Genomic DNA, 922,746 nt, shown 5'->3' with positions numbered 1-922,746 from the left:
GCGAAGCCAGCAAAGAGGCCATGAAATCCGAGGCGCGGGCGCATCCGTTGGTGTCGGCGATTCTCGATGCTTTTCCGGACGCACAAATCGGCGACTTGAAAACACCGGAAGAGTTAACAGTTGAGATAACAACCGAGGCATTGGCCGAAGTTGAAGACGAATGGGATCCTTTCGAGGACGAGTAGGAGAATGAAATGCTGAAAGGTTTGGGCGGCCTTGCCGATATGGGCAAGATGATGAAAGCCGCACAGGAAATGCAGACGAAAATGACCGAACTGCAGGAAGAGCTGGACCGGATGACGGTTGTCGGCGAAAGCGGTGCGGGTTTGGTCAAAGCAACTTCGACGGCGAAGGGTGAGTTGACGGCGCTCAGTATTGATCCGTCGATCTTTAATCCCGACGAGCGTGAAGTGGTCGAGGCTCTGATCTTAGCAGCCATCAAGGACGCGCAGTCCAGAGCATCTGAAAAGCATCAGCAAGAAATGTCGAAGCTGACTGAGGGCATGGGCTTGCCGGCGGATATGAAGCTGCCGTTTTAAGATAATGGCTCAACAGAGCGCGTTAGAAAACCTGATCGAGATGATGGCAAAACTGCCGGGGCTTGGGCCCCGGTCAGCTCGGCGTGCTGTGCTGCACATGATCAAGAAGCGATCGTTGTTGTTGATTCCTTTAGCAGATGTCGTGCAGCAGGTCGCTGAGACCGCGCGAGAATGTCTGAACTGCGGCAACATTGGCACCACGGATCTTTGCGAGATTTGTGACAGCGAAAAGCGACGCAATGGTGAGTTGTGCGTGGTCGAAGATGTTGCCGACCTTTGGGCGATGGAGCGGGCCGCCGTGTTCAAAGGGCGCTATCATGTATTGGGTGGCACATTGTCAGCTTTGGATGCCATCGGTCCCGAAGAATTGCGCATACCAAAACTGGTGGACCGGATTCAGACCGAAGACATCAGCGAAGTTATTCTGGCGTTAAATGCCACTATCGATGGACTTACGACGGCGCATTATATCGCCGACCAGTTGGAGGGGCGGGTGCAGGTGACGTCGCTGGCACAGGGCGTTCCGATTGGTGGTGAGCTGGATTATCTGGACGATGGGACGATCACAGCAGCCCTAAAAGCGCGCAAGTCGCTTTAGATTTTGAGCCTGATCGACACCAGATCTCTTTCAAACACTGATGACACTTTAACGCGACGCACGGGTCCACCGACGTTAGTTTTGCGGGGTTTCCAGCGAATCACCTGCTTTTTAAGGGAAATGGGCTGTCTGTATCGTGTCGGTATTACGTCGGTATCACGTCGGTATCGATGAAAGCGAACGGTGGAATGTATTGGCTGTTAACAGAACGCGCGCTGACCATTGGACAAACAAAAACCCCGGCTGAAATAAGCCGGGGTTTAAGGGCAGCCGAGGGAACTTTTTAAGGTTGTTCGTCTTCGTCTCCGCCCTCGGGCAGATTGAAAAAGCTGTCAGCATCAGGCAGTTCATCTTCTTTGTCGTCGTCTTCATTGTCGCTGAGAGAGAAGGTTTCGAGGCCAGAGATTGCTGTTGGTATTCTTGGCTCTTCCGGCAACCCAAGCGATTGTTCAGTCGAGACCAATTTGCGGCGTTCGTCGTCGGACATGACGCCACCTTCTTTTGCTTTCTTTTCGTTCGCCTTTTGAACGGCGGCATCCAGTTCGGATTGCTTGGTCAGGCCAAGAGCAACCGGGTCAACTGGTTGAATATTCGAGATGTTCCAGTGCGTGCGTTCGCGCAGCGACAGGATGGTCGGCTTGGTGGTGCCAACCAGTTTCGAGATTTGGCCATCGGACAGTTCGGGGTGGAACTTGACCAGCCAAAGGATCGCTGCCGGACGGTCCTGGCGTTTGGACAGAGGCGTGTACCGCGGACCGCGACGCTTTTCTTCGCCTACGGCGGCCGCGTTGAATTTGAGTTTCAGCTTGTTCAGCGGGTCTTTTTCGGCGGCGTCGATATCTGCCTGAACCAGCTGGTTGTTCGCGATAGGATCGAACCCCTTCACGCCGGTGGCCACGTCGCCATCGGCGATGCCCTGAACCTCAAGCTCGTGCAGGCCGCAGAAATCGGCGATCTGTTTGAAGCTGATGGTTGTATTGTCCACCAGCCAGACGGCTGTGGCTTTGGCCATGATCGGTTTGTTCATTTGGCACACTCCTGACAAATCTTTCCCGCGCCGGGAAATCGCCCGGTCCGGCTGGACCACATCTTCGATTTCGGGGAAGTTGGCGGGGATATAGTCCCGTTTTGACCCGGAGGGAAGAGGAAATGCGTGTGTTCGTTATGTGGCTGGCTTTGACCGGGTTTGCCTGGGGAGATGGCGAGAAGGCGGGGGATTTCGATTACTATGTGCTGGCATTGAGTTGGTCGCCGACGTGGTGTGCGTTGGAAGGGGATCGGCGCGGGTCACCACAATGCGACGATGAAGCGGACTTTGGATGGGTTTTACACGGGCTTTGGCCGCAATATGAGGATGGTTGGCCAAGCTACTGTCACACGGGGCATCGAAACCCCTCGCGGTCAGAGACGGCCGCCATGGCGGATATCAAGGGATCGGGCGGATCGGCCTGGCATCAATGGAACAAACACGGGCGGTGTTCTGGGCTTTCGTCACGAGATTTCTATGCGCTGGCGCGGGAAGCCTATGGGCGTGTCATTCGCCCGGATGTGTTCCGTCGATTGGAACGCGAGATACGGTTGCCCGCGACGGTGATCGAAGAGGCATTCCTTGAGGACAATGAAGTGTTACGCGCGGATGGTCTGACGGTGACGTGTAAGGCCGGGCGAATTCAGGAGGCGCGGATTTGTCTGACGCGAGGGTTGGAGCCGCGGGCGTGTTCGGGATCTGTGGCGCGGGATTGCACGATGTCGGATGCATTGTTTTCGCCGGTTCGGTGAGGATTTAAATTGCGCTGCGCTGACGCGCATCGCGGTGGGCGAGGGGCGCTGCCCCTCACACTCCCCGGAGTATTTTTCTTTCGGCGATTGCAAGCAATCGCCTGTCGGCAGTGCATTGCAATGGCAATGCACGAGAGATCAGAAGAAGTTCTATTGGTTGCCGGGTGACTGGTCCCAGTGGCCGGGCGTGTCTTTCATTGACTGGGGGTTTGGTGCTTTCACGCCGGAAAGAATACTGGCCTGAAGCGCCATCAAGGGTTTTGTCAGGGGGTGTTCGCGCAATTGCGCCTTGGTCTTTTCGATTTGCATCACGTTGTCGATGCGTCGGTCGATAAAGGCCATGGTGTCGGCGGCATTTTCGCTGTCATCGCCGAGCCAGAACAGAACCGTGGCCGCCCAGACACCAGAAAGAGTTGCGCGTTTGGAGTACCAGTTTGCGTCAGTTGAAGTGTCGCCAAGCGCGGTCCAAATGTGATCGGCGGTTTCCCAGATGAGTTTTGCCCCGTCAGCCGTGTTGTGCGGCAGCGCAAAAAGGGCGGAGACGCGGCGGATAACCTCGCGGTCTGTCATACCTTCGACACGGAGTTTCAGAGCTGTGGCGACCTTGTCGCGGTAGCGCATGTCGGACAGATCGGTCGACTTGAAGGCGGTGACCATGGCTTGATCCCCTGCGCGGTGAAAGTCGATGGCGAGGTCGATGGCCCCACGGGGACAGGTGGCGCGGGCCTGTTCGATATCGATGCCGATGTCGTCAGCCGCGGCCACAAATGCGAGTTCTGACCAGCCGTCGAAGGCTACATGAGGCAGAATTGCGGTCAGCAGTTCTTGGCGGATATTTGGGTTTGTGTCGGGCATGGCACGCGCTCCTTTGAGCCTTTGGGGACAGTAGACAAGTCAATCTGCCCTTGCTATAGGCCCAATTCCTGCAAATTTTGCGCAACTCTATCTTAGAAAGGTGGTGACAACCACATGCAGGTCAGTGTTCGCGACAACAATGTCGATCAGGCGCTTCGTGCCCTGAAGAAAAAGCTGCAGCGTGAGGGCGTTTTCCGTGAAATGAAGCTTCGGCAACATTTCGAGAAACCGTCTGAAAAGCGTGCGCGCGAGAAGGCCGAGGCCATTCGCCGTGCTCGTAAGCTAGCTCGGAAGAAAGCACAGCGCGAAGGAATGATGTAAGTCATCCTTCACAAGACACTGGATGGCTTCGGTCATCGACGACGACCCCCGCGGCAAGCCTCGGGGGTTTGTTGTTTTTAAGGGCCGAGACTTAGTCGAGCACTTCGGCCCAGGCGGCTGCCAGACCCGGCAGGTAAGTTGTTTTCAAGTCGTTGCGCCGGGATGTTTTTCCCAGAGGGATGCGCAGCCCGACCCTAATGGTTGTTTCGGACCCAAGATCCTCGGTGTTTGCCTGAAAGTCGGTCATCTGGAACCCAACCTGACCAATCACTCTGTCCCCGAATGGATACTCGGCCGTTAGGTCAAACCGCTCGTATGAACCGGAATCGCCTTCATCTTCGAAAATGCCGGGCGAGCTGCCGCGTTCATATCCTGTTATCAGGTTAATCTGATTTCCAAGGTTGGCATTGACCCCGACGCGGAAAAATAGCCCGTCAAATGCGGTATCCGTGCCATCGCCAATCATCTTGGCCTGGCCGACTTGGCCAAAAATGGAACCAAAGCTTAAGTCTTGAGAGGCTTCGATGCCATAAAGATCGCCGTCCACATACCCATTAAAGGTCGCGGCATCGCTACCCTGAAAGCGAGTCTTTCCGTAAAAGCCGCCAAAGTATGCTGAGCCGAACTGCCGGCCGATGTGAAGACCATATGCTGTCGCGTTTTCAGGTGCGTAACTGTCAAAAGCATCGCCAGCAGGCAAGCTTCGCCCGATATGGTTCACATCAAGGGTTGCGCGCCAGTCTTCCAGACCAACTGTGACGAAGGCAGAACCACTGGGGCCATTTAAGGACAGGTTCTCGCCATCGTCAGAGTTGCCAGTGTCGGTTTGACTATAGCCCAATTCGACCCCGCCGGTAAATTCGAAAGCCTTAGCTACATTGGGAGTAATGCCAACGACTAGCACACAGGTCAAAGCCTGTAAGTTCATGTTCATATTATGTAATCCTTCCGCTCAAAGCGCCCCGTTTTTCGAGTGCGCCCCCAACTCACAGCGATAGGTCGGTCGTTGAAATCGGGATATAAACCTATGTTCGGTTTGAGCCGCAATTGGATAAACATTTGTTATAATTTGCGCCATTTCCGGGTCTCAGATTCAGGGGCTTTGAGGGTAATGATCTGCAGGAATGTTCCGGCTTAGAACTTTCGTTTAGTTGCCTTTGTCGCCGTGAACCCTCAATGGGTGTCAAACTTTCGAAAGAGAAGAGCCAAACCATGGTCAATCACTCCCGCCTTCGCATCGCATTTTTCACCGCAATTTTTTGTGCCTCGGTCATGTTCTTTGAGGACGTGGGTGAGGCGATTGGCATAAACTGGATTGAAGAGTGGGACGATTTACATGTCTGGGAGTTTCTTATTGTCGGTTGTCTTTTGATCACAATTGGCCTGATCGGAATTGAAGTCAGAAAACTCCAAATTCAGAATGCCACACTGGAAGGTCGGGCCATCAGGGCGTCGGGAGCTTTTCAGGACTTGTTGAACGGATACTTCAACGAATGGGATTTTTCACCAGCCGAACGGGATGTTGCACGTTTGATCCTGAAGGGGTGCTCAATCTCTGAGATTGCCGAGATCCGCGGAGCGCGCGAGGGCACAATCAAAGCGCAGACAAACTCAATCTACAAAAAGTCAGGCTATGCCAGCAAGACTCAGCTTTTGAGCGCGTTTATCGAGGATCTTACCAATGGCGGTTCCGTTGAGGCAGATAACGTGAAACAGCTTTGAGAACGGTTTTCTTCATGTGCGGAACCTTGTATCGCGTGGCTCAGGCAGCGATGGGAAATGGCGATGAAATCTCGTGTAACATGGACTGGTGACAAGGCGTTTTGGGGGCTGACAGAAGGTGGCCACAGTGTCGTTTTGGGAACCGCCACCGAGGATGCGCCCAAACCGGGACCAAGTGCGATGGAATTGGTGCTGATGGGTGCCGGCGGGTGTTCGGCCTATGATGTTGTTTCCATCCTTGAGAAGGGGCGGCAAGACATCGACGATGTGATCGTTGAGTTGGACGCCGACCGTGCGGGCGAGGTGCCCAAGGTCTTCACACGCATTCATATGCATTTCATCGTGAAGGGACGTGGATTGTCGGAAGCGCGCGTAGAGCGGGCCATTCAGTTATCCGTCGAGAAGTATTGTTCAGCGACGAAGATGCTGGAGATGACAGCCGAAGTAACGCACGATTTTGAGATCGTGGAGACGATATAGGTTTCCCCGCACTGACGTGCCGCGACCCGCTGGAGGGGCTCTGCCCCTCCAGACCACCCCGGAGTATTTTGCCAGAAAGAAAAGCCTAGACAGGAAGTGCGGTTGTTTGCCGAACGGTCCGCAGTGCAAAAGACGAGTGCATCTGCGCCACACCCGGCAATCGGGCAAGGTACCGGCGATGGATGCGCGCGAAGTCTTCGGTGTCTTCGGCCACGACTTTCAAAAGATAGTCGGCGGTCCCGGCCATCAGGTGACATTCAAGCACATCGGGGATGAGCTTGACCTGCTTTTCAAATGCGTCGAGCACTTCGTCGGCCTGGCCTGAGAGCGTGATTTCAACGAAGACGACCGTGGGGCGACCGAGTTTGCGCGGGTTTAACAGAGCAACGTAGTCGCGGATAATTCCGGAGTCTTCCAGCCGCTGCACCCGGCGGTGGCAAGCTGATGCCGAAAGATTGATGGCATCTGAGAGGTCCGCATTGGAAATACGACCCCGCTTTTGCAGAACATTCAGGATGCGGGCATCTGTCGCGTCGATATTGGTCATGGCACAAAAATCATTCGAAATTTCAGGGTTTGTTCGAATATTCTACCACTATTAGCGCCAACATCCAAAGAAATAAGCGCGCCATTGCGCCGAAGTTCTGGCCATATATGTCCATCAGTTAGGGGAGTTTGGGTCATGAAAATCGGGTGCCCTAAAGAGATCAAACCACAAGAATTCCGTGTCGGCATGACACCAGCAACCGCTGGCGAGGCTGTTCGGCACGGTCACGAAGTTTATGTCGAGACAGGAGGCGGCGTTGGCGCTGGCTTCCCGGACGAAGATTATCGCATTGTCGGTGCCAAGATCTTAGGAACTGCGGTAGAGATTTTTGAAACGGCAGACATGATCGTTAAAGTGAAAGAACCGCAGCCAGCGGAACGCAAAATGCTGCGCGATGGGCAGTTGCTGTTCACCTATCTGCACCTGGCACCAGACCCGGAACAGACCCATGATCTTTTGGCCAGCGGGGCGACCTGCATTGCCTATGAAACAGTAACCGATGACCGGGGCGGCCTGCCCTTGTTGGCACCAATGTCTGAGGTTGCCGGTCGTCTGGCCCCGCAGGTCGGCGCCTGGACCCTGCAAAAAGCCAACGGTGGTCGCGGGGTATTGATGGGTGGCGTGCCCGGCGTTGGCCCAGCAAATGTTGTGGTCATTGGCGGCGTCGTCGGCACCCATGCAGCCAAGATCGCTGCCGGCATGGGGGCGGATGTAACTGTTCTGGACCGGTCCCTGCCCCGCCTTCGCTATTTAGACGACGTCTTCAGCCGGGATTTTAAGAACAGATATGCCAGCGCTGCAGCCACGGCCGAACTGGTTGAAACCGCTGATATGGTAATAGGTGCCGTTTTGATCCCGGGGGCCGCTGCACCAAAACTGGTCACACGCGCGCAACTATCCTCCATGAAACCGGGGGCTGCGATTGTTGATGTGGCCATCGATCAGGGCGGCTGTTTCGAAACCTCGAAAGCAACCACACATCGCGACCCGATCTACGATGTTGATGGGATCATGCACTATTGCGTCGCCAATATGCCCGGCGCAGTTGCACGCACATCCACAATTGCGCTGACCAATGCAACGATGCCGTTCCTGTTGTCGCTTGCTGACAAGGGCTGGCAGCAAGCCTGTACAGATGATCCGCATTTGCTGGCCGGTTTGAATGTGCACGCGGGAAAACTGACTTACTTTGCAGTCGGCAAGGCACTGGGGATCGACGTGACTTCCCCACAGCTGGCCCTGAAGATGTAGGCATCTTCTTTCTGGCGAAAATACTCCCGGGGGAACGAGCAAAGCGAGGTGGGAGCAGCGCCCCCCTACCTCGACGACGTAGTCGGCGAAACGCCGTCAGGCCGCTTTCCACTTGATCGAACACCCCATCGACGCGATCTGCTCCTGTGGACCTTTCCCGGTCTCGGCAACCTCACGCATAGCTTCAAAAAGATCCCGTCTCAGATCGGCTGGCCCGGTTTGCGCGCGCGATGCATCAATTCGGCCACGATACTGTAACTGCAAGTCAGCATTCAGCCCGAAAAAATCCGGCGTGCAGGCAGCGTCATAATCCCGTGCAACGCTCTGGCTGGTGTCGTGAAGATAGGGAAATGGAAAACCGCGTTCACGCGCCATCACCTGCATGTTTTCAAAACTGTCAGCGGGATGGGTTGAAGCGTCATTGGAACATATTGCGGCAAAGCCAATACCGAGTGGCTGAAGATCCCGGGCATCACGGATAATCCGGTCCATCACCGCCAAAACATAAGGACAGTGGTTGCAAATAAAGGCAACAACGGCCCCATTGGGACCAGATACGTCCGCCAGGGAATACATCTGACCGTCCGTCGCTTTCAGACGAAAGTCCGGTGCTTGCCAGCCAAAATCACAAACCGGGGGTATCGCCGCCATGTTAATTCTCCGCATTAAGGTCACATAAGACTGACACCCAACCGGCCATAAGAAAAGGGCCCCGCAACGACGGAGCCCTCAACCAGAATATATAGGTCTTACTTCGCCTTCAGAGCATCGCGAATTTCTGTCAAAAGCTCTTCCTGTGTGGGCCCTTTTGGAGCCTCCGGCGCAGGTGCAGCTTCCTCTTCCTTCTCGGCCGCCTCTTTGATGCGGTTCACGCTGCGGACCAGCATGAATACGACCCAGGCGATAATCAGGAAGTTGATGATCGCCATGATGAAGTTACCGTATGCAAAGACAGCACCGTCTTCGCCTTCGCTGAGTTGAATGCCCAGTCCCGAGAAATCAATCCCCCCGGTAAACAGGCTGATAATCGGATTGATCAGGTCGCCCACCAGCGACTGAACGATTGCCGTAAAAGCTGCGCCGATGATGATACCAACGGCCATGTCCATGACATTGCCTTTGGCAATGAAATCTTTGAATTCCTGCATCATGGTTTCAGATATTCCCTTTGTTTCCCTTTACACAGGTCATCCCCTGCGTCCCGTGCATACCCACTAGCACAAAATCGCACAGATCTAAGGGTTCCGTGGAGTAAATTCCTACTTATGTGGGATAGCACGCACGAATTATTGGAGGAGCCGTCATGGACGCTCTAACCCCGCTCGCAGAATTCCCGATCACCTACCGTTGGCCCGCCACGCGACCGGACGCCATCCAGCTGTACTCATTTCCGACTCAGAACGGCGTCAAAGTGTCGATCGCACTTGAAGAATTGGGCCTGGATTACGAACCGCATCGCGTCACATTGGCTGAAGCCAATGTAAAAAGTGCCGAGTTCCGATCGCTGAACCCCAATGGCAAAATACCGGCCATTATTGATCGGAATGGGCCCGGAGGTGAAACGATTCAATTGTTCGAATCCGGCGCCATCCTGATCTATTTGGCTGATAAGACTGGCAAACTTCTGCCCAAGATCGGCAAAGATCGATATGAAGTCCTCAAATGACTGATGTTCCAGATGGGGGGCATTGGGCCGATGTTCGGACAGTTGGGATACTTCGCCAAGTTCGCGGGCGCAGAGATCGAAGATCCCCGCCCTCGGCAACGTTTCATTGACGAAGCCAAGCGTCTTCTTGGTGTCCTAGGAGAAGGCCTTGAGGGTAAGGAGTGGATCGCAGGCGACTTTTCCATCGCCGACATCGCGATTGCGCCCTGGCTTTGGGGGCTGGACCGCTACGGCGTTCAGGATCAGGTCGGCTGGGATGATTTCACCAACGTGAAAGCCTATCTGGCGCGTTTCCTTGAGCGTCCGGCAGTTCAGCGCGGCCTCAAAATACCATCGCGTGATCACTAATCAGGCAGTTTGCCGTTCAGAATATAGGTCAGAATTTCGACCACTTGCCGCGGTTCTTCTGCCACTGCCAGAGCCGCGGCATGCACCTCTTTTAAGGGGTGCTGATGCTCGGGCATGCTGAGGACAATCAGCGATTTACCAAGTGCTGCCGCCATGCCCGCGTCAAAAGCTGCGTTCCATTGTTTGTATTTCTCCCCGAAACGCACCACCACTATATCGGCGTTTTCGATCCCAAGACGAGTGCGGATAGCGTTGACCTTGGCCCCCTTGTGATCGTGCCAGAACTTTGAATCTTCTGCGCCGAGTATCGCAACTCCGCAGTCATCGGATGCATCGTGGTCAGTTACGGGTGAGGAAAAAGTCACATCCAGTCCTGCCGCGCCGCTCACAATCTGCTCACGCCAATCGGTGTGGATTTCGCCGGATAGATACACGTTCAAGGTCATAGGACAACGCCCCCCCATTCTTCTGTTCATAAATACTCAGAACCGCCTGGCCTGCACAGGCCAGGCCATTCGTGGTGTCGCACCGTAGGTGCGCCAATTAAACAGCAGTTAGCCGCGAAGGACACCACCAGTGGCTTTGGTGACTTTCTCAACAATCTTCGCGCCCACCGCTTCAATCTCTTCATCGGTAAGGGTTTTGGCCATGGGCTGCATCCGCACCGTGATCGCCAGAGATTTTTTACCCTCGCCCAGTGATCCGCCAATGAATTCGTCAAACACGCGCACCTCTTCGATCAACGCCTTGTCCGCCCCTGCTGCCGCATTCACCAGATTGACTGCCTCAACATCGGCATCAAGCACAAAGGCAAAGTCGCGTTCGACCGCTTGCAAACCGCTCATCCGCAACGCCCCGCGCGAGGCGGATTTGGCCTTTGGTTGTGGGATTGCCGACAGATGCAGGGCGAAGCCGACGGCCGGGCCTTTGACGTCCAGAGCGTTCAAAACGCGCGGGTGCAGTTCACCAAACGAGCCGAGGATGATCTTCGGACCTAGGGTGATCCGCGATGAACGGCCCGGATGCCACCAATCCTTCGCCGAGCGCGAGAATTGCGTTTTTGCGGGTGCGCCAAGGGCTGACAACACCGCTTCGGCGTCTGCGCGGACGTCATAGACATCAACGGCGCGGCGTGCGCCATGGGGATCTTTGGGGCCTGTAGCGCCGATGCGAATGCCGGTGACCAGCAGTTCCTGTTCGTCCGGCTCACCGCCGTGGAATACCGCACCGACTTCGAACAGTGCCAGATCACTGAAGCCGCGCGCCTGATTGCGCGATGCGGCCTGCAGGAGACCGGCCAGCATTGTTGGGCGCATGTGGGTCATCTCCGAACTGATCGGATTGGCGACGCGGGTAGTATCTGTGCCGCCGCCGAATAGCTTGGCCGAGGCTTCGTCAATGAAGCTGTAGGTCACGCATTCGTTGTAACCCAGCGCCGCGGTGGTGCGTCGCGCGATCTGTTCGCGCTTTTGCAGGGGCGTCAGGATCGGTTGGGGAACGCCGGGAAACATCCGGGGCATTGGCTTTGGTTCAAGGTTGGTCAACGAGGCGATGCGCGCGACTTCCTCGACCAAATCCGCCTCGCCCTTTACATCAGGACGCCAGCTTGGCGGGGTTGCCATGTCGCCGTCCAGTGTGAAGCCGAGGCGCTCCAAAGTCGCACGTTGGGTTTCGGCGGGGATGTCCATACCGACCAGCGACGAACAGCGCGCGGTGTCCAGTTTGTAGGCACGGGTCATGTCTGGCACGGCCCCGGCTGTGACGACGTCCGAGGCTTCGCCACCGCAGAGGTCCAACACCATTTGCGTCGCCAGCTCCAAACCCGGCAGAGTGAAATCAGGGTCAACGCCGCGTTCAAAACGATACTTTGCATCCGAATTGATTTTCAGCGCGCGAGCCGAGCGGGCGATTGTGATCGGCTCCCAATAGGCGCTTTCGAGGAACACGTTCACGGTGTCTTCGCTGACACCACTTTCCTCGCCGCCCATGATACCGGCAAGACTTTCCGGGGCGCGGTCATCCGAGATCAGCATCAGGCCGGGGAAGGCCGTATAGGTCTTTTCGTCCAGCGCCAGTAGTTCCTCGCCACCCTTGGCGCGATGCACCCGCAAATCGCCCTGCACCTTGTCGGCGTCAAAGACATGAAGGGGGCTATTGCGGTCGAAGGTCATGAAATTGGTGATGTCGACAAGGGCCGAGATGGGGCGCAGGCCAATGGCCTTCATGCGCTGTTGCAGCCATTCGGGGCTGGGGCCGTTCTTGACGCCACGGATGACGCGCCCGGTGAAATAGGGCGCGCCGTCCAGCGTGTCATCGTCGATGGTGACGTTGATCGAGCTGGGGAAGCTGCCTTTCACGGGGGTAACGGGGCGGTCGATTTTGGTGCCGAGTGCGCGCGCGGCCAGATCGCGCGCAATGCCTTCGACGCCCAGCGCATCCTGCCGGTTGGGCGTGATCGCAATCTCGATCATCGGATCGACTTTCGAGGGGTCATTGGCGGCCAGCCAGTCAGCGAAACTGTCGCCAACCTCGCCCGAGGGCAATTCGATGATGCCGTCGTGTTCGTCCGAAAGTTCCATCTCGCGTTCACTGGCCATCATGCCGTGGCTTTCAACGCCGCGGATTTTGCCGACCTGAATGGTGGTGTCGATGCCGGGGACATAGGTGCCGGGTTTGGCGATGACGACGGTGATGCCAGCGCGTGCATTTGGCGCGCCGCATATGATTTGCTTCACGCCCTCGTCGGTTTCCACCATGCAGACGCGCAGGCGATCAGCATCGGGGTGCTGTTCGGCGGTTTGGACCTTGCCGATGGTGAAATCGCGGAGTTTCTCGGCCGGATTGACGATCTCTTCAACCTCAAGGCCAAGGTCGGTCAGGGTCTCGGCGATGTCTTCGACCGAGGCGTCTGTTTCGAGGTGCTCACGGAGCCAGGAGAGGGTGAATTTCATTTTTTTGAACCTTCTTGCTCAGCTCGTTTGTTCAGCTCATCGATAACTCGGCGTTCCAGAGTTGCTGCTTCTGCAATGTCAAACATTTTAACAGGCATGGGCGCCTCATCGTCTTCCGTTGGGCGGACAATCATATTGTGAATCTCGCTAACGGCTAACTTCAAGTCCGACTGGATTTCCTTCCATCCATCCTTGAAGCTTGGGTAGTTCGCGACTCCAGACATCACGGTAATTGCACTGGCCCAGATTATCGTCAACTTTTGGGATCCGGACGAAATGGAAACTTCCCGTGGATATACGCCACGGTATTGGATTTGCGGGAACTGATTGCCGCCCGGCAACCCAGATGACAACGAGAACCACTTTTCAGTCTCTGTAGCCCGACGCTTATAAATAGGAGCAAGGTTCAAGAGCGCCTGGCTAAGCTTGCCAAGTTCATTTGCCTGCGTGCCATGCATCAACCCAACAAAAAAAGGCTGATCAGACAAACGAAAGCCGGATTGGGCTACATCGACAAGCAAAAAATTTGAACCGACCTCATTAGCGATAAGGCGGATTGCCATTACAGCCCCCCAAGCAATGCCGGTACCGTCAGCAAACCAAAGCCGCAGTGCCTGAGCCAGCGCAAATCCGAACTGTCGTTTTTTAGGTTCGCCGTCGCATCCAAGCCACCTATGCTCTCGTCGCGCATAACTACTCTCGCCCCGCCAAGTCTTCGACCACCTCAAAGTGCTCGAACACCAGCATCATTTCCGCGTCAAAGCCGCCGTTGCGCTCGAAATACGTTTTGTGGTCCTCCTGCCAGCCTTCGAGATCAACGTTTTCGCCCTCGGCCAGCGCCATCTCTTCGGTCACATCGCAGAACCGCACCTGATCAACTTGCACCGTGCGGATCACTACGGCGGGCGTGTCGTCCCAATTGGTGGCGATGTCGCAGCGGCCCACGACCGGCATCGAGGCCGGATCGTCGGTGAAATCAGTTAGCGCGCCGCAGGTGGCGCGTTTGTGGCCCGAGCGGACCAGAGCGATCAGGCGTTTGGACAGCTTGGCGTTGTCGCCAAATTTGAAGGTTCCGGCGCCGGGGTAAGTGTCTTGCAGATCTTCGAATTCGTCGTTCATCGCACCAAGCCGCCGTGGAGTGTTGGTTGGTCGAGCGCTGCAAAGCCGTAGTGTCTGAGCCAGCGCAGATCGCTGTCGAAGAAGGCGCGCAGGTCGGGGATGCCGTATTTCAACATTGCCATACGGTCGATGCCCATGCCGAAGGCAAAGCCTTGCCATTCCGCCGGGTCAACACCTGCTGCTGACAGAACGTTGGGGTGGACCATGCCGGAGCCCAGAACCTCGAGCCAGCCATCGCCTTCGCCGACTTTCACTGTGCCGCCTTCCCAGGAACACTGGATGTCGACCTCGGCAGAGGGCTCGGTGAACGGAAAGTGCGAGGCGCGGAAGCGGGTTTTGACGGAGGTGCCGAAGAAGGCCGAGAAGAATTCTTCCAGTACCCATTTGAGGTTGGCCATCGAGATATCCTTGTCGATGGCGAGGCCTTCGACCTGATGGAACATCGGGGTGTGGGTCTGGTCATAGTCGGCGCGGTAAACCCTACCCGGCGCGATGATGCGGATCGGAGCGCCGTTTTTCTGCATTGAGCGGATTTGCACGGGCGAGGTGTGGGGGCGCAGCACGTGGGGCGGGCGATCATCGCCGTCCTCGCGGTGCATATAGAACGTGTCCATCTCGCTGCGGGCGGGGTGGTAATCGGGGATGTTAAGGGCATCGAAGCTAAACCAATCGGTTTCCACCTGCGGTCCTTCGGCGACGGGAAAGCCCATGTCGGCGAGGATGGCTGTGACTTCTTCCGTGACCTGGCTGACGGGGTGGATGGTGCCCTTGTTGCTGGGGCGACCGGGCAGTGTAACGTCCAGCCATTCATCACGCAGACGGGCATCAAGGGCGGCATCGCCCAGCGCGGATTTCTTCGCTGAAAGGGCTGAATTGATCTCGTCCTTCAGGGCGTTCAGAGCCGGGCCAGCGACTTGGCGTTCCTCGGGCGTCATGCGTCCAAGTTCACGCATTTTCAGCGAGACCTCGCCCTTTTTGCCGACGGCGGCAATGCGCAGATCCTCAAGCGCGGATTCATCACCTGCATCCGCAATGGCATCGAGATATTTCTGCCGTAGATCGTCCATTTCCGCCCTCGTCATTAAGCCTGCTCGGGTTAGCCTTGGGGCCTTGGAAAAGCAAGGTCGTCCGGGTGACCCTAATTCAGCCGGTAGTATTCAAATTTGGGGCTGTCGCCGATCTTGCGATAGCGACTTGCAATAAGATTCTGCAAAGCCGGGAATTCGGCCAACGCCCCGCGGCTGTCGACCGCGCGACCGGTCACCCAGGGTGTCATGTCATTGTTCTGGACAACAACGACATCTGGCATATTCGCCAACAGCCGACCCAGTAAATCAGCGTCGTAGCGGCGATCATAGAAACTCACCAAAAATGGCCAGCTGTAGGGATAGCGGTGCAACGGCGTGCGGTTGGTCGTGAAATAGAGGCCCGTATCATAGCCCCAGACAAACAGCGTTTCGCTTGGCTGAAGCTCGTTTTGAAGAAACTCAGTTGCCGCCGCATTGGCCGCAGAGCTGAAGTCAGTCTCGACGTAAAAATCTGCTTCGGTCATCGGCGATTGACCGGTTAACAGCGACCTGGCAACATCAATTGGCTGTTTCAAGGGAGCGTTCGAAGCCAGTGCTACAATTCCGATCACCGCCACGATCTTTTGTGTGCGCGTGTCGGTCAAACGGTGCCTCACGAAAGCTGTGATCGTATCAAAGGCAGATGCCGAGCATGCTGCAAGAGCCACCAAGAATGGTAGGGCGTGATACGGAAATCCTTTGCCTTGAATCCAGAGTGAAACCCATCCTGCTATCAACCAGATAACAAGCAGACAGGCGGCCAGATCGCGGCCAGGAAAAAGCGCGCGGGAAATCGTGAGCGCCAATCCAATGAACATTGCCAATCCGAATAGCGGAGCCTTTAGCAAGACTGAAAGAAGCTCCATCTGTATGAATTGTGCGCTGACCCGAAAACCCGAGGCGTATGACAAAATAAACGTCTGGATTTCGACGTATGCATCAAAAGCGCCAAGCACAGCGAGCAACCCACCGGAAATCACCAATGTGCCAAGTCCGCCAGCAGCAAAGGATAGAAAATCAACCAATCTCAGTCGCAGATCACTTGCAAAGATTGGCACAAAAATCACCAATGCTATCGGGCCAATCGTGTACTTCAGGCTAAAAGCCAACGCCAAAATGACGCCCGAGAAGAAGACGTGCCGCGCCTTTTGGGATTGCCATCCCATGACGAGTAACAGCAAGGCCCAAATGATCAGCAGCCCCGCCCAACCATCCGTCTGGGCACGATGCCAAAACGAAGATGGATAGTAGATAGCGGCGAATGCCAGTGGCGCGAGTGTTGCGCCAACGATCGAATAACCAAGGCGCATCAGTAATGCACACATCGCTGCACCTGTTGCGGCGACAAAAACGAGATCAAACAGGCGTATCGATGCTTCGGAGTGTCCGAACAGGATCTGCGACAGCGCGTGAATGGCCGTCGTGATCGGAGGCTTAATGTTGTATATTTCCGCGTAAGTAGTCTGACCGTTCAGCAGGCCTGCCGCGATCGTTGCATGAATAGCCTGATCACGGCCAAAAGGCTCGAAGATGGTCCATGCGCCAAATGCAACAATCAAAAGGACGATAAGGCCATAGGCGGTCAATCGCTTGACCCGATCCGGCGTTGCAGAAAAAGTATCCGTGGCCATGACACGCTCTATAAGTGATCCGGATAAAGTTGCAATCCGGGCAATTCCTTTGGCGAGTGTTGTTGCCCATAGACAATAAGAGCAGCAAATACAGGGTTTGCAGAGTTCAATGACCAAAAAAACCGAGTTGCAACCTGCACCGGATCATCCGCCGACGGATCGCATTACAAGCGTCTCAATTGTGGTGCCCTTTCTGAACGAAGAAGACACCCTTGCTGCGCTTTATGAAGAACTTTCCGCAGTCGAAAGCGAGCTAGGCACGCCTTTTGAGATTATCTTCGTCGATGACGGAAGTACCGATAAAAGTCGATCAGTGGCACAAGACCTTGCGGCACGACACGATAATTTAAGATTGATCGGATTTCGTCGGAATTTTGGCAAGGCAGCGGCCCTGTCCTATGGGTTTCGGGTGGCTACAGGAGATGTGGTGGTAACCATGGATGCCGATCTGCAGGACGATCCCAAGGAAATACCGCGCTTTATCGAAGAGATACAATCCGGAGCTGACTTGGTCAGTGGCTGGAAACGTCGAAGACACGATCCCATCGACAAAACACTGCCATCACGCATCTTCAACGCCATGACTTCGCGCGCCTTCAACATCGAAATTCACGACATTAATTGCGGTTTCAAAGCCTATCGTCGCGAGGTTCTTTCCCACTTAAATCTATATGGCGAGTTGCATCGGTTTACCCCGGCATTGGCAAATGCAGGTGGTTTCTCTGTTCGCGAAATCGAAGTCGAACATCGCGCCCGCGAGCATGGCGTTTCGAAGTATGGCTGGTCGCGAATGGTGAAAGGCTTGCTGGACTTGCTGACGGTGATGCTAATTACGCGCTATGGTGCCAGGCCATTGCACTTTTTTGGCATGATCGGCCTGCCAATTCTGGGATTGGGTGGACTTTTCATCGGCTATCTCTCGGTTCTATGGCTGCTGGGAATGGGGCCGATTGGCACAAGGCCGCTTTTGCAGATCGGAATCCTGTTTGTCGTGACCGGAGTTCAATTGTTAGGCATCGGATTAATTGCAGAATTGGTGTTGGCATCGAAACTGAGAGAAGACGACAAATATGTTGCCCAACCGCTGGATGACAAATCGGAGCGTCCTGAATGATCGATCTGTTGGCAAAGCGCGCATACGTTGCGTGCATTAGGGTCGTTCGCACACTGCTGAAACCAACGGGATTACTGGACCGCCTTGAAAAAAGCGAAAACCGTCGCGCGCGATGGTTTCGTTCGCTGTTTGCCATTTATGACCTGGACGACATGGAACGTCTGGGCGTTCCATGGTGGACTTACGATGCAATCGACGCAGTTTCGAAGTTTCTTATCCAAAATCCCGGCGCGCGCGTTTTTGAATGGGGCAGCGGCGCAAGTACGCTTTGGCTGGCAAAGAGATCGGGAGAGGTCATTTCCGCCGAGTTTGATGCAAACTGGCATCAAAATTTGGCCGCCAAATTGCAGAATGCCGGTCACGTCACTGTCAAACTGACGCCAGCGCTGGAAACAGGAGAAATCGCATCACGCAAGCGTGGATTTGAAGGGCAGTATTTCGACGACTTTGTTCGCGCCATCCGGTCCGCTGAGGGCGAGTTCGATGTCATTGTCATTGATGGGCGCTCGCGCGAAGCGTGCCTGACCGAAGCGGTTGGCAGATTGAAGGCCGATGGCATAATTGTCTTCGATGACACTAAACGTCAGCGCTACAAGGATGCCATTTCGGACTGCGGTCTTCCGTTTAGACGGTTTGATGGATTGGCGGTAAGCCTGCCTATCTCAGATTCGACAACGTTAATTGCCAGATCAGAAGAGACGCTCAGCGCTTTTTGATCAATAAACCGACGTTGAACAGCATCAAGAGCATCGTCGCAAACATAACGATGACCACCGACAGCGATCCTGCGCGAAAACCTTCGACCGTCAAAAGCGCGCATGCCACCGCCCGTATCAGGAAAAATTTCATGGACACGACCGGCTCGCCAGCCCGCCGCGATTCCAGCGCTTGAAGCATCCAGGAACCAAGGAAAATTGCGCCCCCGATGAGGCCAAGAATTTCCTTCTCTAGATCCGCGAAAAGCGTCTCGATTGCCTGTTCCTTTGCTTTGCCGGGAATAATTGACGTGACACTAGCGCCGGTTCAAGTGAATTCCAAGTGCAGCTTAAGGACACGAAAAAGCCGCGAAACTCACTGAGCTCGCGGCTTTCGAATTCCAGATATATGGCGACAAATCAGGCCAGAGCGGCCTTCGCCTTTTCGACGATGGCACCGAACGCTTCTGGTTCGTGCACGGCGAGGTCAGCGAGGACCTTGCGGTCCACTTCAACACCTGCAAGCGACAGGCCATTGATGAAGCGCGAGTACGTCAGTGCCTCGTCGTGGCTGCGCACGGCTGCGTTGATCCGCTGGATCCACAAAGCGCGGAAATTGCGCTTGCGGTTCTTGCGGTCGCGCGTGGCGTATTGGTTGGCTTTATCGACCGCCTGCGTTGCAGTGCGGAAGTTGCTTTTGCGACGGCCATAATAACCTTTAGCGGCTTTAATGACCTTCTTGTGACGCGCGTGGGTAACTGTCCCACCCTTGGTTCTTGGCATTTTAAGGCTCCTTAACGGCTATATGGCATGTAAGATTTGACCAACTTCTGATCCGGCTCGCTGAGCACATTGGTGCCACGTGCGTTGCGCAGGAACTTGTTGGACCGCTTGATCATGCCGTGCCGTTTACCAGCCTGGCCACCAACGACCTTACCGGTCGCGGTCACTTTGAAGCGCTTTTTGGCGCTCGACTTTGTCTTCATCTTAGGCATTTCCATCTCCTTTAGTCGGACGGTTCACGGCCCACTCGGCATGCCACTTGGCCGGCGGACCCGTCGAAGTGCGCGAATTAACCGGGATCTGCCTGTGTGGCAAGGGAAAAGTGGCGATATTTATCCGGTGAAGATGCTGAGAAAGAGACTAGGAAATTCTTCCATCTTGTAACCACCGGGGCGAGAGCTGTTTGCCATCACAATCAGCACGCCTCCGACCATCAAGGCCAAAATCGCCGCTCGTGGCGACCTTCCACGCGAAAAAGCCCCTACTGCGGCAGGAAAAGCTGCCGCAAGAATCAAAATTCCAACGATCATAAAAGCGTCAGTATAGGCTGCCATTTGCCTTCCTTTCGCCCCCGCTGGGCGAATTTTACTCTGGATCGGCGGGCAAAATCAATCTTTCGTCGCAGGGAGCAACGCGCAAAATATTGGTTGTCCCAGATTGTCCGAAAGGTACGCCAGCAGTCACGACAATCTGGTCGGTTGGCTCGGCAAAACCATTGATCCGTGCAGCGCGGGCGGCGTTCACCACAGCCGACTTAAACCGATCAACCTCGTCAGTTTTGACGCAATGAAGTCCCCACGTCAGGGATAATCTGCGTGCGGTGCCCATCATCGACGTCAGCGCAATAATTGGCACACGGGGACGTTCACGCGCCACAAGCGAGGCCGTTTTGCCTGACTGCGAGAAGCAACAAATAACCTTAATATCAGCTGTTTCTGCAATTTCACGGGCAGCCGAGACAATTCCGTCTGCAACGGATTGTTTCATGCCACCGCGACTGGCTTCGATCACTTCACGATACGTTGGATCATCTTCAACCTCGCAAGCCACTGCATTCATCGTCTGCACGGCCTCGATGGGATAGTCACCCGCAGCACTTTCAGCCGACAACATTACCGCATCCGCGCCTTCATATATCGCCGCAGCGACGTCCGATACTTCGGCACGTGTTGGCATGGGGCTTTCAATCATCGATTCCAACATCTGGGTTGCGACAATCACGGGTTTGGCGGCCGAGCGGCACTTGCGCACAAGGCGTTTTTGAATGGGCGGAACGTTTTGGACCGGAAGCTCAACGCCAAGATCGCCCCTTGCCACCATGATGCCGTCCGAGACGGCCAGAATGTTCTCGAATTCCTTGACCGAAGCGGGCTTTTCGATCTTCGACAGAATTGCTGCGCGGCCCTGCGCCAATTCACGCGCTTCAGCAACGTCAGTTGGTCGCTGAACAAAAGACAGCGCCAGCCAATCAATGCCAAGGCGACACACAAACTCGAGATCCTTGCGGTCTTTTTCGCTGAGTGCGGCCACCGGCAATACAACATCCGGCACGTTCACGCCCTTGCGATTCGAGATTGTGCCGCCAACCACGACTTTGCAATTTGCGAAGTCTCCACCGCATTCTTCGACAATTAACTTGATTTTCCCATCGTTGACCAAAAGGTGCGCGCCGGGTTCAAGCGCATCAAAGATTTCTTTGTGCGGCAACTGAACGCGCGTTCCGTCTCCGTCGGCGGAATCGAGATCAAGTCTGAAAGCCTGACCTTCTTCCAATTCCTCTTCTTCGTTCGCTAAGACACCGACGCGCAATTTCGGTCCCTGCAAATCAGCAAGGATGCCAATCGGGCGGCCTGTCTCGCCTTCAATTTCACGAATGATGCGATGTCTTTCACCTATTTCAGCGTGCGTCCCGTGGCTCATATTCAGCCGGAAAACGTCGGCTCCGGCATCACTGAGCGCGCGGATGGTTTCATAGTCGCTGGAGGCTGGGCCAAGGGTGGCCACGATCTTTACATTGCGCTGGCGCCGCATGTGAGGGGTCCTTTTTGTCGATGTCAGCTTTTGTTGCGCCTCTATTGCCGCAAATGTTAGCGCGTGACAACTGGCGCTTTTGTAACGGTGTGGTTAGAGAAGCTTTATGCAGAATATTGCCCAAAATTTAGACTGGGACCCGGTAATGATACTTGGTGGAGACCGTGCATCACGGTTGTTGGTCATTTGCGACCATGCCACGAACCGGGTGCCCGATTGGGTAAATGGCGGCAGCTTGGGCATAAACAATGACGATATGGCGCGCCACATAGCGTATGATGTTGGGGCCTCGGGAGTTGCCATTCGGCTTGCTGAGCGTCTAGGCGCGCCGGTGGTTTTGTCGAATTTCTCGCGACTGGTCATCGACCCCAATAGGGGTGAGGATGATCCGACACTGGTCATGCAGCTTTATGACGGCACACTTATTCCTGCCAATCGGGGAATTACCGAAGACGGAATCAACGAGCGCCTTCAAAAATGCTACTGGCCTTATCACTCAGCTGTCGCCGAGATGGCTGGCCGTCAGGAAGACACAGTCATAATCTCGGTGCATTCATTCACGCCTCGGTTTCGCGGGCGTGCCTTGCGCCCTTGGCAAACGGGCTTGCTTTTCGCGGACGATGATCGCCTTTCGCGACCGCTGATCGAACTGTTGCGCCGTGAAGATCGAATGGTGGTTGGAGAAAACCAGCCTTATTCCGGTTTTTTGAGAGGCGACACAATTGATCGCCATGGTATTGCGCATGGGCGGCAGAATACCTTGATTGAGATCAGGAACGATTTGATCGCCGACGACATAGGGCAAACCAAATGGGCCGACAGGTATGCACAGCTTCTGCCCGAGGCCTTGTCAATGGCCGAAGCTACAGGAGTATAATATGGACCCGCAAACACAGCTTGAGCTTGAGGCTGCGGCGTATCGCAGGCTTCAGAAGCATCTGATGGAAGACCGTACCGATGTTCAGAACATCGACCTGATGAACTTGGCCGGCTTCTGCCGAAATTGTTTGGGCCGCTGGTATCAGGAAGCAGCAACCGAACGCGAAATCCCAATGACCAAAGAACAGGGACGCGAGGCATTTTATGGAATGCCTTACGCTGAATGGAAAGATAAGTACCAAACAGAGGCATCAGCGACGCAAAACACGGCGTTCGAAAAGGCCTTTGAAGAGAATGTAACGTCAAAACCCTAGGTCAACCTGGCGCGGCATTGAGGCCCCGGGTTCCCACGCCGTTTCAAAAACGATTTTGCTCATCGGTTTCGGGCGTCCGAAGTAGAAGCCCTGAAGCCGATCACAACCCAGTTTGTGCAAGAGGTCAGCCTGTCGCCGAGTTTCGACGCCTTCGGCAGTGACCGCGATGTCTAATGACCGTCCCAACGATACAATGGCCTGAACCATCCCGGCAGATCTTCGAGAAGCGGTAACTGAGGACACGAGTCGTCGGTCGATTTTCAATCGATGTGGTGCCACTTGCTCTAAGGCAATAATCGAAGCGTGACCGCTGCCGAAATCATCAACTTCAATCTGGACACCTGAATCACGCAGTGCATCTAGCTGCAAGCGCGCACTTTCGTCCGTGTCGTCCAGAAATATAGATTCCAACAGTTCGAACGACACCCCGCCACGATAAAGTTTCGCGCGTTCCGCCGCATTTATGAGATCGCGGGACATTAGACGTTTGTGACTGACATTAAAGGACAAAGCCGGTGCAAAATCATCGGCAAACCGCTCTATGCCTTCCTGCAAAGCCATATCAAAGATCATTTGGTCAATCTGATCTACAACGTTCAGGTCCTCGGCAATGGGCAGGAATTCGTCCGGCATAACGATGCCCCGGTCAGGGTGTTGCCAGCGCGCTAATGCCTCTAATCCGACAATAGACTTTGTGGCAGCATCGACCTGAACCTGGTAAAATGGCACAAATTCTCGGCATTCAAGTGCACGCAGAACTTCGTCCGACAATTGCTTGGTTCGGGCCATGGCATCGAAATCTGCCTGTTCGAACAAACAGACACATCCTCGACCAGTAGATTTGGCTTTGTATAGCGCAATATCCGAGTCCGTCAGCAGATCATCCTGCTCTGAGAATGTAGTAGCCGCGATACCTACGCTTGCGCCGATCCGTAGTTCTTTGCCGCCGTGGAGAATGGGCTTCGACAGAACTTCGACAATCCTGGTCCCCAGCCGGGTTGGAATATCTTCTTCGGTTTCGCAGTATCGCAGCACAACAAACTCGTCACCGCCAATTCTTGCCAGATCATCACTGTCCTGAATGACATCAGAAATTCGATCTGCGACAGTTTGTAAGACGCTGTCGCCAACAGCATGACCGCGCGTATCATTGATTTGCTTGAAGCGATCGAGATCGATGTGGAGCACCGCAATATGCCCGCCTTCGCGTGCGCGGCGTTGGATGTTTTTTTGCAGGGCCTCGGCAAGATGTCGACGGTTTTTCAGCCCGGTCAATTCATCATGCAGGGACTGAAACTGAGCCAACTCGTTAGCCTGTTCCAGTTGTTTGGCGTAGCTGTCGCGCTGTAGCTTCTCGTTTTCGAGATCCGTAATATTGACTGAAAGTACAAGCGTATCACCATTGGGTGGATGGTGGCTGATTACGCTGTGAACGGCGCCGTCAGAAAATCGCGTTGTGTGGCGAATGGGACCATTTCGAACATCTGCAATGGCAGTCGTCGCCCAATTTTCTTCGTTTCCAACTGCTTCAGCAAACTGGCCGGAATATGAGGCAAGCCTTAGTACATCTTCGACACGCGTGCCCGCAGGCAACGATACTTTTCTGCCTAGAATTCGAGGTGAGAAAGCCCTGTTACAGACCACCAAACGAAAATTGCTGTCCCAGATTGCCAGCGGATCCGGAACTGCGTTGATCGCAGCAATAAGGCGGGATTGAAGGTCTTTGTGTTCGCGAACAGCAGAGTCCCGTTCCGACAATGCCGCCTCGGCCGCCAGTTCCCTGCCTTTTAGAGCCGAGTGATCCCTGTATAACGCGACGTTGTACCGCCCACCCTCTACCGGCACGACGAAAATCATAACGCTTGTCCAAATCCGCTCGCCCGATTTGGTCCAGCAATACGTTTCGCCGGATGCAACGCGTTCACCTGCGTCGAATTTAGGCCGGACCTGGGCAACAAAATCTTGGCCATGTTCCGGATCATGAACCCATGAAACAGGCTGCCCAATAGCCTCTTCCGATGAGTAACCGAACATGTGCACGTAGCCGCCGTTCACCCACTGCAGATAAACGTCAGGCTCGCCTTCGGCCCGAAAACCGATAGCAATAGAGTCACCTGTCAGATGGGGAAACGAGGCGATAATGTCGTCAAGAGTCATCGAACGGCCGGATTGCAAACACGTGCAATTTTTACCGAGCCAGGTTTAGACCGACGTTAATTGCCGTCTGCCGAAAGGACTTAGTTGCCTAAAATTGCAGGTTTTAAGGCCTCAAATGGCGGTATTGCGGCTTTCATCCAAGTAAATCTCCCGCAGACGTGCAGCGACCGGACCGGGAGTGCCATCACCCAATGAAGCGCCGTCAATCTCGACGATGGGCATGACGAATGTCGACGCCGAAGTGATGAACGCTTCATCCGCGTTCTGCGCTTCTTCAATAGTAAACGCCCGCTCTTCCACCACCATCTGACTTTCGCGAGCAAAACGCAGAACTGCTGCGCGTGTAATTCCGTGCATGATATCGTTTGACAGATGACGAGTGATAATCTTTCCGTCTTTGACGATATAGGCGTTGTTTGACGTGCCTTCAGTTACTGCACCATCTTCGACCATCCACGCGTCGTCACATCCGGCGGCCTTGGCCATCATCTTGCCCATTGACGGGTAAAGAAGCTGGACAGTCTTGATGTCGCGGCGCGCCCAGCGCTGATCCTCAATAGAAATAACGCGAAGGCCCGTTTTGGCAGCAGGGCTTTCTGCGATGTTCTTGGACTGAGTGAACAACACAAGCGACGACGAGACTTCGGCCGGGTTAGGGAATGCAAAGTCTCGGTCGGCGGCTGCCCCTCGGGTGACCTGCATGTAGATCATGCCTTCGGTCAAATCGTTCCGTGCAATTAACTGGCGGTGGATCTCGAGAATTTCGTCTGTCGTTGCCGGCGCGGCCATGTCCAGTTCGTTCAGTGAACGTTCTAGTCGCTTTGCATGGCCGGCAAAGTCCAGAATCTTGCCTTCCAGAATCGTCGTAACTTCGTAAACGCCATCGGCAAACAGAAACCCACGGTCAAAGACCGACACTTTTGCTTGATCCTCTGGGACGTAATCTCCGTTGACGTAGACGATGCGGCTCATTTCATTATCCCCAAAGGTCGGATGTGGGCGGATGAATACCATCCGCGTCAAAATTCAGTGCGTGGTCGCGGTCTTCGGCCAGAAGAAGCGGGCCGTCAAGGTCAACTACGCCAGCGCCTTGCGCCACCAATGCCGCCGGGGCCATGGCAAGGGAAGTTCCGACCATACATCCCACCATAATACCAAAGCCATCCGTCAAAGCCGCCTCTTTCAGAAGAAGTGCTTCAGTCAAACCACCTGTTTTATCCAGTTTGATATTCACGAAATCATATTTGCCTTTGAGAGCGGACAGAGAATTGCGGTCGTGACAGCTCTCGTCGGCGCAAACTGGCAAGGGACGCTCAATTTCAGCAAGAAGATCATCGCTGTCAGCCGGCAAAGGTTGTTCAACCAACAGTACGCCAAGGCGGACAAGATGCGGGGCAAGATCGCTGTAGACTTCAGCAGTCCAGCCTTCGTTGGCATCCACTATCAGGTCGGTATTCGGCGCGCCTTCTCGGACAGCCTCTAGCCGTGCCATATCTCCTTCGCCGCCCAACTTGATCTTTAAAAGCGGACGATGTGCGTGTTTTTGGGCGGCCAACCGCATCTTTTCTGGCGTATCCAGCGACAAAGTATAGGCCGTGGTGACAGGACCAGGCTTGGGCAGACCGGCGAGTTGCCAGGCTGGCACGCCCGCGCGCTTGGCTTCCAGATCCCACAGAGCACAATCGACGGCATTGCGCGCGGCACCAGGGGCCATCGCGGCCTGCAATGACACGCGGTCAATATCGCCTGATAGTGCCCCAACAGCCGCAGCCACGCCATCCATGGTTTCACCGTAGCGCTTGTAAGGCACGCACTCGCCCCACCCTGTCAGATCGCCGTCTTCAACGGTGACGGTCAAGACGTCCGCGACATCACGCGACCCTCGCGAGATCGTAAATGTCTCGGCCAGCCGAAAGGCTTCTGGTTTTGCCGAAAAGCGCATCAGAGTGCCAATAGCGAGTCAACCAACCGGGAAGCGCCGTGCCGATAAGGGTCAACAGTCGGCAGACCCATGCGCATCTCAATGTCTGAGCACAACTGAGCGGCCTCATCATCGGAAAGAGCCTTGGTATTTACGGATATCCCGGCGATCGCGCATGCAGGGTTGGAAATACGGGCAAGTGGAAGCGCTGTGTCCCGCAATTTTTCCAGACTTGGCAGGTCGTAGTTCGGAAGGCCGCGCATATGCGTGCGGGTCGGTTCATGTGCCAGAATAAGCGCGTCAGGTTGGCCGCCATGAATAAGAGCCATCGTCACGCCGGAGTAGGAAACGTGATACAAGCTACCCTGCCCTTCGATGTGATCCCAGTGATCTGCATCATTGTCGGGCGTCAACCATTCTACAGCGCCGGCCATAAAGTCAGCCACAACAGCATCAAGCGGAACACCATTTCCGGTGATCAGAATGCCGGTTTGGCCCGTTGGGCGGAACGTGGATTTCAGCCCGCGTTTCTGCATTTCGGTATCCATTGCCAGGCCGGTGTACATTTTCCCAACCGAGCAATCAGTGCCCACAGCAAGGCAACGCTTTCCGGCCCGCTTGTCGCCATTGGCTATCGGGTAAGCGACGCTGGGAACACGGACATCGTGCAACGTACGACCGGCGCGTGCCGACGTGGCTTTGAGCAAACCTTCATCACGCAGAAGGTTGTGAAGGCCCGAGGCGATATCGTAACCAATCTCCATCGCTTCAGCGAGAACGGTCAGCCAGGCCTCGGAGATGACGCCGCCGCGGTTGGCAACGCCAACAACCAATGTGCGAGCGCCTTTGTCATAGGCCTCTTGCAGGGACATATCCTGCGCGCCAACATCAGCATTGCAGCCGTCCATTCTGTATTGTCCAACGACGTTTTCAGGGCGCCAATCCTGGATGCCTTGGGCAACCTTGGCAGCGAGTTGGTCTTTGGCGTCCCCGAGGAACAGCAAGTAAGGCGTGCGAATCATGGTTTCCCCCAAAATTTCGAGTCGCGCGATGTTGCGCGATACGTTGCTGTAGATCTTTGCTAAATCGCCGCTTGAGCAGCAAATTGTCGAATTTTCTTCGGTGACTTATACAAATCATCGAAGATTATCCTAGTCATCTCAAGCAAAGCGCATCTTTCTGCGTGTGCGAAATGGGCTTGAATGCTGCGGCGCAACATTTTAACAGAATGTGATCGCAAAACGAAAGAAAGTTACCCGATGAGTTTCAAGTTACAGCCTGCTGCCCCCGCGCGCCCCAACCGGTGCCAATTGTTTGGTCCGGGATCGCGTCCGGCGATTTTTGAGAAGATGGCGGCGAGTGATGCGGACATTATAAACCTTGATCTTGAAGATTCCGTTGCGCCTGCGGACAAGGACGAAGCGCGGGCCAATGTGATTGCGGCTACTCATGACGTTGACTGGGGCAACAAGTATCTGAGCGTGCGGATCAACGGGCTGGATACGCCCTATTGGTATCGCGATGTAGTAGACGTGGTCGAACAGGCAGGCGACGCGCTGAACCAGATCATGATCCCGAAAGTTGGATGTGCGGCGGACGTCTATGCAGTGGACGCCTTGGTGACAGCGATTGAGGCCACCAAAGGGCGCAAAAACCCGATCAGTCTTGAAGTGATCATCGAGACGGCGGCTGGCATTTCCCATGTCGAAGAGATTGCCGCCAGCTCGCCCCGATTGCAGGCGATGAGCCTTGGTGCTGCCGATTTCGCAGCCTCGATGGGTATGCAAACAACGGGTATCGGGGGGACGCAAGAGAATTACTACATGCACCGCGAAGGCCAAAAATATTGGTCAGACCCGTGGCATTGGGCCCAGGCTGCGATCGTGGCGGCGTGTCGGACCCATGGCGTTATGCCGGTGGACGGGCCCTTTGGAGATTTCAGCGACGACGACGGGTTTCGGGCCCAGGCACTGCGGTCAGCAACATTGGGGATGGTCGGCAAATGGGCGATCCATCCCAAGCAGGTTACCCTTGCCAACGAGGTGTTTACGCCGTCGGACGCGGCGGTGACCGAGGCACGGGAAATCCTTGCGGCGATGGAGGAAGCCCAGCGCACCGGTGCAGGGGCTGCGGTCTATAAGGGTCGGTTGGTGGACATTGCCAGCGTGCGGCAGGCCGAAGTAATTGTGCGTCAGTCCGAGATGATTGCGGGATAAAGCCCGAGCGGATTTTCGAGCGATTTTTGCACAATGATCGGTTTCGGTATCGCGTCGGTATTACGTCGGTGGACCCGAACGGGACGTTTTGACTTCGTTAATCTTTAGGTAACGCGGATTTCGACACGAAATCCGCGGAACGGGCTGACGCCCGTTGGCCTCCGGCGGGGATATTTTTGGGCCAGTAATACCCAGGGACTGCGCCAGAATTGTCTTTCCGGCTAGGAAACTCTAGCGTCGCCAAAATCGGAACACTTCATGACCCGCACCTCGCCCCACCTTCTGACGTTAATTTTGCTGACGGCGCTTTCGGTTGCGTCGCTCAACATGTTCTTGCCTTCGTTGGCAAACATCGCGGCCGATTTCGGTGTTGATTATGCGTTGGTAAGTTTTTCCGTCGCCGGGTTTCTTGGGGCAACAGCGTTGGTTCATCTGACAGCCGGACCGTTGGCCGACCGCTATGGACGGCGACCGGTCATTCTGGTTGCCATGACAGTTTTTGTTTTTGCCTCTGCCATCTGTTCGATTGCGGACAACATCTGGATTTTTCTGACCTTCCGAACCATCCAAAGCGCGGTGGCAGCAGGTGCAGCGCTGTCGCTGGCCATTGTGCGTGACACCACGTCAAAGGAGAAATCGGCGGGTCTGATCGGTTACATGAGTATGGTCATGGCTCTGGCCCCGATGTTGGGACCGGTATTAGGCGGCTTTCTGGACGCCGGATTTGGATGGCGATCCAATTTCTATCTCTATACCGGCTGTGGAGTTATGCTTCTGGCAATTTGCTGGTTCGATCTGGGAGAAACCCGCCCGAAGAACACTAAAGCCGCCCGTTCAGGCGCAGGCAATCTGTTGGTCCTGCTGAAAACATCCACGTTTCTGGCCTATGCGTTTTGCACCGCGTTTTCGACCGGAGCATTCTTTATCTTTCTGGCAGGTGCGCCCTTTGTTGCGGCTGAGACATTTGGGGTCGGCACGGCCAAACTGGGAATTTACATCGGAAGCATCACGGCCGGTTTTATGTTGGGCAGCTTTCTGGCCGGAAAGTTTGCTCCGCGATATCACCTGACAACCATGATGATTGCCGGACGTGTGGTGGCCTGTCTCGGTCTTGGTGTTGGATTAATCATCTTTCTTGCAGGTGTTCACTCGGCCTGGTTGTTTTTTGGCAGCACAATTTTTGTAGGTATCGGCAATGGGGTGACCATGCCTGGCAGCAATACCGGGGCAATCTCAGCGCGGGATGGTATGGCGGGCAGTGCCGCGGGGCTAAATGCCGCGCTGAATGTCGGCAGCGGAGCGGTTCTGACTTCGCTTACAGGGTTTGCATTGGGAATTGGAAATCCACCGGCGGTGTTGCTGATCTTGATGCTGGGGTCGAGTTTCGCCGGTTTACTGGCAGCGCTTTGGGCGCGGAGGCTGGATAGCGGTGAAAATGATGTCTTGCACGTTGGGTAGACTTTTGTAACTTAAGGGTTACCGTAACTTTTAAGTGACGCACAAAATGGCCCTGCCGAAGAAGACCAGCAATGCCGCGCTTGATGCGTTGGGAAATCCGCTTCGACGCGATATCGTGGCGCTTTTGGCCGACGGACCGAAAGCAGTGGGGGTGATTGCCAAGGCATTTCCAGTCAGCCGCCCGGCCATTTCCAAACATCTGCGCATTTTGCAGCAAGCTAGCATTATTTCGATGCAACCGGTTGGTAACCGGAACTATTATCAGTTGGAGCGAAACGGCTTTGACAGCGCGCAGGACTGGATGGGCCAGTTCTGGGGTGATGCATTGAATCGTTTCACCATGGTGGCTGAGAATACCTATCGCAGAGACGACGATGTCTGAGCCGTTTGTCATGGACGTGCAATTGCGGTGCCCGGTGGAACATGCTTTCGAGGCCTTCACCGGGATGATTGATCTGTGGTGGCCGAGGAGCCATCGAAAGTTTGCGGATTCTGTGCTGCGGTTGGAACCTAAGCTGGGCGGGCGTTTCTTAGAAGAGACCGCCAATGGCGAGAGCATGACCTTTGGCGAAGTTCTGCGGTGCGACCCCCCCAACGAGATTTGTCTGACCTGAAACCCCGGGCGGATCATTGGGCCGACCGAGGTGACGGTGACGTTTGAGGCTGAGGGCGCGCAAACGCGGGTGCGGGTGGTGCATGTCGAAGGGGATGCGGAATTGGGCGATCAGTGGGACAGCCGTGTCGCTTTGTTTTCTGGTGGCTGGAACGCGGCGTTACCGGCTTTGGCCGCCTTTGTTGAGGATGACTAGAGAGGACTTGGTATGGAACTGGATTTTGGCGGTCTGAACTGGCTGGCTGTATTGGTCTGCGTTGTGGTTGGGCAGATATTTCTGACGGTGTGGTTTGCGGTGATATTTGCCGACCCCTGGGCCAAGGCCTATGGCGCGGCGGACAAGACGCAGCATACGGCAGAGGTTCCAGCTTATACCTATGGGATCGGGCTTGGGTGCATGATCTTGTTGGTGGTCGGTCTGGCGCTGGTGCAGCGCGCGGTTGGTGTTGTTGGGGTTGGCGCGGGGCTTGGGTTTGGCGTTGTTGTCGCCGTTTGCTTTGCCGCTGCCACTGCCCTGCCAGGTTATGCATTTTTGAAACGTTATGAAGCCGCGAAACTGGCGATTGGCAGTCAGGTGGTGTTGATCGTGATCCTGTCGGTCATATTGGCGGTCTGGCAATAGGGTCTTCAGGTCACGGGACGGCGGTGGATCAAGCCCAGAAGCACACCGAACGCGGCAAACTGGATCAAGCTGGCGGTGCCTTCGACCAGCATCCATGCCGGGATTGAAGGCGCGATGTATTTCGACGGCTCAACGAGGACGATGTAGGCAGCAAGGAAGGCGCCGAACGCGGCGGCGGTTTTGAGGCCGTCGGCGATGGTGGCACCGGCCGGATAAAGGCGGTGCACTGCGAAGCTCATAATCAGGGCCTGCACCGCCATCGCGAGGAAGCCGAGCGGCAGGACCGGATCGGGGCGCATGAATGTGATGGCGGCGAAGTGGTCGACGTTGATCACGAAGTGTGAGGTGCCTTGCACGGCGAAAGACACCGCCACGAAGGCAAGGATTGTCAGGGCGTGGCGCATCACAGGTTACATGTTCTGGCCGCGTTTCCAGAGCGCTATGGGAGCGCCGCCGGGGTCGGTCAGAAAGGTGGCGGTTCCTGCGGGTCCATCGAGATTGGCCGCAACCACATTGGCCCCGAGCGCACTGACTTTGGCGACTTCAGCCTCCAGATCGTCAACCTCGATATAGGGCACCCAGCCGCTGATATCCTTCATGGCATCACAGGCGGCGGCGAAGGGCAGTTCGCCGTCGCCCGTCAGAAATGTCATGGGGCCGATATTGTTTTCGGACCAGCCGAAAGCCTTACCCAGGAACGAGGCGGTTTCATCGCGATTGCTACCGATGTTGTCGAACCAGACGAAGGGGGTGGGCATGGTGAACTCCATTTCACTTGTTTTTTGCAAGTAGATTTTTAGCAACCCAACTTGTAAATTGCAAGTGGAATGAAATCGCCTATGTTTCTCTCATGACAAAACCTGACAAAATCAGCTGGGGCGGATGCCCGGTGCGCTATGCGGCGGGCATCTTTGGCGACAAGTGGTGCTTTGTGCTGCTGCGCGATGTTCTGCTGCATGGAAAGCGGTATTACGGTGATTTTCTGGGGTCCGAAGAAGGGATCTCGACCAATATTCTGGCGGATCGTCTGGCGCGGCTGGAAGCGGACGGGATGCTGAGTCGTCATGTGGACCAGCAGAAGAAAAGCAAAATTGTTTATCTGCCGACGGCGAAGGCGCGGGCGTTGTTGCCTGCTTTTCTGGGCATGATGGTCTGGTCGACCGAGTATGACACCGAAACGGAAGCACCGGACACATTTGCCGCCGCTTATCGGGATGATCCGAAGGCGGCGGTGGCCTGGTATGAGACCGAGATTGATCGGGTGAACACAGCAATCGGGGCGGCCTGAGTGCGACCGCCCAGACCAGTTAGTTGATCCGATAGGATGCTTGTGGCGTGATGCGGTATACCTTGTCAGTCAAATCATGCTGTTTCATAAAGCGAGCAATCGAGCTGAAGGTCGCCGTGGCAACTGTGCTGCCGTGATCCGATGTCGTCAGCGCCTGCGAGGCGACCGGGGCAAAGGCGCGCTTTAACCCACCAAGACGGATCACCTGAGGATCGAAATGCGCGTTGATGTTGGCCTTGATCTGGGCGCGGTTGCTGGTGCCGTAGAGACTGGCCATCAACACATCCAGCGTATGCTCGGTGCAATTTTGGAACCGCATGTTATCGGGGTTGGCCAACACGGAATACTTGGCGTTATGCAGCGCTGAATACGTCGGGCTGGTAATAACGTTCAGAAGCTTCTGTTGCAGGCGCACGTCGGGGATGATGATGCCTGCATCAAGTTTCTGCGCACCTGCGAAGAAATCAGCGGGGGTGTCCTGTACCAGACGACTGCGGGTTTTATCGTCAGCCAGTTGATACAGGTTATAGATGTTATAACCGCGCCCTTTGGAACCATCCGCCAGGGTGATGTCGGAATAAACCCAGAACCCAAGGTGGGTATAGCGCACGCCCTGCGGCAGAGATTTAGGGTCGCGACCTGTTCGGGCAACGATGGCAACGTGCGCCCCGCGCGCGGCCAGGTCTTTTTGCACACGGTTTGAAAACTGGGCGACTAAATGTTGCGACAGGATTGGTTTGCCGGCCTCGCTGCTGCCAGCCGTCGCAACGGCTGGCATGAGAGCAACAAGGGCGGCGATGAAGAGAGCGGCGATGCGTTTCATGGGTTTGGTCCTTGTTCGATTACAGGTTTAGTCCAGCGTCGGCGCGCCATCGGCTGCAATACCAGTGACAATGACGCCGTTGTTGATCACCACGGGCGCAGGCACCGCGTTGGCCATATCGGATCCGAGATGCAGAGCGCCCTCGCCCACAACTTCCAATGCCGCACCGGTGACGGTGATTGCGGCCCCAACTGCGATGACCGGCACGGCGACTGCTGTTGAGACGCCGGATGCGACAGCCGATACGCCGTGGGCCGAGGCTGCGGCACTGTGGTCGCCTGCCGCGGCAGAGTGTTGACCGCTGGCACCAGCAAACGCGGGCGAAACGGCAAGGGCTGCAACGGCAGCGGCGGCAAAAGTTCGTTTCAACATTGGTCTTTCCTTCATTTTGTGAACAACGTTCATGACAATTAGGAAGGAGAGATCGATTCGTCAACACTTTTCATGAACATTGTTCAAATAAAGTGTTGGACGGATTTGGGAGATGCCGCAGGAACTGCAGAGAAACCCTTTGCCGTGCTGGCCCGGCTGCCTTAGCAGAGGCCTGTTATCACTTGCCAAGGAGTGGGATGGTGTTGCGTTGGGCGATATTGGGAACCGGGTTTATCTCGAACACTGTTGCGGAGGCGATTGCGCAAAGTGAGGGATCAGAGCTGGCTGCGGTCGCCGGGCGTTCGACAGCGCGCGCAGAGGCTTTCGCCGTGAACCACGGGATCGCGAAGGTTTTCGGTGATTATGATGCCGTTTTGGCAGACCCGAACATCGACGTGGTCTACATCGGATTGCCGAACCACGCGCATTTGCCAATGGTCGCTGCCGCCGCAAGCGCCGGGAAAGCGATCCTGTCCGAGAAGTCACTCACAGTCACTCATGGCGACGCCGTAGACCTAATCGACCGGGTTCGGTCGGCGGGCGTGTTTTTCGTCGAGGGCCTGATGTATCTCAGCCATCCGATTTACTCTGCTTTGGGCGAAGTTCTTGCCGATGGTCGTTTGGGCACAGTGCGGTCAGTCAACGGTATCTATGCCGCCGACATCAAAGACGTGGTAAACCCGGCGGGCGGCGGTACACTCTATAACCTTGGGTGCTATCCCGCTTCGCTTTTGCATTTCGTGATGCAATCGTCCTTCGGAGAGGATGCCTTTTCCGCCCGCAGGGTGACGGCGACGGGCAATCTGAATTCCGAACGCAACATCTGCGATACGGCGATTTCGGTCCGGTTCGAAAACGGCACCCTGGCAACGCTGCAATCAACCGACAGCTACGGCATGCACCACAGTTTCGAGATTGTCGGCGAATTGGGATCGCTGCGGTTTGCAACCAATCCCTGGCTGCCGGTTGGTGGCGAGAACGTTCTGGAAGTGCGCGAACACAAGAAACCGGTTGAGCGGGTTGTCGTATCTGATGGGTTGGATGCTTTTGCCCACCAGGTTCGGATGGTCGAGCGGTGCCTAGCAAGTGGCGAGTTGGAGGCTCCTCGTCCTTCGCCACGATGGAAAGACTCGCTTGAGATCATGGCGTTTCTGAACGAATGGGAGGCTGCCGCGCGCGGCTGACCTCTGACCTTTGGCCTTGACGGCCCTGCCCGCCTTGGTGGAACCTTGCCATTAGGTAAGGCCGGACCATTTGATCAGGCCAAGGGGGACTTTTCATGACCGATTTCCTGATGCTGGCGTTTGTTTTTCTGGTGGCTGGTGTCGCCTCGGTTCCGATAGCCTCGCGGTTGGGGTTGGGCTCGGTCCTGGGGTATCTGATTGCCGGGATCCTGATCAGCCCGATTTTGGCCTTGTTGAACGTCGATGTGATTTCGATCCAGCATTTTGCCGAGTTCGGTGTGGTCATGATGCTGTTTCTGGTCGGGCTTGAGCTGGAACCCAAGCACTTGTGGTCGATGCGGCGGCAAATCTTGGGCCTTGGCGGCGGGCAGGTTTTGATCACGACGGCGATCGTAATGCTGGCCGCCATGTTGTTTGGGCAGGTTTGGAGTATTGCGCTGGCCATCGGGTTGGTGTTGGCGCTGTCGTCGACGGCTATCGTGCTGCAAACGTTGAATGAAAAGGGGCTAATGAAGTCCGACGGGGGGCAGTCGAGCTTTTCGATCCTGCTGACCCAGGACATTGCCGTGATCCCCATTCTGGCGCTGGTGCCATTGCTGGCGATGCCGGGCCTGATGGATGGCGCCATGGCTGTAGACACCCATGGCGTTGCTGAAGTGCATGCAACTGAAACTGTTGCGGCGGATGGTCATGGCGACGCCGCCAATAGTGATGCCCACGGTGAGGATGATCATGGCGACGATAGCCATGGGTCGTCGATGAGTTTGGTGGACGGGTTGAACGGCTGGCAAACGGCGTTGGTGACGCTTGCCGCAATTGCCGCCGTGATCCTTGGCGGGAACTTCCTGACGACGCCTTTGTTCCGGTTCATCGCGGTGGCGCAGTTGCGCGAATTGTTTGTCGCGACCGCCCTGATGATGGTCGTCGGAATTGCACTATTGATGTCTTTGGTCGGGTTGTCCCCGGCTCTGGGAACATTCCTTGCGGGCGTGGTTCTGGCCAACAGCGACTACCGCCACGAGTTGGAATCCGACATTGATCCGTTCCGGGGGTTGCTGTTGGGGCTGTTTTTCATGACCGTCGGCGCGGGCATCAACTTTGGGCTGTTGTTCAGTTCGTTGGGTGCAACGCTTGGGCTAACGCTTGGATTGATATTGCTGAAGGGCACCGTGTTGTTCGTGCTGGGCACGATCTTCGCGTTGCGCGGCACGGACCGCTGGCTGATGACATTGGGACTGGCGCAGGCGGGTGAGTTTGGCTTTGTGCTGTTGTCGTTCACGGTGGCCAATTCGGTCATTCCAACCTCGGTTGCTGATCAGTTGCTGTTGGTCATCGCGCTTTCGATGCTTCTGACCCCGGCTTTGTTCATTCTTTACGACAAAGTGATCGCGCCAAAGTTTACCGGTCTGGATGAAGAGCGTGACGAGGACGAGATCGAAGAAGCGGGCGACATTATAATCGCAGGCTTTGGCAGGGTTGGCACGGTGATTGACCGTATGTTGGGGTCGGCTGGTTACAATACCACCGTGATCGACTTTAGCTCGGAACAAATCGACAATCTAAGAGTGTTCGGCGCACGGGCCTATTACGGCGATGCGACAAGGCCCGACCTGCTGAACGCCGCAGGAATTGCCAACGCGAAAATTCTTGTCGTTGCAATTGACGACGAAGAGAGGGCGACCGAGTTAACTCGCTATGCTGTGCAGACGTTCCCCGATCTGCACGTTATCGCGCGGGCGCGGAACCGGCACCATGTGTATCACCTGTGGGCGGTTGGATGCCGCGATATCATTCGCGAAACCTATGATAGTTCGATCCGCATGGGGCGTTCCGCATTTGAGGCGATGGGCGTGGACAAGGATAAGGCCGAGGCGATGGCCGATGCCTTTGACCGGATGGATCGCAAGTCGATGATCGAAGTTGCGGATGTCTATGATCTGGAAATCCCGCCGACCGAAAACGAAGCCTATATCGCCCGCGTTCAGGAAATTCGAGGTCCCTGGCAGGACCAGTTGGGCAAGGAGATGTCGGATATTCGATCCGGAAATATTGAGTCCGAGGATGAAGACGCGAAATGACCGGGATTGCGGTCTGCAAGTCGTGAAAGCAAGGATAGTGATTCAAATACCGGAAATCGCAGGAGACTGTCATGTTGCCTGATTTGGAGACGGCCCGTCGCATCGCGCAAGCGCATTGCGCCGCTTGGACAAGCCGCGAGCCGGACGCCGTTGCGAACCGGTACGCCGAGCAGACAACAATGGGCATGAATGGCAACGATCCGATGACCAGCAAGGCCGAGATTGCCGAAATGGCGGGCGCATTCATGGCAGATTTCCCAGACCTCACTCTATCGCTGGACAGCGTCTTAGTTGCCGGCCGTCACATGATCTATGCTTGGACTTTCGAAGGTCACCACAAAGAATCCTTCAATCCGGTTTGCTTTTCGGGTTGGGAAGAATGGGATCTGGATGACGATCTGAAAGTGACCAAATCGCTGGGCTGGTATGATGTGGCCGACTACGAACGCCAGGTGGCAGGCACATGAAGTCCCAAAACGCATGTTAAAGCCCGGCGCTGTGCCCAGCCTGAACCAAGCCAAATCGACATCGACCATCCGCCTTGCCAGTTTAGCAGTTGTCGCCGGTGGCGCATTGTGGGGTCTGTATTGGGTGCCAATTCGGATGTTCGAGGAACTGGGGCTGACGGGTGTTTGGCCGGGCTTGGTTATTTATGTCGCGGCCCTAGCAATTATCGCGCCATTCGCTTTTGCCGTTAAATTCCCGACAGTGTCCAAGTGGCAGTTCGCGTGGGTTGGTCTTTTGACAGGAGCAGCATTTACCTTTTATGGCACCGCGATCACTTTGACGGACGTTTTGCGGGCGTTGCTGCTATTTTATCTGACACCCGTATGGGGAACGGCAATCGGGGTGATGTTCCTTGGAGAACGCCTGACGCTTGCGCGCGTGCTTGCTATCTTGATGGCCTTTGGCGGATTGTTTGCGGTTGTCGGATGTGGCAGCCGGTCCGGTTTCAACCTTGGCGATGTTCTGGCCCTGGCGTCCGGGATTTTTTGGGCCATTGGATCGTATAAGATCTATAAGGTTGGCAATATTCCACCCATTCATCTGACCCTTGCCTTCCTTGTCGGAAGCATTGTTGTGACGTTTGTGTTGCTGCTTGTGGCGGGTGACACGCTTGGATCGCGTACCGAATTCCCTCCTATTCAGGACCTTTGGCTTTATGCAGTGCTCTCGGGGTTGTTTGCGGTTCCGATGATCCTGCTGACCATGTGGCCGGCGTCGATCTTAACACCCGGCCGCATGGGGATCTTGTTGATGAGTGAAGTTGTCGTCGGAATTGGATCCGTCGCGCTTTTGGCCGGTGAGCCGTTCGGTCCATTCGAAGCGTTGGGGGCCGCGTTGATTCTGGGGGCGTCTCTGACCGAAGTGATAGGGAACCGGTCTTAGGCCGCCAGCCCTTTCGAACCGATCTCAAGGAACTTTTTGCGGCGGTCGTTGCGCACCTCATCCCGCGACATACCTGTCAGGCCCTTGATCATGTCTTCGATGCAAAGCCCAACCGACGCGATGGTCGATGCGCTGTCGCGTTGCGCGCCGCCGACAGGTTCGGCGATGATGCGGTCGGTAACGCCCAGTTTGTGAAGGTCTTGTGCGGTCAGACGCAGGGCTTCGGCGGCTTCGCGCATTTTCTCGGCGTCTTTCCACAAGATCGAGGCGCAGCCTTCGGGTGAAATGACAGAGTAGACCGAGTGCTCCAGCATCGCGACACGGTTGGCGGTGGCAAAGGCAACGGCGCCGCCGGAGCCGCCTTCGCCGATGATGACAGAGACCATGGGAACCCCAAGGCTGAGGCATTTTTCGGTGCTGCGCGCGATGGCTTCGGATTGGCCGCGTTCTTCGGCCCCTTTGCCGGGGTATGCGCCCGGAGTATCGACGAGAGTCACTACGGGCACGTTGAAACGGTCGGCAAGATCCATCAGGCGGATAGCTTTGCGGTACCCTTCCGGTCTTGCCATGCCGAAATTGCGTTCGATCCGGGAATTGGTGTCATTGCCCTTTTCGTGGCCCATGACCATGACGGGCATGTCGTTCAGGCGTGCAAGGCCGCCCATCACCGCCTGATCGTCAGCAAAATTCCGATCACCGGCAAGGGGGGTATATTCGGTGAAAAGCGCGTCGATATAGTCTTTGCAATGGGGACGGTTCGGGTGACGGGCAACGAGGCATTTCCGCCATGGGCTGAGGTCTTTGTAGAGGTCTTTCAGAAGCTGCGCGGCCTTTTTATCCAGCGCTGCGGCTTCTTTTTCGACGTCCATTTCTTCGTTGGCGCGGGCCATGGCGCGCAGCTCTTCGGCTTTGCCTTCGATCTCGGCAAGGGGCTTTTCGAACTCGAGGTAGCTTTGCATGATCGTCCCTGCTTTGGGTGTTCGGATCTATATGACTGCGACCGACACATTCTGCAAGTTTCGTCGCGATGCGAAGCACCAGAGGCTAGAAAAATGGATCAGGGGACGGTTGCGCTGTAGAGATGTATGGTCGCAGGGATTTGGGCGGTGCCGTTTACTTCAGTCTTGCTGACGGCGGATTTGATTTCGCTGCGAATGGACTCGATCTGGGCGGCATCAGCATCAAACATGGAAATTATGCGCGCGGCGGGACCGACCCGGAGGGACAGGTTCGCTGCGCCTTCAGCGCCGCCATCGTGCTGAAGGGTTATTTCAGTGACTTCACAACGAGGCTCAATGAGACCGGCGGCGCGAAAGTGGTTGAGGGACCATTCAATATCGGAAAGACCCATGGGTCCTGGAGCGTGGGGCGACGTTTTGGGAGGCAACCCGAGATGATTGCTGGCGATACGGTTGGGCATATGCCACCAGAGATTGACGGCACTTGGGGCCCAGGCTGCGAAAACTATCCGCCCGCCGGGTTTCAGCGCACGGGCAATATTTGCAAATGCCGCTGTGGGGTTGGCGAAGAACATCACACCGAAGCGCGAGATTGCCGCATCAAACTCAGATTGTGGCCATTCTGCCGTCTCGGCATCGGCAAGGTGAGTCGTGATTTGCGGCAAAGACCCAGCGCGTTCGCTAGTCCGTCGCAGGAGAGGGGCGGAAATATCGGTGGCCAGCACCTGCCCGGAAGCGCCGACAGATTTCGCGGCCTCGAGGGACAAGGAGCCAGTGCCGCAACCGATATCCAGAATTCTTTCCCCCGGAGACAGGCATGCAGCGGCAAGAACGGCTTTGCTGGCGGCGGCAAGAAGGTGATCCTGCTCCTGTTCGTTGGTGATCCAGCTAAGCCCCGAACGGCCGTTCCAGAATTCTGCCTGATCGGTATTCGGAAAATCTGTCATACTGTCTTTCTAGAATGGGCTTTGTCATCATCTGGAATTGAACCAATCACGGCTTGGGCGGTCGCTTCAAGTCTATTTGATCTGGCGCAATGTTCCGTGGGTCAAGTTGCGATAGGGCCTGAACGCACCAGACACGTCGCGAGGTCAGAACATGCTCGATATCTCAACTGCCAAGATCGTCCGCGTAATTTTTCTTGCGCGGGAATATGGACCTGACGGTGCCCAGCTAAAGGACTACGTCAGCGGGCTGAACGATGATGAGAAAGTCAGCCTGGTGTCGTTGATGTGGGTTGGGCGCGAGACATATTTGCCAGCGGAACTTGCCGTTGCAAAGACCCATGCGCGCGTCGATGCGACTGCGCCGACTGAACAGTATCTTTCTGGTATTCCCGGCTTGCCGGAGTATCTGGAAGCAGGGATGGAGGCGCTTGGCATAGATGTATCCGAGGCCGAGGATCACATGTAGTCCTTGTCAGTCAGTGTAGTGTTCCGCCACGAATTCAGTGCGCGGCACGCCGGGCCAGTGGATAACGGCGTCTTTGAATGCCGGACGTTGGAAAGCGCGGTTGGTATAAGCAGCAACATTAGGGCGCGCCCGGTCGTTCAGGGGATGATCTCCGTTCCAGGCGAATGCCATTCCGATCCATTTCATTCGAAATAATGAGACGGCCCAGACGACATCGGCCATGGTGAAACTATCGCCACAGGTGAATGGGCGATCATCGTCGAGGCGAGTATCGAGAGCGGCGACAATGGCGAGCATTTCAGCGACGGCTGCCTCCATTTTTGCAGGCGTGGTCACGAAGTCCCGACCGGACAGCTCTTTGGCGATCTTGGCGTCGTAGGCCGCAACCAGTGTAGGATCATCGCTGGATGCATTCCGCGCCGTCTTGATCTTGGCGATCTTGCGGTCATGGACGCCAGGCATGTTCTTTTTAAGACGTTCCGGTCGGAAATCGTGCTGAGGATGGCCGCCATAAAGAATTGCGACATGGGGGGTGGCATCGACTGCTGCAATTTCTGTCAGGATATCGGCTGCCAAATCTCGTGGGATCAGGTGACCGCCAGTTACGGCGTCGATGTGACGACAAATGACTGCACTGTCTGCAACGACCTTCCCGGCGTGATGGTCGACCAGGGTTGGAACAACTGCCGGGTCAAACCCTTCGGTGGCAACACTGGAGCGGCCCGTATAGCCGGTGGCGAAACCCTGACCAGGACCAGCGAGCAGACGCAGGCGCACATAACCCGGATCGTAATTGCCCAGTAGCGGCATGTTGAGGTTGAGGTCATGTGCCAAATAGGTGGCTTCAGTTTCGGCCAAACAATAGCGCACCTTTTGCGAGCAGAGCGACAAGGCGAAATGGTAAATCTCGAAGCGGGGATCACCAGTGCCGACCTGACGGTTCTTGTCAGGGTCAGTCAGCGGTGCGTTTGCGGCAGCGACAAATGCGGGGAGATCGGTAGGCATTGGTGGCTCCTACAGGTCGCGTTCGGTGCCGGTATCGACAACCTGGGCAGCCTGAAAACTGGGACGCTGTTTCATGCGCGCGTAGTAGTCTTCAAGCGCAGTATCGGCCCACCAGCCCTGAAGTCCATGGATGGTGAAACGGGCAATGGCGGCGGTCGCAAAACAATCGGCAAGGGAATGGGTATCGCCGGCAAGATAAGGTTGATCGACAAGAGATGATGCCATGCGGTCTATAAGATCGCGAGTGGCGTCGAGGTGGGTTTGGACGCCTTCGGGATCGCGCAGCAGGTCCTGAAACCGCTTGTTGCCTTCGATGCGGGTGGCAAGTGTTTCGGCCGCATCAGGTCGTTTGGCTGCGAGTTCAGTCAGGAACGTGCCGCGGGCGACAATCTGCGGCGCGGTGCCATCCGCTTCCAGTCGCTTTCGGTACATCAACACGCCATAGTGCAGCGCCATGATGTCCTTCAGCCAGCTGGCCATGGTTGCATCCCCTGACAGATCGGGGCCGTCCATTTGCTGCAAACGGTGAACGATGCGGATTGTGTCAGTCACCACCTCGTTACCCATTTGCAGAGTCGGCACCACGGCCTTGGGGTTAAGGGCCATATACCAGGGTTCGAACTGTTCGTTCGTATCCATGATGTCGATTTGGCGGCGTGTGAAACTCAAGCCTTTTTCGCACAGCGCCAGCCGGGCCATCTGCGAACAGATCGAGCTTTTGTGGTCGTAGAGGGTGATATCGGTCATTTTGGCACGGTAGGCCGAATTGCAAACGCACGATACCGGCAAAGTCGCGCGGTGACGGTGTGTCAGCGCACAATGCTGCAACTGACATGACTTGTCAGTTGGGGTGCGTGACGTGGTAGGTGCAGCGCGTTAGGGTTGGTGCATGGCTGATCCGATTGACGACAAGACCCGCTGCTTTGGCTCCCACACCGAGCTTTATGCGCACTACCACGATACCGAGTGGGGGGTGCCCGTGCATGACGATCAGATGTTGTTCGAAATGCTGATACTAGAGGGCGCGCACGCGGGCTTGTCGTGGGAAACCATCCTGAAAAAGCGCGAGGGATATCGCGAGGTTTACCACGGTTTTGATATTGGCCGTGTTGCTTCGATGAACGACGATGAATTGGCCGAGGCACTGACCAACCCTGCTATTGTGCGACACCGCCAGAAAGTACCGGCAGCACGCAAGAACGCGCAGGTTTTCATGGCGATGCAGGAAGAGTTCGGGTCATTTTCAGACTGGCTGTGGGGGCATGTGGATGGCGAAACTCTGGTCGGAAACTGGCCCAGCGCTGCCGATATTCCTGCGTCTACGCCCTTGTCGGATGCTATTTCAAAAGACCTGAAAAAGCGCGGCATGTCATTTGTGGGAACGACCATTATTTATGCCTATTTGCAGGCGGTTGGTGTGGTGAACGACCATCATAAGGGGTGCTGGCGCTGGGGCGCTTGAGTTAGGGTGCAACACCGGCCCACCTAATAAAATATCCCATTTTGCCATTCGCATTTGTTCCGACTATTCATTGAGCAAAGGTGAGTACCCATGCCCAGTGACCAGAATTTGATTTTCGGCATTTTCGCAGTGTTGTTTGCGCTGCTTGTCTGGGGGCGCATTCGGTATGACCTTGTAGCGTTTGGCGCGCTGGTTCTCGCGGCAACCTTGGGGTTGGTGCCAAAAGACCGGGTATTCTCGGGGTTCGGACATTCGGCTGTTGCCATAATCGCGCTGGTCCTGATCGTATCGCGCGGGCTGGTCGGCTCGGGGGCAATCGAAAAGCTGGCATCACGATTATTGGACGCCGAGCGCCCGCTGCCACTGCACATTGCGGTGATGGCGGTTGTCGGAGCCGGGCTTTCGGCGGTGATTAACAACGTAGCCGCACTGGCCTTGTTGATGCCATTGGACGTTGAAACCGCGACAAAGGCCAAACGGGCGGTCAGCAAGACCCTGATGCCCTTGTCGTTTGCGATCATTCTGGGCGGCATGATCACCCTGATCGGCACGCCACCCAACATCGTCATCGCCGAGTATCGCCAGGACGTTCTGGGCACGCCCTTTGGCATGTTCGATTTCGCGCCTGTTGGTCTGGTCGTGGCCATTACCGGCATTGCCTTTGTATCGTTGATCGGATGGCGATTTCTGCCTGCACGGGAAGGCGCGCTGGAACAAGAAGGCGAGTTTGCTAAAGGCCGATATATTGCCGAATTAAGAGTGGGGGAGAAGGCCCTGGAAGAAGGCAAAACTGTTGCCAGCCTTTATCCCCTGGCCGATGAGCACGACGTCCACATCCTGGGCCTTGTGCGGCGCGGCAAGCGCCTTCCTGGTTTTGCAGCCCGGCAGGACATTCGGCCCAGCGATTTTGTGGTTGTCGAGGGCGAGCCTAAATCCATCGAGGCTTTTATGGGTCAGGGCGATCTGGAGTTTTCAGGTTCCGAGAAACATTCCGGTGGCGTGACATCCGGAGGTCTTACTCTGACAGAAGCGATCGTGCCCGAAGGCGCACGGATTGCCGGACGAACGTCGCGCGGCTTGCAGCTTTTGTACCGCCACTCGGTGACTTTGCTGGGCGTATCGCGGAACGGCAAAAGGTTCCGCGAGCGCGTACGCCTGCTGCCGATAAAACCCGGTGACGTGTTGCTGCTGTTGGGCTCGCCGGAACGGGTGACCGCTGCTGCGTCCTGGCTTGGCGTGCTGCCGCTAGACGGGCGGGAAACCCAGGTTGTGCAACGCTCCAAAGCAGGTCTGTCCATCGGCATGTTCCTGGCCGCGATTGTCGTCGCGGTCTTGGGGTGGGTGTCTTTGCCCGTAGCTTTGTCGGCAGCGGTGATCGGATTTGTCGGTGTCGGGTTGGTATCAGGACGAGAGGTTTACGAGTCTATCGAATGGAAAGTGATAGTTTTGCTGGCCAGCCTAATTCCCCTGGCCGAGGCGTTTGAGCAATCTGGCGGCGCCGAGTTGATCGCCGGTCAAATTCTGTCGGTCACAGATGGGATGCCGCCCTGGGTGTCCTTACTTTTGCTGATGATCGTGACCATGACGCTTTCGGATTTCCTGAATAACGTCGCCACCACATTGATCGCAGCCCCCATTGCCATTGGAATGGCCACCGCAACCGGCACCAACCCGGATGCGTGGTTGATGACCGTGGCAGTCGCGGCCTCTTGCGCATTTCTCACGCCCATTGGGCACAAGAACAACACGATCATTCTGGGCCCCGGCGGATACCGTTTCGGGGACTATTGGCGCATGGGCCTGCCGCTGGAGATTCTGGTGATCGCAGTTGCCGTCCCGACCATCCTAATTGTCTGGCCTCTTTGAGTTTTTTGTGTCAGCGTAAGCGAATGATGGCCCGGGCATTTTTCTGAGCCAATGAATATCCCGCCGGGAGGCGGACAATACTGAATGAACATTCAAGACTGGCTGACGCCGACCATAATATTCGGCGTTTTGTCAGGGGTCTTGAGCACCTACGCCTATATTCCCTATATCATCGACACCGTGGCCGGACGCACCCAGCCGCAACGCGCATCCTGGCTGATCTGGTCGGTGCTTGGCTCTGTGGCCTTTTTTTCGCAAGTGTATGAGGGCGCCACATCATCGCTTTGGTTTGCTGGCGTGCAGGTTGGCGGCACGATCATTGTTTTCTTTTTGTCCATTCGAAAAGGGTTGGGGGCGTATTTGAACCGCACGGACTACTTCGTTCTTGTCGCTGCTGCGATTGGATTGATCCTGTGGTATTTCACCGAAACCGCAGCCTATGCGTTGACCATCACGATCTCTGTCAGCCTCCTGGGCGGTGTGTTGACAGCCATCAAATCCTATGGCGATCCGGGAAGCGAAACTCTGGTGACCTGGGTGGTGTCTTTTGTCGCCGCGATCTGCGCAATGCTGGCTGTTGGAACCTTTGATCTGATCCTTCTGGCCTATCCCATGTATCTGTTCACACTCTACACGGTCTTCATCACCGCCATCCTGTTGGGGCGAGCCCGACAGCTCTCGAGCGCCTAGCGCAAACGCTTCAGAATTTCGAAACTCGCATAACCATCAGGCACCATCCCGACCGATGTCTGAAACCGACGGATTGCAGAGATGGTGTTGGGGCCAATGATCCCATCGACACCAGACGTCGTAAACCCGCGAGACGTCAAAAGCCGCTGCATTTCCTGCTTTTCCCGGAACGCCGGATTGCGATCATCGCGCGGCCAGCCCGACTTCAGTTTGGGGCCACCCACCAACCGGTCGCTCAGATGCCCGACCCCGATCACATAGGCATCGGCGGTATTATAGCGCTCGATTACGTGAAAATTGTCGAAGATCATAAAGGCCGCACCACGCGCGCCCGCCGGCAGCAGGATCGAGGCGCGGCCATGGTTGGCCACCTTGCCGCCCTTGACATCCCGCACGCCCAAACGCGCCCACTGTGCAGGTGATTTTTTGATCCTTACACCGGCTTGCGCATAGTCAAACCCCTTGGGTACAGTCACCTCAACACCCCAGGGCTGGTCCTTGGTCCATCCGTGCTGCTTCAGGTAATGTGCAGTCGACGCCAGAGCATCGCCGGGATCATCCGACCAGATGTCGCGCCGCCCGTCTCCGTCATGATCCTGGGCAAAGCTCTGATACGAGGTCGGAATGAACTGGGTATGCCCCATGGCGCCAGCCCAAGACCCTGTCATCTTACGCGGAGCCACATCGCCAGACTGCAAGATGCGCAGGGCCGCAATCAATTGACGTTCAAAGAACCGACCGCGACGGCCATCAAATGCCAGCGTCGCCAAGGCCTCGATCACATTTTCCTTGCCGCGAAACGTGCCATATGCACTTTCCAGCCCCCAGACGGCTGCAACAACTTCGGCTTCGACGCCATATTGCGCCTCAATAGCCTTCAATGTGCGGATATGTTTCGACATCGCACGCTTGCCGTTTCGAACCCGCGTCGACGACACAGCAGTATCAAGATAATCCCATATCTGCTTGGTGAATTCGGATTGATTTCGGTCTTTGCGAACGACATCCGCATTGTACCGAACGCCTTGGAATGCCTCAGTCAACACAGTCGCGCGTATACCCATACCGCGCGCGCGGCGTTGAAACTTTTCGACCCAACTTTGAAACGCCTGGTTTGAAACACTCGCCTCAACAACCACCATTGTGTCCCCTTGTTTCGGCATGCTCGGTGTCACACTTCCACCCACAATCGGTCCTGCATGGGCACCACCGACCAAAAAAGTCACAAACACTGCGGCCAATATTCCGCGCATGACACAATCCGAAATCTATTAAACTGCTCTGACGTCAGACTAGCCAATTCTCGTCACGCAAAAAAGACAGCACTTTCGGCAATCTGCCGCCGACGGCTGAAACCTGCCGCGTTTTAATTCTTTTTGGCGAAAATACTCCGGGGCCTGGGGCAGAGCCCCAGATCGGGCATGTCGTGCGAAACGAACGTTTCGCGCCGCTGGGTTAGAACCTGTCAAGAAGACGTTTCAGATAGTCCAGCTCTTCGGACGGGCGTTCCTGTTCGCCAGACCGCCGACGAATTTCATCCAGCAATTCGCGCGCCCGGCGATAAACATCGTCGCCCTGCAACAATTGCTCGTCTGTGCCGATACGGCCGTATTCGCCGGCCTCGCGACCCAAGGGATCGCGCCCGCCCAATGGGTCATTGCGACCAGCGGCCTGGCCCTGCTGACCGCCCTGTTGGTTTTGCTGTTGCTGCGCCATTTGTTCGGCCAGATCACGCATGCCGTCCCGCAGCGCCTCCATGGCCTTTGATTGACTGTCTAATGCGTCGGCGAAATTCTCGTCGCGCAAGGCATCTTCGGCATCTTCCATAGCTTCGCCAGCCCGACCCAGAGCATCGCGCGCGGCGTCCCCTTCGGCGGAACCTGCGCCGGGCAGACTACCACGCTGACGGTCCAATTCTTGACGCAGCGCTTGTTGACGATCCGCAAGCCCCTGTTGGTTGCCACCGCTGCCCTGGCCCTGACCTTGCTGGCCTTGCCCCTGACCGGGCTGTTGACCTTCGCCCTGCTGTTGTCCGGGCGTTTGCCCCTGCTGGCCTTGCTGACCGTTGGGATTGAACTGTTCCTGCAGATCACGGAAGGCCTCATCGGAAAGTCCCTGTTGCTGCCGCAATGTTTCGGCCAGCCCTTCCATCGCCTGTTCACCCTGACTTTGACCGTTCTGCTGGCCCTGGGTGATTTGCATGTTCTCCATCATCTGGCGCAATTGGTTCAGCAATTGCTCGGCCTCGGCCATGCGGCCTTGTTCCATCAGCTCTTGCAATCGATCCAGCATGTCCTGCAATTGGTCGCCGGTCATCTCTTGCATGTCGCCCTGATTTTCAGCCGTTTGCTGGTTCTCACCACTTTGCTGCTCGGCTAACTGGCGCATGTAATCCTGCATCGCCTCGCGCAACTCCTGCATTAGCTCGGCAATTTCGTCCTCGGTCGCACCGTTTTCAATTGCCTCGCTCAGCCGATCCTGAGCCCGCCGAAGCCGTTCCAGCGCGTCGCCCAAATCACCTTCTTCAATCTCCAGTGCAATGCTCCACAGCACGTCGGAAAATTCCTCGACCGCTGCATCATCCATGCGCCTAAGCGCCACGCGAGCTTCAAGACGTCGGACGAGGAAACGTAACTTCAGATAGACCGTTTCGGACCGGAAAATTCCATCAGGATTGAACGAGACCGCCCTGAGTATCTGGGATGTTCTCTTGGCATTGGCGCGATTCCACAAAAGATCACGCCGTTGCTCGATGATCGATTTGGCCAGCGGATCGAAGAACCGTCGCCCCGGCAGGGTCGCAAACTGCGGTGCCGACAACCCGATTTGCCCTGCTGCATCCTCTGCAGTCAGCGATGCCCGCACCGGCAGATTGGCCCAGGGGTGCTCACTGAAATCCTCGACAATTATTTCGCTGAAATTTGCGCGATCCCCAGAAATCGTCATCGGAATATCCAGAACCAGCGCCGGACGGTCTTCCGGTTCTGACAACAGTCCATAGGCGCGCACCACTTCAGGCAGATCTAGAGTGATCTCCATCTGCCCCGCGACAACGCCATAATCGTCGGATGCCGCAAAAGCTGCCTCCATTCGGCCAGCTTCGCCCTGTTCTATTGGGGCTTCGAATTCGATTGTCGGCGGCTGATCTTCTGTTGCTGAAATCGCCCAGGACTGACCGCCCGGACCGTCGACCGAAACCTCTCCGCTTTCGGCAACCTCGAATGTCTGAACGGTATCCGTCGCAGGTGGTATGTCCTCGGTGCGCCCCGAGACGGTTTCGTTCAGTGCAAGGGCGCCGACTGCGCCATAGAACCGAAGCGTGACCCTGCTGCCGACCGGAACCGCAAACGCTTCGCGGTCGATATCATTCAGGTAGAGGCTTGGTTGGCCGGTATAAAGCGGCGGCTCCACCCACCCTTCCCAGCTGGGCCCAGCCGCAAGCGAGGTGTTCCCCGGCGTCAATTCAGCAACTGTCGCAACCCGCAGGAATGAACCGAACAACAGTGCAACCGTAAACATCAAAAGCGCCGCATATCGCAGCGCATAGGGATCACGACTGGAAAGTTGCAGATCCGGTGACACTGCTTTGGCTGCCCCGGTCCGCGCCATCATTCGTTCCAGATGCGCGTTCCAGACCTGTTCAGACGCCGGATCACCGCTGCCGATGGCCTGAGTATCTGAAATAGCCGCAATCGGATTTCCCGGCAAAGTCGCGTCCAAACGCGCCAGGGCCTCTGTCCGCGACGGCCACGTAAGGCGTCGCACGCCAAAAGCAAACGCCGCCAATGCACCCAGAACCACCAGAACACCAATACCCCAGACCGCCTCAAGCGGCAGAGCTTCGTGCAATCCGAGCATCAAAAATGCCAGTGATGTCAGCAAGATAGCCCAAAGCGGCCAGAACGCGCGGACGAAACGCTCGGAGACCATACCGACAAATGTCCACCTCAGCGGCCAGGAAAGCCGCTTTGCTGCATTCTCAGGAAGATCGCGCGGATAAGTCATACGCAAACATATAGGGCCGAAGTCGGGTTAATCCGACCCCTCGAGCCATTCTGGAATGGTATCTCGATTTATGATGTCGTCAAAGGTGGGACGGGCCCGAATGACGGCGAATTGATGCCCATGCACAAGAACTTCGGGGATCAGGGGGCGGGTATTGTATTCTGATGCCATGACCGCGCCGTATGCCCCGGCCGAACGAAAGGCGACAAGATCGCCAGCATCAACCGGCGGCATGGGCCGGTTCTTGGTAAATATATCCCCGGATTCGCAAACCGGCCCAACGATATCATAGGGCCTTTGTTCGGCCCCCGGCGCAGGCTCGATAACTGGCAATATATCGTGATAGGCTGCATACATAGCCGGACGCACCAGATCATTCATCGCTGCATCCAGGATCAGAAATTCGCGCCCTTCGCCCGATTTGACGTAGATGACTTCGCTGACCATCAACCCGGCATTCCCGGCAATCAGGCGGCCCGGCTCAATTTCGATCTCGCAATCAAGGTGGCCAACAGTTTCACGGACCATCGCACCATACTCCATTGGCAATGGCGGAGCAGTATTTGATCGCTCATATGGGATGCCAAGGCCGCCCCCAAGGTCCAACCGACGTATATTGTGCCCATCCGAGCGCAAAACTTCGGTCAGTTCCGCAACCTTCTGATAGGCAAGGCGATATGGCTCCAGATCCGTCAACTGGCTACCGATATGCACGTCGATGCCGATAACCTCGAGACCAGGCAATTTGGCCGCGGCCGCATAAACTTCGCGTGCCCTTGCAATTGGTATGCCGAACTTGTTCTCGGACTTGCCGGTCGAAATCTTCTCGTGGGTTTTTGCATCCACATCGGGGTTCACACGCACGGTGATCGGCGCGACCACGCCAAGGCCTTCTGCCACATCCGACAGCGCCACCATTTCAGGCTCGCTTTCGACGTTGAACTGGCGGATGCCGCCTTCCAGAGCCAAACGCATTTCATCGCGTGTCTTGCCAACACCAGAGAATACGATCCTGTCGCCCGCAAACCCGGCCGCCTTTGCGCGCAGGTATTCCCCGCCGGAAACCACATCCACACCTGCCCCAAGCGAGGCCATCAAGCGTAACACCGCCTGATTTGAGTTGGCCTTCATCGCATAGCAAACCAAATGGTCCGTGCCGGCGAGAGCTTCGTCAAACAGCTTGTAATGCCGGGTCAGAGTTGCCGTCGAATACACATAAAACGGCGTTCCGACCGCTGCTGCGATATCGGCGATGGCAACGTCCTCGGCATATAGCGCGCCGTTCTGATAGATAAAGTGGTCCATGAAAATGCCTCATAGCAGACCGGCAATCCGGTGCAAGAACAGCGTGTTTTTGGCCTGCTCATAGCAATGGTTTGCAACAACGATCCAAAAGTGCCCGCGTGCGTCAGATTAACAGGCTTGCAGCACCCTCATGCTTCAGCAGGGCTACTTTGGTTTCAATACCGCCAGGCGCGGAAAACCCACCCAAATGACCAGTGCCAATCACACGGTGGCAGGGGATGATGATCGCAATTGGGTTGGCCCCACATGCCTGCCCTGCACCTTGGGCCGACAGGCCGGTTTCCTTGGCAATCTGGCCATAAGTCTTGGTTTCGCCAAAGGGGATGGCAATCAACGCGTCCAGGAACATGCGCTGCGAAGGGGAAACTTTCGGCGCTAGTGGCACGTCAAATTCAACCAGCGCGTGGTCAAAATAAGCCGCAAGTTGAAAATGTGCTTCCACCAGAAGCGGCGTTTCTTCATCCCCGTTCCGGCCCCATTCCAACGCAGTGATACCGCCATCTTCTTCGACGATTGTGATGGGCCCAAGAGGGCTGGGTTTGCTTAAAGAAGGCATAAACTAACCATGCGATGCACAGCCAAATCCGGCAACCCGGAACCTGCGCAACCGACGGAGTTACCGCTCCAAGCCAATTCCACTATCCCACGTCATTATTGGCCCGAAAGTATCCCGGGGGAGCGCGAAGCGCGTGGGGGCAGAGCCCCCGGATCGACCCGTCGTCAGACGGGGCGAAACTCAATGCAGAGCAGCATCACATCGCGCGCAGACACCTGCGTGTCCGTGCGTCCCAACATCCGGCAACAGCTTCCAGCACCGCTGACACTTCTCGCCATCTGCCATCTCGAAGACCACGCCCACACCATCAACCTCGGGCACACGAAACGCCTCGGCCGGTGCGGGATCGGAAGTGACCGAGATCGCGCTGGTGATGCAGATGTCTTCAAACGCCACTGTCTTCAACGCAGCCAGCACGCTTTCGTCCTCGACATACACCACCGGTGCCGCCTCCAACGATGCTCCGATGACCTTGTCGCGCCGTTGAACCTCCAGCGCCGCCGTCACAACCCGCCGCGCTTTGCGGATACCGGACCATTTGGCAGCCAATGGTTCGTCCAACCAATCGGCTGGCGTGTCTGCCATATCGATCAGGTGGACCGAGCTTTCGTCGCCCGGGAACCGTTCCAGCCAAACCTCTTCCATGGTGAAGACCAGAACTGGCGCCAACCAAGTGGTCAGCCGGTGGAACAGGATGTCCAGCACCGTGCGCGCTGCGTTCCGACGGTCTGACGGACCGTCGCAATAGAGAACATCCTTGCGGATATCGAAGTAGAACGCCGACAGATCCAGCGTGGCAAATTCGAAAATCGCCCGGAACACACCCTGGAAATCATAAGCCGCATAGCCAGTGCGCACCTTGTGATCCAGTTCCGCAAGACGATGCAGCACCCAGCGTTCCAGCTCCGGCATATCGGCGGGATCGACGCGCTCGGCCTCGGTGAACCCGTTCAGGCTGCCCAGCATGAACCGCATGGTGTTGCGAAGACGACGATAGCTGTCGGCGACGCCTTTCAGGATCTCAGGCCCGATCCGCTGGTCGGCGGTATAGTCGGTTTGCGACACCCAAAGCCGCAGGATATCGGCGCCATATTGCTTGACCACGGCATCGGGCACGATGGTGTTGCCAAGCGATTTGGACATCTTGATGCCCTTCTCATCCAGCGTGAACCCATGGGTCAGCACACCGCGATAGGGCGCACGCCCATTGGTGCCGCAGGATTGCAGCATCGACGAATGGAACCAGCCGCGATGCTGGTCGGTGCCTTCCAGATAAAGGTCAGCGATCCCGTCTTCGGACCCGTCTTCCCGGTCGCGCAAAACGAAAGCATGGGTCGAGCCGGAATCAAACCACACGTCCAGAATGTCGAACACCTGATCGTAATCGGCAGCGTTCACGTCATTGCCCAGGAACCGTTCTTTCGCGCCGGGTTTATACCAGGCGTCAGCCCCTTCGGCCTCGAAAGCCTCCAGAATGCGGGCATTCACCGTTTCATTCCGCAAAATGTAATCCGCGTCTGTCGGCAAAGCGCCCTTACGCACGAAACACGTCAGCGGCACACCCCAGGCGCGTTGACGCGACAGCACCCAGTCAGGGCGTGCCTCCATCATCGAATAAAGCCGGTTGCGCCCGGTCTTGGGCGTCCACTTCACATTGTCGATCTCGGTCATCGCGCGTTCGCGGATTGTCTTGCCGAAGGTGTCCTGCCCATCGCCCACAGGCCGATCAATGGCGGCAAACCATTGCGGCGTGTTGCGATAGATAACCGGCGCTTTCGAGCGCCATGAATGCGGATAGCTGTGCTTGATCTTGCCGCGCGCCAACAAGCCGCCAACCTCGACCAGCTTGTCGATGATCTTCTTGTTGGCATCGCCCTCGCCACCCTTGCGGGACAGGATATAGCTGCCCCCGAAGAACGGCAGGTCTTCGCGAAAGCCACCATCGTCATTCACGTTGTAGGTGATGACCTGTTCCAGCATGCCAAGATCGCGATAAAGCTCATACTCCTCCATCCCGTGGGACGGGGCGCAATGGACGAACCCGGTGCCTTCATCATCGGTGACGAAATCAGCGGCGCGGAAGTCTCGCACGTCGTCCCATTCGCCGTTCGAGCCTACGGCCCCGGCAAGCGGATGCAGCAGGCCGTATCCTGACAACTCGTCCGCCGAAACATCGCGTACCCGTGCATACATGCCGTCTTCCAGCCGCGCTCGTGTGAAAACATCGCCCGCCAGCTTTTCTGCCAGAATGAATTTGTCACCGACGGCGGCCCAGCTTTCTTCCGGCGTGCCAGTCACTTCATACAGCCCGTAGTCGATGTCGGCCCCGTAAACGACCGCTTTGTTCGACGGCATGGTCCAGGGGGTTGTCGTCCAGATGACAACATGGGCATCGTCAAGATCCCCGCCCCGGGCCTGACCCGGGGCCTCTTCACCACCCAAGGCCCCGGCTCCCTGGCCGGGGCGCGTCATGCGGAACTTCACCCAAACCGTGAAGCTTTCCTTGTCGTGATATTCGACCTCGGCTTCGGCCAGCGCGGTCTTTTCCATCGGCGACCACATCACGGGCTTCGACCCCTGATACAACGTCCCCGTCATCAGGAACTTCTGGAATTCTTCGGCAATCACCCGCTCGGCGTGGAAATTCATCGTCAGATACGGGTCATCCCAGTTGCCGGTGACGCCCAGACGCTTGAATTCCGACCGCTGAATGTCAATCCAGCCATCGGCGAAATTGCGGCATTCCTGACGGAACTCGACCACATCCACCGCATCCTTATCGCGGCCCTTCTTGCGGTATTGTTCCTCGATCTTCCATTCGATGGGCAGACCGTGACAATCCCAGCCGGGGATATAGCGCGCATCGTTACCCATCATCTGCTGGGATCGCACCACCATGTCCTTCAGGATCTTGTTCAGCGCGTGGCCAATGTGCAGATGCCCGTTGGCATAGGGCGGACCATCATGCAGCGTGAAAGGTGTGCGCCCCTCTTTCTCGCGCAGGCGGTCATAGATGCCGATCTTCTCCCAACGCTCCAGCCAGGCAGGTTCGCGGTTCGGCAACCCGGCCCGCATCGGGAAGTCGGTGACAGGCAGGTTCAGCGTTTCTTTATAGTCAGGCGTGTCGGAAGACATGTGTCATGTCCTTTAAAATTCGCAAAATGTCGGTTGGGGGCGGCGGAGAAACTCAACGCCTAAATCCCGGCTGCCCATCAGATCAGAGCGCCGGGCCACTAATTCGCATAATGATTGCTGGCCGTATCATCATGGCCCTGTGCTATAGTGCTGGCGTCCCAAGAGGTAAAGACAGGAACGCCCACGATGTATCCCGCCAAAGACGTGCTGACCAGGGAAGTAGAGTTTCGAAGCCTGCACCGCGACCCACATATTTCGCAAACCCAAAAGATCATCGACCACATCGACGTGCATTGTCGAACCTGGATCGAACGTTCACCCTTCATGGTGATGGCGACCTATGGAGCGGACGGCAAAGTCGATGTCTCGCCGCGCGGCGACCCGGCAGGGTTCGTCAAAGTGTTGGACCAGAACACGCTCGCCATCCCGGACAGGCCTGGGAACTATCGCTATGACAGCATGACCAACATTCTGGAGACTGGCGGGATAGGTTTGGTGTTCTTCGTGCCAAACCGAAATGAGGTTGTGCGCATCAATGGCACCGCGCGCATAGTACGCGATGAAGATATCCGCGCCGCTATGGCCATAAAGGACCGCGTGCCGCATCTGGCCATATTGGTCGACGTCGAAGAGGCCTTCTACCACTGCGGCAAAGCCATTATCCGCTCCGGCCTGTGGCACCCGGACAAGGCGCTTTCGGTCGATGGCATGGCAACATACGCCGAGGCTGTCACCGATCAGGCCCATCTGAGTGGCCCGTTGGGTGAGTTGGAAGCGCTTTTCAAGAATAACGAAGATAATCGCCTCTACGATCACTGAGCAATTGTGTCCGCATCCCTCCTTCTTCTGATCCAAAATACTCCGGGGTGAGGGCCAAAGGCCCGAGGGGCAGAGCCCTTTTCCCGCGCGAAACGCCATTTTCGCGCGCGGATCGACGCAAACGTCAGTTCGCGGCGAAACTACAACTCCGGGCGGCGTCAACGCGCCACATGGCATCCCGCGCTACCACATCCCTTAAATCGCCCATGACCAAGGCCCTGAATATCGCCATTATCGGCGCTGGTATCGGCGGGTTGACCGCTGGCGCACTTCTGGCCCGGTCCGGGCATCAGGTCACAGTTTTCGACCAGTTTGACGCCCCGCTACCAGTCGGTTCCGGGTTGGTAATCCAGCCGGTTGGACAGGCCGTTCTGGCCGAGATCGGTGCCCTCGTGCCTGCCCGACACCATGGACGCCCGATCTGGCGCATGGACGGGCGCGAGATCAACTCCGGGCGGCAAGTTCTGAAGGTCGACTATGGCGACCATGGTGGACCCAGATTCGGATTGGCTATCCAGCGCCCGGCGCTGTTCGACTGTCTGTATCAAGCGGCGATGGCGGCCGGAGTAACCGTGCAGACCTCGGCCCGGATTACCGGCGCCGGTTCTGGAATCCTCACTCTGGCCGACGCCACCCAAACGACCCGTTTCGATCTGGTCGTCGACTCCTCCGGGGCAAGCTCCACCCTTTCCGGCCTTAAATCTAAGCCCCTGCCCTTCGGCGCGCTCTGGGGCACCGTGCCGTGGCCCGAGGCGGGATTTGACGCCGGTGAGTTGCGCCAGCGGTATCGCCGTGCTGATCGGATGATCGGGATCATGCCCAGCGGCACCCGACCCGGAGATGCCACCGAAACCGCCACCATTTTCTGGTCGTTGCCACGGAACGGCCACGACGATTGGACTAGTTCCGGTCTGGCCGCCTGGCACGATGAAATAGCTGGGTTGTGGCCGGAAGCCCTCCCGGTGTTTCAACAGATAACCGACCCTGCCCAGATGACCTTCGCCCACTACAGCCACGGCACCTTGCGGCGGACCACCGGTGACAGGCTGGCCGTGATCGGCGACGCCGCCCATCGCGCTAGCCCCCAATTGGGGCAGGGCGCGAACATGGCGATGCTGGATGCCTTCGCACTGGGCGAGGCTCTGAAACGCGGTCCCGTTCCTGAAGCCCTGAACCACTTTGCCCGCGCCCGGCGCTGGCACGTGCGCATCTATCAGGCAATGAGTTATGCGTTCACCCCGCAATACCAGTCCCACAGCCGCGCCCTGCCGGTCTTGCGGGATCGGCTGTTGTTTCCGGTCTCGATGGTGCCGCCGATCCCCTCGGTTCTGACCCGTTTGGTCTCGGGCGATTTCGTGCCACCACTCGCCAGCCTGACACCGCCGGATTTCGGCGCCTAAAGCCGAATTCGGCTAAAATTTTTGATTATCAAGCAAAATTCACGCCCAATTCACCCCGATTTCGGGCGCGTTCACCATTGGCATAACGGCAAGGCGACACCTCACCAGTCACAAAGGGTCATCGAAAACACAACATCAAAGGATGACCAAAATGACTGTAATAGCCCAAACCCGCCCCGCCTTTCCCGGCTCAAACTTCCGCCCCATTGCCAAGCTGCGCGCCTGGAACAATGCTGTGAATGATTATCACCGCTTCAAACGTATCGACGATCATCTGTTGGCCGACATGGGCTTTACCGCCGCGCAGCAAGACCGATCTGCGATCCGCGATTTCTTCTTCGAGCCGCGCTAAGTGGCGGGCGGTAATAGGCGCGGCACCGCTACTCCCTCGGTGCTGCGTCCGTTCGTTCAAACAGGCCCGTCAATGCGCGCTGCACCAGCCGCGTAACCTTGGGCCTATCAGCCCGCCGGAACGGCAAAGGCCGACATACTTCCATCGCCGCAATCCCGACCCGGGCCGTCAATGCGCCATTGACCAGACCTTCCCCGAACCGCCGCGAGATCTTGCTGATCAGATGCCCGCCACCGATTGACCCCAACAGATCGTCCCCAACCGCCACCGCACCGGTCGCCACCAGATGCGCGATCACCGCACGCGTCAACCGCCAAGCGCCCAGCGCGCCGGAGCGTCCGCCATAAATCTCGGCAATGCGCCGGATCATCCGCACATTCGCCGTCAGTGCTGCTAAAACATCGGCAAACGCCAGCGGCACCAGAGCCGTAACCGTGGCCACCTGACGCGCCGCCGTTTCAACCTCGCGCCGCGCGCGGTCGTCCAACGGGGCCAGAAGTGCGGTTTCCGCCAGCCCGAGCTGCGCATCGGCGTCGAACACATCGCCCTGCCCATCGGCCAGCCGTGCCCGGCCCCAACGCATATCCTCGCGTCCAGCATAGATCGCGCTGAGGCGTCCGGTCAGCGCCTTGGCCCCCGCGAAATCACCAGCGGCAATCACCCGGTCCGCCTCTTCGTGGAAGCCCTCGATCTTGCGCAGCCGCGCCAATGCCGCCCATTCCCGGATCAGGATTGCCAGACAGACTGCCCCAAATAACCCCAACAGCCTAAGTGCGCCCCAGCCCAGCCACGAGTTCCGCGCGACCAGCGCCACCACCGCATCCCAGATCGCGATCGATCCAAAGAACAGCACCACCGCCACCAGCAACTGCCAGAACCACCGCACCAGCCGCGACGGTTTGCGCGCCGCAAAAGCTGCCATGGTTTGCATCGCCTGTCCCGTCGGCGCGCCTTCCGGTTCCGACACAGGGGGCGCATCGGCGGGACTTGGCCCGCTGTCATCCAGTTCGATCAGAACCGGTGCATCGCGCTCACTCATATCCGGTCTCCAATCAAAAACTCCGCCGCACGGTCCAGCCGGATATGGGGCGGTCCGTCGCCGGGGCGTATTTCCAATGGTTGGGGCGCGAAGGACATCACCTGATAGTCCATCTCTAGCCAATCCTCCGCCCCTTGCCGCGCTGACGTCAACAATCGCGCCGGGTCCTCGGGCAGGCGGCCGGGATAGAACGCCGCGCGCTTACCACTGTCCAACAATGTCCCGCGCACCACGTCCAGTTTGCGGCCATCGCGGTCGATCTGATCCTCGGTCGTGGTGCGCAAACTGGCCAGCGACAATGCTGCCGTCTCTGCCCCGGCAAAATCCGCCTTGCTACGTGCATCGGCCAACATCGCATCAGCGATGGCGGACAACTGCGGATGCTGGCTGTGGTGAAGATGATCGGCCTTGGTGGCGGCGAATAGGATTTTCTCCACCCGTTTGCCTAGGAATATCTGGCTGAGGAAGGCGTTCCGCCCGGGGCGAAACGCGCCCAGGATATCCGCCATTGCGCCGCGCAAATCCTCGACCGCTTTGGGGCCCGAATGGATCGCCCCCAGCACGTCCACCAACACAACTTGCCGGTCGATCCGCGCAAAATGTTCGCGAAAGAACGGCTTCACGACCTGGCGCTTATAGGCCTCAAACCGGCGCTGAAACTCGCGCCCCAATGACCCACGCGGAAAATCCCCGGCAGGCAATGGTGCAAAAGTTAAGACAGGCGAACCTTTCAGATCCCCTGGCAACAGAAACCGCCCCGGCGTGCAATCGGAATATCCCGCTTCGCGCGCCGCCGTCAGATAGCCGGTAAAGGCCTCGGCCAATGCGCCTGCGGCAGGTTCATCCAGTTTCGCACCGGTGTCCGCAGCAGCCAAGGCGGCGCGATAACCATCCGCCTCTCCGCGCGCTTCAATCCGAGCCAGTGTTTCGCGCGACCAGGTGGCGAAATCCTTGCCCAACAACCCCAGATCCAACAACCACTCGCCCGGATAATCAACGATATCCAGATGCATAGTGCGCGCGCTGCGCATGCCGCCCAGCAAGCCACCCGGTTGAACGCGAAATGACAGGCGCAATTCGCTGATGCCGGTGGTCCCGTCAGGCCAGAACGGCTTCGGGCCAGTCATCGCGGCCAGATGGCTTTCATACTCGAAACGCGGCACCGTGTCGTCAGGCTGTGGTTGCAACCACGCAGCCTCGATCCGACCCGCCGCCGTCAAACCCGGCATCCTGCCCCGATTGATCAGATTGGCCACAAGCGAGGTGATGAACACGGTCTTCCCGGCGCGCGACAACCCGGTGACGCCCAGACGGACCACGGGTTCAAAAAACGCCTCGCTAACCGTGTTCACGGTCGTCTCGACGCCTCGCGTCAAACCGTCTGCAATTTCACCGATGACCACTCGAAAACCCCTATCGTGTCGGATCAAGATAGGAACGCTGAACCAAACGCACCAGCCCTGGCTTTCTTTCTGGCAAAAATACTCAATCGCGCATCGGCGCAGCCGATGCGCGGATCGACTTGCCGAAGGCAAGGCGAAATAAGGGTATTTGCCCTTAACCCTCATATCGCGCTAAGGCCCCACCCATGCCACGTTATGCGTTCAAAATTGAATACGACGGCCGCCCCTTTGCGGGCTGGCAGCGACAGGCCGACCAGCCTTCGGTGCAGGAAGCCGTGGAAACGGCCCTGTCGAAACTGGAACCTGGCCTGCCATCCATCGCCGCTGCCGGGCGCACCGATGCAGGCGTTCATGCGCTTGGACAAGTCGCCCATGTCGAAACCCAACGCAGCTGGGACCCATTCCGTCTATCCGAGGCGCTGAACTTCCATCTGAAACCGCAACCTGTCGCCATTACCGCCTGCGCAGAGGTCAACGACGACTGGCATGCACGGTTTTCGGCAGTCGAGCGACGCTATCTTTATCGCATTGTGCAGCGCCGCGCGCCTCTGGTCCACGATGCGGGGCAGATCTGGCGCGTGCAACGTGCGTTGGATGTGGAAGCCATGCGCGCCGGTGCGGAACACCTGATCGGCCAGCACGATTTCACAACCTTCCGCTCGACCATGTGTCAGGCTAAAAGCCCGGTCAAAACCATGGATGAGATTACAATTGAAACCCGCCCCTACGCCGGTGGCGCCGAAATTCGATTTGCCATCCGCGCCCGCAGCTTCCTGCACAATCAGGTGCGATCCATCGTTGGAACACTGGAACGGGTCGGCACAGGCGCGTGGGAACCGGAACAGGTCAAAACCGCTCTCGAATCGCGAAATCGTGCCTCTTGCGGGCCAGTTGCTCCGCCAGATGGGCTCTATTTGACAGGGGTTTCGTACAATCCACCGGTTTTCTGAGTCATTTGCCACGAAATCGAAACAACGCGCCCAATTCCCGCCTAGGACAGCCGAAAGCGTACCCAAATCACCTTTGCCGCGACCTCAATTGGCCGCGAACATCAGGCTTATTGCATGTATCGACAGATTTGGAGACGAACAATGAGTGAGCTATTTACACTGTCATTCGATGCCCTAGCCATCAGTGCCCTGACCTGCATGGTCCTGCGCGAGGTCTTCATCGCGACGCTCCCAAATCGGATCGCAGGTCCGGGCGGCAATTTCATCGATACCGACCGCTACTAAATACGCCTGTCAGCGTGCCGGGACAGCAAAGGTCAGATTGGCCCAAAGGCTTTCCCACTGCGCGTTCTTTGATGCTGCCAACTCGGGCGATGGCTCTCGCAGAACCACCGAATCCAACTGGTATTTATTTCCCGGCTTCACCGGAATGGTGGCGCGACCCTGTTCATCGGCCTTCACGGTGAACACACTCACGCGACCAAAGACTGGTTCGTCGAAGACTTCCAACTGCGCGCCTGCGCGTGGATTTCCCTCATAGAAAACCTGAACGTCAATCCCGTCCGACATATCGTCGGTATAGGGATTTTCCAGTGCAACAATCTCGGTAAGAAGCCCGGTTTCCAGATCCGAACCGGCTCCATCACCTACGGCCACAAGAGACTTAGCATAGCGCGAATACACCTCTGTCACGTCTTTTTTCGGCAAGCCGCGGTCCGCGTGCGATTGCAAGGTCCAAGCAGCGTCTTTGTGAATGACAAATGACTCGAACTTCTCATACGAATCCCATGCCAAACGCAGATCCGTAGTCTCATGAACGAATACGACCAAACCCTCTCCGGGGGCATCCATGCGCACGGCTGGAAGATCACCCATGCGTCCCTCGACCGGGTGCGCTTGTCCTGCATAAACATAGTCAAATCGCCGGAAGTTTGGCGGCAAATAGGATTGCTTGCCGCCTTTAAAATCCTCGCCGACTTTTATATCGGCAACAATTTGAGCGCCCGGCTCGACAATATAATTCTCCGGATCAATCCAGAATTCATGGCCCTTGGCGACAGTTGCAATACATGCCAATGAAGCGGCAATAGAGAGGGTTCGAAACATGATGGGTATCCTGCAAGCGCGATTTTGGATGAGGGTGGCCTTCGCGACGCTGCTGTCAAGCCTGATGATGATCACGGTTCTGCGCGCGCACGAAGTTCAGCCGACAATCGCCGACATCTCAATCGGGGCCGAACAGGTCGAACTTTCCCTTGGCTGGGTTCTGGAAGCGCCAGTTGCGGGGCTGAACCTTGAAGGTATCGAAGATACCAATCTCACTGAAAATGCAGAAGAATATGATCGCCTGCGCGCTTTGGAGCCAGCCGACCTAGAAGCCGCGTTTCGCGCCACCTGGCCCGAGATTGCAAGCCAGCTCACGTTGGAAAGCGATGGCCGTCTACTGGAGCTAAGCATCGAAGAGGTAAACATTCCCGAAGTTGGGGATATCGAACTCGCGCGCCCCTCGCAGGTGGTGATCCGCGCTGACCTTCCACCTGGCGAGGCAGGCGTGATCATGTCATGGCCAGCTGCATTCGGTCCGATCGTCATCCGCCAGATTGGCGTCGAGAACGCCTATACCGCCTATCTGATCAACGGTGGCGAAAGTGATCTGATTGCGCGTGGTGGTGGCGACGCAGAAACGGCAGGCGAAGCCTTTGTCGATTATGTCGGCGTCGGTTTTGACCACATCATTCCGCTGGGTCTGGATCATATTCTGTTCGTGCTGGGGCTGTTCTTTCTGGCGCTGCGTATCGGCCCGCTTCTTTGGCAGATCACAGCGTTCACTCTGGCCCACACAGTCACACTGGCGCTGGGTGCCATGGGCATCATCCAGCTAACCGACGGCAATCTGGTGGTAATCGAATCCCTGATCGCCGCCTCGATAGTCTATGTCGGGATTGAGAACATCATTGCGCGCGGCCTGATGCCTTGGCGTCCGGTTGTGGTCTTTATGTTCGGGCTGTTGCACGGATTGGGCTTTGCCAGCGTCCTTAGTGATTTTGGTTTGGGCGCGTCCAATTTTGTGCCCAAGCTGATTGGGTTCAATGTCGGTGTGGAAATCGGCCAATTGGCGGTGATAGCAGCAGCGTTCGTGGCTTTCGGGCTCTTGTTCGGTAGTCAAAGCTGGTATCGCGCACGCATCGCCAATCCTGTCTCTGCGGGCATCGCCATTATTGCAGCTTTCTGGGTGCTAGAGCGCACTGGAACTATGGATGCCTCGGGCATCCTTTCGCCCTTCGCACTTTTGACCGAAGGGGGATTGCCAGCGGTCTGGACAGTGGTCGTGACCGCCGGGATTGCCGGTATTCTGACGATTGCGGTGCTGGCAGTGTCAGCCTTGGATAAACTGCGCGATACCATTGGCGGATTGTCGTCTTTTGCCTTGTTTATGGCTGTGGTCGGCACTTTCACATCGGGTGCCTTCGCAATGACGGCCATTTCGGTCGTCATCTGGATCCTGGTCATCCGCCTGCAAAGCCTGGGCGAAATGGAGGGCGATACGGCCTGATGCCTTCAACATCATACACCATGCCCGAACGTTCTGTTTCGGGTGTAGTGTGCCATAAAATGCACGCATTAACGCGGTAAATCGCCGTTAGACACCGCTGCTTGGGCCAATTTCTTTCATTTGCGCCCGAGATGGCTATGATAAGTTACTAACCCACCGCGAAGATTTTGCGCGGCACTTTGAGGGAATAATGGACAGAGATTCTGGGTCCAATGGGGGTCGCTCGGATCCGCCGAAACGTCGGCGGATGACGATGTATGACAAACTGGAAGACGCTCGCCGTCGTCGTCAGGAACTGATGGAAACGGAAGGGCGCGCTGCCTATCCGCCAATCCAGCCTGACATCCCTGAACCTACTCCGCAAACACCGCCAAGATCGCGCCCCAGACCCGCGCCCGAGCAAGACGACTCGATGCGTCCAATTTCCAAGCGACCGCCCGCACCGCCGCCGGTCGCTCCGGTTTCCCGACCCGAACGGCAAGTTTCACAGCGTCCGGTTTCTGAGCGCCCCGTATCCGAACGCTCTGTGACTGAGCGCCCTGTTTCGCAACGCCCAATTTCGGCACGCACACCGGATGCTTCGACGGTAAACGACCCACCGCGGCGACGCTCTAGCATGCGACCTGAGCGCGCTGAGGATCCTTTTATATCGCCCGAAGTCGCTGCCGCGTCTTTGACCCCAGCGTTAGACGAGCCTAAAGGCCGCGAAACGACCGCACCTTTGTTGCGACCAAGCGTTTCGCATTCCGAAATGGAATACAGCGACAAAGTGCCCCCTAGAAGCAGCCAGCCGGTACGAAAGCGGCGTCTTGGCTTTTTATGGTCTGGCGTGCTGGTCACCGGCCTGAGCATCGGTGCGCTATTTTTTCTTGACGAAGACACAGCACTGAATGTTCCGCTTTTCAACACCACCGACGAAGTTGTGGCAGAGGACGCCGCACCTGCTTCTGAAGCGCCTGTCCTGGGTGAAACACCTGTGGCTGTCGAAGAGCCTGTAATTGAAGTGCCGGTCGCCGAAGCAGCGCCGGTTGCAGATGAGACGCCGGTTGCTGAGGAAACGCCATTAGCGACCGAGACGCCAACGGAAGACAGCACTGCAGCCGAAGAACCCATCGTCGAAGCACCCGTGGTTGCAGAAACCCCTGTTCCCCTGCCCGACACGACAATTCAGGAACCAAGTGCCGCACCGGCCCCTGCGCCCGAAAACGCCGACGCCATCGCATCAGTATCGCCCGCCGCTAATGGTTTTGCGATACCGCGCGTGTTCCGCTTAAGGTTCAGTAGTCCCGAAATCGAGACACAGAATTTCGCAGCTTCCCGGCTAACCACGGTCACACGCCAAACAGCAATGACGCTGGCAACCGTCGTCGCAGTACCGGACGCGGTGTTACCCATTCAGGCGCAAGTGCCTGATTTCACAACACCAATCCAGATACCTGCCATCGTCCCGCCGGTGAGCCTGGCGACAGTGCCGCCGCAGCGGCCAGGAGCGCCAGCAGTCGAAGAACCCATCGAGGAAACGGCTGAGCCGGTCACTGACATTGCACCCTTAGACGTCACATCTGAACCCGTGGTGGCCGAAGTCGCACCCGAGCCCGTCGAAACACCGGCAACGCCGCAACCGCCAGCCGAAAGCACAACTGCCGAAGTCGCCCCACCAGAGCCTATCTCAGGCATCGATGTAACATTGCATGTTCCCAATCGTGTTAGCCGGCTGGACGCGAATGCCTTGATCGCACAGGCACGGGACGCGGGATTTGTTGTCGATCAAACCCGTCCCGCCGGATTCACAATTAGCCGAACTAACATTCGTTACTATCACGCTGCCAACGCCGAGAACGCTCAGGTACTTGCCGACGCCGTTGATGGCGAGCTGCGCAATTTCACCAGTTTCAGGCCCTCGCCTGCACTGGGAACGATTGAAATATGGATGGCCGGCAGCGCACCTTCACAACCTGCACCCGCGCCTCAGCCGGAAACACCAGCTTTGTCTGATGACGACCTGAACGCATTGCAGCTGGACATCGAACGCACATTGGAAACACTGAACGATAACTAAGCCATCTTAGGCGTTCAAACCCATTTCGCCATGGGTGGCAGGCTCATCAGCACCGCATTGGCGTCGTGTCCGGTTTCAAGGCCGAACTTAGTGCCCCGGTCATAGACCAGATTGTATTCGGCATAGAGCCCGCGATGCACCAGTTGCGCGTCCTTATCGGCCTCGGTCCAGGGCGTGTTACGGCGCTTTTCGGTCACCGGCAGGAAAGCCTTCAGAAACGCCCGGCCCACGTCTTGTGTGAACGCAAAATCGCGATCCCAGTCACCGGTGTTCAAATCATCGTAGAAGATGCCACCAACACCGCGCGCGCGATGCCGGTGCGGGACATAAAAATACTCGTCCGCCCATTTCTTGAACCGGGGATAGATATCTTCGCCATGCGGGTCGCAATGGTCTTTCTGAACCTGATGAAACGCTGCGGTGTCTTCGTCATATTCGATGCAGGGGTTCAGGTCTGAACCACCCCCGAACCACCAGGCATGGGGGGTCCAGAACATGCGGGTATTCATGTGCACCGCCGGCGCGTGGGGGTTCTGCATATGGGCGACAAGGCTGATGCCGCTGGCCCAAAAGCGCGGATCGTCGGCCATGCCGGGAATGCCTTTGCGCGCCGCCATCGCCGCTTGCGCCCGATCACCCAACTGCCCGTAAACAGTCGAGACGTTGACCCCGATCTTCTCGAACACGCGTCCGCCACGCATAACGCTCATCAGGCCGCCGCCTGCGTCTGAACCATCATCACTGGCGCGTTTGGTTTCGGACACCTCGAACCGCCCAGCGGGCTGATCGGCAAGGGGGCCGCCGGTCTGGCTGTCTTCCAGCGCTTCAAAAGCGGCAACAATCTCGTCGCGCAGACTTCGGAACCAGGCGCTGGCTTGGGTCTTTTGATGATCAAACTGTTCGGTCATAGCGGTGCTCTTTCACTGTTCGACCCCGCATAGACCCGGCAGCCTCTGCCAAGCTTTGAGGTAGATCAAGCATGTGCAGCGTTGGTGCGAGAATTCGGCCTGCGCGTCAATGCGCCGGGGCGTCTGCGGCATCAACTAGGGTGCGCCCGCCATCCACCGTCAGGATCTGCCCGGTCATAAAGCCCGACCCGTCCGAGGCCAGAAACTGAGCCACATCCGCCAATTCGGTTGGACTGGCGATACGAGCCAGAGGCGTAGAGTCGATGATTTCGTCCCGGAATTCTTCGTGTTCGTCCAAGGCCCCTTTTAGCGAAGCGCTCATGACAGACCCCAGCGCGATTGCGTTCACGCGGATGCGGTTCGGGGCCAGTGCGACGGCCATAGACCGGGTCATCTGATCCACCGCCGCCGAACTAACGGAATAGGCCAGAAGATCGGGCTGCGTGCGCCGCGCCGCAATTGACGACATATTTATGATCGACCCCGCGGGGCCGTCATTGCCATCCTTTTGCGCCTGTTTGATCATGCGTTTGGCAAAAACCTGGGTCAGCCGAAGCGACGTCATCAGGTTCTGGTTCAAAAGCTTGGTCACCAGATCATCATCAGCGGAAAGCGGGTCCGACGACAGCATCTGCCGTGATCCGTTGACAAGAATATCCACCCGGTCAAAACGGTCCAGCGTTGCCGACAACAGGTTTGTCACGTTCAGCTTTTCCCGCAGATCGCCCGCGAAGTATCCCAGCGTGCCTTCGTCATCATCATCGACGCTGCCGACCTCTTTGATCAGCTTGTCTTCATGCTTATCAGCAAACATGACATTCGCCCCACGGGCGTGGAAATGACGCGCAATCGCCAGCCCGACCCCGTTGGCGGCCCCTGTGACGACGGCAGTTTTGCCTGCGATTGAGAATGACATATGGGTCTATCCTTTGCGGCGGCGTTTTGGCGATGCGGCGTGGAAAAGTTTAAAAGACGGGGTTTGGCCCAGGGTTTGAACAGTCGAAAATGCGTCTTCTAGCGCTTGTTCGTAAGGCAAATGACGGTTTGCGACAAGCCAAAGCTGACCGCGCGGGGTCAGCATGGCGGCGGCACTGGCGATAAAGGCGCGACCCAAGGACGGATCGGCGCTGCGGCCCTGATGGAATGGCGGGTTGGTAACCACGTGGTCAGCCAGCGCTTCGGGCCGGAATTCGCGTGCGTCGGCCCAATGGAAGACCGCGCGTTCATCGGTGATGTTCAGACGAGCCATTTCCAGCGCAGCGTGATCAGACTCGACCAGATCAACACGTGCCACACCCTCACGTTTCAAGATGGCATCGCTGAGGAACCCCCAGCCCGCGCCCAGGTCAACGACGCGCCCCGGCAGCTTCCTTGGCAGCGTTTCGGCCAGAAGGGCCGATCCAGGATCGACACCATCGGCGGAGAACACGCCCGGCGCGGTTTTGAAGCCGCCGCCAATGCTGTTCTGCACGGTCGTGGCCCAATCCGAGAAATTCGCATCCGTGACGGCGAATATCTTTCCATGGGCCTTTGAGATGACTTCGCCCACCTGCCCGCGCTTCTTCGCCTCTTTAAGGATCGAATCGATGCCGTCGGTTTTCTGACCATCAATCACAATCGGCCCATCCGTCGCCGCGCGCACCGCCGCCAGCATCTGGCGGGCCTCGGACTTGGCGCGGGGCAGGCAGACGATGGCCGCGGCATAAGACGTCCCGATCTGGGTCGCGGTCTCAAACCCTTGCCGTTGAAACGCCGCGTGATGAGGGAAGTGCCGCTGAACGACCTGTATGCGATCCTTCGGCAGCATCGAAAGATCCATGGCACCATCCGGGCCGATCACCGCGATCACACCTTCCTCGGGCAGCGAAACAGCGTCCGTTTCCAGCGCGAGGGTCAATCTTTGGGACAGCATAGTCGAAACGGGCGCGCGCGCCCTATTCCTTTTCCATAGTGCATTGCAGCGGGTGTTGATGACGGCGTGCGAAGTCCATCACCTGCGCCACTTTGGTCTCGGCAATCTCGAACGAGAACACGCCAACAACCGCCAGCCCCTTCTTGTGCACCGTGATCATGATCTCGAACGACTGCGCATGGCTGAGGGCAAAGAACCGCTCCAGAACATGCACCACGAATTCCATCGGCGTATAGTCGTCATTCAGCAGCATCACCTTATACAGCGGCGGCTTTTGCGTCTTTGGCTTGGTCTCGGTCAGGACGCCAGTATCACCGTCGCCTGGCCTGTCGGTCTCGGCCATCATATGCAATGTGCTGAGGGTCACGGTTGTCCGTCTCTGGATGGTTGGCTAGATCGCACAATATATGCGTTTATGGGCGCATGAAAAGGGCGGATCGCCGCCGGAGTGAAGAACACCATGTTAACCACGCTTTGTTTCGATGCCGACGACACGCTTTGGCACAACGAACGTTTCTTTAAAATGACCGAAGCGCATTTTACCGAATTGTTGGCTGACTACGCGGAAAAGGACCATCTGGCAGAACGTTTGCTCGCGTTCGAGCGTGAGAACATCGGCCATTATGGCTTTGGCATCAAAGGCTTCATGCTGTCGATGATCGAAACCGCGCTGGATGTAACCGAAAATAAGGTGCCCGGCCATGTGGTGCGCGAGATCATCGCAACGGGTCAGGAAATGCTGGCCCACCCCATTGAATTGCTTCCGGGGGTCGAAGAAACCGTTGATGCGCTGGCCGGAAGATACCGGCTGTTGCTGATCACCAAGGGCGATTTGCTGGATCAGGAACGTAAAATTGCGCAGTCGGGACTGGGCGAACACTTTGACGGGGTCGAGATCGTGTCTGAAAAGACCGCGCCGGTCTATGCCGAGATTTTTACACGGCATAGACCCAACCAACGGCGGCATTGATGGCCGGTAACTCGCTGAAATCAGACGTAAATCCAGTTATCGAGGCTGGCGGATGGGGTATCTATGTGCCCCATGGAATGACCTGGGAGATCGAAGCGGCCGAAGCCCCGACCGGCCATGATCGCTTCCGCAAGATCGCGCGTTTCGACGAGTTGCCGCGAATAATCGCCGAGATCGAACACAGCATATAGTAGCCAGAAGCCTCAATGCCACACTATATAGCTTTTGCCTTAAAAAGACCTCGAATTGACCGAAAATTCATTGTTTTCCGATGAGTTAGGCCGTGCTAGGGTTTGCGAATTGATGACACCTGGCGGCAAAGATCAGGGTCTGAGGCAGAGTAAAGGGCAGTGTGGTGACGATCCGTCAGGTCGCGCGCAATTTCGTATCCGTTTTATTTTTCGTCGGCCTTTTGGCGTCGGGCAGCGTTGCTATGGCAGCCCCCTATGCCGCCATGGTCATTGACGCCCGGTCCGGCAAGGTTCTGCATTCGCGCAACGCAGATACCCGACTGCATCCGGCTTCGCTGACCAAGATGATGACGCTTTATGTGGTGTTTGACGCAATCGAAAAGGGCGAAATCAGTCTGGACACCAAAGTTCTGATATCCAAAAAAGCTGCATCCGAACCGCCATCGAAATTGGGTCTGCGGGCAGGGTCTAAAATCCAGCTGCGCTATCTTATCCGCGCGGCTGCCGTAAAATCCGCCAACGATGCCGCGACGGCATTGGGCGAAGCAATTTCCGGCAGCGAGGCGGCCTTTGCCCGCCGGATGAACCGCATGGCCAAAGCCCTGGGCATGTCGAACACCACGTTCAAGAACGCCCACGGGCTGACTGAGTCGGGCCATCTGTCCACGGCCCGCGACATGACGCGGCTTGGACGGCATCTGTTTTACGACCACCGCGACTACTACAACCTGTTTTCCCGCAAATCGACCAGCGCAGGCATCAAATCTGTGCGCAACACCAACCGTCGCTTGCTGAATGGCTATCGTGGCGCGGACGGGATCAAAACGGGTTACACCCGCGCGGCTGGCTATAACCTTGTGGCCTCCGCCGAACGTGGCAATGAACGGATCATCGCGACGGTATTTGGTGGCCGCTCGACCGCCTGGCGCAACGCCCGTGTGGCCGAATTGCTGGACATGGGATTTGATCGCGCGCCCAGCCGCGTTGCAGTCAGAAAGCCCAAGCGCCCGATCCTTCTGGCTGAAGGCGCCAGTGAGAATTCAACGGGCAAGGTCGTGCGCGCCTCTGGCCTGATTGCGAAAAGCCCACGCCCGCTGGAACGGCCATTGCCGGAACCTGACGCCGATGTTCTGATCGCCATGCAGGCAGGCATCAGCGATGTTCTCGCCGAAGTCGCCACACCGGACGCCGAAAAAACCGCTGAAGTAGTTGCTGAAGGCAGTTCTGCTGTCCCATCGCCTGTTCTGGCCGCCTCCCTCGCCGCCGCTTTGGTCAGCCCACCTCCGCGGCCTGTTGCCTTTGCCGAGCGCACCGCAGAATCCGAAGAAGTCACGCGGTCCGAACAAGTGGTTGTTACGCGCATGTCCACCTCGGGCGGACGTCACTGGGCCATAAACGTTGGCCGGTTTGCATCGCGTCACGAGGCCGAAAAGATGCTGTTGCAAACGGCATTGGTCGAGCTTGGCACTTTGGACACGGCGTTGCGCAAAGTTGTACACAGCTCGAAAGGCTATGAAGCGAATTTCGTCGGCCTGTCCGAAGAGAAAGCCGAACTGGCCTGCCGCCGTCTTCTGGCCCAGAATATGAACTGTCTGCCCGTTGGACCGGGCTAAAGCTTAGCCATCACCCCAACCAAGCTCCTCTTTTTCGCTGCGCCTCCGGCGCATCGACCCGCGCGTTGGCTTTCGCCAACGCGGTTAAGTATTTTTAGACAGAAGAAGGACGCAAGGTGGAGCTTAGGCGCGACCGGCCTCTGCGGACAGGGTCAACGGATCGACACCCAACGTCGCCAGTGCGGCGCTCCATTTTGACTCGTCATCCCCGTTGAAAACCAGCTCGGACGATGCATCACACGTCAGCCAGCCATTTTGCATGATCTCACCTTCGAGCTGGCCCGGCCCCCAACCGGAATAGCCAAGCGCCAGCAGAGCCGAGTTCGGCCCCTCGCCGCGCGCCAGTTCTTCAAGCACATCAATCGTCGTGGTCATGCCGAATGTATCATTCACTTCAAGCGTCGCATCGTTGGAATCGTAGTCCCCCGAATGCAGCACGAAACCACGCGCGTTCTCGACCGGGCCACCAAAATGCACGCGAATATCGCGTGATGACTTGTCCGAGTTCAACCCCAGCTGATCCAAAAGCGATGAAAACGTTAGTTCGGGCGTAGGCTTGTTGACGATCAGCCCCAGCGCCCCATCGTCGGAATGGGCGCACAGAAAGATGACACTGTGTTCAAAGCGAGGATCGCCCATGCCAGGCATGGCGATCAACAACTTGCCTTCAAGCGATGTCATATCGGCTGAACTCATGACTCATAGATGATCTATGCCACCCATTCCATCAAGGGCAGGTAAACCACAGTCACAAAGGATTACCGGAATGTGATTTCCAAACGACGCAGACGACGCTTAACTGAGGGCCATGTTGAAAGTTCGTAACCTTCTTGCCGTTTTGGCCTGCACCACTGCCACCGGAGCACTTGCACAAGGGCATCTGCCGGAAAACATCGCTGTGGCAGAAATCCTGCCGGGATGGCGCACTGCGGACGGATATCACCATGCAGCCCTTTCGATCACTCTGGCACCCGGGTGGAAGACTTATTGGCGTACTCCCGGCGCTGCTGGAATTCCGCCGGTGTTTGACTGGTCTGCCTCGCGCAACATTTCAAATGTCACTGTCGACTTCCCGGTTCCTGATGTCTTTGTTGACAATGGAATGCGCTCGATTGGCTATGAGAACCAGGTGGTTTTCCCGCTAACGCTGCATGTTCCCAAGAACGCTGAAACCGTTTCCCTTAAGGGCGAGGTGACGATCGGTGTTTGCGAGGATATCTGCATTCCCATGGATTTCAGGATTAATGCTGACCTAGGAAACAGCCACACAACGCCTACCCACACCATTACCGCTGCCCACGCGGACCGCCCACTGACCCCGCGCGAAGCCCGTGCCGGCAGGGTTGCCTGTGACATCGTACCAATCAGCGATGGGCTGCGCCTGACCGCGAAGGTCGAATTGCCAGCGCTGGGACGAATCGAAGCAGCAGTGATCGAATTGCCCGATCGCGAAATTTGGATATCCGAGGCGACGACCCGCCGCGAAGGCAACTATCTGGTTGCTGAGGCCGAGATAGTTCCGCCCGATGCCCGGCCTTTTGCACTTGCGCGACAGGACGTTCGACTGACCGTGTTCGGTGGTGGCCACGCGGTCGATTTGCAAGGCTGTCGCTAGGTTTGCAAGCGCCGGGCTATTCGCACCGCCGCGGCAATCCAGACCAGAAGTGTGATCGCGGCGACACCACCGACAAATAACCCAAACGCCATGGCCATCGAAGCACCAGAACCCAGGGCCACGGGCAACGCTCCGGTCATCATGACTGCACCCATCGTGACGGCGAACCAGCCCGCAGCGGCCAGACCGGCCACACCCAACGCGCCCTGAAGACCCGGTGCACGGCCCGCGAGACCCCGGCGTGCGGCGCGGATGTTGCGGCCCAGATCGTGGCCGATGGCCAGCAAGGCAGGGACCACCAGCAGAACCAGCACCAAACCGAAGCCCAACCCGTAAACCAGAGTGATCACCGTGGGTTTCAAAAACTGCGCCTGTTGCGAGCTTTCGTAAAGCAACGGTGTCAGCCCCAAGACCGTGGTCAATGTCGTCAGCATGACAGGGCGCAATCGGTCGCAAGCCCCGTCGATGATCGCTGGAATCAGCCCGCGATCCTCCGCGTATTCATCAACCGTTGTGACCAATACTATGGAATCGTTGATGATAATCCCGACCATTCCGATCAACCCAACAACCGAGAACATCGACAGCGGCACGTCCCAGAAGTTATGCCCCCAGATAGTTCCGACTAAACCGAATGGGATAATCGCCATCACGATCATCGGGCGCGACCAGCTTGAAAACACCCAGGACAGCGTGATGTAGATACCCGCCAGACACAGGATCAAACCGGTCAGGGCGTCGGACAGGAAGTTGCGTTCGTCTTCGGCCAATCCAGCCATGCGGGTCGAAATACCGAAGTCTTCCTGCAATTTCGGCAGGGTCAATTCGGCAATTTCTGTTGAAATTTCTTCGGCGCGCGCCGGATCATCTTCACTGAGATCTCCGGTGACCGAAACCACGCGCAAGCCGTTCTCGCGCCGCACGGTCGAGAAACCGGTGCGGCGCTCGACCGTCACGATATCTGCAAGCGGCACATAGACTCCTTCGCCAGGTGCGCCTGCGCCTGTCCGCATCAACATCCGGTCCAGGAAATCCGCCGTCAGTTCACCGGCTGGTAACTCAACGCGGATAGTGGCCGAGCGTGGTCCGTCAGGGAAACTTGCGGCCTCTAACCCGTTCAACCGGGCGCGCAACGTGCGCCCCAAATCATCAATGGTGATCCCCAAAGCCTGCCCCTGGGGGGTCAGTTCCAACACCAGTTCTTCTTTGTCATAAGCCAGATTGTCTTCCAGCGCCGACACCTCGCCGTAGCGCGACAATTGCGTTTTCAACGACTCTGCCGCCGCCTTCAGGGTGTCAGAACTGGAGCCCGAAAGTTCGATATCGATGGCATCGCCACCGGGGCCAGACCGCCAGCCGCGAAAGCTGATCGTTTCCAACATCGGGTGACGCGGCACGGCGTCCTGCAGATCGGCGACAAAGGCGAAGCTGGAATAGGGACGCAGATCGGCGTCGATCAATTCGATTGCAATCGAACCAAGCTGATAGCTTTCCTTGGTCTCTTGCCCCGCCAGACCCCGGCCCGAGGTGCCACCGATTTCCGCCAACGCATACAGGATCGGACTGCGGCCGTGTTCGGCCTCGTATTCGGCCCCCAGATCTTCAACCGTCTTTTGCAAAGTGCGCATGACTTCAACGGTGTCTTCACGGGTGGCGCCGGGCACCATGGCGAAGTTGCCGGTGACCGAACTGCGCTCGGGCGCGTTGAAGAACCGCCATTGCACATCGCCTTTGATGAACAGCGCGGCCTGGCTGGCAAGGATCAGCACCACCCCGGCAATCACCGGATAGCGCGCCCAGACCACTCCGGCCATCATCGGGCGGAACAACGTTTCACGCACCCTGCGGAACCCAATGTTCACCTTTCGCGAGGGCCAGTCATACCAGTGTTCCTTGGCGGTATGGGTCAGGGCGTGGCTCAAATGGTGCGGTAGAATCAAAAAGCATTCCACCAGCGAGGCAATCAGAACAACGATCACGGTAAACGGAATATCAGAGATCAAATCACCGAACCGGCCACCAACTGCAATCAGCCCGAAAAAAGCGATGATCGTGGTGATGGTGGCCGCAAAAACCGGCGTAAACATCCGGCGCGCGGCGTTTTCAGCCGCCGTCACCGGGTCTTCGCCCAGACGGCGCGCACGGAAATCGGCATGCTCACCCACCACAATCGCGTCGTCCACCACGATGCCCAACGTAATGATCAGCGCAAAAAGCGACACCATATTCAGCGTCAGCCCGGCCATATACATCATGGCAATCGCCGCCGTCATCGCCACGGGAATTCCGGCGGCAACCCAGAACGCCGTGCGGGCGTTCAGGAACAGAAACAACAGCGCGACCACCAAACCAAGGCCCAACAGGCCGTTATCCAACAGGATATTCAGACGCGCGGTGATAGACTCCGCCAAAGTGCGGATCAGGTTGATCTGCACACCTTCCGGCAGGGTCAGTTCCATTTCCTCGGCGACTTTTTCCACCTGCGCCTGCATACGGATTGCATCACCACGGGCTGATCGGTCGACTCGCACGGAAATCGCTGGATCCGGGCCGACGTAATAGGCCCGGTCGCGGTCAGCGCCCTCGACCCTGACGAGGGCCACGTCGCCCACCGTCAACTGAGTGCCGTCCTGGTTCGAACGCAAGATGATATCCGAAATCTGCCCGGCACTGCGCTTGGCAACACCGGTGCGCACCCGCGCTGAACCGCTGACATCGCCTGCCGGATCAGCCTCCGCCTCTTCGGCGATGGCGGCTGAAATCTCCTGCATCGAGATATCGTGCCGTATGAGGTCAAGCGAAGTGACTTCGACAATGGTTTCAGGCGCGGCCAGTCCACGGATCGTGGTGCGCGTCACGCCTTCGGCAAACAGGCGCGCCACAAATTCATCGGCGAAATTCGCCAGTTGATCGACGCCCACAGGGCCGGTGATCACCACGTCCGTGACACGGTCCGACCAGCGACTGCGCCGAATTTCCGGGTCTTCGGCATCTTCTGGCAGGTTTGTCACGCCTTCCAGCGCGGTTTCCACATCGTTCGCGGCCTGAGACATATCCCAATCCGGTTCGAACTCCAGCCAGATGGTCGCGCCGCCCTCGCGCGACCGCGACGAGCTTTCAATGACGCCATCGACGTCCTGCAACGCAGGTTCCAGCACCTGCACCACGGCCAGATCAACGTCTTCCGCCCCTGCCCCATCCCATGCGACTTGAATGGTGATGTCGTCGACCACGATGTCAGGGAAGAACTGCGCCCGCATCTTCGGGATCGCATAGAGTCCCGCCAGCAACAACAGAACCAGAAGCAGGTTCGCCACGGTTCTGTGCCGGGTAAAATAGGACAGGACGCCGCCAGCGGCTTTGGACAGATCGCGGGCCATAATCAGATTGCCCTAACGGGATCCGATGGGGGCGCTGCCCCCCGCGCTTTGCGCGTCCCCCGGAGTATTTTTGAACAGAAGAAGATCTTTTGAGGCTTGGAGAACATCACATTAGCCCCCCATCCGGCTTTCAATGCGTTCGACCACACGGGCAGGCACCATATCTTCAGCCAATTGCGCCAGAACGCGAGTTTTGACCTCGGCAGGCATAAAGGCATTACCCTCGACAAAGGCCACCAAACGCGCGCGGCGTTCGGGATCAAGCGCCAGCATTTCTGGCTCTTCCTGCGTCTCCTCGGCACCATCAGGGCGGATCGGACGAATGCGGATACCTGCGCCCAGAAGCGGGGTGCGTTCGGCCACAACCTCGCGACCCACCAGCCCACGCACCCGGACGATCACATCGTCACCCTCGCGGCGCAGCACCTGAATGTCTGCGGCTTCAAGCCGGTCCTCGTCGCCCAACGCCAGAACCGTGCCAGCCGCATCCACCGCCGAGGCGGGCAGACGCACGACGCGTTCCAACGGGGGCTCTTCAATTTTAACGGACACGAAATCACCGGGCCGGAACCCGGGCGCATCTTCGATCTGCGCAAACAACAGCCGTCCGGTCTGCCCTGCCCCCACCGCACCACTTTCGCGGCTGACAACGCCTTTGGCTTCCAAGTCTACGCCAAGAATATCAATCGAGGCGGTCACGTCCGCCCCGACCAACCGGCCATTTTCGCTGAGCAATCGCGTATACTGTGGCGTCGAGACCCGAAACGACACTTCCAGCGCGGTTGGGTCAATGAGTTCTGCAAGGCGTTCATTCGGCGACACCAACCCGCCAACCACGGCAGACACATCGCTAAGGACGCCTGCAAATTCGGCGTGCACTTCGGTCTCGGCCAGCGTGCGCTTGGCCTCTGCCAAGGCAATCCGGCGACGCTCCAGGGCCGTTTTGGTCTGATCAACCCGCGCCTCGCCATTCGCCTTGGCCTGCTTTTTGGCCAGAACCGCCTGATTGGCTGACGACAAGGCCAGTTCCGCTGTCTCAACAGCCGCCGCAGACCCGACACCGCGTTCCGCCAAATCCTGTTGCCGGGTCAAAGCGTTGGCACGAAGCCGCGCCTGATCTTCGGCTGCCAGTATATCTAATCTCGCAAGGTCCAAAGACCGCTCCGCCTCGCGCAAATCCGCCTCTGCCTCGGACAGATCAGCCTCTGCCGTCGCCAGCCCGCTTTCAGCGTCCGCCGGATCAATCCGCGCCAGCAATGCGCCAACCTCGACCGCGCCGCCCTCTTCGAAAGCCTTGCTCAGCCAGATAACCTCGCCACCCGACGCCGCGCGCAATTCCAGCGTGCGGCGTGACCGCACCTCGCCAAAGGTGGCCAACACCGGCCGGATCGTCTCGGGCGCCAGGGTCACCACATTGGCCGCAAAAATGCGCTCGCGCGCGGGCCTTTGCCCGGGCTCGTCCGCCCAGCGCGTCTGCAACGCGCCATAAACCGTGCTTCCCGCCCAGGCGAACAACCCGAAAGTCACCGCCATCAAGAAGACACCGATCAGAGATCGCCGAAGAAACCGCATAAAAATCCTAACCGCGTGATCTTAACCAACATGCTATTATGTAGGTCGTGCCGAAATATAGCAAAACCCTGACACTTATACGTTATACGCAGCTACTTCCGTCGCAGATGTTCATCCAGACGCGGTATTATCTCCACAAAGTTGCAGGGAAGGTGCCGATAATCCAATTGCGGCGCCAAAATCTCGTCCCAACCGTCTTTGCACGCTCCGGGAGACCCCGGCAAAGCGAACAGATACGTGCCATTCGCAACCCCACCACAAGCCCGGCTTTGTACCGCTGATGTGCCGATTTTCGCCATAGAAACATGGGTGAAAACAGTGCCAAACGCCTCGATTTCCTTTTCATAGACGTCGCGATGCGCCTCTACCGTGACATCCCGACCCGTCAGCCCCGTGCCACCGGTCGAGATGATCACATCAACCGTGTCATCGGCGCACCAGTCGCGCAATTGATTGGCAATTGCTGTGCGATCATCCCGCACTATGCCCCGTGCGGCCAGAATATGCCCCGCCGTTTTGACCCGCCCGGCAAGCGTATCGCCCGAGCGATCATCCGCCGTCGTCCGCGTGTCACTGACAGTCAGAACCGCGATTCTGACCGGCACAAATTCCTTGGTTTCGTCAATCCGATTCACGACCGCCCACCCGCAATGGCCATCCTTAGGGCCAGCGCGCCGAAGATCGTCGCCGAGATCCAACGCAACCCGCGTTCAACCGCCTTGTTCTTCGCCAGAACCCGGCCCAATCCACCAGCCGAAATGCCGACCCCCGATTTCACCAGAAACCCCAGCACCGCGATTGTGCCGCCATAGATCAGGAACTGCGCCAGGATCGGCTTCATCGGGTCCACGAATTGCGGAATGAACGCCAGGATGAAGAAGATGACCGACGGGTTCGACACGTTCACAATCACCCCATCGCGAAACGCATGAGACGTCCGCACGGGCCGCGCATTTTCGCCGGCCAAGGGCGTCGTCACCGTCTTATAGGCCAGATACAGCAGGTATCCGACGCCCACCCAACGCACCACGCCGAATATCCAGGGTGCTTTAGAAACCACCGCCTCCAACCCCAAACCGGCCAACGTCGCATTGATAAAGGCACCAGTCGCCACCCCAGCCGCTGCTGCTATCGCCGCCCAGGCCCCGCCGCGCAAACCTTGGGCCATGGCAAACATCATGTCCGGCCCCGGCGTCAGCACCAAAGCGAACACTGCTGGCAGAAACGCCAAATATAAAATCGGATCAACCATCAACCCCGCAACCTAGCCTGCAAATCTAACAAATCGGCCCAAGCCTCACGCTTGGCCATTGGATTGCGCAACAAATAGGCCGGGTGGAACATCGGCAAGACCGGTTTACCCATCGCCTCGGCCCAGTTCCCGCGCAGCCGGGTTATCCCCTGCCGCCCCAAAAGCGCGCGGCAGGCATGGTTGCCCATGGCAACGATCAGATCGGGATTCACCAATTCGATATGCCGCTTCAGAAACGGCAGCATCATCGCAATTTCACCCGGTTCGGGGTCGCGGTTCTGCGGCGGCCGCCAGGGCAATACATTGGTGATATACAGCGCACCCACAGCGTCCGCGGCCTCGCGCGACAATCCGATATGCGAAAACATCAGATCCAGCATCTGCCCGGCTCGCCCCACAAATGGCTTGCCCTGCAAATCCTCGTCACGCCCCGGTGCCTCGCCCACGATCATCACGCGCGCGCTGGCCTGCCCATCTGCAAACACCAACTGGCGCGCCCCGCGCCGTAGCTCGCAATGCTCAAAGGCCTCCATCGCCGCGCGCAAATCGTCCAAGGACCCAACTTTTGCCGCAGCCTCGGCTGCTGCCACCGGATCCACCGTAATCATCCCGACTGGCCCGGTAGCCGCTGGCTTCGCAACCTTCTTGGGAGCCTCCGCCACAGCATACCGATTCACCGGCCCCTCGCCGATGGCCTCGTCAGCGCCCATGGCCACCTGCCACTCCAGCGCTGCTTTCATCTCCCAGAATCCCATGTCCGCAAAGCTAGGCCCCTACCCAGCAAAGAACAATCCCGCCCTGCGTCTTCTTCTGATCTAAAATACTCTCGCCGAAGGCACCGCGATGCGCGGAACGCGCGGCGCAAACATCATGTCACGCCTCAGGCGTGTCCGCTAAATCACACCTTCCCCCCAAGACGATCCCGGCCTATACACCCGAAAATCGAAGGAGCTCGCCCATGCCGTTTCGCGCTCGCCACCTTCTGGGGATTGAACACCTCTCCCCCGATGACATTACCGCTATTCTCGATCTCGCCGATTCCTACGTCGATCTGAACCGCCAGGCGAACAAACACGATACCGCCCTGACCGGTCTCACCCAGATCAATATGTTCTTCGAAAACTCCACCCGTACCCAGGCCAGCTTTGAACTGGCAGGCAAACGTCTCGGTGCAGACGTGATGAACATGCACATGCAGGCGTCTTCGGTGAAAAAGGGCGAAACCCTGATCGACACCGCGATGACCCTGAACGCCATGCACCCCGACCTCCTCGTGGTGCGTCACCCACACTCAGGAGCGGTCAGCCTTCTGGCCGAAAAGGTGAACTGCGCGGTGCTGAACGCAGGCGATGGCCGCCACGAACACCCAACTCAGGCGCTTCTCGATGCCCTCACCATCCGCCGCGCCAAAGGTCGCCTCCACCGCCTGACCGTGGCCATCTGCGGTGACATCGCCCATTCCCGCGTTGCCCGTTCCAACATCTGGCTTCTGGGTAAAATGGAAAGCCGCATCCGCCTTGTCGGCCCACCAACCCTGATCCCCAGCGGCGCGTCCGAATGGGGCGTCGAAGTCTATGACGATATGGCCCAGGGCCTGAAAGACGCAGACGTCGTCATGATGCTGCGGCTACAAAAAGAACGCATGGATGGCGCGTTCATCCCTTCAGAACGCGAGTATTTCCACCGCTACGGGCTGGACGCCGCCAAACTCGAAGCCGCCAAGCCCGATGCCATCGTCATGCACCCCGGTCCGATGAACCGCGGCGTCGAAATCGACGGCACCATTGCCGACGACATCAACCGCTCAGTCATTCAGGAACAGGTTGAAATGGGCGTCGCCGTGCGCATGGCCGCAATGAAACTTTTGGCAAACAATCTGATCGCCCAGCGCCAGTCACCAGCCGGAGTCATGGCCTGATATGCCCGAGGCGGTTGAAATTCCTGCTGATGAATACGGGTTGGTGCGCCTGTTCTCGACCGAATTGGATCCGCCTGAAGCCGCCGCCATCACTGCGCACAACGTTCACCGCCTACTGGGCAAAGACCTTCAAATTGACCCTTCGAAAATTCAGGTTATCCCGTCAAAATCAATCGCCGATCTTGGCCTGACTGCCTTTCTGATCGACGCTTATGGAATCGCCGCGAAAGATCTTGCAGGCAAGTCTGCCGCCTTGGACGCTCTGACCGGGCTGATCATCCTGATCCCGACCTCGGCATTTAAGGGCCTCGAACAGACCCTCGAACCGAACCCCGCGCTGCGTTTCATTGGCGTATTCAAGGAAGAGGCCGCCAAGGCTCCGGCCCCCATACCGACTCCGAACACCGCCACAGACACGCCGCTACAAATGCCTGCACCTACGCCTCTGAACTCCCCTCGAACCCGATCCTGGATCGGTGCCTTCGGGGCCCTGATCGTCGCTGCGGGTATCATCCTGCTCATCGCCCTGTAAGAGACTTTGACATGACCGATATCGTCTTCCAGAACGCTCGCCTGATCGACCCTGAGAAGGGCACCGACACCATAGGGATACTCGCGGTTAAGGATGGCCAAATCGCCGAGGTTTCCGGAATGGACGGGGCCGAAATCATTGATTGCAAGGGGAAATGCCTGGCACCCGGCATTGTCGACATCGGCGTGAAAGTCAGCGAACTCGGCGAACGCCACAAGGAAAGTTTTCGCTCAGCTGGGCATGCGGCTGCGGCGGGCGGCGTCACCACCATGATCACGCGTCCCGACACTCTGCCCGCAATCGACACACCGGAAACGCTGGAGTTCGTGCGCCGTCGCGCCAACGAAGCCGCGCAAGTGCGCGTCCTGCCCATGGCCGCATTGACCCGTGGTCGCGAAGGGCGCGAAATGGCCGAGATCGGGTTTTTGATGGACGCCGGCGCGGTCGCCTTCACCGATTGTGATACAGTCGTCACCAACACCAAGGTGCTGTCGCGGTGTATGACCTACGCCGCCTCACTTGGCGCCCTGATCGTCGCCCATCCCCAGGAACCGCAGCTGTCCAAAGGTGCAGCCGCTACCAGTGGCAAGTTTGCCTCGCTGAAAGGCCTGCCATCTGCGTCACCTATGGCAGAGCGCATGGGTCTGGACCGTGACATCGCCGTCGCCGAGATGACCGGCGCACGCTACCACGCTGACCAGATTACGACGGCGCGCGCCCTGCGGCGGCTCGAACGCGCCAAGGATGCGGGCCTCGACATTACAGCGGGCGTCTCGATCCACCACCTGACACTGAACGAATTCGACATCGGCGACTACCGCACGTTTTTCAAAGTAAAACCGCCACTCAGGTCAGAAGACGACCGGATCGCAAGCGTCGAGGCCGTCGCCAGCGGTTTGATCGACGTGATCTCTTCGATGCACACACCGCAAGACGAAGAAAGCAAACGCCTGCCATTTGCTGAAGCAGCCTCTGGGGCGGTCGGACTTGAAACCTTGCTTCCTGCGTCGATGCGGCTGGTAAATGGCGGCAGCCTTGATTTACCCACGCTCTGGCGGGCGTTGTCTTTGACCCCTTCGAAGCGGCTGGGGCTGGAGACAGGGCGACTTTCGTCAGGCGCACCAGCAGACCTGGTGCTCTTTGACCCGGAAGCGCCCTTTGTCATGGATCGCTTCAAACTTCGTTCAAAATCCAAGAATACACCCTTCGACGAGGCGAAAATGGAAGGCCGTGTTATTGGCACCTGGGTCGGCGGCAATCAGGTTTTCGCCGCCTAATTGGAACCTCACAGAGGTTCCGCCCCGGATTTCGACACGAAATCCCCGTCCCCCGATCCGATGGCCGGAAACTCCGTTGAGTTTCCATTCTGATCTCCGCGTCGGAGATCACCCTTGCAGTTCCCGCATCAAAATCCGAAACTTTCCTAACAAATTACCGGAGCCGCCGCGTGCCACTGATTGAAACCAGCTTCAGCCTTTTGGCCCTGACCGCCGTTTTATCCTACATCCTCGGGTCGATACCGTTTGGCATCGTAATCACACGCCTGTTAGGGCTCGGCGATCTTCGCTCTATCGGGTCAGGGAATATCGGAACCACAAATGTCCTGCGCACAGGTTCCAAGCCCGCCGCGGCAGCAACCCTACTTCTGGACAGTGGAAAAGGCGCGATCGCGGTTTTGATCGCCCGCGCGACCCTGGCCGAGGACGCCGCGCAACTGGCCGCGCTCTCGGCGTTTCTGGGACACCTCTTCCCCATCTGGCTTGACTTCAAGGGCGGCAAAGGCATGGCCACTTTCCTTGGCACACTATTGGCATTGGCTTTCCCGGTGGGCGTCGGCGCATGTCTCACGTGGCTCGCGATCGCCGGGCTTATGCGAATTTCATCGCTTTCTGCCCTCGTTGCCGCACTGTCGACGCCAATCTGGGCTGTCCTCTTCGGCGCAACTTCTGCCCTTGCCGTCGTTCTGATCATGGTTGCCCTGATCTTCCAGCGCCACAAAGACAACATCCGCCGCCTGCTGAGCGGCACCGAACCTCGCATCGGGAACTCAAAACCTGCGCCCGAGGAAACCCTATGACCTTCACCGAAGCCGTCCGAGTCTGCTTTCAGAAATACCTCACCGTCGAAGGCCGCGCGCGACGCGCCGAATACTGGTGGTTTGTTCTCTTTGGCATGATCGCCAACTTTCTGGCCAGTCTTGTCGACTCGCTAGGCATGGGTCTTGGTTCCAATATCGGTATTGCAGGCGCGATCGTCAGCCTGGCCCTGCTCATCCCATCCATTACTGTCGGCGGACGTCGACTGCACGACCGCGACATGTCCGCATGGTGGATGTTGCTTATTCTGGTTCCGTTAATCGGGTTCATCGTCCTTCTGGTCCTCTTCGTCATGCGTGGCACCGATGGCCCCAACCGCTTTGGCCCCGATCCGCTAAATGGCGGCGGCGGGCACCGGGAGCCCGAGACTCCTGACCCCAAACTCTCCCAATCCTCCATCCCGAAAGTTGGCCGCGATTGAGCGCCGATCCCGCCTTCGTTACCGCCTTCGATGCCCTGCCAAATGGTGGCTACGGCGGCACCTACAACGGTAAACGCTATCGTGTGGTAAAGACCCAGATGTCGGGCGGACGCAGCCAAAAACTCGAAGCCGAAGAACTTGGCGGCAACGATTACATCAGCTTCAATCTATACCGTCTCGCCTCAGGGGCCGTGCTTTTGAAGCCCTGTGAAATGTCCTAAACGAAAGTCGTGTCATTCGTTATGGATGTGCAGATCGATTGATCGTCGCTCGCCGCGCTAATTAAAAGAAAATGTCCCAACTCGCAGACCAGAGCCACTATCAACTGCTGCATACGACCCACTGGTCAATGCGACGAGACGGGCACATCTTTCCTTGCCATTCAGCGCCTGGTTCCACTGCGAACAGATCCTGTCGCCATTCAACCACCACCGCCCATCGTCCGCGCCCAGTGCGGGGATGACCAGTCGTGCAGACCCATTTGCTCTGAATTCAACACTGCCCGTAAATCGAACCGTTTTGAAACTGGCCTTCTGCGGAACCGCGAATAGTTCCGCCAAGGCGCTCGCATCAACTGGCACGCCATCATCGTCGCAAGCTACTAGAACAATGGCTGACAAGATCGCTAGCAACAACTTCATACGACTATCTTGCCACGCCTTTCCTCGAATGCTCCACATATTCGACGCCACTACACCGCGTTGTGATGGGGTTTGATCATCAAGAATGGGTCTCCACGTCCAGCACCAACCATTCCCCATACGCCAAGATTGAACCATCTATCGGCGCCGAGATCATAGAGTTGAAAATGAACTGGCCACTTTCCTGGCACTCTAAACTTTGCCCCGTCGGAAGAAAGAAGGGTGGCAACTAAATTTAATTCTTCGCTGTGAACTTAGCCAGCCGTCATGTCGGCCAAAATCTGGTTCAGTGACACTCCGTTTCGCTCAATGCGGCTCTTGGCCAAACATTAACCCTGTCTTAACCTTCCTTACCGCACGCACCAAATCTTGGGTGCGAACGCGCAACATGCGCTAGGGGCACCGACGTGATACCGACGCGATACAGACAGGGCGGATTTGCGGGATCCCCAATGTTTTAAGGCGTTAACAATCAGACCACATTGACGCAACGCCCTACCACAGAACGTTGCCGCAACTTGTCGTTAAGATCGCAATATCAGTAGCTGTGGTCTTCGAATACCCGAGTCACATCGCCACCCCAGTCCCCGTTGAAATGCCGGATCAACTCGTCCGCTGGCACCTCGCCAGATTCCAGCGATTCCTGCAAAGCATTCAGGAAATGCGTCTCATCGGGCACCAATCCACCGACCCCAGGCATCGCCCGCGCCTTCAAGCCAGCCCCGGCAATCGACACAACTTCCCGCGCAAGATCGTGCATTTTCACGCCGCCGACCTCAGCCTGAAGTCCATGGACCGAAGCCTCAACCCGCCATGCATCCCGAGTCTCAACATCCCAGCCCTTGGCCACATCCCAGGCCGCATCCAGCGCGCTCTGATCATAGCAAAGCCCAACCCAGAACGCCGGCAAAGCACACAGTCGCCGCCACGGTCCACCATCAGCTCCGCGCATTTCAAGGAACTGTTTGATCCGCGCTTCCGGGAAGATCGTTGTCAAGTGATCGGCCCAGTCAGAAAGCGTTGGTTTTTCGCCTGGCAGTGCTGGCAACTCGCCCTTCAGAAAGTCGCGGAACGACATGCCCAACGCATCAAGGTAAACCCCGTCGCGGTAGACAAAATACATAGGCACATCAAGCGCATACTCGACCCAGGCTTCAAACCCCATGCCGTCTTCAAAGACAAACGGCAGCATGCCCGTGCGGTCCGCATCCAAATCGCGCCAGATACGGCTGCGCCAGCTTTTGTGGCCATTCAATTTGCCCTCGAAAAACGGCGAGTTCGCAAACAACGCCGTTGCCACAGGCTGCAATGCCAACGCGACACGCAGCTTTTGAACCATGTCGGCTTCCGACCCGAAATCCAGATTAACCTGAACCGTGCAGGTCCGGTACATCATCTGGGTGCCATGGGTGCCAACGCGCCCCATGTAATCCGTCATCAGCTTGTAACGCCCCTTAGGCATCACCGGCATTTCTTCGTGCGACCAATGCGGCGCAGCGCCAAGTCCGATAAAGCGCACACCAATCTCGCGCGCGACTGTGCGCACTTCTTCCAGATGGGTGTTCACTTCGTCACAAGTCTGGTGAATCGTTTCCAGCGGAGCGCCGCTCAGCTCCAACTGACCACCCGGTTCCAACGACACGTTGGCGCCGTTCTTCTCCAAACCGATGATGTTGCCGCCTTCCAAAACCGGCGCCCATCCGAACCGGTCCCGAAGACCTTCAAGCATGGCCTCGACCGACCGTTCGCCCCGGTAAGGCAATGGTTGCAAACTATCGCGACAATAGCCGAACTTCTCGTGCTCGGTGCCAATCCGCCAATCGTCCTTTGGCTTGCACCCCTCGGCCAAATATTCGGCCATCTGCTCGTAACGCTCAATCGGCCCGCCGCCGGACTGGGGAATAGACATGTAACAACGCCTCTTTGGCCAAAATCAGGTTTTGTCAGTTGCGCGATTTCGCGCCCAAGTCAACCAAGGTGACTGTGCGGTTTCTCCCAGATCACGGTGCTTTGTTGCATCGGGCGCTGCGCGGCGTCTGCAAGTTTGTTGGCCGAAATTCCGGGCAAGGCCGTAAACGCATCAAACAACGCCTCCACACCTTCCGCATCGCGCGGGATCAACAAGGCTTGCCGTGCGCGATCCACCAGCACCCAATCACCAGCGCGATTCACACTGATCGAGATGATCTCTTCCAGCGCCATAACCCCACCAGCCGAGGGTCCGAAATAGGTGATCTGACGCTCGTCCACCTCCACCACGCCGGCCCCACCGCCAGCCCCGCGAAACCGTCCGCGCTGCACGCCGGTCACCATCAAGGTTACGCCCACAGCCAGCATGGCCCCACCAATCAGGAACAAAGCGCCAAAGCTGGTCAATACCAACCAAAGGCCCAGAAACATCAGGCAAACCAGCGCCGTCCCCAGCCAAACCCTCATCACAAAACATCAACTGCCGCCCCTCAGGCCAGTCGCGCAGAACCGCCTCCAGCCGCTGCAACTCGGCCACCTCCGGCACAAACGTCCCACCACACTGCTCGGCCGCCTCAACCGCATGGGCTTGCAACCGGTCGCGTCGAATACGCTCGGAATTGGTGAACGCCGTCTGCACCGGCAATATACGCGCGGCCCCCATTTCGGTCGCCTTCTCCACAATGAAATCCGTGCGAGCCTTCTTAATAGGCGCAAACATCAGCCACAGATCCGGCGGGTTGGCTTGTGCCCCGGTCTGCTCGGCACAAACCAACACACCTTTGCGTTTTGCGGCCTCAACCACATCCCCGCGCCACTCGCCATCACGCCCGTTGAACAGCAACACAGCGTCGCCAACGCCCAATCGCATCACCCCGAAAAGGTAATGTGCCTGCTCCCGCGACAAGGGAACCGATTGCCCCGCCCCAAGCGGGTGATCTACACAGAGCCTGACTTTTGCGCCTTTCATGAAAGCGAACATATGACCGGCACGGACGGGACACCAGACACCAACGAAACCGGACAGGTCGCCGATGCCGTCAAAGGCAATTGGGTCGACCATTATGCACCGGCACCAACGCGCCCCTACCTGCGCCTTGCCCGCGCCGACCGACCCATTGGCACATGGCTGTTGCTGATCCCCTGTTTCTGGGCAATTGGACTTGCCTCACTGATGAAGGGCCAATTCACCACACAGCACCTTTGGATCGCCATCGGATGCTCTGTCGGGGCGTGGCTGATGCGCGGCGCCGGCTGCACATGGAACGACATCACCGACCGGGAATTCGACGATAAGGTCGAGCGTACTCGCTCGCGCCCCATCCCCTCCGGTCAGGTCACTGTGCGCGGCGCGGTGATTTGGATGGCCGCACAGGCTTTGCTGGCCCTCCTTATTTTGCTGACGTTTCATCCCCTGGCCGTCGCACTTGGCATCGGCTCGCTGGCGCTTATCGCCATCTACCCGTTCGCCAAACGCTTCACTTGGTGGCCGCAGGTCTTTCTTGGGCTGGCCTTCAACTGGGGCGCGCTTTTGGCCTTCGCGGCTGCCACTGGAACCGTTAATTGGGCCGCCGTCCTGATCTATATCGGCGGCATCTTCTGGACCTTGTTTTACGATACAATCTATGCGCACCAAGACACAGAAGACGACGCCCTTATCGGCGTAAAATCCACCGCACGGCTCTTTGGCGACAACACGGCAAAATGGCTGAAATGGTTCATGGTCGGTGCCGTCACATTCTTCGCCGCAGGCCTGATCCTTGCGCTAGGAACGACCGTGAATGTCCTGCAACTGGTCGTCGCCCTTGGCGGCATCTGGGCCTTCGGCTGGCATCTGGCCTGGCAATTACGCGAGCTCGACATCGACGACCCTGCAAAATGCCTGATGCTTTTCCGCTCAAACCGCAATGCAGGCCTGATCCCCGTGCTGTTTTTTGCCGTAGCCCACTTCCTTTGATTGCAGACAGCCATCCAGCCGACTAACAAGACGCCAATGACACGCAAGATGCCCCGCCTTCGCTATTTCCTGCCGCACACACTTGCTGTGCTGATCGCCGGTGCTGCTTGCTTTGGAGTGGCCGTCTGGACCAAATCGCGAATAGAAGACCGCTCTTTGACAGCTATTGGCCTTGCTCTTGGCCAGTCAGGACATGACTGGACCGACGTGGCCGCAGATGGCTTGTTGGTTACCCTATCGGGCGTCGCGCCAGACGAAGCAACGCGCTTTGCAGCATTGTCCATTGCTGGCACAATCGTCGACGCCAGCCGGGTGCTTGACCATATGGGCGTCGCAGCTTCTCTTGAAGTCGCCGCCCCGGATTTCTCGGTGGAAATTCTGAAGAACCAAGACGGGCTGTCTTTGATCGGGTTGATCCCAACCGAGTCCAACCCGGACACGGTAATCGAACGGGCACGCCAGACATCGGGGGCGGAAAAAGTTACCGACCTTCTGGAAGACGCTGAATTCGCGCCTCCGCCCGGGTGGGAGCAAGCCCTCACATACGGATTAGGTGCCTTGAAGATACTGCCGCGCTCCAAGGTTTCAGTTTCATCCGAAAAAGTCACCATCATTGCTGTCGCAGAAGATCCTGAAGACAAACGTCGGATCGAGCGCACATTGAAACGCGACGCGCCGTCTGGTTTGGAAATCGTTCTCAACATTTCAGCACCGCGCCCTGTGATCACGCCGTTCACGCTTCGGTTCTTCATTGCTGAAAATGAAGCCAGGTTCGATGCGTGCTCGGCAGACACCGAAACGACGGCTCGGGGCATCGCCGCCGCCGCGATGCGTGCTGGCGCATCCACTGACAGTAACTGCACTTTGGGTCTGGGCGCGCCGTCCTCAAGTTGGGGCGAGGCGGCCGTTGCAGGCATTGATGCGCTGTCCAGAATAGGTTTGGGAACTTTGACGATGTCGAACGCCGACATGACGCTTGTTGCTGCCGAAGGTACGGAACGGGAGGTTTTTGACCGTCACATTGGTGAGCTGGAAGGCGCACTGCCCGAAGTCTTTTCGCTGAACGCGGTTCTGTTGGAAAAGCCCGCCGAGGTCGCTAAGGACGACACCGTGCCCGATTTTCAGGCAACCAGATCCACCGAAGGCCAAGTCGAGATTCGCGGACGCCTTGGTGACGAGCTTACTCAGACCGCCGTCGAAAATTTCGCAGCCGCGCATTTTGGAGCCGCGAATATCGTACCGGCCACTCGCATAACCGGGGATCTTCCGGCTGGATGGGCAACCCGAGTGTTGAGCAGTCTCGAGGCCTTGGCGATCGTGAATGATGGCACTGCGTTAGTTACCCCTGACTTGATTGAAATAACCGGGGTTTCTGGTCGGTCAGAAGCACGCTCCGAAATTACCCGCATCCTATCGTCGAAACTGGAAGATGGTGCCGCATTTGAACTGGATGTCTCATATTCAGAAGCGCTCGACCCGCTTGCCGCCCTTCCCACGCCAGAGGAATGCGTCGAACAGATAAATTCGGCCGCGACCAGCCAGAAAATTACATTCGCGCCTTCTTCGACCGATATCGAAGATGCTGCCCTTGGCACCATCGATGCTATTTCTGAACTCCTACGCGATTGCCAAACTGTCAAAATCGAGATCAGCGGCCACACCGACAGTCAGGGTCGCGAGATCATGAACCAGCAACTTAGTCAGGCAAGGGCCGACGCGGTGCTGAATGCCATCATGGCGCGACGTGTTCTGACCTCGAACTTGACGGCCAAAGGCTACGGCGAAGCGGCACCGATTGCCGACAATGACACCGAAGAAGGCCGCGAAGCGAACCGGCGCATAGAGTTCCGCCTGGTATTGCCGGAAAATGAAGAACAGGCATCTAGTGCCGAAACCGAAGACGCCGCGGGCGAGGAGACAAGCCAGTGAATGGAACCGAATTCATACTTGCAACGGCAGCAATCCTGTTCGTAGCCTTCATGTCCGGCTGGTTCGCCCATTGGCTGATTTCGCGAATCACGCGGGTCACAAGATCAGACATGGATGATCTGGATTTGATGGCCCAGGAGTTACATCAGGCCGAAGATGCCCGCGACCAGGCGGTCACTTACATGCAACAGCGCGAAGCAGAGCTGTCCAACAAACTTAGCCAGACCGAAGCCGAGCTTGGTGCCGCAATGGATGGCCTGCGCGCTGCGCGCACCGAAACCGAAGACCTTCGCAGCCATATCGAACGGGCCAACCAAGCGGATTAGGTCGCAATCGCATTGCATTTTCTGGACTAAGATCGCCTCGGCGACTCTATGCGCGATTCCGTAGCAACACCGGATTTGGTCGGAAATGCGCTACATTAGTCCGTTCTTCCCTGTTCGTGACATCATGCCGCGCCCGGATCGGGCTGCTATGTCGTTCTGGACATACACCTCTATTTCATCTGGTCCTAAAACGTAGTCTAAGCTGCGCTTAAGGCTAAACCCGCGCATGGGGCCTCGCATCCACTGAAGATGCGAATTAGACTTCATGCAATGGAGAATATCTGAATTATGCGTCAGCCCGATCTCGACACCTCGCCCAAAGTCTCGGACGAAGTGCGCAAAACCACCTGCTATATGTGCGCCTGTCGCTGTGGCATCAACGTCCACATGAAAGATGGCAAGGTCGCCTATATCGAGGGCAACCGCGATCACCCGGTCAATAAAGGCGTCCTGTGCGCTAAAGGATCGTCGGGCATTATGCAGCATCTTTCACCTGCCCGCCTGCGCGCGCCGATGAAACGGGTTGGACCGCGCGGTTCAGGCGAGTTTGAAGAGATCACATGGGAAGAAGCACTGGAAACTGCGTCGGCTTGGCTTAAGGCAATCCGTGAAACCGATCAGTCCAAACTCGCATTTTTCACTGGCCGCGATCAGTCGCAGTCTTTCACCAGTTTCTGGGCGCAAAGTTTTGGCACTCCGAATTACGCTGCCCACGGTGGTTTCTGCTCGGTCAATATGGCTGCAGCTGGCATCTACACCATGGGCGGCGCGTTCTGGGAGTTTGGCCAACCCGATTGGGACCGCACCAAGCTGTTCATGATTTTTGGTGTTGCCGAGGATCATGACTCAAACCCGATCAAAATGGGCTTGGGCAAGCTAAAGGAACGCGGCGCCAAAGTGATCGGCGTCAACCCCATCCGGTCTGGGTATAACGCCATTGCCGACGAATGGGTGGGCATCACGCCCGGCACTGACGGGCTGTTTATTCTAAGCCTGGTTCACTGCCTGATGAAGGCTGGCAAGATCGATCTGGAGTATCTCGCGCGCTTCACCGATGCGCCATGCTTGGTCAACGAAGACCCTGCCAGCGATGAACATGGGCTGATCCTGACCGATGAAGCCGGGAAAAAGCTGGTTGTCGACCGCCGCACCGGCAAGCCCGAGGCCTATGACACGCCTGGCGTCCAGCCCGATCTTGCCGGTTCCTGGCGGCACGCCGGTTTCACGCACCGCCCTGTTCTGCATCACATGGCCGACGCCTATCTGAAAGACGAATATACTCCCGAGGCCGTAGCACCAAAAGTCGGCATCAGCGCTGAACGCATTCGCGCCATCGCGGCGGATCTGGCCCGCGTGGCGTTCGATGAAGCTATCGAGCTTGATCGCGAATGGACCGATTTCCGGGGTGACAAACACACAAAGATGATCGGTCGTCCGGTGGCCTTTCACGCCATGCGCGGCATCAGCGCCCATTCCAACGGGTTTCAGACATGCCGCGCGCTGCACCTGTTGCAGATCATCCTTGGTTCGGTTGAAGTTCCAGGCGGGTTCCGTTTCAAACCACCTTATCCCAAGGCCGCCACTGCCCACCCAAAACCACACGCGAAACCGCAGCCCGGACAACCGCTAGATGGCCCGCACCTGGGATTCATTCACGGCCCGGACGACTTGCTAATCAAAGATGACGATCCTCAGATCAACGACCCCAACACTCCCAGACGTATCGACAAAGCGTTTACCTGGGAAAACCCGATGAGCGCGCACGGGCTCATGCACATGGTGATTTCTAACGCCCACGCCGGTGATCCCTACAAGATCGACACGCTGATGATGTATATGGCCAACATGGCCTGGAACTCGTCGATGAACACCAGTGGTGTCATGGAGATGCTGACGGACACCGACGAGGACGGCGAATATGTCATCCCCCACATCATCTACTCCGATGCCTATTCATCCGAAATGGTGGCTTACGCCGACCTCATCCTGCCTGACACAACTTACCTAGAACGCCACGACTGTATCTCGCTTCTCGATCGTCCGATTTGCGAAGCCAGTGCCGCCGCCGACGCCATCCGCTGGCCTGTTGTTGAACCTGATCGCGATGTGCGCGGCTTCCAATCGGTACTGTGCGAACTTGGCGGGATGCTTGGCTTGCCGGGCTTCACCAACGATGACGGAAGCCAGAAATACGCCGACTATGCGGATTACATCCAGAACCATGAACGCAAGCCAGGTATCGGCCCACTTGCAGGCTGGCGCGGTGATGGCAGCGAAAGCGGCCGTGGCGCGCCAAATCCCGACCAGATCGAGAAATACAAAGAAAATGGCAGCTTCTGGGTCAGCCACATCCCGGAAGAGGCGGAATTCTACAAACCCTGGAACAAGGCTTATCAGGACTGGGCGGTAAAAACCGGCATCTTTGACGCGCCGTCACCGTATCTTTTCACACTCTGGTGCGAACCGCTTCGCCGTTTCCAACTGGCTGCCGAAGGCAAACACCGCCGTCAACCGCCGGAGCACCTGAAAGAACGGATAAAGGAAACTATGGATCCGCTTCCGATCTGGTATCCTCCGTTCTCCGAGGCAGACGACGAGTTTACAATCCACGCCCTGACGCAACGCCCGATGGCAATGTATCACTCCTGGGGGTCGCAAAACGCCTGGTTGCGCCAAATCCATGGCCGCAACCCACTCTATGTCCCTACGAAATTGTGGGAGGCGAACAGCTTCGAAGACGGCGATTGGGCCCGCGTCACCTCGCCTCACGGCGAAATCACTGTGCCGGTTGCCCACATGGCAGCGCTGAATGGCAACACAGTCTGGACCTGGAACGCCATCGGCAAACGCAAAGGCGCGTGGGCGTTGGAAACCGATGCGCCGGAAGCTACCAAAGGCTTCCTGTTGAACCACATCATCCACGAGTTGTTGCCACCCAAAGGCGATGGTCTCCGCTGGGCCAACTCAGACCCAATCACTGGCCAAGCCGCCTGGTTCGACCTGCGCGTCAAAATCGAAAAGGTCGCCGCCCCGGCAGAATCCCAACCGGAAATTCCTGCGCAGAAAAGCCCGGTTGGCAAAGCGCCCGGCAGCGTCAAACAGAAGGTGGGCTCATGACCACACTACCCACCCACACCGAGAAATCTCTCGGCCTCGTCATCGACCTCGACACCTGCGTCGGTTGCCACGCCTGTGTGACTGCCTGCAAAGGCTGGAATACCGAGAACTATGGCGCGCCGCTGGCCGACACCGACGCTTATGGCGCCGAACCGGTGGGCAGTTTCCTCAACCGCGTTCACAGCTTCGAAGTCCAACCCGATACCGGCGGCCCGACCCAGCTTTTCCACTTCCCCAAATCTTGCCTTCACTGCGCCGATGCCCCCTGCGTCACCGTGTGCCCAACCGGGGCCAGCTATAAACGCGTTGAAGATGGGATCGTTCTGGTCAACGAAAGCGATTGCATCGGCTGCGGCCTTTGCGCTTGGGCCTGCCCATACGGCGCGCGTGAAATGGACCCGTCCGAAAAGGTTATGAAGAAATGTACGCTTTGCGTGGATCGCATCTATAACGAGAACCTGCCCGAAGAAGATCGCCAACCGGCATGCGTGCGCACTTGCCCCTCTGGAGCGCGCCACTTCGGTGACCTGGCCGACCCCGAAAGCGATGTCTCGAAACTAGTTGCAGATCGTGGCGGCATGGAACTGATGCCCGAACAAGGCACTGCTCCGGTAAACCGCTATCTACCGCCTCGCCCCAAAGACGAGGCACCGGACTTCGACATCCTCGCCCCCTATTTGACACCGGTCGACGAAGAGCCTTCAGGCTTCCTCGGCTGGCTCGATAAGACATTAGAAAGGATCGGCTAATGCATCCGGCACCGTCGATCATCGCATTCACCACGCTATCGGGCCTTGGCTTCGGCCTTTTGGCCCTTCTCGGCCTCGGCTATCCCGGTGTCACCGGTTGGACCGCTTTCGTCTTCTTCGTTATCGCCTATCTTCTGGCGGCAGGCGGGTTGGTCGCATCGACACTGCATCTCGGTCACCCGGAACGCGCGTTGAAGGCATTTACCCAATGGCGATCAAGTTGGCTTTCCCGCGAAGGCTGGCTGGCGGTTGCCACATTGATTGTCATGGCGCCTTATGGCGCTGGACTTGTCTTCGCGGACACGCGCCTGGGCTTTCTCGGCATCATCGGCGCGCTTCTTGCCGTTGGGACGATATTCGCAACCTCGATGATTTACACCCAACTGCGCACGGTGCCGCGATGGAATCACTGGTCGCCACCGGCGCTATTTCTGGCCTATGGCATCACCGGCGGCACGCTTCTAGCGGGGCAAGTCTCGGTCGCGATATGGTTTTTACCGCTTCTGGGTATCCTTCAGGTCGCGGCTTGGTACGATCAGGATCGCACCGAAGCTGCCTCGGATTCGACGATGGAAACTGCCACTGGGCTTGGCACTATCGGCAAGGTCCGCGCCTTTGAAGCGCCACATACAGGTGGCAATTATCTGACCCACGAAATGGTCTTCCGTGTCGCCCGCAAACACGCGCAAACGCTTAAGATCATTTCCCTTTCGCTAGCGGTTGTCTTGCCCGTATTGATCCTACTTTTGCCGTTCAGCCATGCCTTTGCAGTGGCGGCCATCCTGTCGCATTTGGCAGGCGTGTTTGTGCAACGCTGGTTGTTCTTTGCCGAGGCAAAACACGTCGTCGGACTGTATTACGGGCGCTAACCGCATAACGGGTATTCGGGTGGGGTGACGTTCTGTCAGTTGCTATTTTTCTGCAACTGCATAATGTCCGCGCAAATTCCGTCGGGTCAATCACCCGCAATATGCCGTCGGGTCAAAGACCCACAAACCAACGTCGGGTAAACGACCCGCAACTGACACTGGACTTTCAGGGAGACCACCATGACCAACGTCGTCATCGCCAGCGCCGCACGGACCGCCGTCGGCAGCTTCAGCGGCAGCTTTGCCAACACACCCGCACACGATCTTGGTGCCTCTGTTCTTGAGGCGCTGGTTGAACGCGCAGGCGTCGACAAGGCTGACGTTTCCGAAACGATACTTGGTCAGGTTCTGACAGCAGCACAAGGCCAGAACCCGGCCCGTCAGGCACACATCAACGCTGGCTTGCCACAAGAAAGCGCCGCTTGGTCCATCAATCAGGTATGCGGTTCCGGCCTGCGCACCGTTGCATTGGGTGCCCAGCACATCATGCTGGGCGACGCCAACATCGTCGCTGCTGGTGGTCAGGAAAACATGTCGATGAGCCCCCATGCTCAGGCCATCCGCGCCGGTCAAAAGATGGGCGATCTGAAACTGATCGACACGATGATCAAAGACGGGCTTTGGGACACCTTCAACGGCTATCACATGGGTCAGACAGCCGAGAACGTCGCCGAGAAATGGCAGATCAGCCGCGAAACCCAGGACGAATTCGCACTGGCCAGCCAAAACAAAGCCGAAGCTGCGCAGAAGGCTGGCAAGTTCGATGACGAAGTCATCGACTTCACCATCAAGACCCGCAAGGGTGATATTCTGGTTAACAAAGATGAATACATCCGCCACGGCGCAACGATCGAAAACATGCAGAAACTGCGCCCGGCCTTTGCCAAAGACGGCTCGGTCACAGCAGCCAACGCATCCGGCATCAACGACGGCGCCGCTGGCGTCCTCTTGATGAGCGCTGATGAAGCTGAAAAGCGCGGCATCAACCCAATGGCCCGCATCGCATCCTATGCGACAGCCGGTCTGGACCCGTCGATCATGGGCGTGGGTCCGATTTACGCATCGCGCAAAGCACTGGACAAAGCAGGTTGGTCGGTCAGCGATCTGGATCTGGTTGAAGCCAACGAGGCTTTTGCCGCTCAGGCCTGCGCGGTTAACAAAGACATGGGCTGGGACCCGGAAATCGTGAACGTCAACGGCGGCGCTATCGCTATTGGCCACCCCATTGGTGCCTCAGGTGCCCGGGTCCTGAACACACTGCTGTTCGAAATGCAGCGCCGCGATGCCAAAAAAGGTCTGGCTACACTGTGTATCGGTGGCGGCATGGGCGTTGCCCTGTGCGTCGAGCGCCCCTGAAGGTTTTGCGTGGCCCCAATTCTTGGGACCACGCGGTAAACGGGGGGCGCTGCCCCCCTCTTGGCCGAGACGGCCAATTCACCCCCCGGAGTATTTCTGAGCAGAAAGAAGCCTCCGAGTTTCGAGATTTATGAAGGAGACGAAAATGGGACGTGTAGCACTGGTCACCGGCGGATCACGCGGGATTGGCGAAGCGATTTCGAAGAAACTGAAGGCCGAAGGTTATGAAGTCGCGGCGACTTACGCGGGCAATGACGAAAAGGCTGCCGCGTTTACAGCGGAAACCGGCATCAAGACCTACAAATGGAATGTGGCTGATTATGACGCCTCAGCCGCAGGAATTGCCCAGGTAGAGGCCGATCTTGGCCCGATCGATGTGATCGTTGCAAACGCCGGTATTACCCGTGACGCCCCTTTCCACCGTATGACACCTGAGCAGTGGAACGAGGTGATCGGCACGAACCTGACAGGCGTGTTCAACACTGTGCACCCTGCCTGGCCTGGAATGCGTGAGCGCAAATTTGGCCGCGTAATCGTGATCAGCTCGATCAATGGCCAGAAGGGCCAGTTCGCACAGGTAAACTATGCCGCGACGAAAGCTGGCGATTTGGGCATTGTGAAGTCACTTGCGCAAGAAGGTGCACGCGCCGGGATCACAGCCAACGCGATTTGCCCAGGCTACATTGCGACCGAGATGGTCATGGCTGTTCCCGAAAAGGTTCGCGAGTCGATCATCGGCCAAATTCCAGCCGGTCGTTTGGGTGAACCAGAAGAAATTGCGCGTTGCGTTGCATTCCTGGCATCGGACGACGCTGGATTTATCAATGGTTCGACAATTTCAGCGAACGGCGCTCAGTTCTTCGCTTAATTCAACTGAGGCGCAACAAGCTTCGAAAGTCCGCATCCCAACAGATGCGGGCTTTTTTTATTGCAAAGCCGTGAGGACAGTGCTGATAAGTTTGGGGGGCGGTTAGTGACTTAACCGCTCAATTTCCTCTTTAATCTTTAATTTTTGCTTTTTGAGCGCCGTAATCTGAAGATCATCAAAAGCCGGGCTGCGCTGTGCCTGTTCGACTTCCTGTGAGAGTGTGTCGTGTTTCTTACGGAGTTCCTGCAGGTGCGAACTCATGCTCATTGTCGTCCTCCTCTTTTGAATATTCCCCAAGTGCAGCACGAAATCTGATTCGAGTCACGCCTTGCGCTTGGAAAAACTGTGTTCGGCAACTAACGGCCTAATTCTTACTTAAGTGCTAAAATCGCGTCTGAAAGGCTTTCAGAGTCACGAAGCACCGATTTCGCAGCCGGTGAATAGCTGTCGCCGTCAGCAATATGCTTGGCACCATCATGCAAAACTAAGGGATATTGCAACCGAAACGCGCCCTTTGCACCTTTGCGAGCGGATAGAATAAAATGCTCGCTATCATGGTTTTTTCTTGCCACCAGAGGCTGAACCGACACATCTCCGACACGATCATCCAAAGTCGCCAGAACATCACTCAATCGCGATGTACGCTGGATTAATGTCAGCCTTCCCTTGGGCTTAAGTCGACGTACGGCCACATCGACCCAATCAGTCAATGGGGTTTCTTCACCCCGCCCCAGTTCGCGCCCGATCTCGGCTGACTCTGAACCTGTTCGACGATCAAAGTACGGAGGATTGGCAAAAACATGATCGTAAGAAACCGCCTTAATAGGCTCTGGCAGAGCCATCAAATTTGCCGTGACGATTTCTGCTTTTAGCCCGTTTGCTTCGCCATTCTCGCGCGCCAGATGAGCCAGTTCATGTTGGAATTCTACGCCCGTTGCGCTCAGGCCAGATACCCGTCGCATTAGGCAATACAGCGCAACCCCAACACCGCATCCTAACTCTAAGACACTTTCACCTGACTTTGCCGGTACCGCTGCGGCCAGAAACACCGGATCTGCCCCTGCACGATATCCTTTTATGGGCTGTCGGATCACCAGCCGCCCGTCTAAAAACTCGTCTTGAGTGGTATCCGTCATGACCCGAATGGGATGTCGTTGTCTTTCAGCACGTGGCTGGCGCGAAAATGATCTTTCTCGCGCACCATCAACCTTCGCGGCAACACACCAATTGATCCTTCGAGCACACTCATGTGGACGTCCATCTCGAAGAAGTCTATATCCTCGCCTTCAAGGAGAGCTTTCGCGAAAGCGATGAGTGTTGGATCATTGGTGCGCAAAAGCTCTTTCATGGGATGGACATAATGGCAGACGATTGGGTTTGTCGAGCAATCTAACGAGCGTGTGATGGGATTAGATACCCCGACTGCGGCCAAGCCGCATGAAAAGTTGGCGTCTTACCTTGCCGACGATCTTATGGCGGTCAATGCCCTGATCCGCCAGCGGATGGCGTCAGAGCATGCACCCCGCATTCCGGAAGTTACGGCGCACCTTGTTGAAGCAGGTGGAAAACGCCTGCGCCCAATGCTGACTTTGGCCGCGGCGCGGCTTTGCGGTTACGAAGGTGAACATCACCGCCGCTTGGCCGCGACGGTCGAATTTATACACACCGCAACGCTGTTGCATGACGATGTGGTCGATGAAAGCAATCAGCGTCGCGGGCGCCCCACGGCCAATTTGCTGTGGGACAATAAATCTTCGGTGTTGGTTGGTGATTACCTATTCGCACGTTCGTTTCAATTGATGGTCGAAACTGGCTCGCTTCGTGTATTGGATATCCTTGCGAACGCCTCTGCAACTATTGCAGAAGGCGAAGTGCTGCAACTGACAGCGGCGGCCAACCTGGCGACAACAGAAGACATCTACCTACAGGTCGTCCGCGGAAAGACAGCCGCACTGTTTGCGGCAGCTTGCGAAGTTGGCGGTGAAATCGCAGGCATCGAAAAGGACCAGCTTGAGGCACTCCAAACCTATGGCGACGCTCTCGGAATCGCGTTCCAAATTGCAGATGATTTGCTGGACTACGGCGGTGATTCAAATCTAACCGGTAAGAACATTGGTGACGACTTTCGCGAACGAAAACTTACACTGCCCGTCATAAAGGCGATAGCGCAGGCCGATGAAACGCAAACAGCGTTCTGGCAACGCACTATCGCAAAAGGCGATCAGCACGACGGCGACCTCGAAACCGCTCTGGAGTATATCGATCTTCACGGCACGATGGCTGCTACGGGCGATGAAGCGTTGCACTGGTCTCAGACTGCGAAGAATGCTCTAAATGTACTGCCCAAGCACCCCGTTAGGGAAATGCTCGCTGAACTCGCCGACTATGTCGTTGCACGATTGCACTGACAAATCCGGCATACCTTTTGGCAAAGATACTCTGGAGTCTGGGGCAAGGCCCCAGCGGATCGGCGCAGCGAAATTGCACCGATATCAAATGGCGACAGGTCGCGACATCTGAGACATATCTCCCAACTGACAGGCCTTAACCCACCAATTAGGATGCGCAGTCTTCGCAGCGGCTTCGACTTTCTTGGCGGCATTCAGGTCATCGAACAACGCAAAACAGCTCGCCCCGGATCCCGACATACGGGCCAGACGTGATCCCTCCAGAGATGACAGAAAGTTCAAGACTTCGGTTACAACTGGCGCGATGGTTGTCGCCGGAACCTCCAAATCATTGCGGCATCGCACCAACCAATCGATCAAGTCTCTGGTTGTCGCAAACGAGGGGATCGCTTCGCGCATAGGCGAAATACTTGATGTCATTAAAGCTCCGAACACTGCAGGGGTCGCGACCGGCACGCGCGGATTTACCAACAGTGCTGACAAAGGCGGCAGGTTAATTTCGGTCAAGATTTCACCGACACCTCGTGCGCGCATAGGGCGTGATAAATAGCACATCGGAACATCGACACCGATCGCCAGCATCTTGCTCTTTCCGGACAATGCGCGCTTTGCACCGCACAACTGCTCCATTCCTCGCCATGCCGCAGCAGCATCTGCAGATCCGCCGCCGATCCCCGATGCCGTAGGAAGGTTTTTTTCAAGAAGAATTTCTACCGGTTGACCCGCGCCCGCCAGTTCGGCGGCGCGCAACGCTAAATTGCTCGCGTCAGTCGGAACACCACTAGCCTCTGGCCCGCTGACCGTGAGTGACATGGTGTTTGACTTTCGGATTCTAAGACTGTCGCCAATGGGCGCAAAAACAACTAGCGAGTCCAACTCATGATAGCCGTCCGACCTTCGGCCTGTGACATGTAAGGTCAGATTGATCTTTGCCGGCGCAAAGACACTAACCGTCATTCGCCATTCTCAGAGGGGACTCACCCTCTTCTTCCAGAACCTGGTCCAGTCCCACGTCCAATTTGCGTCTGATCCGGTCAGGATCCGCGTCTCCATTGTCGTTGGCACCCCCAATGAACGACAGGGCGCGGTGCCACTGAAACTCGGCTTCGCGAAAGCGACCAACTGCCCAATAAACGTCACCAAGATGGTCATTGACCACCGGGTCAATCGCCATCAGTTCAACTGCACGCTCCATATGGCCCACAGCTTCATCATAACGCCCTAGCCGATAAAGACCCCAGCCAAGACTATCGATGATGTAACCTGACTCGGGTCGCAACGCGACGGCCCGCTCGATCATATCGAGCGCCTCATCCAAATTTAGCTGCATTTCAAGGAAGGAATAACCAAGATAATTCAAAACCTGCGGCTGTTCGGGACGCAGTTCGAGCGCTTTGCGGAAGTCGGTCTCTGCGTTTTCCCATTGGTCTGTTCGTTCGTGAACAATCCCTCTGGCAAAATACATGATCCAATGCTGCTCTTCCGGCGTCACAATCAACTCGATGGCCGCGTCATAGGCTCCAATTGCCTCTTCAAACCGATCCAGACCACGAAGCGTATCTCCGAGGTTCACGTGAACCAACGGTATGTCAGCATGGCTCTCTGCCAGCTGCCGCAGCACTTCCACGGCCTCGTCGTTACGATCGGCCTGACGCAATGCAGCCGCACGCCCTAGTTCTGCAGCATAGAACGCCGGGGCGTCCCGTGGAACGGTGTCATAGACCTGGGTTGCCAGTTCATATTGATCCAGAGATTCCAGAAGCTCCGCCGTCAAAAGCAAGGCGTCAACATGATCAGACCGAAGCGCCAGGGCCATCCGTCCATATAGCAGTGTGTATGCATCCTGAGCCTCGCCCCTAAGAGCGCCTGCAATTGAGTGATAGACTTCTGCGACCCCGTCTGTAGGAGAACGAACGGCATCAAATGTAAGCGTCTCACCCGACGCCAGTTGCTCTTGCAAAACCAGCATGGTTGGATCAGCCGCATTGCCCGCCACTACTCCGACAATTTCCAAAGCGTCTTCATTGCGCTCAAGCTGGCTTAGCACCTGCGAATAAGCGATTATGCCACGACGAGTCAGTCTCAGGTTCGGGCCGGAGTCGCCGGAAAAAATTTCCGCAGCGCCTTCGTAGTCACCCACCGACGCGAGGGCCAAAGCCTTGTGATAGAGTCCGAATGCCTGAACACCGTCACTTGTTGCCACAGCGTCAAAACTGGCAATCGCATCGCCGACACGACCGGCCCCCAGTTCTGACCATGCTCGAACCAACCCGTCAAAAAGCGGTCCGACGGAATTTCCGGCATTCAGGTAATCAAGCGCAGTCTCCCATTCGCCGCGCGCGGCCACATCCCCTAAAAGCACCAAATCGGCAAGTTGGCTACGAATATCCATCTCATCCAGGCGGCGCGCCATTGGGGCGGCTCTCTCAAGATCACCAAGCCCCAGATAGGCCGTCATTCCATTTTCAAGAATGACTGGGTTTGTAGAGTCGCCAAGCAGCGCCCGCGTGAACTGACGCGACGCTTCGGCATAGTCATTGTCAATAATCGCACTTCGAGCAGCCAAATAGGCACCTGCATTGCCGTCTGCTATTACCGGCCCGCCAGCCGCAATGGCACCTACGATCATGAAAACTTGGCGCAGACGCATGGATCGTCCTTTCAATCAGTTCGCAAAAAACCTACGTCGCCCGCACGGACCATGCAACGTGTCCTGCGACGATAGTGAGTATTCTGACGCGAGTGTGACCTGCCATTCTGGTCGGGATCAGCGGCAATTTGCCTACATATTTGGATAGTTAGGCCCGTCGCCGCCCTGCGGAGTCGTCCAGTTAATGTTCTGGCTTGGATCTTTGATGTCACAGGTTTTGCAGTGAACACAGTTCTGGAAGTTTATGACAAAGTTTTCGTCGACAACTTCATAAACACCTGCCGGGCAATAGCGTTGCGCCGGTTCTGCAAATTTCGGCATGTTGACAGACATTGGTACAGCAGCATCCAGCAGCTTCAGGTGCGCCGGCTGGCTTTCCTCGTGATTGGTCATCGAGAAACTAACGTTCGTAAGCCGGTCAAAGCTGAGTTTCCCGTCCGGTTTCGGATAGGAAATGGGCTCGAAATCGGCAGCTTGCCCGGTCGCCTCAGCATCGGATTTTCCGTGCCCGACGGTCCCCAACAGCGAAAACCCGAGAGTATTCGTCCACATGTCGAAACCACCAAGCGTGAGCGAAGCCAGAAGTCCGCGCTTGGACCAAAGTGGCTTCACGTTGCGAACTTTTTTCAGGTCCTTCCCGATCGGCCCTTCGCGCAGTTCAGCCGAATAGTCGGCAAGCGTATCGCCCGAGCGACCTTCCTGAATAGCGCTATAGGCGTGTTCGGCAGCGGCTTTGCCGGACAGCATGGCATTGTGATTACCCTTGATGCGCGGAACGTTGACCAGCCCAACTGAGCAACCCAACAGGGCGCCACCGGGGAAGGAGGCTTCTGGCATGGACTGATATCCACCTTCGGTGATTGCGCGCGCTCCGTAAGCGACCCGTTTGCCGCCCTCCAACAGCTTCGCGACCATTGGGTGATGCTTAAAGCGCTGGAACTCCATGTATGGGTACAGATGCGGGTTTTTGTAGTTCAGATGAACCACGAAACCCACGTAAACTTGGTTGTTGTCCAAGTGATAGATGAAAGAACCGCCCCCAGCGTTCGACCCCAAGGGCCAGCCCATTGTATGTGTTACGCTTCCCTCGCGGTGCTTCTCCGGATCAATCTCCCAGATTTCTTTCATACCCAAGCCATATTTCTGCGGCTCGGAATTGGCGTCCAGCGCGTATTTCGCGATCACTTGTTTTGAAAGCGATCCACGCACGCCTTCGCCCAGAAAAACGTATTTGCCGTGCAGTTCCATACCCGGCTCGTAAGCATCACTCGGGGTGCCGTCGGAGTTCAGACCAAACTCGCCAGCGACAACGCCTTTGACCTCGCCGTTGTCGCCAAAGATCAATTCGGAGCAGGCCATGCCAGGGAAAACTTCGACGCCCATTTCTTCGGCTTGCTCCGCCATCCAGCGGCATACATTGCCCATTGAAACGATGAAGTTGCCATGGTTGTTCATAAGCGGCGGCATCGGGAAGTTTGGAATGCGGATCTGCCCGGCTTCGCCAAGCATATAGAAATTGTCGTCCTTAACCGGCACATTCAGGGGTGCGCCTTTGGCCTTCCAGTCTGGGATCAAAGCATCCAGACCAACCGGGTCCAAAACCGCGCCGGAAAGAATATGGGCTCCTACCTCGGACCCCTTTTCAAGCACGACCACATCCAGGTCTGCGTCAAGCTGTTTCAGCCGAATAGCGGCCGACAGACCAGCAGGGCCAGCTCCGACAATAACAACGTCGTATTCCATGCTTTCGCGTTCGATCTCGGCCATATCAGATCCTTTGATGCCAACGTGCTTCGTTCAGACCGTTTATTCACCGAAGAGCCGCTGCGTCAATTGTCTCTGTTAGCCATCACCGTTAATTGGCAAGTGTTTTTTGAAATGATTTGATTTCAGATAATGGTTGGCACCCAGGATCACGAGAATTGAGAAGTATCCATCGACAGCATAATGGTATCCTGTCCAGATTGATGTGAAGAGAATGAGCGCAGTCAAAATCCAGAAAAACATTCCAAGCGTCAGCGATTTCTCTGAAAAATACAGCGCTGCAACTGCAGCCATCGCGACGTGAACGCTTGGAAACGCGGAAATGCCGGATCCAATAGATTGACGCTCTTCACTGTAGGACGTCCAAAGAAGTTCTTGCGCCCTGAATATCCAGCTTTCCTTTAGGCCGCTGGCATTCAAGGCAGCAATCAAATCTGCGAAGCCATCGCCCCCAAACACTCGATCATAGTAGATTGGACCCGCCGAGTAGCCGAATAGCGCAACAAAGTTTCCGAGAAAAATCCACGAGATCAAATAAAGGATGACAAATCGCCTAAAGCGTTCCGGCTTCTCGCCCAGCAAAACCATGATGACCGGCAGATAGAACGCCGTGATTGCCCACAGTTGTCCATAAGTGGCCTCGGCAAACTTAATGAAATCGTTAAAACCCAACCAATCTGTAATCCCATGAGCAAGATACCATGCGTCATTTCCGAAATGCAGCGCGCGATCCAGAGCGGCAAATTGTTCTTCCGCAAAAAAACGCTCTAATCCAATTGCGTCAACGATCAGAGGAAACGATGTCTTTATTCCAGAGAAGGCCGAAAGAAATAGAGCAGAGACTAGAACCACCAAAGACGCCACCAAAATACGTCTTAAAAAGGCGAAAATGTCTGAGCTAGACCAGTATGACCAAATCAAAATAATTATGACGGCGGCATGATCGTAGGGCATGGATCTGACGTTGGACATCATTTCCACAAAAAACTCAGCAGAACCGCCAAGCGGTTGCGACCAAAGCAATGCAGTCAAAAGCGTCGAAACCAAAAAATAGATTGCAGCCGAAAATGCAAAAAATCGCATGCGCAAACCTTACTAGTTGCATTTTCTTAGCGGAACTACAGTGAACCCGCCAACGACCAGCACTTGGACGCTACATTGCGCCATTTGGTGTAGCCAAGGCGCAACGACCAATTAACCGCCAAGAATTTCAATGATGAAATTGCTTCTTGTCAATTAACAAAGCACTTTGTCGAGCTCAGATATTGAGCGTTTCAACGCCACGTAAAGAAGTTAGTATTGACTCTGACGGTCAGCGTTGGATTTAACGTCCAAGTTCGCATTATCTTAGTTCGCTCCGCCAAAGGGCAATTCGATGGAAAAAATACCGCTTACGCGCGCGGGTCACACTGCGCTCAATGAAGAATTGAAGAAGCTCAAGTCTGAGGAACGACCGGCTGTGATCCGGGCGATTGCCGAGGCTCGCGAACATGGCGACTTAAGCGAAAACGCCGAATACCATGCCGCCCGCGAAAAACAGAGCTTCATAGAAGGGCGCGTGAAGGAGCTGGAAGGCATTCTTTCCCTTGCTGATGTTATCGACACATCAAAATTATCAGGTTCGATCAAGTTCGGTGCAGTGGTCACTTTGGTTGACGAAGATACCGACGAAGAAAAGACCTATAAGATTGTTGGCGAGCCCGAGGCGGACATCGAGGCGGCCAAGCTGAATATCAAGTCGCCCCTTGCGCGCGCCTTGATTGGCAAGGAAGAGGGCGACAGCGTCGAGGTGCGCACTCCTGGCGGCGAAAAAGCCTATGAAGTTCTAAAAATCGAATACTCCTAAATCGAAGGGACCGATCAGACCATGTCTGACGATCAGCAACCCAAGCCGCCTGTCGATCTGGGAATTTACTCGCGACAGGCTGCTGAAGTGGGCCTTGACCCGGCGGATCGGATTGCACTGATCGTCTCGGCGGTATGGGTTTTAATTTGCGTATTATTTCTGCTGGTTGTCGGCCTGGGAGATGCCAGCATATTGGGTCCGATGCGCTATCTGATCGTTGCTTTGACGGTTCTCGTGCCTGTAGCCTTGATCTGGATTGCAGCTTTGGCTGTCAAAAGTGCGCGCATCATTCGCGAGGAAAGTGAACGGTTGCAAATATCGATGGATGCTATGCGTCAGATATATGTGACCCAGGCACAGATGGCAGCAACCACGATGGGTCCAAACGTCGAGCGCAAAATCGATGAAATCGTAAAGGGGCAAAAACGCGCTGAAACCGCACTTGAGCATTTCGCCACATCGCGCACCACACCTGCGGCGCCATCCCCAGAGCGTCCGGTCGTTCCCGCTCCTCAGCCCGACCCACGGCGCAACTTGCCAGAAGAGCAGCCCGATCTGGCGCTTGGCACCACCGCCGAAGATTATGCCAATCCAGTCTCTACGGCGGATTTCATCACTGCGATGAATTTCCCGGAAACTGCTGATGACCGCGCGGGCTTTGATGCCTTGAGGCGAGCGCTGGCTGACCGGCGGGCATCACGTTTGATCCGCGCCAGCCAAGACATTCTGACTCTGCTCAGCCAGGATGGCATCTATATGGATGACCTGAACCCCGACCGTGCACGTCCCGAGTTCTGGCGCCGGTTTGCCTTGGGCGAGCGCGGCCGTACGGTCGCGACTCTTGGTGGCATTCGCGACAGGTCTTCGCTGGCTCTGACGGCGGCGCGTATGCGCCAGGACTCAATTTTTCGGGACGCGGCTCATCACTTCTTGCGCACATTTGATAAAACTCTGGCCAGCATTGCCGATGGCTTAAGTGATCAGGAAATTGCGGCCATCGCGGAAACCAGAACAGCGCGCGCATTCATGCTATTGGGGCGTGTTGCCGGGATTTTCGATTAAGAGCGGCCTAGAGAAATAGCGCGTCGATGTAATCATCGTCATCATGATCATCGTGAAGATGGCCATCGGCAGCCAGCCAGTCTTCCTCGTTCGCATAGAGCTCGTGCGCGTCAAATTCCACTATCGGCAGCAAGTCGGCCAAATCAACGGGATCTTCTGTGGCGTCGTCTTCTGGTGCGTCGCCGTCTTTTGTACTAGCGGCCAATGCAATGGCCGCACCGCCACCCATTCCGAAGACAGCGCCGATAATCAGTGCCAGCAACCCAATGATAGCGCCGACACCACCACCGCCGCCGCCGTCATCACCGGGAGCAGCAGGAGGCGGATCGGACGGAGCTGGATCATCGGCAGGGGGAGCCGCGGCTCCTCCGGATCCATACAGAAGTTGGACGCCGGAAATGTCCCCATCGCCCAGTGCATCAGTCGATACATAGGGGTTCATGATTTCGGACGTGTCATTGACATGCCCTAGACCCAGGATGTGGCCCACTTCGTGCAATGCGACTGCATAGAAGTCCAACCCACCGCCGCCGTATGGCGACCAGAAGACATCCGAATCCATTGTGATGTCCGCATCGAAAATGCGGTCAACTTCGGGATCAGGATAATAGCTGTAGCTGGCCAATCCGACCGTGCTGCCAGCCAGGTAACCCATCGAGACTTCGACGTTGGCAGACGCATCGGTTGTAAAAGTAAAGTCAATATCCGCGGCCTGTTCCCACCGGTCGAACGCAGCGGTCATCGCATCCTCAAAGTCATCGACCCCGTAAACCGATCCGTCAAAGCTCAGCCCCGACGAGAGATCCATGTTCCATGTGATCTCGCCGCTGGCTTCACCCAACGTGTTAGACCCCCACTTAAGGTCACCTGCGTTGTAACTCATATCCGCCTCAACGGTTTAGTGTCGCGTATTCTTCACGACTTTTAATCATCTCTAGGTCACAGAATGAGACTTAACAACGGCGGAAATGTGGCAGCGCAAACTGGCCGCAAGTAATTATTGGTCTTTCAACTGGCAACAATGGACCAAATTAAGGCGGAATTGTTACCAAATAAAAAAGGGCGCGCCCTCTGGCACGCCCCATCTAATCTTCCGATACTGACTTGTTGATCAAGCGTTACCGGTCGCCGAAGTAACGTCAACGCTGACGCCCGGACCCATAGTCGATGTCAGTGACACCTTCTTCATGTATGTGCCTTTTGCGCCCGCTGGCTTTGCCCTCGAGACGGCTTCGACAAACGCGCGAACGTTCTCGACAAGCTTCCCTTCATCAAACGACACCTTGCCAATACCGGCATGAATTACGCCCGCCTTTTCGGCCTTGAATGTCACCTGACCACCTTTGGCAGCCGCTACAGCCTCGGTCACGTCCATTGTAACCGTTCCGATTTTCGGGTTTGGCATAAGGTTACGTGGGCCAAGAACCTTACCCAGACGACCAACGATTGGCATCATGTCCGGGGTTGCAATGCAGCGGTCAAAGTCGATCTTGCCGCCCTGAACCGCTTCCATCAAGTCTTCTGCGCCAACGATGTCTGCGCCAGCCTTTTCAGCCTCTTCAGCTTTTGGTCCGCGTGCGAATACTGCCACACGAACCGTCTTGCCTGTGCCATTTGGCAATGTGACCGAGCCGCGAACCATCTGGTCAGCATGACGGGGGTCAACGCCCAAGTTCATTGCAATCTCGACTGACTCATCGAACTTGGTGTTTGAATTCGATTTGATCAGGCTCACCGCTTCTTCAACGGTAACGTCGCTCTTGCCGGCAAAGGCCTCACGTGCACTGCGCGTGCGTTTTCCTAGTTTTGCCATCGTCTTACCCTTTCACCTCGATACCCATCGACCGAGCCGAACCGAGAATGATTTGCATCGCGGCTTCTACGTCGTTGGCGTTGAGATCCTTCATTTTGGCTTCGGCAATCTCACGCAACTGCTTTGGCGTGACCGAACCAACGACTTCGCGCGAAGGGGTGTTGGCACCTGACTTCAGCTTGGCCGCTTTCTTCAGGAAATAGGACGCAGGTGGCGTCTTGATTTCCATCGAGAAGGACTTGTCCTGGTAATATGTGATGACCGTTGGGCAAGGCGCGCCCGGGTCCAGTTCTTGGGTCTTTGCGTTGAAAGACTTACAGAATTCCATGATATTGATGCCGCGCTGACCCAGCGCCGGTCCAACCGGCGGAGAAGGGTTTGCTTGTCCGGCAGGCACCTGAAGTTTCAGCTGCCCAACAACTTTCTTGGCCATTGGCCATCTCCTTTTAGCAACGTCCCCAAATCGCGTATCGGGAACTTATGTCGATGTGGTCCGGTCTGACGGTCGCGACCGCCTCGCCTCCCACATGGGAATCCCGTTTCAGGGACTGGCGGGGAATACAGCGGAGTTGTTTTGTTTGCAAGGGTCTTAAGTACGTTGGCGTTGTGCGAAGCCAACGTCAGCTTGGAGCCCATATGACCGGGCCGTGCTTGGCGATGCGGGCGGCTTGAAAGCGAGTACATTGCGTAGATAGCGGAAAACATGCTCAACTTGAAAAATCGATTAATAGGCAGTTGGGGCGCATTCACTAGAGCGCCCAAATTTCGAAAGAACATCGTATGAACTCAGTAAAAGTTCTATTTGCTACGACCCTAGGTACAGGCCACTTCAATCCACTAGTTCAATACGCAAAGGAAATGTCCCGTCGCGGCCATAATGTGGCGTTCGCGGCTAGGATCGAACTCGCTGATCGTATCTCAGCTTTGGGATTTAAGCACTTTGTCCTAGACCGGCCCGATCAGAAGGAGCTGGAAGCAATTTGGGCGCGAACTAAGGGTCTTTCTGAAGAAGAGACTATCAGAATTTACGTCAAAGAGACATTTGGCGGGGTGACCGCTCGTGCCGCATTGCCTTCGATGCGGGACGCGATTGCGGATTGGAGCCCTGACCTTGTCGTGCGGGAAACTGTGGAGTTTTCGAGTATCGTTGCGGCACAGGCGGCTGGCATACCTCATGCACGCGTTGAGGTTCATGCAGCGCAAGGCGAAGAGAAGTATAGTTATGCTGGTGTGGAAGCCCTTGATGCGCTTCGCGAAGGCCTTGGTTTAAGTGCTGATGGCGGCGATGCGTATCTAAGGGAACCGGCATTTTCCTCGTTTCCCGAGGCATTGGATGGAATGGTTGCTCGTCGTGGCGTGCCAACATTTAGGGTTGGCCCCTCTGATACCAGCAAACGCCATGAAGTATCGGACGCGAGTTGGACAAGAGATGACGGCAGGCCACTGGTCTATGTGACCTTTGGTACTGCAACTCAGAACTTTGATCATGCAAAATCAATCTATCGCGTCGCACTGGAAGCTGTTTCGGAACTGCCAATACGCGCGCTATTGACCACAGGTTCGGAGCTTTCTCCCGACGTCATCGGAGCAATTCCTGAAAACACGACCGTTCTGCCTTGGGTCGCACAGGTGGACGTATTTCCATTGGCCTCCGCCATGTTGCACCACGGGGGATCTGGTACTTTGCTTGGTGGCCTTGCGGCGGGGCTACCAATGGTAGTAGCGCCACTTTTCGCTGATCAGCCCATCAACGCCAAGCAGGTCGAAGAATCAGGCGCAGGTCTGGCGGTGCTCGATCCTTCGCCTGCCAAACTACGTTCGGCAATTGAACGCGTGCTCTCGCAAAAGAAATTCCAGAACGGCGCAAAAGGAATAGCGGCTGACATGGCAAAAATGCCCAAGATAAAGGTCGCCGTTGATAAACTACTAGAGCCGATAGTTGGATAGAATTGAGTAGCACAGCTCAAATTTTGAACAGTTCACGTGGGAGATTACAATGACCGTTTAGTCCGGCGATCCATCTGATTAATCCCAAAGCACCAATTCGGTGCCCGTTCACCTAGCTAGACGTCGCCTTAGCTCTGCTTCGCAACCTGAGTGAATTCCAGTTCAACTGGCGTTGCGCGGCCGAAGATAGACACGGTAACTTTCAGGCGCTGGTTCTCGTCATCAACCTCTTCAACCGTGCCGTCAAAATCTTCAAACGGACCGTCATTGACTTTGACCTTCTCGCCAACCTCGAAGCTAATCAGCAACTTCGGAGCACCTTCGCCCTCTTCAACACGGTTCAGGATCGCGTTCACTTCGGCATCGCGCATCGGCATCGGACGGCCCTGAGGCCCTAGGAAACCAGTGACGCGGTTGATCGAATTGATCAGGTGATATCCCTCGTCCGACATCTCCATCCGAACCAGAACATAACCGGGCATAAAGCGGCGTTCTGCGGTTACTTTCTTGCCGCGACGGATTTCGATGACTTCTTCAGTTGGAACCAGAACCTCTTCGATCTGATCTTCCAACCCGGCATCCGCCACGGAATGGCCGATTTGCTCGGCAATCTTCTTTTCGAAGTTCGAGAGCACGCTCACCGAATACCAACGCTTAGCCATCTGTTTTCCGTCCCTATTTCGCGCGATCCGAGTCGCTGGAATAAAAGCGGCGTGCAACTTGATTCGTTGCACGCCTTATGGGGCACGCAATACCGGCCCTTGCAACGGATTTCAAGGGGATCGCGGCGGCTCGTTATTGGGGATGTAGGATAGGGCCGGTTAGCTGACGAATGTCAGCAAGCCTTCCAGTCCCATGCGGATAATCCAGTCAACAAAGGAAAAGAATATCGCCGTGATGATCGACAGTGCGAACACCATCACAGATGTCAGCGCAACTTCGCGACGCGACGGCCAAACAACTTTGGCAACCTCGGAACGGGTCTGCTGAAGGAACTGAAGCGGGTTCGTGGCCATCTGGCGAAATCTCCTGCGGATCGATGGGCAGATACGCCTTTGTTGATTGGTTTTCAACCCTTCTCGGCAGAAGCGTTGAGAAGAAGGGGATATCTCGCGTTGATGTGACCCCGGGTCCAACGGTAGCATTAAATCACCGCGGACCTTCGCGCTCAAAGTGGCGGATGAAATGGTAAATAATTGGTAATCGCAACGAGCGCAGCGGCATGGCATGTGTACTTCCAGAGACGGCGTTAATTCGCAAGTTTCCTCAATTTTTCATGCAAACCAGTCTGTCTGTATCGCGTCGGTATCACGTCGGTGCCCCTAGCGCGTGTTGCGCGTTCGCACACAAGATAATGGGGAGCGTTAAACAGTATGAGTAAAACGTTAAGATGCCGAGCAGCGGCCGCAGGACGGACAAATCGCAAATACTGTGCTACGAAAATGCGCATGTCAGATAGGAGAAGACATGGGATGCTGCACCCCGGCCGAGCGGGCCGCCTCTGAGCGGTTCGGTGACGCCTATCATCGTTCGACATTGCCAGTAATGCTGAAAATCGAGCGCGAAGTTTTTGGTGGCGACTATGGCGGCAACAGTTGGACCACCAAGGAACAGGCCAATCTGATCGCAGAATTGATGCACCTTGGGCCGAATTCCAAATTTGCGGATCTTGGAGCGGGCAGCGGCTGGCCGGCCATTCACATTGCAAAAGCCACCGGCAGTCATGCGGCCCTGTTTGATTTACCCGATATCTCTGTCCGGATTGCACAAGAGCGTGCAATTACCGAGGGACTGTCCGACTGCGTAACGGCCCATGTGGCCGACGCCGCAGAATTGCCGGTTGATGATGGGACATATGACGCCATCAGTCACAGTGATCTTCTGTGTTGTCTTGTCCGCAAAGAAGACGTGTTGAAAGAGTGTCGCCGGGTCGTGCGCGGCGGTGGATGTATGGTGTTTACAGTTGTGTTGGTGCCCAAAGGGCTAAAACCGGCGGACCTCGACCGGGCGATAGCCAATGGTCCCGAGTTCGTCGATGCCCCCGCCGACTATCCGACTCTACTGGATCGGTCGGGATGGCGCATAGACCAGAAGATCGACCTCACAGCTGAATTTCTAAGCACCTGCACAAGACAGCTTCAGGCTGACCGCATGTATCGCGGCGAGTTGGTCGATGTTATGGGCGAAGAAGAAACGGACGCGCGGATCGAGAACTGGCGCTGCAAGGCTGAGGCTATTCGGGAAGGTTTGCTGACGCGCGAGTTGTTCTCCTGCCGCCCTTCAGATGTCTGAGCGCAAGACCGCTCTCACGGAATAACATTGACACTTGAAGAAAGGGCCTTGGCAGGGGCTGAGGGTCTCGAACCCACGACCTACGGTTTTGGAGACCGTCGCTCTACCAACTGAGCTAAACCCCTAAGGCCGATAGTCGAATTATGCGAGCATGAACCGACACGCAAGGAAAAACCTTGTCTTGCCGTCAATTAGACGCCTGGGTGGCCAACCAATGCAACTGCTGCTTAAGCGCTCCCGGAAAGCCCGCGAGGGTCGATATTCAGGTCGCGCAATACGAAAATTCCGCTGAGCACAAGAATTGATACTACCAAATTGGGCGATAGTCTGGCGCTCAGGTTGCGCGCAAACTTTTCGTCACGTGACAGCATCATTGCCGCTACCAAAAAAACATTGAGCAAGGCGATAGCCATGAAACGCGAAACGTCAAATGCGACCACCATCAGCGACAGGGGCGCGACGATCGCCCCCGTTGCAGCAATGCGATCCACCAGCGGCCGGTGCGACATAGCTGCGAGCATTGGCAAAAATGTCAACGCGATCATGACAAAACCTACGCCACCATAGGACGTGAGCCGGAAAATGTAGTCGTTGGTGGCCCATGCTTCAGCGTGCACACCCTGACCCGCGGGCAGGTCGACTAAAGGATCAAGAGTATCTGGGCGAAAATCAAATCCAAGGGCGCGGCTGTCAATATAGGCGTGAAGGGCAGCGGAACTTTCTAGCGGATACGTTCCGAATACGATCACAAGCGCAGCGATCACCGTGGCAAACACTGGCATTATCAAAGCCATCATCAGTCGGTTGACCATTGGCGCTTCGGGCCGACGCAACCACAGTTCCAACCCGATCAGTGGCGCAAAGTAAGGCAGCATATTTTCGTGAACAAGGACTCCGACTGCCACCATTACCAGCCGCAATACTATCCCAACTGTCGTTGACTGCATGGAAACTGCAATCAGTGTCAGAACCACCAGCAACTGATCGAGGTATCCGGTGTTACCAATGACCGTGGCGGTACCAATTGACGTTGCGAACAACAAAAGAAGGATGCCGCCGGGTTCAGCAACTTGAAACCGGTCGCGGAAATAGAAGAATGTCGCAAAAGCCACCGTCATGGACATCAACAGTGCAACAGAATGAACATCGGTCTGCGACATACCGACGGGATAGGCCCAACTTAGAATTTCGCCGAACAGACCACGCCGTTGAAAACCCATGTCATAGGTGAACAGAAACTGCGTTTCCGCCCACAGATATGGTGCGCGCATGCGGGACAGCGCGATCAAAAACAGCGCGAAGGCCGAAAACCACAACGAAAATCGCCAGGTCAACTTCATGGAGCCTACCTTACGTGTCGGCGGCCTGACCCTGATCAACCCGCCTAAGTCCCTTCAATTAAAAGACAAAGCGCCGGGAATGCAAAGCCAAGGGGACAGAATCCGCACCTACCGAGCGTTCTGTTGTAATTTTGGTGCGACGCAAATGATTGCTGCAAAAGAAAAAAGGGCCGCCCAATCAGGGCGGCCCTTTCGAATTCAATTGGCAGATTGTACCATTAGAATTGCAACAGTTTACTCGACGATTTTCGACACGACGCCGGCGCCGACGGTGCGGCCGCCTTCGCGGATCGCAAAGCGCAGGCCCTGTTCCATCGCAATCGGCGCGATCAGCTCAACGCCGAACGACACGTTGTCGCCGGGCATGACCATCTCGGTGCCAGCGGCCAGTTCAACTGTGCCGGTGACGTCCGTCGTGCGGAAGTAGAACTGCGGGCGATAGTTCGCGAAGAACGGCGTGTGGCGGCCACCTTCGTCCTTGGTCAGGATATAGGCCTCGGCCTCGAACTTGGTGTGCGGCTTGACCGAACCCGGCTTACACAGAACCTGACCGCGCTCAACGCCGTCACGATCAACACCACGCAAAAGTGCGCCGATGTTGTCGCCTGCTTCACCACGATCCAACAGCTTGCGGAACATTTCAACGCCTGTGCAGGTCGTCTTCTTGTTGTCGCGGATGCCGACGATTTCGATCTCGTCGCCCACGTTGATCACGCCACGCTCAACACGCCCCGTCGCAACCGTGCCGCGACCCGAGATCGAGAACACGTCCTCGACTGGCATCAGGAACGGCTGGTCAATCGCGCGCTCTGGGGTTGGGATCCATTCGTCAACAGCCGCCATCAGCGCCTTGATCGACTCTTCGCCGATCTCGGGCGAGTTGCCTTCCATTGCCGCCAGAGCCGAGCCCTTGATGATCGGAATATCGTCGCCAGGGTAATCGTAGCTGCTCAGCAGTTCACGGATTTCCATTTCGACCAGTTCCAGAAGCTCTTCGTCGTCAACCTGGTCAACCTTGTTCATGTAAACGACCATAGTCGGGATGCCGACCTGGCGACCCAAGAGGATGTGCTCGCGGGTCTGAGGCATCGGGCCGTCAGCTGCGTTCACAACCAGGATCGCGCCGTCCATCTGTGCGGCACCAGTGATCATGTTCTTCACATAGTCAGCGTGGCCAGGGCAGTCGACGTGCGCATAGTGGCGCGCTTCGGTTTCATATTCGACGTGCGCCGTCGAGATCGTGATCCCGCGCGCTTTTTCCTCAGGCGCGCCATCAATCTGGTCATACGCTTTGAAGTCGCCAAAATACTTCGTGATCGCCGCCGTCAGCGTCGTCTTGCCGTGGTCAACGTGACCAATCGTGCCAATGTTAACGTGCGGTTTATTACGTTCAAACTTTGCCTTTGCCATCGCCTTTAGCCTCTAGGTGGTGCATATCGCGCGCCACCTAGCCCTTCGGGGGCAGAAAATCAAGCGTCAGTTGACCGTTTCGGCAGGTCTGGCGCGACTGACATCCGGTGCCGGGGTTCGGATATCGAAAGGAACGCGGATTTGGTCGGCCCGGGGCTGAAACCAGTCCGGATTGTCCTGCAACCATTCTTCGATGGCGCGCGCTGCATTTGCTGACAGGTTCTCAAGCTGTTGTTCAGGTTCACGCACATTGCCGGACCCCAAAAATGGCACGGCATTCGCAAAACCCTCGCCAACCTGAATGCGCTTTGGTGAGGTGTTCAAAGGCTCACGTGTTCTGTTGTCGAAGATCGTGACATCCAGCAAAAGAACGGATTTTGGCGAATAGACAACTGGTATGCCCGGCTGCGCCAGAGTCACACCGCCCACGACAATACCCAGATGATAAAGACCGTTGCCGTCATACTTGCGCAAACGCTCGGCCACAGCATTTTGAACCGAAGCTTCCAGATCAGTTTCGCTCATCTCACGCGAAAACGGGCCTCGGACGACGTTGTCAGCAATCGCAATGTTATGTCCAAGTCGGAAATCACCCAGCGGCACCAGCGGCACTTCGGCTGCATCCTCGATGGCACAGCCGCCAAGGAACACCGCACAGAATGTGATCAGAATGGCCTGCTTCATTTTATTGGCTCCCACCGCCCTGCATTGAACTACCGCGCCACAGTCCGGCCCGCAAGTTAGCCACACATGTTTTGAATGGCTGTCCAACCTTCATCCGATAGGCTTGGCAAAGGGTCGTTTTCCAGTCGATCGCTGGCTGTACCCGAGTTCGCTATCCGATCCCCAAGCGCCGGGTGCGACGTGAAATGAGCCGCAATGCCTTCCGCCTCGCCGTATTCTTCCTGCATGCGCTGGAACAGCGTGCCCAACGCAGCCGGATCAATACCCGCCTTCAAAAGCAAATCGATACCATAGTTATCAGCAGCAGCCTCAGCTTCGCGGCTATAATCAGCCTGAATGAGTTGCTCGACCAAAAACAAAACAGCCGCGCCACCCGCGAAATCGCCAAATAGCAAGCCTAGAACTCCGAGCGAACCTGCCGAACGCAGGGCAATGCGCGTTGGGTCTCGGGCCGCGACATGGCCAATCTCATGCGCCAGAACCGCAGCAATTTCATCAGGCCCTTCTGCCATGTCCAGTATGCCGCGGAAGAAAACCACCTGCCCCCCCGGCAAAGCAAACGCATTGACCAGCGAATGATCCAGAACGGTGATCTGGATCGGGTACGGCAAATCCAGGCCATCGCCTTCTAATGTGGCCAGCATCGTCGCAATTGCCTGATCACCTTCTGGTGTGGAACAGACACTGACAAAACCAGTGAAATCATTGCTGAGCGCTGAACGGATTTGCTCAAGCGTAGCCTCCCCCAGCGCCTGTTCTCCCCGCGTTGGCAAAACTTTGGCGAGTTGATCAGCCATGACCGGAACTAGAAGAAAGACGATAGCAAAGACGGCGGCAACTGCGCCCGCAGCCCAAGCCATGACGCGACCCCGCCCTCTCGCTGGTGGCCGGACGGACAGCTTCGGAGCGCGTTGACGCAGAACGACGATGGATTCGGAATCCGTCAGAATAAGCCGGGTGAGTGCGCGATCCGTGGTGGTCAAGATCAAGCGGCTGGCATCAGCCTGATCCGGCACTTCGCGCAGGTCAGCGATTTTCCAATGCTCTGGGGGAGCGTCGACAGGGCGGATGGTTAATGCGCGCGTGCGATCATCAATTTCGAAGGCAACGCGCTGCGCCTTGGCACTGCGCCCGTCAAAGAAATCGGCAAAACCTTCTGGTTTTTCGGGCGTGGCTCCAACGTAAATCGGCGTGCTGATGACGCGATCACTGCTCATATGGCCGCCCCTAAATCTAACGCCTCGGCAAAGCCTTCGGCTTCGCGATGTTCGTCGCGCTCGCGCTGGCGGATATCGTGCAGGGACTCTGTGCCAATAAGTGTGAGAGTGTCCGCATAGTGCCGCCAAATCGGAAGAGTCACAAAAACATGACGCAGGCTGGCCCAGATGACAAAAACAATAAAATAGATCGCAAACCCGGCTATCTGTAGTGTCAGACCGGGATTGGCAAGATTTTCGACTGCTTCGAAGGAAAACCCTTCGCCAATACTGACCAACCACACGGCCAGGAAAACGACGGCCGCGATACCTGCCGCAATCGAGGTCAGAATCCACGTGACAGTGTAGCCGAAGATATAAATTCCAATCACTCTCGGCGCCCGGGCTTTTGAGAGAAAATGGATGTTTCCGGCTGATTTCGCATTTGTCAGCAAGCGAAAGCTGCGCACCGAGTACCAAGCCCAGGTCACAGCCAGCATAGGAACAGCCGCGATTAACGCAAAGGCGGCAATCTCGACATCATCTGACAGATAACTGTGAACCCCTGCGGCTACCGTCAGTGCGACGACCAGCCAGAACGGCAACATACCTTTGATCAGCATGGTGCTGTTGCCGCCCTGTTCTATCTGGCGATCGCCATACCACGTTCGGTCAATGCGAAACTTTTCCAGCCAGAACGTCATGCGCGGCCACAGCAGGCCCAGACTGAGGATAGTCAGAGACCAGTGAACCATAGCGCGCCAGGCATAGCCCCACGCGCCGGGATCGACCCCAAAGCGAATTCCGCGCCAGCGAGTGCGCGCCAGCACATATCGCCGCGCCCGGTAGCGTGCGTAAAACCAAAGCGGGATAACGCCAACAAAAGAGGCAATGTAAGCTGCCGTGTTACCGTCAAACAGCGAGAAACTGATGACCATCAGGATCAGGTTCACGATGCCGATGTAGAAGGCCAGGATGACCACGGCGATGAAGAACCCAAGCAGCTTTTCCAGAGGTTGGCCGACGTATTCCAGATGATGAGAGCCGATGCGGATTGACGACCAGTAATAGCGTCTGAGACGCGTTTTCATCCAAAAGCGATAGAATCCAACGGTAAGAACGGTAAGCAGACCCATAAAGAAAGCCATGCGAAACAACCGCCCGCGTTGTCCAATGAACCGAGTTGTCAGATCAGTGGCGGCCACGGCTCAGGTAAACCTGTTGTCCTGCGGAAACCCACGCGGTGCCATGCGCCCGGCCCCGGCGCGTGCGCCCTGCCATTCCGCCAGTTCGGTGACGTTTCGCGTGCGCCCCGCCGGATCAAGCCAACTGAGACCTTCGGCCATCGTGAAGGTGCGGGCATCAGACAGGCCGCCGTCTTTATACTTTTGCAGGCGCACACCCTTGCCGCGCGTCATCTCGGGCAGGTCGGCCACGGGGAACACCAGCATCTTCCGGTTTTCGCCAACGGCGGCGATATGATCGCCATCAACCGGTTTACAGACCAAAGCGCGCGTCTCGCCTTTGACGTTCAGCACCTGTTTGCCAGCGCGTGTCTGCGCCACAATCTCGTCCTCGGGCACCACAAAGCCATCGCCAGCGCTGGACGCCACCAACAATTTGCGGCCCGGCGCATGGATGAACAGCGACACGATTTCAACCTCGTTCGGCAGATCGACCATCAGGCGCACTGGTTCGCCCATGCCGCGCCCGCCAGGCAGGCTTGACGCCGAAAGCGTGTAAAACCGCCCGTTCGAGCCACAAATCAGCAGTCGGTCGGTGGTTTCCGCGTGGAAAACAAAGCGCGGACCGTCACCGTCCTTGAACTTTAGCTCGCGATCCAGCGCGATGTGGCCGGTCATGGCGCGAATCCAGCCCATCTGGCTGCACACAACCGTAATCGGCTCGCGGTCGATCATCGCTTCCAGCGGCACATCTTCGACCACACCAGCCTCGGCAAAGGTCGAACGGCGGGCACCGCCTTCGTAGTCCTTGCCGAATGCTTTCTTCACTTCTCGCAGTTGTTCGGCAATCTTCGCCCACTGCTGACCCTCGTCAGCCAACAGATCTTCCAGCGCCGCCCGCTCAATCAGCAATTCGTCGTATTCGCGGCGCAGTTCGATCTCTTCCAAACGGCGAAGGGCGCGCAGGCGCATATTCAGGATTGCTTCGACCTGAACCTCGCTCAATTCACCTTCACCCTCGGGCGGGCTAACGTAATCGGTCTCGTCCATCGCGCGCACGAAATCGCGGGACCAATCCTCGCGCATCAATGCCGCTTTGGGGTCGTCGTCATAGCGGATGATGTCGATCACGCGATCCAGGTTTAGGAACGCCGTGATAAAGCCTTCCAATACCTCAAGGCGGTGATCAATCTTGTCCAGCCGGTGTTGCGAGCGGCGCTGAAGCACGTCGCGGCGATGCTCCATAAAGGCGCGCAGCACTTCTTTCAGCGAGCAGACCTTGGGCGTCACGCCGTCGATCAGCACGTTCATGTTCAGGCTGAACCGAGTCTCAAGATCGCTGTTACGGAACAGCATGTTCATCAGGACATCGGCGTCGACGTTGCGCGAACGTGGTTCCAGCACGATGCGGATATCTTCGGCGCTTTCGTCGCGCACGTCGCCAAGGATCGGCACCTTTTTGGTCTGGATCACTTCGGCCAGCTTCTCGATCAGCCGGCTTTTCTGCACCTGATAGGGGATTTCGGTGACAACCACCTGCCATTGGCCGCGTCCAAGATCCTCGATCTCCCAGCGGGCACGAACCCGAAAACCACCACGGCCCGTGCGATAGGCCTCGGCAATCGAATCTTTCGGTTCAACAATGATGCCACCGGTCGGGAAATCCGGCCCCGGCACCATCTCGATCAGGGTATCGTCGCGCACCAATTCGCTGTTCTTCGCTTTGGCCAAATGCAGGCAGGCATCGCACAGCTCATTCAGGTTATGCGGCGGAATATTCATGGCCATACCAACGGCGATCCCGCTGGAACCATTGGCCAGCAAATTCGGGAAAGCGGCGGGCAGAACCACCGGTTCATCCAGCGTGCCGTCATAGTTCGGACGATAGTCGACCGCGTTCTCGGTCAGCCCTTCCATCAGCGCCTCGGCGGCGGCTGTCAGACGCGCCTCGGTATAACGTTCCGCGGCCGGATTATCACCGTCGATATTGCCGAAATTGCCCTGACCATCGACCAGCGGATAGCGAACATTAAAGTCCTGCGCCAAGCGCGCCATCGCATCGTAAATCGCCTGATTTCCGTGCGGGTGATAGTTGCCCATCACATCGCCCGAGATCTTAGCCGATTTTCTGAATCCACCGCTGGACGACAGCCTGAGTTCCCGCATTGCATAGAGAATCCTGCGGTGAACCGGCTTCAATCCGTCCCGCGCATCAGGCAAAGCACGGTGCATAATCGTCGACAACGCATAGGTCAGATACCGCTCGCCAATAGCGCGGCGCAGCGGTTCGGCGATATTTGCCGGGTCGATATTGGGGTCGTCGGTCGTATCTGACATAGATGATGTGTAACTGCGCGGATTGAGAGGGTAAAGCGCAGAACTGACGTGTTTCGCTGAGATTTCCCCGGGACTCTTGGTTGGAAAATCTGCTAGTAACAGAACCCACAAAGTTGCTTCACGCGCGCCGTTCCTGGGGGGAATTTGGCAATGTTCAAGTTGATCGCGGTCACACTGGCCGTCATTTACGCTGTTTTTATGGTTTTCGGCGACGGCCCCAAGGCCGAGCGTGTGACCCGCGATGCCCGCGAGCCTTTATTCAATTTCTCTTTGGCGTCGTTCACTACGCCCGAAGAACAAGTTGAAACTCAGACCCTTGCTCCTCTGCCCACGGTCAGCGAGTCCGACGCCGTTGCCGCCGCACTGGAGGCGGGGAAAACACTGCGCGCAACGCGCGACAATGGCGAAGTTTTGCAAAGCATCACAACCGCCGAAAAGGTTCAGCCGACGCAGCAGCAACCGTCAGATCTATGGTACGTGAGCGGAGCCAAGGTAAATCTTCGCTCGGGTCCTGGAACCGGCAATGCCGTTGTCGCGCAACTGACACAGGGTACCAAAGCCGAAGCGCTGACCGACACCGGATCGGACTGGATCGAGATCAGGACAACAGATGGAACTGCTGGTTGGATCTTCGGCAAGTTCCTGTCGGATCAGCCACCCGCCTAAGGCCTTTGCGGCGCGTTTTCCGGATAGGTCGGCCAATCTGCCGGGAAGCTCACCCAAGGATGTTTTTTGCTTGCCCAAACCGCGCGCGCTGGCTCTTGCACGATAGTATCCAATACCCCAACAGGAACGCCAATATGATCGGGCCGCATCTCGCCTGACCAGCAAAGAGTGGTGCCACAGGTAGGACAAATCTGATTTTGGATTTCCCGCCCCGATGCGGCGCGCCGAACCCAACTTTGACGCGCGCCGGTGATCGTCACCGCGTCCTTGCGAAAAAACGCACCGACCCCGAACGGCGAGCCGCTGCGCTTTTGGCAGGCCCGACAATTGCAGACGCTGACCATATCTGGATCCACATCCGCTTCTAAAACCAGTGAACCGCATTGACACGACGCCCGATGACTTGCCATCTCACACCTCCTTGAATTTCAGAGAAGCCTAGATGCCTACGCCGCAGAAATCCATTCTGATTACCGGATGCTCCTCTGGCATCGGACACGATGCCGCGAAAGAATTCGCGCGTCGCGGTTGGAAAGTCTTTGCCGGGTGCCGAAAGGCCGAAGATGCTGCAAAGATCGAAGGTGAAAATCTGATCGGTATCCATCTGGATTACGAAGACGAAACGACGATCATTTCGGCAGTCGAGCGTGTTCTGGCGGAAACCGGTGGGACATTGGATGCGCTTTTTAACAACGGCGCCTACGCCATCCCCGCCCCTGTCGAGGATATAAGCCGCGAAGCAATGACGGCGATATTCAACGCAAACTTTCTGGGCTGGCACGACCTGACCGCGCGGTTGATCCCGGCTATGCGCGCCCAAGGACACGGACGGATAGTCAATTGCTCATCCGTATTGGGCTTGGTGTCGACACCCTATCGCGGGGCATATGCCGCGACGAAATTCGCGGTAGAAGCTTGGTCGGACGCCCTTCGCATGGAAATGGCAGACCTGGGCATTCAAGTATCCCTGATCGAGCCCGGACCGATTGCCACCCAGTTTCGCCCAAATGCCATTCGCGCCTTCGAACGGTGGATTGACTGGGAAAACTCGCCAAGGGCGGATCAATACCGCAGTGATTTATTGAATCGGCTCTATAAGGGATCGAGCGGCAGTTCATTTCGAAAATCACCATCTGCTGTTACTGCTAAATTGATCCATGCCGTCGAAAGTAGGCGCCCCAAGGCGCGCTACTTTGTGACGGCACCCACTTACGCGGCAAATCTGTTGCGCCGTGCTTTACCGACTTCGCTATTGGACCGGATTCTGATACGGGGCTGACCTGAGACGCAAGGTCGCGGTCGAATTGGGCCGCACACGACCTAAGTTTCCGACAAACGTTACTGTGCGAGGAAGTATGCTGGAAGACCCGCTGTTTATTGTCGTCGCTATTGCAGTGCTAATCGTGCTGGGCATTTTGCTGACAGGGGTCGGCGGTTTTGCCAAAGGCGGCGACTTTAACAAGAAGCACGCCAACCGGATCATGCGCTATCGCATCTATGCGCAGTTCGTGGCGGTTGTTTTAATTATGATTTTCGTGCTGGTGCGCGGGTCGGGGGGATAAGCCTATGGTCGTATTGAATAAAATCTACACTAAGACCGGTGATGCAGGAGAAACTGCGCTGGGGAACGGGGATCGTGTAGCCAAACACTCGGCCCGGGTGAACGCCTATGGCACGGTCGACGAGTTGAGCGCAGTGGTTGGCATGGCCCGTCTGGTAGCGGACGACGAGACCGACAAACTTCTGTCCCTGATCCAGAATGACCTTTTCGATCTTGGCGCGGACCTTTGCCGCCCGGATATGGAGAAGGATGACGAGGCGGGATATCCCGTCTTGCGCATGGTGCCTGCCCAGACCGACAGACTGGAAGGTGAAATCGACGCTATGATTGACCGGCTGGAACCCCTGCGATCGTTCATATTACCTGCGGGATCGCCGTTGGCCACGCAAATGCACCTTTGCCGCACGGTTGCCCGCCGCGCCGAACGGCTGACGGTCGAACTGGCAACTCTGGAATCGGTCAACGAGGTGGCTATCAAATATCTGAATCGTTTGAGCGACTGGTTCTTTGTGGCCGCGCGCATCGCCAACGACGAAGGCCGCGCCGATGTGCTGTGGCAACCTGGCGCGAACCGGTGAACGAGTTCCGAGACGGAAATCAAACCGGAAACTGAAATCAGTTTCCGCTACGCCGCCGGCTCCCAAAGCTCGACCGGGTTACCTTCAGGATCGTGAACACGGGCGAAACGCCCTACTCCATCCATTTCAGACTCGTGTGAAACAGCTATCCCTGCCGCTCTGAGTTGCGCTGTCATCGCGTCCAGATCGGCGACGCGAAAGTTCAGCATAAACGCCTTGTCTGTAGCAAAGTAATCAGTGTCGTCCGAGAATGGCGCGAAAACAGTTACACCACCTTCGCCAATCCAGGGTGGCGTTTCCATATCCGTGGGCGCCGGGCTCACTCCCAAATGAGTGTCGTACCATGCGGCCAGTGCGGATGGATCACGCGCACGAAAAAACACTCCACCAACACCCAAAACCTTTTCCATGACCAATTTCTCCTGACTGAACTTTCCTATCCTAGCACGCAGATCGCAATAAGGGGCGCTGAGCGACCAAATCGCGGCAATTTTGCACTGTTTTCTGACTGTGACCTTAGATAAACCGGCCAAGAATCGGGGGATGGCCCCCAGATAGATGGAGTTTACGCAAATGAAGGTGTTGGTGCCCGTCAAACGCGTGATCGACTACAACGTGAAGGTTCGTGTTAAAGCGGACGGATCAGGTGTCGATCTTGCGAACGTGAAGATGTCAATGAACCCGTTCGACGAAATTGCCGTGGAAGAGGCGATCCGCCTGCGTGAAGCTGGCAAAGCCGACGAGGTCATTGCAGTTTCGATCGGTGTTAAGCAGTCTCAGGAGACCCTGCGCACGGCTTTGGCCATGGGGGCGGACCGCGCCATTCTGATCGTTGCCGCCGACGATGTGCACACTGACATCGAACCTTTGGCCGTGGCCAAACTGCTGAAAGCAGTTTGCGACGAAGAGCAGCCCGGCGTTGTTCTGTGCGGCAAACAAGCCATCGACAATGACATGAACGCCACCGGTCAGATGCTGGCCGCCCTTACCGGTTGGGCACAGGGCACTTTTGCTTCTGAAGTCGACATCGACGGCGATGCCGCGACGGTAACACGCGAAGTCGATGGCGGTCTTCAGACCATCAAGGTCAAGATGCCAGCGATCATCAGCGTTGACTTGCGCCTGAACGAACCGCGCTATGCCTCGCTGCCGAACATCATGAAGGCGAAGAAAAAACCTTTGGATGAAAAGACACCAGCAGACTACGGCGTCGATGTCACGCCACGGCTTCAAATCCTGTCCACGGGTGAACCCGAGGCACGTAAGGCCGGTGAAATTGTTGGTTCAGTTGACGAACTTGTAGCGAAACTCAAAGAAGCGGGGGCCGTATCATGAGCGTTCTTCTTCTTGGCGAAGTGAACAACGGCGAATTGTCGATGGACGCAACTGCCAAAACAGTAGCGGCCTGTGGCGCGCTGGGTGATGTAACCGTCTTGTGCGCAGGTGCTTCGGCCGCTGCTGCCGGTGACGCAGCCGCAACAATTCAGGGTGTGTCCAAAGTATTGGTCGCCGAAGATGACTCGTTGGGTCATCGCCTGGCAGAGCCCACGGCCGCCCTGATAGTATCGCTTGCTGGCGACTACAGCCACATCATCGCACCCGCGACCACAGACGCCAAAAACGTGTTGCCGCGAGTGGCAGCAATGCTGGATGTCATGGTGATTTCGGACGTATCTGGCGTTGTCGACGCCGACACTTTCGAGCGTCCAATCTATGCAGGCAACGCCATTCAAACGGTGAAATCTTCGGACGCCACCAAAGTCGTGTCTGTTCGCACGTCGACATTCGACGCAGCGGAAGAGGGCGGCAACGCGCCAGTTGAAACCATTGGTGCTGCTGAGAATCCTGGCCTGTCGGAATGGATCGAAGACAAAGTCGCCGCCAACGACCGCCCTGAATTGACTAGTGCCGGTGTGGTTGTATCCGGTGGTCGTGGCGTCGGATCGGAAGAAGACTTTGCCCTGATTGAAAAACTGGCTGACAAGTTCGGTGCCGCTGTTGGCGCATCGCGTGCTGCGGTCGATTCAGGCTATGCACCGAACGACTGGCAGGTCGGTCAGACCGGTAAGGTCGTGGCCCCTGACTTGTATGTTGCGGTGGGCATCTCGGGCGCGATTCAGCACCTTGCTGGGATGAAGGACTCGAAAGTCATCGTTGCTATCAACAAAGACGAAGAGGCTCCGATCTTCCAGGTTGCCGATTATGGTCTGGTCGCCGACCTCTTTACCGCGGTGCCCGAGTTGATCGAGAAACTCTAGGCGGCAGAGCATTTTTGCTATTTGGCGGCGCGTCGGCATCCCCGGCGCGCCGTTTTTTAAATGGATCGGCTATGACCGATTGCAGGGCTGCAGCCGTTTCGGCATGAAAAATCGGGCCAGGCATGGCGGCGGCTGCCTGTTCATCTGAAGGCCAGAAATGCATGCCATCCAACCCTTCGCTGCGCGCTGTATCACTGGCCACAACTTCGACAATACCGCCAATCATGGGCGACAGCGCCTCAAGCATATCACGATCAACGAACAGCGGATCAATCGCCTGTGCTGCAGTCGAAGCGTCTTCTGGTCGCCGTTCGGACATCCACAGAAGAACAGTTTCACCCCTGATTTCCCTTAGTATGAGGCGCATGCGATTGACCCAGGCCTTTTTCAGCTCGGCAACCAAATCGTCGAAGGCCGGCGAAGCATCTTTTTCCAATGTGCTGAGCAGATGGCCGGTAAAATGAAAATCCGTAAAATCCACGCTGGGAAATAAGTTCTGAAGCCTGTCGGCTGCACCGAGGAAGCGGTCGTTACGGCGGGGATGAACCGAGTAGAAACGGTTCGACATGTTCTGTGCGCCCAGAACCTGAATGACGGTCAAGCGCGCTTGGGATGCAATACCAAGAATTGCCGGATCGTCTGCAATAAGGGTCAAACCGGCGTGCATGACACCAAGATTCACAACCGGTTCCTTCAATGCATCAGAAAGCAGATTTGAATACGGAGAACCGACGAACTTCCCATAGGTTTCGCTGCCGCCAAGAACTGCCACGTAGGGCTCGTCCAATACCGATTTCGGCCCGCGAAACTGAATTCGGGACGGCGCATAGCGGCACGGATGGTAGTTCAGCGGCGGTGCTATGTCGTCCTTTTCAATCACCGTAACCCAGACCAGTCGAATTCACCCAAAGGCGACACTGAACGAACCGAGTTGATAATTGACTAAAAACAGCATTTTAGCCAAAAGCGCGACATCGATGTGCCTTGCGCCCCGTTGGTCCCTGGGCCTATTGTCTGGCCGAGCAAGGAGAGCATTGCATGGATATCAAATCGGTCGGCGTGATTGGCGCAGGGCAGATGGGCAACGGAATTGCCCATGTTTTTGCTTTGGCTGGGTATTCCGTGCTGATGACGGATGTCAGTCAGGATGCACTGGATAGTGCAATGGACCTGATCGGTGCCAACCTGGACCGGCAGGTTTCACGCGACAAAATCTCGCAAGCTGATCGCGACGCCACAGTCGCGCGTATCTCAATGACCATGAAGCTGAGCGACCTCGGCAAAACAGACCTTGTGATCGAAGCTGCGACAGAGCGCGAGTCAGTCAAGGCTGCAATTTTCGAAGATTTGGTGCCGCACCTGAAACCAAACACGATTTTGACATCAAATACTTCGTCGATCTCGATCACCCGTTTGGCAAGCCGAACCGACAGGCCCGAAAAGTTTATGGGATTCCATTTCATGAATCCGGTGCCTGTCATGCAGTTGGTCGAACTTATCCGAGGGATCGCCACCGATGAGGCGACCTACAAGGCTTGTGTCGGCGTAGTTGAGCAGCTTGGCAAGACCGCCGCCAGCGCCGAAGACTTTCCTGCATTCATCGTGAACCGCATCCTGATGCCAATGATCAACGAAGCGGTCTACACGCTCTACGAAGGCGTCGGCTCGGTACAAAGCATTGATTCTGCAATGAAGTTGGGAACAAACCATCCGATGGGGCCGTTAGAATTGGCCGATTTTATCGGACTGGACACCTGCCTGGCCATTATGAATGTCCTCCATGAAGGATTGGCGGATACGAAATATCGACCTTGCCCTCTTTTGACGAAGTATGTCGAAGCCGGTTGGCTTGGTCGCAAAACAGAACGCGGTTTTTACGACTATCGCGGTGAAACACCAGTTCCGACGCGCTGAAACATTTCCCAGAGAGTGACGCAGTTTTCTGAGACAGGGTCTTCGTCAAAAGTCTCTCTAAGACTTTTGGGCGCTACATATCCTCGCCAAAGCGGTCAGCGATCAGCGCCTCTATTGCATCCATCAGTTTCTCTGCCGCGGGGCCGCTGGTCTCGACATCTATCGAAGTGCCAATAGACGCGCCCAACATCAAAAGCCCCATTATGCTGTCAGCCATGACTGACAAACCGTCTTTGGAAACCTCGGCATCGGCGTCATATTCTTCGACCAGTTCAGACAGTTTGGCTGAGGCCCGTGCATGCAGGCCTTTCACGTTGGTGATCGTGAAACTACGCGACACTGTTGTCGACATGCCCATCCCTTCAGCCATCAAAGCTATCAATGTATTTTCTACCCGCAGCTAAGGCAGCGGAAACAGATTTCGACAGCGGCTGATGGCGGGTTTTTGCCAGCTTAATCAGCATTGGCAAATTCGCCCCATAGATGATCTTGCGATCCGACGGAATGCAGGCCCGAAGCGACAAGTTGGACGGCGAACCACCGAACATGTCAGTCACAACCACAACGCCAGCGCCGGTATCAACACCGTCTGCTGCCGCGCAAATTTCGGCCTGCTTCTGGTCACGGTCATCATCTGGCGCAATCGATACAGCACGCACGCCGGACTGTCGTCCGACGACATGCTCCATGGCCGCCTGATACTCCTGCGCCAAACCGCCATGCGCGACAATGACAATGCCGATCAACTACCGTGTCCTCGAAATTATGCGCCCGCGACTCACACCGCGCCGTTCCAGTTCCCTGTGCCGTATTGACACCTGCCAGCCCTTATCCGCAAGGGTCTTTGCCACGGTTTCAGCCATAGCAACTGAACGATGCTGACCACCCGTGCACCCAAAGGCCAGTGTCAGATAGGTCTTTCCTTCCTCTTTAAAAGCCGGAAGAAGAAGATCCGTCATATTCGTGACGCTGCGGAAGAACTCTGCATGCCGCTTATCGGCGGAAACATAGTCCTGCACGTCCGGATCGCGACCGTCCATATCGCGCAAAGAGGCTTCCCAATGCGGGTTCGCCAGGAATCGAACATCAAGAACAATATCGACTCCGCGGGGTAGACCACGTTTGTATGAAAAACTCTCGACAGAGATGACCAAAGGGTCTCCGCCGGGCATGCCAAACATGCGATCAATCTCGGCGCGAAGGTCATGAACAGTCAGCTCGGACGTATCGATCAAAAAGTCGGCGCGGGCGCGCACCGGCACCAAAAGTTCCATCTCGCGTTCGATGCCAACTCCAGGCGTTTCGGATGGTGCAAGAGGATGTCGTCGACGAGTTTCTGAATAGCGCCGCACCAGCACATCTGCGCGGCAATCCAGATACAGCACTTCAGCATCAACATCCGGATCACCGGATAGATCATCCAAAAGCGCCACCATGGCATCCGCTGAAAAATCGCGATTTCGCACATCGATTCCAAGCGCCAGCACTGGCGTGCGCGGTGGACCCGAAAGCAACCGCTCGACCAAAGACAACGGCAGATTGTCGATAACTTCAAACCCCAGGTCTTCAAGTGCATTCACCGCCGTTGAGCGACCTGCGCCAGACGGGCCGGTGACCAAAACCAGCTTCAATCTGCTGTTGTCATCGTCGATTGTGTGGCCGCCTGTCGTCATGGTTCCCTGCGTGCCCCTTTAAGGTAAACCATGATCATAGCGGCGAAAGCCGGGCTCTCAACCTTGCGCAAGCATGGAAAAGCCCGATTGCAGATCACGGTTTCGTGCCGGTCAGGCATCCGCGCATTTTCGGTGGTGTCGAGATCAACGACGTGGGTCAGCCGTGCGGGTGCCCAATTCGTCTGGAGCAGTCCAATACCGCGCGCCTCAATCAGACCCTGCAGGCGTTCGTGCGGGCGCATCCAAATCGCGCCCTCTGATCCTATTTGTATTTCGATCTGGTCATCGGCGACCAGAATTGCACCCAGCGACATTAACTCAACGGCGAGCGAGGATTTTCCAGAACCTGACTTTCCTTTGATCAGTAACCCGGCTGGACCTAGGGCCACCGCGCTTGCATGCAAGATTTGGGGACCGCTCATTTTGGTACCACTGTCGTCAGACAGGCAGGCCAACCACAAAGCGTGCGCCAAGTGGTTCGCTTGTCACATCGGCGTCAGTTGGGCGAATATTTTCGGCCCAGATCACGCCACCATGAGCTTCAACAATTTGTTTTGAAATCGATAGGCCCAGGCCCGAGTTGTCGCCAAAGTGGCTGACCGGGCGTTGGGTATAAAATCGGTTGAAAATCTTGGTCAGAGCCTGATCCGGTATACCTGGACCAGTGTCTTCGACGACGACAAGCACGCGGTTTTCGCGTTTTCGCACCCAGACCCGTATCGCATCGCCGTCTTCGCAAAAGGATATAGCATTGCCGATCAGATTAACGAAAACCTGAGCAAGACGAGACTCTAGACCGTCTATGACTATGGGTTCGCTGGGCACATCGGTGATAAACTCCACGCCCTTCTCTTTAGCGTCGTTGCCCAGAAAGTCGCTGATATTGCCGATCATTTTCAGGAGGTTGAACTGATCTTCCTCTTCCTTGACCAATTCGCTGTCCAACCGCGACGCGTTAGAGATGTCGCTGACCAAACGGTCCAGCCGCACGGCATCATGTTCGATAACATCCAAGAGTTTTTTCCGGTGATCCTCGCGTTTGGTCACTCTAAGCGATGTCACCGCCGAACCGAGCGAGGCCAGGGGATTCTTAATCTCGTGAGCAACATCAGCCGCGAATTGCTCGTTGGCATCGATACGATCATAGAGCGCCGCCACCATACCGCGGAGAGCGCCAGAAAGACGGCCAATTTCGTCCGGGCGCGCAGTCAGATCGGGTATGCGAACCCGGTTCGGGCTAACTCGGCGCGAATTCTTTTCGCGCCCAATCTCAGACGCCGCCGCAAGATCGGATAGCGGGTTCGCAATGGTCGAGGCCAACACAAGACTAAGCCCAATCGAAACCAGGATGGCGATGACAAACATTTGCAACACCTGCTCGCGCTCAGCGCGCACCAGGCTGTCAATTTCACCGGCCGCACTTGCAATGGCAACAGCGCCAACTGTTCGATCGCCCTGCTTGATCGGTGTCGCAACCGTAAAAATCGTGTTCCCGAAGTTATCGGTTGAAGATTGAACTTTGGTTCCACCGACCAGTGCCGAGGCTACCAAACCTGTCACCAATGTCTGATTGCCGGACTCCGTTGCCGGACCAGTATTATCTTTGCCAAATATGCCCGACAGACCATTCCAAACGGTATTCAGAAAATCAGTAATCACGGTCGATCGCCTGTCCGCGTCAAACTCACTGACCGGATTTGGTTGACGTGCCTGATTAACCGTCGTGGCAATCATTTGGCCGCCACTGTCAAAGACGAAAATCTCAGCCCCTGGGGGGATTGGCAATTTGGCCAAAGTCGCAGCAATACTTGCGCCCTCGTCTGCGGCCAGATCCACAGGTTCCGTTTCAGGTAGTTGTGACTCAAAGAACCCGGACAGTAATCCAGCTTCGACAACCAAGCTGCGTTCGCGTTGAAAAGACAGGCTGTCTCTGAACGGGTTAAGGAACAGGACCCCGGCGACCAACACGAGAATGGCCAGCAAATTGAACGTCACAATTTTTCGCGCCAGCGGCGACCGATTCATGGCGATGATGCCACGGCGGTCCCGCTTGGCCCGTGCTTCGCTTTCAGCTGCTGCGTCTTGGCCGATCCAATCTTCGCCAAGGACTACATCAGCGGTTTTGGCTGGTTTGCCTGCCACCCTGCTTGCCCCCGAAGACGTGAATTACTCTTCGTTGTACCTGTAACCGATGCCGTAAAGCGTTTCGATTGCACCGAATTCGTCGTCTACCATACGCATCTTCTTGCGCAGCCGCTTGATGTGGCTGTCGATGGTCCGGTCGTCAACGTAAACCTGATCGTCATAAGCAACGTCCATCAGCTGATCGCGGCTCTTCACAAAGCCCGGACGCTGCGCGAGAGCTTGCAAAAACAGAAACTCTGTCACGGTCAGCGACACATCGCGGTTTTTCCAGGTGACTGAATGACGAAGCGGATCCATTCGCAACTCGCCGCGCGTCATAACCTGTGCCTGATCAACTTCGGCGCCTTCGCCGTCGCTAGCAATCACTTCCTGCCGACGCAGGAGTGCGCGAATACGTTCGACCAGAAGACGCTGCGAGAACGGCTTCTTGACGTAGTCGTCAGCGCCCATTCTGAGACGGAGCACCTCGTCGATCTCGTCATCCTTAGAGGTCAGAAAGATAACAGGCATGGCCGATTTCTGGCGCACCCGCTGAAGCAGGTCCATGCCATCCATTCGCGGCATCTTGATATCAAAAACGGCCATATCCGGCAGTTTCTTATTGAATGCGTCAAGCGCGGCCTGTCCGTCGTTGTAGGTTTCAACCTCAAAACCCTCTGCCTCAAGGGTCATCGAAACCGACGTCAGAATATTCCGGTCGTCATCGACCAGCGCGATTCTGGACATATTTTTTCCTTCATACTGCTTCTGCGCCTTATAACTGGCACATTTTACGATGTCATTTTCTGGGCATAATCGTGTCTGCCTTGCGGTTATTCAACAATAATGTGCGAATCATGCCTATTCGACACGCTGGATAAACGCTGTTTTTCTTGAGATTCGGCTAATCGGCCACACCTATGGCGTGTTTTGACCCTGTTGGCGGCGCTAACCCCGGTTTTCCTCGGTTTTGGTTGCGCTAACCTTGGATCTGGTTGCGCTAACTGTGCGCATGCGTCCTGTTCTTCGGCAAAAATGGCTGCGTATAAGCGACTTAAGGACTTCCGAAACAAGGTTTCGGGCATGTGCCCCGGGGCCAATAACCTGAAACTTAAGGACAGCAGGACTATGACCATTGGCCGGGTAAACCCAAAACACACTCTTGACACACAAGGCATCACCGGACTTGGCCAAGTCTATTACAACTTGATTGAGCCTGATCTGATCCAACGCGCCCTGTGCCTCGACGAAGGCAAACTTGGCAAAGGCGGCACATTGCTGGTCAGCACCGGCAAGTTCACAGGCCGGTCACCCAACGATAAACACGTTGTTCGCACTCCTTCAGTTGAAGACACAATCTGGTGGGACAACAACCGCCCAATGTCGCCTGAAGGGTTTGACGCACTTTACGAAGATATGATCGCTCATATGAAGGGCCGCGACTATTACGTTCAGGACCTTTACGGCGGTGCTGACCCCGCGCATCGTTTGGATGTGCGCGTTGTAACCGAACTGGCGTGGCACTCGCTATTCATCCGTCACATGCTCCGCCGCCCGGATCGCGATGAACTCGACAGCTTTCTGCCAGAATTCACTGTCATCAATTCGCCTTCTTTCCGTGCGGACCCAAAGCGTCACAATTGCCGGTCTGAAACCGTTATTGCGATGAACTTTGACCGCAAGCTGATCCTGATCGGCGGCACCGAGTATGCGGGCGAGAACAAGAAGTCGGTCTTCACCCTCTTGAACTATCTCCTTCCTGAAAAGGGCATCATGCCGATGCACTGTTCGGCAAACCATGCTCCCGGCAACCGCGTCGACACGGCCGTCTTCTTCGGCCTTTCCGGCACCGGGAAAACCACACTTTCCGCGGACCCAGAGCGCGTGCTGATTGGCGACGATGAACACGGCTGGTCTGACAAGGGCACATTCAACTTCGAGGGCGGTTGCTACGCCAAAACTATCAACCTCAGCCGCGAAGCCGAGTCCGAAATCTACGACACTACGACTAAATTCGGTACCGTCATCGAGAACATGGTCTATGACGAGGAAACGCGCGAGCTTGATTTCACCGACGATAGCCTGACGCCCAACATGCGTTGCGCCTATCCATTGAACTACATCTCAAACGCCTCTGAAACTGCACTCGGCGGGCATCCAAAGAACATCATCATGCTGACGTGTGACGCTTTCGGTGTTCTGCCTCCGATTGCGCGGCTGACACCAGCTCAGGCGATGTATCACTTCTTGTCCGGCTTCACTTCGAAGGTGGCCGGGACAGAGCGCGGTGTGACCGAACCACAACCAACGTTCTCGACCTGTTTCGGCGCACCCTTCATGCCGCGCCGTCCCGAAGTCTACGGCCAACTTCTGCGTGACAGGATCGCCCGTCATGGTGCAACCTGCTGGCTGGTCAACACTGGCTGGACCGGTGGAGCTTATGGCACTGGTTCACGGATGCCGATCAAAGCAACCCGTGCCCTTCTGACTGCCGCTTTAGACGGATCGTTGGAGAAATCCGAGTATCGAAAAGACAAGAATTTCGGCTTTGATGTGCCGGTCCACGTGTTCGCCAGTGCAGTGCCGGATATCCTTCTGGATCCGCGCCGCACCTGGGACAACCCAGAGGCCTATGATCGCCAGGCTGCAAAACTAGTTGCAATGTTTTCGGAGAACTTCGCGCAATACGAAAGCTATATCGACGACGACGTCAGAGCGGCAGCGATCGGCTAAGATCAGTTAAGACCAGCCTTCCGTGCAAGGGGTGAAATAGCCACCCAAACGAGCCGGAGGCTGGTCACAATCCCTGGAAAGCTCTGTTTTCATTGCGTCAGGGTCACCTTCTGGCAGTGCGCCTGCTCCACATCCGGCCAGCACCAAAGTAAAAATTGCACAGCGCAAAAAATCTCTCCTACAATAAAATCTATTGTGCGTAACACACAGGAGTTAATCTCGGGTAGAGAGTTCTTTGGAAAGGGCGAACGAGCCTCGATCTAAGGGCAAACGGCTATTGAATCGCAAGGGCCACGGACCCGAAACTGTTTCAGGCATTGGACTCCAATGTCGCAATCTCAGCCCGCCCCGCTTCGGTCAGCTCAAACACACCCCGCTTAACACGCATGAACCAGCCATAATGATTTGTCGCCATCATACGTGTCGCTGTCGGCACATCCGCCCCTTTGGCGACGACCGTGCCCCTCGATGCCCCGTTCGTCGCCAGAAAACGCGCGCATTTCTGTGCATCCTGCCGATAGGCTGTGACCAAACCCACCCGCGTGGCACCCCCTATATTCGGATCGCCCACACGCCGCGCAAATTCGCGCAACAACAGCTCTTTACGCACTTTGTTTTCACGTGGGCGATAAGGAGCCGGATCGCAATGAACCTCCACCAACGCATCCTTTAAGCGAACGGTGATCAACCCAAGGCCCAAACGGCGGCAAAGCGATTTCATGTTCTTCAGCGCGGTCCAGGACGCACGTCCGGTCTTTCGGGGAACAGCCATGTAAACAACATCCGAAATCGCCTGTCGTGCAACAGCCTGATGTACCAAAGATAAAGAAAAACCTGTCTTCAGCTCAACGATTACTGGCGGATCGCCATCACGACAACCAACGACATCTGCGGCCCCTACCTCGGCCTTAACCTCATAGCCCTGCCCTTCAAGAAACGCCTTTATCGGCGCATAAAGCTCGGTTTCGCGCACTTGGCACTGCCTCATTACTGTTGGGGTCACCATGCAAAATCCCCCGCCCGGCATCAAGAACCAGGCGAGGGAATGGTTCAGCGCCCTCCGGTTCTACCCGGGAAGCGCGGCGGTTTCCCGCCCTGCTGTCCACCAAAACGTTCTTTTAAACCTGATGGCAACCGGCTTTGGTTAGGGCTGAACCCAGGCTTTTTTGACTGAACAGTTTTGGACAGATCTGTTCCGTGTCCGCGCGTGGCGGGTGACTTTGGTGTTTTGGGCATATTGCGCCCTTTCGTGAAAATGGATTTGGGGTCCGCTCAGATGAACGGCACGACACACCCCGAAAACGGGGTCAGCCTGTCTGGTCCATTGTCAGATCACTCCTGAAAAATGTGTTGGCGCCTCGACGCCAGGCATGTGCGCGGGGATTAAGCTTTGTTGTCCATTGGTCCTGCACTCCTTTTCAGATCGGCCCTGATTACTTCAGTTATGCGTGCGCGTCAAAGCTGCCGCGCAACCAGGGCGGGGTGACATCGCCGACTCCACTGATATAACGCCGCCAAATCCAACACCTTCACGGACATCGCACACATGACCATCAAAGTTTTTGGCCACAAATCCCCTGACACCGATTCCACAGGCTCGCCTATCATCTGGGCCTGGTATTTAAACGAATGCAGGGGTCAGCAGGCCGAAGCCCGTCTGTTGGGCGACCCCAATACCGAAGCCCTTTTTGTACTGCGGCGCTGGAACCTGGACCGCCCGGAGCTTTTGGAGGATGTGACAGCCGAGGACGAGGTAGTCATCGTTGACACCAACAACGTGGCCGAACTGCCGCCATCCATCAACGAGGCTAAAGTGATCGAAGTCATCGATCACCACATGCTGCAAGGTGGTCTGAAAACCAAAAGCGCTATCAATATCACAGTGCGACCGGTCGCATGCACCGCAACCATCTTGTACGACATGATGGGAACTGACGCCGAGAAGATGCCGGATCACATCAAAGGCGCGATGTTGTCTTGTATTCTGAGCGATACGCTCGAGTTCCGCTCTCCGACGACAACAGATGTCGATCGGGAACTGGCAGAAAAACTGGCGGCCGATCTGGGCATAAACATCCCGGATTACGCTTCCGAGATGTTCAGCGCGAAATCTGACGTGTCGTCTTATTCCAATTCTGAACTTCTGCGGATGGACAGCAAAGAATACGAAGTAGACGGAACAAAGTTTCGGGTCTCGGTCATGGAAACCACGTCACCAGCTACTGTTTTGGCTCGTAAAGACGGATTGGTTGAAGACATGGTCAGCGTCGCAGAAGACGACGGTGTGGATCAGGTCCTGTTTTTCCTGATCGACATCCTGAACGAAGACGCGGTTCTTTTTGTGGCCAACGATCTGGTCAAATCAGTCGCTGAGAAAAGCTTTGGCGTTTCCGTAAAAGGCGACACGGTTCGATTGCCCGGCGTGGTCAGCCGTAAAAAGCAAATCATCCCAGCGCTGAAGGTTTAAGACATTGGTTCAAATCGTAGACAGCCTTGCCGAGATTTCCGACCGTTATGATGCGGTGTTCTGCGATCTCTGGGGCTGTTTGCACAATGGCCTGAAGCCCTTTGACGAAGCTGTCGAAGCCTTGCGCACCTTTCGCGCCACCGGCGGCAAAGTTGTCCTTCTGACAAACGCTCCCCGGTCTCGACACGAGGTCGAGAAACAAATGGATGACCGTATCGGCGTGCCGCGCGATTGCTGGGACGTGATTGCTACCTCGGGCGACAGCGCCCGGTCCGCCATGTTCCAGGGCGCCATCGGCGACAAGGTCTGGTACATGGGCCCCGAACATGACCTGACCTTCTTCGAGCCGCTGCATCTGATCAATAATCCGGTTCAGATCACGCGCGTGCCGCTGGAAGACGCGACCGGCATCGCCTGCCTTGGCCCCTTTGATGCCATGGCGGACCCGGACGTGAACCGGCCTGAGTTCCTTTACGCCAAGCAAAAGGGCCTGAAACTGCTTTGTGCCAACCCCGATATCGTTGTGGATCGCGGTGAAACACGGGAATGGTGCGCCGGCGCGCTGGCCAATCTTTATACCGAGATGGGCGGCGAAAGCCTTTATTTCGGAAAGCCTCATCCTCCGGTCTACGATCTGGCGCGGCGCCGATTGGCCGCGCTCGGCGGTCTGGTGCCCGACAGCCGTATACTGGCCATCGGCGATGGCATTCTGACGGATATTCGGGGCGCTTTGGGCGAAGATATCGATAGCCTGTTCATCACTGGCGGGCTGGCGGCGGTCGAAACCAAGACCCAGCGCCAGCCGGATCAGGCCGCGCTGGATGCCTATGTCGAGGGACAGCAACTTACGCCAACCTATGCGGTCGGATATTTGAGGTAGTTTCCGTTTTTGGTTTCGCCCCGACTTCGTCGAGTCGATCCGCTGGGGCGCTGCCCCAGACCCCGGAGTATTTTTGATCAGAAGAATTGGGAATGCGGTCGGAACACACTTAAAACATTAGCCTCCAATATAAACTCGAGACTGACCAAGCGCGGACAGACTCGACAGTCCGCTCTTTCTTTCTGGTAGAAATACTCCGGGGGAGTGTGAGGGGGCAGCGCCCCCTCGCCCACCGCGGTGCATGAAGTGCAGCGCAAAAAAAGACCCCGCCGAAGCTGGCGAGGTCAAGTCGGTCAGTGCCGTGGGGCGGCCACAGGCACCGGCGGTATTCAAATTCTCATGTCACATTTCGGATCGGATCTGCTGGCGCAGCACATCAATCGAAACGTTCTTGCCCTCTTTGCGGAAGTGCCAATATGTCCAGCCATTACAGCTTGGCGCACCTTCCAAAGCTGCACCCACCTGATGGATCGACCCCTTGATATCATCTGCAATCAATGTCCCATCAGCCCGCACTTTCGCTGCCTGACCACGGGGCGATATCAGCACCTCACCCGGGCGTAGCATCCCACGTTCAACCAGTTGACCGAAAGGCACCCGCGGCTCGCTTCGTTTGGAAACCGAAACCTCCAGCGCAGCCTTGTCAAACTTTCGAACCTTGGAAATCCGCTTCGTCGCCACATCGCGATAGGCTTTTTCCCGTTCAATTCCAATGAATTCGCGCCCCAGCATCTTGGCCACAGCGCCGGTCGTCCCGGTCCCGAAGAACGGGTCCAACACCACGTCACCCGGATTGGTCGTGCCCAACAAAACCCGGTGCAACAGGCTTTCAGGTTTCTGCGTCGGATGCGCCTTATCGCCGTTTTCGTCCTTCAGACGCTCGTGCCCGGTGCAGATCGGCAGCACCCAATCGGACCGCATCTGCACCCCTTCATTCAACGCCTTCAGCGCCTCGTAGTTGAACGTGTATTTCGATCCTTCGTCCTTCGACGCCCAGATCAATGTCTCATGGGCATTCGTCAAACGCTTGCCCCGGAAATTCGGCATCGGGTTCGACTTGCGCCAAACCACATCATTCAGGATCCAGAACCCCTGGTTCTGCAACTCAGCGCCCATGCGGAACACGTTGTGATACGACCCGATCACCCAAATCGCACCGTTCGGCTTCAACAACCGCCGCGCAGCCGCCAGCCAATCGCGTGTAAACTTGTCATAAGCTCCAAAGGATCCAAACTGATCCCAAGCGTCATCAACCGCATCAACCTTGGAATTATCCGGGCGATGCAAATCCCCACGAAGTTGCAAATTGTAAGGAGGATCCGCAAAAATCAGATCGACCGAAGCCTCAGGAAGCGACCGCATAACCTCGATGCACTCGCCGTCCAGAATCGTATTCAATGGCAGCTTTTTAGCTGCTTTTTCCGTCTTCGTCGTCATCTCTGCCTCTGTCCCCAGACCTGTTCGCGGTCCACGTATTCGTTGGCCTAAAGATGAGTCAAAGGTGATTCGCCGTCAAATTCTTTTTTGAATCAAGTGCTTACGAATTTCTCTTGTCACAAGATATTGTGGACGGTCTTGAACGAACGTCTATGGTGTGGGGTCACCCCGAGATTTTGAAGCGCCTCGCGATGTGCTTTTGTCGGGTAACCGGCGTTTCGTTCCCACCCATACCCGGGGTGCTGTTGCGCCAAATCCACCATGATGCGATCGCGCACCACCTTGGCGACGATAGACGCCGCCGCGATCGAGACACTGCGACCGTCCCCTTTGATCAACGCGGTTGCCGGGCAAACCAGATCGCGCGGGATCATGTTGCCGTCGATCAGCGCATGATCCACCGGCACCCCCAAACCTTCCATCGCCCGACACATCGCCAGATGGGACGCGCGCAGGATGTTGATCTGATCAATCTCCTCAACGCTGGCATGGGCCACTGACACCAACGCGACCGCCTCAATCTCAATGGCCAGCCGGTTGCGGGCCTTGGCGCTCAGTTTTTTGGAATCGTTCAGCCCTTCCGGGATGTTGTTCGCATCCAGAATAACCGCCGCAGCCGTTACCGGGCCCGCCAGCGGACCGCGCCCCACCTCATCGACGCCTGCCACCCGCGCAAAACCTGAACGCACCGCCTCCAACTCAAATGAAAAATCCGGTCCCGCCATGAACCAACACAAACACCACTCGCGAGTGGTCCACAAGAAGAAGGGCTGCTCGGATCAAACCGAAACTAACCACTCGTTCCACGTGCGCGTCGCACTGTTTCTAGTTCGGCTTTCAAACGCTCTTCCTCCTCCAGAAGGAATTGCGGGTCATAGTCCGCGTCCAACCCAAGCTTAGGTTTCTGGTCTTCTGGTTTGCTCTGAAGCTTCTCAAATACTACTTTGATAAATCTGACATCGCTCGAAACTGTGACCGTCTCTTCCGTAAAATTGTGCACACCAACGGTGAGCTTCCCAACATAGGCCGGCGCGATAAGTGGTCCGTGCGAAACTATCAATCCTGAGGACAGTAGATCTATGGTCGGCCCAACACGTCCAACCATGTCTCGAGGCATTCGAAAGTGTTCAAGGGTGTGCACAAATTTCGTTAAGCCCGGTTTGATGGTCAGATGCGAACCAGGTTTCAGCATCTTTGGGCGGCTGTTCCTTGGAAGCCCGTCCCAGATCCCTCCGATTTGGGTATCATAAGCAGTTGCGCGCAGCCGCGCATTCTCAAACGGCGCCAGGATCAAAGTATCGTCTGTGTATTCTGCCTCCGGGCAGTCCGCCCACTTCTCAATTAGGACACGCAATTGATGATCAACGACTATCCCCGGCATGAGGTCGAATCCGGCATTTAAGCCAAGTGTGCGAAGGTAGTACTCTGCCGGCCTTTCGGGATGTTCTCTCTCGGAAGCTTTCAGCTCGGACCAAAAATCTTCGGGCGTCCCGAGCAATTTCGCAATTGCAGTGGATGTCTCATGATCCACAGTCTTCGTCCGACCTGTAATAAGGTGCGAAATTGCACCGTCCGTCTTCCGCAAAACGGTGGCAAGCTCTTGATTCTGGACACTGTTCTTGTCCATTACAGCTTTCAGCACAGTTCCGAAAACTTCCAACTCGGCCTCCCCTGTATGTGTGCACTAGCCCCTTATACAGCAAAATACTCCCAGCAATACAGTTAAGTAACGTATGTTACAATATTTCATTTATATTGCTATAAAATTGTATATATGTATACGTACGTGATTTCACAAGTACCACCAGGGGAGATCAATCAAATGGGCAAAGGGTCACAAAACGACAATCAAACGATCATCATCAACAATTACAATGCGCCAACCGAAAAGCCCGAGACCAAGGAACCAGAGATTGAAAACAAAGGACTGTTTTCACTGGCTCGCCAACGTCTTGTTCGCTGGCTCAACAAAGTTCTTTAATCTACGCTCCTCAAGAACTAGGGCGGCCCTCTGTCACCAGAAGACCGCCCCTTACTCGTACCCACCCACTCGTGAGATTAACCCATCCCACTCGTTACAACCTTGGGCCGGGAGGGATGAAGTCCCGGCCCACCGGCGCAGATGGAGATGTGCGGGATACCCGCGCCGGTATTCGATATGTCTTTAACGTGTCGCGACCTTCCATCCGTCGCGTCTCAGGCACCTTGCACCGAACACGGTGCGGAACCCGCGGTTTGTTCGCACAACAGTTTCGCAGGAAACCGGCAGTTTCGACGCGTGCCTGTAGTTGCGGTTCAGACACCGCGATCCATAGGCCAACCGATCCCGACGATCCGTCTCGACCACGCGAAGACACGCCTGCGGCAGCGCCTTCTTCTTATATCCGCGTTTGGCTTTCGGCCCTTTGCGCTGCTCATAGTCACGCACACGACCATCAATCACGCGCCGCCCGTCAAAGGTCTGCTCGATAGACCCAAGCCTGCCAGCGCGCGTCGTTGTCGACGCACGACCGCGATCATTTCGGTTATCAATCGCTTTGGCGATAATCCCTACTGCAACAATCCCGGCGATAGCCTTGGCAAGATCATTGCCATCTGCGCTTGCGGCGTTGGGCATAAAGCTTGCGCTGGCAAGCGCGATACTGGCGACGATGGCAGGAATACTGTTCATAACTGGCCCCATTGGGTTTGCTTCGAAAACACGCAGCAGTGCGATGGGGTCAAATTGGGGCGAACAGCAGAAGTCACGCAATATCGCCGCTTTGCTATGCCATAACAGCCGCCGAAATCCCCGTTGTTATTGATTTTCAATGCGGGAAACAGCAGGGTCGCCCCATGAAGTATCCCATGTTGATAAGCACGACCGCTTTGGTCACCGTCCTAGCCGCCCACGGCGCGTCAGCAGCCTGTTACGCCGATTACAAGGCCAAGCAGGAAAATCCGCTGCGCCTTCACTATGGCGTGGTGCAGGTTGACGCCAATCCCTGCCAGATGTCAGGTGCCGTCAGGAAATCTGTCGCCAACAGGGTCGCCGCAGGCGGCTGGAAAGTGCTACAGGTGCAATCAGTCTTTGATGAAAGCGGACTTGATGCCAAAAAGCGGGATGCAGGTGAGTATTTCCTCCGTTTCTGACGCGCGCGCTGCCGGTGCGCGGGTGGTTGCCCTTGGGATTGCCGCAGTCGTGGTTATCCTTGGCAGCGCGGCTGCCTTCTTGTTGTGGCGGCTACCGTCGGCGAATGCGTTCAACGAACGGGTCGAGCGTATCTTTATAGAGAACGCCGATCTGACTTCGGGCGCCGAGATTAAATTGCTAGAAATCCTGGCACAATCTGGCACCGCCTTTTCCGATGTCCTGACCAGCTATCGCTTCGTGATTTTCGTGCTGATGCTGTTTGCTACCGGTTTGTTAATCGCTTCGTTAGTCTTTGTGGTCACCATCATCGTGCTGAACCGCCGGATCGGTGCCATCGAACGTCAGGGCATTCAGGTGTCGTCCCTTGTCATTTCACGCGAAGAAAACGCGGTTCTGATGAACGACATGGAATTCAAACTAACCGGCGCGGCGATTGAGACGCTGGCGGTCTTGGCCGAAGCGCGTATGGACGGTGACGTCTTGTCTGGCGCGGAAATCGAGGCGATGATTTCCGGCAAACGCCCCGAAGACTGTGAAGAAGCTGCCGGGGCCACGCGGATAAAACGCCTGCGCGACGCGCTCGGGAACCAAATGGTTGCCGAATTGTTAATTAAGACCGTCGCGCGCCAAGGTTACGTTTTATCAATAGATCAGGACGCGATCAGCATGAACTGAGGGCCCTAGCCCGGCCCATGCCCCTCGCGATAGCGGATCTCGCGCTGCGGGAACGGTATCTCGACACCGGCATCCTTCAGCGCGTTCCAGATCAAAAACCGCACTTCAGAAGCATATTTGTTCTTCCCGTCGTCGATCCCTTCAACCCAAAACTCGACCCCGAAATCCACGCCGCTGTCGCCAAACCCCTTCAACTCGCAATCCGGCCCTTCAGGGTCGTCCAACACGCCGGGATGCGTCGCCACTGCATTACTAATCAGGTCCGGGATCATGTTGATGTCCGTGTCATACGACACCGAGAAATCCACCTCATACCGGTTCCCTGACCCTGCATCCGACCAGTTGGTGATCCGCGAGATGATGAAATCTTCGTTCGGAACCACAATCCACTTGCCGTCAAACGTCTCTAAAATCGTCGCCCGCGCGCCCAGTTTGATAATCGTCCCGGCCTCGCCACCGTCCAGCTCGACGTAGTCGCCAACGGTCGCCTGGCCCTCCAGCAACAGAATTATCCCCGAGATGAAGTTCGACGCGATCTTCTGCAAGCCAAAGCCAAGACCAACACCTATGGCGCCACCAATCAGCGCGAATGCCGAAAGGTCTAACCCCATCACGTTCAGCAATATAAGACCAACGGCGGCAAACACCGCCATCTCGAAGACCTTCGCAGCCAACTCCCGCGTCGGCACCCGGATGGTCTCTTGCGCGCGGATGTAGGTCGTACCGGTGTCCGCCGACCAGCGACCCAGCCAGAACAACACCGACCCTGCAATCAACGCCCGCACGATGGCCAGTAACGAGAAATCGATCCGTCCCATCGCGAACCGCGTTGCGTCCAGCGCTGCCACGATGGGTTCGAACAGGCCAACCACATGAAGCGCGGCGATTGGCATGGCGATGTATTTGCCCAGCGTCTTTAAGAAAGGATCTGTGGCGATGTCCTTCAAAATCTGGCGCACTGCCAGGAAGACAAACACTCGCTTGCCCAGTGCTATCACCGCACCCGAGCCAAACAGGGACCGCGTAATCTGCTCGCCCGCTGCCGTGAACGCATAGGCCAGAACCGGCAGCAGCAACGGCAGGAACATGACGGTAAACCGCATACCCTTGGCCAAGGTGCGCTGGGTCGCGTCGCTGGTTTGAAGCAAGCGCTCCAACCGTGGCCGCGCCCAGGCCGACACCACAACCGCCAACAAGTAAGCCGCAATCAAAAGCCCGAATTGGGCATAGGCCGCTGGAGACGTGATCCACTCCAAAAGGACGCCCGCCCCCTGCTCGTAATATCCTTCCAGCGTCTCAATCATGATCCAATACCCCTAAATCCAGCCGAGCTCATTGCGCCCATAAATGACGTGTTTGCCTGTTTTTTCCCATTATTTGTGCCAATCGGCCACCCTACATTTCAAGTGTCGGGTCGGCATCGATCATCCCCGTTGTCCCTGGACCCGGCCCCCTCGGTCGTAAGGCGCGTCCCTACGTCCGAGGTTGGGAATTCAGTGTGTGGGCGCGAGCTGTGTTTTACGAGTGGGGGAGGCACGGTTGAACGTGTCCAAGCCAGGTCAGCTACATGACCATTTAACCAAGGGGGGTCGGGCACGTTGCTCGGCCCCTCTTTCGTCAGCTTCCCGGACCAGACTCATTCTGCAAATGCAGCTTCATTTCAACCAAAACCCTTTGAAGCGAGTTGGTCTCGTCCAATAGGCGTTTCGCCTCATTCAACGAAATCACGCCGTCATCAATTGAATGATTGTATTCGGCCATCAATGTTGCAAAGCGTTGCGACAAGCGGATCACATCACTGTTCAACCCGCCATCGTTTGCGTCGTGGTCGTCACCATACTCCAGGCTCAGGTTCTGCAACTCGGCAAGCGCCTTGGTCACAAACGGCGCCGAGGCGACCTGCTCCAGCTCCAACACCACATTCACCGGCATGAACCGATCAAAGTTTTCGCTGGCCATCGACGCATAACGTCCCAACGTCGCTTTCGACTTTCCCGAAACCTCGCACGCCTTGGCGTAACCGATGTCTTTGATCAGGGCTTCGATATGGCGTTTCAGATAATCCCTCTGCGCGGCGCTTTCTTTGGCGTCCGTTGTCATCCAAGTTCCTTTTCGGCTTTCCCCGTTGCCGTGGCCCGACTTTAAGAGAAATATCGCGCGCTGCATACCTGCAAAGAACGATACGGTTTAGATCAGCGGCACCGCGCCAGTCAGGTTTTTGGACAGACTGCTTCGGCTTCAATTTCAACCCGATAACCGCCGATCAATCCCGCTACCACAACAAGTGTGTTTGCCGGTTTGATCCCGCCGAAAATCCGACCATGTGCCAGCGACACGGTCTCTACATCCGCCTCGTCAACAATGTAGATGCGCGTGCGCACGATGTCTTCGGCGCGTCCGCCCAGCGCGGCAAGAGCTGCCAATATCTTATCGATGACATATATCGTTTGCGCACCCGCATCATCTTTTGCCACGACCCTGTCGGAACCAGCCGTTGCGGTGGTGCCGGAAACCAATATGCGGTCGCCGACACGTTGAACGCGGGCATAACCGGCGATGTCTTCCCACTTCGACCCGCTCAAGACTTGTTGCCCGCCTTGCCGATGGGGCGTTTCGGTGGCGACATGCTGCAACGGCATCTCGTCCAAATGGTGACTAAGGTCCCCCGACGCAGTCAGAAACGGCGGCTTTCGGTATTCATCTCCACAGTCGCCCGGAACTTCGCGGCTGCCTGCAAATGCAGCCGTCAGCAGTGCCGTATCACCTTCGTCCAACTCGAACGAAAACAGGCGCAGGTTGTCATCGACGTGCGCCCGTTCACCCAACCGGGCGCCGATAATGACACCTGCGACTGCCGAATGCTCCAACACCCAGCGTGTTGCGACATTGGTGATCGAAACCCCGTGTTTCTGGGCCACGATATTCGCGGCGACCAAGATAGCCTGATAGGCATCCCACCCTCCGGCAACATCAATAAACCGTTTGTATTTGCTCTTTGACCAATCCGCGATCTCGTCCGGTTCCGCCTGCCCAAGCCAGCGATCCGAAAGAAACCCTCCGCAAATCGTCCCATAGGCCAGAAGCCGAACACCGGTTTCTGCACACAAGTCGGACAATACACCTGAAGCCCGGCGATCCATCAGCGAAAAAGAAACCTGATTGGTCAGAATTGGAACACCATCCGACAAGGCCACCCGAAGATGCGCTGCATCGAAATTCGTCACCCCAATCTCGCCAATCAGCCCTTCGTCGCGCAACCGCGACAACTCGTGCAGGGCATCCAGCCAAGCCGGATGCTGAAAGCTCCACCAGTGAAACTGCAACAAATCAACGCGCTCTACACCTAGCCGCGCCAGTCGATCCTGAACACCGGCCCGCACCACGTCAGCCGTCATTGGCCCCGGCGAAGGGCACCATTTGGTCAGCGCGGTCACACCCGAGCCAGCGTCGCCAGCCAATAAACGCCCCGTAATAATCTCGGCACTTCCATAGTGATCGGCCATGTCAAAGGTATCGAAACCGCGTTCAGCATAACCCGCCAGCCATCCAGCTCCGGTGTCTGGATCAATCACGTCACCATCTTTTTCAATGTCCGCAACTTGCCAAAGCCCAGTCAGCACGCGCGATATCTCAAGATCATTCGAAAGGCGCAGGCGCTCTGGGCGTGCAGATGACGACATGAATTTGGCCTTTCTTTCCCCCGCAATGCGCATATGACCTTGAGGGCCGCGCAACATGCTTTACCGTGTGCCAGATAAAACGAAGCACACAGCGGCGTCCAGCAGAAGGGGTGGAATGGAACCGGACCAGAACGATCAGGGTTTTTGGCTGTACGATCTAAAGGTCGAAACCGTTCTCGACGGTCGCACTCCTGTTTGTCGTCATATCGAAGGCGAAAGTTTTCTGGTGGAAGGCGAAACACTGGTCTTTGGGCCAGATACGCGCCTGTCCATGTATGCGCTTGCCGCGCTTTTACCTTTGCTGCCGGTGAAACAACGCATGACCGACCCGAACGACTGGATCAGCACCGATGCCGAAGTCGCCTGTGCGGATCCCCACTGCGGCGGCCGGTTTCGTATCTCACGGTTGGACAAACGCTGGTTCTCTCACGCTGAAACGACTGGCCTGCCAGATAACCGCGCCAAACCTTATTGGCAGACCGAACGCTCATGACAGTTGAAGCAGTCGAACTACGCCCGGGCTACGGGATATCACGCGTGATCAAAGGTGGCTGGCAACTGGCCGGTGACCACGGCCCTGTTGATCGCACGGACGCCATTCGCGACATGGAAGCCTTTCTGGACGCAGGCATAACGACCTTCGACTGCGCCGACATCTATACCGGCGTTGAAGAAATGATTGGCGAGTTTATCGCAGATGTGCGCCGCCGCCGTGGGGCCGATGTGGCCAGTCGCGCCCGCATTCATACCAAGCTGGTGCCAGATTTAGGGCTTCTGGAAAACATTCAGGTCAAAGACGTCGAAGCCATTGTCGACCGCTCGCTCAAACGGCTGCAGATCGATCAATTGCATGTGGTTCAGTTCTTCTGGTGGGACCTGTCGCTTGGCGACCCCCTGATCGGCATGGAAGCCCTGAAACAGTGCCAGGACAAAGGTAAGATCGCCCACCTTGGCGTCACCAACTGGGACGCCGCCGAAACGCAGCCATTTCTTGATGCCGGGTATGAATTGGTCTCGACCCAGGTCCAGTACTCCCTGCTTGACCGCAGAGCCGAAGCTGGCCTGACGTCATGGGCGGCCACAAACAATATTCAACTGCTGTGTTACGGCACACTCGCCGGTGGTTTTCTGACCGACCGCTGGCTGGATCAACCCGACCCGGGTTTCGCATTTGAAAACAGAAGTTTGGTCAAATACCGCCTGATCATCGATGAATTTGGACCCTGGGCCAAATTCCAGAACTTGCTGCGCACCCTGAAATCCATCGGCGACAAGCACGGCGTCTCGCTCTCCAGCGTCGCCACACGCTGGGTGCTCGATCGCCCGCAGGTCGCCGCCGCAATCGTCGGCGCCCGCTATGCCCGCCACCTACCAATGACTCTTGAGGCTTTTGCATTTCAGTTGGACGCTGAAGACCGTGGTGCAATTCAGGCGATATTAGACACCGCCCCCGGACCCAAAGGATCTGTCTTCGCGCTTGAACGTGATCGCAACGGTCGCCACGGCAAGATTATGAAATACAACCTCAACACTCGCCCCGATGACAAGGTTCTTGGCAGTGACTGAGGTTATTCTGTCCACCAAAGGGTTGTCGCGCAGCTTTGGCTCGGTGCGCGCCGTCGATGATGTTTCGCTTGATATTCGGCAAGGATCGATCACCGGGTTAATCGGCCCCAATGGCGCGGGCAAATCGACCTTATTCAACCTGCTAACCGGGGCATTGAACCCGGATCAAGGCCACGTTCATCTAATGGGCAATGATGTAACCAACATGCCGCCCGATCGCCTGTTTCAAAACGGGCTGGGACGTACTTTTCAGATCCCCCGACCCTTTGCCCGGATGAGCGTTTTAGAAAACGTCATGCTGGCCCCAACACAGCAAACAGGCGAGACCATCACCGGCCCGTTCCTGTTCCGCACCCGCATGCAGTCGCAAGAACGCCAAATCCGTGACAAGGCGCTTGAGGTCCTTGATTTCGTCACACTCGGTGACCTGGCCGATCACCCTGCCGGCCAGATATCCGGCGGGCAGATGAAACTCTTGGAATTGGCGCGTGTTCTGATGGGGGACCCAAACCTCATCCTTCTTGACGAACCCGCGGCCGGGGTTAACCCGGTTCTGACCCAGACACTGATCGGCAAGATAGAAGAGCTGAACAAGCGCGGAACAACATTCGTGATTATCGAGCACGATATGGATTTCGTCATGCGCCATTGTGATCCGGTCATCGCACTTGCCGAAGGTAAAGTCGTCTTTCAGGGTACCAGCGAAGAAGCAAAATCCAATCCAGTGCTGCTCGACGCTTATCTTGGGGCAATGGAAGATGGCTGATCTGATCCTCCAAGCGCAAGGCGTCACCGCCGGTTATGTGCCTGACTTGCCCATCCTGCGCTCAGTTTCGCTTGATGCGCGTGCCGGGCAGGTCACACTGATCATCGGCCCAAACGGCGCAGGCAAATCAACGCTGATCAAAGCAATCGCTGGGCTGATTCCGGTTAGCAGAGGCCAGATTTCGTTCGAAAACGCTGACATAACGCATATGCGCACTGACCAAATGGCAATCAAAGGCATCGCCTATGTTCCGCAAACTGACAACATATTTCGCAGCCTGACGATCCGCCAAAACCTCGATCTGGCACTTCGTCGAACAGGCGGAAATGCGTCAGCAACACTGGACCGCCTTTTCAACCAGTTCCCGGCGCTGGCAGACAAACATCGCGACAAAGCGGGCACGCTTTCCGGCGGGCAACGGCAATTTTTGGCAATTGCCATGGCCCTTGCTTCGGACCCTCGCCTTATCCTGATGGACGAACCGTCAGCCGGTCTAAGCCCCAAGGCCGCACAAGAGGTCTTGGAACACGCCCGCGCGCTGACTGAGAGGGGCGTCTCGATCCTTTTGGTAGAGCAGAATGTCAATCAGGCACTGCGGCTGGCTGACCACTGTTTCATTCTGGCCGAGGGACGAAATCAGGTCGACGGACGCGCCGAAGATCTATTGAACGACGACGTTGTCGGCGAGATTTATCTCGGCGGGCGCAGGATCGGGGCCGCATGATCCAGAACCTGATCGATGGGGTCCTGACCGGCTCGTATATCTCGCTGGGAGCAATCGGCCTGACACTGGTGATGCATATATTAAGGTTCGCCAACTTCTCGCACGCCGAACTTTTGTCACTTGGGGCCTATTTCGCCCTGGTTTGCGACGCGCTGGTATCTGCACTGGCACCGGCTTTGGCAATCAAACTTGCACCACTGTCCATGACATGGGCGTTGGCAGCAGCAATCGTCATTTCGATGGTGATCACGGGCCTATCCGCCTTGGTGATTGACCGATTAGTGTTCAAACGTGTGCGCGAAAAAGGGCAGGAACTATCTATGGTCTTCGCCAGCTTCGGCATGGCTTTGGTGATCCGAAACATCATTGGCCTAATCTTTGGACTTAGCCCGCAACTGTACTCTCGCGATATCGCTTTTGCCAAAGTTCTCAGCCTTGACCCCCTTATCCTGGTCAAGCCGGACCAGGTGTTCGTGCTGATCGCTGCACTGGCGATCATGCTGATCCTGCACCTTGTTCTTTCGCGCACAACCTTCGGATACTCTCTGCGCGCGGTGGCAGAAAATCCGTCATTGGCTCAAGTTAACGGCATCAATTTGGCGCGCACCATCATGGCCGTCTGGCTGATCGGCGGCGGACTTGCTGCCGTCGCTGGCGTCTTTTACGGCCTTAGCCACCAGTTAATTCCGGTTATGGGGCGCGATTTGGTCTTGCCGATATTCGCCGCCACCATCGTCGGAGGCATCGGTAGCGTCTATGGTGCCGTGCTAGGCGGGTTCATCGTCGGCGTCGCTGGCAACATGGCCCTTGTCATCCTGCCATCAGGATACACACCCTCTGTGCCATTCCTATTGATCCTGCTGGTGCTGATGATCCGACCCCACGGTCTGTTTGGCGAGGCGCGCGCATGATCGGTGTCATTTCCTACCTCGTCTTCTTCGCCACAACCGCCTCGATCCTGGCAATTGCGGTTTTGGGATTGAACCTGCAATGGGGCAATACGGGCTTGTTCAATGGCGGTGTCGTCGCCTTCTTTGGTGCGGGCGCCTACGGAACACTGATCCTTGGCGGAACCACACAAGACGGGCATCTCGGTGGTTTTGGCCTGTTTTACCCCCTCGCCCTCATAGGCGGCATGGCGGCAGCCGGTTTGATGGCCTGGATCGTCGGCCTGCTCACCTTACGCCTTCGGCACGACTATCTGGCAATTGCAACTTTCGGCGTGGCCGTTGCCTTTGAAAACCTGATGCGCAACGCCGAATGGCTGGCAGGCGGCGCAAAAGGCGTGCGCGGATTCGGGCGCCCGCTGCGCAGCGCCCTGGGCGACGGATTTCTTTATAACCTGATGTTCTTCGCAGTAGTGCTGATGCTGTTGATCGCCACCTACCTGTTCCTGCAACGCCTCGTCGCCTCGCCCTTTGGTCGCTTGCTGCGTGCCATCCGCGAAGACGAAGAAGCGGCCCAATCGCTCGGCAAAAGCCCTTCCAAAATCCGCCTTACAGCGTTCATAACCGGTTCCGTCATCCTCGGTTTGGCGGGCGGCCTTTATGGCACCTTCTATGCCTTCGTCAGTCCGCAGGATGTACTGCCAACCCTGACCTTCCAAATATGGGCAATGCTCATCGTTGGCGGCGCAGGTAACAATCGCGGCGCTATCTTCGGCGCCTTCCTGATCTGGGGTGCCTGGACAGCCTCGGGTTGGGCCTTGTCGCGATTTGCGCCCATCGAAGCGCAACTCTATACTGGCTCAGTTCAATTCGTACTGATTGGGTCGGTCATTGTCGGCATGCTTATGTGGCGCCCGCAGGGACTGCTGCCTGAGCGGCTGGTTGTATCACAAAGGGGAAAAACCCCATAAGACCAAATAGGGAGTGTAACATGTCATTTTTTAAATACCTCGGGGCCGTGTTTGGCCTCGTGCTGGGGCTATCAACGCTAAGTGGCGTCGCCTACGCACAAGACTGTACAACAAAGATCGGCGCTGTTCTGCCAACTTCCGTCGACTGGGGCCGCCCAATTGCCGAAACCGCTCAGTTCGCTGTTGATCAGGTCAATGCCGCTGGCGGTGTCGCCGGATGCCAGATCGAAATGGTTCTGCGCGACACGCAGGTTGACCCCAAAGTCGGCGTCGATGCCGCCAAAGCGCTGGTCGATCTTGAAGGCGTAAATGTCCTGCTTTGCGCTGTCTCTTCCGGCGTTTCCATGCCGATCCTGACGTCCGTCACCGTGCCGGGTGGCGTCATGCAGATGTCCTGCTGCTCATCCTCGACGGCTTTCACCAAATTGTCCGAAGACGGTAAAACCGGCGGCCTGTGGTTCCGCACCTTTGCCACAACTGGCGTTCAATCTGCTGTGGCCGCAAAAGTCGCTTCTGACAATGGCCATAAATCCGTCGCTGTTCTTTATAAGAACGACGATTGGGGCCAGGACATGGCGCGTCTGATCGCAGCTGACTTTGCTGCAGTTGGTGTTGATGTAACCGCTTCTGTCGCCGTCAACGACGGTCAGCCAAGCTATCGCGCCGAAGTAACTCAGGCTCTGGCCAGCAAGCCAGAAGCACTCTACCTCGCTCTGTACCCTGCCGAAGGCACCGCCGCAGTTCGTGAATGGATTTCGCTGGGTGGCACGCAGAACATGATCATGGCCAACTCGATGAAATCCGACGAATTCCGCGAGAACGTCGGCCTGCAATACCTCGGCAAGGCGCTTGGCACCGATACAGCGTCGCCTCGTTCCGCCAGCGCTGACGCTTTCCGCGCAGCCTATGTAGAGCGTTTTGAGTCCGAGCCGAATGGCCCAGGACTGGCCAATAGCTATGACGCTGCCATGATTGCGCTTCTGGCCATGGAAGCCGCCGGCCAAGGTGCCTCGGGCGAAGCGATCGCAGCTGCCGTTGCTAAAGTGACCGATCCAAACGGCACAGCTGTCACCGCCGACACCGCAGGCTTTGCAGCCGCGAAAGAGGTTCTCGCAGGCGGCGGGACTGTGATGTATCAGGGCGCAACCGGCAACGTTCAGTTCGACGAAAACGGCGACGTCTCGGCACCTGCCGTCGTCTGGTCGTTCAATGACAGCGGCACTCAAGAAGTCGAGTATATGTCCTTGACCGACGTAGATGCCTTCATCGCGTCGTTGAAGTAAGCCTTCGGTCTCATACACCGAAAATCTACGGCAAGCCGCCCCACCGGTGGCTTGCCGTTTTTCTTTCCGAGTCTTCGAATTCAGATGGGAATGGCGGCCCCGATAGGAGTCGAACCTATGACCTACCGCTTAGGAGGCGGTTGCTCTATCCTCTGAGCTACGGGGCCTGCGCGCGATGTTTGTGCAATTTCTGCGCTCTGTGCAAGGCACCAAAGTTATCTAACCGGTTGCACGACATGTGAATCCGCGCGACCATTGTCCAACTGCAATAGCACTCACTTCGAAAGTCCCACTTTTCACCATGACGGACAAAAAGATTATCCCGATGAACGACGACATCGACATGCCACCGCGCCGCCCCCTGACACTTCGTGATGTTTCCGAAGCATCGGGCGTGTCCGAAATGACTGTCAGTCGCGTGTTGAGAAACCGGGGCGATGTGTCAGATGCCACCCGCAAAAAGGTGCTGAAAGCTGCCAAGACCCTTGGCTACGTTCCCAACAAGATTGCTGGCGCACTGGCGTCCAGCCGCGTGAACCTGGTCGCCGTCATTATCCCGTCGCTGTCCAATATGGTCTTCCCAGAAGTCATGACCGGCATCAGCGAGGAATTAGATGGCACTCCGTTGCAACCTGTCGTTGGTGTCACGAATTACCTGCCCGAAAAAGAAGAAGAAGTTCTGTTTGAAATGCTGTCCTGGCGACCGTCCGGCGTAATAATCGCCGGGCTGGAACACTCGGACGCCTCCAATGCGATGCTTCGCAGCGCCGGAGTGCCCGTCGTCGAGATCATGGATGTTGATGGCGATCCTGTCGATGCCATGGTTGGTATCAGCCACCGCCGCGCAGGGCGCGAAATGGCCCGTGCCATCGTCAAATCGGGTTACGAAAACATTGGGTTTCTGGGCACCAAGATGGCGCTCGACCACCGCGCCCGCAAGCGTTTCGAGGGTTTCACCGAGGCTTTGGCCAAAGAAGGGCTCGAGGTCATGGATCAGGAATTCTATTCCGGTGGCTCCGCTCTTGCCAAAGGTCGCGAAATGACCGCTGCCATTCTGAAGCGCTCGCCTGACCTCGATTTCCTCTATTACTCAAACGACATGATCGGTGCGGGCGGTTTGCTGTATTGTCTGGAAAACGGCATCTCGGTGCCGGGCGACCTTGGCCTTGCAGGGTTTAACGGCGTCGATCTTTTGGATGGACTTCCAAAACAGCTTGCAACGATGGACGCAGGGCGGCTTGAAATTGGCCGCGAAGCCGCACGTATTGTCGCCGGGCGCAGCGATGGATCCATATCCGAGTCCGGCCAACGCGTTGAACTGTCATCAACACTTCAACCTGGCGAGACGTTGCGCCGCTGGAGTCGCTGACAGACGTTTCGGATTTTTGCTAATTTCAAAATGTCTTCTGCCAAGCGCGGTAAGACATTCTCAAGCCTTCCCACTCACAGTTGTGGAAATTGCGCCTGATCTCGGGGGTTGATCCGGCGCGGTGCGGTGCATCCGCACTTTTCTGGTGAGAGGCAAAATGACCATTCCATATCTAACCCGTCAACGACGGGTATTCCCCCGGTGCGGTGAGGTTGCCCGCACGTCGGCGTTCCGAACTGCCATGACAGGTCACACAGGGGCCACATTATGTGCCTGATCTGCGCTGAAATGCAGCCTTGGATCGATGTCTGCAATTACACCGGGGTTACGCCGGCTGACGAAACGACAACGACCGCAGAGAACAGCCTGCCTGTCTATACGATGGACGAAATCGCAACCCAGTTGACCAACACTTACTGGGGCGGCAACTCATATTCCTTCAACGTCGCTCCCGGCGGATCACTTACTGTCGATCTAACCGGCCTGACGACCGCCGGTCAGGATATGGCCCGCCAATCGCTCGAAGCCTGGAGCGTTGTAACCGGCATCAATTTCATCGAAACTCATGCCAGTCAGGGCACCGCAACCGGCACGGTGGTCGAGGGTCCAGACGCCGGTTCAGGCACGATCACCGCCTACTCCATGTCCGTTGGCGATGATTTCCAGGGTAGCCTGACCGGCACCGTTGATCGCGACTCTGTCGCCGTTACTCTCGCGGCAGGCGAACGTATCACGATCAGCATGTCCGGCGATACCAGCGGCGGCAATGCACTGGACGATCCCTACCTGCGGCTGCGTGACTCTTCGGGCAATTTGCTAATGGAAAGCGACGACCACATTGGATCAGACAGTTTCATCGCCTTTCAGGCTGAAACAGCCGGAACCTATTACATTCAGGCAGGGTCCTTTAACGACGCCAGCCTCGGCGACTATGCCATTGAGGTTCGCAGTGGAATTTCTTCGCCAGACATCGGGTTCGACGACAACAGCAGCAGGGCCTACGCACAATTCTGGACCTCGGGCAGCAACATCGTAAGCTCGCAGATCAATATCGAGGCCAACTGGGCCGGGGGTGCCAATCGCACTGACGGTTATTTCTACCAAACTTACCTGCACGAGATTGGCCACGCCCTCGGGCTGGGTCACGCCGGAAACTACAATGGGGCAGCCACGTATGGCACCGACAACGACTATCTAAACGACAGCTGGCAGGCCTCAGTCATGTCTTATTTCTATCAAACAGAAAATACCTATGTAGATGCCAGCTTCGCCTATGTGATTACGCCGCAAGTTGCTGATATCATTGCAATTCAAAACCTTTATGGTGCGCCAACAGCCAACACCGGCAACGACACCTATGGCAACAACGGCACCACCGGCACCTACCTCGACAGCGCCATGTCGCTGTCGAACGCGGTCTCCTTCACGGTCTTCGACTCCGGCGGCATCGACACTTTCGATTTCGCCGATTTCGGCTTCGATCAAAGAATGGACTTGCGGGAAGAGGCTTCATCGGACCTTGCCGGGCTGAGCGGTAACATCAGCATCGCCCGCGGCACGCTTATCGAATACGGTAAAACCGGCATTGGCGACGATCAGTTAATCGGCAACACCACAGACAATGGCCTCAACGCGGGTGCGGGCGATGATACCCTGTCAGGCGGCAACGGCCATGATGCCCTTGCCGGAGATGCCGGCGCCGACGACCTTGCTGGCGACAGCGGTCACGACTTACTCGAAGGCAGCACTGAAAATGATGTGTTGGATGGCGGCGGCGGAAACGACGCTCTTTTCGGCGATGACATCACCCTTTTAGAACTGTCGAACGCTTTTCCAACCTGGACCCCGCCCGCCGATGCGCAAGCCCTATTGGACGCTGGCGATCTGCTGGCTGTTTGGGACGATATTCTGCTGGATGTCTACTCAATTGCTTAGCGAACTGGATCTAAGCAAAGTAATTGTCTCCAAAGATTATATCGGCTCCACTGCCTCCGAATAGCAGGTCATTTCCTGGGTCACCTGTCAGCAGGTCATCTCCTGCGCCACCGAATACAGTGTCATTCTGACCCCCCGCTTCCACAAAATCATCTCCATCCCCACCAAATAGCAAATCCTCGTCGACATAACCGCGAATAGTGTCATTCCCCGCCGCGCCATCAATAGTGTCACGCCCGAGACCACCCTCAATTGAATCTGCCCCTGCACTACCAAACACTGGCCCAATCAGCGGCGCCACCATTGGCCGGTCTACATTCAGAATATCAGCAATGGTCAAGTCGAGCGCACTCAGCGGCGCGCTATTGGACGTCGTCAGATGAATTACTTCATCGCCATATGAAAGCTGCGCACCCGTCGCCGTCGCCGTCACGGTCAATTGCGAAACATCGGTCAACAAATCGAACGCTGACAGGTCCAACTTATCCGTGCCAAGCTCGAAATCCGCGACCCAATCTTCCACGCCATCTTGCGCAAACACGAACAGATCCGCCCCCGTGCCCCCTGTCAGATAGTCCGATCCTGCGCCATCCAGCACAATATCGTCCCCCGCCCCGGCGGTTATGACATCATCGAAGTCCGACCCAATCATTTGGTCAGACAAGGCAGACCCGCTTAGGCCGCCACCATCACCGATAATCACTGACCCAAGGTCGCTCAGATCATAAGACAAACGCGTCAACCCGGCCTCAAACTCGACACCGCCATAAAGATGCAACGCATTATCCGAAGCGAACATTTCGAGTGAAGACAAAGGCCAAAGCGTCGTCGTCACCTCATCTGCAATCGTCGAAAGATGCACCAACCGGCCACCGGGCAGCATCGTGAACAGCGACACACCCCCATCAGAACCGCCCGCCGCCACATAAACGAAATCGCCAACAATCAGCGTGTCCACAACCGCGATATCATCAAAGCGGGTGTCGGCATCGTCCAACACGTGATCGATGAGCCAAGGCTGCGCGTAGCTATTCACTCCCAGAACAGTTAGCGACGCCGATCCAGTCGACCCGATGACCAATAGTGTTTCACCAAACCTCTGGACGACCTCAACGCCGCTTGGCCCGGAAACCGGCAAGCCTTCTTCAGAGCCATAGTTGCCCCATGGATAAAATGAACCGTCGTTTTGCACCCAAAAGACACTCAACCCATTTTCAGTTGCCGAAGTCGTAACAACAAATTTTTGAGGGGTTGTCCAAGCATCATCATCAATAACAAAACTTGCGCTGGCACTGACGTCGCCAAGGTAAGCCCAGGTTTGATCCAGAAACGAACTTTGTAGGGTTAGTTGCGCCCCGCTGTCCAAATAAAGATCAACACCGCCGCCAACGCGGCCACTGAATAACGCCGAACTCCCCAGAAAACTCACCGCAACCGGCGCAATTAACTCGACCCCGCCCGCAAACAAGCTCTGCCCAACCAACCCACCGGTCGCATCCAGATCAACCATGCCGCCCGCGCTGGCCAGCATCCCCGCAAGCGTCAGCGAGAAACCATCCGCGTCCTCATAAATCCCAAGCTTCGGCGCGATCCCGACCGTGAAATACCCCGTCAACGCCAGCGTCCCAACAGGCGTCAGAGTGCCGTCTGCATTCACTGTTACTTCGGCCACCGCGTTGTCGCTGCGCCCCAGTGCATAAAGCACGGTGCGCCCACCGATCTCCAATACCGCAAGGTCCGAAATCCCTACGGAAAGGCCCAACTCCGACCCGCTTAAAACCTGATCGACAGCCAATTGCGGCACAAGTACCCCCAACAGCAACCGAGCCACCCCTTTGGCCCCGCATCTTTGTCGGCGATTCAGGTAAACATTTGATTGTCAGGAGATTATTTCGAACTTCGTCACATCAACCATACCCCGGTCGGTTATCTTCAACGCGGGAATGACTGGCAGCGCCAGAAAGGCCAGCTGCAAAAACGGCTCCTCCAAGGTCACGCCCAGTGACCGCGCCGCATCGCGCAGTTCAACCAGCCGGTCGCGCACAAATTCAAACGGCTCAAGGCTCATCAGCCCGGCCATCGGCAGCGCCAACTCGGCCAAAACCTCACCGTCGCACGTAACGACAAACCCACCTTCAATTTCTGACAATCGGTTCGCCGCCAACGCCATATCGTCATAGCTGACCCCGACACAGGCAATGTTGTGATGATCGTGACAAACAGTCGAGGCTATCGCCCCCGCCTTCATCCCGAACCCGCGCACAAATCCCGCTGCAATGTTTCCGTTCTTCCCATGCCGTTCCACAACCGCAATCCGCGCCAGATCCCGCGCCGAGTCGGGCCGTTTGTCGCCGTCCACAATCGCAATGTTCTCGTGCAGATGCTCGGTCAGGATCTTGCCTTCAATGATCCCGATCACGTCAGTATCTTCCCGGTTCCCGGTCGTGCGAAAATCGGCGGGACCGACCCGTGGCGCCTTGACCGAATTGCGTCCAACAATCGGCAGCTCCTCCCTACCCATGAAAGCAGCCTCATCCACCAATCGCCCAGCGCAAAACACCTTCGCTGCGTGACACCCCTCAAGACTATCCACAGCGACGATATCCGCCCGCATCCCCGGCGCGATTAGCCCCCGGTCCCTCAACCCAAACGCCTCCGCCGCCGAAAGGCTCGCCGCGCGATAGGCCGCCAACACCGGCGTTCCCAGCGCGATCAACGTGCGGACCATATAATCCAGATGCCCATGCTCGGCGATATCAAGCGGGTTCCGGTCATCGGTGCAAAGACACATATATGGCGACGTCCGCTCGCTCAGAAGCGGTTGTAAAGCGTGCAAATCCTTCGAAACCGACCCCTCGCGGATCAACACCCGCATCCCCTTCTGCAACTTCTCGCGCGCCTCTTCGGCCGTAGTCGCCTCATGCTCGGTCCGAATGCCGGCGGCGATATAGGCGTTCAGATCCTTGCCCGACAAAAGCGGACAGTGCCCGTCAATGTGCCCGCCCTCAAACAACGCAATCTTCGCCATCGCGTCCGGATCCCGATGCACGACACCCGGATAGTTCATGAACTCCGCCAATCCGATCCCGGAAGGATGCCCCATCAGCTCGGCGATATCAGCCGCTTCCAAAGCCGCCCCCGCCGTCTCCATATCAGTCGATGGCACGCACGATGACAATTGCACCCGGATATCCATCAACGTCCTCTCGGACGCCGCCTGAAAATACCGGATCCCCTCGGCACCAATCACATTCGCAATCTCATGCGGATCACAAATCGCCGTCGTCACCCCGCGCGGCGCAACACAGCGATCGAACTCAAACGGAGTTATCAACGAGCTTTCGATATGCAGATGCGTGTCAATGAACCCCGGCACCAAAGTCAGCCCGCTAACATCAACGACAGTCTCGCCTTCATACGCCTCAGCAATCCCGACAATCGTGTCGCCCACAATTGCCACGTCGCCTTCGATGAAATCGCCAGTGATCAGGTCAAACACCCGTCCGCCGCGCAGCACGACATCCGCAGGCACATCCCCGCGACCAGCAGCAATTCGGGTTTCAATCTCGGCCTGACTCATTGCGAAAACTCTCGGGGTAAATTCAATCCCCCGAACCAATCAGACTATGCGCGCCCTGACCAGCCCTTGGGTCAGGCAGGCACCATCGCCATCAGCTCTTTCCAGCGATGACAGGCAACCTCGTGCCCCGATCCATCGCCTTCCAACACCGGCTCGTCCTTCTTGCAGACATCAATGGCGTTCGGACAACGTGTATGGAATTTGCACCCCGACGGCTGGTTCGTGGGCGACGGTATCTCGCCCTCTAATTTCTGTGCCTTACCGCGATCATCCGGGTCCAGCGACGGGATCGCCGAGAAAAGCGCCTTGGTATAAGGATGCCGTGGCCCTTCGAACATTTTCCGCGTCGGGGCCGTTTCAACCAACCGTCCCAGATACATCACCGCCACGTGGTCACAGGTATGCGCCACCACTGACAGATCGTGGCTGATGAACATAAACGTCAGACCCATCTCGCGTTGAATCTCTTTCAGCAGATTTAGCACATCCGCCTGAATAGACACATCCAGCGCCGCAACACTCTCATCCGCCACAATGAACTTCGGCGCCGACACCAAGGCCCGCGCAATCGAAATCCGCTGACGCTGCCCACCAGAAAATGCATGGGGGAACCGGCGCAAATGCTCCAGGTTCAACCGACACTTGGCCGCAATCTCTCGCACCCTCTCATCAGTCTCTTCACGCGAAGATGTCAGCCCCATCACTTCCAACGGCTCAGCAATAATGTCCCGAACCGTCATCCGAGGGGACAGTGCCGCGTAAGGGTCCTGAAAAATCAACTGCGCCCGTTTGCGGTAGTCCTTCAGCTCGTCCTTATCGATGGTTTCAAGATCGTATTCGACTTCTTCATCCGAATAATGTGCAGACCCTGCCGTAATCGGCGCCGCCTTCAACAACGCACGCCCCAAAGTCGTCTTGCCCGACCCGCTTTCGCCAACCAGACCGAAGAACGATCCCTTCTCGATCTCGACCGAGACGTTATCGACCGCCTTCAACACCTGCTTGTTGAAAATCGAACCGCCGATCTGAAATCCAACAGACAGGCCCTTGGCTTTGATCAGAATATCACTCATTCCGCTGCCTCCGAATAGATGTGGCAGCCGACGTGGTGCGTATCACTCACCTTCACATCGCGCGGCAATTTCGACATGCACTGGTCGCCAACGACCTGACCGCACCGGGTGTTGAACACACATCCAGGTGGGCGCTCCAGTGGTGACGGAATATCCCCCGGCACCGGCGACAGGGGCGAATCCAGATCGTCCATCTTCGGCAAGGCGTTCAGCAGCCCTTGAGTATAGGGATGCTTCGGATTGCGGATCACTTCGCGCACCTCACCTTCCTCAATCATCCGGCCCAGATACATCACATTCACTTTGTCCGCTGTCTGGGCAACCACGCCCAGATCGTGGGTGATGAAAATGATGCCCATGTGAAATTCATCCACCAGGTCTTTCATTAGGTCGATCACCTGCGCCTGAATGGTCACATCCAGCGCGGTTGTCGGCTCATCCGCGATCAGCAACTTTGGTCGCGTCGACAGCGCCATAGCAATCATCGCCCGCTGGCGCATACCACCTGACAATTCAAACGCATACTGATTGAACCGGCTGGCCGCGTCCGAGATCCCGACCCTGTCCAGCATCTCAATCGATACTTCCTTACACTTCGCCTTGCTCATGTCCGAGTGCAGCAATAGCTGTTCGACCATTTGCTTGCCGATAGAAATCGCCGGGGCAAAACTCGCCATTGGCTCCTGGAAAATCATCGAAACTGCCCCACCGCGCACAACATTCAATTCGCGCGGCGTTTTCAGCGACAGCACATCAACTGGCCCGTCTTCCGTGTGCAGCGTGATCTTGGATTCAGGCGTATAAACCGCGTTGCGCGCATTCAAATGCATCAACGCCTTGGCGGTCACAGATTTCCCCGATCCGCTTTCGCCGACCAGCCCCATCACCTCGCCCTTGTCGATGGTAAAGCTAACATCATCGACCGCCGTGATCAGACCCTCGTCGGTCTTGAACTTCAGCGTCAGGTTTTCAACTTCGATTAACGCGCTCATTTCTTGGCATCCGAGTAAGGATCGGCGGCATCTCGTAGCCCGTCGCCCACAAAGACGAAGGCCATGACCAGCACGATGAAGAAGACAACCGGGATGAAATACCACTGATAGTTCAGCATCACATCTGCGCTTGTTGCCTTTTGCAGCATAACGCCCAGCGAACTAACCGGGTCTTTCAGACCCAGCCCGATGAACGACAAGGCCGTTTCGCTCAGAACCATATAGGGGAATGAAATCACCAGATCCACGATGATGTAAGACGTGAACGACGGCAGCAGATGCTTGCGAATAACGTGCGGCGACGAAGCCCCGCACAATTGCGCCGCCAGCACATATTCCTGATTTCGTTCGGTTAAAAGATGGGTTCGCACCCGCCGCGCCAATGTTGGCCAGCCGATAAACCCAAGGATGATTGATATGTAGAAGAACCGCGCTTCCGCCGATAATTCAGGCGGCATGAACGCCGCGACCGCCATAAACAGCGGGATCGCGGGCACCGTTCGGACCGCGTCGGTGATCATTTGTAAGACCCCGTCAATCCAGCCGCCGTAGTATCCCGACACCCCCCCGATAATCAGGGCCAGCACGAAGGCAATGAAAACGCCGATGGCCCCCACCTGAAGTGATGTCCAGATCGCATGAAGCGTCCTGCTGAAGATGTCTTGGCCGTCTTCATCCGTGCCAAACAGATGGATCTTCCCGCCCTCAACACCAAACAAATGACGGCTTCCGGGGATAAAACCAAACAGCTTGTAACTGTCGCCTTTCGGGAAAAGCTGAACGTAATGCCGCTCGTCCTCGTTCACTTTGGTCACCCAACGAAAGTTGGTCGCCATCGACCGTTCGCGCTCAACACCATGGATAAAGGGACGCGCCGAACACCCATTGGTGTCGCAGAACTGCGGGATTTGTGGCGCGCCGTTGGTATAGTCCTTATCGCGCCCTGCAATCGTCGGATCATAAGGCGACAGGAACGGCGCGAACAATCCGCTGACGACCAGAACCATCAGCACAACCGCTGCAATCATGGCGGCACGTTGCTTTTTGAACCGCGCCCATATCAGCTGAGTTTGCGACGCCGTAAAATAGGCCTCTTTTGCCTTTTGGTCGTCACCGACGGGGATATCTGTGGTTTCGCTAGTCATCGCCGTCACCTCAGAATGCTTTTGCGGACGCGCGGATCAAGAACCGCAAGCAATACGTCAGTTGCAAAGTTCAGCGACACAATCGACGCCGTTAATAGGAAGATGATCGCCCCCGCCAATTGCTGATCGTTTGACCGCGCAAGCGCTTCGATTAGCAACGCCCCCGCATCCGTCAGAACCAATATCAGCGCGACAATCGGCAACTCGTTAAAGATACGGTTCAAGTCGAACCCCAGCGAATTCACAATCGGGCCCAGCGCATGGCGCGCCGGATAGTTCCACAGCAATTTGCGCCCATGCACACCACGGGCAGACGCCGCCGTCACATACAACTTCCCGATCTCATCCGACATCAACGCCCGCACCGTCTGAAGCGCAAATGCCGTCGCCGACCAGCCCAGAATAAAGATCGGTAACCAGGCATGTTTCAACAAATCGACAAACTTCGCCCACGACCACGGCGCATCTCGGAATCCGTCCGAATACAGCCCGGTCAACGTATTCCCGAAGTAAACCGTCGCTATCAGCATGATCATCAGCGCCAGAAGGAAGTTTGGCATCGCCAGGCCCAAATAGCTGACGACCCGCAGCGAGTTGTTCAGGAAAGGGTTGTTCGAAGCAGCGGCGATGATGCCCACTGGAATGGCGATGGTATAGGCCAGCGTCAAAGCGGCCAGGCAAATGCCCAGGCTCAGCCAGAACTTGTCACCCAAAAGCTGGGCAATATCGACGCGCAAGATGCAACTATCGCCGAAATCTCCGCCAAAGGCGTTGACGATCCAACCGCCCCAGCGCTCCAGAAACGGCCGGTCCAGCCCCAACCGTATACGTTCGGCTTCAAGCTCGTTCGCAATCTGAATGCTGGACCCTTGAGTATTCTTAAATGCCAGATACCGCTCTGCGCAGTCCCCAGGCACTAATTCCATTAACGAGAACACAACCAACGACACGATCAACAGCGTGATCACCGCCATGACCGCGCGTGTCGCCACAAAGCGCGCGAAATTCAGCATGGTTTATCCCCGTCGTTCGGCCACTCTGCCCCGGATTATTCCGGATGTCCCTGACCGTTTTCCCTTCGTAGACCGCGGGCAGGTAAACCCGCCCGCGGCAATTTCATAAGACCAAACCGGGGCCTATTCGTCCAGATACCACTGCGTGGCGCGGTACGGATATGTCCGGTAGTACTCATAAGAATGCGTCTGGAACTCGGTGAAGTTCTTCAGCGCATTGTTCTGATAGATCGGCGCAGGTGCGTTGACCGTGCCGATGAACATCAGGTTCTCTGCCATCGTCTGCGCCATCCGGGCACCGGTTTCAGCAAACGCTGCCGAAGCCTGATCCGCCGACTGAAGCGTGTTGATGTCATCAATCAGACCCTTGGCCCATGCAGGTGGCTCAACACCAGCGCTTCCGCCGCTATCAACCCACTCGGCCCACAACATCGCATTCCGGTTGCCGAAATAGTTCTCATACGGCGGCACCCAAAGTTCGTTGTTGCCAAGGACGATGGCCAATGGCTGACCTTTACGCCACATCGACACATCCAACTGGTTCGAAGACTGCGCAGAACGATATTCGTCCGGCGTAACTTCTTTCACCACTGAAGCAACACCAACTTCTGACCAATACTGCGAAACAAGCTCAACAGTCTGACCCGCGATACCCTGGGTCGAGAAGTTCATGTTCAGGACCAGCTTTTCGCCGTTTGGCAGTTCACGTGCGCCGTCACCGTCGGTGTCAACCATGCCAACCGCATCCAACAGTGCATTCGCAGCCGCCGGATCATACTCGGTCTTATAGGTTTTCAACGACTGATCAGCGAACTCCGGCAAAGGCGAGAAACCAACATACTGTTGCGGTGTGCCCTGACCAAAGAAGCCGACTTCATTCAGCTCTTCACGGTTAATCGCAATCGACATCGCTTCACGGAAACGAATGTCGTTAAACACCGCGCGCTTTGCGTCATCTTCATGCGTTACGTTAAAGCCGAATGCGCCCATTGTAATCTCAGGACGCAGGCGGATTGTATAGTTGCCCTTCTCCTGATTTTCCAAAAGGATCGGTGCCGAAGCCAACTGAAGCGACTGAGATTTATAGTCGATCTCGTTGTTCACCAGCTTCAGAATACGGACTTCGTTGTCGTTGATGTAGACCTCGTCCTGGGTCGGGATATACGGCAACTGCTGACCCGTTGGATCCACTTGGTGGAAATATGGGTTGGCGACCAGATAGCGGCCTTCTGTCGTATCCGTCACATAGATGTGGCTTTCCAACGTTGGCGTGGTGCCTTTTGGCAGACCAGCAACCTTGTCTGGTGCCGACAGCATTGGCGAAGGCGTATCCGTCCAATCCGAGTTTCCAAAGTAGCTCTTGATGGCGTCATAGCCGTTTTCGTAACCAAGGCTCTGGGCATAGCTGTCAGCGTCACCAATGTTTCCGACATCGGCAGATCCAAACCCGTGATCGGCAGCGTTCGCAATCGATCGTCCGCTCCAAACTCTGCCTCTGAAATAAACCCGACACCTGCGCCCGAAGCCACAATCTCGCGCATCGCCTCGCGCCCCTCGACCTCAATCACCGGATCCAAATCCATCCCTTTCGAACTTGCAGCCTCCTCCAGCGCCCGCCGCGTCCGCGACCCCGCCTCACGCAAAACCAAAGGCCACTCGGCCAGCTCCTCGACTGACAAGGAATTCAGCGCCTTCGGCAAAAAACCCTTCGCCGCAATCGCGACAATCGGCGTGCTTCCCAAATCCACCGTGTCCAAATCCGGCGCAGACACCAGATTTGCCACCACCCCAACCTCAGCCTCATAATTCCGAACCCGCCGCAAGACGTCCTCGGTATTCCCCGTATGCACCGAAACAAACACCCGCGGATGCGCCTTGCGAAATCCGCTGACGAACCCCGTCACATGCAGCGCACTATCCGCGATGATCCGCAAATTCCCGGCAATCGCCGCCCGCGAGCGGTCCAACTGCTCACCAATCTGTTCTTCCATCTCGAAGAACTGCCGCGTCATCCGAAACAGGTCTTCGCCGGCTTCGGTCAACCGCACTTGCCGCGCATCGCGATGGAACAACAACACGTCATGCGCCTGCTCCAACTTACGCACCTGATCCGACAGCGATGGCTGCGATTGGTTCATGGCCTCAGCCGCACGGGAAAACCCGGCGTGCAAGGCCACATTGTGAAACGCCCGAAGCTGCGTATAGCGCATCCTAAACCTGCCATCTGAAAAACCTATACTTCGATACCAAACAGAGATTTTACATATGCGTCAACATTCTTCATCAGACAGATAAGCCAACCAAGGACCGCGAAATGACCAAGGCTGACTTCCCTGATCCAAAACTGGGCGAGCCCTATTTGCTGACGCCCGGCCCCCTAACCACGTCCTTTGAAGTGAAAGAGGCGATGCTCTGCGACTGGGGCAGTTGGGATGAAGATTTCCGCGCCATGACCCGCGATCTGCGTGCCCGTCTGCTTGGCATGATCGGCCCCGGTTCGGAAAACTACGATTGCGTGCCGATACAGGGATCAGGCAGCTACGCGGTCGAAGCGATGCTGGGCTCGTTCGTGCCCAAAGACGGCAAAGTTCTGGTCCTCGCCAACGGGGCCTACGGCCTGCGCGCCGCAAAAACGATGGAGTATCTGGGGCGCGACTTCCATTTGCTCGATAAAGGCGACTACATGCCGCCGCGCGGTGCCGAAGTTGCCGCGATCCTCGCCAATGATCCCGCCATCACCCATGTTCTGGCCATTCACTGCGAAACTTCCAGCGGCATCCTGAACCCGGTCGAGGAAATCGCCGCCGCCACCCGCGCCGCAGGTCGTAAACTTCTGATCGACTCGATGTCCGCCTTCGGCGCGCTGCCCCTGCACCCCGAAGAACTCGGCTGCGCCGCCTTCGTCTCATCCGCCAACAAATGTATCGAAGGCGTGCCCGGCTTCGGCTTCGTCATTGCTCGTAAGACCGAGATCACCGCCTCCAAAGGCAACTGCCACTCCTTGTCGCTGGACGTTCACGCCCAGTGGGACACAATGGAGAGAACCGGCCAATGGCGCTTCACACCGCCAACCCACGTGGTCGCCGCCTTCATGAAGGCACTGGATCTGCACGCCGAAGAAGGCGGTGTTCCTGCACGCCTTGCCCGATACACCTCGAACCGCGACATCGTCGTAAACGGCATGCGCGACATCGGCTTCGAAACGCTGCTCGATGATCGCTGGCTCTCGCCCATCATCGTCACCTTCTTCTGCCCGGACGATCCCAACTTTAGCTTCTCTGGGTTTTACGAGGCCATGAAATCGCGCGGCTTCATCATCTACCCCGGCAAGCTGACGGTCGTGGAAAGTTTTCGCATCGGCTGCATCGGCCGGATGGATGGCAACATTATGCACCGGGTTGTCGAAGCCGCCGGTGACGCCTTGAACGAATTGGGGGTCTCAAACGCTGGCCCACCACCCGCCGCACTAGAAGAACGCAAGAAACTCGCCGCGTAACCGACCGGAGGAAAGGGTTAGCCAAAGATTAATGATCCCTAAACCCACCGTTCGCACGCACCGACGTAATACCGACGTGATACCGACGTCGCAAAATCAGGGGAAATCCCATGCCGATCACCACCCCGGTCACCGCAAATGACCGCACATATCCAGCGCCAAAAACCTGCGCAATTGCCATCTGTCTGGATGGTTGCGAGCCCGAATATCTCGAAGTCGCAATCGCCGAAGGCTTGATGCCGACCCTTAAAAAGATGCGCAAAACCGGCACGGATCGGCTCGCCCATTCCGTCATCCCATCCTTCACAAACCCCAACAACATGTCCATCGCAACGGGCCGTCCACCGTCCGTACACGGCATCTGCGGCAACTTCTTGTTCGACCCGGATACCGGCGAAGAAGTCATGATGAACGACGTCCGCTTTCTGCGCGCTCCTACAGTGTTTTCAAAGTTTTACGAGGCAGGCGCACGGGTCGCGGTGGTCACCGCCAAAGACAAGTTGCGCGCCCTTTTGGGGGCAGGTCTCAGCTACGATGAAGACCGCGTCATATGCTTTTCATCCGAGAAATCCGATCAGGCAACAAAGGCCGACAACGGCATCGAAAACGCCAGCCAATGGCTGGGCCGCGAAGTGCCGGAAGTCTACTCCGCCGAACTGTCCGAGTTTGTCTTTGCCGCTGGCGTGAAGCTATTGCGCGAGTGGAGCCCAGACGTCATGTATCTGTCCACCACCGACTACGTTCAGCATAAATTCGCGCCAAACGAACAAGGCGCGAAAGATTTTTATGCCATGTTCGACAAATACTTAGCCGAACTCGACGCCCTAGGTGCCGCCATCGTCGTGACCGCAGATCACGGCATGAAACCCAAACATGACGCCAACGGCGACCCCGCCGTGATCTACGTGCAAGACGTGCTGGACGACTGGCTCGGCAAGGCCGCCGCCCGTGTCATCCTCCCGATCACTGACCCCTACGTGGTCCACCATGGAGCCCTCGGTTCCTTTGCCACGGCGTACCTTCCCGACAGCGCCAGTACCTCTGATATCATCGCCCGTCTCAGCGCCCTGCCAGAGATGCTGGAAGTCGTCGACAAGGCCGAAGCCGTCACCCGGTTCGAGCTTCCGCCAGACCGCATCGGCGACCTCGTTATGGTCTCGACCGAGAACATGACCATCGGCACCAGCGCCCACCGGCACGACCTTGCCGCGCTGAAAGAGCCTCTGCGCAGCCAAGGCGGTTTGACCGAACAGGAAGTCCCGTTCATTGTGAACCGCGTGATTGATCTGGGGAACGCCCCCGACCTTCGCAACTTCGATGCGTTCTTCTACGCAACAACCGCCGCCGCATTGGAAGAGGTGCCCGCATGAACAACCAGAACACAGATTTCCGTGCAGAAGGCATGCGCATTGGCGGCGAAGTTGTCTTCACCGACAAAGTGGTCGAAGTGAAATATCCCTACACCAACGAGGTCATCGGCACCGTTCCCGCCGGAACTGCCGAACACGCCGCCAAAGCCTTTGAAATTGCAGCGAATTACACACCGACCCTATCGCGGTATGAACGCAGCGAGATCCTGAACCGGACCTCGCAACTGATCGGCGAGAAACGCGAATTCCTTGCGAAATGGCTAACCCTAGAATTGGGCATCTGCCATCAGCATGCCATCTATGAGACCAAACGCGCGCAGGACGTGTACCAATTCGCCGCCGGTCAATCTATGATGGACGACGGCGAAATATTCTCGTGCGACCTGACCCACAACGGCAAAGATCGCAAGATCTTCACCAAGCGCGAACCGGTGCGCACGATCAGTGCGATCACGCCGTTCAACCATCCGCTGAACATGGTCAGCCACAAGATCGCACCGTCCATCGCCACCAACAATTGCATGGTCTGCAAACCAACCGAACTGACCCCGCTGACCGCAATTGCTCTGGCGGACATTCTCTACGAAGCTGGTCTTCCCTCGGAAATGTTTCAGATCGTCACCGGCATGCCAGCCGACATTGGCGACGAGATGGTCACCAATGAAAACATCGACATCATCACCTTCACGGGCGGCGTTCCCGTCGGCAAAATGATCGCCGACAAAGCTGGCTACAAACGCACGGCGCTTGAACTCGGCGGAAATGACCCTTTGATCATCCTGAATGACCTCAGCGATGAAGATCTTGAAAAGGCGGCGACAATCGCCGTCGCAGGAGCGACGGGGAACTCCGGCCAGCGCTGCACGGCGGTTAAACGTATCCTCGTGCAGGAAAGCGTTGCCGACAAATTTGTTCCCTTAGTTCTGGAGAAAGCCAAGAAAATCAAGTTTGGCGATCCGCAAGATCCCGAAACGGAACTTGGGTGCGTGATCCACGATGTCGCCGCGGAACTGTTCGAAAAGCGCGTATTCATGGCCGAGGAAGCGGGGGCGAAAATCCTCTACCACCCCGGCCGTCAGGGCGCATTGCTGCCCCCAATCGTAGTCGATCATGTGCCGCATGACAGCGAATTGGTAATGGAAGAAACCTTTGGCCCCATCGTTCCCATCGTCCGCGTGCCAGATGACGATACCGAAGTCATGCGCATTTCAAACTCAACCAACTTCGGCCTTTCATCGGGCGTGTGCACAAACGATCTGAACCGCGCGATTGCTTACATCAACGGGTTGGACGTTGGCACCTGCAACATCTGGGAACAGCCCGGCTACCGCATCGAGATGTCGCCATTCGGCGGGATCAAAGACAGTGGCAACGGTGTAAAGGAAGGCGTCATTGAGGCGATGAAATTCTTCACCAACGTCAAAACCTACTCACTGCCATGGCCTTGATGAGGTGAAAACACCGGTATTGATATGCAAATTGTTGGGTTCACGCTGGGATTATTCGGAGCGGTATTTCTGCTCCTCTTCGCAGTAAGCCTTGTTCGCTCTGGCGTTGAGCGCAACTTCGGTCGGTTGTTTGCCAGCACTCTGGGCAATCAACAGTCGGTTTTCGCGTCGGCACTCACCGGCACCGGATTAGCCATCGCGCTGCAAAGTGCCACTGCCGTCGCTTTGCTCGTCGGGGGATTTGCCGCTGCCGGACATCTATCGTTTCGTGCGGGCCTAACCGCCCTGCTGGGTGCTGATCTTGGATCTGCGATTGTTGTCCAAATACTCGCCCAAGACCTGCGGTTGCTTGAACCACTACTTTTGGTCATCGGCGGATGGCTTTATCTTAAAAGCTCGCAACCAAAAACCAAAGTCATAGGCCAAATTATTCTCGGGTTGGCTCTGATCCTGGTGTCTTTGCATCTTTTGCGCGAGGTCGTGGAGCCACTGCGCGAAAGCCCGATCCTTCCAGCCGCCGCAGCTTACATTGAAAGCGACGCACTTACGGGGTTTTTGATCGGTGCGGCGCTGGCATTTGTTCTTCACTCCAGTGTTGCCGCCATTCTCATGACTATCGCGCTCGTTGCCGCAGGGGGTCTTAGTTTTCAGGCTGGCCTTACCGTCATTCTTGGCGCCAATCTGGGTGGGGCTCTTATTGCGGTCTGGCTGTCGCGTGATCATTCGCCGATGGCCCGACGCATCCCTCTTGCAAATGCCCTGGCAAAAGGGGGCGCCGCATGTGTCATCCTACTGGTTATGGCAACTTTTAATTCCAGCGCCATGCAAGTGCTCGACAGTCCTGCCGGTTCGCTTCTTTTGCTCCATCTTTTGTTCAATGTGGCGGTGCTCGCGATATTTCTTCCCGTCGCCGGTGCACTTGAGCGACCCACGGCTTTGATCTTGCCGGTCAAGCCGTCGCCAGGTGACACGCTTTCCGAATTGATGGCTCAAGTCAGCTCCGTCGATCAACTTAACGGGAATGACAAGGCAAATGCCGCAGTCATAACCACAGCCGCTCAACAAGACATCTTAAAGATGCTGGAAGAAGTCGAACGCATGTATCGTCCAATTTTCGGGCTATTCGACACCTATTCCGACGACACGGCCAACACCATCCGTCAGCGGGATGAACAGGTTAATGCAATGTTCTCCGGCCTACGTCGCTATATCGCTGAACATGCCCGGGGTAATCTTCCCAAGGCAACGATCAAAGAGCTTAGGGCGCAGTTGGACTATGCCATTCGCATCGAAGCCGCCGGAGATCTGGTTGCAAAGCGGATGACCGCGATTGCAAACGAATTGAACGATACAGCTGCAGGGTTTTCGGATGCCGGGCGCGAAGAACTTCAAAGCCTCCACGGATTGGTCTTGGCTGGGTTCGGTCTTGCTCGACACGTCCTGCTTGCTGACGATCTTGAAGCGGCAAGGCGTCTTACCCTCGACAAAGCCAAAGTAAAACGCAAAGAGCGCTCCAGCCGCAAAGCCCACATGAAGCGCCTAGAGCGTTCCAACTCCGACAGCCTTGCCACCAGCGATATGCACCTTGAATTGCTGCGCGCTTTACGAGAGCTATTTGGGCACATCGCCGCCGTAGCGTATCCAATCCTTTACCGCGAAGGACAGGTCCTGGAGACACGGCTTATTTCAGAAGAACCGGAGCAAGACTAATGGCAATCCGTCACACTGAAGGTGAATCCAACACGTCTGATCGCCGGAAAAGCTGGTCTTCCGATGAAACGCACGAACCAACAAAAGACTTACTCAAACGAGACTCGGCGGCATTTCTGCACCAATCGCTTTCCTCTCCTTGCGTGTCGACCATCGCCAAGGCCGAAGGCATCTGGATAGAAGACACATCTGGACGGCGGTTCATGGATTTCCACGGAAATTCGGTTCACCATATCGGCTACGGTCACCCAAGATTGATCGCGGCGATAAAAGATCAGTTGGACTCCCTTCCATTTTCACCCCGCCGCTTTACCAACGATGTTGCTGTCGAATTAGCTGAACGCCTGGCCAATTTAGCTCCTGGTGAGCTAGGCAAAGTGCTGTTCACGACAGGTGGTTCCGACGCCAATGAAGTTGCCCTAAAAATTGCGCGTGCCGCGACCGGACGCTTCAAAACATTGAGCTTCTGGGACGCGTTCCACGGCGCGGGCTTTGGCGCAGCTTCCGTTGGTGGCGAAGCGACCTTCCGTAGTCATATTGCCGGGCCGCTCTTGCCCGGCACCGAACACGTCGCGCCTTTCAACTGCTACCACTGTGCATATGGTCATCCAGGACCAGAAAGCTGCATGTTGGCCTGCGCCAAAATGGTCGACTATGTCCTTGAACGCGAAGGTGATGTCGCCGCAGTCATCGCCGAACCGATGCGTGCTGTTCCTGTGGTGCCGCCTCCAGGTTACTGGAAGGCAGTAAGAGAGGCATGTAACAAGCACGGCTCGCTCTTGATCATGGACGAAATCCCCACAGGATTGGGCAAGACCGGTGAATTGTTCGCGTTCGAACATGACGAAATCGCCCCAGACATTGTGACCCTTGGAAAAGCACTAGGGGGAGGTATTCTTCCAATTGCCGCCGTGGTTGCCCGAAGTGATCTGGATGTCGCAGGTGATTTCGCGATCGGGCATTACACCCACGAAAAGAACCCGGTAACAGCTCGCGCCGCCCTCACAACGCTGGACATCATCGAAGATGAAAATCTGGTCGCGCGTGCCGCTGAAATAGGGAATGTCGCGCTTAATCGGCTGCATGATTCTCTGGGAAAACATGATGTTGTCGGAGATATCCGCGGGCGTGGCTGCATGTTCGGCATCGAAATCGTCTCTGACAAGCAACAACGAACACCGGATCCCGTGCGCGCCGAACGCATTTACTATGACTGCCTGGCAAACGGCCTGTCGTTTAAAATCAGCGCAGGGAATGTCCTTACGCTATCACCTCCTATGACCATCACCACAGACGAACTGAGCAGCGCGCTGAAGATTGTTGAAGATGCGATTAGTGCCTCCTGATCGCGCATTTTCAGCCAGCAGATCACATTGATTAAAGATCTCTGGCATCCAACCAGTAATGCGCTATGAAACTGGCATGATTTCAAGCGACGACAAAGACTTTCTGACGCAACTCTTCAACGCCGCCGTCGAGGCCGCTGACCCACGAAGTGCGATTGCGCGTGTATTGCCCGCAAAGCCCAAGGGACGCACCGTTGTCATCGGTGCTGGCAAAGGCTCTGCCCAAATGGCAGCCGCCTTCGAAGACCTATGGGATGGACCCCTCGAAGGTGTGGTTGTCACGCGCTACGGCTATGGTGCACCGACGCGCACCGTTAGCGTGATTGAAGCCTCGCACCCGGTCCCTGATGAAGCCGGAGAACAGGCGACCAAGGCTCTCCTCAAAGCCGTCGATGGCCTAACTGCAGACGATCTTGTAGTTGCCCTTATCTGCGGCGGTGGTTCCGCCCTGCTTCCAGCCCCGCCCGATGGCATGACATTGGAAGACGAAGCCGACCTCAACCGGGCTCTATTATCGTCAGGCGCCCCGATCTCAGCAATGAATGCCATTCGCAAACAGGTCAGCCAGATAAAAGGCGGACGCCTGGCCGCCGCGGCACATCCGGCCAAAGTTGTTAGCTTGGTAGTCTCCGATGTACCCGGCGATGACCCTGCACAAGTGGCCTCTGGCCCGACTGTTCCAGATCAGGTTACACGGCATGACGCACGCGCTTTGATTTCAGCACACGCAATCCAACTGCCACAAAAGATACAATCTCACCTGGACGGCGAGACAGGTCTGGCACCGGTCCCGGATGATCCCGTGTTTGCAGGCAATGAGGTCCACGTTATAGCCTCTGCTGCAATTTCGCTGGATGCCGCAGCGCAAACATCCGAGAAGCTCGGAATCCCGGCTGTTATCCTATCCGATTCCATCGAAGGCGAAGCGCGGGATGTCGGTCAGGTTCACGCCGCCATTGCCCGTGAAGTGCGCGCAAAGGACCGTCCCTTCACCACGCCGGTCGTCATTTTGTCCGGCGGCGAGACAACGGTGACCATCACCCAATCCGGCGGAAAGGGCGGGCGAAACACCGATTTTCTACTGTCTTTGGCCGGTGGCATCGAAGACCACACAATCACTGCACTGGCAGCCGACACTGACGGCATCGACGGTTCCGAGGACAATGCAGGGGCATTCGCTGATGGCACCACCTGGACCCGAATGCGGGCATCGGGTTTGGACCCGGCGAAGGTGTTGTCGATGCATGATGCCTAGACAGCTTTCGACGCAGTCGATGATATCTTTGCCCCCGGTCCGACTGGCACAAACGTCAACGACTTCCGCGCGATTCTCATCCGATAACCGCCAGTATTCGGCCCCGATCCCAAATTCAGATGATAGCAGCCAACCGCACTGCCTGATCTATCGCGCGGCGCGCGTCCAACTCAGAAGCAACGTCGGCACCACCGATCAATTGATGCCCTTCAAGCAAACATGGCACAATCTCGCGATTTGACTCCTGGCCAGCACATAAAACAACATTATCTACGACCAGAACACGCGGCTCGCCATTTACAGCAAGATGAAGTCCAGCATCATCTATCCGTGTATACTCGCAATTTCCGATCATCGCGACGCCCGCGCGTTTCAAAAGATCTCGGTGTATCCAACCAGTGGTTTTCCCTAAGCCAGCCCCCAGCTTCCCCGACTTTCGTTGCAATAGAAATACCTCGCGCAAGGGCGCCCTTTCGGTTCGCTCAACACCTGCAACACCGCCTCGGGCATTGGCGGCAAGATCAATTCCCCATTCCTGGGCAAACTCCTGCGGATCCTGGGGGCTCTCCTGCGCATCTCGTACAAGATACTCCGCAACGTCAAATCCAATCCCACCGGCACCGATGATGGCGACGCGATTACCTACCTTCGCTCTACCCGAGACCACATCATCATATCTCAGCACCTTGGCGTGTCCGATGCCGTCAATGTTAGGGACACGCGGACGAACTCCGGTTGCCACCACAACTTCGTCAAAGCCAGTCAACATGTTGCCAGTCGCGTATTCGTTCAAACGCAATTCGACACCTGTTCGCTTAATTTCATTGTCGAAATAACGAAGCGTTTCGTAAAACTCTTCTTTTCCAGGCACACAAACTGCCAGATTGAGCTGGCCGCCTATTCGGTCGCTTGCGTCAAAAAGTGTCACCCTGTGTCCCCGCACCGCAGCAGTTGTGGCAAATGCCAGACCGGCTGGACCAGCGCCAATAACCGCAATCGACTTGGGCCTATCAACTGGCGCAATCTCTATCTCGGTTTCATGCGCGGCCCGTGGGTTCACCAGACAAGTGGCCACCTGGCCCGAGAAAATCTGATCAAGACATGCCTGATTGCAGGCTATGCAGGTGTTTATCTGCTCTGGTTTGTCCTCCCCAGCTTTCCGCACAAAATCAGCATCCGCCAAAAAAGGCCGGGCCATTGAGACCAAATCTGCATAACCGTTGGCCAAGACTCCCTCGGCCACATCCGGCATGTTAATCCGGTTCGAAGTGATAACCGGAATGGTGACCGCGTTTCGAAACGCCGCCGTCACCGACGCAAACGCAGCGCGTGGCACCATCGCTGCAATGGTCGGAATGCGCGCTTCGTGCCAGCCAATCCCGGTGCTGATGATTGTGGCTCCGGCCTTTTCTATTGCCCGCCCCAGTTCAACAACTTCGTCCTTGGTTGAACCGCCCTCAACCAGATCGAGCATCGACAGTCGGAATATCAGAATAAACTTCTCGCCGACGACCTCGCGCAAACGTCGCACAATCTCGACTGGCAGGCGTATCCGGTGCTCAAAAGAACCGCCCCAACGATCGTTCCGGCTGTTGGTCTGCTCGGCAATGAATTGATTGATCAGATAGCCCTCAGAGCCCATGATCTCGACACCGTCATAGCCAGCATCTTTTGCCTTCCTCGCGCAATTCACAAAATCGGCAATCTGAACTTCAATTTCTGCACCACTTAATGCTTTGGGCACAAATCGGTTGATCGGCGCACGATGGGCAGATGGGCCCACAGCATCAGGGTTATAGGCATAGCGCCCGGCGTGCAGGATCTGCATACAGATCAATCCGCCTTCAGCATGTACTGCGTCGGTGATCTCACGATGATTTCGAGCGTCCTCAGCCGTCATCATCGTCGCGCCGCCTTGATAAACCGCGCCTTCTGGGTTCGGTCCAATTCCGCCAGTCACAATCAACGCCACACCGCCGCGCGCACGTTCGGCGTAAAACCTTGCCATCCGGCCAAATCCATCCGGGCGCTCTTCCAGCCCCAAGTGCATCGACCCCATGACAACACGGTTCTTTAGACACACATGTCCCAGGTCCAGCGGCTCAAACAGCCTCGGATACTGCGGAGATTTTCCGTCCTGCATGGACTGACCTTCAATCAAAGATTAAGCCGTCAGTCAGCCAATCAGGATTTCTAAAATTTCACCAGCCATAACGTTGCGTTTGCCTGCTCAGCTGTCATCGTTTTCCACGGGAGCAGGTTCGGGCGCCTCGCTTTCAGGGTCCGTCTCCGGATCTGCGCCTTGTGCCCAGCGATTAAGCCATGCCAGCCCGGCAAGAGACAGCCCCAACGCCAAAAGCGAGAAGACACGGGTCAAACTTCCCAATCCCGAGATGTCGATGAAGAAGACTTTGGCCACGGCCAGCCCGATAACAATCAGCCCCGCCCGTCTCATGCCTGCCGATTTTCGCGCCAGCGACTGGTAGAAAATCGCGGCTCCGACGATCAGCAATGCAACCGTATAGCTGTAAAGTTCGGACTGGGTGACGCCACTGCTCGCCATGCCCTCGGCACCCTGCCAGAAATGGCGGATGGCCAACGAAGCCCATATGGCCGCCAATCCAGCTGCCGCCCCGTATAGGACCCGGCGCAGCATTGGATGAAGATTTGGCATCTTAAACGCCACAACTCCAAACAGCAGCGCGGGCAACAGATAAGCAACCACCAATGTGTTAAACAGCGGAGGGCCTATAACTAGGTCCGACCTCTCAAAGAAGGGGTTTGCCCCAGTCAGAGATCCAACAAGTCCTGCAAGACTGATAATCCCAAAGACTGCGGCCAATCCAATCCTGACGTATCTAAGCCTGCCCCCCAACTGAAGCCGATACACCTGCGCCATGGCTGTGCAGAACCAGACCATCGCGTGCAGCGACAGCGCCCAATGACTGTCGCGATCCGCAAACCCGCCCGCCGTTGCAATTGCCCTATCAAGCAGCAGCGATGCCAACATGGCTCCCGTCGTCCAGGCTGCACTTTCAAGCATCACTTTTGGCAATTGGCGGTCACGTTCGGCGATCTGGTGCCGCGCCACAATCAACGCAATCAAAGTGCCACCATAGGCCAGCAATATCTCAAGAACCGGTGCCCTATCGGCCCACCCCAAACCGGGATCGGCCAACAAGCGATACCCCAACGTGACGACCCCAACCGCAATGTAATAGCTCATTACAGGCAGGTCGAACCGGCGATCCAGAACCGCCGCTGAAAGAACGGTCACGGCAAGCGCAACTGTCAACGCCGCCGAACTTAGAACAATCACGCAAAGGAACGCGACCGAGGCAATGGCCGACAAAACCGCAAAAGACATGCGCAACCGGTCTTCACCGTCAGCGCGCGCAAACCGCTCAGCCATGATAACCATTACGGCAGCAATCGCGCCCGCATGCAGAGCCCAGCGATAGTCACCGATCACACCTGCGGGCGTCCAGCTAATTTCCAGGACAATGGCCATCGCAGGTGCAAACAAAGCAGCACCAGCGGCCCAATGCGGCCTGGTGCTGCCCGCCTGATTGCTGCGCCACGCCGCCAAGACGGAAATGATCAACGCGATGCCAACAAGATAGGTCGCTTCCATTGGCATCGACGTTTCGGGGGGCCGCTCTGCGATGTAGGCTCGGAATGCGTCGTTAAATGTTGTGGCATGCATGTAGGTCGCCACCAAAAGACCACCGGCCGGCAGAATAGCGACGTCGTCCAGTGCCGGTGCATCCCAACACCACAGGATCATCAGAAGAACTAGCGCCGTTAGACAGCCAATCGCCAGCCAAAATTCCAGCGCACCCATCAAGGATATAGCAACGAGCGTTGCCGCACTGGCCGCCATCGTCGCGAATGCGACTCGCGTCGGATACTCTGGCCATGGCTTGTCAGATTTCCCACCCAACATTCCCAGGATCATTGTCCCGGAATGAGTCGGAGTTAACTTCATCAACGGTATCGCAATCGCCATGATCGCAACCAACGACACATAGACCGCCGCGGCGACCGCTACATCGTCATCAAAGCCCAACAGCGCCCAACCGGCCACAAATGCCAACGCCAAGGTAACCAGCGTGACCCAGGCCCATCGCCGAATGGCATCAATTGCCAGCCCAATGGCTGTAATCACGGTGAAATAGCCATAGAGCCATTGGCTGTCATCAGACGACCCACCAACAACAAACGGTGCCGCCATCGCTCCAATGACACCGACCGCTGCAAGAAGCGGTCCATTGAACCACCCTAAGACCACGGACCCCAGCGCCACCAAAATCAATCCGATCATCGCGGCTTCAGGGCCAATCAAGTCATACAGGACCCGGGCGGATAAGACGGCACCGAACAGAGTGACGACACCAGCGCCCGAGAAAGTGGCCGGCAAGTAAGCCGTTGCCTGATCCTCTCCATCCCCAAACCGGCGGCGTATGTATTCACCAGCGCCCACCAGCAGAACGCCCATGGCCAGAGCGGCTGCCACCCGTGCCGCAGGTGGCAGCAATCCCGCCTCGACGCTGTATTGAACCAAAAACACGCCTGCCAGTGCCAAAGACAGCGCCGAAACAGCGTAAAACCAATTCTCTCGCAGCCAGGCCGCCAGTTTTGCAAATTCATATTTCTTGAGAACTACAGCCTTTGGCGGCAACGAATCCTGAAAATCAGGTTGTACTGGTGGCACTTCGGTGTCCGAAGAATCCGCTGGGCCCGTTCCAGAACGGGCTGCCCAAGGCCCTGCCGCGCGGCTTGGTTCCGTCTTATCAGCCGATGTTTCGAATTCAGTTTGTTCTGAAGTCGGCTCCTGTTCGGGCGCAGTTTTTGGCTGAGCACCGGCAAGGATACCAGCCAACTCTTCCAAATCCGTGTTGAGCTGCCTGACAGTTCCCTTCAGACGAATATGCGAAACAAGCAGGTAAATAACCGTCAGCGGTATTGCGACAACTGCAGCTATTCCAATGGCAATAAATCCGTCCATGGGCCTGACCCTCCAGGTAATGGGTCTTTTGTAGAAAGCCCTGTTCCGCCTGAATACCCCAAGAGATCAGAGATTGGGGCCGCCGCGCAATTTCGCAACAACAGCTGTTTCATAATACTTAAATGGCGGAATCCCAGATTCGCGCATTTGCGTTTTAATGTTGAACAGGAAAGTTGCTCTCATTCAGATTGCTACTGAAAACCGGCACAATCGTTCCGGCAATGGCAGGATTGTTTGAAATGGCAGCAGAAAAAGCGAAATTCTCGTAAACAGCGCCCAATTCGCGCCCTAATTCCGCCATCGACTAGATGAAGACTAAGTATACCTGCTGCACCGGGACAATGACGCTAACAGACCGACCCGTCGCCAAGTTTGCGACACGAGCGACGGGAAAAAAAACACTACCTAAGGGGTGACGCCGCAGTAAAACGCGGCGTTACTTCGTTTTTGCTACATACTCAGCAAAGCCCACCAACACACGCACGGAAGCCTCACCCAAACTCTTACACACCTTTGTCACCAAACACACAAAACACGGTGACTTACAAAACTTTGATGGGGAGAAGCGGAGCGACACATGCTCAACACCAACTTTGCGCCGCTCCTAATTCCCTATCCGTTACTCTTAAAACTCGTTACTCACTCGACCCACACGGTCTCGATTACAAATCTAAATTAGCATAACTTATTATGCATTAGCAATACTTAGTTTTAACTTTCATTCACAAACTTTACACGATTTTCCGGCATTTGCGCTTCGATAACAGGTAATTGTAAGCTACTATGAATAAACGATAAATTTCTAATAATCGCCGCATCTCATTCAATCAGAGCTGCTTAGGTTCCAAATCGGAAACAGAGTTTTTAGCCTGGCGAAACCCAAAAAATCGATGAAAACCGGCTCATTATTGGTACTGCGCGTCACTTGGAATCGACCACAGTTCGACCCGGCTGGAGCGTTTCAGAACTAAAAAAACCCGCCACACTTGCGCGACGGGTTCCCAAAATAAGCAAGCCTAGCCAAATTATCAGCTCTTTATGCCATCCCAAAAAGTTTTTACCTTGCGAAAAAACCCCGAGCTTTCAGGGTTGTTCTCTTCGGAAAGCTCTTCAAACTCTGCCAGTAATTCTTTCTGGCGTGATGTCAGGTTTACGGGCGTTTCCACCGCAAGCTCGATAAACATCTCACCTGCTGGTCCACCACGCAGCGCTGGCATGCCTTTGCCGCGCAAGCGCATTTGTCGACCCGACTGGCTACCAGCAGGCACTTTCACGCGACTACGGCCCCCATCAATCGTCGGCACCTCTATGTCGCCGCCCATCGCTGCCTTGGCCATGGAAACTGGCACACGGCAATAAAGGTTTACGCCGTCGCGCTGGAACAATTGGTGGTCTGAAACTTCGATAAAGATATACAGGTCACCCGCCGGACCGCCCCGCAGGCCCGCTTCGCCTTCCCCGGCCAAACGGATACGGGTCCCGGTTTCGACGCCCGCCGGAATGTTCACGCTCAGCGAGCGGTCCTTCTCAACACGGCCCGCGCCGCCACAGGTTTTGCAGGGGTTCTGGATAATCTGACCCATACCGGAACAGGTTGGGCAGGTGCGTTCAACGGTGAAAAAGCCCTGCTGCGCGCGAACTTTGCCCATGCCAGAGCATGTGGGACAAGTTGCCGGTTCAGCGCCGCCTTCTGAGCCTGAACCATCACAGGTATCGCAGCCCACGGCGCTGGGCACCTGTATGGACTGCTGCATGCCGTTGAAGGCCTCTTCCAGCGAGATCTGGAGGTTATAACGCAGGTCCGAGCCGCGCACGGCGCGACGTCCGCCGCCACCGCGACGGCCACCCATCATATCGCCGAAGAGATCGTCGAAGACGTCCGAAAACGCGCTGGCAAAATCGCCGCTGCCACCGGCACCGGGGCGTCCTCCGCCCATACCGCCTTCGAAAGCTGCGTGACCAAAACGGTCGTAGGCCGCCTTTTTGTCGTTGTCTTTCAGAACCTCGTAAGCCTCGTTGGCCTCTTTGAACTGAGATTCGGCGTCTGGGTTGTCGGAATTCCGGTCAGGGTGAAGTTGCTTCGCCTTTTGGCGATAGGCCTTCTTGATCTCGTCAGCCGACGCGCCCTTCGAGACTTCCAGAACCTCGTAAAAATCGCGCTTTGCCATCAGATAACGTTCCCATCGAACGCGAGGACCGACCCAACGGGGTCAGGTCGGTCCCTTCGTCGCGTTACTTCTGCACCGATCAGGCGCGCTTGTCTTCGTCGAGGTCTTCGAAGTCGGCGTCGACAATGTCGTCATCCACACCGCGAGGCTCTTCTTCACCACCCGCTTCGCCAGCAGCAGCTTCCTGCTGGGTTTTGTAGATGGCTTCGCCCAGCTTCATCGCCGCTTCGGTCACGTTCTGGATGCCGCCGCGGATTTTGCCCGCGTCTTCGGTTTCCATCTGTTCCTTCAGGTTGGCGATTGCCAGTTCGATGGCTTCGATAGTGGTCGGGTCGACTTTGTCCGAATGCTCCTCCATCGACTTTTCGGTCGAATGGATCAGGCCTTCCGCGCCGTTCTTGGCTTCGACCAGGTCTTTCTTGGCCTTATCAGCTTCGGCGTTTTCTTCGGCGTCGCGCACCATCTGTTCGATGTCTTCGTCCGAAAGACCGCCCGAGGCCTGGATCGTGATGTTCTGTTCTTTGCCAGTGCCTTTATCTTTGGCGCTGACCGACACGATGCCGTTGGCATCAATGTCGAACGTCACTTCGATCTGTGGCAGGCCGCGCGGTGCTGGTGGGATATCTTCCAGATTGAACTGGCCCAGCATCTTGTTGTCGGTCGCCATTTCGCGCTCACCCTGGAATACCCGGATGGTCACAGCGTTCTGGTTGTCTTCCGCGGTTGAAAAGATCTGCGACTTCTTCGTCGGGATCGTCGTGTTGCGGTCGATCAGACGGGTGAAGACACCCCCCAGTGTTTCGATGCCCAGAGACAGCGGAGTGACGTCCAGCAGAACCACGTCTTTGACGTCGCCCTGAAGAACACCAGCCTGAATGGCGGCGCCCATTGCAACGACTTCGTCAGGGTTCACGCCCTTGTGCGGCTCTTTCCCGAAGAACTTGGTCACTTCTTCTGTCACGCGCGGCATACGGGTCATACCACCGACCAGAACAACCTCGTCGATGTCGCCAGTCGAAAGGCCCGCGTCTTTCAGGGCTGCCTGACATGGCTTGATTGACTTCTTGATCAGGTCACTGACAAGGCTTTCCAGCTTGGCACGGGTCAGTTTCATGACCATGTGCAGCGGCTGGCCATCCGTGCCCATCGAGATAAACGGCTGGTTGATCTCGGTCTGGGTCGAAGACGAAAGTTCGATCTTGGCTTTTTCGGCAGCTTCTTTCAGACGCTGTAGCGCCATCTTGTCTTTGGTCAGATCAGCGCCGTGTTCCTTTTTGAACTCGTCCGCCAGATAGTTGACGATGCGCATGTCAAAGTCTTCACCGCCAAGGAACGTATCGCCGTTGGTGGATTTCACTTCGAACAGACCGTCGTCAATCTCCAGAATGGTGATATCGAACGTGCCGCCACCAAGGTCATAGACCGCGATGGTTTTGGTTTCTTTCTTGTCCAGACCATAGGCCAGCGCGGCTGCTGTCGGCTCGTTGATGATCCGCAGCACTTCCATGCCAGCGATCTTGCCAGCGTCTTTGGTGGCCTGACGCTGGGCGTCGTTGAAATAGGCAGGGACGGTGATTACGGCCTGTGTGACGTCTTCGCCCAAATAGCTTTCAGCGGTCTCTTTCATCTTTTGCAAGATGAAGGCCGAGATTTGCGACGGTGAATACTTTTCATCACCGGCCTTAACCCAAGCGTCGCCGTTACCGCCATCCACGATGTCGAAAGGCACGATATGCTGGTCTTTGGTGACAGCGGCATCATCGGCGCGGCGGCCAATCAGACGCTTTACAGCAAAGACGGTGTTTTCGGGGTTGGTGACGGCCTGACGTTTGGCCGGTTGTCCGACAAGACGTTCAGTGTCGGTGAAGGCAACAATCGACGGAGTCGTGCGTGCGCCTTCGGCGTTTTCGATCACCCGGGGTTGCGATCCATCCATGATGGCAACGCAGCTGTTGGTTGTCCCAAGGTCGATACCAATGACTTTACCCATGCTCTAATCCTCTAGTTCGGCGATGTTAGGGACCGTGGCCCGTTTCGGCACCATATGGTCCCATCCCAAGGAAGTGACGCCCGGATGGGCGCTCACGGCTTCGTGGGGTATATAGGGAGGTGATCTTGGCGCTGCAAGCGTCTGAAACCGGTGTTTTGGCAGGAAATCCGAGGATATTTTCAATGTGTGATCTGTTTGACGGCGAAGTTGGAGCGCCGGTTGATCTGAATGGCGCACGAATCTATCCGGGATGGCTGTCGCAAACCGCGCAGCTCCAAATCTTGGCGGACCTGCGGGACATTGCGAAAGTTGCACCGTTCCGCCGTTATCAAACTCCCGGCGGGCGGCAAATGTCTGTGCAAATGACTTCTGCGGGCGGTGTTGGCTGGATGACCGACCAAAGCGGTTACCGTTACGCCGATCGCCACATGGACGGCGGCAGCTGGCCAGACATTCCCAACTCTATAATGGCGGTTTGGCAAGCAGTATCGGGCGTTCGACAACAGCCGGATTCTTGCCTTGTGAATTTCTACGGCGAGGGTGCCCGCATGGGCCTGCATCAGGACAAGGACGAGGCCGACTTGTCATGGCCAGTCGTCTCCATCTCACTCGGAGACGATGGCCTGTTCCGCGTCGGCGGCACAAAGCGTTCTGACAAAACATCGAGTCGCTGGCTGAAATCTGGTGATGTGGCGGTGCTTTCCGGAAACGCGCGTCTTGCCTACCACGGAATTGATCGCATCAAATTCGGCTCGTCCGACCTCCTGTCAGAAGGCGGCCGAATAAACCTCACTCTGAGAGTGGCGCAATAGAGCAGCAACCCGAATACAACTGCGCATCGAATGCATCTTCCACCAGCACATCTACCGAAAGTCCATAATCACGATCTGACATTCCGTCAGAGCAAGTCTGGTTGGAAACCACTAAAGTCAAACCATTCACAACACTACTGCCCGAAGCAATAAAGCGATCCCGCCGATTGCGAGACTCTATAAAATAGGCCTCATCAACTGCGATGTTCAAACCATCCTGATTTCGGAACCGCAGCAACTCCAAGCTGCGTTCGATAGACCAGAAAGGTTCGGTGCCAAAACACTGCGTTATCTTAGGAATCGAGCCGTACCACTGACCGGGCTGCGGAACTGCAAAGTTCAGCGATATCCAACCTGTGGCCTCACCAAAGTTCAGCAAACCCCAGTCCAGATCCTCACTGGGACGAACGATCTCAATGTCTTCCGCGTCGTACGGCAGCGTACCTATAATCTCATGCTCAGTTCCGGGGCCGCTTCGAACGTTTAAGGCGTCATCGGCGGCAACGCCAACAACATCATAAAGCGCAGGCCATCCGTCAGTCGTGGCTGCTGCTGGCAGAGCAGCAAAAACAAGAAATGCGACCGACAACCACCTTATCACCGTGCAGCATCCCAACTTAGTGAAACGTGCTTGGCTGTGTAAGAGATCCCGATGATTCCAATCACCGCCAGAACCAATGACACCCAAATTGGATACATTAGGGCCGATTTCATCGGATTGTAGTTCACAAAGATAAAACCGCGCCCTTGGTCAATAATATGAAAAAGCGGGTTCCAGTCGAACATCACCAGCATATGCGCCGGAAGGGTGTTAGCCAGAAACATTTTGCCCGAAGCGAACATATTCGCGCGGGTGTAAATCATCTTCAGAATACCGGTCAGCTGCGGAAACCACGGGCTCAACCCCAACAAAACCAATCCCACGCAACACCCCGACAACCAGGCCAGAATGAACATCGCGACTGCCCCAACAGGGTCGTGAAATTCCACAGGCTTCCAAACCAAATGATACACCAAGAGAATGGCAGCAACAGAGATCGTCTGATTATAGAGCGCCGACAAAGCCGCCGAGCATACGGCAATAGGCTGGTTCATTGTCAGGTGTTTTAACATCGAAGCCGTCGCCGACCCGGCGCCAGCAACCGCACCGACAGATTTGATGTGCGTTATGAAAACAAAAATACCCGACATGATATACAACAGAAAATCACCGCGAACCGCGCTGCCACGAAGGCCCAGCATGTCCATCAAGAAAAAGAATGCGCCAATCATCACGACCGTCTGGACAATGTTCAGAACAATCGCGAGCACGGCGTTCCGGTGCCCGGTGCTTACGCCCCGAACAGCATTATGAAACGTCAGATTGAAAAACGTGAACGCTCCGCTTGCCAGCGTCGAATTCTGCCCGGATTTCAGCATCCCGTTATCACCTGTATGCGCCGAAGCTTTTGCCTCTGGCCTTGTTTTGCCCCTACGAGACACTTTAAGCCTGATTATGGCGAAATAATAGCATGAAGGCCCGTAAGATGGCGGAAAACCTCCGATCAGATATGGTTGCAACATTTAGGCGACTCGCCATCGAGGCCGGTGCGGTTATCATGGCAGTCTACGAGCGTGACGATTTTAACGTGCGCGCCAAGTCTGATGACAGCCCCGTAACCGAAGCTGACGAAGCGGCGGATCGCCTGATCTCAGCGGGATTGCGTGCAGCATTCCCCGATGTGACTCTGATCACTGAAGAACAGGCCGCCACCCACGAACTCATCGCTCAAACCTTCCTGATCGTCGATCCACTGGACGGCACAAAAGAATTCATCAACCGGCGTGGCGATTTTACGGTCAATATCGCATTAGTCAAAGACGGCGTGCCTGTTCTGGGAGTGGTCTACGCTCCGGCTAAGGGACGCATGTTTTTCACCCAGGCCCAAGGCGGCGCCGTCGAAGAAACCGGCGCATTGTCCATTGACCAGATGGGCAAACTATCGCCAATTTCTGTCAGTACACCAGACAACCGGGCGCTCCGCATCGTCGCATCCAAGTCGCACCGCGACGCCGCCACTGATGAATATATCAACCGCTATGCTGTTTCAGACTCTGTAAGCGCCGGATCTTCCTTGAAATTTTGCCTCGTAGCCGCTGGGGAGGCAGATTTTTACCCACGCTTGGGTCCAACCATGGAATGGGACACGGCCGCTGGCGACGCTGTCCTACGTGGCGCCGGTGGTGAGGTGTTAGATCGCAGTACCGGCACCGCTTTAGCTTATGGTAAACCCGGTTTTCGAAATCCGCATTTTCTGGCCCGCGCGCCTGGCGTGCAATTGATGACAGACTAGGGTCCGGGTGTCGCAGCCAATCAACACACCCACCTTCAGTGTCGTCGTTGCAAGCCACGGACGACCCGCTTGGCTAAAGCGTTGTCTTACCGCCCTCTGGCAACTGGACTACCCAGCGTTCGAAATCGTCGTCGCGGCGGATCGAGCCGGACTAACCGCACTATCCGGTCACCCGGCCATGGCATGGGGTAAATCTGTGCAATGCGACAAGCCAAACATCTCGGAAACCCGCAATGCGGGCTTGGCGTTGGCTGCGGGCAAATTTGTGGCTTTTATCGATGATGACGCCGCCCCCGAGCCCAAATGGCTCCGACATCATGCTGATGCTCTTGCCGCCTCCGGGGCCGTCGCCTCTGTCGGGTATGTCCGCGGGCGAAACGGAATCAGCTTTCAAAGCCGTGCGGCTTCGATTGATGCAGAAGCAGAAACTCACACCGAACCCCATTTTGGTACCGCACCATTCGTTCCCAAACTACAACCCGGTCGCGCTGCTAAACTTGTCGGCACAAATGCCGTCATAAGCGCTGACATCCTTCGAAAACTAGGCGGGTTTGACCCTGTGTACCGCTATTTTATGGATGACACGGACCTGTCGCTGCGACTGGCAAAAGCCGGACACACAACCGTAATCGCCCCACTTGCCGAAGTGCATCACGCCTTCGCCGCCTCGAATTTACGCACCGCACAAAGACGGCCCCGCAGCCTGTTCGACGTTGGTCGCAGTACATCTATTTATCTGCGTAGGCACCTGTCTGGTGGCGCTGACGAAATTCGCGAACGGGTCGAAAAAAGAGAACTCCGACGGCTGCACGCACATATGGTGCGAGGCACTTGCTAACCTGGCGACGTTGCAAGGCTAATGGCAGATCTCGCCGCCGGGTGGGAAGATGGGAACTCAGCAACACTTCCGCCGCTACATGCAATTCAACCCAAGGGAATTCCGGCCTTTGACCCTTTGCCATCTGGTCTTTCCGGACACCAGGTTCTCAGCAGTCGCTTGCTGCGCCGCCGCTCAATGCTCGCCAAGGCCGAGATTCTCGCTAATGCTGGCAAGCGAGTCAGCTTTTTCAGCTTTTCCTTAACGCCAGTCCGGCATCATGTATCCTACAGTGACAAGGGTGTTTGGGTTCAAACCGGTGGCCAGTTTGGCCGAACAACGCGATCTGACAGCCATTTCAGGTGGTGCAGATTTGCCCGAAGACTGAAAGATGAGATTAGACGAGTTGCATTGCAAAGGGGTATCGACGAGACTTGACTACGCCCGGGAGTGGTGGGGCACACATACGTTGCCCGCGGTTAATGGTAACAAGGTCGCATGGAATCCCAGCGGCCATAAGGCCCGTGAGAGGTTGATGTGCGTGAATTGAAGAGACGAGTAACAAAAGCTGTATTCCCCGTTGCCGGACTGGGCACAAGATTCCTGCCGGCCACAAAGTCAGTACCAAAAGAAATCATGACGCTGGTGGATCGCCCTTTGATCCAATACGCGATCGACGAAGCCCGGGAAGCCGGCATTCGCGAGTTCATCTTTGTGACTTCGCGCGGGAAATCCGCGCTCGAAGACTACTTTGACCATGCGCCAGAGCTGGAATCTGCACTGCGCAAGTCAGATAAAACTGAACTTCTGAAAACACTGAAGTCGACCAATATGGATTCCGGTGCTATCGCCTATATTCGCCAGCACAAGCCGATGGGTCTTGGGCACGCGGTTTGGTGCGCTCGCAGGCTTATTGCAAATGAGCCCTTTGCCGTAATCCTACCCGATGATGTCATCGCGGCTGAAACGCCGTGCCTTAAGCAAATGGTCGAAGCCTATCAGGATACCGGTGGTTCGATGATTGCTGCAATGGACGTGCCGCGTGACCAGACGTCATCCTATGGCATCCTGGATGTCGGTGGCGAAACACAGAATTTGGCCCGTATCAAAGGCATGGTCGAAAAGCCCTCAGTCGAAACGGCACCCTCAAATCTGGCCGTCATCGGTCGCTACATCTTGACCCCTTCAGTGCTAAATACGTTGCACAAACAGAAATCGGGTGCCGGTGGCGAAGTGCAACTTACCGACGCCATCGCAGCCGAAATTTGTGATGATCGGCCAGTGCATGCGCTTCGATTCAAGGGCCAACGCTTCGATTGTGGATCAAAAGCAGGATTTCTTCAGGCAACTGTCAGTTTTGCTCTTGCGCGCGACGAATTACAGGACGAGTTTTCAGCTTACCTTCGCGACATAGCCCCGCTCATCCGCGCGGCCGAGTAGCGGTTAACGAAAACACGAAACTTACAGGCGTCTAAACGTGGTCACCCCTGTTCTTGATCTGAGCAGAAGCTTCTCCCGACTAGGTCGCGGCGCGCCAACAGGCATCGACCGCGTCGAGCGGGCGTATTTGGATGAGGTGATCCGCCGCAAGGGCTGGGCCATTATCCGGACGCCACGTGGCTTCTTGATGTTCGAACCTGACCGCATTGGGCGGCTAGCCGAATACCTCGACCGCACTGACCTCGACGGTGCCGATCAGGCGTCAACAATCCGTGCCATAGCCTCGTCGCGCGCGTCGTCACTGTCGATCAGAAAGATCATGTGGCAGATGCCCAACGGTCTTGGTTATCTCAATGTCGGCCACACCAACCTGAATCCGCAAACTATGCGGGCCATGATGGAGATGCCAGACAACCGCAAGATCGTCATGATCCATGACACTATCCCTCTTGATTTCCCTGAATATCAAACTGAAACTGCGCGCGCCAAATTCATCGAACGCCTGACAACCACCATCAATTTTGCCAACCACATCATCGTGCCGTCGGACGAAGTCGCCGAGAGCATCGAAAAGCGGATGGTTGGTACCGGCCATCGCGTGCCAATCATGGTTGCGCCGCTTGGCATCGAATCTGGCCCGCCCCCAATCGCCATTGAAAAATCACGCAAGCCTTACTTTGTGGTGCTGGGCACAATAGAACCCCGAAAAAACCACAAGCTATTGTTGGATATCTGGGATCGGATGCATCGCAAGATGGACGAAAGCCGGATACCGGAACTGCGGATCATCGGAGCGAGAGGCTGGAAGAATCAGGAAGTTTTCGACCTTCTGGATCACTCTCCCATGATGGGGCGAACCATTTTCGAACTTGGGCCATTGCCCGACAAGGAAATGAAAGCCCATTTGGCCGGGGCAACCGCGCTTTTGTTCCCATCCCAGGTCGAAGGGTTCGGCTTGCCACCGTTCGAGGCGGCAGCAATGGGCGTCCCAACCATCTCAGGTCCACTCAGATCAATCGAACTCTATCTTGGCGACATGCCCATTTACGCTAATACCGACGATATGTATCAATGGTTTCAGGCCATCAGAGAGTTGGCCAGCGAAGACCTTGCCACCCAGGCCAGTCGGCGCGCCGATTTGTTGGCGTATCGCCTTCCCGGTTGGGAAAAGCACTTTGATCGGGTCTTTGGAATAATCTGATCTGACGCGGCCCCGGACGCGCTTGATCGAACGTAGGCAGGGGCACGTGGGACTAGGGTCGGCAATCAGACTTCGGGCGGAACGGCGTCGGCTGCAACTTCGTGCCGTCCGCAAGCGACGCGAACTGACCTCCGTTGCCGACCGTACAAGGATCATAACTCCCGGTGGCATCCTGCTCTTTTCGACAGTCCGAAATGAGTATCTGCGACTTCCATATTTCCTGGACTACTACCGCAAGTTGGGCGTCAGTCACTTCCTGTTTGTTGATAACGGCTCCGACGACGGTACTGCCGAGTACTTGTCCGGAGAACCGGACGTCTCGCTTTGGCACACAGATGCCTACTACCGCAGCAGCCGGTTTGGCACCGATTGGATGAACTGGCTCAAATTCCGCTACGGCCACGGACATTGGACACTAACACTCGATCCCGACGAATTTCTGGTCTACCCCTTCAGCAACACCAGACCACTGCCCGCCCTTTGCCACTGGCTAGACCAAACGGGCATCCGCTCGTTTGCAACGCTTTTGCTGGACATGTATCCGCGCGGTCCCTTGGACGAACAATCCTATGAAGAAGGACAGGATCCATTCGAACTTACTCCATGGTTTGACGCCGGAAACTATGCCATGTCGCCCAATCCCAGATACGGCAATTTGTGGATCCAGGGCGGTCCACGTGCTCGCGTCTACTTCGAAGATGAACCTGAAAAAGCCCCATCGCTAAACAAAATCCCGCTGGTCAAATGGGATCGCAAATACGTTTTCGTCAGTTCCACCCATATGTTGCTGCCGCGCGGCCTAAATCAGGTTTATGACCGCGCTGGTGGTGAAAAGGCATCCGGGTGTCTCTTACATGCCAAATTCCTGGACAGCCTCGAAAACAAAGCCGCCGAAGAAATCGAACGCCGACAGCATTTTGCCAAAGGCCGCGAATACGACGTTTATCGCCAAAAGGACCTGGGCCAGAACGGACTCTGGTGCAACTGGTCCGAGCGTCTGACGGGTTGGCAGCAACTAGAAGACTTGGGCCTCATGTCCAAAGGAAATTGGGCATGAGCGTCGGATTTGCAATGCTCGCCCATGATGCGCTTGATCGCGCCGGACAGGTGGCTCGGTATTTGGCCGACCATGGATGTCCGGTGGTCATTCACGTCGACCAGCGCACCGAGGATTCAGCGTTTTATGATCTGGTCGAACAGGTCTCTGATCTTCGTGACATCCAGTTTGCACCGCGCATAAAATGTGATTGGGGCACCTGGTCGCTTGTCGAAGCCAGCCGATCTTCATCAGCGATGCTCTTGGACATCGCCCCCGACATCAACAATGTCTGTCTGATCTCCGGGGCCTGTCTGCCCATAAAACCCGTGGACGAGTTGAAGGCGTTCCTGAGCGATCACCCGGACACTGACTTCATTGAAAGTGTGACTGTCAGTGAGGTTCCTTGGATTAAGGACGGCCTTGGCGAAGAGCGGTTCACAATGACGTTTCCCTTTGCCTGGAAGCGTCAAAAGCGCCTTTTTGACGTTTGGGTCGACGTTCAAAGGCGTGTTAACCGCAAGCGGCGGGTGCCAAAAGCGATTACGCCGCACATGGGTTCGCAGTGGTGGTGCCTCACACGAACCACTTTGGTAAACGTGCTGTCTGATCCTGATCTCGGCCAGTTTGACCACTATTTCCGGGGCGTTTGGATCCCAGACGAAAGCTATTATTCAACACTGGTCCGTCGTCACTCCCGCCACATCGAAAGCCGGTCACTGACTTTGTCAAAGTTCGATTTCCAGGGAAAACCGCACCTGTTTTACGATGATCATCTGGACATGCTCCGCCAAAGTCCTGCTTTCTTCGCGCGAAAAGTCTGGCCCGGAGCGCGTAAACTCTACGGCGCTTTTCTTGGCCCACAGGGCCGCGCTCATGTTGCAAAACCTACCAAGCAAAATGACGTTGACCGGGTCTTTGCCGATGCCATCACCCGGCGAACACGCGGTCGCGCTGGCTTATTGATGTCTGGTCGCTTTCCCGCAGAAGGGTTTGAAAACGGACTTACTGCTGCTCCATACGCGGTTTTCCATGGGTTTGATGAGCTATTTCAGGATTTCCCGGCTTGGATTGAATCATCACTAGGCTCGCGGTCACACGGTCACCTTTTCGCGAAAGACAAGGTAGAGTTTGTTAATGACCAACCAGGCTACACCGGCTGTCTACCAACTTCGGCGGCACTGCGTGACTACAATCCCGAGGGATTTCTGACCAACCTCATCTGGAACACACGCGGCGAACATCAGGCGTTTCTATTTTCGCCGCGTGACCATCAGGGCATTGCACCATTCATTGCCCGCGACCCCAACGCAATGATCGCGGCCGTCAGTGGTAGTTGGGTTCTGCCGCTTTTGCGGTCCGGTTACCCGGTCAGCGAAATCCGCAAATCAGCCGCACGTCTGCAAAAGCGCGAAGCGCGCCACCTTGATCGCCTCCGCGAACGCCGCACTCGCGCCCGTGTTCGCATCTGGACGCTCGCCGAATTTATGGCAAAGCCAGCCGAACCGCTTCAAGTCATTCTCGACGACCTGTCCATTCCAGGCGCGTTGCACATGTCCCATCAACCGCAGTTGAAGCCCATGATCGGACTGGCGGCCTTCCTGCAGGAACTCCGCAATACCGGAATGAACCCCCACACGGCAGGCGCGTTTTCTGATGCGCCACCAACAGAAGACATTCCCTTGTCCCCTGAACACGAGCAATCTGGCGGCATAACCTGATATGGCCGCGCAAGAGTTCGACTATTTCGTCATTTTGGCCGGTATGCGCACCGGATCGAACCTACTAGAGGAACATCTTTCAGCCTTTCCTGGCATTGAAAGTCACGGAGAGCTTTTCAATCCGCATTTCTTCGGCAAACCCAACACCGAAAGCCAGTTTGGCCTTTCGATGGCCGCCCGCGAGGCTGACCCCGTCCGCGTCATTGGCGCCATGCGATCCACCAGTCAGCACTTTCCGGGTTTTCGTTTGTTTTATGACCACGACCCGCGCGCAATATCTTTCGTTCTCTCTGATCCCAAAGCCGCAAAGATAGTCCTCACAAGGCGTCCAATCGACAGTTACGTCTCGCTAAAGATCGCACGCAAGACCGATCAATGGTGGCTCAGCGACATGACATCAGCTCGCGCCGCAAAAGTGCCGTTCGTCGCCGAAGAGTATGTCGAGTTTCTTGATACGTTGTCTGAGTTTCAAAACCGCATCCGCCACAGCCTTCAGATCAGCGGCCAAACCGCCTTTCCCATAGACTACGAGGATCTGTCCGATCCCGACGTCATCACTGGTCTAGGGCGGTTTTTGGGAATCGATGCTAAGCCGGACATGACAAATGTCCGCGCCAAGGTGCAAAACCCTACAGCGCTCAGTGATCGTCTGTCCAACCCCACCACCGCGACTGATGTCCTTAGCCGCCTGAATGTGCCCGACATCGAACAAGTTCCAATGCATGAACCCGGCCGCGGACCCGGCATAAAATTCTTCCGCGCCTGCAAATCAGCGCCGCTTTTGTATATGCCCATTCGCGGTGCAGGATTTGATCCCATTCCAGATTGGCTGAAAGCCGTCGACCCTGACGGCGAGCTCGTTGGAGGAATGACCCAACGCGACCTGCGCCGCTGGAAGCGCCAACACCCAGGCCACCGGTCATTTTCGGTTATTCGCCACCCCATTCCGCGAGTCCACGACGCGTTCTGCCGCTTTATCCTGCCAGCCGATGAAGAAAATTATGCCGATGTCCGCGCCGCATTGATCCAGCATTACAACTTACCGCTGCCACCAATTTGGCCAGACGTCGCCTGGTCCCTGGATGATCATCGCAAAGCCTTCCTATCCTTCCTGAAGTTCCTCAAAGGCAACCTTGGTGGCCAAACCTCAATCCGCGTCGATAACACGTGGGCCACGCAAGATACGCTCCTGCGTGCAGTCGCTCAGTTTACTACGCCGGATACTGGCTTCGAAGTCATGTCGCCTTTCGCACTTTCAGAAGTATACACATCAGACATCGAAAAGGCGGCCGAAGCCGCCTATCGTCGAGACTATATGATGTTCGGGTTTTCGCCCTGGAATGACGGCGATCAAGCCGCCTGAAACTTCGGCGCTTCCGTCAACAACGTGTGCAAGGTGCCTGCATCCGCATTCGCGCGCAATTTGGCACACAAACCGGGGTCACGCATGGTCCGCGATACCAAAGCCAGCGCCTTCAAGTGCTCTACGCCCGCATCTTCAGGGGCCAGCAACCCGAAAACCAGATCAACCGGTTGACGATCAACCGCATCAAAGTCCAGCGGCTTCTCCAGACGCACGAACAAACCCATGACATGGTCGATACTGCTGAGCCTTGCGTGCGGCAGAGCAATTCCTTTGCCAACACCCGTCGGCCCCAGCGTCTCGCGCTCCATCAGGGCAACAGCAACATCCGATGCGTTCACACCGTGTACAAGGGCGGCAACATCGCCCAGCTCCTGAAACAACCTCTTCTTGCTGCCGGCAGCGCCGACGGCCTTAACTGCTTCAGGTCGCAAAATGGTATTCAGTTCCATCAGCTTCCAGTCCCGCCAGCGGGCAATGTTGGCCCCCGACGATTTAAATCAATTCGGGTCGATCCACCCGATGTTTCCGTCATCGCGGCGATAAACGATGTTTACGCCTGCGTCTTGTTTCTCGTTTCGAAAAACTAGGACCGGGGCACCCGCCAACTCCATTTGCATGACAGCTTCGCCAACAGATAACGAAGGTATCTTCGTCTCCATCTCAGCGACAATCATTGGCTGGAGAGTATCAGGTTCCGATTCTTCCGGTGTTTCCGATGCGGCGAGGATATACGAGGACGCATCAAGAAGTTCAACCGGAGACGTGCGATCTTTGTGATGGTCTTTCAGGCGACGCTTATATCGCCTAAGCTGTTTTTCCATCTTTTCTGTGCATCCATCAAAAGAGGCATATATTTCAGTGGCCTGAGCGTTCAGCCCCGTTGAAAGATGCACTGTGGCCTCACAGACATATTCATGCGCATTTCTTGAAAAGACCACGTTCGCATCTGTCGGACGTCCTGCGTATTTCCCCATCACATCCCCAAGATTGCTCTTTACATGGGTCTGTAACGCTTCGCCGATGTCGATCTGTTTGCCGGTGATCTGATAGCGTATATAGCTCTCCTTTGATAAAAAACGTGCCTGTGCCGCGCGTTATGCGGGATCGTTGGAAAAGGTAACGAAATACTGAATGCCGGTTGCCATCCGGTAAAACGGCGGCAAGTTCGGGCAATCGGGCGTGGACATTTGGTCCTTCATTACCCCCATTTGGCGACACTTTCATGGCGGCTGTCAATGAGTCGTTCGCACGAAGTCACATGATGCGAAAACTATCGCCGAGATAGACTCGTTTTACCTTCTCATCCGCCACAACCTCGTCGGCCGTGCCGCTCATCAGAACACCGCCGTCGTGCAGAATATAAGCGCGATCCACGATTTCCAGCGTTTCGCGCACGTTGTGATCGGTGATCAACACGCCAATTCCGCGATCTTTCAGGTCAGTGACCAGATCGCGAATATCGCCAACCGCAATCGGATCAACACCAGGAAAAGGTTCGTCCAACAGCAAATATTTTGGGTTGGCTGCCAGTGAACGCGCGATCTCGCAACGGCGACGTTCGCCACCAGAAAGGGCAACGGAAGGCGTCCGGCGCAAATGTGCAATCGAGAACTCGTTCAACAGCTCATCCAACCGCTCGCGCCGTTTTGTGCGATCTTTCTCGACGATCTCCAGAATCGCAAGAATGTTGTCCTCGACCGAAAGTCCCTGAAAAATAGACCGTTCCTGCGGCAAATAGCCGATGCCCAGTTTGGCGCGGCGGTACATCGGAAAGGTCGTCACATCTTGGCCGTCAATGCTGACTTCACCACCGTCGGGCATCACCAGCCCTGCAATCGAGTAAAAACAGGTGGTTTTGCCCGACCCGTTCGGCCCCAACAGCGCGACAACTTCGCCACGTTTCAGATCAAGGCTGACGTCGCGAATGACCGGGCGACGCCGGTATGACTTCCGCAAATTGCGGATTCTCAGACCCTGATTGCCTTCTGCGACTGTCAACTCCGGCGGCATCAGTTCGCTGTCCCGCCGATTACAGCGCGCACGCGCCCTTCCATGCGGCCACTTCCGGCTTGTAGGTCAACCACCAGCTTTTCCCCGGATATCGCCGTCTGGCCTTGGGTCAGCAATACGTTGCCGCTCAGAATGACAGTGCTGTCTTCAATTGAATAAACCGCCTGATGTGCTTCGGCGGCATCGGTCGCGGTTACAAAAGTCACTCCGCCACTAGCCGTCAAACTGGCGATGCCGTTAGCCGCGCCATCATCGCCCGTCGCGTATTCGACAGTTACTTTTCCTGCCGACATGCGGACCGTTCCCTGAACAACCAGAACATTGCCATCAAAAATTGCTTCTCCGGTCGCCTGATCCACACTCAAAGCATCCGCCGAAACCTCAACGGGCTGCGTACTGTCAAAGGCTGCCGACCCCAATGCAATCGAGGTGCCCTGACTCAATGCCGCAAAAGGCAGAAAGGTTAAAAAAAGCACAGAAACAAGCAGTCGACGAACAGGCACGTAAATAGGCTCCACTAGGGTTGCGGGTGGTATACCAGCCGCACACCCTCATTGAAAACAAGAAGATAACTGCCATCGGCAGGGCGTTGCTCAAGCGTCATTGCGCCCGCAACCAGATCACCGCCTGGGCCGGTCGCCGTGACCCTCGTATTAGCCGTTGCTTGCACATCGCCGAAACTGGTCACAAGGCGTTCAGTACGCACGAAATAGCCCAAACTGCTGGCAAGTTCCGCGCCACCTTCCAACGTGACAAGTTGTGCCTTGGGGTCAATCAAACCAACCGGACTGTCGATTGCGATGCTGGTGCCATTGGGCAGATTGATCAACGCAGCCAGTTCGGTGCCCCGAAATTGCGTAGTCCCGTTCTCTGTTACAGGTCGTATCGCAGCAGCACCCAAAGTAATCTCCGCCCCGTCTTCGGTCATGCCGCCAAAGGAAGGCGCAGTTATACCTTGGTCCCGCAAAATGGCTTCAACGTCGACTTCTGCAAATGGAATGGCCCTGTTCGGATCCAGCGACTCGGCCACCAAAAACAGCGTCGACAAAATCGCCAGCGCCGCCAAAGGCAGTAGGACCTTCATCCAGTAAACAAACCGGGAATATGCGTTTTCGACACTCGCCATAAGGGGCATATAAGCCCTTTTGTCTAATGCGCGAAGATGTCTATCTCGGGCCAACCGGCAAGATCCAGCCGGGCACGGGTTGGCAGAAACTCGAATGCCGCTTCCGCCAGGTCCATGCGACCTTCACGCTCCAAGCGCCGGTTCAGCTTGTCTCGCAACGCATGCAGATACAAAACATCTGATGCCGCATACGCCAATTGTGCGTCGGTAAGCGTTTCCGCTCCCCAGTCGCTCATCTGCTGCAATTTCGAGATATCGACCTTCAAAAGCTCGTCCAACAGGTTCTTCAATCCATGTCGGTCCGTATAGGTCCGCACCATTTTCGAAGCGATCTTAGTGCAGTAAACTGGCGCAGTCAGCGCGCCAAATGCGTGATACATGGCGGCAATATCAAAGCGGCCAAAGTGAAACAGCTTCAGAACCTTGGGATCGGTCAGCAGACGCTCCAAATTGGGCGCACTCGCCTGCCCCTTTTCGATCTGCACCAAGTGCGCGTTGCCGTCGCCCGAAGACAATTGCACCAGACACAAGCGGTCACGATGCGGGTTCAACCCCATCGTTTCGCAATCAATGGCAACCATATCGCCAAGGTCCAGATCGTCAGGTAGGTCACGTTGGTAAAGCGTATTCGTCATGTCTCAGTCCACATTCCGGGTCCGAAGGAAAAGATAAAGCGGCAGCCCGCAGCTGACGCCAATGCACCATGTCGCGGGAATTCCCCACAGCGCCGACCAGTTCTTGCGCACCAGCGTTTCGGCAATGACCCAAACCGTCAGCGCAATCGCGGCAATCGTCAGATCCCAGGTCAGGCCGGTGGTCGAAGCATTGACATACCAGGCATCAATCAGGCCACCCAAACCGGTGCCGGTTTCGCGCATATAGGCAATGAAATAATACATTGGATGGATCGCGCCCCAGATCGCCAGGCCCAGATATGCCATCCTAAGGGGCGACATCAGAACGATCCCTTAACGCCGATCTTCGCTTCGGCAGACACCTGAATCCCGCCCTCAACAGGCTCCGGCGGGCCATCGGCGCCGCAGGCGGCCACCGTGAGAATCAGCATCAGGGCGAAAAAGCGTGTCATCCGCTGACCGTAACCGTCGCATTGCCAACGTCGCCGGAAACCGACGGTGAAACGCTGACTCCGCTACCAGAGAAGGTCGCGCCAATACCTAACTGCGGGTTCTCACAGGCCGTCAGGGCCAGAATGGCCAAAATTGCCAGTTTCTTCATGCCAAGCGCTCCTTCCAGAGGGTGATCTGTGCCCGCACCTGATCCGGCGCGGTTCCGCCATAAGATGTGCGGCTTCTGACCGAGTTGTCTACGCCCAGCACATCATAAATCCCATCCGTGATGCTTTCATGCGCGGAATTCATCTGATTCAGGTTCAGATCCGGCAGGTCTTTGCCCTCGGCTTCTGCCAAAGCCACAAGGCTGCCGGTTACATGATGTGCTTCACGGAATGGCAATCCAGCCTCGCGGACTAACCAGTCTGCCAGATCAGTCGCGGTTGAAAATCCACTTGAAGCCGCAGCGCGCAGCGCCTCTGGGTTACCCGACATATCGCGCACCATGCCCTCCATGGCAGCCAGCGCTAGCATAAGATTATCAGCGGCATCAAAGACCTGTTCTTTGTCTTCTTGCATGTCCTTGGAATAAGTCAGCGGCAGACCTTTCATCACCGTGAACAGCCCAACCGTCGCCCCCAGAATCCGCCCGATCTTGGCGCGCACCAGTTCGGCGGCATCCGGGTTCTTCTTTTGCGGCATGATGGACGACCCGGTCGAGAACCGGTCCGACATGGCCACAAAGCGAAACTGCGCCGACGACCAGATCACCAGTTCTTCGGCGAAACGGCTTAAATGCATCGCGCAAATGGAGGACGCGGCCAGAAATTCCAGCGCGAAATCCCGGTCTGCCACCGCATCCAATGAATTTGCGGCAGGGCGATCAAACCGAAGCGCCTTAGCCGTCATCTCGCGGTCAATCGGGAACGACGTCCCCGCCAAAGCTGCAGTACCCAAAGGCGATTCGTTCATGCGCGCCCGCGCGTCAGAAAACCGGCCCAAATCCCGCCCCAGCATCTCGACATAGGCCATCATGTGATGACCCCATGTTACAGGTTGGGCGGTCTGCAAGTGGGTAAATCCAGGCATAACCCAATCGGCCCCGGCCTCGGCCTGCACCAAAAGTGCCTTCTGCAACGCAGCAATCCCCGTGACAGCAGCATCGCATTGGTCGCGCACCCACATGCGGAAATCCAACGCAACCTGGTCATTTCGGCTGCGCGCTGTGTGCAAACGCCCCGCAGGCTCGCCAATTAATTCGCGAAGACGCGCCTCGACGTTCATATGAATGTCTTCCAGCGCCGTGGAATACTGAAACGTTCCGCCTTCAATCTCTGACAAGACCGTGAGCAGACCTTCCCGGATCACCTCGGCATCGCTAGGTTCAATAATGCCTGTGGCAGCCAACATGGCGGCATGGGCGCGCGAGCCCTCGATGTCTTGTCGCGCAAGTCGCCGATCGAACCCGATCGAGGCATTAATCGCCTCCATGATCGCGTCTGGCCCGGCGGCAAAGCGGCCGCCCCACATCGAATTTGCGTTGTCGGTCATAGTATTCGTCCTTCGGAGGGACCCATGCGTTATCTTCTTGCCGTCCTCTACACGGCCCTCGCCCTTGGTGCAAACACCGCGCAGGCAGATATTGCCAAGGCGGAAAGCCTGCGGGAAGGTACGATGAAGAAACTGCGGTTTTCCGAGGCGCAGCCGGTGTCAGAGGTTGCCTTTACGGATCCTGCCGGGGCCGAAATGACCCTGGCCGATTTCAAAGGCAAATACGTGCTGGTGAACTTCTGGGCCACGTGGTGTGCGCCTTGCCGCAAAGAAATGCCGCAACTGGCCGAACTTCAGGATGAATTTGGCGGCGACGACTTCGAAGTTGTCACCATTGCCACAGGCCGGAATCCTGTGCCCGCGATTGACCGGTTCTTCGATGAAATCGGTGTGGAAAATCTACCCAAGTATCTGGACCCCAAATCAGCACTGGGCCGTGATTCCGGTGTCTTCGGCCTTCCGATCACGCTGATCCTGAACCCCGAAGGTCAGGAGATTGCCCGCATGCGCGGCGACGCCGAATGGAACAGCGACAGCGCCAAAGCCATTATCAAGGCCCTGATCGAAGACGAAAGCAGCTAACACCCGCGCGACAACTTACTCAGGCGCTTGCGGTGGCCCGCCGCGGTTGGGATGCGACATTGGCCAGATCGTGCTTCGAATCCAGACGCACAAAACTTCTGGCCAAACGACGCTTGCGCGCCCGTTCTTCAGCCAGGTCCATATCTATGATGTCGTGAAGCTTAAAGTCGGGACATGGCGACACATCTCCCAGCAAGCAACGCCCAACTTCGCGGCAATTCTTGAATGTACAATTCTTACTCATAACCAACTCTGGTATCTTTGTGGCAAAACACGCCGTAACCAGACTTTTCTACGGCACAAATGTGGCATCAGTATGGCCTTCGCCCCCTCCCATTATCGCCAATTCAGAAACAGCTCGCAGAAATGCACCTGATTACTCGCCTCCTGTGATCCAAAACAGCCACCCTCCACATCAAAAAATCAACCTTCTTTCTGGCAAAAATACTCCGGGGCGCTCGCTTCGCGAGCGGGGCAGAGCCCCCAAAGAAATGAAATGGCCGCGCCCGACAGGGCGTGGCCCCACCTCGGCGCCGGTAGGCGTCGAAACCTGCCTTGCCCAATTGGCCAACATCCGCTTTAACGTGAACGTTCTGACACTGATAGGACCCTTATGACCCTGTCTGACGGCCGCATCGTCGCGGTTCTTGGCCCCACCAACACCGGCAAAACCCATTACGCCATAGAGCGTATGCTGGCCCATCGCACCGGGATCATTGGGCTGCCCCTGCGTCTGTTGGCCCGCGAAGTCTATGACCGCATCGTCGCCATTCGCGGCCCATCCGTTGTTGCTCTCGTAACGGGCGAAGAGCGGATCGTGCCCGCACGCGCTCAATACTGGGTCTGTACCACCGAAGCTATGCCGGATGGCATGGGGGCCGATTTTGTCGCCATCGACGAAATCCAGCTTTGCGCTGACCCCGAACGCGGCCACGTCTTCACTGATCGCTTGCTGCATGCGCGCGGCCAACACGAAACGTTGTTCATGGGATCGGACACCATGCGGTCTGCCATTGCCGCGCAGGTTCCCAAAGCCCAGTTCCTCTACCGCGAGCGCTTTAGTGAGCTGACTTACACCGGGTCCCGCAAAATCAGCCGCATGCCCGCCCGCGCCGCAATTGTTGGGTTTTCTGTCGAAAACGTCTACGCCATCGCCGAACTCCTTCGCCGCCAAAAAGGCGGGGCAGCAGTGGTCATGGGCGCTCTCAGCCCCCGCACCCGCAATGCTCAGGTCGAGATGTATCAAAACGGCGATGTAGATTACCTGGTTGCCACCGATGCGATCGGCATGGGGCTAAACCTCGATATTGCCCATGTCGCCTTTTCCGGTCTCAGCAAATTCGACGGCCGCCGTATGCGCGCATTGCAACCCAACGAACTGGCACAGATCGCGGGCCGCGCAGGTCGCTATATGACCCCTGGAACATTCGGCGTTACCGGCGATGCCCCGCCTCTGCATGATCAAACGGTCGACGCCATCACCAGCCACAGCTTTACCCCCATCAAGAAACTGCAATGGCGCAACACCGTGCTGAGTTTCGGAACAATCGATGCCCTGATCGCGTCACTGGAAGAAACGACCTCCGACGAAAACCTGGTGCGCGCCCGCGAAGCCGACGACCTGATGGTTCTGAAATCCCTGGCTGAAACGGCCGAGGTTCGCGCCCGCGCAAGCGATGGCAATTCGGTCAAACTGTTGTGGGACGTCTGCCGCATTCCCGATTTTCGCGGCATCAGCCATCAGGAACATGCGCAACTTCTCGAACGTATCTTCGGCTTCCTGCACGAATATAGCCGGGTGCCGGACGACTGGCTGGCGCGCCAGATCAAGAGCATTGACCGAACTGATGGCGATATCGACGCATTGTCCAAAAGATTGGCATATATCCGCACATGGACCTATGTGGCGCAGCGAAACGGGTGGTGTATTGACGAAACGCATTGGCGGAACGCCACGCGCGCTGTAGAAGACCGCCTGTCAGATGCGCTGCACGCGGCGCTCACACAACGATTTGTCGACCGGCGGACGTCTGTTCTGCTTCGCCGGTTGAAGCAAAAGGAGGGCCTGGTGGCCAAAGTTAACGATAAAGGTGAAGTCACCGTCGAAGACCAATTCGTCGGACGGCTAGAGGGGTTCCGCTTCCACCAGGATGCATCCGCAACAGGCGACGAAGCCAAAACCATCCGCTCAGCTGCAATCCAGGCATTGCAGCCAGAATTCCACTTGCGCGCCGACCGGATCTATAACGCGCCGGACACCGAAATGGACTTTACCGATCAGGGTGGCCTGATGTGGGGCGAACACGCCGTCGGTAAACTGGTTGCCGGGGATGACCCCCTGAAGCCGCAGGTAACCGCTTTTGTTGACGATGAAGCCGGCACTGACGTTGCAGATAAGGTGAAACGTCGCCTTCAACACTATATCGACCGGCGCGTTTCCTCGCTTTTCGAGCCCCTGTTGAACATCCAGCGCGACGAGACCCTGACTGGCCTCGCCCGTGGCTTTGGCTATAGAATGATCGAAGCCCTGGGCGTGGTCGATCGACGCAAAGTCGCGGATGACGTCAAAGCGCTAGATCAGGAAACCCGTGGTGTTCTGCGTAAACATGGCGTACGCTTTGGCCAGTTCACTGTCTTCATGCCGCTTTTGCTGAAACCAGCCCCCACGCGCCTCAGATTGGTTCTTTGGGCTTTGACGAACCAGTTAGACGAATTCCCAGAAAGCCCCCCGCCTGGGTTGGTCACAATCCCAACAAACAAGGATGCCGCCGCCGACCATGCCTTGATGGCTGGCTACAAGGCTGCGGGTGATCGGGCGATTCGTATCGATATGCTGGAGCGCCTTGCCGATATGCTGCGAAAAGAGGACTCGCGCGGCGGTTTTGAAGGCAACGCCGACATGTTGTCGATCACCGGCATGACGCTCGAGCAATTCGCCAATCTGATGGAGGGTCTGGGCTACAGCGCACAGCGCGGCGAGCGCGAAAAAGCGCGACCTGAACCCGTCGTTGGGACTGCACCAGCGGATGATGCTGCACCTTCTGCGGAAGCAGCACCCGAAAATGCGGCCACCGAGGCAGAAGTTGCGACGCCATCGGAAATGGAACCATCTCAAGAATCGGCCAAATCAGAGGCAGCTGCAGACTCGCAGCCAGAACCCGCCGACGCCGCCCAGCAACCTGGATCTGAATCTGAACCCGAACCTGAAGTCTTCTACACCTTCACGTGGGGCGGCAACCGCACACGCCAGCAACAGCAACGTCAGGGCGGTCGCCCGCAAGGCAAAGCTGGCGGGAAACCAAAGGGCAAAGGCAAACCGCGCGGCAAAGGCGATCACGGCAACAAGCCTCGCAAATACGAGGCCCGCCCACCGCGCAAGGAAAAGGCGATAGATCCCGACAACCCATTCGCTCAGGCGCTGATGGGGCTGAAGGACAAAAACTCCTGACCGAAACCGCCGCGCAACGAATAGACAAATGGCTCTGGCACGCGCGGTTCTTTAAAACCCGCGGGCTGGCCACCAAGCTGGTGTCTGCAGGGCATCTGCGGATTGACGGGGATCGCGTTTCGAAACCCAGTTTCGGCCTTCGGGTTGGCGCGACGCTGACCTTTCCCCAGGCCCGGCGCATTCGCGTCGTGCGTGTCGAGCATCTATCAACCAGACGCGGCCCCGCCGCTGAGGCCAGAACACTTTACACCGATCTCACCCCGCCCGAGGACCCGGTTCTTAAGAACCCCCGTTACGAGGGAAAAGGACGCCCGTCCGGGAAAGATCGCCGCAATGCCCGCCTTTCCGGTCCGCCTACGCTTGAATGAGGCTCAACCCTGCGATACGCACACCGTCGCAAACATCACGAGCTCCGAATATGACTTATATCGTCAACGACAATTGTATCGCCTGCAAATACACCGACTGCGTCGAAGTCTGTCCGGTGGATTGCTTCTATGAAGGCGAGAACATGTTGGTCATTCATCCGGATGAATGCATCGATTGTGGCGTCTGCGAACCCGAGTGCCCGGTGGATGCCATCCGCCCGGATACCGAACCGGATATGGAAAAATGGGTCGAATTCAATCGCAAATATTCCGAGCTCTGGCCGGTGATCATCACCAAGAAAGACCCCTTGCCCGACGCCGACGAAATGGACGGCAAAGAAGGCAAGATGGACTTGTTCTCTGAAAATGCAGGCGAAGGCGGCTAAAACGATTCGGTTTCGAGCACCCGACAACAGCTCCGCACCCGCTCTTTTTGACCAATTCCGCTACGTTACATGGCATATTGACCATGTGTCTTGGAATACGGCCATTTTTTTGCTATATTTGTATGACATAAAGCGTGAACGAGCGGCAAATTAGCAGCCGCAATTCGTTGGCGTCAGCGACAGAGCAAATGGCGACGGGAGGATGTGTGTGTTCCCGCCGTGTTTCTGTCGTCTGTTGAAATGGGCTGAAAGGGAACAAGTCTATAATGAGCAAGCCAAAGAAAATGGAATTTCGTCCAAACGATTTTGTCGTTTACCCCGCGCATGGGGTTGGACAAATCGTGTCGATCGAAGAACAGGAAATCGCCGGGCTGACACTCGAGCTCTTCGTGATCTCTTTCGAGAAAGACAAGATGACGCTTCGGGTTCCAACCAACAAAGCCGCCGATGTGGGTATGCGGACACTCTCGTCGCCCGACGTTGTGTCCAAAGCCATGACCACACTGAAGGGCCGCGCCCGGGTGAAAAAAGCCATGTGGTCGCGCCGCGCACAGGAATACGAACAAAAGATCAATTCTGGTGATCTGATTGCCATCGCCGAAGTGGTGCGTGATTTGCACCGCGCCGACGATCAGCGCGAACAAAGCTACTCCGAGCGTCAGCTTTATGAAGCAGCCCTCGAACGCCTGACTCGCGAGATTGCAGTTGTCGCCGGCTCCGATGAGATCGCGGCACAAAAACAAATTGATGATGTGCTGGTGGCGCGCGCGGCAGCCTGATCAAACACCTAAAATCCAACAAAACGGCGGTGCAATAGCATCGCCGTTTTTATGTTCCGGGCCGATATCGCCCCTTCTTTCTGGTAAAAATACTCCGGGTGGGTCCGGGAGGGCAGCGCCCTCCCGGTTGATCGACGCCCAAAGGGCGGCGAAACTCTATTCTGCCGGAACCGCCACCTCATAACCCTCGACAGGCACATCCAGCTTGTTCAGCATCTCAATCGGACAAATTTGAAGGAACTTGCCCTTCTCATCGCTCCAATGCTGCAAGATGCGCGCCGCACGTTGGCTGCCGGTCTCTTCTAGGTGGCGTTCGATCAGCCCTTCCAGTTCGGTCATATAGTGCCCTTCGCTCAAGGGCACCACCATCAGCGTCTCCATGTTGATCAACTCGGAAACATCGCCATGGCGGTCATAGATGTAGGCCATGCCGCCGGTCATTCCGGCCCCGAAGTTCGGACCAATCCCACCAAGAATAACGGCAGTGCCGCCGGTCATGTATTCGCACCCGTTCGAACCACAGCCTTCAACCACAACTTTCGCGCCCGAGTTTCGAACCGCGAACCGTTCACCTGCACGGCCAGCAGCAAACAAATGCCCGTCTGTCGCGCCATAAAGCACTGTGTTGCCGATGATGACGTTCTGGCTGGCTTTCAGCGGCGACGCCATGGGCGGACGCACCACAACCGTGCCCCCGGACAAGCCCTTGGCCACATAGTCATTGGCGTCACCCGACACTTCCAAACGCAGCCCCGGTGCCGCAAAAGCCCCCAAAGATTGCCCGGCTGACCCCTGCAACTTCACGCTCAGGTGGTCCGGCTGCAGCGCATTCTTCATGCCAAACCGTTGCACGATGTGGCTGGATGTGCGGGTGCCGATGGTGCGGTGGGTGTTCCGCACAGCATAACTCAACTGCATCTTCTCGCCGTCGTTCAGGAACCGTGCTGCATCCCGGACAATCTCGGCGTCCAATGTATCAGGCACCACATTGCGGTCCTTGTCGCGGTTATAAACGATGCGATCAGCACCATCGACAGTGATCAACAACGGGTTCAGATCCAGATCATCCAGATGCGCCGAACCCCGGCTGACCTGGGTCAGCAAATCTGCGCGCCCAATGACGTCATCCAATGACTTCGCCCCGATCTCCGCCAGAATCCCACGCACTTCATGCGCATAGAAGGTGATCAGATTGACAACCTTATCGGCCGACCCCGTGAACTTGTCCCGCAGCGCCTCATCCTGGGTGCAGACACCAACCGGACAAGTGTTCGACTGGCACTGGCGCACCATGATGCAGCCCATGGCGATCAAAGCGGCGGTGCCGATACCGTATTCCTCGGCTCCCATCATAGCAGCCATGACAATGTCACGACCTGTGCGCAATCCACCATCAGTCCGCAGCGTGATCCGGTCCCGCAGGTTGTTCATCGCCAGAACCTGATGCGCTTCGGTCAGGCCCATTTCCCAAGGCAAACCCGCGTATTTTATCGAAGTCGCAGGCGACGCACCGGTCCCACCATTGTGTCCCGAGATCAGGATCACATCGGCCTTGGCCTTGGCCACACCAGCCGCAATCGTGCCAACACCCGAAGACGCAACCAGCTTCACTGTTACCTTAGCGCGCGGGTTGATCTGCTTTAGATCATAAATCAGCTGCGCCAAATCCTCGATCGAATAGATATCGTGGTGCGGCGGCGGTGAAATCAATGTCACGCCGGGCGTCGAATGGCGCAAGCGCGCAATCAACTCGGTCACTTTCATGCCGGGCAACTGGCCACCCTCGCCGGGCTTGGCACCTTGTGCGACCTTGATCTCCAGCTCTTCGCACTGGTTTAGATACTCCGCCGTTACGCCAAAGCGCCCCGAGGCCACCTGCTTGATCTTCGCGGACGGATTGTCGCCGTTCGGCTCCGGCACGAAATGCGCCGGATCCTCACCGCCTTCGCCACTGTCGGACTTCGCGCCAATCCGATTCATCGCCACATTCAGCGTCTTATGCGCCTCGGGCGACAAAGCCCCCAACGACATGCCCGGCGTCACAAACCGCTTCCTGATCGAAGTGATGCTTTCCACCTCTTCAATTGGAATGGGCGTGCCCATGGGTTTTATGTCCAAAAGGTCGCGCAAATGGATCGGTGGAGCCGACCGCATTTTGGCCGAATACTGCTGCCACATCGCATAAGATGCGCGCTGACACGCCGCCTGCAACAAGTGCATCGAGGTCGCTTCCCAGGCATGGGTCTCTCCCGATCGACGCGCTTTGTAGAACCCGCCAATCGGCAAAATGCTGTCGCCCTGGAAACCTTTGGCATGGGCTTCCTCGGCTTTCTTTTGCAAACCGCCGATGCCGATGCCGGAGATGCGGCTGTGCATGCCGGGGAAATACTCTGCTACAAGAGCCCGGCTCAAACCCACTGCCTCAAAATTCAATCCACCGCGATAGGACGAGATTACACTGATCCCCATCTTCGACATGATCTTCAGAAGACCCGCATCAATGGCCGCCCGATAGCGCGCGACCGCCTCGGTCAACGGCCCGTCAATCAAGCCGCGCTCAATTCGATCAGCGATGCTGTCCTCTGCCAGATAGGCGTTCACGGTCGTCGCTCCGCATCCGATAAGCACCGCAAAGTAATGCGGATCAATGCATTCAGCCGACCTGACATTCAGCGAACAGAAGGTCCGAAGCCCCTTGCGTGTCAGCCAGGAATGCGCGGCACTGGTCGCCAGGATGATCGGCATAGCAACTTTGTTTTCGCCGCCGTGCTGGTCAGTCAGAACCAAGTGTCCAGCGCCCGAGCGCACGGCGTCTTCCGCCTCGGCCCGAATACGATCCAACGCCACCTGCAAAGCACCCGAGCCACCATCTACCGGGAAAGTACAGTCAATCTCGGCCATGTCAGAATCAAACGCATCGCGCAGAACCTTGAATTGGCCGTTGCCAACAAACGGGCTGTCCAGCACCAGAATTTCAGTCTGGCTGCCGTCCTGATCCAACACGTTCTTCAGATTGCCAAACCTCGTCTTCAGGCTCATCACCCGATACTCGCGCAAGCTATCAATCGGCGGATTCGTAACCTGACTAAAGTTCTGGCGAAAAAAATGGCTAAGCGGGCGATAAGTTTTCGACAGAACCGCCGACGGCGTATCATCCCCCATCGAAGCAAGCGTTTCCTTGCCGTCCTCGGCCATCGGGGCCAGAATCTGCTCCAACTCCTCAATCGAGTATCCAGCAGCAATCTGCCGCCGCCGCAACTCACCACTCTCGAACAGAGGTGCTTCATTAGCAGCCGCCAGATCCGCATCCAGCTCTACGATCTTCCCAACCCAATCGCCAAACGGCAAACTTCCCGCCAGCACGTCCTTGATCTCGGTGTCGTGGAACAATTTACCCTCGACCATGTCGACCGCAATCATCTGACCCGGACCCAGCGCACCCTTTTCAACAACTGTCGCTTCGTCCGTCGGCACCATCCCGGTCTCGGATCCGGCGATCAACAGCCCATCCCCAGTCACCGTATACCGCATCGGGCGCAGGCCATTCCGATCCAGCCCAGCGCAAACCCAACGTCCATCCGTCATCGCCAGCGCCGCAGGCCCGTCCCAGGGTTCCATCACAGCGTTGCAGTACGAATACATGTCGCGCCAGGCTTCCGGCAGCTCCACCGCCTGCTTCGACCAGCTTTCCGGCACCAGCATCGTCTTGGCCATGGGCGCGTTCCGCCCAGCCCGCACCAGCACTTCAAACACCGAATCCAACGCGGCCGAGTCACTCGACCCTTGCGCAATGATCGGCTTGATGTCTTCCGCCATGTCGCCAAACGCACCCGACGCCATGCGGATTTCGTGGGACTTCATCCAATTGACGTTGCCCTTCAGCGTGTTGATCTCGCCGTTGTGCGCCAACATCCGAAACGGCTGCGCCAACCACCACTGCGGGAAGGTATTGGTCGAATACCGCTGGTGATAAATCGCAAACGCGCTTTCGAACCGCTCATCTTTCAGGTCTGGGTAAAATTCCGCCACCTGCTCAGCCAGCATCATACCCTTGTAGATGATCGACCGACACGACAGAGAACACAGATACAGTGACGGCACCTGAGCCGCCGCCGCTGCCTTCTCGATCCGACGCCGGATCACATACAACTCGCGCTCAAACGTCTCTTCGTCGACACCCTTGGAATTCGAGATCAGGATCTGCTCAATCTCGGGCCGCGTCGCATTGGCCTTTTCACCCAGAACATCCACATTCACCGGCACATGCCGCCAGCCGTAAATGTAATAGCCCATCCGCAGGATCTCGGTCTCGACAATGGTCCGACATGTCTCCTGAGCACCAAAATCCGTGCGCGGCAAGAATACCTGACCCACAGCCAGCATCTCGCCTTCACGCGGCTCATGCCCGGTGCGCTCGATCTGGTCGCCAAAAAAGTTGAACGGAATCTGAACGTGAATACCGGCGCCATCGCCGGTCTTGCCATCCGCATCGACAGCACCCCGGTGCCAAACCGCCTTCAGCGCATCAATCCCGTTCTCAACCACCTTCCGGCTGCGAGACCCGTCAATCGAAACCACCAGCCCAACGCCGCAAGACGCATGTTCGTCCGCGTCGCGATAAAGCGAGTTTTCAGCCATCCAAGCGCGGCGCGCTTCTTCGGCGGCTGCCCATTCTGCGTTGAATTTGGTCATTTGATAGTCTCCCGCAATTCGAGAATGTCCTGGTGTTCTTTGTTCGTCATGATGGGTTCGCCGGGTCTTGGGCAAACTCAGCCATCACCTCAGCCTCAGTGCTTTGCTTCGCCCCCGCAAAAGGCGACATCCAACCAACCCGGCAATCAACGAAAATCTCTGACGTCACGGCCAACCCCGACTGGTCATCCAAAGTCCCCGCCGCCACGTTCTGAGGCGCGCGCCCTTGCATCGCCCAATACAGCGTCGTGCCACAGGTGCTGCAAAATGCCCGCTCGCCCCATGCACTCGCGTGATACGTTCCAACGCGATCTTCGCCGGTCATCTCAATGTCAGACGCCCCCGCCGCAAAGTAGGGTCCGCCACCAGACCACCGTTGACACTGTCCACAATGGCAGGCGTTGATCTCGCCAGTCACGTCAGCGGTGAATTTAACTGCACCGCACAGGCACTGTCCTGAAACGCGATCCGCCATCAGCTTTCCTCTCCGCATCCAAACAGAGTGATGTTCTTCATGAACCCAAGGTCGCCCTCGCGCAGCATGCGGACCGGTTCGCCCGGCAACTCCATGGAAAATCCACCCGAGGTCATCACCCCGCCGCCATCAAACAGCGTGTTGGTCAATCGGTCGATGAACATGTCCCCGACTATTTCCATCGCAAGGCCGCCAACGCCCATCGTCAGATCGAATTCGACACGCTCTAGCGCAAAACCCGACACGTCGATCACTTCGCCAGTCCGGAACATCTGTCCTACAATGGTCGACTCTCGTGGCAATCCGATTTGGAAATCAACCAAAGCCGTCTGATCAAACGTGTCCTGACCCGTCTCCATCATCTCGCTGAAAGAAAACGGATTGGTATTCGCAACGATGCCATGGATCGTGCGTTCGCCCGTCGGCGACCACTCGGCAAGAAAATCAAAATCATCCGTTTCAAAATCGATGCCTACCAAAGCACCATCTTCGATATTCTCGAACCGATAAATCGTATCGCCTTGATACTGACACTGCAAAACATGGGTGGCCTGACACCCCTTCTGCTGTACCGTGTAAAGCGGCGAGCAATCCTCGCGTTGCACAAGTTGATCATCCTCGCTCGCAACCGCGGCGAAGGGGAAGCAAACCACCGAAAGCGCGAAGACCGCCTTTTTCATGTTCATCCCTTTTCAACCAACTAGGTCAGAACTGCTGCCCGACCTGCTTACCAAATTCCTAAACCACCGTTCGGCGGCACCGACGTAATACCGACGTGATACAGACAGGCTATTCGGCCGCCACTTGCGCCGCTTGACTGATGTAATCCAGGATCGCATCCGCCGCTTCGCGCCCGTCCCGAATGGCCCAAACCACCAGTGAAGCGCCCCGCACGATGTCACCTGCGGCGTAGACACCTGCAACGCTGGTTGCATGGGTCTGGTAGTCCGCTTTGACAGTTCCCCAGCGGGTCACATCCAGCCCCTCCACGCCCCATAACTTGGGCAGATCTTCCGGTTCAAATCCCAGGGCCTTGATCGCCAGATCGGCACCTTCAATGTAATCAGCGCCTTCAATAATCTCAGGCACTTGCCGACCGGTCGCATCGGGCGCCCCTAAACGCATCTTTTGCACCATAACGCCCTCGACCGCATCGCCAGTGAAACCCTTCGGCGCCGTCAACCAGACAAATTCCACACCTTCTTCTTCCGCATTGGACACTTCGCGCTGCGAACCCGGCATGTTGGCCCGGTCGCGACGATACAGACACTTTACGCTCTCAGCACCCTGACGAATGGCCGTGCGCACACAATCCATGGCTGTGTCACCGCCGCCAATAACCACCACCCGTTTGCCTTCAGCATTCAATTCGCCGTTGTCAAATTCGGGCACTGCATCCCCAAACGATTTGCGATTGGATGCCGTCAAATAGTCAATCGCCCTCACTACACCATCCGCGCCAACGCCCGGCGCCTCAAGGTCGCGCGACTTGTAAACCCCTGTCGCAATTAGGATTGCGTCATGTTTCTCTTGCAGCGCCTCAAAAGTGATATCGACGCCAATATCGCAATTCAGAACAAACTCGACGCCGCCTTGTTCAAGCTGTTCGTTGCGCCGCACAACGATCTCTTTTTCCAGCTTGAAACCTGGAATGCCGTACGTAAGCAGCCCGCCCGCACGGTCATAGCGATCGTAAACGGTAACCTGAACTCCGGCGCGTCGCAGCCTGTCTGCCGCCGCCAATCCACCTGGACCTGCGCCAATGATACCAACTGTTTCCGGTCTTTCAGTCTTTGGGCTGATCGGCTCGACCCAGCCCTTTTCCCAGGCGGTGTCAGTGATGTATTTTTCGACCGATCCAATGGTGACCGTTCCGTGGCCCGATTGCTCGATGACACAGTTTCCCTCGCAAAGCCGGTCTTGCGGGCAGATGCGGCCGCAAATCTCGGGGAAGGTGTTGGTCATTTGACTGACCTCATAAGCCTCGCGCAAACGGCCCTCGGCGGTCAGTTTCAGCCAGTCCGGGATATTGTTGTGAAGCGGGCAATGCGACTGGCAATAGGGAACACCGCACTGGCTGCAGCGCGAAGATTGCTCCTTCGCTTTTGCATCAGCGTACTCTGCGTATATTTCATTGAAATCTTCACGCCGTATTGTGGCGTCACGCTTCGAAGGCATGTCGCGTTCAACGGTCACAAATTTCAACATCGGGTTCTCAGCCATCGCCAACCTCTAAAGTCCAAGGACAGACCGCTCTATTAATCGCGTGTTAGGGAAATGAAAAGGCAGTAATGCTGACCTATATTTGGATAAAGTGGCCGTGGGCGGGGGAATTTGGTGCAATAAATGCATACTTTAAGGCCGATACGGACCTAAATGCAATCTTTCCCTCGAATCTCAATCATTTACAGTAGCGTCGAATCCCATGCTTCATTGGATGCCATGCCGCTCTTTCATCTTGTTCTGATTGCCATTTTGCAGGGAGTTACCGAGTTCCTTCCGGTCTCGTCATCAGGTCACCTGATCCTTCTGCCAAACCTGACCGGTCTGCCGGACCAAGGGCAAGTCATCGATGTTGCAGTTCATGTCGGCACATTGGGCGCCGTCATCCTTTACTTCCGCTCAGACGTCTGGCGCGCAACCAAAGGGCTGCCTGATGTTCTTCGCGGCCATTTCGACAACCCGGGCGCACGACTGGCGCTCTGCCTTATCGTTGCCACCATCCCGGTGGTTATCGCCGGCTTGATACTCAAACTGACCGGCCTGGATGACGCACTTCGTTCAATCGCTGTCGTCGGTTGGGCAACGCTGATTTTCGGGCTTGTCCTTTATTGGTCCGACCGAACCGGCAACCACATAAAGAAATTCGACGATTGGACCTTACGCGACGCCATCACCATGGGTCTTTGGCAGGCGGCTGCACTCATCCCTGGAACTTCCCGATCCGGCATCACCATCACCGCGGCACGGCAGCTTGGCTATGCCCGCGAAGACGCTGCCCGCCTCGCCATGCTGATGTCAATTCCAACCATACTGGCTTCTGGCGCGGTGCTCAGCACCGAGGTCGTTTTGACGATGGACACCAGCGCAATGCGCGACGCCGCAATAGCCGCCGCTTTCGCCTTCCTCGCCGCGCTCGGAGCGCTTGCCTTTATGATGCGGCTTTTGAAATCCGTCAGCTTTACGCCATACGTGATCTATCGTGTCTTGCTGGGATTGATAATCTTATGGGTGGCTTACGCTTAGCCCTTAAGATTACGTGCACTTTCTTTCAGCGCCGCATACTGACCCGACGGCCGGAATTGCCAGAGATACGATGGCAGCACAGCCTCCAGCGAAGTTGGCTTAACTCCCAGATCCGCCAACGTGCCAACGCCGTTGCCCACAAAGTTATCATGAGCAAGCTGCCTTACCTGATCAGTGGTCACAGGAGCTGGAACCAGCCCCAGTGAAATCGCTTTCACTGCGCCAAAAATCCGCCCCATCATCCGACCAATCCAAAACGGCAATCCAATGACAAGCCGCCGACGCCGCACCTCTTCCAAAGTCAAATGGATCAGGTCACGGAACGTACTGACTTCGGGGCCACCCAACTCGTAAACTCCACCGACCGAGCCATCGATGGCCGCCCGCTCGATGGCCGCCGCAACGTCATCCACATACACCGGTTGAAATTTTGTAGCGGCCCCAAACAATGGAATAATCGGCGACATGCGTGCCATTGCAGCAAACCGATTAAAGAAGTCATCTTCCGGACCGAATATGATCGACGGTCGAATGATTACCACCTCGGGAAATGCTTCCAGAACGGCGCTTTCACCAAGTCCCTTAGTGCTTGCATAGTCACTATCGCTATCAACATCCGCACCAATTGAAGAAACGTGAACCAGTCGAGAAACACCATGTTCAGCGGCGACCCGGGCCACTCGTCCGGCCCCCTCATTCTGCACGGCATCAAATCCATTCTTGCCGCTTTCCTCCAACACACCGACGCAGTTGATCACAACGTCTGCACCCGCAATCGCCTTCTCCACCGACGCGTCGTCACGGATATTGCAAAAGATCGGCTCAACCTGTCCCACGACTCCATAAGGCTTAACAAAGTGCGCCTCGTTTGGACGTCGAACAGCAACCCGAACACGCCAGCCCCGACGTGCCATCCGCTGAGCTACATAACGCCCCACAAATCCCGAACCGCCAAAGATTGTAACCAAACTAGACATGGGCAAAGCCTTCCCTGATGCGCCTTATGGTGTAACTCTCGAGCGCTGCGCGGACAAGGCGCAATTCTCATAGCGATTGCCCGTCGGCAGGTAAGAATGTGGCGCGAACTTCCAACGCTCAAAACACCCGTTCCGTTTGCGGGTCGCTAGACGCGTTAACTCTAGGTTTTGGTCTCTGTATAGGCGTAGAGGTTCCAGTCAGATTTCTACACCGAGACCTGAAACGGATCGGTCTTTTAAGAAGTACGCCATCTTCCTTTTTGTTGTTTTACCTAGTTCAGCGATGCCTGAACTGTTGCCTTGTCTTAGATAAACAGAAGTGCATCTGTTCCTGTTCTCTTGCCTCACTCCAAACCGAAATCCCACAAAATGTTCTGCGAGGCATCAATCAAATGAGGAGTAACACCCATCTTAGGTTTCTACGCTAGATCTGCCCCTATCTCGCGGTGGTTCTGGATCGAAAATCTAGGTGGGAGGCTTAGGAATCAAAATTCTTCCCATCCACCCCCTACAACAGCTTTGGCTTTAGTCGACTCTTCTGGCACTCCCTCAGAAGGCCTCTTCATCTCGACGACCTTTTGGCCATCCCAAGTCTTAAAGCGCCCCGTGGATTGTTTCAGGCTATCAGCTTCACCCGTCAACAGGTTGCTCGCCGCCGTCACTTCTTCGAAAGAAGCCGCTTGTTTCTGAGTGTTTTGGTCAATCTGACCAACCGACGTAGTTATCTCGCTGATCCCGCTCACCTGCTCCTTTATTGCTGCGGATATTTCATCGACACCAGAGGAAATCTTTATGACGCTTTCAGCGATTGTTTCCAGTGACGCGCGCGCGTTGGTGACCTTGGTCACGCCCTCTGCAACGGCCTCGTCACTTCGTGTAATGACATTGTCGATCTCCTTGGCCGCCTCTCCAGCCCTTTGCGCAAGTTGCCGCACTTCCGAAGCCACAACCGAAAATCCGCGTCCTGCGTCGCCGGCTCTTGCCGCTTCAACGCCGGCGTTCAAGGCCAGCAGATTGATCTGAAATGCGATCTCATTGATGACACCGACCACTCTGGCAATTTCTTTCGACGCTTCAGAAATGCGGTCCATGGATACTGCCGCGTCAGAAGCAACCTGTTCGCTTGACTGCGCAGTTTCGCGCGCGACTCGGGCATTTCCGCTTGCGTCTTCAACATTTCCGCTAACTTGTTTGATGCTTGCCGTAAGCTCTTCCAGCGCAGCTAATGTTTCCTCCAAAGCAGCTGCATTTTGTTCTGCTTGTCGTGACAGATGGGTCGCCGTATCACGCATTTCCGCCGAGGAGGTGGCCAGCGTGGCACCGCTTGTAGAGATATCGCCAATGAGGGTTTTGAGGGCCTCCATCATTTCGTTGACATTGCCCTGCAAACGCCCGAATGCGCCCCGGTAGGAACCATTCATTGGTTTGGTCAGATCTCCACCTGCAACGCGCTCCAGTGCCTCGCCAGTTTTCAGCAATCCATTGTCGACGACCCCCAACAGCCTGTTGATGTTCTCGGCAAGCTCGTTCAGCACCTTGTCCGCGAAATTCGCCTCGACGCGCGCTGAGAACTCGCCATCAATCGCGGCATCCACCACATTGCCAAATGAGTTGCCGAGGTGGCGCATCATTTCCTCGCGATCTGCTGCGGCAGCTTCTGCATCTGCTCTTACTTTTTCTTCCGCGAGTTTTACCTTTTCCTGTGCGTCACGTTCATTTTCGGCCGCCAATTCGATTTCGCGCTCGCTGGCGACTCTGCGCTCTTCGTTCAATACTTCAATCTTAATGGCATTCTGTTTGAATACTTCTGTCGCCCGCGCCATAGAGCCCAGTTCGTCGCCGCGATTTTGCCCCGAAACTTCGAGATTGTTTTCACCATCAGCAAGGCGTCGCATGATCCCCGTCAACGCTTGAATTGCGTTTCCTATACTCGAGCCCACAAGCCAGGCGAACGCCACTCCTACGATTAGAGCGGCAGACAATGTCACTGCTATCGTAGCTCTCGTCATGGCTCGCGTCTGGTCATTGTCAGCACGCCGCGACACCATCAGAGCTTCTTCTTCTGCCGAAAACTCTGCCATTAATTCGCGGAACCGGTCAAAATACTGCTTGCCGCGGGCCTCTCCAACCAAATCTGCCATGTCATCCATCGTTTCCGCATCGCCAATTTGACGACGTAGGTCAAGCATGGGCGAAACAGCACGCGCCAACCAATTATCTATCACCGCCTCCGCCTCCAAAAGCACGGCGACTTGCGCTGGGTTGTCGCTAACAGTTTGGCTCAATTCTGATATAAGTCGATGAAATACCACTTCTCCGGTCATGTACGGTTCAAGAAACACTTCGTCTCCGGCAACCAGAAAACCCCGCATACCAGTCTCCATATCGACTGCAGAAGCAAGAATATCCTTAGCCGTCGCAATGGCCCGGTTGGTATGATCCACCCAATTCAGAGCATCACGTATCTCAACGATACTGGCGTTGCCCTGCGCCAGTACAGTCTCGAATTCGGCTCTTCGAACCGCCAGTAACTTTTCTTCAGCTTCAATGAAGCTTGCAATCAGTCCACGGAATTCATCAAAGTAAACTTTACCTCTGGCCGCACGTACCCGGTCTGCCATGTCATTCATCGAAGCTGCATCACCGATGGCACAACGCAATTCGATCTGAGGTTCAGCAACTCTGGCCTGCCACGCGCGAAGGATCTCTTCCGCTTCTTTTAATCGCTCCACCTGGGGTGGGTTGTCGCTTACGGTATCGCGCATCCTCACCAACCCAGAAAACGCAGCTGTGCTGCCGCCGTTGTAGGGTTCAAGAAATTGGTCCTGCCCAGCTAAAAGGTACCCGCGCATTCCCGTTTCCATATCGACGGCAGATGCAACAATCTGGGCGGCTTCAGAAAGCACGTTTTGCGCGTGATCCACCCAACCTTGGGTTCTTTCCAGACGCGCCAAATTCACCAGCGCGGTTGCGCCAATTACGATTGTCAGCACGATCGGGACAGCAACGCTAAGCAACACTTTTGTCTTGGTGTTGATGTTAGCTAACGATACTCGTCGCGAATACTTTCCGGTATCAGCGTGGGATGTCATTGCAATTTTGGTTCCGTTTGAAAGCAGCGATCCCAACGCTAGCGATCACAAATTAATTTCGTCTGAATTCGGAACACATGCGGAAAACTGTAACTAGATAATGAGCTCAGTACAGCGTGCCACTTCAGACGTCTGGTAGCGCTTTGCCATCGCAACAGTGCGCATCAATTCCGGCGCAATCTTTTAAAGGGAACATGCGTGAATATCTGTTTGGTCTTTTTTGAAATAACGGCCTCTATTAACGTCGCTGCCATCGCTCAATGGACAAAGCCCTAAATAGCAATGCTATGAACGTGATGTTCGGTAATTTCCTTATCCAGATGAGCCGCAATAATGCGGGTAAGCGCGATCATATTTGTCCTCAATGAAAGGTTGGTACCATCAAAGTTCACCGCTTTTGGAAAACTTGATCGGAGTGCCTTCAGATGTGCGCTTAATTGATCGGTTCGGTCAGGGTGCTGCTGCAAGATCTTGGCAGTCTCGATACATCCGGCACACATGATGGAATCGATCAAATCTTTGATAAAAAGATCGTCACCATCCATGACATGGCCCTTTTGCGCTGCAAGGCCGGTTTCACGAACGCGGCTTCGGTATGTGGCGGTCGCTACCGAGTTCTGCAAATATCCCTGTTTAAACTTTGAAATTGCCGAAGCCCCAATGCCCAACAAGGTTTGGCAGGGATCGTCTGTATACCCCTGAAAGTTGCGGCGCATTTTTCCCTGCCTATTGGCGATGGCAAGGCTATCGTCTGCCAGCGCAAAGTGATCAATACCCAATGCCTTATAGCCGATAGCCAAAAGCCGTTGTTTGGCAATTTCAGAATTGACGAAGCGCCGCTCGGCACTTGGTAAGTCCTCACTTGGGATCATCACCTGTCTTTTAGAGAAATGCGGAACATGTGCGTAGCCATACAATGCTATTCGGTCCGGCCGCAAAGACACCACACGGTCAAGTGTATCTACCAGAGTTTCAACTTCCTGGTGCGGCAACCCATACAGTAGATCGACGTTCAAACTAGCGACGCCATTCGCCCGCAGCTTGTTGACCACATCGGAGGTATCCTCGAAGCTTTGGACTCGCCCAATGGCTTCCTGAACTCTTGGATTGAAGTCTTGAACACCAATACTAGCCCGCTTCATGCCCCATTGGGACAATACATCCAATACTTCCGGCGAAGCTTCAGTCGGGTCAATCTCGACGGAGAACTCAAACATCCCCGAAGGTGAGAACACTTCAAAGATGCTCCTGAGCATACGATCCATCATCGCGGCGCTCAGGAGCGTCGGTGTTCCGCCACCAAGATGCAAGCGGCTCATACGCAAGCCCGCTGGCACTTTAGATCCAACCGTTTCAACTTCTTTGATTAAGTCATCAACATAGCTTTCGACGGGTGAAAGCGTCTTGGTTCCCTGGGTTCGGCACGCGCAAAACCAACACAGTCGGCGGCAAAACGGAATGTGAACATAAATCGAAACCGGCTCATCAACAGGTAAACTTTTCAACCAATTCTGCTGGTTTTCCGCACCAACAGTGGAAAGGAAACGGTTTGCCGGGGGATAACTCGTGTAACGGGGGACTCGCGCGTCAAATAGTCCATAATCCCGTAGGATGTTTACATGTTCCATTCCGACTTGATACCAAAGGCAATCCTTTGACTATTTGATGCAGATCAACTTCGATGAGTTTTGTCTTTAACGAACGAGAAAAGTGCGGCTCATGCCCGATCCGGCATAGGGCCGTTTGCGCTCGTTGCGATGACGATGAACTGGCATTGCTAGAGGCAATGAAGTCCTACACGAGTTTCGAAGCTGGCCAGCCGATCTTGTGGCGCGGCGACGAGTTGAGTCACTTCTCGTCAATTGTGACTGGCATCGCATCCTTATCACGCACTCTGGAAGATGGTCGAAAACAGGTTGTTGGTCTTTTGCTTCCTTCTGACTTTATTGGGCGTCCGGGTCGCCGGGTCATCGATTTTGACGTAACCGCTGTAACAGAAGTGACTCTCTGTCGGTTCAAGCGCAAACCATTCGAGAATGTCGTGGATGAAATTCCACATATTTCTCAGCGGGTAATGGAAATGGCATTGGATGAACTTAATGCCGCGCGCGAGTGGATGGTTCTTCTCGGACGCAAGACTGCGCGAGAGAAAATAGCCACGTTTGTCGAGATGATTATTCGGCGCGACACCATCCCGCTACATCAGGTGAAACAGCACTCGTTGCCTCTCAGCCGAGAAGAGATCGCAAACTTTCTGGGGTTGACTTTGGAAACCGTAAGCCGCCAGTTTTCTTCCCTGAAGAAAGAAGGCGTAATCGAGTTTTCCGACCGCCGCAGCTTTAAGATTACTGATCTCGAAGCTCTGCACCAAGCGACAGGTGACGACGCCGATGGCGGTGTCCTTTTTTAGCTTTCACCTATTTGACCTAGATCAAAGAGTCTCGGTCCAGCCCTGACTATGAAGTCCCTGAGTTCGGGGGTCCCTTGATTTGATTCCTGATTGTCAGGAAACAATAAAAGGGCTGTCTTATGGCGAGCGTTTTCAAACTGGTCCTCCTGGGGCTTGTCGCATTGGTCGCGGCCTATGCGGCCGATCAGGGGAATGATCTGGCGTTTCGCATTCACGGCCTCATCGTTATGATCGTGGCGGCCGGCCTCTTCATCTGGGAACTTCGGCGGGTTGATGCATCCAGGCCCGTTCCAGCTATGCATGAGTATAAAGATGACGTTGTTCGTGCAGGTGTCTTAGCGACTGCCTTTTGGGGCATTGCCGGGCTCACCGTAGGAGTGATCATTGCGTTTCAGCTTGCCTTTCCAGCGCTGAACTTCGAGTGGGGTCAGCCGTTTACAAACTTCGGACGCCTACGCCCCTTGCACACTTCGGCGGTGATTTTCGCCTTTGGCGGCAATGCATTGATCGCTTCGTCAATATATATCGTCCAGCGCACCAGCCGCACACGTCTCTTTGGCGGAAATCTCGTGTGGTTTGTTTTTTGGGGCTACCAACTTTTCATCGTGCTTGCCGCGACGGGCTATCTGTTGGGTGCCACCCAATCGAAAGAATACGCCGAACCAGAATGGTATGTAGATCTGTGGTTAACGATAGTTTGGGTTTGCTATCTCATAGTCTTTCTCGGCACGATCATGCGCCGCCGCGAGCGGCACATCTACGTCGCCAACTGGTTCTTCCTGGCCTTCATTATCACTGTCGCCATGCTGCACGTGGTCAACAATCTGGCAGTTCCTGTCAGTATCTGGGGAAGCAAATCCGTCCAGTTGTTCGGTGGTGTACAGGACGCCATGACGCAATGGTGGTATGGCCACAATGCCGTCGGCTTCTTCCTGACTGCTGGTTTCTTGGGCATGATGTACTACTACGTGCCCAAGCAAGCGAACCGTCCGGTCTACAGCTACAAGCTGTCGATCGTTCACTTCTGGGCGTTGATCTTTCTGTATATCTGGGCAGGCCCACACCACCTGCACTACACCGCACTCCCTGACTGGGCATCTACTCTTGGTATGGTCTTCTCTGTTGTGCTCTGGATGCCCAGTTGGGCGGGCATGATGAATGGTCTCATGACGCTGAATGGCGCATGGGACAAAATTCGCACCGACCCCATCATTCGTTTTCTGGTGGCCAGCCTCGCCTTCTACGGTATGTCCACATTTGAAGGTCCAATGATGTCGATCCGCGCGGTCAACAGTCTAAGCCACTACACGGACTGGACTGTCGGCCACGTGCATTCAGGCGCACTTGGCTGGAACGGAATGATCATTTTCGCGATGGTCTATTTCTTGACGCCGCGCCTTTGGAATCGGGGATCGATGTACTCGACGGCGGCAATGAACTGGCACTTCTGGTTCGCGATGATTGGCATCGTCCTCTATGCGTCATCCATGTGGGTCAGCGGCATCATGGAAGGCCTGATGTGGCGCGAAGTTGATGACCAGGGCTTCCTCGTGAACAGCTTCGCAGACACCGTCAGCGCCAAATTCCCAATGTATGTCGTGCGCGGTCTGGGCGGGTTACTCTACCTCGCCGGTGCGATTGTCATGTGCTGGAACATGTGGCGCACGATTGCGGGTTATGTGCCGGTCAAACAGCCCGTTTCCCAAGTCACCGTCCCAGCCGAGTAAGGAATACACAGCATGGCACTGATTGATAAACATGCGATCCTCGAACGCAGTCCGACGCTTCTGCTGGCATTCTCGCTGTCGGTGGTGACAATTGGCGGGATAGTTGAAATCGCGCCCCTTTTCTGGCTGGAAAACACAATTGAAGAGGTGGATGGGATGCGTCCCTATTCTCCGCTCGAACTTGCGGGTCGCGACATCTACATTCGTGAAGGCTGTTACTCCTGCCACAGTCAAATGATCCGCCCCATGCGCGATGAAGTCGAGCGCTACGGTCATTATTCACTCGCAGCCGAGTCGATGTATGATCACCCGTTCCAATGGGGGTCAAAACGAACCGGGCCAGACCTGGCGCGCGTTGGCGGACGGTATTCGGATGAGTGGCACCTTGATCACTTGATTGATCCACAGTCGGTTGTACCGGAAAGCATCATGCCCGGTTACGGTTTTTTGATGGATGCCCGCCTTGATGGCGACGAAATTGGTGCCTTGATGCGAACCCATCGGATCGTTGGTGTTCCATACACTGACGAACAGATCGAGAATGCGCGCTCTGACTTCCGTGTCCAGGCTGACCCCAATGGCGATTGGGACGACATGCTTGAACGCTATCCAGGCGCTGCCATCGGGAACTTTGATGGCCAGAAAGAACTGACCGAAATGGATGCGCTAATTGGCTACATGCAAATGCTCGGAACGTTGGTCGACTTTTCCACTTTTGTTCCCGATGCAAGCCGCTAAGGAAAACCACAATGGAAACTTACTCCGTACTGCGCGAATTCGCCGATAGCTGGTTCTTGATCGGCATGTTTGCTTTTTTTGTCGGCACTTGGATTTTCGCGTTCTGGCCATCTCTTAAGTCCTCAAGGGACGATGCCGCATCCATCCCAATGCGCGATGAAATTGCACCTCGCGACAACGACTGCGCCGTAAGCGCCCAGGAAATTGACAATCTGAAAGGCGCAAAAAATGGGTGAGAAACGCATAGACGAACTGACCGGTCGATCCACAATGGGCCATGACTTCGACGGTATCGAGGAACTGAATACTCCGATGCCACGATGGTGGCTCTGGACATTCTATGCAACCATTATTTGGGGGGTTGGATATACGATCGCTTTTCCCGCATGGCCCATGATTTCCGGCGCAACTACAGGACTTCTGGGGTATTCAACCCGTGGCGAAGTTGTGGCTCAGATCGAGGCCCATGAAACTGCCAACGCAGAACTGGTCACAGAGTTGCTCGCGGTCGATCTGGCAAACTTTGATTCGCAATCGGACTTACATCGATATGCTGTTGCCCGTGGCAGTTCGGTATTCCGCGCCCAGTGCAGTCAATGTCATGGCTCCGGCGCCGCGGGCTTTATCAGCTACCCTAATTTGCTAGACAATGATTGGCTGTGGGGCGGCACTCTGGAAGAGATTGCCTTTACTGTGCGGCACGGCATCCGCAACGAGACCGATGGGGATGCCAGGTGGTCCGAGATGCCCGCATTTGGCGATGTCCTGACAGCGGAAGAGATCGGCGTCTTAGCGGAGTTCGTCCCAACGCTTTCTGATCCTGAAAATGGAAGTCAGGGGGCGGCACTCTACGCGGACAATTGCGCGTCCTGCCACGGCGACACAGGTCTTGGGGACCGCGAGTTAGGTGCGCCCAGCCTGACTGATGCAATTTGGCTTTTTGGCGGCGACCGCGAAAGTCTTGTTGAGACAATCACCAATTCTCGCTTTGGGGTTATGCCAGCATGGGGTCAACGACTTAGCGAAGAAGATGTGCGGGCTGTTTCCGCATATGTCCATGCTCTGGGAGGTGGCGAATAGTCCACCGCTGAAAGCACTTGATCTGTGTCAAGGACGGCTCTGCCGTCCTTCCCTATTTGTTTGCCAATTCCGCAGGAATAGCGAGTTAAATCAACGTGACCGAAAGCCTTTACGCCGCACGCGAACCCATATTCCCGAAACGCGTTTACGGGAAGTTCAGAAACCTGAAATGGGCGATCATGGCTGTGACCCTTGGGATCTATTACCTGACCCCTTGGATACGCTGGGACCGGGGGCCAAACCTGCCGGACCAAGCCGTGTTGGTCGATCTGGCCAACCGGCGTTTCTATTTCTTTTGGATCGAGATCTGGCCGCATGAGTTCTACTTCGTCGCGGGCATGTTGATCATGGCCGGACTCGGATTGTTCCTGTTCACGTCAGCACTGGGCCGAGTTTGGTGCGGCTATACCTGCCCTCAAACAGTCTGGACTGACCTCTTCATACTGGTCGAAAGATGGATCGAAGGAGATCGGAACGCACGGATCAGATTACATCGTGCAAATTGGTCTTTTCGCAAGGTCAGATTGCGGATTACCAAATGGATTGTTTGGGCACTTATTGGCCTCGCGACCGGTGGTGCCTGGGTGTTCTACTTTGCGGATGCCCCAACTTTAGCAATGCAGTTTTTCAGCCTTAACGCACCATCGGTGGCTTGGGCTACAGTCGCAATACTAACTGCGACCACGTTCATCTTTGGCGGATTCATGCGTGAGCAAGTGTGCATCTACATGTGCCCTTGGCCCCGCATACAGGGCGCTATGATGGACAACGACACGTTGACCGTCGGTTATCGTGATTGGCGCGGCGAACCCCGTGGCAAGAAGCGAGATTCCACCGCCGGAGATTGCATCGACTGCAACGCTTGTGTTGCGGTCTGCCCCAAGGGCATCGACATACGAGAAGGCCAGCAGATGGAGTGCATCACCTGCGCTCTCTGTATCGATGCCTGCGACGAAATCATGGAAAAAGTCGGTCGCGAGCGTGGATTGATTGACTATCTGGCACTGTCTGATGCGCCCAAAGAGCAAGCGGGCGAAAAACCTCGCCCTAACTGGCAACACGTTCTTCGGCCGCGCATCATTCTGTATACGGCAATCTGGTCAATCATAGGACTAGCAATGCTTTATGCATTGTTCATCCGGCCCGATATCGAAATGACTGTCGCGCCAGTACGAAACCCAACTTACGTCACAATGGCAGACGGTTCAGTTCGCAATACCTACGAACTGCGCTTACGCAACAAGCACGGTACTGCGCGTTTGTTTGGAGTTCACATCAGGACGCATGGTGCCTTGGTCTTAAACCTCGAAGGCCATGACATTAACGCGATTGAAGTGCCCGCAAATGAAACGCTCAGGCTTCGTGTTTATGTCACCGCACCAAGCGACAGCGAGGCGTCCCGTATCAACGAATCCGCTATTCGTCTTTGGGTGGACGACATCGTAAGCGGCGAACGTGCCTTCAAGAACACTGTCTTTAACGGAACAGGGGCTTCATCATGAAACCGATTACTGGCTGGCACATATTTGGATTGTTCGTCCTGGGCTTTGGCACAATCATTGCGGTGAACTTGACCCTCGCGTTTAATGCTGTGCGCACATTCCCAGGGCTAGAGGTCAAAAACTCATACGTTGCAAGCCAGTCGTTTGAGGCTGACCGCGCCGCCCAGAATGCATTGAACTGGACCGTATCCGCACACGTTTTTGACGGCGAGCTGGTGCTTTCGTTTGACCAAGATGGCATCAAAGTCGAACCAAGTATCGAAAACGCAATATTTGGCCGCGCAACATCTGTCATCCAAGACCAGTTGCCGGAATTTGCCTTTGATGGTCACGTTTTCAGCGCCCCGGTTAACGCAGGGGCCGGAAACTGGAACCTTCGTATCAGGGCGCGCGCGGCTGATGGAACGCTGTTTCAGCAGCGCATCATCGTCGAGGTATTGGGATGACGTCTGCCTGTCCTGCTTGCACAACAACACCAATGGCGCAGGAATTGGCGGCAGTCCCAGTCGACGTTCAGCTTTCAGTACCTGGCATCAAGTGCGGAGCTTGTATCGCTGCAATCGAAGACAGATTGACAAAAATGGCAGGCGTGCGCGACGCGCGAGTGAATTTGTCATTAAAGCGCATCAGTGTCGCGACTGAACTGCCGACAGACGCACTGACAAAGGCGTTGGCCGACATTGGCTATGACGCTCATCCACTAGACAGCGGCGCACTTGGAAATCAATCTGACACTGTCGGTCGTGACCTCCTCATGCGAATGGGCGTCTCTGGCTTCGCAATGATGAATGTCATGCTCTTGTCAGTCGCCGTATGGTCCGGAGCGACAGGGGCAACACGTGATCTATTTCACCTAGTATCGGCGATGATTGCGCTCCCGGCAGTTTTATACGCTGCGCAGCCATTCTTTCGGAATGCTCTGAACGCGCTCCGGCACGGGCGCTTAAATATGGACGTCCCAATTTCGCTCGCCATAGTTCTGGCAGGGGGAATGTCCCTTTACGAAGCGCTTCACGGCGGCGACCATGCGTATTTTGACGCAGCGCTTTCCCTCACCTTCTTTTTGCTGATCGGCCGGTATCTCGAGCACCACACCAAATCCGCAGCCCATTCCGCTGCCAAAGAACTGGCCGCACTAGAAGTCCATACAGCACGCCGAAAAACCAGTTCCGGCTACGAAAACATTCGAAGCGATCAGCTTAGTATTGGTGATGTCGTTGTCGTTCCAACCGGTGTGCGCGTACCAGCTGATGGCGCCTTGGCGGGCAACTTTGCAGTAACTGACAGGTCGTTCCTGACCGGCGAAAGCGATCCCGTTGACCATATTGCCGGGGCGTCACTGAATGCCGGTGAGATCAACCTGGGAGCTCCATTTGAAATACGGGTATCAGCCGTTGGTCAGAATACTCGATTGCACAAAATTGCGTCACTAGTTGAAACCGCCGAGAATGCTCGGAACAGCTACACAACGTTGGCCGACCGCGCCGCCCGGATTTACGCGCCAGCTGTGCATCTGCTGGCTGCGATGACGTTTCTGGGTTGGTGGGTGCTGACCGGCGACTTCCGACAGTCTCTCAATACCGCAATAGCGGTGTTAATCATTACATGCCCCTGCGCTTTGGGATTGGCGGTTCCTGCAGTCTCCACGGCCGCCATCAGCAAACTCTACCGCATGGGATTTCTGGTAAAATCCGGATCCGCACTTGAACGCCTGGCCGAGGCCACAACAATCGTTTTCGACAAAACCGGGATTCAATTTTGAACTCAATCAGCTCGATGCAAACGAACAGGCCATCGCCAAGGCATTGGCTCAAGCCTCGTCGCATCCAGTGTCCAGGGCCCTTGATTCATACCTTTCCAATATCATGCCGGTGACATTGGATCAGATTAGGGAGGTTCCGGGGCAAGGGATCACAGCAAAATACATGGGCAGCGACGTGGCCCTTGGAAGCGGACATTTGGTCGGTGAGCCATCGATCGGGTTTTTACTGAAGTCCGGATCACATGTTAAGGAACTCACATACTAGGAAGCATTGCTCCCCGGGTCTGAGAATTTGGTCCAGGACCTGGCGAATAAAAACCTAAGTACAGAATTGCTTTCCGGCGACCGTCGGAAAAAGACCAAATCTCTGGCTCTGAAACTGGGATTTGAAAATTGGATGAGCAGCGTCTCACCCGAAAGTAAACAACAGCGTATCGCCGAACTGAGCGACCAGAACCAAGCACCATGCATGGTAGGTGATGGATTGAATGACACAGCTGCCTTAGCTCGCGCTCATGCTTCGATTGCACCCGGAGCAGCACTTGATGCGGCCCGCAGCGCAGCGGATGTCATAATGATTGGTCGGTCACTGGCCTTGATCCCGGAGGTTTTCGAAATCGCCCGAAAAACTGTGAAGCTATCAAAACAGAATTTCAGAATAGCGATCGCTTATAATGCGGTGGCCATCCCAATTGCTGTCCTTGGATACGCTACACCATTGCTCGCGGCATTGGCCATGTCGACGTCATCCCTCACAGTGCTGGCAAACGCCATGCGCTTGAACCTTGGTGCGAAATGAATGTTCTGGTGTTCCTGATGCCGGTTTCCTTGGGACTAGGCCTGCTGGGCCTTTTGGCTTTCATATGGAGCCTCAAAACTAAGCAATATGAGGACCTCGCCGGAATTGCCGAGCGTATCCTAATGGATATGAAACCGTCCGTGCATTCAGGCAATTACACTTCTCAGAGTGACAAAAACCACAAGGTCTAAGGTTAAACCTGCTGTCTCAAAATCTTTCGATTTGGGGTGTGGTAACGGCCCGGCCAAGGTTTCGCTTCGGGCGAAGATGTCGGGCGGATTAATCCGCCCGACAGGTTAGCTTATTCCGCTGGCTCAGCGCCGGCCTCGCCAGAACCTGACCGCAAACCATCGCGATACATGGCCTTGCCCAATGCGACACACATCAGACCCATAACCATCGTGAACGGTAGCGCGCCGATGATCATCGCGTTGCGCAGCGCAACCATCGGGTCGGCTCCGCCAGATTTACCGGCAATGAGCAAAGTTCCGATAACAGCTGTCAGGATCAGGCCCCAAACGATCTTGTGCTTGTTGCCAACTTCCTGATCACCACCAGACATAATGGTATTCATAACCAGGATACCGGAGTCTGCAGATGTCACCAGGAATGTCATGATCAGAACAACTGACATGATGGTGATTGCCGACAACAGTCCGCCGGAAATCATCTCACCCAAAGTGACGAACAGTTTCGCCGTATTGGATGCACCGATGATGACACCATCAGCGCCGCCGGTCAGTTCCAGATCAATCGCTGTGCCGCCAAGAATGGTCATCCATGCAAAGCAAACCAGCGCAGGCGCAAAGACGCAGCCCAGGATGAACTCACGAACTGTCCGTCCGCGCGAAATGCGCGCAAGGAACAAACCAACGAATGGCGAGAACGCGATCCACCATGCCCAGTAGAAGGTTGTCCAACCAGCCTGCCATCCGAACTGACGCCCTTGCTCACCTGCTGCATAAGCAGCTTGCAACACTTCTTCGGACAAGTTGGCTGCTTCGCCTTCGAGCCCAGAACGGAACCCATCAAATGAGCCCCACGCGTTCGTGGCACCACCGCGGAGAGCATCCGCAAAGGGTGCCGCTTCGGCTGGAAGCGCAGCATTGAACTCGTCAGCAGAAAGTGGGCCGTATGCGCCAAAGCTCAACGAGATGAAGTTCAGAAGGTAGTCAACCAGAGCTGTTGCATATGTCGTCATTGCAAACAGGAAGGACCCGAAAACAACAAATGTGAACAGCAAGATCAGAGACAGAACTAGGTTCAAGTTGGACAGATACTTAACACCTCGACCAACACCCGAAACCGCTGAAATGATCGACAGACCCATGATCACCAGCAAACCAGCGACAAGGCCGACTGTGCCAGGTGCCGGGGCGTCGCCCGACATGTTCATCATCCATTCCATCCCGGTGATCGCATAAAGCCCGTCAATGAACTGCGAGACGCCAAAACCGATGGTTACCGACACACCTAGAATGGTGGCAACCACACCGAGGATGTCAACGACATGGCCTAAGAAGCCGTTCATCAGACGCCCAAAAAGTGGGGTCAACGCGGTCCGAATAGTCAGTGGCATGTCCCGCGTATATGCATAGTAAGCCAGCGAAAGTCCTGTAACCACATAGATCGACCATGCGTGGAAGCCGTAGTGCGCGAACGTGTAACGATACGCGGACTGCAGTGCTTCTTCTGAGTTTGGCACAACGTCTCCAGCTACGGTCACAGGGTTTGAACCCCAAAGACCAAGTGGTTCAGCGGTTGCGAAAACCATCAGCCCAACACCCAGACCCGCGCCAAACATCATGGAGAACCATGAGAAGTTTGAAAACTCTGTTCCCTCACCAGGACGTCCCATCACTTTCTTACCGGTCTGCGGAAGCAGCGCGATGACGATCAAGAAGAATGCAAATAGACCGACAATGATGATGTAAAAGCTATTGAAGCTTTCCAGAATTCGTCCATTCAGACTTCCCAGAACGCCATTGGCGTTTGCAGGAAAGACCAGTGCCCATAGCACCAATCCGACCATGATGGCCTTACTTATCAGCGCAATTTCAACGCTGTGTCCCTCGTAGAAACCTTGCTTAGATCTATTGATCTCCAGCTCGGTAAACGGCGGCTTTATAGACATGACTATCTCCCTTGTGTCGTGAAGCCAGAACGCGCTCCAAACTTCTCCGGTCCGGTTTGCACTCGTTCAATTCTGTTCATTTTGCGTCAGCAAACTTACTGACCTTCCCTTAAGTGCCTATGATAGCTCGAATTTTCTCCAATGTCGCGACGTTTACGCTGACGCCATTTCTTTTCGCATCCAAGCGTTTACTTCTACGCCCGTCACCCGGCAGATGCGCGCCCTCCTGCGAACTAATCGCCGTAATCAAATCTTTGATCCGAGCATTAAACGTGCCCGTGGCTGACACGCCAGCATCGAACGCGACAAATAATTGACCAGTTCGAGGCGGACCACCCACTTGTCCTGAGAAGGGCGAAGCATGGATCCCCAATTGGCCACCAGCCAAAGCAGCCGCCATAATCTCAACCAAAAGAGCTACACCAACACCTTTGTATCCGCCCGATGGTGCCATTGAGCCCTTCAGACCAACCTCGGGATCAGTTGTCGGGTTTCCGTCGGCATCCAGTGCCCACCCGACTGGAATCGGCTTCGCTTCCCGCGCATGCTTCATAACTTCACTTTTGGCGATCGTGCTTGCGCTTTGGTCGATATGAATCGCCGGCTCTCCGTCTTCGCCCGGCACTGCTATCGAGAATGGATTTGTGCCGACCACTGGCTTGAACCCACCTGATGGTGCGATCGAAGCCGGGGCGTTGGTGAAACCAATGCCCAAAAGTCCTGCACGGGCTAGTCGGCCGGTGTGATAACCCAAAACTCCGCAATTATAGCTGTTGTGAATCGCAAGCGCCGCAACACCTTGCTCTTTCGCAAGCGGGATAAGGCGCTCAAAACCGATATCAATCGCGGAATGTGCGAACCCTGTCGCCGCATCAACGCTCAACATCGAGGAGCGTGGTTGCGTCAAGACCGGCGACGCTTTGCCATCAACCTTTCCACACTGAACGTGGTCACAGTAGATCGGAATGTAAGCCAGTCCATGACTTGAAACTCCATCGGCCTCGGTAGCGGCTGTTGCCACCGCCAGTGGCCGAGCGTTCTCGCTCGTCGTACCTGCCGCGATCAAAGCAGAAAACGCGATATCTTCGATCTCGCGCAAATTCAAAACCTCAGTGTCCATCAATGAGTCCCCTTCAACCAACAATCGGCAGCTCGGCCCCCGCTCCCTTCATGCGACTCTCTTCTGTCGCGGGCGCATAGGTCCGTTGTGCAAATTTGTTTAAAGCGTCCCAGGCTGATGACTCCGGATTGCCCCTGCTGACGGCAGCATTGGGCGTCCCAAGCTCTCCTCCTAGTCTAATCACGACAATCTCAGTCGCAGAACCGGCATGACCGGAATAGCTCAGGTTGTTTCCGTCCAAAATGGCAACGCCACCAGGAAATTCGACAGTCACAACCCCTTGAAGCGCTCTGGCGCAAAGCGCCGCAAACGGAATAAGCAAGCTTGGCTCCAGAACCGGTCCCACATTGACCGCCTGAGCCCTCAACTTATTTGCATGATCGGACAGGACTGCACCGGCAATCAACGGACAAAGAACATCCCCTTTGGCACTCCATTGTTCACCCTGCACGTTCGGTGAAATATCCATGAAATCCGCTCCGTCGAACTGGGTCAGTGTCCGAGCCAGTGCCGCACATCCGTCCATGCCCTGGTTACATAGCCAGCGCACGGCAAATCCGGCTTCTTCGGCCAATCCCCAGGAATATCCAGCGCCCCTCGTCGCTTTCTTTGAAGTGGTTTGTATCTCATTCAAGGAATAGGTCACGACACCAACACCTCCGGGTAAACCCAAAGAACTGAGTTTTGCGATGAAAGGTCTTCGGGATAGGGCGCACCGGCATACATACAAATTCGGACCCACCGATCTGAACGTGGGTCAAAATGCGTTGCGCCAAAAAATGATAACTTTGCCCGCAACATATCAATCGGCATTACCGTCGCGCTGATAGTGTTATCTTGAATCTCACCATATGGCGCAAAACGGCTCATCTGAGCACGTCGCACCGAATGACGATGCTCGGGATGGCGCAGAAGGAACTCTGCTATCGGCGCATCCGGCTCCCAATCCACCAAGGCATCCAAAACAGATGTCGCATCGCGCGCAGGGGCAAGCGGTTGTTCATAATCTTCGATTGGCTCTTCAAACCGTTCGCCTAAGCGCGGCTCTAGTTTTTCTTCGGAGACATACCACGCTCGCTCGCAATTTTCAGGCGATGCCCAATCAATATCTTTCGCCCAACCAAAGGCTCGCAACAAATGCTCCTGCACTTGGGAAATCGTCATGGAACCGTCGATCCGAAAAGCATCTGCATTACTGTCCGACATACAATCAGACAGACCATCGACCAGATGTTCGTACGGCTCGAGCATCAACGATGCCAATAGCTCCTGACCCTCTTCGGACAAAGCTGTTTCAGCCCACTGGAACAAGCGGTTCCATGGACTATCCGACCGCAAATCTGCTTCGGAAAGGTGATCGATGAGCAAAGAGATATCCGCCCGCAAGGCCTCTAATTTTTTGACCTGCAAAGGGTGGACAGATGTCCAAAGATGCACTGACTTCGCGCTCCGACGAAGGATATCCAAAAACTCCGTGGCTTCTTCTTCCAACGCAGTCTCGACCGAGCGCACCCTCGCAATAGCTTCTTCCCGTGCAATGATCCAATTGTTGAATAAAACGGGATGGTTAACGATGAAAGGGGCCATCCCCAGGCCTGTCGAGTTTCCGATCCCTATCTGCCGCGCAATGACAGGATCCAGTTCCACCGCCATCTCTCCCCCGACGGCGCGCGCCATGTGCTGAACGAGGTCGCGCACAAACACTCGGATCAAATAAACCGACAGCATTTCAGCCTGAAACGGAGCCGAAAGCTCTGGACGGTCTGCAATCGTTTCGCGATCTGCCGCACCAAATTTTCCCGAACCATAAACGGCCGTAGTTCGCATCAGATATCCAACAGCTTCGATCTGATCTCGGTCGGGTTGTCGCCCACCAGCCAGTGCCTCGACTACATGGGCCCAAAGACGAACAGATCGATTGGCCCGCGACAATGACAATTCAGATGCCTGGATGCGCCCCGCTTCTTGCAGGGGAACGTTCTGTTTCAGCCGCTCGATATCTTCCGCACTGGGAACGCCATCATACAGAGTAAAAGTCGCATCCCAGGCTTCTGCAATCACACGATCCGATCTCTGATCGGCGGGCAAATCATGCGCAAATGCAACCAATGAATATGTGCGTTCGAGACCCTTAACCGAGTATATCGCGTGACCAACACCATTGGCATCAATGTCAAAAACCGGACGCGTAAAATCCCACTTCTCGCGCGCCATTCGTCTGGTCAGCACTCGCATAAAACTCAGCCGACACTGATGAAGCGATCCCAATCGCTTCAGGCGCATCACCACCTCCGGCGGCCGACGCTGGATATTGCCTGCCCCGGTCGTCACCCAGCCGGTCCAAAATTCTCGGCAAAAAAGCGATACCAATTGCCGCCCATGATGCCTTTGATCTCGTCGTCGCTCATCCCAACGTCACCGAGACCTGTTTCTATGTTTGCGAAATCCCGATTATCGCGGAACCAACTTGGCATAGGCGGGAATCCCGGCGCCGATGCCGAACCTTCCCCGTAGTCGATTTCCTTGGTCCAGCGACCCACCCGCATCCATTCAACAATACTGTCGGGTTGATCCTGACAAAGATCCGAACCAATCCCAAATTTATCAGTTCCAAATTGGTCAGCGGTGCGCGCGATCATCTCACAAAAAGACTGAAGCGTGCATCCTGATTTGCCCCTCAAATGATGCGGGTAAAGCGAAAACCCAAACATACCGCCGTTGTCTGTCACGGCGCGAATAACACCCTCCTTCTTGTTACGAAGTGCTGGCGACCAATCAAAAGGGTTCGCGTGAGTGATGGCGATTGGTCGTTCTGAAATTTCTGCGGCCTCAATCGTCGAACGGTCGGCCGAATGACTCATGTCCACAACAAGTCCAACGCGATTCATTTCGCGGATAACCTGACGCCCCATGCGGGTAACACCGCAATCTTCGGTCTCATAACACCCCGTCGCCAGAAGTGACTGGTTGTTATAGGTTAGCTGCATGAAACGCGCGCCCAGAGTGTGGACAATCTCGACCAGCCCAATGTCATCTTCAATTGGGCTTGGGTTCTGAAATCCAAAGAAGATTGCAGTACGCCCCGTTTCGCGGGCCAGATCAATGTCTTTGGCAGTGTGACCCTTCACGATCAGGTCGGAATGCTGCTCAAACCAACGGTTCCACTGCTCAAAGTTCAATACCGTTTCTCGAAACGTTTCGTGATAGGCAATCGTCACATGAACAGCGTCGACACCGCCTTCCCGCATTTGTCGGAAGATCTTTTCAGACCAATTCGCGTATTGAAGGCAGTCGATCCTCATCAGTCTGGCGTCCCGGCGCTGATGTAGGCTGTCTTGACCGTGGTATAGAACTCGGCTGCCGTCCGGCCTTGCTCGCGAGGTCCGTACGAGCTTTCGCCACGTCCGCCAAACGGCACATGATAGTCCGTGCCAGCTGTCGGCAGATTAACCGTAACAACTCCGGTTCGTGCGTTCCTGCGGAAATGCGTGGCGCGAGCCAAACTACGGGTCACAATGCCCGAAGTCAGACCAAACTTGGTATCATTTACCACGGCCAATGCTTCGTCATAACTCCCGACTCGGATGACTGAAGTCAGCGGCGCGAACATCTCTTCACGGTTGATGCGCATGTCGTTGGTGGTGTTTAGAAAAACACCTGGAGACATGTAGAAACCATCATGCGGACGCTCCAATTGTTCACCACCACAAACAAGATCGGCTCCCTCGGACTTCCCTACCCCGACATAGTCAAGGTTCTCCTGAAGTTGTCCTGCGCTGACCACAGGCCCAATCTGGGTTCCTTCTTCCAAGGCATGACCAACTTTCATCGCTTTTGCGCCTGCGACGAGCTTCTCGACAAAAGCGTCGTGAACGCCGTCTTGAACCACCAAGCGGGAAGAGGCGGTGCACTTCTGACCCGACCCTCCGAAAGCACCGCCCAGCGCAACGGTCACTGCCAAATCAAGATTGGCATCGTCCATTACCGCCAATGCGTTCTTGGAACCCATCTCAAGCTGCACTTTGGTAAAGTTTTGAACCGCCGCCTGCGCAATTCCACGACCCACAGGAACAGACCCGGTAAACGAAATCGCATCAACTTCAGTGCTTTCAACCAGCCTCTGACCAATGGCCCGACCGGAACCCATCACCAACGAGAACAACCCCTCGGGAATATCCTGACGGGCAATGATTTCGGCCAAAGCCACAGCCGATGCGGGCGTCACATTGGCGGGCTTCCATACAACTGCGTTGCCGTAACAAAGCGCAGGCGCAATTTTCCATGATGCCGTCGCAGTCGGGAAGTTCCATGGCGAGATGATTGCAACCACACCAACAGGCTCGCGGCGCACATCAATCTCAATCCCGTCGCGCACGCTATCTGCGTTTTCGCCAAGCTGGCGCAGACATTCGGCGGCGTAATATGTAAAGAACTGCCCAGCGCGATAGATCTCGCCCTTGCCCTCTGCCAAGGGCTTGCCTTCTTCGCGGCTCAGCAACGTCCCCAGCTCTTCTGAGCGCGCAATCAGTTCATTGCCAATCGCCATAAGAACAGCCTGACGCCGCTCCAGACCGTAACCCGCCCATTGACGCTGCGCCGAATGAGCACGCTCCAACGCGAAGTCTAGCTGGCTGCTGCTTGCTTGCGCAAAAACTCCAACAAGGTCGGTAAGATCAGACGGGTTCCTGTTCTCGACTTCACCCTCTCCCGAGACCCATTCACCAGCAATCAAGTTTAGCTTTACGTCGCCCACGCCAAGCGCTCCCCATTTCAAAATTACTCCAGCACAGTGGATCTTCATTGGGATATCAGTCAAACTCAAATTATTGAACTAAACTTAAGGATTTTTGAAGTTGGCTATCAAAATCGAGATGCTGCGCGCTTTCAATCACGTTGCACAAACCGGAAATCTTTCCGAAGCAGCCAACCGCCTGGGGCGAACGCAGTCCGCAATTTCAATGACACTCAAGCAGCTGGAAGATCACCTTGGCGAAAAGCTATTCGAAGGCGAACGCAAGAACAGGTTAACGCCACTAGGTGAACAGGTCTTCGCCCTGGCCCAACAAGAGTTGCAAAACTTCGATGCCACAGTCCGTCAGATCGAAACTTCTGCACGCTCGCCAAGTGGCCTGCTGCGCATAGCGTCCATTCCGTCGACCGCGGGTATCATGGTTCCAAAGGCGGTCGAACAACTGACGGACCGCCATGATGGACTAAAAATCGACATTCGCGATACAGACACGGATATGGTCATAGACTCCCTCGTTCGCGGTCAGGCTGATGTCGGCATCGCTTCAGGCCAGCCCAATCTAAACGGGGTCCACACCAAAGTTCTGTTTCAAGACCTTTTCGGCCTGACATGCGCCCCTGAACATCCTCTCGCGCAGCAAAAGACCATAATTGGACTTGCCGACGTCCTTGCCGCGAACTTCATGGGAAACAGCCTATGCAGACAAATCGAACACCCCGATGTTGCTCAGGCTCTAGCCAGCACAAGACTTCATGCCCACAACACCATCTCACTCATTGGCATGATCCAAACCGGCAAATGGGTAACTCTGCTACCCCAATCCGTTGTCCAAGACCTGCCAGGCAACCTTACATTCAGAGCAGTCGCCGACCTTCGCGAAAACAGAGTGGTTTCCGCCTTAGTATCCCAACGCTCAAGTCAAATTTCCTTCGCCAACGAATTTGTTGAAATACTAGAAAACCTGACAGCTCTCGAAACATAGATCCACCGCGCCAGTTCCTCCGGCAACGGGCAATCGAATCTATCAGCTGAATTAAACCCACCGCTTGGATGCAGGAATTCCATGCGCAAGGATTGTTCGAGACTTGGAATCAATGCGTCTCCAACATCCCATTGATGCAATCTCCGAAAATCGGCTCCGCGACCGCCCAAAAGAATTTTCTATTAACAGCATTAGGAATACTAATACGGCATCGAGAATATCCGATAATTTGTCTCACCGCTTCAATCTGAATGCAGAACATTCTCGATTATTCATTAGAAATGCTAATGCAACATCAAAACGCCCGACCAATGCTCTTGAGATTGTGTCATTAATGCGACCTATTCACGGCGAAATATTGGCCGTGGGGGCTCGACGATGTCTGCAATAGAATTGCGTCACAAATTTGCGCGCAACTTCGTAGGAATGGAGAAGCAGGGGCGACTTGCAGCCGTTGCTGTTGTCGCCAGTTTCATTCTGCAAATTTCTTTAGCGGTTCTGACCGGCCAGTATTTGATGGAAAATACCTCATCCGCAGTTGCCATCGCCGGTGTATTTCTCCTCATCATTTTCATCGGCACGCGCATGCGAGCGCTCAACAACATCATTCACGAATGCTCACACGCGACCTTCACCAAAAAGCGGTCGGACAATGTTCTAATCGGAAAGTTTTGCGCGTCACTGCTACTTAAATCCTTCGAGGATTTCCGGAAAGAGCATCTTTCTCACCATGCCCACCTTGGCGACTATGAACACGACCTCGACCTGAAGGGGCTTCAAGATCTGCGCCTGGAAGACCCTTTGACGCCGCGCGTCATATTCCGTCACATCTTCACACCATTGATGGGCAAGCACCTGCCCTATTATCTGGGCACCAATCTTTCTCTGCGCGACGGATTGCCGTTCCTGTTGTTCCGCGTTCTGCTCATTGTGGCATTCATTTGGTTCACCTTGCTGAACCCAATGGCAGGGCTGTTTTTAATTCTGGTTCCTTTCGCCTTTGTGTTTCCTGCAATCAACTATTGGGTCGATTGCATCGACCACGCTGGATTAACCCAGGCGACTGACGATCTGGACGCGTCGCGAAATGTTGCGGTTCCACCTCTGGTTCGTTGGTTGTTTTTTCCGCGCAACGACTGCTATCATCTGGTGCACCATCTGTTCCCGCAGATCCCTGCAACGCATTTGCCAAATTCCCACACAACGCTGACTGGCGAACACTGTTACGCAACGCGTACCAATGCAGCAATAGCACTACCCTCTGACAAAACGGTTTTGGAACAAGGCACGATCCCAGCCGAGTAGGTCCGCAAGGACTTCAAGTCATCCCAAAAGCAACTTCGCGGCGATCGCCCACATGATCAATGCTACCATTGTATCAAGAAAACGCCATGCGGTTCGGCTCTTGAAATACGGCGCTAACCTTTGGGCTCCGTAACCAAGGGAAAAGAAAAACGTAAAACTGGCAACAATTGCACCCAGTGCAAACGATAGACGCGAGTCATAGTGGGTCGAAACTGTCCCCATTAAAACTACAGTGTCCAGATAGACGTGCGGATTTAACCAAGTCAGCGCCAGGCAAGTCAAAATGGCGGAAGAGCGCGGCCCGGGGTCAATCTTGCCGATGTCCTCGTAGTTGTCCTTTGGCCGAAGGGCACGATAGGCGCTGATGCCGCCGTAGACCAAAAGGAACAACGCGCCCCCAAAGGTCAACAACGGTGTAACCCATGAAGCACTCTGGATGATCCAACCGAACCCACCAACACCAAACGAAATCAGCACCGCATCCGATATGGCACAGGTCAACACGACGGGCAGAACATGCGCCCGCATCATGCCTTGTCGAAGAACGAATACATTCTGCGCGCCGATAGCGATTATAAAGCTAAGTCCAAGCGCAAATCCTGATAGGGCATCCTGAAACATGCAGCTATCCCGCATACTCAAGTGGAACTAACGACCACACATGAAAACTGATCAACTGAATATGCACTTGCCCAACCTGCTAACTTAACCGAGCCAAATTCCCGACGAATTAGGACTTTCTTCTTAGTTGGAACGACTTAATTTGTAAGATTGCGACCCAAGTCAAGCTCAATCGCTCTCCGATCGGGGCAATGACCTGGCAACTGTGTCCGTCAATGCGCGAATTCTGACGAATTGCTCGCTGCCGGAAATACCGCCGTCTTGCCTCATCGGATTGTGCAGAATTCAAGCGATTTTCGCGATGAGAGACCTACCGGCGCATGATCATCTAAAAATTTGAACTTTCAGTTCCAAAGAGAACCAGCACCTATGAGAATGTCCAGATTCGCTTAATATATTGGCAGAACGGGCCGCGATCTACGAATTTTGGCAATCGCTCAAAAAGTCATGCATTCGTTTTTACGAGCAATAACACTCGAATGCCAGGAACGGTCGGTCGCCGGACTCTGGCACATTGTGGTGCCTGAATCTTCCGTCTTGTCGTCCGAATTCAGAACATTCTCCACTGTGCACGACCGAAATCCGTGTCGAATTTCTTCTTTCGAATAAATTTCCGGCTGGTTGTTTTCATGGCAACAGGCGTTCCCGCTCGCTGAACAGTTCTGGAAATCGCCCTACTTTGTCCGAAGAAATTTCGTGCGGGTATTAACCGCTTATTCACCAAGGCTGGTCCAGCTTTCCACCATGTCTGAACCAGGAGCCTTTCGTGAACCACCATTACCCCTATTCGAAGGGCAAGAATTGATCATGACCGGTGCGAAAGGCAATCAACCATCCTATATCAAGGATCATCGCAATCGGTTGCGTGCGCGGTTCGAAGTTGGCGGGTCAGCAGCAATGCCCGAATACGAACTGTTGGAACTGATCCTGTTCAGGTCGTTGCCGCGATGCGATGTCAAGCCAGTCGCACATCGTCTGTTGAAGACATTTGGCGACCTTAACAAAGTCCTTTCCGCTCCAATAATCCGTCTCCTCGAAGTGCGCGGCATCGGCAAAACTGCTACTCTGGATCTAAAGATTGTTGAAGCGGCGGCTCATCGCATGGCGCGTGCAAAAGTTATGAAGTCGCACGTCCTTTCGTCGTGGGATAGTCTCCTGGACTATTGCCGAACAACCATGGCGCATCTGGAGATCGAACAGTTTCGTGTCCTCTATCTTGATCGCAAAAATGTTCTGATAGCAGACGGAGCCCAAGCCAAGGGCACTATCGACCATGTTCCTGTCTACCCACGTGAGGTTGTAAAACGAGCACTGGAACTCAATGCATCCGCACTGATTTTGGTGCATAACCACCCTTCTGGTGATCCTTCTCCATCGCAGCCCGACATCGCCATGACGGAACAAATCAACCAGGCCGCAAGCGTTCTTTCAATCACGCTTCACGACCATCTTGTCATCGGAAAGTCGGATGAGTTTTCTTTTAGATCAGCCGGTTACCTATGATCTAGCGGGCGGCGAGTTCAAGGCCACTATACACCCTGTCCAACACAACAATTTCGCCCAAGGCGGTGCAATCCGGTGTGGTTATCACTATGTCGGCCGACGCCAAACCACCCAATGCGTCAGTTTGAATCGCTCTTGCGTTAGCGCGCCGCTCACAGGTTTCAGATGTCACCTCAATTTCAGCACTTAGCCGAACGAGACCAGAGGTAAACGCATCCTCGCGCGGAAACGTATATATCTCTGCCGAACCACCCCAACCATCGCCAAGCCGCACTAAGAATCCTCCACCTTGCCTTCCGCGCTCGGCCGAGCCTGGATTCAAGGCGTGAATATGACCCGCGTCACCGTAACCGGCAGCGCCTTCTAAGGTGTGCAGTCCAGCAATCTGTTCGCCATCCCACGCCAACGCGGCACGATAAATCCCTGACAGTTCCGGTACATCGACCGAAACGCTTCGTTCCGTCATGTCTGGCAAGGTCACCGAAATCGAGGCGGGGTCCGTCAATACAGGGAAGTCGATCGCAGACCTACCGGCATCGTCCAGGCGATGGTCCACCGATAAACCGGCGTGCTTGATAAGCAGGTTGGCACCCTGATGGCAGGGTGCCTCGATGACCAATTGAACCAGTCCCATAGACTTGGCTTCAGCGCGCACCACCGCCCTACACGGCGCGCCCTTCGGCACCAAAGACGCATCCTCTTGCGGAAAAACGATGACTGGTGCTTCGTCCGCCAAAGGTTCGCGATCATCCGGCATCGGCATTGGCATCGGAACCAATGTCGCAGCGGGAGGCACAGGAAATGATGGGACCTCACCGGCTCTTCGCACAGACGGTGCCGCTTCTGGTGTTCCGCCCACCACTGCGACATCTTCATCCAGAACCAGAACATTCTGCATGTAATGACCGCTGCCGAAGGCAACCAGCAGCGTGCCAATAATGATCGCTGCACGGCGCAAATTTAGCGACGCTAGGAACTTCATGCCTGCCTCCGTTTCAGATGTGCGGCCAAAGCCAAACACCGGACCGATCTTTTGATGCCGGTCAATCGTTTCAGAAATCTATTACCTCAGAATGCAAACGCGCGCGTCCTTCCGAACACGCGCGCGCAAATTTACAAGGCATTTGAGTCGATTACGTCACAGACGCTTAGATAGCCCCATGGCAGTGTTTGAACTTCTTCCCCGACCCGCAAGGACATGAATCGTTCCTTCCTGGGTTCCCCCAGGTCGTAGGATCATCGGCCACAAACCCAGCATCAACGGCGTCCTGCGTTGGCGCTGGCGGTTGACCGTCTGCCTCACCGCCTTCCCCAACCGGCGCAAGACCAACGGCCGCTCGTTGCTGATTTAACATCTGTTGCATCATCGCCTGCTGTTCTTCTTCGGTCATGGGGCGAATTTTCGACAGCTTCTCTGTCACTTCTCCGCGCAATCCATCCAACAGACCTTCAAACAACTGGAACGCCTCGGTTTTGTATTCGTTCAGCGGATCCCGCTGTGCATAACCGCGGAACCCAACGACCGAGCGCAAGTGCTCCAGCGTCAACAAATGCTCGCGCCATTTGGCGTCCATTGTCTGTAGCAGCAACTGCTTTTCAATGGACCGCATGTTCTCTTCGCCGAACTGTTCCGTCTTTCCGGCCATATAGGCATCTGAAGCCTCATACAGACGCTCAAGAATGGCTTCATCATCGACGCCTTCTTCTTCAGCCCATTCGACCACAGGCACCACGACGCCCAGGTTTTCCTCCAAGGCAGCCTTCAAACCTTCGGTATCCCACTGATCCGCGTAGGTTTTCGGAGGCATATGAGTATCAACCAGATCATCGATCACCTGATGGCGCATATCCTGCACAATCTCGACCAGATCATCGGCCTCCATCACCTCACGACGCTGACCAAAGATCACCTTCCGCTGATCGTTCATCACATCGTCGAACTTCAATAGCTGCTTACGAATGTCAAAGTTACGCCCTTCAACCTTGGCCTGCGCCCGCTCCAAAGACTTGTTTACCCAAGGGTGTTTGATCGCCTCGCCCTCGGCCATCCCAAGCGTGCTCAGCACCTTGTCCAATCGCTCAGAGCCAAAGATACGCATCAGATCGTCTTCCAGGCTAAGGAAAAACGATGACCGCCCTGGGTCGCCTTGCCGACCTGAACGACCGCGCAGCTGGTTGTCGATCCGGCGGCTTTCGTGCCGCTCAGTCGCCAGAACATAAAGCCCGCCAGCCGCCAATACCTTCTCTTTGGCATCTGCAACTTCGGCTTCAATCTTGGAACGCACCTCTTCCGGGTCAGCTTCGGGATCTTCCGCCAAAGCCTGCAACACGCGCATCTCGACGTTGCCGCCGAGCTGAATGTCGGTGCCGCGACCAGCCATGTTGGTCGCAATTGTTACGCCTCCGGGTTTACCAGCGTCGGCGACAATCTCAGCTTCCTGTTCGTGATGACGTGCATTCAGAACCTTGTGGGGAATGCCCTCTTTCGTCAGCAACTCGGCCAGAAACTCAGATCGCTCAATTGATGTTGTGCCCACCAAAACCGGCTGATCCTTGGCGTTGGCTTCTTTAATCGCCTCGACAACTCCGTCAAACTTTTCTTTCGCAGTGCGGAAAATCTGGTCGTCTTCGTCTTCACGGGCGACCCGCACATTTGTCGGAACCTCGACAACGCCCAGATTGTAAATCTCCATGAATTCGTCGGCCTCGGTAGACGCCGTTCCCGTCATACCTGCCAATTTATCATACAATCGGAAATAGTTCTGGAACGTCACACTTGCCAACGTCACATTCTCGGGCTGAATGTTCGCGCCTTCTTTCGCTTCTATTGCCTGATGCAAACCATCCGACAGACGTCGTCCGGCCATCATTCGACCTGTAAACTCATCGATTAGAACAACTTCACCGTCTCGAACGATATAGTCCTTGTCGCGCGCAAATAACTTATGCGCACGCAGACCCTGATTAACGTGGTGTACCAGAGTCGTTGATTCTGGATCATAAAGCGATTGTCCCTCGGGCAGCAGACCAGAACTGAGCAGCAGCTCTTCCAGAAACTCGTTGCCCTCGTCCGTATAAGTCACGTTTCGCGTTTTTTCATCCAACGTGAAATGCTCTTCCAGGACTTCTGGGATCAACTTGTCGATTGTGACGTAAAGTTCGGATCGGTCCTGAGCAGGACCCGAAATAATCAACGGAGTCCGCGCCTCGTCGATCAAAATCGAGTCAACTTCATCGACAATTGCAAAGTAATGGCCACGCTGACTCATATCCAACAGCGTCGATTTCATATTGTCGCGAAGATAGTCAAAACCCAGCTCATTGTTGGTGGCATAGGTGACGTCGGCAGCATAGGCTTCTTTCTTCTCGTCTTCAGGTTGCTGCGGATAGACCGCACCGGTTGTCATACCGAGTGCCGAGAATACTTTGCCCATCCATGACGCATCGCGCCGAACCAGATAGTCGTTCACCGTCACGATGTGAACGCCCTTGCCCGTCAGAGCGTTTAGGTAAGCCGGCAAAGTCGCAACGAGGGTCTTTCCCTCACCCGTCTTCATCTCGGCGATATTGCCCTGGTGCAGCATCATGCCGCCAATTAATTGAACATCAAACGCCCGCAGTCCCAAAGCACGCTTGGCAGCTTCTCGACAGTTCGCAAATGCCTCTGGCAAGATGTCGTCCAGCGACTCACCATCAGCCACGCGCTGTTTGAACTCTGCTGTCTTCTCGATCAAGCCGTCGTCCGACAACGCCGCAAAGTCCGCCTCCATCGCATTGATCCGGTCTACGACGGGCTGCCCCGACTTAATCCGACGGTCGTTAACGGTCCCGAAGACCTTCTTTGCAATCGTTCCAAAACCAAGCATCTGCACCTGCCTTCGTGCGTGTATGTGACGAGTTCGTGTGAGGAGTTACGCTTGCCCGTGCCTCTGGCCCGCCATAGAAGGGCAAAACGATAACCGCCTCACCCGCTGCAAGGCGATGTAAGGGCCCGTATTCACAGTGTCAACGTCGCCACACCTCGCGGCGCTCAGAGAGGATCAGATATGCTGATTAAACGCACAATTTACGCCGCGGCTGTTGCCTTTGTGGCGCTATCTGCACCCGCCAGCTCCGATAATCATGCCGATCCAAACATGGTAGTCGCCTCAGTAAACGGCACCGACATTACGTTGGCCCACATGATCGTGCTGAAACAGCGTCTCCCTGAACAGTATCAACAGCTGCCGCCGAACGTTTTGTTCGATGGCATCCTTGATCAACTGGTACAACAAACGCTCTTAGGACAGGATGGTGACGATTTGACCATCGGATCTCGCGCCACACTGGACAACGAAGAACGGTTGCTTCGCGCCTCTCAAGTCATGCAGGAACTTTCTGAGCAAGCCTCGACAGATGCAGCGCTTCAAGCAACGTATGACGCCAGCTACGGGGCCATTGAGCCAGAAACCGAATTCAATGCCAGCCACATTCTGGTCGACACCGAAGAAGAAGCAATTGCTCTGGTCGATCAGTTAAATGGCGGCGCGGACTTCGCCCTTTTGGCGCAGGAAAAATCCACCGGACCTTCCGGCCCCAACGGCGGACAATTGGGCTGGTTCGGGATCGGTGCCATGGTTCCTCCATTCGAGGCTGCCGTTATAGCTCTTGACCCGGGTAACATCTCTGCCCCCGTTCAAACGCAGTTCGGCTGGCATGTCGTCCGACTGAACGAAAAACGCCAGAAAGACGCCCCAACACTGGAGCAAGTCCGTGGTGAAATAGAACAGCAAGTACAACGCCAGGCCATCGAGGCCCGCGCTATGGAGCTGACCGAGACGGCAACAATCTCGCGTATGACCGTCGACCAGATCGATCCAGCGCTACTGGACGATATTTCCATCTTAGGAGAGTAAGCTATGGCCGGTGCAATGCCCGTATCGCCTCTGGCACCCAAAGGCGGGTTTCCGTCTCTTCCCGTTATTGACGGCGTTCGCTTTTCGACGGTCGAAGCGGGCATAAAATACGCCGGCCGTACCGATGTAATGTTGGCCGAACTGGCTGCCGGCACCACCATCGCGGGCACATTCACCAAGTCCAAAACGCGCGCTGCACCGGTTCTGGATTGTCAGGCCAAACTCGGCGGCCCCTCCGGCGGCCCCGCCGCCATCCTTGTGAACTCAGGCAACGCCAACGCCTTCACTGGCATAAAGGGCGTGCAGGCGGTCGAAGCGGTCACTGATGCCGTCGCCGCCACACTCAACATCCCGCAATCCCGCGTCTTCACATCCTCCACCGGTGTCATTGGCGAGGCATTGCCCCATGACCGGATCACTACAGTCGTAAATGGTCTGACCGACACGCTGTCCCCCGACGGCATCGCCGCGGCAGCCCAGGCCATCATGACCACCGACACCTTCCCGAAAGGCGCAGGTCGCACGGTGCAGATCGACGGCAAACCGGTGAAAATCGCAGGCATTGCAAAGGGTTCCGGGATGATCGCCCCCGATATGGCGACTATGCTTGTCTACATTTTCACCGACGCCGAAATCGGCTTCGACGCCCTGCAACAGCTTGTCGCAAATCAATGCGAAGACACGTTCAACTGTATAACGGTTGACAGCGATACCTCAACATCAGACACGCTCCTCGTTGCCGCCACAGGCACATCTGGCGTGGATGTCACCGATAGCGAAGGCTTCGCCGCCGCCCTGTTCGAAGTCATGGATGACCTCGCCAAACAAGTGGTCCGCGATGGCGAAGGGGCTTCAAAGTTCGTGACCATCTGCGTCACTGGCGCGGTCGACAAGGCCGATGCCAAACGCACCGCGCTATCCATCGCAAACTCACCCCTCGTCAAAACCGCCATTGCGGGCGAAGACCCCAATTGGGGCCGCATCGTTATGGCGATTGGCAAATCAGGCGCCGAAGCCGACCGCGACCGCCTTTGCATCCGCTTCGGCGATGTCGAAGTCGCCCAAAACGGCCAGGTCGCCCCGGACTATTCCGAAGCCGAAGCTGCCGAACACATGAAGGGCGATGAAATCGACATCTGCGTCGACATGGGTCTGGGCAATGGCACCGCCACCGTCTTCACCTGTGACCTGACGGCGCAATACATCAGCATCAACGCCGACTACCGCTCGTGAAAACGCTTCTGGTTTCGGCAGTTGCCCTGATTGACCCCGATAGTCGCGTCCTGATTGCTCAGCGCCCGGAAGGTAAATCCATGGCCGGGCTGTGGGAGTTTCCCGGCGGCAAAGTCGAACCTGGCGAAACCCCCGAGGTCGCCCTGATCCGCGAGTTGGAAGAAGAGTTGGGCATCAACACATGGGCCAGTTGCCTCGCCCCGCTGACTTTCGCCAGCCACACTTACGAAGACTTCCACCTTCTGATGCCTCTGTTCGCCTGCCGCAAATGGGAAGGCACGCCAACGTCCCGCGAAGGTCAGGCCCTTAAATGGGTTCGGGCGCAGGCATTGAAAGACTACCCAATGCCGCCCGCTGACATCCCTCTGATCCCGATCCTGCGCGACTGGCTGTAACCCGTTACGCCAACGGTGCCGTCGGTTCCTCGCGCAAGTGATCCCGTTTGATCCAGACCCGCGCACCTTCCGTGCCAACGGTCGCAACAGATCCGCCGCCTTTCGGCAACCGCAGCCAGCTTCCGACCCTGAAAGTCTCGCCCGCCTCGGCAAACCCGCCGTCGATCACCAGCAATTCCAAACCGCCAGACGCGTCCAAAGACACTTTGGCTCCCGCCGCCCAACGCTCCAGCACCACATCTTCGCGACCATCCGAAAACAGCGGCATCACAACGGCACCATCCCGATCAGGAACAAACCGCATCTTGCCTGTATCCACCCGCACATGGGTCCGGTCGTCCAAGTCCATCTGCCACAGCTTCACAAATATCGTGCAGCCCGGCTCGGATCCCGGCGTGTGAGACGATTCCGGTGGATTGCGGATATAGCTACCTGCCGGAAAATCTCCATGCTCGTCCTGAAACACACCCTCCAGCACCAGAAACTCCTCGCCACCGGTATGCACGTGGGGCGAAAATTTGCTGCCTGGCGCATAGCGCACAATCGTCGTCGCCCGCGCCACTTCATCACCGATCCTGTCCAGCATCCGCCGATCAACCCCAGCCATCGGAGAAGGCACCCAAGGAATGTCCGCGCTATGAACCGCCGCGCGCACCGAGAAGTCCGAATTCAGTCCCATAATCAATCTCGCTCTCTTAACCAGCAACCGAAGGCCGGGTCGCCACACGCGCACGCCATTCGATCAAGTTACCGCAGGTTTCCGGCACTGCAATCTCGGCGAAATCCGCAAAGGCCAACCCGGCAAATGCCGTGATGTCTGCCATACTGAAATCATCACCCGCCAAGTAAGGCTGATCCGCCAGAACCCCGTCAAGATACTGCATCCCCTTCAGCGCGTTTTGTTTCTGATGCTCGCCCCATTCGCCGCACTGATACCCTTCGATATCGGCCCCCAACCCCGGGGTCGCGTGATGAAAGTATGTCGCTACTGCATCCAATAGCCCGGCCTCCGCACGCCGTTGCATCATATGCACGACGGCCCGTTCCCTAGGAGTTTTGCCCGTCAGACTCGGCGCTCCATCCAGGTTATCCAGATACTCGGTTATAGCCGTGCATTCAGAAATGCACGTACCGTCATCCAACTCCAACATCGGCACAGCAGCCGACGGGTTCTTTGCTCGGAACGCTGCGCTTTGGTGCTCACCTTCAGGAACATTGACCGAGACAAACTCGACCTTCCCCATCAGGTTCTTTTCAGCCAAGGCGATTCTCACTCGTGCAGGATTGGGAAATCCCTCAAAATCATATACTTTCATCCGTTATCCTTACCTATCACTAGATAGGTAACTTATGATCTTGCCGCTTCCCCCCCGTCAAGCCTATCTAGTGATAGATAGTAAAATCGTGATTACCATGCCAGATACCCGAACTCAGATCCTGGACATCGCTGAACGCGCCATTCGTCAGCGCGGTTACCACGCGTTCAGTTTTCGTGACATTTCCGACGACCTGGGAATCAAGTCCGCAAGCATCCACTATCACTTCCGCCACAAACAGGACCTCGGTCATGCCGTGGTTGATCGATATGCAACTCGCATTGCCGAAAATCTCGGTCCCGCCGGTCAATTAGACTGGCCAGCCTCTTTGCAGGCGTTTTGCCAAGTATACCAAGACGCTCTCGAAACTTCCGGCGTACAATGCCTTTGCGGAATGCTCGCAGCCGAATCCACTGGCCTACCCGACAACGTTTCATCCCGTGTTGCTCAATTCTATGAAAACAATATCGAATGGCTGATGGCTGCAATGCCCGCGAGCATTCAAGACAAACGCGCCACAGCGCTCCGCATTCAGTCACAGCTTCAGGGCGCAATGACAGTATCAGTTAGCATGGGTGACCGAAGCATCCTTGACGGTATCTCCAAGCAGCTCATTTCATCTTTAGATTGAGGTGTGTTTGACGCACTCTCGCCTACCACGAACCTTTTTCTATGCAGCCCGCATACACTAGTGTATGGTTCACAAGCCGAATTACCGGGGGTCGGCGGGATGATACGAACGATACTTTTAAGCAGCCGAATTTCGGTTCAAGGTCATTTTGTTCAGTCATTGGCAGATGGACGCATCGCTGTGCGCGTTGGGTCTCGCCTGTTTTTTGGTTTTCCCGTCTGAGTCCCGGCTTTTGCAGCGCACTCACGGGAACTGCAAAAGACGAAACGCCGCCTCTTTTCGGAGGCGGCGTTTCTAATTCAACTTCATAATTGCGAACCCATCAGGTCAGGTTCCGCTCCACCTCTTCACGGGTGAAGATTTCGATCACGTCGTTCGGGCGAATGTCTTCATAGTTCTCAAACGCCATCCCGCATTCCTGACCCGACTGAACCTCAGGCACTTCATCCTTGAAGCGCTTCAGCGTTTTCAGCGTGCCTTCGTGAATCACCACGTCGTCGCGCAGCAGACGCACACCAGCCGACCGGCGTGCAACGCCCTCGGTGACAAGACAACCGGCAACCTTGCCGACGTTGGAAACCTTGAAGACCTCTTTGATCTGCGCATAACCGATAAATGTCTCGCGGACTTCAGCACTTAGCAGACCCGATGCCGCCGCTTTAACGTCATCCACAAGGTCATAAATCACACTGTAATAGCGGATTTCGATGCCCTTCTGGTTGGCGGTGTTGCGGGCCGAAGCATTGGCACGAACGTTGAAACCAAAAACCGGCGCGCCCGAAGCTTCGGCCAGGCCGATATCGCTTTCAGTAATCGCGCCCACGCCCGAGTGCAGAACCCGCACGCGCACTTCGTCGTTCCCGATCTTTGCCATCGCCTGGATAATAGCTTCGGCAGAGCCCTGCACGTCGGCCTTCACAAGAATCGGCAGCTCGGCGACGTTTTCGTCTTCCTTCGCCTTCGCCATCAACTGTTCCAGCGTCGTCGCCGCACCAGCAGCCGCGCGTTTTTCCTTGGCCACATCGGCGCGATAGCCAGCGATCTCGCGGGCCTGCGCTTCGGTGTCGACAACGTTCAGAACGTCACCAGCTTCCGGCGTGCCATTCAGGCCCAGAACTTCGACGGGAACAGACGGACCGGCTTCTTTCACCCGTTCGCCTTTGTCATTCTCCATCGCACGAACTTTACCAAACTGCTCGCCGACGACGAAGATATCGCCCTGACGAAGGGTGCCGTTCTCGACAAGAACTGTTGCGACAGGGCCGCGACCAACATCAAGCTGCGCTTCAATCACGGCGCCCGAGGCTGAGCGATCTGGGTTGGCCTTCAGTTCCAGAATTTCCGCCTGAAGCGAGATCGCTTCCAGCAACTCTTCCAGACCGGTGCCCTTGATCGCCGAAACTTCAACGTCCTGCACTTCGCCCGACATCTTCTCGACAACAACTTCGTGCTGCAAAAGATCGGTACGCACCTTGTCCGGGTTGGCATCTGGGCGGTCGATCTTGTTGATCGCAACGATCATCGGCACTTCCGCCGCTTTCGCGTGGTTAATGGCCTCAATCGTCTGCGGCATCACAGCGTCATCCGCCGCAACCACCAACACAACAATATCCGTAACCTGCGCACCACGGGCCCGCATCGACGTAAACGCCGCGTGGCCAGGTGTATCCAGGAACGTCAGCAATTTGCCGTCCTGATTAACCTGATACGCACCAATGTGCTGCGTAATCCCGCCTGCTTCGCCCGATACAACTTTCGCATTCCGGATCGCATCCAAAAGCGAAGTCTTACCGTGGTCAACGTGACCCATAACCGTAATCACCGGCGGACGACCCTGAAGATCACCTTCATCATCGACAACGGATTGAATTACATCTTCTACATCGGCGTCAGAAACACGCTGAACTGTGTGGCCAAACTCTTCGATGATCAATTCAGCCGTATCGGCGTCAATAGACTGGTTCTGCGTCGCCATAATCCCGCTGGTCATCAGCGATTTCACAACATCCGCAACCCGTTCCGACATCCGGTTGGCCAATTCACCAACAGTGATCGCCTCGGGCAGCTGAACCGTGCGCATAACCTTCTCGCGCTCGACGTTCGCACCCATGGCTTTCTGACGTGCGCGCTCTTGTTTGCGCTTCATCGCAGCCAAAGACTTCTGGCGACCACCGCCACCAGCCAATGCCTGGTTCAACGTCAGCTTGCCGGACCGGCGTGCATTGTCATCGCGGCTGGCCTTGCCACCCTTGCGGTTGTCGCGATCCCGGCGTGGCGGGCTTGATGGTTTTGGCGCACCACCGCGCGGCGCAGCCGGGGCCGCAGCGGGAGCCGCGGGCGCTGGTGCTTCTGCCATGGCTTTTGCCGCGGCAGCAGCTTTTTTCGCGCGCTCCTCTTCCTCGGCTTTCGCCTTGGCTTTTTCTTCGCGCTCGCGCTCTTCAGCCTCTTTGGCTTCCACCTCGGCCCGACGACGATCCCGCTCTTCAGAACGCGCCTTCTCGTCCGCCGCCCGCTGTTCGGCCTCTACGCTTTCGCGCGCCTTGGCAGCAGCCAAAGCCTTCATCCGACGCTCTAATTCCGCATCCGAAATACCAGCCGGACGATTCGTAGAATCGCTGGCCGGGCTTGCTGAACCCGCCTTGCCCGAAGGCTTCGGTGTCCCTGGCTTGGGCACCACAACGCGCTTGCGTTTTGTCTCGACCACGACACTCTTGGTCCGCCCATGGCTAAAGCTCTGCTTTACCTGACCGGGTCGGCTGCCGCGCAGCCCAAGTGTCTTTTTGCCGTCACTATCGCTCATATGGTCTTTTATACCTTTTCCGCAGCCTTTTCAGGCCCAACTTCACGAACGCCAGATAGCCGGATGGCGTCCTCTCTGATCCTCTCAGTGAGTCCGCCAAATCCGAGCGCCGCATGTATCACACGTTCGCGCCCAAAGGACAAACCCAATTCTGAGGCCGTTAAAACCTCGAAAAAACTGCCCCGTCCGCCCGGAGCATACAGCTTGGTTTTACCGCGCTCAGACCCGTCACTGGCCTGCAAAAGAATGCGCGCTTCGTCCTTACCAAGCCAGTCTTTAACCTTCTCAAACCCTGCGATCGCACGTCCCGCTTTTCGCGCAAGCGAGATGCCCTCGATCATCCGTTTCGCAAGCAAACCTTCGACATCAGCCACTAGCGTTTCAGACACCGAAACCTGTTGCTTGGCAGCGCGTGAAAACAGCTTCTTTTTGACCGCCGCTTCCAATGCAGACCGCTCGGCAGATACCCAAATTCCCCGCCCGGGAAGTTTGCCCATAATATCCGGCACAAGCATCCCGTCAGGCGACACCGCAAATCGGATCAGCCCACGCTTGGGCTGAAGCTCGCCGGTGGCGATGCAACGACGCTCTGGGTCGTCGCGAAATTTTTCCTTGCCACCGCGTGACAATTCAGCGCCTCCGAAGCCTGCGATCAGGCTTCGGCTTCCTCTTCAACGCTACCCTCTTCCGCTTCTTCGCCGTCCTCCTCGGACACAAGGTCCGCAGGGTCGACCCAGCCAAGCTGAATACGGGCTGTCATCACCAGATTTTGCGCTTCCTCAAGCGATACGTCAAATTTCTCTAGAATGCCGTCGTCTTTGTGACGCTCGCCATCAACCGTGGTCCAGCCACCGGCCAGCTCCCAGTCAGCGCAAGTAGCAAAGTCTTCCAGCGTTTTCACATCGTCTTCCGCCAGCGCTTCCACCATCTGGGGTGTCAGGCCTTCAAATACAATAAGACTGTCCTGCACACCCAACTCGCGGGCGTGGTCCAGCGCTTTTTTGTTTTGTTCTTCCAGATAGTCGCGGGCACGGGCCTGAAGCTCGCCAGCGGTGTCTCCGTCAACACCGTCAATAACCAGCAACTCTTCCGCTTCGACATAAGCCACTTCTTCCAGGTTCGTGAACCCTTCCGAAACCAGAAGTTGCGCAAAGAATTCGTCCAGATCCAGCGTGTCCATGAACAGCTTGGTGCGCAGCTCGAACTCTGCCTGACGACGTGCCGATTCTTCTTCCTCGGTCATGATGTCGATATCAAGGTTTGTTAGCTGCGATGCCAAACGCACGTTCTGACCCCGGCGACCAATTGCCAGCGACAATTGTTCTTCCGGCACAACCACTTCGATTTTTCCGGCGTCTTCGTCCAGAACAACCTTCGAAACCTCGGCAGGCTGCAATGCGTTCACCAGGAACGTCGGCGCGTCTTCATTCCAAGGAATAATGTCGATCTTCTCGCCCTGAAGCTCGTTCACAACTGCTTGAACCCGGCTACCGCGCATACCAACACAGGCACCGACCGGATCAATCGAGTTGTCATACGAAATCACCGCAATCTTTGCGCGCGATCCCGGGTCACGGGCAACTGCCTTGATGTCGATGATACCGTCGTAAATCTCGGGAACTTCCATCTTGAACAGTTCGGCCATGAATTCCGGCGCGGTCCGGCTCAGGAAAATCTGAGGCCCACGGGCTTCGCGGCGGACATCCTTGATGTAACAACGGATACGGTCGTTCGGACGATAGCTTTCGCGCCCGATCTTCTCGTTGCGACGCAGCACAGCTTCGCCACGGCCAATATCGACGATGACATTGCCATACTCTTCGCGCTTGACCTGACCGTTGATGATCGTGCCTGCGCGGTCTTTGAATTCCTCAAACTGACGATCCCGCTCCGCTTCGCGGACCTTCTGCAGAATCACCTGCTTGGCCGACTGCGCTGCAATCCGGCCCATCTCAACCGGCGGAACCTCTTCAACCAGCTTATCGCCGGGCTTCGGGTCATCCAGATATTGCTTGGCCTGCTCGGGCGTCATCTGCGCCTGATAGTTCTCAAGCTCTTCCTCCTCAGGATCAATCACCGTGCGAACCCGGGTAAACGTCGCCTTGCCGGTCTTGCGGTCAATCGACACGCGAATGTCCATTTCCGCGCCGTAGCGGCTCTTTGCAGCACGGGCCAGGCTTTCCTCCATCGCCTCGATCACAAGGACCGGGTCGATCATCTTCTCGCGCGCGACCGCCTCGGCCGTTTGCAGAAGTTCAAGCTGGTTTGCGGAAGTAATCGCCATATCTCAGGTCTCCTCGTCGCCATCTATGATGGTCTGTATTTCGTCGAATTGTTTTTCGTCCACGTCACCTGCGTCTTTGCGCGCACGCAACACATCGCGGATCAGTTCATCTGTCAGAACCAGCTTTGCATCGCTAAGCCAGTCAAATTGCAGGCCAATCGTCACCGGGGCACCGTTCTCCTCGATCTCGATCAGTACTTCATTGCCTTCGGTCCCTTGAATCTCGCCCTTGAACCGACGCCGCCCGTCGATCATCTCGGTCGTTTCCAGCTTGGTCTCATAACCACTCCAGATATCGAAGTCCTTCAACCGCGTCAGCGGCCGATCGATACCGGGGCTGGACACTTCCAAAGTATAGGCGTCTTCCAACGGGTCCTCGACATCCAGCGTCGCACTGACCGCCGTGGAAATCTCGGCGCAAGCGTCAACTTCAATCCCGCCCTCAGGCTTGTCGGCCATGATCTGCAGGGTCTTCGTCTCGCCACCCATCAATCGCACGCGCACCAACTCATACCCCATGTCCTCGATGACAGGGGTAATGATCTCGGCCATCCGCCGATCCATAGTGGTTTTTGCGATCAATTCAGACATGTTGCTCAGCTTGCCTTCAGGCACAAAAAAACGGGCGCGCGGCCCGTGAAACTTTCCGGTGGAGCCTTGGGGGTGGAAGCCAAAGCGCCGCTATTGAAAAGGCATATACGCCCGAGCGTCCGAGTCTGCAAGAGGCGTTTCGTTAACGCCGCTCTAACGGCCCGAAACCGCGCTTATTCGCGCCCGGTAAAGCGTCGTCGCTGAGCGTTTATCTTCGGCACCAGAAAATCCACAAACGCCCGAACCTGCGGTGAACTCAGCGCCTCGGGCGAGGTCAGCATCCAGCTTTCGGCATCGAGCTCCTCCATCGGCTCCAAACACCGCACCAACTCAGGCACCTGATCACCCACAAAACACGGCAGCAGCCCAACCCCCAAACCAGATCCAAGCACCGCCCGCATATTCGGCACTGTGTTCGACAGGCTGACAATCCGTTCCGGCTTCGCAACCCCCATGAACCACTGATACGCCGACCAATAGTTCGGCCCACCGGCATAGCCGACGTAATCATGCGCCGCGACCTCGTCCAATCTCTCCGGCATCCCGTGGGCTTCGGCGTAATCCCGGCTGCAATAAAGCGTCCAGTTGAACCCCGGCAATCGCTGGGCAATCAACCGCGGATCATCGGGGTGCGAACCATTGCGGATCGCAATATCTGCTTCGCCATGCACGATATCCAGCTTCTGATCAGCAACCACCTGTTCAATCCGAACATCCGGGAACAGCTTTCGGAACTCTGCCGCTATTGGAATGATCACCGCATTGCTGGTCTCTTCCGGCGCAGTCACCCTTACCACACCCGACATATTCCGCCGCAATCGCTCCGCCGCAAACAACAGATCATTGGCAGGCGCGGCCACACGCTTGGCCGCAGCCAGAATGATCTCACCGTGTTCCGTCAGCGTGTGCCCCCGGTTCTGTCGATCAAACAGTGACAGTCCCAGACTATGCTCCAACGCTTTGATCCGTCGGTTCACGGTGGTCTGATTTACGCCCAGCTCTTTCGCCGCACCCACTGCCGATCCGGCATTGGCGACAGATAGAAAGATCCGAATATCGCTCCATTCATACATTTGCCCACTTTGCATTTTTGCAAAGCGACTACGCAACCCTTAGGATGTCCCAAAGCGCAGAAACTTGCGACCAAGGGTTCACAGACTGAAACCCACACAAGCAAAAACGGATTAGAACCCAATGGCACATGTTATGATCACCCACAGCGTCGCAGACTTCGGAACCTGGCAGCAGGCATTCGTTGACGCCCTGCCAATGCGTCAGGAAGCGGGCGAAAAATCCGCCCAGATCTTCCGCGACGCAGGCGACCCCAACACAATCACCGGCCTGTTTGAATGGGACAGCGCCGACCGGGCGAAAGAATACGTAACCAGCGCCCGCCTGCGAACCGCCATGGAAGGTGCGGGCGTCACTAGCCAACCGCAGGTCACATTCCTCGACGGCGCATAATCGAACAAAGGTTGCGACCACCGAAGGTCGCAACCTTCCAACTTCGGACATTTGGGCGCATCATCCGCCTATGTCCCGCCGCCTTCTGAACGAACTCGCCCAACTCGCCCTCCGCCAAGGTGGCGACGTCGCTGAGTTTGCGCCGCTGCTAGGCGACCTCGATCAGAAACCGGCTCTGCCACAATCACTTCCCGTCTGCCGACTGATCCCCGAGGCTGCGCCACTTGCCAACGCAAGAACCGCTGCGACCACCAAGGCGCTGATTGACGCCGCGCCTGCGCTCAAATGGCAGCAAAGCTACACTGAAGTAGATGGCTTCTCGCAGCATTATCTCGACAACTACGGCTGGGTGAACATCGCCTCACGCGAAGGTCTGTTTGTCACCGACAGCATCCGCGTTTCCATCGGTTATTGGGGGGCTGGCCTGACCTATCCCAAACACACCCATGAACCCGAAGAGTTCTACCTCGTCCTCGCGGGACAAGCCGTATTCAATTCTGAAGGCGAAAAACTCAATCTCGCAGGCCCCGGTGACGTCATTCACCACCGCCCGAACCAGCCACATAGTATAGACATGACACCCGGCCCGTTACTGGCAGCGGCGTTCTGGCGCGGTGCGGGACTGCTGGATATCTCCAGCTTCCCCGGCACGAAAACCTAAGTCTCAGTTAATAAGCGGGCGGGCCTGCTTGAATGACAACAATTGGCGACCTTCTTCGTCCCAAAGGTGCAGCTTGGCACATTCCAGACTTTCACCAATTGTCATCCGGTTCGCATTTGCCAGATCGTCATGATCACGGATCACTTCGGTCAGACGGTAAAACGGAATGCGGCTATAAAGGTGATGCACATGGTGAATGCCGATATTGGCGCTGAACCACTGCAAAACCGGCGGCAGGATGTAGTGCGAACTGCCATGCAGGGCGGCGTCATGCACTTGCCAGTCGTCGTCCTGATCCCAATGAGTCTCTTCGAACTGGTGCTGCACATAAAACAGCCACATGCCCGCCGTCGCTGCCAACAACGTGGTCGGCACGAAGATCAAGAGCAAAGGTTCCCAGCCACCGAAATACCAGATAGTCGCAACCGCCGCGAACAAGGCCGCGTTCGTTCCCATCGCGCTGATCCAATAGCGGGATTGATCCCCTAATCCCAAAGGCAAACGCTGCTGAATGAAAAACAAATACCCCGGTGCCAGAACGAACAGCGTCACCGGATTGCGATAAACACGATACTGAAACCGCCGCCCCCGGGACAAAGCCTTATATTCAGCTACGGTCATCGTATGAATGTCGCCGATCCCGCGTCGGTCAAGATTGCCCGAACCGCTGTGATGGATCGAATGGGTGCGCCGCCAAACGTCGTATGGTGTCAAAGTCACAACACCCAAACACCGGCCAACCCAGTCATTTACCTTGCGGGTGCCAAAGAACGAGGCGTGACCGCAATCGTGCTGGATCGCAAAAAGTCGTAGCAGAAAGGCCGCGTTAAAAACTGCAAGCCCAAGCGTCAGCCAATAGCTGACCGACAAGGCAGCCCATGCCAGACCCCATATCAAAACGAACGGTATAACGGTAACAGCCAGTTCATAAATGCTGCGCCAATGATCCGACTCGCGATACCCCGCCAGCGTTACAACCCAATCGCGCGCTTCAGTAACGTGCCGCTCTTCCGGCGGAATACTTTGATAAACCGTCATTTGCCTGCTTATGCTCTGCCCAACTTCCCCGATAAGGCATCAGCCTCGCATAGCAAGCTAAAAACACCGTGAACGACAGATCTCGGGCCTCTGTTCCCCCCGATCCATAGGATTTGTCGAATTTGTCGCGGTTTAGGCTGTGTCTTCAACGCTTCTCGTCGCTATCCCTACCGCGCGCGGATCCCTGAAATGGCTGCCGCAGCATCCGGTCCAGCCACAGATCGCGCCGCGTGCGGAACCGCTCAAGTCCGATCACCATCCCCTCATGCCCGGCGTCTGGCTGGCCGCGATACGTTCCGAATATCCGATCCCACCACGGCACGTTGAAGCCAAAATTACTGTCCGTCTCGACGCGCACCACCGAATGATGCACCCGGTGCATGTCGGGCGTTACAATGACCAGCCGCAACCACGCATCGACCCGCGCAGGCAGCCGAACATTTGAATGGTTGAACATCGCACTGCCGTTCAGCACGACCTCAAAGATCAGCACCGCAATCGCAGGGGCGCCCAGTACCGCGATCGCCGCCAGTTTGATCACCATCGACAACAGAATTTCCAATGGATGAAATCGCAACCCTGTTGTCACATCAAACTCCAGATCCGCATGATGCATCCGGTGCAACCGCCACAACACTGGTACCGCGTGAAAGACCACGTGCTGCCAATAGATCACCAGATCCAGCACCAGCACCGCCACCAAAACCGCCAGCCACCCCGGCACCCTGACCCAGTTCAGAACGCCCCACCCGGCGTCTTCAACCATCAAAGCAAATCCAACCGCTGCCACCGGAAACACCAGCCGCACCAACAGCCCGTCCAGCGCCACCAGCGCCAGATTGTTCGACCACCGCAAAAGCCGCGGTATCTCGACCCGTCGCCGTGGCGCCGCCACTTCCCAAATCGCCATCACCGCCAGAATGCCAAGGAAAACTCCCAGCCTTAGCACCGGTTCATTGTCAATCAGGCTCTGCATTTCGAGGTTACTCAAAACCCTATGCCAAAAGCCTTGCGAACTGCAAAGTTTTACTCTCTGGTGCGCCTCGATTGCGAACAACCAGACGGACAGCACGCCCATGGAAAACTACGACCTGATCGTCATTGGCAGCGGCCCTGCTGGACGCCGCGCCGCCATTCAGGCCGCCAAATTCGGCGAAACGGTGCTGGTCATCGAAAAGGGCCGCCGCGTAGGCGGAGTCTCGGTCCACACCGGCACCATCCCATCCAAAACCTTACGCGAAACCGCGCTGAACCTATCCGGCTGGCGTGAACGTGGCTTCTACGGTCGATCTTACCGCGTCAAACAAGACCTCAGCGCCGATGACCTGCGTGCCCGCCTCGACATGACCCTCGGCCACGAGGTTGAAGTCCTCGAACACCAGTTCGCCCGAAATCAGGTCACGACTTTGCGGGGTGAGGCTAAATTCTCCGGCCCCAACCAGATCGAAGTCACCGGGGAAGAGGGCGAGATCTTCGCCTTCGAAGGCAAGCGCTTCCTTCTGGCGGTCGGCACGATCCCCTTCCGCCCCGACACCATCCCCTTCGATGGCGAGCGGGTCCTCGACAGCGACGAAATCCTTGAGCTCGAACGTCTGCCAAAAAGCCTCTGCGTCATTGGTGCGGGCGTCATCGGCATTGAATACGCCACGATCTTCAGCGCGCTTGATGTCCATGTAACCGTCGTCGAACCCCGCGATTCCATGCTCGATTTCATCGACAAAGAACTGATCAGCGATTTCACCCACCAACTGCGCGACCGCGGCATGGTCCTGAATTTTGGCCGCAAAGTCGACAAGGTCTCGATCCTGGACAAAGGCGGCTGTCAGGTCGACATGGAAGATGGTCGCAAAATCAGAACCGAGATTGTGCTATTTGCCGCCGGACGCATGGGCGCAACTGCCGCCCTAAATCTGGATGCCTGCGGATTGGAAGTTGACCACCGGGGCCGCCTTACCGTCGATCCAGACTCTTTCCAAACCAGTCAACCGCACATCTACGCCGCGGGCGACGTCATTGGCTTTCCCAGCCTCGCCTCAACATCCATGGAACAGGGCCGCATCGCCGTTTGCCACGCGCTGGGCCGCGAAGCGCACAAACCGCCGGAATTCTTCCCCTACGGTATCTATTCTGTCCCCGAAATGTCCACCGTCGGCATGACCGAAGAAGAGGTGCGCGAACGCGGCATTGGCTACGAATGTGGCATCGCCCGGTTCCGCGAAACCTCGCGCGGGCACATCATGGGCCTCAGTACCGGGATGCTAAAAATGATCTTCTCGCTGAAAACCCGCAAGCTTCTGGGTTGCCACATCGTTGGCGAAGGCGCGACCGAACTGATCCATATCGGCCAGGCCGTCCTGAACCTGCAAGGCACTCTGGACTACTTCGTCGAGAATACGTTCAACTATCCGACCTTGGCCGAGGCTTACAAAATTGCCGCGCTGGATGCCTGGAATCGTATGCCGAAAGACTAGCTATACCGCCGCCGCTCTGCTGACCAACCCGGCGCCCGCACCCGACGCGCGGGTCGCCAATTTTCACCGGCGGTTCGGCCGCAAGCCCCTGCAACATCCGCTCTTCGCAGAAAAATCAGTCCCACAGCGCCCATCATCGAAGCAAATATCCGGGTCATCTCGCCACCTTTGCGCAATTCCTTTGCGCCAACCCTGCTTGGCAGATGGGCCGCTGAGCCACCGACCTGATCCGCCAAATCCGTAAGTCACCCGTAAGTCCCTTGGCACCACCACACCTTCCGGCCATTCTGCTGACAACAACCCGTTCCGAAAATCCAAGGCTAGATGGTGCAACAAACCTCCCTCTTCGCACAAAAGCTTCGCGCTTGGCGCTCCGCCAACGGCACCCACGGACGCATGACTCAGGAAGAACTGGCCGAGAAACTGGGCGTCAGCCCAGATGCCATCGGCAAATACGAACGCTCGCTGTCGTTCATGCGCGGCGATATCGAACACCGCTTATCGGACCGTCTTGGCTGGACGAAGGCGCAGATCTTCGCCTGCCGCGAAGACTGGGCCGCCCGCGCCGATCACCCCGGCAAACCCGCCTATCGCATTCTTGACGACGCCCTTGTCAGCGTACACTTCAACGGCTCATGGCGCGAAGCCAGCCGCGCCTCGATCGAACTGGCTGAACAAACGATGGGCGCGCTGCCTGAAGACCTTGCCGCAAATCAAGACGTCTTCCAACCGATCTACGAAACCTACCGCGATCACTGGACAGCCGTAATGTCCGGCGGCGAAATGGTCGCGAAGTGGACAATGGTTTTTCTGCTCCCGGAAGACGAGGCTCTGTTCCGCACTGGCGATCTGGTCGAGTCGGAATTGTCGGTTGATCGTGTCCGCCAACCAATCCTGCCAGGCACCTACTACGGCTACAGCCCTGCCTTGATTGTCCGTCCGGGACACGAAAGTGCAGCCATGCTTCTTATCGCATCCTTCGTCCGGTTTCTTGAAAGCCTCGCGCGTCGGGATGTCATCCTGCACGGCATCGGCACAATCTCCTGCACCCCCGGCGGCGCGCAAATCTGCCGTGACCTTGGCATGACGCGCATCGGCGATCATGCACTTGGCCCAGACTTTGGCCTCTGGGATCTTCCGGGCCACGCGATAGCCAACTCTATCTTCGGACGGCGCAGCGCCCTGCTTCGACGAACATACAGTGCGGCATTTTCGATCTAGCCGATGCGCCATTAACTTGGTCTTAACGCTTTCCGAGCCCCTCACAACATCTGGTATACGGCCTTTCGTCGCATTCAAGGCGCACCGACGTGATACCGACGCAATACCGACGTGATACCGACAGGCAAAATCGCCCGGATCCCCTGTGTTTTAGGGTTTTCAGAGTTCACCCGTTGCCTGACCGTTTCCAACCACCGAACTTTGCTAAATCGTCAGCACGATCTTCCCGATATGCGCACCCTCTTCCATCCGCGCATGGGCCTTTGCAGCATCTTCCAGCGCGAAGGTGCTGTCCATCACCGGCGCGATCTGACCCGATGAAATCAAAGGCAAAACCTGTTCCTTCAACTCATCCGCAATCACCGCTTTGAACGCTTCAGAACGCGCCCTCAATGTCGATCCAGTGTGCGTTAACCGCTTGATCATCAACTTGCTGATATCCGCCTCAACCTTCGCGCCCTGCAAGAACGCAATCTGCACGATCCGCCCCTCAACCGCAGCCGCCTTATAGTTCCGGCTCACATATGGCCCGCCCACCATATCCAGCGTCACATCCACGCCCCGACCGCCCGTAACCTCTTTTACAACCTCAACAAAATCCGACTCGCGATAGTTAACCACCGTATCCGCCCCAAGCCGCATACAGGCCTCACATTTCGCCACAGACCCCGCCGTCGCAATCACCTTCGCCCCAAAAGCTTTCGCTAATTGGATGGCCGTCGTCCCAATCCCACTAGTCCCGCCATGCACCATAAACGTCTCGCCAGACTGCAATTTCGCCCGCTGAAAAACGTTGTGCCAAACCGTGAAAAACGTCTCAGGAAACGCCGCCGCAACCTCCGACGGCATCCCCTCCGGCACCTCGATCACGCTGCCAATCGGGGCCACCGCATATTCGGCATAGCCCCCGCCCGCAATCAACGCCATGACCTTCAAACCCAGTAAATCAAGGGCAACGCCATCGCCCAGCGCAACAATCTCACCCGCGACTTCCAGCCCAAGAATGTCAGTCACTCCCGGCGGCGGCGGATACACGCCCTTCCTCTGCAAACAGTCCGGCCGGTTCACCCCAGCAGCCACAACCCGGATCAATACCTCGCCTTCGCCCGGTCGCGGCACCTCGTGTTCGGCAACGGCCAAAACTTCAGGCCCACCGGGCACTTGCGCCGAAATGGCGCGCATTCGCTCAGGAGTTCCTTGTGACACCACCGCGTCCTCTTCTACCAATATGTCTCGAAACCCGAGCAGACTGAGGTCACAAGATTCCAGACAGAACAATGCGCCCAAACCGCACGTTCAGCAACGAGAGATGTCAAGTTTGGAAGAAAGCTAACTGCCAAATATATTAGGCTTTCAGAGTCAGCCGACGAAGTTCTGCGTCAGCCAGAACCGCCCGCAATATTGCGCCTTGGGATCGAATGCCACGGCGGAGGATGTCCGCGTAACGCGCGTATCAAGGATGTTTTTGCGGTGCCCGGGAGAGTTCATCCAAAGGTTCACAACATGCCGTGCAAGCGAGGCATAGGAATGCGCAGGCAAAGGTTGCCCCTTATGTGTTGTGAACTGGCAAGCGTTTGAGTTCACAATCTTAAACCTTTGATTATCAATCTGATAGCGGTGCACCATTCCGATGTTTTCAGATCCCATACGGAACTTGATGCCCGAACGTTTGACCCGCTGTTTCAACGTGGCGGCACCCGCAACCGTACTCCGGTGCGTCAATTGCTGGGTCTTCGCCATCCAAGTGCTGTGTCGTTTGGCTTCATACACTAATTCGTTTCCGGCACTTTTCAGGGCACCTAGCCCGGCGCGGCAGCGATGGAAATTAACCTCTGTCCGAATGGCCCTGTCCAGCATTCGCTGATCAATCGATTTCGCCGGAACAACAGTGTTCACGGCGTTGGCAGAAACGCTCCGAGAGCAGGCCGTGGCATCGCCGGTGGATGCTACAACCATCAATAGCCCGATTGCGGCAGCAGCAATCGCAGAATTCATACCCAGGTCCTTCATTTAGTCTCAAGGAACAAATGATCGAAGGATTGCGGCAGAACCGAGGCGCACTCCCGGCGCTCGTTTGAAGAATTCAAATTCGCTGAGAATCAAACCTCAACAGGTTGCGAATTTTGAGCGCGAGATCGCTAAATGTGCTTTGGATGCGCGGATCTCCGCCATCAGGTTGTTCGGCGAAGTCGATCCATTGTTCGGACCAGTTCTGCACTAATGCCGGGTTCAGAAAGTGCATGACCAGCTCTTGGCACGATTGTCAGTTTGGCGCCGGACCAAGCATTCGCTAAGCGATACGCGGCTGCTGGCGGACAAATCATATCATATCGCCCCTGAACAATAGTCCCCGGAACGTTGCTCAGGGCGTCCTCTTTGGATTCGATCCAGCCATCGCGTTCCAGAAAGCCACCATTTTTGAAATAGTGGTTCTCTAGCCGAGCAAAGGCCCGCGCATACTCTGCCGGACTTTCGCCGCCTAGCCCATCGTTGCTGATAGACGCAAGCGTGTTTTCCCAACTTGCGCAAGCACGCGCGAACCGAGTTTCGACCCTGTGATCCCCCGAAAACAGGCGTTTATTATAGGCCGCGATGAAATCACCATGCTCATTCTCGGGAACAAGCGAAGTAAACCGCGCCCAGACGTCCGGCCAAAAACTTCCGGCGCCCCCTCCGTAGAACCAATCTAACTCGGCCTTGGTCATTAAGAAAACACCCCGTAGGGCCAAGTGGGCAACTCTTCCAGGATGGCTGATTGCGTAAACCAAACCTAGAGTCGCCCCCCAACTACCGCCAAAAACTATCCAGCGATCAACACCCAGATCTTGCCGAATTTGCTCAATGTCCTCGACCAAGTGCCATGTAGTGTTCGCTTCAACGCTAGCGTGTGGGCGAGATCGCCCACAGCCGCGCTGGTCAAATAGTACGATCCGATAAAAGTTTGGGTCAAAATAACGTCGCATGGCAGGGCTACATCCGCCACCTGGCCCGCCGTGCAGAACAACCACCGGCATGCCATCCGGATTGCCGCACTGCTCAACATACAGCCGATGTCCGTCACTCACATCCATCATTCGCTGATCGAACGGGTCAATCGACGGATAGAGATACTGTGACGCAGTTTTTTTGTCGGCAGGACGGTCCATGTTTGATCTATATAGCGCGAATTCGTAACGATCTATGGCACGCTTCGCACATTGTCCGAAAGGCCCGCAAAATCATGGTTTCCGCCAGCACTATCGACCAAAGCGAAATCGACAAATTTCAAGCCATGGCTGCCGAATGGTGGGACCCGAACGGCAAGTTCAAGCCACTGCATATGTTAAATCCATGCCGGCTTGACTACATTACATCACAAGTCGCGGCCGAATTCTCGCGTGACCTAACTCAACCTCAGCCGTTCAAGGGATTGCGCATTCTCGATATCGGCTGTGGCGGTGGCTTATTATCCGAACCTATGGCGCGCCTTGGCGCCGATGTAGTTGGGGCCGATGCAGCCGAACGAAACATTCCAGTCGCCCAGGTCCACGCCAAAAACCAGGGACTGCAAATCGACTATCGCCACACCACCGCGGAAGCTTTGGTTGATCAAAATGAGCAGTTTGATGCAATCTTGAATATGGAAGTTGTCGAACATGTCGCTGATCCGCTTGCCTATCTGACTGCGTGTCACAACTTACTGAAGCCCGGCGGTTTGATGATCTGCTCCACAATCAATCGAAACCCCAAAAGTTTCGCCGCAGCTATTGTCGGTGCTGAAATGATCATGCGTTGGCTGCCGCGGGGCACTCACGAATGGTCCAAATTCATAACGCCCGACGAGCTTTTTGGTCTCTTGGAAAACGCAGGGTTCAATCCCGTCGACCGCAAGGGTTTCGTGTTCAACCCTCTAACTTGGGTATGGCGTCTAAGCGAAAAAGACTTAACCGTAAATTATACGACCACCTCTATTCGTCCGTCGTAGAGTCCTCTTCAAATCGCTGGCGAATATCACGCAGCAAAGGGAGAACGTTCCGCACATTCTCGGATCCGGCAGCATTAACTACACCGTCAAGAATTGGAGCTATTGCCGTCAACGCTTCATCACGAGCTCTTCGCCCATCTGCGCTTACAGCGACAAACTTTCTCCGAGCATCGTCCCAATCCGGTCGAATATGCACATAACCTGCCCACTCCAACCGGGAAATTGTATTAGTCATCGCCCCACGTGTGACATGAAACGCCCGCGCCAATTGGGCTGGGGTACGCTCTGTATTCGTGCGTGCGAGGTGATTCAAAACCGAAAAGTGACTAAGTTCCATACCTTTTGGCAAAGCCTTTGCTAGCCGAGCACGGGCCAATTGATCTGCCATGAACAATTCGCTGAACAGCGCAATTGCGAGAGGATCTCCGGTTTCTTTCGTGTCTGGCATTATAACGGTATGCAATCTCGATCATGTGTTAGCGACGATATCCGTCTGCGCGCATAATCGACTGCATTCAGGTCCAAATCAACCAAAGTCACTCCCGGAGCCTCTCCACCATCTGCCAAAACATGCCCCCAGGGGTCGACAACAAGCGAATGTCCATAAGTTCTGCGCCGTCGTCCCGTCATTGCAGAATGGGTGCCACATTGGGCCGGGGCCAATACAAAACAACCATTTTCAATTGCGCGTGCCCGCAGGAGTACTTCCCAATGCGCAGCCCCAGTTTCCGGCGTAAACGCCGACGGAACTGTAAGTATTTGCGCCCCTGCCTTGGCAACTTTGCGATAGAGATAAGGGAACCGGACATCGTAGCAAATTGTCATGCCCAGCGTTGCATCGTTCATCTGAACAACCGCGCATGAATTGCCAGGCTGATATCCGTCGCTTTCGCGATAGGTCTCGGTTTCGGAAATCTTAACATCGAACATATGGATTTTATCGTACCGCGCTGTAATTGCTCCATTTGGCGAAATCAAAAAAGATCGGTTCACAAACCGTGACTTGTTTTCTTGTTTTAGCGCCAACGATCCAATCAACACCCAGATGCCAAGACGCGTCGCCTCTTTGCGGAGCGCTGCCAAAGTCAAATCTTCGTCTTCCGTTTGCAGCATATCGTTCTGTCGCGATCGGCTTGCAGAGACGCAATTTGTTACTTCCGGGGTCAGAACCAGTTCTGCTCCGCCAGCAGCCGCTTGCTCGACGAATGACGTCGTCGCACCCAAATTATTCTTGGGGTCGTCGGACGCATTTAGTTGAACAAGCCCTACTCTCATCAATTAAGCAGCCAAAATCGGATCTAACTTTCCGGACCTTTCCAGAGAATACAGATGATTACAGTCACCAACATAATCGCCATCGACGAATATTTGCGGAACCGTGCGTCTACCGTTCGACCGCTGTACCATCTCATGGCGCTTAGAAGGGTCGCGCGCTACATCAATCTCGGCAAAAGATATTCCTTTGTCTTGAAGAAGCCTTTTGGCCGCATGGCAAAACCCACAAAGTGGTGTGGTGTAAATCTCAACATTTCTCATTGCAGGACTTCCTGAGTTAGATTGTCCATTACTTAGGTTGCTTTGGTCACACGCGCCAGAACCAGAACGGAAACTTGATCTGCACCCGCTGCATAACAGGCATTGGTAGCAGCCGACAAAGTAGCCCCCGATGTCATAACGTCATCCACCAAGCAGACTTTTTTTCCGCCCAAGCGGTCAAGACGCTTTGGGTTCGCCGTTATTGCATTGGCGATGTTTTGAAATCTTTCTTCTGGCCCTTTCCCATCTTGAACTGCGGTTATTCTGGTCCGGACCAGGGCATCGGGACAATGTGGCAGCGCCTCCAGCTTCGCCAGTGAACGGGTTACTTCGGTTGCTTGATTGAATCGCCTCTTCAAAAGACGTGACCAATGGGAGGGAACTGGAACTATTACCGGGCGTTCAGTAAGAAGATCTTTTCCCGCTCTCGCCATCCATCCTGCGATCGTCGGAACAAGGTCCAGCCGATCTCCATGCTTTAAAGCAAGAACAATCCGCCGTGCATTTCCGTCATAACGTGCCACCGCCCTACCCCGCCGCCAGGGAGGAGCCGTCTTAATACAGTCATCACAGTGATCCACGCCTCCATCGCCGACACCAACCAGAGGCGCGCCACACCGATCACACCCGTGACCTGTCAAAAAAGGTGTGTCCTTCCAACATCTGGCGCACAACGCCCCGCGACGCTCGACAAGATCTGTGCAAAGAATACACTGATCGGGATAGATCAATGTCAACGCACGTTGCATAAGCGACATCTTAACTAACCCTGTGTATCCATGCCTCTGACGCCAAAACTTACCGACCGAACCGCTCTTGCTTTGCATCGCCATCGCGCCTGGCACGCACCAGAGTTGTTTTTGTTCGAAGAAGCCGCAACTGATCTTAAGGAAAGGGTCAGCGAGGTTAAAAAAGTGTTTACTGCGCCCGCAATAGTTGGCGGGAACGCAACGCCCTTCATCATCCATTGGGCGAACGCGAAAATTGCATCAGATGATGATACGTTGGCACTCGAACCAGCAGCGCACGATCTAATCCTTCACACAATGTCACTTCATTGGGCCGATGATCCCATTGGCCAGATGGTTCAATCCCGTCTTGCTCTGAGGCCTGATGGCCTTTTCATAGCGGTGCAGTTCGGTGGTCAAACTCTACACGAACTAAGAACTTCACTTGCCGAGGCCGAAACCAAACTCACCGGCGGCCTATCTCCAAGAATACTGCCCATGGGTGACATGCGCGACCTTGGCGCATTACTTCAACGAGCTGGATTTGCCCTTCCTGTAGCAGATAACCGAACGTTGACTGTGCGCTACCAATCACTTTCCGATCTCTTTCGTGACATTCGCGGCATGGGTGAAACCAATGCGCTTGCCGCGAGACGCCGCGCGTTCTCTCCACGCAAGCTCTTTGCCCTAACCGAGCAAATCTATCGCGCCAACTTTGCCGATACCGAGGGCTATCTAACAGCCACATTCGAATTGGTTTACCTCACCGGCTGGTCCCCCGATTCTAGTCAGCAAAAGCCATTGCAACCCGGCACCGCATCAACACGCCTGGCAGACGCCCTGGGTGTCGACGAATCCCCGACCGGCGACATTGCGGACCCTAAACAGCGTTGACGTCGCCAACTTTCCGGTTATCTCCCATCAAACGCACATCTTTCAGGACGACCTATTGACCAACGCTCCACATATTCCGACGGATCACCCTGCTATCAAGCCCGAGAAAATCGGGGTGCTCCTTGCAAACCTGGGCACACCCGACGGCTACGATTATTGGTCTATGCGGCGTTATCTAAACGAGTTCTTGTCCGATCGCCGTGTCATCGACTACAACCCATGGCTCTGGCAACCGCTTCTTCAAGCCGTCATCCTGACAAAACGCCCTTTCACATCCGGGGCAGCTTATAAGTCAATCTGGAACGAAGATGCAGGCGAAAGCCCATTAATGACCATCACAAAGGCGCAGACCGCAGGTATTGCCGCAGCTATGAAAGATGGATTTGGTGATCAGGTGCTGGTGGATTTCTGCATGCGCTACGGCAACCCCTCAACGCCATCGCGGGTCAGAAGTATGATTGAACAAGGATGTCGCAAGATACTTTTTTTCCCTTTGTATCCACAATACGCGGGCGCCACGACCGCGACGGCGAATGACCAATTTTTCCGCTCACTCGAAAGCGAAAATTGGCAACCACCGGTGCGCACTGTTCCCGCCTATTTTGACCAACCATCCTACATTGAAGTCTTGGCGCAATCGGTTGAGCGCGCATACGCAGATCGCAATCGCAAACCAGACATTTTGGTGTGTTCTTACCACGGCGTACCACAACGTTACTTGTTGGAAGGTGACCCCTATCACTGCCAATGCCAAAAGACGACGCGCCTGTTGAAAGAGCGACTTGGGTGGGACGATTCGCAAATAGCTACAACATTCCAAAGCAAATTTGGCCCCGAGGAATGGCTGCAGCCCTACACCGTTGAGGAAGTTGCGCGATTGGCCAATTCCGGAAAGAAGAACATTGCGGTTATCGCGCCCGCTTTCTCGGCAGACTGCATCGAGACTCTTGAGGAGATTAACGAAGAAATTCGCGAGAGCTTTGAGCATGCAGGCGGTGACGTCTTCACTTACATTCCCTGCTTGAACGACGACGAAGCCCACATTGCGGCCCTATGCGAAGTCATCAGGGACAACCTTCAGGGTTGGATCACCTGATCCATCTTTCTGGTTAAAATATTCTTTCGGGATCCGGGGGATAAAATCCCCAGCGGATCACCCTACGACGAGACTAAATCAGCAACACCTGTGTGCCGACCTGAGCAAGATCGTAAAGCTCAGTAATATGCTCATTGTAGAGACCAATGCACCCATTGGAAGAACGCCGGCCGATCTTTCGTGTGTCGTGAGTTCCGTGAATTCGATAGTACTGCCAAGTCAGATGAAGTGCGCGAATTCCCAATGGATTATCCGGGCCAGGTGGCATGTAGTCAGGCCAGTCCGGATTCCGCTTCTTCATCGCCGGAGTTGGTCGCCAATCTGGCTCTGGATCTTTCAATACAACTTTAGTTCGGCCGCGCCTGGTCAAGTCTTCACTTAGTGGAACGCTGGTTGGGTACAACTTATAAACCGACCCTCCATCATTCCAAAAATGCAAAGCCCTTGATGGAAGGTCCACCAAGATCGCGCCATTCCGCAAGTTGTCAAAATATGGCTGCCAGTCCATGGCTCTAAAACTGGACGCATTTCTACGAACAGCCTGAGGCGCAACAGCCTCTCTGAATTCAACGGTGTCGCCGTTAGTTTGGGCAAGCGCAGGAGTTGCCAACGTCGCTGTACTAGCCGCCATAAATGCCCGCCGGCTGAAAAGTGGCTTGTGAACGCGTCCCATATTCTCGCTCCAGATTCATTTCTGCTCGGACGCTTTCTAAGCCTGTCGGTGCCAAGCATCAATTCACAGCGGCGTCAGTTGGCAACTTTATGACCACTTCGATTTGAACACTGAACCAGTTGGTTGTAATGCGGTGCAAACACTACCGAGGCTAAGTTAATATGATCCGACGCGCACTGGCTTTGATAACCCTTGTTTTATTGGCCGCATGCGCCACACCACCCCCTCCATTAGGGCCCGATGGGAAGCCTCTCCCGCAGGTGTATCGTATCCAGGAAGGCGACCAAAGCCGGATACAATTCCGCATGCTGGATGGCGTTAACGCCCTTCGAAGTGCGGCAGGTGTGCAACAGGTTGCGTTCTCAGCCGAGCTCAATGCGGCAGCGGCGACTCACTCGCAAGATATGTCATTCCAAAATCGGCCTTGGCACTTTGGTTCGGACGGCTCTAATCCAATTGGCCGTGCAGCAACTTCTGGATATGTGGGGCGTTTGCTGGGCGAAAACATCTCGGAAACCTACGAAACCGAATTGGAAACACTTGCTGCATGGATGGAGCAACCCGAAACTCGCGGAGTTCTTTTGGATCCACGGGCAGGCGAACTGGGGTTTGCCTGGTTTCAAGAACCAAGCGGCAAGATTTGGTGGACTTTGGTATTGGGCGAGAATCAACCACTTCTACTTGTGAATTGATATTTCTGTTCCAGTCTTAACCATTGCATAGATTTCGTCCATCTCATCGTTGGTGACTGCAATGCAGCCCCAAGTCCAATCCTTGCGTAGAGCAGTATAAAGATTGCCCCGACCGTGAATGAATATGTCGCCGCCGGGCTCTTTTCCTAGGCGCTGAGCCTCTGCAATATCATGAGGGCGGGGGTAATCGATCCCAAGTGATAGATGGAAACTACTTCGGGGGTTTCGACGATCAATCACATAGCGCCCCTCCGGAGTCTTGCCGTCTCCCGCCATTCTTTTGTCCCCAACTGGCGCAAATCCAAGATCGACATCATAGGACTTCAACGCACGATTTCCGTGCAAAAGATACATCCGGCGGTCGTTTTTAAAAACAACTACCCGTGTTACGTCAGGTCCCCGATATGTCGGCAGTCGCGAGCCGCATGCCGATAATAGCAGTGACGTGAGCCCAAACATGGCGTTTCGTCTAGTTGATTTCATTTTCTGCCCGGCCGGTTTCGTTTCTTTTTAAACCAGATAACCAACTAAACGTATCACGTTGTCGCGCGCTCAAAAGCGCCAACCAGCTCAACATGTGCTGACCATCGAAACTGGTCCACAATGTCGACCCAAATAAGCCTGTAGCCCGATTTGGTTAAAATTGCGGCATCTCGTGCGAATGTCACTGGATTGCAGGAAACTGCTGCAATTCTGCCGATTCCAGAATTTGCCAATTGTTCTGCCTGACTTTGTACGCCCGCTCTTGGCGGGTCAATAACAACACCCTCAAACCGTTGGAGTTCGTCCGGCGTCAAGGGTCGGCGAAACAGATCACGCTTTTCAGTCGTCACCAATTTTGTCCTTGTCGAGTGCCTCCAACCTGCATCCAAGGCGTGTAGTGAAGCCGCATCACTTTCTACCGCATGAACATCCATCATCTGCGCAAGCGAAAGCGCAAATGTTCCGCAACCAGCGAACAAATCTGCGACAGATTTTGTTGGGCCCAACGCTTCCTCGACAGAAGAAATCAACGCCGCCTCGCCCTCGCTTGTTGCCTGCAAAAATGCACCGGGTGGAATCGGTACTGGCGAGGTGCCGATTTTCAATATAGGTTCACAACTCTGGGCAACAATCTCGTTATCCCAAGTAATTCTGGCCAGTCCGTTCTGCTCAGCAATTGCCGCAAGCTGCTGGCGGAGATCCATATCCAAGGACCGTCCGGTATGAACCGACAGGTCGATCCCACTTTCTGTATCAGTTACAGCCAGACGCAGTTCGCTCTTGCGGGTTGCGCCTATCCGGGTGATGTCTTTTAGGACTGGAAGCGCTCCGACTAACGAAGACGTCAGTATTCGGCAATCAGGGATTTCATGGATTATATCGCTGGCCGTGGCGTGAAATCCGACAGTTGCACTCTTTTTTGTTCGCCGACCGGATAACACTGCCCGCCGCCGGGAAGACAATGGAGAAGTCGAAATCTTCCGGATTGTTGACCGTAGGCCGTGAGACGCCAAAGCACGTTCCACGATGTCCGCTTTCCAAATGGATACGAAATCGTCAGAAGCGTGTTGTACTGCGCATCCGCCGCAAACCTTATAGTGTCGGCAAAGCGCGGAAACTCTGTGGTGTGACGGTTGCAGAATTTTTGGAGCCGACATTCGGTCGCCATTGATTTCGCCGGTGACTTGTTCTCCAGGCAAAACTCGTGGCGCATAAATCGGACCCGGCGCGATTCCGTCTCCTAAATGCCCGAGTCGTTCAATCGTAACAGTCGCCATCTATTCAGCCGCTTCTTGTACACCTAGAAAACCGCCTGATTGGCGCAGCCAAAATCGGGCATATAGTCCATTTTTGGCCAATAGCGATTGGTGCGTGCCTTCTTCAACCAACTGGCCCTCGTCCAAAACGACGATTCTGTCCATCCGGGCAATCGTCGACAAACGGTGTGTAATAGCCAAAACCGTTTTTCCCTCCATAACCGTGTTAAGAGCCGCCTGTATTGACGCTTCTACTTCGCTGTCCAAGGCGCTTGTCGCTTCGTCCAGCACAAGGATCGGAGCGTCCTTAAGGATGGCTCGAGCCAGCGCAATTCGCTGTTTTTGACCTCCTGACAATTTAACGCCTCGTTCGCCCAAATGCGCATCATATCCCGACCGCCCGCGATGATCTTGAAGGCCAAGAATAAATTCGTGGGCCTCTGCACGCTTTGCCGCGCTGATGATCTCGGCATTCGACGCTTCAGGATTACCGTAAAGAATGTTGTCCCTTGCCGATCTATTGAACATGGCCGTTTCCTGAGTAACCATGCCAATCTTGCGGCGCAGGCTTTCCTGTGTGACCAGCCCAACGTCTTGGTCCGCCACCAGGACACGGCCCCTCTCGGCATCATAAAGACGCAGTAAAAGAGCAACCAAAGTAGACTTTCCAGCACCCGACGAACCGACAATGCCCAGCTTTTCGCCTGATTTTATGGTCAGATCTATGTTCGCAACTCCACCTGTTTTTCGACCATATGCAAAAGTCACGTTAGAAAATGTGATTGACGGTTCACCCACGACTAAGCCTTCGGCATTTTCGCGATCCACCAAAGTATGAGGCAGCGTTAGTGTTCGCATGCCATCTTCGACTTCGCCGAGATTTCCGTAGATCATCATCAAGACATGGCTCACCCAGCCCGTCATTTGCGAAATTCGAATAGAGATCGCTCCTGCAGCAACAATATCGCCAGGTGAAGCAGACCCAAGTGTCCAAAAATAAAGCGAACCACCGATTAGAATGACCGGAACTGAACCAGCAACGGCCATTAGGCAAAACCGAAAAGCTGCGGCAATATAGCCATAATCTAACGCTTTAGAACGAAAATCGCGAACGGCATCTATCGCAGCACCTTCTTCAAAGTCGGCATGAGCAAATAACTTTACGGTCTTAATATTGGTAATCGTATCCACGATTTGCCCGGTCACCATGGCCCGAGAATTGGCCCGTACCTTTGAACGTAGCCGAATACGGGGCATGAACCACCGTACCAGAGCAAAATAGCCGATCAACCAAATGAACAGCGCTGTAGCCATCCAACCATTGATTGCCGTCAGCATCAGCGCCGATCCGATCAACGATGCAAGTGCGAAAAACATCACATTTGTGACTTCACCTGCCACGTCCGCCAACGCACGTGCCGTTTGCATCTGCTTCTGGGCAATGCGGCCAGCAAAATCCTCGTCAAAAAAAGTCACAGATTGACCAAGAGTCCACCGATGCAAGCGGGTCAGAACGAGTGGATTGACGTTTGGCAGAACGATCACGGAATTCGCAAGCGATGACAGACCAAACAAAATTGGCCTCGCGATCACAAAGAAAGCCAGCACACTGAGAACCACGAGCCAGTTCTGCGAAAAGAACGTGTCTGGATTTGAAGCCAAGGCGGTATCAATCACCAGACCCAAGAGAAGAGCAGTCAAAACTTCCAATGTTCCCGCGGCAGCCGAAAGAAACCCGGCCAACCAAAGCATTGGAAAGGAACCCTTAAGCGCCCATCCAAAAAATGCCGCCAGAGTTTGAGGCGGCGGCCCATCCGCGGGGCGGAATGCGTCGATTAAATCACCCGCCCTCTTCACTCCGCAGCCTCGATATTTGTATCTATGAACCCACCGGACTGCCGGTTCCAAAATCGCGCATACAATCCGTTTTGCGACAAAAGAGTATCGTGCGAGCCTTGCTCGACAATCCGCCCTTCTTCCAAAACCAGAATTCGATCCATGCGAGCAATGGTGGAAAGGCGATGCGCAATCGCAATTACTGTTTTGCCTTCCATCATCGAATACAATGTTTCCTGAATGACCGCCTCGATTTCGCTGTCCAGGGCGCTGGTTGCTTCATCCAACATCAATATCGGCGCGTTCTTCAAGATCACTCTTGCAAGGGTAATTCTTTGACGCTGTCCGCCGGACAACTTTACTCCGCGCTCACCGACTTGTGCCTCGTAGCCGGTTCGTCCGTCAGCGTCTTTTAGTCCCTCGATAAACTCATGTGCTTCGGCTCGACTAGCGGCCTCGATTACGTCTTTTTTGCTCGCGTCAGGACGTCCATACAAGATATTGTCATAAACCGAACGGTGAAGGAGAGAAGAGTCTTGCTGGACCATACCAATTTGGGCTCTCAATGAATCCTGGGTAACACTCGCAATGTCTTGGCCATCTATTTTGATGGCTCCAGTTTCGGCATCATAGAACCGCAGCAGAAGTTTAACCATTGTCGACTTCCCGGCGCCTGAGCGTCCGATCAGGCCAACTTTTTCCCCAGGCTCAATTCTTAGGTTTATCGAATCCAAGCCACCAACGGAGCGTCCGTAGTGATGAGACAAATTTTCAAGTTCAATTGCCCCCTTGCTCAGACGCAATGGCATGGCGTCGCTGCGATCAACCAAAGTGATTGGTTGAGCAATTGTTTCCATACCCTCTGCCACAATGCCCAGGTTACGAAAAAACGAAGACAATGCCCACATTATCCATCCAGTCATTGCATTTAGCCTGAGCACCAAAGTGGACGCTACAGCAACAACCCCGACCGAAGCCGCCTCAGTCGACCAAAGCCATATCGCCCACCCAACAACCGCGACGATAAGGAACCCATTAATCAGCGTCAGGAAAACGTCCATTATAGTGTAGAGTCTCATTTCGTACTGGAACGTCTTACGAGAGTTTTCAATTGCCTCACGTGCGTATTCTCGTTCGCCATCCGTGTGCGCAAACATCTTGACCGAGTGAATATTCGTGTAGGAATCCACTACTCGCCCAGTCACAACGCTTCTGGCATCAGATGCAGCTTTGCTTGCTGGGCCTATCTTGCGAACAACCCAACGCACCAACAGAGCATACAAAATCAGCCATGCGGCAAGCGGAAGCATGAGGCGCGGATCAGCACCCGACAGCAGAATAAATGCACCACCAATGTAGGCCACCGAATAAGCCAAAGCGTCAAACACCTGAAACACTGCTTCACCAGCTGCCGGCGGTGTTTGCATGATGCGGTTCGCGATACGGCCTGCAAAATCGTTTTCAAACCACCCAATCGACTGACGAAGAACATGGTTGTGCGCGCGCCATCGTATCAGCGTTCCGAGATTGGGCATAATCGTGTTGTTCAGAAATCCAACGTCGATGACCTGTATCAACGGGCGCAAGATTAATAAAAAAAGACCGATCAGCAGCATCTCGGTCCCATAAGAATCCCAAAAACTAGAGACTTCGGTGCTTGCCAAAACATCCACCAACCGACCGAGATAGGAAATCAACCAAACCTCTACGACGGCAACGAACATCGTCAGAAAACCGGTAATCGCAAACACCCTGCGAAAGGGTAAGCAATATTCCCAGATGAAGGGCCACAATTTACTCGGCGGACAGTCAGACTGGGGGTAGTCGCAATATGGGTCGACGAGGTTTTCGAAAAAGCGAAACATTGAAAAGCTCCGAGAGGAAGTTAGTCGGCAAAATGAAGCGGGGCAGGAAAACCGGCACCCATACAGGATCGAACCGGTCAGGCGGTTGGAATACAGATCCTGTAAATCATATTGCTATCTCCTTTTTCGGTAGCACCCTGCCTAGCTGATCGGCAGTTCAATGTCATCCCTCTTTGCGAACGGTTTCCAGAAGTTCAGCACGCGACATGGAAAAGTCGCTGTCGATCCAAGTATTTTCAAGTCTTCTCAATTCAGCCCCAAGCTGGCGGCCTTTGAACTTTGGCATCAAATCGTTAGCCGTCACTGGAAAGTGATAGTTTGCGGCAAGACTGATCTCTTCTGAGCTGCAATCGGGGATTTCTTGTCCGGATATTGCGTGCTTCAAGAGCAAAACACTCCAAGCGTTTTTCGCTCCCATTCTCCAAGACAGTTCCATGGTAGACCAACCCTTGGACAAAGCGCTCAGAAGTTGACCACGTAATTTTGATTCCGACCGTGATAGCCGGAGGCTTTTTTCGACATCCGTTCCGCCCAATGCCGTCAGTCGACGAATATGGTCAGGGGCAATATTCTTAGTTGCTTCTAGGTGGACCAGTGGGGCAATCCACATTGCGTCAGCTCCGGGAAGAACCGAGTGTAGAACTCCTGTTGAGTTCATGGCCGCCAACGCCGGAGCAGGGTCTGCCGCCGATAGGAGTTTGCGAAATTCTCCGCCAATTCGCTCTGCCGACAGGCCCGCCATTCCAATTAAATTGGAAGAAATGGCCGAAAGCGCATCGCTATCAAATCCAAGTGCCGGGTCTCCATACTCAGCGAAAAACCGAAAGAAGCGAAGACTTCGCAAGTAATCTTCGCGAATCCGTTGGTTCGGATCTCCGATAAGCCGGATACGACGGCTTAGAAGGTCGTCTAATCCTTCTAGCGGGTCCAGAACATGACCTTCCGCATCCGCGTAAATTGCGTTCATTGTTAGGTCCCGGCGGCTGGCATCTTTCTCCAGTTGATCTGTGAATGCGACAGCCGCGTGGCGGCCATCAGTTTCGATGTCTTCTCTAAATGTCGTGATCTCATAAGGTGTGTCGTTATGAACAACGGTAACCGTTCCGTGTTCAATGCCTGTTGGCAAGGCTTTCATCCCTGCTGAATGGGCAAGTTCCAGAACGGTTTCAGGCCGAGCAGAAGTCGCTATGTCGATGTCCGTCGTAGTCAGACCTAGAATGGTATTCCGAACACAACCACCAACCACCAACCCCTGGTGCCCGGCTTTAGAAAGCATCCGCAAAACACTTTGTGTCGATTCGGATCTAAGCCAATCCGCTTCTATCTGCATGCTCATTCATCCGGTCAGCTAACGCGTGCAACATACGCGCAGTTGCGCCCCAGATGTAATAGGGACCCCACGGCACCGTAAAGTAATGCCTTTGCTCGCCACGCCATCTGCGTGATTGAATACTGTATGCTGTCAGATCGAGAACGTGCCGAAAAGGAACTTCGAAGACTTCAGCTACCTCGTCCAGCGCAGGTGTTGGTCTGAAGTCGTTCGAGACTATTGCGACCACTGGCGTTGCTAAGAACCCGGTTACTGTTTCATGCGGCGGCAAGCAGCCAACGATTTCAGCGGAATCAGTTGGCAGCGCGATTTCTTCATTCGCCTCTCTCAATGCAGCCATTATTGGACCATCGTCACGCTCGTCAACTTTACCACCAGGAAAAGCAATCTGTCCCGGATGGTGCCTCAGTGTAGGGGCCCTTTTTGTTAGCAATAGCCTCGCACCGGACGGTCGAACGACAATTGGTACTAGAACCCCTGCTGCTCGCAATTCTTGACCTGCAGGGATTTGCGCCGTCGGGTTTAGATCAAAATCCGAGGACCGGTCGCCAGGAGCTGCAAGGGCCTTTGCAATCGACTGCCTAATATCAAAATTCACGTTTAGCCTCGAACCCAAGTGTCTTTGGGTCGAATTCATAGTGGGTTCCGCAGAACTGACAATTGGCGGTAACGATTCCACCTTTTGTTGTCATGTGGTTGATGTCACTTGCCGAGTAGATTGAAAGAGATTTACGAACACGGTCTGATGAACATGTGCAACCGAATCTAATCGTTTGCGCATCAAAAACACGAGGTCCGTCTTCATGAAATAATCGAACCAACAGTTCCGTTGGCTGCACATTTGGCCCAATCAATTCGATGTCTTCGGCCGTCGACAAAAGCACATTCACATGCTGCCAATTTTCAGCTTCAACTCCGACCAGGATGTCGTCTGCTTCCAATAATCCACCCTCACCGGATCCTCCTTCGCCGACGGTTCCGGTTGCCTTCGGCATCTGTTGAATCATAACACCGCCTGCTCTCCAGTTCATGGTTCCGCCAGGCTCCTGGGATTGGCCAAAACTCAGAGCGAAGCGCGTTGGAAGTTGTTCGGATTGAGCAAAATATGATTCGGCGCAGGCTGCCAAAGATCCACCAACCAGCGGCGTAATTCCTTGATAGGGTGTCATTCCCTCACCCTGGTCGATCAAAATAGCAAAGTATCCACTACCCACTTGCGAAAATGGATCTGCTTCGGTGTTCAATCGGTCCGCATCAAAGCTCGCGTAGGCTCGAATCTTAGCAGGCTCACCATCCTTCGAAGGACCATAATAGTCGGTCGCAATCAGTCGAGCTGGTCCGTCACCACGTATTTGGAGTGATAACTTCCACCGTAATTTAATGGATTGGCCGATTAGTGCTGTCAATAAAGTCGCCTCAGCGACTAGTGCCTCGATAATCTTGGGATAAGCGTGCTGAGACAATGCCTGCTGCAGCAAGCCATCCAATCGGGCGACGCGACCACGCGTATTGGTCCTATCAAGCTGGAATGGAAGGACAGTATCGTCCCAAGTGATATTTAATCCAGAATTCATGGGGTTTCCTTGCCAAGCGGGGCCGTGCATACCGCGTCTATATAGGGGGCTCAAGGACAGGACCAAGGGATGATCCCAGTAATTGGTGAATCCATACGTCGCAATCAAAGTTACAGAAGGCGACCCGGCGTGTATGCTGTTTTGGTTCGCAATAACTCTGTGTTACTGACTCATCAGGAAGTTCCCCGGCCTGAGTTCCAACTGCCGGGTGGCGGCGTCGACCCCGGTGAGCATGTATTGCCAGCACTTCATCGCGAAGTCCTAGAAGAAACAGGATGGGTAATCGATCGCCCGCGACGTTTAGGAGTCTATCGACGCTTCACGTTCATGCCCGAATACAACATTTGGGCAGAAAAAATCTGTCAGATCTACATGGCCAGACCTACGTTGCAGCTTGGACCTCCAACAGAAGATGGTCATACAGCAGTTTGGACTGATTATGCTCAGGCATTGAAGCTACTGCAGAATGACGGCGATCGTCGGTTTTTGGCTGGCCACTGTCTTAAGTGTCCTTTCGCCTTTCAACTGTCCGTCGTCAGGGTTTTTGGAACCAAGGGCGGCCTAGACTAAGAGAGAGTTTGGCTGATCTGGTTGGTTTGATTATGCGGCGTGCAGGCGGTGATGCAAGCGCCGCGCTTCGAGCGTCTTTCGTTTGATCCTTTCCCGTTGTCTTAGAATGGCTTTGTCACGCCCGAAGTAGACGTCGGCGGGTGTGACGTTGTTCAGGCTCTCGTGGTAGCGCTTGTGATTGTAGTGATCGACGAAGGCTTCGATCTGGGTTTCGAGGTCTCCCGGAAGGAAGTAGTTCTCCAATAGGATGCGGTTCTTCAGGGTTTGATGCCACCTCTCGATCTTGCCCTGTGTCTGGGGATGATATGGTGCGCCCCGAGAATGCTTCATGCCTTTGTCCTGCAGCCATTCAGCCAGATCGCCAGAGACGTAACTGGACCCGTTGTCGCTGAGGAGGCGGGGTTTGTGGATGACGTGAACCTGATCGCACCCTGATGCTTGTAGCGCCAAATCCAGGGTGTCCGTCACGTCCTCTGCCCGCATGTTCGTGCAGAGTTTCCACGAGATGATGTAGCGGCTGTAGTCGTCCAGGATTGTGCTGAGATAGAACCAGCCCCAGCCAAGCACTTTGAGATAGGTGAAGTCGGTTTGCCAAAGCTGGTTGATCGCAGTGGTCTTGTCTTTGAACTCGTTTGCCGCCTTGAGCACGATAAAGGCCGGGCTGGTGATCAGATCGTGGGCCTTCAGGGCCCGATAGACTGAAGATTCCGAGACGAAGTAGCGCTCCCGATCCGTGAACGTCACTGCCAGTTCGCGCGGCGACAGCTCCGTCTCCTGCAGCGCCAGCTTGACGACCTTGCGCCGGACTTCGTCGGGGATGCGGTTCCAGACATGTCTGGGCTTAGGCGCTTGATCCACAAGGCCAGCGTCGCCGCGCTGCCGATACCGATCATACCAACGGTAAAATGTGGTGCGGGGGATGCCCAGCTTTGCCAATGTTCGACGAGCAGACAAATGCGACCCCTCAACAAGCCGGATGATCTCCAACTTCTCAGATGCAGCATACCTCATTCTTGGTCGCCCCCACCGCCGGTCATGCTTTTTTTGAGAAGACGCAGTTCCAGTGTTTGCTCGGCAACGACCTCCTTCAGGTCTCGGGCTTCGCGGCGCAGGTCCTTGACTTCGTCGGTCGTAGCCGCACGCGCCGTATCTCCAGCAAGCCGCCGTTTGCCAGCTTCCATGAAGTCCTTGGACCATTTGTAGTAGATACCTTGAGATATTCCCTCACGACGGCACAACTCAGCAATGCTGTCTTCGCCACGCAAGCCATCCAGCACGATCCGGATCTTCTCTTCTGACGAATACTGTTTGCGCGTCGCGCGCTTGATCTCTTTGACGATCTTCTCGCCGGGGCTCCTGCGAGTTCCAGTTGTCTGTCTCATGTCCCACTCCTCAGTGGTTACGATGAGCCAACAAAACTCTCTTATCAAATTAACCTAATTGGACCCATAGGCGCTGACTTCAGACAGACCCATAGGCGCTGACTTCAGACAACTGACACAATCAACTCAATCGAAGACGATTCCGAAGCCTGCGAAGGTTTAGAAGACTGTCCTGAAGGCGAAGAGCTAGCCGGATTGACAGAATAACCCGACCCCCAAGCGAGGGCTATATTAGGGGCGGCATCCTGCCGCCCCTTTCTTTATTCATGTGATCGCTTGTCCCTTTTTCAAAAACACCGTAAATGCCGCTGGTCTTTGAAAGCGTCCGAAAGGGATTTTCATGTCTGCGCCCAAAAAAGTTGTACTCGCCTACTCCGGCGGCCTAGATACTTCGATTATCCTGAAGTGGCTGCAGACTGAGTATGGATGTGAAGTCGTTACGTTCACTGCCGATCTCGGCCAGGGCGAAGAACTTGAACCGGCGCGCAAGAAAGCCGAGCTTTTGGGCGTCAGCGAAGTATATATAGAAGACCTGCGCGAAGAGTTTGTGAGAGACTTTGTATTTCCGATGTTTCGCGCAAATGCTCTTTATGAAGGTCTTTACCTTCTGGGCACCTCTATCGCTCGACCGCTGATTTCGAAAAGGCTGGTTGAAATTGCTGCTGAAACAGGTGCGGATGCGGTTTCGCATGGCGCAACCGGCAAAGGCAACGACCAAGTTCGGTTCGAATTGGCTGCATATGCTTTAAACCCGGATATTAAGGTTATTGCGCCGTGGAGGATATGGGGCTTAAGCAGCCGAACAAAGTTGCTCGAGTTCGCCGAGCAAAACCAGATCCCGATCGCAAAAGACAAACGCGGCGAAGCTCCATTCAGCGTCGACGCAAACCTTTTGCACACATCGTCCGAAGGCAAGGTTCTCGAGGATCCCGCCGATGAGGCACCTGACTATGTGTATCAGCGAACGGTTCACCCCGAGGACGCTCCGGACCTGCCTGAATTCGTGGAGATTGGTTTCGAACGTGGCGATGCCGTTTCCGTCGGCGGAGTCGAAATGTCTCCGGCAACAATATTGACCGAGCTGAATAAGCTTGGGGGTGCGCACGGGATAGGGCGGTTGGATCTTGTTGAGGGCAGATTCGTCGGCATGAAGTCCCGGGGAATTTATGAAACTCCCGGCGGAACTATTCTGCTTGAGGCGCATCGCGGCATCGAGCAGATTACTTTGGATCGTGGCCAGTCTCATCTGAAAGACGAGCTGATGCCAAAGTACGCGGAACTAATCTACAACGGATTTTGGTTCAGTCCGGAACGCGAAATGCTTCAGGCTCTGATCGACAAGAGCCAAGAACACGTTACGGGAACAGTCCGGCTAAAACTTTACAAAGGCTCAGTACGCACTGTGGGACGTTGGTCTGATCACTCGCTGTATTCCGAAGCTCACGTGACTTTCGAAGAGGATGCCGGCGCGTATGATCAGAAAGATGCCGCCGGGTTTATTCAGCTGAATGCACTTCGCTTAAAGCTATTGGCCGCAAGAGACAAACGCCTGAGAGGCTAACTTCAATTGATTTTGAGTTTTCGCTCATACATTGAGTGATACCACGGCATCGCCGCATCAGCGAGATTCTGGGAATCGTTGTCCAACTTCGGCATGGGTCCTTCTGGGCCTGCAAAACCGGCTGATTTATGCACGGCACCGTACCAATGCGGCGCCCAAGTTCCATCTGACGCATGACCACCACGTGGCCAAGCCAGCATTGCCTCGTCAAATCTAAGCCCCACTTCCTGACAAATCCGCATTAAAGCAAGGCCCGGATTGTCGCGAATGTCGGCGCTGTCGACAATCAAACCGCCAACCAAATCAAAGATGGCGGCTTGCTGCTTAAAGCCGATGTCGTCTAATGTCGGAAACCCTCGCTTTACAGAGTAACTCGCAATCACTCGAGCAGGATGCCGAATGAGATGAATATTGGTACAGCTCTTTGACCAATCCAATGGAAAGGTCTCAATCATATGGTGTGCCATATGTTTCATGTAAAAATTTGGTTTGTTTTCGGGAATTGGTCCGATGCACCTATGAGCTACAATTCGAGGATCGGACTCCTCATTTTCGACTATTTCGTCCTGGAGGGGGTGTGGATCATTTGTGTTTGCAAGGTAGGCCGCATAAAACGGTTCATCCCAGACAGCAAAATCCGGTCTTGACCCAAACGCATACATCATAGCCGTTGAGAGATTTCGCGGTCCAGACCACATCGCTATCCGCATAGCCAATTCTCCGCCTGTCCTGACGTCTGACAATGAACAGACTTGCACGATAGATATCAAGACAGGTTTCGATCTATTTCCTCTACCATTCGCAGCATTTACTCTCGTGCCACTCTGGTTGACCGCCCAGTATCAATGAAACAACTTTCACACACGCGCGACCTCACGCGCCGTTGAATTGATTGTAACGCATGTTCTGCCGCAGATTACGGGTACCCAACAAAGGATCGCGTTATGACACTGACACTTCAACAGGCCAAAGCGCCGTTACTCGCACTTCTGATTCTGATGGGAGTGGCGCTTCAGTGTGGGTCAGCGAACGCGATGGAAACCCGCAAGGCTTACTTTGCTGGTGGGTGTTTCTGGTGTGTAGAGTCGGACTTTGAAAGCGTGCGCGGTGTGAGCGAAGTAGTTTCCGGATACACTGGCGGCCACGTCGAGAATCCTGGGTACAAGCAGGTAACGCGCGGCGGTACAGGTCACTTTGAAGCGGTTGAAATCGACTACGACCCTGAAATCGTATCGTATGCCGCGCTTCTTAATGCCTTCTTTCGGTCCGTTGATCCAACCGATGCTGGTGGACAGTTTTGCGATAGAGGTGATAGCTACCGCACAGCAATTTTCGTTACCAACGATGAAGAGCGCGCAGCTGCAGAAGCGGCAAAAGCTAGCGCCCAGCGCACACTAGGCCGTAAAATCGTAACTCCAATTCTTGACGCAGGTGCGTTTTACATAGCTGAAGCCAGGCATCAGGATTACTACAAAGGCACCAAAATCGTCCTAACTCGACGCGGGCCAAAAACCCAGGAAAGTGCGTACAAGTTCTATCGCAAGGGGTGCGGCCGAGATGCCAGGGTTAAGGAGTTATGGGGCAAGAAGGCCATCTTCGCAGATCAGCACAGCTAAGCTGAAAACGCTTGAACTTCTGAGTAGGTGGGGATTGCGTCCGCAGTCCCCCTTTTTGTAACCTTCAGAGCTGCAGCACGCGTGGCAGTCTCAATAGCCTGTTGGGGTTTTTGGCCAGCAGCCACCGAAGCGGCAAGATAACCTGCAAATGTATCGCCAGCACCGGTTGTATCAACCGCCCGCACCTTTATGCCCGGTGAAACAATTTCTTGCCTATCCGTCGTCTTCAACCACCGTGCTCCTCTCTCGCCGTGAGTGACAACAATATTGTCAATGGGAAGATCCATCAGGCTGCTTCCCGTAGCATCTGACAGCTGCTGGCTCTCAATTTCATTCATAAGCAATGCGTCTAAATAGGGAATGACTTGCTCGACTGCCTTCGCATCAAATGGAGCTGCAGAATAAAACACGCGCATACCCTTCTCAGCCGCTATTCTCGCCGATTCGGTTTGAAGGTTAGTTTCGTTTTGCATCAACAGAATGTCACCCGCGCGCGCTGATGCAATCGCTGCTTCAAATTGTCCGGTATTTAAACCAATATTTGCGCCAGGATATATAACGATCGAATTTTCACCTGATTGGTCGACATTGATTATTGCATGACCAGTCGGCTCATCCACTACGCGTAAAAAAGTGGTGTCGACGCCAAAGGATTGGAGTCGCTCAATTATCCAGTCTGAAGATGCTCCAATGCATCCAATGTGATAAACTTGTGCGCCCGCCTTGCTGGCTGCAACAGACTGATTTGCTCCCTTGCCTCCCAAGCCCCTATCATGATCCAAAGCAGCAAGAGTTTCACCTGGCGCTGGTAGGTGAGGAACCCGATAAAACAGGTCAATATTGATTGATCCAAGACACCAAATTTTCGCCATTAACCAACCTTACATGCTGCCAGGACGGCCATGTTCAAGATGTCGTTGACGTTACTTACGGTGGGCAAAACTTGGATAGGCTTGTCAACACCGGCCAAGATCGGCCCAATGACGGTTGCGCCCGCCATCTCTTGCATAAGTTTAACCGAAATTGATGCAGAATGTCGGGCCGGAACGACAAGGATGTTCGCCGGACCAGTGAGCCTAGAGAATGGGTATGCCGTTTGAGCCGACTCGTTAAGAGCTACGTCGACCGTCATCTCCCCTTCATATTCGAAATCCACATTCATGCCGTCCAGCACTTTTGGTGCCATGTGCATTTTTTCTGCTCGCTCACTAACCGGATACCCAAAAGTCGAGAAGCTAACAAATGCAACCCTTGGTTCCAGCCCCAGCCCGCGCGCCACCTTGGCGCTTTGTACCGCAATATGAGCCAAATCATTGTCGTCTGGCCACTCATGAACCAGTGTATCAGCAATCAATACAATCCGACCTCTATGAAGAAGCGCTGTCACGCCGACGGCGCCATCCTCGGCTTTTGCATCGAATACATGGTTTATCAGATTTAGGACATGTGCAGACTTTCGCGTTGCACCGGTGACCAACGCATCGCCATGGTCGTGAGCCAGCATAAGCGCGGCAAAAACATGCCGGTCTCTCGCTGCCATCCTGTGAATATCCGAAGTGTCAAATCCTTGTCGTTGAAGACGATTATAAAGAAAGTCTTTATAGACGTTCAAATGCTGCGTATTGGCGGCGTTTACCACTTCAATTTCTTGAACAGCTTCAGGCATTCCCTCTGCAGTCAGCCGCTGCTTAACATCAGCTTCGCGGCCAATCACTATTGCCTTGCCGAATCCGTTCCGTTGATAGCTGACGGCCGCTCTCAATACCCTACTGTCGTCACCCTCTGCGAAGATCATTCTCGACTGAGCTGCCCGCGCACGGGCGTTTATGGAACGCAATATGGATGCCGTAGGATCCATTCTCGATTTCAGCTGAAGCTCGTACCCAACCATATCAATGATGGGTCGACGGGCTGCGCCGGTGTCCATTCCCGCACGAGCAACCGCAGGTGGTACGCGATGAATTAGGCGTGGGTCGAATGGCGTCGGGATTATATAATCACGTCCGAATGTTAGCTTTCGACCGTATGCCATCGCGACTTCATCGGGCACATCTTCACGAGCAAGAGCGGCCAACGCTTCAGCACAAGCAATTTTCATTTCATCGTTGATGGCGCGAGCGTGGATATCCAACGCTCCCCGGAACAGATACGGAAAACCTAGCACGTTATTGACCTGATTAGGATAATCTGACCGCCCTGTAGCAACGATCGCATCCTCTCTTACAGCCTGCGCATCTTCTGGAGTAATTTCCGGATCTGGGTTTGCCATGGCGAAAATTACTGGGTTTGGAGCCATGCTTTCGACCATTTCTTGGGTGACGGCACCCTTCGCGGAAACCCCCAGAAATACATCCGCGCCATTCATTGCATCGGCCAAAGTGCGAAGGTCAGTTTCCACCGCGTGGGCTGACTTCCACTGATTCATTCCATCCTTGCGACCCTGATAAATGACGCCTTTTGTATCACAAGCAATGCAATTCTCGTGCCTGGCACCCATTCGCTTCAACAGCTCCACACAGGCTATGCCCGCAGCGCCAGCTCCATTCAGCACAATTTTGACGTCTTCAATATTTTTGCCCGAAATGTGCAGCGCGTTGATAAGTCCAGCGGCGCAGATAACCGCTGTTCCATGCTGATCATCATGAAATACCGGGATGTCCATTTCTTCTTTGAGACGTTGCTCGATAATGAAGCACTCGGGCGCTTTGATATCCTCGAGGTTCACTCCACCAAATGTCGGGCCCATTAGACGAACGGCATTACACAATGCGTCCACATCTTCGGTATCCAATTCGATGTCGATTGAGTTAACATCGGCAAATCTTTTGAATAAAACAGATTTGCCTTCCATTACCGGCTTCGAGCCGAGCGCTCCCAGATTTCCTAGTCCCAGAACCGCGGTGCCATTGGATATTACCGCCACCAAGTTGCCCTTGTTGGTGTAGTCGTAGGCCGTTTCGGGCTGCGCAGCGATTTCTTCACATGGAACAGCAACTCCAGGTGAATAAGCCAGTGACAAGTCGCGCTGCGTGTTCATTGGCACTGTAGCTTGAATTTCAAATTTCCCGGGCGACGGGTGCATATGAAAGTTCAGCGCATCTTCGCGAGTGAATTTCGTGTTTGCCATGTTTGCCCTCTCTGTCGGCCCGACTTTAAGGCGTCGCGCAACGAGGGCAAGCGATCGATTTCTGCTTTTACCCAACTGGACAGGTGGTTAGTTTTGTATCAGCCGTTTCTGGGGGGTATTCTTATTGACCGTTGCTAGTGCCGCCGTCACTCCGATGATGGCCCAATATCTTGAGATCAAAGCCGAGCATCCGAATGCACTGCTGTTTTATCGGATGGGTGATTTTTATGAGTTGTTTTTTAACGACGCGGATCAAGCTGCCGCAGCGCTGGATATTGCGCTGACCAAGCGCGGCAAACACCTGGGAAAAGACATCGCGATGTGTGGCGTGCCGGTACACTCCGCCGAGGGCTATTTGCAGACTCTCATACGAAAGGGCTTTCGAGTTGCCGTCTGCGAACAACTCGAAGATCCAATTGAGGCCAAGAAACGCGGCTCAAAATCCGTTGTCAAAAGAGGCGTTGTTCGACTGATCACGCCTGGAACGCTAACCGAAGATGCTTTGCTTGAAGCGCGCCGACACAATTATTTGGCGGCAATTAGTGAAATTAGAGGTGAGGCCGCAATAGCGTGGGTCGACATTTCCACTGGCGAACTTCGAGTGTTGGCGATTCCGACAGAGCGTTTTTCTTTCGAGATGGCAAGATTGCGCCCAAGCGAAGTCCTCGTTGCTGAATCCCCATCTGACGTTATTGCTGAATTAGTGACTGAATCTGGCGCATCCCTGACACCTCTATCCAGTGCCAGTTTCGATAGTCAGGCAGCAACGAATAGACTGAAATCGCATTTCGGCGTTGATACAATGGACGGCTTTGGAGCGTTTTCTCGAGCAGAAATTTCGGCTCTGGGCGCCATCGTCGACTACCTTGATCTGACGCAAAGAGGCAAACTACCTTTGCTCAGAGCACCAATTCGAGAAGTGTGTGGCGCTTCTATGCAAATTGATGCCGCAACACGTCGAAACCTAGAATTGGTCCAGTCTCTGAGCGGCGGAAAGTCGGGAACCTTGCTTTCGGTCATCGACAAAACGGTTACTGCCGGAGGTGGGCGCCTTCTAGAACGCCGACTTTCTTCACCGTCAGGAGATCTCAATGTCATTGTGTCAACTCAAGACGCGGTGGAATATTTTGTAAATGAACCCGAACTTAATAAGCTTCTAAGGCACGCCCTAAAAAGAGTCCCAGATATGGATCGAGCATTGTCTCGGTTAGCATTAGATCGCGGAGGTCCGCGTGACTTGGCGGCCATCAGAAACACCTTGGCTCAAGCTGGCGAGATCTATCAACATATTTCAGATAAAATGCCTGATTTAGTCACCGAATTGAGCCGGAAGTTAGTAGGATTTTCTGACCTCATAGAACTACTTTCAGGTACGATGGTTGAAGAGCCGCCAATTCTTGTCCGAGACGGTGGCTTTGTCGCCGCAAACTATAGCGAGGAACTCGACGAAGCACGTAGGCTGCGCGATGAAGGTCGAGGGGTAATTGCTGGATACCAAGCGGATTATGCTAACTATACCGGAATTCCCACACTGAAGATTAAGCACAATAACGTCCTAGGATATTTTGTCGAAACGACCGCCACTCACGCCGATAGGATGCTGTCCGAACCGTTATCCGAGAAATTTATTCACCGCCAAACAATTGCAAACGCAGTAAGATTTACGACCGTTGAACTTTCTTCGATCGAAACTAAAATCCACAATGCACGTGCTAGGGCGCTTGAACTTGAGAAAGCGGCATTTGAGGATCTTCGGTCCGAAGTTCTCAAATGCTCGATGACGTTAGGAAGCGCCGCAAATGCACTTGCAGAGTTTGACGTGCTTCTAGGTCACGCTGCAAATGCGCGCTCGCACGGCTGGTGCCGTCCAATTGTCGATCAAAGCCGAGCATTTGATATCACGGCTGGTCGGCATCCTGTCGTTGAAAATTCTCTTCAGGAAAATGGACAACCGTTTATCGCCAATGATTGCGATCTCGGCGGCTCAGAAAACGGTTCAATCTGGTTGCTGACCGGCCCCAATATGGCAGGCAAGTCAACTTTCCTGCGCCAGAATGCCCTGATCGCAATATTGGCTCAGATGGGCGGCTTCGTGCCCGCACTAGCGGCTCATATTGGACTAGTTACTCATTTGTTTAGCCGCGTTGGTGCCTCAGACGATTTGGCGCGCGGCAGATCGACGTTTATGGTCGAAATGGTTGAAACAGCAACGATTTTGAACCAAGCCGACGATCGGTCGCTGGTCATCTTAGACGAAATTGGCCGTGGAACGGCCACCTATGACGGGCTTTCGATTGCTTGGGCCGCATTAGAGCATCTTCACGATGCAAACCAATGCCGCGCGCTTTTCGCAACCCACTACCACGAGATGACCCAACTGGATGGCCGCCTATCCGGGGTTCAAAATGCAACCGTCGCCGTCAAGGAGTGGGAGGGCGATGTTGTATTTTTGCACGAAGTTCGCAAGGGCGCCGCAGATCGAAGTTACGGCGTTCAGGTTGCAAAACTCGCTGGCTTACCGTTGGTTGTTATCGAGCGCGCAAAAGTCATCCTCGAAGCTCTTGAGAAGGGTGAACGCGAAGGAAGTACCCGTCAAAAGACCCTAATTGATGACTTGCCCTTGTTCGCCGCTATTCCAGTAACTCCGGCGATCCAATCAAAGTCATCAATAATTGAGGCCAAGTTGGCGGAGATCTATCCAGATAACCTGACTCCCCGACAAGCCTTGCAAATACTTTACGAGTTGAAAGAGAGCCTGAAGTCGCCCTAAATTACTTCGCTGTATTGGAGCTGACACCGACTTTTGCGGGACGCAACAATCTGTCGTGCAGCATGAAGCCGTCACCGCTAACCTGAATGATCTCGCCGGCCTTGGTTCCAGGAAGTGGCGCCTCGAACATGGCTTCGTGACTTTTCGGGTCAAACCGATCACCAATTTCTGGAGAAATGGGATATATCCCGTGTTTTTTGAATACGCTGAGAAGTTCGCGCATCGTAAGCTCCACGCCCTCAATAACAGCTGCGTTGGCTTTGCGGTTCTCTTGCGGAATGGCTTCAATAGCCCGTTTCATGTTGTCAAATACTGGCAACAGGTCGCGAGCAAGACGGGAACCACCATACTGCTCTGCCTCGCGGCGGTCACGCTCAGAACGTTTGCGTGAATTCTCCGCATCGGCAAGTGCCCGCATGAACTTATCTCTGAAGACGTCACGCTCTGCCTCAAGTTCAGCAAAGCGTTCATCATCATCCGGAACCTCCAACGCTTCCGGGCTACCGATATCTATCAGATCTTCATCCGCCATGGGTTTCTTTTCTTCTTGGTCGCTCATTATTACCCTCGATCAGAAATCAGCCGCCCAACCAGCTGTGCAGTATAGTCAACGATCGGCACAATTCGTCCGTAGTTCAGGCGTGTTGGCCCGATCACTCCGACAGCACCGATAATCTTTCGATCCGAGTTCATATAGGGAGATACGACCAAAGAGGAACCAGAAAGTGAAAAAAGCTTGTTCTCTGAGCCAATAAAAATGCGCACACCGTCGCCCTCTTCCGCAAGTTCGAGGAAATCCGCTATGTCTCGTTTGCGTTCAAGGTCATCGAACAGGCTTCTAATGAGCTCGAGCTCTTCTTTCTCCTCGTTTCCGTCAAGCAGATTTGCGCGACCACGGACAATTAGGCGCTCATATGAACCGCCCTCACTCTCCCAAAATGCTTCTCCGTTTTCGACTAGGTGTTGCGCCAATTTGTCCAGTTCTTGCCGGCGCACGGCAATTTCTTTCGAAATGACCTTTCCAAGCTCAGATAGAGTCTTGCCCTCAACTATTGAATTCAAAAAGTTCGTTGCTTCACGCATTGAGCTCGGAGTTTGACCAGCAGGTGGAGTAAATACACGGTTTTCAACATGTCCGTCCGCAAACACCAGGACGACCAGAGCCCTTTCGTGACCAAGACTCACAAACTCAATGTGCTTGATTGGTGCTTCATGTTTTGGCGACAATACAAGGCTTGCCCCTTGCGTGGCTCCTGAAAGTGCTGATCCTACACGGTCCAACAGGCTGCCAACATCTGAATCGCCCGCGTCAAGAGAGCCGTCGATGACCTCGCGGTCTGCGTCAGCCAGATCCCTTACTTCGAGCAGGCCGTCTACAAACATGCGCAAACCCTGTTGCGTCGGAATTCGCCCTGCCGAAATATGAGGAGAGTTTAGAAGACCCATATACTCGAGATCCTGCATTACATTCCGAACGGTGGCGGCGCTTACTTTTTCGGACATGTCGCGGGTTAGGGTTCTAGAGCCGATTGGCCCACCCGTTTGAAGATACCCCTCGACAACACGGCGAAAAACTTCGCGTGATCTATGGTTCATTTCCTCAAGAAGTTGTGCGGCGTCACTCATTAGCGTCTCGCTCAGCGTTGGCGGTTCAATAAAAAGCATCAATGCGCACACGTCAATCGGGGTTGATGGGTTTGTTCGCGGCGACTATCAACCGCGAACAAACCGAAAAGGAAAGTGTATGCGCCCCTCAGGACGTTCCAACAACGAGATGCGGCCAATTTCAATTGAAACGGATGTCACACGACATGCCGAGGGGTCCTGTATGATCCGGTGTGGCGACACTCATGTGCTGTGTACTGCCTCAATCGATGAACGCGTTCCGCCATGGATTAAGAACTCCGGACTTGGCTGGGTGACGGCGGAGTACGGCATGCTGCCGCGCGCCACACACACACGAAGCAATCGCGAAGCTAAACGCGGCCAATCTGGAAGAACACAAGAAATTCAAAGGCTTATTGGCCGATCGCTCCGAGCGTGCATTGATCGTCCAGCTTTGGGCGAGAGACAGATTTTGATTGATTGCGATGTCATTCAAGCCGACGGGGGTACGCGTTGCGCGTCGATTACTGGTGGTTGGGTTGCATTGCGGCTGGCTGTAAACAAACTCCTGAAGTCGGGCGCCATTTCAAGCGACCCCATAGTTGATCACGTGGCTGCTGTTTCTTGTGGGATATACGCTGGGCAGTCTGTTCTGGATCTTGACTATCCTGAAGACAGCGAAGCCGGTGTTGATGGCAATTTCGTACTGACGGGCTCTGGCCAATTGATTGAGGTTCAAATGTCAGCTGAGGGCTCAACGTTTTCACGCGATCAGATGTCTGAACTTCTAGACCTAGCGACATTTGGCTCAAAGGAATTGGCCTCAGCACAAACATCCGCAATTTCGTCATGAGGCGGTTCGTCGAGCCACAGATTGTTGTTGCTACCCACAATGAGGGAAAGCTCGCTGAGATTAGGGAGCTCCTCAGGGAAAATGCGATTGGTGTGGTCGGCGCTGCGGAGCTGGAGTTACCGGAACCGGATGAGACCGGGTCAACCTTCATTGAGAATGCCAGAATCAAGGCACACGCAGCTGCGTTAGCAACCGGACTGCCAGCACTTGCTGACGATTCCGGCATCGAGATTGATGCGCTTGCTGGTGCACCAGGGGTCTATACTGCCGATTGGGCCGAGACCCCGAATGGACGGGACTTCAAAATGGCGATGGCACGAACTCACCAAGAGCTGGAAGCAATTAGTGCTGCCAAGCCGCGAACAGCTCGTTTTTGCTGTACCTTTGTGTTGGCATGGCCGGATGGTCACGATGAAGTTTTTGAAGGAAATATGGAGGGGGCTGTGGTTTGGCCTATGCGGGGGGAGCAAGGTCACGGATACGACCCAATATTTCAACCTTCGGGCTACGACCTAACCTTTGGCGAAATGGATCGGGATACCAAGAACAACATTAGCCATCGGGCCGACGCGTACCGAAAGCTTAGGGTTGTGTTTGGTGATACCTGATCACAAGGGGTTTGGGCTGTATGTCCACTGGCCATTTTGTCAAGCGAAGTGTCCCTATTGTGACTTCAACAGTCACGTTACTTCCAAAGTTAACCACCTAAGATGGTCAAATGCTTTTGTTAGCGAAATTGAGCGGCTGGGGTCGGAGACGCAGGGACGCGTTTTAGACAGTATATTTTTTGGTGGCGGAACCCCCAGCTTGATGTCGCCCGAGACGGTGGATTCAATTCTTTCTGCTGCATTTGCGCAGTGGAATAAGTCAAACAGCATCGAGATCACACTAGAGGCGAACCCAACTTCCGTTGAAGTCGGCAAGTTTAGAGACTTTAAATCAGCCGGAATAAACCGGGTCTCGGTTGGATTGCAGGCACTTAACGACGGTGACTTGAGACTGTTGGGGCGGCTGCATTCGGCGGAGGAAGGTCGTCGAGCCTTTGACGTCGCTCAAAAAGTTTTCAGTAGAGCCTCTTTTGATCTGATTTATGCACGCCAAAATCAATCTGTTCCGACTTGGAAAGAGGAACTGGCGAAAGCAATTGCAATGGGTGCTTCGCACATGTCTCTTTATCAACTTACAATTGAAACTGGCACGATGTTTGGTGACCGCCACGCTCGCGGGCGCTTGCCAGGCATCCCAAACGATGACTTATCTGCCGCGATGTTTGATCTCACACAAGAGCTTACAACTGCGGCCGGTTTACCGCCCTATGAGATATCAAACCACGCGACTCCTGGTGAAGAATCCGTTCATAACCTAAATTATTGGCGCAGCGGTGATTGGGTTGGAGTCGGTCCTGGCGCTCATGGCCGACTTACTATTGCTGGCAGAAGAAACGCTACAAGTTGTCCAGACTCACCTACAAAATGGCTTACAAGCGTTGAGAAGGGTTCCGGTGAGCACTCACGAGAACTCTTAAGCAAAGTTGAAGAGCACACCGAAGGAGTCATGATGGGTCTTCGAAAGAGCGAAGGCATTTCTCTAGATCAAATTGGCACAGATTTGGAGAAAATCAGTTATATTAATGGATTAACAGATTATCCATTGTTGGAGATAGCGGAGGCCCGTATCCGTTTGACTCCAGCCGGCCGCCCACTACTCAATTCTGTGCTGCGTGAGCTATTAGCCTAGACCTTCCCAGCACCGGAAGTGACCGAGAGTCTTCTGCAAATTTCGTCTAATTCGTCCAAATTCTTATATTTGATGGACAGTGAGCCGCTTTCTGCGCCTACCTGGTGACTGATTGCTACTCTCATTCCCAGCGCTGCAGCCAAATCCGCCTCTATGGCTTTGGTGTCTGCATCCTTCGCCGGCGCCGTATTGGTATTTGTAGGCTTTGTTGTGTCGGCGTTTTTTACCAAGCTTTCTGTCTGCCGGACGGAAAGCCCTTTTTTAGTGACGATAAGCGCCAACCTCAAAGGGTCGCTCGCTGTAATAAGGGCTCTGGCGTGACCGGCTGCCAAGCGGCCGTCCTGCAACATTTCGAGCACTTGCTCAGGTAGCGTTAATAGCCGCATCAGATTTGCAATGTGACTACGGCTTTTGCCCATAGCTTCTGAGAGCTTCTCTTGAGTGTGCCCAAAGCGATCCATCAGCTGACGATAACCAGCGGCTTCCTCTACTGGATTCAGATCAGCGCGCTGTATATTCTCTATTATTGCGATTTCGAGCACTTCTATGTCGTCAAGCTCGCGAATGATGGCAGGCACTTTGTGTATCTGTGCTTGCTGCGCAGCGCGCCAGCGGCGCTCTCCGGCAACTATCTCAAATTTGCCGGTATTGTCGGGACCTTTCCGCAAGATGAGCGGCTGGATGATACCCTTTTCGCGAACGGATGCTGTCAGCTCCTTCAGCGCATTTTCTGCGAAAGCCCTACGAGGTTGGTTTGGGTTCGGCACAATCTGATCCAGAGGAACAAGTGTCTCAGCCTTGGGTCCTGATGGACTAGTTGAGCTAGGCTCATTGGCTGAGTTAACGTCAGCCATTAGCGCTGATAGCCCACGACCAAGCCCACGCCGTTCTGATTTTGCCTGTGCCATCGTTTTACCTTATAGTGTGGATTCGATGTAAGAGCCTACCACTTCTTGTGCCAAAGATCGATAGGCTTCGGCCCCTTTCGAGGTGGAATCATAGGCGATCACTGGCATGGAAAATGATGGCGCTTCGGATACTCTTACGTTGCGGGGAATCTTTGTTTTAAAAACAAGCTCTCCAAGCGCATCCCTTGCATCCGCCTCAACTTGCAAGCTGAGATTATTTCGCGAGTCAAACATTGTAAGCACGACACCTTCGACTCGCAGCCCCGGGTTCGCGCTTTGACGCACCTCACGAACAGACAGCATAAGCTGAGAAAGCCCCTCGAGAGCAAAAAATTCGCTTTGGAGTGGTATCAAGACGGAGTGTGCGGCAATCATTGCGTTGACGGTTAGCAAACTAAGGGACGGAGGACAGTCGATCAGGATATAGTCAAGCTGATATGCATCCATGCCGGGTTGGCGAAGAACGTCGTGAAGAACGAAGCTTCGTTTCTCCACTGCCATCATTTCAATATCCGCTGAGCTGAGATCAACAGTTGCCGGAGCAATCACCATACCTTCGATATCTGTTTTCTGGATAACATCTTCCAGCTCAGCTTCATCCAGAAGTAGATCATATGTGGTGAATTCTCTGGCACTTGTTTCAATTCCAAGACCTGTTGATGCGTTGCCCTGAGGATCCAAGTCAACTATCAGAACTCTCAGGCCTATCTCTGCCAGAGCAGCACCAAGATTTATCGTCGTGGTTGTTTTTCCCACTCCGCCCTTTTGGTTAGTAATCGCAATAATCTTTGGTCCGCTTGGGCGAGACGGGTCAGACAGCACTCAAATCTCCAATCTTCAGAATCGATGCGTTTGGCTCGGTCGAGCTGCTATATGAATGCTCGCTAAAAGACCACAACTTGCGAGCCTCGCTCAGCTCTGCTTCCGACTTTTCCCCTTTATGCAGCAGCGCAGCTCCACCAACAACTAGGTGTCGATGCGCATAGCCCAAAAGTAAAGGAAGCGGTGCCAAAGCGCGAGCGGATACTACTTGTGCGGATACAGGCGCAACTTCCTCAATGCGATCCGTAATCACCTCTACGGGAACACCCGCCTCTCTTGAGGCCGCTCTTAAAAATGCCGCCTTACGTTTGTCTGACTCGATTAGCGTGAATTGTGTTTCTGGCCGCATTTCGAACGATATGATCGCCACAACCAACCCAGGCAATCCACCTCCGCTTCCAAGATCGCACCACCTGCTCGCCTGCCGCGGCGCAAGCTCAAGCAGCTGTGCTGAATCTTGGATATGTCTGGTCCATACATTTTCCACAGAGCTTGAAGAAATGAGGTTTATTTTGGTCGTCCATTTCTTCAATAAAGAAACATAGCAATCCAGCCGCTCGAATGTTTCACGTGAAACATCTAAGTGGGAAAGGGCTGATTTCATCTCTGAAGTCATGCTCTTTGCCGCTGAAGTTGCCTCAGCCTGGCCAAAATCAGGGTAAGTGCTGCGGGCGTCATGCCTTCGATGCGACCAGCCTGGCCCAGCGTTTCCGGCCGAACGCGAATTAACTTTCCAGCGAGTTCGTTTGAGAGGCCGCTAAGTGCACGAAAATCGAAGTCATGCGGTATTCTTAACATTTCGTCCTTCTTCAGCGCTTTGACATCACGCTCCTGGCGCGAAACATAGCTTGCGTACAGAGCATCACACTTTAATTGTTTTTGAATTTCGGGCGAAACTTTGCCCAGTTCAGGTCGGAGCTTCGTAAGGTCATTATAATCCACTTCCGGGATGGCCAGCATTTCGCTGCCGTTGCGCCTTTTCCCCCCAGAAGCAAGCTTAATGCCGACTTCTATCGCCTCTGCCGGCGTGACCGAAATGCCGTTCAGGACGCTGCAGCCAGAGCTTATTGCCTCAATTTTCGCATCAAACCGTCTTTTTCTTGCTTTGCTTACACAGCCAGCAGCGATTCCTAGTGGTGTCAGCCGCTGATCTGCATTGTCTGCACGAAGCGAAAGACGAAACTCTGCCCGAGAAGTGAACATGCGGTAGGGCTCGCTTACGCCACGCGTGATCAAATCATCAATCATAACGCCAATGTAAGAGTTGTCTCGAGAGAAAGTAACCGGCGCCAACCCCAAAGCCTCGCTGGCCGCGTTTAGTCCAGCCACCAGGCCCTGGCCAGCAGCCTCTTCATAGCCGGTAGTTCCGTTAATCTGACCTGCAAAATACAGCCCCGGAACGTCCTTCAGCCGCAACGTGGAAGAAAGCGCCCTTGGATCCACATAATCGTACTCAATTGCATATCCCGGCTGAACAATCTTTGCCGACTCCAACCCCTTAATGGATTGCACATAGTCAAGCTGAATATCTTCAGGCAGCGATGTCGAAATACCATTTGGATAAATCAGATCTGTTTCCAGACTTTCGGGCTCCAGAAAAATCTGATGTGAGCTCTTCTCCGAAAAACGAACTACCTTGTCCTCAATCGACGGACAGTAGCGTGGGCCCACGCCGTCGATATGGCCGCCATACATGGCTGAACGGCTAAGGTTTTCTCGGATAATTTCATGCGTGGCTTCATTAGTGTGGGTGATGCCGCACGAGATTTGCCGTGCAGATACGCCCTCCGACATGAACGAAAATAGAGTTGGCTCGTCGTCTCCAGGCTGATGCTCCAAGGCCGCCCAGTTAATCGAACTTGACCTAAGCCGCGGCGGCGTTCCGGTTTTTAATCGTCCGAGCGGCAAACCAAACTCGTCAATGCGTTCAGCCAGCCTGACTGAAGGTGCATCGCCAATTCTACCGCCGGGTCGCGTCGTATTCCCTATGTGAATAACGCCGCGAAGGAACGTTCCCGTAGTCAAAATCGTTGCCGCAGCACTTATTTCCTTACCATCCGAAAGCACTACGCCAACGACTTTATTATTATTTAGGGCAAGGTCCACGACCTCACCTTCAATCACATCAATTAACCTATGAGACGCCAGTTCTTTTTGCATCTCGGCCCTGTAGATTACTCGATCAGCTTGAGCTCTGGGCCCTTGCACCGCAGGCCCCTTGCGTCGATTTAGTAAACGAAACTGGATGCCTGCACGGTCTGCAACTCTGGCCATCAATCCATCGAGCGCATCAATTTCGCGCACAAGATGGCCTTTCCCCAATCCGCCAATCGCTGGATTACAGGACATGACCCCGATGCCCGAGCAGGACAGAGTCACAAGGGCAACCCTTGCACCACGGCGTGCGGCTGCATGCGCCGCCTCTGCGCCAGCATGCCCTCCGCCAACTACCAAAACGTCGAATGCTTGATGTTTCACGTGAAACATCCCCTATTTGCCAATGCAGAACTTTGAGAAAATTTCATCCAACACATGTTCTACGTCTATTCTGCCAACAAGCGCATCCAATACATGAATGCCAATCCTAAGATCCTCGGCAACAACTTCTGCCATCTCCGGCGAAACTTCTAAACCAGTCTGAGCTGTTTCAATAGCCCCTATTGCCTGTTTAATAGCAAGGCGGTGTCTGTCATGAATTGCTACTCCCACACCCAGGGCTCGCTGGGATAAGGTTTGTTCGATCTTTTCCAGCAAATTGTCCAGACCAGCACCAGATATAGACGACACATCAGCATCATCTACTATATCCGCCTTCGAAACGATCTGAATATCATCCTTGGTCGGTTCGATAGCCGGCGTTTCATCTCGCGAACTTAATACAATTACGCGCAGGTCCGCTGAGCGCGCCCGCTTAACAGCAAGTTTAACTCCCATATTCTCAACAGCATCATCGGAATCTCTAATGCCTGCGGTATCCAAAAAGGTCACAGGAAGGCCCTTTAGGTCCATGTGGACTTCTATGACATCTCTCGTGGTGCCCGCCATTGATGAAGTAAGCGCCGCTTCCCTACCAGCTAGAGCATTCAGAAGCGTCGACTTTCCAACATTTGGCGAGCCAACTATTGCAACCTCAAATCCGTCTCGGATGCGTTCTGCCGCCGCAACGCCTGCCAGTTCTGCTTGAAGTTCATTCAGGACTCTTTTCAAAAGATCTTGAACCTCAGGCGTAACGTCGACCGGTACATCCTCGTCTGCAAAATCGATTGTGGCTTCTAGTAAGGCTGCTGATCTAATCAACAGCGAACGCCAGAGTTCGACTTTTTCTCCCAATGCCCCTGTGAAAACTTTCAGCGCCTGGCGGCGTTGCGCCTCCGTCTCAGCGTCTATTAAATCACCCAGGCCCTCTACTCGCGCTAGATCCAGCTTTTCGTTCTCTAGTGCTCGCCGAGTAAACTCGCCGGGCTCAGCCAACCTCAGTCCATCAATTGAAGCCAAAGCACCCAGAACGGCATTAACCGTAGCCACCGACCCGTGCAGGTGCAGCTCTACAACATCTTCCCCCGTGAAGCTGTTGGGAGCATCAAATCGCAACACAAGCGCCTGATCTAAAACCAGACCGCTGCTCTTCAATGTTCGTAGGCTTGCCCGGTTTCCACTGCTCGGAATGTTGCAAAGTTTGCCAACCGCGTGGAAGCTCCCCGGTCCCGAAACGCGAACTACGGCGACGCCCGATTTCCCGCGAGCGCTCGCTAAGGCAAATATCGTATCCATCTACATAACCGTCTGAAAGATAACAGTTAATTAGGTATTCATGGAGTCGAAGAAATCCGAATTCGTTTTGGTTTGTTTCAGCTTGGAAATCAAGAACTCAATGGCATCGGTTGTTCCCATAGGGTTGAGGATACGCCGCAATACAAACGTCTTAGCTAAGTCCCCCTTGTCAACGAGTAGATCTTCTTTCCGAGTTCCCGATTTCAGAATATCCATTGCGGGATAGACGCGTTTATCAGCGACTTTGCGATCTAGTACGATCTCGCTATTGCCCGTTCCCTTAAACTCTTCAAAAATGACTTCATCCATGCGGCTTCCTGTGTCAATCAATGCTGTTGCAATAATCGTAAGAGAGCCTCCTTCTTCGATGTTCCGCGCTGCACCAAAGAAGCGCTTCGGTCTTTGCAAAGCATTTGCGTCCACACCACCGGTCAATACCTTTCCAGAAGACGGAACTACGGTGTTAAACGCACGTCCAAGTCGCGTTATCGAATCCAACAGTATTACTACGTCTCGCTTATGCTCCACCAAACGTTTGGCTTTCTCGATTACCATGTCGGAAACCGCGACGTGACGCGTTGCTGGTTCATCGAACGTCGATGAAACAACTTCACCCTTCACAGAGCGCTGCATGTCTGTGACTTCCTCGGGCCGCTCGTCAATCAGTAGAACAATCAAATAACACTCCGGATGATTGGTCTCCACCGAGTGAGCGATATTTTGCAAAAGCACAGTCTTACCTGTTCGAGGGGGAGCAACAATGAGGCACCGCTGCCCCTTACCAACAGGAGCTACCAAATCAATTATCCGAGCTGACCTATCTTTGATCGTTGGATCCTCGATCTCCATATTCAGGCGTTCGTCCGGATAGAGCGGGGTCAAGTTATCAAAGCTGACTTTGTGGCGCGCCTTCTCTGGTTCCTCAAAATTAATCGATTCAACTTGCGTCATCGCAAAATAGCGCTCGTTGTCGTTTGGTTCCCGGATTACCCCTTCGATGGTGTCACCGGTTCGCAGAGAAAACTTCCTGATCATCTCAGGTGAGACATAGATATCATCGGGGCCGGGCAAGTAGTTCGCTTCTGGCGAACGAAGAAAACCAAACCCGTCTTGGAGCACTTCCAGAACCCCTTCACCACCAATGACCCAGTCTTCGTCTGCCCGTTCTTTAAGGATCGAGAACATCATCTCGCCCTTGCGCATCGTTGATGCGTTCTCAATTTCTAGATCCTCCGCCATAGCAAGCAGCTCTTTTGGAGATTTAGATTTCAGTTCCGACAGATTTAGGCGATCAGACATAAGTATCCTCTGACCACACATCTGATGGTCGAATTTGATGAGAAACGGAGCGCGCAATTTTGGCCAGAACGGCCAGCGCAAAGATTACTTAAGTGTGGCAGGCCTTACTGTCAACAACACTTAGAATGGTCGAACAAACACCAAAACAACGATTACCACCATCAGTGCCGTGGGAACTTCATTCATTAGTCGGTAATGACGTCCGGAGCGCACATTTGATCCATCCTCGAATTCACGAAGACGCAGACCGCACCAAAAATGAAACCACGTCATTCCCAAAACAGCCGCAGCTTTTAGCCAAGGCCAGACCATACTCCAGTCAACCACTCCTGGTGTTAAAGCAAGAACCAATCCAAATACCCAAGTCGAGATCATTGCTGGGGTCATAATCAAACGATAGAGCTTTCGCTCCATCGTTTGAAACACGCTATACATTTCGGCATTATCTGCGCCTCTTTCAGTATGGTAAACAAATAGCCTTGGAAGATAAAAAAGCCCAGCCATCCACGAGATTACAGAGATCACGTGTAATGCCTTCGCCCAAGGATAGAGTTCAAATACCATCTTAGCTAAACCAATCGATAAATTGTTTCGCCCTTCCTAAATTAAAATAGAAAAGAAAGAAAAGATGATGTTGATGTAAGGCTTCTGGATAAGTGGAATTACGTATTTATCCACAATGTTATCGAGTCAGGAAAATTTTATGAGGTGAACTGGATCATTCTAAAAGCGCGAAAAAACGATTTGAAAACAACGCCTTCAGGGAAGCTCTTGGGTGATCTCCAACGCAAAAAACAAGGAAACCAGCTAACTATAAAAATTATCAACATAGTCACGTTAAAACTTACCCACCGTGGATAAAGTTTGGAATACCACTACGAGATTGGTGCACTCCGACCCATTGCATACAACCAACAGGTTTCCTAAGAGACAGTTAACCGGTTGACCCTGCCGCCACACACAGAGTTACCCACATATGCCCGATCTCATATTAGCCTCTACATCGCCAGTCAGAGCGCAGCTGCTAAGGAATGCAGGCCTAAAGATTGAGACTGTCGCACCCCGCGTAGATGAGGAATCCATCAAACAATCGTTGCAAGGCGTAGATGCCAAGCCAAGAGATGTTGCAGACGCACTTGCACAGGAAAAAGCCCGCAAAGTAGCCGGAAAATGGGACAATGCTTTGGTGCTCGGTTGCGATCAGGTTTTGGAGGTATCCGGTCAAATGTTATCCAAACCGAGCGACGAAACCGAGGCAATATCTCATCTCACGAGAATGCGTGGAACCAGCCATACATTGTATTCGGCAGCTGTATTCTATGAAGGGCCAGCGCCTGTTTGGCGGCACGTCGGTAAGACCACACTTCATATGCGGGACCTGTCGGATGCCTATATAGAAGGCTATATTCGAAGAAACTGGGATAGTATTCGCTATTGTGGGGGCTGCTATAAAATCGAAGAAGAAGGCGCGCGCCTTTTCACCCGAATCGAGGGTGACTATTTCACAATACTTGGACTGCCGCTGCTTGAGGTATTGTCCTATCTGACATTGCGCGGCACGCTGCAGTCATGAGCGACACAAAAATCCCCATAGCCGGTGTGGTCGGATCCCCAGTCGCACATTCCAAATCACCCAGGCTCCACGGGTATTGGCTTAAAAAATACAATATACGCGGCCATTATATACCCATGGAGATTGCGCCTGAAAACTTGGAAAGCGCCATTCGGGAAATGCCCAATATGGGGTTCGTCGGGCTCAACGTAACGATTCCACACAAGGAACACGTTCTTTCAATAGCAGATCTTGTGACAGACCGTGCGGCCTTGATGGGTGCAGCGAACACGCTGATTTTTCGTCGTGACGGAAAGATTCATGCCGACAATACCGATGGATACGGTTTTGTGGAAAACCTTCGACAGGGCGCGCCAGGTTGGGATCCTCAGCAGGGTCCAGCGGCGGTCATCGGCGCTGGTGGGGCCGCCAGAGCTGTTCTGGCTTCGCTCATTGAAGTTGGTGTCCAGGAAATACGACTTTCGAATAGGACCAAAACTCGCGCCGAAGCGCTGCGCCAAGAGTTCGGAACTAAAGTCCAGGTCGTTGACTGGGTTCAGGCTGGAAACATGCTCGAGGGGGCCGCAACAATTGTGAACACTTCGTCATTAGGAATGGATGGCAAGCCGCCCATGCGAATTCCCTTGGACGGGATGACGGCCGAATCCATTGTTACAGATCTTGTGTACACCCCGTTAGAGACCGCTCTCCTTGCGCACGCAAAGTCAATTGGATGCCAGACGGTTGATGGCTTGGGTATGCTTCTTCATCAAGCGGCACCTGGTTTTGAACGATGGTTTGGTGTTCGTCCCGAGGTAGATGAAGATTTGCGTCAGGCAGTTCTGGCACCATGACCGTTGTCATCGGACTGACTGGTTCAATAGGTATGGGTAAGACCACTACTGCAAAAATGTTCAGTGATTTGGGAGTGCCGGTTTGGAGTGCGGATGAGTCAGTTCACAATCTTTATGCTAATGGCGGCCAGGCGGTTTCAGAGATTGAGAAACTTTACCCGGAAGCAGTTAAGAATGGGTCAGTCGACAGAACCGTTCTAAGCGCTTGGTTGGGCAAAGACCCAGACCGGTTTAAGCAGGTTGAAAGCGTTGTACATCCGCTAGTTGCGGAAGACCGAGCAAACTTCATTGGCAATGCGATCGGGCCTATAGTTGTTGTGGATATTCCCTTACTCTTCGAAGGGCAGCACGAAAACTCTGTTGACGTTACAGTTGTGGCGACCACTTCGATGGAGAACCAGATAGAACGAGTCTTACGCCGTCCTGGCATGACGGAAGCCAAACTTGAAATAATTCTAAGCAAACAGATGCTGGACTCTGAGAAGAGGCGGCGAGCAGACTATCTAGTCGACACATCTTCTCTTGAGGTGGCTAGAAGAGATGTCCAAACTATCTTGGAACATGTTGGGGCGAAGTTTGGTCATGCGTGAGATTGTACTTGATACAGAAACGACTGGGTTTGACCCTCAATCTGGGGACCGTATTGTCGAAATTGGCGCCATCGAATTGAGTGGGCATGTCGCGACGGGCCGAACCTACCACCAGTACATAAATCCAGAACGATCAATGCCACAAGGCGCATTTGAAGTTCATGGACTGGGCGACGACTTTCTTGCTGACAAGCCAGTATTTAAAGACATCGCAGCGGACTTTGTGAGCTTCATCGGCAGCGCAAAGCTGGTAATCCACAATGCTGCGTTTGATGTGAAGTTTCTAAATGCTGAACTCGGCTGGGTTGAGCTGCCAAAAATTGATTGGGAAAGAGCAATTGATGCGCTGGATATTGCAAGGAAGAAGTTTCCTGGATCACCGGCTTCTCTAGACGCACTTTGCCGACGTTTTGGAATCGACAACTCCGCAAGGACCCTACACGGGGCGTTGCTGGACAGCGAAATTCTTGCAGAGGTTTACCTAGAATTGATCGGGGGGCGCCAGCCCGATTTTGAGTTATCAGCGCCTGATGCAAAAGAGCGAACGGCGATTGCGACAGCAGGCAGCCGAGTTCAGCCAAGGCCAGGGCCCTTGAAGCCCCTTATCAACGAAAGCGAAAAAAAAGCCCACGACGCATTTGTTAGCGCCATGGGCCAAACATCCATCTGGTCACGCCTTAGCTGACAGTAGGAGTTCCTTCGTTCTGGGACGCTTGCGCTTGCTGTTGCATCAGGTTCTGGCGGTAAAGCGCAACAAAATCGATGTTGTCCAGATTCAAAGGTGGAAAACCACCATCACGGGTAACATCTCCGACTATGCGGCGGATGTACGGGAACGTCATCCGGGGGCATTCGATCAGCAAAAACGGGTGCATCTGATTTTCTGGAACGTTGTCGATCTGGAACAATCCTGAGTATTCCAGCTCAAGCAAAAACATCGTCGCGCCGTCCGATTTGTTTTTTGATGTAATATTAAACTTAGTCATGACCTCGAATTGGTTATCGCTTTTCTTCTTTGCGTCCAATGCGACCTGAACCTGAATATCAGGCTGAATTTCTCCCTCAATTGGTTTGCGGGTCATGATATTCTCAAACGAGAGATCGCGGATATACTGCCCAAGCACCTTCATCTGAGGCGGCGTAGGTTGCGAAGCAGCTCCGTTTTCGGTTTCAGCCATGTTTAGCTCCATAACGAAAATTCAAATCCGGCCCCGCATAACAGAGCCCTTGCCGGGCCTCAATGGCGCGTCCAACCCGACGGACCAGAGCTGTTTGGGGGGTCTAAATCTTCGTATTCAACATCTACAACTGTGGGATCGAACGATTCGTTTGATTGCGAACCAAATTCAACTGGTTGAACTTTGATTTTGCTCTTGACCGAGCGAAACAACCACGACCTCACAGCGGGCACCATGAGCGAAAAACCGATCGCATCTGTGAAGAATCCAGGCGTAAGCAGCAAAGCGCCTGAAAACAAAATCATTGCTCCGTGCGCCAGCGGCTCTGTTGGATCACTTAGTTCTTCGAAAGACGATCGCACCCTTCCCATTACGGCAAGGCCCTGACTGCGGACCAAAGCGGCACCAAGAACTGCGGTGATTATGACAATGGCCAATGTGGCCAATAACCCAATTGCGCCCCCGACTTGAATAAACAAAGCGATTTCAATCAACGGGACGATCAAAAATAAGAGAAACAGGCGCATTTGACCCCTTTCGTTGCGGGGCCACCGGTAGACTCGACCCCTTTGCCGTCCTACATATGTGCCCTGACGCACGAAAACCCAAGTATTCGAATTTAGAGAGAGACAATGAGCTCATCCTTGATCCAGCTATTGGTGCTTGCCGGCATCGCCATTTTCCTGATTCTTCGCCTGAGAAGCGTCCTTGGAACACGGGAAGGGTTTGAAAAGCCTCCTGTAACAGGCCCAGCGCCAAGCAATAGAAAAGATCGGCCCGAATTTGACGTCATTGAAGGCGGGCCGGATCGTGACATTATTGATCATGTAGAAGATGGGTCAGATAGTGCGAAGGCACTGACCGCAATGAAAATGGCAGAGTCCGGTTTTGGTGTCAGCGATTTCTTGGAGGGCGCCCGCGGTGCTTATGAGATGATCTTGATGGCGTTCGAGAGCGGCGATCTGTCAGATGTTCGCGGATTTTTGTCTGAAGAAGTGGCCGAGACTTTTCAATCGGTGATTGACCGACGAGAAGAAGAAGGCCTTACGATTGATGCGAGCTTTGTGGGGCTGCGCGAAATCAGCTTAAAGTCCGCAGAGTTTGATCGTTCCTCCGGCGTGGGTGAAATGACGATAAAGTTTGTTTGCGAGCTTACGAGTGTGGTTCGAAACGCAGATGGAGAGATCGTTGAAGGCAATCCAAGCGAAATTAAGCGCCAAAGGGATGTTTGGACATTTGCTCGCAAGATGGGCGCTGAAGATCCTAATTGGCACCTGGTCGCCACTGGGGAATGAGGCAGAGATTGGGTGCGGCAGTTTTGGCGACATTGATGTGCGCCAGCTCGGCAGCGGCTGAATCAAAAATACAGCAATGGTCAGATCTTGAGGGTTGGGCGGAGGATGATCATGCCGCTGCACGCTCTGTGCTTCTCAATACTTGCAACCAATTGAAAGGACCGGAGTGGTCAGCAGTATGTGTGCTAGCCAGGAAAGCAGACACCGCTCGAGACTACTTTGAGAGAAACTTCACCCCGGTAATGGTTTCCGACGGCGAGGGCGGACTCTTCACCGGATACTACGAACCTGAGTTAAGCGGGTCACTAACTAAGAACGATAAATTCAAGTATCCGATCCGACGGCGACCAAGCGAAGCCGAAGGTAACTCGCCATGGCTGTCACGAAAAGACATCGAGACTTCTAATGTATTGAACGGACGAGACCTGGAGATTGCCTGGCTATCCGATCCGGTGGACAAGTTCTTTTTGCAAGTACAGGGGTCGGGCCGCATTCGAATGGATGATGGAGAGAGTCTACGTGTCGGATACGGAGGCAAGAACGGACACCCTTACCGCTCCGTTGGTAAAGAGTTGGTGCGACAGGGAATTTTTGAATCCCATCAAGTTTCTGCAGGGACAATCCGCAAATGGGTAAAGCAACACCCATCAAAAGGAACAAAGTTGCTTTGGCATAATCCGTCTTATGTTTTTTTTCGGGAGGTGAAGAACCTTGCCGAGGACAAAGGGCCGATTGGGGCTATGAACAGGCCGGTAACAGCCGGTCGATCAATTGCGGTCGATCCAAAATTTGTTCCGCTGGGTGCGCCGGTTTGGATCGAAAAAAACGGCAAACTGCCGTTGCGTAGACTTATGGTCGCGCAGGACACCGGGTCAGCAATAAAGGGCGCTCAGAGAGGCGATATATTTTTTGGGTCAGGCAAAGAGGCGGGAAAGGTTGCGGGGCGCACGAAAGACAAAGGAAGAATGGTTGTTCTGCTTCCGACGGATGTAGCAAATACCCTTGTGAACGATTGACGGAACTATGAAACGTCGGCCACCACGCGGACTTAAACCCGAAGAACGGGAGTTGTGGCAACGGGTCGCCAAGACGGCGACACCCTTGAATCCCAAAAAGTCTTTAGACACGCCGGCTGATGAAGAGAAGAAACAAAAAGCTGTTCCGGATCACAAATTCCAAGTGCCCAGATTTGAGATTGGCTCGAATGCAGTAGCCTCAAAAGGAAGCGGGCACTACAGCGGCGCAATTCCAGCGACACAACAGACTAGTCCTATCAAGATGGACAAAAAAGCGTTTCTGAAGATGAAGCGAGGAAAGTCACAACCTGAAGCCAGGATAGACTTGCACGGAATGACCGTTGCCGATGCGCGACCGGCTCTGGCGAGCTTTATTTTCCGCTCTCACGGACAGGGAAAACGGTTGGTCCTCGTGATCACCGGTAAGGGGCGACAGGCACAGGATGAAGGACCAATTCCAGCTCGCATTGGCATTTTAAGACACCATGTCCCGCAGTGGCTAAGTGGGGGGGCGATGCAGTCTATCGTGCTTCAAGTGACCGAGGCACACCAACGGCACGGTGGTTCTGGCGCCTTCTACGTCTTTTTACGCCGAAGCTAGTTTCCGGGCAGCGCGGTGACTTGCCGCCCATACCAAGATGGCTGCAAGCGCAAAATATCCTGAAATCAAAGGCATTTGCGACGGAAATGAGTATCCGATGTCAATCAGGCCGCCCGTAATGCCTGGCCCAATCGCTGAACCAAAGACCATAATGCTGGCGCTGACGGCTTTGATTGAACCGATGTGTCGGGTGCCAAAGTACTCGGCCCAAAAGGCTGTAACCAGTGTTGACTGAAGTCCCACTCCGGAACCGAGAACGGTGAAAGCTATCGCGGCAGTGAACAATGACTGTGCCTGTGCGAGTAGCAAGAAGCCGAAGATCCAGGGGAACATATAGAAAACAATCAACTTTCCAGAGCCAAACCGGTCTATTAGTTGACCTGAAATCAGTGTGGATGTGACCGCAACGACCGTCAGAAGTGGGATTAGCGCAAGATAATCCAGCAATGGCCAGCCTTTGACTTCTGCGATGTGGACCTGTTGGAAAAACAAGGACGTACCCCAGGCAGGAGGCCCGAGTAGCATTGGTAAGAACATCCAAAATATTGGTGATTTGAGCACCTCGGCTCTGGTCCAGTGCCGCCCCATCATGCCAACAGACGAGGCGTCCTGATCCAGCGACTGGGGCGTTCGTTCGGACTCCAAGAGCTTTAAAATAAAAGGAAATGTCGCAAGAACTGTGAATGCGGAAAAGATCCAGATCGTTCGCCAATCAACAACGACGAAGAGCGCGGCGATGATGACGGGGAGCAGGGCCTGGCCAATCGCGAAACCCATAGCGGCGACCGAGAGAGCCAACCCTCTGCGGGCGACGAACCAGCGGGCCATAGAGACCGTGGCAAGTTGCGACATCATTCCCTGCCCTAGGAACCGCAAGAAAAAGATGATCACTGCAAGGCCAAATACCCATTGATTATAAGCCATTGCGACGCAGACCAGGGCGAGGCCGGGCATCACGAACTTGACCAAAGTGACCGCGCGATACTTGTCTGTGAGCGTCCCTGCCCAGAACATGATGATTGCGGAAGCCGTGGTCGCGACCGTGTAAAGCCCGCCCCATTGACCGTCCGTCAAATCGTAAGCACCCATGATCTGGGCGGCAAAAAGGGCAATGAAAAAGGTTTGTCCGTAGGCCGATGAAAACGTGAGCAAAACACCGGCGGAAAGGAAGCGCGCGTTTTGTTGGAGGAAGGATTTCAACGGCATGGCGTGTCTGTCTGCCTGTTTTGATGGAATGAAAAGCAAAAACTGCACAGAATAAATCCAGGCCTGCGGCATCCTATGCATTTCACCGAGTGAACAAGAGGTTAGCGAGCCGTTCGGACGCACCGACGTCGAGTTGGCAGGTTTCGCGCGAATCGCCATTAATCATTGGGGTTAATGATGCGAACGCAACGTCGGTATTTTGTCGGTATCGCGTCGGTGCGGATTTTGCCAAAAACTCTGGTTAACAGGGCGTGCGGTGATGCAGGGCTAAATTTCCAGAATGAGCGGGCAGTGATCTGAAACCTCGGGATCGCGGATGATCTCAAAGCTATTGACCGGCACGGCGTCGTTGACGAGCATGTAATCGGCAAAGCGTCCGGGCTTTTTATAAAGCGTTGTGCGGGTTCCGCCCGTATCCTGACACGTGACGAGGTCTTTCAAGCCAAACTTGGCGAGTGTTTCGAAGTGTCTGAAGTCAGCGCCTATGGGTCCAAATAGCGTTATTTGATAAGAGAGAGTTGTTGGCTCATCGTAACCACTGAGGAGTGGGACATGAGACAGACAACTGGAACTCGCAGGAGCCCCGGCGAGAAGATCGTCAAAGAGATCAAGCGCGCGACGCGCAAACAGTATTCGTCAGAAGAGAAGATCCGGATCGTGCTGGATGGCTTGCGTGGCGAAGACAGCATTGCTGAGTTGTGCCGTCGTGAGGGAATATCTCAAGGTATCTACTACAAATGGTCCAAGGACTTCATGGAAGCTGGCAAACGGCGGCTTGCTGGAGATACGGCGCGTGCGGCTACGACCGACGAAGTCAAGGACCTGCGCCGCGAAGCCCGAGACCTGAAGGAGGTCGTTGCCGAGCAAACACTGGAACTGCGTCTTCTCAAAAAAAGCATGACCGGCGGTGGGGGCGACCAAGAATGAGGTATGCTGCATCTGAGAAGTTGGAGATCATCCGGCTTGTTGAGGGGTCGCATTTGTCTGCTCGTCGAACATTGGCAAAGCTGGGCATCCCCCGCACCACATTTTACCGTTGGTATGATCGGTATCGGCAGCGCGGCGACGCTGGCCTTGTGGATCAAGCGCCTAAGCCCAGACATGTCTGGAACCGCATCCCCGACGAAGTCCGGCGCAAGGTCGTCAAGCTGGCGCTGCAGGAGACGGAGCTGTCGCCGCGCGAACTGGCAGTGACGTTCACGGATCGGGAGCGCTACTTCGTCTCGGAATCTTCAGTCTATCGGGCCCTGAAGGCCCACGATCTGATCACCAGCCCGGCCTTTATCGTGCTCAAGGCGGCAAACGAGTTCAAAGACAAGACCACTGCGATCAACCAGCTTTGGCAAACCGACTTCACCTATCTCAAAGTGCTTGGCTGGGGCTGGTTCTATCTCAGCACAATCCTGGACGACTACAGCCGCTACATCATCTCGTGGAAACTCTGCACGAACATGCGGGCAGAGGACGTGACGGACACCCTGGATTTGGCGCTACAAGCATCAGGGTGCGATCAGGTTCACGTCATCCACAAACCCCGCCTCCTCAGCGACAACGGGTCCAGTTACGTCTCTGGCGATCTGGCTGAATGGCTGCAGGACAAAGGCATGAAGCATTCTCGGGGCGCACCATATCATCCCCAGACACAGGGCAAGATCGAGAGGTGGCATCAAACCCTGAAGAACCGCATCCTATTGGAGAACTACTTCCTTCCGGGAGACCTCGAAACCCAGATCGAAGCCTTCGTCGATCACTACAATCACAAGCGCTACCACGAGAGCCTGAACAACGTCACACCCGCCGACGTCTACTTCGGGCGTGACAAAGCCATTCTAAGACAACGGGAAAGGATCAAACGAAAGACGCTCGAAGCGCGGCGCTTGCATCACAGACAGCGCGCCGCATAATAACATCAACCAGACGAGCCAAACTCTTTACTTGTTTAAGCAACTCTTGGTTCCCAAAACCCTGACGACGGACAGTCGGTTTCCGTCAGGATGCGCACAAAGTCTTCTTCGGTCAGGGCGCGCAAATTAACACGGATCGGCAAGCGGCCCTGAAGTTCGGGCAGCAGATCCGATGGTTTCGCGATGTGGAACGCGCCGGATGCAATGAACAGAATGTGGTCGGTTTTGATGGGGCCGTGTTTGGTGCTGACAGTGGTGCCTTCTATCAATGGCAAGAGGTCACGCTGGACGCCTTCGCGGGAGACATCCGCGCCACGGGCTTCGGAGCGTGCGGTGACTTTGTCGATCTCATCGAGAAAGACGATGCCGTTTTGTTCGACAGTTGTGAGGGCGGCCTTGGTGACGCTTTCATCATCCAAGAGCTTGTCAGCCTCTTCACCAATTAGAATCTCGTAGCTTTGCGAGACGGTCATGCGCTTTTTGACGGTGCGCCCGCCGAAGCCTTTGCCGAAGATTGAGCCGAGGTCGATGGGCATCCCACCGCCCTGCCCCGGCTGCATTCCAGGAATGTCCATGCCCTGGAACGGGTTGGATGTGTCCTGAAGTTCAAGCTCGATCATGGTGTCGTCAAGTTCGCCGCGTTTGAGCTTGTCGCGGAACATTTTGAGGGTTTGCTCGCGGGCGTTTTCGCCAGCGATGGCGGCGATAACGCGTTCTTCGGCGGCTTTGTGGGCGTTTGCCTTCACTTCGTCGCGCATGTTTTCGCGGGTCATGGTGATGGCAGCCTCGACGAGGTCACGGATGATCTGTTCGACATCGCGGCCGACATAGCCGACTTCGGTGAATTTGGTGGCCTCAACTTTGAGGAACGGGGCTTTGGTGAGTTTCGCCAGGCGACGGGAGATTTCGGTCTTGCCGACGCCGGTTGGGCCGATCATCAGAATGTTCTTGGGATAGACTTCGTCCCGGAGATCATCGCCAAGCTGCTTGCGGCGCCAGCGATTACGCAAGGCAACTGCGACGGCGCGTTTTGCGTCTTTTTGGCCGATGATGAAGCGGTCGAGTTCTGAGACAATCTCGCGAGGGGTGAGGTCGGTCATTTGGGCAGGCTTTCCACGGTGAGGTTGCCGTTGGTGTAAACGCAGATGTCAGAGGCGATTGCCATGGCGCTGCGGGCGATGGTTTCGGCGTTGTGGTCGGTGTCCATAAGGGCGCGACCGGCTGCCAGGGCGAAGTTGCCGCCGGAACCAATGGCAGTAACGTCATGTTCGGGCTCAAGCACGTCCCCTGCCCCGGTCACGACGTAAAGATCGGTGCCGTCGGTGACGATGAGCATGGCTTCGAGTTTCTGGAGGTATTTGTCGGTGCGCCAGTCTTTGGCAAGCTCGACACAGGCGCGTTGGAGTTGGCCGGGGGTAGCTTCGAGTTTGGCCTCTAGCCGCTCGAGAAGCGTGAAGGCGTCGGCGGTCGAGCCTGCGAAGCCCGCTATGATCTCGGTGCCGCCGGGTTTGAGGAGACGCACTTTGCGGGCGCTGCCTTTGATGACGGTTTGGCCAAGGCTGACCTGGCCGTCGCCTGCGATGACCACCTGCCCGCCTTTGCGGACGCCGATAATGGTGGTGCCGTGCCAGCCCGGGAATTGATCGTCGGCCATATCCGTCTCCTGTTTCGTATCGAATGGGTATATGCGGGCGCTGGCGCGGGACTGCAAGGTTTCGCCGCTGCGGCGACGACCCGCCGGGGGCGCTGCCCCCGGACCCCCGGGATATTTATGGGCCAATAATGTATGTCAGGGTCATGAAAAAGGCCGCCTGTAGGGGCGGCCTGCTTCGGATAGGCTTTAACTTGGATCAGATAGACTCGTCGATCCAACCCTTGAGCGCTGCTTTTGGAGCGGCGCCGGTTTTGTTTGAGACGATCTCGCCGTCTTTGAACAGGAACAGCGCTGGAATGCCGCGAACACCCATTTGAGCGGGTGAATTCGGGTTTTCGTCGACGTTTACCTTCACGATCTTGACCTGATCGCCGTATTCGGTCGAAAGCTCTTCCAGAGCCGGGCCGATCATTTTGCAGGGGCCGCACCATTCGGCCCAGAAATCTACGACCACCGGCACGTCCGACTGGCGGACTTCGGCGTCGAATGTGTCGTCGGTGACGGCTACGGTTGCCATTGAATTTCTCCTTGGGGAAGCGGACAGATGGGGAACCTATGAATGCGCGCGGGAAACGTCAAGATGTTGTGGCATCGGTTACGCGTGCCTCACGATGGCGTGTTCCAGGATCATCAGGCGCGGGGCAGATGTCCAAAGGATTTCCAGCGATATTTCACGATCAGGCCAAATGGCCTGGACAGCCTCCAGATAGGCGCCCATCTGGCGCAGAATACCCGCTGGGGTGTCTTCGGGTCGCTTGGGTAAAACGGCATTTGATTTGAAGTCGATGACGCGAATGCGGTCTGGCAAAACGATCAATCGGTCAATGGTTCCGACGAGCTGTTGTTTGGACGAAAGCGGCGCGGCAAGGCTGACTTCGGCCAGCGTGTGCGGCGAGAAGATGTCTGGCGCAAAGTCGATGGCGTTTGAGGCATCCCGCAGAAGGTCTTCGGTATCTTCTTGCATCAAAAGGCGCTGAGCGATCCTGGGCCAGTCATGCTGCGCGTAGTCCGGCAGGTGTTCGAGAAGCAAATGGATATCTGTGCCCCGCTTCATCGCAGCGTCTTGGCTGAGGCGGGTGTCTCCGGGGAGTGCCTTTGGGCCGCCCAAATCAGACGGGGATACAGACGTCATCCGGACTGGCGTCGGTGGAGCGCTTGCTGAGGGCTGAGCCATCGCGCGCGTATTATCAGTCTCTGTACCAGAGTTTTCAACCGCGACCGCACCTGCCCAACTGCCGTGCTGTAGTCGCAGAATTGTCTTTTCACCTTCGGTTACATCAACGCCGCCTGCTTGTCGGACTCCATGCTCAATTGCAGAGTGCCAGTTGTCATCAGACATGCTGTCTTGAGCAGCCCCGCCCACAATCAACCAGTGCTTTGCGCGCGTCATGGCAACGTAGAGCAGGCGTTGCCGCTCTTCCTCGCTGGCCGTCTGCAGCGTATTTTTGGCGTCTTGAATGGCTTCGGGTGCGTCTTTTGCTCCCAGATTCCAGAAGGGAAACCGAGCGTCGTCCATTATTACAGAATCGGTGATAGAGCTTTTGCGCCGTATAGTGTCTGGAAGAATAACGACTGACGACTCCAGCCCCTTTGCTCCGTGCACTGTCATGACGCGGATCAGCCCGCCGGAGGTGTCGGATTGTCGTTTAACTTCAATATCATTTGCGCCTGCACGAGCTAGAAATCCTGTCAGGGTCGGGACGTCGGTTTGCTCGTAGGCGAGGGCTTGATTGAGTACCTCGTTAATACCGTCTTCGGCCTCGGAACCCAGGCGTTTCATGAGCAACTTACGGCCGCTGTGACGGATCAGAATACGCTCCAAAAGCTCATATGGGCGCAGAAAATCAGAATGACGGCGCAGGTCATGGAGGACGTCGAGCGTTTGCAGGTGGTTTTCGCTATCTCGGAGCGAGGCCCAAAGAAAGCCACTTCGTTTATGAGCCAGTTGATAGAGATCGGCCTGGGACCAGCCGAACAGCGGCGAACGCAGGGTTGTGGCGAGGGCCAGATCATCTTCGGGGAGCGCCAGGAAAGAAAGAAGTGCGAGCAAATCACGCACTGCCAGTTCGGCATTCACTTTTAGACGGTCCGCACCGGCAATTGGCAGATTGCGGACCTTGCAGGCGCTGATCAGGTGATCGAAAAGAGGTCCGCGGCGCTGAACCAGGATTAGAATATCCCCGGCGGAAATCGGCTCGAAACTGCCATTTTTTCCCGGTTTAGTGCCACTTTGAAGTAATCCGACAATCTTATCAGCAATTTGGTTCGCCAATATCACAACTGGTGAGTTCGCTGCTTTGCGATCAATCGGGTCGTGCCATGCAGGCTCGTCTTCCATGACTGGCTTTGGAACCAAGGGCCAAACGTCTACGCGTCCGGGAAGGTCGGATACGAAGGCGCGATGTTCGATATGGTCGCCGAGGCCGTCGGACAGATTGCCGGTGAATGTGTGGTCCACGGCACTGAGTATGGCAGGGGATGAGCGGAAAGAATGCAACAGTTCATGTCGTTGCAGGCCGGGGCCATTTTCGAGGCGCGCGCTGAAATGATCCGCCATAGTGTCGAATCCACGGGCGTCAGCCCCCTGAAAGCTGTAAATCGACTGCTTCTTGTCACCAACGACAAAAAGAGAGCGATCGCGATCGGTGCGCGCACCCAACCCCGCGGTGATTTCGGTGGCGAGCGCGTCAATCACCTGCCACTGAGCAGGGCTGGTATCCTGGGCCTCGTCCACAAGGATGTGGTCAATTCCGCCATCAAGTCGGAAAAGAACCCAGGCCAGACTTTCATTTGTGAGCAGGGCGCGAGCTTTGTGAATGAGATCATCGAAGTCTAGCGCCCCGACGGCGTTCTTTTCGTCACGGTAGGCGGGCAAGAAGTCCGCGGCGAAAGCGTGCAAGGCCCAAGTCTGGTGAGCGGCATTGAGGGCGATACGAGCGGGGCGGGCTGCCTCGATCTGGTGCATGATATCGTGGAGTTGTGAGGTGTATGCCGCAAAAATCCCCTCGCGAAATCCCTTAGTCGGGGTTGTTGATGTCTTGGCAGCAAAGGGGGCTTTGGCGGTGCTGCCGAAGAGAAATATAGTCTCTAATAAGGGCAAAATTGCGAATGAGGGCGTATCTGGAAGGCCGGAAAGAGCGTTGCCGAGCTTATGATCTGTTGATTTGTCGGACCGGGATAGGATTGGCGGCAGGCCCATCAGAAAATCGAGGTCGGATTGCGTCAGCGCGTCATTGAGGACGTCTGTTTCGGTTGTGAACGGGTCCAACTCGAAGGCGGCGAAAACGTCTTCACGCCGCCGGTTGGCAAATTCATCCTCTTTGCCAGTGATCGTTGCCGCAAGCGTACTTAAGTCGTCTCCTGTGTATTGCCGCGCGATGTCAGCAAGAGCGGAATTTCCGTCTTCGGCCATTTGATCAAGAACGCGCGCTATGACGTCGGATTTACCGATGTCGTCCAGCTCGCGAAACTGCGGGGAAACGCCGGATTCGAGCGGAAATTGCCTTAATAGAGACGAACAGAAGCTGTGAATGGTTTGGATCTTCAAGCCGCCGGGGGCTTCAATTGCGCGCGCAAAAAGTGTGCGGGCACGAGCCAGATCCGGTGTTTCAACTTCGCCTAGCTCGCGCAGATTACGGGTAAGAGCCGCATCATCCAGCATCGACCATTCGCCGAGGCGTTGAAAAAGGCGATTCTGCATCTCACTGGCGGCGGCCTTGGTGTAGGTGAGACACAATATCCGCTGGGGGTTGGCACAGCGCAGCAGGAGACGGGCGACGCGGTCGGTTAGAACTCGGGTTTTGCCGGAACCGGCATTTGCAGAGAGCCAGGTGGAAGCAAGCGGGTTGGCGGCTGTTATCTGGGCCTGCGTGGCATCATTGGGCGCGGTCATGGCAGTGGCACCGTTTCTATTTCATCGGTGGCGGACCATTCGCCGAAGCGGGCGAGGTGGTCGAAGTCTCCGTCCCAGCGGAGCGATTCCATTGCGCGGCGAGAGACATACCCTTGACTGGACTGGTGGAAATGGGTGAGAAGTTGTGTGAGTTCGCGTTCGATTGTGGCCGGACGGAAATCGACAGGCGTTTTGTCGAGTTCGTGTTCGGTCAGCTCCAATGATAGATTTTTGCCGGCGCGATTTAGGGCGAGGTATTCGACGAGAGCAACGCCGACCGGGCCGAGTTTCTTAAAAGCTCCGTGTTCGGCCATTACGGCCTCGATAAGTAACTGGCGTTGATAGTAGCGGATTTGCTTTTTCGAGGGAGCCTGGCCCGACTTGTAATCGTAGATGATGACATCGCCGTCGGGGCGTTGATCAATGCGGTCAGCTTTGCCGCGAATTTCAAAGGGCGTGCCGGGCAGGGAGACAGCGCCCTTTTCTTCCAGCACCACGTTTTTGGCACCGGACTGGCGGGCGATTTCTTCTTCTGCGATGCGCGGGGCAATTGTGCTGAGATGAGCGAACCAGAGGGCGCGGATGGCGGGCCATGGGACTTTATCGGCGAGAACGTCTTGTGCGATTTCCATGAATTTCTCTTGAGCGCTGGCGGTGTCGGTGTGGGGGCCACAACGCACAAAGCACTCCATGACAGCATGAAAGGCGTCACCGCGCATTGCTGCACCTGGTTCGGGGCGGAGCGGGTTTAATGCGCTGAGCTTCAGAATGTAGCGGGCGTAAATCGCGTATGGGTCTCGGATGAGCTTTTCAATTTCGGTGACAGTGAAGGATTTCGGGCGCACTTCGGTTGGCGGCGCGGGTGCCTGGCGTGGTTCGGGTTCAGGTTCGCCGGTTGGGGCGTCAAGGGCGGCGGCAACATCAAGAAATGATTGGCCGCGGGCCTTCATTGCGAGAACTGCGTCGGGACCATTTTGATCAGGAAGGCCCCCCAACAAGTTTAGGAGTCGGTTTATCCATCGGGACGGCACTGTTTCAGCCTCGTCGTCGCGACGCGTGCGCGACAAGATCACAGATTTTGCGGCAACAGCCTGTTGGTAGTCGTGCGCCGAAAGGCCAATCTGCCGCTCGGGCGACAACAGCCCGGCATCACGCCGCATCTGACGACTGAGCCAGGGGTCCGGAGTTGCGCGAGAAGGCCAAGTGCCTTCGTTCAGACCCCCTAGAATGACCAGGTCGGCACCCTGTACGCGCGCCTCTAGTGTGCCCCAGATCATGACGTCGGGGCGCGTCTCATCTGTTTCGCGAGCATCTTCAGCCGCAAGTGATTTGTCTAACAATCGAAGGTAGTCCGTCGGAGGCATCGGAGCAGCAGCAATTGCATCGTCGTCCAGTCGATCACAAACTTCGCGAGTTTTGCGGCCTGCGTTCTGCTCCCAAAGTTGACCGGTGCCTTCGTCAGACTGGCCGCGCGCAATCATTTCGGCAATGGATATGAGTTTGGTGTGGCTAGCCCCCAGGGTAGGGACGGTCGATACTGCAAAATCGCCCAAAAGATCTCGCAACCAATTTGTCCAATCGGTTCGGCCTTCGTCATCGTCAACGAATTTCGTGAGCAAGGTTTCCGAGACTGCGACCGCCGATTTCCGACGCAAAAGCAGTTCGAGTTCGCGCGTGTTGCGAAGATGGGGGCCACGATCTTCTCCGCCCGTCTGGGTTAGAGGGTGTTTCAATATACCGATCACGTCTTCAGCGCGGGGATCGGTGCCCATAACACGCGCGATCTGCCGCAATAGGCGCCCGGGAGGTGTCAGCGACAAAGGGCGACCGGCGCTGTCATCAGGTGTGATATCCCAGCGCTGAAGCGCGGCGGTAACCCGTCGACCAAGTGTCCGATCTGACGTTATGAGCGCAGCCGTTTGGCCGGAATCAATAGCGTTGCGCAGCGCGACGGCAATGGCGAGCGCCTCGTCGCGAGATTGTGGAGCTTCGATGATCGACAGCCCCTCGGTCGCTGGCACCAAGTCGCCCAAGGCGGGACCTTCGGCGCGCCATTGGTCTGTTACTGGAGCTGGACGAAGAGATAGGGAAATCAAGCGATTACGTTGAGGGTCAGGTGTGATGGCTGGCCAGTCCTGAACGTCATCGGGTGTGATGTCTAACGCCCCGAGAAAAGCCGAAAAACGGAACTGCGGATGATCTTCGAGCGGTTGGGAATCGTCCGACCTGGAAAGTGTCTTCCATACATTGTGGGGCAGATCACGGTCAAAGCCGGGAAGAACCACAGCGCCTTGAGGCAGACGGGCGGCGGCCTTCATTAGTTCGAATGTTGTTCCGCGGGAGCCTGTTGAGCCGATAACAAGAACAGGTGTTTCCGGTGGTTGGCTTTGCCAACTGTCGATTAGAGCATTTGTAGCAGCGCGAAAGCGCGCTTCGGGATCCAAATTAGTGCCGTGCGTAGCATCCAGGTAATCGCGGACAATGCCAAGAAAGCTCTGCGCGCGGGCCCAGTGGCCAGATTGGTCAGTGACATCAAGGTTCAGGATATCATCTGGAGCGACCCCTTCGCTGTGCATTTCGTCAAGGAGTGCTGTGAGGCTGTCCGCAAGATCAAACAGGGCCGAGCGGGGAGCCGGGGCCACTTCGCCGTCCAAAAGCGGAGCGATAAGGCGTGCGAATTCGAGGCTGCGGGCAATTTTCTGTGCGGGTTGCGGCAAGTCGGCCCATGGCACCAGCTGCGGAGTGTCGGTGACGAGATGAATGCGCGGTAATAGGCGAGCAGGGCCTTGCGCAAAAAGGTCTGTCATGCGGCGGCGCATGCGTTCGGTGTTGACAAAAATACGGGTGCGAGCAAGCGTTTCGGGTGGTTGGTTAGCGTGGGCAGTCAGGATTCCGTCGACGACCGCGGCCGGGAAATCAGCGCCCGGTGGGACAGCAAAAACGCGGGGGTTGGGCGAAGGGTCAAACATGGGCGGCTCCCGTTAGGGCTTCGGCCATTGCGAGACCTTCGGGATTTCCAATATCGCACCACTCGCCGGGATAGACGGTGCCGTGAATGCCTGTGCTTTCCGCCAATAGATCCCAATAGGCGTTCAGCGAGAATTTGGATTGGCCGATTTCATGCAAACGATTGGTGCGGATGATCTGAGCGCCAGGGTAGATCATCGGGCCACCCCGTGTGAGCTTGCCGTCAGCGAGCGCAAAGTCGCCGGGACCCTCGCGGTTATGTGCTTTGGCTGGATCAATGAGCAATAACAGCGCCTGCATGTCGTCGCGCCATTCATTTTGAAGGTATTGGAGCGGGTTAGGCCCGATCCAAGCGTAATCAGGGTTTAGCGTCATTGTTGGCGAAGTGAGGTGATCGCGTGCTGCAAGAAGTCCGCCGCCGGTATCGAGGATATCGGGCGTTTCGTGGAATGTTCGGATGTTCTGGGCGGCGAGGTGCGGCGCGATTTTGTCATGCAAATAGTGGGTGTTCGCGACGATGGGCGTTGAGCTGACCTGTTGCCCGAAGGCGATTGCGTGGTCGATCAAAGGCTTACCGTTGAGCAGCAGCATAGGCTTGGGCGTGTCTTTGGTGAGGACTCCCATGCGCTTTCCGAATCCGGCTGCGAATATCATGAGGCTGATGGGTGCAGTCATGTTTGGAATTCCATCAGAAGGTCAGGGTTAGGGATGTTGTCAATCAGGTGCTGGCCCGATTGACCGAATGCTGGGTGCGCGGCGCAATCTTTGAGGTAGCCGAGGACGCGAGGGATGGCGCTAAGGTGGGCGGTCTTGCCGTCGCGCCGCGCGGCGCGGGCGAAGATACCGAGGATGCGCAGATTGCGCTGGGCACCGAGGATAGCCACGGCTTCTGCCAGTTTGGAGTGATTGTCGCCAGTCAACGCAGCGTAAGACTGGGTTAGCGTGTCTCGAACAGGCTTTGGAACATCGACGCGAGCGTCGGTCAGGAGAGACATCAGGTCGTAAGCCGGGTGCGTGAGTATTGCATCCTGAAAATCGAGTAGCCCCAGCTTTTTCGGGCCGGTCCGGTCGGGGAGCCAAATGATGTTGTCGGCATGGAAGTCGCGGAGTGAGACCGTTGGTGGGTTGGCTAGCAGGACAGTCAGCTTTGCACATAGGATATCGCGGAACGGCTGGAGTGATTGGGAGCCAACTTGCGGATACCAATCGTCGAAAAGCTTTGTGGCTTGGGTTAGATCTACGGCGTTGGGGCGAGGGAGATCTGGCGCAGGTTTGTTGCGAATTCTGAGAAGGGCTTGCAGGGCGATTTCGTAGTGGTCTTGCTGAAGATGCGGCGCGCTGCGCACGATGTCGGACAGTTTGTTGTCACCGAAATCTTCCAGCAACAGCAGGCCATTGGAAGCATCGTCGGCAATAATTTCGGGCGAAGACAGATGGGTTTCGGCAAGCCAGTGCGCCATTTTCAAAAAAGCCGGCGTCGATTGCTCTTTGTCCGGGGGCGCGTCCATCAGGATGGAAGAGTTTCCATTTTGCGATAGGCGGAAATACTGGCGGGAGGACAGATCACCAGCGACCGGTGCTTGTGCGGCATCAGACCAGCCAGCGTGGGCCAGAAATTGGGAAATGAGCGCAGTGCGGTCAGGCATTGACGCCCATCAATACATTCAGACGGGTATCGGACCATGTGGCGTGCAAAGATCTGCCCTGACCGTTCATTTGGAATTTGAGTTGCAGCGCATTCTTTGGCGTCAGTTCGCCCAAGCGATCGGGCCACTCGATCAGGGTGATCGCTGTATCGAGCGCGACATCCAGTCCGAGTTCGACCAATTCCTCTGTGCTATGAAGACGATACAGGTCGCTATGCCAAATCTCGGTCAGGCCGTCATTGTAGATTTGAACAAGGGTGTAGGTTGGGGATGGAACCTCTTCCCACAAACCGGCATCTTCAAGACGTTTTTGAATGAGCGCACGCGCAAAATGGGTTTTTCCGGTGCCGAGATTGCCGTCTAGCAGCACACAATCCCCGGCGCGAAGGAGCGGCGCGAGAAGACCCGCTGCTTGCGCAGTTTCATCCGGTGTTTTGAGACAAAGTTCGACGGAGCGTTCGCTGGACATGGGAGTAGTTTGGCTGTCCCAACGGCCCACTTCAAGCGGTGATTAGACGACTTCGAGAAAGGGTTCGTTAACACCTTGGGCGCGCCCGGAGGTGCGAAAGATCACTTGGGTGCCACCCCCGGTCATTGGAATAAACCGACAGGACAATCTTCGACCGTCCTGCATTGCTGTCACGGCAGTCCATTCCACCCTTTCAGATGTATCGGCGGCAAAGTCCCGAAAATCGCCCCAGATTGGCGTGGGAACCGAATTGACATGCCACACCCGGCTGGCGTCAATGAATGAGGTCTCGGCAATAGAACTGTCAGGATCGACGCGCCACAGCTGCCGGTAGGCACGATTTGTCAGAACACATGCACCTGTGCCGGAGAATAGGGCGGTTGCGTCATCCATGTTGTTTAAGAGCGTTTGACCAACCTCAAGCTCTCTCCGGAACTGACGCGTTAACGTCATCTCGGCACTGATATCCTCAAAAAGAAAAGCAATTGCTCCGTCGGGGTGTGGGCGTCCTGTGACTCGATAAGTAAGATTGCCAGGTAAAGACCACGTATCGCTGTAAGAGCCGTTTTCGGCAGCAGCTTCAAGATCGGCAATGGATTTGCGCCAGCTTCGATAATCTTTGGGTTCAGGCGCCATGTTGCGTTCACGAAGTTTATCCAACAACTCGGACAGCCCCGGCCGCGATGCAAGAAAGTCTACGGGAAGGCGCGTCAGTTCGGTCAGTGCGGGGTTAAACAGTGCCAGATTCCTCGATCTGTCGAATATCGCCAGTCCAATCGTCAGTTGAGAAAATGTTTTTGTCAGCGTCTGCATAAATTCGCGCAGTTGAGTTTCTGCATTGACTGTTGCGTCAGCGTCAAATGCCGTTACCAGCGTATCTTTTCCAATGGGAACGCTGTGGCATTCAAACCATCTTGCGCTTTCCTGATCTGGTGCGCCTAAAGCAATACGCCGGGGTGCGCCGCGTTCTGCTACCGGGAATAGGCGTGGCAGGGGCCATTCGAGAGCACGCTTCGCACCGTATATCTCGCGTACAGCTTCAACGTATGCCCGGTTAACCCAGATTGGTGTGCCATCAGCGGCTTGCCGCCAGACCAAATAGGGTGCGCTGTCTGTTGATTGACGCAGGGTTTCAAGCTCGGCTTCCTGGGCGGATAAGCGATGTATGTCCTCTGACGAGGGTGTTTCGACATCACGACTTGAGATTTTTAGCCGCAAAGTTCCCTGAGCGAATTCTGCAATTGCCTGTTTGGAGCCATCGCGTGAGACTGCAGTCTTGGTTGGAGTCGAACGACTCGCGGCGAGTAGGGTGTCCACCTGATCAAACTGAGCATGCAATGCCTGGCGAAGCGCGGACATTTCGAGGCTGTCCGTGCCGTGGACCTGTAGCAATCTCTGGCCGGAGAAGTTGGCGTCCAGAAGAGTATCGTCGCGGATCAGGAAGATAAGTGGATCGCCATAAAGTTCGGTGGACGGGGAGGCTTTTGGCCGAGCCCAAGGCAATTTTCGCAATGTTGCCAGAGCAAGATAAGAGGCGACAAAAGCGCTCAAGCCGAAGAGTGCGGCGTCGGCGAAATGGAATTGCAGCACGCGACTTTCCCCAAAAAGTTCGCTGCAACTTTCGTTTCATAGAGTTAATAGATGGTTAACTGCTGCTTAACAGGCGGCTTGGCACGCAAAGCTGGACCTGCCTAGCCGGAAAACGGAACGTTTTCTCCGAGCGCTTCCCTGTCTCCACCGGCAAGCGCACCGAGATCCGCGTTCTCCCATTTTGCTTCAACGAAAGCCCCTGATCGCTGGCCAACGTCCCCTGAGGAACCAAAGAATTCTCGGCCATTTGCAAAGCTCATCTCGGCTCCGGAGCGCTCCAGTAAGGTCTTCGCAATGAACAACCCTAGGCCCATACCTTCGTATCCGGGACGACGGCGCGGGGTGCCGGGACGACGGCTGCGCACAAATGGGTCGCCAATACGGCCCATGACCTGAGCGTTAAATCCTGGTCCGTCATCGACGATGCGTACCGATATGTGTGTCGCGTCCCAGGAAATATCCAACCAGACGTTTTCCCGCGCGAAGTCGACGGCGTTCTGAACCAGATTGCGGATGCCATGAATGACTTCGGGTCGCCGATCAATTGTTGGATGTCTGGGGTCCGCGCCTTCGGCCTCGCTAATATCGTAGTGAATTGTCTTCCCGCGGCTTTCATGTGGTTCGGCTGCTTCTCGTATGACTTCGCCGATTGGGGCGCGTCGGGTCAGAAGATCGTCCTTTCCAGCCTGACCCATGGATCGCAGAATGTCGCGACAACGGTCGGTTTGTTGTCGGATCAGCGTCGCGTCTTCCATTAGATTTGGGTGGTCGGCGAGTTCCTCGATCAGCTCGGCACTGGCCAGTTTTATGGTTGCCAAGGGGGTACCCAATTCATGAGCGGCGGCCGCGACGACGCCGCCAATATCGGTGAGTTTCTGTTCGCGGGACAGGGCCATTTGCGTTGCGGCCAGGGCATCAGACATGGCGTGAACCTCTGCCGTGACCCGGCTGGCATAGAGGCCGAGGAATATTACACCAATGACGATCGCCGTCCAGAAGCCGAGAACGAAGTCCGGCGGCATTTGCATAACAAAACCCTGACGAGTTTGGAGGGGGATGTGCCATATGGTTACCACGCTCACCATTGCGATGGTTGCCGCTCCAATGAACGCTGTTGATGCGGGTTTCAGTGCGGTTGCGGAGATTGTGACGGGTGCCAGGATCAGCAGAGCAAATGGATTATTGAGACCGCCGGTTAAAGACAGAAGAAAGGCTAGTTGCGCGATGTCAAATAGCAGCATCCAGGCCACTTCGGCCTCGGACAGCCGCTTGTTTTCTGGAAACACGAACATTGCGACGAGGTTGGCAATTATTGAAATGCCGATGGCTAGGAAACACAGGCCAAGATTCAAATCCAGGTCGAACATGCGCTGGGCAATGGTAATGGCGACAAGCTGGCCAAGGATGGCGAACCAACGCAGCACAATTAAGGTGCGCAACCGAACCCAATTGGAGCGGTTCTCGCGCGGGTCGAAACTGGCTTCGTCGATCATCACAACCTCGTGGGTGGGTCAAGCTGTCCTGTTGTAGCCGGGCTGTTCGTGCCGGATCAATGAACCAAATCCATGTTTGAGGATCCGAGTAATGATGAAGCTTTATGCATCAGTGGCAGCCGTTGCTCTGGCGACGATTGTCGGAGGGACAGCTGTTTGGACAATATTGCGCCCCGGGCATGATTGCCCTGGAGCTGCGGTTGCCGGGGGGAGCGCGGCGATTGGCGGGCCGTTTGAGTTGTTGAATGCTGATGCGGAGATCGTCACCGATGTCGATATCATTGACGGGCCGACGCTGATTTACTTTGGCTATACCTTTTGCCCGGATGTTTGCCCATTTGATGTGGCACGGAATGTCCTGGCTGTAGATATTCTGGCGGAACAGGGAATTGAAGTGACGCCGGTCTTTATTTCAGTTGACCCGGAGCGCGACACACCTGAAATCGTTGGAGAATATGCAAACGACATGCACCCAACAATGATTGGGCTGACGGGCACCCCAGACCAAGTGAAGGCCGCCAGCCTTGCCTATAAGACCTACTACGCAAAAGGCGAGGGCGAGGGGGATTTCTACCTGATGAACCACTCGACTTTCACCTATTTAATGTTCCCGGACAAAGGTCTGATGAGCTATTTCAACCGCGATGTGTCCCCGGAAGCTATGGCAGAGGAAACAGCCTGCCATATCGCGAATGTGTAGCCAGCATTTGACGATGCTGCACCAGCAAACTAGGGTCATTCGGACGAAATAGGGATGCGCGGATGTCTGAGAGACAAATGAAGGATATCGGGCCAGATAAGACACTATTGCTTGTGGACGACGATGAGCCGTTTCTGCGCCGGTTAGCGCGTGCCATGGAAAAACGCGGGTTCGAAGTAGAGACGGCGGATTCTGTTGCGGCGGGAACAGCAATTGCCACGGCCCGACCGCCGGCTTTCGCGGTTGTCGATTTACGACTTGAGGACGGCAACGGACTGGATGTGGTCGAGCGCATCCGCGAGCGGCGCGCTGACAGTAAAGTGGTTGTACTGACAGGATATGGCGCTATCGCGACGGCGGTTGCCGCCGTAAAAATCGGCGCAACGGATTACCTTTCAAAACCAGCTGACGCCAACGATGTGACGGCAGCTTTGCTTGCTTCAGATGACGAGATGCCTCCACCGCCGGAAAACCCCATGAGTGCAGATCGAGTGCGTTGGGAGCATATTCAGAGAGTATATGAGCTGTGCGACCGCAATGTTAGTGAGACTGCGCGACGGCTGAATATGCATCGACGCACGTTGCAAAGGATACTGGCGAAACGGTCGCCAAGGTAGGTTTTTATGGGGCTTTGCCCCATGCCCCAAAGTGTTTCCCGACAGAAGAAGTTGATTGTCTACCGAGGCTGTGGGGCGGTCTGGGTAAAGGATGAGCGGCTCGCGATCTCATCAACGGCGGCTTCCATGTTGGGGCGTCCTCGCCAATTTGGTCCGCCGCGCACATCCATCCAAAGAACAGTTGAAGAAAGGGCAATATTGGGTAACGTGATGCCTTGTCCCAATTCGCCTGATGGTATAAGACTTTCGAGCCAGTCCAATGTCTTTTGAAGGCGCTCAAGATGACGTTCGGCAGGGTCATATCCGATAGTATTCTCGCGCACTGGTCCGAGACCGGTCCAGTCCTGATATTTGGCGGCAACCAAAGCGTCGCAGGCCTGGAGAATGGTCATCAGTATCTGGCGCTGTGACTGTGGTGCGTAGGCATCGGTTGGTTTGCCAGCCATTTCCCAAAGATGTTCAAGAACAAGGAACGTCGGAAACACGGCAGTGCCATCCGGCATGATCAGGGCGGGAACCTGGCCAAGAGGGTTGGCGCGAAACAGGTCCGGCGTCGGTGGAAATTCCTGTTGGGTTGGAGTGACTGGCAGATTCCATTCCATGATCAGAATGCGCGCCATGCGCGCGAAGGGTGATCCGGGGAAAAAAGTGAGCTGTATATTGTCCATGTCAGACATCTTTCAACAGGCGTTTGTGCTGAGCAATGTAATCGTTACGCACGTCAACAGGGGGCCGAAGTCTTAGCTTTAGTCCCTGAATATGGGTTTCGTCATGGGTGCCGAAGAAGCGATTGGCTTCGGTAAGCGTGAACCCGGCCAATTGCACGGCTTCGAGCCACGCGGATATCTTGTCGGCTTTTTTGATCTGGCGTTTTACCTGGGCCGGGATCATTGCGGGAAGGCCAAAACGAATATGGACGGCTGCCGCAAGGCGATCATCCAATGCGCCGTAGCCAGGACCAACTGCGGCTTTGACCGGCGAGATCATATCTCCGATGACATATTCCGGCGCATCATGCAGCAAGGCGGCAAGGCGCCACTTTGCGGGCGCTTTGGGATTTATGCGCGCAAATATCTCTTCCACGAGCAGTGAGTGCTCGGCGACTGAATAGGGGAAATCACCCTTTGTCTGGCCGTTCCACCGCGCGACGAAGGCCAATCCATGGGCGATATCTTCGATCTCGATGTCCATAGGGGTTGGGTCGAGTAAATCGAGGCGGCGGCCGGAAAGCATACGTTGCCAGGCGCGGGGAGGGGGTTTTGAGCGTGACATATTGAGAACGCTTGTGATCTGAGTGGCTGGTCGGGGTCAAGGTAGTTGGGTTTAAAACCATGCCCATCGGCAATTTATTCAATAGTTACCGGGTCGGCATGAAAATACCCCAATATCGGCCTTCTTTCAGGCGTAATTGAAGAGAAGGATTGAGTCAGAAGCGTTCAACTTTGAGCTAAATCAGAGGCTTCTGGATACGATTTCGAAACAATACGATTGGCATAATAAGTAACGACAGACGGGAGGAATGACAGGCAAAGCGGTGCATGCACCGCAGAAAGGAGACTATGATGCGACGCATCTTACCAAGCCTGGTCCTTCTGATGGCGATTACGCCAACTGCAGTATCTGCTCAGAATAATTGCGCGGCGCGCGATAGCGTTGTTGAAAAGCTGAAAGGCGGCTACGGCGAAACGTTTGCTGGTGGCGGCTTGCAAAACTCAAACCGTGTTTTTGAAGTTTGGCACTCGACCGAAAAAGGCACCTGGACCATTCTAATGACGATGGCAAATGGTACAACGTGCATTATGGCGTCGGGCACCAATTGGCGGGATGGATTTCCCGCGATTAACCAACCAGCAGGTATAAAAAGCTAAGCGCGGTTGCCGGGTCGTGGACCCGGTGCTAAGTGACCCGCAAACCTATGTAGGAGCGGGTTAATGCCGAAGGATTATGTAGTAAAAGATATCTCGCTGGCTGCGTTTGGCCGTCGAGAGCTGGACATTGCCGAGACCGAGATGCCTGGTCTGATGGCACTGCGCGAAGAATTCGCAGACAAGAAGCCGCTGAAGGGCGCGCGAATTGCCGGTTCTTTGCACATGACAATCCAAACCGCTGTTTTGATTGAGACTCTGATTGAGTTGGGCGCTGAAGTGCGCTGGGCGTCGTGCAACATCTTTTCGACGCAGGATCACGCCGCGGCGGCTATTGCTGACGGTGGCACACCTGTCTTTGCGGTTAAGGGCCAATCGCTTGAAGAACACTGGGATTATCAGGATCGCATTTTCCTGTTCGACGATGGCGCGAATATGATTCTGGACGATGGCGGCGATGCCACGCTGTATATTCTATTGGGTGCACGCGTTGAGAGCGGCGAGACTGATCTGATCGAAGTGCCGCAATCGGAAGAAGAGGTTGCTGTTTTCAATCAGATCAAGAAGCGCATGGCGTCTGATCCCGGTTGGTTCACCAAGCAACGAGACTTGATCCAAGGTGTTTCCGAGGAAACAACCACCGGTGTGCACCGTCTTTATGAGCTGGTGAAAGAAGGTCGGCTGCCTTTCCCGGCGATCAATGTGAACGACAGCGTTACGAAGTCGAAATTCGACAACAAATACGGCTGTAAGGAATCGCTGGTGGACGGTATTCGCCGGGCCACGGATACGATGATGGCAGGCAAGGTTGCTGTCGTTTGCGGTTATGGCGATGTTGGCAAGGGATCGGCAGCTTCTCTGAGGGGCGCGGGCGCAAGGGTCAAAGTAACCGAAGTAGATCCAATTTGTGCGCTGCAGGCTGCCATGGACGGGTTTGAGGTGACCTTGTTGGAAGATGAGGTCGCGACGGCCGATATCTTTATCACAACGACGGGCAACAAGGACGTGATCCGCATCGAGCATATGCGCGAGATGAAGGATATGGCGATTGTTGGAAACATTGGTCACTTCGACAATGAAATTCAGATCGCAAACCTGAAGAACCACAAGTGGACGAATATCAAAGAGCAGGTGGATATGATCGAGATGCCGTCGGGCAATCGTATGATCCTTCTGTCCGAGGGGCGTTTGTTGAACCTGGGCAATGCCACCGGGCATCCTTCGTTTGTGATGTCGGCGTCATTTACCAATCAGGTTCTGGCTCAGATTGAGCTTTGGACTAAAGGCGATGAATACGAGAACAAGGTCTATATTCTGCCAAAGCATCTGGATGAGAAGGTAGCCAAACTGCATCTTGCTAAGGTTGGCGCGAAACTGACCGAACTAAAGCCGGAGCAGGCGGACTATATCGGCGTGAAGCCGGAAGGCCCGTTTAAGGCTGATCACTACCGCTATTGATCGCGGATGAGGATATTAGGCGGCGTCTGGATTGGGCGCCGCCTTTTTGCTGCTTAAAACAGCGTTAGAATGAGACTCATTATCCCACAGCCGAAAGTCGCGTAACCTCCGTCGATCAGGGTGAGATTGAGCGGACGCATCGTGTATGTGTTGTTGATCAGGATCCACGGCGAAATGAAGAAGGCCCCAACGCCCAAGCCCGACAACAATCCTTTGCCGACAGAGTCAATTCCGGCCATTCCGAACATATGCCGCATCATGCCGGCGACGACTAAAATCGCGACAAATGAAATGACGTAAGGTGTAGGCGTGCTGGAGTTTTTCGGATTGCCATCCTCACCAACGGGCACGCCAGATACAGCCATCCATTGCTTGGCAAGTTTCATGTACCATAGGCTGCCAAATGCCCATGCACCGATTGCAGCCGCGATGATGTTGATGAGTTCCATGAATTACGCCCCTCTTTGATTGATTTTCGAAACTATGGAATGACATAGATTGGCGAACCAAGTCCATTTAACTCGGTTTAGTCACTTAGATCGGCCATGTTGCAGACGATCTTCCATTCTTCCTGGCTGACGGGCTGAACGGAAAGGCGGGTATTGTTGACAAGCACCATCTGCGAAAGTCGTTCATCTGACTTGATGTCCTGAAGGGTGACGGCGGTTTCAACAGGCCGCACCGCTTTGATATCAACGCACTCCCAGCGTTCATCATCTGTGGTGCTGTCCGGATGGGACTCGGCAATGACTTCAACAATTCCGACGACTGCCTTTTCCTTCTGCGAATGGTAGAAAAAGCCGCGATCACCAATTTTCATATCGCGCATATGATTGCGTGCCTGGTAGTTGCGAACACCATCCCACTCTTCGCCAACCTCGCCCTTGGCAACCTGATCGTTCCAACCCCAGGTGGAAGGTTCGGATTTAAATAGCCAATAGCGCATGATCACTCCTTTCGAACTGGTCTGGACAAAAGATTGCCGACCGCAGTTGAAACGTCCAGAGTTCCTTGGGTAACGGCAGCAACGGCTTGAGTTAGCGGCATATCAAGACCCGACCTATCAGCATCCTGAGCGATGGCAGCAGCTGTTGCAATGCCTTCAATAGTAGATGCCGCTGGGGGTTCGGAACGTCCGAATTGCTGACCGGCGTTGAAATTTCGGGACTTTTCCGATGTGCATGTGAGAACCAGATCGCCAAGGCCCGAAAGCCCATGAAGCGTCTCTAACAAAGCCCCTTTTGATGCTGCATATCGTGACATCTCGGCAAATCCGCGTGCGATGACAGAGGCGCGGGCGCTGTCGCCGAAGCCAGCACCAATGGCCATGCCAGCGGCCAGTGCGATGACATTTTTGAGCGCTCCACCAAGTTCGGCGCCGATTGTATCAGTCGTTCGGTAGAGCCGAAGTCTGGGACGAGACAGAGCCTCTTGAATTGTTTCGGCCCTCGCATCTTCCTTTGCTGCAAGAACAAGGGCAGTGGGCAATCCCTTGGCGATATCGGCGGCAAAACTGGGTCCGGTGAGTAGTGCTGGCGACGCCGACGGAAGAACCGCGTGAATTGTCTCGACAGGGCCAAGCCCTGTGCGTCGGTCGATACCCTTGCAACAAGCGACGAGCGTTCGGTTTGCCAGGCCAGGCGAATTTGCCAAGAAACCGCTGAGCTGTTGGGTGGGCACGGCGAGAAGGCAGATATTTGCCTTCACATCGTCGATATTCGTTTGAATAGTCAATGAATCGGGCAAACTGTGCCCCGGCAAGCGTGGGCCCGATTTGCGGGACTTGGACATTTGACGGGCTACGTCGGCATCGCGGCACCAAAGCGATACCTGCGATCCATCCAAGGAAAGGGCGAGCGCAAGGGATGTGCCGAAAGCACCTGCACCCAGTACACCTATCTCAGTCATGCTTTGGCTCCTTTCTTGCCCGAGCCAATCAGGGCAGGGGGGCGGGGGTCAAGGGGCCAGCGTGGCCTTGCGATTAGCGGGGTCATCCCCGAATGGTCGATGTTGCGCAGTTCGATGCCCGCCCATGCGATCATCGCGGCATTGTCGGTGCAGAGCGACAAAGGCGGGGCGACGAAGGCAACGCCCAAATCGGCTGCTACAGTCTCTAATGCTTGGCGAATTAGGGTGTTTGCCGCGACCCCACCCGCAACCGCCAGAGCAGGGTTTTCCGGAGAAACGGATAGAAATTCGGTGATGGCACGGCGAGATTTTTCGACCAGAACGTCGCAGACGGCGGCTTGGAAACTTGCACATAGATCCGCGCGGTCCTGTTGGCGCAACCCCTGGTGTTGTTCGATCAGCTTGTCGCGTTCGCGCAGCACCGCAGTTTTCAAACCAGAGAAACTCATGTCGCAGCCCGGACGAGACAAAAGTGGCCGAGGGAGTGCGAAACGGGTGCCGTCGCCTTTTTCTGCTTCGGCCTGAACGGCAGGGCCACCTGGTTGCGATAGACCAAGGAGGCGCGCCACTTTGTCGAATGCCTCGCCCGGCGCATCATCAATTGTACTTCCAAGGCGTAGGAAGTTGTCAGGCCCGTGGACAATGACGAATTGGCAATGGCCGCCGGAAACAAGCAGCATAAGGTAAGGAAACGAAAGATCATCGGTGAGGCGCGGGGTGAGGGCGTGACCTGCCAGATGATTGACCCCGATCAGAGGTTTCCCAGCGCCTGCTGCCAATCCGCGTGCCGTCATGACACCTGATAAGACGCCGCCGATCAGACCAGGCCCTGCAGTGACCGATATGGCATCAATCTGGGTCAGGTCGACATTTGCCTGTTTTAGTGCCTGTTCCACCGCGACATCTAATTTTTCGGCATGGGCGCGGGCAGCAATTTCGGGGACGACGCCGCCAAAAGCTGCATGGAGTGTTGCTTGGTCGGTCACAACAGATGACAGTATTGCGCGGTCTGACCGGACAACTGCCGCAGCGGTGTCATCGCAGCTGGACTCGATACCAAGAACAATGTCGGTCATGGGTTACCTTGCGTCGTGGTCGTGAGGCAGGTAACACCGGGGCGGCCCTCAGACAAGCGATCACGTCGAGATGACAACTGGCACCGCCACACTGCTTTTGACGCGACCTTTGGCGCAATCCGAGGAGTTCCTGGCGTCCTGCGAAGGTGAACTGGGCGTTCGTGTTCCGGTCGTGATCTCGCCGATTCTTAGAATTTCTGACGTTGGTGAGATTCCGAATCTTGAAAGCTATCAAACGATAATTGTGACGTCCGGGAATGCTGTTGCGAGACTTGGCCGAGAGGGCATTTTGGCTGGTAGGAATGTTGCTTGCGTTGGCGAGAAGACGGCCCAGGCGGCACGGGATCATGGTGCAACAGCACGGGCGCTTGGAGCGGATGTAGAAGCGTTTATTGCCGCCTCGCAGAGCCTTGAAGGTCGTTGTCTGTATCTGCGCGGCCGGCATGTCAGCGTCGATCTGGTCGAACGTTTGGCTGAGATTGGCATCAACTGCGATGAGGTGGCGATATACGACCAGATAGCGCAGCCTATTTCAAAAGCGGCGAGTGTCATCTTATCCGGTGATGTACCGATTGTTGCGCCAATATTTTCGCGCAGATCAGCACAATTGTTAGCGGCGCATTGCCAGGATCGAAAAGGGCTAAGCGTTCTGGCCGTAAGCGATGCGGTGGCCAAAGAATGGACGGGTTCGGGACGAGTTATCGTCGCCGATGAGCCGACTTCCGAAGCAATGTGTGCTGCGACAATTGCATTGCTATAGATGGGTTGCCTTGTTGGGCTGCGTCGCGATGATTAAGCTCTGATATGAAGTAACGGCCCGTAATTCGGGCCATGCGGTAAAGAGGATATCTGGCTTTGGCTCGCACGAAGAATTCGTCTAAAGGCCCGAAAAAAAACGAAGAAACGCATGAAGAAATCGTTGATGGCGACGATAAGAACCAATCGACAAACGAAATACCTAGCGAATCGTCGGACATAGAAGACGCCGTCGTGGTGGTCGAAGAGGCGGAAGACGCTAGTAGCGACAAAAATGTGGAAAGCAGCGAGACAGTGGAACCGCAGCCAGAGAACGGGGCTGCGGAGACTGAAGCTGAAACGGCAAACTCTGAACACGAGGTGCCGGAAGCTCCAACCAGACCTGAAGCTATACCTGCAACTGAAGCCGTCGAAACTGCGGCGAACAGTGGATCTGGGCTTGGGGTCGTTGTTGGCGGTGTGGTTGCGGGCGCGTTGGGATTTTTAATCGGGGCGTTTGCATTGCCGGATCAAGAGATGGCATCTGACCCGGAAGTTGCCGCTAGGCTGTCTGCACAGTCGGACAGAATTGCCGCACTTGGCGCTCGCATTGATGCGTTGCCGGATGCACCGGACAATTCGGGCATCATCGGGGACATTGATGTCTTACGGGTCCAAGTGGCCGGTGTTTCGGATCGGTTGGAACAATTGACAAGCGCAACCGAGGCATTGTCGGCGGAAATTGAAGGAATTGAGTCGCGACCAGCAGTGTTGACGCCCGACGGCGAAGCCGCGTTGGCGCTGCAACTGCGGGATTTCCAGTCGGAATTGGACCGCGTTACCGAGTCCGCTCGTTCCGAGATTGAAGAGGCCAAAGAGCGCGCCAGCCAAATTGAAGCAGACGCGATCAAAGAAGCTGAGCTTTCCAGGCAAAGAGCTGCGATGGCACAGATCATGGCTGCATTGGAAAGCGGAGAGGCTTACAGCGGCGCATTGGTTGAGCTTGGCGATGTGCCAGGCGCGCTGTCGGCCTTTGCCGAAGACGGTGTGCCAACGATGGCCGACCTTCAGGACGCGTTTCCAGAGGGTGCCCGTGAAGTCTTGCGCAACACGCATAGTGTTCCAGATGAAGCCAGCGCGGCTGATCGGGTTACAGCGTTTTTGAAACGTCAAACCAATGCACGCTCGTTGTCACCACGTGATGGTGACGATCCGGACGCGGTTTTGTCTCGTGCAGAGGCCGCATTGAACGATGGTGATATTGCGACCGCAGTTGCTGAAGTTAGTGCACTTCCGGCTGAGGCTCGCGCCCCTATGGAGCTGTGGCTGGCCGATGCGGGTGATCGGTTGGCGGCGACTGACGCTGCCCGAATGCTGTCAGAAGCTTTACAGTAAGGATGATTGATTGATGCTTTGGTCTTTGTCGAGAATTATCCTTTTTGTAGCGCTTGTGGGCGCTGCAGCCTGGGGGGCTGGATATCTGTTGGAAGCCGAAGGCGGAGTGCGCATTTCGGTAGCAGACACTGAGTTTACTCTGGATGCTTTGGTGTCCGTTCTGGCGTTGATTGCGCTTTTGATTGGTCTGTGGATTGCCCTGAAGCTGACGGGGTTTGTGGTTGCTTTCCTTCGGTTCTTGAACGGCGATGAAACTGCGATCACTCGGTATTTTGCCCGAAACCGTGAACGTCGGGGGTATGACACCCTTGCCGAGGGGATGATGGCGTTGGCATCAGGCGATGGTCGCACAGCCTTAAATAAAGCCGAGAAGGCGGAAAGATTTCTTCAACGTCCTGATCTGACAACACTTTTGACGGCTCAGGCAGCTGAGATGTCGGGCGACCGAGCCCGCGCCGAAGTGGCGTATCGCCGTTTATTGAAGGACGACAGGACTCGGTTCGTCGGTGTTCGCGGAATAATGCTGCAAAAGCTCAATGAGGGCGACACGGATATGGCGTTGAAGTTGGCAGGCAAAGCCTTTGCGCTGAAGCCCCGCTCCGAAGAGACGCAAGATATCCTGTTGAAACTGCAGGCCGGTTCCGGCGACTGGACCGGCGCACGCAGCACACTGGGTGCCAAGCTGAAGTATAGTTCGCTACCGCGCGATGTTCACAAGCGACGCGATGCGGTTCTGGCTTTGGGCGAAGCGCGGGACATATTGGACGAAGATAAAACAATCGAGGCGCGAGAGGCGGCAATTACAGCCAATCGCCTTTCCCCAGACCTTATTCCGGCGGGCATCTTGGCGTCGGATGGATATGTCGAACAGGGCAAACCGAAATACGCGACCCGCGTCATCCGCAAAGCCTGGACGGCGTCACCGCACCCGAGTTTGGCAGCGGCGTTTGCGCGCATTCAACCGGACGAAACACCTGCCGAACGGATCAAGCGGTTTCGCGTTTTGACTGCGCAGCACAATGATCATGCGGAAATTAAGATGCTTGAGGCCGAATTGCAGATCGCAGCGGAAGATTTCCCGGCTGCGCGCAAAGCCATGGGGGACTTAGTGGAAACTGATCCGACTATGCGCTCGTTGACGATAATGGCTGCGATTGAGCGAGGGTCTGGTGCCGATGACGTGGTCGTCAAAGGTTGGTTGGCCCGTGCTTTGAATGCCCCGCGAGATCCTCAGTGGGTTTGCGAGAGCTGCGGAACCGTGCATGGCGAATGGCATCCGGTTTGTGGAAATTGTGATGCCTTTGATTCCCTTGACTGGACCCGACCCGCCGAGCAGGCGACATCGATGGTCACAGGGTCGGAGATGCTGCCGTTGATTGTGGGTCAGATAGAATCGCCGCAAGAGCTGGAGGAAACATCAGACGCACCCGCGGATGAAGAGAAAGTAAATAGTTCTGAGGGATCGGATGATCTGACCGCACCGGAACCGGATGATGGACCAGAGCAGGAAAAAATCGAAATCATCGTTGAAGCGAAAACGGCGAAATCTCAGCAGGAGCCGCCGGACTATTCGATTATCGACGCTGGTGTAACAGAAGGTGAAGCTGGGTCGGGCAGGTCGAATTAAGGCTTGAAACGAATGCCATTTGAGGCTGAGAGCATCACTTTCGCGGGCTTGCAGTAGAATTAAAAATGGCTAAACGGTCGCGGCTGTTCGGGCAGTTGCAAGCCGGTGGTTTGCGCTGACGACGGCAAGTCGAGGAAGTATGTTTGGGTCGTATTGCAGGCCAATTGCCGCTGTAGCTCAGATGGTAGAGCACGTCATTCGTAATGATGGGGTCGGAGGTTCGAGTCCTCTCAGCGGCACCAAAACAGACTCGTCGGTCTGTGACACCCCCTAACACTTTGAACGGTAACGCTATTTGCGCGGTTCTAGCCCCCTTAATTCGGTGGTATTGAAGACGGTCTGCAAAGGCCAGTTTGAGGACGGTGCGGCGGAGGGCAATGTGAGCTGTTTCCCAGAGTTTCCAAGGGCTTGCGAGAAATGTGAGGACAGGTTCTAGTTTTTCCTCATACGTTCCGCCTGTTTGGCCAGTTGTTCGGCAAAGATTGTCTGACTTCAGCGCTTATGGTCCAGTTTAGTGCTATTTGATAAGGGAGGGTTTGTTGCTCATCGTAACCACCAAGGAGTGGAGATGAGACAGACATCCGGACGAAAGAGCCACGGCGAGAAGATCGTTAAAGACATCCGCCGCGCTACCCGCAAGCAGTATTCTGCCGAAGAGAAGATCAGGATCGTGCTGGACGGCTTGAAGGGCGAGGATAGTATTGCCGAGCTGTGCCGTCGCGAAGGTATCGCCCAAAGCCTGTATTACAGTTGGTCCAAGGAGTTCCTTGAGGCTGGGAAGAAACGACTGGCCGGTGATACGGCCCGTGCCGCGTCGACGACTGAAGTGAAAGACCTGCGCCGTGAAGCCCGAGAGCTGAAGGAGGTCGTTGCCGAGCAAACCCTTGAACTACGCTTGCTCAAAAAAAGCATGCTCGGGGATGGGGGCGACTAAGAATGAGATATCCTGCATCTGAGAAGATCGAGATTATCCGGCTCGTTGAACGGTCGCACCTGCCGGCCAAACGGACGCTGGACAAGCTGGGCATCCCCAAGACCACGTTCTATCGCTGGTGCGACCGGTATGAGTCCGGTGGCCCCGAGGCATTGGAGGACCGCAGCCCCAAGCCGTCGCGAGTTTGGAACCGCATCCCCGACAAAGTGCGCCAGCGGATCGTCAATCTGGCGCTGAACGAGAGCGAACTATCGCCCCGCGAGTTGGCCGTAAGATTCACCGATGTGGAAAGGTATTTTGTGTCAGAGTCTTCGGTGTATCGCGTCCTCAAAGAACACGATCTGATCACCAGCCCCGCCTATGTCGTTCTGAAAGCAGCCGATGAGTTCAGGGACAAGACGACGGCGTCCAACCAGCTTTGGCAGACTGACTTCACCTATCTCAAGGTCATCGGTTGGGGCTGGTTCTACCTCAGCATGATCCTGGACGACTACAGCAGCTACATCATTGCCTGGAAGCTCTGCACGACGATGAAGACGACAGATGTAACCGACACGCTGGACCTGGCGCTCGAAGCCTCGGATTGCGATCAGGCTACAGTGCTACACAAGCCGCGGTTGCTCAGCGATAATGGCTCAAGTTACGTCTCTGGCGAGTTGGCCGGCAGGCTGGAAGATCGGCAAATGGATCACGTCCGAGGTGCGCCGTATCACCCGCAGACCCAGGGCAAGATAGAGCGTTGGCATCAGACCTTGAAGAACCGCATCTTGCTGGAAAACTATTACTTGCCAGGTGACCTCACGCAGCAGATCGACGCCTTCGTCGACCACTACAACCATCAGCGATATCACGAGAGCCTGCAGAACCTGACGCCCGCTGACGTCTACTTCGGACGCGGTCAAACCATTCTGAAACAACGACAAAGGACCAAACAGAAAACCATCGAAACACGCCGCTTGATTCACCGCAAAACGGCCGAATAATCAAACAATCTAGATGAGCCAGATACTCTCTCATTTCAGGCCGCTCTGAAGACCATTATCTCTGAAGACGGGCATACTAGGCTGCCAATGACCGCAATGTCGATCGATGTAGAAGCTCTGAACGAGGTTATAAAGCGCCGCGAAATATCATTTGTCTAGTCGACCAGACCCGCACTTTCCAGATATCCGACCATCCCTTCGATATTAAGCTCGCGCCAGGCATCGTATTGGCCCCAATCTGAATAGGCGTCCATTGTCACATCGGCTTTCAACTGCTCGATCGATTTGTCGTCTTTCAGGCCGGCCAGCACCGCAGCGCGCAGGCCGGTCATATATTATCCAAGCGCATCCTCAAGATCAGCCTTGGTGCCCACACTGCCATGCCCAGGCGCGAATATTTCGAAGTCGATCGTCAACGCCGTTTCAATTTGGGCAATCCAATCGTCAATATTTGCTCCCCCAAAATTTCGGAATGGAAGGCGTTTTGGCGCCGCTACATCAACGATGAAAGCCACATTCTCGGGGCGGACCACGGTTACAAGCATATGGTTGTCATGCCCACTGCCAAGATTTGTCATCTCGAAAGTCTTGCCGCCAATTTCCATGACATGGGTGTCACTCACGCGCATGTCGGGCACCACCCCGTCAATGGCGTCTGGAGCGTCTTCATGGGCAATCGTCACGGCGTCCGGGTGCGCGTTGCCGCCAGACGCGTGGTCGCCATGACTATGGGAATAGATCAAATGGGTCACTGGCATCTCTGCAACTTCAGAAAGATTGTCGTTCAACCAATTTCCTGCCTCCGAATTGATCGGATCGATGCGCACCGTGCCTTCGGCTGTCGAAACGATCAGTGACATGTGAAAATTGTTCTGGAACAAATACACATCGCCTGCCACGTGGTGGAACTTTCGGGTCGTGTCTTGCGCAAAAGCAGGCAAGGCAAGGGCTGCGCATAACGCCGCAATAGATATAGTCCGTAACATCTTCATCACTCCCTGCGTTGTTTTAAGTAGGGATAGCCTGAAGCAACAGCGGGTATAGGCACAAGAAGTTTGTCAGCACTTATTTGTGAGGACTTGCGGACAGTAGGCGCTGATGGCTACAGCATAAGCGCTTTGTTCACCTTGGCTGCTTTGCTCTGGTACTTAGTAACATCAACCCCACGCTCTGATAGTGCATCGGAAAGTTCAGTTTCGCTAAGCGCCTCGATTGCCTGTTTCGTCATCTTCATGAAATTGATCTTTCGTTTGTATGGCGGGTTTGTTTCACCGAAAAAGCTGCGGTTCTCAAACGTAAATTCGTCGGCGTATTTGCCCATGAAGTATGACAGAAACGTGTTGATACTTGCCCGAATGCGCGGGTCAGCCTCTGATAGGTGCGATGAGGTTTCCAGCGTCTCCAGCATCAGATTGGACCACAGTTCCGCTCCTTTTTCGTTCATCAGTTGCATCGCGTTGTGCGTGTGATGAATGTTCAGCCGGTATTCCGCGCCATGGTAGTAGGGTCCGCCGCCCATTACATCGATCCACATCGATGCTTGTGTGTTGATGTGATGATTGATGCCACCGACACGCTCGAAAACGGACTTGAACCAGTCATCTTGTGTAAAGACGCGCTGATAGAAGCTCTGGACGAGCGCCACGATAGAGCCCTGACCAAGCACAGAGTACAATTGCCAGAACTGGATCGGCTTTGACACTTCACTTGGTGCTGTCAGCGACAGTATTTCCGCCATGCGGTGAGCTTCAGCCGGCAATAAATCCTTGGCCACTGCAGATTGGATGTAATCCCGTTGGATCTTTTCGGTCATATACCCGGGTCGCGTCGGGAACTTGGGAAGGTCAGCGTGTGCCATGTTAATCTTTCGCGGGTTCTCTCACCCCTTGTGATGCAAGGTTTCGTTTCGCCGATGCGGCGCCTTCGATGCCGGACCGATGACGTATGAAAGGAGCCCGTGAGATTCAACCCATGCAACAATTGATGGGCCTAGGGCGAGAAAAGGCAATTCTTCTTAGAGGAGGATTCCAGAAAGATGCTCAGTGGAAGACGGTCGCGACGTTTCGCCGTAAAGCGATCGGCCCAAACCGGCCATTGAACAAAGATCATAACGGCGTGCTCCAGCATTCCGAAAGCCGACGTTCATTGATATTGCCGCATTTCGAGTGCTCAGAGGTCGGCTAAGCGGGACGGAGCCGCCTTTTGCTGCTGCGGTTTTCGCTGGTGCAGCATCCGTTCGCAGGTGCAGCAGCGATCTTTCGGCGGTGCAGCCGACTTCACCAAACCAGCCATTCAACTTGAGCATTGCACGGCAATTTCAAACTGATCTTTCGCTGCGCCTTGGTCGAACTCGTAGGTCGCTGGACAAAACCGACATTCCTTTTTCACTCTTCGCTGACGCAGCAAATAGTCGTCAACGCGGAACGCTTTTCGCTACGATGCCGTTTACTTTACGGAAGCAGCCATGCGATGTCGTTGCGAGGCGCAGAACTGAACTGCTATTTCGCCGCACGCTGCCGGAACCGCTGAAAAGCGGGGCTGTGCACGCCGGATAGCTCAACTATTTGTCGATAACCGGCAAGCGATAATAACGTTCACACCGAACTCGAAGTGAGCGTTCATAAATCAGTGCCTATGCCAAAGTGAGTAAACCTTCCTTGATCAGTTGAGCCGTTAAAGTCGACGCATTTTGAAAATGGTGTGCCTTCAAACCAACGGCCATCGCTCCTTCACAATTGCCCTTGTTGTCATCGACAAAGAGCGTCTCTGAAGCGGTAAGTTCGTTTCTCGAGATGCATAGCTCGAATATCTCTGGGCTTGGTTTGATCAGCCCTTCACGCGCTGACACCAGCACATCGGTCATTCGGTCAACTTGCGGAACTGTTGTTCTTGCAGCCTGAAAACTTTCTTCAGCAGCGTTTGTCAGGCCAAGAACGTTGACGCCGCTGTTGATGAGTTCGTTGACGAGGTTTGGCATACCTTCTACCGGGTCTCGGTGGGCATCCTGCAATTTCGCATAGTATGCATCAAATATGTCAGCGTCATTGGGGTGGTTGTCGGCGACCCACATGAAACCCTCGGCCCAGCTTCGGCCACGATCCTGCTCTGTGTTCCATGCAAAAAACTCAATCTCCTCGAATTTTGCTAACATATCTGACTTGCTTGGAAAAAAATCGGACAGAGCATTATATGGCTCCCAACGTACAAGGACATTTCCGAAATCAAAAATGACGTTCTTTAGCATACGGCAGTTCTTTCGGTGAGCGTAATGAACAGTAGAGGAAGTTACTCAACTGCCAGGAGAGCCTGAACAACGTCACACCCGCCGACGTCTACTTCGGGCGTGACAAAGCCATTCTAAGACAACGGGAAAGGATCAAACGAAAGACGCTCGAAGCGCGGCGCTTGCATCACAGACAGCGCGCCGCATAATAACATCAACCAGACGAGCCAAACTCTTTACTTGTTTAAGCAACTCTTGGTTCCCAAAACCCTGACGACGGACACTGCAGGCTCTCGTGATATCGCTGATGGTTGTAGTGGTCGACGAAGGCGTCGATCTGCTGCGTGAGGTCACCTGGCAAGTAATAGTTTTCCAGCAAGATGCGGTTCTTCAAGGTCTGATGCCAACGCTCTATCTTGCCCTGGGTCTGCGGGTGATACGGCGCACCTCGGACGTGATCCATTTGCCGATCTTCCAGCCTGCCGGCCAACTCGCCAGAGACGTAACTTGAGCCATTATCGCTGAGCAACCGCGGCTTGTGTAGCACTGTAGCCTGATCGCAATCCGAGGCTTCGAGCGCCAGGTCCAGCGTGTCGGTTACATCTGTCGTCTTCATCGTCGTGCAGAGCTTCCAGGCAATGATGTAGCTGCTGTAGTCGTCCAGGATCATGCTGAGGTAGAACCAGCCCCAACCGATGACCTTGAGATAGGTGAAGTCAGTCTGCCAAAGCTGGTTGGACGCCGTCGTCTTGTCCCTGAACTCATCGGCTGCTTTCAGAACGACATAGGCGGGGCTGGTGATCAGATCGTGTTCTTTGAGGACGCGATACACCGAAGACTCTGACACAAAATACCTTTCCACATCGGTGAATCTTACGGCCAACTCGCGGGGCGATAGTTCGCTCTCGTTCAGCGCCAGATTGACGATCCGCTGGCGCACTTTGTCGGGGATGCGGTTCCAAACTCGCGACGGCTTGGGGCTGCGGTCCTCCAATGCCTCGGGGCCACCGGACTCATACCGGTCGCACCAGCGATAGAACGTGGTCTTGGGGATGCCCAGCTTGTCCAGCGTCCGTTTGGCCGGCAGGTGCGACCGTTCAACGAGCCGGATAATCTCGATCTTCTCAGATGCAGGATATCTCATTCTTAGTCGCCCCCATCCCCGAGCATGCTTTTTTTGAGCAAGCGTAGTTCAAGGGTTTGCTCGGCAACGACCTCCTTCAGCTCTCGGGCTTCACGGCGCAGGTCTTTCACTTCAGTCGTCGACGCGGCACGGGCCGTATCACCGGCCAGTCGTTTCTTCCCAGCCTCAAGGAACTCCTTGGACCAACTGTAATACAGGCTTTGGGCGATACCTTCGCGACGGCACAGCTCGGCAATACTATCCTCGCCCTTCAAGCCGTCCAGCACGATCCTGATCTTCTCTTCGGCAGAATACTGCTTGCGGGTAGCGCGGCGGATGTCTTTAACGATCTTCTCGCCGTGGCTCTTTCGTCCGGATGTCTGTCTCATCTCCACTCCTTGGTGGTTACGATGAGCAACAAACCCTCCCTTATCAAATAGCACTAAACTGGACCATAAGCGCTGAAGTCAGACATGGGCTACCGCCCACCGGCCCCCGAATCCATCATCCCGATGGAACCAAGGCCGATCATGTACTAACATTCAAATTGAACCACTTAGGCGGGGCTGATCAGCACCAATTTCCAAAATCCGTGAAGAACTGCCATTGGTTTTGTCGGCAAGGACCCGAGCCAACGATCATTGCGGATCACTGAAATCCATCCACTTACCGGAACGGGGTTTTCGTGCCGTTTGCAGCATTTCGAAAACTAGATTGGCTGGTGTGGACGAAATCTAAACTGAGCTTTGCCGTCGCTAATTGATTCAATCTGCTAGCGATAGCAAGGCAGGCGCCTGATCTCCTTTGGAGTCCCTCGGACGCTAAAAAGGCTTGTCGCAAATCCTTTGTTTTCGGCCATGCCTAGCTGCCTTCTTTATTGCGTCTAAGACTTGGAGGTTTCTAAAACCCTCCTCGGCGGAAACTAAGGGCTGGACGTTGTTTTCTATGACATCGAGAAAGTGCAAGAATTGCTCTTTGACCGGATCTGCAGATTTGACTGACGGCTTTGTCACTTCGATTGGAGACCACCAACTTTGTTTTCCGGGATGCTGCCACAGGCTGAGGTCTGGGACAGAAAGTGACCCTTTGGTGCCTCCCAACATGTAACAAGACATTTCTGTTTTTGGATATGCTGGGTTTTCCCCCGCCGTAAGCTCCCAGCTCCAGGGAGCAACAACAGTGTCAGAGATTGAGACTGTTCCAAGGACACCTGTATCAAATTCCAATATCACCGCGCTGGTGTCTTCTACTTCGTATCCGCGTACAGAATGGCTTTCTGATGCTTGCACCGCCGTTATGTCGCCACAGAAGTGACGGAGCAGATCAATGTCGTGGATCAGGTTGATGAACGTTGGTCCTGCCCCAGCTTGCTTGCGCCACACGACGTTAAAATACTCATCGGGCTTCAACAGCCAAAACTGTGCGTTGACGGTTACCAAACGTCCTATGTTGCCGGACTCGATGGCAGTTTTGGCAGCCTTTACAAATGGACTGTGCCGCCTGTGGTGGCCGACCAGCACCGCCACATTGGATTCGCGTGACAGCTCCACAATCTTAAGAGCGGAATCCGAGCAATCAGCCAGTGGCTTTTCAATAAGTGTCGGGATACCCGCAGTAATAAAGGCAGCGCCATGCCTGTGATGTAATTGGTTCGGGGTGGCAATTATTGCGCCGTCGGGATGATTGAATTTCAGATAGTCGTCGACAGTTTTGAACCATTTAGTATCCGACTTAGAAGCAAGCTCTCTGGCTTCGACAGTCGGGTCGATGATCGCGTCCAGCACCGCGTTGGCCCTTACGATTTCGATGTGCTTCTGGCCAATGAGGCCGGCACCCACTACAGCAATTCGCTTCATTGGTGAGACATGTTCTCTTTCGATAGATGTCGGCGCAGCGCCGCGGTCCTGAATGGTGCGTTCATGGCGCCATATCCGGTATATCCTTGTCCACGCTCAACGATTTCCACAAAAAACCCGCTTGAATGGGGCTGGCTATAAAGTTGATAAAACCGGCGACCGTCTTCCTCGTCATAAAGGATGTTGAACTTTTCGATCCTGGAACGCTCGGCGGCGCTTAGACAAAAGCGGGCGGCAATATCGTCGTAATAATTCGGCGTCATGGGCAGGCTTTCAAAGCCAAACAAGGAAAGTTTTGATGCCGTTTCGAAAATGTCCGCAGTTTCAAAAGCAATGTGCTGAACCGCAGAACCGGATTTGTCCGCTATGAACTGCCCGGCCACGGTACGGTCTGTCTCGACTCCATTAAGCGTCACTCGCAGACCAGCACCAGCATCCGGCGACTCGATAACTTGGCTGCGAACAATTCCACCCGGATCGATCACGTCTACAACCTGTTTCTTCTGAAGATCGAACAAAGACGTATAAAACAGCGACCATGTCAGCATGTCTGAATAGTTCGTGCTTTGTGCGATATGGTCGATACGCGTCAGATTTACTCCAGTCGATTGATCCGTAGGCACACGCTTAAATTCAACATCCCAAACCCGCGACAGCCCGGATGGTTCGTCAACGAAATGCATGACATCGCCGCCAATAGCTTGGATGGCAGGCAGGTCCAATTCGTTCTCACCGGTGGATTGTGCAAAGGGTTCGACGCCCAATGCTTGCGCGCGCGTAATCGTTGCCGGTGCATCATCGACCCTCAGCCCAATATCGCAAACCGAAGTTCCGCGCGCTCTAAAGGATGTGCGCGCGAAACCGCGACGTTCGGTATTGAGAACGATCCTAATGTCGCCCTGACTCCACAAGGACACGGCTTTGTTGATGTGTTGGCCGGTTTGTTGAAATCCGAGCGTGGTCAAAAACGATCCTAAATGCCCAGCTTCTTCGATGCTGGTCGCGAATTCGACAAACTCCACACCATAGACCGCCGCGCGCTTGGGCATTGTCGGCACATTCAATGTGGGCGCAGGTTCACCCAGCACAACGTCGTTCATCAGCGCCATCAGCGAACGGTGACCGTCCTTTGCAATTGCTCGCGCATCGCCGCCCCGAAACTGATCGTTGAATATTTCCAGCGAGATCGGCCCGGAATAACCCGTTGCCACCACGGCTCGCATGAACGCCGCAATGTCCAAATCACCTTCACCGGGCATATTTCGAAGATGGCGCGACCAGTAAAGCAGATCCATTTCGATCAGCGGCGCATCGGCCAATTGAACGAAGAAAATCTTGTTACCCGGAATTGACCGGATGCTTTCTGGCGAAAGTTTGCGACCCAATGTGTGAAAGCTGTCGACGATAATGCCAATGTTGTCATGATCAGCCCTGCGCACAGCCTCCCAAGCGTCGCGGTGATCGTTAATATGGGTGCCCCAAGCCAATGCCTCATACCCAACACGAAGGTCGCGCCGTGCCGCGCGTTCCCCCAACTCGCACAAGTCCGCTGCGGTTCGATCGATGCCGCCCAAGGCTTTCGGATGCACGGTGGAACAAATCAACATCAGGTCGGTTCCAAGTTCCTCCATCACATCGAACTTGCGCTCGGCCCGATCAAAGGCGCGGCTACGATCCGGCTCAGGAAGGCACTCAAAGTCGCGAAACGGTTGAAATAACATGACTTCCAGGCCGTGATCTCGAACCATGTTCCCCACTTCACGCGGGGACTGGTCATAGGCGATGAAGTCCTGCTCAAAAATTTCGATGCCATCGAAATTAGCATCCGAAATTGCGCGGAGCTTCTCGGGAAAATCACCTGAGATGGACACAGTCGCAATCGAGGTCTTCATGGTGTGGTCCTCTTTTGGAGATGCATGGACAATATGAACGGAATGTTTCAACCGGAACTGGCGCAAGCCACTAAGCTCCGGAAACCTTCCGATCAATTAAAAGCTGAAAGCGTGTGTTCGAGGCCTCGTTCGATGTGCAACTGCAAAGTTTCGGTTACCCGATCAACATCTCGATTTAAGGCAGCCTGAAGCATGTCATTGTGTTCGTCGACTGCGTCCTGGCCCCGGTTTTGTAAGACCAGCATCTGGTATCGCAGGTATTTGTCATAAAGCACTGCGTGTAACGAAAGCAGGTTTTTTGACCCGCATGCCTCGATCAGAGCCAGATGGAATTCCCAATCATATCGCTTCCAGTCTTCCTTGCCGCTCGTGTCCCCGGCCAGCAGCTTTACTTCTTTCAGGTGCAATTTGTGGTGCGCCGCAACAAGATTGCCCTCCCAATCCGTATCGCCGTTCGCAACAGACAGCCGCAACGCATGGCATTCGAGAAGCACTCTCAGGCTGGCAATCTCGATCAGATCTTCGCGGGAAACGTCGGTGACGAAAAATCCGCGTTGATCCAGCGCAACGACGAATCCTTCGCTTGCCAACCGGTTCAACGTCTCGCGCAACGTCGACATGCTGGCCGAATAGCGCTCTCGCAGCCCTTCCAGCTTAAGTTTTTTGGAAGGTGCCAAATCCCCAAATATGATGTCACGCTTGATGCGTTGGTAAATTGAGGCGCCAACAGTATTAAGTGAACTTCCCATAGCGTAGTGCCAGAATCCTTCGACCAAATCATTCAATTCATGACAGAAGTGCAGTCAATGATTTGTTCTGTCATTATCCAAAATATCGGACATTTTAGATAATGTCTTGCAAAAATTTTTGAATTCGCACTTATTGGGATGATCGCGCTAAGATGTTCAAATCCATGGGAGGAAAAAATGATCACTAAATTTACTCGCCGCGTCGCTGTCACGTCGCTGGCCGCGCTTAGCCTTACGGCCGGACTCAGCGCTCCTGCATTTGCCGATGGCCATGCAGTCAAACTGCGCATGTCGACGCCAGCTTCGGCGACCGACCAGCGTTCTATCGCTCTGGAAGAAATTTTTGCACCTGCAGTCGCCGAATTCGCGACATACGAGCCGCATTATAACGGCTCGCTGATCGCACAGAACTCCGAGCTTGAAGCAATTGCTTCTGGCGATTTGGAAATGTCGATCACCTCCGCACAGGAACTGACTCAGTTTTTCCCAGAGTTCTCGATTTTCGCGACTGGCTATGTTCATCAGGACGCAGCCCACCAGGTTGCCGTCTTCAACGACGCATTGATGGATCCGTTTAAGCAGAAAGTTGAAGATGAACTCGGCGTCAAACTTCTGAGCGTCATGTATCTTGGCCAACGCCATGTGAACCTGCGCCAGTCTAAAGAAGAACTGACAGTGATGACGCCTGCCGATCTGGCCGGTGTGAACTTGCGGATGCCTGGCACTGATGCTTGGCAGTTCTTGGGCAAAGCCCTTGGCGCCAACCCAACCCCGATGGCATTCACGGAAGTCTATACAGCGCTTTCGACCGGTTCGGTCGACGGACAGGACAACCCACTGCCAACAGTCGTTGACGCCAAATTCTATGAAGTAACCAAGCAGATCATCCTGACGTCGCATCTGGTTGACCTCAACTATGTGGCCTTTTCGAAATCTGTTTGGGACGGTCTAACTGCCGAACAGCAAGCCACTGTCCAATCTGCGGCTAACGCTGCTTCTGAAAGTGGTCGCCAAATCCAGCTCCAGAAAGAAGCCGAACTAGGGGCATTCTTGACCGAGCAAGGTCTGGATATCTATGAACCCGACATGGCGGCTTTCCGCAGCCACGTTCAGTCGATGTATTTGAACACGGACGCGTCGGCTGATTGGCCAGAGGGCGTTCTGGACAAAATTAATAGCCTCGGCAACTGAACTGCACTTTACTCACGGATGATCTGATGAAATCGTTACGCGACTGGATCATCCGTGGAACAGAATTCGTGGCGGCCATGATGATGGCCGCCATGTTCGCCACTTTCATACTTCAGGTTACTGTTCGCTATACAGCGCGCGCCGAATGGATCGCAGAAGCGATCCCTTTCCTTGACCCAAACGGCTACGGCTGGACCTTGGAATTCTGCCTATTGATGTGGGTCTGGATCGTTTTCTGGGGAAATTCTTTCATCGTTCGCCAGCGCGATCATGTGATTTTTGATATCGTTTATACCGGCGTCAGCCCTCAGGTGCGAAAGTGGTTCGCAATCATTGCGGCAGTTGCCATCTGCGTCGGGCTATTATTGTCGGTTGGGCCAACTTGGGAAAAGTTTTACATCCTGCGTCTGAAAAAGACACCGACTTTATCGACTGTTTTCGGCGATTGGGTCCGGGTGCGTCACGTCTATTCAATCTACTTCGCATTCCTGATTATCGTAGCCCTGCGGTACGCTTGGCGAACGAGGGATATCATCCGAAACGGTGCCGAAGCCGAATTGAGCCAATTTGATGAGCTGATCAACACGTCTGGTGAGCAGGCCGAGGATATCAAGAAATGACCCTGGAATTCGGTCTTTGCCTTCTCACATTGTTTGTGATGGCTGGAATTGGCACGCCGATCGCCTATGCGATCCTGCTGGCCTCCTTCGTTTACCTTACAGTCAGCGGTGCCGGTGTCGGTATCGCCGGCAAAGTGTTGATGGATGGGCTTTACAATAGTTTCATCCTTCTTGCCGTGCCGTTGTTCATTGTCGCTGCAAACATCATGAACGCCGGAACCATTTCGGACCGGTTGCTGCGCTTTTGCATAGGCCTTGTCGGTCGCTTCAAAGGTGGAATGGGCCACGTCAATGTCGTTGCCTCGCTGATCTTTTCGGGCATGTCAGGCTCGGCCGTCGCTGATGCTGCGGGCATCGGCAAAATCATCATCGAGATGATGACAAAATCGGGCCACTACACTCGCGGATACGCCGCCGCCATCACTGCCGCATCGGCAACCATCGGCCCGATCATCCCGCCGTCGATACCCATGGTCCTCTACGCGCTGGTCTCAAACACTTCGATTGGATTTCTGTTTCTGGGCGGCATCGTGCCAGGGCTGTTCATGGGTTTCGTGCTGATGGCGATGAACTATTTCATATCGCACCGGCGCGGCTTCCTGACCGAAGATCCGGTGCCTTTACGCGAACTTCCCGCGCTTACGGTAAATGCCTTTCCTGCACTTCTGATGCCTGCGATTTTGCTCTACGGCATCTACGGTGGTGTCACAACGCCAACCGAGGCTGCCGCAGTTGCGGCGTTCTACGCACTTATCCTGGCGGCGGTGTTTTACCGCGCGCTCAGCATCGGCGCTTTCTATCGCATCCTTGTAGAAAGTGCCCGATCTTCGGCCGCAGTTGGCCTTGTTATTGGCGGCGCATTGATCCTGAACTTCGTCGTCGCTTCAGAGAATATACCCGGCATGCTGGCTAATGCCCTGGTCGGCATCGACGTCGAACCGATCGTGTTCCTGCTTGCTGTGAATATTCTGATACTGCTTCTCGGATGTGTGTTGGACGCCACCACGATCATCCTTGTGATCATTCCACTATTCCTGCCGTCGTGCCGCGAACTTGGAATTGACCTGGTGCATTTCGGCGTTGTGGCAGTTGTGAACTGCATGATCGGCCTTATCACGCCGCCCTACGGCATTTTGTTGTTCGTGATCAACGCTGTAACACGCATTCCGCTGGGTGAAATTATTCGCGAAGTCATCCCTTTCCTCGCGGTATTGATTGCTGCATTGCTGGTTCTGATCTTTGTGCCCGACCTCGTGCTTTGGCTGCCGCGCATGTTCGGCTATCTAGGCTGACCTGCCAATGGCAGAATTTCAGAAAAGGATGCTAGGCAACGGCCCTTTCGGGAAAGACCGCCTTGATCGCCGCCAGTTCGTCACCCTCTAAAACCTGCAATGGCGCACGAACATTTCTCCAACTTGCGTCTCCGGTCTTTGATAGCATCGCCTGCTTCAATGCCGGAATGACAGGAACTGAAACGATTAAATCCACTTCGGCCGACAGCGCATTATCCTCGACGTGCGTGCCGAACAATTTCTGCATGCGCCCCGGATACAGGTTCCCCATGCCGCATATGGACCCCGCACCACCCATTGCAGCAGCCCTGTGTAACAAACGTTCGTCCCCAACCAACACCGGTATCTCGCCGCATTCCAACAGCCTGCTTGTATTGTCCCACTGCCCAGCACTGTCCTTGATCGCCAAAATGCGGTCAGGAAATGACCTTTGCAGGCGCTTGACCAGATCGACGGAAATCGGAACATGCGTCACCTGCGGGATATGGTAGATGATAAATTTAGCTTGATGATGCGCTGCCGCGAACAACCGCTCGTGCCAATCAAAAAGCCCGTCATTTCCCAGATTTTTGAAGAAAAACGGCGGCATCAGCAGGAACTTGGTAATGCCAAAGTCAATGCCCTGTTGGACTTGCGCAACAACATCTCCGATGGCAGAGCCACACAAACCAAGGGTGATGGCCTGTTTCGACACACCGCCGACGGTCAAGGCAGAAATCGCTAATGAACGCTCTCCAAATGCAATGGACGCGCCTTCGCCCGTGGTCCCGAATAGCGCAACGCCGTCAGCACCATTTTTCAGCGTTGACTTTGCATGTTCAGAAAACAGCGGCAGGTTCAAACTGCCATCTGCGTGAAACGGCGTCAGTAATGCCGCTGAGATACCAAATTGTGCGATGTTCGTCTCCGTCCGCAGCCACCAGAAACCGCGCTACATTTGCGGTTCATATCAATGGTTGAGAGTTAACCATAGTCGAGACATGTTAGGAATAACATTGGTGCTTGGGTAAGCGCCGGAAAGGATACGACACTGTGCCAAGAATCATTTGCGCGGGCCTCATTGCAGCAGATTTGGTATACGATGTTGCGGCATATCCCGCAAAAGGCACGAAGACCCGGGCAAAGGCGTCCCAAATGATTTCGGGCGGTGGTGCCTTGAACGCAGCATCAGCAATCGCAAGCCTCGGCGGAGACGTAAGTATTGTCGGTACCATTGGCGATGATGAACTAGGGGCGTTCCTGCACAAACTCATGGTCGCTCGCCAGATTGATGACCAGTTTCTTTCCAAGGTTTCCGGCGCTTCAACGTCTCGGTCCGCTATTCTGATTACCCCTGATGGTGAAAGAACAATCATCAACCACCGGGATCCCATTTTGGCGCCAATGAAATTCACATTTCCAGACGGTTTTTTATTCGATGCTGCCCTTGTCGACACGCGGTGGCCCGAAGGGGCAGCCCAGATCGCAAATGCAGCCAGGCAAAAAGGCAAACCGGTTATCGTTGACGCCGAGGCGCCGGTCGCCAAGGCCGAAATTCTGCTCGAATGCGCCAGCCATGTCGTTTTCTCGGAGCAGGGTCTAAATGACTATTGCGGGGGAAGCGACACAGCGGCCCTGAAATTGGCCTTCAAGCGACTTGGAAATTGGTGCGCGGTCACCCGAGGAGCCAATTCCGTATTATGCTATGACGGGAATAGCTTAACTGAAATTCCGACCCTTCCGACCAAGGCAAAAAACACACTTGGGGCGGGTGATGTGTGGCACGGTGCCTTCACGTTGGCACTAGCAAACCAGCTTTCTGAACCCCAGGCAGTTCAATGGGCAAATGCCGCAGCGTCTTTGAAAGTGCGACGACCAATTCCCGATGAAACCCTCCCAACTGCCTCTGAAGTCGCGGTATTGTTAGACTCAGGATCAATTCAATCAACGGAATCTGTGTCGTGATGCGAATCTCCGAACACAAACTAACGTTCAACGGCGCACTCATACCGGATGAACACTTGGGCGAACTGCGAAACGCTGACCTGAACGGGGATCTTGCCGAAAGGGGCTATCTCTTGTTGCGTGGTCTGCATGATCCAGCAGAAGTCGACGCCGCACGTCGCGAGGTGCTTCAACGGCTGTCGGAAGTTGGCGAGGTCAAAGATCCCTTCGAAAAAGGATTGGCGTCCGGCACGTCCAAAAGACACCAAGTCTATCCGACGAACGAGGAACTAGGGTCGTTTTGGCGATCCGTCAGTGAAGGCAAAGCCGTGCGATCCGTCATAAACGGACCCCGCATCATCCAAGCCATGTCCCAGCTCTTTCAAGAACCGGCAAACCATTTTTCATTCGCTTGGCTGCGCGCCATGGCTGCCGGTCGCGCCAGCCCGCTGCATGTTGACCACCCCTACATGAACCGCGGCTCCAAGCGGCTGGTGACGTGCTGGACCCCGCTTTGCCCCATTAGCCTAAGCGACGGTTCTCTATATGTCCTGGAAGGCTCGCACGAATGGTCCGACATTCGCCAACAGTTCGAAGGCCACGACGTGGATCGCGATCCGTCGCGACCCGGACATATCCAAGAGAGCCCCATCAAGCTGGTCCAGCGCAAAGCCAGCAAGTTTCTGACCGCAGAGTTTGAAATGGGTGATTGTCTGGTCTTCGGAATGTTTACCGCCCATGGATCCTTCGACAACAATTCGAAAAATGGTTTGATCCGACTATCGTGCGACACGCGGTTTCAGCCATCGGCAGATCCAATGGATGAAAGATTTAGCGGACCCAATCCGCTCGCCCACAAAGGGCTGGGCTACGGTTGTCTTTCGGCATCGCGGCCATTGACCGAAACCAGCGTCTTGCGCTGAAGCATGAGCGAAACTGTCATGAAGGGAATTGTGCCCAGCCTGAACACGCCCTTCGATGCCGACAACGCTGTGGATCATGGCTCGCTGCGCAGGCTAGTTGATCACACCATCAACGCAGGCTGCGGCGGTATGTTGGGCCTCGCCGTCGCTGGCGAGTATCCGACGTTGTCGCACGATGAAAAGACCGCGATTATCGAGACGGTGGCCGAATCCAACGCCCAACGAATTCCGTTCATCGTCAGCGTCACGGCAGCAAATCTTGATGCAAGCATCGAACTGACGAAAATTGCCAGTTCTGTCGGCGCAGCAGGGATTTGTGTGCAAATGCCTGCCGATCATGACCGACAGAGAAATCTGGGCTTTCTTCAGGAACTAGAAAGCCACGCGCCTAATATTCTGATGGTTCAGGATCTCGATTGGTCAGGCGAGGGATTGCCTCTGGAAGAAATCCTTTATCTTTATGAAAACGTTCGAAATTTTTCCTGGCTGAAGATCGAAACTCAGCGAGCCGGACCAAAGTATTCAGCCGTCAAACAATCCACCAACGCGGCCTTGAACGTTTGCGGCGGTTGGGCTGTGTCGCAATTGATGGATGCGCTGGCACGCGATGTGGACGCGTTCATTCCTACAGGATTAGAGCGAGTCTATGTCGAAATTTACAACATGCATGAACGCGGGGATCATGCCTCGGCCCGTGCACTATTCGATCGCGTGCTACCAATCCTAAATTTCTCAAACCAACATATCGACACCAGCATCCAGTTCTTTAAGCAGCTTAGAAAAGCAGAAGGGATTTTCGACACGCCAAACTGTCGAACAGCAGGCGCCAAATTTGATGCGGTTCAAAAGATCGAAGCTGGTTTTGCCCTCAATTCCGCATTGGAGCTAATTCGTGCGCATCAACCTGGGGCTGCACATGCTTAAATTTTTGAAACCGTCTTGGCTGACGGGGTTTCTCAACGTCGCCCATGACTTGCTCCCAATCTGCGTCAACAACGTCGCCGACATACAGATCCCCCAAACTGTCAAATGCAATACTATGCGGTGACAGAAATTGCCCCGGGCCAAGGCCAGGCCCACGCCGCGCCCCAAGCCGCGATAACAAATTGCTCTGCTGATCAAATACGCTGACAAACGGTCCTAAGTTGGGGAAATTCTGATTCACCTCCAAATACGACGCCAACTCACCGACGACGCAATCAGGACAACTGCCGGGTGTGATCGCCAGGCCGCTGGGCCGGTGCATGTTGTTGATCTGGGCTTCAAAGTTCCCGTATTGATCAAAGACTTGCACCCGAGAGTTTTCTCGGTCCGCAACATAAATCCATCCATCCGGATCGCAACAGATGTTGTGAGGAAGATTGAACTCTCCCGGCCCGGTTCCACAGGTTCCCCAGCTTTTCAATAGCCTGCCATTGGGGTCAAATTTGTGGATGCACGCGTTTTGGTATCCGTCAGACACAAATATATCGCCCGATGGCGCAACAGCCGAATGCGTGCACTTACAAAAAGGCTTGCCGCTCATGGACCCGGACCCAATTCCAGCAGTCCCAATTTCCAAAAGCAGTGTCCCATCAAGGGTGAATTTCCGAACAGTATGATCGAAATTATCTGTCAGATAGATGAATTGGTCCGGCCCGATGGATGCTCCGTGCGGATTGGAAAAAACTCCATGTCCCCATGTCGACAACACGTCACCAGATTGGCTCAGAACCACGACAGGATCGCGCCCACGATTGAACAGATAAACCTGGTCCCTGGCGTCCACAGCAACGCCTGCAACATCGCCCAGTGCGACATCCGTCGGTAACTGCGCCCATTCCGGCATCGGGTCGTAAGTATAGTGGGCATTGCCCAATATTTCGGCCATTCAAACCTCTTGCTGCCCATTTGTCTGCATGCACTGTGGGTGCAAAGTTACTCCATTTTAACCCCTGAATAACCTTTCGTTACACATACCTGGCTCGCAGAAAGAGGCGGAACCCCTTGCCTATCACGCGGAACAGACTTATCGGCCCATTCCCAGGCAAAGCTGAGCGCGATTGCCCGCCAACTCAACGAGCGGCCCCGCAAGACCTTGCAATATCAAACACCGGCAGAGAAGTTCGCTGAGAGTGTTGCGGCGATCAGTTGAAACCGCCGCGTATTAGTGATTTCGCTTTGCGACTTCAGCGAAGGTCCACTTCCTGCCCATTCTGTGAGAAAACGACTTTTTTGCTAGCGCGGCAAGTGACGTCTGAATGGGTGCGCAAGCACATTTCTGATCAGACTTTGCGTGTTTGCTGCGGTGCATGAATAACCCTTACCAGTTTGCGGAAGTTCTGGGCGATGGCAGCAGGGGTATTTGCCGATTGCGCCAAAATTGCGACGTGGTCACAGTCTACCGCGACTAAGAATCTCGCCTGAGATTGACATTGGTCATCTCGACCTTCCGTCGGAACCTCATAGGATATAGTAGCGCCGTTATCCTTAGCGTTTGGTGGGCTAGGAAAAAGACATAGGTATTGTCTCACCGGACTGCGATGCTATGCGGCGAGATATCCTTACGATCGTCAATCTCGGATCACTGTGAATGCTATGTGAAAGCCAACCCAGGGCATATTGCGAGACTTGCGAGACACGAAACACCTAATCCAGTGAATTTATGATATTTCAGTGGTGAGCCGTGCAGGATTCGAACCTGCGACCCACTGATTAAAAGTCAGTTGCTCTACCAACTGAGCTAACGGCCCACTCGGGCGCCGGATGTAACGACCAGAGACAGATGCGTCAAGGGCAAAACCACAACGCAGAGGCGCATTTAAATTCAATTCGTTGAACGCCAACTTGACTCCTAAGGACCAGCCGGAAAGGCTGCGTCGGACCCTGAAATAAAAGGACTGTCATGATCCGTGTTCTTGCCGCCGCACTTGTTGCGCTTGGTCTTGCTGCATGCGGGGCGCAGGATAGTACATTGATGGTTAGCCCTGAAGCCGAGCATTTGGGCGGAAATCTGTATATCGAAACCTTTGAAGACGGCAGTCAAGCATTGATTCTTGATGGAATGATTACACCTGAGACAGCTTTTTGGTTTCGGCAGCTGACCAAAAACAGTGAGGTCGCAGGACTGCTCATTATGCAAAGCCCTGGTGGACTGCTCCTTGCCGGTCAAGATATCGGCGACTTAATCGATAAGAACGGAATCAACACACTAGTAGTTTCCTCATGCATTTCGGCTTGCGTTGATGTATTTATTGCTGGGAAAGAGCGAAGCATCACAGAAACTGGGTTTTTGGGACTACACGCCTCGTCAGAACCTGAAGTTGGCGAGGGGCTGACAGCACCATATTGGCGCGACCATGGCCTTGCGCACGTTCAAAAGGCTTTCAGTAAAGTCCCGTATGATGACATCTGGATCATGGACGCCGAACGCGCGGTCGAGCTTCGCCTAGCAACAGAGATCCTTCGTTAACACTTCGTTAAGTCTGCGCCCTTTCAAGGGCAATTATTCCACGCTATATGGCGCGACATGAGCCGTAACACATCAGATACCGGCCTGCCCTTCATGAAGATGCATGGGCTTGGCAACGACTTTGTCGTCATCGACGGCCGCGAAAGCGGTGTCTCGATTTCGGCTGCGCTGGCGCAGGCATTGGGTGACCGGCATCGTGGCGTTGGGTTTGATCAGCTTGCGCTGATTGAGAATGACGAAACGGCGGACGCGAAGCTGACGTTTTATAATGCCGATGGTTCGGAATCTGCTGCTTGCGGCAATGCCACGCGCTGTGTTGCTCACCACCTTATGTCCGGCAATGGTAAAGACCGGTTAATCTTGCGCACGGTGCGTGGTCTGCTGCCATGTGAAGACATGGGCGACGGGTTGACGCGGGTGAATATGGGCGTGCCGATGCTGGAATGGGATCAGGTGCCGCTGGCCCATGAAACCGACACATTGCATTTGCCGATTGATGGTGACCCGGTGGCGACGGGCATGGGTAACCCGCACTGCACGTTCTTTGTGGACGATGTCGAGGCCGTCGATCTGGCGGCGCGGGGCGCGGTTCTTGAGCATCACCCGCTTTATCCTGAGCGCACGAATGTGCAGTTCGCTAGCGTAATTGGCCGGGATCATCTGCGTATGCGGGTTTGGGAACGTGGCGTTGGCGTCACGCTTGCGTCCGGATCATCGTCTTGTGCCGTTGGAGTTTCGGCGGCGCGGCGCGGTCTTACCGGGCGCAAAGTGACGATTGACCTGGATGGCGGGCGTATCTGGATTGACTGGGCCGAAGATGGGGTCTGGATGACCGGGCCGACGGCCCATGTATTTGACGGCTATTTGACGCCTGAATTTCTGGACGCGTTTTAATGGACCGGAAAGTACCGCAGTTCACGACGCTTGGCTGTCGTTTGAATGCTTATGAATCCGAGGCCATGCGCGAAATGGCGGATGCCGCTGGACTGTCGGACGCGGTGATTGTGAATACTTGCGCGGTGACAGCCGAGGCGGTTCGGAAATCGCAGAAGGAAATCCGGCGGCTACGACGCGAGAACCCGACATCGCGGGTGATTGTCACCGGCTGCGCTGCACAGACGGAGCCGGAGCGTTTCGAAGCGATGCCTGAAGTTGATTTGATTCTTGGCAACACTGAAAAAATGACCCCGGCTACCTGGATCAAAGCCGCTGATTTCATTGGTGAAACCGAGCGGGTTCAGGTGGACGACATAATGTCTGTTACCGAAACCGCCGGGCATCTGATCGACGGATTTGGCCGCCATCGTGCTTATGTTCAGGTACAGAACGGCTGCGATCATCGCTGCACGTTTTGCATTATTCCTTATGGTCGCGGCAACTCGCGATCGGTGGCTGCCGGAGTTGTCGTCGATCAGATAAAGCGGTTGGTGGATCGCGGGTTTAATGAGGTGGTGCTGACCGGCGTTGATCTGACATCCTGGGGTGCGGATTTGCCGGGGGAGCCGAAACTGGGCGATCTGGTGCGGCGCATATTGAAATTGGTGCCCGATTTGCCGCGATTGCGGATTTCTTCCATTGATTCCATCGAGGTAGATGAAGCCTTAATGGAGGCGATTGCCACCGAAGCGCGTTTGATGCCGCATTTGCATCTGTCGTTGCAAGCGGGTGACGACATGATCCTGAAGCGCATGAAGCGGCGTCATCTGCGTGACGATGCGATCCGGTTCTGTGAAGACGCAAAGCGGCTTCGGCCCGAGATGACGTTTGGCGCTGATATCATTGCCGGGTTTCCGACCGAGACTGAGGTGATGTTCGCTAACTCGTTGAAATTAGTTGAAGAATGTTCGCTGACCTGGCTCCATGTTTTCCCTTATTCGCCGCGTCCTGGCACGCCCGCTGCGCGGATGCCGCAGGTGAATGGGAAGACGATCAAGGAGCGTGCGGCGCGGCTGCGAAGCGTCGGGGACGCGGCAGTTTCCGAGTACCTGGGTGGACTTGTTGGTTCTCAAGCTGTTGTTTTGGTTGAAGGTTCTCGGATGGGGCGTACCGAGAGCTTCGCCGAAGTTTTATTCGACTGTGACCAGCCTGAGGGGGCTTTGGTGACCGCCCGTTTGACGAATGTGGTGGGTCAGTCCTTGCAGGGTGTTGCGCTCTGATCTCGTAAAATTCGCGTCAAAACGCCTGTCTGTATCGTGTCGGTATTACGTCGGTATTGCGTCGGTGGACCCGAACGGTGGGTTCAGGGAGCATTAACTTCTTGATTACGCGCTTCCACATTTCATGACCAATTCGTTTGCCTCTGGCAAACGATCCGCCGGGGGGCTTGCCCCCCGGTCCCCCCAAAGTATTTAGAGACAGAAGAAGGTCATTGATTTGGGAGGACATTTGAGATGCAGCTTTTTCATAATTCAGCTTCACCATTTTGCCGGAAGGTCGATGTTGTGCTGCGCGAAACCGGTCAGCGAGATGATGTCGAGGATATCCATGCATCTGGTCAGGTGGCGGGATCGATGCCGACGAAGGCTAACCCCATTGGCAAGATCCCGACGTTGCTGCGCGACGATGGCCCTGCTCTTTATGACAGCCGGGTAATATGCCGGTTCCTGGATGATCGTTCCTAGGCGGGGCTTTATCCTGAAACCCGGCTTTGGGAAGTTTTGACGTTGGAGGCCACTGCGGATGGGATTCTGGAAGCGGCGCTGGCAATGGTCTATGAATATCGGCTTCGACCGGAGGGCATGCGGGTTGAGGCAATTGTCGAAAGTCAGTGGGAAAAGATAGTCCGGGCGGTGGACGCGCTGGAAGGGCGCTGGATCAGTCATCTGAACGGCCCACTGACCATGGGGCAGATCGCTGTTGCCTGTGCGCTGGGCTATCTGGATTTCCGTCTGGGCGACCGGGACTGGCGCGGCAATTGCCCCGAGTTGGCGGCCTGGTTTGCCGTCTTTGAGGACCGCCCGTCGATGCAGGCAACATTGCCGGCCGGCTAGTCGATGATTCTCTTGCCAGATCATGCGATTGTCGGCGCATAGGGCAAATTTCTGTAATTTCAGCCCACAAAGTCCGAGGTGCGCGGGATTGTCCGCTGGACGGTCCTGAAACAGACCGTTATCACCGCCTTTAACGAGCCGGAATCCCATCCGGCTCTGACGTGTTGGGCCAAGTGCCCCTAACTGAAATGGAGAAACTCGTGTCGCACGCAGATGATCACGAAGGCACCCGCCGGGATTTCCTCTATTATGCTACCGCCGGGGCCGGAACGGTTGCCGCTGGTGCCGCTGTCTGGCCGCTGGTTCATCAGATGAACCCTTCGGCGGATGTTCAGGCGCTGTCGTCCATCCGGGTTGATGTTGGCGGGGTCGCACCTGGCACGCAGCTGACGGTGAAATGGCTTGGTAAGCCGGTCTTTATTCGCCGCCGGACAGAAGATGAAATCAGCGCCGCGCGCGAAGTCGATCTGAGCACTTTGCCGGATAACGTCGCCCGTAACGACAACATCGACGAAAGTGCCGATGCTGCTGATGAAAACCGGTCGCTGGACGAAAGCGGAGAGTGGCTGGTTCAGATGGGAGTCTGCACCCACCTTGGCTGTGTGCCTTTGGGGGATGCTGGCGAGTTTGGCGGCTGGTTCTGCCCGTGCCACGGGTCGCACTACGACACGTCGGGGCGCATTCGCAAAGGCCCTGCGCCCGAGAACCTTCCGGTTCCGGCTGCAGTGTTCGCCGACGACACAACCATCGTGCTGGGATAAGGGAGAACAAGATGGCCGGAATTCCACACGACCACTATGAACCAAAGACCGGTGCCGAGAAGTGGCTGCACAGCCGCTTGCCTATCGTTGGTTTGCTTTATGATACACTGATGATCCCCACGCCCAAGAACCTGAACTGGATGTGGATCTGGGGCATCATCCTGACCTTCTGCCTTGTGTTGCAGATTGTGACCGGCATCGTGCTGGTGATGCACTATACACCACATGCTGACATGGCGTTTGCTTCGATTGAGCACATCATGCGCAACGTGAATGGCGGACATATGCTGCGGTATATTCACATGAATGGCGCGTCGCTGTTCTTTGTTGCAGTCTATGCCCACATCTTCCGTGGCCTTTACTATGGCTCTTACAAGTCACCGCGCGAGATCACATGGATTATCGGCGTGCTTATCTTTGTTGTGATGATGGCCACCGGCTTTATGGGCTATGTCCTGCCTTGGGGGCAGATGAGCTTCTGGGGCGCGACGGTTATCACCGGTCTTTTTGGTGCGATCCCATTCATTGGCGAGCCGATCCAAACCTGGCTTCTTGGCGGGCCAGCGGTGGACAACGCCACGCTGAACCGTTTCTTCAGCCTGCACTATCTGCTGCCCTTCCTGCTGGTCGGTCTTGTGGCGGTGCACATCTGGGCCTTCCACACAACGGGCAACAACAACCCGACAGGTGTTGAAGTTCGGCGTGGGTCGAAGGAAGAGGTCGAGAAGGACACTGTTCCGTTCTGGCCATATTACGTTATCAAGGATGTTTTCGCGCTGGTTGTGATCCTGGCAGTCTTCTTTGCCGTGGTTGGGTTTATGCCCAACTATCTGGGCCACCCCGATAACTATATCGAAGCGAACCCTCTGGTGACACCGGCGCACATCGTTCCGGAATGGTACTTCCTGCCGTTTTACGCTATCCTGCGCGCCTTCACCGGCGAAGTCTGGGTTGTGCAGATTGCGTCGTTCTTCACCGGCGGCATCATTGATGCGAAGTTCTTCGGTGTTCTGGCAATGTTTGGTGCGATTGCCATTATGGCACTGGTGCCATGGCTGGATACATCGGCTGTTCGCTCGGGTCGGTATCGCCCAATGTTCAAGTGGTGGTTCTGGATTTTGGTGTTCGACTTTTTCTTCCTGATGTGGCTGGGCGCCCAACCCGCAGAAGAACCCTATGCCAGTTTCGCGTTGATCGGGTCTGCTTATTGGTTCGGTTATTTCCTGGTTATCCTGCCTCTGTTGGGTGTGATCGAGAAACCGCTGCCGCAGCCTGAAACCATTGAAGCCGACTTCGAGGCCCATAAGGCGAAAGCCAATGGTGCATCGGGCGACGCTGACGCAACTCCGGCGGAGTGAAAGGAACAATGACAATGATCCGTAAGATCACACTTTCCGCTTTCGTCGCGCTGGGCCTTGTGGCCGGTGGTGTGGCACACGCTGCCGGAGCCGGTGGCCATGTTGAGGATGTTGATTTCTCGTTCGAGGGACCGTTTGGCACCTTTGACCAGATGCAGCTTCAGCGCGGGCTTCAGGTTTACACCGAAGTTTGTTCGGCCTGTCACGGGTTGCAGTATGTGCCGTTGCGCACGCTGGGTGATAAAGGTGGACCACATCTGCCGGTAGATCAGGTGCGGGCTTACTCCGAGTTCTGGGAGGTCTTTGATCCTGAGATTGACGATTTCCGCACGGCAAAGCCGACCGATCATTTTCCGGGTTCTTCACTGGACAATGCGCCGGACCTTAGCCTGATGGCCAAAGCGCGCGCGGGTTTCCATGGGCCTTATGGCCTGGGGATCAACCAGTTCTTCAAGGGCATGGGTGGACCGGAGTACATCGTTTCGCTGCTGACTCATTACACCGGCAAGGAAAAGACCGAAGCCGGTGCCACACTTTACGGAAACGAAACGTTCCCCGGTGGCTATATCTCTATGGGTCCGCCGTTGTTTGAAGATGGTGTGGAGTATGAAGACGGCACGCCAGCAACCATCGAGCAGCAAGCCGAGGATGTCGCTGCATTCCTGATGTGGACAGCGGAACCAAAGCAGAATGCTCGCAAGGAAGTCGGCTTTATTGCTGTATTGTTCCTGATTATTCTCAGCGTATTGCTGTATCTGACCAACAAGCGCATCTGGGCACCGATCAAGAAGGGCAAGGCGACGCCTGCTGAGTGATCGACCTCTTGAGAAGAAAAAGACGCGCTCAGAAATGGGCGCGTTTTTTTGTGCGTGAACGGAGACTGATATGCAGATTAGACCAGTTGGTCATGCCGATATCAAGGCGATCTACGAAATTTCACTGGCCACAGGCGATGCGGGCAAAGATGCCCGGTCTTTACACAATTTTCCGAACCTGATTGGCGAGATCTATTCGGCGCCCTATGCGATATTGGAACCTGAGCGCGCATTCGTGGTTGAAGATAAACTCGGCGTCGCAGGGTTTGTGCTGGGCACAGCTGATACCCGTGGGTTTGAGGCACAGCTGGATCGCGATTGGTGGCCTGCGGTTCGCCGAAGGTGCCCTGAGCCGGATGCCGGCGATTCCGCCCAGACCGAAGAAGATCGCCGACGCCTTGAGAAAATTCACGACTATCCGCCCATCCCGGAATGGGTGGTGACCGACTACCCGGCTCATATGCATATGAACCTTCTTACGCGAGCAAGGGGTCAGGGCGTGGGGCGTGCGCTGTTTCAGCGGTTTGTGTCCACGCTTACCTCAGAGGAAAGGCGCAAACTGCACATTCAGACCAACAAGCCAAATCTTGGTGGCATCGCGTTCTGGAAGGCGATGGGATTTCGGCCCTTGGATATGACAGACGGTGATCACGTCTGGATGGGCCTGGTCGAAACTTGAAGTCAACCGCCTGAGGTGGGGCGCGTTTTTTTATTACCAAAATGCGGGGTCTATAATTTGATCAAATTATTGCTTGCCCGGCCTAACTGCCCCGGATAATGTCCGGACGATCCAAATTCTTCGGTGTTTCATGCGTATCGGCATTCTGACATGTGGCCATTTCGTCAAAGCCGACGGGGTGCCACACCGCGACTATGACCAGCTTTACAGCGATATGCTGGCGGGCCACGGGCTGACGTTCGAAAACTGGGACGTGGTTGATATGGACTTCCCGGGTTCGATCCATGACGCCGAGGGCTGGCTTTTGTCGGGTAGCCGGCATGGTGCCTATGAAGAACTGCCGTTCATTCCCAAGTTGGAAGAATTCGTCCGCAGCGCCTATGCTGCCAAAGTTCCGATGGTTGGAGTCTGTTTTGGGCATCAGGTCATGGCTCAGGCATTGGGCGGAACTGTTGAAAAATTCAAAGGCGGTTGGTCGGCCGGTCTGGAAACTTATGACTTTGACGACGGCCCAATGCGCCTGAACGCTTGGCATCAAGATCAGGTCATAAAGGCGCCGCCCAAGGCGACGACCATTGCCAGCACCGATTTTTGTGAACACGCCGCTTTTGTTTACGAAGGCCCCGCCTTTTCCGTACAGCCCCATCCCGAGTTCGAAGATGGCGAGTTGGTGACGTTGTTGGATATCCGCGCGCCGGGGGTCGTGCCTGACCCGCTCATTGCCGATGCCAAGGGGCATATCGGACACGGCAATGACAACGCGGCGATGGCCAAACGCATCGCTGACTTTTTTAAAGAGGCCAAAGATGACGGACTGGCTAAAGAGCACACCTGAGGCGACACGGACCTATCTTGAAGGACACAGGCTGGACGAGGTCGAGTGTGTGATCCCTGATCTAAGCGGGATTGCACGGGGCAAAGCGATGCCCGCATCGAAGTTCGCGACGCAATCCGAGTTTTTCCTACCGAACTCGATCTTCTTTCAGACCATCACCGGTGGCTGGGGTGAAGCCGCGGGCGATGAAGGCTTTACCGAACCTGACATGACGCTGAAGCCGGATTACTCGGCCACACGCGCCGCGCCCTGGACCGCCGACTGGACCGTGCAGGTCATCCACGATGCGTTTACCCGCGAAGGTGATCCGGTGCCGTTCGCGCCGCGCAATGTCCTGCGCCGGGTGGTGGAGTTGTATAACGCCAAGGGTTGGACGCCGATCGTCGCGCCCGAGATGGAATTCTATCTGGTCGCGCCCAATATCAACCCTGCTGAATCAGTGAAAGCCATGGTTGGCCGGTCCGGGCGACCAGCGGCGGCGCGACAGGCCTATTCGATTTCTGCGGTGGACGAGTTTGGCCCTGTAATTGATGACATCTATGACTTTGCCGAGGCGCAGGGTTTCGAAATTGACGGGATCACGCAGGAAGGCGGGGCCGGACAGCTTGAGATTAACATGCGCCACGGTGATCCAATCAAGCTGGCGGACGAAGTCTTCTTCTTCAAGCGTCTGATCCGCGAGGCCGCATTGCGTCACGACTGCTTTGCAACCTTTATGGCCAAGCCAATTGAGGGTGAGCCGGGCTCGGCGATGCACATTCATCATTCGGTGATTGATACGGCGACAGGAAAAAATATCTTTTCTGCGGATGATGGCTCTGAGACGGCAGAGTTTGCGCATTTCATCGGTGGGATGCAGCGATACATTCCGGCTGCAACGCCAATGTTCGCACCTTACGTCAATTCCTATCGCCGGTACGTCAAAGACCACGCGGCCCCGATCAATCTGGAATGGGCGCGCGACAACCGCACAACGGCGATCCGGGTTCCGATTTCAGGACCGCAGGCGCGGCGGGTTGAGAACCGTTTGCCGGGGATGGATTGCAATCCCTATCTTGGCATCGCGGCGTCACTGGCCTGTGGCTATCTGGGCATGGTTGAAGGCATCGCGCCGAAAGATGAGTTTAAGGGCGATGCCTATGATGCAGACGAGGAAATTCCCCGCGATATCTATACCGCGTTGGACGGGTTCGCAGCGGCGACGTCGTTTCGACAGGCTTTGGGTGAAGAGTTCGCGACGGTCTATGAGATTGTGAAGCTGGCGGAATACGAAGAGTTTTTGCAAGTGATCAGCCCCTGGGAACGGGAACATCTGTTGTTGAATGTTTAGGGTTCGCCTTCTTTGAAGGCGACCCGCCGGGGCTTTGCCCCGGACCCCAGAGTGTTTTCAATCAGAAGAAGGACAAACGGCGTGAACCCCCTGTATCGAAATGACGCGCCCGGATCTTATCCCGACAGTTGGTATGCGGCCTCTGCGGAATTGGGGTCAGAGCGACCGGCATTGGACGGCGATATTCAGGTAGATGTGGCCGTTGTCGGGGCTAGGGTTTACCGGGCTTTCGACAGCTTTGCATGCGGCTGCCAAGGGGTTGAGCGTTGTGGTGGTTGAAGCCCATCGGGTTGGGTTTGGGGCCTCAGGGCGGAATGGCGGTCAGGTCGGGACCGGCTGGAATAAGGACCAGCAGTGGTTGGAGAAAAAGCTGGGGCGCGAGGATGCGCGCGCACTTTGGGACGTGACGGTTGAGGCCAAGGCGTTGACGCGAGCATTGGCGGCAGAACATGCGCCGGATGCGGTCTATCAGCCCGGGGTTTTGCAGGGCGAGTGGACGGATGCAGGGGCGGATGATGCGAGGGCTTATGGAGATTGGCTGCGCGAGGCTTATGGCTATGAGACCGAGTATCTGGATCGCGATGCGTTTTTGGCGGTGTGTCCGTCGGAAGTGTATCGCGGCGGGTTGTTGGACTGGGATGCAGGGCACATTCATCCGTTACGCTATGTTTTGGGCTTAGCGCGGGGAGCCGAAGCGGCAGGCGCGCGGATCTATGAGCGGACCGAGGCGTTGTCAGTGGATGAGGGTTTGGTACGCACCGGGAACGGCACGATCCGCGCGGGGCATGTGGTTTTGGCCGGGAACGGATATCTGCCGGGGATTGCACCGAAGGTGGCGGCGCGGGTGATGCCGATCAATTCGTTCATTGCCGCGACCGAACCGCTTGGCGATCTGGCCGATGCCGTTTTGCGCAAAGATATCGCGGTGGCGGATGACCGGTTTGTGGTGAATTACTTCAGGCTGAGCGAGGATAAGCGGCTGCTGTTTGGCGGGCGCGAAAGCTATTCGCTCGGCTTCCCGACCGATCCGCTGCCCGCGTTGCGCAAGCGCATGGAGCGGCTGTTTCCGGCTCTGAGCGGCGTAGGGATCGACTATCATTGGGGTGGCACTTTGGGGATCACCATGTCGCGCCTGCCAATGGTGCGCGCCATCGGGCCAAAGACAATTGCCGCCGGGGGATTCTCGGGTCATGGCGTGGCGATTACCGGCTTGGTGGGTAAGATCATTGCCGAGGCGATTGCCGGTCAGGCGGGGCAGTTAGAGTTGCTCTCAAAACTGCCGGTAGGGCCGTTTCCAGGTGGCAGGCACGCCCGGATGCCATTGTTAACGCTGGGGATGACGTGGTTTTCGCTGCGCGACCGGCTGGGGATTTAGGGTTTGAACAGGCGGTGGAAAAGCCACGCTGGCATGAAGCGGGTGGCGCGGAACAGCATTGCGAACAGGCGCGGATAGCTTTTGACGAAGGCGTCATCGTTCATGTGTTCGACGAATTCGCGGGCGGCGATTTCCGGCTCCATGATGAAGGGCATGTTGAAGTCGTTCTTCTCGGTCAGGCGGGTTTTGACGAAGCCGGGGTTGATCAATTGCACGTCGATGCCTGTGTCGCACAGATCTGCAAAAAGGCTTTCAGCCAGGGACATTATTCCGGCTTTTGACGCCCCGTAACCGATGGCTCCGGGAAGGCCGCGAAAACCGGAAAGCGAACCGGTTAGCACGATATGACCCGCATCGCGCGCGGTCATTTCCGGGACGACGTGACCCAATATGCGAGCGGCCCCGGTTAGGTTGATGTCCAGCATTTTGACCGCGCCGTCGGCGTTCCAGTCGCGTGCAGAGATGGGCCAATAGACACCGGCAAGGTAAACGATGCCGTCGATATGACCTGCCTGCGCGAAGGCGCGCGCTACGCTGTCATCGCTGGCAACGTCCATGGGCAAGACCTGCGATTTGCCCGGCAATTCCGCCGCCAGTTCCTGCAAGGCATCTTCGCTACGGGCGCTGAGGATCACTTCAGCGCCCATCTGGCTGATCTGCTGTGCGACCGCGCGTCCAAGTCCCGCTGATGCGCCGACAATCCAGTAGCGCTTGCCTTGCCAATCTCTCACGCGGCATCCCTTCGAATGGCTTCAGCCGGGTCCAAAGGGCGCATCGTAGCGACCAACTCGCCAACCTTGATGCCGAATTTGCGGAACTGGCTGCGGTTGATGATGGTGCCGTTTTCGACCAGATACATCCAGTCGACCACGTCCAACTGGTGGCTTCCGGCGCTTTCGGGAAGCTGAATGCGGTACTTCAGACAAACACCCGAACCAGCCTGCTGACCCGTCCCTGCGCCAACCAGATCAGCGGCATTTGCGATGATCTTACCATTCTCGTCCAGCGTCAGGTGCCATTCGCGGTTCTGGGTGGTGCCGCTGTCATAGCGGAAGCGCTCGGTCATGCGACCGGTATTACCCTCCCATTCGGCGTGGAACTCGGCCACGAAGCGAGACGAAACGCGCCCGGTTGGCCCGAAGATCACGCCTTCGCAGGCGATTGCGCCGTTCAGGTGCTGTTTGATGTCAAATGTCGGCTGATCGACGGTGTAGTCACCCGGCGTTTGTGCGCCGAAATCGAGTAGTCTGGCGCGGGCCGTGACGGCTGCGATCACAAGCGCGGCGCCTATCAGTAATCCAAGTATCAGTTCCATGGTTTCAAGCCTCTTGCAGGGCCGGTCTGGCCGTTGGGGTCTCCAACGGCGTCAGCGCCAAAAGTGTCAGGGCGACAAGCTTCAGGGCGCAGGGCAGAACGGCATACATCAATGTCAGTGTGGTGAGGGCGCTGATTGGCGCAGGGTTGGTGCCGGAAGGAAAACCGGCGACCTCGAGCACGGGCAGCAGGGTGATTGCTGCGAACGCGAGGGTGAATTTCGTAACGAAAGACCACAGGCCGAAACCTTCGGCGGCGGCGGGGGCGATTGTTGCCAATCGGCGGGCGAAAATGGCGGGCAACAAGGTCATATCCGCACCAAGGGCTGCACCGGAGGCGATGCAGATCACCGCGAAGGCCATTGCGTCGCCGGTGCCCAGAAAAGCCGCGCCGCCAAATGAAATTATGGCCAGCGCCATGCCCGCCATCAGCGCGGGCTTTGCCCCGATGATTGAGGCGATACGGCCCCAGATCGGGGCGGAGGCGGCTGCGGAAAGGAAGAACAACAGCAGAAGCGGACCTTCCCAACCGGGCGCGCCAAGGCGGCTTTCGACGAAGAAAAGGAACAGGGTCGAGGTGACTGCGACGGGTGTAGCGTTCAGCAACGCGATCAGCAGAAGGCGGCGTGCCAGCGGGTCGCGCAGGATGGGGGCGATGCTGGTTTCGCTAGTGGCAACGCCATCCTGCCATTCGGACCGCATAGCGATTAGAGCAAGGGCAACTGCGCCCGCGAACAACCCGGCAAACAGCGCGAAGGGGCTGTCCGAAGTGCTGAGCAGGAGGATCGGCAGAACCGCCGCAGCCGAGATGCCCAGAAGCGATCCTGTTTCGCGCCAGGTGGCAAGCCGAACGTGTCCGTCGGCACCCAGATCATCCGCCTTTTGCACACCCTGCGCATAGAATGTGATCGTCAAAAAGCTGAAGGCCGAGAACAACAGCGCTAGAGTAATCGCGAACCACAAAAGCGGCGGCACCGGTGGCGCAATGGCAAAAAGGCCAACCATGGCCAATGCCATTACGCCTCCCACCACCAATACCGCCGCACCCCTTACGGGTTCCAATTTGCGGGAAAGCCAGCCCAGAACGGGGTCTTGCACAACATCCAACAGGCGCAGACCAAACAGAACCGCGCCCAGCGCCGCAAGGCTAACGCCGTATTCGTCGACGAAGTACTTCGGCGCGTGGATATAGATCGGCAGGCCTGCGGCCGCCAAAACCGCTGCGAAGATCGCATAACTGGGAAGACCTTGCGGGCGGGCAGTCATCGCGACACCTCGCTGGTCGGGGCATCGGGGCGATTGCGGAATGTTGCGCCCTTCCACCAAAGTCTCAGCGCCTGCCAATGGATCAGCCCGAGCACCCGGCGCGAGCCCATGGGACGTCGGACCATCGCGCGCAGGATGGCGCGGTTGGTCAGGGGTTTGCGGGAACCGGTCAGGGTGGCCAGCAGTCCGGAATTACCGGTCTGATAGTCGATCCAAACGCCGATTTTGTCGGCGCGGATATCAAAGCGGAAGGTGTAGTCGCCTTCCACCGGTTGGAAGGGCGAGACGTGCATCATCTTACGCGCGCCCATGGTTTCTTCGCGGTTGATCGCGCGCCAGTCGTCGTGGTGGCACAGGTAGCAATGACGGTCGCCGTAGGTGTTGGTCACCTCGGGGATCACGCAGCGCAGATTGTCGGCGTCATCGTAGATCAGCCAGAAGCTGACCGGGTTGAAGACATGGCCAAGGACACGCGGTTGGGCCAGAATTTCGATGCGATGCGGCTCGAATGGCGCCTGATGTGCGGTCATAATTTCACGCACCCAGGCCGCACCCTTCCCTTTTTTCGGTGCACCGCCGTGATCGCTATCTTGCAGTGAAAACAACCCTGTGCGGTTGCGTGCGAACAGCGCAGGCAGCCGCAATTTCGCCTCGGCATCCATTACAACGTAGTCCACCGAATAGGTGAACGCGTTTTCCAGCGCACCCTTGCGACCGTGAAAGGTCAGCCCGTCGATATGATCGACCTGCGCCGTCATTCAGCCGCAATCGCCATTGCCATATTGGCTTCAGCCTCGATTGCGTGGACCACGTCCATCGCGCTGGAAAGTCCGTCTTCGTGAAAACCATTCTTCATCCAGGCACCACAGAACCATGTGCGGTTCTGACCATTGATCGCGCGGATGGTGTCCTGGGCGGCGAAAGCCTCCAGATCGTAAAGCGGGTGACTGAATTCAGCCTCGTCATAGATCAGATCTTCGCGGATCGGCGCATCGCGGTTCAGGGTCACGAACATCGGATTATCCTGCGGGATCGGTTGCAGTGAATTCATCCAATAGCTGAGGTCGATGGGCGCGTCGGGGGATTTGCCGGTGTCGACATAGCTCCACGATGACCACGCTTTGCGGTTCTTGGGCATAATACTTGTGTCGGCGTGAAGAACGGCGCGGTTCGGTTGATATTTCACTGACGACAGCGCGGTGCGTTCGACACCGGTTGGATCGCTGAGCATGGAAAGGGTCTGGTCGGAATGCGTGGCGAAGATTACCTCGTCAAAGAATTCCCATTCGCCGCCTTCGGTGCGCACCTCGGCTCCGAATTGTGTACGGCGCGAGTGGCGGCCCGTAGGCGGACATCAACGCCCCGACTTTCAAGCGCATTCTGAAGGCGCGATACATATTGGATAGAGCCGCCTTTCACAGTGTACCATTGATGTTTTTCCTCGTAGCCAAGCAGGTTGTGGTTCTTGAAGAACTTGATCAACGCGCGGGCTGGGAAGTCTAGAATATGCGCGGTCGGAGTCGACCAGATCGCGCCAGAAAACGGCGTCAGGTAATAGTCGCGAAACCATGCACCCAGACCCAAAACCGCGATCAGATCGCCGATAGTCATGCCCGGCGTCGCAACCTCGTCTGCCTTGGCGTTAAACCGCATGATGTCGCGGATCATGCGCAGATAGCGGGGATCAAAGGCGTTCTTACGCTGAGTGAAAATCGCATCCAGGCTGGCCAGCCCGTATTCCAGGGATCCGCCGCGCACAGAAACGCCGAAGCTCATATCGCTTTTGGCAATTGGCACGTCGAGCGCCTCAAACAGCGCAACCAAGTTCGGATAGTTCTGATGATTGAAGACGATGAACCCGGTGTCCACCGGTTGATCCCCGTGCTTTCCCGCCAGCACTGTGCGGGCATGGCCGCCAAGGCGATTTGCCGCCTCGAACAGCACCACGCGCGAGGTTTCTGCCAGGTGATATGCTGCGCCCATTCCGGATATGCCGCCACCAATTACTGCTATTCTTTTCGCGGCCGCACCACGGGATTCAAACGGCATTCTACTCTCCAGCCTTCAAGTCATTGTAATTCTTACGCGCGACCCCGCCGATCAGATTAGTATTGCAGACGATTATTTTGGCACCGGGCGTTAATTAATTTTGATCCAACTCCCGCGCCCCCGCCGTATCACTCACAAATGCCGAAAGATGCTGCGATCATAGATGTTGATGTGTTGGACGTTCCGCCGTCTTATGGAGGGGCGATTTATGACACGACGAAACGAGGGCAGCATCGCATGACCATCGCGGTCGAGGCGGAGAATGAAGACTGGGCGGCTCTTGTACGACGTATCCATCTGGATCAGGACAAGGCAGCCTTTGCGGCACTGTTTCGCCATTTCGTCCCACGGGTGAAGGCGTTTTTGATGAAATCCGGCGCTGGCGAGGCCATGGCCGACGAATGCACACAGGAGGTGTTGGCCACCCTTTGGCAGAAGGCTCATCTGTTTGATCCATCACGGGCAAGCGTGCCCACATGGGTCTATACGATTGCGCGCAACAAGAAGATTGATGCGTTGCGAAAACAGAGACGCCCGGAACCGGAAGACCTGCCATGGGGCCCCGAAAGCGAGCCAGATCAGGCTGACACCATAATTCTGCAACAGGAAACCGACAAACTTACCAAAGCCATCAAAGAATTGCCCGACAAACAGAGACTTTTGATCGAACGGGCCTATTTCGGTGACTTAAGCCACAGCGAGATCGCCGAAGAAACCGGCCTGCCGCTGGGGACGATAAAATCGAGGATTAGACTGGCGCTGGAAAGACTGCGCCACACAATGAAGTGAAATGACATGAGTGATATCAAGCATCATCTGAACGACGCCCTTTTGATGGGCTATGCATCCGGGAACCTGTCCGAAGCGTTCAACGTTGTTGTCGCGACGCATATCTCGCTGTGCGATGATTGCCGGGCGCGGTTGGAAAGTTTCGAGGCTGTTGGCGGGGCTTTGATCGACGAGATTGCCGACGAGATTGCGCTTGCGGATGCCGCGCTTGAGGCCACGTTTGCCCTGATTGATGGCACATCTCAGGAACCGATCCGCGTGCCATCGCCGACTGCGAACGCCGTTTTCCCGTCGCCGTTACAAGGCTATGTCGGCGGTGATCTGGACAATGTGAGCTGGCGGTCAATCGGCGGCGGTGTGAAGCAGGCGGTTTTGCCGACGTCCAAGGACGCATCGGTGCGGTTACTGTCGATCCCGGCAGGTGCGGCGATGCCCGATCATGGCCACGGCGGAACGGAGCTGACTTTGGTTTTGAAAGGCGCGTTCAAAGACGAAGACGATCGTTTCGGGCGCGGTGACATTGAGATTGCCGATGAAAGCGATGTTCACACGCCAATTGCGGAAGAGGGCGAGGATTGCATTTGCCTTGCCGCCACCGACGCACCGTTGCGGTTCCAGGGTTTGATCCCCCGGCTGGTGCAGCCATTCATCGGTATCTAAAGATCAGGCCGCGCCGGAAAAGCTGGCGCGGAGATGATCTACGGCGGCGGAAACCGCCGGATTGCCGTTTCGACCGTGCAACATGCCAAGTGAATACTTTGGAAGTGCCGGCAGCCCATATTTTGCCGGTGCTTCAATTATGTCGCCGCCAATAGACGACTTCGGCAGGGGTGCAATTGCCAAATCGGCCAATATCGCTGCACGCTGACCCGAAATATTTCCGCTTTGAAAGGCGATCCGCCAAGCGCGACCTTGGGCGTCCAAGCCGCCGATGCCTGCCTTTCGCCAAACGCAGCCTTCTTCCCATACACTTACGGGCAAAGGTGTTTGCTCGACGGCCAATCCACCTTTGCGAGCCGCCCAAACCAATGGCTCGCGATATAGTGTTTCCGCTTCTTCATCGCCTTCAAATCCCGCGTCGCAAGTGATGATTGTCAGGTCTAGTTCGCCCTGAAGATACTTGGCAACATTGCGATCCGACATGTCGACTGTAACGTTCACCGTGACGCCGGGATGCGAATCCGCAAATCTGCGCAACATGACCGGCAGGAACCGTTCGGCCAGATCATCGGGCGCACCCATCCGGACTACCCCTTGAACATCAGGTTGCACAAAACGCGCCACTGCATCGCGGTTCAGCGCCAGCATTCTGCGGGCATGTTCGAGCAGGAACGCGCCATCAGCCGTCAACCTTACTGAACGACTGTCACGGATGAAAACGGGTCGCTCCAGTATCTCTTCGATTTTCTTCACTTGCATCGAAATTGCGGATGGCGTCCGGAATACCACTGCGCCCGCCGCCGAGAAGCTACCGGTGTCGGCAATCGCCACGAGCGTTTTCAGCAAGTCCAGATCCAGCAGAGGGACTTGCTGACTTACAGGTGCATTCATCGATCTTGCTCCTATCAAAAAAAACTGTAAGATGGAACCAAATCTATTCGTTTGATTGATGCATGTCCAGTCTCCATATTCACCTCAAGGCCGTCGCGACGCCTTTGAACGCAAATGAAACTGGAGAAAAGACATGACTGATCAAAGCTATTTCGTCGCCCAGGCTCAAAGTACGGGCCACCCAATCGCCGACCTGTCCCGCCGCCTGACCGAACGTGTTCGCCAGCGCCGCCTGCGCCGTGGTCTAAAGAAAATCGCGGAACTGGACGCGCATATCCTGCACGATATCGGCGTGACACGGCAAGAAGCACAGCGCATCAGCGGCCTGCCATTGTCGGTGGACGCCAGCACAGAGCTCTACAACTCATCACTGCATGGCAGCCGCAACAATCGTGGCCAGTGACCCGAACTGACGACGTGCTAGACTACCCCGATGAACCAAAGACACCAAAATGACATCGTCGCGCGGTTGAGACCGGGCGACGAGATTTTTCGGGCAAAGCGATGAGGCAATTCGCCGAATTATGCTTTGAAATCGAGCAGGCAAAACAGCCCGCCAAGAAGATAGCGGCTTTGGCACAATATATGACCAACGCCCCCGACGCAGATCGACTTTGGGCTGTCGCGCTATATTCCGGGAACCGCCCAAAGCGCAGTGTGACATCTCTTCAGTTGCGCACATGGGCCGCCGAACATGCGGGCATTCCTGCCTGGCTATTTGACGAAAGCCATTCGATTGCTGGTGATCTGGCCGAGACATCAGCATTGATTTTACCCCAACCGGCCGAGCAGACCGATGGGACGTTGGCGGGTTGGATCGAGACCATTCGCGCTATGGGCGAAATGGACGAAGCATGCAAAAAGGGGTCGACCCTTAATGCCTGGGATCAGATGGACCGGCGCGCACGCTTCGTGTTCAACAAACTTATCACCGGCAGCTTTCGTTTGAGCGTTTCCCAGAAACTTTTGCCACAGGCACTTTCCAGTCTTACCGGCATGGATGCGGCCGTCTTGGCGCACCGATTGGCCGGCAAATGGACACCGGAAGATGCAACTTTTAGTTCGCTTTTCACTGCTGCCAATCCGGTTGCCGACTTTTCCAGGCCGGTTCCATTCGCTTTTATTGGGGACTTGGAATGTGGTCCAGAGGAACTCGGCGATCCCAGCGACTGGGTAGCAGAGCATCGATGGGATGGCGTACGTGCCCAGGCAATATTTCAAGATCGCGCGTTGATACTTTGGTCAGACTACGAAGAGATAATAACTGGCAGATTTCCAGAACTTGTCACGCTGCGCGATTGTGTTGCCCCGGGGACCGTGCTTGATGGCACGCTTCTGTGTTGGGCGGATGGCTCGCTACTGCCAAGGGCGATGTTGGATAAACGGATGGCAGCAAAGTCGGCCACCACCAAACTTCTTCATACGGCACCAACATTCTTTGAGGTTTTTGATGTGCTGAAGGCTGGCGGCGACGACTTGCAGTCGCATGTCTTGGAAAACCGTCGCGGTAAGTTGGAAGAGATCATGCAGAGCGTCCCGACGGTAGCACCGCTGCGCATCTCGCGCCGCCTGGATTTCGAGGATTGGCCTGGATTGGCGGTTCATCACGGCCATGCGCGCAATGTCGGGGCCGATGGTTTGACGCTGAAGCGGCGCGTTAGCCGCTACAAAGATGGAGGTTGGCTGCAATGGAAAGTCGCCCCTTTGCTAGTGGATGCTGTGTTGCTTTATGCGCAGTTTCGGAATGGTCGGAGCTCTGGCCGGGTTTTTGAATTTACTCTTGGCGTATGGGACGGTCCGGAATTGGTACCTGTTGCAAAGGTCGATTCTGGTCTGATGGTTGCAGAGATCGACAGGATCTCTGCCTGGGTTCGCGACAACACGCGGGAGCGGTTCGGGCCTGTGCATTCCGTCAATCCACACCAGGTATTCGAAGTGGCATTTGATTCGATCCAGGAAAACGGGCGGCGAAAATCAGGGATCGTCCTGAAGAACCCCCGCGCATTGCGATGGCAGCAAGATCAATCCGTCGAGCAATCAGGCACCCTGGCGGACCTGAAAGCCTTGATTACTGATTGAGCGCCGTCGAATTTCTTTACGTAAGAAATTCAGGGAAATTTTTTTGCAAAAAATTTCGTATTTGGGCTCTGCCCCCGCGCTTTACGCGCTCCCCCGAAGTATTTTCGGACAAAAGAAGTAATTCACCATCGGCGATCCACCTTGCACCGGGTAGGGGGGCCATCTTATGTCATGCACAGCAGCTCAAAGGACATTTTCATGCGCTTCGATCCGACCCCTACTTATGATGCCAATACCGCTGGTGCCAGCGATCTAGGAGATCTGCCCGAGTGGGACCTGAGTGACCTCTATACCAGCCCGGATGCGCCAGAACTGGCCCGCGATATGGCGTGGTTGGAAGAGGCCTGTGCCAAGTTTGCAGAGTCATATGAGGGCAAACTGGCTGGTCTGGATGCCGTTGGGATGCTGGAATGTGTGCTGTCCTACGAAAAGATTGATCTGATCGCCGGGCGCATCATGTCCTTTGTCGGGTTGCGCTATTACCAGAACACGACCGACGCCGAACGCGCCAAGGCGATGTCAGATGCACAGGATCGGGTCACGGTTTTCACTACCCCGCTGGTGTTCTTCTCGCTGGAAGTGAACCGTATCGAAGACGAAACTCTGGAGGGCTGGTTCGCGGCGAAAGCAGATTTAGCACGCTATAAACCGATCTTTGACCGCATGCGCTCGATGCGGCCCTACCAGCTGTCGGACGAATTGGAGAAATTCCTGCACGACCAGTCTACCGTCGGGGCCGCCGCCTGGAACCGGCTGTTCGATGAAACCATCGCCGGGCTGGAGTTCACCATTGGTGATGAGACCCGCGGTCTCGAAGCAACTTTGAACGACCTGACCGATCAGGACCGCGACACGCGAACTAGTTCGCGTTTTCAGCGACAACACCAAGATTTTCTCGCGCATCCATAACACCCTGGCCAAAGAGAAAGAGATCGAGGACCGCTGGCGTGGAATGCCGACGCCGCAGACGGGTCGTCATCTGTCGAACCATGTCGAACCCGAGGTGGTCGAGGCGCTGCGCAACGCGGTCGTTGCCGCCTATCCGAAGCTGTCACATCGTTATTACGAGCTGAAGCGCAAGTGGCTTGGGCTGGACCGGATGCAGGTCTGGGACCGGAATGCGCCGTTGCCGATGGAATCCGACCGACTTGTCGCTTGGGATGAAGCCAAAGAAACCGTCATGTCCGCATATGGTGCATTTGATCCCGAAATGGCCAAACTAGCCGAACCGTTCTTCACGGATGGATGGATCGACGCACCAGTTAAGCCCGGCAAAGCGCCCGGTGCCTTCGCTCACCCCACTGTCGCCGACGCGCACCCCTATGTAATGCTGAACTACCTCGGCAAACCCCGGGATGTCATGACATTGGCGCATGAGCTGGGACACGGCGTGCATCAGCGGCTTGCGGCGGGACAAGGCGAGCTATTGGCCTCGACTCCTCTGACATTGGCGGAAACAGCCTCGGTCTTTGGCGAGATGCTGACCTTCCGTCGCCTGCTGGAAAACGCCCCAAGCGCGGCTGAAAAGAAGGTGCTTTTGGCCGGTAAGGTCGAGGATATGATCAACACGGTTGTCCGGCAGATCGCGTTCTATGACTTCGAATGCAAACTGCACGATGCACGCCGCGAAGGGGAGCTTACGCCTGACGATATCGGTGCGCTGTGGATGTCGGTTCAAGGCGAAAGCCTGGGGCCCGCGTTTGATTTCGTCGAAGGCTATGACACCTTCTGGGCCTACATCCCGCATTTCGTGCATTCGCCGTTCTATGTCTATGCTTACGCCTTTGGCGACGGCTTGGTGAACGCGCTTTATGCGGTTTACGAAGAGGGCGACCCAAACTTCCAGACCAAGTATTTCGACATGCTGAATGCCGGTGGTTCAAAGCACCACAAAGAGTTGCTTGCGCCGTTCGGCCTGGACGCCTCGGATCCGGCCTTCTGGGACAAGGGTCTTTCCATGATTTCGGGCTTCATTGACGAGTTGGAGGCGATGGACGACGCTTGAGGTCATGAAGTACCACAAGCTCTATTCCGACGAGAACGGCGAGTCCCACTGGGCTGACGTGGAAGTCGTTCTTGAGGAGCGCGTCTTTGCCCCGCCCGCGCAGGGCATTTAAATTTCGGAGCCTGAAGCCGCCAGTCAGTTGGTTTTCCTGCGCCTTCGCGCGGGCTGGAACGAACCGATTCACCCGACGCCCGTGCGGCAAAAGCTGATCTGTATGGCAGGTGCTGCGCGAGTCACAGCCAGTGATGGCGGGGCGCGTGTCATCGCCAAAGGTGATGTCTGGCATATGGAAGATCGCACCGGCAAAGGTCATCATACCGAGGTCATCAGCGATGACGACTTCCACTGCGTGATTGTTCAACTGCCCTAGTATTGACCAGCCTTTTGGCGCTTTCGGGCGCGTGATTGACGAACCATCGTCAGACCGCCATGATCAAACCGCGCTAAACCGTTTCCTAGCAGCAAAGGAAACACCATGAAACTGATCACCGTCGAAGCCAAAGTCACCGAAGCCGATACCGCCGTATCTCTCTTCAACGTCCAGGCCGATTCCGTTCGCGCCATGGCTGGCTGTTCCACCTATCAAATCTATTGTGGATCTCAGGACGACAGCATCGCTATCGTTCAGCAATGGGAATCCCCCGAGGACTTCGAAGCCTACCGGACCAGCGATACATTCGCCGCACTTGGTCAGGGCCTGATGCCCCTTATGAATGGACCGCCCGTGACGACTGTGGCCGAGGTTGATAGCGTCTAAGGCATGACCGCCGAACCAGATGCCTATTGCTTCTTTCAGGACATCGCGCCGCGCCCACCATTGGATGCGGCGTTTGACCGTGACTATCTGCTCTACGCTGTCGCGGGAGCATTGCGGTTAGAGGTGGGCGACAAACGCTGGCTCTTGCCGCCATCCTTTGCCGCGTGGATTCCGGCCAAAACTGAATTCAAGGTCGAAATACAGCGACCAGTCACCAGTTGTTCGGTTCTGTCGCGGCCCGGGATTTGCTCGACTTTTCCAGACCAAACGACGGTCATACAAATGTCTCCGCTGACACGCGAAATGATCAGCCATTGCCGGGATTGGGGTAAGAATGCTGCACAGCCAGAGCGGGCGACGGCCTTCTTTCGCGCCCTTCTTGATACCTGTGCGGCACTTGCGGAATCGTCGGTTGACGTGACCCGGCCAACGGCGAGTGATCCCGCATTAATGCGGGCAGTAGAAGCCACTGAAGCCGCGTTGACTGGCGCTATCACTGCTCCCGAGATTGCCAAAGCCGCTGCTATGTCTGAACGCACAATGCAGCGCAGGTTTTCAGAAGAACTTGGCGCGACTTGGGCGCAAACCCTGACCCGGCTGAGGATGATCCGTGCCATTGAACTTTTGGGCATGCCCGACACGTCAATCATCCAAGTCGCCGGGGAGTGCGGCTATGCCTCGCTCAGCGCCTTCAATCGCGCTTTTCTGGCTTTCGCCGACATGACCCCGACAGAATTTCGCGCCCAGCTTTAGTCAGTGCGCCATATCAAGCAATGCCGCGACATGAACGTCCAATGCATCAATCACCCGATATCCGGGATCCCGCCCGTCAAACGCCAGCCCTAAATCAGTGCCCGCCAACAACACCGCATCCGCGCCTTGATCTTCCACCATCTGACGGCCCGCCTCGAAAAACATCCTGCGCGTCGCATCGCTGCAAATGCCGGTCGTAGCAACCTCAAGATAGGCCGCGCCCAGCGCGTCAAGATCTCCCGCCGGGACCAACGTCTCGGCGGCGGTGATCTGTCCAAACAGACGAGATCCCAACACAGCCGGACTGCCAAGAAGGCCGACAGCACTGATACCCTCGGTTGCACAATACTGGTCAATCGGGGCAACCGCGCTGGCCAGCGGTAAGGGCGAGATCGCTTCGGTCTCGGCAAAACAGAAATGCCCGGTCAGTGCCGTGATCGACGCCACGTCGCATCCTGCCCCCTGAAGTTGCCGCAAATGACCGGCAAAGATTTCGGCCTGCGCGTCTTTTGCTTCGGCTCCCGCGTTGGCGATCAAAACGCCGACATCTGCATGCACAATCGTCAGCTCCAACGGCACCCCGGCAGCTTTGAACTTGGCGACAAGCGCTGTGTAGTAGGCGACCGTCGCAGCAGGCCCGATCCCGCCAATTAATCCGATGTGCATTTTGCCGATCTCCGTTGTTGCACCGTGTTCTGGCCACTGGCCGAGGTCAACGACCCCGCATTGCAGCCCGCAAAACTACGAACGGCCAGCAGCCAAGATCAAGCCGCTTAACCATAAAAGAGGTTTTGCAGTCACAGCAGGGCGGCCATGCCCAGAATGCACGTGCATCCAGCGATTTATGTGGTAGGCGAGCGCTAACAAAAGACCAGCTCCAGGACAAATTGTGACTAGACTTAGAATGGCCGCCTTGGCCCGCCGCTCGATTTTTTCCGATTTGCCGGGCCGCTTTCGCAGAACCAACACCGCGCAAGTGCCAACCGAAATCCTTGCCGGACTCACCGTGGCACTGGCATTGGTGCCCGAAGCAGTGGCATTTGCCTTTGTCGCAGGCGTTCACCCGCTGGTCGGTCTTTATGCCGCTTTCATCGTTGGCCTGATCACTGCCGTTTTCGGTGGCCGCCCCGGCATGATCTCTGGTGCAACGGGCGCTTTGGCCGTCGTCATGGTGTCGCTGGTTGCTACGCATGGGGTCGAGTATCTCTTTGCGACAGTCGTTCTTATGGGACTGATCCAGATTGCTGCCGGCATCTTCCGCATGGGCAAGTTCATCCGTTTGGTTCCGCACCCGGTCATGCTCGGTTTTGTAAACGGCCTAGCAATAGTGATCTTTCTTGCCCAACTCAGCCAGTTTCAGGTTCCCGGCACCGCCGAGGCGTCCGGCCACGGCATAGCCCACGGTGAATGGATGACCGGCTGGCCCCTGTCCCTGATGCTGATCCTTGTAGTCGCGACCATGCTGATCATCTGGATCATGCCGCGCATCACCTCGACCATTCCCGCCCCTCTTGCCGGTATCGGAATTGTGGCGCTGGTGGTCATCGTCTTCGGCCTTGATGTGCCGCGCGTGGGTGATCTTGCCTCGATCGAAGGTGGGTTGCCGATGTTCCACATCCCCATGGTGCCGCTCAATTGGGAAACCTTCGAGATCATCCTGCCCTACGCCCTGATCCTGGCCGCCATTGGCCTGATCGAAAGTCTGCTGACCCTGAACCTTGTTGGTGACATCACCGGCGAACGCGGCGGCGCCAGTCAGGAATGTATCGCCCAGGGCGCTGCCAATACTGTCACCGGCTTTTTCGGCGGCATGGGCGGTTGCGCCATGATCGGCCAGTCGATGATCAACGTGAAATCCGGCGGTCGCACTCGGTTGTTAGGCATCTCAGCCGCGCTGTTCCTGCTGCTGTTTATCGTGGTCGCTGCGCCAATGATCGAACAGATCCCACTGGCCGCCTTGGTTGGCGTCATGTTCATGGTGGTGATCGGCACCTTTGCCTGGAACTCGTTCAAGATCATGCGCCGCGTGCCCTTCTCAGATGCCGCCGTCATCGTCTTGGTGACGGTTGTCACCGTGATGTATGATCTTGCCACAGCCGTTGTCGTCGGCGTCATCGTCTCGGCCCTGACTTACGCCTGGAACAACGCCACCCGTATCCACGCCAAACGCTATGACACGCCCGAGGGCGCGCGCGTTTACCAAGTGCAAGGCCCTCTGTTCTTCGGTTCGGTTGAAGGTTTCACCGAGCTGTTCGAGCCCAAATCCGATCCTACGCGCGTCATTGTCGATTTCGCGGACAGCCGGGTGGTTGACCAATCAGCGCTGACCGCAATCGAAGCCGTTGCTGCCAAATACAAATCCGCGGGCAAAGAGCTTCAACTGAGACACCTCAGTAAAGACTGTCACCAGCTCCTGTCGCGCGCAGGCCAGTTGATCGTCGAAAGCGATGATGACCCGGATTATCAAATTGCCACCGACTATTCAGTCAAGACAGGCATGTTGGCGGGCGGTCACTGACCGCCACACATTACCGCACATATTCCCTGCGAAAACCGCCAATTGTTATATTGTAACAGGCAGCACACCTTCCCGTGATGACTGAAACACTGACGGTTAGACAGGGCGCGCTGCCTGATGACATGCGCACCCTGCTTCGGGACTATCCGCGCGACGCTTGGCCGGATCACCCGAACTTCGCCGCCTCGATCCGCAATTGGATGGGGGCCCATGACATGTTCCGCCAACTTGCAGAATTGGTGCGCGCAGACACCGAGTTGTATCTGGACAAAACCCGTTCACCTGAAGAGTTTGCCGCCCGACTTTCGTATTTCGGCAACCTGATGGTGCGAAACCTGCACGGACATCACGGGTGGGAAGATCATTCTTTCTTCCCCGAATTGTCGGCCGCGGATCCGCGTTTTGACGACGGGTTAGAGACGTTGGAAAGCGACCATCTGGCGCTGGATGACGTGTTGGATCGCTTTACCCGGCGCGGTAACCGCGTGGTTAAACTGATCCATCTGGACGAAGCACAGGCCAAGGAAGAAGCCGGTGGGCTGCACGACACCGCGACCGAGATCGAAGGCTTTCTGGGCCGACATCTGGTTGATGAAGAAGACTTGGTCGTGCCGATCTTGCTGCATCATAAGATGCGCGGATAAAAAAGAACGCCGCCTTCCAGCAGATCCCAGAGGGCGGCGTCACAATTTCATTCATGTCGAAGCGTGACTATTTGGCTAGTTATTCATGCACTTCCGGAACGAAAGTCTGATCGCTCATCGGCGGGCGCACATAGCCCTTTTGGGGTGGGCGTTCGTCCAGAACCACCGGGTCGCGCGGAATTTCCTCGTATGGTATCTGAGACAGAAGATGGCTGATGCAATTCAGCCGCGCGTGTTTCTTCACGTCCGAATTCACCACAAACCAAGGCGCTTGTTTGATGTCGGTATGGCTGAACATATCGTCCTTGGCCCTGGAGTAATCCACCCAACGCTTGCGGCTTTCCAGATCCATCGGGCTTAGTTTCCACTGCTTCGTGGGGTCTGTGCGGCGTTTCTGGAACCGTCGTTCCTGTTCTTCGTCGCTGACCGAAAACCAGTATTTGATCACCTGAATGCCCGAGCGGACCAGCATCCGTTCAAACTCGGGGCAAGACCGCATGAATTCCTTGTATTCCTCTTTCGAGCAGAACCCCATCACGCGCTCGACACCGCCACGATTATACCACGAGCGGTCGAATATGATGATCTCGCCCGCAGCGGGCAGATGCGCGACATAGCGCTGGAAATACCATTGTGATTTTTCGCGCTCGGTTGGCGCGGGCAAGGCCACAACCTGACAAATCCGCGGGTTCATCGCCTCGGTAATGCGCTTAATCGTGCCGCCCTTCCCGGCGGCATCGCGGCCTTCGAAGATGATGGCGACGCGGTGCCCGGTATGTTTCACCCACTCTTGCAGCTTGATCAATTCGACCTGCAATCGGGCCAATTCCTTCTCGTAAACCGAGTTTGCAATCTTCTTCGCCATCACTTTCCCCTTCGCTAGTCGCGTTTCTTATGATCTCTCAGCATTCCCCCGATATCCGGGCGCTTCTATTCCGCAGCCGCCGCTTGGGCACAGAAACACGACGCTCCGACGGGGCGTTCGGCGCGGGCATTCGCAAGCTCAAGGCGTTGGGCAATCAATCGACCTTCTGCAGATTCAGCCGCGCCGTTCCAGACAATCAGCCAAGCCTCGCAATGACCACACATTATCTGGATGCACCTGCGCGCGCGGCAAGTCACCACCCAGACCCAGATCGGCGCGATAGGCCGCTTCGGCCTCGTCCACATGTCCCTGTTCCAAAAGCAAAGCGCCAAGAGCATGACGCACTGGCTGCATCCAGCCCCAGGGCTCGTCGTAAGGTAAAGCATCTTCGGTTGCGACGGCCCTGCGGAGAGCTTCGAACGCCACGTCATAATTGCCTTTGCGATACTCGATTTCTCCTAAAAGCATATCTTCGGCCACTTCAAGCGCCTGTTGGCACGTCACAGTATGCAACACCCGCGACTCAGGAACACTCGCCCGTGCGGCTCGGAATAATTCCTGTTGCGCCTCTGCCTCGACCACTTGTCCCAGCGCTGCGTAGGCCACGCCTTTTGCATAGTGCCGGGTCGCAGTCAGATTACAGAAGACGACCGGGTCATCTGGCATCGGCAGATTAATGATCTCTTTCCACTTCCCAAAGCGGATCAAGACGTGCTCGGGAACTGCGAAGTAGCTTTCAAAATAGTCCGCCATAGGCGGCGTCTCGACCCGCAACAGATCTTCTGGCGTGTTGTCGATAATGGCCTGTGCTGCGGCCATCGCCGACTCAAATTGCCCCAGAAACATTGCGCCATAAGCGGCGAAGTGATTGTTATGAATGCGATATCCGGTGTAGATATTGTAAACCCCGTGGCGCTCCAGAAACTTGGCGTCCACCTCGCAGGCTTTCAGGTTCCAATACATCGCATCGCGATACTGACCACACTGAATGTCGATGTGGGTTGGCATATGCACCAGATGCCCGGCATCCGGTACCAGGGTCCGCAAGGCGTCGCCTGCTTTTAATGCTGCTTCCGGTGTCGGCGACATCTCCATCAGATGAACATACATGTGAAGCAATCCCGGGTGATCCCAAATCCGGGCGTCGTTGTCCAATGCGTCCTCTATCACCGACTGCGCTTCGACCGTGCCAGCGCCCTCTGCAACTGTGCCCGTCGCCTGATCCCACATCTGCCAAGGCGTCAGGTTCATGATCGCCTCAACAAAAATGCACCGCAGATCCAGATCGTCGGGATAGGCAAGATGGGCCTCGCGCATGGCGTCGGTGAAATCTGCATTCCACCCTTCCATCACAGGCAGGTCCGTCGGCACGCGTTGTGGAAATCGCTTGGACAAAGCCTCTATCAGAAGCTTCTCGGCCTTTGTCCCATCCAAAGACTTGGCAACCTCTATCGCGTCAAAAGCCGCTGCCAGCGACTCGGTCTGCATCGCCTCGTCCTGAATTTCCCATGGCATGTTGTAGTTCGGCCCGTTCGCATAGGCGAACCCCCAATGCGCCATCGCACAATCGGGATCATATTTGATGGCTTTTTGAAAACACCGCGCCGCTTCTTCATGGGCATAGGCGAAGCACCAGATCAGCCCGCGATCGAACCACTTCTGCGCCTTCTTCGACCCTGTCGAAACCTTGCGCGAATAAACATCAACATCGAAATAAGCCATGACGTCCCCCAGTATTATCGGAGGAACCTAGCACAGCCTGGGCGCGTCAGCCTAGCCAGTGGATCAGACCAGTTCAACACCGGCATCGGCCATGCCTGCCTTGGCGACCCCAAGCGACCCGTCCAGATCAATCGCCCGGCACAGGCTTTCCACAACGCTGACTTTGAATCCCAGCTTCGCTGCATCCACCGCCGAAAAATTCACGCAGAAATCCGTGGCTAATCCGACCAATGTCACTGCCTCGACACCACGGGTGCGCAGATACCCCTCCAGGCCGGTGGGCGTCTCATGATCGTTCTCAAAAAAGGCAGAGTAGCTGTCGATCTCGCGCCGGAACCCTTTGCGAATGACCATATCCGCGCGGTTGGTATCAAGATCATTGTGAAATACTGCCCCGTCCGAACCGATCACACAGTGATCCGGCCACAAGACTTGCGGACCATAGGGCATGTCAGTCAGAGAGAAAGGCTCTAACCCGGCATGTTGTGATGCAAAGCTGGAATGATCGCCTGGATGCCAGTCCTGCGTAAAGACGCGCACTTGAAACTCGGATACCAGAGCATTGATGGGAGCGACGATCTCATCCCCCCCGGCCACGGCCAATGCACCACCGGGGCAAAAGTCGTTTTGAACGTCGATCACAAGAATGGCTTGGTTGGCGGGGCGCATGTCTTTTCTCCTGTTTCCCTGAATGGCTATTTTGCGAACAAGCCTGCGTCAACAGTCGGGCTTGAGGCTCTGCGTCATTTGCCCTAATCCCCTGCCCCATGTTCACCGTCGCCGCGCTTTATAAATTCACGCCCTTTGAGGATACCGAGGCCATTCAAGGCCCACTGGATGCTGTTTGCCGCGAAAACGGCGTCAAAGGCACGCTCCTTCTGGCGCCCGAAGGCATCAACGGCACCATCGCCGGACCTCGCGCCGGTATCGACGCCGCACTTACTCATATTCGGTCGCTACCGGGTTGCGCTGACATCTCATGGAAGCAAAGCACCGCAACCGAAATGCCGTTTGCCCGCATGAAAGTTCGCCTGAAGCGCGAGATTGTGACCATGGACCAACCCAACGTCGATCCGACGGCCTCGGTCGGCACCTACATCAAGCCCGACGATTGGAATGCCCTGATCAGCTCGGACGATGTCGCAGTCATCGACACCCGCAACGATTACGAGGTCGAGATCGGCACCTTCGAAGGCGCAGTAGACCCCAACACAAAGACCTTCGGCGAATTCCCCGACTGATGGGCCGAAAACAAAGACCAGTTTCGCGGCAAGCGCATTGCCATGTTCTGCACTGGCGGCATCCGCTGCGAAAAGGCCTCGAACTACCTATTGGGCCAAGGCGTCAATCAGGTGTTCCACCTGGAAGGCGGCATCCTGAAATACCTCGAAGACACGCCCGAAGACGACAGCCTGTGGAACGGCGAGTGCTTCGTCTTCGATCAACGCGTATCTGTTGGCCATGGCCTGAAAGAGGGCGACTACCAACTGTGCCACGCCTGCGGCCGCCCGCTAAGCGAAGAAGACCGCGCGTCAGAGCACTACGACCCCGGCGTCTCCTGCGCCCGCTGCATCAACGAATACACCGAGGCCGACCGCACCCGCTTCCGCGAACGTCAGAAACAAGTCCGCCTCGCCGAAGCACGCGGTAGGGTACACATCGGCACCGAATAGGCGTTAGCGGAAAGTCATCAGATAGACCCTTGTGACCACCAAAAACGCACTTGCCACTTTGCCAAACGTCAGTGTCGGGGCCGGAATTCCAAACAACCCGAAATAACCAAACACCCTCGCCGCCAAAACCTGCCCAGACACCAGCAGTACGAAGAATGCGCCAATTCCGATCTTCTGAAACTCCGCCGACCGGCTACATTTGCCGATCGCGATGATCACCGAAGATACCAGCGCCACCCCAAAGAACGGCACATTCGCCATCGGCCCCGACCCCAGAATTTTCGCGCCCATCAGCAGCGACAGAAACGCCAGATGAATTGCCGTGAAGCCCCTTCCCACCTGAATGCCGGCGAACTTATCAAACCTTGCAGAATTGGCGACCGCCCGGTTCTTCTTGCTTCTTCTGTCCAGAAACACTTCGACGCGCGACGGCGCGGCGAAACCTTAAAAGTCCAGGTTCTCGACGTTCAACGCATTCTGCTGAATGAACTCGCGGCGTGGCTCCACCACATCCCCCATCAGCTTGGTAAACAGATCGTCCGCTTCCGCCAGGTCTTCGACCCGCACTTGAAGGAACGTCCGTGCCTCGGGGTCCAGCGTGGTTTCCCACAGTTGATCCGGGTTCATCTCGCCCAGCCCCTTATAGCGCTGCAAACTCAAGCCCTTCTCGCCCTCGGTCAAAATCGTGTTCAACAGGTCCAGCGGCCCATGAATGGGCGTTTCGCGATCGCGCCGCACCAGTCGCGCCGAACCGGAATAAACCTCTTGCAACGTCTCGGTAAACGCTCCCAACCGGCGCGCCTCACCAGCGCGCAGGATAGGCCCATCCAAGGTCCGCACCTCTTCGACACCGCGCAAAATCCGCGCCAGACGGATGCCCTTGTCCTGGGTGATCCGGCCCTGCCAGCCCCGCTCATATTCTTCCGCAACCTGATCCAACCGCGATGCCACAGAATCCGCAACGCCTTGCAAATCCGCATCCACGCGCCCCGGCACAAAGGCCCCGGCAATCGCCGCCTGCTCCAAAATCCCGTGCGGGTAATGGGTCGGGAAGGCTTGCAAGACCCTGCGCACCTGCCGTGCCTCATCAACCACCCGCGCCAGATCCTGACCCGTGATCTCTTCGCCCGTGCTCAACCGCAACATCGCGCCGTCGACGCCCATCTGCACCAGATAATCTTCCAACGCAGGCTGGTCCTTCAGATAAACCTCGGACTTCCCGCGCGCGACCTTATACAGCGGCGGTTGCGCGATATAGAGATACCCACCTTCGATGATCTCGGGCATCTGCCTAAAGAAGAACGTCAACAACAGCGTGCGAATATGAGCACCATCCACGTCAGCATCGGTCATGATGACGATCTTGTGGTAGCGCAGTTTCGTAATATCGAATTCGTCGCGCCCGATGCCCGTGCCCAGCGCAGTGATCAACGTGCCGATCTCCTGACTGCCCAGCATCCGGTCAAATCGCGCCCGTTCCACGTTCAGGATTTTACCGCGCAAAGGCAAAACCGCCTGATTGGCCCGCGCACGCCCCTGCTTGGCCGACCCACCAGCCGAGTCACCCTCCACCAGGAACAACTCGCGGAACTCAGGACGTTTCTCCTGACAATCGGCCAGCTTGCCGGGCAGAGATGCCACATCCAAAGCCGACTTCTTGCGCGTCATCTCGCGGGCCTTGCGCGCCGCTTCGCGTGCCAGTGCGGCCTCGATTATCTTGCCAACAATCAACTTTGCCGGACCGGGATTTTCTCCAAACCACTCCGACAGTTTCTCGTTCATCATGCTTTCGACAGCCGGGCGCACCTCGGACGACACTAGCTTGTCTTTGGTCTGCGACGAGAACTTCGGATCCGGCACTTTCACCGACAACACACAGGTCAGACCCTCGCGTGCATCGTCGCCTGTGAAGTTGATCTTCTCTTTCTTGGCAATCCCCGAAGATGATGCATACAGATTGATCGACCGCGTCAACGCCCCCCGGAAACCCGCCAGATGGGTGCCGCCATCGCGCTGCGGAATGTTGTTGGTAAAGGGCAGAACCGTCTCGTGGTAACTGTCGTTCCACCACATCGCGACTTCGACCGTGATGCCGTCCTTCTCGCCCTCGATAAAGATCGGCTCTTCGATCATCGGCTGCTTGTTGCGGTCCAGATAGCGCACAAACTCCCGCACGCCGCCATCATAGAAAAACTCGGTCCGCAGATGTTCGGCAGGGCGCTCATCCGTCAGAATAATCCGCACGCCCGAATTCAGGAACGCCAACTCGCGCAGCCGGTTCTCCAGCGTTTTGAACACATACTCCAGGTTCGAAAACGTCTTGATCGAGGCCAGAAACCGCACCTCGGTTCCCTTACGCCCATCCGCGTCACCAACCACCGTCAGATGATCAACCGTATCGCCGCCTTCAAAGCGGGCCAGATGCTCTTTCCCATTCCGCCAAATCCGCAATTCCAGCCAATCCGACAGCGCATTCACCACCGAAACACCGACCCCGTGCAGACCACCCGAAACCTTATAGGAATTCTGGTCAAACTTCCCGCCCGCGTGCAGCTGGGTCATGATCACTTCGGCGGCTGAAACGCCTTCTTCCTCGTGCACGTCCACGGGAATTCCGCGCCCGTTGTCGCTGACAGAAACCGAGCTATCGGCGTGAATTGTGACCGTCACAGCGTCGGCGTGACCGGCCAAAGCCTCGTCAATGCCGTTGTCCACGACCTCATACACCATATGGTGCAGACCCGAGCCGTCATCCGTGTCCCCGATATACATTCCGGGACGTTTTCTGACAGCTTCTAAGCCTCTGAGAACTTTGATAGAATCGGCGCCATAGTCACCCTGCGCCTCAGTGGCCTCGGCCATACGGTATTTCCTTGTTGTTTAAGGGCATTTTATAGGGGTTTTGGGGGGGATTGTCACGCGAATGACACAAGATTTAGTGGTTTGGGGGCTGGTGGAGTTTCTAGGCATTTGCGCTAATCTCGAAGCACCCGCGCAGCATTCGGTCAGAAGGTCGAATTCGCAACAGTTGAGCATGCACTACGCTCCGACTCTGTGCCGTTTCCCCTCAAGCCGCTACGCATTTTGTCGCCACCATCCCGCCAACTTGCGGGCATACGATTGGTCTCTCTCTAGGATGGCTGAAGCAAAAAATGAGCCGCAGTTCAATTTCCGCTATGCGCAGTTAGCGATCTTTGTGAAGTTACGCGGACTGCACTAACCTGCCTTTCAATAGTTTATCGAATATTGCGCTGTGGCATCCCTGAAGCGGTTCACGGGACATCGCGCTGTGTCTTCATAAGTTGGAGATCCCGAACTTCAACATTCCAAAAGCAAGTGGCCTGAAAAACGTCGCTCAGCGAATTGCCGCACGCAACGTTACTCAGGTAGCAATCTCTCCGCTTTGACGCTTTGACAAGTCGTTGAACCCAATCTCGAGAACGAAATGCTGACAGCTGAAGTCATGACTCGTTTCCCGCTCGAGTCTTTCGTTTGGATCGTATGGCACCTTCGGATCAACTCGAAATGTAAGCTAAAGTCGCGCGTTCAGGTCATTTTCGCGCCCGTTGAAAAGATTTCCGATACAGCTAGATAGTATAAAACAAACAAGATAATGGCCATGACGGCAAAAAAGTACCAGTTTTACGCCTGTTCTGCTGTAGTTTGCCAAAATACAGATCGCTAACGTCAAACTGGAGAAGCAGCCGATGTGCTACTCAATCGAGCTGCGGGGAGCGGTTTGATAGAAAGGGGGAGAGAATGATGCAACCGGATCTAGAAGTTGTCCAAATAGGGCGCGGTGAGACATTTAGAGCTTATGAACACGGCTATCCGTTTTCAACGGTGCGCTGGCATTTTCACCCTGAATATGAGTTGCATCACGTCGTTGCGACGACGGGGCGTTACTTCGTTGGCGACTTTATCGGCACGTTTGAACCTGGAAATCTTGTGCTGACCGGCCCGAATTTGCCGCACAATTGGGTAAGTGATGTTGAGGCCGACGAAATAGTTCCGTTGCGCAATCGGGGAATACAATTCACGGATGAGGCCATCCGTGGCGCGATGGGCATCCTTCCCGAGCTTCAATGCCTTTCAGAAATGCTGGACAAAAGCCGCAGTGGCCTGTTGTTTTCGAATGCCACATCTGAAGTCGTAGCGCCCAATTTGGCCGAACTGATGCATGCGCGTGGTATCCGCCGGATCGAACTTTTCATTGGGATAGTTGGTGCCCTTAGTCAGGACAGCCAAACGCATCAACTGACCGGTGCCGAGTACCTGCCTGACCCTTCGGGCTACATGTCCACTGGGCTGAACAGGGCCCTAGCTTTCATTGACGCTAACCTGACTGAACCATTTAACGAAGGTGATCTGGCCGAGATCGCTGGCATAAGTCGATCAACTTTTTCACGCAGCTTCCGGAAGCACACAGGCATGTCCCTTGTGCGCTATGTAAATCGACTGCGCATCGGTCTGGCCTGTCAAATGCTCGTCTCTGATCATGGCGAGAAGATCACCAACATCTGCTTTGGATGTGGGTTTAACAACCTGTCGAACTTCAATCGTCAATTTGCAGCACAAAAAGGGATGTCACCTTCGCGATTCCGATCCCGAATGCTTGACCATGCGACCACGAACTTCGACCCAGATCGAGGTATCCAAGCGGCGTAAACGCCGCGCTAGGAAAGGGCAGTCCCGACAGGAACGTCCGCTACTACTGACAAAGAATGTATCTGCAACCTGCTGGGCTCTTCCAGCGGCGCGGTACCCTGCCGCCGGCTTACAGAACAAAGCCGGTCAACCAAGCGAGAAACCAACAGAGGAGACTCCAATGAAACTTAAGTTAACAACAGTTGCCGCGACGCTTACGGCGCTCTTTCTAAGCAGCACCGCAAGCTATGCTCAAACAACAGGAACCGTCGCGTTCTTGATGCCTGATCAAGGCTCAACCCGCTACGACGAGCATGATTGGCCCGGCTTCCAGGCGGAATTGAAAAAGATCTGCCCGGATTGCAAAGCCATTTATCAAAATGGCAATAACGACGTCGCGCTACAACAGCAGCAGTTCAACTCAGTGATTGCGCAAGGTGCAGCCGTTGTCGTGCTTGATCCTGTGGATTCGGGCGCAGCAGCTGCCATGGTCGAGTTGGGACAAGCACAAGGTATCAAAATTGTGGCCTATGACCGGCCAATCCCCGATCGCGCTCCAGACTTCTATGTCTCTTTTGACAATGAAGGGATTGGTTATGCCATCGCGCAAAGCCTCATTGAGCATCTGCGTATTACGGGTGTCTCACCCGAAGGTGTCGGCATTCTTCAAGTTAATGGATCTCCAACCGATGCAGCCGCTGGCTTGATCGCTGATGGCTCGCGCAGAGCGGTTGAAGAGTCTGAATATGAGCATCTTGCTGAGTTTGACACGCCGGGCTGGGCGCCGCCAAAAGCACAAGAATGGGTTGCGGGCCAGATTACGCGATTTGGAAACCAAATCGTTGGTGTGGTTGCGGCAAACGATGGCACCGGTGGCGGTTCAGTTGCGGCTTTGAAAGCGGCTGGCGTTGATCCAATCCCACCAGTCACTGGCAACGACGCCGAGATAGCTGCACTTCAGCTTATTATCGCCGGCGATCAATTCAATACGATCTCCAAACCTAGCGAAATTGTGGGCGCGGCTGCGGCCAATATCGCATTCACATTCTTGAACGGTGGCACTCCTGAAGCCACAACAACGCTTTACGATGCACCGTCGCAACTCTTCGTGCCGGCCGTCGTGACACGTGGCAACCTCAAGGAAATCGTGATCGACACAGGCATCGTGACTGCCGAGCAACTTTGTACCGATGATTTTGCAGCATATTGTGCTGAACTCGGCATCGAGTGATCGAGAACGCGGCGTCGGGCCTCCCTCCGAAGCCGCAATATAAGGGTGCTGGCGGGCGAGTGTGCCGCCAGCACCAAACCAAACTTGAGGGGACCACCGTATGACACAGACACAAACAACGCGGAAACACGGGGACTTACTCTTGAAAATGAGTGGAGTTTCCAAACAATTCGGCGCTGTCACAGCCTTGGGCGACATTGAGTTGGAAGTCCACGCTGGCGAAGTCGTCGCTCTGGTCGGAGACAATGGCGCGGGCAAGACGACACTAGTTAAAGTGCTTGCCGGGGTGCATCAACCGACGTCCGGCATGATCGAATATCTCGGTGAGGAAGTTACGATCGACAACCCCCGCAAAGCACTTGAAATGGGAATTGCGACTGTTTTTCAAGATCTTGCACTTTGTGAAAATCTGGATGTCGTTGCAAATCTGTTCCTTGGTCAAGAGATTTCACCATGGCGGCTGAACGAAGTAGAAATGGAAGTCCGCGCGTGGAAGTTGCTCCAAGAACTGGCGGCCCGTATCCCGTCGGTCCGCGAGCCCATCGCATCACTTTCCGGCGGGCAGCGTCAAACTGTTGCGATCGCGCGTTCGCTTGTCATGGAACCTGAAATAGTCATGCTCGATGAGCCGACGGCAGCTCTTGGTGTCGCCCAAACCGCGGAGGTTCTGAACCTCATTGAGCGGGTAAGCGGCCGAGGACACGGGGTGATCCTGATTTCCCATAACATGGAAGACGTACGCGCAGTCGCTGACCGAATTGTTGTGCTGCGTCTTGGCCGAAACAATGGCGTGTTTACGACCGAAAATTCGCATGAGGAACTTGTCGCTGCGATCACCGGCGCCTCTGACAACTCTGTTTCCCGGCGCGAGGCACGCAAACTCGAAACGACGACAGATTGAGCGAAGGACTGAAAATGACCGACGGCAACAATAGCCAACAACTTGATCGCGCAGATACGCGTGTACGTCACGACGAGGGAATTTCCGGCGCAATCCGAGAGTTTATAGACCGGACAAGGTCTGGGGATTTAGGGATGCTTCCAGTTCTTGCTGGCCTCGTTCTTATCTCGGTCGTTTTTACTTCGCTTAACCCGGTCTTTCTCGCGCCGAACAACCTCGCCAATCTTCTTTTCGATGCGTCCGCTGTCGGGTTCATCGCGCTTGGCATCATATTTGTGTTGCTGCTCGGAGAAATCGATCTCTCAGTTGGATCAATGAGTGGACTCGCTTCCGCGATGATCGGCGTACTTTGGGTGAAAACAGGTCTACCGCTTCCCCTGGCGATACTGGGGGCAATGGCCGCTGGCGCGTTCGTAGGCCTACTTTTCGGCCTTCTGCGCAATCGTTTTGAAATGCCAAGCTTCGTGGCAACCCTAGCCGGGCTCCTCACTCTATTGGGCTTGCAACTCTACATCCTCGGACCAACGGGTTCAATTAACCTGCCGTTCACATCTCCGCTCGTGCGGTTTGGTCAGCTTATGATCTTGCCTGCATGGCTGTCTTATACTCTGGCAATCCTGCCGGGACTCCTGCTCATCTATGGCGGAATTGTTGCTGCGAAACGCCGCAATGAAGCGAACCTTTCCTCCGCTAATCTAAGCGTCACTGTTTTTAAGGCTTTGATCATCACTGCCGTTTTGGTCTTTGCCGTTTACTACCTCGAAAAGGGCCGAGGCGTGCCGTGGATGTTTGCCATATTCACGCTCGTTGTTGTGTGTGCTGAGTACGCGCTGACACGCACAAAGTGGGGCCGCTCAATGTTCGCTATCGGTGGTAACGCTGAAGCGGCCAGACGATCCGGGATTAATGTGGATTCGATCCGAATGTCGGCCTTTGTGCTGTGTTCAACCTTTGCAGCGCTTGGTGGTGTTTTCTCGTCGGCGAGACTGGCCTCAGCAAGCATTCAGGCGGGGACCGGCGACGTCAATCTTAATGCAATCGCGGCAGCGGTCATTGGCGGCACCTCTCTCTTTGGAGGTCGTGGTTCAGCATGGTCGGCGCTTCTCGGTGTTCTGGTCATCATGGCCATCTCGAACGGTTTGACGCTTCTCAACCTGAGTTCCTCGCTTCGCTTCATGATTACCGGCGGTGTTCTTGCCTTTGCGGTCATTGTGGACTCAATCGCCCGACGCTCACGTGCCAGCCATGGCCGCGCGTAATACCAAAGGATGAGCACCATGACCCAACAGCTTTCTGGAAAAACTGCCGTGATTACAGGTGCCGCCTCTGGGATCGGATTGGAGTGCGCACGCACAATGATCGCGGCAGGTGCTGACGTGGTGCTGATCGACCGATCAGAAGAGGGGCTGGCACGTGTCTGTGCAGACCTAGGCGACAAAGCGCATCCTCTGGTTGTCGATCTTCTTGACGGCCCCGTGGTCACGGCAATGCTGCCCAAAATTCTTGACCTTGTCGGGGGGGTGGACATTTTTCATGCCAATGCAGGTGCGTACATCGGGGGTGCCGTTGCCGACGGAGATCCCGACGACTGGGACAAGGTGCTTAATCTAAACACCAATGCTGTGTTCCGATCTGTTCACGCGGTGTTGCCTTATATGATTGCCCAGAAACGCGGCGATATTATATTCACAAGCTCAGTTGCAGCCGTGACACCAGTTGTGTGGGAGCCAATCTACACTGCCTCGAAATATGCAGTGCAAGCGTTCTTGCACGCGACCAGACGCCAGTTGATCAAACACAATATTCGCATGGGGGCGGTCTTGCCCGGCCCGGTGATATCGCCGCTGCTTGATGACTGGCCGAAAGCGAAAATGGATGAAGCGCTGGCCGCAAAGGCGCTGATGGGGCCCAAAGAGGTCGCCGATGCAGTGATGTTTATGGTGACCCGCCCGCCAGGGGTTGTGGTGCGCGACCTGACGATCTTGCCGCATGGATGCGACATCTGAACCACCAGAAACCGTTCTACGCCAAAGAACACTTTAGGACAGAGTTGGAATATAAATGCCGAAAAACGAGAATTTACTGAACCGCTTCAAGCTTGATGGCAAAGTTGCTCTTATCACGGGTGGTACCCGCGGTATCGGCCTGGCCACTGCCAGAGCACTCGGAGACGCCGGGGCACGGCTTTTTATCTGCTCGCGCAACGACGGCGAAGAGGTAGAAAGGACGCTTAGCGCATTGGGATACGACGCCACATTTATTGCCGCTGACCTAACCGACCCTAGAGCACCGGGGGCAATCATTGCCGATGTCCTTGAAAAGTCGGGACGGCTAGACATTCTCATCAATAATGCCGGCGTCGCTATCCACGGTGATTCAGCAGAATTCTCGGACGAGGATTGGCAGCGTGTGATGTCGCTTAATGTTGATGCGGTCTTTCGTTGCTGTCGCGCAGCTATTCCAGCTATGCGGGCGCAGGGCGGCGGGGCAATTGTCAATGTCGGGTCCATGTCCGGCATCGCCTCGAACATCCCGCAAAACCAGGTCGCCTACAACAGCTCGAAGGCTGCTGTTCACATGATGACCAAGAGTCTCGCCAGCGAACTTGCCTTGGACAATATTCGCGTCAATGCCCTCGCACCCGGTTACATTCAGACTGACATGTCCCAAGGCGGCATCGACAACCCCGAGTGGTTCCCTATCTGGAGAGATATGACACCGATGCAGCGTGTCGGCCAACCAGAAGAGGTGGCGATGGCCGCGCTTTTCCTCGCCTCTTCTGCGTCAAGCTACATAACCGGCGACATTCTGGTGATCGACGGCGGATACACCACGCGATAACACCCCCAAGGGACGAATTTGAAAACCAATGACCAACACACAACGACTTGAGGGAAAGACCGCACTCATTGCCGGCTCGGCGCGCGGCATTGGCCGTGGCTTCGCTGAGCGCTTTGTTCGGGAGGGCGCCCGCGTCGCCATAACCGATATTGATCTTGATGCTGCACAGAAAACAGCGTCTAAAATCGGTGACGCAGCAATCGCGCTGCACATTGATGTGACCGATCAGAGTAGCATCGACACTTGCGTAGCCGGTGCTGTGGGCGCCTTTGGCGGTATCGACATTCTCATCAACAATGCAGCGCTTTTCGATGCGGCGCCAATCGCTGACATCACGCGCGTCAGTTTTGACCGGCTCTACGCTGTGAATGTTGCGGGTACGATGTTTACGATGCAGGCGGTCGCCCGCCACATGATTGCGCGCGGTAAAGGTGGGAAAATTATCAATATGGCTTCACAGGCCGGTCGGCGCGGCGAGTCACTTGTGGCGGTTTACTGCTCGACCAAAGCTGCCGTGATTTCACTGACCCAATCCGCAGGTCTGAACCTCATCGGGCATGGTATCAATGTGAACGCAATTGCCCCCGGCGTCGTTGACGGCGAACACTGGACGCATGTTGATGCAATGTTCGCCAAGTTGGAGAATAAGAAGCCTGGACAGAAGAAAGCTGAGGTCGCAGCAAGCGTGCCTTATGGCCGTTTCGCGACACCAGATGACCTGACCGGGATGGCCGTGTTCCTCGCTTCAGATGATGCCAATTACATCGTCTCGCAGTGCTACAACGTAGACGGTGGCCAATGGATGAGCTGACGGGCCCACGCGTGCGACGTGCATTTTCAAAGGGTGCCTGCCAGAGGCAAACCGCATGAAGAAAGTCGTGGTTATTGGCGAAGTTCTGGTTGAAATCATGGCCGACAGCATCGGTGATGGTTTTCTTGAAGCAATTGGGCTTACCGGCCCTTTCCCGTCCGGTGCACCCGCAATTTTCATCGATCAAGTCGCACGGCTCGGTCAGCCTTGCGCCATTGTCTCGGCAGTTGGAGATGATGACTTTGGAATAATCAATCTCAACCGGCTTTCTATGGATGGCGTGGACATATCGGGGGTCTTAATTGACCCGGATCGCCCCACAGGCAGCGCCTTTGTGCGGTATCATGCGGATGGGTCCCGCGATTTTGTTTACAACATAAAACACAGTGCTTGCGGGACGATCCCAAGAACGCCCGAAGTGGCACAAGTTCTCGATGCCGCAGATCACCTCCACGTCATGGGGTCTTCGCTATCCAGCCCCGAATTTGTGGCGCTGAACCTTGAGGCCGCCCGCAGAGTCAAAACCAGTGGCGGGACAATTTCCTTCGATCCAAACTTGAGAAAGGAAATTTTGAGCGCGCCCGGACTACGGGACGCCATGGCCGATGTCCTGTCCCTAACGGATGTGTTCCTTCCAAGCGGAGAAGAACTAACGCTCCTCACCGACGCGACCGATCCAGCGATTGCCGCGAAAGAGCTTCTGGCGCTTGGGATTGAATATGTTGTTCACAAAATGGGGTCGGGCGGCGTCCGCATTTACGACGCGAGCGGCGACCGTTTCGTCCCCGCTTACTCGGTGACTGAAATCGACCCAACCGGCGCAGGTGATTGTTTTGGCGGCGCGTTCATTGCGCTTTGGCTTCAAGGGTTGGACATCGACAAAGCCGTTTCCCTTGCCTCAGCCGCCGGTGCTTGTGCCGTTCAACATCGTGGTCCTATGGAAGGCGCGTCGAGCCTTGAGACGCTTGTTCGTTTCGTCAAAGAACACGAAGACCAACGAAACATCGCCGGGGGTTGAGCGCATGAATGTCCACGGGCTTATTGAACGCAATAAGAACGGAGAGAGTATCGGCTTGCCGAGTTTCTGCACCGCAAATCAGCACGTCTTGGAGGCGACGCTCGGTTTCGTGGCCGAAAATGACCTGCCCGTTCTGATTGAGGCCACCTGTAATCAAGTCAATCATAAAGGTGGATATACCGGCATGAAACCCGCCGACTTTGCGTCTTGGATCGCGCGGTTGGCAAGCCATGCTGGGGTCGAGACGGATCAATTGCTTTTGGGTGGCGATCACCTTGGCCCGAACCCCTGGCGTGATGAACCGGTCGCCGCTGCGATGCGCAAAGCCGAGACGTTGGTGCGCAGCTATGTCGAAGCGGGTTTTCAGAAGATACATCTAGACGCAAGTATGGCCTGCGGCGGCGAACCGCGCCCGAGCTTTTCGGACATCGCGGAAAGAGCTGCACGCCTGTGCAGAATTGCGGAAGACTATGCGCCAGATCCGTCAAAATTGATCTACGTTATCGGATCCGAAGTTCCCGTACCTGGGGGCGAGACCGACGATATGCAGGATCTCCAAATCACGACACCAGAACGGTTGGATGAAACCATCCAAACGCATGAATCCGCCTTCCGCAAAGAAGGCTTAGAAGGTGCGTGGGAGCGCGTCGTCTCAGTTGTGACGCAGCCCGGGGTAGATTTCAGCCACAGCTCTGTTCGTCAGTTCGATCCTGCCGCGGCAGTTGATCTTGTCGCAGCGATTAACCGGCACCCGCGTTTGACCTTCGAAGGTCATTCAACTGATTATCAGCCTACATCCAGCCTCGCCCAACTTGTCGAGCGTCACGTCTTCTTCCTCAAGGTCGGACCGGAACTGACTTTCCGGTTTCGCGAGGCGGTTTTTGCATTGGCTGCAATCGAAGATAGGGTTTGTCCAAAGACGGTATCTGGGATCATCGGCGTGCTCGACGAAGCAATGGACAATGCGCCCGCGCACTGGGACGGCTACTATGCTGGAACACCAACGGACATCGCGTTGCAACGCCATTTCAGCTTTAGTGATCGGATTCGTTATTTTTGGCAAGAAGCGCCCGTGCGCGACGCCGTTGACCTGCTTCTCAACAATCTCGTCGCAGCAGACGTCCCCAATGGGCTTGTAACGCAGGCCTTCGGCGGACTTGAATTTGACGAAACCTCCGGCGACATCCGCACGCTTCTGGACACTCATGTGTGCAAAGCGGTTTCAAGATACTACGCGGCATGTGGCTTTGGCTGCCCGCCATCGTCAGACCGAAAACCCACGCGATGAAATTATCCAACGCCACACTGCGCGACCTGCCTGATCCGATCCTATGCCCAAGCTATGACCGCTCGCCCTGATCAAAGTTGCGAAAGCCGCCAGCGACCAACCCTGCGCGTGGCTGGGACAACACAAATTATGCGGAAATCTAATCGATGAACCGCGTTTCGCTGATGCCTTTGAGGGCTGGTTGCAGATAATTTGGGCGGATGGTTTGAGCGCTTCTTTGAACAAGTATTTGTACGGTTATCACTGAAAAGGACGCGGCTATGAAAGCAATAATTTTTCCCGCTCGTGGTGAAGTCACCTGCGCAAGCCTTCCCGATCCCGTTGCGGGCAACGGCGAAGTGGTGATCGCAGTCAAGGCAAGCGGACTCTGCCACACAGATTTCGAAGTGCTGAAGGCCAATTACGGAACGTCAGCATTTCCTGTGGTTCCGGGTCACGAATACGCTGGTGTGGTGGCTGATGTCGGGCCCGGCGTCACAGGTCTTACCGTTGGGGACCGGGTCGTTGTTGACCCAAACCTCGAATGTGGAACGTGCCGCGCCTGCCTACGCGGCTGGGCCCATTTGTGCGACTCCCTCGGCGCGTATGGCGTAACCGAAAGCGGAGGCTTTGCCGAGTTCAGTCGGGTCAAAGCATCCGCGCTTCACCGGATCGGCGACATAGACTTCAGCATAGCCGCCTTGTGCGAACCGATGGGATGCGTCCTAAACGGGCTTGATGCCGTGCGTTCCTCAATAACGGACAATGCACTGATTTTCGGAGCCGGTCCGATGGGCTTACTGTTGGCCATGGCGTTGAGCGCCCACAATGTGCCTGACATTGTGTTCACCGATATTGATGATGCTCGACTGGAACTGGCGGCAAGTTTTGGTTTTGAAATCGTGGCTTCCGGATCCTCTGAATTGGCGGCCTTGCACTACGGGGTTGATCTGGTCGTGGATGCTACCGGCGTTCCTGCGGTCGCGGGCAATCTGGCAAACTACATGGCCAACGGCGCGAAAGGCCTGTTCTTCGGCGTCTGCCCATCTGACGCACGCATCGAAGTGTCCCCATTCGAGGTGTTCCGCCGTCAATTGACATTCGCCGGCTCTCATTCGTTGAACCACAACATCCCGCAAGCACTCGAAACGATCGCCGCTTTCGGTCCGGATATCAGCCGCGTCGTGTCGCATCGCATGCCTTTGGAAGGTGTCTCCAATATTCTGTTGTCCAGCCCGCCTAAAGGGAGCTTAAAAATACAGGCAACGATAAGCTGAGTGTGCGATTTATGCGATGGAGCCTTGGGACAGAACCAAGTGGTTAGAATTCATAGGAAGCAGCTCTTAAGTGCATGGCAACCGGCTCAAATGACAGCTTCTGATGTTGCAGTTGGCGCAGCTGCGCCCGTATTGAAGGTCCGGTTAGTATCCTTTGCTCTAAATGGGCATGTCCGCTTAGGACTGTTAACCGCCGTTGGGCCAGATATGACAAATGACAACTAAGTCCCGCATTGCGGTCCTTGAGCCAAACCGCAGCGAACGGCAGGAACGAGCCCGAAGTGACCTATGCTGCGTGATGAACCGATGGCGGCTTTGCGGACGAAGCTGCCGTTCGCGAAAGATTTCCAAGGTCCGGTTTAGTCGCGATTCCCGCCTTTGAGGTTATTTCCGAAATGTGTCAAGAATAGACATGCAGGGTGCACCAAACAGCCCGCCGAGGTCGATCGAAACGGAACCTTAAAACCTTATCGGGAGCGAGGCCCCCAGAATAACGTCGGGGCTGTCGTCGGTGATGCCGACCCCCGCAGAAAGGTTGAGGAAGATGTCCCGCGTCAGGACAAAGTCAGCGCCCAGTTCGAATAGCCCGAACGTGGTGGCCGTGCCGTCGATCTTGGAGCCGTTCAGTTCGATTTCATCCTCGAAGGCAAAGTCGAAACCCGCGCTCAGAGAGATGTCAGGCGTCACTGCCAGGTTTGCGCCGAAGCCGAACCCGATCACGCCGCTGCGATCCACATCGACACCGGAGATCGTTTCGCCGAGGAAATGGGTGTAGGAGACATCTCCGAAGAACGCGATCGGGTCGATCGTCTTGACCGCCGAGAGCCGCCCGGTGACCCGGTGAAAGCCGGACCCTAGTGGCACGTCATCCTCAGAGAAGTCCTCACCGGTCGGGGCGCCGTAGCGGATGCTGCCGACCAGCGACGGCCAGGTGCCGTCCTGCGGCCAGAAGGATTTCCAGGCCGTCACCGAGATGTCGCCGAGCCCGGTGTTGTCGCCGGTCCCGTCAATGTCGCGGTGGAGCAGGGGCACGCTGGCACCAAGCATCCACCCCCCGGGCAATCCAACCCGGGCATCAAGGCCAGCCGCATAGGTGTCGCGGGTCGAGCTCAGCGCATCACGGCCCGAATGGCTCCACGACAGGCTCGGCGTCACCTCGACCGTGTAAGGCGACAGAACGGCATTGCCACGCCGCACCAGGGCCCGCTCCAGCGCCCGGTCGCCCTCCGGGTCTTCGGCGCCGATCTCGGGCGCGGGCGCCTCGGCCCTTGGCGGCGGTGCGATCTCGCGGCCCACCAGTTCGGCCTCCAGCGTCTCGACGCGCTGTTTCAAGAGTTCATTGATCAGCTTCTGGGCCGCGAGTTGGGCCTTCAACTCCTCGACCGTCTGCGACGAGGCAGGCCAAGCGGGCAGCAACAGTAGCGCGAGTACGAACACATATCTCATTTCTTTCCCCTCAACATCACGAAGGCGATGCCTTCGATCCAGGCGTTTTCAAACCGCTCGCGGCTGAGATTGCGGTTGCCATAGGCCGGGTCGGCCACATGGACTTTCCCGTCGGGTGTCAGCCCCTTGTAGACCACGTAGTGGTTGTAGCCGTGGATCTGCACCGGCACGATTGGGGCATCCAGGTAGCGGATATCCTCGAAGCGCATCCCCTTGAAGCCAATGGCGCGGTAGCCGCGCTCTGCTGCGTAGCGCTTCATGTCGAGGAGCGAGAATCCGCCCCGGTGGCGCACCTTCAGGGGTTCGGTCTGACGCAACAGCCCGTTGACCACCTCACGCTCGGAAACCGGATCGTTGAAGGTATAGGTAAAGACGGTCGCCATGGCAGCGGCCCCGCAGCTCGTGTCCCACTTCTGGATGATGACGCCCGCCTCGCGGATTTCCTTCAGCGAGAGCGTGCCAGCGCTGACTTGAAGCGAGTGCAGGCCCGTTGCTGCCGCGAGGATAAGACCTGCTGATAGAACTTTCACCGAACGCAAATCAGGTCCCTAACCCTTTCGCCGCTGACTCTCAGTTCCACGTTGCAACGGCAAGCACCGGGGCAACGATAGGTCGGCATTGTGGTAATTCGGACTCTCACGAGGGCGCGTGCGGCCCGGCTTTATGAGCAGGACCGGAAGGAGCCGTCAGACCCCTCCCGGTTGGGTATGTATGTTCGGCGTTGGGTCGGATGGGTCAACGGCGTGGACGGTCATCCGACATTCTTCGCACGATGCTCGCCAACCCCCCGTAGTGGTTAGCCAGCCATGCCCAATTAAGATTGAGGGCACGGCAAGTATCAGCGAAAAACAAAAAACATCACTAGAATACCGCCGCGTTAATGATATGCGGGCAGGTCGACATAGTTGGGACATACGAAAAAATGAATGACTAATTGTCGACGGCGGTCGGGATTCCAATGTGAAACGGTGCAGGGGAACTTGCAGTCCCTTGGTTATAAAAATTCCCGATTTCGTTATCAGCTAAGCTCGACCAAGTGTCATGTATAACATCGGGGATATCTGACACGGTCGTCGACGGCACCCCGAGCGAGTCGCCGGCAACTACAAGATCCATCTCAGAATCCGAAAGAACGACCGGTCCGCCCAGTGTGGGCTGGGCTGCCTGTTCGCCGGCGAAACCAGAACCTGAACCGACGATCAAAGCCATGGCGGAGGCAGTTAAGAAAGTTGAGATACGCATTTTATTCTCCCAGAGATACAGCCTGCGAGCCGAGTCCAAAGCAAAGCACCGCAAGGCACCACAACACATTGCACACACTAAATCGTATGCACGACGAGTGAGGTGCCTGAGCAGTAAACGATAAAAAGCCAGTAAAATCAATCTGGTTGCAATCTTCTACTGATCAGTCAGTTCTCGGCGCCGACATGCCCAGGCCGCGAACGGGCACAACGCGACCAATTCTGTGATGCGCAATGGGTTGGTAGAGGTCATTCTGCACGTGCTTCGAATGGTGTTTTTCGGACGAGCCGTGAATAGGGCGTGTTTCTTAATTGGGTCACGAAAGCTGCCGTTCGAATGCAGCGCAGCATCGGTCGAAATGGGCTGATTTTGTTGAAAAACTCATGCTTGATCGTGGAATGAACTGCTGATTCAATTCATCGTACGGATAGGGAGGGTTTTGCGATGATGGGACCTAAGCAGGAAGCACAGGCGGCGTTGTTCTATGAGTTCTCGTTGGAGGATCATGTCCCTCAAGACCACCTTCTTCGGTTGATTGACCGGTTCGTTGACCTGAGCAGTATCCGGGCGCATCTGTCGGATTTCTATAGTCACACAGGCCGTCCATCCATTGATCCGGAACTGCTCATTCGGATGCTGTTGGTGGGGTATTGCTTTGGTATTCGGTCAGAACGCCGGCTCTGCGAAGAGGTTCATCTGAACCTCGCCTACCGCTGGTTTTGCCGGCTGAATTTGACCGACCAAGTTCCAGACCACTCGACCTTCTCGAAGAACCGCCATGGTCGGTTCCGTGAGAGCGATCTGCTGCGCCATGTGTTCGAGACCACGGTTGCACGCAGCATGGAAGAAGGACTGGTGGGCGGTCAGGGTTTTGCTGTTGATGCCAGTTTGATCAGTGCGGATGTTCAGAAGCAAAACTCCAGCAATCCCGAAGACTGGGCCGCCCGTGACATTGATCCCAATAACGCGCCGCGCGCAGTGCGCGAGTATCTCGACACCTTGGACGACGAGGCCTTTGGTGCAGCCTCCACGGTCAAGCCCAAGTTCATGGCCCATGCCGACCCCGCCAGCCAATGGACGGCTGCACGTAAAGGCCCGGCTTTCTTTGCGTATTCTACTAATTATCTGATCGATACCGATCACAGTATCATCATGGACGTAGATGCCAGTCGGTCCAACAAGACCGCTGAAATAAGTGCCATGCGCAAAATGCTCGATCGCACCGAAGAACGTTTTGGTGTGAAGTCCGATTGGATCGCTGCGGACACCGCATATGGATCAGAAGACAATCTTGTCTGGCTCGCATTGAAGCGCCAAATCCTTCCCTTCATTCCTGTCTTCGACAAAGGTGAGCGCACGGACGGAACGTTCTCACGATCCGACTTCACGTGGGACGATGAGAACGACCGCTATATCTGTCCGGGCGGCAAAGAGATGCGGCACACTTGGCGGACCTATTCTGACCCGGCTCGAAACGCGCCAAGCTGGAAAGCTCGCAAGTATCGAGCGCTGAAGTCCGATTGCACAGGATGCGAGCTGAAGGAAAAATGCTGCCCCAACGCCGAGGCCCGCGCCGTCCATCGCGAGAAATACGAAATCGTCCGGGACTTCGCCCGCCGATGCATGGCGTCAGAGTTCAATGTCACCGCACAGAAACGACGAAAGAAGGTCGAGATGCTCTTTGCACACCTCAAACGCATCCTTGGCCTCGGGCGGCTCCGATTACGTGGACCCTGCGGCGTCCAAGACGAGTTTACTCTCGCAGCAGCAGCCCAAAACCTCCGGAAACTAGCCAAACTCACGCCGATGGTGCCAGCCGCAGGATGACGCGGCGGTACCGCCTCAGACTGCCCAATAAAATATACGCCGTAACCATCCCCAAAGCACAAAACCAAACGACTTTTTCAACAAAATCGGCTCGAAGCGGTCATTCGCTGCATGAGCAAATCACCTCAGACCATTAGCAATATCGGTCATTCAACATAGGAGCCGCACTGAGCATGGGCGTAAGTGGCCGAATTCTGGAATGCAGAAACGTCGACTTCGAAAAATTCAAGTCCAACATCCATGCATCTACCGAGAGATAGTAGAAGTTCTGCATTGTGCATGTTTCAACCACAGCCAAAATTTGCGTTCCGCCCAATCACCGTCCCATCCATCCGCCATCGACCAGCATCACATGGCCGTGCATATAGCTGGCGGCGTCCGAGGCCAGAAAGACAACGGGTCCCTTGAAGTCATCGGGGCGTCCCCACCGTCCGGCGGGGATACGGTCCAGGATTGATTTTGAGCGTATAGGATCATTGCGCAGGGCTTCGGTATTGTCGGTATCGATGTAGCCGGGGGCAATGGCGTTCACGTTGACGCCCTGCCCCGCCCACTCGTTTGCGAACGCCATGGTCAATTGGCCAATCCCACCCTTAGAGGCGGCGTAGCCCGGCACAGTGATGCCGCCCTGGAACGTCAAAAGCGAGGCGGTGAAAATGATCTTGCCGGACCCACGCGCAACCATGGTTGCACCAATGTCGCGGGTCAGAATGAACTGGGCATTCAAGTTCACCTCGATCACTTCGTCCCACATTTCGTCGGGGTGTTCCGCTGCAGGTTTGCGCAATATGGTTCCTGCGTTGTTCACCAAGATGTCGATCTGGGGATGCGCGGTGCGCACTTTTGCCGAAAATTCTTTCAACGCTGCGCGATCCGAGAAATCGCAGGCATAGCCGGTGAATGCGCGCCCAAGCGCATTGACTGCCGCGCCTACCGCAGAACCCGAAGATTCCAAGGTTGCACTGACGCCGATAATGTCTGCACCGGCCTCGGCAAGCGCTTCTGCCATGCCCCGGCCGATGCCACGCTTGCAGCCAGTCACAAGAGCAGTTTTGCCGGTAAGATCGAATTTGTTCAGAACGCTCATTTACGCATCCTCCGCGATACGGATCATCGACTTCATGGCGTTCGGATTCTCGGTCAGAGACTTGAACGCGGCCTGAATGTCGGACAGGTTTTGAATGTCTGTAATGAAGGCGTCGCAATCGACCACGCCCTCTGCCAGAAGAGCCATGGCCCTGTCATAATCTTTGGGGCGATAGACCCGCGCGCCAATCAGGTCCAGCTCGCGCCAGAAGAACTGGAACATGTCGATGTTCGGCTTGTTGGCATGGATAGCGACCATGACAATTCTGCCGCGCGTGGCCGCAGCGGCTGTAATCAGATCAACACCGGGTTGCGACCCGGAAACCTCGAACACGACATCAGCACCCTTGCCATCCGTCGCGCTGTGAATGGTCGCCGCCACGTCGACCTCTTTGGGATTCAGCGTGGCGAACCCAAGTTTGGCCGCAAAGGCCAGCCGGTTTTCATTAATCTCGGCAATCGTGACGTTTGCACCGGCTTCGCGGGCAACCATGGCCACCAGCATGCCGATAGGACCGCCACCAATAACCAGCACATCTTCGCCCGGCTGCACTTGACCCCGGTCGACGTCATGCACGGCAACCGCCAGCGGCTCGATCAGGGCAGCGTGACTAAGATCCAGATCCTGAGGCAACAAATGGATCGTGTGCGCCGGAACGTTCCACTTCTGCTGAAAGGCGCCATCTGAATCGATGCCGATGAATTTCAGGGTATGACAGATATGCTCGTGTCCGGCGTTGCAGGCAGGGCAATCACCGCAGTGATCCAGCGGACGCACCACAATAGGCGCACCGATACTCAGACCATCAACGCCCTCGCCCACCGCCGCAATCGTACCAGACATTTCGTGTCCAATCGTCCGCTCGAACCCAACACGCGCGTCCATATGGCCCAGATAGATATGCAGGTCTGTTCCGCAAATACCGCAAAAGGCCACATCAATCTGAACCTCGCCCGGACCGGGCGGTGGGACATCCACCTGCTCAATCGAGAAAGTCTTGTCTCCGCGATAAAACGCTGCGGCAGTGCTCATAGCTTATCCTCAGTTCTTCAAAAGATTGACGGCGTCCAGTTTGGACCAGTCGAATTCGACCCCGATTCCCGGATCGGACGGAGCCTGTGCTAGGTGGTTGCGAACTACAAGTGGTCGCTTGGTGTAGGCGTCTATCGGGAAGGAGTGCACCTCGATCCAGCCAGCGTTTTTTTGTGCGGACACCAGCGAAACGTGCAGCTCTTGCATGCCGTGGCTACAGATCGGGATTCGGTGTTGCTCGGCGCGTTCGGCGACCTGCAGAAATCCGGTGATGCCGCCGCAGTTTGAAGCATCGGGTTGAATGAAGCTGAGGTTGGCGCGGTCGAAAGCATAGTCAAACTCGTGGATCGTATGGAGGTTTTCACCCATTGCCAGCGGCACGCCGGTTTCCCGCGTTATCCGAGCAAAACTGTCGTAATCGTCTGGAATGATTGGTTCTTCAAACCACAGAATGTCGTATTCCTGAAACGCGCGGGCGGCGGTGATGGCCTCTTCGACGCTCATCGAATAATTGGCGTCCACCATGAAGGCAATGTCGGGGCCGATCAGGTCACGCACGGCTTTCACCCGCTGGACATCATCGTCACGTCCGACCTTGATTTTCACGCCGTTAAAGCCGCGGTCCAGATAGCTTTGGACCGAGGCCAGAAGTTTAAGAAGCTCGAACCCAAGATCGATGCCGCCGCAATAGGCTTTGCAGGTATCCCCTGCCCCGCCCGCCATTTTCCAAAGTGGGCGACACTTGCGTTTACCGCGCAAATCCCAGAGCGCAATATCAACAGCCGAGATCGCAAAGGACGCGATACCACCACGCGCGACGTAATGAACATGCCACTGCATGGCGTCATAGAGCGTCTCGGGCGTGTTGCCCGGTTGCCCGATCAAAAAAGGCGTCAGGTCATGGTCGATCATGGCCTTGATCGCATGTCCGCCTTTGCCACCTGTGTAAGTATACCCGGTGCCTTCGGACCCATCGTCCAGACGCACAGTGGCAGTAACCAGCTCGAAAAAGTGGTGGTCGCCGTGTTTGGCATCCACCAGCACTTCGGCCAAAGGCACATGAAAGAGCCGGGTTTCAATCGCCGCGATGTTGCTCATGTCCGGGTTTCTTGCCCTGTGCGCGCCGACATGAAACGAGCCTGAAACAGGATCACAGCGAACAGGAACCCGCCGCGAATAACCATCTGCCAATAGGCGCTGAAACTGATGGTGCCCCGGCCATTTTCAAAGTTGAGGATGTTGAACACCAATCCCAAAAGAAGCGCGCCGGCGACGGTGGCCGTGACAGAGCCAAGTCCGCCGGTCAAAAGCGTGCCACCCACGACGACCGAGGCGATCGCCGAAAGCTCCCATCCGATCCCTTCCAATGGCTGGCCGGCGCCAAAACCTGACGCCAGGATCACGCCTGCCAATCCGGCACACCCACCTGACAGCATGTAGACAAAGGCCGTGGCGCGATTGACTTTGAGGCCCATCAGAACCGAGGCATCCGCGCCACCACCAATGGCTAGAACCGTGCGCCCCAGCGAGGTTTTCTCTAACGTCACCCACAAAGCGACGACGACAACGCCAACCACAACGATGGACCACGGCAGGATGTTCAGCGCTTTTTCCATGCCCATGCGGGTAAAGTTCGACCCCCAGTCAACCGAGATTGTCTGCGCACCCGAAATGACCAGAGCACCGCCCTTGGCGCCCAGCATGGTTGCAAGCGTCGCAATGAAGGGTGGGATGCGCATCAGGATGATGCAAAAGGCGTTGATCGCGCCGAACGCGACCCCGGCAAGCACGGCACCGGGCAGTGCAACTTCGATCCCGAAAGGCGACAGATAGGCCGCAACGACCGAGGTAAAGGCTGCAACCGAACCGACAGACAGATCGATGCCGCCGGTCATGATCACAAAGCACATGCCAACCGAGATGATGATGAACATCGAGTTATAATTCAGGAACGAAGTGATGTTGTAAGCGCCGCCAAAGTTTTCATAGCGCAGCACACCGAACAGGATCAGCACGGCCAGGACCACCCAGACCGCAACCGACTGTGGGTTGCGCGCCAGATATTTGCGCAGATCGAAAGCATCTGTGTCCAGCATCGCCTTATTCCTTCCGCGCCTGCTGCACATAAACGGCAGCAATGATGATGACTGCCTTGGCAATCAGCGCGACCTCGTCTTCGACGCCATTGGCAAGCAGCGTGTATTTCACAAGTTGAATGATGACCGCACCCAGGATGGCACCAAAGATTGGCGCGCGCCCGCCTTGTAGCAGTGCGCCCCCGACGACGGCTGCGGCGATGGCGTCCAGTTCCATCAGGTTCCCGTTGCGGGCGGTGTCCGAGGCCGAGTTGATCGCAACCACGATCAGCCCAGCAAGCCCCGACAGCACACCGCAGATCATATAGACGCCGATTTTCACGCGCTTGACCGGGCCACCCGACAATTCCGCCGCACGCTCGTTGCCGCCAATAGCCAGCACGTATCGCCCGAAAGTCGTCCGCGTCATGACCAGATAGAGAACACAGGCAATCGCCAGCGCCAGCCAACCCTGAAACGGCAACCCAAGAACTTTGCCGGTTCCCAGATAGCTGAAGGACGGGTTCGAAAACGTCTGCAGATTACCGTTGGTCAGCACCTGTGCGATGCCGCGCCCCGAGATGAACAGGATCAGGGTTGCGATAATCGGCTGCACCCTGAGGTTAGCCACCAGAATGCCGTTGAATACACCGCAGGCAATGGCGGCCAACAACGGCAACGCTATCGCCGCCGCAATGCCCAGCGCCGGATAGGCTTGCCCAAACTCCGACAGAAAGATCAGCGGCGCCAGCGCGCCCGCCAGCGCCATGATGGCCCCGACCGACAGATCAATCCCGCCGGTCGCGATGACCAGCGTCATGCCCATGGCCACAATCGCAATGGTCGCGACTTGGGATATGTTCACAAACAGGGTCTGCACCTGCAGGAAGTTCGGGGTGACTAGCACGTTGAACAACAGGATCACGGCCAGAGCGACCAGACCGCCGTTATCGCGCAAAAACGAGCGCCATTCGAATGACTTCGCGCTACTTGCTTGCAATTCTGCGTCTTGAGTGCTCATGCCGCTTGCCCTTCTGTATGCGCCAGGGCCCGCACCAAAGCATCTTCCGTGATGCCGGGATTGGTCAGTTCGGTCACAATGCGCCCCTCGTTCAAAACAATGATCCGGTCGGCGCCTTCGACGATCTCTTCAAATTCCGAGCTGATCAGAACAACGCCGACCCCTTGGGCGACCGAGTCACGAATGATCGCCTGAATTTCGCGTTTCGCGCCGACGTCCACGCCGCGGGTCGGCTCGTCCAGGATCAGCACGTCGGGTTCGATAGCCAGCCAGCGTGCCAGCAGCACCTTTTGTTGATTGCCGCCTGAAAGTTCGCGAATTGGCTGTTCCATATTGGCGGTCTTGATGCCCAGCGCCTTGATGTAGTGATCCACCAACTGGCGTTCCCGGACCCGGTCGATTTGGCCCTTGCGGGTGAGTTGCGGCAAAAGAGCAAGGGTCAGGTTCTCGCGCACCGACATATCCGGGATGATCCCTTCTGCCTTGCGATCTTCGGTCAGGTAGCCAAACCCGGCTGCGATAGCTGCCGCTGGCGTGTCGAGCCCAGCACCGTTGCCTTTGACCTTGATCTGTCCCTTGGTCAGGCGGTCGACCCCAAAAATGGCGTGCGCCGCTTCGGTTCGTCCAGCGCCAAGCAATCCGCCCAGCCCGATGATCTCTCCGCCGTGCAGAGTCATATCGAAATCGTTCAGCCGTGGCCCGGTAGAAATACCTTTGGCATCCAGCAGCACCTCACCCTTGTCAGTGCTGGGCGAGCCGCCACCAAATTCTGTCATACCGGCCTGCTCGATGTCGTCGGCATCTCGGCCCAGCATGGCGGCGATTAGGTCCAGCTTGGTGGTGCCTTCAATCGCGCGGCAATCCACGGTGCGCCCATCGCGCATGGTGGTCACCCGGTCGCAAATCTCGAACAGTTCATCCAGAAAATGCGACACATACAGGACCGAGACACCAGCCTTCCGCAGTTCTTTCACGACGCCAAACAACACCTCGACTTCCGAGGCATCCAGCGATGAAGTCGGCTCGTCCATAATCACCAACCGTGCGTCCAGGGATACGGCTCGGGCTATGGCCACAAGTTGCTGAATTGCGGTGGAATAACTGCTAAGCGGCGCCCGCACGTCAATGTCGATGCCAAAGCGGTGCAGAATTTCGCGGGTGCGTTTGTGCGCCTCTTTCCAGTCGATCAGGACGCCGAACCGCTTGGGCTCGTAGCCCATCATGACGTTTTCGGTAACCGAGCGCAGCGGCACCAGGTTAAGCTCTTGATTGATGGTTGCTATCCCCGCCTCTTGCGCTTCGCGTGGGCTGGAAATGGCGCTTTCGGCGCCGTTGAAGCGCACAATGCCACCATCGCGACGGTAGACCCCGGTAAGTATCTTGATCAGCGTAGATTTCCCGGCACCGTTCTGCCCGATAAGGGCGTGCACTTCGCCAGGTGCGATGTCCAGCGATGCTTCGGAAAGGGCGCTGACACCAGCGAACGCCTTTTCGATGCCGATCATGTTCAGAAGCACTGTCATAACTCTCCCGCTGGTCAACTGTCATAACGCCAAAGGAGGCGCGGTCAACGACCGCGCCTCCTTCAACAGGGAGACCTCAATAGGCTTCGTCGACGTGATTGGCCGCGTTATCCTGAGTGAAGATACGGTCTTTGACCTGCACCCAATGCTCGATCTCTTCGCCGTTTGCGTAACGGTTCATGACCTCGCAGGCCAGTGGGCCAAAGAACGGCGAGCTTTCTACCGTTACACCCATTTTGCCGTCGATGATGGCCTGAAGCGCGTCGCGCGTGCCGTCGATTGAGACAACCAGAACGTCTTCCCCCGGTTTGCGCCCCGCCAGTTCCAGCGCTTGAATTGCACCGATGGCCATCTCGTCGTTATGGGCATAGACCACGTTCACGTCAGGATGGGCCTGCAACAACGTTTCCATGACCTGACGGCCAAGATCGCGGGCAAAGTCGCCGGTCTGGGACGCGACGATTTCAAAGCGACCGTCTGCGGCAATAGCGTCGTCAAAACCTTTCTTTCGGTCATTAGCAGGGGACGAACCAGTAGTGCCCTCAAGCTGAACAATGATGCCCTTGTCGCCCGAGAAGTTTTCGATGGTCCACTCCGCAACGCGGCGTCCCTGGTCGATGAAGTCCGAGCCAAGGAAGGCAACGAAATCTTCGCCAGGCTTGGCGGCAGCCGGATCAACCGAACGGTCCACAAGGAATGTCGGAATGCCAGCAGCCTTGGCTTTTTTAACGGCTGGGATCAGTGGCTTTTCTTCGCGTGGCGGCAGGAACAAAACGTCGATGCCCTGGGCGATCATGCTGTCCACATCTGCAACCTGCTTGGCAGCCGATCCAGCAGCGTCGGTTGCAATCAAGTCCCAGTTGCACATTTCAGCGGTGTCGTGAAACGACTTGGTTTCAGCGATCCGCCAAGGGTTGTTCGATTCCATCTGCGAAAAGCCGACTTTATAGCGCTCTTTCTTTTCCAGCGGTGGCAGCGACTGGCCGATAGCCATCGAGCCGACGCCCATGCTCAGTGCCGTTGCGGCGAGTAATAGAGTTCTGCGGTTCATGTGTTTTCCTCCACGTTGGTGCGCTTAAATCTTCCGGCGCGCGATTTTTGGGGCTATCCCCAGTTCAAATAGGTCGTCTGTTTTTTCAAGTAGGCGTCAAAGCCATACTGTCCGTCTTCTCCACCCAGCCCGGAATGACCCCAGCCCGTATGAAATCCCTGAACGGCTTCGCCACTGCTTCGGTTGATGTAGATCTCGCCAAATTTCAGCACATAGGGCGTTTGCGCGATCTGACGGGCGTTTTGCGTGAACATGTATGCCGACAGGCCGAACGAAGTGTCGTTTGCCAGCGACACAGCCTCGTCAAAATCGCTGACACGTTTGGCTGCAATGACGGGCCCAAAAATTTCTTCCTGCAGAAGGGGTGATGCGTTGTCCGTTACTTCCAGAACCGTCGGTGCAACCCAGTGCCCTTTTGCATAAGGTCCGTCATTCAACGCCCCGCCTTTCAGCAGGATGTCGGCACCGGCAGCTTCACCACGGGCCACGATCTCTTCAATCTTGGAGACTTCGATGCCGCTGACCTTCGGGCCCAAATCGACATCGCCCACTGGATCGCCAATGGTAAGTGCGCGGCTTTTGGCGACGAACTTCTCAAGAAACTGATCAGCGATATTGGCGTGCAGATACATCCGTTCATTGCATGTGCAGACCTGCCCGCAGTTTGTGTATCGGGCCGTCATGGCAGCCGCGACGGCGGCATCGATGTCAGCATCTTCCATGACGATGAATGGGGCTTTGCCACCCAGTTCCAGCCGCACAATCTTCAATTCATCCGCCGCAGTTCGGCAAATGTCGCGCCCGGCGCGGGTGCTGCCAGTCATTGTGATCAGATCGGTGCCGGGATGTTCGACTAAACGTTGACCTACAACAGGCCCCCTGCCGGTGACGACGTTGAAAACACCTTTCGGAAAGCCAACTCGCTCGGCCAGTTCCGCGACTGCGAGGCCGGAAAACGGCGTTATTTCATGGCTGAGCAGGATGAAGGTATTCCCGGCGACTAAAGCTGGTCCAAGCTTTCGCGTCACCAAAGCCGACGGATAATTCCAGGCTGTCAGCCCAACAACGACACCAACCGGGTGTTTGCGAATCTGGATCTCCTCACGGGCGTTATCTGAGGCGATGATGTCGCCCTGAATGCGCCGTGCCTGTTCTGCAGCATAGCGCAGGAACGTGATGGCAGCGGCAATTTCGCCGCGCGCCTGGACGATCGGCTTGCCCTGCTCGGCAGTGACAAGCATTGCCAGCCGCTCGGCATCAGCCGTCATGGCATCGGCAAGCGCGGTGACAAAGGCTGCACGTTCAATTGCTGGCATCACTGCCCAAGCCGGAAATGCCGCCTGCGCAGCTGTGACGGCGGCATCCGCATCTGCGGGCGTGCCTTCAGGAATATGTCCGATGACAGCTTCGGATGCCGGGTTTTCAACCGCGATACGTGTGGACTCGTTATGCGAAGCCCAATCACCGGCGACATACATTCGACCATCTAACAGCGCGTTTTCAAATTGTTGGGCAACGAGCATTTCAGTCTTTCGTTCTTCAATGTGTGGCAGTGCCACGAGTCGTCCTATTGAATAGATAATGAATTAGTAATGTCAATTAGTAATATTAGTAATAAATAATTATTGCGAAATTCGGTGAACTCGTTTATCAAATCACACCGAACCAGGAGTTGGCATGAAAGACGACGCAATCAGCCCCAGCAAAAAGAAGAAGCCGAACATCGGTCGCCGCGTCACGATGCGCGATATCGCGCGCGTTGCAGGATGCTCACAACCAACGGTTTCTTTCGTATTGAACAAAAATGAAACCGCGAAGATTTCGGATCAAATGAAGCAAAAGGTTTTGGATGCAGCGCGCAAGCTTGGATACAAGACCCCCGCCCAACCATCCAATACCACCGACAAAAATCAAGGCTTCATCAATGGCCCCATTGCCTTTGTAATCGACACCATCGCCACCAGCCCGGAAGGTGTTCACGCCTATGAAGGTGTTTTGGAGGCGGTGAAGGCAACCGGCAATATTGTTCTGCTGGCTGAGACTCAGAACGACCCGGTGATCGAGCCGAAGACACTACAGTATTTCATCGATCAACAGGTGTCTGCAATTGTCTATGCCTGTGTTTTCACTCGGCAGATCACGCTTCCAGATATGCTGCAATATACTGATATTCCAGTGTTTCTTTTGAATTGCTACACCGAAGAGCCTTCGCACCCTGCTGTGATCCCGGCCGACATTTCCGGCGGCCATACAGCGACGAACGCCCTATTGGACGCAGGCCATACACGCATCGGTCTGATCACCGGCGAGTTGTTCATGGAGTGCGCCAGCGGTCGACATACCGGATACCGAAACGCGCTGGCGTCCGCTGATCTTCCTTTTGCCAAAGAGTTAGTCGTCGAGGGCAACTGGCTGCCAAGCTCTGGCTATGAAGGCACCAAAGAACTCATGTCTTTGGACAACCCACCCACCGCGATATTCTGCTCGAATGACCGGATGGCCGTGGGGTGCTACGAGGCCCTCAAGGAAATGGGCCTGTCCATCCCCGAAGACGTCTCGGTCATTGGATATGACGACGACGAAATCGCACGCCATTTGTCACCGCAACTGACTTCAATGAATTTGGCCGATCGCTCGATGGAGCGCTGGGTAATAGATCAGCTTTTTTACGGATCTGCTGGTAATAATCGCCATCCGCTGACCAAACTGGAATGCGAGTTGGTCGAACGTGATTCCGTTGCTGCGCCCAAAGGCGATATGCGGAACTCGAACAAATGAGCCAGGGATATGACTACGTTGTTGTCGGCGGTGGGTCGGCAGGTGCTGCGTGCGCTGCCGGATTGGTCAACGCCGGTGCGCGGGTTCTTCTGCTGGAAGCGGGTCATTCCCACCACCATCCTTTGCTTGATATGCCGCCGGGCATCTTCAAGATGATCAACGGCTCGAAATTCATGCGGTATCACAAGACCGAGCCCCAGGCACACCTTGACGGGCGAGCCCACGACATTCCACAGGGCAATGTTCTGGGTGGCGGGTCTTCGGTGAATGCGCAGGTATATATGCGGGGGCGACCCTCGGACTATGATGGCTGGAACAGTGAACTGCGCGGCTCCAACAACGGTGTTGGCTGGAGCTGGGAAGATGTCCTGCCCTATTTCCGCGGGATGGAAGGGAACAACCGTCTGGCCAATGATCTGCATGGCAATGAGGGCCCTGTTCTGGTCTCCGACCCAGGCCACGTCAACGAAATGTCGCGCTGGTTTGTTCAAGCCGTTCAACAGTTGGGGGAACCGTTCAATCCCGATTTCAACGGCCCCACCCAAAGAGGTGTGGGGTTTTATCAGTTCACAAACCGCAGTGGACGGCGCAGCTCATCAGCCTACGCATTTCTTGAACCACTGAAGAAAAATCCAAACCTGACCGTAAAACTTCATGCCGAAGTCGCACAGATCGTTGTTGAAAGTGGGCGTGCAACTGGAGTGACTTATCGCGACAAGACCGGAGAGCACAGTGTTCAAGTCGATGATGAAGTGATCGTCGCCGCCGGTGCATTGGTGTCCCCCAGACTGCTGATGCAATCCGGGATTGGTCCCGAGGACCATCTGACTGAACATGGAATCGAAACCAAACTCGCCCTTCCCGGTGTCGGACAGAACCTGATCGATCACCCCGAAGTTCCGGTGACAGCCTTTGCTAACGGTCCTTATGGTTATTTCAAACAAGGCGACGGCTGGCGCATGTTGCGCAACGGTATCCAGTTCAAGCTGTTTGGCAGCGGACCGGTCACGTCGGCCGGTGTCGAAGCCGGGGCATTTGTGAACCCCAGCGATCCTGAAGCCGATCCCACAATCCAGGCTTTTTGCGTGCCTATCGTCTATCTGGACCGCGACGCCCTGGAAGAAGTCGAAGACGACTATGGCCTGACGGTGACCACCGTGGTTGTGAAACCAAAGTCGCGCGGTGAAGTGCGGTTGAAGTCGGCTGATCCCTTTGCGATGCCAAGTGTCTCACCAAACCTTTTGAAGGAAGAAGACGACATGGCAGAGATGGTGCGCGGCCAGCGGTTTTTCCGCCGCGCATTTCAGACCAAGCCCCTTTCGGATCATATCCGCCAGATCGTGATCCCGGATCAGGATGACGATGATACCCTGCGCGCCCATTGCAAACGGTTTGTGAAAACTAACTATCACCCGGCAGGCACCTGCAAAATGGGTGCGGAAGGCGATCCATTGGCCGTGCTGGACACTAGACTGAAGGTGCGCGGCATCGAAAGTTTGAGAGTTTGCGATATGTCCGCCGTTCCCGACATCAACGCGGGAAATACCAATGCGCCTGCGATGATGCTGGGGGCACGGTGCGCCGATTTGATTGTTGATGACGCTTGATTGCTACGCAGACAAACACTCAGAAACCAGCGACATAACTGAGCCAACCTATTTATCGGAGGATGATCGCCACGGCATTCACTAGCATGCTCAGAATGGGAGCATAACTGATAGTTTGTTTGGACTGCGTCTGAGTTGTCCTATCAGATTGCGGCGAAAGTACAAATTCGGTCCGGGCCAAATCGAGGCCATCGAACGACTATTTCGGTGGCATGCGCTACATCATAACGAAAGCTACATCATGACGAAAAGAGTGCCGCAATTGCGAAAAATAGCTGCGTTGGCTAAGCCCGAAAATTCAATGACGGCAAAGTCCGCGTTGCAGACCTAGGACCTACCCCAATGCTGCAAGATGCATGAATGTCTGCTCTGGGGAAGCTGCGATGCGGCGACATCGTTCCTTGTGGATGGCAGCTTTGGGCCGTCTCCAACTTAAGCCTTCCAGGCCGAATTCACTATGCTGCATTTGCACCCACGTCGGCAGAGACTCCGGACAATGCAAATGCAGTTCACGCGGCACCCCCCTTTTCTGTGCCTACTGTTGAGAAACTGCCTCGCATTGCAGTGTCTGGCCCGGTCCTGGCCGCTACATGCGCGAGTTCCTCAATCGCTTGAACCGTGGCGCGAAAAACTCGACAAATTTTCGTACATTGGGGCGATGCGCCGCGTGCGGACTGATTGCCATCCAGCTTGGCATGTCGAGCACCTTGGGTGGAGGGAATGCCCGTACTACGCCGTCCATCGGGTCGCCGAATATTGACGGCAGCGGACCTATGCCCTGACCCATCTTGATTACCGTGAACAAGGTCTCAAGGTTTGTCACTTCTGTGACGATTTGCTCGTCCGCCACATGCTCGGATATCCAATCGACAATGCTTGGCGGAAAATCCTTGCCGACAATCCTGATGAATTTGTGATCGCCCAGATCGGCCTCGGACGCCGGAAGGCCGTTGATCGCTGCGTACTCGTGCGCCGCATAGAAGCCATTTTGAAGCGTTCCGGCGCGTCGGCAAATTGTATCGGGATCGTCGGGCATCCTTTCAAACGCAAAGACGACATCTGCCGTCCCGTCATATACCTCTTCCTTCTTGTTCGAGGCGCGAATGATAAATTTGGTGCCCGGGTATCTTGCGACAAACTCGCTCAGCATTTCCGAGACCTCGAGGTCGAAAATCGGGCTGGGACCGCCAATCGTGATATGGCCATTTTCCTCGGCCCGCAATTCATCAGCGATCCGAGAGAACTGCGCAATGCTTTGCCCAATCTCCAACGCGGCGTGCTGCAGTTTGCGCGCCTGAGGGGTCGGACGAGACCCCCGGGTATCTTTTTAAAACAACATGACACCGAGGGAGCGTTCGAGATCCCTTATGCGCCGCGCAACAGTTGCCTGCGAGATGTCCAACTCTTTTGCGGCAGCGAGGGTCGAACCCGTTCGCAGCACTGCAAGGAAGGCTGAAATCCCGGGCGAATGGTCATTTGAGTTAGTCATATCTGACTAACAGCACATCGGAACGGGTAATTCCAGTGACCCATCCCCGACCACTAAGGTTTTGTTGTGTCCAAAACAAACTGTCTAGGAGGGATCAAATTGGGACTTAAGAAAACGATGGCTGGAGCCTTGGTGCTGTCAGCGACCGCGATTTTGGCAACGGGAACCGCGGCAGTCGCCGATTCAAGCGATGACTTTGCATACATATTCGAAGCGACTTTGAATGAAGGCGTTACCGTTGCAGACATGACCGCCATCATTGAAGAAGGCGCGGCCGCGATCGCGGATTTTGACGGCACGCTCATCTGGGACATTGTGGTGATTGGCGATCAGGTCAGGGGCTATGAACTTTTCGAAAACGAGGCTGCTTTCTTTGGCCATGTTCAGGCTTTGGGAGACACCCTTCCCAAATTTTTGGGTGCATGGACCACCGACTCGATTATTGCGGTGACTCCAATGCCGCAAAGCATCGCCGAGGCCTTTGCCAGCTTTGGCGCCCCGGTCGTAACGGTCGATTCTGCCGTAAACAAATAATGGCGCGGTGATTGAACCAAAACTAGTCCGTCACCCCCCAAACCCAAGAAATGGAGTGAAAAATATGCATGCGATTTGCAATGTCTATACCGGCGAGGGCGCGGACGCTCTCTATGAACGGCTCTTTTCCGAGGCGGACAGAGTTCGCGAAATGCTTCAGGGCATCCCCGGCTTTGTCAGCTATACGATGGTCAAAACCGAAGGTGGCGGTTACTCACAAGTGGTTGTCGAGAGCCCGGAGGTTTTGGCGGATGTCGGCAGGGTTGCCGGTGGTCACATCAAGGCCATCGCAGCCGAGATCGGTGGGATCGAACCGCCGACAAGCCATGTCGGTCCTGTTGGCGTGCACATATAAGTGATCTGTCCGTCGTCAGGGTTTTGGGAACCAAGAGTTGCTTAAACAAGTAAAGAGTTTGGCTCGTCTGGTTGATGTTATTATGCGGCGCGCTGTCTGTGATGCAAGCGCCGCGCTTCGAGCGTCTTTCGTTTGATCCTTTCCCGTTGTCTTAGAATGGCTTTGTCACGCCCGAAGTAGACGTCGGCGGGTGTGACGTTGTTCAGGCTCTCGTGGTAGCGCTTGTGATTGTAGTGATCGACGAAGGCTTCGATCTGGGTTTCGAGGTCTCCCGGAAGGAAGTAGTTCTCCAATAGGATGCGGTTCTTCAGGGTTTGATGCCACCTCTCGATCTTGCCCTGTGTCTGGGGATGATATGGTGCGCCCCGAGAATGCTTCATGCCTTTGTCCTGCAGCCATTCAGCCAGATCGCCAGAGACGTAACTGGACCCGTTGTCGCTGAGGAGGCGGGGTTTGTGGATGACGTGAACCTGATCGCACCCTGATGCTTGTAGCGCCAAATCCAGGGTGTCCGTCACGTCCTCTGCCCGCATGTTCGTGCAGAGTTTCCACGAGATGATGTAGCGGCTGTAGTCGTCCAGGATTGTGCTGAGATAGAACCAGCCCCAGCCAAGCACTTTGAGATAGGTGAAGTCGGTTTGCCAAAGCTGGTTGATCGCAGTGGTCTTGTCTTTGAACTCGTTTGCCGCCTTGAGCACGATAAAGGCCGGGCTGGTGATCAGATCGTGGGCCTTCAGGGCCCGATAGACTGAAGATTCCGAGACGAAGTAGCGCTCCCGATCCGTGAACGTCACTGCCAGTTCGCGCGGCGACAGCTCCGTCTCCTGCAGCGCCAGCTTGACGACCTTGCGCCGGACTTCGTCGGGGATGCGGTTCCAGACATGTCTGGGCTTAGGCGCTTGATCCACAAGGCCAGCGTCGCCGCGCTGCCGATACCGATCATACCAACGGTAAAATGTGGTGCGGGGGATGCCCAGCTTTGCCAATGTTCGACGAGCAGACAAATGCGACCCCTCAACAAGCCGGATGATCTCCAACTTCTCAGATGCAGCATACCTCATTCTTGGTCGCCCCCACCGCCGGTCATGCTTTTTTTGAGAAGACGCAGTTCCAGTGTTTGCTCGGCAACGACCTCCTTCAGGTCTCGGGCTTCGCGGCGCAGGTCCTTGACTTCGTCGGTCGTAGCCGCACGCGCCGTATCTCCAGCAAGCCGCCGTTTGCCAGCTTCCATGAAGTCCTTGGACCATTTGTAGTAGATACCTTGAGATATTCCCTCACGACGGCACAACTCAGCAATGCTGTCTTCGCCACGCAAGCCATCCAGCACGATCCGGATCTTCTCTTCTGACGAATACTGTTTGCGCGTCGCGCGCTTGATCTCTTTGACGATCTTCTCGCCGGGGCTCCTGCGAGTTCCAGTTGTCTGTCTCATGTCCCACTCCTCAGTGGTTACGATGAGCCAACAACTCTCTCTTATCAAATTAACCTAATTGGACCCATAGGCGCTGACTTCAGACACTAGCATACGCATAAATCAGTAGTATGCTACGTAAATTTTTGTTTAGCGCTTTCCAATCCTGATAGCCATCGTTTTCACGATTGACGATCCAATGCCCCAAACCAACAAATCTGAGTGCCCTATTGTCGAGGCCGGCAAATTTTCCTTCGGAGAGCTGAATGAGTAGTTTTTCCGTCTCTACGGATTTTTAGATCGGCGGCATTTTCCTAAAAATATTATATATCAAATGCTTAAAGAGGGGGCAAAATATGATTCGACAAAATAGGACGTATACTCCATAGTTTACACACCGGGCGTCAAGAAAGCCGTCTCTTAAGCGGATCGCGCCCCCAGAAATTGGGAACTACAACTTGGGAGAAGATGATTATGAACGCATTCACTAAGCTTGTTGCGACAGCAGCCGTTGGGCTCGTTGCATCAACGTCCATGGCTGTTGCGCAAGATATGAAAATGCTCACGGCTTGGGGCGGCAATCATTCCGGCACAGCCAATATGGCCTATGGCTATATCGAACTTGTCAAAGAAATGAGCGGTGGGGAAATCGACATTTCGCCAAGCGGTCCAGAAGTCGTTCCAGCGGGCCAGCAACTACAACCACTAACGGCTGGTGTATTCGACATGATCTACACCCACGGCCTGTATCATACCGGCACCACTGGAATTGGTGCCGCTATCGATGCTGTAGATCCGGATATTGAAAAACGCCGCGCCACGGGCGTTTGGGACTGGATCGACAACCACTATCAGGAAACGCAAAACCTCAAAGTACTGTCGATCCCGACAGCAGCGACCGGATTTCGTTTCTTCTTGAAAGAGCCGATGGACCCCGGATCCAAACTGGACGGCATGAAAATTCGCGCTTTGCCTTCCTATAACCAGATCGTCGGCTCTCTTGGTGCAACTGCCGTCGTCATCCCATTCGGCGAGCTTTATGCCTCGGCTGAAAAAGGCGTTATTGACGGGTTGGTTTGGCCAAGCGTTGGGGCCGTCGGCTTCAAATTCCACGAAGTGACGCCCTATCTGGCAGAACCGGCATTTGGGTTGGTTTCCTACTTGATCTTGATGAACCTCGATAAATGGAACGCACTCGATGCGGCAACGCAGACAACGCTGCTGGAGGCTGGCCACAAACTTGAGCAAAATATGGTCGGGTTCTTCAATAACCTCTTGGAAGAAGAAAACGCCGCCATGGTTGCCGAAGGCGCAGAGATGACTAGCATTGGTTACTCGCTTGCCGAGGCAAATAAGTTGTTTGCCGACGAAGCCATGAATGTTGCGATTTCACAGTCCGGTGCCGCAGGAGAAGCCTTCCGCGACTTCGTTGCCTCGCAAGGCATGTAGTATTGTCGCCTCCCACCAGTAATGTGGTGGGGGGTGCACGTCCATAAACTCGTCCAGCCTGAAGTTCGCGAAAAATCGTCGGCCAGTTAAACATGGGAAAACGATATGCGTTTGCTTAAACTATTGGCGTCACTCCACGACAGATTGACCTTTGTTGCTTCGGTTCTGGCCTCGGTAGGATTGATGTCGATCGTTGCGTCTTATGTTTACGAAGTTGTCACGCGGTATTTTTTCAACGCACCAACAGCCTGGGCAAGTGACTATGTTGCCTATGCTTTGGCTGCGTCAATATTTTTGGCATTGCCACAAGTTACCAAAGATCGCGGGCACGTCGCAGTGACGATTTTGGTCGATTTACTACCCACCAGGGCCGCTCGAATGGTCCATACATTTGTAAATTTGGTCGGGTTTTCGTGCCTGTCGTTGGCGGCGTGGATCAGCTTTCAGGAAAACATGCGGCAATTCACGAAGGGGATCGAAACCCTTGCAATCGTTCCAATCCCACAATGGTGGGTTTCCAGCTTCATAACATTTGGACTGTTGCTTAGCGCGCTTCACATGTTGCGACATGCGCCTCCCTCCAAGTTTGTCGAGGCAAGTGGCGCACAAGGGAGTGTTGGCTGATGGAATGGTATGTCACACTTCTGGCCGGGCTGGCAATTCTATTCGCGTTATTTCTTTCGGGCGCACCGATATTCCTGGCGTTTCTGTTTGCCATCCTTACGGGGGTTTACGTCATCATCGGCCCGTTTGGATTTCCGATGTTCGCAAACAGCATTTTCGATACAGTTACGACCACCTCTTTGGCCTCAATTCCACTCTTTATCCTTATGGGCGAATTGTTGTTTCGATCCGGAACGATGGATGTCTTGTTCGACTCGATCGACAAGCTGGTCGGGCGGGTGCGTGGGCGCCAATACGTGCTTGTTGTGGCCCTGTCGGCTGTATTCGGAGCACTTTCAGGTGTCGCAATGGCCGTGGCAGCGATGCTGGGCCGAGCTATCATGCCGGGCATGATCAATCGTGGATACGATCGCGATATTGCTGCAGGGCTGATCATCAGCGAGGCCAGTCTTGCGCCCATCATTCCGCCAAGTTTGCTGGCAATCATCGTTGGATCGCTGGCCGATGTTTCAATCGCAAAACTTCTAATCGCGGGAATTTTGCCAGGTATCATGATGGCCGGTGTTTTCCTGGTGTACGTCTTTATTAGCATCGCGCTTGACCCCTCAAAAGCACCATCAAGCGTTGACGGCGAAAGAGACGACGTTACCGCCGGTGAAATGCTGTTCGCGCTCGTTCGAACACTTCCATTTGTTATCGTGATCTTCTCGGTCATGGGGTTCATTCTTCTCGGGATTGCAACACCGTCCGAGTCCGCAGCCACCGGAGTAATCGGTGCACTCTTAACAGCTGCCATCTACAGAAACTTAAGTTTCAAGATGATCTGGGAGTCCGTGATGGCTTCGATCACAGTCTCGGCGATGATCCTAGCGATCATGGCCATGTCCAAGATGTTCACACAGCTTTTAGCTTTCACCGGCGCAACCGGACAATTGGTAGAGCTTGTCGCGAACCTTGGATATGGACCTTTGGTCATGCTCATCATCATGCTCGCAGTACCCTTCCTGCTGTGCATGTTCATCGACACAATCGCGGTCATCCTGCTGACAATTCCCATATATCAACCCGTTGTCACAGCTCTTGAGTTTGATCCCGTCTGGTTCTGGCTATTGTTCCTGATCAACATCACGCTTGGCGCGATCACACCGCCATTCGGATATACTTTATTTGCTTTCAAAGCCGTTGTTCCGGATATGCCGATCAACGCCGTTTACAGGGCCATCTGGCCATTCGTGATCCTGTTTATCATCGGTATTGGCCTGATCATCGCCTTCCCACAGATCGCTACATGGTTGCCTGAGCTGATCGGCTAACAGTCCAAGTTCAAGATTGAGTGTTAATTGAAGGATGCCGACCGCCGGGATCGCGCTGCATCTCCATAAAGTGTCGTGCGCTGGCGTGGCGCACGTCTAATTCCTGCCAGGACACTCTCCATCCGTTCAGGCGTCATTTCCTGTCCATGCTCGGCGCCAGCAGCCCGGGTGATGCTTTCGTCCATCAGGGTGCCGCCAGCATCGTTTGCGCCGGCGTTTAAGCAAGCGGCCAAACCCTCCGGGCCAAGCTTCACCCACGATGCCTGAATATTCGTGATGTGAGGATGAAGCGTCAGGCGCGCAACCGAGTGCATTAACAAAGACTCTCGCCATGTCGGCCCCTTTCGGGCACCGCCCTTCAGGTAGATCGGCGATTCCATGTGCACAAACGGCAATGGAACCAGTTCGGTAAAACCGCCCGTCCGCATCTGTTGATCGCGCAGACGCAGCAGGTGCCGCGCCCAATGTATTGGTCGATCAATATGGCCGAACATGATGGTAGCAGTCGTTTTAAGTCCCAGTTCGTGTGCCGTGCCAACAACATCAAACCATTGATTCGTATTGATTTTATCGTGGCATAGAACTTGTCGAACTTCGTCGTCCAAAATTTCGGCCGCGGTCCCCGGAAGGCTGCCCAACCCTTCGTCTATGAGGCGTGCGATAAATTCGCGCAATGTCAGACCAAGTGTCGCTGCGCCTTGAAACACTTCAAGCGGCGAGAATGCGTGAACATGCATCCCAGGCAGTTCGGATTTGATTGCGCGAAGAATATCTAGATACGTCTGACCGGTATATTTAGGGTGAATGCCGCCTTGAAGGCAAACCTCGACCGCGCCGCGCTCCCAGGCATCGCGGGCGCGGGCAACGATTTCATCAATACCCAGATCATAGGGGCGGCCGCGTAAGTTTTCGCTCATCTTACCTTTCGAGAATGCGCAGAAACGGCACTTGAAATAGCAGATATTCGTATAGTTGATGTTCCGCGTAACAACATAACTCACAGTGTCGCCATTAACCCGGCGGCGCATTTCGTCCGCAGCTTGCTTTATGTCGGCCACTTCACCATCGCGCGCCGCAAAAAGACGGCAAACTTCAACTTCTGTGGTGATGTCCCCGCGATCAGCACGGGCCAAAATCCGTGACAACGATATATCGGGCAGCAAGGCCGGCGAACTTGGAAGGGTTGGTAATCTATTTTCCCCTTCACCCGGCGACCAGGGATCAGTCCGGGCCAGACCATCCGCGTCGATCAAATCCAGAACCGGCTTTCTAAGGTCTGTAGCCAGCCAAGTGTCCCTTTGATGGGCAAATTCGGGATAGACTCCCAGCCTTTCCACAAGGATTTTTCCACTCTCTGCAGTATCCGTTGCCAATTGATCAAGGTGCGGCCACGGGGCCTCCGGATTTACATGGTCCGGTGTGACAGGTGAAACGCCGCCCCAGTCGTTGATACCCGCGGCGATCAGCCCGGCCCCGCCGTTTGACAAGTTCGGTGGCGCCTGAATTGACATGCCCGGGCCGAAAATCAGCCGCGCAGCTGCAATCGTCCATTGGAGGTCCGCCAGATCTGGCTCGGGCGCGTTCGCCATCTTGGTCCCGGGTTTGGCTCGGAAATTCTGAATAATAATTTCCTGAATATGCCCAAAATCCAGATGAAGCTGGCGCAGCTTTATCAGGCTGTCGATCCTGTCCGCGCGTGTTTCGCCAATGCCAATAAGGATACCGCTGGTGAAAGGGATTTTGAGCTCGCCGGCAGCCCGGATTGTCGCAAGTCGGACATTTGGATCCTTGTCCGGCGACCCGAAATGGCACCCGCCTTTTTGCAACAATAGGGGCGACGTCGATTCAAACATAATGCCCATCGAGACTGACACTTCTCGAAGCGATGCCATTTCCTCTGTGGTCATAATGCCGGGGTTCAGGTGGGGCAGAAGGCCGGTTTCTTTAAGAACCAGCTCTGCCATCGCGCGCAAATATTCAAGGGTTGAAGCATACCCCATATCGATTAGCGCATCTCGCGCAGCCTGATAACGCAGCTCCGGTTTATCTCCGAGCGTGAATAACGCTTCTTTACATCCCGCCGCTTGCCCTGCTCGCGCAATCTCCAGAACCTGTTCGGCACTTAGATACGGCGCTTCTATGCGCTTTGGTGTTTTTGCGAATGTGCAGTAATGACAAACGTCACGGCATAACTCTGTAAGCGGGATGAAGACTTTGCGAGAATAGCTGACCAGACGCCCGTGCCCAAAGTCTCGGATCTTGGCGGCACGCAACATCAACTCGTCTTGGGGAACATTCAAAAGAGAAAAGGCGTCTGCCTCACTCATTGGCGTTCCGCTTGAAGTGTCTATCGTTGGCAATGTCATGCGACGCTCCTTGAAGTTGCGTTTTGCAGATCGAAACCGTCCAAAAGTCTTTGTGTGAAAGACATTGAATTCCTGCAGCTTCCCGCCTTTGCGAAGTCCAGAAAATCAGTCTCTTCGTCCATGTCGTCCGCAAGGCTGGACAACGGCAATGGGATTGCCCGGGCTTTTACTGATCCGGCGCCACGTAAGTGCTTTTTGAAACTGTTAGTTCCGAATGCCGGATTCATAAGGTCTGGCGAAGATAAATACAGGCCGTTTGTCCCGAATTGCTGCTTATCAGGAACAACTCGAACTTCCGGCCCAACCGCTGCGCTGGGCGATATCAGACTGTTTAGATCCTGCGTCGTTGCTCCGGGCAAATCAGCTGGCAAGATCACCACAGGCCCTTCGACATCAACTTTTCGCAGACCCAATCGGATTGCTCGGTTGTAACCGGTTGAATTTTCTTCATGAATGACGTTCGCACCGAACTTCTTACCAACATCAAAAACAGCGCGGTCAGTGCCAATCAACCAAATTCTGTCAAGCTCGCAAAATTTTAGCGCCACGAAAAGATCAGTGAGCATTGCCAATACCAGCTCTGATCGAGCCTCCGGGCGCAGAACATTTGAAAGTCGAGATTTAGCGGTCTTTAAAGACTTCACCGGGATCAGCACGTTTGTCATGCCGCCAGCCCACGCGCGAACGACAGCGTTTCTTCCGCCAAACCCGCTTTGCTTTCCACGTCTGTCATTAGGGTTTTCGCGATGCGGACAGTTATTCCCAAGTCTTCGATTTCGGTGGCCAAAGTTTCATCTGCTTCATCAATCAAAAGACCGTCGATCAGGCCTGAATAATGCCGTGCAATTCCCAGCACCGACACATCCTTGCCAAGTTCCATCATCATCTTCGCAGCCGGCCCCTTTATCGCCTGACCACCGATTATCGGAGATACCGCAACGATCGGGGCGCGCGCATTTTGCAATGCCTCTCTCAGGCCAGGTATCTGAAGGATTGGATCAACGCTGACGTAAGGGTTCGAGGGGGCGATAACGATTGCATCCAGTGGGTCCCTGGCAGTTGTCACCAAATCCGATTGTGGGCGCGCGGCTTGAATGTTTTCAAATTCAAACCCTGTGACGATTGGATTGCATTGCTCGCGTACGAAATAGTGCTGAAAATTTAATCGACCGTCCTGGGTGAGAACACTCGTTGAGACCGGCTGATCGCACATGGGAACAATGGTTGCCTGAATGCCCATCCGCCTGGCTAAGGTTGCGGTGACCTCGCCAAGTGTCTTGCCTTGGCGCAGTAGTTCAGTTCGCACCACATGGGTTGCAAGATCCCCGTCTCCCAGGTTGAACCAGTCAGGGCCTTCAAGCGATTTCAGGGCCGACATGAACGTCCAGGTTTCGTTTCGGCGTCCCCAGCCGCGCACTTGATCGGACAGTCCCGCAAGGGCGTACAGCACGCTGTCGATATCGGGGCAGATGCGTAATCCAAGGTGGTCAAAATCATCGGCCGTGTTGCAAACAACAAGTAGATTATTGCCCTCGACAACATGCGACATGCCAAGGACCAGTTTCGCGCCGCCAACGCCGCCCGACAGCATGATGACCTGTCCACTCATCTGAACATATCCTCGCTTGCATCGCGGATCAGATCCGAAGCCGGTCGATTGACGGCAGACTGGTGGTGTGAAAATTTCAGACCCCGAATGTGCACAACAGGTCGACGCTCTGCCGTTTGCCCCTGCAAAAGCGACGCCGCTGTCGCAATTTCGTCTGCAACTGCTTGCTGTGTAACCAAAAGTTCGCGACCGAAAATATCCACCTCGCCGCGCCGGTCCCACAAACTGGGAAGACCAGCAGCGCCAATAGCGACGCCGGTTGTGCCGATTCGCCATGGGCGGCCAAAGCTGTCAGAAACAACGACTGCCAAATCACACTCGAAATGCGCAACGAGCCGATCGCGAATTTTTGTAGCGCTTAGATCGGGATCAACCGGAAGCAAAAGAACGTTTTCTGCTCCTCCGGACGAGGCAACATTCGAAGCGTCAATGCCCGCATTCGCCATAATCCAACCCCGGCTGTGCTCGACAATCAGTACCCCGGTTTTCTTACGAATGACCGCGCGGCTTTCGGACAAAATAAGCTCAACGACGCGCGGGTCTTTCTGAATTTCTGCGCCCAGTTTTTGCGCTTCAACACCGGGCGAGACTGATCTTAGATCAACCGTGCGTCCTTCGGACTTGGAAACGATCTTTTGCGCGACAACTAAGATATCTCCCTTTTCTGGCCGCACTTGATTGTCTGCCAATCCGGTCGAAATCAATTTGGAAAGATCGTCGTCGGCTTCAACCAGCGGAAGGCCGTCAATTGGCGTGAGAATGATCTGATCCTGCACGCCCGGTCCCCAACTAGCCTGTTACGTCAGTTTGTGGTTCGCCAACGATCCTAATTCCGGCACCGTCGATTTTATAGGTTCCATTCATTAAAATCAGGATGGATGTCAGCGCTTCAGCAACAGCAGAATTATCTATACGGCCAGCGTGCCATGCCTTCATATTGGCATCTTCGGCAAGTTTGATGACAACTCCACGCGCCGCCTTGTCGTTCCCACACACTAGCACATCGCAGTCAATGGCGTGGCCCAGGTCGTTCAAATGCGCCGCCGCAACGTTCTGGAACGCTGAAACAACCCGAACTTCCTCCCCCAATGCATTTTGGACATTTTTTGCCACTGATCCGCCTTCAGGCAATTGAACAGTTCGAACTTTAGGCGGCACAAGCGGAACCGTAACATCAACAAAGATCTTGCCAGATAGATGCGGCCTGATGGTGTCCAACGTCGCAGCGTGGCTTGCATAAGGAACCGCCATAGCAACAAGTTCTGCTGCTTCCGCCGCAGCGGAATTCTCAAGACCTAGAATGACTTGGCCCGATTTGTCTGACAGCTCGGAAGCAACTTCCGCCGCACGGCTTGCATCGCGAGAGCCAATTGTCACGCTATGCCCAGCCCGCGCCCACCGCAGCGCCAATCCAGAACCCAAGGCGCCGGTGCCACCGATAATCGCGATGTTCATGGAAATTGAGTATTCGGTCATTTCAGCACCCTTCAGGTTCAAGTCTGAGATTTGTCCGGCCGGATGGCATAGCACGCGCGTCCAGTGGCAATTACTGCACCATTGTCGTCAACAATGCTGACATCAACGAAGCCTACGGTTCTTCCGGCCCGAAGGACTGTTGCGGTCGCATAGAGTTGTTCAGAAACCCCCAAACGCAAAAAGTCTGTACTAAAATTCAGCGTCAAAATCGGTCCACGTGCAACCAACAATAGCGCATAGACACCCGCAATATCGACCAGCGAGGCAATAATTCCACCGTGCCATTGGCCGGTACCTGGCTGCCTTTCAAATTCCGGGCGCATGGAAACCCGTAGCTTGATCATCATGGCATCGTTGTCGACTTCCAGAACCCTTGGGTCATACATCTGATGGAACTTTGACCGTGTGATCCGTTCCTGAATGTCTTCAATTGACAGATTGTTGTGTCTCACAGTCATCTCATGAAGCTTTCCGGTCTGTGTCTTTTATCAAGTTCCAAACCAAATCTTCCAGTTCTCCGCGCAGCACCTTGCCGATGGCGGACAGAGGAATTTTTTCAACTTTTGTCATGAATTCCGGCCATTTAGCGCGATCTAACCCGATGCTGCGGCAGTGTTCACGAATGTCTTCCAGTTCTACATCTCCAGCGCAAACAATTACGGCGGCAAGCCGCGAACCTAGGCGATCATCAGGATAACCCACTATCGCAACGTCTTCGACCTGAGAGTAGCTTAAGATTGTATTCTCAATTTCAAGCGGCGAGATATTTTCACCGCCGCGAAGGATGATATCCTGCGCCCGGCCCACCATCTTGATGTATCCGTCCTCGCGCTGTTCACAAGCATCCCCGGTCTGATACCAACCATCTTGGTGCAACCGCCCATTGGGGTCGCCTGACCAATATCCCTTCATCATTTGCTCGGGGCTATAAAGTTGCAGTTCTTCATCGACGACGCGTGTTTCGGTGCCGGGCAACGCAATCCCGTCAGTATCCAATCGCTTGTCCAAATCTGCGTCAAGCGGAACAGCCGTGACCGCACCGGCTTCCGACGTTCCGAAATAAGACCATACCTGACAATCCGGCAGGGCTTCTAAGCCACGGCGAACCAGTGTTCTTGGTACTGGCGCCCCAGCGGAAGGAAAGAACTTCAATGTCTTGACGCGGTCGTTGCCGTGCGCTTCGGCATAAGAAACCATGTCGACCAAAAAAGGTGTAGGAGCCACAGTAAATGTACATCCATATCTTTCGATCAGTTCGACAGCTGTTTTGATTTTCCACCTCGATACCAACACCATAGGAGAATCCAACAACAGCGAAAACCGAACTCCGAACAACAATGAAACCGCATGTCCCACTGGCGAAGAAACCAGTATGGGATCATCCTTGGTCAGGCCGAAATGCTGGGCAAATACCTCGGTCTGTCGTTGCCAGGTTGCGCCTGTATGCATTGCAGCCTTGGGTGTGCCGGTTGTCCCCGACGTGCAGGCGAGCCATGCCAGCGCGTCGCCGCGCGTTGGAATGGGCTCCGAGGGGCCAATGGGCGCAACCTCATTTTCAGAAAACCGCCTTTCACCAAGTCGATCAAAAAGGGGTTTGTCACCAACAAGGTGTTCAGTAATTACAACCACTTTCGCATCCAAAATGTCTGTAAGTTCCGTGATGGACGTGCCCGCCGACCAGGGAAGGTTGACCAGAACCGCGCCGCAAAGCCGAACAGCCAAATAGTCGACAACGAATTCAATAACATTCGGGCGCGCTACGATGATGCGGTCACCCTGCTCAACGCCACGTGCAATAAATTGGCCCGCGCGCATTCTGGCCTGCTGGATCAGTTCTTGAACGCTAAGCTCGCGGTCAATCTCGGCGACAGCAAGTTCCGACGGGTCACGGGCGTTTAGTCTTGCCCATTCCTCCGCCGCGAAGTCGCGTGTGTCTGAATCCCGCAGAAATCGCTCAGCCATCGCGATGACCCGGGATCTTCTTGATTTCTGTCACCAATGTCTGAACTTGTTCATCGCTCAACCCATCAAACCAGGTTTCGTCAATCTGGATACGATCGACTTTGCCGCCGTATCGCTTTGCCAACGCTGAAGGCAGGTCTGCGGGCGACGTAATAACCGCATATGCCTCAAGCATGTCGTCCGACACAAGCTCGCCCATCTCCTCCCATTTGTTTTCTCTGGTTAGCGCCGCGAAATCCTCTTGATCGACAGTCCAGCCATGCATGCTGAGCATCTCTTTGTATTCCGGTGTCGACGCGTAAAGGGCAACACGCTCTTTTAATCCTTTGGCGACCGTATCAAGTCCTTCGGTTGACGTTGCACACCCAATAAATCCGTAGCCGCCAAGGTCCAGATCTTTCATCGTGCGGCCGGAGCGCGCCAACCCAATTTCCAGATTTGGCAACATGACTTCCTCGTGCCATTTCCAGGTGATCGGGTCGCCGGGCAGATGGCCGTCTGCCACCTCGCCGCACAGGCGGCACATCAATTTGTTGATCGCTGCAAGATGTATTTCCGGCTTGCCCGTTTCCAGGGGACCGGGGTTGTAGTAGGGGATCATCAGATTGTGCTTGTAGTAAATCCCATCGTAGTCAAGTTTCGTGCCGTTCTGCCAGCAATCCCAAATTGCATTCAGGGCGTTTATGTAATCCTTCATGCGGCGGATCGGCGGCTGGAAGTCCATGCCTAAACGGCGTGTCAGATGCGCCTTGATTTGGCTGCCAATTCCAAGCTGAAACCGCCCGCCAGATAGCTCGTTCAAAGACCATGCATCATAAGCGGTCGCCATCGGGCTGCGTGGAAACGCAACGAAAACACCGGACATCATCTTAATATCTTTGGTCAACATCGCACCGGCAGCAGCAGAAAGCGTCGGCGGAACAGTCAACTCAAGTAAAGTTGTTCCATCATAGCCAAGCCGTTCTGCGCGCTCCATCGCTTTTGGGATCAAGGACAGCTTTTTGGGTCGCACCATTGAATAAACGCGCATGACTATTGACCTCCCGAGGCGGTTTCAGAGTAATTTTTGTTGATGAATTCATCGCTGTATTTCCGGCTACGCCCGTCTTCGGAAATTGCAGCAGCATTGCGATTTTTGGGCGATCCATAGCCGCCTGCACCAGGGGTTTCGATGGTCACTTTCGTGCCAAGGGCTACCTCCACCTCATTGGGCTTGTCGTCCAGACGTCGTTCGCCATTTTCGTCTTCCAAAAGGAACCTGCCCGATGCACCCGGTCGGCCACCGAATAATCCCCAGGGTTGGTATCGAAATCGCTCACCCGCGCCATTGAAAACGCATTCGTGGTCAACGGGCGTCAGAACCCGCCGCAGCCCCATGCCGCCGCGGAACTGCCCAGCTCCGCCCGAGTCCTCCACAAAGCCGTATTCTTCAACGCGCAGCGGATATTCCTGTTCGATGGATTCCACGGGCAAGTTCGAAGTGTTGGTAATCCCAACCTGAACTCCATCTTTGCCGTCCTTTGTCGCGCGTGCGCCCATACCGCCTCCAATGGTCTCGAAGTAAAGGTATGGTTTTGTGGTTCTAGGATCGACGCCGGAGAATACCGCCGTGGTGTTTGCACCATTTGCCGCCGCAATAACCTTGTCAGGAATTGCCTGAGACAACGCACCAAGAACAATATCGATAACTCGCTGACAGGCGTGGGCGCGTGCGGCCACCGGTGCCGGGAACACGCAATTCAGCAATGTGCCGGGTTCGCAGCTGATATCAACGGCATCCAGAACCCCCTGATTCGATGGCATGTCGCTGTCCAACGCGCCAATCAGAGCATAGTTCACGCTCGCCTGCACGGCATTTAGCGTTGTGTTGATGTTCCCCTTAACCTGCGGGCTGGTTCCCGCGAAATCCAGATGGATGCGGTTACCGTTGACGGTGAGCTTCAGGCATATTGGGATGTCGTAGGTATCGAGACCGTCAGAATCCATGTGGTCCTTGAATTCATAGACGCCATCTGGGATTTGCTTGATGGTGTCCTTCATCCGTTGATTGGTGCGCGAGATGATTTCGTCAAACGCCTTCAGAACGCTGGGCAAACCATGAGTTTGCACGACCTCTTTAAAGCGTCGCTCGCCCAATCGGCAGGACGCAATCTGCGCGTTGTGGTCACCCTGACGCTCCTCGGGCACGCGGACATTCAGCATTAAGATGTCCATAATGTCTTGCTGTAGAACGCCTCTTCGAAACAAGCGGACCACAGGAATGCGTAACCCTTCCTGATAGATCTCGGACATGCCGCCGGCCATCGAACCCGGCACCATGCCGCCAATATCCGCGTGGTGCGCGATATTGCAGACAAAGGCGACGATTTCGCCGTCGATGAAGATCGGCATTGCATAGTTGATGTCAGGAAGATGCGTCCCGCCTGCGGTGTGGGGATTGTTGGCGACAAAGATATCGCCTTCGTGAATATCGTCTCCAAACTTCTCCAGCACACATTTCATCAAACCGCCCATCGAAGCGATGTGAATGGGCAGCGTTAATTCCGCTTGCACGACCAGCCGACCTTGCCTGTCGACGATGGCAATCGAATGGTCTTTGCGTTCCTTGATATTGGTCGAATACGACGACCGCATCAGCGCGACAAAACACTCGTCAGCAATTGAACGCAGACCATTGGCGATAATCTCCAGCCGGATCGGATCCAGTGTTTCAGTTGACGGGGTCATGCAACAACTCCTGGATCAATGGTTATGATCAGATGCCCATCAGGCGTCATTTCCGCGACATCCCCCGGGTAAACCGGCGTCGTAGTGTCCATTTGTTCGACAATAGCCGGACCGCTGATGCGCTGCCCGGGTTTCATTTCTGCGCGGTTGAAAATCTGCGTTTCAATCGAGGCTTCTTCGTTAAAATATACTTTGCGTGCGGAGCGCACTTTTGGTTCTCCCGGGTCGCCGGCGACCGCCGGTTTGTCTTCGAACCGATGCAGCGTTGCGCTTGCGGAAAGCCGAACGTTCATGATTTCAATCGGATCGACCTCGCTAGCATAGCCGTATGCCTGTTCGTGGGCGTCGCAGAATGCCCGATTTATTACTGCAGCGTCCGGCACATCACATTTTGTCAGACTGGCGCCAGCGGCGATTGGAACAGAAAGTTCAAAGTTCTGTCCGACGTAGCGTGCATCTATGACAAGCTGAACTGCGCGCCCATCGCTTGGCGCACTTTCGCTTTCAAACCATTCCAGTGCCCGCGTATTCAGAACTTCGACCACGTTGGCTAATGCCGTTATTCCGTCAGAATCAATTGCAATGCGGTGGCTCGTGACAAAATCTTCTTTCAGATCAGACACTAACAAGCCCTGTGCGCAAACGATGCCCGGCGCAGCAGGCACAATCATTTCCTTCATACCAAGGCTTACCGCAACGTCGCGCGCGTGAAGCGGTCCGGCACCACCGAACGGCATCAGAACAAAATCGCGCGGATCATGACCGCGTTCAACCGATATTGTACGGATTGTGCGGACCATATTGGCAACCACAATTCCTAGAACGCCTTGCGCGGTCTTTTCGACGGTGAACCCAAGTTTGTCGGCAATTGGCTGATAAACCTGCCGCGACAGTTCCGGGTCAAGGCCCATGTCGCCGTCCAGCAATCCACGCGACGACAAGCGACCTAACAATAGATTAGCATCTGTCGTTGTCGGCTCATCGCCGCCATTGCCATAACAAGCCGGTCCGGGATACGCGCCAGCACTTTTTGGCCCTGCCTTCAGCAATCCATCGCGATCAAACCACGCAACCGAACCGCCGCCAGCACCAACGGTCTCGACGTCAACGCACGGCATGCGAATTGGAAACCCGGCCACATCCCGGTCAAAGGCCAGATCGACCTTATAGTCGCGGATCAGGGCGACGTCTGCACTGGTGCCGCCCATGTCGAGCGTAATGATGTTGCTGCGCGCAGTTTGACGCGCGGCATGGGCTGCGCCGACTGCACCGGCGGCCGGACCCGACAATGCTGTTCGAACGGGAAATTCTCGTGACCTGCGCACCGACATGAGGCCACCGCTGGATTGGTTGATCCCAAGGCTAGCGCTTTTGGCGCGGTCTGCAATCCCGTCTTCCAGAGTTTCAAGATACTTCCACATGACTGGCTGCAGATATGCGTTCAGAACGGTCGTGGATAGGCGCTCGTATTCGCGAAATTCCGGCTGCACTTCGGACGATATCGAAACCGCAACCTCTGGCGCGCGTCTGCGAAGCGCATCGGCAAATGCCTGTTCGTGCGTGTCATTGCGGAATGAAAAAATGAAACCAATTGCGCAAGCACCGGCGGATGCGTCGACAACTTCGTCAATTGCCTTTTCCATATCTTCGGCAGTAGGAGCGCGAACGACCTCACCCTGTGCGCCAATCCGTTCGTTCAACTCGATGCGATACTCTCGATCGACAAGAGGGGCCGGATGATCGGCCTGAAGATCATACATGTGTGGGCGCGTTTGCCGCCCGATCTCCAACAAGTCACGAAAGCCTTTTGTTGTTACCAAGGCAACCCGGCTTCCAGTTCGCTGGATTAGGGCATTTGTTCCGACGGTGGTTCCATGCGACAGCCTCTGGATTTGATCCATAGGGATACTGAACTTGGAACACATGGCATCCAGGCCGTTTAAGATGGCGTCCGCAGGGTTCGAGGGCGTCGAAGACGTTTTGTAGACGTGGAACAATCCTTCATCGTCGTTTGTGGCAAAGAAGTCGGTAAAGGTTCCGCCGACATCCACACCAATTGTCCAACTCATCTTCTTCTCCCTGACAAAACTCCACAACAACATCTCACCATGGAATATTTAGGTAGCATACTCCCTATTTTGAGAGAGTCAAAGGAATAGACTCAAAAACAGGAGTTTGCTGAACCTTAGACTCGACAGATTTTGGAGAATTCGCGCGTCATCTGTTCTAGCGAATTAGAATATACTCTGCTAACGGTGCCGTGAAACTTTACCAAGCCTCTTAGCCAACGAGCTCATGCCAGATTCTGACCAAGATTTTGAAGACCTTACAGATCGTCCGGGTCACTTGATCCGCCGGCTGCACCAAATTCACGTTGCAATGTTCCTTGAAGAATGTGCCGCTTTTAACCTGACGCCAGTTCAGTTTGGGGTTCTGACTGTATTGTACGATGGCAAGGCTCGGGATCAGGTGACAATCGCTACGATGATCGGTGTTGACAGAAACACTGCTGCAGATGTTATCCGACGATTGGACAGACGTGACCTATTGGAGCGTCCCGGTGATCCGGCGGACCGACGCACTAAACTCGCCAAAATCACGGCAAGTGGAAAAGAGCTCGTCGATAGCGTCAAACCGGGCATGATGCGCGCCCAAACACGTTTGGTCAGCCCGCTATCGGATGCTGAATACCAGCAGTTCATGCAATTGACGCTGAAGCTACTGGAAGCGAACGACCACAGCAGCCGCGCACCTTGGAAGCCATTTCAAGACAAAGTTGGCAATTCCGACGAGTTAAGGAAAATCAGCTGAACATTCAGCCGCGCAGGCCACTAACAGTTTTCGATTGCAATGGCGACGCCCTGACCAACGCCTACGCACATGGCGGCCAGCGCCCGCTTTGTGCCTGAAAGGCGAAGCTCCAACGCCGCCGTTCCTGTAATCCGCGCGCCGGACATTCCCAACGGATGCCCAAGTGCAATGGCACCTCCATTTGGGTTAACGCGCGCATCGTCGTCGGCAATGCCAAGTTCGCGCAGCGTCGCAATCCCTTGACTTGCAAATGCTTCGTTCAGCTCAAAGACGTCAAAGTCACGTTGATTCAGATTAAGCCGCGCCAATAGTTTCTTGGTGGCTGAGGCGGGGCCAATGCCCATCACCCGCGGTTCAACGCCGGACATCGCGCCACCGAGCACCTTTGCAATAGGTGTCAGCCCGTGCGCTTTGGCTGCAGAATGGGACGCAAGTATCATTGCCGCCGCACCATCATTCACGCCCGAAGAATTTCCTGCCGTGATAGTCCCATTCGTCCCGGTAATGGCTTTCAGACCTGCCAGCGTTTCCATCGTTGTCGTTGGGCGCGGATGCTCGTCCGCATCGACGATCAAACTTTCAGTTTTTACGCTGATCGGCACAGGAGTAATCTCACGCTTCAGGCGCCCACGACCAAATGCAGCCGCAGCCCTTTCCTGTGATCGAAGTGCGAAGGCGTCCTGCTTCTGACGGCTGATCCCAAAGTCTTGGGCCACGTTTTCTGCCGTCTCGGGCATCGCGTCGACACCATATCGCGCCGCCATCAGAGGATTGACAAACCGCCAGCCAATGGTCGTGTCGTGGACGGTAATGTCGCGACTAAATGCTCGTACGGCCTTTGGCATCACGAACGGCGCGCGCGACATGCTTTCTACCCCACCAGCGATGACAAGGTTACTTTCGCCGGATTTGATCGCGCGGGCAGCGGTGATTACTGCATCCATTCCTGATCCGCACAGCCGGTTTATAGTCGTACCCGGCACCTCGATCGGAAAGCCAGCCAAAAGTAATGACATGCGCGCGACGTTGCGGTTGTCTTCTCCGGCCTGATTGGCACAGCCGAAGATCACATCGTCTAAGGCTTCAAGATCCAACCCGGAATTACGCTCTGCCAGCGCCTTCAATGGTATTGCCCCAAGATCATCGGCACGTACCGAAGATAAAGAGCCGCCAAATCGGCCAATTGGCGTGCGGATGAAATCGCAAATATAGACCTCGGTCATTGGTCCAACTCGGGCGGTGAAAGCTCTCTGACGTCGGCGTCAATATGCAGTGTCGCGCCCGTCATCGCTTGAAGTTCTTCAACCAAAAGACCACACAACTTCTCTCGAAGCCAGAACCGTCCGTCCTGAATATCGACAACGGCCAGCGACGTATAAACGCGGGTAATGCATCCAACACCGGTCAGCGGAAATGTGCATTCATCCACCAGCTTTGGTCGGCCGTCTTTGGTCACATGGTCAGTAATCACCGCCACTTGTTTTGCTCCGTGCACAAGGTCCATCGCGCCACCTACAGCCGGGACGCCTTTACGGCCCACGCGCCAGTTTGCAAGATCCCCGTTCCGCGAAACCTGGTAAGCACCCAACACGGCCAAATCGAGGTGTCCGCCGCGCACCATCGAAAAACTGTCGGCTTGATGAAAGACCGACGCCCCCACATTTAATGTGATCGCTTTCTTGCCAGCATTGATCAGGTCCCAGTCTTCTTCACCGCTGGCGGGCGCTTCGCCAAAACCCAACACGCCATTTTCGGTGTGATAGGTCACCTGTCGCCCCGCAGGCTGGAATTTGGCAATCAACTCGGGAAACCCAATGCCAAGATTGACATAGGCACCGTCGTGAATATCTTGCGCGGCACGCCATGCGATCTGCGCGTTAGTCAGTTTCGCCCAGGTCATGAGTAAACATTCCCGGCGCGGATCAGCACCTCTTCCTGCTGTGAGGTGGGTACGGAAACGATCGCGTTCACAAAAATTCCGGGCGTCACAATAGTTTCCGGGCAAATCTCGCCAGGATCGACAACGCGCCGGACTTGAGCCACCGTATTGGCCGCGGCCATGCACATAAGCGGATTGAAATTCCGACCCGCCAATCGATAGGTCAGATTGCCGTGCGTATCGCCCAACTCTGCCTTAACAAATGCAACATCAGCGCTAAGCCAGCGCTCCATTACATAGGCTCTTCCGTCAAACTCCTGAACTTGCTTGCCCGCCGCAAGCTCGGTTCCATAGCTAGTGGGGGTAAAAAATGCCGGGATACCTGCGCCTGCCGCGCGGATGCGCTCGGCAAGTGTTCCTTGCGGCACCAGTTCCAACTCTATGTCACCAGCCATATATTTGTCTTGGAATGCGCGCGGATCATAGGACCTCGGAAACGAGCAGATCATTTTCTTAACCATACCCGCATCGATCATTGCCGCGATGCCGACGCGCCCGTTTCCGGCATTGTTGTTGATCACTGTCAGATTGCCGGGAGAGCCGGTGGCACGAAACCGGTCGATCAGTGCGTGAATTAACTCGATAGGCGCACCCGATCCACCGAATCCGCCAATCATCAAAACCGCACCATCACTTACACAAGATACAGCGTCGCCAAGTGTATCTATCGTCTTGTCCATTGATTTTTTGGCCATTCGATCCAGCTATCGTGCATCACAACATCGGTTTGATTTTACGAAACCCGTCCAGCGCAGTTTGCGCTAGGTGGTCAATCTCGGCAGACGTCATCGGCGTCGAAAGTAAGCCCGAACAAGTCTCAACCATTATCAAGCCATGATCGAAAAAATGGTCCAGAAGCACCGAAAGGCATTTCTGCTGCGCGGGATGTACAAAGGCGTTTCGGTAAGTCGTTGGCGGCGTTACGCAAAGGTGAATGCGGAACATCGAGCCCCGCCCCGTAACGCAACAAGGAACATCCGCCACTTTGATCGCTTCGCCGATGGACGATCGGGCATAGTCTGCCAAAGCATTCAATCGCAGAACGGCGTCCTCATCGAACATCGACATTGCAATGGACCCAGCCGTCAACGTGACAGGGTTTGCGCTGAATGTTCCATAGTGCGGAAACTTAGCGGGACCGTTCAGCGGGTTCATTACCTCCAGCACGTCAGAACGCCCTGCAATCGCTCCAACCGGAAACCCACCACCGATCATCTTGCCAAGTGCTGTCAGGTCAGGCTGAACAGAGTAGAGCTGCTGTGCGCCTGAAAATTCAGTACGAAATGTTATGACTTCATCAAAAATCAACAGCGCGTCGTTCTCTGTCGACCACTTGCGCAAGGCTTCAACAAAGTCATCTGAAGCCGGGATCACACCAATTCTGTGGGGCAGCAAGTCCAGAAGTACGCCTGCGATGCTGTCTTTGTTGGCATCCAAAATCGCAATGGCGCGCTCGGCATCGTTGAATGGTATTACCACGACGTCATCCAATGCAGACTGCGGCGTGCCAAAGGCGACAGGCACGCTGTTGGGCGCATCAAAGGCCCCCCAATTCGACGGATTGGCCGTTTGGCTGACCTCGGCGTAGTCATAAAGCCCATGATACGAGCCTTCGACTTTTGCGATTTTCGCGCGGCCCGTAAAGGAACGAGCGGCTTTGAGACAGCTCATCACAGCCTCGGTTCCCGAGTTCACAAAACGGATTTTCTCGAAGCTAGGACAACGCGCTACAAGTTGTTCAGCATAGTCAACTTCAATCTCCGTCCCGACCGAAAACGCCGAACCTTTTTCCAAATGCGGTTTGACGCCTTCGACAATCGCCGGATGGGCGTGCCCGTGAATAAGGGATGCGACATTGTTGGCAAAATCTATGCGCCGCACCCCTTCGATATCCGTAACAAAGCAACCTTGGCCCTTCTCAGCATAGACCGGATGCGGCTTTCGCAAGATCGTATTGCGGCTGCAACCACCGGGCATCACCTTTTTAGCGCGCTCAAAAAGCCTGGCGCTCTTGTTGGTTCTGGCCGCGTCAAGCATTGGCCGGTACCTTGACCAAATGTTCAATTTTGCCCACAACTCCGTCCCACTTCGCGGCCTCTGGAAGCGGTTCCTTTTGCTCAGTGATTTGTGGCCAGATCGATGCCAGTTCTTCGTTCAGTTCAAGGAAGTGGCGCTTGTCTTCCGGCAAGTTATCTTCGTTGAAAATTGCCCCTGCCGGACAGGCGTCTACGCACGCGTCGCAGTCGATACATTCATCCGGGTGGATTACAAGATAGTTCGGTCCCTCATAGAAACAATCGACGGGGCATTCGGCAACGCAATCAGTGTATTTACACTGAATACAATTGTCCGTGACAACATAAGTCATGGCTCTGATCCTTGAGAGAACTGGCTTAAATTGAGCATCACATCCACGCGCTGACTATTCTGCCGCGATGGCTGACAACGTCGGAATGTCGTAGATCTTATAAAGTTCCGCTTCGTCCATAATCACACGATCATCGTAGCCGCTGAACCAGATGGCTTCCGGGTTCCGCCCAACAATTGTGACCTTGCAACGATCCGGTGCGTCTGCCGCCGACCGTAGCAGTTTGAAAATGACAACACCGTTTTCGCCGCCTTTTACGCCTGGGAAGGGCGTGTTGGTGACGGCGGCAACTTCCGTTTTGCCTTTATAGTGGGTGATCGACAGGCGTGCGTGCGCCTCGACGCCTGACAGACCTTTCTGAGACTCGTTCAAGATTTCCCACGCACGCTCAATTGGAACGTTGAACGCCTTGTGACCAACGATATCACGACCACAAAAGAAATAGTGATTTCCAACACCATTACGCTTCATCTCCCGTTGAAGAATGCGCAACGCATCCGCGTCATCATTGATGCCGGCAATGATCGGTGACTGGTTTTCCACGATGATCCACGGACGCCTGCCAAAGCCCTGAACTGCAGCCAGCGTATCCGGATGCCAGGTGAGTCCAGCCTGCGGATGCGGAATGTAGTCGCCATTGGGGTCCTTAATCAGCACTTCATCAGGATGATTGAAATGAACCATCATGCGTAGGCTGACCCGCGGATAGGCATCGTGAAAGGCATCCAGCATCGCAAAGAAGCTGTCGTCAAATCGCTTGGGATGGAAAGCCATTTCTTTCGTGCCAATCCGGATATTTTCGATACCCGCTTGCGCGAGGGCGGATAGCCATTGCGCAATATTCTTGTTTCCCAAGACCATGGGATCCCCGCCAGACATCAATATCTCGCGTAGACGCTCTCTGTTGGTTTCAGGGTGCCGGCCACCGTTTTGGTCGACCAGGAGATTATGCTCGGTGATGTATTCAACAATATCCTTGATTTGCGCCAAGCCCTTCGGCGCAACAGTTCCATCTTCGCGCGTGATCTCTTTCTTGGCGATAAGTTCTTCACGATAGCAAAATCTGCAATGCGCCGAACAGGTCTGCGCGACGTAGATCAGTCCAATCTCATACTTGTGGATTAAGCCCTCGACCGGGCTGTATGTCATCTGTTTGCCGGGGTCTTCGGCCCCATCCAGATCAAAAGTTTCTTTGGGGCTTGCCTTTACAAGTGTTTGGATCGCCGCCGAGTTCTTGGCCATCTCAAAGTAGTGGCGCGTCACTTTCACCGGCATGCGTGCCTGAACATCTCGTTCCGTGCCGTCAAGCTTGGTAATACTGTCCAACTCCTCCAAAGAGTAAAACCCTTGCATGTCTTGCGGAACGGTGCCGGCAATAAATTTTTTGAGACCGGTTATGATATCGCGATCGTATTTGCCGTTTTGGACGGTTGCCAAAAACTCGACCTCTTTGGGCGACGGTGCATAGCGTTCTTTAAGTGGCATTGGTTCAACTTTCGCTCAAACGTGGGGTGGTATCGCCCCCGACCATATTCTGCTGCACCTCTTTTCGGCCGAACGAAGTTGATCGACAAACGATGAATTCTCAACAATCCATGAGTAAAAATCATGTATACCGCCATAATTGCTTGAAATCGGCCCAGCAAGTGAAGTTTATTCATGTGAAATTCACTGCTAGGAAAATTCCGATGAAATCTTTCCAACGCCGCTATATGCCCTCGATTTCGGCTTTGCGCTGTTTCGAGGCAGCTGCGCGCCATCAGAGTTTTACCCTTGCATCGAAAGAACTCGACCTGACGCAAGGAGCCGTCAGTAGACAAGTCAAAGAGCTCGAACAGATCGTCGGTGCCCAACTCTTTCGACGAACAGGTCGCCAAGTCGCGCTCACGAAAGCGGGGTCGCGACTAGCGACCGATGTATCTGCCGAACTTGAGAGTCTGCATCAGACTATGATGCGGGCAGTGTCGGCGGGGAACATGAGCTCGACACTGCGCGTCGCGGTCTTGCCGACTTTTGCAACACTCTGGTTAATACCGCGCCTTCCAGATTTTCTGGAAAGACATCCGGACCTAGAGGTTAGCTTCTCGACCCGCCTGGAACCATTTGATCTGCATTCCGGAAATTTCGATTTCGCAATTCACTTTGGAAAAGAAAATTGGCCCAACACTGAGATGCAAAAGATGTTTTCTGAGCGAATGGTTCCGGTTGCGTCCCCGGATTTCGTGGCTCAGCACGGTTTCCTTTCGATTGCCGATAGTGGCGATGCGCCACTGTTGCATACGTCATCGCGGCCCACCGCCTGGCAGGACTATATGGCGTATATCGGGCATACCGACCGCGCCTATTTGACCGGCCGGTATTTCGATCAGTTTTCGATGGTCATCGCCGCGGCAAAAGCTTCTCTGGGCATCGGGCTGTTACCCAGCTTCTTAATCCACGGCGACATTGACGAAGGAAAGCTCGTCTCACTGAGTGATAGTTGGCTGGAGACGGAAAACAGCTACTATTTCGTAACACCGATTGATCAGGAAGACACCAATGTGGAATTGTTCCACGCTTGGATGACTGAACTTACAGCTTGAGGATTCTTAATCAATTTTGGATCAAATTTCGCAAATTTTATCACTCTCATTACCGGGACTTCCGGGTTTCTAATTCAATACTGCATAATCTCAGGTGGGCACAACGACTGCCCAGTCAAAATGCCAGTGGTGAGGGTTTTCCCTACGAACGCTATGCGAACCAGTGAAAACTCGCTGCGAGTAATCCAATGTCTGCTTTGGCCTCCGATGATGCGTAATTGGGCTGACGCTGATTTGAGGTCGAGCTGACGGCGGTATCTTTGGCGAGATCGGCGCGCGTGACTTTGCCGGTTTGGATGTTTCGCTGCGGTCGTGTGCGCTTTGCATTGTCGATAGCAAAGGTGCGGCTTTGTTCGAACGAGACCTACCGTGTGAGGTCAATGCGATTTCGGCAAGTTTGAAGGCTTTTCGACATCCGATTGAACGCATTGGCTTCGAAGCGGGAACAATGAGCCAGCACCTTTTCTATGGTTTGACTGGTGCAGGCTTGGAGGTTGTGTGCATGGAGGCGCGCCAGGTAAATGCGGCGCTGTCCGCGATGCGTAACAAGACAGACAAGAATGATGCGCGCGGGATTGCACAGATTTTGCGCACCGGATGGTTCAGCCCAGTCCATATGAAGAGTCGAGAGGCCCATGGTGCCCGCGCGCTCCTGAGCACTCGGAAGGCATTGCTCAACAAGACCATCGATTTGGCCAATGAGGTGCGCGGCCCGCTGAAGATCTTTGGACTTCGCTCGCCCAAGACGGTGAAACACGGCAGCTTTGATGGTGTCGTCCGACCGATGATTGAGATGGATGAGGTCCTGGCGCATGCTTTGGTGCCTCTGCTCGACGCCCGGCTGGTTCTGTATCAACACTTCTTGGAGCTGGACCGGCGGGTCAAACGTGCGGCCTCACAGGATGAGGTCTGCATGCGGATGATGACCGTTCCCGGCGTCGGACCGATCGCGGCGCTCACATTCAAGGCAGCAGTTGATGACCCTACGTGGTTTAAGCGATCTCGAACTGTTGCTGCACATTTTGGGCTCACACCACGACGGTTCCAGTCCGGTGAACACGACAATCCGGGCCGCGTATCGAAAGCAGGGGATCGTGATGCCGAGCCACGCTATATGCGGCAGGAAACGCGTTACTCATGCGAACCATGGCCGGGTCGCAGATCAAGTCACGGGGCATGCGCCTGATGCGCACCAAGGGGCGGCGCCGAGCCGTTGTCGCCGTTGCCCGCAAATTGGCTGTTCTGCTGCACCGCATGTGGGTAGACGGCACTGAGTTCCGTTCTGAGAACGTGGAGGGCACGGCATGAATTAACCGCCAACCACAAATCTGAACGGGGTCGGCCTCACCGGACGAGGTTCGTAGATGAAGCCGACCATGGCTGCTGCGCCACTTGAAGCGCGTCTCAAAGCAAGGCTCTCTACTGCCAATCCGACACATGCGTGCAGCGATGCCAAAAAGGCATCAACCAGACTGCGAAGAGAAGCGTGACCCGGATGAGCGACAATGACCCAGACAAAAGAAAGAAAACGAGCTTGACCCAAACACCCAATTAGAAAAGCTGTCATTGGGACAAAGCAGCGGACAGCCGTAAAGTTCCGCTTCAGAGAAATTAGATCATCGAACGACCATTTGCAGAAACGCGGGACAACGCCGCAGTTTGCTGCATTACATTGCATCTAAGTATTTGACAATAAATCGCCAGTGCCAAAACTGAGCTTACATTTCAGGACCAAAGTTTGATCAACGCGATTACGTTGGGCCAGTGAAGTCCACTATCAACAAAAAACCACCTGTCCACTTCAGCCAAGTTTCTAGCAAGCGACTTAAAATATGCGAACAACTCAAAATCTTCATTGAGTTTTATGTTAAAGTCAGTTGCGCCAACTTCAGTCTTTGGATTTTCCCCGACGGACCTTTCGGCAACTCGTCCATAAAATACACAACGTCAGGCGATTTGAACGGACCAAGTCGCTCTTTACAAATGCTGATGAGAGCTTCGGCATTCAAGCTCGACCCCTCGCGGATACGCACGGCCGCCTCGATGCGTTCGCCATAACTCTCGCAAGGCCGCGCAAACGCAGCGGCTTCGATGACATCTGCATGCGAATAAAGCGCTTCATCAACTTCGCGCGGGGCAATATTCTCGCCCCCCTTGATAATCAGTTCTTTCAGGCGTCCGGTCACAAATACATAGCCGTCACTGTCCATCGTCGCCAGATCGCCAGTGCGCAGCCAACCGTTGCGAAACGTGTCTTCAGTGGCCGTGGGATTTTTTAGATACTCTAAAAGCGTATTGGGCCCACGCACTGTGATTTCCCCTTCGGTTCCGTGTGGCACTTCAATGCCATCGGGCCCTTGAATCGCGACTTCACATCCATAAGCCACACCGGGCGAACCGATTTTGCGGACGCCGGGCAGCAAGGGGTTCGACAGTATCTGCGCAGAGGTCTCCGTCAGGCCCATCGTCTCAATTACAGGAACATCAAATCGCTTTTCGAACGCTGATTGCGTTTCAACCGCCAGCGCGGATGAAGCCGATCTTCCAAACCTTAACTGAGCCTTGCAGACAGCCGTTGGCTCGGACGCGCCATGTAACAGGTGCGAAATGATTGTCGGGACTGCAGAAAACCAACTGGCACCGCTTGCCTCTGCCTGATCCCAAAAACGGGAAGCTGAAAATTTGGACGCCATTGCCAATGAGCCGCCCGACACCAGACTACCGATTACCGTCACACAAAGCCCGTTGATGTGGTAAATTGGTAAGATGCAAAACCCACGGTCCGCCGCAGACAGGTCATGCGCGATTGCAGTTGTCCAACCACCAGCCAAAAGACTTGCATGGGTGTGCACCACACCTTTTGGACGACCAGTTGTTCCTGAAGTGTACATCAGCAGAGCGTGATCGCTCGGCTCGACTTCGTGCAAGTTATGCACCGTGCTTTCAAGCGGGATTGCATCCACAGCGAGACCCAACTTTGCCTGTGCAAAAATATAGGAACAACTGTCATGCACGAAGGCAAACCGCGCCTCGGAATGCTCAAGCGCGTATGAAATCGCGTCTCGCCCAGCTGCGAGATTGATCATGGTCGTCCGAAAGCCGCCGTAAGTTGCGCCATAAAACGCAGTGACGGCCTCTGCTCCGTTGGGCGCGATGATGGCAACGCTTTCCCCTTTGGCGACGCCTTTGGAAGTCAATGAAGCGGCAAATCCACGCGCATTTTCGCGCAAGTCCGCCCACTTCAACTCAGTTCCCGCATCAGGAAAAACCAAAGCCGTGCCGCCTGCCTTTGCGCGGGCATCCAGCCAGTCTCTGATTGTGCCCTGAGGTGGGGCGTGCCTGTCCAAATTCACTGCCCGGCCTCCTGCCAGTAGCTTGCAAAAATGTCGTCAAGCGACGGTTCGCGCGCTGGGATTTCGCGCACGATCTTCGTAGTTTGCAGGAAGTGCTTCCAGTGCACGTTGTCGTCGACTGCATTTCCACCCCAGGCGCCGCAGCCCATGCTTAAAGAAAACGGCATACCATTTGTGAAAGCCCCGCCCGTTGCGAATGTATGCGCCTGATTGACGATGATGCGGCTTGTTGGAATGGTTCGGGCAAGATGCATTGCACGCGCCTCGTCCGCGCTATGCAACCCAACCGAGTGACCGGCGCCCTGGAAACGCTGAATCCTGTTGGTGATAGCAACAGCGTCCTGAAAATCAGCAGCCCTATAGAGCGCGAGAACGCGACTGAGTTTCTCACCGCTCAAAGGATGGTCTTGACCTATCCCGGAGGTCGGCACAGCGATATAGGCCGTGTCTTCGGGCACTTTCCCAGTCAACCCCAGCGCATCGATCATCTTATCGGCATCTTGGGCAATCACCTCACGATTCAAATGGCCGTCAGGCCAAAGCCGGGCCACGATCGCGTCTTCGTCGTCGACAAGTGCACCGCCCGCTCGGGCCATCGCCTCGACGAAAGCGTCATACACGGCGTCAATCACCACAACTGCATTTTCCGACGAACAGGACGTCGCGTTGTCAAAGGTTTTGGACGCGCGAATTTTCTGTGCGGCGGCATCCAGATAGGCAGTCTCGTCGACGATCACTGTGACGTTGCCCGCACCCACCGCAACTGCAGGAGTTCCGCAGGTCTGGGCGCGGTGGACGTTGTTCTGGCTGCCCGTCGCAATCACCTTGTCGCAGACCTCCATCAGGCGCTGGGTTTTCTCTTTGGACCCGGGCGCCGGGATCATTTGCACAAGCTCAGGATTTTCTCCTATCTTGGCGAATTCGTTGTGAATGAACTGAAGAAGCCGCTCGCATGAGGGCACGCCCTTGGGCGACGGTGCCACCACAATGGCATTCCCGCATTTCAAAGCGTTGATAATGTTGTTTGCTGGGGTGGCGGCGGGGTTGGTGGAAGGTACAATCGCCCCAATGACACCCATGGGGCGCGCAATTTCAGTGATACCGTTTTTCATGTCATCGCGGATGATACCGAAGGTCGCGACTTCCTGAACATCGCGCAACAGGCCAAGCGTCTTGCGATGGTTCTTTGTAATTTTGTCGGGCACATTGCCCAAACCAGTCGTGCCAACCGCCAGTTCAGCAAGTTCGCGGTTCCGTTCGGGCTGCATGATTGCCCATCCGGCCGCTTGTGCTGCCATATCATAGCGCGCCTGTGACCCGTTCTGCGCATAGTCTTCTTGTGCTCTCTGAGCGCGGGAAACAATCGCATCAATTTCGGAAATGGCGTCAGGGACGTTCATTTTGGAAAACTTTCAAGTATGAGGTGCCGCCCCGGCGCAAGGACAGGGCGGCATTTGAGGTTTCCTTAAAGACCGGCAAGTAGGCCCTTCAAGGTCTCTTCTCGTGCGGCCCACATCGCCAGCACTTCGTCACGTGTCATGATGTGCATGGGCGATCCGCCTGCTTTCATCTTGCCCGCAACACGGCCGTTCCCAAACATTGTTGGAACAATCTCGGCCAGCTTATCGATGATCGGCTGAGGTGTGCCCTTAGGCACCATCACTCCACGGAAGTTGACGCTGGCGTTGTCGATGTCAAAGCCTTGCTCGGCCAGAGTCGGAACGTCCGTCATGAAGTCGTTGCGCTCAAGATCGAAGACGCCAAGGATTTTGACATTCCCGGCTTCACGCGCACGGAAGGCATCCGACAAATTGTTAACACCGCCAAGAACTTCGCCAGCGATCACGGCCTTCATTGCGCCTGCACCGCCTTTGTTGTTCGGGATATACGCCAGCTTCACACCGGCAGCCTTTTCAAGCTGAAGCGCCGCAATGTGGTGGCCGACGAAAAGACCTGCGCCCGAAAAGGTCAGTTTGCCGGGGTTGGCTTTTGCATAGTCGACGACGTCGTTCATTGAATTGAAATCGCTGTCAGCAGCCACGACGAACACAGCAGGGTCAGCGCCCCAGTTTGCAATCGGCTCAAAACTTTCTGCCGAGTAATCAACTCCGCCTTCAATCGATTGGGCGATAAAGTGCGGTATGTTGTATGCGCCTAATGTGTAACCATCTGCCTCGGCCTGGGTCGAAAACCAATTCCAGCCAACACGACCACCAGCACCGGGCTTGTTGATGATGGCAATGGGCATGCCCAATGCGTCTTCGTTCCCGGCGGTCATCGTCACGATACGCGCCTGAAAATCGGTGGCTCCGCCAGCGCCATAGCTTACCATCAGCATAATCGGGCGTTCGGGGAAATTATCGTGACCATCGGCAAGTGCACTGCCTGTCATTGTCATCAGCGCCATCGAGGCTGCTGCTATCAGTTTCTTCATGGGTTTCTCCTCCCTAGGGTTGATCTGCCGCCATTGCGGTTCAGAAAAATATCTCTCGCGGTGTGAACACGTTCAAAAGCCCCGCAAAGAGACCATACATGACCGCCAGAAAACCGGCGGTGATTGCTGCGCGCTTGATCCAGCTTTTGGCCTCGGTGTGAGGAGCCGGATCGTAAAGCGACAAAAGAATGAAAAAGACGATTGTTGAGGCTGTGTAGAAGCCAAGGCCTTTCGCGGCCCAATAGACAAACACCAAAGCCACAATGAGACCGGGCAGGATGTTCCGCATGGATTGAAGGTCCAACCCGTTGCCAACCTTCGTGCGCCCCAAGATGGCCTTTCCAAAAGTCCATAGCGCAAGCACGACAAAGACAGTCGAAATCAACCTTGGAAACAGGAACGCAGCAGCCGGTTCCTGCGTATAGCTGACAAAAGCCACGGCAACGCCCACCGCCGCAACAAGGCCACTGGCAATGATATGCTGAACGCGAGGAAGATCAGTCATCACAACGCCTCTTCTTTTTCAATAGCGTCGTCCTTGGTGGTGTAGCGTCGGCTGCGAAGCTCCATCCAAACCGAATAGCCGACCGAGGCTACAACGATGATGATCAGGGTCAGGTTCAGAGGCCCGGTGAAGAAATACTGGCCTACGCTGGATGTTGCATTCGCGATCATGCTGCCCTGGATAAAGTTCGCTTCTGCAATCGGTCCAAGGATCAGTCCAAGCACCAGCGGAGCGGCTGAAAAGCCAAAGCGCTCAAGAAAATACATGCCGGTTCCAAGCGCCATCATCACATAGACATCGCCCATCGAATTTTGGACGGAGTAGCTTCCGAAGACTGCAAGGCCCAGAACTACAGCGGCCATCACCGCGTTCGGCACCTGCGCGACGCGCGCGGCGAGTCCAGCCACATAGAGCCCAAAGATGCACATCAGGATCTGGCCGATCAGCATGGAGTTGATGAATGTCCATGCAACATCGGGGTAGTTGTCGAACAGATCGCTGCCCGGGAAGATACCGTGAATTAATAAGCCACCGAGCAGAACCGCCGCAGTGGGCGAACCAGGGATCGAAAGCGTCAGCAAAGGAACAAGCGAGGGGCCGACCATGGCATTATTCGCGCTTTCGGCGGCAATCACACCTTCGCTGTGGCCGGTGCCAAACTTGTCACGCTCGGGGCTCAACTTCTTGGATTGGTCATAAGCAACCAATCCGGCAATTTGACCGCCAACGCCCGGGATCAGCCCGATGATCGACCCAGTCAGCGTACCGATCGTCAGGGCCCTTCCACGGCGGAAAACCTCACAAAACGCGTCCTTGATTGGGTGCTTTTCAACCTTCAGCACTTCCGCATCTACGGATTGACGACCCTTGGCGAACATTGTGATGACCTGCGGGATCGCAAAGAGGCCGATCAAAGCCGGAATGACGTTAATGCCTCCAGAAACACTTGAATGAAAAATGAAACGCTGTGCGCCCATGATGTCATCAAAGCCAATCGTCGCCAGCCAAAGCCCGATGCAGCCCGACAATAGCCCTTTCACAACGGAACTGGAATCAAGCGAGCCAATCACCGTTACGCCCAAAATCGCCAGCCAGAACAAATGCGAGGGTCCGAACGCCAGCGCCCATTGTGCAAGCATTGGTGTCAGGAAAATCAAAAGTAAGACACCAAACACACCACCAATTGCCGAAGCGATGAACGAAAGCTGCAACGCCTTCGCGCCGTGCCCTTGCTGCGCCATTGTATGACCATCGAGCGTTGTTGCGATATTCGCCGGTGCCCCTGGAATTTTCAGCAGGATCGCACTCACCGCACCGCCGGCCACCGTCGATGTATAGGCCGCTCCCAGCAAAATGAGGCCCTGTGCAGGTTCAAGTCGGAACGTGAACGGGATCAAAAGAGCCACGGCCATGGTGGGCGACAGACCAGGCGTCGCGCCGAGTATTAGCCCCCCGATCGTGCCGATCAAAAGCAACCCAAAATTTATCGGTGAAAACACATCGCCAAAGTAGGCCAAAAATTCCAACGCAATTTCCTCCCACACCCGTCAAGGGTTGACCAATCAGACTATGGGATGAAAATAGTAATGCAAATGTTTTCATTTTCGACAGAGTTTTCGTAGATAGGCGATTGATATGAAAGATAAAAAGTCAGATATTATCGCCGTGGCAAAGGCCGCGCGCGTGTCGCCGTCAACCGTATCTCGTAGCTTCAACCACCCCGAACTTGTCAAAGCGTCGACTCGCAAGAAGATCGATAACGCGGTGCGTCGGCTTGGCTATATTCGCAATCGCGCGGCACAAACTATTCATGGCATTCGCAGCGGCACCGTGGGTTTGATCGTGCCAACGGTCGACCATGCCATCTTTGCTGAACTGATCCAGAGTTTCTCGGAATCCATCGAGGAATTCGGGTTCACAATCCTGTTGGCTTCGCATGGTTATGACCTGCAACGCGAATATGCGCTTTGTCGCAAAATGCTTGAACACCGTGTGGATGGTATGGCGCTCATCGGGATCGAGCATGAAGACGAAACTTTTCAACTTCTGACCAGTCAGGACATTCCAACAGTTTTGCTCTGGAACTACTCGGCAACGTCAGAGTTTCCCTGCATCGGGTCCGATAATTTTCAGGCAGGCCGGTTGATCGGCGAACACGTTGGGCACCTCAATCACAAACGCGTCGCTGGTCTGTTCCCACCGCTGGAGGGCAACGACCGCGCCACGCAACGGCGTCAGGGTGTCGAGGCCGCGCTTGCCTATTTTGACGTTCACATCCCTGAGCATTGGGATTTGCAAACGCCCTATAGCGTCGGCGCCGCAAAGGACGCGGTGCTGCAAATGTTGGCGCAAGACGACATGCCATCTGCTTTGATTTGCGGGAACGATGTGTTGGCATGGGGCGCGTTGCACGCTCTTTCCAAAGTGGGTCTGGACGTTCCCAAAGCTATGTCGGTGACGGGGATCGGTGACTTCAAAGGCTCAAGCGACTTTGAACCCGCGCTTACGACGGTCCGCATACCAGCCCGCCAAATCGGCACAAAAGCCGCGGCAACGATAGCGGGGCGGATTACATCAACTAATTCGGAGGCAACTGGGGAATTGGTCGTGCCAGAGCTCATTGTTCGGCAAACTAGCATTCTAAATCACCCGTAATTGGCCGTGTAAGTTTAGGCATTAAATTAATGAACGACCGGCATGTAGCTGCACTCTTCGGCAGCCTGTGCAAAATTGGTGTTACCAAATCTCCAATTGAAACAGGTCAGAAAAAGAGTGACAGACCGGTCATGGACACGATGAGAAATAGTAGCGTCATGATCCCACCAGAGCGGACGAAATCGATGACCCTATACCCTGCTGGCCCCATGATCAGTGCATTCACTTGATGGGTTGGAATAAGGAAAGAATTTGACGTCGAGATTGCCACGGTCAAGGCAAATACTGCCGGGTTACCGCCCGCAGAAACAGCAATTGAAACTGCCAGCGGCACCAGCAGAACAGTCGCGCCCACATTTGACATTACCAGTGTGAACGCTGTTGCAAGAATGGCCAAACCGGCCTGCAATGACCACAGCGGCCATCCATCCAGAAGGTCCAGCACATGCGCCGCGATCCAGCCCGCTGTACCGGTATTTTGCACCGCTTGCCCCAACGGGATCAGCGAGGCGAGCAGGAAAACCGTACTCCAGCTGATCGATTCATAGGCTTCGTCAATCGACAAAACCCGACTCAAAACCATCCCGACGGCGCCAACCAAAAGGCATAACGACAAGCGCAAATCAGAAAACAAAATTAATCCGATCGCCAATGCAAAAAAGACCAATGCCCAACCGACTTTATGGGGCCTTAGCTCTTCCTGTGGAAAGTCGGATGTTACCACGACAAAATCTTTGTTGGACTTCAGCTGAGTCAGCCAATCCCACTGCACATGAACCACAGCAGTGTCGCCAGCTTGTAACGGAACCTGCCCAATATGTGTCGCCTTGTGGTCTTCAGTTTCAACATGGCTCAAGGTCTCTTCGCCACGGTGAATAGCCAGCAATGACAACCCAAGTGTCTGCCTGAGGCGTAGGTCGATCGGTGTCTGACCAATCACTGAAGACCCAGGCGGAATGACAACCTCGGCCACGCCCGATTGCGTAGCCGCAAAATCATCGGCAAAAACATCCAGCTGTGGCAATATTTCCAATCCATATGGTTCTGCGAATTCTTCCTGAACCACCCGGCGCAGGCCAAGAATAGCGAGCCGCGCTGGTGCCTCGATTGTCGTGTCTGCCATGGGTGCGATGACTTTGTGCCCGCGGTACGAAGAACCGAGGATATACATGTGATGGGCGACCATGAGATCCGAAAGGGTTTGTCCAATGATGATCGACCCTTCCGGAATGCGCACTTCGAACATATCAGCGCGGAGCCCATAGGTGTTTTCGATGAATGTTTGCATGGAACGGGCAGAGCTTGCATCCTCTCCGCGCCCACGCTGCGCTGGGAGGACCCAGCGGCCAAATATCACGAAATACAGAACACCTGTCAGCACCAGCATCACACCGATGGGCGTGACAGAAAACAAGCCGAACGTTTCCATCTGTTGGTCAGCTGGCAATGTCTCATTGGCCGAGACGATCAGGTCATTCAGAAGGATCAGCGGCGAAGACCCAACCATGGTAATCGTGCCGCCCAAAATCGCGCAGAACCCCATGGGCATCAACAAACGGCTCATGGGAATTTCCGTCCGTGCTGAAATACGGCTGACCACCGGCAAAAAAAGCGCTGCCGCGCCGACGTTCTGCATGAAAGAACTGATAAAGCCGACGGTGGTTGAGACGATGGGTATGATCCGTGTTTCCGTCGTACCGCCGTGTTTGAGGATTGCCGCAGCTACTTTTGACATCAATCCCGTCTTGTCGAGCCCGGCGCCAAGGATCATCACGGCAATAATGGACATAACGGCATTTGACGAAAACCCTGCGAAAAGCTGTGAAGTATCCGCGAGATTGCCCAACCCCGGAACATTGCTGAGTGCTCCGAGCAGGACCATAACCAGAATGGCGGCAAGGTCGATCCGCACTATTTCGCTGACAAAGAGAAAGACTGTGAAAGAAAGCAGGCACAGTACCGCTATCATCTCATAAGTCAGCGTCGGTATTTCCATGTCCTTCTCCCAGACCCTAAATACTTGGTGGCGCGAAAATGCGAAGGACCAACTTCGCGCGCCGCATAGGGCCAATTCCGTATCTGCGAAGTGTGTCGACGCGCTAGTGTCTGTTACGGGCTCAAGGCCGTCTTTCACTGCACGATGCACTAATGACCGCAATACGAAAATACCATGTCTTGTAACGACCGGTTCGATCCTCGTGGGTGGGTCATTCAAAAGTTAACAGCCTACCCTGCTCGCCCCATCTTATTGCCTGTACTTCGGTATTCTTTCTCTGTTCCGCTGATAGTTATCCCTGTTATTCGAAAACAAGGAAACGGGCTAAAACCCTCTGATTGCGGCCGGCCTCCTCGCAGATTTTGCCCTAACAGCCTCGAAACCAGTTCGCTTTTTAATTTCCCCCTGCTTTTCCCCGAAAATCAGTGAATTTCCGGCTGAGACGGTTTCGATGTGGACTGCGTCCACCACCATTTTCTTCGAGATCTTAGGGAAACAGACTACCCGCAAGTTGCTGCGTCGTTGCCTTGTTGCTTTGAATGCATCGGCAATTTCCATTTATCCCGATCATGCGCTTACAGGCGTCCAGCAAAAAAACCCAACTAACTCTCATACTTGCCTCGGAGATTCCTGCGAATGGACGAGTTCTGACTGATTGCTTCTGTGCTCGATCACTTCTTCAACGACGTAGATCGGACGCTTTTTCGTCTCAATTGCGAGCCGCCCAATATATTCACCCATCATCCCCAGCGCGATAAGGTTACAGGCACCCAAAAACAGCGTGATCACCATCAGCGACGCATAACCCGGCACATCAACGCCGTACAAAAGGGTCCGGACTACAATAAACGAGGCAAAAATCACGGCCAGCAACGCCACGAAAAATCCGAAATAGGTCCAGGCCCGGATCGGCAGAGTGGTTGAACCCGTTATGCCATCAAGCGCGAAATTCCAGAGTTTCCAGTAATTCCACTTTCCAACCCCGCCTGCCCTTTCGACCCGGTCATATTCTACGGTGACAGGGCTGAAACCAACCCAGGCGAAAATACCCTTCATAAAGCGCACCCGCTCCGGCATGTCATTTAAAACGTCCACGACCTGACGATCGAAAAGCCGGAAATCTCCAACATTTGGCTCGATAGGGTACTCCGACAGTCGATTGATGACCCGGTAAAACCAGGCACTGGTTGTTCGCTTCAGAAATTTGTCTTCTCCGCGCGAGGCGCGCTTTGCATTAACGACCCTTGCACCGTCTAGCCAGGCAGCGACCATCTTTTCAATTACTTCCGGCGGATCCTGAAGATCCACATCCATCGGGATTACGGCATCGCCTTCGCTGTGACGAAGGCCAGCTGCCAAAGCGTTGTCTTTCCGGAAATTTCGGGACAATTTGACAATTCGAATATCAAGCGCGCGGGCCGAATGCGCCAGAATCTGCGCCACAGTCGCGTCAGTACTGCCGTCATCAACGAAAACGATTTCAACATGCCCGACACGTTCGAAACGCGCCCTAATATCGTCCGCCACCTTTTCCAGTTTATCCAGGAACTTTGGCAGCACTTCCTCCTCGTTGTAGACAGGCACAACAATTGAGAGACGTAAGTCCTGACCGGGAACGGACTGTCTTGCAGGATAGGCCATGCTCAGAACACCAATTTTTTGTTGAGGACATAACTCAGGATCGGAATGCTGACGGCGGCGATCAACAGACTTGTCATAGGTGTAAGCCCCGCTGCTGCACAGAGCTTCAATACAACTGAACTTAGTGCCAAAAGCGCCAGTGAAACGGTAAGGAACACCAACAGAGCCCGGCGCCATTGTCTGCTGCTTTTGAAAGTGTAAAGGTAATGCCCGGCGAAAGAGATCGAGAACGCCGCCAGATAGCCAAGAAAATGAACTGCCAGCGTAGACATCTTGCCGTGCAACTCAACGCCCATAACAACAGTTATATGGACAATCGTCGCAATCGCTCCCACCAAACTGAACCGGTAGATTTGCAATAATTCCATCGACACACGCATTTCAGGGCTTCACCAGTTGAGCCACCACTGAAAGCCCGGCAACACCGTTGAATTTCATGATCGTGGACTCAAGTCTGCACAGCCCTTTAAGTGTTCCGTTCAGTAAAGCGGGCACCGCGCCCATGTCAGACCGGTCGGGCGTCGAACTGCGTTTGAGCATGCGCACTGCCGCGGCTGCCGGAAAGATTCCGCCAAAGAAATAGTGCAACTGCTGGGGTTCGGCTCCGGCGGCGCGGATAGTTTCTGCCAGCCTTTTTGTCGTATAGCGCCGTCGGTGCTCCAGATAATCGTCATGTGCACTCCAAAGGAATTCAAAGGCTGGAACCGTCAAAATGAAAACGGTGCCAGAAGCCGCTTTGTCCCAGTATTCTTTCAACAGTGCGACGTCGTCATCCACATGCTCTAGAACGTCCATTAACAATACGAGATCCGCGTCGCTCTTTGTAATGGATCGAACATATTGAATGCTGCTTCCATTTGTGAGCGTCTCTGTACTTTCAGAGTCATATCCAGGATCCACACAAACCGCAGTCGTGCCGTATCCATTTCTCAGTAGCCACTTGCTAAACCAACCAAGACCGGCGCCGACATCCAAAATCTGATGAAGTTGATGTGGAAAATGCCGGGTAATCATCCGAGCCTTGGAAACATAATACCAGTGGGTATCCGCCTGTTCTCCAAGCGCCTTGTGCTCTTTAAGATCCACCTCAGTTCCCTTTCGGCTCAACTTTAAAACACTTACTATTGCTCTGGCAGGAATTACATACATTGCATCCGTACAAAAGTGAAACCAGCGCCGGGCGCATGTCGGAAAACATGAAAAGTTTTACAAGTTTATCCTGCCATCTGCCAGCGTCGCTGTCCTTTGTATTTGTGCCATCGCGGCCTTCATCGGGTTGGATTCCAGCAGCTTCTGGATAGACGAATTTTTTACCGGCTATTTTTCCGATCGATCAATGGCGACTCCTTTGGCAGTGGTCCTGCGTAGCAGTGAAGATGTCCACCCGCCCGGCTATTATTTGGCCGTTTGGGCAGCCGCCCAATCGACAAGCCTGGACTTCGTCACGGCCAGCCGGGGATTCTCGGCGCTTCTTGCGGTCCTCGCATTATTGTTCATCATAATTGCTCCACCGCGCTCGGTTGGTTGGTCAGCACGTTTAGGTGCGGCAGCCTTTGCCGCCAGCTCTGCCATCTGGTTCGAATACAGCCAACAAGCGCGCTCCTACGCTCTTTGCTTTGTTCTTGTCGCCGCCTTAATCGGCATTGCCCTGCGCTGTCGGGATCGTCTGAGACTAAGTGAACTGCCGATCCGTTGGCTGACGATTCTCGCTTTTGTGGCTCTGTTGACCTGTCTCAGCCACTATTATGCACTTTTGCTTGCAGGCGCGGTCTTCAGCATGTTGCTGGTTTACTGCCAGAACTGGCGCGCAGTCTTCGCAGTCTGCTCAGCCGGCATAAGCGTCCTGATTGGTACACTTACTTACCTCGGCTGGCACGTTTCGCGCATGGTGGCCGACATAGGAGATACATGGTTCTCCTCCGACTTTGCGTTTGTCGCAAACCAGTTACAAGACGGTCTAAGTCTGGTCGTCGAAGGAATTTGGAGCACGCTATTCGTTGGTTTTGTCGTAGTGGCGTTGATTTCTGTGACTATGCGTCGCCGACACTTACCGCCAGACGAAAACTTAGAATTTCAAGAGCACTGGGGGCCAGTTACGTTTCTCGCAGGTGTTTTCGGGCTGACCATCGTTTTTAGTGTTCTAACGACTTTGGCTGTCACTCCGATGCTGTCCTTTCGGCTCTTCGTACTAATGGCACCTGTCTGTTGGATCGCTCTGGCCTATGGGCTTGAGGTTGTGTTGCGCGGACAATTACCCTGGGCTGCGACGCTGCTATCCGTAATCCTGGTCGGCGCATCCAGCGTCGTGCTCAATCGCGGTGTTGATGACCAACAAAACTGGCGTCAGTCGGCGCAGACTGTTGCCGCGACACCGGGGTGTCTGTCCGCAACTCTTCCGGTGATGTGGTGGGAACAACCTTATTTTGGGGCGGATGACCCGGAATACTTCTATGGTTTCTACTTGCCTTCAAATCCGGGAAGGGACTGGATCACCGTGCCTCGTGACGATGCAGCAGCAACGCTTTCCGATATTGCAATTGGGGACTTAGTTAACGATACGGCGCGTGGTGCTCGCCAGTGCAGCATAGTGCTTTGGTCCGTGCACTTGCACGGCACGACATCGTCCAAAATGATGCAAGAACATCTTCAGTCGCACCTGCCCGCCAATAGCGACCACAAAATCGAAGTGGAAATCCTTTAGCCGCCGCAAGGCGCCGCATGGACACATGCGCGGATATTCAGAGTTCTGCCAAACTGAACCGCATTTTAATTCTATTCGAAAGTTCGGCCGTAAAAACCCAAGCTTCACACTTCCAATAGAAAACCAACTAGCAACCATTTCTTGCAGCCAACCAATCACCCAATGCCTACCGCCCCACGATGACACCTTAACTCTGCGGAGAACTAACTGCAGCAAGCTGTTCGTCCTCAAGCGCATCTGCACATTGAAATCCGCCAAGCTGCGATATGGCCAACGCGCCCTGAGCATTCCCTGCCCGCAAACACTCTGGCAACGAACACTGATCCAACCACGCCGAAATGAAACCTGCGTTAAACGCATCACCAGCTCCGGTGGTGTCCACAACATCGACACGCGAGGCCGGCGCGCTGACTTGGCCATTGCCGTCATATGCTGTCGCACCCTTTGCGCCCTGCTTTACCACCGTCAAAGCGGTCATCGGTTCGGGCACACCAATCGATTTAAGGTGCCGGGCTTCGGACTCGTTAGGCAGAAACAAATCTATGTCCCCGATTATTGATCCAATGTCGTTCGCAGCCAGTCCGTCATCCCAACCACAATCCAGCGATACACTCGCCCCCGCAGCACGCGCGACACCAACGATGTTGGGTCGCTCCACCAGTGTCGCCAGTTCGCCGATATGAATATGTTTAACTGAAAATCGGCGCAACTCGGCAACTGAAATTTCAGGATATGCGGCTCCGCTTCGCCGGGTTAAAAACGCTCGGTCGCTAGAATCTGTGATAGCCACAGTAAGCTGCGGGTCCGCACCCGGCGCTGCAGTTTGGCAAAACGCTGTCTCTAGGCCCGCCTTAACCAACTCGCCGTGAACCACATCCTGAAATGGCACCGTCGGCAAAAATGCCCCCAGCGCGACGCGATTGCCAAGTCGCGAAAGATGCGCGGCCGTGATAAACGCTCCGCCGCCAGCATGCAGCCCAAACCCATCGGCAAAAACCTCGGTCCCCATTTTCGGAAACCGTGGCACACCTGTAAAAATCAGGTCGCAATACAGGCGTCCAACACACAGGATCGTCTGGTCTTGCGCTCTTTCGCTCATCCAAATGCCTCGCCCGAATTGGCATCAAAAACATGGATATTCTCGGGAAGAGCACTGAGTTTTACAGTCGCACCAACTTCGGGTGGTGTCCGGCCATCGGCCTTGGCAATGATTTCGCCAGACGGTGTTCCGACATAAATCAGCGTTTCGTGACCAAGGGGTTCGCGGACAAGTACCTCGCCTTCAAGCGCGCCGTCTCCATTCTCTGGCTGCAAGTCCTCGGGCCTGACACCAAGCGTGACTTCCCGCCCAGCGGGCAAGTTACGACCAACATCTACCTTACGCCCGGAATAAATCTCGATCTTGCTGTCCGCCCCCACAACACCAGGGATCATGTTCATCGACGGCGCGCCAATAAACTGCGCTACAAACGTGTTAGCGGGCGTGTGGTAGACTTCCGATGGCGTCCCAACCTGCTGAATGTGACCATCCTTCATAATCACAATCCGATCCGCCATCGTCATAGCTTCAACCTGATCGTGAGTGACAAAAATTATCGTGTTCCCAACACGTTGGTGAAGTTTCTTAATCTCCAATCTCATCTGAGTTCGAAGCTGCGCATCCAGATTCGACAACGGTTCGTCGAACAGAAACACCGCCGGATCTCGGACCATCGCGCGCCCGATAGCAACCCTTTGCCGCTGTCCTCCAGACAATTGCGAGGGCTTCCGGCCCAGCAAATCAGTCATACCCAAGATGCCGGCAACTTCGTCGATACGCTCATCTTTCTGCGCTTTAGGAAGCGGCGAACTGCGCAACCCAAATCCAATATTTTTCCGCACCGTCATATGGGGATAGATGGCATAATTCTGGAAGACCATCGCGATGTCGCGATCTTTTGGCTCCAAGTTATTCACTTCGCGCCCTGCAATCTCGACTATACCAGACGTCACTTCTTCAAGTCCGGCGATGAGACGTAATGTCGTCGACTTCCCACACCCCGAAGGCCCGACAAAAACAACAAACTCGCCGTCGCTGACTTCAAGATTAATGCCATGCAACACTTCGGTTTTGTCATAGGTTTTAACCAGGTCGCGTATGATGAGATCAGCCAAAGCTTAACGCTCCATGAGGTTTGAGAAAGCAGATGAAAGGTGACCAGTCGCATCGGCCACACGCCCGACCCTGCTCGATTTCTTGGCCGAAAGGTCTGCCAGTTGATCACGATAAGACGACAGAGCATCTGCCAGCGCCTCGGGGCCGGGTCCACCGGTGCGATTACGCACGGCAATGAAATATTCTGAAGACGTTACTCTTCTGTAAGTCTCGTCATCCAGTTTCGACTGGCGATTGGTCTCAGCCTCGAATGCAGTCGTAAAATCGCTGAAGCCATCACCCAAAGGTTTGCCCGCTGAAATCACGGCCCGCGCGGTTTTTGCTGCTATTTCGTGTGCTTGCCGGAATGTCAGATCTTCGGTTCGAACAAGGATATCCGCCAGCTCAGTGATCGTGACGCAGGCGGCATCCGCGTTCCTGCGAACATTCGCACTGTTGATAGAACACGCCGGAACCAGTGCCGCAAACAACGCCAGCACCCGCGCACCACTATCAAAGGCCGCATAACCACCCTGCTGCACCTCGCCTTCACTGTCATTCATGTCAGTGAACGGTGTGTTGTGCATCGTGTTCACGACGGTATCGCAGCGTCCAACCGTCATGCTGGCCAAATGCCTAAGGTGCTCAATCGGAACCGGGTTCCGCTTTTGCGGCATGATCGAGCTGATCTGCACAAGGCTATTGGGCACATATAGCTGCCCCACTTCGAACGCCGACCAGAACTGCAGGTCCTGAACCACCCGGCCCAGATGTAGGAACAGCAACTTCATTGCCGAATAAAGCCCGGTCACATAGTCAACCGAGGCAATACAACCATACGAATTCTGTAACGGCTCACTAAAGCCGAGCAATTCCGCAATACGGGCCCGGTCAATCGGGAAGCCTGACGTCGTAATGGCCGCAGCACCCATGGGACAATGCTCCAACGCTTCGGCCGCAGCATCCAGCCGTTCGGCGTCACGCAAAAGCACCTCGATCACAGCACCCAGATAGTGACCGAATGTCGACGGCTGAGCTGGCTGACCATGAGTATAGGCGACAATCAAAGTGTCCTTCTCGGCCTCGGCTTTCTCAATCAATTTGCCCGCCAATTCGTGAACCATCGCCAAAAGCGCCATTGTCCTGTCGCGCAACGCCATCTTGAAGACAGTATGGTCCATATCGTTGCGCGAACGCGCCGTGTGAAGGGCACCGCCCAGGTCCCCAACCCGCGCGCGCAATTCAGACTCGACCAAAAAGAAGTAATCTTCGTGTTCGCCCGTGTATTCCTGCGCGTCAATGTCGATCTCATCATCGATCGCGGCCAAGGCTTGCGCTATCTCGGCGGCCTCATGGCTGCTAATGATATTCGTCTCTCTCAGCATAACCAGATGCGCACGATTGATCGCAGCCATATGGGCCGCATAATGCGCCTTCACTCCATCAAATAACGGTGCCAGAACAGTCGCCTGATAGACAGGGTCAGGAAAACGCGACGTGTCGGTCATTGTGCGTTTCCAAACCAATCTCGGACGATCTGGTGGTCATAGGTGGTAACTTCCAAGTGGTTCCCATCCGGATCCTGAAAATAGTAAGACCAGACCAATGCGTGATCCGCTGCCTCCCGACGCTCCAAAATCTCGCCCTTTCTCCCCACTACGTCATCGTTCGGCAGAGCGTCTCCAAACGCGATGAACGTGCGGCCATTGACCCGAAACGCCGATGTATGATCGCCGTCAGATGGCGGGCGGCCATGAAAGATTGTCGCGCAATACTGTCCCCGCGAGGTGGCCATGTATTTGCCCCCGGACAGCCGCGCAGAGCTTGGCAGAACTTTCAAACCAAGCACGCGCCCATACCAGTCCGCAGCTGCATCGGGATCGGCCACATAAAGATGCACATGATCCAGCGATGCCACCTCAATCAGGCTGTCACCACTCATCCCTTCAGTCCCGCCATGACCACACCTTGGATAATAAATCGCTGGAAAATCAGGAACACTATCAGTGTCGGGATCGTCGAGATTGCAGCGCCAGTCATGATCAACTCCCACGCCACATCTGCCTCGTCCCCAAAGGACGAAAGGCCAACAGGCAGTGTGTACATTTCGACCGAGTTGGTCACGATCAACGGCCAGATAAACGCAGTCCAATTGCCCAGGAACACAAAGATCGCCAATGCCGCCAACGCTGGCTTCACTAACGGCATCGCAACCGTCCACCAGATTTGCAACTCGTTCAGCCCGTCAATCCGGGCCGCTTCAATGAAATCATCTGGCACAGTTTCAAAGAACTGCTTCATCAAAAACGTGCCGAACGCCGTCATCAGGCCCGGGAACATGATGCCCCAATAGGTATCCAGCCACCCGAACTGTTGGCTCATCAGATACCAGGGGATGACCAGCATCTCAGTCGGGATCATCAGCGTCGACAGGATCGCGATAAAAATGATGTAGCGTCCCGGAAACCGGAATTTGCACAGGGTATAGCCAACAAGACTGTCAAACAGCACATTCGATATCGTCGTTATCACTGCTATGATGATCGAGTTGACGAACCACCAATAAAACCGCCCGTCTTCCAACACGAAAGTATAGTTTTCGATGTGCGGCTCGTCGGGGATCAGCTTTAGGTTATAGACTTCGTGCGGCCATTTTAGCGACGTCGAAATCATGAACGCAATCGGCATGACCATCAGGATGCCACCTAGAAACAGCAATCCCCATCGGATGATCTGGCCCATATTCGCAGGCCGCTTTGGCGACTGAGTCTTCAAAAGCGTGTTGGAACTCGCGCGAATATTTTCTGCAACGGCCATCAGCTGTCCCTCAAAATGCGAAGTTGCAACAGGCTAACGACCAGCAAAACCACGAACAAAACCACCGTCTGCGCTGCTGCATATCCCATGTCGAAAGATGAAAACGCAGTATCATAGATCATCAGAACCAGCGGCTTAGTTGAATTCAAAGGGCCGCCCGGGTTGTTCGTCGTCATATTGAAGACGTGGTCGAAAATGCGCAGGAACCCAATCGACGAAAAGACCACTATGAATACGATTGTCGGCTTCAATAAAGGCAACGTAATCTCCCAAAGCACTGTCGCCCAGCCAACACCGTCAATGCGGGCAGCTTCATAGTAACTGCGCGGGATGGCGCGCAAACCGGCCATGAAGATAATAACCTGAAACCCAAGTCCCGCCCAAACGGCTGGTGCCAGAATTGAGGGCAATGCATTGGTGGTCGAGTTCAGAAACTCGACCTGCGGAATTCCGACGGACGCCAGAAAGTTGTTGAACAATCCAATGGGAACCGGCTGGTAAAACCACCGCCAAACCCAGGCCATTGCGACCGCACTGGTCATGAATGGCAAAAAATAAAGCATCCGCATGAACCCATGCATGAACCGGGTCTTATCCAGATGATAGGCAATAATGAACGACACAACCAAACTGATTGGCGTGCCTAGCAACAGATACAAAAATGTATTGCGGAAAACTTTCCAGAACACAGGATCACTGAACAGTTTCTGATAGTTCTCAGTTCCTGCCCAGGTTCGATCTCCCAACAAATTCCAATCCTGAAAACTGATCACAATAGCATTTGCGGTCGGATAAAATCGGATCACCGTATAAAAGAGTACGGGTAAGGCCAGGAACGCCCAGGCCCAGACGATCTGTTTTTGGCGGATCGTAAGATCTTGGTAAATCTTCATAGCCCTACCCGTCAGGGAGATCTCCGGCCCGTTACAGGCCGGAGAGAGGAAGTTTTAGTTGGACGAGTAATACTCGTTCAGAAGCTTTTGCTCGGCTTCCGCAGCAATGGCGATGCTGTCTGAAGCACTCATTCCCTGAAGCGTCATACGCTCGACCATTTCATTCAAAATTTGACGCTGCCCACTTTCGTTGGCAAACTTCGTCGTGTTGGCATAGGCCAATCCGCGAATGAACGGCCCGAATACCGGGTTGTTCGCGTTGTCTTCGGTCATACCAACAGATGGCTTGGCCGGAAGTTCGCCGACCACATCAAGCCAGACCTGCATCGCTTCATCAGACGTTACATACTGCATGAACTTTACAGCAGCGTCGTATTTCTCGCCCTCAGCCTTTGTGGTGATCGCATTCACCCAATAGGACGAATAGTTCGACTGCGTACCGTCAGACGTCGCTGGCAGTTCGGTCACACCCCATTTCAGACCCCGCTGTTTGTTAAGCGAGCCAATACGGAACGATCCATCAATATGCATTCCTGCACGCCCGGCCTTAAAGGCCGCTTGTGGCTCGTCCATAAATCCAAATGATGAAATCGGGTCGTCGCTCTCAGACATTCCAACATAAAACTCCAGCGCCTTAACGCCCGCGTCCGAGTTGTAATTTACAGTCCGATAGTCATCCAGATAAGGCTCGCCCCCCATCTGGCGCACCAGAACTTCGCGGAACCAGTGGTGGTCCTGCGCCGTCATACCAGCGGTAATGCCAACCTGAGTAACGTTTCCGGCACCATCAAACTTGGTCATGGCACGTGCCGCCTCAACCATTTCGTCGATGGTGGTTGGTGGCTCAACACCTGCTTCTTCCAGAAGACGTTCGTTATAGAACAATGCCAAAGACCGCACTGCGGTTGGAAGCGCCCAGTAATTGTTGCCATCTTTCATGGCCTGAACCATTGGGAAGAAATTCGCGTCAATTTCGGATGTAGGAAAGTCAGACGCTGGCAGCGGCTGGATCAGTTCGGCAGCAACATAGTCATTCAGCCAACCATAAAACAGCTGGACCACATCTGGCCCTTCGCCCGCCGGAACGGCGGCGGCAACCTTGGTGCGGTAATCCGCATAGGGGAAGTGAGTCATCTTGACCGTGATATCCGGGTTGGCAGCCTGGAAATTGTCGATCAGTTGCTCCATCGCCGTTACGCGCGCATCAAAGAAATACTGCCAATACTCAATCTCAACCGCATTCGCAGCTGACCCCAGCAAAGTTGCCACGCTTGTTGCTGCGGCAACTGAAAAGACCTTCAGCTTGCTTAAACTCATTTAGATTCTCCCTATAGCTTTACGGCCGAACGCCGATTTGGGACGCAACGGGGGCGCCCTCCATGAAGAATGATTAACTCAACTATATTGAGTTATCAACCAACTTGAGTTAATCGGTTGAAATGGTCGCCCTGTCCGAAATCATCGTTGGCGCAAATGCCGAACGTTCCCGCAGCCACAACAGGCAAATGGTGCTCGGACGTGTTCGCGCCGCCGGCGAAATTGGACGCGCAGAAATTGCCAAAGTGTCAGGTCTCTCGACGCAGGCGGTGTCGAATATAATTGCCGATCTTCTTCAAGATGACCTGATCGTTGAAACCGGGCGGCGCACTGCCGGGCGCGGTTTGCCGGCGGTCCAATATGCTCTTAACCCGCTGGGCGGATTTGCAGCTGGCGTCGAAATTCGCTCCGACGCAGTCTTTGCGGCGCTACTGGACCTCTGTGGCAATACACTTGCTTCTCAGCGAACTGTATTGAAGGCGTTGGATCGAAAAACCGTCACACAAACTGTTGTCAACGTTCAGAAAAAACTCCTCACCAAGACCAAAGCTCCGAAAGATCGATTGCTCGGTGCCGGTATCGTAATGCCAGGTCCATTTGGCCCAACAGGATTACGGGGCAGCCGATCTGACGGTCCAATCTGGGACGATATCGCCCCCGATCTTTGGTTCGCTGATACCCTCGGCATTCCGGTTGCCGTCGAAAACGATGCCAACGCCGCGGCCATCGCCGAACGCATCTCGGGAGTTGCCCAAGGCCTCGATACTTATGCATTCATATACTTCGGCAGCGGCTTGGGCCTTGGCGCAGTTCATAAGGGCCGCATCATCTCTGGCGCATTCGGAAACGCTGGTGAAATTGGGCATATTCCTGTCACCAGCGATGGGAAAACCCGGCTTTTGGAAGATGTCGTCAGTCGGTTCTCTGTCCAACGCGCACTTGCAAAAGAGGGAATTGATGTCGACAGCGGCGATGACCTTGACCGTCTCTACCAACAGAACCACCCAATTCTGGAAAGTTGGCTGGATGCCGCCATCGAGCCGCTTTCTGCTGCGATCACGATAATTGAAAACTTGCTGGACCCTCAGGCAATCATTCTTGGCGGTGCGATGCCCGACAGCATTCTGGAACATTTTGTGCAATCCGTTCGCCCCTCAGATCACTCGGTTTCCAACCGCATGGATCGCGGCGGCCCTCGCGTGCTGCGGGGTGCTTCTGGTCGGATGACCGCAACACTCGGTGCCGCCGCCCTTGTTATCAATCAAGCCTTCACACCGAAAATCTCCGCGCAATTGTAGGAACCACCATGCAAACCATTGACCAATCCCGACTGGCAGATGCCCGTGCCACGCCTCGGGTCATGCAGCTTTGGTGGGCCTTGCGTCCGCTAAAGTCGGTCATGCGGTTCATGCAGTCCGGGGCCCATCCAGATGATGAAGACTCAGGAATGCTTGCTGCACTGATTTTTCGCGATGGCATAAACCTGTCCTACGCATGTTCAACCAGAGGCGAAGGCGGCCAAAACGACATCGGCACCGAAGCAGGCGCAGAACTCGGTGCATTGCGCACGCGCGAGATGGAGCGCGCCTGCGACATCCTTGATATGCGCATGTATTGGCATTCTGAACGTTGGGACGATCCGATCACCGATTTCGGCTTTTCCAAAACCGGAACCGAAACCTTTTCTTACTGGGGTCATGATCGGACATTGGCCCGCTTCGTCGAAATCATCCGCACAGATCGACCTGACATTCTGTGCCCGACGTTTCTAGATGTTCCCGGTCAGCACGGCCACCACCGCGCCATGACCCAGGCAGCGCACGAAGTTATGGCTGCCGCTGCCGATCCGGCATACCCGTCAAACCTACCTCCGTGGCAAGTCAAAAAACTCTATCTTCCGGCGTGGTCCGGTGCCGGCCAAACTTACGATGACGATGTGCCGCCCCCACCCGCCACACTGACCATCGACAGCAGCGGCGGCGATCCGATGAGTGGTTGGGTCTGGGACAGGATCGGACAGATGTCCCGATCTTTTCATCGCACGCAAGGCATGGGCGTCTGGGTCGGCTTGAGAAACGAGCGTGATTGGCCCCTGCATCTGGCAGAATCCCACGTCAGCGGGCCAGACAGCTCTCTGTTCTCCGGAATACCGAACTCTGTTGCCGATCTCGCGCAACTCGCCGGGGCCGGGCCCATTTCAAACCAATTAGACAACGCATCGAAACTCATCGACGCAGCGATTGCCGCCTTCCCAGACTTTCAGACAGTCGCGGATAACGCACTCAAGGCACGCGCCGAAATTGAACACGTCATTTATGCCTGTCCAGACAATCTGCGCGGCGACATCATTCACCGCTTAGTTGCTAAGCGTGACCAACTGGACCGCGTCGTCAGAATTTCGCTCGGCATCATCGTACAGGCATCAACCGACAATAGTTTCTTGTCCCCCGGCACAAGCACGTCAGTCAGGATCGACATAGACAAAGGCAGCGCAGACACGCTGTCTGTTCAGCCAGTTCTCCCCAGCGGTTGGTCCATCGACGCCGAAACCCTCTCAATCGATTCAGCCGCCTTGCCGTCTGACCCCTATCGAGCAGCCTATGATCCCGCTGCTCCAACAACCCCATATTGGTCGCTTGGGTTGAATGTGCTTGGCCACGATCTCTCAATTGCAACGCGCTTTGGCGAAGAACCCTTCGTGCTCCCTGCCCCGTCAGCAAGCGTTACGCCCAGCGCAATCCTGATAAACTTGGAAAACGCCGCGCGCGACACTGAACTGCAAATCATGTCCGCCGATGCGATATCCCTGTCCACGCCCGATGGCTGGACGACTTCGACGTCGGACGATGCCGTCACAATATCGGCTCCGACTGACCTAACTCCTAGCCTATACGAACTTTCGCTCTTCGGCGGCGATAAGCCCGCCCAGTCAACCACCCTCATTGATTATCCCCACATCACCCCAACGGCTCAATTCAAGCCTGCGGTTGTCAAAGCCCGCGCGCTACACGCAATCGTGCCAGATGTGCGCGTTGGTTACGTTGGCGCAGGAAACGACCGGGTCGGACACTGGATCTCTACACTTGGCGCACAGGTCGAGGATGTTTCAGACACCGATCTTCTCAGTGACGCGGCGCTTCAACGGTTTGACACGATCATCGTAGGCATCTTCGCTTACAAATTCCGCACGGGCCTTCTCGAAGCCGCGCCCAAACTGAACAACTGGTGCAGAAACGGCGGCACACTGGTAACTCTTTACCATAGGCCCTGGGACAATTGGGATGCGGATACGACACCGCCATTGCATCTGGAAATCGGCAAACCCTCGCTGCGGTGGCGCGTTACCGATGAAAACAGCGCGGTAACCCATCTGGCCGATCACCCGATTCTGACCTCTCCCAACCGCATCACCGAAGACGACTGGTCAGGCTGGGTCAAAGAGCGCGGCCTCTATTTCGCCAAATCGTGGGACAAAGCCTATGTCCCCTTGCTGGCCATTAACGACCCCGGCGAAGCTCCACTCCACGGCTCGCTTCTTGCCGCTGACGTAGGCAAGGGACGACACGTCCACACATCACTCATCCTTCACCACCAGATGGAGCATCTTGTTCCCGGAGCCTTCCGTCTGATGGCCAACATAATCGCTCGCCGTGAATGAACAGACCGAACGCGACAATCTGACGGGTGGCGTATGGCTTCTGGCCGATCTCTTCTTAAATGTCGGCGCTCTTTCAATCGTCAAATGGCTGGGCCCCGACTATGCCGCGTCCCAGGTTGTCTTCATGCGCGCCGCAGTCGGATTTGTGCTGATCCTTCCGTTCATCATCAAAGAGCGGCACACATTCAAAGACACTCCTGACCTTCCGCTGCACCTCCTGCGCGTTTTGATGTCCGTCATCACCCTCACTGCCAGCTTCTTTGCAATCGCGCGCGTTCCACTTGCACTATTCACCGCCGTCGGATTTACCCGCCCGATCATGACCATGATCCTGGCGGCGATCTTCCTTCACGAATGGATCGGCGCAAAGCGATGGATCGGGGCAGCGATCGCATTCGTCGGCGTTGTCATTGCTGTGAACCCGGCCACCTTCGGGGGCGACACCACCGGTCTAGTGGCGCTTGGCGTCGTTGTACTGTCAGGCTCTGCCGCGGTCATCGCCACACGCAGACTAAGGGACGCACCCCCGATTGTGCTCATGACCTTCTACACCGCAGGCCTCGCAATCGTAACAGCCCCATTCGCTTTGTGGGCTTGGACGCCGGTGCTACCTGAACACCTTATCCCCCTCATCCTCATCGGCGTGCTTGCCCAAAGCGCCCAGCTTTGCTTTCTCCGCGCGCACTTCCTTGGGGCGGCAGGCTTCCTGTCCGTACTCAGCTACCTGGGTCTGGTGCTGTCGGTTTTGGTCGGGCTGGTGGTCTTCAACGAAACCCCACGCCCGGAATTCTTTGTCGGTGCCGCGCTTGTCGTTGCAGCCGCAGTCTGGGTTTCACTGGATGCGCGTAAGAAGGCCAGAACGGGCGCGGGAATTCGATAACTGAAAGCAGGACGCGCTTTAGGAAAATGCCGATAGACGGGAAATCTATCGGCCAAAGTTGGTGTTCGAATTAGATTTGATGACGGCGACCAAAACAACATTCAGCCACCGTCAGTGATTCTCAGCCCTTCGCAGCGGCTCCCTGCCGGGTGCGAACGTAAATAATTGCCAAAAGCGGGAGAAGCGGCGCGGCCATGACGGAATAGTAAATCCAAAGTTCCATTGTAATGCCTTGTAATCGTTACTGATATTTACACTGTGCCACAGGCATTCGGTCTTTATTTGACCGGTGATTGGCAATTTAGAGAATAACTTCTCCATTTCTGTCGCAAATAGACTGTTCGCGCACAATCTCGGCCAATTTTCGCGCAATTCGCCGGTTTGAAATAATCAATCTTTCGGAACCGGATGGATTGGTAAGTCTCCGGCGACAACCACCGGAATTTTGCCCGAAATGTCATCCGGCGTTCATCGGTTTTCGAAACAATTAAACATGCCACTTTCACAAAGTATTGCCACAAATTGGTCATTCAAAACTCTGCGTTCACGTTATGGAAAAAATCAATGATTTCAATACGTTTGTTTATTTTTTACTCAATCTCGCCATGCTTCGATCATCTTTCCAACACGTTCTCTCAGCACCCATAAAGAGCACTTGGGAAACCCCGTGCAGTAGGTTGGATTAAGATTTTATGCGGCGCGTATCGCCCACTCAAATGAAGCTTGATGAGACCCTAGAAAATGTCCTTCGCCTCCCGAATTTCCCGCGCCAAAGCCGCACATTCAAAATGGAAAGAGTTTCGTGACGACGAAGATGGATCTTTGATCATTTTCTCGATCTTTATCTTCATATGCATGGTCATGTTCGGCGGCATCGCCGTCGACCTTATGTTGTACGAGAACGAGCGCACCCACCTGCAAAACTCTACCGACCGTGCGGTTCTGGCTGCGGCCAATCTCGACCAGACCGTCGACCCCAAACTTGTAGTACAAGACTATCTGGCAAAATCCGGAATCACGGTTGATCCCAAAGATATTCAAGTCACCGAAATTGGCAGCTTTCCTGTAATTACGGGTCGTCAGGTCCGTGTGGACATCAACGGCGATTTCAACACGTTGATGATGGATATGGTCGGCGTGCCAGTCTTGCCCATCGGCGCTGTTTCAGAAGCGACGGAAGCCATCAACGACATCGAAGTATCGCTTGTACTGGATATCTCGGGTTCCATGGGGTCGAACCTTAAACTCGAACGCATGCAAACCGCCGCGAATACATTCGTGGATCAGATCTTGGCTGGCTCGATCGATGGGCGCGTGTCCATGTCATTGGTACCATATTCAACCCAGGTTTCGGCCGGGCAGAATTTGCTGCCCCTGATGAACACCACCCACAATCACAACTACTCCCATTGCGTGAACTTTGAAGGCAGTTCATTCGCGAGCGCCGCAATTGATCACACCGTCCCCCTTTCGCAGACCGCGCATTTCGACCCGTGGCGCAACTATCGCCACGCACAAGCACCCAGATGGTTTGTGTGTCGAAACGAAAGCTACACTGACATCCTGCCCTGGACCAACGACGCCGTCGCGCTGAAAAATCAGATCAACGCCTTTCAGGCAGGAGGCAACACATCCATCGACGTTGCAGTCAAATGGGGGGCCGGTCTTTTGGACCCGTCCATGGGCCCTCAGTTGAACTCACTTCTCAGTACAGGCCAGGTTCCGGCAAGTTTCACGCAACGCCCCTTCGCGTATAATCGCCCCGACACGTTGAAGTTCATCGTCGTGATGACGGACGGTATCAATACCACCCAATACTACCTGAAAGACGCCTACAAATCCGGGCAAAGTCCCATCTACAAAGACACCCAAACAGGCCGCCTGTCGACCGACGACCAGGAATTCCGCGACACTGACGGCGACAACGATTGGCGCGAACCCAACTGGTACGTTCCTGGCCGCTATTGGATCAATCAACCCTACGACAGTGATGGCGCGGGCACAGCCAGCCGGGCCGAACGGTTAGACTGGCAAGACGTATGGGCTGAAATGTCCATGTCATGGCGCGCATACCACCTGCATTACCGTCAGTACTACAATGCGAACCATTACTACGATAATCTGTATGGTCCGCGCAGCACCGTAAGCGCGTCGATGAAGGATGCGCGCTTAAACCAGGTTTGCTCGGCCGCCAAAACCCAGGGTGTCATCGTTTTCGCCATCGGTTTTGAAGTCACTGACAGCTCAGCCGCGGTCATGCGCAACTGTGCCTCGACCCCGAACCACTTCTATCGCGTTGATGGCCTCGACATCCAATACGCCTTCGCCTCGATTGCCAATCAAATCAACCAGTTGAAACTGACACAGTAAAAGGCACCAGCATGTCGATCAAATCGCATATTCAACGTTTCCTACGACAGGATCAAAGCGGTGCTGCGTCCGTTGAGTTCGTGATTATTTTCCCGATATTCTTCACGACATTCGTCTCCGCATTCGAAGTCGGCATGATGAATATTCGGGCCGTCATGCTCGAACGTGCAACCGATATCGCAGTGCGTGAAATTCGCCTGAACAACGGTACACTGGTCGCTTACGACGATGTTCTGCGCCGCATCTGCGACCTTTCACTTGGCATCACCGATTGCCAGAACGTTGTCAAAATCGAACTCAACAAAGTGAACCAAACCGGCTGGACGACACTGTCCAACAGCGTCGATTGCATCAAGCGCAATGAAACGATTCAACCGGTCGTCAACTTCGTGAATGGACAGGAAAACGAATTGATGTTGGTTCGTGTCTGCGCGGTTCTGGACCCGTTCTTCTCGACAGTTGGGATCGGGAAATCAATGCCGAAAGACGCCTCTGGCGGCTATCTGGTTGTTGCGTCGTCGGCCTTCGTCAACGAGCCGAAATAGGACATGTCGATGAAGATCTTCGAAAACATTCCCGGAATAATACTGAATAAGGTCAGAGCATTACGAACCTCCGAAGCAGGCAGCTTCTCGGTTGAAGCCGTCCTGATGTTCCCGCTGCTCATTTGGGCTTATATTGGCATGTACGTGTTTTTCGAGGGCTTGCGCGAAAACAACATCAATCTCAAAGCGGCCTATACCGTTGGCGATCTTCTGTCTCGCGAAACAGATCTTGTCGACATGACCTATCTAAATGGGATGAACTCAGTATTCGGATGGCTCACACGCTCAAACCAACCGGTTTCCATGCGTGTCACCGTCATCAGATTTGATGCAACCAGCAATAAACATATCTTGGTTTGGTCGCGCGGCGTGGCCGGTCGCATTGATCATGATCAACTTACAGTCGACGATTTTGTAACACCCCAGGTGCCAATCTTGGCAGACGCCGATACTGCAATCGTCGTCGAAACCTGGGCCACTTTCGATCCCATCCTAGATATCGGCCTCACCCAGCGAGAGGTCTACAATATGGTGATCACACCCCCGCGCTTTACAGAACAGCTTGGATTCGTCGGCGTCGGCGATGGTGGGGGAACCGGCCACAACGACGGCACCGACAGCGGACTGGGCCTCTAGTACTCTATGCCCAACAAGAAAGGCCCGCGCTGTCACCAGCACGGGCCTTCAATTTCATCAACCGGTTAGCCGTTAGTGGCTCAGAACCTGCTCCAGGAAGACTTTCGCACGCTCAGTCTTCGGATTCAGGAAGAACGCCTCTGGCTCGTCTTCCTCGATAATTTCGCCTGCGTCCATAAAGATAACCCGATCTGCAACTCTACGGGCAAAGCCCATCTCGTGAGTCACGCAAACCATGGTCATGCCTTCTTCAGCCAGCGTCACCATAACGTCCAGAACTTCGCCTATCATTTCAGGGTCCAGCGCCGATGTCGGCTCGTCAAACAACAAGATGTCCGGCTTCATGCATAGTGCGCGCGCAATGGCCACACGCTGCTGCTGACCACCTGATAGCTGACCAGGGAACTTCTCGGCCTGGTTCGCAATCTGCACTTTCTCAAGATAGCCCATAGCGGTCTCTTCCGCTTCCTTTTGGCTGATCTTGCGCGCCAGCATCGGGGCCAACGTGCAGTTTTCCAGAATGGTCAGATGCGGAAACAGGTTAAAGTGCTGAAACACCATTCCCACTTCGCGGCGCAACTCGTCAATGTTAGGCGCATCAGCAGCAATCTCATCACCGTGGATCAAGATACTACCAGCCTGATGCTCCTCCAACTGGTTGATCGTGCGGATCATCGTCGATTTGCCTGACCCAGAGGGTCCGCAGACAACAACTTTCTCGCCTTTGCCGACAGTTAAATTCACATCTTTCAAAGCATGAAACGAGCCGTAGTATTTATTGACGCTCTTCATCTCGACTGCAGGTGTCATTGGCATCTCCTATTGGTTGACGGCCGCGGTTATTATGATTTCTACGCGGAGTACATCGCGGGCAAGCCGCGCTTCTCCACAGGCGCGCGCGGGTGCGTGGCCTTCCGGCACCCAAGCGTCCCAAACTTCATTCATCTCGGCAAAATCTGCCATGTCCGCCAGCCAAACAATGGCTTGCAGAATGTGCTTACGGCCTGACCCGGCTTCTTCCAGAAGCGCATCAATCCGTGACAGGCAATCTCGGGTCTGCTCCGCAACAGTATCGCCAGCTCCAACTTGCCCGCAAATGTAGGCAACGCCATTGTGCCGAACGATTTTCGACATGCGTTTACTTGTTTGCAGACGTTCAATCATGTGCTCTTTTCCGCAATCAGTTGACGCGCCGAGAGTGAAGCCTCGATCTCATCCAGAATTGCAGGATCGTCTATAGCAGCGGGCATCTTAAAGTCTTGAGCATCAGCAATCTTTTGCATGGTACCACGCAGAACCTTGCCCGAACGGGTCTTAGGCAACCGCTTGACCTCGACAGCTGTCTTGAAAGCCGCAACTGCGCCGATCTTCTGGCGCACAAGCTGAACCAACTCACGTTCAAGTTCCGACGCATCGCGCCCTGCCCCATCATTGGTGACATAGAACCCAAGCGGCAGCTGCCCTTTCATATCATCAGCCCGACCAACGACAGCGCATTCTGCGATATCTGGATGGCTGGCAATGACTTCTTCCATGCCCCCGGTCGACAAACGGTGCCCGGCCACATTTATGATGTCGTCCGTGCGCGCCATGATGAAGACATAGCCGTCCTCATCAATGATCCCGGCGTCCGAAGTCGCGTAGTATCCCGGAAACTCTTCCAGATAAGCAGATTTGAAACGCGCTTCCGCATTCCAAAGTGTCGGCGTTCCCGAAGGTGGCAACGGTAGCTTCACAACGATATTGCCCAACGTGCCTGGCTCGACCGGATTTCCACCGTCATCTAAAACCTGAATATCATATCCCGGCATCGGCACACCCGGCGAGCCGTATTTAACTGGCAACGTGCCTAATCCGACAGCATTGCCTGACATCGCCCAGCCAGTTTCAGTTTGCCACCAATGATCGATTACAGGGCGCTTCAACTTAGTCTCGGCCCACTCAATCGTCGCTGGGTCCGAACGTTCGCCGGCTAGAAACAAAGTCACAAAATTGCTCAGGTCATAATCCCCGATCAATGCACCCGAAGGGTCTTCCTTCTTGATCGCCCGGAAAGCCGTCGGCGCCGTGAACAATGCCGTGACTTTGTGGTCCTGAATAACGCGCCAGAACGCACCAGCGTCTGGTGTGCCCACTGGCTTGCCCTCATACATCACTGTCGTGCAGCCATGCAAAAGCGGGCCGTAGCAGATGTAAGAATGGCCAACGACCCAACCCACATCGGACGCAGCCCAGAAAACATCGCCCGGTTTCAATCCATAGTGGAATTCCATGCTCCACTTCAGCGCGACCATGTGCCCGCCGGTATCGCGCACGACACCCTTGGGCTGCCCGGTCGTTCCGGACGTATAAAGAATATAAAGCGGGTCAGTCGCCGCCACGCTCACGCATTCGGCAAAGTCGCCTTTGGCTTTCGCAGCACCAACCGCGTCGGCATAGTCGACATCGCGCCCGGAAATCAGTTCGCAAGGCTGAACATCGCGCTGCAAGATCACGCAGCCTTCCGGTTTTTCTGACGAAATTTCAATAGCTTCGTCCAAAAGCCCTTTGTAGCCGATCACCCTGCCCGGCTCGATTCCGCACGAGGCCGAGATGATGGCCTTTGGCGAAGCGTCATCAATGCGGGTGGCCAATTCAAGAGCTGCAAACCCACCGAAGACGACGGAATGAACTGCACCCAAACGGGCGCATGCCAGCATGGCAAAAACAGCTTCCGGAACCATCGGCATATAGATGATGACCCGGTCGCTTTTCTCGACACCCATATTTCGCAGCACGGTTGCTAATGCAGCAACTTCATCCTGCATCTCCGCAAACGTGTAAGAACGAACGGTGTCTGTGACCGGGCTGTCGTAAACCAGCGCCTGCTGGTCGCCTCGACCATCAGCCACATGCCGGTCAACACAGTTGTAACAGGTGTTTCCCATGGCTCCGTCGTACCAACGGCCATAAACCCCTGCGTCGGGGTTAAAGGCCCGCGTCGGCGGTACATCCCAGTCGATCCCGTTGGCGGCCTCGGCCCAAAATCCCTCGGGATCTGATTGCCAGTTTGCGTATGTCTCGTGATAGCTGCTCATGATCTCAACACGTGTAGTTCATTCCAAGTCGGCCACCATCCACATAGATGGTTTCGCCCGTGACGTAACTGGACTTCTTCGAGCACAGAAATGCAACCACATCCGCAATCTCGCGGGCAACACCCACGCGCTGCATCGGTGTGCGTGACATAACCATTTTCATTGCATCCGGGTTCGCATTCACGCCCGCCATCATCTCTGTGTCGATAGAGCCGGGACCAACCGCATTCACGCGGATATTGTCCGCCGCCAAAGCCAGCGCAGCCGCCTTGGTCAATTGCATGACCCCACCCTTGGACGCGCAATAGGCCGGGATAGCCGGAATGGCGACCTGTGCGTTGATCGACGACATATTCACGATCGCACCGGCAATGCCCTTATCCAACATCGTCCTGGCAGCCCGCTGAAGCGCCACAAAGACACCGCGCAGATTCACGTCGATGACTTTTTCGAAGTTCTCCAGTGAATATTCCATAAAGTTACCCGGCATCGCGACACCGGCATTGTTCACCAGCGCCGAAACCGGCCCATGATCCGCCTCGATCTTGTCAAAAGTCGCCAGGATCTGATCTACATCACCCATGTCGCAAATCATCCCGACACCACCCAACTTGGCGGCGGCCTCGGAAACCGACTCTTGAATATCGGTCAAAACGACAAAGTAACCATCCTCTGCCAGCGCCTCAGCGCAAGCATAGCCAATCCCCTGCGCAGCCCCCGTGACCAATGCAATTGGTTTATCGGACATCTTCAATTTTCCCCTTAATCTTCCAGACCATAATCGGTCCGGGCTTGTTCTTCTGTGATATATCCAGCCGCAATGTCGCGGCGCACAAGGTCGCGGTCGCGCGACTGCGCGTCACCATACCCGCCGCCACCCGGCAAACTCAATCTCAGCCGTTGACCATTCTTAACGATCTGGCGACCTTTGCTTTTAAGCTTTGTGCCGTCCGCCAGTTCTACTTTTCCAGCGCCGCCGATTCCGCCGCCATCGCGACCGCGTGCCGGGTTTTCGACCCGATCAAACATGGCGTTGAAGAAAAAGTCATAGCCGTCGCGCGCTTCAATCTCGATGGTCTGACCCAGACCGCCGCGCAGTTCTCCCGCACCGCCAGAGCCCTCGCGCAAATCCTTGCGCCAGACTGTAATCGGCCCAACGTGCTCGGTTGCTTCAACCAACATGGTCGAAACACCCGAAGGGAATGCCGTCGCCGACAATCCGTCCACGGCAGGACGCGCACCCATTCCGCCTGAATTGAACATTAATATCTCACGGCTTGGCATATTGCTGGATGGGTCCGAAGGCCGCGCAGATATCTGAATGTTCCAAAGCGCACTTGCGCCTTCCGCGGGAACCGTTCCCGGCATTGCCTTGTGCAAGGCACCCAACACAACATCCGGAACCAGATGCCCCATGACATGGCGCACAGATACCGGCGCTGGCCGCCTTGCCGCCAAAATGCATCCTTCCGGCGCCGTAATTTCGAACGGCTCCAGCGAACCGGTGTTATTGGGAACATCTGCCGCAATTGCGCATTTCAGACCATAGCAGGCATAGGCGCGCGTATAGACCTCGGGGCAGTTGACCCCAAACTTGCTCATCCCCGATGTGCCGTCGAAATCCGCAACCAGCCGGTCGCCGTCAATTGTCAGCGTCACTTCCATATGCACCGGATCATCGTAGCCATCGACTGTCATCGTGTGGTGGTATGATCCGCTTGGCACCTTCGCGATTGCTTCGCGTGTAGCCTTGCGCGAGGATTCGATCACAAACTCGGACAAACCTTCCAATTCGTCGATATCAAATTCGTCCATCATCGCCTGCAAGCGACGATCCCCGGCCTCGTTATATGCAGCCAGCGAATACATGTCACCAACAGTCTGATCGGGTGTCCGCACATTGGCCCGGATCATCTGGATCAAAAGGTCCTGGACCTGTCCGCGTTCTGCAAACTTGGTGATTGGGATCAGCAGCCCTTCTTCAAAGACTTCATTGCCATCAGGACCAAACCCGCGCCCACCGATATCCACGACATGCGCCGTGCAGGCAAAATACCCAATATGCAAACTCTTGCGGAACACAGGCGTCACAACGGTAATGTCGTGCAGGTGCCCGGTGCCAAGCCATGGATCGTTGGTGATGAAAACATCGCCCTCAAAGGTATTCTGTGCCCCAATTTCGCGGGCAAAATGCGTGATACTTTCGGCCATCGCGTTCACATGCCCCGGCGTGCCGGTCACTGCTTGTGCGATCATGCGACCGCGCCGGTCAAACAGACCGGCTGACAAATCCCCGGCCTCTCGAACCGACGTCGAAAACGCCGTGCGGATCAAGGTCGTCGCTTGTTCTTCCACAACCGCGATCAAGCGGTTCCACATGATTTGATAGTCAATCGCGGTCGGGCTCATGCCGCGCCCCCTTTCCGGATCAATAACAGGCTGCCGTCAGCTTGACCGATGGCGTTGTAAGCAGAGGTTACAATGGTCGATGTCTCGCGTTCGACAATCACCGCTGGCCCTTCGACGATTGCTCCGGCTGACATCTCGCCACGCTCCACTTCGCGCGCCTCAACCAACTTGCGCAACGCCGCATCAAAGAATGTCCGCTTGCGCTCTTCTTTTGCTGCGCTTGCGCCACCCAAACGATTAACCGGTGTCGCATCTGGCAGAACGGTTGCCACAATCAATGACCAGTTGGTGATTTCCATCGCCAGCCCGTCAATAATCCGCCCGAAGAAAGTGCGATATGCATCTTCAAAAGCGTTTTGGATCAGTGCCCTATCGTCATCGACAAGGGCACGATACGGCAGCACCACCGGAATTTCCCAACCCTGACCCGAATAGCGCATGAACGCCGTCAGCTTGGTTGTTGTCGGCGTGTCACCGGCACCTGCCGTCACAAATGCCCGTGCTTCGGCCTCCAACTCCACCAAGGCGGTATTCACAACTTCAGGGTCGAACTCGGCCAAACGCTGGAAAAGTCCGCGCGTAGCTTCATAACTGAAGGGAGCTTTCAGAAAGCCAATGGCCGAGCCGACGCCTGCCCCGGGAGGGATCAGAAGCGCTTCGATAGAAAGTTTCTCGCATAGACGACAAGCATGTAAAGGCGCACCGCCACCAAATGCGATCATGGTGAAATGCTCGATGTCCCGGCCATTTTCGACCGTATGAACGCGCGCAGCATTTGCCATGTTCTCGTCCACCATTTCGGTGATTCCGAACGCCGCATCCTCGGGGTTGAACCCGACCAGCTTTGTCTCCACGGCCTTGGCCGACAAGGCTTTCGACAATGGGATAGCACCGCCTGCAAAGTTGTCAGGGTCCAGACGACCCAACAGCGGGTTGGCATCAGTAACCGTCGGTTCTTCGCCACCCTTCTGGTAACACGCAGGGCCAGGTTCAGACGCCGCCGAACGTGGCCCGACCTGAATACGCCCCATGCTGTCAATCGACGCGATAGAGCCACCACCGGCCCCGATCTCGACCATCTCGACTACAGATGTCGAAACCGTCATGCCGGAGCCCTTTTTGAACCGATATGTCCGCGCAACTTCGAAGGTATTCGCCGTCTTCGGCGCACCGTCCTCGATCAGGCAAATCTTCGCTGTCGTACCACCCATGTCAAAGGACAGCACCTTGTCCAAACCATGCGCCCGCGCATAATCCGCCGCAAAGATCGCTCCGCCCGCTGGACCGGACTCCAGCAAACGCACCGGCTGTTCCGCGGCTGTCTCAACCGAGATCAACCCACCGCCCGAGTGCAGCATGAAGACAGGCGCATCCACACCCGCCTCAAGCAGCCGCGCCACAAGCCGACCCAGATAATCTGCCACCTGCGGCTGGACGTAAGCGTTTGCAATCACAGTGTTAAATCGTGGCAATTCCCGCATCTGTGGCGAGATGACCGACGACAGGGATACCGACAATTCCGGCGCAGCTGCCCGCAACGCAGATCCAATCGCAACCTCATGCGCATCATTGGCATAAGAATGCATCAGCCCAACAGCAACGGCTTCAAAGCCGCCCGCAAGCACCGAGCGGACCAACCGGTCAACGTCAGCAACTTCCAGCGGCAACAGCACTTCGCCATCTGCCGCCACGCGCTCATGCGCTGTAAAGCGAGCTTCGCGCGGCACCAAAGGCTTGGGCAACGCAAGGTTCAAGTCATACTGCTCGAACCGGTTCTCTGACCGCATCTCGATCACGTCCCGGAACCCTTCGGTCGTGATAAACGCCGTCTTCGCCCCGCGCCGCTCGATCAAAGCGTTGGTCACCAGGGTCGTGCCGTGGATCACCTGCTCGATATTACCAAGCGGAACGCCGGCAGCCTCCGCCGCTATGACGATCCCGTCCAGTATGGCCTGCTCAGGCTGGTGATAATTGGTCAGAACCTTCGTCGTCGAAAGCCCTCCGGGATGCTCCAACGCCACGTCCGTGAACGTGCCGCCAATGTCTACTCCCACGCGGATTGAATGCGGTGTCATTTGGGTCAGATGCTCTTCATAAGCTGGTTTGCTTTAAACGCGGTCTCGTAAAGCCGCGACATGATCGGGGCCGATGGCACCGTCGTAAGTTCGGTAATTGGTAGCGGTAATTTATCCGGCGACGTGCCAGTCAGCAAATCCGCCATGGCTTTGCCGAAGATCGTGCCGGTTGTGATCCCGCGCCCATTGTATCCAATCGGCGTATATACACCCTTGTCCAGATTGTAGATGCGCGGCACATGGTCGGGCGTCATCGCAATCTGTCCATGCCAGGCTTCCTCGAACTCGACTTTGCCAAGCTCCGGATAAATCCGTGACATCTGCTTTTGCGCCCAACGGTTCGACAAACCACGATCAACACCGCCGACAACCTTGCCCATCGAACCGATGACCAGGCGATCAAACATGTCCCGGCGGATCGAGAACATGATCTGCCCCGTATCCCACAGTCCCTGCCGCCCTGGCAGAATATGCTCATTGCCGTCGGCAAGTGGCTTTGTCGCCAGTTGAAAATAGTGAATCATCGTAAAGATGCGCTTCAGGTCCGGCCACAGATCGTCGGTATAGGCATTGGTGCCCAACACCACGTTCTTCGCGGTCACAACACCCCGGTCGGTTTCCACCTTCCAAAGATCGCCGTCCTTGACCAGTTTCGTGACTTTCACTCCAGTCGCGATCTTGGCCCCGGCGCTGGCAGCAGCGCGCGCCAATCCTCGGCAATACCCCATTGGGTTGATCGTGCCTGCCCGGTTGTCCAACAGGCCGCCGTAAAACGCTTTTGAACCAATTCTTTCCGCGGCTTCTTCGCGGCTCAACAGATCAACCGGCTCGCCCAAAGCCTGCCACTGTGCGTGGCGCGCTTGCAAATCTTTGAAGCCCGATGGCGAGTGCGCAGCATGAATCGTGCCCGTCCGAGTCGCCTCGCAGCGAATCTGATACTTCTCAATCAGCGAAAAGACATACTCAGGCGCCTTACCAAAAGTTTCGACAAAGCGCGGTCCATAAACCTGACCAAGGTGGTCCTCGACATCCTTCGGAGGCAGCCATGCCGCCGCATTTACCAACCCGACATTGCGCCCAGATCCACCATATCCAATCTGTTTCGCTTCGAGCACATAGGCGCTTAAGCCCTTGTCAGCACTATGAAGTGCAGTGGAAAGTCCAGTGAACCCTCCCCCGACAATTGCGACGTCAACTTCAACACCATCTTCAAATGGTGCCTCATAGTCCTGCTCTTCCGCAGATACGTCCCAAAGTGAGATCGGTTTTGCTGAATTCATCTAGTCAGACTTTCTCGCAGACTTCATAAAAAATCACCTTCGGTTTGAATGTTGCTACAGCAACCGCGTTGTGTCAATATACGATAACAATGTTCTAGATACCGGAACAAATGATTTTTGAGACTAGCCGGAGTTGCCAATGTCGAGTCTGAAACTTTCCGCCAAACAAATGGTCGCCGACGCGCGCGCGCGTATCGAAGAGATCGAAACCCCTGACCTCATTGCAATGCTGGACGATCCGAACGTGGTCGTTGTCGACATCCGCGACCCTCGCGAACGCCAGCGCACTGGATTCATTCCGGGCGCATTCCACGCCCCCCGAGGTATGATTGAGTTCTGGGTTGATCCAGACAGCCCATATCACAAAGAGGTTTTCGCTCAGGAAGGCAAGAAATACGTTTTCCATTGCGCCTCTGGCTGGCGCTCTGCCATCACCGTCGCCACGCTTCAGGACATGGGCTTTGATGCCGCGCACCTGAAAGAAGGCTTTTCAACCTGGGAGGCCCAAGGCGGCCCGGTGGAATTCCCCGAAAAGAAAACCTGAGCCCACCCGTGACCAAGAAAACCACCCCTATCGCCAATCAGTTGGTGCAAGGCGGCCGCCCTCCCAAAACCGAAGGCCGCCACGTCAATATGCCGATCGAGCTTGGCTCGACCATGGTGTTTGACGATCTGGCCGCCTTCGATCAGGCCCGCGCCAACCGCTATAAGTCCGGCACCATGTACTACGGTCGCTATGGCAATGCTGCGGTTTACGAATTGGAAGGCGTTATCGCAGGGCTTGAGCACGCCGAAGATGTCACACTGACCTCGTCCGGCGTCGCCGCCATCACCATGTCGCTGCTGGCAGTCACTACCCCCGGCGCGCACCTGCTGGTCGCCGACCATGTCTATACGAACACACGCGGCTTCTGCGACAACGTGCTGATCCGCCAAGGCGTCATCGTCGAATACTATGACCCGATGATCGGCGCTGACATCGCCAACCTCATGCGGCCCGAAAACTGCGCCGTTATGTTCGAAGCCCCCGGCTCTGGCACCTTCGAAGTCCCCGACATCCCGGCCATCGCCAAAGCTGCTCGCGACTATGGCGCGGTCAGCATCATCGACAGCACTTGGGCCACGCCCCTGTTCTGCCGCACCCTGGATCTCGGCGTCGATGTCGTCGTCTATTCGGGCTCGAAATACATGGGCGGCCACTCTGATTGTATGATCGGCGTCATTGCCTCGAACGGTCCCATTGGCGAACAAATCCGCAAAACCACCATGGCGGTCGGCGACAAAACCGGCTCGCAAGAAGTGTTCTTGGCCAAACGCGGCCTGCGCACCCTTAAAATGCGTATGGATCACGTGCAGGCTGCGGGTCTTGAGATGGCAAAATGGCTCGGAAATCAGCCCCAGGTCAAAACCCTTCTCCACCCCGCCTTCCCATCCTGCCCCGGCCATGAGTTCTGGAAACGCGATTTCACCGGTGCCGCTGGCCTGTTCAGTGTCATCTTCCACACTTGTTCGGACGATCAGGTCCGCGCTTTCGTCGAAGCTCTCCACCATTTCGGCATTGGCGTTAGCTGGGGTGGCTACGAAAGCCTCGTCTTACCCGTAATCCCCGTGCGCACAGCTTCCCCCGACGCCTGGACCGAACCCGGCCAGCTTGTGCGCTTCAACATCGGCTTTGAAGATCTCGACAGCCTCAAGGCGGACCTTGCCGCCGCCCTTACCCTTCTGAACACCGAAGCAGAGTAACGAATATGCAAAACAACATCGACCATTTCGCAATTGGCGCAGCGTCCCTCGAACAGGGTGTTGAGGCCATGAAAGAAGCCCTTGGCGTCGAAGTCCCTCGGGGCGGAAAGCACGATGCCATGAGCACCCACAACTGCGTCATGCAGTCCGGTAACTCCAGCTTCTTTGAGTTACTTGCGATTGACCCCGATGCCGGTGACCCGGGACGCGCCCGCTGGTTCTCGATGGATGAAGACCGCACCAAAGCCCGCATCGCAGAACGCCCGCGCGCCCTTTGCTGGGTTGTGAACACCGATGACCTCGACGGCGTCATCGCCGCCAGCCCGGTCGATCTTGGCGAAGTCGTGGATTTCCGGCGCGGAGACCGCACATGGCGCCTGACCGTGCCCACCGACGGCCACCTGCCCGAAGGCGGCCTTCTGCCAGCCTTCATCGAATGGTCCCCCGGTCCACACCCTAGCAGTGGCCAGCAGGATTTGGGCGTGAAGCTGGACAAGGTCCGCGTCACCCATCCTGATCCAGATCAATTTAAAAGCATTCTGAAAATGCTATGTATTGATCATCTCGCCGAGGTACAACAGGGTGACTCCGCTCTGGCCTTTGAACTCAGCAGTCCAAATGGCATAGTAACACTCGACTAACAGAAGAGGACGCAACCATGACCCTTCCACCGGTCGATCTCTCGCGCAAACCCGATGTCACCGGGTTCTTCGACGGAGATTCCAACACCATCAGTTATCTGGTGAAAGACCCAGACAGCAACTCCTGCGCCATCATCGATTCTGTGATGGAATTCGATCAAGCCGCCGGGCGTCTGACGTATAACAGCGCCGACAAACTCATCGCCGCCATTCAGGACCAAGACCTGAAGCTGGAATGGATCATCGAAACCCACGTCCACGCGGATCACCTATCCGGCGCGCCCTACATTCAGGAAAAGCTGGGCGGCAAGATCGGTATAGGCGAGCACATCCTCACTATTCAGGACACCTTCGGCAAAATCTTCAACGAAGGCACCGAGTTCCAGCGCGATGGCTCGCAGTTCGATGCGCTGTTCAAAGACGGCGACACCTACACGGTTGGCACAATGGATTGCTTCGCCATCCACACGCCGGGCCACACGCCCGCCTGCATGGTCCACGTCATGGGCAATGCTGCCTTTGCCGGTGACACCCTATTCATGCCCGACGGCGGCTCGGCCCGTGCCGACTTCCCCGGCGGCGATGCGGCAGAACTGTATGACTCGATCATGCGCGTCCTCAGCCTACCCGACGAAACCCGACTGTTCATGTGCCACGATTATGGTCCGAACGGTCGCGCAATCGCTTGGGAAACTACCGTGGCCGAGCAACGCGAAAACAACATCCATGTCGGCGGCGATAAAACGCGTGATGATTTCATCAAGTTCCGCACTGAACGCGATGCGCAACTGTCCATGCCCAAACTGATCATCCCGTCCCTGCAAGTGAACATGCGCGCGGGCGAAGTGCCCAAGGATGACGACGGCAACATGATGCTCAAAGTGCCCGTCAACAAACTCTGAAGCGCTACAACTTAACCTCAGGCGATTGCACCGGTTTCGACCGCGCAATCGCCAGACCTGCGCCTACGATCATGACGATGCCGACCCAGGCATATGCGTCCGGCCAGTCGCTCCAGATCAGAGCGCCCCAAAGCACCGACATTGGCACAGCGACATATTCAAACGGCGCAACCCGCCCCGCTTCCGCCAGCCGATACCCCTGCCCGATCAAGTAGCCTGCCAACGTGTTCAACACGCCCAGCGCCGCAATGATCGCCCAATCCTGCGTCGTCGGCCAGCTCCACGCACGCAACAGGAACGATGCCGACGGATTGTCAAAGACGTCAAATCGCCCGTTCCCGGCAATCGCAGCCATCACCAAACTGCTCAGAATAAACATCAGATGCACATAAAACGCCAAAGCCGCTGCGGGTTCGGTATCTGCCAGCCGCCGCGTCAATAACTGCATGCACGAATATGCAAATGCCGCCACCAGCGGCAGGATCGCCGCAATCTGCAGTCCCGCGGCTGACGGGCGCACAATGAACAAAACTCCGCAGAACCCCATCAGGATCAGAGCAACCCTAACCGCATTCAAACGCTCGCCCAGAAACACCACCGCCAACAGCGTTATGATCAAAGGTGCCGTAAAGAACGTCGCCACCGCAGTCGGCAATTGCAGCGAGGCAAGGCTCACAAAGAACGTCAGGTTCCCAATCACCAATGCCCCACCGCGCAACAACTGCATCCCAAGACGCTTGGTCTGCAAAATCCGAATGCCGCCTTCCAGCGGCACAATGATCGCCACGGTCAGCACGATCGCGATTGTTGCCCGGATCATCACAATCTGATGCAACGGATAGTCGCCGCTCATCCACTTGAACGCCATGTCCTGGATCGAGAAAAAGATAACCGCCACGATCACACAGATCGTGCCCACTGCTTCTTTTGAGAGATTGCCCATCGTGACGGCTCGTCGATTAGTTGGACCAACGCCTATCGCGCAATCCAAGAACCTAACAGCAGAAAATCAGAACCGGATCTCGAAACTCGCTCCTGAATCACCATCAATCACGTCAATCTCGGCTCCATGGGCAAGCAACAGGGTCTGCACAATCGCCAACCCCATTCCAGTGCCGCCGGTTTCGCGCCGGGTGGTGAAAAACGGATCAAACACCCGGTCCCGGTTGCCCGCCGATATCCCCGGCCCGTCATCCGAAACCCAAAGCCGTGCCCCGTCTGGCATATCCTCAGCCTCAAGCCGGATGGCCTTCGCCCCTGCATCCAAGGCATTTTCCGCCAGATGGTGCACCACAATTGACAATCCTGCCGCCGTCAGCGGCAATACAGCATCCGCGCCCTCAATCTGAATATCCAAGGCGCCCAATTCTTCCGACCAATCGACCTCAACCAACGTTGAAACGCCATGATGATCAGGCGACCGGGCCGCCGCAATGTCGCGCGCGGCCGCCAGCAATTGCTCGGCGCGCCCCTCCGCATCACGAATAGTAGAAACCAACTGTCGCGCCTCTGCTGGTAGCTCCTCATCGCTCTCCAGCAACTCCGCCGCACCTCGGATCGCGGTCAAAGGCGTCTTCAATTCGTGTGTGACGTGATCCGTATAGCTTCTGACCGCCAATTCGCGCGCCGTCAGAACATCGGCCATGTCCAGAACCGCCTGACCCAAATCACCAATTTCAGGCGTTCCATAATGGCCCATCGGCTCGGCCGCTCCGCCGCCCCGGATCGCCTCAGCGCGACGCGCCAATGCCCGCACAGGGGCCAGTATCAACCGCCACAACAGCCACCCAAGGATCAAAGTTGCCGACAGCGCGCCCAGCGCAACGGTCAGCACAGCACGGCCTCGTCCCATTCCCGGGGCCAATTCTTCGACAACGAACAACCCCAGAACCGGCAAAACCAAAACCGCAACCAATGATCCACTTAGGACCAACAGCAGCGGTGGCCGCCACTTTGCCGTTACGCTTCGCCGCACGCACCCATCCTAAGCCCAACGCCATGCAGCGTTTCGATACAATCATCCAAACCCGCGTCAGCCATCTTGGCCCGCAAATTACGCAAATGGCTGTCCAGAGTGCGATCACTGACCACCATCCCCGGCCCCCAGATGGCATCCACCAAAGCAGGGCGCGAAAAGACCTGTGTTGGCCTGCCCAGCAGCTTTGACAGTATCGCAATCTCTGTCGCGGTCAACGATACCGCATTGCCATCAATCCGCACGTCATGTGCCTCGGCATTCAAAGCCAAACGCCCCCGCGTCAAAACGCGCGCCGGCGCACCTGCGCTCTTTGTGCGCTTTAAGATCGCGCGCACCCGCGCCACCAGCTCACGGGGGCTGAAGGGCTTGGTGACATAATCGTCACCGCCCATCTCCAACCCCAAAATCCGGTCAACCTCGTCATCCCGCGCGGTCAGAAACAGGATCGGCAACTCGCTGTCACGCCGAATTGCCCGACACAGCTCCAACCCATCCATTTCTGGCAAACCAATGTCCAATACGGCCAAATCAGGCCGCACCGCCTGAACCTGCCGCAACCCTTCCGCGCCGTCACGCGCCGTCATCGTGCGAAAACCCGCACGTCCCAACGCTACATCCAACACCTCGCGGATCTGCGGATCGTCATCGACAACCAAAATCGTTGCTTCGCTCATCACACCTCACTTACGGCAGTTTATATGCGCATTGGCCGGGGTGCGCGAGGGGCTCCACCCCGACCAGCCTGCGGTCCTGCCTTGACCCGATCTAGCCAAATCTCCGTGCACAGCACCTGCATACCTTCGTGCAGACCCCGTGCAGAGGCACAACAGCCCACATTCACGCGCTTTTCTGCCCTTCCCGCGCCCGATTGCCCATCCTATAAGCGCTCCGAAGCAACCCCAAGCGGAGTCCCTGCCATGCGCAGCGCCACGATCACGCGAAAGACTGCGGAAACCGATATCTCGGTCGAGATCAATCTCGACGGAACCGGTGCCTATGACAACCAGACCGGGGTCGGCTTTTTCGACCATATGCTGGACCAACTGGCCCGTCATTCGCTGATCGACATGACCATCCGCGCCACAGGTGACTTGCACATCGATGATCACCACACCGTCGAAGATACCGGCATCGCGCTGGGTCAGGCGCTTAACGAGGCTCTGGGAGACAAGCGCGGCATCAACCGCTACGGTTCTTGCCTCCTGCCCATGGACGACGCCCTCGTGCGCGCCGCGCTGGACCTTTCCGCGCGTCCCTACCTCGTGTGGAATGTCGAGCTGCCCACTGCCAAGATCGGCGCATTCGACACCGAACTGGTGCGCGAGTTCTTCCAGGCCTTCGCCACCCACGGCGGCATCACGCTCCACGTTGACGCGCTACATGGCATCAACAGCCACCACATCGCCGAGGCCGCTTTCAAAGCCGTCGCCCGCGCCCTGCGCACCGCCGTCGAAACCGACGCCCGCAAGGCCGACGCAATCCCTTCGACCAAAGGCGCGCTCTGACCCTTCAGAGCCGCCCCCGGAGACCAAAAATGCTGACCGTCATCATCGACTATGCCGCCGGCAACCTGCACTCGGCTGAAAAAGCGTTCCAACACGTCGCCCGAGACATCGACGGCGGCGACATCCTCGTCAGCGACCGCGCCGAGGACGTCCTGCGCGCCGACCGCATAGTGCTGCCCGGCGACGGCGCTTTCCCAGCCTGTATGTCAGAACTCCAGGGCCAAACCGGCCTCTATCAGGCCCTTATCGAAGCGGTCGAAGCCAAGGCTCGCCCGTTCCTTGGCATCTGTGTCGGCATGCAACTGATGGCCCGCGCGGGTTTTGAATACAAAACAACCCCCGGCCTCGGCTGGATCGACGGAGAAGTTGACCGCATCGCCCCAACCGATCCCACCTTCAAAATCCCGCACATGGGCTGGAACGATCTGGTTATCGACCAGCCTCACCCGGTCCTCGACGGTATCGAAACCGGCGACCACGCCTATTTCGTGCACTCCTACCAGATGCAGGTCACCAACCCCGACCACCTTCTCGCCCACAGCGACTACGGCGGCCCGGTCACCGCAATCGTCGGCACCGGCACCATGGTTGGCACGCAATTCCACCCCGAGAAAAGCCAGTCCGCCGGCCTGTGCCTGATCGCCAACTGGCTGAAGTGGGCACCGTGACCCCCGGGTGTGACACTCAGATTTTCCATGCTAGGCTCACCCCATACCAATAAGGGGGCCCCGAATATGGACCGCAACACCAAAGGCCAGAAGGCCCAGCAGAAAACCATCGCCACCTACTCCGCCCGCCCCGATCTGGCGCAGGATACCAGTTCCGGCACCGCCAGCATCGGCGAAGGCCTGACCTGCACCTATCGGCAAGGCGATGATGAGCTGGTCATGGACATGGGCGAAGCCTTGGGCGGCGACGGCACCGCCCCAACCCCCGGCCTCTTCGCCCGCGCGTCGATCGCGGGCTGCGTCGCCATCGGCATCAAAATGACCGCCATGCGTGACGGAGTCACACTCAAAGGCGTACACGTCGATCTGGAACAGGACTTCGACAGCCGTGGCCTCATGGGCTTCAACGACATCCCCGCCACGCCCCTGGACACCCGCCTCAACATCCGCATCGACAGCGACGAACCGCTGGAAAAGATCGAAGCAACCATAAACCGAGCCCTGACCTGCGACCCCTGGTTCCTGTCGTTCAGGGATGCGCAGAATGTGTCCACGCGCATAGAGGTTAGTGTTTCGGCGTAGACCAAAATACTTAAGTCGTGTGTGACAATGACTCGAATCGCGTGGTTTTTGGTATTTACGGTGATCAACATAATAACTGCTTTACGGACCAAGCGAACATCAGCATAGCGCGATTACCCACTGCCGACTCAATGATACGGTAACTATAAATTCACTACTAACTACAATAGGTTGTACATGCTTCGTCATATTGTTTTGATATCCTTCAAAGCTGAAGCAACAGCTGCACAAAGAGACGCTTGGAGGGTGGCAGTCACGGACATGTGTGAAACCAGTTCCGAAGTTTTGTCGTTTACGCTTGGGGACAATATTGGGAGAGGTCCGAACCATCAGGACTCGGCTCTAGTCGCTGATTTTAGAGACGTTGCAGCCTTTCGGCGCTACATCGCAAGCGCTGCACACTTGGAGTATGTTGAAAACCACGCCCGTCACGTCGTTGAAACTATTGCCGCTATCCAGCACGAGCATTGAAGGGCCGGGTTGCGGGACTGAGTGTGAATTCGCTGCGGATGCGCCAATGGCCGCTGTCCGGAAAACCAACTCGAATATGTGTTCTTTTCAGCGTCCCGCTCGTCCAATGATCTTTGGTCGGTGGTCCTTTCGACAAGCGCCGGAGTGAGTTTGATCCGAACATTTATTGCATGATACAATTAATTGCGTTACGCATTTAATTAGGCTGATTCGACCATTGCCTTACAAAATGAAAACTCTCCAGGGAGGAGAACATGACTAAAAAACTTCTAAAGACCCTGCTTGCGACTGCTGCTTTGCTGCCTCTCGCTGGCGCGGCAGTTGCAGATGGCCATGCCCGCACAGATCTGGTGATTGCGGACCTTGGACAACCGGAAACTAACCCTTGGGTGATCAATCGACACCGGTTTGAGGGCTGCGTTGCTGATGCACTTGGTGTTGAGCTCAAGGAATTTGACGACCAAAACTCTGAGGAACAGCACGTCTCGCAAGCTGAATCCATCATTGCGAGCCAACCCGACGGGTTGATTTTCAACCCCTTGACCGCACCTGCGGGTATTCAGGTTGCACGCCTGCTCGAAGATAACGACATTTCGGGCATCGCAGTCGGGCGTCTCGTTGTCTCTAGCTACGACGACGACTATGAGGGCGAGGACTTTATCGCTCAGGTAACGCAAAACAACGACACTTGGGGTGAAGCTATGGGCCGTGCAACGGTTGAGCTTGGCTACAAGAAAGTCGGGATGATCTGGACTCAGAAGGGCAACATTTCTGCGGCGGAAATCTGGCATGGTGCCGCGCGCGAACTTGAAGCCGGTGGCGTCGAAGTTGTGGCAGAAGCCTGGGATGTGCTGAGCCGTGAAAACGGTCAGAAATATGCTGAACAGTATATTGCACGCTTTGCACCCGGTGAGATTGACGCGGTAGTCGTGATCGGTGCGGTCGCCGGATTGGGTAGCAAATTTGCCATTGATCAGGCCGGGCGCGACGATATCGCCGTTATCACTACTGACATCGATGAGCAGGTTGCACAGTTCATTGCCGAAGGCGAGCTTGAGTTCTCGATCGGCGGTCACTGGATGGTCGGCGGTTTTGGCTTGATCCAACTGTATGATTATCTGCACGGCCACCCGATCACGGATACCCAGCCCAAGGTTGGTCTTATCCCGGTTACGGCTGACAATGTGGAAACCTACGCAAACGGCCTGTTGAACGGCTGTATCCTGTCGCCCGAAACCGTGCGCAGCCTCAGCAAGGTTCATAATCCAGACGCTGACCTGGTGGGCTTCATCAACAACTGGCAGGACTACGTGCAATAATTTCCCGTGCACGAGGTGCTCCCTGCCCCAAGCGGTCGGGAGCACCAACTAATCAACTATTATTTTGAGGTCCGTAATGAGACTATTCGGCTATGCTCCTGAACGAGGTGCCGCTGCAGGCGATACCATGCCATTTTACCATGATGGGAAATGGCACCTGTTCTTTTCCCAGCCACCTGTTGGCGCATGGGAATATGTAGAGCGCGCCCGCGTCTCAACGGCCTATTTGCAATCCGACGATCTGGTGAATTGGAAGGTTATGCCCGATGCGTTCGGCCCCGGTGCACATGGGGATTGCGATGGTGACGGAATCTGGACCGGCTCGGTTATTGAGCACGACGGTGTCTTTCACTTCTTTTACACGGGCTACAATCGCCAGTCTGCCTCGCCGCAAACGATCTGCAAGGCGACCTCAACTGACATGAAAACTTGGGACAAATCCGGCGGCAATCCCCTAATCTCGCCTGATCCGCAATGGTACGAGACCGTCGATTGGCGCGATCCATTTGTTTACCGAGACGAAGACGCTGGTTGTTTCAAGATGCTGATTTAGGCGCGCCTGAAAGAAGGCCCGCAGTTTCGTCGCGGCTGTGTGGCGGTTGCCACGTCCGATGATCTGGAAAGCTGGGAGGTCGGTCCTCCGCTGGCATCCTCGATGCTGACCCATTGCCCGGAATGCCCCGAAATTTTCAAGCTGGGGGATTGGTGGTATCTGGTGGAGAGCCGCTATTCGGAACGGATGCAAACGCTTTATCGGGTTGCAAAGTCGCCCGACGGCCCTTGGGAAAGTCGCAAGCTCGACAGCCTTGATGGCCGCCGCTTCTATGCCGCGAAATCCGCTAGCGATGGTGACCGGCGTTTCAGTTTCGCGTGGATTCCATTCCGTAAACACCACGGTCCAAAGCGCAGCTGGGTTTGGGGGGGGTGAACTCGGCAGCCCGCGTGAACTGCTCTCCTTGCCTGACGGAACGCTGGTCAGTCGCCTGCCGCAAGAGGTGGATGAAAGCTACAAAACATCTGTCGAGCACGAGGTTCGCCCGATGCTTGGTGACTGGACCAACTGCGAAAGCCCGCAGTGCGACGCCACCGGCACCTATGCTTATGCCTTTCTGGATGGTCCAAATCGAGATGACGTCCTTCTTGACGTCTTCATCGAACCCACTGCCAACACCGAAGCTGTGGGTGTTCTGATCGAGCCCCGTGGTGGTGATCACCTGGACAGCGGTTACAGCCTTACTATCGAGCCAATGAAAGAGCGGGTGGTATTTGATCGCTGGCCTGCCGCCATGGACCCCCTCTGGGATAGTCTGGTTCTAAATGAGCGGCACGGTATCGAAGTCAGTCAGGAAATTGATAACCCATTGGTCGAACGTCCGTTGGCTTTTACCCCTGATGATGGGCGCTATCGCGTGCAGATCCTGCGCAATGGGTCGGCAATCGAGTGTTTCGTAGGTGGGCAGGTGGTCGCCTCGTTCAGAGTCTACGACATTTCAAACACGGATGCATGGGGGCTTTTCGTTCAAGAAGGCGCCGCGACATTCCATGACCTGAAATTCCGAAAGTAAAGCCAAACACATGCCCTTGATAACTCTCCGACAACTACTCGATCATGCCGCTGAACATGGCTACGGCGTGCCTGCTTTCAACATTTCGAATATGGAGCAGGGGTTAGCAATCATGAACGCTGCGCGGGCCTGTGACGCGCCAGTGATCCTGCAGGCCAGCCTGAACGTGCGCAACGTCTATGCCGGCGACAGGATGATTGTCGGGATCGTAAAGGCACTGGCCGAAATGTACCCCGACAATCCGATCTGTTTGCATCAGGATCATGGCCACAATGAACAGGCCTGTGTGAGTGCCATCGGCGCGGGGTTTACCTCGGCGATGATGGACGGTTCGCTATTGGAGGACGGCAAAACTCCTTCCAATTATGAGCATAACGTAGACATCACAGGCCGGGTGGCGCAGATCGCCCACTGGATGGGCGCGTCGATCGAAGGTGAATTGGGTGTGCTCGGCTCCTTGGAGACGGGCGAAGCCGGAGAGGAAGACGGATCAGGTGCTGTCGGCAAGATGGACCGCGACCAGTTGTTGACCGACCCCGATCAGGCCGCCGACTTTGTCGCGGCGACCCAGGTTGATGCGCTGGCCATTGCCTGCGGCACCTCGCATGGGGCCTACAAGTTCACACGTGCCCCGGATGGCGACATCCTGTCGATGGCGCAGATCGAAGCGATCCACAAGCGGTTGCCCGAAACCCATCTGGTAATGCATGGCTCCAGTTCTGTACCGCAGTATTTGCAAGACCTGATCAACGCCCACGGTGGCGAGATGCCACAAACCTGGGGCGTGCCTGTCGAAGAGATTGAACGCGGCATTCGTCACGGCGTCCGGAAGGTCAACATCGACACCGATTGCCGTATGGCGATGTCCGGAGCGATGCGCTGCTTCGCAGAGGAGAATCCGATGGCCTTTGACCCGCGCGCCTTCATCCTGGCGGCGATGGATGAGCTTGAAGCGCTGGTCCGCGACCGGTTCGAACGGTTTGGAACCGCGGGAAAGGCGTACAAGGTCAAGCCGATTTCGCTGGCCGATATGGCCACACGCTATGCAGAGCGCGCACTTGAACCTTCCGTGGCCGCCGCGTGAGCCGCGCACTTTTCATAGGGCGCTCGGTGCTGGACGTAACGGCATTGGTCGAGGACTTCCCCGGACCGGACGGAAAGACCAAAGCGCTGTCGAACGACTTGATACCGGGGGGATCGTCTCTGAACGCCGCCGTGACCTTCGCGCATCTGGGCGGCGATGCGACCCTGGCGTCTTCCATGGGCGCGCCGGGTCTGGTGCGCGATTTCGTGACTGATGATCTGAACGCCCACGGCGTTGATCTGCGCGATATCTGTGCTGATCCAGACTATATTATCCCGCTGTCCACTGTCGTTTCCACGCGGAGTCTGGGCACACGCATGATCGTCAACGATGCCCAGGACGATTGCGCGCGCCTCAAGAATGGCGCGGACCTGTTCGCAAGTGATTTCGACCTGATCCAACTCGACCAATACGAGCGTCCCTTTGTCGAGCAACACTACGACGACATCCGCGCATTTGACCGCCCCGTCATTCTGGATGGAGGCGGCTGGAAAGACTGGTCGCCCGACTTCCTGCGCCTTGCCTATATTCCCGTCGTCTCGGAAGTGTTCCTTGTCAAAGGGCGTAGAGGCTTTGCGGAAATGTGCGCCGAGATGGGGTTGTCCCGCTGGGCCATTACGCGCGGAACAAACGGTTTGATCTGGAAGGACGGCGACACCTCGGGTGAAATCCCGGCTGTTTCGGTGACGGCGGTCGACACGATGGGGGCAGGCGACATCTTCCACGGTGCCTTTTGCCATGCCTTCACAGCGACAGGCAATTTTGTCGAAGCCTTGAACAGCGCCAATCGGATCGCCGCAATATCCTGCGAAACGGCAGGCACACGGATCTGGATGCATGGTTGAGACGGTAAGCACATATGAAGCACTGCTGCAGGCCGTCTCCGACCGGATTGACGGCGCGGCCGCACCATTTCTGGTCGCCATTGCCGGGCCGCCTGCATCGGGCAAATCCACTCTGGCGGAATGGCTGGTTGCTGATCTAGTCGCGGCGGGAATAGAAACCCGGTTCTGCCCGATGGACGGCTTTCATCTGACCAATGCGCAACTGAAGAAACGCGGGCTGAACGCCGCGAAAGGTCGGATTGATACCTTTGATGCCGAGGCCTTGGTTGCGGCCGTCCGGCGGTTGAAGGAAAGATGCGCTTTCTGGTGGCCGGTCTATTCACGTCAAAGGCACGAGCCTATTCCAGAAGGCACCCGCATTTCCGGTGGCGAACAGGCCTTCGTGATCGAAGGCAACTACGTGCTGACCTCTGCAGAGCCTTGGGCAACTGCTGCCACCGGCTTTGACCTGTGCGTCTTCACCGATGCCCCTGACGACGTGCTCCGCAACAGGCTTCTGGCACGGCACCAGAGAAGCGGACGATCGAAAGAGGAGGCCTTTGTGAAAATCGATCGCACCGATATGCCAAACGCTCAATCCATCCGAAACGGGCGCATGCCCGAAGACATCCTGTATCTTGAGCGGACAGATGTCTGACTGGTGCCATCAATTCATTGTAGATTGCAAGCAACTCCGACTATGCTGGACATATCAGCGGCTTGGAGGCAGCGTACAATGAAGACGACACGCAAGGGATTGTCGATTGAGGGCGTGCAGGGCCACAACCGTCAGGTCATTCTGAAGGCACTTCATGACCTTGGAACATGTTCGCGCAAGGACATCAGCGTGGTGTCGGGCCTCGACCAGGCAACCGTGACCCGCGCGATCGGTCCCTTGCTGGAAAACGGGATTGTCGAAGAGGTCGGCCTTGTCAAAGGGGCCCGCGGCAGGCGCTCGATCAACCTCGAATTCTCCGCAACAGGGCGGCACATCCTTTGTTTGCGCCTTCAACGGCGCAGCTTCTCAATCGCCGCGTTCAACCTGCGCGGCGACCCCATCGAACCGGAAGAATATCCCATCTCGCGCGGACAACCCGCAGCGGAGACGTTCGCTGATATCGCACAAGCGACGGAACGGCGGATCGGCGGTTTGAAACAAATCGACGGCATCGGCATTGCCGTGCCCGGCCCGTTTCTGGAACGCGACGAGCGTGTTATCCTGATTACCGAAAGCCCCGAGTGGCAGGGCTTTGACCTTATCCCCGAGCTTCGATCGCGGTTTCCGAATGTGCCCTTCTTTTCCACCCATGACGCGAAAGCCGCAGCGCTCGCTGAATGGCGACACACCGCGCGCAAGAATGGCGCGAAGGTGCTGCTCTATGTTTCGGCTGGCCAAGGTATCGGTTCGGCCCTTGTTGTTGGCGGCGAGGTTTATCGCGGCGCGCTTGGTCTGGCGGGCGAGTTGGGGCACACTTCGATCAAGGTTGATGGCCCTGTGTGCAAATGCGGAAACACCGGCTGTTTGGAACTTTTTGCATCCCGAATTGCGCTTTTACGTGCAGTAAGCGAACGGGCGACCACACGTCTGACAAAGGATGCGACTTTCCCTGACGTGGTAGAAGCCTATGCGGATGGCGACTCCGTCGCGACCGAAGAGGTCAACAAGGTCGCGCTCTATCTGGCGCAAGGCATTACAAACTGCATCAACTTTGCCAATCCGGACCTGATTGTGATCGGCGACGAATATGTTCAATTCGGCGAGCAATTCCTGAATGCAATCAAGGCACAGGTGGAAAAGGCCGTGCTTCCGAGCGTGTACCGCTCGGTCGACATTGAGCTTAGCAACTTGGCCGAGGACACCGTCCTCACTGGAACGTTTTTAGACGTGTTTTCGCAAACCTATTTGGGCGCCGTGCGAGACGTAGAAAGCAATGTGGCCGACGAACTGAATAAAGGGGAGATTTGAAATGGACGGATCAGATCAGGAGCCAATCTTGACGGTCGAGCACGTGACGAAATCCTTCGGTGGTGTTCAGGCGATGCGCGATGGCTCATTTGACCTCAAGCAGGGTGAAGTGGTTGCGATCGTGGGCGGAAACGGGGCTGGGAAATCGACCCTGGCCAAGATCGTGTCCGGTGCCCATGTGCCCGACAGCGGACGCATATACATCAAAGGGGTTGAGGTAACTCGGGCGGATCATAGCGTGTCTCATATGCAGGCCTGCGGGATCGAAGTTGTCTACCAGGACCTTGCGCTGGTTCCTAACATGACTGCCCCCTACAATCTGTTTCTTGGCCGTATTCCCCGAAAGTGGGGGCTGTTCGTTGACGAAGGAAAGATGCGAAAAAAGACGCGAGAGGTGCTCAAACAACTCAACGTCACCACCGTTCAAGACTTGTCTCAACCGATTTCGTCGATGTCGGGCGGCCAACAACAAAGCATCGCCATCGGTCGCGCGATCGCCTGGGGTAGCTACATTGTCATTCTTGATGAACCGACTGCCGCTCTTGGCCCCAATGAAACTGGAGAAGTGGAGCGATTGGTCGAGGATGTCCGCGATCAACACGGCACGTCATTTATCCTGATCAGTCACAACCTTGATCAGGTGCGTCGTCTGGCAGACAGGATCATTGTCACCCACCACGGTGTCACATCACGTGAATTCAAACGCGACGAAATCACATCAGACCGGCTCGTCAAAGCCATCACATTGGGCGAATGAGGAGAAACTCCATGTCAGATACCACAACAGCCCGACCACTACTGACCCCAGAGAGGGTCGAGAAATTGCGCGACTATGTGCCTTTCATCGCCATCGCGCTGGTAGTCCTGATGTTCTGGGCTATCTCGGGCGACCGTTTCATGTCCGTTCGCAACTGGACATTCATCGCCCAGCAAACGCCCGTTTTGTTACTTCTGGCATTTGCGCAACTGATGATCGTCACGACCGGATCGATCGATATCTCCATCGGGTCGAGCCTTGCCTTCTCGGCCTTTCTTGGCGCACTTGGTATGCTTTGGTTCGGTGATGCGGGCCTGATCCTCGGTGTTCTTGCCGGCGGATTTGTCGGCATGGTCAACGGCTGCATCATCTCGCTTCTAAAGATCCCGTCCTTTGTCACGACGCTAGCCATGCTCATCATCGTCCGCGCGCTGGTCATCATTATGTCTGATGGGACATCCATCTATATCACGTCCGATAGCGGGGCATCAGGGGGGAACATCTCTTCGGTTGCGGCACCGTGGCTGCTTTCGATGGGTAAATTTCCGGCGATCTTTATTCTTGCGGCAATCGTCGCGCTTGTGATGTGGGCGTTCTATGAGAAATCCGTATTCGGTCAGCAGTTGCGTGCCGTCGGCGGTAACGAGAAAGTGCTGCGCCTCGTGGGCATCAACGTCACGACATTTAAAATCAAGGTGTTTGCCGCTGCCGGTCTGATGGTGGGCCTCGCGGCCTGCGTCAATCTTGCCCGCGCCGGGGCGGCTACACCGCAGGCAGGAATGATGATGGAACTCGACGCCATCGCTGCCGTCGCCCTCGGCGGCACCCCCCTGACCGGTGGCTATGGCAGTGTTGTCAAAACGATCATTGGCGCTTTGACCCTGACCATTGTCCGAAACGGACTGACGATTGCCGGCGTGCCACCTTCCTGGAGTCAAGTCGCCCTGGGTCTGCTGCTTATTGCCGCCATCGCGATTTCATTGAATCGCAGCAAAATTGAAGTGGTTAAATAGTTTTGGGCCAATGCGTTGGCATCCAGCCGAGGTCCAAGGCTCGACCGACGGGATAGGCAAAGCGCCCTGGCGCGGCAGGTTGAAAACTTGAAAGCCTGCCTGCAAGTGACGCAGCTCTTGTCTCGATTCGAAAACCGGACATTTGTGCACCGCGCAGCATCGGTCAAAATGGGCTCTTTCGAGACCTTCGCTGCAAAATGTTCGAACGGCTGGTCTAGGAAATTTGGCCGTTCGCTGCGGCCCGTCTTAACTCACACAACGCGGACAAAACTGCCTTTCGCCGCGATGGTTGCGGAAGGCTGCAAGGCGGAAAAAAGTGGTATTTCGAAAACCTAACAAAAAGAGTGCGCCTAATGGCTCAAGTTATCCGATGATTTAAGTTGCCGCGGAAGTCAGATCTAAAGATGTAGTTTTACATCCTAGACGTCTGATCGATCGCAATGAAGTGATTTCTGCGTTGCTTACTTGGCGGCGACGCCCGTCGAAGTTTAACTGTCGAATGGAGCTGGGCCACAGCTTTCGCGCACGACAAGATCCCCGTGCATCAATTGCTCGCTACTGGGCCCCCCAACTAATCCGTCCAAAAGGCAAGACATTGCTGTCTCACCAATCTGAAGCCTGGGCTGACGTATCGTGGTTAAAGCAGGTGTAATGTTGTTGGCAAAAGGAATGTCGTCGAAGCCGACAACCGAAAATTCTTCGGGCACCCTTCGCCCGCGCAGCTGGAGCGCACTGATCACGCCGATGGCCGTTTCATCGTTGAAGCAAAAGAAAGCGGTTGGGAGGGTATCTTTGATGAAAAGCCGTTCGACCGCGGCGCGACCACCTTCGCTGGTGCCGTCGCTTTCAACCAACCACTCTGTGATTGAACCGGCGGCTTCGGCGATCCCCTTTCGGTACCCATCAAATCTAAGATCGGACACGGCGTCGCTTCGATCTGATGATATGTAGACGATTTTGCGGTGTCCCAAGGACACCAGGTATTCGGTGGCCATTTTTGCCGCCGCGACGTCATCAATGCCGACGAATGGTATGTCCTCCAGTTCAACCGGTTGTGTTGCAGCGACCATTGGGGGAAATGCCGAAACCGGGCTTTTGGGAGCGCCTGCCACAGGGAGATGCCCTGTCAATAGAATAAGGCCGTCAACCATACCCGCAGACAAAAACCGCATATGATTTTCTTCTAAGGCGATTGATCCTTCGGTATTCCCGATCAGAACCCCATAGCCTCGCTCGTTTGCGACCTTTTCGAGACCGGTAAGAATGCCAGGAAAGTTGGCGTTTGCGATAGATTGTGTCAGCACCATGACCATCTTGGATCGTTGCATTCGAAGGTTTTGAGCCATCGCGTTGGCCGTGTAGCCCGTGCGGGCAATGGCTGTTGTTACACGCTTGCGGGTGCTTTCCGCGACTTTCTCGGGCATCCGAATCGCACGGCTTACAGTGGCAATAGAAACACCTGCAAGCTTGGCCACGTCTTCGATCGTGGCAGGTCTTTCTGGTCCGCTGGGCAACAAATCCGGTCCTTGTTTATGGGAAGCGCCACCGTTGGTTTCGCTAAGTAATTCCAAGTGCTTAGTGGTGGTATAGCGGTGAAACTAGTATGTGAAAAGGTTTACATTTAGTTATGTAAAGGTTTACACAATCTCCAACGAGCCGTTAAAAATGGCCGTTTTACTGGGAGGAACTAGGAACAATGCCAGACGGGCAACCGCATAGCATTTCAATTCTTGAAGCAGACAGGATCAGCAAATCCTTCGGCTCGGTCCCAGTGTTGTTCAGCATCAGTATGAATATACGCCCCGGTGAAGTGCATGCGCTGATCGGTGAAAATGGGGCCGGCAAATCGACTTTGATGAAGATTCTGTCAGGGTTTCACGAACCGACTTCCGGTAAGATCCTTTTTGATGGTGAAGAAATTCTGCTTCCCGCGAATGGAGAAGCCGAAAAGCTTGGGATCGTTTTGATCCACCAGGAACTAAACCTAGCCGAACAAATGACGGTCGAGGAAAACATATTCCTGGGGCGTGAAATTTCGCGAAATGGGGTTTTAGATCGAGCTGCGATGCGCGCTGCCGTCAAATCTCATCTGGATGATATCGGGATCGACATTTCGCCGTCTGCGCGCATTGCCGATCTTTCGATTGCTCAAAAGCAGATGGTTGAGATTGTGAAAGCAATCAGCCGAAATGCACGTGTTTTGATTATGGACGAACCCACGGCGGTTCTGACCGAAGCCGAGACCGAGCTGTTTTTTCAACAGGTCATCAATTTAAAGAAACAAGGTGTCGCGATCGTTTTCGTGTCCCATAAGTTGGCAGAGGTCAAAGCAATCTCGGACAGGGTCACGATCTTGCGGGACGGTCAATGGATTGGCACGAAGCCTGCAAGTGATCTGACGCTGGACGCGATGGCGCAAATGATGGTCGGACGCGAACTTTCCGATCTTTACCCACCAATGCGGGAAGTCGATGTCGATGCCGAACGGGTTTTGGAAGTTCGGGGTTTAAGCACAATCGGTGCGACCGATGTGAGCTTTGACCTTCGCAAAGGCGAAATCTTGGGATTTTCAGGGCTGATCGGCGCCGGACGCTCTGCGGTTTTTGAAGCGATTTGTGGATTGGCGCCAGTATTCGACGGTGTTATCAAACTGGACGGTGCCGAGGTGCAATTCATCTCTGTAGCGGCGTCGCGGGACGCCGGGCTCGCCTATCTCACAAAGGATCGGAAAGCCAAGGGGCTGTTGTTGGATAAAACGATGCGGCCAAATCTGACGCTGTTTTCCCTGCCTAGGTTTGTGGGTCGCTTTGGGATCGATACGAAAGCCGAAGACAAAGCGCTTGCACGTGCAATCCGCCGGTTTGACATTCGGGCGCGGGATCCTGGGATCAACGTTGGGGACATGTCCGGTGGCAATCAGCAGAAATTGCTGTTGGCTAAAGTCATGGAAAGCGAGCCCCGTGTTGTCATCATCGACGAACCAACTCGGGGCATCGATGTTGGAACGAAACAGCAAGTCTATCACTTCATCGCCGCCCTCGCGGCCGAAGGTGTTTCGGTTGTGATCATCTCGTCCGAAATGCCCGAAATCATCGGTGTCAGCCATCGCGTTGTTGTAATGCGGGACGGGCAAGTCATGGGAATTTTGACGGGCGATGACATCAACGAAAATGAAATAGTGCGATATGCCGCTGGACTGAAAAGAGAGGCAAGACAATGACTGCCACTGATACGAAAATTGCCGCCAAGCCTCGCCGATTTCATCTTGATATCAAGACGGCCGGACCTGCAATTGCGCTTGCGATTTTATGCATCATTGGGTTTTTGATTAACCCGGCCTTCCTAAGCGAAGGCAATTTGACCAACCTTTTGACCCGTTCCGCGTTCATTGGAATCATCGCCATTGGTGCGACGTTCGTTATTACCGCAGGCGGGATCGACCTTTCGGTTGGATCCATGGCCGCCGCGATTTCCGGTGTCATGATCATCATCATGAACGGCGCCATTGATACTCTAGGTGCGGGTGTCGCGACGGTTATCCTAGGATGCGGCTGTTCAATCCTTCTGGGCCTCGGCGCCGGTTGGATCAACGGAATTCTGACGACCAAAGGTAAGATCGAAGCCTTCATCGTGACGCTTGGTACGATGGGGATCTATCGGTCGCTGGTTACGTATTTTGCAGACGGTGGGACCTTGTCCTTAGATTTCGATCTGCGCGGTGTTTATCGCCCGATCTATTACGATACATTTATGGGTCTACCGATCCCGGTTTGGGCCTTTATCATCGTTTCAATCCTAGGATGGTTGCTGTTGAACCGCACGGCATTCGGGCGGTATTGCACTGCAATCGGATCCAACGAAGCCGTCGCCAAATACTCTGCCATCAAAGTCGATAGCATCAAAACATGGACCTACGTCATTCAAGGGATTTGCGTATCGATCGCCACAATCATCTATGTTCCGCGCCTTGGGTCAGCATCTTCATCGACCGGGGTTCTTTGGGAACTTGAGGCCATTGCCGCGGTCATCATTGGCGGCACGGTCCTTAAAGGTGGCTATGGCCGCGTGGGCGGCACGATAATCGGCGCGCTAATTCTGACGACAATCGGGAACATCCTGAACTTCACCGACCTTATATCGAACTACCTGAATGGAACGATGCAGGGTCTTATCATCATCATCGCGGTCTGGCTCCAGCGGGGAAGCTGGGGCAAGGCCAAATCCAAGTCGACCTAAGACCACCACTCTGAACCGGGACCCTGTCCCCCAAATTTAAAGTAAACCGGGCGTCACCGGACAGGATAAGTGCGCCCAATTCTCATCTGGAGGAGAGATCATGAGAAACCTTGAAACACTTAGCACAGCCCTTGCTGCGAGCGCCATTGCGCTTACGGCAAGCGCAGTCGCAGCCCAAGACATCAAGATCGGCGTCAGCTATCCGACACCAACCCACGCATGGGCGGCTGGTATGAACTGGCACGCCGAACAGGCCGAAAAGCGTCTTGAAGCATTGTACCCAGACATCGATTTGGTCCTGATCAACTCACCTGATCCAAGCGCACAAGCCAGCGCACTGGAAGACCTCGTGTCGGTCCATAACATCGACGCTTTGGTGGTGTTGCCGTTTGAATCCGAGCCTCTGACGGATCCGGTTTTGAACGTTAAGAAATCGGGCGCGCTTATTACGGTTGTTGACCGTGGTCTAAGCCAGCCGGGGATTGAAGACATCTATGTCGCGGGCAACAACCCTGAACTTGGGCGGGTGTCTGCAGTTTATATGAAAAGCCGCCTGGAATCTGGCGATAACATCGTCATCCTGCGCGGTATCCCTACACTGATCGACAATGAGCGCTTTGATGCCTTTATGGAAGAAATCGAAGGGTCCGGGATCAATGTATTGGATCACAAGCACGCCAACTGGAACCGGGACGATGGTGTCTGAAGTCAGCGCCTATGGGTCCAATTAGGTTAATTTGATAAGAGAGAGTTGTTGGCTCATCGTAACCACTGAGGAGTGGGACATGAGACAGACAACTGGAACTCGCAGGAGCCCCGGCGAGAAGATCGTCAAAGAGATCAAGCGCGCGACGCGCAAACAGTATTCGTCAGAAGAGAAGATCCGGATCGTGCTGGATGGCTTGCGTGGCGAAGACAGCATTGCTGAGTTGTGCCGTCGTGAGGGAATATCTCAAGGTATCTACTACAAATGGTCCAAGGACTTCATGGAAGCTGGCAAACGGCGGCTTGCTGGAGATACGGCGCGTGCGGCTACGACCGACGAAGTCAAGGACCTGCGCCGCGAAGCCCGAGACCTGAAGGAGGTCGTTGCCGAGCAAACACTGGAACTGCGTCTTCTCAAAAAAAGCATGACCGGCGGTGGGGGCGACCAAGAATGAGGTATGCTGCATCTGAGAAGTTGGAGATCATCCGGCTTGTTGAGGGGTCGCATTTGTCTGCTCGTCGAACATTGGCAAAGCTGGGCATCCCCCGCACCACATTTTACCGTTGGTATGATCGGTATCGGCAGCGCGGCGACGCTGGCCTTGTGGATCAAGCGCCTAAGCCCAGACATGTCTGGAACCGCATCCCCGACGAAGTCCGGCGCAAGGTCGTCAAGCTGGCGCTGCAGGAGACGGAGCTGTCGCCGCGCGAACTGGCAGTGACGTTCACGGATCGGGAGCGCTACTTCGTCTCGGAATCTTCAGTCTATCGGGCCCTGAAGGCCCACGATCTGATCACCAGCCCGGCCTTTATCGTGCTCAAGGCGGCAAACGAGTTCAAAGACAAGACCACTGCGATCAACCAGCTTTGGCAAACCGACTTCACCTATCTCAAAGTGCTTGGCTGGGGCTGGTTCTATCTCAGCACAATCCTGGACGACTACAGCCGCTACATCATCTCGTGGAAACTCTGCACGAACATGCGGGCAGAGGACGTGACGGACACCCTGGATTTGGCGCTACAAGCATCAGGGTGCGATCAGGTTCACGTCATCCACAAACCCCGCCTCCTCAGCGACAACGGGTCCAGTTACGTCTCTGGCGATCTGGCTGAATGGCTGCAGGACAAAGGCATGAAGCATTCTCGGGGCGCACCATATCATCCCCAGACACAGGGCAAGATCGAGAGGTGGCATCAAACCCTGAAGAACCGCATCCTATTGGAGAACTACTTCCTTCCGGGAGACCTCGAAACCCAGATCGAAGCCTTCGTCGATCACTACAATCACAAGCGCTACCACGAGAGCCTGAACAACGTCACACCCGCCGACGTCTACTTCGGGCGTGACAAAGCCATTCTAAGACAACGGGAAAGGATCAAACGAAAGACGCTCGAAGCGCGGCGCTTGCATCACAGACAGCGCGCCGCATAATAACATCAACCAGACGAGCCAAACTCTTTACTTGTTTAAGCAACTCTTGGTTCCCAAAACCCTGACGACGGACAGACGATGGCTTTGAAGTCATGCAAGATTTCCTAAGCCGTTTCCCTGATATCGACGCTGTTTGGGCCCAGGACGATGACATCGCAATCGGTGTTGTTGCGGCGCTTAAGCAAGCGGGTCGTGACGGCAACGGCATGTTCGTTGTCGGCGGTGCCGGTATGAAGGAAACCATCAAAGGTATCATGGACGGAAACACGCTTGTGCCTGTTGACGTGTTGTACCCACCTTCAATGATCGCAACGGCAATGGACGTGACTGTAGCTGCGTTCAAATCAAACGGCCCGGTCGCTGGACGCTATATCCTTGGCGCGACATTGATCACACAAGAAAACGCGGCTGCGTTCTATTTCCCAGAGTCTCACTTCTAGGATTTAGAAAACGGAAGCCAATCGAGGGGGCATTCAATTGCCCCCTCTCAGCAATAGCCACCCTACAGATAAGGATTTTTTCAATGAGTAAGCTCAAAGGCCCCGCGCTTTTTCTCGCCCAATTTGCAAGCGACGAAGCCCCGTTTAATTCCTGGGATAGCATTACGAAATGGGCAGCTGATTGTGGCTATAAAGGCGTCCAAATTCCAAGTTGGGATGGACGGCTGTTCGATTTAGGCAAAGCAGCGAGCTCTCGTTCCTATTGCGACGAGATTGTTGGAGTTGCGAAGGAAAACGGAGTCGAGATTACCGAATTGTCGACCCACCTTCAGGGCCAGCTTGTGGCCGTTCATCCCGCTTATGACGAAGCATTCGACGGCTTTGCCATTCCAGAAGTTCAGGGAAACCCGAAAGCCCGCCAACAATGGGCGGTAGATCAAGTCAAACTGGCCATTACGGCATCCTATAATCTTGGCATCACGGCCCATGCGACCTTTTCGGGCGCACTTGCCTGGCCGTTTGTTTACCCATGGCCGCAACGACCTGCCGGCCTGATAGACACCGCCTTTGATGAACTGGCGCGCCGATGGCGCCCAATTCTGGACCACGCCGATGCCTTGGGCGTCGATGTCTGTTACGAAATTCACCCGGGCGAGGACCTGCACGACGGTGCCACGTTTGAGATGTTCTTGGACAAGCTGGTCGATCATCCGCGCGCCAACATGCTTTATGACCCTTCCCACTATGTTCTTCAGTGCATGGATTATCTGGACAACATCGATATCTACAAAGACCGGATAAAGATGTTCCACGTTAAAGACGCCGAGTTCAATCCGACCGGTCGGCAGGGCGTTTATTCAGGCTACCAGCCTTGGGTCGACCGGGCCGGCCGATTTCGCAGCTTAGGTGACGGTCAAGTCGACTTTGGGGCGATCTTTTCCAAAATGGCGGCCAATGGGTTTGACGGATGGGCGGTTGTAGAATGGGAGTGCTGCCTGAAACATCCAGAAGACGGTGCACGAGAAGGGGCGCAATTCGTCAAAGATCACATGATCCGTCTGACTGAGAAGGCTTTTGATGATTTTGCCAGTGGCGGCGCGGATGAAGCGGCGAACTGCAGGCTTCTTGGTATTGGAGGTGCATCATGAACGGACAAAAACCAATTCGCCTTGGCATGGTGGGTGGCGGCGCGGATGCGTTTATTGGGACGGTGCATCGTATTGCCTCGCGCATTGACGGTAACTATGACCTGATTGCCGGTGCCCTGTCATCGACGCCAGAACGGGCGCAGTCCTCTGGTGCAGCACTTGGGTTGGCCTCTGATCGCACGTACGATGATTTCAAATCTATGGCCATACGCGAGGCGCGGTTGAAGGATGGGATTGAAGCCGTCGCTATCGTTACGCCTAATCACATGCACTACCCAGTCGCTAAGGAGTTTTTAAAGCGCGGAATTAACGTGATTTGCGATAAGCCTTTAACCGCAACGTTGCCCGACGCCCGGAAATTGATGAAAGCGGTTGAAGCGACAAGCGCCCTGTTTGTGCTGACTCATAACTACACCGGTTACCCTATGATCCGACAGGCGCAGAACATGATCGCGGAAGGATTGCTGGGCCAACTTAGAGTCGTCCAAGTAGAGTATCCACAAGACTGGCTGACCGAGCCCGAAGAGGGTCAGGACAACAAACAAGCAGAATGGCGGACTGATCCGGCACGATCTGGTCCAGGTGGTTGCGTGGGCGACATTGGGACCCATGCGTTTAATCTGTTGGGCTTCACAACGGGACTAGAGATCGAAAGTTTGGCCGCGGATTTGCAAAGTTTTGTTCCGGGGCGCCGTTTGGATGACAACGTTCATGTCATGATGCGTTTCAAAGGTGGCGCGCGTGGCATGCTTTGGTCAAGTCAGGTCGCACCCGGCAATGAAAATGCCCTCAAACTTCGCGTTTACGGATCCAAGGGCGGTTTGGAGTGGGCGCAAGAAGATCCGAACTATCTTTGGTACACACCGTTTGGGGAACCGAAACGTTTGCTAACGCGCGGAGGTGCTGGGGCGAATGAACATGCAAACCGATTGACGCGAACACCCGGCGGACACCCAGAAGGCTACCTAGAAGGTTTCGCCAATATCTATGACGAGGCCGCAACTGCAATCCGCGCGCGTGCCTCTGGCAATCCAATCCCGTCAGATGTGCATTTTCCGGCAATCAATGACGGACTTTTAGGTGTTCAATTCATTGACGCCTGTATTCGGTCCTCGAATCGAAATTCCGCCTGGGTAAGCGTCGAATAGCAATTAGAATGTGTGATGGCCCGCTACAAGGACGAACAAGAATGACCGACTTTTTTTATGGAATCTCGAAGATTGAATTCGAGGGCCCCGAAACCGACAACGACTTTGCCTTTCGCCATTACAACCCGGACGAAATCGTCCTTGGAAAACGCATGGAAGATCATTTGCGGTTTTCGGTTGCTTATTGGCACAGTTTTGCTTGGGAGGGCGGCGACCCTTTCGGTGGGCAGACGTTTGAACGACCGTGGTTCGGAAACGGGATGGAGCAGGCAAAGATGAAAGCAGACGTCGCGTTTGAGATGTTCGAAATTCTTGGCGCACCTTACTTTTGTTTTCACGACGCGGACGTTCGTCCTGAAGGCAAAAGTTTTGCAGAAAGCCGCCGGAACCTTGAAGAAATCGTCGACGTGTTTGCCGAGAAAATGGAAACCAGCGAGGCAAAGTTGCTTTGGGGCACGGCGAACCTGTTTTCTCACCGTCGATACATGTCAGGAGCAGCCACAAATCCTGACCCGGATGTGTTTGCTTATGCTGCTGCGACCGTTAAATCTTGCATGGACGCTACCCACAAACTGGGCGGAGAAAACTACGTTCTTTGGGGCGGGCGCGAGGGATATGAGACCTTGCTCAACACCGACCTGAGCCGCGAAGCTGAACAGGCCGGCCGGTTCCTATCGATGGTCGTGGACTACAAACACAAGATCGGATTCGATGGTGCAATTCTGATCGAACCGAAACCACAGGAACCGACCAAACATCAATACGACTATGACGTCGCGACGGTCTACGGGTTCCTTCGTCGGTTCGGTCTTGAAAACGAAGTTAAGGTAAATATCGAACAAGGCCATGCTATTCTGGCCGGGCATAGTTTCGAACACGAACTTGCAATGGCGGCAAGCCTTGGCATTTTCGGATCGATTGATATCAACCGGAACGACTATCAATCCGGTTGGGATACCGATCAGTTCCCGAATAATATTCCAGAGGTCGCGCTAGCCTACTATGAGGTGCTCAAGGCAGGCGGATTCGCGACCGGCGGAACGAACTTCGACGCAAAATTGCGGCGTCAGAGCCTTGACCCAGAAGACCTAATTCTGGCTCACGTTGGTGGCATGGATATCTGTGCGCAGGGATTGAAGAAGGCAGCAGCTCTTCTGAAATCCGGCATCTTGGAAGAAGCACGCGCCGCGCGGTATGATTGTTGGAATTCGCCGAGAAATATTGAAATGTTGAAGCGAGATACCCTGAGTTCGATCGCAGAACGCGTTGAAAACGACGGTATCGATCCTATTCCTAAGTCCGGTCGGCAGGAACGCTTGGAAAATGTTGTGAACAGATTCATTTAGTCCGAGCCGAAACGCTCTCGATCGTTTCTGTTTTGACGAACCGGAGCTTCTAACGTCGCACTTGCCCTCAAAATAGCGTTTGCGCAATCGACAACGAATGGCTGCTTATTCGTTAGCTCGGGCTAAGCTTCGCACGTGCAGCGAACGTTTGGTTCTCGCACGTTTTGCCAAAACTATGCCTCTGCAGCATTGGTAAATAAGGGCTCGAAGCGGATATTCACGAAATCTAGGTTCTGTGTCATAGATCCGAACTCCAACCTACCCCCCATGCCGAATAAACCCAGAGTAACTCTCCGCCCCCGCCTTCAACCGCCCCTGCTCATCAAACTCATCATCCGAGTTAAACGCCATCACCGGCAATTCATCGAACCTGCCCACAAGATCCTTATGCGCCGCCAGGACCCCACGCAATCGCTCCCGCAGTTCAACCTCGCGGCTGCCGCGATGATACCCATGCACCCCATGCACGACTTTGAGGCGCAACACGGTCATCCCCAGATACCGAAACACATAGGCCAGCGGCCAAAGCAACATCTCGACATCCCCCTCTTTGCCGTTGAACGCGCTTTCCGACGCCCGTGATCCCGTCGTCACACAAAACAACACGCGCTTGCCGCGCCCCATGCCGCGATCAAATCGCTCATCCACCGAATGCAGCGCCCCATGCGCCAACACCCGTTCGCACCAACCCTTCAGAATGGCAGGCGGGGAAAACCACCAGATCGGGAAATGAAAGACTATCCGATCCGCGCGCCGCACTTTGTCGATCTCCGCTGCCACATCACCGGGCAGCATGCCCGCCGCAGCCGCCTGTTCCTGCACCCGCAGAACATCAAACGGCCCCGACGGCAAATCGCCTGCATAATGCCCGCGCCGTTCCACCGGATCGAAGGCCATACTGCATAAATCCGACCACACCACTTCATGCCCAAGATCGCGAAATGCCTGCTCGCTCGCCCGCGCCCATTCCGCAGTAAACGTCGTCGTCTCAGGATGCGCCAAAACGATCAGAACATTTGCCATACCCATTCTCCGATTTGCGCAATCCTATTACGCAGCGCCCGAGTTTCCCACATCTCCGACACATTGCGCTACCATCCCGATTATCGGCCCAAAAATATCCCCGCGCGGCGCGCCAGCGGGCAGCAGCCCGCTCCCCGGATTTCGTGTCGAAATCCGTTTCCCAAACCTTAACGGAACCAAAACCCACCGCTCGGGTCCACCGACGTAATACCGACATGATACCGACGCGATACAGACAGCCGATTTTCATCAGTTTCCACAGAGAATTGCGCCAAAACCGCCCGCCACGGCCAACCAGCGCCGCAAGCAATACTTCCCTAACAATGCGTAAAGAAAATCGGGTTAGCCCCAGGTCGGATGGAACTTTCCACCGGGCGACAAGGTGAACAATTCGCACCCGTCTTCCGTCACCCCGACCGAGTGTTCAAACTGTGCTGACAAGGACTTATCCCGCGTCACCGCCGTCCAGTCATCGGCCAGAACCTTGGTCTCGGGACGCCCCAGATTGACCATAGGCTCAATTGTAAAGAACATCCCCGGCTCCAGAACGGCCCCGGTTCCGGGACGTCCATAGTGCAGAACATTCGGCGGCGCATGGAACACCCGCCCCAATCCATGGCCGCAGAAGTCCCGCACCACAGACATCCGATGCGCTTCGACATAAGCCTGAATGGCATGGCCAATATCACCGAACGTTTTGCCCGGCTTCACCGCCTCGATCCCCTTGAACAGCGCGTCATGGGTCACCTGAACCAACCGCTCTGCCTTCCGGCTCAGCTTGCCGGCCACATACATCCGGCTGGTGTCGCCATACCATCCGTCCACAATCACCGTCACGTCTACATTCAGAATATCGCCATCTTTCAGGCGCTTATCGCCCGGTATTCCATGACAAACGACATGGTTCACGCTGATACAACTGGCGTGCTGATAGCCCTTGTACCCAATCGTGGCCGAGGTCGCCCCCGCTTCATCCACCATATTGGTAATCGCAGTATCAATCAGACCAGTCGTCGCCCCCGGCACCACCATCGGCGCGATCTCATCCAGAATCCGTGCAGCCAGCTCACCCGCAACGCGCATGCCCTGAAAGTCTTCGGCGTCATAAATTCGGATGCCGTCTTTCGTGACACGGCCCTGCCTGCGTTCGTCCACAGCTGTGATCCTTAACCCGTTTCGGCTGATATAAGTCGTTCTGCCGACAAGTGCCAGATGCCGCTAATGCTCAAACGGCAGCCGGCCCCCGAGGGTCACGCCGCTTTTATTGATCTCGGTGCCATAGCACAGCACCTCGACCCCCGCCGACCGCGCGCGGTCAAAGGCCTGAGCGTATTTCACATCAATGTCCCGTGCCAAAGAAAACCGCGTGCAATCCGTCCGCTGGACCAGATAGAACATGGCCGCCCGGTGCCCGCCGCGCACCATCGATGCAAGCTCATCCAGGTGGCGCGCACCGCGCGCTGTCACACAATCCGGAAACTCCGCCAAATCTCCAACCCGCTGAAGATGCACGTTTTTCACCTCGACATAAATGTCGGGCAACTCATCTTCCGTCAGCAGGAAATCAACCCGGCTCTTCTCGCCGTAAGGCACTTCCGCTCGCACATTTTCCCATCCAGCCAATTCCGGAATAGCCCTTGTGCGCAACGCCTCGCCAACGACCCGGTTTGGCACCGCAGTATCTATCCCTGCCAGATGCCCAGCCCCCAACTCGACCAACCGCCAACCATATTTCAGCTTCTTTTTGGGATCGTCATTTGGCTCAACCCAAACTCGCATTCCGGTTTCTGCAAGCCCCAGCATCGCACCGGGATTCGGACAATGAACCACCACTTCCGCGCCGGAACCCTCCAGCACAACATCCGCCAGAAAGCGTTTGTAACGGCGCAAAAGCCGTCCAGGCACAAGAGGGGTTTGAAAGCGCATGACCTGCGGCCTATACCGGCCTTGAAGGCTGTGCAAGGACGGGGCAATGGGCAATCCAACGGCGGCAATGCTGGTGATCGGGGACGAGATTCTTTCGGGTCGAACCCGCGATGCTAACATGCACTATCTTGCTGGGCAGCTGACCGACAAAGGCATTGATTTAAAAGAGGTTCGCGTCGTCTCTGATCAACCCGACTCCATCATTGCAGGCGTTCGCGACCTGTCAGGGTCTTTCGATCATGTCTTTACGTCTGGCGGCATCGGCCCAACCCACGACGACATCACCGCCGACTGTGTCGCCGCCGCATTTGATGTGCAGATTGACGTGCGCGAGGACGCGCGCGCAATCCTTCAACATCACTATGATCGCCAAAATCAAATCCTGAACACAGCCCGGCTACGAATGGCCCGCATTCCCGATGGCGCAGCCCTAATCGACAACCCAATCTCAGCCGCTCCAGGCTTTACGCTTGGAAACGTCCACGTCATGGCCGGTGTTCCAAGTATCTTTCAGGCGATGGTTGCTTCGGTGCTTCCGTCCCTGACGGGCGGTTCCAAATTGCAATCCATCTCGCTGCGGATCGAGCGCGGCGAAGGCGATATTGCCGGCCCATTGGCCGACCTTGCAGCCGCCTTCACCGATCTCACCATCGGTTCATATCCGTTTAACCAAGATGGGATATATGGCAGCAACGTCGTTTTTCGCAGCACCGACAAAAACCGCATAGACGCGGCCGTCCAGGAACTTCTAACGCAGTTTCCGGGCGCTCGATCATGACAACGCCGGATTCAAATCGGCTGTTTCAGGCCCTGGACGCGACATGGCCAGCTGCCGGTTTTTCGCGCACTGGTCCATGGATCATTCGCAAGGGTGATGGTGGCGGGCAACGTGTTTCCGCAGCGACCTCCATTGCCGATATTGGCAACGGCGACATCACAGCAGCCGAATTTGAGATGGCGGCACTTCTCCAGCCGCCTATTTTTATGATCCGCCCAAACGATGATGCGCTAGATCAGGCTTTGGATGACAGGGGATATTGCATCGTCGATCCCGTTGCCGTTTACTCCATCGAAATCAACGCGTTGTCTGAAACTCCTGCCCCCGCCACCATGCTGCCGACATGGCCACCGCTTGCAATCCAGACCGAAATTTGGGCGGCAGGGGGCGTGCTTGCACCTCGCTGGAATGTTATGAAGCGCGCCAAAGGCCCTAAAACTACGATCATAGGCCGGTATCAGGATCGACCAGTCGGCACTGTCTTTGTCGCCTGCCATGAAGATATCGCCATGGTGCACGCGCTTGAGATATTGCCAGAATACCGGCGCCATGGAACTGGTCGACAAATGATGAAAGCCGCCGCCTATTGGGCTGCCAAAACCGGGGCGCGCTGGATGACTTTGATGGTCACGCGCGCCAACGACCCGGCAAATGCTCTTTATCGTTCGCTTGGCATGAGCGAGGTCGCGCAGTATCACTATCGCCGCGCAGACAAGGCAGACCTATGATCCGGACAGCATTTCTATTCCTCTTGGCTTCTGCGACCTCGGTTGCCGCCGTCGAGTTCAATGTGCCCGGCGGGTCAATCTCGCGCTTCGAAATCTCGCCTGCCACATCTATTCGACTGCCCGAGGCGGCGTGGTCATCAACATCGCCTCCTATTGTGGAAGGCGCTATTCGCAACCGCGCAATCCGCATCACCGGCAGCCCGCAGACCACTCTGCAGCTCTTGCAACCCATCCGTGAAGCTCTTGTTTCCGATGGATATTCCGAGGTGTATTCCTGCAATGATGTCATTTGCGGCGGCTTCGATTTCCGGTTCCAACTGGACTTACTGCGCGAACCAGCGATGCACGTTGATCTGGGCGACTATCGCTATCTTCTGATGCGCAACACCAGCGCCGCCACGTCCGAACCGCACACCGTCGCGATTGTCACTTCGCGCGCATCTGACGCTGGTTTCGTTCATATCACTGAAGTTTTCGACGCCACGCCCGCCGATCTGACCGCCCCAGACCCGTCGTCCGCTACCGTGGTCGAAGACCCCACCGAAGGCGATGCCATGATTGATGTGCTGATTGCCAGCGGCCATATCGTGCTGGATGACCTGGACTTCGGATCAGGTTCGGATCAGTTAAGTGACCAAGACTACACGTCATTGCAATCCCTTGCCGCATGGTTAGCCACCGAACCCCAAGCCCGGATCGTTCTGGTTGGGCATACCGACAGCGTCGGTTCACTGGAAGCTAACACAGCACTGTCCCAGCGTCGCGCCGAAGCGGTCCGCAACCGGCTGACCGAAATTTATGGCGTTGCCACGACACAGCTTGAAGCAAGCGGCGTCGGATACCTGGCGGCGCGCGCCTCAAACCTGACTGAAGACGGGCGGGCACTCAACCGTCGTGTCGAAGTTGTCCTGCTGGAACGTTAAGCACCCCCAAAAAAAACGGGCGCCCATTTGGCGCCCGAGTTCTAACTTACCGAGGGAAAACTCGTCACATACAGGAGATTCTCACCAGCTGTCCGGGCCTTTTTCTGCAAAGGCATGGACAAGGAAATCGATAAATGCACGCACCTTAGGCTGTGTGAAACGGCCCGGAGGATAAACTGCAAAGATACCTTGTGTTTCGATCGGCAGCTCTGGAATGGCTTCCTGAACCAGCCCCTGCTCCATCGCTTCCGCATAAAGGAACGATGGCAGGTAAGCGATGCCAAGACCGGCAATCGCGGCGTTCAGCAATGACTGACCGTCGTTGACCGTCAGCCAACCGGCAGTTCGAACCTGACGCTTCTCACCGGAAGGCGCGGTCAGTTTCCATACGTTGCCGGATGAATTGTTGGAATAGTGCAAAAGTTTGTGTTCGTTCAGATCGTCGATCTTCTGCGGCTGGCCATACTTGCTGAAGTATTCCGGGCTGGCTATCATCCGACGATTTGTTTCGCACAATTTACGGGCGCGAAGGGTCGAGTCTTCCAGCTCACCAATTCGAATGGCCAGATCGAAGCCTTCCGAAATCAGCTCAACATAGCGGTTGTTCAGCACCATGTTCACCGTGATGTCCGGAAACTCCTGCAAGAAGTCGCCAAGGACGGGTGACAGGTGGTTCACACCAAAATCGGTCGCAACCGAAATACGCAGCAGCCTCGAGGGTGCAGACTGCATTGAAGTGACAAGTGCATCGGCCTCGCCAGCATCATTCAACACACGCCGTGCGCGGTCGTAATAGGCCAGGCCAATCTCGGTCGGCGATACGCGTCGTGTTGTGCGGTTCAGAAGACGCGCACCAAGTCGGGCTTCTAAAGACGAGACGTGCTTTGACACGGCTGACTTCGATATCCCCATTTTCTTGGCAGCATCAGTGAACCCGCCTTGATCAACGACGGTCGCAAACGCCTCCATTTCGGTCAGTCGGTCCATTAGGAGCTTTACCCTTATTCTTTTGCCCCCCGGCACTGGTCCTTTTGACGGTGAAATCGGGCAAGAATGCGGAAGGCCCCCGACAATTTCCCGGTTTTATCAGGATCGTTTTGAGGTGGGAAACACAGTTATTGGCCCCGTCATCCGAAATAGCTTATACATTTCAATCAGATACTATATTATATCGCTGAATTACTATGAATTCCGTGAAACACACATGCGATTAAGAATAATTTCCGAAATATCATCAATTCGCGGCGCAACACACCATTGCTTCGAAGGTCAATTTCCCGAACCTACCACCAAAAACCGTCAAAACTCGTATCCGAACCTTTCGATATCTGTCGCAAACCATGCCCTCACCTGCTCAGCAGATCGCGCATCGTAAGCCCCCCGCACATTTGTCGGACGATCAGAACCATTGGCATGCGGCAATACCCCCAGCTTGAAACCCAAGTGCGTTTCAACGGGCACGATATCTTCTCTAAAATGCTCCAATCGCACAAAGGCATTGCAGTAATTTTTGCCGCTATTGTCTGTCACATACTGATCAACCGCATCCCGCGACAACATGTCAGACACGATAGGGTCTTGAAGAAAGGGACCGAACTCCAGTCCTTTCGCCTTTGGAACCACCGGGTGATCAAAGTTTTGCGCTCTCAACCAATGATACAGGCTGAAAACCCGAGTCCATGGATCGCGCACCATCGTAAAGACAAAGAACTCGTCCAGCGCCCCGATACCGCTCGCACCATCAATATCTCTCAGCCGACTATGCTTCCAAATGCGCCCCCGAGCTTCGATCAATTTCAACCGTTTCCTACGCCGCACCGCTTTTGGCGTGTCTCCGATCAGGATGTCCTCCGCCATTGCGCGCGCTTCCAGCGCCAGCGCCATCGATGTTCCGCCCGTCTTCGGAATGTGGACAAATATGTCTGAAGTCAGCGCCTATGGGTCCAATTAGGTTAATTTGATAAGAGAGTTTTGTTGGCTCATCGTAACCACTGAGGAGTGGGACATGAGACAGACAACTGGAACTCGCAGGAGCCCCGGCGAGAAGATCGTCAAAGAGATCAAGCGCGCGACGCGCAAACAGTATTCGTCAGAAGAGAAGATCCGGATCGTGCTGGATGGCTTGCGTGGCGAAGACAGCATTGCTGAGTTGTGCCGTCGTGAGGGAATATCTCAAGGTATCTACTACAAATGGTCCAAGGACTTCATGGAAGCTGGCAAACGGCGGCTTGCTGGAGATACGGCGCGTGCGGCTACGACCGACGAAGTCAAGGACCTGCGCCGCGAAGCCCGAGACCTGAAGGAGGTCGTTGCCGAGCAAACACTGGAACTGCGTCTTCTCAAAAAAAGCATGACCGGCGGTGGGGGCGACCAAGAATGAGGTATGCTGCATCTGAGAAGTTGGAGATCATCCGGCTTGTTGAGGGGTCGCATTTGTCTGCTCGTCGAACATTGGCAAAGCTGGGCATCCCCCGCACCACATTTTACCGTTGGTATGATCGGTATCGGCAGCGCGGCGACGCTGGCCTTGTGGATCAAGCGCCTAAGCCCAGACATGTCTGGAACCGCATCCCCGACGAAGTCCGGCGCAAGGTCGTCAAGCTGGCGCTGCAGGAGACGGAGCTGTCGCCGCGCGAACTGGCAGTGACGTTCACGGATCGGGAGCGCTACTTCGTCTCGGAATCTTCAGTCTATCGGGCCCTGAAGGCTCACGATCTGATCACCAGCCCGGCCTTTATCGTGCTCAAGGCGGCAAACGAGTTCAAAGACAAGACCACTGCGATCAACCAGCTTTGGCAAACCGACTTCACCTATCTCAAAGTGCTTGGCTGGGGCTGGTTCTATCTCAGCACAATCCTGGACGACTACAGCCGCTACATCATCTCGTGGAAACTCTGCACGAACATGCGGGCAGAGGACGTGACGGACACCCTGGATTTGGCGCTACAAGCATCAGGGTGCGATCAGGTTCACGTCATCCACAAACCCCGCCTCCTCAGCGACAACGGGTCCAGTTACGTCTCTGGCGATCTGGCTGAATGGCTGCAGGACAAAGGCATGAAGCATTCTCGGGGCGCACCATATCATCCCCAGACACAGGGCAAGATCGAGAGGTGGCATCAAACCCTGAAGAACCGCATCCTATTGGAGAACTACTTCCTTCCGGGAGACCTCGAAACCCAGATCGAAGCCTTCGTCGATCACTACAATCACAAGCGCTACCACGAGAGCCTGAACAACGTCACACCCGCCGACGTCTACTTCGGGCGTGACAAAGCCATTCTAAGACAACGGGAAAGGATCAAACGAAAGACGCTCGAAGCGCGGCGCTTGCATCACAGACAGCGCGCCGCATAATAACATCAACCAGACGAGCCAAACTCTTTACTTGTTTAAGCAACTCTTGGTTCCCAAAACCCTGACGACGGACAATCTTGAAGATTTCGTTCGGCAAGCGATTGAGGACAAGAAATTCGGGAAGGCAGACTCAGGTCGACTATGGGAGTTCGAAGGTCCATTCGGAGATTTCGAAAACGTCACGGAACTGATGAAAAATGCTAACAAAGCACGATTTGCCATTGGTGCGGATGGTTTCGTTGAGCGCGTGGATTTTGTCATTGAACCTGAAGGGATCGAGCGGCTCGACGCTGATGCCGAGGACTTTGGGGCAGTGGAGTTTCGATTTTCCTTTTTTGGCTACGACGCCGAAATTCCCTTTCGGCACCCCGAACCCATGAGCGAAGTCAATGACGAAGGCCAAGTTATTATCACCAACCTAATAGTAGAAGAACTACCACTCGCTAAGGTTTGAATTTTTTTGGCACTGCACTGACTTATGTCGTCGATTGGCCATTAAGCACTGGTGCATTAATAATATGCTCAACGCAGTTGGTACTATTGTGGGGATAGCTATCGAACGTGGAAAATTTATTGTTTTTTTACAAATATTTCCAGTGATATAGTGGCGGAGAGACAGGGACCCGATCTCGAGCGACAGTCGCCAGTCTTAACTCATCACGTACTCAATTTGCAAAACAGCATCGATCTCTTGCTGCAGACTATGCGTTTTAGACTAATACTAGACTAAATCCATCGCGCCAATCGACTAACTTGCTGTTTTTATTGGCGCACCCGAGAGGATTCGAACCTCTGGCCTCTGCCTTCGGAGGGCAGCGCTCTATCCAGCTGAGCTACGGGTGCTCGATGCGCTCTATAGCTTGCTGAAATATCTCTGGCAATCGAGTAATCAGCGCGCTCCGATTGAAGGCCACATCGGAGCGCGCGAAGTAGACTACACTCTAGGCGCAGTCGATCCGGGAGGTGTTCCCGGTGTAGATGGCCGCGTTGTGCCTCCTGACGATGAACTGTCATCACGGTCACGATCACGGGTCGGCGGTGGTGGCGGGCAATCCCATACCACAGATCCGTCAGCCAAAGTGATCGGATCACAATCGTCTTCCGGAATACACTCCGGCGGACGCGGTGCAGTGCCGGGTATATAGACCCAGCCTTCTTCACATTCTCCGCCACCTAATTTGTCAAATGTCGGCTCTGGGCGAATGGATTCAGGTTGCTGAGCGCAGGCTGAAAGCACCGCCGTAATTCCGACCGCAGCCAAAAGTTGAATGAACTTCATTGGTAACTGTCCTCAAAGTTTCTGTTCGCACCCTTCCGATCATTCGGATTAAATGCGTATGCTTCGGACCATAGAAATCATGTGTATAGACATTAAGGCGAATAAGCGCCTAACCTTCCTGCAAATATGCAGGATGATTAAATGGACTGGGATAATCTAAAAGTTGCGCTGGCGGTTGTGCAGGCGGGATCACTTACAGGCGCGGCGCAGCGCTTGGGTATGGACCAAACGACCGCTGGACGCAGGCTGTCAGCATTAGAAACTCAATTGGGATCCAAACTATTCATCCGCTCGAAATCTGGTTTTCTTCCGACTGACCAAGGTCAGATTGTTTTGGCCGATGCGGAACGGATTGAAGCCAGACTAGAGCGTATGGGCGATATGCTTTCCAATTCTCAACACGGTCCCAGCGGGATCGTCCGGGTAATGGCAAATACATGGATGCTGCAACTGCTGGCGGACCAAGTTTTTCCCAACCTTCTCGAAAGTAGCCTTGGCCTTGAATTGCGTCTGTCCGGGCGACTTCCACCGACTCCACTTCATGGGGAGGCAACTGTATCGTTGTGGTTTGATGCAGCAGCAACTGGATCAGATATCGCAGTGCCATTTTGCCGCGTTCCCTATGCTTCTTACCAGTCAGCGAACTTCGATTGCACAAGCAATAATTGGGTTCAGTTCAAAGACGATGACGCCCATGGGCCCTCATTTTCCAGACAGGTTCGCAAACGACTGGCAAAAAATGCCCAGGTCCGGCTAACAGCAACGGATGCGACAATTCTTCTGGCAGCAACACGATCTGGCTTTGGGCGATGCGTGTTGCCTATGTGCCTGGCCAAGCGCGATGAAGGCCTAATTAGGGCGACGGGCGAAATGGACAGGATCGAGCGGGTTTTGCACATCCATATTAATCCTGCGACCGCTGATACAAAGCGCGTTCGCACAGTGATTAAAGGACTACGAAGTGGGATAGAGGAACTGCTAGATGCCGAACTGTTTGCCGCCAAGCATCCGTTGATCGACGTCTAATCAAAGAGCTCGTGACACAGTTCCAATGCCTCAACAAAAGTGTCGACTTCGGACTTGGTGTTGTAAAGTCCGAGACTGGCTCGGCAGGTGGCCGAAACGCCCAGATGATCCATCAATGGACCGGCACAATGGTGCCCGGCCCGCACTGCTACACCCCTCTTGTCCAGGACGGTGGAAATGTCGTGAGCATGTGCGGAACCGTTGAGTGTGAATGAGAATATTGCGCCCTTGTCTGCCGTGGTGCCTTGAACACTCATCCAGTTGAGACCCGAAAGCTTCTCGACGGCATAGTCACGTAACTCATTTTCGTGATTAGCCACATTTTCCATACCCAGCGCCATCAGATATTCCAATGCGGCTCCAAACCCGATCTGCTGCACAATACCCGGCGTGCCTGCTTCAAAACGCATCGGAGGATCTGCATAGGTCACGTGGTCCTTGTGGACTTCTCGTATCATGTCGCCACCGCCGAAAAACGGCCGCATCTCGTTCATACGTTCTTGGCGAATATAGATGGCGCCGGACCCCGACGGTCCATAAAGTTTGTGTCCGGTGATCGCATAGAAATCACACCCAATGTCCTGCACATCGACCGGCATGTGAACTGCGCCCTGCGAGCCATCGACTAAGACAGGAACACCTTTGGCATGGGCGCCTTCGGTGATCGACTTCACATCAACCCGGGTGCCCAAGACATTTGAGAGCTGTGTTATCGCAACAAGTTTGGTTTTTTCCGAAATTGCATCAACGACCTTCTGTGCATCCAAACCACCGGTTTCATCGATATCGACCCACTTAAGAACAACACCTTGGCGTTCGCGCAAAAAATGCCACGGCACTATGTTTGCGTGATGTTCCATGACCGAAAGCACGATTTCGTCTCCGGCACGAAGCCTTGGCATAGCCCAGGAGTAAGCAACCAAATTGATGCCCTCCGTCGTTCCGGAGTTCATGACAATTTCGTCTTCAGACGCGGCGTTCAAGAAGCGGGCAATCGTTCCGCGAACAGATTCATACTTTTCTGTCGCTAAATTGGATAAGTAGTGCAATCCGCGGTGCACATTAGCGTACTCTTGCGAATAAGCCTGCGTAACCGCGTCGATTACGACGCTGGGTTTTTGAGCAGACGCCCCGTTGTCAAAATATACCAGCGGCTTTCCATTAACTTGTCTATCCAGGATCGGAAAATCGCCACGGACCTTGTCCACATCAAACATCAGGCTGCACCTTCAACGCGAAGGCCCGCAAGAGAAGTCACCGTCATGAGAACAAGTAAAACAACGAACGACGCGAGCACAAAAACTCCCAACGCTTTCCAAAGAGAGGCAAACCCATGCAAAGCGGCTATAAAGTTCAGGTTCATCCAAAAAGCCACCAAGATCAGCAGAACCGAAAAAAGCCCCGCAAGGGATGGGAAAACAACAAAAATGACAAGCTCGATCATTTGGCCGGCAAAGATGATCGCCTGTAAGAATATGGTCAACAATAGAGTTTCTTGAAAACTCCCGCTTCCGCCCATGAGCTGGCCAATTTTCCAAATGGCAAAAACAGAAGCAGTTCCAGCTGCACCGGACATCAAGACAAATACAAACGGCGGCATGAGGGCCTGACCATCTTCGCTTGCTGGCGCCCCTCCTACGTGTATGAGCAAAACAGACGCTACAACCAACAGCCAGAACATTGGCCAAAGTGCCGACTGCGGCACGCCCACTGACATCATAGTTGTTGCAGCCTCTCTGGGCTGACGCAACGCCTGTCGCGCTAGTGATATGAATACGTTATACATCTCTATTGGGCCTCAACCCGGGTTTGACTGGCCATTTCTTTAAGTCCTAACCCCCAGAAAACAAGAAACGCTCCAAGTGCCAAGGCTCCAATGACACGAGTGCCTGTGGTCGCGCCCGAGAACCCAGACATCAATCCCGTCAACAGCCAAAGCGGCGCGGCAGCCAACAAAGCCCAGAACAAAGACATTCGAGACTCATAGGCGGACACCGAACTCCTAAGCAAACGCATTAGGAGAAACACTGAAAATGCAATTCCGTACATTGCAAGCGGCGCTATAACCAACCAGCCAAACAATGCGCCAGCCATTAGTGCCTCTAGGGTTGTCTCAACGTTTTGGAACGCCTCTCGAGACAGGCGCGGCCACTGAGCGACAAAGATGAGCGTGCAAGCAGCCATAAGCGTCGCAAGCGCCCGATCTTCACGTTCAACACTGCCTATCCGACGGCGCATTATCAGCCGCGGCGCGCGATACGTTCGCAAAACATCGAGGACTACACTCAATTCACCGCCCCATTACTCGCCACGATGACGAGATAGCCAACGCTCTAATCGATGCAAGATATCGTCTGCGAGAGCTTGATCTTCAATCTCGTCGATGGCTTCAGCCAAAAAAGCAAGGGTTAAAAGGTCTTGCGCATCCTGTCGGCTTATTCCCCGTGCGCGCAGATAAAATAAGGCAGTTTCGTCAATTGCGCCGCTTGTGGAACCATGGGAGCAGGCCACGTCATCGGCATAAATTTCCAATTCTGGCTTCGCCAAAAACTGCGCATCGTCATCCAACAACAACGCCTGGCTAATTTGATAGCCATCAGTCTTCTGAGCACCTTCCTCCACTAAGATTTTACCCTGAAATACGCCAACCGCACCGTTGCGAAGCACCTTCTTGAAAACTTGCCGACTTTCGCAATTCAACCCACGGTGTGTGATAAAAACAGTATCGTCGTGATGGAATTCACCATTAACCCCGTCACCTAAAGCTGCCCCTGCAACATGAGCAACGGCATCATCGCCAACGATGTCAATGACGCATTCATTCCGGGTGAGCTTCCCGTTCAGAGCCAGTGTAAAGGATTTGAAACACGCGTTACCGGCCACGCGAGCAAAGATGTGTGACGCGACCTGTCGGTTATGGGCGCGCCCTTGCGGCCGCACGTGGTGTAACGTAGCCCCTTCCATGATATCAAACTCAGTCACAATATTGCTTCGCGCGCCCGGAGTACCGGTTTCCAAAACCGTCAACGACGCCCCGTCTTCAACTCGAATACAGTGATGAATGATTGCATCAGACGTCTGCGAAGACTGACGGTAAGAAATGTGCAGCGGCTTAGGCGCTGTGCCTGTTGCACGGACAAGAACACCCTCTGTTGCAGACGTGGTGTTCAAAGCCGCAAAGGGCCGCTTAACCGGATTTTGTCCAGCCGCCTCTAACTCGCCATACAACGACTTTGCCCAGTGAATGTCTTTCTGGTCAGCAGCGGACAAGAGCGAAACTTCCACCCCCTCCAACTTGATGTCATCCGATGCGTCGGCATCAAAGACGCCATCAACGAAGACCAACCGCACCTTGTCGATATCACCAAAGATGGGTGTATCGGTTCTCAGCGGAGCGGACGAAGTTGGGTCAATTGCAGCCAAAAGATCAGGGCGTGTGTATTTCCAGTACTCATCGCGACGCGATGGCAATCCAATTTGCCGAACGCGTGCCAACGCAGATGTTCGTGCCTCGGCGGTGAACCCGCCCTTCGGCAACGACATCGACATCAGTCGCTCTTCGGTTTCTGAAAGTTCAGACGCAGGCAATGTCATTATGCCATCTCCGCGAGTATGTCCGCATAGCCGTTGTTTTCCACTTCAAGAGCCAGTTCCGGACCACCCGATTTCACCATTCGGCCATTGGCCATGATGTGAACGACGTCAGGTTGGATGTGGTCAAGAAGCCGCTGATAATGCGTAATAACCAAAAACGAACGGCCAGCATCACGAAGTGCATTAACTCCCTCGGAAACCAATTTCATAGCGTCAACATCAAGTCCCGAATCAGTCTCGTCTAGAATGCACATCTTTGGTTCCAGAACCGCCATCTGCAAAATCTCATTGCGCTTTTTTTCGCCACCTGAGAATCCAACGTTTACAGGCCGCTTCAGCATATCAGCATCAATTTTCAGCGACTTCGCCTTTTCGCGGATGAGCTTAAGGAACTCCGCCGCACTGATTTCGCTTTCATTGCGTGCTTTTCGCTGAGCGTTCAAGGCGGTGCGAAGGAACGTCATGTTGCCCACACCGGGAATTTCGACTGGGTACTGGAACGCCAGGAATAATCCTGCCGCAGCGCGTTCTTCGGGATCAAGGTCAAGTAGATCCTCGCCTTCCAAAGTTGCCGACCCGCCAGTCACTTCATACCCGTCGCGACCAGACAGCACGTAACTTAACGTCGATTTTCCTGAGCCATTGGGGCCCATAATGGCGTGCACCGCACCCGCTGGCACTTCCAAATCCACGCCCTTGAGGATTTGCTTATCTTCTTCCTCAAGTTTGACGTGCAGATCTTTGATATTAAGCATGAATTCCTCTCACACAGCAAAACAGGGCGACGCCACGACGGCGCGCCCTGCTAGTTTGTTTTTTGTTTTGTTTCTGGTTACGCGCGCGATTTTAGCGCAGCGGCAACATAGTCTTTTGAAAAGAAGTTCGCATAGGTTTCCGGAAACTTTTCGATCATCTGAATTTCGCCGAAGAGCATCGCACCAAACCCAATTGCAACCGCCAACTTGCGCATCATTCCTTTTAAACCGAACGTCCAGGTAAACATCAGCGCCAACAGGCCTGCGATCAAAAGATGGGCGTAGATAATGTAAGGTTGAATCGCCACCACAGGTATTTCGATTGGCATCAAACCGCCGTCTTGAAAGAAGTGAAACGCCGCCGCCTTGCCCGCAAAAACAGATAAGCCACCGATAATCACTGCGACAGGCACCAAAACCAGATTGGATCCTTCGCCGACCCGAACCTTTTTCTTCTTGTTCTTTAAGCGAACGGTGTTGGTCGACTTGCCCTTGCGCGCCGTCTTTTCGTCCCGTGGCCCAATGTGCACTTCGCCCATGGTATTCGGCGCATTCGTTCCGATGCGCTTTATGCGCTCTTCGAACGAGTTGCGCTGTGCTTGTCCAATTGACATGCTGAAAATCCCCTTCAATGCGTCGGGCTGTTTTTTTCAGCGCTTCGTGACGAAAGAAGGGCAAGGATTGGGAAAAAAGTGAGCGAATCCAGCGCTCCGACGCATCCAAACCGTCCCCGACACCCACGAATAACGAGGGGAATATCCGAAAAAATTGTTTATTTTCAGAACTATGCGGCATCTTAGTCCAAAACCACGGCGGTTCCGGACGCAGAAACCATCAGCATGTTGTTGATAACTTCGTAATCCAGATCGACTCCCACAACTGCGTTCCCGCCGACCGCGATGGCGCGTTCTTCCAATTCGCGCAGAGCAATATCTCGCGCCTTCCCCAACTCTTGCTCATAGGCTCCCGAACGCCCTCCGACGATATCGGTAATCTGGGCAAACAAATCGCGGAAAACGTTCGCACCAAGGATAGCTTCTCCGACAACTACTCCGCGGTAGTCCTTGATCGGGCGACCTTCGATTGACGGTGTCGTGCTGATAATCATTGATCCATCTCCCCGGGGCTTCCCTGCTTGGCCCTCCAGCGCCCAATCACCAATTGCGCAATAAGGCTTCCCATAAAACCACTCGCAAAACTCACGACGATGATTTGGTTCTGCGCCAGCATGTCAGTTGCGTAATCAATGAACACTGCGAAAGCCGAGCAGAAAGCACCGGTAAAAACCGCAGTTAGAAGAACCGAGCGCATCGAACTTACCCCACAGACCCTTCAAGCGAGATCGCCACAAGTTGTTGGGCTTCCATCGCAAATTCCATCGGCAAGGCTTGCAGCACTTCTTTGCAAAATCCATTCACAACTAGAGCAACGGCTTCTTCTTCGTCCATGCCGCGCTGGCGACAATAGAACAGCTGATCGTCATCAACTTTCGAAGTTGTCGCCTCGTGTTCTACCCGGCTAGAGTTATTTTTCACTTCAATATAAGGCACCGTGTGCGCCCCACATTTATCGCCGATCAGAAGAGAGTCACATTGCGTGTAATTACGCGAGTTTTTGGCGCGAGGGTGCATTGAAACCAGGCCACGATACGTGTTCTGAGCTCTGCCTGCAGATATCCCCTTGGACACAATCCGCGATTTGGAGTTCTTGCCCAGGTGAACCATTTTCGTTCCGGTATCTGCCTGCTGCATGTTGTTGGTAATGGCAATCGAGTAAAACTCGCCCTGACTTTCCTCACCACGCAGAATGCAAGATGGATACTTCCAGGTCACAGCCGAGCCTGTTTCAACCTGGGTCCACATCACTTTGGACCGATCACCACGGCAGTCAGCCCGTTTGGTCACGAAGTTATAAATGCCGCCCTTGCCGTTTTCGTCACCGGGATACCAGTTTTGAACCGTTGAATATTTAATCTCGGCGTCGTCCATAGCTACCAACTCCACAACAGCAGCGTGAAGCTGATGTGTGTCACGCTGAGGCGCAGTGCACCCTTCCAGATAAGAGACGTAAGCCTCTTTATCGCATATGATTAGAGTACGTTCGAACTGACCTGTATTCTCGGCATTGATACGGAAATACGTGCTTAGTTCCATTGGGCAGCGGGTCCCGGGCGGGACATAGACGAACGAACCATCAGTAAAGACGGCCGAATTCAGCGTGGCAAAGAAGTTGTCCGATTGAGGCACCACCGATCCGAGGTATTTTTTAACCAGATCGGGATGTTCGCGAATGGCTTCTGAAATCGAACAAAAGATAACGCCCGCTTTCTTGAGCTCTGCCTGGAATGTCGTGCCCACGCTGACAGAGTCGAAAACGGCGTCGACTGCGACTTTTCGGCCCTCGGAAGGCGCATCTTCTGCACCTTCGACGCCCGCCAAGATCATTTGTTCTTTCAAGGGGATGCCAAGTTTTGCGTAAGTCTCCAAAAGTTTCGGATCGACGTCGTCCAAGGATTTTGGCTTTTCGGCCATGCTCTTTGGTTTGGCGTAGTAGTATTGTTCCTGATAGTCGATTTTGGGATAGTTAATCATAGCCCAATCAGGCTCATCCATCTGAAGCCAACGACGGTATGCCTCTAGGCGCCAGTCGGTCATCCATTCTGGTTCGCCGTTTTTCTCCGATATTAAACGCACAATGTCTTCAGAAAGACCTTTCGGTGCGTATTCCATCTCGATGTCGGTTTCCCAGCCATACTTGTAGGTCCCCGATAGCGAACGCACAGCATCAACAGTTTCCTGATCGACGCCGTCTTTCACCTGAGTGATATCCAAAGCTGCCATTATCGGCTCTCCCATCACGCCGCCCGTTGGCGGAATTTTCGTTCCTGCGTCAGCCACGCATCTGCAAAGCGCAGCACATCTTCTTTAGTCGTCGTCGGCCCCAACGAGACCCGCAGCGCACTTTCGGCCGCTCTATCGTTCAATCCCATAGCCCGCAAAACACGCGGCGCTTTGACCTTTCCGGACGAACACGCCGACCCAGAAGATACCGCGATTCCAGCCAGGTCCATCTGCATGACTTGCGTTTCGCCCTTCCAACCCGGAGTTACAAAACACGAAGTGTTCGGAAGGCGCTCGAGGTCTTTCCCGACAAAAATAGTCTCTTTTGCGTCAGCTACCAGTGCATTTTCTAGAATATTTCTAAGTTTCTCGACTTCCGTCCAAATGCCACTCGACAGATCTCGCTCCGCCGCCTCACAAGCTGCACCAAACCCAGCAATGCCTGCAACATTCTCCGTGCCAGACCGGCGTCCCATTTCCTGGCCGCCACCTTTCTGTAAAGCATTGATATCCATGCCATCTCTGACGATCAAAGCACCAACGCCTTTGGGTCCACCCAGCTTGTGCGCCGACATGATTGCCAGATGAGCGCCAGACCAATGGAAACTCCAAGCAATTCGCCCCACGGCCTGCACGGCATCTAGCAACAACATGTCGCAGCGGACCTCACCAAATGGAAAACGCCCATCATTTGCCTGCGGTGAGTTGCTGATAACACCGGTCTCTGAGTTCGCGACGCCCATCGCCAGGGTGTGACCTGGGCCATCGTAATGATCGCTGGCACCGGTCAGATCAAAATGCGTCCAGAGACAATCGTGGGATGTCTCATCCACACATACCGCGCAATTCGGCGGCAAGTTCCGTAGCACATTGGCGGCTTCTGTTGCACCAGAAGTAAAGACTACTTCACTTGCCTTGCAGCCAACTAACGAGGCGACTTGCCCGCGGGCGCGCTCGATAATATTGCGTGCTGCGCGACCTTCTGCGTGCACAGAAGAAGGGTTTCCACTACCGTCCAGTGCAGCCTTCATTGCCTCGCGTGCTTCGGGGCATAGAGGAGAGGTCGCGTTCCAGTCCAGATAGGTGCGTTTCAAGATCGGGTATCCCCAACTTGGAAATCCACGCGATTTCCGGTGTGGAGTTCGAAGCGAACTTCAAAGACACCCTGAAGTACAAGGCAAATCGAAAACACGTCGTTTTCGCACGTGATGTTCGTGACGGGCATCAACTTTCGTCCACCAATTCGAACAGCGCCGGTACAGCGGGACATGGAGCTAGTTCATTTTCCACAATGTCACTCAAACGCGTTTGATGCAGGAAAACATAGACATGCGCGGACAGGCCTTCCCACAAGCGATTAGTCAACGATTGCGCCTTTGAACCAGACGAACCGCCAGATGCCCCTGCCCCCGTATGCAATGCGGAAACCGTTTCATCGACGGCTTCCAGTATGTCACTCACGCGCACATCTGCTGGTCGCTTCGCCAATCGATAGCCGCCACCCGGACCTCTGACCGATTCCACCAGTCCGGCGCGCCGCAGTTTGACGAACAATTGCTCAAGATAGGGCAGAGAAATGTCTTGCCGTCGGGAAATTTCGGCGAGCGACAACAGGGTTCCGTCCGGCACTGTTGCCAGATCGGCAAGCGCAACCATCGCATATCTACCCTTTGTGCTAAGTTTCATGCCGCCGAGACGTCCTAATATTGTTGACCTTTCCGACCGCGCAGCATACTTCACCCTTCGTCCGCGGTGGCGTGTCTGGTTCAATTTAGAACGCTTCTAAAGACCCCGACTAAATTCGTCAAGAATTGGGGCGCGGCAAGTTGAAGGAAGATGGCGACCTATGCCCGAAGTAATTTTTCCCGGACCCGAAGGCCGCCTTGAAGGGCGCTATCACCCGCAAAAGGCGAAGGACGCGCCAATCGCGATCATTCTTCATCCACACCCGCAATTCGGTGGAACGATGAACAATCGCGTCGTCTACAACCTGCATTATGCCTTTTTCAATATGGGGTTCACTGTTTTAAGGTTTAACTTCAGAGGTGTAGGGCGCAGCCAAGGTGAATATGACCAAGGCGTCGGCGAACTGAGCGATGCAGCTTCGGCGCTGGATTACCTACAGTCCATGAATCAGAACTCGAAGCATTGCTGGGTTGCGGGATTCTCTTTTGGGGCCTGGATTGGCATGCAATTGCTGATGCGTCGCCCTGAAATCACCGGCTTCATTAGTGTATCGCCTCCGGCCAACATGTATGATTTCTCTTTCCTGGCACCATGCCCGTCGTCGGGTCTGATCATTAATGGAACCGCAGACCGTGTTGCACCGCCTCGCGACACCCATACGCTGGTAGAAAAGCTTCACGAACAAAAGGGCATTACAATCACCCATACAGAGATGGAGGGTGCTGGTCACTTCTTCGAGGACCCTCATATGGAGGGGATGATTGGGCACGTAACCAACTATGTTGAGCGTCGCCTGACAGAAAACACTCGTTAGAGTATTAGTCTAACCGACCATCGACAGACATTAGATTCAATCATTCGCCCGGCACGCCGGGCGTTTGGATATTAGGAGCCAATTTTTTTGGTATACTTTGGCATACCGACTTTTCATTACCGACGACATGGCGTATTGGGCGACCAAACAATTCCACCCGCAACGGAGACACCGCCGATGTCAAAGATCAAAGTCGAAAACCCGATCGTCGAAATGGACGGCGATGAAATGACCCGCATCATCTGGCAGCTCATCAAAGACAAGTTGATCTTGCCGTATCTGGACGTTGACTTACTGTACTACGATCTGGGCATCGAAGAACGCGATCGCACAGATGACCAGATCACTATCGATGCTGCCGAAAAAACCAAAGAAGTCGGTGTTGCAGTCAAATGCGCTACGATCACACCGGACGAAGCGCGGGTTGAAGAATTTGGCCTAAAAAAGATGTGGCGCTCGCCCAACGGAACCATTCGCAACATTCTGGGTGGCGTTATTTTCCGTCAGCCGATCATTTGTCAAAACGTTCCTCGGCTTGTCCCTGGCTGGACCCAGCCGATTGTCGTTGGTCGCCACGCCTTTGGTGATCAGTATCGCGCAACCGACTTTCTGTTTCCAAGTGCTGGCAAGCTGACCATGAAATTCGTCGGCGAAGATGGCAAAGAAATTGAGCATGAAATATTCGATGCGCCGTCATCCGGTATTGCCATGGGCATGTATAACCTTGACGCATCTATTTACGACTTTGCACGGGCTTCGCTCAACTATGGCCTCAACCTTGGGTGGCCTGTTTACCTTTCGACGAAGAACACAATCCTGAAAGCCTATGACGGTCGATTCAAAGACATCTTCGAGAAAGTTTATGAAGAAGAGTTTAAAGAGCAGTTCGAAGCTAAGAAGATCTGGTATGAGCACCGGTTGATCGACGATATGGTCGCAGCTTCATTGAAGTGGTCCGGCGGATACGTCTGGGCCTGTAAAAACTACGATGGTGATGTTCAGTCCGACACAGTTGCGCAGGGCTTTGGCTCTTTGGGCATGATGACATCGCAGCTGATGACGCCTGACGGCAAAATCGTAGAAGCCGAAGCAGCACACGGCACTGTGACGCGGCACTATCGCCAGCACCAGAAGGGTGAGCAGACATCCACCAACTCGATTGCGTCGATTTATGCTTGGACAGGAGGACTGAAGCACCGTGCCAAGCTTGACGGCAACGAGGCCCTGAAAAGCTTCGCCGAAACGTTGGAGAAAGTCATCGTCGATACCGTTGAAAGTGGTCACATGACCAAAGACCTAGCGTTACTGGTTGGCCCGGACCAGAAATGGCTGACGACCACAGGATTTCTTGAGAAGATTGACGAAAACCTGCAAAAGGCGCTGTCGTAAAATAGAAGGGCCGGCTTCCAAGCCGGCCTTTTGCATTGTTGGATAGCCAAACTTTTCAATGCCTTCATTCTTCGTCGGCTGAAAAACCCGCGACTCCAAGGAATTGATACCCGCCGCTTAATCCTGGCCCTAAAACAGTCTCATCAAAACCGACAACGCCGGAGATCTCGTGGCCATCTACACCGTAGAAGGTGCCTCCGACGGACGTAGCAGAGGAGCAAGTGTATCCAGCGCTGCAGGTCATGTCGGGACCACCAACAAATCCACTGCCCACGATGTCCGCTCCTACGAATATCAATTCGTAGGGAATAACACCGGCCAACACATCGAGTTCACCGGCCAACCGTGCTGAAATGGTTGACGTGCCAAAATCGGCTTGAAGCTGTATAGCACCGGTGGTTTCAACCTCGCTTTCAGTTACTGCCCCATCAAGATCAAGCATCTGCCCGTATCCGAAGTAGCTTCCGGCGTAATTTACTGTGTCCGAGCGTGCATCTATCTGGGTAGGGTCAGTTTCAAACCCGAAGGCGTAGACACCTTCCATGTCGATGGAATTTGCAACTGCCGGGCCATATCCCTCGTAAGCGTATATGCCGCCAGTACCAGACTGGGTCAGCGCATAGTTGAGGTAGGACCAAACCGATTGCCCACTGTCCAGTGTTCCAACACCACCGGTAAATGCGACCGGTGTGCCATCAATTGTCAGGATCACGTCCCTGCTGGACCGGTCGAGAAATCCGACCGGTATGGTCGCTGTTTCGTCTGTTATGACGATTTCGGTTGTTCCGGCGGTTTCATCATGAACGAAACGCGCCAATTTTACCGTAATGGACTCGCCCTCAACGTCTGCAAGCAATTGCGTTCCATCCGCAAACGCGAGACCAGAATAAGACACATCGGCATCGGTTCCGCCAAGAAAGCTTGGATCACCAACATGTCCTGGCAATGGACCTACACCGCATCCCGCCAAGGATGCCGCCAATAAACTGCTTAAGATCAAACGCTTGGCCATTACACACCCAAAGGACAACAACCGAGTTCACACGGTTGAGTTCCTTCTAGCGGTTCAATTTGATGAAAATTCGATGAAAATAAGGCCAAGAGCACTTAAACTGTGAGCTACTCTTTTGGCGCCAATCGCACGATATCGCCGCTTGAGTCCGGTGCAAGTTCTTCAAAGTCGAAATTGTCCAGTCTCTGCGCTCGTCGCCCGGCTTTGTCGGCGCTGATCTTTATGTCCGCTATATCCTTGGCAGCCTGACCAAAATGGCGGTCAAGATTCTCGACGCGTGCCGTCAGGCGGTCCACATCTCCGTTCAACAATCCAAGTTCTTTTCGAATGGCACCGGCCTGTTCACGCATTCTCGCGTCCTTCAAGATGGCGCGCATCGTGTTCAGAGTTGCCATGCAAGTGGTCGGAGACACAATCCACACTCGCGCCGCAAAGCCTTCGCGAACAAGGTCAGGGAAGTTGGCATGAAGCTCGGCATAAACAGCCTCGGACGGCAAGAACATTAAAGCGCCGTCGGCAGTTTCGCCGTCTAGAATATACTTTTCGGATATGGCCTTGATGTGGGCTTTGACCGCAGTTTTCATCGCCCTGCCCGCCTCGACTGTCTCGCGATCGGTTTCGGCGTTTCTAAGCTGTTCGTAAGCTTCCAACGGAAATTTTGAATCGATGACGATTGGCCCCGGTGGATTCGGCAAGTGGATCAGGCAATCAGCGCGTTTGCCGTTCGACAGCGTTGCCTGCAATGAATAACTGTCCGATGGAAGGGCTTTGGTGACGATGTCGTTCAATTGGATTTCTCCGAACGCGCCACGTGTCTGTTTGTTTGAAAGTATGTCCTGCAACGTCAGCACGTCGCCGGAGAGCTTTTCGATATTGGCCTGGGCTTTGTCGATGGTTTGCAGGCGCTGCTGTAATTCGCCCAATGACCGCGCCGTCCGCGTTGCCGACCCCTGAAGATTGTCGTTCATCTTGGTCGAAACTTCGGACAGCCGTTGCTCCATCAGCTTCAACATATTGGCCTGGCTGGCAGCCTGGGCTTCGCTGACATGAGTAAGGCCACCGGCCAACTGATGTTGACCATCCGACAGGCTTTGGACCCGTTGGGATAGCGTCGCCATATCCTGGGACAATGGGCGCATCATCTCCGTTGATTGCCCGGCGCGGCGAACAGACATGAAAAGCAGAACCAAAACCAGCAACAACAACGCACCGCCAAAACCGATCAGCAAAACAATCGGATCAGTGAATGCGTAAGACGTTTCGCCTATCTGGATCATCGTCTTCCGAACAGCCGCTCGATGTCGGCGAGTTTGAGTTCAACGTAGGTTGGTCGGCCGTGATTGCACTGACCCGAATGAGGTGTTTCCTCCATCTCGCGCAGGAGCGCGTTCATTTCTTCGGCGCGCATCTGGCGACCTGAGCGCACCGAGCCATGGCAGGCAACGCGGCTGAGGATCGCGTCGATACGAGACTGAACGGCTGAGCTGTCACCCAGGTCCTTAAGCTCGTCAAGGATGTCTTTTAAAAGCGCCGTGGCATCGACAGTGCCAAGAATTGCAGGGGTTTCGCGCACGGCGACCACGCCCTGCCCGAATGGCTCGATAGTCAATCCAAAGTTCGCCAGTTCGTCGGCAAATTCCAGCAACAGCGCCGCTTCTGCCCCAAACTCGACGATTTCGGGCACTAAAAGCGCCTGTGCTGCCACGCCATTGGCGGCCATTTGCCGTTTGAGTTTTTCATATACCAGGCGCTCATGCGCAGCGTGTTGATCGACAATTACGATGCCGCTTTTTGTTTGAGCAATTACATAGTTCTCGTGGACTTGCGCGCGCGCCGCGCCCAGTGGAAAATCAGCTGTCGGCGTCTCGTCTGGTGTGGGTTCAATGCGAGCCGATGCGGCAGCGAACGAAGCGCCGGTTTCCGAAAATCCGGACTGTTGATCTTCAACAGGTTTTCCTGGCGTGGAGTAAGCTGGCCTGCGGTCGATTTGATAGACGCGCGCTTCTGATTGTGGCGCTGAAAATGCCCCCAGTGTCTCGCCAGCGACAGTAGTCGAGGCGCGGTGCCCCGCGTCGGCCAAAGCATGGCGCAGACCCGACACGATCAAGCCACGCGCTATGCCGGGATCGCGAAATCGAACCTCGGCTTTGGCGGGATGAACATTGACGTCCACCAGTTCTGGGGCGCAATCGATGAACAGAACTGCCGCCGGATGCCGGTCACGGCTAAGAAAATCTCTATAAGCCCCCCGCAAAGCCCCAATCAGCAGTTTGTCCCGCACCGGGCGGCCATTGACGTAAAGAAATTGCTGGACGGCGGAACCGCGCGAATAAGTCGGCAAAGCAGCAAAGCCGGTCAGGTGCAAACCCTCGCGCTCGGCATCAATTGCCAGCGAGTTTTCGGCAAAGTCACGCCCTAAGACTGCACGCAAACGGCGCGACAGAGCCTGCAGAGGTTCGCCGGACTCTGCATCGACGGCGAACAAAGTGCGCGGCTTGTCAGTTGCGTCAACCAGCGTGAATTTCAGATAAGGCTCCGCCATAGCAAGACGTTTGATCACGTCTGTGACTGCCTGCATTTCTGCGCGTTCCGTGCGCAGAAACTTTAATCTGGCCGGAGTTGCAAAAAACAGATCGCGCAATTCAACCACGGTGCCGTCGTTACCAGCAGCTGGTCGCGCCGAACTTTGATTGCCACCTGAGACTTTAATCTCGGCAGCTGCGTCCCCGGCGATCCGCGAAGTTATGGTCAAACGCCCGATCGCACCGAGGGATGGCAGTGCCTCGCCCCTGAACCCGAAAGACTTGATGTTCAGAAGATCCGAACCGTCTATTTTTGATGTGGCATGGCGTGACAAGGCAAGGGGAAGATCGTCGGCGGGAATACCACAACCATCATCTTCGACCCGGATCAGCCGTTTACCGCCTTCAGCAATTGTGATCGAAATTCTATGCGCCCCGGCGTCAATGGCATTCTCAACAAGTTCTTTGACGGCCGAGGCCGGACGTTCGACCACCTCACCCGCCGCAATTCGATTGATAGCTCCTTCGTCCAATTGACGAATTTTCGGCCTGGATTGGCTCATATTGGGGGCGGCAGCGGTCATGCCTCAACAGATAGCAGTTCGCCGACACCTCGTCCACGCCAGACGCACGGCCTGTGGACCAATATTTTCCCAGCCATTTCCAACACCGAGCAGCCCTGATACGTGCCGGGGATAAGAATGGAGCCACCCTTGGCAAACATGCGCGCAATCATCTTGATGACGACGGCAATGGCGTTTTTCGCCTTTTCAGACGCATTCATCAAAGAAGTCACACTGACTATCAGCGTGCCGCAATGTATGGCGCTGATTTCGATTGGAAATCTTTTGATCTTTGCGCCGCAAGTCTGGATGCACGGTGAGCGGATCTTTTCGCGCAATGTCTTTAACACAGCGGTAATCGCACGAACTATAGGCGAGGTTCTGGGCTCGATCGGTGTGGTCATGTCGTTGGCAACCATCCCGCTGGCAACGGCGTCGGCTCTGTTTCAGGCCCAGCCCCTAGCAGTGACACTTGCCGCAGCTCTTGTCCTGAAGGAAACCGTTGGTTGGCGCCGCTGGAGTGCAGTTGCTATCGGGTTTGGTGGTGTGATGGTGATTTTGCGGCCAGGTGTCGGGGAGGTTGATCCAAACCTTCTATGGTCAATTTTGGCCATCATAGGATTAACCATGAGAGATATCGGATCGCGCGTTCTTCCCGCCGGGCTTTCGAGCCCATTTGCCCTGACATGGGCCGTGATTGCCCTTTTGGTCGTGACTACGGCAATGGTCGTTTTTGGTGATGGGTGGACACCGATGGATACGAAATCGATATTCTTGGTCCTAGGCGCGACGATCACTGTGACAATAGCGTTTATTGCCGTAACGCTGGCAATGAGAACGGGTGAAGTCTCGGCAATTGCGCCGTTTCGATACACACGCATGATATTTGCCCTTACCATAGCCTATTTCGTTTTTGCAGAAGTTCCAGACGTTTTCACGTGGGTCGGCACATTCATTATTATCGGGTCGGGCATCTATGCATTCTGGCGCGAACGCCACTTACAATTGGCAAGGCAGAACCCTTAAGCCTTGTAGACACAGTCCTTTTTTCGCGGGACTGTTAGCGGTCACAGATGTCGCGTTTCCATCTGGAAATGAGACTGCTATAGAACGCGCAAATTAACACTCAGCCACAGGTCTGACATGAGCACCATCATTGATATTCACGCCCGCGAAATTCTGGATAGCCGAGGCAATCCGACCGTTGAGGTCGACGTTATGCTGGAAGACGGCAACATGGGCCGCGCGGCGGTTCCATCAGGTGCGTCCACCGGCGCGCATGAGGCCGTTGAGATGCGCGATGGCGATAAGGCGCGCTATATGGGCAAGGGTGTTCTGGACGCCGTGGCAGCCGTAAACGGCGAGATTGCAGATGCTCTGGTTGGTTTCGACGCGACCGAACAGCAGGCGATTGACGGCGCGATGATCGAGTTGGATGGCACTGCCAACAAGGGTCGGTTGGGAGCGAATGCGATCCTTGGCGCTTCACTGGCAACGGCGAAGGCAGCGGCAGATTTCACCGCTCAGCCGCTTTATCGATATGTCGGCGGCACTTCGGCGCGGGTTCTGCCGGTGCCAATGATGAATATCATCAACGGTGGCGAACATGCCGATAACCCGATTGATATTCAGGAGTTCATGATCATGCCGGTCAGTGCTTCGAATATTCGCGAGGCTGTTCGTATGGGCTCGGAGATTTTCCATACGCTGAAGAAAGAGCTTTCAGCGGCCGGTCTTTCGACCGGAATTGGCGACGAAGGCGGCTTTGCGCCGAACCTGTCTTCGACCCGTGATGCCTTGGACTTTATCCTGAAAGCCGTTGAAAAGGCTGGATATACACCGGGCGATGATATCATGCTGGCGTTGGATTGTGCGGCCACGGAATACTACAAGAACGGAAAGTATGAGTTCTCAGGCGAAGGCAAATCACTGTCTTCAGACGAGAACGTGGCCTATTTGCAGGCGCTGGTTGCTGATTATCCCATCCTGTCGATTGAGGATGGGTGTGACGAGGACGATTGGGACGGCTGGAAAGCGTTGACGGAAGCTTTGGGTGACAAAGTGCAGTTGGTCGGGGACGATTTGTTTGTGACCAATCCTGAGCGTCTGTCGCGCGGGATCGCAGAAGGTGCGGCAAACTCTTTGCTGGTGAAGGTGAACCAGATCGGGACATTGTCCGAAACGCTGATGGCAGTCGATATGGCACACCGCGCGCGGTTTACATCAGTGATGTCGCACCGTTCAGGTGAGACCGAGGATGCCACGATTGCGGACCTTGCGGTTGCTACCAACTGCGGTCAGATCAAGACTGGATCGCTGGCGCGGTCGGATCGGTTGGCGAAATACAATCAGTTGATCCGCATCGAAGAATTACTTGATGAAACAGCAATTTACTCGGGGAAATCAATCTTGCGCTAAGTCCGTTTTCGCGCCTTTTCGCATTTATGGTAGCCTTCGGGCATCAAAATGGAGGGGCGAGATGATTGTTCGTATCTTTCGTGTTGTTGTTTTTGACGACAAGATTGATCAGTTTCGTGACTTTTTCCTTAACACTGCGGTCCCATTGATGAATGGGACCGACGGCATCGAGACAATTCACTTTGGATTGCCGCGACCGGAAAAGCCGAATGAGTTCTCGATTTTCATGATCTGGCGGGATCTGGAGGCCCTGAAGGCTTTTGTCGGCGATGATTGGCAGGTACCGCATATTCATGAGGATGAGGCAGGGATCGTTAAGGAACGTTATTTGCACCACTATGATCTTGTTGCCTGAAGGGCGGCGCGGCGTCTTGGATTGAGAGATGAACGCCGCGCCTTTTCCGGACTTGCGGGCCGGAAATTCTAGAGCCAGATCCGGGTGTTGTAGAGATCGCGGCGTGTTTTGTTCCGTGCTGTGTTGCGCGGTTCCAGAGTGATTAGATTTGCGTTTGCATCGTGGTGAATACGACGCCTTACCGTCGTGGTTTCGGGCTTTGAGCGGAAAATGCGTTTGGCGAAATTTGTCATGGTCTTGGGTCCGATGTGCTTGCGTTGGTTGGCGACTTGATGACATCAATCTGAAGATACCCAGCCGGTCGCGATATCGGGCAGATGTCCCGGTTTTCGATTTTATGTTGGAAATTCAGTGGGACAGATGTCCCGAAGGGGGGAAATTGCGGCCCGTTCGGTATGCCAGAGCAGAAGATGGACTATCGCTGGCGTGGACCCGTTCCGGTCAAGGGATGCCGTTGGTCAAGGCCGCGACTTGGCTAACCCATTTGGAATACGATGCCGAAAGCCCGATCTGGTCGCATTGGGTGGATTTCCTGGAAAGCCGCTTTGACTATCTGCGTTATGACGAACGCGGATGCGGCATGTCAGATAAGGAACAGGGCGAACTGAGCATCGACAACTGGGTCAGCGATCTGCGCCGAGTTGTGGAAGCTGCGGATATGCCGAAACCTTTTGTTTTGCTCGCAATGTCGCAGGGAACCGGTGCAGCAGTGGAATACGCATTGAGGTATCCCGAGGACGTCTCTCATCTGGTGATTTGGGGCGGCTATGCGCGTGGCGTCTATAGGCGAGCCGAGCCTGCGCAGGCTGAGATATATGCCGCCGTTATCGAAGCGTTCCGGGTCGGGGCGCATTTACCCAACCCGGCCTTTCGGGAGCTGTTTACAAAGCGGTTCATTCCGAATGGGACGCCGGAAGAAATCAACTGGTTCAACGACTTGGTTCAACGCTCGACCCCGCCGGATGTGGGTGCGCGCCTGTTGCAAGCGCGGGCGGAAATGGATGTGTCTGCCTCGTTGGAGAAAGTGACCGTTCCTACCCTGATTGTTCACGGCGAGGATGAGTTGATTGCGCCGTTTTCGGAAGGGAAATTTCTGGCACGCAACATCCCGGGCGCCGAGATGGTGGCTGTGCCAAGTGCGAACCATATCTTGCAGGCATCCGAGCCGGGATGGGGCATATTTCGCGAGGAATTACTGCGGTTTACGGGTATCTCTTCAGGCCTGACTGTGGCTGGTTTGACCGACCGTGAGCAGGCCATTCTGGACGAGATATGCGCCGCCAAAAGCAACAAGGCGATTGCTCGTGACCTGGGGGTCAGCGAGAAAACGGTGCGCAATCATGCGACACATATCTACGCCAAGCTGGGGGTGGCGACGCGACAGGAGGCGATCCTGAAAATCAAAGGCGTATAGTTCTGGGCTACCAATCTTCGATTCTTGGCAGAAACATCAACTAGAAGCAGTCAAAAAAATCTGCGTGCTCGTCGATTGCTGATTTGGCCTCTTCAGGCAGATGGTCATCTTCACAAACCGGCACCATTGGAATGTCCGGCATGCCGACATCTTCAGGAATTTGTGAGGCCGGCTGTATGTCCAGAACTGGCAATTCAACATCTTCTGGCACCGCTTCGTTTGCCACTGGAACTGCCTGCGGAGGCATGCCTTTAAAGGGGTTCATCTTTTTACCTGTTGCTTGTTGTTTTCGGGAGTATGAACGGTGGCTGGCTCAAGATGTAGAGATGACTAAAACTTTGAAGCTATGTGATTCTTTTGGGTCACACCGGGCTTTCTTGTGGGTGCGAACTCTGCGAAAATCAATGTCATGAACGCTGAAGATATCATTACGCGGCTGGGTCTTGAGCCGCATCCTGAGGGTGGCTGGTATCGTCAGACATGGGTTGCGGACGATGGGCCGCGGGCTTCGGGGACTTGTATCTACTTTTTGCTGAAAGCGAGCGAACGCAGCCACTGGCATCGCGTGGATGCTGTTGAAATTTGGCACTTTTATGCGGGTGCACCATTGGTTTTGCGAATGGCCGAGGACCAGAACGGGCGGGTGGAAAAGCACGCGTTGGGACCGAATTTGACGACTGGAGAAACGCCGCAGGTGATCGTTCCGAAAGGCTGGTGGCAGTCGGCGAAGAGCACGGGCGATTGGACATTGGTGGGGTGCACAGTCAGTCCGGGCTTTCAGTTTGAGGGGTTTGAACTGGCGGCACCGGGGTTCGATATTCCGTCGTGAATGGCCCGAAATCTGCTTTCGGTATTGCGTCGGTATCACGTCGGTGCCTGCGAGCGGTGGTGTTAGGTTTCGTTAACCTTTCGGAAACGGATTTCGACGCGAAATCCGGGGAGCGGGCTGGCGCCCGCGTGCCTTCGGCGAGGATATTTTTGGGCCAATAATGGGGGCTGCCGCTGGGCAAAGATCTTTGACGTTAGGACATTGCCTTGGTCAGCATTCCTGGCAGAGAGTGTTGACCGCCCCCGACGGGTGCTGGCACACGCGTGGTGTTGGGGGCGCTGGTCGGCAAGCCGCGCATAACGCGCACGGCGAGATAGGCGAAGGCCTGGGCTTCGAGCATGTCGCCATTCAGTCCAACCTCTTCCACCGGGATCACCGGACATGGTGCAAGTGCTGCGATCATTTGCATCATACCGGGGTTGTGTCGTCCGCCCCCTGTGACCAGCAGTTTTTCCGGGCGTGTAGGGCAGTGTTCCAACCCGCGCGCGATGGCCGCAGCGGTTCCGGCAGCAAGTGTGGCAACGGCGTCAGCGTCGGACAGTTCAGCGACGGCCTGGGCCCATAGGGCGAAGTCTTCGCGGTCAAGCGACTTGGGGGGGATGCGCAGGAAGTAGGGTTCGCCCTTCAGCATCGTGTCCAAGACATCGGCGTCGACGACACCGGTCTCTGCAAGTGCGCCGTCGCGGTCCATGGTTTCGCCGCGTCGCACCTGCATCTGGTCGTCGATCTTGGCATTGCCGGGGCCGGTGTCGAAAGCCAGACATGCGCCGTCCTGTTCCGGGGTGTCGAAGTTGGGATCAACCCAGGTTAGATTGGCGACACCGCCGATGTTGAGAAAGACCCGGGGACCAGTGGCCCCGATCATCTGGGCGAGGGCGAAGTGGTAGAAGGGAGCCAGTGGAGCGCCCTGCCCGCCCAAAGCCACATCGTTGCTGCGAAAATCCCAGACCACGGGTTTGTCCAGAACCTCGGCCAGAAGGGCACCGTTGCCGGCCTGAACCGTTAGGCCATCCTCGGGTCGATGAAACAGGGTCTGGCCGTGAAAGCCGATCAACGCCGCACCGTCGAAGCCCGCCAGCAATTCGGCGTGGGCGTTTTCGACAACCTCGGCAGCGGCAGCGACTTCCGGTCCCTCGGCTTGGCCAAGTGCGGCACGGATCACTGCGCGCTCGGCATCGGTGTAGGCGCGGTAGGCGGTTTCGCCGAATTCGTGCACCTTGACGCCATCAGTCAGGATCATCGCCGCATCGACGCCATCCAGCGAGGTGCCTGACATCGCGCCCAGCGCCCAGATTGGCCCGTTATCTGACATGGCTTTTCCTCTGCCCCCGAGCGGATTATAGAGAGCAGCGCAATTCGCGGCCCCTTTGGCCCCAAGCATAGACGAGACCACATGACCTATCACCCGAAATCCGACTTTCTGGCGACGATTATCGAGCGCGGCTTTCTGGCCGACTGCACCAACTTGCAAGAGTTGGACGAGGCTTTCGCGGGTGGAACGGTGACCGGGTATATCGGGTTTGATTTGACAGCGACCAGTCTGCACATCGGTAACCTTGTGCAGATCATGCTGCTGAGATGGATGCAGAAGACCGGGCACCGGCCCATCACACTGATGGGCGGCGGGACGACAAAGGTCGGGGATCCGTCCGGCAAAGACGAGATGCGCAAGATCATTTCGGTTGATCAGATCAATGCAAACGCCGACGGCATCCGAAGCGTGTTTTCGCGCTATATTTCTTATGGCGACGGGCCGACTGACTCGCCGCTTGTGAACAATGCCGAGTGGCTGGACAAGTTGGGTTACATCGACTTTCTGCGCGACATCGGCAAGCACTTTACGATCAATCGATTGCTGGCGTTTGAAAGCGTGAAGTCGCGGTTGGACCGGGAACAGGCGCTGAGCTTTATTGAGTTCAATTACATGCTGTTACAAGCCTATGACTTTTTGGAACTGCACCGCCGTTATGGCTGTGTGTTGCAGATGGGTGGTTCGGATCAATGGGGCAATATCGTTTCGGGTGCCGATCTGATCCGACGGGTTGAGGGTGCGGATGTCTTTGGGCTGACAACGCCACTGGTGACGCGTGCGGACGGCAAAAAGATGGGCAAATCAGCGGATGGCGCGGTTTGGCTGAACGAAGACATGATGTCGGGCTATGAGTTCTGGCAATGGTGGCGCAATGTGGCGGATGCCGATGTTGGCAAGTTTTTGAAAATGTTCACCGAGATGCCGATTGAGGAATGTGATCGCCTGGGCGCGCTTGGCGGGTCTGAGATCAATGACGCCAAGATCATTCTGGCCAATCAGGTGACCGGGCTATGCCGTGGGCCAGATGTTGCAGAGTCAGCCGAGGCGACTGCGCGTGAAGTCTTTGAGAAGGGTGGTGTTGGGGATGATTTGCCGACACTGGCTTTGACGGGCGCAGATCTGGGTGACGGCATTTCGGTGGTGCAACTGATTGTGCGGGCCGGTTTGGCGAAGTCGGGCAAAGAGGCGAAACGCCTGATCGCTGAGAATGGGGCCAAGTTGGATGACCAGCCATTGACCGACGCCGGTCTGATGTTGGATGCGGCGGCTTTGGCGTCTCCGATCAAACTGTCAGCCGGCAAGAAGCGGCACGCATTGGTGACACTGGCGGACTAGCGATGGACGGCGCTGTAGATATCCGGTTGATGCGTCCAGACGAAGTTGAGGCGGCCGAAGCGGTGCTGACAATTGCGTTCCGTCGATATTTGCTGCTGATCATGAAAACGCCGGAAGTTGAAGAGAATCCCTATGACTATCTGCCGGAAGCGGTGGCGGATGAGCGTTCCTGGGTCGCTGTATTGGGCGGTAAGATTGCCGGTGCAGCGCAGGTTGACCGGGCCGGCGAAACGGCTTGGAAGATTGATTTGGTCGGAGTTTTGCCAGAGTTCTCCGGACGCGGATATGGCGCGGAATTGATGGCTCGTATTGAGGTTGATGCCAGGAAACGGGGCGTAGCGACGCTGTCGCTGCACACAGCCGAGAAGGCAACGGGTTTGGTGCGCATGTATGAAAGTCTGGGGTTTCAAACCGTGCACAAGGGGCCACCGCCACACGGGTTAGACAGCAATATTCGCTGTTACATGGAGAAGACGCTGTCGTGATGCGGCCCACCGATGGGCGGGCCGCGATCGATGTTAGCTGCCGCTGAGCATCCAGTCGCCATCGGGGAAGAAGGCGTGGAATGCGAAGGCGAACATGACGTCGTGGGGCAAGTCGGCGCCCGCGCCATCTTTGACACGCACGGTGCCAACGCTGCGGCCTTCGGCCATATTGCTGCTATCCAGTGCTGAGGCCTGACCGTCAGTCCAGCTGAGAGTAATGCCGGCCTCGGTGATCTGGCCTTCTTCGCGGAGGCGCTCGTAGGTCTAGGCTTTTTCACCGACGCGCACGACGCGCATCAGTGCCGGGATATCGTGTGGCGGAAGTTCACCGCTGTAGAGGAAAGGTCGGGACGAGCTGTCGTAACCGGCGTAGGGGTTGCGACCATACTGTCGACGCCAACCGGGTTCATCCATCACAAGACCGTCCGGATTGCGTTCGATGAATTCGCTCCAGCTTTCCATCCACGTCGGCATTTGGGTCAGCTCAACGCCGGTCAGTTCGCCGACAATGCCAGTGCCAACTGCTTGTTGCCACCAGCTTTCGGTCTGGCGGTCATACATGACCATGTCGGAATTTCTGAGCTTACCAGAAACACCGAAACTCAGGACCTTATCATCGACGCGCCGATCAAACGTGATGCCCGAATTGCACAAGGGGCAGAAGGTGACGGCAATGGGCACGCCATTGACCGTGTCGTTAACAATCTCGTGCCAGGTCAAATAGCGGATTGGATAAGCGCGCGGCTCGGCCCCGTCGATCTCGACTGTGATCACGGGTTCGCGTTCGCCAATCCGGGTTTCATCGGCTGCGTTGATGAAGCTGACCTCATCAAGGGCCGGAATGCCATCTTTGGGGGGGCCGCCGGACATGATCTCGCGCCAGTCGTCGATGGTTGTAATATCAAAATCAGTGTCCGGCCATTCACTTTGCCAGCGTGATGGTTCGGCACTTGCGGTCGTGAGGGCTGCGCTGGTGGCAAAAGCCGCAACGAAAGCGAGGGTCTTGAGGCGCATCATGTATCCTCCTGCACATCATTTAGGAACAATGTGGCAGGTCGAAACGTCCCGGCATACCCCACCTCACGCGGGGTTGATCAGACGTTTTAGGATCGTCAGACGGGCGCTGAGACGTAAGAGGGTTTAATTGAGCAATAGAGCGAGGGGCGCTGCCCCTCACACTCCCCGGGATATTTCCGGGCCAATAATAACATGTTTTTGTGAGCGTCTGGTCAGGGATTAGGGCGAACCGGCTCCCGCGAGCCGGTTCGATAATCATTGAATTTTAGCGCTCGACGGTAACGGTTGCCATTGCATCAGGCTCGCCAATGACGGAACCGTTGGCGCCTTTACCCAGTTTGATTGCATCGACGATATCCATGCCTTCGATCACTTGCCCAACGACCGTATATTGACCGTTCAGGAAATGGCCTTCGGCAAACATGATGAAGAACTGGCTGTTGGCAGAGTTAGGGCTTTGCGAACGCGCCATGCCGACGACGCCGCGATCAAACGGTATTTCGCTGAATTCTGCTTCCAGATCAGGGCGGTCCGAGCCGCCACGGCCGGCCATGCGCATATCGCCGCCTTTTTTGCCGAACTCGACATCGCCGGTCTGGGCCATGAAGCCTTCGATCACGCGGTGAAAGACGATGCCGTCATAAGCACCCTCTTCGGCGAGCGAAGTGATCTGGGCGACGTGACCGGGGGCGACGTCTTCGAACATGTCGATGACAACGCGACCCGCGACTTCGATCAACAGATTGGGACCGGGGCCGTCTTCAACGCTTTGCGCGAAGACGGGTGCTGCGATCAGCGAAAGAACAGCTGCCAGCTTACGCATCGGCAGCGACTTTCACGCTGAGCATACGATCAGGGTTCATTGGCGGTTCGCCGCGAGCAATGGCGTCGACATGTTCCATACCCGAGATAACGCGGCCATAGACGGTGTATTGGCCGTTCAGGAACGCGTTGTCCGAGAAGTTGATGAAGAACTGGCTGTTGGCCGAGTTCGGGTTTTGCGAGCGCGCTGCGCCTATGGACCCGCGATCATGGGGGATACGGCTGAATTCGGCGGGAAGGTCGGGGCGGTCAGAACCGCCGGTGCCGGCGCTGCGAATATTAAAGCCATCTTCGAAATCGCCGTGCTGGACGTCGCCGGTCTGGGCCATGAAGCCGTCGATGACCCGATGGAAGACAACGTTGTCGTATTCACCGGCGCGGGCCAGATCTTTCATCCGGTCACAGTGGGCGGGTGCGATATCGGGCAGAAGCTCGATTGCGACGGTGCCGTCTTTCAGCTCGATCAGGATGGTATTTTCAGGGTCTTTATAGTCGGCCATGGGGCTCTCCTTAACTCGGTTTGCGCGGACATTAATGCGAGCGCTGGGCGAGGAAAAGCCGAAAGGCGACGATCCGCCTGTTGACGCCACGAACAACCACGATAGTGAAAGGCGAAACGCATCTTAGGAGGCTCAGATGGCCTGGAAAACGCTTGATGATATGGATCTTGCTGGCAAGCTGGTTTTGACACGGGTCGATTTGAACGTGCCCGTGGATGGGGCGCAAGTGACGGATACCACCCGGATCGAGCGTATTGTGCCCACGATCCGGGATATTCTGGCCGGTGGCGGTGTTCCGGTGATGCTGGCGCATTTTGGTCGCCCTAAGGGGCAGCCGAACCCGGACATGAGCTTGCGAGTAGTGGTGCCTGCGCTGGAAGAAGCGCTTGGGCAGCCGGTGAATTTTGTCGAACGACCAGACCGTGGTGCCTTGGATGCCCTGCCCGCCGGATCGGTGGTTCTGGTCGAGAACACGCGGTTCACCCCGATGGAAGAGGCCAATGATCCGATGATGGCGAAGTTTTTGGCCTCGCTTGGGGACATATATTGCAATGACGCGTTTTCGGCGGCGCACCGGGCCCATGCTTCTACCGAAGGCGTGGCGCATTTGTTGCCTGCCTGTGCTGGGCGGTTGATGGAGGCTGAATTGCGGGCGCTGGAAGCGGCATTGAGTGAGCCTAAGCGGCCAGTTGTTGCGGTTGTAGGCGGGGCGAAAGTGTCGACCAAGTTGGACCTTCTGGGCAATCTGGTGCGCAAGGTCGATATGCTGGTGATCGGTGGCGGGATGGCGAATACGTTTCTGGCCGCACAAGGTCACGACGTCGGCAAGTCGCTGGCGGAACATGAGATGACAGACACCGCACGCGAGATACTGGCCAAGGCGGATGAAGCGGCTTGCGAGATTATCCTGCCGGTTGATGTTGTTTGCGCGACTGAATTTGCGGAAGGCGCCGACAATATCACGGTGGCTGCTAATGCTTGTCCGGCGGATCGAATGATCCTGGATGCCGGGCCAGAGTCGGTTGAAAAAGTGAAGGCCGTGTTTGATACCGCCGAGACTTTGATCTGGAATGGTCCGTTGGGCGCGTTTGAAATCGCCCCCTTTGATATGGCGACCAATGCGGCCGCAGCGCATGCGGCGGGTTTGACCCGAGCAGGCAAGTTGGTATCGGTCGCTGGTGGCGGAGATACCGTCGCGGCGCTGAACAAATCGGGTGCGGCCGACGATTTCACCTATATTTCTTCAGCTGGCGGCGCGTTTTTGGAGTGGATGGAGGGTAAAACCCTGCCCGGCGTTGCTGCCTTGGAGAAAAGCTGAGGCTGTTAGCGGCACCACGATTGCATGCAAGGCCCGCGTTGCCTAAGACGGGCGCAGGTTTTGAAAAGGATGAGGTTCGGATGTCACGGGAACGCCAAGCAGAGCAGATGCGCTCGGGTCAGGGATTTGTAGCGGCATTGGACCAAAGCGGTGGATCGACGCCGAAAGCGCTTAAGCTTTATGGGGTCGAGGAAGATGCCTATTCCGGTGACGCCGAGATGTTCGATCAGATCCACGCGATGCGGTCGCGGATCGTCGCCGCCCCTGCCTTTACCGGTGAAAAAGTTATTGGTGCGATCCTGTTCGAAATGACGATGGATCGTGCATTTGAGGGTACTCCGGCGGCTCAGCATCTTTGGGAAGCCCGCGGCGTTGTTCCGTTTTTGAAGTGCGACAAGGGGCTTGAGGCCGAAGAGAATGGCGTTCAGCTGATGAAGCCGATGGGCGATCTGGACGGGTTGCTGAGCCGGGCTGTGGCCAAGGGCGTGTTTGGGACCAAGATGCGGTCAGTCATCAACGCTGCAAACCAAGCCGGGATCGCCGCCATTGCGGATCAGCAGTTTGAGATTGGAAATCAGATACTTGGCCATGGTTTGATGCCAATATTGGAGCCAGAAGTGAACATCACTATCTCCGATAAGGCCGAGGCTGAGGCGATTTTGCGCGATGAGATCCACCGCAATCTGGACGCCCTGCCCGATGGCACCGAGGTGATGTTGAAGCTGTCGCTGCCAAGCGAAGACAACTTCTATCGGTCCCTGATTGATCATCCCAAAATCATGCGGGTTGTCGCCCTGTCAGGCGGGTATTCGCGCGACGAAGCCAATGATCTGTTGTCGCGAAACCGTGGCATGATCGCCAGCTTCAGCCGCGCGTTGTCCGAAGGGCTGTCAGCTCAGCAAAGCGACGACGCGTTTAATGCCACAATCGCCTCGACGATTGACTCGATCTACAACGCTTCAATCGCCTGAGTTCTGCGGCTTTCTGCCCATTGAATATTAAGGGATTCACAAAGGCGAATCACTGTGTCATTGTCTTTGAGCAGGCCCCGGCAGAGGGCCGTTAAGGCAAGACATGAGCAGCAATCTGAAGCGTCCGGCGCTTGGCGTCATCTTCTATTTCGGCCTGATGTTTTCATTGGGGCTGTATTTCACGTTTGCCAGCGTGCAGGGCGATTATGGGTTGTTCGAACGGGTTCAAATCGAAGCCGAGGTCAAAGAATTACAGTTGGAGCACGAACGTCTGGCCGCAGAAGTTGCCAGCCTGGAAAACAAGACTAGGCGCATGAGCGACGATTATCTGGATTTGGATCTGCTGGACCAACAGGCGCGTGACATTCTGGGGCTGATCCGGTCGGATGAAATTGCATTAAACTAGGGTCGGAATTGCTGGCTTTGTTCCGATCACTGCCAGTTGCCTTCTGAATCAGAACTTCCGTTCAAGCCGATGAATATCAAACAACAAGGTCGTCATCGTTTAGCGATGGGCGAAAATCTTCTTTTGGTAGCAACGGGAAATTGTGTTCCGTCATTTCGGCAGTAAGCACACGATCATAGCGAAATGTCCTTGGACTTTTTCGCAGATGATCGAACGCCACAACATACCAAACAGGATATTTTAACAGAAGATAATGCGGGTCGATCCGCCTTTCCGAAGTCTCGCCATCTTCTCTCTGGTATTGGATATCCAACGCCTTTCGCTCGACAAATGCCTGGTGCAAGGCTCGGACGGCCGATTTCGGTGGGGAGGTGACGTTCGCTTGCACGAATGTCGAAGCCGTGTCGCCGATGAGTATTCGTGACTTCAATCGGTTCACTTTGTCGCGCTTTTCAGGTGAGAAGGACGCCACCAACTGTCGCCTGACGGACCCAAGATTTGCCAAAAACATAGGCGAGTTCATTTTTTCCGCAACAGCAATGCTGATGAGTAAATCAACTGCCTCGGAGTAAGCCAGGTTAATACGGCCGACACCCCATTTGCGGTCAAGGCGCACACCCCCACCGCGACCGCGATCCGCGTCAATCTGCATGCCCTGATCGCGCATGAGCGACAGATCACGCGCAATCGTTCGCTCGCTGACTCCGTGCTGAAGCGCAAGGTTTCCGACTGTGCAATGCTCTTCTTGTTTCAGTTGAACGGCTAGCAGCTCCATCCGCCTCAACCTGCCATTTGCATTCGTCCGTGCCATGAAACAAATAAGACATAAACTGTCTTAATATTCAATATTGAGAGGAAGAGACACTATATTAGCTGGAGATCACGCTATGAAAATGAACTATTTTGTCGTTGGCACAAACGACATCGAACGCTCAGCGAAATTCTATGACACTTTGTTCGAGTCCCAAAGTGTGAGCCGCGTTAAGCCAACGGAAAGAATGGTTTACTGGATCGGCGATGATTTCGCTTTTGCCACGGCATTACCCTTTAACAAGGAACCGGCCACCATTGGGAACGGAACAATGGTTGGCTTCAGTGTTGGGGCTGCGCAAGACGTGCAAGCGATCTATGAAAAAGCAATTGACTTGGGCGCGACTTCTGAAGGTTCGCCAAATCAGCGGGGTCCCCGGTATTCGGCCTATGTTCGAGATCTGGATGGAAACAAGTTGTGCTTCTCGGATTAATAAAATGCGCTGAAAGCGTCACAAGGCGAATTTGGTTGCCAGCATTTAATCCCGCTCTAGCAGAATCTCCACCCCACCTGCCCTGACCTTGCCCATGAACTCGGCCCGTCTGGCGGATATGCCGTCGTAAAGGTGGGTCATCAATGCGCGAATACGGGCTGTTTGGCGCAAGTCGTTGTGAGTGAGAATCCAGACGTCCATGTTTAGGTGTTCCAGATTTTCCGAGATGCGCACAAGACGGAGATCGGCATCGACAAGGTTGCACGCCATGACCATGTTGCCCTGCCCTGAAGCCACCGCGTTGATGACGCCAAGTGGCGAGCCGGAACTCATAACCGTGCGTTGAGCCACAGCCTCGGTGCTTGGAAAGATCAATGGAACCAACCAGTTGGCGGTATCGGCGGCGACGCACCAGTTTTGATCGGCCATTGATATCCCGCGTGTTTTGTTGATGTAAGCGCGGCTTGAATACAAGGTGGCGCGAAAGGCGCAGGCTTTGCGTCCAAAGGCGCTTTCAGCCGGATTTTTGGCATAGCGAACCGCGACTTCTGCGGCCTTTTTAGACAGATCCAGCGTCGTATGTTGTGGTTCAATGTGAACAGAGACATCCGGGTGCTCTTTGCAGAATTCGGCGACCAGTTTGGGGGCAAGTTCGACTGCCAGCCCCTCGGAGCAGGTCAGACGAATTGGTCCCGATAAAGTCGCGTCCTGGGCAAGTATCTTGCGACTGAGATCGTCTACCTCTTTTTCGATCCGCTGGGCGTGTTCGTGGGCCGCGTGTCCTGCTTTTGTCATCAAGTAGCCCTGGGGCAATCGATCAAAAAAACGCACGCCTGTTTTGTCTTCGATGGCGTTGATTTTGCGGGATACAGTCGAGTGATTGATACCAAGGGTGCGGGCCGCCCCTGACAGGCTTTCACTACGGCAAATCGCCAGGATCAAGTGCAGATCGCTCCAATCGAGACCACGGATGCCGTGAGCAAATGTCGTTTTCGACCTACCCATGATCAAGTCCGCCCTGTGCAATTCTGCAATTCGTCGTTTCCACATTAGGGAATGTTCCGGGCACGGGGAAGTCGTGATGCTGTTGCGAGTGGAACCAGATTGAGGACTTTCGACATGCCTGACCTTTATTCGACAATTGCCGACGTGCCGGTGAAAACTCAGGAGTTGTTGGGAGATGCACTGACAATTCGTGCCAATGATCCGCAGATGATCGATATGCGGCGGCGTTACTTTGATTGGCTGGATGTTGAGCCGGGCGCCAGGGTATTGGAAATCGGCAGCGGCACTGGGCACGTTATTGCTGATCTGGTGCAGACAACGGGTGCTGGCTGTGCTGTCGGTCTTGATCCTAGTCCGGCGCTGATCAACCGGGCTGTGAGCCGATTTGGTGACATCGAGAACCTGAGTTTTGTTACCGGCGACGGGCGGTCAACCGGCTTTGCCGATCAGGAATTTGATCTGGTCGTATTTCACACAACCCTTTGCCACATACCTGAACCTGCCAAGGCATTGCGCGAGGCGTTTAGGCTGTTGAAACCCGGCGGGCAAATTGTGGTGTTTGATGGGGATTATGCAGCCAATACGACGGCCTTAGGGGACCTGGACCCACTTCAGGCTTGTCTGGAACAAGTTGCGGCCAACTTAATTCACGACAAATGGTTGTGCCGGACACTTACCCATCGACTTGAAGAATCTGGATTTAAGGTGGGCCGACGCGACGCGCATCCCTATTTTGCCGATGGCGATGCGGCGTATTTCCTGACGCTGATATCGCGGGGCGCTGAATTTATGGTGTCGGATGGGCTACTCGGCCCCGAGGGTCGCGACATGTTGATAGACGAAGCGCGGGCGCGCATTAAGGCATTAAGAACGGCACCTTTTTCGGATCAATCATGTTCATGTCGGTGATCGGACAGCGGCCCGCGTAAAGATCCCTAAACCCAAATCGCTTGGGAGGGTCTTTAAAGATAGGGTTTGTTGACGAACGACGACCTTTCGGCCGTCAAAACCACATATCGCGAACAGTCCGACCATCAGAAGGGAGTGGTGTGAAACTATTGTGTCCTTCGAAATGACGGATCGGCACGTCGTTGATTGGCGAAGGATCGGACATTCGGACATTGACCGCCGTCCGTATCTTGCCAGTTTTGTTAGGTGAACTTTCGATAAAGTGGGTCATGCAACCGCATGTGGTACAGAAGTGAAAGTTGATGGACCCGCTATCCTGACGCCGATAGGACTCTGATTTCCCAGACGTGTGAATGTCCTGATCCAAGATCCCATAGGCACACATGGACCCATAGCGCCGACAAACCGTGCAGTTACAGGTCGTGACCAAAGTTGGAAGCGCGTCGAGTGTCCATTCAATATTACCGCAATGGCAAGAACCTGTTAGCATGAATAATCTCCGTTCTTAGTCACCAGACCGGCATTAACACTGGACCTTAATCCCCTGTTCCTCAAACACTTTTCGCGCTGCACGAAAACATTCAAGCGCTTGTGGAACTCCGCAGTAAATTCCGACAACGTGAATAATGGCGCGAATTTCTTCCGGTGTGACCCCATTGTTGATCGCACCACGGCAATGAATTTCCCATTCGTGCATTTTGCCCAGCCCGCCGATCATCGAAAGGTTCATCATTGACCGGGTCTTTGGGTCAATAACGTCATCGCCCCATCCGAAACCCCAACACCATGCGGTCATTGCTTCCTGAAAAGGTCGGGTGAATTCGTCTGCATTGGCCAGGTTCTTTTCGACGTATTCGGCGCCAAGAGTGGATTTTCGTTGTTCCAGCCCCTTCAAAAAGAGGTCCTCGTCAAATGCGCTCATGGCCTGTCCTTTAGATGATTCCGAATTGATCACTCAGGCCTCATCAATGGCGTCGCGCATCCACTTTTGCAAATGCATCACCGGGTGTTCAGAGTTGACGCCGCCGCAAGGGTCAATGACCAGTGGGCCGGGCATGTAGCCACGCGATGCAAGGCCGCGTTGCACTGACTCGACCAAATGAATGTCTTCTTCGACAGTGGTTTCGCGATCTTGCACGGCCAACTGTCGGACCTTTGCATCATCGGTAGCACCAACCGAATACCACCCTCGCCAAACCACAACGTGGCCCGCATCGACGGCGCGCCAGTGATAGGTATTTAACACATTTCCCGGATAGACCTGGAATGAGAACAATGGCCACAGGAACCAACTGGAATACTCGTCGAAATGGTCAAAGCCCGAGTGAATGTAATAGGTCATGTTTTCGAGGTTTTGACACTCGGTCGTGTGACGCAAGCATTTGCCCTGGGGCTGGATGTCATAAGTTTCGGGTTTGACGACACCTTTGGCGAATGTCGGATGGTTAAGCGCACAATGGTAGCATTCTGAATAGTTCTCAATCGAGACTTTCCAGTTGCAGGCTTCGGGAATTTCAACCCATTCCAGCGGTTTCAAGTCAGCCCAGTTGGGCACAAACTCAGAAAGCTCTGCCCGTGCCCCCGGAAACCATTCATCCATCGGGGCTGAGTTCGGGTCGAGGTTGACGAACAGGAAGCCCAGGAAGACCTCGGCACGCACCTCGGTCAGGCAAATTTTGGACTTATCGAAGCCTTCGACAGAATTGGTGTTCGAGCCAGCGCGAAGTTCGCCAGTAAGCTCGTATGTCCACGCGTGGTAAGGGCACACCATGACCCTGGTGGTGCCGGTACCGCTGACCAGTTGATGTGCACGGTGCTGGCAGACGTTGTAAAACACGCGGATCTGATCGTCGCGGCCGCGAATGGCAAAAAGGCTTTCACCCGCAATCTCGAAAGTTGCGTAATCGCCGACGCCGCCCAACGCACTGGCATGACAGCCGAATTGCCAGGTCTTTGACAGCACACCCTGGGATTCCAACCGGAAGATTTGTGGGTCGGTATAGTATCGTGCGTCTAATGATCTGATAGGGCCGCTCATTCACCCTCCTTGCTATATAGCCCAAGTTGATGGCGACGTTTGTGAAAGACCTCCACGCGCTGCACGATTTCATCGCTGGCGCTTGCAATCACAAACGACAACAGCGTTTCAAGGAGTGCAATGATGCTGACAGACGAGGGGAAGAATTGGGGCGTCTCGACCGAAACCACAAATCCGTGGTCGACACTGTGCAGGATCGGGCTGGCAGGGCTGTCGGAAAGCGAAATGACAGTAAGCCCTTGTTCCCGCGCAATTTTTACCGCCTCTACAACCTCGGACCTATAGGGCTTGCACGTCATCGCGATCAAAACGTCGCGTTCGTCGGCCCAAGCAAGATCGTCTATTGGTGTTGAGCCTGAATTCGGGATTGCCTGAAATTGCACCATGCCGGTCGAGGCCAGATAGGTGAAATTACGAGCGTTCGAATTGTGCACACCGACGCCCAGCACATAGACATTGCGGGAGTTCCAGATATCGCTGGCGGCCGATTTCAGTTGCTCTGCCGAAATCCCGGCAAATGTTTCTTCGACATTGCGCAACACGTCCTGCACCATATCAGCATATAGACCGCCCAAGTCGTCGGATTTGCGCATGTCCTGAAGCCAGCGTGCCCGGTCGGGGAAATCTGCGGCGCCTCGCCGGATCGCATCGCGAAACGGCACGCGGAAATCGTCGTAGCCGTCAAAGCCGACCTGACGCGCCATGCGCACGACCGTGTTTGGCTTTACCTTGGCAGCTTTTGCGATCTCGCGGACTGTCGAAACGCCCACATCGCGGGGGTTTTCCAGCACATAAGTGGCGGCTTTGCGCGCCTCGGGAGTCAGCTCTGGCAATTCCTCGGCAAGACGCTTCAAAATTGAATTTGATACATTTGTCCCATTCATGATTGACGATGGTATTTTTGTCCGCCTACGTTGTCGAGAGAAAAACGACTCGAAAGGATCGAATTCGTGGCAACGAATTTTCCATCGCAGGCGCGCGTGGTCATTGTGGGCGGGGGCGTCATGGGCGTTGGGCTGGCCTATCACCTTGGTCATGAACACTGGGGTGCCGACACGGTTCTTTTGGAAAAGGCCGAACTGACCAGCGGCAGCACCTGGCATGCGGCGGGTCAGATAACCCATTCCACATCCAGTTTCGGTTTGGGCAAATGTGTTGATTACAACATTGGGCTTTATTCAGGTGCGCTCGAATCCGAAACGGGCCAGGCAGTCACCTGGCATGGCTGCGGTTCTTTTCGGCTGGCCTATACAGAAGATGAAATGGACTGGTTACGCCATACGTTGTCGGTCGGACGGTCGTTGGGGTTCAACATCGAGCTTGTCGGGCCTGAGCGCGTCCGAGAGTTGCATCCGTTTTACAATCTTGAAGGTGTTCTAGGGGCCCTACACACGCCGGATGACGGGCATGTCGATCCAACAAATGTAACCATGGCAATGGCTGCTGGAGCTCGTCGGAATGGCGTGCGGATCATCCGAAATTGCCGGGCCACCAACATCACACAGACTGCCCGTGGCGAATGGAGGGTTGAAACCGAGCAAGGGACCATCACCTGCGAGCATGTAGTCAACGCTGGCGGCACTTATGCCCGCCAGATGGGCGAGTGGTCGGGACTGCAACTGCCCATGACCTCGATGACCCACCATTACTTTGTGACCGAGCCGGTGCCGGAATTTGAGGCATTGGCGACCGAACTGCCGGTCATCCGCGATGACCGCAAGGTTTCAGGCTATATTCGGATGGAGCAGAAGCGCGGCTTGATCGGGATATATGAAAAAGCCAACCCGAATTCGGTCTGGCATGATCATTGCCCGTGGGAATATGAAAATTGGCTGTTTGATGCGGATTATGATCGGGTCATGCCGTGGCTGGAAGAAAGCCTGAACAGAATGCCTATCTTTGCCGAACTGGGCATTCAGCGCGATGTGCATGGGGCGATCAGTCATCCGCCGGATGGCAACCCGTTGATCGGACCCGCACCGGGGGTTCGCAATTACTGGTGTTGTTGTGGCACACAGATCGGCATCGGCTGGGGGCCTGGGCTGACGAGGGAGCTGGCGCGCTGGATGGTGCATGGATCGGCAGATATCTCGATGAGAGAATACGATCCGCGCAGGTTTGGGGCTTATGCCACAAAGGATTGGCAGGTTATCAAGGCAGAGGAAGATTACTGCCTGCGCCACGAAATTCCGTTTCCGCATTTCAATTGTTTGGCCGGGCGTCCGATCAAGCCTTCGCCATTGCATGAAGTGTTGCGGGAAAAAGGTGCCGTGCATGAAGAAGTCTATGGGTTCGAGCGACCACGTTGGTTTGCGCGCGGTGATGTGGCGCAACGAGACCACTATTCCTTCCGCCGCAACGACGTGCACAGGATGGTTGGTTTCGAAGTAAAGGCGGTGCGCGAGCGTGTTGGCCTGATGGACGTGACCGCCTTTACCAAAGTCGAGGTGTCTGGACCGGGAGCATATGCCCTGCTGGATCGGCTGACCGCGAACCGGATGCCACAGCAGGTAGGCTCGATCACACTGACCCATATGTTGAACCGGCGTGGACGGATCGAGTTGGAAACGACCATTGCGCGGTTAGCCGACGACCGGTTTTATCTGGTTTGCGCGGCGTTTTTTGAACAAAGGCTGTTGGATCATCTGAACCATAATCGCGCGGGCGAGGACGTGGCCATTGTTGCGCTGTCGTCAAAACGCTCGGCGTTGTCACTCAATGGCCCGCGTTCACGAGATGTTTTGGCTGCTTGCACGGAAAGCGATCTGAGCAATGCAGCATTTCGTTGGCTATCAGCCCAACAGGTCGAAATTGCCGGGCATTTGGTTTGGGCTTTTCGGATGTCTTATGCTGGTGAGCTGGGGTGGGAGTTTCACATGCCGAACGCTGCCTGTCTGGATGTCTACAATGCGCTTTGGGCTGCTGGCGCGCGTCATGGCATTGCAGACTACGGAAGTTTTGCCATGAACGTTCTGAGGATGGAAAAAGGCTTCAAAGGGGCTGGCGAGTTAACCAACGAAGTGACACTCGCCGAGGCCGATGTCTTGCGGTTTGCGCGCACAGACAAAGACTATCTGGGTCGGGAGGCCACGTTGAATTCGGATCTGCCATGGGTCTGTGCGTATTTGGAGATCGAGCCGGACGGAGACGTTGACGGACATGGGGGCGAGGCTGTGCTTCAGGACGGCAGGATTGTGGGATCAACCGCCTCGGTTGCGTACGGGCATACGGTCGGCAAAATTCTGGCGTTTGCCTATGTGAAACCAAATGCAGCGGTTCCGGGCACTGTGTTGGAGGTTGTCATTCATGGACAAAGCCGTGCAGCACTTGTTTTGGCAGAACCGGCCCATGATCCGCAAAGCCTTTTGCCTCGCGCAGACGCGGTGCAAGGTAGACCAGAAGAAACTTCAGAGCTTGTGAGGTCAGGATGAAGATTTCACGGATCACAGTTTATCAGGTCGATCTGCCACTTGAGCATCCCTATTGGTTGTCAGCGGGGCGGCTGAAGTTCGAAGTGCTGGACGCTACTTTCATTAAAGTTGAGACCGACGCCGGAATTGTAGGTTGGGGAGAGGGCACACCCTGGGGGCACACATATGTGCCTGCTCATGGTCCGGGCATCCGCGCCGGAATCGCGACGATGGCGCCCTATATTCTGGGGTTAGATCCGCGTCGAAACCTGGACATCGAACGGGCCATGGACCTTGCCCTGCCCGGCCACCTTTATGCCAAAAGCCCAATGGATATGGCGTGTTGGGACATTGCCGGGCAAGCAGCAGGTTTGTCGATTGCCGATCTGATGGGCGGTGGTTCAAGAACGCCACGCCCGATCGCATCGTCCGTGGGGGCCACAACTGCAACGGATACACGCGCAGTGATCGACCGCTATCGTCAACGTGGTTACATCGCCCATTCGGTGAAAATTGGGGGTGATGTCGAACGAGATATTGCGCGCATCCGCGACGTCGAGAGCATTCGTCGCGAGGGCGAGATTGTTCTGTATGATGTCAATCGAGGGTGGACGAGGCAGCAGGCGTTGCGGGTGATGAACGCTGTCGAAGACCTGAACGTTATGGTCGAACAACCCTGCGAGTCCTTGGATGATATTGCCGCGATTTCGGCGAAACACGCGACGCCGGTTTCCGTGGATGAAAGCCTTGTAACATTGCAGGACGCAACCCGGATTGCGCTGGATGGGCTGGCCGAAATTTTTGGCATCAAGTTGAACCGGGTCGGCGGTTTGACCAAGGCGGCGCGGATGCGAGACATCGCGCTGACCCATGGTATTGACATGTTCATCATGGCCACGGGCGGTAGTGTTCTGGCGGATACCGAAGCTCTTCATCTTGCCGCGACCATTCCAGACGACAATTGCCGCGCGGTCTGGGCGTGTCAGGACATGATCACGGTCGATATCGCTGGTGGGCGCGGACCGCGCAACGTCGATGGATATCTGCATTTGCCCGAAGGTCCGGGATTGGGGGTGCATCCAGATGAAGATGCCTTGGGCGATCCGGTGGCGCTATATTCATGAAAGTGTCCCGGCTGACATTATGGTCCGTAGAGCTGACCAGCCATGCCACCTATTACATGGCCGAAGGCAAAACCTGCGCGACAGTCGAAACTCATGTTCTGTGCCTGGAGACCGATACCGGATTAAAAGGCTGGGGCGAAGTCTGCCCAATACCGCACTACTTGCCTGCGTTTGCCAAAGGGGTTCCAAGTGCGGTTCAAGAGATGGCGCCCGAGATTCTGGGCATCGAACCTTTCGGCATTGATGCCCCGATGCGGAAACTGGATGTGTTCCTTTTGGGGCATCCTGCCGCTAAATCCATTGTTGATATCGCGCTGTGGGATCTTTTCGGGCAAGCGACCGGCCTGCCGCTTTATGCGCTGTTGGGCGGGCGCACGCGCAAAGACATGCCACTTTATCACTCGATAACCTGCATCGCGCCCGACGAGATGGCATTTATTGCGAAAGAGGCCCTTGCCAGCGGCATTCAGCAATTTCAGGCGAAACTTGGCGCAGATCAGGATTGGCAGGCGGACGTCGAGCGCCTGACCAAAGTGCGCGAGGTCGTTGGTTCTGGTCCATTGGTCTACGGCGATTGGAATTGCGGTGCGTCACGGCTTCAGGCGACGCGCACTGGGCGCGCCGTTCAGCATCTGGATGTAATGCTCGAGCAACCCTGCAAGACCCTGGAAGAGTGCGCAGCTGTCCGTCAAGCAACTGGCTTGCCGATGAAGATTGACGAAAACGCATTTGATCTGGCGTCATTGACCCGTGCCCACCAATTGGGGTGCCTGGATGCGGTGGCTTTGAAGCTTTCAAAGTTCGGCGGGCTTTCGGCCATGCGGAGAGCGCGCGATCTATCTGTGCATCTGGGAGCAGGGATTTGTGCAGAATGCACCTGGGGGTCGGATATCGTCACCGCGGCCGCACTTCATTTCGCCGCATCCACACCTCAGGGCTCCTTGATGAACACCTGCGATCTGGCATCCTATGTGGGACCGCGCCTTTGCCCTGAAGCACCACAAAGAGAAAACGGGCGCATTGCACCGCCGGAAGGTTCTGGGCTTGGCGTTGTGCCTGATCCGGATATCTTGGGCACTCCAATTTTTGAAATGGCCTGACACATGCAGAAACTGAACACACAATCCGAGTGGATTGCCCGCGCCCGCGAAGTTCTTCCGGCTGGTGGCTTTGGCAACTTTGATACCAACATCCTTATTTCGCGCGGCCAAGGCAGCCGGGTCTGGGACGAAGACGGCAAGGAATACATCGATTATCTGATTGGCTCAGGGCCAATGCTACTGGGGCATGGGCATCCGGAAGTGATGGAAGCGGTTTTTGAGCAGCTTCCCAAAGGCATGACCTTTTTTGCGAACAACAGTCGGGGTGTGGAACTGGCCGAGGCCATAGTCGAGGCAGTGCCATGCTGCGAGCAGATTCGTTTTGTCGCCTCTGGCGGTGAAGCGGATATGTATGCCATCCGGCTGGCGCGTGCCTATACCGGGAAAAGCAAGATCCTGAAGTTCGAGGGCGGATATCACGGCATGAGTGCCGAGGCGCAGATGAGCCTGGCTCCGCAAGTGCAGGTCAATTTCCCGCAAGCGGTGCCAGATAGCGCCGGCATCCCGGATGGTGTTGCCGATGAAATGCTCATTGCGCCTTTCAATGATCTTCAGGCGGTAGCCGAGCTGCTGGACGGCAATTCTGACGTGGCGGCGATTATTGTTGAACCGTTGCAGCGGATCATTCCTGCTGAAGCGGGATATTTGCAGGGGCTGCGAGATCTTTGCGACACGCATCAGGTTTTGTTGATTTTCGATGAGATCGTCACGGGATTTCGGTTGGCCTATGGCGGAGCGCAGGAGAAATACGGCGTGGTGCCTGACATTTGCACGCTGGGTAAAATCATCGGTGGTGGATTTCCGTTGGCAGCCCTAGGTGCCAGCGCCGAGATCATGCAGCACTTTGATGTCGGGCGTGTTGGCCCGGATAAATGGCTGATGCAGTTGGGAACTTTGTCGGGCAATCCCGTGGCGTCTGCCGCGGGGCTGAAAAAGATGGAAGTTTTACGCCGTGACGGCGCATATGACCGGCTGCGGACCATTGGCAGTTCTTTGCAGAAAATGCAGACAGAGGCATTGAGCAAAGCCGGGATACCTCACCAGATATGCGGCGATGAAACGTTGTTCGACATCTATTTCACAGACCGCGTTATTCGTGACTACCGCACCGCACAACATGACGATCCAGCGGTTAACGTCCGCTACAATGACGCCTTGCGCAAGGGTGCGATTTTCAAAGCCCCCGGCAAACTCTATCCATCGCTCGCTGTGACCGCTGACGATTTGGAGAAGACAGAGGCGGCAGTTGCACAGGCTGTTGGGGTAATTGGATGACGTTTGGTTGCGTTAGATTACCTTTGGCAATTGGAGCGGATTGCATCGGGTCAGATTTGGAAAGTTGAGACCCAGTAAAACCAAGGTCCGAAGGCTGCTTTGCGGACAAACTTGCCGTTATTCTCATCACGAACAACTGCTTTGAGCGTATACCTATATGCACATGCAACGCTGGCGCGCCAAACGCCAGTCATGCACTAACTGTCGAGACAAGTTAGAAGTTGGCCAAGAGCTATGAAGCGGAAGACAACATCTTCTTTTTCTCCTCCTTGAATTGCGGGGGAAACGGATTTCCTTCCGCGCAAATGAAGTCCGCGCCGCCTACTTAGAAAGAAAATCCATCAGTATAGCATTGAAAAATTTCGGTTTTTCCAGGTGAATTGCATGCGCGCAGAGTGGAAGCACCGCCAAATGACTGTTTGGGATAGTCATCCAGAGCTGCTCGACTTGCGGCCAACCATAAGTCCGATCCTGATCGCCCCAAATGACCAGCGTATCGGCAGCTATTTCACTCAAATAGTCTTCTCCAGACCATCCTCGCATTGCTTCCAGTCCCGCCAGTATCGCAGGCAAACCACTTCGCGCTGCAAGATCAAGGCAGCCCGCATTGTCATCGACACTTTGTTCGTCGAGAAACCAAGTAGCGGCAATGCGGCGCGCCGTGGTCTCAGCACCGTCCGCTGTGGCCCGCGCAATAGATGTCTCAATCGGTTCGAACCGATCCGGCAACACGCCTGTGGGCCCGGTTGCGTATAGAATCAACTTTCTGATCCTCTCAGGCTCCTGGCGAACCATCTCTTGGACGACCATCCCGCCCATGGAGTGCCCCAACAGGTCGAACGTCCTAATTCCCATGTCGGCCAAGTGATCCAATGCCCATCTTGCCATACCATCTATGGACGCAATGGCATTCTGGTCGGCCGCGCGCCCATACCCTGGCAGGTCAAGCCGGATCAACTTTAGATCGGCGGCAAGGTTCTTTTGCGGTCCCCATTGATCGCTGCCACCCATGAAGCCATGGACAAGCACCAAGGGTGTCACTTGCGCCCGCCCTGCACAATTCGGTCAAGGATCATGGCGCAAAAGAGGATCGAGAAACCAGCCAAAATACCCTGCCCCACGTTAGCGTATTGCAGAGCCTCAAGGACATCTTCGCCAAGACCTTTGGCCCGACGGCCGCCTCGTGGCCGATGCTGCACAACGCCAGCATTTTTGGTTGCTGCAGCGTAGCTTCGCCGAAGCAGGCATTTTTGAATGTCAAAATCGACATTTCCACAACTGATAAAAAACTCGAACTGTCGTTTCGAGTTGCTTCGGTCCTTGCCTCGAAGTTGGTATTTCCGTCAATTTTGGGATGCTAGATATTGCATTCGAAAGGATCAGGTCCGCCGGGGAGCATGATTTGCAGCAGTTTTAGATTTCTGGTTCGATACGAGCATTCTTTCGTGTTCTTTAGAGAAGTTCCTTTGGCGCGAAATTTCACGGGACATTCACTTCAGACCCCATAGCCTATCCCTGGTTTAAATTGAGGGCACGGTCAAAAAAGCATACGGCTGAGTTCGCGGATGATCTTTTGGCGTATCGCACGCGGGTAGTCCCAATGCATGCGGGCGGTCAGAACGAACCCGTCGCGGGTGATGATCGATCGTTGGTAATAGTTTGTGATCGCCACACCCATGGACTCGATAGCAATCCCGTTAATCGTGACACCTGCACGTTCTGCGACATTGCGAGCAGTGACCGTGTTGCGCCCCGCGTTGGCGCTGCCGTCGCCAGAAACATCGATAACTTTACGACGACAGTCTGGAACTTCATCAAATTGTTCGAGTGAAAAGTAAATGGCTTCGGCAGGGGCTGTGTCAGACAATACAAAGGCCCGCTCCATGTCAGCTGCTTCATTGGCGAAGAGTGCTGCGTCAAATTCGTTGCCAATTCGACGCCATGGGATCGAAACTTCTTGCCTGTCCTCGCCCGACCACTGAATGACCATCATCGCGGCACGGTTTTGGATCATGGCGTGGACGATTTCGGCGTCGCGTAACGCGTCAACAAGACCGTTCTTTTGCAAACGCCACTCGCCTACATCCACAGAATTTGAAACATCAATTGTTAGAATGAGAGCTGTGTCGCAGGCGACGGCGCCGTTGCCATAGAGGCCAAAACACAGTGCTGATACCAAATTACGCAACATAGCTGCCACGATGCGCAAACTGTGCAGTCCTTGGCAAGTCCGTTCGAATTTTCGTGGATGAGTGAAAGTGCAGGTTTCTATTGCCATGTACCTACGAACCTCGCCTATGGTCGCAAAACCGTAGGAGTTGAGGTTTCAGTATTAGAAGCTGCTTACGCAGCTACTGCAACTATACAATTTGAACCCGCTCGGTGGAATTTCGCTGAAGCCAGACAGTTCTAACGGTGCGGACAAAGTGGCGTTTGGCACCCCGCCTGCGACATTGGCCGGCGGAGAAGTTCGCTGAGTGTGTTGCCGTGATCAGTTGAAGTCACCGCTCATAGCAGACGTTCAGCATGTTCAATCGAATTCATTGGCTGCTGCCGCAACACCACTTTCGATTACTATGGCCAAATCGAAACGCCAAAGATCATTCGAACGCATCGGGTCACTGGGTGTCTGTCATCGTTCGGCGCCAATGCGATACTCCAATAGCTCCCCCGATCAGAGCCACGAGAGCTGCCGGAAGACAAAAAATGAAACCGAAGAAAACGCCCCCAAAATCAACGGGTTCATTCACAGAACTTGCACAACTTACCAATCCAACGGCGAATATTGCGAAAGGAACAACTGCGATTAACCAATGCCGACCGAAGGTGCGTCCTATTAAATACATCGCAACTCCAATTGCTAAAAATACTGCAGTCGCTAACAGCCCAAAAACCAATTCATTCCCTCTAGAATATCCAATTTCGCGCGCATCTTACCAACACTTGCACCCCTCGCATAACAGCTTTTCACTTTTCGCTCCGCATTTCCGCGTGCGTTTTTCAGCGTTTTGGTTTATGAGATAGTTTAACGCTGAACTATATCCAAGCGAACCGGGAGGATGCTGTCCATGGCTGCGAAGCGGGCGACGCGTAAGTCTAATGCCTCGAAAGAGGAATTGCTTAAGTATTACAGAGAGATGCTGCTGATCCGGCGGTTCGAAGAAAAGGCCGGCCAATTGTATGGCATGGGGCTGATTGGCGGGTTCTGTCACTTGTATATTGGTCAGGAAGCAGTGGTTGTTGGGCTCGAAGCCTGCACCGAAGAAGGCGACAAGCGCGTCACCACTTACCGCGATCACGGCCATATGCTGGCCTGTGGTATGGACCCAAAGGGCGTGATGGCCGAGCTGACGGGCCGCGAAGGCGGATATTCGAAGGGCAAGGGCGGCTCGATGCACATGTTCTCGAAAGAGGCGCATTTTTACGGCGGTCATGGGATCGTCGGGGCGAACGTGCCGTTGGGTGCGGGACTGGCATTGTCGGACAAATACAAGGGCAACGACCGTGTGACGTTTACATACTTTGGTGATGGCGCGGCCAACCAGGGCCAGGTTTACGAGACCTACAACATGGCCGAGATTTGGGACTTGCCGGTTGTCTTCGTGATCGAGAACAACGGGTATGCCATGGGCACGTCTGTGGCGCGGGCCACGAAATCACCATCGCTTTGGGCACGCGGTGCCGCTTACGGAATTGAAGGTGAAGAAGTCGACGGTATGGATGTGTTGGCAGTTAAGGCCGCAGGACAGCGGGCCATTGAATACTGCCGCGCGGGCAAAGGCCCCTACATCCTGGAAGTAAAAACCTATCGCTATCGTGGTCACTCGATGTCGGACCCGGCAAAATATCGCACCCGCGACGAAGTGCAAAAAATGCGCGAAGAGCGTGACGCAATCGAAGCGGTGCGCAAACGCCTTCTAGAGGCCGATCCGAAGGTCGAAGACGAATTGAAGGCCATTGATAAAGAGATCAAAGCCATCGTCAACGAAGCGGCAGATTTCTCGAAAGAAAGCCCCGAACCGCAATTGTCCGAGCTTTGGACAGATATTTACGTTTAGGAGCGCCCGATGCCTCACTTTGAGATTTATGCGAAAGACGTGGATGCAGCAAAGACCTTTTATGCCGGTCTTTTTGGCTGGTCCTTTTCCGCCATGCCCGGCGGTGAAGAGATGCACTATAACCTTATCGATGGCGATCAGATTGGAATGGGCAAAGGGCTGACCGGCGGTTTGCTGTTACGTCCCGACGAGACACCTGCCAGCGGCTCACCTATACGTGGCGGGACCATGACATTTGACGTGGCCGACTGCGATGATCGTTACACCTGGGCGCTGGCCAATGGTGGTGGTGAGGCGCTGCCACCAACGGACTACCCGGGCATTGGCCGTTGTGCTTATGTTGAAGACGGTCACGGAAATGTCGTCGGATTTATTACACCAGCCGTAGGAGAACATTGACCATGGCTACAGAGATTCTCATGCCCGCACTTTCTCCTACGATGGAAGAAGGCACTTTGGCGAAATGGCTGGTGAAAGAGGGCGATACAGTTTCGTCCGGCGACATTCTGGCCGAGATTGAAACCGACAAGGCGACGATGGAATTTGAAGCGGTCGATGAAGGCATCATGGGGAAAATCCTTGTGGCCGAGGGCAGCGAAGGCGTTGCCGTGAATACACCCATCGCTGTGATGATCGAAGAAGGCGAAAGCGCTGATGACATTCAGGTTTCTGCTGCTCCCGCCGCTGCTTCAACTGCCTTGGCCCCTGCCCCGGTTGCAGAAGCGCCCGCTTCGGCCCCTGCCGCTCCGGTGACCAGCGTTTCGATGGAACCGGATTATCCCGAAGGCACTGAAATGGTGCAAACTACAGTGCGCGAAGCCTTGCGCGACGCAATGGCCGAGGAAATGCGCAGCGACGAGACGGTTTTCGTCATGGGCGAAGAAGTGGCCGAGTATCAGGGCGCTTATAAGATCACCCAAGGTCTGCTGGACGAGTTCGGCGCGCGCCGTGTAATCGACACACCGATTACCGAGCATGGGTTTGCCGGTATCGGAGTAGGTGCGTCCTGGGGCGGTTTGCGCCCAATTGTGGAGTTCATGACGTTCAACTTCGCGATGCAAGCGATTGACCACATCATCAATTCGGCCGCTAAGACGCTGTATATGTCGGGTGGTCAGATGGGGTCGCCTATCGTCTTCCGTGGCCCGAATGGCGCAGCGGCGCGGGTTGGGGCGCAGCACAGCCAAGACTATGCGGCATGGTATGCCAGCGTTCCTGGGCTTTACGTTGTTCAGCCCTACTCGGCGGCAGATGCGAAGGGATTATTGAAGACAGCTATTCGCGACAACAACCCGGTCGTGTTCCTGGAAAACGAGATCATGTATGGCAAGGCGTTCGATGTGCCGAAGCTGGATGATTTCACCATTCCGTTCGGCAAGGCCCGCGTCTGGCGCGAGGGCAGCGATGTCACCATCGTAAGCTGGGGTATCGGGATGAGCTATTCGCTGGAAGCAGCGGACGAGCTGGCCAAAGAAGGCATCTCGGCTGAAGTGATCGACATGCGCACATTGCGGCCTTTGGACATCGAAACGGTGATCCGCTCGGTTCAGAAAACCAACCGCTGTGTGACTGTGGAAGAGGCCTGGCCGGTTGCATCAATGTCGGACCACATTGGGGCTGAGATCATGCGCGAGGCGTTTGATTATCTGGACGCGCCCGTCATGGCCTGCACCGGAAAAGACGTGCCGATGCCGTATGCGGCCAACCTCGAAAAGCTGGCGCTGACCTCGGTCAAAGAGGTGATGGATGCGGTTAAGGCTGTGACGTATCGGTAAGATGCAGCTGCGGTGGACCATAACAGCGCTAGTGGCTGCCCTGGTCGTCTTTGGGTTTGGCCGGGGCGATCAGCCTAACGGTAATCACAGTTCTCTGTTGGCGTTTGGGCAGCCCGCGCTGATGCTACCGGTCTCTGTGATGAGCCTTGCCGTGACATCGCAAAGCGCACCGATGCGCATTGAAGCCATCGAAGTCGCGCGCGGCCCGCAAATTGCCGCTTTGCCCAGCAATGCGCCGATGTATCTGGATGTGAACGGTGGCCAAAACCTGCGACCATTGGCAACAACATATTCTTCGGCAAGGACGTTCCGCTGATGGAAGTCCTTGGCATCGATATGACTCGCGAAGCCTATCGCGTCTCAACCCCGGTTCAGGGCGTTGATGTGCTGGGCTATGTGCCCGAAGGGTTGGTCATGGAGATGTTGGGCCTTAATCGGCGCCCCGGACACGGCGAGGTTTATGCCTGGCTGGAGAAACATTTGACGGCTGTCGAGGCTGCCATGACAAAACGATATACCGGGGGCGTGCCAAAATCGCCTTTTGACCGGATTACACTTGCGGAGGAAGCCTAATGCCCACCGAGATTCTGATGCCCGCTCTGTCACCGACGATGGAAGAAGGCACGCTGGCCAAATGGCTGGTCAAAGAAGGCGATACCGTTGCCTCGGGTGACCTGTTGGCCGAGATCGAGACCGACAAGGCGACGATGGAATTCGAAGCCGTGGACGAGGGCGTTATCGGCAAGATCTTGGTGGCTGAAGGAACCGAAGGCGTGGCCGTGAACACGGCAATTGCAGTTTTACTGGAAGACGGTGAAAGCGCGGACGACATCAGCGCGACAGCGGCCCCTGCCCCAGCGGCGGAAGCTCCAGCGCCTGCATCAGCAGCAACCCCCGCAGCCGCGGCGCCTGCAGTGGCAGCAACTGCACCTGTGGCCCCGGCGGCTTCGGATGGATCACGGGTGTTCGCCTCTCCATTGGCGCGCCGAATTGCGGCGGACAAGGGTTTGGTTCTGAGTGCTATCAAGGGCTCTGGCCCCCATGGCCGGATCGTCAAAGCAGATGTCGAGAATGCGCAACCTGGCGCGGTTGCGGCACCAGCAGCGGCGAAAGCGGCGGCACCTGCCCCGGCAGCAGCGACTGCGGCGGCAGGTCCGAACACCGAACAGGTTATGCGCATGTATGAGGGGCGCGAGTTTGAAGAGGTCAAGCTGGACGGGATGCGCAAGACAATCGCTGCACGTCTAACCGAAGCCAAACAGACCATCCCGCGTTTCTATCTGCGCCGGGATATCCAGTTGGATGCCCTGCTGAAGTTCCGCAGCCAGTTGAACAAGCAATTGGAAGCGCGCGGTGTGAAGCTGTCGGTCAATGACTTTATCATCAAGGCCTGCGCAATTGCGTTGCAGCAGGTGCCGGAGGCAAATTCGGTCTGGGCCGGGGATCGCACGTTGAAACTGAAACCATCGGATGTGGCTGTAGCCGTGGCAATTGAGGGCGGGCTGTTCACGCCAGTCCTGAAGGACGCGGACATGAAATCGCTGTCCGCATTGTCGGCAGAAATGAAGGATCTGGCGGCGCGGGCAAAAGAGCGCAAACTGGCCCCTGAAGAATATATGGGCGGCAGTTTCGCAATCTCGAACCTCGGCATGATGGGCATCGACAATTTCGACGCGGTCATCAACCCACCCCATGGCGGCATTCTGGCCGTCGGTGCGGGCGCAAAGAAACCGGTTGTGGGTGCGGATGGCGAATTGGCCGTGGCGACAGTGATGTCTGTGACGCTAAGCGTCGATCACCGGGTGATTGATGGAGCTTTGGGTGCTGAATTGCTGAACGCGATCAAGGACAATCTGGAGAACCCGGTCGCAATGCTGGCCTGATTTCGACTGCCTGCCGGCAGCCGATCCGCCGGGGGGCTTTGCCCCCCGAGCCCCCCCCAGAGTATTTAGCCAGAAAGAAGTTTTAACCAATCACTTTAGTGGCGTTGCTCCAGTTTCCGTCGAAATGATTTTGCCGTCCCGGATTTTGTGGAATGCCAGAACTGCTTCGCGGCTGCCATCGGGGAAGTTCATCGTTGAATGGCCTACAATGACGTCGTCGTTTTCGTAAAGACAGCGCTCGTTTTGGATGCCCCATTGGCCGCTGCCAGACATGGCTTGCATCATTTCGGACATCTGCGCTTTGTTCAGTGTCTCGCATTTTGATGACGGACAAATTGAAAATCGTCGTGTAAAAGTTCCAGATATGCGGCGGCATCATCATTTCGCATGGCGGACGACATTGATTGGTAAAGTCCCATTTCCCCCTCCTCTATTAGAATGCTTGTGAGCAAACCATAGCATGTTTTCTTTGGTTCGTAACACTACAGAGACCAAAAGCACCGCAGGGGCAGCAAATCATTGGAACGAACCGAAGTAGGCCGCCCCCACGAAAGGGGGCGGCACGTATGCATTTATCACTCGAACTGAAACCCCGGAGTCGATTTGGAAATTTCCAACTCTTCGTCCGTCATCCCTTCGGGAATATCATCGAACAAAGGCGTCGACAGATAGCGTTCGCCTGTATCGGGAAGCATGGCGAGAATGACAGAGCCGTCTGGGGCGGTCTCGGCGACTTTCATCGCAGTAGCCAGCGTGGCTCCGCCCGAAATTCCGGTGAAAATACCTTCTTCGGATGCCAATCGTTTCGACCAGGCAATTCCCTCGGGACCAGGCACTGGAATAAGGTCGTCATGCGCCTCCTTGTCCAGCCCTTCCTGCAGAACCCAGGGAATAATATCAGGCGTCCACCCCTGAACTGGATGAAGTTCCCAGGAGGGATGGCCTGAAGCAGCCGATTTGTCTTCAAGACGCTCTTGCTCGATGCCCGAGGCCACAAGCGCGGCATTGGCCGGTTCCGTCAGGATGATCTTCGTGTCAGGGCGTTCTTTGCTGAGCACACGAGCCACCCCGGAGAATGTGCCGCCGGTGCCATAGCCGGTCACGAAATAATCAAGGCGCTGACCGGCGAAATCACCGATTATTTCGCGCCCAGTTGTACTTTCATGGATGTCGGCATTTGCATCTGTCTCGAATTGGGCGGCGTTAAACCACCCGTGTTCATCGACCAGTTCCCGAAGCTTTTCGATCATGCCGAACGCTTTTTTCTCGCGAGGTGTCAGCACGACTTTGGCTCCGAGGAACCTCATCAGTCGGCGTCGCTCAATGGAAAAACTGTCAGCCATCAGACAAACCAGCGGATAGCCTTTGGCGGCACAAACCATAGCCAGGCCAATGCCTGTGTTGCCGGATGTCGCTTCGATAACAGTCTGTCCCGGCTTCAAGCGCCCGTCACGCTCAGCCGCTTCAATGATGTTCAGCGCCAGTCGATCCTTGACTGAGCCTAACGGATTAAACGCTTCAAATTTAACATAAACCTTGACGTTATTCGGCGCGATGTTGTTCACACGGATAACGGGCGTATCGCCCACTGTGTCGAGAATACTGTCGTAAAGACGGCCTCGGCCGTTTGTTTGTCTGATCCCCATATGCCCCACTCCTTCAGATGAATTGACTGCTGCCCAAATCAGGCAACAGTCTTCACCTTAGCGGAAGTCAGGGCAGTCCGGCTACTAGTCCGTTCAAAGCCTGATCCATCGTCAGGGCTGGCTGGTCGCAACCGGCTTCACCGACGATCTTGGCTGGAACACCTGCGACTGTCTTGCAAGGCGGAACTTCGATGAGCACAACCGAGCCCGCCGCAATACGCGAACAGTTACCGATGCGGATGTTCCCAAGCACTTTGGCACCAGCTCCGATCAGGACGCCATCTCCGATTTTCGGATGTCTGTCATCGTCTTCTTTGCCGGTGCCGCCAAGAGTGACCGAATGCAACATCGAAACGTTGTCACCCACAACTGCGGTTTCGCCAATTACGATGGAATGGGCGTGATCGATCATCAACCCTTTGCCGATGACCGCGTTAGGATGAATGTCGATCCCGAACACTTCGCTTACGCGGGCCTGAATGAAATAGGCCATGTCCCTGCGGCCCTGTTTCCAGAGCCAGTGACCAACCCTGTATGCCTGAATCGCTTGGAACCCTTTGAAATACAACAGAGGTTGAGCAAGGCTATGGCAAGCAGGATCACGCTCGAATACGGCTGTGATGTCAGCTCTGGCGGCTTCACCCAGTGTGACATCAGACGCGTGGGCCTCTTCCGCTATCTCGCGCAATAACTGACCAGACATTTCCGGCGACGCCAGTTTCATGGCAACGCGATAGCTTAACGCGCTTTCAAACGATTTGTGGTGGAGGATACTGGAATGCACCATACCACCCATCAGGGGCTCGTTCACGATGGATGCCTGTGCCGCCTTGATGATTTTGTCCCAAACGGGATCAAGCGACGTAGGTTTGCGATGTTGCTCGGCCATGGCCAAATCCTTCCTTTGCCACCCGCTTTTACAACAGATAGGCATGAAGGACCACGATCAAACCCCCAGGCGAGGTCAATTTGATGCCTGAAATTTGATGCCTGAAATCGACATCGAGAAATATCGCACGCGTTTACTGGCGGAAATGAAAGAATTGATCGCCGAAGACACCGCAGGTGCCGAAGATCAGCAAACCGTCGAGCTGGATCAACAGTCCGTGGGGCGCCTCAGTCGCATGGACGCAATGCAGCGCCAGGCCATGGCGCAAGCCACCGCGCGCCGGCGCGCAACAAGACGCGCGCGTATCGCCGCCGCACTTCAGCGTATCCAAGAAGACGAGTTTGGGTATTGCCAGGATTGTGGGGAAGAGATTGCGGCAGGACGGCTGGACCTTGATCCAACCGCACCCAACTGTATTTCCTGCGCGCGGGGTTAATTGTTAGGCGCGCGGCAAGGTCAATTCTGCAAAATGCACTGCAACGCGAAAGGTTCCCGTGCCGTCGAAGTTCCCACCGGTAGCCGTCAAAATCAGGTCGGTATCACTGTAATAAGTTAATGGATTTCCGGTTAAGCCGCGCGCCCAAGACCCCGCACCGACACCAATGCCCGAACCATAACGATTTGTGCTGCCCGTGACGCCAATCTCAATACTTGTCGCTCCGCCGACTGCAGACAAAACACGGCCGGTAATACCATAAACAATTGAATTTGATGAAATAAAGGCGGAAATCGCCGAAGATGCGCCAGTTCCAACCGCGTGATCCACTTCAATTGAGCGGTGCACAAATCCGGCGCCATTGGCTGTAAAGCTACCGCCACCTTCAACCCAAGTTGCACCGTCATAAGTAACTGCCGATCCAGTATCCACCCGCCAGCCCCGCCAGCCGGTTTTGGGTTGAACGAACACCCATCCTCCGTTGGAAAAAAGCCCCAGCTTTCCGTCCTGCGATGCCCAATCCCCCGTAGCGCTTGCACCAATATCATAAAGTTCACCCTCTGTAGGCAACCCGGGCGGTGTCACCATCCCGACTCCGTTCAAAGTAATTTGTGCCAACGCATCCAGACGCAGCAGTGCTTCGTTCACTGTAACGTGTTTCTGTGCCTGCGCTGGCTGCACCAAAGGCAGCGCAAATTGAGCGGTGTTAGTCATTGATCTTAAACTTTCCATATAACCCCGGCCCAAACCGGTCTGAAACTTGCGCAACTTCGATATAAGTGGGGCCAGACCAATCATCTGTCGCTTGGTCTGCTGCCGAATACGTCCAGTCGGGTATAGTCATGTCTGAAGTCAGCGCCTATGGGTCCAATTAGGTTAATTTGATAAGAGAGTTTTGTTGGCTCATCGTAACCACTGAGGAGTGGGACATGAGACAGACAACTGGAACTCGCAGGAGCCCCGGCGAGAAGATCGTCAAAGAGATCAAGCGCGCGACGCGCAAACAGTATTCGTCAGAAGAGAAGATCCGGATCGTGCTGGATGGCTTGCGTGGCGAAGACAGCATTGCTGAGTTGTGCCGTCGTGAGGGAATATCTCAAGGTATCTACTACAAATGGTCCAAGGACTTCATGGAAGCTGGCAAACGGCGGCTTGCTGGAGATACGGCGCGTGCGGCTACGACCGACGAAGTCAAGGACCTGCGCCGCGAAGCCCGAGACCTGAAGGAGGTCGTTGCCGAGCAAACACTGGAACTGCGTCTTCTCAAAAAAAGCATGACCGGCGGTGGGGGCGACCAAGAATGAGGTATGCTGCATCTGAGAAGTTGGAGATCATCCGGCTTGTTGAGGGGTCGCATTTGTCTGCTCGTCGAACATTGGCAAAGCTGGGCATCCCCCGCACCACATTTTACCGTTGGTATGATCGGTATCGGCAGCGCGGCGACGCTGGCCTTGTGGATCAAGCGCCTAAGCCCAGACATGTCTGGAACCGCATCCCCGACGAAGTCCGGCGCAAGGTCGTCAAGCTGGCGCTGCAGGAGACGGAGCTGTCGCCGCGCGAACTGGCAGTGACGTTCACGGATCGGGAGCGCTACTTCGTCTCGGAATCTTCAGTCTATCGGGCCCTGAAGGCCCACGATCTGATCACCAGCCCGGCCTTTATCGTGCTCAAGGCGGCAAACGAGTTCAAAGACAAGACCACTGCGATCAACCAGCTTTGGCAAACCGACTTCACCTATCTCAAAGTGCTTGGCTGGGGCTGGTTCTATCTCAGCACAATCCTGGACGACTACAGCCGCTACATCATCTCGTGGAAACTCTGCACGAACATGCGGGCAGAGGACGTGACGGACACCCTGGATTTGGCGCTACAAGCATCAGGGTGCGATCAGGTTCACGTCATCCACAAACCCCGCCTCCTCAGCGACAACGGGTCCAGTTACGTCTCTGGCGATCTGGCTGAATGGCTGCAGGACAAAGGCATGAAGCATTCTCGGGGCGCACCATATCATCCCCAGACACAGGGCAAGATCGAGAGGTGGCATCAAACCCTGAAGAACCGCATCCTATTGGAGAACTACTTCCTTCCGGGAGACCTCGAAACCCAGATCGAAGCCTTCGTCGATCACTACAATCACAAGCGCTACCACGAGAGCCTGAACAACGTCACACCCGCCGACGTCTACTTCGGGCGTGACAAAGCCATTCTAAGACAACGGGAAAGGATCAAACGAAAGACGCTCGAAGCGCGGCGCTTGCATCACAGACAGCGCGCCGCATAATAACATCAACCAGACGAGCCAAACTCTTTACTTGTTTAAGCAACTCTTGGTTTCCAAAACCCTGACGACGGACAGGCCGAAGTAGACCGTAAAAACGGTCGCTGCGATCACCAGCCACGCCACGATCCAAGGGAAACTTGTTCCTGGGAACGGACTAAAGATCAGGCTGACGAACCAGCCGGTAGAGCTTGCAAAAACCTCGTTTACTTTTTCGTCGATGCTCTGCGCCAGCGCCGGAGCGGCCGAGGCAAGAAGTGTGGGAATGGCGAGAGACGCCATTTTCAATTTTCTATTCATCACTATCCCTGTCATTTTTTTATGGAACGATTGTCACTGGCACAGGCGAAGCCTGAACCAAGGTGCCAGCAACAGAGCCAAACAGTCTGGATGCCAGTGCCGAGTGCCCGGTGCGTCCGATCACCACTTGAGATACTCCCGACTCGCTTGCCACGGCGCAGATAGTTTCTGCGATGTGGCCGTACTTCAGCACAGCTTTCGCGGAGACTCCGTCTGCGGACAACTTCTCCATGACAGGTGCCAAGATCGTGCTTTCCGCGCGAGCAAGTTCTTCGGTTCGCCTAGCGTGACGCTCTTCCAGTTCTTCAGGTGTTAAAAACGTATAAGGCGACCATTCCAACACATGTGTAACGGTGACCTCCATGCCCTGGGATTTGGCGATTTGCGCTGCAAACCCCAATGCCCGACTGGCGCTTTCACTGCCGTCATATCCGACGACGATCGTTTCTGTCATATTCCCCACTCCTTTCGTTGTGCCAAATACTGGCACGGACAGACTTGCACACATCGCAAGAGAAAGGACTGTCTTTTTTTCTTTATTTTCGGAAAATTTCTGAAATACTTTGGGAAATACAGCAAACTATTAGGAATATTTCCGATGGATGACATCAATAGGAAGATTCTCACAACTCTTCAATCGAACGGTAATATATCGATGTTGCAGCTTTCCGACCTTGTTGGACTGTCGCTTTCGGCTTGTCACCGGCGCGTGAAAATTCTGGAGAGTTCCGGAAAAATTTCCGGATATTCCGCCCGGCTTGATCGGTTGGAGATCGGGCTTGAGCTTCAGATTTTCGTCGAAGTAAAAACAGTTAGTGCGCGACGTGAGGATACAGGTGCATTCGAGGACGCCATCGCTGAAATGCCAGAAATTCTTGAGTGCCATTTGATATCCGGCGACTTTGATTATCTCATTCGCGTTGCGACCCGTGACGCGAAAGACTACGAAAAGTTGTATCGCAACCGGCTTTCGATGATCCCGTCAGTTTCCGAGATGAAAACATTGATGACCGTGTCGACCATCAAAGAGTTTACAGGGTATTATCTGGACTAAGAAAAGAGACGGTTTCCTGTTGCCACACGTCGCAATGTTGAATGGTTGTAACGTTGCATCTCAGGGAGTTTGTTATTATCGCGAGATAATAATTAGTGGACGCGGGGCGAGTGGAATTGCGCAATCACGCGTGCAGGAGAGTGTGAATGTCTGGCAAAAAGATACGCAACATGGATGAGTTCGCGGCAAAAAGCGGACTTTCCAGGCCGACTGTATCGAAGTACTTTAATGACCCCGAAAGCGTCCGATCCTCGACAAGACAGAAGATCGAAGAAGCGTTGGATCGTTATGACTATCGCCCAAACATTTTTGCGATAAACCAGAATCGAAGCTCAACGAAGAACGTTGGAATTGTCGTCCCTTACCTGACCGACCCATTCTTCGCTGAAATCGCAAGAAAGCTGGAGGAACGATGCACGTCGGCGGGACTGCGTCCGACGTTGTTCAGCCCTTATGGGCGCCCCGATCTGGAAATTGAAATTCTCGACAGCATTCTTTCTTTGAAGCCTGCGGGTGTCTTGTTTGCCCCATTGGGTCGGGTTTCGGATCGGGACGCCATCAAAGAATTTTGCGATAAAGTCCCAACCGTTCTTTTCGATAGTGAGATCGAAGATGTTGGCGAAGCCTTTGTTGGCTCTGACAATTTCAGCTTTGTCTCAGAGACCATTGAATATTTGCTGAGAACCGGAACCCCACCTTGCTTCTTTGAAATGCGACACCCGGCAAACCCAAATGCGAACAAGCGTCGCCTGGCGTATCTGGAACTGATGAAGCGCCATGGATTGGAACCACAGGTCGTTCAAGTTGAGGGCGCGGGCTGGTCGTTTGAGGAAATCGGTCGCGAGGGTGCCCTTCGGGTTTTTGAAAGTGGCGGATTTCCCAGTGACACAGTACTTTGCAGCAATGATCGGCTGGCTATTGGCTTGTTGGCCGCTTGCTACGAAAAGGGACTTAGGGTTGGTCATGGCCGGGGATGTGCGATGCGCATTGCTTCCCACGACGGCCACCCTTTTTCCAGCTTCACCTGCCCTTCCCTTACTACCGCTGCGCACGACTATGACTCGGTTTCAGATCGTGCAGTTGAGACGCTTCGGGAGGTGATTGAGGCTGGTGGGAAACTCGCGGACCGAAAGGTGACTCTTTACCCCGCCAAGTTGATCTTGCGATCCTCGGCGTAACCCCAAAACTTTACTCGCGCAAATTTTTGATTGACGTTGGTGTATTTGCGTTCTAGGTTCCCCTTAACGTCCAACATAGGGAGGAATCGGATGTTATCGAATTTTAAACTGGCAACAGCGACTGCTGCAGGGGTTGCGCTAGCAAGCGCCGCCTACGCCGAAAACATCGTCATCGCGACTGTAAACAACGATGACATGATCAAGATGCAGGCTTTGACTGGCGACTTTACTGCGCGCACCGGTCATACCGTCGAGTGGGTTACTCTGGAAGAAAACGTTCTTCGTCAGCGCGTTACAACTGACATCACCACTAAGGGTGGTGCGTTTGACGTTATGATGATTGGTATGTTTGAAACCCCGATTTGGGGTGCTCAGGACTGGCTCGTCCCGCTTGACGATATGCCAGCACATTACGATGTCGAAGACATTTTGCCTGCCGTTCGTGGTGGCCTGTCGCATGACGGAACACTTTATGCAGCGCCATTTTATGCAGAAAGTTCGTTCGTTCACTATCGCACAGACCTGATGGAAAAAGCTGGTCTGGAAATGCCTGACGAGCCGACGTGGGACTTCATCCGCCAAGCTGCGGCTGCGATGACTGATCGTGACAACGAAATCAACGGTATCTGCATGCGTGGTAAGGCAGGTTGGGGCGAAGGTGGTGCAATCATCACAGTGCTCGGCAATGCCTTTGGCGCACGTTGGTTTGATGAAGACTGGAACGCTCAATTCGACCAGCCAGGTTGGAAGAACGCTCTGGAATTCTATACTGGCATGATGGCTGAATCTGGTCCTGCTGGATATGCGAACAACGGCTTCAACGAAAACTTGTCTCTCTTCCGTCAAGGCAAGTGTGGCATGTGGATGGACGCAACCGTTGCTGCCGGATGGCTGGCTGAAGACGGCAAAGGTGGAGCCAGCGACGTTGCTGGAAACATTGGTTGGGCAGTTGCACCAAATGCAGGTCTTGGCAGAAACTCAGGCTGGCTTTGGGCATGGGCACTTGCAATCCCAGCAGGCACACAAAAAGCTGATGCTGCAAAAGAGTTCATCGCCTGGTCGACCGGCCCAGACTACATGCGTTTGGTTGGGTTCGAGAATGGTCATGCTTCCATTCCTCCGGGCACACGCCAGTCGCTCTATGACAACGCCATCTACCAAGAGGTTCCTTTTGCTCAGATGACGTTGAATGCGATCCTGGCCGCTAACCCCAACAACCCGACAGTCGATCCTGTCCCATATGTTGGTGTTCAGTTCGCTGCGATCCCTGAATTCGCTGGAATTGCGACAGAAGTCAGCCAGGAATTCTCGGCGGTCTATGCTGGTCAGCAGACCATCGACGAAGCTCTTGCGAAAGCACAGGCTCTGACAAACGACGCAATGGAAGCCGCAGGCTACCGCTAAGCGTTCTCCCACCGGAGGGCAGCTCCCTGCCCTCCGGACCCTTCACCCTTGAATCCGAGAGCTCAAATCTGAAACGGTGACATACCGTTAACAGGAGAGGTGCATAAAAATGGCTACAGCACATTCAAGATCAGCGGCCCGTTTAATGATGGCCCCGGCGGTCTTCCTGCTCCTCGTCTGGATGCTGGTTCCGCTCTCAATGACCCTCTACTTTTCGTTCAAGAAGTATCTGCCCCTGCGCGGAGACAGTCTTGACCGCGGCCTGGATTGGGTTGGTTTCGAAAACTACACACGTTTCGTGGGCTCAAGCTCGTTCTGGCCCGCCGTTCAAACCACCCTGATTTTGGTGGGCGGTATCATTGTGATCACCGTGGTTCTTGGCATCTTGTTGGCCATTTTGCTTGATCAGCCGATGTGGGGCCAAGGGATTGTCCGCATTCTGGTTATCTCGCCCTTCTTTGTTATGCCGACAGTCTCGGCGCTGGTCTGGAAAAACATGATGATGGACCCGACCAACGGACTATTCGCACACCTGTGGCGGTTCTTTGGAGCAGACCCGGTCGTCTGGCTAAGTGACGCCCCGATATTCTCGCTAATTATGATCGTTTCCTGGCAATGGCTGCCATTTGCAACGCTGATCCTTTTGACGGCAATCCAATCGCTGGACAGCGAACAACTGGAAGCCGCCGAGATGGACGGTGCGAACCCCATTGCCCGCTTTTACTTTATGACCCTGCCGCATCTGGCCCGAGCGATCACCATCGTGATCCTGATCCAGACGATCTTCCTTTTGTCGATCTTTGCGGAAATCTTCGTGACCACCGGTGGCGCCTTCGGCACCCGGACCCTGACCTATCTGATTTTCCAGCGCATGGTGGAAAGTCAGAACATTGGCCTGGGCTCAGCAGGTGGTGTCTATGCAATCATTCTCGCCAATATCGTCGCGCTCTTCCTGATGCGCATCGTTGGCAAGAACCTGGACGCGTGAGGAGGATCTGACATGGCACGTGCAGTCACCACAAAGCGCAAATCTATCAATACAATGGCGGCCTGGGCAGTTGGTTTGCTGATCTTCTTTCCGATCTACTGGACCATACTGACCAGCTTCAAATCCGAAGCGCAGGCTATTAACTATCCACCGCTGTTTTTCAACTTTGACTGGACGTTGGAGAACTACACGTTGGTGCAGGAACGCTCGGACTATATGAAGTTTCTCTGGAACTCGATAATCATTGCTGGCGGTTCGACGATCCTGGGCACAATCATCGCGGTTCCTGCGGCCTGGTCGATGGCATTCGTGCCATCAAAGCGGACGAAGGACATTCTGCTGTGGATGCTGTCCACCAAGATGTTGCCTGCGGTCGGTGTTCTATACCCTATCTCGCTGATTTTCATCCAGTTGGGGCTTTTGGATACCCGATTTGGCCTGACGCTGGTGATCATGTTGATCAATCTGCCGATCATTGTCTGGATGCTTTACACGTACTTCAAAGAAATCCCCGTCGATATCCTTGAAGCGGCACGGATGGATGGCGCGTCACTGCGCGAGGAAATACTCTATGTCCTTACACCGATGGCAGTGCCTGGAATTGCTTCAACCATACTGTTGAACATTATTCTGGCCTGGAACGAAGCCTTCTGGACGCTCAACCTTACGGCGGCCAAGGCGGGACCACTGACAGCATTTATTGCCAGTTATTCCAGCCCCGAAGGCCTGTTCTTCGCAAAACTCAGTGCAGCCTCAACTATGGCGATTGCACCAATCCTCATCCTTGGCTGGTTCAGCCAGAAACAACTCGTCCGGGGCTTGACCTTCGGCGCCGTCAAATAAGGAACCTGACTCATGGGACGTATTGTATTGGAACAAGTCAGAAAAAGTTTCGGCGATGTGGAAGTCATTCCGCCGCTTGATCTGACAATCGAAGACGGCGAATTCACTGTATTCGTCGGGCCATCGGGTTGCGGCAAGTCGACATTGCTTCGGTTGATCGCTGGATTGGAAGACGTGACGTCTGGCTCGATCCGTATCAACGAAGCGGACGCTACTGCCGTTCCGCCTGCCAAACGTGGTCTGGCCATGGTGTTTCAGTCCTATGCGCTTTATCCGCATATGACTGTCCGCAAGAACATAGCCTTCCCGCTTCGCATGGCTAAACTTGATCAAGCCGAGCAGACAGCGAAGGTGGAACAGGCCGCTTCAGTTCTTAACCTGACTGATTATCTGGATCGACGTCCAGGCCAGCTTTCCGGCGGTCAGCGTCAGCGGGTTGCAATTGGCCGGGCCATTGTTCGCGAACCCGATGCGTTCCTTTTCGACGAACCGTTGTCCAACCTTGATGCCGCGCTTCGGGTGGGCATGCGATTGGAGATCAGCGAACTTCACGAACGCCTGAAAACAACCATGATCTATGTGACCCACGATCAGGTCGAAGCAATGACAATGGGCGACAAGATCGTGGTATTGCGTGCAGGCTTCATCGAGCAAGTTGGTTCACCGCTAGAGCTGTATCACAGCCCCCGGAATGAATTTGTAGCCGGCTTCATTGGGTCGCCAAAGATGAACATATTCGGCGGTGATGAAGCTAAGAAACACGGTGCAACGTCCATTGGTATTCGCCCTGAGCACGCTGACGTCAGCACGACCGAAGGCATGTGGAAGGGCACCGTAGGCGTGGCCGAGCACCTGGGGTCCGACACCTTTGTGCATGTTCACGGCACTGGTCTTGCGGACATGGTGACTGTTCGGATGTCTGGCGACATCAACGTCCGCTACGGCGACGAAATCTATGTGACGCCGCAGATGGACAAGATCCACAAGTTCGACGCACAGGGATTGCGGATGGCATGAGGCGACTGGCGGGCAAAACCGCGCTGATAACGGGCGCCGCCCGAGGCATTGGTTACGCTTTTGCCGAGGCTTACGTTCGCGAAGGCGCCAGCGTAGCCATTGCCGATATCGACATTGAGCGTGCCCATAAGTCAGCCGCAACTCTTGAGAACACTGTTGCGGTTGAAATGGACGTTACAGATCAGGACAGCATTGATCGCGCTGTAAAAGAAACCATCGATGCCTTGGGCCAGATCGACATCTTGATTAATAACGCAGCCATTTTCACGGCAGCCCCAATTGTCGAGATCGAACGGGCCGACTATGCACGGGCGTTCGACATCAATGTCGCCGGGACGTTGTTCACGATGCAGACCGTTGCCAAACACATGATTGAGCGCGGCAAAGGCGGCAAGATCATCAATATGGCCAGTCAGGCGGGTCGGCGCGGTGAACCTCTGGTAGCCACTTATTGCGCAACCAAAGCTGCGGTCATCAGTCTGACCCAGTCTGCTGGTCTGAATTTGATCCAGCATGGGATCAACGTGAATGCCATCTCACCGGGCGTTGTAGATGGCGAGCATTGGGACGGCGTCGACGCGTTCTTTGCCAAATATGAAGGCAAAACACCCGGACAGAAGAAGAAAGAAGTCGGCGAAGCCGTTCCTTACGGACGCATGGGCCGCGCTGAAGACCTTACCGGAATGGCCGTATTTCTTGCCAGTGAAGACGCAAACTATGTTGTTGCACAATGCTACAACGTGGATGGCGGGCAGTGGATGAGTTAAGAATGCTCAAAGACAAGCCCCGTACAAACCCTGTCCCTCTATCGGACGCTTTTCTGGAAGATCTTCCAGAGGATGTGCTGCGACCAAATTATGATCGGTCCGAGCTTCGTGCAGGGATTTTGCATATCGGACTGGGTAATTTTCACCGCGGGCACCAGGCATGGTACCAGCACAGACTGCTTCAGATGGGGCACGCGACGGATTGGGCAATCATTGGCGCAGGCGTTCGATCCTATGACACTGAGATGCGAGATAAATTACTTTCGCAGGACTACCTTACAACCTTAATTGAGCTCGACCCCTCAGGAATGTCAGCTGAAATTACTGGCAGCATGATCGACTATGTTCCGATTGAGGATGGCAATGGTGCACTCGTTACGGCGATGTCAGACCCGGCCATACGCATCGTCAGTTTGACTGTTACTGAAGGCGGTTATTTCATTGCACCAGACAACGGTGGGCTGGACACTGACCATCCTGATATCATCCATGATGCCTCAAACCCCAACAATCCTCGGACAGCATTCGGTGCGATGATCTCGGCACTCCGAAATCGCAGAGACGCTGGGGTTCTTCCTTTCACGTGTCTTAGTTGCGACAATCTACAGAACAACGGCGATGTTCTTCATCGCGCTGTCGTTGCACTTGCCCGGCTATCCGATCCTGACCTGGCGGATTGGATAGAAGACACCGGAGCGTTCCCGAACTCGATGGTTGACTGTATTGTGCCTGCGACTGGGCCGGAAGAGATCGAACTGGTCCGCAGGTTTGGAATTGTCGACGCCGCGCCGGTCACCCATGAGAGTTTTCGCCAATGGGTGATTGAAGATAGATTTGTGGACGGGCGCCCTGATTGGGATCTGGTTGGCGCGACATTTACCGACAGTGTTCACGACTATGAAACCATGAAGCTCAGAATTCTTAACGGTGGGCATCAGGTACTTGCCAACGTAGGTGAAATCCTGTCGATCTCGACGATTGCTGACTGCATGCAGGATGCAGACATTCTGTCTTACTGGAAGAAAGTGCAGCGCACAGAGATATCTCGCTATGTGACTTCGGTGCCGGAAATGTCGGCAGATGCATATGTAGAGCTGGTAGAAAGTCGCTTTTCGAACCCTGCAATTCTTGACACAACTCGTCGGGTCGCCTTTGACGGGTCGTCCAGACATACGGGTTTCTTATTGCCGGTTATGCGCGATGCATTGAAGGCAGGTGGATCCATTCAAGGTCTGTCTCTGGTCGAGGCGCTCTGGGCACGGATGTGCCATGGAACACGCGAAGACGGCACTATGATCAAGCCAAATGATCCAAATTGGGACGACCTTCAACAATCTGCCGAGCACGCTCGTCATGATCCCGCAGCTTGGCTGGAACAGCGTCAGTTTTATGGTGACCTGTCCGAGTCCGAAGTCTTTAAGGAAAGTTTTCAAACGTGGCTTTCGCTGATTTGGTCGCAAGGTTCGCGTGCGGCCTTGCGTCAGTATAACAGCAGTTGAATTAAGGACTGGCCTGAAACAGAGGGCTAAGGTTCTACGGAAAAGCTATGGCAAGCACCGGTTTCTTCGTAGTTCCTTGAACGCGATGTTAACCCTATGCCCGGGTTAAAAGAGTTTGTTGGATCACAGGCTTTGTAGTGGGCTACGAGATCGGGTTTGGCTTTGTAAAGATGCCCAACATTGTGTTCGGCGGGATACTCGGCGCCGCGCTCATCAAAGAGTTTCAGCATAGCCGCTTTGATCGCCTTCGGGTCAGCGCCTTTTCTGACGATATAGTCCTGATGCATGACGTGGCACATGAAGTGGCCGTAATAAAGCTTGTGAACCAACTGCTGGTCGATCTCTGATGGCAGGTTCTCGGTCCAGTTGGTCTCGTTTCGGCGGAGCGCGACATCAAGCGCAATAATGTCTTCAACTTCGTCGGCATGAATTGCCATATACCGGACGGCCGCACCCGCTGCCGCAAACCGGTGAAGCCCCGCGATCTTGGATTCGGCAGGTGTGCATTTAAAATATTCGGCGTCGCGGTTCGCCGTGAATTCAGGCAACCAATTGGCGGCTTCATCAATACCGGCATTATTCATTTTTAGGATTAAATGGTGCTCAAACTTATCGCGAAACTCGATCATCCGTTTTGGCAGAATTTCCGGCCAGACGCGCGACGCAAGTTGCATGACACGGTCGGTGAAGTTGCTCATCCACGGGAGTTTGCGCAATCGCGCATCTATCGCTCCCTTCAGCGCAAAGAACATCGGCAAGCGGTCTGTGCCCAGTTTGTCGATCATCACCACCGTATCCTTGCCGTAAGTTTCTGTGATGTCGAAAACCTCACGGTGTACATATTCGGCCGAAACGGGAAGTGACTTAAAATCGGATAGAATGTGTTGTCGCAGATCAGTAAGATCAGCAGGGTCATTGCATCCGATATAGAAGACTTTCTCGGTTTCGTTTTTCGGAAATGTATCAAGTCGCACTGCGAATACAGCGAGTTTGCCCGCTGACCCGGAGGCTTCGAAAAGCTTGTTCTTGTCGGCATTAAATCTAGCAGGCGTATCCGCATTCACATCACGTACGACTTGTGCATAGTCGCTGGCCGAAGCGCGCATGTTCGTCTGAGTGGGGGTCTTATCGAATGCACCATTTTCAAGGTTCGTCAGAATTTCTTCCGGTGTATCGCCCAACTCAATTCCCAGATGATTGACCAGTTCAAGTGCACCACCTGAGCCGACGCGCGCATGAAGTGACAGCTCGGTATAGGCCGGCCCCCGCTCTACCAGCGATCCGCCCGAACTATTGCAAACGCCACCAACGATTGACGCGCCGATGCAGGAAGAACCGATGACCGAATGCGGCTCGCGGCCCAGCGGTGCCAGAAGTTTCTCAAGCGCAAAAAGTGTCGATCCGGGGAAGCTGATGACCTGTCTTCCTTCGCAAAGCGTCATCAGCTTGTCCATCCGCCGGGTGTTGATCAACACCACGTCCCGGTCGTAGTTGCCGCTTGGTGTCGAGCCTTCGGTCAAACCAGTATTGGCGGCTTGCATGATGACAATCTTGTCCGCTTCAACGCTTGCTTGCAGGACTTGCCACTGCTCCAGCAGCGTTCCCGGTCGCAGAACACAAAGTGCTTCTCCTTCGCCGGAGCGAAATCCCCGGCGAAACCGTTCCGTTGCTCGTTGCTCGGTCAGGACATGGCGTCGACCCACTATATCGCGAAAGCGTTCGAGAAGAGCTTCATTGGTCATTTCATCGCCTCTCAATAGGCGACCGAGGGAAGCCACGTCGCGAGATTGGGCCAGAAGAAGACGAAAGCCAGGCCAGTTAACTGCAAGATGACAAACGGAATAATCCCGCGATAGATGTGCATCAGCTTTATCTCGGGCGGACAAACGCCCTTTAGGTAGAACAAAGCAAAGCCGACAGGTGGCGTCAGAAAACTGGTTTGCAAAGTTACAGCTACCAGGATCACGAACCAGATAAGCGCAGGCTCGTCGACCACGCCATATCCGGGGATGTCGATACCAAGACTGTTGATGATCGGGCGCATCAAGGGAAGCACGATCAACGTGATTTCGATCCAGTCCAGAACGAACCCCAAAAGGAAGACGATGAACAATATGAAAAGCACCGTGCCATTCGGGCCAAGTCCGGTGGACAAAACGACATGCTCGATCAACTCGTCGCCGCCCAGTTCACGCAGGACATAGGAAAACACCGTCGCGCCAAGGAATATGGCGAAAATATAGGCTGTAGTGTTGAACGTGGCTTTCAGCACGTTAACCAACTTCGCAATAGTGAGTTTGCGATAACCGATTGCCAGAAGCATTGCGCCCAATGCGCCAATGCCTGAGGCTTCGGTCGGTGTCGTGAGACCCGCAAAGATCGACCCCAGAACGGCCAGGATCAGCGCGAAAGTTGGGATGACGGCAATTAACACGTCATTGACCGCCGCCCAATCCGGACGCACTGCTCCTTCGGGCACTGGTGCCACGTCGCGTTTGATGAGCGCGATGATGAAAATGTAGGTCAGGTAAAGAAAACCGATGATCACACCCGGGAAGACCGCGGCCATGAACAAGTCCCCTACCGACAACGCCATTTGGTCGGCCATGATAACCAGCATAATTGACGGTGGTATCAGGATGCCCAAGGTCCCCGACGCAGACACCACGCCGGCAGCTAAGGTTGGTGCATATTTTTGTTGCATCATGGATGGCAGCGACAGCACCCCAAGTAGCACCACCGACGCACCAATGATGCCCGTCGACGCCGCAAGAATAATCCCGATCAATGTGACGGTTATCGCCAGGCCGCCACGCACGGTACCAAACAGCCGTTGCATAGATCCCATCAGGCGTTCGGCAACACCGCTTTCGTCCAGCATCAAGCCCATGAAAATAAACATCGGCAAAGCAACCAGCACGGCATTCGACATGGTTGCGTAAACCCGGTTCACCACGGCGCCAAGTGTAAGATAATCAAGGCCCGTGAACGTGGATTCCAACCCGGTCCAAAGCATCAAGTCGTTGTCGAACAGATAGGCCAGCCCGCAGAAAGCGACGCCAATCCCGGCCAGCACCCATGCAACCGGGAAGCCGGAGAACAACAGGGCAATGAAGCTTAAGAACATGGCTATGACGAGCTTTTCTTCTGTCGTCTCAACGAGGAAGGTCAAAGCAACACAGATCGCCACAAAAACAGCCATGACCAGCAGAACCCGCCGAAGCCCAGCGCCTTCGCGTTCGGATGCAGGTCCGGTCATTAGCGCGTGAAGGTCGTGGATCAAACGCGCGAGCGCAGCAAAGGCCAACAAAACAAAACTGATCGGGATGACCGCCTTGAAGGCCCAGCGCGCCGAAAGACCCGTCGGGCTATCTGAGCGTTCATTTACGCGGAAACTTTCGTAGAAATAGTCGTATCCCTGATCGATCATAAGATAGATGAAAGGCACCAAAAGGCACAGGATACCGACGACTTCGATGATGCGCTGGGTCCGCCGCGATAGCTGCATGTGCAGGACATCGACACGAACGTGGCTGTCCGTGACAAGCGCATAGGAAATGCCAATCATTGTGACCAGGCCGTAGAAGTGCCACTGAACTTCATCGAGCTTTGGATAATTCTGATTTAGAAGATACCGCAGACTTACCTGCGAAAAAATGGCTGTAATCAAAAGAATATTAGCCCACATCACCACCAGGCCGACGGCCTTTACGCCCTTGTCGATGCCCACTGCGATCATTTGTCGATCTGTTTCGGGATGCTCTAGGATCCCTTCGTAGGCCTCAACTGGATCCTTTACTTCACTGCTGACCATCATTCTTCCTCCCTCTGCGACCTGCGAAAAAACCGTCTCCCTCGCCTGTCCGAGCCCAATGATTGAAAATCTAGAAAATCGGGAATTGGGGCGGCAAAAACTGCCGCCCCAAGCCAAGCAAGATTAATTGCGTGGCAAGAACGCGTTGTCTTTCCAAACGGCATAGCCGTCACGGAATTCGTTCATGTCACCCAGAACCTTTGCGAAGAACGCATCGTTTGCGGCTTCTATTTCGGCAATGGCGTTCCAGGTTGTGCGGAACGTGTCGAGCATTTCGGGAGACCATTTCTTGATCGTTACGCCATTGTTTTCGACATTGTCGATTAGTGCGGCGTATTGGATGGCCTCACCTTAAGCAAAGCTATCAGCCATCGATGCCTTACAAGCGTTCTCGATGATAGCTTTGTGCTGATCCGTTGCACCGTTCCAGACGTCTTTGTTGACGAGCAGTTCGAACACGGTAGCTTGCTGATGCCAGCCGGGGAAGTAGTTGAACTTGACCAATTTGTGGAAGCCAAGACGGGCATCGATGGCAGGCATCGAGAACTCGGTCGCGTCGATGGCACCCTTTTCAAGAGCTGGGAAAATCTCACCGCCTGGAAGCAATGATGTTGCAACGCCCAGTTCCTGCATAACTTTGCCGCCAAGTCCGAAGAAACGCATCTTCAGACCGTCCAGGTCCTCAGGAGAGTTGATTTCATTGGCGAACCAGCCGGATGTCTCAGGTGCGATTACGGCGCAGGGAATGACCTTCACGTTGTAACCAGCCTGGTCGTACATTTCCTGATAAAGCGTCAGGCCATTTCCGTAATACATCCAAGCCATGTATTCGCCCGCTTCGGGACCAAAAGGCACAGCCGAAAACAGCGGAGCGGCTGGGATTTTGCCGGCCCAGTAACCGGCAGTAGTATACCCTGAATTGATCTTGCCCGAGCTCACAGCGTCAAGGATCTCAAACGGTGGAACCAGTTTGTTCGGCTCATAAACCTTCATCCTTAGTGTGCCGCCTGACATCAGCTCGACCTGCTCTGCAACACGAGGGATCGGAGATCCAAGACCCGGCAACGCAGATGAGAATGCGATCGGCGTTTTAAGCAAAAGCTTATCAGCCGCCAAAGCGGGTGATGCGAGAATGCCGGCTGCAAGGGCCAGGCTCGTCAGTGTCGTTTTCATAAATTTCCCTCCGGTTTTTCGGAACTCTTGTCCCGTCCAATGGCGTGGAACTCCCGACGCCCTGGTATTGGTAAATATTATTGACCACCTAATATAGTCAACAACTTTATTTACCACCTTACTCATTCAAGACGCAGCGAGAAGATTGCTGAAGGGGGCATGAAACACGCCATCGGCTGTGTTTCTCTTGAATTTTTGTCGTTTTTATTGTCATTTAACAAATTGTTACAATGGAATCGAATTTTCCACCCAATGGGTTGATATTCCAATCAAAGAGGTTACTATATTTTACCAATATAAACCAATTCGGACAAACGGACGAGGCCAATTAACATGACCCCAGCGTCACTTTTCGAGCCAATCGGGCACGAATCACTGTCAGAAGCTGTGGTTGCGCAGATCGAAGATCTCATTGCATCCGGCATACTAAAGCAGGGTCGCAAGCTGCCATCCGAGCGCGACCTGGCCGATACTCTTGGCGTTTCAAGGCCAAAATTGCGCGAAGCACTTCAAATCCTTGAAGAGCGGGGCCTGGTCACAACCCGCCACGGCGAAGGAACCTTTGTCGCGGCGCTGACCGGACAGGCCATGTTGCCCGCCCTGCTTGCTCTTTATGGTCGTCATGAGCCGGCTTTCTTTGATTATCTCGAGTATCGCCGGGAACAGGAAGGTTTTGCGGCCCGACTTGCGGCTCAACGGGCAACCAGTTCTGACAAAGAGCGGATTGCTGGGATTCTTGAAGAAATTGAGCAGGCCTGGAAAGACAGCAACTCCGAAGCCTCTCGACAGGCCGACTTTGCCTTACATACCGCGATTGTTGACGCCAGCCAAAATGCAACGCTGATCCACATGATGACGTCCATATACGAACTTACAAAACAAGGCGTATTTTATAACCGCGATTTTCTGAAAACGATTGACGGGTCGGGTGAAAAGCTTCTTGAGCAGCACCTCAACCTTGGTCGGTCTGCCATAGATGGAAATGCGGACGAAGCTGAAAAAGCGGCACTGGATCATATTGACTTTGTTGAGCAGTCATTTCGACTGGGTATCGAACAGCAACGGCGCGAAGCAATGGCAGAAAAACGAAGGATGGTTTCTGGAAAGTAGTGCCCACCAACCTGATAGTATGCAGTGAGGCGCCGAGTTTGGCCATTCGGCGTAATCTTAGTGGGAACAGAATTCGATGGCGGAGGGAATGCCTCGAACATTAAATCGGCTGTTTTGGCAGTTCGGATCGTGTCTAGACGCCACGAAAAGCCCTGAAATTTTGAGAAAAATGTCCGACCCCATTCCGATGGGTATCGCGCTGCCGCGAAGGGTTCGACATGTTTTCGACGGGTTGCGCCAATTCACGCCCGCCCCGCCTGTTTCAAACATAGCCTCCGAGCACGCAACATACCGACTTGAATAGGTTTTCTTCTCGCGCCTTCGTTCTGGTGCGACCAAAGTGAGTTGCGCAAAAGGAGACGAAAATGAGCGAAGTATGTCTGAGTCAGATCGAACTGGCGGCTCGATGGAAAATCAGCCACCGAACACTTGAACGATGGCGTTGGGCCCAGGAAGGTCCGCGTTACCTGAAGATCGGTGGCCGGGTCGTGTACAGAGTGTCCGACGTCGAGGCCTTTGAACGAGAGGTTCAGAGCTTTCCGGACGAGCTACCGGCCGAAGGCTGAGCAGTCTACCTCTCCCCTCCCAAGGTCTCGGCATCGCGAAAAAGACAATCACACGAAGCATTTCGATTGAACACGACATGACTCCCCGCTAGCGTGCAGCCAGCACAAAAAATGGGCGCGCATATTAATCAAACGCGCCGAGTCGGGAGTGCGAAGTGGAAAGTGACAAATCGGAGCTTCGTTGGGGAGTCGCGCAGCGCCTCGAGTTCATCGAGTTCCGATTGTTTTGGGAGGGGCGAGTGAACCGCAGCGATTTGATGGAACAGTTCGGTCTGTCGGTGAACCAAGCGTCCGCCGACCTGAACCGCTACATCGGCTTCGCTCCGGACAACATGGTCTATGACAAGAGCGCGCGGACGTATGTCCGTGGTCCCGACTATGCTGCACAGTTCCTGAAACCTGACGCCAGCCGCTATCTCGCACAGCTACGGTCCTTGGCCGATGGCATTATGGACAGCGACGATACCTGGATCGCAGAACTGCCATCCTATGATGCTGCGCCAACCCCGGCCCGTGGTGTAAACCCTGTCACTCTGCGATCCGTTGTCGGTGCGATCCGCCGATCCGAGGCCATCGAGGTTAAGTATCAGTCCCTTTCGCGTCCCGAGCCGAGCTGGCGGTGGATCGCACCTCATGCCATCGGGTTCGACGGCTTCCGCTGGCACACGCGGGTCTTCTGTCAGATGGACGAGGTGTTCAAAGACTTCCTGCTCTCTCGCATCATCTCGACGCGCAGCGTGGAAGCCAGTGATGTCACGGACGCAGCCGATAAGGACTGGCAAGAGCATGTCACGCTAGAGATCGGCCCCCACCCAGAGCTGTCCGAAAGCCAGAAGAAAGTGATCGCGCTCGATTATGGAATGCGAGATGGCAAAGCGAAAATCCAAGTGCGTCGGGCGCTTCTCTATTACGCACTCAAGAGACTCGGGCTCGACAACAACTCTCAAACCCGCCCTCCCCAAGAGCAACAAATCGTCTTGGTGTCCCCAATTGCAGGCCTGGCACCGCAGTTCTATAGAAAGAGAGGGCTAGATGGTTTCTAGTGAGCAGTCTGATTTGATGCAGCAAATAATAGAGCTTCGATATCTTGTCGGTTTCCTTGGCGAGAAATCGCAGTGCAACTGGTGGCCTACATCGTTTTACGAGGCGTCGAGCATTCGGTTTCTCGAACCGGTGTTTTCGCGAACAGCGCCTCTAGCGCAGTACCATGGCGCAGTTGAGGCGGCACGTCGGTTCCACGACGAAAACTTGAGCGTGGGCTCATTCCATATCTTTCGGCTTCCAGAAGAGATCGAACAAGACCTGCACGAAATGGTGCAGGCGCGACTACTCGAGCTCTTCGATCCCGTCATGATCGTTGATCAGGCGGCGGCTCTGAGCGCTCTTTCGAAGATCAGCAATGGAACGGCTGATGAAGCCGTCGGGCCTGTTCTGGTTGGAAAAATCGACGAACTCCGCGAATCCGCTCTTATGGAAAAAGTTGGTGCAATCTACCGAATGGCGCTGTCATCCGACACGCAAGCTCTTCCTTACTTGGTCGCATGATGGAACGGGCGCCATACACAACTCAATTGCAGGCAGGGCTGGGTCTTGTGAACGAGACCAGAGCTCTTCTCGAGTTGTGGTCACCTGGCATGTCAGCGAGCCAGTTGCATGATATTGCTCTGAAATCTGGGAGATTTCCGGAGATTACTGCGCGACGCCTAAGAAACATTGTCTCAGAATGCTTCGCGCCGCGTTACCTTACGGCCGATGGCGAGCCAGCGCTACATTTGAAGAAACTATCCGCCGAACTCCCTGCATCAGAGCTTATTCAGCTCATGCTCGTCTTTACAAGCCGAGCAAACCCCATTCTTGGCGACTTCATTCGCGACGTCTACTGGGCACGTTATGCGGGTGGCTACCAAGAGATATCCAGCGAAGACGCACGGACGTTCGTGGAACGGGGAATTGATGATGGTAAAACATCAAAACGGTGGTCTGAATCGACGATCCGACGAGTGTCTGCATACCTAACCGGATGTTGTGCAGACTACGGTTTGCTTGAACGCGGGTTACGGTCAAGTCGGCGCATTCTTCCGTTTCGGATTTCAGCCACGACGAGCGCATATCTTGCCTACGAGCTCCATTTCCGTGGCTTTGGCGACAATGCCATTCTGAACCATGATGACTGGAAGCTCTTTGGGCTGGAGCGGGACGATGTGCTTGAAGAGATGAAGCGTCTTTCACTGAAAGGTCTCATCATTATCCAATCCGCGGGAGATGTCGTGCGGGTCGGCTGGAAGCAATACGACATGGAGGAGCTTTGCGATGTCCTCGCTAAGGGCTGACTTTGACGAACTTCGTGAGAGGATTCGGCATGGCCGCGAGCTCGGGCACGCGAGCTTCGAGCCGATCTACTACCTCATCTTTTCTCCGGAGCAGATTTTGGAAGTTAAGCGGCAAACCCCAGCTTGGGAGGCCAAACTGCACCAAGAAGGATGGGATGTGCACGTCTTCTCGGTGGCCGAAAATCTATGGGGACTTCTGCAGGAAGACCCCTTTTGGTCACTGTGCGTTCAACAAGACAAAGCTTCCCCAGGTGATTGGGCTCGAACGAATCTGGCGCTAGCAGATATTGTTGCGAATGGTGGCGGCCTATTGCGCAGGCTGGAGGACGCTCTGAAGCCCCTTGAGGGCAACCCAAGCGCATTGCTTTTGGTCACAGACCTTGAGGCGCTGCATCCTTTCCTCCGAATTGGCGCGATCGAGAGCCAACTCCAAGGCAAGTTTCATGTGCCGACGATCTTCCTCTACCCGGGGGTTCGCACCGGCAAGACCCGCCTCAAGTTTCTGGGTTTCTACCCCGAAGACGGCAATTACCGCTCTGTCCACGTTGGCGGCTAGAGGCAGAAAGGTTTCAGGGATACCAAAATGAGCATTAGATCTCTCTTCGATCCAAGCAAAGACATCTACAGGACCATCGAGAAGGTCATCACTTATGGCGCTGCTCAGGAAGACCGCCTGAAGTCGGAGATTGCCGAATACGTTGTGACTGAAAGCATAGAGGAGCAGTTCAGACGGCTTCTCGATCGCATGCAACTCGCAATGGAGACAGGCGGCGAAAATGAAGTGGGCGTGTGGGTTTCCGGCTTCTATGGATCGGGCAAAAGCTCGTTCACGAAATACCTTGGTCTCGCGTTCGATGACCAGCGCACGATCGAAGGAACGCCTTTCATCAAATATCTGCAGGATCGTCTGCATAAGCCGCAAACCAAAGCTCTGCTGAACACGGTTGCACAGCGTTTCCCCGCGGCAGTTGTGATGCTCGACCTGGCAAGCGAAATGCTGGCAGGCGCGACGATGGAGGACGTGTCCACCGTTCTCTACTTTAAGGTGCTTCAATGGGCTGGCTACTCTCGCAACCTTAAGGTCGCGGCATTTGAGCGAATGGTCGAAAAAGATGGCCGTACCGAGGAGCTATATCGTCTCGTCGCCGAAGCACTGCCAGGAGCGACATGGGATCGCGTGCAGAACAACCCCCTCGCCATTGATGGCCTAATCCCAAAAATCGCGCACGAGATGTATCCGGCGTTGTTCCCAGAGGCGAAGAGCTTCTCCTCGAGCACAGAAGGATTCTTTCAGTTTGAAGACCAACGCGTCCAGGAGATGATCGACATTGTTCGCTCCAAGAGTGGCAAGCAGAACATCATCTTTATCGTTGATGAGGTGGGTCAGTATGTTGCCTCCCGCGACAACCTGATCCTCAATCTGGATGGTCTTGCCAAGAACCTGAAACGTCTCGGAGATGGCAAAGCCTGGATCATCTCAACGGCCCAGCAAACGCTCACGGAAGACGATCCACGGGCCGCACTCAACTCAGATAAGCTCTACAAGCTCAAGGATCGTTTTCCGATTCAGATCGATCTGGAATCCAGCGATATTAAGGAAATCTGCTACCGGCGCCTGCTTGGAAAATCACCCAGCGGAGAGGAGCAACTTGGGAAGTTGTTTGACGCGCATGGTCAAGCGCTTCGACACAACACGAGGCTTCAAGATGCGAAATACTACGATGCCGACTTCAGCCGTGAGACGTTCATAAACCTGTACCCCTTCCTTCCCGCGCACTTTGACATTCTTCTCCATTTGCTCGGTGCACTGGCCAAGTCGACCGGCGGAATTGGCCTGAGATCAGCCATCAAGGTCGTCCAGGATGTTCTGAAGGGTGAAGGCGGATCAACCGCCATGGCAGATCAACCGGTTGGCTGGCTTGCGACGACCGTTACGCTCTACGACGAACTTGAGAAGGATATTCGACGAGCTTTCCCGTCTGTACATCAGGCTGTCGGCAAGGTGCTCATCCGTTTCCCGGATGGCGACCTCCATCAAGACATTGCGAAATCAGTCGCGGTTCTCCAGATCCTCGGAAATTTGCCGGTCAGTGTTCAGAATGTCGCGAGCTTGATGCACCCTTCGATCACCTCAGCGTCCCAACTCGACAAGGTGAAGGAAGCTGTTGATGAGATGCTGGGAGACGTGCTGGTTCCGCTCGGAGAGAAGGACGGAAACCTTGTCTTCTTGAGCGAGAAACTTCGCGACATCGAGCAAGAGCGTGGAGCCTTGGCACTTCGCTCTGTCGATGTTCGGCGGATCTTTAGCGACTCTGTTCGTGAAGTATTCGACCCTTTGCCAAGGGTCAGCCTCCACGGGACTTTGGCTGTTGCGTCCGGGATCAAAGTTCAATCTGGCAGTGCCGTAACAAGCCTTGCTGGAGATCAAAGCACCGTCCAGACGGTCCTGGAGCTGATGGCTGCCACCGACTACGACGCGGCGCGCAATAGGATGCTCGACGATTCTCGCAGCCGTACCGGGCGGAACATCATCGGCTTGCTTGCCCGCTCAAACCCAGAAATGGACGATTTGGCAAACGATATATATCGGTGCCAACGCATTGCCGAACTTCATCGGAACGAACCCGACCAGGAGGTACGCGACTACTGTTCTGGCCAATTGGACAGGGCGGCCACCGACACAAAGGCTGGGCTCGACCGCATCGTGCGCGAGCAGGCCTTCACGGTCTTGAACCGCCTTGCGGCCCTTAGGATGGCCGAGGCCCGCGGGCTGCTGATGGACAGCGTCGGCAACGGCTACCAGGCCAAGGGGTTCCAGCTCTACGCCCGTCTGGCAGGCACCGGCCTGGGTGAAACCGGTGACGCCTACCGCGTCTATCTCCAGAGCGTCTTTGACGAGCTGTCCCAAGACTTGCCCGGCCTCTTCGACCGTTTCTCGCCCCAGGGGCCGCCTGTTCCCGCGTGAGGCCGCCCTGATCCAGGTCCTCACCCTCATCAACCACGGCGAGATCGAACCGCTCTGGGCCGAAGATGAGACGATCGGCTGGATCTACCAGTACTTCAACTCGAAGGAAGAGCGCAAAGCGATGCGCGATGCGTCCCAGGCGCCGCGCAACAGCCGCGAGTTGGCGGTGCGCAACCAGTTCTTCACCCCGCGCTATGTGGTGGAGTTCCTGGTCGACAACACGCTGGGGCGGCTCTGGTTCAACTGGACCGGTGGACAGACCGGCCTGCGCGACCGCTGCCAGTACCTGTTGGTGAAACCGGACGAGCAGCCCGAACCCGCCAACCGCTTGCGCGATCCGCGTACGATCAAGCTGCTCGATCCGGCCTGCGGGTCGATGCATTTTGGGCTCTACGCCTTTGATCTGTTCCTGGAGATCTATCGCGAGGCATGGGCGTGGGAGCAGACCCATGGCCCCGGCTGCCTGAACTCTGAGACCGGCGGCAACGCTGATCTGAAATCGCTCAGCCAGACCTATGCCGACCAGGACGCATTCCTGCACGACGTGCCGCGGTTGATCATCGAACACAACATCTACGGCGTCGATATCGACCCGCGCGCGGCGCAGATCGCGTCCCTGGCGCTGTGGCTGCGGGCGCAGCGCGCCTGGCACGAGGCGGGCGTGAAGGCCAAAGACCGCCCCCAGGTGGGGCGTGGGCATGTGGTGGCGGCCGTCGCGCCCCCGACTGAGGTGGACCTGCGCAAACGGTTCATGGAAGAGCTCGATCCCCTGGATGCAGAGCTGTTTGAGAAGACACTGTTTCTGCTCAAGAGCCTGCCAGAGCTTGGGGTGCTATTGCAGGTTGAAAAGGAATTGCCTGCCCTTGTGCGCGCGGTCTTCGGCAAGCATGGCGACCTCTTCCGTGAAGAGGACATGGCGCAGTGGCAGAAGGCTGAGACGCGTCTACAAGAGGCCCTCACCGAGTTTGCACGTGCCGCGCGTGCCACATATCAGGGGCGGCTGTTTGCAGAGGATGCGCTTCAGGGCCTTCGGATGATCGACCACTGCCGCGAGGTGTTTGATGTGGTGGTGATGAATCCGCCCTTCGGTGCTCTGTCGGCAGGAACAAAGACACAATTGGGCAAGGCATATCCACGAAGCAAGAACGACCTTTTGGCGATTTTTGTAGAGCGCGGCTTGGAGGTGATGCGAACGGGTGGACGGCTCGGCGCAATTACGTCACGTACCTGTTTTTTCCTCTCAAGCTTCCAAAAGTGGCGTGAGGAGATTGTGCTCGGGATAGCTCAACCGGAAGTCATGGCGGACCTTGGTCACGGGGTCATGGACGATGCAATGGTCGAAGCAGCTGCGTATGTTTTGGAAAAACAGGCATGACTACATTCGTACGCCTCATGACCGAGAAGCACAAAGAAACAGGCTTTCTGGAAGGTTGCTCGGCGGTTCGTTCTGCTGGTGCGGATAGTAGAGTGTTTGAAGTTGACCCCGAAGCATTCAGAGCGGTGCCTGGCGCTCCTTTTGCGTATTGGGTCAGTACGAATTTGAGATCTTCATTCGTCAGTCATCCGGCTCTTGAGGCAATGGGAAGAGAGGCGCGTCGAGGTCCGTCGAGTGGGAACGATTTCTGGCGCATTCGGCTGTGGCATGAAGTACTTGGAACCAGCGCCATAGACTGGCGACCCCTAGCAAAAGGTGGGGCTTACTCGCGCTTTCATTCGGATATCCATCTGGTTGTCGCATGGGACCAAGAAAGGGAGACCTTCCATTGTTTTTTTGGACGCCCAGGCCGCGAGACCGAAAGAGTCGAGGCAAGCGCATATTTTTTTAGGCCAGGGCTGACTTGGCCGCGCCGCACCCAAGGTGGTCTCAGTCTCCGAGCTTTACCACAGGGGTGTATATTTGCGGACAAGGGGCCATCTGCGTTCGTCGCCAATGATTCCCCGATTGAGCTTCTGGCTTTACTTGCTGTTGTAAACAGCAAAGCATTTGGCGTGCTGGTTTCTTTGCAAATGGCGTTTGGGTCATACGAAGTCGGGGTTATACAGAAGACCCCAATTCCTAATCTAAATTCCGACCAACGAGCTGGCCTCGCAGCGTTGGCGCGTCGCGCCTGGTCGCTAAAGCGAACTCTAGGGACAATAGACGAACTCTCGCACGCGTTCCTCTTACCGGCTGCATTGCGCACGCATCTTGGGGACTACGACCCGCCAGCCATCGAATCTGAACTGGCCGAGATCCAGGCCGAGATTGATGACATCGCCTTTGATCTCTACGGGTTCAGTGACGCAGACCGCGCCGCGGCGCTTGGGTCATCTGGTGCGGTGAGCGAAGATGACGGAGTCGAGGATGCGAGCGAAAGCGACGATGACGATGGTGCCGACGCGGTCGACCAAACTGACGGTTTGCTCAGCTGGGCCGCTGGCGTCGCTTTCGGTCGCTTCGACTGGCGCGTGGCCATCCGAGACACCGTTTTGCGTCCCCGCCTTCTGCAGGCGGGCTGCATGGTCGTCTATGACCCCGATCACCGATACCACGACCTGTGCTTGGGACTTGGCGATGAGCGCATCCGGGTGATCGACGCCTCTGAAAGCAGTATCGAGAGCCGCCAGGAAGCGATCATGGCTCTGCGCGAAGTCGGCAAGGCGAAGCGTGAGATTGACGCGCTGGTGGTCTATGTCCCGCAGAGGCGCACGGAAACCGATGAGGAAAAGCAGGCGGACCCCTTTTCGATTTACGCGCAAAGCGGAGCGGTCTTTCCCCAGGACGATGGCGACGACTACCTGAGCCTTTGCCTGCGTGCGAAGCCAGATCATGCGACGGAAATACGCCGCATCTTCGCAGGCTCGCCTAATGGCCCGTCCTTCCCTGTGATCGATGCGATTGGCGGTGGTGCCAGCTGGCCACAGCTAAGGGCCGCACTGAGAGTCGAGTCCGGCCGCGAAATCCTGACAGCGCTCTTGGCACCGAGTGCCAAGCAAGCTGACGCCCTCAAGTCGCAAGAAGGCTGGAGCGATGAAGCCCGGGAATTCCTGCGCGCGACCTTGGGTATGAGCGTCAAGACGCGAGGCAAGACCTGGACGTCGATCGCCGACGAACTCTGGCGGTTCGTTCTCTTCAGCGAGTTTGTCTTTGATCTGCCGGTTGTATTGCCGGAGTCTCTCAAGGGCGTTCCTCACTCCCCGATCGAAGCAGAGCCGATCGTCAAGGATGTGTGCGATCGTCTCCGCACCAACCCCGCAACTCGGGACATCTACATTGAGCGCGCAGAGGCAATCGAGGTTGAACTCTCTCTTCCAGAGCAGTGTCGCGACATCGATGACCTTGGCGATCGCGATACGTTCCCGTTTGAGGAACGCACTTTCCTCAAGGCCGCGATCAAGGGCATCTCGTCCAACGAAACTGACACGACCCGCCGCATCATTGGCCGCCACAGGAATTCTGTCTGGCTCGGCAAAGGTGAAAGCCAGGCGCAGTGGGAATTGATCCGCACTGGCCTAGCGCTGATTGAATGCTGTGACGACAACGAACGCCAGTTACCGGAACATGCTCGATCACAAGCTGATTTGCTGGATTTCTATCTTGGAAGCCTGCGAGAAGCGGACCGCCTTCAACGCGAATTTGAGCAGGCGGTTGGGGACTTTCTCGATCCCCACGGCATCATGCACGAAGTCATTGACCAGGCCCGTTTCCGGTATCGTCGCCTGGCGGAAAAAGTCCAAACAATCTTCACAAAGCACATCGAGAGTGCGGGTTGGCCTCCTGAAGGCAGATTGGCCAATGCGGACGTCTATGACCGACTTCTGGCCGACCGCCTGAAGGAAAATGGACGAAAAGTTGCTTACCTCATGGTCGACGCCCTACGGTATGAACTTGGCGTAACACTTGAAAAGCAGCTGTCTGAGGACGGGCCAGTCGAGCTGCAGGCTGCCTATGCTCAATTGCCAACGATAACCCTTGTCGGTATGGCCAGCCTTCTTCCTGGTGCCCGCACACAGCTGTCGCTCGAGATCGAAAGCGACGCGCTGGCCCCAAAACTTGGAACGGCCAAGGTTGGGAACGTCACCCAAAGAATGGATGTGCTTCGAAAGAAACTTGGTGATCGGTTCCAGGAGATGCCTCTGGGCGATTTCGTTCGTGGAAAGCCGAAGATCACGCCCACCGTTGATCTCCTGGTGCTGCGATCGACAGAGATCGACAGTCAGCTCGAAAGCAATCCTGAGACAACACTCGGCTTAATACCAAGCACTTTGAAACTCATTCGTGTCGCCCTGCACAAGCTGCGTGGAATGGGGTTCAAAGAGGCCGTGATTGTCACCGATCATGGATTTTTTCTAAACGGTCACGCTGCAGCTGGTGACGTTTGCACCAAGCCACAAGGAAATTGGCCGATAAATGCGCATGACAGGGCCCTGCTTGGAAATGGAAACAGCGACTCTCACAGTGTTGTTCTAAACTCTGAGAAGCTTGGTATTCGAGGCAGCTTTGCACAGGTTGCGCTCCCCAAGAGCATGGCTCCCTACAGAGCTGGACATCTTTACTTCCACGGCGGAGCTTCCTTGGCGGAGGCCGTTGTACCTGTGATCATTGCGCGCCTCGATAATGAAGAGCACGCGAGCGCCGCTAAAATGAGTGTCGAACTCAACTACAAAAACGGCGCGAAACGAATTACGACACGAGTTCCAGTAGTGGAAATTGCATTGGTTTCTGACGACATGTTCTCTCAAGAGGAAAGTGTCGAGGTCCTTATCGAAGCCCAGGACGGAAAGGGGAATGTGGTTGGTGAGCCGCGAGCCGGTGGCGATGTAAACCCCGCAACACGCACAATCACGTTGACGCCGGGCCAGCGCAAGCAGATCGCGCTACGAATGGATCCTGACTTTGAGGGAAAATTCTCGATAAAGGCCCTGAACCCAACAACTCTAGCGAGCCTAAGCGCGCTGAATCTTGAGACGGACTATACCGTATGAATGATATGGACGAACTGGACCAGAGCCTCACGTCAACCTTCGATGGCAAGGTGGTTCGAAAAGATCTGCTTCATCGGATTAAAAAGGGCACAAACGTCCCAACATTCGTGCTTGAGTTTCTCTTGGCGCGATACTGCGCAAGCGACGATCAGGCTGAAATGGATGCAGGTATGGAAGCCGTTCTTGCCACCCTTCAGGATAATTACGTAAGGCCCGACGAAGCCAATGCCGCTCAATCGAAGGTGGCAACCAAGGGAAAGCACCGCTTCATTGATAAGGTTCACGTTAGATACGTTGAAAAAGAAAAACGGCACTGGGCATCGCTGGAGAACTTCAATTCCCAGAGAATTGCAATTGGCGAAAAATTTTATAGGGACAACGAACGGCTCCTCGAGGGTGGAATTTGGGCTGAGGTAACACTTTCACATAATGACATCGAGGAAGATGACTACGCGTTCTACATAGAAGACTTGCGCCCGATTCAGCTCTCGCGCTTTGACTTTCAGCAGTACACAGATGGCCGCAGCGCATTCACCCGAGATGATTGGCTCAACGTCATCATGAGATCGGTTGGCTTGGAACCGTCCAAGCTTTCTCAACGGGTCAAAATGCACTTCGTGGCCCGTTTGGCCCCCCTTGTAGAGCCCAACTACAACTATATCGAGCTGGGCCCTCGCGGAACCGGGAAGTCGTATTTCTTCAGTGAGTTTTCGCCCTACGCGACGCTCATTTCTGGCGGTCAGGCAACAAAAGCGACGCTGTTCTATAACAACGCACGACGTAAGGTTGGTTTGGTCGGTTACTGGGACACCGTGGCATTTGACGAAGTTGGGGGGATCAAGGTCCGTGATCCGGATACGATCCAAATCATGAAGGACTTCATGGCAAATGGACGATTTTCGCGCGGCGCGGAAGTCATCGCTGACGCCAGTCTCAGTTTTGTAGGCAACATCGACCTGTCCGTGAGCCAGGTCGTCAACTCGACAGAATACGACCTCTTTCAGCCGCTGCCGCCCGAACTTGACCTGGCAATAATGGACCGGTTCGCAGCATATATTCCTGGCTGGGAGTTCCCAAAGAACAGCAGTTCATTTTTGACCAGCAGGTAAGGATTTATAACAGACTATCTTGCTGAGGCATTTCATTATCAATTCAAGCACACGAATAGATATGAAGAGGTGAATCGACGCATTCGGCTTGGGCAAGCTGTTGAGGGGCGTGACGAGAAGGGCATCAAGAAAACCGTTGCGGCGTTCCTGAAGATACTTCATCCGAATGGCGCACCAAGTGATGATGAATTCGAGGAGTATGTAGCGTATGCGATGGAATGCCGCCGTCGGGTAAAAGAACAGATGAACAAGCGCAAACCAGATGATGAGTTTGCCTTAATTAATCTATCGTACTTCAATTCAGATGGGACAGAGGTGGTTGTTTATTGCCCTGAGTCAAAAGACGCGGCAGCCACTCAGGAGCCAACAAGGAGAAGGCTCAACGTTTCTGAGCAGACTGAAGCCCAGCCCAATGATAAAGAGACATCGTCCAATCCGGCCCCTGAGGTTTCGAATAGCGAAACACCAGCTGTGGCGCACGGGACAAGCTCTAGTCAGCCCCAGGCTCGCGAACAGCACTTCAACATAATGTATGGAGACACGGGGCACAGCTACGAGTCAATTCTTGGCCCATATCTTTTCGGCGCGAAGGCGGTGGTGATAGAGGATCCCTATATCCGGCTTCAGCATCAGATCCAAAACTTTGTCAGGTTCTGCGAGACAGTACTTAAATCGGGAACGGTAAAGAAGATAGAGCTCGTCACGGGTTATGATGATCGGACACAGCTTGCAGAAATACACGAAAAACTTGATGACTTGAAACAAAGCTTGCTTGAAGTGGACGTCATACTCGATGTCAAGCTTAACCCAAACATGCATGATCGGGAAATTCGGCTGGACAACGGCTGGGTAATAAAAATTGGCCGGGGTCTTGATTTTTATCAGCGTCCTACGAGTTGGTTCGAGGTTGGGGTAAACGATCTAAGCCTTCGAAAATGCCTGGAAACCAAGGTCGACATTTATAAGGTCGAAACTGACAACTAGCGCGCTCTCGGTATCATCGGCAGTTTCGTGCCTGGTCCCGCAAAACTGCATAGTCGCCCACCATCTCGACCACGGCCGAGCCGTTTGGCAACAACTCCAATTCCTCGGCCGCTCGCACCTGAAACGCCCGGCTGTATTCCACGACCGGCGGACATGCCGCGGTACCGCCTTGTTCAAAACCTGCCGTCGCGCAGCCGATCAACCAAGTCGTCGCGATTGCGAGGACGACGAGCCGCCGCCTCCAGCATCCGGCGTTGGATATCATTAGACTTCTCCCTGGTTTCAAGGCGTTCTGCCAAGCGTCCGACGCGCTCTCCGGATCGGCGGATCGACAGAAGGAGCAGAAGGATGGCCAGCGCGATTGCACCCTAGCGAAGCGCGGATCTCGCCCACGGATTGACGGCGATCCCGCCGAGAATGCTAGTGATCATCTCTGCCCCCGTTTCCAGTCATCCAGCCGCGCGTAGATCGTGACTGCGACCCCACCGAGCGCCACGGCGATGAAAACCCAGCGAAGCGTGTCGAGGTATGGCACCAGCGGCAGAACGGCGGCCTGCGTGTCAGCCAGAACGCTCTGAGCCACCTCGACGCCAGCCGCGCCAAGCGTTGCGACACCGGCGGCCCCGCCGCCCTTTATGGTGCGGCTCTGTGCCAGCACCTCGCGCGCGGGAGGCAATTCCTCGGCGAAGGCAGTCGCGCGGACCGGGAAGCGATCGCCCCATTGGCGCGATGGGCCAAGATCGACATGGATGAAGCCCGAGCGCGGATAGAAGCCGAAGCCGAGAAACCCAACCTCGCGCGCCGCCGCCTCGAAGGCCACCGGATCATGGTTCGACATGGCAATGTCGAAAGCAGCGCCGCCCATGTGCTTGGAACGCGTTGCGCCGCCAACGGCGCGGTTGTGCTCCGGGCTGCGATAGGCGGAGCGAACGATGAGCGGCTTACCCAGCCGGTCGCGCAGCGCCTGCAGCTTGTCGAGCGCGGGCTCGTTGATCAGCAGTTTGCCGGTGCCGCGGCAGGCGATTTCGGCGGGGGAGAAGTTGGGCCAGCGCCAAGTGCCCTCGGGTACATCGCGCCAGTGGTCATAAAAGGTCGTGGTCATGGTGTCCTCCAGAAACGAAAAACCCGCCACATAGGCGGGTCGGTTGGGCTGATGGTTTTGGATTGGGCGCAGCTACGGAGCACCGCCGAAGATTTTCAGCTTGATGGCGATGCCCGCGAGCAGCGCCAGCATCACGCCGGTGGTGATCATGCGGACGGCGGTCTGCATCGCCGTTCGCCGCACCAGACGAATGCAGTCCACCAGGGAGCGCAGATCCCGGATGTCGAGCGCGGCCTCATCGCCGTCGAGGCCGACGTCGGCGAGCGCGCGCTTGGCGCCTTTCTCGGCAGCGCGTGCCAGCATGGCCTCGAACTCAGCGTCGGGCATGCGCACAAAACCCTGGTCGGATCGAGGTGGTGTCATGGGCTATTCCTCCCGCCGCTCAGCCGACCTTGCAGCCCCAGAAGGACGTGTGGTCGGCCGCGAAATACCCGTCTTGAGCGCGGAAATACCCCTGCAGTTCTACAGTGTCGCCTGCAGTCAGCGGCACCATGGTTTGCAGCCAGATGGCGGTGGCCAGCGAGACATGGGTGGCGGAGCTCTCGCCGAAGGAACCGCGAATCTCCGTTGTCCCGTTTAGCACCAGCCGCCCGCGCATCCGGGCCGAGGTGCTGGAATTGACCTTGTAGAGCAGCGTCGCGCCGAAGAGGTACGTGCCGTCCACAGGTGCTGTGAAGAGGCCGGTTCCGGCATCGAAACAACCTTGATCGTTGTAGTCGGTGTTGTTGAGGCCGATCTTTGTCCAGGCTCCAACGCCCACGTAGTTGTCGTAGTTCGTGTAAGCCTTGAAGCGCGGCAGTTGCGGCTGCTCGACGATGCCAGTGGCGTTGTCGACGCTCAGCCCGTCGAAGAAAGTGCTGCCGTCGGCGGACACAGCGAGGCGAAAGCGGTCGGAGCCGAAGAGGCCGACCAACGCCTTTGTCACGAAGTTAGTCTGGAGGGTCAGGCCGAGATCGTCACCCGCCGCCTCCTTGTTCATGGTGTAGAAAAGATCGCCGGTCCCGCCCTCGGCTACTGTCTTCGCCGTCCAGAGCGCAGCGTTGAGCTTGGCTGAGAATGGGTTCGAGGTGTCGGCGGTGGTGCCCAGCCCTAACAGCGCGAGGTTCTGCAGCGCATTGGGCGTGGTTCCGATCCAGGTCGCACCGTCGTAGACCAGCAGCAGCGCCTCGTCTTCGACCCATACCCGCCAGCCGGTCCGGGGTGGCAAGCGCATCCATAGACCGTCGGTGAACAGCGCTACGTTCAGGTCCCATCCCGCCCAGTCGCCCGTTGCGCCCGAGCCGACGATGTAGCGGTCGCCATCAGCCGGGCTGCCTGGCGGCGCGGCCAGATCACGGTCGAGAACAGAAAGCTGTACGAGCCCATCGAGCAGTCGCAGGGCCTCGTTGTGGGTGACATACTTCTGGGCCTGCGCGGCCAGAATGTAAGGGAGCAGCAGGTTGGTCGTGGTGTCGGACATAGCGGTCCTCAGAGTTGGAGCGTGACGGTTTTGGCGGCACCCCGCCCGATCAGGGCGGAGAGCTGGAAGATGCGGATTGTCAGCGTGTCGCCGGGCGTGACCAGCGCGCCCCAATCGGCAGTTTGTTGGGCGGCCGTGTAGATCGCGCTGGTCGTGGTCGCGCTCAGCACCCGCTTGACCGTTGCACCATCGAGGGTCTCGACCTCATAGGCTTCAACCTCCTCGACCAGGGGCACCTCCACCGCGCCCCAGCTGTCGGCCGAGAGCGCTCGGGATCGGCGCGTCCAGCGGATTGTCAGATCGCTGGGAACGCGTGGCGTGCGCCACGGCTGCTCGACATGGGCGACGGAGAACGGCCGCAGTCCGGCGCCCTCGGGCGTGAAGCTGGCCGCAACATAGGTCTCGTCGCTGACAGATCGGCTTGCCGGACCGATGCGCCAGTTCCAGGGAAGGCCGAGATCGCCCTCGGAAATCGGCAGCGACGCGAGCGTGCTGTCCAACACGACGGCCCGTGCACCCGCAGGTGCCGGGTCGGCCATGGCCGCTTCCGTGCCGCGCTGGCCTCGCAGGAGCTGCGTCAGGCGATAGCGGTCCGGCGCAATCAGGTCCGCCACGCCCGCTTGCACGATTTCCCAAGTGCCAGGTGCGCTCTCGATGGCCAGCGCATTGGCCCCACCGAACAGCGTCAGGTCCGTGACACTTTCCAGCGTACTAGAGAGCAGATCAACTACGAGCGCATTGCCGAGATCGAAGCGCGAAGTCGGTCCTCCATAGAAATCCGACACCAGCGTCCCGATCTGGGCACGGCCGCCAAAACTGGTCAGCAGCTCAAACCCATCCGTCGATGGGCTGCGGAACACTGCCATCTCGCCCGGCCAAGGAACGGCATGGGCCACGACAAACGGGCGATGGGCGGGCTGATCCTCGGTCAGCTGTGGCAGGTCCATCAGCATCACCTCAGGCGCGCCGAACACCACGGCCTTTGACAAGGACGACGGTCGTGGTGATCCGGGCGGCAGGTCGTGGGCCTCGCGATCCTGGCGGACCGCTTCAATACCTCGCGCCTCGGCATCCGCTATCGAGACCAACCGCAGCGGAATGTGTCGCCCGTCATGTTCCAGCGTCACGACGTCCGCCGGATCCAATGCCAGCCGCGAGGGTGGCAAGCGAAACGCGGCTGTCTCCCGCCCGGTCCAGGCTTCCATCAGCGCCCGGCGGCAGCGCCGTTCGGCTTCCTCAGGCGGGACTGCCATGGGGAAGGACTCCGAGGCAATGCGGGTCGTGTCCACGGTGATGCGCCGCGCCTCGACGAGGGCGGCGTCATAATCCTCGTCGGCACGCGCGACCTGCCATTTCAGGGCCTGTGGCAGTTCCGTCTCCTGCGCGCGGGTCAGTTCCAGCACATCGCCTTCGCGGGCCGCCACCAGGTCTTCGTGCGTCACGCTTGCTGCGGCGGCGCGCCCGCGCATCACAAACCGGATCATGCCCTCGGTCTCGACCGCGTCGAAGCCGAAATGCCGCGACAGCGTGGTGATCGAGGCGCGCGGGCTTTCGAGCGCGCCAATTGCATATCCCTCGACCGCGCCCCAGAGACCGGTGACGTCGATCCGGGCTTCCGGCATTCCGGCTCGCAGGCAGAGATGCCGGACCAGCGCAGCCAGCGACACCGCGCCGAGCCGCCCCGTCAGCCAGTGCCCCAGCCGCCAGTTCGCGCCGTCTGTCCAGACGTCGGTCAGTGCCGGGAAGAACGGATAGGGCCGCGCGTCCCAAGTCCAGGCGGCGCATTCAGGTACATGCACCATCCGGCCGCCGTAGATGCCGGAGATCGGGTTGTTCGAAGCTTCGCCCCACCAGAGATATGTCGCCTCGAGATAGGTGCGCTGGATGGCGTCGTCGCGCCAACCCCGCGAGAAATGCGGCGTGAAGCTCTCCGACGACTTCGGATCGAAGAACACATTGGGCTGGTTCGTGCCGCGGTCGATGGCCGGGCAACCCAGCTCAGTGAACCAGACGGGCTTGGATTGCGGCACCCACGCGGTCGGCGTCCCGCTCTCCATTCCGCCCGGACGGTTGTAATGCGCACTCGACCACCAGGCGCGCAGATCCTTGTAGCGGAAGACCCACGGCTTGGCCGCCACACCATCGGTGATCGGGGTACGGACCTGCGCAGTGCGGTCAGCAGCCGATGCATAGAACCAATCGAAGCCTTCCCCGCCCGCGATGTTTCCCTGCAGGTAGGCGCGGTCGTAGATCGCGGGCCAGCCCTCGGCCGCGTCGAGATGCTCGAACCCGTCGCGCCAGTCCGACAGCGGCATGTAGTTGTCGATCCCGACGAAATCGATTTCCGGATCGGCCCAGAGCGAGTCGAGGTGGAAGAACACGTCGCCCGAGCCATCGCCCGGCTGGTGCCCGAAATACTCCGACCAGTCGGCGGCGTAGCCGATCTTCGTCCCGGACCCGAGGATCGAGCGCACATCCGCAAGGAGATCTTGATAAGCCTGCACCGCAGGATAGGTGGCCGCACCCGAGCGGATCGTGGTCAGCCCCGGCATCTCGGTGCCGATCAGGAATGCGTCGACCCCGCCCGCCGCCGCGCAGAGATGCGCGTAATGCAAGACCATGCGCCGCAATCCCCAGTCGCCGGAAGGCCCGGTCCACGAAACCGACTGACCCGCCACGCTGAAGCTGGCGGGCATTGCCTCGCCGAACAGCGCCGACACCTGCGTGGCGGCCGTGGCGGTCTTGTCCACTGTCCCAGCATACCCCGCCGCAGGCGAACAGGTGATCCGACCCCGCCAGGGAAAAGCGGGCTGGCCCGTCTCGGCGGCATTGTCGGAATACGGGTTGGGAAGGCTGTTGCCGGGTGGCACATCCATCAGGATGAACGGATAGAAGGTGACGCGCAGGCCGCGCGCCTTGATCTCCTGAATTGCCTGCACGACAGCGAAATCGGCGGGCGTGCCACCATAGACCGGCCGATCCTGATCGTCGCGGCTGACCAGAAAGGCATTGGCCCGGCTGACACCATTCACAGACCAGGTCGACGGTGTGGTGGTCTTGGCGGTGACCTCGACACCCGGCCGCACCTTGCAATTGCGTGCCCGCAGATCGTCTCCGAACCAGGCAACCACCAGTGACACACTCTCGACCTTCGGTGCCATCGCCTGCAGCCGATCCAACGCCACCACCATGTCGGCGGTATCGGTCAGCGCATTGAGGTTTTCGGGCTCGGACGATCCGCCACTGCCTTTGCGGATGCCCTGCGTGGCATAGGCGAACTCACCTGAGGCCGGGATCATGGTGACCGCTTGCGTGAGACCCTCCGCCGTGTCCAGATCGGCCAGCGGGCGGAACACCTCGAAACTCAGCTGCGGGATGCGGTTGCCGTAATTCCCAAGCGGAAGGTCTTCGAAAACGACATAGGCCGTGCCGCGATAGGCCGGTGTGCTTAATGCCCCCATCTTGGCCGCGATGAACGGATCGACCGTCTGCGCTTCGTCTCCCGGATACCAGCGCCAGGTGATCCCGGTGGTATCCAGCAGCTTGCCGTCGGCCCAGATGCGGCCAATGCCGGTGATCTGCCCCTCGCAAAGCGCGACGGCGAAGCTCGCATAGTAGAAATACTCGGTGGTCTTGACCTTGCCGCCACCCCCGCCGCCCTTACCGCCACCCTGCGTGGTCGTCTTGGTCTCCTCGCGGAAATCCGTCGCCCAGACGATATTGCCGCCGATCCGCATGCGGCCGTAAAGGCGCGGGATCACCGCCCCTTCGGTGGCCGAGGTGATGCGCAGATTGTCCATCCGCGCGCCTTCGATGCGCTGGGTCGGCGCGAGCGAAGAGATGATCCAGCTGTCGACAACCGATCCGATGGTGGAGCCGATGAAGCCGCCAATGGTGGCGGCGCTGACGCCGAGGATCGCGCCGCCAATACTGCCGCCAATGGCAGCGCCAGCGGCGCCGAGAACGAGGGTGGCCATGTCGGGGTCTCAGCGTTGGGGGAACAGGAAGGCGAAGGCGATGCGCCGCCGCCAGGATGGAGTGAGCGGTTCCTCGATGACGCCGAGGCGCTCATAGGCGTGGAGGAAGGTGCCAGGCCCGGTGAGGATCCCGACATGTTTGGCAATGGCGCGGGGCTTCATGCGAAAGAGGACCAGCGCGCCGGGACCGGCTGCGGAGGGAGCAATCTCCGGCATCATGCGCCGAGCGCCCTCGGCCAGCACTTCGCGCGGCCCGGTTTCACCCCAGTCCCGGCTGTAGGGCGGGATCGGGAACGGTTCAGGACCGACGACTTCGCGCCAGACCCCGCGTGCCAACCCGAGGCAGTCGCAACCGACACCCCGAAGGCTGGCCTGATCGTGGTATGGCGTGCCGAGCCAGGAGCGCGCGATGGCGATGACGCGCTGGGGGTCGGCCGATGCGAGGGGTTTTGTCAAAGCACGGACCCTTCGTGTCCACCATCCTTGGTGGCATAGCGGAGCACCGCGTCCTGGCCGGGAATATGCGGGAATCCACGAAAGTTTGCTGTGTTGGCGAACTTCGCCCCGCAGGTCTCGATCCGCTTGTCGCAGCCTGCACGGATGGTGAAGGCATCACCCTCGGCGATACCGCGCACCGGTGCTTCGAGCAGCGTCAGCACCGCGATGCCATCGGTCACGTCGTGACCGAGCACCTCGGTCCGACGCCCCACATTCGCGCCGCTGGTCCATTCCACGGTGCCGAAATTGAACCATCCGGCTGTGAAGACACCAAGGCCAGAGGCGGTGAAGGCCCGATCACGCAGGAGATCGATGACAGCGCCGGTACCCTTGTAGGTGGGGTCCTCCAGATCGAGCCCGCAGCGCGCATCCCCGAGCACGGCATCGCAGGTCGCCTGAAAGGTCCGCCCGACCGTCTGGCCCAGCACATGCGCCAGCGAGCGCACCTCCGCGACGAAGGCCAGCCGCCCGCGCCGGATCTGACCGATGGCACCGCGGCGCATCAGCACGCGCTGGCCCGTGTCCGCCCAGTTCACCCGCCAGACTTCGACCTCGGCGTTGTCCCAGCGGCCGTCGAGAATGTCGGTCTCGGTGATGCGGTCGGAGGTCAGCACGCCCTCGGCGTCCTGCGCATCGACCGACAGGTCCGATCCCGACCGCACCTCGGAGGCCGTGAGGCCGCTCTCGGGCTCGAAATCAGTGCCGTCGAAGCTGACCGTCCGGTCGTGGTCGGTGAAGCCGAAACTCGCGTCGTCAGCCCGCGAAATCCGCCAGCACCAGGCGAGCGTTGTTGTCCCGTCGTCCAGATGCGCTTGCAGATCGGGATTGATGTTTTTCATCGGCGGAGTTCCAGCAAGGGTATGGAGGTGATCGAGCCCAGCCGCTCGAGATCAAGCGTCACGTCGAGCACGTCGGTGTCGAAGCGGACGGGTACGTCGAACTGGAAGCCCGCTGTGACGGCGATGCCAGCGCCCGGGGCGGCGCTGAAGGTGACAACGCCGGTCGTGGTGTCGACCGACCAGCCCGAGGGCTGCTCGACCCCACCAAGCGCGATGCGCACGGTTCCGGTCACTGGTTTAGCGATGGCGCGCGTCCAGGATTGCACCCCGGAGGTGTAGCGCTTGATTAGTTGGAAGGCGGTCGTCGCGCCGTCGCCGGTGCCAATCGCCTGATTGTTCGGTGCCGGCGTTCCCGAGGGAACGCAGGACTTGTGGTCGCCCCAGTCCTTGAACCTAAAGCCATGCAGCCGACCGTTGCGGGCCTCGAAGAAGGCCACGACCGCCGCCAGATCGTCCGCGCGGCGGATGCCATAGGCGACATCGTAGCGGCGGCGGCTGTTCGCCCAGCTGGCGTTGCGCTCCTCGTCGCCGGAAGCGAGTTCGACGATCTGGGTCCGCCGCTCGGGCCCGCCGCGCGCACCCCGGCTGATATTGTCGGGAAACCGGACTTCGTGAAACGCCATCACATACCCCTTCGCCCGAGCGAGACGGCGCGGGCGATGTCCGCCGCAACCTGCGTCCGGGACTGCCGGAAGCTCTCGGCGTCGCGCGCCATGATGGTGACATTCACGCCACCGGCTGCGCCGTAGCTCTGAGCTTCGCGGCGAGACAGCACGCGCTCGCCGCGTTGCAAGATGGCCGGAACTTCATCGTGGCGGAGCCCTGCAACGCCGCCGGCATGCATGCGAGGCGCTGCCGCGAAAGCCATCGCCGGGACCATCCGGCTTGGCGAAGAGTCTCCGACCATGCCGCCCGCGTGCAGGATGTTGGCGAAGATCCCGCCCGCGCCCCCCAGCGCGCCAGAGAGCGCGTTGGCAATAGGCCCGAGGATGAACCGCCTCGCCGCCAGCTTGGAGAGATCGGCCAGCAGCGAGGTAACCAGATCGCGGAAATCCAGCTTGCCGATTTTCACGAATTCGCCGACCGCATTCTCGGCCGACTGGAACGCGCTGACGAGGCTCTGGCCGATGTCCCCGCCAATCTCGCGCGCCTTGCTGGCATAGTCGCTGAGCGCTGCGGTGACCGCCTGCCAGCCGGAAACTGCGGCGTCGATGTCAGGTTCGGCTGCAGCGGCAGCAGTCTCGGCCGCTGCACCCGCACCCGTGGCCGCCTGTCCGGCATCGCCAAGGGCAGTTTCCAATCGCTCCGCCGCGTTGGTCGCCTCGGTCAGCGCGTTCGCGCCAGCTTCATCGCTGCCCCGCACCGCATCACGCAATGCCTGCCAACTGGCGAGTGGCGCGCGCGCGCCTTCGGCCAGATCGTGGGCCGCGCCACGATATGTGTTGGCCGTGGCAAGCGCAGTATTGGCCGCCGCAGTGAGCCCGAGATCGGGTGCGGAAAGCGGGTTATCCTCAAAAGCGCGGTCGAAGGCGGTCTGTGCGGCTGTGGTCGCGGCAGTTGCTGCGCCCTCAAACCGGTTCTCGATCTGACCAAGTTCGAGATCGGGAATGATCGAGATGCGACGCTCTGACCCGAGCGCTTCCAGCCCCTGGTTGATCCCCCCGATGAATGTGTTGATCCGCGAGACGACGCCGTTCAGCATCGCCTCAACGCCGTCGATCAGGCTGTTGGCCGCCTGAAACGCCAGATCGCCGATGGCGGCTGGCAGCAGTCCCCAGATCGCCTTGATCGCCTCGTAGGCCCCCTCGAAGGTGTTCGCGGCCGTGTTGCCGAAAGTCACGACGCTTTCGATGGCGCTCTGCATACCCGACGCCGCATCAGACTTCAGATCGAAAAACATTGCAGTGGCCGCAGCGCCCGCCGCAGCTGCCCCCATCTTGATGCGGTCCCACACCTCGACGGCGAGGTCCTTCAGAAGCGACATCGCCTCTCCAAATCCGCCCGCGCCAGTAACAAGGCGGGTGAACTGGTAGACGAGCTCGCCCGCGCCAACGATCAACGCGCCGATGCCGGTGCGGATCAGTGCCCCACGAAGGAGCACCAGCGCGGTGGCGAGGCCACGGACCGAGAGAGCTGCGACGGCAATCCCGGCGACCCAACGCCCTGCAAGAAAAGCCACAAACGTAGCGGCATAGGTGGTCAGACGGCCGATGTTGTCGAAGACACTGCGGATCGCGATGCCGAGCGGGCCTGTGCGGCTCGCAACCGCCGCCATGGCATTCGCGACCGCTTCCAGCGCGGGTGCCGCAGCGACCGTCAGCTGGTTCGACAGCCCGCGCCAGATCAGCCCCAACCTTGAGATGGCGTCGTTCGTCTGCTCGATCTGGTCGGCATCCTGCTCCGACACGACGACGCCGAAGGCCAGAACATCCTCTTTCGCCTGGCGCAGCGTCGCGGTGTCGATCCGCGACATGGCGATGGAGCCTTCCTCGCCAAAGAGCTGACCGGCGACGGCCGCGCGTTCGGCTGCGGGCACAAATTCCTCGATGGCCGCGTTGATCGCGCCCACACGCTGATCCAGCGGCAGGGAAATTAGGTCGGCAGCCGAAAGCCCCAGCCGATCCAGCGCGTCGGCGGCAGGTCCGGTCCCGGCGGCCGCCTGGCTGAGACGGCGCGTCAGATCCTTGGTGGCCTGCTCGATGCCGGACATCGACACGCCCGCCAGCTCGCCCGCGCGCTCCAGCGTCTGGATCGAGGCGACGGTGGTCCCCAGCGACTGCGCGAGCTTGGCCTGCGCATCGACGGTTTGCAGCCCGGATCGGACCATCGCCACGCCAGCAGCAGCGGCGGCGGCCACGGCGGCAGCGGCAGCCACTGCAACACGACGGGAGAACGCCGCAAGTCGGGCGTTGGCCGCCTCCATCTCGCGGCTGAGCCGCCCGAACCCTCGCACCCCGGCCTCACCGACACCTTCCAGTTCGGCGCGCACCTGTCGGCCACCGACCGCGGCAAGGCGGACAGAAACGCGCTTTTCAGCCATTGGAATGATCCATCTGTTCGTTGAGCTTCGCAACCATCACGGATTCAATGACGGGCAGCAGTTCGGCCATGGCCAGGGGTGGGATGCCGAGCGCGTCACCGAGAGCGAGCGCAGCGGTCAGGTCCCAGCCGATCACCGCACCCGGCAGAACGCGGAGCTGGCCGCCGAGACGGTCGACCAAGTCCCAGACCTGCCAACCCTCGTAAGTCAGCGGCCGGTTCAGCCACGCCGGGCAGTCTTCGCACGCCGTTTGGCAGGCGTCGCAGTAGCGTTCGCCCCCGCCGAAGGACCACTCGGCAAGGACGCGGAGACGTTTTTTTCCTGTTCCAGCAGCAGGCCTTTGGAGACGTAGGTCAGCTGGAAGGCCTCGAAGATAGGCCAGACATCGAGCAGCGCGTCGATGGCCTCGGGGCTGGGATCGATCGGCTCGCCGTCCGCGTCGCCGATGCCGTCCCAGGCGAGCACCGCCCTCCGTGCGAGAGCTTTGGCGAAGGCCACGGCGCGCTCCTCGTCGGAGGCCTCTTTGGGGACCGCTTCGACGGCGGGATCGCTGCGGGTGGCCACCATCAGCGCGGTAGTCAGCGGTCGCAGTTGCGCCCGCACGCCGGGGGCAAGACTATGCCAGCGCGGCGCGTTCGTTAGGTCGAGCGTGAGCATCAATATGTCTCCACATCGTTCAGGAGGGTTGCGGTGCACATCCGGCCGACGACGCTGTCGCGGGCGGCTTGCCAGTCGAAAGTGGCCTGCACGCCCTGCGGCCCGGAAATCTCGATGCGCGGGCGTGGCAGGTAGACGGCGTGCACGGTGAAGGTGAAGCTTTCGCCCGAGGGCAGCAGATAGGCGAACTCAAGCTCGCAAGGATCGCCATTGATCGCCTGCGTCACCAGTGTCTGGTCAGCGAAGCGCACCTCGATGGAGCCGGTCAGCGCAGCGATGGACGGGTCCGCGCCGTCGATGCGGCCGTCCGAGCGGATGGTCTCGATGCGGTCGAGGTTGTTGGCGTAGGTAATGTCGGCCGAGACCACATTGCCGAGGGCAGATCCGTTGCGGGTGATCGCCCCATTGAAATGGCCGAAGCGCTGCAATTCCAGCGCGGCGGGCGTGCCTGCGCTGGTCGTTGTGCCCACCGTCTCGCCCTGCGCCACCAGCCGGGATGTCGCGGTCAGCAGCCCCGAGCGCTGCATCTGCCAGTTGATCTGGTCGAGTACACAGCCGGAATACATCGCGTAGCGCGGCACTTCGGGCATGCCGGTCTCGATGGACATGCTGGGCAGCATCCAAGACCCCGACTGAAACTCGTGCGTCCAGGGACCGGTGCCAGATGTGGTCGGGTCGCCAAAGGTCGCCTTCAGCCAGAAGCCGAAGGCCTCGGCGTCGAGCGGCACGACGACATCGCCGTCTGCCGTCACCGCATCCTTGATCGGTGCCAGCGGATCGCGGCCGTAGCCCAGCAGTTCCGAGTTCAGCAGCGGCTGCTCCGCGCCGAGCGAGGTGCTGGCGAAGGGCATCTTGGTGAAGCCGCCGACTGGCGGCGTGCCATAGGTCGTTTCGAACGCAAGCGCCATCTGCGCCCGCGCCCCTTGGGCTCGTGCCATCGTATTCTCCTTGAATTGTCAGGGTCAGCCGAGCGGATCGGCCGTTGAATAATGCAGCACCACCGGGATCACGGCCGCCTTCAGGCTCGCCGCGCCTTCGACCGGCAGATCGACCGGGCGTGGCGCTTCTGCTTCGACCCAGTCGCATAGGCCGCCGAGCGTGCGGTCGGCGGCAATTGCCGTGCCGATGCTGGCGGTCAGCGTGTCGAAGACGGCGTCACGGTCGGTGCCCTGCACGACCGCCTCAATCTCGGCACGGTGCTGGTAGTGGTAGCGCAGGGGCGACAGTGTTACCTCGGGATCGCCTGGCTCCCCATCCCGAAGGATCAACAGGCCATCGGCGGGTATGCGCTCGGGCAAGACCTCACCCCGCAGGGCGGTTGCGGCCAGCGTCAAAAGCCGCGCCTGCAGCGCGGTGAGAATGGTTTCACGAACAGTCATGGTGTCTTTCCGGGCTCGACAGTAGAAATTGCTGGCTCAATGCACCCATGAGCTCCGGAAAAAAGGCTGCGAACTGCGATGGAAGGAGCTCGGGAAAACTACTAAGTCTTGTGTGGGTTTTCACTAGGAAGTCAGATGATTACAGACAGATTCGAAGATTTTGCACAGTCGCTGCGAGTTTTCATTGAACAGAAATACAGATTCCAAGAACTATTCCTCATCGATTCAAGCGAGGCGATCGGCAATGTTGAGCTCGCCTGTAAGAGCATGCTCGACACATTCGCCAGCTTGTACGACGCAGTTCGAGAAACTCAGGAAGTCGATTTTGATTTTTATGCACACCCGCTTTGTTGCGCTGTTCTTGCATACAGAAATGCCAAGCATCACAATAAAGCGCACGGCATCCGCAGTGTGCACCGCCATGCGCAGCAGAACGAACGCCAAGACTACCTCCTTGTAGATTTTCCTGCTGGGGACGGCGAAGACGGCGGAGGGTTCATTGACCACTACGCTTCTTGGGGAGACTTTTGTGTGCTCCTCGACATGCCAAGGGATCAAAGCCGCTTGCGCGCAAATGCTCGGAACCTCGTCAGACACCGCATCGAGGCAGATGGATTTGAACGTTTCGCTGATCAGGACGGAGTTCCAATCCATCGGGTCTTTATAAACATGATTCCAATAATAATTGGCGCTGGATCAGAGTTTATTACCTATTTGAAGCCACATATTCGCGCTCAAAGTGTGGAGGCCGAGCATTTCGTTTCGCATTTCGAACATGTGGAGCAAGCCAACTTTTCTCGACCTAAATACTTGGAGTTAACGAGTTCGGTTTTTGGTTAGGGTTGCTTGGCACGAGGAAACGATAGCCAATTTCCGATCCTATCGCTGAACAACCCATTTCGCCACGATCAGCCCCGGGACGCTGTCAAGCGCCCGGTCTGCATCCCGCGCGAGGTCCAGCCGCTTCGGCAGTTTCACCTGCGGCACGAGCAGGAAGATCGGCGCGGTGACCTTTCCGCGCCCGGTCTTGGAGCGGGACACGACCGCCTGACCCTTCGTGTTCAGCCGTCCCTCTGCCACCAGCAAGCTCGGCCCCGTGCGACGATAGACGAAACGCAGGCGCAGCCCGCGTCGCCGTTCCCATTCGCCGGGGGTTATCCTGCCGCCGCGCAGCGACTTGCCTGCGGCGGGCAGCGGGATCGCCAGCCAGAACCCGTCTTTCGAGCGGATCAGCGGGCCGGTGTCATGCGCTCCCACGATGACCGGGGCCTTGGACCAGACCAGCGCGGCTGCATCCAAGCTCTCGCCCGACCTCGGGAAGTTCTGGTTGCGGATCGAGTTGGCAAGCCGTCGCCCCAATCCCGCGCCAGTGATCTGCGTGCGCCAGGCAGTCTTGAGCCCGGTCCCGGCCTCGCGCATGGCAGCTGTCACAGCACGTTCGCCCGCCGCGACCTCCGCTGCCATCATGGCGACGATGTCCGGATCGATGTCGAGCTTCAGCTTCACGCGGGCCTCAGATCAACAGTCCAGACCAGCCGCTCCCGGTCCCGGACGGGTTCGCCCTGAATGAGGAAGGCGTCGCCATCCATTTCCAATCGGTCGCCGGGACGCGGTGCCGGAACTTCCGCGACGCGAAGATCGATCCGGGTCGTTTCCGACCAGAGCCGCGCATCGCCGAATTCGGTGATGGCATCAGCCTGCCGGGAGACGACGCGCACCAGCACGGGCGCGCCGCCATCGGAGGTGTAGACCGCCTCACGCCCGATGTTGGGATCCGCGAACAGAGCATCCAGAATGGCGGCAAACGCCGTCATCAGAAACTGCCGTTCAGGCGCACCCGGCCGATCAGGTCACCCGCGCCGCCCGCAACAGACTCAACGGCCACACCGATCAGCGTGTTCGCGGTGGCGGTCTTGGTGGCTTCCTTGTTGGTGTTGTCCCAATAGACCTTGTCACCGGTGGACCAGGCTTGGCTCGCGACTTTCTTCAGGTCGAAGACTCCGATGAGGGCGGTCTCGACCGTCTCGGCATTGGCAGCATCCCCGGCGGCCACGCCGAAAATAGAGCCGACGAGCAGGCCATCGCCGGAGGTCACGGCGTAGGGCGCGGTCAGGGTGATGGTGTTGCCGGGCTGGACGTAGTTTTTCATTGCGGGATCCTTTGCAAAATGGAACGGGCGGCCCGATTGGACCGCCCGTTAGAGGTGAGATGTCAGGGACGGCCCGTTTTATGCGCCGGGGTTCTTGTAGAGGCCGCGCCAGTCGATGGCCTTTGCGCCGAAATCGAGGCGGCACTTGATCTCGACGCCGTCGACGTCGAAGCCGTTCCGGGTCTCAATGTACGCGCCCTGCTGACCCTCGAGATAGGCGTACTCGATGGTGTCGATCTGGTTCGGGCTGGCCGCGAGGTACCAGGCGGTTACGCTGGCGGCATCGAGGCGTGGCTCGCTGATCGGCGCGAGGGTGCGGATCGACTGCGGCACGACATTGGACGTCGCTGCGGGCACCAGGTTCTGGGCGACCATCTGCTCCGCCTTCAGTTCCAGCGAGGCGGGCACGATCAGGAAGGCGGGGCGGACGTTCAGCACCGTCTTCTTGTCGAGCCCGGTCTGCTTGGCCATCGCCGCGCGGGCCGCACCGACAGCATCGACCGCCAGCGCTGCGCCTGTTCCTGCGAGGTTCTTGTGGCTGGTGTGGAACAGGGCGTTGCCGTCCGCCATCGCCGGGTTGGCGGTGATGATGCCCCAGACGACGTCCGATTCCAGCTGGGCGATGGAGTTGCCGTACATCGCGGGGATCCGAGTGAAGGCGTCGAGATCGTCGTTGATCAGCGTCTGGCGGGTGATGGCGACCACCCGGCCATAGGTCTTGACCTTGTAGCTCTCCTTGCTCTCGCCGAGTGTCCCGCGTTTGAACTCGCCGCTTTCGCCCACCTCCAGCAGCTGCGGCGCTTCGCCGAGCTGGACCCGGTGCATCGCCTTGAAGTCGGTGGCCAGAACCTGGCGGCAGAACAGCATGAATGTGCGGGGATAGGCGTCATAGGCCTGCCGCAGGGTCTTGTTGGTGACCGCCGAGAGGATCTCCGGGAAGTCGGACGTCGAATGCAAGGCCCGCGTTGCCACCTCGTCGCGAGACAGGCCCCGCGTATTGACCCCAGCATTGCCAAGGCTCTCGCGGGCCAGTTCCATGAGCGTCATGCCACGATACTGGCGAGCGGCATCTTCCAGAGTGAACAGCGTTGGGCTGTAACGGTGCAGAAGCGCGTTCGCGACGGCATCGCGGCGGGTGATCTGCTCGTCGCGGCCGCCGAGTGGGATCGACACCTGGCTGAAGGTGCGGGTTTCTTCGGATTTGGAGGCGACCTGATCGAGGATCAAACGCCGGGCTTCGCCGATATCCGTGCCGCGCTTGACCAGATCCTCGGCAAAGCTGCGCTCGAGGTTCAGCCGCCCGGCCAGATCATAGATTGTGGACACCCGGTCACGCTCCGTCTCGCGGGCCCGGGTCGCAACAGCTTCAGTGTCAGGCACAACGGGGGCATCGGGCTTCTGCGGCTTTGGCTGCGCGCGGGTCTCAACGGCAGCAACCTTCGGCTCGGCCACAGGCGTCTTCGGTTCAGTCATGGTGGTGTCCTCGGCAGCATTGATGTCGCTGGGCTGATCTTTGGCCTCTGCGGCCAGGGCGTTGGGTTTTTCCGTCATCGGGATGGCTCCTGTTTGAGTGGGTGGGACGTCCCGGCGATGGAGGACGCAATCGTGAAGTTGGGATTGGGCGCGAAACCCTGCGGCGGGATCTGCCCCGACCGGCACGGCGGACACCTCGAAGGGCGTCCAGTCCACCGCGCGCCAAAGCTCGCGAGCCGCTTCGGGCTTGGACACTTCGAACCGGTGGACCTGGTAGCCGATGGACACCGCCCGGATATGGCCCGCCTGGATATCGCGCCAGATCGGTTCGACATCGGCGCGCTCAGAAATCCGGACCTGCGCAATGCCGCGACCGTTTTCGATCCGGGCAGACCCCGGGACGACCGAGCCGATCACGGCATCCAGCGTTTCGATCTCATGCACCTTCAGAAACGGCGCGCCGGCGTTCAGACGATCGAGCCGCACATGGTCTGGATCGAGGCTCAATTCCTCGTCGTAGGGTTCGCCGAACAGGGTCGATCGACGAACCCGAGCGCCCGCTGACCAGATCACCTCGACGGTGCGGGTGTCGGTGTCCGCTGAGTTCAGCGCAAGCTCCGCCATCCGGCGCAAGGCCGGGATTTCGATCATTGTGTCCATGTTGGTCAGTCCTGTTGGTCGGCCTGCGCCGGATCGGTTTCCGCGTCAGCGGTGGGCTCGTCGTCGGCCGGTTCGTCGGCATCCGGATCGGTGGCCGGGTCGCTGGTCTGCGCGCTCCCGGTCTTGGTGACTCGTCGCGGGTCGCTGTCGAGAACCAGCCCGAGGGCATCGAGCTTGGCGTTGGTCGCAGCGATCTCGGCCAGCACCGCGTCCGGATTGCGGCCCTGCCGGGCGATCACCTCGGCCAGCGTCATGGTGCCAGATCGGATCGACAGCAGGTTCGCCATCGCGTCCTTCTGCGGATCGACCGCCTCGAACTTCGGCGGCGACCATTCGACCGGTACGTCCGGCGATGGGATCTGGCCCGCCGCCCATGCGGCTTCCGTGAACCAGCGCCAGACCGGGGCGCAGAACATCGGGATGAACAGCTGCCACTGGACGGCATCGATCTGGCGGCGGAATTCAACCAGCCCCGCGCGGATCGAGGAATAGTTCACCTGGGAGAGATCGCCGGTCAGCAACTCATACGGCACGCGGAACCCGGCCGAGATCGTATGCAGGCTCGCCCGCTTGTATTCTGCATAGCCGCCCGTAGCCGAAGGCTGGTTAAATCGAATGTCCTTGCCGCCGCGCGCATAGGCAATGAGGCCAGGCTCGAACTGCTCGACGCGGTTTCCATCAGCATCGACCACGGAGGGAGCGATGCCCTGCTGCGCCTCGTCGTCGCCGAAGACGATGGCGGTGACGCAGGCCTCGGTCTTCTTGCGGACCAGTTCGGCCACCTCGTAGTCGTCGAGGTCGCGCAAACTGCGGATCACCGGCGCGCCCCAGGGAACGCCGCGCGCCTGCGTGCGCTGCTTCTCGTAAACATGGGCGATCTCGGTCGCCGGGACCGGGCGGCTCTGCAACCCGTTCTGCAACGTGCCATAGGCATCACCCGGATGTTCGGCATGCAGCCAATAGGCCCGGCGTTTGCCGACTGGATCGAACTCGATCCCCTGGACGAGGCGTCCCGCGCCGATGGTGCCGGATTTCGTGGTGTCGAGGAAGTCGGCCTCCAGCACCTGCACTTGCAGCGGGACAGGCAAGCCATCCGCTGCGCGGCGCAGACGTCGGCGCACCAGGACCTCACCTGCCTCGACCATCTCGCGGCAGATCAACGTCTGCAGCCCATAGAAGTCGAGCTGGCCGTCGGCGTCAGCGGCGTCCGACCACCTTGCGAAGAGCGCATCGACCTTCCGGTCCAGCTTGTCATTGCCGCTCGCCGCCCGAGGCATGATGCCCGCACCGACAATGTTGTTTACCAGCACCGCCACGGCCTTGGCCGCATGCGGGTTGTTGCGGACCAGATCGCGCATCCGGTCGCGCAGCAGCGCCCCGGCCACGCCAACCTCGGTATCGGCCGAGGTGCCCGGCGCACGCCAGCCGTCGGTCCGTCGCCCCTTCGAGGCACCATCATAGCCCCGCGTCAGGGTTTCGAATGCCTGCCGCGCCAGCACACGACGGGCCGCCGTGCGTGGTGCCACCGAGGCAATCGCATGGTCAAACCAGTTGGCCCACATCAGCGATCCCCGCGCGAGAAGCCCGCGAGCCCAGCGATTGGCACCGGTTGTGTGGTGCCCGCTATGGCCCGCTCGATGGTGCGGATGCGCACCAGCAGATCCTCGGCCGAGCCATAGTCGACCGACTTGCCGTCATAGCTGACCCGGGTCGTGCCGCTGGAATAGGCCCGGCGCAACGCGGACAGCTCGGTTTCGGTCCAGTCTGCCATCAAAACCATCCTCCGCGCCGTCCGAGCCAGTCGGATTGACGTTTGCCTTGCGACGTCTGCGCTTGCCTGTTGATCTGCCCCGCGGGATCCGCAGAGGCGTCGGCGACACCGAGTTGATCCTCGAGGTCACGCCATTTCTCGTCGGTCCAGCGATCCGCACCCGCGATCCAGGCGGCGGCGCGGGCATAGACCCGGCAATCCAGCGCCTCGTTGCGCTCGCGCAGCTTCTGCCATTCCAGTCGGGCAAAGCCACGCTTCGTGCGCACCGTGACCAGTTGCTCGGCCACGAACTGCTTCAGCCATTCGTTCTCGACCCAGTGCGGCAGATGCACCGTGCCGGGTGAGAATTCTGCGCCGTTAGCGCGTTCCTCCTCGGTTGGCCGTTCCAGCCGCAGGAAGCGATAGGTCTCGGCCTTGAAGGTCGATACTGCCACGGTCCAGAGCCGTGCGCCGCGGCGCAAACGCTTGCCGCCCTCGGTCGCGTCCACGTAAGTGGGCCCCGACACAGGGCTGGCCCGGTTGAAGCCTTCGACACCCTTGACTGGTGCGACCTGTGCAAACCCTTGGGCCCGCGACCAGCCATAGACCGCCGGGGCCTCATAGCCAGTGTCGATGGCAAGCCGCGCGATCTTCAGATGCGCGCCACGCTCGTGCGGCCACGTCCGGCCGAGCAGTTCGGTCAGGTCGCCCCAGGCCTCATGCCGGTCGGGGCCGCCCTCGATCACGATGTGATCGAGCAGCCAGCTTTCCAGCCCACGGCCCCAGGCCCAGACATCGACTTCGATCCGGTCTTTCTGGACGTCGGCCCCAGCGGTCAGGAACAGCCCGCCCGCAGGCACAATGCCCGGTTTCCAGTGCTCGCGCCGGTCGTAGAGCCGCTGCCAATCCGGCGCTTCGCCGGTTTCGACCCAGGTCTCGCCGAGGATCGTGTTGCGGAAGGCCTTGATCGCTTCGTCCGATCCTTGCGCCGCATCCCACGCCCGCACGATCCGCTCCCAGCTGAGCCAGCCGATGGGTGAATAGAGCGCGGAGAGGTGGTAGCCGACCGTGTTGGGATCGGCCGCCGTGGCGGTCGGTCGCCATTCGCCAGCCTCCAGCATGGCCGTCTTGTTGTGGTCCGCGATGGGCGTCTCACAGTCCTCACAATGATATTCCGCCGTTTCCGGCTGTCCCTTCTGCCAGCGCAGTCGTTCGAATTTAAGCCACTGCATCGCGCCACAATGCGGGCATGGGACGAAAAACCGGCGCTGATCACTGGCCTCATAGTCCCGTTCAATCCGGCTCATCCCGCGAATGGTCGGGGTTGAGACCAAGAACACCTTGCGCCGGTGGGCGAAGGTCAGCGAACGCGCTTCCGCTAGCGTAACCGGATCACCCTCATCGTCGGCGGACGCCGGATAGGCATCGACCTCGTCGAGGAAAATGTAGCGCGCCGGGGTCGAGCGCAGCCCCACGGCCGAGTTTGCCCCGGTCATGATCAGGATACCGCCCGCGAATTCCTTGGACAGCATCGTATTGCCCGCGTCGCGCGACCGGGCCGGTTTTACCCGTTCCCGCAGTTCCGGACTTTCATCAATCAGTGGATCAATCCGTTGCCTCGAGTTCCGTTTCGCCAGTTCCACCGTCGGCTGGACGGCCAGCATCGGCCCCGGCGCTTGGTGGATAGCGAACCCAATCCAGTTGTTGCCGGCCTCGGTCGCGCCGACCTGCGCCGCCTTCATGAACACGATCCGCTGTGTCGGGTCGCCGGGCGACAGCCGGTCCATGATTTCGCCCATGTAAGGCGTGCGCGCCGTGCGATACCGGCCCGGTTCGGCCGAGGCACGCCCTGACAACATCCTGTGCCGATCTGCCCATTCCGAAACCGTCAGGTCCGGATCCGGCGTGAGGCCTGCGCCCCAGGCGCGCAGGATTTCCACCGCGCCGTCGAAGTCGTCCTCACCGGAGATCGGGTTTGACCTCGGCAAGATCGTCGAGCTGGGCACGGACATGTTTCTCCAGAATCTTCTGCATCGCGGCGGGCTCCACACCCAGATCGGCCGCCATCAACGCCGCCGCACGCGCGGGCCAGTTGACCCAAACGTCACGCTCCTGCCGCGCCAGCCGAAACACCAGCGACAGAGCACGCGCCCGGTCGATCAACTCGCCCTTCAGCTTATGCAGCCGGAGACGGCGCTCCTGCGCCTTCAGCACTTCATTGGCCGTCTTGGCCTGCAGAAACGTGGTGCCACTGCCGACGGGAGGTGCGGCCATTCCCTGTTCGCGCAACGTTTCGCCCACGGCGGAAACCGCCGCCTCCGGGACCGGTTTGAGTTTCGGCTTCGGTGCCTTGCGAGTTTTGGACGGGTCGGTCGCCTCCGCGCGCAGAGCATCGCTGGCTGCCGCGTCAATGCTGCCATCGGCGTGTAGAACCAGCCGCCCCGTCGCCTTGGCCTTCTGGATTGCCCCGCGCGAGAGGCCGACGCGGGCGGCGTATTGGCGCTCGCTCAGACCCTCCATGGCGCGCTCCGATTATCATTTAAAATCATGTGCTTATGTAGTTGATAAGCCTCCGCACCAGAGCGAACGTGATCTCAAGAGAACGATGCAACTCACAACGGAGCCACCAAGATGACCCGCCTGAACCCGATCACCACACCCCGCCACCAACTGCGCGCCGAGAAGGCTGCGCGGAACCGCGAAGCTGCGATCAACGCCTTCCTTGGCAAGAAAGCCGAGATCGACAACATGCTCGCCCGGCTTCAGAGCCTCAGCGACGAGCACTTCAACTGCCACCCCGACGAAATCAACTGGGGCCATGTTGGCACCCTTGAGCATTACGCCAGCTTGCTGAAGCGCATCACCGACAGCGCCTTCAGTGAAGGCGAGCACGCGGAGTAAGCGCCATGGAAACCAGCACAATTCGTATCGCAATTCGAAAACTGCCCGATCAATTCGATCGCAGCCGCATCAGCGTAGTCCTTGACGAGATCGAATGCGCCTTGATGGACGACGGTGGCGTTTATGTTCGCGCCTACGCCGACAGCATGACGATCACCATCGAGGTGCCCACCAATCAACTGATCGACGCAGCCGCCTGTCTGAAAGACATCGGTCTGGTCTGAACTGCACAGACCTCAAGATACGCCCCGCACTCGCGGGGCCTGTCTCGGTAGAAGGACGCATGTCGCGATCCTCAAATACTGGAGACACTTATGGCTCAGAAATCCACACCGAAAACAACCGCGACGGCCCCGCACCCGACCAAGCAGCAGATCGTGATTGACCTCCTGCGTCGGCCCGAAGGTGCGACCATCGAAGAGATCACCGCTGCCACCGAGTGGCAATCGCATACGGTGCGCGGCGCCATGTCCGGCGCGCTCAAGAAAAAGCTTGGCCTCGCTATCACCTCGGAAATGGTGGATGCGCGCGGACGCGTCTATCGTATCGAAGACTGATCCCGCGCCGCTGCACCGCCGAAGTCGCGGCGGTAAGGGAGTCTTGCGCGAACAGAGCCGTCGCTTGTCTGGAGCGGCGGCTTTGTTGATCGGACCCGGATTGCCTCGAAGACCCGCCGCAGGACATAGGACCGCACGATGCTGACGACGGTAAAGACCGCCCCCATTTGCAAGTTCTGCGCCAGCGTCGTGTGCAGCCCAAACATCGGGAAGATCAGGATCTGCGTCAGCACAGCGACGCCGTAGCCAACCGTGACATTCGCAATCGCTTCACAAAATGACATCAGACGGGATTGCTTCATTGGCTACCCCGCTCTGAGCGCAGATCATCAAAACTGGTCCCGGCGCCTTCAAGAACAGCGTGCTTGCCAGTAAACTGCTGCCACCGTTGAACAGCCACATCGACATACGCCGGATTAAGTTCAATCCCGTAGCAGACCCGCCCCGTGGTTTCCGCCGCGATTAGCGTAGTGCCCGAGCCCATAAAAGGCTCGTAGACAGCTTGGCCCGGACTGGAATTGTTCAGGATCGGACGGCGCATACATTCGACGGGCTTCTGGGTGCCGTGTACGGTTTCCACGTCCTGATCCTTGTTCGCGATCTGCCATAGCGTCGTTTGTTTGCGGTCGCCCGCCCAGTGGCCCTTGCCGGTTTTCTTCACCGCATAAAGGCACGGTTCGTGCTGCCAGTGATAATCACCGCGGCTCAGCACCAGCCGATCCTTGGCCGATTGCCAAGCTCCAGCCTTATGCGAAGAACGCAAAGATGCATGGCGCGGATCAGGTCGCATGCAGCGCGCCATGCCAGACATAGGCCACATCGCCAGGGAAGAGCGCCCAAGCCTCGCGCCAGTCAGCGCGGTCATCATTTAGCACCTTGCCGGTGCGCTTTGTGGCCGCGGCTCCTGCCTTGTTGCGCCAGCCGGGATCATAGTCGACGCCGTAAGGCGGATCGGTCACCATCAGCTGCGGCTTCACATCACCGAGCAGAAGCTCGACATCGGTGGCCACGGTCGCGTCACCGCAGAGCAACCGATGCTTGCCGAGCAACCAGAGATCGCCAGGGCGGCTGATTGGGGTCTCGGGGGCCTCGGGAACATCGTCCTCGCCCTCGCGGGAGGCTGTTTCAGGATCAACGTCTCCGGCCAACAGCGCTTCGAGTTCAGCGTCATCGAAGCCGATGAGCGAGAGATCGTAGTCCTCTGCCAGCAGGTCGTTCAACTCAGCCGATAGCAACGCTTCATCCCAGGACCCTAGTTCCGTCAGTTTGTTGTCCGCAATCCGGTAGGCCCGACGCTGTGCTTCGGTCAGATGTCCCAGCACGATCACGGGGGCCTCAAGCAGCCCCAGCTGTGTGGCGGCAAGCACACGGCCGTGGCCTGCGATCAATTCTCCGTCGTCCGCGACCAGGCAAGGAACGGTCCAGCCAAACTCGGCCATGCTGGCCGCGATCTTTGCGACCTGATCCGCGCCATGCATCTTTGCGTTCTTCGCATAAGGCTGGAGCTTGGCAATCGGCCAAGTCTCGATTGCGTCGGGGGCAAAGCTCAGGGTCATAATGTTCAGCTCGCCTCAATGGGGTGGACCCCTGGACTCCGGATACAAACAACCAGCTTGGACTCCACGAAGGGTCCAGCGGCGGCGAAGGCATCCAGCTCCAAGGGTTTGTTTAATTGTGGTTTTTGTCAGATCACGGGTGGATACACGCTGGGGTGGCTTCCCAAAAAACCAGCCCTGTCACTAGCGATATTGCGCGCCTCGCCCCCCCGTATACGTTTGGGGCCAGGAAGGACCCGCGAATTCAGTGGGTTAGTGCGCTGGATGCCAGCTGGACCCCTGGCTGGAAACCAGAAGCCAGCGAAGTGTCCACCAACAAAAACGGGGAGAGCCGTCTTCCAACGCACTCTCCCCATTATGCCCTACGGATAGCACGAAACTGTTGCATGTGTCGAACACAAAAGTGTTGCAACATATTGGAGTCGTTCAGACATTCAGGCGCGACGCGATCTTGGTCAATGCGAGCTTGTGCTTGCGCCATGCCGTCGTGCGGTCAACGCCAAGTTCACCGCTGATCTGCTTCCAAGGCACACGCGCCGCCCGAGACCAGATCAGCCTGCGCTCGGCCTCGTCAATCCAAAGCACCCAATCGAAGGTCTGCTCAAGCCGTGTGATCGACGCCGCCGACGGCCAGACCCGCATAGGCTGCGGCTCCATCGCAGCGATCTCACGGCTGGTCCGCGCGATGTCAGGCCAGGCGTTGAAGTACCCCTTTGCCTTGACCGCTGGCAGCTTGCGCAGCGTGCGGAACGCTTCTTCGAAATGATCCGCGACATCGTCGGCGGTCCATGTCTTTTTCTCACCCATGGCGCACCTCCCCAACGGGGCGTGGCCCATAGAGTTTTGTGCCTAATTGCTCGACCAATTCACGTTCCGGCCAGGTCAGGCGCTGATCGTCGATGCTGACAGCCAGCACACCCTGTTCGTGCCAACCGTCCCGTTTGACCTGATCGGGATCACGGCGGTGTCCGCCATAGCCTTTGGGGGTAAACCTCATGCCACACCTCCCCGGGTCTCAATGGCCCAGTGCAGGATGGCGATAGCATCTGCCTCATTGTCATCAGCGGGGCTGAACCCACGCGCCCGTGCGGCGGCGATCATGGCGTCCTTGTTGGCGTTGCCCTTGCCGGTGGCGTGATGCTTGATCGTGCCCACCGGCACGCCCTCATAGGGAATGCCCCTCAGCTCGCCCCAACTGGTCAGTGAGGCCATGAGGCCTCCATAAACATGGGCTGCGTCAGTACCAGCGTGGCGGCGAACTTCTTCGAACCAGATCGTTGCAATCGGTCCAGACAGCCGATCAAGTTCCGTTAGCCAGTTGGTGAACCGCAGATAGCGCATACCACCGCCATCGTAGCGGCCGGGCTTGAAGCTGGCGGTGCCGCTGGTGATCAGGCAATCAAAGTCACGGATGGCCCAGCCGGTGGTCGTGCCCAGATCGAGCGCTAGTATGCAGCGCGGGGTTTGTTTGGGTTGGGTCATGCAGACCTCCTCTTCGATTTGATGAGCAAGGCGAGAGGGCTGGCCGGTGAAGGCTGCGGTCTCGCCAGGCCCCGAAGGGTGGTCTGGTCAGGTAAGGCGCAGGGCGACGAGGCCGCCCGGCAAATCTTTCAAAACATTCAGGGAAGGCTCTTGAAAGATTTCCGCCCCTAAGTCGTTGTCCTGTATGCATAATATATAATCTTTCAATTATTCAATATTTCAATAGGTACCTCTCTCCTAATGTTTAAACGCGCGCGTACGCGTATAGGGATAAGGGGTCCTCTTGAAAGATTGAAGGATTTGAAGGATTTTATTTTTCCGTTTTAACTCATGGTGTTATTCCCAATGCCTGCTTCAAAATCAGCTTCAGTGGGTTTGAAGGATCTCCCGTCACCCGCCAAACCGCGCCAACCTGTACACCATGGCCTGCTTGGTCGATGAGCCGCGCATGCCGGTCGTGACATCCCCGCTTTCGATCAAGGTCAGCAGGTTCTCATCACGGTCACGCGACTTGAGCCATTGTGAGGCGCGCGTGATTTCGGATTTGGCGATGCCTTTCGCTCCTGCCGCCCGGATGATCTCCTTCAACCGCTTCAAATGCGCTTCTGTCTCGGTGTCCGCGACATGGCGCTCAACAGCCTCCATGGTTCGCCGCGCATAATGGCGCACAAAATCAATGGCCCAATCTGCGGCCGAGAGGTCGATCCCAGGGTTTGTCGGATCGCGCCCGACCGCGACGATCAATGCAAGCTTCAATGCGTTCTCCCCAATGCGCGCCAGGATCGCCGTGAAAGCCGTCCCGGCTGCCGCCCGCAACTCCCCCGTCAATTCGGCGCTCAGCGCTTTGAAACGCGCACGGGCCTCCTCGGTCATGGGCACGATAGTTGGGTTCACCGCGGTGTTCTGATCGGCTGTCTTGCCCGCAAGGTTGCCCTTCTGATGCCCTCCACCGCAGGCCACGCTCTGCAACCCAGCGATCAGCGTGGGATCAGCCTGGCGCATGCCCACGGCGATGTTCTCGTCTGGATAATCCTCATCACTCGGCAAGATCAGAAAGCGGGCCAGCGAGCCGTCGACGACGTTTGCGCCCTGCAATGCGCCCCAGAAGTGCAAAGGCGTCGTAGTGCCATAGACACTCAGGCAGGGTTGATTGATATCCCGCCGCTCGTTTGAGCCATCACGGTTGGCATATTCTGCACCGAGGAAAATCCCGCCCGCGGCCGTGTAAAGCTCGGTCATGTTGTCGAGGATTTCAGTGATGTGGCGTGGACTGCGGCGCCGGTCGGCCGCCGCTGCCAGAAACATCCCAAACTCATCGATCTGGAACAGGATTGCAGGCTGGCGATGCAACGCGGTCAAAAGCCCCGCACCGGAGGCGATCTTGTTGCCACCGAGATGATGGGCCAGCCCCGCCTCAAAAAAGACCTCGTTGATGATTTCGCGGGCGTGGTTCTTGCCTGATCCGCTATCCGCAATGCCCACGACATACAGGTTCGAGCGCAGGTTGCTCTCGGTGCGATACTGCCGCCCCATGAGCGCACCAATCGCGCAGAAGCTAGCGCCAAGTGACAACAACGGCTGAGGACGCCGGGCTGTCGACAGCATGTAATCGGTCAGATCGCCCACCAACCCGTCCGGCATGACCAGCGTGAATGGTAAGGTGGCCGTTGGTTCCTCATCACCCTCGGAATGCCCTCCCAGCCTCGACAACAACCCCGCCGCTGGGTGCTCGCCATCACAGGCCACAGCACCGTCCAGACATAGTGAGGCATCAGGCTGCCAGCCGCGCTCAATGGCAAGGTGGTAGATCGTGCCGGCGCCAATGCGATCGGGTTTGAAGCTGGCCCAGGCCTTAGCGGTCGCCGCAGACACATCCTTGGCCGCCTGCGCTGACCAGCCCGCAAAGATATCGCCCCCAGCCTCACCAAGCGCGCCCTTCAGCGCCATACCAATCCGCACCCAGCTGTCATAGTCCAACTCCGCATTCGGTAGCCATTTCAGCGCTGCCTCAATGGCCGGTAATGTCCCCATCTGGCTATGGGCTTGCAGGTGCTCCGTGCCCTGTGATCCTGTCGCAAGCCCGCGTTGCTGCAAATGGTCGGGCAACAGGGCATAGGCCTCATCAAGAAAGGCGCGTGCCATCTCTGCGGTGATTTCAGGCAGCTCCGTGATATCAAGATCAGCCAGCCCTTCCTCTGGCCAGGCATAGGGCGCGCCAGTATCCGGGTGGTTTGCGTAGGCAACGAACTGCTGACCCAGGCAAAGCACCTCCAGCGGATGACGTTTGATGCCCCGGAAAGGGGTTGCTGTGCGATAGATCAACATCCGCTTTGGCGCCTTGCCGATGCGCAGCGCCGGGGTATCCCCCAAACGTTCACGCGCCAGTTGTTCGATCCGAAGCGCCAATTCCGCATCCTCCACGATGTCGATATCAACCGCTGCAACCGCGCCGCCCACAATCCCGATGCCGCAATCGGGCCATGCCGACCAGGTCGCGATTTCGACCTCGGTTGTCGGGCGTTCTGCATGCCGGTTCCATTCCGGATAATCGGCCCACGCCCCGCGCTTGAACTGGCCAGGCTTTTTGGTGCCCGGGCCGATTGGCAGAATGGCATAGCCATTGGTGACAAGACGCGCGCCGAAGCGCGCCATGTTGGATGTATCAGCCATCAGAACGGCACCTCCGGGGTCATGGCGTCGAGCCGTGTGCGGTCTTGTCCCGCAAGTGCGCGCAGTTGATCGCAATATCCGGTGATGACCGCATCAAGGAAGCGGTCCCACTCGGTCTCAGTCAGGGTGGCGAGATCAGATTTGCCGATACTCTCAAGGTATTCGCCACCATATTGGCCGCCAACGCTCATGGCCTGCATTTCATTTGGGGTGGGATCGATCATACCTGTCCTCCTGTGACAGATGTCCTGGCAGGTGCGCGAACAGAGGTGTTTGCGGCTTTGGTCCCGCCGGGGGTCCGAGACAGCGAATGTGGGGTTGAACCAACCAAACCCGCGAGGTTCCCGGCGGCAGACGGCGCAGAGGCCGGAGTTGATGTGGCGCATGGATCAAACCTGTAGCCGGAGATTTCAAGAAAGCGGCCAGACGGGCGCACCGAGATCGCGGTTGGCCGGGCCAGTTGCCCCGCCTGCGCAATGGCATCGTCGACAGTGCGCGGCATCGGGCAGCCCGGCGCGCGCTTTCGCCACCATTCGAGCGCCTTCTGGCGCGCATACCCCTGATGCTCGACACAAACCCATTCGTTGTAGGACTTGAGCCCGCAGCTATAGGTGACCTTCAGTGATGGCAGCCCGCCACGCTTGTCATGACGGCTATAGGACACGCCTTGGACCGGCAGCCATTGGACTTTTGGCGACAAAACCGGAAGCGTGGCCGCCGTGGGGGCGATCTTCACCTCCCGGGCCGGGAAGACATAGCCGCAGTCCGGGCATTCGGTGGCCGAGATCGCCATGATGCTGTCGCACTCGGGGCAGACCTTTGTGGGTGCCTCGCCACCCCCGCCATCGCCCGGGCGTTTCGGGCGGACCAGATCGATCGGTCCGTGGCGGCGGACATTGCCCGCAAAGTCGAGAACCAGACAGTTTTCCTTGTCCGGAGCCAGACGCGTGCCACGACCCACCATCTGGACATAGAGCCCTGCGGATTTGGTGGGACGCAGCAATGCGATAAGATCGACGCCAGGCGCGTTGAACCCGGTCGTCAGCACGCCCATTGAGGCCAGCGCGCGGATTTCGCCGCACTTGAAGGCCGCGATGATGGCATCGCGCGCGTCCTTGGGTGTGTCCCCGAAGATCGTACGGCAGGTGACGCCTTGACGCGCAAACTCTTCGGCCACATGACGCGCATGATCCACGCCCGAGCAAAAGGCCAGCCAGGATTTGCGGTCTTTTCCATGGGTGATGATCTCGCTCACGGCTGCCCGCGTCGTCGCTTTCTGATCGACCGCGGCTGCCAGATCGCGGGCAATGAAGTCACCCGCAAGCGTGCCGACCTTTGAGACATCCAGCCGCGTGGCAGGCTGTTTCGAGATCAGTGGGCTCAGAAACCCTGCGTCAATCAGCTCTCGCACCGGCGCCTCATAGGCAATGTCAGTGAAGAGTGCGTCCTTGCCCTCATGCAGCATACCGCTGCCAGTGCGAAACGGTGTGGCTGTGAGTCCGATCACCTTAAGCGCAGGATTGATCGCCTGCAGCGCGTCCAGAAAACGCCTGTACATCGTGCTGGAATTGCCTGGGATCAGATGGGCCTCATCAATCAACACCAGATCGGTGTGGCCGATCTCATGGGCGCGGCGATGGATTGATTGGATGCCAGCAAACAGGACGCGGGCCTGCGCCTCGCGTTTGCCCAGACCCGCTGAATAGATGCCCGCAGGTGCCTCAGGCCAAAGCCCAAGCATCTCCGCATGGTTCTGGGCGATCAGCTCGCGCACATGGGTCACGATCAGGATGCGCTGATCAGGCCAAGCCTTCAGCACCCCTTCGATGAATGACGCCATGACGAGCGACTTGCCGCCAGCCGTCGGGATCACCACCAGAGGGTTACCCTTGTTGGTCTGGAAATAGTCGTAGATCGAAGAGATCGCAGCCTCTTGGTATGGGCGCAGGGTCAGCATGGTACCGCCTCCGTTGTGCGGGCGTCATTTGACCAGGAGGCGCCATCGTTCATGCGGTAGGTGACGATGTCGTCTCCCGCATCGATGACCTCCCCCGGCACGAGATCGGGGATGAAGAGATGTTTGCCGCAGGCGGCACGCTGCTCAGCAGGCGACAGCATTCTGTCATGACGCGCGCAGTGCCATCCGCCATCAACGGCGGTAGAATGCAGACAGGAACGGCAGGTCAAAGCGGCCCCGCCACCCTCATGGCAGGCGGCATGGTGATCGCAAAAACGGCATTCGAACCAAGCCGGGTCCTCGCTGATCCGTGCAGGCGGATGCTGGGCGAAGATGACCCTGCCAGCCTTCTCCAGAAGGCGTTCGGCCATGGCAGGATCGGCCTCAACCCGTTCGATATGCAGCGCGTCGGTATTCTTGCAGACCGCCATGTAAAGCGCGCGGGTGATACCGGTCAGGTGCATGTAGATCTGCGTCTGCGCGGCATGCTGCGGCTTCGATGCCATCACGCCTTTCGCGGTTAAATCCGCAAAGCTTTTCACACCATGCGTTTTGAATTCCAGTACATGCCAGGTTTTCGGCACCTCAAGCAGACCGAGCGCGACGCCATCGAGCGAGCCGCCGAAATGACCGCCATGGGCCTCCACGCGGATTTGCCGTCCTGTTTCCGAATCCAGCTCCAAAACAGTGGCCCCGGTGGCACGCAAATTGCGCACCATACGGTCCTCTTCCAATTGGCCCGTCTCAAAAAGGCGCAAAAGGCGGCCAGAAAAGCGTGACGGCGTCACCCAGCGGAAATCGTACCAGAGCGCGCGTGCACATGATTTTCCGATGATGGATGCGCCGAGATGGTCACGGAAGCCATCACCCTGGCGGGCCTCGTAATCGGCGTAGATCGTCGTCAGCGTCGGCGTAGGTGGTGCGGGAAGATCAGCCATCACAAGCCCTCCCGTTCGCTGCGGGCTTGGGCTTCGGACAGAAGGCCGCTCCAAGTTTCCGGGTCGTGGCGCTCGCGCAGGATGCCGATCAGCGCGTCTTTCAGCTTTTCGCGGCGACGGCGGCCAGTGCCTTTGGCAAGCAACTCGGACCGTTCGCGGCACAGGTGGCGCAGCGCGGTTCTTGCCCGGTGAAACCAGTCAGGGTCGATAGGCTTTTGCCCCCGTTGGCGCGCCAGATCAGCGGTCGCAATCTGCGTGCGGATTTTGGCAATATCGTCGTCGAGTTCGATCAACCGGCACTGGTCTTCAGGCAAGCCGGAGCTGATCACGGCCCGAGGGGCCGCGTTATGCAGGTCAGTCATGGGAATATCCTTAGATGGGGTTGGGCGCTGCTCCGTCAGTCATGGATGCGGAGCAGCGCGATTGATCAGCCCTTCTTGTTCCAGGGCGCAGAGGCCATCTTGGGTGGTGCGGAAGCGGCCTGCGTTGAGGGCGGTGCTGCTGGGGCTGCGCCAGGTTTTGCGGTGGCTGCAGGAGCGCCTCCACTTTCGGGCGGCAGATAGGCAATGGCGTTGCTTTCGCCGTAGCCGTTCTTCGGCGGCTTGATCTTCACCTGGATCGTCATCGGGATCAGGTGCAGCTCCTCACTGTCGCTGACATGCATCCGGTCCGTCGCATGGCAGATTGCCGACAGCGTCCGCTGTGCAATCTCGACCGTGGTCGGGTTCGGGTTCACAAGGTTCAGCTGATCAAAGATCTTCCGGCCTTGATACTGGCCGTCCAAAATATCCAGCATCAACCAGAGAAACTGCCCCATACCGTTGCGGGTCACGCGCATTTCGCTCTCGACGATCTGAGCGCGGTATTTGCCTGCGGGCAGCAGCTCATACGGGGTGGTGGGTTCAACGCTGGTGGCGTCAAAGGACGTGTCAAAACGTGCCATGGTCGTATCCTTTCAAGGCAATCATTGGGATTGGGGCATGGCTGCGAGGAACTCTGACCACGCGAGCGGCAGAGTGTCCGGCAGGCCGTAACGGTTCTTGGCGAGGAAGGCGGGACGCTCCTCGGTGTGCATAACGCGCGCACCGGACCCGAGCGCCCGGGTCACCTTTTTGTTGAAGCCGACATCGGATTTGGCGACCGAGATCTGATAGTTGGCAAAAAGCACCACATCAGAATGCTCCTGCAGCAGCGCGGACGCGCGGGTCTGCAGCTTGATCACATACCGGTCGTAAGGCTCATGCTCGGGGCTATCGAACCGCTTGATGTCTGTATGGGCGATCTGGATGACCACCATGCCTTTCCGGTCGCGCAGCGCATTCAGCTTATCGAGATATTCCCGCCAGATGGTCAGCGCTTCTGCGAAGCCTTTGCCAAAGCCCGGGGTTTCGATCGACTGCCAGCCATTGCGTTTGCACGCTTCAGCCCAGATCAGCGGCTCGAGCCAGTCGACGCTGTCAACGACGACAGTGCCGTAGTCGTGATCCTCCTCCAGCAAGGCGTCGAGCGCTTGTGCAACTTCGGCATAGCTGGTCGCCAACGGAAAATGCGGGACCTGCAGTTTGCCAAGACCATCCTCGGTCATGATGAACACCGGCGCGCCCGCGTCAGCGGCAAAGGTCGATTTACCTACCCCGGCAACGCCGTGGATCAGTATACGCGGCGGCTGGAGCACCGAACTGGTGCGCAGAGATGCGAGAGAAATAGCCATCAGCGCACCTCCTCGCCCAGCACCAAGCGGAACTTGGGCTTGCCGGTCCGGACCGTACGCGCAGGTTCAAAACCCTTGCGCCAGCTTTCTGGCAGCGCCGTGTATTTGCGCTCAGACACTTTCAAAGTGGTATCGATGAACTCGGCCGGGTCCTCGCCTGCTGAGGCGATGTTTTCGGCGATCTGGGCCAGCTTGGCCTGATCCCAATCGATCCGCTTGGTCAGGTCCGAAATCACGGTGACGTCGCCATCTGCAAAGCGGATCGTGCCGGTGTCCTTGCCTGCCTCAGAGCGGCATTCAGCAGCACGCTCGGCGTATTTCAGGGAGATGGCACCATTGAGCCAATCCGAGACCGTCTTGGCCTGGGTGAGCTGCTGATCAGCCGCATCCCGCAGCATTGCCAGCTGATCAGCGGGCAGTGCCGCGATTTGGCCAACCGGCATGCGGTGGATATCGGCCAGTGTGATGTGGTTAGAAATTGTCATATTCATCCCCCTTATGCCGACATTGGGCGGTGGGGCTCGTGGTCCGAGCCGCGGATTTGCTCGACCTCGAAAGCCTCGACGTCTTCGAGCCGGTAAATGACCCGGCCACCGAGCTTGATGAATTTCGGGCCTTCGCCCGTCCACCGCCAACGCTCCAGCGTGCGATGTGAAATGTTCCAGCGAGCCGCCAGCTCGATCTGGGAAAGGTGTCTTAGCGCCATGTGAACCTCCTTGGGGTTTTTGCGAACACTTGCGGGATCACCATGGCGGATGGCGTGGTAGGGCTTCTGAAGGGGAAAGGTAGGGGAATTGGTAGGAGACGAAGAAACGCAAAACGGCCGCTCGATTGAGCGGCCGTTATTCATGTTTTCAGTATGTTGGTGAGGTTATGCTTCGATCCAGCAGTTGCCTTCATCGTACTTGATAAACGATTGCCAGTCGGTCCGACCGCTGAAAGCCTTCGAAAGGCTATTGGTCTTTTCCGAGAATCCCGCATCGGATAGCGTGGTTATTGTTCTGCAAACTGGCCTGCCAGACCAATATGCGCCGAACAAGATCGCCAGAAAATCCCGGTGCCGTAGACCACGAAACTTGAACACCTCGTCATGGACATAGACGACCCCGAAGTCCTCCGAGTGATCGATGGGGAACCGCCGCTGCGCATGTCCGGGGAACACACGCATGCAAACGGCCTGAGGTGAGATGGCCAGCTTTCCAGCCGCTTTGGCCACATCGGTCACACTGATGACGATGTCCTTCTTACTTGCAGCAACAGGGAGGCGATCGCCTGGTGTGGACGTCAGGATGACACGGACCCCATCAGGCGGCCTGCGTTCCAGGAGAGCACCAACCTTTTTCCACACCGCAGGATCTGAAAGCCGACGCGCAAACCAGACCGGCACGGGCGATTTCGCCCCCTTGAGCTGGATGGTGCCAATGTCCCACGCGACACTATCGATCAACGAGATCGGGCGCGCCGGGGCAGCGCGCTCGAAATCTACCAACATCTTCGCGAAGAGCAGCGGGTAATCAACTGCAAGAGCTGCGATCTCCTTGGCATCGACCGCAACCCACCGACCGATGCTGTTGTTGTATCCATACTGCCTGCGCTCGGCGCACCACTCTGCAGGGATGGGCTCGTCTTCGTAGTCATCCATAGCGGTGACGACCGGGATATGTCCGGACGCGACCATCAACTTGGCCTCGAGCAACTGATCCGTTGCCCGAGGTGAAACTTGCCGCAGGACCGATGCCTGCACCTTGGCCGTGCGGGTTTCAACGACCTGCAGCAGCATATCGACCGCCCGTTTAGTCAATGAGGTCACCGATGTCGGAGCTGTCGGTCAGAATGCCCCAACGGCGCAGATACTTGTCGCCAATCAGGCGCTCATGCGGGGTCATGTCCTTCAAGTTGCAGCCATGTGGCATGGTCACCGTCAGCGTCAACGATTTGCCCCGCCCGCCGCTCGGGCCGGGCTGAAACTTGATTGTGAACCGCGCGCGCGTGACGATCCATTCAGGCGCTTCAGATGCAACGGACAGGACATGCCCCGAACTGCCAATGTCGAGCCCAATTCTTTCTTCTGCCATTTCCCACACAGTGCGGTCGGCGCCCGACATGGATTCGAGGATGATCCGTTCGTTAGGCTGGCCAACCTCCATAAGACGCAATTCTTTCACGGTGACGTCCGCGATGCCGTCATCAACGTCAGTCGGGAAGTCAAAGGGCTTCAAGAGCATCCCAAGATCGTATTCTCGCAGCGGTATATGCTTTTCTTCGAAGTCGATCCCAAGCAGGTCCCGCGCCATGTAGGCAGTGAGATCCCTCCGGTCTGCAACTGTATTGGCCACCACCTCTATAACGCCGGTATCCGCTTCGTAAGTCAGCGCAGCCTCAAAAACCGGCTTCACGATGCGGCGGGACAATGTGCTGTTCGCGTCGAACCCAAGCATGTCTTCTGGGCGCCCTTCGCGATAGACAGCGACCTGAACGAGATCGCATTCCTGATCATCGAGGATGACGCGGTGCCGGTCGAAAACATCGACATGAACATGCGGCGTGTCGAAACGCGCGCGGATTGCCTTGGTGAAGTCAGCTACCGATGCAGCATCCCGGCGGACCACGCGGTCCTTTTCTACTTCAAAGCCACTCCATGACCGGCCACGGCGCCGTTCATCATTGTAGCGGACCTCTTCAGCCTTACGAAACTGGTCTGGTTCATTCAGAAACACCCACAGCGAACGATTATTAGCCCCCTCCAGCGTGTCGAACACCTGCCGGTTGATGACGACATTCTGCAGCGCATTCTGGCCCGGTTCGTCCGCGAGAGCAGCGACCTGACCGGCATTCATGACAACACGTTGTTTTTCACGGTCGTCCATGTCGTCGACAGCTTTGATCAGCGGCTCGACGAGCTCCGCCTCAGGCTTGGTCCAATCGACCGGTGGAAGGGATGTGAACCCAGAGCCGGTAAAATAGTCATGCAACCGTGTGACGGGGGTCTTGCGAAGGAAGGAGGCGATAGCAGTCATAGGAGCCCTTTCTGGCGAGGAGTATGAGGGAATCGGCGCAAAGCGATACGATAATGTTCGATATATATCGAACAAACCACCAAGTCTACTTGCGCGGCACGATTTTGTTCGGCATACCGAACAAGCTTCCTACAACCAAGGAAAACAAGGATGATACTATGACCACGTCCCTCGGCGCCAAGATGAAGCGCCACCGCCAGGAGAAGGGATACTCCCTCGACAAGCTCGCGGAATTGACCGACTCGAGCAAGAGCTACATCTGGGAATTGGAAAACCGCGACGCACGAAAGCCGTCCGGAGAAAAATTGACCCGGATTGCTCAGGCCCTCGAGATCACTACCGACTATCTGCTGGATGAAAGTGAGGAACCCGGAGACGCAGTTCTGAAGGAGGCCTTCTTCCGCAAATTCAGCAAGCTCGACCCGGATGACCAAGCTAAGATCAATCAGATGATCGATATGTGGGGAAAGAAGGATTGAGCCTGCCCACGACGCCACAGGGTTGGGCAATCCGCCTGACGCAGATCCTGTCGCTGCATCAGGCAGCGCATGGGCTACCGCGGTTTCCAATTGATGTGGCCGCACTAGCACAGGATGTCTCACGACAGGTGTTTCCAAATGCACCGATAACTATGGTCGGCGGCCTGGACCTCTCCAACGGCGTTGAAGGCATGCTCATGCCACGCCAAGATGGGTCCGGCGAATGGGGCATCATCTATAACGATACGATCCGTTCGCCGGGACGGCAGAACTTCACGTTGGCCCATGAATTGGGCCATTACCTGCTGCACCGGCAGACTTATCCCAGCGGCCTCGAATGCACCAACCGCGACATGGCTGATTGGGATGAGGTCCGGAACGGGATCGAGGCGGAGGCCAATACCTTCGCCTCCTACCTTTTGATGCCGCTGGATGATTTCCGTGAGCAGATCAAAGGCCGGGCCATTGATATCGATCTGATGACTGATTTGGCCGACCGCTACGCCGTGTCACTGACGGCAGCGATCCTGAAATGGATGACCATCACCGACAAGCGGGCGATGATCGTGGTTGGCAAAGAGGGATTCATCGACTGGGCATGGTCCAGCGAGCCGTTGCTGAAATCCGGTATCTTTTACCGGGCACGCCAAACAGTAACGGAACTGCCAGCCGCCTCCTTGGCCGCGCAGGACGTGGACTGGGATACTGGTCGCCATGGTCACCTCCACCCCGCAGGTGTCTGGTTGGGGTCTGAGCCCGTCCATGAAATGACGGTGTTCTCCCCCAGCAATGACCGGATGACAATCTCGCTGCTGCTTTATCCTGACCGCGCCCCATCCCGCTGGGAGATGGCAGAGTTGGAAGAAGAGCAGACCGTCGATACGTTCGACAAATTCATGGACGGTCGGACAGGGTGATTCGGCCCAGCAACGACGATCAGCGTTCCGCGTACTCGCATATTCACTACGCAGAAATACGTGGCTCTACGCGCAGGTCGACCCTGTCCGTAAAATATTGATTTACTTGTATTTTTGATATTTTAAGATACCTTTTGGGCATCATCTCAATCGCGAAAAGTCGCCATGCCCAAGAATACATCAGGCCCGATTTCGGGTCCCAATCCCCTATGCCCTGAGCGCATGTCAGCAGACGCGCGCCTCGAAGAAATTGGCCGCATTCTCGCTGCAGCTGTGGTTCGCCTGAACGTCGAACAGTCCAGCGATTTATCTTCTGAGAACGGAGACAGTTTCGTGGACTTATCGCCCCGAAAGAGCGGTGGTCGTCGTGCAAAACGTATCCGCATCGGAGGAATTGATGAAACATCACAATAAGATAACCCCAGCATTACCAGGAAGCGATCCAAACCTGGACCAGACGGTGCTGTCGCGCATGGCCGCCCTGAAGGCGATGTCGGTCAAGGAACTCAAAGCTGAATGGGAAAAACTCATCGGCACCTCGGCACCAAACAATAGCCGGGCATTTCTTGAACTTCGAATCGCATATCGGATCCAGGAGCTAACTTACGGCGGCCCAGATCGGGAAACCCGCCGCATGCTGGATCTGCTTGCCGACGAGGTTGAAGGCCATGCCCGCCGCAAACATCAGATCGCCGATCCCCGCAATCCTGTAGCCGGAACGAAACTCCTGCGTGAATGGGACGGCGCCGAGCATACGGTCACAGTGCTGAAGGACGGCTTTGAATGGCAGGGCCGCAAATACAAATCACTCTCGGCCGTGGCCCGCGCCATCACCGGAACACGCTGGAATGGGTATCGCTTTTTCGGGCTGCGTGAACGCAAGCAGGAGGAAGCATGATGGACATTAACATCCGACCAAACCGTCGCCTGCGCTGCGCCATCTACACTCGTAAGTCGACCGAAGAAGGGCTCGACATGGAGTTCAATACCCTTGACGCCCAGCGAGAGGCCTGTGAGGCCTATATCGCCAGTCAGAAGTCCGAGGGATGGGTGGCCACCCACGACCGCTATGACGATGGTGGATTTTCTGGCGGCAACCTCGAACGTCCCGGGCTCAAGCAGTTGCTTGCCGACATCGACGATGGTCTGGTCGACGTGGTTGTGGTTTACAAGATCGACCGCCTGTCGCGCTCGCTTATGGACTTTTCCAAGTTGGTCGAGGTCTTTGACCGCAACGGTGTCACCTTCGTGTCGGTCACGCAGTCGTTCAACACCACTACGTCGATGGGGCGGCTCACGCTGAACATCCTGCTCAGTTTCGCCCAGTTCGAACGTGAGGTCATCGGTGAGCGCATCCGCGACAAGGTGGCTGCATCACGCAAGCGCGGGATCTGGATGGGGGGCTATGTGCCCCTCGGCTACGATGTGCAGGATCGCAAACTGTTGGTGAACGACGCAGAGGCCTCATCGGTCCGACGCATCTTCGAACGGTTTGTTGAGCTCGGCTCCGCCACGGTTTTGGCACGCGAACTTCGCCGCGACGGCTTCCGCAACAAGCAGGGAACGCTGATAGACAAAGGCTACCTCTACCGGCTTCTGAACAACCGTGTTTATCGCGGTGAGGCCGTCCACAAGGGCAAGGCCTACCCCGGCGAGCATGACGCCATCATCGACGAGGCACTCTGGGATCAAGTCCACGCAATCCTCAAGGAAAGCCCCCGCAAACGGGCCAACAACAGCCGGTCGCGGACACCCGCGCTTCTGAAAGGGCTGATATTCAGCGACACTGGCGCGGCCATGACGCCTACCAGCACGAAAAAAGGCGCGAAGCTTTATCGCTACTATGTGTCGATGGACGTCATCAGGAACCGTGAGACCGGTGAAGAAACCGCGCCAATGCGGCTGGCGGCAGGAATGGTCGAGGATGCGGTCGTGACCGAGGTTCGGCGCATTCTGCAGACGCCAGAGGTGGTATCGCAGGTGCTCGTGGCCCTGAAAAAGGAACAGGTTGCAGTTTCGGAAGCCGACGCCATCGCAGCCCTTCACGAGTTCAAGGCACTCTGGTCGCAACTCTTCCCGGCAGAGCAGGCCCGCATCATCCAGCTTCTCGTCCGGCGCGTTACCGTCACCGCCGCGGGGCTTGAGGTCGACATCAGGCGCGAAGGGATCGCAGGCGTGATCCGCGAAATGGTTGAGCCGCGCAGGATGGAGGCTGCGGAATGACCAAGCCTGATGACACGATCCGCGTACTGATCCCGTTGACGGTCCGCAAGAAGAACGGGCGGCCCAAAATCCTACCGCCCTCTGACTATCGGCCGAGCGATGACCAGACCCAAGACCCGCATGTTCTGCGCGCTATCGGCCGCGCATGGGGATGGCGGCGGCGCATGGATGCAGGTGAATTCGCCACAATCCAGGAACTGACTGAAGCCGTCGGTTTGGCCGAACGTCATGTCAGTCGCCAGTTGCGGCTGGCCTATTTGGCGCCAGAGGTGCTCAAGCGCCTGACCTGCGGGCGCGAGGCGTCTGCGGTAAGCTTGTACGATCTGTGTTTTCTGGCTGGGGAGGCTTGGGGCGAACAAAGCTGCCACGCGTTCGAAACGACTGCATCCTGAACGTCGTAATAGGTATATTGCAGATAGTCGAATTTGCTGACGTATCGCTGTGACCCCTGCCAACGCGTCTACATGCCCCTCAGTCTTCCAGATCAACAGTGCCACTTCAGCAATCGTAGCAATTACGTGATTAAAATCCAAGAACAACGATTGCATGGTCATGTCTTGAAGTGTGGGCGAAATCAAGGGATCATAGCGCAAGCGACATGCAAATTCAGGAATGTCGAGAAAGTCTTTGCTTAACGGAGGGTATATCGTAATGCCACGTCTTTATTTCGTTGCTCTCCCGCTGTTGGCCGTTCTCGCTGTACCCGCCCAGGCTGAACCTTCTCCAGAGGAAGTCGACACAGCTCGCACAGCTTGTGAGGACGCGTTTCTAGCCCGGGACGCAGAGGCCTATACTAACGCAGCAGCCATCATGATCGCTTGGGGCGAGATGCAAAATCCAGATCTGACCCGGGAGGTGGAGTTGTGCCTTGCCTTCGCGGATGTGATCGAAGGGGTGGATCTGGCGACCGTGCGGGCGCGTGCAGCGGGGGCAGCTGTGTCCGACGCTGAGGCGTTAGCCCTCGCCGCACCACCGGAGATCGCCGAGGCTAACACCCGCCTAGCGGACTACTTAGCCCGCGCCACGGCCGACGGGGCGGATTTGGAGGCGCTTGCACGCGACGTCGCTGAGGACGACACCTTCGCGCCATCCCCTAGCCCGGATAGGGATGCCTTGGAGGCGAAGTTGAGCGCGTACGTACGCCCCATCCCAGCCGCTCGGGCGGGGCAGAATCTGACAGCGTACCGGGCACTGGCTCGCGTAAACCCGGATATGCAACTCTACCGAGATCGGGTTACTCGTTACGAGCAGGCGATCGAAGCGGAGCGGGCGCAACTAGAACGGATATCCCGACAGTTAGAGGCGCGGCTGATCCGGACCACGGCTGCGTTCGACGGGTCCTCTTGGTCTCGACACCCCTCGTCCCCGCGTTACCAAGATATCCGGGACTATGTGACGCTCTACCTCATCGAGTCCGGAACTGGTCAGCAGTCGATGGAACTGTTCGTGAACTACACCTCACGCGACGGGTGGTTATTCGTTCAGAACGCCTCGATCAATATCGACGGGGAGACATCCCGGATCCCGATCAGCCAGTGGTTCCGCGATAATGATACGGAAATCTGGGAGTTTGGCAGCGTTCGGGGGGCCGCAGCCCTTTCGCTCGCCAGCGAGATCGCGGAGGCAGACCGCGCAGTCATCCGCTTCAACGGCCAACAATTCTATGATGACCATGTGGTTTCCGAAACCGAGAAAAGGGTGATCCAAGAGATGCTGGCTATGTGGGAGGTCATATCAGCGGAGTAGGATCTGTCAGCTGCTTGATGCAGCTTCCCCCTCTCAACTACTACTGCCCCGCAGCACTAAAAATCCATTCCGGAGCTATTGCTTCGTTGAAGGCTTCCAGCGCAATATTCATATCAGACAACCAGTTTCCCGAATATCGAGGGATCAAGACGTGGCCTTCAGCGTCTTTTACAGCACCCATAATATCCACAAAAAGCGGCAGTGGACTTCCGGCAGTTGAAACCCCCCAAAGAGCCTGGCAGCCATTCCTCCGGGCTATTTGACCATCAAGGGAGAATATCTCTTCGCCCTCTTCTACAAGAACGAGACGCTCGAAATCATCTTGGGCAAGGCGGGAGATCTGAAGCAGCATAAAAAGACCAGCTGCTAGCTGAGCTTCCGCGGGGTAGCCAATAATATCTACGCGCAGATCGCCACCATCCTGCTCGATATCAAATTGGATCCCGTGCGCATATTGAGATAAATTCAAGTGTTGATCGAGCGAAGTATTGGGAACCGAACCTGCTGCCAGGTGCGGGTCAGATGAAGGTCGATAACTATGAGGCTCACACGGGTTAGCGTGAGCTGTTGTTGTGAAAACTAAAGCGAAAGCAATTACTGATAAATACTTGTACATCAGATATCTTGCTCCTTTTTGATTGCCAACAACCTAGCAGAAAACGGCTTGATCTCAACCGATAAGACCATATCGAGGCCTTCCGCATTGGGATCCTTAGGACATGCGACAAACCAGCGAAGGTTGATAAACTCATCGAAAGTGAACCGTGGCAATCACTATAGACCACACTCAGGATGCCGCGCGCATATCGTCCATCATCCCTCACGTGACGAAGCGTCCACAGACCAAAACTTCGTGCAGCAGATCGTTTTCTTCATCGGTCCAGGACCCAGTCGACATGCCGCCAGGCTATGAACGGAAAATCTCCTTGTTATCAGAGACTTCTCGCGGTCATCCGCATCACCCCGCACAACCACGCCGCCTTCGAGTGTCTCTGTCCACATCGATAGCGGTCGAACCGGCCTCAACTGCGGCGCAATCCATTTTCGGCAAGTGTCTGAAAAGGCGAACAGTTTTGAATGCGTCTCGATTTGGGTGAAGGACGGGTGGAAAGAGACGCGGGCCGTTCAGAGACTGATTTCGGCCGAACGACCAGTCTCCAAAAGTCGGATGGCGTCGCTAAACCCCTTTGAAACCAAAAGAAAAAAGGGCCCCGCGAGGGCCCATCTTCGGTTTCGGTAAGTGTAGGTGGCGGTGTATTGACCCCCTTTGGGTTCGAATCCCCTACACCTACCATTGAGTTGCAACAATAATCGTCCTGAAAGATAACAAAATCAAGGTTTTTGTTGCTACGGTATTGGCAGTTCGCATTTCAAATACTGGGTAGCATTGCATTCTTTGTGGAATGTAATACGGTACCATACCGCAGGTTCGAATCCTGCTTTGCCTTCATTGGAAACAGATAATCGCCGCAAAATATGCGGTGATTAAGCCCACTATTCACCGCAACGTGCTACAGATATTGCTGCTCTGATAATCGGAGCAACAGTATCTTCGGATATGTTCCTGTCAGAACAATATTTGGAATCAAGCCATTCAAGCAAAGGCTTTTGTCCCTTACTTGAATTACATCCGCAACAACAGAGCGCTATATTTTCCCTTGTGATTATGGATGCGTCATTAATGATATGCTCCCAACTTGCCGCCGTTTTTCTGGAAACGTTTACTGGCGTAAATTCTGACCTGCAATAGACGCAAACCTTATCACGATCCCGGACTTCTTTTTCCAACCAATCAGGAATATTCCAGTTATTAGCCAAGGTTACTTCTCCTCAGAATTTGTTGTTTATCCCCAGAGGCTGCATACTCATCTAACCAGCAAAATGTGTTGACCAGTTTCATCTGCTCTACAGTGCCGCATGGGATTTCCAGCAGCTTGGGATTGGCGACCACCACAGCCAAACACTGTGCGCGGGAAACGGCAACATTCAGGCGGTTCTTACTGTAGAGGAACTCAATATTACGTGGCAGATCTTCGGCGCTGGATGTCACCATGGAAATCAGCACGATGGGCGCTTCTTGGCCTTGGAACTTGTCAACAGTGCCGACCTTGGCATTGTCCGGCAAGATGGAGCGCAGGTAATTCACCTGCACATTATACGGCGTGACCACCAGAATATCGTCTTCGGTGATCGGGCGCGTGCTGCCATCACGGTCGGTAAATTCTTGACCAAGCAAGGCGTTATATTTGGCTTTAATGATTTCGCCTTCCTCAATGCTTTTTTGCGAGCAGCCTTCATGCTGCGCGGGGATCATGACAATTCCTTCATTGGGCAGATCAACGCCTTGCAGGTTCAGGCTGCGCTCAGCAGTGCTTTCATGGGCTGTCAGTCGGCCATCATAAAAGGCATCAGAAATAAACTGGCAGATGGTTGGACGCATGCGGCGTGTCTGGCCAAGGAAAATACCGCGCTCAGCCGGGATCGTGGAATGATCACCCAACAAGAATTCCAGCACTGACAATCCAGCCTCACCCGGATGGGTGCCTTGGATGGGCTGGCCGAGCTGCATCTGATCGCCGACCAGAATGATGTTCTTGGTCGCTGTGGCCATGGCGACCACATTGGCAGTGGCGACTTGCCCAGCCTCATCGATGAACAGATAATCCAGCTGACCATTAAAATGCGGACTGGCAAAGGTCCATGCGGTACCCGCAAAGAGATCAGCGCTAAGGCTCATATTCTCAGTTTTGGTTTCGGAGCGGATAAACTGCCCATCAAAGATGGTCTCGTCATTCCCGCCACTGGCTTTTTTGATGCCATGGAAATGCACGCCTTTTTCAGCAGCGACGCTTTCTACTTTTTCAAGCAAGTTATGAATGGCCTTGTGGGAGTTGGAGGTAACACCGATTTTCTTGCCGCGCTTGATCAGGTCCACGATGATGTGGCTGCTGGTGTAAGTCTTACCTGCGCCCGGAGGGCCTTGGATAAAGAGATAGCTGTTGTCTAACGCAGCAATGGCTTCCAGCGCATCCCCTTGCAGGTCATCAGAGGTGATAACCGCTTCGCCCGTCTGCTTACCTCGGATGCGCGGTACATTTCGCGCCAGTAGTTCGGTCGCGGCATGAGTGCCTTCCGGCGCTTCCAGTACATGATCAGCATAGCGGTAAATGGCCGAGCGGATGATCTTGCTATCAATCGGTCCCGGTGGGCCAATGGACAGGCTTTCCGGCAATGGCTCTTTGCTGGCCCCACGCTTGATTTTGACGATGCAGGCATCTTCATCAATTTCAACGATGGTGCCTGCGTTCTCCATGACGGCAATATCAACGGCCTGAGCGCCAACCTTTAGCTTGTATTCCTGTGATGGGAAGCGGTAGCTGTATATCAGGGAGCGCTTTTCAGGCTCGGGGCTACCAATCTGCTGCAAGCCTCCAAGGCACTCCGTATCGTCAATCAGTTCATCTTCAAATTTGTTCTGCCGTTCAAAGCTGCTCCACCATTGCGGCTTAGCCTCCCGGTTATGAAACTCCAGCAGGTGCGACAGCCGCTCATTGGTGGGCGGCGGGTTATCCTCGGTCACGCCAAGGCGGGTTTGGTAATCCTCATATTCGATTTCCCAGTCTTTGCGCTGTAGCTCTTCTTCCTCGGCATATTCAGGCAGCCCCTTAAACCACGGTGCATCTTCTGGCTTAAGCGTCAGCAACCAATCACGCAGTAAGTGCGTGGAAACGCAATCCACCTCGTTATAATCAGAAATCTCTTGCAGCAATTCATCGGCACCTGTTTCGCGCCATTCGTTATAGACGATGATACTATCGGCGGCGGTCGCCACCGCATTAGCCCGCTTATCCATATAGAAGGTTTCCATGTTCTTGATGGAATAGCCGGGTTCAGAGGTACGGATGCTTTCACGCACCACCAGATACAGATCAACGAATTTCTGATTGCGAAGCAGATTATCCAGCTGCTCTTCACACACAGCATAACGGCAGGCTAAGCGTTTCAGGGCCGTGGTTTCATAATGGTTGTAATGATAGATATGGGCGTGTGGGTGTTCAGCCAGATGATCGGCTAGAAAGCCCATAAAACGCTTAAAGGTTTGTTTTTCCTCTTCATGGTCATGCGCCCAGAATGGAAGGAACAGTTCTTTGCCATCTTTGAAATAATACACCCCAAACAAATACTCCAAGCCATTCGGGTAAAGTGGATCGCCCTCCATATCAAAGAACAGATCACCGTCATCCGGCACTGGCATACGGGTAAAGCCCTTGCCGGGCGGAAATGCGATGATTTCACATTTATTCTCGCCAGTGGCGGCTTTGTGATGTTGCAGAACAGCTTGTGAGCGCAAGCGTAAAAACACGTCACGGCTCAGATCAGGGATTTTGGTGTCAGGCGTTGTGGCGGCAAGCTCTGCAACAGTGCCGATGCCAGCCTTACGCAGCTTGTCAATCTGTGAGCGTTGGATATTGGCCACAAGGCTTAAATGATCATCTTGCTCCCACTGCGCTTTGCAGCCCTCACGCCATGGGCAGAAATTACAATGACCACAAGGTTCAGGATATGAGTTCGCAGGCAGGTTTTGCAGGTATCCTTCAAAGCGGCCTTTGGCGCGGGTGTAGTAATAGAAAAAGGCAGCCACGCGGAAGCTGTGTTTTTGATGGTCGCCCAGAAACAGATGCATATCAGACGGGCGCAGCCCCTGCAGGTCAGTCAGCAGCTCAGAATAGACACAAAGCTGCATGATATGCTTGGGCTCAGCCGTTCGCCCCAGTTTGGTGTCCAGCACCTCATAGCTGAAATCACCCAAGTCAGATCGTGTATTACACTTGATCAGAAAATCCGCATCGCCTCGCCAAGGCGGTGCAAAGAACACAGCCTGATAAATCACATCCGCACCAGACTGCATGGCCTCCAATGTCAGCTGGGCGCGATCCTGCAAATTACGATCTTTGGGGATTTCAACGACAGACTTACCTTCGTATTTGAGCTGTTGGAGGTAAGCCGCCTCATGCTCCAAGCCTTTTTGCTGAAGTAGCTGAGCAGTGGTGCTGGCCACGGCCTTATCCATATCCTCGCTTAACGCCCTCACATCAAGGTAACTCGCATGGTGGCACCCTAAGAAGGTGACCAAGTCCGATGGTGAGTAGAGAATCTGATCGTTACCGTATTGCTGCATATTTTTTACAAAAACCCCATTACTGTACTTTTTATCATTGACACGCAGAATGTTCTATATTAGATTGATGTTAACAGTAATCGAATTACAGAGTTTTGTCGAGATGATTTTAAAGTTAAAAGATGTAGCCACTGTTTCATCAGGAGTGACGTTTCGCTCTCGGATTGAGGCATCCAAGGATGGTAGCGTTAGGGTCATTCAGATGAAAGATCTTGGTGACGACAACTTCGTGCACCTGAGTGAAAGCATCCACATCGACCACACCAAACCTAAGTCGAATCAGCTTGCCAAGTTAGGGGATATTATTTTCCGCTCTCGTGGCCAGACAAATACTGCTGCACTACTGAATGAGGATGTAGAGAGCACAATTGTGGCAGCGCCATTATTCCGTGTACGGCCAGATGTAAAAAAGGTCGTGCCAGAATTTCTGCTTTGGTGGATCAACCAACCGTCTTCACAGTCTTACCTTGCGTCTAGATCAAAAGGCACCATGGTCAAAATGGTCAGCAAGCAGGGCTTAGAGGATTTGGAAGTTAATCTGCCTTCATTAGGGCAGCAAAAAAAAGTGGCTGAGTTTTTCAGTCTCTCCATGCGAGAGCAGCAACTCTTAGAAGAGATTAAAAATCGCAAAGCGATCTACACCCAAGGAATTTTGATGCAGATGGCATCAGAATCTCGCCAAACCGCGAGTAATAAAAAACCCGGCTTCGATGCGGTAACATCTACTCCGGGTCAAACTCAGTCAAGAGCAAGGAATTAATACTATGACACGAGGAAAAAATCAACATGTAGTGAAGCACCCCGACGGATGGGCCGTTAAGGGCGCAGGTAATAGCAAGGCAACAAAGGTCACCGATACGCAGAAAGAAGCGATTGAACGTGCCGAACAAATTGCCCGCAACCAACAATCCGATACCAAAGTCCATGGCCGTGACGGCAAAATCAGAGCCGGAAACAGCTATGGCAACGACCCGTACCCACCGAAAGATACGAAATAAGCACAAGGAGCACAAAAATGACGAATGAAGCAATTAAACAACAAGACGTAAATAACGCTGCATGGGCTGCTTGTGACACCTTTCGTGGCGTGATGGATGCAGCTGGTTACAAGGATTATATCCTTGTGATGCTGTTCCTGAAATACATCTCGGATGTATGGAAGGATCATTATGAGGAATATCGCAAGCAATACGGTGATGACGATGTGCGTATTCGCCGCAAGCTAGAGCGTGAACGTTTTATCCTACCCAAAGATGCAAGTTTTTACGACCTGTATGAAAAGCGCAATGAAGCCAATATTGGTGAGCTGATTAACATTGCACTGGACTCAATTGAGACATCCAATAAAGGCAAGCTGGAAGGCGTATTTCGTAATATTGATTTTAACTCAGAAGCTAATCTGGGTAAAACCAAGGACCGTAACCGTCGCCTAAAAATGCTGTTGGAAGACTTCCACAAGCCACAGCTTGATATGCGTCCAAGTCGCATTTCCGAAGATGTTATCGGTAATGTTTATATTTACCTGATCGAACGCTTTGCCTCTGATGCAGGCAAAAAGGCTGGAGAGTTCTACACCCCGCACAAAGTGTCTGAGCTGGTTGCCAAACTGTGCAAGCCAAAGGTTGGTGCTCGCATCTGCGACCCGGCATGCGGTTCGGGTGGCTTATTGATTGAAGCTGTCAAGGCTGTCGGTGACCGCAACTACTCTATCTATGGAATGGAAGTGAACGGCAGCACATGGGCTTTGTGCCGCATGAATATGTTCCTGCATGGTGCCGACTCTGCCCGGATTGAATGGTGCAATACGCTGACTTCACCAACATTGGTGGAAAATGATCGTCTAATGAAATTCGACAATATCGTCGCTAACCCACCATTCTCGCTTGATAAGTGGGGCGCTGACGAAGCTGAGGCTGACACATATAACCGCTTCTGGCGCGGCGTGCCGCCAAAATCAAAAGGTGACTACGCCTTTATTAGTCACATGATTGAAGCAGCCGTGGAAAAAGAAGGTCGCGTTGCCATCGTTGTACCGCATGGGGTTCTTTTCCGTGGCGCTGCCGAGGGGCGCATTCGCGAAAAACTGATCAAAGATAATTTGCTGGATGCCGTCATTGGCCTGCCGGGCAATCTGTTCCCGACAACATCAATCCCCGTCGCTATTTTGATTTTCGACCGCTCCCGCGAAAAAGGCGGCGCTAACGAAAATCGTAAGGACGTTCTTTTCATTGATGCTAGCCAAGATTACCAGCCGGGCAAAAACCAAAATGCCCTGATGGATGAAAATATGGAGAAAATCCTAAACGCCTACGAAGCGCGTGAAGAGATTGAAAAATACGCTCATTTGGCAAGCTATGGCGAACTGAAAGAAAATGACTTTAACCTGAACATCCCACGCTATGTCGACACCTTCGAAGAAGAGGCAGAAATCGATATCGAAGCTGTTCAGCAAGAAATCGATACGCTCGAAGGTGAGTTGGCAGAAGTACGTGGCAAGATGGCTAACCTTCTAAAGGAGGTGGCAGCATGAGCAACGGCGAATTAATCATCTACCAAACAGAGGATGGGCTTGCCCAGATTAACTTAACGGCTATTGATGGTACGGTCTGGCTAACGCAGGATGAAATAGCAGATCTGTTTGATAAAGGCAGGTCTACGGTTACAGAGCACATCCAAAATATCCTGACAGACGGCGAATTGGACGAAAATTCAGTTTGTCGGAATTTCCGACGAACTGCCAAAGATGGTAAGGATTACAGTGTCTTACACTACAATCTGGATATGATTCTGGCTGTTGGTTTCCGTGTAAGATCACCTCGAGGCACGCAATTCCGCCGTTGGGCCAATACTGTTTTGAAGGAGTATCTGGTCAAAGGCTTTGCTATGGATGATGAGCGCCTCAAGCAAGCTGATAAATGGGATTACTTTGATGAGTGGCTTGCTCGTATCCGTGACATTCGGGCATCTGAAAAACGCTTCTATCAAAAAGTAAAAGATCTGTACGCTACGGCTGTAGATTACGATAAAACCTCTGAACAGGCGCAGCTCTTTTTCAAGAAAGTACAAAACAAGATGCTCTGGGCGGTAACGGGTAAAACCGCTGCGGAATTGATTGCTGATCGGAGTGATCCCGAAAAAGTGAATATGGGCCTGACTTCTTTCAAAGGCGCTATCGTCAGGAAGGGAGATATTGGCACCGCCAAAAACTACCTACAGCAAGATGAAATTGACGAGCTTAATCGTATTGTCACCATGTATTTAGATTACGCAGAAGATCAGGCGCGAAAACGCAAAACTATCAGCATGGATGGCTGGGCAGATAAACTGGATGCGTTTCTTGAGTTCAACGAGCGGGACTTGTTGACTCATGCTGGAAAACTCAAAATGGAAGTTGCTCAAAAGCTTGCAGCAGAGCGCTACGACGAATTTGATACCAAGCGAAAAGAAGCGGAGGCCATTGCTGCTGACGAAGAAGATATCAAAGAATTAGAGACCCTCGAAAAGAAACTAACAAAACGTGGGGGTGGCGATGAGTAATTGGAGTACGGTGCAATTCAGCGATATTGCTGATTTCAAGAACGGCTTGAATTTCAAGTCAGGAGAAACTGGCCATGCTTTAAAAGTACTTGGCGTAGGAGATTTTCAGAACAGAACCTTCCTTGACCAAGTTGATGAAATATCAACGGTTCATACAGAAAAAGAAATTAATAGTTCTTATCACTTGCAAGATGGAGATTTAGTTTTTGTTCGTTCCAATGGAAATAAAGCACTAGTAGGACGCTGCATGCTGGTTCGTGACGCAAAAGAGAAGATCAGTTTTTCTGGCTTTACTATTAGAGCAAGGCTCACAACGTCAGACATACTTCCAGCTTTTGTAAATCTGCTTATGCAAGCAGGCGTTCTTAGAAAAGAATTGAAGCGAGATGGTCGCGGTACAAATATATCCAACCTTAACCAAGATATGCTCTCCAAAATTGAAATACCTCTGATTAGTATTGATCAACAAAGAGAAATTCTCGATTTTTTCAGTAATTGGAATAAAGCCATCGAAAAAACCGAAGCGCTGATTGATGCCAAAGAGCGCCAATTCGGGTGGTTGGTAACAAGGTTAATTAATAAATCCGGACACAAGAAAAAACAGCTTTCTGATTTTATCTCAGAGGTTTCTGTGAGAAATCGTGGCAACGAGATTGACCGCGTATTGAGTGTTACCAATCACAGTGGATTTGTATTGCCAGAGGATCAATTTGAACGCCGTGTGGCGAGTGCGAATGTAAGCAATTACAAAATCGTACAGCAAGGCCAGTATGCCTATAATCCATCACGTATTAATGTGGGTTCCATTGCACGATTAGATGATTGGGACAACGGAATATTAAGCCCGATGTACACAGTCTTTAAGCTGGACCAGAAAATAGCGCATAGCGATTATTTCTTACACTGGCTTTCATCAAGCGAAGCAAAGCAGAGAATTAAAAAGAGCGCACAAGGAAGCGTGCGTGCGACGGTTAGCTTCGGTGATCTGGGGGCAATTCCAATTTGCCTTCCTGAACTTTCTGTTCAGCAAAATATAGCGAACACGCTCAACACAGCTCAGCAAGAAGTCACACTCCTAAAAAAGCTAGCCGATCAATACCGCACGCAAAAGCGTGGGCTGATGCAAAAGCTGTTGTCCGGTGAGTGGCACATTAAAAACAAGGAGGCCGCGTAATGTCAGGGAGTAATATACAAGGCTTTCGCTTTAACGAAGAATATCTGTCGCAAATTCCTGCGCTGCAGGAGCTGATCGCACTTGGCTATGAATATCTACCACCGGAACAAGCATTGGCGATGCGCGGTGGTAAAAACAGCAATGTGCTGTTGGAAGGCGTACTGCGTGAAAAACTGAAGAAATTCAACCGTATTCACTACAAGGGTAAAGACTATCATTTCTCGGAAGCCAATATCCAGGAAGCCATCCAGAAGATCAAAAACGTCAAATATGACGGGCTGCAAAAAACCAATGAGGTTATCTATGACCTGATTACCCTTGGTACTGCACTGGAACAGACGGTTGAGGGCAACAGCAAAAGTTTTAACCTGAATTATATCGACTGGAAAACACCGTCAAACAATGTGTTCCATGTTGTGCCGGAATTCGCGGTGGAGCGTAACCGCAGCGTCGAAACAGCCAGACCGGACATTGTTCTATTCGTCAACGGCATCCCCTTGGCCGTGATTGAATGTAAATCTCCCAAGGTGGAGGTTGAGCAAGCTGTTTCACAAAATATCCGCAATCAGGGCGATGAATACATCCCAAAATTATTCACCTATGTGCAATTGGTGATGGGTGTGAATAAGAATGCGGCTCAATACGCGACCGCAGGCACACCTGCCAAATTCTGGGGCGTATGGAATGAACTGGAAGACAAAGAGGACAAGATTACCAAAATCATCAATACGCCTTTAAGTGATGATCAAAAAGATGCGCTGTTCTCTGGAGAATTTGCGCCTGCACGTGGGTTTTTTGATGCGTTAGAAAATGAAGGCGAGCGCATGCTCACCGAGCAGGACAAAGCGCTTTACAGCCTTTGTCGCCCGGAAAGACTTCTGGAGCTGACCTATCGCTTTACGCTATTTGATGCGGGAATTAAGAAAATTGCGCGTTACCAACAGTTCTTTGTGATCCGTTCCACGGTTGAGCGTATTAAGCGCCGCGACCGCGAAGGCATTAGAACAGGTGGTGTTGTCTGGCATACGCAAGGATCAGGTAAATCCCTAACCATGGTGATGCTGACACGTGCACTTGCTTTGGATACAGAGGTTGTAAATCCGCGCATCATTCTTGTAACGGACCGAGATGATCTCGATAAACAGCTGGGCAATACATTTGCTGCCTGCGGCCTTTCCAAAGAACGCGCCACGTCTGGCCGTAACCTTGTGAAACACCTGAAAGAAAAAGTCGGCATTATCACCACGCTTATTCACAAATTTGATAAGGGCTGGGCATCCGAAAAATACATCGATGAATCCCCGGATATTTTTGTGCTGGTGGATGAAAGTCACCGGACAAACTTTGGCTCTCTTGCCGCCAGAATGCGCCAGATGCTGCCCAATTCCTGCTATTTGGGCTTTACGGGCACACCACTTCTGAAAAAAGAGAAGAATAACTTCTCAAAATTTGGCGGTCTGATTGAGCCGCATTATTCCATCAAGCAGGCGGTGAAAGATAAGGCTGTACTGCCATTGCTTTATGAAGGCCGTCACGTAGAGATGGAGCAAAATCAAGCCGCCATCGACCTTTGGTTTGATCGTCACACATCAGATTTAAACAAAGGCCAGCAGGCTGACCTGAAAAAGAAATATGCCCGCGCTGAAATGCTGAATAAATCCGATCAGGTTATCTACATGCGGGCCTTTGATGTCAGCGAGCATTATCGCGCCAACTGGCAAGGCACAGGTTTTAAAGCCCAGCTTGTGGCCCCAAGCAAAGCGGCAGCGCTTAAATATCATGAGCACCTGAAGGATATTGGGTTTGTTACATCAGAAGTAATTATTTCACCACCAGATACTCGTGAAGGTCATGAGGAAGTAGATGAAGGTCCAACTGATGAGGTTGGCAAGTTCTGGGACAAGATGATGAAGCGCTTTGGTTCCGAAGAGGAATATACCAAGCAGGTCATCAACCAGTTCAAATATGGTGAAGAGCCGGAAATTCTGATTGTTGTTGATAAATTGTTGACCGGCTTTGATGCCCCCAAAAACACGGTTCTCTATCTATGCAGAACCTTGCGCGAGCATACCTTATTACAGGCTATTGCCCGCGTGAACCGCTTACACGAGGGCAAAGACTTCGGGTATATCGTTGACTATGCCAGTGTTCTGGGTGAGCTGGATAAGGCTCTCACGATGTATGATGCGTTTGAAGGCTTTGACGAAGAAGACCTTTTAGGCACGCTGACTTCGGTTAACGAAGAAGTGCAAATGCTTCCGCAACGCTATTCTGATTTATGGGACGTCTTCCGAGAAGTCAAAAACAAGCATGATGAAGAATCTTTTGAGGTTCTTCTGGCGGATGATGAGTTGCGTGAGGATTTCTACGAAAGACTGGCTGAGTATAGCAAAACCCTCGGGATTGCGCTTTCAACTGATAAATTTATCATGGAAACGGATGAAGCCAAGCTACGAAACTATAAGGCTGATCTGAAACGATTCCAGCACTTAAAAAAATCAGTGAAGCTGCGCTATGCAGAGGCCATCGACTACCGTGATTACGAGCCTAAGATTAAAAAACTGCTCGATACGCATATTCAGGCCAATGAGGTTATTCAGCTAAATGCGCCTGTCGATATTTTTGACGATCAAAATTTTGATGCTGTAAAAAAAGGTCAAGGTATTCATTCTGGCAAATCAACAGCTGCCAAAGCAGATACTATCGCGCATGCAACGAAAAAGGTCATCAACGAAAAAATGGATGAAGACCCCGCGTTTTATGAGAAGTTTTCAAAACTGATTCAGCAAGCCATTGATGACTTTAAAGCACGTCGCATCTCTGATCTCGATTACCTTAACAAGGTGAGTGATATTCGTGACTCAGTTGTTTCGAAAAAGCATGATGACGTACCAGAAAGCATCAGCGGTAATGATGAAGCATGCGCCTACTATGGTGTAATCAAGCCATATTTCATGAAATATGAGGCAGAAGCACAGGAGATTGAGTCTGTATCCGCAGAAACATCTCTGGCTATTCAGCGCATCATTGAAGATCATTGGAAAGTTGATTTCTGGGCCGATGATGATGCTCAAAAATCTGCCAAGAACGACATAGACGACTTTCTTTATGACGAGGTTAAAGACAAGTTTGATATGGCGTTAAGCTTGGAGCAGATGGATGAAATCATTGAAAAAACGATGCAGATAGCCAAAAGCAGGAGGCATGCATAATGAAAAGTATTGCCTGCACCATCAGCTACGGCAAAACAGAAATTGACTACGAACTTTTGATGATGAATCGTAAATCGTTAGAAATCGCTGTCCATCCTGACAAAAGTGTCGTGGTCAAAGCGCCGAAAACCTCATCGCTTGAAGCTATTGAAGGTAAGGTCAAGAAAAGAGCCCGATGGATTAAACGGCAAATTTCTTATTTCAACCAGTTTGATCCAAGGACCCCGGACAGGAAATATGTTGGCGGTGAAAGCCACCTCTATCTTGGTCGAAAATACAGACTTAAAATAGAAGTATCTGACAAAGATAAAGTGCTTTTGAAAAATGGCTATTTCTGTATCGATGCGACTTCCAGCAAACCAGAGCACATAGAGAAGCTTATGGATTCTTGGTACAGAAGACGGGCGAAGATGTACCTGTCTAAAATCTTTGATGATTGCTGGGACAGTTTCAAAAAAGGAGACTTAAACAAGCCAAATCTGAAACTGCAAAAAATGGACAAACGATGGGGTAGCTTATCGGGAAAAGGTCAGCTCACGCTTAATGTCAATCTTATTCAAACACCTAAGGAGTGCATTGAATACGTTGTTATTCATGAGCTTTGCCACCTTATCCATCATAACCATGGGACTGAGTTTTATAAACTGCTTGACCGCACATTACCTGATTGGATGAAGCGGAAACACAAACTTGAGATGGCTTTAATTTAAACCGCGTATAATCCAGCCTCTGCTGCCCGTCGCCGAACCAATCCTTTGAGCTTACGGCCACCAGCCCAGACCCAGCGCATTAATTGTTCTGGCACTTCGGCGTGTTCCTCGCGGTTGATTTTACGGCGCAAAGTTGAGCGTTGGAGTGCGCCACCGCCGAGATTATAGGAGAACGACACCAGTGCATCAAACTGACCGTCTGTCAGCGGTACGTTAATCAGGCGCAAAACAGCACGTTCTGCGATCTGGGCATCTTGACGTAAAAGCTCTTCTCCTTTCGCCTCATCAATGCCTGCCGAAAAGTCCTCGTCGTCTTTGACAACATGACCATAGCCGATGGTCGGATAACCAGCCGGACAAAAATAAACGGTCCGAGAGAAGCCCTCGAACCGTTTGATCAGGTCCAGTCCGTTTTGTGTGATATGTCTCATTTTTCCAGTGTTCCTATAACTTTCAGGTTCTTACTTCCATATTCAAAAACGCCATGCCATTGCTCTTGCCCAAGGACTTCTTTGCGCTCAATCATCAGCGTAAAGCGGTCAATGCCGTATTGTTTGGCAGTGGCGTAATCTTCCAGTGCGTACCAAGCTTTGCGGGCCAGTGTGGTGGCCATTTTTTTGACCGTGTATTCAAAAGCATTAAGCAGTGCTTACAGCTCGGCATCAGTACATTTCTCGTTTTGAACATCTTCAATCATGGCCTTGTAAAATAGTTTGCTCATAGCGCTATCTCCTTGTTTTCAATTACTTTTTACACTTACAGTAACGCTTCATTCCGGGTGCTTATCAAGTGAATAAGATCATGTTTTTCAAGGGTTTGAGCGGAACTTGGCCAAGGCGCGTTGCCCGAACCAAAAGGACATGACAGCGGCAAATAACGCCTGCGTTTCAGCATCCCACACCGCAATCAGCCCGTCGGTAATTCCGACACCCTGATCCAATAGCTTGAACAGTGCAGCGGTTTTGACGGTAGCGAACAGAATGAAAAACGCGTAGGTGATAATCGGGCGCACAGAGGCACGCAAAGCCTCCACCCATTTCACGCCACTGGGCTGGCTGGCATGGGCATAGAGCGCCTTGCTTTCAGCCACATCGGCTTCCACCTGTATTTCTTCAAGGCGCTGCGTGTGACCTTGACGTTGCGCTTCCATCTGGCGATCTAAAATAGCCAGCTCATGTTTGCGGTCGGCATGATCGCGCCAGAGTTTCAAAAAATCCGGAAACGCGGATGATAAAAATCCCAGCAGGCTTCCAAGTAATGTCAGCATAGTTTTTCTCCTGTTTATTTGGGGGTGAAGGGTCCAAGTTTTGCAGCCACGCCTGCGACCAAGAGCGCCAGAACACCAATGGTGACCCAGCGCACAACGGTTTGCAGAAAGGTGCGTTGCATGGTTTTGATTGAGCCTGCCAGATCACGCAGCGTGCGGATGTCGTTCGCGGCCTCTTCATCTGCCAAGCCAACTTCTTTCAGGGCTTTTCTGGCCCCTCGGCAGGCCGCTTGCTCCAGCAGAGACTCAAATTCTGTACGCGGCAGGCACACCATATCGTCCTGCCGCTGATGGTTATCAGCGGTCATGATTACTCTTCCTGTTTTTAAGGGTTATTGGTCGGCGGTATGGACGACCGGATTTTCAGCAACGGCGCTGATTTCAACGAGCTCACCGCGAGGCCGAACAGCTGTGACGCGGGCCAGCGTGCTCCATTTTTCACCAGCGCCAAAGGCAATATGCGTGCGCTCCTGCAGCTCTCCGGTGTAGGGCGTGAAGTCGAGTTCATCCTGCAAAACCACCTGACTGGGTGTCTCACCGGGTAGAACAAGCCACGGACCCGAAACGCTGCCATCAGCTTTACGCAGACTGATGAAATGATCGCCAAGCTCCTCGGACCATTCCAATGGCTCCGATAAGCTCAGAACATTACCATCAACCGCAGTAACCTCGGCACCTTGGCCCCAGCTTGGCATATCATGGGCAATAGCAATCAGATCACCATAGGTGGGGATCAAGCCTTCCAACTCGGTTTGAAAGGTCACCAAACGCCTGCGATAGCGATTGGCTGCGGCCATATATTTGCCTTCACGAATGGCTTGAGCCTTTTCAGTGCAGCCAAACAATCGCACCCGGGCGGGTTGATCGCTGGTGCTATCCGGCAGGCTGACGGTTTCTTCTGCCGTTTGCCATGTCTCCTTTGAGAAATACTCTACCGTAACGCTATCCGCTGTATCATCACTGGCCAACAGATACTGGATTTTGAGGCTGTTCTTGACGATATTGCGGGGGCTGAATAACGCGACCGGGATCGAACGTTGCTCATCTCTCACAAAGCGAACAGTGCCACTCTGCATGAAACTCACGGCACGACCACAACGTGCTGTTCGGCTTAATGCTTCCCAAACCGTGACTGTTTGATCAAACACAGCATCGAAATAATCGCCACGTGCTTGCCAATTGGCATCCAGCGCCTTTAGCTGCGTCAGATCAATCCGGCTATCATTCAGCTTGCCGCCATATTGGCTGCGGGCGATATCAGCGAGAGCCCATGCAATGGATCGTGTGGTTTGTGGTGCTGACCATCCAGTGGCTTCATCCCACACAGGTAATTTGCGCGTGACAAGGCAGTTCACCATCCGTGAGGAGCGTTGCGATAAATTATCCGTAGCCCGCATTTTCATGGCGATGAGCGTGACATCACCAAAATCAGGTGTTTGATCTAAGACAGCTTTTAAACCGCCCCAGCGAAGCTCATGTCCAGCTCTGGCAGAAGTATCCTTGGCATCGGTTCTCAAAGCCCGCACTTCATAACGCCCCACCGCCATCGCATAATCAAACGTCATGCGTTGCGGCGTATTGGTGGCTGCTGTGAGGGTTTCACTCCCCAATGTCTGCCATGCGTCAATGGCTGTACCGTCATCATCAATCTGACGCGCTTCAAATTGCCATGTGATGGTTCGATTATTCAGACCGCCACTGTCATTGGCGTAATAAACCCCACGCGGCATGACAATATCGACACTGATCTGGTGGCAGTTGGTTTGTGCGGGGTTGGCCACAAAAGGCCCAACCCAATCACCGCCATCGCCAGTGCTGAGTAATTCCTGTCCGGCGACCTCGGGAGCGGTGACCACATCCGTATCAAATAGCGTTACAGCATCGCCGGGCTGTACGATTTCATAGTCAATTTCTTCAAAGGAGCTGATCGGCGTATCCTCAATACGGATCTGCTCCAGATCATATTCACCCTGACCAATGCAGTGAAGCTGATGCAAATACTGCTCGTTATTCTGATAGAGCGAATATGGCGTTGCGGCCAAGTCGGGATAGACAATGTGCCTACCGTAGACCACCGGGATAGGCTGACTTAATCGCGCCTGATTGCCTTGGGCTTGAAGTGAATAGGTCGGGCTGGCTGCAGGCGTATTACCAAAGCCACTATTCAAACTGGTTGATGGCACAGGCGGCGGCACCAAGACATTCAATAGCGCACTTCCGGCAAATGCCACACCAGCGGTTACCAGTGCAATTCCTACAGTGCTGGTGACACCAATTGCTCCAGCGAGCGCAGCTCCGGCATAAGGGGCCGCAACCATGACGGCAATGGTCAAGACGGATCGTAAAATCTTGCCACCCCCACCGCCACCACCTTGGGGAAGTGTGATAAAGGTGACGATATCAGACAGACCAATGGTTATTTTATGCCATTGTTCTCGTAACACCGCTTCGCCATTAAATAGGCAAATGGTTGGGCGTTCAAATTCTGTAATACCCGCTTCATCCAGCCATTCACGAATGGTGATGGGATGATCGACCGCAAAAATATCGCGTCCGCGTGCTGGCATAAATGGATTGTGAAGCATGTGGACACAAGCAAACATGGAAACCTCGTAATTTATTAAACAGGTTTAGGGCATATCCCCCTGAAACCGATAAAATCCTTCAATTTGCCAGCCTGCGAGTTTGAGGCTGGCCATATTCTGAAACACCACACCATTGCCCTTCACGCAGTGCAGAACGCCTTGTTCACTGGGGCTGATGGTTATCCATATGCCCACATGGATGGGATGGCGGGATTGGCGCATCAAGACTGCATCGCCTTGCTCTGGTGTATCGGTGAGCTGCCAGCGTTTGCGTTCCGGGTGATCCCGAAAGGTCAAAGCCAGACGCTTTAAATTCCCTTCGGCGACAGGAATGTCGGGCAGGTTTCTGCCAAAGTGATGCTTTTGCGCCCAGACCGCGAGGCTCCAGCAATCAAAAACATCAGGGCCTTTTGCACCAGCCTGCCATGGCAAGCCGATATAGCGACATGCCCAGTGCAGCTCATCTGGCTGCCGGGTCAATTCATTCATGATATGTCCTTTGTGTTGTTTAGCGTGTTAGCCCGGGAAAGCGCGTGGCGGTGTAGACCTCGAGCGGAAAGCTTTTATTACCGATATCCAGCATACGGGCGCGGCCAACAACGCGGCTGACATCGGCTTCGACTTCACTCAAGATCAACGTGATCGGTGGGTCCACCTGCGGCCCTGACAGATCATTGCTTAAATACGGGCGATAGGCGATCTCAATTTTTTCTGCGCTCTCAACAGCAGCATCCAGATGCTTGATCAGCTCACGACTGACATTATCAATCGTGACCGTGATTTCCGGCACTGGCGAGGTATCAACTGGCGGCAGCTCCAGATCAAAGCCCATAGCAATGAAGGTGACATATTCGTCTGGGTTTAAAGGTGCGGTATCCTCCAGCTTGGCTGATAAGTCTTGATGGTCCCGCACCAAACGCACAGCAATGGGCTGGTCTTCATCATCCCTGAAATCAGGATGGCGAAGCTCCAGCGTGTGTAAAATCACGATATCACTTGGCGCAGAAGCATAGGCTTCGGCAATTGCTGCATTTAAGGTGGGATCAGGCATCTTCATCCTCCCATGCTATGTCTGTGATGTAATCCACGGCCACACCTTCCAAGAAAGAGGCTTCGATGGCATCGGACCGTGAGCGCAGCCGTGAGATTTCAGTCAATAACGCTTGCGCTTTTGTCAGCGTTTCTTGTTCATCGTCCGTGAGATCAGAACGCCCGCCGAGCAGATATAGATCGGCCAGCGCATTTTGCTGTTTCCACACAGGGGCAATGTTGGTGATACGGCGTCCGGCTTCTTCCTTAATCTGGCGAATAAGCTGACTGTTTGAAAGAACATCGCCAAGTTCATCTTCGCCCACAGCCTTGCCACCCGATGGTGGGGTTACATCCTCGGCAAAAGAATAATAATGACGTCCATTCAGGTCAGCCAAATGGATTGGTGCGATTTCACTTTCATCAAAGTGTGGCGCACGATCATGCAAATAGGATTTGAGATTCATAAAAGCCTCCTAGAAAATTACGTTTTTGAGAGTTTTGACATCGTGTAGATTGCTACTTTGCGTGCCAGTCTCACCGTAGGAATTGTTCTCCCCACAGGCATCAACACGACCATCGTCATATAAAACGCCAAGCCCCCATGCAGATGTGCCTTGGCCAAAGCAATCCCAATTCTCAATCACACCGGACTGCCCAAGCACGCGTTGAAATGTGTTGTTTGTACCTGCGGTGGAATTAATGCCGATATTGGCATTGCCGGAATAACCAGCGGCCCATAGCTCATCACCAGATTGAACGATGACGCCTTCGTAGCTTGCCCCACCACCTATCCGGACGCGGGATACATTGCCTTGGAAGCTTCCATTCGGTTTGAATGGGGAAAGCTGGTTGGTCGTGTTGCCAGTACCAAGCTGGCCGTAACCATTATTGCCCCAAAGATAGACTTCGCCTTGGTCTGTAATACCACCCGAGGATGGATAGCGCCCATCACCTGCAAAAATATCGGTAAAGTTCTCTGTGCTTGTGATTTGGGTAAAACTGGTGCGGTTCGTAGTGTCACCATGACCGAGCTGCCCATAGCCGTTGTAACCTGCTGTCCAGATCGATCCATCGTCTAGCAGGACTAACCCATGGCCTGTTGGACTTGCACCATCTGTTCGATAACCGCATGACGGCACAGCCTTTATCACATTATTAAAAGCTGGGTTTAGTATGGGAGTTTGGCGAACGGTTGTATCACCAAGCCCCAATTGACCTTGTGCGTTATATCCCCAAACCCAGAGTGAACCATTGTCCTGAACGGCGTAAACTGTATGTGGAAGACCGGAAACGATGACATCTACAATGTCGGTTAATGCCCCGCAACGAATGGGCGTATATTGATGAGCTGAAGTCCCGTTGCCCAGATTGCCGTTACTGTTAATCCCACAGGCATAAACACGGCCATCAGTGGTTAAGAAATAAGCGCAGGCGTGATCGTAATAATTAGGGCGACCGGGAATGACCTTAGCGATTTGGATATTGTTTTGAACAAAATACTCAATCCGCTTGGCCACTGCCAAATTAACGGTGTTGCCATGCCCCAACTGCCCGTAATTATTGTATCCCCATGACCAGACTTCGCCATCGGCGGTTAAGGCATAATGCTGCATACCACCTGAGAACACATCGACAAAACGAACATCCGGATTATCGGTTGCCACGCGATTGGGCAGGTAAATGTGTGAGCCGTTAGGATCACCGTTGGAGTAATTGCCCCCATAACCACAGGCTTTGATTGTGCCATCGGCCATCAGATAAACACGTGTGTACCAGCCGCCCATACCATTGACCTTGGCCAGCTTCCACACACGGCGTGACGGATCGAGCGATTGATCGCGCCAAGCAGGTTGATTACCAACCATCTGCAACACTTGGGCGTTACCACCACGGGCAAGACGCGCAGGAATAGAACCGTTATGGATGAGTAGATCACCTTCTTGGGTAAGCTGATCCGTACCCGCCGCCATCAAATCCCAATCATCGCCTTGAACGGGGGTGATGGCAGATACTGTGCGTTTGGCGATATAGCTTGAGCCTTGATGGGAAACGGCATCATGACGCACGTAATTGGTAGCGCTGTTATAAGCACCGCGCCAGTTAATGCGGATATTGCCCAGATCAATCTGTGTCATATTTTCACTTCCTTCTTAAATATTAATAATGAGATGGCCGTTCTCGTTGATGTTGAAATCCACCCCCGGCAGCGTGATGAACCATGTGTCAAAATCATTGGCGTTGTATGTGCCTTGCCCTGTGATCGCCGTGAGCTTTGAACCATCGGCACGCAGTCCATAGAACACGCCAACGGATTCAATCACCTCGAACCCGTCTTCAGCTTGTTTGACCGCCAGAAGTTTCCCCGCCTGACCATTGATATTGGTCGGCAGGTTGAGAGCATTGGCTGTTTGCAAGGCTGACTGGGCAGAGGATTGTGCTTCGTCACGATAGGTTTCTGTTTGTGATACAGCGTTGTTCAGCTGATCAGCCGATGCACCAAGATCGGTTAGTCCAGCCTGTATGCCGTCCTCAATATCCTTGATGGCTTTGGCAGCGCTTTTAACATCGCCACCATCTGTTGGAACGGTTGTTTGATCGTCGCCGTGAACAATGTTGTGCAGGAGCTGGCTGTCCGTTTGAACACGCACCACCGCATCCTGCAGATCGGTCTGCAAAGTCATAAGAGTTTCCTTTGTTTATGAGTTAATAAAGGCGCTGCGGCAGGGTTTGATGCACGAGCACATAAAGGCTGTTGGAGACGGTAATAATCCCTTGAGCATCTTCACTAAGCAGTAAGTTCAGCAAGCCTTCATCGAGAACAGGCCGTTCACGGATTTCCAGCTCAGAGCGGATTTCCCAAAGCGTGCCGCCAAGTAGCTGGGCCTGAAACTGCCTTGTAAAACGAGCTTCCTGCGTCAGCAGTCCAAGCCCGCCCAGCAACTCAATCTCAAACCATGCGCCACCTTCCTTAGCTTGCCAGCGATACCATGCTTCAAACAGGGCAAACTGATCGCGCCGCATAATCCAGCGGACTGATACGCGGCTGGGTACTTGCGTAAATCGCCTGCGTTGCCTTGCCGGACCCGCTTCCATTTCTGTGCGAAGGATGGCATCGCCGGGCTGAATGCCATATCCCTCGACCGTTGGTAACGGTAATGTTTCTGGCCATGCGATCATCGGTAACTCCCAGCTGCTGGATTAAGTCCATAACGCCGCTCCAAAGTTGGGGCCAATCCTTCCCCTCGAGCGACATTGCGGGTCATTTGGCCTTCGATCTGTTCGATAATAATATCGAGCCTGCTACCACCGCCCGGCAGAGGTGACGTCTCAGTTCTGGCTTGAACACCAGCAGCATTATTGTGAACATTGACCTCGACTTTCACTGGCTCGCGCCCAGAAAGACCAGCGCCAAGCAGGCGCATCTGTCCGGGTGTAAATACCGTCTCACCACGCTTGGCGATAATTGGCACTTCATTGCCAATAACACCGCCGCTATGAAACTTGTGCGCCCCGGCAAACACCGCAGGATTAACGTTGCGGCTGGCGAGAACATCACCACCGATGACACCACCTGTATGCGCCGCCCCAAAGAAGGAACCAAAATCAATCGATCCCAATGCATTGGCCAATGGCTGTGTGATGCTTTGGCGAATTTGTATCCGCACCAGATCCGCAATGATGGAATCTGCTAAGGATTTGAAATCCAGCTTGCCTGTGGTCACAAATTCAACCAGCGCATCTTCCATGCCTTTGAAGGCATTTTTAACCAGCCGCTCGGTTTGTGAGGCCATGTCTTCGGCTTCATTCAAAACATCACGAAATCCGCGTTTAAGACCATCTTCCCAATGTTTTGAGCTTTGCAGGTCTTTCTCACGCGCCTCACGCAGCATGTTTTGATAAACATCTTCGACTTGAGCGCGGAATTCATCATAGCCAACACGGGTTTTATCCAGTCCTGCCAAGGCTTCTTCGCGCCATTCAATGGCTTTGAGAGTGGCCTGTTCAGTTTCAGATTTCAGGGCATTAAAAGCTCGGGTGATATCTTCGACCGTATCTTCATGGCGCTCGAGAGCTTCCCGCGCACGCGTATCAGCTTCCTCCAGCTCATATTTACGGCTGATCAGGTTACGAATACGCTGCTCATATTCTTGAGCGCCAGCGCTTTGATTATTGCTGAGATCAATACCCAAACGGCGCAATGCTTGCTCTTGCTCATTCAAAACAAGTGCGTTTTCAACCGCTGTGCCTTCGCTGGAACGGGCGGCAATAACACGCCGTAAGGCGGCTTCTTCGGCTTTCAGCTCCTGAATGTAGGAGCGGATTTTCTCTTGCTCCTTATCTCCCAACTGTTGCGGTGCTGCTGGCTGGGTCGGTGCTTGCGGTGTTTGAGGATTGGCCTGCGCTGCCGCCGTCTGCGTAACGCCTGAGCGCAACCGATCCAATTGATCACCCGCTCGCTGTGCAGCCAATTCCGCAGCCTGTAAGGCCAAAACCTGCTCTTGGATTTCCTTGGCATTTTCCGTGAAGTCCGGATATTTGACCGCCAAAGCCCATAAGGCATCCTGATACTCTTCAACCGTGATCCGGCCTGTTTGAAAGGCGCGTCGCACTTGAAAAAGATCAGCCTGTAAATCACTGCCAAAGCGCGAGAACTGATCCCAGAAACCACCAATCGCACCATATTTCAGTTGTTTGGTGACTTCGCGGATATTCTCTTGGGCAATATTGAGTTTTTCAGTCCACCGCGCCAAGGCTTCATTGCGTGAAGCGGCATTCAGCTCCTCAATATCATCCGTAGTTTTTTGAACTGTCTCGCGCAATTCCTCCATTTCGGCGGCATGATCTTTCGCAGCTTTTCCGGCTGCGTCATGACCTTGGGCCAGCTTATAGAGGGCCAGTCCTGCAATGATGGCAATCCCAGCGGGACCGCCCAATAACAGCATGACATTGCGAAGCCCAACCATCGCCAAGGTGGCCAATTTAGCTGCACCTTCGGCAATCACCATTTTGGCTGCTGCTGCCACAGAAACTTGCGCCATTAAGCGAAAACCGACAATGGCTCCGGCATTACCCAGCATGGCTGTGTTCATGGCCGTAATTGCACCACCGACCGTTCTGGCAATGAGCAATGCTGTCAAACCTTCAACCGCCAGATTGGCATTGCGAACCAAAAACCCGAGCCCATCAGCAGCAACGCGCACAACACCGCCCAAGGTTTCACCCAGAGCTCGCGCTGCCTGTTTGCCGCTATCGGTTGTTTCCTTCAGGCTGATGGCAACATCACGAATGGCATCATTCAAACCACCTGCACCAACCTCACGGGCCAGCTTGGAAAAGTTATCCTGAATATTGCTGAATATCCCACCGAGCGTATTCATCTGTTCAGACATGGCTCCGGCAAACTGCACATTCCCAATCTGGCGCAGATAGCTCTCAATTTCAGCGGCGTTTTTACCAACCGTGGTGGTCACACCCTGAAATGTGAATGAAACTTGCTCACCTTGCGTTCGGGCTTTAATCCCGAATTCTTTTAGGCGTTCAAACTCACCCGTGGCAGCATCAGCAATGGCCTCCACAAACTGCATCAGGTTTTTACCCATCGCAGAAGCGGTATTGCCGTATGACATCAGCGCTTCTTGAGAGGGATCAAGCCCCAAGGCTTTCAGTTTGATAAAGGCTTCGGTGATTTGCTCCACATTAAACGGTGTGGAGGAGGCAAAATCCTCAATCATTTTGAAGGCGCGATCTGCACCCTGTGCGGAGCCTGTCACGGTTTTCAAACTGGCATTCAGACGCTCAAACTCACGGTTAGTCGATACAATAAACCCAAGCGAGCGGCTAATGCCTTGAATACCTGCATATGCTCCAATTAATCCGGCAGCCTGACGCAATACGCCATTTAATGCCCGGGCTGATGCATCAACGGCTTTAAGCCCAGCACTTGCGGGAGCGGTTGCATGGCTGATTTTATGAAAGGCCTGTTGGCCTTCCTTGCCTAGCTTGCCAAACTCACGGCGCAACTGCTCTCCACCCGTCGCAGACAAGCGGATCGATAGTTTTTTAGTTGCTGCCATTATTGTCGCCCATATCTTTTATTGCCAAAAGCGTTCCCATCGCGACTTCTGGCAACAGTTCGGCCATCGCTTGCGGCTCATAGCCAAGGGAGGCACTGAGATGCAGAGCGGTCTCTAGGGGAAAACGTTCATGTGATTGTGTGATTAATTTGCAAGCCACATCCCAAGCTTGCCAGCCTTCCAAGGTTTTTAAGCTGTGCTCGTGATAGGGGCATTGCTTGCCTGTTTCGCTTTTTTGTCCTTGGGCGCAGGCTCGGCCTTGTTCGGCGCAGTTGCCGCAATATCTTGGCCCGTCTCCGAAGTGCCACCGGATACGAGCCCGCGTGTGTTTTTTTCCGCTTCCAACAGCTCCCGCATGCCTGTGTATTGTTGACGAAAGGTCTCAGCGATAACCCAATAGGCTCCGAAAAGCTCATCAATCTTTTCATCTGTCACCGGAGCGGGCTGATCCGCATCGGCTTCGAAAATACCTTCCCACTCGATAATCCCGGCGCGTGCCAGACCAACGGTGAGATATTGTTCAGCCAAGGCTTCACGCACATTGCTGTCTTCAAGATCAGGTAACTCTGAATGCTCCACGCCAACATCTTTTTCAGCGCGGTAGGCATCACCGAGTTTCTGCAGCTTTTGGTTCATAAAGGCACGCGCCTGATAAAACACAGCACTTGTGCAGGGACGGACTTTCAGACGGACATCCAGTCCAACATCAATCCAGTAGGGTTCCTTGGGCAGGGATAATTTAAGCATTAGAGATAATCCTCCACATCATTGGTTAGCGTTATGGTCAGCATTTTGCCGAGGCTGGCGTCTTTTGCGCCTTGGAAGTCATAGGAGGCTTCAATCCCGCCGGGGCCGTTAATGCTGCGTTTTGGTTTGGGCAGATACACCTCATGCGCGGTGATCTGCAGTTTGCGATCTGCGTCAATGGTGTAGGCCAGTTCAATATCAATCGGCGTCCCGGATCTGGCTAAATCCATCAGCGTGTTATCGCCATAGCGCACAGAAATAGACCCAGAAAGTGAACTCATGCCCGGATCAATACCCTCGACCTTGCCGTCATCTCGGATGGTTTCAATCTTCTCCAAGTTATTGCTGTAGGTCAGCGAGGCTGCTGTGACATCGGCAAGGTTTGAACCTGCACGTTTGATTGAGCCTTGGAATTGAGAGAAGCGGCTATAAACCGCTTCCAATGGGCTGGCATCGCGTGTGCTACTAGCGGGCGTTTCCCCCTGACCAATCAAGCCGATAGTCACTTGCGCTTCGCCTGATCGTTGAAAGTTAAAAGCACAGCTATTGGCGCGGATACCTGTAAAAAGCGGATAGTCCGGCACATCAGGCAAACCAACTTCCAAGCTCAAGCTCGGCAAATTGACTTCGCCCGAAACAAAGTCATGGCCGTAAGGGCCAGAGCCATTGGTCGCTGGTGCTCCAAAGAGCGCTTTCAGCCAATAACCGATATTGCGAAGGTCAACAGGCACAACAATATCGCCGTCCACATTGATCACGTCCTGAAATGGAGCCGTGGGATCACGCCCCAAACCCAGAACGCTGGATTCAATCAAGCCTTGCTCAGAATCCAATGAGCTTGAGATGAACGGAACCACGTTATAATCGCCGCTTACTGGCGGCTGTCCGTATGCTGTTTCAAAGCCAAGCAAAAGCCGGGCATTCCAACCATAAGCGCGAGCCATATGTTTTCTCCTATTTGTTTGGTTAAATGAGTGGGTTTGCTGTCACATATTCCAACGTGACAGGCAGTGTGGCAGCCTTGATTGCAGCGGCACCTTCAATCGGTTCCGTCAATAATTCAGGGCTTCCGGGGTTTAAAATGTCTATGACACCATCAAGCGTGCCTGCAGTTTCCAGAGCAGCGCCAATTTGTGTGATCAGCTGATCAAGACCAGCTTCACGCTGTGCGGCATCGGCGTTTTGTACGAACACCTCAATATCGGCGCGGTGCTTGTAAATGTAACGCGGCGGTGAGAGCAGAATATCCGGCTCTCCGGGATCACCATCGCGCAGCACCACAAGCCCAGTTTCAGGAATGGCCGTGGTCAGCACTTCATTGCGAAGCACGCTGATGTCGGGCAATCCTGTTTGCAGGCATAAAAAAAGGCCCTGCAGGGCCTGTTCGCGTTTTGATGTCATTTCTAATCTTTCCAATATTTGACGATCAGCTCAGGTATACGCCTGTGCCATTTTGCGGTTTCCGGCTCAAAACGGATGAGCTTTGGCATTTTGACCTGCGGCACCATCCAGAACATCACAACCGATGTGAGTCCACGACCGGATTTCAGCGCCGATTGACTGGCCTTTCTAAAACCACGCAGATCACCCGTTTTGCGGCTGTAGGAGGCTCGCATGTTTTCGGCAACAAGTAGCGATGGGCCGTTTTTACGATAAACAAACCGCAGCCTGATCCCACGCGCCTTTTCAAGATTACCGGGCGTAACACGCTTGCCGAGAACCTTCTTTGGCGCATTCGGGGTTGGAATAGCCAACCAAAAACCGTCTTTGCCTTTGATCACTTGGCCTTCTTCAAAACCCTCCATGATCTTGGCTGCTTTGGTGTAAACCATGCCAGCGGCTTTCAGGCTTTTACCCTGCTTGGGATAAACATCGCCGCGCCATGATTTTGCCAAACGCGGACCAAGTCCTGCGGCTGTCACCTGAGCACGCATGCTGTTTTTAAGGCCCGTTGTGGCTGTGCGGATGGCTCCGGTTACAGCTTGTTCGGCTTCCAGCAATTCAGCTATCAGGTATTTATCCAGATCACCACTTATGGCAGCACGTAATCTCATTTCAGAACCTCCATTTTCCACACCAGATGATGTGTGTCTTGAACAGGCTCGCCCTGAACACGGTAGCTTGCGCCATCAAGGATGATTTCATCTCCGGCCTTCGGCTTGACGATGTCCGTTACCCGAACCTCTATCATGTTGGTAGGGGTGTGGATTTGCGCCTCTCGAAAATCAATGATCTGATCCGGCGATTTTAGAATGACTTTGACAGGTGTGTCTTCACCATTCACCCGGTAGAGCGCATCAAGCCCCAAGCGGTCAAACAGCCGATCTACCGCCTGTTTGAAACTTGGGATCATGAGGCATTATCCTGTTCATAGCGTTTCCAAGCCTGATCGCGTTGCTCTTGGCTAATGTCACGATCCAGCACATCTTCCAGCGCTTTGACCAAAGGCTTGCGATCCTTGCCAAAGCCGCTTTCATCCAGAACTGCAATGGCATCAATGATTGCCAAAATATCAGCATCAGCCTCATCGGTTTTGGCTTCAGGCGTTTTTACCGCCGTTAATTTTCCGGCGGGTTCGGCAAAGCCACGCGCAATCAGCGCTTTGGCTTCCGTATCGTCCAGCTTGAGTGTATCACCCGGCTGCACAGTGCCATCGGGCGTTTGAAGAGAGATTTTTGCAATAATATTCATGTTTCTAACCTCCCTTAAGCCACTGTTGCACAAAAAGATGCGTTAGGACGATACGGCACCACCAAAGGCGCAGACTGCATCAACAGCCAGCGAACCGCAGGGTCTTCTTCCAGCCAAGATTTGGAGAAATAACGCAGTGCCTTGAAGGCTGCTTTCTCATCCATGATCATGCCGTAGCAGCGAGTTCCTTCTAGCTGACCTTGGCTGACCAGCAAGACCGTGTAATCAGGCAGCAAGTTTTGCGTCGTGCCATCATCGGCAACATAAACATCGTTATAGACATGGAAATCAAAATCCCCGATGGAGCCGACATAGCGTGCTTTCTCATTGCCTTGACCACGCACGATAGGATCGGTGGAAATCGTCGCATTGGTGCCGCGACGGATTTCAAGCTGCCCGATAACCTGCTTGTTCTTGCGGAAATGTCGCCATGCTTTCGGGTCCATGATCACAACACGGGCCACAGCACCAGACTTTTCCTGCACCAAGCTGGCCCAGTCTTCCAGATGATCCAAAGCAGGCGCGTCCACGCTATCCCACTTGGCAGCACCTGTAAGTGCCAGTGTCAAAGCCGGGTCGCGTTTAAAATCAACGATCTTGGTCGGGTAATCTTCACCTGCAACGGTAACAGTGCCTTTGATCAAGGCTTCTGCTGCCATCACTTCCTCACGGCGTGTGAGATTTTCAAGTTGATTACGCAGCGAGCGACTGACGGCTGCTTCCAAACGCCGACTTGCCGGAAGAGAGCCACCGATCTTTTCACCAATGCTGCGTTTGAGCGGTGTATTGGCATCAAAGCGGCGCTTGTCTTTCACGTAAGCAGGTTTAAAGCTCTGGGTCGTAAAGCCTTCATTGGCCACAACACGGCCCGCAACCAATGGCGAGACAAAGGGCGCAAGGCGCGGCTTGGACTGATCAATATCAAAGTGGATTTCTTCGGACTCTTCCGTCTGGATCGAGCCAAAAAACGTGTCCAGCAAAAAGGAGGCTGGTCGCTCCAGATGCTCAACGGTGCGGTTCAGCACAAATGTAGAAAAAATATCAACCATGATTATACCTCCTGATTTTTGCGTAGAAAGATGGTGCTTGGCCCATCGCTGCGGAGACTGTTCCAGACGCTCGTTGCATCATGGCCAGCACCGTAGGTCAGTGCATTGCTGTTAAATTCGCCTGAATGATAGACAACGGCTTCGGCATCACCCGATGTCGTGTCAATTGGCTCAGCCAGAATGGCGGCAGGCTTTTGTGATCCATCCGTCGCATTGGCATCGCTTAGGATATAAAGATCAGATGCCGTGATGCGGCCCAAAACAGCGCCGCGTGGATAGGCGGCACCACCTGTGATCGTTTCAATGCGTTGGACAGCAGGAAATTCACCCGCAACCAGATTGTCCGGGGTATAGCCACCTTGGTCGGTAAAGCCTCCGGCATGATTAGAATATGCGTTCATATCGATTTCTCCTTATCGTTAGTAAGTTGCCAGACGCTTGGCGACAGCTTCCTCGCTGTCATCCTCGGCCTCGGGTGACGGGGTGATTTCAGGATTGGGCGTTGCTCCCATCGCGGCACTAAATCCCGACACATCATCGCGGGTGGGCGTTTCAAGCGGCGCTTTGGATAAAACAGATACAGCAGCTTCGACCCCCATATCGGTTTCAAAGGCCAGATGCTGTGCCAGCAATGTGCGTGCATTGGCTTCATCATGAGACAGAATGCCTTGCACACGGCTGCGCTCGGTGGCGACACCTTGTTTGACCGCATCGTGTTCAAGACGGGCCGTTAAATCGGGGTAAGCCTCCCGCAGGCTTTGGATATCATCCATGCTTTTCTCCTGTTGGTTTGGATTGATAGAATGCGGGGAAGGCTCTGAGACCGGATTGCCGCTGATTTCATTGAGGAGCTTTTCAAACGAGCCGATACGGTCGGCCAGACCTTGCTTTACAGCAGCATCCCCAATGAACACATCGCCACTGCCGTAATGGTTTTGCACATGGCTGGAGGCCACGCCGCGATACTTGGCAACCGCCTCCACAAACACATCTGCCATCGCATCGATGCGCTTTTGCAATCGGGCGCGACCATCATCCGTATCCGGATCAAGCCGTTTATAAGGGCTTTGTGAAGACACGACTTCCACCGCATCCTCACCCTTATTGCCGCGATAAACGCCGACCACGCCAATGGAGCCAAGAGCGCTGGTTTTTGACACCACAATCTCATCGGCTGCGGCTGCAATCCAGTAGGCACCAGATGCTGCATCGCCAGAGGCGTAAGCGATAATGGGTTTAACCCCGCGTGCCTCATGGATCATGTCAGCAAATTCGGCGCAGCCATTCACTTCACCGCCCGGTGAATCGATGTTCAAGACAATGGCTTTCACATCGGGGTTCTCTGCCGCTTGTGTGAAATCCTTGGCCAACAATTCATAAGAGGATGCGCCGCTCACCTGCGTAAACAGGTTGGCATAACGAAAAAGCGGCCCAACCACTGGCAGGACCGCTATTCCGTCTCTCATCTCAAGGCGATAACTGTTTTGCAGCTCTCGCCCCAGTTTGGCTGCGACCGCTTCAGGCGGTGCATTTTGCCTTGCGGCAATATCCAAAATTGTTGTCAGCGCTGATGATGTAATTGCCCAAGGCTCATCAGCTGCTTTATTCCATACTCTCATCTTTATCATCCTGTTTTAATGTTGCGGCCATAGCCGGGGTGCTCAAACCAAGCTCTTTCATCTTGGCTTGTTCACGCGCACGCTGTTCCAATACTTCTTCCCAGTCCAAGCCTTGTGAGGCACATTCTTCTTCCAAAGTAGAGAGGCCGTTTTCCATGCGGATGCGTGAGGCCTCAGCTTCTTTGACTGGATCAATCCAGCCGCGACCGGGGCCAATCCATTTAGAGCGTGTCCATGCGGCGCGGTTTTGATAAAAGCCGGGAGCCTCGATCAAGCCTTTGCTAATCGCTTCTTCCAGCCACAATTCATAAACCGGGCGTGCCCAGTAGGTTGCAAGCCATTGCCTGCGCCCCATAAAAAAGCGCCATGCTTCCATGAGTGCTGCTCTTGCACTGGAATAGTTGGTTTTTGAAAAATCCTTCATCAGCAATTCAAACGGAATGTTTAATCCCGTTCCGATATGCCGCAAAATACTCTCCACAAACTGGCCGTATCCGCTATTGGGGCGGCTTGGCGTAAAGGGGGATACCTTATCGCCCGGAAAAACCGGAATAATGGCACCGCCTTGCAAGCGTATTTTCCATTCATTGCGGGCAGCCACATAATCATCCACGCTGCCGCCAAACATTTCACCGATAGCCTCACTATCAAGCGGGGTTTCAATAAATGCGGCGATCATGGCGTTGACTACAGCTGCTTGCAGTTCGCTACGCTCATAATGATCAAGCATCTTGAACAACGGCATGATGCTGGTCAGAAGCGGTTTGCCTCGGCTTTGTCCACTGCGTTCCAGATCAGCAATGTGCAGCACACGGCGACGACCAAATGGTGTTTCCACTGGAATGCGTTGCCAATCTTTTTCTGATCCTGCCGATAACAAATAATCACCGGGATGATTTTTTCTGATCCAGTAGGCTTTGGCGGCACCATAGCTATCAATCTCAATACCACCGCGCAACAATTTGGAATCTGGCTTGCCATCAGGATTACTAAGGCGGTCCGGCTCTACCAGTTGCAAGCCTGTTGAGAATCGACGCTCTTTCAACCAAAGTGGCAAAGCCAAAGCTTCACCATTAAGCATAGAAGAGCGATATACTTGAGATGTCATTCCGGCAAAGGTCAGAGACTTTGCTGCATCACATTCCGTGGTTTCGGCCCAGCTACGCCATAAGGATTCCACATGACGTGACCATTCATCTGCCCACGCTTTATCCTTTCCCAATGACTTGTAATCAGGTTGTGCTGCCAATCGCAGCCCAGTGCCGACAACATTATCCGTCAGGGTTTGAAATGCACCGGAAGCCACGCCGTGATTACGCACCAAGTCGCGTGAGCGTGATACCAAGGTGCCAAGCTCAGGGATTAAGTCACTATCGGCAGATCCGGCAGGCGGTAGCCATGATGCCAGCTCTCTGGCAGACAGGGATGCTGCCCGATGTGCTGTATCTGGCTGACCATTGCTTTTTGTCATATTTAAAACTCCACATAAATTGCCTTACGACCGGAACCTCCCTGTTTGCGTCTGATTTCCAGCTTCAAATGGGCAATGTATTTTTCCAGCTTGGGCGCATCTGCTATTTGATAAGTAACAGCGCCATACCCGCCGATATTGACTGAGACTTCTTTGCCACCTGTCATCAGCAGGTGATAGGCGTTTTCAGCCTCACCAAGGCGGCTTTGTAATATGGCCAAATCTGTCATTGCGGTTCCTTACAAATACGGATCATCAGCCATCTGAACAGGCCGCTGTTTCAAACGCTCGTTCAAAGCCGCTGCTTCCTTTGTTTCTGTTGGTTGGGGGTGAATCTGCGCCGTCGGCACAGGCTTTCCCAAGACTTCCTCCAGCTGCAGCCAATGGCGTTCTGAAAAACGATCCAATCCATAAATGCTGGCAGCGGCGCGGGCATACACCCGGCAATCCAACGCCTCATTATTACGGGTGGGGTCTTTCTCCCACACAGCGCGGGGATAACCGCGATGCACCCGGATAATGCGTTTCTCAGCCGTCAGCTGTTTGAAATACTCTTCCGCATATTGCGGAAAATGACAGCTACCTGCCGGATATGGCATACCATCCTTCAGTTCGGTCTCTGATGGCCAGTCCAGTTTCAGCCAGCGGTAAAGTTCAACCTTGGCCACCGGACCGGAAACATTCCACACCCGAAGCCCGCGTCTACGACCGCCAACATCAGCTTTCGATACGCTTAAAATCAGCGCTGTATCCCGATCTTGGCCTTTGACGGCCACGACGGTGCGCGGCTGGCTGGCTCTGGCACCACCAGCGCCCCAAACAGCTTGGGGGTGACCTTTGGCCCATGCATAAACATCCTGCGTGGCATAACCAGAATCCACAGCCATGACGCGGATAGGGATGGTGTGTCCGGTTTCATGCGGCCAGTCACGGCGCAAGACATCATCAAGTTTTTGCCACACATCACGGCGGGCGGTATCACCATCCATCACAATGTAATCGACAGACCAGCTTTGTTTATCGCGGCCCCATGCAACCACTTCACATTCAAGGCGGTCTTTTTGGACATCCACACCAGCGGTCAAAAATAAGCCTGTCTTGGGCACAACACCTTGCGCGTAAGTTTCCCGCCGCGCATAAAGTCTCTCCCAGTCAGGTGCTTCATGTTCTTCTTCAAACGGCTCACCCAGCACTGTGTTGACGAAACTTTTCATCAACTCTGGATGTTCCTTGGCTTGCTCGAACATCGCCGCTGCATCTGACCAGCTGAACCAGCCCACCGGGCTGTAAAGCGAAGACAAATGATAACCAACCGTCTGCCCATCACCTTTGGCTGTTGCCATCCACTGACCCTTGGCAAGCATTTCTGTTTTGTGATGCTCTGCGATCAGTTCTTCGCAAGATTCACATTCATACGTTACATCCGAAGGGTTACCCTCGGTCCAGCGGAGCTGTGAAAACCTTAATGGCTGCTCATGCCTGCAATGAGGGCAAGGCACATGAAAATAACGTTGGTCTGAATTGTCAAATTCCCGGGCAATGCGCGATAATCCTTTCAATGTTGGTGTGCTCACAAGAAAAACCTTACGTCGCCCCTGAAATGTGGCGCTTCGGCGTTCTGCTAGTATGATTGGATCGCCTTCACCCTCGACATCGCCGGGATAGCCATCCACTTCATCCATAAACAGATACCGCGCTGGCATAGAACGTAAGCCCACTGCCGAATTCGCGCCTGTCATGACCAGCACACCGCCTGGAAACTCTTTCGACAACACGGTGTTGCCGGAATCTCGTGAGCGTGCGGGCTTCACCCGCGCTTTTAATTCCTTGGAATCCTCCAAAAGCGGATCAATACGCTGTTTGGAATTTCGTTTGGCCATTTCAACTGTTGGTGCCACAGCCATCATTGGGCCGGGAGCCATGTGAATGACATATCCCATCCAGTTATTACCAGCCTCGGTCCCGCCGATCTGGGCACCTTTCATGAAAACCACTCGCTGCGCCCGCTTATGAGGCGAGAGTTGATCCATAATTTCGCGTAAATACGGCGTACGTTCTGTGCGCCAGCGCCCGGGTTCTGCTGCAGCTTTAGGGGATAGGAAGCGATATTCGTCCGACCATTCAGAAATGGTCATAAATGCATCAGGCTTTAACCCTTCAAGCCATGCTTGTTCAAGTGTTTGCGCTCCATCGTACAGCGATGCCGTATCGAAAAGCATAGAGTGCTTTTTAGGCATCGCGCCGTCTTCCTTATCATTTGAAGTTTGCTGTAATCTCTCCAAGTTCTTCCAAATGTTCACGGACATAACGCTCCAACGTCACATGTAATTGGTGTGCATCGGTCTCAAGCTCTGCAGCCATCTGGCTAGAAATCCTTGCAGGCCATGTTTGCCACGCATCACGTTCCTGACGCGCAAGGCGAAACACATGGACAATGGCTTCACTGCGGTCGATAAGCTCACCTTTTAATTGTTTGAGGCGTACCCGATTGGTTTGTGCTTTTAAAACCTCATTGGCCGTTTTGGCCTGCATGTAGGTTGTGCCGCCCGATGAGACCGGAGCGCCACTTTCCTTCAATGTGTCTTCGACGGCTTCTACAGCCGCTGTTGGCACTGGTTTGGTCTTTGCAGCCCGCTTTGTTTGCGGTTTGGCCGTGTTGGATGACCATTCCCGATCAGCGCGATCTACATCAATGGTGCCATCAGGCTCAGCAGTAATGCGGCCTTGTTTTAGTGCCTTTCTGACAGCGGTGTCGCTGACGCCGCGCTGCCTTGCATATTCTCTGATCGATACGCCCATATTCTTCGATTAATCCTCTGAATTGACTTGATAAGCCTTGGTTTCCAAGCGTTCATGAACATGTCCACAAACAAAGGAGCAACCATGACAAACCACATAACACAAACCCAAAAAGACCAAATATTGGCGCAGATCGCCAAAGAAGATCTGCACCTTGAAACCCTTGAGACTCGCAAGAGCGACAGCCTTGATTTTCACGACTGCGCGGTCTGGTGCATCAAGTCTGCATTAGAGGCTGCTTATGAAGCGGGCCAACAATCTACCACCAAAGGAGATAAGTAATGAGTAAGACCACCAAACAAGCCCAGATCATCGAAACGCTTAGCACCAAGGAAGGGGCCAGCATCGATGAGATGATGAAACTGACAGGCTGGCAAAAACATACGGTGCGCGGCGTTCTGTCCCGAGTCATCAAAAAGCTCGAAGGCTTTGAGCTGAGCTCAGAAAAACAAGACGCTGAGCGCCGATATTACCTCAAACCAACTGAGAAAAAGGAGACCCAAGAATGAGTAACCAAAATCCCGTTATCAATAACGCCATCCAAGCCAACATGAACGCCATGCGTGACATGCTGGAAAAAGCCGCCACCCTCGCGCAAGAGGGTTGCGGTTACATGGACGAAGGCAATCGCAATGCTGCCATCGGCTCCATCATTGATCTTGATCGGCTGCTCGGCGATGCCAAGGCCTTACACGAAGCATCACTCGCCCTCCACAGGCAGTGAGGCTTCTGCCTTACCGCCAAGGCGGTCTTTTTCAACAGCCTTAAACTCCTGATCGCTACCAGATAGCGTTGCTTGTACTCCTGTCATTTCCTGCCAGCGACGCACAATCACATCCACATATTTGGGATCAAGCTCAATCAAACGCGCCTGTCGCCCGGTATGCTCGGCTGCAATCAATGTTGAGCCAGAACCACCAAAGGGGTCGAGGACAATATCCAATGTCTTGCTGGAATTTTTAATGCCGCGCACCACCAAATCAACAGGCTTCATGGTCGGGTGCAGATCATTCTTATGCGGTTTGTTATAGAACCAGACATCGCCCTGATCACGCGCACCGCACCAGTAGCGATCATTGCCATCTTTCCAGCCATAAAGGATGGGCTCATATTGACGTTGGTAGTCGGAGCGGCCCAGCGTAAATGTATTCTTTGCCCAGATGATAAAGGTCGACCATTTACCGCCCGCATTGCGGAAGGCGCTTTGCAGCGTATCCAGCTCACTGGAACTCATGCAGATGTAAAGTGCGCCCTTGGTATGAGCCAACATGTTTTTACAGGCTGCGGTTAAAAATGCCTCAAAGTCATCGCCCAGATTATCATTCATAATCTTGCGTCCGGCTTTGGCTCCACCTTTGGAGCGCAGCTTGTCCTTTGCCGTTTCGCCGTAATTCACATTGTAGGGGGGATCGGTAAAAACCATGTCGGCCAGATCACCAGCCATCAGTTTTTTCATATCGGCTTCGCTTGTGGAGTCGCCGCAGAGCAAACGGTGCTCACCCATAATCCAGATATCGCCTGTACGGCTGACAGGAGTTTCCTGTACTTCTGGAATATTTTCATCAAGTGCGGCTGCTTCATCGTCATCCAATGATGTCAATAAATCATCCAACTCCACATCGTCAAAGCCCAGCAAATCAAGATCGAAATCCTCATCCGCAAGGTTTTGTAATTCCAATCGCAATAATTCTTCATCCCACCCGGCATTTTCGGCGATTTTGTTATCGGCAATTACCAAGGCGCGGCGCTGGTTTTCTGTCAGGTGATCCAGCTTGATGGTCGGAACGGTTTGCAGGCCCAATTTCTTGGCCGCCATCACACGACCATGGCCTGCGATGATGATGTTATCGCCGCCGATCAAAACAGGGTTCACAAAGCCAAATTCAGCAATCGATCCTGCAATCTGCGCCACTTGTGATTCACTGTGTGTGCGGGCGTTGCGGGCATAGGGAACCAGCTGCTCCAGCGCTATTTGCTGAACATTCAAATCCATTGTTAAACCTTTTTATGTGTTAGTGGCGTGCGAACCCGGGTGCGAACTGCGAACCTCTTTTGCCGCCCTGACGCTAGCGAAATACTGCGCCCAGCCCGCCCGCATACATTCCAGCCGCAGGAAGGACCCGTGGCTTGGTATGTGAGAGGAGCATCGATAAATGAGCGGTGTGAGGAAACAAAAAAGCCGCAATCAGATTGATGGCGGCTCGCTTGAATTCTTGACGGCTGCCTGTGCGTACACTGCTGCCGATTATGGTTCTTATAGTAGCCAAAAATGTTGCAAGTGTCGAATACTAAAGTGTTGCAACACTTTACTTCTGTCCTGCGTTCAAGCGAGCAGCAATTTTTGCCAGCGCAATATTCCACTTGCGCCATGCTGTGCTGCGATCACATCCCAGCTCCCAGCAAATTGTTTTCCAGCGTCTGCGTGCGGCGCGATGCCAAATCAAGCGACGCTCTTCAACATCAACCCATGTGATCCAGCGCAGAGTTTGCTCCATGCGTGAGATTGCATCAGGCGTTGCACGTAAGCGAAGCGGCATGGGTTCACCTGCTGCAATCTCTTCTGGGGTGCGGACAATCTCGGGCCACGCATTAAAATAGCCTTGCGCCCGCACAGGCGGTAGCTTTTTCAAAGTTGAAATGGATTCTTCAAATTGACCTGCCACGTCCTTTTCTGTCCAGTTATGCTCCATAAGCACCTCCGTTGTTATTAGTGATTTCGTTTAAAATTGCGGCATACCCGGCAACGTCGAGAATGCTGTCCTGATGCCCGGGGCTGCTGTTCAGTCGCGCCAACTTCAGATCAATCAAACAAGTGATGACCTGTTCAGCACTCACATCCACGCCCAACGTCAGTGACCAGCGTTTGGCCACGTTTTCGAATAGCGGCTGGGGTGATCCGTAGCTTTCACCACGCTCTGCCAGTATTCGTGACGCTTCCTCTAAAAGTCGGTTGGCATGTCTCATGACTGGCCTCCGATCATTTGCTCACGGGCAAAATGCAGCAGAGCCAGCGCATCGGCTTCGTTGTCATCTTCGGGCAGATGGCCGAGGGCTTTGACGGCTGCAATAACAGCCTGCTTGCCAGCATTGCCTTTACCAGTGATGAACTTCTTGATCGTTCCGACCGGAACGCCTTCGTAAGGGATGCTGTGCTCCTCACACCATGCGGTGAGTGAAGCCAGAAAGCCGCCATAAGCATGGGCTGCATCGACACCAAGGTGTCTGCGGACTTCTTCGAAATAGACCGCGTTGATCGCACCAGACACATCACGGGTTTCATTCAGCCAGCGTTCAAAGCGCAAGTAACGCATGCCGCCACCCTCAAAGCGACGGGGACGAAAATGGGCTGTGCCGCTCATGATGCGTCCATGTTTGTTGGAGAGCGCCCATCCGGTGGCTGTACCCAGATCAAGACTGAGCAAAATGGGTTGATTGGTTTTTTCCATGAAGACCTCCTGTTTGGTTGTTGGGAAAGATGAAATGAGCACGCACAAAACCCTCGACCGGGGAGAGTTGCCCCCATAGGGGCACTCTCTCCCGTAGGGAGAGGGAGTCTTTTTCCTAAACACTTCCAAACTGGCTAAGCCTTGAAATAAAAGGCTTTCCCGCCAGTTTGGGCAGTTTGGAACGAAACTGGATGACCAAAACTGGAATCTGGCCCGAAACTGCGCTGAAACCGTTGATATGGCTGGAATTTTCCAGTTTGGGCAGATTTGCTGCAGTTTCAGATTGGGCCGAAACTGCTCCAGTTTGGGAGCGTGGCAGACCATTTTTCCCGGGTGGGAAAATTGGTTTTTGCGGGTGTTTTGGGGCTGGTTTGTCATGCCTGATCCTCCTCGTCATAAATCCACACACGAGGGTTCTCGACAGGCAGGACGGCGGCTGTCTGACGACATTTGTAATGAGTTGGATAGACCGCTTGCAGCTTGGTAGAGACTTCGCCTGTGTGCGGATCGACCATCTCTTCGCCAGTGCTAAGGTGCATATCTTCCACGCACAAAAAGCCGTATTTGGTACGAGAGGGACTGCTCAGGCCGTAATTGTCTGCATCTTTGAAAAACTTGACGTAGCCTTTGGTGGAGAGCACGTCCAAGCGTCCACGAATGGTATCTTTGCCACCAAGTCCGGCGCGGTTTTCAAACGCCTGACAAAACTGGTTCATGGTGTACACACGGCCAGCGCGGGATTCCTCATAGATAATTTCAAGGATGACATCGCGCTTGCGACGACGTTCTGCATCCAGCTTCTGGCCATAGTCACGATTGACCAGACGATCCGAGCTGTATTCCATCTCTTGCCACGCACCATCGACCTTATCGATCACCTTTGAGCGCAGGCGTGGGCCGTTTCGCAGCTCAAAAATCAGCTGGCGATAGGATTGGTTTTCATCTGGCTGGAACATGATCAGCCCGGTGGTGTAATAGCCTCGCAAACTGCTGGCACCGGAGAGTGCCTGAAACGGGTCTTCTTCTAGCTGCTTCTTTTGGATTTTGCGTGTGTGGTGGGCAAGGATAACCCCGGCATCAGGATTAACGGCATCACGCAACGCATCAAGACGCTGTTGCAAGAAAAACAGCATGGCTGAATTATCATTTTCACCCGCATCACCTTCGCCTCCATCAAAGACGTTTCTGAGCGGATCAACGACGATAATGTCAGCGCTGAGATCAGAAAAGTGGCTGCGAATGGCCTCACAGGTGGCGGCCACACCATGCTCATTGAGCAGCATCTTAAACTGCGGCGTAACAACCAGATTTTTACGAACCAGTGGCAGCAGGTTTTTGTCAAACGCCATATTTTGCAGGCGCTCGCGCAAATAGTGATACCCAATCTCTGCCTGCAGATAAAATATCCGCAAAGGGCGTGGTGGCTTCATGCCAAGAAAAGGAACACCTGCCGCCATATGGGCCAGCAGGGAGAGCAGAAAGTCACTCTTGCCGACCTTTGGAGCACCACCGAAGACCATTAGCCCACCCGGCGTTAATACACGCGGCAGGATCAAATCTTCCGGCATGGGCGATGTGTCATCCAAAAAATGCCCAACCGTGAAGGCTGGTACAGCGGTAACAGCAGCTTTTTCGGTTTTAATACACTCAGCAATGAAGGCGCGAATATCCATGCCATCAGACACAGCATCGGCTGCATCCCATTTTTCGGGCTTATCACTTGGCACGTCTAAAATGGTGAGCGAAGCGGCAATGCCCTGTGCACCAAGATATGTGCTGACAGCCTCGGCATAGTCACGACCAGCCTCATCATGATCCGGCCAGATCAGCAGGTGCTTGCCTTTAAGCGGAGACCAGTCTGTTTTCTCCGGCGGGGCCTTTGCACCATTCATTGCGGTTGTGGCTGTGATGCCATGGGCCATCAAAGCTTCGGCAGCTTTTTCACCTTCGACCAGCACCACATGCTGATTTTCTTTGAGACCCGGCTGATTAAAAAGCGGTCTTGGTGTGGGAGCGCGGTGTTTTTTCGCCAGCACATCCCATGGCCTAAATTCCTTGCCGTCGGCTGTGTCATAGCGATAGACACAGGCAATCAGCTTGCCGTCGCCATCTAAATAGTCCCATTTGGCCGTGTGTGGGCCAAGCTCATCCTCGGGGATATGTTTGACAGGTTTGGCTTGAGCAGCAGGCATCGGCGCGGGAGACGACAATCCTAGCCATTCACTGGCTGAGCTGACCACCTGCGGGAATTGATGCTTGGTATCCAAATTGTGGCAAGCAGCCCATAGATCAAAGATGTCGCCACCTTCGCCCGTGGCAAAATCATGCCACATGCCAGCCTTGCCACTACCCAGCTCAATCTTGAGGCTGTCACCCTTATTGCCTTGAATATCACCAATCTCATACACGCCGCGTTTGATGCGACCTGCAGGCAGCAAATAAGACAGAACTTGATCCAGCCTCCCGATCAGTTGCTGACGGATATCATCCGTGGGAACAGTAGCGTCTTTGAATTCCGGGTATTGGCTTGGCGCATCGTTGAAGTCGGACCAGCTTACTGTCATGCAGGCACCTCCCAACATCGATTGCGGTAGGCACAGAAACGACATTCAAAATGTTCAGGATCAGCGGTATGGCGCGGCAATAATTCACCAGCCTCGGCTGCTTTTAAGATGGTAACCGCACGATCACTGACTTTTTGAGCAAGGCTCGCATCAAAAGGAACAAGCTCAAAATGCAGCTCCGCCGTATCTTTATTAATGGCCGTGAATAGCGCCGGGTTTTTGCTGATGCCCGGCACACTGCCTTCCATATAGGCTTGGTAGGTTGCCATTTGCGCGGCATAGACAGGCTTTGATTTAGCAACGCCGCGTTTGACGGTCTCTTTCCATGCATTGGCATTGAGCGACTTGCACTCCCATAGCATCGGGAATGTCAGACCCAGTGCCTCGGGTGCGCCATTAATAATGCCGTCAACATGACCACGGATACGACCATCGGCGACTGAGAACCCGAATTGATAGCCATTCGGCTTTTCAGTGAAGAGCTCAAGCCCGGCAAGACGCAGCCAGCGAATGGCCAGATCTTCAAACACATGCCCTGCGGCAAATATTCGCAAGGTCTGACCGGAAAAACCTTCGTCTTTGGGCGTGTTGGTATATTCGTACTGTAATTTACGGCTGCAGTTTTCCCCGAGGCGGGAAGCCCCCAGATAATCGCGTTCTGGCTGGGCGTTATGTTCCGCGCACAGTGCCTGATCAATCAATTCAGACACACGCTCGGTAAAACTGGGCCTGTGATTAAAATCAAGCATCTAAAACGGAATCTCCTCCGAGCCTTTGGAAAGCTCGTCCATGTAAGCGGTCACAACGACTTCGATCAGCGTCAGAACTTGCTCACGGGTTAAATCTTTGAAGGCTTTGTCTGTGCCAATCTCAGCGACATATTCCCCAAGGGGGCGCAGAGCCTTATTCATGCAGTCACGTTCAAAATCAGTGGGATCAATCATGCGGCGATCCTCCCGTTTTCAATGACCTGACGGATGGCCGTGTTGTTAAACCGCATGGTCATCAGCGCAGATGCCTTGTAACGGGTCAGGCTGTAATCATTGCGATATTCAGGAGGGAGATGACGAAGCTGTTTTTCGGTGGCAGGCTGGTGCAACCAGTTCTTGGTTTTATGAGCAGCGCTCTCGGTTTCAAACAGGTTGATCCAGTCATCGGCAGCGGCGAAGCACACAATACGCTCACCAGCAGCCAAGAGCTTAACCGCGTGGTTTTTGCGACCACCAACGGCGTACCATTCACCGTCGCGGTAAAAGACACCGCCCCAAGCCTCAAAGCCCGTTGCAATGAAATACTGATCATCACCGTGTAAATCACACCAAAGAAAGCTGGAGCGTTTGAGAATATCGATTTCCGTCATGTGGAAATCGGCAGTTGGTGTGGTGTCAGCCTCGGGCTGGCCTTCCCAGATATAGCCACATAGCGGACATTCCTTACTGGCCAGCGGCACATCAGCGCCGCATTCCGGACAGTCTTTATATGGCGCATCGCCTTCAATAAACTGATCGTCCAGCTGGACTTCCTGTTCCAGCGAGCCATGCATTAACGTTGACGTGCCAAAATCCAATACAACGCAGTCTTTTTTGATAATGCCGGGATGCTCGTTTGGATCAATGGTACGAAGCCCGCGCCCGATCATCTGAATCATGGTGGATTTGTAAGAGCTTGGGCGCAGTAAAACGATGCAGGATGTTGGCGGGTGGTCCCAGCCTTCAGTTAGTACCGCAACATTCACGATGACTTGCAAATCGCCTTTGCCGTAAGCTGCTAGAGTATCAGCGCGATCTGTTTCGCTCATATCACCCCAGATCATGCCTGTGGAAATGCCCGCACTGATAAAGCTGGCCATAACATCCCGCGCATGCTCAACGGTCGAGCAGAATACGACGGTTTGGCGGTCTCCGGCTTTTTCCTTCCAATGCTGAACCACCGCATCATTGATCGGGCGCGTGTTCATGATGTCAGCGACCGCGCCCATATCGTAATCAAGGGCGGTTTTACGGACTTTACTCAGTTCTTCTTGAACACCGACATTCATGACAAAGGTGCGTGGCGGTACAAGATGACCGGAAGCGATCAGCTCTTTGACAGTGATCTGGTCCGACACATTGGAAAAGATCGGGCGCAGACCTTTTTTATCACCACGGTTGGGCGTGGCGGTCATACCTAGCAGCTTCAAATTCGGATTGATGTTTTGAGCGTGCTCAATGACCCGCATATAGCTGTCGGCCCGGGCGTGATGGGCTTCATCAATCACCAATGCATCAAGTGGTGGCAATGATTGCAGGTTGCTCTTCCGCGAGAGGGTTTGCACCATGGCAAAAGCCACTTGGCCATCCCAGCTTTTCTCATTCGCATTAAAAATGCTGGTGGAGAGCGATGGATTTACGCGCTTGAACTTTCCTTCATTTTGAAAGGTCAGCTCATCACGGTGAGCAAGCACGCAGGCACGCTCAATATCGCGGTCAAACATGCGTCCCAGCACTGCTGATAGCATAATCGTCTTGCCAGCACCTGTTGGCGCGACCGCTAGCGTGTTGCCGTGGGTGTAAAGCGCATCAACGGTCTTGGAGACGAGCTCCTTTTGTCTTGGTCTGAGTAACATGCCGCCCCTTATCATTGTGCCCATGACGGCAGGTTGCTGGCAGAATTCGCAGATGCGGACTGATCACTATTGGACGGAGGCGCAGAAGCTGCACCGGATACAGCGCCCATGAGAGAGGCGTATTCCTTGTTGTCCGGTGTGATGGCCAGTTTGATGACGTTCTTGTCGTCACCGTTCTGGTCTTTCTCAATGTCGATGCGGGCAGCAAACTCGACACCATCCAGATCGCCAAGGCCGTTGATACGGCGGGCATTTTGGGCAGCTGGCGAATTATCCTTGTTGGATACACCGCGAGACGAGTTCAAAATCCCTTTGATAAAGGCGCGACCAATATTGGCCCAGTCCGGACCTTTGGCACTGTACAGTCCGATCAGACTCCAAACTTTACGGCGAGCATATTTGCCCTCAAGCACCACGAACTCACAGTTCAAATAGACTGCACCTGTGGTGTTGCTGCGCGTGGCCCAGCCACCCGTCCAGCCTTGCGACGCATCATCATGACCGCCGGGCTTAATGGTCATACGGACCTTAACCAGCGTTCCTTTGGGGATGACATCAAATCCGCTTTGATCATCTGCACTATTAAAATCGTTCCAACTCATTCTTGGCCTCCTTGTGTTTCGTTGTTGTGTTGGGAATCAGGGGTGCTGCTGGTAGGCGCGTCCTGTTCAATTGAGAACGTGAGGCGTTCGGCAGCAGGCTTGGCTTTGCCTGCAATCTTCTGCATGAGGCGGCCAAGATGGGGTTCTTCCATCAGGTCAAGACGACCGGAGCGATCCTTGGCCGGGTATCCGGCATCATTGATGGTGTGGCAGATAAAGGCGCGGAATGACTTGCCTTCGGGGCTTGTCATCTCGGTCATAGTGATGACCTGATCGACAATGCCGGGAAGCTCTAATGCGGTTTTGCTGCCTTCAATTTGTGGCTGGAAGAAACGGCGATTAAAGTCATCGATCTTTTCGTCCAAGATGCCGACAAACCAGATATTCTTGCCGCGTGTGTGCTGGAGATGCGTAAGCCACGCGATCATTTCCTGCCCATGCAGGCCGTAAGCACCACGCGTATCAGGCTTGCCTGTTTTGTCAGAAAATGCCTGCGGCTGGCCCTTGCACCAGTTGAAACACAAGCGTCCGGCAACGGTGATGCTGTCGATGAAGATCGTGTCGTATTTATCAAGAGCTCCGGCATCACCATACTTGGCGGTGACGGCATCATAATGGGCTTGGCTGTAAGGCTGCTCATCACGCAAAGCCGGGTTCGGACCGCCTATAAAGGCTGCAATATCGCCGCAGTCCTGCCATGTGCGTGGACGAATGGTGTCGCCTTGCCAGCCTTCTATGGCCAGATCACCAGCCTCGAGATCAAAAAACAGCGTCTTTTCAGCGGGAAGCGTCCAAAGCAATGATGTTTTGCCGATACCGCTTTTACCAAAGATGCATCCTTTAATGCCCTTGGTTTCTTTCAAACGTTCATCGGCTGAGATGATAGGAAGGCTCATTGGGCACCTCCTTTACGGGAGAGTGCATCCACAATGTTTTCAGCGCCTAATGCGCCTTTGGAACGTGCGTCCGTATAAAGCTCACGGATGGCAGACAGGCGCTTATAGATGGCGCTTTGTTCTTTATCCAAAGCCTGTGCGGCAAAGACCAGATCATCCAGAGTTGCCTCATGGATAGGTTTGGTGGTGTCTTCAGGAATAGCACCAAGCTCTGGAATTTGAATAAATGCCGGAACATGTTTGGCGTAGTAGCTGTCTTTAATCAGCTTTTGTAACGATGGCTTAAACATAAAACCTCCTTGATTTCGTGGGTTAAAATTTGCTCTTTGGTCATGTCGTTTCGGCTGCCGGGTTCTGACGCCGCCCAAAGAGCAAAGCGGTCGCGGTATTTCCTTATGGGGTCTTGTATTTCCGCGAGAACCCGGCATGTTTTCTTGCCTTCAAGGAGTTACTTACCGAGAGGGCTCAAAAACTGTCGGCGGCTCAGTGCAGATATTCCGCAAAGCCACGCTCCTTCAGCGATCCGAGAAGTTCGGACAGCGTCCCGTAGAGGGTTGAGCGTGGGGTTTTGGTTTTGCGTGAGATTTCACTGATGCTGAGCGTTCGCAGATCAACCATCAGCAACACCAGATGCGGCGGCATCTGCTGAACGGCTTGTTCAAGGTCAATTTGAAGGTCGCGGCTGGTCAGATCTTCGGTTGCAGGATCAGGCAAAGCGTTATCTTCGCCGTCCTTGTCCTCAAGCCAAGCATCGAGTGAAAAATCACTGATGCCGGACCCACGTTTCTGTGCGCGGGCTGCTTCAATCAGGCTGGCACATTTGTGATTGAGGATGCGGTCAACAAAGGTCGACCATTTTGCTTTTTCGGGATCATAAGCCTGCTTGCGGGATAAATAATCCAGCATTAGCTCTTGCTCGAGGTCCTCGACTTCAACGCCATGGATGGCGGAGTGCCGCATCAGGCTGTATGCGTGATAACGGACTTGGTTTACGACATAAGGATTAATTCCTTGGTACTTGTTTTTGCTCATGGTTTTCGTCTCCAGTTGCGGTTAGCCGCCACGCGGGCGGGTCAACTGGGACTGGCGAAAACTCACTGGAGGCCCGGTGAGACGGGCTATTCAAAGCGCTGCAAAAACAAAAAAAGCCCCGACATGCGGGGCTTTGGTGGGGGTAAATTTTTTTTGAAAAAACTTTCAGGGTGGTCGGTGAAATTTCACCGAAGGGAGATTAGGTAAATCCAAAATGCTTTAATTGCTCATCCCAAATATCGGGAAATGGGGTTTGCATATCCTGCAGGCTTAACTGGCGCGGCTGCGTACCATCCAAGATGGCTTTTTTAATCTGTGGAGCGAGTTGATTGAGGCGCAGTATCCGCGACATATAGGATGAATTGATCTTGCGCTGGCGCGACATGTCATCGATGGATTTATAGCGCCCGGTATCAATCAGGTTTTGCCAGTAATAGGCTTTGGCCAAGGCTTTAACGAGCGTCTCGTCGGGTTTCGAAGCTTCTAGCGGTGCAGTCATATGAGCACCTTCAGGAAGTAAAATCAGTTTTTTGCCGCCGTAGCGTTTGATTTTTATAGGCACCCGAACCGAGATCACATTGCCTTCCATCATTTTTATGCGTGCATCCATGCTTGCTCCTCCAATTGTTTGGTTGAAATTCCTTGGAGGCGCTTTTCTTGTTCGTCCAATTCTCGTGCAAGGCTGAGCATGCCATCTGCCCGGATACGGACATCGACATATTCATAATTGACGATGACTTTCTCAATCATCAGCTCAAGAATACGTTGCTGCTCTGCCGGAAAAAGCTCTTTCCAGATTGGTACAATATTGCCAAGCGCGTCCCGGACTTCCGTTTCAGTCAAGCTTTCATCCTCTTTGTATGCCTCGCGCCATGTCTCAACGATCATTTCAGGTGAAGCAAAAACGGCTTGCAGCTGTGTCAGGATTAAAGCTTCCATCTCACTGGCACTGACATTACGAACTTTGCAATCCGGATTGATGCCTTTGCGATAGTGCTCGCAGGTGTAATAGCGATAAAGCCTGCCGCCTTTTTTACGGGTATGGCTTGGCACCAGAGAGCATTCACACTCACCGCATTTCAAAAGCCCCATCAAAATAGCCTTAGTTTTCTTGCGTGTGATTGCGCCTCGATTGATGGTGTTTTCTTTCATAATGGCGCGGACTTTATACCACGTATCCATGTCAATGATGGCGGGATGACGGCCCTCGTAGACCTGGTCCTTATGTTTGATTTTTCCGATATAGATGGGGTTTTGCAGAATCTTATAGAGGCCGCCTTTATCCAGTGCCTTACCGCCGATAACACGTCCGTTCTTGGTTGTGCGCTTCTTGCTTAACACCCCCATGCGCGGCAACATTTTTGCCATCTCTGTGGGCGACTTGGTCATCAAAAATAGATCGAATATTTTGCGGATGCCCTCAGCTTCATCAGCCTCGATCACAAGCTCGCGGTTTTTTACCACATAGCCCATGGGCGTAACACCGCCCATCCACATGCCTTTGCGTTTGGAGGCTGCCAGTTTATCGCGGATACGTTCGCCAATAACTTCACGTTCAAATTGGGCAAAGCTGAGCAGGATGTTCAGCGTCAGTCGGCCCATTGATGTGGTGGTGTTGAACTGCTGGGTAACGGAAACGAAGGACACTTTGTGCTCGTCAAACAGATCGATCAACTTGGCAAAATCAGCCAAAGAGCGTGACAAACGGTCAACCTTGTACACGACGACTGTATCAATCAGGCCACTTTTGATATCGTCCATCAGACGTTTCAAAGCCGGGCGATCCATATTGCCGCCTGTAAAGCCGCCATCATCATATTCATCAGGAAGCTGAAACCAGCCTTCATGTTTTTGTGAAGCAATGTAGGATTCACAAGCCTCGCGCTGAGCATCAAGGCTGTTGAACTCCATATCCAAGCCTTCTTCGGTGGATTTGCGCGTATAAATCGCGCAGCGTTTTTTCGGTGTGGTTTTGCTCAATGTTTACCTCCTTGTGCTTTGTTGTTTAATCCGAAGAAGGCAGGTCCTGACCAGCTGCTGCCTGTAATGGCCAGTGCGACTTTCGACAGGCTTTTGTATAGGCAGCCTGCATATTCGTAGCCTTCTTCTAAAATGGTGACTTGATATTCGATGCCCTTATATTCCCGGACCAGTTTGGTGCCGGGGATGGGGCGCTGATATTGTGTCTTGCGCTTTGGCTTGGCTTTCTTGCCCGAGCCGAATAAATCTTTAGCCTGCTGTTCGATCCGGTTCTCAATCTGCGGATCAACGCCATAAGCAAGCTCTTGCAGGCGATAAGCCAGTTTGCGGACAATGTGGCTTTTATGGCCGCCGGGTGGTTCGTCCTGATACACATCCCGCCATAATGCTTTAAGGTCTGATAGCGGCATGTTTGGGAGTGCCGCCACACGCGCCAGAAGTGTTTTATCCATCTGTTTCTCCTTGGTTTTTTGGTTCTTCGTCATGGGCATGAACGCTTGGAAAAACTCTGAAGTCCAATGAATTAGAGGGATGTGTTGGCTCGAACTGACGGTTCAGACGAATCTTGCGGCGCAGGATGCCAAGAGCCAGCAAACGGGCCACTTCGGTGCGGCGATCTCGCTCATTTATTAGGTTTGGGGAAAGTGAAGACATGGGCGTTCCTCCTTTAGAATTATTGCGTCGTTCAAGGAGTTACTTACTGAAATGACTTGAAAACTGTCGGTTCAGTCAATGCTGTGCATTGAATCAAATTAGGCTTGTGAAAATCATAAGCCTAATTTATATTAGGTTATTAGCCAAAATTGAAAGGATGCTATGGAGCAACTGACAAACACACAGAATACGCTATTACAGGCCATTGAACGCCTGAAACGTGCCATGGGGATGTCACCCACGGTACAAGAGCTTGCTGTGGAATTGGGTGTGAAAGCGCCCAGTGTGTTTGAAGGGCTCAAGCGGCTGGAAGATAAAGGCTATATTCGCAGACAGGCGCGAAAAGCGCGTTCCATCGAAATCCTCCACGCGCAAACACCGAATAAAACCAATCTGACGGCTGTTCCTGTTTTAGGGATGGTTGCAGCGGGCCAACCGATTCTCGCCCTTGAGAATCAGATTGGTCAGGTCATGGTGCCGGATAATGTTCTGCGCGGGAAATGCTTCGTGCTCAAAGTGCAAGGTGACAGCATGATCGATGCTGATATTTTCGAGGGAGATTACGTTGTCGTTCGCCAGCAACCGATTGCTGAGAACAGCGATATTGTTGTGGCCATGGTCGGCGAAGAAGCTACTGTAAAGCGGCTGAGCATTGAAGGGGAGCATATTGAGCTGCGCCCTGAAAATCAGAAACTAAAACCCATCATCATAGGACAACAAGATGAACTTAAAATAATTGGGAAGGTCTTACACGTCTGCTCGGGTGTTGACACCGAGGCCCTCCTAGACGAACCCCCAAGGAGGATAACCACATGAGCACCTATAATTTACGACGTTTTGCCCAACCTGATGTTTTGAAACACATCCAGCAAGATAATCTGATTACTTTTCTTAAACGGTATGAAGACTATCTGACCGGACGCGATTTTAGCTTTGATCTGGATGAAGATGGTGAGTTGGATTTTGAGACACTGTGCCAAGTGCTGATGAATCCATCAGAGGCCATGGATATCGAGTTTGTTGAAGCCTTGTTCTTTATTCAGGAAATGTCTGACGATGAGCATTTTGAAGAATTGAGCGAACAGGCCGAGGCCAACAATATCGCTGTGCATGAAGATTCAACGGCAGCAGATTTGGCATTGGCGTTATGGTTGTACGATCCCGAACTTTTGAAGCGCCCTCATGCAGAGGTGATGATTCTCAAGCCCAAATCATTCATGTACTTCCAGTCTGATCAAAAATCTCCCGATACTTTTGCTCTTCCAAAGCCAGAGACCATGCGAACGCTGGAAGCGGATATGGACACATGGTTTTTGAATAATAAACGCGGGACTGGCTGTCGGATTTTGCCTGTTAGTGCAGAGGACGAAGACAAGACATACTTCTTGATCCGTCATGGCATGCCCTTCAAACGTGAGGGCAAGATTGAATCTGGGCAGTCCAAGACGATTTTTTATCGTCCAGAGTTTCATGACGTGATTGTCTATGATCGCGCCAACAATGAGTTGGCCGTCTTTAATAAGTCAGGTGCCAAGAAAGAGCGCACTATGTATTTGGATTTGTTCAGCCAGCATCTCTTTGGTCAGGCTGAATATTTTCCAGGCGCAGAAAAATACACATTGCAGCCACTCATCGATAATGGCGTTGATGCTTTGGCCTGTGCCGATATTGATGGGCTGGAAGATATAAAGCTGGTTGAAATCCAACACCAGTTTCTTGGGCCTTATAATGACAAACAGACGTTACGCTCAAATGATGTGTTTGCGTCCTTAGAATCAAGAGATCGTGAATTTCCTAATTTTGGCAGATTGGTATCCGCCAGCTTTTCAGTGAAATTTGAAAATGCCAAGCGTCCACGCATGGTCAAGGTGCGAACACCAAATGTTGCCAATTTTGACCGTAAGGAAGATTCTCACCTGATTGAAACATGGTTGCGGAAACGTGGCTTTGTAAATGAGCAGAAAGAGGAAGAAGACAGCACACAACCCGTAACGCATCAGGAGAGCCATGACGCCGTATCAATCGCCGCCATGGCGTAAATTCACAGAGCTTTCTGGTGGCAAGGGTGTAAAAGCTGAATGGCAGGACTTTCCGGAAGAGCTGCTTGCTATCACCAATGAGGAAGCATCCGCTATTCCCTGTAATGGCCGAGCCGGATGCTACATGAATGTCGTGCGGCATGGGCCAAGCGATATTGTCGGCATCTGTACATCAGATACCAAGCAGTGCGACCGCCGCACGCTCAAAAAATCAGAGCTGGCACTGTATCGTATAGACCATAAAAAGCTGGCTACCAAGGTTGCCGCCGCCATTGGTTTTACCGAGCAACATGAAAAGATCACAGGCTATACGGCCCTTTGGAAATTTGGTGTGCTGAATCCGCAAGCCGAGCATAGTTTTCCTGTCTATTGTTTTTTAGGCCAGACATCCTCGCAGCTGGATAAGATCATCAATCAGCTTTGCATGGGCGAGCAGACGTTTCTGTTGATTGCCGCCACCAGCAGTCTCATCAGCACTGCCAGCTCTGATGCGAGCAGCAGGCATAAATCCAAACTCATCGGCATAGATGATGTGCTTGCCGTTGATGCTGCGGGTAAGGTCATGGCAAAAGAGAGTGCTCAAAACATCGTCTCCAATTGGCTGGAAACAGTGTTGCCAAAATCAGCCAAGCCGGGATCGGAGTATCAGTTCCCCACACCAGCAGGCGCAACATGGGAACAGTTTGTATTTGAGTTTACCGCAACAGAAATGTTGTTGGTTTCGTGCGGACAGATTCAAGAACGGCTGGAACCTGAGCACTTGAAGATGAAGAACCAGAATTCCGGCAAGCCAACACTACAGTGGACATTGTTACGTTCTCTCGCCACAACAGGTGGCAGCATCTCATGGCAAGATCCGGATGCCACTGATCGCGTCAAAAAACAAAAGCAGGAACTGGCGAACAAGCTCAAACAAACCTTTGGCCTTTCGGAGGACCCGGTGCCTTGGAATGAGGGCGAGAAAGCATACAAAGCAAAGTTTGTTGTCAAAGCTGCTGATAACGTGCTGCGCCAGCTCACTGGTTGACAATGACAGGCATAGACTGGAGCGAACTGGTCAATTGCCAAAGCCTTGATTTCCCATGGTTAAAAGCGCCGTACTTCGCTTTTCCAAGTACGGTGTTTTTCAGGAAAGGGGCATATATAGGAGGAAAATTAGAGAAAAACGGGGCGTTTTAATAGAGAGGAAGTCAATTGCAAATGGCGAAAAAGCCCGCAAATGCTGGTCTTTTAAGGCTATGCCATCTCGGGCATATGAAAGTTCGTTTGTAGTTAATGGCGGAGAGACAGGGATTCGAACCCTGGAGACGGTTTCCCGCCTACACACTTTCCAGGCGTGCGCCTTCGACCACTCGGCCACCTCTCCGGTGCGCGCCTTCTAGCGTCAGGTCGGCGTTGGGTGCAAGTCGTTTTGCAGGTCTATCCCATCCATTCACAGCGGGTTGTTATAAGGCCGCGAGTTACCGGCTATCTAGATGCAAATAGACACGGCGATTCCGGGCACCCTTCTTTTCGACTTTGCCAAGCCTCAGCCGTCCAATTTCACCTGTTCGCGCGACCTGAGTGCCGCCACAAGGTTGCAAGTCAACTTGTGCATGACCCGCTCCGATCCGAACCAGACGAATGCGCCCCGCACCTCGCGGCGGCCGCACTGACATCGTTTTGACCAAGCCAGGTTTCTCGTCCAGTTCCGCTTCGGTAATCCACTCCTCTGACACTGGCAAATCTCGGGAGACCAGCGCGTTCAGCTGCGCTTCCAATGCTGGTTTGTCCTCAAGTGGATCGAACATATCAAAGTCCAAGCGCCCCTTGCCAGCCGAGATGGAGCCACCTGTAACCGGCAATGGAATGACGACCGACAGCAAATGTAGTGCCGTATGAACCTGCATATGCCCAAACCGGCGCGGCCAATCGAGGGATTGGGTTATCTCGGTTCCAATCAACGGCAACAAAGCCCCTGATTGCGGCACCAAGACGATGCCACCACTGTCTCCTTTAACGGATGTCGCTACTTCCAATTCGCCATCCGCCCAGGTCAGCTTGCCGCTGTCTCCGGGTTGTCCGCCACTGGTTGCGTAAAACAACGACTGGTCCAAAACAACGCCGCCTTCATCGGTCACAGCAGTGACTACACCTTTGGCAGTCTTTTGATAGGGATCCTCAAGAAAAAGCCGCCGTGTCATCATGTTAGTCGTCAAACACGCTAGGTAAAATCCGATCGGCGCCATCTAGCCAGGTCGGAACCGGCAACCCTTTTTCCCGAAGGAACGCTGGATTAAACAACTTGGATTGGTACCGATTTCCATAGTCGCACAAAATCGTAACAACGGTGCTGCCTGGCCCAAGGTCACGGGCCATGCGGATCGCACCTGCTATATTGATGCCAGAGGATCCGCCAAGGCAAATGCCTTCGTTCTGAAGAAGATCGAATATGGTCGGAAACGCTTCGCTGTCGGGAATTTTATAGGACGCGTCAGGCGTAAAACCTTCAAGGTTTGCGGTAATGCGCCCCTGCCCGATGCCTTCAGTTATCGAGTTGCCGGCCGGCGGTTCTTCACCTGTGTAGAGCTTGTGCATTCCCGATCCATCCGGGTCGGCCAATGCCACTTTCACACCTTTGGGCTGCAAAACCTGACCAATTCCCGCCAGCGTTCCGCCCGACCCAACAGAACACACAAATCCATTTACTCGGCCGTCGGTCTGATCCCAAATTTCAGGACCCGTCATTTCAATGTGAGCCTGACGGTTGGCAGTGTTGTCGAACTGATTGGCCCAAACCGCACCGTTCTTTTCAGTCTTGTTAAGTCGTTCTGCCAAGCGGCGCGAATAGTGCACGTAATTGTTCGGATTCTTAAATGGAACCGCAGGAACCTGAACAAGCTCTGCCCCGCAAAGCCTTATCATATCTTTCTTTTCCTGGCTTTGCGTCTCAGGGATGACAATCACCGTCTTAAATCCCATTGACGCTCCAACCAAGGCCAACCCGATGCCGGTGTTGCCCGCTGTACCTTCAACGATTGTACCACCCGGGCGCAGCTTCCCGGTCGCTACAGCGTCGCGGATAATGAACAACGCCGCGCGATCTTTGACCGACTGACCCGGATTCAGGAATTCCGCCTTGCCCAGAATTTCACACCCTATGGCATCCGACGGCCCGCGAAGACGGATTAACGGCGTGTTGCCAATTGCATCGGCGAGGTCAGTGCGAATGTTCATCGCATATTCCTTGTTAATTTTCTCTGATCTAGTCGTGCGGTGCTCATGATGCAATGTGCAGTTGGTCACAGCATCTACATTGAAACTATTCGGTGCCCAATGTGTGCCGGTTGGCCTCAAGCCAAAGTGCTGACATGATTAGGGGCCCAGTGTTTGCCTGACCGGTTCGGCACATTTCCAAAAGGTCGGCCAACGGCATGACATGGGACAAAATATCCTCTGCCTCGCCTTTGACTCCACCAACAAACGCATCGCGTCCGTCAAGATCGCACCGAGCAATAAAACTGGTCAGATGCTCACTGAATGCCCCGGAAGTAGGATAATACTCGGCGATCTTCAAAAGGCTGTTCGCAAGCAATCCGGCTTCTTCGCTGAGTTCGCGAAGCGCCGCCTCTTCGGCGGTTTCACCGGGGTCAATCCGCCCCGCCGGTGGCTCAAGACACCAAGGATTTGTATCTCCACGCACCAATGCCCCATGACGAAACTGTTGAATAGCCAACACTTTCTCGGTTTTCGGATCAAATGGTAATACCGTCACCGCATCGCCGCCCAAAAAACTCGCGCGCTTAACTGCGCGGCTTAGTGATCCATCATATCGGGGGAATTGCAGCCAATCCTCTCGAACGGCAAAGTAGTCCGTGTAAGGTTGCGAGGTCTTGGAAATCAGAACATCTGCCGCGGCATAGGTCGTTCCCGGAACCTGCGGCGACGGTGATTTTCGGGCGCGAATGCGACTGAAAGCGCGGCTTCGAATTTGTGAAAACACCCGCCCGGCATCTGCAGCACTCAGCCATGGCTGCAACCGCATATACTCAACAGCCGCCTCTCGCGCGAGCGCCCCGTGCTGCGCTTGCCATTCTGAAAGTGACCAGAGTTCACCTATTTCCCATTTTTTGGGCTTTGGAACATATAGTTGGCCGTCGATTTGCTCCGCGCCAACGGAGAAAGTGGCATCGACCAACATGTACCCGAAATCAAGTTCATAGTAGTCCAGGCCAGCCTTTTGGGTCGGATCTGCTTCAATCAGTATTCCCTCGGTGTGCGAACCTGGCTGAGAAGCTATGATTGGAAAGGCTTCGCCTTTGGCCCAAAAGACCGCATGGTCAGCAAGCGTTGCCTGGCGACCAGACGGCGAAGAACCGGCAACGATCCCAAGCAGCTCAGGGTCGCGCAGCGTGCCGTAAAGGAATAGATTGGTGGTTGCAGTCACGACCAACGGCGTGCGAAAAATTCAGTCAGCCAGGATACAAACAATGCGCCAACAACGGCGGGCAGGATAACGTCTTGAACTAAGGCCAGTTTTCCGTAGTCCAGAATCAGTTGCGCCATCTCCTGCAATGCCTCGATAGGACCATCATAGTATAGACGCATGGATCGCCGCAGCATCTCGTAGCCAGCCCAGACGACCAATGACCAGAAGAAAGTCGCCCCAAGGGTTGTAAGACCATAGCCATAGGCTTGCCGGTATGTTTTTCCCGCGCCACGACCAAGGATGGTCCACCCCATGACCAGCCCGATGCCAGCATTGACTTGGGAGAACCATCCAACGCGCGACCCTTCGGGCAACAACGGTTTGATCAAATCAGTTATGAAATATGCAAGCGCTGCGAACGCAATCGCTGCGACCAGTTTCCCGCCTGTGGGCATCTGCTCTCTATCCCGGTTTCGTGACCGTTATCTGTGTCACGTCAATATTTCCGGCGTGAAAGCCCGCAGCGCAAGAGGTTAGATAGAAATTCCACATTCTTCTGAAGCGATCGTCGAATCCGCGCAACGATACGACTTGGTCCCATTTGGCATTGAAGGTGTCGTGCCAACGCCGCAATGTCTGGCTGTAGCTTTCGCCAAACTCGATGGAACCAGCGACTTTAAGCCCCGCACTTTCGACCTGCTGCTTGAGCACCGTCGGCGACGGGAGCATGCCCCCTGGGAAGATATATTTTTGAATGAAATCAACGCTTTTCCGATAGGCCTCAAAGCGGTGATCTTCGACTGTAATGATCTGAAGCGTCGCATTTTTCCCTGGTTTCAGGCGGTCGCGGAGGGTTTGGAAGTAGGCGGGCCAGTATTTTTCACCGACGGCTTCGAACATCTCGATCGAGGCAATTCCGTCGTAAATGCCTGTTTCATCGCGGTAATCTTGCAACTTTATCTCGACCTGATCACTCAGGCCCGCTTTGGCCATACGGGCGACTGCGAAGTCATATTGTTCTTTCGAAATCGTTAATCCAGTGACCTTTAGCCCGCGCTGCTTGGCAGCGTATTCGGCAAAACCGCCCCAGCCGCAGCCAATCTCGAGGATGTGATCGCCGGGTTTTGCGCCCATCAGGTCGACCATGCTTTCGTACTTCTGGGTCTGGGCGCGCTCCAGGTCCTCTTGCCCTGTTTTGAAGTAGGCCGAAGAATAGGTCATCGTGTCATCCAGCCATAAGGCATAGAAATCATTGCCTAAATCATAGTGATAGGAAATGTTCTTCTTGGCCTGAGACTTGGAATTGTTATTCATCCAGTGCCGCATGCGTTCATAGGCGCGCACCATGAACATGCCAGAGAAATTTTCATACATTTCGTCATTGTCGGAATGCATGACATCCATGAAGGTCTGAAGGTCGGGCGTAGACCACCATCCTTCCAGGTAAGCATCTGAAAACCCGAGGTCGCCTTCGCGAATGAGGCGCGAAAAAACATCCGGGTTTTGGACGTGAATTTCGGCGATCGGCCCCGGATTGGGTGCATCGACGCGAAAAATCCGGCCATCGGGCAAATGGAAATCGATCCGGCCGTTTTGCAGATTGCTGGCCAGCGCGTAAGTCGCTGAAAAGTAACGCGGAAGGTCAGTTTGGCCTTCCAGGCTTGTGAGTGCTGTCATGATCCCCGCTCCCAACAGACATCGTCAATAAGAGTAGCGTCGATTTCGTATTCATCAACCATTTCTTAATATTACGTGCGGTGTTCAGGGATGGATTGAAATCAGACTTTCGAATCAGACATTTAGAGCTGGCTGTATTGCGTCGGTATTGCGTCGGTGGACCCGAACGGCCGATTTTGGTTCCGTTAACGGATAGAAACCGGATTTCGACACGAAATCCGGGGTGCGCGCCGGGCGCGCATGCCTTCGGCGAGGATATTTTTGGGCCAATAATGAACCGAGGTGGTGTCTGTTGAACGAGGTCAGACGCCCAGCGCGCGAAAGACTTTTGGGAGCTCTTCCGGCAGATCTTCGGCGATGAGGCCGGGGCCGAAGCTGAGAGCGCATTCGGTGTGGAGCCAGGCGGCGGTTTCGGCTGCTTGTTGGGGTTCGACCCCCCGCGCCAGCAAGCCTGTGATAAAACCCGCCAACACGTCGCCCGAGCCCGCGGTGGCCAACCACGGCGCGAAGCGGTCGTAGGCCGAGGAATTGATAGCGGCGCGACCATCGGCGCTGGCGATGACGGTATCGGGGCCTTTGAACAGAACGGTGCACCCTGCCCGCTTGGCAGCGTCGCGGGTGGCGTCGACTTTTGAATAGGCCGGACCTTTGGTGGCGGGGGCGGTCAGCTTTTCGGCGATGTCGGGGAAGAGGCGTTTGAATTCGCCCATGTGGGGGGTGAGGACGCAGTTTTCGTGGAGGGCGTCGAAGAGGATCTGGGGGTTGCGTTCAAAGCGGGTGAGCGCATCGGCATCCAAAACCACGGATCGGACGTGCCCCGGACCTGATCCGGGGCCTACTCCCTTTTTCGTGCGAGGCCCCGGCTCGGAGGCCGGGACGTGGGTCAGGGCGGCGAGGACCAGAGCTTGGGTATCGGGGCCGAGGCCAAGGCCGGGACCAAGGCACAGGGCGTTCAGGCGCTGATCTTCGAGAAGTTCAGTCAGACCCGGTGCGCCGCCAATGGGGCGGCACATGATGGCAGTGGTTTGAGCGGCAACTTCTGCGAGCGCGGCTTTGGGGCATGCAATGGTGGTGAGGCCCGCGCCGATCCTGAGCGCTCCACGCGCAGCAAGACGCGCGGCACCGGTTTTGCCGGGACCGCCGGAGAGGATCAGAGCGTGGCCGTGGGTGTATTTGTGGGTGTCCGGCGATTTCGAGAAGCTCGCGATGTCGGGTTTGGTCACAATCTTGGGTTCAGACATTTTTTAAGTTCCGAAGAAGAAGAGGAGTGAATCGTAATCGGCAACGAGAGAGGGTGCATCACATCCCTTGTCGGGCCCATGGTTTGCATCCCTTGAAACGGGGGAGGCTGCGATCCGGAACGCGTTGCGTTCCCAAGTGAGTATTTCTGCCAGAAAGAAAGTCACAGGCCGATGTCCTTGACGACGACTTTGCCGCAAATTCGAGGTCCGTTTCCCGCAGTGAGGCCAACTTTTTCTTTGTGAAATGTCACCGTCAGCTCGACTGGCGCTATGGCGAATTCTCCAATAATGCCGCCACCGTCGGTGTCCAAGCCACTAGGCAGATCTACTGCCACTGTATGTGGTGTTCCGTCTTTTGATTGGCTGTCATTGAAAAAGAATGCCCAATGCAGGGTCGACTCAGGAATTGAGCGAGTTAGCCCCGTGCCAAATAGCGCGTCAACTGCCACGTCAAAGTCAGCGAAATACAAGTAATCGGTTGTGTCCTTTGATCGAATGAACTCAACGGCACCAACCCGCGCCCACCTTTCAAAATTCACCTTCGCATCCGGCGGCAGCTTTTCGGGGTCACCGTAGAGAAACACCTCGACCTCCCACCCTTGCTCTTTCAGCAACCGCGCCACCACGAAGCCGTCGCCTCCGTTATTGCCCGGTCCACAGAGGACGACAGCGCGACGCTCTCCTTTCGCAAGCTCGGGCCATTCTTCGAAGATCGCTTCAACCACGCCCTGCCCAGCGCGCTCCATCAGCTCCAGACCGGTCACTTTGCCGGAGTCTATCGCGGCTTGTTCAATGGCGCGCATCTGCGCGGCTGTCAGGAGTTCTGTCATGGGAAGATGGTGCGGCACATTCCACCCAAAAACAACAAAAGACCGCTGCAGGAGCAACGGTCTTTTTGGGTTTTTTGACCGACGTCTCGGGGGGTGAGACGTCGGTCTATCTGGGCGCATTCTTAGTTCAGGATTGCGCGGATTTTGTTGATCGTGCGGGATTCAGCAGTGTGTGGCTGGAGATCGCTATCAACACTGATGAAGGCCAGCGCAACAACCTGAGCCGTGCTCAACGAGTCAGCATCAACATTGAAGCCATATGTAGACAATGTGTCCTGAGCAGCGTCTACGCGAGAGTCACCCATTGCCGAAGCGGCGCCAGCAAAGCCAAGAGTTGCGACAAGTGCGGTTGCGATGAGGTTTTTCATAAGTTAAGTTCCTTGAGTTTTATGTTTGCATAATTGCGTTTTCGTGTCCGGCGTTGCTGCCGATGAGGAACATTTGGAAACCAGCAGCCGAATGTTCAAATCACAGAACTGCTCGCGAGATGTCACGCGGATTTGTCCTTGAAATTACTGCAGATAATACCTTGTCGCCGCTTTTCAGTGACAATCAGAATTCTAATTGTCACTTGTGTCAGAGTGCTCGGTGAGGTGTGATCAAAATTTGCCTCATGTGCATTTTTGAACAAAGCATTTGCGGGTCGAAAAAGGATCGATCTGGGTGGTTTTTTTCGGGTTGCCAGCCATCGGATGAATAGTCTGGCTCAGATCCTTTGCGCGCGACCCGATTCAATTTCGTGTACATTTTGATCTAGTCGCACAAAATTTAGGCAATTGAAGATTTTCAGCGGGGATGCCTGCACCGGAGTCGCGTGTGGCGATTGCTGGCGGCAATCCTGCGTGGTCTGTCGCCCATGAAACGCGCCGTATGAGGGAGTCGGATTTTATGAAAAAAGTCGAAGCGATTATCAAACCGTTCAAGCTGGACGAGGTGAAGGAAGCCCTTCAGGAGATTGGCGTTCAGGGATTGAGCGTGTTGGAAGTGAAGGGTTTTGGCCGCCAGAAGGGTCATACCGAGCTTTATCGCGGCGCGGAATACGTTGTGGACTTCTTGCCGAAGGTAAAGATCGAGGTGGTTCTGGGCGACGATCAGGTTGATGCCGCTATTGAGGCGATCATCGGTGCTGCCAAGACCGACAAAATCGGCGACGGCAAAATCTTTGTCTCCGACGTAAGCCAGGCAATTCGCATTCGCACCGGGGAAGCCGGTGAGGACGCGCTCTAAATTCAACGAATTGACGACATCTAAGGAAAAAGGGTCACGACCATGAGCAATAAGGACGTCTTGAAGACGATCAAGGACGAGGACGTCGAATATGTCGACATCCGTTTTACCGATCCGCGCGGCAAGCTGCAGCATGTGACGGTGATGGCGGATCAGGTTGACGAGGACTTTCTGGAAGAGGGGTTCATGTTTGATGGCTCGTCCATCGCGGGTTGGAAGTCGATCGACCAGTCCGACATGAAGCTGATGCCGGATACGACATCGATCTATATGGACCCGTTCTTTGCTGAGAAGACTTTGGCGGTGCATTGTTCGGTTGTTGAGCCCGATACGGGCGAGGCCTATGACCGCGACCCACGTGGGACGGCTGAGAAGGCTGAGGCTTATCTGAAGTCCAGCGGGATTGGCGATGTTGCCTATATGGGGCCTGAGGCCGAGTTCTTCCTGTTTGATGATGTGCGCTATTCGGTTGAGATGAACAAAGTATCCTACGAGATCGACGCCATTGACGCGTCGTGGAACTCGGATACCGAATACGAGATGGGCAACATGGGCCATCGTCCGGGCGTCAAGGGCGGATATTTCCCAGTGCCGCCGATTGATGATGGCCAGGACATCCGTTCCGAAATGCTGTCGACGATGAAGCGCATGGGCATGAAAGTGGACAAGCATCACCACGAAGTGGCCTCGTGCCAGCACGAGCTGGGTCTGATCTTTGGATCACTAACCGAGCAGGCGGACCATCTGCAGAAGTATAAGTATGTGATCCACCAAGTGGCGCACGCTTACGGCAAATCGGCGACGTTCATGCCGAAGCCGGTTGCCGGCGACAACGGAACCGGCATGCATGTAAACATGTCGATCTGGAAAGACGGCAAGCCGATCTTTGCGGGCGACAAATACGCTGACCTGTCTCAGGAGGCGCTGTATTTCATCGGTGGCATCCTGAAGCACGCCAAAGCACTGAACGCCTTCACAAATCCAGCGACCAACAGCTACAAGCGCCTGATCCCAGGCTTTGAAGCCCCGGTTCTGCGCGCCTATTCGGCCCGCAACCGCTCGGGTTGTGTTCGTATCCCATGGGCCGAAAGCCCGAAGGCCAAGCGTGTGGAAGCCCGCTTCCCTGATCCGGCTGCAAACCCATATCTGTGCTTTGCGGCCCTGTTGATGGCTGGCCTTGACGGCATCAAGAACAAAATCGATCCGGGCGAAGCCATGGACAAAGACCTGTATGATCTGCCGCCAGAAGAGCTGGAAGGTATTCCAACGGTCTGCGCATCCCTGCGCGAAGCCATGGACGAACTGGAAGCCGACATGGACTTCTTGCTGGCCGGCGATGTCTTCACGCGCGCTCAGATTCAAGGCTACATGGACCTGAAGTGGGAAGAGATTTACGCCTATGAGCACACACCGCATCCGGTAGAATTCAAGATGTATTACAGCTGCTAAGCTGTTGGTGATAGGATTGGAAAAGGCGCTCTGTTTGGAGCGCCTTTTTTATTTTGTGCGGTTCTCTGTCCTTTTTTTGACGTTAAGGAAAACCGCAGAAAAGATAGCGTCCGGAAGTAGCTGGTCAGTCTAATGGCACTAGGTGCGCCTATTTAACTTTTAGCAGCGTCTTCACGACAAATTGCCATTTTAGCGTTGTTTTTTCAGAACAATTCTGTTTCTACTTGTGATTGTGGCGATCTCGTTTGCCGCTTATTTAAGTTGAAAATGATTGAATATGGAGACTACTAAATGAAAATTGTAACTTTGCCTTTAATTGGCATCGCTGTTCTCGCTTTGACTGCATGTGGCGGCAGTACTCCCGCGCCAGATTCCGTCGTATCAAATGGGATATACTCGCTTGAGTTGCCCACTGACGCAGAACGCGCTGCACTGTCTACCGAGTTGAACGATGCAATTGACAGCATTCAGACGTTGAATGAGACAGGCACAGCCGCAAACCCTGGGGGCGATCTCGTCTATACCGGCGTCTGGGGCTCCGGAATTGATAATGGTGACGGCACAGAAGTTTACGGCACTGTGGCAGCGAGCTTTACCGCTGCGACTAATTCTGTGGACATCACAATGACCGCAACTGACGACAATATTGTCGACGCGGACGTTACGGGATCGTTGGGTGCCACCGATGTCGCAGTTGCCGACGGTCTTTTCGCAGACACGCTGACTGGCACACTGACCGCGACCGAAACGGGCGGCCCAGGCGTTGAGACCTTTGATGCTACCGCAAACATGCGCGGCGCCACAGTCGGCACCGAGTTGTTCGGAGATATGGAAGGCACAATAACCAATACCACCATGGGCTCGCCCGACATGGGTGAAGTGATAACATTTGGCGGCCTGTTCTACGGCGGCTAATCTACAAAAGGGTCGGAGCCAAAATGGCTCCGGCTCTACGAACCGGCGTCGGATCGCAGCGCAAAGAGATTTACGCCCACGAGCACGCACTGCAATCAGTGGAAATCAAGATGGTCTACAACTGCTAAGCTGTTGGTAAAATTGATAGAGTGGCGCCCTGACCAGGGCGCCTTTTTTGATTACTCCATCAATATTTCACCGCGCCTGACAGCGCGTCGATCCGCCGGGGGATTTCATCCCCCGGACCCCCTGAAAGTATTTTTCGACAGAAGAAGTGAGCTAACGCCTGCAAAGAGTGCGGTGCCCAGACCGATCTTGGGCGGATTACCTTTTCCCGAACCCCGCGAAAGCGTGGCGTACCACGTCCTTTATGGTGGCGTCAGGCACGCCTTCTTTTTGCATCCGCATGGCGCTGCCGTTCTGAGCATCAAAGAACAGGGCGGCGACGTCAGTGGGGATGTTCGGATCAAAGTTGCCACTGTTTTTGGCGCGATCAATCAAGTCTGCGTATTTGGACAGGGTTTTCTCGCGCAGGGCGTCGACGCGGGCGGCGGCCAAGGGGCCCAGATCGGCATGAACCGCGCGTGCAAAGACTTGCAAACATCCCGGTGGAATGCCGACAGATGCGCGATCCTGGGCAATGAAGCTGATGAAGGCTTGCACCACATCGTCAAAAGGCATGTCAGTGGCCAGCACCTCATACATCGGGGTCAGGACACTATCGTGATAGCGGTCCAGAACTGCCGCCTTTAACCCGTCGTCGCTGCCGAATTCGCGGTAAAGTCCCGGTTTGGAGACCCCGGCCCTATCGCAGATCTCGGCGATCGAGACGCTGGTGGGGCCGCCTGACCAGTAGGCATTCAAAGCCATACTCAGAACCTGATCGCGGTCCAGTGTCTTGGGCCGTCCGCGCGTGGGTTTCGGTGGTTCGCTCATATTTTCGTAATCTTTGGTATTTTATTCTTGACCTGTGATTATCGTACCGTTTATTACGAAAAACGCAACGCCCTGTTGAAACTGTCGAAACGGGGCGGTGAGATGTCACAGAACCATCAAGGAAAGACCAGACACATGCTTGCAGGTCATTTTGCTACCGCCATGATAGCACACCAGAAATTTCCAAAGGGGACATTGCTGTTTTTCCTTGTGGTCAGCCAGTTTCAGGATCTTCTTTGGCTGATTTTTCACTACCTCGGGTTGGAGCCAACTGGCCCCGGCGATGTGTTCGATGCAACCATGGCAAACGTGATGGTTGAGATGACCTATAGCCATGACCTTATCCCGCAATTGGTCTGGGCAGTGCTGGTGTTTCTGGCTGGATGGGCCTTGTTCAAAAGCAGAAAGATTGCCCTTGTGGGGCTGGCGTTATTTGCGGGCCATTTCGTTTTGGATTTCATTTCCGGCTTTCCGCACCACATCTATGGGACCGACACGCATCAGGTCGGTTTCGGGTTTTACGAAACGAACATCTGGCTGGCGATCCTGATCGAAGCGATCTTCGTCTTTGCTGTCATCTGGTATTTCTTCGAACAGGAAGCCAAAGCGGGCGTCACGCGCAGCCGTGGAAACAAGGCCGCGATCCTGGGTGTCTATGTGTATTCGATCCTGTATCTGGCAACGATCGCCACAACGTCTTTGCGCGATTGGTTGAACATTCCAGAGTTTGACGCAGGCTTTAACACCGCCGTGCCGACGCTGATATTCACCTATGCGGTGTTGATGTGGATTTTGTTGCGCGCCGTGCCCGCAAAAAGCTGATCTATCGCCCCATCCATCCGCCATCGACCAGCATCACATGGCCGTGGATATAGTTGGCGGCGTCCGGGGCCAGAAAGACGATCGGCCCTTTGAAATCATCGGGGTTGCCCCAGCGCCCCGCAGGAATGCGATCCAGGATTGATTTTGAGCGTATCGGATCATTGCCCAGGGCTTCGGTATTGTCGGTATCGATGTAGCCGGGGGCAATGGCGTTCACGTTGATGCCATGGGCGGCCCACTCATTAGCGAACGCCATGGTCAATTGGCCAATCCCACCCTAAGAGGCGGCGTAGCCCGGCACAGTGATGCCGCCCTGGAACGTCAAAAGCGAGGCGGTGAAGATGATCTTGCCGGATCCACGCGCAACCATGGTTGCGCCAATGTCGCGGGTCAGACACATCCAACGTCTACTTCGGGCGGGACAAAGCCATGCTACTGAAACGTAAAAAGATTTAATGAAAGACGCTCGAAGCGCGACGCTTGCATCACCGCCAGCACGCCGCATAATCAAACCAAACAAATGAGCCAAACGCTCTCAGAGGTTAGGCCGCTCTTGGCCCCCGAAACCCCGACGATGGACAGTTATTATGAGATATTTATTTTTTTAATTGCGGCGCTCGCGTTGGTCTTTTTTGCTCAAGCTTATTTTTCCGTTGAATTAAAAGCGGACAATGTGCCCCTGGAAACAGAAACAGCCTTTATAGAGAACAGCCTTTCAAATGAGTTTGTATCTGACGAACTCAACGACATAGTTTCCAGCGGCAAGCTGAAGTGTCTGAAGTCAGCGCCTATGGGTCCAATTAGGTTAATTTGATAAGAGAGTTTTGTTGGCTCATCGTAACCACTGAGGAGTGGGACATGAGACAGACAACTGGAACTCGCAGGAGCCCCGGCGAGCAGATCGTCAAAGAGATCAAGCGCGCGACGCGCAAACAGTATTCGTCAGAAGAGAAGATCCGGATCGTGCTGGATGGCTTGCGTGGCGAAGACAGCATTGCTGAGTTGTGCCGTCGTGAGGGAATATCTCAAGGTATCTACTACAAATGGTCCAAGGACTTCATGGAAGCTGGCAAACGGCGGCTTGCTGGAGATACGGCGCGTGCGGCTACGACCGACGAAGTCAAGGACCTGCGCCGCGAAGCCCGAGACCTGAAGGAGGTCGTTGCCGAGCAAACACTGGAACTGCGTCTTCTCAAAAAAAGCATGACCGGCGGTGGGGGCGACCAAGAATGAGGTATGCTGCATCTGAGAAGTTGGAGATCATCCGGCTTGTTGAGGGGTCGCATTTGTCTGCTCGTCGAACATTGGCAAAGCTGGGCATCCCCCGCACCACATTTTACCGTTGGTATGATCGGTATCGGCAGCGCGGCGACGCTGGCCTTGTGGATCAAGCGCCTAAGCCCAGACATGTCTGGAACCGCATCCCCGACGAAGTCCGGCGCAAGGTCGTCAAGCTGGCGCTGCAGGAGACGGAGCTGTCGCCGCGCGAACTGGCAGTGACGTTCACGGATCGGGAGCGCTACTTCGTCTCGGAATCTTCAGTCTATCGGGCCCTGAAGGCCCACGATCTGATCACCAGCCCGGCCTTTATCGTGCTCAAGGCGGCAAACGAGTTCAAAGACAAGACCACTGCGATCAACCAGCTTTGGCAAACCGACTTCACCTATCTCAAAGTGCTTGGCTGGGGCTGGTTCTATCTCAGCACAATCCTGGACGACTACAGCCGCTACATCATCTCGTGGAAACTCTGCACGAACATGCGGGCAGAGGACGTGACGGACACCCTGGATTTGGCGCTACAAGCATCAGGGTGCGATCAGGTTCACGTCATCCACAAACCCCGCCTCCTCAGCGACAACGGGTCCAGTTACGTCTCTGGCGATCTGGCTGAATGGCTGCAGGACAAAGGCATGAAGCATTCTCGGGGCGCACCATATCATCCCCAGACACAGGGCAAGATCGAGAGGTGGCATCAAACCCTGAAGAACCGCATCCTATTGGAGAACTACTTCCTTCCGGGAGACCTCGAAACCCAGATCGAAGCCTTCGTCGATCACTACAATCACAAGCGCTACCACGAGAGCCTGAACAACGTCACACCCGCCGACGTCTACTTCGGGCGTGACAAAGCCATTCTAAGACAACGGGAAAGGATCAAACGAAAGACGCTCGAAGCGCGGCGCTTGCATCACCGCCTGCACGCCGCATAATCAAACCAACCAGATCAGCCAAACTCTCTCTTAGTCTAGGCCGCCCTTGGTTCCAAAAACCCTGACGACGGACAGGCCGAAGCAATGTAAATTGACATTTCAAAAATCTTTTCCCGACAGCTGCACCGATGGCACTGGCCACTACTCTAGCGTGATCCGTGAAATCGATTTGCGAACAGTTAAAAAGGTGGAAGAGCGCGAAATTCACGGGCGAACTCAGATTTGGTTCTACCCGAAAAAATCAATTCTCAACCAGGTGTTGCCAGTCGAAAACACCCGAACTCTACATAGATGCGACGGTCGGATCGTAAATAGCGAACCGTTCGATTTGGCCATTATACTCTTACTCGACAACTCGAAAAAAATGTCGGCATGTCATTAAACAATTTTACCCAAAAGTTTTGTAGCTGAGGAAATTCAATGCAAGATCAACTATTTTTTAGTCTAGAAACAACTGATCATTACGATCTAACGGATTGAGCAGCCCCATTTGAGTGGTCCAATTTGAAAGTTAATGCATGATTGGCCTCTGGGGCCGGTGGTCGATAGCCCAGAGCACTGTGGGGTCGTTTAGTGTTGTAATGTTTCCTCCAGCTTTCGATGATGATTTGGACTTCGCGGAGTGAATAGAAGACTTCCCCGTTTAGAAGTTCGTCGCGCATTCTCCCGTTGAAGGTTTCACAATATCCGTTCTCCCAAGGTGACCCTGGCTAGACATTGGCAGTCTTGGCCCCAACCGTTTGATCCAGTCTCTGACGGCCTCAGCAATGAACTCTGGGCCATTGTCCGACCTGATGAAGGCAGGCACACCACGTAAGATGAACATGTCCGTCAGAGCATCAATGACCTCTGTCGAGCTTAGCTTCCGCTTCACTCTGATCGCCAGACATTCCCGGCAGTGCTCATCTAGAGTGTACAATGTCCTGAACGCTCTGCCATCTTCGGTTCTGTGTTGCACGAAGTTGTACGACCAGACGTGATTACGATACTCGAAGCGAAGCCGGACACATGACCCATCGTTCAGCCAAAATCGTCCCGTCTTCAGTTGCTTCATTGGCACTTTAGGCCTTTCGCGTTTCCACAAACGCTCGACACGTTTGTCATTCACGTGCCAGCCTGCGTCTCATGGCAGGGCTGCAACCCGGCGATAGCCATAGCCGGCCAGTCGCCGGAGGCGCTATGTGTATCTGCATTTATCCAGTGTATCAGTTTCGAACGCCTACGCATCTTGGGAGTCGATCAACAAGCATGTCGGTTCTCGCGCCCGTCTGAAACACTTCTGATTCAACCTGAACTTAACGTGGTTAAACAAAGGGTGTGTGTGGGAACGAAATGTGGAACTAATATAATTTATATTTAAAATCAACATTTTAGAAAAGTGTTGTGGCAGCACTGGGAGACCAATGCGACCTCGTCTCTGCTTCTTGCCAATCAAAACCCTGCCGTCAATTTCCGATTTGCTCACCATTGCAGCCGTTCGTCAGCAACGTCGCGAATTACCGCTTCAAACCCACACTGGTCATATTCGCATTCGCTGCAACTCGTTCGGCCAAAAAGGAACGAGCTTCAAACTCCTGCCAGTTCCTTAAGCGTTTCAAGCCGCTCTAAACTGCTCTCGGACCACGTATCCTTAATGACGTAGAACTCGTCTGCCGTCGGATCATCTTCTGGCAGTGTCACCCAGGGCTGTTTTGAGCACGTGTAGATGTGGACATCCGGCGGCATTTGGTCGGGCTCATCCAAAGTGCCAACGCGTATAAAGCGGATGAACTTTCTAAGTGGGCCGCCCATATTATAGTTGCTCCAGACAGCCACTTTGCAGACGGAACATCTCGCAATGTCCTGGCCAGTGCCGCTGGGCGTCGGAACGATGATCTCCTCGATCTCGCCAGACAACAGCGCCACGCGATCAGCCTCATACAGTGCATTGATTGCAAAGGCTGACCCCGAGTTCTTTTGACACCCACGACAGTGGCAACCATGCACGATCAATGGCGTTGAAGTTACCTGATAGCGGACATGCCCGCAGGTGCAACTACCCATCGCCGTCTCAAAATCGTGATCCATGCCCACCTCAATATCATCGATTTGGGAGACGCGACAACTGTTGTCCTATGCGGTTACAATGTCCGACTTCAGGCTATCCAAAAAGGCCATCACCTCGCCGCCTTCGGTCTGTCCGACACCCAGTTCACCGGCAACACTAATGACAATGTCTAAAAAGCGCGTCCAGTCAGTTTCCGTTATGCCCATGCCCTCATGCGCCAGAGCCATATCACGGCCTTTGTAGTACATCTGACCGCCGGTCTGATTGACGAGATAGTCGATCAAAACTTGTAGATCGCGGGCGTTTCTATCGTCCCCGCGGTTATTCCAGAAGCGACCTAACAAGTCATCTTGTTGCGCCTCACCGATCAGTTTGGTGGCGAAAGTCGCAATTCCATCGTAGCCGCCAAGGCGGGTGTAGAGCGAAACGGTCATTTGTGACCCTCCGAAAAGTTAATTGATATCAGGCGATTGTGATTTCCACCGTCGATGGCGTGTCAGCCCTGCAACTGTCCGCAACCGGTGAATGCTTGACGGCATAGTCGACAATGTCCCTTAAAATCTTCTGGTCAACACCAGCAGCGCCAATGGTCACTCGGGTCCGAATGCTCAATGAACCTGCCCTGACGGTGTGATCGATGCCAAAAAGACCGCGATCATCGTCCACGCTGTCCATAACAACTTCAAGTGTATCGAGTGCAATCCCAAGTTCGGCGGCGCGCAATGCAATTCTGGTTGCATCGCAGGTGGCAATGGCTGCCCTTGCAAGCCATCCCGGCGAAGGCGCACTGCCACCGCCACCCACGGCCGTAGGCATATCGGTAACCACTGATTGCCCATCCGTGCCGGTGGCGCGGCAACGCAAGTCCTTTTCCATGACCGCAGTGACAGGTGGGCTTGTGCTCAGAGCGTCCTTTGGATTTTCGGTTAGGTAGGCAATGACATCGTTTACCGAATTTTGGATGTGTTCGACGGACATAAATGTCTCCCCCGTTTTGTTAAATTGGCGTAAAGTGAGTTCCCTTGATAAGACGGTCGCATCGGCAACTCGTTTTGGGAACTCCCAAAAAATCGAAAACGGTTTTGCAAAAATGCACTGCGCAAAGGAACAATCATGCAATGGGATGACGCGCGGATATTTTTGGCGGTGGCTCGCGAGGGGTCTTTTAGCAACGCAGCAAAGCGTTTGGGTGTTCAACATTCCACGGTTTCACGCCGTATCCGAGCGCTGGAAGAAAAGCTTGCTGCACCCTTAATCGAGCGAAAAGCATCTGGTTATGTCCTTACCGAGGCAGGAAAGGAATTAGAGACTTCGGCTCTAAGAATCGAAAAGGAGCTTTTGTCATTTGAGGGCGCGATTGGCGATCACGCTGATGATGCGGCGGGCGAGTTGCGCGTAACTGCGATCCTCAATATGGCTTCGACGATCCTGATGCCATATTTCGCCCGCTTCAGTGCCGCCAACCCTAAAATTCAGCTTAATGTCCAAGTGACGAACGACTCGATAAGACTGTCTGAACGCGAAGCCGACATCGCAATCCGCCAAACAAACAATCCGGGTGAGACGCTGATTGGGACACGGCTGACCACAATTGCTTCGGCCGTCTACGGATCTCGTAGCTATTGCGCCGCTGTAAGGTCAGATGAAGTGAAGGAAAAATGGATCGGTGTCGATTGCTGCGAAAACCATCGGGTGTGGACAAAACAGGCATGGCCACAGGCGGATCACGAGTTTTACGTCGACGAGACTTCGCTTACACTTGCGGCATTGAAAGAGGGGCTCGGCGTCGGATTTCTTCCATGCTTCCTGGGAGATAGTGATCCCGATTTGGAGCGGTTTCACGAACCGGAAAGTCAGCACGAACTTGGACTTTGGCTGTTATACCACCGCGACCTTCGCAACACCAAAAGAGTGATCTTGTTCAGAGAACATATGAAACGCGAAATTGAGGTTGCGAAATCTTTGTTCGAGGGACGTCAAAAATTCGCAGAATTGATGACTTGATAAGTCGCTTTTTGCCACTTGAGAAAGTCCGCTTTGGTCCACTTGGCTGTAGAAATCTTCGAGATGTGCCCGAATGCTGGTCAGATCGACAAACCGATCAATCGAGCGCAGCAGGTGATCTTGGAGCACATGATCTTCCAGCGAGAACTCATAGAACAGCGCCGCCTGTGCTTCCTGTCTCGGCCCCAACATTGTCAATCCTCCCGCTCAATGGAGGAATTGACTCAGCAGTTCATGCCTCGATCAAGGAAGAGTTCTTCAGCGAAATAAGCCCAAAGCCGACCAATCCTATAAAATTTACCAATGTCTGCTATTGATCGAGATGCGATGGGGTGAAAGATTTTGGACATGCTAAGGAAATTATTTTTGGGTGGGGTCGCATTATTATTGTTTTTGATCATCGGAGGTTACTTACTCCTGTTCCCGCCACTTCCACTTCCGCCTGAAATTGCCAGAAAACTTCCAGGTAATTTTGCCGAGGCTGACGAAGAGTTTGGTAGGCGAGTGTCAGCAGCATTTCCCTTACCGCTGTCGGTGGACGAACTCACCGCTCGTTTGAGCGAACAAGGGTTTTTGGTCGATGACGCCAATAGCTACGCAAAGTTCGAAAAGAGCGGTTTTCCTTGCACTCTAGTTTGGAGAGTTCATTGGGAAGCAACGGATGGCTCCATTAATAAACTTGCCTCCAGATTTGGTGGCGTATGCCTCTAGAGCCGTTTTTGTCGCCAACGAAAGCAACCATTGGAGCAGATCCGGCGAATTGGCGCTTTTCCTGCAAAGCCGACCTAGAAGCCGAAATTGCGGGGAAACGCCTGATCGAAAGTGTCAGATGACCGCTCTGAGCCCAAAAGTTACCGATGCAGCCCAAACATCTTGGCATTTTGGTGAAACGCGACCATTCGTTGCAGGAAGCACGAAGGGCCGACTTGGGTTCAAACATGCTGTCCAGGACAGAAACTAAAAAAACAGATCGGCCGAACCGCCGGAAGCATCATCGCACCTAGCCAGAGGTTCATAAAATGATCTGATTGGACCAAGTGTCCTTAGCGAATTTGCTCGGATCGAATATCTAATATTTTCCCGTAAGCTGCTTTGGTTTACACAGAATACAGCTGAAAATTGCATCGTATGTAAATTTCACCATATGAAAACAAGTCGTATTCAACCCGTGAACGAATGAAAAACGTTTGTCAGGCCAGCTCCGTGCCGTCACGAAGCACAGTCATTTTGAACGTAGAACCTTCGCCTGGAACACCTTCAGCTACTAGGTCCCCGCCCATCATTCGGCAGAATTCGCGGCTGATGCTTAGTCCAAGACCCGTTCCACCGAAATTCTTCGAAGTTGAAGACTCAGCTTGTGCAAAAGGGTCAAAGATACGGCCGATTTGCTCTTTGCTAAGACCAATACCCTGATCCTTAACGGAAAATTCAATAGCAGACCCATCTTCATCCATACCAACGGATACCAGTATCAATCCGTTTTTCGTAAACTTTGCCGCGTTGGAGAGGAGGTTGAACAGGCTTTGGCGTATCTTAGTCAAGTCGTTCTTGATACTGGGCAAGTCGCCTTCGGTTACGATTTCAAGCCGATTATTATTCGTCAGGATAAGCGGAGTTATTGTATTTTTGACGTCTGTGAGAAGGTCGCCGACGTTGAATTCTTCAACAAAAAGCTCCAGCTTGCCGACCTCAATCTTTGAGAGGTCGAGAATGTCGTTGATCAGGCCCAAAAGATGCTGTCCGCCGCGTTGGATCTTGGCCAGATCGGGCACATAATCTTCGTTACCGTCGTCAGTGGCATCGTCGATCAAAAGCTCCGAGTATCCGATGATGGCATTCAATGGGGTGCGGAGTTCGTGGCTCATGTTCGCCAGAAATTGTGATTTTGAAGAATTGGCGTCCATTGCTGCGTCGCGGGCAACCGCAAGTTCTTGAACCAATTGGTCCAGTTCAGCTTGATGCAGTTTGCTTTCTTGGCTGAGAGCTACGTTTTGCTTCACATAAACCCAATTGAGCCAAATCATCCTGGCTAAGATCACCGAAATCATTCCGATTGAGGCAACCAACATGTCGGGTCTAAACACTTCGTTCTGCGATGCGCTCAAGAGAAGTGAAAGCATCACAACGACACAAAAGAAAGCTGCAGCGCGTGGTAGGCTTGGGTTCAATCCTGCAGCTGCAAAACACAGACAGAAGACAATGGCCATTATGAACGCATTACTTGTTGGTGTTAGATCCGCCATAATTAGATAGATAATTACAGCCCAAACTACTCCGACAAAATAAGTGAAGAATTCCAGTGCTCGAATACGTCGAGCGCTGACGCGTTGTGGGCGTTGTTTGCCACGTAAACGAAACCAGCTCCTAAGTGGTAGGACCAGCATTATCAGCGACAGCGACAATGGGTAGATAGCATAACTTGAAATCGTCGCGGACCAATCCAAAAATCCTGCGACCCCGGAACTCACAGCAAGGCCAAGGACCAGGGTCGGCGAGTTCAGGTTCGCTTGTACCGATTGGACAATTCGAATTTCCGCCTGAAATGAATTGTCATTGAGGTTACCGTGGGGGTCGTTATTGCCCAATCTATTCGGTTCCATCGTATCACCCCATTTGCCAAGGCGGCCCCCGGTTACGGAGGCCGCTTTTCAAGTTATGATTACGCCCAACCAGCCTGGCGCATTGTAATCGTGTCGTTCCAAACCTTTGTCATGTGGCTCACTTTTCCGTTGGCAAACTCCATTGCATAGACGTAGTCGGCTGCAACTGTTTTACCGGTCGGTGGAACTGGCCCACCTTCGCCGGTTTGGGTTCCATGGAAGACCCGAAGGCAAGTACCGTGCTGCGTTCTTCGTCTGAGGCAAAACCTTTGAGTTCGTAGTGCCCGTCAGGAAGTGGGGTCAGCAATCCTTTCATCCAGTTCGCGTAGCCCTCAAGTGATTTGGTGTCCGCCAAGGCGTCGGATTGGCAGTCGAATGTTGCATCATCTTGGCAGTACTTCTGGCATTCGTCCCAACCTTTTCCAGTTTCGCATGCTTCGAAAAATTCACGTGCTGTTGTTTCGATGGTCATGTTCCCAATTCCTTGTCTCTATTCAGGGTGATCCCGAATTTCATTTGTGAGTTCAGGTTTACGGCCCCACGAATCACGGAACATCTGCCAGGTGGCATATACGACATACTGTTTTTTTCTATACCACCCTGTCATTTCGGCTATGATCGACTGCACGGGGAGAATTAGCGTTGAAAAATAACACAAATTTGCCACTTGAGCTGTCTTCGCTTTTGGGGCGCGACCAAGAACTTTCCGAACTACGGGAGCACTTGGGCGACCGGCGATTCGTTACATTGGCTGGGCCGGGAGGAACCGGAAAGACAAGGTTGGCGAAGAAGGCGGCACGCGCTTGCGTCGAGAACTTTGCCGACGGGGTTTGGTTCATCGACCTGACCGGTGTGTTGCGTGATGCCGGTGTCGCTGGCGCTGTTTCGCGTGTGTTGGGAATCCTCGAAGAAGAAAACAGCGCGCTGTCAGAAACTATTGCCCGCCAATTGGCGGCGCAGAGGGTCCTTCTGGTTCTCGACAACTGTGAACAAGTTCTTGAAGGGTGCGCTGGGTTTGCTGAAACTATTCTTTCACAGGCCCCAGACGTACGCATTCTCGCGACCAGTCGCGAGCCACTTCACATTAGCGGTGAGTTTGTTCACCAAGTGGCACCACTGAACGTCGATGACGGTGTGGCGCTTTTCTTCGAACGAGCGAGGCAAGCGGGCTCAGTGTTGGGAACAAAAACTGTCATTGGACCCAGTGTCCGGCATATAGTTGAACGGCTCGATGGCGTGCCGCTTGCTATTGAACTTGCTGCTGCGAGAACATCAATGATGGGGCCAGATCAGATCCTTGCAGGTCTCGCCAGCCGATTTGACCTTTTGACCGGCGGTAGTCGGGATGCTTCCGTTCAGCACCGATCGCTTAGAGCGTCGGTTGCCTGGAGTTATGACCTAATGACGCCTGAAGAGCAGTCGCTGGGGCGCCAACTGTGTGTCTTGCGCGGGTTTACACTCGAAACGGCGACTGCGATCGGAGGGCAAGAAGGCAAAAGCGATCCCGCAACGCTCGACCTTCTTCAACGCCTTGTCGATATGTCGATTGTCCAAGTGGACCGAACAAAGAAGGAGCCACGCTTTCGGTTTTTGGAAACCGTGCGGGAGTTTCTGCTCGAAAAACTTGATGAAGCGGACGAGGCGTTTGCCGCCCGCACCGCGCATCTGACGCATTTTATAGATTTTGCGGAGTATCGTGCACAAAGGTTGATACTTGGCGATGGTCCTCAGTTGATGGCTCAAATTCAAACGGAATTCGACAATCTAGAAGACGCGCTCATTTTTGCGGAAAGCCACGACGACCCAATCCCCCTACTGAGGTTGTTGACTGCCCTTACGGGCTACTATGAAATCTGGGGCCAATACCAACACGGAATGCGATGGTTCGACATAGCGCTGGCGCGCGAAGATGCACCGGCAATTCTAACCGCACGTGCCCTTTGGGGGGCTTCGCACGTTTGTGCCTATGGTGGGCGAATGGATCTTGCCTTTCCGCGTGCTCAACAAGCCTTGGAAATGGCACAGGAGATTGGCGACACTTGGACGGAAGCCCGCGCGCTGGACATCATAGGGTTTGCTCAATCAGTTTCAGACCCCGCCGCGGCCTACGAGTCTCTGAGCACGTGCATTGAATTGGGCGGTCAAATCAATGACAGCTGGGCGGAAACCCACGGGATCAAGATCATCACTTCCGTGTACCTGTTCTCCCATGAAATCGCTGGTGGCAGCGTTTCAATCGAAAATGTTCTGACCGTCGCAGACAGGCACGAAAGTCGTTATTTACGGGCTTGGGCAAATGCCGTGAAGGGGTATTTCGCACGCGATTCAGGCGATCTGGACGCTGCTGAAGCCGCACTAAAAGTTTCGGTTGAGAATGCGGGCTATGTCGGTGACCCAGCCACTGGTGGATTTGCCCGGGCTTGGTCATCGGCACTAAAGGCCGACATGGGTCAGGTTGACGAGGCACGCAAGGAAATGCGCGCCATGATGCAGACCGCGACTGCGACCGGGACGTTTTTGGCCGTGCCGGAAACGATGTTCCAGCTTGGATTGATCGAGGTTGCCGACGGAAAACCCGAGGTAACGCGCGAGATGATCGGGGATCACGTCGAGGGACTGAAGTCCGCGGGAATTCCCGTATGGGCCGCCCAGCTAGCCCTGGCTTCTGCAGCGGCGCAGATCTCACTGTCGCGCTTCGACGAGGCCAGTGCCCTTCTGGATGACGCCAAAAGCATGGCCGCAAATCTCAATAATCCTTTTATTGATGGTATGAACCTGTATTTGAAAGGTCGCTTGGCTCTGGCGCGGGGTGACGCTGGTGAGGCCGAAATCTGTTTGCACTTAGCGCTGGAAACCCAGCGTGGTGCTGCGCTTTTGCCCGGATTACTGCGAACGATGGAGGCTATCTCTTCAATTCTGGTCGCAAAGGAAAAGCACGACGATGCCGCGCGGGTGCTTGCGTTCACGGATCGATCGCGAACTGATATGCAGTTGGTGCGTGGTTCGGTCGAAGATGCTGAGTGTGCGTCACTTTTGCACTCGATTCAAAATAAACTTGGCACCGACACGTTCAATGAATTAACGGAGCACGCGGCCAATTCGGACCTTGAAGAAATCATTGGACTGATCTCCCGTATGCGCGGCAAACGTGCCCGACCTCTTACAGGGTGGAACAGCTTGACACCAACCGAGCGGCGCGTGGTTGGTCTTGCAACAGAAGGCCTTTCAAATCCCCAGATCGCTGAGCGAATGTTTATCGCGCGTGGCACCGTAAAGGTTCATCTGTCGCACATCTATGAAAAGCTGGACGTGGCGTCTCGCACTCAACTTGCTGCAAAAGCCGTTGCTGAAGAGTTCGAAGCAGTTTGAATAAAGAATTAATGATACTCCGCCGCACTGTCGCAAGGAACGCGCAACCAGGTCCAGTATAGCCCGGCGTATTTTCGAAAGTGTCCGTCGTCAGGGTTTTGGGAACCAAGAGTTGCTTAAACAAGTAAAGAGTTTGGCTCGTCTGGTTGATGTTATTATGCGGCGCGCTGTCTGTGATGCAAGCGCCGCGTTTCGAGCGTCTTTCGTTTGATCCTTTCCCGTTGTCTTAGAATGGCTATGCGGCACGTTTTGCAGTTTCCGGGCCGAAAGTGTGCTTTATCTCGGCGACAAGGTCGGCAGGGAAGCCGCCTTCTTTTGCATGGCGATAAATTTCGTCGGCGTTGTCAGCTTCATGCACACAATACAGCTTGTCTCCTGCAGCATAGGTGTGATGCCAGACATAAGGGATTCCCAGCCCGTCAACGACCTCGTTGGACTTGGCTGAGATATCGCAAAGTTCTTCTTTGGTCAGTTTATCCGCACCGGGGATGTTCCGTTCGACGATGAATTTGGGCATTGTGATCTCCTTTGTTTTTGAATGCATTAACCATGGCCCACAGGGCTCATATTTGGACAGTTCAAGAATTGAAGCGACTCTGCTTCACATTATGAAGTGGCCAGATTTGAGGTACATTCGTAAGCTGACTTCAAAGGAGGACAGTCCATGCGCAATAGACCTTACGGATTGATTTGCCCGATCTCACACGCCTGCGAAGTTCTTGAACCGCGCTGGACTATTCCAATCCTGACTGAAATGTGGGGCGGCGCGACTCGTTTTAACGATATACGGCGAGGTGTCGGCAACATCTCGACAGCGCTCTTGTCCCGGCGTTTGAAAGAGCTTGTCGAACAGGGATTGATCGAGAGAATTGAAGACCCTGCCACCGGCAAGGTCGAATATATCAGAACGCAACGCGGCATTGACCTTGAACCCGTTCTGGATGCCATGGGAAAATGGGCCCAGTGTAATATCCAGGCAAAGGAGGCATTGGGAAACCTGACCGTCTCGAAACTGATGTGGCAGATGCGAAACTACATCGATCCAGAACAGCTTCCCAACCGCCAGCTGGTTTTTCAATTTCGGTTCACCGACCCAGACTTGGAGTATAGCAAATACTGGGCGCTGATCCGGCCCGGTTTTCCGATTGAAATTTGCGTAACGGCTCCAAGTAGCGAGATCGACCTCTTTATCGAAACAAACTGTATGTCTCTGTCTTCCATCATTCTAAGCCGTACGACTATCGCGCGAGAACTGGAAGAGGGCCGACTGTTCCTCAGCGGCGACGCGATGCTCTCGCGTACGATGGACCGGTGGTTTTACCAGCGGACAAAAGAAAATCCCTCTGAAGTGCTTCAACTTTCAGATAGCTATTTCGAAGAAGCCATTCTGGCTTAGGGCGCCGCTGAATAGGAAAATAATGTCTGCTCTGGGCTCAAAGCGGACATTCGCTGCAGTGGAAATTGAACTTGCCGAACCAACAACTGCATCCAACTTAACTCCGTAAATCCCCGCCGACGACGCTCGTCGTCGCTTTCAGGTCTGCAGTGGCCACAAACGCTCAACGCCTATTGCCGCCGCGCGCGGCTTCGTTAAGATACGCAAAACGCCCTAATTGCGAGACGCATTCATGTCTGACACAGCTGCGACAATCGGCAACCCGCCGCCTGAGACCGAAATCGTTACATCGTCCAGAGTTGCCTGTGACGGAGGTGAAGGGGCTTTGGGGCATCCGCGTGTCTGGTTGTTGATTGATCCGAAAGACGGTTGGGTCGAGTGTGGCTATTGCGATAAGCGGTTTGAGTTGGCCGAGGGCTAGGGCTTCGGGCAAGCAAATGTCGGCTGCGGCTGGGTTGGACTTTCATCAATTTCAGCACGGCGCACCGCTTTGGCGGGGGCAAATTTGTACGCGCGCAAATTTGTACGCGCGCAAATTTTAATCAAATTTAATTAATGCGTTTCAAATCGTTAACGGGCGAGGGGGCTGGACAGATATTCACCCGGATTTGACAGATTCTCTTTGAGTTGACGCCGCGCACCGCTTGACTTCCGCCGGTTTAGCCCGAGACTTGCGCGCACAGAAAAAAACTATGGGGAGATTCGAATGGCACTTCGCCAAACACTTCTTGCGGCTTCGGCTTTGGCCCTGATCGCTGGTGCATCGTCTGCAGAGACATTGCGCTGGGCACGGGCAGGCGACGCCCTGACACTTGATCCACATGCCCAGAACGAGGGTCCAACCTCGGCTTTGGGGCATCAGATCATGGAGACTCTGGTCATGCGCGACATGTCCGGTGCGATGGTTCCAAACCTGGCTACAGAATGGGGGCCGTCGGCCTCTAATCCGAATGTTTGGACATTTAAGCTGCGCGAAGGTGTGACCTTCCACGATGGTGCTGCGTTTGACAGCGAAGACGTGGTGTTCAGCCTGAAACGCGCAATGACGCCGGATTCGGACTATAAAGAATTGCTGGCATCAGTTGTGGATGTGCGCGCCGCTGGTTCGCATATGGTTGAGATTGAGACCAATGGTCCAAACCCGATCATGGCCAACAACCTGACCAACATGTTCATTATGGATAAAGACTGGGCCGAGGCGAACAACGCCGCGAAGGTTCAGGACTTTGAAGGTGGTGAGGATACGTTTGCGGCCAAAAATGCCAACGGCACCGGCCCGTATAAACTGATCAGCCGTGAACCTGACGTGCGCACTGTACTTGAAGCGAACGAAAACTATTGGGGCAAAGATGAGTTCCCGATGCAGGTGACACGTATCGAGTATACGCCGATCCAAAACGCAGCAACTCGCGTCGCGGCGCTGTTGTCTGGCGAAGTTGACTTCATTCAGGACGTTCCTGTGCAGGATTTGGCCCGTGTGGCCGGAGCCGATGGTCTGGAAGTGCGCACTGCACCTCAGAACCGGGTGATCTTTTTCGGTATGAACATGGGTGATGCGGATCTGGCCAACGACAATGTTGATGGCAAGAATCCGTTTGCTGATGTTCGTGTTCGAGAGGCGATGAACCTGGCGATCAACCGCGATGCGATCAAGCAGGTGGTTATGCGGGACCAGTCGGCACCTGCTGGCATGATTGCGCCTCCGTTCGTGAACGGTTGGACGGCTGAGCTGGACGGTGCGTCGAAGACTGACGTTGATCGTGCGAAGGCCCTGATGGCTGAAGCCGGTTACGGCGACGGTTTCTCGATCCAGCTGGATTGTCCGAACGACCGCTACATCAATGATGAAGCGATCTGTCAGGCGTCTGTTGGTATGCTGGCGCAAATCGGTGTGTCTGTGAATCTGGATGCCAAGCCTAAGGCCCAGCACTTCCCACTGATCAACAACCTGCAGACCGACTTCTATATGCTGGGTTGGGGTGTTCCGACATATGACTCGGAATACGTCTTCAACTTCCTGGCGCACACCAAGGGTGAGAAGTATGGTTCGTGGAACGGCACGCGCTATTCCAACCCTGATCTGGATGCGACGATTGTAGCATTGGCTTCTGAGACAGACCTTGAGAAGCGCAATGGCATGATCGCTGACATCTGGGCAGTCGTTCAGGCCGAAAAGCTGTATATCCCGATTCACCACCAGGTGTTGAACTGGGGCATGGCAAGCAACGTTGGAACGATTGTTGCACCTGACGACACTGCAAAGTTCAAATACTTCACTTTGAACTAATGGCGATAAAATATAGCGATAACGGGGCCTTATGGCCCCGTTATCTATTTCGGAGCCCAGAAAAAGCTATAATTTTAAAAGATTTTTCTGGACAATTGCTCAAAACACGCCACGTCTGAAGCGGGGGAATGGATTAGAGAGGCGGTGGTTTCATCGCCTTTAATGTTGATTCCCTTGCTGGAGGGTTTCGATTTTGATGTCTACCCCGAATAACCCCGATTTAAGTTTCAATTTAAGTGATTTAGGCCTTTTAGATGGTCGTGCCGACCGTGAAATAGCGATTATCGTTCGAAACGCTGCGTTGATCTTGCGCGTTCCAACAGTGACCTTCTTTGTCGAGGACCGGAACGCCGCGCGACTGTTTTTGCGGGCGTATTCAGGCTGGAATCAGGCTTATCGCATCCCCGATGAGTTACCTTTGAGGGGTTCGTTAACGGCAGAAGTAGTCGAGTCAGGTGAATCCACGATGCTGATCGACCTGGTTCGGGGCGGGGAATTCGCGACCACTCCCGAAGTATGTCTGCTGTCGGCCGGCAGTTTTTTGGCAGTGCCGGTTGCCGGGCCGGCCGGAGAAACTATTGGTGTGATGGCAGCGTTTACTCGTGAGCCACAGCGATGGTCTCATACTGACAAGGCGGAATTGATGGATCAGGCGCATCTTCTGTCACGGCATATTCTGCTGAAGGCTTCGCTTCAGACGCTGAAGTTCGTGAGCCGAGAGAGAGTCTTGCACCGGAGTGCCAACAGGATTCCGATCTGAGCGCCGTTCACATTAACTTGAGTTGTGATAAGTCGTAGTTATCTGTCGTTCTAAGAACAGAGCCGACGGTCATAGTGCCGTGCGGCAAACCGGGAGAAACAAACATGAAAAAATCATTGATGATGTCAGCAGCAGTTGCGCTCTTGGCGAGCGGTGCAACTGCCGCTGAATTCAAATGGGCCGGGACAACCGATCCGCAGACCATGGACCCCCATGCAGTGAATTCGGCGCCTGTGCTGGGGTTTTTGAACAACGTCTATGAGGGCCTTGTACGGCGCGGCAAAGACATGGCGATCGAGCCTGCTTTGGCCACCGGCTGGGAGCCGATTGGCGAGGGCGAGGGATGGCGGTTCACGTTGCGCCAGGGTGTGACGTTCCATGATGGCGCAGCGTTCAATGCCGATGACGTGGTGTTTTCGTATCAGCGCGCCTCGGCTGAGGAATCGGATACGCGGTCTTGGTTCGCGCCCGTCAGCAACGTGGTGAAAGTGGATGATTACACCGTCGACATTCTGACCAATGCACCGAACCCAATTTTCCCTGACAGCATTGCCAACTGGATGATGATGGACAGTGGCTGGGCGGCGGCGAACAACGCCGAGTGCCCGGATAAAGAGAACGGCAACTATGCCACGCTGAACGCCAACGGCACGGCGGCCTTTATGGTCACCGAACGTGAGCCCGGGCTGCGGACGGTTCTGGAGCCGTTCGGTGGCTGGTGGGGTGATGCAGAGCACAACATCACCTCGGCTGAGTTTACGCCGATCCAAAACCCGGCAACTGCTGTTGCGGCCCTGTTGTCCGGCGACATTGATCTGATTAATCCTGTGCCTATTCAGGATGCTGCACGCTTGTCGGGCAGCGATTCTGTGAAGGTTATTCAGGGCATCGAGGCACGTGTGATCATGTTGGGCTTCACCCATGAGGCGGACATGCTGAAATACGGCGCAAGTGCCGATCAGCCGAACCCGTTCAAGGATGTGCGGGTGCGCGAGGCCATTGCCAAGGCTGTGAACGTGCCAGCGATCTTGCAGACGATCATGCGTGGCAACGCTGAAGCGGCCAGCCAGTTGGTCAGCCCGGCGATGCGCGGGTTCTCGGACGCCAATGCGGCACCAAATGCCCTTGATGTCGATGGTGCCAAGGCGCTGTTGGCCGAGGCGGGTTATGCCGATGGGTTCGGTTTCGGTCTGAAGTGCCCGAATAACCGCTATCTGAATGACGAGGCGGTGTGTCAGGCAGTGACTGGCATGTTGGCCCAGATTGGGATCACGGCTGAGCTGGATGCGATGCCGGTCAGCAATTACTGGCCAGAGCTACGGGCCGATAACTTTGACATGTATCTCTTGGGCTGGTCACCGGGCACGTTTGACCACGAGCATCCGATCCGCTTTTTGGCCTCGACCCCGAATGCAGAGAAGAAGCTGGGATCGTGGAACTTTGGCGCCTATTCGAATGCGCGTGTTGATGAATTGTTGCCAATGATCCAGTCGGAGTTGGATGATGGCAAGCGTCAGGCGATGCTGGACGAAGTCACGTCGCTTTATCAGGGCGAGCATGCCTATGTGCCGCTATATGTGCAGCCGTTGGTTTGGGGTGCGCAGGCGAATATCGATCTGACGCAGCGCCCGGATAACTTCTTTATCCTGCGCTGGGTGACGGTGAACTAAGACGGGATTGCGCCCCGGGCTGTGCCCGGGGCGCGGTAGGTGGGGGACGCTGTCCCCCACACCCCCTGGGATATTTATGGGCCAGTAATGAGGCCAGAGAATTGGGATCGCGCGGGTTGCGCGGTCCTATTTGCGTCGGGGGTCTGAAGGGTAGGTGCCCAGGACTTTGATCTCGGATGTGAAGTAGTCGAGCTCTTCCATGGCGCGCTGGACGTTTTCGTCGTCGGGGTGACCTTCGATATCGGCATAAAACTGCGTGGCTGAGAACGAGCCATCCACCATATAGCTTTCCAGTTTGGTCATGTTGACGCTGTTGGTGGCGAAACCGCCCATGGCTTTATAAAGCGCGGCTGGCAGGTTGCGGACCCGGAAAACGAAGGTGGTGACCATAACCTCGCCCCGGCGTGTGAGGTCGGGTTTCGGGGCCATGACGAGGAAACGCGTGGTGTTGTGGTCGTTGTCTTCGATATTTCGTGCAAGGACGTTGAGGCCATAGACTTCGCCAGCGAGTTCGGAGGCCAGCGCGGCATCGGATTTGATGCCAGCTTCTGCAACATCGCGGGCGGCGCGGGCGTTGTCGGGGCTGACCGCGCCATGGATATCATGTTTGCGCAGGAAACTTGAGCACTGGGGCAGTAGCACCAGATGCGAATAGGCGGTCCTGATGTCGTCGAGATAGGCGCCTGGCACCGCCAGAAGGTTGATATGCACGCGCACGAAGGCTTCTTCGATGATGTGCAGATTGCTTTCCGGCAGGAGGCGGTGGATGTCGGCGACCCGGCCATAGGTCGTGTTTTCCACCGGCAGCATGGCGAGATCGGCTTTGCCCGTTTGAACCGCTTCGATCACGTCTTCGAAGGTGCGACAGGGCAGCGGTTCATGGTCGGGTCGGGTCTCGCGGCAGGCCTGGTGTGAGTAGGCTCCGAGTTCTCCCTGGAAGGCGATACGTCCGGTCATGGCGTGTTTTCCATCGTCTCTGCGGCAAAAAGGGCGTTTGGTCGCGGGTGTTATCTCTTGAAGGTTACGAGGGGAAGCGGATAGATAGCCGTTAAACATCGAAGGATCTGGACGCGACATGTTCGACACTATGACATTGACGAAGATCGTGGGCGGCTTTTGCGGCGCTTTCCTGGTTTTCCTGCTGGGCGGGTTTGCAGCTGAGTTCATTTACCACGAAGCCGAGCATCACGACGGTGAGCATCATCAGGCCTATACCATAGACACCGGCGATCACGGTGGCGGCGAAGAAGTGGCCGAAGTGCCATTTGCCGAGGTCTACGCCATGGCGGATGCAGGTTCGGGCGAGCGGTTGTTCCGCCAGTGTCAGGCCTGTCACAAGGTGGATGATGGTGCCAATGGAACGGGACCTCATCTGTTTGGTGTCGTGGGCCGCGACGTGGGTGTTATCGATGGGTATGCCTATTCTGGTGCAATGGCCGCATTTGGCGGGGCCTGGACGCCCGAGGCGTTGAGCGAATTTCTGACCAGCCCGTCCGGATACCTGGATGGAACCAAGATGAACTATCGTGGCATGGGTGACGCTGAAGATCGCGCGAACCTGATTGCCTGGCTGGATAGTCTGGACGGCTGAGTCCTGAACAACACATCACGGGTTGTTGCGACCTGAATCGAAGGCTGGGCGTTGCGCCCGGCCTTTTTTCTGCGCACGCTTCATTCACTAATTGTTCAGAGGCATTGCATTGAACGTTAGACAATTAGATTTTTAGCTACAATTAGTTGGTTTAAGCTATCGGTAAGAAGACGATGAATGGAGGAGACGCCAGATGACGCCACGCCGTGAAAAGGCATTAGCCCAGAGAATTGAGAGCCGAATACCGGCTTTGCCGCTGATGTGGGCTCTTGGATTGGGGTTGGGGGTTGCGGCGACGCTGGCCGCTGGATCACTGGCGCGGGCGGATAGTCACGAGGCGGTGACAGTGACCCATGCCTATTCGAATTTTGGTGAGGTGAAATACGGGCCGGATTTTACACATCTGGATTATGTGAACCCCGATGCGCCCAAGGGTGGGGAAATCAGCACCTGGGCGCAGGGGAACTTTGACAGTTTCAACAACTACACGCGCAAGGGTGTGGCAGGCACCGGCATGGGCCTGATGTATGAAAGCATTCTGGTCGGTACCGCAGACGATCCATATGGAACATACTGCTACCTCTGTACGACGATGGAATACCCCGAAAGTCGCGACTGGGTTATATTCAATCTGCGCGATGATGTGACGTTTTCTGACGGCACTCCAATGGATGCTGGCGATGTCAAGTTTACCCATGATCTGTTCATGGAGCAGGGATTGCCGGAATATGTGAACGTGGTGCGGGGCTTTGTGGATTCGGTTGAATTATTGGGCACGCACCGGATCAAATTCATCTTTGCTGATGAAGCGCCACGTCGGGAAGTGATTTCGTTTGCTGGCGGTGGATCGACCGTGTTCTCAGAGGCGTGGTTCACAGAGACCGGTGCGCGTATTGATGACAGCACGCTGGAGCCATTTTTAGGCACGGGTGCTTATGTTGTCGAAAGTTTCGATGTCGGTCGACAGATCATTTATGGACGCAATCCGAATTTTTGGGGCGCAGATCACCCATTCAACGTTGGTCAGAATAACTTTGACCGTATCAGGTATGAATATTTCGCCGATAGCTCGGCGGCCTTAGAGGCATTCAAAGCTGGGGAGTATACCTTCCGAAATGAGAATTCATCGAAGGATTGGGCAACGGGTTATGATTTCCCCGGAGTGACCGATGGCTCGGTGATCAAGACCGAAATCAAGGATGGTAGCATCGGCAACGCGCAATCCTATGTGTTCAATTTACGCCGCGAAAAATGGCAGGATCGGCGGGTACGCGAAGCGATTGGGATGATGTTCAATTTTGAGTGGTCCAACGAGTCGCTGTTCTTTGGGTTGTATGAGCGTGTGAATTCGTTCTGGGAGAACTCGCCATTGGAAGCGTCCGGGCCGCCTTCTGCAGCGGAGATCGAGATATTGCAGCCGCTGGTGGATGGGAGTTTGCTGGACGCGTCCATCCTGACGGATCAAGCTCTGATGGCACCAACCAGCGGCCCCCGCAGCTTTGACAGGCGTAATCTTCGCAGGGCTTCGGCGCTGTTGGACGATGCCGGTTGGATCATTGGCGATGATGGTATCCGCCGCAAGGATGGTGAAGTTCTGGACTTGGTTATCTTGTCGTTCAGCCCAGCTTTTGATCGCATTCATAATCCCTATATCGAAAATCTGACGCGGCTTGGGGTCCAGGCCAAATTGGAACGGGTGGACATTTCTCAATATATCGACCGACGCAGGACGGCGGATTACGATATGGTCAACCATACGTTTGGTATGGGGTTGCAGCCGGGGTTTGGTCTGCGCCAGTGGTATGGGTCAGAAACGGCTGAAGACAGTTCTCGCAACTTGATGGGACTGCAAAACGAGGCTGTAGATCGGCTGTTGCAACCCGTCATTGATGCAAAGACTTTGGACGAGCTGACATCGGCGACACACGCATTGGACAGGGTTCTACGCGCCGAGTTGTTCTGGGTTCAGCAGTGGTTCAAAGATGTTCATACGATTGCGTATTACGATATGTATCGCCACCCCGAGACCATCCCTCCACTTGGGTTGGGTCAGTTTAGCTGGTGGTGGCACGACCCCGAGGCAGAGGCCGCGTTACGAGCGGCTGGCAGTCTGTAAGCGAGAGCCGGGGCCATGGGCGCATATATCCTTCGGCGGTTGTTGCTGATCATTCCGACCCTGTTCGGGATCATGATCATCAACTTTACGCTGACGCAGTTTGTGCCCGGTGGTCCGATCGAGCAGATCATCGCCAATATGGAAGGCACGGGCGATGTGTTCGAGTCGATTTCGGGCGGGGGCGGTGAGACGTTCGAGGCGGCGGATGACAACGGCTATATTGGCGGGCGTGGTCTGCCCCAAGAGTTCATCGAAGAATTGGAGCGCGAGTTTGGCTTTGATAAGCCAGCGCATATTCGTTTCGCGCAAATGATATGGAATTACCTCAGGTTTGATTTTGGCGAGAGTTATTTCCGCTCGATTTCAGTGATCGATTTGGTGGCAGAGAAATTGCCGGTGTCGATCACGCTGGGGCTTTGGTCAACGGTGATTGCCTATATCGTCTCGATCCCGCTGGGCATTCGCAAGGCGGTTAAGGACGGCAGCAGTTTTGATACCTGGACCAGCGGGCTGATCATTGTGGCCTATGCGATACCGGGCTTTTTGTTCGCGATCATGTTGTTGGTGGTCTTTGCGGGCGGGTCGTATTTCCAGTGGTTCCCGTTACGTGGGCTGACCTCGGACAATTTTGAAGACCTGTCTGCCTTGGGCAAGGTGGGCGATTACTTCTGGCACATCACACTGCCGGTTTTGGCGTCCTCGATCTCAGGATTTGCGACGCTGACATTGCTGACGAAGAATAGTTTTCTGGATGAGATCAAAAAGCAATATGTGGTGACGGCGAAGGCCAAGGGGTTGTCAGAGCAACGGGTTTTGTATGGTCACGTGTTCCGTAACGCGATGCTGATTGTGATCGCCGGATTTCCGGCCGTGTTCATCGGGGTGTTCTTCGGCGGGTCTCTGATTATCGAGACGTTGTTCTCGTTGGACGGGCTGGGGCGGCTTGGGTTTGAGGCGGCGGTGGCGCGGGATTATCCGGTGATTTTTGGGACGCTGTTTGCATTCGGGCTTTTGGGGCTGGTTGTCGGGATCCTGTCGGACCTGATGTATGTATTCGTCGATCCGCGTATCGACTTTGAAAAGCGGGAGGTGTGACGATGGCCATGCCTGATCCCGCACTTGAGCCTGCAGCGCCGGGCACAGTGGAGCCGACGGAAGATCGTAAGAAGCCGCGTTTGTCGCCGTTAAATCAGCGACGGTGGCGGAATTTCACGCGGAACCGTCGGGCCTATTGGTCCTTGATCATCTTCTGCTTTCTGTTCGGGTTGAGCCTGTTCGCCGAGTTTCTGGCCAACGACAAGCCGATCCTGGTGAAGCACAACGGCGAATATTACATGCCGATCTTCAACTTTTACCCTGAAACCGCGTTCGGTGGCGATTTCGCCGGGAAAACCGAATATGCCTATGAGGACGTGCAGTGTCTGATCATCACGGGCGGTGATCAGGAGTGTTACGACGATCCAGAAGGTATGTTGGCGCAAGCCGAAACCGGGGTTGTAAACGGGCAAGAGATTGATCGCGGATGGCTGCTGTGGCCGCCGATCCGCTATCACTACAAAACCATCGTGGATAAGCCGGGGGCGGCGCCGGGGCCGCCGGACAGCCTGAACTGGCTGGGAACCGATGACACCAAGCGCGATGTGGTGGCGAGGGTGATTTACGGGTTTCGGTTGTCGATCCTGTTTACTCTTATCGTGACTGTTGCCGGCAGCGTTCTGGGAATAATCGCGGGCGCAGTTCAGGGGTATTTCGGCGGCTGGCTGGACCTGATTTTCCAGCGGTTGCTGGAGATCTGGAGTTCGACGCCGTCGCTTTATGTGATCATCATCATGTTCGCGATCTTCGGGCGAAGTTTCTGGATGTTGGTGTTTTTGACCGTTTTGTTCGGTTGGCCAGCGTTGACGGGTGTGGTGCGGGCCGAATTCCTGCGGGCGCGAAACTTTGAGTATGTTCGGGCCGCGCGGGCATTGGGGGTTTCCAATTCCACGATCATGTTCCGGCACATGCTGCCGAACGCCATGGTCGCAACGCTGACCCTGCTACCGTTCATTATCACAGGTGCAATCGGCGGGTTGGCGGCGTTGGATTTTCTGGGCTACGGGTTGCCGTCTTCGGCGCCGTCTTTGGGTGAGCTGACATTGCAGGCCAAGCAGAATTTGCAGGCGCCCTGGCTGGCATTCACCGCGTTTTTTACCTTTGCGATCATGCTGTCGCTGCTGGTCTTTGTCTTTGAGGGCGTCAGGGATGCCTTTGATCCCAGGAAGACGTTCGAATGAATGACGTTCTTCTTCAGGTGCGCGATCTGAACGTGCGATTTCGTCAGGACGGGGCGGTGACCCATGCGGTTCGGGACGTGAGTTTTGAGTTGGCGAAGGGTGAGACATTGGCGCTGGTGGGGGAGTCGGGGTCCGGGAAATCTGTGACAGCCTTGTCGACGGTTTCCTTGTTGCCGGACAGCGCAGAGATTTCCGGTTCGGTCACCTATGACGGGGCCGAAATGGTGGGGGCTGATGAGGCCGAACTTCGTCGGGTCCGGGGCAATGACATCAGCTTTATTTTTCAGGAGCCGATGACCTCGCTGAACCCACTGCATACGATTGAAAAGCAATTGGCCGAGGCGGTGGCTTTGCATCAGGGTTTGCGCGGAGAAGAGGCGCAGGCACGAATTATTGAATTGCTGGAGCAGGTCGGTATACCCGATCCGGCCAGTCGGTTGTCGGCCTATCCGCATCAATTGTCGGGCGGGCAGCGGCAGCGGGTAATGATCGCCATGGCGCTTGCCAATGGGCCGGAATTGCTGATTGCGGATGAGCCGACGACGGCGCTGGACGTGACCATTCAGGCGCAGATTTTGGAGCTGTTGGCCGAGCTGCAGCAGAAGCTGGGCATGTCGATGTTGTTCATCACCCATGATCTGGGGATCGTGCGCAAGTTCGCCGACCGGGTTTGTGTGATGAAGGATGGTGAGATTGTAGAGCGCGGCGAGACCCGCGAGATCTTTGGCAACCCGCAGCACGCCTATACTCAGACATTGCTGTCAGCGGAATCGACAGGCGTGCCGGATCCGGTGGCGGGGGATGCTGAAGTGATTGCGGAAACGGATGCTTTGCGCATTTGGTTTCCCATTCAGGCAGGTTTGTTGAAGCGCACGGTGGGGCATATCAAGGCGGTGAATGCTGCAACATTTTCCGTGCGTGCGGGCGAAACCGTTGGCATCGTGGGCGAGTCGGGTTCGGGCAAGACCACGCTGGCGCTGGCGATCATGCGGCTGATTTCGTCGGAAGGGCCGGTCACGTTCTTGGGGCGCAATATTCAGGGGCTTTCTTCGAAGGCAGTGCGACCGTTGCGGGCCGATATGCAGATCGTATTTCAGGATCCTTTTGGATCCTTGAGCCCGCGGATGACGGCGGAGGAGATAATCTCGGAAGGGTTGACGGTTCATCCTGTCGACGAAGGCCGCGATCGACGTGAAATGGTCGCCGAGATCATGGGTGAAGTCGGGTTGGACCCGGTGATGATGCACCGTTATCCCCACGAGTTTTCCGGTGGTCAGCGGCAGCGGATTGCAATTGCGCGGGCGATGATCCTGCGTCCGAAGCTGGTGGTGTTGGACGAGCCGACGAGCGCCTTGGACATGACGGTGCAGGTGCAGATCGTCGAATTGCTGCGCGATTTACAGAAGAAATACGGGTTGGCCTATCTGTTTATTTCCCACGATCTGAAGGTGGTGCGGGCATTGTCACACAAGGTGATGGTGATGAAACAGGGCGATGTCGTGGAAGCCGGGGATGCGAGCCAGATTTTTGATGCGCCGCAGACGGATTATACGCGCGCACTGATGGCGGCAGCGTTTGAGGTGAAGGCGGTTTCCTGAATTCGGTTTCGCCGACTTGCGTCGTCGAGGGAGGCCATCGTCAAAACCAGCATCTGAAATCGCTGTCTCTCACCTGCGGTTCGAACGCGATTTCTGATATTTGATCTTTTTGATTGCCTAAAGGCCATAGACAAGGGGCGCTGCCCCTCGTGCTCCCCGGAGTTTATCTAATCAGAAGAAGTTCAGATGCGGCGGGCGGTGATGCCTCGGCTGGTGCGGGATGGTGGGCCGGAGGGGAAGGTGTAGTCGGCTTCGATTTCGAAGCCAGCGTTTTGCACCAGTTCGTGAATTTCATCCTTGCCGAAGGTGCGATGGCGCCATTGCAGCCAGATAATGGCGTTGCACCAATGCGGCTTTGAGACGACGAGGCGCAGGCGGCCTCCGGGGACCAGAAGGTTGCGCATCTGCTGAAGGGCAAGGCCGGGGTCGGGGCAATGTTCGATGATATGGGCGGCGAGGACTTCGTTTGCGGGGGCAAGGCCGTGGGCCTGATCCAGGCGGGCCGGGATGAGGTTGGGTTTGACGCCGCGCGCCAGCATGGGCTGGCTGGGTTCCAGGAGATAGAGCGCGCCGGGGGTGCCGTGGATGGCGACCCAGGCTTCGGCAAAGGCGGCTGTGCCTGCGCCGACGTCGATAACGCGCGCACCAGGGATCGGGCGTTGGCCAGGGGCCGACAGAAAGCCGAGGTAGCCGTCGTAATAGCCAAGCGCGCGCATCTTGTCGCGCCAGCGATTTGCGGCGGTATCGTATCGGTTTGTCAGGTTCTCGGCGGTGTCGCTCATGTGGTCAGACTGCCATGATTTTCGGCGCGCTTCCATAGGCTGCGTGATCGGTGCTGGTGTTGCTGCGGGTGCATCGCTAGACATGAGCGGACGCGAAAGAAGGCCGATGAAACACGTGATTGATCCTAAGCCGGGCATTGAAGATATCGTGCTTTACAAGGGCGGCGAGAGCCGTCTGGCGGGGCATGACGAGGTGTTGAAACTTAGCTCGAACGAGAACCCGTTTGGGTGTTCGGAGGCGGCGAAGGCAGCTTTGGTGGCCGCGGTGGCGTCGATGCATCGCTATCCGTCGAGTGATCACGTGTCCTTGCGTCGTGCGATTGCTGAGGTGCACGGTCTGGATGTGGAGCGGATTATCTGCGGCGCAGGCTCTGACGAGATACTGACGTTTCTGTGTCAGACCTTTGTGGGGCCGGAGCATGAGGTTATTCATACCGAACACGGGTTTTCGCTGTATCCGGTGTTGATCAAGGCGACCGGTGGCACGCCGGTTCAGGTGCCCGAGAAGAACCGGGTTGTGGACGTGGATGCCATTTTGGCGGCGGTGACACCGGCGACGCGGATGGTGTTTCTGACCAATCCGGGCAATCCGACGGGGACTTTGTTGCCGGTGGAAGAGCTGGCGCGCCTTGCCGATGGGTTGCCGGGCGATGTCCTGTTGGTGCTGGACGGGGCCTATGTGGAGTTTGCCGAAGGGTATGACGGCGCTGTGGCTTTGGTGGACGCACATCAGAATGTGGTGATGACACGGACGTTTTCCAAGCTCTATGGGCTTGGTGGGCTAAGGATCGGGTGGGGCTATGGCTCGGCCCGGGTGATTGATTTGCTGAACCGGGTGAAGGGGCCGTTCAATCTGGGCGGGCCGCAATTGGCGGCGGCAGAGGCGGCGATGCGGGATCGCGGATTTGCCGAGATGTATCAGGGCGAAAATGCGCGGCTTCGCGTCTGGTTGGCAGAGGCTTTGACTGAAGTCGGCGTGCCCTCTGATCCATCGCACGCTAATTACATTCTGGCGCGGTTTGCTGATCAGGCAGAGGCTGAAGCCTGCGATGCGGCGCTGCGCGAAGACGGAATATTGGTGCGCAAGGTGGCGGGGTATAACTTGCCAAACTGTTTGCGGATCACGGTCGGGACAGAGGCGGATTGCGCCCGCGTTGCGGCATCGGTTCGGCGGTTCAAAGGAATGGCACAATGAGTGAGATTTATGGCCGCGTTGCCCTGATCGGGCTGGGGTTGATCGCTTCGTCGATGGCGCATGCCATGCGCCGCGATGGGCTGGCGGGCGAGATTGTGGGCACGGCGCGATCTGCAGAGACACGCGAGATAGCTGCCGAGCTTGGGTTCTGTGATCGGGTCGTGGAGACAGCAGCCGAGGCGGTGAAGGGCGCGGATTTGGTGGTTCTGGCGGTTCCGGTTGGCGCCATGGCCGCTGTTGCGGAAGAGATCGGACCACATCTGGCAGCAGGAGCCACGGTTTCAGATGTCGGGTCGGTAAAAAGGGCGGTGATTGAGGCCGTTCAGCCCCATATGCCGGGTGCTGTGCACTTTATCCCAGGTCACCCAATGGCCGGGACCGAGCACTCGGGCCCGCGCGCGGGATTTGCAGAACTGTTTGAGAACAAATTCAACATTCTAGTGCCTGGCGAAGAGTTTGATGCAGAGGCGCTGGATCGGTTGACACGGCTTTGGACCGGTATGGGGGCCATGGTCGAGATCATGGAGGTGGATCACCACGATCTGGTGTGTTCGGTGACCAGCCATACCCCGCATTTGATTGCCTATACGATGGTCGGTGTGGCGGATGATCTGCGGCGTGTGACTGATAGCGAAGTGATAAAGTATTCAGCTGCGGGTTTTCGGGATTTTACCCGGATTGCGGCCTCGGACCCGACGATGTGGCGGGATGTGTTTTTGAACAATAAGGAAGCGACCCTGGAGGTTCTGGGGCGCTTCACGGAAGAATTGTTTGCGTTGCAGCGGGCAATTCGCACAGGAGATGGGGATCACCTGCATGAGTATTTCACTCATACGCGGGCGATACGGCGGGGCATTATCGAGGCCGGGCAGGATACGGATGCACCGGACTTCGGTCGGATCGGGAAGAAATCATGATCAGATATGCAGCGCTGTTTGCGCTTTGTTTTGTAGTCGCCTGCGGCGGCGGGGGTGGGAGTGTTCCATCCAATATTGAGGCCACCAAACGTAGCGCGGTAAACGGGCCTGGCGGTTGTGGGGTGCGCGATGCCTGGGTTGTGCGCGAAGTTTCAGGCGTCCGGTTGTCGCAACCGGCGATGCTATCGACGGCGACCGTGCGGGCATTGGACACCTGGGTGCGGCGCGTTGCCATACCGGCGGTTGGTCGGCGCGGCGGCGGATTGAGCGAGTTACGCGTTGCGGCGCATTATGCCTGTCGAAACATTAATTCGAGGCGCGGCGGGAAGTTGTCGGAACATGCCAAGGGTAATGCGATCGACATCTCGGCGCTGGTGATGCGCGATGGTAGCCGGGTTACCGTTTTGAACGGCTGGAATTCCGGTCGCGACAGGGCATTACTGCGGCGTCTCCATCGGGGGGCGTGCGGGACATTCGGGACTGTTCTGGGACCGAACGCGGATCGCTTTCATCGCGATCACTTCCATTTCGATGTGGCCAGCCGACGACGCGCTTACTGCCGGTAGATGGATTGTGAGGGGCTTTGCCCCTCGCACGATTGTTTTATTTGGGGCGCTGCCCCGTCCCTGCTTTTTGCAGGGACTCCCCGAAGTATTTGCCAGACAGAAGAAGCCCTAGGGGATCACAATGCGTGGCGCGGGGCCAAGCGGGATAGGGCCAAGGAAAATGCCGCCTGCGCGAAATGTGAGCGGAACTTCCAGCGCGTCAGCGTTGCCGCTTAGAAGCGCGATCAATTGCAAGGCATTTTCGACATTTGGGGCGTCTGGGCGGGAAATTAGTCCGGCCTCGACGGCCATGTTGAAGAGACGCTTCCAGTTGGTGGCTTCAAGGGTGATTTCGCCTTCCGGTGTTCCGGACGGGGTCAGGGAAAGCAGGCCTTTGGCAGAAAGGCCGATATCGCCCCAGTTCGCCGAGAGGTCTGCGATATTCAGCGCGGAAATCTGAGGACGGGTGGTCTCAAGGGCGTGCCGGTCCCAGGGGGCGGTGAAATCGGCAGTAGCATCCAGATGCAGGCGCGCTATCTGTGGCGGCAGCGTTTCGGTAGGATCGAGCGTTTCCCGGGCGCTGGTTGGTAGGGTGATTTGTAAAATCTCGGCGCCGATACGGTGGGCGTTTGTGCGGGCTTCGATCTGTTCAGTCGCGATGCGCGCCTGATCCAGCGACAGCGACCAGCCAAGAGATGAGTTCAGGTTCAGTTTGTCGATGACGATCGTTGAGCGTTCGAGGGGCAATGACGTTGATGGCTGAAGGAAGATTGATCCACGGGCCTGATCATTTGTGATGTCGATGGCTTGCAGCGGCGTTTCGACGTGATGCTGGTTGGGCAGGACCGCGATGACCTGATGGGGCTTGTAGGCCAGCGCCAGCAGTTGAAGGAACGTGCCCGACCAGGTGACATTGCGCCCGGGCGGCTGAAGGGTGACGTTGGTTATCGTTGTGTCGAACCGACTGGGAAAGCCGCGCACGTCAATGGCTTCGGCATTCGTTGCGATGCCCTGACTTCGCGAGGTTTCGATCCAGGACGTGAGCGAGCGTTCCAGCGCGGATGAGCCGAAGGCCCACCAGGACATCCAGCCCAGGCTGACAACCAGCAACAACACAATCAATCGGATCATTTGGTCTTTTCCCCGCGTCCTCGGTCTGTATTAAGGCGCAGATGACAGAAGAACCAGAGACACCGCCAAGCCCGTTGTGGGTGTTCGGCTATGGATCGCTGATCTGGGATCCGGGTTTCCCGGTGGCCGAGCAGCGTTTGGCGCGACTAACTGGCTTTGCGCGCAGTTTTTGCATGTCGTCGGTCCATCATCGCGGAACCGAAGACGATCCGGGGTTGGTGTTGGCGTTGGATCCCCACGAAGGTGCGGAGTGCAGCGGGGTGGCGTTCCGCGTTCCCGAGGCTGACGCAGACGCCACTGTGGCCTATCTTCGCGAACGCGAATTGATTTCCTCTGCTTATGTTGAGCGGGTTTTGTCGTTGGAGGTGGACCAGATCGGTGGGGTGCGGGCGTTGGCCTATGTGGTGGACACCGATCATGTTCAATACGTGGGCGGCATGGCGTTGGAGCAGCAGGCCCAAATTATTTCCGCCGCTGTTGGTGGACGCGGACCGAACACTGAATATTTGTGGAACACGGTGGAGCATCTGGATGAGTTGGGCATCGCCGATCCTGATCTGGAGTGGTTGGCGGGGCGGGTCCGTCAAATCACTGGCATCGCCTGATTTTATTGAGGTTGGCAGGGCGTCGGCCTTGGCCTATTGTGCACAAAACAACAGCGACAGGACCGGGCCCTGATGGACCAACCGGATCGCGAGGCCGAGCCGCAATTCACACGACCTTACCGTCAGATTCTGACGATGCTTATCGTTTTGGGACTGGTCGGCGCTGGGGCCTATATTGCCTATCCGCAGGTGGCGCCGGTGTTTCTGGCAAACCCCTGGCTGAACGGTTTTATCGGTTTCGTCTTTGTGATCGGTGTGCTGGCCTGTTTTTGGCAAGTGATCCAGTTGATTACATCGGTTCAATGGATTGAAGGTTTTGCGCTGGATCGCGCCGGACATCAGTTCACCAACGCGCCGCGTTTGCTTGCCTCGCTGGCGGCATTGCTGCGCAAGCGCGGGGCCAGAACGCAAATCGGATCGTCTTCGGCGCGGTCAATATTGGACTCGGTGGCGACCCGGATTGATGAAGCGCGGGATATCACGCGATATATTGTCAATCTGTTGATTTTCCTGGGTCTTTTGGGAACATTCTATGGTTTGGCGACCACGGTTCCCGCTGTTGTGGATACGATCCGGTCGCTTGCTCCACAAGAAGGTGACACCGGCGTTCAGGTTTTTGAACGGCTGATGCAAGGTCTGGAAGCGCAGCTTGGTGGTATGGGCGTTGCTTTTGCTTCGTCGCTTTTGGGTCTGGCAGGGTCACTGGTTGTTGGTTTGCTGGAGCTGTTCGCTGGTCATGGTCAGAACCGGTTTTACCGCGAGCTGGAAGATTGGTTATCGACCATCACCCGCATCGGCTTTTCTGCAGACGAAGGCGGTGGTGCGGCAGACACCGGCGCGGTTTCCCAACTGGCCGAGCATATGGCCGAACGGCTGGATGCGATGCAGGCGTTTTATGCCGAATCCACAGATCGCTCGGCGGCTGCCGAGGATCGTCTGGGTATGCTGGCCAATGCGGTTTCACGGCTTGCGGATCGCCTGGGCGAAGGGGATGTCAATACGGGGCCCGATATGACAGCTGTGTCTGCCAGCCAGGACAGGTTGACCCAGGCCATTGAAACCCTGGTCAGCGAAGGTACCGGCCAAGTCGATGCTGAAAGCCGGATGCGTCTGCGGTCGATGGATGTGCAGATGCTGCGTATCCTCGAAGAAATGTCGGCAGGTCGGCAGGAATCCATTGGCGAAATCAGAACCGATATTGCGCAACTGACGAAAGCCATTCGTATGTTGGCTCGCGACCGCGCCGACGGCCCGGTCTAAGCGATGGCTCTGACCCGCCGATCCGTCCAGCGGATGTCGGGCTCGATCTGGCCCGGATTTGTGGATGCCATGACCGCCCTGTTACTGGTGCTGATGTTTGTTCTGACGATCTTCATGGTCGTCCAGGCCATGCAGCGCGATACAATTACCGGGCAAGAAACAGAATTGGATCAGCTGGCTGCCGAGGTGACGGCGCTGGGTCGTGCGCTGGGCGTGTCGCAGCAGCAGTCAGCACAGTTGGAAGATGATCTGTCCAGCCTACAATCTGAAAGTGATCGTCAATCGGCTCTGATTGCCAATCTGACGGGGCAGGTTGATGCTCAGGCGCGCGCACTAAGCCAGCGCGATGCGGCGATTGCCAGTTTTGAAGAGCAGGTTGCAACGTTGCTGGCGGCGCGGGATCAGGCGTTGGCGGAAGGGGTGCAACTGGCGGCGACGATTGAAGACCTGGAAGCGGCCCGTGCCCAACTGATTACCGAACAAGAGGCCATGCAACTGGCGCTTGCCCAAGCGCGTGATGAAATTGATGCCCAAGCCGAAGAGGCTCGGTTGGCGGCGGCCCGCCGCGAGGCGCTAGAGGCCATGACCGCCGAGTTGCAAGCCGAAGCCCAGGCACGCGAGACCTCCTTGGCCCAGACTTTGGCGGCGCTTCAGGCGGCCGAGGCGGATGACGCTCTAAGTGCTGACGCTCTGGCACTGTCCGAAGCTCAACGCGCGTCACTGACTGCCGAATTGGAAACTGCCGAAGCTGCGCGTCTGGCGGAACTTGCGGCGGCCGAAGCCTTGAAGGCGCGCGTCGCCGAAATGGAAGGGCAGTTGACTGAAGAAGAGCAAGCCCGACTTGCCGAAGCTGCGGCAGCGGAGGCTTTGCGCGAACGCCTGAAAAATGCAGATGCCGAATTGACGGCAATGTCGCTGGCTTTGGAAGAGCAGCGTAAAAAGGCAGAAGATACATTGACCCTTTTGGCCGCCGCCAACGCGGTTGAGGCCGATTTGAACGATAAATTGACGCAAGCCTTGCTGGGATTGGATGCGCGTTCCGCTGAACTGGCTGCACAGGGCGAGACGCTGGAGGAAACGGCCGCGCGTGAAGCGGCCCTGCGAGCGGCCCTTGCCGAGGAAGAAGAAACTCTGGCGGCAACCGCAACCACTGCCGAAGAATTGCGGGCACTTCTGACGTCGCGGGATGCCAGTTTGGCCGCTGCCCAAGGGGTGAGTTCGGATCTGGACGCCAGGTTGAAGATCGCCGAACTGGAGCGCGATGAAGCGCAGGCTGAATTGGCGACGTTGCGAGCGACGTTGTCTGACGCTCAGGCGCAATTGGTATCTTTGGGTGCTACGGCGGAAGATCGCGATACCGCGCTGGCCGCTCTGACAACCGAACGTGACGCGCTTTTGGCCGAGGTTGCGGAATTGCGCGAGGCGACAGCGGATACCGCTACCGTGCGTGAACAACTGGCGGCAGCATTGGCTGCGAAACTGGCCGCCGAAACCTCGGTCGCCGAAGAGATGAGCGAACGCGAACGTCAGCAAACCCTGCTGGCTACGGCACGAGCGCAACTGGCCGAAGAGGAATCGTTGTCGGCCCAATCCCAACGACAGGTTGCGGCCTTGAACGCGCAAGTCGCTGATTTAAGGGCTGAACTTGGGTCGTTGCAGGTGCTGTTGGACGTGGCCGCTGAACGCGACAGTGAAGCAAAAGTGCGGATCGAGGCGCTTGGGTCGCAATTGAACACCGCACTTGCGCGCGCGGCGCAGGAAGCCAAGCGGGCCGAAGAGGAAGCCTTGCGGGCAGCTGCGTTGGAAGCCGCCGAGGCCGAGCGCCTGCGTCTGGAAGCCGAGCGTCTGCAAAGCGAAGTGGCCGATCTGGCGGATTACCGGTCTGAGTTCTTTGGAACATTACGGCAAGTTCTCGGGGATCGTGAAGAGATCCGGATTGTTGGTGACCGGTTCGTGTTCTCGTCCGAGGTTCTGTTTGAAAGCGGATCGGCAACGCTTTCGGACGAGGGGCAGGGACAGATCGCGAGTGTCGCAGCAATCTTGTCAGATGTATCTGGTCAGATCCCGGAGTCGATAGATTGGATTATTCGCGTCGATGGGCACACCGACAATCAACCCATCGGTACCGGAGGCGACTTTGCCGATAACTGGGAATTGAGCGCCGGGCGCGCATTGTCGGTAGTTAAATACATGACCGAGGAGCTTGGCTTTGATCCAATGCGCTTGGCCGCCACAGGCTTTGGCGAATTCAGACCGGTGAACGCAGAGAATATGTCTGAGGCGCGCGCCCAAAATCGCCGGATCGAACTTAAGCTTACTGAGCGTTAAGGCGACGCAAAAGGGCGCCCGCGTAAATGCCGCGCCACCCGGTTTGGGGTGCGGTTAAAAACCAACTTTTGCGAATGTCCCAGATCGTTGTGAAGCGGTGGTTGGGATCATGGCCCAGTTTCGGCAAATGAACACTCATGTTGTAAACAGTTAATTCGCTGAACCAGAGCTTCTTTCCATTAGATAACAGATCAACGCGCATATGGTCGAAATGCTTTCCGATTTCTTTTGAGAGCATCAAGGCCTGCTCAAAGGCGGGCGGCAACGGGCGCTTTGCTTGGGTCGAAGTTACGGCGGTCGGCATATCTACGATCTGGAAATACTCATCGTCTTCTGTGATCCACGCGTCCGCTGACATTTCGGTATATCGATTGTAAATCATGACAAGGCGGCCGACTTTTCTACCAAACATGTAAAACTTGAACTCGGTGTGAGCATCTTCAATCAGATCTTCGACAAACAATTTGCGGTTGATATTCATATATCCCCACTCCAGCTGCCTGTGACCGTGATCAACCTTTAGAAACCCGTCTGCTTTATGGTTAAAAGCCTGCCGGTCGGTTGGCGGATGTGGCAATATAATAAACTGGCCGCATCCATGATTGGCCTTGAGAACGGCACCGCCCTCTAATGACTTTTGGGAAGTTCAGAGGCAGCTTTTCCCTTCCATCGAATGTTTGCTGATGCGATTCCGATATTGTTCTCTTCAAGCCACTTACGGACCTCGAGTTTATCACAGACTCTTGTAAAGGTTGGGTTGCGGTCAAATACCTTTCGCCAGAAATATTTGTCATTTGCACATCTAGGAAATGCAACATTGGGAACTGTGCCCTTATTGCGAGAGTAATAAAGGCGAGCCAGTCTGAGATGACCTGCAAGCACAAAAATGTTCACAAGAAATATAATTGTGTGGTCAATCAACTTCATGCGTGAACCCCATGGTTCTTTGTGCGTGCTGGCAAATGGAATATGCTGCAGTTCAAGAATATGCCAAGTACGGCGTCAAAGTCGAAAACACTGCAAAAAGGACCTTTAGCAGGGCAGATGCTCGCGTGTCTTTAGCCGTCGTCTCAGGGCGCTTTGATAAACACCACGCCAACCTGATTGCGGTGTCGACATGAACCAGCTTTTGCCGAGATCCCAGCTTTCGTTTATTGGGTCGTCGGGAAGGTGGCCGATACGCGGGAGGTATCCACCTAAATGGTAAAGCGTTAACTCGCCCAGCCAAAGTTGAACCCCGTCCCAATTCAAGTCCACACGGACGTGGTCGAAGTCTTTACCAAGTTGGCGCGCAATTTTGCTTGCCTCTTCGAACTGAGCCGGCAGCGGTAAGTTTGAATGAGGAACTGAATCCAGCCCGCCATCAACGTTTCGCTCGAAATTTCCATCTGCCCCCGGTGTCCAAACGTCCCCCGAGATCCCCTCTTCAAATCGATCCATAATCAAGATCACTCTTTGAATATGCGCACCGAAGGTAAAGAACTGATACTCAAGCAATCTGCCCCTAAGCAGTTCCTCTGCAAAAAGCTCACGTTCAACTTCTGTGTAGCTCCATTCGCCTGCTCGCTTACCATTGTCGACATGTAGAAATGCGTTGGCCTGTCGATTTAATTTGTCTCGGTCTTCGGGTGCATCTTCTACAAAAAGGTTTGTCCCTGAACCGTGATTTGCCTTGATAGCCGTGCCATTCGCCAAAACGTCATAGGGGATGTCGGACGCATCCTTCCCAGTCCAATATATTTCTGGGAGTGCAACATCGACGCCGCTTTCATCTATCCAGTCACGCAGCGCCAGCTTGTCGCATACCAACGGAAAAACCGGATTGTGGTCGAAGATTTTCCGCCAGAAGAACTTTTCATTCAACGTGCGCGGGTCCGCCGGGTTGATAAACGGAAAACTAGGATCGCGCTTCAGGTGCCAGATAACCATAATTGGATGTGTCAACACGACGATGACACGCACCAAACTGATAACTATCCAATCAGACGACCGTTTGATCAGGTTATATTTCTTCTTCATTGCAACCACTTACAGGAGAGTGGCCGCAATTTACCACAACGAAAAAACAGTTGTGGACAAATTGCTCAGGTCGCATTTGTGCGTTGAAATTGCGCCACACACCAGGCGTGGCGCAACTTAAGACTAGTCAGCCGTCAGAAGCGGTGGCTTTTTCTTCGACGAGATCCGGCGGGTCTTATGCTCGATCCGAAGTTCAAGCTTGCCGTCTTTGACGCCAACTTTGACGATACCGCCTTTGGCCAGCTTGCCGAACAACAGTTCCTCGGCCAGAGGCTTTTTGATCTCTTCCTGAATGACGCGGCCCAGGGGGCGCGCGCCCATATTGTCGTCGTAACCCTTGTTCGCAAGCCATTCGGCGGCCGGGCGCGTCAGTTCGATGTGGACGCCACGGTCCAGAAGCTGGGCTTCCAGTTGCAGCACGAACTTTTCGACGACTTGCAGGATCACCTCTTTCGGCAGCGCCGCGAAGCTGATCACCGCATCCAGACGATTGCGGAATTCCGGTGTGAACATCCGCTCAATCGCGGCGGTGTCTTCGCCCTCGCGCTTGTCGCGCCCGAACCCGATAGCAGCCTTGGCCATATCGGCAGCACCTGCGTTCGAGGTCATGATCAGGATCACATTGCGGAAATCAACCTGGCGACCGTTGTGGTCGGTCAATTTGCCGTGGTCCATCACCTGCAACAGGACGTTGAAGACATCCGGGTGGGCCTTTTCGATCTCGTCCAGCAGCAACACGCAATGCGGGTGCTGATCGACGCCATCGGTCAGAAGACCGCCCTGATCAAAACCGACATAGCCCGGAGGCGCGCCAATCAGACGGGAAACCGCGTGTTTCTCCATGTATTCCGACATATCGAAGCGTAGAAGTTCCACGCCCAGCGAATCTGCCAATTGCTTGGCCACTTCGGTTTTGCCCACACCGGTTGGGCCTGCGAACAGGTAGTTGCCGATTGGCTTTTCCGGCTCGCGCAGACCTGCGCGGCTGAGTTTGATGGCCGAGGCCAGCGCCTCGATCGCTTTATCCTGACCGAAGACAACGCGCTTCAACCCAGCATCCAGGTCCTTCAGCACTGCCGCGTCGTCCTTGGACACGTTCTTCGGCGGGATGCGCGCGATCTTGGCGACGACATTTTCAATCTGCGTCACGTCGATGGTTTTGTTGCGCTTTTCTTCCGGCACCAGATGCTGTGCTGCGCCTGCCTCGTCGATAACGTCGATGGCTTTGTCAGGCAATTTGCGATCATTGATATAGCGCGCCGAAAGTTCGACCGCCGTGCGCACCGCATCATCGGTGTAGGAAACCGAATGGTGTTCTTCGAAATACGGCTTGATGCCCAACAGGATTTTCACGCTGTCTTCGACAGTCGGTTCATTCACGTCAATCTTCTGGAACCGGCGGCTTAGCGCGCGGTCTTTTTCAAAGTGCTGGCGGAATTCCTTGTAGGTGGTCGAGCCCATGCAGCGCAGTTTGCCGCCCTGAAGCGCGGGCTTCAGCAGGTTCGAGGCATCCATAGCCCCGCCCGACGTTGCACCGGCACCGATGACAGTGTGAATTTCGTCGATAAACAGGATCGCATCAGGATGCTCTTCCAACTCGGTCACAACCGCTTTCAGACGTTCCTCGAAATCGCCGCGATACCGGGTGCCTGCCAGCAACGCGCCCATATCAAGCGAGAAGATGGTGGCGCCTTGAAGCACCTCTGGGGTTTCCTTGGCAACGATTTTTCGGGCCAGGCCTTCGGCGATGGCGGTTTTGCCGACACCGGGGTCGCCGACCAGCAGCGGGTTGTTCTTACGGCGACGACACAACACCTGCACGCAGCGTTCAACCTCGTGGTCACGTCCGATCAGGGGATCGACATCGCCTTTTTCGGCTTTGACGTTCAGATCGACGCAGTATTTCGACAGGGCGCTTTCTTTGGCTTCCTCTTCGCCACCACTGGACTCACCCTGGGCTTCATCTTCAAACTCGTTCGCGCCGCTTACCGGGCGCGCTTCGCCAAAGGACGGATCCTTGGCAACACCATGGGCGATGAAGTTGACCGCATCGTAGCGGGTCATATCCTGGGCTTGCAGGAAGTAGGCCGCGTTTGATTCGCGTTCGGCAAAGATGGCGACCAGCACGTTGGCCCCGGTCACTTCGGTGCGCCCCGACGACTGGACATGGATCGCCGCGCGCTGAATGACTCGCTGGAAGGCGGCGGTTGGCACCGCTTCGGACCCTTCGATTTCGGTCACCAGAGTCGACAGATCGTCGTCGATAAAATCGTTCAATGTCTTGCGAAGCTCATCCAGATCAACAGAACAGGCCTGCATGACTTTGGCAGCGTCTGGTTCGTCGACCAGCGCCAGTAACAGATGTTCAAGCGTCGCAAGCTCGTGCCGACGAGAGTTGGCAATGGCCAGCGCCGCGTGGATGGCGTCTTCGAGCGTCTTCGAGAATGATGGCACGCTCCGTGCTCCTTACCTTTGAGGTCCGCTGGGTTTGGCCCCCGTGCAGACCGTGACCTCATAGTCTTAGAGTTCGGTTGATTTGCCCAACCTTCAAGACCTTTTTGTTCACGACGGCTCACATTTTCCGCTTGTGAGGCAGCTTGCCCCCCAAAATGTCGGAAATTATGGCAATTTCAGAACGAATCTTTGCGGCGGCGTATTTCCGCAAAAACTGAAGCGTCGCTGTCGTTAGTCATATTTAGGGCTGATTTTACCTCAGACAATCCCGCGCGCAGAAGAGGATTGGTCGAAAGTTCCAGCTTCAACGAAGACGGCACGGTTGCCACACCATTTGCCTTTGCGATGCCGATGTCCTTTGCGCGTTGCTGCAATGCCACGTTGTCGGGTTCGATTGTCAAAGCAAATCGCGCGTTGGTGGCCGTATATTCGTGACCAGAGCAGATGGTGGTGTCGGTCGGCAGGGCGGCAAGTTTCGACAGGCTATCCCACATTTGGTCGAACGTGCCTTCAAAGACCCGGCCGCAGCCAAGTGCCATCAAACTGTCGGCGGTGAATGCTGATTTGGTTTCGGGCACATAAAACGCGATGTGGCCGACAGTGTGACCAGAGACGTCCATAACCCGCACTTCGGTTCCAGCAAAAGTAAACGTGTCGCCGTCGCCATGTTTTGAATCTAGTTTTGGCAATCGATGTTCATCATTGGCACCGCCGCGCACTTTTGCGCCCGTGGTGGCACGCAACTCGTCAACGCCATCGATATGATCGTTGTGGTGGTGAGTAATCCAGATTTCGTCCAGACCCCATCCACGTCTTTCCAATTCCGCGTTGATCGGTCCGGCTTCTGGCGCGTCTATCAGGGCGGTTTGCCCATCTATCCGCAGCAGAAATGCGTAATTGTCGGACAGGCAGGGGATGGTGATCAGGTCGAATGTCATGGCAATGCCTTGTGATCTGGGTATGGTTCGGTCGTAAGTTTCAGGGAAGTTCGGACGGCGCGCAATGCACATTGATGTATTGGATTTGAGAACCTTCTATTACCGCACTCGTCTTGGGCGCGCGGCGCAGCGCGCCATCCGGGATCAGGTGGTGACGATGTGGCCGGATGCAAGTGGGCAGACGGTGGTTGGTTTTGGATTTGCCGTGCCGTTGCTCCGACCGTTTCGCAGTTCGGCTGGACGGATTGTGGCGCTGATGCCGGGGCCGCAAGGTGTAATGCCCTGGCCCGCAAACCAGCCGAATGTTTCGGTGCTGTGCGAAGAGACGATCTGGCCGGTGGAAACCGATAGCGTCGAAAAGCTGGTGGTCATGCATGGCTTAGAGACAAGCGAGCGTCCATTTCAACTGCTGGATGAATGTTACAGAGTTCTGGCCCCTGAGGGTCGGGCAATGTTCATCGTGCCGAACCGTGCCGGACTTTGGTCAAGCGGGGATGGAACGCCGTTCGGGTTTGGCCGCCCGTATTCACTGGGACAATTGGAAGGGCAGCTTCGGCAAATCGGGCTGATCCCGTCCCGCCACGTCGCAACCTTGTTTCAACCACCAAGCGACAGACCTTTTTGGCTAAAGACCGGACGGTTTTGGGATCGGATTGGGAGTAAGGTCTCGAACCGCTTCGCTGGTGGCGTGCTAATTGTTGAAGTCAAAAAGCAAGTTCCAGCCCCGCCAAGGACCGGATTAACCGAGGCAATGCGGCGTCCGCTGCGTGTTCTGGACGGCCTGACACAAGGCGACGCAAAACCGGCCCGAGACTGGATTTCGGGGTGACTCGGGCCCCCGAAATCGGTTTCCGACCACATGCAAAGCGCGCAATCCGTCGCACCTTTGGCTAAGTGTTTGAAATTGCTTAATTGGTGCTTTGTCCACAATGGTCTGTAGACGGTTGCTAGGTGAATATACCTCTGCTACACGACCGCAGATTTCATCGCCTGGCCGCGTGCTGGGTCGTGATTTTTGTGACCGGAGGGCTGCCTGGCATCTTCGGGGACGCGCCAAAGAATAGAACGCGGAAGGGGACACGTGTCAGAATCATCGTCAATCTCGACCGGCATTGCAGCGCGCTATGCGACCGCAGTGTTCGAGCTTGCCAAGGACGGCAACGAACTGGACGCGCTAGAGCGTGATATCGAAACTCTCGATGCCGCCCTGTCCGACAGCGCCGATTTTACCGCGCTGATCAACTCACCCATCTACAGCCGCGCCGCGCAAGGCACTGCCATTGCAGCCATCGCCGGTCAGATGGGCCTTGGCGCCACTGTTGCAAACACACTGAAGCTGATGGCGTCCAAGCGTCGTCTCTTTGTGCTGCCGCAACTGACGGCCGCGCTTGCTGCGCTGATTTCGGAGGAGAAGGGCGAAGTGAACGCCCATGTCCGTTCCGCGCGTAGCCTAAGCGATGCACAGAAATCCAAACTTGCCGAGACGCTGAAGGCGACAGTCGGCAAAGATGTCAAAATGAATGTCACCGTCGATGAAGACCTCATCGGCGGTCTAATTGTTAATGTGGGCTCGCAGATGATCGACACGTCGATCAAATCCAAGCTCGCAGCCCTCCAGAACACCATGAAAGAGGTCGGATAAATGGCGATCCAAGCAGCAGAAATTTCTGCGATCCTGAAAGACCAGATCAAGAACTTCGGACAGGAAGCCGAAGTCGCCGAAGTTGGCCGTGTGCTCAGCGTTGGCGACGGTATTGCCCGTGTCTACGGTCTGGACAACGTGCAGGCCGGTGAAATGGTCGAATTCCCAGGTGGCATCATGGGCATGGCCCTGAACCTGGAAAGCGACAACGTCGGTATCGTTATCTTCGGGTCCGACCGGGACATTAAAGAAGGCGACACGGTTAAGCGCACGAATTCCATCGTGGACGTTCCAGCCGGTGAAGCACTTCTGGGCCGCGTTGTTGATGGTCTGGGTAACCCGATTGACGGAAAAGGCGAGATCAAAGCGTCCGAGCGTCGTGTTGCTGACGTGAAAGCGCCCGGCATTATCCCGCGTAAATCGGTGCACGAGCCGATGGCAACCGGTCTGAAATCGGTTGATGCGATGATCCCAATTGGCCGTGGCCAGCGTGAATTGATCATTGGTGACCGCCAGACCGGTAAAACCGCTGTGGCGCTGGACACCATCCTGAACCAGAAAGTCTATAACGAGGCTGCTGGCGACGACGAAAGCAAGAAACTCTACTGCATCTACGTTGCGGTTGGTCAAAAGCGGTCGACCGTTGCGCAACTGGTGAAGAAGCTGGAAGAAAGCGGCGCGATTGAATACACAATCGTCGTTGCGGCCACCGCATCTGACCCGGCACCGCTGCAGTTCCTGGCCCCTTACGCTGCGACCTCAATGGCAGAATACTTCCGCGACAATGGCCGCCATGCGCTGATCATTTATGATGACTTGTCCAAGCAGGCCGTTTCGTATCGTCAAATGTCCCTGCTTCTGCGTCGCCCACCTGGACGTGAAGCCTATCCTGGTGACGTTTTCTATCTTCACTCCCGGCTTCTGGAACGTTCGGCCAAGCTGAACGAAGACAATGGCGCAGGCTCGCTGACGGCGCTGCCGATCATTGAAACCCAAGGTGGTGACGTTTCTGCGTTTATTCCGACCAATGTGATCTCGATCACTGATGGCCAGATCTTCCTTGAAACCGAACTGTTCTATCAGGGTATCCGCCCTGCGGTGAACACCGGTCTGTCGGTTAGCCGGGTTGGTTCGTCCGCCCAGACTGACGCGATGAAGTCGGTTGCCGGTCCTGTGAAACTATCGCTGGCCCAGTATCGCGAGATGGCGGCCTTTGCACAGTTTGGTTCCGACCTTGATGCCGCGACCCAGCAGCTCTTGGCCCGTGGTGCGCGTCTGACCGAGCTGATGAAGCAGCCACAGTATTCGCCCCTGACCAACGCCGAGATTGTTTGCGTCATCTATGCAGGCACCAAAGGCTATCTGGACAAGCTTCCGGTTTCGGATGTGGGTCGTTTTGAAGCTGGCATGTTGAACCACTTGCGTTCGAACCATGCCGATCTGCTGAAAGACATGACCGACAATGACCGTAAGGTTAAAGGTGAGCTGGAAGACAGCATCAAAGCTGCGCTTGACGCATTCGCTGCTGACTTTTCCTGAACTGGCCGAAAGGTAGGATTGGATAAATGCCAAACCTTAAGGACCTGAAAAATCGGATCGAGTCGGTCAAATCGACCCGCAAGATCACAAAGGCCATGCAGATGGTCGCGGCGGCGAAATTGCGCCGCGCCCAGGAATCTGCAGAAGCCGCACGGCCCTATACGGAACAGTTCAACGCCGTAATGGCAGGACTGACAGCTTCTGCCGCTGGCAGTGGTCAAGGGCCGACGTTGCTGACCGGAACCGGCAGTGATCAGACCCAGCTTCTGGTGGTTATGACCTCGGAACGCGGGCTTTGCGGCGGCTTTAACTCGAACATCGTGCGTCTGGCGCGCGCCAGGGCGAATGAATTGATCGCCGCTGGCAAGACTGTCAAAATTCTGACGGTCGGCAAGAAGGGCCGCGAGCAATTGCGCCGCGACTTCGAAGCACAGATGATCGGCCATGTTGATATGTCCGAAGTGAAGCGTCTGGGTTACGCCAATGCGCAAGATGTGGCGGGCCAGATACTGGCACGGTTCGACGACGGCGAATTTGACGTCGCGACCATCTTTTACAGCCGGTTCCAGTCTGTGATCAGCCAGGAACCAACCGCTGTGCAGGTGATTCCGGCCGCGTTTGAACAGGAAGAGGGCGCAGATGCCGCCGCTTTCTTTGAATACGAGCCCGGCGAAGAAGAAATCCTTGCTGATCTGTTGCCACGCGGTGTGGCCACGCAGATTTTCGCAGGTCTTCTAGAGAACGCCGCTTCCGAACAGGGCGCACGGATGAGCGCCATGGACAACGCGACACGCAACGCAGGCGATATGATCGACAAGCTGACGATCCAGTATAACCGCTCGCGTCAGGCTGTGATCACGAACGAGCTGATTGAAATTATTTCGGGCGCTGAAGCGCTTTAAGAACCGGAGAAACGATATGGCAAATGCTAAAGGCAAGATCACACAGGTGATTGGCGCTGTTGTCGACGTGCAATTTGACGACCATCTGCCCGAGATTTTGAACGCGCTGGAAACTGACAACAATGGCAACCGCCTGATCTTGGAAGTGGCCCAGCACCTTGGTGAGAACACTGTTCGCACCATCGCGATGGACGCGTCCGAAGGTCTGGTTCGCGGCGGCGAAGTGACCGATCTGGGCCAGCCGATTTCGGTGCCAGTGGGCAACGAAACACTGGGCCGCATCCTGAACGTTGTTGGCGATCCGGTTGATGAAAAAGGCGACGTTGGCGCAACTGCCCGCCGCCCGATCCACGGCGATGCTCCGGCATTTGAAGAGCAGTCGACCGAAACCGAAATTCTGACCACAGGTATCAAGGTTATCGACCTTCTGGCGCCTTACACGAAGGGCGGTAAAATCGGCCTCTTCGGTGGTGCTGGTGTGGGCAAAACGGTTCTGATCATGGAGCTGATCAACAACATCGCGAAGGTGCACTCTGGTGTGTCCGTGTTCGCCGGTGTTGGTGAGCGGACCCGTGAAGGCAACGACCTTTACCACGAGATGATCGAATCCGGCGTTATCGTTCCCGATAACCTGCCAGAGTCGAAAATCGCTCTGGTCTACGGCCAGATGAACGAGCCTCCGGGTGCGCGTATGCGGGTTGCCCTGTCCGGTCTGACACTGGCCGAGCAGTTCCGCGATGACACCGGTTCTGACGTTCTGTTCTTCGTCGACAACATCTTCCGCTTTACTCAAGCCGGTTCCGAGGTTTCGGCGTTGTTGGGTCGTATTCCTTCCGCTGTGGGCTATCAGCCGACACTGGCCACCGACATGGGCGCCATGCAGGAACGGATTTCGTCCACAAAGTCGGGCTCGATCACGTCCGTGCAAGCCGTTTATGTGCCTGCGGATGACCTGACCGACCCTGCACCGGCGACATCATTTGCCCACCTTGACGCGACAACGGTTCTTGACCGTGCGATCTCGGAAAAAGGCATCTATCCGGCTGTTGACCCGCTTGGTTCAACTTCGCGTCTTCTGGACCCGCTGGTTATCGGTGACGAGCACTACAAAGTTGCGACCGACGTTCAGCAGGTGCTTCAGCGCTATAAGTCGTTGCAGGACATCATCGCCATTCTCGGCATGGACGAGCTTAGCGAAGACGACAAACTGGCCGTGGCCCGCGCCCGTAAGATCGAGCGTTTCCTCAGCCAGCCGTTTGACGTGGCGAAAGTCTTCACAGGCTCTGACGGTGTTCAGGTGCCGCTGGAAGACACGATTTCTTCGTTCAAAGCGGTTGTTGCTGGCGAATACGACCACCTTCCCGAAGCAGCCTTCTACATGGTTGGCGGCATCGACGAAGTGATCGCAAAAGCCGAACGTCTGGCTGCCGAAGCAGCTTAATAACGATGGCGTTCGCGCCCCGGGCTTGATCCGGGGCCTCTCGCCGACGACGAAAAGAGGTCCCGGGTCCGGCCCGGGACGGGTGATCAAACAAGGGGCCGATTATGGCTGACACGATGCAATTCGATCTGGTTTCCCCCGAGCGCCGTCTGGTCTCGGGTCAGGCCACGGCTGTTCAGATCCCGGGCGCTGATGGCGACATGACGGCAATGCCCGATCATGCGCCACTGGTCACTACCCTGCGCCCCGGTATCCTGACGGTTAAAATGGATGGCGGCAGCCAGGAATTCGCCGTTACCGGTGGTTTCGCCCAGATCTCGGGCGAGGGCACTACAGTATTGGCCGAGGAAGCCCTGCCTAAAGCAGAAGTCACAGCGGAGTTCCTGGACGAACGCGTCGCCAAAGCCACAGCTGCTCGTGATGCGGCTGAGGGTTCGGCGGTCGATATGGCATCCAAGCTGGTTGCTGATCTGGAAGCGCTCCGCGCTGCCGTCTGATCTCTAAAAGGCGGGTCTCGGACCGTCACTGCCAAATAATAAGGCTCCCGGTAGGGAGCCTTCTTTGATTTTGACGGCCGCGGAAATTCTTACGCGATTTCAGTTTTGACAGGTAAGATCATTTCACATGTCGGACCAGTTTTTGGGGGAATAATCTGCTTTTCTTCGCAATCTCTCGACCAGATGGAAATCAACCCCGATAAGAACCTGATCATGTCTTTGCCCAACGTTGTACTGAACTTGATGTTCGACCTGCCCTTCAACTTGTGGTGACAGCGTCGCTGTGGTTCTACAAACAGAACTGGGGCACCGACGCAATAATACAGTCTCAGAAATTCAGACTGGCCGCGCGAGATTTTCGGCCAAGTCCGGCTTGAGATTGGAGGCGATAATTTGACCGAATTTGTCTCGGCCACGTTGACCGGTATTACTTTGGGACTTGCCGCTGGTTTGGCGCCAGGCCCCTTAATGACCTTAGCGATCACCCAAACTATGCGTCATGGCCTTAAGGAGGGATTGTTGGTTGCAGCGGCTCCGCTTGTAACTGATGTACCCATTGTATTAGCGCTATTTTTTGTACTTCGGGAGCTTTCCGGCCAATTGCTTGGAGCACTCTCGATGGTTGGAGCGCTTTACGCTCTCTTCTTGGCTTACGAAACGGCCAAAGCGAACTCTGTCGGGGAAATCGATTCAGAAACTGCACCGGCGTCCTTGAAAAAGGGAGTGCTTGTCAATTTCCTTAGTCCGCACCCTTACCTGTTCTGGATTACAGTAGGCATACCTTACGTGCTGTCAGCGAACGAAAAGTCGGCCTTGGCCCCTTGGGGTTTCATAGCCGGTTTTTATCTTCTTCTCGTTGGTTCCAAAGCAGGTGTCGCGGTCTTGACCGGACGGTACCGAAGCCTGTTAACTGGTCAGGCTTACCCGTATGTTATGCGTGGCCTCGCGATTGCGTTGGTCGTTTTTGCATTCCTTCTTTTCCGTGAAGGCTTGCATCTGGTATCCGTCAGCGAACATTGATCGGCCTGGGTCCAAAGCGGTCAGGCGGAGTCGCCGCTTTTTGCGTTAGTTCAAGGCTTCGATGATTTTGTCAGCCAGCAGGTCAGGCTGATCGACGCTGACCCAATGGGTGGCATTGTCCAGAACGATCCGAGCCATTTGGCTTTTTTCCAGCCAGCGGAGTGTGCTATCTGGGCAGTTTTGCGTACTGTAAATGTAAGTCACTTTGGCTGCATTTTCCAAGATTTCGCCGGGCACGTGTTCTGAAGAAAACCGGCGTGCGTCCGTGCCAAGTTGCCACAACGCTAATGCGTCGGCTTTTGAGACTTCTTCGCGATAACGTCGAATGATGGGTTCGGTTCGACCCATTTCGTCCAGCCGCCCTAGAAATCCTGTGCGAAAGGAAAGCGGGTTGTCATGATCTGCGGCCGTCCCCGAAAAATAGGCATCCTCGGCCGTAATATTCCCTTCCAGGGAAATAATGGTGTTTAGCGGACTGTCCGGGTTTTGGGCAGCAAGTGTTGCAATGATCGAAGCCACGGAATGAGCAACGATGATTTCCGAACCGGTTTCCTTCGCCTTATCGACCACAACCTGCGCCAAATTCCTCAAGGTTGCTTCCGTGTCTAATGGTGGTGCGCCAAATCCCGGCAGATCCAAGGGTACCAAACGATAGTCATCAGCCAGATGGGTTCTGGCCAGGCCGTCAAACATGCTCGCGTTGTCGCCAAAGCCAGCGATAAGAATGATAGACGGCCGCGTGTCGTTGCGATGACCAGAGGACAAATTCGATGCGGCTTTAACCATGGTGTTTCCCTCGTTAAATCTTAGGCGGAGCCTAGAACAATTGATGTATTCCGTCACTTTGGCGTCAAAGCCGATTTTGTATGGCGCGCAGGCTCAAATCGCACACACCACATCTTGTGGCAGGTTTGCTGCGCATTCTTTTCGCACCGACACGATACCGACGTGATACAGACACTCGACTTCGCTCATTCACTCAATAAAACAGGGCGCGAGGGTAAAACGCCCCTCTTTGCACGTCGGTGGCATCGAACCTTGTGGTAAGACCTTGTTAACGGGATGTGATCAAAGCGCAACGCCAGCAAGCGCCGGTCGTTCAAACGCCCTCATTTCGTCAGATTTAGCTTTCATACCCGGGCCCCAGACTGTGCAAGAAAACCTGCGGAATTAGGGGATATTGACGATATGTTGAATTTGGGATCGCTGCTGAAAGGACGCCGCGCGACCGGCGATGCTACTTTCAAAAGCCGCAAAAAAGACAAGGCCATCATCCATCAATCGGTGCCTGAAGAAGTTCTGCGCACAGGTGACGAACCCGCCGGACCAGCAGATATGTCGTGGATGGACAGCATGCCGGTGCGTGATGATCCAACCCCATCGCCATCTCCCGCTGACACAACTATTGCCAAGGAAAACCAGCCAGTTACGGCTGCCAAGCCTGTGACGCGCCCTTCTGGTTCTGCGAAACCTACAGCCCCAAAACCAGTGGTTTCAGAGCCTTTGAATACCGATCTGAAGGCCCCATTTGTCCTGAAATCCGCCAATCCCCCCGCGACCGAACGACCGCAGTTTCCATGCGGCTGGCTTGTGGTTGTTGAAGGTCCAGGCGTCGGCAACTGGTTTGTGCTGGAACGCGGTGTCAGCCATATCGGTAGCGGTGACGGCCAGACAGTTCAGCTTGGATTTGGCGACAGCTCAGTCGCGCCCGAGTGCCATGCCCAACTGGAATTTGACGAAGCCCGTCACGCGTTCAGTCTGGATGGCGAAGCCTCGGCGGGCATTCGACTGAACGGCATTGTCACAACATCCAAATCGGTATTGCGCGATGGCGACGTGATCACACTTGGTGGTACCAGCCTGCGACTAGCCGCGCTGTGCACATCGAATTTCAATTGGAGTTCAAGCGATTAGGTGGGCCAGCACCGGAATTATCCTGGCGGCGTGACACTGAGAAGCGTTGATACCAGCGCCGCCTGACTTCTTGCGCCAGTCTTGTCGAACACACGCGTCAAATGGGTTTTCGCAGTGCTGCGGCTGACATTCAGTTTGCTGGCAATCTGACCCAAATCCAAACCCTGCAACACCAATCCCGCAAGTTGCGTTTGCGCGGGCGAGAGCCCGAACATCTCTGAAGCCTGATCGATACGCAGTGCTTCATTGCGCTGGTCGCGGAACGTTACCAAAATCCCGCCGTCCTGGATCGAGACCCAGACGATATGCTGTCCATCCGCGCTATCGCCTTTCAGCACCACAGGGTCAGCCAATCGACCACGAGGATTGGCAAGAGAAGGGCGCCGATCCATGACAGTTAGGTCGGTCACATCGGCAATGGTTTGGCGCATGAGCTTCTCGTCGGATGGATAACGACCGCGCAGATATGCTCCGCTTTTGGTCAGTGCCGGATGGGTGGGCAGTTCATTGCGCGCAGCGTCGTTCATCCATTCGATTCGCGCCTTTTCGTCAATCCGAATGACGGGAAAATCCATATATGCCAAGCTGGTATCGCCGTGGCCCGCCATGACAATTTTCCAAAGGTTGCTGTGCTTTTCAAGGATGCGGACCTGATGGCTAAGGCCAATAGTGACCAGGGTATCCGTTGTGGGTTCGCCATATTGATCGAACGAGACCCAAGCCATTTCCGCGGTTATGTGCACTGATATATTTGCGCGGCACATCGCCTTTGCAGCCTCGGGGTTTGGCGTTGGGTAACGCTTCATAAACTCGACTGTGCTGGCACTCATCCGTTCCCAACCTTCAGAGTACTCCATTAGGCCGCCCATAAGTGCGCCCAACCGCCGAACCTTTGCATCATGTAACCAGCATTCTGCCCAGGTCGCGTAGTCGCGGCAAAAGAACGCCGTGGTTTCGCGTTCGATCAAGTCCAGAACTTCTTGCTCTTCGCAATTTAAATGGGAGGCGGACTTTGTTTGCGGTGGTTTCGACATATCCACCAACGTTAACTTATCCTTACGCTTCTGCGAAGGAGTAAGGGCCATGCAAGCGTTCTGGTGGTCAATGACAGCGATTTAACGATTGATTTGAACTGTCTAAGTCCGGGCACCGGTGTCGCCATTTCTGCATAGAAATCGTCTTCGGAAGTTGATCTTTGAGGTCTGTTAAGGTGCTGGCTTGCCAGAATTTGAGAATAATCCATTGGGTGTTCTCCTGCTAATTTATTGACGCCATCTGGGTCGTGTCAGTTGTTGAAGCTGCAACAAACTTAGCGGCTCTAGCGAGCGAGGTTTGTCGGACAGATGGGCGACAAGATCGAATTTCTTGGGGGATTTAATGCGCCGATGTCTTTGAGCATGGTGCTGCGCGGCAGTGCTTGCTAATCTTTTGGTATTACTTCTTCAGCGGAGCTTTCCCATGTCATTTACCATCGCCACCTGGAACATTAACTCGGTTCGGTTGCGTGAAGAATTGGTTCTGAAACTGCTTCGTGACGAAGGCCCGGATGTCCTGTGTCTGCAGGAATGCAAGTCACCAATAGAGAAAATTCCGACCGAGGGGTTTGCGGCAATGGGATACCCCCACATGGTTGCCCGTGGCCAAAAGGGGTACAACGGTGTTGCGATCCTGTCTAAACTGCCGATAGAAGATGCCGGAGGCGAGGATTACGTGGCGCTGAACCATGCCCGCCACGTCGCCGCGCGACTGGAAAACGGCATTACGATCAATAACTTTTACGTTCCGGCCGGTGGAGATATCCCAGATCGGGAGAAGAACGTGAAGTTCGGTCAGAAATTGGATTACTTGACGGAAATGCGGGATGCCTTTCATGCGAATGCACCAAAGAAGTCCATTTTGGTCGGGGATCTGAACATTGCCCCGCGCGAAGACGATGTTTGGGATCACAAGAAACTGCTGAAGATCGTTAGCCACACCCCGGTCGAAGTCGAAGCCCTGGCCGAGACGCAAAATGCAGGAAACTGGGTGGATGTCACCCGCAAGGACATCCCCGACGGGCAACTTTACAGCTGGTGGTCATACCGGTCGCCAGACTGGGATAATGCCGATAAGGGGCGGCGTCTGGATCACATCTGGGCAACCCCTGATATCGTCAACGCATCGCACCAAAGCCGGGTGTTGCGCGCTGTCCGCGGTTGGGAAAAACCCAGCGATCACGCTCCGGTTTTCGCCACATTCGATTTATAGGAGACGGCGGACGAAGGAGACGACATGGGACAATTGACGCGCCGCGCTGCCCTGTTGACCGGTGGCATATTGCTGGGTGGGTTTGCTGGTTACAAACTCTCGCCCAAAATCCCTTCGATGGGTGGAACAGCCTCGCTGCAGCCCACTGGCGCAGAAGGCACATTGAATGACGCCAGTCTGCTGAACGAAACACCAATTTTTCGGCACATTACTGTTCGTGAGAACCCCGGTGCGAACGTTGTGCGACGCATTCGAAACCTGATCAACGAAGCGAAAGACGCCGGTCGGCCTTTCAACGTTGGCGCGGCACGTCATTCGATGGGGGAGCATGCCATTCCTGGCGGCGGCGATGCGATCACATTCGAAAATGGCTTTTTCGAACTTGACCGACAAACCCAAACTTATCGCGCCCATGCCGGAGCAAGGTGGAGCCAAATCATCGCGGGTTTAGACCCGATGGGTTTCGGACCCAAGGTCATGCAATCCAACAATGATTTCGGCGTGGCAGCGACATTTTGTGTGAATGCGCATGGGTGGCCGGCACCGCACGGGCCCATGGGCTCGACGGTGAAATCCATTGTCATGGTGCGCCCAGATGGCGAAGTGGTTCGCTGCTCGCGCACCGAGAATGCACCTCTGTTTTTCCTGACTATGGGCGGATACGGACTAACGGGAGCCATCGTCGAAGTCCAAGTCGAGGCGGCGCCGAACGTTAACCTTGAACCCGCTTTTCAGACGGTTCCAGCGGCGGATTTTGCCAAGTTCTTTGTTGGAACGATCGAAGGCGGCAACGTGAACATGGCCTACGGTCGGTTGAATGTGGACCGCGAAACGTTCTTCGAAGATGCTTTGATGATCACCTATCGCGAAGCAGCGGACCAATCCGAAATACCCCCGGCGGCGGGGTCTGGAGCGCTAAGCCAGATCTCGCGATATGTGTTCCGCGCACAGCTGCACAATGAGATTGCCAAAGATTTGCGGTGGGGTTTCGAAACAGGATTGGGGCCAATGATCGGTGGTGGCCCCGTCACACGAAACTCTCTGATAAATGAGCCGGTGGTGACGCTGGATGACCACGATCCGACCCGAACTGACATTTTGCACGAATATTTTGTTCCGCCCGGACGATTTGCCGACTTTGTGACGGCCTGCCAAGACATCATTCCCAAAAGCTATCAGGAATTATTGAACATCACCCTGCGCTATGTTGGGGCTGACGAAGAAAGCGTCTTATCCTATGCGCCGGTGCCTAGAATTGCCGCTGTGATGTTGTTCAGTCAGGAAATGACCCAACGCGCCGAGGCCGATCACAAGCGCATGACACAAGCCCTAATCGAGCGCGTGCTTGATTTGGGAGGCACTTACTATCTACCATACCGACCACATGCTACGCAGGAACAGTTTCTGCGCGCCTATCCGAAAGCGGTCGAATTTGCTGCCGAAAAACGGTTCTATGACCCTGAATTGACGTTTAGAAATGGATTTTGGGACACCTATCTGAAAGACCTGTAATGTCCGTGCATCGTAAGATTTCTTTTGGGTACTTTGTTGTTTTGCTGGGCGCGGCGGCGCTGAACTACATTCCCGGTGTTACAGACGCCGACGGTGTGGCCTTCGGAATATTCGCGCTGGATATATTTGACGATGCCCTTCATGCTGCTTCGGCAGCCTGGGCGCTGGTTGCTGCATTGGTGTCGACCCGAGCGGCCAAAATGTTTCTGCTGATATTTGGGGCGTTGTATCTGGGCGACGGGGTGCTGGGGTTGATAACTGGCTCAGGGTATCTTGATTTTGGCATTTTCAACTACGGCATTCAGGATTTGCCGTTCGGATTTAAGATTTTGGCGAACCTTCCGCATATCGGGTTGGGTGGGGTTGCCCTGTTCAGCGGAGTTTTTTTAGGACGTGAGTAATGTATTGGACATGGTGGATTGTTAAACGGGCGGTCTTTGCCCTTTTGGTGTTTGTTGGCGTATTGTTGGTTCCGGTCGGGTATACCGAACTGTCTTGTCAGGGGTCGTTAACGGAAGAAACTTATGATCCGTTGATTGTAGATCCTGCCTGGCAGAGAGCTGAAAGCCGCACGTTACTGACATACCCCGAGTGGCACATTGTGCACGCTTACGATGATTATGCGCGTGTGATCCGTGATGGCGACCCGCATGAGTTTGCGTATCTGCCCGCAGTTGTCGGGTTTTGGTCGGCGCTTTGCCCTCTATCTGTGCAGGCTGCTGAGATGGGTGGCATTTCCGGGGATACTAAGGCAACGATCTATACAATCGGCGTCAGCTTCACGGCCGAGATGCTTTTGAAAGGTCTTTACGAAGAGACCGTTGGGCGTCTGGTCGCATGGGGTCGCGGGCCGGTCAAAACACCGTTGGACGGTCTGAGTGCATCGCAAGCTGCTGATTACGCAAAGTTTTTGCAGCAAACGCCGTGGTACAAGTATGATTTCGTATCTGACGCGCGCGAATTGTCTGCAACTGCAACACCATTGTTTCGCGACCGCGAACGTTGGTTGGCACTGAGTGTCGAATACAGGGGAAAAGCTCTTTACGGTGGCGTGATCGAAAAAGCCGTGGCCAACGTAGGCGCGGATGCACTTCGGATGCGGTCAGTTGTAACTGGAATTGATGCCGAAGCTCTTGCAAAAGTAACGGGAGTTCAAGTCATAGATGTAACCCCCAATGGCATCTTGATCGAAACAGACCGCTACCGGGCTTTTACCAATCTGTTGCGAAGGTTGGCCCGTCTGGGAGTGCAGTTCGAGGAAATTTCCGGGAACGACGAGATTCTATTCACGGCGATTTCGGACGGGGACACCGAAGAAGGTGCCATTCACAGTTTCACGCGACAGGGGTATTGGGATTATCGGCATCTGATCCTTGTTCCGGTCACTGAGTTGACTGAGCGTATTCGAAATCTGGATGGGCTTCGACTGGAACACGTCCATGACTACTAGGCGCGCTCTGGCCGCAGTGTCGGTCGTGTTGGTTGCCTGGATTGCTATCATGGCAGGAGTTATGCGGTATTCGGATGTGGCTCCTGCAGCTGTAGCCTTGTTCCCGACTGCATCGATGCTGGAAAGCCTGAAGGAAGGCACAGGCATATTGGGTTTGAACCGTTTGGCGCTGACGGTTGCCAATCGGCCGGGCATGGCGTCCGAGCTTTATGCCGGTGGCGCTTGGCTTGTGCTGCCAGCTGGACTGACTGGATGCTTGCCGTTGTCGAAGGCTCAGCGCAGCCAGCTTTGATACGTTGGATCGCTGTCTTTCCTGTCTTCATAAAGCCATACCATCCGATCCACGAACCAGACTTTCGGCAGAACCGTCAGGATTGCGCCAATAAGCGTCCATTCAAAATCCAAGGTCCAAAGACCCCAGATTAACGGCGGAATGCCAATGGCCGAGGCAAACCCCAAAACATAGGCCCATCGCAAGTGATGTTGCGGTATTGGAATGGTTTTTCGATTTAGAAATATCCGTTCCCCGAATGTGCCCTTTGAGGCCCAGTTATCGGTTGAAGCGGGCACCGGGAAGGCCCGGGGATTCCACCAAATCCAAAGGCAAGCCAGCGCAATAGGGACCAGAGAATACCATCCGAACCAATCACGGCTCCAGATTGCCAGGATCAAGAGAGGTAGACAGGTGAATCGGGTCCAAACGCTCCAAGGGTTGGCATGACGTGCCCAAGTGGCGTCTTTCATCCCCATTGAGCGCTCAGTTGCGTCGAAAGCATCCATTTTGGCTTATTCTCCCTGGTGACCTCTTGGTCTTTTGAAATGTGATCGCATATAAGGCCCGACAACAAATATTTGGGGATGACAATGCTTGAACTCAATCCGACTGCCCCGGCTGCACCTGCGGGTGACCTGATCAAAGACAGCACCGAGGCCACCTTTATGGCCGATGTGGTTGAAGCCAGCCAGTCGGTTCCAATCGTTGTAGATTTCTGGGCGCCATGGTGCGGGCCCTGCCGCCAGTTGACGCCTGCTTTGGAAAAGGCGGTCACCGAAGCTGGTGGAAGTGTGAAACTGGTTAAGATCAATGTCGACGAAAGCCAGGCGATTGCCGCGCAGTTGCGCGTCCAGTCGATCCCGACGGTTTACGGATTTTGGCAAGGCCAACCTATCGATGGGTTTCAGGGCGCTGTGCCAGAGTCCGAATTGAAAGCTTTTATTGGGCGGCTGGTTGAGGCGGCGGGAGGTGAAGCAGACGGGGGCGGACTGGAAGAGGCTCTTGAAAGTGCCGAAGCCATGCTGACCGAAGGTGCAGCGAGCGATGCGGCGCAAGTGTTCGCGGCCATCCTGAGCGAAGATGCTAACAATGCCGTTGCCTATGCAGGTCTGGCGCGGGCGCACCTGGCACTGGATCAGGTGGATGAGGCGGAGGGTGTGTTACAAACCGCGCCCGAAGAGATTGCAGATGCACCAGAGATTGAAGCGGCGCGGGCGCAGATTGCTTTGGCACGTCAGGCGGCAGATGCTGGCCCGGTGGGCGAGTTGAGGGCGGCTGTCGATGCAAACCCAGATGACCTGCAGGCCCGTTTCGACTTGGCGCAGGCAATTCACGCTGCCGGTGATGCGGAATTGGCGGTAGATGAATTGCTTGAGTTGTTCCGACGCGATCGCGAGTGGAATGATGGTGCCGCCAAAGCGCAGCTGTTCACGATATTCGAGGCATTGAAGCCAAACGACCCGATTGTTTTGAACGGTCGCCGCAAATTGTCATCAATGATTTTCGCATAAGGCGGGGAGGCTTGTCTGATGTCGTTTAAGATGTCGATGTCTGATCTGCCTGATACCATTCCGGTTTTCCCCTTGCCGGGCGCTTTGTTGCTACCCCGTGCGCGATTGCCATTGCAGATTTTCGAGCCCAGGTATCTGGCGATGTTGGACGACGCTTTGAAAACGTCGCACCGGCTGATCGGGATGATTCAGCCGCGAGATAACGACGGTGCCGTTTTGCATGGCGTCGGTTGTGTCGGGCGGGTGCAATCATTCTCCGAAACCGATGATGGCCGGTATATGATTACTTTGATGGGGATTCCACGGTTTTCAGTGAATGAGGAAATCGAAGGATTTCAGCCCTATCGACGTTGCGATGTTCGTTGGACCAATTTTGAGCGCGATTTAGGAGGCGCAGAGCGGGATGCCGGGTTTGACCGGACACGGTTCTTTTCCCTGCTCGGGCGGTATTTTGAAGCCGAAGACTTGCAGACCGATTGGGAGTCTCTGAAAGAAGCGGATGACGAGTTGTTGTTGAATTCATTGTCGATGGTGTGCCCGTTCGATCCGGAAGATAAACAAGCTCTGTTGGAAGCAACCACTTTGTCCGAGCGTCGGGAGGTCCTGGTGACGTTGATCGAGTTCGAGCTTCGCAGCGGTGGTTCTGAGGAGACGTTGCAGTGACAGTGCCGAAGTTCGATCCGCGCATGTTGGAAGCCCTGGTTTGTCCGGAAACGGGAGCGAGATTGACGTATGAGGCCGAGGCCGATGAGTTGATCTCGAAAGCAGCGCATTTAGCCTATCCGATCCGCAATGGAATCCCGATCATGTTGGTGGATGAGGCCCGGAAACTGGACTGAAAATCGTCTCCTTCGGAGCCGATCCGGGGGGCTTTGCCCCCCTCGCTTCGCTCGTCCCCCAGAGTATTTTTTGCCAGAAAGAAGGGCTAGAGTGCGCGACCCCGGGCCAATCGCGGTAAATCTCCGGTGAGGCCGGCGGCTTCGCGAATGAGGCGGCGGCGCAAACCAGGCAAGGCATTGACGGCTCCGAGGCCCAGATCACGAGCAAGGCGAAGGATGCCGTTGTCGTTTGAAAATAAACGGTTAAACCCGTCTGTTGCCAAGGCGAGTGTAGCTGTGTCAAAGCGACGCCATTGGCTATATCTACTAAGCACCTGAGAACTGCCAATATCCTCGCCGCGTCGCCGCGCGTCGGTCAGCACTTCGGCAAGAGCCGCGACGTCTTTCAAGCCCGCATTCAGGCCCTGTCCGGCAATGGGGTGAACGCTGTGCGCAGCATCACCGACCAAAGCAACGCGATCTGCAACAAATGATTGTGCCAATGACAACGACAGCGGATAGGCAAATCGCTTTCCTGCCAAATCAATGTTGCCCAGAAAGTCGCCAAAGCGGGGGCGCAGCACCTGCAAGTATTCGTCATCGTTCATGCTTTGAATTGCAGTGGCTTGAGCAGAGGACTCGGTCCAGACGATGGACGAGCGATTTTCCCTTAAAGGCAGAATTGCCAGCGGCCCTGGCGGCATAAAGAACTGATGAGCCTTGCCGCCGTGAGGTTCTTCATGGGCTATTGCGCACACAAGGGCTGTCTGATCGTAACTCCAGCCGCTTCGGGCAATCTTGGCGCGGCTTGCGACGCCGCTGTTCTTTCCGTCACACCCAATGAGCAGCTGTGCGCGCAGGCGCTGGCCGTTTGAAAGGTCGACTGAAACTCCTGCGAGATCGGGTTGTTGATCAATGACCTGACACCCGTTGATCTGTTGGATACTGGCCAATTCGACCGTATTGAGAAGCGCCGGACGCAAGTGGCGATCTTCGACCATATACCCCATAGGCCCTTCTTCGATCTCGTTGTGATCAAAGGCTAAATGCAGCGGCGACGGGCCTTCGCCGGCGCGGCCGTCGGTGACGAGGATGTCCAGGATCGGTTGGCTCTGATCGCGGATCGTGGGCCAGATACCCAGCGCCTTCAAAACTCTCTGGGAACTTATGGATAGGGCATATCCACGCCCGTCGAACTCTTCCTGTGAACGGGTGGAAGTTGGAAGAGCATCGATGATAGTCACTTTGAACCCGGCAGAGCCAAGGGCGACGGCCAGGGTAGTGCCGTTTAACCCGCCACCCGTGACAATGATATCTGCATCACAGTTCATACGCTGAATTAGGGTGATCCGGGCAGGATTGTCCATGCGCCCTGGTGCCGCTAGGTTTTCAGGGCAATCAGAATTGGAGTGGGCTTTGGATTGGTGGCTTTGGGCGAGTGTTGGGGACCTGGGATGCGGGATTGCGGAAGGTGAGATTGATCCGGTGGCTCTGTGCGAAGTTTATCTTCGGGCGATAGATGAACATGAGCACCGTGATCGGATTTATGCGCGTGTGACGGCTGATCGCGCGCGCGCCGAATCAAAGGCGGCATCTGAAAGAGCACAGTCAGGCCAAAGGCTTTCCATAGTGGACGGTGTGCCGATCTCATGGAAAGACCTTTATGACACGGAGGGTGTCGCAACTGAGGCAGGGTCGGCCCTGTTGAAAGGTCGTGTGCCAAATCGTGATGCGGTCGTGTTGCAAGCGGCGAGCCAGGCGGGTCTAGTTTGCTTGGGCAAGACTCATATGACGGAATTGGCGTTTTCGGGTCTTGGTTATAATCCGATGACAGCCTCTCCGCCCTGTGTGAACGACTTTGAGGCCGTTTCTGGCGGTTCCTCATCCGGAGCTGCAACTTCGGTTGCTTTTGGATTGGCCGCGGCGGGCATTGGCTCGGACACCGGAGGATCGGTTCGGGCACCTTCTGCATGGAACGATCTTGTGGGGCTCAAAACCGTTGCGGGACGGTTATCTTTGGATGGTGTGGTCCCGCTTGCTGCCCGATTTGATACTGTTGGACCGCTTTGCAGGAACGTAGAGGACGCTGCCTTGTTGCTGGCGGCACTGGATCAAAGCAAGCTCGCGTCTTTGGATGGAGTTTCGCTGGAAGGTGTTAGGCTTGGTATCCTGATGACCTCGGCGTTTGAGAATATCGAGGATAAGCCTGAATCGGCATTCTACGGCGCGGTCGAACGGCTTCGTGCGGCGGGGGCTGTTGTGGAAGCCATTGAAATTCCATGTGTTGAGCACGCGCTGGCTTCGGCACCGAAATTGTTTGCGCCAGAGGCCTATGGGACCTGGAAACATAGGATTGAAGCTGAGCCGCAGGCCATGTTTGCCCCGGTTCGGGAACGGTTTCAGGCGGGCGAAGCTGTGTCTGGTCCCGATTTTGTTGCGGCATGGCAAGCGCTGGACCGGCTTCGTTTGGAATATGCCGAGGCGACGGCTGGTTTCGATGCGATCATCTTGCCAACGATCCCGATTTTGCCGCCGAAAATCGCTGATGTGGCGGCCGATGCGGGGCATTTTGCAACCAGAAACCTGCTTGCGCTGCAGAACACCCGAATTGGCAATCTGATGGGCTTAGCAGGACTGACGTTGCCAACCGGCGTTCCCTCGTGTGGAATCCTGTTCCAAGGACCAAAAGAAGAGCCGCTTTTGCGGATCGGGGCGGCTGCCGAGGCGGCATTGGCGGAATAGTCACATTTTTCGCGCGTGAATGGGAAAATTCGTCGCTTCGCTGTGGACCGGCGAGGCGAGTGTAGGCTACCTTATGGGAAACGGGGCGACATGACCCCGACATTGAGGCAGTTATGGTATTTCCCGAGCGGTTTTCGAACCTACCGGAATATGCGTTTCCGCGTTTGCGCGCGCTTCTGGACGTTCACGCGCCCGGTGGTAAAGTATTGCATATGACTATTGGCGAACCGCGGCACGCCTATCCCAGTTTTCTGAAAGACGTGATCGCCGCCAATACCGATGGATTCGGTAAGTATCCACCGAACGAAGGCACACCCGAGCTGCTTGGAGCTATTGCCGACTGGATTAAAGGACGGTTCGGCGCCGTGCTGCCCACGTCGCAGATCATGGCTTTGAATGGAACGCGCGAAGGGCTCTACAACGCTGTTATGGCGCTGTGTCCGGAAACAAAGAACGGCCGTAGGCCGGTAGTTCTAACGCCCAATCCGTTTTATCAGGTTTACGCTGTTGGCGCATTATCGGTTGGGGCCGAGCCGGTTTATGTCCCTTGCACGCGCGAAACAGGTTATTTGCCAGACTATCGGTCGTTGGATTCCGATCTGCTGGATCGCGTGGCAATTGCATTTTTGTGCTCGCCATCAAATCCGCAAGGCGCAGTAGCCGACGCGGACTATTGGCGTGATCTGCTGGAATTGGCCGAGAAGCACGATTTCAAAATTTTCGCAGATGAATGTTATTCGGAAGTTTGGCGCAATGCTCCGCCGGTGGACGGCTTGCAGATGGCAGCCGAAGTCGGCGCTGATCCTGAGCGGGTGACTGTCTTTCATTCGCTTTCGAAACGCTCGAATTTGCCGGGATTGAGGTCCGGATTTGTGGCCGGTGGCCCGGAAAGCGTCAAACGGATCAGAATTTTGCGGTCTTATTCAGGGGCACCTTTGCCGTTGCCATTGCAGCGTGCCGCCGAGGCGACCTGGCGTGATGAGGTCCATGTGGTCGCTAGTCGCGCGCGATATCAGGCGAAATATAAAATAGCGGATCGGGTTTTCGACGGCGTCGACGGATATGCGGGCCCCGCGGCTGGGTTTTTTCTGTGGTTGCCCGTCAATGACGGTGAAGAAGCTGCAATCAGGGTTTGGCAAGAGACAGGCGTAAGGGTTTTGCCCGGTGCTTATCTTGCAAGGGATGTGAACGGGGAAAACCCCGGCAAACGCTACATTCGCGTGGCGATGGTGGTTGAAGAAGACGAACTGGAACGCGGGCTAATTGCTCTGCGTGACAGTCTTTACAGGTAAGGAAGAGGTAGGCATGGCGTATCAGGCAAGGCATCGGGATCCGCTTTTCGACAGCGACACGCAGGCGATAATCGAGCGGCGTGGCAAAGAGCTTTTGGGTCTGACGTTGTTGGGACTTGCAGTGTTGTTTGCGCTGATACTTGGGTCTTACTCGCCAGACGACCCAAATTGGCTGAACGCAACTGATGTTCCCGCCCAAAACGTTTTGGGGCCGCTGGGAGCGGCGATTGCGTCGCCACTTTATGTAATTGCTGGATACGGCAGTTGGGCAATCTCGGTGATCTTTGGGGTATGGGGCATTCGTCTCCTTTTGCATTATGGTGAAGAGCGCGCCATGGCACGGCTGATATTTGCGCCCATTGGTGTGGCATTGGTGGCGGTTTATGCCTCTACGCATCTTCCCGGCGCAACTTGGGCGCATTCATTTGGGCTTGGTGGCTTGTTCGGGGATACAATCCTTGGTGCTGTGTTGGGTATCTTGCCAATGGCGCCTGGCGCAGGATTGAAGTTCTTGGCCGTTGGTTTGTTCGTTGGAACACTGGCCATCGGTGGCTTTGTACTTGGGTTTACCCGCGCTGAGCTTTGGATAGGCGTGCGTTACCTGGTTAGTGGTCTTATCCTGATTTACGCGACTTTGATGACGGCATTGGGCCGTGGTGCTGTTGGCAGTTGGCAGTTAGCGGTGGATGCACGGGCGCGCTCGAAGGAGCGACAATCGGAGCCCGAGATGTTGCCGGAAGTAGAGGCGTCTGAGGTGAACTCGGCAGTACTCCGGGCGACTCGGGCCTATCGTGAAAGCGGTCAGCCAGTGCGGAAACCGGGATTGCTGTCTCGATTGCCATCGTTGCGCCGCAAGCAGCCGGTTGAAGCAGAATTCGTCATTGAAGAAGATGTTCCACTGGATCGTGTAAGCGCGAAGATTGCCAATGCAGTACGTGGTCGAGTCCGCCGACCGGACATGCTGGACCGTGCTGAACCGCCGGTTCAAAGCGATGCGATGCCACGGGCGGCGATGCTGGACGAGAACGGAGACATCGCCGACTACGATGATCTGGCGTCCCGTGATATGCCCGAGCCTGAGCTTGTTGCTACGCCACATGAGCCTGGTGGAGGATTTGCGTCGTCGCGTATTGAGAGCCGTGATCCTGCGTCAGTAGTCCAGCATACGGCTCGAAAATCCTCGACATCGAAACGCGCCAAGGCCGAAGCACAACCACAACTGAATTTCGGCGGCGAAGCGGAAGCATTCGAGATCCCACCTCTTAGCTTGTTGGCCGATCCTGGCGTTATCGAACGCCATCACCTGTCTGACGAGGCGTTGGAAGAAAACGCCCGCATGTTAGAAAGTGTTTTGGACGACTACGGCGTCAAGGGTGAGATTGTCAGCGTTCGACCGGGGCCCGTAGTGACGATGTACGAATTGGAGCCGGCGCCGGGTTTGAAGGCCAGCCGAGTCATCGGTCTGTCGGACGACATCGCGCGTTCGATGTCTGCGTTGTCAGCCCGCGTTTCCACCGTGCCGGGACGGTCTGTCATTGGCATCGAATTGCCAAACGAGAACCGCGAAAAAGTTGTTCTGCGCGAGATCTTGTCAGGGCGTGACTATGGCGACGGCAACCACCGTTTGCCGCTGGCATTGGGCAAAAACATTGGCGGTGACCCTGTGGTGGCGAACCTCGCTAAGATGCCGCATCTGCTCATCGCCGGGACCACGGGTTCAGGTAAGTCGGTTGCCATCAACACAATGATCCTCAGCCTGCTTTACAAACTGACGCCGGACGAGTGCCGGTTGATCATGATTGACCCCAAGATGCTGGAGTTGAGTGTTTACGACGGTATTCCGCATCTTTTGTCACCGGTTGTAACCGACCCGAAAAAGGTTGTTGTCGCTTTAAAGTGGGTCGTTGGCGAAATGGAAGAACGCTATCGCAAGATGTCCAAAGTGGGCGTTCGCAACATCGAAGGATTCAATAGCCGTGTCCGGGACGCCACGAGCAAAGGCGAATTATTCAGCCGTACAGTGCAAACCGGTTTTGATGACGAAACCGGCGAACCAGTTTTCGAAACCGAGGAATTTGCTCCTGAGACCTTGCCCTACATCGTTGTTATCGTCGACGAGATGGCGGACCTGATGATGGTGGCCGGTAAGGAAATCGAGGCGTGCATTCAGCGGCTGGCCCAAATGGCGCGGGCCAGTGGAATTCACTTGATCATGGCGACGCAGCGTCCTTCTGTGGATGTCATCACAGGCACGATCAAAGCCAACTTCCCAACGCGGATTTCGTTCCAAGTAACCTCGAAGGTCGATAGTCGCACCATTCTGGGAGAGATGGGGGCCGAGCAACTTCTGGGCATGGGCGACATGCTGTATATGGCAGGAGGCGCGAAAATCACTCGGGTTCACGGCCCTTTCGTCAGTGACGAAGAAGTAGAGGAAATCGTGAACCACCTGAAGTCGTTTGGTGCGCCAGAATATGTATCCGGCGTGCAGGACGGCCCTGAAGATGGTGCCGAAAGCGATATCGACATGGTTCTTGGGCTGGGTGGTAATACCACAGGCGAAGACGCGCTCTATGACCAGGCAGTTGCCATTGTGATCAAAGACCGCAAGTGTTCGACGTCTTACATCCAACGGAAATTGGCGATTGGCTATAACAAAGCTGCGAGGCTGGTTGAGCAGATGGAAGACAACGGGTTGGTCAGTTCTGCCAACCATGTGGGAAAACGGGAAATTCTCGTGCCCGAACAAGGGTAAGCAGCACGGGCAAGTTTTTGCATGTCACGCGATTGATATTGTCTATCAGTGGCGCATGGTTCCTGATGCCCCTATATCGCATCTAGGTTACTAAACAGGATACTTCGCAATGAACCGTCGTGCCTTCCTTGCTTTTGGCGTTGCCGCTCCTTTTCTGGTACGCCCAGCCTTCGCTGACCAACTATCGTTGAATGCCCTTTCAGCCTATCTGAATAGCATTCAAACGGCTGAATCTGATTTTACCCAAGTTAACGACGACGGAACACTTGCCACCGGGAAGCTTTATCTTCGGCGGCCTGGGCGGATGCGGTTTGAATACAATCCACCAGAGGAATTGCTGGTGATCGCGGGCGGCAGTCAGATCGGGATTTTTGATGGTCGCTCGAACGTCGCCACGGCCGAACGATACCCGTTGCGGCGAACGCCTCTGAACTTAATCCTGGAGCGGAACGTCAACCTTGCTGCCCGCGAGATGGTTGTGGGACACGAGTTTGACGGCACGTCGACCACCATAATTGCCCAAGATCCTGAGCATCCGGAATACGGAACCATAGCCTTGAAATTCACCGATGGTCCGGTGGAACTGCGACAGTGGATCGTCACGGACGGGCAGGGCGCAAAGACCACCGTTATTCTTGGCGAACTGGTAAAAGGCGGCACGCTGCCTGCGCGGTTGTTCGATATCAACCGCGAGGAAACACGCCGTCAGGGGTAGACGAGCAGTTTACACGCGCCCGCATGACCTAAGTTGTGAGTCATACAGAATTGCGCGCGCTGCGACGTCACTGGATACTTTCAGGAGCCATCCTTTGCTGCGATAGCTGCCGCGACGATAGCCAGTGCGACCTTCGTGATATGCCAGATATTGATTGCGGGTATCGTTGACAGGGATGCCCAGTTCTTCGCGTGTTTCAGCGAAATACCACCCCATGAAATCAGCGGCATCGCGGATGTCGTCGCGACGGGCGCTAAATCCGCCTCTTGCTTTTTGATAGTCTTTCCAAGTGCCGTCGAGGGCCTGGCTATATCCGTAGGCTGAAGATTGGCGCCCCATCGGAATAACGCCCATGGAATACTGCACAGGAGTACGAGCGTTGCCGATGAACTTCGACTCCTGGTAAATCGTCGCCATCTGTACAGCAACTGGAACACCCCAGCGTCGTTCAGTCTGTTTCATCGCTGAAAGATATTTTGGTCTCTGATCCACTATGGAACAGGCGTTATCAAGATTTCTGGGCGCGGAGTAATCGCCACCGCCGCCGCAAGCTGCGACGAACACCAACAATGCCAACGCGCGAATGGGTCTGCTCATGCCTCAATCGCTTTCTTTTTTTTCGAGAGTAACTCAAAAAGGCTTCACGGCAAACTGGGAATTCGTCGTGCGCGATCACAAATGCGCAGGGCCGTGGCAGGTTCGCAATGTTGCATGTCGCGAAAATCACCGCTGGTTCGCTGAATTGTTTCAGTCACGTGTTCAATGCCAGCTGGTTAAAATGAGGGAATGAGGTGTCTGATTTTGCCGTTTGCTTCGCCGGACTGGATTGCGCTTTCTTATTAATGAAATTGACCGGCCCAAATTGAGTTGCCGAAATTAAAGTATTAGTTAGGAAAATCAATATCTTGGTAGCAGTATATTGTCCATAAGTCGAAGTCGGCTTTGCGTTGCGAGCTGATCGACTGTCTGAGCGGTGTTCACAGTCTGTTTCCCAAATTTTAGGTCTAATTTCATCGACATGGGAGCTGATGGTCCTTAATACGAATACTCAGGGGGTTCGGTTATGTTCAAATCGCGTGCCAAATACGCTTTGGGGCAAGTCGTCCGTCATCGCAAACATCCGTTTCGCGGTGTGGTGTTTGACGTTGACGCAATGTTTTCCAATACCGACGAGTGGTACGAAGCCATTCCGGAAGACAGCCGTCCAAAAAAAGAACAGCCGTTCTACCATTTGCTCGCTGAAAACGATCAGAGCTATTACGTTGCCTATGTGTCTGAGCAGAATTTGGTCGCGGACTACTCAGGTGTTCCCGTAGACCATCCAGATTTGCCGGAGTTTTTTGGTGACTTTGACGATGGACATTATCCCTTGGACTTCCAACTTAACTGAAGCCTCTAGGCGCTAATCAAACTCAATTGTTGCAAGTTTAGTCTTACGCAATCAGGCAAATCTGAGATCGGCCTGATTGGCAAAGGTCGGTTTTGGCGTGTCTTAAACCTCGGTGCCGCGTACTGGGTGGGGGCTGTAAAACGCGACACCGAGGGAAGCCATTATTCAGCTACGTATCAGGAATGCCTATTTGACGAGGCAACATCGTGGTCGAACTAAGTCAAATGTGTGTTCCTGTGTCCAGTTCAGTGACGAGAAGTAAAGCGACAGCTTATTGTTTCCGCGTTCAGTGAATTCTCCGCCGATATGACGCTTGCGGCTGCTAAGTTTGGCCGGCGGTAAGGCTGTCCGTTTCGGAACTTTGATATGTAGTCGCTGTGCAATCTGGTATGATTCGTTGGATTGAACGGGCGTCTAGCGGTTGTTAATCGTCAACAGTTGACCTTCGTCAGCGTGTGCCAACAGCCATTCTGAATATTAAGAAATTCTCGCCATTTTCGCGGTCATACACCATGTCGCGAGCCAATTGCTTAATCAAGAACCAACCAAACCCACCTTCGGGCAGCTCTTCTGCTGGTGTCTTTTCCCTTGGGTGATCGCCCTGCGGCGTGCGCCCATTCGGCATCGGCTTGCCGTTATCGCGAATTTCTATCAACAGTCCGGCCCGCCCATGCCGCAATACTAACTTGATGTCCCCGGGCGCATCCGGTGCGTAAGCATGCTCGACAACGTTGTTCAGGGCTTCAGCGAGAACCAGTTGGACAGACCCCTCTTCTTCTTCTCCCAGGTCCAGCGGCTTCAAAGTTTCCATGGCTTTTTCGATGGCAAGGCGTACATTTTCGTACGAGGCGCGAAATGCCGTGCGCGACAGCACACCGCCCGCGGCGGTTGTCGGTGGAACCGCACGTGCATGATTCATGGCGGCGTCATGAGGCATGGGCGATATCCTGAAACGCATGTTCAATATCCTCATAGATCCGGAAAACGGAATCCATTCGGGTCATGCGAAATACCTTGTCGACAGTTTGCGTCATGCCTGCCAGATCAAGTTTCCGCCCACGTCCAAGTTGCTTCATTGAGCCGACAATTGCACCCAGACCGCTGGAATCAACAAATTCCACCCGACTGAGGTCAAGGATTATACGATTTGACGGATGCTCCGTCAGTTCACGCATTTGATCCTTGAAGCGCACGGCAACTGCCGCATCGATACGATTTTCGCCGACTTTGACGATCAGTGCCCCGCTAACTTCGGATGCAGTCATTTCCATGGTGAATCTCCTTCGCACCGATGTGAGCCAACCCTAGACGGCAGTGGTTACCATTCGGTAAGCAGTTCGCGACAAAAGGAAACAAGCTGTGACAATAACGGTGGACTACGAAGACCTGAGCGCGCGCATTCAGGCTGTGGCTGCAGACGAAGACGATATTATCGCGTTGATGGCGACCATAGCGTGCGAAGTGCATCATTCTGATTCTCGGTTCGATTGGACAGGTTTTTACAGAGTTGTCGAACCGGAGTTGATGAAAATCGGCCCTTATCAGGGCGGGCACGGTTGCTTGGAAATTCCCTTTTCAAGGGGTGTCTGTGGGGCTGCTGCGCGAACTGGCAAAACACAACTGGTGTCGGACGTAGATGAATTTGACGGCCACATCGCCTGCTCAAGCACGACACGATCCGAATTGGTGGTCCCGGTTTGGAATAAGAACGGAAATCTGCTCGGCGTGTTTGATATTGATAGCAACCAGCTCGACGCGTTTAATGATCGGGACGCCAAAGAAATCGCCGCAGTTCTTCGCGCGGTTTTTCAGCGTTGACCACGGTTCCTGATTGAGGCTTTCTAATTGCGCAGTTCATCGTTGGTAGGAAATGCGCAGTGAAAGGACAGTGTCTATGTGGTTCGGTTCAATACGAGACCAGTGGAGAAGTCCGTTCTGTTTCAGCGTGTCATTGCGAGCAGTGTCGCCGTCAATCCGGACATGTTTGGTCGTCGGCACAGACTTCGATGCAAGATATTGTCATCGAGGGTGATGTGCGTTGGTTCGAAGCTTCGTCAAAGGCGAAACGTGGATTTTGTGCAATCTGCGGGTCGTTCCTGTTTTGGAAGGCGCAAGAAGAGGATTTCATGTCATTTTCGTTGGGATCCGTTAGTGGCGCGACGGGCAGTCGCCTAGAGAAGCACATTTTTACCGGCGAAAAGGGCGATTACTACGAGATTTCAGACGGTGTTGATCAGTTTTGAGCAACATATACGCGCCACCGCAAGTTCCGCTGGATATTGTCCATTCTGATCATGAGCTATTGATTGTGGGGAAGCCACCTGGGCTGCTGTCCGTGCCTGGTAAAGGTCCGCATCTGGCTGACTGTCTACTGACAAGAGTGCAGGCAGTTTTTCCCGAGGCCCTGCTGGTGCACCGCTTGGATCGCGATACCTCAGGGGTCATGGTTTTCGCGTTGTCGGCTCATGCCCAGCGGCACCTTGGCCTTCAATTTGAGAAACGCCAAATCAAGAAGACATACGTGTCCCGCGTGTGGGGACAGGTGCGCGACAAGGAAGGTAGAATCGACTTGCCCTTGATTGTGGATTGGCCGAACCGGCCACTTCAAATGGTGGACCATGAGAAAGGAAAGCCAGCGTTGACCGAGTGGAAGGCTCTGCGCGTTGGAGAACGCGAAAGTCGGGTGCGGTTATTCCCGAAGACCGGTCGTTCGCATCAGTTGAGAGTGCATATACGCGAAATTGGTCATCCGATTTTGGGAGATCCGTTTTATGCGACAGGGCCCGCGCGCCAATTTGAACGGCTGATGCTGCATTCCGAAAGTATTAGACTGCGCCATCCCGACGGCGGAAAAGGCCTGACATTTAAAGTGAAGACTCCATTTTAGCCAAGTTGGGAGGGCTCCGCCCTCCCAGACCCTCCCGGAGTATTTCTACCAAAAAGAAGGCTTATGCGACCAGTGGCTCTAGCTGTCGTTCTAGTTTCTCGCGCAGGTGGGCGTGTTGACTAGGGAGGCGTAAGGCTTCGCCCAAGTGGGCGGAATCTTCGTCAACATTGAAACCTGGTTCGTTTGTTGCAACTTCAAACAGTACTCCGCCCGGTGCACGGAAATAGATGGCCCAGAAATAATCGCGATTTAGGACCGGAGTTACCCGGTAGCCGGTGTCCATAAGCGCTTCGCGCACTTCCAACTGACGCGCGCGATTTTCAACGGCGAAGGCAATGTGGTGAACCGAACCAGCGCCTTGATCTGCCTCGTCAGCCGAAGGAAGCGTTTCGATATCGATGATGTTTGCTTCGTTTCCGCCGGGCACAGCGAAGCGCGTTACATTTCCGTCTCGGTCGATTTCTTCATAGCCCATAAATTTTAGGAGTTCAGCGCTGGCTCCGTCGTCTTTCAGACGCATGTCGGCCGAGTGGAAGCCTCGCACAGCGATTTCAGCGCCGACGCCGTTGCCGGTCCAAGGTGTGCGGTCATCCTCGCCTTCGATCAGAGCAAAGGCGTCGCCGTCTGGACCCAAGAATTTGAGGCGATTCTCGCCGAATCTGGTGTCATTGGAAATCTCGGTTGCTCCGTGTTGTGCAAGCCGGTCGCCCCAAGCTGACAAGCTTCCCTTTGGAGCGACAAATGAGGTTGTTCCAACTTCACCGGTACCGCGATTGCCACGCCTGGCATCTGGAAAGGGAAAATAGGTCATCACGGTGCCGGGCGAACCGAGTTCGTCGCCGTAGTACAGGTGATAGACGCTTGGATTGTCAAAGTTCACAGTCTTCTTGACGCGGCGAAGTCCGAGTGCGTTGGTGAAGAATGCGTTGTTATGCGGTGCCGATGACGCCAGAGACGTTACATGGTGCAGGCCTTGAATTTGGTTCAGCATGGCGAAGTCCTTTGACTGATTGCCGATTGCATGTGAACCTAATGTTTGAAAATTATATAGCAACTCGCGTAAATGCGCATTATTCGCGCATTTACGCACATGATATCATATCGCTCTGCCGTTCCAGAACAAATGGTTATTCAGGCCAACCGCCGACAGATTTAATTTCAAGGAACTCTTCAATTCCCCAAACACCGCCTTCTCGTCCATTGCCTGACTGACCTGTACCGCCAAAAGGTGCACCCTTGCCGCGCCCCTTGCCATTCATTTGCACCATGCCCGATTGCAAATTGCGCGCGAAATATTCAAGTTTTGCAGGGTCGGAGGACTGCACGTAGTTTGTTAGTCCGTAAAGGGTGTCGTTCGCGACCTCCATCGCCTGATCTTGTGTGTCAAACGGCATGATTGACAGTACTGGTCCAAAAATCTCTTCACGCATAATCGTCATTTCGTTGTTCACGTCGGAGAAGACGGTTGGGCGCACGAAATATCCACGATTCAATCCGTCCGGACGTCCAGTACCGCCCGCCACCAAGCGGGCACCCTCATCGATGCCTTTTTGAATCAGATTTTGTATTTTGTCATATTGAACGTCACTAACGACGGGGCCAATGTGATTGCCCTTCTCGTGCCCGCTGGCAACGCGGGTGTTCTGCGCAACTTCTGCGGCTTCCTCGACCGCAGTCTCGTATCGAGAACGTTCAACAAGCATACGCGTTGGCGCATTGCAGGATTGGCCACTGTTTTCGAAGACTGCTTTGGCACCGCGTTTGACTGCATTGTCATCGGCATCGGCGAAGATTATGTTGGCACCCTTGCCGCCAAGTTCCAATGAAACCCGTTTCAGCGTGTCGGCTGCCGACTTGGATATTGCAATGCCAGCGCGTGTCGAACCGGTGAAGGATATCATGTCGACATCGGGATGGCTTGACAGTTGTGTTCCGACCCCCGGTCCGTCTCCGTTGACCATATTATAAACACCAGCTGGAACACCTGCTTCATCTACAATTTCAGACCATAAAATGGACGAGAGTGGTGCAATCTCTGATGGTTTCAGAACCATGGTACAGCCAGCAATCATGGCAGGAATGGCCTTGAGTGCCACTTGGTTCATGGGCCAATTCCATGGAGTGATCATGCCAACAACCCCGATGGGGTCTTTAAGGATGCGAGAGCCTTTCTGTCCGTAGAGATCTTCTTCCCATTCGAACTCTTCGACGACTTTCAAGAACCCTTTGATATGCCAATCACCCGAATCTACCTGCTCGTCCAAAGCGAAGTCGATTGGCGCTCCCATTTCCAGACTTATGGCTTGGGCCATTTCGTTCTGGCGCGCGGTGTAAACATCAAGAATTTTCCGAACGTAATTGACTCTTTCGGTAACGGGAGTTGCCCGCCATGCCGGCAAAGCCGCGCGCGCGGCACCAACGGCGGCGTCTGTATCTGCCTGTCCACCCAGCGAGATAATTGCAGCAGGTTCCTCCGTGGAGGGATCAATGACGTGGCAATCCGTGCCCTTGATCGCGTCGACCCAGGCACCGTCGATGTAAAACTGGCGTTTCTCAATCATGAGGGAATCCTTTCTGCGTTACGCGGACAGTGGCATTCCGCAATGTCGCCAGCAAGTATGGAAATATAATTTGATCAAATTATTGATACACTCAGTTTTGGAGTATTTGCCGGAACCGGAGGGATTTGGGGCAACTGCCAAAAATGGTTGATCAAAAACAAAAGGCCGCCAAGTGGCGGCCCCTTTAGTCGAGTTGCTGAATTCAGCTTAGCCCTGACGTGCCTTGAACCGACGCTGCGTCTTATTGATTACGTAGACGCGGCCTTTACGGCGTACGACACGGCAATCGCGATGCCGGTTCTTCAGCGAGCGGAGCGAGTTGCGAACCTTCATGATCCTTCTCCTCATATCGCGGCGCGTGAAGAGCGCCTTTTGTTTCGGTTCTGCCAATGCCCGAAGGCAACTGGCGGTTCATGGTGGGCGATACTGGGATCGAACCAGTGACCCCTTCGATGTCAACGAAGTGCTCTACCGCTGAGCTAATCGCCCTGATTGACCGATCCCGGCCCTTAACAAACAAACAAGACGCGGGGCAGGCCCCGCGCCAGTCGGTGGCTCTATAATAATCGCAACTCTTCACCACTTCAAGGGCTTTTGGCGATAGCAGGAATCGTCTTATACTGCTGGTCCAAGACAGGAGTTGTAGAGTGAAGGCGTATAATCTGACCATGCCAGAAGCGCGGACGACAAGCGTCGTATTTGCTTCGCCGCATTCCGGATCAGAATACCCTTGGACCTTTGTGCGCCGCTCGGTTCTGGATGAATTGACTCTTCGATCTTCAGAAGATGCCTTTGTGCAAAGGCTTTTTTCCAAAGCGCCAGAACAAGGAGCGCCGTTGTTGGCCGCGACCTATCCGCGTGCATTCTTGGATGTGAACAGATCACAGGATGAACTTGATCCAGCTCTGATTGAAGGTTTGAGCCGCAAGGCGCACAATCCGCGCGTTGCTTCGGGATTAGGCGTTGTGCCACGGGTCGTGGCGAATGGGCGGGCAATCTACCGTGGGAAGATTACGCGCCGGGATGCAGACGCACGGATTCGCGATGTCTGGCAGCCTTGGCATATTGCAATTCATAATCTGCTCAAGGAGAGCTTCGAGCTGTTCGGTGAAGCGATTCTTGTGGACTGCCACTCGATGCCGCACGAGGCAATTGAAAGCCTTTCTCACACCCGGGCAACTCGCCCCGACATCGTATTGGGCGACCGTTTTGGAGCGGCGGCAAGTGGCGAAATCGTTGATCGCATAGAATCTGCGTTTGCAGGCGCGGGGCTTCGGGTTGCCCGAAATGCCCCCTTTGCGGGGGCGTTCGTGACTCAGAACTATGGAAAGCCAGCGCGCCGTCAGCACGTTGTGCAAATCGAAATCGATCGGGCGCTATATATGAACGAGCGTCAGGTGCGACCGAATGGTAATTTCGGCGACTTTTCGAGATTAATGGGTGATGTAACGGCTGAAATCGCCGAGATCGGACGACGGTCCATTCCATTGGCTGCTGAATGAGTATTCGCTAGTTCGATAGAAGTCTGGTGTTTTAACGCATTAATATCAAATTGTTGAATGCCTCCGACAACTCTTAGGATTTGTTTCAATATCAGCACCAGACTGTTGAATCTGCTTGTCACAGTTGTATGGACAGTTGATCAGCTATAATGTTGAAACCGTTCAGCCTGGGTGAGGCTGGCATGGGTGTAACGAGTATTGGGCTGTAACTATGAGCGATTTTCTTATCGCCGGAATTATCTTCATTGCATTGGCGACTGTCGCAAACCTTGGAAGTGATTCTGCGATGTCCTTATCCTGCAAGTCGGGATCAGTATGGGGTATTCACATCTGCTAGGACTTCTTTCAGTAGCTTAAATCTTCTGCTGGGACGTTCTTGAAATTCGGAGGCGGCGTGCGATTGAGTTTTCGTGCGAGAATGGTGGCGTGATCCATGCTCAAAGCTTTGATGACTCTGTGCATACCATCCATTATGCGCCCATCGGCACACAGCAGAATTGGATAGTTCAGATCAGAGCTTGCGGCCTGGCGTGCGTGCTCCATGATTGCCCGGCAAGTGGGCGCACTATCTCCGATATCAAACCAATAGGGTTCATCAATCTCTTGGATGTCAGCCAGGGGCAATTGAATCACTGGCAAATCCTCAGCCAGTTCCAGTAGTTTTCGAACATTCCAAATGTGGATGTCATCCCCAACTCGTCGAAAATGATACTGAGGGCGGATCAAAGTTTGCTCAACAATTCACGCGTCGGCCAGGCATCGGCTGGCAATCCAAGTCGGGTCTGCTCACTCTGAATTGCATCGCGGGTTTTTGCCCCAAGAATTCCGTCAACGCCGCCCACGTCATGCCCGCGAGCAGCAAGCTTTTCTTGAAGTGTCTTCATTTCTTCGCGCTTGAAGCCAGGCGAAGGGTTGCCCGCTTGGTAAACTTTGGCACCCTCAATCCGAGTAGCAAAATACGCCGCAGTTGTGACGTAGACAAAACTTTGATTCCATTCGAAGAAGACATCAAAATTGGGATAAGCGATGAATGCTGGTCCGTGTCTGCCCTGCGGAATTACAATAGATGATTGAAGTGCAGGTGCCTTCAAATCGCCTTCTCGGACCCGCGCGCCAAGGCCAACCCAATCGCGCGCCTTCTTTTTGGTGCCAAGCCCGGTTTTGGACCAGTCAAAATCGGCCGGCAATTCCACTTCCTGAAGCCAAGGCTCATTTGCGCGCCAGCCGAGCGATTTCAGCATATTTGCGCCCGACAGCAGCGCGTCTGGAGCCGAAGTTTTCAGCCGAACGTGATTGTCACCGTCGCCATCAACACCATTGGTCAGAATATCCTCGGGCAGCATCTGAACCATGCCGATTTCGCCCGCCCAAGCCCCTGTGGTTGTTCGAGGATCAAAATCACCATTTTCGAAAAGTTCAAGTGCTGCAAACACCTGTGGACGAAACAGTTCAGGACGGCGGCAATCGTGGGAAAGGGTGACAAGCGCATCAACCGTATTGAAGTCGCCCTGAACGGCACCAAAATCGGTCTCAAACGCCCAAAAGGCCAACAAGACGCCCCGAGAAACACCGGAACTTTGTTCGGCGCGGTCGAATACGGCATCCCATTTCCGGGCGTTTCTTTTTGCACCATCCAGCCTGTTCTGGCTGATCAGTCGTTGCGAAAAGTCGACGAAAGGTCGAAGGAAAATCCCTTGCGATCTGTCAGCTTTTAGAACCTTGCTGTCTTGAGAAACGCCAGTAAAGAAATTGTCGACGTTACGCTTTGAATGTCCGTTCTGACGCGCCTCTGACTTCAACCCGTTGACGAAAGATTGAAAATCTCCGCCGCAGGCTGCGCCCGCTTGAGAGCCGACAAAAAATGCCAGGCAGGCACCAGTTAGAACAATGGGAAAACGTATAATTTGCAACCTAATGAGTGAATTTCGCAAAGATTATCAGTGGTCGGTCGAAGGGCAAGCGTAACCGGCTGAAAGTCGCCAATTGTTAACCGTCTGATCAGATTCGTTAATGATCTGTTAACAAGTATGGCTGAAGAATATGCGCGGGGTGTCATACCGCAGCGGTTCCCCGCCGCCGGAGGTTTGATCGTGGTTTTGATCGTCGCAAATAGTCCAGAATTGTCTCGAATTTGGGCAAGACATTTAAATCGTCTGGGTCACGAGGCAACAGTTGTTCATGCGCAAGAGGCCGCAGTCGACTGCCTACGGCAGAACGTCTTTGACGTCATCGTGCTTGATCTGATGTTGCAGGATGGCAGTGCCTTTGCGGTCGCCGATTATGCAAGTTACCGCTACCCAAATACACGGGTAGTTTTCGTGACAAACGGCACGTTTTTTTCAGATGGATCGATCTTCAACCATATGCCAAACGCCGCGGCTCTGGTGGCCGAGCGTACACCGCCTGGTGATTTGGCGGCAATCGTTGAATACCACGGAAGAGCTGGTTAGGCAGCCGAACTCGCTTTTCGCCCATTTGGTGCAGTCCAGTCAACCGGTTGAGCAAGCGGGACAATCCGATGGGCGTTGATACTTTCGTGGCTGCGATAATAATGATGCGCGATATGATCGAACTTCACAGTGTCTGCTATCGCGCTGCCGTCCGGTGCCGTCCATTGGTACAATTCGCGCGCAAGTGACCAAAGATTTGGGAAGTCGACAATTCGGTTTCGACTGCACTTGAAGTGGATGTTGTACACTAGGTCAAAACGAAACAGCGTTGCGACGAGCCGCCAATCTGCCTCGGTAATTTGGTCACCCATCAGGTAGTGGTTCTTGGACAGTCGATCTTCAAGCCAGTCCAATGTGTCAAACAATTCCCCGACGGCTTCGTCGTAGGCAGCCTGCTTTGATGCAAATCCCGTTCTGTAAACGCCATTGTTGAACGTATGATAGATCCGCTCATTGACCTCTTCGATCTCTTCACGCATTTGGGCAGGCCAAAAATCGTCAGTATTGCCGGTCAGATGGTCGAACTCTGAATTGAACATCCGAATGATTTCAGAGCTTTCATTGGATACTATGGTCTGACGTTTCTTGTCCCACAGAACGGGGACGGTCACCCGACCGGAAAAGTCTGGAGATGCCTTGGTGTAGATCTGGTGTAATTTTGACGAGCCATAAAGATCATCGCCTTTTGAACCCACGAAATCGGCATCGAATGTCCATCCTTGGTCCAGCATCAGCGGACTGACAACTGAATAGCTAATGAGATCTTCCAAGCCCTTTAGCTTGCGGAATATCAGCGTTCTGTGTGCCCAAGGGCATGCGTACGAGACATAGAGGTGATAGCGGTCGGCTTCAGCCTCAAAACCACTCTCGCCGCTGGTGCCCGCTGAACCATCAACTGTGATCCAATTGCGAAATTTGGCGTCTGCCCTGACGAATTTACCGTCTTTGGTCTTTTTGAAATCGGCGCCAGTCGTCCAGACACCATCGATTAACCGGCCCATGATATGCACTCCTTGTTGGCTTATAGGCTTATAGGCTTTCTCTTTTTAATTTAGCTACAGGCGGTGCCACACGGCCTATGTGCAATAATACGGAGTATCGGCTGTCAGATGTGCGGTTGTGCGCCAGACTCTGTTTCCGACAACGTCACAGTCGCGATCAAAATGCCGCAGATTAAGAGAACTGTTTCCGCAATGATAATTAATCGACTGGCAAGCTTGACCGAATCGGAAATCGCCCCAAGCTATTGTTTGGGGGAGTTAATATGATCGAATATTTGCCGAAAGAGGTGCGTGAAGGGCTAGAGATGGCCCGTAAACGCGACCAGCGAAAGAAAAGCCGTCTGCGCGTGCAGGCCGGTGAACAGACATTCACGATATTGCGGTATTGGGATGAAGGGTTTGCGCTTGACGTCGACGACGCGCCACACCTTCGCGGATTGGTTGATGTCTATGATGGTAGTCGCCACCTATCTCAGTGTTTGATTATCGCTTCCGAAGAAGACGCTGGCGAAATGGTTTATGAATTCAAGCGCGAGACAATGGCAACTGGCGATGCGCCACTAGACTACGAACGGGACGCCCACGCACCCATCGCCCTGATTGCGCAGGGTTAACTACCGCCAGTCGAAAAACTCTGGTCCGGCCTTTGAAAGCAGTTCTTGAGCAAGTTCGGTTCCCATGGCAGCACCATCTTCAATTGCGCCGGTCCGGCTGCCTGCGATCGCTTCGCTGCCATCGGTGCGAAGAATCTCGCCTTGTAGAGTAAGTTGACCACCTGACAGCTCTGCCAATCCCGCTATTGGGGTCTCGCACGATCCATCCAGCCCAGCCAGAAACGATCGTTCTGCATCAAGTTGCGTAGCCGTTTCGGTATCGTGGATAGCCGCAAGCATGTCGGCGGCACGGTGGTCGTCTATTCTTCGCTCTATCCCAATTGCGCCTTGAGCAACGGCGGGTAACATGACGTCAGTGCCTACAGGGTTATTTCCCAAGTGAGATAGACCCAATCGGTTCAGTCCAGCCATGGCCAAAAAAGTGCCGTGCGCGACGCCTTGCTCCAGTTTCTTGAGGCGTGTCTGAACATTTCCCCGAAATTCAACGACTTCCAGATCGGGGCGACGATTCAAAACCTGAGCTTTGCGACGCAAGCTGGAAGTTCCAATTCGAGCGCCCTCGGGGACTTCCAACAGGTCACCGGCAGAAGGGCTAACGAAAGCGTCCCGAGCGTCTTCTCGCGGCAGATAACACCCAATTACCAGGCCATCGGGTTGAAAAACCGGCATGTCCTTCATCGAGTGAACAGCGATGTCGATGCGACCGGCCAACAGATCGTCTTCAATCTCGCGGGTAAAAAGCCCTTTGCCACCCACTTCTTTCAGGGGACGGTCCTGAATGCGGTCGCCAGTCGTTTTGATCACGACGATCTCGATGGCGTCGTCTGGCAAATCAAACTCCCGAGACAGTCTTTGCCGAGTTTCCTGCGCCTGCGCCAAAGCAAGTGGTGAACCACGAGTTCCGATACGTAGGGGCTGAGTAGGGTTAGGTAATTTCATCATGTGCTGTGAATAGGCTTGGAGGGTGAAACTGACAATGCGCCCGATTGACATTCCTTGCCACAGTTGGGACCTGTGGCGCGAGAAAGGGTAACATTATGAGCCAGCAAAAACCGATCTTACGTGCACTTGCCGGCGAAACGTTGGCGACGCCGCCGATCTGGATGATGCGGCAGGCCGGACGTTATTTGCCTGAGTATCGTGCCACGCGGGCAAAGGCAGGCGATTTTCTATCTCTTTGTTACAACCCGGAACTTGCCACCGAAGTTACATTGCAGCCTATTCGACGCTACGGTTTTGATGCCGCGATTTTGTTCGCGGATATATTGCTTATTCCTGACGCGCTTGGCGCTGATCTTTGGTTTGTCACCGGTGAAGGACCAAGGTTGTCGACCATAACCACCGAGTCCGATTTTGCTGCCTTGAAACCCGCGAATGCCATTCACGACCATTTGTCGCCAATATACCAGACTGTTAGGAATCTCGCCGGTTCATTGCCCGCCGAGACAGCCCTGATTGGCTTTGCTGGCGCTCCCTGGACGGTTGCAACTTATATGATTGCGGGCCGTGGAACGCCTGATCAGGCACCGGCGCATGCGCTAAAAGATGAAAACAGAGAGCTGTTTCAGGCCCTGATCGATAGAATTGCCGATGCAACAGTAGAGTATCTGCTGGCGCAAGTTGCAGCGGGCGCAGAAGTGCTGAAGTTGTTTGATTCCTGGGCCGGATCACTTAGTGACGCCGATTTTGAAGATTTCGCTGTTGCTCCCACGCGACAGATAATCGCGAAAATCAAGGCCAAACACCCAGACATTCCGATTATTGCTTTCCCGCGAGAGGCGGGTGGGAAGTATGTTGGGTTCGCCCAGGCAACCGGCGCCGATTGCGTTGCATTGGACAATAGTGTGGATGCCAGTTGGGCCGCTGAGTACGTTCAAGTGGACGGTTGCGTTCAAGGCAACCTGAGATCATCGCATATGGTGACCGGGGGCCAGGATTTGGTCGATGATACGCGGGCTATCAAGAAGGCCCTTTCCGGTGGCCCGCACATTTTTAATCTGGGCCATGGCATCACCCCGGATGCCGATCCCGAAAATGTTCAGTTGATGATTGATACAGTGCGAGAGGACCCGGGCACATGATGCGCCTTTTTTGGCTGACAGCGTTGACGATGGTCGCATTTTCGGCGAACTCGGTTCTTAATCGTTGGGCATTGTTGGATGGAGACTCCGGGCCCGCAGCGTTCCAAGCGCTAAGGGTGCTATCCGGCGCACTGACGCTAGGGTTGATCCTGTCATTCCGTGGCGGATTGCCCAAACTATGGACGCCTAATCGTGCATGGGGAACCGGTTCATTACTTCTCTATATGATCGGTTTTTCCTTTGCCTATGTCGCGCTAGATGCCGGCGCTGGGGCGTTGATCCTTTTCGGTGGCGTTCAAATTACTATGTTTGCAGGAGCTCTGCTGAAAGGCGACAAGCCTCATATCTTGCGATGGATTGGTGCTGGAATTGCATTCCTTGGGTTGATTTGGCTGCTTCTTCCGGTTGGGGTTTCAGCGCCGCCGCTTGGTGCCGCGTTGCTTATGGGTTTGGCGGCTATTGGTTGGGGTGTATATTCTTTGGTTGGACGACAGGCTGCTAATCCTTTGGCCGAAACTGGGGCAAACTTCATTTGTGCCGCGCCATTTTCGTTGGCGATCTGGCTCATCATCCCTGACGGACTTTCCGCCAGTGCTGCAATGCTCGCGGTAATTTCTGGTGCGGTGACATCTGGTCTTGGATACGCCCTTTGGTATTCGGTTCTGCCCAAGCTGGACACAACGATTGCCGCGCTTGCCCAACTGACCGTTCCTGTGATCGCGGTAGTGGGCGGTGTGATGTTGCTGGGCGAGGTCCTGACGCAGCAACTTGTATTTGCAAGTATTATCGTGCTGGGAGGTGTGGCGGCCGGGGTCTTTGCTCCTCAGCGCAAAATGGGCTCAAGTGGATCGTAAGAAGCGCTTCCGCTTTGTTCCCAAACAACTTCGGACAGCGAGTCGGGCTTGACATTTAGATTGCTCAACTCGGTGCGCGTGACCCAGTGGTGTTCGGTAACTACGCCTTCCGGATCAATCCAATTGTCTTGAATGTCGTGATCTGAAGCCGAGCATCTGAAGTAAATGTCGACCTGATGAAATCCACCGGCGGGATCATGGAATTCGTTCACGAGAACGCATTGGCCGACAGAAACACTCAATCCGGTTTCTTCGTAGAACTCGCGCCGCAAATTGTCTGGAAGCGATTGATGTGGTTCTGCACCTCCACCCGGTGCACACAAAAGGTCGCTTTGCCCATCAGGCCAAGCATTAACGAGCAACAGCTTGTTGTCTTTTAATAATATGCCCCGAACGGCAATGCGAATCCGTGAGCCGCTACGTGATACCGACGTCGTGCCGTCTATGCTCATGACCTATCAAAAGCAGGCGCGATCACTCGGGTGACATGCCCCATTTTGCGCCCGGGCCGAGTCTCGGCTTTTCCGTAGAGGTGGAGTTTTGCGCCGGTTTCACTCAAGATGTTTGGCACCTCGTCAACATCGTTACCAATGAGATTGGTCATAGCAACGTCTGAATGGCGCACGGGGTCTACCAGCGGCCAACCTGCGACAGCGCGCATATGTTGTTCGAATTGATCAATGACCGCGCCAGCCTCGGTCCAGTGGCCCGAGTTGTGAACTCTTGGTGCAATTTCGTTTACTATCAGGTCATCTTTGGAAACAAAAAGTTCCACGCCTAAGACACCGACATAGTCCAGGGCGGCAAGAATAGTTCCGGCAATTCCGAACGCCCGCTCCCGCGTAGCTTGATCAATTGAAGCGGGCACGCGAGTCGTATGTAAAATCCCGTCTCTATGAACGTTCTCACCGGGCTCGAAACACGCAATATGGCCATCGAACGAGCGCGCGGCGATGACGCTGATTTCTCGATCAAAATCAACAAAGCCTTCAAGAATTGCGTCAGCTCCGGCCATAGATTCCATGGCAGCAGGAGCATCATGCCGGTCTTGAATGCGCGCCTGTCCTTTTCCATCATAGCCTAACCGGCGGGTCTTGAGGATTGCTGGCATTCCTATTGGGCCCAAGGCTTGCGCAAGCTCGGCGTCGTCTTTGACCGCGGCGAATGGGGCAACTGTCAAACCGATATCTGTCAGAAAAGTCTTTTCGGTCAGTCGATCCTGGCTGACGGACAGGGCTTGCCGATTTGGTCGGATGCTGACTTGTGCCTCTATCAGGTCAAGTGCGCTGGCAGGCACGTTCTCGAATTCATATGTCACTACGTCAACGCTGGCGGCGAAAGCCCTCAGCGCTGGCTCATCGTCATATGACGCGGTTGTCAGGCATGCTGCAACTTCGCCGGCAGGGGGATTTGCAGCGGGTTCATATACGTGCGTTCTCAGACCCAACCTTGCTGCAGCCATTGCCAGCATGCGGCCCAATTGCCCACCGCCCAATATCCCGATGGTCTGACCTGGGCGCAAACTTTCAGTCATCCGATGGGCCTTCCGGAATTGATGCGGTCAAATCTGAGCGCCATTGGTCCATTCTGGTCGCCAGTTCTGCATCCTGAAGCGAAAGGATTTGGGCGGCCATTAGTCCTGCATTGGCACCGGCGCCGATTGCCATCGTCGCAACCGGATATCCACGTGGCATCTGCAGGATCGAGTAAAGGCTGTCTACGCCCGACAATGCACGCGTCTGAACCGGTACACCAATAACGGGAACGCGCGTTTTGGACGCCATCATCCCGGGCAGGTGAGCGGCGCCTCCTGCGCCAGCAATGATCGCCTGCAAGCCGCGTTCGACTGCGGACTTGCCATAATCCCACAACCGATCTGGCGTGCGATGTGCGGATACTATTTTGGTCTCATAAGGCACCAGCAATTCATCAAGAATTTCTGCCGCAGGCTTCAAGGTCGACCAGTCACTTTGACTGCCCATTATGATCCCGACTTTGATACTCATTCTGGCCCCTTAGTTGATTGTGCGCGGACACTAGACTTGCACGCGCAGTCCCGCAATCGTTCAGGCGATGATATCCGGGGTCAATCGATCTTCAATGATGGCGATACGATCTTTCAATGCCAATTTTTGCTTCTTCAATCGCTTGATTGTCAGAGGATCCCGGACACTGCGCTCTTCCAAGGCGTGAATTGCCTCATCAAGATCGCGGTGTTCCTGCTTCAATGCGGAAAGTTTTACGCGCAGCACCTCATTGGGTCCCATTTTGGTTGGTGGCGTCTGTGTCATCAATTAGGCCCGATGAGGAGTGGATGCCCTAAATTACCCGCATTTTGATGGTCTATAAAGTGGTGATGGACTTGCCGAAAATGATCTATCATTGACAGTTGAAGACCGGCAATTGGTGGTCCGCGGAAAGCAGGACGACGACAGCCGCGATCGCATTTTTTTGCACCGGGGTATTGCAGCGCGTCAGTTTCAGCGCACGTTTCTCTTGGCCGATGGTGTTGAGGTGGCTGGTGCGATGATGGAGAATGGACTTTTGCACGTGGATTTAATGCGCGCCAAACCTGATGCGGTTGTGCAGACGATCAAAATTGAAACCAAGTAAGGGGTAACACTATGAATACACTATTCAATATTGCCGCGCTTGACGGCGATCGGTTGGTCTATGTTCGCCCTGTCAATGTCTCTGAACTTCCGGCAGATGTTCGTGATCAAGCCGGCGAGACGGATCAGGTCTATGCGGTGCATGCTCCCGATGGTGAACAATTGGCCCTGGTAAAAGACCGGACGCTTGCATTTGCTCTCGCACGGCAGAATGACTTCGCACCGGTAAGTGTTCACTAATCCGGCCACTATGCGCCGGAAGCGAACAACTGAAAATTTGGTTTTGCACCCGCACCAAACTCGCTAACGTCGCCTCAAACAGAGGTGGAGGTTGACGTGGAATCTCATGAATATCTAAGACTTGGCGTGAATATTGATCATGTTGCAACAGTGCGAAATGCCCGTGGCGGCGATTATCCCGACCCTTTGCGGGCCGCCAAGATTGCTGAAGAAGCGGGAGCCGATGGAATCACCGCTCACCTACGCGAGGATAGGCGGCACATTTCCGATGCTGATATTGACGGTCTGATGGATGTCCTTTCCGTTCCATTGAATTTCGAGATGGCAGCGACTAGCGAAATGCAGGCCATTGCTCTGCGCCATAAACCGCACGCCGTCTGTCTTGTTCCAGAAAAACGCGAAGAGAAGACGACGGAAGGCGGCCTTGAAGTTGCCAGGGAAGAAAACCGTTTGGCACACTTTATCGCGCCTTTACGAGATGCGGGATGTCGGGTCTCAATCTTTATTGCAGCGGATCGACGGCAGATCGAAGCGGCCAATCGCATCGGCGCTGAGGTAATCGAGCTTCACACCGGTGCCTACTGCGACGCTCATGCGGAAGGCAGGTTTGACGAACGTGACGACGAGTTGGGTCGGCTTCGTGATATGGCGGCATTTGCTCATGATCTGGGGCTAGAAGTGCATGCCGGACACGGTTTGACCTATGAGACAGTTGCGCCTGTGGCGGAGCTTCCTCAAGTGCGCGAGCTAAATATTGGGCACTTTTTAATAGGGGAGGCCATTTTTCTTGGTCTGAAGCCCGCCATTCTTGCCATGCGCGAGATAATGGATAATTCGCGGATCAATTGAAGACGCGCCCGCAACTTGGCGGACGCGTGTGGTTCGGTGAATGGATTTCCTTAGGCTGGTGCTGGAAGAGCGCTAAAATTCTCGTATTCAGAATCTAGATTGGAATAACGCGCATCAAGGCGCGGATCGAATTGCGCCGGTGCTGGCTTTTTGCTGCCAAGTGCCAGCGAAATTGCTGAGCCAAAGAATGAACCAATTAGAATGATCAGGGCGAGGACGAGAATTTCCATGGTATGTTACTTTCGGTTACTGGTTACAAAACAACACTGATTTGGACGGGCGGAATGCCCAAGGCGACAAAGGCGAACTACGAGTCGGGAACAGGCGCTTTAAGCGTTCTGTTCAAACTCCGTAAGAGACGTATTCGCGGTGAATCGGACGGCTGCGAACTTCTTTGATCCACGCTTCTTCAGGATCAATGAGCGGTTTTTCAACGACAGGTTCGTCTTCCACCTGTTCAACAGGCTTTGCGAATTTGGCTCTTACAAGCACATACGCAGCCACAATGAAGGGAACAGCGTACAGGATATAGGCTAGGGGAATATTCATGGCTACTACCACCGGTTACTCGATACAAAACAAACTACGGAAACTTTTATAAAAAATGATTCAGGCAAGAGAATGTCGGAAATGTGGCAATCTCGCCCAATTTGTTAATAATAGGCCGCCTCAAGAAGAGTATATCCAGCGTATCTACAGTTTTCCACCAAGTGTATCGGACGGGAAGTCATCGGCTGTCAGGCTGATGCTGTCTGCTTCAGTGATGCCGAAAAATGGATTGGGCGCTGCGGTATTTGTTGACTGATTTGCATCCAAGCGACCGCAATTAACTGGGTGAATTGTCGTGGGATTTTCGAAGCCAGCACCTGGGGGGCGTGGTGCAAACGTGCCTCGACACCCTTCGTTGTCCGATGAGTAAGCCGATACAGCAATGCCATATTGAAAAATCACAACAACGTATCGCGAACTGTCGCCAAACTGCGGAAACCGGTACTCGGGCGGGTTCGACATATCGCGGTAAATGAATCTTGTTTGTGCACCTTCGCGAATTTTCTGGGTTGGATTTCCCCAACGAGACGTGTGGGTGATTTCGGTGGTAACTCCAGGCTTGACGCTGTCCAACATGTCGGCGCGAACCTGCGGGTGATTGGCAAGTGTCGCATTCCAGGCCAGCCCGCCACAGCCACCCAATGCAAAGAAGGTCACGAAAAATCGCCACATGTGATCAGATTTAAGGGAACTTGGTTTCCAAATCCTTGCGTTGTCTTCGCGTCGGCATCCATATGGGTCATGGCCAAAACAAATGGACAGCTATGATCCTCGGCGTCGGAACAGATTTGTGCAACATTGAGCGCATCGAAGGCACGCTAGAGCGGTTCGGCGATCGATTTCGCAATCGTGTGTTTACCGAGGTTGAACAGCGCAAAGCTGAGCGGCGCAAGGATACCCCTGGAACATATGCAAAGCGTTGGGCGGCGAAGGAAGCATGCTCCAAAGCACTTGGGACGGGATTGCGTATGGGCATTGCGTGGAAGGACATGTCTGTTTCAAATCTTCGTTCCGGCCAGCCGGTCATGCATGTCACCGGATGGGCTGCCGAACGGCTAAAGGAAATGACGCCAAAGGGGCACGAGGCCATAATTCACGTGACTTTGACGGATGATCATCCATGGGCGCAGGCCTTTGTCGTCATCGAGGCGCGTCCTATAGATGCAACGACTGGTGGCGTTACAAAGAAGTGACCCACCGGTCAGCTTGACTCGCACCCATGCACACACCAGAACACCCCGACCAATACAGGCAGGACAATTGATGAGTGATCAGACCAGCACGATGATGGATGGTGTCGTGGAGACCATCAAAACGATTGTCTATGCGTTGCTGATCGCGGGCTTTGTTCGCACACTGTTTTTTCAGCCGTTCTGGATTCCGTCTGGGTCTATGAAAGACACTTTGCTGATTGGTGATTTCCTCTTCGTCAACAAGATGGCGTACGGCTATTCACAGTATTCCTGTCCATTTTCGATGTGCCCCTTCGATGGTCGTGTGTTGAGCGACGAACCTGAGCGCGGGGATGTCGTCGTTTTCCGGCATCCGGTGAATGGTCAGGATTTCATCAAGAGGGTAGTTGGACTGCCGGGCGACACCGTTCAAATGCGGTCGGGTGTTCTTCATATCAATGGTGCGGCAGCGCCTCTCGTGGCCGATGGAAACTTCATCGAGCCCTATTCCAATCAGGGCCCTCTGGGAAATTTACCAGCTTGCATCGAACGTAGGCCGCTTCCCGGAGCAGATTGCACCAAAGAAAAGTATATCGAGACATTGCCAGATGGTCGCCAGCACTCGGTTCTGAGCTCTGGCTCTTCTCGTGTAGACAACACTGGTGTGTTTCGGGTCCCCGAGGGGCATTTCTTTTTCATGGGCGACAATCGGGACAACTCCGTCGACAGCAGATTTTCGCAGCCAAATGGGGTTGGTTTGGTTCCGCTGGAAAATCTGATTGGGCGGGCTGATCGCGTCATGTTTTCTTCGGCTGGGCGTTCGCTTTTCTTTGTTTGGACTTGGCGTTCTGATCGCTTTTTTAAGGCAATTCGATAGTGCAGTTCGGCGCCGATCTGTCTGACCTGGCCAAGCGGCTAGGCCACCAGTTCGCGCGACCAGAGTTACTCATCCGCGCCGTAACGCATGCCTCTATTGCAAGCGAAACCCGACCCGACAATCAGCGCCAAGAATTCTTAGGCGATAGGGTTTTGGGTTTGGTTATTGCCGAAGCATTGCTTGAGCACGATCCCGGCGCGTCAGAAGGGCTGCTGGCGCCAAGGTTCAACGCGTTGGTTCGCAAAGAAACCTGCGCCGCAGTTGCACGTGAAATTGACATAGGAATGGTTTTGAAACTGGGACGCTCGGAAATGTTGTCTGGTGGGCGTCGCAAAGAAGCATTGCTGGGTGATGCCATGGAGGCAGTGATCGCAGCGGTTTACATGGACGCTGGATATGACGCGGCGCGTGACGTTGTGCGGCGTTTGTGGGGCGAACGCATCTCGACCGTGAAGGAAGACGCTCGCGATGCAAAGACCGCGCTACAAGAATGGGCGCAAGCTCGTGGGCAGCACCCGCCTATCTACAAAGAATTGTCTCGGCGCGGCCCCGATCATGCGCTAACATTTACCGTTGAGGTGAGACTTGCCGACGGTGGATCTGCCGATGCCGAAGCTCCGTCAAAGCGATCTGCCGAACAGGCGGCGGCGGCGAAACTGCTATCAACACTTGCCGAATAAGGCGCATTCTGTGCTGGTGTAGTGTCTTGCGGTCCATTAAGGCGACAACGATCTAGTTATGGAGATCCCAATGACCACTCGTGCTGGTTTTGCCGCCCTTATCGGCGAGCCCAATGCCGGAAAATCGACCCTGCTCAACCGCATGGTTGGCGCAAAAGTCTCGATCGTGACCCACAAGGTTCAAACGACTCGCGCGCGGATTCGGGGTGTGGCTATCGAGGGCGATAGTCAAATTGTCTTTGTGGATACACCTGGCATATTCGGCCCGCGCCGCCGACTTGACCGCGCCATGGTCGCAGCAGCATGGAGCGGCGCAGCGGACGCAGACGTTGTAGTTCTGATGATCGAGGCGCATCGCGGATTGACGCCGGGCGTGGAAAAAATCCTCGAGAAATTGGCCGATCGTTCAAAAGATTCTGTCATTGCGCTGGCTATCAACAAGATAGATCGGGTCGAACGATCAGTTTTGCTTGGATTGGCGGCAAAGCTGAACGAGAGACTGGAATTTTCGGAAACGTTTATGATTTCCGCCGAAAAAGGTTACGGCGTGGACGATCTGCGAAAGTGGTTAGCCGGCAAGATGCCGGAAAGCCCATGGTTGTATCCGGAAGACCAGATAGCCGACTTGCCCTTGCGCATGATTGCCGCCGAAATGACCCGTGAAAAACTGACGTTGCGGCTGCATCAGGAACTTCCGTATCAATTGACAGTCGAAACAGAGGCTTGGGAGGAACGCGACGATGGAACGGCCCGGATTGATCAGATAATTTATGTAGCTCGCGACGGGCACAAAGGGATCGTACTTGGTAAAAAGGGCGAGACCATAAAGGCGGTCAGCCAAGCTGCGCGTGCTGAGATTGCTGAGTTTCTGGGTCGAAAAGTTCATCTTTTCATGACCGTCAAAGTGCGCCCCAACTGGTTGGATGAAGCTGAAAGATACTCGGAAATGGGCTTGGATTTTTCGGATGGCAGTTAGCGTACAGAAGGTTGGGCCGTGTCTGCCCGCTTGACCACAGAAGTTTGGATTGCCGCCTATCTGACACGGTGTCGGTTGGCAGACATTCCAGTGTTTGTAGTGGCAAAAGGGGATCACACGGCTGGTGCGGTGCTCATAAAACTGAACACATTGGATGGTAACGCTGCTTGTTATCAACGGTCCTTTGATCTGATGTCTGGTGAACGTTGTTGGGTTGTTTTGGCCGAAGGTTCTGAGGTGGAAGTCGACCAAAGTCTTTCAAAACAACGTTCTTTCGATCCGGATGTCTGGGTCATCGAGATTGAAGACAAAGGCGGAAGGCATCTATTGGACGAGCCTGGCTTGGAGTGACCGTCGATTTGGGCTGGTGTTGTGCCTGATGCGGATGGATAAATAGGCATGGATTGGCGGGACGAAGGCGTTTTGCTGGCTGTGCGGCGTCATGGCGAAAACGCCGCAATCATAGAAGTTTTCACGGAATTCAAAGGCCGCCATGCTGGTGTCGTGCGCGGTGGTGCCGGGCGTAAACTGGCACCTGTTTTGCAGCCGGGCGCACAGATTGCAGTGGCTTGGCGAGCACGGTTGGAAGAACATTTGGGCGCATTCTCGGTTGAACCGGTACGCAGTCGCGCAGCTCAGTTGATGGCGGGACGCGAGACGCTGGCGGCTTTGAACGCGGTCACGGCTTTGCTGTCTTTTGCCTTGCCTGAACGAGAACAACACGCGTCGCTTTATAAGCGGACTATGGCATTACTGGACATGATTGGCGAAGGACCGGTCTGGCATCTCGCTTATCTGCGGTGGGAGTTGGCACTGTTGGAGGACCTTGGATTTGGGTTAGATTTGGGTCGCTGTGCTGTAACTGGCTCCAGTCACAATCTTGTCTACGTATCCCCCAAAACTGGGCGTGCCGTTTCGTCCAATGGGGCGGGCGAATGGGCAGATCGAATGCTGCCATTGTCGCCCGCATTGGTGGGGGAAAGCAAAGGTAGCATATTGGATGTGCTTCAGGGTCTTGAAACCACTGGATATTTTCTAAGGCATCGTCTTGCCTTGTCCGTCGGGGACAAACCGTTGCCGGAAGCTCGTCAACGGTTTCTGGACATACTTTCGCGCGGGTCTAGGATAGCAGACGGCGCGCAATAACTTGTGCTTGAATTTCGGCGGCGCCCTCGAAAATGTTCAGGATACGAGCGTCACACAGAATGCGGCTGATCGCATATTCCTGGGCAAATCCATTTCCGCCGTGAATTTGCAACGCATTGTCAGCGGCTGCCCACGCAACGCGGGCACCCAAAAGTTTGGCCATGCCAGCCTCCAAATCGCAGCGTCGATCGTCGTCTTTTTCGCGCGCTGAAAAGTAAGTAAGTTGACGGGATACCATTATCTCGACCGCCATCATTGCCAGTTTTGACGCTACTCTTGGGAATGAAATCAATGACTTGCCGAACTGCTTGCGGTCCTGCGCATACTGAAGCCCAACGTCTAGTGCCGACTGGGCCACTCCAATGGCGCGGGCAGCGGTTTGGATCCTTGCACTTTCGAAGGTCTGCATGAGTTGTTTGAAGCCTTGTCCTTCGATACCACCCAACAAGTTAGCTCCTTTGACCTGAAACCCATCGAAGCCCAGCTCGTATTCCTTCATGCCGCGGTAACCCAGAACGCCAATCTCGCCACCCGTCATCCCGTTGGTTGGAAAGGGATTCTCTTCCGTTCCCGGGGCCTTTTCTGCAAGGAACATAGACAGCCCCCGGTAGTCGGTTGTGTTTGGATCAGTGCGGGCGAGCAGTGTCATGACATGGGTTCGCGCAGCGTGAGTGATCCATGTTTTATTGCCTGTTATGGTCCAATCTTCGCCCGACTTGGCGGCGCGGGTGTGCAAACTTCCCAAGTCAGAGCCGGTGTTAGGTTCGGTGAAAACCGCAGTGGGAAGTATTTCGCCCGACGCAATTGCCGGAAGCCATTGATTTTTTTGCTCTTCCGTGCCGCCACAAAGGATTAGTTCGGCCGCGATTTCGGACCGAGTGCCAAGGGATCCGACGCCGATGTAGCCACGAGATAGCTCTTCAGAAACCACGCACATGGAGGCCTTCGACAGCCCGAAACCACCGAATTCTTCTGGGATCGTCAGACCGAAGACGCCCATTTCAGCCATCTCTTCAATGACTTCCATGGGGATGAGCTCATCTTTCAAGTGCCAACCGTGCGCATGTGGGTCTACTCGGTCTATTGTGAACCGGCGGAACTGCTCGCGGATCATCTCCAATTCGTCGTCAAGACCGGTCGCGCCAAAGGTGATGTCGGCAGTGCGCTCTTGCATGAGTTCGACAAGGCGCATGCGGGCTGCTTGAGTATTTCCGTTTTGAGTCAATGACATGACCGCAGGCACCATCATATGCCGCTGGTCATCCTGCGTCAGTCCCAGGTCCTGAGGTCGGATGATCTCGCCCTGACTGATGGGGATGCCTCCGTTGAGCTGCCAGAGGTATTCGCCGAATGCGATCTGGTGAATAAGTTGCTCAAGTTCCCCGAATTTACCATTAGAATACAGAAGGTTAGACCATGACTGCATCTGGCGGAGTGCTTCAACGTAGGTTGCCATCCAGGCATATCCATGGACGGCGGTTTGGTGGGCTTCAGTCAGAGCAGCACTGACTTTGCCGTTTTCCTTGACCTGAGCAGAAACAACTTCGTGGGCGCGCGCCAATAGAGACTCAGCCGCGGGCAATGACTCGGCAGTCAGATCCAGCAAGTTGTTTAAAACAATAGAGGTTTCCACGGTTGCGTTCCCATCATGCGGCATTGCGGTATCCATTTTTCTGCACTTGCACAGTGATAGTAGCGTGGAAGTTCGGACGCAAGAAGATTTCGTAATATGATACTGTAACGCACAAATGTGTCGCGACTATCGTTCGGCTGTCCTGGAATTGAAATTGGTTCACACGCTGCAAAATAGGCACTTTGGGACTATCTGTATTGCGTCGGTATTACGTCGGTGCCAACGAACGGTCGGTAAAGGTTGTGTTAGGTAATTCGCCGATGGATCGTCGAGTTGAGCTGACCGTGTGGAAGCCAGGGGTGACATAAGATATTCCATGGATCGTTGTATTCGATATTTTGAGACCGGGAAGATCCTATGTCAAAGTTGAGCTTGCCTGCTGCTCTGAAAAAAGCCGATGCACTTGTGAAGTCGGGTGATCACGTCGAGGCACGAAGATTATATCAGGCAGTTCTGAGCGCCCGCCCAAATCATACCAAGGCGAAAAAGGCGCTGAGCAAATTGGGGGCAGTGCAATCTTCGTCATTTGCCAATGAGCCAACAGAACAAATCGTTCGCAAAATTGGTGAGATGTTCAAGGCCGGAGATGTATCTGGAGCGATGACGCAGACCAAGCGGCAGTTGAAAGTTTATCCGAATTCGGCCCATCTTTGGAATTTTATGGGTGTTTTCAACAACGCGATTGGCGAAACAGAAGCTGCCATTGAAGCCATGCGCAAGGTGACTTCAGTCAATCCGAATGCTGCGGAAGCACATTTGAACCTAGGTAATGCCCTTCATGCATCGCAACAGTTTGATGAGGCTGCCAAGAGTTTGAAAGCTGCGATCTCGCTGCGACCGAACTATGCGCTTCCGTACTTTACGCTTGGTAATATTCTGAACGAGCTTTCAAAATTTGAAGAGGCGATTGCTTCATACAAGAATGCACTTCGGCTAAAGCCAGATTTCGTCGACGCCATGATTGGTTTGGCGAATGCGTTGCGTCGGAATGAAAATTTCGACGAGGCGATTGAGGCAACTGAAAGGGTTCTGAAAATAGATCCACAGAATACGCAGGCTGGCGCTGGTAAGGCCGAAACTTATCTGAACATCAATGACCCAGAAAGCGCCGAAGCAGCTCTGTTACCGATCATCAAGTCTCATCCTGATAGCATTTTCGCAAAACTGATGCTTGGAAAGGTCTATGTAGCCCAAAGAAATCTGGACGCGGCGGAAGCGTGTTTTCGCATCGTAATAAGTAGGGGTGGCAAAGTTGGTGAGGCGTTCAGGCAATTAAGTTCGGTAAAAAAGTTCCGTGAAGCGGACGACGATCTCAATGCCATGGAAGATTACTTGGAATCACTTGGCACAAGAGTGAACTTAATCGAGCGCGAAGAAATGTTGTTTGCTCTTGCTAAGGTCTATCGTGATCTTAGCGAATACGAACGGTCGTTTGAGTTTATTCGTCAGGGCAACGCTATCATGCAGGAGCGGTTGGGATACGATATTCGCGATGATGAAGAGACCTTCGAAAAACTGAAGAAAACCGCTGCAAAGTTAGTGAGTTATAGTGTGCGTGGTGAAACCGACTTGATGCCAATCTTTATTGTCGGCATGCCGAGATCGGGCACGACGCTAGTGGAACAGATCATCTCTTCGCATTCTGAAGTTGCTGCTGCTGGTGAGCTTTCTCATATCGCGATGATCGGGGAGAATCTGGCGTCGGGGGCGGACGAAGTGTCGGAAGCTGCGCTGGAAAACCTGAGATCGAGGTATTTGGAAAAACTGGCAATTCGGTCCGAGGGAAAACCTTTCGTGACTGATAAGATGCCGCATAACTTCAGATACATACCTATGATTGCGGCGGCGTTTCCGGAAGCGAAAATTGTTCGGATGAAGCGGGACTCCCGGGCGGTTTGCTGGTCAAACTTCTGGCAATATTTCTCTCGTGTGCGCTTGGGGTATTCATTTGATCTGGCCACCACTGCGAAATTCTATCGGATGTATGAAGATTTGATGCGGTACTGGGATGAGATCCTTCCAGGTCGGGTGTTGGAGTTTGACTATGATCAACTTACTGAAGATCAGGAGGGTCAAACTCGTCTGTTGATGGATTACCTCGAGTTGGATTGGGAAGATGGTGTCATGAAACCGCATGAGAACAAGCGCTCTGCAAAAACCGCGTCCAATCTTCAAGTCACCAAGCCAATTTACAAGGCCAGTTCGGCGGAGTGGCAAAACTTCGAACCCTATATGGACGGGGTATTCGATGGCTTGCCTGAGTGAGTTGAAGATTATTTTCGGTTTTCCATAAATTGCCGACACTAAGTCGGTGAGTTCGAACGCAGACGTGAGGTTTCGATAGGAATTCGTGCCTGCGGACCTTCGGTGCGGATGCTTTTGGGCCGATAAGGATTGGCAAATTCAAAGTCCTTGAGCGCTAGGTTGGGGGCTGGAATGCGGGATTGTTAGATTAGTTCGGTGTGTCATCCAGCATCATGAGTCCGTCCGCCTTTGCGTATCCGCTTACAAAGATCCAACGTTGCATTGTTTTAGCCAACATCGCGTCGCCGCTGAGGTACATGCGCTCGGCGTCGGTTTCGCGGGAGACGGTTGTGCGGCCCAGCAGGATGGAGGCGAGCGAGATTTTAGATGTCTCGACATAGAGATCGACGTCGAAGCCGGGGATGTCTGTGCACATCTCGACGGGTTGGCCGGGTCTTAGGAGGGCCCAATAAGTGTCGTAGGCGAGATCAGGGTCAGTGAAGTGAAAGCGGATGACCACCTGCCGGTCGGGCAGTTGATCGCGCAAGAAGTAGTTTCGCATTTTCCACATGAAGGTCGAGAGATCCGCATCAAGCAGGGCCTGGCGGGCGGCAATGTTGCTTTGTGCCCATAAGGCAAGTGCATTCAAAGCCGGTTCCAGCGCCACGGCTCGGTCTGTTCGGATGTAATCGACATTGCCGCTGGCGGGGTCTTCAACGCGTTCGATCAGGCCGTGAAGTTCCAACTCTTTCAGGCGACGAGATAGAAGCGCCGGAGAGATGTTGCCGACGCCGCGCCGGATATCATTGAAGCGGGTCGCGCCGGCCCACATTTCCGACAGGATCGGCATCGTCCAGCGAGGTTCGAGGATGTCACATGCGTGGGTGATCGGGCAGACGAGGCCATAGGGTTTGGAGGTCATGATGGGGCTCCTTTCCTGGGCATCATAATGCATGCGATGATTTTTGACCTAGTTCAGAATGTGTAGCGGGTGTGGTTCAGAACGTGCACTGGCCGATTTCGGGGTCTGGGGGCGAGGGTTGGTCATCGCTTTTGAACAGATGAGAAATCCTGAAAGGACCCCAAAAAATGTCGATGATCAACGATATCAAAACGCCTGTGTTTGCCCCGCTTGCAGCAATAGCAGGGAGTGTCAGGACGCTGGTTACCCGTCGCGATCCACACGTTGGGAAGACAGACGAGTGCGGGCCGGAAACCAAAGACCAGAAACTGTCGGCGTGGGCGTCTGTCAGTGCGGATGCCATGGACCGGATGGCAGCCCGTCATGGTTTGCGCGGCGGAAACTGGTGAGCAATATCTGCCCGCACAAAGAACGAAAGGCCGCCCGAGGGCGGCCTTTCTGATGATGGGTGTGGCCTTCATCGTTTCGCAAGGGAAACGACTTTCGCCACCCGTCACATCCGCAAGCGGAAGTGACGTGCTTACATCATGCCGCCCATGCCGCCCATATCGGGCATGCCGCCGCCGGCTGGTGCGCCTTCTTTGGCGGGCTTGTCGGCAACCATGGCTTCGGTCGTGATCAGAAGACCCGCGATCGAGGCTGCGTCTTCCAGAGCGGTGCGAACAACTTTCGCCGGGTCAATGACGCCGAACGAGAACAGATCGCCATACTCTTCAGTTTGAGCATTGAAGCCGAAGGAAGAGTCGCTGCTTTCGCGGACTTTGCCAGCAACCACGGCACCGTCGACGCCGGAGTTTTCGGCAATCTGGCGAAGCGGAGCTTCCAGAGCGCGGCGCACAATGGCGATACCGGCGTTCTGGTCGCTGTTGTCACCAGTCAGGCCTTCGAGTGTTTTCGCACCCTGAACCAGAGCAACACCACCGCCAACAACGATGCCTTCCTGAACCGCAGCGCGTGTAGCGTTCAGTGCGTCATCGACGCGGTCTTTACGCTCTTTCACTTCAACTTCGGTCATGCCGCCAACGCGGATAACGGCAACGCCGCCAGCCAGTTTAGCAACACGTTCCTGAAGCTTTTCACGGTCGTAGTCAGACGTTGTTTCTTCGATCTGCTGACGGATCTGAGCAACGCGTGCTTCGATCTCGGCCTTTTCACCAGCGCCGTCCACGATTGTGGTTTCGTCTTTGGTGATCGAGATGCGCTTGGCTGTGCCCAGCATGTCCATCGTAACCGATTCCAGCTTCATGCCCAGGTCTTCAGAGATGACCTGACCGCCGGTGAGGATCGCGATGTCTTGCAGCATGGCTTTGCGGCGATCGCCGAAACCAGGTGCCTTAACAGCCGCAATTTTCAGACCGCCGCGCAGTTTGTTGACGACCAGCGTGGCCAGAGCCTCGCCTTCGACGTCTTCTGCGATGATCAGAAGTGGCTTTTGTGACTGGATGACTGATTCCAGAAGTGGAACCATGGCCTGCAGCGAAGAAAGTTTCTTCTCGTGCAGCAGGATCATGCAGTCTTCAAGCTCTGCAATCATCTTGTCCGGGTTGGTGACGAAGTATGGGCTGAGGTAGCCACGGTCGAACTGCATGCCTTCAACAACTTCGGTTTCCGTGTCGAGGCCTTTGTTTTCCTCAACAGTGATGACACCGTCGTTGCCGACTTTTTGCATTGCGCCGGCGATCTGCTCGCCAATTTCGGCTTCGCCGTTGGCGGAGATTGTGCCGACCTGGGCGACTTCGTCGCTGTCTTTTACATCGCGGGCAGCGCCTTTGATGCTTTCAACAACCTGCGCAACAGCCGTGTCTACGCCGCGCTTCAGGTCCATCGGGTTCATGCCAGCGGCAACCGACTTCAGACCTTCGCGAACGATGGCTTGTGCCAGAACGGTTGCAGTTGTTGTGCCGTCGCCGGCTTCGTCATTGGTGCGGCTGGCGACTTCTTTCACCATCTGCGCACCCATGTTTTCGAACTTGTCTTCCAGTTCGATTTCTTTTGCGACCGTTACACCGTCTTTGGTGATGCGCGGTGCGCCAAAGGATTTTTCGATCACGACGTTACGACCTTTGGGGCCGAGTGTCACTTTCACCGCATCGGCGAGTGTATTCACGCCTTTGAGCATGCGGTTACTGGCGTCGGTATCGAACTTGACGTCCTTAGCAGCCATGTTGATTGCTCCTGGTTGTCTAAAATGTTGTGGTTAGTGATCAGGTTGTGACGATCAGGCAATAACGCCCATGATGTCGCTTTCCTTCATGATCAACAGCTCTTCGCCGTCCAGCGTGATCTCGGTTCCGGACCATTTGCCAAACAGGATTTTGTCTCCTGCATTGACGTCCATCGAGATGCGTCCGCCATTATCGTCTTTGGCGCCAGCGCCTACCGAAATGACTTCGCCTTCTGCGGGTTTCTCTTTTGCGCTTTCTGGGATGATCAGACCGCCTGCGGTCTTCTCGTCGCTTTCTACGCGGCGGACCAGTACCCGGTCGTGCAGCGGAGTGAATGCCATGTTGAACGCTCCTTAGGTTCAGTTAACTCCCTTTAGCACTCGCCTTTAGTGAGTGCTAACGAAGGGGAGATAGGCAAGCTCACATCGTGAGTCAACAGTTGAGGCAGGCCTAAAATTCAAGAAATCAGTTTTTACCAATACTTTATGCCGTTTTAGTAGATTGCTCCCATCTTCAAGGGATCACAGGGCAGCTTGCTATCAGTTCGAACTCTCGCAACTCGCTTGATGCTGTGTCCGGCCGGAAGAGAGACGACGCGCGTTACATCCATTTATCTTCTGACGATCGCAGGACCTTGCGGCCCGGGCGGGAATTTCTTGATCAGCCCTGAAATGTGGCCTTGATACCTGTCGAGATGATCGGTTTACCGTTGCCAATATGCGATTGCGGATGGAAGTGCAGGGGCAATCGTTCCGCGACCAGCGCCGAGACCACCAAAAACCGGACTCGTCGCTGAAGAATAGCTTTCGCGCGCCTTTATTCTGTCCATTTGCCCTGTCAGAATGCCTGCAACACAAGGATGAGGGTATAATGAAAAAGATGATCGCGGCGTGTATTGCCGCATTGTTCCTTCCCACAGCGGCATTATCGCAAACCTGTGGCACAAGAGACTTGATCGCCGAACTTTCCAGTGACGACCGGGCGCGTCTGGATGCCTATGTAGCCCCCCATCCCTATCCGGTTGGAAATCTGTGGCGAGCCGAAAAAGATGGTTCGACAGTGATCGTGGCGGGCACTCTTCATGTTCCGGACCCAAGAATGTCGCCGATTGTAGAGAAGATCGTTCCGCACCTGGCAGCGGCGGACCTTCTCATTCTGGAGGCCACCAGCCAGGATGAGGCTGAGTTGGCCAATTTGGCCGCGGAAAAGCCCGAGTTCTTTTTCATCACTGAAGGACCGACACTGATTGATCTTCTGGGCGAAGAAGACTGGGCCAAAGCCGAGGCGCGGTTGGGCGCGCTTGGTATGCCGGGGTTTCTGGGGGCAAAGTTTCAGCCCTGGTATATGAACCTGACGTTGGCGATCCCGCCTTGCGCGCTGTCGCTGATGCAAACTGGCGAGCGTGGTTTGGATCGACAGCTGGAGGCACTGGCGATGGATGACAACGTTCCGCTTGCGGCGTTGGACGATTCTGAAACGGTTCTGCGGCTTTTCGCGGACGAACCTATCGAGGATCAGCTGGACGGTCTGCGCCTGACGCTGAACACTCAGGATGACGGCGACGCAAACACGTCGACTCTAATTAACGCTTATTTTGATGGCCGCACGCGGGAAGGCTGGGAGTTTGCCAGAATAGCCATTGATCAGGCCGGGATTGAAAACGGCCAGGAGCTCTTTGAAGAGGTCAACCAGTCGCTGCTGATTGGTCGCAATCAGGATTGGGAGCCAAAAATCGCCGAGTTGGTCGCTGGCAAGGACGTTGTGCTGGCTGTCGGGGCTGCACATCTTTCTGGCGAGACAGGTGTGCTGCGGGCTTTGGAGCGTGCGGGGTATGTGCTGGAGGCGTTTTGAGCGGGGTTGAGGCAGGTCGGATTGCCAGTGCTGGTTGGTGGATTTGAATGATTGTTATGTGAGACAAAGTTAAAGCTTAGTTTGCGCCCGGCTATTCTTAGAAACGCTGTTGATCCAAGAGTTTCTGACGAGCTACAGGAGCCCCCGAATATCTTCAAATGGTATCTGCATTTACTCGCGCCGGCACTTCATCCAAGATCTGCCGTGTTACCATTATTTCATTTCCAACAACTCGGCGCATTGCAGCCGCGTTGGCGAATTTTCAAGAGTGCTCCCTATGTCCCCTTTATGTACAGGACAACGCCGACAAAGAGCTATTCCTGCGCTCAGTCCTCGTCGGCTCCAAATGCTCCAATTAATGTGGTTTCTTCGCCGCCAATGGTGGAGGTTCCAGATCCACCGAACGTTCCACCTAACCTTGTGGCATTCGTCTCGTATATGTCACCATCCACAGTCAAGGTGCTCATGGTCGCTAAATTCAAGTCGGCAAGGTTGATATCGGCATCCATTGTGAAGGTGTTGCCACTTATTGTGCCTCCCGACAGGGTGATAGTAGTCTCGGCGATGTCCGCGCCCCCAAATCCGCAACTACAATCCGATAGCTCGATAGTGCCGTTCAAAATTCCCGCAGCGAAATCAACGTTCAAACTCGCGGGTCCATCTGCGGTTGTCCAGAAACTGTCGTCCACGGCATTTATGGAAATTATGCCTGCACCGCTAAAAGAGGCCATGTCGTTGCGGCCAGCGACGACATCAGGGTCAGTGTTGAAGCCGAGTACCGCCGGACCCCAGTGCCGGAAATCACCGCCACCCCGAGTATCACGAATGTTGAACCAAACCAGCCCACTTTGATTGTTATCGGAAACGCCCCTATACGCTACCCTAATTTCCACATCGCCGTTGAGGCCTTCATAGCGATTGTCGATTGCGTCCCACGCAAGGTTTACCGGCACCCCATCGAATGTCACAATAAATTCGTCTGCGACTCCGGTATCTTCAAACGTTAGGTTGATGTTTAGAATGCCAACATTCGCTGGACCTGAGAAGTCGTCAACTTGCAACTTTGCTTTTACGGAGAGTCTTTCGCCCACTGTGTCAAGGTCAATGCCGGCTGATGCTTAACCGCTTTCGCCGGTTGCTGGAGCAATGCCGCCCACGCCGGACGAGCAAGCAGAAAGAGCAACTGCGGATAACACGATCAAATCTGTAGTCTTAAGCATCAATTTCCCCCAAAAAATCAATTATCTAATACGTTTAGAGTCAATGGTATCCTGGGAAAAGTCAAACGTATTAGCGATTTGGGGTGGATTTTCCTCGGCGAGGGTTCGAGGTGGCCATTCGCTGTTTCGCAGAGCTCGCAGGCAGAATGTACGCTAGATTTGGAAGGTGTTCTGACAGATGTCGGTGGCGCACTTCTGACATTCCTCACCACCATTGACTGCGATTGGATCGGACCGAATGGAGCAATAGTTGTCGGCATTGTAACTAGCGACATTGTCTCGATATACATCCCCAAAACCGTTGATAGCGCATCGGTTGCGGAGTAATTTGGATGTCGGGTGTTCTGTATGCTGAAGACTGTGGTGTGAACTCGAGTGCATTGTCGCAGGCTGCAGCAACTGAAATGCTGGATCACCTCAATCCCGACGTCATGGTGTCGACCGAGCGCGTCGGGCGCAATGAAAACGGTATCTACTACAACATGCGCGGGCGCGATTATGGCATGGGGCGGGCGCGGATCGACTTGTTGTTCGATGAAGCCATGGTGCGCGGCATTCCGACACTTGCCGTAGGTGACGGGGGAAACGAAATTGGCATGGGTCTGGTTTCGGATGTCGTCAAAATTTCTGTTCCCTTTGCGGCTCCGGGCGATTGCCCTTGTGGCGGCGGGATTGGAGCGACTTCCGGGGCAGACATCTTAATGACTGCTGCGGTGTCAAACTGGGGCTGCACTGCGATTTGCGCGGCGATGGCAATGCGCACGGGTGACGCGCGTTTGATCCACACCCCAAAGATGGAGGCCCGAATGTTGGAGGTCATGACTGCCAACGGGCTGATCAACTCGGCCGATGGAATTATCGATGGTCACGTCGATGGCATCAGGGACACAACCCATATCGCTCTCGCGGAACTGGCTGACGCCATCACGCGCAAGGCACTGCTTTGAAAGAACTAAACATGATCACCGATACACTGCTTGGCGAAATTCGCAACCAATTTGCTCATGTGGAAAGTTACCCCGAAGTCGGTCCGCGCATCTATTTCGAGAACGCGGGCGGAGCGCTGACACTGAAATCAGTGGTGGAAACCTCGACCCGATTTGCTGCAATCCCGGACAATCAGGGGCGCGACAATGAGATGGCTCATGATCTGGTGGCGACGATTAATCGTGCGAAGGACGACATGCGGTTGTTTTTCAACGCGCCTGATGGGGATATATTTGCTGGGGAAAGCGGAACGGAATTGTTGTTCCGTCTAATTATGAACGCCATTTTGGAAACACCAGATGGGTCTGTCATCGGTTCGACCCTGGAGCATCCTGCTACCCGCAGCGCCTGTACCCGCTGGGCCAAAATTGCAGGCAAACCCTACATTCAAGTGCCGCACAACGATGCCACTGGCACGGTCACGGCAGAGGACTACGAACCGCTTTTGACGCCCGACATCAGAGTGGCGACCATTCTGCACACGTCTCCGGTGACGGGCATGAGCGTGGATGTTGCGGGTATTGCGAAAGCGATCCGAGCAGCTGCGCCCGGCGCGCTGATAATCGTGGACGGCATTCAGCACGCGAGCCATGGGCATATCGACATCGCAGTCTATGATATCGATGGCTATGTGATCTCTCCTTACAAGGTGTTTTCGCGCCACGGCTATGGGATTGCCTGGACCTCACCACGCCTGAACGCGCTTCCACACGATACGTTAATGGGCGGACCGGAGGGGAATTGGGAACTGGGCACGCGCGACACCGGTGCGTATGCGACTATGTCGGACGTTGTCAGTTATTTTGATTGGCTTGGCGGGCAGCTCAGCGACAGCAAAGATCGACGCACGCGGATTGAAGCGGCAGGAGAGGCAATTCACGCTCACGAAAAATCACTGACGGATGCCATGATCCATGGGATCGGAAACCTCACTGGATTGGCGGATTTAGAGAACGTGTTGATAATCGGCGGACCGGATAACCCTGCACGCGAAGGGTTGGTATCTATTGCTGTCGAAGGTCTGGATGCTCCTGCGCTTGTCACGGCATTGCGAGTACGCGGCATCCGCACCCATACCCGCAAAGCAGACCATTACTCGGGCAATATACTTGATCCGCTAGGGTTGCCGTCTGCAGTGCGTGTTTCAATGTGCCATTACAATAGCGTTGACGAAGTTAGGGCGTTCCTTTCCGCAATGCGCGAGATTTTGGATGAAAGGGACCACGGTTGACTTGCAAAAGAATGTGAAACGGGATGTCTTGTTTGGCCGGTCCGCCAATTCTTCAACTATTAGATAAGACGTCAGATACAGCTCTGATTTGGCGTGCTTGTGTTTTTTGCGACGACTGCATTTTTGCTCTTAGAAGTCTTACGGGAACCGGGTCCGGTCTGTTGGGTTCGAAGTGGCCATTTGACAGTCGACCCTAAAAAAACGCCGCCCCCAGGAGGGACGGCGTTAAATAATCAGAAAGCGGCAGCGCTTAGTCGGCTGCTTCTTCCTTCTTGGCTTCTTCACCGGTTTCCTGATCGACGACTTTCATCGACAGGCGAACCTTGCCGCGATCATCAAAGCCCAGCAGTTTGACCCAGACTTCCTGACCTTCCTTCAGAACATCCGATGGATGGTTCAGGCGGCGATTTTCAATCTGGCTGACGTGCACAAGGCCGTCGCGCTTGCCGAAGAAGTTCACGAAGGCGCCGAAATCGACGATCTTCACGACTTTGCCTTTGTAGACTTTGCCTTCTTCCGGCTCGGCCACGATCGAATGGATCATGTCGTAGGCTTTCTTGATCGCGTCACCGTTCGGGCTGGCGATTTTGATGATGCCGTCGTCGTTGATGTCGACCTTGGCGCCGGAGACTTCCACGATCTCGCGGATGACTTTACCGCCCGAGCCGATCACTTCACGGATCTTGTCGGTTGGCACCTGCATCGTTTCGATGCGTGGGGCGTGAACCGAGAAGTCGGAAGTTTCGGAAAGCGCCTTGTTCATCTCACCCAGGATGTGCATCCGGCCAGATTTCGCCTGTGCCAGAGCTTTCTCCATGATCTCGGGCGTGATGCCTGCGACCTTGATGTCCATCTGCAAGGACGTAATGCCGTTTTCGGTGCCCGCCACTTTGAAATCCATGTCGCCAAGGTGGTCTTCGTCACCGAGGATGTCCGACAGGATCGCATAAGAGCCGTCATCTTCCAGAACCAGACCCATAGCTACACCAGCCACAGCCGACTTCAGCGGAACGCCCGCGTCCATCATCGACAAGGAGCCACCGCAGACCGACGCCATTGACGAGGAGCCATTGCTTTCAGTGATCTCGGAAACCAAGCGCACGGTATATGGGAAGTCGGTTGCCGCAGGCAGAACCGCCTGAAGCGCGCGCCATGCCAGTTTACCGTGACCGATTTCGCGACGGCCTGTGAAGCCGAAACGACCAACTTCGCCGACCGAGTATGGCGGGAAGTTGTAGTGCAGCATGAAGTTCGAGCGGTAGGTGCCCGACAGCGCGTCGATCATCTGTTCGTCGTCGCCGGTGCCAAGGGTGGTTACGACCAGACCTTGGGTTTCGCCGCGTGTGAACAGCGAAGACCCGTGGGTCCGTGGCAGGATGCCTGTTTCAGCAACGATATCGCGGATTTCATCCGTTGCGCGACCATCGATACGACGGCCATGCTTGACGACGTCGCCGCGCAGCACTGCTGATTCCAGTTTCTTCAGAGCCGACCCAAGGTTTTCGTCCTCAAGCTGTTCTTCCGAAAGTGCTGCTTTGATCGCGTCGCGGGTGGCGCCAACGGCTGTTGTGCGTTCCTGCTTGTCGGTGATCGCGTAAGCCGCACGCATCTGATCTTCTCCAGCCGCTTTGACGGCAGCGAACAGGTCGCTGTAGTCTGGGGCTGCGAATTCAAACGGCTCTTTTGCAGTGTCTTCGGCCAGATCGATGATCAGGTCGATGACGGGCTGGATTTGTGCGTGGGCAAAGTTGACCGCGCCCAGCATTTCTTCTTCTGTCAGCTCATAGGCTTCGGACTCAACCATCATGACGGCGTCTTTGGTGCCTGCAACAACCAGATCGAGACGCTGCTCGGGGTTGTTCTTCAGCTCGTGCATGTCGTCGACGGTTGGGTTCAGGATGTAGTCGCCATCTTCAAAGCCAACACGCGCACAGGCAATTGGGCCCATGAATGGTGCGCCGGATATAGTCAGCACGGCCGAAGCGGCGATCATTGCGACGATGTCTGGATCGTTGACCAGGTCGTGCGAAAGCACGGTGCAGATAACCAGAACTTCGTTTTTGAAGCCGGGCACAAACAGCGGGCGGATCGGACGGTCAATCAGACGCGATGTCAGCGTCTCTTTTTCCGTTGGACGCGCTTCGCGTTTGAAAAAGCCGCCAGGGATTTTACCGGCGGCATAGTATTTCTCGTTGTAGTGAACGGTCAGCGGGAAGAAGTCCTGTCCGGGCTTCTGGGATTTCGCGAACGTTACGTTGGCCATGACAGAGGTCTCGCCATAAGTGGCGATCACCGAACCGTCGGCCTGGCGGGCAACTTTGCCCGTTTCCAGTGTCAGCGTTTCTTCGCCCCACTGGATGGATTTTTTCACTTCATTGAACATCTATGTGTTTCCTCGATGGGCCAATCTCGGCGGTCCGAGTGCCCGATTAAATGGCGGCCCCATTGCCGCCGACCCCTTTTATCCTTGCATGCGCCAGGGTCGAAGCGTCACGTCTCAGATGCGCGCGCCCTACAGGAAAACGCACGCTTTGGAAATGGGTATTCGTAAATCTGGCGGAACTGAATTGTCCCGGCCACGATCAGAGGGGGTCGTTCGTGGCCGGGGTTTGGCGGCATTAGTCAATCAGACCAAGCCGCCGCATGGCAGGAAGAAACCGGTTGCGACGCTCGACCGGAGCGAGCGTCGCCATCGCCACGCAATATTTTGAGCAGCTTTTGACGGTTTTGACATTGGCCCTGCGCAGGATCGCGTCAGCAATGCCACGGCCATTCAGTGATTTTGTCTCTACGATGAAGCGGTCTGGAGCGACGGAACTGTCGGCACCGTCGCGATTGAACCTGAGTGAGCCATCGATTGTCATCCGTTCGCCCCCTTCGCGCGCAACTAAAGTTGTGCGCACATAGGTCATGTCGATGGCTGGCTCGAGTTCGGGTTCGGCTTTCATTTCGGTGTCGAAGGGATCATCATAGTGATCGTTGATGACGCTGGAGATGTGAGTGCGCAAAGCCCCGTCCAGACGGTCGACGCGACCGGACGAAATTGGCAAGCGCTTCTTGATCGTTTGACCGCGTGCCGCCTTCAGTTTGACCTCGACAAAGGAGATGCCCGCGTCGACGTAGTTTCTTACCCGAACCTTGAAGCGTTTGCGCTTGCCGTTGTGGTGGTCGAAGTAACCATCGCTATCCAACGAGTCGAAGTAGCGGGTTGAATACGTGAAGCTGCGTTGGCCTTTGATTTCCAGAACATCGAAATGTTCGGCCAGGGTTGGCAAGACGTCAGCCAGCTCGGCACCTGAGACCACGTATTTCTGGTCGATCCTGTCCAGCATTGCGGCCTTACTGTTCAGGTCATCAAGGCTGATGGGGGAAAACGTATCGAATACTGGCTGCATCACTTTTTCGCCCCCAGCTCGCGTTCGCCTTCATAGTAGACGTCGATCATCGCAAGTTCGTTGACGTAATTGATGGATCGCACACGGTAGGACATGACGCTGACGCCAAAGCGTTCGGCCAGTTCTTTGCGCATGCGCTCCGGCGAAGCGAAGATGTGGGGGTCAATGCGGTCAAGCGTCACTTTCATCAGTACGGTTGAACGCATGAATTTTGGGTGGTCGATCAGATAGACTGCAATGAGCAGGATCGTGACAATGCCAATAACAAAATTGTGCGTGGTGCCGATGACTGAACAGATCACCGCTAATCCGACGGCGCCGAAGAAGTAGCTGATTTCGATTTTGTCGATTTGTTCCGAGCGAAGCGAGAACAGGGCGAGAATGGCAAAAAGTCCAAATCCTGCGGCCAGGTTAAATTCGACAGCCGAAAGCACCGAAAGGACGCCGAAAGAAAATATGTTAAATATTGCGGCTGTTGTAGCGAGTTCTTTGTCGCGGTGGCGACGATAAAACATGCCAAAGATAAAAATCAGCATTGCGACAATATTGATGACGAACCGAATGGCCAGTTCGGTAAACGGGTCGTCGATAGCGAGTGTCATGTGCAGAGTCCTCGGGTTTTTATTGTTGAGGAGGTCGTGGGTAAGGCGACCGTCCATGAGGTTTGTCATGGCACCGTTACAAAACTGTGATCTATATAACTTTGTATTAAGCCCCGCTTTTAAACGGAAGTTTATGCAGAAAATCGCCTATGGATCGGGTATTTCCGCCATTTTTCAGAATGTTACCTGGTGTTCATCTTTATTGACATGTGGCGTTCATCCCTAATTTTTGTGCCGATTAAACGATGGAGTTCACTAGTAAGCGCTAACATTAATGCAGGATGAATAAGCGTGGTTTTTTGGTGCTTTTCGGGGGGTCGAAAGGGAATAAAGCTGTCACGATTCGTTGCGATTTGGACAGCTTTCGGTTGAGGTGTTCGGCGCTGCGGCCTTTGGACGCGAGGGACTGGCGAATGCCGTAAGTGGGGCCCTATATGCGTGCTGAGTTCAACTCATAGACAGGTGTAGTATCATGATTAAGTTTGCCGCAGTTTTGGTTGGCGCAGTAGCTTTGGTTTCGGCCATGGCGGTGCAAGCCAGTGACATGAAAGTTTCCGACCCGGTCATTCACAAGGCGTTCGACAAGGCCCGCGCTGCTGGCGGCTACATGATGATCGAAAATGCGGGCAACGCCGACGATAAACTGGTCGGTGTTCGTATCGAAGGCCGTATGGCGATGATCCACGAAAGCCGCGAGAAAGATGGCATCATGGAGATGGCCCATGTCGACGAGATTGCGGTGCCAGCCGGTGGCATGGTGATGTTCAAGCCGGGTGGTTACCACGTAATGATCATGGGTTTGACTCCGGGTGAGCTGCCTGAAGGCGAGATGGTTGACGCAGTGCTGGTGTTTGAAAACGCAGGCGATGTGCCGATCACGTTTATGGTCACCAAGCCCGAGATGGGGCATGGGGCGCATACGGGGCATGCGACAACGAATTGAGGGAGTGATGTCTGAAGTCAGCGCCTATGGGTCCAATTAGGTTAATTTGATAAGAGAGTTTTGTTGGCTCATCGTAACCACTGAGGAGTGGGACATGAGACAGACAACTGGAACTCGCAGGAGCCCCGGCGAGAAGATCGTCAAAGAGATCAAGCGCGCGACGCGCAAACAGTATTCGTCAGAAGAGAAGATCCGGATCGTGCTGGATGGCTTGCGTGGCGAAGACAGCATTGCTGAGTTGTGCCGTCGTGAGGGAATATCTCAAGGTATCTACTACAAATGGTCCAAGGACTTCATGGAAGCTGGCAAACGGCGGCTTGCTGGAGATACGGCGCGTGCGGCTACGACCGACGAAGTCAAGGACCTGCGCCGCGAAGCCCGAGACCTGAAGGAGGTCGTTGCCGAGCAAACACTGGAACTGCGTCTTCTCAAAAAAAGCATGACCGGCGGTGGGGGCGACCAAGAATGAGGTATGCTGCATCTGAGAAGTTGGAGATCATCCGGCTTGTTGAGGGGTCGCATTTGTCTGCTCGTCGAACATTGGCAAAGCTGGGCATCCCCCGCACCACATTTTACCGTTGGTATGATCGGTATCGGCAGCGCGGCGACGCTGGCCTTGTGGATCAAGCGCCTAAGCCCAGACATGTCTGGAACCGCATCCCCGACGAAGTCCGGCGCAAGGTCGTCAAGCTGGCGCTGCAGGAGACGGAGCTGTCGCCGCGCGAACTGGCAGTGACGTTCACGGATCGGGAGCGCTACTTCGTCTCGGAATCTTCAGTCTATCGGGCCCTGAAGGCCCACGATCTGATCACCAGCCCGGCCTTTATCGTGCTCAAGGCGGCAAACGAGTTCAAAGACAAGACCACTGCGATCAACCAGCTTTGGCAAACCGACTTCACCTATCTCAAAGTGCTTGGCTGGGGCTGGTTCTATCTCAGCACAATCCTGGACGACTACAGCCGCTACATCATCTCGTGGAAACTCTGCACGAACATGCGGGCAGAGGACGTGACGGACACCCTGGATTTGGCGCTACAAGCATCAGGGTGCGATCAGGTTCACGTCATCCACAAACCCCGCCTCCTCAGCGACAACGGGTCCAGTTACGTCTCTGGCGATCTGGCTGAATGGCTGCAGGACAAAGGCATGAAGCATTCTCGGGGCGCACCATATCATCCCCAGACACAGGGCAAGATCGAGAGGTGGCATCAAACCCTGAAGAACCGCATCCTATTGGAGAACTACTTCCTTCCGGGAGACCTCGAAACCCAGATCGAAGCCTTCGTCGATCACTACAATCACAAGCGCTACCACGAGAGCCTGAACAACGTCACACCCGCCGACGTCTACTTCGGGCGTGACAAAGCCATTCTAAGACAACGGGAAAGGATCAAACGAAAGACGCTCGAAGCGCGGCGCTTGCATCACAGACAGCGCGCCGCATAATAACATCAACCAGACGAGCCAAACTCTTTACTTGTTTAAGCAACTCTTGGTTCCCAAAACCCTGACGACGGACACTTTTATTGGTCGCTTTTTGTGCAGGCTGACCGCTTTGCCGTCGCGCAACCCTTCACCGAAGGACAGGCGCAAGATCCCATGCCGTGGCGTAAAATTGCTGGCCTGTCTTTACCGTTCATTGGGTCACTTCTTACGCTATTGGTTATCCTGTTTCGAATGGACTACGCACCGGAATTCGCGGCCGCAATGGGCGTTGTTGTTGCTTTCATTTTCGCCGTTCTTCGAAGCCCTAAAGAGGCATTGGACGTTCGCGTAATTTCGAGCACAATCGTCAGTGCGGGTCTGGCAGCTTCTGGGTTGGTTGTTATGGCAGCCAGTGTTGGAATCATTGTCGGCGTAGTCAATGCGACCGCTCTTGGCGTGACATTCACGATAATGATATCCAGTCTTGCGGGTGCCAGTTTATTACTGGCGCTGGTTGTGGCCGCCGTCGCTTCATATTTTTTAGGTATCGGACTTGCCACCACGGCGGTCTATGTCGTCTGCGGAACATTGATTGCACCGTCATTGGTTGAACTTGGCTTGACGCCTATCGCGGCGCATCTTTTTGTCTTTTATACAGCGATGTTGTCCATGATCACACCGCCGGTCGCCATTGGATGTTTGGCGGCCAGCTCGCTTGCCGGGGCGAATTTTATCAGAACTTCGATGTTTGCAGTCCGATTTGGTTGGCTGAAATTCGTGCTGCCCTTTATTTTCGTCTACTCGCCTGAATTGCTCATGATAGGCTCGCCGATCAACATTGTGGCTGTGATCATCTCGGTCGCAATTGGCATTGTATTGTTCACGAATGCACTGTCCGGGTATGGCCCACGCCGCCTTACAACTACCGCGCGGATAACCCACCTTGTGTGGGCGATTGCCGTTGCCCTGCCGTTTTTGAGTATCTGGGCGCGATTTGGATTAGCGATGCTGGCACTGCCCGTTTTGATGGGGGCAATGCCTTATGGCGCAACTTGGATCAAAAAAGCTAAAAGCGCCAAGCAAACGTAAATGAGTATTTCTTTGAATGCCTAATCGAAACTATAATTCGGAAGGTAGACTCATTTCGTTATTTCAAAACCAGTCCTGAGATCATTCGCCAAGCGGCAATGATGTACGTCCGATTTCCGCTATCGCTGCACAATGTAGAAGTTCTTTTACACAAGCGCGGCATCGATATTAGCCATGAGACGATTAGATATTGGTGGAATAAAATTGGCCCAATATTTGCAGCGGAAATGCGGCACAGGCGCGTTAATCAGATGCATGCACCTTTCAACTGACAGGGGCACCTCGACGAGGTTTTTGTGAAGATCAACGGCGAGAGCGAGCAATGCTAATGTTTCGAAGATTACTGTCCCTGCAAAAATTCGTCGCTGTCCATTCTTCAATCCACAACCACTTCCACCAAGTGCGCCACCTCTACTCACGAACTAATTTCAAACTTAACCGAACCGCCGCCCTCTCAAAGTGGCGGCAACTTTGTTCTGCATAGGTTCCTGAATTTGGCTTCAAACTGAGACTGGTTCGAATTTGTCTGACAGTATCGCCACTGAAATCAATAGCCGCCATTAGTTCGATCCAATTTAGAATTCGGTAACTGGCCGACAGCTCGCAGCCCTATAACAGACACTGTCATTCGAATTAAGCGCTCTCCCTGTAGATGCTTTGTGCACCTCATCCGGGCCGTTAGATTGGCCGTTCATCGTATCAGTTGACGTTTGTGGAATGCTCTATCACTGTGTGATTCAGGCCGATGGGTCTTAAGCACTGCATGTGCTTGTTATAGCGCTGAAATAATAGGGCCCGATCTTGTCACTGTTTATTATCGTAGCTTTACCTTTCCTCGGCGCATTGCTTCCTGGGGTAATGAATTCAGCCGGTCGCGCAGCCTGTGCCGGAGTTACGTTCACAGTTTCGCTGATTGCGTTTGTTGGATTGCTTACGAACTTTCCTGCGATACTGGCCGGAGAGGTTATCACGGCGCGGGTCGATTGGATGCCCGCTTTAGGGTTGAACTTCACCCTTATGCTGGACGGGCTTGGATTCTTCTTTGCATTCCTCATTCTTGGCATCGGTCTTTTGATCATTGCTTACGCAAGACACTATCTCAGCCGCGACGATCACATGGGAGAGTTTTTTACCTATTTGCTGCTGTTTCAGGGCGCGATGGTTGGAATTGTCCTAAGCGATAACGTATTGCTTTTGTTGGTGTTCTGGGAGCTGACTTCGCTATCTTCTTTTCTGCTGATTGGCTATTGGAAGCATCTTCCAGCAGGTCGGCAAGGCGCACGAATGGCACTAACAGTGACGGGTCTGGGTGGCCTTGCAATGATTGCCGGAATGCTGATTCTCGGGCAGATCGTCGGAAGTTACGAGTTGAGTGTCATTCTAGAAAATCGCGAAGCGATTCAGGCGGACCCGCTCTATGTGCCGGCGTTGTTGTTGATCCTGCTTGGGTGCTTCACCAAGTCGGCTCAATTCCCATTCCATTTCTGGCTGCCGCACGCCATGGCTGCGCCAACGCCAGTGTCGGCCTATTTGCACTCGGCTACGATGGTGAAGGCAGGCATTTTCCTGATGGCGCGCATGTGGCCTGTGTTGTCCGGCACGACTGAATGGTTTGTTATTGTCACTTCCGCCGGACTCATAACAATGGTGTTGGGCGCTGTGATTGCGCTGTTCAAGCATGACCTGAAAGCACTGCTTGCCTTTTCAACTGTCAGCCACCTTGGGTTGATCACAATGTTACTGGGGACCGGCACGGCGTTCGGCGCCATGGCCGCCGTTTTCCATATTCTTAATCACGCGACATTTAAGGCCGCTCTCTTTATGTCGGCTGGGATCGTCGATCATGAAACTCACACCCGGGATATCCGCCGACTTGGCGGACTTCGAACATTGATGCCGGTGACGTTCATGATTGTTGCCTTGGCGGCATTGTCGATGGCGGGCATCCCATTTCTGAATGGATTCTTGTCCAAAGAGATGATGTTGGAGGAAACCACCCATACTGTCCTCTTCGGCAGCAAGTGGCTGGTTCCGGTGTTGGCGACAGTTGGGTCGCTGTTTTCCGCCGCATATTGCTTCCGCCTCATTGGGCATGTGTTCCTGGGCCCTGTCCGGGATGACTATCCGTCCAAACCGCACGATCCTAACCCGGGCATGTGGCTCCCGCCGTCAATACTGGTCGTTCTTGTTGTTGTTATTGGCGTCGCCCCATTTCTGGCAGAACCATTCGTGGTGCTTGTGACATCGGCCTTGCTTGGAGGTGAAGCGGAATTACCCAAGGCGCATCTGAAGATCTGGCACGGATTAGTGCCCGCGCTTTATATGTCAATTGTTGCGGTGGTCGGCGGCTTACTGTTGCTGACGGTATTCAAACCATTGTTACGTTTCTGGGAGACGACACCACGCCCAGAGGCCAAGGTCATATTTGAGGGCATCGTTGAAGCCGCTGCACGGCTTGCACGCGCAGCAACATTTGGTGTGCACAACGGAGCGTTCACGCGCTACGCCGTGATTGCAACAGCTGCCATAATCGTTGCGGGTTACTTTGGATGGGCGACGGGAACTGTTGCGGATGCCACTCGGACACCGCAAGTCGCCGGAGCAGTGCCAATTGCCGGTTGGTTTATGTTGGTGGCTGCGACTGCCGGTCTGGTCGTCATGCACCGCGACCGCTTTCTGGCCCTTATCTTGATCGGGATCGTTGGACTAATGGTGTCGATCGGCTTTGTGTTCCTCAGCGCTCCTGACCTTGCCATGACGCAATTTACGGTCGAAGTGGTGACGATCATCTTGCTCTTGCTGGCGCTTAATTTCCTGCCGAATACCACGCCCGTGGAAAGCAGCCTGCTGCGTCGGGTGCGAGATGCCGGTGTTGCTTTGGCAGGGGGGCTGACAACCTTTGGTTTGGCGTACCATTATCTACTTCGGGACGCGATAACGACGCCGATCTCTGAATTCCACCTGGCGAATTCATACAAGGGCGGAGGCGGTACAAATGTGGTGAATGTGATCCTGGTCGATTTCCGGGGTTTTGACACCTATGGCGAGATCATAGTCCTGGGGATTGCAGCCTTGATCATTTACGCCTTGACCGAGACGCTCCTGCAAGGGCCAGTGCGAGCCCGCCTTTTGAATCGCATCCCGGATCAACCGCGGGCAGGTGACATGCACCCGATGATGATGGTCGTTCTGACGCGGGTCATGATGCCTATAGTACTATTGGTTGGATTTTACATTTTCCTGCGCGGTCACAACGAACCCGGTGGCGGATTTATAGCCGGATTGGTCGTCTCGATTGCCGTGGTCATGCAGTATATGGCCAGCGGATTTGCTTGGACTTCAGCGCGATTAAGATACCCCTACCATGGCGTAATTGGTGCTGGGGTATTGGTTGCCGGTTTAACCGGAATAGGAGCCTGGTTCGTCACCAAGCCATTCCTGACATCCAGCTTCACCTATGTGCGCATTCCGCCGTTCGACAAGTTCGAGTTAGCAACAGCCGCACTCTTTGATCTTGGGGTGTTCCTTGCCGTTGTGGGTGCCGTAATGCTTTCGCTGGAAAGTTTCTCGCGCCTGGCGCGCCGTGCAAACACACCTGATGCTGAATATCCGATGGATATTGATCCTTCACGAGATGATCCGCCAGGCAAAGGTCTCGATCCAGTTGGGGGGGAGGGCTGATATGGAATTGCTTGTCGCCTCCGCCATTGGAGTCATGACTGCAGGGGGCATTTACCTTGTTCTGAGGTTGCGGACATTTCCGGTCATTTTGGGTATTTCGCTTTTGACCTATGCCGTGAATGTATTTTTGTTTGCTTCCGGCAGACTCACCATCGGCGCGTCGCCGGTGCTGGTAGACGGTGTTACGGTCTATACTGACCCGCTGCCTCAGGCCCTGGTGTTGACGGCAATTGTTATCTCGTTTGGGATGACGGCTGTCGTGGTCATGATCGGCTTGGGCGCGTTTCTGGGATCGAACGATGATCATGTAGATGACCAGCCTGAAGAACCTGAGACCGGATCAGAGGGCCAATCATGACCCACTGGATCCTTGTCCCGATCATTCTTCCTGCTTTGGTCGCGCCATTCATCGTGCTGGCTGCCCGCAATCACATCGGTATTCAACGTGTCATATCGCTGACCGGTGTCCTGGCTTTGGTGGGGATTGCGCTGGGCCTTGCTCTGCGAGTCTCGGACGGCACAGTGTTACTTTATCAACTAGGCGATTGGGCAGCGCCGTTTGGCATTGTCGTTGTTGGTGACCGGCTGTCGACAATGATGGTTCTGCTGACCTCTGTTATGGCCTTTTTCGTGCTGCTCTATGCCATTGGCTCGGGATGGGATAATCGCGGGCGGCATTTCCATGCCCTGTTCCAATTCCAAATGATGGGTATTTTAGGCGCGTTTCTGACGGGTGACCTTTTTAACCTTTTCGTGTTTTTCGAAGTGTTGCTGATCGCATCATACGGATTGATGATCCATGCTGGAGGTAACGCGCGTCTGCGGGCAGGGGTCCAGTATGTGTTGTTTAACCTCATCGGGTCGACCCTGTTCCTGTTTGCTCTTGGGTCGATCTATGCGGAAACTGGCACACTCAACATGGCGGATCTGGTCGAACGCGTGGCCCTAATCGATCCAAGTGAAACCGTAGGCATTCGGGTTGCGGCAGCTTTGCTTTTGCTGGTTTTTGCCATCAAGGCTGCGGTGGTTCCGCTGCATTTCTGGTTGCCGTCCAGTTACGCAGAGGCGCCAGCGCCGGTCGCTGCGCTCTTTGCGATTATGACCAAGGTGGGCGCCTATGCCATCATCCGCGTTTACACGATGATCTTCCCTCCCGATCTGGATGTCACGGCTGGTCTTCACACAATCTGGTTGCTGCCAGCCGCACTAATCTCTCTTGCCATTGGTATGGTCGGCGTCCTTGCCGCCAAAAAGTTGAATCGCCTCGTCGCATTTTCCATCATCGGATCGATGGGAATGGTGATGGTGTCGATCTCGCTATTTACTCCGTTGGGAATTGCGGCGGCTCTATATTATATCGTGCATTCGACGTTGGCCGGGGCCGTGCTGTTTCTGATTACAGATCTGGTCCGGACTGGACGCGGCAATGTTGATTTGACGTTGCAGCCGCCCTTGGCGGGCACCGCCCTTACGGCGGGCATGTTCTTTGCCGGGGCCATTGCAATGGCCGGGTTGCCGCCGCTTTCTGGCTTCCTAGGGAAGTTGCTGGTTCTCGACGCCGCATTTGCAAACGATCAAATGGCTTGGATCTGGGTAATCGTCTTAAGCGCCAGCTTAATAAGCATTCTGGGTTTCGCTCGTGCTGGCAGCCTGGTGTTCTGGAAAGCCCACAGTGACGAAATCGACGGAGAATCGGATGAATTCACGCGTCCAGCACCGCTTGCCTATGTTGCAGTCGGTGGATTGTTCGCGCTGTTGATCGCCCACACGGTTTTCGCCGGTCAGATGCACGGCTATGCCAAACTCATGGCAGCTGATCTATTTGCGCCGGATGAATACATTTCAACTGTATTGGATACTCCTGGCAAGCTCAGCAAACCGACGGAGGGGCACTGATATGGCACGCGCAGTCCGCTGGTTGATCCCGCATCCATTGCTGACCTTCATTCTGGCGGTCGTCTGGACCTTGCTGCAGAACCAAGTTTCGGCGGGCATGGTCGTCTTCGGCATAATCCTGGGGATCATAATTCCTTGGATGACCTCGATCTGGTGGCCGGACAAACCCAAAGGTATCCGCGTCGGCAAGATGGTGGTTTATGGCTTCATTGTCATTTGGGACATTCTGGTTGCTAACGTGCAGGTCGCGTGGATTGTTCTGACCGTTCCGAACTCTAAGCTGAAGCCAGCCTGGATCGTTATTCCATTGCAGTTGAAAGAGCCCGAGGCGATTACAATTCTTGCCGGGACAATTACGCTGACGCCCGGAACGGTTTCCGCGGATTTGTCGGACGAAGGTCACAGCCTTTTGGTTCATGTTCTTCACACCGATGACCCAGATGGGGTCCGTGACGATATCAAATCGCGATACGAGCGTCGCTTGCTGGAGATATTCGCATGACATTCGCCGTGGGATTTCTGGAGTTAGCCATAGTCATAGCCTTTTTGGCGCTGGCTCTTGGTCAGGTTCTGTCAATGGTCCGCCTGGTCATGGGACCGACGACAGGTGATCGTATCCTCGCATTAGATACGATGGTCATAAATGCATTGGGATTGGTTGTCGTATTGGGCATTCATCAGGGTGTTAAGGTTTACTTCGAGGTTTCGCTTCTTATCGCCATGCTTGGATTTGTTTCAACGGTAGCGTTGGCGCGATTTACTCTACGGGGGGACATCATCGAATGACCTTGGCAACAATTGCGACATTCGCTGCGGCTATATCACTGTTAGTTGGCTCAGGATTCGTTTTGGTGGGCGTGATCGGACTTTTGAAGTTCAATGACCCCATGACGCGTCTCCATGCGCCGACAAAAGTTGGAACAGTCGGAATTGGCATGCTCTTGGCGGCGTCGATCTTAGTTGCTTTGGCGTCAGGAGATCCTTCAATCCACGAATTGCTGATTATGGCTTTTCTGTTCGTGACAGCTCCGGTTTCGGCAAATTTCATTGCGAAGGTGAACATTCACAAACGCACTTGCGACACACCGCCATTACCTCCGCAGGACGATACATGGTCAACTTTGAGTTCGCCGGATGTCGAACCGGAATGAGTTCCGTATGTTAAGCGATTTTAATCGCCGGGCGCTTCGTTTGACATTCTGAACACACATGGGATTGCGCTCTGGTTCGTCGGCTCCTATCCGTGTTGCCGGTCAAGTAGCCTAGTGCGATCCCGCCTGGCTTAACCACCGCAAACTGCAGTTTCCGTGTTTACCAAAACAAAGCGGTATTGCAGGAAGTCATCAGGTTGATCTGAGATCTAGACCAGCCACGCAACGCCAGAGAGCACCGAAAACGCCACATGCGCCGGATCAACGGACCATATGCCTTTATTCTGATTACTCTGATGATCGACGCAATCGGGATCGGAATTGTCTTCCCAATCATGCCTGACCTAATGGAGCGCGTCGGGGCGAATGATTTGGCAGTCGGCTCCATTTGGGCCGGAGTTTTGATGTCGGCCTATGCGGCTGCTCAGTTTCTTTTCGCGCCAATTGTTGGCTCCATTTCAGATGCCTATGGCCGCCGACCCGTTCTATTGGTTGCCATGGCTTTTCTTGCGCTGGACTATGTTATCATGGCTCTGGCGGGGACTTACTGGCTGTTGCTGGTCGGACGCACATTGGCTGGGTTGGCGGGCGCAACCTATACTACCGCAACTGCATACATCTCTGACATCACGCCAAAAGAGCATCGCGCGGCTCGGTTTGGAATGATCGGCGCGGCGTTTGGAATCGGCTTTGTCTTGGGCCCGGCACTCGGAGGATTGGCGGCAACATGGTACGTCACGGCACCATTTTGGCTTGCGGCGTTCTTTTCGGCGGCCAACGTTGCTTTCGGATTCTTTGTTCTGCCCGAGTCCCTTAAGCCAGAGAACCGCCGCACGTTCGAGCTGCGCGACTTGAATCCATTTGCTACGATTTTGCAGGCGTTTCGTATTCCAGCCCTGGCTGTTCCGCTTTTCTGTCTTTTTGTCTTCGAGTTTGCGACAATCGTCTATCCAACGTTGTGGGCGTTCTGGGGGCGGGAGGTGTTTGGATGGTCGACTCTGACTATTGGCCTCACTCTTTCGATATACGGTGTCCTTGTTGTTGTCGCACAAGCCGGAGTAATGCCATTTGCTGTCGGCTATCTCGGCGAACGCCGTTTGGCGATTGTTGGATTATTCGTGGCAACGATAGCCTTGGTTGGATTTGGGTTTGCATCTGCCTTGTGGGCAGTCGCTATTTTCTTGCCGATTGCTGCACTGGCTGATCTGGTCCCGCCGACAATAACTGCGCTCGCGGCCAACTCTGTTGATGAGTCACGGCAAGGAATGGTTCAGGGTGTTATCGCAGCATTGGCATCTGTAGCTGCGGTGATCGCACCGTTGGTGTTCACACCGATTTTTGGTTTTTTCGCGCGCCCGGAATCCGAGATCTATTTCCCCGGTGCACCCTTTGTGCTGGCGGCGCTTTTGGTCTTGGCGCTGGTTCCACTTGCTTGGCGCGGAAGGCTAGGGACTCAAGCCGTCGGTGAAAGTCGTTAATAAATACCAACAGCTCACGACTGCCCGCCAATTTCGGCATGTGCAAGGCGACCAACTCTCGCAATTGTCGTCGCGAAATCACCTAACACTTCGCTGATGCAAACGTGATTGGGATGCGATGAAGAGTCTGTGCAAGTTTGTCTTGACTTAGCGGTTGGATTGTATGGTTCCGCGCGTTCGATGAAAGGCCGCTTCAAGTGTTGCCACAAACAGTGGCGCCACTAGCAATTGAAGTTTCTGAGCTTTCGAAAGGGGCTTTCATGCATCTTGCAATACGTTGTCGACCCCAAACCTTTTTTGCTTTGCTAGTCCTGACGCTCACGTTCGTCTGGCCAAGCAGCGTTGATGCGCAGGACAATGGCGGGCTACCCGAATATATCACTGAACAGTTTGGAACACCTCCTGCGATTCCGGAAGGTCCACTGTCAGCCGAGATCCAACGCGCGGTCCACACGACATTTGTTGAGAGTTCAACCAACTCAAAATGGGGCGAGGCGCAGGAAATGGCGCTTGCAGAGATTGCGCGGTCCAATGATCCGCGATTGGCATGGCTGGTCAGCGACTTGATGCGGTTCGTTTCAGCGCAACAATTGCAGGCTTTGCTTTCGGGCGCAGCATCCGAGTTGCTTGGAAAGGAATTTAACGAATGGAACAATTGGGGACATGTCACCGATCATCTAATCGCCTGGGATATTCCGGCCCCACCTGAATATTTGTCCGTAAAACGGGCCATCTTCACAGGACTCGTGCCAGGTTGGGACAGTATTTTTGTGGAGGGAGATATCGATTGGCGAATGGTTTCGTGGGGTGGTGTTCTCATCGACGACCGGCCGTTCGATACGACAGACGATCAATGCAATTGCATTCCAGCAGCAGACAACCCGGATGTTAGCACCGCCGATGAAGCAGCCTGGCTTCAGGACGATGACATTGTATTTGGCGTCGAAGTGAACGGCGAGTTCCGCGCCTATCCACGGCGCATCATGGAAGTTCGCGAAATGGTCAACGACTCTCTTGGCGGGCGCGATTTGGGGATCCCATACTGCACGTTGTGCGGCGCCGCCCAGGCATACTTTACCGACGATCTTCCCGAAGGAATCCAGCGGCCCATCCTGCGTACATCTGGGCTGCTTAGCCGCTCCAACAAAGTGATGTATGACCTAAACACCTATTCAGTGTTCGATACGTTTCTCGGGCACGCTGTGACCGGACCGCTCGCAGAAAAGAATCTGCAACTGAAGCAAGCGACAGTCGTGACAACAGATTGGGGAACATGGAGACAAGAACACCCGGAAACAACAGTGCTACTTGAAAAGTATGCACTTGGTCGCAACCCGGATTTTCGAAATGGTCGCGATGCAAACGGGCCGATATTTCCGGTCGGAGACGTTGATCCGCGACTGCCGGTCCATGAAGATGTCATTGGCGTGACTACGGCATCTGGACAGCCAATAGCTTTTCCACGCGGTGCCGCCTTCATCGCGCTTAGCCGCGGCGATGAAATTAAAGTCGAGAATGTTCGCCTGGTGCTGGATGCCGGAGGCATAAGGGCCGTGGATGCAAGCGGGTCCGATCTGGGCAGCCACCAGGCGTTCTGGTTTGCATGGTCTCAGTTTCATCCTGACACCGCTCTTTGGGGTCAGTGATCGGAATCCCGAGTAACATAATGCTCCGGATCTAATAGTTCGCCTTAGGAACGGTCGCACGCCATGAGACTGCTTTGCCGCAAGACCCACATCTCTGGAATATTGGCGGCCTCAAAGCCTTTCAGCCACAGATCGCGATCTTCAAAACGTTTGTGATGCCTTAGCATCGCCGAGACAATTGCCGCATACGAATAGCCTTCGGGTGTGCCGTCAACGAATGCATCGGCAAATACACTTGCGTGCTCAGGCTGCTCCGAATGCGAAAATGTGATTAGGCGGGCTGCTCCAACGCAGGATCAGACTCAACAATATCGCGATAGTCGGCAATCGACTGATGGATATTGCCGTGCAGTTTCAATTCGTATCCAGCCCGCACGAATGCCTGATAGGATGACAAGCGCGGGGGATCAGTTGCGGAAAGCCGGCGACCTTCGGCTTCAAGCACTCTGCAGGGCATGCATCCGGTCAATGCACCGACAATCTCATCCTGAACTGAAAAGATGTTGCTAGCGTCCCGGTCGAACCGCTCGGCACAAAGGTTGGTAGTGTCTCAGTTGGAATTTGATTTCTTTTTGTAAGGTCTGCGCTTCTTTGGTGCTGGCGCGTTTGCGTCGATCAGCGAATAAAGCTTTAGTTCCAAAAGTTTGCAATACGGCCTAGGCCATCGCCAATTGCTTTTTTTTGGCGCCTATCTCACAAACACTGCCCGTTCTGGAATGGGACTCATCATGCTCTCCAAATCTATCGTAAATTGTTGATATAAAACAATTTAGATAAGTAATTGAGTTACGCACCTCAAAAATGGGTAGACTTGAGGTGCGTAACTCATATACGATTTGGCTATGCCGCGATTCGTCCTAAGATGCGCGCGGCGGACAAACGGGAGGATTAGATGTCATATTCGAGACTGGCCGCAGCCAGCGCGATTGCAATTGCTGCCACAGGAGCAGCTTCAAGTGCTCAGGCCGAAGATCTGACGCTTTGCTGGGCCGCTTGGGATCCGGCGAACGCACTAGTTGAGCTGTCCAAAGAGTTCGAAGCTCAGTCGGGCCACAACATGAACTTCGAGTTTGTGCCTTGGCCAAACTTCGCAGACCGTATGCTGAACGAGTTGAACTCGGGCGGTAAACTTTGCGACTTGCTAATCGGAGACAGCCAGTGGATCGGCGGTGGCGCCGAGAACGGGCATTATGTCAAGTTGAATGATTTCTTCGATAACGAAGGCATCTCTATGGACGACTTCGCACCAGCGACAGTTTATGCCTATTCGACTTGGCCGAAAGGCTCGCCAAATTATTACGCGCTGCCCGCTATGGGTGACGCAAATGGCTGGTTTTATAGGAAAGACTGGTTTGGACGCGAAGACATAAAAGCAGCCTACAAAGCTGCAACTGGTCAAGACCTAGCTGAGCCTCAGTCACAAAAAGAGCTTCTCCAGATCGCGCAGTTTTTTCAAGAGCGCGAGATTGACGGCAAGACCGTCTATGGCGCCGCTATTTTCACCGAACGTGGTTCTGAAGGCATAACCATGGGTGTTACCGGAGCGTTATATCCTTGGGGTTTCAAATACGAGAACACACCTGGGTCCTACGATATGGAAGGAGCTGTGAATTCTCCCGAGGCTGTGGAAGCGCTTGAATTCTACAAAGAGTTCTACGAGACAGCGACGCCGCCGGGATACACCAACTCTTACATGGGTGAATCTCTTGACGCGTTTAAGTCAGGTCAGGTCGCCATGGCGATGAACTGGTTCGCGTTCTTCCCAGGTCTATATGCTGATCCAACCACTGGTGGCGACAAGATCGACTTCTTTGTGAACCCACCTCAGAACCAGGCTGGTTCGACGCTGGGCGGACAGGGCATCTCGGTTATCGCCTATTCCGAAAAGCAGGATGCAGCTCTTGAATACATCAAGTGGTTCTCAGATCCTGGAGTTCAGGCAAAATGGTGGGAGCTTGGCGGTTACTCGGCACACAATTCGGTGCTGAATGACCCTGGGTTTGTGGCCAGCCAGCCATTTGCCGGCGACTTCCTTGATGCCATGGCAGGCGTGCAGGACTTTTGGCAAGAACCCGCATATGCGGAACTGCTGCTGGCTATGCAAAAACGCGTTCACGACTACGTAGTTGCCGACCAGGGCACTGCCAAGGAAGCGTTAGACAAGCTGATCGAGGATTGGACTGAGGTCTTCGAAGACGAAGGTAAGCTCTAGGCTCTCTCCGCTCGGCGCACAAACTTTGCGCCGAGCAAACAATGGCTCCGGGGTCGTCCTCGGTCCCGGAGCGACAAACCAATTAACAGGCCAAGCACATGTCTGACCGGACAATAGATCGCGTTGCCGGGGCAACGCCCGCACCAGTTGCGCGCAAAATCAAGGGACTATCCGATCGGGCAATCGCCTGGATCTTTGTCGGCCCAACGATTTTCCTTCTGCTTGCGATCAACATATTTCCGCTGATCTGGACGATCAGATTGAGCTTCACGAACTACAAAGCAAATCGCATCAATCGCGAGCCTGAGTTTATTGGTTTTCGCAACTATGAGCGCATTCTAACGGACAGCGACATTTGGCTGAATATGCAAGCCACAGCACATTTCTTGTTTTGGACAATCTTTTTCCAGGTGCTGATCGGTTTCACTCTGGCTTGGCTCATTAACAAGAAATTCAAAGGCAATGATCTTTGGACGACGATCATCGTGTTGCCAATGATGCTGTCTCCAGCTGTCGTTGGGAACTTTTGGAAATTCCTGTATCAACCGCAAATAGGCCTCTTTAACTACATCGTCGGCTTCATAACCGGGAAAGAGGCCTCCAGCTTTGAGATGCTCGGAAGCGTGGACTTGGCGCCATGGTCTATCGTTATTGTTGACACCTGGATGTGGACACCATTCGTGATGCTAATCTGTCTTGCTGGGCTTCGAAGTATTCCAGACTACATCTACGAGGCAGCCGAAGTTGATCGCGCATCCAAGTTACGGCAGTTCTTCACGATCACGGTGCCCATGGTTCTGCCTTTCCTGATGTTGGCAGTACTTTTCCGCGGGATCGAGAATTTCAAGATGTTCGATCTGGTTGTGCAGCTGACCGGTGGGGGTCCGGGTTCCGTGACAGAGCTGACGTCGATCAACCTCAAACGCGAGGCATTTGAAAAGTGGCGAACTGGTTACGCCTCGGCCTACGCAATCATCCTTTTCGTCACAGTATTTGGTCTGGCTAGCATCTACGTAAAAGCATTGAACAAGGTGAAAGAAAGATGAGCAGCTTTTCCATCACCGAACCATCAAAGCGGACCAAGTGGTTTGCCGGCACTCTGGTCATCTTCTACGCGCTGATCACAATGATCCCACTTGTCTGGATCGGTCTTACCGGCTTCAAAAGCCCGTCCGACGCGATAAGCTATCCGCCAAAGTATCTAATTGGCAGCGAAACCGATGCCGGATTCCAGCCGACACTGGAGGGTTATGTAAATCTATTTACAACCCGCACTCGACAGACACAGGACTTCCTTGCGGAAAACCCGCCTGAGAATTGGGCCGATGAGATCGTCCGCAAATACGACATGGTTATTGTTGGGCCGTCGAAATTTGGCGAGCGGTTCATGAACTCGGTGATTATCGGCTTTGGGTCGACGTTTCTTAGCGTCTTCCTGGGCACATTGGCAGCTTATGCCTTTAGCCGCTTCAAAATCCCACTGGCTGACGACCTGTTATTCTTCATCCTGTCAACGCGGATGATGCCCCCTATCGCTGTGGCGATCCCAATATTCCTGATGTACCGGAATCTGGGCTTATCGGACACGCATCTGGGCATGATCCTTCTCTATACAGCAGTTAACATTTCGCTGGCCGTCTGGTTGCTCAAAGGCTTCATTGACGAAATTCCACGCGAATACGAAGAAGCAGCTCTTATCGACGGCTACACTCGGTTTCAGGCATTCTACAAGGTCGTGTTACCGCAGGCCGCAACCGGCATCGCTTCGACCGCAATCTTCTGCTTGATATTTGCTTGGAACGAATACGCCTTTGCGGTGCTGCTGACTTCGGCAACAGCCCAGACAGCGCCACCATTCATTCCGACCATTATCGGCGTCGGGGGGCTTGACTGGCCTGCGGTTGCTGCTGGCGCAACGATCTTCCTGCTTCCGGTCATGATCTTCACCATCATGCTTCGCAAACACCTTCTGCGCGGCATTACTTTTGGAGCGGTCCGCAAATGAGCAACTTCTTCAATGGTCTACTGAGGTTTCGTCGGGGTCCCTGGGAAATGCTGGCGACCATTATCATTGCACTTGGTGTTTTCATGCTGATGCAGCCCTTCGTGATCTGGGCTTTCACCTATTCCTTCATCACAACATTGGTTGGCACGGTGATGTTCATCATCGTCAGCCACTTTCCGGAGTAAGCGTTAGAATGGCGCAAATCGTCATCAAAAATCTCAAAAAGCAGTTCGGTGACTTCACCGCAGTCCGCGAGAGCTCGTTTACCATCGAAGATGGAGAGTTCTTTATGCTTCTTGGTCCGTCGGGTTGTGGAAAGACCACGACGCTTCGCATGATCGCCGGGTTAGAGTTACCCACGTCGGGCGAGATACTTCTGGACGGTGAAGAGATCTCGCAGCGGCCTCCATCTGAACGTGATATTGCCTTTGTTTTCCAGATGTTTGCTCTTTATCCGCACATGAATGTTCGCAAAAATATTAGTTATCCCTTGGTCAGCCAGGGCATGTCGCGCAGCGCCGTAAAGGCGAAAGTAGCTGAGGTGGCGAAAATTCTGGGAATTGAGGGCATTCTGGATCGTCCCGTTGGCGGGCTTTCCGGAGGCGATCGCCAGCGTGTCGCCTTGGGGCGTGCCATAGTCCGCGAACCAAAGGCCTTTATGATGGACGAACCGCTTGGCGCCTTGGACGCCGAGTTTCGCGAACACATGGCCGAAGAGCTACGGGCGTTGCACGACCGTATGGGCGCAACAACAGTCTACGTAACTCATGACCAACTCGAAGCCATGCAAATGGGTGACAAAATCGTGGTCATGAATAATGCCGTTGTTGAGCAATTTGGAACTCCACAGGAAATCTACGACAAACCTGCAACCATGTTCGTGGCGGATTTTATCGGGTCGCCTTCAATGAACTTCCTGAAGTTTAACGGCAAAGTTGGAAGCGGCACCAAGGATATCAATATGCATGACGCGACCTTTGGTGTTCCTCAAACCCGTGAACCCTTCGAAGGCGACATGGCGTTTGGGGTTCGGCCAGAGCACATCGCACTTTCAGACACAGCCCCGTTTCGTGCCAAAGTTCTGGCAACGGAATACCTCGGAACGACGCAAATCGTGACGCTGGACACCGCCGGTGGCGAGGTTAAGGCCCGAATTTCAGCCCAACAGACTGCCAAAACCGGCGAGCCTGTTGGCCTAACGTTCAACGCTGAAACAGTAACTTTGTTTGACCGCCAATCCGGGCGGGCTTTGAAATCCGAACTGAACGAAGGCGTGCTACATGGCTGAAGTTTCGCTCAACAATGTGTCCAAGGTTTTTGGTAAGACGCAGGCCGTCAAAGACATCACGATGACAATCGAGGATGGCGCGTTCGTCGTTCTTTTGGGACCAACTGGCGCTGGTAAAACAACCACACTACGTCTGATCTCAGGCTTAGAAAGCCTCGATCAGGGAAGTATCCATATTGGTGGTCATGATGTTGCACATTATACGCCCGCCCAACGCGACGTCGCGATGGTCTTTCAACAATACTCGCTCTACCCGCATCTGACCGTCCGCGACAATCTTGCGTTCCCATTGCGCTCTCCCATCCTGAAGACACCAGAATCTGAAGCCGCAGAAAAAGTGACAAAAATAGCCGAAGTTCTGCAGATCCCGCACAAGCTGGACAACAAGGCAACTGAGTTATCCGGCGGTGAGATGCAACGCGTTTCCATAGGCCGCGCGTTGGTGCGTGACCCCTCCATTTATCTGATGGACGAACCTCTCAGCTCTCTGGACGCAAAACTCCGCGCTGACCTTCGCGTTGAGCTCAAACGAATTCACGCCGACCTTGGATCCACTCTGCTTTATGTCACCCACGATCAAATCGAGGCGATGACAATGGCAACACACATCGGAGTCCTGGAAGAGGGACAACTCGTTCAGTACGGCACACCCAAGGAAATCTACGAAGATCCAACGAGCGTTTACGTGGCCAGCCGCCTTGGTCTGCCGCGCATCAATATTCTGCCTGCCTCCATTTTCCCAGGAAACCACAAGGGCGATCAAATCGGGCTTCGTCCTGAAAACATCCGGCAGGGCGATGGAGTCGAAGCCACTGTGCTGCGCTCAGAGCATCTAGGAGATCAGACGCGTCTGCACCTCGAAGTCCGTGGGCACTCAATCACGACGCTAAGTGATCCACATCAAGATTACGCAAACAATGGCACCATTAAAATTAGCCCGCAAAACCCGCTGTATTTCGACAGTACGGGCATCCGGGTCAATTAGAGGAGGAACACAATGGCTCAATTTATCAATGCCAAGGAAGACTTGGTCACAGAAGCACTTGATGGCGTCCTCGCTGCAGCTGGTGGAACGCTGTCTCGTTTAGATGGCTACCCGCATATCAAGGTGGTCTTCCGTTCAGACTGGGACAAATCGAAAGTTGCATTGGTTTCAGGCGGTGGCTCCGGGCACGAACCTGCTCACGCCGGTTTTGTTGGAAAAGGCATGCTGACAGCAGCGGTTTGCGGCGAGGTTTTTGCTTCTCCGTCAGTCGAAGCGGTTCTGGCTGGCATTCTGGCTGTGACGGGTGAAGCGGGCTGTTTATTGATCGTCAAGAACTACACGGGCGATCGACTCAATTTCGGTCTAGCTGCCGAACGGGCACGTGCTTTGGGGCGCAAGGTCGAGATGGTCGTTGTCGACGACGACATAGCGCTCCCGGATCTTCCACAGCCGCGTGGCGTGGCGGGCACTCTCTTCGTTCATAAAATCGCTGGTGCTCTGGCCGAAGATGGCGCCGATTTGCGGGTGGTGGCAGAGGCGGCGCAAGCCGTAATTGGCAAAGTAGCGTCCATCGGCATGAGCTTGGACACCTGTACAGTTCCAGGGTCTAGCAAAGAGAACCGGATTGGCGCGGGCAAAGCGGAGCTTGGCCTCGGAATCCATGGCGAACCCGGTGTGGAACAGGTCGATTTTTCCACCGCAATGAATGCAATGGGAACAGTCGTTGAGAAGCTCAAAGGCCATTTTGGCGGAAATATCGTTGCCATCGTCAACAACCTTGGATCAACCACTCCCCTAGAAATGTCGGTGCTGACGCACGCGCTGGCGGCTTCAGGAATGGTGGAACACATCATCGGGCCGGCTCCATTGATGACATCGCTGGATATGCATGGGTTTTCAGTCTCGGTCATGGATGCAACACCTGCAGAATATGCAGCGTTGTCTGCGCCGGTAGCATCGTCAGTATGGCCCGGCTTGCACCAAATTGTGGAACCGCCTTTGGTCGGATTGCCGGATGGCTTAACCCCTATTGAGCCCATCCCATCGAGGAACGACAAAACACGCGAAATCATTGAGAATGTCGCCGACCTTTTGGTATCGGCCGAAGGGCGCTTGAACCAATTAGACGCCAAATCCGGCGACGGTGACACTGGAAGTACGCTGGCCACTGCGGCGCGCGCACTGAAATCCAGCCTAGCTAGAATGCCGCTGGCCGATCTGACGCAACTATTCCCGGCGCTGGGCAACGAACTAAGCCAAACAATGGGTGGGTCGTCCGGCGTCATTCTTGCAATTTACTTCAATGCCGCCGGCGACGCCTGCGCAAATGGTGCATCCGTACAAAAGGCGTTGGTCGATGGATTGAAGCGAGTGAGCGAAGTAGGAGGTGCAAGCGTTGGTGACCGAACAATGATTGATGCATTGTCGCCCGCACTTGAAGCCATGCCAAATGGCATTGCCGCCGCTGCAAGTGCCGCCCGCACCGGTGCCGATAGTACGGCATCCATTCACCGCGCAAAAGCTGGCCGTGCCGCATACGTGCCGGAAGAAAACCTAAAAGGTCACAACGACCCTGGTGCTGAGGCCGTAGCACTACTCTTCGAAGCTCTCGCGAAAGAAATGGTGACTTAAACTGAGCAAACCGCTTCACAACGCCGTCGGGAAGCCAACGGTTAACGATATTGCCCGGGTGGCTGGCGTGAGCCTAGCCACAGTTGATCGCGTGCTTAACGAACGACCTGGCGTGCGGTCGGTGACGATCAAGAAGGTTCAGGTCGCCATCGCGGAACTTGGGTACATTCGTGATACCGCTGCCGCCAATCTTGCGCGCAGGCGTATCTACAACTTGCTGTTTGTCTTACCTGACACCGACAATGAATTTGTGCTCGCCCTGCGGGATCAGATTGATGAACAGGCCAAAAAGTTATCAAATGATCGAACCGAGCTATCGCTCGTACTTGCGACACCATTTGATGCGCAGGATTTTGTTGCAGTCCTTGACCGGGTCAATCCGCGAGACACCGATGGCGTTGCTATATTCAGCCCCGAGACACCATCGGTTCGCGATGCCATAAAGCGTTTGCGGGACAAGGGCGTTGCTGTGGTAACATTGGTGTCGGACCTCCCATCATCCGAGCGCGACCATTTCGTCGGGATCGATAACGTTTCCGCAGGTCGTACAGCTGCGCAGCTGATGGGGCGTTTCATTCGTCGGTCCGGTAAGATTCTCTTCATTACCGGCTCCAGATTTGCGCGCGATCACTTGGAACGCCGCCAAGGATTTGATCTGGTCATCAACGAACATTTCCAGGGTCTCGAAGTGGTTGCCTCTTTTGAAGGCCGCGATGACCCAGAGCTGATATATTCACTTTTGCCAAAGGTTTTTGAAAACCATCCTAATATTTGTGGCATATACTCAAGCGCCGCAGGCAATGAAGGTTTGATAAGATATCTAAAAGACCGAGAAGCTGCGCACGAGGTTGTCGTAATTGGCCACGAGCTGACTCCGTTGAGTAAGTCCGCGCTGCGGGATGGGTATTTCGATGCGGTTATTAACCAGGACAGCGGGCATCTGGTTCGCTCATGTGCAAGGCTGCTAAGAGCCACCGCCGACAGCGCGCCATATAATCCGGCCCAGGAACGCATTCGCATCGATATCTATATCAAGGAAAATATGCCCGCTTAAAGAGTTTGACGATTTAATGCGCACCTAGAATTGAAGCGTGACTCCGGTCAGCCCATTCAATTTAGTGGATTTCGAGCGTGTATTTGCTGCACACCAGCAACCTTGAATGACTGAATGCAAGTATACTATTGGCTCAGCGGTCTCGCCTATGTGCGTTCAGTTTAGGAAAGCCCGCACGTCGGCATCCAGTTTGCTCCAGTCAGTGAACTCATGCTCGCGCTCGGTGGGATCAAAGTCGTGACCCCGAAGCACAACGTGACGAAGAATTTGCGTCGCAAAATAGTCATAACTCCGGGATCGAATTGCACCCGCAACTAGCAATTCCCGATCTGGATTTATACCCGTACGCAACTTCATCTCGTCCAGATAGTCCTGTGCTTCCTCCTGGCCTTCTTCAAAAGCAACCCGCAAACTAACCGAAATCAAAAGAACCTTGCGCTCAGAAAGTTCCCTTTTGTGCGAACTCAAAAAGACCTCAAACGCTTTGGGATGTCGTCGTTCGTGCACCGAGGCAACAAGTGCTACCGTTTCAAAATTTCCCCAATCCACCTCAGCAACAAGATCGGCTGTGTCAAAGATCTCAACCTGCTGACCTGTTTTCGTTGCGAGGTTTGCAATAAAATCTGCGATCTTTTCAGATTGACCTTCGATTGATCCGAATACGACGAGTATAGCCATGATCGCTTTTCCTCTTTCGTTGTGGTTTCAATGCCAAAAGGGGCACCGCCTCGCGGAGGCTCAAACTCGGTGCGCGCCCCAGTCACAATGCCACCCGTACGCATGCAGACACGCGGGCTTCAGACCGTCGTGCCTTGGCGGCGGATTAGGCTTCCGCAAAAACCCGCCACAATTCCAACGGTGACTGAAAATAAGGTCTCAACAGTCGTGAGATGAGCAACCGATAGACCGGCGAACAACATCGCTTCCACCAGTCCGACAATCCCGCCCAGAGCCGAGGCAAGACCAATATTTCTTGTGGTCATTCCAACCGCCAAACCAAGCACGCCCGGCAAGCCCAGCAAGTTACTTCCAATTGTTCCAAGAATCTCGAGCATCTGATCCTCTTCTCAGTTGTTCGTGTGGGTCAGAAAAGTTTCGATTGCTTCTGAATGAGCAACCGTCTCTGAAATAGAAAGCGGGTCGACGGTTTCCGCAGATATTTTCTCGTATGCGTCCTGGTATCCGGTTGGCAGTTTGTGAGCGATGCCTTGATGGCAGTCGATACAGGTCATTCCCGTATCAATTGCACGTTGATGCTCAGAGGCGGCCCGTGTTTCCTGAATTGTGAAATCCATATACTCGAAAGCGTGACAATTTCGGCATTCGCGACTGTCGGATTGCTTCATTTTCTTCCAAACGGATTTGGCCATCTCAAGCCGACGTTCTTCATATTTTTCTTCGCTCGAAATTGTTCCCGCCATTTCGTGGTAGACATCCTTGACTGCCATAATCTTGGCTTTGACCTTGTGGCTCCACTCTTTTGGGACATGACAGTCAGAACAAACTGCACGTACGCCAGAATGGTTATTGTAGTGCACAGTTTCCCTGTATTCGCCCAAGTTGGTCTCCATCGTGTGGCAGGACACGCAGAATTCCTCGGTGTTGGTAAGCTCCAAAGACCAGTGAAAGCCGCCCCAGAACATGACGCCCGCAAGGAAACCGGCGATCAATGTGAAGCCGACACTCAAAACAGCAGTGGGACTCCAAAACCATTGCCAAAGACGACGAATTCTGCCGCGTTTTTTGGGAGTATCAGACATCTTGAAAGCTCCTTAAGCGGTCGTGAGTCAGCGGTCCGAGGACGATCGAAAGAAGTTCTCAACCAGCGGCGGCGCATCGACTTGCGGAACGTGACACTGATTGCAGAAGTACCGAGTACCCGCGATGTGATCGAGCTCGCGCCCTTCGCGATCAAGGTAGTGTGTCATCGACAGTGTAGGCGCGTCGCGCTCCCCCGCTTTTGTCCAGTCATGGCAGGCAAGGCATTGGTTCGTTCGCAGGTCCAGTTGATACTGAGCAATAGAGTGCGGGATCAGGGGGGGTTGCTGCCGGTAGTTTCTTTGCATCCGGCCTTCGACCTGTCTGTGGATCTGATCAAGATGCACTGGCTCGTCCACACCGGTGCCGCGCAAGTCGGTAACCTGGGCAGTTTGGGCAATAGCTATGCCAACCAATGTCAACGAAGCGATGATCGATGCAGGAAGAAGTATTTTTGACTTTGTCATGATCGTCTCCCTTTTCAGGCTCGCTGAATTTTGCACGCGCATTTTTTGAAGTCGGTTTCTTTCGAAATCGGACATGTTGCGTCGAGCGTCAGCTTGTTTGTCAGTTGGCCCTCGTCGAACCAGGGCATGAAGACCACGCCTCTGGGCATCTTGTTTCGCCCACGCGTTTCAACGCGACTTATCACTGCGCCACGTCGCGTCGAGATCTCGATTTCTTGTCCACGTCGAAGATCTCTATCGCGTGCGTCATCTGGGTGCATGTAAACAACCGCTGCGGGATACGATCGATGTAATTCGGGGACCCGTCGCGTCATCGAACCCGAGTGCCAGTGTTCCAGAACCCGCCCGGTCACAAGCCAAAGGTTAAAGTCGTTGTCAGGCTCTTCAGCCGCGGGTTCGTAAGGCGCGAAAATTATGTTGGCGCGACCATCTGGCTTGCCGTAGAACCGGACGCCTTCTCCCTCGGGCACATAAGGATCATAGCCCTCACGGAAACGGTAACGCGTCTCGTTCCCGTCAACCACTGGCCAACGTAAACCGCGAACCTGATGATAAGTATCGAAGTCCGCTAGATCGTGTGCCTTGCCGCGTCCGAACTCCGCATATTCCTCAAAAAGTCCCTTCTGAACGTAGAATCCGAAGTGTTCGCTTTCATCGTTGTCGAAGCCTTCCGTAACTTCAGAGGCGGGAAATTTGTCCACATTGCCGTTTGCAAACAACAGATCAAAAAGGTTGATGCCCTTAAATTCGGGGTTTGCATCCAGGAACTCTTTTGGCCAAACGTCATCAGTCGTGAAGCGTTTTGCGAACTCCATGACTTGCCACAGGTCCGAGCGGGCCTCGCCGGGTGCCTTGACCTGTTGCCGCCAGAACTGAGTGCGGCGCTCTGCATTCCCGTATGCGCCTTCTTTCTCAACCCACATCGCCGTCGGTAGGATCAAGTCTGCGCTCAACGCCGTTACGGTCGGATACGGTTCAGAAACAGTGATGAAATTTTCGGGATTGCGATATCCCGGAAGACCTTCCTCGTTGATGTTTGCCGCGGCCTGAAGGTTGTTGTTGCACTGCACCCAATGACAATTCAGCACTCCATCTTTCAACATGCGGTGCTGAAGTACGGCATGGAAACCGGGCTTCGGCGGGATCGTTCCTTTGGGCAGACCCCAGGCTTTCTCGCAGATGTCCCGATGCTTTTCAATCCCAACGACCATGTCGGCCGGCAACCGGTGTGCAAAAGTCCCGACTTCCCGCGCTGTGCCGCAAGCCGACGGTTGACCAGTCAAAGAAAAAGGCGAATTTCCGGGCTCGGCGATCTTTCCGGTCAACAGATGCACATTATATAGCAGCCCGTTCACCCATGCGCCGCGCGTGTGTTGATTGAATCCCATGGTCCAAAGGCTCATCACCTTGCGGTCCGGATCTGCATATTGTGCGGCTAGACGTTCAAGGTTCGCGGCAGGCACTCCAGAAAGTTCCGACACCGCTTCAACCGTGTATTCGCTTACGGCTGCCGCATATTCGTCAAAATTCATGGCATCAAGTTTGCCGTGTTTTCCTTCGTGCGACGGGTTTTCGGCAGCCTGCTCCAATGGGTGGGTCGGGCGAAGACCATATCCGATGTCGGTCGCAGTTTTTGTGATATTAACGTGTTTCGCAACAAAGTCTTCGTTCACTGCGCCGTTCTGAATGATGTAATTCGCAATGTAATTCAGGATTGCCAGATCTGTTTGCGGTGTGAACACCATGCCGTTGTCTGCCAGTTCGAATGATCGATGTTCGAAGGTGGAAAGAACATGGACTTCGTTGCCTGGTTTTGTCAGCCGCGTGTCCGTTAGCCGTGACCAGAGAATTGGGTGCATCTCGGCCATGTTCGACCCCCAAAGCACGAATGTGTCCGCCGCCTCCAGGTCGTCATAACAGCCCATTGGCTCGTCGATTCCAAAGGCCCGAATAAAGGCAGCGACAGCGGACGCCATGCAATGCCGTGCATTCGGGTCGATGTTATTCGACCGCAAACCCGCTTTCATGAATTTGGTTGCGGCATATCCTTCCCAAACGGTCCATTGTCCAGAGCCAAACATGGAAACTGCCGTTGGGCCTTTTTTGCGAATGGCGTCTTTCCATTTTTCCGCCATGATATCAAAGGCTTCATCCCAAGATACAGGCTCAAATTCGCCGTTTTTATCATAGACTCCATTGCTTTTGCGGAGCAGCGGAGTGGTCAACCGATCTGCACCATACATTATCTTCGACAGGAAATAGCCTTTGATGCAGTTGAGGCCACGGTTTACCGGCGCGTCCGGATCGCCCTGAGTAGCAACAACTCTCCCGTCTTTTACTCCCACGAGAACCGAGCAGCCTGTGCCGCAGAACCTACAGGCCGCTTTGTCCCAACGAATGTCCGACTGTGCCAGTTGCGCATTCGCAGGTCCGGTAGAAAGTGTGATCCCTGCGGCCGAAGCGGTTGCTGTTGCTGCGGACGCTTTTAGGAATGTGCGCCGCGATTCAGAGATGGTCATTGGGCTGGCCTCCCTCGGTAATTTTTGTGAAACGAGACAACCGCGCATGAGAATTCGCGGCGTCTTCGAAATGGTGATAATTGAGCGTCAGCGAAACCACGCCGGGGATCTGGTGCAGTTGCATTATTGTTTCGGACGCAAGGCGTGCATCCGTGTCCTCGACAACAAGGACAAATCGCGCGTCTTCGCTTTCGGCATGAATTTCAACGCCATCGAAGGCTTCGATTGCCTGAAAAGCCGCCCTGGCATGTTCTGGCGTAACGTGGATGAGGCAACCGCAAATATTCACACTGCTACCCCCTGTTGCGAATGACTTATGAGATGAATTGCAGACGCTGGGCAGGAGCCAACACAGGCCCCACAGCCGGTGCATTCCCCGGCCACAACCTTCACCGCTCCAACTTTGCCAGCGCGAATGTCAAAAATGATGGCGGTCTCATCGCACGCGTCGGTGCAACTCTGACAAGATACTCCACGGTTTAGAAAACAGTCGGTTCTGACGGTCGCGACAAGAGTCCAGGGAGCTGCATCTGTGTCCCGAAAGACGCCCTCATTGCAGGCAAGTGCGCAATCCCCGCAAAAGACACAGCCGCCAGCTTTGAAATCGATGGTGGGAGTGTTCGCTGGCCCTGCGAATAAAATAGATTCCGGACAAGCCCGAATACAGTCCCCGCACGAGGTGCATTTTTCCCTTACGAGCCTTTCATCGGTCCAGGGCGGCCTGGGCACGGCAGCTCGCCACGCATTTGATCGCGCGTTTTGCATCTCGGATGGTGCGCCAAGGCTGGTCAATTTTCATCCCTGTTTGTTATTTCAAACAGGTGTGCCGGACTTGCGCTGGACTGTCCTTGACTTAGATCAAGTGGGGTTTGCGGCGCGGGTCAGTCAGCATCCAGAAGGCGGCGGAGCGCGCTTGGATCATCCAAGCGGATTATGGGGCCGTCGACTTTTACACCATGCTCCCGCATTCTTTTAAATGCCCGAGAAAGCGTCTCGGGTTTCATTCCAAGAAGTGACGCAAGCACCTTTTTTTCAACGGGGATTTCAACCTCGTTTGGAAACTGGGCAACCTCCGATCGTGCCAGAATATAATGCCCCAGCCGTTCCAGACCCGAATCTGATTTCAGCTGTTCGATTTGGCGAACCAAGTGATGCAGGTGCCTATATGTCGCAGCAAGAATTGCGCTAAATGCGTCTGGATTATCATGAACGGCGGCACGTACGGCACCGCTTGGCGCCATAAGAATTCGGCTATCCACAAGAGCAGCCGCCGATACCGGGTATGGCGACCGCTCGAAGGCCAGGGCCTCGGCAAAACTACTGCCTGCCGCAAAGGTTTCAACGACGACTTCTTCGCCATCCCGCTTGGTGACCGTCAATTTGATCATCCCGTTCAACACCGCAAAAATTGCCGCGGCATTCTCGCCCTGATGAAACAACGTTTGCCCTGCTTTCACTTCAATGATCCGCGATCGCTGCAAGATCGCGTCGAAGACCGGGGGCGGAAGTGACCCGAAGAAAATAGCAGTCTTGGCTGCCTCGACGTCTGATTTCGCGAGCATGTGATTTGCCTATCTGCGATCACCAATTATTGGCGCCCACTTTGCCTTAGAAGTCGGTTCAGCGAAACCACTTGGCGCGCCTTAGCTGACGGCCAACTATCAGAACACCGCGAGTGAGTGTTAACCTCCTAAAGCCAAAGTTTTGTATCCTCGCCGGAACTGTCCCATCAACGCCAAACGCGCTGCAAGCCTATGGCGTATACCAGTGAACTATCATTGCGCGTTTGAGCAACGCCTTGGGTATTAGAGGAAAGACATCCAAAAAAGAGGAACGACCAGGCAGGTCAGCAAAAAGAAACTGTATTCTGCAAGTTTCACGACGGGGTTTATTTCAGTCCGGTTGATGATCGAACCTACGCGACAATGCCCTTTGATGGCCGTTATAAACTGATCGTCTATCACACCCACGATATTGTCGAGCTATTCGATCTCAACGAAGACCCCGGCGAGTTCGACAACTTGTTTTACGAAGATGGCAACGAAGCGTTAAAGAGCCGGTTGATTTATCGCCACATGAATCGATTGGCCAACGCCTCCGATCAAGGCGTGGCGCGCGTGCAATACAATTGACCCGACGATGTCGCAGACGCATTGGCGTGCCCGCACTCTAGGCAAAGCTGTACATTGAATCGGGATGCTAACACTCGGTAAACCCACCGTCCGGAGGCACCGACGCAATACAGACGTTATACCGACACGATACCGATGTGAGAATTATGCACATTCCCAGCATTATTTCTGCCGGTAGTGCATTTAGGCACACCTTTTTTCGACGTTTCGAAATCAGCCAGATGAAACTCTTCTTCATCAAATCCATAGGTCTCAGGAAATTTGCCGGACTATAGTGATAACCTATATCCAGTCTTTCGGTCGCTTAGGCTCCAAACAGCTCTCCCTGAATCGCGGGTTTAAGGGCAATCAGCTCTTTCGCCAAGAAATCCACAAATCGCCTTACACGCGTGGTTCTGCGAAGATCGGAATGCAACAAAATATAGAAGTTTCGATCAAAGACGAGTTCGTTATTGGGGTTTGGGACCAACGTCAGACCATCCTTCGCAAAGACCGGCATCGTGCGCACAACTCCAAATCCTTGCCGCGCAAGATTGAGTTGCATGACGTGATCCATCGTGGCGTGGCGGACTTCGGCAAGCGGAAATGGTGATGACTTCTGCCAGTCTGGATGTCGGTTGATTTCGTCCCATCCCAGCAAGTGCAAACCTTCACCTTTCGGGCCGCTCGCCGCAAAATGACGTTCGAGGTAAGCCGGGCTCGCGTAATAACCAAGTGCCAGCGGGAAAAGCTTTCGTGCCACCGCATCATCCGTAACTTCGTGCGCAACGCGCAGGGAAACATCCGTTTCCAGTTTCGCGATGTCGTCAAACCGGTCACTGACTCGAATATTGATATCGATCTCAGGGTACAGGTCAAAGAACCGGATCAGGATCGGCGAAACAATATCGTAAGCCATTGTTCCTGTAAGAGAAAATCGAATTGAGCCGACTTCCTGCTTATCTAAACCGGTCAGGCGTTGCTGGGCGCGCAGGAACAAAGTTTCAGCCTCTTCAGCAACCGGCAGCAGCATTTCCCCGGCCTTTGTGAGCGAGACACCGCTGCGGGTTCGTCGAAGCAACTGCATACCGTAGGCAGTTTCCAGCGCCTGGATGTGGCGGTTGATCTTGGCATGCGTCGTGCCAAGAGCTTCCGCCGCACCTCGCAAGCTGCCTGTTCGGGAAACGGCCAGAAAATACGGCATCTGTTCCCAGTTGGTCATCGTCGGCTTCATGGAGTTCATCCAAAAATTGTGGGTCGAATACGACCCACTGTGGGCTAAATTGTGCGCTATTTGGATCGAAATGGAAAGACTACATCTTCCCCTGCAACAACATTTGGAGACAGTCATGCAACGTAGAAGTTTTCTTCTTTCCAGCGCCGCAGCAATCGGAGCGACCTCAGTTCCTGCCCGCTTGTTCGCAAGTTCATTCGCTTCACTTCCCAAAAAGCGAGTCAAAGTTCTGGGCCACGAAATGGCCTATACGGATAACGGCGAAGGTCGACCGGTCGTGTTCCTTCACGGCAACCCCACGTCGTCATATCTGTGGCGCAACATCGTTCCTTATGTCACCGACGCCCACCGTGCGATTGCGCCCGATCTGATGGGCATGGGTGACAGCGATAAGCCCGCAATGACCGACACTTACATTGAATCGCGCGATTATCTGTTTGCGTTCCTTGACGGACTTGACCTTCAAGACGCAGTTCTGGTGATCCACGATTGGGGGTCGGCTCTAGGGTGGGAATATGCCCGCACCCGGCCAGAGCGCGTCAGCGCGATTGCCTTCATGGAGGCAATGACACCCCCGTTTATGCCGATCGGTTCCTTCGATGATCTTGGGCCTTTCAAAGAGTTCCTGCAGGGCATCAAAACCGCAGGCGTGGGCGAGAAAATGGTTCTTGAGCAGAATGTGTTTCTTGACCAGTTCCTTCGCCACGACAGCAAAGATGGCGCATTCCCGGACGCTGTGGTTGCCGAATACAATCGCTATTACCCGACGCCAGAAAGCCGACAGATTATTCTGGATTGGCCCCGTGAGATTCCCGTCGGTGGCGAACCCGCCGATGTTCACGCGATCGTTCAGGCCAATTCGGATTGGTTGCTGGCAACCGAGTTTCCGAAACTGATGTTCCACGTTAGCCCCGGTGCTATCATCAATGACGAACGCGCCGAGTATCTGAAGGCCAAATTGTCAAACCTCGAAAGCATCTATCTCGGCAAGGGCGGGCACTTCATCCAGGAAGATTACCCTGATGAAATCGGGCAGGGCATCGCCGATTGGCTGACCCGCGTCTAACGCCACCAATATACTCATTCTGAAAGGAAAATCTGATGTTGAAAGCTGTTCAGATACTCTCGGGCCTGTTGGCCGCTGTTCTTCTTGGCTTCGCCGGGCTCTACATATTGAACCCTCTTGGCGCGAGTTCGCTAAATGGCTTGTCGCCGGTTGACACCCACGGCGTGACGAACCTGCGCGTGTTGGGCGCTCCTATCGGCGCTCTCGGGCTGATGGCCGCAATAGGCGCGGTCAAAAAGGACCCTGTGTTCCTGGCACCTGCGGCTCTTTATTTCCTGTTCACGATCCTCATCCGCGTGTTCGGGTTGATTGCAGACGGTGCACATTCAAGCACAATCCGCGGGCTGGTGCTTGCCGCCGTGCTGTTCATTGTCGCCGAGATCGCCGTTTGGGTGTTTCGAAAAGAGCAGAAAACTAAAAATGACCCCGTGGCTGCCTGACGCCGACGACGCGATCCGCCTGCACAAGGGGCGGATCGCGCACCGGCATGAGGAGCATGCCGACATGCAAATTCCCTTACTGGCAACTAGTTGACAGATCGCCGGGTACGATCCGCCTAGTCGCTGAATGGGGTTGCAAAATGATACCGGTCCCGCTCTCTGGGAATGCCGATCACCTGCAATCATTCTCCAAAAGCAAAATATCATGACTGGTTTTCTTACTCAGGCCGAGACTGTGGATACCGTTATTCGAAATCCCTCCAACCCCGAACGTTCCATGCGCATCTGCAAACCTTCGAAATAGGTAGTGATCCACAGAGCAGGTCAGTAGTTGGTCGACAGTGCCAGCAAATTGGAGGATGTGGAGTTCGTCCCGCATCCGTTGAAACCTGTCGTCTAACTCCACGTTTCAAATGAGCTGGTTGAACTTGAACGCACAACAAAACCCACGATTTGTCCGCTGAAAGGAAGGGTGGCTCGTTGGCGGGTGGAAGGGTGCCCGAGCTTGGAAACCATCACGTGATCCTATCCTGAGCCTTTGGACCTTTTTGGCATAATGGCAGATCACGCTGCATTGGACGCGGGAGCCGTTGAAGCGAAGTGTCCGTCGTCAGGGTTTTGGGAACCAAGAGTTGCTTAAACAAGTAAAGAGTTTGGCTCGTCTGGTTGATGTTATTATGCGGCGCGCTGTCTGTGATGCAAGCGCCGCGCTTCGAGCGTCTTTCGTTTGATCCTTTCCCGTTGTCTTAGAATGGCTTTGTCACGCCCGAAGTAGACGTCGGCGGGTGTGACGTTGTTCAGGCTCTCGTGGTAGCGCTTGTGATTGTAGTGATCGACGAAGGCTTCGATCTGGGTTTCGAGGTCTCCCGGAAGGAAGTAGTTCTCCAATAGGATGCGGTTCTTCAGGGTTTGATGCCACCTCTCGATCTTGCCCTGTGTCTGGGGATGATATGGTGCGCCCCGAGAATGCTTCATGCCTTTGTCCTGCAGCCATTCAGCCAGATCGCCAGAGACGTAACTGGACCCGTTGTCGCTGAGGAGGCGGGGTTTGTGGATGACGTGAACCTGATCGCACCCTGATGCTTGTAGCGCCAAATCCAGGGTGTCCGTCACGTCCTCTGCCCGCATGTTCGTGCAGAGTTTCCACGAGATGATGTAGCGGCTGTAGTCGTCCAGGATTGTGCTGAGATAGAACCAGCCCCAGCCAAGCACTTTGAGATAGGTGAAGTCGGTTTGCCAAAGCTGGTTGATCGCAGTGGTCTTGTCTTTGAACTCGTTTGCCGCCTTGAGCACGATAAAGGCCGGGCTGGTGATCAGATCGTGGGCCTTCAGGGCCCGATAGACTGAAGATTCCGAGACGAAGTAGCGCTCCCGATCCGTGAACGTCACTGCCAGTTCGCGCGGCGACAGCTCCGTCTCCTGCAGCGCCAGCTTGACGACCTTGCGCCGGACTTCGTCGGGGATGCGGTTCCAGACATGTCTGGGCTTAGGCGCTTGATCCACAAGGCCAGCGTCGCCGCGCTGCCGATACCGATCATACCAACGGTAAAATGTGGTGCGGGGGATGCCCAGCTTTGCCAATGTTCGACGAGCAGACAAATGCGACCCCTCAACAAGCCGGATGATCTCCAACTTCTCAGATGCAGCATACCTCATTCTTGGTCGCCCCCACCGCCGGTCATGCTTTTTTTGAGAAGACGCAGTTCCAGTGTTTGCTCGGCAACGACCTCCTTCAGGTCTCGGGCTTCGCGGCGCAGGTCCTTGACTTCGTCGGTCGTAGCCGCACGCGCCGTATCTCCAGCAAGCCGCCGTTTGCCAGCTTCCATGAAGTCCTTGGACCATTTGTAGTAGATACCTTGAGATATTCCCTCACGACGGCACAACTCAGCAATGCTGTCTTCGCCACGCAAGCCATCCAGCACGATCCGGATCTTCTCTTCTGACGAATACTGTTTGCGCGTCGCGCGCTTGATCTCTTTGACGATCTGCTCGCCGGGGCTCCTGCGAGTTCCAGTTGTCTGTCTCATGTCCCACTCCTCAGTGGTTACGATGAGCCAACAACTCTCTCTTATCAAATTAACCTAATTGGACCCATAGGCGCTGACTTCAGACACCTCAATCTCATGATGCCCATGGGCAAAGGACAGCAAGCGACCAGTCTGCCCTATCAATCCGGCTGATATGTCGTGGTCTTTCAACATACTTTCAGGTGCCTCTAGCAATGCTTCGGCTGTGGCAGCCAGCCAATCGGCTCCGTCCAGAAGCTGGCGGTGAATTTTCATAAAAAACTGCGCTTTACCGGCAAACCTAGGATGCGCCGACCAATCCGATTGCGTCTCTTCCAGCAGCGTAGGACGGATCGCCGATGGCAACCCGTCCCGCATCGCCACATGCGTGTCGATGGCTTGAGGATCAAAGTCCATCAGGCAGCCAATTCAACTTTGGGGCTGGTGCCTTGCGCTTCGTGCACAGATTGCACCGCCGGGTCCGCAGCAAGCTGACGGATCACACGGTCAATGTTTGGATAGGCCGAAGTTGGCTTGTCGAAACCATAGGCCCAATTCGCCATTGGATATAGAAACGCATCGACAACCGACTTCTGATCGCCCAGCATCCAGCGTTTGCCTTCAAGATTGGCTTCGATGACGTCCAGCGCAGATGCAACCCGGATCTGTGAAGCAACCTTAACTCCAGGCGCCTGCTCCGCGTCCGCGTGATAACGGCTCGGCATGAAGTATGGAAAGAAGAATGGATGCAAAGTAGCGGACAGGAAAGCAAGCCAGCGGTAAAGCTGATTGCGTCCGGCCGTGCCAGCCGCCGGGCCGATGTTGGCTTCGGGATTTTCGTCAACCAGCTTCAGGAGGATAGCCAACCCTTCGGAAAGCGGGCCGTCTTCATCCACAATCGTCGGAACAACGCCCGCCGGGTTAAGCTTGAGATAGTCTGGTGATTTCATGCCAGCAAAGTCCAAGTGCTCGACTTCAAATGGTTTGCCGATCCATTCCAGAACGATGTGCATTGCGGTCCCACAGGTGCCGGGTGCAGAGTAGAGTTTCATATCGAATTCCTTTCGGTGAGATAAGAGCGGCGCTTTATAACGCCGCTCGTTTGATCAATTGGCCCAAGTTGCGTTTGGATCGACCCGGAAAAGGTGCTCCATGAAAACGGGCATCAACAAGGGCAACTTTTCGGTCCGTGCGTGATCACGCGACAACTCGGCAGGCACGACATTCCAGGTGATCGCTTCGACACCAGCCGCCAGCATCCGCTCCATGCCATTCTCGTGGCTTAGTTCAGAGAAACTGCCGACCACATCTTCAGGCACATAGACATCGTAACCTTCGCGTTCTGCCTCGATCGCTGGGTAAGCAAGACATACATCTGTCCAAAGTCCTCCCATGATCAGCTTTTGACGCCCCGTCGCCTCAACTGCCGCAACAAACTCAGGCTCTTCCCAGGCGTTTACATTGGTGCGGTCAACGAAGACGGCGTCGGGCGCCAGCTCTTTCAATTCTTCAATGAACGGATCGTAACCACCGTATCCAACCGAGACATGGCTGAAGATTATCGGGATGTCGTAGATGACGGCGGTCTTGATCAGACCCGTTGTGTTGTTGATCAGCTCTTCATGGGAGATCGTGTTCACACCCATCAAAATAGGCGGCTGATAGTCAATCAGGATCAGCGCCGAGTTTGTCGGCGACAGAAACGGGTCTTCGTGGGCCGGGCGCTCTGGCGTGCCCTGATAGTTTTCCGGGAATTGGCCAAGCCCATCTACAGTTTCAATCGGCGTATAGCTTTCAAATCGATCCAGCCGCTGCGCACGCAACGTGTCTGAGGACGCCACTTCGGCGATAGCTGCACCTGCGGTCAGCACAATGGCAGAAGCAAGCAGAGTTGTTTTTATCCGAGTATTCATAACAAGGTCCTTACTTTATTAATGGGTCTAATTTTTCAGCTCTTGAACGTGTTTTTTGATAAGGGTCGCTGCCGACGGGCCGGGGCCGATAAGTTCAAAAACATTGCGGTCCGGATCACGAATGAAAATCGTCTGCGTGCCTTCAAAATCGCGACGGCCCGTGATGGCGATGCCATTTTCAGTAACGAACCGCTCAGTTGCAGCGGCGTCCTTCACCTTCACGGCCATATGGGTGATGCCTGGATACTTAGGCTTTTCATCCATCAGAATGTTCTCACCCGGCTTGGCCGTTGCAGGCCCAAGCAGATTGATGTTGATTCCCGAGGGATGAAGCATGACCAGCGGATGGCCATGGTCATAACCGCCGTCGGCGATCATCTCGAAGCCGAGCAATTCGTAGAATGCTATCGACTTTTCGCGGTCGCTGATGCGGATGCCGATGTGGTCGAAGTTGGTAATATCGAGCATTGATTTTGCCTTTCCTTGCGGTTGGCTAAGAGATACGCTTGCTACATGAGCACCACTAGATCAGAAAAAACCACAAGACCTGCTCATTCAGATCACGTGCCAAGCGTTGATCGGATGCGCGAATTTATGAACGTCATGCAGGCTGGCAGCATCTCGGAAGCCGCAAGGATCATGGGATTGCCGCGCGCGACCCTCAGCCGTCGCATGGCCAGGCTTGAGGCTGATCTGGGTGTTCGTCTGATCCTGCGTCGCACCACAAAACTCGCGTTGACCCATGCGGGAGAGGAGCTGTTGCGCCGCGCGAAGCGCGTTGTGGCGGACGCAGATGAAGCCTGGGATGCGGTGCGCCGCCTAGATGACACACCACGCGGGCTCTTGCGCGTATCCATGGCCGGTTCGCACTTCCTGACGCTTTTCACCGACTTTCTCTGCAATTTCCCGGAAGTGAGGCTCGAGGTTCAATCCACAACCCGACACGTCGACCTGTTGGCCGAAAGTGTCGATGTCGCAATGCGTATTGGTCCCGTTAAAGATCAAGACCTGATTGCCCGCAGGCTTCATACGGATCGGCTGATTGTCGTTGCCGCGCCGGAATACCTCAATCGAATGGGAACACCCCAGAAAGCCACCGACCTGACAAAGCACATCTGCATCGTGGGCTTCGCGGGTGAATGGACGCCCAACAACATCTGGCCGCTTTGGAAGGGCGGGACCATTTCTGTGGGCGGTCGCCTATCTGCCAACGAAATCGGCCTGATCCGCGAGGCCGCAATTGAAGGCTCGGATGCGCTCTCATCGCTTCTGCGGTCGTGGCGGAAGACGTCCGCGCAGGTCGTCTGGTCCCAGTATTACTCGACCAGGTTGGAGCCGAACTTCCCATCAGCCTCGTCTACGCAGATCGAGAATTTATCGACCCAAAGGTGCGCGAGTTTGTGGACCGTGCTGTTGAGGTGATTGAAAAGCAAATGCCGAAACCCTTGGGGATCGATTGACGACCGAAATCACACGAAAAAACATCGGCATCCGGCAAACTTAATCAAATTTGCCCACGTTGAAGATCGGCTACGATAAATTCGGCCAATGCAACATCCTGCGCGTCGGCAACAAAGTTTAAACCGAATATGTCCATGTACCAACTATCCGCCGCCTGAACACACTTCCCGCTGCCAGCGGCTGTGATCAACACGAGCGGCGAAAAACCCAATTCTGCCTGGATGCATAATGGATGTGCGGAGCGAACTGCTAACATCCATTCGGCCCGGTCTTCGTTCTCATCTCGCATCCCTCCAAGGATGACGATGAGCGATAGACACTCCTTTAGCAAAACAATGCTGTCTGTCTCAAAGCCGTTACGGGTTACAGGAAGTGTTGACGAAAACTGAAAGTTTCATGAAACCGGAATGTACTGATTAAGCAGAGCATCAACTAATCACTCCGTCCCCGACCCGCGGAGTTGACGAATAATTCCCCCCAAACCGTCAATCCGTTTTGAAGTTGCGCTTAATGACCAATTCTTCGTCACTAGTTTTGGGCTCAACAAGATACATGCCGATTATGATAATTGCGAAGGCAATCCACGCCAACGGCGAAAGCTCTTCGTTCAACAACAACATCCCCCAGATGACACCTGCGATCGTCATGGCATAGGCGCTTTGGCTATAAAACACTGCCCCAGCGGTTGCGATCAAATGGAACGCCAACAGCAAGGATGAAGCCCCTACGACGCCCATCAAAACCACAAGGATTTCCAGCCTTCCGACCGATGGGCCAAGCGTCATAAGGTCGCCACTGAAATACGCCCACGGGCCAAGTAGAGCCGTGGACAGGGCCATCATCAGCCCAACTGAGGCGAAGATGTCCACATGTTCCGGGCGCTTACCCGCCAAAACCAGAGCCTCGACGGCGAAAAGAAGCGGAAGAGCCATTGCAAATAACAGCCATGCGTTCTGTGCCCCGTTCGACATGTCGAAACGCGTGAGCAGAACCAACGACACGCCAATCAACCCCACCAGCAGCCCAAACAACCGACGAGGGGAGGCTTGCTCCATTCTGGAAATTGCGGCAAAGCCAAAAACCATAAACCCTTGAAGCGTAACAATTAACGAGAGCATGGCCGCTTCGACATGCTCGGTGACCACAAAAGTCGTCATACGTTGAAGAATACCGGCGATAATTGCCCAGTAAACGAAAAACATGAACTCGGACCGATTAAGCCGTGGCAATTTGCGGCGATAGGCGGCAATGCCCAAGCAAATGATCGCAGCGATACCGTTAACCCAGATCGCGAGTCCAAGCGGGTTTGATCCCAGTCCAGACGCCATACGTGATAGAGCCGGTGTGAGACCCCAAACAAGTCCAACGGCCAGTACCAGAAACGAGCCCTGAAGGGTTAAGATCATCTTTTTGAGCTTCAGTTCGCGCTCATAGATTTCTCCGGCCATGCCACGAAATACAGCAGCGAGACGACCAAGCGGATCGTCTTTGTTAGCTAGTTCATCCAGCTCCAGGCTTTCCGGGTTAAAACGGCCGCTTTCCAGCACCTCAGCAGCTTCGGTTAACCGTTCGATCCGGCCGAAATATTCGCGTTCCTGATCGCGAAAGCGCTTTTTTGATAGAGATGCACCAAGGCGTGCGCGAAGCAAAACGGGGTCAAAGCTTTTGGGTAGAAAATCCTCGGCACCAAGCTCGATCGCCTTAACAACGCTTTCGGTTTCGTCGTCCAAAGCCGAGATCACGATCACAGGCACATCGCGCATGGTCTCGTATTTTTGCTGTCTGAAGTCAGCGCCTATGGGTCCAAATAGCGTTATTTGATAAGAGAGAGTTGTTGGCTCATCGTAACCACTGAGGAGTGGATGATGAGACAGACAACTGGAACTCGCAGGAGCCCCGGCGAGAAGATCGTCAAAGAGATCAAGCGCGCGACGCGCAAACAGTATTCGTCAGAAGAGAAGATCCGGATCGTGCTGGATGGCTTGCGTGGCGAAGACAGCATTGCTGAGTTGTGCCGTCGTGAGGGAATATCTCAAGGTATCTACTACAAATGGTCCAAGGACTTCATGGAAGCTGGCAAACGGCGGCTTGCTGGAGATACGGCGCGTGCGGCTACGACCGACGAAGTCAAGGACCTGCGCCGCGAAGCCCGAGACCTGAAGGAGGTCGTTGCCGAGCAAACACTGGAACTGCGTCTTCTCAAAAAAAGCATGACCGGCGGTGGGGGCGACCAAGAATGAGGTATGCTGCATCTGAGAAGTTGGAGATCATCCGGCTTGTTGAGGGGTCGCATTTGTCTGCTCGTCGAACATTGGCAAAGCTGGGCATCCCCCGCACCACATTTTACCGTTGGTATGATCGGTATCGGCAGCGCGGCGACGCTGGCCTTGTGGATCAAGCGCCTAAGCCCAGACATGTCTGGAACCGCATCCCCGACGAAGTCCGGCGCAAGGTCGTCAAGCTGGCGCTGCAGGAGACGGAGCTGTCGCCGCGCGAACTGGCAGTGACGTTCACGGATCGGGAGCGCTACTTCGTCTCGGAATCTTCAGTCTATCGGGCCCTGAAGGCCCACGATCTGATCACCAGCCCGGCCTTTATCGTGCTCAAGGCGGCAAACGAGTTCAAAGACAAGACCACTGCGATCAACCAGCTTTGGCAAACCGACTTCACCTATCTCAAAGTGCTTGGCTGGGGCTGGTTCTATCTCAGCACAATCCTGGACGACTACAGCCGCTACATCATCTCGTGGAAACTCTGCACGAACATGCGGGCAGAGGACGTGACGGACACCCTGGATTTGGCGCTACAAGCATCAGGGTGCGATCAGGTTCACGTCATCCACAAACCCCGCCTCCTCAGCGACAACGGGTCCAGTTACGTCTCTGGCGATCTGGCTGAATGGCTGCAGGACAAAGGCATGAAGCATTCTCGGGGCGCACCATATCATCCCCAGACACAGGGCAAGATCGAGAGGTGGCATCAAACCCTGAAGAACCGCATCCTATTGGAGAACTACTTCCTTCCGGGAGACCTCGAAACCCAGATCGAAGCCTTCGTCGATCACTACAATCACAAGCGCTACCACGAGAGCCTGAACAACGTCACACCCGCCGACGTCTACTTCGGGCGTGACAAAGCCATTCTAAGACAACGGGAAAGGATCAAACGAAAGACGCTCGAAGCGCGGCGCTTGCATCACAGACAGCGCGCCGCATAATAACATCAACCAGACGAGCCAAACTCTTTACTTGTTTAAGCAACTCTTGGTTCCCAAAACCCTGACGACGGACAACAATGTCGAAATTATCGCTTTGGCAGGTCTCAATGGCCTCTTCGCCCGAGCTGACTACGACAGGGTCATAACCCAGGCGTTTAAGTATCTTACTGCCGACTTTTTGGTTGATTGAATTGTCATCCACCAACAAGACGCGCAAATCATGGCTGGGGCCCAAATCGGCTTCCGGACTACTTTCGGTCTGCAAGACTTCTGGAACCAAATCCGGAGCCAGCGTCTTGACCAGTGCATTCAAAAGTTGCCCCGATTTTGCAGGCTTTGTCAGAGAGGCGGCATAATCCATCTTTGCCACACCATCGCGGAAATGGGTTTCCAGCGGAGAAATCGAACTGAACAAGATCATCGGCGGACACGCCCTGCCCAGATGATTTCGAACGGCGGCTGTGAATTCGAACCCGTTCATATTTGGCATCTTGTAGTCGACGATGATGGCGTCAAAATGTTCGCCGCCCTTGATGATCTCCAACGCGCCTTCCGGGCTTTCGCTTGCGCGCGGCAACAATTCCCAAGCACGAAATTTCTCACTCAAGATCAAGCGATTGGTGCGGTTATCATCAACGATCAGGATGCGCTTGCCGGCGATAGCTTTCAATTGTGCATCGCGGCTCGTTCGATCTGGAATGCGTGCCACTTCGCCTGGCAGAGTGAACGAAAAGATAGTGCCTTCCCCCGCCGTGCTTTCCACGGTGATTTCTCCACCCATCAACTCGACCAACCGTTTGGTGATCACCAATCCCAAACCTGTGCCGCCATAACGACGGGTCGTCGACGCATCGACTTGGCTGAAAGACTTGAACAGCCGGTCCATGCGATCGGCAGGAATTCCAATACCGGTGTCGCGAACCGAAAACGTCAGAAGCGTTGTTTCGCCTGGCTTGTCGGACGCATCGGGCATCATTGTCGATACCGTCAGAACGACTTCGCCAATTTCAGTGAACTTCACCGCATTATTCAGAAGGTTCATCAGGATCTGTTTCAGCCTTACCGGATCTCCGAAAAGCGCCGTAGGGACATCAGGATTAATGCGGCAAGCAAGTTCGATGCCCTTTTCCCCCGACTTGGAGGCTACCAGCTCTACCGAAGATTCAATTGTCTCAACCAGATCCATCGGCGTGCGTTCAAGCTCCAACGCTCCTGCCTCGACTTTCGAAAAATCCAGAATGTCGCTGATTATGGTCAGCAGGGTGTCAGCCGCCGTTGCGATAGTTTCACTAAAGTCGCGCTGTTCTTCATTGAGTTCGGTGCCGTCTAACAGTGTGCTCATCCCGATGATGCCGTTCAGTGGCGTCCGGATTTCATGGCTCATCGTAGCCAGGAATGCGCTTTTTGCTTCAATGGCCGCCTCTGCCGCGTCCTTGGCGGTCTTAAGTTCATCTGAGATGCGTTTGATCTCGGTTATATTCGACAGGACGGCAACTGTTCCGCCCTGATCGGTTCGACGATTGCTGACCTGCTGCCATTGATTGCCAGACAGTTCCTGGATGTAGGGAGTTCCAGCGGAAGGGAGTTCCAGCGGACCGGTGGCGTCCGATCTGGCGCTCAATCCATTCTTCGCGGTTTGCGGTCGCGTTTGGAAACCTTTCGGTCCCGGCTGCGTGTTTGAGAACGTCCTCAAACGGCGTTCCACTGGGCAGTTCAGTCTCGCCGTCGTCCCACATGATTTCACGGTAGCGTTGGTTGGCTACAACAAGTTTGTCGCTTTTGTCATAAAGCGCAAAACCTTCCGATATACTGGCGATCGCATCGGTCAAAAGGCCACGCGCTTCAGTCGCTGTCACCTCGGCCAGGACCAGCTCTGCGGTTCTCTCTTCTACGCGTTGCTCAAGTTCGTCATTGGATGAGCGAAGTTGATGTTCATAGGCATTCTGACGTTCCTGCATTTCATTGAATGCCGATACCACACGCCCGATTTCGTCATCGCTGGTCCAGTTCACCGGCTTGCGCGGTGCATCCGAGCGCTGCTGATTGATGGTGTCCATCATCAGTCCCAAGGGACGCCCGATAATGCGTCTGTTGGCGGTCAATGTCGCTGCGATTACCGCGGCCAACAAAATACTGGCAAGCAGAACCACCAAGCTAAGTCGTTCTCGTGCAAGAGCGCCAAGCCTTGTCTCATTCAGCGCGATGCGCAGGGCCCCAATTTTTACTTCCTGATCGCCCGCGTCATAGAGAATATCTTCCAGCGCAACAAAACGCGTTTCGCCAAATGTCGATGTTTCGCCCGCTTCAGCAACCAGTCTGTCGCGCTCGTCATAAACAGCCGCACCCAAAACATCAGAGTCAGTAAGCAGCGCAGTCAAAATCAGCTTGATTTGACCATCCGCCACATTCCAAAGAGACTCGGCAACAACTGCACTTTGAATTTCGACTAATTTTTCGAGTTTTTCCTGCAGTTGCGCCTCGGCCGAGCGTCGGGCGTTCAATTCGAAAAGTCCAAAGACTATAAATGTCGACGCCAATACCAGCGGCACAACGTACAGCAGAAACTTGGTTTGAACTGATCGGCCGAAACTTCCTCGTTGGTAGTTCCTGGACGTCGCCGTCCCGGCCTCATCTGATCCGTCCGCAGAATCTGTCATTAGAATTCGTTTTCGAAGTAACTTTCGACAACGGCGTTTGCGTCAATACTTGCAAGCCCCGAGTTGAATTTGTCGCGGAGAGCTTCACCATTTTCGCTGACGCTAAAACAAACATACAAAGTTTTGTCTTCAAGGGGGCGCTCGTTGAACTCGAATTCCTCGGCAACGTCTTTTAAAGTCGGCTCGGTTGCCAGCAGGTAAGAGAGAACGAGTTTATCAATTACGGCAACATCAATCCGCTGACGGGCCAGTTTGCGAAGGTTGGTCAAATCGTCCGGAGCGGTAATCGCTCGGATCCACCCAGTCCCGGCTTTCTCGTCAAACTCATCTGTGTTGGAGTAACCAAGAACCGTTCCGACCTTTAGTTTCTGCTCGCCAATGTCGTCGATGCTATTCCAGACGACCGGCGCACTGGTATTCTGAGCAAATCCAAGCGGCCCGTTTCCAATTGGATCTGATGCGACAAACCCCTCAACATGCCGGCAGTGATAACCCGGGAAATAGGCAACAACTTCCTCGTCATCCCGCGCAGTCGATATCGCGCGCTTCCAGGGAAGGATGGCAACGTCAATATCTGCGTCGACCGCCGCAAAAGCCTGCCGGACAACTTCGGTTGTGGCGCCTCCCTTCGGCAGTATTTCCGATGTATAGGGCGGCCATTCGAGAGTTGCGACCGTCAGATTTTCGGCGTTTGCGGGTATGCTGACCATAACGCCAAGGGCACATGCCAGCCCTTGCAATACTGCTTTTTTCACCCGCTATTCTCCCCAGTCATAACCTGGCGGACAGCTTAGCGTGACAATTCTTTGGCAATCAACCCTAAACAAAACAAGAAGCAAATTGTAAGTGAGCCAAATTGCTACAAAATACTCTTTTCGCACAATGGAATCGGGAGCCATATACTTCGAATTAGGATAGTGTTTGAAGTCGTGTCGATACAGTTGATCCCTCGTCAAGAATTAGAAGATCTTCACCCACCCAGCCAGGTAAGCACGCGACCAGATACCAACCATGTCAGTAGAACCCGCTCTTATCACCATACGTTGTAAATTAGGGTAACAGCTAAATGGAGAACAACAGTTCTGCGCCACTTAGTGCGTCAGGATTCCGAATGGGCGACTTCACCACTTGTGATCTTGTGGAGCGGGAGGCTTCTCGCTTGACGCCGAAACACCCATGAAATAGGCACTAATTCGCAGAGCGGGCGTTGTGTAGTGGTAAGACCTCAGCCTTCCAAGCTGATGACGCGGGTTCGATTCCCGCCGCCCGCTCCAAAGGCCTCCATTCTATTGATCACAGCAAATCTACGTCGCGTTATTGCAGGGCGTCGCGGAATTTCGAAGCAACTTTGGACGACGTTTCTTCGTCAAAACGCGAACCGGAAATAAGGCAAAACGTAAGCATCGAAAGGCTGTTCGAAAGTCTCAATTCCCTCTCTCGGGAATTGCGCATCATCGAAACCGGCAACAACGACTGGCAAAATCCAGAGACAACAGCATCCTTCAATGCAGCTACCGTCGCAGCCTCTAGTACTATTTGGTGTGCCTTTGCACCGTCGCGAAGACTTCCAAGCGCGTGATCCCGCAACACGCAATCTGTCAAAAGGACCCCCGCACGAAGGCTATCCTTATCGGCCAATGGCGATCCAAACCAAGCGATTTCCTCGGACCACAGGTCGATACCTTCGTTCGTATCCGGCTCACGGGCTACAATCGCCATGTCCAGTTGTCCCATCTGAACTTTTCGACGCACGGCTCGGCTAGGTTCAAGGGTGATGCTTGGCGAAACTTTGGGAAACTCACGCGCAAAGATTGGCAATAACGTCTGCAACAATGTGGGCGCATAATCCGCCGGCGCTCCAAATTTTAGCCCGCCAGCCAGCTCATTCTCGCGAAGATCACCCAAAAGCTCATAGTTAAGCGACAGCATCTTCTCGCCTTTGATTTTCAGGATCTGACCCGCCGCCGTCAGGGAAATTCCCTGATTGCTCCGCTCGAGAACTTTCTTACCAAGCAGGTCTTCCAGCCTTTTGATCTTCTGACTGATTGCAGCGGGCGTTCTGTGAAGTTGTTCTGCCGCAGGCTTGAATCCCTTTCTGTCCACAACGGTTAGAAAAGTTTTGATTAGATCAAGATCGATTGTTGGCGGCATGGTTAACGTTTCTTTACGCACTGATTAATATTGTTTTGTTTGATTTAAGTATAAGTTGCAAGCACTCTTGGGCAGAGAACCTAGAGAGTCGTACATGCATAACAAAAAGCCTGCAGCTTTGGATGTTTCCTCAAAGGAAAGCCCTGATCAGGCGTTGGTCACGGCGATCAATCAGGGCGAACCAGGCTTGCAAGTGACCTATGCAGTTGATTGGTGTTTGTGGAACAAGTCACTCGCTACCACTGCAAGAGCGTTGTTCGAAGATGGAGTTGTCGATCTGGTGCAGCGCAAGGTGCCTGGTCCGCGCATGGCCAAATTCGAATACATTGCGATCAAGCGGTCCTCGGTGGGGGGGCAGATCTGAGCAATTGCCGCGTCAGTGTCTGACATGCACCATGCTACTTCGGTACCTGTCAAATACCGTTGTTATTGCAATTCTCCTTGAGACATCTTCAAAAATTGATCTCATTTCGCGAGGCTATTAATGCTGGAACTGCCACAGACCATCGACGAAAAGCGTGTCCGCGCCTATCGCCTTAATCGCACCCGCGAACTGCTAACCCAATTTAAGATGGACGCGGCGGTGCTATTTGATCCGCTGAATCTGCGCTATGCCACCGGCTGCCGCAACATGCAGGTTTGGACGTCGCACCATCTTTCGCGGTATGTCTTTGTTCCGGTCGACGGCCCGGTGGTGTTGTTTGACTATGGCGGTGCGTTGCATCTCTCTGATCATCTGGAAACCATTGCCGAAGCCCGCCCAGCGAAGAGCTGGGATTACTTTGGGTCGGGCGATCGTTCAGAAGAACATGCTAACAAATGGGCCGACGAAATCGTTGACTTGTTGCACACCCATTGCGGTAAGGGCGCTACTCTTGGCATTGACCGGGCAGACCTGCTTCCGATGATGGCGTTGCAACATCGCGGTATCAAAATGAAAGACGCCAAAGGCCCGATGGAGATGGCGCGATCAATCAAGTCGATGGACGAGGTTGCAATAATCAAGAACTCCATGGCTGTTTGCACCGATGCCATTGCCTACATGCGCCAGTTTGCCGAACCGGGTGTGACCGAGAATTACCTCCTGGCGAAGATGAACGAATACAACATGCGCCACGGTGGCGAGTATCAGGAAACGCGGCTTCTTTCGTCTGGCCATCATACTAACCCGTGGTTCACCGAAACTACTGACAAAAAGATCGAAAACGGTGAGATGTTGGTGTTTGACAGCGATCTGATCGGCCCTGACGGCGTTTTTGCCGACCAGACGCGCGCCTTTGTCATCGGTGACAAGAAGCCAACGGACGAGCAACGCGTGCTGTATGCCCACGCCTTTGAGCAGATGGAGCACAATATGGCGCTCCTACGTCCAGGCATGACCTTCGAAGAGTTCGGCGAGCTTAGCTGGAAGATGCACGATATCTACGTGCCCAACCGCTACGCCGAAATGATCCACGGCATCGGTTTCGGTGTTGAATTTCCAGTTATCTACTATCCCGAAGATCACGAGACATGGCAGTACTCCGGCACTTTTATGGAAGGTATGACCGTCTGCGTCGAAAGCTATATTGGCCCGGTTGGTGGCGACGAAGGCGTGAAGCTGGAACAACCCGTTCTCATCACCAAAGATGGCCCTGTCCCCTTGACCGACTGCCCATTCGAGGACGATTACCTGTGACCAACTCCTATGACTACGTGATCGTTGGCGCCGGAACGGCGGGGTGTGTGCTTGCACATCGCCTCAGCGAAGGTGGGCAGTATTCGGTTCTGCTGCTTGAACACGGTGGCGATGATCGCAACTGGATCATCCAGATGCCAGCGGGTCTGCGCTCGGCATTCAAACCGACCAGCAAGTTTAACTATTGGTTCAAAACGACTCCTCAGAAGCATCTGAATAATCGCCTGATTGATCAGCCGCGCGGCAAGGCGCTTGGTGGCTCGTCATCGATCAACGGCATGACGTTCCTGCGCGGAAATCCCCGCGACTATGATGACTGGGCCGATTTGGAAGGTTGCGCCGGTTGGTCTTACGCGGATTGCCTGCCTTACTTCAAATTGTTCGAGCGTCGTGATGGCCCGGCAAATGAATATCGCAACGACGCCGGAATGGTTGGCGTCAAGGCTCAGGACGAGTTGAACCCCCTGAACGCGGCCTTCCTCGAAGCAGGTCAACAAGCAGGCCATGACTTGACCGAAGACGTCAACGGGTTCAGCCAAGAAGGTGTGAGCCGTTTTGAGATGTCGGTCGAGGGCGGCTATCGCAGCACCTCTGCGCGCGCTTACCTGCATTCTCAGCCGAAGCGCAAAAATCTGACCGTCATGACCGGCGTCAAAGTTCTGCGTGTTCTTCTTGAAGGCGATCGCGCGATAGGTGTGGAATATGCCAAAGGGCGCGCAACCCGCAAAGTCAAATCCAACCGAGAAGTTATTCTCTCTGCCGGAGCCTTCGGTACACCCCAATTGCTAATGCTCTCGGGCATCGGACCAGAGGCGCATTTGAAACAACATGCACTCCCGGTGTTGTTCAATGCGCCGATGGTTGGCGAAAATCTGCATGACCACCTCGAAGCGCATGTGCAGGTCGAAACCGATCACCCCGTTTACCTCAATAAATACCTCAAGCCTCATCTGATGGTCTGGGCTGGCATGCAATGGTTTGGCTGGAAGGGCGGCGTCGCGGCCGTCAATCAATGCCATGTTGGTGCGTTCCTTCGGTCGACGCCGGAAACAACGCATCCGGACATACAGTTCCACTTCTTTCCGATCCTGTTCGGCCCCAACTGGATTCCTGATCCGGCCAAAAACGGCTATCGCCTTGGCGCAGGCCCAATGCGGCCGGAAAGCCGGGGTACTGTTCGGCTGGCTTCGTCCGATCCTAATGACGCGCCCATTATCGATCCAAACTATCTGGCAACTGACAACGACCGGTTTGTGATGCGGGAAGGGTTGAAGCTGGGGCGTGACCTGTTGGCCCAGGAGGCTTTTAAAAAGTATCACCGGCGTGAAGACTTGCCCGGCGAACACGTCAAAACCGACGCAGACTGGGATGAATTTATCCGCGAAGACGCCTCGTCGGCCTATCACCCCTGCAGCACGGCGCGGATGGGTCCCGACGGGGACGAACGCGCGGTGGTTGATCTGGACCTGAAATTCCGCGGCGTCGACGGGCTGCGCGTCGTGGATGCGTCGGTGATCCCTGCGGTCCTAAGTGCAAACATCAACGCCTGCGTCTTCATGATTGCCGAAAAAGCCGCTGACAAAATTCTGGGGAATGATCCCCTGTCGCGCGACGTGGTGCCATACCACCGTGCCGTCTGAAAGGACCATATGACATGAGACTCACCGATCGTCTTTTGGACGCAGAACAGTTCAAACGCCGCAAGGCCACCGAGGATACGAAGCGCAAGATTGCGGGCTGGGAGATCTGGGAATGTGCGGATCCGACCTTCAGCCACAACTACGACCGCACGGTTACGATGTATGTGCACGAGGGCGCTGCAGACTTGAAGTTCTCGGATGGCACGACTGTTGATCTTCAAAGCGGCGACACGCTGACTGTCCAGGCAGGCGCCAGCGCCGACTGGACAATCTCCAAACCCATCAAAAACAGTTACGCCTATCACGACACCTTCAACTCCGCCGCTAATCGGGCCGCGCAAGTCAGATGGGACGAAAAATAAGATTCAAAGCTACTTTTTGCATTCAAAAGGGACGACCTCAGACCTAGGCGCACAAACCTATTGTTTGACAGCAGGGCTCAGTGTGCGATTGAATTTGGAGAAAGCACGTCAGACCTAATTGACACAAAAGATTGGTAAAAATGTTCGATCAGACAGCAACCACGAATGACTTCATTCATCGTTTGACGCCCGCAGACGTACCTGATGATGTTATGCATATGGCCCGCCGCTGTCTGCTTGATACATTAGGCGTCTGGATTTCTGGTCTCTCTTCGAAACCCAGCAAGATCGCCAGAAACCACGTGGCGCGCAGATACCCTGGCGAAATTCCTATGCCGCTGGACGGGCGCAAGGTGAATCCCGTTGGCTTGGCCTTTGCTGGGGCCGTCACCATTGATGCAATTGATGGACACGATGGACACCAACTTTGCAAAGGTCACGCGTCGGTCGCGCTCGTGCCGGCCTTGTTCGCCGAACTTGGCAATGCCGCTGACGGCCCGCTCGAGGCTTTGCTGACTCATTTGATTGTCGGCGAGGAAATCGCAATCCGCGCGGGCCTTTCTTTGCATTCCAGTGTGCCCGACTATCATTTCTCAGGGGCATGGAACTCTTTAGGATGTGCGGCAATCGCGGCGCGACTTCGTGGATTCTCCGCATATCAGACCAGACAAGCTATTGGTATTGCAGAGTATTTCGGACCGCGCGCACAAATGATGCGCTGTATCGAATTTCCGACCATGGTCAAGGACAGCAGCAGTTGGGGGGCCATGACGGGCATTTCCGCAGCTGACTTGGCCGAGGACGGATTTACTGGTGCGCCTGCAATTACATGCGAATCCGCAGACGTTGAGTCCTTTTGGACGGATCTCGGCCAATCCTGGCGCATTCTTGAAACCAACTTCAAAGCCTACCCGGTCTGTCGTTGGGCGCATCCAGCTATTGAAGGCATTGGTGCGTTGATGTCCGGCAGCGATGTCCCGGTCGACCAGATCGAAGAAATCATTATCACGACGTTCCGTGAGGCCACAAAACTGGATACCCGCCGTCCAACAGATGGCGACTCGGCTCAATATAGTTTGCCATTGACCGTTGCTTTGGCGGCATTGCATGGAACTGTCCTGCCCGAGCATGTCTTGCCAGAAGTTTTTGACAAGCCTGAAGTCTGGCAACTCGTCGACAAAGTGCGATTTGCCGAATCCGAAGAATACAACGCTGTATTCCCGGGTGAACGCTTCGCCGATGTTTCAGTGGTCCTCAGCGATGGCCAAAAGAAAAGGTCGCGCCGGTTTGCAGCTCGTGGAAACCACGATGCTCCGCTCTCAGACAACGAATTGATGGATAAGTTCTGTCACTTCACTGACCGGATCGTATCGAAGAGTGCGCAGGAAAAATTTGTTAAGATATTGTCAGACCCTGCCAATGCCCCATCGGCCGCGGAAGTCGTTGCACTGATGCGAACGTGACCCTGTGCCTACTGAATTGAAGGATTCCATGGAACGCTTTGATCTGGATAAACTCGTGAACGACCTGCGTGGCGCCGCAACAGGCGCTAACGCGAATGGAGCTATCAAGGATATTCTCAAAAAAACCGTCTCTGAACCCGAGCAACTCTCAAAAATGATGCCCGATTTCGAAGAAAACGATGTCATACTCTTCGAGGACGAGACGATTTCCATCTGGCACTGCCGCTTCATGCCCGGTCATACCGTACCGGCACATGATCATCAGATGCTGGCAACCATTGGTGTCTATCGCGGAGCGGAACGGAACGAATTTTACGAAACAGATGATACCGGTGCGATGCATAAAGTCAGCGAGGTGCAGCTTACCGCGGGAAATGTTTTGCAGATCGGTCCTGATGCCATTCATGCCGTCGGTTGCGATAGCCCTGAACCTTGCTGCGGCATTCACGTATATTTGGGCGAGTTGACCACAGTCGATCGGTCAATATTTGATATCAAAAGCGGTGAAGAGCTAAAATTCACCGATGACAACTACAACAAGTTGACCAGTCGCGACATCGACTAAGGTACGATTTAGAAACTTTCTGACGTCAGCGATTATGGGTCCATCACCACTCGGCATATGGGCAGCGAAATGAAAATCAGACCTGCAATCCTGGACGACGCCGAGTTTTTCATTTGGGGTTCGAGGTGACCAGCCAGTTGGAGGCATTCGCACTTGCGCCATTGGTACTGCGCCCGAGTTTATTCCAGACGATTGCGATCCGATCATCTTGCCGCTGTTCGAGCTGGGAAATCAGGGGCTCAACGCACAATACGTGAACGTTTTTGCGGTAATTCCCGAATCCGAGGGCAGGGGTATTGGCTCTGCCAACAATTCAGAGCAAGAGCGCTCGTCGTTCTCAAGTCATGAGTAAACTTCAACCGATGTAAGAGAATTCGGGCAGCGACACTTGCGCGATTGCAAGTCCTTTTTATCTTTCAGGCTGGACGTCTTGGTTAAGTATCCTCAACCAGAACCACACCGGGCAAAGACTTTAGCGCCCCTTTGATTTTCGGCGATACTGGCCAGTTGTCGCCTATTGGCACAGGTACATCCTGTGGCGTGTCGCCCAAAAGAATATCCAGAGCGGTAATGCAGATTTCACCTTTGGTCTTAACTGACCCATCATCACGGAACCGGTGCAACACGGACTGGATCAACGGCACGGCCTCATCGGTGTCAATCATCACATTCAACCCGGCAGCCACTGTCCCGACCACACCATCAATCGGTGTCACACCTCGCGCAATCGGATCAAACTGCCCTTCATTAAACCGTGCCTCCAGTGTCATGACGACCTGTGTCGTCTGATCAAACACATTGCGCACGGTATCGAAGTCATCCGGGAACAGCGCCATCCCCGAAACCTGGCCGGTCGGGTCCGAAATATTCATACGGAAAAACCGCGTGCCTCGCCCCGATTTCCGTTCCTGCAGCGCCGAGACAATCACCCCAACACGCGCCACTGCGCCACCTTCAGCCTCGGCCTTGGTCTGCAATTCCGCCAGTGTCAGACAGTTCTTCTTTTTCAATGCGTTGGCATAATCATCCAGCGGATGCCCCGACAGATAGAACCCAATCGCGATCTGCTCTTCCGCCAGCCGCTCGTTCGGCATCCAATCATCGACCGGAGATAGCCTCGGCTCTGGCAAATCATCTCCCGCCTCGCCAAACAGTGACACCTGAGCGCTTTCCCGTTGTTCGTGGATCGCGGCCGAATAAGCCGCAAGCGCATCCAGAGATTGGAACATCCGGCGACGGTTCGGGTCCAGCTGATCAAAGGCCCCAGCGCGCGCGAGCATTTCCAGCGGCCTCTTCCCGATCCGCTTCAGATCGCACCGACGTGCAATGTCGAAGACATTGACGAAGGGTTTGTCCTCGCGCGCCTCGACGATCAACCGCATTGCTTCCACGCCGACGTTCTTTAGCGCCCCCAAAGCATAAACCAGCTTGCCGTCAATCACCGAGAACCGCGCACTCGACCGATTCACACAGGGCGGCACAATCTCCAGCCCAAGCCCTCCGCGTTCTTCCGGCAAACGCACCTCGGCGGCATAGGTCGCCAGCTTATCAGTTAAGTGCAGATCGCAATTCATGACGCCAGCCATAAACTCGACTGGATAATTCGCTTTCAGCCACCCGGTTTGATAGCTGACCACCGCGTAAGCCGCCGCGTGGGATTTGTTGAAACCGTAGTTGGCGAACTTATCCAGAAGGTTCCAAACCTCCAACGCTTTCTTCTTGTCGACATCATTCTTAGCAGCGCCCTCCAGAAACTTTGGACGCTCGGCGTCCATCGCCTCTTGGATTTTCTTACCCATCGCACGCCGCAGCAAATCCGCACCGCCAAGACTATACCCGGCCATCTCTTGGGCGATCTGCATCACCTGTTCCTGATAGACGATAATGCCCTGCGTTTCGTCCAGAATGTGATCGATGGTGGGATGCAGCCGCTCACGTTCAGCCCGACCGTTCTTAACATCGCAATACTGCGGAATGTTCTCCATAGGGCCGGGGCGATAAAGCGCCACCAGTGCCACGATGTCTTCGATACATGTCGGTTTCATGCGCCGAAGCGCGTCCATCATGCCCGAGCTTTCCACCTGGAACACCGCCACCGTGCGCGCCTTGGCGTACAGCTCGTAAGTTTTCTCGTCATCCAGCGGGATCGCCCCGATGTCGATCTCGACATCACGTTCGGCCAGCAAATCCAGCGCGTTCTGAATCACCGTCAGCGTCTTCAGCCCTAGAAAATCGAACTTCACCAAACCGGCCTGCTCGACCCACTTCATGTTGAACTGCGTCGCCGCCATGTCAGAGCGCGGGTCGCGGTAAAGCGGCACCAACTTGTCCAGCGACCGGTCGCCAATCACAACACCAGCCGCGTGGGTCGAGGCATTCCGCAACAGCCCCTCCACCTGTTGACCATAGTTCAATAGCCGCTCAACAACCTCCTCGGCCTTCGCCTCTTCGCGAAGCCGGGGCTCGTCCGCCAATGCCTTTTCAATGCTGACAGGCTTCACACCCTCAACCGGGATCAACTTTGAAAGCCGATCGACTTGCCCGTAGGGCATCTGCAACACGCGGCCTACATCGCGCACAGCCGCCTTCGACAGCAAAGCGCCAAAGGTGATGATTTGGCCCACGCGATCACGCCCGTACTTTTCCTGCACATAGCGGATAACCTCTTCCCGGCGATCCATGCAAAAGTCGATATCGAAGTCAGGCATCGACACGCGTTCCGGGTTCAGGAACCGCTCAAACAGCAGTGAATAGCGCAGCGGATCAAGGTCCGTGATTGTCAGCGCATAGGCCACCAGCGATCCTGCGCCCGAGCCTCGACCAGGCCCCACAGGAATGTCGTTGGTCTTGGCCCATTTGATAAAGTCCGCAACGATCAGGAAGTATCCGGAAAACCCCATCCCCTCGATAATCCCCAGCTCGAACTCCAGTCGTTTGTCGTATTCCTCGCGCGGTGCTGCCGGTTCAATCGCTGCCAAGCGTTCGTCCAGACCCAACTTGGATTGGCGCCGCAATTCTTCGATCTCATCATCGGCAAACTTCGGCAAAATCGGGTCGTGCCTTTCGGCCCCAAATGCGCATCGCCTTGCGATCTCAACCGTGTTTTCCAACGCCTCGGGCAAATCCGCAAAAAGCGTTGCCATCTCGGCGGGTGTCTTGAAATAGTGCTGAGGCGTCAGCCGCCGCCGGGGCGCCTGTTGATCGACATATGCCCCTTCCGCGATGCAGATTAACGCGTCATGGGCTTCATACATTTCGGTTTTCGGGAAATAGACATCGTTGGTCGCGACTAGCGGCAGATCAAGCTCATAAGCCATTGCGACTTGCGGTGCTTCGCTCAACCGCTCAGCCTCAGGCGATTCACCGTTTTCGGTCGGGTGGCGTTGCAGCTCGACATACAGCCGGTTCTCGAAGATCTCCGCCAATCGCGAAATCAATAATTTGGCTTTGCCGTCATGCCCGGCACGTAATGTCCGCCCAATCGGCCCGTCCGGCCCGCCCGTTAAACAGATAATCCCCTCGGAATTCGCGGCCAACTCTTCCATGGTCACATGCGGCCAATCCGCCTCGCGCATATATAGCGCCGAATTCAATCGCATCAGCCCCTCATAGCCGGAACGATTCTGCGCCAGCAACACCAACGGCGCAGGTGGCACTGCTTTCTCGCCGGGTCCAGCAACTTCATAAGCCAGGTCAACCTGGCAGCCGACAATGGGCTGCACGCCGGCATCTAACGCAGACACCGAAAACTCCAAAGCGGCGAACATGTTGTTGGTATCGGTCACCGCAACTGCCGGCATTTCCATCTTCTGACAAATCGCGGGCAATTTTTTCAGACGCACAGCGCCTTCCAAAAGCGAATACTCGGTGTGGACGCGCAGGTGAATGAATCGGGGGTCATTGTTCATACCCAAACTCTATTGTCGCTGGCCAAGCTGCGAAAGCGCAATCAATCCTGTCGACGACAATTCGCCGAAGGCAAATGCCATATGATGGAAAATCAAAAGAAAAGTCCCCATTATCAAAAATTTCCGCAGACAGCTTCGGGCGCACAGCTAACTTTAAGTCTTGCCAAACCACGGCCCGAGCGGCTTCAATCCTGAGCAGACCAAAGGAGCGCGCTCTCTACGCCGCATCGACGGCGCGCAACGGCCTTTTGATCTTCGGGTAACGCGGCAGGACTTCACATGGACATTACGTTTTCTCTGAATGGAGAAACTGTGCACGTCGATAGTGCGCCGACCGTGACCTTGCTTGATTGGCTGCGCGAAACGCAAAGCCTGACTGGCACCAAAGAGGGCTGCAACGAAGGCGACTGCGGGGCCTGCACGGTTATGGTGACTGACGAAGGCGGCGCGCGCGCGTTGAACGCCTGCATCCTGTTTCTGCCTCAGCTCCATGGAAAATCAGTGCGCACCGTCGAAGGGATATCTGGCCCAGACGGAGCATTGCATCCGGTTCAATCAGCGATGGTTGAAAAGCACGGGTCCCAATGCGGTTTCTGCACGCCGGGTTTCATCGTTTCCATGGGTGTTGGCCATCTGAATGGTCGCCAGGATCATGACGATGTCTTGGCCGGCAATCTGTGCCGCTGCACAGGCTACGCCCCTATTGTCCGGGCCGCAGAATCAGCATCAGATGCACCAGTTCCCGTATGGATGCGGGATAAGTTGCCAACAGTTCAATCTCAGGCCTTCGCGCCGGAAACGTCTGATGAACTGGCCAGCTGGTACGAGGCAAACCCAAATGGCACTCTCATCGCTGGAGCAACCGATGTGGGTCTGTGGGTCACCAAGTCCCTGCGAGATCTCGACAACGTCGCTTTTCTGAACCGTTGCCGTGATCTGCAAAACATCGAAGACAATGGTGAAACCGTGCGCATCGGTGCCGGGGTGACCATGGCAACGCTGTTGCCTCACTTACGTGACTGGCACCCATCCTATGCCGAAATGGTCCGTCGGTATGGGTCCGAGCAAGTTCGCCAGGCCGCCACCATCGGTGGCAACGTCGCCAATGGCTCGCCCATAGGCGACAACCCTCCAGCCCTAATTGCGCTGGGCGCGACCTTGCATCTTCGCAAAGGTGACAAGCGCCGCGAAATGCCAATAGAAGATTTCTTCGTCGAATACGGCAAACAAGACCGCGCACCCGGTGAGTTCGTCGAAGCCATAACCATTGCCAAATCGGCTCCTGCCTTGCGGTGCTACAAAATCTCCAAACGATTTGATCAGGACATCTCGGCGGTCTGCGGTTGCTTCGATGTTACCGTAGTCAATGGCACTGTCACCGACGCGCGGATCGCATTCGGTGGTATGGCAGGCACGCCTATGCGCGCTGCAAATGTCGAGGCGGCGCTCGTCGGCCAACCGTGGTCAGCAGAAACAGCCGAAAGAGCGGCACAGAAAATGCGCGATGACTTCACGCCGCTCACGGATATGCGTGCCAGTGCCGACTATCGTCTGGCCTCTGCCGAAAACCTGATGCTGCGCTATTTCCACGACTTATCCGGAACGACGACCAGTGTGCTGGAGGTCTCACCATGAGCGTTACCAAACCGTTACCACACGACGCCGCCCCGCTGCACGTCACCGGTCAGGCGCGTTATATCGACGATATCCCTCTGCCACGCGGCTCTTTGCATCTGGCATTTGGCCTTTCCGAAGTCGCTCATGGCAACATCACCGAGCTGAACTTGGACGCAGTGCGCGCCGCGCCGGGCGTAGTTGCGGTTCTGACTGCAAGCGATCTGCCACACGAAAACGACGTCTCCCCGTCGCCCAGCCCGGAACCGCTCTTAAGCGAAGGCACGGTTGAGTTTCTGGGCCAACCCATTTTCGTGGTCGCAGCCACATCGCATCTGCTGGCGCGCAAAGCGGTCCGCCAAGCCGAGATATCTTACGAAGAACTTCCAGCACTTCTCAGCCTGGACGATGCGCTGGCTGCTGATAGCCGGTTCGAAGACGGCCCGCGCATTTACGAAAAAGGCAACGCCGCCGCCGCAGTTTCAGCTGCCGCTGTTGTCACCGAAGGCTCCATGGAAATAGGCGGGCAGGAACACTTCTATCTTGAGGGGCAGGCGGCAGCCGCGGTCCCGCAAGAGGGCGGGGACATGATCGTCTATTCCTCGACCCAACACCCGACCGAGATCCAGCACAAAGTTGCCGAAGCTCTGGGTCGACCGATGAACGCTGTCCGTTGCGAGGTTCGCCGGATGGGTGGCGGATTTGGCGGCAAGGAAAGCCAGGGCAATCACTTGGCTGTTTCCTGCGCTGTTATCGCCAGCCTGACCGGTCGATCATGTTCAATGCGCTATGACCGTGATGACGACATGATGGTCACCGGGAAACGTCACGACTTCCGTATCAACTATCGCGTCGGGCACGACGAACAGGGTCGCATCTCTGGTATCGAGTTTTTGCAGCTTTGCCGCTGTGGCTGGTCCATGGATTTGTCGCTGCCAGTCGCAGATCGCGCCATGTTGCATGCCGATAACGCCTATCTGATCGACAACATGCGGATCGAATCTCATCGCCTGAAAACAAACACGCAGTCCGGAACAGCCTTCCGTGGCTTTGGTGGCCCGCAGGGAATGGTCGGCATCGAGCGGGTGTTGGACCACGTCGCCCACGCTGTCGGGCGTGACCCGTTGGATGTGCGCCGCCTGAATTACTACCAGCCTGCGGCTGGGGCCTCCGGCGGGGATACTTCTGGGCCGATAATGTCAGATGACACTGCCCAGCAGACGACGCCCTATCACATGCCGGTCGAAGACTTCATCCTTCATGAGCTGACCGATCAACTGGTGGAAACGTCTGATTACAACGCAAGGCGGGCAGCGATTGCCAACTGGAACGCCACCAATCCCATTTTGAAAAAAGGGCTGGCCCTGACGCCAGTCAAGTTCGGGATCAGCTTCACACTGACTCACCTCAATCAAGCGGGTGCCTTGGTGCACGTCTATCAAGACGGCTCGATACACATGAACCATGGCGGCACTGAAATGGGCCAAGGCCTGTTCCAGAAGGTCGCCCAGGTGGCAGCGGCGCGTTTTGGCGTGGATGTCGGCAAAGTTAAAATCACCGCGACAGACACGGCCAAAGTGCCCAACACCAGCGCAACTGCAGCATCCTCGGGCACGGATCTGAACGGCATGGCCGTCCGCGCAGCCTGCGATACCATCCGCGATCGTCTGGCGACTTTTGTGGCCGAGCGCGCGCAAACCGATCCTTCCAGTGTGCGTTTCGAAGGCGGCATGATCCATGTCGGCGACGAGGCATTGACGTTCGATAACGTTGTTGCAGATGCTTATATGGCGCGCGTCAGCCTGTCAGCGACCGGATTCTACAAAACCCCAAAGATCGTTTGGGATCGCATCAAGGGCACCGGGCGGCCGTTCTATTATTTCGCTTATGGCGCTGCGGTTACCGAAGTGGTCATCGATACTCTGACTGGCGAAAACCGCATCCTTCGCGCAGATATCCTGCATGATGCTGGGGCATCTCTGAACCCGGCTCTGGATATCGGACAGGTCGAAGGCGGTTATGTTCAGGGCGCGGGCTGGCTGACGACTGAAGAACTTATTTGGGATGACAAAGGCCGCCTGCGCACCCACGCGCCCTCAACCTACAAAATTCCCGCCTGTTCTGACCGGCCCGACATTTTCAACGTCGATCTTTGGGATGGCGAAAACCGCGAGGACACGATCTATCGCAGCAAGGCTGTGGGCGAGCCGCCGCTGATGCTGGGTATCTCGGCCCTGATGGCCTTGAACGACGCCGTCGCGCATTGCGGACCCGACTATCCATCGCTGGATGCTCCCGCCACTGCCGAGGCAGTACTGATGGCCGTCAAACGGGTGCAGTCATGACTTTCGCAGTGGATGACATTCGTCGTCTTGCTCCCGTCGCACGCGTGGTGGTGGCCGACACCAAAGGATCGGTTCCTCGCGAAATTGGTGCCGCCATGTTGGTCACTGCGACCGACCTGGAAGGGACAATCGGCGGCGGAACCCTTGAATTCGAGGCCATTCGACTGGCCAGACTGGCATTGGCCACAGGCCACGACCAAATCGACAAACAGCCGCTTGGGCCCGCCTTGGGTCAATGTTGTGGGGGCTCTGTGACTGTCCTGACCGAAATCTGGACCCAAGAGCGTCTGAACACCATCAAAGGTGATATAGTCCCGCGGCCGTTACCAGGTCAAACAATGGATATGCCACTGTCCGTTCGACGCGTCTCGAATGATGCGCGCAGAAGCGGGGTGCTGCCCCAACCCGGTATTCGGGACGGTTGGATGATCGAGCCGGTTGAGCGCGCGACGCGTGAAGTCTGGGTTTGGGGGGCAGGCCACGTTGGTCGCGCTGTCGTCCATGCTTTGCAACCACTTCCGGGGATACAGATTTGTTGGGCAGATACCGATCGCAATCGGTTTCCCGCCGATATCCCGGCAAAAGTCGAACCACTGATCGCCGAAAACCCGGCTAATCTGGTGTCACTTGCCCCCTCCCACGCGGAACATCTGATCCTGACGTATAGTCACGCACTGGATCTGGAATTGTGCCATCGCATTCTGTCGCGGTCCTTCGGGGCGCTTGGTTTGATCGGTTCGGCAACAAAACGGGCGCGGTTTCGCAATCGGCTGGCAGCCCTGGGGCATGGGCCGGAGCAGATTGAACGTATGCAATGCCCGATCGGTGATCCGGGCCTTGGTAAGCATCCGCAGGCTATCGCACTGGGCGTCGCCGCAGAATTTTTGAAGACCGCAAAAGGGGGCACGGCCATGAACGTGAAACGGGCATGAGCGATACACCACTTCTTAGAATCGAAGGCCTCCGCAAGGCCTATCCGGGTGTTGTCGCCAACAACAACGTTAGCTTCGACATCGGCAAAGGCGAAGTGCACGCGCTCTTGGGTGAAAACGGTGCCGGGAAATCCACCCTGGTGAAGATGGTTTATGGGTTGGTTAAGCCCGATGTTGGCAAGATGAGCTTTCAGGGGTCAACTTATGCCCCGACCAGCCCGCACGAAGCCCGCTCAACTGGTATCGCGATGGTGTTTCAGCACTTCTCGTTGTTCGAAGCCTTGGACGTGGCTGAAAACGTCGCGCTGGGCATGGAAGACCCTCCCCCAATGCGTCAATTATCTGGGCGCATTCGCGAGGTGAGCGAGACCTATGGCCTGCCACTTGATCCGACCCGTCTGGTCGGTGATCTGTCCGCAGGTGAACGTCAGCGCGTCGAAATTATCCGGTGTCTGCTGCAAGATCCTAAGCTGTTGATTATGGATGAGCCGACCAGTGTTCTGACACCTCAAGAAGTCGATATCCTTTTCGAAACTTTGAAGAAATTACAGTCTGAAGGTACGTCGATACTCTATATCTCGCACAAGCTGGAGGAAATCCGCACGCTTTGTGAAGGCGCGACAATCCTGCGGCTGGGCGAGGTTGTGGGCTCGTGCAATCCACGCGAGAAGTCGGCGCGCGAACTGGCAGAGATGATGGTGGGCACCGAGTTGACGACTCCGACACCGACCAGCCATGAGTTGGGGGACGTCGCACTTGAATTGAAGGATCTGTCCGTCAATTCCGCCAACCCGTTTGGCGCGTCCCTTAAAAACATATCGCTGGAAGTGCGCGCAGGCGAAGTTCTGGGCATCGGCGGCGTTGCCGGCAATGGCCAGGACGAATTGCTTGGGGCGCTGTCCGGTGAATTGCTGGCCAAAAACGACTCGGTTTTGATGCATGGCCAGCCAATTGGACAATTGGGGCCGAATGAACGACGCAAACTGGGCCTGTTGGCAGCGCCAGAAGAGCGTCTGGGTCACGCAGCAGCGCCTGACATGAGCCTTGTTGAAAACGCCGCTCTGACAGGGTGGGTGCGCAAGAATATGGTGTCCAACGGCTTCATCAACTGGGCCAAAGCCCGCAGTTTCGCAGAAGAAGTCATTCGGGAATTTGATGTGCGCACGCCCGGCTCGGGCAATGCGGCCAGAGCGTTGTCGGGTGGCAACTTACAGAAATTCGTCATCGGGCGAGAGATTTTGCAAGACCCCGAAATTCTGGTGGTTAACCAGCCGACATGGGGCGTTGATGCCAGTGCCGCTGCCGATATCCGTCAGGCCATCTTGGACCTTGCATCCAAGGGTGCTGCGGTCGTGGTTATCAGCCAGGATCTGGATGAACTGATGGAAGTCGCGGGTCGGTTCGCTGCCCTGAACGAGGGACGCCTAAGTGATCCACAACCCACCAAGGGTCTGACGATTGATGAGATTGGCCTGATGATGGGCGGTGCCCATGGCATGGAGGTCGCACATGTCTAAATCGTTCAACAAAACTTCTTGCCTCCGGCGGGAGTATTTCACCCAGAAAGAAGGGGCTTATCATGGTTCGGCTTGAGAAACGTCCCACGCCGTCGCAAACGTGGAGTTATCTGACACCCGTGGTCGCCGTTATCGCCACGATGATTGCGGGCGGGTTCCTGTTTGCCTTTTTGGGCAAGGATCCGGTGGTCGCGATCCGCACAATCTTCTGGGATCCGATCTTTGGCGAATTCGCGTTCTACTATCGTGGTCAATTGCTGGTTAAGGCCGGTCCATTGATCTTGATCGCTGTTGGTCTCAGTCTTGGCTTCAAAGCCGGAGTCTGGAACATCGGTGCTGAAGGTCAGTATATCATGGGGGCCATCTTTGGTGCCGCTGTGGGCCTGGCGTTTTACCCGATGGAAGCGCGCTGGCTGATCTTTCCGTTGATGATCATAGCAGGGGCATTCGGTGGATTTCTCTGGGCGATGATCCCCGGCATCCTGAAAACACGCTTTAACACCAACGAAATTCTGGTTTCGCTTCTGCTGGTCTATGTTGCCGAGCAAATCCTGGCTTCTATGGCCCTTGGGTTGCTGCGCAACCCAGAAGGTGCAGGCTTCCCCGGTTCCAGAAACCTTAGGCAGTATGTCAGTTCGTCCAATGATGAGTTGATAGCTGGATGGGGTATGCACTGGGGCGTTGTGGCAGCCTTCATCGCTGTGATCTTTGCTTACGTTCTGCTCAGTCGGCATCTGATGGGCTTTAATATCCGCCTGACCGGCGATAGCCCGCGCGCGGCAAAGTTTGCAGGCGTCAGTCCAAATCGCCTGATCCTGTTCTGCCTCGGTATATCCGGCGCTTTGGCAGGCTTGGCAGGCATGTTCGAAGTTGCCGGCCCCGCCGGACAAATCAGCATCGATTTCAATGTCGGCTACGGTTTCACAGCAATCATCGTGGCCTTCCTGGGGCGTCTTCACCCGATCGGCATTCTGCTTGCTGGCTTGTTAATGGCTCTCACCTATATCGGCGGCGAAGCGGCGCAGGCCTCGTTAGGACTGCCCGCAGCAGCAATCCAAGCCTTCCAGGGCATGCTCCTGTTCTTCTTGCTGGGTTTTGACGTCTTGACGAATTTCCGGGTGCGGTTCGGACGCGAGGCAACAGCATGACCCAACCAAGCATTGATCAACGACACACACACCACGATCTGACGAAGGAGTTGGCGTAATGGATTTTGGCTCTATCAATCCGGTTCTGTTGATTTCAGCTCTCATGGTGGCATCAACGCCCATCCTTCTGGCGGCGATTGGCGAAATGGTCGCTGAAAAGTCCGGTGTCCTTAATCTGGGCGTTGAAGGTATGATGATAATCGGCGCAATCTGTGGGTTCATCACTGCAGTTGAGTCCGGTTCACCCATGCTCGGATTTATTGTCGCCGCCGTCGGAGCGGCCGTGTTTTCCTTGCTTTTTGGAATTCTCACGCAGATCTTTCTGACCAACCAGGTTGCGACCGGCCTTGCGCTCACTTTGTTCGGGCTGGGGCTGTCCAGCTTGATGGGTCAAAGCTATGTCGGTGTTCTGCCGCCATCGACCGAAAAACTGGATATATTCCTTTTAGGAGACGTTCCTTTCCTTGGCTTGGCGATCTTTAGTCACGACTGGATGGTCTACTTTTCACTGGTCCTTGTTGCCGCGGTTTGGGCCTTTCTGAAATACACTCGTCTGGGACTGATCCTGCGTGCCGTTGGCGAAGGCCACGATGCAGCCCATGCGTTGGGGTATAACGTAATCCTGGTGCGCTTGTCGGCCATCGCGTTTGGTGGCGCTTGTGCCGGTCTGGGCGGTGCCTATCTCAGCCTGGTGCGCGTTCCACAGTGGACCGAGGGTATGACAGCCGGATCAGGCTGGATTGCTCTGGCGATCGTGGTTTTTGCCAGTTGGCGCGCAGGTCGCGTTCTTCTGGGCGCATACCTTTTCGGCGGCATTACGGTTTTGCAACTTAATTTACAGGCGGCAGGCGTGGCAATACCTGTCGAACTCTTGTCCATGTCACCATACCTGATAACCATCCTGGTGCTGGTTATCATCTCATCCGACCGGAACCGCGCGGCAATGAATGCGCCTGCGGCTCTTGGACGGTCATTTCATGCCTCAAGCTGAGGCGCACGATAACACCAATGGGGAGAACAAAATGAAGAAACGCACATTCTTGGCCGCGGTCGCTGCGGCGGCTATGGCCACCGGAGCGATGGCAGGAAGCCATGGTGACGGACCAGTCAAGGTAGGCTTTATCTACGTGGGCCCAACCAATGATGGCGGCTGGAACGAAGCACATTATCATTCGGTCGAGCAGATGCTCGAGCACTTTGGCGATAAAGTTGAGTATATTGCTCAGGAAAGCGTGCCCGAGGGTGCCGATGCCGAACGTGCAATGACCCAGATGGCTCTTCAGGGAACCGATATCATCTTCGCGACGTCCTTCGGATTCATGGATCCGACTATCAACGTCGCGGCGAAATTCCCGAATGTTAAGTTTGAGCATGCCACCGGCTTCAAGCGGGCGGACAACGTGTCCACATACTCTGCACGCTTCTACGAAGGGCGCGCAATCCAGGGACATATTGCTGGACGGATGACGAAGTCCAACAAAATTGGATACATCGCGTCTTTCCCAATTCCCGAAGTTGTGCGTGGCATCAACTCTTCGTTCTTGCATGCCAAGAAGGTGAACCCGGACGTCGAGATGTCTGTTATCTGGGTTTCCACCTGGTATGATCCGGGCAAAGAGGCAGACGCTGCCAAAGCGCTCATCGATAACGGCGTTGATGTTGTTCTTCAGCATACCGACTCCACTGCACCGCATGCTGCTGCCAAAGAAGCCGGAAACGTTATCACGTTCGGGCAAGCCTCTGACATGCTGGAATTTGCACCGTTCCCACGCGTATCCTCGATCATTGATGATTGGGCACCGTATTACATTGCGCGGGTTCAGGCCGTGATGGATGGCACCTGGGAAAGCAAAGATACCTGGGACGGTATTGGCCCGGGCATGGTTGGCATTGGCGAGATTACGGACGCGGTGCCGGCAGATGTCAAAGCCGAAGCAGAAGCCTTGCGGGATGCGATGGCGGCGGGTGAGTATCACCCCTTCACCGGTCCCATTAAGACCCAAAGCGGGGCTGCTTGGTTGGCAGATGGCGAAGTAGCTGATGACGGAACGCTTGCTGGCATGTCCTTCTACATTGAAGGTCTGGTTGGCGACATTCCAAACTAAACAATTCGACCTCCGTCGGATCAACAATCCAAGGGCCTGAAGAATACGGATCTGTCGCCTGTTCTCAAGCTACTTCCTGAACTCACCGGTGCCATTCGGGCGATGAGTTGACCCGCGTTGCGATAGTTGGGGGCGGTATTGCTGGCGTATCCGCAGCGGCAAAACTTGCCCCGTATTTCGACGTTACCGTATTCGAAGCCGAAAACACGGTTGGCTACCACGCCAGCGGCCGCTCGGCGGCGATGTTCGATGAATCCTATGGCAATATAACCGTTCGCACTTTGAACACGGCCTCAAAACTGGCGCTCGAGGCCGCCGAGGTATTGTCTCCGCGCAAAATATTGTTGGTTGCGCTTCCGGGTGATGAGGCAGCTTTTGCCGCAAGCCTGGAGCAGATAGATATGACGGAAATAAGCCCGAACCGGGCGCGGGGTCTTGTCCCGATCATTTCACCCGATGTCACCTATGCGGCGATTTATGAAAGGTCTTATGACATCGACACGGATCAACTCCTCCAATCATATGCGAAGCAGACCCGCGCCAATGGCGCAAACATTCGAACGGCGGCCCCTATCCAACAGATCACAAAAGCCGGATGCTGGACGCTGATTTCGGGCACTGAACGCTTTCAGGCTGACATAATTGTCAACGCTGCCGGAGCTTGGGCAGACAACATTGCCGACTTGGCCGGCGTCTCGCCGCTCGGATTGCAACCCTATCGACGCTCTATGGCCCGTATGGCCGCGCCCGGAGGTCACGATGCGCACCATTGGCCAATGCTCTTTGGTGCAGGCGAAAGCTGGTATGCCAAGCCCGACGCTGGTGGCTGGATTATCTCGCCCGCCGAAGAGGACCCGATGCAACCAATGGATGCTTGGGCAGACGACATGGTTCTCGCCGAAGGCATCGCCCGTTATCAGCCCCACGTCACCGAACCCGTCACACGGATCACCGCTAATTGGGCCGGATTGCGCACATTTGCGCCAGATCGATCGCTGGTCATCGGCCAAGATCCAACGATACCGGGGTTCTATTGGTGTGCAGCGCAAGGCGGTTATGGGTTCCAAACCGCCCCGGCAGCTTCGGACCTTTTGGCGGCCACAATCACAGGCAGCACACCGGCCATCCCAATGGATGCGGTGCGCGCATTGTCTCCTGCAAGGTTCAGATAAGGATTAGGCGAAGTCCGGGTTGTATGACACACGTTCGCGCATCTTATAGCGCGGTGCCGGATAGTCCGAGAACTTTGGCGCAAATTTCGGGAAAGTCTCCCGCAAGGCCTGCCGCGCGGTCTTCGGTGCTTTTTTCATAGAATCCAAATTCGGTGCAAAGCTTTCAACCGGCAGACCATTGGCACAGATCACAAGATGTTCGTCAAAGACCACGTTGTAATACGTGACCTCTTCCGCAGCGCGATCAATAAATGAACTGTCGTTCAACCCAGCAATGTCGCGCGCTGGAACCAGACAATTCTCACCGTCCTCTTCGTCCAACAAGCGCCACCCCGGAATAAGCAATCTATGCGCAGCACCCACCGACAACCCTTTCTGGGGCATCATCGGGCCAATGGCACGTGGACGCAAAGCAATCGGTGCCAACGAGGGATCGGCAGCAATCTCGGTCGCTGTGACGGTGCGGGTCCAGATCATGCGAATGGGTTGAAGTCCCTCATCCCGTGTCACGACCAAATCGCCAACACGCATGAATTCAACACGGCGTTCGCAGGTTGGCACCTGCGCATAATCCCGTTGCACCAGCTTTGCTGACATCATCTTGTTTGGCGATCTTTGCAGCCATGGTCATCCGCGCATCCCTTTCGCACGCTAGGCTTCCCAACTAGTCACCACTGTGATTTTAATTGTGACGTAAATAGGGACAGGTCGTGGTGAATCCGGGGTCCACGGGCATATAACCCAATTAATTGTCTGCAATTAGTAAACAAACACCGTTCCATGGGCTGATTGTTGGAAGTTGTCGTCAACAGTGGCCGCTCGATACTCGGAACTGTCTTAAACGGCTCTATTGGGGTGCGATGCCTGTGGTGACTGCATTTCGGCAATAATGGATCGCGCCGCCGCTCTTGGATCCATTGCGCGATGGATCGGCCTGCCAACCACAACATGGTCCGCACCCTCGGCGATGGCCTCTGCTGGGGTCAACACGCGTTTCTGATCACCAAGGTCTGATCCGGCTGGACGCACGCCCGGCGTCACGATCAAACGCCCCTCAGATTCCGGCAACGCCCGTATCCGTCGCGCTTCCTGCGGCGAAGCGATGACTCCATGTGCCCCGGCCTCAAACGCGCGACCCGCGCGTTCTTCCACCAGGTCAGGAATGGCACCATCTTTGATCTGCGCCGCGTCAAGGTCCGCCCGCTCTAACGAAGTAAGAACCGTAACTGCCAGTATCTTCATGTCGCTCGCACCCGCGCCTTCTCGTGCCGCGCGCACCACATGCGGATCACCATGCACAGTCAGAAAGTCCAAATCGAACTGCGACAGGCCCCGAACCGCCGCCTCAACGGTCGCGCCAATATCAAATAGCTTAAGGTCCATGAATATCCGCTTGCCGTGTTCTTCCTTCAGCTCATTCGCCAGGGCCATGCCACCGCCGGTCAACATCCCCAGCCCGATCTTATAGAAAGACACCGCGTCGCCCAGCCGCTCCGCAAGTGCCATGCCCTCCATCGCATTGGGAACATCCAGCGCAACAATCAGACGATCATCAGACATGGGTGGCGGTCCTTTCGGCTTTAACTCGGATGCTGGCGCGGTCATGATCGCCTCACTTTCCGCTGTCAAGGAGGCGCGCCCGTGATCACCCTCGAAGTTTGTGTCGACAGCCCCGAAGGATTGGCCGCAGCTATCGAAGGCGGTGCCGATCGGGTCGAACTCTGCTCTGCGCTTGATCTGGGTGGTCTTTCCCCAACACCGGGTCTTATCGCCCAGGCTGCCAAAGCACCTGTTCCCGTGATGGCCATGATCCGCCCGCGTGCGGGTGATTTCCAATTTTCCGAAGCCGAGCTTCAGGCCGCCGTCTCTGACATTCGAGTTGCCCGAGCCAGCGGTCTTCACGGTGTGGTCATCGGCGTCAGCAATGCGGACAATACACTCAACACTCAACACTCATGCGCTCGAACGCCTGATCGCCGCCGCCGATGGTATGGAAACAACCTTGCACCGGTGCATAGACCTCGCGCCGGACCTAACAGCAGCCGTTGATCAAGCCGCCGACCTTTACATCGACCGTATTCTGTCCTCCGGCAGCACGGTTTCCGCGCTGGACGGTATCGACCACTTGCGCCGCATGATGAAAACCGCTGACGGTCGGTTGATCATCATGCCTGGTGCAGGGCTTACCCCGGAAACGGTCCACCAAATCACAGATGCTCTGCCGGTGCGCGAAGTTCACGCCGCCTGCGCAACGCCCGTTGCCCCCGATGAGCGTCACTTGGCCTTTGGATTTATCGGCAGCGCACCAATCGCTACCAGCGCATCCGAAGTTCGTGCCATGAAAACTGCACTCGAAAAAGCCGGATAATTATCCAGCCAGATCTTGCGCAAAACATCTTCCGCGCCCATTTCTTGGACAAGGCCCAACAAAGTGCATGCCGCCAAGCGGGTGCAAGCTATCCGGGCGCTTATTAGAAGGAGATACCGATGGACTTAGAAAAGTTCACCGAGCGATCGCGCGGCTTTTTGCAGGCCGCTCAGACGATCGCCATGCGGGAAAGCCACCAAAGGGTCGCACCCGAACACCTGTTAAAAGCCCTTTTGGACGATGATCAGGGCCTCAGCGCCAATCTGATCAAAGCGGCGGGCGGTTCCCCCGAACGTGTCATTCAGGCCGTTGAACAGGCCGTCAACAAACACGCCAAAGTCACGGGCGATGCGGGCCAGACATTCATGGACCAGCAAACCGCCAAAGTGATGGTCGAAGCTGAAAAAATCGCCAAAAAGGCTGGCGACAGCTTTGTGCCTGTCGAACGTTTGCTAACCGCGTTGGCCGTGGTGAAGTCCAAAGCGAAAGAGGCGCTGGATGCGGGGTCAGTGACCGCCCAAGCTCTGAACAGCGCCATCAATGACGTGAGGAAAGGCCGCACCGCCGACACCGCGTCTGCTGAAGAAGGCTATGATGCGCTGAAAAATATGCGCGCGATCTGACCGAAGCCGCGCGCGACGGCAAAATCGATCCGATCATTGGCCGCGATGAAGAAATTCGCCGCGCCATGCAGGTTCTCAGCCGCCGCACCAAAAACAACCCTGTCCTGATCGGTGAACCCGGCGTCGGTAAGACCGCCATCGCCGAAGGTCTTGCCATGCGGATCATCGACGGCGATGTGCCGGAATCTCTGCGCAATAAACAACTTATGGCGTTGGACATGGGCGCGCTGATTGCAGGTGCTAAATACCGTGGCGAATTTGAAGAACGCCTGAAGGCAGTTCTGTCCGAAGTCACGACCGCAGCGGGTGAGATCATCCTGTTTATCGACGAAATGCACACGCTGGTCGGCGCAGGTAAAGCCGACGGCGCTATGGATGCCTCGAACCTCCTGAAACCAGCTTTGGCCCGTGGTGAACTTCACTGCGTCGGCGCAACCACACTGGATGAATACCGCAAACACGTCGAAAAAGACGCGGCCCTTGCCCGTCGGTTCCAGCCGCTTGTGATCGAAGAACCCACCGTGGAAGACACGATTTCAATCCTGCGTGGCATCAAAGAGAAATACGAACTCCACCACGGCGTTCGCATCTCGGACTCCGCCCTAGTCGCGGCTTCCACGCTGTCGCACCGCTATATCACCGACCGCTTCCTGCCTGACAAAGCCATCGACCTGATGGACGAAGCCGCGTCGCGTCTGCGGATGGAAGTAGATTCAAAACCCGAAGAACTCGACGCCCTAGACCGGCAAATCCTGCAAATGCAGATCGAAGCCGAGGCGTTGAAGAAAGAAGATGACAAAGCTTCGAAAGACCGTCTGAAGAAGCTGGAAAAAGAGCTTTCCGATCTTCAGGAAAAGTCGTCCGAGATGACGGCCCAGTGGCAAGCCGAACGTGACAAACTGGAAAGCGCGCGTGATCTGAAGGAACAACTCGATCGCGCTCGCGCCGAATTGGAACAAGTCAAGCGCGACGGTAACCTGCAACGCGCCGGCGAACTCAGCTATGGCGTGATCCCCGGTCTGGAAAAACAGCTCGAAACTGCTGAAGAACAAGACAGCGATGTCATGGTCGAAGAGGCCGTGCGCCCCGAACAGATCGCCGAAGTTGTCGAACGCTGGACCGGTATCCCGACCACACGGATGCTGGAAGGCGAGCGTGAAAAGCTGTTGCGCATGGAAGACGAACTTGGCTGTCGTGTGATTGGCCAAAGGGATGCCGTGCGCGCCGTTTCCAACGCCGTCCGCCGCGCCCGCGCCGGTCTGAACGACGAAAACCGCCCGCTTGGTTCCTTCCTCTTTCTCGGCCCAACCGGTGTTGGTAAGACCGAGCTGACCAAGGCCGTCGCCGAATTCCTATTCGACGACGAAAGCGCCATGGTTCGCGTGGATATGTCCGAGTTCATGGAAAAGCACGCCGTTTCCCGTCTGATCGGCGCGCCTCCGGGTTATGTCGGCTATGACGAAGGCGGTGTCCTGACTGAAGCCGTGCGGCGTAGACCCTATCAGGTCGTGTTGTTTGACGAGGTCGAAAAGGCGCACCCCGACGTGTTCAACGTCCTGCTGCAAGTCCTTGACGACGGTGTCCTGACCGATGGCCAGGGCCGCACCGTGGATTTCAAACAGACGTTGATCGTGCTGACGTCCAACCTCGGCTCTCAGGCGCTCAGCCAGATGCCGGAAGGCTCCGACGCCAGCCAGGCGCGCCGCGATGTCATGGATGCCGTGCGTGCCCACTTCCGGCCTGAGTTCCTGAACCGTCTCGACGAAACCATCATCTTCGACCGTCTGACGCGCGAAGATATGGACGGCATCGTTGACATCCAGCTTGGTCGCCTGCGCAAACGCCTGGCACTCCAGAATATCTCACTGGAAATGGACGACCCTGCGAAGAAATGGCTGGCCGATGAGGGGTATGACCCCGTCTTCGGTGCCCGTCCCCTGAAACGCGTCATCCAACGCGCGCTGCAGGATCAACTGGCCGAGATGTTGTTGGCCGGGGACGTCGGTGAAGGCGCGAAAATCGCCGTCAGCGCCGGAACTGATGGTCTGATCGTCGGCGACCGCGTCGCTTCTTCGAACCGACAGCCGCCCGACGACGCCGTCGTGCACTGACCCAACAAAAAGCCCCGCCAACACGCGGGGCTTTTTCGACGGCAGCATTGAGCCAAAGTCGGACGCTTTTATCTGGGGCTGCGGCGGCTAAGAAGCACGAGAATTGACCTACTCTTCTGCTCCTTCACTCGAGGCGCGCTTTAATGGGGCAACTGTGCACCATTCGCCGTCAAAGTTTTCCCACGTCACAGTGCCAGTGTTTGCGGCAATCATGATTTGATCGGAGCTGGGGTTAACAATCTCTTTGGGCAGCAGGGTAATGAACAGAAGAAGGGCTTGCGTCGAAAGGCACATTGTTTTCTCCAGATGGTTGTGGCCTTACCACCGCGTTCATCGCTGACCCCTGTCGAAAGGAAATTGCTCCGAAATTGGTGCGACAAGCCGAGATGGCATATGGTGGCATTCGACGCCACATTGGGCCGAACAGACCAACGAAAACCGGTGAAGATTTACGAATTCAAAGATCTTGGAATTATCTTGAATGGATCAGATGGGTCCTTGTCCTCTCTCTCGGGAGATCCAATCGAGATTCGACCTCAGTCCCGAGAAGTTTTGCAATTACTAGCAAATGCCGCCGACAGGATCGTTTCGAAAGAAGAATTTACAGACGTCGTCTGGAACGGGCGAATGGTCAGCGAAGACAGCCTTGTTCAGTGCATTGCTGAAATCCGCTCTGCCATTGGCGACGGTGACCGGAAGATCATTCAAACCGTCCCGCGTAAAGGCTACAGATTTGTGCCTCCAGCAAATACAACGCCGAAACCCAGGGCGGCCCGCACCAAGTCAGCGATCTTGCTCACTGCCTCTCTCTGTTTGCTGGCAGGGTTGGCCTACCAATTCCTCCTAAGCGATGCCGCAGAAGATCACCCGCCTGTGGTGGCGGTGTTGCCACTAGACGACCTCAGTTCTCAACTTCACCAAGGATATCTCAGCGACGCGCTCAGCGAAGGGATAATCACCGAACTTGCTCGGTTTCCTCAATTCAGTGTTGTTGCGCGAAACTCGAGCTTTCAGTTCCGCGACGATCCTGAAGATGTTCGCGAAATCGGAAACGTCTTGGGCGCTGGCTACGTTGTAGAGGGGAGTCAGCAATTCGATGGCCAAAGCATAAAGGTTACTGTTCAGCTCGTAGACACAGAGAACGGTGTGCACCTGTTCGCCGACACCTACGAGCGCGATCTTGATGACTTGTTTGTTGTGCAAAACCAGATCGTTTCTCAGGTAGCATCTGTTGTGGGCCAAGCCGTCCTCTCAGACATGCCAGAAAGGGTGCAGGCTCGGGACGTAGACTCTCGTCTGCGTGGTCTGCAGGCCCGAAGTATCATGACCCAACTCAATCGCGAGAATTGGGAGAAGGCAATCGCACTAGAAGAGACATCAATTCGAGAAGAGCCGGATTCCGCTTGGGGCTACATAGGGAAATCACTGATGCTTGTGCCCGCGGCAATACTCGGCTGGATGGAGCCTCGGGACGAGATACTCGAACATTCGGTCGGGCTGGCAAGAACTGCCCTCCGCCTTGATCCAGAGAACTACATGTCGCATTACGCACTTGCGCGCGTGCTCTCAAGACGAGGCGAGCACGCGGAGTCGATATTGCACTTTGAGCGCGCCGCGAAGTTGAACCCCTCAGACTCAATCGTCTGGATTGGCATGTCGGTTCCGTTTTTGTACTCGGGAAGATCAAAAGACGCGCTCAAAGCACTTCATAGGGCGAAGGAAGTTGACCCACTGCATGGCGATTGGCTCCGATGGCAACTTGGCCTCGCTTACTGGCAGATCGACGAGTGTGAGCGCGGACTTGAAGAGATGCAAAGCATGGCTTCGCCTCCGTCTGCGTCAGCAAAGGCAAAGGTCGCGCTGCTGGTTTGTCTGGGTCGAATATCAGACGCAAAAGAGGCCATGGCAGCGTATCTGAAAGTCAGACAGGGCTTCACAATTGAAATCGAGGAAGCGTCCACTCCTAAAGATTGGGCTCCCGAAGGTACTCAGCGGCGCTGGTTGGATGCTATGCTGCAAGCGGGGATGCCTGAAACTTAGATTACGAGTGAGTGTGTCGTTCTGAGGTTGATTGGCGATTTCAACAGACCTTACATTGCGCGATGTTGTTGTTGCAGTGAACGCTGGCGATACCGGCTACAAACGAAACATCTCGATGCTGTGCCTAATGTGGACGATGGGATTGGATGCCTTAGTCGGAATAGATTCGCGAAATGTCAGCGCTGTCTGTGGTGCGGATGTTGAGTTGGTGAGCAGCAGACGTCCCGCATCTTTGCCGATTGGTCAGATCACCGGGCTCACGACTGTAAACTGAGATTTATTTCTGGCGCTGGTTCTATCGAAGATTGCCCGCAAGACTGGCTCTCCAAATGATTAACGAAACCTGACGCCCCCGTTCGGGTCCACCGACGTAATACCGACGCGATACAGACAGCCGATTTTGACTTTTGCACATCCTAAAAAACCGCCCCGCCAGTCTGGCAGGACAGTCCGAATTTCGAAGGTTGGAGCGATTAGGCTGTCTGGTCGTCCAGCTTGGCGTCCGGTGCATTCTTCGCAACAGAAGCCACACCGTTTTCGCGCGACGATGTGCTTTCATAGCTCTCCGACGTGCCAATCACCTGACCGTTAGTGGCTTTCAGATTGAACATCGACTTGCCCGCTTTGGTCTCTTTGCGCTCAAACCGATTGTCGTCGCCCGAATTTTTGCGAACAGATTCAATGCCGTTAAGCGCACTGGCCTTCCGCTTATACCCTTCGCTGGCCAGAATGATCTGTCCGTTGCCAGCCTTCAGGCGGAACCGAAATTCGCCCTTCTTGTCGGTATAAAGCTCAAACTTCCCTGCCATATTCTTTGGTCCTTACGTTTGCTTGTTGAATCCCATTGTCCTTAGCAAAGAGTTTTGCCGCAGAAGAACGCTTCCGGCAAGAGTGCTGTCCGTAACGTCAATTATTTCAGGAAAGTGACCCTCAAGACTCGGTTTTCCACCATTGAGCACTTCCAGCCCACTTCGAAGACTCACAATCGCAAACGATGCGACTTCCCAACCGTGGTTATCTAACTCAGCAACAATGCTCAGTTACCCAAGACATTGTTTCACCATAAGAATCGCAAATCGGCGACTCCTTGCCCGATCGCTAAAATTCGACCGATCCACCACACCTTTGCCGCAATCTGGGCGCAATCCAAATCCAAATCTGAACCCACAAATAAAAATACGCATTTCAAAAAGCGTCGAGGTTAAGCAGATGGCAAAAGTACACAAAATTGCAGGACTGCGAATTTCAAGGGTTGCTCCAACCCACGAGGCAGAAGATCCGTTGCAGGATTTCTGGACTCCTAAGGACGCCCTTCCAGAGTTGGAGCCAGCCGAAGATCGATTGCGTCGTCTTAAGCGTCAAATCTTTGAAAGCGATAGGATTACTCTGTCTCATAGTTCGGCGATGGATGATCTGCTCGATCCTTCACTGCGCTCAGAAACCGGCAGCCTTACAGCCCGCGCAACCGTCTACGTACTGAACATGATTGTTATGGTCATGGCCCTTCCAGTTGGATTGGCCTTACTGTTCTTTAATATCGTGATGGGTGAAAACTTGCGTACAACTGCCCATGTTGTGGCACTGACCGGAATGGCTCTGGCTCTTGCGCAGATGGATGGAGGCCCCGAATTGCTGCAACTGCTATGATTGTTCGAGCTTTCCCATTTGCTGTAGTTTGAGCTGCCTGTCTTCCGATAACTCACTGATTGGTATCAAATAAGTGTGGATCGCAAAAGCAATGGCCTTGCAATTCGGAAGACGAAACAGCGTTTGTCGTTCTGATCGCAGGTAGGCACCATGTACTGAGAAACCGCGATCTGCAGATGCCTCTGGCCGCGGCGCAAAAAGCTCAGCCTCTTTGGCAATCAACGCGTTGGCCCGCCAGATCGGCCGGTCGATCTTCAGTCCATCAAACATTCTTTGAACACGACGCCCCAGAACGTCATCGTAACTGGCGACAGGGCGATGAATGCGAAGCAATGGTCTTCCGATTTTCTCACTCAGCGTCCACCCCGCAGGAAAACAAAGTGCCGCGCCAGTCAGCACATGCTCTTCGGCTGTTTTTTGAAGCAAACAGAAATCCTCCTGGATAAGCCTGCCGATCGTCAGCAAAGGCGCATCCCAATCTATCGCAACAATTTCTCCGTCCGGGCGCGCAACCTGTTTGTGTGACACATGGAATTCTGCCTTGCTTCGCACTTGCACAAGTACGAACTCCAAAGCCTCCTGGACAGCTGACAGCGCTTCAGGAGAGGTTTGAAGAACCGAATTCGGGCACTCTGAAATAAGATAATCGCGAACCTTCATTTGCTGCGCATAGATCTCATCGATCCGCAACAGGTCGCTCTGAGAAACGGGTGAGACGCCGGGGAGTTCGCGCGTTGTGGCGGCATCCCAAACATCTGCCGGAATAGATCTGTGAAATACGGTCATCATCCCTGAGCATCTAGCGCCCGTTAAGCCGACCCGCCAGCCTATGTCGTTTTGTTGCTTGGCAAATGTCGGATTTCTGACGGACGCAGGCCCGAAGGCTTGACACGATGTCGACAGGAGGCCCGACATATGAACCAGCACTACAGCGACGCACGCAAGATTGATCCAAGCCGCGGATCACTGCTTGGCGATAACACTCCGAACGACGCAGATCGCATCGAAATCGGGCCAACTCAGCTTGCTTTCGGTGAATGGCAGGCGGCCGGACTTGATTTGCCCGATCTACAATCCATGCGCCGGCATCGGTGGGAGCGCCTGACAAATCACGTTGTCGAACGCGACTTTGGCGGTCTCCTCATGTTCGACCCCATGAACATTCGTTACGCTACAGATTCGACCAACATGCAGCTTTGGAATACACACAACCCGTTCCGAGCGCTTCTTCTGTGCCCGGACGGCTATATGGTGATCTGGGATTACAAGAATTCGCCATTCCTCACAGATTTCAATCCGTTAGTACGCGAGGCCCGCTCAGGGGCAGATTTTTTCTACTTTGACCGTGGTGACAAAGCCTATCAGGCAGCCGAACTGTTCTCTGCACAGGTTAAGGATCTGGTTGTTGAACACGGCGGCGGCAATATGAGATTGGCCGTCGACAAGGCCATGATGCACGCTTTTCGCGCACTCCAGTCCGTCGGGTTCGAGATCATGGAAGGCGAGGAACTCACGGAAAAGGCCCGTGCAGTCAAAGGCCCGGACGAAATCAAGGCGATGCGCTGTTCGCATCACGCCTGCGAAGTCGCTGTGGCAGAAATGGAAGCCTTTACGCGGGAGTTTGTACCCGCAGGAAACGTCAGCGAAGATGATATCTGGGCCATTCTCCACAAGGAGAACATCCGGCGTGGTGGCGAATGGATCGAGACCCGCCTTCTTGCATCCGGTCCTCGTACCAATCCATGGTTTCAGGAATGTGGCCCCCGCATAGTTCAGAACAACGAAATTGTGGCTTTCGACACAGATCTCGTTGGAAGCTACGGCATTTGCACGGATATTTCCCGCACTTGGTGGGTAGGAGAGAAACAGCCTCGCAAAGACATGATTGACGCCATGCAGCATGCTCACGAACACATCATGCGCAACATGGAGATGATCGCTCCGGGCGTGCGGATCGAAGACATGAGCCGAGATGGTCACAAACTTCACGAAAAGTATCAGGATCTGAAATACGGCTGCATGATGCACGGTGTCGGTCTTTGCGACGAGTGGCCATTGGTCTCTTATCCGGACCGGTTGGTGCCCGGCGCCTTCGACTACGAACTTCAACCCGGCATGGTGCTATGTGTCGAAGCTCTGATAGGTGAAGTCGGGGGTGATTTTTCGATTAAATTAGAAGATCAGGTTCTGGTCACAGAAGATGGGTTTGAAAATCTAACCAAATATCCGTTTGACCCAGTTCTGATGGGTGTCGGCTGACAGCAGTTAGAATTGAACTTTCGGTAACAGAGGTATCATTCGAAGTTTCGGATCATTCAGCCTTTGGTCATCATATTGTTCGACCAGAAATGCCTTGGTCATCAGGTCAGCATTTATGTCAATGAAATCTTCGGCGCTACGATAGTCAGCCATTTCCATGCGTTCAGCGATCAGACTGACGCTCGCCATTGTGACAGTTGCGTTATATTTGGTCGGTGCGTTCGCCTTGCTCGCAATTTCTTTAATGCCACGCGCCATGATGCTCATCGCTTCAAATGGTCCAAAACGTTCGATCGCGATAAAGTCGACACCAATATGATCAAGATGGCCGAAATCGTCCGGCGCAAGAGTGCCCGACTGCATCGCATCAAGTTTGTGCACATATTTCACGAGCTTTCCTCCTGGTTTCGTTCTTGCAAAACGTGAGAATCTGCCGCCGATAAATCGAGGTCATAAACAGATTTCAGCTGCTCTATTTTGTCTCGGGTCGGTTTTGAAAACGGAACTCTTCCTTCAAATGAATGCAGCGCCATCCCCTCGATCACTTCGGCAACTGACATATCAAGATGTTCAGCCAGACCCTTCAGGACTTTGAGCAAACGCTTCTCAATTCGAAAACCCGTCTGAACCCGTTCGATTCTCTTACTCATGCAGCATTAATAACACCAAGGTACCAATATAACAACATTACATTCCTTCTGATGCAAATGCACAATCCAGCGTGGGTAAGGCCCCAGCGCGTCATCATTCGAAAAAGTCGAATGGATCTCATCGAAAACGAAGAGGGCGAGCCTAATAATTCAGTACTAGCCGTGATCTTTCAACAAGCGTTGCTTCTGACGACTCCAATCGCGCTTGGCCTGGGTGTCCCGCTTGTCCGGTGCCGACTTACCCTTTGCGATTCCAATCTTCACCTTTGCCCGCCCACGATGGTTGAAATACAGCACCAAAGGCACAAGAGTCATTCCTTTGCGCTGGGTAGCATTCCAAAGATTGGAAAGTTCATTCTTTGAAACCAAAAGCTTACGGCGACGTCGATCTTCGTGCCCGAACATAGCTTGCTCATAGGGCGCAATATAGCTGTTGACCAACCACAACTCGCCACCTTCCACGGCGGCATAGCTTTCAGCGATATTTGATTGCCCGGTCCGCAAGGACTTCACCTCGGACCCCATCAGTTCAATCCCGCATTCGATATCGTCCGATATGGCATAGTCATACCGCGCACGCCGGTTCTCGGCGACGATCTTGTAGTTGGGATTGTCTTTCACTTTAGCCATAGCCGACCCGATTTAGGCGCTCGGCCGCATCAAGTCCAGTGCGGCATGATCATTGCCTGCTCCGCGCCAAGATATACAAACCTGACGCTACGATGATGGCGCTGCCCAAAAGCATCTGAGGCTCCAGGCTTTCGCCAAAAATCAACACACCCAACGCAATGCCGAAAATCAGGCGCGTATATCGAAATGGCGTAACTGAAGAGACATCGCCAGTTCGCATCGCCATAGTCAGAGAAGAATAGGCGCAAACACCAACCACGGATGACATCGCCAGATTGAAGGCTGCAAAGCCGGTCGGCACCACAAAAGGTGCAGTCTCATATGACCAGAACCCCAAGCCTGCGATGATTATCATCAGAAAGCCATAAACCCCCAAGATCCTTCCGCTAAGTGACTTGGGCGCGGCTCTCGTTGCCAAATCGCGGCCAGCAAAGCCGATCATTCCAATCACAGCCAGGATTGATAACGTCGTGAAACTGTCGGTGCCTGGCTGAAGAATAACCAAGACACCCAGCAACCCGACTAGAATAGCAGTCCAACGCCGCCAACCTACCGTCTCGCCAAACAAGAGTGCAGCGCCGGCGACCACGACGATTGGCGTGGCCTGTAAAATCGCAGTTGCCGACGACAGCGGGGTCAAAACAATGGCCAGCGTGAAAAACAAACGCCCGGCAATTTCGAATACGTCGCGCACCAACATGGTCGGTTCGATCACTTCGTGCGGAAACAACGGGTCTCCGGCACGTTGCGCAAGGATGGCGAAGATCACGCAGCCGCCCAGACCGAACCAAAACATTGCCTGCCCAATGGGAATGGTTGCGGCTGCAGCTTTCAGGAACATGTCTTCCACAGCGAACGCAGCCATGGCGGCAACCATCCATAGGCTACCGATAAGGTTTTCGCGGCGTCCGGTGTCGGTCAGTTGATCAACCCAGCATGAACCATAGCATCGCGAATGGCCGTTTTTGTGCCATCGCTTATTTCCACCAATGGCAGCCGCACATCTTCCGCGCAGCGCCCTAAAAGCGAAAGTCCATATTTCGCACCAGTCAGACCAGGCTCCATGAAGATGGCTGTGTGCAGCGGCATCAGGCGATCCTGATATTCCAAGGCTTTGGTGTAATCTCCGTCCAGAGTCGCTGTCTGGAATTCTGCGCAGAGTTTTGGTGCGACATTTGCAGTTACGCTGACGCAGCCAACTCCACCATGCGCGTTGAACCCCAAAGCAGAGGCGTCTTCACCTGAAAGCTGGATGAAATCAGCACCGCAGGTTTCGCGTTGCTTGGAAACTCGGACAACATCCCCAACCGCATCTTTGACACCAACAATCCGAGGGAGCTTCGCCAACTCGCCCATTGTCTCTGGGGTCATGTCCACAACAGACCGGCCGGGAATATTGTAGATAACTATTGGGATGTCAGCGGCATCGTGCATGGCCTTGAAATGTGCATAGAGACCGCCCTGGGTGGGCTTGTTATAATAGGGTGTCACAACCAGCGCCGCATCTGCACCAACGCGGGCAGCAAATTCAATAAGACGAACACCCTCAGACGTATTGTTTGAACCTGCGCCTGCAACAACTGGAACACGCCCTGCTGTGCAATCAACGACGGCTTTAACAACGGCTTCGTGCTCTTTGTGGGTCAGTGTCGGACTTTCGCCTGTCGTGCCGACCGGAACCAAGCCTTTCGTTCCCTGCTCTATTTGCCACTCAACCAGCGATTTGAGCGTATCGAAATCCACTTCGTTGTTGCGAAACGGGGTGACAAGTGCGGTCAATGACCCTCTAAGCATAATACGCCTCCTCTAAGTTGATGATTTTGCAAAATTGCAGCGCGCGGACCCTATAGGGCAGCGCGGGAATTGCCAAGTCACCGTTTTCATGGTTTTATGGCCGCCGCTGAGGGGCCAAAATTGAACGGACCGGCATCTATGATCAAGGCCCTCGCCACGGCGCTTTTCCTGACTTGTCTGGCATCTCCGTTGTCTGCGCAAACCGCGCGCGACGTCGAGATATTTGACGGTTCTATGGTTGCGTTACGCGACGGCGATTGGCGTGCCGCACTACAAACCGCTGAGGGCGTCAGTCCAGTAGCCAGAGACATTATTGAATGGCATCGGCTCCGCGCCGGGCAGGGTGATTTTGATTCGGTTCAACGGTTTCTCGACCGTCGGTCAGATTGGCCGGGGCTGAAGCTGTTGCGACGCCGAAGTGAGCCAAATCTGCCACTGGGATCGCGCGCTGACGATGTTCTCGAGTTTTTTGCACCTCAGGTGCCCCAAACCGGTGCTGGGGCAATGTCGCTAGTCGCGGCTTATCGGGCAAAGGGATTTGAAGCAGACGCAGAGGCCGAAGCTGTTCACGCTTGGTTAACTCACGAAATATCTGCCGCCGATGAAAACCGATTGCTTGATTGGTATGGCAAAGCGCTCAAGCCACATCACGAAAATCGACTTGATATGCTGCTATGGCGTAATGCTCGCAAAGGCGCGGAGCGCATGTTTAAGCGCGTCGACAAAGCGCATGTCGCCCTTGCGAAAGCGCGCATTGCACTTCGCGGCAACAAAAATGGGGTCGATAAGCTCGTTTCGGCGGTTCCAAAGGCGCTGTCATCCGACCCAGGTTTGATGTTCGAGCGGATGCAGTGGCGCGCCCAAAAAGGCCGCAATGCTCCGGCGATCGACCTGATGTTGGCGCAAAGCCCCGATAACCTTGGGGAAGCAGCCCGGTGGGGTGGTTGGCGGCGGGCATTCGCCCGGGCTGAAATGCGGCAGGGCCGAATAGAGAATGCTTATGATCTGGCATCCCAACACGGGTTGACCAGCGGCTCCCACTTCGCCGATCTCGAGTGGATTTCCGGGTATTTGGCGCTCACCTACAGGAACGATCCGCAGGCCGCGCTGGGGCATTTCCTCAAGTTTCGCGGCGCGGTGGATTCGCCAATTTCACTTGGTCGCGCCGGATATTGGGAAGGCCGCACCCACGAAGAACTGGGTGACGCCGAGTCCGCAAGGCTTTCCTATCTATTCGGCGCAGAATACCAGACCAGTTTTTATGGACAGCTGGCCGCCGAGAAGGCTGGCGTCGACATGAAGCCTTCGATGCACGCGCCCATCCCTGCGAACGATTGGAAACAGTCGGGATTTGCCGATAGCTCCGTTTTTGAGGCGGGTCGTCTGTTGATGGCTTCTGGCGAGTTATATCTGGCAATGCGTTTCATGACTCACTTGTCAGAGTCACTAAGCGCCACGGACGTTGCCCGCTTGGGCGCATTCGTGTTGGAAGAGGACCAGCCGCATATTGCAGTGATGATCGGAAAACGTGTGGCGCCGACTGGAACGGTCGTGCCATTCCTCTATTATCCCGTCGCGGATTTGGGCGTTTCCGACATGCCGGTGCCCGCGGAACTTGCTCTATCAATTGCGCGACGTGAAAGCGAATTCAACCCCGGCGTCACCAGCGGAGTCGGCGCGCGTGGATTGATGCAAGTTATGCCGGCAACAGCCCGCGAAGTCGCAGGGTATCTGGAAATTCCCTATAGCAAAGATCGATTGCTCAACGACGCAGCCTACAACGCCCGCATTGGCATTGCATACTTGGATGAGCTGATGACCGTCTTTGACGGCAATGTCGTAATGGTTTCGGCAGGTTATAACGCTGGCCCCAGCCGTCCCATGCGATGGATGGAGAATCGCGGCGATCCCAGACGCGGTCGGAGCGATGTCATCGATTGGATTGAGCACATCCCGTTTGACGAAACCCGGAATTACGTCATGCGGGTTGCGGAAAGTATGGCCGTGTATCGCGCGCGACTTACTGGTCAACCTCAACCCATGACGCTTTCAAAAGAACTTGTATCGCGAAACCAACATCAGCGCGCCGCGCTGAAGGGAGCATTGCTTCGACCTGCGCCGCGGCCCGCTCCTCTCACCGACTAAGTCTAGCGCAAGGCACGCCCTTTAACGATTGCGTCGGACCCAAATCGCGCGCGAATCTTGTCTGATGCTCGCTCTGCACTTGCTCTGGTACCAGCGCCCGGATCCAATAGATCGCCTCCGGTATCTGCCATATCGGCAGCGGTGATGTGGGAAATGCCGACGCCGATTAGCCGGAATGGACCCTGATCCGACACCTGATCAAAAAGAGACCGTGCTGTCCTGTAAACCCGATCTGCAATTTGCGTTGGATCGCTCAATGTTGTGCGTTTGGTAATCAACGAGTGGTCCGAGCGTTTCAGCTTTAGTGTTACGACACTACCGGCGCGATCCTTCGCTTTTGCACGGTCCGAAACATTCTCGGCCAACCGCCAAATGTGCCCGTCCAGCACTTCTGCATCAGAGGTGTCTTCTCCAAAGGTAGTTTCGTTGGAGATGGATTTAACAGGGGCATTTGCGGAAACACGTCGTCGATCTTCACCACGCGCTAGGTGCCACAGTCGTTCGCCCATTGATCCAAATCGCGCAACCAGATCTATTTTTTCCCACCGATGCAAATCGTCGAAAGTGCGAATGCCAGCCTTTTCGAGTGACGACTTTGTTTGGGCACCAACGCCCCAAATCAAGCCCACAGGTTTGTCGCTTAGAAACGCATGTGTCTCGGCTTGCCCAATAATCGAAAACCCTCGCGGCTTGTCCAAATCCGAGGCGACTTTTGCCAGAAATTTATTGTGGCTTAGGCCGATCGAACCGGTAAGCCCCAACTCGTCTTCCATTCTCTTGACCAGTTTGGCCAACATTACGGCGGGCGGGTATCCGTGCAGACGCTTGGTTCCCGTCAGATCCAGAAAAGCCTCGTCTAGCGACAAGGGTTCGACCACAGGTGTAAGCTCGTCCATCATTGCTCTGATCTCGCGCGATGCTTCCACGTAGGCGCTCATCCGACCTTTCACCACCACGGCATCAGGGCAAAGTTTTAGAGCTTGAAACATCGGCATGGCAGAGCGAACTCCGCGAATACGCGCAATATAGCAGGCCGTTGAAACGACACCGCGTCGCCCTCCGCCAATAATCACCGGCTTGTCCTGCAGCGAAGGGTTATCCCGCTTTTCGACGCTGGCATAAAAGGCATCGCAATCCATGTGCGCAATGGACAGGGTCAAAAGCTCCGGGTGTTCCATGATGCGTGGTCTGCCGCAGGCCGGGCATCTGCGTTCGACGTCAAATGTGGTAAGGCAATCGCGACAAAGGGCAGGCATCAAATGTCGATCCGGGTTAAGTTGATGATAGAATAGCGAAGGACCAGCAACGGTGACAGAGGCGTTTATCGGGGCAAAACTCGCCATACTGGTTGGCGACAAGATTGTTACCATCCTGCGCGATGATTTCCCGACTATCCCGTATCCCGACCACTGGGATTTGCCTGGCGGTGGTCGAGAGGGAAATGAGACACCCCAAGAGTGCGTATTGCGGGAAACCTTCGAAGAACTAGGGCTTCAATTTGCCCATGATGACCTTCTGTGGGCGTACAATCCGCCCGAAAGTTGGTTTTTTGTAACAGAGAAACCAAACATCGATCTCGAAAGCATCCGGTTTGGCGACGAAGGTCAATGTTGGCGGTTGGCTGACATTTCATGGTTCCTTGAATCCGCCAGGACTGTGCCAAACCAGCCAGACCGATTGCGAAAATATCTTGCTGTCCGGAAACGGTATCAGCGATGAACAAACTAAAAACCGAATGCCGAACCCCTAATGGGCAATGCACAACCAATATCCCGATTTGGAAGTTCAAAGCCTCCGAAAGGCAATATTGGGCGTTCTGGACGAAAAGGGGCTCGATGGCATCGCTTTTGCTGATCTTTCCAATGCCATACAACGCAAACTATCTGACCGAGACCTCTCTAATCTGGGATCACTCGGTTGGCACGTCACAACCATAAAGCTCGAGCCGGAAGTCAACGGTGAAATCGCAAAAATCAGTGGTGTATCTCCGCAACGGCTTTGCCTTGCCATACCGCATAAGTCATTGAAATAACGCAATCCAAGGGCCATATTTGCTTCGAAGGGACAGGCAGGTCATGGATTTAATGGAAATGATTCTATCATCACTAAGCGGCGGCGAGTGGGCAACAATTCTGTTCGCCGCATTCGTTATTATCTGTATTTACAAGGGCGTACGGATCGTCTCGCAATCCGAAAAACACGTTGTCGAGCGTTTTGGCCGCCTGCGCACCGTCATGGGACCAGGAATCAACTTTATAGTGCCATTTTTGGATCGCGTAGCGCATGAAATATCGATTTTGGAGCGTCAGCTTCCCAACGCAAGTCAAGACGCAATCACCGCTGACAACGTCCTGGTTCAGGTAGAGACAAGCGTGTTTTACCGGATTACTGAGCCTGAAAAGACGGTTTACCGCATTCGCGACGTAGACGCGGCCATTGCGACAACAGTTGCCGGTATCGTTCGTGCTGAGATCGGTAAGATGGAGTTGGACGAAGTTCAGTCAAACAGGGCAACATTAATTGCGACAATCAAAGGGTTTGTGGAAGACGCTGTGGATGACTGGGGCATTGAGGTGACACGGGCTGAGATCCTTGACGTTAACCTCGACCAGGCCACCCGCGACGCCATGCTCCAACAGCTTAATGCCGAACGTGAACGGCGTGCCGCAGTTACTCGTGCCGAAGGCGAAAGGCGTGCTGTGGAGCTAAACGCCGACGCTGAACTTTACGCAGCCGAGCAGGCTGCAAAGGCGCGTCGCGTCCAGGCTGATGCCGAGGCCTATGCGACGGGCGTGGTAGCACGGGCCATTCAGGAAAATGGTCTCGAGGCTGCGCAATATCAGGTGGCACTAAAGCAAGTGGAATCTCTGAATGCATTGGGCGCAAGCCCATCCAGCAACACCATTGTTGTGCCCGCCAATGCTCTGGAAGCCTTCGGCGATGCGTTCAAGATGCTGCGCGGTAAAGCCTGATGTGGGGCTTGTGGTGGATATGGATTGTCGGTGCGATCGCCTTAGCCACGCTCGAAGTTATCGCGCCCGCGCAGATTTTCCTGGGCTTCGCCATCGGTGCGGCGGGCGTTGGATTGGCATTGCTGGCTGGCGTGCCAGGAATTTCGACTTCGCTTCCTCTCACACTTCTGGTCTTTGCGGCATTGTCTTTGGTTGCTTGGATCGGCATCCGTCGATTGGTTGGTGTGCGGGAAGGTCAGGTCAAAGTCTGGGATCGCGATATCAACGACGATTAACCGGCATTGTTACTGCAAGTCACCGAAGGCGGTCTCGAGTCGTTCGATCGCTGTGATCAGAGTTGCTCTGGGTAAGGCGACGTTGAATCGCATATGCCCTACGCCACCGGACCCGAATTGCGTGCCGGGACTAGCGGCAATCTTGGCGTCGTGCAAAATGCGCCGTTTGATCTCACTATCCTCCATTCCGGTTCCTGTGAAATCAACCCAGGTCAGATAGGTCGATTGCATGTCCATAACCGAAATTCCGGGAAGTTGGTTCATGCGCTCGGCGAAAATCCGAAAGTTTTCTGCGATATACTCTTGAGCGGCATCTATCCAACCTTGGCCTTCTGAGAATGCGGCTTCCAACATCACCATACCAAACCGATTGGGCGAGGCTTCGCGGTCCACCAGGACCTGATCGAAAATCTTGCGTCTGGCGTCATCAGGAAGAATTGCAATGCCAGTCTCACCTCCGGCAATATTGAAACCCTTTTGTGTAGCCGTAAGAACTGCCAGTCGGTCGAAGCAATCCGGAGCAGCGACCGCTGTTGGAATGAATTTCGCGCCAGGAAATGTAAGATCCATATGAATCTCATCTGAAATTAGAAACAGATCGTGCGCTTTGCAAAAGGCGGAAACACGGGCCAGTTCTTCCGCAGTCCAGATCCTACCGCCCGGATTGTGCGGCGTGCAAAGAGTCAGAATTTTCTCATGGCCTTTCAGAGCCGCAGCCAACCCTTCTAGGTCCATCTCGAATTTGCCATCAACTACCGATAGCGGACTTTCGACAATCTCGCGGCCCATCGCCTTGGCCTGACGATAAAAGGCGTGATAAACTGGTGAAAACACAATCACGCCATCACCAACTTCCGAGAACGCCGCCAGAACGTCTGCGAAACCGTTTACAACTCCGTGCGTGTAACGAACCCAATTGGGATCGATGTTCCACCCGTGACGCGACTGCATCCAAGCGGCGACAGCAGCATTCATGGGTGCAGGATTGGAAAAGTATCCGAAATAGCCTCGGTCGATCTCTTTTTGTAATGCTTCGCGAATGACCGGGGCCGCTGCAAAGTCCATATCCGCAACCCACATAGGAATAATATCGGGATCATCGACACCGAATGACTTCGCTATGCCGTCATATTTAGAAGTGTGCGCTCCTCGAAGAGGCAACGGAGTGTCGAAGTCGAATTCCATGGCGATGTCCGTGAATTTGGGTCGTCGTGACCCTACTATTTCCTGACAAACCTGCAAGGGCAGGATCTTGCCGGGGAAAGCTGCATCGCTTAGATGAGCGTCATGGCACTTAGAACGATCCTTTTGCATCCTGATCCGCGGCTAAAATCCAAGGCCGCACCCGTCGTTGGTATTGATGACGGGTTGCGCCGTTTGGCCGACGACATGTTGGAGACAATGTACGATGCTCCAGGCATTGGATTGGCGGCTCCACAGCTTGGGATTGGGAAGCGACTGCTTGTTATGGACTGTGTGAAAGAAGAAAACGAAGCACCACGACCGATGGTTCTAATTAATCCGGAAGTTACTTGGTCGTCCGACGACATCGCTTCGTACGAAGAGGGGTGCCTGTCGATCCCCGAGCAATACGCTGAAGTTGTTCGCCCAGCTGAGGTCGAAGTAAGCTGGACGGATCTTGAGGGCGCGTCGCAATCCGAAAAATTCGATGGTTTGTGGGCCACCTGTGTGCAGCATGAAATCGACCACCTGAACGGGAAACTATTTATTGACTATCTGAGGCCCCTCAAACGCCAAATGATCACTCGCAAGATGGTGAAGCTGAAGCGGGAGAAGGCGCGAGCATGATCCATCCAATTACACTTTGGCCAGACGACGTTCTTAAGAAGGATTGCAAAAAGATCGACGAGATCAACGAAGACATCCTTTCGCTTGCTCACGACCTGTTGGACACCATGTATGACTCGGGCGGGCGCGGCCTGGCTGCACCCCAGATCGGTAAACCTTTGCGGATGTTTGTTATGGATTGCGGGTGGAAGCTGTCTGGAAACCGCAACGCCACAGTTATGATCAATCCCGAGATCATCGGCCGGTCAGATGACGTCGCAACGGGTACGGAAGCGTGTCTGAGTATTCCAGGTATCGAGGCCGAAGTTGAGCGCTCAAAAGAAGTTACAATGCGTTGGACCGTGCCAGATGCCAGTATCACCATTCAACGACTGACCGGAGCAGAGGCTGTTTGCGCACAACATGAATGCGATCACCTTGAAGGGCGCGTCATATTTGATCTTCTTTCAGACGACGCACGCGCCAAACTTGAACAGACTTACCATTCATGAAGCCAAGGCCAATTCTTCAATGGCCTGACAAAAGACTGCGAACGCCTGCATCGCCGGTTGAATCGGTCACAGACGAAATCCGACTGATCTGGAAAGAGATGGTCCATATCATGAATGCGATGCCGGGCTATGGGCTTGCCGCGCCCCAAATCGGTGTAATGCAACGACTCGCGGTGGTAGACTGTTCCGACGAGCGTGGTCGATCGATTTTGCTGGCGAACCCCGAGATCATCGAGCGGTCTGAAACAGAACATGTATGGCCGGAAGCATCGCCAAATCTACCGGGTGTCTCTGCTGTCGTCCACAGACCGGATAATGTTCTGGTCTCCTTCACCAACCATGAAGGGTTACGGGTTACAGAACGGTTCCAAGATCTGTGGGCGACTTCAGTTCAACATCAGATTGACCATCTGAACGGGCAGATGTTTTTTGACAGGCTCAGCCGAACCAAACGTCAGATGCTCTTGAAGAAGGCAGGAAAGCCAAGTCGATGAGATTGATATTTATGGGAACCCCGGCCTTTTCAGTGCCCGCGCTTGATGCGTTGGTGGAAGCTGGTCACGAAGTTGCCGCTGTTTATACCCAGCCACCTCGCCCAGCAGGTCGCGGTAAAAAGGAACGGCGCTCGCCAGTTCATAATCGCGCAGATCAGTTAGGGTTAGAAGTTCGGTGTCCTGCTTCTTTAAAGGAGCCCAAAGAAGAGGGCGCCATCGCGGACCTTAATGCCGACGCGGCTGTTGTGGTCGCATATGGGCTGATCCTTCCTGCTCCCGTGCTTGCCGCCCCCAAATTCGGTTGCCTGAATATTCACGCGTCCCTCTTACCGCGCTGGCGCGGCGCGGCACCAATTCACCGTGCCGTCATGGCTGGCGATCAAAAGACGGGTATTTCGATTATGCATATGGATATTGGTCTCGATACTGGCCCGGTGCTTCTGACCGAGGAAACCAACATAGGTGAAACCGAGACGACCGGTGACCTGCATGATCGATTGGCGGAAATGGGCGCGGGTTTGGTTGCTAAAGCGCTTGAAGGTATTGAAAATATTAAAGCTGTTGATCAATCAGAAGATGCTGTGACTTACGCTGTCAAGATCGACAAGTCTGAGGCGCGCATTGATTGGTCACGTGCGGCGGCAGTTATTGATCGGCAAATTCGCGCACTCAGTCCGTTTCCCGGCGCTTGGTGTACGATCGCCGATGAACGTGTAAAATTGCTCCGCTCGCGCACCGTTAGAGGCAGTGGTGAACCGGGCGCGCACATGGGGAACTTTCAAATCGCTTGCGGCGAGGGTGCGATTGAAGTGCTTGAAGCCCAGCGGTCGGGTAAGCGCCCGATGGAAGCCCAAGAATTGCTGCGCGGCATCACACTTCCTGATATTCTGGAATAGCGCTTTGCCCATTACTTCATTCTGGTGACAATACTCCGGGGTCCGGGGCAGCGCCCCGGATTGATTATGTTGGAAGGAAATGGCGATGTTTTTTGCGTTCTGGGGGTCCCTGGTTGTAGGAGGGCTAACGGCCTACCTTGCCGAAAAATGGGACCTCACTCACCACGGCTATCTGCAGGCCATCATCATCGCGCTTGGCGGAGTCATTTTGTTTTTTATGGTGCGCGTTATGTTTGGTCTTTCGTTCGGCAGCCATGGTTTGAATGCTATCGTTGGGGCAGCTGGGGCACTGATACTCATTCCAACAGAGGCGATGGCACGAAAGCGTCGCAATCGAAAGTGACGCCCAAAATTCGACCCGAATTTTGTAACGAAGTCTCATATTGAGACTTCGACCTGCCTCACCGGGGCGGGCGTGAGCGATAGACCGGCAACTTCCACCCGAATATCAATGATCCTGCTCGCAATGAAAACGTCACAACCGCGGCAACAAGCGCCGCTAACAACGCGTCACCAAATGTTCCAGCAAACCAGCCCGCAACTGCGCCCAGAAATGCAGCTGTCACATAAAGCTCACCGCGCCTTAAAACCATTGGCACTTCGTTGGCGACGACGTCGCGCATTAACCCACCCAATGTGCCGGTTAACACTCCCATAATCGGGGCAATGATGCCCGTTTGACCACTCGCAACTGCCGCTGCCAATCCGGCCGGAACCGCGATTGATAATGCGACAGCATCTAACCAGGTTAGCCAATTCGCTCGGCTTTCGACCAAATGCGCTGTGAAGAAAACGCTTACAGCGGCAATTGCTGCAATCCCCAGAACCTGGGGCTGGTCCATCCAAAATACAGGGTGCCGATCCAAAAGAAGATCCCTAACCGTACCGCCTCCGACTGCTGTTAGGGCGGCAAAGAATAAAAAACCCACGATGTCCAGCTGTGCGCGTGATGCGGCCAGGGCGCCGGTCAGGGCGAATATGAAGACTGATGCGGCATCAAGAAACACTCCCGCAGTCATTTTTGAGAATCCGGTTTAAACGGCTCCATCCCTGCGCGCGCCAATTCGTCAGCTTTTTCGTTTTCCGGGTGGCCAGCATGTCCCTTAACCCATTCCCACGTTACATCGTGCCGCAATTGAGCTTTATCCAATCGCTTCCATAGATCATCGTTCTTCACAGGTTTCTTCGCCGAAGTGCGCCAGCCATTCTTTTTCCAGCTGTGAATCCAAGTGGTCACGCCATTTTTGACATAGGTGGAATCAGTGACAACTGTAATTTCGCTGTCGCGCTCCAGCGCTTCTAATGCATTGATGGCGGCCAACAGTTCCATGCGGTTGTTGGTTGTCATGACTTCGCCGCCACTTAACCCGCGCTCTTTGAGAACTGTGTCGTTTGATCGTGCCTGAAGCACCACGCCCCAACCACCGGAACCGGGGTTGCCCGAGCATGCGCCATCGGTGAACGCAAACAGCTTGGTCACGAAGGAAGCTCGTTTAGAGCAACATAACCATTCAAGCTTGAAATTCTCTCCAGCCAGCTTCGAATGGCTTCAAACTGTTCCATGTCAAATCCGCCATGTTCGTGTGCTGTATGCGTGTAGGCGTATAGCGAGATGTCCGCAATCGAGATGCGTTCACCGGCGAGATAGTCGTGAGTTTTTAGGCGATCATCCATGATTTGCAGAACCGAATGACCTGCTTCCAGCAATTCTGCCATTCTTTCGGTTGTCGCCAAATGTGCGCGGCTCCTATATTTTCGGAGCGCCGCTCTTACGGCAATCACGGTTTCGTGGCGATTTTGCTCAAAGAACATCCAACCCAGCATCTCTGCGCGCGCAACTGGGTCTTCTGGAATCCAGGCGGAACCTTCAGCCAGATACCACAAAATCGCATTGGACTCGGAGATCTTGTTGCCGTCTGGTAGTTCAAGAACAGGCATTTTCCCTAACGGCAATACCCGGTTTCTGTGGGCGGCCTCGATTTCTGGCGTCTCATACTCCAGCCCGATGTGCCGAAATGTCTTGCCCATCAATGAAAGTAGAAGCCGAACTTTATAACTGTTGCCCGAGGATGGCATGGAATAAAGTGTCAAAGTCATTTTGAACTCCTCAAAAGCGGTAGAACAGCTAACGCTTGTTACTCTCTCTCACACCGCTTCCCGAAGAACCCGTGGAACTTTGAACTCAACCCGTTCTACGGCTGTTTCCACCAATTCGATTGTAACTTCAAATTCTCGGCTGATCGCCGCAATGACCTCGTCCACTAGTATTTCCGGAGCACTTGCACCCGCTGTCAATCCAATGGATTTCGCGCCTCGCAACGCACGCCAATCAATTTCGGTGGCGCGCTGAACCAATTGCGCATAGCCGCAACCAGCAGCCCGACCGACTTCGACCAGCCGCTTTGAGTTTGACGAATTCGGCGCTCCGATCACCAAAAGGGCGTCAATCTTCGGGGCGACAGCTTTTACAGCTTCCTGGCGGTTGGTTGTTGCGTAACAAATGTCTTCTTTGTGAGGGCCGACGATGTTTGGGAACCGCCTCTTAAGGGCTTCCACAACCTCGGCGGTGTCGTCAACACTCAGCGTTGTTTGCGTGATAAAGGCTAACTGGTCGGGATTGCGCGGTTCAAGTTTGGCAACATCCGCGACCGTTTCAACCAGCAAGACTTCACCTTTCGGCAATTGCCCCATCGTTCCCATGGTTTCTGGATGGCCAGCGTGACCAATCATGACCATTTGTAAACCGTTGCTATGGTGACGTTCAGCCTCGATATGCACCTTTGAAACCAGAGGACATGTGGCATCTACGTAGACCATCTCGCGGCGCTCTGCTTCTGCTGGTACTGCCTTAGGGACGCCATGCGCGGAAAAAATCACCGGTCTATCGCCGGGGCACTCGTCCAACTCCTCAACAAAAACTGCCCCTTTTGAACGAAGCTCATCCACCACGAATTTGTTGTGCACAATCTCGTGGCGGACAAAAACTGGCGCACCGCATTTATCCAACGCCAGCTCAACGATTTTGATGGCGCGATCAACGCCTGCGCAAAACCCGCGCGGCGCAGCAAGATAAAGTGTCAACTTGGGTTTCGTCATGCGCTGTCTCCGGGCATAGACCTAGTGGCTGAACGCAACATCGTCCAGCATCAGAGCCAATGGCACCGATGAAAACTCGAGATCAACCCCATTGCATGTGGCGAAACTGACTTAGTCTTCGTTTACGGGTTCACGCATGGGACGGCCGACGACATCTTTCAACTCGTCCAATTCAATGAAGTTGTCCGCTTGGCGCCGCAATTCGTCGGCGATCATTGGTGGCTGGCTGCGGATCGTAGAAACGACGGATACCCGAACACCCTTTCGCTGAAGACTTGCGACCAACGGGCGAAAATCGCCGTCGCCGGAAAACAGGACCATGTGATCAACGTGAGGAGCAAGCTCCATCGCGTCCACCGCTAATTCAATGTCCATGTTGCCTTTGACTTTGCGGCGACCCTGACTGTCCGTAAACTCTTTGGCCGGTTTTGTGACCATCGAGAATCCATTGTAGTGAAGCCAATCAACTAACGGTCGGATAGGTGAGTACTCGTCATTCTCTAAAAGCGCGGTGTAATAAAAAGCCCGCAGCATTTTTCCGCGACGCATAAATTCTTGCCGCAGCAGCTTATAGTCGATGTCAAATCCGAGCGCCTTTGCAGCCGCGTACAGATTCGCACCGTCAATGAACAGCGCAAGCCGTTCGTCCCTGTAGAACATTAAGTGTCCTTCCCGAATTTTCTTGGGTCTGCGGCCGTCCGTGAGTGTGAGTGGAAATAAGCGCGCCTAACCAGTGCATGGATATAAGTATCAAAATACATTCAAATGCAACTATCTATTTGGCCAGTCGGTTGTCGGGGTTCGTTGGCATAAAATGTTCCTAACAACGCATACGTGCTGTTTTGCAGACAGATGGCAAAATAGTCTTAACGAAGCCGAATTCCATGTGACCTTAGGTCAATCCAACTAAAAATTGTGCTTCAGCGCACGGATTGGGCGTAGATTCAACTTGTGTTTTTAATTGGCAGGTCCTAGATAACCGGCCTGTTCCCATGACCTACGGAGACCACCATGGCCCGCGTGACGGTTGAAGACTGTGTTGACAAAGTTCAGAACCGCTTCGAGCTTGTGATGCTTGCGTCGCATCGTGCGCGGGAGATCTCTGAAGGTGCGCCGCTGACAGTTGAGCGTGACAATGACAAGAATCCTGTCGTGAGCCTGCGCGAAATTGCCGACGAAGCGCAAAGCGCCGATGAACTGCGCGAGCGTATGATCGAGTCACATCAGACTCAGATTGAAGTCGACGAACCCGAAGAAGACGCGATGGCGCTGCTTATGGGTGCAGAATCCGACAAACCTGTCGAAGACGACATGAGCGAAGAAAAACTTCTGCGCGCCCTGATGGAAGCCCAGCGGCAGCCGTAACGACCCAGGCGCGGTCCGGGGGTGGGCCGAATGATAGATGCCGACGACCTGATCGCGCTGGTCCAGAACTATAATCCAAAAGCAAATGCTGATCTGATTACGCGTGCCTATGACTATGGCAACGTAATGCATGAAGGCCAGCTGAGGCATTCCGGCGAACCATACTTTTCCCACCCGGTCGCCGTTGCCGCAATCCTCACTGAACAGCAGCTGGATGACGCAACAATCATCACTGCTCTGTTGCATGACACAATCGAAGATACGCGCTCGACTTATTCCGAGATTGATACCCAATTTGGACGTGAGATCGCCGAACTAGTTGATGGCGTAACCAAATTGACCAATCTGCAGCTTAGTTCCACCGAAACCAAACAGGCAGAGAACTTCCGCAAATTGTTCATGGCCATGTCCAAGGACCTGCGCGTCATTCTCGTCAAATTATCAGACCGACTGCACAACATGCGCACGATTCGGTCCATGCGTGTCGACAAGCAAGGACAAAAAGCGCGCGAGACAATGGATATTTTTGCGCCCCTTGCGGGCCGTATGGGCATGCAGTGGATGCGCGAAGAATTGGAAGATCTTGCGTTCCGTGTTTTGAATCCAGAAGCGCGAAACTCAATCATTCGCCGTTTTATTACGTTGCAGCGTGAAACCGGTGATGTGATTCAAAAGATTACTGCCGACATAGAGTTGGAACTTGAAAAAGAGGGAATATCCGCCGAAGTACTTGGTCGCGCTAAGAAACCTTATTCAATCTGGCGCAAGATGCAGGAAAAAGAAATCGGGTTTTCCCGACTATCCGACATCTATGGATTCCGAATAATAGTTGGGAACGAAGCTGACTGTTACTCCGCTCTGGGCGCTGTCCATCAGCGCTGGCGAGCGGTGCCGGGTCGGTTCAAGGATTATATTTCGCAACCAAAATCTAACGGCTATCGCTCGATTCATACGACGGTATCGGGTCGCGACGGAAAGCGAGTTGAGGTGCAAATCCGTACCCGAGAAATGCACGAAGTTGCAGAGGCCGGTGTGGCGGCCCACTGGGCATACCGCGACGGGGTGCGGGCCGAAAACCGCTTCGCCGTCGATCCAGCCAAGTGGATATCGTCTCTGACAGAGCGATTTGACGAAGAAGATCACGACGAGTTCCTCGAACACGTCAAACTCGAAATGTACGCCGACCAGGTCTTTTGCTTCACGCCCAAAGGAGATGTCGTGAAGCTGCCGCGCGGCGCAACGCCGCTGGACTTTGCCTATGCTATCCATACCAGGATTGGCGACAGCTGTGTCGGCGCCAAGGTCGACGCAATTCGCGTTCCCCTTTGGACTCGACTGAAGAACGGGCAATCAGTTGAGATCATGACGGCCGAGGGTCAGCGCCCGCAAACCACTTGGATCGACATCGTCGCTACGGGGCGTGCCAAAGCTGCCATTCGGCGCAGTTTGCGTGAAGAGGATCGCGAACGTTTCATTAAACTTGGCCGCGAACTCGCTCGGGTGGCTTTTGAGCAGATCGGCAAGCGCGCAACAGAAAAAGCCCTGACAACTGCAGCACGCCAACTGCGCCTGGATGACAGTAGTACGCTGTTGGCACGTATCGGCTCTGCTGAGGTTACAGCCCGACAAGTCATAGAAACTCTTTACCCTGACCTGGCCCAGAAATCAGGTGATGAGATTGATGCGGCACGTGCTGTTGTTGGTTTGAAGCCCAGCCAAACGTTTCGGCGGGCTCTTTGTTGTCAGCCTGTTCCCGGAGAGCGTATTGTGGGAATCAGCTATCGTGGCAAAGGGGTCATGATCCACGCAATAGATTGTCAGGCTCTCGCGGAATTCGAAGACGAATCAGATCGTTGGGGCGACTTACATTGGCAAGAGGGGCGTCATCCCGCGGCGCATTCAGTTAGCTTGGAACTAACAATTACGAATGACAGTGGCGTGTTGGGGCGAATCTGCACCTTGATTGGCGAGCAGAAGGCAAATATCTCGGATTTGGTGTTCATTGACCGAAAACCGGACTTTTATCGCCTCATTGTCGACGTTGAGTTACGCGATATTGAACACTTACATGCTGTAATGTTGGCCTTGGAAGCAGACAGCGATGTCGCAGCACTGGGTCGGCATCGCGATTTGGGGCGCAAGCCCTAGGAACGAAACCAAAACTGGAACCGGACACGCCAAGTGGTCTTTAAACGCAGAACACCACGAACTTATCTCCGGGCCGTGATCGAAGCTGTCTACCCCAAAGGCGGCTGGCGTCGGGCCATGCAGTATGTTGTGCACCGTGTTCGCCGCCTTCCAGATCCCGCGAATAAGATTAGTCGTGGGATCGCCGCCGGTGTTTTCACTTGTTTCACACCGTTTTTTGGCCTGCATTTTGTATTCGCTGCGCTTTTTGCTTGGGCAATACGCGGAAACATCATGGCAGCGGTCCTGGCGACATTTTTTGGAAATCCATTCACTTTCCCAATCATTGCCGCTGTTTGCATGGAGCTCGGCGCGATTTTGCTCGGCCGTCCACCACTGCCGCTTCCAGAGGTGGCGACAGCATTTTCCGACGCGGCGCTTGAACTTTGGCGAAACATGATCGCTGTATTTTCCGCCGCACCAACGGCTTGGGGCAGCCTGTCGGGCTTTTTCGACCGCTTCTTTCTTCCCTATCTAATTGGCGGTTTTTTTCCGGGCCTTGCTACGGCGATCGCATTTTATTTTCTAACCAATCCCGTTTTGAACGCCTATCAGAAGGCGCGCTTGTCACGCATGAAAAGACGTTTTGCCAAAAAGCGTGAAAAGATCGAGGCGATGCGCGCAGAAGGTGAAACGAACAACAGCGGAAGAACCCGCAGCAGACCCGCTGCTGAATAGCTTCAAATACTTGCCTAAACCTCGCCCTCGTGCGACTTGAAGTTCATGGTCAAGAAAACCACGAGCAGAAAAAACCTGCCAAGAAGGCGGTGAAGAAAACACAGCGCCGTATTCAACCATTCCGTTGGTCGATGCGCGCCGGATTAGCTTTTTTCGGCGCAATAGTCCTGACCGTCGCGGCCTTTGCCGTGCTGCCGCCTCCAACAACACCCTATGTTCTCAGCGAGGGTATGCGTCTTGGGGGCATACAGAGAAGCTGGGTTCCAATCGAGCGCGTCGCGCCTGTTGTTGTCCGTTCAGTGGTCGCTGCCGAGGATGCGGATTTCTGCCTTCACTGGGGTTTCGACATGACCCAATTGCGCGCCGCAATCGCAGAAGGTTCAAATCGTGGCGCCTCGACACTAACCCAGCAGACCGTAAAAAACGTATGGCTTTGGCAGGGGCGCAGCTGGCCACGCAAAGCATTGGAAGCACTGATCACACCAATCGTCGAGGCGATTTGGACAAAACGTCGGATCGTCGAAGTATATTTGAATGTCGCTGAGTTCGACGGCGGTGTTTTTGGCATCGAGGCGGCGGCTCAACACCATTTCGGCGTCTCAGCGGCCAAACTTTCGGCGCGGCAGGCATCGCTTTTGGCTGCGGTCCTGGCAAATCCTAAAGAGCGGCAAGCCCTAAATCCTTCGTCGTTTGTGGATCGCCGGGCTCGTGCAATTGCTGACGGGGCGGCGACGATCCGCGCCGATGGCCGCTCTAAGTGTTTCGAGGATTGATCAACCCATGTGTTTCAGGGCATTCAGACGGAAATCAGGGGCCAATACATGATCCGTCTCTACCACGTTCCGCTATCGCCTTTTTGCCGAAAGGTCCGCCTAAGTCTTGCTGAAAAGCGGCTGGAAGTTGAACTTGTTGAAGAACGCTATTGGGAGCGGGACCCTGATTTCATTGGCAGAAACCCGGCGGGCAAAGTGCCGATACTAAAAATGGACGGGCTAACCCTGTCTGAAAGCGCAGCGATCTGTGAATACATTGAAGAAAGACATCCTGATCCTTCACTCTTGCCCAAAGATCCTGTCGCACGTCACGAAGTGCGTCGGTTGGTTGGATGGTTTGACGACAAATTTCATTCTGAGGTGACTTCGAAACTCTTGTACGAGCGCGTGAACAAGAAGATCACCCAAGAGGGCTACCCAGACAGCAAGAACGTGAAAGCCGGCGCACGTGCGATCAAAATGCACCTTGAATACATGTGCTGGCTTCTGGACCAGAGGCGCTGGCTGGCCGGTAATGAACTGTCACTGGCTGATTTCGCAGCGGCAGGTCACTTATCGGCGCTTGATTATATTTCGGATGTGGATTGGAATTCCTACGCAGCTGTGCGTGATTGGTACGCCTGGATAAAGTCGCGCCCTGCTTTTCGCAGCCTTCTTGCCGATGCCGTGCCCGGATTTCCTCCACCTGCACATTATGCTGATCTTGATTTCTAATTGGGGGCTCTACTTCCGTCGCGATTTTTGCGACTCCCCCGGAATACTTCGGACCAAAAGAAGTGTCTAAAACGCTGAAATCACGTTTAATCGAGGTCGCCCAAAGCGAAGGATTTTCACTAGCACGTGTTTGTCGACCGGACGCTGTCCCGGGAGTTGCAGCGAAGTTAACAGAGTTTCTGGACGCCGGGTATCATGGGCAGATGACCTGGATGGCCGAGCGCGCGCATTGGCGCGGCAACCCGGGCGCGCTTTGGCCAGACGCAAAGTCCATCCTAATGCTGGCCGAATCCTACACGCCAGATCATGATCCGATTGAAGACCTCTCTCACAGAGATCGCGGCATGATTTCAGTCTATGCCCGTAACAAAGACTACCACGACATTTTGAAAAAGCGATTGAAGCGAGTGGCCCGATGGTTGGTGTCCGAAGCTGCCTGTGAAGTAAAAGTTTTTGTGGATACCGCGCCGGTGCCCGAAAAGCCATTGGGGCAGGCCGCCGGGTTGGGATGGCAGGGAAAGCATACTAATCTCGTCAGCCGAGATCTCGGCAATTGGTTCTTTCTTGGGGCCATCTTTATGACCGAGGAGTTGGACCCTGATCACGCGGAAGTAGATCATTGCGGTTCTTGTCGGCGATGCTTGGATATTTGCCCAACAGACGCATTCCCGGCACCATACAAATTGGATGCTAGAAGGTGCATTTCCTACCTTACTATTGAGCACAAAGGCCCAGTGGCTCGCGAGTTGCGGCCCGCATTGGGTAACAGAATTTACGGTTGTGATGACTGTCTTGCAGTTTGTCCATGGAACAAATTCGCCAGCACTGCCAACGAGATACGTTATGCTGGCCGCCCGGATCTGACTCTTCCTCTACTTGCCGAGTTGGTCCGGCTGTCTGATACAGAATTTCGTGCCAAATTTTCCGGGTCACCTATAAAACGCATCGGACGCGACCGATTTGTTCGCAATGTTCTTTATGCCATCGGTAATTCCGGCGATTTGAGCTTGGTGACTGAAGCGCATGTCCTTTTGGATGACCCTGATCCGGCTGTTTCAGATGCCGCCAAGTGGGCCATTGAAACGCTGACAGCCTAAGTTCCAGGCTCTTCTCTACTGGCCTGTGTGAGACACCCTTGATAGGGAACACGCATGAGTATTGCCCCTGAAAATCCTTATCATGCCATTACCCTAAAACTCGCGGCTGTTTTCCTGTTCGTCGTAATGGCGACGCTCATCAAATATGCCTCAGCAGAAGTTCCGCCCGGTCAGGCCGTTTTCTTCCGCTCGTTCTTTGCTCTGCCTGTAATCGTCCTTTGGCTGATGCTGCAAGGCAACGTTGTGACTGGTCTTAAAACCACGAACCCATTGGGCCATCTTTGGCGTGGGTTGCTTGGAAGCACCGCCATGGGCTTGAGCTTTGCAGGACTCGCGATCCTTCCGCTCTCTGAAGTTAAGGCCATTCAATATGCGGTTCCGCTATTTGTGGTAATTTTGGCGGCAATCTTCTTGGGCGAAAAAATCCGAAAGGTCCGATCGACGGCGGTGGGTCTGGGCATGGTGGGCGTACTGATCATTCTTTGGCCGCGACTTACGGCATTCACTGATGGTTCCGCAGACTCCAGATTGGCGACCGGTGCTTTGATTGTGCTGACTGGTTCATTGTGCGCGGCCATGGCGCAGGTCTTTGTTCGTCGGCTGGTCGAAAAAGAAACAACTTCGTCAATCGTTTTCTGGTTCTCGGTTACCGCCAGTTTGCTTGCGCTTGGGACAGCGCCCTTCGGGTGGCAGACGCCCAGTGTAGCTGTTGTTATCGCTTTGATCTCGGCAGGTATTATCGGCGGAATCGGTCAGATCTTTCTGACCAGCGCCTATCGGTACGCAGACGCGTCAATCGTGGCACCTTTCGATTACGCCTCCATTCTGTTTGCCATCGCAATTGGATATTTCACATTTGGCGAGGTCCCGACGCTAACAATGCTAGGTGGCGCAGCTTTGGTCATTAGCGCCGGTGTTCTGATCATCCTGCGCGAACGCCAGCTGAAAATTCAGCGCGGGAAAGGCCGAAAGCACGTGACAAAATTCGGATAAAGTCGCTTGGCATAATCCCGCCGGTTTCATCAAACATTTAGAAAACAAAGTGTTTCCGGCCCTATTTGAGGGGTGATTTTTTACGTCCCAACATCTAGATTGAGTGCGGGGGCGTCGATGGATTTAACATGTCAGCGCTTGACCTGACTTTCGCAGCTCTTTGGTATATCGCCGCAATTAATGCGGTGACGTTGGTGTTGTCCTTTTGGGACAAGCTGGCAGCGATGAATTTTTGGCGTCGTGTGCCCGAGCAACTGCTTCTTATTCTGTCAATTCTCGGCGGGGTGTTGGGCACCAAGCTCGCGCAGATTGCTTCCGGGCACAAAGGGCTCCGTCAGGACTATACGTTGAACCTCAATCTCATTGCTGTCTTCCATCTGACACTTGGAGTTGCCGTTTGGTCAGCGAATGCAACGTTCATCGAACACTTGGACCTGAGCGCGGTCGAAGACACTGCTGTGTCTGAGCCGGCTCCCAAGCCGAAACCAATCAAGCCAAGGCGATTTGGTCCTGGCACCTGACGTGTAGACTGAAAAAGTGGGATTGGGCACTGTATGCCCGTTGGGAAAAATCAGATTCAGAGTTAGCGATGGGATACGACGTTCATATTACGCGAAAATCCGATTGGGCGGATGAAGATGGTGCGATAATCGCGCGCAGTGAATGGATGGACTATGTAACCGGCGACAAATCTATGCGGCTTGATCAAGAGGCCGTTGTCGAAAATAACATTGGCGAACAATTCAGTATACGAGATGAAACACTTGCTGTTTGGACAGAGTGGGGCGAACGCTCCGAGAGTCGAAATGAAGCCTGGATGTGGCACTCTGCCGGGAATGTTGTGGCAAAAAATCCCGACAAGGCCATCCTGAGAAAGATGTTTTTGATTGCCGACGCATTGGGGGCAAAACTTCAGGGGGACAAAGGCGAAGTTTATAACTCAACCGGTGATCTGGAGAGTTATAGTCGCGCGGCGGCGCTTTGGTGGAAGTTTTGGTAGACGCGTCGGCCCTCGCGTTTTCCAAATTGCAGGACACCATTCAACCCGGACACGGATGTCCGGGTCTGTGGGCATCCATAAGTCTTAGCTTCGAACCAGTTTTTCGTAGCCTTCCGACATGTCACGCGCCAATGCGCCGACTTCGAAATTATAATCACCGATCTTGCCAACGGGAGTAACTTCCGCGGCTGTTCCGGTTAGCCAGCATTGTTCGAACCCTTCCAACTCGCCGGGCTCGATGTGGCGTTCATGCACTTTGATCTGGCGCTGTTTGAGCATTCCCACCACGGTCTGCCGGGTAATGCCATTCAGAAAGCAATCCGGCTTGGGCGTATGAACTTCGCCATCTTTTACGAAGAATATATTGGCCCCGGTCGCTTCCGCTACATACCCGCGATAATCAAACATCATGGCATCTGAACACCCTTTGGCTTCGGCTGCATGCTTGGAGAGCGTGCAGATCATATAAAGACCAGCGGCTTTTGCGTGACTTGGAATGGTTTCTGGCGACGGGCGTTTCCACTTCGCAATGTCCAGTTTGGCACCCTTCATTTTGGCGTCGCCGTAGTATGCGCCCCATTTCCATGCTGCAATTGCCAGGCGAACCGGGTTGCGTGCCGAAGCAACTCCCATGTCTTCGCCGACGCCACGCCATGCAATGGCGCGGACATAAGCATCAGTATGCCCGTTTGCTGTCAGCACTTCTTGCTTGGCCGCTTCCATTTCATCGACTGTCCAGGGAATCTGGAAATCCAATTCGCCAGCCGAGTAATGCAGGCGTTCCGAGTGTTTGCGGCTTTCAAAAATGTTCCCGTTGTAGGCACGCTCACCTTCGAACACGGCTGAGGCATAGTGCATTGCATGAGTCAGAATATGCACGTTGGCATCACGCCACGGTTGCATTTTACCATCCATCCAGATCAGTCCGTCCCGATCATCATATGCGCCAGCCATGGGATCATCCTTTCCAAATATTGCGCAAGTAGGTCCGCATCGGTCACAAAGTTGCGGAAAATTCGAGAATCGCTACCAGTGGAGGCTTGGAATGTCAACAAGACTGACATAAACTTGGCTGAAAGCGAATGAGGGCATCATGGCAGAAGGTGGTGGACACCCGGGCGGCGAAAGCTTGCTCTTTCTAACTGACGAGCAGCTGCGCAAAGGCATCGAAGCCATGTTTTTTGCGTATCGCGGCTTTACCGCTGATCCTGACCGCATCTTAGCTGAGAAAGGATATGGCCGTGCACATCACCGTGCTGTTCATTTCATCAACCGTTCGCCCGGAACGACAGTAAACAACCTTCTCTCAATATTGGGCGTGACCAAACAATCTCTAAATCGTGTATTGCGGACGCTTATCGAAGACGGTCTGGTTGAAAGTCGAATTGGTGCGCGTGACAAACGCGAGCGTCACCTCTTTCTGACCGAAACGGGGATGGCATTGGAAAGCGAACTGTCTACCGCACAACGAGATAGGATGCGGCATGCGTTTCGGCACGCTGGCCCGGATGCCGTCACAGGGTTTCGAACGGTACTCGAGGCAATGATGGACGGCGACATGCGACGTCACTACAAACGGCTCAAGGAGAATGGGTCATGAGTCAGTCAGACGCACATCTGTTGATCGTCGATGATGACGAGCGCATACGCAGCCTGCTGCAAAAATTTCTGATCCGTCATGGGTTTCTTGTGTCTGCTGCTCGCGACGCTGCGCATGCTGACCGCATTCTAAGCGGCCTGGATTTCGATATGCTGGTTCTGGATGTCATGATGCCAGGCGAAGACGGTGTGAGCTTTTGTCGGCGACTTCGCGAAACCCGGGATATGCCGGTTTTGCTGCTGACGGCGAAGGCAGAAACCGATGACCGTATTGCTGGACTGGAAGCCGGGGCGGACGATTATTTGGCCAAGCCGTTTGAGCCAAAGGAACTTCTGCTGCGCATTAATTCCATCCTGCGCCGCGCACCGCCAAGCGAACCTGTAAACGTCGCTCCAAAAGTCCTTGGGTTGGGCACGTTTAGGTATGACGTGGAAAAAGGTGCGATGTGGAACGGCGAGACACCTGTGCGACTAACTGCGACAGAAAGCCAGTTGATGCGGATATTCGCCACCAGCCCCGGAGAGGCCGTTAGCCGTGCTCACCTGGTGGAAGAATTGGGTCGCAGCAGCGGTCAAGCGCAAGAGCGCGCTGTTGATGTGCAGATCACACGCTTGCGCCGAAAGATCGAGGCCGATCCGAAACAACCGCGCTACATTCAGACAGTTCGCGGAGCCGGATATATGCTGGCACCAGATTAACTTTGTAAAAGGCGCTGAAGAAACATTCTTGATCCAGCGCGATGGCACTGGCCTTCCGCAAGGGTATTTGGAACCATAAGAAGACCATGACGACAGCACTTTATTGGCATGACGCCGCTCTAGGACATGTGACGCCTGATGGGCACCCTGAACGGGTAGCACGGGTCGAGGCTGTACAAGAAAGATTGGGTGCGCCGGAATTTGATGAACTGGAAAGACGCGTTGCGCAAATCGCTGACAGAGGCGAAGTGTTGCGGTGCCATCCCGAGGATTATCTAGCACGTATAGAGGCCGCAATTCCCCAAAGCGGATGGGTTTCGCTGGATGCTGACACCCATCTTTCGCCGGATTCACTGGAAGCAGCGCTACGCGGACTAGGCGCTTGTTGTTCGGCCGTTGATGCAGTGCTGGCAGGCGAGGTGTCCAACGCTTTTGTCGCCATGCGCCCACCCGGACACCATGCCGAGACAGCGACATCCATGGGATTTTGCCTATTTGGGAATGCGGCAATCGCCGCCAAGCGGGCATTGGATCACCACGGCTTGTCTCGCGTGGCCGTTCTTGACTTCGATGTACATCATGGAAACGGCACACAAGACCTTTTGTGGGAAGAGACGCGCACTTTGTTCGCCTCCAGCCACCAGATGCCACTGTATCCTGGAACAGGCGCTGCGCATGAAACCGGAGCCGATAACAATGTTATCAATGTGCCCATACCCCCAATGTCTGGTGGAAAGGAAATGCGGCGCGCTTGGGGAGACCTGATCTTGCCCGCCGTCACCGATTTTGCACCTGAACTTATCGTTGTTTCTGCCGGGTTCGACGCTCACCAAAACGATCCATTGGCAAATCTGAACTGGTCGACTGACGATTTTGCATGGGTAACATCGGCTATCTGTGACGTCGCCGAAGAAGTCTGCGAGGGCCGCGTGGTCTCGACACTGGAAGGCGGGTATGATCTGACGGCGTTGGCCGCAAGCGTCGCGGCACATGTGAGCATTTTGATGGAGCGGGGCGCATGACTGAACAACCAATCACCGAAATGACATTCGAAGATGCTATGCGCGCACTGGAAGATGTGGTGAACCGCCTTGAAGCTGGTGATGTGCCACTTGAAGATTCCATCAAGCTTTATGAGCGGGGCGCTGAACTAAAGGCGCATTGCCAGACGAAACTGGCGGAAGCGGAAGAAAAAGTCGCTTCAATCACCCTTGACGGAGACGGTAAGCCAGTTGGGACGACGCCGGTCGATCCCGCGTGAACATTGAATATCGGCTAAAGGCCGTCGCGGCAGAAATTGATGCGACGCTAGAATCCCATTTTTGGAACCAACCAAACATCGTTGAACAGGCGATGCGTTATGCCGTACTCGGCGGCAAAAAAATGCGAGGATACCTTGTCATCGAGACCTGCGCTTTGCACGACGTTCCCTATGAGCAGGCTCTGAAAGTCGCGGCTGCGATTGAATGTATCCATGCGTATTCCCTGGTGCATGACGACTTACCTTGCATGGATGACGACGATCTTCGTCGCGGAAAGCCAACAGTCCACAAAGCATGGGATGAAGCAACCGCAGTTCTGGCAGGGGATGCGCTTCAAACACTTGCTTTTGAGATACTGGCCTGTTTGGAACTGCCGTCGGATCGGAAAATCGACCTGATCACACGACTTGCGACATCATCTGGCAAAGACGGAATGGTTTTGGGTCAGGCGTTAGACATTGCGGCAGAATCCGCGACTTCGCCGTTGGATGTTGAAGCGATAATCGGACTTCAAGCGCACAAGACTGGCGAGCTGATCCGCTGGTCGGCGACGGCGGGTCCCGTTTTGGCGGACCAAGACGAAACGAAACTTGCTGCCTATGCAAATGCTCTGGGGCTCGCGTTTCAAATCGCTGATGACATCCTGGATGAAACCGGGGACGAGTCCAAAACCGGCAAACGCCTTCAAAAAGACGCGGTTGCTGGCAAAGCAACATTTGTTTCACTTCTGGGCCTTAAAGAAGCCCAAGCGATGGCGCGCGGCTTGGTCGCACAGGCAATTGACGCACTTTGCACATATGATGCACGTGCAGATGGTTTGCGTGCAGCTGCGCATTTCGCTATCTCGCGCGAGCACTGACTGCGCCGGAGGATTGATGTCAGAAAAGCCTCATACACCCGTCTTGGACACGGTGAACGCACCTGCGGATCTTAAACGCCTAAGCGACGAAGAACTTCGTCAGCTTGCGGATGAGTTGCGGGCCGACACAATCCACGCCGTCAGCCAGACCGGTGGGCACCTGGGTGCGGGGCTTGGTGTTGTTGAGCTGACCGTTGCGTTGCATGCGGTATTCGACACGCCCAAAGACAAATTGATCTGGGATGTCAGCCATCAATGCTATCCGCACAAGATCCTGACCGGTCGCCGGGACAGAATGACAACCCTTCGTCAGCAGGACGGGCTGAGCGGATTTACCAAGCGCAGCGAAAGCCCCTACGATCCATTTGGCGCGGCACATAGTTCGACGTCTATTTCTGCGGCGCTTGGATTTGCCGTTGCCCGCGATTTGGGCGGGACAACGCCCGAAGGCTTGGGCGACGCAATCGCGGTCATTGGTGATGGCGCCATTAGCGCCGGAATGGCCTATGAAGCGATGAACAACGCCGGGCACTTGGGCCGCAGATTAATAGTCATTCTGAACGACAATGAAATGTCGATTGCGCCGCCAGTTGGCGCGATGTCCTCGTATCTGTCACGCCTTTATGCTGGTGATCCGTTTCAGGAACTCAAAAGTGCGGCCAAAGGGGCTGTAAGCCTTTTGCCGGAGCCATTCCGCGAAGGGGCCAAACGTGCCAAGGATATTTTAAAGCATAGTGTTGTTGGCGGAACGCTGTTCGAAGAGCTGGGGTTCAGCTACCTCGGCCCGATCGATGGCCACGATCTTGACCAGCTTCTTCCAGTTTTGCGAACCGTTAAAGATCGCGCAACTGGCCCCATACTGATCCATGCTATCACTAAGAAGGGCAAGGGCTACGGTCCCGCAGAGATTGCGCGCGACAAGGGCCATGGTGTTTCGAAATTCGATGTCATCACTGGTGAGCAAAAAAAGACACCCGGCAATGCCCCATCTTACACCAAGGTATTTGCCAATGCTTTGATGCAAGAGGCCGCTCAGGACGACAAAGTCGTCGCCGTGACTGCCGCAATGCCAGATGGCACAGGGCTGAACCTCTTTGCAGAGCGTTACCCCAGTCGCTGTTTTGACGTTGGCATCGCCGAACAACACGGGGTGACGTTTTCCGCCGGTCTTGCAGCCGGTGGAATGAAACCTTTTTTCACGATCTATTCGACGTTCTTGCAACGCGGATATGACCAGGTTGTTCATGACGTAGCGCTTCAGCGTCTGCCAGTTCGCTTCGCCATTGATCGTGCAGGTCTGGTGGGGG

Annotated in this window: 882 protein-coding genes, 8 tRNA genes and 37 pseudogenes (2 of these 927 running past the window's edge); 440 read left to right on the top strand and 487 right to left on the bottom strand. The window is 55.0% G+C overall.

The features are described from left to right. The 3 genes in view from GKR98_16205 to recR are tightly spaced (at most 9 nt apart) and all read left to right on the top strand, a layout consistent with a single transcriptional unit that may run on beyond the window. Positions 1-185, top strand: the final stretch of a protein-coding gene (locus GKR98_16205) for a DNA polymerase III subunit gamma/tau (GenBank protein ID QMU59589.1). 1,573 nt of this gene lie to the left of the window's left edge; only the last 185 of its 1,758 coding nucleotides appear in the window; its start codon lies off the left edge, out of view; its stop codon occupies positions 183-185. Between the two features lie 9 nt (positions 186-194). Next, positions 195-539 carry a YbaB/EbfC family nucleoid-associated protein gene (locus GKR98_16200; protein QMU59588.1) on the top strand — a complete coding sequence of 115 codons (345 nt, stop codon included), beginning with the start codon at positions 195-197 and terminating at the stop codon, positions 537-539. 4 nt (positions 540-543) lie between these two features. After that, complete coding sequence (gene recR, locus GKR98_16195) at positions 544-1,137, top strand: recombination protein RecR (protein QMU59587.1); 594 nt, start codon at positions 544-546, stop codon at positions 1,135-1,137. Between the two features lie 283 nt (positions 1,138-1,420). On the opposite strand, the gene GKR98_16190 is transcribed toward recR, so the two are convergent. Continuing rightward, positions 1,421-2,164 carry a DUF1013 domain-containing protein gene (locus tag GKR98_16190; protein ID QMU59586.1) on the bottom strand — a complete coding sequence of 248 codons (744 nt, stop codon included), beginning with the start codon at positions 2,162-2,164 and terminating at the stop codon, positions 1,421-1,423. 122 nt (positions 2,165-2,286) lie between these two features. On the opposite strand from GKR98_16190, the gene GKR98_16185 reads away from it, so the two are divergent. Continuing rightward, positions 2,287-2,916, top strand: coding sequence for a ribonuclease T (locus GKR98_16185; protein ID QMU59585.1), 630 nt, complete (start codon positions 2,287-2,289; stop codon positions 2,914-2,916). Between the two features lie 150 nt (positions 2,917-3,066). On the opposite strand, the gene GKR98_16180 is transcribed toward GKR98_16185, so the two are convergent. Next, positions 3,067-3,771, bottom strand: a complete 705-nt coding sequence (locus tag GKR98_16180) for a COQ9 family protein (GenBank protein QMU59584.1) — start codon at positions 3,769-3,771, stop codon at positions 3,067-3,069. Between the two features lie 114 nt (positions 3,772-3,885). Here GKR98_16180 and rpsU point away from each other — a divergent pair, with 114 nt between their 5' ends. Continuing rightward, a complete protein-coding gene (gene rpsU, locus GKR98_16175) occupies positions 3,886-4,092 on the top strand; it encodes a 30S ribosomal protein S21 (protein QMU59583.1) in 207 nt (68 codons plus the stop codon). A gap of 91 nt (positions 4,093-4,183) precedes the next feature. Here rpsU and GKR98_16170 read toward each other — a convergent pair whose 3' ends face one another. Next, positions 4,184-5,026 (bottom strand): hypothetical protein, encoded by an 843-nt coding sequence (locus tag GKR98_16170; GenBank protein QMU59582.1) that lies wholly within the window; start codon positions 5,024-5,026, stop codon positions 4,184-4,186. Positions 5,027-5,364: 338 nt separating this feature from the next. Here GKR98_16170 and GKR98_16165 point away from each other — a divergent pair, with 338 nt between their 5' ends. Then, complete coding sequence (locus tag GKR98_16165; GenBank protein QMU60142.1) at positions 5,365-5,814, top strand: hypothetical protein; 450 nt, start codon at positions 5,365-5,367, stop codon at positions 5,812-5,814. Positions 5,815-5,877: 63 nt separating this feature from the next. Further along, positions 5,878-6,294 carry an OsmC family protein gene (locus GKR98_16160; protein QMU59581.1) on the top strand — a complete coding sequence of 139 codons (417 nt, stop codon included), beginning with the start codon at positions 5,878-5,880 and terminating at the stop codon, positions 6,292-6,294. Positions 6,295-6,379: 85 nt separating this feature from the next. Here GKR98_16160 and GKR98_16155 read toward each other — a convergent pair whose 3' ends face one another. Beyond that, positions 6,380-6,841, bottom strand: coding sequence for a winged helix-turn-helix transcriptional regulator (locus GKR98_16155; GenBank protein QMU59580.1), 462 nt, complete (start codon positions 6,839-6,841; stop codon positions 6,380-6,382). A 135-nt stretch (positions 6,842-6,976) separates the two neighbouring features. On the opposite strand from GKR98_16155, the gene ald reads away from it, so the two are divergent. Continuing rightward, on the top strand, positions 6,977-8,092 hold the full coding sequence (ald, locus tag GKR98_16150; GenBank protein QMU59579.1) for an alanine dehydrogenase: 1,116 nt from the start codon (positions 6,977-6,979) through the stop codon (positions 8,090-8,092). A gap of 96 nt (positions 8,093-8,188) precedes the next feature. Here the strand turns inward: ald and GKR98_16145 are convergent, their stop codons facing one another. After that, the gene (locus GKR98_16145; protein QMU59578.1) at positions 8,189-8,743 is read right to left on the bottom strand and encodes a redoxin domain-containing protein; all 555 of its coding nucleotides are present in this window, start codon (positions 8,741-8,743) and stop codon (positions 8,189-8,191) included. A gap of 98 nt (positions 8,744-8,841) precedes the next feature. Continuing rightward, positions 8,842-9,243 carry a large-conductance mechanosensitive channel protein MscL gene (mscL, locus tag GKR98_16140; protein ID QMU59577.1) on the bottom strand — a complete coding sequence of 134 codons (402 nt, stop codon included), beginning with the start codon at positions 9,241-9,243 and terminating at the stop codon, positions 8,842-8,844. A 152-nt stretch (positions 9,244-9,395) separates the two neighbouring features. On the opposite strand from mscL, the pseudogene GKR98_16135 reads away from it, so the two are divergent. Continuing rightward, positions 9,396-10,106, top strand: a pseudogene (locus GKR98_16135) (glutathione S-transferase). On the opposite strand, the gene GKR98_16130 reads toward GKR98_16135, so the two are convergent. The 6 genes from GKR98_16130 to GKR98_16105 all read right to left on the bottom strand — a co-directional run bounded on the left by GKR98_16130 (position 10,103) and on the right by GKR98_16105 (position 16,874). Then, positions 10,103-10,552 (bottom strand): YtoQ family protein, encoded by a 450-nt coding sequence (locus GKR98_16130; protein ID QMU59576.1) that lies wholly within the window; start codon positions 10,550-10,552, stop codon positions 10,103-10,105. The pseudogene GKR98_16135 and the gene GKR98_16130 overlap by 4 nt on opposite strands. 108 nt (positions 10,553-10,660) lie before the next feature. Continuing rightward, positions 10,661-13,057 (bottom strand): phenylalanine--tRNA ligase subunit beta, encoded by a 2,397-nt coding sequence (locus GKR98_16125; protein ID QMU59575.1) that lies wholly within the window; start codon positions 13,055-13,057, stop codon positions 10,661-10,663. Further along, positions 13,054-13,620, bottom strand: coding sequence for a hypothetical protein (locus GKR98_16120; protein QMU59574.1), 567 nt, complete (start codon positions 13,618-13,620; stop codon positions 13,054-13,056). Before GKR98_16120 ends, GKR98_16125 begins: the two co-directional genes overlap by 4 nt. 130 nt (positions 13,621-13,750) lie before the next feature. After that, the gene (locus GKR98_16115) at positions 13,751-14,176 is read right to left on the bottom strand and encodes an ASCH domain-containing protein (protein ID QMU59573.1); all 426 of its coding nucleotides are present in this window, start codon (positions 14,174-14,176) and stop codon (positions 13,751-13,753) included. Beyond that, entirely contained in the window at positions 14,173-15,243 is a 1,071-nt protein-coding gene (gene pheS, locus GKR98_16110) for a phenylalanine--tRNA ligase subunit alpha (GenBank protein ID QMU59572.1), read from the bottom strand. Before pheS ends, GKR98_16115 begins: the two co-directional genes overlap by 4 nt. A gap of 71 nt (positions 15,244-15,314) precedes the next feature. Beyond that, positions 15,315-16,874, bottom strand: coding sequence for a hypothetical protein (locus GKR98_16105; GenBank protein ID QMU59571.1), 1,560 nt, complete (start codon positions 16,872-16,874; stop codon positions 15,315-15,317). Positions 16,875-16,983: 109 nt separating this feature from the next. On the opposite strand from GKR98_16105, the gene GKR98_16100 reads away from it, so the two are divergent. Further along, positions 16,984-17,988 carry a glycosyltransferase gene (locus tag GKR98_16100; protein ID QMU59570.1) on the top strand — a complete coding sequence of 335 codons (1,005 nt, stop codon included), beginning with the start codon at positions 16,984-16,986 and terminating at the stop codon, positions 17,986-17,988. Next, positions 17,985-18,704 carry a class I SAM-dependent methyltransferase gene (locus tag GKR98_16095; GenBank protein ID QMU59569.1) on the top strand — a complete coding sequence of 240 codons (720 nt, stop codon included), beginning with the start codon at positions 17,985-17,987 and terminating at the stop codon, positions 18,702-18,704. The genes GKR98_16100 and GKR98_16095 overlap by 4 nt, the downstream gene beginning before the upstream one ends. On the opposite strand, the gene GKR98_16090 is transcribed toward GKR98_16095, so the two are convergent. The 5 genes from GKR98_16090 to pyk form a co-directional block, all read right to left on the bottom strand. Beyond that, the gene (locus tag GKR98_16090) at positions 18,691-18,837 is read right to left on the bottom strand and encodes a hypothetical protein (GenBank protein QMU59568.1); all 147 of its coding nucleotides are present in this window, start codon (positions 18,835-18,837) and stop codon (positions 18,691-18,693) included. The genes GKR98_16095 and GKR98_16090 overlap by 14 nt on opposite strands. A gap of 266 nt (positions 18,838-19,103) precedes the next feature. Beyond that, complete coding sequence (gene rplT / locus GKR98_16085) at positions 19,104-19,466, bottom strand: 50S ribosomal protein L20 (GenBank protein QMU59567.1); 363 nt, start codon at positions 19,464-19,466, stop codon at positions 19,104-19,106. Positions 19,467-19,477: 11 nt separating this feature from the next. Beyond that, positions 19,478-19,678 (bottom strand): 50S ribosomal protein L35, encoded by a 201-nt coding sequence (gene rpmI / locus GKR98_16080; protein ID QMU59566.1) that lies wholly within the window; start codon positions 19,676-19,678, stop codon positions 19,478-19,480. A gap of 120 nt (positions 19,679-19,798) precedes the next feature. Continuing rightward, a complete protein-coding gene (locus tag GKR98_16075; GenBank protein QMU59565.1) occupies positions 19,799-20,020 on the bottom strand; it encodes a hypothetical protein in 222 nt (73 codons plus the stop codon). A gap of 31 nt (positions 20,021-20,051) precedes the next feature. Beyond that, positions 20,052-21,497: a pyruvate kinase gene (pyk, locus tag GKR98_16070; protein QMU59564.1), complete on the bottom strand. Its 1,446-nt coding sequence runs from the start codon at positions 21,495-21,497 to the stop codon at positions 20,052-20,054. A 145-nt stretch (positions 21,498-21,642) separates the two neighbouring features. Between pyk and GKR98_16065 the strand changes: the two genes are divergently transcribed. After that, complete coding sequence (locus tag GKR98_16065; GenBank protein ID QMU59563.1) at positions 21,643-22,374, top strand: N-formylglutamate amidohydrolase; 732 nt, start codon at positions 21,643-21,645, stop codon at positions 22,372-22,374. A gap of 1 nt (position 22,375) precedes the next feature. Next, the gene (locus GKR98_16060) at positions 22,376-22,690 is read left to right on the top strand and encodes a DUF1244 domain-containing protein (protein ID QMU59562.1); all 315 of its coding nucleotides are present in this window, start codon (positions 22,376-22,378) and stop codon (positions 22,688-22,690) included. Here GKR98_16060 and GKR98_16055 read toward each other — a convergent pair. The 4 genes from GKR98_16055 to GKR98_16040 all read right to left on the bottom strand — a co-directional run bounded on the left by GKR98_16055 (position 22,679) and on the right by GKR98_16040 (position 27,790). Continuing rightward, a complete protein-coding gene (locus GKR98_16055; protein QMU59561.1) occupies positions 22,679-24,847 on the bottom strand; it encodes an EAL domain-containing protein in 2,169 nt (722 codons plus the stop codon). The two genes, GKR98_16060 and GKR98_16055, sit on opposite strands and share 12 nt — an antisense overlap. Positions 24,848-24,958: 111 nt before the next feature. Beyond that, positions 24,959-25,819, bottom strand: coding sequence for a D-amino-acid transaminase (locus GKR98_16050; protein ID QMU59560.1), 861 nt, complete (start codon positions 25,817-25,819; stop codon positions 24,959-24,961). Positions 25,820-25,823: 4 nt separating this feature from the next. Continuing rightward, the gene (locus GKR98_16045; protein ID QMU59559.1) at positions 25,824-26,789 is read right to left on the bottom strand and encodes a dipeptide epimerase; all 966 of its coding nucleotides are present in this window, start codon (positions 26,787-26,789) and stop codon (positions 25,824-25,826) included. After that, positions 26,789-27,790: a DUF1611 domain-containing protein gene (locus GKR98_16040; GenBank protein ID QMU59558.1), complete on the bottom strand. Its 1,002-nt coding sequence runs from the start codon at positions 27,788-27,790 to the stop codon at positions 26,789-26,791. The genes GKR98_16045 and GKR98_16040 overlap by 1 nt, the downstream gene beginning before the upstream one ends. A gap of 237 nt (positions 27,791-28,027) precedes the next feature. On the opposite strand from GKR98_16040, the gene GKR98_16035 reads away from it, so the two are divergent. The 6 genes from GKR98_16035 (at position 28,028) to GKR98_16010 (ending at position 31,677) form a co-directional block, all read left to right on the top strand. Beyond that, a complete protein-coding gene (locus tag GKR98_16035; GenBank protein QMU59557.1) occupies positions 28,028-28,984 on the top strand; it encodes a CoA ester lyase in 957 nt (318 codons plus the stop codon). Between the two features lie 258 nt (positions 28,985-29,242). Continuing rightward, on the top strand, positions 29,243-30,442 hold the full coding sequence (locus tag GKR98_16030; GenBank protein ID QMU59556.1) for a Bcr/CflA family efflux MFS transporter: 1,200 nt from the start codon (positions 29,243-29,245) through the stop codon (positions 30,440-30,442). A gap of 46 nt (positions 30,443-30,488) precedes the next feature. Then, positions 30,489-30,824 carry a metalloregulator ArsR/SmtB family transcription factor gene (locus GKR98_16025; protein QMU59555.1) on the top strand — a complete coding sequence of 112 codons (336 nt, stop codon included), beginning with the start codon at positions 30,489-30,491 and terminating at the stop codon, positions 30,822-30,824. Beyond that, positions 30,817-31,056, top strand: coding sequence for a hypothetical protein (locus tag GKR98_16020; protein QMU59554.1), 240 nt, complete (start codon positions 30,817-30,819; stop codon positions 31,054-31,056). The genes GKR98_16025 and GKR98_16020 overlap by 8 nt, the downstream gene beginning before the upstream one ends. A gap of 12 nt (positions 31,057-31,068) precedes the next feature. After that, positions 31,069-31,251 carry a hypothetical protein gene (locus GKR98_16015; protein ID QMU59553.1) on the top strand — a complete coding sequence of 61 codons (183 nt, stop codon included), beginning with the start codon at positions 31,069-31,071 and terminating at the stop codon, positions 31,249-31,251. 12 nt (positions 31,252-31,263) lie between these two features. Beyond that, positions 31,264-31,677: a DUF1761 family protein gene (locus GKR98_16010; GenBank protein QMU59552.1), complete on the top strand. Its 414-nt coding sequence runs from the start codon at positions 31,264-31,266 to the stop codon at positions 31,675-31,677. A gap of 5 nt (positions 31,678-31,682) precedes the next feature. Here the strand turns inward: GKR98_16010 and GKR98_16005 are convergent, their stop codons facing one another. Beyond that, positions 31,683-32,081 carry a hypothetical protein gene (locus GKR98_16005; GenBank protein ID QMU59551.1) on the bottom strand — a complete coding sequence of 133 codons (399 nt, stop codon included), beginning with the start codon at positions 32,079-32,081 and terminating at the stop codon, positions 31,683-31,685. A gap of 6 nt (positions 32,082-32,087) precedes the next feature. Further along, positions 32,088-32,447, bottom strand: a complete 360-nt coding sequence (locus GKR98_16000; protein QMU59550.1) for a hypothetical protein — start codon at positions 32,445-32,447, stop codon at positions 32,088-32,090. 80 nt (positions 32,448-32,527) lie between these two features. Here GKR98_16000 and GKR98_15995 point away from each other — a divergent pair, with 80 nt between their 5' ends. Continuing rightward, positions 32,528-32,965: a transcriptional regulator gene (locus GKR98_15995; GenBank protein ID QMU59549.1), complete on the top strand. Its 438-nt coding sequence runs from the start codon at positions 32,528-32,530 to the stop codon at positions 32,963-32,965. A 19-nt stretch (positions 32,966-32,984) separates the two neighbouring features. On the opposite strand, the gene GKR98_15990 is transcribed toward GKR98_15995, so the two are convergent. Both GKR98_15990 and GKR98_15985 read right to left on the bottom strand, forming a co-directional pair. Next, the gene (locus tag GKR98_15990) at positions 32,985-33,788 is read right to left on the bottom strand and encodes a DUF2145 domain-containing protein (GenBank protein ID QMU59548.1); all 804 of its coding nucleotides are present in this window, start codon (positions 33,786-33,788) and stop codon (positions 32,985-32,987) included. A gap of 27 nt (positions 33,789-33,815) precedes the next feature. Continuing rightward, positions 33,816-34,160, bottom strand: a complete 345-nt coding sequence (locus GKR98_15985) for a hypothetical protein (GenBank protein QMU59547.1) — start codon at positions 34,158-34,160, stop codon at positions 33,816-33,818. A gap of 200 nt (positions 34,161-34,360) precedes the next feature. On the opposite strand from GKR98_15985, the gene GKR98_15980 reads away from it, so the two are divergent. The 4 genes from GKR98_15980 to GKR98_15965 all read left to right on the top strand — a co-directional run bounded on the left by GKR98_15980 (position 34,361) and on the right by GKR98_15965 (position 38,811). Beyond that, the gene (locus tag GKR98_15980; GenBank protein ID QMU59546.1) at positions 34,361-35,344 is read left to right on the top strand and encodes a gfo/Idh/MocA family oxidoreductase; all 984 of its coding nucleotides are present in this window, start codon (positions 34,361-34,363) and stop codon (positions 35,342-35,344) included. 95 nt (positions 35,345-35,439) lie between these two features. Continuing rightward, positions 35,440-37,422: a potassium transporter gene (locus GKR98_15975; GenBank protein ID QMU59545.1), complete on the top strand. Its 1,983-nt coding sequence runs from the start codon at positions 35,440-35,442 to the stop codon at positions 37,420-37,422. A 71-nt stretch (positions 37,423-37,493) separates the two neighbouring features. Next, on the top strand, positions 37,494-37,889 hold the full coding sequence (locus GKR98_15970) for a hypothetical protein (protein ID QMU59544.1): 396 nt from the start codon (positions 37,494-37,496) through the stop codon (positions 37,887-37,889). Then, positions 37,849-38,811, top strand: a complete 963-nt coding sequence (locus GKR98_15965; protein ID QMU59543.1) for an EamA family transporter — start codon at positions 37,849-37,851, stop codon at positions 38,809-38,811. Before GKR98_15970 ends, GKR98_15965 begins: the two co-directional genes overlap by 41 nt. Here the strand turns inward: GKR98_15965 and GKR98_15960 are convergent. Together GKR98_15960 and GKR98_15955 are read right to left on the bottom strand one after the other, a co-directional pair. Further along, positions 38,808-39,770 (bottom strand): acetyl-CoA carboxylase carboxyltransferase subunit alpha, encoded by a 963-nt coding sequence (locus GKR98_15960; GenBank protein QMU59542.1) that lies wholly within the window; start codon positions 39,768-39,770, stop codon positions 38,808-38,810. The two genes, GKR98_15965 and GKR98_15960, sit on opposite strands and share 4 nt — an antisense overlap. Before the next feature lie 98 nt (positions 39,771-39,868). Continuing rightward, complete coding sequence (locus GKR98_15955; protein ID QMU59541.1) at positions 39,869-40,717, bottom strand: methyltransferase domain-containing protein; 849 nt, start codon at positions 40,715-40,717, stop codon at positions 39,869-39,871. Between the two features lie 151 nt (positions 40,718-40,868). On the opposite strand from GKR98_15955, the gene GKR98_15950 reads away from it, so the two are divergent. Further along, positions 40,869-41,183 carry a DUF3775 domain-containing protein gene (locus GKR98_15950; GenBank protein ID QMU59540.1) on the top strand — a complete coding sequence of 105 codons (315 nt, stop codon included), beginning with the start codon at positions 40,869-40,871 and terminating at the stop codon, positions 41,181-41,183. Between the two features lie 6 nt (positions 41,184-41,189). On the opposite strand, the gene GKR98_15945 is transcribed toward GKR98_15950, so the two are convergent. Next, on the bottom strand, positions 41,190-42,188 hold the full coding sequence (locus tag GKR98_15945) for a glutathione S-transferase family protein (protein QMU59539.1): 999 nt from the start codon (positions 42,186-42,188) through the stop codon (positions 41,190-41,192). Positions 42,189-42,197: 9 nt separating this feature from the next. After that, the gene (locus tag GKR98_15940; protein ID QMU59538.1) at positions 42,198-42,935 is read right to left on the bottom strand and encodes a hypothetical protein; all 738 of its coding nucleotides are present in this window, start codon (positions 42,933-42,935) and stop codon (positions 42,198-42,200) included. A gap of 154 nt (positions 42,936-43,089) precedes the next feature. Between GKR98_15940 and GKR98_15935 the strand changes: the two genes are divergently transcribed. The 3 genes from GKR98_15935 (at position 43,090) to GKR98_15925 (ending at position 46,206) form a co-directional block, all read left to right on the top strand. Then, on the top strand, positions 43,090-43,650 hold the full coding sequence (locus GKR98_15935) for a DNA-3-methyladenine glycosylase I (protein QMU60141.1): 561 nt from the start codon (positions 43,090-43,092) through the stop codon (positions 43,648-43,650). 90 nt (positions 43,651-43,740) lie between these two features. Beyond that, positions 43,741-45,516, top strand: a complete 1,776-nt coding sequence (locus tag GKR98_15930) for an SLC13 family permease (protein QMU59537.1) — start codon at positions 43,741-43,743, stop codon at positions 45,514-45,516. Positions 45,517-45,600: 84 nt separating this feature from the next. Then, positions 45,601-46,206 carry a hypothetical protein gene (locus tag GKR98_15925; GenBank protein QMU59536.1) on the top strand — a complete coding sequence of 202 codons (606 nt, stop codon included), beginning with the start codon at positions 45,601-45,603 and terminating at the stop codon, positions 46,204-46,206. Here GKR98_15925 and GKR98_15920 read toward each other — a convergent pair. The 5 genes from GKR98_15920 to GKR98_15900 form a co-directional block, all read right to left on the bottom strand. Next, positions 46,203-47,459, bottom strand: coding sequence for a lytic murein transglycosylase (locus GKR98_15920; protein QMU59535.1), 1,257 nt, complete (start codon positions 47,457-47,459; stop codon positions 46,203-46,205). The genes GKR98_15925 and GKR98_15920 overlap by 4 nt on opposite strands. 202 nt (positions 47,460-47,661) lie before the next feature. Further along, on the bottom strand, positions 47,662-50,211 hold the full coding sequence (locus GKR98_15915) for a TIGR02302 family protein (protein QMU59534.1): 2,550 nt from the start codon (positions 50,209-50,211) through the stop codon (positions 47,662-47,664). Between the two features lie 27 nt (positions 50,212-50,238). Continuing rightward, positions 50,239-51,516, bottom strand: coding sequence for a diaminopimelate decarboxylase (gene lysA, locus GKR98_15910; protein QMU59533.1), 1,278 nt, complete (start codon positions 51,514-51,516; stop codon positions 50,239-50,241). Between the two features lie 103 nt (positions 51,517-51,619). Beyond that, the gene (locus GKR98_15905; GenBank protein ID QMU59532.1) at positions 51,620-52,072 is read right to left on the bottom strand and encodes a methylated-DNA--[protein]-cysteine S-methyltransferase; all 453 of its coding nucleotides are present in this window, start codon (positions 52,070-52,072) and stop codon (positions 51,620-51,622) included. Between the two features lie 180 nt (positions 52,073-52,252). Beyond that, positions 52,253-55,207: an isoleucine--tRNA ligase gene (locus GKR98_15900; protein QMU59531.1), complete on the bottom strand. Its 2,955-nt coding sequence runs from the start codon at positions 55,205-55,207 to the stop codon at positions 52,253-52,255. A gap of 186 nt (positions 55,208-55,393) precedes the next feature. Here GKR98_15900 and GKR98_15895 point away from each other — a divergent pair, with 186 nt between their 5' ends. The 3 genes from GKR98_15895 to GKR98_15885 all read left to right on the top strand — a co-directional run bounded on the left by GKR98_15895 (position 55,394) and on the right by GKR98_15885 (position 57,778). Beyond that, positions 55,394-56,026, top strand: a complete 633-nt coding sequence (locus tag GKR98_15895) for a pyridoxamine 5'-phosphate oxidase family protein (protein ID QMU59530.1) — start codon at positions 55,394-55,396, stop codon at positions 56,024-56,026. A gap of 218 nt (positions 56,027-56,244) precedes the next feature. Then, positions 56,245-57,426, top strand: a complete 1,182-nt coding sequence (locus GKR98_15890; GenBank protein ID QMU60140.1) for an NAD(P)-binding protein — start codon at positions 56,245-56,247, stop codon at positions 57,424-57,426. A gap of 151 nt (positions 57,427-57,577) precedes the next feature. Next, positions 57,578-57,778, top strand: a complete 201-nt coding sequence (locus GKR98_15885; protein ID QMU59529.1) for a hypothetical protein — start codon at positions 57,578-57,580, stop codon at positions 57,776-57,778. 28 nt (positions 57,779-57,806) lie between these two features. Here the strand turns inward: GKR98_15885 and GKR98_15880 are convergent, their stop codons facing one another. Beyond that, positions 57,807-58,817, bottom strand: a complete 1,011-nt coding sequence (locus GKR98_15880) for a TIGR01620 family protein (GenBank protein ID QMU59528.1) — start codon at positions 58,815-58,817, stop codon at positions 57,807-57,809. Beyond that, positions 58,814-60,385 (bottom strand): YcjX family protein, encoded by a 1,572-nt coding sequence (locus GKR98_15875; protein ID QMU59527.1) that lies wholly within the window; start codon positions 60,383-60,385, stop codon positions 58,814-58,816. Before GKR98_15875 ends, GKR98_15880 begins: the two co-directional genes overlap by 4 nt. A 20-nt stretch (positions 60,386-60,405) precedes the next feature. On the opposite strand from GKR98_15875, the gene truA reads away from it, so the two are divergent. Both truA and GKR98_15865 read left to right on the top strand, forming a co-directional pair. Further along, entirely contained in the window at positions 60,406-61,170 is a 765-nt protein-coding gene (gene truA / locus GKR98_15870) for a tRNA pseudouridine(38-40) synthase TruA (protein ID QMU59526.1), read from the top strand. Positions 61,171-61,311: 141 nt separating this feature from the next. After that, positions 61,312-61,455, top strand: a complete 144-nt coding sequence (locus GKR98_15865; GenBank protein ID QMU59525.1) for a hypothetical protein — start codon at positions 61,312-61,314, stop codon at positions 61,453-61,455. Between the two features lie 9 nt (positions 61,456-61,464). Here the strand turns inward: GKR98_15865 and GKR98_15860 are convergent, their stop codons facing one another. Further along, a complete protein-coding gene (locus GKR98_15860) occupies positions 61,465-62,277 on the bottom strand; it encodes a DUF4198 domain-containing protein (GenBank protein ID QMU59524.1) in 813 nt (270 codons plus the stop codon). 28 nt (positions 62,278-62,305) lie between these two features. Between GKR98_15860 and GKR98_15855 the strand changes: the two genes are divergently transcribed. Together GKR98_15855 and GKR98_15850 are read left to right on the top strand one after the other, a co-directional pair. Next, positions 62,306-63,724, top strand: coding sequence for a HupE/UreJ family protein (locus GKR98_15855; protein QMU60139.1), 1,419 nt, complete (start codon positions 62,306-62,308; stop codon positions 63,722-63,724). Between the two features lie 190 nt (positions 63,725-63,914). Continuing rightward, positions 63,915-65,783, top strand: coding sequence for a hypothetical protein (locus GKR98_15850; protein QMU59523.1), 1,869 nt, complete (start codon positions 63,915-63,917; stop codon positions 65,781-65,783). 14 nt (positions 65,784-65,797) lie between these two features. Here the strand turns inward: GKR98_15850 and hemF are convergent, their stop codons facing one another. From hemF to clpS, 4 genes are all read right to left on the bottom strand, one after another. Then, the gene (gene hemF, locus GKR98_15845; protein QMU59522.1) at positions 65,798-66,691 is read right to left on the bottom strand and encodes an oxygen-dependent coproporphyrinogen oxidase; all 894 of its coding nucleotides are present in this window, start codon (positions 66,689-66,691) and stop codon (positions 65,798-65,800) included. A gap of 106 nt (positions 66,692-66,797) precedes the next feature. Further along, positions 66,798-67,607: an SDR family oxidoreductase gene (locus tag GKR98_15840; GenBank protein ID QMU59521.1), complete on the bottom strand. Its 810-nt coding sequence runs from the start codon at positions 67,605-67,607 to the stop codon at positions 66,798-66,800. Between the two features lie 6 nt (positions 67,608-67,613). After that, positions 67,614-68,603: a methyltransferase gene (locus GKR98_15835; protein ID QMU59520.1), complete on the bottom strand. Its 990-nt coding sequence runs from the start codon at positions 68,601-68,603 to the stop codon at positions 67,614-67,616. A 22-nt stretch (positions 68,604-68,625) separates the two neighbouring features. Then, positions 68,626-68,970, bottom strand: a complete 345-nt coding sequence (gene clpS / locus GKR98_15830) for an ATP-dependent Clp protease adapter ClpS (protein ID QMU59519.1) — start codon at positions 68,968-68,970, stop codon at positions 68,626-68,628. A gap of 93 nt (positions 68,971-69,063) precedes the next feature. Between clpS and GKR98_15825 the strand changes: the two are divergent. Further along, positions 69,064-69,764: pseudogene (locus GKR98_15825) on the top strand (HAD family hydrolase). Positions 69,765-70,006: 242 nt separating this feature from the next. Continuing rightward, a complete protein-coding gene (locus tag GKR98_15820) occupies positions 70,007-71,377 on the top strand; it encodes a D-alanyl-D-alanine carboxypeptidase (protein ID QMU60138.1) in 1,371 nt (456 codons plus the stop codon). A 123-nt stretch (positions 71,378-71,500) separates the two neighbouring features. Here GKR98_15820 and GKR98_15815 read toward each other — a convergent pair whose 3' ends face one another. Beyond that, entirely contained in the window at positions 71,501-72,073 is a 573-nt protein-coding gene (locus tag GKR98_15815; protein ID QMU59518.1) for a YqgE/AlgH family protein, read from the bottom strand. 112 nt (positions 72,074-72,185) lie between these two features. Between GKR98_15815 and GKR98_15810 the strand changes: the two genes are divergently transcribed. Continuing rightward, positions 72,186-72,992 (top strand): hypothetical protein, encoded by an 807-nt coding sequence (locus GKR98_15810; GenBank protein QMU59517.1) that lies wholly within the window; start codon positions 72,186-72,188, stop codon positions 72,990-72,992. Here GKR98_15810 and GKR98_15805 read toward each other — a convergent pair. From GKR98_15805 to GKR98_15785, 5 genes are all read right to left on the bottom strand, one after another. Beyond that, entirely contained in the window at positions 72,989-76,372 is a 3,384-nt protein-coding gene (locus tag GKR98_15805; GenBank protein ID QMU59516.1) for an AcrB/AcrD/AcrF family protein, read from the bottom strand. The two genes, GKR98_15810 and GKR98_15805, sit on opposite strands and share 4 nt — an antisense overlap. A gap of 111 nt (positions 76,373-76,483) precedes the next feature. Further along, positions 76,484-77,944 (bottom strand): HlyD family efflux transporter periplasmic adaptor subunit, encoded by a 1,461-nt coding sequence (locus GKR98_15800; protein ID QMU59515.1) that lies wholly within the window; start codon positions 77,942-77,944, stop codon positions 76,484-76,486. Positions 77,945-78,036: 92 nt separating this feature from the next. Next, complete coding sequence (gene moaB / locus GKR98_15795; GenBank protein QMU59514.1) at positions 78,037-78,579, bottom strand: molybdenum cofactor biosynthesis protein B; 543 nt, start codon at positions 78,577-78,579, stop codon at positions 78,037-78,039. Continuing rightward, the gene (locus tag GKR98_15790; GenBank protein QMU59513.1) at positions 78,576-79,196 is read right to left on the bottom strand and encodes a LysE family translocator; all 621 of its coding nucleotides are present in this window, start codon (positions 79,194-79,196) and stop codon (positions 78,576-78,578) included. The genes moaB and GKR98_15790 overlap by 4 nt, the downstream gene beginning before the upstream one ends. Then, positions 79,196-79,951: a uracil-DNA glycosylase gene (locus GKR98_15785; protein QMU59512.1), complete on the bottom strand. Its 756-nt coding sequence runs from the start codon at positions 79,949-79,951 to the stop codon at positions 79,196-79,198. The genes GKR98_15790 and GKR98_15785 overlap by 1 nt, the downstream gene beginning before the upstream one ends. 203 nt (positions 79,952-80,154) lie before the next feature. Between GKR98_15785 and GKR98_15780 the strand changes: the two genes are divergently transcribed. The 6 genes from GKR98_15780 to GKR98_15755 all read left to right on the top strand — a co-directional run bounded on the left by GKR98_15780 (position 80,155) and on the right by GKR98_15755 (position 84,384). Beyond that, on the top strand, positions 80,155-81,114 hold the full coding sequence (locus GKR98_15780; protein ID QMU59511.1) for an aspartate carbamoyltransferase catalytic subunit: 960 nt from the start codon (positions 80,155-80,157) through the stop codon (positions 81,112-81,114). 1 nt (position 81,115) lies between these two features. Continuing rightward, complete coding sequence (locus tag GKR98_15775) at positions 81,116-81,646, top strand: hypothetical protein (protein QMU59510.1); 531 nt, start codon at positions 81,116-81,118, stop codon at positions 81,644-81,646. An 11-nt stretch (positions 81,647-81,657) separates the two neighbouring features. Next, a complete protein-coding gene (locus GKR98_15770; protein QMU59509.1) occupies positions 81,658-82,923 on the top strand; it encodes an amidohydrolase family protein in 1,266 nt (421 codons plus the stop codon). A 170-nt stretch (positions 82,924-83,093) separates the two neighbouring features. Continuing rightward, positions 83,094-83,723 (top strand): glycerol-3-phosphate 1-O-acyltransferase PlsY, encoded by a 630-nt coding sequence (plsY, locus tag GKR98_15765; GenBank protein QMU59508.1) that lies wholly within the window; start codon positions 83,094-83,096, stop codon positions 83,721-83,723. Beyond that, entirely contained in the window at positions 83,720-84,163 is a 444-nt protein-coding gene (locus GKR98_15760) for a DUF805 domain-containing protein (GenBank protein ID QMU59507.1), read from the top strand. The genes plsY and GKR98_15760 overlap by 4 nt, the downstream gene beginning before the upstream one ends. Then, a complete protein-coding gene (locus GKR98_15755; protein ID QMU59506.1) occupies positions 84,160-84,384 on the top strand; it encodes a hypothetical protein in 225 nt (74 codons plus the stop codon). The genes GKR98_15760 and GKR98_15755 overlap by 4 nt, the downstream gene beginning before the upstream one ends. A 57-nt stretch (positions 84,385-84,441) precedes the next feature. Here the strand turns inward: GKR98_15755 and GKR98_15750 are convergent, their stop codons facing one another. From GKR98_15750 to GKR98_15735, 4 genes and pseudogenes are all read right to left on the bottom strand, one after another. Further along, the gene (locus GKR98_15750) at positions 84,442-84,804 is read right to left on the bottom strand and encodes a hypothetical protein (GenBank protein QMU59505.1); all 363 of its coding nucleotides are present in this window, start codon (positions 84,802-84,804) and stop codon (positions 84,442-84,444) included. A 538-nt stretch (positions 84,805-85,342) separates the two neighbouring features. Further along, positions 85,343-86,713, bottom strand: coding sequence for a glutamate--cysteine ligase (locus GKR98_15745; GenBank protein ID QMU59504.1), 1,371 nt, complete (start codon positions 86,711-86,713; stop codon positions 85,343-85,345). Between the two features lie 59 nt (positions 86,714-86,772). Then, complete coding sequence (locus tag GKR98_15740; protein ID QMU59503.1) at positions 86,773-87,006, bottom strand: hypothetical protein; 234 nt, start codon at positions 87,004-87,006, stop codon at positions 86,773-86,775. A gap of 217 nt (positions 87,007-87,223) precedes the next feature. Next, positions 87,224-87,742, bottom strand: a pseudogene (locus GKR98_15735) (16S rRNA (uracil(1498)-N(3))-methyltransferase). 12 nt (positions 87,743-87,754) lie between these two features. Between GKR98_15735 and GKR98_15730 the strand changes: the two are divergent. The 8 genes from GKR98_15730 to phbB all read left to right on the top strand — a co-directional run bounded on the left by GKR98_15730 (position 87,755) and on the right by phbB (position 97,943). Then, on the top strand, positions 87,755-88,729 hold the full coding sequence (locus GKR98_15730) for a 4-hydroxybenzoate octaprenyltransferase (GenBank protein ID QMU59502.1): 975 nt from the start codon (positions 87,755-87,757) through the stop codon (positions 88,727-88,729). Between the two features lie 48 nt (positions 88,730-88,777). Then, positions 88,778-90,658: an OmpA family protein gene (locus GKR98_15725; protein ID QMU60137.1), complete on the top strand. Its 1,881-nt coding sequence runs from the start codon at positions 88,778-88,780 to the stop codon at positions 90,656-90,658. After that, positions 90,655-90,984: a hypothetical protein gene (locus tag GKR98_15720; protein QMU59501.1), complete on the top strand. Its 330-nt coding sequence runs from the start codon at positions 90,655-90,657 to the stop codon at positions 90,982-90,984. Before GKR98_15725 ends, GKR98_15720 begins: the two co-directional genes overlap by 4 nt. A gap of 288 nt (positions 90,985-91,272) precedes the next feature. Beyond that, a complete protein-coding gene (locus GKR98_15715; protein ID QMU59500.1) occupies positions 91,273-94,101 on the top strand; it encodes a molybdopterin-dependent oxidoreductase in 2,829 nt (942 codons plus the stop codon). Beyond that, positions 94,098-94,850 (top strand): 4Fe-4S dicluster domain-containing protein, encoded by a 753-nt coding sequence (locus tag GKR98_15710; protein ID QMU59499.1) that lies wholly within the window; start codon positions 94,098-94,100, stop codon positions 94,848-94,850. Before GKR98_15715 ends, GKR98_15710 begins: the two co-directional genes overlap by 4 nt. After that, positions 94,850-95,719 (top strand): dibenzothiophene desulfurase, encoded by an 870-nt coding sequence (locus tag GKR98_15705; GenBank protein QMU59498.1) that lies wholly within the window; start codon positions 94,850-94,852, stop codon positions 95,717-95,719. Before GKR98_15710 ends, GKR98_15705 begins: the two co-directional genes overlap by 1 nt. A gap of 180 nt (positions 95,720-95,899) precedes the next feature. Next, positions 95,900-97,075, top strand: coding sequence for an acetyl-CoA C-acyltransferase (locus GKR98_15700; protein ID QMU59497.1), 1,176 nt, complete (start codon positions 95,900-95,902; stop codon positions 97,073-97,075). Between the two features lie 145 nt (positions 97,076-97,220). Continuing rightward, positions 97,221-97,943, top strand: coding sequence for an acetoacetyl-CoA reductase (gene phbB, locus GKR98_15695; GenBank protein ID QMU59496.1), 723 nt, complete (start codon positions 97,221-97,223; stop codon positions 97,941-97,943). Between the two features lie 102 nt (positions 97,944-98,045). On the opposite strand, the gene GKR98_15690 is transcribed toward phbB, so the two are convergent. From GKR98_15690 to GKR98_15680, 3 genes are all read right to left on the bottom strand, one after another. Continuing rightward, positions 98,046-98,210 (bottom strand): DUF465 domain-containing protein, encoded by a 165-nt coding sequence (locus tag GKR98_15690; GenBank protein ID QMU59495.1) that lies wholly within the window; start codon positions 98,208-98,210, stop codon positions 98,046-98,048. A gap of 104 nt (positions 98,211-98,314) precedes the next feature. Continuing rightward, a complete protein-coding gene (locus GKR98_15685) occupies positions 98,315-99,079 on the bottom strand; it encodes a methyltransferase (GenBank protein QMU59494.1) in 765 nt (254 codons plus the stop codon). Then, positions 99,076-99,291 (bottom strand): DUF2007 domain-containing protein, encoded by a 216-nt coding sequence (locus GKR98_15680; protein QMU59493.1) that lies wholly within the window; start codon positions 99,289-99,291, stop codon positions 99,076-99,078. Before GKR98_15680 ends, GKR98_15685 begins: the two co-directional genes overlap by 4 nt. Before the next feature lie 55 nt (positions 99,292-99,346). Between GKR98_15680 and GKR98_15675 the strand changes: the two genes are divergently transcribed. Next, positions 99,347-100,351 (top strand): polyprenyl synthetase family protein, encoded by a 1,005-nt coding sequence (locus GKR98_15675; protein QMU59492.1) that lies wholly within the window; start codon positions 99,347-99,349, stop codon positions 100,349-100,351. 84 nt (positions 100,352-100,435) lie between these two features. Here the strand turns inward: GKR98_15675 and GKR98_15670 are convergent, their stop codons facing one another. The 4 genes from GKR98_15670 to GKR98_15655 all read right to left on the bottom strand — a co-directional run bounded on the left by GKR98_15670 (position 100,436) and on the right by GKR98_15655 (position 105,848). After that, the gene (locus GKR98_15670) at positions 100,436-101,308 is read right to left on the bottom strand and encodes a 4-(cytidine 5'-diphospho)-2-C-methyl-D-erythritol kinase (protein ID QMU59491.1); all 873 of its coding nucleotides are present in this window, start codon (positions 101,306-101,308) and stop codon (positions 100,436-100,438) included. Next, positions 101,298-103,001 (bottom strand): tetratricopeptide repeat protein, encoded by a 1,704-nt coding sequence (locus GKR98_15665; GenBank protein ID QMU59490.1) that lies wholly within the window; start codon positions 102,999-103,001, stop codon positions 101,298-101,300. The genes GKR98_15670 and GKR98_15665 overlap by 11 nt, the downstream gene beginning before the upstream one ends. A gap of 132 nt (positions 103,002-103,133) precedes the next feature. After that, positions 103,134-104,768: an FAD-binding protein gene (locus tag GKR98_15660; protein ID QMU59489.1), complete on the bottom strand. Its 1,635-nt coding sequence runs from the start codon at positions 104,766-104,768 to the stop codon at positions 103,134-103,136. A gap of 75 nt (positions 104,769-104,843) precedes the next feature. Next, on the bottom strand, positions 104,844-105,848 hold the full coding sequence (locus GKR98_15655; GenBank protein QMU59488.1) for a hypothetical protein: 1,005 nt from the start codon (positions 105,846-105,848) through the stop codon (positions 104,844-104,846). A gap of 292 nt (positions 105,849-106,140) precedes the next feature. Between GKR98_15655 and greA the strand changes: the two genes are divergently transcribed. After that, on the top strand, positions 106,141-106,611 hold the full coding sequence (greA, locus tag GKR98_15650; protein QMU59487.1) for a transcription elongation factor GreA: 471 nt from the start codon (positions 106,141-106,143) through the stop codon (positions 106,609-106,611). Between the two features lie 21 nt (positions 106,612-106,632). Further along, positions 106,633-107,673 (top strand): hypothetical protein, encoded by a 1,041-nt coding sequence (locus tag GKR98_15645; protein QMU59486.1) that lies wholly within the window; start codon positions 106,633-106,635, stop codon positions 107,671-107,673. A 7-nt stretch (positions 107,674-107,680) separates the two neighbouring features. Here the strand turns inward: GKR98_15645 and GKR98_15640 are convergent, their stop codons facing one another. The 3 genes from GKR98_15640 to rplK form a co-directional block, all read right to left on the bottom strand. Then, the gene (locus GKR98_15640) at positions 107,681-108,556 is read right to left on the bottom strand and encodes a matrixin family metalloprotease (GenBank protein ID QMU59485.1); all 876 of its coding nucleotides are present in this window, start codon (positions 108,554-108,556) and stop codon (positions 107,681-107,683) included. 228 nt (positions 108,557-108,784) lie between these two features. After that, on the bottom strand, positions 108,785-109,486 hold the full coding sequence (rplA, locus tag GKR98_15635) for a 50S ribosomal protein L1 (protein ID QMU59484.1): 702 nt from the start codon (positions 109,484-109,486) through the stop codon (positions 108,785-108,787). A gap of 4 nt (positions 109,487-109,490) precedes the next feature. Continuing rightward, entirely contained in the window at positions 109,491-109,919 is a 429-nt protein-coding gene (gene rplK / locus GKR98_15630; protein ID QMU59483.1) for a 50S ribosomal protein L11, read from the bottom strand. 347 nt (positions 109,920-110,266) lie between these two features. Here rplK and GKR98_15625 point away from each other — a divergent pair, with 347 nt between their 5' ends. After that, complete coding sequence (locus tag GKR98_15625; protein ID QMU59482.1) at positions 110,267-111,433, top strand: hypothetical protein; 1,167 nt, start codon at positions 110,267-110,269, stop codon at positions 111,431-111,433. A gap of 128 nt (positions 111,434-111,561) precedes the next feature. Here GKR98_15625 and nusG read toward each other — a convergent pair whose 3' ends face one another. Beyond that, positions 111,562-112,095 carry a transcription termination/antitermination protein NusG gene (gene nusG, locus GKR98_15620; protein QMU59481.1) on the bottom strand — a complete coding sequence of 178 codons (534 nt, stop codon included), beginning with the start codon at positions 112,093-112,095 and terminating at the stop codon, positions 111,562-111,564. Between the two features lie 159 nt (positions 112,096-112,254). After that, entirely contained in the window at positions 112,255-112,449 is a 195-nt protein-coding gene (gene secE, locus GKR98_15615) for a preprotein translocase subunit SecE (GenBank protein ID QMU59480.1), read from the bottom strand. A 451-nt stretch (positions 112,450-112,900) separates the two neighbouring features. Between secE and GKR98_15610 the strand changes: the two genes are divergently transcribed. Then, positions 112,901-113,725, top strand: coding sequence for a methyltransferase domain-containing protein (locus tag GKR98_15610; GenBank protein ID QMU59479.1), 825 nt, complete (start codon positions 112,901-112,903; stop codon positions 113,723-113,725). Positions 113,726-113,774: 49 nt separating this feature from the next. Here the strand turns inward: GKR98_15610 and GKR98_15605 are convergent. The 7 genes from GKR98_15605 to parC all read right to left on the bottom strand — a co-directional run bounded on the left by GKR98_15605 (position 113,775) and on the right by parC (position 121,876). After that, a tRNA-Trp gene (locus GKR98_15605) sits at positions 113,775-113,850 on the bottom strand. 102 nt (positions 113,851-113,952) lie between these two features. Next, entirely contained in the window at positions 113,953-115,065 is a 1,113-nt protein-coding gene (locus GKR98_15600) for a hypothetical protein (protein ID QMU59478.1), read from the bottom strand. Between the two features lie 234 nt (positions 115,066-115,299). Then, positions 115,300-116,475 (bottom strand): elongation factor Tu, encoded by a 1,176-nt coding sequence (gene tuf, locus GKR98_15595; protein ID QMU59477.1) that lies wholly within the window; start codon positions 116,473-116,475, stop codon positions 115,300-115,302. A gap of 66 nt (positions 116,476-116,541) precedes the next feature. Continuing rightward, positions 116,542-117,159 carry a hypothetical protein gene (locus GKR98_15590; GenBank protein ID QMU59476.1) on the bottom strand — a complete coding sequence of 206 codons (618 nt, stop codon included), beginning with the start codon at positions 117,157-117,159 and terminating at the stop codon, positions 116,542-116,544. Positions 117,160-117,215: 56 nt separating this feature from the next. Continuing rightward, positions 117,216-118,376, bottom strand: coding sequence for a M48 family metalloprotease (locus GKR98_15585; GenBank protein ID QMU59475.1), 1,161 nt, complete (start codon positions 118,374-118,376; stop codon positions 117,216-117,218). Continuing rightward, entirely contained in the window at positions 118,373-119,545 is a 1,173-nt protein-coding gene (locus GKR98_15580) for a DUF898 family protein (GenBank protein ID QMU60136.1), read from the bottom strand. Before GKR98_15580 ends, GKR98_15585 begins: the two co-directional genes overlap by 4 nt. Positions 119,546-119,563: 18 nt before the next feature. Beyond that, positions 119,564-121,876: a DNA topoisomerase IV subunit A gene (gene parC / locus GKR98_15575; GenBank protein ID QMU59474.1), complete on the bottom strand. Its 2,313-nt coding sequence runs from the start codon at positions 121,874-121,876 to the stop codon at positions 119,564-119,566. 150 nt (positions 121,877-122,026) lie between these two features. On the opposite strand from parC, the gene GKR98_15570 reads away from it, so the two are divergent. Then, positions 122,027-122,542, top strand: coding sequence for an SH3 domain-containing protein (locus GKR98_15570; protein ID QMU59473.1), 516 nt, complete (start codon positions 122,027-122,029; stop codon positions 122,540-122,542). On the opposite strand, the gene GKR98_15565 is transcribed toward GKR98_15570, so the two are convergent. Next, positions 122,539-122,952 carry an aldehyde-activating protein gene (locus GKR98_15565; protein ID QMU59472.1) on the bottom strand — a complete coding sequence of 138 codons (414 nt, stop codon included), beginning with the start codon at positions 122,950-122,952 and terminating at the stop codon, positions 122,539-122,541. The two genes, GKR98_15570 and GKR98_15565, sit on opposite strands and share 4 nt — an antisense overlap. A 32-nt stretch (positions 122,953-122,984) precedes the next feature. Between GKR98_15565 and GKR98_15560 the strand changes: the two genes are divergently transcribed. From GKR98_15560 to GKR98_15550, 3 genes are all read left to right on the top strand, one after another. Further along, positions 122,985-123,821: an SDR family NAD(P)-dependent oxidoreductase gene (locus GKR98_15560; GenBank protein QMU59471.1), complete on the top strand. Its 837-nt coding sequence runs from the start codon at positions 122,985-122,987 to the stop codon at positions 123,819-123,821. Positions 123,822-123,897: 76 nt separating this feature from the next. Next, positions 123,898-124,104, top strand: a complete 207-nt coding sequence (locus tag GKR98_15555; GenBank protein QMU59470.1) for a twin transmembrane helix small protein — start codon at positions 123,898-123,900, stop codon at positions 124,102-124,104. 4 nt (positions 124,105-124,108) lie between these two features. Beyond that, the gene (locus GKR98_15550; protein QMU59469.1) at positions 124,109-124,681 is read left to right on the top strand and encodes a cob(I)yrinic acid a,c-diamide adenosyltransferase; all 573 of its coding nucleotides are present in this window, start codon (positions 124,109-124,111) and stop codon (positions 124,679-124,681) included. A gap of 47 nt (positions 124,682-124,728) precedes the next feature. Here the strand turns inward: GKR98_15550 and GKR98_15545 are convergent, their stop codons facing one another. Beyond that, positions 124,729-125,091 carry a VOC family protein gene (locus tag GKR98_15545; GenBank protein QMU59468.1) on the bottom strand — a complete coding sequence of 121 codons (363 nt, stop codon included), beginning with the start codon at positions 125,089-125,091 and terminating at the stop codon, positions 124,729-124,731. Between the two features lie 163 nt (positions 125,092-125,254). On the opposite strand from GKR98_15545, the gene GKR98_15540 reads away from it, so the two are divergent. Both GKR98_15540 and GKR98_15535 read left to right on the top strand, forming a co-directional pair. Then, on the top strand, positions 125,255-126,016 hold the full coding sequence (locus GKR98_15540; protein ID QMU60135.1) for an electron transfer flavoprotein subunit beta/FixA family protein: 762 nt from the start codon (positions 125,255-125,257) through the stop codon (positions 126,014-126,016). Then, positions 126,013-126,939: an electron transfer flavoprotein subunit alpha/FixB family protein gene (locus GKR98_15535; protein ID QMU59467.1), complete on the top strand. Its 927-nt coding sequence runs from the start codon at positions 126,013-126,015 to the stop codon at positions 126,937-126,939. Before GKR98_15540 ends, GKR98_15535 begins: the two co-directional genes overlap by 4 nt. 91 nt (positions 126,940-127,030) lie before the next feature. Here GKR98_15535 and GKR98_15530 read toward each other — a convergent pair. Next, positions 127,031-127,819: pseudogene (locus GKR98_15530) on the bottom strand (hypothetical protein). 158 nt (positions 127,820-127,977) lie between these two features. Here GKR98_15530 and GKR98_15525 point away from each other — a divergent pair. Then, complete coding sequence (locus GKR98_15525; protein ID QMU59466.1) at positions 127,978-128,853, top strand: 3-hydroxybutyryl-CoA dehydrogenase; 876 nt, start codon at positions 127,978-127,980, stop codon at positions 128,851-128,853. Between the two features lie 73 nt (positions 128,854-128,926). On the opposite strand, the gene GKR98_15520 is transcribed toward GKR98_15525, so the two are convergent. Genes GKR98_15520 through GKR98_15495 form a run of 6 tightly spaced genes read right to left on the bottom strand, consistent with a single transcriptional unit; the run spans position 128,927 to position 133,397 of the window. After that, a complete protein-coding gene (locus tag GKR98_15520) occupies positions 128,927-129,205 on the bottom strand; it encodes an HPr family phosphocarrier protein (GenBank protein QMU60134.1) in 279 nt (92 codons plus the stop codon). A 10-nt stretch (positions 129,206-129,215) separates the two neighbouring features. Next, the gene (locus GKR98_15515) at positions 129,216-129,599 is read right to left on the bottom strand and encodes a PTS fructose transporter subunit IIA (GenBank protein ID QMU59465.1); all 384 of its coding nucleotides are present in this window, start codon (positions 129,597-129,599) and stop codon (positions 129,216-129,218) included. Then, positions 129,600-130,526, bottom strand: a complete 927-nt coding sequence (rapZ, locus tag GKR98_15510) for an RNase adapter RapZ (GenBank protein QMU59464.1) — start codon at positions 130,524-130,526, stop codon at positions 129,600-129,602. It lies immediately after the preceding gene. Continuing rightward, on the bottom strand, positions 130,523-130,948 hold the full coding sequence (locus GKR98_15505) for a serine kinase (protein ID QMU59463.1): 426 nt from the start codon (positions 130,946-130,948) through the stop codon (positions 130,523-130,525). Before GKR98_15505 ends, rapZ begins: the two co-directional genes overlap by 4 nt. Positions 130,949-130,964: 16 nt before the next feature. Next, positions 130,965-132,668, bottom strand: a complete 1,704-nt coding sequence (locus GKR98_15500) for a HAMP domain-containing protein (protein ID QMU59462.1) — start codon at positions 132,666-132,668, stop codon at positions 130,965-130,967. 24 nt (positions 132,669-132,692) lie between these two features. After that, positions 132,693-133,397, bottom strand: coding sequence for a response regulator (locus GKR98_15495; GenBank protein QMU59461.1), 705 nt, complete (start codon positions 133,395-133,397; stop codon positions 132,693-132,695). A gap of 381 nt (positions 133,398-133,778) precedes the next feature. Here GKR98_15495 and GKR98_15490 point away from each other — a divergent pair, with 381 nt between their 5' ends. Next, a complete protein-coding gene (locus GKR98_15490; GenBank protein ID QMU60133.1) occupies positions 133,779-135,383 on the top strand; it encodes a phosphoenolpyruvate carboxykinase in 1,605 nt (534 codons plus the stop codon). 310 nt (positions 135,384-135,693) lie between these two features. On the opposite strand, the gene GKR98_15485 is transcribed toward GKR98_15490, so the two are convergent. Beyond that, positions 135,694-136,356, bottom strand: coding sequence for a hypothetical protein (locus GKR98_15485; protein ID QMU60132.1), 663 nt, complete (start codon positions 136,354-136,356; stop codon positions 135,694-135,696). A gap of 573 nt (positions 136,357-136,929) precedes the next feature. Here GKR98_15485 and GKR98_15480 point away from each other — a divergent pair. Both GKR98_15480 and GKR98_15475 read left to right on the top strand, forming a co-directional pair. Beyond that, positions 136,930-137,850 (top strand): manganese-dependent inorganic pyrophosphatase, encoded by a 921-nt coding sequence (locus GKR98_15480; GenBank protein QMU59460.1) that lies wholly within the window; start codon positions 136,930-136,932, stop codon positions 137,848-137,850. A 4-nt stretch (positions 137,851-137,854) separates the two neighbouring features. Continuing rightward, positions 137,855-138,730 carry a TIGR01459 family HAD-type hydrolase gene (locus GKR98_15475; protein ID QMU59459.1) on the top strand — a complete coding sequence of 292 codons (876 nt, stop codon included), beginning with the start codon at positions 137,855-137,857 and terminating at the stop codon, positions 138,728-138,730. Positions 138,731-139,072: 342 nt separating this feature from the next. Here GKR98_15475 and GKR98_15470 read toward each other — a convergent pair whose 3' ends face one another. From GKR98_15470 to GKR98_15460, 3 genes are all read right to left on the bottom strand, one after another. Then, positions 139,073-140,167 (bottom strand): site-specific DNA-methyltransferase, encoded by a 1,095-nt coding sequence (locus GKR98_15470; protein ID QMU59458.1) that lies wholly within the window; start codon positions 140,165-140,167, stop codon positions 139,073-139,075. Between the two features lie 116 nt (positions 140,168-140,283). Further along, entirely contained in the window at positions 140,284-140,892 is a 609-nt protein-coding gene (locus GKR98_15465) for a ribonuclease HII (protein ID QMU59457.1), read from the bottom strand. A gap of 65 nt (positions 140,893-140,957) precedes the next feature. Then, positions 140,958-141,794, bottom strand: a complete 837-nt coding sequence (locus tag GKR98_15460) for a hypothetical protein (GenBank protein ID QMU59456.1) — start codon at positions 141,792-141,794, stop codon at positions 140,958-140,960. Positions 141,795-141,989: 195 nt separating this feature from the next. Between GKR98_15460 and GKR98_15455 the strand changes: the two genes are divergently transcribed. After that, a complete protein-coding gene (locus tag GKR98_15455; protein ID QMU59455.1) occupies positions 141,990-142,148 on the top strand; it encodes a hypothetical protein in 159 nt (52 codons plus the stop codon). 183 nt (positions 142,149-142,331) lie between these two features. Here GKR98_15455 and GKR98_15450 read toward each other — a convergent pair whose 3' ends face one another. Then, positions 142,332-142,838, bottom strand: coding sequence for a hypothetical protein (locus GKR98_15450; GenBank protein QMU59454.1), 507 nt, complete (start codon positions 142,836-142,838; stop codon positions 142,332-142,334). Between the two features lie 164 nt (positions 142,839-143,002). Between GKR98_15450 and GKR98_15445 the strand changes: the two genes are divergently transcribed. After that, positions 143,003-143,299 (top strand): hypothetical protein, encoded by a 297-nt coding sequence (locus GKR98_15445; protein ID QMU59453.1) that lies wholly within the window; start codon positions 143,003-143,005, stop codon positions 143,297-143,299. Beyond that, positions 143,271-143,975, top strand: coding sequence for a hypothetical protein (locus tag GKR98_15440; protein ID QMU59452.1), 705 nt, complete (start codon positions 143,271-143,273; stop codon positions 143,973-143,975). Before GKR98_15445 ends, GKR98_15440 begins: the two co-directional genes overlap by 29 nt. Positions 143,976-143,980: 5 nt before the next feature. On the opposite strand, the gene GKR98_15435 is transcribed toward GKR98_15440, so the two are convergent. From GKR98_15435 to GKR98_15425, 3 genes are all read right to left on the bottom strand, one after another. Further along, complete coding sequence (locus tag GKR98_15435; protein ID QMU59451.1) at positions 143,981-145,279, bottom strand: mechanosensitive ion channel; 1,299 nt, start codon at positions 145,277-145,279, stop codon at positions 143,981-143,983. Between the two features lie 313 nt (positions 145,280-145,592). Next, a complete protein-coding gene (locus GKR98_15430; protein ID QMU59450.1) occupies positions 145,593-146,075 on the bottom strand; it encodes a hypothetical protein in 483 nt (160 codons plus the stop codon). A gap of 110 nt (positions 146,076-146,185) precedes the next feature. Further along, on the bottom strand, positions 146,186-147,655 hold the full coding sequence (locus GKR98_15425) for an aldo/keto reductase (GenBank protein ID QMU59449.1): 1,470 nt from the start codon (positions 147,653-147,655) through the stop codon (positions 146,186-146,188). A 115-nt stretch (positions 147,656-147,770) separates the two neighbouring features. Here GKR98_15425 and GKR98_15420 point away from each other — a divergent pair, with 115 nt between their 5' ends. The 7 genes from GKR98_15420 to GKR98_15390 are packed head-to-tail and all read left to right on the top strand — an operon-like array spanning position 147,771 to position 153,852. Continuing rightward, positions 147,771-148,148, top strand: a complete 378-nt coding sequence (locus GKR98_15420; protein QMU59448.1) for a TIGR04076 family protein — start codon at positions 147,771-147,773, stop codon at positions 148,146-148,148. Beyond that, positions 148,145-149,221, top strand: coding sequence for an aldo/keto reductase (locus tag GKR98_15415; GenBank protein QMU59447.1), 1,077 nt, complete (start codon positions 148,145-148,147; stop codon positions 149,219-149,221). The genes GKR98_15420 and GKR98_15415 overlap by 4 nt, the downstream gene beginning before the upstream one ends. Beyond that, positions 149,196-149,987 (top strand): ATP-binding cassette domain-containing protein, encoded by a 792-nt coding sequence (locus GKR98_15410; protein QMU59446.1) that lies wholly within the window; start codon positions 149,196-149,198, stop codon positions 149,985-149,987. The genes GKR98_15415 and GKR98_15410 overlap by 26 nt, the downstream gene beginning before the upstream one ends. After that, entirely contained in the window at positions 149,980-150,711 is a 732-nt protein-coding gene (locus tag GKR98_15405) for an ATP-binding cassette domain-containing protein (protein QMU59445.1), read from the top strand. Before GKR98_15410 ends, GKR98_15405 begins: the two co-directional genes overlap by 8 nt. After that, on the top strand, positions 150,708-151,622 hold the full coding sequence (locus GKR98_15400; GenBank protein ID QMU59444.1) for a branched-chain amino acid ABC transporter permease: 915 nt from the start codon (positions 150,708-150,710) through the stop codon (positions 151,620-151,622). The genes GKR98_15405 and GKR98_15400 overlap by 4 nt, the downstream gene beginning before the upstream one ends. Further along, positions 151,619-152,569: a branched-chain amino acid ABC transporter permease gene (locus GKR98_15395; protein ID QMU59443.1), complete on the top strand. Its 951-nt coding sequence runs from the start codon at positions 151,619-151,621 to the stop codon at positions 152,567-152,569. Before GKR98_15400 ends, GKR98_15395 begins: the two co-directional genes overlap by 4 nt. A gap of 20 nt (positions 152,570-152,589) precedes the next feature. Next, positions 152,590-153,852 carry an ABC transporter substrate-binding protein gene (locus GKR98_15390; GenBank protein ID QMU59442.1) on the top strand — a complete coding sequence of 421 codons (1,263 nt, stop codon included), beginning with the start codon at positions 152,590-152,592 and terminating at the stop codon, positions 153,850-153,852. Between the two features lie 91 nt (positions 153,853-153,943). Here GKR98_15390 and GKR98_15385 read toward each other — a convergent pair. Further along, positions 153,944-154,019: transfer RNA gene (locus GKR98_15385), tRNA-Arg, on the bottom strand. A gap of 158 nt (positions 154,020-154,177) precedes the next feature. On the opposite strand from GKR98_15385, the gene GKR98_15380 reads away from it, so the two are divergent. Further along, the gene (locus GKR98_15380) at positions 154,178-155,221 is read left to right on the top strand and encodes a LacI family DNA-binding transcriptional regulator (protein ID QMU60131.1); all 1,044 of its coding nucleotides are present in this window, start codon (positions 154,178-154,180) and stop codon (positions 155,219-155,221) included. A 504-nt stretch (positions 155,222-155,725) separates the two neighbouring features. Then, complete coding sequence (locus tag GKR98_15375; GenBank protein QMU60130.1) at positions 155,726-157,156, top strand: hypothetical protein; 1,431 nt, start codon at positions 155,726-155,728, stop codon at positions 157,154-157,156. A gap of 10 nt (positions 157,157-157,166) precedes the next feature. Here GKR98_15375 and GKR98_15370 read toward each other — a convergent pair whose 3' ends face one another. The 8 genes and pseudogenes from GKR98_15370 to GKR98_15335 form a co-directional block, all read right to left on the bottom strand. After that, positions 157,167-158,987, bottom strand: a complete 1,821-nt coding sequence (locus GKR98_15370) for a hypothetical protein (protein ID QMU59441.1) — start codon at positions 158,985-158,987, stop codon at positions 157,167-157,169. Positions 158,988-159,035: 48 nt separating this feature from the next. Continuing rightward, the gene (gene ade, locus GKR98_15365; GenBank protein ID QMU59440.1) at positions 159,036-160,736 is read right to left on the bottom strand and encodes an adenine deaminase; all 1,701 of its coding nucleotides are present in this window, start codon (positions 160,734-160,736) and stop codon (positions 159,036-159,038) included. 71 nt (positions 160,737-160,807) lie between these two features. Then, positions 160,808-161,809: an ATP-binding cassette domain-containing protein gene (locus GKR98_15360; GenBank protein QMU59439.1), complete on the bottom strand. Its 1,002-nt coding sequence runs from the start codon at positions 161,807-161,809 to the stop codon at positions 160,808-160,810. Continuing rightward, positions 161,806-162,801 (bottom strand): ATP-binding cassette domain-containing protein, encoded by a 996-nt coding sequence (locus GKR98_15355; GenBank protein QMU59438.1) that lies wholly within the window; start codon positions 162,799-162,801, stop codon positions 161,806-161,808. The genes GKR98_15360 and GKR98_15355 overlap by 4 nt, the downstream gene beginning before the upstream one ends. Further along, positions 162,798-163,946 (bottom strand): ABC transporter permease subunit, encoded by a 1,149-nt coding sequence (locus GKR98_15350; GenBank protein ID QMU59437.1) that lies wholly within the window; start codon positions 163,944-163,946, stop codon positions 162,798-162,800. Before GKR98_15350 ends, GKR98_15355 begins: the two co-directional genes overlap by 4 nt. A gap of 5 nt (positions 163,947-163,951) precedes the next feature. Beyond that, complete coding sequence (locus tag GKR98_15345) at positions 163,952-164,959, bottom strand: ABC transporter permease subunit (protein QMU59436.1); 1,008 nt, start codon at positions 164,957-164,959, stop codon at positions 163,952-163,954. A gap of 123 nt (positions 164,960-165,082) precedes the next feature. Continuing rightward, a pseudogene (locus GKR98_15340) lies at positions 165,083-166,375 on the bottom strand (ABC transporter substrate-binding protein). Beyond that, positions 166,369-167,169, bottom strand: a pseudogene (locus GKR98_15335) (LysR family transcriptional regulator). The pseudogenes GKR98_15340 and GKR98_15335 overlap by 7 nt, the downstream one beginning before the upstream one ends. Before the next feature lie 104 nt (positions 167,170-167,273). On the opposite strand from GKR98_15335, the gene GKR98_15330 reads away from it, so the two are divergent. From GKR98_15330 to GKR98_15305, 6 genes and pseudogenes are all read left to right on the top strand, one after another. After that, positions 167,274-168,455 (top strand): 2-aminoethylphosphonate--pyruvate transaminase, encoded by a 1,182-nt coding sequence (locus tag GKR98_15330; GenBank protein QMU59435.1) that lies wholly within the window; start codon positions 167,274-167,276, stop codon positions 168,453-168,455. Positions 168,456-168,565: 110 nt separating this feature from the next. After that, positions 168,566-169,825 (top strand): phosphonoacetate hydrolase, encoded by a 1,260-nt coding sequence (phnA, locus tag GKR98_15325; protein ID QMU59434.1) that lies wholly within the window; start codon positions 168,566-168,568, stop codon positions 169,823-169,825. Further along, positions 169,822-171,273, top strand: a complete 1,452-nt coding sequence (gene phnY / locus GKR98_15320; protein QMU59433.1) for a phosphonoacetaldehyde dehydrogenase — start codon at positions 169,822-169,824, stop codon at positions 171,271-171,273. Before phnA ends, phnY begins: the two co-directional genes overlap by 4 nt. Before the next feature lie 24 nt (positions 171,274-171,297). Next, the gene (locus GKR98_15315) at positions 171,298-172,983 is read left to right on the top strand and encodes a Na/Pi cotransporter family protein (GenBank protein QMU59432.1); all 1,686 of its coding nucleotides are present in this window, start codon (positions 171,298-171,300) and stop codon (positions 172,981-172,983) included. Then, a complete protein-coding gene (locus tag GKR98_15310) occupies positions 172,983-174,329 on the top strand; it encodes an aspartate aminotransferase family protein (GenBank protein ID QMU59431.1) in 1,347 nt (448 codons plus the stop codon). The genes GKR98_15315 and GKR98_15310 overlap by 1 nt, the downstream gene beginning before the upstream one ends. Positions 174,330-174,405: 76 nt before the next feature. Next, a pseudogene (locus tag GKR98_15305) lies at positions 174,406-175,671 on the top strand (DUF4147 domain-containing protein). A 28-nt stretch (positions 175,672-175,699) separates the two neighbouring features. Here GKR98_15305 and GKR98_15300 read toward each other — a convergent pair. The 4 genes from GKR98_15300 to dnaK all read right to left on the bottom strand — a co-directional run bounded on the left by GKR98_15300 (position 175,700) and on the right by dnaK (position 184,750). Then, entirely contained in the window at positions 175,700-177,727 is a 2,028-nt protein-coding gene (locus tag GKR98_15300) for an NAD(P)-binding protein (GenBank protein QMU59430.1), read from the bottom strand. 87 nt (positions 177,728-177,814) lie between these two features. Next, positions 177,815-180,592 (bottom strand): DUF2339 domain-containing protein, encoded by a 2,778-nt coding sequence (locus GKR98_15295; protein QMU59429.1) that lies wholly within the window; start codon positions 180,590-180,592, stop codon positions 177,815-177,817. Between the two features lie 1,028 nt (positions 180,593-181,620). Further along, complete coding sequence (gene dnaJ, locus GKR98_15290; protein QMU59428.1) at positions 181,621-182,760, bottom strand: molecular chaperone DnaJ; 1,140 nt, start codon at positions 182,758-182,760, stop codon at positions 181,621-181,623. Positions 182,761-182,839: 79 nt separating this feature from the next. Next, positions 182,840-184,750: a molecular chaperone DnaK gene (gene dnaK, locus GKR98_15285; GenBank protein ID QMU59427.1), complete on the bottom strand. Its 1,911-nt coding sequence runs from the start codon at positions 184,748-184,750 to the stop codon at positions 182,840-182,842. Between the two features lie 182 nt (positions 184,751-184,932). On the opposite strand from dnaK, the gene GKR98_15280 reads away from it, so the two are divergent. Then, positions 184,933-185,562 (top strand): alpha-ketoglutarate-dependent dioxygenase AlkB, encoded by a 630-nt coding sequence (locus tag GKR98_15280; protein ID QMU60129.1) that lies wholly within the window; start codon positions 184,933-184,935, stop codon positions 185,560-185,562. Here the strand turns inward: GKR98_15280 and GKR98_15275 are convergent. Beyond that, positions 185,540-186,271 carry an SH3 domain-containing protein gene (locus tag GKR98_15275; protein ID QMU59426.1) on the bottom strand — a complete coding sequence of 244 codons (732 nt, stop codon included), beginning with the start codon at positions 186,269-186,271 and terminating at the stop codon, positions 185,540-185,542. The genes GKR98_15280 and GKR98_15275 overlap by 23 nt on opposite strands. Beyond that, a complete protein-coding gene (locus tag GKR98_15270) occupies positions 186,160-186,981 on the bottom strand; it encodes an ABC transporter permease (protein ID QMU59425.1) in 822 nt (273 codons plus the stop codon). Before GKR98_15270 ends, GKR98_15275 begins: the two co-directional genes overlap by 112 nt. 107 nt (positions 186,982-187,088) lie before the next feature. On the opposite strand from GKR98_15270, the gene cysQ reads away from it, so the two are divergent. The 8 genes from cysQ (at position 187,089) to GKR98_15230 (ending at position 195,473) form a co-directional block, all read left to right on the top strand. Then, positions 187,089-187,895, top strand: coding sequence for a 3'(2'),5'-bisphosphate nucleotidase CysQ (cysQ, locus tag GKR98_15265; protein QMU60128.1), 807 nt, complete (start codon positions 187,089-187,091; stop codon positions 187,893-187,895). Positions 187,896-187,902: 7 nt separating this feature from the next. Further along, complete coding sequence (locus GKR98_15260) at positions 187,903-188,733, top strand: glycosyltransferase (GenBank protein ID QMU59424.1); 831 nt, start codon at positions 187,903-187,905, stop codon at positions 188,731-188,733. Positions 188,734-188,754: 21 nt separating this feature from the next. Continuing rightward, positions 188,755-189,150 carry a hypothetical protein gene (locus GKR98_15255; protein ID QMU59423.1) on the top strand — a complete coding sequence of 132 codons (396 nt, stop codon included), beginning with the start codon at positions 188,755-188,757 and terminating at the stop codon, positions 189,148-189,150. Between the two features lie 108 nt (positions 189,151-189,258). Next, on the top strand, positions 189,259-190,152 hold the full coding sequence (gene galU / locus GKR98_15250; GenBank protein QMU60127.1) for a UTP--glucose-1-phosphate uridylyltransferase GalU: 894 nt from the start codon (positions 189,259-189,261) through the stop codon (positions 190,150-190,152). A gap of 37 nt (positions 190,153-190,189) precedes the next feature. Next, positions 190,190-191,353, top strand: coding sequence for a glycosyltransferase (locus GKR98_15245; GenBank protein QMU59422.1), 1,164 nt, complete (start codon positions 190,190-190,192; stop codon positions 191,351-191,353). Positions 191,354-191,399: 46 nt separating this feature from the next. Continuing rightward, complete coding sequence (locus tag GKR98_15240; protein ID QMU59421.1) at positions 191,400-192,410, top strand: glycosyltransferase family 2 protein; 1,011 nt, start codon at positions 191,400-191,402, stop codon at positions 192,408-192,410. Beyond that, entirely contained in the window at positions 192,407-194,110 is a 1,704-nt protein-coding gene (locus GKR98_15235) for a glycosyl transferase (protein QMU59420.1), read from the top strand. Before GKR98_15240 ends, GKR98_15235 begins: the two co-directional genes overlap by 4 nt. A 1-nt stretch (position 194,111) precedes the next feature. After that, on the top strand, positions 194,112-195,473 hold the full coding sequence (locus GKR98_15230; GenBank protein ID QMU59419.1) for a nodulation protein NodH: 1,362 nt from the start codon (positions 194,112-194,114) through the stop codon (positions 195,471-195,473). Here the strand turns inward: GKR98_15230 and GKR98_15225 are convergent. From GKR98_15225 to argH (GKR98_15185), 9 genes are all read right to left on the bottom strand, one after another. Then, positions 195,461-195,925: a PTS lactose transporter subunit IIC gene (locus GKR98_15225; protein QMU59418.1), complete on the bottom strand. Its 465-nt coding sequence runs from the start codon at positions 195,923-195,925 to the stop codon at positions 195,461-195,463. The genes GKR98_15230 and GKR98_15225 overlap by 13 nt on opposite strands. A gap of 48 nt (positions 195,926-195,973) precedes the next feature. Then, complete coding sequence (raiA, locus tag GKR98_15220; protein QMU59417.1) at positions 195,974-196,531, bottom strand: ribosome-associated translation inhibitor RaiA; 558 nt, start codon at positions 196,529-196,531, stop codon at positions 195,974-195,976. 199 nt (positions 196,532-196,730) lie between these two features. Continuing rightward, a complete protein-coding gene (lptB, locus tag GKR98_15215) occupies positions 196,731-197,489 on the bottom strand; it encodes an LPS export ABC transporter ATP-binding protein (GenBank protein QMU59416.1) in 759 nt (252 codons plus the stop codon). Continuing rightward, positions 197,486-197,995, bottom strand: coding sequence for a lipopolysaccharide transport periplasmic protein LptA (gene lptA / locus GKR98_15210; protein ID QMU60126.1), 510 nt, complete (start codon positions 197,993-197,995; stop codon positions 197,486-197,488). Before lptA ends, lptB begins: the two co-directional genes overlap by 4 nt. Before the next feature lie 8 nt (positions 197,996-198,003). Further along, positions 198,004-198,570 (bottom strand): hypothetical protein, encoded by a 567-nt coding sequence (locus tag GKR98_15205; protein QMU59415.1) that lies wholly within the window; start codon positions 198,568-198,570, stop codon positions 198,004-198,006. Between the two features lie 65 nt (positions 198,571-198,635). Beyond that, entirely contained in the window at positions 198,636-199,247 is a 612-nt protein-coding gene (locus GKR98_15200; protein ID QMU59414.1) for a ribonuclease D, read from the bottom strand. A 3-nt stretch (positions 199,248-199,250) separates the two neighbouring features. Then, complete coding sequence (locus GKR98_15195) at positions 199,251-199,568, bottom strand: DUF2834 domain-containing protein (GenBank protein QMU59413.1); 318 nt, start codon at positions 199,566-199,568, stop codon at positions 199,251-199,253. A 127-nt stretch (positions 199,569-199,695) separates the two neighbouring features. Next, positions 199,696-199,848 carry a hypothetical protein gene (locus tag GKR98_15190; GenBank protein ID QMU59412.1) on the bottom strand — a complete coding sequence of 51 codons (153 nt, stop codon included), beginning with the start codon at positions 199,846-199,848 and terminating at the stop codon, positions 199,696-199,698. After that, the gene (gene argH, locus GKR98_15185; protein QMU59411.1) at positions 199,845-201,233 is read right to left on the bottom strand and encodes an argininosuccinate lyase; all 1,389 of its coding nucleotides are present in this window, start codon (positions 201,231-201,233) and stop codon (positions 199,845-199,847) included. The genes GKR98_15190 and argH (GKR98_15185) overlap by 4 nt, the downstream gene beginning before the upstream one ends. A gap of 24 nt (positions 201,234-201,257) precedes the next feature. On the opposite strand from argH (GKR98_15185), the gene GKR98_15180 reads away from it, so the two are divergent. After that, a complete protein-coding gene (locus tag GKR98_15180) occupies positions 201,258-201,815 on the top strand; it encodes a redoxin domain-containing protein (GenBank protein QMU59410.1) in 558 nt (185 codons plus the stop codon). 19 nt (positions 201,816-201,834) lie between these two features. Here the strand turns inward: GKR98_15180 and GKR98_15175 are convergent, their stop codons facing one another. Continuing rightward, entirely contained in the window at positions 201,835-202,059 is a 225-nt protein-coding gene (locus tag GKR98_15175; protein QMU59409.1) for a hypothetical protein, read from the bottom strand. A gap of 369 nt (positions 202,060-202,428) precedes the next feature. Between GKR98_15175 and GKR98_15170 the strand changes: the two genes are divergently transcribed. The 4 genes from GKR98_15170 (at position 202,429) to GKR98_15155 (ending at position 206,796) form a co-directional block, all read left to right on the top strand. Beyond that, positions 202,429-205,263, top strand: a complete 2,835-nt coding sequence (locus tag GKR98_15170; GenBank protein QMU59408.1) for a disulfide oxidoreductase — start codon at positions 202,429-202,431, stop codon at positions 205,261-205,263. Continuing rightward, a complete protein-coding gene (locus GKR98_15165; protein QMU60125.1) occupies positions 205,260-205,631 on the top strand; it encodes an RNA-binding S4 domain-containing protein in 372 nt (123 codons plus the stop codon). Before GKR98_15170 ends, GKR98_15165 begins: the two co-directional genes overlap by 4 nt. A 50-nt stretch (positions 205,632-205,681) precedes the next feature. After that, a complete protein-coding gene (locus GKR98_15160) occupies positions 205,682-206,017 on the top strand; it encodes a DUF3470 domain-containing protein (protein QMU59407.1) in 336 nt (111 codons plus the stop codon). A 266-nt stretch (positions 206,018-206,283) separates the two neighbouring features. Next, positions 206,284-206,796 (top strand): CarD family transcriptional regulator, encoded by a 513-nt coding sequence (locus GKR98_15155; GenBank protein ID QMU59406.1) that lies wholly within the window; start codon positions 206,284-206,286, stop codon positions 206,794-206,796. 156 nt (positions 206,797-206,952) lie between these two features. Here GKR98_15155 and gltB read toward each other — a convergent pair whose 3' ends face one another. The 4 genes from gltB to GKR98_15135 form a co-directional block, all read right to left on the bottom strand. Beyond that, positions 206,953-211,488 (bottom strand): glutamate synthase large subunit, encoded by a 4,536-nt coding sequence (gene gltB / locus GKR98_15150; protein ID QMU59405.1) that lies wholly within the window; start codon positions 211,486-211,488, stop codon positions 206,953-206,955. A 46-nt stretch (positions 211,489-211,534) separates the two neighbouring features. Then, complete coding sequence (locus GKR98_15145; GenBank protein ID QMU59404.1) at positions 211,535-211,981, bottom strand: GFA family protein; 447 nt, start codon at positions 211,979-211,981, stop codon at positions 211,535-211,537. Then, complete coding sequence (locus GKR98_15140; protein QMU59403.1) at positions 211,963-212,643, bottom strand: hypothetical protein; 681 nt, start codon at positions 212,641-212,643, stop codon at positions 211,963-211,965. The genes GKR98_15145 and GKR98_15140 overlap by 19 nt, the downstream gene beginning before the upstream one ends. A 109-nt stretch (positions 212,644-212,752) precedes the next feature. Continuing rightward, a complete protein-coding gene (locus tag GKR98_15135) occupies positions 212,753-214,186 on the bottom strand; it encodes an NAD(P)-binding protein (protein ID QMU59402.1) in 1,434 nt (477 codons plus the stop codon). Positions 214,187-214,405: 219 nt separating this feature from the next. Here GKR98_15135 and GKR98_15130 point away from each other — a divergent pair, with 219 nt between their 5' ends. Further along, positions 214,406-215,209, top strand: a complete 804-nt coding sequence (locus GKR98_15130; protein ID QMU59401.1) for an undecaprenyl-diphosphate phosphatase — start codon at positions 214,406-214,408, stop codon at positions 215,207-215,209. Here GKR98_15130 and GKR98_15125 read toward each other — a convergent pair. From GKR98_15125 to hemN, 3 genes are all read right to left on the bottom strand, one after another. Further along, complete coding sequence (locus GKR98_15125) at positions 215,206-216,186, bottom strand: NAD(P)H-binding protein (protein ID QMU59400.1); 981 nt, start codon at positions 216,184-216,186, stop codon at positions 215,206-215,208. The genes GKR98_15130 and GKR98_15125 overlap by 4 nt on opposite strands. 485 nt (positions 216,187-216,671) lie before the next feature. Further along, a complete protein-coding gene (locus GKR98_15120; GenBank protein QMU59399.1) occupies positions 216,672-219,278 on the bottom strand; it encodes a HAMP domain-containing protein in 2,607 nt (868 codons plus the stop codon). Between the two features lie 272 nt (positions 219,279-219,550). Further along, a complete protein-coding gene (gene hemN, locus GKR98_15115) occupies positions 219,551-220,906 on the bottom strand; it encodes an oxygen-independent coproporphyrinogen III oxidase (GenBank protein ID QMU59398.1) in 1,356 nt (451 codons plus the stop codon). 53 nt (positions 220,907-220,959) lie between these two features. On the opposite strand from hemN, the gene GKR98_15110 reads away from it, so the two are divergent. The 9 genes and pseudogenes from GKR98_15110 to ccoS all read left to right on the top strand — a co-directional run bounded on the left by GKR98_15110 (position 220,960) and on the right by ccoS (position 229,487). Continuing rightward, positions 220,960-221,688 carry a helix-turn-helix domain-containing protein gene (locus tag GKR98_15110; protein ID QMU59397.1) on the top strand — a complete coding sequence of 243 codons (729 nt, stop codon included), beginning with the start codon at positions 220,960-220,962 and terminating at the stop codon, positions 221,686-221,688. Positions 221,689-221,807: 119 nt separating this feature from the next. Further along, positions 221,808-223,415, top strand: a complete 1,608-nt coding sequence (gene ccoN / locus GKR98_15105) for a cytochrome-c oxidase, cbb3-type subunit I (GenBank protein QMU59396.1) — start codon at positions 221,808-221,810, stop codon at positions 223,413-223,415. A 12-nt stretch (positions 223,416-223,427) separates the two neighbouring features. Beyond that, entirely contained in the window at positions 223,428-224,153 is a 726-nt protein-coding gene (gene ccoO, locus GKR98_15100) for a cytochrome-c oxidase, cbb3-type subunit II (GenBank protein QMU59395.1), read from the top strand. A gap of 11 nt (positions 224,154-224,164) precedes the next feature. Continuing rightward, positions 224,165-224,389 (top strand): CcoQ/FixQ family Cbb3-type cytochrome c oxidase assembly chaperone, encoded by a 225-nt coding sequence (locus GKR98_15095; GenBank protein ID QMU59394.1) that lies wholly within the window; start codon positions 224,165-224,167, stop codon positions 224,387-224,389. Then, complete coding sequence (gene ccoP / locus GKR98_15090) at positions 224,382-225,233, top strand: cytochrome-c oxidase, cbb3-type subunit III (protein ID QMU59393.1); 852 nt, start codon at positions 224,382-224,384, stop codon at positions 225,231-225,233. Before GKR98_15095 ends, ccoP begins: the two co-directional genes overlap by 8 nt. 89 nt (positions 225,234-225,322) lie before the next feature. Then, positions 225,323-226,735 carry a cytochrome c oxidase accessory protein CcoG gene (ccoG, locus tag GKR98_15085; protein ID QMU59392.1) on the top strand — a complete coding sequence of 471 codons (1,413 nt, stop codon included), beginning with the start codon at positions 225,323-225,325 and terminating at the stop codon, positions 226,733-226,735. Beyond that, a complete protein-coding gene (locus GKR98_15080; protein QMU59391.1) occupies positions 226,732-227,181 on the top strand; it encodes a nitrogen fixation protein FixH in 450 nt (149 codons plus the stop codon). Before ccoG ends, GKR98_15080 begins: the two co-directional genes overlap by 4 nt. Further along, a pseudogene (locus tag GKR98_15075) lies at positions 227,178-229,296 on the top strand (heavy metal translocating P-type ATPase). The gene GKR98_15080 and the pseudogene GKR98_15075 overlap by 4 nt, the downstream one beginning before the upstream one ends. Continuing rightward, on the top strand, positions 229,293-229,487 hold the full coding sequence (ccoS, locus tag GKR98_15070; GenBank protein ID QMU59390.1) for a cbb3-type cytochrome oxidase assembly protein CcoS: 195 nt from the start codon (positions 229,293-229,295) through the stop codon (positions 229,485-229,487). Before GKR98_15075 ends, ccoS begins: the two are co-directional and overlap by 4 nt. A gap of 110 nt (positions 229,488-229,597) precedes the next feature. On the opposite strand, the gene GKR98_15065 is transcribed toward ccoS, so the two are convergent. From GKR98_15065 to GKR98_15040, 6 genes are all read right to left on the bottom strand, one after another. Next, a complete protein-coding gene (locus GKR98_15065; GenBank protein QMU59389.1) occupies positions 229,598-231,430 on the bottom strand; it encodes a BCCT family transporter in 1,833 nt (610 codons plus the stop codon). A 109-nt stretch (positions 231,431-231,539) separates the two neighbouring features. After that, entirely contained in the window at positions 231,540-232,553 is a 1,014-nt protein-coding gene (locus GKR98_15060; GenBank protein QMU59388.1) for an Ldh family oxidoreductase, read from the bottom strand. A gap of 10 nt (positions 232,554-232,563) precedes the next feature. Further along, positions 232,564-233,292, bottom strand: coding sequence for a DUF3726 domain-containing protein (locus GKR98_15055; GenBank protein ID QMU59387.1), 729 nt, complete (start codon positions 233,290-233,292; stop codon positions 232,564-232,566). Beyond that, complete coding sequence (locus GKR98_15050) at positions 233,193-234,833, bottom strand: hypothetical protein (protein QMU60124.1); 1,641 nt, start codon at positions 234,831-234,833, stop codon at positions 233,193-233,195. The genes GKR98_15055 and GKR98_15050 overlap by 100 nt, the downstream gene beginning before the upstream one ends. Before the next feature lie 44 nt (positions 234,834-234,877). Beyond that, the gene (locus tag GKR98_15045) at positions 234,878-235,852 is read right to left on the bottom strand and encodes a membrane dipeptidase (protein ID QMU59386.1); all 975 of its coding nucleotides are present in this window, start codon (positions 235,850-235,852) and stop codon (positions 234,878-234,880) included. Next, positions 235,852-237,303: an aldehyde dehydrogenase family protein gene (locus tag GKR98_15040; GenBank protein QMU60123.1), complete on the bottom strand. Its 1,452-nt coding sequence runs from the start codon at positions 237,301-237,303 to the stop codon at positions 235,852-235,854. Before GKR98_15040 ends, GKR98_15045 begins: the two co-directional genes overlap by 1 nt. 100 nt (positions 237,304-237,403) lie before the next feature. Between GKR98_15040 and GKR98_15035 the strand changes: the two genes are divergently transcribed. After that, on the top strand, positions 237,404-238,282 hold the full coding sequence (locus tag GKR98_15035; GenBank protein ID QMU59385.1) for a LysR family transcriptional regulator: 879 nt from the start codon (positions 237,404-237,406) through the stop codon (positions 238,280-238,282). A 378-nt stretch (positions 238,283-238,660) separates the two neighbouring features. Beyond that, positions 238,661-239,587 (top strand): hypothetical protein, encoded by a 927-nt coding sequence (locus GKR98_15030; protein ID QMU59384.1) that lies wholly within the window; start codon positions 238,661-238,663, stop codon positions 239,585-239,587. Between the two features lie 18 nt (positions 239,588-239,605). Here GKR98_15030 and GKR98_15025 read toward each other — a convergent pair whose 3' ends face one another. Continuing rightward, positions 239,606-240,208 carry an amino acid transporter gene (locus tag GKR98_15025; GenBank protein ID QMU59383.1) on the bottom strand — a complete coding sequence of 201 codons (603 nt, stop codon included), beginning with the start codon at positions 240,206-240,208 and terminating at the stop codon, positions 239,606-239,608. A gap of 744 nt (positions 240,209-240,952) precedes the next feature. Between GKR98_15025 and radC the strand changes: the two genes are divergently transcribed. Then, positions 240,953-241,711, top strand: a complete 759-nt coding sequence (radC, locus tag GKR98_15020) for a DNA repair protein RadC (GenBank protein ID QMU59382.1) — start codon at positions 240,953-240,955, stop codon at positions 241,709-241,711. Between the two features lies 1 nt (position 241,712). Here radC and GKR98_15015 read toward each other — a convergent pair whose 3' ends face one another. Next, positions 241,713-242,693: a hypothetical protein gene (locus GKR98_15015; GenBank protein QMU59381.1), complete on the bottom strand. Its 981-nt coding sequence runs from the start codon at positions 242,691-242,693 to the stop codon at positions 241,713-241,715. 166 nt (positions 242,694-242,859) lie between these two features. Then, positions 242,860-245,577: a preprotein translocase subunit SecA gene (gene secA / locus GKR98_15010; GenBank protein ID QMU59380.1), complete on the bottom strand. Its 2,718-nt coding sequence runs from the start codon at positions 245,575-245,577 to the stop codon at positions 242,860-242,862. A 180-nt stretch (positions 245,578-245,757) separates the two neighbouring features. On the opposite strand from secA, the gene GKR98_15005 reads away from it, so the two are divergent. Genes GKR98_15005 through mutT form a run of 3 tightly spaced genes read left to right on the top strand, consistent with a single transcriptional unit; the run spans position 245,758 to position 248,234 of the window. After that, complete coding sequence (locus tag GKR98_15005; protein ID QMU59379.1) at positions 245,758-246,606, top strand: peptidylprolyl isomerase; 849 nt, start codon at positions 245,758-245,760, stop codon at positions 246,604-246,606. A 3-nt stretch (positions 246,607-246,609) separates the two neighbouring features. After that, positions 246,610-247,839, top strand: coding sequence for a bifunctional glutamate N-acetyltransferase/amino-acid acetyltransferase ArgJ (argJ, locus tag GKR98_15000; GenBank protein QMU59378.1), 1,230 nt, complete (start codon positions 246,610-246,612; stop codon positions 247,837-247,839). Further along, positions 247,836-248,234 carry an 8-oxo-dGTP diphosphatase MutT gene (mutT, locus tag GKR98_14995; GenBank protein ID QMU59377.1) on the top strand — a complete coding sequence of 133 codons (399 nt, stop codon included), beginning with the start codon at positions 247,836-247,838 and terminating at the stop codon, positions 248,232-248,234. Before argJ ends, mutT begins: the two co-directional genes overlap by 4 nt. Positions 248,235-248,238: 4 nt before the next feature. Here the strand turns inward: mutT and GKR98_14990 are convergent, their stop codons facing one another. Both GKR98_14990 and GKR98_14985 read right to left on the bottom strand, forming a co-directional pair. Next, positions 248,239-248,913 (bottom strand): cupin, encoded by a 675-nt coding sequence (locus GKR98_14990; protein QMU59376.1) that lies wholly within the window; start codon positions 248,911-248,913, stop codon positions 248,239-248,241. Positions 248,914-248,929: 16 nt separating this feature from the next. Next, positions 248,930-249,550 (bottom strand): glutathione S-transferase, encoded by a 621-nt coding sequence (locus tag GKR98_14985; GenBank protein QMU59375.1) that lies wholly within the window; start codon positions 249,548-249,550, stop codon positions 248,930-248,932. A 34-nt stretch (positions 249,551-249,584) separates the two neighbouring features. Between GKR98_14985 and GKR98_14980 the strand changes: the two genes are divergently transcribed. After that, entirely contained in the window at positions 249,585-250,181 is a 597-nt protein-coding gene (locus GKR98_14980; protein QMU59374.1) for a TetR family transcriptional regulator, read from the top strand. Between the two features lie 322 nt (positions 250,182-250,503). On the opposite strand, the gene infB is transcribed toward GKR98_14980, so the two are convergent. The 5 genes from infB to GKR98_14955 form a co-directional block, all read right to left on the bottom strand. After that, positions 250,504-252,981, bottom strand: coding sequence for a translation initiation factor IF-2 (gene infB, locus GKR98_14975; GenBank protein QMU59373.1), 2,478 nt, complete (start codon positions 252,979-252,981; stop codon positions 250,504-250,506). Between the two features lie 8 nt (positions 252,982-252,989). Then, the gene (locus tag GKR98_14970) at positions 252,990-253,610 is read right to left on the bottom strand and encodes an RNA-binding protein (GenBank protein ID QMU59372.1); all 621 of its coding nucleotides are present in this window, start codon (positions 253,608-253,610) and stop codon (positions 252,990-252,992) included. Positions 253,611-253,633: 23 nt separating this feature from the next. Beyond that, entirely contained in the window at positions 253,634-255,265 is a 1,632-nt protein-coding gene (gene nusA / locus GKR98_14965) for a transcription termination/antitermination protein NusA (GenBank protein QMU59371.1), read from the bottom strand. A 3-nt stretch (positions 255,266-255,268) separates the two neighbouring features. Next, positions 255,269-255,856, bottom strand: a complete 588-nt coding sequence (gene rimP / locus GKR98_14960; protein QMU59370.1) for a ribosome maturation factor RimP — start codon at positions 255,854-255,856, stop codon at positions 255,269-255,271. Between the two features lie 173 nt (positions 255,857-256,029). After that, positions 256,030-256,944 (bottom strand): LysR family transcriptional regulator, encoded by a 915-nt coding sequence (locus GKR98_14955; GenBank protein QMU59369.1) that lies wholly within the window; start codon positions 256,942-256,944, stop codon positions 256,030-256,032. 106 nt (positions 256,945-257,050) lie between these two features. Here GKR98_14955 and GKR98_14950 point away from each other — a divergent pair, with 106 nt between their 5' ends. Together GKR98_14950 and GKR98_14945 are read left to right on the top strand one after the other, a co-directional pair. Next, complete coding sequence (locus GKR98_14950; GenBank protein QMU59368.1) at positions 257,051-257,320, top strand: hypothetical protein; 270 nt, start codon at positions 257,051-257,053, stop codon at positions 257,318-257,320. Between the two features lie 70 nt (positions 257,321-257,390). Further along, positions 257,391-257,981, top strand: a complete 591-nt coding sequence (locus GKR98_14945; GenBank protein ID QMU59367.1) for a cupin domain-containing protein — start codon at positions 257,391-257,393, stop codon at positions 257,979-257,981. 3 nt (positions 257,982-257,984) lie between these two features. On the opposite strand, the gene GKR98_14940 is transcribed toward GKR98_14945, so the two are convergent. Together GKR98_14940 and GKR98_14935 are read right to left on the bottom strand one after the other, a co-directional pair. Next, on the bottom strand, positions 257,985-259,019 hold the full coding sequence (locus GKR98_14940) for a fatty acid desaturase (GenBank protein QMU59366.1): 1,035 nt from the start codon (positions 259,017-259,019) through the stop codon (positions 257,985-257,987). Positions 259,020-259,164: 145 nt separating this feature from the next. Next, positions 259,165-259,995: a sterol desaturase family protein gene (locus GKR98_14935; GenBank protein ID QMU59365.1), complete on the bottom strand. Its 831-nt coding sequence runs from the start codon at positions 259,993-259,995 to the stop codon at positions 259,165-259,167. A 100-nt stretch (positions 259,996-260,095) separates the two neighbouring features. On the opposite strand from GKR98_14935, the gene GKR98_14930 reads away from it, so the two are divergent. Together GKR98_14930 and GKR98_14925 are read left to right on the top strand one after the other, a co-directional pair. Beyond that, complete coding sequence (locus GKR98_14930; GenBank protein QMU59364.1) at positions 260,096-261,490, top strand: Si-specific NAD(P)(+) transhydrogenase; 1,395 nt, start codon at positions 260,096-260,098, stop codon at positions 261,488-261,490. A gap of 324 nt (positions 261,491-261,814) precedes the next feature. Beyond that, positions 261,815-262,711 carry a helix-turn-helix domain-containing protein gene (locus tag GKR98_14925; protein QMU59363.1) on the top strand — a complete coding sequence of 299 codons (897 nt, stop codon included), beginning with the start codon at positions 261,815-261,817 and terminating at the stop codon, positions 262,709-262,711. 204 nt (positions 262,712-262,915) lie between these two features. Here the strand turns inward: GKR98_14925 and GKR98_14920 are convergent, their stop codons facing one another. The 3 genes from GKR98_14920 to pip form a co-directional block, all read right to left on the bottom strand. Further along, positions 262,916-263,893, bottom strand: a complete 978-nt coding sequence (locus tag GKR98_14920) for a zinc-binding dehydrogenase (GenBank protein ID QMU60122.1) — start codon at positions 263,891-263,893, stop codon at positions 262,916-262,918. A gap of 177 nt (positions 263,894-264,070) precedes the next feature. Further along, positions 264,071-264,721, bottom strand: coding sequence for a hypothetical protein (locus GKR98_14915; GenBank protein ID QMU59362.1), 651 nt, complete (start codon positions 264,719-264,721; stop codon positions 264,071-264,073). Positions 264,722-264,882: 161 nt separating this feature from the next. Then, positions 264,883-265,857: a prolyl aminopeptidase gene (pip, locus tag GKR98_14910; protein ID QMU59361.1), complete on the bottom strand. Its 975-nt coding sequence runs from the start codon at positions 265,855-265,857 to the stop codon at positions 264,883-264,885. A 74-nt stretch (positions 265,858-265,931) separates the two neighbouring features. Between pip and ubiG the strand changes: the two genes are divergently transcribed. Then, positions 265,932-266,675 carry a bifunctional 2-polyprenyl-6-hydroxyphenol methylase/3-demethylubiquinol 3-O-methyltransferase UbiG gene (ubiG, locus tag GKR98_14905; GenBank protein ID QMU59360.1) on the top strand — a complete coding sequence of 248 codons (744 nt, stop codon included), beginning with the start codon at positions 265,932-265,934 and terminating at the stop codon, positions 266,673-266,675. On the opposite strand, the gene GKR98_14900 is transcribed toward ubiG, so the two are convergent. Genes GKR98_14900 through GKR98_14885 form a run of 4 tightly spaced genes read right to left on the bottom strand, consistent with a single transcriptional unit; the run spans position 266,659 to position 268,969 of the window. Then, positions 266,659-267,123, bottom strand: coding sequence for a MarR family transcriptional regulator (locus GKR98_14900; GenBank protein QMU59359.1), 465 nt, complete (start codon positions 267,121-267,123; stop codon positions 266,659-266,661). The genes ubiG and GKR98_14900 overlap by 17 nt on opposite strands. Continuing rightward, a complete protein-coding gene (locus GKR98_14895; GenBank protein QMU59358.1) occupies positions 267,123-267,950 on the bottom strand; it encodes a carbon-nitrogen hydrolase family protein in 828 nt (275 codons plus the stop codon). Before GKR98_14895 ends, GKR98_14900 begins: the two co-directional genes overlap by 1 nt. Before the next feature lie 3 nt (positions 267,951-267,953). Beyond that, entirely contained in the window at positions 267,954-268,211 is a 258-nt protein-coding gene (gene grxC / locus GKR98_14890) for a glutaredoxin 3 (GenBank protein QMU59357.1), read from the bottom strand. 32 nt (positions 268,212-268,243) lie between these two features. Then, positions 268,244-268,969, bottom strand: coding sequence for a ComF family protein (locus GKR98_14885; GenBank protein QMU59356.1), 726 nt, complete (start codon positions 268,967-268,969; stop codon positions 268,244-268,246). Positions 268,970-268,990: 21 nt separating this feature from the next. On the opposite strand from GKR98_14885, the gene GKR98_14880 reads away from it, so the two are divergent. After that, positions 268,991-269,833 (top strand): SAM-dependent methyltransferase, encoded by an 843-nt coding sequence (locus GKR98_14880; GenBank protein QMU59355.1) that lies wholly within the window; start codon positions 268,991-268,993, stop codon positions 269,831-269,833. Positions 269,834-269,888: 55 nt separating this feature from the next. Next, positions 269,889-270,929: a ferrochelatase gene (locus tag GKR98_14875; protein QMU59354.1), complete on the top strand. Its 1,041-nt coding sequence runs from the start codon at positions 269,889-269,891 to the stop codon at positions 270,927-270,929. A gap of 73 nt (positions 270,930-271,002) precedes the next feature. Here the strand turns inward: GKR98_14875 and GKR98_14870 are convergent, their stop codons facing one another. Then, positions 271,003-271,602: a L,D-transpeptidase family protein gene (locus tag GKR98_14870; protein QMU59353.1), complete on the bottom strand. Its 600-nt coding sequence runs from the start codon at positions 271,600-271,602 to the stop codon at positions 271,003-271,005. Positions 271,603-271,763: 161 nt separating this feature from the next. Between GKR98_14870 and GKR98_14865 the strand changes: the two genes are divergently transcribed. After that, positions 271,764-272,294: a CAP domain-containing protein gene (locus GKR98_14865; GenBank protein QMU59352.1), complete on the top strand. Its 531-nt coding sequence runs from the start codon at positions 271,764-271,766 to the stop codon at positions 272,292-272,294. Here GKR98_14865 and GKR98_14860 read toward each other — a convergent pair. From GKR98_14860 to GKR98_14830, 7 genes are all read right to left on the bottom strand, one after another. Continuing rightward, on the bottom strand, positions 272,280-272,777 hold the full coding sequence (locus tag GKR98_14860) for a L,D-transpeptidase family protein (protein QMU59351.1): 498 nt from the start codon (positions 272,775-272,777) through the stop codon (positions 272,280-272,282). The two genes, GKR98_14865 and GKR98_14860, sit on opposite strands and share 15 nt — an antisense overlap. 53 nt (positions 272,778-272,830) lie before the next feature. After that, the gene (locus GKR98_14855) at positions 272,831-274,054 is read right to left on the bottom strand and encodes a class I SAM-dependent RNA methyltransferase (protein QMU59350.1); all 1,224 of its coding nucleotides are present in this window, start codon (positions 274,052-274,054) and stop codon (positions 272,831-272,833) included. Beyond that, complete coding sequence (locus tag GKR98_14850) at positions 274,055-275,785, bottom strand: ATP-binding cassette domain-containing protein (protein ID QMU59349.1); 1,731 nt, start codon at positions 275,783-275,785, stop codon at positions 274,055-274,057. A gap of 101 nt (positions 275,786-275,886) precedes the next feature. Then, the gene (locus tag GKR98_14845) at positions 275,887-277,734 is read right to left on the bottom strand and encodes an ATP-binding cassette domain-containing protein (GenBank protein QMU59348.1); all 1,848 of its coding nucleotides are present in this window, start codon (positions 277,732-277,734) and stop codon (positions 275,887-275,889) included. Between the two features lie 163 nt (positions 277,735-277,897). Next, the gene (locus GKR98_14840) at positions 277,898-279,064 is read right to left on the bottom strand and encodes a CCA tRNA nucleotidyltransferase (GenBank protein ID QMU60121.1); all 1,167 of its coding nucleotides are present in this window, start codon (positions 279,062-279,064) and stop codon (positions 277,898-277,900) included. Further along, positions 279,039-279,701, bottom strand: a complete 663-nt coding sequence (locus GKR98_14835; protein ID QMU59347.1) for a CoA pyrophosphatase — start codon at positions 279,699-279,701, stop codon at positions 279,039-279,041. The genes GKR98_14840 and GKR98_14835 overlap by 26 nt, the downstream gene beginning before the upstream one ends. Continuing rightward, positions 279,652-280,638, bottom strand: coding sequence for an Hsp33 family molecular chaperone HslO (locus tag GKR98_14830; protein QMU59346.1), 987 nt, complete (start codon positions 280,636-280,638; stop codon positions 279,652-279,654). Before GKR98_14830 ends, GKR98_14835 begins: the two co-directional genes overlap by 50 nt. Positions 280,639-280,707: 69 nt before the next feature. On the opposite strand from GKR98_14830, the gene GKR98_14825 reads away from it, so the two are divergent. Beyond that, positions 280,708-281,208, top strand: coding sequence for an NUDIX domain-containing protein (locus tag GKR98_14825; GenBank protein QMU59345.1), 501 nt, complete (start codon positions 280,708-280,710; stop codon positions 281,206-281,208). A 30-nt stretch (positions 281,209-281,238) separates the two neighbouring features. Here the strand turns inward: GKR98_14825 and GKR98_14820 are convergent. Further along, positions 281,239-282,590 (bottom strand): IS3 family transposase gene (locus GKR98_14820; protein ID QMU59344.1). Its coding sequence is split into 2 segments (ribosomal slippage): positions 281,239-282,254 and positions 282,254-282,590, totalling 1,353 coding nucleotides; the frame shifts between segments, so codons are not numbered across the junction. 340 nt (positions 282,591-282,930) lie between these two features. On the opposite strand from GKR98_14820, the gene GKR98_14815 reads away from it, so the two are divergent. Next, the gene (locus GKR98_14815; protein ID QMU59343.1) at positions 282,931-284,151 is read left to right on the top strand and encodes an argininosuccinate synthase; all 1,221 of its coding nucleotides are present in this window, start codon (positions 282,931-282,933) and stop codon (positions 284,149-284,151) included. Positions 284,152-284,153: 2 nt separating this feature from the next. Here GKR98_14815 and GKR98_14810 read toward each other — a convergent pair whose 3' ends face one another. Then, positions 284,154-284,861, bottom strand: coding sequence for an HAD family hydrolase (locus tag GKR98_14810; protein ID QMU59342.1), 708 nt, complete (start codon positions 284,859-284,861; stop codon positions 284,154-284,156). Positions 284,862-285,095: 234 nt separating this feature from the next. Here GKR98_14810 and msrA point away from each other — a divergent pair, with 234 nt between their 5' ends. Then, positions 285,096-285,767, top strand: coding sequence for a peptide-methionine (S)-S-oxide reductase MsrA (gene msrA / locus GKR98_14805; protein ID QMU59341.1), 672 nt, complete (start codon positions 285,096-285,098; stop codon positions 285,765-285,767). On the opposite strand, the gene GKR98_14800 is transcribed toward msrA, so the two are convergent. Both GKR98_14800 and GKR98_14795 read right to left on the bottom strand, forming a co-directional pair. After that, on the bottom strand, positions 285,764-286,639 hold the full coding sequence (locus GKR98_14800; protein ID QMU59340.1) for a ribokinase: 876 nt from the start codon (positions 286,637-286,639) through the stop codon (positions 285,764-285,766). The two genes, msrA and GKR98_14800, sit on opposite strands and share 4 nt — an antisense overlap. After that, positions 286,639-288,894: an NADP-dependent malic enzyme gene (locus GKR98_14795; GenBank protein ID QMU59339.1), complete on the bottom strand. Its 2,256-nt coding sequence runs from the start codon at positions 288,892-288,894 to the stop codon at positions 286,639-286,641. Before GKR98_14795 ends, GKR98_14800 begins: the two co-directional genes overlap by 1 nt. A gap of 154 nt (positions 288,895-289,048) precedes the next feature. Between GKR98_14795 and mutS the strand changes: the two genes are divergently transcribed. Further along, positions 289,049-291,664: a DNA mismatch repair protein MutS gene (gene mutS, locus GKR98_14790; protein ID QMU60120.1), complete on the top strand. Its 2,616-nt coding sequence runs from the start codon at positions 289,049-289,051 to the stop codon at positions 291,662-291,664. A gap of 1 nt (position 291,665) precedes the next feature. Here the strand turns inward: mutS and grpE are convergent, their stop codons facing one another. Further along, positions 291,666-292,223 (bottom strand): nucleotide exchange factor GrpE, encoded by a 558-nt coding sequence (gene grpE / locus GKR98_14785; protein ID QMU59338.1) that lies wholly within the window; start codon positions 292,221-292,223, stop codon positions 291,666-291,668. Positions 292,224-292,225: 2 nt separating this feature from the next. Continuing rightward, positions 292,226-293,290, bottom strand: coding sequence for a heat-inducible transcriptional repressor HrcA (gene hrcA / locus GKR98_14780; GenBank protein ID QMU59337.1), 1,065 nt, complete (start codon positions 293,288-293,290; stop codon positions 292,226-292,228). 118 nt (positions 293,291-293,408) lie between these two features. Between hrcA and GKR98_14775 the strand changes: the two genes are divergently transcribed. The 3 genes from GKR98_14775 to GKR98_14765 are packed head-to-tail and all read left to right on the top strand — an operon-like array spanning position 293,409 to position 295,859. Further along, a complete protein-coding gene (locus GKR98_14775; protein ID QMU59336.1) occupies positions 293,409-294,122 on the top strand; it encodes a ribonuclease PH in 714 nt (237 codons plus the stop codon). Next, positions 294,119-294,730: an RdgB/HAM1 family non-canonical purine NTP pyrophosphatase gene (gene rdgB / locus GKR98_14770; GenBank protein ID QMU59335.1), complete on the top strand. Its 612-nt coding sequence runs from the start codon at positions 294,119-294,121 to the stop codon at positions 294,728-294,730. Before GKR98_14775 ends, rdgB begins: the two co-directional genes overlap by 4 nt. Next, the gene (locus GKR98_14765; GenBank protein ID QMU60119.1) at positions 294,723-295,859 is read left to right on the top strand and encodes a coproporphyrinogen III oxidase; all 1,137 of its coding nucleotides are present in this window, start codon (positions 294,723-294,725) and stop codon (positions 295,857-295,859) included. Before rdgB ends, GKR98_14765 begins: the two co-directional genes overlap by 8 nt. Here GKR98_14765 and GKR98_14760 read toward each other — a convergent pair. From GKR98_14760 to hemJ, 7 genes are all read right to left on the bottom strand, one after another. Continuing rightward, positions 295,856-296,767 carry a ParB/RepB/Spo0J family partition protein gene (locus tag GKR98_14760; GenBank protein ID QMU59334.1) on the bottom strand — a complete coding sequence of 304 codons (912 nt, stop codon included), beginning with the start codon at positions 296,765-296,767 and terminating at the stop codon, positions 295,856-295,858. The genes GKR98_14765 and GKR98_14760 overlap by 4 nt on opposite strands. Positions 296,768-296,776: 9 nt before the next feature. After that, positions 296,777-297,586, bottom strand: coding sequence for an AAA family ATPase (locus GKR98_14755; GenBank protein ID QMU60117.1), 810 nt, complete (start codon positions 297,584-297,586; stop codon positions 296,777-296,779). Beyond that, positions 297,579-298,193 carry a 16S rRNA (guanine(527)-N(7))-methyltransferase RsmG gene (gene rsmG / locus GKR98_14750; GenBank protein QMU60118.1) on the bottom strand — a complete coding sequence of 205 codons (615 nt, stop codon included), beginning with the start codon at positions 298,191-298,193 and terminating at the stop codon, positions 297,579-297,581. Before rsmG ends, GKR98_14755 begins: the two co-directional genes overlap by 8 nt. 8 nt (positions 298,194-298,201) lie before the next feature. Continuing rightward, positions 298,202-300,076: a tRNA uridine-5-carboxymethylaminomethyl(34) synthesis enzyme MnmG gene (gene mnmG / locus GKR98_14745; protein ID QMU59333.1), complete on the bottom strand. Its 1,875-nt coding sequence runs from the start codon at positions 300,074-300,076 to the stop codon at positions 298,202-298,204. Positions 300,077-300,079: 3 nt separating this feature from the next. Beyond that, positions 300,080-301,360, bottom strand: coding sequence for a tRNA uridine-5-carboxymethylaminomethyl(34) synthesis GTPase MnmE (gene mnmE / locus GKR98_14740; GenBank protein ID QMU59332.1), 1,281 nt, complete (start codon positions 301,358-301,360; stop codon positions 300,080-300,082). A gap of 30 nt (positions 301,361-301,390) precedes the next feature. Continuing rightward, the gene (locus GKR98_14735; protein QMU60116.1) at positions 301,391-302,680 is read right to left on the bottom strand and encodes a transcription termination factor Rho; all 1,290 of its coding nucleotides are present in this window, start codon (positions 302,678-302,680) and stop codon (positions 301,391-301,393) included. Between the two features lie 99 nt (positions 302,681-302,779). Continuing rightward, positions 302,780-303,238: a protoporphyrinogen oxidase HemJ gene (gene hemJ, locus GKR98_14730; protein ID QMU59331.1), complete on the bottom strand. Its 459-nt coding sequence runs from the start codon at positions 303,236-303,238 to the stop codon at positions 302,780-302,782. Positions 303,239-303,635: 397 nt separating this feature from the next. On the opposite strand from hemJ, the gene maf reads away from it, so the two are divergent. The 4 genes from maf to dnaQ are packed head-to-tail and all read left to right on the top strand — an operon-like array spanning position 303,636 to position 306,340. Further along, positions 303,636-304,232: a septum formation protein Maf gene (gene maf, locus GKR98_14725; GenBank protein QMU59330.1), complete on the top strand. Its 597-nt coding sequence runs from the start codon at positions 303,636-303,638 to the stop codon at positions 304,230-304,232. After that, positions 304,229-305,065, top strand: a complete 837-nt coding sequence (locus tag GKR98_14720; GenBank protein ID QMU59329.1) for a shikimate dehydrogenase — start codon at positions 304,229-304,231, stop codon at positions 305,063-305,065. Before maf ends, GKR98_14720 begins: the two co-directional genes overlap by 4 nt. Further along, positions 305,062-305,655, top strand: a complete 594-nt coding sequence (gene coaE, locus GKR98_14715) for a dephospho-CoA kinase (protein QMU59328.1) — start codon at positions 305,062-305,064, stop codon at positions 305,653-305,655. Before GKR98_14720 ends, coaE begins: the two co-directional genes overlap by 4 nt. Beyond that, positions 305,648-306,340, top strand: coding sequence for a DNA polymerase III subunit epsilon (gene dnaQ, locus GKR98_14710; GenBank protein QMU59327.1), 693 nt, complete (start codon positions 305,648-305,650; stop codon positions 306,338-306,340). Before coaE ends, dnaQ begins: the two co-directional genes overlap by 8 nt. Here the strand turns inward: dnaQ and secB are convergent. After that, positions 306,333-306,833 carry a protein-export chaperone SecB gene (gene secB / locus GKR98_14705; protein ID QMU59326.1) on the bottom strand — a complete coding sequence of 167 codons (501 nt, stop codon included), beginning with the start codon at positions 306,831-306,833 and terminating at the stop codon, positions 306,333-306,335. The genes dnaQ and secB overlap by 8 nt on opposite strands. 59 nt (positions 306,834-306,892) lie before the next feature. After that, positions 306,893-307,360 carry an FxsA family protein gene (locus GKR98_14700; GenBank protein ID QMU59325.1) on the bottom strand — a complete coding sequence of 156 codons (468 nt, stop codon included), beginning with the start codon at positions 307,358-307,360 and terminating at the stop codon, positions 306,893-306,895. A 105-nt stretch (positions 307,361-307,465) separates the two neighbouring features. Here GKR98_14700 and GKR98_14695 point away from each other — a divergent pair, with 105 nt between their 5' ends. The 3 genes from GKR98_14695 to GKR98_14685 are packed head-to-tail and all read left to right on the top strand — an operon-like array spanning position 307,466 to position 309,745. Further along, a complete protein-coding gene (locus GKR98_14695) occupies positions 307,466-308,128 on the top strand; it encodes a Tim44/TimA family putative adaptor protein (GenBank protein QMU59324.1) in 663 nt (220 codons plus the stop codon). Continuing rightward, positions 308,125-309,144, top strand: coding sequence for a murein transglycosylase (locus GKR98_14690; GenBank protein QMU59323.1), 1,020 nt, complete (start codon positions 308,125-308,127; stop codon positions 309,142-309,144). The genes GKR98_14695 and GKR98_14690 overlap by 4 nt, the downstream gene beginning before the upstream one ends. 7 nt (positions 309,145-309,151) lie before the next feature. After that, positions 309,152-309,745, top strand: a complete 594-nt coding sequence (locus GKR98_14685; protein ID QMU59322.1) for a DNA mismatch repair protein MutS — start codon at positions 309,152-309,154, stop codon at positions 309,743-309,745. On the opposite strand, the gene GKR98_14680 is transcribed toward GKR98_14685, so the two are convergent. Next, a complete protein-coding gene (locus GKR98_14680) occupies positions 309,731-310,951 on the bottom strand; it encodes an MFS transporter (GenBank protein ID QMU59321.1) in 1,221 nt (406 codons plus the stop codon). The two genes, GKR98_14685 and GKR98_14680, sit on opposite strands and share 15 nt — an antisense overlap. A gap of 267 nt (positions 310,952-311,218) precedes the next feature. Continuing rightward, positions 311,219-311,392, bottom strand: coding sequence for a hypothetical protein (locus GKR98_14675; protein QMU59320.1), 174 nt, complete (start codon positions 311,390-311,392; stop codon positions 311,219-311,221). Positions 311,393-311,503: 111 nt separating this feature from the next. Here GKR98_14675 and GKR98_14670 point away from each other — a divergent pair. Next, positions 311,504-312,855 (top strand): IS3 family transposase gene (locus GKR98_14670; protein QMU59319.1). Its coding sequence is split into 2 segments (ribosomal slippage): positions 311,504-311,839 and positions 311,842-312,855, totalling 1,350 coding nucleotides; the frame shifts between segments, so codons are not numbered across the junction. Between the two features lie 74 nt (positions 312,856-312,929). On the opposite strand, the pseudogene hslU reads toward GKR98_14670, so the two are convergent. The 10 genes and pseudogenes from hslU to GKR98_14620 form a co-directional block, all read right to left on the bottom strand. Further along, positions 312,930-313,955 (bottom strand): annotated as a pseudogene (gene hslU, locus GKR98_14665) (ATP-dependent protease ATPase subunit HslU). Then, a complete protein-coding gene (gene hslV, locus GKR98_14660) occupies positions 313,952-314,509 on the bottom strand; it encodes an ATP-dependent protease subunit HslV (protein ID QMU59318.1) in 558 nt (185 codons plus the stop codon). Before hslV ends, hslU begins: the two are co-directional and overlap by 4 nt. Positions 314,510-314,705: 196 nt before the next feature. Next, the gene (trxA, locus tag GKR98_14655) at positions 314,706-315,026 is read right to left on the bottom strand and encodes a thioredoxin (GenBank protein ID QMU59317.1); all 321 of its coding nucleotides are present in this window, start codon (positions 315,024-315,026) and stop codon (positions 314,706-314,708) included. A 78-nt stretch (positions 315,027-315,104) separates the two neighbouring features. Beyond that, positions 315,105-318,401, bottom strand: coding sequence for a double-strand break repair helicase AddA (gene addA, locus GKR98_14650; GenBank protein ID QMU59316.1), 3,297 nt, complete (start codon positions 318,399-318,401; stop codon positions 315,105-315,107). After that, positions 318,398-321,370 (bottom strand): double-strand break repair protein AddB, encoded by a 2,973-nt coding sequence (addB, locus tag GKR98_14645; protein QMU59315.1) that lies wholly within the window; start codon positions 321,368-321,370, stop codon positions 318,398-318,400. The genes addA and addB overlap by 4 nt, the downstream gene beginning before the upstream one ends. Beyond that, entirely contained in the window at positions 321,363-322,043 is a 681-nt protein-coding gene (locus tag GKR98_14640; protein QMU59314.1) for an NTP transferase domain-containing protein, read from the bottom strand. The genes addB and GKR98_14640 overlap by 8 nt, the downstream gene beginning before the upstream one ends. Next, positions 322,040-323,014, bottom strand: a complete 975-nt coding sequence (locus GKR98_14635) for a phosphotransferase (GenBank protein ID QMU59313.1) — start codon at positions 323,012-323,014, stop codon at positions 322,040-322,042. The genes GKR98_14640 and GKR98_14635 overlap by 4 nt, the downstream gene beginning before the upstream one ends. After that, complete coding sequence (gene tsaE, locus GKR98_14630) at positions 323,007-323,483, bottom strand: tRNA (adenosine(37)-N6)-threonylcarbamoyltransferase complex ATPase subunit type 1 TsaE (GenBank protein QMU59312.1); 477 nt, start codon at positions 323,481-323,483, stop codon at positions 323,007-323,009. Before tsaE ends, GKR98_14635 begins: the two co-directional genes overlap by 8 nt. Before the next feature lie 42 nt (positions 323,484-323,525). After that, positions 323,526-325,073, bottom strand: a complete 1,548-nt coding sequence (locus tag GKR98_14625; GenBank protein ID QMU59311.1) for a diguanylate cyclase — start codon at positions 325,071-325,073, stop codon at positions 323,526-323,528. Between the two features lie 101 nt (positions 325,074-325,174). Continuing rightward, positions 325,175-326,566, bottom strand: a complete 1,392-nt coding sequence (locus tag GKR98_14620) for an ActS/PrrB/RegB family redox-sensitive histidine kinase (protein QMU59310.1) — start codon at positions 326,564-326,566, stop codon at positions 325,175-325,177. Positions 326,567-326,657: 91 nt separating this feature from the next. On the opposite strand from GKR98_14620, the gene GKR98_14615 reads away from it, so the two are divergent. After that, on the top strand, positions 326,658-327,266 hold the full coding sequence (locus GKR98_14615) for an SCO family protein (protein QMU59309.1): 609 nt from the start codon (positions 326,658-326,660) through the stop codon (positions 327,264-327,266). 62 nt (positions 327,267-327,328) lie between these two features. Then, the gene (locus GKR98_14610) at positions 327,329-327,883 is read left to right on the top strand and encodes an ActR/PrrA/RegA family redox response regulator transcription factor (protein QMU59308.1); all 555 of its coding nucleotides are present in this window, start codon (positions 327,329-327,331) and stop codon (positions 327,881-327,883) included. 59 nt (positions 327,884-327,942) lie between these two features. On the opposite strand, the gene GKR98_14605 is transcribed toward GKR98_14610, so the two are convergent. Together GKR98_14605 and GKR98_14600 are read right to left on the bottom strand one after the other, a co-directional pair. Further along, a complete protein-coding gene (locus GKR98_14605) occupies positions 327,943-328,560 on the bottom strand; it encodes a hypothetical protein (GenBank protein QMU59307.1) in 618 nt (205 codons plus the stop codon). Then, positions 328,553-329,116: an HD domain-containing protein gene (locus GKR98_14600; protein QMU60115.1), complete on the bottom strand. Its 564-nt coding sequence runs from the start codon at positions 329,114-329,116 to the stop codon at positions 328,553-328,555. The genes GKR98_14605 and GKR98_14600 overlap by 8 nt, the downstream gene beginning before the upstream one ends. A gap of 326 nt (positions 329,117-329,442) precedes the next feature. On the opposite strand from GKR98_14600, the gene GKR98_14595 reads away from it, so the two are divergent. Together GKR98_14595 and GKR98_14590 are read left to right on the top strand one after the other, a co-directional pair. Beyond that, on the top strand, positions 329,443-329,751 hold the full coding sequence (locus GKR98_14595) for a hypothetical protein (protein QMU60114.1): 309 nt from the start codon (positions 329,443-329,445) through the stop codon (positions 329,749-329,751). A 63-nt stretch (positions 329,752-329,814) separates the two neighbouring features. Continuing rightward, the gene (locus GKR98_14590; protein ID QMU59306.1) at positions 329,815-331,206 is read left to right on the top strand and encodes an adenosylhomocysteinase; all 1,392 of its coding nucleotides are present in this window, start codon (positions 329,815-329,817) and stop codon (positions 331,204-331,206) included. Positions 331,207-331,259: 53 nt separating this feature from the next. Here the strand turns inward: GKR98_14590 and GKR98_14585 are convergent, their stop codons facing one another. The 4 genes from GKR98_14585 to tsaD form a co-directional block, all read right to left on the bottom strand. Beyond that, positions 331,260-331,655, bottom strand: a complete 396-nt coding sequence (locus GKR98_14585; GenBank protein QMU59305.1) for a DUF1761 family protein — start codon at positions 331,653-331,655, stop codon at positions 331,260-331,262. A 77-nt stretch (positions 331,656-331,732) separates the two neighbouring features. After that, positions 331,733-332,152, bottom strand: a complete 420-nt coding sequence (locus tag GKR98_14580; GenBank protein ID QMU59304.1) for an EVE domain-containing protein — start codon at positions 332,150-332,152, stop codon at positions 331,733-331,735. Positions 332,153-332,154: 2 nt separating this feature from the next. Continuing rightward, on the bottom strand, positions 332,155-333,114 hold the full coding sequence (locus tag GKR98_14575) for an NAD(P)H-dependent glycerol-3-phosphate dehydrogenase (GenBank protein ID QMU59303.1): 960 nt from the start codon (positions 333,112-333,114) through the stop codon (positions 332,155-332,157). Beyond that, complete coding sequence (gene tsaD / locus GKR98_14570) at positions 333,111-334,190, bottom strand: tRNA (adenosine(37)-N6)-threonylcarbamoyltransferase complex transferase subunit TsaD (protein QMU59302.1); 1,080 nt, start codon at positions 334,188-334,190, stop codon at positions 333,111-333,113. The genes GKR98_14575 and tsaD overlap by 4 nt, the downstream gene beginning before the upstream one ends. A gap of 70 nt (positions 334,191-334,260) precedes the next feature. Between tsaD and GKR98_14565 the strand changes: the two genes are divergently transcribed. The 5 genes from GKR98_14565 (at position 334,261) to GKR98_14545 (ending at position 339,864) form a co-directional block, all read left to right on the top strand. Next, positions 334,261-334,950 (top strand): hypothetical protein, encoded by a 690-nt coding sequence (locus GKR98_14565; protein ID QMU59301.1) that lies wholly within the window; start codon positions 334,261-334,263, stop codon positions 334,948-334,950. Positions 334,951-335,045: 95 nt separating this feature from the next. Continuing rightward, positions 335,046-336,320 (top strand): hypothetical protein, encoded by a 1,275-nt coding sequence (locus GKR98_14560; GenBank protein ID QMU59300.1) that lies wholly within the window; start codon positions 335,046-335,048, stop codon positions 336,318-336,320. 13 nt (positions 336,321-336,333) lie between these two features. Beyond that, positions 336,334-337,947: a heme biosynthesis protein HemY gene (locus tag GKR98_14555; GenBank protein ID QMU59299.1), complete on the top strand. Its 1,614-nt coding sequence runs from the start codon at positions 336,334-336,336 to the stop codon at positions 337,945-337,947. A gap of 166 nt (positions 337,948-338,113) precedes the next feature. Further along, positions 338,114-338,189: transfer RNA gene (locus GKR98_14550), tRNA-Thr, on the top strand. 326 nt (positions 338,190-338,515) lie between these two features. After that, positions 338,516-339,864, top strand: a protein-coding gene (locus GKR98_14545) for an IS3 family transposase (protein QMU59298.1) whose coding sequence is annotated in 2 segments (ribosomal slippage) — positions 338,516-338,849 and positions 338,849-339,864 — 1,350 coding nt in all. Because the reading frame shifts where the segments join, the coding sequence is not laid out codon by codon here. 155 nt (positions 339,865-340,019) lie between these two features. Here GKR98_14545 and GKR98_14540 read toward each other — a convergent pair. The 8 genes and pseudogenes from GKR98_14540 to GKR98_14505 all read right to left on the bottom strand — a co-directional run bounded on the left by GKR98_14540 (position 340,020) and on the right by GKR98_14505 (position 348,707). After that, a complete protein-coding gene (locus GKR98_14540) occupies positions 340,020-340,196 on the bottom strand; it encodes a hypothetical protein (protein QMU59297.1) in 177 nt (58 codons plus the stop codon). A gap of 3 nt (positions 340,197-340,199) precedes the next feature. Then, positions 340,200-340,850 (bottom strand): hypothetical protein, encoded by a 651-nt coding sequence (locus tag GKR98_14535; protein QMU59296.1) that lies wholly within the window; start codon positions 340,848-340,850, stop codon positions 340,200-340,202. Between the two features lie 116 nt (positions 340,851-340,966). Beyond that, positions 340,967-341,722 carry a hypothetical protein gene (locus GKR98_14530; protein ID QMU59295.1) on the bottom strand — a complete coding sequence of 252 codons (756 nt, stop codon included), beginning with the start codon at positions 341,720-341,722 and terminating at the stop codon, positions 340,967-340,969. Between the two features lie 774 nt (positions 341,723-342,496). Further along, positions 342,497-343,108, bottom strand: coding sequence for an HAD-IA family hydrolase (locus GKR98_14525; protein QMU59294.1), 612 nt, complete (start codon positions 343,106-343,108; stop codon positions 342,497-342,499). Positions 343,109-343,373: 265 nt separating this feature from the next. Beyond that, positions 343,374-344,599: pseudogene (locus tag GKR98_14520) on the bottom strand (IS3 family transposase). A gap of 432 nt (positions 344,600-345,031) precedes the next feature. Continuing rightward, positions 345,032-346,066 carry a gfo/Idh/MocA family oxidoreductase gene (locus tag GKR98_14515; GenBank protein QMU59293.1) on the bottom strand — a complete coding sequence of 345 codons (1,035 nt, stop codon included), beginning with the start codon at positions 346,064-346,066 and terminating at the stop codon, positions 345,032-345,034. Further along, the gene (locus GKR98_14510; GenBank protein ID QMU59292.1) at positions 346,063-347,958 is read right to left on the bottom strand and encodes a TIM barrel protein; all 1,896 of its coding nucleotides are present in this window, start codon (positions 347,956-347,958) and stop codon (positions 346,063-346,065) included. The genes GKR98_14515 and GKR98_14510 overlap by 4 nt, the downstream gene beginning before the upstream one ends. 92 nt (positions 347,959-348,050) lie before the next feature. After that, positions 348,051-348,707: an FCD domain-containing protein gene (locus tag GKR98_14505; GenBank protein ID QMU59291.1), complete on the bottom strand. Its 657-nt coding sequence runs from the start codon at positions 348,705-348,707 to the stop codon at positions 348,051-348,053. Between the two features lie 177 nt (positions 348,708-348,884). On the opposite strand from GKR98_14505, the gene GKR98_14500 reads away from it, so the two are divergent. The 3 genes from GKR98_14500 to GKR98_14490 are packed head-to-tail and all read left to right on the top strand — an operon-like array spanning position 348,885 to position 351,810. Beyond that, entirely contained in the window at positions 348,885-349,898 is a 1,014-nt protein-coding gene (locus GKR98_14500; GenBank protein QMU59290.1) for a C4-dicarboxylate ABC transporter, read from the top strand. A gap of 26 nt (positions 349,899-349,924) precedes the next feature. After that, a complete protein-coding gene (locus tag GKR98_14495; protein QMU59289.1) occupies positions 349,925-350,518 on the top strand; it encodes a TRAP transporter small permease subunit in 594 nt (197 codons plus the stop codon). Then, positions 350,515-351,810 carry a TRAP transporter large permease subunit gene (locus GKR98_14490; protein QMU59288.1) on the top strand — a complete coding sequence of 432 codons (1,296 nt, stop codon included), beginning with the start codon at positions 350,515-350,517 and terminating at the stop codon, positions 351,808-351,810. The genes GKR98_14495 and GKR98_14490 overlap by 4 nt, the downstream gene beginning before the upstream one ends. Before the next feature lie 31 nt (positions 351,811-351,841). Here GKR98_14490 and GKR98_14485 read toward each other — a convergent pair whose 3' ends face one another. Further along, positions 351,842-352,726: a dihydrodipicolinate synthase family protein gene (locus GKR98_14485; protein QMU59287.1), complete on the bottom strand. Its 885-nt coding sequence runs from the start codon at positions 352,724-352,726 to the stop codon at positions 351,842-351,844. A gap of 86 nt (positions 352,727-352,812) precedes the next feature. Here GKR98_14485 and GKR98_14480 point away from each other — a divergent pair, with 86 nt between their 5' ends. The 3 genes from GKR98_14480 to GKR98_14470 are packed head-to-tail and all read left to right on the top strand — an operon-like array spanning position 352,813 to position 355,580. Beyond that, positions 352,813-353,754 (top strand): sugar kinase, encoded by a 942-nt coding sequence (locus tag GKR98_14480; protein QMU59286.1) that lies wholly within the window; start codon positions 352,813-352,815, stop codon positions 353,752-353,754. After that, the gene (locus GKR98_14475) at positions 353,751-354,656 is read left to right on the top strand and encodes a hypothetical protein (GenBank protein ID QMU59285.1); all 906 of its coding nucleotides are present in this window, start codon (positions 353,751-353,753) and stop codon (positions 354,654-354,656) included. The genes GKR98_14480 and GKR98_14475 overlap by 4 nt, the downstream gene beginning before the upstream one ends. Before the next feature lie 3 nt (positions 354,657-354,659). Beyond that, positions 354,660-355,580: a dihydrodipicolinate synthase family protein gene (locus GKR98_14470; protein QMU59284.1), complete on the top strand. Its 921-nt coding sequence runs from the start codon at positions 354,660-354,662 to the stop codon at positions 355,578-355,580. On the opposite strand, the gene GKR98_14465 is transcribed toward GKR98_14470, so the two are convergent. Together GKR98_14465 and GKR98_14460 are read right to left on the bottom strand one after the other, a co-directional pair. Next, the gene (locus GKR98_14465; GenBank protein ID QMU59283.1) at positions 355,525-356,526 is read right to left on the bottom strand and encodes a hypothetical protein; all 1,002 of its coding nucleotides are present in this window, start codon (positions 356,524-356,526) and stop codon (positions 355,525-355,527) included. The two genes, GKR98_14470 and GKR98_14465, sit on opposite strands and share 56 nt — an antisense overlap. 786 nt (positions 356,527-357,312) lie before the next feature. Continuing rightward, a tRNA-Lys gene (locus GKR98_14460) sits at positions 357,313-357,388 on the bottom strand. A gap of 152 nt (positions 357,389-357,540) precedes the next feature. On the opposite strand from GKR98_14460, the gene GKR98_14455 reads away from it, so the two are divergent. The 11 genes and pseudogenes from GKR98_14455 to GKR98_14405 all read left to right on the top strand — a co-directional run bounded on the left by GKR98_14455 (position 357,541) and on the right by GKR98_14405 (position 368,250). Next, entirely contained in the window at positions 357,541-358,107 is a 567-nt protein-coding gene (locus GKR98_14455; protein QMU59282.1) for a hypothetical protein, read from the top strand. 57 nt (positions 358,108-358,164) lie between these two features. Beyond that, positions 358,165-359,001 carry a diaminopimelate epimerase gene (locus tag GKR98_14450; protein QMU59281.1) on the top strand — a complete coding sequence of 279 codons (837 nt, stop codon included), beginning with the start codon at positions 358,165-358,167 and terminating at the stop codon, positions 358,999-359,001. After that, on the top strand, positions 359,001-360,263 hold the full coding sequence (mtaB, locus tag GKR98_14445) for a tRNA (N(6)-L-threonylcarbamoyladenosine(37)-C(2))-methylthiotransferase MtaB (protein ID QMU59280.1): 1,263 nt from the start codon (positions 359,001-359,003) through the stop codon (positions 360,261-360,263). Before GKR98_14450 ends, mtaB begins: the two co-directional genes overlap by 1 nt. 234 nt (positions 360,264-360,497) lie before the next feature. Then, positions 360,498-361,097: pseudogene (locus GKR98_14440) on the top strand (glutathione S-transferase). Positions 361,098-361,297: 200 nt separating this feature from the next. Then, on the top strand, positions 361,298-361,858 hold the full coding sequence (gene petA, locus GKR98_14435) for a ubiquinol-cytochrome c reductase iron-sulfur subunit (GenBank protein QMU59279.1): 561 nt from the start codon (positions 361,298-361,300) through the stop codon (positions 361,856-361,858). Between the two features lie 11 nt (positions 361,859-361,869). Further along, positions 361,870-363,216: a cytochrome b gene (locus tag GKR98_14430; GenBank protein QMU59278.1), complete on the top strand. Its 1,347-nt coding sequence runs from the start codon at positions 361,870-361,872 to the stop codon at positions 363,214-363,216. Positions 363,217-363,230: 14 nt separating this feature from the next. Then, on the top strand, positions 363,231-364,031 hold the full coding sequence (locus tag GKR98_14425) for a cytochrome c1 (GenBank protein QMU59277.1): 801 nt from the start codon (positions 363,231-363,233) through the stop codon (positions 364,029-364,031). A gap of 70 nt (positions 364,032-364,101) precedes the next feature. Next, positions 364,102-364,710 (top strand): GNAT family N-acetyltransferase, encoded by a 609-nt coding sequence (locus GKR98_14420; protein ID QMU59276.1) that lies wholly within the window; start codon positions 364,102-364,104, stop codon positions 364,708-364,710. 130 nt (positions 364,711-364,840) lie between these two features. Continuing rightward, positions 364,841-365,545, top strand: coding sequence for a type 1 glutamine amidotransferase (locus tag GKR98_14415; protein QMU59275.1), 705 nt, complete (start codon positions 364,841-364,843; stop codon positions 365,543-365,545). After that, positions 365,517-366,875 carry a glutamine synthetase gene (locus GKR98_14410; GenBank protein QMU59274.1) on the top strand — a complete coding sequence of 453 codons (1,359 nt, stop codon included), beginning with the start codon at positions 365,517-365,519 and terminating at the stop codon, positions 366,873-366,875. Before GKR98_14415 ends, GKR98_14410 begins: the two co-directional genes overlap by 29 nt. An 81-nt stretch (positions 366,876-366,956) precedes the next feature. Continuing rightward, a pseudogene (locus GKR98_14405) lies at positions 366,957-368,250 on the top strand (FAD-dependent oxidoreductase). Here GKR98_14405 and GKR98_14400 read toward each other — a convergent pair. From GKR98_14400 to GKR98_14380, 5 genes and pseudogenes are all read right to left on the bottom strand, one after another. Beyond that, a complete protein-coding gene (locus tag GKR98_14400; protein QMU59273.1) occupies positions 368,247-368,981 on the bottom strand; it encodes an SDR family NAD(P)-dependent oxidoreductase in 735 nt (244 codons plus the stop codon). The pseudogene GKR98_14405 and the gene GKR98_14400 overlap by 4 nt on opposite strands. Then, complete coding sequence (locus GKR98_14395; protein ID QMU59272.1) at positions 368,978-369,565, bottom strand: DUF3833 family protein; 588 nt, start codon at positions 369,563-369,565, stop codon at positions 368,978-368,980. Before GKR98_14395 ends, GKR98_14400 begins: the two co-directional genes overlap by 4 nt. 4 nt (positions 369,566-369,569) lie before the next feature. Continuing rightward, on the bottom strand, positions 369,570-370,829 hold the full coding sequence (locus GKR98_14390; GenBank protein ID QMU59271.1) for a sugar:cation symporter: 1,260 nt from the start codon (positions 370,827-370,829) through the stop codon (positions 369,570-369,572). Continuing rightward, a complete protein-coding gene (locus GKR98_14385) occupies positions 370,826-371,587 on the bottom strand; it encodes a DUF1365 family protein (protein ID QMU59270.1) in 762 nt (253 codons plus the stop codon). Before GKR98_14385 ends, GKR98_14390 begins: the two co-directional genes overlap by 4 nt. After that, positions 371,584-372,878: pseudogene (locus GKR98_14380) on the bottom strand (FAD-dependent oxidoreductase). The gene GKR98_14385 and the pseudogene GKR98_14380 overlap by 4 nt, the downstream one beginning before the upstream one ends. A gap of 237 nt (positions 372,879-373,115) precedes the next feature. Between GKR98_14380 and GKR98_14375 the strand changes: the two are divergent. Further along, entirely contained in the window at positions 373,116-373,667 is a 552-nt protein-coding gene (locus GKR98_14375; protein QMU60113.1) for a sigma-70 family RNA polymerase sigma factor, read from the top strand. A 6-nt stretch (positions 373,668-373,673) separates the two neighbouring features. Then, positions 373,674-374,327 carry a transcriptional regulator gene (locus GKR98_14370; GenBank protein QMU59269.1) on the top strand — a complete coding sequence of 218 codons (654 nt, stop codon included), beginning with the start codon at positions 373,674-373,676 and terminating at the stop codon, positions 374,325-374,327. A 3-nt stretch (positions 374,328-374,330) separates the two neighbouring features. Here the strand turns inward: GKR98_14370 and GKR98_14365 are convergent, their stop codons facing one another. Next, on the bottom strand, positions 374,331-375,218 hold the full coding sequence (locus GKR98_14365) for a LysR family transcriptional regulator (GenBank protein QMU59268.1): 888 nt from the start codon (positions 375,216-375,218) through the stop codon (positions 374,331-374,333). A gap of 133 nt (positions 375,219-375,351) precedes the next feature. Between GKR98_14365 and GKR98_14360 the strand changes: the two genes are divergently transcribed. From GKR98_14360 to GKR98_14335, 6 genes and pseudogenes are all read left to right on the top strand, one after another. Then, positions 375,352-375,621, top strand: a complete 270-nt coding sequence (locus tag GKR98_14360; GenBank protein QMU59267.1) for a DUF1127 domain-containing protein — start codon at positions 375,352-375,354, stop codon at positions 375,619-375,621. Between the two features lie 101 nt (positions 375,622-375,722). Next, a complete protein-coding gene (locus GKR98_14355) occupies positions 375,723-377,297 on the top strand; it encodes a cisplatin damage response ATP-dependent DNA ligase (GenBank protein ID QMU59266.1) in 1,575 nt (524 codons plus the stop codon). Positions 377,298-377,495: 198 nt separating this feature from the next. Next, positions 377,496-379,302, top strand: a pseudogene (locus GKR98_14350) (M3 family oligoendopeptidase). Between the two features lie 4 nt (positions 379,303-379,306). Continuing rightward, a pseudogene (locus tag GKR98_14345) lies at positions 379,307-379,672 on the top strand (cupin). 105 nt (positions 379,673-379,777) lie between these two features. Then, complete coding sequence (locus tag GKR98_14340; GenBank protein QMU59265.1) at positions 379,778-380,059, top strand: hypothetical protein; 282 nt, start codon at positions 379,778-379,780, stop codon at positions 380,057-380,059. 3 nt (positions 380,060-380,062) lie between these two features. Further along, a complete protein-coding gene (locus GKR98_14335) occupies positions 380,063-380,812 on the top strand; it encodes a helix-turn-helix domain-containing protein (GenBank protein ID QMU59264.1) in 750 nt (249 codons plus the stop codon). Here the strand turns inward: GKR98_14335 and GKR98_14330 are convergent, their stop codons facing one another. Then, positions 380,813-381,478 carry an aspartate/glutamate racemase family protein gene (locus GKR98_14330; protein ID QMU59263.1) on the bottom strand — a complete coding sequence of 222 codons (666 nt, stop codon included), beginning with the start codon at positions 381,476-381,478 and terminating at the stop codon, positions 380,813-380,815. A gap of 238 nt (positions 381,479-381,716) precedes the next feature. Here GKR98_14330 and GKR98_14325 point away from each other — a divergent pair, with 238 nt between their 5' ends. After that, positions 381,717-383,330: an STAS domain-containing protein gene (locus GKR98_14325; protein QMU59262.1), complete on the top strand. Its 1,614-nt coding sequence runs from the start codon at positions 381,717-381,719 to the stop codon at positions 383,328-383,330. Positions 383,331-383,407: 77 nt separating this feature from the next. Further along, positions 383,408-383,974, top strand: a complete 567-nt coding sequence (locus GKR98_14320) for a hemerythrin domain-containing protein (protein ID QMU59261.1) — start codon at positions 383,408-383,410, stop codon at positions 383,972-383,974. Positions 383,975-384,053: 79 nt separating this feature from the next. Here GKR98_14320 and ppk2 read toward each other — a convergent pair whose 3' ends face one another. The 3 genes and pseudogenes from ppk2 to pncA all read right to left on the bottom strand — a co-directional run bounded on the left by ppk2 (position 384,054) and on the right by pncA (position 387,230). Continuing rightward, positions 384,054-384,839: a polyphosphate kinase 2 gene (gene ppk2 / locus GKR98_14315; GenBank protein ID QMU59260.1), complete on the bottom strand. Its 786-nt coding sequence runs from the start codon at positions 384,837-384,839 to the stop codon at positions 384,054-384,056. A gap of 65 nt (positions 384,840-384,904) precedes the next feature. Then, positions 384,905-386,561 (bottom strand): annotated as a pseudogene (locus GKR98_14310) (tetratricopeptide repeat protein). Positions 386,562-386,624: 63 nt separating this feature from the next. Next, on the bottom strand, positions 386,625-387,230 hold the full coding sequence (pncA, locus tag GKR98_14305; GenBank protein QMU59259.1) for a bifunctional nicotinamidase/pyrazinamidase: 606 nt from the start codon (positions 387,228-387,230) through the stop codon (positions 386,625-386,627). Between the two features lie 98 nt (positions 387,231-387,328). On the opposite strand from pncA, the pseudogene GKR98_14300 reads away from it, so the two are divergent. After that, a pseudogene (locus tag GKR98_14300) lies at positions 387,329-388,234 on the top strand (rhodanese-related sulfurtransferase). A 3-nt stretch (positions 388,235-388,237) separates the two neighbouring features. On the opposite strand, the gene GKR98_14295 reads toward GKR98_14300, so the two are convergent. Both GKR98_14295 and gyrB read right to left on the bottom strand, forming a co-directional pair. Continuing rightward, positions 388,238-388,525, bottom strand: a complete 288-nt coding sequence (locus tag GKR98_14295; protein ID QMU59258.1) for a hypothetical protein — start codon at positions 388,523-388,525, stop codon at positions 388,238-388,240. Between the two features lie 153 nt (positions 388,526-388,678). Further along, a complete protein-coding gene (gyrB, locus tag GKR98_14290) occupies positions 388,679-391,096 on the bottom strand; it encodes a DNA topoisomerase (ATP-hydrolyzing) subunit B (GenBank protein ID QMU59257.1) in 2,418 nt (805 codons plus the stop codon). 900 nt (positions 391,097-391,996) lie between these two features. Between gyrB and GKR98_14285 the strand changes: the two genes are divergently transcribed. The 10 genes from GKR98_14285 (at position 391,997) to GKR98_14240 (ending at position 402,227) form a co-directional block, all read left to right on the top strand. Further along, complete coding sequence (locus GKR98_14285; GenBank protein ID QMU60112.1) at positions 391,997-392,902, top strand: helix-turn-helix domain-containing protein; 906 nt, start codon at positions 391,997-391,999, stop codon at positions 392,900-392,902. Positions 392,903-393,062: 160 nt separating this feature from the next. Continuing rightward, positions 393,063-394,112 carry a substrate-binding domain-containing protein gene (locus GKR98_14280; protein QMU59256.1) on the top strand — a complete coding sequence of 350 codons (1,050 nt, stop codon included), beginning with the start codon at positions 393,063-393,065 and terminating at the stop codon, positions 394,110-394,112. Between the two features lie 100 nt (positions 394,113-394,212). Then, on the top strand, positions 394,213-395,013 hold the full coding sequence (locus GKR98_14275; protein ID QMU59255.1) for an ATP-binding cassette domain-containing protein: 801 nt from the start codon (positions 394,213-394,215) through the stop codon (positions 395,011-395,013). A gap of 14 nt (positions 395,014-395,027) precedes the next feature. Beyond that, positions 395,028-396,272, top strand: coding sequence for a sugar ABC transporter permease (locus GKR98_14270; GenBank protein ID QMU60111.1), 1,245 nt, complete (start codon positions 395,028-395,030; stop codon positions 396,270-396,272). Between the two features lie 18 nt (positions 396,273-396,290). Next, positions 396,291-397,019 carry an SDR family NAD(P)-dependent oxidoreductase gene (locus GKR98_14265; GenBank protein QMU59254.1) on the top strand — a complete coding sequence of 243 codons (729 nt, stop codon included), beginning with the start codon at positions 396,291-396,293 and terminating at the stop codon, positions 397,017-397,019. 55 nt (positions 397,020-397,074) lie between these two features. Then, on the top strand, positions 397,075-397,854 hold the full coding sequence (locus GKR98_14260) for a glucose 1-dehydrogenase (GenBank protein ID QMU59253.1): 780 nt from the start codon (positions 397,075-397,077) through the stop codon (positions 397,852-397,854). A 28-nt stretch (positions 397,855-397,882) separates the two neighbouring features. Continuing rightward, positions 397,883-398,665, top strand: a complete 783-nt coding sequence (locus tag GKR98_14255; GenBank protein QMU59252.1) for an L-iditol 2-dehydrogenase — start codon at positions 397,883-397,885, stop codon at positions 398,663-398,665. 55 nt (positions 398,666-398,720) lie between these two features. Further along, positions 398,721-399,683: a sugar kinase gene (locus GKR98_14250; protein ID QMU59251.1), complete on the top strand. Its 963-nt coding sequence runs from the start codon at positions 398,721-398,723 to the stop codon at positions 399,681-399,683. A gap of 4 nt (positions 399,684-399,687) precedes the next feature. Next, a complete protein-coding gene (locus GKR98_14245) occupies positions 399,688-400,971 on the top strand; it encodes a tagatose-bisphosphate aldolase (protein ID QMU59250.1) in 1,284 nt (427 codons plus the stop codon). Positions 400,972-401,231: 260 nt separating this feature from the next. Beyond that, entirely contained in the window at positions 401,232-402,227 is a 996-nt protein-coding gene (locus GKR98_14240) for an alcohol dehydrogenase catalytic domain-containing protein (protein QMU59249.1), read from the top strand. 459 nt (positions 402,228-402,686) lie between these two features. On the opposite strand, the gene GKR98_14235 is transcribed toward GKR98_14240, so the two are convergent. The 3 genes from GKR98_14235 to GKR98_14225 all read right to left on the bottom strand — a co-directional run bounded on the left by GKR98_14235 (position 402,687) and on the right by GKR98_14225 (position 404,915). After that, positions 402,687-403,673, bottom strand: a complete 987-nt coding sequence (locus tag GKR98_14235) for a hypothetical protein (protein ID QMU59248.1) — start codon at positions 403,671-403,673, stop codon at positions 402,687-402,689. Then, positions 403,670-404,212 carry a peptidase C39 gene (locus GKR98_14230; GenBank protein QMU59247.1) on the bottom strand — a complete coding sequence of 181 codons (543 nt, stop codon included), beginning with the start codon at positions 404,210-404,212 and terminating at the stop codon, positions 403,670-403,672. The genes GKR98_14235 and GKR98_14230 overlap by 4 nt, the downstream gene beginning before the upstream one ends. 391 nt (positions 404,213-404,603) lie before the next feature. Beyond that, positions 404,604-404,915 (bottom strand): hypothetical protein, encoded by a 312-nt coding sequence (locus GKR98_14225; protein ID QMU59246.1) that lies wholly within the window; start codon positions 404,913-404,915, stop codon positions 404,604-404,606. Between the two features lie 444 nt (positions 404,916-405,359). Here GKR98_14225 and GKR98_14220 point away from each other — a divergent pair, with 444 nt between their 5' ends. Next, positions 405,360-406,742 (top strand): transposase, encoded by a 1,383-nt coding sequence (locus GKR98_14220; protein QMU59245.1) that lies wholly within the window; start codon positions 405,360-405,362, stop codon positions 406,740-406,742. A gap of 316 nt (positions 406,743-407,058) precedes the next feature. Here the strand turns inward: GKR98_14220 and GKR98_14215 are convergent, their stop codons facing one another. From GKR98_14215 to GKR98_14180, 8 genes are all read right to left on the bottom strand, one after another. Beyond that, the gene (locus GKR98_14215) at positions 407,059-407,829 is read right to left on the bottom strand and encodes an SDR family oxidoreductase (protein QMU59244.1); all 771 of its coding nucleotides are present in this window, start codon (positions 407,827-407,829) and stop codon (positions 407,059-407,061) included. Then, entirely contained in the window at positions 407,830-408,861 is a 1,032-nt protein-coding gene (locus tag GKR98_14210) for an alcohol dehydrogenase catalytic domain-containing protein (protein QMU59243.1), read from the bottom strand. 9 nt (positions 408,862-408,870) lie between these two features. After that, positions 408,871-409,959 (bottom strand): uroporphyrinogen decarboxylase, encoded by a 1,089-nt coding sequence (locus GKR98_14205; protein QMU59242.1) that lies wholly within the window; start codon positions 409,957-409,959, stop codon positions 408,871-408,873. Continuing rightward, the gene (locus GKR98_14200) at positions 409,956-410,957 is read right to left on the bottom strand and encodes an ABC transporter permease (protein ID QMU59241.1); all 1,002 of its coding nucleotides are present in this window, start codon (positions 410,955-410,957) and stop codon (positions 409,956-409,958) included. The genes GKR98_14205 and GKR98_14200 overlap by 4 nt, the downstream gene beginning before the upstream one ends. Before the next feature lie 4 nt (positions 410,958-410,961). Beyond that, positions 410,962-411,957: an ABC transporter permease gene (locus tag GKR98_14195; protein ID QMU59240.1), complete on the bottom strand. Its 996-nt coding sequence runs from the start codon at positions 411,955-411,957 to the stop codon at positions 410,962-410,964. Next, entirely contained in the window at positions 411,954-413,462 is a 1,509-nt protein-coding gene (locus GKR98_14190; GenBank protein QMU60110.1) for an ATP-binding cassette domain-containing protein, read from the bottom strand. The genes GKR98_14195 and GKR98_14190 overlap by 4 nt, the downstream gene beginning before the upstream one ends. A 94-nt stretch (positions 413,463-413,556) precedes the next feature. Further along, positions 413,557-414,531 (bottom strand): substrate-binding domain-containing protein, encoded by a 975-nt coding sequence (locus tag GKR98_14185; GenBank protein ID QMU59239.1) that lies wholly within the window; start codon positions 414,529-414,531, stop codon positions 413,557-413,559. A 53-nt stretch (positions 414,532-414,584) separates the two neighbouring features. Continuing rightward, the gene (locus tag GKR98_14180) at positions 414,585-416,009 is read right to left on the bottom strand and encodes an aldehyde dehydrogenase family protein (GenBank protein QMU60109.1); all 1,425 of its coding nucleotides are present in this window, start codon (positions 416,007-416,009) and stop codon (positions 414,585-414,587) included. Between the two features lie 262 nt (positions 416,010-416,271). On the opposite strand from GKR98_14180, the gene GKR98_14175 reads away from it, so the two are divergent. After that, entirely contained in the window at positions 416,272-417,309 is a 1,038-nt protein-coding gene (locus GKR98_14175) for a substrate-binding domain-containing protein (protein QMU60108.1), read from the top strand. Continuing rightward, on the top strand, positions 417,306-418,916 hold the full coding sequence (locus GKR98_14170) for a GMC family oxidoreductase (protein QMU59238.1): 1,611 nt from the start codon (positions 417,306-417,308) through the stop codon (positions 418,914-418,916). Before GKR98_14175 ends, GKR98_14170 begins: the two co-directional genes overlap by 4 nt. A 586-nt stretch (positions 418,917-419,502) precedes the next feature. On the opposite strand, the gene GKR98_14165 is transcribed toward GKR98_14170, so the two are convergent. After that, a complete protein-coding gene (locus GKR98_14165) occupies positions 419,503-420,201 on the bottom strand; it encodes a hypothetical protein (protein ID QMU59237.1) in 699 nt (232 codons plus the stop codon). Positions 420,202-420,243: 42 nt separating this feature from the next. After that, positions 420,244-420,405: a LysR family transcriptional regulator gene (locus GKR98_14160; GenBank protein ID QMU59236.1), complete on the bottom strand. Its 162-nt coding sequence runs from the start codon at positions 420,403-420,405 to the stop codon at positions 420,244-420,246. Positions 420,406-420,504: 99 nt separating this feature from the next. Here GKR98_14160 and GKR98_14155 point away from each other — a divergent pair, with 99 nt between their 5' ends. Beyond that, positions 420,505-420,939, top strand: a complete 435-nt coding sequence (locus tag GKR98_14155) for a hypothetical protein (GenBank protein QMU59235.1) — start codon at positions 420,505-420,507, stop codon at positions 420,937-420,939. Positions 420,940-421,003: 64 nt separating this feature from the next. Beyond that, positions 421,004-421,294, top strand: coding sequence for a hypothetical protein (locus GKR98_14150; protein QMU59234.1), 291 nt, complete (start codon positions 421,004-421,006; stop codon positions 421,292-421,294). 80 nt (positions 421,295-421,374) lie between these two features. Here the strand turns inward: GKR98_14150 and GKR98_14145 are convergent. Then, positions 421,375-422,726, bottom strand: a protein-coding gene (locus GKR98_14145) for an IS3 family transposase (GenBank protein QMU59233.1) whose coding sequence is annotated in 2 segments (ribosomal slippage) — positions 421,375-422,390 and positions 422,390-422,726 — 1,353 coding nt in all. Because the reading frame shifts where the segments join, the coding sequence is not laid out codon by codon here. 447 nt (positions 422,727-423,173) lie between these two features. On the opposite strand from GKR98_14145, the gene GKR98_14140 reads away from it, so the two are divergent. From GKR98_14140 to GKR98_14130, 3 genes are all read left to right on the top strand, one after another. Further along, the gene (locus tag GKR98_14140) at positions 423,174-424,154 is read left to right on the top strand and encodes a hypothetical protein (protein ID QMU59232.1); all 981 of its coding nucleotides are present in this window, start codon (positions 423,174-423,176) and stop codon (positions 424,152-424,154) included. 105 nt (positions 424,155-424,259) lie between these two features. After that, positions 424,260-424,778 carry a TRAP transporter small permease subunit gene (locus GKR98_14135; GenBank protein ID QMU59231.1) on the top strand — a complete coding sequence of 173 codons (519 nt, stop codon included), beginning with the start codon at positions 424,260-424,262 and terminating at the stop codon, positions 424,776-424,778. Beyond that, positions 424,778-426,091 carry a TRAP transporter large permease subunit gene (locus tag GKR98_14130; protein QMU59230.1) on the top strand — a complete coding sequence of 438 codons (1,314 nt, stop codon included), beginning with the start codon at positions 424,778-424,780 and terminating at the stop codon, positions 426,089-426,091. Before GKR98_14135 ends, GKR98_14130 begins: the two co-directional genes overlap by 1 nt. Before the next feature lie 23 nt (positions 426,092-426,114). On the opposite strand, the gene cofH is transcribed toward GKR98_14130, so the two are convergent. From cofH to GKR98_14080, 10 genes are read right to left on the bottom strand one after another with little or no spacing between them, the layout of a single operon-like run. Next, complete coding sequence (cofH, locus tag GKR98_14125) at positions 426,115-428,457, bottom strand: 5-amino-6-(D-ribitylamino)uracil--L-tyrosine 4-hydroxyphenyl transferase CofH (protein QMU59229.1); 2,343 nt, start codon at positions 428,455-428,457, stop codon at positions 426,115-426,117. Then, the gene (gene cofC, locus GKR98_14120; protein QMU59228.1) at positions 428,454-429,122 is read right to left on the bottom strand and encodes a 2-phospho-L-lactate guanylyltransferase; all 669 of its coding nucleotides are present in this window, start codon (positions 429,120-429,122) and stop codon (positions 428,454-428,456) included. The genes cofH and cofC overlap by 4 nt, the downstream gene beginning before the upstream one ends. Further along, positions 429,119-430,066 carry a 2-phospho-L-lactate transferase gene (locus tag GKR98_14115; GenBank protein QMU59227.1) on the bottom strand — a complete coding sequence of 316 codons (948 nt, stop codon included), beginning with the start codon at positions 430,064-430,066 and terminating at the stop codon, positions 429,119-429,121. The genes cofC and GKR98_14115 overlap by 4 nt, the downstream gene beginning before the upstream one ends. Then, positions 430,063-430,842 carry a coenzyme F420-0:L-glutamate ligase gene (gene cofE, locus GKR98_14110; GenBank protein ID QMU59226.1) on the bottom strand — a complete coding sequence of 260 codons (780 nt, stop codon included), beginning with the start codon at positions 430,840-430,842 and terminating at the stop codon, positions 430,063-430,065. Before cofE ends, GKR98_14115 begins: the two co-directional genes overlap by 4 nt. A gap of 13 nt (positions 430,843-430,855) precedes the next feature. Next, complete coding sequence (gene npdG / locus GKR98_14105) at positions 430,856-431,542, bottom strand: NADPH-dependent F420 reductase (protein QMU59225.1); 687 nt, start codon at positions 431,540-431,542, stop codon at positions 430,856-430,858. Between the two features lie 17 nt (positions 431,543-431,559). Continuing rightward, the gene (locus GKR98_14100) at positions 431,560-432,000 is read right to left on the bottom strand and encodes a hotdog fold thioesterase (protein QMU59224.1); all 441 of its coding nucleotides are present in this window, start codon (positions 431,998-432,000) and stop codon (positions 431,560-431,562) included. A gap of 1 nt (position 432,001) precedes the next feature. Then, positions 432,002-433,504: an AMP-binding protein gene (locus tag GKR98_14095; protein QMU59223.1), complete on the bottom strand. Its 1,503-nt coding sequence runs from the start codon at positions 433,502-433,504 to the stop codon at positions 432,002-432,004. Next, entirely contained in the window at positions 433,497-434,534 is a 1,038-nt protein-coding gene (locus GKR98_14090) for a TIGR03617 family F420-dependent LLM class oxidoreductase (protein QMU59222.1), read from the bottom strand. The genes GKR98_14095 and GKR98_14090 overlap by 8 nt, the downstream gene beginning before the upstream one ends. A 2-nt stretch (positions 434,535-434,536) precedes the next feature. Continuing rightward, entirely contained in the window at positions 434,537-436,231 is a 1,695-nt protein-coding gene (locus GKR98_14085) for a hydantoinase B/oxoprolinase family protein (GenBank protein QMU59221.1), read from the bottom strand. Continuing rightward, positions 436,228-438,300 (bottom strand): hydantoinase/oxoprolinase family protein, encoded by a 2,073-nt coding sequence (locus tag GKR98_14080; GenBank protein QMU59220.1) that lies wholly within the window; start codon positions 438,298-438,300, stop codon positions 436,228-436,230. The genes GKR98_14085 and GKR98_14080 overlap by 4 nt, the downstream gene beginning before the upstream one ends. Before the next feature lie 226 nt (positions 438,301-438,526). Between GKR98_14080 and GKR98_14075 the strand changes: the two genes are divergently transcribed. Beyond that, positions 438,527-439,042 (top strand): MarR family transcriptional regulator, encoded by a 516-nt coding sequence (locus GKR98_14075; GenBank protein QMU59219.1) that lies wholly within the window; start codon positions 438,527-438,529, stop codon positions 439,040-439,042. 20 nt (positions 439,043-439,062) lie between these two features. Here GKR98_14075 and pcaF read toward each other — a convergent pair whose 3' ends face one another. From pcaF to GKR98_14045, 6 genes are read right to left on the bottom strand one after another with little or no spacing between them, the layout of a single operon-like run. Further along, positions 439,063-440,265, bottom strand: coding sequence for a 3-oxoadipyl-CoA thiolase (gene pcaF, locus GKR98_14070; protein ID QMU59218.1), 1,203 nt, complete (start codon positions 440,263-440,265; stop codon positions 439,063-439,065). Beyond that, a complete protein-coding gene (locus tag GKR98_14065; protein QMU59217.1) occupies positions 440,262-440,942 on the bottom strand; it encodes a 3-oxoacid CoA-transferase subunit B in 681 nt (226 codons plus the stop codon). Before GKR98_14065 ends, pcaF begins: the two co-directional genes overlap by 4 nt. Further along, complete coding sequence (locus GKR98_14060; protein ID QMU59216.1) at positions 440,939-441,661, bottom strand: 3-oxoacid CoA-transferase subunit A; 723 nt, start codon at positions 441,659-441,661, stop codon at positions 440,939-440,941. Before GKR98_14060 ends, GKR98_14065 begins: the two co-directional genes overlap by 4 nt. 34 nt (positions 441,662-441,695) lie before the next feature. Next, positions 441,696-443,018: an aminotransferase class III-fold pyridoxal phosphate-dependent enzyme gene (locus GKR98_14055; GenBank protein QMU59215.1), complete on the bottom strand. Its 1,323-nt coding sequence runs from the start codon at positions 443,016-443,018 to the stop codon at positions 441,696-441,698. After that, the gene (locus GKR98_14050) at positions 443,011-443,349 is read right to left on the bottom strand and encodes a DUF3470 domain-containing protein (GenBank protein QMU59214.1); all 339 of its coding nucleotides are present in this window, start codon (positions 443,347-443,349) and stop codon (positions 443,011-443,013) included. Before GKR98_14050 ends, GKR98_14055 begins: the two co-directional genes overlap by 8 nt. A 54-nt stretch (positions 443,350-443,403) precedes the next feature. Further along, positions 443,404-444,834 carry a hypothetical protein gene (locus GKR98_14045; GenBank protein QMU59213.1) on the bottom strand — a complete coding sequence of 477 codons (1,431 nt, stop codon included), beginning with the start codon at positions 444,832-444,834 and terminating at the stop codon, positions 443,404-443,406. A gap of 92 nt (positions 444,835-444,926) precedes the next feature. On the opposite strand from GKR98_14045, the gene GKR98_14040 reads away from it, so the two are divergent. Both GKR98_14040 and GKR98_14035 read left to right on the top strand, forming a co-directional pair. Continuing rightward, complete coding sequence (locus GKR98_14040) at positions 444,927-445,931, top strand: LysR family transcriptional regulator (protein QMU59212.1); 1,005 nt, start codon at positions 444,927-444,929, stop codon at positions 445,929-445,931. A 268-nt stretch (positions 445,932-446,199) separates the two neighbouring features. Continuing rightward, positions 446,200-447,239: pseudogene (locus GKR98_14035) on the top strand (IS110 family transposase). A 1-nt stretch (position 447,240) separates the two neighbouring features. On the opposite strand, the gene GKR98_14030 reads toward GKR98_14035, so the two are convergent. The 6 genes from GKR98_14030 to GKR98_14005 form a co-directional block, all read right to left on the bottom strand. Beyond that, complete coding sequence (locus GKR98_14030) at positions 447,241-447,498, bottom strand: hypothetical protein (protein QMU59211.1); 258 nt, start codon at positions 447,496-447,498, stop codon at positions 447,241-447,243. Between the two features lie 295 nt (positions 447,499-447,793). Then, on the bottom strand, positions 447,794-449,248 hold the full coding sequence (locus tag GKR98_14025; protein ID QMU60107.1) for an AMP-binding protein: 1,455 nt from the start codon (positions 449,246-449,248) through the stop codon (positions 447,794-447,796). A gap of 32 nt (positions 449,249-449,280) precedes the next feature. Next, on the bottom strand, positions 449,281-450,684 hold the full coding sequence (locus tag GKR98_14020; GenBank protein ID QMU59210.1) for an aldehyde dehydrogenase family protein: 1,404 nt from the start codon (positions 450,682-450,684) through the stop codon (positions 449,281-449,283). Positions 450,685-450,749: 65 nt separating this feature from the next. Next, complete coding sequence (locus tag GKR98_14015) at positions 450,750-451,718, bottom strand: tripartite tricarboxylate transporter substrate binding protein (GenBank protein ID QMU59209.1); 969 nt, start codon at positions 451,716-451,718, stop codon at positions 450,750-450,752. 40 nt (positions 451,719-451,758) lie between these two features. Continuing rightward, on the bottom strand, positions 451,759-452,223 hold the full coding sequence (locus tag GKR98_14010) for a tripartite tricarboxylate transporter TctB family protein (GenBank protein ID QMU59208.1): 465 nt from the start codon (positions 452,221-452,223) through the stop codon (positions 451,759-451,761). Beyond that, the gene (locus tag GKR98_14005) at positions 452,223-453,749 is read right to left on the bottom strand and encodes a C4-dicarboxylate ABC transporter permease (GenBank protein ID QMU59207.1); all 1,527 of its coding nucleotides are present in this window, start codon (positions 453,747-453,749) and stop codon (positions 452,223-452,225) included. The genes GKR98_14010 and GKR98_14005 overlap by 1 nt, the downstream gene beginning before the upstream one ends. Before the next feature lie 109 nt (positions 453,750-453,858). On the opposite strand from GKR98_14005, the gene GKR98_14000 reads away from it, so the two are divergent. Beyond that, positions 453,859-454,878 carry a substrate-binding domain-containing protein gene (locus GKR98_14000; GenBank protein QMU59206.1) on the top strand — a complete coding sequence of 340 codons (1,020 nt, stop codon included), beginning with the start codon at positions 453,859-453,861 and terminating at the stop codon, positions 454,876-454,878. 106 nt (positions 454,879-454,984) lie between these two features. Here GKR98_14000 and GKR98_13995 read toward each other — a convergent pair whose 3' ends face one another. From GKR98_13995 to GKR98_13980, 4 genes are all read right to left on the bottom strand, one after another. Beyond that, a complete protein-coding gene (locus GKR98_13995) occupies positions 454,985-456,874 on the bottom strand; it encodes an SLC13 family permease (protein QMU59205.1) in 1,890 nt (629 codons plus the stop codon). A gap of 609 nt (positions 456,875-457,483) precedes the next feature. Continuing rightward, a complete protein-coding gene (locus GKR98_13990) occupies positions 457,484-458,515 on the bottom strand; it encodes a glycosyltransferase (GenBank protein QMU59204.1) in 1,032 nt (343 codons plus the stop codon). Between the two features lie 2 nt (positions 458,516-458,517). Further along, entirely contained in the window at positions 458,518-458,895 is a 378-nt protein-coding gene (locus tag GKR98_13985) for a hypothetical protein (protein ID QMU59203.1), read from the bottom strand. Position 458,896: 1 nt separating this feature from the next. Further along, the gene (locus tag GKR98_13980; protein ID QMU59202.1) at positions 458,897-459,601 is read right to left on the bottom strand and encodes a methyltransferase domain-containing protein; all 705 of its coding nucleotides are present in this window, start codon (positions 459,599-459,601) and stop codon (positions 458,897-458,899) included. A 250-nt stretch (positions 459,602-459,851) separates the two neighbouring features. Between GKR98_13980 and GKR98_13975 the strand changes: the two genes are divergently transcribed. After that, positions 459,852-461,216 carry a hypothetical protein gene (locus tag GKR98_13975; protein ID QMU59201.1) on the top strand — a complete coding sequence of 455 codons (1,365 nt, stop codon included), beginning with the start codon at positions 459,852-459,854 and terminating at the stop codon, positions 461,214-461,216. Positions 461,217-461,403: 187 nt separating this feature from the next. Here GKR98_13975 and GKR98_13970 read toward each other — a convergent pair whose 3' ends face one another. The 7 genes from GKR98_13970 to GKR98_13940 are packed head-to-tail and all read right to left on the bottom strand — an operon-like array spanning position 461,404 to position 468,377. Continuing rightward, positions 461,404-462,315, bottom strand: a complete 912-nt coding sequence (locus GKR98_13970; protein ID QMU59200.1) for a carbohydrate kinase — start codon at positions 462,313-462,315, stop codon at positions 461,404-461,406. After that, positions 462,312-463,370 (bottom strand): sn-glycerol-3-phosphate ABC transporter ATP-binding protein UgpC, encoded by a 1,059-nt coding sequence (gene ugpC, locus GKR98_13965; GenBank protein QMU59199.1) that lies wholly within the window; start codon positions 463,368-463,370, stop codon positions 462,312-462,314. Before ugpC ends, GKR98_13970 begins: the two co-directional genes overlap by 4 nt. Before the next feature lie 3 nt (positions 463,371-463,373). Continuing rightward, entirely contained in the window at positions 463,374-464,858 is a 1,485-nt protein-coding gene (argH, locus tag GKR98_13960) for an argininosuccinate lyase (protein QMU59198.1), read from the bottom strand. Beyond that, positions 464,855-465,292: a hypothetical protein gene (locus GKR98_13955; GenBank protein QMU59197.1), complete on the bottom strand. Its 438-nt coding sequence runs from the start codon at positions 465,290-465,292 to the stop codon at positions 464,855-464,857. Before GKR98_13955 ends, argH (GKR98_13960) begins: the two co-directional genes overlap by 4 nt. Then, positions 465,289-466,167 carry an ABC transporter permease subunit gene (locus GKR98_13950; GenBank protein ID QMU59196.1) on the bottom strand — a complete coding sequence of 293 codons (879 nt, stop codon included), beginning with the start codon at positions 466,165-466,167 and terminating at the stop codon, positions 465,289-465,291. The genes GKR98_13955 and GKR98_13950 overlap by 4 nt, the downstream gene beginning before the upstream one ends. Next, positions 466,167-467,060: an ABC transporter permease subunit gene (locus tag GKR98_13945; protein ID QMU59195.1), complete on the bottom strand. Its 894-nt coding sequence runs from the start codon at positions 467,058-467,060 to the stop codon at positions 466,167-466,169. Before GKR98_13945 ends, GKR98_13950 begins: the two co-directional genes overlap by 1 nt. Positions 467,061-467,114: 54 nt before the next feature. After that, positions 467,115-468,377, bottom strand: a complete 1,263-nt coding sequence (locus tag GKR98_13940; protein QMU59194.1) for an extracellular solute-binding protein — start codon at positions 468,375-468,377, stop codon at positions 467,115-467,117. A 122-nt stretch (positions 468,378-468,499) separates the two neighbouring features. Here GKR98_13940 and GKR98_13935 point away from each other — a divergent pair, with 122 nt between their 5' ends. The 6 genes from GKR98_13935 (at position 468,500) to GKR98_13910 (ending at position 476,466) form a co-directional block, all read left to right on the top strand. After that, on the top strand, positions 468,500-469,675 hold the full coding sequence (locus GKR98_13935) for an ROK family protein (GenBank protein QMU59193.1): 1,176 nt from the start codon (positions 468,500-468,502) through the stop codon (positions 469,673-469,675). A gap of 8 nt (positions 469,676-469,683) precedes the next feature. Beyond that, positions 469,684-472,035: a PIG-L family deacetylase gene (locus GKR98_13930; protein QMU59192.1), complete on the top strand. Its 2,352-nt coding sequence runs from the start codon at positions 469,684-469,686 to the stop codon at positions 472,033-472,035. Then, on the top strand, positions 472,028-472,915 hold the full coding sequence (locus GKR98_13925) for an EamA family transporter (GenBank protein QMU59191.1): 888 nt from the start codon (positions 472,028-472,030) through the stop codon (positions 472,913-472,915). The genes GKR98_13930 and GKR98_13925 overlap by 8 nt, the downstream gene beginning before the upstream one ends. Positions 472,916-473,656: 741 nt before the next feature. Then, positions 473,657-475,285: a hypothetical protein gene (locus tag GKR98_13920; GenBank protein QMU59190.1), complete on the top strand. Its 1,629-nt coding sequence runs from the start codon at positions 473,657-473,659 to the stop codon at positions 475,283-475,285. 11 nt (positions 475,286-475,296) lie between these two features. After that, positions 475,297-475,830, top strand: a complete 534-nt coding sequence (locus GKR98_13915; protein ID QMU59189.1) for a pilus assembly protein — start codon at positions 475,297-475,299, stop codon at positions 475,828-475,830. A 9-nt stretch (positions 475,831-475,839) separates the two neighbouring features. After that, the gene (locus GKR98_13910; GenBank protein ID QMU59188.1) at positions 475,840-476,466 is read left to right on the top strand and encodes a hypothetical protein; all 627 of its coding nucleotides are present in this window, start codon (positions 475,840-475,842) and stop codon (positions 476,464-476,466) included. 72 nt (positions 476,467-476,538) lie between these two features. Here GKR98_13910 and GKR98_13905 read toward each other — a convergent pair whose 3' ends face one another. Genes GKR98_13905 through GKR98_13875 form a run of 7 tightly spaced genes read right to left on the bottom strand, consistent with a single transcriptional unit; the run spans position 476,539 to position 485,307 of the window. After that, positions 476,539-477,282: an ATP-binding cassette domain-containing protein gene (locus GKR98_13905; GenBank protein ID QMU59187.1), complete on the bottom strand. Its 744-nt coding sequence runs from the start codon at positions 477,280-477,282 to the stop codon at positions 476,539-476,541. Between the two features lie 3 nt (positions 477,283-477,285). Then, positions 477,286-477,630: a RidA family protein gene (locus tag GKR98_13900; protein ID QMU59186.1), complete on the bottom strand. Its 345-nt coding sequence runs from the start codon at positions 477,628-477,630 to the stop codon at positions 477,286-477,288. Continuing rightward, on the bottom strand, positions 477,627-479,546 hold the full coding sequence (locus GKR98_13895) for an AMP-binding protein (GenBank protein QMU59185.1): 1,920 nt from the start codon (positions 479,544-479,546) through the stop codon (positions 477,627-477,629). The genes GKR98_13900 and GKR98_13895 overlap by 4 nt, the downstream gene beginning before the upstream one ends. 1 nt (position 479,547) lies before the next feature. Further along, positions 479,548-480,291: an SDR family oxidoreductase gene (locus tag GKR98_13890; GenBank protein QMU59184.1), complete on the bottom strand. Its 744-nt coding sequence runs from the start codon at positions 480,289-480,291 to the stop codon at positions 479,548-479,550. 14 nt (positions 480,292-480,305) lie between these two features. Next, positions 480,306-481,952, bottom strand: coding sequence for a hydantoinase B/oxoprolinase family protein (locus GKR98_13885; GenBank protein QMU59183.1), 1,647 nt, complete (start codon positions 481,950-481,952; stop codon positions 480,306-480,308). Then, on the bottom strand, positions 481,949-484,027 hold the full coding sequence (locus GKR98_13880; protein QMU59182.1) for a hydantoinase/oxoprolinase family protein: 2,079 nt from the start codon (positions 484,025-484,027) through the stop codon (positions 481,949-481,951). The genes GKR98_13885 and GKR98_13880 overlap by 4 nt, the downstream gene beginning before the upstream one ends. 5 nt (positions 484,028-484,032) lie before the next feature. After that, the gene (locus GKR98_13875) at positions 484,033-485,307 is read right to left on the bottom strand and encodes an FAD-dependent oxidoreductase (GenBank protein QMU59181.1); all 1,275 of its coding nucleotides are present in this window, start codon (positions 485,305-485,307) and stop codon (positions 484,033-484,035) included. A 139-nt stretch (positions 485,308-485,446) separates the two neighbouring features. Here GKR98_13875 and GKR98_13870 point away from each other — a divergent pair, with 139 nt between their 5' ends. From GKR98_13870 to GKR98_13855, 4 genes are read left to right on the top strand one after another with little or no spacing between them, the layout of a single operon-like run. Beyond that, a complete protein-coding gene (locus GKR98_13870; GenBank protein ID QMU59180.1) occupies positions 485,447-485,851 on the top strand; it encodes a rhodanese-like domain-containing protein in 405 nt (134 codons plus the stop codon). Then, the gene (metC, locus tag GKR98_13865) at positions 485,803-487,050 is read left to right on the top strand and encodes a cystathionine beta-lyase (GenBank protein QMU59179.1); all 1,248 of its coding nucleotides are present in this window, start codon (positions 485,803-485,805) and stop codon (positions 487,048-487,050) included. The genes GKR98_13870 and metC overlap by 49 nt, the downstream gene beginning before the upstream one ends. Positions 487,051-487,055: 5 nt before the next feature. Continuing rightward, positions 487,056-487,691 carry a VOC family protein gene (locus tag GKR98_13860; protein ID QMU59178.1) on the top strand — a complete coding sequence of 212 codons (636 nt, stop codon included), beginning with the start codon at positions 487,056-487,058 and terminating at the stop codon, positions 487,689-487,691. 17 nt (positions 487,692-487,708) lie between these two features. Continuing rightward, a complete protein-coding gene (locus GKR98_13855) occupies positions 487,709-488,593 on the top strand; it encodes an MBL fold metallo-hydrolase (GenBank protein QMU59177.1) in 885 nt (294 codons plus the stop codon). Positions 488,594-488,597: 4 nt separating this feature from the next. Here the strand turns inward: GKR98_13855 and GKR98_13850 are convergent, their stop codons facing one another. From GKR98_13850 to GKR98_13840, 3 genes are all read right to left on the bottom strand, one after another. Next, positions 488,598-489,536 carry an EamA family transporter gene (locus tag GKR98_13850; protein ID QMU59176.1) on the bottom strand — a complete coding sequence of 313 codons (939 nt, stop codon included), beginning with the start codon at positions 489,534-489,536 and terminating at the stop codon, positions 488,598-488,600. Positions 489,537-489,602: 66 nt separating this feature from the next. Beyond that, a complete protein-coding gene (locus tag GKR98_13845; GenBank protein ID QMU59175.1) occupies positions 489,603-490,568 on the bottom strand; it encodes a HAMP domain-containing protein in 966 nt (321 codons plus the stop codon). Further along, entirely contained in the window at positions 490,553-491,245 is a 693-nt protein-coding gene (locus tag GKR98_13840; protein ID QMU59174.1) for a response regulator, read from the bottom strand. The genes GKR98_13845 and GKR98_13840 overlap by 16 nt, the downstream gene beginning before the upstream one ends. Before the next feature lie 243 nt (positions 491,246-491,488). Here GKR98_13840 and hisB point away from each other — a divergent pair, with 243 nt between their 5' ends. The 12 genes and pseudogenes from hisB (at position 491,489) to GKR98_13780 (ending at position 502,325) form a co-directional block, all read left to right on the top strand. Beyond that, the gene (gene hisB / locus GKR98_13835; GenBank protein QMU59173.1) at positions 491,489-492,076 is read left to right on the top strand and encodes an imidazoleglycerol-phosphate dehydratase HisB; all 588 of its coding nucleotides are present in this window, start codon (positions 491,489-491,491) and stop codon (positions 492,074-492,076) included. A 29-nt stretch (positions 492,077-492,105) separates the two neighbouring features. Then, the gene (gene hisH / locus GKR98_13830; GenBank protein ID QMU59172.1) at positions 492,106-492,744 is read left to right on the top strand and encodes an imidazole glycerol phosphate synthase subunit HisH; all 639 of its coding nucleotides are present in this window, start codon (positions 492,106-492,108) and stop codon (positions 492,742-492,744) included. A gap of 27 nt (positions 492,745-492,771) precedes the next feature. Beyond that, positions 492,772-493,326 carry a hypothetical protein gene (locus GKR98_13825; GenBank protein QMU59171.1) on the top strand — a complete coding sequence of 185 codons (555 nt, stop codon included), beginning with the start codon at positions 492,772-492,774 and terminating at the stop codon, positions 493,324-493,326. Positions 493,327-493,503: 177 nt separating this feature from the next. Next, positions 493,504-493,797, top strand: coding sequence for a hypothetical protein (locus GKR98_13820; GenBank protein QMU59170.1), 294 nt, complete (start codon positions 493,504-493,506; stop codon positions 493,795-493,797). A 254-nt stretch (positions 493,798-494,051) separates the two neighbouring features. Next, the gene (locus GKR98_13815; GenBank protein QMU59169.1) at positions 494,052-495,116 is read left to right on the top strand and encodes a substrate-binding domain-containing protein; all 1,065 of its coding nucleotides are present in this window, start codon (positions 494,052-494,054) and stop codon (positions 495,114-495,116) included. A gap of 76 nt (positions 495,117-495,192) precedes the next feature. Further along, positions 495,193-496,681 (top strand): annotated as a pseudogene (locus GKR98_13810) (family 43 glycosylhydrolase). Between the two features lie 10 nt (positions 496,682-496,691). Next, positions 496,692-497,765 (top strand): fructose-bisphosphate aldolase class II, encoded by a 1,074-nt coding sequence (locus GKR98_13805; protein QMU59168.1) that lies wholly within the window; start codon positions 496,692-496,694, stop codon positions 497,763-497,765. After that, entirely contained in the window at positions 497,762-498,610 is an 849-nt protein-coding gene (locus tag GKR98_13800) for a hypothetical protein (protein ID QMU59167.1), read from the top strand. Before GKR98_13805 ends, GKR98_13800 begins: the two co-directional genes overlap by 4 nt. Next, on the top strand, positions 498,603-499,247 hold the full coding sequence (locus GKR98_13795; protein QMU59166.1) for a hypothetical protein: 645 nt from the start codon (positions 498,603-498,605) through the stop codon (positions 499,245-499,247). Before GKR98_13800 ends, GKR98_13795 begins: the two co-directional genes overlap by 8 nt. A 78-nt stretch (positions 499,248-499,325) precedes the next feature. Continuing rightward, positions 499,326-500,555: an ROK family protein gene (locus GKR98_13790; GenBank protein QMU59165.1), complete on the top strand. Its 1,230-nt coding sequence runs from the start codon at positions 499,326-499,328 to the stop codon at positions 500,553-500,555. A gap of 1 nt (position 500,556) precedes the next feature. After that, positions 500,557-501,312 (top strand): ATP-binding cassette domain-containing protein, encoded by a 756-nt coding sequence (locus GKR98_13785; protein ID QMU59164.1) that lies wholly within the window; start codon positions 500,557-500,559, stop codon positions 501,310-501,312. Positions 501,313-501,323: 11 nt separating this feature from the next. Then, positions 501,324-502,325, top strand: coding sequence for a hypothetical protein (locus tag GKR98_13780; protein QMU59163.1), 1,002 nt, complete (start codon positions 501,324-501,326; stop codon positions 502,323-502,325). A gap of 488 nt (positions 502,326-502,813) precedes the next feature. Here GKR98_13780 and GKR98_13775 read toward each other — a convergent pair. After that, positions 502,814-503,821: pseudogene (locus GKR98_13775) on the bottom strand (LacI family DNA-binding transcriptional regulator). A gap of 200 nt (positions 503,822-504,021) precedes the next feature. Between GKR98_13775 and GKR98_13770 the strand changes: the two are divergent. From GKR98_13770 to xylA, 8 genes and pseudogenes are all read left to right on the top strand, one after another. Next, positions 504,022-505,545: an ATP-binding cassette domain-containing protein gene (locus GKR98_13770; protein QMU59162.1), complete on the top strand. Its 1,524-nt coding sequence runs from the start codon at positions 504,022-504,024 to the stop codon at positions 505,543-505,545. Beyond that, positions 505,542-506,561, top strand: a complete 1,020-nt coding sequence (locus GKR98_13765; GenBank protein ID QMU59161.1) for an ABC transporter permease — start codon at positions 505,542-505,544, stop codon at positions 506,559-506,561. The genes GKR98_13770 and GKR98_13765 overlap by 4 nt, the downstream gene beginning before the upstream one ends. Positions 506,562-506,661: 100 nt before the next feature. Next, positions 506,662-507,261, top strand: a pseudogene (locus GKR98_13760) (substrate-binding domain-containing protein). Between the two features lie 85 nt (positions 507,262-507,346). Further along, positions 507,347-508,698 (top strand): IS3 family transposase gene (locus GKR98_13755; GenBank protein QMU59160.1). Its coding sequence is split into 2 segments (ribosomal slippage): positions 507,347-507,682 and positions 507,685-508,698, totalling 1,350 coding nucleotides; the frame shifts between segments, so codons are not numbered across the junction. 74 nt (positions 508,699-508,772) lie between these two features. Next, positions 508,773-509,138 (top strand): annotated as a pseudogene (locus tag GKR98_13750) (substrate-binding domain-containing protein). 83 nt (positions 509,139-509,221) lie between these two features. Then, a complete protein-coding gene (locus GKR98_13745) occupies positions 509,222-510,286 on the top strand; it encodes a TIM barrel protein (GenBank protein QMU59159.1) in 1,065 nt (354 codons plus the stop codon). A 26-nt stretch (positions 510,287-510,312) separates the two neighbouring features. After that, positions 510,313-511,434 (top strand): gfo/Idh/MocA family oxidoreductase, encoded by a 1,122-nt coding sequence (locus GKR98_13740; protein QMU60106.1) that lies wholly within the window; start codon positions 510,313-510,315, stop codon positions 511,432-511,434. A 41-nt stretch (positions 511,435-511,475) separates the two neighbouring features. After that, on the top strand, positions 511,476-512,780 hold the full coding sequence (gene xylA, locus GKR98_13735; protein QMU59158.1) for a xylose isomerase: 1,305 nt from the start codon (positions 511,476-511,478) through the stop codon (positions 512,778-512,780). A 258-nt stretch (positions 512,781-513,038) separates the two neighbouring features. Here the strand turns inward: xylA and GKR98_13730 are convergent, their stop codons facing one another. The 3 genes from GKR98_13730 to sfsA all read right to left on the bottom strand — a co-directional run bounded on the left by GKR98_13730 (position 513,039) and on the right by sfsA (position 515,729). Continuing rightward, positions 513,039-513,803 (bottom strand): flavodoxin family protein, encoded by a 765-nt coding sequence (locus GKR98_13730; protein QMU59157.1) that lies wholly within the window; start codon positions 513,801-513,803, stop codon positions 513,039-513,041. A gap of 342 nt (positions 513,804-514,145) precedes the next feature. Then, on the bottom strand, positions 514,146-514,967 hold the full coding sequence (gene map / locus GKR98_13725; protein ID QMU59156.1) for a type I methionyl aminopeptidase: 822 nt from the start codon (positions 514,965-514,967) through the stop codon (positions 514,146-514,148). Positions 514,968-515,021: 54 nt separating this feature from the next. Further along, the gene (sfsA, locus tag GKR98_13720; protein ID QMU59155.1) at positions 515,022-515,729 is read right to left on the bottom strand and encodes a DNA/RNA nuclease SfsA; all 708 of its coding nucleotides are present in this window, start codon (positions 515,727-515,729) and stop codon (positions 515,022-515,024) included. Between the two features lie 46 nt (positions 515,730-515,775). On the opposite strand from sfsA, the gene GKR98_13715 reads away from it, so the two are divergent. Genes GKR98_13715 through GKR98_13705 form a run of 3 tightly spaced genes read left to right on the top strand, consistent with a single transcriptional unit; the run spans position 515,776 to position 518,158 of the window. Next, complete coding sequence (locus GKR98_13715; protein ID QMU59154.1) at positions 515,776-516,507, top strand: competence/damage-inducible protein A; 732 nt, start codon at positions 515,776-515,778, stop codon at positions 516,505-516,507. Further along, positions 516,504-517,235, top strand: a complete 732-nt coding sequence (locus tag GKR98_13710) for a GNAT family N-acetyltransferase (GenBank protein ID QMU59153.1) — start codon at positions 516,504-516,506, stop codon at positions 517,233-517,235. Before GKR98_13715 ends, GKR98_13710 begins: the two co-directional genes overlap by 4 nt. Next, positions 517,232-518,158 carry an OmpA family protein gene (locus GKR98_13705; protein ID QMU59152.1) on the top strand — a complete coding sequence of 309 codons (927 nt, stop codon included), beginning with the start codon at positions 517,232-517,234 and terminating at the stop codon, positions 518,156-518,158. Before GKR98_13710 ends, GKR98_13705 begins: the two co-directional genes overlap by 4 nt. Positions 518,159-518,239: 81 nt before the next feature. Here GKR98_13705 and GKR98_13700 read toward each other — a convergent pair whose 3' ends face one another. Both GKR98_13700 and GKR98_13695 read right to left on the bottom strand, forming a co-directional pair. After that, the gene (locus GKR98_13700) at positions 518,240-519,145 is read right to left on the bottom strand and encodes a LysR family transcriptional regulator (protein QMU59151.1); all 906 of its coding nucleotides are present in this window, start codon (positions 519,143-519,145) and stop codon (positions 518,240-518,242) included. Between the two features lie 312 nt (positions 519,146-519,457). Beyond that, complete coding sequence (locus tag GKR98_13695; protein QMU59150.1) at positions 519,458-520,042, bottom strand: Type II secretory pathway, pullulanase PulA; 585 nt, start codon at positions 520,040-520,042, stop codon at positions 519,458-519,460. Positions 520,043-520,163: 121 nt separating this feature from the next. Here GKR98_13695 and GKR98_13690 point away from each other — a divergent pair. After that, positions 520,164-521,515, top strand: a protein-coding gene (locus tag GKR98_13690) for an IS3 family transposase (GenBank protein ID QMU59149.1) whose coding sequence is annotated in 2 segments (ribosomal slippage) — positions 520,164-520,499 and positions 520,502-521,515 — 1,350 coding nt in all. Because the reading frame shifts where the segments join, the coding sequence is not laid out codon by codon here. A 31-nt stretch (positions 521,516-521,546) separates the two neighbouring features. Beyond that, the gene (locus GKR98_13685) at positions 521,547-521,969 is read left to right on the top strand and encodes a hypothetical protein (protein ID QMU59148.1); all 423 of its coding nucleotides are present in this window, start codon (positions 521,547-521,549) and stop codon (positions 521,967-521,969) included. 312 nt (positions 521,970-522,281) lie between these two features. On the opposite strand, the gene GKR98_13680 is transcribed toward GKR98_13685, so the two are convergent. After that, a tRNA-Arg gene (locus tag GKR98_13680) sits at positions 522,282-522,358 on the bottom strand. Between the two features lie 91 nt (positions 522,359-522,449). Then, on the bottom strand, positions 522,450-522,794 hold the full coding sequence (locus GKR98_13675) for a hypothetical protein (GenBank protein ID QMU59147.1): 345 nt from the start codon (positions 522,792-522,794) through the stop codon (positions 522,450-522,452). 141 nt (positions 522,795-522,935) lie between these two features. On the opposite strand from GKR98_13675, the gene GKR98_13670 reads away from it, so the two are divergent. Then, on the top strand, positions 522,936-523,820 hold the full coding sequence (locus GKR98_13670) for a LysR family transcriptional regulator (protein QMU59146.1): 885 nt from the start codon (positions 522,936-522,938) through the stop codon (positions 523,818-523,820). Here the strand turns inward: GKR98_13670 and sufS are convergent. From sufS to GKR98_13620, 10 genes are all read right to left on the bottom strand, one after another. After that, the gene (gene sufS, locus GKR98_13665) at positions 523,817-525,037 is read right to left on the bottom strand and encodes a SufS family cysteine desulfurase (GenBank protein ID QMU59145.1); all 1,221 of its coding nucleotides are present in this window, start codon (positions 525,035-525,037) and stop codon (positions 523,817-523,819) included. The two genes, GKR98_13670 and sufS, sit on opposite strands and share 4 nt — an antisense overlap. After that, positions 525,037-525,501, bottom strand: a complete 465-nt coding sequence (locus GKR98_13660; GenBank protein QMU59144.1) for a hypothetical protein — start codon at positions 525,499-525,501, stop codon at positions 525,037-525,039. The genes sufS and GKR98_13660 overlap by 1 nt, the downstream gene beginning before the upstream one ends. A 107-nt stretch (positions 525,502-525,608) precedes the next feature. Beyond that, positions 525,609-526,109, bottom strand: coding sequence for a YIP1 family protein (locus GKR98_13655; GenBank protein QMU59143.1), 501 nt, complete (start codon positions 526,107-526,109; stop codon positions 525,609-525,611). Positions 526,110-526,121: 12 nt separating this feature from the next. Continuing rightward, on the bottom strand, positions 526,122-527,414 hold the full coding sequence (locus GKR98_13650; GenBank protein ID QMU59142.1) for a Fe-S cluster assembly protein SufD: 1,293 nt from the start codon (positions 527,412-527,414) through the stop codon (positions 526,122-526,124). Further along, positions 527,414-528,169, bottom strand: a complete 756-nt coding sequence (sufC, locus tag GKR98_13645; protein QMU59141.1) for a Fe-S cluster assembly ATPase SufC — start codon at positions 528,167-528,169, stop codon at positions 527,414-527,416. The genes GKR98_13650 and sufC overlap by 1 nt, the downstream gene beginning before the upstream one ends. Positions 528,170-528,246: 77 nt before the next feature. After that, on the bottom strand, positions 528,247-528,783 hold the full coding sequence (locus GKR98_13640; protein ID QMU59140.1) for a hypothetical protein: 537 nt from the start codon (positions 528,781-528,783) through the stop codon (positions 528,247-528,249). A 182-nt stretch (positions 528,784-528,965) separates the two neighbouring features. Beyond that, a complete protein-coding gene (locus GKR98_13635) occupies positions 528,966-529,277 on the bottom strand; it encodes a heavy metal-binding domain-containing protein (GenBank protein QMU59139.1) in 312 nt (103 codons plus the stop codon). Between the two features lie 208 nt (positions 529,278-529,485). After that, entirely contained in the window at positions 529,486-531,009 is a 1,524-nt protein-coding gene (gene sufB, locus GKR98_13630) for a Fe-S cluster assembly protein SufB (protein ID QMU59138.1), read from the bottom strand. A gap of 14 nt (positions 531,010-531,023) precedes the next feature. Then, complete coding sequence (locus GKR98_13625) at positions 531,024-532,103, bottom strand: aminotransferase class V-fold PLP-dependent enzyme (protein ID QMU59137.1); 1,080 nt, start codon at positions 532,101-532,103, stop codon at positions 531,024-531,026. A 130-nt stretch (positions 532,104-532,233) separates the two neighbouring features. Next, entirely contained in the window at positions 532,234-532,695 is a 462-nt protein-coding gene (locus tag GKR98_13620) for an Rrf2 family transcriptional regulator (protein QMU59136.1), read from the bottom strand. A gap of 160 nt (positions 532,696-532,855) precedes the next feature. Here GKR98_13620 and GKR98_13615 point away from each other — a divergent pair, with 160 nt between their 5' ends. Next, the gene (locus tag GKR98_13615; GenBank protein ID QMU59135.1) at positions 532,856-533,509 is read left to right on the top strand and encodes an alpha/beta fold hydrolase; all 654 of its coding nucleotides are present in this window, start codon (positions 532,856-532,858) and stop codon (positions 533,507-533,509) included. 177 nt (positions 533,510-533,686) lie between these two features. Beyond that, positions 533,687-534,898 carry an NADP-dependent isocitrate dehydrogenase gene (locus GKR98_13610; GenBank protein ID QMU59134.1) on the top strand — a complete coding sequence of 404 codons (1,212 nt, stop codon included), beginning with the start codon at positions 533,687-533,689 and terminating at the stop codon, positions 534,896-534,898. Between the two features lie 64 nt (positions 534,899-534,962). Here the strand turns inward: GKR98_13610 and GKR98_13605 are convergent, their stop codons facing one another. From GKR98_13605 to mutL, 3 genes are all read right to left on the bottom strand, one after another. Continuing rightward, entirely contained in the window at positions 534,963-535,910 is a 948-nt protein-coding gene (locus tag GKR98_13605; GenBank protein QMU59133.1) for a hypothetical protein, read from the bottom strand. A 107-nt stretch (positions 535,911-536,017) separates the two neighbouring features. Beyond that, positions 536,018-537,187: a DNA recombination protein RmuC gene (gene rmuC / locus GKR98_13600; protein QMU59132.1), complete on the bottom strand. Its 1,170-nt coding sequence runs from the start codon at positions 537,185-537,187 to the stop codon at positions 536,018-536,020. Then, a complete protein-coding gene (gene mutL / locus GKR98_13595) occupies positions 537,184-539,016 on the bottom strand; it encodes a DNA mismatch repair endonuclease MutL (protein QMU59131.1) in 1,833 nt (610 codons plus the stop codon). Before mutL ends, rmuC begins: the two co-directional genes overlap by 4 nt. A 117-nt stretch (positions 539,017-539,133) precedes the next feature. Between mutL and GKR98_13590 the strand changes: the two genes are divergently transcribed. From GKR98_13590 to GKR98_13580, 3 genes are all read left to right on the top strand, one after another. After that, on the top strand, positions 539,134-540,021 hold the full coding sequence (locus GKR98_13590; GenBank protein QMU59130.1) for an EamA family transporter: 888 nt from the start codon (positions 539,134-539,136) through the stop codon (positions 540,019-540,021). A gap of 117 nt (positions 540,022-540,138) precedes the next feature. Beyond that, on the top strand, positions 540,139-541,413 hold the full coding sequence (locus tag GKR98_13585) for a phosphopyruvate hydratase (GenBank protein ID QMU59129.1): 1,275 nt from the start codon (positions 540,139-540,141) through the stop codon (positions 541,411-541,413). 61 nt (positions 541,414-541,474) lie between these two features. Beyond that, entirely contained in the window at positions 541,475-541,768 is a 294-nt protein-coding gene (locus GKR98_13580) for a hypothetical protein (protein QMU59128.1), read from the top strand. Between the two features lie 68 nt (positions 541,769-541,836). On the opposite strand, the gene GKR98_13575 is transcribed toward GKR98_13580, so the two are convergent. Then, positions 541,837-542,001: a hypothetical protein gene (locus GKR98_13575; GenBank protein QMU59127.1), complete on the bottom strand. Its 165-nt coding sequence runs from the start codon at positions 541,999-542,001 to the stop codon at positions 541,837-541,839. 887 nt (positions 542,002-542,888) lie between these two features. Here GKR98_13575 and GKR98_13570 point away from each other — a divergent pair. Next, on the top strand, positions 542,889-543,182 hold the full coding sequence (locus GKR98_13570) for a hypothetical protein (GenBank protein ID QMU60105.1): 294 nt from the start codon (positions 542,889-542,891) through the stop codon (positions 543,180-543,182). A gap of 40 nt (positions 543,183-543,222) precedes the next feature. Here GKR98_13570 and GKR98_13565 read toward each other — a convergent pair whose 3' ends face one another. Further along, positions 543,223-543,447, bottom strand: a complete 225-nt coding sequence (locus GKR98_13565) for a hypothetical protein (GenBank protein QMU59126.1) — start codon at positions 543,445-543,447, stop codon at positions 543,223-543,225. A gap of 144 nt (positions 543,448-543,591) precedes the next feature. Between GKR98_13565 and GKR98_13560 the strand changes: the two genes are divergently transcribed. After that, on the top strand, positions 543,592-544,011 hold the full coding sequence (locus tag GKR98_13560; GenBank protein ID QMU59125.1) for a cupin: 420 nt from the start codon (positions 543,592-543,594) through the stop codon (positions 544,009-544,011). A 193-nt stretch (positions 544,012-544,204) separates the two neighbouring features. On the opposite strand, the gene GKR98_13555 is transcribed toward GKR98_13560, so the two are convergent. Continuing rightward, positions 544,205-545,323 carry an anhydro-N-acetylmuramic acid kinase gene (locus GKR98_13555; GenBank protein QMU59124.1) on the bottom strand — a complete coding sequence of 373 codons (1,119 nt, stop codon included), beginning with the start codon at positions 545,321-545,323 and terminating at the stop codon, positions 544,205-544,207. An 81-nt stretch (positions 545,324-545,404) separates the two neighbouring features. On the opposite strand from GKR98_13555, the gene GKR98_13550 reads away from it, so the two are divergent. Both GKR98_13550 and GKR98_13545 read left to right on the top strand, forming a co-directional pair. Beyond that, on the top strand, positions 545,405-546,658 hold the full coding sequence (locus GKR98_13550; GenBank protein QMU59123.1) for a tyrosine--tRNA ligase: 1,254 nt from the start codon (positions 545,405-545,407) through the stop codon (positions 546,656-546,658). 2 nt (positions 546,659-546,660) lie between these two features. Then, positions 546,661-547,143: a GNAT family N-acetyltransferase gene (locus tag GKR98_13545; protein QMU59122.1), complete on the top strand. Its 483-nt coding sequence runs from the start codon at positions 546,661-546,663 to the stop codon at positions 547,141-547,143. Positions 547,144-547,176: 33 nt separating this feature from the next. Here the strand turns inward: GKR98_13545 and GKR98_13540 are convergent. From GKR98_13540 to GKR98_13530, 3 genes and pseudogenes are all read right to left on the bottom strand, one after another. Next, positions 547,177-548,157, bottom strand: a pseudogene (locus GKR98_13540) (DUF3179 domain-containing protein). Positions 548,158-548,425: 268 nt separating this feature from the next. Beyond that, positions 548,426-548,983, bottom strand: coding sequence for a peptidylprolyl isomerase (locus tag GKR98_13535; GenBank protein ID QMU59121.1), 558 nt, complete (start codon positions 548,981-548,983; stop codon positions 548,426-548,428). Next, positions 548,976-549,482, bottom strand: coding sequence for a peptidylprolyl isomerase (locus GKR98_13530; GenBank protein ID QMU59120.1), 507 nt, complete (start codon positions 549,480-549,482; stop codon positions 548,976-548,978). The genes GKR98_13535 and GKR98_13530 overlap by 8 nt, the downstream gene beginning before the upstream one ends. Positions 549,483-549,618: 136 nt before the next feature. Here GKR98_13530 and pgk point away from each other — a divergent pair, with 136 nt between their 5' ends. From pgk to GKR98_13515, 3 genes are all read left to right on the top strand, one after another. Beyond that, a complete protein-coding gene (gene pgk, locus GKR98_13525; GenBank protein ID QMU59119.1) occupies positions 549,619-550,800 on the top strand; it encodes a phosphoglycerate kinase in 1,182 nt (393 codons plus the stop codon). A gap of 80 nt (positions 550,801-550,880) precedes the next feature. Then, entirely contained in the window at positions 550,881-551,771 is an 891-nt protein-coding gene (locus tag GKR98_13520) for a fructose bisphosphate aldolase (protein QMU59118.1), read from the top strand. A 103-nt stretch (positions 551,772-551,874) separates the two neighbouring features. After that, the gene (locus GKR98_13515) at positions 551,875-552,177 is read left to right on the top strand and encodes a septum formation initiator family protein (protein ID QMU59117.1); all 303 of its coding nucleotides are present in this window, start codon (positions 551,875-551,877) and stop codon (positions 552,175-552,177) included. A gap of 76 nt (positions 552,178-552,253) precedes the next feature. Here the strand turns inward: GKR98_13515 and GKR98_13510 are convergent, their stop codons facing one another. Next, positions 552,254-552,952 (bottom strand): WYL domain-containing protein, encoded by a 699-nt coding sequence (locus GKR98_13510; protein QMU60104.1) that lies wholly within the window; start codon positions 552,950-552,952, stop codon positions 552,254-552,256. 112 nt (positions 552,953-553,064) lie between these two features. Between GKR98_13510 and GKR98_13505 the strand changes: the two genes are divergently transcribed. After that, positions 553,065-553,421, top strand: coding sequence for a VOC family protein (locus GKR98_13505; GenBank protein QMU59116.1), 357 nt, complete (start codon positions 553,065-553,067; stop codon positions 553,419-553,421). 45 nt (positions 553,422-553,466) lie between these two features. Here the strand turns inward: GKR98_13505 and GKR98_13500 are convergent, their stop codons facing one another. Then, the gene (locus GKR98_13500; protein ID QMU59115.1) at positions 553,467-554,471 is read right to left on the bottom strand and encodes a LysR family transcriptional regulator; all 1,005 of its coding nucleotides are present in this window, start codon (positions 554,469-554,471) and stop codon (positions 553,467-553,469) included. 6 nt (positions 554,472-554,477) lie between these two features. On the opposite strand from GKR98_13500, the gene GKR98_13495 reads away from it, so the two are divergent. Further along, on the top strand, positions 554,478-555,335 hold the full coding sequence (locus tag GKR98_13495; GenBank protein QMU59114.1) for a methyltransferase domain-containing protein: 858 nt from the start codon (positions 554,478-554,480) through the stop codon (positions 555,333-555,335). Positions 555,336-555,429: 94 nt separating this feature from the next. Here the strand turns inward: GKR98_13495 and GKR98_13490 are convergent, their stop codons facing one another. From GKR98_13490 to GKR98_13475, 4 genes are read right to left on the bottom strand one after another with little or no spacing between them, the layout of a single operon-like run. Continuing rightward, a complete protein-coding gene (locus tag GKR98_13490; GenBank protein QMU59113.1) occupies positions 555,430-555,825 on the bottom strand; it encodes a GFA family protein in 396 nt (131 codons plus the stop codon). Positions 555,826-555,858: 33 nt separating this feature from the next. Beyond that, positions 555,859-556,257, bottom strand: coding sequence for a gamma carboxymuconolactone decarboxylase (locus tag GKR98_13485; protein QMU59112.1), 399 nt, complete (start codon positions 556,255-556,257; stop codon positions 555,859-555,861). 33 nt (positions 556,258-556,290) lie between these two features. After that, entirely contained in the window at positions 556,291-557,373 is a 1,083-nt protein-coding gene (locus GKR98_13480) for a Rieske 2Fe-2S domain-containing protein (GenBank protein ID QMU59111.1), read from the bottom strand. Continuing rightward, positions 557,370-558,257, bottom strand: a complete 888-nt coding sequence (locus GKR98_13475; GenBank protein ID QMU59110.1) for an SIS domain-containing protein — start codon at positions 558,255-558,257, stop codon at positions 557,370-557,372. The genes GKR98_13480 and GKR98_13475 overlap by 4 nt, the downstream gene beginning before the upstream one ends. A 66-nt stretch (positions 558,258-558,323) precedes the next feature. Between GKR98_13475 and GKR98_13470 the strand changes: the two genes are divergently transcribed. From GKR98_13470 to GKR98_13455, 4 genes are read left to right on the top strand one after another with little or no spacing between them, the layout of a single operon-like run. Then, positions 558,324-560,804: an FAD-dependent oxidoreductase gene (locus GKR98_13470; GenBank protein ID QMU59109.1), complete on the top strand. Its 2,481-nt coding sequence runs from the start codon at positions 558,324-558,326 to the stop codon at positions 560,802-560,804. Next, complete coding sequence (locus tag GKR98_13465) at positions 560,801-561,907, top strand: mandelate racemase (GenBank protein QMU59108.1); 1,107 nt, start codon at positions 560,801-560,803, stop codon at positions 561,905-561,907. The genes GKR98_13470 and GKR98_13465 overlap by 4 nt, the downstream gene beginning before the upstream one ends. Next, the gene (locus GKR98_13460) at positions 561,904-563,007 is read left to right on the top strand and encodes a mandelate racemase (protein QMU59107.1); all 1,104 of its coding nucleotides are present in this window, start codon (positions 561,904-561,906) and stop codon (positions 563,005-563,007) included. Before GKR98_13465 ends, GKR98_13460 begins: the two co-directional genes overlap by 4 nt. Positions 563,008-563,010: 3 nt before the next feature. Beyond that, positions 563,011-564,282, top strand: a complete 1,272-nt coding sequence (locus GKR98_13455; GenBank protein QMU59106.1) for an aminotransferase class III-fold pyridoxal phosphate-dependent enzyme — start codon at positions 563,011-563,013, stop codon at positions 564,280-564,282. 321 nt (positions 564,283-564,603) lie between these two features. Here GKR98_13455 and GKR98_13450 read toward each other — a convergent pair whose 3' ends face one another. From GKR98_13450 to GKR98_13440, 3 genes are all read right to left on the bottom strand, one after another. After that, positions 564,604-565,323, bottom strand: a complete 720-nt coding sequence (locus tag GKR98_13450) for an alpha/beta fold hydrolase (GenBank protein QMU59105.1) — start codon at positions 565,321-565,323, stop codon at positions 564,604-564,606. Next, the gene (locus GKR98_13445; protein ID QMU59104.1) at positions 565,320-565,481 is read right to left on the bottom strand and encodes a hypothetical protein; all 162 of its coding nucleotides are present in this window, start codon (positions 565,479-565,481) and stop codon (positions 565,320-565,322) included. The genes GKR98_13450 and GKR98_13445 overlap by 4 nt, the downstream gene beginning before the upstream one ends. A 338-nt stretch (positions 565,482-565,819) precedes the next feature. Further along, entirely contained in the window at positions 565,820-566,473 is a 654-nt protein-coding gene (locus GKR98_13440) for a DUF1194 domain-containing protein (protein QMU59103.1), read from the bottom strand. Between the two features lie 515 nt (positions 566,474-566,988). Here GKR98_13440 and GKR98_13435 point away from each other — a divergent pair. The 7 genes from GKR98_13435 to GKR98_13405 are packed head-to-tail and all read left to right on the top strand — an operon-like array spanning position 566,989 to position 571,998. Further along, positions 566,989-567,306 carry a hypothetical protein gene (locus tag GKR98_13435; protein ID QMU59102.1) on the top strand — a complete coding sequence of 106 codons (318 nt, stop codon included), beginning with the start codon at positions 566,989-566,991 and terminating at the stop codon, positions 567,304-567,306. Between the two features lie 44 nt (positions 567,307-567,350). Further along, a complete protein-coding gene (pdhA, locus tag GKR98_13430; protein ID QMU59101.1) occupies positions 567,351-568,340 on the top strand; it encodes a pyruvate dehydrogenase (acetyl-transferring) E1 component subunit alpha in 990 nt (329 codons plus the stop codon). 9 nt (positions 568,341-568,349) lie between these two features. Next, complete coding sequence (locus tag GKR98_13425) at positions 568,350-568,739, top strand: hypothetical protein (GenBank protein ID QMU59100.1); 390 nt, start codon at positions 568,350-568,352, stop codon at positions 568,737-568,739. Positions 568,740-568,741: 2 nt separating this feature from the next. Continuing rightward, complete coding sequence (locus GKR98_13420; GenBank protein QMU59099.1) at positions 568,742-570,115, top strand: pyruvate dehydrogenase complex E1 component subunit beta; 1,374 nt, start codon at positions 568,742-568,744, stop codon at positions 570,113-570,115. Position 570,116: 1 nt separating this feature from the next. Beyond that, a complete protein-coding gene (locus tag GKR98_13415; GenBank protein ID QMU59098.1) occupies positions 570,117-570,431 on the top strand; it encodes a hypothetical protein in 315 nt (104 codons plus the stop codon). Beyond that, entirely contained in the window at positions 570,431-570,688 is a 258-nt protein-coding gene (locus tag GKR98_13410; GenBank protein QMU59097.1) for a hypothetical protein, read from the top strand. Before GKR98_13415 ends, GKR98_13410 begins: the two co-directional genes overlap by 1 nt. Next, positions 570,688-571,998 (top strand): pyruvate dehydrogenase complex dihydrolipoamide acetyltransferase, encoded by a 1,311-nt coding sequence (locus tag GKR98_13405; GenBank protein ID QMU59096.1) that lies wholly within the window; start codon positions 570,688-570,690, stop codon positions 571,996-571,998. The genes GKR98_13410 and GKR98_13405 overlap by 1 nt, the downstream gene beginning before the upstream one ends. A gap of 90 nt (positions 571,999-572,088) precedes the next feature. On the opposite strand, the pseudogene GKR98_13400 reads toward GKR98_13405, so the two are convergent. The 3 genes and pseudogenes from GKR98_13400 to cysE form a co-directional block, all read right to left on the bottom strand. Beyond that, a pseudogene (locus GKR98_13400) lies at positions 572,089-572,417 on the bottom strand (hypothetical protein). Between the two features lie 156 nt (positions 572,418-572,573). Continuing rightward, positions 572,574-573,644 carry a pyridoxal-phosphate dependent enzyme gene (locus GKR98_13395; protein QMU59095.1) on the bottom strand — a complete coding sequence of 357 codons (1,071 nt, stop codon included), beginning with the start codon at positions 573,642-573,644 and terminating at the stop codon, positions 572,574-572,576. Positions 573,645-573,711: 67 nt separating this feature from the next. Then, positions 573,712-574,533 carry a serine O-acetyltransferase gene (gene cysE, locus GKR98_13390; GenBank protein QMU59094.1) on the bottom strand — a complete coding sequence of 274 codons (822 nt, stop codon included), beginning with the start codon at positions 574,531-574,533 and terminating at the stop codon, positions 573,712-573,714. 97 nt (positions 574,534-574,630) lie between these two features. On the opposite strand from cysE, the gene GKR98_13385 reads away from it, so the two are divergent. Beyond that, positions 574,631-574,969: a TraR/DksA family transcriptional regulator gene (locus GKR98_13385; protein ID QMU59093.1), complete on the top strand. Its 339-nt coding sequence runs from the start codon at positions 574,631-574,633 to the stop codon at positions 574,967-574,969. 3 nt (positions 574,970-574,972) lie between these two features. Here the strand turns inward: GKR98_13385 and GKR98_13380 are convergent, their stop codons facing one another. After that, complete coding sequence (locus tag GKR98_13380; protein ID QMU59092.1) at positions 574,973-575,767, bottom strand: DUF2793 domain-containing protein; 795 nt, start codon at positions 575,765-575,767, stop codon at positions 574,973-574,975. 131 nt (positions 575,768-575,898) lie between these two features. Here GKR98_13380 and GKR98_13375 point away from each other — a divergent pair. After that, positions 575,899-577,250, top strand: a protein-coding gene (locus GKR98_13375) for an IS3 family transposase (protein QMU59091.1) whose coding sequence is annotated in 2 segments (ribosomal slippage) — positions 575,899-576,234 and positions 576,237-577,250 — 1,350 coding nt in all. Because the reading frame shifts where the segments join, the coding sequence is not laid out codon by codon here. Positions 577,251-577,322: 72 nt separating this feature from the next. On the opposite strand, the pseudogene GKR98_13370 reads toward GKR98_13375, so the two are convergent. After that, a pseudogene (locus GKR98_13370) lies at positions 577,323-577,547 on the bottom strand (sodium:alanine symporter). Positions 577,548-577,566: 19 nt separating this feature from the next. Further along, a complete protein-coding gene (locus GKR98_13365; protein QMU59090.1) occupies positions 577,567-578,001 on the bottom strand; it encodes a universal stress protein in 435 nt (144 codons plus the stop codon). A 144-nt stretch (positions 578,002-578,145) separates the two neighbouring features. Between GKR98_13365 and GKR98_13360 the strand changes: the two genes are divergently transcribed. From GKR98_13360 to GKR98_13325, 8 genes are all read left to right on the top strand, one after another. Beyond that, positions 578,146-578,601 carry a winged helix-turn-helix transcriptional regulator gene (locus GKR98_13360; protein ID QMU59089.1) on the top strand — a complete coding sequence of 152 codons (456 nt, stop codon included), beginning with the start codon at positions 578,146-578,148 and terminating at the stop codon, positions 578,599-578,601. 146 nt (positions 578,602-578,747) lie between these two features. After that, positions 578,748-579,779, top strand: a complete 1,032-nt coding sequence (locus tag GKR98_13355; protein QMU59088.1) for a substrate-binding domain-containing protein — start codon at positions 578,748-578,750, stop codon at positions 579,777-579,779. Positions 579,780-579,869: 90 nt separating this feature from the next. Then, on the top strand, positions 579,870-581,183 hold the full coding sequence (locus tag GKR98_13350) for an extracellular solute-binding protein (GenBank protein QMU59087.1): 1,314 nt from the start codon (positions 579,870-579,872) through the stop codon (positions 581,181-581,183). Between the two features lie 109 nt (positions 581,184-581,292). After that, on the top strand, positions 581,293-582,171 hold the full coding sequence (locus tag GKR98_13345; protein ID QMU59086.1) for an ABC transporter permease subunit: 879 nt from the start codon (positions 581,293-581,295) through the stop codon (positions 582,169-582,171). Between the two features lie 12 nt (positions 582,172-582,183). Next, the gene (locus GKR98_13340; GenBank protein QMU59085.1) at positions 582,184-583,014 is read left to right on the top strand and encodes an ABC transporter permease subunit; all 831 of its coding nucleotides are present in this window, start codon (positions 582,184-582,186) and stop codon (positions 583,012-583,014) included. 12 nt (positions 583,015-583,026) lie between these two features. After that, on the top strand, positions 583,027-584,031 hold the full coding sequence (locus GKR98_13335; GenBank protein QMU59084.1) for an ATP-binding cassette domain-containing protein: 1,005 nt from the start codon (positions 583,027-583,029) through the stop codon (positions 584,029-584,031). Next, positions 584,028-584,798 carry an L-iditol 2-dehydrogenase gene (locus GKR98_13330; protein ID QMU59083.1) on the top strand — a complete coding sequence of 257 codons (771 nt, stop codon included), beginning with the start codon at positions 584,028-584,030 and terminating at the stop codon, positions 584,796-584,798. Before GKR98_13335 ends, GKR98_13330 begins: the two co-directional genes overlap by 4 nt. A gap of 2 nt (positions 584,799-584,800) precedes the next feature. Then, a complete protein-coding gene (locus tag GKR98_13325; GenBank protein ID QMU59082.1) occupies positions 584,801-586,297 on the top strand; it encodes a mannitol dehydrogenase family protein in 1,497 nt (498 codons plus the stop codon). A gap of 26 nt (positions 586,298-586,323) precedes the next feature. Here GKR98_13325 and GKR98_13320 read toward each other — a convergent pair whose 3' ends face one another. From GKR98_13320 to GKR98_13310, 3 genes and pseudogenes are all read right to left on the bottom strand, one after another. Next, positions 586,324-588,039 carry a D-lactate dehydrogenase gene (locus GKR98_13320; GenBank protein QMU59081.1) on the bottom strand — a complete coding sequence of 572 codons (1,716 nt, stop codon included), beginning with the start codon at positions 588,037-588,039 and terminating at the stop codon, positions 586,324-586,326. 11 nt (positions 588,040-588,050) lie between these two features. Beyond that, positions 588,051-590,111: a TRAP transporter large permease subunit gene (locus tag GKR98_13315; GenBank protein ID QMU60103.1), complete on the bottom strand. Its 2,061-nt coding sequence runs from the start codon at positions 590,109-590,111 to the stop codon at positions 588,051-588,053. A 123-nt stretch (positions 590,112-590,234) separates the two neighbouring features. Then, positions 590,235-591,284: pseudogene (locus GKR98_13310) on the bottom strand (C4-dicarboxylate ABC transporter). A gap of 333 nt (positions 591,285-591,617) precedes the next feature. Between GKR98_13310 and GKR98_13305 the strand changes: the two are divergent. The 9 genes and pseudogenes from GKR98_13305 to brxL all read left to right on the top strand — a co-directional run bounded on the left by GKR98_13305 (position 591,618) and on the right by brxL (position 605,313). Further along, complete coding sequence (locus GKR98_13305; GenBank protein QMU59080.1) at positions 591,618-592,394, top strand: GntR family transcriptional regulator; 777 nt, start codon at positions 591,618-591,620, stop codon at positions 592,392-592,394. 365 nt (positions 592,395-592,759) lie between these two features. Continuing rightward, complete coding sequence (locus tag GKR98_13300; protein QMU59079.1) at positions 592,760-592,960, top strand: helix-turn-helix domain-containing protein; 201 nt, start codon at positions 592,760-592,762, stop codon at positions 592,958-592,960. Between the two features lie 155 nt (positions 592,961-593,115). Then, positions 593,116-594,003: a WYL domain-containing protein gene (locus GKR98_13295; protein QMU59078.1), complete on the top strand. Its 888-nt coding sequence runs from the start codon at positions 593,116-593,118 to the stop codon at positions 594,001-594,003. A 16-nt stretch (positions 594,004-594,019) separates the two neighbouring features. Continuing rightward, positions 594,020-594,505 carry a BrxE family protein gene (locus tag GKR98_13290; GenBank protein QMU59077.1) on the top strand — a complete coding sequence of 162 codons (486 nt, stop codon included), beginning with the start codon at positions 594,020-594,022 and terminating at the stop codon, positions 594,503-594,505. After that, positions 594,502-595,290, top strand: coding sequence for a DUF1819 family protein (locus tag GKR98_13285; GenBank protein QMU59076.1), 789 nt, complete (start codon positions 594,502-594,504; stop codon positions 595,288-595,290). The genes GKR98_13290 and GKR98_13285 overlap by 4 nt, the downstream gene beginning before the upstream one ends. Continuing rightward, a complete protein-coding gene (locus tag GKR98_13280; GenBank protein QMU59075.1) occupies positions 595,271-595,846 on the top strand; it encodes a DUF1788 domain-containing protein in 576 nt (191 codons plus the stop codon). The genes GKR98_13285 and GKR98_13280 overlap by 20 nt, the downstream gene beginning before the upstream one ends. A 27-nt stretch (positions 595,847-595,873) precedes the next feature. Next, positions 595,874-598,012: pseudogene (gene brxC / locus GKR98_13275) on the top strand (BREX system P-loop protein BrxC). Positions 598,013-600,754: 2,742 nt separating this feature from the next. Next, a complete protein-coding gene (locus GKR98_13270) occupies positions 600,755-603,220 on the top strand; it encodes a PglZ domain-containing protein (GenBank protein QMU60102.1) in 2,466 nt (821 codons plus the stop codon). Between the two features lie 5 nt (positions 603,221-603,225). After that, a pseudogene (gene brxL, locus GKR98_13265) lies at positions 603,226-605,313 on the top strand (BREX system Lon protease-like protein BrxL). A 13-nt stretch (positions 605,314-605,326) separates the two neighbouring features. Here brxL and GKR98_13260 read toward each other — a convergent pair. The 13 genes from GKR98_13260 to GKR98_13200 all read right to left on the bottom strand — a co-directional run bounded on the left by GKR98_13260 (position 605,327) and on the right by GKR98_13200 (position 618,264). Further along, entirely contained in the window at positions 605,327-605,578 is a 252-nt protein-coding gene (locus GKR98_13260; protein QMU59074.1) for a hypothetical protein, read from the bottom strand. 162 nt (positions 605,579-605,740) lie between these two features. After that, positions 605,741-606,415: a DUF882 domain-containing protein gene (locus GKR98_13255; protein ID QMU59073.1), complete on the bottom strand. Its 675-nt coding sequence runs from the start codon at positions 606,413-606,415 to the stop codon at positions 605,741-605,743. Between the two features lie 72 nt (positions 606,416-606,487). Next, positions 606,488-606,778, bottom strand: a complete 291-nt coding sequence (locus GKR98_13250) for a hypothetical protein (GenBank protein QMU59072.1) — start codon at positions 606,776-606,778, stop codon at positions 606,488-606,490. Positions 606,779-606,797: 19 nt separating this feature from the next. After that, on the bottom strand, positions 606,798-607,874 hold the full coding sequence (locus GKR98_13245) for a DUF2793 domain-containing protein (protein QMU59071.1): 1,077 nt from the start codon (positions 607,872-607,874) through the stop codon (positions 606,798-606,800). Between the two features lie 8 nt (positions 607,875-607,882). Next, a complete protein-coding gene (locus tag GKR98_13240) occupies positions 607,883-611,851 on the bottom strand; it encodes a hypothetical protein (GenBank protein ID QMU59070.1) in 3,969 nt (1,322 codons plus the stop codon). Between the two features lie 9 nt (positions 611,852-611,860). Continuing rightward, positions 611,861-612,307 carry a peptidase gene (locus tag GKR98_13235; protein QMU59069.1) on the bottom strand — a complete coding sequence of 149 codons (447 nt, stop codon included), beginning with the start codon at positions 612,305-612,307 and terminating at the stop codon, positions 611,861-611,863. Next, a complete protein-coding gene (locus tag GKR98_13230) occupies positions 612,304-613,188 on the bottom strand; it encodes a DUF2163 domain-containing protein (GenBank protein ID QMU59068.1) in 885 nt (294 codons plus the stop codon). Before GKR98_13230 ends, GKR98_13235 begins: the two co-directional genes overlap by 4 nt. After that, positions 613,185-613,811 carry a TIGR02217 family protein gene (locus GKR98_13225; GenBank protein QMU59067.1) on the bottom strand — a complete coding sequence of 209 codons (627 nt, stop codon included), beginning with the start codon at positions 613,809-613,811 and terminating at the stop codon, positions 613,185-613,187. Before GKR98_13225 ends, GKR98_13230 begins: the two co-directional genes overlap by 4 nt. Continuing rightward, the gene (locus tag GKR98_13220; GenBank protein QMU59066.1) at positions 613,811-616,228 is read right to left on the bottom strand and encodes a phage tail tape measure protein; all 2,418 of its coding nucleotides are present in this window, start codon (positions 616,226-616,228) and stop codon (positions 613,811-613,813) included. Before GKR98_13220 ends, GKR98_13225 begins: the two co-directional genes overlap by 1 nt. Continuing rightward, positions 616,221-616,409: a hypothetical protein gene (locus tag GKR98_13215; protein QMU59065.1), complete on the bottom strand. Its 189-nt coding sequence runs from the start codon at positions 616,407-616,409 to the stop codon at positions 616,221-616,223. The genes GKR98_13220 and GKR98_13215 overlap by 8 nt, the downstream gene beginning before the upstream one ends. Before the next feature lie 38 nt (positions 616,410-616,447). Further along, positions 616,448-616,885 (bottom strand): hypothetical protein, encoded by a 438-nt coding sequence (locus GKR98_13210; protein ID QMU59064.1) that lies wholly within the window; start codon positions 616,883-616,885, stop codon positions 616,448-616,450. Further along, positions 616,885-617,823 (bottom strand): hypothetical protein, encoded by a 939-nt coding sequence (locus GKR98_13205; protein ID QMU59063.1) that lies wholly within the window; start codon positions 617,821-617,823, stop codon positions 616,885-616,887. The genes GKR98_13210 and GKR98_13205 overlap by 1 nt, the downstream gene beginning before the upstream one ends. A gap of 24 nt (positions 617,824-617,847) precedes the next feature. Then, positions 617,848-618,264 carry an acyl-CoA transferase gene (locus tag GKR98_13200; GenBank protein QMU59062.1) on the bottom strand — a complete coding sequence of 139 codons (417 nt, stop codon included), beginning with the start codon at positions 618,262-618,264 and terminating at the stop codon, positions 617,848-617,850. 135 nt (positions 618,265-618,399) lie between these two features. Here GKR98_13200 and GKR98_13195 point away from each other — a divergent pair, with 135 nt between their 5' ends. Next, complete coding sequence (locus tag GKR98_13195; GenBank protein ID QMU59061.1) at positions 618,400-619,104, top strand: hypothetical protein; 705 nt, start codon at positions 618,400-618,402, stop codon at positions 619,102-619,104. A 39-nt stretch (positions 619,105-619,143) separates the two neighbouring features. Here the strand turns inward: GKR98_13195 and GKR98_13190 are convergent, their stop codons facing one another. The 8 genes from GKR98_13190 to GKR98_13155 all read right to left on the bottom strand — a co-directional run bounded on the left by GKR98_13190 (position 619,144) and on the right by GKR98_13155 (position 626,816). Next, positions 619,144-619,770, bottom strand: coding sequence for a hypothetical protein (locus tag GKR98_13190; protein QMU59060.1), 627 nt, complete (start codon positions 619,768-619,770; stop codon positions 619,144-619,146). Beyond that, positions 619,767-620,078, bottom strand: coding sequence for a hypothetical protein (locus GKR98_13185; protein QMU59059.1), 312 nt, complete (start codon positions 620,076-620,078; stop codon positions 619,767-619,769). Before GKR98_13185 ends, GKR98_13190 begins: the two co-directional genes overlap by 4 nt. Continuing rightward, on the bottom strand, positions 620,078-620,413 hold the full coding sequence (locus GKR98_13180) for a DUF2190 family protein (protein QMU59058.1): 336 nt from the start codon (positions 620,411-620,413) through the stop codon (positions 620,078-620,080). The genes GKR98_13185 and GKR98_13180 overlap by 1 nt, the downstream gene beginning before the upstream one ends. 78 nt (positions 620,414-620,491) lie before the next feature. After that, the gene (locus GKR98_13175) at positions 620,492-622,546 is read right to left on the bottom strand and encodes a peptidase U37 (protein QMU59057.1); all 2,055 of its coding nucleotides are present in this window, start codon (positions 622,544-622,546) and stop codon (positions 620,492-620,494) included. Positions 622,547-622,551: 5 nt separating this feature from the next. Continuing rightward, positions 622,552-624,108 (bottom strand): phage portal protein, encoded by a 1,557-nt coding sequence (locus GKR98_13170; GenBank protein ID QMU59056.1) that lies wholly within the window; start codon positions 624,106-624,108, stop codon positions 622,552-622,554. Further along, entirely contained in the window at positions 624,108-624,317 is a 210-nt protein-coding gene (locus GKR98_13165; protein QMU59055.1) for a hypothetical protein, read from the bottom strand. Before GKR98_13165 ends, GKR98_13170 begins: the two co-directional genes overlap by 1 nt. Beyond that, positions 624,317-626,308 carry a phage terminase large subunit family protein gene (locus GKR98_13160; GenBank protein QMU59054.1) on the bottom strand — a complete coding sequence of 664 codons (1,992 nt, stop codon included), beginning with the start codon at positions 626,306-626,308 and terminating at the stop codon, positions 624,317-624,319. The genes GKR98_13165 and GKR98_13160 overlap by 1 nt, the downstream gene beginning before the upstream one ends. Beyond that, on the bottom strand, positions 626,256-626,816 hold the full coding sequence (locus tag GKR98_13155; protein ID QMU59053.1) for a hypothetical protein: 561 nt from the start codon (positions 626,814-626,816) through the stop codon (positions 626,256-626,258). Before GKR98_13155 ends, GKR98_13160 begins: the two co-directional genes overlap by 53 nt. Before the next feature lie 111 nt (positions 626,817-626,927). Between GKR98_13155 and GKR98_13150 the strand changes: the two genes are divergently transcribed. The 3 genes from GKR98_13150 (at position 626,928) to GKR98_13140 (ending at position 627,754) form a co-directional block, all read left to right on the top strand. Continuing rightward, positions 626,928-627,197: a hypothetical protein gene (locus GKR98_13150; protein ID QMU59052.1), complete on the top strand. Its 270-nt coding sequence runs from the start codon at positions 626,928-626,930 to the stop codon at positions 627,195-627,197. Between the two features lie 5 nt (positions 627,198-627,202). Beyond that, on the top strand, positions 627,203-627,421 hold the full coding sequence (locus GKR98_13145; GenBank protein QMU59051.1) for a hypothetical protein: 219 nt from the start codon (positions 627,203-627,205) through the stop codon (positions 627,419-627,421). Positions 627,422-627,511: 90 nt separating this feature from the next. Beyond that, positions 627,512-627,754 (top strand): DUF3489 domain-containing protein, encoded by a 243-nt coding sequence (locus GKR98_13140; GenBank protein QMU59050.1) that lies wholly within the window; start codon positions 627,512-627,514, stop codon positions 627,752-627,754. 92 nt (positions 627,755-627,846) lie between these two features. On the opposite strand, the pseudogene GKR98_13135 reads toward GKR98_13140, so the two are convergent. From GKR98_13135 to GKR98_13060, 16 genes and pseudogenes are all read right to left on the bottom strand, one after another. Then, positions 627,847-628,056: pseudogene (locus tag GKR98_13135) on the bottom strand (hypothetical protein). Continuing rightward, a pseudogene (locus GKR98_13130) lies at positions 628,053-629,310 on the bottom strand (DNA methylase). Before GKR98_13130 ends, GKR98_13135 begins: the two co-directional pseudogenes overlap by 4 nt. Positions 629,311-629,736: 426 nt before the next feature. Beyond that, positions 629,737-630,117, bottom strand: a complete 381-nt coding sequence (locus tag GKR98_13125; GenBank protein ID QMU59049.1) for a helix-turn-helix domain-containing protein — start codon at positions 630,115-630,117, stop codon at positions 629,737-629,739. Continuing rightward, positions 630,110-630,307 (bottom strand): hypothetical protein, encoded by a 198-nt coding sequence (locus tag GKR98_13120; protein ID QMU59048.1) that lies wholly within the window; start codon positions 630,305-630,307, stop codon positions 630,110-630,112. Before GKR98_13120 ends, GKR98_13125 begins: the two co-directional genes overlap by 8 nt. Beyond that, positions 630,304-630,792 (bottom strand): hypothetical protein, encoded by a 489-nt coding sequence (locus GKR98_13115; protein QMU59047.1) that lies wholly within the window; start codon positions 630,790-630,792, stop codon positions 630,304-630,306. The genes GKR98_13120 and GKR98_13115 overlap by 4 nt, the downstream gene beginning before the upstream one ends. 390 nt (positions 630,793-631,182) lie before the next feature. After that, positions 631,183-633,462 (bottom strand): DUF3987 domain-containing protein, encoded by a 2,280-nt coding sequence (locus GKR98_13110; protein ID QMU59046.1) that lies wholly within the window; start codon positions 633,460-633,462, stop codon positions 631,183-631,185. After that, positions 633,462-633,686, bottom strand: a complete 225-nt coding sequence (locus tag GKR98_13105; GenBank protein QMU59045.1) for a hypothetical protein — start codon at positions 633,684-633,686, stop codon at positions 633,462-633,464. Before GKR98_13105 ends, GKR98_13110 begins: the two co-directional genes overlap by 1 nt. Then, on the bottom strand, positions 633,683-635,419 hold the full coding sequence (locus GKR98_13100; GenBank protein ID QMU59044.1) for a DEAD/DEAH box helicase: 1,737 nt from the start codon (positions 635,417-635,419) through the stop codon (positions 633,683-633,685). The genes GKR98_13105 and GKR98_13100 overlap by 4 nt, the downstream gene beginning before the upstream one ends. Continuing rightward, positions 635,413-636,357 (bottom strand): oxidoreductase, encoded by a 945-nt coding sequence (locus GKR98_13095; GenBank protein QMU59043.1) that lies wholly within the window; start codon positions 636,355-636,357, stop codon positions 635,413-635,415. Before GKR98_13095 ends, GKR98_13100 begins: the two co-directional genes overlap by 7 nt. Then, complete coding sequence (locus tag GKR98_13090) at positions 636,357-636,719, bottom strand: hypothetical protein (protein ID QMU59042.1); 363 nt, start codon at positions 636,717-636,719, stop codon at positions 636,357-636,359. Before GKR98_13090 ends, GKR98_13095 begins: the two co-directional genes overlap by 1 nt. Positions 636,720-636,784: 65 nt before the next feature. Beyond that, positions 636,785-637,300: a DUF669 domain-containing protein gene (locus tag GKR98_13085; GenBank protein QMU59041.1), complete on the bottom strand. Its 516-nt coding sequence runs from the start codon at positions 637,298-637,300 to the stop codon at positions 636,785-636,787. A gap of 21 nt (positions 637,301-637,321) precedes the next feature. Beyond that, a complete protein-coding gene (locus GKR98_13080; protein ID QMU59040.1) occupies positions 637,322-638,068 on the bottom strand; it encodes an AAA family ATPase in 747 nt (248 codons plus the stop codon). After that, positions 638,068-638,553: a hypothetical protein gene (locus GKR98_13075; protein QMU59039.1), complete on the bottom strand. Its 486-nt coding sequence runs from the start codon at positions 638,551-638,553 to the stop codon at positions 638,068-638,070. The genes GKR98_13080 and GKR98_13075 overlap by 1 nt, the downstream gene beginning before the upstream one ends. 11 nt (positions 638,554-638,564) lie before the next feature. Next, the gene (locus GKR98_13070) at positions 638,565-638,774 is read right to left on the bottom strand and encodes a helix-turn-helix domain-containing protein (protein ID QMU59038.1); all 210 of its coding nucleotides are present in this window, start codon (positions 638,772-638,774) and stop codon (positions 638,565-638,567) included. A gap of 165 nt (positions 638,775-638,939) precedes the next feature. Next, on the bottom strand, positions 638,940-639,878 hold the full coding sequence (locus tag GKR98_13065; GenBank protein ID QMU59037.1) for a hypothetical protein: 939 nt from the start codon (positions 639,876-639,878) through the stop codon (positions 638,940-638,942). After that, positions 639,862-641,085: a hypothetical protein gene (locus GKR98_13060; protein ID QMU59036.1), complete on the bottom strand. Its 1,224-nt coding sequence runs from the start codon at positions 641,083-641,085 to the stop codon at positions 639,862-639,864. Before GKR98_13060 ends, GKR98_13065 begins: the two co-directional genes overlap by 17 nt. A gap of 158 nt (positions 641,086-641,243) precedes the next feature. On the opposite strand from GKR98_13060, the gene GKR98_13055 reads away from it, so the two are divergent. From GKR98_13055 to GKR98_13030, 6 genes are all read left to right on the top strand, one after another. After that, complete coding sequence (locus GKR98_13055) at positions 641,244-641,564, top strand: helix-turn-helix domain-containing protein (GenBank protein QMU60101.1); 321 nt, start codon at positions 641,244-641,246, stop codon at positions 641,562-641,564. Further along, entirely contained in the window at positions 641,561-642,481 is a 921-nt protein-coding gene (locus GKR98_13050; GenBank protein ID QMU59035.1) for an ImmA/IrrE family metallo-endopeptidase, read from the top strand. The genes GKR98_13055 and GKR98_13050 overlap by 4 nt, the downstream gene beginning before the upstream one ends. Before the next feature lie 397 nt (positions 642,482-642,878). Next, positions 642,879-643,379, top strand: a complete 501-nt coding sequence (locus GKR98_13045) for a DUF2924 domain-containing protein (protein ID QMU60100.1) — start codon at positions 642,879-642,881, stop codon at positions 643,377-643,379. After that, entirely contained in the window at positions 643,379-644,704 is a 1,326-nt protein-coding gene (locus GKR98_13040; GenBank protein QMU60099.1) for a recombinase family protein, read from the top strand. The genes GKR98_13045 and GKR98_13040 overlap by 1 nt, the downstream gene beginning before the upstream one ends. Further along, positions 644,701-645,096 carry a hypothetical protein gene (locus tag GKR98_13035; GenBank protein QMU59034.1) on the top strand — a complete coding sequence of 132 codons (396 nt, stop codon included), beginning with the start codon at positions 644,701-644,703 and terminating at the stop codon, positions 645,094-645,096. The genes GKR98_13040 and GKR98_13035 overlap by 4 nt, the downstream gene beginning before the upstream one ends. A 220-nt stretch (positions 645,097-645,316) precedes the next feature. After that, entirely contained in the window at positions 645,317-646,450 is a 1,134-nt protein-coding gene (locus GKR98_13030; protein QMU59033.1) for a hypothetical protein, read from the top strand. 40 nt (positions 646,451-646,490) lie between these two features. Here GKR98_13030 and GKR98_13025 read toward each other — a convergent pair whose 3' ends face one another. Both GKR98_13025 and GKR98_13020 read right to left on the bottom strand, forming a co-directional pair. Continuing rightward, complete coding sequence (locus GKR98_13025) at positions 646,491-647,066, bottom strand: hypothetical protein (GenBank protein ID QMU59032.1); 576 nt, start codon at positions 647,064-647,066, stop codon at positions 646,491-646,493. Between the two features lie 1,194 nt (positions 647,067-648,260). Then, the gene (locus tag GKR98_13020) at positions 648,261-651,629 is read right to left on the bottom strand and encodes a TM0106 family RecB-like putative nuclease (GenBank protein ID QMU59031.1); all 3,369 of its coding nucleotides are present in this window, start codon (positions 651,627-651,629) and stop codon (positions 648,261-648,263) included. Positions 651,630-651,678: 49 nt separating this feature from the next. Between GKR98_13020 and GKR98_13015 the strand changes: the two genes are divergently transcribed. From GKR98_13015 to GKR98_12985, 7 genes are read left to right on the top strand one after another with little or no spacing between them, the layout of a single operon-like run. After that, positions 651,679-652,389 carry a restriction endonuclease subunit S gene (locus GKR98_13015; protein ID QMU59030.1) on the top strand — a complete coding sequence of 237 codons (711 nt, stop codon included), beginning with the start codon at positions 651,679-651,681 and terminating at the stop codon, positions 652,387-652,389. Between the two features lie 4 nt (positions 652,390-652,393). After that, entirely contained in the window at positions 652,394-652,627 is a 234-nt protein-coding gene (locus GKR98_13010) for a DUF2188 domain-containing protein (GenBank protein ID QMU59029.1), read from the top strand. Positions 652,628-652,644: 17 nt separating this feature from the next. Then, a complete protein-coding gene (locus GKR98_13005; GenBank protein ID QMU59028.1) occupies positions 652,645-654,159 on the top strand; it encodes a type I restriction-modification system subunit M in 1,515 nt (504 codons plus the stop codon). Next, entirely contained in the window at positions 654,156-655,166 is a 1,011-nt protein-coding gene (locus GKR98_13000; GenBank protein ID QMU59027.1) for a hydroxyacid dehydrogenase, read from the top strand. The genes GKR98_13005 and GKR98_13000 overlap by 4 nt, the downstream gene beginning before the upstream one ends. Continuing rightward, positions 655,159-656,340 carry a hypothetical protein gene (locus GKR98_12995; protein QMU59026.1) on the top strand — a complete coding sequence of 394 codons (1,182 nt, stop codon included), beginning with the start codon at positions 655,159-655,161 and terminating at the stop codon, positions 656,338-656,340. The genes GKR98_13000 and GKR98_12995 overlap by 8 nt, the downstream gene beginning before the upstream one ends. Beyond that, a complete protein-coding gene (locus GKR98_12990; protein QMU59025.1) occupies positions 656,340-659,552 on the top strand; it encodes an HsdR family type I site-specific deoxyribonuclease in 3,213 nt (1,070 codons plus the stop codon). Before GKR98_12995 ends, GKR98_12990 begins: the two co-directional genes overlap by 1 nt. Beyond that, positions 659,552-660,262 carry a DUF45 domain-containing protein gene (locus GKR98_12985; protein ID QMU59024.1) on the top strand — a complete coding sequence of 237 codons (711 nt, stop codon included), beginning with the start codon at positions 659,552-659,554 and terminating at the stop codon, positions 660,260-660,262. The genes GKR98_12990 and GKR98_12985 overlap by 1 nt, the downstream gene beginning before the upstream one ends. On the opposite strand, the gene GKR98_12980 is transcribed toward GKR98_12985, so the two are convergent. From GKR98_12980 to GKR98_12855, 26 genes and pseudogenes are all read right to left on the bottom strand, one after another. Further along, complete coding sequence (locus tag GKR98_12980; protein QMU59023.1) at positions 660,259-660,693, bottom strand: glycoside hydrolase family protein; 435 nt, start codon at positions 660,691-660,693, stop codon at positions 660,259-660,261. The two genes, GKR98_12985 and GKR98_12980, sit on opposite strands and share 4 nt — an antisense overlap. A gap of 59 nt (positions 660,694-660,752) precedes the next feature. Then, a pseudogene (locus GKR98_12975) lies at positions 660,753-660,983 on the bottom strand (hypothetical protein). Positions 660,984-661,070: 87 nt separating this feature from the next. Further along, entirely contained in the window at positions 661,071-661,412 is a 342-nt protein-coding gene (locus GKR98_12970; GenBank protein ID QMU60098.1) for a hypothetical protein, read from the bottom strand. Between the two features lie 131 nt (positions 661,413-661,543). Continuing rightward, on the bottom strand, positions 661,544-661,837 hold the full coding sequence (locus GKR98_12965; GenBank protein QMU59022.1) for a hypothetical protein: 294 nt from the start codon (positions 661,835-661,837) through the stop codon (positions 661,544-661,546). Positions 661,838-661,861: 24 nt separating this feature from the next. After that, positions 661,862-664,132, bottom strand: a complete 2,271-nt coding sequence (locus GKR98_12960) for a phage tail protein (protein ID QMU59021.1) — start codon at positions 664,130-664,132, stop codon at positions 661,862-661,864. Between the two features lie 27 nt (positions 664,133-664,159). Then, positions 664,160-664,603: a hypothetical protein gene (locus tag GKR98_12955; protein QMU59020.1), complete on the bottom strand. Its 444-nt coding sequence runs from the start codon at positions 664,601-664,603 to the stop codon at positions 664,160-664,162. Between the two features lie 19 nt (positions 664,604-664,622). Beyond that, the gene (locus tag GKR98_12950; protein QMU59019.1) at positions 664,623-665,165 is read right to left on the bottom strand and encodes a DUF1833 domain-containing protein; all 543 of its coding nucleotides are present in this window, start codon (positions 665,163-665,165) and stop codon (positions 664,623-664,625) included. Beyond that, a complete protein-coding gene (locus GKR98_12945; protein QMU59018.1) occupies positions 665,158-665,610 on the bottom strand; it encodes a hypothetical protein in 453 nt (150 codons plus the stop codon). The genes GKR98_12950 and GKR98_12945 overlap by 8 nt, the downstream gene beginning before the upstream one ends. A 9-nt stretch (positions 665,611-665,619) precedes the next feature. Continuing rightward, positions 665,620-667,281, bottom strand: coding sequence for a hypothetical protein (locus GKR98_12940; protein ID QMU59017.1), 1,662 nt, complete (start codon positions 667,279-667,281; stop codon positions 665,620-665,622). 15 nt (positions 667,282-667,296) lie between these two features. Then, complete coding sequence (locus tag GKR98_12935) at positions 667,297-667,827, bottom strand: hypothetical protein (GenBank protein QMU59016.1); 531 nt, start codon at positions 667,825-667,827, stop codon at positions 667,297-667,299. Between the two features lie 22 nt (positions 667,828-667,849). After that, positions 667,850-668,323 (bottom strand): hypothetical protein, encoded by a 474-nt coding sequence (locus tag GKR98_12930; protein QMU59015.1) that lies wholly within the window; start codon positions 668,321-668,323, stop codon positions 667,850-667,852. Beyond that, positions 668,320-671,220, bottom strand: a complete 2,901-nt coding sequence (locus GKR98_12925; GenBank protein QMU59014.1) for a hypothetical protein — start codon at positions 671,218-671,220, stop codon at positions 668,320-668,322. Before GKR98_12925 ends, GKR98_12930 begins: the two co-directional genes overlap by 4 nt. Further along, positions 671,207-671,404, bottom strand: a complete 198-nt coding sequence (locus tag GKR98_12920) for a hypothetical protein (GenBank protein ID QMU59013.1) — start codon at positions 671,402-671,404, stop codon at positions 671,207-671,209. The genes GKR98_12925 and GKR98_12920 overlap by 14 nt, the downstream gene beginning before the upstream one ends. A gap of 5 nt (positions 671,405-671,409) precedes the next feature. Further along, the gene (locus GKR98_12915) at positions 671,410-671,967 is read right to left on the bottom strand and encodes a hypothetical protein (GenBank protein ID QMU59012.1); all 558 of its coding nucleotides are present in this window, start codon (positions 671,965-671,967) and stop codon (positions 671,410-671,412) included. After that, the gene (locus GKR98_12910; protein QMU59011.1) at positions 671,967-672,911 is read right to left on the bottom strand and encodes a hypothetical protein; all 945 of its coding nucleotides are present in this window, start codon (positions 672,909-672,911) and stop codon (positions 671,967-671,969) included. Before GKR98_12910 ends, GKR98_12915 begins: the two co-directional genes overlap by 1 nt. A 22-nt stretch (positions 672,912-672,933) precedes the next feature. Next, on the bottom strand, positions 672,934-673,368 hold the full coding sequence (locus GKR98_12905) for an acyl-CoA transferase (GenBank protein ID QMU59010.1): 435 nt from the start codon (positions 673,366-673,368) through the stop codon (positions 672,934-672,936). A gap of 2 nt (positions 673,369-673,370) precedes the next feature. Continuing rightward, positions 673,371-674,021 (bottom strand): hypothetical protein, encoded by a 651-nt coding sequence (locus GKR98_12900; GenBank protein ID QMU59009.1) that lies wholly within the window; start codon positions 674,019-674,021, stop codon positions 673,371-673,373. Continuing rightward, on the bottom strand, positions 674,018-674,320 hold the full coding sequence (locus GKR98_12895) for a hypothetical protein (GenBank protein QMU59008.1): 303 nt from the start codon (positions 674,318-674,320) through the stop codon (positions 674,018-674,020). The genes GKR98_12900 and GKR98_12895 overlap by 4 nt, the downstream gene beginning before the upstream one ends. Beyond that, positions 674,317-674,658, bottom strand: a complete 342-nt coding sequence (locus tag GKR98_12890; GenBank protein QMU59007.1) for a hypothetical protein — start codon at positions 674,656-674,658, stop codon at positions 674,317-674,319. The genes GKR98_12895 and GKR98_12890 overlap by 4 nt, the downstream gene beginning before the upstream one ends. Positions 674,659-674,672: 14 nt before the next feature. After that, a complete protein-coding gene (locus tag GKR98_12885; GenBank protein QMU59006.1) occupies positions 674,673-675,710 on the bottom strand; it encodes a major capsid protein in 1,038 nt (345 codons plus the stop codon). Continuing rightward, complete coding sequence (locus tag GKR98_12880; protein QMU59005.1) at positions 675,710-676,108, bottom strand: head decoration protein; 399 nt, start codon at positions 676,106-676,108, stop codon at positions 675,710-675,712. Before GKR98_12880 ends, GKR98_12885 begins: the two co-directional genes overlap by 1 nt. Positions 676,109-676,126: 18 nt before the next feature. Beyond that, a complete protein-coding gene (locus GKR98_12875; protein QMU59004.1) occupies positions 676,127-677,335 on the bottom strand; it encodes a S49 family peptidase in 1,209 nt (402 codons plus the stop codon). Continuing rightward, a complete protein-coding gene (locus GKR98_12870) occupies positions 677,310-678,797 on the bottom strand; it encodes a phage portal protein (protein QMU59003.1) in 1,488 nt (495 codons plus the stop codon). Before GKR98_12870 ends, GKR98_12875 begins: the two co-directional genes overlap by 26 nt. Before the next feature lie 2 nt (positions 678,798-678,799). Further along, a complete protein-coding gene (locus GKR98_12865; protein QMU59002.1) occupies positions 678,800-679,027 on the bottom strand; it encodes a hypothetical protein in 228 nt (75 codons plus the stop codon). 9 nt (positions 679,028-679,036) lie between these two features. Next, positions 679,037-680,932, bottom strand: a complete 1,896-nt coding sequence (locus GKR98_12860) for a phage terminase large subunit family protein (protein QMU60097.1) — start codon at positions 680,930-680,932, stop codon at positions 679,037-679,039. Between the two features lie 118 nt (positions 680,933-681,050). Then, complete coding sequence (locus GKR98_12855; protein ID QMU59001.1) at positions 681,051-681,596, bottom strand: elements of external origin; 546 nt, start codon at positions 681,594-681,596, stop codon at positions 681,051-681,053. 84 nt (positions 681,597-681,680) lie between these two features. Between GKR98_12855 and GKR98_12850 the strand changes: the two genes are divergently transcribed. From GKR98_12850 to GKR98_12840, 3 genes are read left to right on the top strand one after another with little or no spacing between them, the layout of a single operon-like run. Continuing rightward, complete coding sequence (locus tag GKR98_12850) at positions 681,681-681,878, top strand: hypothetical protein (GenBank protein QMU59000.1); 198 nt, start codon at positions 681,681-681,683, stop codon at positions 681,876-681,878. Next, positions 681,878-682,105 carry a DUF3489 domain-containing protein gene (locus GKR98_12845; GenBank protein ID QMU58999.1) on the top strand — a complete coding sequence of 76 codons (228 nt, stop codon included), beginning with the start codon at positions 681,878-681,880 and terminating at the stop codon, positions 682,103-682,105. The genes GKR98_12850 and GKR98_12845 overlap by 1 nt, the downstream gene beginning before the upstream one ends. Next, positions 682,102-682,320 (top strand): hypothetical protein, encoded by a 219-nt coding sequence (locus GKR98_12840; protein ID QMU58998.1) that lies wholly within the window; start codon positions 682,102-682,104, stop codon positions 682,318-682,320. Before GKR98_12845 ends, GKR98_12840 begins: the two co-directional genes overlap by 4 nt. On the opposite strand, the gene GKR98_12835 is transcribed toward GKR98_12840, so the two are convergent. The 16 genes from GKR98_12835 to GKR98_12760 form a co-directional block, all read right to left on the bottom strand. Continuing rightward, a complete protein-coding gene (locus GKR98_12835; GenBank protein ID QMU58997.1) occupies positions 682,297-683,589 on the bottom strand; it encodes a DNA methylase N-4 in 1,293 nt (430 codons plus the stop codon). The two genes, GKR98_12840 and GKR98_12835, sit on opposite strands and share 24 nt — an antisense overlap. A gap of 313 nt (positions 683,590-683,902) precedes the next feature. Then, positions 683,903-684,286 (bottom strand): helix-turn-helix domain-containing protein, encoded by a 384-nt coding sequence (locus tag GKR98_12830; GenBank protein QMU58996.1) that lies wholly within the window; start codon positions 684,284-684,286, stop codon positions 683,903-683,905. Continuing rightward, positions 684,276-684,560, bottom strand: coding sequence for a hypothetical protein (locus tag GKR98_12825; GenBank protein ID QMU58995.1), 285 nt, complete (start codon positions 684,558-684,560; stop codon positions 684,276-684,278). Before GKR98_12825 ends, GKR98_12830 begins: the two co-directional genes overlap by 11 nt. Beyond that, positions 684,557-685,042, bottom strand: a complete 486-nt coding sequence (locus tag GKR98_12820) for a hypothetical protein (protein ID QMU60096.1) — start codon at positions 685,040-685,042, stop codon at positions 684,557-684,559. The genes GKR98_12825 and GKR98_12820 overlap by 4 nt, the downstream gene beginning before the upstream one ends. A 374-nt stretch (positions 685,043-685,416) precedes the next feature. Next, positions 685,417-687,606, bottom strand: coding sequence for an AAA family ATPase (locus tag GKR98_12815; protein QMU58994.1), 2,190 nt, complete (start codon positions 687,604-687,606; stop codon positions 685,417-685,419). Further along, on the bottom strand, positions 687,603-688,355 hold the full coding sequence (locus GKR98_12810) for a hypothetical protein (protein QMU58993.1): 753 nt from the start codon (positions 688,353-688,355) through the stop codon (positions 687,603-687,605). The genes GKR98_12815 and GKR98_12810 overlap by 4 nt, the downstream gene beginning before the upstream one ends. After that, the gene (locus tag GKR98_12805) at positions 688,356-688,550 is read right to left on the bottom strand and encodes a hypothetical protein (GenBank protein ID QMU58992.1); all 195 of its coding nucleotides are present in this window, start codon (positions 688,548-688,550) and stop codon (positions 688,356-688,358) included. It abuts the gene before it with no gap. Continuing rightward, on the bottom strand, positions 688,547-690,211 hold the full coding sequence (locus GKR98_12800; protein ID QMU58991.1) for a DEAD/DEAH box helicase: 1,665 nt from the start codon (positions 690,209-690,211) through the stop codon (positions 688,547-688,549). Before GKR98_12800 ends, GKR98_12805 begins: the two co-directional genes overlap by 4 nt. Before the next feature lie 11 nt (positions 690,212-690,222). Continuing rightward, complete coding sequence (locus GKR98_12795; GenBank protein ID QMU58990.1) at positions 690,223-690,813, bottom strand: hypothetical protein; 591 nt, start codon at positions 690,811-690,813, stop codon at positions 690,223-690,225. Next, a complete protein-coding gene (locus GKR98_12790; protein QMU58989.1) occupies positions 690,810-691,709 on the bottom strand; it encodes an AAA family ATPase in 900 nt (299 codons plus the stop codon). Before GKR98_12790 ends, GKR98_12795 begins: the two co-directional genes overlap by 4 nt. Further along, positions 691,706-691,999: a hypothetical protein gene (locus GKR98_12785; GenBank protein QMU58988.1), complete on the bottom strand. Its 294-nt coding sequence runs from the start codon at positions 691,997-691,999 to the stop codon at positions 691,706-691,708. The genes GKR98_12790 and GKR98_12785 overlap by 4 nt, the downstream gene beginning before the upstream one ends. A gap of 193 nt (positions 692,000-692,192) precedes the next feature. Next, positions 692,193-692,741: a hypothetical protein gene (locus GKR98_12780; protein QMU58987.1), complete on the bottom strand. Its 549-nt coding sequence runs from the start codon at positions 692,739-692,741 to the stop codon at positions 692,193-692,195. Between the two features lie 199 nt (positions 692,742-692,940). Further along, the gene (locus tag GKR98_12775; protein ID QMU58986.1) at positions 692,941-693,351 is read right to left on the bottom strand and encodes a hypothetical protein; all 411 of its coding nucleotides are present in this window, start codon (positions 693,349-693,351) and stop codon (positions 692,941-692,943) included. Further along, positions 693,336-694,721, bottom strand: a complete 1,386-nt coding sequence (locus tag GKR98_12770; protein QMU58985.1) for a recombinase family protein — start codon at positions 694,719-694,721, stop codon at positions 693,336-693,338. Before GKR98_12770 ends, GKR98_12775 begins: the two co-directional genes overlap by 16 nt. Next, positions 694,718-695,173 carry a DUF2924 domain-containing protein gene (locus GKR98_12765; GenBank protein QMU58984.1) on the bottom strand — a complete coding sequence of 152 codons (456 nt, stop codon included), beginning with the start codon at positions 695,171-695,173 and terminating at the stop codon, positions 694,718-694,720. Before GKR98_12765 ends, GKR98_12770 begins: the two co-directional genes overlap by 4 nt. After that, complete coding sequence (locus tag GKR98_12760) at positions 695,166-695,375, bottom strand: hypothetical protein (protein ID QMU58983.1); 210 nt, start codon at positions 695,373-695,375, stop codon at positions 695,166-695,168. The genes GKR98_12765 and GKR98_12760 overlap by 8 nt, the downstream gene beginning before the upstream one ends. 162 nt (positions 695,376-695,537) lie before the next feature. On the opposite strand from GKR98_12760, the gene lexA reads away from it, so the two are divergent. Genes lexA through GKR98_12745 form a run of 3 tightly spaced genes read left to right on the top strand, consistent with a single transcriptional unit; the run spans position 695,538 to position 698,441 of the window. Continuing rightward, positions 695,538-696,191, top strand: a complete 654-nt coding sequence (gene lexA / locus GKR98_12755; GenBank protein ID QMU58982.1) for a transcriptional repressor LexA — start codon at positions 695,538-695,540, stop codon at positions 696,189-696,191. Then, a complete protein-coding gene (locus GKR98_12750) occupies positions 696,188-697,414 on the top strand; it encodes a hypothetical protein (GenBank protein QMU58981.1) in 1,227 nt (408 codons plus the stop codon). Before lexA ends, GKR98_12750 begins: the two co-directional genes overlap by 4 nt. Beyond that, positions 697,383-698,441, top strand: coding sequence for a hypothetical protein (locus GKR98_12745; protein ID QMU58980.1), 1,059 nt, complete (start codon positions 697,383-697,385; stop codon positions 698,439-698,441). The genes GKR98_12750 and GKR98_12745 overlap by 32 nt, the downstream gene beginning before the upstream one ends. Before the next feature lie 249 nt (positions 698,442-698,690). On the opposite strand, the gene GKR98_12740 is transcribed toward GKR98_12745, so the two are convergent. The 9 genes from GKR98_12740 to GKR98_12700 all read right to left on the bottom strand — a co-directional run bounded on the left by GKR98_12740 (position 698,691) and on the right by GKR98_12700 (position 705,938). Further along, a tRNA-Ser gene (locus GKR98_12740) sits at positions 698,691-698,780 on the bottom strand. Between the two features lie 94 nt (positions 698,781-698,874). After that, complete coding sequence (locus tag GKR98_12735; GenBank protein QMU58979.1) at positions 698,875-699,597, bottom strand: alanyl-tRNA editing protein; 723 nt, start codon at positions 699,595-699,597, stop codon at positions 698,875-698,877. Between the two features lie 4 nt (positions 699,598-699,601). Continuing rightward, entirely contained in the window at positions 699,602-700,630 is a 1,029-nt protein-coding gene (locus GKR98_12730; protein QMU58978.1) for a cysteine synthase A, read from the bottom strand. A gap of 85 nt (positions 700,631-700,715) precedes the next feature. After that, positions 700,716-701,840, bottom strand: a complete 1,125-nt coding sequence (locus GKR98_12725; protein QMU58977.1) for an NUDIX domain-containing protein — start codon at positions 701,838-701,840, stop codon at positions 700,716-700,718. Beyond that, positions 701,837-702,277 carry a TrgA family protein gene (locus GKR98_12720; GenBank protein ID QMU58976.1) on the bottom strand — a complete coding sequence of 147 codons (441 nt, stop codon included), beginning with the start codon at positions 702,275-702,277 and terminating at the stop codon, positions 701,837-701,839. Before GKR98_12720 ends, GKR98_12725 begins: the two co-directional genes overlap by 4 nt. A gap of 7 nt (positions 702,278-702,284) precedes the next feature. Beyond that, positions 702,285-703,499, bottom strand: coding sequence for a methyltransferase domain-containing protein (locus GKR98_12715; GenBank protein QMU58975.1), 1,215 nt, complete (start codon positions 703,497-703,499; stop codon positions 702,285-702,287). Positions 703,500-703,801: 302 nt separating this feature from the next. Then, a complete protein-coding gene (locus GKR98_12710) occupies positions 703,802-704,740 on the bottom strand; it encodes an NAD(P)H-hydrate dehydratase (GenBank protein QMU58974.1) in 939 nt (312 codons plus the stop codon). A 161-nt stretch (positions 704,741-704,901) separates the two neighbouring features. Further along, positions 704,902-705,570, bottom strand: a complete 669-nt coding sequence (locus GKR98_12705; GenBank protein ID QMU58973.1) for an NAD(P)H-hydrate epimerase — start codon at positions 705,568-705,570, stop codon at positions 704,902-704,904. A 122-nt stretch (positions 705,571-705,692) separates the two neighbouring features. Continuing rightward, on the bottom strand, positions 705,693-705,938 hold the full coding sequence (locus tag GKR98_12700) for a hypothetical protein (GenBank protein QMU58972.1): 246 nt from the start codon (positions 705,936-705,938) through the stop codon (positions 705,693-705,695). Positions 705,939-706,458: 520 nt separating this feature from the next. On the opposite strand from GKR98_12700, the gene GKR98_12695 reads away from it, so the two are divergent. The 3 genes from GKR98_12695 to GKR98_12685 all read left to right on the top strand — a co-directional run bounded on the left by GKR98_12695 (position 706,459) and on the right by GKR98_12685 (position 709,161). Beyond that, on the top strand, positions 706,459-706,797 hold the full coding sequence (locus GKR98_12695; protein ID QMU58971.1) for a P-II family nitrogen regulator: 339 nt from the start codon (positions 706,459-706,461) through the stop codon (positions 706,795-706,797). A 42-nt stretch (positions 706,798-706,839) separates the two neighbouring features. Then, complete coding sequence (glnA, locus tag GKR98_12690) at positions 706,840-708,246, top strand: type I glutamate--ammonia ligase (protein QMU58970.1); 1,407 nt, start codon at positions 706,840-706,842, stop codon at positions 708,244-708,246. A gap of 291 nt (positions 708,247-708,537) precedes the next feature. Next, positions 708,538-709,161: a hypothetical protein gene (locus GKR98_12685; GenBank protein QMU58969.1), complete on the top strand. Its 624-nt coding sequence runs from the start codon at positions 708,538-708,540 to the stop codon at positions 709,159-709,161. A gap of 324 nt (positions 709,162-709,485) precedes the next feature. Here the strand turns inward: GKR98_12685 and GKR98_12680 are convergent, their stop codons facing one another. Next, positions 709,486-710,097, bottom strand: coding sequence for a TetR family transcriptional regulator (locus tag GKR98_12680; protein ID QMU58968.1), 612 nt, complete (start codon positions 710,095-710,097; stop codon positions 709,486-709,488). A 135-nt stretch (positions 710,098-710,232) separates the two neighbouring features. Here GKR98_12680 and GKR98_12675 point away from each other — a divergent pair, with 135 nt between their 5' ends. Then, entirely contained in the window at positions 710,233-710,919 is a 687-nt protein-coding gene (locus GKR98_12675) for a hypothetical protein (protein QMU58967.1), read from the top strand. Between the two features lies 1 nt (position 710,920). Here the strand turns inward: GKR98_12675 and GKR98_12670 are convergent. Beyond that, positions 710,921-711,313 (bottom strand): annotated as a pseudogene (locus GKR98_12670) (SDR family oxidoreductase). A 126-nt stretch (positions 711,314-711,439) separates the two neighbouring features. Between GKR98_12670 and GKR98_12665 the strand changes: the two are divergent. Both GKR98_12665 and GKR98_12660 read left to right on the top strand, forming a co-directional pair. Beyond that, complete coding sequence (locus GKR98_12665) at positions 711,440-711,733, top strand: hypothetical protein (GenBank protein ID QMU58966.1); 294 nt, start codon at positions 711,440-711,442, stop codon at positions 711,731-711,733. 44 nt (positions 711,734-711,777) lie between these two features. Further along, positions 711,778-713,129 (top strand): IS3 family transposase gene (locus GKR98_12660; GenBank protein ID QMU58965.1). Its coding sequence is split into 2 segments (ribosomal slippage): positions 711,778-712,113 and positions 712,116-713,129, totalling 1,350 coding nucleotides; the frame shifts between segments, so codons are not numbered across the junction. Between the two features lie 524 nt (positions 713,130-713,653). Here the strand turns inward: GKR98_12660 and GKR98_12655 are convergent. From GKR98_12655 to GKR98_12640, 4 genes and pseudogenes are all read right to left on the bottom strand, one after another. Continuing rightward, positions 713,654-714,285, bottom strand: a pseudogene (locus GKR98_12655) (IS3 family transposase). Positions 714,286-714,695: 410 nt separating this feature from the next. After that, the gene (locus tag GKR98_12650; GenBank protein QMU58964.1) at positions 714,696-715,196 is read right to left on the bottom strand and encodes an aldehyde-activating protein; all 501 of its coding nucleotides are present in this window, start codon (positions 715,194-715,196) and stop codon (positions 714,696-714,698) included. 45 nt (positions 715,197-715,241) lie between these two features. After that, entirely contained in the window at positions 715,242-715,610 is a 369-nt protein-coding gene (locus GKR98_12645) for a group 1 truncated hemoglobin (GenBank protein ID QMU58963.1), read from the bottom strand. A gap of 28 nt (positions 715,611-715,638) precedes the next feature. Then, positions 715,639-716,376: a hypothetical protein gene (locus GKR98_12640; protein ID QMU58962.1), complete on the bottom strand. Its 738-nt coding sequence runs from the start codon at positions 716,374-716,376 to the stop codon at positions 715,639-715,641. Here GKR98_12640 and GKR98_12635 point away from each other — a divergent pair. Next, the gene (locus GKR98_12635) at positions 716,290-717,180 is read left to right on the top strand and encodes a LysR family transcriptional regulator (GenBank protein QMU58961.1); all 891 of its coding nucleotides are present in this window, start codon (positions 716,290-716,292) and stop codon (positions 717,178-717,180) included. The two genes, GKR98_12640 and GKR98_12635, sit on opposite strands and share 87 nt — an antisense overlap. A gap of 45 nt (positions 717,181-717,225) precedes the next feature. On the opposite strand, the pseudogene GKR98_12630 reads toward GKR98_12635, so the two are convergent. Beyond that, a pseudogene (locus GKR98_12630) lies at positions 717,226-717,372 on the bottom strand (IS5/IS1182 family transposase). A 156-nt stretch (positions 717,373-717,528) separates the two neighbouring features. Between GKR98_12630 and GKR98_12625 the strand changes: the two are divergent. Beyond that, complete coding sequence (locus GKR98_12625; protein ID QMU58960.1) at positions 717,529-717,891, top strand: hypothetical protein; 363 nt, start codon at positions 717,529-717,531, stop codon at positions 717,889-717,891. Between the two features lie 479 nt (positions 717,892-718,370). On the opposite strand, the gene GKR98_12620 is transcribed toward GKR98_12625, so the two are convergent. Further along, a complete protein-coding gene (locus GKR98_12620; protein ID QMU58959.1) occupies positions 718,371-719,780 on the bottom strand; it encodes a hypothetical protein in 1,410 nt (469 codons plus the stop codon). Positions 719,781-719,839: 59 nt separating this feature from the next. Then, positions 719,840-720,252 (bottom strand): annotated as a pseudogene (locus tag GKR98_12615) (nuclear transport factor 2 family protein). 170 nt (positions 720,253-720,422) lie between these two features. Here GKR98_12615 and GKR98_12610 point away from each other — a divergent pair. Continuing rightward, entirely contained in the window at positions 720,423-723,149 is a 2,727-nt protein-coding gene (locus GKR98_12610) for a hypothetical protein (protein QMU58958.1), read from the top strand. A gap of 235 nt (positions 723,150-723,384) precedes the next feature. Here the strand turns inward: GKR98_12610 and GKR98_12605 are convergent, their stop codons facing one another. Beyond that, positions 723,385-723,666, bottom strand: coding sequence for a DUF4242 domain-containing protein (locus GKR98_12605; protein QMU58957.1), 282 nt, complete (start codon positions 723,664-723,666; stop codon positions 723,385-723,387). A gap of 147 nt (positions 723,667-723,813) precedes the next feature. On the opposite strand from GKR98_12605, the gene GKR98_12600 reads away from it, so the two are divergent. The 5 genes from GKR98_12600 to GKR98_12580 all read left to right on the top strand — a co-directional run bounded on the left by GKR98_12600 (position 723,814) and on the right by GKR98_12580 (position 729,262). Next, a complete protein-coding gene (locus GKR98_12600) occupies positions 723,814-724,545 on the top strand; it encodes a transcriptional regulator (protein ID QMU58956.1) in 732 nt (243 codons plus the stop codon). A 232-nt stretch (positions 724,546-724,777) separates the two neighbouring features. Next, entirely contained in the window at positions 724,778-724,966 is a 189-nt protein-coding gene (locus GKR98_12595; GenBank protein QMU58955.1) for a zinc-finger domain-containing protein, read from the top strand. 285 nt (positions 724,967-725,251) lie between these two features. Beyond that, a complete protein-coding gene (locus GKR98_12590; GenBank protein QMU58954.1) occupies positions 725,252-726,832 on the top strand; it encodes an ABC transporter substrate-binding protein in 1,581 nt (526 codons plus the stop codon). 196 nt (positions 726,833-727,028) lie between these two features. Beyond that, positions 727,029-727,592: a GAF domain-containing protein gene (locus tag GKR98_12585; GenBank protein ID QMU58953.1), complete on the top strand. Its 564-nt coding sequence runs from the start codon at positions 727,029-727,031 to the stop codon at positions 727,590-727,592. A gap of 104 nt (positions 727,593-727,696) precedes the next feature. Continuing rightward, on the top strand, positions 727,697-729,262 hold the full coding sequence (locus GKR98_12580; protein QMU58952.1) for an ABC transporter substrate-binding protein: 1,566 nt from the start codon (positions 727,697-727,699) through the stop codon (positions 729,260-729,262). Positions 729,263-729,388: 126 nt separating this feature from the next. Here the strand turns inward: GKR98_12580 and GKR98_12575 are convergent, their stop codons facing one another. Next, positions 729,389-730,219 (bottom strand): prephenate dehydratase, encoded by an 831-nt coding sequence (locus GKR98_12575; protein ID QMU58951.1) that lies wholly within the window; start codon positions 730,217-730,219, stop codon positions 729,389-729,391. Between the two features lie 118 nt (positions 730,220-730,337). Between GKR98_12575 and GKR98_12570 the strand changes: the two genes are divergently transcribed. From GKR98_12570 to GKR98_12550, 5 genes are all read left to right on the top strand, one after another. Continuing rightward, positions 730,338-730,853 (top strand): c-type cytochrome, encoded by a 516-nt coding sequence (locus tag GKR98_12570; GenBank protein ID QMU58950.1) that lies wholly within the window; start codon positions 730,338-730,340, stop codon positions 730,851-730,853. Positions 730,854-731,046: 193 nt separating this feature from the next. Continuing rightward, positions 731,047-732,969: an ABC transporter substrate-binding protein gene (locus tag GKR98_12565; protein ID QMU58949.1), complete on the top strand. Its 1,923-nt coding sequence runs from the start codon at positions 731,047-731,049 to the stop codon at positions 732,967-732,969. A gap of 15 nt (positions 732,970-732,984) precedes the next feature. After that, the gene (yejB, locus tag GKR98_12560) at positions 732,985-734,064 is read left to right on the top strand and encodes a microcin C ABC transporter permease YejB (GenBank protein ID QMU58948.1); all 1,080 of its coding nucleotides are present in this window, start codon (positions 732,985-732,987) and stop codon (positions 734,062-734,064) included. Between the two features lie 2 nt (positions 734,065-734,066). Continuing rightward, positions 734,067-735,245, top strand: a complete 1,179-nt coding sequence (locus tag GKR98_12555; protein QMU58947.1) for an ABC transporter permease subunit — start codon at positions 734,067-734,069, stop codon at positions 735,243-735,245. Next, entirely contained in the window at positions 735,242-736,843 is a 1,602-nt protein-coding gene (locus GKR98_12550; protein ID QMU58946.1) for a dipeptide ABC transporter ATP-binding protein, read from the top strand. The genes GKR98_12555 and GKR98_12550 overlap by 4 nt, the downstream gene beginning before the upstream one ends. A 182-nt stretch (positions 736,844-737,025) precedes the next feature. On the opposite strand, the gene GKR98_12545 is transcribed toward GKR98_12550, so the two are convergent. After that, positions 737,026-737,559, bottom strand: coding sequence for a methyltransferase domain-containing protein (locus GKR98_12545; protein QMU60095.1), 534 nt, complete (start codon positions 737,557-737,559; stop codon positions 737,026-737,028). A 172-nt stretch (positions 737,560-737,731) separates the two neighbouring features. Between GKR98_12545 and GKR98_12540 the strand changes: the two genes are divergently transcribed. Genes GKR98_12540 through GKR98_12530 form a run of 3 tightly spaced genes read left to right on the top strand, consistent with a single transcriptional unit; the run spans position 737,732 to position 740,303 of the window. Further along, entirely contained in the window at positions 737,732-738,820 is a 1,089-nt protein-coding gene (locus tag GKR98_12540; protein ID QMU58945.1) for a histidinol-phosphate transaminase, read from the top strand. Then, on the top strand, positions 738,817-739,737 hold the full coding sequence (locus GKR98_12535) for a prephenate/arogenate dehydrogenase family protein (protein QMU58944.1): 921 nt from the start codon (positions 738,817-738,819) through the stop codon (positions 739,735-739,737). The genes GKR98_12540 and GKR98_12535 overlap by 4 nt, the downstream gene beginning before the upstream one ends. Beyond that, a complete protein-coding gene (locus GKR98_12530; GenBank protein ID QMU58943.1) occupies positions 739,734-740,303 on the top strand; it encodes an extensin family protein in 570 nt (189 codons plus the stop codon). The genes GKR98_12535 and GKR98_12530 overlap by 4 nt, the downstream gene beginning before the upstream one ends. Before the next feature lie 108 nt (positions 740,304-740,411). On the opposite strand, the gene GKR98_12525 is transcribed toward GKR98_12530, so the two are convergent. Continuing rightward, the gene (locus GKR98_12525) at positions 740,412-741,413 is read right to left on the bottom strand and encodes a DUF2125 domain-containing protein (protein ID QMU58942.1); all 1,002 of its coding nucleotides are present in this window, start codon (positions 741,411-741,413) and stop codon (positions 740,412-740,414) included. A 41-nt stretch (positions 741,414-741,454) separates the two neighbouring features. Here GKR98_12525 and GKR98_12520 point away from each other — a divergent pair, with 41 nt between their 5' ends. The 3 genes from GKR98_12520 to GKR98_12510 all read left to right on the top strand — a co-directional run bounded on the left by GKR98_12520 (position 741,455) and on the right by GKR98_12510 (position 745,606). Then, positions 741,455-742,018, top strand: coding sequence for a gamma-glutamylcyclotransferase (locus GKR98_12520; GenBank protein QMU58941.1), 564 nt, complete (start codon positions 741,455-741,457; stop codon positions 742,016-742,018). 72 nt (positions 742,019-742,090) lie between these two features. Continuing rightward, on the top strand, positions 742,091-743,278 hold the full coding sequence (locus tag GKR98_12515; GenBank protein ID QMU58940.1) for a biopolymer transporter ExbB: 1,188 nt from the start codon (positions 742,091-742,093) through the stop codon (positions 743,276-743,278). Between the two features lie 3 nt (positions 743,279-743,281). Beyond that, positions 743,282-745,606: a peptidoglycan -binding protein gene (locus GKR98_12510; protein QMU58939.1), complete on the top strand. Its 2,325-nt coding sequence runs from the start codon at positions 743,282-743,284 to the stop codon at positions 745,604-745,606. Here GKR98_12510 and GKR98_12505 read toward each other — a convergent pair. The 4 genes from GKR98_12505 to gloB all read right to left on the bottom strand — a co-directional run bounded on the left by GKR98_12505 (position 745,593) and on the right by gloB (position 751,023). Continuing rightward, on the bottom strand, positions 745,593-746,189 hold the full coding sequence (locus tag GKR98_12505) for a hypothetical protein (protein ID QMU58938.1): 597 nt from the start codon (positions 746,187-746,189) through the stop codon (positions 745,593-745,595). The genes GKR98_12510 and GKR98_12505 overlap by 14 nt on opposite strands. A gap of 449 nt (positions 746,190-746,638) precedes the next feature. Next, positions 746,639-747,625: a hypothetical protein gene (locus GKR98_12500; GenBank protein QMU58937.1), complete on the bottom strand. Its 987-nt coding sequence runs from the start codon at positions 747,623-747,625 to the stop codon at positions 746,639-746,641. A gap of 123 nt (positions 747,626-747,748) precedes the next feature. Next, complete coding sequence (clpA, locus tag GKR98_12495; protein QMU58936.1) at positions 747,749-750,079, bottom strand: ATP-dependent Clp protease ATP-binding subunit ClpA; 2,331 nt, start codon at positions 750,077-750,079, stop codon at positions 747,749-747,751. Positions 750,080-750,255: 176 nt separating this feature from the next. Beyond that, positions 750,256-751,023: a hydroxyacylglutathione hydrolase gene (gloB, locus tag GKR98_12490; protein QMU60094.1), complete on the bottom strand. Its 768-nt coding sequence runs from the start codon at positions 751,021-751,023 to the stop codon at positions 750,256-750,258. Between the two features lie 58 nt (positions 751,024-751,081). Between gloB and GKR98_12485 the strand changes: the two genes are divergently transcribed. The 7 genes from GKR98_12485 (at position 751,082) to GKR98_12455 (ending at position 758,058) form a co-directional block, all read left to right on the top strand. Then, on the top strand, positions 751,082-751,846 hold the full coding sequence (locus GKR98_12485) for a hypothetical protein (protein QMU58935.1): 765 nt from the start codon (positions 751,082-751,084) through the stop codon (positions 751,844-751,846). Between the two features lie 252 nt (positions 751,847-752,098). Next, positions 752,099-752,659 (top strand): F0F1 ATP synthase subunit delta, encoded by a 561-nt coding sequence (locus GKR98_12480; protein QMU58934.1) that lies wholly within the window; start codon positions 752,099-752,101, stop codon positions 752,657-752,659. Further along, positions 752,660-754,198, top strand: coding sequence for a F0F1 ATP synthase subunit alpha (locus GKR98_12475; protein ID QMU58933.1), 1,539 nt, complete (start codon positions 752,660-752,662; stop codon positions 754,196-754,198). It abuts the gene before it with no gap. 26 nt (positions 754,199-754,224) lie between these two features. Further along, positions 754,225-755,100, top strand: coding sequence for a F0F1 ATP synthase subunit gamma (locus GKR98_12470; GenBank protein QMU58932.1), 876 nt, complete (start codon positions 754,225-754,227; stop codon positions 755,098-755,100). 16 nt (positions 755,101-755,116) lie between these two features. Continuing rightward, positions 755,117-756,541, top strand: coding sequence for a F0F1 ATP synthase subunit beta (gene atpD / locus GKR98_12465; GenBank protein ID QMU58931.1), 1,425 nt, complete (start codon positions 755,117-755,119; stop codon positions 756,539-756,541). Positions 756,542-756,645: 104 nt separating this feature from the next. After that, a complete protein-coding gene (locus GKR98_12460) occupies positions 756,646-757,038 on the top strand; it encodes a F0F1 ATP synthase subunit epsilon (GenBank protein QMU58930.1) in 393 nt (130 codons plus the stop codon). Between the two features lie 393 nt (positions 757,039-757,431). Further along, positions 757,432-758,058, top strand: a complete 627-nt coding sequence (locus GKR98_12455; GenBank protein QMU58929.1) for a LysE family translocator — start codon at positions 757,432-757,434, stop codon at positions 758,056-758,058. 45 nt (positions 758,059-758,103) lie between these two features. Here GKR98_12455 and GKR98_12450 read toward each other — a convergent pair whose 3' ends face one another. Further along, positions 758,104-758,844 (bottom strand): alpha/beta fold hydrolase, encoded by a 741-nt coding sequence (locus GKR98_12450; protein QMU58928.1) that lies wholly within the window; start codon positions 758,842-758,844, stop codon positions 758,104-758,106. A 402-nt stretch (positions 758,845-759,246) separates the two neighbouring features. Between GKR98_12450 and GKR98_12445 the strand changes: the two genes are divergently transcribed. Then, positions 759,247-759,972 (top strand): hypothetical protein, encoded by a 726-nt coding sequence (locus GKR98_12445; GenBank protein QMU58927.1) that lies wholly within the window; start codon positions 759,247-759,249, stop codon positions 759,970-759,972. A gap of 17 nt (positions 759,973-759,989) precedes the next feature. Here the strand turns inward: GKR98_12445 and GKR98_12440 are convergent, their stop codons facing one another. Continuing rightward, positions 759,990-761,057, bottom strand: coding sequence for a hypothetical protein (locus GKR98_12440; GenBank protein QMU58926.1), 1,068 nt, complete (start codon positions 761,055-761,057; stop codon positions 759,990-759,992). Between the two features lie 373 nt (positions 761,058-761,430). Here GKR98_12440 and GKR98_12435 point away from each other — a divergent pair, with 373 nt between their 5' ends. The 5 genes from GKR98_12435 to GKR98_12415 are packed head-to-tail and all read left to right on the top strand — an operon-like array spanning position 761,431 to position 765,473. Next, on the top strand, positions 761,431-762,219 hold the full coding sequence (locus GKR98_12435) for an exodeoxyribonuclease III (GenBank protein ID QMU58925.1): 789 nt from the start codon (positions 761,431-761,433) through the stop codon (positions 762,217-762,219). A 24-nt stretch (positions 762,220-762,243) separates the two neighbouring features. After that, complete coding sequence (locus GKR98_12430; GenBank protein ID QMU58924.1) at positions 762,244-763,731, top strand: FAD-binding protein; 1,488 nt, start codon at positions 762,244-762,246, stop codon at positions 763,729-763,731. A gap of 5 nt (positions 763,732-763,736) precedes the next feature. Continuing rightward, entirely contained in the window at positions 763,737-764,132 is a 396-nt protein-coding gene (locus GKR98_12425; GenBank protein ID QMU60093.1) for a hypothetical protein, read from the top strand. Continuing rightward, complete coding sequence (locus GKR98_12420) at positions 764,132-765,181, top strand: hypothetical protein (GenBank protein QMU58923.1); 1,050 nt, start codon at positions 764,132-764,134, stop codon at positions 765,179-765,181. The genes GKR98_12425 and GKR98_12420 overlap by 1 nt, the downstream gene beginning before the upstream one ends. Positions 765,182-765,230: 49 nt before the next feature. Further along, positions 765,231-765,473, top strand: a complete 243-nt coding sequence (locus GKR98_12415) for a hypothetical protein (protein ID QMU60092.1) — start codon at positions 765,231-765,233, stop codon at positions 765,471-765,473. Here GKR98_12415 and GKR98_12410 read toward each other — a convergent pair. Then, positions 765,455-765,961 carry a hypothetical protein gene (locus GKR98_12410; protein ID QMU58922.1) on the bottom strand — a complete coding sequence of 169 codons (507 nt, stop codon included), beginning with the start codon at positions 765,959-765,961 and terminating at the stop codon, positions 765,455-765,457. The genes GKR98_12415 and GKR98_12410 overlap by 19 nt on opposite strands. An 84-nt stretch (positions 765,962-766,045) precedes the next feature. On the opposite strand from GKR98_12410, the gene GKR98_12405 reads away from it, so the two are divergent. From GKR98_12405 to GKR98_12395, 3 genes are read left to right on the top strand one after another with little or no spacing between them, the layout of a single operon-like run. Then, a complete protein-coding gene (locus GKR98_12405) occupies positions 766,046-766,966 on the top strand; it encodes a tetratricopeptide repeat protein (protein ID QMU58921.1) in 921 nt (306 codons plus the stop codon). A 30-nt stretch (positions 766,967-766,996) separates the two neighbouring features. Further along, positions 766,997-767,629: an ATP-dependent protease gene (locus GKR98_12400; GenBank protein QMU60091.1), complete on the top strand. Its 633-nt coding sequence runs from the start codon at positions 766,997-766,999 to the stop codon at positions 767,627-767,629. A 23-nt stretch (positions 767,630-767,652) separates the two neighbouring features. Next, the gene (locus GKR98_12395) at positions 767,653-767,805 is read left to right on the top strand and encodes a Trm112 family protein (GenBank protein QMU60090.1); all 153 of its coding nucleotides are present in this window, start codon (positions 767,653-767,655) and stop codon (positions 767,803-767,805) included. An 86-nt stretch (positions 767,806-767,891) separates the two neighbouring features. Here the strand turns inward: GKR98_12395 and GKR98_12390 are convergent, their stop codons facing one another. After that, a complete protein-coding gene (locus GKR98_12390; protein QMU58920.1) occupies positions 767,892-769,151 on the bottom strand; it encodes a 2-octaprenyl-6-methoxyphenyl hydroxylase in 1,260 nt (419 codons plus the stop codon). Between GKR98_12390 and GKR98_12385 the strand changes: the two genes are divergently transcribed. From GKR98_12385 to GKR98_12370, 4 genes are all read left to right on the top strand, one after another. Continuing rightward, the gene (locus GKR98_12385; GenBank protein QMU58919.1) at positions 769,150-770,526 is read left to right on the top strand and encodes an amidase; all 1,377 of its coding nucleotides are present in this window, start codon (positions 769,150-769,152) and stop codon (positions 770,524-770,526) included. The genes GKR98_12390 and GKR98_12385 overlap by 2 nt on opposite strands. A 113-nt stretch (positions 770,527-770,639) precedes the next feature. Continuing rightward, entirely contained in the window at positions 770,640-771,818 is a 1,179-nt protein-coding gene (locus tag GKR98_12380; GenBank protein QMU58918.1) for an aminotransferase class I/II-fold pyridoxal phosphate-dependent enzyme, read from the top strand. Between the two features lie 13 nt (positions 771,819-771,831). Beyond that, positions 771,832-774,573, top strand: coding sequence for a DNA translocase FtsK (locus GKR98_12375; protein QMU58917.1), 2,742 nt, complete (start codon positions 771,832-771,834; stop codon positions 774,571-774,573). Between the two features lie 109 nt (positions 774,574-774,682). Next, positions 774,683-775,288 (top strand): outer membrane lipoprotein carrier protein LolA, encoded by a 606-nt coding sequence (locus GKR98_12370; protein QMU58916.1) that lies wholly within the window; start codon positions 774,683-774,685, stop codon positions 775,286-775,288. A 9-nt stretch (positions 775,289-775,297) separates the two neighbouring features. On the opposite strand, the gene GKR98_12365 is transcribed toward GKR98_12370, so the two are convergent. Then, the gene (locus tag GKR98_12365; protein QMU58915.1) at positions 775,298-775,885 is read right to left on the bottom strand and encodes a lytic transglycosylase; all 588 of its coding nucleotides are present in this window, start codon (positions 775,883-775,885) and stop codon (positions 775,298-775,300) included. Between the two features lie 466 nt (positions 775,886-776,351). On the opposite strand from GKR98_12365, the gene hspQ reads away from it, so the two are divergent. Beyond that, positions 776,352-776,678: a heat shock protein HspQ gene (hspQ, locus tag GKR98_12360; GenBank protein QMU58914.1), complete on the top strand. Its 327-nt coding sequence runs from the start codon at positions 776,352-776,354 to the stop codon at positions 776,676-776,678. A gap of 448 nt (positions 776,679-777,126) precedes the next feature. Here the strand turns inward: hspQ and GKR98_12355 are convergent, their stop codons facing one another. Together GKR98_12355 and GKR98_12350 are read right to left on the bottom strand one after the other, a co-directional pair. Next, positions 777,127-777,651: an ATP-binding protein gene (locus GKR98_12355; protein ID QMU58913.1), complete on the bottom strand. Its 525-nt coding sequence runs from the start codon at positions 777,649-777,651 to the stop codon at positions 777,127-777,129. Beyond that, entirely contained in the window at positions 777,605-777,949 is a 345-nt protein-coding gene (locus tag GKR98_12350) for an anti-sigma factor antagonist (GenBank protein QMU58912.1), read from the bottom strand. Before GKR98_12350 ends, GKR98_12355 begins: the two co-directional genes overlap by 47 nt. 94 nt (positions 777,950-778,043) lie before the next feature. On the opposite strand from GKR98_12350, the gene GKR98_12345 reads away from it, so the two are divergent. The 3 genes from GKR98_12345 to GKR98_12335 are packed head-to-tail and all read left to right on the top strand — an operon-like array spanning position 778,044 to position 779,565. After that, positions 778,044-778,496, top strand: a complete 453-nt coding sequence (locus GKR98_12345; protein QMU60089.1) for a GAF domain-containing protein — start codon at positions 778,044-778,046, stop codon at positions 778,494-778,496. A 59-nt stretch (positions 778,497-778,555) separates the two neighbouring features. After that, on the top strand, positions 778,556-778,921 hold the full coding sequence (locus tag GKR98_12340; protein QMU58911.1) for a GFA family protein: 366 nt from the start codon (positions 778,556-778,558) through the stop codon (positions 778,919-778,921). Next, the gene (locus GKR98_12335; protein ID QMU58910.1) at positions 778,918-779,565 is read left to right on the top strand and encodes an RNA pseudouridine synthase; all 648 of its coding nucleotides are present in this window, start codon (positions 778,918-778,920) and stop codon (positions 779,563-779,565) included. Before GKR98_12340 ends, GKR98_12335 begins: the two co-directional genes overlap by 4 nt. 61 nt (positions 779,566-779,626) lie before the next feature. Here the strand turns inward: GKR98_12335 and GKR98_12330 are convergent, their stop codons facing one another. From GKR98_12330 to GKR98_12315, 4 genes are all read right to left on the bottom strand, one after another. Then, a complete protein-coding gene (locus GKR98_12330) occupies positions 779,627-780,556 on the bottom strand; it encodes a ring-cleaving dioxygenase (GenBank protein ID QMU58909.1) in 930 nt (309 codons plus the stop codon). Between the two features lie 136 nt (positions 780,557-780,692). After that, the gene (locus tag GKR98_12325) at positions 780,693-782,126 is read right to left on the bottom strand and encodes an aldehyde dehydrogenase family protein (GenBank protein ID QMU58908.1); all 1,434 of its coding nucleotides are present in this window, start codon (positions 782,124-782,126) and stop codon (positions 780,693-780,695) included. Positions 782,127-782,333: 207 nt separating this feature from the next. Next, on the bottom strand, positions 782,334-782,459 hold the full coding sequence (gene rpmJ / locus GKR98_12320) for a 50S ribosomal protein L36 (protein ID QMU58907.1): 126 nt from the start codon (positions 782,457-782,459) through the stop codon (positions 782,334-782,336). Between the two features lie 81 nt (positions 782,460-782,540). Continuing rightward, a tRNA-Val gene (locus GKR98_12315) sits at positions 782,541-782,615 on the bottom strand. Between the two features lie 179 nt (positions 782,616-782,794). Here GKR98_12315 and GKR98_12310 point away from each other — a divergent pair. Then, on the top strand, positions 782,795-783,628 hold the full coding sequence (locus GKR98_12310; GenBank protein ID QMU60088.1) for an N-formylglutamate amidohydrolase: 834 nt from the start codon (positions 782,795-782,797) through the stop codon (positions 783,626-783,628). 345 nt (positions 783,629-783,973) lie between these two features. Here GKR98_12310 and GKR98_12305 read toward each other — a convergent pair whose 3' ends face one another. Continuing rightward, positions 783,974-784,351, bottom strand: coding sequence for a hypothetical protein (locus GKR98_12305; protein ID QMU60087.1), 378 nt, complete (start codon positions 784,349-784,351; stop codon positions 783,974-783,976). Next, positions 784,351-785,532 (bottom strand): lytic murein transglycosylase, encoded by a 1,182-nt coding sequence (locus GKR98_12300; GenBank protein ID QMU60086.1) that lies wholly within the window; start codon positions 785,530-785,532, stop codon positions 784,351-784,353. The genes GKR98_12305 and GKR98_12300 overlap by 1 nt, the downstream gene beginning before the upstream one ends. A gap of 183 nt (positions 785,533-785,715) precedes the next feature. Here GKR98_12300 and GKR98_12295 point away from each other — a divergent pair, with 183 nt between their 5' ends. After that, complete coding sequence (locus tag GKR98_12295; GenBank protein ID QMU60085.1) at positions 785,716-786,078, top strand: response regulator; 363 nt, start codon at positions 785,716-785,718, stop codon at positions 786,076-786,078. On the opposite strand, the gene GKR98_12290 is transcribed toward GKR98_12295, so the two are convergent. Further along, entirely contained in the window at positions 786,075-787,079 is a 1,005-nt protein-coding gene (locus tag GKR98_12290) for a glutathione S-transferase family protein (protein QMU58906.1), read from the bottom strand. The two genes, GKR98_12295 and GKR98_12290, sit on opposite strands and share 4 nt — an antisense overlap. Positions 787,080-787,342: 263 nt before the next feature. Between GKR98_12290 and GKR98_12285 the strand changes: the two genes are divergently transcribed. After that, a complete protein-coding gene (locus GKR98_12285; GenBank protein QMU58905.1) occupies positions 787,343-787,693 on the top strand; it encodes a hypothetical protein in 351 nt (116 codons plus the stop codon). Here the strand turns inward: GKR98_12285 and hemC are convergent, their stop codons facing one another. After that, entirely contained in the window at positions 787,694-788,635 is a 942-nt protein-coding gene (hemC, locus tag GKR98_12280) for a hydroxymethylbilane synthase (GenBank protein ID QMU60084.1), read from the bottom strand. It lies immediately after the preceding gene. Positions 788,636-788,730: 95 nt separating this feature from the next. On the opposite strand from hemC, the gene GKR98_12275 reads away from it, so the two are divergent. Further along, on the top strand, positions 788,731-789,774 hold the full coding sequence (locus GKR98_12275; protein ID QMU58904.1) for a uroporphyrinogen decarboxylase: 1,044 nt from the start codon (positions 788,731-788,733) through the stop codon (positions 789,772-789,774). Beyond that, positions 789,774-790,628 carry an EamA family transporter gene (locus GKR98_12270; GenBank protein ID QMU60083.1) on the top strand — a complete coding sequence of 285 codons (855 nt, stop codon included), beginning with the start codon at positions 789,774-789,776 and terminating at the stop codon, positions 790,626-790,628. The genes GKR98_12275 and GKR98_12270 overlap by 1 nt, the downstream gene beginning before the upstream one ends. Here the strand turns inward: GKR98_12270 and GKR98_12265 are convergent. Genes GKR98_12265 through GKR98_12250 form a run of 4 tightly spaced genes read right to left on the bottom strand, consistent with a single transcriptional unit; the run spans position 790,598 to position 792,895 of the window. Next, positions 790,598-791,080, bottom strand: a complete 483-nt coding sequence (locus GKR98_12265) for an NUDIX domain-containing protein (protein ID QMU58903.1) — start codon at positions 791,078-791,080, stop codon at positions 790,598-790,600. The two genes, GKR98_12270 and GKR98_12265, sit on opposite strands and share 31 nt — an antisense overlap. Continuing rightward, complete coding sequence (locus GKR98_12260; GenBank protein ID QMU58902.1) at positions 791,077-792,162, bottom strand: 5-(carboxyamino)imidazole ribonucleotide synthase; 1,086 nt, start codon at positions 792,160-792,162, stop codon at positions 791,077-791,079. Before GKR98_12260 ends, GKR98_12265 begins: the two co-directional genes overlap by 4 nt. Beyond that, a complete protein-coding gene (gene purE, locus GKR98_12255; GenBank protein ID QMU58901.1) occupies positions 792,155-792,634 on the bottom strand; it encodes a 5-(carboxyamino)imidazole ribonucleotide mutase in 480 nt (159 codons plus the stop codon). Before purE ends, GKR98_12260 begins: the two co-directional genes overlap by 8 nt. Before the next feature lie 60 nt (positions 792,635-792,694). Then, positions 792,695-792,895, bottom strand: a complete 201-nt coding sequence (locus GKR98_12250) for a DUF465 domain-containing protein (protein QMU60082.1) — start codon at positions 792,893-792,895, stop codon at positions 792,695-792,697. 115 nt (positions 792,896-793,010) lie between these two features. On the opposite strand from GKR98_12250, the gene GKR98_12245 reads away from it, so the two are divergent. From GKR98_12245 to GKR98_12235, 3 genes are all read left to right on the top strand, one after another. Continuing rightward, complete coding sequence (locus GKR98_12245; protein ID QMU58900.1) at positions 793,011-793,241, top strand: Hsp20 family protein; 231 nt, start codon at positions 793,011-793,013, stop codon at positions 793,239-793,241. An 11-nt stretch (positions 793,242-793,252) separates the two neighbouring features. Continuing rightward, positions 793,253-793,480 (top strand): DUF1150 family protein, encoded by a 228-nt coding sequence (locus tag GKR98_12240; GenBank protein QMU58899.1) that lies wholly within the window; start codon positions 793,253-793,255, stop codon positions 793,478-793,480. Positions 793,481-793,576: 96 nt separating this feature from the next. Continuing rightward, positions 793,577-794,329, top strand: coding sequence for a pyridoxine 5'-phosphate synthase (locus tag GKR98_12235; GenBank protein ID QMU58898.1), 753 nt, complete (start codon positions 793,577-793,579; stop codon positions 794,327-794,329). 50 nt (positions 794,330-794,379) lie between these two features. Here GKR98_12235 and GKR98_12230 read toward each other — a convergent pair whose 3' ends face one another. The 3 genes from GKR98_12230 to GKR98_12220 all read right to left on the bottom strand — a co-directional run bounded on the left by GKR98_12230 (position 794,380) and on the right by GKR98_12220 (position 795,535). Further along, a complete protein-coding gene (locus GKR98_12230) occupies positions 794,380-794,559 on the bottom strand; it encodes a hypothetical protein (GenBank protein QMU58897.1) in 180 nt (59 codons plus the stop codon). Positions 794,560-794,671: 112 nt separating this feature from the next. Beyond that, entirely contained in the window at positions 794,672-794,878 is a 207-nt protein-coding gene (locus tag GKR98_12225) for a hypothetical protein (protein ID QMU58896.1), read from the bottom strand. 144 nt (positions 794,879-795,022) lie between these two features. Continuing rightward, positions 795,023-795,535: a hypothetical protein gene (locus tag GKR98_12220; protein ID QMU58895.1), complete on the bottom strand. Its 513-nt coding sequence runs from the start codon at positions 795,533-795,535 to the stop codon at positions 795,023-795,025. Positions 795,536-795,642: 107 nt separating this feature from the next. Between GKR98_12220 and GKR98_12215 the strand changes: the two genes are divergently transcribed. The 6 genes from GKR98_12215 (at position 795,643) to recO (ending at position 799,729) form a co-directional block, all read left to right on the top strand. Further along, complete coding sequence (locus GKR98_12215; GenBank protein ID QMU58894.1) at positions 795,643-796,071, top strand: holo-ACP synthase; 429 nt, start codon at positions 795,643-795,645, stop codon at positions 796,069-796,071. 91 nt (positions 796,072-796,162) lie between these two features. Then, positions 796,163-796,927, top strand: coding sequence for a signal peptidase I (lepB, locus tag GKR98_12210; GenBank protein ID QMU60081.1), 765 nt, complete (start codon positions 796,163-796,165; stop codon positions 796,925-796,927). Next, on the top strand, positions 796,927-797,607 hold the full coding sequence (rnc, locus tag GKR98_12205) for a ribonuclease III (protein ID QMU58893.1): 681 nt from the start codon (positions 796,927-796,929) through the stop codon (positions 797,605-797,607). Before lepB ends, rnc begins: the two co-directional genes overlap by 1 nt. 70 nt (positions 797,608-797,677) lie before the next feature. Next, on the top strand, positions 797,678-798,583 hold the full coding sequence (locus GKR98_12200) for a GTPase Era (GenBank protein ID QMU58892.1): 906 nt from the start codon (positions 797,678-797,680) through the stop codon (positions 798,581-798,583). 18 nt (positions 798,584-798,601) lie between these two features. Then, positions 798,602-798,934 (top strand): DUF1491 family protein, encoded by a 333-nt coding sequence (locus GKR98_12195; protein QMU58891.1) that lies wholly within the window; start codon positions 798,602-798,604, stop codon positions 798,932-798,934. 48 nt (positions 798,935-798,982) lie between these two features. Beyond that, positions 798,983-799,729: a DNA repair protein RecO gene (gene recO / locus GKR98_12190; protein ID QMU58890.1), complete on the top strand. Its 747-nt coding sequence runs from the start codon at positions 798,983-798,985 to the stop codon at positions 799,727-799,729. Here recO and GKR98_12185 read toward each other — a convergent pair. Continuing rightward, positions 799,704-801,386: an acyl-CoA dehydrogenase gene (locus GKR98_12185; GenBank protein QMU60080.1), complete on the bottom strand. Its 1,683-nt coding sequence runs from the start codon at positions 801,384-801,386 to the stop codon at positions 799,704-799,706. The genes recO and GKR98_12185 overlap by 26 nt on opposite strands. Before the next feature lie 333 nt (positions 801,387-801,719). On the opposite strand from GKR98_12185, the gene GKR98_12180 reads away from it, so the two are divergent. Further along, a complete protein-coding gene (locus tag GKR98_12180) occupies positions 801,720-803,627 on the top strand; it encodes a tetratricopeptide repeat protein (GenBank protein QMU58889.1) in 1,908 nt (635 codons plus the stop codon). 187 nt (positions 803,628-803,814) lie between these two features. Here the strand turns inward: GKR98_12180 and GKR98_12175 are convergent, their stop codons facing one another. After that, a complete protein-coding gene (locus tag GKR98_12175; protein ID QMU58888.1) occupies positions 803,815-804,561 on the bottom strand; it encodes a transcriptional regulator in 747 nt (248 codons plus the stop codon). A gap of 134 nt (positions 804,562-804,695) precedes the next feature. Here GKR98_12175 and GKR98_12170 point away from each other — a divergent pair, with 134 nt between their 5' ends. Next, entirely contained in the window at positions 804,696-804,917 is a 222-nt protein-coding gene (locus GKR98_12170) for a hypothetical protein (GenBank protein ID QMU58887.1), read from the top strand. Between the two features lie 131 nt (positions 804,918-805,048). Here the strand turns inward: GKR98_12170 and groL are convergent, their stop codons facing one another. Next, the gene (gene groL / locus GKR98_12165; GenBank protein ID QMU58886.1) at positions 805,049-806,692 is read right to left on the bottom strand and encodes a chaperonin GroEL; all 1,644 of its coding nucleotides are present in this window, start codon (positions 806,690-806,692) and stop codon (positions 805,049-805,051) included. Between the two features lie 54 nt (positions 806,693-806,746). After that, the gene (locus GKR98_12160) at positions 806,747-807,034 is read right to left on the bottom strand and encodes a co-chaperone GroES (protein QMU58885.1); all 288 of its coding nucleotides are present in this window, start codon (positions 807,032-807,034) and stop codon (positions 806,747-806,749) included. 376 nt (positions 807,035-807,410) lie between these two features. Here GKR98_12160 and GKR98_12155 point away from each other — a divergent pair, with 376 nt between their 5' ends. Then, positions 807,411-808,544 carry a TraB/GumN family protein gene (locus tag GKR98_12155; GenBank protein ID QMU58884.1) on the top strand — a complete coding sequence of 378 codons (1,134 nt, stop codon included), beginning with the start codon at positions 807,411-807,413 and terminating at the stop codon, positions 808,542-808,544. Positions 808,545-808,870: 326 nt separating this feature from the next. On the opposite strand, the gene GKR98_12150 is transcribed toward GKR98_12155, so the two are convergent. After that, positions 808,871-809,635: a hypothetical protein gene (locus tag GKR98_12150; GenBank protein QMU58883.1), complete on the bottom strand. Its 765-nt coding sequence runs from the start codon at positions 809,633-809,635 to the stop codon at positions 808,871-808,873. Between the two features lie 461 nt (positions 809,636-810,096). Here GKR98_12150 and GKR98_12145 point away from each other — a divergent pair, with 461 nt between their 5' ends. Together GKR98_12145 and GKR98_12140 are read left to right on the top strand one after the other, a co-directional pair. Then, complete coding sequence (locus GKR98_12145; GenBank protein ID QMU58882.1) at positions 810,097-810,711, top strand: DUF4392 domain-containing protein; 615 nt, start codon at positions 810,097-810,099, stop codon at positions 810,709-810,711. Between the two features lie 11 nt (positions 810,712-810,722). Next, positions 810,723-811,982 (top strand): aminotransferase class V-fold PLP-dependent enzyme, encoded by a 1,260-nt coding sequence (locus tag GKR98_12140; GenBank protein ID QMU58881.1) that lies wholly within the window; start codon positions 810,723-810,725, stop codon positions 811,980-811,982. Between the two features lie 250 nt (positions 811,983-812,232). Here GKR98_12140 and pnp read toward each other — a convergent pair whose 3' ends face one another. The 3 genes from pnp to GKR98_12125 all read right to left on the bottom strand — a co-directional run bounded on the left by pnp (position 812,233) and on the right by GKR98_12125 (position 815,913). Then, entirely contained in the window at positions 812,233-814,365 is a 2,133-nt protein-coding gene (gene pnp / locus GKR98_12135) for a polyribonucleotide nucleotidyltransferase (protein QMU58880.1), read from the bottom strand. Positions 814,366-814,600: 235 nt separating this feature from the next. Beyond that, positions 814,601-815,377 (bottom strand): VTC domain-containing protein, encoded by a 777-nt coding sequence (locus tag GKR98_12130; protein QMU58879.1) that lies wholly within the window; start codon positions 815,375-815,377, stop codon positions 814,601-814,603. Then, positions 815,377-815,913 carry a DUF4956 domain-containing protein gene (locus tag GKR98_12125; GenBank protein QMU60079.1) on the bottom strand — a complete coding sequence of 179 codons (537 nt, stop codon included), beginning with the start codon at positions 815,911-815,913 and terminating at the stop codon, positions 815,377-815,379. The genes GKR98_12130 and GKR98_12125 overlap by 1 nt, the downstream gene beginning before the upstream one ends. A gap of 538 nt (positions 815,914-816,451) precedes the next feature. Here GKR98_12125 and GKR98_12120 point away from each other — a divergent pair. The 11 genes from GKR98_12120 to GKR98_12070 all read left to right on the top strand — a co-directional run bounded on the left by GKR98_12120 (position 816,452) and on the right by GKR98_12070 (position 829,288). Then, a complete protein-coding gene (locus GKR98_12120; GenBank protein QMU58878.1) occupies positions 816,452-816,922 on the top strand; it encodes a copper chaperone PCu(A)C in 471 nt (156 codons plus the stop codon). A gap of 94 nt (positions 816,923-817,016) precedes the next feature. Continuing rightward, a protein-coding gene (locus GKR98_12115; protein QMU58877.1) for an IS3 family transposase occupies positions 817,017-818,368 on the top strand; the annotation gives its coding sequence in 2 pieces (ribosomal slippage) (positions 817,017-817,352 and positions 817,355-818,368; 1,350 coding nt in all). 153 nt (positions 818,369-818,521) lie between these two features. Beyond that, positions 818,522-819,436, top strand: a complete 915-nt coding sequence (locus GKR98_12110; protein ID QMU58876.1) for a TRAP transporter large permease subunit — start codon at positions 818,522-818,524, stop codon at positions 819,434-819,436. An 801-nt stretch (positions 819,437-820,237) separates the two neighbouring features. Continuing rightward, positions 820,238-823,117 carry a monovalent cation/H+ antiporter subunit A gene (locus tag GKR98_12105; GenBank protein ID QMU58875.1) on the top strand — a complete coding sequence of 960 codons (2,880 nt, stop codon included), beginning with the start codon at positions 820,238-820,240 and terminating at the stop codon, positions 823,115-823,117. A gap of 1 nt (position 823,118) precedes the next feature. Continuing rightward, positions 823,119-823,475, top strand: a complete 357-nt coding sequence (locus GKR98_12100; GenBank protein QMU58874.1) for a Na+/H+ antiporter subunit C — start codon at positions 823,119-823,121, stop codon at positions 823,473-823,475. Beyond that, entirely contained in the window at positions 823,472-825,013 is a 1,542-nt protein-coding gene (locus tag GKR98_12095; GenBank protein ID QMU58873.1) for a monovalent cation/H+ antiporter subunit D, read from the top strand. The genes GKR98_12100 and GKR98_12095 overlap by 4 nt, the downstream gene beginning before the upstream one ends. A gap of 1 nt (position 825,014) precedes the next feature. Next, positions 825,015-825,515 (top strand): Na+/H+ antiporter subunit E, encoded by a 501-nt coding sequence (locus GKR98_12090; GenBank protein QMU58872.1) that lies wholly within the window; start codon positions 825,015-825,017, stop codon positions 825,513-825,515. Then, positions 825,512-825,799: a K+/H+ antiporter subunit F gene (locus tag GKR98_12085; protein QMU58871.1), complete on the top strand. Its 288-nt coding sequence runs from the start codon at positions 825,512-825,514 to the stop codon at positions 825,797-825,799. The genes GKR98_12090 and GKR98_12085 overlap by 4 nt, the downstream gene beginning before the upstream one ends. Further along, positions 825,796-826,164: a pesticidal protein Cry5Ba gene (locus GKR98_12080; GenBank protein ID QMU58870.1), complete on the top strand. Its 369-nt coding sequence runs from the start codon at positions 825,796-825,798 to the stop codon at positions 826,162-826,164. The genes GKR98_12085 and GKR98_12080 overlap by 4 nt, the downstream gene beginning before the upstream one ends. A gap of 251 nt (positions 826,165-826,415) precedes the next feature. Beyond that, the gene (locus GKR98_12075; GenBank protein QMU58869.1) at positions 826,416-827,642 is read left to right on the top strand and encodes an MFS transporter; all 1,227 of its coding nucleotides are present in this window, start codon (positions 826,416-826,418) and stop codon (positions 827,640-827,642) included. 260 nt (positions 827,643-827,902) lie between these two features. Continuing rightward, entirely contained in the window at positions 827,903-829,288 is a 1,386-nt protein-coding gene (locus GKR98_12070; GenBank protein QMU58868.1) for a DUF3179 domain-containing protein, read from the top strand. A 271-nt stretch (positions 829,289-829,559) separates the two neighbouring features. Here GKR98_12070 and GKR98_12065 read toward each other — a convergent pair whose 3' ends face one another. Further along, the gene (locus tag GKR98_12065) at positions 829,560-829,733 is read right to left on the bottom strand and encodes a hypothetical protein (protein QMU58867.1); all 174 of its coding nucleotides are present in this window, start codon (positions 829,731-829,733) and stop codon (positions 829,560-829,562) included. A gap of 447 nt (positions 829,734-830,180) precedes the next feature. On the opposite strand from GKR98_12065, the gene GKR98_12060 reads away from it, so the two are divergent. The 8 genes from GKR98_12060 to GKR98_12025 all read left to right on the top strand — a co-directional run bounded on the left by GKR98_12060 (position 830,181) and on the right by GKR98_12025 (position 838,464). After that, positions 830,181-831,500, top strand: coding sequence for an extracellular solute-binding protein (locus GKR98_12060; protein ID QMU58866.1), 1,320 nt, complete (start codon positions 830,181-830,183; stop codon positions 831,498-831,500). A 98-nt stretch (positions 831,501-831,598) separates the two neighbouring features. Continuing rightward, entirely contained in the window at positions 831,599-832,546 is a 948-nt protein-coding gene (locus tag GKR98_12055) for an ABC transporter permease subunit (GenBank protein QMU58865.1), read from the top strand. Continuing rightward, positions 832,543-833,505, top strand: a complete 963-nt coding sequence (locus GKR98_12050) for an ABC transporter permease subunit (protein ID QMU58864.1) — start codon at positions 832,543-832,545, stop codon at positions 833,503-833,505. Before GKR98_12055 ends, GKR98_12050 begins: the two co-directional genes overlap by 4 nt. Continuing rightward, on the top strand, positions 833,502-833,690 hold the full coding sequence (locus tag GKR98_12045) for a hypothetical protein (GenBank protein QMU58863.1): 189 nt from the start codon (positions 833,502-833,504) through the stop codon (positions 833,688-833,690). The genes GKR98_12050 and GKR98_12045 overlap by 4 nt, the downstream gene beginning before the upstream one ends. A gap of 8 nt (positions 833,691-833,698) precedes the next feature. Continuing rightward, complete coding sequence (locus GKR98_12040; GenBank protein ID QMU58862.1) at positions 833,699-834,793, top strand: ATP-binding cassette domain-containing protein; 1,095 nt, start codon at positions 833,699-833,701, stop codon at positions 834,791-834,793. Beyond that, the gene (locus tag GKR98_12035) at positions 834,786-835,778 is read left to right on the top strand and encodes an ATP-binding cassette domain-containing protein (GenBank protein QMU58861.1); all 993 of its coding nucleotides are present in this window, start codon (positions 834,786-834,788) and stop codon (positions 835,776-835,778) included. The genes GKR98_12040 and GKR98_12035 overlap by 8 nt, the downstream gene beginning before the upstream one ends. Before the next feature lie 12 nt (positions 835,779-835,790). Next, positions 835,791-837,410 (top strand): DAK2 domain-containing protein, encoded by a 1,620-nt coding sequence (locus tag GKR98_12030; GenBank protein ID QMU58860.1) that lies wholly within the window; start codon positions 835,791-835,793, stop codon positions 837,408-837,410. A 1-nt stretch (position 837,411) separates the two neighbouring features. Continuing rightward, entirely contained in the window at positions 837,412-838,464 is a 1,053-nt protein-coding gene (locus GKR98_12025; GenBank protein ID QMU58859.1) for a substrate-binding domain-containing protein, read from the top strand. Positions 838,465-838,620: 156 nt separating this feature from the next. Here the strand turns inward: GKR98_12025 and GKR98_12020 are convergent, their stop codons facing one another. From GKR98_12020 to GKR98_11985, 8 genes are all read right to left on the bottom strand, one after another. Then, a complete protein-coding gene (locus tag GKR98_12020; GenBank protein ID QMU58858.1) occupies positions 838,621-839,142 on the bottom strand; it encodes a protoporphyrinogen oxidase in 522 nt (173 codons plus the stop codon). 119 nt (positions 839,143-839,261) lie between these two features. After that, on the bottom strand, positions 839,262-839,519 hold the full coding sequence (locus tag GKR98_12015) for a hypothetical protein (GenBank protein ID QMU58857.1): 258 nt from the start codon (positions 839,517-839,519) through the stop codon (positions 839,262-839,264). Between the two features lie 12 nt (positions 839,520-839,531). After that, positions 839,532-840,224: a 4Fe-4S ferredoxin gene (locus tag GKR98_12010; protein QMU58856.1), complete on the bottom strand. Its 693-nt coding sequence runs from the start codon at positions 840,222-840,224 to the stop codon at positions 839,532-839,534. A 27-nt stretch (positions 840,225-840,251) separates the two neighbouring features. Next, complete coding sequence (locus GKR98_12005; protein ID QMU58855.1) at positions 840,252-840,689, bottom strand: nitrate reductase cytochrome c-type subunit; periplasmic nitrate reductase electron transfer subunit; 438 nt, start codon at positions 840,687-840,689, stop codon at positions 840,252-840,254. A gap of 14 nt (positions 840,690-840,703) precedes the next feature. Next, entirely contained in the window at positions 840,704-843,208 is a 2,505-nt protein-coding gene (gene napA, locus GKR98_12000) for a nitrate reductase catalytic subunit NapA (protein ID QMU58854.1), read from the bottom strand. Beyond that, positions 843,195-843,497, bottom strand: coding sequence for a nitrate reductase (locus GKR98_11995; GenBank protein ID QMU58853.1), 303 nt, complete (start codon positions 843,495-843,497; stop codon positions 843,195-843,197). Before GKR98_11995 ends, napA begins: the two co-directional genes overlap by 14 nt. Next, positions 843,494-844,000 (bottom strand): 4Fe-4S dicluster domain-containing protein, encoded by a 507-nt coding sequence (locus GKR98_11990; GenBank protein QMU58852.1) that lies wholly within the window; start codon positions 843,998-844,000, stop codon positions 843,494-843,496. Before GKR98_11990 ends, GKR98_11995 begins: the two co-directional genes overlap by 4 nt. 89 nt (positions 844,001-844,089) lie before the next feature. Beyond that, positions 844,090-844,770 (bottom strand): cyclic nucleotide-binding domain-containing protein, encoded by a 681-nt coding sequence (locus GKR98_11985; GenBank protein QMU58851.1) that lies wholly within the window; start codon positions 844,768-844,770, stop codon positions 844,090-844,092. Positions 844,771-845,133: 363 nt separating this feature from the next. Between GKR98_11985 and GKR98_11980 the strand changes: the two genes are divergently transcribed. After that, positions 845,134-845,340 (top strand): DUF4976 domain-containing protein, encoded by a 207-nt coding sequence (locus GKR98_11980; GenBank protein ID QMU58850.1) that lies wholly within the window; start codon positions 845,134-845,136, stop codon positions 845,338-845,340. Positions 845,341-845,644: 304 nt separating this feature from the next. Here the strand turns inward: GKR98_11980 and GKR98_11975 are convergent, their stop codons facing one another. Beyond that, positions 845,645-846,541 (bottom strand): LysR family transcriptional regulator, encoded by an 897-nt coding sequence (locus GKR98_11975; GenBank protein QMU58849.1) that lies wholly within the window; start codon positions 846,539-846,541, stop codon positions 845,645-845,647. Between GKR98_11975 and GKR98_11970 the strand changes: the two genes are divergently transcribed. Together GKR98_11970 and GKR98_11965 are read left to right on the top strand one after the other, a co-directional pair. Further along, positions 846,432-847,619, top strand: a complete 1,188-nt coding sequence (locus tag GKR98_11970) for a haloalkane dehalogenase (GenBank protein ID QMU58848.1) — start codon at positions 846,432-846,434, stop codon at positions 847,617-847,619. The two genes, GKR98_11975 and GKR98_11970, sit on opposite strands and share 110 nt — an antisense overlap. A 35-nt stretch (positions 847,620-847,654) precedes the next feature. Then, a complete protein-coding gene (locus GKR98_11965) occupies positions 847,655-848,059 on the top strand; it encodes a hypothetical protein (protein ID QMU58847.1) in 405 nt (134 codons plus the stop codon). A gap of 675 nt (positions 848,060-848,734) precedes the next feature. Here the strand turns inward: GKR98_11965 and GKR98_11960 are convergent. The 5 genes from GKR98_11960 to GKR98_11940 all read right to left on the bottom strand — a co-directional run bounded on the left by GKR98_11960 (position 848,735) and on the right by GKR98_11940 (position 852,446). Further along, positions 848,735-850,086 (bottom strand): IS3 family transposase gene (locus GKR98_11960; GenBank protein QMU58846.1). Its coding sequence is split into 2 segments (ribosomal slippage): positions 848,735-849,750 and positions 849,750-850,086, totalling 1,353 coding nucleotides; the frame shifts between segments, so codons are not numbered across the junction. A 54-nt stretch (positions 850,087-850,140) separates the two neighbouring features. Then, entirely contained in the window at positions 850,141-850,482 is a 342-nt protein-coding gene (locus tag GKR98_11955; protein ID QMU58845.1) for a hypothetical protein, read from the bottom strand. Then, the gene (locus GKR98_11950; GenBank protein ID QMU58844.1) at positions 850,482-851,117 is read right to left on the bottom strand and encodes a glutathione S-transferase; all 636 of its coding nucleotides are present in this window, start codon (positions 851,115-851,117) and stop codon (positions 850,482-850,484) included. Before GKR98_11950 ends, GKR98_11955 begins: the two co-directional genes overlap by 1 nt. Positions 851,118-851,171: 54 nt before the next feature. Beyond that, positions 851,172-851,978, bottom strand: coding sequence for an isochorismatase family protein (locus GKR98_11945; GenBank protein QMU58843.1), 807 nt, complete (start codon positions 851,976-851,978; stop codon positions 851,172-851,174). Between the two features lie 27 nt (positions 851,979-852,005). Further along, positions 852,006-852,446: a VOC family protein gene (locus GKR98_11940; GenBank protein QMU58842.1), complete on the bottom strand. Its 441-nt coding sequence runs from the start codon at positions 852,444-852,446 to the stop codon at positions 852,006-852,008. 45 nt (positions 852,447-852,491) lie between these two features. On the opposite strand from GKR98_11940, the gene GKR98_11935 reads away from it, so the two are divergent. Further along, positions 852,492-853,400 carry a LysR family transcriptional regulator gene (locus GKR98_11935; protein QMU58841.1) on the top strand — a complete coding sequence of 303 codons (909 nt, stop codon included), beginning with the start codon at positions 852,492-852,494 and terminating at the stop codon, positions 853,398-853,400. An 82-nt stretch (positions 853,401-853,482) separates the two neighbouring features. Here GKR98_11935 and GKR98_11930 read toward each other — a convergent pair whose 3' ends face one another. Together GKR98_11930 and GKR98_11925 are read right to left on the bottom strand one after the other, a co-directional pair. Continuing rightward, positions 853,483-853,728, bottom strand: a complete 246-nt coding sequence (locus GKR98_11930; protein QMU58840.1) for a hypothetical protein — start codon at positions 853,726-853,728, stop codon at positions 853,483-853,485. 196 nt (positions 853,729-853,924) lie between these two features. Beyond that, the gene (locus GKR98_11925) at positions 853,925-855,202 is read right to left on the bottom strand and encodes an EamA family transporter (GenBank protein QMU58839.1); all 1,278 of its coding nucleotides are present in this window, start codon (positions 855,200-855,202) and stop codon (positions 853,925-853,927) included. A 102-nt stretch (positions 855,203-855,304) separates the two neighbouring features. Between GKR98_11925 and GKR98_11920 the strand changes: the two genes are divergently transcribed. Continuing rightward, positions 855,305-856,656, top strand: a protein-coding gene (locus GKR98_11920) for an IS3 family transposase (protein QMU58838.1) whose coding sequence is annotated in 2 segments (ribosomal slippage) — positions 855,305-855,640 and positions 855,643-856,656 — 1,350 coding nt in all. Because the reading frame shifts where the segments join, the coding sequence is not laid out codon by codon here. On the opposite strand, the gene GKR98_11915 is transcribed toward GKR98_11920, so the two are convergent. From GKR98_11915 to GKR98_11905, 3 genes are read right to left on the bottom strand one after another with little or no spacing between them, the layout of a single operon-like run. Then, the gene (locus GKR98_11915) at positions 856,601-858,277 is read right to left on the bottom strand and encodes a response regulator (GenBank protein QMU58837.1); all 1,677 of its coding nucleotides are present in this window, start codon (positions 858,275-858,277) and stop codon (positions 856,601-856,603) included. The genes GKR98_11920 and GKR98_11915 overlap by 56 nt on opposite strands. Further along, positions 858,105-859,313, bottom strand: a complete 1,209-nt coding sequence (locus GKR98_11910) for a HAMP domain-containing protein (GenBank protein ID QMU58836.1) — start codon at positions 859,311-859,313, stop codon at positions 858,105-858,107. Before GKR98_11910 ends, GKR98_11915 begins: the two co-directional genes overlap by 173 nt. Beyond that, positions 859,313-860,068 carry a transporter substrate-binding domain-containing protein gene (locus tag GKR98_11905; protein QMU58835.1) on the bottom strand — a complete coding sequence of 252 codons (756 nt, stop codon included), beginning with the start codon at positions 860,066-860,068 and terminating at the stop codon, positions 859,313-859,315. The genes GKR98_11910 and GKR98_11905 overlap by 1 nt, the downstream gene beginning before the upstream one ends. 445 nt (positions 860,069-860,513) lie before the next feature. Between GKR98_11905 and GKR98_11900 the strand changes: the two genes are divergently transcribed. Then, positions 860,514-860,587: transfer RNA gene (locus tag GKR98_11900), tRNA-Gly, on the top strand. Positions 860,588-860,627: 40 nt separating this feature from the next. Here the strand turns inward: GKR98_11900 and GKR98_11895 are convergent. Continuing rightward, a complete protein-coding gene (locus GKR98_11895; protein ID QMU58834.1) occupies positions 860,628-861,464 on the bottom strand; it encodes a LysR family transcriptional regulator in 837 nt (278 codons plus the stop codon). A 94-nt stretch (positions 861,465-861,558) separates the two neighbouring features. Here GKR98_11895 and GKR98_11890 point away from each other — a divergent pair, with 94 nt between their 5' ends. The 6 genes from GKR98_11890 (at position 861,559) to GKR98_11865 (ending at position 867,172) form a co-directional block, all read left to right on the top strand. After that, complete coding sequence (locus tag GKR98_11890) at positions 861,559-861,828, top strand: hypothetical protein (protein ID QMU58833.1); 270 nt, start codon at positions 861,559-861,561, stop codon at positions 861,826-861,828. Between the two features lie 120 nt (positions 861,829-861,948). Beyond that, positions 861,949-863,142, top strand: a complete 1,194-nt coding sequence (locus tag GKR98_11885) for a M24 family metallopeptidase (protein ID QMU58832.1) — start codon at positions 861,949-861,951, stop codon at positions 863,140-863,142. After that, positions 862,977-864,782, top strand: coding sequence for a choline dehydrogenase (locus GKR98_11880; GenBank protein ID QMU58831.1), 1,806 nt, complete (start codon positions 862,977-862,979; stop codon positions 864,780-864,782). The genes GKR98_11885 and GKR98_11880 overlap by 166 nt, the downstream gene beginning before the upstream one ends. 14 nt (positions 864,783-864,796) lie before the next feature. Next, complete coding sequence (locus GKR98_11875) at positions 864,797-865,144, top strand: DUF861 domain-containing protein (GenBank protein QMU58830.1); 348 nt, start codon at positions 864,797-864,799, stop codon at positions 865,142-865,144. Between the two features lie 140 nt (positions 865,145-865,284). Further along, the gene (locus GKR98_11870) at positions 865,285-866,607 is read left to right on the top strand and encodes an MmgE/PrpD family protein (protein QMU58829.1); all 1,323 of its coding nucleotides are present in this window, start codon (positions 865,285-865,287) and stop codon (positions 866,605-866,607) included. Positions 866,608-866,635: 28 nt separating this feature from the next. Continuing rightward, positions 866,636-867,172 carry a hypothetical protein gene (locus tag GKR98_11865; protein QMU58828.1) on the top strand — a complete coding sequence of 179 codons (537 nt, stop codon included), beginning with the start codon at positions 866,636-866,638 and terminating at the stop codon, positions 867,170-867,172. Between the two features lie 434 nt (positions 867,173-867,606). On the opposite strand, the gene dnaE is transcribed toward GKR98_11865, so the two are convergent. Next, on the bottom strand, positions 867,607-871,080 hold the full coding sequence (gene dnaE, locus GKR98_11860; protein ID QMU58827.1) for a DNA polymerase III subunit alpha: 3,474 nt from the start codon (positions 871,078-871,080) through the stop codon (positions 867,607-867,609). A 279-nt stretch (positions 871,081-871,359) separates the two neighbouring features. Here dnaE and GKR98_11855 point away from each other — a divergent pair, with 279 nt between their 5' ends. The 8 genes from GKR98_11855 (at position 871,360) to GKR98_11820 (ending at position 881,913) form a co-directional block, all read left to right on the top strand. Further along, positions 871,360-872,715, top strand: a complete 1,356-nt coding sequence (locus tag GKR98_11855) for a 2Fe-2S iron-sulfur cluster binding domain-containing protein (protein QMU58826.1) — start codon at positions 871,360-871,362, stop codon at positions 872,713-872,715. Then, positions 872,712-875,039, top strand: a complete 2,328-nt coding sequence (gene xdhB, locus GKR98_11850; GenBank protein ID QMU58825.1) for a xanthine dehydrogenase molybdopterin binding subunit — start codon at positions 872,712-872,714, stop codon at positions 875,037-875,039. Before GKR98_11855 ends, xdhB begins: the two co-directional genes overlap by 4 nt. Beyond that, positions 875,036-875,971, top strand: coding sequence for a xanthine dehydrogenase accessory protein XdhC (gene xdhC, locus GKR98_11845; protein QMU58824.1), 936 nt, complete (start codon positions 875,036-875,038; stop codon positions 875,969-875,971). Before xdhB ends, xdhC begins: the two co-directional genes overlap by 4 nt. Continuing rightward, positions 875,968-877,488 (top strand): ATP-binding cassette domain-containing protein, encoded by a 1,521-nt coding sequence (locus tag GKR98_11840; protein ID QMU58823.1) that lies wholly within the window; start codon positions 875,968-875,970, stop codon positions 877,486-877,488. The genes xdhC and GKR98_11840 overlap by 4 nt, the downstream gene beginning before the upstream one ends. Positions 877,489-877,550: 62 nt before the next feature. Continuing rightward, positions 877,551-878,636, top strand: coding sequence for an ABC transporter permease (locus tag GKR98_11835; protein QMU58822.1), 1,086 nt, complete (start codon positions 877,551-877,553; stop codon positions 878,634-878,636). 58 nt (positions 878,637-878,694) lie between these two features. Next, the gene (locus GKR98_11830) at positions 878,695-879,627 is read left to right on the top strand and encodes an ABC transporter permease (protein QMU58821.1); all 933 of its coding nucleotides are present in this window, start codon (positions 878,695-878,697) and stop codon (positions 879,625-879,627) included. A 31-nt stretch (positions 879,628-879,658) separates the two neighbouring features. Next, positions 879,659-880,741 (top strand): BMP family ABC transporter substrate-binding protein, encoded by a 1,083-nt coding sequence (locus GKR98_11825; GenBank protein ID QMU58820.1) that lies wholly within the window; start codon positions 879,659-879,661, stop codon positions 880,739-880,741. A gap of 107 nt (positions 880,742-880,848) precedes the next feature. Then, positions 880,849-881,913 (top strand): FAD-dependent oxidoreductase, encoded by a 1,065-nt coding sequence (locus tag GKR98_11820; GenBank protein ID QMU58819.1) that lies wholly within the window; start codon positions 880,849-880,851, stop codon positions 881,911-881,913. Between the two features lie 3 nt (positions 881,914-881,916). Here GKR98_11820 and GKR98_11815 read toward each other — a convergent pair whose 3' ends face one another. Together GKR98_11815 and pyrF are read right to left on the bottom strand one after the other, a co-directional pair. Further along, positions 881,917-882,513 (bottom strand): hypothetical protein, encoded by a 597-nt coding sequence (locus GKR98_11815; protein ID QMU58818.1) that lies wholly within the window; start codon positions 882,511-882,513, stop codon positions 881,917-881,919. Between the two features lie 237 nt (positions 882,514-882,750). After that, positions 882,751-883,473 carry an orotidine-5'-phosphate decarboxylase gene (pyrF, locus tag GKR98_11810; protein ID QMU58817.1) on the bottom strand — a complete coding sequence of 241 codons (723 nt, stop codon included), beginning with the start codon at positions 883,471-883,473 and terminating at the stop codon, positions 882,751-882,753. An 81-nt stretch (positions 883,474-883,554) separates the two neighbouring features. On the opposite strand from pyrF, the pseudogene GKR98_11805 reads away from it, so the two are divergent. Continuing rightward, positions 883,555-884,281: pseudogene (locus GKR98_11805) on the top strand (copper homeostasis protein CutC). 119 nt (positions 884,282-884,400) lie between these two features. Next, a pseudogene (clpB, locus tag GKR98_11800) lies at positions 884,401-887,015 on the top strand (ATP-dependent chaperone ClpB). Positions 887,016-887,123: 108 nt separating this feature from the next. On the opposite strand, the gene GKR98_11795 reads toward clpB, so the two are convergent. Further along, positions 887,124-887,309, bottom strand: a complete 186-nt coding sequence (locus GKR98_11795; protein ID QMU58816.1) for a hypothetical protein — start codon at positions 887,307-887,309, stop codon at positions 887,124-887,126. Positions 887,310-887,321: 12 nt separating this feature from the next. Between GKR98_11795 and GKR98_11790 the strand changes: the two genes are divergently transcribed. Both GKR98_11790 and GKR98_11785 read left to right on the top strand, forming a co-directional pair. Then, positions 887,322-889,055 carry a tetratricopeptide repeat protein gene (locus GKR98_11790; protein ID QMU58815.1) on the top strand — a complete coding sequence of 578 codons (1,734 nt, stop codon included), beginning with the start codon at positions 887,322-887,324 and terminating at the stop codon, positions 889,053-889,055. A gap of 31 nt (positions 889,056-889,086) precedes the next feature. Continuing rightward, positions 889,087-889,329, top strand: coding sequence for a hypothetical protein (locus GKR98_11785; GenBank protein ID QMU58814.1), 243 nt, complete (start codon positions 889,087-889,089; stop codon positions 889,327-889,329). A 199-nt stretch (positions 889,330-889,528) separates the two neighbouring features. Here GKR98_11785 and GKR98_11780 read toward each other — a convergent pair whose 3' ends face one another. Continuing rightward, on the bottom strand, positions 889,529-889,864 hold the full coding sequence (locus GKR98_11780) for a DUF1508 domain-containing protein (protein ID QMU58813.1): 336 nt from the start codon (positions 889,862-889,864) through the stop codon (positions 889,529-889,531). A gap of 400 nt (positions 889,865-890,264) precedes the next feature. Here GKR98_11780 and GKR98_11775 point away from each other — a divergent pair, with 400 nt between their 5' ends. Continuing rightward, positions 890,265-890,702 carry a hypothetical protein gene (locus tag GKR98_11775; protein QMU58812.1) on the top strand — a complete coding sequence of 146 codons (438 nt, stop codon included), beginning with the start codon at positions 890,265-890,267 and terminating at the stop codon, positions 890,700-890,702. On the opposite strand, the gene GKR98_11770 is transcribed toward GKR98_11775, so the two are convergent. Further along, positions 890,697-891,488 carry a DUF3445 domain-containing protein gene (locus GKR98_11770; protein QMU60078.1) on the bottom strand — a complete coding sequence of 264 codons (792 nt, stop codon included), beginning with the start codon at positions 891,486-891,488 and terminating at the stop codon, positions 890,697-890,699. The two genes, GKR98_11775 and GKR98_11770, sit on opposite strands and share 6 nt — an antisense overlap. A gap of 129 nt (positions 891,489-891,617) precedes the next feature. Between GKR98_11770 and GKR98_11765 the strand changes: the two genes are divergently transcribed. Further along, the gene (locus tag GKR98_11765; protein ID QMU58811.1) at positions 891,618-892,961 is read left to right on the top strand and encodes a M24 family metallopeptidase; all 1,344 of its coding nucleotides are present in this window, start codon (positions 891,618-891,620) and stop codon (positions 892,959-892,961) included. 6 nt (positions 892,962-892,967) lie between these two features. Here GKR98_11765 and GKR98_11760 read toward each other — a convergent pair whose 3' ends face one another. The 5 genes from GKR98_11760 to GKR98_11740 form a co-directional block, all read right to left on the bottom strand. Further along, positions 892,968-893,351 (bottom strand): hypothetical protein, encoded by a 384-nt coding sequence (locus tag GKR98_11760; GenBank protein QMU58810.1) that lies wholly within the window; start codon positions 893,349-893,351, stop codon positions 892,968-892,970. Beyond that, entirely contained in the window at positions 893,348-893,611 is a 264-nt protein-coding gene (locus GKR98_11755) for a hypothetical protein (GenBank protein QMU58809.1), read from the bottom strand. Before GKR98_11755 ends, GKR98_11760 begins: the two co-directional genes overlap by 4 nt. A 156-nt stretch (positions 893,612-893,767) precedes the next feature. Continuing rightward, positions 893,768-894,241 carry an SsrA-binding protein SmpB gene (gene smpB, locus GKR98_11750; GenBank protein ID QMU58808.1) on the bottom strand — a complete coding sequence of 158 codons (474 nt, stop codon included), beginning with the start codon at positions 894,239-894,241 and terminating at the stop codon, positions 893,768-893,770. A gap of 49 nt (positions 894,242-894,290) precedes the next feature. After that, a complete protein-coding gene (locus GKR98_11745; GenBank protein QMU58807.1) occupies positions 894,291-895,118 on the bottom strand; it encodes an EamA family transporter in 828 nt (275 codons plus the stop codon). Between the two features lie 41 nt (positions 895,119-895,159). After that, on the bottom strand, positions 895,160-896,035 hold the full coding sequence (locus tag GKR98_11740; GenBank protein QMU58806.1) for a 4-hydroxy-tetrahydrodipicolinate synthase: 876 nt from the start codon (positions 896,033-896,035) through the stop codon (positions 895,160-895,162). A 96-nt stretch (positions 896,036-896,131) separates the two neighbouring features. On the opposite strand from GKR98_11740, the gene GKR98_11735 reads away from it, so the two are divergent. Then, the gene (locus GKR98_11735) at positions 896,132-898,180 is read left to right on the top strand and encodes a transglycosylase SLT domain-containing protein (GenBank protein ID QMU58805.1); all 2,049 of its coding nucleotides are present in this window, start codon (positions 896,132-896,134) and stop codon (positions 898,178-898,180) included. Positions 898,181-898,182: 2 nt separating this feature from the next. On the opposite strand, the gene GKR98_11730 is transcribed toward GKR98_11735, so the two are convergent. Then, positions 898,183-899,436 (bottom strand): DNA polymerase IV, encoded by a 1,254-nt coding sequence (locus tag GKR98_11730; GenBank protein QMU58804.1) that lies wholly within the window; start codon positions 899,434-899,436, stop codon positions 898,183-898,185. A 52-nt stretch (positions 899,437-899,488) separates the two neighbouring features. Between GKR98_11730 and GKR98_11725 the strand changes: the two genes are divergently transcribed. Genes GKR98_11725 through GKR98_11710 form a run of 4 tightly spaced genes read left to right on the top strand, consistent with a single transcriptional unit; the run spans position 899,489 to position 901,427 of the window. Continuing rightward, a complete protein-coding gene (locus GKR98_11725; protein QMU58803.1) occupies positions 899,489-899,899 on the top strand; it encodes an NUDIX domain-containing protein in 411 nt (136 codons plus the stop codon). A 37-nt stretch (positions 899,900-899,936) separates the two neighbouring features. Beyond that, entirely contained in the window at positions 899,937-900,212 is a 276-nt protein-coding gene (locus GKR98_11720) for a hypothetical protein (protein QMU58802.1), read from the top strand. A 43-nt stretch (positions 900,213-900,255) separates the two neighbouring features. Further along, positions 900,256-901,152, top strand: coding sequence for an SPFH/Band 7/PHB domain protein (locus GKR98_11715; GenBank protein QMU58801.1), 897 nt, complete (start codon positions 900,256-900,258; stop codon positions 901,150-901,152). Next, a complete protein-coding gene (locus GKR98_11710) occupies positions 901,152-901,427 on the top strand; it encodes a hypothetical protein (protein ID QMU58800.1) in 276 nt (91 codons plus the stop codon). Before GKR98_11715 ends, GKR98_11710 begins: the two co-directional genes overlap by 1 nt. A 9-nt stretch (positions 901,428-901,436) precedes the next feature. Here GKR98_11710 and GKR98_11705 read toward each other — a convergent pair whose 3' ends face one another. Continuing rightward, positions 901,437-902,741 (bottom strand): putative C-S lyase, encoded by a 1,305-nt coding sequence (locus tag GKR98_11705; GenBank protein ID QMU58799.1) that lies wholly within the window; start codon positions 902,739-902,741, stop codon positions 901,437-901,439. On the opposite strand from GKR98_11705, the gene GKR98_11700 reads away from it, so the two are divergent. The 5 genes from GKR98_11700 to GKR98_11680 all read left to right on the top strand — a co-directional run bounded on the left by GKR98_11700 (position 902,715) and on the right by GKR98_11680 (position 905,460). Beyond that, positions 902,715-903,236 carry a peptide deformylase gene (locus GKR98_11700; GenBank protein QMU58798.1) on the top strand — a complete coding sequence of 174 codons (522 nt, stop codon included), beginning with the start codon at positions 902,715-902,717 and terminating at the stop codon, positions 903,234-903,236. The two genes, GKR98_11705 and GKR98_11700, sit on opposite strands and share 27 nt — an antisense overlap. Continuing rightward, the gene (def, locus tag GKR98_11695) at positions 903,233-903,727 is read left to right on the top strand and encodes a peptide deformylase (protein QMU58797.1); all 495 of its coding nucleotides are present in this window, start codon (positions 903,233-903,235) and stop codon (positions 903,725-903,727) included. Before GKR98_11700 ends, def (GKR98_11695) begins: the two co-directional genes overlap by 4 nt. Continuing rightward, positions 903,724-904,221, top strand: a complete 498-nt coding sequence (def, locus tag GKR98_11690) for a peptide deformylase (protein QMU58796.1) — start codon at positions 903,724-903,726, stop codon at positions 904,219-904,221. The genes def (GKR98_11695) and def (GKR98_11690) overlap by 4 nt, the downstream gene beginning before the upstream one ends. Next, on the top strand, positions 904,218-905,117 hold the full coding sequence (locus tag GKR98_11685) for a methionyl-tRNA formyltransferase (protein QMU58795.1): 900 nt from the start codon (positions 904,218-904,220) through the stop codon (positions 905,115-905,117). Before def (GKR98_11690) ends, GKR98_11685 begins: the two co-directional genes overlap by 4 nt. 85 nt (positions 905,118-905,202) lie before the next feature. Then, positions 905,203-905,460, top strand: a complete 258-nt coding sequence (locus tag GKR98_11680) for a hypothetical protein (protein ID QMU58794.1) — start codon at positions 905,203-905,205, stop codon at positions 905,458-905,460. A gap of 58 nt (positions 905,461-905,518) precedes the next feature. Here the strand turns inward: GKR98_11680 and GKR98_11675 are convergent, their stop codons facing one another. The 5 genes from GKR98_11675 to GKR98_11655 all read right to left on the bottom strand — a co-directional run bounded on the left by GKR98_11675 (position 905,519) and on the right by GKR98_11655 (position 908,873). Continuing rightward, positions 905,519-906,136: a trimeric intracellular cation channel family protein gene (locus GKR98_11675; GenBank protein ID QMU58793.1), complete on the bottom strand. Its 618-nt coding sequence runs from the start codon at positions 906,134-906,136 to the stop codon at positions 905,519-905,521. After that, complete coding sequence (gene rnhA, locus GKR98_11670) at positions 906,133-906,597, bottom strand: ribonuclease HI (protein ID QMU58792.1); 465 nt, start codon at positions 906,595-906,597, stop codon at positions 906,133-906,135. Before rnhA ends, GKR98_11675 begins: the two co-directional genes overlap by 4 nt. After that, positions 906,594-907,214: a glutathione S-transferase family protein gene (locus tag GKR98_11665; protein QMU58791.1), complete on the bottom strand. Its 621-nt coding sequence runs from the start codon at positions 907,212-907,214 to the stop codon at positions 906,594-906,596. The genes rnhA and GKR98_11665 overlap by 4 nt, the downstream gene beginning before the upstream one ends. A gap of 48 nt (positions 907,215-907,262) precedes the next feature. Further along, positions 907,263-908,213 (bottom strand): 4-hydroxy-3-methylbut-2-enyl diphosphate reductase, encoded by a 951-nt coding sequence (ispH, locus tag GKR98_11660; GenBank protein QMU58790.1) that lies wholly within the window; start codon positions 908,211-908,213, stop codon positions 907,263-907,265. 111 nt (positions 908,214-908,324) lie between these two features. Then, complete coding sequence (locus GKR98_11655) at positions 908,325-908,873, bottom strand: NYN domain-containing protein (protein ID QMU58789.1); 549 nt, start codon at positions 908,871-908,873, stop codon at positions 908,325-908,327. Positions 908,874-909,224: 351 nt separating this feature from the next. Between GKR98_11655 and GKR98_11650 the strand changes: the two genes are divergently transcribed. The 9 genes from GKR98_11650 to GKR98_11610 all read left to right on the top strand — a co-directional run bounded on the left by GKR98_11650 (position 909,225) and on the right by GKR98_11610 (position 917,020). Beyond that, positions 909,225-909,578 carry a DNA-directed RNA polymerase subunit omega gene (locus GKR98_11650; protein QMU58788.1) on the top strand — a complete coding sequence of 118 codons (354 nt, stop codon included), beginning with the start codon at positions 909,225-909,227 and terminating at the stop codon, positions 909,576-909,578. A 30-nt stretch (positions 909,579-909,608) separates the two neighbouring features. Further along, positions 909,609-911,726 (top strand): RelA/SpoT family protein, encoded by a 2,118-nt coding sequence (locus GKR98_11645; GenBank protein QMU58787.1) that lies wholly within the window; start codon positions 909,609-909,611, stop codon positions 911,724-911,726. Between the two features lie 33 nt (positions 911,727-911,759). Next, positions 911,760-912,443 carry a DUF2062 domain-containing protein gene (locus GKR98_11640; GenBank protein QMU58786.1) on the top strand — a complete coding sequence of 228 codons (684 nt, stop codon included), beginning with the start codon at positions 911,760-911,762 and terminating at the stop codon, positions 912,441-912,443. Between the two features lie 131 nt (positions 912,444-912,574). Beyond that, positions 912,575-913,216 (top strand): monofunctional biosynthetic peptidoglycan transglycosylase, encoded by a 642-nt coding sequence (gene mtgA / locus GKR98_11635; protein QMU60077.1) that lies wholly within the window; start codon positions 912,575-912,577, stop codon positions 913,214-913,216. 48 nt (positions 913,217-913,264) lie between these two features. Then, complete coding sequence (locus tag GKR98_11630) at positions 913,265-913,930, top strand: glutathione S-transferase family protein (protein QMU58785.1); 666 nt, start codon at positions 913,265-913,267, stop codon at positions 913,928-913,930. Positions 913,931-913,992: 62 nt separating this feature from the next. Beyond that, on the top strand, positions 913,993-915,027 hold the full coding sequence (gene queG / locus GKR98_11625; protein QMU58784.1) for a tRNA epoxyqueuosine(34) reductase QueG: 1,035 nt from the start codon (positions 913,993-913,995) through the stop codon (positions 915,025-915,027). Positions 915,028-915,081: 54 nt separating this feature from the next. Continuing rightward, complete coding sequence (locus tag GKR98_11620) at positions 915,082-916,020, top strand: EamA family transporter (protein QMU58783.1); 939 nt, start codon at positions 915,082-915,084, stop codon at positions 916,018-916,020. 128 nt (positions 916,021-916,148) lie between these two features. Beyond that, a complete protein-coding gene (locus tag GKR98_11615; GenBank protein ID QMU58782.1) occupies positions 916,149-916,541 on the top strand; it encodes a DUF1294 domain-containing protein in 393 nt (130 codons plus the stop codon). 68 nt (positions 916,542-916,609) lie between these two features. Next, positions 916,610-917,020 carry a hypothetical protein gene (locus GKR98_11610; protein ID QMU58781.1) on the top strand — a complete coding sequence of 137 codons (411 nt, stop codon included), beginning with the start codon at positions 916,610-916,612 and terminating at the stop codon, positions 917,018-917,020. A gap of 84 nt (positions 917,021-917,104) precedes the next feature. Here GKR98_11610 and GKR98_11605 read toward each other — a convergent pair whose 3' ends face one another. Further along, positions 917,105-917,974: a branched-chain amino acid aminotransferase gene (locus GKR98_11605; protein QMU58780.1), complete on the bottom strand. Its 870-nt coding sequence runs from the start codon at positions 917,972-917,974 to the stop codon at positions 917,105-917,107. A gap of 139 nt (positions 917,975-918,113) precedes the next feature. Here GKR98_11605 and GKR98_11600 point away from each other — a divergent pair, with 139 nt between their 5' ends. From GKR98_11600 to dxs, 6 genes are all read left to right on the top strand, one after another. Next, positions 918,114-918,620 carry a MarR family transcriptional regulator gene (locus GKR98_11600; protein ID QMU58779.1) on the top strand — a complete coding sequence of 169 codons (507 nt, stop codon included), beginning with the start codon at positions 918,114-918,116 and terminating at the stop codon, positions 918,618-918,620. Beyond that, a complete protein-coding gene (locus GKR98_11595) occupies positions 918,617-919,318 on the top strand; it encodes a response regulator (protein ID QMU58778.1) in 702 nt (233 codons plus the stop codon). The genes GKR98_11600 and GKR98_11595 overlap by 4 nt, the downstream gene beginning before the upstream one ends. Positions 919,319-919,404: 86 nt before the next feature. Continuing rightward, positions 919,405-920,340 (top strand): histone deacetylase family protein, encoded by a 936-nt coding sequence (locus tag GKR98_11590; GenBank protein QMU58777.1) that lies wholly within the window; start codon positions 919,405-919,407, stop codon positions 920,338-920,340. Further along, on the top strand, positions 920,337-920,579 hold the full coding sequence (locus tag GKR98_11585; GenBank protein ID QMU58776.1) for an exodeoxyribonuclease VII small subunit: 243 nt from the start codon (positions 920,337-920,339) through the stop codon (positions 920,577-920,579). Before GKR98_11590 ends, GKR98_11585 begins: the two co-directional genes overlap by 4 nt. Positions 920,580-920,671: 92 nt before the next feature. After that, on the top strand, positions 920,672-921,439 hold the full coding sequence (locus tag GKR98_11580; GenBank protein QMU60076.1) for a polyprenyl synthetase family protein: 768 nt from the start codon (positions 920,672-920,674) through the stop codon (positions 921,437-921,439). Positions 921,440-921,455: 16 nt separating this feature from the next. After that, positions 921,456-922,746, top strand: partial view of a 1-deoxy-D-xylulose-5-phosphate synthase gene (gene dxs, locus GKR98_11575; protein ID QMU58775.1) — the 5' portion only. 635 nt of this gene lie beyond the right edge of the window; 1,291 of the gene's 1,926 nt are visible here — the first part of the coding sequence; it begins with the start codon at positions 921,456-921,458; the stop codon falls past the right edge of the window.

The sequence above is a fragment of the Boseongicola sp. genome, from assembly GCA_014075275.1.
In the GTDB taxonomy this organism is placed as follows: domain Bacteria; phylum Pseudomonadota; class Alphaproteobacteria; order Rhodobacterales; family Rhodobacteraceae.
Note: the sequence above shows the minus strand (reverse complement) of the source record. Positions and strands in the feature narration are given on the sequence as shown.

Excerpts from the sequence above, each read along its gene's own strand:
- GKR98_16200 (QMU59588.1), top strand. The coding sequence starts at position 195 with ATGCTGAAAGGTTTGGGCGGCCTTGCCGATATGGGCAAGATGATGAAA.
- recR (QMU59587.1), top strand. The coding sequence starts at position 544 with ATGGCTCAACAGAGCGCGTTAGAAAACCTGATCGAGATGATGGCAAAA.
- GKR98_16190 (QMU59586.1), bottom strand. The coding sequence starts at position 2,164 with ATGAACAAACCGATCATGGCCAAAGCCACAGCCGTCTGGCTGGTGGAC.
- GKR98_16185 (QMU59585.1), top strand. The coding sequence starts at position 2,287 with ATGCGTGTGTTCGTTATGTGGCTGGCTTTGACCGGGTTTGCCTGGGGA.
- GKR98_16180 (QMU59584.1), bottom strand. The coding sequence starts at position 3,771 with ATGCCCGACACAAACCCAAATATCCGCCAAGAACTGCTGACCGCAATT.
- rpsU (QMU59583.1), top strand. The coding sequence starts at position 3,886 with ATGCAGGTCAGTGTTCGCGACAACAATGTCGATCAGGCGCTTCGTGCC.
- GKR98_16170 (QMU59582.1), bottom strand. The coding sequence starts at position 5,026 with ATGAACATGAACTTACAGGCTTTGACCTGTGTGCTAGTCGTTGGCATT.
- GKR98_16165 (QMU60142.1), top strand. The coding sequence starts at position 5,365 with ATGTTCTTTGAGGACGTGGGTGAGGCGATTGGCATAAACTGGATTGAA.
- GKR98_16160 (QMU59581.1), top strand. The coding sequence starts at position 5,878 with ATGAAATCTCGTGTAACATGGACTGGTGACAAGGCGTTTTGGGGGCTG.
- GKR98_16155 (QMU59580.1), bottom strand. The coding sequence starts at position 6,841 with ATGACCAATATCGACGCGACAGATGCCCGCATCCTGAATGTTCTGCAA.
- ald (QMU59579.1), top strand. The coding sequence starts at position 6,977 with ATGAAAATCGGGTGCCCTAAAGAGATCAAACCACAAGAATTCCGTGTC.
- GKR98_16145 (QMU59578.1), bottom strand. The coding sequence starts at position 8,743 with ATGGCGGCGATACCCCCGGTTTGTGATTTTGGCTGGCAAGCACCGGAC.
- mscL (QMU59577.1), bottom strand. The coding sequence starts at position 9,243 with ATGATGCAGGAATTCAAAGATTTCATTGCCAAAGGCAATGTCATGGAC.
- GKR98_16130 (QMU59576.1), bottom strand. The coding sequence starts at position 10,552 with ATGACCTTGAACGTGTATCTATCCGGCGAAATCCACACCGATTGGCGT.
- GKR98_16125 (QMU59575.1), bottom strand. The coding sequence starts at position 13,057 with ATGAAATTCACCCTCTCCTGGCTCCGTGAGCACCTCGAAACAGACGCC.
- GKR98_16120 (QMU59574.1), bottom strand. The coding sequence starts at position 13,620 with ATGGCAATCCGCCTTATCGCTAATGAGGTCGGTTCAAATTTTTTGCTT.
- GKR98_16115 (QMU59573.1), bottom strand. The coding sequence starts at position 14,176 with ATGAACGACGAATTCGAAGATCTGCAAGACACTTACCCCGGCGCCGGA.
- pheS (QMU59572.1), bottom strand. The coding sequence starts at position 15,243 with ATGGACGATCTACGGCAGAAATATCTCGATGCCATTGCGGATGCAGGT.
- GKR98_16105 (QMU59571.1), bottom strand. The coding sequence starts at position 16,874 with ATGGCCACGGATACTTTTTCTGCAACGCCGGATCGGGTCAAGCGATTG.
- GKR98_16100 (QMU59570.1), top strand. The coding sequence starts at position 16,984 with ATGACCAAAAAAACCGAGTTGCAACCTGCACCGGATCATCCGCCGACG.
- GKR98_16095 (QMU59569.1), top strand. The coding sequence starts at position 17,985 with ATGATCGATCTGTTGGCAAAGCGCGCATACGTTGCGTGCATTAGGGTC.
- GKR98_16090 (QMU59568.1), bottom strand. The coding sequence starts at position 18,837 with ATGAAATTTTTCCTGATACGGGCGGTGGCATGCGCGCTTTTGACGGTC.
- rplT (QMU59567.1), bottom strand. The coding sequence starts at position 19,466 with ATGCCAAGAACCAAGGGTGGGACAGTTACCCACGCGCGTCACAAGAAG.
- rpmI (QMU59566.1), bottom strand. The coding sequence starts at position 19,678 with ATGCCTAAGATGAAGACAAAGTCGAGCGCCAAAAAGCGCTTCAAAGTG.
- GKR98_16075 (QMU59565.1), bottom strand. The coding sequence starts at position 20,020 with ATGGCAGCCTATACTGACGCTTTTATGATCGTTGGAATTTTGATTCTT.
- pyk (QMU59564.1), bottom strand. The coding sequence starts at position 21,497 with ATGCGGCGCCAGCGCAATGTAAAGATCGTGGCCACCCTTGGCCCAGCC.
- GKR98_16065 (QMU59563.1), top strand. The coding sequence starts at position 21,643 with ATGATACTTGGTGGAGACCGTGCATCACGGTTGTTGGTCATTTGCGAC.
- GKR98_16060 (QMU59562.1), top strand. The coding sequence starts at position 22,376 with ATGGACCCGCAAACACAGCTTGAGCTTGAGGCTGCGGCGTATCGCAGG.
- GKR98_16055 (QMU59561.1), bottom strand. The coding sequence starts at position 24,847 with ATGACTCTTGACGACATTATCGCCTCGTTTCCCCATCTGACAGGTGAC.
- GKR98_16050 (QMU59560.1), bottom strand. The coding sequence starts at position 25,819 with ATGAGCCGCATCGTCTACGTCAACGGAGATTACGTCCCAGAGGATCAA.
- GKR98_16045 (QMU59559.1), bottom strand. The coding sequence starts at position 26,789 with ATGCGCTTTTCGGCAAAACCAGAAGCCTTTCGGCTGGCCGAGACATTT.
- GKR98_16040 (QMU59558.1), bottom strand. The coding sequence starts at position 27,790 with ATGATTCGCACGCCTTACTTGCTGTTCCTCGGGGACGCCAAAGACCAA.
- GKR98_16035 (QMU59557.1), top strand. The coding sequence starts at position 28,028 with ATGAGTTTCAAGTTACAGCCTGCTGCCCCCGCGCGCCCCAACCGGTGC.
- GKR98_16030 (QMU59556.1), top strand. The coding sequence starts at position 29,243 with ATGACCCGCACCTCGCCCCACCTTCTGACGTTAATTTTGCTGACGGCG.
- GKR98_16025 (QMU59555.1), top strand. The coding sequence starts at position 30,489 with ATGGCCCTGCCGAAGAAGACCAGCAATGCCGCGCTTGATGCGTTGGGA.
- GKR98_16020 (QMU59554.1), top strand. The coding sequence starts at position 30,817 with ATGTCTGAGCCGTTTGTCATGGACGTGCAATTGCGGTGCCCGGTGGAA.
- GKR98_16010 (QMU59552.1), top strand. The coding sequence starts at position 31,264 with ATGGAACTGGATTTTGGCGGTCTGAACTGGCTGGCTGTATTGGTCTGC.
- GKR98_16005 (QMU59551.1), bottom strand. The coding sequence starts at position 32,081 with ATGCGCCACGCCCTGACAATCCTTGCCTTCGTGGCGGTGTCTTTCGCC.
- GKR98_16000 (QMU59550.1), bottom strand. The coding sequence starts at position 32,447 with ATGGAGTTCACCATGCCCACCCCCTTCGTCTGGTTCGACAACATCGGT.
- GKR98_15995 (QMU59549.1), top strand. The coding sequence starts at position 32,528 with ATGACAAAACCTGACAAAATCAGCTGGGGCGGATGCCCGGTGCGCTAT.
- GKR98_15990 (QMU59548.1), bottom strand. The coding sequence starts at position 33,788 with ATGAAACGCATCGCCGCTCTCTTCATCGCCGCCCTTGTTGCTCTCATG.
- GKR98_15985 (QMU59547.1), bottom strand. The coding sequence starts at position 34,160 with ATGTTGAAACGAACTTTTGCCGCCGCTGCCGTTGCAGCCCTTGCCGTT.
- GKR98_15975 (QMU59545.1), top strand. The coding sequence starts at position 35,440 with ATGACCGATTTCCTGATGCTGGCGTTTGTTTTTCTGGTGGCTGGTGTC.
- GKR98_15970 (QMU59544.1), top strand. The coding sequence starts at position 37,494 with ATGTTGCCTGATTTGGAGACGGCCCGTCGCATCGCGCAAGCGCATTGC.
- GKR98_15965 (QMU59543.1), top strand. The coding sequence starts at position 37,849 with ATGATGTGGCCGACTACGAACGCCAGGTGGCAGGCACATGAAGTCCCA.
- GKR98_15960 (QMU59542.1), bottom strand. The coding sequence starts at position 39,770 with ATGCAAAGCTACCTCGAGTTCGAAAAGCCCCTTGCCGAGATCGAAGGC.
- GKR98_15955 (QMU59541.1), bottom strand. The coding sequence starts at position 40,717 with ATGACAGATTTTCCGAATACCGATCAGGCAGAATTCTGGAACGGCCGT.
- GKR98_15950 (QMU59540.1), top strand. The coding sequence starts at position 40,869 with ATGCTCGATATCTCAACTGCCAAGATCGTCCGCGTAATTTTTCTTGCG.
- GKR98_15945 (QMU59539.1), bottom strand. The coding sequence starts at position 42,188 with ATGCCTACCGATCTCCCCGCATTTGTCGCTGCCGCAAACGCACCGCTG.
- GKR98_15940 (QMU59538.1), bottom strand. The coding sequence starts at position 42,935 with ATGACCGATATCACCCTCTACGACCACAAAAGCTCGATCTGTTCGCAG.
- GKR98_15930 (QMU59537.1), top strand. The coding sequence starts at position 43,741 with ATGCCCAGTGACCAGAATTTGATTTTCGGCATTTTCGCAGTGTTGTTT.
- GKR98_15925 (QMU59536.1), top strand. The coding sequence starts at position 45,601 with ATGAACATTCAAGACTGGCTGACGCCGACCATAATATTCGGCGTTTTG.
- GKR98_15920 (QMU59535.1), bottom strand. The coding sequence starts at position 47,459 with ATGCGCGGAATATTGGCCGCAGTGTTTGTGACTTTTTTGGTCGGTGGT.
- GKR98_15915 (QMU59534.1), bottom strand. The coding sequence starts at position 50,211 with ATGACTTATCCGCGCGATCTTCCTGAGAATGCAGCAAAGCGGCTTTCC.
- lysA (QMU59533.1), bottom strand. The coding sequence starts at position 51,516 with ATGGACCACTTTATCTATCAGAACGGCGCGCTATATGCCGAGGACGTT.
- GKR98_15905 (QMU59532.1), bottom strand. The coding sequence starts at position 52,072 with ATGCCTTCTTTAAGCAAACCCAGCCCTCTTGGGCCCATCACAATCGTC.
- GKR98_15900 (QMU59531.1), bottom strand. The coding sequence starts at position 55,207 with ATGTCTTCCGACACGCCTGACTATAAAGAAACGCTGAACCTGCCTGTC.
- GKR98_15895 (QMU59530.1), top strand. The coding sequence starts at position 55,394 with ATGTATCCCGCCAAAGACGTGCTGACCAGGGAAGTAGAGTTTCGAAGC.
- GKR98_15885 (QMU59529.1), top strand. The coding sequence starts at position 57,578 with ATGACTGTAATAGCCCAAACCCGCCCCGCCTTTCCCGGCTCAAACTTC.
- GKR98_15880 (QMU59528.1), bottom strand. The coding sequence starts at position 58,817 with ATGAGTGAGCGCGATGCACCGGTTCTGATCGAACTGGATGACAGCGGG.
- GKR98_15875 (QMU59527.1), bottom strand. The coding sequence starts at position 60,385 with ATGAGGGTTAAGGGCAAATACCCTTATTTCGCCTTGCCTTCGGCAAGT.
- truA (QMU59526.1), top strand. The coding sequence starts at position 60,406 with ATGCCACGTTATGCGTTCAAAATTGAATACGACGGCCGCCCCTTTGCG.
- GKR98_15865 (QMU59525.1), top strand. The coding sequence starts at position 61,312 with ATGAGTGAGCTATTTACACTGTCATTCGATGCCCTAGCCATCAGTGCC.
- GKR98_15860 (QMU59524.1), bottom strand. The coding sequence starts at position 62,277 with ATGTTTCGAACCCTCTCTATTGCCGCTTCATTGGCATGTATTGCAACT.
- GKR98_15855 (QMU60139.1), top strand. The coding sequence starts at position 62,306 with ATGAGGGTGGCCTTCGCGACGCTGCTGTCAAGCCTGATGATGATCACG.
- GKR98_15850 (QMU59523.1), top strand. The coding sequence starts at position 63,915 with ATGGACAGAGATTCTGGGTCCAATGGGGGTCGCTCGGATCCGCCGAAA.
- hemF (QMU59522.1), bottom strand. The coding sequence starts at position 66,691 with ATGACCGAACAGTTTGATCATCAAAAGACCCAAGCCAGCGCCTGGTTC.
- GKR98_15840 (QMU59521.1), bottom strand. The coding sequence starts at position 67,607 with ATGTCATTCTCAATCGCAGGCAAAACTGCCGTCGTCACAGGGGCCGCC.
- GKR98_15835 (QMU59520.1), bottom strand. The coding sequence starts at position 68,603 with ATGCTGTCCCAAAGATTGACCCTCGCGCTGGAAACGGACGCTGTTTCG.
- GKR98_15820 (QMU60138.1), top strand. The coding sequence starts at position 70,007 with ATGGCAGCCCCCTATGCCGCCATGGTCATTGACGCCCGGTCCGGCAAG.
- GKR98_15815 (QMU59518.1), bottom strand. The coding sequence starts at position 72,073 with ATGAGTTCAGCCGATATGACATCGCTTGAAGGCAAGTTGTTGATCGCC.
- GKR98_15810 (QMU59517.1), top strand. The coding sequence starts at position 72,186 with ATGTTGAAAGTTCGTAACCTTCTTGCCGTTTTGGCCTGCACCACTGCC.
- GKR98_15805 (QMU59516.1), bottom strand. The coding sequence starts at position 76,372 with ATGGCCCGCGATCTGTCCAAAGCCGCTGGCGGCGTCCTGTCCTATTTT.
- GKR98_15800 (QMU59515.1), bottom strand. The coding sequence starts at position 77,944 with ATGCGGTTTCTTCGGCGATCTCTGATCGGTGTCTTCTTGATGGCGGTG.
- GKR98_15790 (QMU59513.1), bottom strand. The coding sequence starts at position 79,196 with ATGGTTGATCCGATTTTATATTTGGCGTTTCTGCCAGCAGTGTTCGCT.
- GKR98_15785 (QMU59512.1), bottom strand. The coding sequence starts at position 79,951 with ATGGGATTCTGGGAGATGAAAGCAGCGCTGGAGTGGCAGGTGGCCATG.
- GKR98_15780 (QMU59511.1), top strand. The coding sequence starts at position 80,155 with ATGCCGTTTCGCGCTCGCCACCTTCTGGGGATTGAACACCTCTCCCCC.
- GKR98_15775 (QMU59510.1), top strand. The coding sequence starts at position 81,116 with ATGCCCGAGGCGGTTGAAATTCCTGCTGATGAATACGGGTTGGTGCGC.
- GKR98_15770 (QMU59509.1), top strand. The coding sequence starts at position 81,658 with ATGACCGATATCGTCTTCCAGAACGCTCGCCTGATCGACCCTGAGAAG.
- GKR98_15760 (QMU59507.1), top strand. The coding sequence starts at position 83,720 with ATGACCTTCACCGAAGCCGTCCGAGTCTGCTTTCAGAAATACCTCACC.
- GKR98_15750 (QMU59505.1), bottom strand. The coding sequence starts at position 84,804 with ATGAAGTTGTTGCTAGCGATCTTGTCAGCCATTGTTCTAGTAGCTTGC.
- GKR98_15745 (QMU59504.1), bottom strand. The coding sequence starts at position 86,713 with ATGTCTATTCCCCAGTCCGGCGGCGGGCCGATTGAGCGTTACGAGCAG.
- GKR98_15740 (QMU59503.1), bottom strand. The coding sequence starts at position 87,006 with ATGGCGCTGGAAGAGATCATCTCGATCAGTGTGAATCGCGCTGGTGAT.
- GKR98_15730 (QMU59502.1), top strand. The coding sequence starts at position 87,755 with ATGACCGGCACGGACGGGACACCAGACACCAACGAAACCGGACAGGTC.
- GKR98_15725 (QMU60137.1), top strand. The coding sequence starts at position 88,778 with ATGCCCCGCCTTCGCTATTTCCTGCCGCACACACTTGCTGTGCTGATC.
- GKR98_15715 (QMU59500.1), top strand. The coding sequence starts at position 91,273 with ATGCGTCAGCCCGATCTCGACACCTCGCCCAAAGTCTCGGACGAAGTG.
- GKR98_15710 (QMU59499.1), top strand. The coding sequence starts at position 94,098 with ATGACCACACTACCCACCCACACCGAGAAATCTCTCGGCCTCGTCATC.
- GKR98_15705 (QMU59498.1), top strand. The coding sequence starts at position 94,850 with ATGCATCCGGCACCGTCGATCATCGCATTCACCACGCTATCGGGCCTT.
- GKR98_15700 (QMU59497.1), top strand. The coding sequence starts at position 95,900 with ATGACCAACGTCGTCATCGCCAGCGCCGCACGGACCGCCGTCGGCAGC.
- phbB (QMU59496.1), top strand. The coding sequence starts at position 97,221 with ATGGGACGTGTAGCACTGGTCACCGGCGGATCACGCGGGATTGGCGAA.
- GKR98_15690 (QMU59495.1), bottom strand. The coding sequence starts at position 98,210 with ATGAGCATGAGTTCGCACCTGCAGGAACTCCGTAAGAAACACGACACA.
- GKR98_15685 (QMU59494.1), bottom strand. The coding sequence starts at position 99,079 with ATGACGGATACCACTCAAGACGAGTTTTTAGACGGGCGGCTGGTGATC.
- GKR98_15680 (QMU59493.1), bottom strand. The coding sequence starts at position 99,291 with ATGAAAGAGCTTTTGCGCACCAATGATCCAACACTCATCGCTTTCGCG.
- GKR98_15675 (QMU59492.1), top strand. The coding sequence starts at position 99,347 with ATGGGATTAGATACCCCGACTGCGGCCAAGCCGCATGAAAAGTTGGCG.
- GKR98_15670 (QMU59491.1), bottom strand. The coding sequence starts at position 101,308 with ATGACGGTTAGTGTCTTTGCGCCGGCAAAGATCAATCTGACCTTACAT.
- GKR98_15665 (QMU59490.1), bottom strand. The coding sequence starts at position 103,001 with ATGCGTCTGCGCCAAGTTTTCATGATCGTAGGTGCCATTGCGGCTGGC.
- GKR98_15660 (QMU59489.1), bottom strand. The coding sequence starts at position 104,768 with ATGGCCGAGATCGAACGCGAAAGCATGGAATACGACGTTGTTATTGTC.
- GKR98_15655 (QMU59488.1), bottom strand. The coding sequence starts at position 105,848 with ATGCGATTTTTTGCATTTTCGGCTGCAATCTATTTTTTGGTTTCGACG.
- greA (QMU59487.1), top strand. The coding sequence starts at position 106,141 with ATGGAAAAAATACCGCTTACGCGCGCGGGTCACACTGCGCTCAATGAA.
- GKR98_15645 (QMU59486.1), top strand. The coding sequence starts at position 106,633 with ATGTCTGACGATCAGCAACCCAAGCCGCCTGTCGATCTGGGAATTTAC.
- GKR98_15640 (QMU59485.1), bottom strand. The coding sequence starts at position 108,556 with ATGAGTTACAACGCAGGTGACCTTAAGTGGGGGTCTAACACGTTGGGT.
- rplA (QMU59484.1), bottom strand. The coding sequence starts at position 109,486 with ATGGCAAAACTAGGAAAACGCACGCGCAGTGCACGTGAGGCCTTTGCC.
- rplK (QMU59483.1), bottom strand. The coding sequence starts at position 109,919 with ATGGCCAAGAAAGTTGTTGGGCAGCTGAAACTTCAGGTGCCTGCCGGA.
- GKR98_15625 (QMU59482.1), top strand. The coding sequence starts at position 110,267 with ATGAACTCAGTAAAAGTTCTATTTGCTACGACCCTAGGTACAGGCCAC.
- nusG (QMU59481.1), bottom strand. The coding sequence starts at position 112,095 with ATGGCTAAGCGTTGGTATTCGGTGAGCGTGCTCTCGAACTTCGAAAAG.
- secE (QMU59480.1), bottom strand. The coding sequence starts at position 112,449 with ATGGCCACGAACCCGCTTCAGTTCCTTCAGCAGACCCGTTCCGAGGTT.
- GKR98_15610 (QMU59479.1), top strand. The coding sequence starts at position 112,901 with ATGGGATGCTGCACCCCGGCCGAGCGGGCCGCCTCTGAGCGGTTCGGT.
- GKR98_15600 (QMU59478.1), bottom strand. The coding sequence starts at position 115,065 with ATGAAGTTGACCTGGCGATTTTCGTTGTGGTTTTCGGCCTTCGCGCTG.
- tuf (QMU59477.1), bottom strand. The coding sequence starts at position 116,475 with ATGGCAAAGGCAAAGTTTGAACGTAATAAACCGCACGTTAACATTGGC.
- GKR98_15590 (QMU59476.1), bottom strand. The coding sequence starts at position 117,159 with ATGAAGCAGGCCATTCTGATCACATTCTGTGCGGTGTTCCTTGGCGGC.
- GKR98_15585 (QMU59475.1), bottom strand. The coding sequence starts at position 118,376 with ATGAGCAGTGATCGCGTCATCAGCACGCCGATTTACGTTGGAGCCACG.
- parC (QMU59474.1), bottom strand. The coding sequence starts at position 121,876 with ATGTCAGATACGACCGACGACCCCAATATCGACCCGGCAAATATCGCC.
- GKR98_15570 (QMU59473.1), top strand. The coding sequence starts at position 122,027 with ATGTTCAAGTTGATCGCGGTCACACTGGCCGTCATTTACGCTGTTTTT.
- GKR98_15565 (QMU59472.1), bottom strand. The coding sequence starts at position 122,952 with ATGGCAAGTCATCGGGCGTCGTGTCAATGCGGTTCACTGGTTTTAGAA.
- GKR98_15560 (QMU59471.1), top strand. The coding sequence starts at position 122,985 with ATGCCTACGCCGCAGAAATCCATTCTGATTACCGGATGCTCCTCTGGC.
- GKR98_15555 (QMU59470.1), top strand. The coding sequence starts at position 123,898 with ATGCTGGAAGACCCGCTGTTTATTGTCGTCGCTATTGCAGTGCTAATC.
- GKR98_15550 (QMU59469.1), top strand. The coding sequence starts at position 124,109 with ATGGTCGTATTGAATAAAATCTACACTAAGACCGGTGATGCAGGAGAA.
- GKR98_15545 (QMU59468.1), bottom strand. The coding sequence starts at position 125,091 with ATGGAAAAGGTTTTGGGTGTTGGTGGAGTGTTTTTTCGTGCGCGTGAT.
- GKR98_15540 (QMU60135.1), top strand. The coding sequence starts at position 125,255 with ATGAAGGTGTTGGTGCCCGTCAAACGCGTGATCGACTACAACGTGAAG.
- GKR98_15535 (QMU59467.1), top strand. The coding sequence starts at position 126,013 with ATGAGCGTTCTTCTTCTTGGCGAAGTGAACAACGGCGAATTGTCGATG.
- GKR98_15525 (QMU59466.1), top strand. The coding sequence starts at position 127,978 with ATGGATATCAAATCGGTCGGCGTGATTGGCGCAGGGCAGATGGGCAAC.
- GKR98_15520 (QMU60134.1), bottom strand. The coding sequence starts at position 129,205 with ATGTCGACAACAGTGTCGCGTAGTTTCACGATCACCAACGTGAAAGGC.
- rapZ (QMU59464.1), bottom strand. The coding sequence starts at position 130,526 with ATGACGACAGGCGGCCACACAATCGACGATGACAACAGCAGATTGAAG.
- GKR98_15505 (QMU59463.1), bottom strand. The coding sequence starts at position 130,948 with ATGAGCGGTCCCCAAATCTTGCATGCAAGCGCGGTGGCCCTAGGTCCA.
- GKR98_15495 (QMU59461.1), bottom strand. The coding sequence starts at position 133,397 with ATGTCCAGAATCGCGCTGGTCGATGACGACCGGAATATTCTGACGTCG.
- GKR98_15490 (QMU60133.1), top strand. The coding sequence starts at position 133,779 with ATGACCATTGGCCGGGTAAACCCAAAACACACTCTTGACACACAAGGC.
- GKR98_15480 (QMU59460.1), top strand. The coding sequence starts at position 136,930 with ATGACCATCAAAGTTTTTGGCCACAAATCCCCTGACACCGATTCCACA.
- GKR98_15470 (QMU59458.1), bottom strand. The coding sequence starts at position 140,167 with ATGACGACGAAGACGGAAAAAGCAGCTAAAAAGCTGCCATTGAATACG.
- GKR98_15465 (QMU59457.1), bottom strand. The coding sequence starts at position 140,892 with ATGGCGGGACCGGATTTTTCATTTGAGTTGGAGGCGGTGCGTTCAGGT.
- GKR98_15460 (QMU59456.1), bottom strand. The coding sequence starts at position 141,794 with ATGGACAAGAACAGTGTCCAGAATCAAGAGCTTGCCACCGTTTTGCGG.
- GKR98_15455 (QMU59455.1), top strand. The coding sequence starts at position 141,990 with ATGGGCAAAGGGTCACAAAACGACAATCAAACGATCATCATCAACAAT.
- GKR98_15450 (QMU59454.1), bottom strand. The coding sequence starts at position 142,838 with ATGAACAGTATTCCTGCCATCGTCGCCAGTATCGCGCTTGCCAGCGCA.
- GKR98_15445 (QMU59453.1), top strand. The coding sequence starts at position 143,003 with ATGAAGTATCCCATGTTGATAAGCACGACCGCTTTGGTCACCGTCCTA.
- GKR98_15440 (QMU59452.1), top strand. The coding sequence starts at position 143,271 with ATGCAGGTGAGTATTTCCTCCGTTTCTGACGCGCGCGCTGCCGGTGCG.
- GKR98_15435 (QMU59451.1), bottom strand. The coding sequence starts at position 145,279 with ATGATTGAGACGCTGGAAGGATATTACGAGCAGGGGGCGGGCGTCCTT.
- GKR98_15430 (QMU59450.1), bottom strand. The coding sequence starts at position 146,075 with ATGACAACGGACGCCAAAGAAAGCGCCGCGCAGAGGGATTATCTGAAA.
- GKR98_15425 (QMU59449.1), bottom strand. The coding sequence starts at position 147,655 with ATGTCGTCATCTGCACGCCCAGAGCGCCTGCGCCTTTCGAATGATCTT.
- GKR98_15420 (QMU59448.1), top strand. The coding sequence starts at position 147,771 with ATGGAACCGGACCAGAACGATCAGGGTTTTTGGCTGTACGATCTAAAG.
- GKR98_15415 (QMU59447.1), top strand. The coding sequence starts at position 148,145 with ATGACAGTTGAAGCAGTCGAACTACGCCCGGGCTACGGGATATCACGC.
- GKR98_15410 (QMU59446.1), top strand. The coding sequence starts at position 149,196 with ATGACAAGGTTCTTGGCAGTGACTGAGGTTATTCTGTCCACCAAAGGG.
- GKR98_15405 (QMU59445.1), top strand. The coding sequence starts at position 149,980 with ATGGCTGATCTGATCCTCCAAGCGCAAGGCGTCACCGCCGGTTATGTG.
- GKR98_15400 (QMU59444.1), top strand. The coding sequence starts at position 150,708 with ATGATCCAGAACCTGATCGATGGGGTCCTGACCGGCTCGTATATCTCG.
- GKR98_15395 (QMU59443.1), top strand. The coding sequence starts at position 151,619 with ATGATCGGTGTCATTTCCTACCTCGTCTTCTTCGCCACAACCGCCTCG.
- GKR98_15390 (QMU59442.1), top strand. The coding sequence starts at position 152,590 with ATGTCATTTTTTAAATACCTCGGGGCCGTGTTTGGCCTCGTGCTGGGG.
- GKR98_15380 (QMU60131.1), top strand. The coding sequence starts at position 154,178 with ATGAACGACGACATCGACATGCCACCGCGCCGCCCCCTGACACTTCGT.
- GKR98_15375 (QMU60130.1), top strand. The coding sequence starts at position 155,726 with ATGGCCCGCCAATCGCTCGAAGCCTGGAGCGTTGTAACCGGCATCAAT.
- ade (QMU59440.1), bottom strand. The coding sequence starts at position 160,736 with ATGAGTCAGGCCGAGATTGAAACCCGAATTGCTGCTGGTCGCGGGGAT.
- GKR98_15360 (QMU59439.1), bottom strand. The coding sequence starts at position 161,809 with ATGAGTGATATTCTGATCAAAGCCAAGGGCCTGTCTGTTGGATTTCAG.
- GKR98_15355 (QMU59438.1), bottom strand. The coding sequence starts at position 162,801 with ATGAGCGCGTTAATCGAAGTTGAAAACCTGACGCTGAAGTTCAAGACC.
- GKR98_15350 (QMU59437.1), bottom strand. The coding sequence starts at position 163,946 with ATGACTAGCGAAACCACAGATATCCCCGTCGGTGACGACCAAAAGGCA.
- GKR98_15345 (QMU59436.1), bottom strand. The coding sequence starts at position 164,959 with ATGCTGAATTTCGCGCGCTTTGTGGCGACACGCGCGGTCATGGCGGTG.
- GKR98_15330 (QMU59435.1), top strand. The coding sequence starts at position 167,274 with ATGACCAAGGCTGACTTCCCTGATCCAAAACTGGGCGAGCCCTATTTG.
- phnA (QMU59434.1), top strand. The coding sequence starts at position 168,566 with ATGCCGATCACCACCCCGGTCACCGCAAATGACCGCACATATCCAGCG.
- phnY (QMU59433.1), top strand. The coding sequence starts at position 169,822 with ATGAACAACCAGAACACAGATTTCCGTGCAGAAGGCATGCGCATTGGC.
- GKR98_15315 (QMU59432.1), top strand. The coding sequence starts at position 171,298 with ATGCAAATTGTTGGGTTCACGCTGGGATTATTCGGAGCGGTATTTCTG.
- GKR98_15310 (QMU59431.1), top strand. The coding sequence starts at position 172,983 with ATGGCAATCCGTCACACTGAAGGTGAATCCAACACGTCTGATCGCCGG.
- GKR98_15300 (QMU59430.1), bottom strand. The coding sequence starts at position 177,727 with ATGCAGGACGGAAAATCTCCGCAGTATCCGAGGCTGTTTGAGCCGCTG.
- GKR98_15295 (QMU59429.1), bottom strand. The coding sequence starts at position 180,592 with ATGGACGGATTTATTGCCATTGGAATAGCTGCAGTTGTCGCAATACCG.
- dnaJ (QMU59428.1), bottom strand. The coding sequence starts at position 182,760 with ATGGCAAAGCGCGATTTTTACGAGGTTCTGGAAGTCTCGAAGGGCGCG.
- dnaK (QMU59427.1), bottom strand. The coding sequence starts at position 184,750 with ATGGGTAAAGTCATTGGTATCGACCTTGGGACAACCAACAGCTGCGTT.
- GKR98_15280 (QMU60129.1), top strand. The coding sequence starts at position 184,933 with ATGTGTGATCTGTTTGACGGCGAAGTTGGAGCGCCGGTTGATCTGAAT.
- GKR98_15270 (QMU59425.1), bottom strand. The coding sequence starts at position 186,981 with ATGCTGAAATCCGGGCAGAATTCGACGCTGGCAAGCGGAGCGTTCACG.
- cysQ (QMU60128.1), top strand. The coding sequence starts at position 187,089 with ATGGCGGAAAACCTCCGATCAGATATGGTTGCAACATTTAGGCGACTC.
- GKR98_15255 (QMU59423.1), top strand. The coding sequence starts at position 188,755 with ATGGCAGATCTCGCCGCCGGGTGGGAAGATGGGAACTCAGCAACACTT.
- GKR98_15235 (QMU59420.1), top strand. The coding sequence starts at position 192,407 with ATGAGCGTCGGATTTGCAATGCTCGCCCATGATGCGCTTGATCGCGCC.
- GKR98_15230 (QMU59419.1), top strand. The coding sequence starts at position 194,112 with ATGGCCGCGCAAGAGTTCGACTATTTCGTCATTTTGGCCGGTATGCGC.
- GKR98_15225 (QMU59418.1), bottom strand. The coding sequence starts at position 195,925 with ATGGAACTGAATACCATTTTGCGACCTGAAGCAGTTAAGGCCGTCGGC.
- GKR98_15205 (QMU59415.1), bottom strand. The coding sequence starts at position 198,570 with ATGAAGGTCCTACTGCCTTTGGCGGCGCTGGCGATTTTGTCGACGCTG.
- GKR98_15200 (QMU59414.1), bottom strand. The coding sequence starts at position 199,247 with ATGACGAATACGCTTTACCAACGTGACCTACCTGACGATCTGGACCTT.
- GKR98_15195 (QMU59413.1), bottom strand. The coding sequence starts at position 199,568 with ATGTCGCCCCTTAGGATGGCATATCTGGGCCTGGCGATCTGGGGCGCG.
- GKR98_15190 (QMU59412.1), bottom strand. The coding sequence starts at position 199,848 with ATGAAGAAACTGGCAATTTTGGCCATTCTGGCCCTGACGGCCTGTGAG.
- argH (QMU59411.1), bottom strand. The coding sequence starts at position 201,233 with ATGACCGACAACGCAAATTCGATGTGGGGCGGCCGCTTTGCCGCCGGG.
- GKR98_15180 (QMU59410.1), top strand. The coding sequence starts at position 201,258 with ATGCGTTATCTTCTTGCCGTCCTCTACACGGCCCTCGCCCTTGGTGCA.
- GKR98_15175 (QMU59409.1), bottom strand. The coding sequence starts at position 202,059 with ATGAGTAAGAATTGTACATTCAAGAATTGCCGCGAAGTTGGGCGTTGC.
- GKR98_15170 (QMU59408.1), top strand. The coding sequence starts at position 202,429 with ATGACCCTGTCTGACGGCCGCATCGTCGCGGTTCTTGGCCCCACCAAC.
- GKR98_15160 (QMU59407.1), top strand. The coding sequence starts at position 205,682 with ATGACTTATATCGTCAACGACAATTGTATCGCCTGCAAATACACCGAC.
- GKR98_15155 (QMU59406.1), top strand. The coding sequence starts at position 206,284 with ATGAGCAAGCCAAAGAAAATGGAATTTCGTCCAAACGATTTTGTCGTT.
- gltB (QMU59405.1), bottom strand. The coding sequence starts at position 211,488 with ATGACCAAATTCAACGCAGAATGGGCAGCCGCCGAAGAAGCGCGCCGC.
- GKR98_15145 (QMU59404.1), bottom strand. The coding sequence starts at position 211,981 with ATGCGGAGAGGAAAGCTGATGGCGGATCGCGTTTCAGGACAGTGCCTG.
- GKR98_15140 (QMU59403.1), bottom strand. The coding sequence starts at position 212,643 with ATGAAAAAGGCGGTCTTCGCGCTTTCGGTGGTTTGCTTCCCCTTCGCC.
- GKR98_15135 (QMU59402.1), bottom strand. The coding sequence starts at position 214,186 with ATGGCTGAGAACCCGATGTTGAAATTTGTGACCGTTGAACGCGACATG.
- GKR98_15130 (QMU59401.1), top strand. The coding sequence starts at position 214,406 with ATGCCGCTCTTTCATCTTGTTCTGATTGCCATTTTGCAGGGAGTTACC.
- GKR98_15125 (QMU59400.1), bottom strand. The coding sequence starts at position 216,186 with ATGTCTAGTTTGGTTACAATCTTTGGCGGTTCGGGATTTGTGGGGCGT.
- GKR98_15120 (QMU59399.1), bottom strand. The coding sequence starts at position 219,278 with ATGACATCCCACGCTGATACCGGAAAGTATTCGCGACGAGTATCGTTA.
- hemN (QMU59398.1), bottom strand. The coding sequence starts at position 220,906 with ATGGAACATGTAAACATCCTACGGGATTATGGACTATTTGACGCGCGA.
- GKR98_15110 (QMU59397.1), top strand. The coding sequence starts at position 220,960 with ATGAGTTTTGTCTTTAACGAACGAGAAAAGTGCGGCTCATGCCCGATC.
- ccoN (QMU59396.1), top strand. The coding sequence starts at position 221,808 with ATGGCGAGCGTTTTCAAACTGGTCCTCCTGGGGCTTGTCGCATTGGTC.
- ccoO (QMU59395.1), top strand. The coding sequence starts at position 223,428 with ATGGCACTGATTGATAAACATGCGATCCTCGAACGCAGTCCGACGCTT.
- GKR98_15095 (QMU59394.1), top strand. The coding sequence starts at position 224,165 with ATGGAAACTTACTCCGTACTGCGCGAATTCGCCGATAGCTGGTTCTTG.
- ccoP (QMU59393.1), top strand. The coding sequence starts at position 224,382 with ATGGGTGAGAAACGCATAGACGAACTGACCGGTCGATCCACAATGGGC.
- GKR98_15080 (QMU59391.1), top strand. The coding sequence starts at position 226,732 with ATGAAACCGATTACTGGCTGGCACATATTTGGATTGTTCGTCCTGGGC.
- ccoS (QMU59390.1), top strand. The coding sequence starts at position 229,293 with ATGAATGTTCTGGTGTTCCTGATGCCGGTTTCCTTGGGACTAGGCCTG.
- GKR98_15065 (QMU59389.1), bottom strand. The coding sequence starts at position 231,430 with ATGTCTATAAAGCCGCCGTTTACCGAGCTGGAGATCAATAGATCTAAG.
- GKR98_15050 (QMU60124.1), bottom strand. The coding sequence starts at position 234,833 with ATGCGCCTGAAGCGATTGGGATCGCTTCATCAGTGTCGGCTGAGTTTT.
- GKR98_15045 (QMU59386.1), bottom strand. The coding sequence starts at position 235,852 with ATGAGGATCGACTGCCTTCAATACGCGAATTGGTCTGAAAAGATCTTC.
- GKR98_15030 (QMU59384.1), top strand. The coding sequence starts at position 238,661 with ATGTCTGCAATAGAATTGCGTCACAAATTTGCGCGCAACTTCGTAGGA.
- GKR98_15025 (QMU59383.1), bottom strand. The coding sequence starts at position 240,208 with ATGTTTCAGGATGCCCTATCAGGATTTGCGCTTGGACTTAGCTTTATA.
- radC (QMU59382.1), top strand. The coding sequence starts at position 240,953 with ATGTCTGAACCAGGAGCCTTTCGTGAACCACCATTACCCCTATTCGAA.
- GKR98_15015 (QMU59381.1), bottom strand. The coding sequence starts at position 242,693 with ATGAAGTTCCTAGCGTCGCTAAATTTGCGCCGTGCAGCGATCATTATT.
- secA (QMU59380.1), bottom strand. The coding sequence starts at position 245,577 with ATGCTTGGTTTTGGAACGATTGCAAAGAAGGTCTTCGGGACCGTTAAC.
- GKR98_15005 (QMU59379.1), top strand. The coding sequence starts at position 245,758 with ATGCTGATTAAACGCACAATTTACGCCGCGGCTGTTGCCTTTGTGGCG.
- argJ (QMU59378.1), top strand. The coding sequence starts at position 246,610 with ATGGCCGGTGCAATGCCCGTATCGCCTCTGGCACCCAAAGGCGGGTTT.
- GKR98_14990 (QMU59376.1), bottom strand. The coding sequence starts at position 248,913 with ATGGGACTGAATTCGGACTTCTCGGTGCGCGCGGCGGTTCATAGCGCG.
- GKR98_14985 (QMU59375.1), bottom strand. The coding sequence starts at position 249,550 with ATGAAAGTATATGATTTTGAGGGATTTCCCAATCCTGCACGAGTGAGA.
- GKR98_14980 (QMU59374.1), top strand. The coding sequence starts at position 249,585 with ATGATCTTGCCGCTTCCCCCCCGTCAAGCCTATCTAGTGATAGATAGT.
- infB (QMU59373.1), bottom strand. The coding sequence starts at position 252,981 with ATGAGCGATAGTGACGGCAAAAAGACACTTGGGCTGCGCGGCAGCCGA.
- nusA (QMU59371.1), bottom strand. The coding sequence starts at position 255,265 with ATGGCGATTACTTCCGCAAACCAGCTTGAACTTCTGCAAACGGCCGAG.
- rimP (QMU59370.1), bottom strand. The coding sequence starts at position 255,856 with ATGTCTGAATTGATCGCAAAAACCACTATGGATCGGCGGATGGCCGAG.
- GKR98_14955 (QMU59369.1), bottom strand. The coding sequence starts at position 256,944 with ATGCAAAGTGGGCAAATGTATGAATGGAGCGATATTCGGATCTTTCTA.
- GKR98_14950 (QMU59368.1), top strand. The coding sequence starts at position 257,051 with ATGGCACATGTTATGATCACCCACAGCGTCGCAGACTTCGGAACCTGG.
- GKR98_14945 (QMU59367.1), top strand. The coding sequence starts at position 257,391 with ATGTCCCGCCGCCTTCTGAACGAACTCGCCCAACTCGCCCTCCGCCAA.
- GKR98_14940 (QMU59366.1), bottom strand. The coding sequence starts at position 259,019 with ATGACGGTTTATCAAAGTATTCCGCCGGAAGAGCGGCACGTTACTGAA.
- GKR98_14935 (QMU59365.1), bottom strand. The coding sequence starts at position 259,995 with ATGCAGAGCCTGATTGACAATGAACCGGTGCTAAGGCTGGGAGTTTTC.
- GKR98_14930 (QMU59364.1), top strand. The coding sequence starts at position 260,096 with ATGGAAAACTACGACCTGATCGTCATTGGCAGCGGCCCTGCTGGACGC.
- GKR98_14925 (QMU59363.1), top strand. The coding sequence starts at position 261,815 with ATGGTGCAACAAACCTCCCTCTTCGCACAAAAGCTTCGCGCTTGGCGC.
- GKR98_14920 (QMU60122.1), bottom strand. The coding sequence starts at position 263,893 with ATGCGCGCCATTTCGGCGCAAGTGCCCGGTGGGCCTGAAGTTTTGGCC.
- GKR98_14915 (QMU59362.1), bottom strand. The coding sequence starts at position 264,721 with ATGAAGGACCTGGGTATGAATTCTGCGATTGCTGCTGCCGCAATCGGG.
- pip (QMU59361.1), bottom strand. The coding sequence starts at position 265,857 with ATGGACCGTCCTGCCGACAAAAAAACTGCGTCACAGTATCTCTATCCG.
- ubiG (QMU59360.1), top strand. The coding sequence starts at position 265,932 with ATGGTTTCCGCCAGCACTATCGACCAAAGCGAAATCGACAAATTTCAA.
- GKR98_14900 (QMU59359.1), bottom strand. The coding sequence starts at position 267,123 with ATGCCAGACACGAAAGAAACCGGAGATCCTCTCGCAATTGCGCTGTTC.
- GKR98_14895 (QMU59358.1), bottom strand. The coding sequence starts at position 267,950 with ATGAGAGTAGGGCTTGTTCAACTAAATGCGTCCGACGACCCCAAGAAT.
- grxC (QMU59357.1), bottom strand. The coding sequence starts at position 268,211 with ATGAGAAATGTTGAGATTTACACCACACCACTTTGTGGGTTTTGCCAT.
- GKR98_14885 (QMU59356.1), bottom strand. The coding sequence starts at position 268,969 with ATGTCGCTTATGCAACGTGCGTTGACATTGATCTATCCCGATCAGTGT.
- GKR98_14880 (QMU59355.1), top strand. The coding sequence starts at position 268,991 with ATGCCTCTGACGCCAAAACTTACCGACCGAACCGCTCTTGCTTTGCAT.
- GKR98_14870 (QMU59353.1), bottom strand. The coding sequence starts at position 271,602 with ATGGGACGCGTTCACAAGCCACTTTTCAGCCGGCGGGCATTTATGGCG.
- GKR98_14865 (QMU59352.1), top strand. The coding sequence starts at position 271,764 with ATGATCCGACGCGCACTGGCTTTGATAACCCTTGTTTTATTGGCCGCA.
- GKR98_14860 (QMU59351.1), bottom strand. The coding sequence starts at position 272,777 with ATGAAATCAACTAGACGAAACGCCATGTTTGGGCTCACGTCACTGCTA.
- GKR98_14855 (QMU59350.1), bottom strand. The coding sequence starts at position 274,054 with ATGGCGACTGTTACGATTGAACGACTCGGGCATTTAGGAGACGGAATC.
- GKR98_14850 (QMU59349.1), bottom strand. The coding sequence starts at position 275,785 with ATGCTTTGGTTGGCCGGGTTTCTTTCGGCTGCCGCGGGAACATTGGAA.
- GKR98_14845 (QMU59348.1), bottom strand. The coding sequence starts at position 277,734 with ATGTTTCGCTTTTTCGAAAACCTCGTCGACCCATATTGCGACTACCCC.
- GKR98_14840 (QMU60121.1), bottom strand. The coding sequence starts at position 279,064 with ATGCAGATAGAAGCGGATTGGCTTAGATCCGAATCGACACAAAGTGTT.
- GKR98_14835 (QMU59347.1), bottom strand. The coding sequence starts at position 279,701 with ATGAATTCGACCCAAAGACACTTGGGTTCGAGGCTAAACGTGAATTTT.
- GKR98_14830 (QMU59346.1), bottom strand. The coding sequence starts at position 280,638 with ATGAATTCTGGATTAAATATCACTTGGGACGATACTGTCCTTCCATTC.
- GKR98_14825 (QMU59345.1), top strand. The coding sequence starts at position 280,708 with ATGATCCCAGTAATTGGTGAATCCATACGTCGCAATCAAAGTTACAGA.
- GKR98_14815 (QMU59343.1), top strand. The coding sequence starts at position 282,931 with ATGTCTGCGCCCAAAAAAGTTGTACTCGCCTACTCCGGCGGCCTAGAT.
- GKR98_14810 (QMU59342.1), bottom strand. The coding sequence starts at position 284,861 with ATGCGGATAGCGATGTGGTCTGGACCGCGAAATCTCTCAACGGCTATG.
- msrA (QMU59341.1), top strand. The coding sequence starts at position 285,096 with ATGACACTGACACTTCAACAGGCCAAAGCGCCGTTACTCGCACTTCTG.
- GKR98_14800 (QMU59340.1), bottom strand. The coding sequence starts at position 286,639 with ATGGCGAAAATTTGGTGTCTTGGATCAATCAATATTGACCTGTTTTAT.
- GKR98_14795 (QMU59339.1), bottom strand. The coding sequence starts at position 288,894 with ATGGCAAACACGAAATTCACTCGCGAAGATGCGCTGAACTTTCATATG.
- mutS (QMU60120.1), top strand. The coding sequence starts at position 289,049 with ATGATGGCCCAATATCTTGAGATCAAAGCCGAGCATCCGAATGCACTG.
- grpE (QMU59338.1), bottom strand. The coding sequence starts at position 292,223 with ATGAGCGACCAAGAAGAAAAGAAACCCATGGCGGATGAAGATCTGATA.
- hrcA (QMU59337.1), bottom strand. The coding sequence starts at position 293,290 with ATGAGTGACGCCGCACAACTTCTTGAGGAAATGAACCATAGATCACGC.
- GKR98_14775 (QMU59336.1), top strand. The coding sequence starts at position 293,409 with ATGCGCCCCTCAGGACGTTCCAACAACGAGATGCGGCCAATTTCAATT.
- rdgB (QMU59335.1), top strand. The coding sequence starts at position 294,119 with ATGAGGCGGTTCGTCGAGCCACAGATTGTTGTTGCTACCCACAATGAG.
- GKR98_14760 (QMU59334.1), bottom strand. The coding sequence starts at position 296,767 with ATGGCACAGGCAAAATCAGAACGGCGTGGGCTTGGTCGTGGGCTATCA.
- rsmG (QMU60118.1), bottom strand. The coding sequence starts at position 298,193 with ATGAAATCAGCCCTTTCCCACTTAGATGTTTCACGTGAAACATTCGAG.
- mnmG (QMU59333.1), bottom strand. The coding sequence starts at position 300,076 with ATGTTTCACGTGAAACATCAAGCATTCGACGTTTTGGTAGTTGGCGGA.
- mnmE (QMU59332.1), bottom strand. The coding sequence starts at position 301,360 with ATGGATACGATATTTGCCTTAGCGAGCGCTCGCGGGAAATCGGGCGTC.
- GKR98_14735 (QMU60116.1), bottom strand. The coding sequence starts at position 302,680 with ATGTGTGGTCAGAGGATACTTATGTCTGATCGCCTAAATCTGTCGGAA.
- maf (QMU59330.1), top strand. The coding sequence starts at position 303,636 with ATGCCCGATCTCATATTAGCCTCTACATCGCCAGTCAGAGCGCAGCTG.
- GKR98_14720 (QMU59329.1), top strand. The coding sequence starts at position 304,229 with ATGAGCGACACAAAAATCCCCATAGCCGGTGTGGTCGGATCCCCAGTC.
- coaE (QMU59328.1), top strand. The coding sequence starts at position 305,062 with ATGACCGTTGTCATCGGACTGACTGGTTCAATAGGTATGGGTAAGACC.
- dnaQ (QMU59327.1), top strand. The coding sequence starts at position 305,648 with ATGCGTGAGATTGTACTTGATACAGAAACGACTGGGTTTGACCCTCAA.
- secB (QMU59326.1), bottom strand. The coding sequence starts at position 306,833 with ATGGCTGAAACCGAAAACGGAGCTGCTTCGCAACCTACGCCGCCTCAG.
- GKR98_14700 (QMU59325.1), bottom strand. The coding sequence starts at position 307,360 with ATGCGCCTGTTTCTCTTATTTTTGATCGTCCCGTTGATTGAAATCGCT.
- GKR98_14695 (QMU59324.1), top strand. The coding sequence starts at position 307,466 with ATGAGCTCATCCTTGATCCAGCTATTGGTGCTTGCCGGCATCGCCATT.
- GKR98_14690 (QMU59323.1), top strand. The coding sequence starts at position 308,125 with ATGAGGCAGAGATTGGGTGCGGCAGTTTTGGCGACATTGATGTGCGCC.
- GKR98_14685 (QMU59322.1), top strand. The coding sequence starts at position 309,152 with ATGAAACGTCGGCCACCACGCGGACTTAAACCCGAAGAACGGGAGTTG.
- GKR98_14680 (QMU59321.1), bottom strand. The coding sequence starts at position 310,951 with ATGCCGTTGAAATCCTTCCTCCAACAAAACGCGCGCTTCCTTTCCGCC.
- hslV (QMU59318.1), bottom strand. The coding sequence starts at position 314,509 with ATGGCCGACGATCAATTCCCGGGCTGGCACGGCACCACCATTATCGGC.
- trxA (QMU59317.1), bottom strand. The coding sequence starts at position 315,026 with ATGGCAACCGTAGCCGTCACCGACGACACATTCGACGCCGAAGTCCGC.
- addA (QMU59316.1), bottom strand. The coding sequence starts at position 318,401 with ATGACCGCGCCCAATGATGCCACGCAGGCCCAGATAACAGCCGCCAAC.
- addB (QMU59315.1), bottom strand. The coding sequence starts at position 321,370 with ATGTTTGACCCTTCGCCCAACCCCCGCGTTTTTGCTGTCCCACCGGGC.
- GKR98_14640 (QMU59314.1), bottom strand. The coding sequence starts at position 322,043 with ATGACTGCACCCATCAGCCTCATGATATTCGCAGCCGGATTCGGAAAG.
- GKR98_14635 (QMU59313.1), bottom strand. The coding sequence starts at position 323,014 with ATGCCTGACCGCACTGCGCTCATTTCCCAATTTCTGGCCCACGCTGGC.
- tsaE (QMU59312.1), bottom strand. The coding sequence starts at position 323,483 with ATGTCCAGCGAACGCTCCGTCGAACTTTGTCTCAAAACACCGGATGAA.
- GKR98_14620 (QMU59310.1), bottom strand. The coding sequence starts at position 326,566 with ATGATCGACGAAGCCAGTTTCGACCCGCGCGAGAACCGCTCCAATTGG.
- GKR98_14615 (QMU59309.1), top strand. The coding sequence starts at position 326,658 with ATGATGAAGCTTTATGCATCAGTGGCAGCCGTTGCTCTGGCGACGATT.
- GKR98_14610 (QMU59308.1), top strand. The coding sequence starts at position 327,329 with ATGTCTGAGAGACAAATGAAGGATATCGGGCCAGATAAGACACTATTG.
- GKR98_14605 (QMU59307.1), bottom strand. The coding sequence starts at position 328,560 with ATGTCTGACATGGACAATATACAGCTCACTTTTTTCCCCGGATCACCC.
- GKR98_14600 (QMU60115.1), bottom strand. The coding sequence starts at position 329,116 with ATGCTTTCCGGCCGCCGCCTCGATTTACTCGACCCAACCCCTATGGAC.
- GKR98_14595 (QMU60114.1), top strand. The coding sequence starts at position 329,443 with ATGATGCGACGCATCTTACCAAGCCTGGTCCTTCTGATGGCGATTACG.
- GKR98_14590 (QMU59306.1), top strand. The coding sequence starts at position 329,815 with ATGCCGAAGGATTATGTAGTAAAAGATATCTCGCTGGCTGCGTTTGGC.
- GKR98_14585 (QMU59305.1), bottom strand. The coding sequence starts at position 331,655 with ATGGAACTCATCAACATCATCGCGGCTGCAATCGGTGCATGGGCATTT.
- GKR98_14580 (QMU59304.1), bottom strand. The coding sequence starts at position 332,152 with ATGCGCTATTGGCTATTTAAATCCGAACCTTCCACCTGGGGTTGGAAC.
- GKR98_14575 (QMU59303.1), bottom strand. The coding sequence starts at position 333,114 with ATGACTGAGATAGGTGTACTGGGTGCAGGTGCTTTCGGCACATCCCTT.
- tsaD (QMU59302.1), bottom strand. The coding sequence starts at position 334,190 with ATGACCGACATTGTTCTTGGTATCGAGTCCAGCTGCGATGACACCGCT.
- GKR98_14565 (QMU59301.1), top strand. The coding sequence starts at position 334,261 with ATGACAACTGGCACCGCCACACTGCTTTTGACGCGACCTTTGGCGCAA.
- GKR98_14555 (QMU59299.1), top strand. The coding sequence starts at position 336,334 with ATGCTTTGGTCTTTGTCGAGAATTATCCTTTTTGTAGCGCTTGTGGGC.
- GKR98_14540 (QMU59297.1), bottom strand. The coding sequence starts at position 340,196 with ATGACCGGCCTGCGCGCTGCGGTGCTGGCCGGCCTGAAAGACGACAAA.
- GKR98_14535 (QMU59296.1), bottom strand. The coding sequence starts at position 340,850 with ATGTTACGGACTATATCTATTGCGGCGTTATGCGCAGCCCTTGCCTTG.
- GKR98_14530 (QMU59295.1), bottom strand. The coding sequence starts at position 341,722 with ATGGCACACGCTGACCTTCCCAAGTTCCCGACGCGACCCGGGTATATG.
- GKR98_14525 (QMU59294.1), bottom strand. The coding sequence starts at position 343,108 with ATGCTAAAGAACGTCATTTTTGATTTCGGAAATGTCCTTGTACGTTGG.
- GKR98_14515 (QMU59293.1), bottom strand. The coding sequence starts at position 346,066 with ATGAAGCGAATTGCTGTAGTGGGTGCCGGCCTCATTGGCCAGAAGCAC.
- GKR98_14510 (QMU59292.1), bottom strand. The coding sequence starts at position 347,958 with ATGAAGACCTCGATTGCGACTGTGTCCATCTCAGGTGATTTTCCCGAG.
- GKR98_14505 (QMU59291.1), bottom strand. The coding sequence starts at position 348,707 with ATGGGAAGTTCACTTAATACTGTTGGCGCCTCAATTTACCAACGCATC.
- GKR98_14500 (QMU59290.1), top strand. The coding sequence starts at position 348,885 with ATGATCACTAAATTTACTCGCCGCGTCGCTGTCACGTCGCTGGCCGCG.
- GKR98_14495 (QMU59289.1), top strand. The coding sequence starts at position 349,925 with ATGAAATCGTTACGCGACTGGATCATCCGTGGAACAGAATTCGTGGCG.
- GKR98_14490 (QMU59288.1), top strand. The coding sequence starts at position 350,515 with ATGACCCTGGAATTCGGTCTTTGCCTTCTCACATTGTTTGTGATGGCT.
- GKR98_14470 (QMU59284.1), top strand. The coding sequence starts at position 354,660 with ATGAGCGAAACTGTCATGAAGGGAATTGTGCCCAGCCTGAACACGCCC.
- GKR98_14465 (QMU59283.1), bottom strand. The coding sequence starts at position 356,526 with ATGGCCGAAATATTGGGCAATGCCCACTATACTTACGACCCGATGCCG.
- GKR98_14455 (QMU59282.1), top strand. The coding sequence starts at position 357,541 with ATGATCCGTGTTCTTGCCGCCGCACTTGTTGCGCTTGGTCTTGCTGCA.
- GKR98_14450 (QMU59281.1), top strand. The coding sequence starts at position 358,165 with ATGAGCCGTAACACATCAGATACCGGCCTGCCCTTCATGAAGATGCAT.
- mtaB (QMU59280.1), top strand. The coding sequence starts at position 359,001 with ATGGACCGGAAAGTACCGCAGTTCACGACGCTTGGCTGTCGTTTGAAT.
- GKR98_14430 (QMU59278.1), top strand. The coding sequence starts at position 361,870 with ATGGCCGGAATTCCACACGACCACTATGAACCAAAGACCGGTGCCGAG.
- GKR98_14425 (QMU59277.1), top strand. The coding sequence starts at position 363,231 with ATGATCCGTAAGATCACACTTTCCGCTTTCGTCGCGCTGGGCCTTGTG.
- GKR98_14420 (QMU59276.1), top strand. The coding sequence starts at position 364,102 with ATGCAGATTAGACCAGTTGGTCATGCCGATATCAAGGCGATCTACGAA.
- GKR98_14415 (QMU59275.1), top strand. The coding sequence starts at position 364,841 with ATGCGTATCGGCATTCTGACATGTGGCCATTTCGTCAAAGCCGACGGG.
- GKR98_14410 (QMU59274.1), top strand. The coding sequence starts at position 365,517 with ATGACGGACTGGCTAAAGAGCACACCTGAGGCGACACGGACCTATCTT.
- GKR98_14395 (QMU59272.1), bottom strand. The coding sequence starts at position 369,565 with ATGGAACTGATACTTGGATTACTGATAGGCGCCGCGCTTGTGATCGCA.
- GKR98_14390 (QMU59271.1), bottom strand. The coding sequence starts at position 370,829 with ATGACTGCCCGCCCGCAAGGTCTTCCCAGTTATGCGATCTTCGCAGCG.
- GKR98_14385 (QMU59270.1), bottom strand. The coding sequence starts at position 371,587 with ATGACGGCGCAGGTCGATCATATCGACGGGCTGACCTTTCACGGTCGC.
- GKR98_14375 (QMU60113.1), top strand. The coding sequence starts at position 373,116 with ATGACCATCGCGGTCGAGGCGGAGAATGAAGACTGGGCGGCTCTTGTA.
- GKR98_14370 (QMU59269.1), top strand. The coding sequence starts at position 373,674 with ATGAGTGATATCAAGCATCATCTGAACGACGCCCTTTTGATGGGCTAT.
- GKR98_14365 (QMU59268.1), bottom strand. The coding sequence starts at position 375,218 with ATGAATGCACCTGTAAGTCAGCAAGTCCCTCTGCTGGATCTGGACTTG.
- GKR98_14360 (QMU59267.1), top strand. The coding sequence starts at position 375,352 with ATGACTGATCAAAGCTATTTCGTCGCCCAGGCTCAAAGTACGGGCCAC.
- GKR98_14355 (QMU59266.1), top strand. The coding sequence starts at position 375,723 with ATGAGGCAATTCGCCGAATTATGCTTTGAAATCGAGCAGGCAAAACAG.
- GKR98_14340 (QMU59265.1), top strand. The coding sequence starts at position 379,778 with ATGAAACTGATCACCGTCGAAGCCAAAGTCACCGAAGCCGATACCGCC.
- GKR98_14335 (QMU59264.1), top strand. The coding sequence starts at position 380,063 with ATGACCGCCGAACCAGATGCCTATTGCTTCTTTCAGGACATCGCGCCG.
- GKR98_14330 (QMU59263.1), bottom strand. The coding sequence starts at position 381,478 with ATGCACATCGGATTAATTGGCGGGATCGGGCCTGCTGCGACGGTCGCC.
- GKR98_14325 (QMU59262.1), top strand. The coding sequence starts at position 381,717 with ATGGCCGCCTTGGCCCGCCGCTCGATTTTTTCCGATTTGCCGGGCCGC.
- GKR98_14320 (QMU59261.1), top strand. The coding sequence starts at position 383,408 with ATGACTGAAACACTGACGGTTAGACAGGGCGCGCTGCCTGATGACATG.
- ppk2 (QMU59260.1), bottom strand. The coding sequence starts at position 384,839 with ATGGCGAAGAAGATTGCAAACTCGGTTTACGAGAAGGAATTGGCCCGA.
- pncA (QMU59259.1), bottom strand. The coding sequence starts at position 387,230 with ATGCGCCCCGCCAACCAAGCCATTCTTGTGATCGACGTTCAAAACGAC.
- GKR98_14295 (QMU59258.1), bottom strand. The coding sequence starts at position 388,525 with ATGGGCGCGAAAATTCTGGGGTCGGGGCCGATGGCGAATGTGCCGTTC.
- gyrB (QMU59257.1), bottom strand. The coding sequence starts at position 391,096 with ATGGCCGAGGCCACTGAGGCGCAGGGTGACTATGGCGCCGATTCTATC.
- GKR98_14285 (QMU60112.1), top strand. The coding sequence starts at position 391,997 with ATGCAACCGGATCTAGAAGTTGTCCAAATAGGGCGCGGTGAGACATTT.
- GKR98_14280 (QMU59256.1), top strand. The coding sequence starts at position 393,063 with ATGAAACTTAAGTTAACAACAGTTGCCGCGACGCTTACGGCGCTCTTT.
- GKR98_14275 (QMU59255.1), top strand. The coding sequence starts at position 394,213 with ATGACACAGACACAAACAACGCGGAAACACGGGGACTTACTCTTGAAA.
- GKR98_14270 (QMU60111.1), top strand. The coding sequence starts at position 395,028 with ATGACCGACGGCAACAATAGCCAACAACTTGATCGCGCAGATACGCGT.
- GKR98_14265 (QMU59254.1), top strand. The coding sequence starts at position 396,291 with ATGACCCAACAGCTTTCTGGAAAAACTGCCGTGATTACAGGTGCCGCC.
- GKR98_14260 (QMU59253.1), top strand. The coding sequence starts at position 397,075 with ATGCCGAAAAACGAGAATTTACTGAACCGCTTCAAGCTTGATGGCAAA.
- GKR98_14255 (QMU59252.1), top strand. The coding sequence starts at position 397,883 with ATGACCAACACACAACGACTTGAGGGAAAGACCGCACTCATTGCCGGC.
- GKR98_14250 (QMU59251.1), top strand. The coding sequence starts at position 398,721 with ATGAAGAAAGTCGTGGTTATTGGCGAAGTTCTGGTTGAAATCATGGCC.
- GKR98_14245 (QMU59250.1), top strand. The coding sequence starts at position 399,688 with ATGAATGTCCACGGGCTTATTGAACGCAATAAGAACGGAGAGAGTATC.
- GKR98_14240 (QMU59249.1), top strand. The coding sequence starts at position 401,232 with ATGAAAGCAATAATTTTTCCCGCTCGTGGTGAAGTCACCTGCGCAAGC.
- GKR98_14235 (QMU59248.1), bottom strand. The coding sequence starts at position 403,673 with ATGAGATATGTGTTCGTACTCGCGCTACTGTTGCTGCCCGCTTGGCCT.
- GKR98_14225 (QMU59246.1), bottom strand. The coding sequence starts at position 404,915 with ATGCGTATCTCAACTTTCTTAACTGCCTCCGCCATGGCTTTGATCGTC.
- GKR98_14220 (QMU59245.1), top strand. The coding sequence starts at position 405,360 with ATGATGGGACCTAAGCAGGAAGCACAGGCGGCGTTGTTCTATGAGTTC.
- GKR98_14215 (QMU59244.1), bottom strand. The coding sequence starts at position 407,829 with ATGAGCGTTCTGAACAAATTCGATCTTACCGGCAAAACTGCTCTTGTG.
- GKR98_14210 (QMU59243.1), bottom strand. The coding sequence starts at position 408,861 with ATGAGCACTGCCGCAGCGTTTTATCGCGGAGACAAGACTTTCTCGATT.
- GKR98_14205 (QMU59242.1), bottom strand. The coding sequence starts at position 409,959 with ATGAGCAACATCGCGGCGATTGAAACCCGGCTCTTTCATGTGCCTTTG.
- GKR98_14200 (QMU59241.1), bottom strand. The coding sequence starts at position 410,957 with ATGCTGGACACAGATGCTTTCGATCTGCGCAAATATCTGGCGCGCAAC.
- GKR98_14195 (QMU59240.1), bottom strand. The coding sequence starts at position 411,957 with ATGAGCACTCAAGACGCAGAATTGCAAGCAAGTAGCGCGAAGTCATTC.
- GKR98_14190 (QMU60110.1), bottom strand. The coding sequence starts at position 413,462 with ATGATCGGCATCGAAAAGGCGTTCGCTGGTGTCAGCGCCCTTTCCGAA.
- GKR98_14185 (QMU59239.1), bottom strand. The coding sequence starts at position 414,531 with ATGAACCGCAGAACTCTATTACTCGCCGCAACGGCACTGAGCATGGGC.
- GKR98_14180 (QMU60109.1), bottom strand. The coding sequence starts at position 416,009 with ATGTATGTCGCCGGTGATTGGGCTTCGCATAACGAGTCCACACGTATC.
- GKR98_14175 (QMU60108.1), top strand. The coding sequence starts at position 416,272 with ATGCGCGATATCGCGCGCGTTGCAGGATGCTCACAACCAACGGTTTCT.
- GKR98_14170 (QMU59238.1), top strand. The coding sequence starts at position 417,306 with ATGAGCCAGGGATATGACTACGTTGTTGTCGGCGGTGGGTCGGCAGGT.
- GKR98_14160 (QMU59236.1), bottom strand. The coding sequence starts at position 420,405 with ATGACTAACTCAAATGACCATTCGCCCGGGATTTCAGCCTTCCTTGCA.
- GKR98_14150 (QMU59234.1), top strand. The coding sequence starts at position 421,004 with ATGCATGCGATTTGCAATGTCTATACCGGCGAGGGCGCGGACGCTCTC.
- GKR98_14140 (QMU59232.1), top strand. The coding sequence starts at position 423,174 with ATGATTATGAACGCATTCACTAAGCTTGTTGCGACAGCAGCCGTTGGG.
- GKR98_14135 (QMU59231.1), top strand. The coding sequence starts at position 424,260 with ATGCGTTTGCTTAAACTATTGGCGTCACTCCACGACAGATTGACCTTT.
- GKR98_14130 (QMU59230.1), top strand. The coding sequence starts at position 424,778 with ATGGAATGGTATGTCACACTTCTGGCCGGGCTGGCAATTCTATTCGCG.
- cofH (QMU59229.1), bottom strand. The coding sequence starts at position 428,457 with ATGACATTGCCAACGATAGACACTTCAAGCGGAACGCCAATGAGTGAG.
- cofC (QMU59228.1), bottom strand. The coding sequence starts at position 429,122 with ATGACAAACGTGCTGATCCCGGTGAAGTCTTTAAAGACCGCTAAATCT.
- GKR98_14115 (QMU59227.1), bottom strand. The coding sequence starts at position 430,066 with ATGAGTGGACAGGTCATCATGCTGTCGGGCGGCGTTGGCGGCGCGAAA.
- npdG (QMU59225.1), bottom strand. The coding sequence starts at position 431,542 with ATGACCGAATACTCAATTTCCATGAACATCGCGATTATCGGTGGCACC.
- GKR98_14100 (QMU59224.1), bottom strand. The coding sequence starts at position 432,000 with ATGACTGTGAGACACAACAATCTGTCAATTGAAGACATTCAGGAACGG.
- GKR98_14095 (QMU59223.1), bottom strand. The coding sequence starts at position 433,504 with ATGGCTGAGCGATTTCTGCGGGATTCAGACACACGCGACTTCGCGGCG.
- GKR98_14090 (QMU59222.1), bottom strand. The coding sequence starts at position 434,534 with ATGCGCGTTTATTCAATGGTGCGACCCAAAAAGCTGTCCTTGATCCCA.
- GKR98_14085 (QMU59221.1), bottom strand. The coding sequence starts at position 436,231 with ATGACCCCGTCAACTGAAACACTGGATCCGATCCGGCTGGAGATTATC.
- GKR98_14080 (QMU59220.1), bottom strand. The coding sequence starts at position 438,300 with ATGAGTTGGACAATTGGTGTGGATGTCGGCGGAACCTTTACCGACTTC.
- GKR98_14075 (QMU59219.1), top strand. The coding sequence starts at position 438,527 with ATGCCAGATTCTGACCAAGATTTTGAAGACCTTACAGATCGTCCGGGT.
- pcaF (QMU59218.1), bottom strand. The coding sequence starts at position 440,265 with ATGACCGAGGTCTATATTTGCGATTTCATCCGCACGCCAATTGGCCGA.
- GKR98_14065 (QMU59217.1), bottom strand. The coding sequence starts at position 440,942 with ATGACCTGGGCGAAACTGACTAACGCGCAGATCGCATGGCGTGCCGCG.
- GKR98_14060 (QMU59216.1), bottom strand. The coding sequence starts at position 441,661 with ATGGACAAGACGATAGATACACTTGGCGACGCTGTATCTTGTGTAAGT.
- GKR98_14055 (QMU59215.1), bottom strand. The coding sequence starts at position 443,018 with ATGCTTGACGCGGCCAGAACCAACAAGAGCGCCAGGCTTTTTGAGCGC.
- GKR98_14050 (QMU59214.1), bottom strand. The coding sequence starts at position 443,349 with ATGACTTATGTTGTCACGGACAATTGTATTCAGTGTAAATACACTGAT.
- GKR98_14045 (QMU59213.1), bottom strand. The coding sequence starts at position 444,834 with ATGCCACTTAAAGAACGCTATGCACCGTCGCCCAAAGAGGTCGAGTTT.
- GKR98_14040 (QMU59212.1), top strand. The coding sequence starts at position 444,927 with ATGAATTCTCAACAATCCATGAGTAAAAATCATGTATACCGCCATAAT.
- GKR98_14030 (QMU59211.1), bottom strand. The coding sequence starts at position 447,498 with ATGACAGCTTTTCTAATTGGGTGTTTGGGTCAAGCTCGTTTTCTTTCT.
- GKR98_14020 (QMU59210.1), bottom strand. The coding sequence starts at position 450,684 with ATGAACGTCCCTGACGCCATTTCCGAAATTGATGCGATTGTTTCCCGC.
- GKR98_14015 (QMU59209.1), bottom strand. The coding sequence starts at position 451,718 with ATGAAGAAACTGATAGCAGCAGCCTCGATGGCGCTGATGACAATGACA.
- GKR98_14010 (QMU59208.1), bottom strand. The coding sequence starts at position 452,223 with ATGACTGATCTTCCTCGCGTTCAGCATATCATTGCCAGTGGCCTTGTT.
- GKR98_14000 (QMU59206.1), top strand. The coding sequence starts at position 453,859 with ATGAAAGATAAAAAGTCAGATATTATCGCCGTGGCAAAGGCCGCGCGC.
- GKR98_13995 (QMU59205.1), bottom strand. The coding sequence starts at position 456,874 with ATGGAAATACCGACGCTGACTTATGAGATGATAGCGGTACTGTGCCTG.
- GKR98_13990 (QMU59204.1), bottom strand. The coding sequence starts at position 458,515 with ATGGCCTATCCTGCAAGACAGTCCGTTCCCGGTCAGGACTTACGTCTC.
- GKR98_13985 (QMU59203.1), bottom strand. The coding sequence starts at position 458,895 with ATGCGTGTGTCGATGGAATTATTGCAAATCTACCGGTTCAGTTTGGTG.
- GKR98_13975 (QMU59201.1), top strand. The coding sequence starts at position 459,852 with ATGGCGACTCCTTTGGCAGTGGTCCTGCGTAGCAGTGAAGATGTCCAC.
- GKR98_13970 (QMU59200.1), bottom strand. The coding sequence starts at position 462,315 with ATGAGCGAAAGAGCGCAAGACCAGACGATCCTGTGTGTTGGACGCCTG.
- argH (QMU59198.1), bottom strand. The coding sequence starts at position 464,858 with ATGACCGACACGTCGCGTTTTCCTGACCCTGTCTATCAGGCGACTGTT.
- GKR98_13955 (QMU59197.1), bottom strand. The coding sequence starts at position 465,292 with ATGAGTGGTGACAGCCTGATTGAGGTGGCATCGCTGGATCATGTGCAT.
- GKR98_13950 (QMU59196.1), bottom strand. The coding sequence starts at position 466,167 with ATGGCCGTTGCAGAAAATATTCGCGCGAGTTCCAACACGCTTTTGAAG.
- GKR98_13945 (QMU59195.1), bottom strand. The coding sequence starts at position 467,060 with ATGAAGATTTACCAAGATCTTACGATCCGCCAAAAACAGATCGTCTGG.
- GKR98_13940 (QMU59194.1), bottom strand. The coding sequence starts at position 468,377 with ATGAGTTTAAGCAAGCTGAAGGTCTTTTCAGTTGCCGCAGCAACAAGC.
- GKR98_13935 (QMU59193.1), top strand. The coding sequence starts at position 468,500 with ATGGTCGCCCTGTCCGAAATCATCGTTGGCGCAAATGCCGAACGTTCC.
- GKR98_13930 (QMU59192.1), top strand. The coding sequence starts at position 469,684 with ATGCAAACCATTGACCAATCCCGACTGGCAGATGCCCGTGCCACGCCT.
- GKR98_13920 (QMU59190.1), top strand. The coding sequence starts at position 473,657 with ATGTCCTTCGCCTCCCGAATTTCCCGCGCCAAAGCCGCACATTCAAAA.
- GKR98_13915 (QMU59189.1), top strand. The coding sequence starts at position 475,297 with ATGTCGATCAAATCGCATATTCAACGTTTCCTACGACAGGATCAAAGC.
- GKR98_13910 (QMU59188.1), top strand. The coding sequence starts at position 475,840 with ATGAAGATCTTCGAAAACATTCCCGGAATAATACTGAATAAGGTCAGA.
- GKR98_13905 (QMU59187.1), bottom strand. The coding sequence starts at position 477,282 with ATGCCAATGACACCTGCAGTCGAGATGAAGAGCGTCAATAAATACTAC.
- GKR98_13900 (QMU59186.1), bottom strand. The coding sequence starts at position 477,630 with ATGATTGAACGTCTGCAAACAAGTAAACGCATGTCGAAAATCGTTCGG.
- GKR98_13890 (QMU59184.1), bottom strand. The coding sequence starts at position 480,291 with ATGTCCGATAAACCAATTGCATTGGTCACGGGGGCTGCGCAGGGGATT.
- GKR98_13885 (QMU59183.1), bottom strand. The coding sequence starts at position 481,952 with ATGAGCCCGACCGCGATTGACTATCAAATCATGTGGAACCGCTTGATC.
- GKR98_13880 (QMU59182.1), bottom strand. The coding sequence starts at position 484,027 with ATGACACCGCATTCAATCCGCGTGGGAGTAGACATTGGCGGCACGTTC.
- GKR98_13875 (QMU59181.1), bottom strand. The coding sequence starts at position 485,307 with ATGAATTCAGCAAAACCGATCTCACTTTGGGACGTATCTGCGGAAGAG.
- GKR98_13870 (QMU59180.1), top strand. The coding sequence starts at position 485,447 with ATGTCGAGTCTGAAACTTTCCGCCAAACAAATGGTCGCCGACGCGCGC.
- GKR98_13860 (QMU59178.1), top strand. The coding sequence starts at position 487,056 with ATGCAAAACAACATCGACCATTTCGCAATTGGCGCAGCGTCCCTCGAA.
- GKR98_13855 (QMU59177.1), top strand. The coding sequence starts at position 487,709 with ATGACCCTTCCACCGGTCGATCTCTCGCGCAAACCCGATGTCACCGGG.
- GKR98_13850 (QMU59176.1), bottom strand. The coding sequence starts at position 489,536 with ATGGGCAATCTCTCAAAAGAAGCAGTGGGCACGATCTGTGTGATCGTG.
- GKR98_13840 (QMU59174.1), bottom strand. The coding sequence starts at position 491,245 with ATGAGCGAAGCAACGATTTTGGTTGTCGATGACGATCCGCAGATCCGC.
- hisB (QMU59173.1), top strand. The coding sequence starts at position 491,489 with ATGCGCAGCGCCACGATCACGCGAAAGACTGCGGAAACCGATATCTCG.
- hisH (QMU59172.1), top strand. The coding sequence starts at position 492,106 with ATGCTGACCGTCATCATCGACTATGCCGCCGGCAACCTGCACTCGGCT.
- GKR98_13825 (QMU59171.1), top strand. The coding sequence starts at position 492,772 with ATGCTAGGCTCACCCCATACCAATAAGGGGGCCCCGAATATGGACCGC.
- GKR98_13820 (QMU59170.1), top strand. The coding sequence starts at position 493,504 with ATGCTTCGTCATATTGTTTTGATATCCTTCAAAGCTGAAGCAACAGCT.
- GKR98_13815 (QMU59169.1), top strand. The coding sequence starts at position 494,052 with ATGACTAAAAAACTTCTAAAGACCCTGCTTGCGACTGCTGCTTTGCTG.
- GKR98_13805 (QMU59168.1), top strand. The coding sequence starts at position 496,692 with ATGCCCTTGATAACTCTCCGACAACTACTCGATCATGCCGCTGAACAT.
- GKR98_13795 (QMU59166.1), top strand. The coding sequence starts at position 498,603 with ATGGTTGAGACGGTAAGCACATATGAAGCACTGCTGCAGGCCGTCTCC.
- GKR98_13790 (QMU59165.1), top strand. The coding sequence starts at position 499,326 with ATGAAGACGACACGCAAGGGATTGTCGATTGAGGGCGTGCAGGGCCAC.
- GKR98_13785 (QMU59164.1), top strand. The coding sequence starts at position 500,557 with ATGGACGGATCAGATCAGGAGCCAATCTTGACGGTCGAGCACGTGACG.
- GKR98_13780 (QMU59163.1), top strand. The coding sequence starts at position 501,324 with ATGTCAGATACCACAACAGCCCGACCACTACTGACCCCAGAGAGGGTC.
- GKR98_13770 (QMU59162.1), top strand. The coding sequence starts at position 504,022 with ATGCCAGACGGGCAACCGCATAGCATTTCAATTCTTGAAGCAGACAGG.
- GKR98_13765 (QMU59161.1), top strand. The coding sequence starts at position 505,542 with ATGACTGCCACTGATACGAAAATTGCCGCCAAGCCTCGCCGATTTCAT.
- GKR98_13745 (QMU59159.1), top strand. The coding sequence starts at position 509,222 with ATGAGTAAGCTCAAAGGCCCCGCGCTTTTTCTCGCCCAATTTGCAAGC.
- GKR98_13740 (QMU60106.1), top strand. The coding sequence starts at position 510,313 with ATGGTGGGTGGCGGCGCGGATGCGTTTATTGGGACGGTGCATCGTATT.
- xylA (QMU59158.1), top strand. The coding sequence starts at position 511,476 with ATGACCGACTTTTTTTATGGAATCTCGAAGATTGAATTCGAGGGCCCC.
- GKR98_13730 (QMU59157.1), bottom strand. The coding sequence starts at position 513,803 with ATGGCAAATGTTCTGATCGTTTTGGCGCATCCTGAGACGACGACGTTT.
- sfsA (QMU59155.1), bottom strand. The coding sequence starts at position 515,729 with ATGCGCTTTCAAACCCCTCTTGTGCCTGGACGGCTTTTGCGCCGTTAC.
- GKR98_13715 (QMU59154.1), top strand. The coding sequence starts at position 515,776 with ATGGGCAATCCAACGGCGGCAATGCTGGTGATCGGGGACGAGATTCTT.
- GKR98_13710 (QMU59153.1), top strand. The coding sequence starts at position 516,504 with ATGACAACGCCGGATTCAAATCGGCTGTTTCAGGCCCTGGACGCGACA.
- GKR98_13705 (QMU59152.1), top strand. The coding sequence starts at position 517,232 with ATGATCCGGACAGCATTTCTATTCCTCTTGGCTTCTGCGACCTCGGTT.
- GKR98_13700 (QMU59151.1), bottom strand. The coding sequence starts at position 519,145 with ATGGACCGACTGACCGAAATGGAGGCGTTTGCGACCGTCGTTGATCAA.
- GKR98_13695 (QMU59150.1), bottom strand. The coding sequence starts at position 520,042 with ATGGCGCTGGCGCTGGAAGCGCGCGCAATGGCGGAGGACATCCTGATC.
- GKR98_13675 (QMU59147.1), bottom strand. The coding sequence starts at position 522,794 with ATGAAGTTCATTCAACTTTTGGCTGCGGTCGGAATTACGGCGGTGCTT.
- GKR98_13670 (QMU59146.1), top strand. The coding sequence starts at position 522,936 with ATGGACTGGGATAATCTAAAAGTTGCGCTGGCGGTTGTGCAGGCGGGA.
- sufS (QMU59145.1), bottom strand. The coding sequence starts at position 525,037 with ATGTTTGATGTGGACAAGGTCCGTGGCGATTTTCCGATCCTGGATAGA.
- GKR98_13660 (QMU59144.1), bottom strand. The coding sequence starts at position 525,501 with ATGTTCTGGCTGTTGGTTGTAGCGTCTGTTTTGCTCATACACGTAGGA.
- GKR98_13650 (QMU59142.1), bottom strand. The coding sequence starts at position 527,414 with ATGACATTGCCTGCGTCTGAACTTTCAGAAACCGAAGAGCGACTGATG.
- sufC (QMU59141.1), bottom strand. The coding sequence starts at position 528,169 with ATGCTTAATATCAAAGATCTGCACGTCAAACTTGAGGAAGAAGATAAG.
- GKR98_13640 (QMU59140.1), bottom strand. The coding sequence starts at position 528,783 with ATGTCAATTGGACAAGCACAGCGCAACTCGTTCGAAGAGCGCATAAAG.
- GKR98_13635 (QMU59139.1), bottom strand. The coding sequence starts at position 529,277 with ATGATTATCAGCACGACACCGTCAATCGAAGGTCGCCCGATCAAGGAC.
- sufB (QMU59138.1), bottom strand. The coding sequence starts at position 531,009 with ATGGCAGCTTTGGATATCACTCAGGTGAAAGACGGCGTCGATCAGGAA.
- GKR98_13620 (QMU59136.1), bottom strand. The coding sequence starts at position 532,695 with ATGAAACTTAGCACAAAGGGTAGATATGCGATGGTTGCGCTTGCCGAT.
- GKR98_13615 (QMU59135.1), top strand. The coding sequence starts at position 532,856 with ATGCCCGAAGTAATTTTTCCCGGACCCGAAGGCCGCCTTGAAGGGCGC.
- GKR98_13610 (QMU59134.1), top strand. The coding sequence starts at position 533,687 with ATGTCAAAGATCAAAGTCGAAAACCCGATCGTCGAAATGGACGGCGAT.
- GKR98_13605 (QMU59133.1), bottom strand. The coding sequence starts at position 535,910 with ATGGCCAAGCGTTTGATCTTAAGCAGTTTATTGGCGGCATCCTTGGCG.
- rmuC (QMU59132.1), bottom strand. The coding sequence starts at position 537,187 with ATGATCCAGATAGGCGAAACGTCTTACGCATTCACTGATCCGATTGTT.
- mutL (QMU59131.1), bottom strand. The coding sequence starts at position 539,016 with ATGACCGCTGCCGCCCCCAATATGAGCCAATCCAGGCCGAAAATTCGT.
- GKR98_13590 (QMU59130.1), top strand. The coding sequence starts at position 539,134 with ATGGAGCCACCCTTGGCAAACATGCGCGCAATCATCTTGATGACGACG.
- GKR98_13585 (QMU59129.1), top strand. The coding sequence starts at position 540,139 with ATGAGCACCATCATTGATATTCACGCCCGCGAAATTCTGGATAGCCGA.
- GKR98_13580 (QMU59128.1), top strand. The coding sequence starts at position 541,475 with ATGATTGTTCGTATCTTTCGTGTTGTTGTTTTTGACGACAAGATTGAT.
- GKR98_13575 (QMU59127.1), bottom strand. The coding sequence starts at position 542,001 with ATGACAAATTTCGCCAAACGCATTTTCCGCTCAAAGCCCGAAACCACG.
- GKR98_13570 (QMU60105.1), top strand. The coding sequence starts at position 542,889 with ATGGTGGCTGTGCCAAGTGCGAACCATATCTTGCAGGCATCCGAGCCG.
- GKR98_13565 (QMU59126.1), bottom strand. The coding sequence starts at position 543,447 with ATGAACCCCTTTAAAGGCATGCCTCCGCAGGCAGTTCCAGTGGCAAAC.
- GKR98_13560 (QMU59125.1), top strand. The coding sequence starts at position 543,592 with ATGAACGCTGAAGATATCATTACGCGGCTGGGTCTTGAGCCGCATCCT.
- GKR98_13555 (QMU59124.1), bottom strand. The coding sequence starts at position 545,323 with ATGTCAGATAACGGGCCAATCTGGGCGCTGGGCGCGATGTCAGGCACC.
- GKR98_13550 (QMU59123.1), top strand. The coding sequence starts at position 545,405 with ATGACCTATCACCCGAAATCCGACTTTCTGGCGACGATTATCGAGCGC.
- GKR98_13545 (QMU59122.1), top strand. The coding sequence starts at position 546,661 with ATGGACGGCGCTGTAGATATCCGGTTGATGCGTCCAGACGAAGTTGAG.
- GKR98_13535 (QMU59121.1), bottom strand. The coding sequence starts at position 548,983 with ATGCGTAAGCTGGCAGCTGTTCTTTCGCTGATCGCAGCACCCGTCTTC.
- GKR98_13530 (QMU59120.1), bottom strand. The coding sequence starts at position 549,482 with ATGGCCGACTATAAAGACCCTGAAAATACCATCCTGATCGAGCTGAAA.
- pgk (QMU59119.1), top strand. The coding sequence starts at position 549,619 with ATGGCCTGGAAAACGCTTGATGATATGGATCTTGCTGGCAAGCTGGTT.
- GKR98_13520 (QMU59118.1), top strand. The coding sequence starts at position 550,881 with ATGTCACGGGAACGCCAAGCAGAGCAGATGCGCTCGGGTCAGGGATTT.
- GKR98_13515 (QMU59117.1), top strand. The coding sequence starts at position 551,875 with ATGAGCAGCAATCTGAAGCGTCCGGCGCTTGGCGTCATCTTCTATTTC.
- GKR98_13510 (QMU60104.1), bottom strand. The coding sequence starts at position 552,952 with ATGGAGCTGCTAGCCGTTCAACTGAAACAAGAAGAGCATTGCACAGTC.
- GKR98_13505 (QMU59116.1), top strand. The coding sequence starts at position 553,065 with ATGAAAATGAACTATTTTGTCGTTGGCACAAACGACATCGAACGCTCA.
- GKR98_13500 (QMU59115.1), bottom strand. The coding sequence starts at position 554,471 with ATGTGGAAACGACGAATTGCAGAATTGCACAGGGCGGACTTGATCATG.
- GKR98_13495 (QMU59114.1), top strand. The coding sequence starts at position 554,478 with ATGTTCCGGGCACGGGGAAGTCGTGATGCTGTTGCGAGTGGAACCAGA.
- GKR98_13490 (QMU59113.1), bottom strand. The coding sequence starts at position 555,825 with ATGCTAACAGGTTCTTGCCATTGCGGTAATATTGAATGGACACTCGAC.
- GKR98_13485 (QMU59112.1), bottom strand. The coding sequence starts at position 556,257 with ATGAGCGCATTTGACGAGGACCTCTTTTTGAAGGGGCTGGAACAACGA.
- GKR98_13480 (QMU59111.1), bottom strand. The coding sequence starts at position 557,373 with ATGAGCGGCCCTATCAGATCATTAGACGCACGATACTATACCGACCCA.
- GKR98_13475 (QMU59110.1), bottom strand. The coding sequence starts at position 558,257 with ATGAATGGGACAAATGTATCAAATTCAATTTTGAAGCGTCTTGCCGAG.
- GKR98_13465 (QMU59108.1), top strand. The coding sequence starts at position 560,801 with ATGAAGATTTCACGGATCACAGTTTATCAGGTCGATCTGCCACTTGAG.
- GKR98_13460 (QMU59107.1), top strand. The coding sequence starts at position 561,904 with ATGAAAGTGTCCCGGCTGACATTATGGTCCGTAGAGCTGACCAGCCAT.
- GKR98_13455 (QMU59106.1), top strand. The coding sequence starts at position 563,011 with ATGCAGAAACTGAACACACAATCCGAGTGGATTGCCCGCGCCCGCGAA.
- GKR98_13440 (QMU59103.1), bottom strand. The coding sequence starts at position 566,473 with ATGTTGCGTAATTTGGTATCAGCACTGTGTTTTGGCCTCTATGGCAAC.
- GKR98_13435 (QMU59102.1), top strand. The coding sequence starts at position 566,989 with ATGAAACCGAAGAAAACGCCCCCAAAATCAACGGGTTCATTCACAGAA.
- pdhA (QMU59101.1), top strand. The coding sequence starts at position 567,351 with ATGGCTGCGAAGCGGGCGACGCGTAAGTCTAATGCCTCGAAAGAGGAA.
- GKR98_13425 (QMU59100.1), top strand. The coding sequence starts at position 568,350 with ATGCCTCACTTTGAGATTTATGCGAAAGACGTGGATGCAGCAAAGACC.
- GKR98_13420 (QMU59099.1), top strand. The coding sequence starts at position 568,742 with ATGGCTACAGAGATTCTCATGCCCGCACTTTCTCCTACGATGGAAGAA.
- GKR98_13415 (QMU59098.1), top strand. The coding sequence starts at position 570,117 with ATGCAGCTGCGGTGGACCATAACAGCGCTAGTGGCTGCCCTGGTCGTC.
- GKR98_13410 (QMU59097.1), top strand. The coding sequence starts at position 570,431 with ATGGAAGTCCTTGGCATCGATATGACTCGCGAAGCCTATCGCGTCTCA.
- GKR98_13405 (QMU59096.1), top strand. The coding sequence starts at position 570,688 with ATGCCCACCGAGATTCTGATGCCCGCTCTGTCACCGACGATGGAAGAA.
- GKR98_13395 (QMU59095.1), bottom strand. The coding sequence starts at position 573,644 with ATGGGGATCAGACAAACAAACGGCCGAGGCCGTCTTTACGACAGTATT.
- cysE (QMU59094.1), bottom strand. The coding sequence starts at position 574,533 with ATGGCCGAGCAACATCGCAAACCTACGTCGCTTGATCCCGTTTGGGAC.
- GKR98_13385 (QMU59093.1), top strand. The coding sequence starts at position 574,631 with ATGCCTGAAATCGACATCGAGAAATATCGCACGCGTTTACTGGCGGAA.
- GKR98_13380 (QMU59092.1), bottom strand. The coding sequence starts at position 575,767 with ATGATTGGTCTGGCCCCACTTATATCGAAGTTGCGCAAGTTTCAGACC.
- GKR98_13365 (QMU59090.1), bottom strand. The coding sequence starts at position 578,001 with ATGACAGAAACGATCGTCGTCGGATATGACGGCAGTGAAAGCGCCAGT.
- GKR98_13360 (QMU59089.1), top strand. The coding sequence starts at position 578,146 with ATGGATGACATCAATAGGAAGATTCTCACAACTCTTCAATCGAACGGT.
- GKR98_13355 (QMU59088.1), top strand. The coding sequence starts at position 578,748 with ATGTCTGGCAAAAAGATACGCAACATGGATGAGTTCGCGGCAAAAAGC.
- GKR98_13350 (QMU59087.1), top strand. The coding sequence starts at position 579,870 with ATGTTATCGAATTTTAAACTGGCAACAGCGACTGCTGCAGGGGTTGCG.
- GKR98_13345 (QMU59086.1), top strand. The coding sequence starts at position 581,293 with ATGGCTACAGCACATTCAAGATCAGCGGCCCGTTTAATGATGGCCCCG.
- GKR98_13340 (QMU59085.1), top strand. The coding sequence starts at position 582,184 with ATGGCACGTGCAGTCACCACAAAGCGCAAATCTATCAATACAATGGCG.
- GKR98_13335 (QMU59084.1), top strand. The coding sequence starts at position 583,027 with ATGGGACGTATTGTATTGGAACAAGTCAGAAAAAGTTTCGGCGATGTG.
- GKR98_13330 (QMU59083.1), top strand. The coding sequence starts at position 584,028 with ATGAGGCGACTGGCGGGCAAAACCGCGCTGATAACGGGCGCCGCCCGA.
- GKR98_13325 (QMU59082.1), top strand. The coding sequence starts at position 584,801 with ATGCTCAAAGACAAGCCCCGTACAAACCCTGTCCCTCTATCGGACGCT.
- GKR98_13320 (QMU59081.1), bottom strand. The coding sequence starts at position 588,039 with ATGACCAATGAAGCTCTTCTCGAACGCTTTCGCGATATAGTGGGTCGA.
- GKR98_13315 (QMU60103.1), bottom strand. The coding sequence starts at position 590,111 with ATGGTCAGCAGTGAAGTAAAGGATCCAGTTGAGGCCTACGAAGGGATC.
- GKR98_13305 (QMU59080.1), top strand. The coding sequence starts at position 591,618 with ATGACCCCAGCGTCACTTTTCGAGCCAATCGGGCACGAATCACTGTCA.
- GKR98_13300 (QMU59079.1), top strand. The coding sequence starts at position 592,760 with ATGAGCGAAGTATGTCTGAGTCAGATCGAACTGGCGGCTCGATGGAAA.
- GKR98_13290 (QMU59077.1), top strand. The coding sequence starts at position 594,020 with ATGCAGCAAATAATAGAGCTTCGATATCTTGTCGGTTTCCTTGGCGAG.
- GKR98_13285 (QMU59076.1), top strand. The coding sequence starts at position 594,502 with ATGATGGAACGGGCGCCATACACAACTCAATTGCAGGCAGGGCTGGGT.
- GKR98_13280 (QMU59075.1), top strand. The coding sequence starts at position 595,271 with ATGTCCTCGCTAAGGGCTGACTTTGACGAACTTCGTGAGAGGATTCGG.
- GKR98_13270 (QMU60102.1), top strand. The coding sequence starts at position 600,755 with ATGGTCGTCTATGACCCCGATCACCGATACCACGACCTGTGCTTGGGA.
- GKR98_13260 (QMU59074.1), bottom strand. The coding sequence starts at position 605,578 with ATGATATCCAACGCCGGATGCTGGAGGCGGCGGCTCGTCGTCCTCGCA.
- GKR98_13255 (QMU59073.1), bottom strand. The coding sequence starts at position 606,415 with ATGACCACGACCTTTTATGACCACTGGCGCGATGTACCCGAGGGCACT.
- GKR98_13250 (QMU59072.1), bottom strand. The coding sequence starts at position 606,778 with ATGACACCACCTCGATCCGACCAGGGTTTTGTGCGCATGCCCGACGCT.
- GKR98_13245 (QMU59071.1), bottom strand. The coding sequence starts at position 607,874 with ATGTCCGACACCACGACCAACCTGCTGCTCCCTTACATTCTGGCCGCG.
- GKR98_13240 (QMU59070.1), bottom strand. The coding sequence starts at position 611,851 with ATGGCCACCCTCGTTCTCGGCGCCGCTGGCGCTGCCATTGGCGGCAGT.
- GKR98_13230 (QMU59068.1), bottom strand. The coding sequence starts at position 613,188 with ATGAAAAACATCAATCCCGATCTGCAAGCGCATCTGGACGACGGGACA.
- GKR98_13225 (QMU59067.1), bottom strand. The coding sequence starts at position 613,811 with ATGGCGTTTCACGAAGTCCGGTTTCCCGACAATATCAGCCGGGGTGCG.
- GKR98_13220 (QMU59066.1), bottom strand. The coding sequence starts at position 616,228 with ATGGCTGAAAAGCGCGTTTCTGTCCGCCTTGCCGCGGTCGGTGGCCGA.
- GKR98_13210 (QMU59064.1), bottom strand. The coding sequence starts at position 616,885 with ATGCTCACGCTCGACCTAACGAACGCGCCGCGCTGGCATAGTCTTGCC.
- GKR98_13205 (QMU59063.1), bottom strand. The coding sequence starts at position 617,823 with ATGGCACGAGCCCAAGGGGCGCGGGCGCAGATGGCGCTTGCGTTCGAA.
- GKR98_13200 (QMU59062.1), bottom strand. The coding sequence starts at position 618,264 with ATGACTGTTCGTGAAACCATTCTCACCGCGCTGCAGGCGCGGCTTTTG.
- GKR98_13195 (QMU59061.1), top strand. The coding sequence starts at position 618,400 with ATGATTACAGACAGATTCGAAGATTTTGCACAGTCGCTGCGAGTTTTC.
- GKR98_13185 (QMU59059.1), bottom strand. The coding sequence starts at position 620,078 with ATGACGGCGTTTGCCGCCATTCTGGATGCTCTGTTCGCGGATCCCAAC.
- GKR98_13180 (QMU59058.1), bottom strand. The coding sequence starts at position 620,413 with ATGAAAAACTACGTCCAGCCCGGCAACACCATCACCCTGACCGCGCCC.
- GKR98_13175 (QMU59057.1), bottom strand. The coding sequence starts at position 622,546 with ATGGACACAATGATCGAAATCCCGGCCTTGCGCCGGATGGCGGAGCTT.
- GKR98_13170 (QMU59056.1), bottom strand. The coding sequence starts at position 624,108 with ATGTGGGCCAACTGGTTTGACCATGCGATTGCCTCGGTGGCACCACGC.
- GKR98_13165 (QMU59055.1), bottom strand. The coding sequence starts at position 624,317 with ATGGCAGACTGGACCGAAACCGAGCTGTCCGCGTTGCGCCGGGCCTAT.
- GKR98_13160 (QMU59054.1), bottom strand. The coding sequence starts at position 626,308 with ATGTCCGTGCCCAGCTCGACGATCTTGCCGAGGTCAAACCCGATCTCC.
- GKR98_13155 (QMU59053.1), bottom strand. The coding sequence starts at position 626,816 with ATGGAGGGTCTGAGCGAGCGCCAATACGCCGCCCGCGTCGGCCTCTCG.
- GKR98_13150 (QMU59052.1), top strand. The coding sequence starts at position 626,928 with ATGACCCGCCTGAACCCGATCACCACACCCCGCCACCAACTGCGCGCC.
- GKR98_13145 (QMU59051.1), top strand. The coding sequence starts at position 627,203 with ATGGAAACCAGCACAATTCGTATCGCAATTCGAAAACTGCCCGATCAA.
- GKR98_13140 (QMU59050.1), top strand. The coding sequence starts at position 627,512 with ATGGCTCAGAAATCCACACCGAAAACAACCGCGACGGCCCCGCACCCG.
- GKR98_13125 (QMU59049.1), bottom strand. The coding sequence starts at position 630,117 with ATGGGTGAGAAAAAGACATGGACCGCCGACGATGTCGCGGATCATTTC.
- GKR98_13120 (QMU59048.1), bottom strand. The coding sequence starts at position 630,307 with ATGAGGTTTACCCCCAAAGGCTATGGCGGACACCGCCGTGATCCCGAT.
- GKR98_13115 (QMU59047.1), bottom strand. The coding sequence starts at position 630,792 with ATGACCCAACCCAAACAAACCCCGCGCTGCATACTAGCGCTCGATCTG.
- GKR98_13110 (QMU59046.1), bottom strand. The coding sequence starts at position 633,462 with ATGGCTGATACATCCAACATGGCGCGCTTCGGCGCGCGTCTTGTCACC.
- GKR98_13105 (QMU59045.1), bottom strand. The coding sequence starts at position 633,686 with ATGATCGATCCCACCCCAAATGAAATGCAGGCCATGAGCGTTGGCGGC.
- GKR98_13100 (QMU59044.1), bottom strand. The coding sequence starts at position 635,419 with ATGCTGACCCTGCGCCCATACCAAGAGGCTGCGATCTCTTCGATCTAC.
- GKR98_13095 (QMU59043.1), bottom strand. The coding sequence starts at position 636,357 with ATGGCTGATCTTCCCGCACCACCTACGCCGACGCTGACGACGATCTAC.
- GKR98_13090 (QMU59042.1), bottom strand. The coding sequence starts at position 636,719 with ATGACTGACCTGCATAACGCGGCCCCTCGGGCCGTGATCAGCTCCGGC.
- GKR98_13085 (QMU59041.1), bottom strand. The coding sequence starts at position 637,300 with ATGGCACGTTTTGACACGTCCTTTGACGCCACCAGCGTTGAACCCACC.
- GKR98_13080 (QMU59040.1), bottom strand. The coding sequence starts at position 638,068 with ATGGCTATTTCTCTCGCATCTCTGCGCACCAGTTCGGTGCTCCAGCCG.
- GKR98_13075 (QMU59039.1), bottom strand. The coding sequence starts at position 638,553 with ATGACAATTTCTAACCACATCACACTGGCCGATATCCACCGCATGCCG.
- GKR98_13070 (QMU59038.1), bottom strand. The coding sequence starts at position 638,774 with ATGGCGCTAAGACACCTTTCCCAGATCGAGCTGGCGGCTCGCTGGAAC.
- GKR98_13060 (QMU59036.1), bottom strand. The coding sequence starts at position 641,085 with ATGACTGCTATCGCCTCCTTCCTTCGCAAGACCCCCGTCACACGGTTG.
- GKR98_13055 (QMU60101.1), top strand. The coding sequence starts at position 641,244 with ATGACCACGTCCCTCGGCGCCAAGATGAAGCGCCACCGCCAGGAGAAG.
- GKR98_13045 (QMU60100.1), top strand. The coding sequence starts at position 642,879 with ATGAAACATCACAATAAGATAACCCCAGCATTACCAGGAAGCGATCCA.
- GKR98_13040 (QMU60099.1), top strand. The coding sequence starts at position 643,379 with ATGGACATTAACATCCGACCAAACCGTCGCCTGCGCTGCGCCATCTAC.
- GKR98_13035 (QMU59034.1), top strand. The coding sequence starts at position 644,701 with ATGACCAAGCCTGATGACACGATCCGCGTACTGATCCCGTTGACGGTC.
- GKR98_13030 (QMU59033.1), top strand. The coding sequence starts at position 645,317 with ATGTCGAGAAAGTCTTTGCTTAACGGAGGGTATATCGTAATGCCACGT.
- GKR98_13025 (QMU59032.1), bottom strand. The coding sequence starts at position 647,066 with ATGTACAAGTATTTATCAGTAATTGCTTTCGCTTTAGTTTTCACAACA.
- GKR98_13020 (QMU59031.1), bottom strand. The coding sequence starts at position 651,629 with ATGCAGCAATACGGTAACGATCAGATTCTCTACTCACCATCGGACTTG.
- GKR98_13015 (QMU59030.1), top strand. The coding sequence starts at position 651,679 with ATGTTCTATATTAGATTGATGTTAACAGTAATCGAATTACAGAGTTTT.
- GKR98_13010 (QMU59029.1), top strand. The coding sequence starts at position 652,394 with ATGACACGAGGAAAAAATCAACATGTAGTGAAGCACCCCGACGGATGG.
- GKR98_13005 (QMU59028.1), top strand. The coding sequence starts at position 652,645 with ATGACGAATGAAGCAATTAAACAACAAGACGTAAATAACGCTGCATGG.
- GKR98_13000 (QMU59027.1), top strand. The coding sequence starts at position 654,156 with ATGAGCAACGGCGAATTAATCATCTACCAAACAGAGGATGGGCTTGCC.
- GKR98_12995 (QMU59026.1), top strand. The coding sequence starts at position 655,159 with ATGAGTAATTGGAGTACGGTGCAATTCAGCGATATTGCTGATTTCAAG.
- GKR98_12990 (QMU59025.1), top strand. The coding sequence starts at position 656,340 with ATGTCAGGGAGTAATATACAAGGCTTTCGCTTTAACGAAGAATATCTG.
- GKR98_12985 (QMU59024.1), top strand. The coding sequence starts at position 659,552 with ATGAAAAGTATTGCCTGCACCATCAGCTACGGCAAAACAGAAATTGAC.
- GKR98_12980 (QMU59023.1), bottom strand. The coding sequence starts at position 660,693 with ATGAGACATATCACACAAAACGGACTGGACCTGATCAAACGGTTCGAG.
- GKR98_12970 (QMU60098.1), bottom strand. The coding sequence starts at position 661,412 with ATGGAAGCGCAACGTCAAGGTCACACGCAGCGCCTTGAAGAAATACAG.
- GKR98_12965 (QMU59022.1), bottom strand. The coding sequence starts at position 661,837 with ATGACCGCTGATAACCATCAGCGGCAGGACGATATGGTGTGCCTGCCG.
- GKR98_12960 (QMU59021.1), bottom strand. The coding sequence starts at position 664,132 with ATGTTTGCTTGTGTCCACATGCTTCACAATCCATTTATGCCAGCACGC.
- GKR98_12955 (QMU59020.1), bottom strand. The coding sequence starts at position 664,603 with ATGAATGAATTGACCCGGCAGCCAGATGAGCTGCACTGGGCATGTCGC.
- GKR98_12950 (QMU59019.1), bottom strand. The coding sequence starts at position 665,165 with ATGCCTGATCCCACCTTAAATGCAGCAATTGCCGAAGCCTATGCTTCT.
- GKR98_12945 (QMU59018.1), bottom strand. The coding sequence starts at position 665,610 with ATGAATCTCAAATCCTATTTGCATGATCGTGCGCCACACTTTGATGAA.
- GKR98_12940 (QMU59017.1), bottom strand. The coding sequence starts at position 667,281 with ATGACACAGATTGATCTGGGCAATATCCGCATTAACTGGCGCGGTGCT.
- GKR98_12935 (QMU59016.1), bottom strand. The coding sequence starts at position 667,827 with ATGACTTTGCAGACCGATCTGCAGGATGCGGTGGTGCGTGTTCAAACG.
- GKR98_12930 (QMU59015.1), bottom strand. The coding sequence starts at position 668,323 with ATGATCGCATGGCCAGAAACATTACCGTTACCAACGGTCGAGGGATAT.
- GKR98_12925 (QMU59014.1), bottom strand. The coding sequence starts at position 671,220 with ATGGCAGCAACTAAAAAACTATCGATCCGCTTGTCTGCGACGGGTGGA.
- GKR98_12915 (QMU59012.1), bottom strand. The coding sequence starts at position 671,967 with ATGCTTAAATTATCCCTGCCCAAGGAACCCTACTGGATTGATGTTGGA.
- GKR98_12910 (QMU59011.1), bottom strand. The coding sequence starts at position 672,911 with ATGGCTCGCGCTTATGGTTGGAATGCCCGGCTTTTGCTTGGCTTTGAA.
- GKR98_12905 (QMU59010.1), bottom strand. The coding sequence starts at position 673,368 with ATGACATCAAAACGCGAACAGGCCCTGCAGGGCCTTTTTTTATGCCTG.
- GKR98_12900 (QMU59009.1), bottom strand. The coding sequence starts at position 674,021 with ATGAGATTACGTGCTGCCATAAGTGGTGATCTGGATAAATACCTGATA.
- GKR98_12895 (QMU59008.1), bottom strand. The coding sequence starts at position 674,320 with ATGATCCCAAGTTTCAAACAGGCGGTAGATCGGCTGTTTGACCGCTTG.
- GKR98_12890 (QMU59007.1), bottom strand. The coding sequence starts at position 674,658 with ATGAATATTATTGCAAAAATCTCTCTTCAAACGCCCGATGGCACTGTG.
- GKR98_12880 (QMU59005.1), bottom strand. The coding sequence starts at position 676,108 with ATGAACGCATATTCTAATCATGCCGGAGGCTTTACCGACCAAGGTGGC.
- GKR98_12875 (QMU59004.1), bottom strand. The coding sequence starts at position 677,335 with ATGATAAAGATGAGAGTATGGAATAAAGCAGCTGATGAGCCTTGGGCA.
- GKR98_12870 (QMU59003.1), bottom strand. The coding sequence starts at position 678,797 with ATGACAAAAAGCAATGGTCAGCCAGATACAGCACATCGGGCAGCATCC.
- GKR98_12865 (QMU59002.1), bottom strand. The coding sequence starts at position 679,027 with ATGACAGATTTGGCCATATTACAAAGCCGCCTTGGTGAGGCTGAAAAC.
- GKR98_12860 (QMU60097.1), bottom strand. The coding sequence starts at position 680,932 with ATGACCATTTCTGAATGGTCGGACGAATATCGCTTCCTATCCCCTAAA.
- GKR98_12855 (QMU59001.1), bottom strand. The coding sequence starts at position 681,596 with ATGGGCGTATCGATCAGAGAATATGCAAGGCAGCGCGGCGTCAGCGAC.
- GKR98_12850 (QMU59000.1), top strand. The coding sequence starts at position 681,681 with ATGACAAACCACATAACACAAACCCAAAAAGACCAAATATTGGCGCAG.
- GKR98_12845 (QMU58999.1), top strand. The coding sequence starts at position 681,878 with ATGAGTAAGACCACCAAACAAGCCCAGATCATCGAAACGCTTAGCACC.
- GKR98_12840 (QMU58998.1), top strand. The coding sequence starts at position 682,102 with ATGAGTAACCAAAATCCCGTTATCAATAACGCCATCCAAGCCAACATG.
- GKR98_12835 (QMU58997.1), bottom strand. The coding sequence starts at position 683,589 with ATGGATTTGAATGTTCAGCAAATAGCGCTGGAGCAGCTGGTTCCCTAT.
- GKR98_12830 (QMU58996.1), bottom strand. The coding sequence starts at position 684,286 with ATGGAGCATAACTGGACAGAAAAGGACGTGGCAGGTCAATTTGAAGAA.
- GKR98_12825 (QMU58995.1), bottom strand. The coding sequence starts at position 684,560 with ATGAGACATGCCAACCGACTTTTAGAGGAAGCGTCACGAATACTGGCA.
- GKR98_12820 (QMU60096.1), bottom strand. The coding sequence starts at position 685,042 with ATGGAAAAAACCAATCAACCCATTTTGCTCAGTCTTGATCTGGGTACA.
- GKR98_12815 (QMU58994.1), bottom strand. The coding sequence starts at position 687,606 with ATGACAGTAAGCTGGTCCGACTTCAACGATGCGCCAAGCCAATACCCG.
- GKR98_12810 (QMU58993.1), bottom strand. The coding sequence starts at position 688,355 with ATGCTTGATTTTAATCACAGGCCCAGTTTTACCGAGCGTGTGTCTGAA.
- GKR98_12805 (QMU58992.1), bottom strand. The coding sequence starts at position 688,550 with ATGATTGATCCCACTGATTTTGAACGTGACTGCATGAATAAGGCTCTG.
- GKR98_12800 (QMU58991.1), bottom strand. The coding sequence starts at position 690,211 with ATGTTACTCAGACCAAGACAAAAGGAGCTCGTCTCCAAGACCGTTGAT.
- GKR98_12795 (QMU58990.1), bottom strand. The coding sequence starts at position 690,813 with ATGAGTTGGAACGATTTTAATAGTGCAGATGATCAAAGCGGATTTGAT.
- GKR98_12790 (QMU58989.1), bottom strand. The coding sequence starts at position 691,709 with ATGAGCCTTCCTATCATCTCAGCCGATGAACGTTTGAAAGAAACCAAG.
- GKR98_12785 (QMU58988.1), bottom strand. The coding sequence starts at position 691,999 with ATGTTTAAGCCATCGTTACAAAAGCTGATTAAAGACAGCTACTACGCC.
- GKR98_12780 (QMU58987.1), bottom strand. The coding sequence starts at position 692,741 with ATGAGCAAAAACAAGTACCAAGGAATTAATCCTTATGTCGTAAACCAA.
- GKR98_12775 (QMU58986.1), bottom strand. The coding sequence starts at position 693,351 with ATGGATGCACGCATAAAAATGATGGAAGGCAATGTGATCTCGGTTCGG.
- GKR98_12765 (QMU58984.1), bottom strand. The coding sequence starts at position 695,173 with ATGGATAAAACACTTCTGGCGCGTGTGGCGGCACTCCCAAACATGCCG.
- GKR98_12760 (QMU58983.1), bottom strand. The coding sequence starts at position 695,375 with ATGTCTTCACTTTCCCCAAACCTAATAAATGAGCGAGATCGCCGCACC.
- lexA (QMU58982.1), top strand. The coding sequence starts at position 695,538 with ATGGAGCAACTGACAAACACACAGAATACGCTATTACAGGCCATTGAA.
- GKR98_12750 (QMU58981.1), top strand. The coding sequence starts at position 696,188 with ATGAGCACCTATAATTTACGACGTTTTGCCCAACCTGATGTTTTGAAA.
- GKR98_12745 (QMU58980.1), top strand. The coding sequence starts at position 697,383 with ATGACGCCGTATCAATCGCCGCCATGGCGTAAATTCACAGAGCTTTCT.
- GKR98_12735 (QMU58979.1), bottom strand. The coding sequence starts at position 699,597 with ATGACACGGCGGCTTTTTCTTGAGGATCCCTATCAAAAGACTGCCAAA.
- GKR98_12730 (QMU58978.1), bottom strand. The coding sequence starts at position 700,630 with ATGAACATTCGCACTGACCTCGCCGATGCAATTGGCAACACGCCGTTA.
- GKR98_12720 (QMU58976.1), bottom strand. The coding sequence starts at position 702,277 with ATGCCCACAGGCGGGAAACTGGTCGCAGCGATTGCGTTCGCAGCGCTT.
- GKR98_12715 (QMU58975.1), bottom strand. The coding sequence starts at position 703,499 with ATGACAGCACTCACAAGCCTGGAAGGCCAAACTGACCTTCCGCGTTAC.
- GKR98_12710 (QMU58974.1), bottom strand. The coding sequence starts at position 704,740 with ATGTCTGAACCCAAGATTGTGACCAAACCCGACATCGCGAGCTTCTCG.
- GKR98_12705 (QMU58973.1), bottom strand. The coding sequence starts at position 705,570 with ATGACAGAACTCCTGACAGCCGCGCAGATGCGCGCCATTGAACAAGCC.
- GKR98_12700 (QMU58972.1), bottom strand. The coding sequence starts at position 705,938 with ATGAAAAACCTCATCGCAACCGCACTTGTCGCAACTCTTGGCTTTGCT.
- GKR98_12695 (QMU58971.1), top strand. The coding sequence starts at position 706,459 with ATGAAAAAAGTCGAAGCGATTATCAAACCGTTCAAGCTGGACGAGGTG.
- glnA (QMU58970.1), top strand. The coding sequence starts at position 706,840 with ATGAGCAATAAGGACGTCTTGAAGACGATCAAGGACGAGGACGTCGAA.
- GKR98_12685 (QMU58969.1), top strand. The coding sequence starts at position 708,538 with ATGAAAATTGTAACTTTGCCTTTAATTGGCATCGCTGTTCTCGCTTTG.
- GKR98_12680 (QMU58968.1), bottom strand. The coding sequence starts at position 710,097 with ATGAGCGAACCACCGAAACCCACGCGCGGACGGCCCAAGACACTGGAC.
- GKR98_12675 (QMU58967.1), top strand. The coding sequence starts at position 710,233 with ATGCTTGCAGGTCATTTTGCTACCGCCATGATAGCACACCAGAAATTT.
- GKR98_12665 (QMU58966.1), top strand. The coding sequence starts at position 711,440 with ATGAGCCAAACGCTCTCAGAGGTTAGGCCGCTCTTGGCCCCCGAAACC.
- GKR98_12650 (QMU58964.1), bottom strand. The coding sequence starts at position 715,196 with ATGGATCACGATTTTGAGACGGCGATGGGTAGTTGCACCTGCGGGCAT.
- GKR98_12645 (QMU58963.1), bottom strand. The coding sequence starts at position 715,610 with ATGACCGTTTCGCTCTACACCCGCCTTGGCGGCTACGATGGAATTGCG.
- GKR98_12635 (QMU58961.1), top strand. The coding sequence starts at position 716,290 with ATGCAATGGGATGACGCGCGGATATTTTTGGCGGTGGCTCGCGAGGGG.
- GKR98_12640 (QMU58962.1), bottom strand. The coding sequence starts at position 716,376 with ATGTTGAACACCCAAACGCTTTGCTGCGTTGCTAAAAGACCCCTCGCG.
- GKR98_12625 (QMU58960.1), top strand. The coding sequence starts at position 717,529 with ATGCTAAGGAAATTATTTTTGGGTGGGGTCGCATTATTATTGTTTTTG.
- GKR98_12620 (QMU58959.1), bottom strand. The coding sequence starts at position 719,780 with ATGGAACCGAATAGATTGGGCAATAACGACCCCCACGGTAACCTCAAT.
- GKR98_12605 (QMU58957.1), bottom strand. The coding sequence starts at position 723,666 with ATGCCCAAATTCATCGTCGAACGGAACATCCCCGGTGCGGATAAACTG.
- GKR98_12600 (QMU58956.1), top strand. The coding sequence starts at position 723,814 with ATGCGCAATAGACCTTACGGATTGATTTGCCCGATCTCACACGCCTGC.
- GKR98_12595 (QMU58955.1), top strand. The coding sequence starts at position 724,778 with ATGTCTGACACAGCTGCGACAATCGGCAACCCGCCGCCTGAGACCGAA.
- GKR98_12590 (QMU58954.1), top strand. The coding sequence starts at position 725,252 with ATGGCACTTCGCCAAACACTTCTTGCGGCTTCGGCTTTGGCCCTGATC.
- GKR98_12585 (QMU58953.1), top strand. The coding sequence starts at position 727,029 with ATGTCTACCCCGAATAACCCCGATTTAAGTTTCAATTTAAGTGATTTA.
- GKR98_12580 (QMU58952.1), top strand. The coding sequence starts at position 727,697 with ATGAAAAAATCATTGATGATGTCAGCAGCAGTTGCGCTCTTGGCGAGC.
- GKR98_12575 (QMU58951.1), bottom strand. The coding sequence starts at position 730,219 with ATGACCGGACGTATCGCCTTCCAGGGAGAACTCGGAGCCTACTCACAC.
- GKR98_12570 (QMU58950.1), top strand. The coding sequence starts at position 730,338 with ATGTTCGACACTATGACATTGACGAAGATCGTGGGCGGCTTTTGCGGC.
- GKR98_12565 (QMU58949.1), top strand. The coding sequence starts at position 731,047 with ATGACGCCACGCCGTGAAAAGGCATTAGCCCAGAGAATTGAGAGCCGA.
- yejB (QMU58948.1), top strand. The coding sequence starts at position 732,985 with ATGGGCGCATATATCCTTCGGCGGTTGTTGCTGATCATTCCGACCCTG.
- GKR98_12555 (QMU58947.1), top strand. The coding sequence starts at position 734,067 with ATGGCCATGCCTGATCCCGCACTTGAGCCTGCAGCGCCGGGCACAGTG.
- GKR98_12550 (QMU58946.1), top strand. The coding sequence starts at position 735,242 with ATGAATGACGTTCTTCTTCAGGTGCGCGATCTGAACGTGCGATTTCGT.
- GKR98_12545 (QMU60095.1), bottom strand. The coding sequence starts at position 737,559 with ATGCGCGCGCTTGGCTATTACGACGGCTACCTCGGCTTTCTGTCGGCC.
- GKR98_12540 (QMU58945.1), top strand. The coding sequence starts at position 737,732 with ATGAAACACGTGATTGATCCTAAGCCGGGCATTGAAGATATCGTGCTT.
- GKR98_12535 (QMU58944.1), top strand. The coding sequence starts at position 738,817 with ATGAGTGAGATTTATGGCCGCGTTGCCCTGATCGGGCTGGGGTTGATC.
- GKR98_12530 (QMU58943.1), top strand. The coding sequence starts at position 739,734 with ATGATCAGATATGCAGCGCTGTTTGCGCTTTGTTTTGTAGTCGCCTGC.
- GKR98_12525 (QMU58942.1), bottom strand. The coding sequence starts at position 741,413 with ATGATCCGATTGATTGTGTTGTTGCTGGTTGTCAGCCTGGGCTGGATG.
- GKR98_12520 (QMU58941.1), top strand. The coding sequence starts at position 741,455 with ATGACAGAAGAACCAGAGACACCGCCAAGCCCGTTGTGGGTGTTCGGC.
- GKR98_12515 (QMU58940.1), top strand. The coding sequence starts at position 742,091 with ATGGACCAACCGGATCGCGAGGCCGAGCCGCAATTCACACGACCTTAC.
- GKR98_12510 (QMU58939.1), top strand. The coding sequence starts at position 743,282 with ATGGCTCTGACCCGCCGATCCGTCCAGCGGATGTCGGGCTCGATCTGG.
- GKR98_12500 (QMU58937.1), bottom strand. The coding sequence starts at position 747,625 with ATGAAGAAGAAATATAACCTGATCAAACGGTCGTCTGATTGGATAGTT.
- GKR98_12485 (QMU58935.1), top strand. The coding sequence starts at position 751,082 with ATGCACATTGATGTATTGGATTTGAGAACCTTCTATTACCGCACTCGT.
- GKR98_12475 (QMU58933.1), top strand. The coding sequence starts at position 752,660 with ATGGCGATCCAAGCAGCAGAAATTTCTGCGATCCTGAAAGACCAGATC.
- GKR98_12470 (QMU58932.1), top strand. The coding sequence starts at position 754,225 with ATGCCAAACCTTAAGGACCTGAAAAATCGGATCGAGTCGGTCAAATCG.
- atpD (QMU58931.1), top strand. The coding sequence starts at position 755,117 with ATGGCAAATGCTAAAGGCAAGATCACACAGGTGATTGGCGCTGTTGTC.
- GKR98_12460 (QMU58930.1), top strand. The coding sequence starts at position 756,646 with ATGGCTGACACGATGCAATTCGATCTGGTTTCCCCCGAGCGCCGTCTG.
- GKR98_12450 (QMU58928.1), bottom strand. The coding sequence starts at position 758,844 with ATGGTTAAAGCCGCATCGAATTTGTCCTCTGGTCATCGCAACGACACG.
- GKR98_12445 (QMU58927.1), top strand. The coding sequence starts at position 759,247 with ATGTTGAATTTGGGATCGCTGCTGAAAGGACGCCGCGCGACCGGCGAT.
- GKR98_12440 (QMU58926.1), bottom strand. The coding sequence starts at position 761,057 with ATGGCCCTTACTCCTTCGCAGAAGCGTAAGGATAAGTTAACGTTGGTG.
- GKR98_12435 (QMU58925.1), top strand. The coding sequence starts at position 761,431 with ATGTCATTTACCATCGCCACCTGGAACATTAACTCGGTTCGGTTGCGT.
- GKR98_12430 (QMU58924.1), top strand. The coding sequence starts at position 762,244 with ATGGGACAATTGACGCGCCGCGCTGCCCTGTTGACCGGTGGCATATTG.
- GKR98_12420 (QMU58923.1), top strand. The coding sequence starts at position 764,132 with ATGTATTGGACATGGTGGATTGTTAAACGGGCGGTCTTTGCCCTTTTG.
- GKR98_12415 (QMU60092.1), top strand. The coding sequence starts at position 765,231 with ATGGCAGGAGTTATGCGGTATTCGGATGTGGCTCCTGCAGCTGTAGCC.
- GKR98_12410 (QMU58922.1), bottom strand. The coding sequence starts at position 765,961 with ATGGATGCTTTCGACGCAACTGAGCGCTCAATGGGGATGAAAGACGCC.
- GKR98_12405 (QMU58921.1), top strand. The coding sequence starts at position 766,046 with ATGCTTGAACTCAATCCGACTGCCCCGGCTGCACCTGCGGGTGACCTG.
- GKR98_12400 (QMU60091.1), top strand. The coding sequence starts at position 766,997 with ATGTCGATGTCTGATCTGCCTGATACCATTCCGGTTTTCCCCTTGCCG.
- GKR98_12395 (QMU60090.1), top strand. The coding sequence starts at position 767,653 with ATGTTGGAAGCCCTGGTTTGTCCGGAAACGGGAGCGAGATTGACGTAT.
- GKR98_12385 (QMU58919.1), top strand. The coding sequence starts at position 769,150 with ATGCGCCCTGGTGCCGCTAGGTTTTCAGGGCAATCAGAATTGGAGTGG.
- GKR98_12390 (QMU58920.1), bottom strand. The coding sequence starts at position 769,151 with ATGGACAATCCTGCCCGGATCACCCTAATTCAGCGTATGAACTGTGAT.
- GKR98_12380 (QMU58918.1), top strand. The coding sequence starts at position 770,640 with ATGGTATTTCCCGAGCGGTTTTCGAACCTACCGGAATATGCGTTTCCG.
- GKR98_12375 (QMU58917.1), top strand. The coding sequence starts at position 771,832 with ATGGCGTATCAGGCAAGGCATCGGGATCCGCTTTTCGACAGCGACACG.
- GKR98_12370 (QMU58916.1), top strand. The coding sequence starts at position 774,683 with ATGAACCGTCGTGCCTTCCTTGCTTTTGGCGTTGCCGCTCCTTTTCTG.
- GKR98_12365 (QMU58915.1), bottom strand. The coding sequence starts at position 775,885 with ATGAGCAGACCCATTCGCGCGTTGGCATTGTTGGTGTTCGTCGCAGCT.
- hspQ (QMU58914.1), top strand. The coding sequence starts at position 776,352 with ATGTTCAAATCGCGTGCCAAATACGCTTTGGGGCAAGTCGTCCGTCAT.
- GKR98_12355 (QMU58913.1), bottom strand. The coding sequence starts at position 777,651 with ATGAGGATATTGAACATGCGTTTCAGGATATCGCCCATGCCTCATGAC.
- GKR98_12350 (QMU58912.1), bottom strand. The coding sequence starts at position 777,949 with ATGGAAATGACTGCATCCGAAGTTAGCGGGGCACTGATCGTCAAAGTC.
- GKR98_12330 (QMU58909.1), bottom strand. The coding sequence starts at position 780,556 with ATGCTGAACCAAATTCAAGGCCTGCACCATGTAACGTCTCTGGCGTCA.
- GKR98_12325 (QMU58908.1), bottom strand. The coding sequence starts at position 782,126 with ATGATTGAGAAACGCCAGTTTTACATCGACGGTGCCTGGGTCGACGCG.
- rpmJ (QMU58907.1), bottom strand. The coding sequence starts at position 782,459 with ATGAAGGTTCGCAACTCGCTCCGCTCGCTGAAGAACCGGCATCGCGAT.
- GKR98_12310 (QMU60088.1), top strand. The coding sequence starts at position 782,795 with ATGCCAGAAGCGCGGACGACAAGCGTCGTATTTGCTTCGCCGCATTCC.
- GKR98_12290 (QMU58906.1), bottom strand. The coding sequence starts at position 787,079 with ATGGGCCGGTTAATCGATGGTGTCTGGACGACTGGCGCCGATTTCAAA.
- GKR98_12285 (QMU58905.1), top strand. The coding sequence starts at position 787,343 with ATGATCGAATATTTGCCGAAAGAGGTGCGTGAAGGGCTAGAGATGGCC.
- hemC (QMU60084.1), bottom strand. The coding sequence starts at position 788,635 with ATGATGAAATTACCTAACCCTACTCAGCCCCTACGTATCGGAACTCGT.
- GKR98_12275 (QMU58904.1), top strand. The coding sequence starts at position 788,731 with ATGAGCCAGCAAAAACCGATCTTACGTGCACTTGCCGGCGAAACGTTG.
- GKR98_12270 (QMU60083.1), top strand. The coding sequence starts at position 789,774 with ATGCGCCTTTTTTGGCTGACAGCGTTGACGATGGTCGCATTTTCGGCG.
- GKR98_12265 (QMU58903.1), bottom strand. The coding sequence starts at position 791,080 with ATGAGCATAGACGGCACGACGTCGGTATCACGTAGCGGCTCACGGATT.
- GKR98_12260 (QMU58902.1), bottom strand. The coding sequence starts at position 792,162 with ATGACTGAAAGTTTGCGCCCAGGTCAGACCATCGGGATATTGGGCGGT.
- purE (QMU58901.1), bottom strand. The coding sequence starts at position 792,634 with ATGAGTATCAAAGTCGGGATCATAATGGGCAGTCAAAGTGACTGGTCG.
- GKR98_12250 (QMU60082.1), bottom strand. The coding sequence starts at position 792,895 with ATGGGACCCAATGAGGTGCTGCGCGTAAAACTTTCCGCATTGAAGCAG.
- GKR98_12240 (QMU58899.1), top strand. The coding sequence starts at position 793,253 with ATGAATACACTATTCAATATTGCCGCGCTTGACGGCGATCGGTTGGTC.
- GKR98_12230 (QMU58897.1), bottom strand. The coding sequence starts at position 794,559 with ATGGAAATTCTCGTCCTCGCCCTGATCATTCTAATTGGTTCATTCTTT.
- GKR98_12225 (QMU58896.1), bottom strand. The coding sequence starts at position 794,878 with ATGAATATTCCCCTAGCCTATATCCTGTACGCTGTTCCCTTCATTGTG.
- GKR98_12215 (QMU58894.1), top strand. The coding sequence starts at position 795,643 with ATGATCCTCGGCGTCGGAACAGATTTGTGCAACATTGAGCGCATCGAA.
- lepB (QMU60081.1), top strand. The coding sequence starts at position 796,163 with ATGATGGATGGTGTCGTGGAGACCATCAAAACGATTGTCTATGCGTTG.
- GKR98_12200 (QMU58892.1), top strand. The coding sequence starts at position 797,678 with ATGACCACTCGTGCTGGTTTTGCCGCCCTTATCGGCGAGCCCAATGCC.
- recO (QMU58890.1), top strand. The coding sequence starts at position 798,983 with ATGGATTGGCGGGACGAAGGCGTTTTGCTGGCTGTGCGGCGTCATGGC.
- GKR98_12185 (QMU60080.1), bottom strand. The coding sequence starts at position 801,386 with ATGCCGCATGATGGGAACGCAACCGTGGAAACCTCTATTGTTTTAAAC.
- GKR98_12180 (QMU58889.1), top strand. The coding sequence starts at position 801,720 with ATGTCAAAGTTGAGCTTGCCTGCTGCTCTGAAAAAAGCCGATGCACTT.
- GKR98_12175 (QMU58888.1), bottom strand. The coding sequence starts at position 804,561 with ATGCATTATGATGCCCAGGAAAGGAGCCCCATCATGACCTCCAAACCC.
- GKR98_12170 (QMU58887.1), top strand. The coding sequence starts at position 804,696 with ATGTCGATGATCAACGATATCAAAACGCCTGTGTTTGCCCCGCTTGCA.
- groL (QMU58886.1), bottom strand. The coding sequence starts at position 806,692 with ATGGCTGCTAAGGACGTCAAGTTCGATACCGACGCCAGTAACCGCATG.
- GKR98_12160 (QMU58885.1), bottom strand. The coding sequence starts at position 807,034 with ATGGCATTCACTCCGCTGCACGACCGGGTACTGGTCCGCCGCGTAGAA.
- GKR98_12155 (QMU58884.1), top strand. The coding sequence starts at position 807,411 with ATGCGATTGCGGATGGAAGTGCAGGGGCAATCGTTCCGCGACCAGCGC.
- GKR98_12145 (QMU58882.1), top strand. The coding sequence starts at position 810,097 with ATGTCGGGTGTTCTGTATGCTGAAGACTGTGGTGTGAACTCGAGTGCA.
- GKR98_12140 (QMU58881.1), top strand. The coding sequence starts at position 810,723 with ATGATCACCGATACACTGCTTGGCGAAATTCGCAACCAATTTGCTCAT.
- pnp (QMU58880.1), bottom strand. The coding sequence starts at position 814,365 with ATGTTCAATGAAGTGAAAAAATCCATCCAGTGGGGCGAAGAAACGCTG.
- GKR98_12130 (QMU58879.1), bottom strand. The coding sequence starts at position 815,377 with ATGCAGCCAGTATTCGATACGTTTTCCCCCATCAGCCTTGATGACCTG.
- GKR98_12125 (QMU60079.1), bottom strand. The coding sequence starts at position 815,913 with ATGCTGATTTTTATCTTTGGCATGTTTTATCGTCGCCACCGCGACAAA.
- GKR98_12120 (QMU58878.1), top strand. The coding sequence starts at position 816,452 with ATGATTAAGTTTGCCGCAGTTTTGGTTGGCGCAGTAGCTTTGGTTTCG.
- GKR98_12110 (QMU58876.1), top strand. The coding sequence starts at position 818,522 with ATGCCGTGGCGTAAAATTGCTGGCCTGTCTTTACCGTTCATTGGGTCA.
- GKR98_12100 (QMU58874.1), top strand. The coding sequence starts at position 823,119 with ATGGAATTGCTTGTCGCCTCCGCCATTGGAGTCATGACTGCAGGGGGC.
- GKR98_12095 (QMU58873.1), top strand. The coding sequence starts at position 823,472 with ATGACCCACTGGATCCTTGTCCCGATCATTCTTCCTGCTTTGGTCGCG.
- GKR98_12090 (QMU58872.1), top strand. The coding sequence starts at position 825,015 with ATGGCACGCGCAGTCCGCTGGTTGATCCCGCATCCATTGCTGACCTTC.
- GKR98_12085 (QMU58871.1), top strand. The coding sequence starts at position 825,512 with ATGACATTCGCCGTGGGATTTCTGGAGTTAGCCATAGTCATAGCCTTT.
- GKR98_12080 (QMU58870.1), top strand. The coding sequence starts at position 825,796 with ATGACCTTGGCAACAATTGCGACATTCGCTGCGGCTATATCACTGTTA.
- GKR98_12075 (QMU58869.1), top strand. The coding sequence starts at position 826,416 with ATGCGCCGGATCAACGGACCATATGCCTTTATTCTGATTACTCTGATG.
- GKR98_12070 (QMU58868.1), top strand. The coding sequence starts at position 827,903 with ATGCATCTTGCAATACGTTGTCGACCCCAAACCTTTTTTGCTTTGCTA.
- GKR98_12060 (QMU58866.1), top strand. The coding sequence starts at position 830,181 with ATGTCATATTCGAGACTGGCCGCAGCCAGCGCGATTGCAATTGCTGCC.
- GKR98_12055 (QMU58865.1), top strand. The coding sequence starts at position 831,599 with ATGTCTGACCGGACAATAGATCGCGTTGCCGGGGCAACGCCCGCACCA.
- GKR98_12050 (QMU58864.1), top strand. The coding sequence starts at position 832,543 with ATGAGCAGCTTTTCCATCACCGAACCATCAAAGCGGACCAAGTGGTTT.
- GKR98_12045 (QMU58863.1), top strand. The coding sequence starts at position 833,502 with ATGAGCAACTTCTTCAATGGTCTACTGAGGTTTCGTCGGGGTCCCTGG.
- GKR98_12040 (QMU58862.1), top strand. The coding sequence starts at position 833,699 with ATGGCGCAAATCGTCATCAAAAATCTCAAAAAGCAGTTCGGTGACTTC.
- GKR98_12035 (QMU58861.1), top strand. The coding sequence starts at position 834,786 with ATGGCTGAAGTTTCGCTCAACAATGTGTCCAAGGTTTTTGGTAAGACG.
- GKR98_12030 (QMU58860.1), top strand. The coding sequence starts at position 835,791 with ATGGCTCAATTTATCAATGCCAAGGAAGACTTGGTCACAGAAGCACTT.
- GKR98_12020 (QMU58858.1), bottom strand. The coding sequence starts at position 839,142 with ATGGCTATACTCGTCGTATTCGGATCAATCGAAGGTCAATCTGAAAAG.
- GKR98_12015 (QMU58857.1), bottom strand. The coding sequence starts at position 839,519 with ATGCTCGAGATTCTTGGAACAATTGGAAGTAACTTGCTGGGCTTGCCG.
- GKR98_12010 (QMU58856.1), bottom strand. The coding sequence starts at position 840,224 with ATGTCTGATACTCCCAAAAAACGCGGCAGAATTCGTCGTCTTTGGCAA.
- GKR98_12005 (QMU58855.1), bottom strand. The coding sequence starts at position 840,689 with ATGACAAAGTCAAAAATACTTCTTCCTGCATCGATCATCGCTTCGTTG.
- napA (QMU58854.1), bottom strand. The coding sequence starts at position 843,208 with ATGACCATCTCTGAATCGCGGCGCACATTCCTAAAAGCGTCCGCAGCA.
- GKR98_11985 (QMU58851.1), bottom strand. The coding sequence starts at position 844,770 with ATGCTCGCGAAATCAGACGTCGAGGCAGCCAAGACTGCTATTTTCTTC.
- GKR98_11980 (QMU58850.1), top strand. The coding sequence starts at position 845,134 with ATGCCCTTTGATGGCCGTTATAAACTGATCGTCTATCACACCCACGAT.
- GKR98_11970 (QMU58848.1), top strand. The coding sequence starts at position 846,432 with ATGTGGCGGTTGATCTTGGCATGCGTCGTGCCAAGAGCTTCCGCCGCA.
- GKR98_11975 (QMU58849.1), bottom strand. The coding sequence starts at position 846,541 with ATGACCAACTGGGAACAGATGCCGTATTTTCTGGCCGTTTCCCGAACA.
- GKR98_11965 (QMU58847.1), top strand. The coding sequence starts at position 847,655 with ATGTTGAAAGCTGTTCAGATACTCTCGGGCCTGTTGGCCGCTGTTCTT.
- GKR98_11955 (QMU58845.1), bottom strand. The coding sequence starts at position 850,482 with ATGGACTTTGATCCTCAAGCCATCGACACGCATGTGGCGATGCGGGAC.
- GKR98_11950 (QMU58844.1), bottom strand. The coding sequence starts at position 851,117 with ATGAAACTCTACTCTGCACCCGGCACCTGTGGGACCGCAATGCACATC.
- GKR98_11945 (QMU58843.1), bottom strand. The coding sequence starts at position 851,978 with ATGAATACTCGGATAAAAACAACTCTGCTTGCTTCTGCCATTGTGCTG.
- GKR98_11940 (QMU58842.1), bottom strand. The coding sequence starts at position 852,446 with ATGCTCGATATTACCAACTTCGACCACATCGGCATCCGCATCAGCGAC.
- GKR98_11935 (QMU58841.1), top strand. The coding sequence starts at position 852,492 with ATGAGCACCACTAGATCAGAAAAAACCACAAGACCTGCTCATTCAGAT.
- GKR98_11930 (QMU58840.1), bottom strand. The coding sequence starts at position 853,728 with ATGCGAGATGAGAACGAAGACCGGGCCGAATGGATGTTAGCAGTTCGC.
- GKR98_11925 (QMU58839.1), bottom strand. The coding sequence starts at position 855,202 with ATGCGCGATGTGCCTGTGATCGTGATCTCGGCTTTGGACGACGAAACC.
- GKR98_11910 (QMU58836.1), bottom strand. The coding sequence starts at position 859,313 with ATGACAGATTCTGCGGACGGATCAGATGAGGCCGGGACGGCGACGTCC.
- GKR98_11895 (QMU58834.1), bottom strand. The coding sequence starts at position 861,464 with ATGCCGCCAACAATCGATCTTGATCTAATCAAAACTTTTCTAACCGTT.
- GKR98_11890 (QMU58833.1), top strand. The coding sequence starts at position 861,559 with ATGCATAACAAAAAGCCTGCAGCTTTGGATGTTTCCTCAAAGGAAAGC.
- GKR98_11885 (QMU58832.1), top strand. The coding sequence starts at position 861,949 with ATGCTGGAACTGCCACAGACCATCGACGAAAAGCGTGTCCGCGCCTAT.
- GKR98_11880 (QMU58831.1), top strand. The coding sequence starts at position 862,977 with ATGGCAGTACTCCGGCACTTTTATGGAAGGTATGACCGTCTGCGTCGA.
- GKR98_11875 (QMU58830.1), top strand. The coding sequence starts at position 864,797 with ATGAGACTCACCGATCGTCTTTTGGACGCAGAACAGTTCAAACGCCGC.
- GKR98_11870 (QMU58829.1), top strand. The coding sequence starts at position 865,285 with ATGTTCGATCAGACAGCAACCACGAATGACTTCATTCATCGTTTGACG.
- GKR98_11865 (QMU58828.1), top strand. The coding sequence starts at position 866,636 with ATGGAACGCTTTGATCTGGATAAACTCGTGAACGACCTGCGTGGCGCC.
- dnaE (QMU58827.1), bottom strand. The coding sequence starts at position 871,080 with ATGAACAATGACCCCCGATTCATTCACCTGCGCGTCCACACCGAGTAT.
- GKR98_11855 (QMU58826.1), top strand. The coding sequence starts at position 871,360 with ATGGACATTACGTTTTCTCTGAATGGAGAAACTGTGCACGTCGATAGT.
- xdhB (QMU58825.1), top strand. The coding sequence starts at position 872,712 with ATGAGCGTTACCAAACCGTTACCACACGACGCCGCCCCGCTGCACGTC.
- xdhC (QMU58824.1), top strand. The coding sequence starts at position 875,036 with ATGACTTTCGCAGTGGATGACATTCGTCGTCTTGCTCCCGTCGCACGC.
- GKR98_11840 (QMU58823.1), top strand. The coding sequence starts at position 875,968 with ATGAGCGATACACCACTTCTTAGAATCGAAGGCCTCCGCAAGGCCTAT.
- GKR98_11835 (QMU58822.1), top strand. The coding sequence starts at position 877,551 with ATGGTTCGGCTTGAGAAACGTCCCACGCCGTCGCAAACGTGGAGTTAT.
- GKR98_11830 (QMU58821.1), top strand. The coding sequence starts at position 878,695 with ATGGATTTTGGCTCTATCAATCCGGTTCTGTTGATTTCAGCTCTCATG.
- GKR98_11825 (QMU58820.1), top strand. The coding sequence starts at position 879,659 with ATGAAGAAACGCACATTCTTGGCCGCGGTCGCTGCGGCGGCTATGGCC.
- GKR98_11815 (QMU58818.1), bottom strand. The coding sequence starts at position 882,513 with ATGATGTCAGCAAAGCTGGTGCAACGGGATTATGCGCAGGTGCCAACC.
- pyrF (QMU58817.1), bottom strand. The coding sequence starts at position 883,473 with ATGTCTGATGATCGTCTGATTGTTGCGCTGGATGTTCCCAATGCGATG.
- GKR98_11795 (QMU58816.1), bottom strand. The coding sequence starts at position 887,309 with ATGTGCCTTTCGACGCAAGCCCTTCTTCTGTTCATTACCCTGCTGCCC.
- GKR98_11790 (QMU58815.1), top strand. The coding sequence starts at position 887,322 with ATGGTTGTGGCCTTACCACCGCGTTCATCGCTGACCCCTGTCGAAAGG.
- GKR98_11780 (QMU58813.1), bottom strand. The coding sequence starts at position 889,864 with ATGGCAGGGAAGTTTGAGCTTTATACCGACAAGAAGGGCGAATTTCGG.
- GKR98_11775 (QMU58812.1), top strand. The coding sequence starts at position 890,265 with ATGGCAAAAGTACACAAAATTGCAGGACTGCGAATTTCAAGGGTTGCT.
- GKR98_11770 (QMU60078.1), bottom strand. The coding sequence starts at position 891,488 with ATGACCGTATTTCACAGATCTATTCCGGCAGATGTTTGGGATGCCGCC.
- GKR98_11765 (QMU58811.1), top strand. The coding sequence starts at position 891,618 with ATGAACCAGCACTACAGCGACGCACGCAAGATTGATCCAAGCCGCGGA.
- GKR98_11755 (QMU58809.1), bottom strand. The coding sequence starts at position 893,611 with ATGAGTAAGAGAATCGAACGGGTTCAGACGGGTTTTCGAATTGAGAAG.
- smpB (QMU58808.1), bottom strand. The coding sequence starts at position 894,241 with ATGGCTAAAGTGAAAGACAATCCCAACTACAAGATCGTCGCCGAGAAC.
- GKR98_11745 (QMU58807.1), bottom strand. The coding sequence starts at position 895,118 with ATGGTTGCCGCCATGGCTGCGTTCGCTGTGGAAGACATGTTCCTGAAA.
- GKR98_11740 (QMU58806.1), bottom strand. The coding sequence starts at position 896,035 with ATGCTTAGAGGGTCATTGACCGCACTTGTCACCCCGTTTCGCAACAAC.
- GKR98_11735 (QMU58805.1), top strand. The coding sequence starts at position 896,132 with ATGGCCGCCGCTGAGGGGCCAAAATTGAACGGACCGGCATCTATGATC.
- GKR98_11730 (QMU58804.1), bottom strand. The coding sequence starts at position 899,436 with ATGCCTGCCCTTTGTCGCGATTGCCTTACCACATTTGACGTCGAACGC.
- GKR98_11720 (QMU58802.1), top strand. The coding sequence starts at position 899,937 with ATGCACAACCAATATCCCGATTTGGAAGTTCAAAGCCTCCGAAAGGCA.
- GKR98_11715 (QMU58801.1), top strand. The coding sequence starts at position 900,256 with ATGGATTTAATGGAAATGATTCTATCATCACTAAGCGGCGGCGAGTGG.
- GKR98_11710 (QMU58800.1), top strand. The coding sequence starts at position 901,152 with ATGTGGGGCTTGTGGTGGATATGGATTGTCGGTGCGATCGCCTTAGCC.
- GKR98_11700 (QMU58798.1), top strand. The coding sequence starts at position 902,715 with ATGGCACTTAGAACGATCCTTTTGCATCCTGATCCGCGGCTAAAATCC.
- GKR98_11705 (QMU58799.1), bottom strand. The coding sequence starts at position 902,741 with ATGCAAAAGGATCGTTCTAAGTGCCATGACGCTCATCTAAGCGATGCA.
- def (QMU58797.1), top strand. The coding sequence starts at position 903,233 with ATGATCCATCCAATTACACTTTGGCCAGACGACGTTCTTAAGAAGGAT.
- def (QMU58796.1), top strand. The coding sequence starts at position 903,724 with ATGAAGCCAAGGCCAATTCTTCAATGGCCTGACAAAAGACTGCGAACG.
- GKR98_11685 (QMU58795.1), top strand. The coding sequence starts at position 904,218 with ATGAGATTGATATTTATGGGAACCCCGGCCTTTTCAGTGCCCGCGCTT.
- GKR98_11680 (QMU58794.1), top strand. The coding sequence starts at position 905,203 with ATGTTTTTTGCGTTCTGGGGGTCCCTGGTTGTAGGAGGGCTAACGGCC.
- GKR98_11675 (QMU58793.1), bottom strand. The coding sequence starts at position 906,136 with ATGACTGCGGGAGTGTTTCTTGATGCCGCATCAGTCTTCATATTCGCC.
- GKR98_11665 (QMU58791.1), bottom strand. The coding sequence starts at position 907,214 with ATGACTTTGACACTTTATTCCATGCCATCCTCGGGCAACAGTTATAAA.
- ispH (QMU58790.1), bottom strand. The coding sequence starts at position 908,213 with ATGACGAAACCCAAGTTGACACTTTATCTTGCTGCGCCGCGCGGGTTT.
- GKR98_11655 (QMU58789.1), bottom strand. The coding sequence starts at position 908,873 with ATGTTCTACAGGGACGAACGGCTTGCGCTGTTCATTGACGGTGCGAAT.
- GKR98_11650 (QMU58788.1), top strand. The coding sequence starts at position 909,225 with ATGGCCCGCGTGACGGTTGAAGACTGTGTTGACAAAGTTCAGAACCGC.
- GKR98_11645 (QMU58787.1), top strand. The coding sequence starts at position 909,609 with ATGATAGATGCCGACGACCTGATCGCGCTGGTCCAGAACTATAATCCA.
- mtgA (QMU60077.1), top strand. The coding sequence starts at position 912,575 with ATGCGCGCCGGATTAGCTTTTTTCGGCGCAATAGTCCTGACCGTCGCG.
- GKR98_11630 (QMU58785.1), top strand. The coding sequence starts at position 913,265 with ATGATCCGTCTCTACCACGTTCCGCTATCGCCTTTTTGCCGAAAGGTC.
- GKR98_11620 (QMU58783.1), top strand. The coding sequence starts at position 915,082 with ATGAGTATTGCCCCTGAAAATCCTTATCATGCCATTACCCTAAAACTC.
- GKR98_11615 (QMU58782.1), top strand. The coding sequence starts at position 916,149 with ATGTCAGCGCTTGACCTGACTTTCGCAGCTCTTTGGTATATCGCCGCA.
- GKR98_11610 (QMU58781.1), top strand. The coding sequence starts at position 916,610 with ATGGGATACGACGTTCATATTACGCGAAAATCCGATTGGGCGGATGAA.
- GKR98_11605 (QMU58780.1), bottom strand. The coding sequence starts at position 917,974 with ATGGCTGGCGCATATGATGATCGGGACGGACTGATCTGGATGGATGGT.
- GKR98_11600 (QMU58779.1), top strand. The coding sequence starts at position 918,114 with ATGGCAGAAGGTGGTGGACACCCGGGCGGCGAAAGCTTGCTCTTTCTA.
- GKR98_11595 (QMU58778.1), top strand. The coding sequence starts at position 918,617 with ATGAGTCAGTCAGACGCACATCTGTTGATCGTCGATGATGACGAGCGC.
- GKR98_11590 (QMU58777.1), top strand. The coding sequence starts at position 919,405 with ATGACGACAGCACTTTATTGGCATGACGCCGCTCTAGGACATGTGACG.
- GKR98_11585 (QMU58776.1), top strand. The coding sequence starts at position 920,337 with ATGACTGAACAACCAATCACCGAAATGACATTCGAAGATGCTATGCGC.
- GKR98_11580 (QMU60076.1), top strand. The coding sequence starts at position 920,672 with ATGCGTTATGCCGTACTCGGCGGCAAAAAAATGCGAGGATACCTTGTC.